Origin of the sequence: Micromonospora coxensis (genome assembly GCF_900090295.1) — a bacterium.
GTDB classification, from domain to species: Bacteria; Actinomycetota; Actinomycetes; order Mycobacteriales; family Micromonosporaceae; genus Micromonospora; species Micromonospora coxensis.
Map to the genome: position 1 here is coordinate 2,441,591 of NZ_LT607753.1, position 912,882 is coordinate 3,354,472.

General features: G+C 73.5%; 834 protein-coding genes, 12 tRNA genes, 3 rRNA genes, 1 other RNA gene, 15 pseudogenes and 3 riboswitches (2 of these 868 only partly in view). Of the genes and pseudogenes, 347 read left to right on the forward strand and 518 right to left on the reverse strand.

The annotated features are described in order from the left end of the window. From GA0070614_RS10895 to GA0070614_RS10905, 3 genes are all read right to left on the reverse strand, one after another. On the reverse strand, positions 1-218 hold the beginning of the coding sequence (locus tag GA0070614_RS10895) for a carbohydrate-binding protein (RefSeq protein ID WP_088975848.1). The gene continues 1,204 nt to the left of window position 1, outside the view; 218 of the gene's 1,422 nt are visible here — the first part of the coding sequence; the start codon lies at positions 216-218; the stop codon falls past the left edge of the window. Positions 219-294: 76 nt separating this feature from the next. Then, positions 295-1,038 (reverse strand): YidC/Oxa1 family membrane protein insertase, encoded by a 744-nt coding sequence (locus GA0070614_RS10900; RefSeq protein WP_088975849.1) that lies wholly within the window; start codon positions 1,036-1,038, stop codon positions 295-297. A gap of 83 nt (positions 1,039-1,121) precedes the next feature. Continuing rightward, the gene (locus GA0070614_RS10905) at positions 1,122-1,436 is read right to left on the reverse strand and encodes a DUF6412 domain-containing protein (RefSeq protein ID WP_231933606.1); all 315 of its coding nucleotides are present in this window, start codon (positions 1,434-1,436) and stop codon (positions 1,122-1,124) included. A gap of 153 nt (positions 1,437-1,589) precedes the next feature. Between GA0070614_RS10905 and GA0070614_RS10910 the strand changes: the two genes are divergently transcribed. The 4 genes from GA0070614_RS10910 to GA0070614_RS10925 are packed head-to-tail and all read left to right on the forward strand — an operon-like array spanning position 1,590 to position 5,537. Beyond that, the gene (locus GA0070614_RS10910) at positions 1,590-2,729 is read left to right on the forward strand and encodes a carboxylate-amine ligase (protein WP_172892410.1); all 1,140 of its coding nucleotides are present in this window, start codon (positions 1,590-1,592) and stop codon (positions 2,727-2,729) included. A gap of 24 nt (positions 2,730-2,753) precedes the next feature. Beyond that, on the forward strand, positions 2,754-4,124 hold the full coding sequence (locus GA0070614_RS10915; protein ID WP_088975851.1) for an FAD-dependent oxidoreductase: 1,371 nt from the start codon (positions 2,754-2,756) through the stop codon (positions 4,122-4,124). Between the two features lie 33 nt (positions 4,125-4,157). Next, the gene (locus GA0070614_RS10920) at positions 4,158-4,610 is read left to right on the forward strand and encodes a PDDEXK family nuclease (RefSeq protein WP_088975852.1); all 453 of its coding nucleotides are present in this window, start codon (positions 4,158-4,160) and stop codon (positions 4,608-4,610) included. Positions 4,611-4,670: 60 nt separating this feature from the next. Continuing rightward, positions 4,671-5,537 (forward strand): aminoglycoside phosphotransferase family protein, encoded by an 867-nt coding sequence (locus GA0070614_RS10925; RefSeq protein ID WP_088975853.1) that lies wholly within the window; start codon positions 4,671-4,673, stop codon positions 5,535-5,537. Positions 5,538-5,682: 145 nt separating this feature from the next. Here GA0070614_RS10925 and GA0070614_RS10935 read toward each other — a convergent pair whose 3' ends face one another. Continuing rightward, entirely contained in the window at positions 5,683-6,492 is an 810-nt protein-coding gene (locus GA0070614_RS10935) for an Fpg/Nei family DNA glycosylase (RefSeq protein ID WP_088979369.1), read from the reverse strand. 138 nt (positions 6,493-6,630) lie between these two features. On the opposite strand from GA0070614_RS10935, the gene GA0070614_RS10940 reads away from it, so the two are divergent. From GA0070614_RS10940 to rocD, 3 genes are read left to right on the forward strand one after another with little or no spacing between them, the layout of a single operon-like run. After that, positions 6,631-7,368 (forward strand): DMT family transporter, encoded by a 738-nt coding sequence (locus tag GA0070614_RS10940; RefSeq protein ID WP_231933607.1) that lies wholly within the window; start codon positions 6,631-6,633, stop codon positions 7,366-7,368. 26 nt (positions 7,369-7,394) lie between these two features. Further along, entirely contained in the window at positions 7,395-8,537 is a 1,143-nt protein-coding gene (gene ddaH, locus GA0070614_RS10945; protein ID WP_408630746.1) for a dimethylargininase, read from the forward strand. After that, complete coding sequence (rocD, locus tag GA0070614_RS10950) at positions 8,534-9,748, forward strand: ornithine--oxo-acid transaminase (protein ID WP_172892411.1); 1,215 nt, start codon at positions 8,534-8,536, stop codon at positions 9,746-9,748. The genes ddaH and rocD overlap by 4 nt, the downstream gene beginning before the upstream one ends. A gap of 114 nt (positions 9,749-9,862) precedes the next feature. On the opposite strand, the gene GA0070614_RS10955 is transcribed toward rocD, so the two are convergent. Together GA0070614_RS10955 and GA0070614_RS30775 are read right to left on the reverse strand one after the other, a co-directional pair. After that, positions 9,863-11,014 (reverse strand): FHA domain-containing protein, encoded by a 1,152-nt coding sequence (locus tag GA0070614_RS10955; protein ID WP_197701436.1) that lies wholly within the window; start codon positions 11,012-11,014, stop codon positions 9,863-9,865. Further along, the gene (locus GA0070614_RS30775; RefSeq protein ID WP_197701437.1) at positions 11,011-11,304 is read right to left on the reverse strand and encodes a 4a-hydroxytetrahydrobiopterin dehydratase; all 294 of its coding nucleotides are present in this window, start codon (positions 11,302-11,304) and stop codon (positions 11,011-11,013) included. Before GA0070614_RS30775 ends, GA0070614_RS10955 begins: the two co-directional genes overlap by 4 nt. 215 nt (positions 11,305-11,519) lie before the next feature. On the opposite strand from GA0070614_RS30775, the gene GA0070614_RS10960 reads away from it, so the two are divergent. Then, positions 11,520-12,290, forward strand: coding sequence for a hypothetical protein (locus tag GA0070614_RS10960; RefSeq protein WP_088975855.1), 771 nt, complete (start codon positions 11,520-11,522; stop codon positions 12,288-12,290). 275 nt (positions 12,291-12,565) lie between these two features. Here GA0070614_RS10960 and GA0070614_RS10965 read toward each other — a convergent pair whose 3' ends face one another. The 4 genes from GA0070614_RS10965 to GA0070614_RS10980 are packed head-to-tail and all read right to left on the reverse strand — an operon-like array spanning position 12,566 to position 18,686. Continuing rightward, positions 12,566-16,432 carry an SCO7613 C-terminal domain-containing membrane protein gene (locus GA0070614_RS10965; RefSeq protein ID WP_088975856.1) on the reverse strand — a complete coding sequence of 1,289 codons (3,867 nt, stop codon included), beginning with the start codon at positions 16,430-16,432 and terminating at the stop codon, positions 12,566-12,568. Between the two features lie 47 nt (positions 16,433-16,479). Then, positions 16,480-16,803 carry a divalent-cation tolerance protein CutA gene (gene cutA, locus GA0070614_RS10970; RefSeq protein ID WP_088975857.1) on the reverse strand — a complete coding sequence of 108 codons (324 nt, stop codon included), beginning with the start codon at positions 16,801-16,803 and terminating at the stop codon, positions 16,480-16,482. A 9-nt stretch (positions 16,804-16,812) separates the two neighbouring features. After that, entirely contained in the window at positions 16,813-17,856 is a 1,044-nt protein-coding gene (locus GA0070614_RS10975; protein ID WP_088975858.1) for a 1-acyl-sn-glycerol-3-phosphate acyltransferase, read from the reverse strand. Beyond that, a complete protein-coding gene (locus tag GA0070614_RS10980; RefSeq protein WP_088975859.1) occupies positions 17,856-18,686 on the reverse strand; it encodes a patatin-like phospholipase family protein in 831 nt (276 codons plus the stop codon). Before GA0070614_RS10980 ends, GA0070614_RS10975 begins: the two co-directional genes overlap by 1 nt. 170 nt (positions 18,687-18,856) lie before the next feature. On the opposite strand from GA0070614_RS10980, the gene GA0070614_RS10985 reads away from it, so the two are divergent. Then, the gene (locus GA0070614_RS10985) at positions 18,857-20,380 is read left to right on the forward strand and encodes a serine/threonine-protein kinase (protein ID WP_088975860.1); all 1,524 of its coding nucleotides are present in this window, start codon (positions 18,857-18,859) and stop codon (positions 20,378-20,380) included. 7 nt (positions 20,381-20,387) lie between these two features. On the opposite strand, the gene GA0070614_RS10990 is transcribed toward GA0070614_RS10985, so the two are convergent. From GA0070614_RS10990 to GA0070614_RS11030, 10 genes and pseudogenes are all read right to left on the reverse strand, one after another. After that, positions 20,388-21,440, reverse strand: a complete 1,053-nt coding sequence (locus GA0070614_RS10990) for a glycosyltransferase family 4 protein (RefSeq protein WP_088979373.1) — start codon at positions 21,438-21,440, stop codon at positions 20,388-20,390. Positions 21,441-21,579: 139 nt separating this feature from the next. Further along, entirely contained in the window at positions 21,580-22,251 is a 672-nt protein-coding gene (locus GA0070614_RS10995) for a BON domain-containing protein (RefSeq protein ID WP_088975861.1), read from the reverse strand. 164 nt (positions 22,252-22,415) lie between these two features. Then, positions 22,416-23,969 (reverse strand): S1C family serine protease, encoded by a 1,554-nt coding sequence (locus tag GA0070614_RS11000; RefSeq protein WP_088975862.1) that lies wholly within the window; start codon positions 23,967-23,969, stop codon positions 22,416-22,418. Between the two features lie 62 nt (positions 23,970-24,031). Then, positions 24,032-25,270 (reverse strand): annotated as a pseudogene (locus tag GA0070614_RS11005) (sensor histidine kinase); the annotation flags it as partial. A 152-nt stretch (positions 25,271-25,422) separates the two neighbouring features. Further along, a pseudogene (locus GA0070614_RS31650) lies at positions 25,423-25,588 on the reverse strand (two-component sensor histidine kinase); the annotation flags it as partial. Next, positions 25,585-26,286 (reverse strand): response regulator transcription factor, encoded by a 702-nt coding sequence (locus GA0070614_RS11010; protein ID WP_088979374.1) that lies wholly within the window; start codon positions 26,284-26,286, stop codon positions 25,585-25,587. The gene GA0070614_RS11010 and the pseudogene GA0070614_RS31650, both read right to left, overlap by 4 nt. A gap of 70 nt (positions 26,287-26,356) precedes the next feature. Then, complete coding sequence (locus GA0070614_RS11015) at positions 26,357-26,953, reverse strand: PadR family transcriptional regulator (RefSeq protein WP_088975864.1); 597 nt, start codon at positions 26,951-26,953, stop codon at positions 26,357-26,359. Then, on the reverse strand, positions 26,950-27,204 hold the full coding sequence (locus GA0070614_RS11020; protein ID WP_088975865.1) for a hypothetical protein: 255 nt from the start codon (positions 27,202-27,204) through the stop codon (positions 26,950-26,952). Before GA0070614_RS11020 ends, GA0070614_RS11015 begins: the two co-directional genes overlap by 4 nt. A gap of 165 nt (positions 27,205-27,369) precedes the next feature. After that, complete coding sequence (locus GA0070614_RS11025; RefSeq protein ID WP_088975866.1) at positions 27,370-28,302, reverse strand: lysophospholipid acyltransferase family protein; 933 nt, start codon at positions 28,300-28,302, stop codon at positions 27,370-27,372. Further along, entirely contained in the window at positions 28,299-29,078 is a 780-nt protein-coding gene (locus GA0070614_RS11030) for a GNAT family N-acetyltransferase (RefSeq protein ID WP_088975867.1), read from the reverse strand. Before GA0070614_RS11030 ends, GA0070614_RS11025 begins: the two co-directional genes overlap by 4 nt. 151 nt (positions 29,079-29,229) lie before the next feature. Here GA0070614_RS11030 and GA0070614_RS11035 point away from each other — a divergent pair, with 151 nt between their 5' ends. The 7 genes from GA0070614_RS11035 (at position 29,230) to GA0070614_RS11065 (ending at position 39,338) form a co-directional block, all read left to right on the forward strand. Further along, positions 29,230-29,901 carry a hypothetical protein gene (locus GA0070614_RS11035; protein WP_088975868.1) on the forward strand — a complete coding sequence of 224 codons (672 nt, stop codon included), beginning with the start codon at positions 29,230-29,232 and terminating at the stop codon, positions 29,899-29,901. Between the two features lie 149 nt (positions 29,902-30,050). After that, entirely contained in the window at positions 30,051-30,983 is a 933-nt protein-coding gene (locus GA0070614_RS11040) for an ABC transporter ATP-binding protein (protein ID WP_088975869.1), read from the forward strand. Then, positions 30,980-31,804, forward strand: a complete 825-nt coding sequence (locus GA0070614_RS11045) for an ABC transporter permease (RefSeq protein WP_088975870.1) — start codon at positions 30,980-30,982, stop codon at positions 31,802-31,804. The genes GA0070614_RS11040 and GA0070614_RS11045 overlap by 4 nt, the downstream gene beginning before the upstream one ends. A 256-nt stretch (positions 31,805-32,060) precedes the next feature. Further along, positions 32,061-35,792, forward strand: coding sequence for a multifunctional oxoglutarate decarboxylase/oxoglutarate dehydrogenase thiamine pyrophosphate-binding subunit/dihydrolipoyllysine-residue succinyltransferase subunit (locus GA0070614_RS11050; RefSeq protein ID WP_088975871.1), 3,732 nt, complete (start codon positions 32,061-32,063; stop codon positions 35,790-35,792). Positions 35,793-35,878: 86 nt separating this feature from the next. Continuing rightward, positions 35,879-36,058, forward strand: coding sequence for a DUF6104 family protein (locus GA0070614_RS11055; RefSeq protein WP_088975872.1), 180 nt, complete (start codon positions 35,879-35,881; stop codon positions 36,056-36,058). Positions 36,059-36,144: 86 nt separating this feature from the next. After that, complete coding sequence (pta, locus tag GA0070614_RS11060; protein ID WP_088979375.1) at positions 36,145-38,220, forward strand: phosphate acetyltransferase; 2,076 nt, start codon at positions 36,145-36,147, stop codon at positions 38,218-38,220. After that, positions 38,217-39,338, forward strand: coding sequence for an acetate/propionate family kinase (locus tag GA0070614_RS11065; protein ID WP_088975873.1), 1,122 nt, complete (start codon positions 38,217-38,219; stop codon positions 39,336-39,338). Before pta ends, GA0070614_RS11065 begins: the two co-directional genes overlap by 4 nt. A gap of 66 nt (positions 39,339-39,404) precedes the next feature. Here the strand turns inward: GA0070614_RS11065 and GA0070614_RS30550 are convergent, their stop codons facing one another. Beyond that, on the reverse strand, positions 39,405-39,578 hold the full coding sequence (locus GA0070614_RS30550; protein WP_172892412.1) for a hypothetical protein: 174 nt from the start codon (positions 39,576-39,578) through the stop codon (positions 39,405-39,407). 207 nt (positions 39,579-39,785) lie between these two features. Between GA0070614_RS30550 and GA0070614_RS11070 the strand changes: the two genes are divergently transcribed. Continuing rightward, positions 39,786-40,784 carry an alpha/beta hydrolase family protein gene (locus GA0070614_RS11070; RefSeq protein WP_088979376.1) on the forward strand — a complete coding sequence of 333 codons (999 nt, stop codon included), beginning with the start codon at positions 39,786-39,788 and terminating at the stop codon, positions 40,782-40,784. A gap of 141 nt (positions 40,785-40,925) precedes the next feature. Here GA0070614_RS11070 and GA0070614_RS11075 read toward each other — a convergent pair whose 3' ends face one another. The 3 genes from GA0070614_RS11075 to GA0070614_RS11085 form a co-directional block, all read right to left on the reverse strand. After that, positions 40,926-41,888 (reverse strand): zinc-binding dehydrogenase, encoded by a 963-nt coding sequence (locus tag GA0070614_RS11075; RefSeq protein ID WP_172892413.1) that lies wholly within the window; start codon positions 41,886-41,888, stop codon positions 40,926-40,928. A 66-nt stretch (positions 41,889-41,954) separates the two neighbouring features. Continuing rightward, positions 41,955-43,133, reverse strand: a complete 1,179-nt coding sequence (locus tag GA0070614_RS11080) for an NAD(P)-dependent malic enzyme (protein ID WP_088975874.1) — start codon at positions 43,131-43,133, stop codon at positions 41,955-41,957. Positions 43,134-43,274: 141 nt separating this feature from the next. Next, complete coding sequence (locus tag GA0070614_RS11085; RefSeq protein ID WP_088975875.1) at positions 43,275-43,625, reverse strand: S24 family peptidase; 351 nt, start codon at positions 43,623-43,625, stop codon at positions 43,275-43,277. An 84-nt stretch (positions 43,626-43,709) separates the two neighbouring features. Here GA0070614_RS11085 and sodN point away from each other — a divergent pair, with 84 nt between their 5' ends. The 3 genes from sodN (at position 43,710) to GA0070614_RS11100 (ending at position 45,072) form a co-directional block, all read left to right on the forward strand. After that, positions 43,710-44,114, forward strand: a complete 405-nt coding sequence (gene sodN, locus GA0070614_RS11090; protein ID WP_088975876.1) for a superoxide dismutase, Ni — start codon at positions 43,710-43,712, stop codon at positions 44,112-44,114. Between the two features lie 65 nt (positions 44,115-44,179). After that, on the forward strand, positions 44,180-44,635 hold the full coding sequence (locus GA0070614_RS11095; RefSeq protein ID WP_088979378.1) for a GNAT family N-acetyltransferase: 456 nt from the start codon (positions 44,180-44,182) through the stop codon (positions 44,633-44,635). 32 nt (positions 44,636-44,667) lie between these two features. Then, positions 44,668-45,072: an ATP-binding protein gene (locus GA0070614_RS11100; RefSeq protein ID WP_088975877.1), complete on the forward strand. Its 405-nt coding sequence runs from the start codon at positions 44,668-44,670 to the stop codon at positions 45,070-45,072. A 31-nt stretch (positions 45,073-45,103) separates the two neighbouring features. Here GA0070614_RS11100 and GA0070614_RS11105 read toward each other — a convergent pair whose 3' ends face one another. Further along, positions 45,104-45,493 carry a hypothetical protein gene (locus tag GA0070614_RS11105; RefSeq protein ID WP_088979379.1) on the reverse strand — a complete coding sequence of 130 codons (390 nt, stop codon included), beginning with the start codon at positions 45,491-45,493 and terminating at the stop codon, positions 45,104-45,106. A gap of 43 nt (positions 45,494-45,536) precedes the next feature. Here GA0070614_RS11105 and GA0070614_RS11110 point away from each other — a divergent pair, with 43 nt between their 5' ends. Together GA0070614_RS11110 and GA0070614_RS11115 are read left to right on the forward strand one after the other, a co-directional pair. Continuing rightward, positions 45,537-46,487 (forward strand): diacylglycerol/lipid kinase family protein, encoded by a 951-nt coding sequence (locus tag GA0070614_RS11110; RefSeq protein ID WP_088975878.1) that lies wholly within the window; start codon positions 45,537-45,539, stop codon positions 46,485-46,487. A gap of 444 nt (positions 46,488-46,931) precedes the next feature. Next, complete coding sequence (locus GA0070614_RS11115; RefSeq protein ID WP_088975879.1) at positions 46,932-47,189, forward strand: WhiB family transcriptional regulator; 258 nt, start codon at positions 46,932-46,934, stop codon at positions 47,187-47,189. 117 nt (positions 47,190-47,306) lie between these two features. Here the strand turns inward: GA0070614_RS11115 and GA0070614_RS11120 are convergent, their stop codons facing one another. From GA0070614_RS11120 to GA0070614_RS11130, 4 genes are all read right to left on the reverse strand, one after another. Then, positions 47,307-48,026 (reverse strand): sirohydrochlorin chelatase, encoded by a 720-nt coding sequence (locus tag GA0070614_RS11120; protein ID WP_088975880.1) that lies wholly within the window; start codon positions 48,024-48,026, stop codon positions 47,307-47,309. A 329-nt stretch (positions 48,027-48,355) separates the two neighbouring features. Continuing rightward, complete coding sequence (locus GA0070614_RS11125) at positions 48,356-49,117, reverse strand: phosphoadenylyl-sulfate reductase (protein WP_088975881.1); 762 nt, start codon at positions 49,115-49,117, stop codon at positions 48,356-48,358. Between the two features lie 53 nt (positions 49,118-49,170). Further along, positions 49,171-49,329 carry a hypothetical protein gene (locus tag GA0070614_RS30555; RefSeq protein WP_172892414.1) on the reverse strand — a complete coding sequence of 53 codons (159 nt, stop codon included), beginning with the start codon at positions 49,327-49,329 and terminating at the stop codon, positions 49,171-49,173. After that, on the reverse strand, positions 49,326-51,029 hold the full coding sequence (locus GA0070614_RS11130) for a nitrite/sulfite reductase (RefSeq protein ID WP_088975882.1): 1,704 nt from the start codon (positions 51,027-51,029) through the stop codon (positions 49,326-49,328). The genes GA0070614_RS30555 and GA0070614_RS11130 overlap by 4 nt, the downstream gene beginning before the upstream one ends. 610 nt (positions 51,030-51,639) lie before the next feature. On the opposite strand from GA0070614_RS11130, the gene GA0070614_RS11140 reads away from it, so the two are divergent. Then, complete coding sequence (locus GA0070614_RS11140; protein ID WP_231933609.1) at positions 51,640-53,505, forward strand: glycosyltransferase family 39 protein; 1,866 nt, start codon at positions 51,640-51,642, stop codon at positions 53,503-53,505. Between the two features lie 84 nt (positions 53,506-53,589). Here GA0070614_RS11140 and GA0070614_RS11145 read toward each other — a convergent pair whose 3' ends face one another. After that, positions 53,590-55,137, reverse strand: coding sequence for a sensor histidine kinase (locus tag GA0070614_RS11145; RefSeq protein ID WP_088975885.1), 1,548 nt, complete (start codon positions 55,135-55,137; stop codon positions 53,590-53,592). Between the two features lie 25 nt (positions 55,138-55,162). Next, positions 55,163-56,194 carry an SIS domain-containing protein gene (locus tag GA0070614_RS11150; RefSeq protein WP_088975886.1) on the reverse strand — a complete coding sequence of 344 codons (1,032 nt, stop codon included), beginning with the start codon at positions 56,192-56,194 and terminating at the stop codon, positions 55,163-55,165. A gap of 190 nt (positions 56,195-56,384) precedes the next feature. Between GA0070614_RS11150 and GA0070614_RS11155 the strand changes: the two genes are divergently transcribed. After that, a complete protein-coding gene (locus GA0070614_RS11155; protein WP_088975887.1) occupies positions 56,385-58,202 on the forward strand; it encodes a tetratricopeptide repeat protein in 1,818 nt (605 codons plus the stop codon). A 173-nt stretch (positions 58,203-58,375) separates the two neighbouring features. Here the strand turns inward: GA0070614_RS11155 and GA0070614_RS11160 are convergent, their stop codons facing one another. Further along, positions 58,376-59,965, reverse strand: a complete 1,590-nt coding sequence (locus tag GA0070614_RS11160; protein WP_088975888.1) for an MDR family MFS transporter — start codon at positions 59,963-59,965, stop codon at positions 58,376-58,378. Between the two features lie 112 nt (positions 59,966-60,077). Between GA0070614_RS11160 and GA0070614_RS11165 the strand changes: the two genes are divergently transcribed. Beyond that, positions 60,078-60,659, forward strand: a complete 582-nt coding sequence (locus GA0070614_RS11165; RefSeq protein WP_088979380.1) for a TetR/AcrR family transcriptional regulator — start codon at positions 60,078-60,080, stop codon at positions 60,657-60,659. On the opposite strand, the gene GA0070614_RS11170 is transcribed toward GA0070614_RS11165, so the two are convergent. After that, positions 60,650-61,162 (reverse strand): GNAT family N-acetyltransferase, encoded by a 513-nt coding sequence (locus GA0070614_RS11170; protein ID WP_088975889.1) that lies wholly within the window; start codon positions 61,160-61,162, stop codon positions 60,650-60,652. The two genes, GA0070614_RS11165 and GA0070614_RS11170, sit on opposite strands and share 10 nt — an antisense overlap. Next, positions 61,159-61,374 carry a biotin/lipoyl-binding carrier protein gene (locus GA0070614_RS11175; RefSeq protein WP_088973021.1) on the reverse strand — a complete coding sequence of 72 codons (216 nt, stop codon included), beginning with the start codon at positions 61,372-61,374 and terminating at the stop codon, positions 61,159-61,161. Before GA0070614_RS11175 ends, GA0070614_RS11170 begins: the two co-directional genes overlap by 4 nt. Positions 61,375-61,731: 357 nt before the next feature. On the opposite strand from GA0070614_RS11175, the gene GA0070614_RS31655 reads away from it, so the two are divergent. Beyond that, entirely contained in the window at positions 61,732-61,806 is a 75-nt protein-coding gene (locus tag GA0070614_RS31655) for a 50S ribosomal protein bL37 (protein WP_369700219.1), read from the forward strand. Between the two features lie 88 nt (positions 61,807-61,894). Here the strand turns inward: GA0070614_RS31655 and rsrA are convergent, their stop codons facing one another. From rsrA to GA0070614_RS11200, 5 genes are all read right to left on the reverse strand, one after another. Beyond that, positions 61,895-62,182 carry a mycothiol system anti-sigma-R factor gene (rsrA, locus tag GA0070614_RS11180; RefSeq protein WP_088975890.1) on the reverse strand — a complete coding sequence of 96 codons (288 nt, stop codon included), beginning with the start codon at positions 62,180-62,182 and terminating at the stop codon, positions 61,895-61,897. A gap of 1 nt (position 62,183) precedes the next feature. After that, positions 62,184-63,002, reverse strand: a complete 819-nt coding sequence (locus GA0070614_RS11185) for a sigma-70 family RNA polymerase sigma factor (protein WP_088975891.1) — start codon at positions 63,000-63,002, stop codon at positions 62,184-62,186. Positions 63,003-63,324: 322 nt separating this feature from the next. After that, complete coding sequence (locus tag GA0070614_RS11190) at positions 63,325-63,939, reverse strand: alpha/beta hydrolase family protein (protein WP_088975892.1); 615 nt, start codon at positions 63,937-63,939, stop codon at positions 63,325-63,327. 92 nt (positions 63,940-64,031) lie between these two features. Continuing rightward, positions 64,032-64,424 carry a WhiB family transcriptional regulator gene (locus GA0070614_RS11195; RefSeq protein WP_088979381.1) on the reverse strand — a complete coding sequence of 131 codons (393 nt, stop codon included), beginning with the start codon at positions 64,422-64,424 and terminating at the stop codon, positions 64,032-64,034. 202 nt (positions 64,425-64,626) lie between these two features. Beyond that, positions 64,627-65,328 (reverse strand): SOS response-associated peptidase, encoded by a 702-nt coding sequence (locus GA0070614_RS11200; protein WP_088975893.1) that lies wholly within the window; start codon positions 65,326-65,328, stop codon positions 64,627-64,629. A gap of 103 nt (positions 65,329-65,431) precedes the next feature. Here GA0070614_RS11200 and aroA point away from each other — a divergent pair, with 103 nt between their 5' ends. From aroA to GA0070614_RS11220, 4 genes and pseudogenes are all read left to right on the forward strand, one after another. Next, positions 65,432-66,733: a 3-phosphoshikimate 1-carboxyvinyltransferase gene (gene aroA, locus GA0070614_RS11205; RefSeq protein WP_088975894.1), complete on the forward strand. Its 1,302-nt coding sequence runs from the start codon at positions 65,432-65,434 to the stop codon at positions 66,731-66,733. Continuing rightward, complete coding sequence (gene rsgA, locus GA0070614_RS11210) at positions 66,703-67,842, forward strand: ribosome small subunit-dependent GTPase A (protein ID WP_172892415.1); 1,140 nt, start codon at positions 66,703-66,705, stop codon at positions 67,840-67,842. The genes aroA and rsgA overlap by 31 nt, the downstream gene beginning before the upstream one ends. Before the next feature lie 58 nt (positions 67,843-67,900). Beyond that, the gene (gene hisN / locus GA0070614_RS11215; RefSeq protein WP_088975895.1) at positions 67,901-68,719 is read left to right on the forward strand and encodes a histidinol-phosphatase; all 819 of its coding nucleotides are present in this window, start codon (positions 67,901-67,903) and stop codon (positions 68,717-68,719) included. A 60-nt stretch (positions 68,720-68,779) separates the two neighbouring features. Next, a pseudogene (locus GA0070614_RS11220) lies at positions 68,780-69,699 on the forward strand (hypothetical protein). On the opposite strand, the gene GA0070614_RS11225 reads toward GA0070614_RS11220, so the two are convergent. Beyond that, positions 69,657-70,856 (reverse strand): glycosyltransferase, encoded by a 1,200-nt coding sequence (locus tag GA0070614_RS11225; protein WP_088975897.1) that lies wholly within the window; start codon positions 70,854-70,856, stop codon positions 69,657-69,659. The pseudogene GA0070614_RS11220 and the gene GA0070614_RS11225 sit on opposite strands and share 43 nt — an antisense overlap. A 496-nt stretch (positions 70,857-71,352) precedes the next feature. Here GA0070614_RS11225 and GA0070614_RS11230 point away from each other — a divergent pair, with 496 nt between their 5' ends. The 3 genes from GA0070614_RS11230 to GA0070614_RS11240 all read left to right on the forward strand — a co-directional run bounded on the left by GA0070614_RS11230 (position 71,353) and on the right by GA0070614_RS11240 (position 73,794). Next, positions 71,353-72,354 carry an SDR family oxidoreductase gene (locus GA0070614_RS11230; protein ID WP_088975898.1) on the forward strand — a complete coding sequence of 334 codons (1,002 nt, stop codon included), beginning with the start codon at positions 71,353-71,355 and terminating at the stop codon, positions 72,352-72,354. Positions 72,355-72,410: 56 nt separating this feature from the next. After that, the gene (locus GA0070614_RS11235) at positions 72,411-73,148 is read left to right on the forward strand and encodes an ATP-binding protein (protein ID WP_088979383.1); all 738 of its coding nucleotides are present in this window, start codon (positions 72,411-72,413) and stop codon (positions 73,146-73,148) included. A 73-nt stretch (positions 73,149-73,221) separates the two neighbouring features. Further along, positions 73,222-73,794, forward strand: coding sequence for a DUF5709 domain-containing protein (locus GA0070614_RS11240; RefSeq protein ID WP_088975899.1), 573 nt, complete (start codon positions 73,222-73,224; stop codon positions 73,792-73,794). A 4-nt stretch (positions 73,795-73,798) separates the two neighbouring features. Here GA0070614_RS11240 and GA0070614_RS11245 read toward each other — a convergent pair whose 3' ends face one another. Both GA0070614_RS11245 and macS read right to left on the reverse strand, forming a co-directional pair. After that, positions 73,799-74,464 (reverse strand): response regulator, encoded by a 666-nt coding sequence (locus tag GA0070614_RS11245; RefSeq protein ID WP_088975900.1) that lies wholly within the window; start codon positions 74,462-74,464, stop codon positions 73,799-73,801. Continuing rightward, positions 74,461-75,588, reverse strand: coding sequence for a MacS family sensor histidine kinase (gene macS, locus GA0070614_RS11250; protein ID WP_088975901.1), 1,128 nt, complete (start codon positions 75,586-75,588; stop codon positions 74,461-74,463). The genes GA0070614_RS11245 and macS overlap by 4 nt, the downstream gene beginning before the upstream one ends. Before the next feature lie 121 nt (positions 75,589-75,709). Between macS and GA0070614_RS11255 the strand changes: the two genes are divergently transcribed. Continuing rightward, positions 75,710-76,168, forward strand: a complete 459-nt coding sequence (locus GA0070614_RS11255) for an ATP-binding protein (protein WP_088975902.1) — start codon at positions 75,710-75,712, stop codon at positions 76,166-76,168. Between the two features lie 21 nt (positions 76,169-76,189). Here GA0070614_RS11255 and GA0070614_RS11260 read toward each other — a convergent pair whose 3' ends face one another. Further along, positions 76,190-77,128 (reverse strand): ribose-phosphate diphosphokinase, encoded by a 939-nt coding sequence (locus tag GA0070614_RS11260; RefSeq protein ID WP_088975903.1) that lies wholly within the window; start codon positions 77,126-77,128, stop codon positions 76,190-76,192. Between the two features lie 64 nt (positions 77,129-77,192). On the opposite strand from GA0070614_RS11260, the gene glpK reads away from it, so the two are divergent. Further along, entirely contained in the window at positions 77,193-78,677 is a 1,485-nt protein-coding gene (glpK, locus tag GA0070614_RS11265) for a glycerol kinase GlpK (RefSeq protein ID WP_088975904.1), read from the forward strand. Here glpK and GA0070614_RS11270 read toward each other — a convergent pair whose 3' ends face one another. Then, positions 78,678-79,511 (reverse strand): phosphoribosylaminoimidazolesuccinocarboxamide synthase, encoded by an 834-nt coding sequence (locus tag GA0070614_RS11270; RefSeq protein WP_088975905.1) that lies wholly within the window; start codon positions 79,509-79,511, stop codon positions 78,678-78,680. A gap of 136 nt (positions 79,512-79,647) precedes the next feature. On the opposite strand from GA0070614_RS11270, the gene GA0070614_RS11275 reads away from it, so the two are divergent. Continuing rightward, complete coding sequence (locus tag GA0070614_RS11275) at positions 79,648-81,018, forward strand: ABC transporter substrate-binding protein (protein WP_231933611.1); 1,371 nt, start codon at positions 79,648-79,650, stop codon at positions 81,016-81,018. 46 nt (positions 81,019-81,064) lie between these two features. On the opposite strand, the gene GA0070614_RS11280 is transcribed toward GA0070614_RS11275, so the two are convergent. The 7 genes from GA0070614_RS11280 to GA0070614_RS11310 form a co-directional block, all read right to left on the reverse strand. Continuing rightward, on the reverse strand, positions 81,065-81,316 hold the full coding sequence (locus tag GA0070614_RS11280) for a hypothetical protein (protein WP_157744980.1): 252 nt from the start codon (positions 81,314-81,316) through the stop codon (positions 81,065-81,067). Positions 81,317-81,441: 125 nt separating this feature from the next. Further along, positions 81,442-81,515 (reverse strand) — tRNA-Met (locus tag GA0070614_RS11285). Positions 81,516-81,748: 233 nt separating this feature from the next. Next, positions 81,749-81,825 (reverse strand) — tRNA-Met (locus GA0070614_RS11290). Positions 81,826-81,883: 58 nt separating this feature from the next. After that, the gene (locus GA0070614_RS11295; protein ID WP_088975907.1) at positions 81,884-82,813 is read right to left on the reverse strand and encodes a hypothetical protein; all 930 of its coding nucleotides are present in this window, start codon (positions 82,811-82,813) and stop codon (positions 81,884-81,886) included. Further along, positions 82,803-83,312: a SigE family RNA polymerase sigma factor gene (locus GA0070614_RS11300; RefSeq protein WP_088975908.1), complete on the reverse strand. Its 510-nt coding sequence runs from the start codon at positions 83,310-83,312 to the stop codon at positions 82,803-82,805. Before GA0070614_RS11300 ends, GA0070614_RS11295 begins: the two co-directional genes overlap by 11 nt. A gap of 164 nt (positions 83,313-83,476) precedes the next feature. After that, positions 83,477-86,455: a UPF0182 family membrane protein gene (locus GA0070614_RS11305; protein WP_172892416.1), complete on the reverse strand. Its 2,979-nt coding sequence runs from the start codon at positions 86,453-86,455 to the stop codon at positions 83,477-83,479. Between the two features lie 87 nt (positions 86,456-86,542). Then, positions 86,543-87,565: a YlbL family protein gene (locus tag GA0070614_RS11310; RefSeq protein WP_172892417.1), complete on the reverse strand. Its 1,023-nt coding sequence runs from the start codon at positions 87,563-87,565 to the stop codon at positions 86,543-86,545. Between the two features lie 113 nt (positions 87,566-87,678). Here GA0070614_RS11310 and GA0070614_RS11315 point away from each other — a divergent pair, with 113 nt between their 5' ends. Then, positions 87,679-88,962: a zinc-dependent metalloprotease gene (locus GA0070614_RS11315; protein ID WP_088975911.1), complete on the forward strand. Its 1,284-nt coding sequence runs from the start codon at positions 87,679-87,681 to the stop codon at positions 88,960-88,962. A 112-nt stretch (positions 88,963-89,074) separates the two neighbouring features. Here GA0070614_RS11315 and GA0070614_RS11320 read toward each other — a convergent pair whose 3' ends face one another. Continuing rightward, positions 89,075-89,689 carry a hypothetical protein gene (locus tag GA0070614_RS11320; protein ID WP_088975912.1) on the reverse strand — a complete coding sequence of 205 codons (615 nt, stop codon included), beginning with the start codon at positions 89,687-89,689 and terminating at the stop codon, positions 89,075-89,077. A gap of 74 nt (positions 89,690-89,763) precedes the next feature. Further along, complete coding sequence (locus GA0070614_RS11325; protein ID WP_088975913.1) at positions 89,764-90,294, reverse strand: M48 metallopeptidase family protein; 531 nt, start codon at positions 90,292-90,294, stop codon at positions 89,764-89,766. A gap of 507 nt (positions 90,295-90,801) precedes the next feature. Between GA0070614_RS11325 and GA0070614_RS30560 the strand changes: the two genes are divergently transcribed. The 3 genes from GA0070614_RS30560 (at position 90,802) to GA0070614_RS11335 (ending at position 93,669) form a co-directional block, all read left to right on the forward strand. Continuing rightward, the gene (locus GA0070614_RS30560; protein WP_007464795.1) at positions 90,802-90,969 is read left to right on the forward strand and encodes a DUF5679 domain-containing protein; all 168 of its coding nucleotides are present in this window, start codon (positions 90,802-90,804) and stop codon (positions 90,967-90,969) included. A 244-nt stretch (positions 90,970-91,213) separates the two neighbouring features. Then, a complete protein-coding gene (locus GA0070614_RS11330; protein WP_088975914.1) occupies positions 91,214-92,269 on the forward strand; it encodes a hypothetical protein in 1,056 nt (351 codons plus the stop codon). 68 nt (positions 92,270-92,337) lie between these two features. After that, entirely contained in the window at positions 92,338-93,669 is a 1,332-nt protein-coding gene (locus GA0070614_RS11335) for an ABC1 kinase family protein (protein ID WP_088975915.1), read from the forward strand. 308 nt (positions 93,670-93,977) lie between these two features. Here GA0070614_RS11335 and GA0070614_RS11345 read toward each other — a convergent pair whose 3' ends face one another. The 3 genes from GA0070614_RS11345 to GA0070614_RS11355 form a co-directional block, all read right to left on the reverse strand. Further along, complete coding sequence (locus GA0070614_RS11345) at positions 93,978-94,343, reverse strand: WhiB family transcriptional regulator (RefSeq protein WP_088975917.1); 366 nt, start codon at positions 94,341-94,343, stop codon at positions 93,978-93,980. A gap of 129 nt (positions 94,344-94,472) precedes the next feature. Then, positions 94,473-94,727: a hypothetical protein gene (locus tag GA0070614_RS11350; RefSeq protein ID WP_088975918.1), complete on the reverse strand. Its 255-nt coding sequence runs from the start codon at positions 94,725-94,727 to the stop codon at positions 94,473-94,475. A 123-nt stretch (positions 94,728-94,850) separates the two neighbouring features. Then, the gene (locus GA0070614_RS11355) at positions 94,851-97,019 is read right to left on the reverse strand and encodes an ATP-dependent DNA helicase UvrD2 (RefSeq protein ID WP_088975919.1); all 2,169 of its coding nucleotides are present in this window, start codon (positions 97,017-97,019) and stop codon (positions 94,851-94,853) included. A 90-nt stretch (positions 97,020-97,109) separates the two neighbouring features. On the opposite strand from GA0070614_RS11355, the gene GA0070614_RS11360 reads away from it, so the two are divergent. Next, a complete protein-coding gene (locus tag GA0070614_RS11360) occupies positions 97,110-97,352 on the forward strand; it encodes a mycoredoxin (RefSeq protein ID WP_088975920.1) in 243 nt (80 codons plus the stop codon). A 44-nt stretch (positions 97,353-97,396) separates the two neighbouring features. Here GA0070614_RS11360 and GA0070614_RS11365 read toward each other — a convergent pair whose 3' ends face one another. Beyond that, the gene (locus tag GA0070614_RS11365) at positions 97,397-98,704 is read right to left on the reverse strand and encodes an MFS transporter (RefSeq protein ID WP_088975921.1); all 1,308 of its coding nucleotides are present in this window, start codon (positions 98,702-98,704) and stop codon (positions 97,397-97,399) included. 230 nt (positions 98,705-98,934) lie between these two features. On the opposite strand from GA0070614_RS11365, the gene GA0070614_RS11370 reads away from it, so the two are divergent. The 3 genes from GA0070614_RS11370 (at position 98,935) to GA0070614_RS11380 (ending at position 100,709) form a co-directional block, all read left to right on the forward strand. Next, a complete protein-coding gene (locus GA0070614_RS11370; RefSeq protein WP_088975922.1) occupies positions 98,935-99,912 on the forward strand; it encodes a helix-turn-helix domain-containing protein in 978 nt (325 codons plus the stop codon). Positions 99,913-99,988: 76 nt separating this feature from the next. Then, positions 99,989-100,216, forward strand: a complete 228-nt coding sequence (locus GA0070614_RS11375; RefSeq protein ID WP_088975923.1) for a DUF397 domain-containing protein — start codon at positions 99,989-99,991, stop codon at positions 100,214-100,216. A 217-nt stretch (positions 100,217-100,433) separates the two neighbouring features. Further along, complete coding sequence (locus GA0070614_RS11380) at positions 100,434-100,709, forward strand: hypothetical protein (protein ID WP_088975924.1); 276 nt, start codon at positions 100,434-100,436, stop codon at positions 100,707-100,709. A 232-nt stretch (positions 100,710-100,941) separates the two neighbouring features. Here GA0070614_RS11380 and nudC (GA0070614_RS11385) read toward each other — a convergent pair whose 3' ends face one another. From nudC (GA0070614_RS11385) to GA0070614_RS11395, 3 genes are read right to left on the reverse strand one after another with little or no spacing between them, the layout of a single operon-like run. After that, a complete protein-coding gene (gene nudC, locus GA0070614_RS11385) occupies positions 100,942-101,889 on the reverse strand; it encodes an NAD(+) diphosphatase (RefSeq protein ID WP_088975925.1) in 948 nt (315 codons plus the stop codon). Beyond that, positions 101,886-103,223 carry a M16 family metallopeptidase gene (locus GA0070614_RS11390; RefSeq protein WP_088975926.1) on the reverse strand — a complete coding sequence of 446 codons (1,338 nt, stop codon included), beginning with the start codon at positions 103,221-103,223 and terminating at the stop codon, positions 101,886-101,888. Before GA0070614_RS11390 ends, nudC (GA0070614_RS11385) begins: the two co-directional genes overlap by 4 nt. Continuing rightward, the gene (locus tag GA0070614_RS11395) at positions 103,220-104,530 is read right to left on the reverse strand and encodes a M16 family metallopeptidase (RefSeq protein WP_088975927.1); all 1,311 of its coding nucleotides are present in this window, start codon (positions 104,528-104,530) and stop codon (positions 103,220-103,222) included. Before GA0070614_RS11395 ends, GA0070614_RS11390 begins: the two co-directional genes overlap by 4 nt. Positions 104,531-104,814: 284 nt before the next feature. Here GA0070614_RS11395 and GA0070614_RS11400 point away from each other — a divergent pair, with 284 nt between their 5' ends. The 4 genes from GA0070614_RS11400 to GA0070614_RS11415 are packed head-to-tail and all read left to right on the forward strand — an operon-like array spanning position 104,815 to position 107,974. Next, positions 104,815-105,876: an ABC transporter substrate-binding protein gene (locus GA0070614_RS11400; protein ID WP_088975928.1), complete on the forward strand. Its 1,062-nt coding sequence runs from the start codon at positions 104,815-104,817 to the stop codon at positions 105,874-105,876. Beyond that, positions 105,873-106,652, forward strand: coding sequence for an ABC transporter ATP-binding protein (locus GA0070614_RS11405; RefSeq protein WP_088975929.1), 780 nt, complete (start codon positions 105,873-105,875; stop codon positions 106,650-106,652). The genes GA0070614_RS11400 and GA0070614_RS11405 overlap by 4 nt, the downstream gene beginning before the upstream one ends. Continuing rightward, positions 106,642-107,517 (forward strand): ABC transporter permease, encoded by an 876-nt coding sequence (locus GA0070614_RS11410; RefSeq protein ID WP_088975930.1) that lies wholly within the window; start codon positions 106,642-106,644, stop codon positions 107,515-107,517. The genes GA0070614_RS11405 and GA0070614_RS11410 overlap by 11 nt, the downstream gene beginning before the upstream one ends. 1 nt (position 107,518) lies before the next feature. Beyond that, positions 107,519-107,974 (forward strand): RrF2 family transcriptional regulator, encoded by a 456-nt coding sequence (locus GA0070614_RS11415; RefSeq protein WP_088975931.1) that lies wholly within the window; start codon positions 107,519-107,521, stop codon positions 107,972-107,974. Positions 107,975-108,069: 95 nt separating this feature from the next. Here the strand turns inward: GA0070614_RS11415 and GA0070614_RS11420 are convergent, their stop codons facing one another. The 8 genes from GA0070614_RS11420 to GA0070614_RS11455 form a co-directional block, all read right to left on the reverse strand. Beyond that, the gene (locus GA0070614_RS11420) at positions 108,070-108,270 is read right to left on the reverse strand and encodes a hypothetical protein (RefSeq protein ID WP_088975932.1); all 201 of its coding nucleotides are present in this window, start codon (positions 108,268-108,270) and stop codon (positions 108,070-108,072) included. A 210-nt stretch (positions 108,271-108,480) separates the two neighbouring features. Next, entirely contained in the window at positions 108,481-109,782 is a 1,302-nt protein-coding gene (locus GA0070614_RS11425; RefSeq protein ID WP_088975933.1) for a DEAD/DEAH box helicase, read from the reverse strand. Positions 109,783-110,000: 218 nt separating this feature from the next. Then, positions 110,001-110,204 carry a transcription antiterminator/RNA stability regulator CspE gene (gene cspE / locus GA0070614_RS11430; protein WP_007464836.1) on the reverse strand — a complete coding sequence of 68 codons (204 nt, stop codon included), beginning with the start codon at positions 110,202-110,204 and terminating at the stop codon, positions 110,001-110,003. Between the two features lie 204 nt (positions 110,205-110,408). Continuing rightward, a complete protein-coding gene (locus GA0070614_RS11435; protein ID WP_088975934.1) occupies positions 110,409-113,909 on the reverse strand; it encodes an ATP-dependent helicase in 3,501 nt (1,166 codons plus the stop codon). Further along, positions 113,906-114,091 carry a hypothetical protein gene (locus GA0070614_RS11440; RefSeq protein ID WP_157744981.1) on the reverse strand — a complete coding sequence of 62 codons (186 nt, stop codon included), beginning with the start codon at positions 114,089-114,091 and terminating at the stop codon, positions 113,906-113,908. Before GA0070614_RS11440 ends, GA0070614_RS11435 begins: the two co-directional genes overlap by 4 nt. Beyond that, the gene (locus tag GA0070614_RS11445; protein WP_088979385.1) at positions 114,088-117,747 is read right to left on the reverse strand and encodes an ATP-dependent helicase; all 3,660 of its coding nucleotides are present in this window, start codon (positions 117,745-117,747) and stop codon (positions 114,088-114,090) included. The genes GA0070614_RS11440 and GA0070614_RS11445 overlap by 4 nt, the downstream gene beginning before the upstream one ends. 147 nt (positions 117,748-117,894) lie before the next feature. Further along, positions 117,895-118,440, reverse strand: a complete 546-nt coding sequence (locus tag GA0070614_RS11450; protein ID WP_088975936.1) for an LOG family protein — start codon at positions 118,438-118,440, stop codon at positions 117,895-117,897. A 4-nt stretch (positions 118,441-118,444) separates the two neighbouring features. Next, on the reverse strand, positions 118,445-119,314 hold the full coding sequence (locus GA0070614_RS11455) for an LOG family protein (RefSeq protein WP_088975937.1): 870 nt from the start codon (positions 119,312-119,314) through the stop codon (positions 118,445-118,447). Between the two features lie 156 nt (positions 119,315-119,470). Here GA0070614_RS11455 and GA0070614_RS30190 point away from each other — a divergent pair, with 156 nt between their 5' ends. After that, positions 119,471-119,632, forward strand: coding sequence for a hypothetical protein (locus GA0070614_RS30190; RefSeq protein ID WP_157744982.1), 162 nt, complete (start codon positions 119,471-119,473; stop codon positions 119,630-119,632). A gap of 244 nt (positions 119,633-119,876) precedes the next feature. Here the strand turns inward: GA0070614_RS30190 and dapE are convergent, their stop codons facing one another. Then, positions 119,877-120,950: a succinyl-diaminopimelate desuccinylase gene (dapE, locus tag GA0070614_RS11460; RefSeq protein WP_088975938.1), complete on the reverse strand. Its 1,074-nt coding sequence runs from the start codon at positions 120,948-120,950 to the stop codon at positions 119,877-119,879. Between the two features lie 128 nt (positions 120,951-121,078). On the opposite strand from dapE, the gene dapD reads away from it, so the two are divergent. Beyond that, positions 121,079-122,035, forward strand: coding sequence for a 2,3,4,5-tetrahydropyridine-2,6-dicarboxylate N-succinyltransferase (gene dapD, locus GA0070614_RS11465; RefSeq protein ID WP_088975939.1), 957 nt, complete (start codon positions 121,079-121,081; stop codon positions 122,033-122,035). Positions 122,036-122,104: 69 nt separating this feature from the next. On the opposite strand, the gene GA0070614_RS11470 is transcribed toward dapD, so the two are convergent. Continuing rightward, a complete protein-coding gene (locus GA0070614_RS11470) occupies positions 122,105-125,494 on the reverse strand; it encodes a S8 family serine peptidase (protein WP_088975940.1) in 3,390 nt (1,129 codons plus the stop codon). A gap of 114 nt (positions 125,495-125,608) precedes the next feature. Between GA0070614_RS11470 and GA0070614_RS11475 the strand changes: the two genes are divergently transcribed. Together GA0070614_RS11475 and GA0070614_RS11480 are read left to right on the forward strand one after the other, a co-directional pair. Beyond that, entirely contained in the window at positions 125,609-126,166 is a 558-nt protein-coding gene (locus GA0070614_RS11475; RefSeq protein WP_088975941.1) for a sugar O-acetyltransferase, read from the forward strand. 91 nt (positions 126,167-126,257) lie between these two features. Further along, positions 126,258-128,828 carry a hypothetical protein gene (locus tag GA0070614_RS11480; RefSeq protein WP_088975942.1) on the forward strand — a complete coding sequence of 857 codons (2,571 nt, stop codon included), beginning with the start codon at positions 126,258-126,260 and terminating at the stop codon, positions 128,826-128,828. Here GA0070614_RS11480 and GA0070614_RS11485 read toward each other — a convergent pair. The 5 genes from GA0070614_RS11485 to fdxA are packed head-to-tail and all read right to left on the reverse strand — an operon-like array spanning position 128,805 to position 132,584. Further along, positions 128,805-129,452, reverse strand: coding sequence for a nucleoside/nucleotide kinase family protein (locus tag GA0070614_RS11485; protein WP_088975943.1), 648 nt, complete (start codon positions 129,450-129,452; stop codon positions 128,805-128,807). The two genes, GA0070614_RS11480 and GA0070614_RS11485, sit on opposite strands and share 24 nt — an antisense overlap. Beyond that, positions 129,452-130,090, reverse strand: a complete 639-nt coding sequence (locus GA0070614_RS11490) for an SIMPL domain-containing protein (RefSeq protein WP_088975944.1) — start codon at positions 130,088-130,090, stop codon at positions 129,452-129,454. The genes GA0070614_RS11485 and GA0070614_RS11490 overlap by 1 nt, the downstream gene beginning before the upstream one ends. Before the next feature lie 4 nt (positions 130,091-130,094). Further along, on the reverse strand, positions 130,095-131,138 hold the full coding sequence (locus tag GA0070614_RS11495) for a prephenate dehydrogenase (protein WP_088975945.1): 1,044 nt from the start codon (positions 131,136-131,138) through the stop codon (positions 130,095-130,097). 7 nt (positions 131,139-131,145) lie between these two features. Then, positions 131,146-132,261, reverse strand: coding sequence for a succinyldiaminopimelate transaminase (gene dapC, locus GA0070614_RS11500; RefSeq protein ID WP_088979386.1), 1,116 nt, complete (start codon positions 132,259-132,261; stop codon positions 131,146-131,148). Then, entirely contained in the window at positions 132,258-132,584 is a 327-nt protein-coding gene (gene fdxA, locus GA0070614_RS11505; protein ID WP_088975946.1) for a ferredoxin, read from the reverse strand. Before fdxA ends, dapC begins: the two co-directional genes overlap by 4 nt. 79 nt (positions 132,585-132,663) lie before the next feature. Between fdxA and GA0070614_RS11510 the strand changes: the two genes are divergently transcribed. Further along, positions 132,664-133,623 (forward strand): GNAT family N-acetyltransferase, encoded by a 960-nt coding sequence (locus GA0070614_RS11510; protein ID WP_088975947.1) that lies wholly within the window; start codon positions 132,664-132,666, stop codon positions 133,621-133,623. Positions 133,624-133,729: 106 nt separating this feature from the next. Beyond that, positions 133,730-134,968 carry a hypothetical protein gene (locus tag GA0070614_RS30195; RefSeq protein WP_157744983.1) on the forward strand — a complete coding sequence of 413 codons (1,239 nt, stop codon included), beginning with the start codon at positions 133,730-133,732 and terminating at the stop codon, positions 134,966-134,968. 54 nt (positions 134,969-135,022) lie between these two features. Here GA0070614_RS30195 and GA0070614_RS11525 read toward each other — a convergent pair whose 3' ends face one another. From GA0070614_RS11525 to mshB, 3 genes are all read right to left on the reverse strand, one after another. Beyond that, the gene (locus tag GA0070614_RS11525) at positions 135,023-135,487 is read right to left on the reverse strand and encodes a hypothetical protein (RefSeq protein WP_088975950.1); all 465 of its coding nucleotides are present in this window, start codon (positions 135,485-135,487) and stop codon (positions 135,023-135,025) included. An 81-nt stretch (positions 135,488-135,568) separates the two neighbouring features. Further along, positions 135,569-136,006: a hypothetical protein gene (locus GA0070614_RS11530; protein ID WP_088979387.1), complete on the reverse strand. Its 438-nt coding sequence runs from the start codon at positions 136,004-136,006 to the stop codon at positions 135,569-135,571. A gap of 17 nt (positions 136,007-136,023) precedes the next feature. After that, a complete protein-coding gene (gene mshB / locus GA0070614_RS11535; RefSeq protein WP_172892418.1) occupies positions 136,024-136,947 on the reverse strand; it encodes an N-acetyl-1-D-myo-inositol-2-amino-2-deoxy-alpha-D-glucopyranoside deacetylase in 924 nt (307 codons plus the stop codon). 86 nt (positions 136,948-137,033) lie between these two features. Here mshB and GA0070614_RS11540 point away from each other — a divergent pair, with 86 nt between their 5' ends. Beyond that, positions 137,034-139,172: a prolyl oligopeptidase family serine peptidase gene (locus GA0070614_RS11540; RefSeq protein ID WP_088975952.1), complete on the forward strand. Its 2,139-nt coding sequence runs from the start codon at positions 137,034-137,036 to the stop codon at positions 139,170-139,172. 95 nt (positions 139,173-139,267) lie between these two features. On the opposite strand, the gene GA0070614_RS11545 is transcribed toward GA0070614_RS11540, so the two are convergent. The 5 genes from GA0070614_RS11545 to GA0070614_RS11565 form a co-directional block, all read right to left on the reverse strand. After that, positions 139,268-141,010, reverse strand: coding sequence for an ABC transporter substrate-binding protein (locus tag GA0070614_RS11545; protein ID WP_088975953.1), 1,743 nt, complete (start codon positions 141,008-141,010; stop codon positions 139,268-139,270). A 144-nt stretch (positions 141,011-141,154) separates the two neighbouring features. Continuing rightward, positions 141,155-142,141: an ABC transporter permease gene (locus GA0070614_RS11550; protein WP_088975954.1), complete on the reverse strand. Its 987-nt coding sequence runs from the start codon at positions 142,139-142,141 to the stop codon at positions 141,155-141,157. A gap of 14 nt (positions 142,142-142,155) precedes the next feature. After that, positions 142,156-143,157 (reverse strand): ABC transporter permease, encoded by a 1,002-nt coding sequence (locus GA0070614_RS11555; protein WP_088975955.1) that lies wholly within the window; start codon positions 143,155-143,157, stop codon positions 142,156-142,158. Continuing rightward, positions 143,154-144,248 (reverse strand): ABC transporter ATP-binding protein, encoded by a 1,095-nt coding sequence (locus GA0070614_RS11560; protein WP_408630747.1) that lies wholly within the window; start codon positions 144,246-144,248, stop codon positions 143,154-143,156. The genes GA0070614_RS11555 and GA0070614_RS11560 overlap by 4 nt, the downstream gene beginning before the upstream one ends. A 55-nt stretch (positions 144,249-144,303) precedes the next feature. Then, positions 144,304-145,359 (reverse strand): ABC transporter ATP-binding protein, encoded by a 1,056-nt coding sequence (locus tag GA0070614_RS11565; protein ID WP_088979388.1) that lies wholly within the window; start codon positions 145,357-145,359, stop codon positions 144,304-144,306. Between the two features lie 208 nt (positions 145,360-145,567). Here GA0070614_RS11565 and GA0070614_RS31105 point away from each other — a divergent pair, with 208 nt between their 5' ends. The 6 genes from GA0070614_RS31105 (at position 145,568) to GA0070614_RS11595 (ending at position 153,000) form a co-directional block, all read left to right on the forward strand. Then, positions 145,568-145,807: a hypothetical protein gene (locus tag GA0070614_RS31105; protein WP_088975956.1), complete on the forward strand. Its 240-nt coding sequence runs from the start codon at positions 145,568-145,570 to the stop codon at positions 145,805-145,807. A 32-nt stretch (positions 145,808-145,839) separates the two neighbouring features. Then, complete coding sequence (locus tag GA0070614_RS11575; protein WP_088975957.1) at positions 145,840-147,276, forward strand: TldD/PmbA family protein; 1,437 nt, start codon at positions 145,840-145,842, stop codon at positions 147,274-147,276. Between the two features lie 503 nt (positions 147,277-147,779). Continuing rightward, entirely contained in the window at positions 147,780-148,697 is a 918-nt protein-coding gene (locus GA0070614_RS31660) for a metallopeptidase TldD-related protein (RefSeq protein WP_408630766.1), read from the forward strand. A 483-nt stretch (positions 148,698-149,180) separates the two neighbouring features. Then, complete coding sequence (locus GA0070614_RS11585; RefSeq protein ID WP_088975959.1) at positions 149,181-149,987, forward strand: hypothetical protein; 807 nt, start codon at positions 149,181-149,183, stop codon at positions 149,985-149,987. Between the two features lie 14 nt (positions 149,988-150,001). Then, positions 150,002-151,933: a fumarate reductase/succinate dehydrogenase flavoprotein subunit gene (locus GA0070614_RS11590; protein WP_088975960.1), complete on the forward strand. Its 1,932-nt coding sequence runs from the start codon at positions 150,002-150,004 to the stop codon at positions 151,931-151,933. Further along, positions 151,933-153,000: a succinate dehydrogenase/fumarate reductase iron-sulfur subunit gene (locus tag GA0070614_RS11595; protein ID WP_088975961.1), complete on the forward strand. Its 1,068-nt coding sequence runs from the start codon at positions 151,933-151,935 to the stop codon at positions 152,998-153,000. Before GA0070614_RS11590 ends, GA0070614_RS11595 begins: the two co-directional genes overlap by 1 nt. Positions 153,001-153,194: 194 nt before the next feature. On the opposite strand, the gene GA0070614_RS11600 is transcribed toward GA0070614_RS11595, so the two are convergent. Next, positions 153,195-153,587 (reverse strand): (deoxy)nucleoside triphosphate pyrophosphohydrolase, encoded by a 393-nt coding sequence (locus GA0070614_RS11600; RefSeq protein WP_408630767.1) that lies wholly within the window; start codon positions 153,585-153,587, stop codon positions 153,195-153,197. 237 nt (positions 153,588-153,824) lie between these two features. On the opposite strand from GA0070614_RS11600, the gene GA0070614_RS11605 reads away from it, so the two are divergent. Both GA0070614_RS11605 and GA0070614_RS11610 read left to right on the forward strand, forming a co-directional pair. Beyond that, complete coding sequence (locus tag GA0070614_RS11605; RefSeq protein ID WP_088975963.1) at positions 153,825-154,133, forward strand: 4a-hydroxytetrahydrobiopterin dehydratase; 309 nt, start codon at positions 153,825-153,827, stop codon at positions 154,131-154,133. Positions 154,134-154,433: 300 nt separating this feature from the next. Next, positions 154,434-154,763, forward strand: coding sequence for a hypothetical protein (locus GA0070614_RS11610; RefSeq protein ID WP_197701438.1), 330 nt, complete (start codon positions 154,434-154,436; stop codon positions 154,761-154,763). A gap of 64 nt (positions 154,764-154,827) precedes the next feature. Here the strand turns inward: GA0070614_RS11610 and GA0070614_RS11615 are convergent, their stop codons facing one another. Next, positions 154,828-155,901 (reverse strand): DUF4190 domain-containing protein, encoded by a 1,074-nt coding sequence (locus tag GA0070614_RS11615; RefSeq protein WP_172892420.1) that lies wholly within the window; start codon positions 155,899-155,901, stop codon positions 154,828-154,830. 103 nt (positions 155,902-156,004) lie between these two features. Between GA0070614_RS11615 and GA0070614_RS11620 the strand changes: the two genes are divergently transcribed. After that, positions 156,005-156,367 (forward strand): PH domain-containing protein, encoded by a 363-nt coding sequence (locus GA0070614_RS11620; RefSeq protein ID WP_088960401.1) that lies wholly within the window; start codon positions 156,005-156,007, stop codon positions 156,365-156,367. A 7-nt stretch (positions 156,368-156,374) separates the two neighbouring features. On the opposite strand, the gene GA0070614_RS11625 is transcribed toward GA0070614_RS11620, so the two are convergent. From GA0070614_RS11625 to GA0070614_RS11635, 3 genes are all read right to left on the reverse strand, one after another. Beyond that, positions 156,375-159,227: an AfsR/SARP family transcriptional regulator gene (locus tag GA0070614_RS11625; RefSeq protein ID WP_088975965.1), complete on the reverse strand. Its 2,853-nt coding sequence runs from the start codon at positions 159,225-159,227 to the stop codon at positions 156,375-156,377. 126 nt (positions 159,228-159,353) lie between these two features. Next, entirely contained in the window at positions 159,354-159,767 is a 414-nt protein-coding gene (locus GA0070614_RS11630) for a hypothetical protein (protein WP_088975966.1), read from the reverse strand. Positions 159,768-160,100: 333 nt separating this feature from the next. Continuing rightward, positions 160,101-160,610 (reverse strand): DinB family protein, encoded by a 510-nt coding sequence (locus GA0070614_RS11635; protein WP_088975967.1) that lies wholly within the window; start codon positions 160,608-160,610, stop codon positions 160,101-160,103. Between the two features lie 176 nt (positions 160,611-160,786). Here GA0070614_RS11635 and GA0070614_RS11640 point away from each other — a divergent pair, with 176 nt between their 5' ends. The 3 genes from GA0070614_RS11640 (at position 160,787) to GA0070614_RS11650 (ending at position 162,670) form a co-directional block, all read left to right on the forward strand. Continuing rightward, complete coding sequence (locus GA0070614_RS11640) at positions 160,787-161,308, forward strand: GNAT family N-acetyltransferase (protein WP_088975968.1); 522 nt, start codon at positions 160,787-160,789, stop codon at positions 161,306-161,308. Positions 161,309-161,361: 53 nt separating this feature from the next. Continuing rightward, positions 161,362-161,952, forward strand: coding sequence for a hypothetical protein (locus GA0070614_RS11645; RefSeq protein WP_088975969.1), 591 nt, complete (start codon positions 161,362-161,364; stop codon positions 161,950-161,952). A 124-nt stretch (positions 161,953-162,076) separates the two neighbouring features. Continuing rightward, positions 162,077-162,670 (forward strand): maleylpyruvate isomerase mycothiol-dependent enzyme family protein, encoded by a 594-nt coding sequence (locus GA0070614_RS11650; RefSeq protein ID WP_088975970.1) that lies wholly within the window; start codon positions 162,077-162,079, stop codon positions 162,668-162,670. A 78-nt stretch (positions 162,671-162,748) separates the two neighbouring features. Here GA0070614_RS11650 and GA0070614_RS11655 read toward each other — a convergent pair whose 3' ends face one another. After that, positions 162,749-163,822, reverse strand: coding sequence for a bifunctional NAD(P)H-dependent oxidoreductase/GNAT family N-acetyltransferase (locus GA0070614_RS11655; RefSeq protein WP_088975971.1), 1,074 nt, complete (start codon positions 163,820-163,822; stop codon positions 162,749-162,751). A gap of 31 nt (positions 163,823-163,853) precedes the next feature. On the opposite strand from GA0070614_RS11655, the gene GA0070614_RS11660 reads away from it, so the two are divergent. After that, positions 163,854-164,315 carry a MarR family winged helix-turn-helix transcriptional regulator gene (locus GA0070614_RS11660; RefSeq protein ID WP_088975972.1) on the forward strand — a complete coding sequence of 154 codons (462 nt, stop codon included), beginning with the start codon at positions 163,854-163,856 and terminating at the stop codon, positions 164,313-164,315. A gap of 69 nt (positions 164,316-164,384) precedes the next feature. Here GA0070614_RS11660 and GA0070614_RS11665 read toward each other — a convergent pair whose 3' ends face one another. Together GA0070614_RS11665 and ychF are read right to left on the reverse strand one after the other, a co-directional pair. Next, positions 164,385-164,774 (reverse strand): hypothetical protein, encoded by a 390-nt coding sequence (locus GA0070614_RS11665; protein ID WP_088975973.1) that lies wholly within the window; start codon positions 164,772-164,774, stop codon positions 164,385-164,387. Between the two features lie 135 nt (positions 164,775-164,909). Next, positions 164,910-165,995, reverse strand: a complete 1,086-nt coding sequence (ychF, locus tag GA0070614_RS11670) for a redox-regulated ATPase YchF (protein ID WP_088975974.1) — start codon at positions 165,993-165,995, stop codon at positions 164,910-164,912. 105 nt (positions 165,996-166,100) lie between these two features. Here ychF and GA0070614_RS11675 point away from each other — a divergent pair, with 105 nt between their 5' ends. Beyond that, positions 166,101-166,673, forward strand: coding sequence for an exonuclease (locus tag GA0070614_RS11675; protein ID WP_088975975.1), 573 nt, complete (start codon positions 166,101-166,103; stop codon positions 166,671-166,673). 25 nt (positions 166,674-166,698) lie between these two features. On the opposite strand, the gene GA0070614_RS11680 is transcribed toward GA0070614_RS11675, so the two are convergent. Next, the gene (locus GA0070614_RS11680; protein ID WP_231933613.1) at positions 166,699-167,196 is read right to left on the reverse strand and encodes a MarR family winged helix-turn-helix transcriptional regulator; all 498 of its coding nucleotides are present in this window, start codon (positions 167,194-167,196) and stop codon (positions 166,699-166,701) included. A gap of 94 nt (positions 167,197-167,290) precedes the next feature. Here GA0070614_RS11680 and GA0070614_RS11685 point away from each other — a divergent pair. After that, positions 167,291-168,112: pseudogene (locus GA0070614_RS11685) on the forward strand (EamA family transporter); the annotation flags it as partial. 98 nt (positions 168,113-168,210) lie between these two features. Here the strand turns inward: GA0070614_RS11685 and GA0070614_RS31115 are convergent. Next, the gene (locus GA0070614_RS31115; protein ID WP_231933614.1) at positions 168,211-168,660 is read right to left on the reverse strand and encodes a hypothetical protein; all 450 of its coding nucleotides are present in this window, start codon (positions 168,658-168,660) and stop codon (positions 168,211-168,213) included. A 350-nt stretch (positions 168,661-169,010) separates the two neighbouring features. Between GA0070614_RS31115 and GA0070614_RS11690 the strand changes: the two genes are divergently transcribed. The 6 genes from GA0070614_RS11690 (at position 169,011) to valS (ending at position 179,231) form a co-directional block, all read left to right on the forward strand. Next, the gene (locus GA0070614_RS11690; RefSeq protein WP_088975977.1) at positions 169,011-170,552 is read left to right on the forward strand and encodes a DNA-3-methyladenine glycosylase 2 family protein; all 1,542 of its coding nucleotides are present in this window, start codon (positions 169,011-169,013) and stop codon (positions 170,550-170,552) included. After that, positions 170,549-171,049, forward strand: coding sequence for a methylated-DNA--[protein]-cysteine S-methyltransferase (locus GA0070614_RS11695; protein ID WP_088975978.1), 501 nt, complete (start codon positions 170,549-170,551; stop codon positions 171,047-171,049). The genes GA0070614_RS11690 and GA0070614_RS11695 overlap by 4 nt, the downstream gene beginning before the upstream one ends. A 48-nt stretch (positions 171,050-171,097) precedes the next feature. Next, entirely contained in the window at positions 171,098-172,900 is a 1,803-nt protein-coding gene (locus GA0070614_RS11700) for an ABC transporter ATP-binding protein (RefSeq protein WP_088975979.1), read from the forward strand. Further along, entirely contained in the window at positions 172,900-174,774 is a 1,875-nt protein-coding gene (locus tag GA0070614_RS11705) for an ABC transporter ATP-binding protein (RefSeq protein ID WP_088975980.1), read from the forward strand. Before GA0070614_RS11700 ends, GA0070614_RS11705 begins: the two co-directional genes overlap by 1 nt. A gap of 258 nt (positions 174,775-175,032) precedes the next feature. Next, a complete protein-coding gene (locus GA0070614_RS11710) occupies positions 175,033-176,613 on the forward strand; it encodes a trypsin-like peptidase domain-containing protein (RefSeq protein ID WP_157744984.1) in 1,581 nt (526 codons plus the stop codon). A 53-nt stretch (positions 176,614-176,666) separates the two neighbouring features. Continuing rightward, complete coding sequence (valS, locus tag GA0070614_RS11715; protein ID WP_088975982.1) at positions 176,667-179,231, forward strand: valine--tRNA ligase; 2,565 nt, start codon at positions 176,667-176,669, stop codon at positions 179,229-179,231. Positions 179,232-179,426: 195 nt separating this feature from the next. On the opposite strand, the gene GA0070614_RS11720 is transcribed toward valS, so the two are convergent. The 5 genes from GA0070614_RS11720 to GA0070614_RS31530 form a co-directional block, all read right to left on the reverse strand. Next, positions 179,427-180,137, reverse strand: coding sequence for an ABC transporter permease subunit (locus tag GA0070614_RS11720; RefSeq protein WP_088975983.1), 711 nt, complete (start codon positions 180,135-180,137; stop codon positions 179,427-179,429). A gap of 69 nt (positions 180,138-180,206) precedes the next feature. After that, a complete protein-coding gene (locus tag GA0070614_RS11725) occupies positions 180,207-181,160 on the reverse strand; it encodes an ABC transporter ATP-binding protein (RefSeq protein ID WP_088975984.1) in 954 nt (317 codons plus the stop codon). Then, entirely contained in the window at positions 181,157-182,038 is an 882-nt protein-coding gene (locus GA0070614_RS11730; protein WP_088975985.1) for an ABC transporter permease, read from the reverse strand. Before GA0070614_RS11730 ends, GA0070614_RS11725 begins: the two co-directional genes overlap by 4 nt. Continuing rightward, a complete protein-coding gene (locus GA0070614_RS11735; RefSeq protein WP_088975986.1) occupies positions 182,031-182,945 on the reverse strand; it encodes an ABC transporter ATP-binding protein in 915 nt (304 codons plus the stop codon). The genes GA0070614_RS11730 and GA0070614_RS11735 overlap by 8 nt, the downstream gene beginning before the upstream one ends. Positions 182,946-183,055: 110 nt before the next feature. Continuing rightward, complete coding sequence (locus GA0070614_RS31530) at positions 183,056-183,676, reverse strand: VTC domain-containing protein (RefSeq protein ID WP_157744985.1); 621 nt, start codon at positions 183,674-183,676, stop codon at positions 183,056-183,058. Here GA0070614_RS31530 and GA0070614_RS11745 point away from each other — a divergent pair. The 4 genes from GA0070614_RS11745 (at position 183,675) to galT (ending at position 187,844) form a co-directional block, all read left to right on the forward strand. Beyond that, entirely contained in the window at positions 183,675-184,247 is a 573-nt protein-coding gene (locus GA0070614_RS11745) for a DM13 domain-containing protein (protein WP_088975987.1), read from the forward strand. The genes GA0070614_RS31530 and GA0070614_RS11745 overlap by 2 nt on opposite strands. A gap of 98 nt (positions 184,248-184,345) precedes the next feature. Beyond that, positions 184,346-185,875, forward strand: a complete 1,530-nt coding sequence (cysC, locus tag GA0070614_RS11750) for an adenylyl-sulfate kinase (protein ID WP_088975988.1) — start codon at positions 184,346-184,348, stop codon at positions 185,873-185,875. A gap of 107 nt (positions 185,876-185,982) precedes the next feature. Further along, entirely contained in the window at positions 185,983-186,771 is a 789-nt protein-coding gene (locus tag GA0070614_RS11755; RefSeq protein WP_088975989.1) for a DeoR/GlpR family DNA-binding transcription regulator, read from the forward strand. Beyond that, complete coding sequence (gene galT / locus GA0070614_RS11760; RefSeq protein ID WP_088975990.1) at positions 186,768-187,844, forward strand: galactose-1-phosphate uridylyltransferase; 1,077 nt, start codon at positions 186,768-186,770, stop codon at positions 187,842-187,844. Before GA0070614_RS11755 ends, galT begins: the two co-directional genes overlap by 4 nt. 369 nt (positions 187,845-188,213) lie before the next feature. On the opposite strand, the gene GA0070614_RS11765 is transcribed toward galT, so the two are convergent. Beyond that, positions 188,214-189,431, reverse strand: coding sequence for an NADP-dependent isocitrate dehydrogenase (locus tag GA0070614_RS11765; protein WP_088975991.1), 1,218 nt, complete (start codon positions 189,429-189,431; stop codon positions 188,214-188,216). Between the two features lie 134 nt (positions 189,432-189,565). Here GA0070614_RS11765 and GA0070614_RS11770 point away from each other — a divergent pair, with 134 nt between their 5' ends. Beyond that, positions 189,566-190,402 (forward strand): MBL fold metallo-hydrolase, encoded by an 837-nt coding sequence (locus GA0070614_RS11770; protein WP_088975992.1) that lies wholly within the window; start codon positions 189,566-189,568, stop codon positions 190,400-190,402. A gap of 77 nt (positions 190,403-190,479) precedes the next feature. On the opposite strand, the gene mdh is transcribed toward GA0070614_RS11770, so the two are convergent. Both mdh and GA0070614_RS11780 read right to left on the reverse strand, forming a co-directional pair. Beyond that, positions 190,480-191,430 (reverse strand): malate dehydrogenase, encoded by a 951-nt coding sequence (gene mdh, locus GA0070614_RS11775; protein ID WP_088975993.1) that lies wholly within the window; start codon positions 191,428-191,430, stop codon positions 190,480-190,482. Between the two features lie 137 nt (positions 191,431-191,567). After that, positions 191,568-192,428 (reverse strand): bifunctional methylenetetrahydrofolate dehydrogenase/methenyltetrahydrofolate cyclohydrolase, encoded by an 861-nt coding sequence (locus tag GA0070614_RS11780; RefSeq protein WP_088975994.1) that lies wholly within the window; start codon positions 192,426-192,428, stop codon positions 191,568-191,570. 415 nt (positions 192,429-192,843) lie between these two features. Here GA0070614_RS11780 and GA0070614_RS11785 point away from each other — a divergent pair, with 415 nt between their 5' ends. The 5 genes from GA0070614_RS11785 (at position 192,844) to GA0070614_RS11805 (ending at position 198,558) form a co-directional block, all read left to right on the forward strand. Next, the gene (locus GA0070614_RS11785; protein WP_088975995.1) at positions 192,844-194,448 is read left to right on the forward strand and encodes a peptide ABC transporter substrate-binding protein; all 1,605 of its coding nucleotides are present in this window, start codon (positions 192,844-192,846) and stop codon (positions 194,446-194,448) included. Positions 194,449-194,527: 79 nt separating this feature from the next. Then, positions 194,528-195,466 (forward strand): ABC transporter permease, encoded by a 939-nt coding sequence (locus tag GA0070614_RS11790; RefSeq protein ID WP_088975996.1) that lies wholly within the window; start codon positions 194,528-194,530, stop codon positions 195,464-195,466. 18 nt (positions 195,467-195,484) lie between these two features. Further along, positions 195,485-196,441, forward strand: coding sequence for an ABC transporter permease (locus GA0070614_RS11795; protein ID WP_088975997.1), 957 nt, complete (start codon positions 195,485-195,487; stop codon positions 196,439-196,441). A gap of 64 nt (positions 196,442-196,505) precedes the next feature. Continuing rightward, the gene (locus GA0070614_RS11800; RefSeq protein ID WP_088975998.1) at positions 196,506-197,543 is read left to right on the forward strand and encodes an ABC transporter ATP-binding protein; all 1,038 of its coding nucleotides are present in this window, start codon (positions 196,506-196,508) and stop codon (positions 197,541-197,543) included. Beyond that, complete coding sequence (locus GA0070614_RS11805) at positions 197,527-198,558, forward strand: ABC transporter ATP-binding protein (RefSeq protein ID WP_088975999.1); 1,032 nt, start codon at positions 197,527-197,529, stop codon at positions 198,556-198,558. The genes GA0070614_RS11800 and GA0070614_RS11805 overlap by 17 nt, the downstream gene beginning before the upstream one ends. Before the next feature lie 315 nt (positions 198,559-198,873). Here GA0070614_RS11805 and purH read toward each other — a convergent pair whose 3' ends face one another. Continuing rightward, the gene (gene purH / locus GA0070614_RS11810; protein WP_088976000.1) at positions 198,874-200,445 is read right to left on the reverse strand and encodes a bifunctional phosphoribosylaminoimidazolecarboxamide formyltransferase/IMP cyclohydrolase; all 1,572 of its coding nucleotides are present in this window, start codon (positions 200,443-200,445) and stop codon (positions 198,874-198,876) included. 76 nt (positions 200,446-200,521) lie between these two features. Next, on the reverse strand, positions 200,522-201,142 hold the full coding sequence (purN, locus tag GA0070614_RS11815; RefSeq protein ID WP_088976001.1) for a phosphoribosylglycinamide formyltransferase: 621 nt from the start codon (positions 201,140-201,142) through the stop codon (positions 200,522-200,524). Positions 201,143-201,325: 183 nt separating this feature from the next. Between purN and GA0070614_RS11820 the strand changes: the two genes are divergently transcribed. Together GA0070614_RS11820 and GA0070614_RS11825 are read left to right on the forward strand one after the other, a co-directional pair. Then, entirely contained in the window at positions 201,326-201,631 is a 306-nt protein-coding gene (locus GA0070614_RS11820) for a CD225/dispanin family protein (RefSeq protein ID WP_088976002.1), read from the forward strand. 27 nt (positions 201,632-201,658) lie between these two features. Next, on the forward strand, positions 201,659-202,267 hold the full coding sequence (locus GA0070614_RS11825; RefSeq protein WP_088976003.1) for a DUF4190 domain-containing protein: 609 nt from the start codon (positions 201,659-201,661) through the stop codon (positions 202,265-202,267). Between the two features lie 151 nt (positions 202,268-202,418). Here GA0070614_RS11825 and GA0070614_RS11830 read toward each other — a convergent pair whose 3' ends face one another. Further along, a complete protein-coding gene (locus tag GA0070614_RS11830) occupies positions 202,419-203,711 on the reverse strand; it encodes a cell division protein PerM (RefSeq protein ID WP_088976004.1) in 1,293 nt (430 codons plus the stop codon). A 156-nt stretch (positions 203,712-203,867) separates the two neighbouring features. Here GA0070614_RS11830 and GA0070614_RS11835 point away from each other — a divergent pair, with 156 nt between their 5' ends. Beyond that, positions 203,868-204,134: a hypothetical protein gene (locus tag GA0070614_RS11835; RefSeq protein WP_088976005.1), complete on the forward strand. Its 267-nt coding sequence runs from the start codon at positions 203,868-203,870 to the stop codon at positions 204,132-204,134. Between the two features lie 170 nt (positions 204,135-204,304). Here the strand turns inward: GA0070614_RS11835 and sucD are convergent, their stop codons facing one another. The 3 genes from sucD to GA0070614_RS11850 all read right to left on the reverse strand — a co-directional run bounded on the left by sucD (position 204,305) and on the right by GA0070614_RS11850 (position 207,333). After that, positions 204,305-205,192: a succinate--CoA ligase subunit alpha gene (sucD, locus tag GA0070614_RS11840; protein WP_088976006.1), complete on the reverse strand. Its 888-nt coding sequence runs from the start codon at positions 205,190-205,192 to the stop codon at positions 204,305-204,307. A gap of 2 nt (positions 205,193-205,194) precedes the next feature. After that, positions 205,195-206,373, reverse strand: coding sequence for an ADP-forming succinate--CoA ligase subunit beta (sucC, locus tag GA0070614_RS11845; RefSeq protein ID WP_088976007.1), 1,179 nt, complete (start codon positions 206,371-206,373; stop codon positions 205,195-205,197). 555 nt (positions 206,374-206,928) lie between these two features. Beyond that, on the reverse strand, positions 206,929-207,333 hold the full coding sequence (locus tag GA0070614_RS11850) for a cobalamin B12-binding domain-containing protein (protein ID WP_088976008.1): 405 nt from the start codon (positions 207,331-207,333) through the stop codon (positions 206,929-206,931). 385 nt (positions 207,334-207,718) lie between these two features. Here GA0070614_RS11850 and GA0070614_RS11855 point away from each other — a divergent pair. Next, positions 207,719-208,434, forward strand: a pseudogene (locus GA0070614_RS11855) (M23 family metallopeptidase). 262 nt (positions 208,435-208,696) lie between these two features. Further along, positions 208,697-209,473 carry a M23 family metallopeptidase gene (locus tag GA0070614_RS11860; RefSeq protein WP_088976010.1) on the forward strand — a complete coding sequence of 259 codons (777 nt, stop codon included), beginning with the start codon at positions 208,697-208,699 and terminating at the stop codon, positions 209,471-209,473. 147 nt (positions 209,474-209,620) lie between these two features. On the opposite strand, the gene pcrA is transcribed toward GA0070614_RS11860, so the two are convergent. After that, entirely contained in the window at positions 209,621-212,026 is a 2,406-nt protein-coding gene (pcrA, locus tag GA0070614_RS11865) for a DNA helicase PcrA (protein WP_088976011.1), read from the reverse strand. A 184-nt stretch (positions 212,027-212,210) separates the two neighbouring features. Here pcrA and GA0070614_RS11870 point away from each other — a divergent pair, with 184 nt between their 5' ends. The 4 genes from GA0070614_RS11870 (at position 212,211) to GA0070614_RS30210 (ending at position 217,189) form a co-directional block, all read left to right on the forward strand. After that, entirely contained in the window at positions 212,211-214,064 is a 1,854-nt protein-coding gene (locus GA0070614_RS11870; RefSeq protein ID WP_088976012.1) for a bifunctional metallophosphatase/5'-nucleotidase, read from the forward strand. A gap of 260 nt (positions 214,065-214,324) precedes the next feature. Beyond that, positions 214,325-214,669 carry a chorismate mutase gene (locus tag GA0070614_RS11875; RefSeq protein ID WP_088976013.1) on the forward strand — a complete coding sequence of 115 codons (345 nt, stop codon included), beginning with the start codon at positions 214,325-214,327 and terminating at the stop codon, positions 214,667-214,669. A gap of 483 nt (positions 214,670-215,152) precedes the next feature. Then, positions 215,153-216,967 (forward strand): BTAD domain-containing putative transcriptional regulator, encoded by a 1,815-nt coding sequence (locus GA0070614_RS11880; RefSeq protein ID WP_172892421.1) that lies wholly within the window; start codon positions 215,153-215,155, stop codon positions 216,965-216,967. 33 nt (positions 216,968-217,000) lie between these two features. Further along, positions 217,001-217,189, forward strand: a complete 189-nt coding sequence (locus GA0070614_RS30210) for a hypothetical protein (protein WP_157744986.1) — start codon at positions 217,001-217,003, stop codon at positions 217,187-217,189. Between the two features lie 79 nt (positions 217,190-217,268). Here the strand turns inward: GA0070614_RS30210 and GA0070614_RS11885 are convergent, their stop codons facing one another. The 13 genes from GA0070614_RS11885 to GA0070614_RS11945 form a co-directional block, all read right to left on the reverse strand. Beyond that, the gene (locus GA0070614_RS11885; RefSeq protein WP_088976015.1) at positions 217,269-217,466 is read right to left on the reverse strand and encodes a hypothetical protein; all 198 of its coding nucleotides are present in this window, start codon (positions 217,464-217,466) and stop codon (positions 217,269-217,271) included. A 78-nt stretch (positions 217,467-217,544) separates the two neighbouring features. Continuing rightward, the gene (locus GA0070614_RS11890; RefSeq protein ID WP_088976016.1) at positions 217,545-218,090 is read right to left on the reverse strand and encodes a S26 family signal peptidase; all 546 of its coding nucleotides are present in this window, start codon (positions 218,088-218,090) and stop codon (positions 217,545-217,547) included. Next, on the reverse strand, positions 218,087-218,629 hold the full coding sequence (locus tag GA0070614_RS11895; RefSeq protein ID WP_088976017.1) for a MauE/DoxX family redox-associated membrane protein: 543 nt from the start codon (positions 218,627-218,629) through the stop codon (positions 218,087-218,089). The genes GA0070614_RS11890 and GA0070614_RS11895 overlap by 4 nt, the downstream gene beginning before the upstream one ends. 9 nt (positions 218,630-218,638) lie before the next feature. Next, positions 218,639-220,489 carry an ABC transporter ATP-binding protein gene (locus GA0070614_RS11900; RefSeq protein ID WP_088976018.1) on the reverse strand — a complete coding sequence of 617 codons (1,851 nt, stop codon included), beginning with the start codon at positions 220,487-220,489 and terminating at the stop codon, positions 218,639-218,641. A gap of 6 nt (positions 220,490-220,495) precedes the next feature. After that, the gene (locus tag GA0070614_RS11905) at positions 220,496-221,047 is read right to left on the reverse strand and encodes a redoxin domain-containing protein (protein ID WP_088976019.1); all 552 of its coding nucleotides are present in this window, start codon (positions 221,045-221,047) and stop codon (positions 220,496-220,498) included. Between the two features lie 159 nt (positions 221,048-221,206). Continuing rightward, complete coding sequence (locus tag GA0070614_RS11910) at positions 221,207-222,220, reverse strand: ABC transporter ATP-binding protein (RefSeq protein WP_088976020.1); 1,014 nt, start codon at positions 222,218-222,220, stop codon at positions 221,207-221,209. After that, positions 222,213-223,241, reverse strand: a complete 1,029-nt coding sequence (locus tag GA0070614_RS11915) for an ABC transporter ATP-binding protein (protein WP_088976021.1) — start codon at positions 223,239-223,241, stop codon at positions 222,213-222,215. Before GA0070614_RS11915 ends, GA0070614_RS11910 begins: the two co-directional genes overlap by 8 nt. Before the next feature lie 26 nt (positions 223,242-223,267). Beyond that, positions 223,268-224,242, reverse strand: a complete 975-nt coding sequence (locus GA0070614_RS11920; protein ID WP_088976022.1) for an ABC transporter permease — start codon at positions 224,240-224,242, stop codon at positions 223,268-223,270. A 72-nt stretch (positions 224,243-224,314) separates the two neighbouring features. Beyond that, positions 224,315-225,241, reverse strand: coding sequence for an ABC transporter permease (locus tag GA0070614_RS11925; RefSeq protein ID WP_088976023.1), 927 nt, complete (start codon positions 225,239-225,241; stop codon positions 224,315-224,317). Positions 225,242-225,387: 146 nt separating this feature from the next. Further along, positions 225,388-227,028, reverse strand: a complete 1,641-nt coding sequence (locus tag GA0070614_RS11930) for a peptide ABC transporter substrate-binding protein (protein WP_088976024.1) — start codon at positions 227,026-227,028, stop codon at positions 225,388-225,390. A gap of 682 nt (positions 227,029-227,710) precedes the next feature. Next, a complete protein-coding gene (locus tag GA0070614_RS11935) occupies positions 227,711-228,883 on the reverse strand; it encodes a thioester domain-containing protein (protein ID WP_231933617.1) in 1,173 nt (390 codons plus the stop codon). 185 nt (positions 228,884-229,068) lie between these two features. After that, positions 229,069-229,755 (reverse strand): response regulator, encoded by a 687-nt coding sequence (locus GA0070614_RS11940; protein ID WP_088976026.1) that lies wholly within the window; start codon positions 229,753-229,755, stop codon positions 229,069-229,071. Position 229,756: 1 nt separating this feature from the next. Next, on the reverse strand, positions 229,757-231,022 hold the full coding sequence (locus tag GA0070614_RS11945) for an ATP-binding protein (protein WP_088976027.1): 1,266 nt from the start codon (positions 231,020-231,022) through the stop codon (positions 229,757-229,759). A 172-nt stretch (positions 231,023-231,194) separates the two neighbouring features. On the opposite strand from GA0070614_RS11945, the gene GA0070614_RS11950 reads away from it, so the two are divergent. From GA0070614_RS11950 to GA0070614_RS11960, 3 genes and pseudogenes are all read left to right on the forward strand, one after another. Next, the gene (locus GA0070614_RS11950; RefSeq protein ID WP_088976028.1) at positions 231,195-232,727 is read left to right on the forward strand and encodes a PspC domain-containing protein; all 1,533 of its coding nucleotides are present in this window, start codon (positions 231,195-231,197) and stop codon (positions 232,725-232,727) included. Continuing rightward, positions 232,724-232,907 (forward strand): annotated as a pseudogene (locus GA0070614_RS31665) (hypothetical protein); the annotation flags it as partial. The gene GA0070614_RS11950 and the pseudogene GA0070614_RS31665, both read left to right, overlap by 4 nt. A 623-nt stretch (positions 232,908-233,530) precedes the next feature. Next, the gene (locus GA0070614_RS11960) at positions 233,531-234,778 is read left to right on the forward strand and encodes a phosphatidylserine decarboxylase (RefSeq protein ID WP_088976030.1); all 1,248 of its coding nucleotides are present in this window, start codon (positions 233,531-233,533) and stop codon (positions 234,776-234,778) included. A 64-nt stretch (positions 234,779-234,842) separates the two neighbouring features. Here the strand turns inward: GA0070614_RS11960 and GA0070614_RS11965 are convergent, their stop codons facing one another. From GA0070614_RS11965 to GA0070614_RS11975, 3 genes are all read right to left on the reverse strand, one after another. Continuing rightward, entirely contained in the window at positions 234,843-235,754 is a 912-nt protein-coding gene (locus GA0070614_RS11965) for a CDP-alcohol phosphatidyltransferase family protein (protein ID WP_088976031.1), read from the reverse strand. 347 nt (positions 235,755-236,101) lie between these two features. Next, complete coding sequence (locus GA0070614_RS11970; protein WP_088976032.1) at positions 236,102-237,061, reverse strand: NUDIX domain-containing protein; 960 nt, start codon at positions 237,059-237,061, stop codon at positions 236,102-236,104. 133 nt (positions 237,062-237,194) lie between these two features. Continuing rightward, on the reverse strand, positions 237,195-238,142 hold the full coding sequence (locus GA0070614_RS11975; RefSeq protein WP_088976033.1) for an NUDIX hydrolase: 948 nt from the start codon (positions 238,140-238,142) through the stop codon (positions 237,195-237,197). A 145-nt stretch (positions 238,143-238,287) separates the two neighbouring features. On the opposite strand from GA0070614_RS11975, the gene GA0070614_RS11980 reads away from it, so the two are divergent. Continuing rightward, the gene (locus tag GA0070614_RS11980) at positions 238,288-238,665 is read left to right on the forward strand and encodes a PspC domain-containing protein (RefSeq protein ID WP_088976034.1); all 378 of its coding nucleotides are present in this window, start codon (positions 238,288-238,290) and stop codon (positions 238,663-238,665) included. A gap of 7 nt (positions 238,666-238,672) precedes the next feature. Here the strand turns inward: GA0070614_RS11980 and guaA are convergent, their stop codons facing one another. After that, positions 238,673-240,226 carry a glutamine-hydrolyzing GMP synthase gene (gene guaA / locus GA0070614_RS11985; RefSeq protein WP_088976035.1) on the reverse strand — a complete coding sequence of 518 codons (1,554 nt, stop codon included), beginning with the start codon at positions 240,224-240,226 and terminating at the stop codon, positions 238,673-238,675. Between the two features lie 206 nt (positions 240,227-240,432). On the opposite strand from guaA, the gene GA0070614_RS11990 reads away from it, so the two are divergent. Then, complete coding sequence (locus GA0070614_RS11990) at positions 240,433-240,891, forward strand: GNAT family N-acetyltransferase (protein WP_088976036.1); 459 nt, start codon at positions 240,433-240,435, stop codon at positions 240,889-240,891. On the opposite strand, the gene GA0070614_RS11995 is transcribed toward GA0070614_RS11990, so the two are convergent. Next, entirely contained in the window at positions 240,888-241,721 is an 834-nt protein-coding gene (locus GA0070614_RS11995) for a bacteriorhodopsin (RefSeq protein ID WP_088976037.1), read from the reverse strand. The two genes, GA0070614_RS11990 and GA0070614_RS11995, sit on opposite strands and share 4 nt — an antisense overlap. A 177-nt stretch (positions 241,722-241,898) precedes the next feature. Between GA0070614_RS11995 and GA0070614_RS12000 the strand changes: the two genes are divergently transcribed. Together GA0070614_RS12000 and GA0070614_RS12005 are read left to right on the forward strand one after the other, a co-directional pair. Next, entirely contained in the window at positions 241,899-242,600 is a 702-nt protein-coding gene (locus GA0070614_RS12000; RefSeq protein ID WP_088976038.1) for a bacteriorhodopsin, read from the forward strand. A gap of 95 nt (positions 242,601-242,695) precedes the next feature. Further along, on the forward strand, positions 242,696-243,691 hold the full coding sequence (locus tag GA0070614_RS12005; RefSeq protein WP_157744987.1) for a Brp/Blh family beta-carotene 15,15'-dioxygenase: 996 nt from the start codon (positions 242,696-242,698) through the stop codon (positions 243,689-243,691). Between the two features lie 13 nt (positions 243,692-243,704). Here GA0070614_RS12005 and GA0070614_RS12010 read toward each other — a convergent pair whose 3' ends face one another. After that, positions 243,705-245,399, reverse strand: a complete 1,695-nt coding sequence (locus GA0070614_RS12010) for an FAD-dependent oxidoreductase (protein WP_088976040.1) — start codon at positions 245,397-245,399, stop codon at positions 243,705-243,707. 139 nt (positions 245,400-245,538) lie between these two features. On the opposite strand from GA0070614_RS12010, the gene GA0070614_RS12015 reads away from it, so the two are divergent. Next, entirely contained in the window at positions 245,539-246,648 is a 1,110-nt protein-coding gene (locus GA0070614_RS12015; protein ID WP_088976041.1) for an LCP family protein, read from the forward strand. An 83-nt stretch (positions 246,649-246,731) separates the two neighbouring features. Here the strand turns inward: GA0070614_RS12015 and GA0070614_RS12020 are convergent, their stop codons facing one another. From GA0070614_RS12020 to guaB, 5 genes are all read right to left on the reverse strand, one after another. Continuing rightward, on the reverse strand, positions 246,732-247,667 hold the full coding sequence (locus GA0070614_RS12020) for a peptidoglycan-binding protein (protein ID WP_088976042.1): 936 nt from the start codon (positions 247,665-247,667) through the stop codon (positions 246,732-246,734). A gap of 348 nt (positions 247,668-248,015) precedes the next feature. Then, the gene (locus GA0070614_RS12025; RefSeq protein WP_231933618.1) at positions 248,016-249,467 is read right to left on the reverse strand and encodes a M1 family metallopeptidase; all 1,452 of its coding nucleotides are present in this window, start codon (positions 249,465-249,467) and stop codon (positions 248,016-248,018) included. A 54-nt stretch (positions 249,468-249,521) separates the two neighbouring features. Next, the gene (locus GA0070614_RS12030) at positions 249,522-250,931 is read right to left on the reverse strand and encodes a M1 family metallopeptidase (RefSeq protein WP_088976043.1); all 1,410 of its coding nucleotides are present in this window, start codon (positions 250,929-250,931) and stop codon (positions 249,522-249,524) included. A 49-nt stretch (positions 250,932-250,980) separates the two neighbouring features. After that, positions 250,981-252,099 (reverse strand): GuaB3 family IMP dehydrogenase-related protein, encoded by a 1,119-nt coding sequence (locus tag GA0070614_RS12035; RefSeq protein ID WP_088976044.1) that lies wholly within the window; start codon positions 252,097-252,099, stop codon positions 250,981-250,983. Positions 252,100-252,126: 27 nt separating this feature from the next. Beyond that, positions 252,127-253,689, reverse strand: coding sequence for an IMP dehydrogenase (gene guaB, locus GA0070614_RS12040; RefSeq protein WP_088976045.1), 1,563 nt, complete (start codon positions 253,687-253,689; stop codon positions 252,127-252,129). Between the two features lie 198 nt (positions 253,690-253,887). On the opposite strand from guaB, the gene GA0070614_RS12045 reads away from it, so the two are divergent. Then, complete coding sequence (locus tag GA0070614_RS12045) at positions 253,888-254,298, forward strand: DUF5319 domain-containing protein (RefSeq protein WP_088976046.1); 411 nt, start codon at positions 253,888-253,890, stop codon at positions 254,296-254,298. Positions 254,299-254,570: 272 nt separating this feature from the next. On the opposite strand, the gene GA0070614_RS12050 is transcribed toward GA0070614_RS12045, so the two are convergent. Continuing rightward, complete coding sequence (locus GA0070614_RS12050) at positions 254,571-255,392, reverse strand: helix-turn-helix transcriptional regulator (protein ID WP_088976047.1); 822 nt, start codon at positions 255,390-255,392, stop codon at positions 254,571-254,573. A 254-nt stretch (positions 255,393-255,646) separates the two neighbouring features. On the opposite strand from GA0070614_RS12050, the gene GA0070614_RS12055 reads away from it, so the two are divergent. Next, positions 255,647-256,030 carry a WhiB family transcriptional regulator gene (locus GA0070614_RS12055; RefSeq protein WP_088979392.1) on the forward strand — a complete coding sequence of 128 codons (384 nt, stop codon included), beginning with the start codon at positions 255,647-255,649 and terminating at the stop codon, positions 256,028-256,030. 75 nt (positions 256,031-256,105) lie between these two features. Here GA0070614_RS12055 and GA0070614_RS12060 read toward each other — a convergent pair whose 3' ends face one another. The 3 genes from GA0070614_RS12060 to groES form a co-directional block, all read right to left on the reverse strand. After that, a complete protein-coding gene (locus GA0070614_RS12060; RefSeq protein ID WP_088976048.1) occupies positions 256,106-257,797 on the reverse strand; it encodes a molybdopterin-dependent oxidoreductase in 1,692 nt (563 codons plus the stop codon). Positions 257,798-258,124: 327 nt separating this feature from the next. Continuing rightward, on the reverse strand, positions 258,125-259,765 hold the full coding sequence (gene groL, locus GA0070614_RS12070) for a chaperonin GroEL (protein ID WP_088976049.1): 1,641 nt from the start codon (positions 259,763-259,765) through the stop codon (positions 258,125-258,127). A gap of 70 nt (positions 259,766-259,835) precedes the next feature. Beyond that, complete coding sequence (gene groES / locus GA0070614_RS12075; RefSeq protein ID WP_088976050.1) at positions 259,836-260,150, reverse strand: co-chaperone GroES; 315 nt, start codon at positions 260,148-260,150, stop codon at positions 259,836-259,838. 309 nt (positions 260,151-260,459) lie between these two features. Between groES and GA0070614_RS12080 the strand changes: the two genes are divergently transcribed. The 6 genes from GA0070614_RS12080 (at position 260,460) to GA0070614_RS12105 (ending at position 267,070) form a co-directional block, all read left to right on the forward strand. After that, positions 260,460-261,650 carry a THUMP-like domain-containing protein gene (locus tag GA0070614_RS12080; RefSeq protein ID WP_088976051.1) on the forward strand — a complete coding sequence of 397 codons (1,191 nt, stop codon included), beginning with the start codon at positions 260,460-260,462 and terminating at the stop codon, positions 261,648-261,650. A gap of 128 nt (positions 261,651-261,778) precedes the next feature. After that, positions 261,779-262,261: a Cys-tRNA(Pro) deacylase gene (gene ybaK, locus GA0070614_RS12085; protein WP_088976052.1), complete on the forward strand. Its 483-nt coding sequence runs from the start codon at positions 261,779-261,781 to the stop codon at positions 262,259-262,261. Between the two features lie 289 nt (positions 262,262-262,550). Next, on the forward strand, positions 262,551-263,651 hold the full coding sequence (locus GA0070614_RS12090) for a sugar ABC transporter substrate-binding protein (protein WP_088976053.1): 1,101 nt from the start codon (positions 262,551-262,553) through the stop codon (positions 263,649-263,651). A gap of 115 nt (positions 263,652-263,766) precedes the next feature. After that, complete coding sequence (locus GA0070614_RS12095; RefSeq protein ID WP_088976054.1) at positions 263,767-264,588, forward strand: ATP-binding cassette domain-containing protein; 822 nt, start codon at positions 263,767-263,769, stop codon at positions 264,586-264,588. Then, the gene (locus GA0070614_RS12100) at positions 264,585-265,844 is read left to right on the forward strand and encodes a sugar ABC transporter permease (RefSeq protein ID WP_088976055.1); all 1,260 of its coding nucleotides are present in this window, start codon (positions 264,585-264,587) and stop codon (positions 265,842-265,844) included. Before GA0070614_RS12095 ends, GA0070614_RS12100 begins: the two co-directional genes overlap by 4 nt. Positions 265,845-265,888: 44 nt before the next feature. Further along, positions 265,889-267,070, forward strand: coding sequence for an ROK family protein (locus tag GA0070614_RS12105; RefSeq protein WP_088976056.1), 1,182 nt, complete (start codon positions 265,889-265,891; stop codon positions 267,068-267,070). A 124-nt stretch (positions 267,071-267,194) separates the two neighbouring features. Here the strand turns inward: GA0070614_RS12105 and GA0070614_RS12110 are convergent, their stop codons facing one another. After that, complete coding sequence (locus tag GA0070614_RS12110) at positions 267,195-268,481, reverse strand: VCBS repeat domain-containing M23 family metallopeptidase (protein WP_088976057.1); 1,287 nt, start codon at positions 268,479-268,481, stop codon at positions 267,195-267,197. Between the two features lie 325 nt (positions 268,482-268,806). On the opposite strand from GA0070614_RS12110, the gene GA0070614_RS12115 reads away from it, so the two are divergent. Next, positions 268,807-269,547, forward strand: coding sequence for a DUF4142 domain-containing protein (locus tag GA0070614_RS12115; protein WP_088976058.1), 741 nt, complete (start codon positions 268,807-268,809; stop codon positions 269,545-269,547). A gap of 51 nt (positions 269,548-269,598) precedes the next feature. Here GA0070614_RS12115 and GA0070614_RS12120 read toward each other — a convergent pair whose 3' ends face one another. From GA0070614_RS12120 to GA0070614_RS12175, 12 genes are all read right to left on the reverse strand, one after another. Beyond that, a complete protein-coding gene (locus GA0070614_RS12120; RefSeq protein ID WP_088979393.1) occupies positions 269,599-269,853 on the reverse strand; it encodes a hypothetical protein in 255 nt (84 codons plus the stop codon). A gap of 16 nt (positions 269,854-269,869) precedes the next feature. Next, entirely contained in the window at positions 269,870-270,916 is a 1,047-nt protein-coding gene (gene tsaD, locus GA0070614_RS12125; RefSeq protein ID WP_088976059.1) for a tRNA (adenosine(37)-N6)-threonylcarbamoyltransferase complex transferase subunit TsaD, read from the reverse strand. Further along, positions 270,916-271,380, reverse strand: coding sequence for a ribosomal protein S18-alanine N-acetyltransferase (gene rimI, locus GA0070614_RS12130; RefSeq protein ID WP_088976060.1), 465 nt, complete (start codon positions 271,378-271,380; stop codon positions 270,916-270,918). The genes tsaD and rimI overlap by 1 nt, the downstream gene beginning before the upstream one ends. 88 nt (positions 271,381-271,468) lie before the next feature. Continuing rightward, complete coding sequence (tsaB, locus tag GA0070614_RS12135; RefSeq protein ID WP_088976061.1) at positions 271,469-272,146, reverse strand: tRNA (adenosine(37)-N6)-threonylcarbamoyltransferase complex dimerization subunit type 1 TsaB; 678 nt, start codon at positions 272,144-272,146, stop codon at positions 271,469-271,471. A gap of 220 nt (positions 272,147-272,366) precedes the next feature. Continuing rightward, a complete protein-coding gene (locus tag GA0070614_RS12140) occupies positions 272,367-273,218 on the reverse strand; it encodes a maleylpyruvate isomerase family mycothiol-dependent enzyme (RefSeq protein WP_088976062.1) in 852 nt (283 codons plus the stop codon). Positions 273,219-273,291: 73 nt separating this feature from the next. Further along, on the reverse strand, positions 273,292-273,993 hold the full coding sequence (ung, locus tag GA0070614_RS12145; RefSeq protein ID WP_088976063.1) for a uracil-DNA glycosylase: 702 nt from the start codon (positions 273,991-273,993) through the stop codon (positions 273,292-273,294). Positions 273,994-274,046: 53 nt separating this feature from the next. Further along, complete coding sequence (gene tsaE, locus GA0070614_RS12150) at positions 274,047-274,532, reverse strand: tRNA (adenosine(37)-N6)-threonylcarbamoyltransferase complex ATPase subunit type 1 TsaE (RefSeq protein WP_088976064.1); 486 nt, start codon at positions 274,530-274,532, stop codon at positions 274,047-274,049. Then, complete coding sequence (locus GA0070614_RS12155) at positions 274,529-275,623, reverse strand: alpha/beta fold hydrolase (protein WP_088976065.1); 1,095 nt, start codon at positions 275,621-275,623, stop codon at positions 274,529-274,531. Before GA0070614_RS12155 ends, tsaE begins: the two co-directional genes overlap by 4 nt. 173 nt (positions 275,624-275,796) lie before the next feature. Beyond that, positions 275,797-276,915, reverse strand: coding sequence for an alanine racemase (gene alr / locus GA0070614_RS12160; protein WP_088976066.1), 1,119 nt, complete (start codon positions 276,913-276,915; stop codon positions 275,797-275,799). 45 nt (positions 276,916-276,960) lie between these two features. Further along, positions 276,961-277,299, reverse strand: a complete 339-nt coding sequence (locus GA0070614_RS12165; protein WP_088976067.1) for a PepSY domain-containing protein — start codon at positions 277,297-277,299, stop codon at positions 276,961-276,963. Between the two features lie 86 nt (positions 277,300-277,385). Further along, complete coding sequence (locus tag GA0070614_RS12170) at positions 277,386-278,858, reverse strand: NAD(P)H-hydrate dehydratase (RefSeq protein WP_088976068.1); 1,473 nt, start codon at positions 278,856-278,858, stop codon at positions 277,386-277,388. 55 nt (positions 278,859-278,913) lie between these two features. After that, positions 278,914-279,282, reverse strand: coding sequence for a holo-ACP synthase (locus GA0070614_RS12175; RefSeq protein WP_088976069.1), 369 nt, complete (start codon positions 279,280-279,282; stop codon positions 278,914-278,916). 185 nt (positions 279,283-279,467) lie between these two features. On the opposite strand from GA0070614_RS12175, the gene GA0070614_RS12180 reads away from it, so the two are divergent. Both GA0070614_RS12180 and GA0070614_RS12185 read left to right on the forward strand, forming a co-directional pair. Further along, positions 279,468-279,749, forward strand: coding sequence for a hypothetical protein (locus GA0070614_RS12180; RefSeq protein WP_408630748.1), 282 nt, complete (start codon positions 279,468-279,470; stop codon positions 279,747-279,749). Beyond that, positions 279,746-281,596, forward strand: coding sequence for an alpha/beta hydrolase (locus tag GA0070614_RS12185; protein ID WP_231933619.1), 1,851 nt, complete (start codon positions 279,746-279,748; stop codon positions 281,594-281,596). Before GA0070614_RS12180 ends, GA0070614_RS12185 begins: the two co-directional genes overlap by 4 nt. Positions 281,597-281,673: 77 nt before the next feature. On the opposite strand, the gene glmS is transcribed toward GA0070614_RS12185, so the two are convergent. Next, positions 281,674-283,587, reverse strand: coding sequence for a glutamine--fructose-6-phosphate transaminase (isomerizing) (gene glmS / locus GA0070614_RS12190; protein ID WP_088976071.1), 1,914 nt, complete (start codon positions 283,585-283,587; stop codon positions 281,674-281,676). 238 nt (positions 283,588-283,825) lie between these two features. Here glmS and GA0070614_RS12195 point away from each other — a divergent pair, with 238 nt between their 5' ends. The 3 genes from GA0070614_RS12195 to GA0070614_RS12205 are packed head-to-tail and all read left to right on the forward strand — an operon-like array spanning position 283,826 to position 287,272. After that, entirely contained in the window at positions 283,826-284,929 is a 1,104-nt protein-coding gene (locus tag GA0070614_RS12195; RefSeq protein ID WP_088976072.1) for an MmpS family transport accessory protein, read from the forward strand. Between the two features lie 31 nt (positions 284,930-284,960). Further along, positions 284,961-286,157 (forward strand): pyridoxal phosphate-dependent aminotransferase, encoded by a 1,197-nt coding sequence (locus GA0070614_RS12200; RefSeq protein WP_088976073.1) that lies wholly within the window; start codon positions 284,961-284,963, stop codon positions 286,155-286,157. Next, positions 286,154-287,272 (forward strand): threonine aldolase family protein, encoded by a 1,119-nt coding sequence (locus tag GA0070614_RS12205; protein ID WP_088976074.1) that lies wholly within the window; start codon positions 286,154-286,156, stop codon positions 287,270-287,272. The genes GA0070614_RS12200 and GA0070614_RS12205 overlap by 4 nt, the downstream gene beginning before the upstream one ends. A gap of 238 nt (positions 287,273-287,510) precedes the next feature. Here the strand turns inward: GA0070614_RS12205 and glmM are convergent, their stop codons facing one another. The 7 genes from glmM to GA0070614_RS12240 all read right to left on the reverse strand — a co-directional run bounded on the left by glmM (position 287,511) and on the right by GA0070614_RS12240 (position 293,000). Next, positions 287,511-288,866, reverse strand: coding sequence for a phosphoglucosamine mutase (gene glmM, locus GA0070614_RS12210; RefSeq protein ID WP_088976075.1), 1,356 nt, complete (start codon positions 288,864-288,866; stop codon positions 287,511-287,513). A gap of 113 nt (positions 288,867-288,979) precedes the next feature. Next, entirely contained in the window at positions 288,980-289,444 is a 465-nt protein-coding gene (rpsI, locus tag GA0070614_RS12215) for a 30S ribosomal protein S9 (protein ID WP_088647409.1), read from the reverse strand. A 20-nt stretch (positions 289,445-289,464) separates the two neighbouring features. Continuing rightward, on the reverse strand, positions 289,465-289,908 hold the full coding sequence (gene rplM / locus GA0070614_RS12220; RefSeq protein WP_088976076.1) for a 50S ribosomal protein L13: 444 nt from the start codon (positions 289,906-289,908) through the stop codon (positions 289,465-289,467). A gap of 191 nt (positions 289,909-290,099) precedes the next feature. Continuing rightward, positions 290,100-291,482, reverse strand: a complete 1,383-nt coding sequence (locus GA0070614_RS12225) for an MFS transporter (RefSeq protein ID WP_088976077.1) — start codon at positions 291,480-291,482, stop codon at positions 290,100-290,102. A 125-nt stretch (positions 291,483-291,607) separates the two neighbouring features. Further along, positions 291,608-291,901 carry a type II toxin-antitoxin system PemK/MazF family toxin gene (locus GA0070614_RS12230; RefSeq protein ID WP_088976078.1) on the reverse strand — a complete coding sequence of 98 codons (294 nt, stop codon included), beginning with the start codon at positions 291,899-291,901 and terminating at the stop codon, positions 291,608-291,610. Continuing rightward, positions 291,891-292,178 (reverse strand): DUF6364 family protein, encoded by a 288-nt coding sequence (locus GA0070614_RS12235; RefSeq protein ID WP_088976079.1) that lies wholly within the window; start codon positions 292,176-292,178, stop codon positions 291,891-291,893. Before GA0070614_RS12235 ends, GA0070614_RS12230 begins: the two co-directional genes overlap by 11 nt. Positions 292,179-292,304: 126 nt before the next feature. Beyond that, positions 292,305-293,000, reverse strand: coding sequence for a class I SAM-dependent methyltransferase (locus tag GA0070614_RS12240; protein ID WP_088976080.1), 696 nt, complete (start codon positions 292,998-293,000; stop codon positions 292,305-292,307). A 147-nt stretch (positions 293,001-293,147) separates the two neighbouring features. Here GA0070614_RS12240 and GA0070614_RS12245 point away from each other — a divergent pair, with 147 nt between their 5' ends. The 5 genes from GA0070614_RS12245 to GA0070614_RS12265 all read left to right on the forward strand — a co-directional run bounded on the left by GA0070614_RS12245 (position 293,148) and on the right by GA0070614_RS12265 (position 300,849). Then, on the forward strand, positions 293,148-295,334 hold the full coding sequence (locus GA0070614_RS12245) for a molybdopterin oxidoreductase family protein (protein WP_088976081.1): 2,187 nt from the start codon (positions 293,148-293,150) through the stop codon (positions 295,332-295,334). 67 nt (positions 295,335-295,401) lie between these two features. Next, positions 295,402-296,832, forward strand: coding sequence for an FAD-dependent oxidoreductase (locus GA0070614_RS12250; protein WP_088976082.1), 1,431 nt, complete (start codon positions 295,402-295,404; stop codon positions 296,830-296,832). A 55-nt stretch (positions 296,833-296,887) separates the two neighbouring features. Then, complete coding sequence (gene nirB, locus GA0070614_RS12255; protein WP_088976083.1) at positions 296,888-299,416, forward strand: nitrite reductase large subunit NirB; 2,529 nt, start codon at positions 296,888-296,890, stop codon at positions 299,414-299,416. Beyond that, positions 299,413-299,760 (forward strand): nitrite reductase small subunit NirD, encoded by a 348-nt coding sequence (gene nirD, locus GA0070614_RS12260; protein WP_088976084.1) that lies wholly within the window; start codon positions 299,413-299,415, stop codon positions 299,758-299,760. Before nirB ends, nirD begins: the two co-directional genes overlap by 4 nt. Then, on the forward strand, positions 299,761-300,849 hold the full coding sequence (locus GA0070614_RS12265) for a uroporphyrinogen-III synthase (protein WP_088976085.1): 1,089 nt from the start codon (positions 299,761-299,763) through the stop codon (positions 300,847-300,849). Between the two features lie 13 nt (positions 300,850-300,862). Here the strand turns inward: GA0070614_RS12265 and GA0070614_RS12270 are convergent, their stop codons facing one another. From GA0070614_RS12270 to GA0070614_RS12285, 4 genes are all read right to left on the reverse strand, one after another. Continuing rightward, positions 300,863-301,483, reverse strand: a complete 621-nt coding sequence (locus GA0070614_RS12270) for a GTP-binding protein (protein ID WP_088976086.1) — start codon at positions 301,481-301,483, stop codon at positions 300,863-300,865. After that, a complete protein-coding gene (locus GA0070614_RS12275) occupies positions 301,464-301,826 on the reverse strand; it encodes a DUF742 domain-containing protein (RefSeq protein WP_088976087.1) in 363 nt (120 codons plus the stop codon). The genes GA0070614_RS12270 and GA0070614_RS12275 overlap by 20 nt, the downstream gene beginning before the upstream one ends. Positions 301,827-301,918: 92 nt before the next feature. Continuing rightward, the gene (locus GA0070614_RS12280; RefSeq protein WP_088976088.1) at positions 301,919-302,326 is read right to left on the reverse strand and encodes a roadblock/LC7 domain-containing protein; all 408 of its coding nucleotides are present in this window, start codon (positions 302,324-302,326) and stop codon (positions 301,919-301,921) included. Then, the gene (locus tag GA0070614_RS12285; RefSeq protein WP_088976089.1) at positions 302,323-305,517 is read right to left on the reverse strand and encodes a nitrate- and nitrite sensing domain-containing protein; all 3,195 of its coding nucleotides are present in this window, start codon (positions 305,515-305,517) and stop codon (positions 302,323-302,325) included. Before GA0070614_RS12285 ends, GA0070614_RS12280 begins: the two co-directional genes overlap by 4 nt. Positions 305,518-305,955: 438 nt before the next feature. Between GA0070614_RS12285 and GA0070614_RS12290 the strand changes: the two genes are divergently transcribed. Beyond that, the gene (locus GA0070614_RS12290; protein WP_088976090.1) at positions 305,956-307,131 is read left to right on the forward strand and encodes an ABC transporter substrate-binding protein; all 1,176 of its coding nucleotides are present in this window, start codon (positions 305,956-305,958) and stop codon (positions 307,129-307,131) included. 255 nt (positions 307,132-307,386) lie between these two features. Here GA0070614_RS12290 and GA0070614_RS12295 read toward each other — a convergent pair whose 3' ends face one another. Next, positions 307,387-308,268: an ABC transporter permease gene (locus GA0070614_RS12295; RefSeq protein WP_408630749.1), complete on the reverse strand. Its 882-nt coding sequence runs from the start codon at positions 308,266-308,268 to the stop codon at positions 307,387-307,389. A 99-nt stretch (positions 308,269-308,367) separates the two neighbouring features. Then, positions 308,368-309,396, reverse strand: a complete 1,029-nt coding sequence (locus GA0070614_RS12300; RefSeq protein WP_088976091.1) for an ABC transporter substrate-binding protein — start codon at positions 309,394-309,396, stop codon at positions 308,368-308,370. A 267-nt stretch (positions 309,397-309,663) separates the two neighbouring features. Here GA0070614_RS12300 and GA0070614_RS12305 point away from each other — a divergent pair, with 267 nt between their 5' ends. The 4 genes from GA0070614_RS12305 (at position 309,664) to GA0070614_RS12320 (ending at position 314,355) form a co-directional block, all read left to right on the forward strand. Continuing rightward, positions 309,664-310,449, forward strand: coding sequence for an ABC transporter ATP-binding protein (locus GA0070614_RS12305; protein WP_088976092.1), 786 nt, complete (start codon positions 309,664-309,666; stop codon positions 310,447-310,449). Positions 310,450-310,451: 2 nt separating this feature from the next. After that, positions 310,452-311,402 (forward strand): LLM class F420-dependent oxidoreductase, encoded by a 951-nt coding sequence (locus tag GA0070614_RS12310; RefSeq protein WP_088976093.1) that lies wholly within the window; start codon positions 310,452-310,454, stop codon positions 311,400-311,402. Continuing rightward, positions 311,399-311,737 (forward strand): cupin domain-containing protein, encoded by a 339-nt coding sequence (locus GA0070614_RS12315; RefSeq protein ID WP_088976094.1) that lies wholly within the window; start codon positions 311,399-311,401, stop codon positions 311,735-311,737. Before GA0070614_RS12310 ends, GA0070614_RS12315 begins: the two co-directional genes overlap by 4 nt. Positions 311,738-311,802: 65 nt before the next feature. Further along, positions 311,803-314,355 (forward strand): hypothetical protein, encoded by a 2,553-nt coding sequence (locus GA0070614_RS12320; protein WP_088976095.1) that lies wholly within the window; start codon positions 311,803-311,805, stop codon positions 314,353-314,355. A gap of 83 nt (positions 314,356-314,438) precedes the next feature. Here GA0070614_RS12320 and thiC read toward each other — a convergent pair whose 3' ends face one another. The 7 genes and pseudogenes from thiC to thiE all read right to left on the reverse strand — a co-directional run bounded on the left by thiC (position 314,439) and on the right by thiE (position 320,441). Continuing rightward, the gene (thiC, locus tag GA0070614_RS12325; protein WP_088976096.1) at positions 314,439-316,022 is read right to left on the reverse strand and encodes a phosphomethylpyrimidine synthase ThiC; all 1,584 of its coding nucleotides are present in this window, start codon (positions 316,020-316,022) and stop codon (positions 314,439-314,441) included. 17 nt (positions 316,023-316,039) lie between these two features. Next, on the reverse strand, positions 316,040-316,828 hold the full coding sequence (thiD, locus tag GA0070614_RS12330; RefSeq protein WP_088976097.1) for a bifunctional hydroxymethylpyrimidine kinase/phosphomethylpyrimidine kinase: 789 nt from the start codon (positions 316,826-316,828) through the stop codon (positions 316,040-316,042). 230 nt (positions 316,829-317,058) lie between these two features. Continuing rightward, positions 317,059-317,649, reverse strand: a pseudogene (locus GA0070614_RS12335) (thiamine phosphate synthase); the annotation flags it as partial. Between the two features lie 56 nt (positions 317,650-317,705). Continuing rightward, positions 317,706-318,485 (reverse strand): thiazole synthase, encoded by a 780-nt coding sequence (locus tag GA0070614_RS12340; RefSeq protein WP_088976099.1) that lies wholly within the window; start codon positions 318,483-318,485, stop codon positions 317,706-317,708. Next, a complete protein-coding gene (gene thiS / locus GA0070614_RS12345) occupies positions 318,482-318,682 on the reverse strand; it encodes a sulfur carrier protein ThiS (RefSeq protein WP_088976100.1) in 201 nt (66 codons plus the stop codon). The genes GA0070614_RS12340 and thiS overlap by 4 nt, the downstream gene beginning before the upstream one ends. After that, a complete protein-coding gene (gene thiO / locus GA0070614_RS12350; RefSeq protein WP_088976101.1) occupies positions 318,673-319,821 on the reverse strand; it encodes a glycine oxidase ThiO in 1,149 nt (382 codons plus the stop codon). Before thiO ends, thiS begins: the two co-directional genes overlap by 10 nt. After that, positions 319,815-320,441 carry a thiamine phosphate synthase gene (thiE, locus tag GA0070614_RS12355; RefSeq protein ID WP_088976102.1) on the reverse strand — a complete coding sequence of 209 codons (627 nt, stop codon included), beginning with the start codon at positions 320,439-320,441 and terminating at the stop codon, positions 319,815-319,817. Before thiE ends, thiO begins: the two co-directional genes overlap by 7 nt. Continuing rightward, a riboswitch (TPP riboswitch) is annotated at positions 320,436-320,543 on the reverse strand. (Overlaps the previous gene by 6 nt.) A 566-nt stretch (positions 320,544-321,109) precedes the next feature. Between thiE and GA0070614_RS31130 the strand changes: the two genes are divergently transcribed. Further along, positions 321,110-321,388: an endonuclease domain-containing protein gene (locus GA0070614_RS31130; RefSeq protein ID WP_231933621.1), complete on the forward strand. Its 279-nt coding sequence runs from the start codon at positions 321,110-321,112 to the stop codon at positions 321,386-321,388. A 260-nt stretch (positions 321,389-321,648) separates the two neighbouring features. On the opposite strand, the gene GA0070614_RS12365 is transcribed toward GA0070614_RS31130, so the two are convergent. The 3 genes from GA0070614_RS12365 to GA0070614_RS12375 form a co-directional block, all read right to left on the reverse strand. Then, entirely contained in the window at positions 321,649-322,611 is a 963-nt protein-coding gene (locus GA0070614_RS12365; protein WP_172892422.1) for an aldo/keto reductase, read from the reverse strand. A gap of 80 nt (positions 322,612-322,691) precedes the next feature. Then, positions 322,692-324,371 carry an ABC-F family ATP-binding cassette domain-containing protein gene (locus GA0070614_RS12370; protein ID WP_088976104.1) on the reverse strand — a complete coding sequence of 560 codons (1,680 nt, stop codon included), beginning with the start codon at positions 324,369-324,371 and terminating at the stop codon, positions 322,692-322,694. Between the two features lie 41 nt (positions 324,372-324,412). Further along, on the reverse strand, positions 324,413-325,018 hold the full coding sequence (locus tag GA0070614_RS12375; protein ID WP_088979396.1) for a class I SAM-dependent methyltransferase: 606 nt from the start codon (positions 325,016-325,018) through the stop codon (positions 324,413-324,415). Between the two features lie 125 nt (positions 325,019-325,143). Between GA0070614_RS12375 and GA0070614_RS12380 the strand changes: the two genes are divergently transcribed. Beyond that, positions 325,144-326,235 carry a hypothetical protein gene (locus tag GA0070614_RS12380; protein ID WP_088976105.1) on the forward strand — a complete coding sequence of 364 codons (1,092 nt, stop codon included), beginning with the start codon at positions 325,144-325,146 and terminating at the stop codon, positions 326,233-326,235. Positions 326,236-326,477: 242 nt separating this feature from the next. Here GA0070614_RS12380 and truA read toward each other — a convergent pair whose 3' ends face one another. The 55 genes from truA to GA0070614_RS30220 all read right to left on the reverse strand — a co-directional run bounded on the left by truA (position 326,478) and on the right by GA0070614_RS30220 (position 369,259). Next, a complete protein-coding gene (gene truA, locus GA0070614_RS12385) occupies positions 326,478-327,308 on the reverse strand; it encodes a tRNA pseudouridine(38-40) synthase TruA (RefSeq protein WP_088976106.1) in 831 nt (276 codons plus the stop codon). A gap of 67 nt (positions 327,309-327,375) precedes the next feature. Next, positions 327,376-327,936: a 50S ribosomal protein L17 gene (gene rplQ / locus GA0070614_RS12390; RefSeq protein ID WP_088976107.1), complete on the reverse strand. Its 561-nt coding sequence runs from the start codon at positions 327,934-327,936 to the stop codon at positions 327,376-327,378. Positions 327,937-327,970: 34 nt separating this feature from the next. Beyond that, positions 327,971-328,993 carry a DNA-directed RNA polymerase subunit alpha gene (locus GA0070614_RS12395; RefSeq protein ID WP_013735931.1) on the reverse strand — a complete coding sequence of 341 codons (1,023 nt, stop codon included), beginning with the start codon at positions 328,991-328,993 and terminating at the stop codon, positions 327,971-327,973. A gap of 95 nt (positions 328,994-329,088) precedes the next feature. Next, positions 329,089-329,715 carry a 30S ribosomal protein S4 gene (gene rpsD / locus GA0070614_RS12400; RefSeq protein WP_088976108.1) on the reverse strand — a complete coding sequence of 209 codons (627 nt, stop codon included), beginning with the start codon at positions 329,713-329,715 and terminating at the stop codon, positions 329,089-329,091. Positions 329,716-329,729: 14 nt separating this feature from the next. After that, on the reverse strand, positions 329,730-330,137 hold the full coding sequence (rpsK, locus tag GA0070614_RS12405) for a 30S ribosomal protein S11 (protein WP_007073011.1): 408 nt from the start codon (positions 330,135-330,137) through the stop codon (positions 329,730-329,732). Positions 330,138-330,155: 18 nt separating this feature from the next. Beyond that, positions 330,156-330,536: a 30S ribosomal protein S13 gene (rpsM, locus tag GA0070614_RS12410; protein ID WP_007073012.1), complete on the reverse strand. Its 381-nt coding sequence runs from the start codon at positions 330,534-330,536 to the stop codon at positions 330,156-330,158. A 264-nt stretch (positions 330,537-330,800) separates the two neighbouring features. Beyond that, positions 330,801-330,914, reverse strand: a complete 114-nt coding sequence (rpmJ, locus tag GA0070614_RS12415) for a 50S ribosomal protein L36 (protein ID WP_012184307.1) — start codon at positions 330,912-330,914, stop codon at positions 330,801-330,803. 93 nt (positions 330,915-331,007) lie between these two features. Further along, a complete protein-coding gene (gene infA, locus GA0070614_RS12420; RefSeq protein WP_007073013.1) occupies positions 331,008-331,229 on the reverse strand; it encodes a translation initiation factor IF-1 in 222 nt (73 codons plus the stop codon). A 381-nt stretch (positions 331,230-331,610) separates the two neighbouring features. Then, entirely contained in the window at positions 331,611-332,171 is a 561-nt protein-coding gene (locus tag GA0070614_RS12425; RefSeq protein ID WP_088976109.1) for a DUF1707 SHOCT-like domain-containing protein, read from the reverse strand. Positions 332,172-332,420: 249 nt separating this feature from the next. Beyond that, positions 332,421-333,272 (reverse strand): type I methionyl aminopeptidase, encoded by an 852-nt coding sequence (gene map, locus GA0070614_RS12430; RefSeq protein ID WP_088976110.1) that lies wholly within the window; start codon positions 333,270-333,272, stop codon positions 332,421-332,423. 87 nt (positions 333,273-333,359) lie between these two features. Beyond that, positions 333,360-334,013 carry an adenylate kinase gene (locus tag GA0070614_RS12435; RefSeq protein WP_088976111.1) on the reverse strand — a complete coding sequence of 218 codons (654 nt, stop codon included), beginning with the start codon at positions 334,011-334,013 and terminating at the stop codon, positions 333,360-333,362. Next, positions 334,014-335,342, reverse strand: coding sequence for a preprotein translocase subunit SecY (gene secY, locus GA0070614_RS12440; RefSeq protein WP_088976112.1), 1,329 nt, complete (start codon positions 335,340-335,342; stop codon positions 334,014-334,016). 230 nt (positions 335,343-335,572) lie between these two features. Beyond that, positions 335,573-336,016, reverse strand: coding sequence for a 50S ribosomal protein L15 (gene rplO, locus GA0070614_RS12445; protein WP_088976113.1), 444 nt, complete (start codon positions 336,014-336,016; stop codon positions 335,573-335,575). Continuing rightward, positions 336,016-336,198, reverse strand: a complete 183-nt coding sequence (rpmD, locus tag GA0070614_RS12450; protein WP_088976114.1) for a 50S ribosomal protein L30 — start codon at positions 336,196-336,198, stop codon at positions 336,016-336,018. The genes rplO and rpmD overlap by 1 nt, the downstream gene beginning before the upstream one ends. After that, positions 336,198-336,812 (reverse strand): 30S ribosomal protein S5, encoded by a 615-nt coding sequence (rpsE, locus tag GA0070614_RS12455; protein WP_088976115.1) that lies wholly within the window; start codon positions 336,810-336,812, stop codon positions 336,198-336,200. The genes rpmD and rpsE overlap by 1 nt, the downstream gene beginning before the upstream one ends. Positions 336,813-336,845: 33 nt before the next feature. Further along, positions 336,846-337,235 carry a 50S ribosomal protein L18 gene (gene rplR / locus GA0070614_RS12460; RefSeq protein WP_088976116.1) on the reverse strand — a complete coding sequence of 130 codons (390 nt, stop codon included), beginning with the start codon at positions 337,233-337,235 and terminating at the stop codon, positions 336,846-336,848. Further along, positions 337,232-337,774, reverse strand: a complete 543-nt coding sequence (gene rplF / locus GA0070614_RS12465) for a 50S ribosomal protein L6 (RefSeq protein ID WP_088976117.1) — start codon at positions 337,772-337,774, stop codon at positions 337,232-337,234. The genes rplR and rplF overlap by 4 nt, the downstream gene beginning before the upstream one ends. Positions 337,775-337,790: 16 nt before the next feature. Continuing rightward, positions 337,791-338,198: a 30S ribosomal protein S8 gene (rpsH, locus tag GA0070614_RS12470; protein WP_007073022.1), complete on the reverse strand. Its 408-nt coding sequence runs from the start codon at positions 338,196-338,198 to the stop codon at positions 337,791-337,793. A gap of 73 nt (positions 338,199-338,271) precedes the next feature. Then, positions 338,272-338,457, reverse strand: coding sequence for a type Z 30S ribosomal protein S14 (locus GA0070614_RS12475; RefSeq protein WP_007073023.1), 186 nt, complete (start codon positions 338,455-338,457; stop codon positions 338,272-338,274). Between the two features lie 4 nt (positions 338,458-338,461). Beyond that, the gene (rplE, locus tag GA0070614_RS12480) at positions 338,462-339,031 is read right to left on the reverse strand and encodes a 50S ribosomal protein L5 (RefSeq protein ID WP_088976118.1); all 570 of its coding nucleotides are present in this window, start codon (positions 339,029-339,031) and stop codon (positions 338,462-338,464) included. Then, entirely contained in the window at positions 339,031-339,351 is a 321-nt protein-coding gene (gene rplX, locus GA0070614_RS12485; RefSeq protein WP_172892423.1) for a 50S ribosomal protein L24, read from the reverse strand. The genes rplE and rplX overlap by 1 nt, the downstream gene beginning before the upstream one ends. Next, positions 339,348-339,716 carry a 50S ribosomal protein L14 gene (gene rplN / locus GA0070614_RS12490; RefSeq protein WP_007073026.1) on the reverse strand — a complete coding sequence of 123 codons (369 nt, stop codon included), beginning with the start codon at positions 339,714-339,716 and terminating at the stop codon, positions 339,348-339,350. The genes rplX and rplN overlap by 4 nt, the downstream gene beginning before the upstream one ends. Before the next feature lie 98 nt (positions 339,717-339,814). Beyond that, a complete protein-coding gene (gene rpsQ / locus GA0070614_RS12495; protein WP_088976119.1) occupies positions 339,815-340,090 on the reverse strand; it encodes a 30S ribosomal protein S17 in 276 nt (91 codons plus the stop codon). After that, entirely contained in the window at positions 340,087-340,323 is a 237-nt protein-coding gene (gene rpmC, locus GA0070614_RS12500) for a 50S ribosomal protein L29 (protein ID WP_013288628.1), read from the reverse strand. The genes rpsQ and rpmC overlap by 4 nt, the downstream gene beginning before the upstream one ends. After that, a complete protein-coding gene (rplP, locus tag GA0070614_RS12505; RefSeq protein ID WP_088976120.1) occupies positions 340,323-340,748 on the reverse strand; it encodes a 50S ribosomal protein L16 in 426 nt (141 codons plus the stop codon). Before rplP ends, rpmC begins: the two co-directional genes overlap by 1 nt. 3 nt (positions 340,749-340,751) lie before the next feature. After that, positions 340,752-341,609: a 30S ribosomal protein S3 gene (gene rpsC, locus GA0070614_RS12510; protein WP_088976121.1), complete on the reverse strand. Its 858-nt coding sequence runs from the start codon at positions 341,607-341,609 to the stop codon at positions 340,752-340,754. After that, the gene (gene rplV, locus GA0070614_RS12515) at positions 341,609-342,064 is read right to left on the reverse strand and encodes a 50S ribosomal protein L22 (RefSeq protein ID WP_088976122.1); all 456 of its coding nucleotides are present in this window, start codon (positions 342,062-342,064) and stop codon (positions 341,609-341,611) included. The genes rpsC and rplV overlap by 1 nt, the downstream gene beginning before the upstream one ends. A 40-nt stretch (positions 342,065-342,104) precedes the next feature. Continuing rightward, positions 342,105-342,386, reverse strand: coding sequence for a 30S ribosomal protein S19 (gene rpsS / locus GA0070614_RS12520; protein ID WP_007073032.1), 282 nt, complete (start codon positions 342,384-342,386; stop codon positions 342,105-342,107). 12 nt (positions 342,387-342,398) lie between these two features. Continuing rightward, on the reverse strand, positions 342,399-343,238 hold the full coding sequence (gene rplB, locus GA0070614_RS12525) for a 50S ribosomal protein L2 (protein ID WP_088976123.1): 840 nt from the start codon (positions 343,236-343,238) through the stop codon (positions 342,399-342,401). 12 nt (positions 343,239-343,250) lie between these two features. Then, the gene (rplW, locus tag GA0070614_RS12530; RefSeq protein ID WP_073834931.1) at positions 343,251-343,553 is read right to left on the reverse strand and encodes a 50S ribosomal protein L23; all 303 of its coding nucleotides are present in this window, start codon (positions 343,551-343,553) and stop codon (positions 343,251-343,253) included. Continuing rightward, the gene (gene rplD, locus GA0070614_RS12535) at positions 343,550-344,200 is read right to left on the reverse strand and encodes a 50S ribosomal protein L4 (RefSeq protein ID WP_088976124.1); all 651 of its coding nucleotides are present in this window, start codon (positions 344,198-344,200) and stop codon (positions 343,550-343,552) included. Before rplD ends, rplW begins: the two co-directional genes overlap by 4 nt. Beyond that, entirely contained in the window at positions 344,197-344,862 is a 666-nt protein-coding gene (rplC, locus tag GA0070614_RS12540; RefSeq protein WP_088976125.1) for a 50S ribosomal protein L3, read from the reverse strand. The genes rplD and rplC overlap by 4 nt, the downstream gene beginning before the upstream one ends. 11 nt (positions 344,863-344,873) lie before the next feature. Continuing rightward, the gene (rpsJ, locus tag GA0070614_RS12545; protein ID WP_007073037.1) at positions 344,874-345,182 is read right to left on the reverse strand and encodes a 30S ribosomal protein S10; all 309 of its coding nucleotides are present in this window, start codon (positions 345,180-345,182) and stop codon (positions 344,874-344,876) included. A gap of 355 nt (positions 345,183-345,537) precedes the next feature. Then, positions 345,538-346,731 carry an elongation factor Tu gene (gene tuf, locus GA0070614_RS12550; RefSeq protein ID WP_088976126.1) on the reverse strand — a complete coding sequence of 398 codons (1,194 nt, stop codon included), beginning with the start codon at positions 346,729-346,731 and terminating at the stop codon, positions 345,538-345,540. 220 nt (positions 346,732-346,951) lie between these two features. Beyond that, complete coding sequence (fusA, locus tag GA0070614_RS12555; protein WP_088976127.1) at positions 346,952-349,048, reverse strand: elongation factor G; 2,097 nt, start codon at positions 349,046-349,048, stop codon at positions 346,952-346,954. Positions 349,049-349,122: 74 nt separating this feature from the next. Continuing rightward, positions 349,123-349,593 carry a 30S ribosomal protein S7 gene (rpsG, locus tag GA0070614_RS12560; protein ID WP_088976128.1) on the reverse strand — a complete coding sequence of 157 codons (471 nt, stop codon included), beginning with the start codon at positions 349,591-349,593 and terminating at the stop codon, positions 349,123-349,125. 1 nt (position 349,594) lies between these two features. Further along, complete coding sequence (rpsL, locus tag GA0070614_RS12565) at positions 349,595-349,969, reverse strand: 30S ribosomal protein S12 (RefSeq protein WP_007465318.1); 375 nt, start codon at positions 349,967-349,969, stop codon at positions 349,595-349,597. A gap of 472 nt (positions 349,970-350,441) precedes the next feature. Then, positions 350,442-350,864, reverse strand: coding sequence for a hypothetical protein (locus tag GA0070614_RS12570; RefSeq protein WP_088979398.1), 423 nt, complete (start codon positions 350,862-350,864; stop codon positions 350,442-350,444). 953 nt (positions 350,865-351,817) lie between these two features. Next, positions 351,818-352,186: a hypothetical protein gene (locus GA0070614_RS12575; RefSeq protein WP_088979399.1), complete on the reverse strand. Its 369-nt coding sequence runs from the start codon at positions 352,184-352,186 to the stop codon at positions 351,818-351,820. A 105-nt stretch (positions 352,187-352,291) separates the two neighbouring features. Next, complete coding sequence (locus tag GA0070614_RS12580) at positions 352,292-356,179, reverse strand: DNA-directed RNA polymerase subunit beta' (protein WP_088976129.1); 3,888 nt, start codon at positions 356,177-356,179, stop codon at positions 352,292-352,294. 81 nt (positions 356,180-356,260) lie between these two features. Next, entirely contained in the window at positions 356,261-359,692 is a 3,432-nt protein-coding gene (gene rpoB / locus GA0070614_RS12585; protein ID WP_088976130.1) for a DNA-directed RNA polymerase subunit beta, read from the reverse strand. A gap of 583 nt (positions 359,693-360,275) precedes the next feature. Further along, positions 360,276-360,659 carry a 50S ribosomal protein L7/L12 gene (rplL, locus tag GA0070614_RS12590; RefSeq protein ID WP_088976131.1) on the reverse strand — a complete coding sequence of 128 codons (384 nt, stop codon included), beginning with the start codon at positions 360,657-360,659 and terminating at the stop codon, positions 360,276-360,278. 54 nt (positions 360,660-360,713) lie between these two features. Then, positions 360,714-361,259, reverse strand: a complete 546-nt coding sequence (gene rplJ, locus GA0070614_RS12595; RefSeq protein ID WP_088976132.1) for a 50S ribosomal protein L10 — start codon at positions 361,257-361,259, stop codon at positions 360,714-360,716. Between the two features lie 703 nt (positions 361,260-361,962). Beyond that, complete coding sequence (gene rplA, locus GA0070614_RS12600; RefSeq protein ID WP_088976133.1) at positions 361,963-362,679, reverse strand: 50S ribosomal protein L1; 717 nt, start codon at positions 362,677-362,679, stop codon at positions 361,963-361,965. 83 nt (positions 362,680-362,762) lie between these two features. Beyond that, on the reverse strand, positions 362,763-363,194 hold the full coding sequence (rplK, locus tag GA0070614_RS12605) for a 50S ribosomal protein L11 (protein ID WP_088976134.1): 432 nt from the start codon (positions 363,192-363,194) through the stop codon (positions 362,763-362,765). Positions 363,195-363,380: 186 nt separating this feature from the next. Next, a complete protein-coding gene (gene nusG, locus GA0070614_RS12610; RefSeq protein WP_088976135.1) occupies positions 363,381-364,103 on the reverse strand; it encodes a transcription termination/antitermination protein NusG in 723 nt (240 codons plus the stop codon). A 38-nt stretch (positions 364,104-364,141) separates the two neighbouring features. Continuing rightward, entirely contained in the window at positions 364,142-364,534 is a 393-nt protein-coding gene (secE, locus tag GA0070614_RS12615; protein WP_088976136.1) for a preprotein translocase subunit SecE, read from the reverse strand. Between the two features lie 211 nt (positions 364,535-364,745). After that, a tRNA-Trp gene (locus GA0070614_RS12620) sits at positions 364,746-364,818 on the reverse strand. A gap of 127 nt (positions 364,819-364,945) precedes the next feature. Then, on the reverse strand, positions 364,946-365,338 hold the full coding sequence (locus GA0070614_RS12625; protein ID WP_088976137.1) for a MaoC family dehydratase: 393 nt from the start codon (positions 365,336-365,338) through the stop codon (positions 364,946-364,948). Between the two features lies 1 nt (position 365,339). Continuing rightward, on the reverse strand, positions 365,340-365,786 hold the full coding sequence (locus GA0070614_RS12630; protein WP_088976138.1) for a MaoC family dehydratase N-terminal domain-containing protein: 447 nt from the start codon (positions 365,784-365,786) through the stop codon (positions 365,340-365,342). 128 nt (positions 365,787-365,914) lie between these two features. Continuing rightward, positions 365,915-366,082 carry a 50S ribosomal protein L33 gene (gene rpmG, locus GA0070614_RS12635; RefSeq protein WP_013288652.1) on the reverse strand — a complete coding sequence of 56 codons (168 nt, stop codon included), beginning with the start codon at positions 366,080-366,082 and terminating at the stop codon, positions 365,915-365,917. A gap of 133 nt (positions 366,083-366,215) precedes the next feature. Further along, a tRNA-Met gene (locus GA0070614_RS12640) sits at positions 366,216-366,288 on the reverse strand. Positions 366,289-366,314: 26 nt separating this feature from the next. Further along, positions 366,315-366,387: transfer RNA gene (locus GA0070614_RS12645), tRNA-Thr, on the reverse strand. 96 nt (positions 366,388-366,483) lie between these two features. Continuing rightward, positions 366,484-369,012: a bifunctional diguanylate cyclase/phosphodiesterase gene (locus GA0070614_RS12650; RefSeq protein ID WP_088976139.1), complete on the reverse strand. Its 2,529-nt coding sequence runs from the start codon at positions 369,010-369,012 to the stop codon at positions 366,484-366,486. Between the two features lie 73 nt (positions 369,013-369,085). Further along, a complete protein-coding gene (locus tag GA0070614_RS30220; protein WP_157744988.1) occupies positions 369,086-369,259 on the reverse strand; it encodes a hypothetical protein in 174 nt (57 codons plus the stop codon). Between the two features lie 454 nt (positions 369,260-369,713). Here GA0070614_RS30220 and GA0070614_RS12655 point away from each other — a divergent pair, with 454 nt between their 5' ends. The 3 genes from GA0070614_RS12655 to GA0070614_RS12665 all read left to right on the forward strand — a co-directional run bounded on the left by GA0070614_RS12655 (position 369,714) and on the right by GA0070614_RS12665 (position 373,057). Further along, positions 369,714-370,163, forward strand: a complete 450-nt coding sequence (locus GA0070614_RS12655) for a helix-turn-helix transcriptional regulator (protein ID WP_088976140.1) — start codon at positions 369,714-369,716, stop codon at positions 370,161-370,163. 5 nt (positions 370,164-370,168) lie between these two features. Then, entirely contained in the window at positions 370,169-370,579 is a 411-nt protein-coding gene (locus tag GA0070614_RS12660; protein WP_088976141.1) for a VOC family protein, read from the forward strand. An 84-nt stretch (positions 370,580-370,663) separates the two neighbouring features. Then, positions 370,664-373,057, forward strand: coding sequence for an ATP-binding cassette domain-containing protein (locus tag GA0070614_RS12665; protein WP_088976142.1), 2,394 nt, complete (start codon positions 370,664-370,666; stop codon positions 373,055-373,057). A 185-nt stretch (positions 373,058-373,242) separates the two neighbouring features. Here GA0070614_RS12665 and GA0070614_RS12670 read toward each other — a convergent pair whose 3' ends face one another. Then, entirely contained in the window at positions 373,243-373,497 is a 255-nt protein-coding gene (locus GA0070614_RS12670; protein ID WP_088976143.1) for a hypothetical protein, read from the reverse strand. 316 nt (positions 373,498-373,813) lie between these two features. Here GA0070614_RS12670 and GA0070614_RS12675 point away from each other — a divergent pair, with 316 nt between their 5' ends. Beyond that, positions 373,814-374,542: a VOC family protein gene (locus GA0070614_RS12675; protein WP_088976144.1), complete on the forward strand. Its 729-nt coding sequence runs from the start codon at positions 373,814-373,816 to the stop codon at positions 374,540-374,542. A 107-nt stretch (positions 374,543-374,649) separates the two neighbouring features. Here GA0070614_RS12675 and GA0070614_RS12680 read toward each other — a convergent pair. After that, a tRNA-Tyr gene (locus GA0070614_RS12680) sits at positions 374,650-374,733 on the reverse strand. Between the two features lie 147 nt (positions 374,734-374,880). On the opposite strand from GA0070614_RS12680, the gene GA0070614_RS12685 reads away from it, so the two are divergent. Next, a complete protein-coding gene (locus GA0070614_RS12685) occupies positions 374,881-375,375 on the forward strand; it encodes a YajQ family cyclic di-GMP-binding protein (protein ID WP_088976145.1) in 495 nt (164 codons plus the stop codon). A gap of 417 nt (positions 375,376-375,792) precedes the next feature. Here GA0070614_RS12685 and GA0070614_RS12690 read toward each other — a convergent pair whose 3' ends face one another. After that, positions 375,793-376,269, reverse strand: coding sequence for a hypothetical protein (locus tag GA0070614_RS12690; protein WP_088976146.1), 477 nt, complete (start codon positions 376,267-376,269; stop codon positions 375,793-375,795). Between the two features lie 100 nt (positions 376,270-376,369). After that, the gene (locus GA0070614_RS12695; protein ID WP_088976147.1) at positions 376,370-377,305 is read right to left on the reverse strand and encodes a MerR family transcriptional regulator; all 936 of its coding nucleotides are present in this window, start codon (positions 377,303-377,305) and stop codon (positions 376,370-376,372) included. A gap of 303 nt (positions 377,306-377,608) precedes the next feature. Here GA0070614_RS12695 and GA0070614_RS12700 point away from each other — a divergent pair, with 303 nt between their 5' ends. Both GA0070614_RS12700 and GA0070614_RS12705 read left to right on the forward strand, forming a co-directional pair. Beyond that, the gene (locus GA0070614_RS12700) at positions 377,609-378,004 is read left to right on the forward strand and encodes an ArsR/SmtB family transcription factor (RefSeq protein ID WP_088976148.1); all 396 of its coding nucleotides are present in this window, start codon (positions 377,609-377,611) and stop codon (positions 378,002-378,004) included. Then, a complete protein-coding gene (locus tag GA0070614_RS12705; protein WP_088976149.1) occupies positions 378,001-378,687 on the forward strand; it encodes a cation diffusion facilitator family transporter in 687 nt (228 codons plus the stop codon). The genes GA0070614_RS12700 and GA0070614_RS12705 overlap by 4 nt, the downstream gene beginning before the upstream one ends. Before the next feature lie 186 nt (positions 378,688-378,873). Here GA0070614_RS12705 and GA0070614_RS12710 read toward each other — a convergent pair whose 3' ends face one another. The 8 genes from GA0070614_RS12710 to GA0070614_RS12745 all read right to left on the reverse strand — a co-directional run bounded on the left by GA0070614_RS12710 (position 378,874) and on the right by GA0070614_RS12745 (position 388,040). Next, positions 378,874-380,133 carry an MFS transporter gene (locus GA0070614_RS12710; RefSeq protein WP_088976150.1) on the reverse strand — a complete coding sequence of 420 codons (1,260 nt, stop codon included), beginning with the start codon at positions 380,131-380,133 and terminating at the stop codon, positions 378,874-378,876. Between the two features lie 168 nt (positions 380,134-380,301). Further along, entirely contained in the window at positions 380,302-381,180 is an 879-nt protein-coding gene (htpX, locus tag GA0070614_RS12715; RefSeq protein WP_088976151.1) for a zinc metalloprotease HtpX, read from the reverse strand. Between the two features lie 235 nt (positions 381,181-381,415). Next, positions 381,416-382,960 (reverse strand): NADH-quinone oxidoreductase subunit N, encoded by a 1,545-nt coding sequence (locus GA0070614_RS12720; protein WP_088976152.1) that lies wholly within the window; start codon positions 382,958-382,960, stop codon positions 381,416-381,418. Positions 382,961-382,991: 31 nt separating this feature from the next. After that, positions 382,992-384,494 carry a complex I subunit 4 family protein gene (locus tag GA0070614_RS12725; protein WP_088976153.1) on the reverse strand — a complete coding sequence of 501 codons (1,503 nt, stop codon included), beginning with the start codon at positions 384,492-384,494 and terminating at the stop codon, positions 382,992-382,994. Between the two features lie 114 nt (positions 384,495-384,608). Continuing rightward, positions 384,609-386,513, reverse strand: coding sequence for an NADH-quinone oxidoreductase subunit 5 family protein (locus GA0070614_RS12730; protein ID WP_088976154.1), 1,905 nt, complete (start codon positions 386,511-386,513; stop codon positions 384,609-384,611). Continuing rightward, the gene (nuoK, locus tag GA0070614_RS12735) at positions 386,510-386,908 is read right to left on the reverse strand and encodes an NADH-quinone oxidoreductase subunit NuoK (RefSeq protein WP_088976155.1); all 399 of its coding nucleotides are present in this window, start codon (positions 386,906-386,908) and stop codon (positions 386,510-386,512) included. The genes GA0070614_RS12730 and nuoK overlap by 4 nt, the downstream gene beginning before the upstream one ends. Then, positions 386,905-387,441, reverse strand: coding sequence for an NADH-quinone oxidoreductase subunit J family protein (locus GA0070614_RS12740; RefSeq protein ID WP_088976156.1), 537 nt, complete (start codon positions 387,439-387,441; stop codon positions 386,905-386,907). The genes nuoK and GA0070614_RS12740 overlap by 4 nt, the downstream gene beginning before the upstream one ends. Continuing rightward, a complete protein-coding gene (locus GA0070614_RS12745; RefSeq protein WP_088976157.1) occupies positions 387,438-388,040 on the reverse strand; it encodes a NuoI/complex I 23 kDa subunit family protein in 603 nt (200 codons plus the stop codon). Before GA0070614_RS12745 ends, GA0070614_RS12740 begins: the two co-directional genes overlap by 4 nt. 381 nt (positions 388,041-388,421) lie before the next feature. Here GA0070614_RS12745 and GA0070614_RS12750 point away from each other — a divergent pair, with 381 nt between their 5' ends. From GA0070614_RS12750 to GA0070614_RS12760, 3 genes are all read left to right on the forward strand, one after another. Further along, on the forward strand, positions 388,422-389,447 hold the full coding sequence (locus GA0070614_RS12750) for a glutathione S-transferase family protein (RefSeq protein WP_231933622.1): 1,026 nt from the start codon (positions 388,422-388,424) through the stop codon (positions 389,445-389,447). A gap of 148 nt (positions 389,448-389,595) precedes the next feature. Continuing rightward, complete coding sequence (locus tag GA0070614_RS12755; protein WP_088976159.1) at positions 389,596-390,024, forward strand: YciI family protein; 429 nt, start codon at positions 389,596-389,598, stop codon at positions 390,022-390,024. A gap of 94 nt (positions 390,025-390,118) precedes the next feature. Continuing rightward, the gene (locus GA0070614_RS12760; protein ID WP_088976160.1) at positions 390,119-391,396 is read left to right on the forward strand and encodes an RNA polymerase sigma factor; all 1,278 of its coding nucleotides are present in this window, start codon (positions 390,119-390,121) and stop codon (positions 391,394-391,396) included. Positions 391,397-391,461: 65 nt separating this feature from the next. On the opposite strand, the gene nuoH is transcribed toward GA0070614_RS12760, so the two are convergent. Continuing rightward, entirely contained in the window at positions 391,462-392,424 is a 963-nt protein-coding gene (gene nuoH, locus GA0070614_RS12765) for an NADH-quinone oxidoreductase subunit NuoH (protein ID WP_088976161.1), read from the reverse strand. Positions 392,425-392,750: 326 nt separating this feature from the next. After that, positions 392,751-393,347: pseudogene (locus GA0070614_RS31135) on the reverse strand (NADH-quinone oxidoreductase subunit C); the annotation flags it as partial. A 104-nt stretch (positions 393,348-393,451) separates the two neighbouring features. On the opposite strand from GA0070614_RS31135, the gene GA0070614_RS12775 reads away from it, so the two are divergent. After that, a complete protein-coding gene (locus GA0070614_RS12775) occupies positions 393,452-394,501 on the forward strand; it encodes a glucose 1-dehydrogenase (RefSeq protein WP_088976163.1) in 1,050 nt (349 codons plus the stop codon). Here GA0070614_RS12775 and GA0070614_RS12780 read toward each other — a convergent pair. The 3 genes from GA0070614_RS12780 to GA0070614_RS12790 all read right to left on the reverse strand — a co-directional run bounded on the left by GA0070614_RS12780 (position 394,491) and on the right by GA0070614_RS12790 (position 397,280). Further along, complete coding sequence (locus GA0070614_RS12780) at positions 394,491-395,219, reverse strand: hypothetical protein (RefSeq protein WP_088976164.1); 729 nt, start codon at positions 395,217-395,219, stop codon at positions 394,491-394,493. The two genes, GA0070614_RS12775 and GA0070614_RS12780, sit on opposite strands and share 11 nt — an antisense overlap. A gap of 5 nt (positions 395,220-395,224) precedes the next feature. Then, positions 395,225-396,541, reverse strand: coding sequence for a DUF2252 domain-containing protein (locus tag GA0070614_RS12785; protein ID WP_088976165.1), 1,317 nt, complete (start codon positions 396,539-396,541; stop codon positions 395,225-395,227). 160 nt (positions 396,542-396,701) lie between these two features. Beyond that, positions 396,702-397,280 (reverse strand): NADH-quinone oxidoreductase subunit B, encoded by a 579-nt coding sequence (locus GA0070614_RS12790; protein WP_088976166.1) that lies wholly within the window; start codon positions 397,278-397,280, stop codon positions 396,702-396,704. Between the two features lie 127 nt (positions 397,281-397,407). Here GA0070614_RS12790 and GA0070614_RS12795 point away from each other — a divergent pair, with 127 nt between their 5' ends. Both GA0070614_RS12795 and GA0070614_RS12800 read left to right on the forward strand, forming a co-directional pair. Next, positions 397,408-397,950 carry an RNA polymerase sigma factor gene (locus tag GA0070614_RS12795; RefSeq protein ID WP_231933623.1) on the forward strand — a complete coding sequence of 181 codons (543 nt, stop codon included), beginning with the start codon at positions 397,408-397,410 and terminating at the stop codon, positions 397,948-397,950. Next, a complete protein-coding gene (locus GA0070614_RS12800; RefSeq protein ID WP_088976168.1) occupies positions 397,943-399,148 on the forward strand; it encodes a hypothetical protein in 1,206 nt (401 codons plus the stop codon). Before GA0070614_RS12795 ends, GA0070614_RS12800 begins: the two co-directional genes overlap by 8 nt. A 12-nt stretch (positions 399,149-399,160) precedes the next feature. Here the strand turns inward: GA0070614_RS12800 and GA0070614_RS12805 are convergent, their stop codons facing one another. Genes GA0070614_RS12805 through GA0070614_RS12815 form a run of 3 tightly spaced genes read right to left on the reverse strand, consistent with a single transcriptional unit; the run spans position 399,161 to position 402,557 of the window. Beyond that, on the reverse strand, positions 399,161-400,684 hold the full coding sequence (locus tag GA0070614_RS12805; RefSeq protein WP_088976169.1) for a pyridoxal phosphate-dependent decarboxylase family protein: 1,524 nt from the start codon (positions 400,682-400,684) through the stop codon (positions 399,161-399,163). Next, positions 400,681-402,210, reverse strand: a complete 1,530-nt coding sequence (locus GA0070614_RS12810; RefSeq protein ID WP_172892424.1) for an MFS transporter — start codon at positions 402,208-402,210, stop codon at positions 400,681-400,683. Before GA0070614_RS12810 ends, GA0070614_RS12805 begins: the two co-directional genes overlap by 4 nt. A gap of 32 nt (positions 402,211-402,242) precedes the next feature. Then, positions 402,243-402,557 carry an MGMT family protein gene (locus GA0070614_RS12815; protein ID WP_088976170.1) on the reverse strand — a complete coding sequence of 105 codons (315 nt, stop codon included), beginning with the start codon at positions 402,555-402,557 and terminating at the stop codon, positions 402,243-402,245. A gap of 13 nt (positions 402,558-402,570) precedes the next feature. Here GA0070614_RS12815 and proB point away from each other — a divergent pair, with 13 nt between their 5' ends. The 8 genes from proB to GA0070614_RS12855 all read left to right on the forward strand — a co-directional run bounded on the left by proB (position 402,571) and on the right by GA0070614_RS12855 (position 408,103). Then, positions 402,571-403,728, forward strand: a complete 1,158-nt coding sequence (gene proB / locus GA0070614_RS12820; RefSeq protein WP_088976171.1) for a glutamate 5-kinase — start codon at positions 402,571-402,573, stop codon at positions 403,726-403,728. 11 nt (positions 403,729-403,739) lie between these two features. Beyond that, on the forward strand, positions 403,740-404,990 hold the full coding sequence (locus GA0070614_RS12825; RefSeq protein WP_088976172.1) for a glutamate-5-semialdehyde dehydrogenase: 1,251 nt from the start codon (positions 403,740-403,742) through the stop codon (positions 404,988-404,990). Between the two features lie 86 nt (positions 404,991-405,076). Beyond that, positions 405,077-405,478, forward strand: coding sequence for a YbaB/EbfC family nucleoid-associated protein (locus tag GA0070614_RS12830; RefSeq protein ID WP_088976173.1), 402 nt, complete (start codon positions 405,077-405,079; stop codon positions 405,476-405,478). A 2-nt stretch (positions 405,479-405,480) separates the two neighbouring features. Beyond that, entirely contained in the window at positions 405,481-405,807 is a 327-nt protein-coding gene (locus tag GA0070614_RS12835) for a PE domain-containing protein (RefSeq protein ID WP_088976174.1), read from the forward strand. A gap of 32 nt (positions 405,808-405,839) precedes the next feature. Beyond that, positions 405,840-406,334, forward strand: coding sequence for a WXG100 family type VII secretion target (locus GA0070614_RS12840; protein ID WP_088976175.1), 495 nt, complete (start codon positions 405,840-405,842; stop codon positions 406,332-406,334). Further along, positions 406,327-406,944 carry a hypothetical protein gene (locus GA0070614_RS12845; RefSeq protein ID WP_088976176.1) on the forward strand — a complete coding sequence of 206 codons (618 nt, stop codon included), beginning with the start codon at positions 406,327-406,329 and terminating at the stop codon, positions 406,942-406,944. Before GA0070614_RS12840 ends, GA0070614_RS12845 begins: the two co-directional genes overlap by 8 nt. After that, positions 406,941-407,558 (forward strand): hypothetical protein, encoded by a 618-nt coding sequence (locus tag GA0070614_RS12850; protein WP_088976177.1) that lies wholly within the window; start codon positions 406,941-406,943, stop codon positions 407,556-407,558. The genes GA0070614_RS12845 and GA0070614_RS12850 overlap by 4 nt, the downstream gene beginning before the upstream one ends. A 29-nt stretch (positions 407,559-407,587) precedes the next feature. Further along, complete coding sequence (locus GA0070614_RS12855; RefSeq protein WP_088976178.1) at positions 407,588-408,103, forward strand: SUKH-4 family immunity protein; 516 nt, start codon at positions 407,588-407,590, stop codon at positions 408,101-408,103. On the opposite strand, the gene GA0070614_RS12860 is transcribed toward GA0070614_RS12855, so the two are convergent. From GA0070614_RS12860 to GA0070614_RS31740, 6 genes are all read right to left on the reverse strand, one after another. Next, positions 408,087-408,920, reverse strand: a complete 834-nt coding sequence (locus GA0070614_RS12860; protein ID WP_088979401.1) for a prenyltransferase/squalene oxidase repeat-containing protein — start codon at positions 408,918-408,920, stop codon at positions 408,087-408,089. The genes GA0070614_RS12855 and GA0070614_RS12860 overlap by 17 nt on opposite strands. Before the next feature lie 359 nt (positions 408,921-409,279). Beyond that, the gene (gene moeZ / locus GA0070614_RS12865) at positions 409,280-410,530 is read right to left on the reverse strand and encodes an adenylyltransferase/sulfurtransferase MoeZ (RefSeq protein ID WP_331715107.1); all 1,251 of its coding nucleotides are present in this window, start codon (positions 410,528-410,530) and stop codon (positions 409,280-409,282) included. Positions 410,531-410,572: 42 nt separating this feature from the next. Further along, on the reverse strand, positions 410,573-411,388 hold the full coding sequence (locus GA0070614_RS12870; RefSeq protein WP_408630750.1) for a DUF3152 domain-containing protein: 816 nt from the start codon (positions 411,386-411,388) through the stop codon (positions 410,573-410,575). An 82-nt stretch (positions 411,389-411,470) separates the two neighbouring features. Then, complete coding sequence (locus tag GA0070614_RS12875) at positions 411,471-412,358, reverse strand: DUF3152 domain-containing protein (protein WP_088976180.1); 888 nt, start codon at positions 412,356-412,358, stop codon at positions 411,471-411,473. A gap of 6 nt (positions 412,359-412,364) precedes the next feature. Then, a complete protein-coding gene (locus GA0070614_RS12880) occupies positions 412,365-413,339 on the reverse strand; it encodes an alpha/beta fold hydrolase (protein WP_088976181.1) in 975 nt (324 codons plus the stop codon). A 43-nt stretch (positions 413,340-413,382) separates the two neighbouring features. After that, a complete protein-coding gene (locus GA0070614_RS31740; protein WP_088976182.1) occupies positions 413,383-416,349 on the reverse strand; it encodes a hypothetical protein in 2,967 nt (988 codons plus the stop codon). A 149-nt stretch (positions 416,350-416,498) separates the two neighbouring features. Between GA0070614_RS31740 and GA0070614_RS12890 the strand changes: the two genes are divergently transcribed. After that, a complete protein-coding gene (locus GA0070614_RS12890; protein ID WP_074472473.1) occupies positions 416,499-417,137 on the forward strand; it encodes a TetR/AcrR family transcriptional regulator in 639 nt (212 codons plus the stop codon). Positions 417,138-417,202: 65 nt separating this feature from the next. After that, the gene (locus GA0070614_RS12895) at positions 417,203-417,430 is read left to right on the forward strand and encodes a DUF3107 domain-containing protein (protein ID WP_088976183.1); all 228 of its coding nucleotides are present in this window, start codon (positions 417,203-417,205) and stop codon (positions 417,428-417,430) included. Between the two features lie 150 nt (positions 417,431-417,580). Here GA0070614_RS12895 and GA0070614_RS12900 read toward each other — a convergent pair whose 3' ends face one another. Beyond that, complete coding sequence (locus tag GA0070614_RS12900) at positions 417,581-418,228, reverse strand: ferritin-like fold-containing protein (RefSeq protein WP_088976184.1); 648 nt, start codon at positions 418,226-418,228, stop codon at positions 417,581-417,583. Positions 418,229-418,513: 285 nt separating this feature from the next. On the opposite strand from GA0070614_RS12900, the gene GA0070614_RS12905 reads away from it, so the two are divergent. After that, on the forward strand, positions 418,514-420,184 hold the full coding sequence (locus GA0070614_RS12905) for a DEAD/DEAH box helicase (RefSeq protein ID WP_088976185.1): 1,671 nt from the start codon (positions 418,514-418,516) through the stop codon (positions 420,182-420,184). A 198-nt stretch (positions 420,185-420,382) separates the two neighbouring features. After that, positions 420,383-421,537 carry a class I SAM-dependent methyltransferase gene (locus GA0070614_RS12910; RefSeq protein ID WP_088976186.1) on the forward strand — a complete coding sequence of 385 codons (1,155 nt, stop codon included), beginning with the start codon at positions 420,383-420,385 and terminating at the stop codon, positions 421,535-421,537. 35 nt (positions 421,538-421,572) lie between these two features. On the opposite strand, the gene GA0070614_RS12915 is transcribed toward GA0070614_RS12910, so the two are convergent. Beyond that, positions 421,573-422,019, reverse strand: coding sequence for a hypothetical protein (locus GA0070614_RS12915; protein WP_088976187.1), 447 nt, complete (start codon positions 422,017-422,019; stop codon positions 421,573-421,575). 235 nt (positions 422,020-422,254) lie between these two features. Here GA0070614_RS12915 and GA0070614_RS12920 point away from each other — a divergent pair, with 235 nt between their 5' ends. Together GA0070614_RS12920 and GA0070614_RS12925 are read left to right on the forward strand one after the other, a co-directional pair. Next, positions 422,255-422,671, forward strand: coding sequence for a helix-turn-helix domain-containing protein (locus tag GA0070614_RS12920; protein ID WP_088976188.1), 417 nt, complete (start codon positions 422,255-422,257; stop codon positions 422,669-422,671). A gap of 74 nt (positions 422,672-422,745) precedes the next feature. Beyond that, on the forward strand, positions 422,746-423,855 hold the full coding sequence (locus GA0070614_RS12925) for a hypothetical protein (protein ID WP_088976189.1): 1,110 nt from the start codon (positions 422,746-422,748) through the stop codon (positions 423,853-423,855). A 45-nt stretch (positions 423,856-423,900) separates the two neighbouring features. Here the strand turns inward: GA0070614_RS12925 and GA0070614_RS12930 are convergent, their stop codons facing one another. Then, positions 423,901-424,878 (reverse strand): hypothetical protein, encoded by a 978-nt coding sequence (locus GA0070614_RS12930; RefSeq protein ID WP_231933624.1) that lies wholly within the window; start codon positions 424,876-424,878, stop codon positions 423,901-423,903. 194 nt (positions 424,879-425,072) lie between these two features. After that, on the reverse strand, positions 425,073-427,211 hold the full coding sequence (locus GA0070614_RS12935) for a RecQ family ATP-dependent DNA helicase (protein WP_088976190.1): 2,139 nt from the start codon (positions 427,209-427,211) through the stop codon (positions 425,073-425,075). A gap of 317 nt (positions 427,212-427,528) precedes the next feature. On the opposite strand from GA0070614_RS12935, the gene GA0070614_RS12940 reads away from it, so the two are divergent. Beyond that, on the forward strand, positions 427,529-428,326 hold the full coding sequence (locus GA0070614_RS12940; RefSeq protein ID WP_157744989.1) for a serine/threonine-protein kinase: 798 nt from the start codon (positions 427,529-427,531) through the stop codon (positions 428,324-428,326). A gap of 28 nt (positions 428,327-428,354) precedes the next feature. Then, positions 428,355-429,632, forward strand: a complete 1,278-nt coding sequence (locus GA0070614_RS12945; RefSeq protein ID WP_088976192.1) for a hypothetical protein — start codon at positions 428,355-428,357, stop codon at positions 429,630-429,632. 151 nt (positions 429,633-429,783) lie between these two features. On the opposite strand, the gene GA0070614_RS12950 is transcribed toward GA0070614_RS12945, so the two are convergent. Continuing rightward, positions 429,784-431,730, reverse strand: coding sequence for a BTAD domain-containing putative transcriptional regulator (locus GA0070614_RS12950; RefSeq protein ID WP_088976193.1), 1,947 nt, complete (start codon positions 431,728-431,730; stop codon positions 429,784-429,786). 143 nt (positions 431,731-431,873) lie between these two features. On the opposite strand from GA0070614_RS12950, the gene GA0070614_RS12955 reads away from it, so the two are divergent. After that, positions 431,874-432,689, forward strand: coding sequence for a hypothetical protein (locus GA0070614_RS12955; RefSeq protein ID WP_088976194.1), 816 nt, complete (start codon positions 431,874-431,876; stop codon positions 432,687-432,689). A 200-nt stretch (positions 432,690-432,889) separates the two neighbouring features. On the opposite strand, the gene GA0070614_RS12960 is transcribed toward GA0070614_RS12955, so the two are convergent. The 9 genes from GA0070614_RS12960 to GA0070614_RS13000 form a co-directional block, all read right to left on the reverse strand. After that, entirely contained in the window at positions 432,890-434,320 is a 1,431-nt protein-coding gene (locus GA0070614_RS12960) for a serine hydrolase domain-containing protein (RefSeq protein ID WP_088976195.1), read from the reverse strand. A 210-nt stretch (positions 434,321-434,530) separates the two neighbouring features. Beyond that, complete coding sequence (locus GA0070614_RS12965) at positions 434,531-435,277, reverse strand: SDR family NAD(P)-dependent oxidoreductase (RefSeq protein ID WP_088976196.1); 747 nt, start codon at positions 435,275-435,277, stop codon at positions 434,531-434,533. 113 nt (positions 435,278-435,390) lie between these two features. Beyond that, positions 435,391-436,500 carry a branched-chain amino acid ABC transporter permease gene (locus tag GA0070614_RS12970; protein WP_088976197.1) on the reverse strand — a complete coding sequence of 370 codons (1,110 nt, stop codon included), beginning with the start codon at positions 436,498-436,500 and terminating at the stop codon, positions 435,391-435,393. Continuing rightward, positions 436,497-437,387: a branched-chain amino acid ABC transporter permease gene (locus tag GA0070614_RS12975; protein WP_088976198.1), complete on the reverse strand. Its 891-nt coding sequence runs from the start codon at positions 437,385-437,387 to the stop codon at positions 436,497-436,499. Before GA0070614_RS12975 ends, GA0070614_RS12970 begins: the two co-directional genes overlap by 4 nt. Further along, a complete protein-coding gene (locus tag GA0070614_RS12980) occupies positions 437,387-438,145 on the reverse strand; it encodes an ABC transporter ATP-binding protein (protein WP_088976199.1) in 759 nt (252 codons plus the stop codon). Before GA0070614_RS12980 ends, GA0070614_RS12975 begins: the two co-directional genes overlap by 1 nt. Further along, a complete protein-coding gene (locus tag GA0070614_RS12985; protein WP_088976200.1) occupies positions 438,142-438,885 on the reverse strand; it encodes an ABC transporter ATP-binding protein in 744 nt (247 codons plus the stop codon). The genes GA0070614_RS12980 and GA0070614_RS12985 overlap by 4 nt, the downstream gene beginning before the upstream one ends. 2 nt (positions 438,886-438,887) lie before the next feature. Further along, positions 438,888-440,087: a substrate-binding domain-containing protein gene (locus GA0070614_RS12990; RefSeq protein ID WP_088976201.1), complete on the reverse strand. Its 1,200-nt coding sequence runs from the start codon at positions 440,085-440,087 to the stop codon at positions 438,888-438,890. A gap of 603 nt (positions 440,088-440,690) precedes the next feature. Continuing rightward, positions 440,691-443,957 carry a VWA domain-containing protein gene (locus tag GA0070614_RS12995; protein WP_088979404.1) on the reverse strand — a complete coding sequence of 1,089 codons (3,267 nt, stop codon included), beginning with the start codon at positions 443,955-443,957 and terminating at the stop codon, positions 440,691-440,693. 166 nt (positions 443,958-444,123) lie between these two features. Beyond that, on the reverse strand, positions 444,124-445,245 hold the full coding sequence (locus tag GA0070614_RS13000; RefSeq protein ID WP_088976202.1) for a glycerophosphodiester phosphodiesterase: 1,122 nt from the start codon (positions 445,243-445,245) through the stop codon (positions 444,124-444,126). Positions 445,246-445,387: 142 nt separating this feature from the next. Here GA0070614_RS13000 and GA0070614_RS13005 point away from each other — a divergent pair, with 142 nt between their 5' ends. Both GA0070614_RS13005 and GA0070614_RS13010 read left to right on the forward strand, forming a co-directional pair. Further along, positions 445,388-446,722 carry a TrkH family potassium uptake protein gene (locus GA0070614_RS13005; RefSeq protein WP_088976203.1) on the forward strand — a complete coding sequence of 445 codons (1,335 nt, stop codon included), beginning with the start codon at positions 445,388-445,390 and terminating at the stop codon, positions 446,720-446,722. Beyond that, positions 446,712-447,380 carry a potassium channel family protein gene (locus tag GA0070614_RS13010; protein ID WP_088976204.1) on the forward strand — a complete coding sequence of 223 codons (669 nt, stop codon included), beginning with the start codon at positions 446,712-446,714 and terminating at the stop codon, positions 447,378-447,380. Before GA0070614_RS13005 ends, GA0070614_RS13010 begins: the two co-directional genes overlap by 11 nt. Positions 447,381-447,436: 56 nt before the next feature. Here GA0070614_RS13010 and GA0070614_RS13015 read toward each other — a convergent pair whose 3' ends face one another. The 7 genes from GA0070614_RS13015 to GA0070614_RS13045 form a co-directional block, all read right to left on the reverse strand. Further along, entirely contained in the window at positions 447,437-449,083 is a 1,647-nt protein-coding gene (locus tag GA0070614_RS13015; RefSeq protein ID WP_088976205.1) for a serine/threonine-protein kinase, read from the reverse strand. 71 nt (positions 449,084-449,154) lie between these two features. Beyond that, positions 449,155-450,684 (reverse strand): fused MFS/spermidine synthase, encoded by a 1,530-nt coding sequence (locus GA0070614_RS13020; protein WP_088976206.1) that lies wholly within the window; start codon positions 450,682-450,684, stop codon positions 449,155-449,157. Between the two features lie 60 nt (positions 450,685-450,744). Next, positions 450,745-451,758, reverse strand: a complete 1,014-nt coding sequence (locus tag GA0070614_RS13025; RefSeq protein ID WP_088976207.1) for a coiled-coil domain-containing protein — start codon at positions 451,756-451,758, stop codon at positions 450,745-450,747. 217 nt (positions 451,759-451,975) lie between these two features. Further along, on the reverse strand, positions 451,976-452,785 hold the full coding sequence (locus GA0070614_RS13030; protein ID WP_088976208.1) for an inositol monophosphatase family protein: 810 nt from the start codon (positions 452,783-452,785) through the stop codon (positions 451,976-451,978). Then, the gene (locus GA0070614_RS13035; protein ID WP_088976209.1) at positions 452,778-453,230 is read right to left on the reverse strand and encodes a response regulator; all 453 of its coding nucleotides are present in this window, start codon (positions 453,228-453,230) and stop codon (positions 452,778-452,780) included. The genes GA0070614_RS13030 and GA0070614_RS13035 overlap by 8 nt, the downstream gene beginning before the upstream one ends. Next, the gene (locus tag GA0070614_RS13040) at positions 453,227-454,966 is read right to left on the reverse strand and encodes a sensor histidine kinase (protein ID WP_088976210.1); all 1,740 of its coding nucleotides are present in this window, start codon (positions 454,964-454,966) and stop codon (positions 453,227-453,229) included. The genes GA0070614_RS13035 and GA0070614_RS13040 overlap by 4 nt, the downstream gene beginning before the upstream one ends. Further along, positions 454,963-456,180 (reverse strand): PP2C family protein-serine/threonine phosphatase, encoded by a 1,218-nt coding sequence (locus GA0070614_RS13045; RefSeq protein WP_088976211.1) that lies wholly within the window; start codon positions 456,178-456,180, stop codon positions 454,963-454,965. The genes GA0070614_RS13040 and GA0070614_RS13045 overlap by 4 nt, the downstream gene beginning before the upstream one ends. 229 nt (positions 456,181-456,409) lie before the next feature. Between GA0070614_RS13045 and GA0070614_RS13050 the strand changes: the two genes are divergently transcribed. Continuing rightward, positions 456,410-458,830, forward strand: coding sequence for a M28 family peptidase (locus GA0070614_RS13050; protein WP_088976212.1), 2,421 nt, complete (start codon positions 456,410-456,412; stop codon positions 458,828-458,830). A 21-nt stretch (positions 458,831-458,851) separates the two neighbouring features. Here the strand turns inward: GA0070614_RS13050 and GA0070614_RS13055 are convergent, their stop codons facing one another. The 4 genes from GA0070614_RS13055 to GA0070614_RS13070 all read right to left on the reverse strand — a co-directional run bounded on the left by GA0070614_RS13055 (position 458,852) and on the right by GA0070614_RS13070 (position 461,470). After that, entirely contained in the window at positions 458,852-459,772 is a 921-nt protein-coding gene (locus GA0070614_RS13055) for an aminoglycoside phosphotransferase family protein (protein WP_088976213.1), read from the reverse strand. 97 nt (positions 459,773-459,869) lie between these two features. After that, the gene (locus tag GA0070614_RS13060; protein ID WP_013736060.1) at positions 459,870-460,124 is read right to left on the reverse strand and encodes a Smr/MutS family protein; all 255 of its coding nucleotides are present in this window, start codon (positions 460,122-460,124) and stop codon (positions 459,870-459,872) included. A gap of 116 nt (positions 460,125-460,240) precedes the next feature. Then, the gene (locus tag GA0070614_RS13065) at positions 460,241-460,609 is read right to left on the reverse strand and encodes a tetratricopeptide repeat protein (protein WP_088976214.1); all 369 of its coding nucleotides are present in this window, start codon (positions 460,607-460,609) and stop codon (positions 460,241-460,243) included. Positions 460,610-460,702: 93 nt separating this feature from the next. After that, positions 460,703-461,470, reverse strand: a complete 768-nt coding sequence (locus tag GA0070614_RS13070) for an ROK family protein (RefSeq protein WP_088976215.1) — start codon at positions 461,468-461,470, stop codon at positions 460,703-460,705. A 92-nt stretch (positions 461,471-461,562) separates the two neighbouring features. On the opposite strand from GA0070614_RS13070, the gene GA0070614_RS13075 reads away from it, so the two are divergent. The 3 genes from GA0070614_RS13075 (at position 461,563) to GA0070614_RS13085 (ending at position 464,423) form a co-directional block, all read left to right on the forward strand. Beyond that, entirely contained in the window at positions 461,563-463,200 is a 1,638-nt protein-coding gene (locus GA0070614_RS13075; RefSeq protein ID WP_088976216.1) for an ABC-F family ATP-binding cassette domain-containing protein, read from the forward strand. Positions 463,201-463,238: 38 nt separating this feature from the next. After that, complete coding sequence (locus GA0070614_RS13080; RefSeq protein ID WP_088976217.1) at positions 463,239-463,556, forward strand: hypothetical protein; 318 nt, start codon at positions 463,239-463,241, stop codon at positions 463,554-463,556. A gap of 141 nt (positions 463,557-463,697) precedes the next feature. Beyond that, entirely contained in the window at positions 463,698-464,423 is a 726-nt protein-coding gene (locus tag GA0070614_RS13085; protein ID WP_088976218.1) for a methyltransferase domain-containing protein, read from the forward strand. A gap of 23 nt (positions 464,424-464,446) precedes the next feature. On the opposite strand, the gene GA0070614_RS13090 is transcribed toward GA0070614_RS13085, so the two are convergent. Then, positions 464,447-465,463: a LacI family DNA-binding transcriptional regulator gene (locus GA0070614_RS13090; protein WP_088976219.1), complete on the reverse strand. Its 1,017-nt coding sequence runs from the start codon at positions 465,461-465,463 to the stop codon at positions 464,447-464,449. Positions 465,464-465,607: 144 nt separating this feature from the next. On the opposite strand from GA0070614_RS13090, the gene arfA reads away from it, so the two are divergent. From arfA to GA0070614_RS13115, 5 genes are read left to right on the forward strand one after another with little or no spacing between them, the layout of a single operon-like run. Next, on the forward strand, positions 465,608-467,119 hold the full coding sequence (gene arfA, locus GA0070614_RS13095; protein WP_088976220.1) for an arabinosylfuranosidase ArfA: 1,512 nt from the start codon (positions 465,608-465,610) through the stop codon (positions 467,117-467,119). A 40-nt stretch (positions 467,120-467,159) separates the two neighbouring features. Further along, positions 467,160-468,491 (forward strand): ABC transporter substrate-binding protein, encoded by a 1,332-nt coding sequence (locus GA0070614_RS13100; RefSeq protein WP_088976221.1) that lies wholly within the window; start codon positions 467,160-467,162, stop codon positions 468,489-468,491. Between the two features lie 5 nt (positions 468,492-468,496). Then, positions 468,497-469,459: a carbohydrate ABC transporter permease gene (locus tag GA0070614_RS13105; protein WP_088976222.1), complete on the forward strand. Its 963-nt coding sequence runs from the start codon at positions 468,497-468,499 to the stop codon at positions 469,457-469,459. Positions 469,460-469,469: 10 nt separating this feature from the next. Then, the gene (locus tag GA0070614_RS13110; protein ID WP_088976223.1) at positions 469,470-470,294 is read left to right on the forward strand and encodes a carbohydrate ABC transporter permease; all 825 of its coding nucleotides are present in this window, start codon (positions 469,470-469,472) and stop codon (positions 470,292-470,294) included. After that, positions 470,291-471,313 (forward strand): glycoside hydrolase family 43 protein, encoded by a 1,023-nt coding sequence (locus GA0070614_RS13115; protein ID WP_088976224.1) that lies wholly within the window; start codon positions 470,291-470,293, stop codon positions 471,311-471,313. The genes GA0070614_RS13110 and GA0070614_RS13115 overlap by 4 nt, the downstream gene beginning before the upstream one ends. A gap of 85 nt (positions 471,314-471,398) precedes the next feature. Here the strand turns inward: GA0070614_RS13115 and GA0070614_RS13120 are convergent, their stop codons facing one another. After that, positions 471,399-472,895, reverse strand: a complete 1,497-nt coding sequence (locus tag GA0070614_RS13120; protein ID WP_231933688.1) for an amino acid permease — start codon at positions 472,893-472,895, stop codon at positions 471,399-471,401. A 317-nt stretch (positions 472,896-473,212) separates the two neighbouring features. On the opposite strand from GA0070614_RS13120, the gene GA0070614_RS13125 reads away from it, so the two are divergent. Together GA0070614_RS13125 and GA0070614_RS13130 are read left to right on the forward strand one after the other, a co-directional pair. Further along, a complete protein-coding gene (locus GA0070614_RS13125; RefSeq protein ID WP_088976226.1) occupies positions 473,213-474,874 on the forward strand; it encodes a glycoside hydrolase family 10 protein in 1,662 nt (553 codons plus the stop codon). 174 nt (positions 474,875-475,048) lie between these two features. Then, on the forward strand, positions 475,049-475,591 hold the full coding sequence (locus GA0070614_RS13130) for a phospholipase (protein WP_088976227.1): 543 nt from the start codon (positions 475,049-475,051) through the stop codon (positions 475,589-475,591). A gap of 68 nt (positions 475,592-475,659) precedes the next feature. On the opposite strand, the gene GA0070614_RS13135 is transcribed toward GA0070614_RS13130, so the two are convergent. Both GA0070614_RS13135 and GA0070614_RS13140 read right to left on the reverse strand, forming a co-directional pair. Then, positions 475,660-478,488, reverse strand: a complete 2,829-nt coding sequence (locus GA0070614_RS13135) for an ATP-binding protein (protein ID WP_088976228.1) — start codon at positions 478,486-478,488, stop codon at positions 475,660-475,662. A gap of 143 nt (positions 478,489-478,631) precedes the next feature. Continuing rightward, positions 478,632-478,856, reverse strand: a complete 225-nt coding sequence (locus GA0070614_RS13140) for an FmdB family zinc ribbon protein (protein WP_088976229.1) — start codon at positions 478,854-478,856, stop codon at positions 478,632-478,634. Positions 478,857-478,894: 38 nt separating this feature from the next. Between GA0070614_RS13140 and GA0070614_RS13145 the strand changes: the two genes are divergently transcribed. The 3 genes from GA0070614_RS13145 (at position 478,895) to GA0070614_RS13155 (ending at position 484,833) form a co-directional block, all read left to right on the forward strand. Further along, positions 478,895-480,376: a lytic transglycosylase domain-containing protein gene (locus GA0070614_RS13145; RefSeq protein ID WP_088976230.1), complete on the forward strand. Its 1,482-nt coding sequence runs from the start codon at positions 478,895-478,897 to the stop codon at positions 480,374-480,376. 72 nt (positions 480,377-480,448) lie between these two features. Then, positions 480,449-481,465, forward strand: a complete 1,017-nt coding sequence (locus GA0070614_RS13150) for a GNAT family N-acetyltransferase (protein ID WP_088976231.1) — start codon at positions 480,449-480,451, stop codon at positions 481,463-481,465. 95 nt (positions 481,466-481,560) lie between these two features. After that, the gene (locus tag GA0070614_RS13155) at positions 481,561-484,833 is read left to right on the forward strand and encodes a lamin tail domain-containing protein (protein WP_088976232.1); all 3,273 of its coding nucleotides are present in this window, start codon (positions 481,561-481,563) and stop codon (positions 484,831-484,833) included. 636 nt (positions 484,834-485,469) lie between these two features. Here the strand turns inward: GA0070614_RS13155 and hemB are convergent. The 8 genes from hemB to GA0070614_RS13195 form a co-directional block, all read right to left on the reverse strand. Further along, positions 485,470-486,453 carry a porphobilinogen synthase gene (hemB, locus tag GA0070614_RS13160; protein ID WP_088976233.1) on the reverse strand — a complete coding sequence of 328 codons (984 nt, stop codon included), beginning with the start codon at positions 486,451-486,453 and terminating at the stop codon, positions 485,470-485,472. Between the two features lie 14 nt (positions 486,454-486,467). Beyond that, positions 486,468-488,048, reverse strand: coding sequence for a bifunctional uroporphyrinogen-III C-methyltransferase/uroporphyrinogen-III synthase (locus tag GA0070614_RS13165; RefSeq protein ID WP_088976234.1), 1,581 nt, complete (start codon positions 488,046-488,048; stop codon positions 486,468-486,470). After that, entirely contained in the window at positions 488,045-489,013 is a 969-nt protein-coding gene (hemC, locus tag GA0070614_RS13170; RefSeq protein WP_088976235.1) for a hydroxymethylbilane synthase, read from the reverse strand. The genes GA0070614_RS13165 and hemC overlap by 4 nt, the downstream gene beginning before the upstream one ends. Then, positions 489,010-490,353, reverse strand: coding sequence for a glutamyl-tRNA reductase (locus GA0070614_RS13175; protein ID WP_088976236.1), 1,344 nt, complete (start codon positions 490,351-490,353; stop codon positions 489,010-489,012). The genes hemC and GA0070614_RS13175 overlap by 4 nt, the downstream gene beginning before the upstream one ends. Beyond that, positions 490,350-491,120 carry a redox-sensing transcriptional repressor Rex gene (locus tag GA0070614_RS13180; RefSeq protein ID WP_088976237.1) on the reverse strand — a complete coding sequence of 257 codons (771 nt, stop codon included), beginning with the start codon at positions 491,118-491,120 and terminating at the stop codon, positions 490,350-490,352. The genes GA0070614_RS13175 and GA0070614_RS13180 overlap by 4 nt, the downstream gene beginning before the upstream one ends. Positions 491,121-491,470: 350 nt before the next feature. Beyond that, positions 491,471-492,121, reverse strand: a complete 651-nt coding sequence (locus GA0070614_RS13185; protein WP_088976238.1) for an HAD family hydrolase — start codon at positions 492,119-492,121, stop codon at positions 491,471-491,473. A 20-nt stretch (positions 492,122-492,141) separates the two neighbouring features. Continuing rightward, positions 492,142-492,396: a glutaredoxin family protein gene (locus GA0070614_RS13190; protein ID WP_088976239.1), complete on the reverse strand. Its 255-nt coding sequence runs from the start codon at positions 492,394-492,396 to the stop codon at positions 492,142-492,144. After that, positions 492,386-494,038, reverse strand: a complete 1,653-nt coding sequence (locus GA0070614_RS13195; protein ID WP_088976240.1) for an AMP-binding protein — start codon at positions 494,036-494,038, stop codon at positions 492,386-492,388. The genes GA0070614_RS13190 and GA0070614_RS13195 overlap by 11 nt, the downstream gene beginning before the upstream one ends. Positions 494,039-494,401: 363 nt before the next feature. Here GA0070614_RS13195 and GA0070614_RS13200 point away from each other — a divergent pair, with 363 nt between their 5' ends. From GA0070614_RS13200 to GA0070614_RS13210, 3 genes are all read left to right on the forward strand, one after another. Beyond that, the gene (locus tag GA0070614_RS13200) at positions 494,402-495,355 is read left to right on the forward strand and encodes an ECF subfamily RNA polymerase sigma factor, BldN family (protein ID WP_088976241.1); all 954 of its coding nucleotides are present in this window, start codon (positions 494,402-494,404) and stop codon (positions 495,353-495,355) included. Positions 495,356-495,633: 278 nt separating this feature from the next. After that, the gene (locus tag GA0070614_RS13205) at positions 495,634-496,503 is read left to right on the forward strand and encodes a DUF5667 domain-containing protein (protein ID WP_088976242.1); all 870 of its coding nucleotides are present in this window, start codon (positions 495,634-495,636) and stop codon (positions 496,501-496,503) included. Then, positions 496,500-497,483, forward strand: a complete 984-nt coding sequence (locus GA0070614_RS13210) for an HAD family hydrolase (RefSeq protein ID WP_408630768.1) — start codon at positions 496,500-496,502, stop codon at positions 497,481-497,483. Before GA0070614_RS13205 ends, GA0070614_RS13210 begins: the two co-directional genes overlap by 4 nt. 40 nt (positions 497,484-497,523) lie before the next feature. On the opposite strand, the gene GA0070614_RS13215 is transcribed toward GA0070614_RS13210, so the two are convergent. The 10 genes from GA0070614_RS13215 to GA0070614_RS13260 all read right to left on the reverse strand — a co-directional run bounded on the left by GA0070614_RS13215 (position 497,524) and on the right by GA0070614_RS13260 (position 507,470). Beyond that, positions 497,524-498,462: a lysophospholipid acyltransferase family protein gene (locus GA0070614_RS13215; RefSeq protein WP_408630769.1), complete on the reverse strand. Its 939-nt coding sequence runs from the start codon at positions 498,460-498,462 to the stop codon at positions 497,524-497,526. A 353-nt stretch (positions 498,463-498,815) separates the two neighbouring features. Next, positions 498,816-499,889 carry an NAD-dependent epimerase/dehydratase family protein gene (locus tag GA0070614_RS13220; protein ID WP_088976244.1) on the reverse strand — a complete coding sequence of 358 codons (1,074 nt, stop codon included), beginning with the start codon at positions 499,887-499,889 and terminating at the stop codon, positions 498,816-498,818. A gap of 123 nt (positions 499,890-500,012) precedes the next feature. After that, positions 500,013-500,114, reverse strand: a complete 102-nt coding sequence (locus tag GA0070614_RS13225) for a 30S ribosomal protein bS22 (protein ID WP_007465623.1) — start codon at positions 500,112-500,114, stop codon at positions 500,013-500,015. Positions 500,115-500,323: 209 nt separating this feature from the next. Beyond that, positions 500,324-500,533 (reverse strand): helix-turn-helix domain-containing protein, encoded by a 210-nt coding sequence (locus GA0070614_RS13230; protein WP_088960133.1) that lies wholly within the window; start codon positions 500,531-500,533, stop codon positions 500,324-500,326. A 218-nt stretch (positions 500,534-500,751) separates the two neighbouring features. Continuing rightward, a complete protein-coding gene (locus tag GA0070614_RS13235; protein ID WP_088976245.1) occupies positions 500,752-501,936 on the reverse strand; it encodes an ABC transporter permease in 1,185 nt (394 codons plus the stop codon). Further along, positions 501,933-502,952, reverse strand: coding sequence for an ABC transporter ATP-binding protein (locus GA0070614_RS13240; RefSeq protein ID WP_088976246.1), 1,020 nt, complete (start codon positions 502,950-502,952; stop codon positions 501,933-501,935). The genes GA0070614_RS13235 and GA0070614_RS13240 overlap by 4 nt, the downstream gene beginning before the upstream one ends. Further along, positions 502,949-504,328, reverse strand: a complete 1,380-nt coding sequence (locus GA0070614_RS13245; RefSeq protein WP_088976247.1) for an efflux RND transporter periplasmic adaptor subunit — start codon at positions 504,326-504,328, stop codon at positions 502,949-502,951. The genes GA0070614_RS13240 and GA0070614_RS13245 overlap by 4 nt, the downstream gene beginning before the upstream one ends. 59 nt (positions 504,329-504,387) lie before the next feature. Then, positions 504,388-505,671 carry a hypothetical protein gene (locus GA0070614_RS13250; RefSeq protein WP_088979406.1) on the reverse strand — a complete coding sequence of 428 codons (1,284 nt, stop codon included), beginning with the start codon at positions 505,669-505,671 and terminating at the stop codon, positions 504,388-504,390. 448 nt (positions 505,672-506,119) lie between these two features. After that, positions 506,120-506,686: a TetR/AcrR family transcriptional regulator gene (locus GA0070614_RS13255; protein ID WP_088976248.1), complete on the reverse strand. Its 567-nt coding sequence runs from the start codon at positions 506,684-506,686 to the stop codon at positions 506,120-506,122. Next, the gene (locus GA0070614_RS13260; protein ID WP_088976249.1) at positions 506,679-507,470 is read right to left on the reverse strand and encodes an alpha/beta fold hydrolase; all 792 of its coding nucleotides are present in this window, start codon (positions 507,468-507,470) and stop codon (positions 506,679-506,681) included. The genes GA0070614_RS13255 and GA0070614_RS13260 overlap by 8 nt, the downstream gene beginning before the upstream one ends. 77 nt (positions 507,471-507,547) lie before the next feature. Here GA0070614_RS13260 and GA0070614_RS13265 point away from each other — a divergent pair, with 77 nt between their 5' ends. Beyond that, complete coding sequence (locus GA0070614_RS13265; RefSeq protein WP_088976250.1) at positions 507,548-507,952, forward strand: VOC family protein; 405 nt, start codon at positions 507,548-507,550, stop codon at positions 507,950-507,952. 1 nt (position 507,953) lies between these two features. On the opposite strand, the gene GA0070614_RS13270 is transcribed toward GA0070614_RS13265, so the two are convergent. After that, entirely contained in the window at positions 507,954-508,874 is a 921-nt protein-coding gene (locus tag GA0070614_RS13270) for a proline dehydrogenase family protein (protein ID WP_088976251.1), read from the reverse strand. A gap of 126 nt (positions 508,875-509,000) precedes the next feature. Here GA0070614_RS13270 and GA0070614_RS13275 point away from each other — a divergent pair, with 126 nt between their 5' ends. The 3 genes from GA0070614_RS13275 to GA0070614_RS13285 are packed head-to-tail and all read left to right on the forward strand — an operon-like array spanning position 509,001 to position 511,048. Then, on the forward strand, positions 509,001-509,285 hold the full coding sequence (locus GA0070614_RS13275) for a hypothetical protein (protein WP_231933625.1): 285 nt from the start codon (positions 509,001-509,003) through the stop codon (positions 509,283-509,285). 1 nt (position 509,286) lies between these two features. Then, complete coding sequence (locus tag GA0070614_RS13280) at positions 509,287-510,453, forward strand: glutathionylspermidine synthase family protein (RefSeq protein WP_088976253.1); 1,167 nt, start codon at positions 509,287-509,289, stop codon at positions 510,451-510,453. A 19-nt stretch (positions 510,454-510,472) separates the two neighbouring features. Next, a complete protein-coding gene (locus GA0070614_RS13285; protein WP_088976254.1) occupies positions 510,473-511,048 on the forward strand; it encodes a CGNR zinc finger domain-containing protein in 576 nt (191 codons plus the stop codon). Positions 511,049-511,217: 169 nt separating this feature from the next. Here GA0070614_RS13285 and GA0070614_RS13290 read toward each other — a convergent pair whose 3' ends face one another. Together GA0070614_RS13290 and GA0070614_RS13295 are read right to left on the reverse strand one after the other, a co-directional pair. Beyond that, positions 511,218-512,024, reverse strand: a complete 807-nt coding sequence (locus GA0070614_RS13290) for a sugar phosphate isomerase/epimerase family protein (protein WP_172892427.1) — start codon at positions 512,022-512,024, stop codon at positions 511,218-511,220. Positions 512,025-512,100: 76 nt separating this feature from the next. Continuing rightward, positions 512,101-513,045, reverse strand: coding sequence for a Ppx/GppA phosphatase family protein (locus GA0070614_RS13295; RefSeq protein ID WP_088976256.1), 945 nt, complete (start codon positions 513,043-513,045; stop codon positions 512,101-512,103). A gap of 74 nt (positions 513,046-513,119) precedes the next feature. Here GA0070614_RS13295 and GA0070614_RS13300 point away from each other — a divergent pair, with 74 nt between their 5' ends. Beyond that, positions 513,120-513,929, forward strand: a complete 810-nt coding sequence (locus GA0070614_RS13300) for a hypothetical protein (protein ID WP_172892428.1) — start codon at positions 513,120-513,122, stop codon at positions 513,927-513,929. Between the two features lie 26 nt (positions 513,930-513,955). On the opposite strand, the gene GA0070614_RS13305 is transcribed toward GA0070614_RS13300, so the two are convergent. Together GA0070614_RS13305 and GA0070614_RS13310 are read right to left on the reverse strand one after the other, a co-directional pair. After that, on the reverse strand, positions 513,956-514,639 hold the full coding sequence (locus GA0070614_RS13305; RefSeq protein WP_088976257.1) for a response regulator transcription factor: 684 nt from the start codon (positions 514,637-514,639) through the stop codon (positions 513,956-513,958). Between the two features lie 21 nt (positions 514,640-514,660). Beyond that, entirely contained in the window at positions 514,661-515,953 is a 1,293-nt protein-coding gene (locus GA0070614_RS13310) for a sensor histidine kinase (protein ID WP_408630751.1), read from the reverse strand. A gap of 202 nt (positions 515,954-516,155) precedes the next feature. Here GA0070614_RS13310 and phoU point away from each other — a divergent pair, with 202 nt between their 5' ends. Continuing rightward, positions 516,156-516,809 carry a phosphate signaling complex protein PhoU gene (gene phoU / locus GA0070614_RS13315; RefSeq protein ID WP_088976258.1) on the forward strand — a complete coding sequence of 218 codons (654 nt, stop codon included), beginning with the start codon at positions 516,156-516,158 and terminating at the stop codon, positions 516,807-516,809. 52 nt (positions 516,810-516,861) lie between these two features. Here phoU and GA0070614_RS13320 read toward each other — a convergent pair whose 3' ends face one another. Continuing rightward, positions 516,862-517,629 (reverse strand): phosphoglyceromutase, encoded by a 768-nt coding sequence (locus GA0070614_RS13320; RefSeq protein ID WP_088979409.1) that lies wholly within the window; start codon positions 517,627-517,629, stop codon positions 516,862-516,864. A 151-nt stretch (positions 517,630-517,780) separates the two neighbouring features. Between GA0070614_RS13320 and GA0070614_RS13325 the strand changes: the two genes are divergently transcribed. Both GA0070614_RS13325 and GA0070614_RS13330 read left to right on the forward strand, forming a co-directional pair. Beyond that, positions 517,781-519,091 (forward strand): MDR family MFS transporter, encoded by a 1,311-nt coding sequence (locus GA0070614_RS13325; protein ID WP_088976259.1) that lies wholly within the window; start codon positions 517,781-517,783, stop codon positions 519,089-519,091. Positions 519,092-519,229: 138 nt separating this feature from the next. Then, complete coding sequence (locus GA0070614_RS13330) at positions 519,230-520,501, forward strand: MFS transporter (protein ID WP_088976260.1); 1,272 nt, start codon at positions 519,230-519,232, stop codon at positions 520,499-520,501. 461 nt (positions 520,502-520,962) lie between these two features. Here the strand turns inward: GA0070614_RS13330 and GA0070614_RS13335 are convergent, their stop codons facing one another. The 3 genes from GA0070614_RS13335 to mshA all read right to left on the reverse strand — a co-directional run bounded on the left by GA0070614_RS13335 (position 520,963) and on the right by mshA (position 523,911). Then, on the reverse strand, positions 520,963-521,898 hold the full coding sequence (locus GA0070614_RS13335) for a hypothetical protein (protein WP_088976261.1): 936 nt from the start codon (positions 521,896-521,898) through the stop codon (positions 520,963-520,965). A gap of 75 nt (positions 521,899-521,973) precedes the next feature. Beyond that, a complete protein-coding gene (locus GA0070614_RS13340) occupies positions 521,974-522,489 on the reverse strand; it encodes a type III secretion system chaperone family protein (RefSeq protein WP_088976262.1) in 516 nt (171 codons plus the stop codon). 57 nt (positions 522,490-522,546) lie between these two features. Continuing rightward, positions 522,547-523,911 (reverse strand): D-inositol-3-phosphate glycosyltransferase, encoded by a 1,365-nt coding sequence (gene mshA, locus GA0070614_RS13345; RefSeq protein ID WP_088976263.1) that lies wholly within the window; start codon positions 523,909-523,911, stop codon positions 522,547-522,549. A 181-nt stretch (positions 523,912-524,092) separates the two neighbouring features. On the opposite strand from mshA, the gene GA0070614_RS13350 reads away from it, so the two are divergent. Together GA0070614_RS13350 and GA0070614_RS13355 are read left to right on the forward strand one after the other, a co-directional pair. Next, positions 524,093-524,860 (forward strand): SDR family NAD(P)-dependent oxidoreductase, encoded by a 768-nt coding sequence (locus GA0070614_RS13350; protein WP_088976264.1) that lies wholly within the window; start codon positions 524,093-524,095, stop codon positions 524,858-524,860. A 46-nt stretch (positions 524,861-524,906) separates the two neighbouring features. After that, complete coding sequence (locus tag GA0070614_RS13355; protein ID WP_088979410.1) at positions 524,907-525,725, forward strand: O-methyltransferase; 819 nt, start codon at positions 524,907-524,909, stop codon at positions 525,723-525,725. 37 nt (positions 525,726-525,762) lie between these two features. Here GA0070614_RS13355 and GA0070614_RS13360 read toward each other — a convergent pair whose 3' ends face one another. Beyond that, positions 525,763-526,854, reverse strand: a complete 1,092-nt coding sequence (locus tag GA0070614_RS13360; protein ID WP_088976265.1) for a UDP-N-acetylmuramate dehydrogenase — start codon at positions 526,852-526,854, stop codon at positions 525,763-525,765. Positions 526,855-526,925: 71 nt separating this feature from the next. Between GA0070614_RS13360 and GA0070614_RS13365 the strand changes: the two genes are divergently transcribed. From GA0070614_RS13365 to GA0070614_RS13400, 8 genes are all read left to right on the forward strand, one after another. Then, entirely contained in the window at positions 526,926-527,684 is a 759-nt protein-coding gene (locus GA0070614_RS13365; RefSeq protein WP_088976266.1) for a maleylpyruvate isomerase family mycothiol-dependent enzyme, read from the forward strand. 245 nt (positions 527,685-527,929) lie between these two features. Continuing rightward, complete coding sequence (locus GA0070614_RS13370) at positions 527,930-529,234, forward strand: ABC transporter substrate-binding protein (RefSeq protein WP_088976267.1); 1,305 nt, start codon at positions 527,930-527,932, stop codon at positions 529,232-529,234. Between the two features lie 73 nt (positions 529,235-529,307). Next, positions 529,308-530,294 carry a carbohydrate ABC transporter permease gene (locus tag GA0070614_RS13375; RefSeq protein WP_088976268.1) on the forward strand — a complete coding sequence of 329 codons (987 nt, stop codon included), beginning with the start codon at positions 529,308-529,310 and terminating at the stop codon, positions 530,292-530,294. After that, the gene (locus GA0070614_RS13380; protein ID WP_088976269.1) at positions 530,294-531,127 is read left to right on the forward strand and encodes a carbohydrate ABC transporter permease; all 834 of its coding nucleotides are present in this window, start codon (positions 530,294-530,296) and stop codon (positions 531,125-531,127) included. Before GA0070614_RS13375 ends, GA0070614_RS13380 begins: the two co-directional genes overlap by 1 nt. 56 nt (positions 531,128-531,183) lie before the next feature. Continuing rightward, the gene (locus GA0070614_RS13385; RefSeq protein WP_088976270.1) at positions 531,184-532,566 is read left to right on the forward strand and encodes a GH1 family beta-glucosidase; all 1,383 of its coding nucleotides are present in this window, start codon (positions 531,184-531,186) and stop codon (positions 532,564-532,566) included. Positions 532,567-532,585: 19 nt separating this feature from the next. After that, on the forward strand, positions 532,586-533,593 hold the full coding sequence (locus tag GA0070614_RS13390; RefSeq protein ID WP_088976271.1) for a LacI family DNA-binding transcriptional regulator: 1,008 nt from the start codon (positions 532,586-532,588) through the stop codon (positions 533,591-533,593). A 98-nt stretch (positions 533,594-533,691) separates the two neighbouring features. Next, the gene (locus GA0070614_RS13395) at positions 533,692-534,105 is read left to right on the forward strand and encodes a RidA family protein (RefSeq protein WP_088976272.1); all 414 of its coding nucleotides are present in this window, start codon (positions 533,692-533,694) and stop codon (positions 534,103-534,105) included. A gap of 1 nt (position 534,106) precedes the next feature. After that, entirely contained in the window at positions 534,107-535,003 is an 897-nt protein-coding gene (locus GA0070614_RS13400; protein ID WP_088976273.1) for a GNAT family N-acetyltransferase, read from the forward strand. Here GA0070614_RS13400 and GA0070614_RS13405 read toward each other — a convergent pair whose 3' ends face one another. Next, positions 535,004-535,519 carry an O-acetyl-ADP-ribose deacetylase gene (locus GA0070614_RS13405; protein ID WP_088976274.1) on the reverse strand — a complete coding sequence of 172 codons (516 nt, stop codon included), beginning with the start codon at positions 535,517-535,519 and terminating at the stop codon, positions 535,004-535,006. Position 535,520: 1 nt separating this feature from the next. Beyond that, positions 535,521-536,315 carry an EI24 domain-containing protein gene (locus GA0070614_RS13410; protein WP_088976275.1) on the reverse strand — a complete coding sequence of 265 codons (795 nt, stop codon included), beginning with the start codon at positions 536,313-536,315 and terminating at the stop codon, positions 535,521-535,523. Positions 536,316-536,401: 86 nt separating this feature from the next. On the opposite strand from GA0070614_RS13410, the gene GA0070614_RS13415 reads away from it, so the two are divergent. Next, entirely contained in the window at positions 536,402-537,379 is a 978-nt protein-coding gene (locus GA0070614_RS13415; RefSeq protein ID WP_088979411.1) for a helix-turn-helix transcriptional regulator, read from the forward strand. On the opposite strand, the gene GA0070614_RS13420 is transcribed toward GA0070614_RS13415, so the two are convergent. Next, positions 537,370-538,287 (reverse strand): SDR family oxidoreductase, encoded by a 918-nt coding sequence (locus GA0070614_RS13420; RefSeq protein WP_088976276.1) that lies wholly within the window; start codon positions 538,285-538,287, stop codon positions 537,370-537,372. The genes GA0070614_RS13415 and GA0070614_RS13420 overlap by 10 nt on opposite strands. Positions 538,288-538,364: 77 nt before the next feature. Between GA0070614_RS13420 and GA0070614_RS13425 the strand changes: the two genes are divergently transcribed. Next, positions 538,365-539,102: a nucleotidyltransferase domain-containing protein gene (locus tag GA0070614_RS13425; RefSeq protein ID WP_088979412.1), complete on the forward strand. Its 738-nt coding sequence runs from the start codon at positions 538,365-538,367 to the stop codon at positions 539,100-539,102. Positions 539,103-539,197: 95 nt separating this feature from the next. Here GA0070614_RS13425 and GA0070614_RS13430 read toward each other — a convergent pair whose 3' ends face one another. Then, complete coding sequence (locus GA0070614_RS13430; RefSeq protein ID WP_088979413.1) at positions 539,198-539,647, reverse strand: VOC family protein; 450 nt, start codon at positions 539,645-539,647, stop codon at positions 539,198-539,200. Positions 539,648-539,713: 66 nt separating this feature from the next. Here GA0070614_RS13430 and GA0070614_RS13435 point away from each other — a divergent pair, with 66 nt between their 5' ends. After that, positions 539,714-540,307, forward strand: coding sequence for a CGNR zinc finger domain-containing protein (locus tag GA0070614_RS13435; protein ID WP_088976277.1), 594 nt, complete (start codon positions 539,714-539,716; stop codon positions 540,305-540,307). Between the two features lie 61 nt (positions 540,308-540,368). Here the strand turns inward: GA0070614_RS13435 and GA0070614_RS13440 are convergent, their stop codons facing one another. From GA0070614_RS13440 to GA0070614_RS13465, 6 genes are all read right to left on the reverse strand, one after another. Next, the gene (locus GA0070614_RS13440; protein WP_231933626.1) at positions 540,369-541,601 is read right to left on the reverse strand and encodes a serine hydrolase domain-containing protein; all 1,233 of its coding nucleotides are present in this window, start codon (positions 541,599-541,601) and stop codon (positions 540,369-540,371) included. A 377-nt stretch (positions 541,602-541,978) separates the two neighbouring features. After that, the gene (locus GA0070614_RS13445) at positions 541,979-542,713 is read right to left on the reverse strand and encodes an alanyl-tRNA editing protein (protein ID WP_088976279.1); all 735 of its coding nucleotides are present in this window, start codon (positions 542,711-542,713) and stop codon (positions 541,979-541,981) included. Between the two features lie 11 nt (positions 542,714-542,724). Beyond that, positions 542,725-543,612 carry an alpha/beta fold hydrolase gene (locus GA0070614_RS13450; protein WP_088976280.1) on the reverse strand — a complete coding sequence of 296 codons (888 nt, stop codon included), beginning with the start codon at positions 543,610-543,612 and terminating at the stop codon, positions 542,725-542,727. Further along, positions 543,609-543,923, reverse strand: a complete 315-nt coding sequence (locus tag GA0070614_RS13455; protein ID WP_088979414.1) for a DUF2516 family protein — start codon at positions 543,921-543,923, stop codon at positions 543,609-543,611. The genes GA0070614_RS13450 and GA0070614_RS13455 overlap by 4 nt, the downstream gene beginning before the upstream one ends. A gap of 73 nt (positions 543,924-543,996) precedes the next feature. Next, entirely contained in the window at positions 543,997-544,668 is a 672-nt protein-coding gene (locus GA0070614_RS13460) for a hypothetical protein (RefSeq protein WP_088976281.1), read from the reverse strand. Further along, positions 544,665-545,279, reverse strand: a complete 615-nt coding sequence (locus GA0070614_RS13465) for a helix-turn-helix domain-containing protein (protein ID WP_088976282.1) — start codon at positions 545,277-545,279, stop codon at positions 544,665-544,667. Before GA0070614_RS13465 ends, GA0070614_RS13460 begins: the two co-directional genes overlap by 4 nt. A 111-nt stretch (positions 545,280-545,390) precedes the next feature. Here GA0070614_RS13465 and GA0070614_RS13470 point away from each other — a divergent pair, with 111 nt between their 5' ends. Then, positions 545,391-546,188: an alpha/beta fold hydrolase gene (locus tag GA0070614_RS13470; protein WP_172892429.1), complete on the forward strand. Its 798-nt coding sequence runs from the start codon at positions 545,391-545,393 to the stop codon at positions 546,186-546,188. 76 nt (positions 546,189-546,264) lie between these two features. Here the strand turns inward: GA0070614_RS13470 and GA0070614_RS13475 are convergent, their stop codons facing one another. The 4 genes from GA0070614_RS13475 to GA0070614_RS13490 form a co-directional block, all read right to left on the reverse strand. After that, on the reverse strand, positions 546,265-547,224 hold the full coding sequence (locus GA0070614_RS13475; protein WP_088976284.1) for an asparaginase: 960 nt from the start codon (positions 547,222-547,224) through the stop codon (positions 546,265-546,267). A gap of 94 nt (positions 547,225-547,318) precedes the next feature. After that, on the reverse strand, positions 547,319-548,146 hold the full coding sequence (locus GA0070614_RS13480; RefSeq protein WP_088976285.1) for a BKACE family enzyme: 828 nt from the start codon (positions 548,144-548,146) through the stop codon (positions 547,319-547,321). A 125-nt stretch (positions 548,147-548,271) separates the two neighbouring features. After that, positions 548,272-549,384, reverse strand: coding sequence for a CAF17-like 4Fe-4S cluster assembly/insertion protein YgfZ (ygfZ, locus tag GA0070614_RS13485; RefSeq protein WP_088976286.1), 1,113 nt, complete (start codon positions 549,382-549,384; stop codon positions 548,272-548,274). Next, positions 549,381-549,785: a Fur family transcriptional regulator gene (locus tag GA0070614_RS13490; protein ID WP_088976287.1), complete on the reverse strand. Its 405-nt coding sequence runs from the start codon at positions 549,783-549,785 to the stop codon at positions 549,381-549,383. The genes ygfZ and GA0070614_RS13490 overlap by 4 nt, the downstream gene beginning before the upstream one ends. Before the next feature lie 118 nt (positions 549,786-549,903). On the opposite strand from GA0070614_RS13490, the gene GA0070614_RS13495 reads away from it, so the two are divergent. Further along, a complete protein-coding gene (locus GA0070614_RS13495) occupies positions 549,904-550,752 on the forward strand; it encodes an aminotransferase class IV (RefSeq protein WP_088976288.1) in 849 nt (282 codons plus the stop codon). A gap of 96 nt (positions 550,753-550,848) precedes the next feature. On the opposite strand, the gene GA0070614_RS13500 is transcribed toward GA0070614_RS13495, so the two are convergent. Together GA0070614_RS13500 and mtfM are read right to left on the reverse strand one after the other, a co-directional pair. Next, positions 550,849-551,439 (reverse strand): nitrobindin family protein, encoded by a 591-nt coding sequence (locus GA0070614_RS13500; RefSeq protein ID WP_088976289.1) that lies wholly within the window; start codon positions 551,437-551,439, stop codon positions 550,849-550,851. Positions 551,440-551,553: 114 nt separating this feature from the next. Then, the gene (mtfM, locus tag GA0070614_RS31415; RefSeq protein ID WP_269148487.1) at positions 551,554-551,658 is read right to left on the reverse strand and encodes a small membrane protein MtfM; all 105 of its coding nucleotides are present in this window, start codon (positions 551,656-551,658) and stop codon (positions 551,554-551,556) included. A gap of 12 nt (positions 551,659-551,670) precedes the next feature. Between mtfM and GA0070614_RS13505 the strand changes: the two genes are divergently transcribed. From GA0070614_RS13505 to GA0070614_RS13515, 3 genes are all read left to right on the forward strand, one after another. Continuing rightward, positions 551,671-552,045 carry a DsrE family protein gene (locus tag GA0070614_RS13505; RefSeq protein WP_088976290.1) on the forward strand — a complete coding sequence of 125 codons (375 nt, stop codon included), beginning with the start codon at positions 551,671-551,673 and terminating at the stop codon, positions 552,043-552,045. Between the two features lie 81 nt (positions 552,046-552,126). Further along, a complete protein-coding gene (locus GA0070614_RS13510; RefSeq protein WP_088976291.1) occupies positions 552,127-552,504 on the forward strand; it encodes an SCP2 sterol-binding domain-containing protein in 378 nt (125 codons plus the stop codon). Continuing rightward, positions 552,504-554,558 carry an amylo-alpha-1,6-glucosidase gene (locus tag GA0070614_RS13515; protein ID WP_088976292.1) on the forward strand — a complete coding sequence of 685 codons (2,055 nt, stop codon included), beginning with the start codon at positions 552,504-552,506 and terminating at the stop codon, positions 554,556-554,558. Before GA0070614_RS13510 ends, GA0070614_RS13515 begins: the two co-directional genes overlap by 1 nt. Positions 554,559-554,598: 40 nt before the next feature. Here the strand turns inward: GA0070614_RS13515 and GA0070614_RS13520 are convergent, their stop codons facing one another. From GA0070614_RS13520 to GA0070614_RS13540, 6 genes are all read right to left on the reverse strand, one after another. Continuing rightward, complete coding sequence (locus tag GA0070614_RS13520) at positions 554,599-555,450, reverse strand: hypothetical protein (RefSeq protein ID WP_088976293.1); 852 nt, start codon at positions 555,448-555,450, stop codon at positions 554,599-554,601. Positions 555,451-555,678: 228 nt separating this feature from the next. After that, the gene (locus GA0070614_RS13525) at positions 555,679-556,002 is read right to left on the reverse strand and encodes a DUF1416 domain-containing protein (RefSeq protein ID WP_088976294.1); all 324 of its coding nucleotides are present in this window, start codon (positions 556,000-556,002) and stop codon (positions 555,679-555,681) included. Positions 556,003-556,007: 5 nt separating this feature from the next. Further along, positions 556,008-556,856 carry a sulfurtransferase gene (locus GA0070614_RS13530; protein ID WP_088976295.1) on the reverse strand — a complete coding sequence of 283 codons (849 nt, stop codon included), beginning with the start codon at positions 556,854-556,856 and terminating at the stop codon, positions 556,008-556,010. A gap of 203 nt (positions 556,857-557,059) precedes the next feature. Then, complete coding sequence (locus tag GA0070614_RS31540; protein WP_323135737.1) at positions 557,060-557,137, reverse strand: Ms5788A family Cys-rich leader peptide; 78 nt, start codon at positions 557,135-557,137, stop codon at positions 557,060-557,062. Between the two features lie 115 nt (positions 557,138-557,252). After that, positions 557,253-558,041 carry an LmeA family phospholipid-binding protein gene (locus tag GA0070614_RS13535; RefSeq protein WP_088976296.1) on the reverse strand — a complete coding sequence of 263 codons (789 nt, stop codon included), beginning with the start codon at positions 558,039-558,041 and terminating at the stop codon, positions 557,253-557,255. A 105-nt stretch (positions 558,042-558,146) separates the two neighbouring features. After that, positions 558,147-559,193: a hypothetical protein gene (locus tag GA0070614_RS13540; protein WP_088976297.1), complete on the reverse strand. Its 1,047-nt coding sequence runs from the start codon at positions 559,191-559,193 to the stop codon at positions 558,147-558,149. Between the two features lie 249 nt (positions 559,194-559,442). Between GA0070614_RS13540 and GA0070614_RS13545 the strand changes: the two genes are divergently transcribed. The 7 genes from GA0070614_RS13545 to pstB all read left to right on the forward strand — a co-directional run bounded on the left by GA0070614_RS13545 (position 559,443) and on the right by pstB (position 566,549). After that, positions 559,443-560,156, forward strand: coding sequence for a winged helix-turn-helix transcriptional regulator (locus GA0070614_RS13545; RefSeq protein WP_088976298.1), 714 nt, complete (start codon positions 559,443-559,445; stop codon positions 560,154-560,156). 168 nt (positions 560,157-560,324) lie between these two features. Continuing rightward, positions 560,325-561,197, forward strand: coding sequence for a polysaccharide deacetylase family protein (locus tag GA0070614_RS13550; protein WP_088976299.1), 873 nt, complete (start codon positions 560,325-560,327; stop codon positions 561,195-561,197). Between the two features lie 31 nt (positions 561,198-561,228). Further along, the gene (mshD, locus tag GA0070614_RS13555; protein WP_088976300.1) at positions 561,229-562,155 is read left to right on the forward strand and encodes a mycothiol synthase; all 927 of its coding nucleotides are present in this window, start codon (positions 561,229-561,231) and stop codon (positions 562,153-562,155) included. Positions 562,156-562,432: 277 nt separating this feature from the next. Beyond that, positions 562,433-563,533, forward strand: coding sequence for a phosphate ABC transporter substrate-binding protein PstS (gene pstS, locus GA0070614_RS13560; protein WP_088976301.1), 1,101 nt, complete (start codon positions 562,433-562,435; stop codon positions 563,531-563,533). A gap of 42 nt (positions 563,534-563,575) precedes the next feature. Next, positions 563,576-564,667 carry a phosphate ABC transporter permease subunit PstC gene (gene pstC / locus GA0070614_RS13565; RefSeq protein WP_088976302.1) on the forward strand — a complete coding sequence of 364 codons (1,092 nt, stop codon included), beginning with the start codon at positions 563,576-563,578 and terminating at the stop codon, positions 564,665-564,667. Beyond that, a complete protein-coding gene (pstA, locus tag GA0070614_RS13570) occupies positions 564,664-565,752 on the forward strand; it encodes a phosphate ABC transporter permease PstA (RefSeq protein WP_088976303.1) in 1,089 nt (362 codons plus the stop codon). Before pstC ends, pstA begins: the two co-directional genes overlap by 4 nt. A gap of 20 nt (positions 565,753-565,772) precedes the next feature. Beyond that, positions 565,773-566,549 (forward strand): phosphate ABC transporter ATP-binding protein PstB, encoded by a 777-nt coding sequence (pstB, locus tag GA0070614_RS13575; protein WP_088979415.1) that lies wholly within the window; start codon positions 565,773-565,775, stop codon positions 566,547-566,549. A gap of 104 nt (positions 566,550-566,653) precedes the next feature. Here pstB and GA0070614_RS13580 read toward each other — a convergent pair whose 3' ends face one another. Continuing rightward, positions 566,654-567,481, reverse strand: coding sequence for an NUDIX hydrolase (locus GA0070614_RS13580; protein ID WP_088976304.1), 828 nt, complete (start codon positions 567,479-567,481; stop codon positions 566,654-566,656). A 136-nt stretch (positions 567,482-567,617) separates the two neighbouring features. On the opposite strand from GA0070614_RS13580, the gene GA0070614_RS13585 reads away from it, so the two are divergent. After that, positions 567,618-568,586: a Gfo/Idh/MocA family protein gene (locus GA0070614_RS13585; RefSeq protein WP_088979416.1), complete on the forward strand. Its 969-nt coding sequence runs from the start codon at positions 567,618-567,620 to the stop codon at positions 568,584-568,586. Between the two features lie 123 nt (positions 568,587-568,709). On the opposite strand, the gene GA0070614_RS13590 is transcribed toward GA0070614_RS13585, so the two are convergent. The 3 genes from GA0070614_RS13590 to GA0070614_RS13600 all read right to left on the reverse strand — a co-directional run bounded on the left by GA0070614_RS13590 (position 568,710) and on the right by GA0070614_RS13600 (position 571,467). After that, entirely contained in the window at positions 568,710-569,714 is a 1,005-nt protein-coding gene (locus GA0070614_RS13590; RefSeq protein WP_088976305.1) for an inorganic phosphate transporter, read from the reverse strand. 4 nt (positions 569,715-569,718) lie between these two features. Then, positions 569,719-570,345 carry a DUF47 domain-containing protein gene (locus GA0070614_RS13595; RefSeq protein ID WP_088976306.1) on the reverse strand — a complete coding sequence of 209 codons (627 nt, stop codon included), beginning with the start codon at positions 570,343-570,345 and terminating at the stop codon, positions 569,719-569,721. 132 nt (positions 570,346-570,477) lie between these two features. After that, a complete protein-coding gene (locus GA0070614_RS13600; RefSeq protein ID WP_088976307.1) occupies positions 570,478-571,467 on the reverse strand; it encodes a PPK2 family polyphosphate kinase in 990 nt (329 codons plus the stop codon). A 162-nt stretch (positions 571,468-571,629) separates the two neighbouring features. Here GA0070614_RS13600 and sigJ point away from each other — a divergent pair, with 162 nt between their 5' ends. Then, on the forward strand, positions 571,630-572,595 hold the full coding sequence (sigJ, locus tag GA0070614_RS13605; RefSeq protein ID WP_088976308.1) for an RNA polymerase sigma factor SigJ: 966 nt from the start codon (positions 571,630-571,632) through the stop codon (positions 572,593-572,595). Positions 572,596-572,602: 7 nt separating this feature from the next. Here the strand turns inward: sigJ and GA0070614_RS13610 are convergent, their stop codons facing one another. Then, positions 572,603-573,109 (reverse strand): DUF402 domain-containing protein, encoded by a 507-nt coding sequence (locus GA0070614_RS13610; RefSeq protein ID WP_088976309.1) that lies wholly within the window; start codon positions 573,107-573,109, stop codon positions 572,603-572,605. Positions 573,110-573,246: 137 nt separating this feature from the next. On the opposite strand from GA0070614_RS13610, the pseudogene GA0070614_RS31675 reads away from it, so the two are divergent. Further along, positions 573,247-574,605 (forward strand): annotated as a pseudogene (locus GA0070614_RS31675) (ATP-dependent DNA helicase); the annotation flags it as partial. A 111-nt stretch (positions 574,606-574,716) separates the two neighbouring features. After that, positions 574,717-575,403, forward strand: a pseudogene (locus tag GA0070614_RS31680) (ATP-dependent DNA helicase); the annotation flags it as partial. 54 nt (positions 575,404-575,457) lie between these two features. Here GA0070614_RS31680 and GA0070614_RS13620 read toward each other — a convergent pair. Further along, entirely contained in the window at positions 575,458-576,756 is a 1,299-nt protein-coding gene (locus GA0070614_RS13620) for an AI-2E family transporter (protein ID WP_231933627.1), read from the reverse strand. 158 nt (positions 576,757-576,914) lie between these two features. Here GA0070614_RS13620 and GA0070614_RS13625 point away from each other — a divergent pair, with 158 nt between their 5' ends. Beyond that, positions 576,915-577,262, forward strand: coding sequence for a GroES family chaperonin (locus GA0070614_RS13625; RefSeq protein ID WP_088976312.1), 348 nt, complete (start codon positions 576,915-576,917; stop codon positions 577,260-577,262). Positions 577,263-577,348: 86 nt separating this feature from the next. After that, the gene (locus tag GA0070614_RS30570; RefSeq protein ID WP_170839495.1) at positions 577,349-577,516 is read left to right on the forward strand and encodes a hypothetical protein; all 168 of its coding nucleotides are present in this window, start codon (positions 577,349-577,351) and stop codon (positions 577,514-577,516) included. Between the two features lie 41 nt (positions 577,517-577,557). Here the strand turns inward: GA0070614_RS30570 and GA0070614_RS13630 are convergent, their stop codons facing one another. Next, complete coding sequence (locus tag GA0070614_RS13630) at positions 577,558-579,039, reverse strand: PrsW family intramembrane metalloprotease (protein WP_088976313.1); 1,482 nt, start codon at positions 579,037-579,039, stop codon at positions 577,558-577,560. 23 nt (positions 579,040-579,062) lie between these two features. Beyond that, positions 579,063-579,183: riboswitch (SAM riboswitch) on the forward strand. Between the two features lie 51 nt (positions 579,184-579,234). Here GA0070614_RS13630 and GA0070614_RS13635 point away from each other — a divergent pair. Continuing rightward, on the forward strand, positions 579,235-580,506 hold the full coding sequence (locus tag GA0070614_RS13635; protein ID WP_088976314.1) for an aminotransferase class V-fold PLP-dependent enzyme: 1,272 nt from the start codon (positions 579,235-579,237) through the stop codon (positions 580,504-580,506). 10 nt (positions 580,507-580,516) lie between these two features. Here the strand turns inward: GA0070614_RS13635 and GA0070614_RS13640 are convergent, their stop codons facing one another. Further along, on the reverse strand, positions 580,517-581,746 hold the full coding sequence (locus tag GA0070614_RS13640; protein ID WP_231933691.1) for an FUSC family protein: 1,230 nt from the start codon (positions 581,744-581,746) through the stop codon (positions 580,517-580,519). Positions 581,747-581,839: 93 nt separating this feature from the next. Between GA0070614_RS13640 and GA0070614_RS30575 the strand changes: the two genes are divergently transcribed. After that, entirely contained in the window at positions 581,840-582,577 is a 738-nt protein-coding gene (locus GA0070614_RS30575; RefSeq protein ID WP_331715108.1) for an HD domain-containing protein, read from the forward strand. Positions 582,578-582,605: 28 nt separating this feature from the next. On the opposite strand, the pseudogene GA0070614_RS31545 reads toward GA0070614_RS30575, so the two are convergent. Beyond that, positions 582,606-582,773: pseudogene (locus GA0070614_RS31545) on the reverse strand (DUF4031 domain-containing protein); the annotation flags it as partial. A gap of 35 nt (positions 582,774-582,808) precedes the next feature. Here GA0070614_RS31545 and GA0070614_RS13650 point away from each other — a divergent pair. After that, positions 582,809-584,209, forward strand: coding sequence for an FAD-binding oxidoreductase (locus tag GA0070614_RS13650; RefSeq protein WP_088976316.1), 1,401 nt, complete (start codon positions 582,809-582,811; stop codon positions 584,207-584,209). Positions 584,210-584,257: 48 nt separating this feature from the next. Here the strand turns inward: GA0070614_RS13650 and GA0070614_RS13655 are convergent, their stop codons facing one another. Both GA0070614_RS13655 and GA0070614_RS13660 read right to left on the reverse strand, forming a co-directional pair. After that, positions 584,258-584,767 carry a hypothetical protein gene (locus tag GA0070614_RS13655; RefSeq protein WP_088976317.1) on the reverse strand — a complete coding sequence of 170 codons (510 nt, stop codon included), beginning with the start codon at positions 584,765-584,767 and terminating at the stop codon, positions 584,258-584,260. Between the two features lie 88 nt (positions 584,768-584,855). Next, the gene (locus GA0070614_RS13660) at positions 584,856-586,688 is read right to left on the reverse strand and encodes a glycerol-3-phosphate dehydrogenase/oxidase (RefSeq protein ID WP_088979417.1); all 1,833 of its coding nucleotides are present in this window, start codon (positions 586,686-586,688) and stop codon (positions 584,856-584,858) included. Between the two features lie 187 nt (positions 586,689-586,875). On the opposite strand from GA0070614_RS13660, the gene GA0070614_RS13665 reads away from it, so the two are divergent. The 3 genes from GA0070614_RS13665 to GA0070614_RS13675 all read left to right on the forward strand — a co-directional run bounded on the left by GA0070614_RS13665 (position 586,876) and on the right by GA0070614_RS13675 (position 590,724). Next, entirely contained in the window at positions 586,876-589,413 is a 2,538-nt protein-coding gene (locus GA0070614_RS13665) for a S8 family serine peptidase (protein ID WP_088976318.1), read from the forward strand. 46 nt (positions 589,414-589,459) lie between these two features. Further along, the gene (locus GA0070614_RS13670) at positions 589,460-590,380 is read left to right on the forward strand and encodes a GNAT family N-acetyltransferase (RefSeq protein ID WP_088976319.1); all 921 of its coding nucleotides are present in this window, start codon (positions 589,460-589,462) and stop codon (positions 590,378-590,380) included. A gap of 101 nt (positions 590,381-590,481) precedes the next feature. Next, the gene (locus tag GA0070614_RS13675; protein ID WP_231933628.1) at positions 590,482-590,724 is read left to right on the forward strand and encodes a hypothetical protein; all 243 of its coding nucleotides are present in this window, start codon (positions 590,482-590,484) and stop codon (positions 590,722-590,724) included. 79 nt (positions 590,725-590,803) lie between these two features. Here the strand turns inward: GA0070614_RS13675 and groL (GA0070614_RS13680) are convergent, their stop codons facing one another. From groL (GA0070614_RS13680) to GA0070614_RS13690, 3 genes are all read right to left on the reverse strand, one after another. Then, positions 590,804-592,426 (reverse strand): chaperonin GroEL, encoded by a 1,623-nt coding sequence (groL, locus tag GA0070614_RS13680; protein WP_088976320.1) that lies wholly within the window; start codon positions 592,424-592,426, stop codon positions 590,804-590,806. 275 nt (positions 592,427-592,701) lie between these two features. Beyond that, complete coding sequence (locus tag GA0070614_RS13685; protein WP_197701440.1) at positions 592,702-593,778, reverse strand: hypothetical protein; 1,077 nt, start codon at positions 593,776-593,778, stop codon at positions 592,702-592,704. Positions 593,779-594,272: 494 nt separating this feature from the next. After that, the gene (locus GA0070614_RS13690) at positions 594,273-594,476 is read right to left on the reverse strand and encodes a cold-shock protein (protein WP_013288855.1); all 204 of its coding nucleotides are present in this window, start codon (positions 594,474-594,476) and stop codon (positions 594,273-594,275) included. 220 nt (positions 594,477-594,696) lie between these two features. On the opposite strand from GA0070614_RS13690, the gene GA0070614_RS13695 reads away from it, so the two are divergent. Further along, a complete protein-coding gene (locus GA0070614_RS13695; RefSeq protein ID WP_088976321.1) occupies positions 594,697-595,227 on the forward strand; it encodes a GNAT family N-acetyltransferase in 531 nt (176 codons plus the stop codon). Between the two features lie 223 nt (positions 595,228-595,450). Here GA0070614_RS13695 and paaN read toward each other — a convergent pair whose 3' ends face one another. After that, complete coding sequence (paaN, locus tag GA0070614_RS13700) at positions 595,451-597,124, reverse strand: phenylacetic acid degradation protein PaaN (protein ID WP_172892431.1); 1,674 nt, start codon at positions 597,122-597,124, stop codon at positions 595,451-595,453. A 183-nt stretch (positions 597,125-597,307) separates the two neighbouring features. Between paaN and GA0070614_RS13705 the strand changes: the two genes are divergently transcribed. Then, entirely contained in the window at positions 597,308-597,598 is a 291-nt protein-coding gene (locus GA0070614_RS13705; RefSeq protein WP_088976323.1) for a hypothetical protein, read from the forward strand. A 33-nt stretch (positions 597,599-597,631) separates the two neighbouring features. Here GA0070614_RS13705 and GA0070614_RS13710 read toward each other — a convergent pair whose 3' ends face one another. Together GA0070614_RS13710 and thrC are read right to left on the reverse strand one after the other, a co-directional pair. Beyond that, positions 597,632-598,651 carry a GNAT family N-acetyltransferase gene (locus GA0070614_RS13710; protein WP_088976324.1) on the reverse strand — a complete coding sequence of 340 codons (1,020 nt, stop codon included), beginning with the start codon at positions 598,649-598,651 and terminating at the stop codon, positions 597,632-597,634. 343 nt (positions 598,652-598,994) lie between these two features. Beyond that, positions 598,995-600,284 carry a threonine synthase gene (gene thrC / locus GA0070614_RS13715; protein WP_088976325.1) on the reverse strand — a complete coding sequence of 430 codons (1,290 nt, stop codon included), beginning with the start codon at positions 600,282-600,284 and terminating at the stop codon, positions 598,995-598,997. Between the two features lie 10 nt (positions 600,285-600,294). Continuing rightward, positions 600,295-600,427: riboswitch (SAM riboswitch) on the reverse strand. A 163-nt stretch (positions 600,428-600,590) separates the two neighbouring features. On the opposite strand from thrC, the gene GA0070614_RS13720 reads away from it, so the two are divergent. Genes GA0070614_RS13720 through GA0070614_RS30230 form a run of 3 tightly spaced genes read left to right on the forward strand, consistent with a single transcriptional unit; the run spans position 600,591 to position 601,752 of the window. Beyond that, positions 600,591-601,298 (forward strand): hypothetical protein, encoded by a 708-nt coding sequence (locus tag GA0070614_RS13720; protein ID WP_088976326.1) that lies wholly within the window; start codon positions 600,591-600,593, stop codon positions 601,296-601,298. Continuing rightward, positions 601,298-601,606, forward strand: coding sequence for a hypothetical protein (locus GA0070614_RS13725; RefSeq protein WP_088976327.1), 309 nt, complete (start codon positions 601,298-601,300; stop codon positions 601,604-601,606). The genes GA0070614_RS13720 and GA0070614_RS13725 overlap by 1 nt, the downstream gene beginning before the upstream one ends. Next, positions 601,603-601,752 carry a hypothetical protein gene (locus GA0070614_RS30230; protein WP_157744990.1) on the forward strand — a complete coding sequence of 50 codons (150 nt, stop codon included), beginning with the start codon at positions 601,603-601,605 and terminating at the stop codon, positions 601,750-601,752. Before GA0070614_RS13725 ends, GA0070614_RS30230 begins: the two co-directional genes overlap by 4 nt. A 64-nt stretch (positions 601,753-601,816) precedes the next feature. Here the strand turns inward: GA0070614_RS30230 and GA0070614_RS13730 are convergent, their stop codons facing one another. After that, a complete protein-coding gene (locus GA0070614_RS13730; protein WP_088976328.1) occupies positions 601,817-602,263 on the reverse strand; it encodes a DoxX family protein in 447 nt (148 codons plus the stop codon). A 157-nt stretch (positions 602,264-602,420) separates the two neighbouring features. Between GA0070614_RS13730 and GA0070614_RS13735 the strand changes: the two genes are divergently transcribed. After that, complete coding sequence (locus tag GA0070614_RS13735) at positions 602,421-603,074, forward strand: DUF4232 domain-containing protein (RefSeq protein WP_231933629.1); 654 nt, start codon at positions 602,421-602,423, stop codon at positions 603,072-603,074. Between the two features lie 53 nt (positions 603,075-603,127). Here GA0070614_RS13735 and GA0070614_RS13740 read toward each other — a convergent pair whose 3' ends face one another. Further along, positions 603,128-604,015, reverse strand: a complete 888-nt coding sequence (locus GA0070614_RS13740) for an ABC transporter permease (RefSeq protein ID WP_088976330.1) — start codon at positions 604,013-604,015, stop codon at positions 603,128-603,130. Then, entirely contained in the window at positions 604,015-606,912 is a 2,898-nt protein-coding gene (locus GA0070614_RS13745; RefSeq protein WP_088976331.1) for an alpha/beta fold hydrolase, read from the reverse strand. The genes GA0070614_RS13740 and GA0070614_RS13745 overlap by 1 nt, the downstream gene beginning before the upstream one ends. Before the next feature lie 376 nt (positions 606,913-607,288). Here GA0070614_RS13745 and GA0070614_RS13750 point away from each other — a divergent pair, with 376 nt between their 5' ends. Genes GA0070614_RS13750 through GA0070614_RS13780 form a run of 7 tightly spaced genes read left to right on the forward strand, consistent with a single transcriptional unit; the run spans position 607,289 to position 616,014 of the window. Then, a complete protein-coding gene (locus GA0070614_RS13750) occupies positions 607,289-608,527 on the forward strand; it encodes a hypothetical protein (RefSeq protein WP_088976332.1) in 1,239 nt (412 codons plus the stop codon). Next, entirely contained in the window at positions 608,517-611,303 is a 2,787-nt protein-coding gene (locus GA0070614_RS13755; RefSeq protein WP_088976333.1) for a sensor histidine kinase, read from the forward strand. The genes GA0070614_RS13750 and GA0070614_RS13755 overlap by 11 nt, the downstream gene beginning before the upstream one ends. Continuing rightward, the gene (locus GA0070614_RS13760) at positions 611,300-611,764 is read left to right on the forward strand and encodes a roadblock/LC7 domain-containing protein (RefSeq protein WP_088976334.1); all 465 of its coding nucleotides are present in this window, start codon (positions 611,300-611,302) and stop codon (positions 611,762-611,764) included. Before GA0070614_RS13755 ends, GA0070614_RS13760 begins: the two co-directional genes overlap by 4 nt. Next, positions 611,761-612,225, forward strand: a complete 465-nt coding sequence (locus tag GA0070614_RS13765) for a DUF742 domain-containing protein (protein WP_088976335.1) — start codon at positions 611,761-611,763, stop codon at positions 612,223-612,225. The genes GA0070614_RS13760 and GA0070614_RS13765 overlap by 4 nt, the downstream gene beginning before the upstream one ends. Further along, a complete protein-coding gene (locus GA0070614_RS13770; protein ID WP_408630752.1) occupies positions 612,203-612,961 on the forward strand; it encodes a GTP-binding protein in 759 nt (252 codons plus the stop codon). Before GA0070614_RS13765 ends, GA0070614_RS13770 begins: the two co-directional genes overlap by 23 nt. 46 nt (positions 612,962-613,007) lie before the next feature. Continuing rightward, a complete protein-coding gene (locus GA0070614_RS13775) occupies positions 613,008-613,475 on the forward strand; it encodes a hypothetical protein (RefSeq protein WP_088976336.1) in 468 nt (155 codons plus the stop codon). A 40-nt stretch (positions 613,476-613,515) separates the two neighbouring features. Beyond that, positions 613,516-616,014 carry an AAA family ATPase gene (locus tag GA0070614_RS13780; RefSeq protein ID WP_231933630.1) on the forward strand — a complete coding sequence of 833 codons (2,499 nt, stop codon included), beginning with the start codon at positions 613,516-613,518 and terminating at the stop codon, positions 616,012-616,014. Positions 616,015-616,157: 143 nt separating this feature from the next. On the opposite strand, the gene GA0070614_RS13785 is transcribed toward GA0070614_RS13780, so the two are convergent. The 12 genes from GA0070614_RS13785 to GA0070614_RS13840 all read right to left on the reverse strand — a co-directional run bounded on the left by GA0070614_RS13785 (position 616,158) and on the right by GA0070614_RS13840 (position 623,362). Next, complete coding sequence (locus GA0070614_RS13785) at positions 616,158-616,568, reverse strand: gas vesicle protein K (RefSeq protein ID WP_088976337.1); 411 nt, start codon at positions 616,566-616,568, stop codon at positions 616,158-616,160. Then, the gene (locus GA0070614_RS13790) at positions 616,565-616,792 is read right to left on the reverse strand and encodes a gas vesicle protein (protein ID WP_197701441.1); all 228 of its coding nucleotides are present in this window, start codon (positions 616,790-616,792) and stop codon (positions 616,565-616,567) included. The genes GA0070614_RS13785 and GA0070614_RS13790 overlap by 4 nt, the downstream gene beginning before the upstream one ends. Continuing rightward, positions 616,786-617,607, reverse strand: coding sequence for a GvpL/GvpF family gas vesicle protein (locus GA0070614_RS13795; protein WP_088976338.1), 822 nt, complete (start codon positions 617,605-617,607; stop codon positions 616,786-616,788). Before GA0070614_RS13795 ends, GA0070614_RS13790 begins: the two co-directional genes overlap by 7 nt. Continuing rightward, positions 617,591-617,959 carry a gas vesicle protein GvpJ gene (gvpJ, locus tag GA0070614_RS31745; protein ID WP_088976339.1) on the reverse strand — a complete coding sequence of 123 codons (369 nt, stop codon included), beginning with the start codon at positions 617,957-617,959 and terminating at the stop codon, positions 617,591-617,593. Before gvpJ (GA0070614_RS31745) ends, GA0070614_RS13795 begins: the two co-directional genes overlap by 17 nt. A gap of 1 nt (position 617,960) precedes the next feature. After that, positions 617,961-618,302 carry a gas vesicle protein GvpO gene (locus tag GA0070614_RS13805; RefSeq protein WP_197701442.1) on the reverse strand — a complete coding sequence of 114 codons (342 nt, stop codon included), beginning with the start codon at positions 618,300-618,302 and terminating at the stop codon, positions 617,961-617,963. Positions 618,303-618,307: 5 nt separating this feature from the next. After that, a complete protein-coding gene (locus GA0070614_RS13810) occupies positions 618,308-618,637 on the reverse strand; it encodes a gas vesicle protein GvpG (RefSeq protein WP_088976340.1) in 330 nt (109 codons plus the stop codon). A gap of 3 nt (positions 618,638-618,640) precedes the next feature. Continuing rightward, positions 618,641-619,396, reverse strand: a complete 756-nt coding sequence (locus GA0070614_RS13815) for a GvpL/GvpF family gas vesicle protein (RefSeq protein WP_088976341.1) — start codon at positions 619,394-619,396, stop codon at positions 618,641-618,643. A 1-nt stretch (position 619,397) separates the two neighbouring features. Further along, positions 619,398-619,823, reverse strand: coding sequence for a gas vesicle protein GvpJ (gene gvpJ / locus GA0070614_RS31750; RefSeq protein WP_088976342.1), 426 nt, complete (start codon positions 619,821-619,823; stop codon positions 619,398-619,400). Next, the gene (locus tag GA0070614_RS13825) at positions 619,820-621,046 is read right to left on the reverse strand and encodes an SRPBCC family protein (RefSeq protein WP_088979423.1); all 1,227 of its coding nucleotides are present in this window, start codon (positions 621,044-621,046) and stop codon (positions 619,820-619,822) included. The genes gvpJ (GA0070614_RS31750) and GA0070614_RS13825 overlap by 4 nt, the downstream gene beginning before the upstream one ends. Before the next feature lie 2 nt (positions 621,047-621,048). After that, positions 621,049-621,534: a hypothetical protein gene (locus tag GA0070614_RS13830; RefSeq protein ID WP_088976343.1), complete on the reverse strand. Its 486-nt coding sequence runs from the start codon at positions 621,532-621,534 to the stop codon at positions 621,049-621,051. A 290-nt stretch (positions 621,535-621,824) separates the two neighbouring features. After that, entirely contained in the window at positions 621,825-622,334 is a 510-nt protein-coding gene (locus GA0070614_RS13835) for a GNAT family N-acetyltransferase (RefSeq protein WP_088976344.1), read from the reverse strand. A 128-nt stretch (positions 622,335-622,462) separates the two neighbouring features. After that, complete coding sequence (locus tag GA0070614_RS13840; protein WP_231933631.1) at positions 622,463-623,362, reverse strand: hypothetical protein; 900 nt, start codon at positions 623,360-623,362, stop codon at positions 622,463-622,465. A gap of 246 nt (positions 623,363-623,608) precedes the next feature. On the opposite strand from GA0070614_RS13840, the gene GA0070614_RS13845 reads away from it, so the two are divergent. Next, positions 623,609-623,821 (forward strand): hypothetical protein, encoded by a 213-nt coding sequence (locus tag GA0070614_RS13845; protein ID WP_088976345.1) that lies wholly within the window; start codon positions 623,609-623,611, stop codon positions 623,819-623,821. On the opposite strand, the gene GA0070614_RS13850 is transcribed toward GA0070614_RS13845, so the two are convergent. From GA0070614_RS13850 to GA0070614_RS13865, 4 genes are all read right to left on the reverse strand, one after another. Then, entirely contained in the window at positions 623,822-624,286 is a 465-nt protein-coding gene (locus GA0070614_RS13850) for a DUF3263 domain-containing protein (protein WP_088976346.1), read from the reverse strand. A gap of 160 nt (positions 624,287-624,446) precedes the next feature. After that, positions 624,447-625,460, reverse strand: a complete 1,014-nt coding sequence (locus tag GA0070614_RS13855; RefSeq protein ID WP_088976347.1) for an ABC transporter permease subunit — start codon at positions 625,458-625,460, stop codon at positions 624,447-624,449. Continuing rightward, positions 625,457-626,467 carry an ABC transporter ATP-binding protein gene (locus tag GA0070614_RS13860; protein ID WP_088976348.1) on the reverse strand — a complete coding sequence of 337 codons (1,011 nt, stop codon included), beginning with the start codon at positions 626,465-626,467 and terminating at the stop codon, positions 625,457-625,459. Before GA0070614_RS13860 ends, GA0070614_RS13855 begins: the two co-directional genes overlap by 4 nt. A 291-nt stretch (positions 626,468-626,758) precedes the next feature. After that, positions 626,759-627,544 (reverse strand): DeoR/GlpR family DNA-binding transcription regulator, encoded by a 786-nt coding sequence (locus GA0070614_RS13865; protein ID WP_088976349.1) that lies wholly within the window; start codon positions 627,542-627,544, stop codon positions 626,759-626,761. A gap of 199 nt (positions 627,545-627,743) precedes the next feature. Between GA0070614_RS13865 and GA0070614_RS13870 the strand changes: the two genes are divergently transcribed. From GA0070614_RS13870 to nagA, 3 genes are read left to right on the forward strand one after another with little or no spacing between them, the layout of a single operon-like run. Next, positions 627,744-628,673 carry an SIS domain-containing protein gene (locus tag GA0070614_RS13870; RefSeq protein ID WP_088976350.1) on the forward strand — a complete coding sequence of 310 codons (930 nt, stop codon included), beginning with the start codon at positions 627,744-627,746 and terminating at the stop codon, positions 628,671-628,673. Beyond that, positions 628,670-629,608, forward strand: coding sequence for an ROK family protein (locus GA0070614_RS13875; protein WP_269459487.1), 939 nt, complete (start codon positions 628,670-628,672; stop codon positions 629,606-629,608). The genes GA0070614_RS13870 and GA0070614_RS13875 overlap by 4 nt, the downstream gene beginning before the upstream one ends. Positions 629,609-629,610: 2 nt before the next feature. Next, positions 629,611-630,720 (forward strand): N-acetylglucosamine-6-phosphate deacetylase, encoded by a 1,110-nt coding sequence (gene nagA, locus GA0070614_RS13880; RefSeq protein ID WP_088976351.1) that lies wholly within the window; start codon positions 629,611-629,613, stop codon positions 630,718-630,720. A gap of 87 nt (positions 630,721-630,807) precedes the next feature. On the opposite strand, the gene GA0070614_RS13885 is transcribed toward nagA, so the two are convergent. Continuing rightward, on the reverse strand, positions 630,808-632,019 hold the full coding sequence (locus GA0070614_RS13885; RefSeq protein WP_088976352.1) for a DUF4032 domain-containing protein: 1,212 nt from the start codon (positions 632,017-632,019) through the stop codon (positions 630,808-630,810). A gap of 114 nt (positions 632,020-632,133) precedes the next feature. Here GA0070614_RS13885 and GA0070614_RS13890 point away from each other — a divergent pair, with 114 nt between their 5' ends. Further along, positions 632,134-632,898: a phosphatase PAP2 family protein gene (locus tag GA0070614_RS13890; RefSeq protein ID WP_088976353.1), complete on the forward strand. Its 765-nt coding sequence runs from the start codon at positions 632,134-632,136 to the stop codon at positions 632,896-632,898. Positions 632,899-632,908: 10 nt separating this feature from the next. Continuing rightward, complete coding sequence (locus GA0070614_RS13895) at positions 632,909-634,150, forward strand: APC family permease (RefSeq protein WP_088979426.1); 1,242 nt, start codon at positions 632,909-632,911, stop codon at positions 634,148-634,150. 154 nt (positions 634,151-634,304) lie between these two features. Here GA0070614_RS13895 and GA0070614_RS13900 read toward each other — a convergent pair whose 3' ends face one another. After that, complete coding sequence (locus GA0070614_RS13900) at positions 634,305-636,149, reverse strand: potassium channel family protein (protein WP_088976354.1); 1,845 nt, start codon at positions 636,147-636,149, stop codon at positions 634,305-634,307. A gap of 87 nt (positions 636,150-636,236) precedes the next feature. On the opposite strand from GA0070614_RS13900, the gene GA0070614_RS13905 reads away from it, so the two are divergent. Together GA0070614_RS13905 and GA0070614_RS13910 are read left to right on the forward strand one after the other, a co-directional pair. Next, the gene (locus tag GA0070614_RS13905) at positions 636,237-636,728 is read left to right on the forward strand and encodes an MSMEG_6728 family protein (RefSeq protein ID WP_088976355.1); all 492 of its coding nucleotides are present in this window, start codon (positions 636,237-636,239) and stop codon (positions 636,726-636,728) included. Positions 636,729-636,767: 39 nt separating this feature from the next. Further along, positions 636,768-638,297 (forward strand): FAD-dependent oxidoreductase, encoded by a 1,530-nt coding sequence (locus GA0070614_RS13910; protein ID WP_088976356.1) that lies wholly within the window; start codon positions 636,768-636,770, stop codon positions 638,295-638,297. A 54-nt stretch (positions 638,298-638,351) separates the two neighbouring features. On the opposite strand, the gene adhE is transcribed toward GA0070614_RS13910, so the two are convergent. Further along, the gene (gene adhE / locus GA0070614_RS13915) at positions 638,352-640,940 is read right to left on the reverse strand and encodes a bifunctional acetaldehyde-CoA/alcohol dehydrogenase (RefSeq protein ID WP_088976357.1); all 2,589 of its coding nucleotides are present in this window, start codon (positions 640,938-640,940) and stop codon (positions 638,352-638,354) included. Between the two features lie 200 nt (positions 640,941-641,140). Between adhE and GA0070614_RS13920 the strand changes: the two genes are divergently transcribed. Then, a complete protein-coding gene (locus tag GA0070614_RS13920) occupies positions 641,141-642,310 on the forward strand; it encodes a hypothetical protein (protein WP_231933632.1) in 1,170 nt (389 codons plus the stop codon). 227 nt (positions 642,311-642,537) lie between these two features. Next, positions 642,538-642,981, forward strand: coding sequence for an HNH endonuclease (locus GA0070614_RS13925; protein ID WP_088976359.1), 444 nt, complete (start codon positions 642,538-642,540; stop codon positions 642,979-642,981). 130 nt (positions 642,982-643,111) lie between these two features. Here the strand turns inward: GA0070614_RS13925 and GA0070614_RS13930 are convergent, their stop codons facing one another. After that, positions 643,112-643,726 carry a TetR/AcrR family transcriptional regulator C-terminal domain-containing protein gene (locus tag GA0070614_RS13930; RefSeq protein WP_088976360.1) on the reverse strand — a complete coding sequence of 205 codons (615 nt, stop codon included), beginning with the start codon at positions 643,724-643,726 and terminating at the stop codon, positions 643,112-643,114. A gap of 69 nt (positions 643,727-643,795) precedes the next feature. On the opposite strand from GA0070614_RS13930, the gene GA0070614_RS13935 reads away from it, so the two are divergent. After that, entirely contained in the window at positions 643,796-644,389 is a 594-nt protein-coding gene (locus GA0070614_RS13935) for a peroxiredoxin-like family protein (protein WP_088976361.1), read from the forward strand. A gap of 9 nt (positions 644,390-644,398) precedes the next feature. Here the strand turns inward: GA0070614_RS13935 and GA0070614_RS13940 are convergent, their stop codons facing one another. From GA0070614_RS13940 to GA0070614_RS13950, 3 genes are all read right to left on the reverse strand, one after another. Next, complete coding sequence (locus GA0070614_RS13940; RefSeq protein ID WP_088979427.1) at positions 644,399-645,952, reverse strand: serine/threonine-protein kinase; 1,554 nt, start codon at positions 645,950-645,952, stop codon at positions 644,399-644,401. Positions 645,953-646,056: 104 nt separating this feature from the next. After that, positions 646,057-646,830: an enoyl-CoA hydratase/isomerase family protein gene (locus GA0070614_RS13945; RefSeq protein ID WP_231933633.1), complete on the reverse strand. Its 774-nt coding sequence runs from the start codon at positions 646,828-646,830 to the stop codon at positions 646,057-646,059. 110 nt (positions 646,831-646,940) lie between these two features. Further along, a complete protein-coding gene (locus GA0070614_RS13950) occupies positions 646,941-649,331 on the reverse strand; it encodes a M4 family metallopeptidase (protein WP_088976363.1) in 2,391 nt (796 codons plus the stop codon). Between the two features lie 202 nt (positions 649,332-649,533). Here GA0070614_RS13950 and GA0070614_RS13955 point away from each other — a divergent pair, with 202 nt between their 5' ends. Continuing rightward, on the forward strand, positions 649,534-650,061 hold the full coding sequence (locus GA0070614_RS13955) for a hypothetical protein (RefSeq protein WP_157744991.1): 528 nt from the start codon (positions 649,534-649,536) through the stop codon (positions 650,059-650,061). A gap of 4 nt (positions 650,062-650,065) precedes the next feature. On the opposite strand, the gene GA0070614_RS13960 is transcribed toward GA0070614_RS13955, so the two are convergent. Then, entirely contained in the window at positions 650,066-650,950 is an 885-nt protein-coding gene (locus GA0070614_RS13960) for a LysR family transcriptional regulator (protein WP_088976365.1), read from the reverse strand. A gap of 72 nt (positions 650,951-651,022) precedes the next feature. On the opposite strand from GA0070614_RS13960, the gene GA0070614_RS13965 reads away from it, so the two are divergent. The 4 genes from GA0070614_RS13965 (at position 651,023) to GA0070614_RS13980 (ending at position 654,750) form a co-directional block, all read left to right on the forward strand. Continuing rightward, a complete protein-coding gene (locus GA0070614_RS13965) occupies positions 651,023-651,685 on the forward strand; it encodes a type 1 glutamine amidotransferase domain-containing protein (protein ID WP_231933634.1) in 663 nt (220 codons plus the stop codon). A 208-nt stretch (positions 651,686-651,893) separates the two neighbouring features. Beyond that, positions 651,894-653,507, forward strand: a complete 1,614-nt coding sequence (locus tag GA0070614_RS13970; RefSeq protein ID WP_088976367.1) for a succinic semialdehyde dehydrogenase — start codon at positions 651,894-651,896, stop codon at positions 653,505-653,507. Beyond that, a complete protein-coding gene (locus GA0070614_RS13975) occupies positions 653,504-654,100 on the forward strand; it encodes a TetR/AcrR family transcriptional regulator (RefSeq protein ID WP_088976368.1) in 597 nt (198 codons plus the stop codon). The genes GA0070614_RS13970 and GA0070614_RS13975 overlap by 4 nt, the downstream gene beginning before the upstream one ends. A gap of 50 nt (positions 654,101-654,150) precedes the next feature. After that, entirely contained in the window at positions 654,151-654,750 is a 600-nt protein-coding gene (locus tag GA0070614_RS13980) for a hypothetical protein (protein ID WP_157744992.1), read from the forward strand. A 12-nt stretch (positions 654,751-654,762) separates the two neighbouring features. Here GA0070614_RS13980 and GA0070614_RS13985 read toward each other — a convergent pair whose 3' ends face one another. From GA0070614_RS13985 to GA0070614_RS14015, 7 genes are all read right to left on the reverse strand, one after another. Continuing rightward, on the reverse strand, positions 654,763-655,182 hold the full coding sequence (locus tag GA0070614_RS13985) for an ASCH domain-containing protein (RefSeq protein WP_088979428.1): 420 nt from the start codon (positions 655,180-655,182) through the stop codon (positions 654,763-654,765). A 30-nt stretch (positions 655,183-655,212) separates the two neighbouring features. Next, the gene (locus tag GA0070614_RS13990; protein ID WP_088976370.1) at positions 655,213-655,827 is read right to left on the reverse strand and encodes a histidine phosphatase family protein; all 615 of its coding nucleotides are present in this window, start codon (positions 655,825-655,827) and stop codon (positions 655,213-655,215) included. Positions 655,828-655,892: 65 nt separating this feature from the next. After that, on the reverse strand, positions 655,893-656,534 hold the full coding sequence (locus GA0070614_RS13995; protein ID WP_088976371.1) for a DUF998 domain-containing protein: 642 nt from the start codon (positions 656,532-656,534) through the stop codon (positions 655,893-655,895). Positions 656,535-656,545: 11 nt separating this feature from the next. Beyond that, positions 656,546-656,965 carry a VOC family protein gene (locus GA0070614_RS14000; protein WP_088976372.1) on the reverse strand — a complete coding sequence of 140 codons (420 nt, stop codon included), beginning with the start codon at positions 656,963-656,965 and terminating at the stop codon, positions 656,546-656,548. Between the two features lie 35 nt (positions 656,966-657,000). Further along, on the reverse strand, positions 657,001-657,402 hold the full coding sequence (locus GA0070614_RS14005; RefSeq protein ID WP_088976373.1) for a helix-turn-helix domain-containing protein: 402 nt from the start codon (positions 657,400-657,402) through the stop codon (positions 657,001-657,003). Continuing rightward, positions 657,399-658,280: a sigma-70 family RNA polymerase sigma factor gene (locus tag GA0070614_RS14010; protein ID WP_088976374.1), complete on the reverse strand. Its 882-nt coding sequence runs from the start codon at positions 658,278-658,280 to the stop codon at positions 657,399-657,401. Before GA0070614_RS14010 ends, GA0070614_RS14005 begins: the two co-directional genes overlap by 4 nt. Positions 658,281-658,493: 213 nt before the next feature. Beyond that, positions 658,494-659,465 (reverse strand): LuxR C-terminal-related transcriptional regulator, encoded by a 972-nt coding sequence (locus GA0070614_RS14015; protein WP_088976375.1) that lies wholly within the window; start codon positions 659,463-659,465, stop codon positions 658,494-658,496. 422 nt (positions 659,466-659,887) lie between these two features. Here GA0070614_RS14015 and GA0070614_RS14025 point away from each other — a divergent pair, with 422 nt between their 5' ends. The 3 genes from GA0070614_RS14025 (at position 659,888) to GA0070614_RS14035 (ending at position 662,301) form a co-directional block, all read left to right on the forward strand. After that, positions 659,888-660,148, forward strand: a complete 261-nt coding sequence (locus tag GA0070614_RS14025; protein WP_088976377.1) for a hypothetical protein — start codon at positions 659,888-659,890, stop codon at positions 660,146-660,148. A 98-nt stretch (positions 660,149-660,246) separates the two neighbouring features. Then, complete coding sequence (locus GA0070614_RS14030; RefSeq protein WP_088976378.1) at positions 660,247-661,659, forward strand: FG-GAP-like repeat-containing protein; 1,413 nt, start codon at positions 660,247-660,249, stop codon at positions 661,657-661,659. 177 nt (positions 661,660-661,836) lie between these two features. Beyond that, entirely contained in the window at positions 661,837-662,301 is a 465-nt protein-coding gene (locus GA0070614_RS14035) for a carboxymuconolactone decarboxylase family protein (protein ID WP_197701443.1), read from the forward strand. An 81-nt stretch (positions 662,302-662,382) separates the two neighbouring features. Here the strand turns inward: GA0070614_RS14035 and GA0070614_RS14040 are convergent, their stop codons facing one another. After that, positions 662,383-663,261, reverse strand: a complete 879-nt coding sequence (locus GA0070614_RS14040; RefSeq protein ID WP_088976379.1) for an LPXTG cell wall anchor domain-containing protein — start codon at positions 663,259-663,261, stop codon at positions 662,383-662,385. Between the two features lie 191 nt (positions 663,262-663,452). Between GA0070614_RS14040 and GA0070614_RS14045 the strand changes: the two genes are divergently transcribed. The 3 genes from GA0070614_RS14045 (at position 663,453) to GA0070614_RS14055 (ending at position 664,739) form a co-directional block, all read left to right on the forward strand. After that, positions 663,453-663,854 carry a DoxX family protein gene (locus GA0070614_RS14045; RefSeq protein WP_088976380.1) on the forward strand — a complete coding sequence of 134 codons (402 nt, stop codon included), beginning with the start codon at positions 663,453-663,455 and terminating at the stop codon, positions 663,852-663,854. 287 nt (positions 663,855-664,141) lie between these two features. Beyond that, entirely contained in the window at positions 664,142-664,339 is a 198-nt protein-coding gene (locus GA0070614_RS14050) for a hypothetical protein (protein ID WP_088976381.1), read from the forward strand. A 37-nt stretch (positions 664,340-664,376) separates the two neighbouring features. Continuing rightward, complete coding sequence (locus GA0070614_RS14055) at positions 664,377-664,739, forward strand: type II toxin-antitoxin system VapC family toxin (protein WP_231933635.1); 363 nt, start codon at positions 664,377-664,379, stop codon at positions 664,737-664,739. A gap of 156 nt (positions 664,740-664,895) precedes the next feature. Here the strand turns inward: GA0070614_RS14055 and GA0070614_RS14060 are convergent. Further along, a tRNA-Thr gene (locus tag GA0070614_RS14060) sits at positions 664,896-664,972 on the reverse strand. Between the two features lie 355 nt (positions 664,973-665,327). On the opposite strand from GA0070614_RS14060, the gene GA0070614_RS14065 reads away from it, so the two are divergent. Further along, positions 665,328-666,419 (forward strand): ABC transporter ATP-binding protein, encoded by a 1,092-nt coding sequence (locus tag GA0070614_RS14065; RefSeq protein WP_088976382.1) that lies wholly within the window; start codon positions 665,328-665,330, stop codon positions 666,417-666,419. Between the two features lie 65 nt (positions 666,420-666,484). Here GA0070614_RS14065 and rlmB read toward each other — a convergent pair whose 3' ends face one another. Together rlmB and cysS are read right to left on the reverse strand one after the other, a co-directional pair. Beyond that, positions 666,485-667,612, reverse strand: coding sequence for a 23S rRNA (guanosine(2251)-2'-O)-methyltransferase RlmB (rlmB, locus tag GA0070614_RS14070; RefSeq protein WP_088976383.1), 1,128 nt, complete (start codon positions 667,610-667,612; stop codon positions 666,485-666,487). Next, on the reverse strand, positions 667,612-669,027 hold the full coding sequence (cysS, locus tag GA0070614_RS14075) for a cysteine--tRNA ligase (RefSeq protein WP_088976384.1): 1,416 nt from the start codon (positions 669,025-669,027) through the stop codon (positions 667,612-667,614). The genes rlmB and cysS overlap by 1 nt, the downstream gene beginning before the upstream one ends. Before the next feature lie 63 nt (positions 669,028-669,090). Here cysS and GA0070614_RS14080 point away from each other — a divergent pair, with 63 nt between their 5' ends. Beyond that, positions 669,091-669,738 carry an IclR family transcriptional regulator gene (locus GA0070614_RS14080; RefSeq protein WP_088976385.1) on the forward strand — a complete coding sequence of 216 codons (648 nt, stop codon included), beginning with the start codon at positions 669,091-669,093 and terminating at the stop codon, positions 669,736-669,738. A gap of 175 nt (positions 669,739-669,913) precedes the next feature. On the opposite strand, the gene GA0070614_RS14085 is transcribed toward GA0070614_RS14080, so the two are convergent. From GA0070614_RS14085 to GA0070614_RS14095, 3 genes are all read right to left on the reverse strand, one after another. Beyond that, positions 669,914-671,593 (reverse strand): S8 family serine peptidase, encoded by a 1,680-nt coding sequence (locus tag GA0070614_RS14085; RefSeq protein ID WP_172892432.1) that lies wholly within the window; start codon positions 671,591-671,593, stop codon positions 669,914-669,916. Between the two features lie 84 nt (positions 671,594-671,677). Beyond that, positions 671,678-672,370: an HAD family hydrolase gene (locus GA0070614_RS14090; RefSeq protein ID WP_088979430.1), complete on the reverse strand. Its 693-nt coding sequence runs from the start codon at positions 672,368-672,370 to the stop codon at positions 671,678-671,680. 13 nt (positions 672,371-672,383) lie between these two features. Next, the gene (locus GA0070614_RS14095; protein ID WP_088976387.1) at positions 672,384-673,343 is read right to left on the reverse strand and encodes an EamA family transporter; all 960 of its coding nucleotides are present in this window, start codon (positions 673,341-673,343) and stop codon (positions 672,384-672,386) included. Positions 673,344-673,427: 84 nt separating this feature from the next. Between GA0070614_RS14095 and GA0070614_RS14100 the strand changes: the two genes are divergently transcribed. Then, the gene (locus GA0070614_RS14100; RefSeq protein ID WP_088976388.1) at positions 673,428-673,973 is read left to right on the forward strand and encodes a CGNR zinc finger domain-containing protein; all 546 of its coding nucleotides are present in this window, start codon (positions 673,428-673,430) and stop codon (positions 673,971-673,973) included. Here GA0070614_RS14100 and GA0070614_RS14105 read toward each other — a convergent pair. Continuing rightward, positions 673,933-674,511: a GNAT family N-acetyltransferase gene (locus GA0070614_RS14105; RefSeq protein ID WP_088976389.1), complete on the reverse strand. Its 579-nt coding sequence runs from the start codon at positions 674,509-674,511 to the stop codon at positions 673,933-673,935. The two genes, GA0070614_RS14100 and GA0070614_RS14105, sit on opposite strands and share 41 nt — an antisense overlap. A gap of 63 nt (positions 674,512-674,574) precedes the next feature. Here GA0070614_RS14105 and GA0070614_RS14110 point away from each other — a divergent pair, with 63 nt between their 5' ends. Continuing rightward, entirely contained in the window at positions 674,575-675,237 is a 663-nt protein-coding gene (locus GA0070614_RS14110; protein ID WP_157744993.1) for an HAD family hydrolase, read from the forward strand. A gap of 189 nt (positions 675,238-675,426) precedes the next feature. Here GA0070614_RS14110 and GA0070614_RS14115 read toward each other — a convergent pair whose 3' ends face one another. Beyond that, entirely contained in the window at positions 675,427-675,609 is a 183-nt protein-coding gene (locus GA0070614_RS14115) for a DUF397 domain-containing protein (protein WP_088976391.1), read from the reverse strand. Further along, positions 675,600-676,412 carry a helix-turn-helix domain-containing protein gene (locus tag GA0070614_RS14120; protein WP_088976392.1) on the reverse strand — a complete coding sequence of 271 codons (813 nt, stop codon included), beginning with the start codon at positions 676,410-676,412 and terminating at the stop codon, positions 675,600-675,602. Before GA0070614_RS14120 ends, GA0070614_RS14115 begins: the two co-directional genes overlap by 10 nt. A gap of 618 nt (positions 676,413-677,030) precedes the next feature. Here GA0070614_RS14120 and GA0070614_RS14125 point away from each other — a divergent pair. Continuing rightward, positions 677,031-677,339: a hypothetical protein gene (locus GA0070614_RS14125; protein WP_088979431.1), complete on the forward strand. Its 309-nt coding sequence runs from the start codon at positions 677,031-677,033 to the stop codon at positions 677,337-677,339. 95 nt (positions 677,340-677,434) lie between these two features. Here GA0070614_RS14125 and GA0070614_RS14130 read toward each other — a convergent pair whose 3' ends face one another. The 4 genes from GA0070614_RS14130 to GA0070614_RS14145 form a co-directional block, all read right to left on the reverse strand. Beyond that, entirely contained in the window at positions 677,435-678,844 is a 1,410-nt protein-coding gene (locus GA0070614_RS14130; RefSeq protein ID WP_172892433.1) for a class II fumarate hydratase, read from the reverse strand. Positions 678,845-678,944: 100 nt separating this feature from the next. Continuing rightward, a complete protein-coding gene (locus GA0070614_RS14135) occupies positions 678,945-680,612 on the reverse strand; it encodes a fumarate hydratase (protein ID WP_088976393.1) in 1,668 nt (555 codons plus the stop codon). A gap of 90 nt (positions 680,613-680,702) precedes the next feature. After that, the gene (locus GA0070614_RS14140; protein WP_088979433.1) at positions 680,703-682,112 is read right to left on the reverse strand and encodes a PQQ-binding-like beta-propeller repeat protein; all 1,410 of its coding nucleotides are present in this window, start codon (positions 682,110-682,112) and stop codon (positions 680,703-680,705) included. A 186-nt stretch (positions 682,113-682,298) separates the two neighbouring features. Then, the gene (locus tag GA0070614_RS14145; protein WP_088976394.1) at positions 682,299-682,784 is read right to left on the reverse strand and encodes an Lrp/AsnC family transcriptional regulator; all 486 of its coding nucleotides are present in this window, start codon (positions 682,782-682,784) and stop codon (positions 682,299-682,301) included. Between the two features lie 146 nt (positions 682,785-682,930). Between GA0070614_RS14145 and hppD the strand changes: the two genes are divergently transcribed. The 4 genes from hppD to hisC are packed head-to-tail and all read left to right on the forward strand — an operon-like array spanning position 682,931 to position 686,946. Further along, on the forward strand, positions 682,931-684,130 hold the full coding sequence (hppD, locus tag GA0070614_RS14150) for a 4-hydroxyphenylpyruvate dioxygenase (RefSeq protein WP_088976395.1): 1,200 nt from the start codon (positions 682,931-682,933) through the stop codon (positions 684,128-684,130). Positions 684,131-684,140: 10 nt separating this feature from the next. After that, entirely contained in the window at positions 684,141-684,845 is a 705-nt protein-coding gene (locus GA0070614_RS14155) for an RDD family protein (RefSeq protein WP_088976396.1), read from the forward strand. Then, positions 684,842-685,846, forward strand: a complete 1,005-nt coding sequence (locus GA0070614_RS14160; RefSeq protein ID WP_088976397.1) for an RDD family protein — start codon at positions 684,842-684,844, stop codon at positions 685,844-685,846. The genes GA0070614_RS14155 and GA0070614_RS14160 overlap by 4 nt, the downstream gene beginning before the upstream one ends. Further along, positions 685,843-686,946 (forward strand): histidinol-phosphate transaminase, encoded by a 1,104-nt coding sequence (gene hisC, locus GA0070614_RS14165; RefSeq protein ID WP_088976398.1) that lies wholly within the window; start codon positions 685,843-685,845, stop codon positions 686,944-686,946. Before GA0070614_RS14160 ends, hisC begins: the two co-directional genes overlap by 4 nt. A gap of 31 nt (positions 686,947-686,977) precedes the next feature. Here hisC and GA0070614_RS14170 read toward each other — a convergent pair whose 3' ends face one another. From GA0070614_RS14170 to GA0070614_RS14190, 5 genes are all read right to left on the reverse strand, one after another. Beyond that, positions 686,978-688,231 carry an outer membrane protein assembly factor BamB family protein gene (locus GA0070614_RS14170; RefSeq protein WP_088976399.1) on the reverse strand — a complete coding sequence of 418 codons (1,254 nt, stop codon included), beginning with the start codon at positions 688,229-688,231 and terminating at the stop codon, positions 686,978-686,980. A 175-nt stretch (positions 688,232-688,406) separates the two neighbouring features. Continuing rightward, positions 688,407-688,889 carry an SRPBCC family protein gene (locus GA0070614_RS14175; RefSeq protein ID WP_088976400.1) on the reverse strand — a complete coding sequence of 161 codons (483 nt, stop codon included), beginning with the start codon at positions 688,887-688,889 and terminating at the stop codon, positions 688,407-688,409. Between the two features lie 118 nt (positions 688,890-689,007). Next, positions 689,008-689,217: a DUF397 domain-containing protein gene (locus tag GA0070614_RS14180; protein WP_088976401.1), complete on the reverse strand. Its 210-nt coding sequence runs from the start codon at positions 689,215-689,217 to the stop codon at positions 689,008-689,010. A gap of 155 nt (positions 689,218-689,372) precedes the next feature. Continuing rightward, positions 689,373-690,572, reverse strand: a complete 1,200-nt coding sequence (fahA, locus tag GA0070614_RS14185) for a fumarylacetoacetase (protein ID WP_088976402.1) — start codon at positions 690,570-690,572, stop codon at positions 689,373-689,375. Positions 690,573-690,639: 67 nt separating this feature from the next. Then, on the reverse strand, positions 690,640-691,491 hold the full coding sequence (locus GA0070614_RS14190) for a hypothetical protein (protein WP_088976403.1): 852 nt from the start codon (positions 691,489-691,491) through the stop codon (positions 690,640-690,642). Positions 691,492-691,585: 94 nt separating this feature from the next. On the opposite strand from GA0070614_RS14190, the gene GA0070614_RS14195 reads away from it, so the two are divergent. After that, a complete protein-coding gene (locus GA0070614_RS14195; RefSeq protein ID WP_088976404.1) occupies positions 691,586-692,752 on the forward strand; it encodes a homogentisate 1,2-dioxygenase in 1,167 nt (388 codons plus the stop codon). A gap of 103 nt (positions 692,753-692,855) precedes the next feature. On the opposite strand, the gene GA0070614_RS14200 is transcribed toward GA0070614_RS14195, so the two are convergent. From GA0070614_RS14200 to GA0070614_RS14215, 4 genes are read right to left on the reverse strand one after another with little or no spacing between them, the layout of a single operon-like run. After that, a complete protein-coding gene (locus GA0070614_RS14200) occupies positions 692,856-693,848 on the reverse strand; it encodes a tetratricopeptide repeat protein (RefSeq protein WP_088976405.1) in 993 nt (330 codons plus the stop codon). Next, positions 693,845-694,330 carry a 2-C-methyl-D-erythritol 2,4-cyclodiphosphate synthase gene (ispF, locus tag GA0070614_RS14205; protein WP_088976406.1) on the reverse strand — a complete coding sequence of 162 codons (486 nt, stop codon included), beginning with the start codon at positions 694,328-694,330 and terminating at the stop codon, positions 693,845-693,847. The genes GA0070614_RS14200 and ispF overlap by 4 nt, the downstream gene beginning before the upstream one ends. Before the next feature lie 16 nt (positions 694,331-694,346). Next, the gene (ispD, locus tag GA0070614_RS14210) at positions 694,347-695,042 is read right to left on the reverse strand and encodes a 2-C-methyl-D-erythritol 4-phosphate cytidylyltransferase (RefSeq protein ID WP_088976407.1); all 696 of its coding nucleotides are present in this window, start codon (positions 695,040-695,042) and stop codon (positions 694,347-694,349) included. A 54-nt stretch (positions 695,043-695,096) separates the two neighbouring features. Continuing rightward, positions 695,097-695,582, reverse strand: a complete 486-nt coding sequence (locus GA0070614_RS14215) for a CarD family transcriptional regulator (protein WP_007073334.1) — start codon at positions 695,580-695,582, stop codon at positions 695,097-695,099. A 327-nt stretch (positions 695,583-695,909) separates the two neighbouring features. Here GA0070614_RS14215 and GA0070614_RS14220 point away from each other — a divergent pair, with 327 nt between their 5' ends. Next, positions 695,910-696,614 (forward strand): serine/threonine-protein kinase, encoded by a 705-nt coding sequence (locus GA0070614_RS14220; RefSeq protein ID WP_088976408.1) that lies wholly within the window; start codon positions 695,910-695,912, stop codon positions 696,612-696,614. An 82-nt stretch (positions 696,615-696,696) separates the two neighbouring features. Here the strand turns inward: GA0070614_RS14220 and GA0070614_RS14225 are convergent, their stop codons facing one another. From GA0070614_RS14225 to GA0070614_RS14235, 3 genes are read right to left on the reverse strand one after another with little or no spacing between them, the layout of a single operon-like run. Next, complete coding sequence (locus tag GA0070614_RS14225) at positions 696,697-697,746, reverse strand: type III polyketide synthase (RefSeq protein ID WP_088976409.1); 1,050 nt, start codon at positions 697,744-697,746, stop codon at positions 696,697-696,699. A 35-nt stretch (positions 697,747-697,781) separates the two neighbouring features. Continuing rightward, positions 697,782-698,948, reverse strand: coding sequence for an acyl-CoA dehydrogenase family protein (locus GA0070614_RS14230; RefSeq protein ID WP_088976410.1), 1,167 nt, complete (start codon positions 698,946-698,948; stop codon positions 697,782-697,784). 44 nt (positions 698,949-698,992) lie between these two features. After that, complete coding sequence (locus tag GA0070614_RS14235; protein ID WP_088976411.1) at positions 698,993-699,748, reverse strand: class I SAM-dependent methyltransferase; 756 nt, start codon at positions 699,746-699,748, stop codon at positions 698,993-698,995. 45 nt (positions 699,749-699,793) lie between these two features. On the opposite strand from GA0070614_RS14235, the gene GA0070614_RS14240 reads away from it, so the two are divergent. The 4 genes from GA0070614_RS14240 (at position 699,794) to disA (ending at position 704,412) form a co-directional block, all read left to right on the forward strand. Further along, positions 699,794-700,633, forward strand: a complete 840-nt coding sequence (locus GA0070614_RS14240; RefSeq protein ID WP_088976412.1) for a UbiA family prenyltransferase — start codon at positions 699,794-699,796, stop codon at positions 700,631-700,633. Positions 700,634-700,774: 141 nt separating this feature from the next. Continuing rightward, positions 700,775-701,545, forward strand: a complete 771-nt coding sequence (locus GA0070614_RS14245) for a copper chaperone PCu(A)C (RefSeq protein ID WP_088976413.1) — start codon at positions 700,775-700,777, stop codon at positions 701,543-701,545. Between the two features lie 88 nt (positions 701,546-701,633). After that, positions 701,634-703,088, forward strand: a complete 1,455-nt coding sequence (gene radA, locus GA0070614_RS14250; protein WP_088976414.1) for a DNA repair protein RadA — start codon at positions 701,634-701,636, stop codon at positions 703,086-703,088. A gap of 142 nt (positions 703,089-703,230) precedes the next feature. After that, positions 703,231-704,412, forward strand: coding sequence for a DNA integrity scanning diadenylate cyclase DisA (gene disA / locus GA0070614_RS14255; RefSeq protein ID WP_088979434.1), 1,182 nt, complete (start codon positions 703,231-703,233; stop codon positions 704,410-704,412). 10 nt (positions 704,413-704,422) lie between these two features. Here the strand turns inward: disA and GA0070614_RS14260 are convergent, their stop codons facing one another. The 3 genes from GA0070614_RS14260 to GA0070614_RS14270 all read right to left on the reverse strand — a co-directional run bounded on the left by GA0070614_RS14260 (position 704,423) and on the right by GA0070614_RS14270 (position 706,331). Then, a complete protein-coding gene (locus GA0070614_RS14260; protein ID WP_088979435.1) occupies positions 704,423-705,157 on the reverse strand; it encodes a hypothetical protein in 735 nt (244 codons plus the stop codon). A 104-nt stretch (positions 705,158-705,261) separates the two neighbouring features. Beyond that, positions 705,262-705,822 carry a peptide deformylase gene (locus GA0070614_RS14265; RefSeq protein ID WP_088976415.1) on the reverse strand — a complete coding sequence of 187 codons (561 nt, stop codon included), beginning with the start codon at positions 705,820-705,822 and terminating at the stop codon, positions 705,262-705,264. Next, positions 705,819-706,331 carry a glycine cleavage system protein R gene (locus tag GA0070614_RS14270; RefSeq protein WP_088976416.1) on the reverse strand — a complete coding sequence of 171 codons (513 nt, stop codon included), beginning with the start codon at positions 706,329-706,331 and terminating at the stop codon, positions 705,819-705,821. Before GA0070614_RS14270 ends, GA0070614_RS14265 begins: the two co-directional genes overlap by 4 nt. Before the next feature lie 96 nt (positions 706,332-706,427). Between GA0070614_RS14270 and GA0070614_RS14275 the strand changes: the two genes are divergently transcribed. Continuing rightward, positions 706,428-707,330 (forward strand): HhH-GPD family protein, encoded by a 903-nt coding sequence (locus GA0070614_RS14275; protein WP_088976417.1) that lies wholly within the window; start codon positions 706,428-706,430, stop codon positions 707,328-707,330. A gap of 185 nt (positions 707,331-707,515) precedes the next feature. Here GA0070614_RS14275 and GA0070614_RS14280 read toward each other — a convergent pair whose 3' ends face one another. The 3 genes from GA0070614_RS14280 to lysS all read right to left on the reverse strand — a co-directional run bounded on the left by GA0070614_RS14280 (position 707,516) and on the right by lysS (position 712,467). Continuing rightward, entirely contained in the window at positions 707,516-710,047 is a 2,532-nt protein-coding gene (locus tag GA0070614_RS14280) for an ATP-dependent Clp protease ATP-binding subunit (RefSeq protein ID WP_088976418.1), read from the reverse strand. A 452-nt stretch (positions 710,048-710,499) separates the two neighbouring features. Beyond that, complete coding sequence (locus GA0070614_RS14285) at positions 710,500-710,850, reverse strand: histone-like nucleoid-structuring protein Lsr2 (protein ID WP_172892434.1); 351 nt, start codon at positions 710,848-710,850, stop codon at positions 710,500-710,502. 108 nt (positions 710,851-710,958) lie between these two features. After that, the gene (gene lysS / locus GA0070614_RS14290) at positions 710,959-712,467 is read right to left on the reverse strand and encodes a lysine--tRNA ligase (protein WP_088976420.1); all 1,509 of its coding nucleotides are present in this window, start codon (positions 712,465-712,467) and stop codon (positions 710,959-710,961) included. A 93-nt stretch (positions 712,468-712,560) separates the two neighbouring features. Between lysS and GA0070614_RS14295 the strand changes: the two genes are divergently transcribed. Further along, positions 712,561-713,301, forward strand: coding sequence for a class I SAM-dependent methyltransferase (locus tag GA0070614_RS14295; RefSeq protein ID WP_088976421.1), 741 nt, complete (start codon positions 712,561-712,563; stop codon positions 713,299-713,301). Between the two features lie 34 nt (positions 713,302-713,335). On the opposite strand, the gene GA0070614_RS14300 is transcribed toward GA0070614_RS14295, so the two are convergent. From GA0070614_RS14300 to GA0070614_RS14330, 7 genes are all read right to left on the reverse strand, one after another. Then, complete coding sequence (locus GA0070614_RS14300; protein ID WP_088976422.1) at positions 713,336-714,094, reverse strand: type III pantothenate kinase; 759 nt, start codon at positions 714,092-714,094, stop codon at positions 713,336-713,338. Between the two features lie 32 nt (positions 714,095-714,126). Next, a complete protein-coding gene (gene nadC / locus GA0070614_RS14305; protein ID WP_088976423.1) occupies positions 714,127-715,023 on the reverse strand; it encodes a carboxylating nicotinate-nucleotide diphosphorylase in 897 nt (298 codons plus the stop codon). A gap of 55 nt (positions 715,024-715,078) precedes the next feature. After that, positions 715,079-716,773 (reverse strand): L-aspartate oxidase, encoded by a 1,695-nt coding sequence (locus GA0070614_RS14310; protein ID WP_088976424.1) that lies wholly within the window; start codon positions 716,771-716,773, stop codon positions 715,079-715,081. A 73-nt stretch (positions 716,774-716,846) separates the two neighbouring features. Then, on the reverse strand, positions 716,847-717,740 hold the full coding sequence (locus GA0070614_RS14315; RefSeq protein ID WP_088976425.1) for a septum formation family protein: 894 nt from the start codon (positions 717,738-717,740) through the stop codon (positions 716,847-716,849). A gap of 177 nt (positions 717,741-717,917) precedes the next feature. Beyond that, positions 717,918-718,343 carry an aspartate 1-decarboxylase gene (gene panD, locus GA0070614_RS14320; protein WP_088976426.1) on the reverse strand — a complete coding sequence of 142 codons (426 nt, stop codon included), beginning with the start codon at positions 718,341-718,343 and terminating at the stop codon, positions 717,918-717,920. A gap of 32 nt (positions 718,344-718,375) precedes the next feature. Continuing rightward, positions 718,376-719,224 carry a pantoate--beta-alanine ligase gene (gene panC / locus GA0070614_RS14325; protein ID WP_088976427.1) on the reverse strand — a complete coding sequence of 283 codons (849 nt, stop codon included), beginning with the start codon at positions 719,222-719,224 and terminating at the stop codon, positions 718,376-718,378. Next, positions 719,221-720,192, reverse strand: coding sequence for a Rossmann-like and DUF2520 domain-containing protein (locus GA0070614_RS14330; protein ID WP_088976428.1), 972 nt, complete (start codon positions 720,190-720,192; stop codon positions 719,221-719,223). The genes panC and GA0070614_RS14330 overlap by 4 nt, the downstream gene beginning before the upstream one ends. 224 nt (positions 720,193-720,416) lie before the next feature. On the opposite strand from GA0070614_RS14330, the gene GA0070614_RS14335 reads away from it, so the two are divergent. Together GA0070614_RS14335 and GA0070614_RS14340 are read left to right on the forward strand one after the other, a co-directional pair. Beyond that, complete coding sequence (locus tag GA0070614_RS14335; RefSeq protein ID WP_088976429.1) at positions 720,417-721,550, forward strand: SAM-dependent methyltransferase; 1,134 nt, start codon at positions 720,417-720,419, stop codon at positions 721,548-721,550. Beyond that, positions 721,547-722,716 (forward strand): NADH-quinone oxidoreductase subunit D, encoded by a 1,170-nt coding sequence (locus GA0070614_RS14340; RefSeq protein WP_172892435.1) that lies wholly within the window; start codon positions 721,547-721,549, stop codon positions 722,714-722,716. Before GA0070614_RS14335 ends, GA0070614_RS14340 begins: the two co-directional genes overlap by 4 nt. 55 nt (positions 722,717-722,771) lie before the next feature. Here GA0070614_RS14340 and GA0070614_RS14345 read toward each other — a convergent pair whose 3' ends face one another. The 4 genes from GA0070614_RS14345 to GA0070614_RS14360 all read right to left on the reverse strand — a co-directional run bounded on the left by GA0070614_RS14345 (position 722,772) and on the right by GA0070614_RS14360 (position 727,007). Next, positions 722,772-724,193, reverse strand: a complete 1,422-nt coding sequence (locus GA0070614_RS14345) for a hypothetical protein (protein WP_197701444.1) — start codon at positions 724,191-724,193, stop codon at positions 722,772-722,774. Between the two features lie 176 nt (positions 724,194-724,369). Further along, positions 724,370-725,374, reverse strand: coding sequence for a glycine betaine ABC transporter substrate-binding protein (locus tag GA0070614_RS14350; RefSeq protein WP_088976431.1), 1,005 nt, complete (start codon positions 725,372-725,374; stop codon positions 724,370-724,372). A 159-nt stretch (positions 725,375-725,533) separates the two neighbouring features. Beyond that, entirely contained in the window at positions 725,534-726,256 is a 723-nt protein-coding gene (locus GA0070614_RS14355; protein WP_088976432.1) for an ABC transporter permease, read from the reverse strand. Between the two features lie 64 nt (positions 726,257-726,320). Continuing rightward, on the reverse strand, positions 726,321-727,007 hold the full coding sequence (locus tag GA0070614_RS14360; RefSeq protein ID WP_088976433.1) for an ABC transporter permease: 687 nt from the start codon (positions 727,005-727,007) through the stop codon (positions 726,321-726,323). Between the two features lie 2 nt (positions 727,008-727,009). On the opposite strand from GA0070614_RS14360, the gene GA0070614_RS14365 reads away from it, so the two are divergent. Further along, positions 727,010-728,002 carry an ABC transporter ATP-binding protein gene (locus GA0070614_RS14365; protein WP_088976434.1) on the forward strand — a complete coding sequence of 331 codons (993 nt, stop codon included), beginning with the start codon at positions 727,010-727,012 and terminating at the stop codon, positions 728,000-728,002. Between the two features lie 38 nt (positions 728,003-728,040). Here GA0070614_RS14365 and GA0070614_RS14370 read toward each other — a convergent pair whose 3' ends face one another. The 7 genes and pseudogenes from GA0070614_RS14370 to folP form a co-directional block, all read right to left on the reverse strand. Further along, the gene (locus GA0070614_RS14370) at positions 728,041-728,541 is read right to left on the reverse strand and encodes a hypothetical protein (RefSeq protein ID WP_088976435.1); all 501 of its coding nucleotides are present in this window, start codon (positions 728,539-728,541) and stop codon (positions 728,041-728,043) included. Between the two features lie 62 nt (positions 728,542-728,603). Next, positions 728,604-728,909 carry a hypothetical protein gene (locus GA0070614_RS14375; RefSeq protein ID WP_088976436.1) on the reverse strand — a complete coding sequence of 102 codons (306 nt, stop codon included), beginning with the start codon at positions 728,907-728,909 and terminating at the stop codon, positions 728,604-728,606. 50 nt (positions 728,910-728,959) lie between these two features. Then, a complete protein-coding gene (locus GA0070614_RS14380; RefSeq protein ID WP_088979436.1) occupies positions 728,960-730,174 on the reverse strand; it encodes an ABC transporter permease in 1,215 nt (404 codons plus the stop codon). Between the two features lie 99 nt (positions 730,175-730,273). Beyond that, positions 730,274-730,762 carry a DUF3180 domain-containing protein gene (locus tag GA0070614_RS14385; RefSeq protein WP_408630770.1) on the reverse strand — a complete coding sequence of 163 codons (489 nt, stop codon included), beginning with the start codon at positions 730,760-730,762 and terminating at the stop codon, positions 730,274-730,276. A 44-nt stretch (positions 730,763-730,806) separates the two neighbouring features. Next, entirely contained in the window at positions 730,807-731,334 is a 528-nt protein-coding gene (folK, locus tag GA0070614_RS14390) for a 2-amino-4-hydroxy-6-hydroxymethyldihydropteridine diphosphokinase (protein ID WP_088976438.1), read from the reverse strand. Then, entirely contained in the window at positions 731,331-731,690 is a 360-nt protein-coding gene (gene folB / locus GA0070614_RS14395; protein WP_088976439.1) for a dihydroneopterin aldolase, read from the reverse strand. The genes folK and folB overlap by 4 nt, the downstream gene beginning before the upstream one ends. A 137-nt stretch (positions 731,691-731,827) precedes the next feature. Next, positions 731,828-732,697 (reverse strand): annotated as a pseudogene (gene folP / locus GA0070614_RS14400) (dihydropteroate synthase); the annotation flags it as partial. Between the two features lie 355 nt (positions 732,698-733,052). Between folP and GA0070614_RS14405 the strand changes: the two are divergent. Genes GA0070614_RS14405 through GA0070614_RS14425 form a run of 5 tightly spaced genes read left to right on the forward strand, consistent with a single transcriptional unit; the run spans position 733,053 to position 739,852 of the window. After that, a complete protein-coding gene (locus tag GA0070614_RS14405; RefSeq protein ID WP_088976441.1) occupies positions 733,053-733,367 on the forward strand; it encodes a hypothetical protein in 315 nt (104 codons plus the stop codon). A gap of 13 nt (positions 733,368-733,380) precedes the next feature. After that, the gene (locus tag GA0070614_RS14410; protein ID WP_088976442.1) at positions 733,381-733,743 is read left to right on the forward strand and encodes a hypothetical protein; all 363 of its coding nucleotides are present in this window, start codon (positions 733,381-733,383) and stop codon (positions 733,741-733,743) included. A 49-nt stretch (positions 733,744-733,792) separates the two neighbouring features. Continuing rightward, positions 733,793-737,341: an ATP-binding protein gene (locus GA0070614_RS14415; protein WP_088976443.1), complete on the forward strand. Its 3,549-nt coding sequence runs from the start codon at positions 733,793-733,795 to the stop codon at positions 737,339-737,341. A 1-nt stretch (position 737,342) separates the two neighbouring features. After that, on the forward strand, positions 737,343-739,298 hold the full coding sequence (locus GA0070614_RS14420) for an MraY family glycosyltransferase (protein WP_088976444.1): 1,956 nt from the start codon (positions 737,343-737,345) through the stop codon (positions 739,296-739,298). Next, the gene (locus tag GA0070614_RS14425; RefSeq protein WP_088976445.1) at positions 739,295-739,852 is read left to right on the forward strand and encodes a hypothetical protein; all 558 of its coding nucleotides are present in this window, start codon (positions 739,295-739,297) and stop codon (positions 739,850-739,852) included. The genes GA0070614_RS14420 and GA0070614_RS14425 overlap by 4 nt, the downstream gene beginning before the upstream one ends. Before the next feature lie 106 nt (positions 739,853-739,958). Here the strand turns inward: GA0070614_RS14425 and GA0070614_RS14430 are convergent, their stop codons facing one another. Together GA0070614_RS14430 and GA0070614_RS14435 are read right to left on the reverse strand one after the other, a co-directional pair. Then, positions 739,959-740,858: an IS3 family transposase gene (locus tag GA0070614_RS14430; protein ID WP_231933480.1), complete on the reverse strand. Its 900-nt coding sequence runs from the start codon at positions 740,856-740,858 to the stop codon at positions 739,959-739,961. A gap of 11 nt (positions 740,859-740,869) precedes the next feature. Next, a complete protein-coding gene (locus GA0070614_RS14435; RefSeq protein ID WP_157744885.1) occupies positions 740,870-741,166 on the reverse strand; it encodes a transposase in 297 nt (98 codons plus the stop codon). 17 nt (positions 741,167-741,183) lie between these two features. On the opposite strand from GA0070614_RS14435, the pseudogene GA0070614_RS14440 reads away from it, so the two are divergent. Beyond that, positions 741,184-742,326, forward strand: a pseudogene (locus GA0070614_RS14440) (M23 family metallopeptidase); the annotation flags it as partial. 2 nt (positions 742,327-742,328) lie between these two features. Further along, positions 742,329-742,931, forward strand: a complete 603-nt coding sequence (locus GA0070614_RS14445) for a hypothetical protein (RefSeq protein WP_088976447.1) — start codon at positions 742,329-742,331, stop codon at positions 742,929-742,931. 5 nt (positions 742,932-742,936) lie between these two features. Here GA0070614_RS14445 and GA0070614_RS14450 read toward each other — a convergent pair whose 3' ends face one another. Then, positions 742,937-743,491: an Rv0361 family membrane protein gene (locus tag GA0070614_RS14450; RefSeq protein WP_088976448.1), complete on the reverse strand. Its 555-nt coding sequence runs from the start codon at positions 743,489-743,491 to the stop codon at positions 742,937-742,939. Positions 743,492-743,694: 203 nt separating this feature from the next. On the opposite strand from GA0070614_RS14450, the gene GA0070614_RS14455 reads away from it, so the two are divergent. Beyond that, positions 743,695-746,250, forward strand: a complete 2,556-nt coding sequence (locus tag GA0070614_RS14455; RefSeq protein WP_088976449.1) for an FtsK/SpoIIIE domain-containing protein — start codon at positions 743,695-743,697, stop codon at positions 746,248-746,250. Positions 746,251-746,443: 193 nt separating this feature from the next. After that, entirely contained in the window at positions 746,444-747,139 is a 696-nt protein-coding gene (locus tag GA0070614_RS14460) for a hypothetical protein (protein ID WP_088976450.1), read from the forward strand. Positions 747,140-747,327: 188 nt separating this feature from the next. Here the strand turns inward: GA0070614_RS14460 and folE are convergent, their stop codons facing one another. The 4 genes from folE to GA0070614_RS30585 form a co-directional block, all read right to left on the reverse strand. Beyond that, positions 747,328-747,990: a GTP cyclohydrolase I FolE gene (gene folE, locus GA0070614_RS14465; RefSeq protein ID WP_088976451.1), complete on the reverse strand. Its 663-nt coding sequence runs from the start codon at positions 747,988-747,990 to the stop codon at positions 747,328-747,330. A gap of 35 nt (positions 747,991-748,025) precedes the next feature. After that, the gene (gene ftsH / locus GA0070614_RS14470) at positions 748,026-750,038 is read right to left on the reverse strand and encodes an ATP-dependent zinc metalloprotease FtsH (RefSeq protein ID WP_088976452.1); all 2,013 of its coding nucleotides are present in this window, start codon (positions 750,036-750,038) and stop codon (positions 748,026-748,028) included. Positions 750,039-750,447: 409 nt separating this feature from the next. Further along, positions 750,448-751,023, reverse strand: coding sequence for a hypoxanthine phosphoribosyltransferase (hpt, locus tag GA0070614_RS14475; RefSeq protein ID WP_088976453.1), 576 nt, complete (start codon positions 751,021-751,023; stop codon positions 750,448-750,450). 100 nt (positions 751,024-751,123) lie between these two features. After that, positions 751,124-751,261, reverse strand: a complete 138-nt coding sequence (locus GA0070614_RS30585; RefSeq protein WP_172892437.1) for a hypothetical protein — start codon at positions 751,259-751,261, stop codon at positions 751,124-751,126. Between the two features lie 151 nt (positions 751,262-751,412). Here GA0070614_RS30585 and GA0070614_RS14480 point away from each other — a divergent pair, with 151 nt between their 5' ends. Next, positions 751,413-752,375 carry a GlxA family transcriptional regulator gene (locus tag GA0070614_RS14480; protein ID WP_088976454.1) on the forward strand — a complete coding sequence of 321 codons (963 nt, stop codon included), beginning with the start codon at positions 751,413-751,415 and terminating at the stop codon, positions 752,373-752,375. A 19-nt stretch (positions 752,376-752,394) separates the two neighbouring features. On the opposite strand, the gene GA0070614_RS14485 is transcribed toward GA0070614_RS14480, so the two are convergent. The 4 genes from GA0070614_RS14485 to dacB are packed head-to-tail and all read right to left on the reverse strand — an operon-like array spanning position 752,395 to position 758,021. After that, complete coding sequence (locus tag GA0070614_RS14485; RefSeq protein WP_088976455.1) at positions 752,395-754,029, reverse strand: gamma-glutamyltransferase family protein; 1,635 nt, start codon at positions 754,027-754,029, stop codon at positions 752,395-752,397. A 49-nt stretch (positions 754,030-754,078) separates the two neighbouring features. Next, positions 754,079-755,065: a tRNA lysidine(34) synthetase TilS gene (tilS, locus tag GA0070614_RS14490; protein WP_088976456.1), complete on the reverse strand. Its 987-nt coding sequence runs from the start codon at positions 755,063-755,065 to the stop codon at positions 754,079-754,081. A gap of 10 nt (positions 755,066-755,075) precedes the next feature. Then, positions 755,076-756,143, reverse strand: a complete 1,068-nt coding sequence (locus tag GA0070614_RS14495; RefSeq protein WP_088976457.1) for a zinc-dependent metalloprotease — start codon at positions 756,141-756,143, stop codon at positions 755,076-755,078. A 57-nt stretch (positions 756,144-756,200) separates the two neighbouring features. After that, positions 756,201-758,021 carry a D-alanyl-D-alanine carboxypeptidase/D-alanyl-D-alanine endopeptidase gene (gene dacB, locus GA0070614_RS14500; RefSeq protein WP_088976458.1) on the reverse strand — a complete coding sequence of 607 codons (1,821 nt, stop codon included), beginning with the start codon at positions 758,019-758,021 and terminating at the stop codon, positions 756,201-756,203. Positions 758,022-758,174: 153 nt separating this feature from the next. Here dacB and GA0070614_RS14505 point away from each other — a divergent pair, with 153 nt between their 5' ends. Further along, a complete protein-coding gene (locus GA0070614_RS14505) occupies positions 758,175-758,681 on the forward strand; it encodes an inorganic diphosphatase (protein ID WP_088976459.1) in 507 nt (168 codons plus the stop codon). A gap of 53 nt (positions 758,682-758,734) precedes the next feature. Here GA0070614_RS14505 and eccD read toward each other — a convergent pair whose 3' ends face one another. Next, on the reverse strand, positions 758,735-760,135 hold the full coding sequence (gene eccD, locus GA0070614_RS14510; RefSeq protein ID WP_088976460.1) for a type VII secretion integral membrane protein EccD: 1,401 nt from the start codon (positions 760,133-760,135) through the stop codon (positions 758,735-758,737). A 100-nt stretch (positions 760,136-760,235) separates the two neighbouring features. Between eccD and eccCa the strand changes: the two genes are divergently transcribed. The 3 genes from eccCa to GA0070614_RS14525 all read left to right on the forward strand — a co-directional run bounded on the left by eccCa (position 760,236) and on the right by GA0070614_RS14525 (position 766,416). Further along, positions 760,236-764,192 (forward strand): type VII secretion protein EccCa, encoded by a 3,957-nt coding sequence (gene eccCa, locus GA0070614_RS14515; protein ID WP_088976461.1) that lies wholly within the window; start codon positions 760,236-760,238, stop codon positions 764,190-764,192. A gap of 75 nt (positions 764,193-764,267) precedes the next feature. Next, the gene (mycP, locus tag GA0070614_RS14520; RefSeq protein ID WP_088976462.1) at positions 764,268-765,614 is read left to right on the forward strand and encodes a type VII secretion-associated serine protease mycosin; all 1,347 of its coding nucleotides are present in this window, start codon (positions 764,268-764,270) and stop codon (positions 765,612-765,614) included. A gap of 40 nt (positions 765,615-765,654) precedes the next feature. Continuing rightward, on the forward strand, positions 765,655-766,416 hold the full coding sequence (locus GA0070614_RS14525; RefSeq protein ID WP_088976463.1) for a phosphatase PAP2 family protein: 762 nt from the start codon (positions 765,655-765,657) through the stop codon (positions 766,414-766,416). A 34-nt stretch (positions 766,417-766,450) separates the two neighbouring features. Here the strand turns inward: GA0070614_RS14525 and GA0070614_RS14530 are convergent, their stop codons facing one another. The 6 genes from GA0070614_RS14530 to GA0070614_RS14555 form a co-directional block, all read right to left on the reverse strand. After that, complete coding sequence (locus GA0070614_RS14530) at positions 766,451-767,629, reverse strand: MarP family serine protease (protein WP_088976464.1); 1,179 nt, start codon at positions 767,627-767,629, stop codon at positions 766,451-766,453. A gap of 58 nt (positions 767,630-767,687) precedes the next feature. Next, on the reverse strand, positions 767,688-768,386 hold the full coding sequence (locus tag GA0070614_RS14535) for an NUDIX hydrolase (protein ID WP_088976465.1): 699 nt from the start codon (positions 768,384-768,386) through the stop codon (positions 767,688-767,690). A gap of 73 nt (positions 768,387-768,459) precedes the next feature. Further along, positions 768,460-769,128, reverse strand: coding sequence for a TlpA family protein disulfide reductase (locus tag GA0070614_RS14540; RefSeq protein WP_088976466.1), 669 nt, complete (start codon positions 769,126-769,128; stop codon positions 768,460-768,462). Next, entirely contained in the window at positions 769,125-769,913 is a 789-nt protein-coding gene (nth, locus tag GA0070614_RS14545) for an endonuclease III (RefSeq protein ID WP_088976467.1), read from the reverse strand. Before nth ends, GA0070614_RS14540 begins: the two co-directional genes overlap by 4 nt. Positions 769,914-769,997: 84 nt before the next feature. After that, positions 769,998-771,161 carry a CapA family protein gene (locus GA0070614_RS14550; RefSeq protein WP_088976468.1) on the reverse strand — a complete coding sequence of 388 codons (1,164 nt, stop codon included), beginning with the start codon at positions 771,159-771,161 and terminating at the stop codon, positions 769,998-770,000. 56 nt (positions 771,162-771,217) lie between these two features. Beyond that, on the reverse strand, positions 771,218-771,883 hold the full coding sequence (locus GA0070614_RS14555; RefSeq protein ID WP_157744994.1) for an adenosylcobinamide amidohydrolase: 666 nt from the start codon (positions 771,881-771,883) through the stop codon (positions 771,218-771,220). A 223-nt stretch (positions 771,884-772,106) separates the two neighbouring features. Here GA0070614_RS14555 and GA0070614_RS14560 point away from each other — a divergent pair, with 223 nt between their 5' ends. The 9 genes from GA0070614_RS14560 (at position 772,107) to GA0070614_RS14600 (ending at position 783,735) form a co-directional block, all read left to right on the forward strand. Next, positions 772,107-772,784: a Crp/Fnr family transcriptional regulator gene (locus GA0070614_RS14560; RefSeq protein WP_088976469.1), complete on the forward strand. Its 678-nt coding sequence runs from the start codon at positions 772,107-772,109 to the stop codon at positions 772,782-772,784. A gap of 228 nt (positions 772,785-773,012) precedes the next feature. Further along, positions 773,013-773,756 (forward strand): metallophosphoesterase family protein, encoded by a 744-nt coding sequence (locus tag GA0070614_RS14565; protein WP_088979437.1) that lies wholly within the window; start codon positions 773,013-773,015, stop codon positions 773,754-773,756. A gap of 575 nt (positions 773,757-774,331) precedes the next feature. Then, positions 774,332-775,006 carry a TetR/AcrR family transcriptional regulator gene (locus tag GA0070614_RS14570; protein WP_088976470.1) on the forward strand — a complete coding sequence of 225 codons (675 nt, stop codon included), beginning with the start codon at positions 774,332-774,334 and terminating at the stop codon, positions 775,004-775,006. A gap of 40 nt (positions 775,007-775,046) precedes the next feature. Further along, complete coding sequence (locus GA0070614_RS14575; protein ID WP_088976471.1) at positions 775,047-775,850, forward strand: TIGR03084 family metal-binding protein; 804 nt, start codon at positions 775,047-775,049, stop codon at positions 775,848-775,850. Positions 775,851-775,915: 65 nt separating this feature from the next. Continuing rightward, a complete protein-coding gene (locus tag GA0070614_RS14580) occupies positions 775,916-777,664 on the forward strand; it encodes an acyclic terpene utilization AtuA family protein (protein ID WP_231933694.1) in 1,749 nt (582 codons plus the stop codon). Then, positions 777,661-778,851, forward strand: coding sequence for an acyl-CoA dehydrogenase family protein (locus tag GA0070614_RS14585; RefSeq protein ID WP_088976473.1), 1,191 nt, complete (start codon positions 777,661-777,663; stop codon positions 778,849-778,851). Before GA0070614_RS14580 ends, GA0070614_RS14585 begins: the two co-directional genes overlap by 4 nt. Continuing rightward, entirely contained in the window at positions 778,848-780,449 is a 1,602-nt protein-coding gene (locus tag GA0070614_RS14590) for an acyl-CoA carboxylase subunit beta (protein ID WP_088976474.1), read from the forward strand. Before GA0070614_RS14585 ends, GA0070614_RS14590 begins: the two co-directional genes overlap by 4 nt. Positions 780,450-780,461: 12 nt before the next feature. Beyond that, positions 780,462-782,552: an ATP-binding protein gene (locus GA0070614_RS14595; protein WP_088976475.1), complete on the forward strand. Its 2,091-nt coding sequence runs from the start codon at positions 780,462-780,464 to the stop codon at positions 782,550-782,552. Positions 782,553-782,571: 19 nt separating this feature from the next. Then, on the forward strand, positions 782,572-783,735 hold the full coding sequence (locus tag GA0070614_RS14600; protein WP_088976476.1) for an acyl-CoA dehydrogenase family protein: 1,164 nt from the start codon (positions 782,572-782,574) through the stop codon (positions 783,733-783,735). 10 nt (positions 783,736-783,745) lie between these two features. On the opposite strand, the gene GA0070614_RS14605 is transcribed toward GA0070614_RS14600, so the two are convergent. The 4 genes from GA0070614_RS14605 to GA0070614_RS14620 form a co-directional block, all read right to left on the reverse strand. Beyond that, complete coding sequence (locus tag GA0070614_RS14605; RefSeq protein WP_088976477.1) at positions 783,746-784,786, reverse strand: hypothetical protein; 1,041 nt, start codon at positions 784,784-784,786, stop codon at positions 783,746-783,748. Then, positions 784,783-785,721: a transporter substrate-binding domain-containing protein gene (locus tag GA0070614_RS14610; RefSeq protein WP_088976478.1), complete on the reverse strand. Its 939-nt coding sequence runs from the start codon at positions 785,719-785,721 to the stop codon at positions 784,783-784,785. Before GA0070614_RS14610 ends, GA0070614_RS14605 begins: the two co-directional genes overlap by 4 nt. Positions 785,722-785,859: 138 nt before the next feature. Further along, positions 785,860-787,662 carry an alpha/beta hydrolase gene (locus tag GA0070614_RS14615; protein WP_088976479.1) on the reverse strand — a complete coding sequence of 601 codons (1,803 nt, stop codon included), beginning with the start codon at positions 787,660-787,662 and terminating at the stop codon, positions 785,860-785,862. A gap of 192 nt (positions 787,663-787,854) precedes the next feature. Next, positions 787,855-788,334, reverse strand: a complete 480-nt coding sequence (locus GA0070614_RS14620) for a hypothetical protein (RefSeq protein WP_088976480.1) — start codon at positions 788,332-788,334, stop codon at positions 787,855-787,857. A 115-nt stretch (positions 788,335-788,449) separates the two neighbouring features. Here GA0070614_RS14620 and GA0070614_RS14625 point away from each other — a divergent pair, with 115 nt between their 5' ends. Further along, positions 788,450-788,767 (forward strand): hypothetical protein, encoded by a 318-nt coding sequence (locus GA0070614_RS14625; protein WP_157744995.1) that lies wholly within the window; start codon positions 788,450-788,452, stop codon positions 788,765-788,767. On the opposite strand, the gene GA0070614_RS14630 is transcribed toward GA0070614_RS14625, so the two are convergent. The 7 genes and pseudogenes from GA0070614_RS14630 to GA0070614_RS14660 form a co-directional block, all read right to left on the reverse strand. After that, positions 788,754-790,298: a serine/threonine-protein kinase gene (locus GA0070614_RS14630; protein ID WP_088976482.1), complete on the reverse strand. Its 1,545-nt coding sequence runs from the start codon at positions 790,296-790,298 to the stop codon at positions 788,754-788,756. The two genes, GA0070614_RS14625 and GA0070614_RS14630, sit on opposite strands and share 14 nt — an antisense overlap. 219 nt (positions 790,299-790,517) lie before the next feature. After that, a pseudogene (locus GA0070614_RS14635) lies at positions 790,518-790,916 on the reverse strand (hypothetical protein); the annotation flags it as partial. 264 nt (positions 790,917-791,180) lie between these two features. Further along, positions 791,181-794,762, reverse strand: coding sequence for an adenylate/guanylate cyclase domain-containing protein (locus GA0070614_RS14640; RefSeq protein ID WP_088976483.1), 3,582 nt, complete (start codon positions 794,760-794,762; stop codon positions 791,181-791,183). Then, positions 794,759-795,565: an MBL fold metallo-hydrolase gene (locus tag GA0070614_RS14645; protein ID WP_088976484.1), complete on the reverse strand. Its 807-nt coding sequence runs from the start codon at positions 795,563-795,565 to the stop codon at positions 794,759-794,761. The genes GA0070614_RS14640 and GA0070614_RS14645 overlap by 4 nt, the downstream gene beginning before the upstream one ends. Before the next feature lie 121 nt (positions 795,566-795,686). Then, on the reverse strand, positions 795,687-796,148 hold the full coding sequence (locus tag GA0070614_RS14650; protein ID WP_088976485.1) for a RidA family protein: 462 nt from the start codon (positions 796,146-796,148) through the stop codon (positions 795,687-795,689). Further along, on the reverse strand, positions 796,145-796,300 hold the full coding sequence (locus tag GA0070614_RS14655; RefSeq protein ID WP_013736319.1) for a DUF4177 domain-containing protein: 156 nt from the start codon (positions 796,298-796,300) through the stop codon (positions 796,145-796,147). Before GA0070614_RS14655 ends, GA0070614_RS14650 begins: the two co-directional genes overlap by 4 nt. Positions 796,301-796,347: 47 nt before the next feature. Then, a complete protein-coding gene (locus GA0070614_RS14660; protein ID WP_088976486.1) occupies positions 796,348-796,830 on the reverse strand; it encodes a hypothetical protein in 483 nt (160 codons plus the stop codon). 328 nt (positions 796,831-797,158) lie between these two features. Between GA0070614_RS14660 and GA0070614_RS14665 the strand changes: the two genes are divergently transcribed. Genes GA0070614_RS14665 through GA0070614_RS14675 form a run of 3 tightly spaced genes read left to right on the forward strand, consistent with a single transcriptional unit; the run spans position 797,159 to position 799,944 of the window. After that, positions 797,159-797,737 carry an Rv0361 family membrane protein gene (locus GA0070614_RS14665; RefSeq protein ID WP_088976487.1) on the forward strand — a complete coding sequence of 193 codons (579 nt, stop codon included), beginning with the start codon at positions 797,159-797,161 and terminating at the stop codon, positions 797,735-797,737. Between the two features lie 26 nt (positions 797,738-797,763). Beyond that, the gene (locus tag GA0070614_RS14670) at positions 797,764-798,741 is read left to right on the forward strand and encodes an ArsA-related P-loop ATPase (protein WP_088976488.1); all 978 of its coding nucleotides are present in this window, start codon (positions 797,764-797,766) and stop codon (positions 798,739-798,741) included. Between the two features lie 54 nt (positions 798,742-798,795). After that, positions 798,796-799,944: an ArsA family ATPase gene (locus tag GA0070614_RS14675; protein ID WP_172892438.1), complete on the forward strand. Its 1,149-nt coding sequence runs from the start codon at positions 798,796-798,798 to the stop codon at positions 799,942-799,944. Between the two features lie 5 nt (positions 799,945-799,949). Here the strand turns inward: GA0070614_RS14675 and GA0070614_RS14680 are convergent, their stop codons facing one another. Continuing rightward, positions 799,950-800,267 carry a WhiB family transcriptional regulator gene (locus tag GA0070614_RS14680; protein ID WP_088976489.1) on the reverse strand — a complete coding sequence of 106 codons (318 nt, stop codon included), beginning with the start codon at positions 800,265-800,267 and terminating at the stop codon, positions 799,950-799,952. Positions 800,268-800,670: 403 nt separating this feature from the next. On the opposite strand from GA0070614_RS14680, the gene GA0070614_RS14685 reads away from it, so the two are divergent. Further along, positions 800,671-803,124, forward strand: coding sequence for a penicillin-binding protein (locus tag GA0070614_RS14685; RefSeq protein WP_088979439.1), 2,454 nt, complete (start codon positions 800,671-800,673; stop codon positions 803,122-803,124). Positions 803,125-803,191: 67 nt separating this feature from the next. On the opposite strand, the gene GA0070614_RS14690 is transcribed toward GA0070614_RS14685, so the two are convergent. Beyond that, complete coding sequence (locus tag GA0070614_RS14690; RefSeq protein ID WP_088976490.1) at positions 803,192-803,647, reverse strand: GatB/YqeY domain-containing protein; 456 nt, start codon at positions 803,645-803,647, stop codon at positions 803,192-803,194. 25 nt (positions 803,648-803,672) lie between these two features. On the opposite strand from GA0070614_RS14690, the gene GA0070614_RS14695 reads away from it, so the two are divergent. Both GA0070614_RS14695 and GA0070614_RS14700 read left to right on the forward strand, forming a co-directional pair. Next, a complete protein-coding gene (locus GA0070614_RS14695; RefSeq protein WP_088976491.1) occupies positions 803,673-804,566 on the forward strand; it encodes a metallophosphoesterase in 894 nt (297 codons plus the stop codon). Positions 804,567-804,688: 122 nt separating this feature from the next. After that, positions 804,689-804,765: transfer RNA gene (locus GA0070614_RS14700), tRNA-Pro, on the forward strand. Between the two features lie 125 nt (positions 804,766-804,890). On the opposite strand, the gene GA0070614_RS14705 is transcribed toward GA0070614_RS14700, so the two are convergent. The 4 genes from GA0070614_RS14705 to GA0070614_RS14720 all read right to left on the reverse strand — a co-directional run bounded on the left by GA0070614_RS14705 (position 804,891) and on the right by GA0070614_RS14720 (position 808,057). Next, positions 804,891-806,324 (reverse strand): hypothetical protein, encoded by a 1,434-nt coding sequence (locus GA0070614_RS14705; RefSeq protein ID WP_088976492.1) that lies wholly within the window; start codon positions 806,322-806,324, stop codon positions 804,891-804,893. A 38-nt stretch (positions 806,325-806,362) separates the two neighbouring features. Next, positions 806,363-806,863, reverse strand: a complete 501-nt coding sequence (locus GA0070614_RS14710; RefSeq protein WP_408630753.1) for a DUF3558 family protein — start codon at positions 806,861-806,863, stop codon at positions 806,363-806,365. 139 nt (positions 806,864-807,002) lie between these two features. Then, positions 807,003-807,545 (reverse strand): hypothetical protein, encoded by a 543-nt coding sequence (locus tag GA0070614_RS14715; protein WP_157744996.1) that lies wholly within the window; start codon positions 807,543-807,545, stop codon positions 807,003-807,005. Next, on the reverse strand, positions 807,542-808,057 hold the full coding sequence (locus GA0070614_RS14720; RefSeq protein ID WP_088976495.1) for a quercetin 2,3-dioxygenase: 516 nt from the start codon (positions 808,055-808,057) through the stop codon (positions 807,542-807,544). Before GA0070614_RS14720 ends, GA0070614_RS14715 begins: the two co-directional genes overlap by 4 nt. Positions 808,058-808,183: 126 nt before the next feature. Here GA0070614_RS14720 and GA0070614_RS14725 point away from each other — a divergent pair, with 126 nt between their 5' ends. Further along, positions 808,184-808,792: a TetR/AcrR family transcriptional regulator gene (locus GA0070614_RS14725; RefSeq protein ID WP_231933636.1), complete on the forward strand. Its 609-nt coding sequence runs from the start codon at positions 808,184-808,186 to the stop codon at positions 808,790-808,792. A 488-nt stretch (positions 808,793-809,280) separates the two neighbouring features. Here GA0070614_RS14725 and GA0070614_RS31145 read toward each other — a convergent pair. Both GA0070614_RS31145 and GA0070614_RS14735 read right to left on the reverse strand, forming a co-directional pair. Continuing rightward, positions 809,281-809,727, reverse strand: a pseudogene (locus GA0070614_RS31145) (SRPBCC family protein); the annotation flags it as partial. A 156-nt stretch (positions 809,728-809,883) separates the two neighbouring features. Continuing rightward, positions 809,884-813,417: a right-handed parallel beta-helix repeat-containing protein gene (locus GA0070614_RS14735; protein ID WP_157744997.1), complete on the reverse strand. Its 3,534-nt coding sequence runs from the start codon at positions 813,415-813,417 to the stop codon at positions 809,884-809,886. A gap of 116 nt (positions 813,418-813,533) precedes the next feature. On the opposite strand from GA0070614_RS14735, the gene GA0070614_RS14740 reads away from it, so the two are divergent. Next, the gene (locus GA0070614_RS14740; RefSeq protein ID WP_172892439.1) at positions 813,534-814,640 is read left to right on the forward strand and encodes a calcium:proton antiporter; all 1,107 of its coding nucleotides are present in this window, start codon (positions 813,534-813,536) and stop codon (positions 814,638-814,640) included. Between the two features lie 121 nt (positions 814,641-814,761). On the opposite strand, the gene GA0070614_RS14745 is transcribed toward GA0070614_RS14740, so the two are convergent. Both GA0070614_RS14745 and GA0070614_RS14750 read right to left on the reverse strand, forming a co-directional pair. Beyond that, positions 814,762-817,377, reverse strand: a complete 2,616-nt coding sequence (locus tag GA0070614_RS14745) for a right-handed parallel beta-helix repeat-containing protein (protein ID WP_157744998.1) — start codon at positions 817,375-817,377, stop codon at positions 814,762-814,764. Positions 817,378-817,485: 108 nt separating this feature from the next. Continuing rightward, positions 817,486-817,959, reverse strand: a complete 474-nt coding sequence (locus GA0070614_RS14750) for a hypothetical protein (RefSeq protein WP_088976500.1) — start codon at positions 817,957-817,959, stop codon at positions 817,486-817,488. A gap of 219 nt (positions 817,960-818,178) precedes the next feature. Here GA0070614_RS14750 and GA0070614_RS14755 point away from each other — a divergent pair, with 219 nt between their 5' ends. Further along, the gene (locus GA0070614_RS14755; protein WP_088976501.1) at positions 818,179-819,459 is read left to right on the forward strand and encodes an MFS transporter; all 1,281 of its coding nucleotides are present in this window, start codon (positions 818,179-818,181) and stop codon (positions 819,457-819,459) included. Positions 819,460-819,657: 198 nt separating this feature from the next. Here the strand turns inward: GA0070614_RS14755 and GA0070614_RS14760 are convergent, their stop codons facing one another. Beyond that, positions 819,658-821,370 carry a bifunctional metallophosphatase/5'-nucleotidase gene (locus GA0070614_RS14760; protein ID WP_088976502.1) on the reverse strand — a complete coding sequence of 571 codons (1,713 nt, stop codon included), beginning with the start codon at positions 821,368-821,370 and terminating at the stop codon, positions 819,658-819,660. 323 nt (positions 821,371-821,693) lie between these two features. Between GA0070614_RS14760 and GA0070614_RS14765 the strand changes: the two genes are divergently transcribed. Beyond that, a complete protein-coding gene (locus GA0070614_RS14765) occupies positions 821,694-822,491 on the forward strand; it encodes an alpha/beta fold hydrolase (protein ID WP_088976503.1) in 798 nt (265 codons plus the stop codon). A 200-nt stretch (positions 822,492-822,691) separates the two neighbouring features. Here GA0070614_RS14765 and GA0070614_RS14770 read toward each other — a convergent pair whose 3' ends face one another. Next, positions 822,692-823,159 (reverse strand): lamin tail domain-containing protein, encoded by a 468-nt coding sequence (locus tag GA0070614_RS14770; RefSeq protein ID WP_231933637.1) that lies wholly within the window; start codon positions 823,157-823,159, stop codon positions 822,692-822,694. 345 nt (positions 823,160-823,504) lie between these two features. Continuing rightward, complete coding sequence (locus tag GA0070614_RS14775) at positions 823,505-824,284, reverse strand: phosphodiesterase (RefSeq protein ID WP_088976504.1); 780 nt, start codon at positions 824,282-824,284, stop codon at positions 823,505-823,507. A gap of 207 nt (positions 824,285-824,491) precedes the next feature. Between GA0070614_RS14775 and GA0070614_RS14780 the strand changes: the two genes are divergently transcribed. Beyond that, entirely contained in the window at positions 824,492-825,913 is a 1,422-nt protein-coding gene (locus GA0070614_RS14780) for a GGDEF domain-containing protein (protein WP_088976505.1), read from the forward strand. A gap of 39 nt (positions 825,914-825,952) precedes the next feature. On the opposite strand, the gene GA0070614_RS14785 is transcribed toward GA0070614_RS14780, so the two are convergent. Together GA0070614_RS14785 and GA0070614_RS14790 are read right to left on the reverse strand one after the other, a co-directional pair. Next, complete coding sequence (locus GA0070614_RS14785) at positions 825,953-827,011, reverse strand: aspartate-semialdehyde dehydrogenase (RefSeq protein WP_088976506.1); 1,059 nt, start codon at positions 827,009-827,011, stop codon at positions 825,953-825,955. A gap of 5 nt (positions 827,012-827,016) precedes the next feature. Beyond that, positions 827,017-828,282, reverse strand: coding sequence for an aspartate kinase (locus tag GA0070614_RS14790; RefSeq protein ID WP_088976507.1), 1,266 nt, complete (start codon positions 828,280-828,282; stop codon positions 827,017-827,019). A 387-nt stretch (positions 828,283-828,669) separates the two neighbouring features. On the opposite strand from GA0070614_RS14790, the gene GA0070614_RS14795 reads away from it, so the two are divergent. The 3 genes from GA0070614_RS14795 to leuA all read left to right on the forward strand — a co-directional run bounded on the left by GA0070614_RS14795 (position 828,670) and on the right by leuA (position 832,178). Continuing rightward, complete coding sequence (locus GA0070614_RS14795) at positions 828,670-829,455, forward strand: hypothetical protein (protein WP_231933638.1); 786 nt, start codon at positions 828,670-828,672, stop codon at positions 829,453-829,455. Positions 829,456-829,539: 84 nt separating this feature from the next. Beyond that, complete coding sequence (locus GA0070614_RS14800) at positions 829,540-830,070, forward strand: nitroreductase family protein (protein WP_088976509.1); 531 nt, start codon at positions 829,540-829,542, stop codon at positions 830,068-830,070. A gap of 356 nt (positions 830,071-830,426) precedes the next feature. Beyond that, positions 830,427-832,178 (forward strand): 2-isopropylmalate synthase, encoded by a 1,752-nt coding sequence (gene leuA, locus GA0070614_RS14805; protein WP_088976510.1) that lies wholly within the window; start codon positions 830,427-830,429, stop codon positions 832,176-832,178. Positions 832,179-832,231: 53 nt separating this feature from the next. Here the strand turns inward: leuA and GA0070614_RS14810 are convergent, their stop codons facing one another. Then, the gene (locus GA0070614_RS14810; protein ID WP_088976511.1) at positions 832,232-832,435 is read right to left on the reverse strand and encodes a DUF1737 domain-containing protein; all 204 of its coding nucleotides are present in this window, start codon (positions 832,433-832,435) and stop codon (positions 832,232-832,234) included. Positions 832,436-832,591: 156 nt separating this feature from the next. On the opposite strand from GA0070614_RS14810, the gene GA0070614_RS14815 reads away from it, so the two are divergent. Next, entirely contained in the window at positions 832,592-833,422 is an 831-nt protein-coding gene (locus GA0070614_RS14815; protein WP_088976512.1) for a carbonic anhydrase, read from the forward strand. Here GA0070614_RS14815 and GA0070614_RS14820 read toward each other — a convergent pair. Further along, the gene (locus GA0070614_RS14820; protein WP_088976513.1) at positions 833,331-834,809 is read right to left on the reverse strand and encodes an MFS transporter; all 1,479 of its coding nucleotides are present in this window, start codon (positions 834,807-834,809) and stop codon (positions 833,331-833,333) included. The genes GA0070614_RS14815 and GA0070614_RS14820 overlap by 92 nt on opposite strands. Positions 834,810-834,917: 108 nt before the next feature. Here GA0070614_RS14820 and GA0070614_RS14825 point away from each other — a divergent pair, with 108 nt between their 5' ends. After that, the gene (locus GA0070614_RS14825) at positions 834,918-835,577 is read left to right on the forward strand and encodes an HNH endonuclease family protein (protein WP_088976514.1); all 660 of its coding nucleotides are present in this window, start codon (positions 834,918-834,920) and stop codon (positions 835,575-835,577) included. Beyond that, on the forward strand, positions 835,559-836,050 hold the full coding sequence (locus tag GA0070614_RS14830) for a hypothetical protein (RefSeq protein WP_088976515.1): 492 nt from the start codon (positions 835,559-835,561) through the stop codon (positions 836,048-836,050). Before GA0070614_RS14825 ends, GA0070614_RS14830 begins: the two co-directional genes overlap by 19 nt. Positions 836,051-836,117: 67 nt before the next feature. Here the strand turns inward: GA0070614_RS14830 and GA0070614_RS14835 are convergent, their stop codons facing one another. The 9 genes from GA0070614_RS14835 to ffs form a co-directional block, all read right to left on the reverse strand. Then, complete coding sequence (locus GA0070614_RS14835; protein WP_088976516.1) at positions 836,118-837,221, reverse strand: ABC transporter ATP-binding protein; 1,104 nt, start codon at positions 837,219-837,221, stop codon at positions 836,118-836,120. After that, the gene (locus GA0070614_RS14840) at positions 837,218-838,333 is read right to left on the reverse strand and encodes an ABC transporter ATP-binding protein (RefSeq protein ID WP_088976517.1); all 1,116 of its coding nucleotides are present in this window, start codon (positions 838,331-838,333) and stop codon (positions 837,218-837,220) included. The genes GA0070614_RS14835 and GA0070614_RS14840 overlap by 4 nt, the downstream gene beginning before the upstream one ends. Positions 838,334-838,340: 7 nt before the next feature. Then, the gene (locus GA0070614_RS14845) at positions 838,341-839,303 is read right to left on the reverse strand and encodes an ABC transporter permease (RefSeq protein ID WP_088976518.1); all 963 of its coding nucleotides are present in this window, start codon (positions 839,301-839,303) and stop codon (positions 838,341-838,343) included. Next, positions 839,300-840,304: an ABC transporter permease gene (locus GA0070614_RS14850; protein ID WP_088976519.1), complete on the reverse strand. Its 1,005-nt coding sequence runs from the start codon at positions 840,302-840,304 to the stop codon at positions 839,300-839,302. Before GA0070614_RS14850 ends, GA0070614_RS14845 begins: the two co-directional genes overlap by 4 nt. Positions 840,305-840,381: 77 nt before the next feature. Beyond that, on the reverse strand, positions 840,382-842,043 hold the full coding sequence (locus GA0070614_RS14855) for an ABC transporter substrate-binding protein (RefSeq protein ID WP_088976520.1): 1,662 nt from the start codon (positions 842,041-842,043) through the stop codon (positions 840,382-840,384). Between the two features lie 367 nt (positions 842,044-842,410). Beyond that, positions 842,411-843,004: a recombination mediator RecR gene (gene recR, locus GA0070614_RS14860; protein WP_088976521.1), complete on the reverse strand. Its 594-nt coding sequence runs from the start codon at positions 843,002-843,004 to the stop codon at positions 842,411-842,413. Between the two features lie 8 nt (positions 843,005-843,012). After that, positions 843,013-843,321, reverse strand: a complete 309-nt coding sequence (locus tag GA0070614_RS14865) for a YbaB/EbfC family nucleoid-associated protein (protein WP_231933697.1) — start codon at positions 843,319-843,321, stop codon at positions 843,013-843,015. A 108-nt stretch (positions 843,322-843,429) separates the two neighbouring features. Next, on the reverse strand, positions 843,430-846,240 hold the full coding sequence (locus GA0070614_RS14870; protein ID WP_088976523.1) for a DNA polymerase III subunit gamma and tau: 2,811 nt from the start codon (positions 846,238-846,240) through the stop codon (positions 843,430-843,432). Between the two features lie 107 nt (positions 846,241-846,347). Continuing rightward, positions 846,348-846,437, reverse strand: an RNA gene (gene ffs, locus GA0070614_RS14875) — signal recognition particle sRNA small type. An 82-nt stretch (positions 846,438-846,519) separates the two neighbouring features. Here ffs and GA0070614_RS14880 point away from each other — a divergent pair. Then, positions 846,520-846,604 (forward strand) — tRNA-Ser (locus GA0070614_RS14880). Between the two features lie 56 nt (positions 846,605-846,660). Here GA0070614_RS14880 and GA0070614_RS14885 read toward each other — a convergent pair. Beyond that, positions 846,661-847,527: an NAD(P)-dependent oxidoreductase gene (locus GA0070614_RS14885; RefSeq protein ID WP_088976524.1), complete on the reverse strand. Its 867-nt coding sequence runs from the start codon at positions 847,525-847,527 to the stop codon at positions 846,661-846,663. Positions 847,528-847,879: 352 nt separating this feature from the next. On the opposite strand from GA0070614_RS14885, the gene GA0070614_RS14890 reads away from it, so the two are divergent. From GA0070614_RS14890 to GA0070614_RS14905, 4 genes are all read left to right on the forward strand, one after another. Then, positions 847,880-849,640, forward strand: a complete 1,761-nt coding sequence (locus GA0070614_RS14890; RefSeq protein ID WP_088976525.1) for a cellulose binding domain-containing protein — start codon at positions 847,880-847,882, stop codon at positions 849,638-849,640. A gap of 162 nt (positions 849,641-849,802) precedes the next feature. Then, on the forward strand, positions 849,803-850,417 hold the full coding sequence (locus tag GA0070614_RS14895; RefSeq protein WP_088976526.1) for a hypothetical protein: 615 nt from the start codon (positions 849,803-849,805) through the stop codon (positions 850,415-850,417). 32 nt (positions 850,418-850,449) lie between these two features. After that, positions 850,450-850,944: a hypothetical protein gene (locus tag GA0070614_RS14900; RefSeq protein WP_408630771.1), complete on the forward strand. Its 495-nt coding sequence runs from the start codon at positions 850,450-850,452 to the stop codon at positions 850,942-850,944. A gap of 104 nt (positions 850,945-851,048) precedes the next feature. Beyond that, entirely contained in the window at positions 851,049-853,568 is a 2,520-nt protein-coding gene (locus GA0070614_RS14905; protein WP_157744999.1) for a hypothetical protein, read from the forward strand. A 278-nt stretch (positions 853,569-853,846) separates the two neighbouring features. Here the strand turns inward: GA0070614_RS14905 and GA0070614_RS14910 are convergent, their stop codons facing one another. The 3 genes from GA0070614_RS14910 to GA0070614_RS14920 form a co-directional block, all read right to left on the reverse strand. Beyond that, the gene (locus tag GA0070614_RS14910; RefSeq protein ID WP_197701445.1) at positions 853,847-854,284 is read right to left on the reverse strand and encodes a hypothetical protein; all 438 of its coding nucleotides are present in this window, start codon (positions 854,282-854,284) and stop codon (positions 853,847-853,849) included. 228 nt (positions 854,285-854,512) lie between these two features. Further along, positions 854,513-854,920: a DUF805 domain-containing protein gene (locus GA0070614_RS14915; RefSeq protein WP_088976529.1), complete on the reverse strand. Its 408-nt coding sequence runs from the start codon at positions 854,918-854,920 to the stop codon at positions 854,513-854,515. Between the two features lie 321 nt (positions 854,921-855,241). Next, positions 855,242-855,328, reverse strand: a tRNA-Ser gene (locus GA0070614_RS14920). Positions 855,329-855,403: 75 nt separating this feature from the next. Here GA0070614_RS14920 and deoD point away from each other — a divergent pair. From deoD to GA0070614_RS14935, 3 genes are all read left to right on the forward strand, one after another. Then, the gene (gene deoD / locus GA0070614_RS14925) at positions 855,404-856,111 is read left to right on the forward strand and encodes a purine-nucleoside phosphorylase (RefSeq protein WP_088976530.1); all 708 of its coding nucleotides are present in this window, start codon (positions 855,404-855,406) and stop codon (positions 856,109-856,111) included. Between the two features lie 119 nt (positions 856,112-856,230). Continuing rightward, on the forward strand, positions 856,231-856,872 hold the full coding sequence (locus GA0070614_RS14930; RefSeq protein ID WP_088976531.1) for a TetR/AcrR family transcriptional regulator: 642 nt from the start codon (positions 856,231-856,233) through the stop codon (positions 856,870-856,872). Further along, positions 856,869-857,336 carry an acyl-CoA thioesterase gene (locus tag GA0070614_RS14935; RefSeq protein WP_088976532.1) on the forward strand — a complete coding sequence of 156 codons (468 nt, stop codon included), beginning with the start codon at positions 856,869-856,871 and terminating at the stop codon, positions 857,334-857,336. Before GA0070614_RS14930 ends, GA0070614_RS14935 begins: the two co-directional genes overlap by 4 nt. A 170-nt stretch (positions 857,337-857,506) precedes the next feature. Here the strand turns inward: GA0070614_RS14935 and GA0070614_RS14940 are convergent, their stop codons facing one another. The 4 genes from GA0070614_RS14940 to GA0070614_RS14950 form a co-directional block, all read right to left on the reverse strand. After that, positions 857,507-857,953, reverse strand: coding sequence for a nucleoside deaminase (locus GA0070614_RS14940; protein ID WP_088979442.1), 447 nt, complete (start codon positions 857,951-857,953; stop codon positions 857,507-857,509). A gap of 229 nt (positions 857,954-858,182) precedes the next feature. Further along, positions 858,183-858,710, reverse strand: coding sequence for a tRNA adenosine deaminase-associated protein (locus tag GA0070614_RS14945; RefSeq protein WP_088976533.1), 528 nt, complete (start codon positions 858,708-858,710; stop codon positions 858,183-858,185). 117 nt (positions 858,711-858,827) lie between these two features. Further along, positions 858,828-858,995: a hypothetical protein gene (locus tag GA0070614_RS30590; protein WP_172892440.1), complete on the reverse strand. Its 168-nt coding sequence runs from the start codon at positions 858,993-858,995 to the stop codon at positions 858,828-858,830. Between the two features lie 73 nt (positions 858,996-859,068). Then, entirely contained in the window at positions 859,069-859,455 is a 387-nt protein-coding gene (locus tag GA0070614_RS14950) for a hypothetical protein (RefSeq protein WP_088976534.1), read from the reverse strand. 72 nt (positions 859,456-859,527) lie between these two features. Here GA0070614_RS14950 and GA0070614_RS14955 point away from each other — a divergent pair, with 72 nt between their 5' ends. The 3 genes from GA0070614_RS14955 (at position 859,528) to GA0070614_RS14965 (ending at position 864,564) form a co-directional block, all read left to right on the forward strand. Beyond that, positions 859,528-860,265: a M23 family metallopeptidase gene (locus tag GA0070614_RS14955; RefSeq protein ID WP_088976535.1), complete on the forward strand. Its 738-nt coding sequence runs from the start codon at positions 859,528-859,530 to the stop codon at positions 860,263-860,265. Positions 860,266-860,427: 162 nt separating this feature from the next. Beyond that, on the forward strand, positions 860,428-863,418 hold the full coding sequence (locus GA0070614_RS14960; RefSeq protein WP_088976536.1) for a glycosyl hydrolase: 2,991 nt from the start codon (positions 860,428-860,430) through the stop codon (positions 863,416-863,418). 75 nt (positions 863,419-863,493) lie between these two features. Further along, a complete protein-coding gene (locus tag GA0070614_RS14965; RefSeq protein ID WP_088976537.1) occupies positions 863,494-864,564 on the forward strand; it encodes a PHP domain-containing protein in 1,071 nt (356 codons plus the stop codon). A gap of 24 nt (positions 864,565-864,588) precedes the next feature. On the opposite strand, the gene GA0070614_RS14970 is transcribed toward GA0070614_RS14965, so the two are convergent. Beyond that, a complete protein-coding gene (locus tag GA0070614_RS14970; RefSeq protein WP_172892441.1) occupies positions 864,589-865,569 on the reverse strand; it encodes a DMT family transporter in 981 nt (326 codons plus the stop codon). 201 nt (positions 865,570-865,770) lie between these two features. Between GA0070614_RS14970 and GA0070614_RS14975 the strand changes: the two genes are divergently transcribed. Continuing rightward, positions 865,771-866,409, forward strand: a complete 639-nt coding sequence (locus GA0070614_RS14975) for a Uma2 family endonuclease (protein ID WP_157745000.1) — start codon at positions 865,771-865,773, stop codon at positions 866,407-866,409. Between the two features lie 52 nt (positions 866,410-866,461). Next, positions 866,462-868,132 (forward strand): DUF885 domain-containing protein, encoded by a 1,671-nt coding sequence (locus tag GA0070614_RS14980; protein ID WP_088976539.1) that lies wholly within the window; start codon positions 866,462-866,464, stop codon positions 868,130-868,132. Between the two features lie 63 nt (positions 868,133-868,195). On the opposite strand, the gene GA0070614_RS14985 is transcribed toward GA0070614_RS14980, so the two are convergent. From GA0070614_RS14985 to GA0070614_RS14995, 3 genes are all read right to left on the reverse strand, one after another. Continuing rightward, positions 868,196-869,668 carry a DUF6114 domain-containing protein gene (locus GA0070614_RS14985; protein ID WP_088976540.1) on the reverse strand — a complete coding sequence of 491 codons (1,473 nt, stop codon included), beginning with the start codon at positions 869,666-869,668 and terminating at the stop codon, positions 868,196-868,198. An 86-nt stretch (positions 869,669-869,754) separates the two neighbouring features. Continuing rightward, positions 869,755-870,360 carry a DUF6230 family protein gene (locus GA0070614_RS14990; RefSeq protein ID WP_088976541.1) on the reverse strand — a complete coding sequence of 202 codons (606 nt, stop codon included), beginning with the start codon at positions 870,358-870,360 and terminating at the stop codon, positions 869,755-869,757. A gap of 389 nt (positions 870,361-870,749) precedes the next feature. Next, a complete protein-coding gene (locus GA0070614_RS14995; RefSeq protein WP_088976542.1) occupies positions 870,750-871,949 on the reverse strand; it encodes a DUF3068 domain-containing protein in 1,200 nt (399 codons plus the stop codon). A 111-nt stretch (positions 871,950-872,060) separates the two neighbouring features. Here GA0070614_RS14995 and GA0070614_RS15000 point away from each other — a divergent pair, with 111 nt between their 5' ends. Continuing rightward, entirely contained in the window at positions 872,061-873,260 is a 1,200-nt protein-coding gene (locus tag GA0070614_RS15000) for an acyltransferase family protein (RefSeq protein WP_088976543.1), read from the forward strand. Here the strand turns inward: GA0070614_RS15000 and GA0070614_RS31755 are convergent. After that, entirely contained in the window at positions 873,185-877,441 is a 4,257-nt protein-coding gene (locus GA0070614_RS31755; protein WP_088976544.1) for an alpha-(1->3)-arabinofuranosyltransferase domain-containing protein, read from the reverse strand. The two genes, GA0070614_RS15000 and GA0070614_RS31755, sit on opposite strands and share 76 nt — an antisense overlap. 87 nt (positions 877,442-877,528) lie before the next feature. On the opposite strand from GA0070614_RS31755, the gene GA0070614_RS15010 reads away from it, so the two are divergent. After that, a complete protein-coding gene (locus GA0070614_RS15010; RefSeq protein ID WP_088976545.1) occupies positions 877,529-878,734 on the forward strand; it encodes a glycosyltransferase family 4 protein in 1,206 nt (401 codons plus the stop codon). On the opposite strand, the gene GA0070614_RS30235 is transcribed toward GA0070614_RS15010, so the two are convergent. Both GA0070614_RS30235 and GA0070614_RS15015 read right to left on the reverse strand, forming a co-directional pair. Continuing rightward, positions 878,719-878,913, reverse strand: coding sequence for a hypothetical protein (locus GA0070614_RS30235; protein ID WP_157745001.1), 195 nt, complete (start codon positions 878,911-878,913; stop codon positions 878,719-878,721). The two genes, GA0070614_RS15010 and GA0070614_RS30235, sit on opposite strands and share 16 nt — an antisense overlap. Before the next feature lie 107 nt (positions 878,914-879,020). Beyond that, positions 879,021-880,568, reverse strand: coding sequence for a hypothetical protein (locus tag GA0070614_RS15015; protein WP_088976546.1), 1,548 nt, complete (start codon positions 880,566-880,568; stop codon positions 879,021-879,023). Positions 880,569-880,689: 121 nt separating this feature from the next. On the opposite strand from GA0070614_RS15015, the gene GA0070614_RS15020 reads away from it, so the two are divergent. Together GA0070614_RS15020 and GA0070614_RS15025 are read left to right on the forward strand one after the other, a co-directional pair. Continuing rightward, complete coding sequence (locus tag GA0070614_RS15020) at positions 880,690-881,949, forward strand: MATE family efflux transporter (RefSeq protein ID WP_088976547.1); 1,260 nt, start codon at positions 880,690-880,692, stop codon at positions 881,947-881,949. After that, positions 881,946-884,480 carry a fibronectin type III domain-containing protein gene (locus tag GA0070614_RS15025; protein WP_157745002.1) on the forward strand — a complete coding sequence of 845 codons (2,535 nt, stop codon included), beginning with the start codon at positions 881,946-881,948 and terminating at the stop codon, positions 884,478-884,480. Before GA0070614_RS15020 ends, GA0070614_RS15025 begins: the two co-directional genes overlap by 4 nt. 6 nt (positions 884,481-884,486) lie before the next feature. Here GA0070614_RS15025 and nudC (GA0070614_RS15030) read toward each other — a convergent pair whose 3' ends face one another. Then, the gene (gene nudC, locus GA0070614_RS15030) at positions 884,487-885,401 is read right to left on the reverse strand and encodes an NAD(+) diphosphatase (RefSeq protein WP_088979444.1); all 915 of its coding nucleotides are present in this window, start codon (positions 885,399-885,401) and stop codon (positions 884,487-884,489) included. 179 nt (positions 885,402-885,580) lie between these two features. Here nudC (GA0070614_RS15030) and GA0070614_RS15035 point away from each other — a divergent pair, with 179 nt between their 5' ends. Continuing rightward, positions 885,581-887,398: a VanW family protein gene (locus GA0070614_RS15035; RefSeq protein ID WP_172892443.1), complete on the forward strand. Its 1,818-nt coding sequence runs from the start codon at positions 885,581-885,583 to the stop codon at positions 887,396-887,398. A gap of 63 nt (positions 887,399-887,461) precedes the next feature. Here the strand turns inward: GA0070614_RS15035 and GA0070614_RS15040 are convergent, their stop codons facing one another. The 4 genes from GA0070614_RS15040 to GA0070614_RS15055 all read right to left on the reverse strand — a co-directional run bounded on the left by GA0070614_RS15040 (position 887,462) and on the right by GA0070614_RS15055 (position 893,568). After that, complete coding sequence (locus tag GA0070614_RS15040) at positions 887,462-888,088, reverse strand: NADPH-dependent F420 reductase (RefSeq protein ID WP_088976550.1); 627 nt, start codon at positions 888,086-888,088, stop codon at positions 887,462-887,464. Positions 888,089-888,378: 290 nt separating this feature from the next. Then, positions 888,379-888,495: ribosomal RNA gene (gene rrf / locus GA0070614_RS15045) — 5S ribosomal RNA — on the reverse strand. A 74-nt stretch (positions 888,496-888,569) separates the two neighbouring features. Beyond that, positions 888,570-891,681, reverse strand: a 23S ribosomal RNA gene (locus GA0070614_RS15050). Positions 891,682-892,051: 370 nt separating this feature from the next. Beyond that, positions 892,052-893,568, reverse strand: a 16S ribosomal RNA gene (locus GA0070614_RS15055). Together the 16S, 23S and 5S rRNA genes form the textbook arrangement of a ribosomal RNA operon. 771 nt (positions 893,569-894,339) lie before the next feature. On the opposite strand from GA0070614_RS15055, the gene GA0070614_RS15060 reads away from it, so the two are divergent. Then, positions 894,340-895,206 carry an NmrA family NAD(P)-binding protein gene (locus GA0070614_RS15060; RefSeq protein ID WP_088976551.1) on the forward strand — a complete coding sequence of 289 codons (867 nt, stop codon included), beginning with the start codon at positions 894,340-894,342 and terminating at the stop codon, positions 895,204-895,206. A gap of 334 nt (positions 895,207-895,540) precedes the next feature. On the opposite strand, the gene GA0070614_RS15065 is transcribed toward GA0070614_RS15060, so the two are convergent. Together GA0070614_RS15065 and GA0070614_RS15070 are read right to left on the reverse strand one after the other, a co-directional pair. Next, positions 895,541-895,804: an SCO4848 family membrane protein gene (locus GA0070614_RS15065; RefSeq protein WP_088979445.1), complete on the reverse strand. Its 264-nt coding sequence runs from the start codon at positions 895,802-895,804 to the stop codon at positions 895,541-895,543. Positions 895,805-895,862: 58 nt separating this feature from the next. Then, complete coding sequence (locus tag GA0070614_RS15070) at positions 895,863-896,339, reverse strand: hypothetical protein (protein WP_088976552.1); 477 nt, start codon at positions 896,337-896,339, stop codon at positions 895,863-895,865. A 275-nt stretch (positions 896,340-896,614) separates the two neighbouring features. On the opposite strand from GA0070614_RS15070, the gene GA0070614_RS15075 reads away from it, so the two are divergent. The 7 genes from GA0070614_RS15075 (at position 896,615) to GA0070614_RS15100 (ending at position 905,112) form a co-directional block, all read left to right on the forward strand. Beyond that, positions 896,615-897,052 (forward strand): PRC-barrel domain-containing protein, encoded by a 438-nt coding sequence (locus GA0070614_RS15075; protein ID WP_088976553.1) that lies wholly within the window; start codon positions 896,615-896,617, stop codon positions 897,050-897,052. A gap of 49 nt (positions 897,053-897,101) precedes the next feature. Then, positions 897,102-897,272 (forward strand): hypothetical protein, encoded by a 171-nt coding sequence (locus GA0070614_RS30595; protein WP_172892444.1) that lies wholly within the window; start codon positions 897,102-897,104, stop codon positions 897,270-897,272. Between the two features lie 93 nt (positions 897,273-897,365). Further along, a complete protein-coding gene (trpS, locus tag GA0070614_RS15080; RefSeq protein WP_088976554.1) occupies positions 897,366-898,424 on the forward strand; it encodes a tryptophan--tRNA ligase in 1,059 nt (352 codons plus the stop codon). A gap of 284 nt (positions 898,425-898,708) precedes the next feature. Continuing rightward, positions 898,709-900,427, forward strand: coding sequence for an arginine--tRNA ligase (argS, locus tag GA0070614_RS15085; RefSeq protein WP_088976555.1), 1,719 nt, complete (start codon positions 898,709-898,711; stop codon positions 900,425-900,427). A 253-nt stretch (positions 900,428-900,680) separates the two neighbouring features. Then, positions 900,681-901,115 (forward strand): protealysin inhibitor emfourin, encoded by a 435-nt coding sequence (locus GA0070614_RS15090; RefSeq protein WP_088976556.1) that lies wholly within the window; start codon positions 900,681-900,683, stop codon positions 901,113-901,115. A 260-nt stretch (positions 901,116-901,375) separates the two neighbouring features. Continuing rightward, entirely contained in the window at positions 901,376-903,796 is a 2,421-nt protein-coding gene (locus GA0070614_RS15095) for a choice-of-anchor D domain-containing protein (RefSeq protein WP_172892445.1), read from the forward strand. A gap of 251 nt (positions 903,797-904,047) precedes the next feature. Continuing rightward, on the forward strand, positions 904,048-905,112 hold the full coding sequence (locus GA0070614_RS15100) for a lytic polysaccharide monooxygenase auxiliary activity family 9 protein (protein ID WP_088976558.1): 1,065 nt from the start codon (positions 904,048-904,050) through the stop codon (positions 905,110-905,112). A gap of 83 nt (positions 905,113-905,195) precedes the next feature. Here GA0070614_RS15100 and GA0070614_RS15105 read toward each other — a convergent pair whose 3' ends face one another. The 5 genes from GA0070614_RS15105 to GA0070614_RS15120 all read right to left on the reverse strand — a co-directional run bounded on the left by GA0070614_RS15105 (position 905,196) and on the right by GA0070614_RS15120 (position 908,399). Beyond that, entirely contained in the window at positions 905,196-906,440 is a 1,245-nt protein-coding gene (locus GA0070614_RS15105; protein WP_157745003.1) for an MFS transporter, read from the reverse strand. An 8-nt stretch (positions 906,441-906,448) separates the two neighbouring features. After that, complete coding sequence (locus tag GA0070614_RS30240; RefSeq protein WP_157745004.1) at positions 906,449-906,751, reverse strand: hypothetical protein; 303 nt, start codon at positions 906,749-906,751, stop codon at positions 906,449-906,451. 59 nt (positions 906,752-906,810) lie between these two features. After that, entirely contained in the window at positions 906,811-908,052 is a 1,242-nt protein-coding gene (locus tag GA0070614_RS15110; protein ID WP_157745005.1) for a YcaO-like family protein, read from the reverse strand. Positions 908,053-908,200: 148 nt separating this feature from the next. Continuing rightward, positions 908,201-908,273, reverse strand: a tRNA-Arg gene (locus GA0070614_RS15115). A 35-nt stretch (positions 908,274-908,308) separates the two neighbouring features. Further along, positions 908,309-908,399, reverse strand: a tRNA-Ser gene (locus GA0070614_RS15120). Positions 908,400-909,566: 1,167 nt separating this feature from the next. Between GA0070614_RS15120 and GA0070614_RS15125 the strand changes: the two genes are divergently transcribed. Then, positions 909,567-910,640 carry a hypothetical protein gene (locus GA0070614_RS15125; RefSeq protein ID WP_197701446.1) on the forward strand — a complete coding sequence of 358 codons (1,074 nt, stop codon included), beginning with the start codon at positions 909,567-909,569 and terminating at the stop codon, positions 910,638-910,640. Here the strand turns inward: GA0070614_RS15125 and GA0070614_RS15130 are convergent. Further along, positions 910,627-911,397, reverse strand: coding sequence for a CPBP family intramembrane glutamic endopeptidase (locus GA0070614_RS15130; protein ID WP_088979446.1), 771 nt, complete (start codon positions 911,395-911,397; stop codon positions 910,627-910,629). The two genes, GA0070614_RS15125 and GA0070614_RS15130, sit on opposite strands and share 14 nt — an antisense overlap. A 121-nt stretch (positions 911,398-911,518) precedes the next feature. Between GA0070614_RS15130 and GA0070614_RS15135 the strand changes: the two genes are divergently transcribed. After that, the gene (locus tag GA0070614_RS15135) at positions 911,519-912,637 is read left to right on the forward strand and encodes a globin domain-containing protein (RefSeq protein ID WP_088976561.1); all 1,119 of its coding nucleotides are present in this window, start codon (positions 911,519-911,521) and stop codon (positions 912,635-912,637) included. 114 nt (positions 912,638-912,751) lie between these two features. On the opposite strand, the gene GA0070614_RS15140 is transcribed toward GA0070614_RS15135, so the two are convergent. Next, positions 912,752-912,882 carry the 3' end of a peptide deformylase gene (locus GA0070614_RS15140; RefSeq protein ID WP_088976562.1) on the reverse strand. It continues 1,375 nt past the right edge of the window, so the window shows 131 of its 1,506 coding nt (coding positions 1,376-1,506); the start codon falls outside the window, past its right edge; its stop codon occupies positions 912,752-912,754.

A 912,882-nucleotide genomic window follows, 5' to 3' on the forward strand; every position in this document is an offset into this window, starting at 1 on the left:
CAGTTGGCCGAGGACGGCAGGGTGCCGGACGCGCCGGTGAAGTCGTCGCTCCACATCAGGCTCCAGCCGGCCGGGGGCGGCGGGACCGCGGCCTCGGCGGTGACGGTGACGCCACTGAGGGCGGCGGTGGCGGCGACGGCCGTGACGGCGAGGGCGAGTCGCCGCCGGGACCGGCGCGGGACGGTGGGGGCGGCGGACGCCGCCGGGACAGGGCTCATCGGGGTTGCCTCTCGACGGGGACGGGCAAGAGAGCGCTCTCTGGGGGCGTTTTCTACGCGCCCGTCCCCGCCTTTGTCAACGAGCGTCGATGTCCTGGGGGCGAGGACGGCGGAGCACCACCTGCTCCAGCACGGTCCACCCGGTCGTGGTGACCAGGTAGAGCACCGCCGCCAGCGGCACCACCAGCGCCACCGGCACCACCCCGTACGGCAGCAGCGGCACCAGCCGGCCCAGGACGGCCGCCCCCGGCCCCTCGGTCGGCGTGCCGGCCACCGTCCCGGTCGCCGCCAGGACCCGTTTCGCCCGCCGGGACAGCACCCGGGCCAGCCCGAACAACGCCACCAGCAGCACACCGAAGACCACCACCACCGGGCCGGAGAGCCCGTCGCCGAGGTGCCAGCCCAACGGCACCCCGGCCAACGTCTCGTCGAGCAGCCCGGCGTTGCCGTCGCCGGTGGCGAAGAGGCGGTACATGACCAGGAAGAACGGCGCCTGGAGCAGGGCCGGCAGGCAACCCGCCACCGGCGACGCGCCCGCCCGGCGGTAGAGGGCGAACAACTCCTGCTGGAGCTTCGCCGGGTCGTCGGCGTACCGCTGCTGGAGCCGGCGGACGTCGGGGGCGAGCGCCGCGCGGCGTCGCTCCCCGCGGACCTGGGCGACGGTGAGCGGCGAGATCAGCAGTCGGACGGCGACGGTGAACAGGACGATGGCGGCGGCCGTGGCGGCCCCGCCGGTCAGCGGCGCGAGCACGCCGGCGAGCCAGGTGACGGCGGCGCCGGCGGCGCCCACCGCGTCGTGCACGGGTGAGAAGGCGAGCATGGGTGACCCCTCGATGGCGATTCCGGAACGTCCCGGCGGGACGGATGACGACGGAACCGGTCGGGAGGCGGCGGCGCGCGGGGTCAGCCCGCGGCCGGACACCACCCGACCGGGAGGACGCCTCCCGGTGCCCGGGGCCGGGGTCGGCCCGCCGCGTCCGGATCGACCTGGCGCGGCACCCGGCGGCGCCGGGCCCGCTCCCGCAGGCCGGCGGTCCACCGGCCGGCGCGCGGCGCGCCGCCGTGCAGGCGGGGCCGGGCCGCGACCAGCGCCGCGAGCAGCAGCGCGGCCACCAGGGCCGCGCCGGCCAGGAACTCGGCCGGACGGTCCGCGAGCAGCGTCAGCGCGGTGAGCGCGTACGCCCACCGCCCCGCCACCGCCACCAGCAGACCCGGCACGTGACCAGCCTAGGGTCCGGCGTCCACCGCTCGGCCGGATCGCGACACGCGGCCGGCACGCCGTGGCCGAGTTTCCGGCGGTCGCCACCCTGGGTAACCCGAGCCCGACCGACGCGGACGGCCCGCAGTCGACGTGAACGGACGGTGATGGCAATGACCAGCCAGGTGGCGGCCGAGGTGACGCCGACGACCCCGGAGGGCACCGACCTGCTGACCGTCGGGGTCGAGGAGGAGTTCCTGCTCGTCGACCCGCACACCGGCGCCGCGGTGCCCGCCGTCGACCTGGTCATGGAGCAGGTGCCGCCGGAGCTGCGCGGCCAGGTGGAGCGGGAGTTCCAGACCAGCCAGATCGAGATCGGCAGCCCGCCCGGGCTGGAGCTGCGCTCCATCCGGCACTCCCTCGGGGTGCTGCGCGCCGCGCTGGCCGACGCCGCCGAGCGGGCCGGCGTACGGCTGCTCGCCATCGGCACCGGGCCGGTGGACGGCCCCCTCCCGCCGGTGGTCGACAAGCCCCGCTTCGACCGCATGATCGAACGGTTCCGGCTGCTCGTGCCCGGCCCCGGCAACAACGGCATGCACGTGCACGTCGGGGTCCCCGACCCGGAGACCGGCGTGCAGGTGCTCAACCACGTCCGCTCCTGGCTGCCGGTGCTGCACGCGGTCACCACCAACTCCCCCTTCGCCCGCGGCGAGGACACCGGCTACGCGAGCTGGCGGTCGATCGAGTGGGAACACTGGCCGTCGGTCGCCCCCACCCCGTTCCTGGCGTCCCACGAGCACTACGAGCGGCTGATCCGGCAGCTCATCGCCAGCGGCGTGATGCTCGACGAGGGGATGCTCTACTGGTACGCCCGGCTGTCGGCGAAGTACCCGACGGTGGAGCTGCGCATCGGCGACGTCTGCCCGTCGGTCGACGACGCGGTGCTGGTCGCGGCCCTGGTCCGGGCCCTCGTGGCGACCGCCCTGACCGACATCGCCGAAGGGCGGCCGGCCGTCAACACCGACCACCACCTGCTGGTCGCCGCGCACTGGCGGGCGGCCCACGACGGGTTGGAGGGCGACGGCGTCGACCTCACCAACGGCGAGCTGCGCCCCGCCTGGGAGCTGCTGGACCGGCTCGTCGACCGGGTCCGCCCCGCCCTGGAGGAGCACGGTGACCTCGCCGAGGTCACCGACCTGCTCGGCGGGTTGCGCCGGCACGGCACCGGGGCGGCCCGGCAGCGGGCCGTCTTCGCCCGCACCGGCCGGCTGGAGGACGTGGTGGCCGACGTGGCGCGACAGACCCGCGGCTGATCTTTCCGTGGAAGACTGGGCACCGTGGCGCAACGGCTGATCGTGATCGGTGGGGACGCCGCCGGGATGGCGGCGGCCTCGCAGGCCCGCCGTCGTCGTGGCCGCGACGACCTGGAGATCGTCGCCTTCGAGCGGGGACACTTCACGTCGTACTCGGCGTGCGGCATCCCGTACTGGATCAGCGGCGTGGTCGAGGAGCGCGACGCGCTGATCGCCCGCGCCCCGCAGACCTTCCGCACCGAGTACGACATCGACGTGCGGCTGCGCACCGAGGTCACCGGCATCGACCTCGACCGTCGCGAGGTCGTCGCCCGGGACCTGGACCGCGGCGGCGAGGTGCGCGAGCGGTTCGACACCCTGATGTACGCCGCCGGCGCCGTCCCGGTCCGCCCCGCCTGGGCCGACGGGGACGTCGCCGGGGTCTTCGGCATGCAGACCCTCGACGACGGCGCGGCGCTGCGCGACTGGCTCGACGCCGAGCCGAGGCCCGGCCGCGCGGTGGTCGTCGGCGGCGGCTACATCGGGGTGGAGATGGCCGAGTCGCTGGTCAAGCGCGGCCTCTCCGTCACCCTGGTCGAGCAGGCCGAGCAGCCGATGTCGACCGTCGACCCGGACATGGCGAAGCTGGCCACCGACGCGATGCGCGAGGTCGGCATCGACATCCGTACCGGGGTGGAGGTGACCGGCCTCGACGAGCGGGACGGGCGGGTGTCCGCGGTCGTCACCGCCGACGGGACGCTGCCGGCGGACGTCGTGGTCCTCGGCCTCGGGGTACGCCCCAACGCCGCGCTCGCCGAGGCCGCCGGCCTGCCGCTCGGCCCCACCGGCGGGATCCGGGTGGACCGGCGGATGCGGGTGGCCGGGGTGCCGGACGTCTGGGCGGCCGGCGACTGCGTGGAGACGCTGCACCTGGTCAGCGGGCTCCCGGTGCACGTGCCGCTCGGCACCCACGCCAACAAGCAGGGCCGGGTCGCCGGGATCAACATCGGCGGCGGGTACGCCACCTTCCCCGGCGTGATCGGCACCGCCGTGACCAAGGTCTGCGACCTGGAGGTGGGGCGCACCGGCCTGCGCGAGCGGGACGCCGCCGCCTCCGGCTTCGAGTTCGTCTCGGTGGTCGCCGAGTCCACCAACCGCGCCGGGTACTACCCGGGGGCCCGCCCGATGACGATCAAGCTGATCGCCGAGCGCCCCACCGGCCGGCTGCTCGGCGCGCAGATCGTCGGCCGGGCCGAGGCGGCCAAGCGGATCGACGCCCTGGCCGTGGCGCTGTGGAACGGCATGACGGTGGACGAGATGACCGCCCTCGACCTCGGCTACGCCCCGCCGTACGCGCCGGTCTGGGACCCGGTGCTGATCGCCGCCCGCAAGGCCGTCGACGCCCTCGCCCGCTGAGGGTCTCCCCCGCGCCGGTGCGAGGCGCAGAGCGTGCTCGCCGCCGGGTGCCAGCAGCGGCGGGTCACTCCGGCGGAACTCGACGCGGCGCTGCGACGGTTGGCCCGGCCCCGACGCGCGGTGCTGATCAGACAGACCATCGCCGACCTGGCCGGCGGGGCCGAGGCGCTCTCGGAGATCGACCTCGTCCGGCTGTGCCGACGGTACGGGCTGCCTCGCCCCGAGTTGCAGGAACGACGGCGTGACGTGGACGGGCGGGTGCGCTACCTCGACGCGTACTGGCGGCGGTGGGGCCTGCACGTCGAGGTGGACGGGGCGCACCACATGGAGGTCCGCCACTGGGCGGCCGACCTGCGGCGGCAGAACCGGATCTGGATCGACGGCGACCGGATCCTCCGCTTCACCGCCTTCGACGTCCGCCGCCGACCCGACGAGGTGGCCGGGCAACTCCGTGCCGCGCTGACCGCCGCCGGCTGGCGGCCCTGAGGTCGTGGCGGAACCGCACCCGGCCCCACGGACAGGTGGTCGTTCGTCCAGGATGGTCGGATGGAGATTCCCGACCGGTTGTCGTGGGTGCGCAGGGTGCCGGCCGGGCAGGAGTGGCTGGCGGTGCTGCCCGAATGGCGTGACGAGTGTGCGCGGCAGTGGTCGCTGCGGCTCGGCCCGCCCTTCCCGCACGCCTTCGCGTCGCTGGCGATGCCCGCCGAACTGCCCGACGGCACGCCCGCCGCGCTGAAGCTCCAGTACCCCGACCCGGACAGCCTGCACGAGCCGGACGCGTTGGACGCCTGGGCCGGCGTCGGCGCGGTACGCCTGCTCGCCCGCGACCCGGACCGCCGGGCGCTGCTGGTCGAGCGGTGCCGCCCCGGGACGCCGCTGTACGACCTGCCGCCGGACGAGGCGCTGGACGTGGTCGCCGGGCTGCTGCCCCGGCTGTGGCGGCCGGCGGGTGACCCGTTCACCCCGCTGGCGGAGGAGGCGGCCGGCTGGATGGACCGGCTGCCTCGGAAGTGGCAGCGGGCCGGCCGGCCGTACGAGCGGCGGCTGCTGGACGTGGCGCTGGGCCGGCTCGCCGAGCTAATCGGCACCCAGGGTGAGCAGGTGCTGGTCAACCAGGACCTGCACGCCGGCAACGTGCTGCGGGCGACCCGGGAGCCGTGGCTGGTGATCGACCCGAAGCCGCTGGCCGGTGAGCGGGAGTTCTCGGTGGTGCCGATCGTGCGCGGCGGCGAGCTGGGCCACTCCGCGCCGGCGGTGCACCGCCGGCTGGACCGGATCACCGGGGCGCTCGGCCTGGACCGGGAGCGGGTGCTCGGCTGGACGATCGGCCAGACGCTGGCCTGGAGCCTGCACGACGACACGGTCTTCCCCAACCAGGTCGAGGTGGTTCGCTGGCTGGTCGACGGAGGGTGACGCCGGCGGACCGGACCGGCGACCGGCACGAACAGGCCGGCGACCGGCACGACCGGCAAGGCCGGACCGGCGACCGGCACGAGCAGGCCGGCGACCGACCCGAGCGGCACGAACAGGCCGGCGACCGGGCAATCGGCCCGAGCGGTCAGCCGGCCTGGCAGGTGGGGCACCAGTAGAGGTTGCGCCCGGCCAGCCCGCCCCGGCTGACCGCCGACCCGCAGACGTGGCAGGGCGCGCCGGGGCGGCGGTAGACGTACACCTCGCCGCCGTGCCGGTCGACGCGGGCCGGACGGCCCATCGCCTCCGGCAGGTGGGCGTCGCGGACCGTGTCGATCCGTCCGTGGGCGACGGCCCGCGTCATCAGCTCCACGAGGTCGACCCAGAGGGCGTCCCAGTCGGCCCGGGTCAGCGCGCGGCCGGGCAGGGTCGGCGGCAGTCCGGCCCGGAACAGCGCCTCGGTGACGAAGATCAGCCCGGTCCCGGCCACCACCGACTGGTCCAGCAGCAGCGCGGCGAGCGGGGTGCCGCTGCGGCGGATCCGCGCGTACGCCCGCTCCGGATCGGCGTCGGCGCGCAGCGGATCCGGGCCGAGCCGGGCGCGCAGCGCCGCCACCTCGGGCGGGGTGAGCAGTTCGCAGGCGGTGGGGCCGCGCAGGTCGAGCCAGTGCCGGTCGCTGGTCAGCCGCAGCCGCACCTGCCCGACCGGCTCCGGCGGCTCGCCGTCGCCGTCGGTGAACCGGCCGTAGAGACCGAGGTGCACGTGCAGGGTCGTCGAATCGGCGTAGTGGTGCAGCAGGTGCTTGCCGTACGCCTCGCACGCGTCCAGAACGGTGCCGGAGAGGCGGGCGGCGCCGTCGGCGAATCGACCCTGCGGGCTGGCGGCGATGACCTTGTCGCCGGCGAACAGCTCGGCGTGCCGGGTCGCCAGGCGGTGGATGGTGTGTCCCTCTGGCACCGGTCCACGGTAGCCGCCCGGACCGCCGGCCCCGACGACGAGTGTGGTCGATCGCCGCACCGGGTACATCCCCACCGTTACCGCGTGGCGGCCACCGACCCTTCCGAGGGCTCCACGCATCGACAAGGAGGTGTTGTGGTGAACATTCCCTCGCTCACGCGTCGGCGCACCGAGCCGACCCGGGACACCGACGGCGACGGGCGGATCGACGGACGCGACGGGCAGCCGGTGGTGACCGGCCGGGACGCCGACGCGGCGACGTACCGCAGCAGCACGTCGGCCACCGCCGGCGAGCGCGACGCCGACGCGGCGCGCCGGGCCGCGGACCGTGGCGCGCCGGCGACCGCGCGCTCCACCGACGACCCGACCCTGCGGGGGCCGTCCGGCCGGGTCGCGCCGATCGACGACGAGCCCCGGCGTACCCGCCCCGGCCGACCGGTAGACGACGAGGCGCGGCGTGCCCCGCTGGCCGACCCGGTGGCGGAGCGGACCATCGACCTGGACCGGGACGGCGTGCCGGACCGGGAGGAGACCCCGGTGGTCGCCGGCCCGAAGCCCCGGGCCAGCCTGCTGGCCACCCTCGGCCTGATCGTCTCGGTGGCCGGGGCGCTCTTCGTGCTCACCGGCACCCTCGCCGGGTACGGCATCGCGCTCGGCGCGGTCGGGGCGGTCCTGGCCGTCCTCGGTCTGCTGGCCACCCGGCGCCGGCACGTGGCCGGCAAGACCGACGCGCTGATCGGCATGCTGGTCGGCCTCGCCGCCGTGGTGCTCGGCGTCCTCGCGATGACCGGGCAGTTCGACTGGCCGACCACCGACGGCGACTGGGTGGCCCGGTTCCGGGAGTGGCTCGACTCACAGTTTGTGGATCGCCTCTGACGGGCACTGTTCCGCTCGCCGGTGGGATGCCGGCGACGCCCGAGGATCTGGTGGTTCACCAGCGGGCACATCCTCTTTCGGGGGCGGCGTTCGCGCCGCCCCCGAAGCATGTCCGGACCCCGGTGCCGCCGCTGGCGCCGGCCACGTTCGCCGGGCCACGGGGGCCGCCGCCGGCCGGAACGGGGTCAGCGCAACGATTCGTCGTACGTGACCGGTCAGACGCAACGATTCCACGCCCTACGCAAGTCTCGGCGGTGGATGTCGTCGGCCGATGCCGCATACCGTTGACCAACGGCGCCAGCCCGTGGGCCACGGTGGCCGGGCGCGCCCGACCCCAGGAGCAGGACATGACGATGGACGCCACCAGCCAGCGCTTCCTGATGTGCCGGCCGACGTACTTCGCCGTCGACTACGCGATCAACCCGTGGATGGACCCGAGCGCGCCGGTCGACGCCGACCTCGCCATCCGGCAGTGGGAGCAGCTGCGCCAGACCTACCTCGACCTGGGCCACACCGTCGAGCTGATCGACCCGGTCGCCGGCCTCCCGGACATGGTCTTCGCCGCCAACGGCGGCACGGTGATCGACGGCAAGGCGATGGCCGTGCAGTTCCGCGACCCGCAGCGCGCCGACGAGGCCCCCGCGTACCGCGCCTGGTTCGAGGCCGCCGGCTTCGAGCTGTACGACCCGAAGCACGTCAACGAGGGCGAGGGCGACGTCCTGCTGGTCGGCGATTACCTGCTCGCCGGCACCGGCTTCCGCACCGCGCACGCCTCGCACGCCCAGTTGCAGGAGGTCTTCGGCTACCCGGTGATCACCATGCAGCTGGTGGACCCGCGCTTCTACCACCTGGACACCGCGCTGACCGTGCTCGACGAGCGGACCGTGGCGTACCTGCCGGAGGCGTTCTCCCCCGGCAGCCAGGCGGTGCTGCGCCGGCTCTTCCCCGACGCGGTCCACGCCACCATGGCCGACGCCGAGGTGCTGGGCCTGAACGCGGTCGGCGACGGCCGGCACGTGGTGCTGCCCGCGCAGGCCACCGACCTGGCCGCGAAGCTGCGCGACCGGGGTTACGAGACCATCGGGATCGACCTGTCCGAGCTGCGCAAGGCCGGCGGCGGACCGAAGTGCTGCACGTTGCGACTCCGTCAGGGAAAGGCGAGCAAGTGATCGAGGACATGCTGCGGACTCCGGCCGCGGTACGGGACGCGGAGCGCCACACCGCGCACAACTACCACCCGCTGCCGGTGGTGATCTCCTCCGCCGAGGGCGCCTGGCTGACCGACGTGGACGGCCGCCGCTACCTGGACTGCCTCGCCGGCTACTCGGCGCTGAACTTCGGCCACCGGCACCCGACGCTGATCCGGGCCGCGCACGAGCAGCTCGACAAGCTGACCCTCACCAGCCGGGCGTTCATCCACGACCAGTTCGCCGACTTCTGCAAGGAGCTGGCCGAGCTGTGCGGCAAGGACCTGGTCCTGCCGATGAACACCGGCGCCGAGGCGGTGGAGACCGGCATCAAGGTCGCCCGCAAGTGGGGCTACCAGGTCAAGGGCGTCGCCCCGGGCCAGGCCAACATCGTGGTGGCCGAGGGCAACTTCCACGGCCGTACGACCACCATCGTCAGCTTCTCCACCGACTCCGACGCCCGCGCCGACTTCGGGCCGTACACGCCGGGCTTCACGGTCGTCCCCTACGGCGACCTGGACGCGCTGACCGCCGCGATCGACGAGAACACCGTGGCCGTGCTGCTGGAGCCGATCCAGGGCGAGCAGGGCGTCGTGGTGCCGCCGGAGGGCTACCTGCCGGGCGTACGCCGGGTCTGCACCGAGCGCAACGTGCTGTTCATCGCCGACGAGATCCAGTCCGGCCTGGGCCGCACCGGTCACACGTTCGCCTGTGACCACGAGGGCGTCGTGCCGGACATGTACCTGCTGGGCAAGGCGCTCGGCGGCGGCATCGTGCCGGTCTCGGCGGTCGCCGCGAACACCGACGTGCTCGGGGTGCTCAAGCCGGGCCAGCACGGCTCGACGTTCGGCGGCAACCCGCTGGCCTGCGCGGTCGCCACCGAGGTGGTCCGGCTGCTGGCCACCGGCGAGTTCCAGCGCCGCTCCGCCGAGCTGGGCGCGCGGCTGCGCGCCGGCCTGGAGGGGCTGATCGGCAAGGGCGTCGTCGCGGTCCGGGTCCGGGGTCTCTGGGCCGGCGTGGACATCGACCCGACGCTGATGAGCGGCCGGGAGGTCTGCGAGCGGCTGATGGAGCGCGGCGTCCTGGCCAAGGACACCCACGGCTCCACCATCCGGCTCGCCCCGCCGCTGGTGATCACCGCCGACGAGATCGACCACGCGGTGGCCCAGCTCGCCGCCGTGCTGGCCGGCTGAACCCGCGTACCGGAACGGGCGCCGGGACCGCGCGGTCCCGGCGCCCGTCGCGTTCCGTTGGGAGCGCGGCGACGACACCCACCGCCCGACCGGTACGGGTCGGCGGCGGGTGGGTCAGGGGCGGGGCAGCCGCATCGCCATGGTGGGGGCCTCGGCCATCACCGAGGTGGGGGTGAACGGGGCGCCGGTGGGCAACTCGTCGGCCCGGCCGACCTGGACGCCCGGATACAGCTCCACCATGTCGGCCCCGGCGAGCACCCGGGACTGCTTGGGCGCGAGCGCGATCCGCTCCGACTCGGTCATCGAGCCGTTGGGTCGGATGCCCGATCCGTTGGTGCTCACGTCGGTCACGATCACCTCACCGACGCGCAGTTCGAGCCGGATGTGGTTGCGGCTGATCCAGCGGCGCGCCTCGTCGTTGAGCCACTGGCCGAGCATGATCCCGCCGCTGCCCTCGGGTGCCCGGCCGACCAGCACCGGCTGCTCCTCGGTCAGCACGAACCGGCGGCGGATCAGCCCGCCGATGCGCACCGCGAGCACCTCGCTGCGCGGGCGCGGGCCGGCGTCGGAGAGCCGGGTGCCGTGCCGGGGGCAGGTCGGCGCGCCGTTGCGCAGCGAGGGTGGCGGCTGACCGGCCGGCGCCCGTTCCACCCGGGCCAGGTCGGCGAACGCGCCACCGCCGCCACCGCCGCCGAAGAGCGCGCAACCCGGCTCCGGGCAGCGCCACTGCCGGGCGAGCAGCTTCTCCCCCACCGGCGAACGGTCCCCGGCGACCGGCGTCTGCCCGCCGCCGACGTGGGCGACGAAGACCGGCCCGCCCGCGCCGGGCGCCGGGGCGAGCACCCGGCCCGGCTGCTCCACCAGCCACGGGAAGCGGCCGCGCAGGCCGTCGAAGCGGACCCGGGTGAGCACCGGCAGGCCGAGCAGGTCGGCCACCTCCAGCATCCGGTCGCCCGGGTTGTCCAGCACCTCGACCAGCCCGTCGTCGGCCCACCGCCGGACGACCATGCGCTCGTTGGAGGTGAGGTCGGCGTCGGAGAGCAGGGCCCGGTGCACCACGGCGTAGACCGGGACGCTGTCCTCCTCCAACTGCCGGGACAGGGCGTCGATAACCATGCCCAGCCGCAGCAGGCTGGCCGGCCGGCCGCCGTCGAGGTCCTGGTATCGGATCACCTCGGCGAGGTCCAGGACGGCCCGGGCCAGGGAGGGATCGGTGCAGACCCGCCCCTCGATGGCGTCCAGGACCTTGCTGATCTCGAATCTCATCGGACGCTCCGGACGATGTCGTCGATGTGGCGCGCCAACTCCACGTCACGGTGGGTGACACCACCGGCGGAGTGCGTGACGCACCGGAAAGTCAGGGTCCGCCACCGGATGTCGATGTCGGGGTGGTGGTCGAGCCGCTCGGCCACCACCGCCACCCGGTCGACCACGGCGATGGCGTCGGGGAAGCTGCCCAGCTGCACCGTACGGCCGATCCCGGTCGGATCGCCCGACCAGTCCGTCAGCCCGCCCAACTCTTCTCGCACCGCCTCGGCGGTGAGCAGGTCTGCCATGCCCCGACCCTACCGGCAGCCCCGGTCGGCGGGCCGGACGCGTCGACCCCCACCGACACCCGCGCACGCAGCGTGAGCGTCGGCGTCACGGACGGCGACGCGCGGACGACGACGGGACGGCCCCTGTCGCGCCCCACCGATACGCTGACCGACGGCCCGGCCGGGGCGGGCGCGTCGCGTCCCCCGGCCCACCCTTCACGAGGAGACACTCCACGATGAACACTCGACGGCTGGCGACCACGGGGGTCGCGCTCGTCGCCGCGCTGGGACTGATGACCGGCTGCGGCAACCAGACCGGAGCGGACACTCCAGCCGCCGGCGCGAGCGCCACCGGCGTCGCCCCGAGCAGCAGCGCCCCGGCGGAGCCGCTGGACGAGCTGACCGCCGCCGCGCTGAAGCTCAACAAGGACAGCGTCCGGGCCACCATCACCTCGTCCGTGCTCAAGGGCGGCGGCCTGATGGACCCGCGGACCAAGTCCATGGACATGACGTTGGACATGGGCGCCCAGGGCAAGGTCCGGATGATCACCATCGGCAACGACGCCTGGATGAAGATCAGCGGCATGTCGGGCGCGCCGAAGCAGTGGCTGCACATGGACGCCACCCGGCTCGGCGCCAGCGGCCAGATGAACCTGATGCCGGACGGCGACCCGGGCGGCGCCAAGCAGATGATCAACGGGGTGACGAAGGTGGAGAGGACCGGCGAGGGCAGCTTCGCCGGCACGCTGGACTACTCCAAGGCCAAGCCGAACGACAAGGCGATCAAGGCGCTCGGCGCGAAGGCCAAGGCGGTCCCCTTCACCGCGAAGACCGACGACCAGGGCCGGCTGGTCGAGCTGGTCGTCGACACCACCGTCCTGCACCCGGCGGCCGGGAAGCTGACCACCACCTACACCGACTTCGGCGCCCCGGTGCAGCCGGAGAAGCCGGCCGCGAGCCAGACCATCGAGGCTCCCGAGGAGCTGATCAAGGCGTTCGGCGGCTGACCCCGGCACGACCCACGGGCGGGGCGGCACCGGCCGGTGCCGCCCCGCCGCGCATACCGCCCCGCCGCGCAACCGCCCCGTTGCGTACCGTCCCACCGCGCATACCGCCCCGCCGCGTGCCGTCCCGGCGCGCAGGCCGCCCCGCCGCGTGCCAACCCGCCGCGCATGCCGGCCCGTTGCCGCAAGCCGGCCCGTTGCCGCATGTCGGTCCGCCGCGTGCCAGGCTGTCGGGCGAGAGCCCGTCGCCGCGCCGGGTCGTGCCCGCGCCGGAAGGGTCAGCTCATCCGCCCGACCGCCGCCCGCAGCCGGGCGAGGTCGCGGCGACGCCGCTCGTAGGTGGCGGCCAGGGCGATCAACGCCAGCCCGCCGACGGCCAGGAAGATCCACCGGGGCAGCAGGTCCCACCCCCGGACCAGTTCGTGCAGGGCGAGCACGGTCAGGGTGGCCCCGCCGAGCACCACCGGGGCCTGCCAGCGGCGGGTCGCCCCGGCGAGGACGACACCCAGCGCGGCCGCCCCGAGCAGCAGCCGCCGCCACGGCTGGGGCTCCGGCGCGACCAGCACCGACACCAGGCTGGGCAGCAGCCCGGCGGCCAACCCCGGACCGAGCGCCAACCAGCTGTTCAGCCCCGGCCGGGTACGCAGCGCCACCAGGCCCGCGACGAGCGCCAGCCCGGCCGCCGGCAGGGTGTACGCCTCCCACAGCACCACCCCGCCGGCCGCGAGCAGCAGCCAGGCGCCGAGCAGCTCGCTGGTCCCGGCGATGCCCGCGAACGCCCACCGCCCGGCGGTGGACTCGCCCCGACGCAGCACCCGCAGCGCCACCGCCACGCCCCACAGCACGCAGATCACGGCGGCGTGCCGTAGCGCCGGCACGCTGAACAGCAGCGCCACCAGCGCCACCGCCTGGGCCGCCGCCTCCATCGCCCGACCGGCCAGGGCCGCCCGCCGGGCCAGCGGCGGGGCGAGGAACAGCACCACCACCGCCACCGCCAGCACGGCGAACCCGGCGGTACGCAGGGGCAGCCCGGCGGCGAGCGACGCGGTCACCGCGAAACCGGTGGCGGCGGCGACCGCCACGAGACTGCCCAGGACGCGCACCTCGGCCCGCCGCCCGACGGCGCCGACCACCACCGCCGCGACCACGAGCAGGGCCAGCCCGCCGAGGGTGCCGGCCCGGGTGGCGAGCAGCCCCACCAGCCCGGCGACGGTCCAGAGCACGCCGATCGGCAGCAGGACCAGGCCGCGCAGCGGATCGGCACCCGACCGACCCGGCGAGGCCACCGGAGCGGCCGGGACCGGCGAGCCGACCCCCGCCACCGGCGAGCCGGGCGACCCGGCGGCAGCCGACAGGGCGGGCGACCCGGCCGCAGCCGACAGGGCGGGCGAACCGGCGGCAGCCGCCGAGGCGGGCGACCCGGCCGCAGCCGTCAGGGTGGGCGACCCGGCCGCAGCCGCCGAGGAGCCGGCCGGAGCTGCCGGAGAGCCGACCGCAGCCGCCGAGGCCGGGGAGGCGGTGCGGTCCGGGGAGGCGGTGCGGTCCGGAGAGGTGGCCGGGCCGGCGAGCGGCCGGGACGTGTCCGGCGTCGGCGGGGCCAGGGCGACGACCAGCAGCGCGGCGAGTCCGATGAGGATCACCGCTGCCGGCCCGACCGGCCAGGGCGCGCCGAGCGCCACCAGCGCCAGCGGGAGCGCGACCGCCCCGAAGGCGGCGCCGGTCAGCAGCCGGGTGACCCGTCCGGCGTCGGCCCGTGCGGCGAGGACCTGGGCGGCGACGGCCAGCACCAGCACCGCCACCAGCGCGGTCCACGCGCCGGGCAGCGGCTCGGCCGAGGGCGCCCCGGACCAGGGCCGCACCGGCCCGTCGTACGGGCTGAAGACCGCCTCCACCGTCGCGGGCAGGACGGCGAGCCCGGCGACCACGGTCAGCGCGGCGGCGACCACCCGACCCGGCATCGACACGTCGGTGCCCCGGTCGACGGCGACCAGCAGCAGCACCGCCGTCGCCGCGTACAGCCCCAGGGGTTCGGCCGGTACGACCAGCGGCGCCAGGGCGAGCACGCCGAGCGTCGCGGTGGTGGCGGTCGAGGCGTACCCGTCGAGGTCCGGCCGGTGGCGGCGGACCGCGAGGAGCACGGCGAGCGTCAGCGCGGCGGCGGCGAACCCGCCCCGGGCCGACCATGCGGGGGCGGCTCCGGCGGCGACCAGCGCGACGACCGCCTGGGCCGGTACGGCGAGCAGCGCCGCGACCAGTGCCACCCCGCCGACCGCGTGCTGGGCCGGGGTGCCCCGGCGGGACAGGGCCGCCGCGGCGAAGCCGGCGAGCAGCACGACACCGAGCGCGGCGAGCGTCCCGGACCGGGTGGCCAGGGCGACGAGCAGCCCGTGTGCGATCAGGGTGGCGGCGGCCAACGCGCCGACCAGCACGGTCGGGGTCCGCCGGCCCGGCCGCAGGACGGCGGCCAGGAACACCACCGCGAGGACCAGGTCCATGCCGACGATCGCCGGCCACGGCGTCGCGGTGGCCGCCGGCAGCGCCAACCCGGTCACCGTCACCCCGAGCAGCACGGTCACCGGGCGGGCGGCCCGGGGCAGCAGCAGCACGAACACGGCGGCGGTGAGCAGCACGGCCACCGGGAGCTGCCAGCCCCAGTCCGGCGCCGAGCCGAGCCGCGCGCCCCGCCACGGGGGTTGCGAGCGGGCCACCGCGCCGCCGGCCACCAGCAGGGTGGCGAGCACGACGACCTGGGCGAGACCACCGGCGACGACCAGCGCGCCGACCCGGGGACCGGAGCGCGCGACGGCCGGCAGGGCCCGGACCGCGCCGGCCAGCGCGACCGCCACCAGGGCCGCCGCCACCAGCAGCAGGCCCGGACGCAGTTCGGCGACCGGACGCAGCAGCGCGGCGGCCAGCACCGGCACCAGCAGTCCCGCCGCGACCTGGCGGAGCGCCCGCTCCCCGGAGGCCCACGCGCCGCCGAGCACGACCAGCGCCACCAGCAGCAGCGGCGCCCCGGCGAGCAGCGGCTGCCCGGCGGCCCGCCCCCAGGCGAGCGGCACCAGGGCGCAGCCGGCGGCGAGCAGGGTGGCGGCGCCGAAGCCGAGCCAGGCGAGCACCCGTCCGGCCAGGACGGTGCGCGGCACGGCGACCGACCCCCCGCCGGCCGCCGTGCCCCCGATCCGCGCCCCCGTGGCGGTGCCCGGCGCGCTCACGCCGGTCACCGCCGTCCCCCCGGAGGACCCGGGCACCGTCGCCGCGACGACGGGTACGGCCGGGTACCGGCGGCGCAGCGCGACCACCACCACGAGGTCGAGCAGCGCCACCCCGAGCAGGACCAGGGTCCACCCGTCGGCGTCCGGCCGGGCCTCGGCCGCGGCCAGCGGCAGCACCGGCTGCGCGACGAGCAGCGCCGCGAACCAGGGCACCGTCAGCCGGCTGAGCCGCGCGTACCCGGCGGCGACCGCCGCGCTGGCCCCCCCGACCAGCGCGGCGTACCGGGTGCCCGGCCAGGCGGCCGTGCCGAACAGGTCGACCGCCCAGGCGGCGTACCCGTCGAGGACCACCAGCAGCAGTCCCACCGCGGCGAAGGTCTCCGCCGTGCCGCGCAGCCCCCGCCGGGCCGCGACCAGCGGCACGGCGAGCGCGAGGACGGTGAACGCGGCCAGGATCAGGGCCCGGCCGGCCACCCCCACCGCCGCCCAGGCGACGGCGGTGAACACCACGGCGGCGGTGCCGAGCAGCACCCCACCGAGGACGAACAGCACCCCCTGCACGGTCCGGGTCGACGTCTCCGGCCGTCCGGGCGCCACCGGCACGGGCCGCGCCGTGACCGGGACGGCCGGCCCCCCGCCGACCGCCGCCGGCACGGGCACGGGACGGACCGTCGGCGTCTGCCGGGGCACCTCCGCGCGGACCCGGGCCGCCAGCTCCGCGCGCCGGCTGCGCGCCGCGTCGTACCGGTCGGAGACCTCGCGGTACGCCGCACGCGCCCGGTCCACCTCCCGGGCCAGCACGGCGATCTCCCGGTCCAGCCGGATCACCTCCGCCGCGGGCGGGTACGGCGGCCGACCGCAACCGGAGCACCCGCGACTCAGATCGGCGGGCGCCCCGCAGGCGGGGCAGGGGTAGGCGCTGTTCTCCACCGGGCCATCCTCACGTCCCGGTGGGATTCCCAACAGAGTGCGCGTACCTAGACCCTGGTGTTCTCGCGCACCCAGGCCGCGTACGCCGGGTCGCCGCACTCGACCCCCCGGCTCACCAGGATCTCCGGCACGTCGTACGGGTGGTCGGCGCGGATCCGGTCGACCAGCGCCGCCACCCGGTCGGGCGCGGTCTTGAACTGCACCGACCATTCGGTGGCGGTCTCCACCTCGCCGCGCCACCGGTAGGTGCTGTCGACCGGGCCGCCGACCTGGGCACAGGCGGCCAGCCGGTCGGCGACCGCCGTGGCCGCCAGCCCGTCCGCCACCGCTCGCGCGTCCACCACCGTCGTCACCACGCAGATCTGCTCCACCAGCGCACCCTACGCAACACCGGGACCGTCGGAGTTCACGTCGGCCTCGTCGCGGTTGGTGGCGATCCAGGTGTCGATCCGCCCCCACCAGTCGAAGAGCCAGTCGATGCGTTCCTGCCGCCCGATCGGGACGTCCTCCGGCGGCACCGACCAGAACCGCATCACGATCCGCTTGTCCATCGGCAACTCGCGCCAGACGTCCGCGACGGTGAGCATCTGGTCCAGCCCGGTGTGCGCCACGAAGATCACCCCGGCGTCCGGGGCCGCCTCCAGGGCGGCGAGCAGGCCGCCGGGCTGCGGGGCGAGCACGTGCTGCATCCGTTCGGCGCGCAGGGCCATCCGTTCCAGGCCCAGCGCGCGCAGCCGGGCGATGGCCCGCAGCCGCCGACGCGGGGTGAAGTTGCCGCCCTCCGGGAAGATCACGAACGCGTCGTCGTCGTCCAGGTCGGTGGCGAGGTGGCCGATCTGCCGCACCGCCGAGTCACGAGCGTCCACCCCGGGTGCGATGAACCGGTTGGGCAGCCGGTTGAGCAGCACGTCGATCGCCGGGTCCCACTGGAGGCTCTCCTTGAGCACGATGCGCGGCTCGCGCTGGAACCAGTTGACCAGGGCGTGGATCAGGATGAACGAGTCGCCCGGCCCGGCGTGCCGGCAGAGCACCAGCTCGGGACGGCCCGGCAGGGCGGTGTCCGGGTCGGTGCCGACCACGTCGATGCGCAGCCGCAGCGTCCACCGGGCCTGCCAGAAGAGCACCTGGAGGAAGCGGCCGGCGAGCACGTAGTGGGCGCGCTGGAAGGCCGGCGACCGCTTGCGCGCCCCGAAGCCCGAGGCCAGCCAGAGCCCGAAGAGCGCGATCAGCGCCGCCGCGTCCCAGACCAGGTAGACGCAGCCGATCCAGAGCAGCCGCAGCGGTCGCAGCCGGCCCGGGACGAACGGCGAGACGGCCAGACCCAGCAACGCCCAGACCGGCACCGTGGTGACCATCAGCACCGCGAGCAGCACCACACCGGGGGCGAGCAGCAGCCGGCGGACCCACCGCGGTGGCAGCGGCATCAGCGGTCCAGCATGGCCAGGTAGTGCCGGGAGGCGGTGTAGGCACGGCTGATCCGCCGGCCCACCGCCGCCATGTCCCGGTACGCCCACGGGCTGTCGTCGCGGGGTTCCAACCCGCCGGTCGGCAGCACGTGCACCTCCACCCCGTCCGGCAGCGCCGCCATCTCCCGGGCGAACCGGTGCCGCCGGGCGATCTCGAACGCGACCTGGGCGATCTCCCAGGGCCGCCGGGGCGGGGTCAGCTCCCGCTCGATCCGGCCGACCTGGAGTACGAAGATCCGCTCCGCGCCGACCGCGACCGCCTCGCCGATCGGGATGGAGTTGACGATCCCGCCGTCGACGTAGTGCTGCCCGTCGATCTGGGCGGGCGGCAGCAGCCCCGGCACCGAGGCGGAGGCGAGCACGGCCGGCACCAACGGTCCCTCGTGGAACCAGTGCTCGGCGGCCCGCTCGATGTTGGCGGCACAGCAGCGGAACGGCACCTTCAGGTCGGCGAAGGTGGTCTCCGGGCCCAACTCCCCCTCCAGCAGCTTGCGCAGTGGCCGGGGCGAGTGCAGGTGGGTACGGGCGGCGAAACGGCGCAGCTGACGGGCGACCGAGTCGCCGTACACCTCGCTCGCCTCGGGCGAGGCCCAGAGCCGGACCAGCCGGTCGGTCACCGCCTCGGTCGGGTCGGCGGCGACCAGCGCGCCGTTCACCGCGCCGATCGAGGTGCCGAGCACGACGTCGGGGCGGATGCGGGCGCGGAACAGGGCCCGGAGCATGCCCACCTCGACCGCGCCGAGCACTCCCCCGCCACCGAGCACGAACGCCACCGGACCGCCACCCATGACGCCCATCCTGGCACGCGCGCGCCGCTCACCCCGCCGGAGACGCTGGTCGTCGCGCCGGGCACACCACTCGGCGCGGAGGGTCACCGGAAAAGGGGACGCCCGTTGACACGGCGGACACCTTCCCGCAACCTGATACCGCCCCCACCCCGAGGCAGGTGCGATCACTGATGGCAGCGCTGCAACCCGGCCGGTTGCTGGCCCGCCGATACCGACTCATCGACCAGATCGGGGCCGGTGGGATGTCGGTCATCTGGCGCGCCCGCGACGAGGTCCTCGACCGGGTCGTCGCGGTCAAGGTCCTGGCCCCCTCACTGGCCGCCGACGCCCGCTTCCGCGACATGGTGCGCGAGGAGGCCCGCTCGGCCGCCCAGCTCGTGCACCCGCACGTGACCGCCGTGCACGACTACGGCGAGACGCTGGCCCCGGACGGCGAGATCACCTCCTTCGTGGTGATGGAGCTGCTCAGCGGGGAGGAGTTGGAGAACCGGCTCAGCGAGGGGCCGCTGCCCTGGCCGGAGGCGGTCGAGGTGGGCGCGCAGGTGGCCGAGGCGCTGGCCGCCGCGCACCGGCTCGGCATCGTGCACCGGGACATCACCCCCGCCAACGTGATGATGACCCGCACCGGCGCCAAGGTCCTGGACTTCGGCATCGCCACCCAGGTCGGCGCCCCCGACGAGGACGAGGACGGCGGCACCTTCGGCACCCCGGCGTACGTCGCGCCGGAGCGGCTGGACGGGGCGCCCGCCCAGCCCGCCACCGACGTCTACTCGCTGGGCGTGCTGCTCTACGAGACGCTCACCGGGCGGGTGCCGTTCCCGGCGGACACCTGGGAGGACCTGGGCGAGGCGTTGCAGTCCGACGAGACGCCCTCGCTGGACGGCGTGCCGGGCCTGCCACCGGCGGTGGCGCGTACCTGTCTGCGCTGCCTGGCCCGGGACCCTCGGGACCGGCCCACCGCGCACCAGGTGGCCGCGGCGCTGCGCGACCAGATGCTGCCCGGCGACCCGCAGGCGGCCACCATGCTCTCGCCGACGGTGACCCTGCCGGCGCTACCGGTGGCGCACGGCACCGGCGACGACCCGGGGGCCGACGGCGCGAGCGCAGCGGCCCCGCACGGGGACCATTCGAAGACCACTCCGGGACACCGCCGGCGGGCCGCCCGGCCGGGCTCCCGCCGCCCGCTCGTGCTGGTCGGCGGGCTGGCGCTGGTCGTCACGACCGCGGCGCTGATCGCCCCCACCCTGACCCCCCGCTCGCCGGCGCCGCCGTCGAACGCCCTGCCGACCACCGCGCCGGTCACCGACCCGCCGGCCACCCCGGACGACCAGATCACCGTGCCTCCGGCGGCGCCGACCGCCACCGCGACCAGCACGTCCCCGCCGTCCCGGCCGCAGCCCGCACCGGACGGCGGGCAGGGCGCGGGCGGGCTCACCGAGGCCGCCGAGCGATTGCGCACCCTGATCGACGACGGGGTGCGCAGCGGCGACATCCGGTCGGACGTCGGCATCGACCTGCGCAACGTGCTGGCCAACCTGACCCGGGAGGCGGCCGACGGGCGCGCCGACCTCGCCGAACCGGTGGCCCGGCTGCGGGAGAAGGTCACCCGGCGGGTGCAGGAGGGGGCCATCACCCCGGAGTTCGCCCGGCACCTCGACACGGCGATCCTGGGCCTCGGCAGCAGCCAGGTCTGAGCCCGGGTCAGCGGGCGGCGATCGGCGCCGGCGCCCGGGCCGCCGTCACGCCCAGGGCGAAGCGCCGGTAGACGTCCTCGTAGCCGGCGGCCATCCGCTCGGTCGAGAAGTTGCGCGCCGCGTGCGCGACGCAGGCCGCCGGGTCGAGCCGGTCCACCTCGCGCAGCGCCGCCGGCAGTTCCTCCGCGCGGTCGCGCACCAGCCCGGTCACCCCCTCCACCACCAGCTCCGGTACGGCGCCCCGGCGCAGCGCCACCACCGGGGTGCCGGTGGCCATGGCCTCCACCATCACCATGCCGAACGGCTCCTCCCACTGGATCGGCATGATCAGGCAGCGGGCGTCGACGAGCATCCGCAGGGTGGCCGCCCGGTCGGCGTTCATCACCACGGTGACGTCGGAGTCCAGCAACGGCTCGACCACCTCGGCGTAGTAGCGCCGCTCGGCGGGTTCGTTGCACTTGCCGGCCAGGGTCAGCGGCAGCCCGGCCGCCCGGCAGGCGCGGATGGCGAGGTCCGGGCCCTTGTCCGGGCTGAACCGGGCCAGCCAGAGCACCGGCCCACGGCCGGGGGCGTGCTTGCGCGGCAGGTCGGTGGCGTCCATCGCGTTGTGCACCGTCCCCACCCAGGGCAGGCTCGGGTTCGCCCGCCGCTGCGCGTGGGAGATGGCCACCAGTCCGACGCCGTGGTCGGTGTCGCTGAGCACCGTGCCGTACTCCCCGACCGGGTTGCCGTGCACGGTGGCGACCGTCGGCACCGCCCGCCGGCCGGCGACCAGCGGACCGATCGTGGTGTGGTCGTGCACCACGTCGAAGTCCTCGGGAGTCACCAGGTGGTTCACCCGGGCCAGATGGGCCAGCTCGGGCAGCGACTCGCCGAGCCGGTCGTACTGCAGTTCGGGGACGGTGGAGACGAATTCGGCGGCGGTGCCGTGCTGCCGTCCCGCGCCGAACAGGGTCACCGCGTGCCCGCGCGCGACCAGGGTGTCCACCAGTCCGTGCACCACCTGCTCCAGCCCGCCGTAGCCGGGGGGCGGCACCGACAGCCACGGCGGCACCACCATCGCGACCCGCAGCGGCCGGGTGGACGGGTGTGGCGACGGACGGTGGGTCACGGTCACAGGTCCTCCCCGTTGGTGCCCGGTGAGCGCGATCGGCGGCGTGTTCCCCCTGCGGACGGGGTCAAACGGTCGTCGGGACGGCTCATCCGGTGACGACGAGCCGGTCGTCCACGGCCCGCACCCCCGGGGCGGACCAGGCGACCCGCTCCGCCTCGTCCCGCTCCCACCAGGAGCGCACCTCGCCGCGCAGCACCACGGTGTCCTCGGCCAGCTCCACGGTGACCGCCTCGGTGCCGGTGCGGCGGCGCAGGGCCCGGCGCAGGTCCGCGACGGTCTGCTCGGCGCTCGGCGGGGCCGGTGGGACCACCTCGACCAGGTTGGTCACCCCGCGTACGCCCCGCAGCCGGCGCAGCTCCTGCTCGGCGGTACGCCGCTGGTAGCCGAACTCGACCTCGCCGCGCAGCATCAGCCAGCCGTCGGCCACCGTCACGTCGAGGCGCTCGGCGGGCACGAAGCTGTCCCACTCCAGCGCCCGGACGGCGGCGAGGGCCAGGTCGGCGTCGTCCTGGCCGTCCAGGCCAGGCAGGCGCACCTCGACGTCGTCGGCGACCGCCCGCACGCCCCGTACCCGGTGCGCGCAGCGCAGCGCCGCCCACTTGCGGGCGTAGCTGTCCACCCGGCCGGTCAGCGTGACCACGCCGTCGGCGACGGCGACCCCGACCTCCTGCGGCTGCGCCTGGGGGTCCCAGGCCAGCTCGTCGAGGACGTCGCGCTGGATGTGCTGGTCGGTGCGGACGGCCGCTGCCGTGCCCATGGCGTCCCCCTCCGTACGGTCGGCTCCCGGCCAGGATGCCGGCGGTGCGGGTGAGTCGGGGTCACCCGCACCGGGTGACCCGGGCACGAAAGAGGGCGGCGGGCGGCGGAGCCAACCCCCTTGGCTCCGCCGCCCGCCGCCCGTGGAGGAGGCAGGTCTGTTCTCTATGACGTCTCGGCGAGCGTGACGGTTGCCGTCGCCTCGGATCCGTTTCGCTGGTACGTCACCTCGACCCGGTCGCCGACCTTGCCGGCCTGCACCGCGCCCACCAGGTCGTTGGAGTCGTTGACCACCTTGTCGCCGAACTTCGTGATCACGTCGCCGCGCTGGAGGCCGGCCTTCTCGGCGGCGCTGCCGGGCACGACCGCCGAGACCAGGGCCCCGCCGTTCTCGGCCGGGGTGACGCTGACCCCGAGGGACGGGTGGCTGACCTTCTCGCCGCGCTGGAGCTTGCCGGCGACGTCCTTGGCCTTGTTGCTCGGGATGGCGAAGCCGACGCCGATGTTGCCGCTGCTGCCCTGCCCGGCGGTGGCGATGGCGGTGTTGATGCCGATCACCTCACCGCGGGTGTTGACCAGCGCGCCACCGGAGTTGCCCGGGTTGATCGGGGCGTCGGTCTGGAGCAGCCCGGAGATCGAACTGGCGCCCTGCCGCGGGTCCTGCTGCTGGCCGTTGCCGCCGGCCTGGATGGTACGGTCCCGGGCGCTGAGGATGCCGGCGGTGACCGAGCCCTGCAGGCCGAGCGGGCTGCCCAGGGCGAGCACCTGGTCGCCGACCTGCATGGCGTCGCTGTCGCCGAACTTCGCGGCCTTCAGGTCGCTGACCCCGCTGGCCTTGACCACCGCGAGGTCGGTCTTCGGGTCGGTGCCGACGATCTTCGCCTGTGCGGTCTTGCCGTTCGCGAAGATCACCCGGACCGCGTCGCCCGAGGCGGAGGCGACCACGTGGTTGTTGGTGAGCACGAAGCCGTCCGCGCTGAGGATCACGCCGGAGCCCTCACCGTTGTCCGTGGAGATCGAGACGACGCTGTCCTGGACGGCAGCGGCGATCTTCGGCAGGTCCGCGCTGTTGATCACCGGGGCGGCCGAGTAGGTGCGGGTGGGGCCGCCCGAGCCGCCGTCCAGGGCGAGCGCGAGCGCGCCGCCCGCCACGCCCGAACCGAGCATCAGGGCGAAGACCGCGACACCGGCGCCGACGAACTTGGCCACCTTCGCGGGGCGGGGCGGGGCCGCCCACGGCGGCACCGGCTGCCCGCCGTGCTGCGGCGGGAGCGGACCGCCCGGGTGCCCACCGGACCAGCCGGACGGGGCGTAACCGGGCTGGTAACCGGCCCCCGGGTACGAGCCCGGCTGGTACGACGGGCCGGGCCGGTAGCCGCCCTGCGCCCCCGCCGGGTACGGCGCGGCGGACGTCTGCCCGTACGGCGCGGCGGAACCCTGCCCGTACGGCGCGGCCGATGTCTGCCCGTACGGCGCGGCGGAACCCTGCCCGTACGGCGCGGCCGAGGTCTGCGCGTCGCCCGACGGCGGGTACGGCCCGGACGGCGCGGACGGCGTGCCCGCCGGCTCCCCCGCGGCGCCGGCGGAGCGGTCGGCCGGGGTGCTCCCGGTCGAGTCCGACTGCCCGGGCTCGACGCGGGACAGCTCGGCGGTGGGGTGCGACGGCTCGCCGTCGGGGGCGGCCGGCCGCCGCTGCGGGTCGGTCTCGAACTCGTTCATGGCTCCACCTTCTCCCGTCGCACTGTCACCAGCCTGGAATCCGCCTGGATGTTTTCTGAAAGTCACTCCGCTTCGCTCTGCGCGTCCGGCAGCAGCGGCAGCCTCACCCGGAAGGTCGCCCCGCCGCCCGGTGTCGCGTCCACCTCGACCGTGCCGTGGTGCGCGGCGACCAGCGCGGCGACGATGGCCAGCCCCAGCCCGGTGCTGGTGATCCCGCTCGCCCGGCGGGTCCGGGCGGCGTCGGCGCGGTAGAAGCGCTCGAAGACTCGTTCGGCCTGCTCGGCGGTGAGGCCGGGACCGGAGTCGGCCACCTCCACCACGGCCAGGTTCCCCGATTCGCCGCGCAGCCGCAGCGTCACCGCGGCATCCGGCGGGGTGTGGGTGAGCGCGTTTGTCATCAGGTTGCCGATCACCTGCCGCAGCCGGGCGTCGTCCCCGTGCACCACCAGCGGGCCGGAGCCCGGCTCGATGTCCAGCTCGATCCGGCGGTCCGGGGCGACCACCCGGGCGGCCTGCACGGCGTCCGAGGCGAGCACCGGCAGCTCCACCGGGGCCAGCGAGAGCGGGCGCTCCCGGTCCAGCCGGGCGAGCAGCAGCAGGTCCTCCACGAGCAGCCCCATCCGGGCCGCCTCGTCCTCGATCCGGCGCAACAGGTCGGCGGTCTGCTCCGGCGCGCGGGCGGCGCCCTGCCGGTACAGCTCGGCGAACCCGCGGATCGTGGTCAGCGGGGTACGCAGCTCGTGCGAGGCGTCCGCGACGAACTGCCGCATCCGCTCCTCCGAGCGTCGGGCCCGCGCCTCGGACACCTGCGCGGCGTGCGCGGCGTCGCGGGCCCCGGCCTCGGCCGACCGGGCCGCCGCCTCGGACGCCGCCCGGGCGGTGAAGGCCGCCTCGATCTGGGTCAGCATCGCGTTCAACGCGCGGGACAGCCGCCCCAGCTCGGACGTGGCGCACGGCTGCCCGTCCTCCGGGTCGGGCACCCGCCGGGTCAGATCACCCCCGGCGATCGCGGCGGCGGTGCGCTCGATCTCCACCAGCGGCTTGAGGCTGGTCCGGACGATGGCCGCGCCGACCGAGGCGAGCAGGACCAGCACCGCGCCGCCGACCAGGAGGTCTATCCAGACCAACCGCTTGACGGCGAGGTCGACGTCGTTGAGGTGCTGCCCCAGCGCCAGGATCCGGCCGTTGCCGAGATCGGTGTAGAGCATCCGCCACCGGGTCCGGCCGTCCTCGGAGCGGACGGTGAAGGGATCGCCGACCTGGTCGGCGAAGCCCTGCACGTCGGTGGGGAACGGGGGCAGCTCCTCCGGCCGCAGCCCCGAGTAGCGGGAGGTGGGCTGCACCCCGAGGGTCGGTGACGCCTGCGCGGCGACGTAGTCGGTGGGGATGCCGACCAGGATCTGGCCGCCCCGCGCCTGGTCGAGGGCCCGGGCCACCCCCATGCTGTCGCCGCGCAGCTGGTCGTCCACCTGCGCGATCAGGTAGTCGCGCAGGAAGAACGTGGTCAGTGAGCTGATCACGAGCAGCGCGGCGGCGACCAGCGCCAGCACCGAGGCGACCAGCTTGACCCGCAGCGGGACGCTGCGGAGCCGGCCCTTCGCGTCGTCGAGGACGCTCACGCCGCCGGCTTGCGCAGCACGTAGCCCACGCCGCGCAGGGTGTGGATCAGCCGGGGCTGGGTGTTGTCCACCTTGCGGCGCAGGTAGGAGATGTAGGACTCGACGATGTTGTCGTCACCGCGGAAGTCGTAGTTCCAGACGTGGTCGAGGATCTGCGCCTTGGACAGCACCCGGTTGGCGTTGAGCATCAGGTAGCGCAGCAGCTTGAACTCGGTCGGGGAGAGCTGGACCCGCTGGCCGGCCCGGTGCACCTCGTGGGTCTCCTCGTCCAACTCCAGGTCGGCGAAGGTGAGCCGGGAGGGGGCCTGCTCGCCGGTGGCCGTACGCCGCAGCACCGCCCGGATCCGCGCGGTCAACTCCTCCAGGCTGAACGGCTTGGTGACGTAGTCGTCGCCGCCCAGGGTGAGGCCGCGGATCTTGTCGTCGGTGGCGTCCCGCGCGGTCAGGAACACCACCGGGGTACGCGTGCCGCCCTCGCGGAGCATCCGGATGACCTCGAAGCCGTCGAGGTCGGGCAGCATCACGTCGAGGACCACCAGATCGGGGCGGTGCTCCTTGGCGGTGCTCAGCGCCGCGCTGCCGCTGGTGGCCGTCGCGACGTCGAAGCCGGCGAAGCGGAGGCTGGCGGAGAGCAGTTCGAGGATGTTGGGATCGTCCTCGACGACGAGCAGTCGCGCCTCGGTCTGGGTAGCGGCCATGCCCGCCATCATCCGCGACGTCGCTGCGGCGGCGCTGGACACTTCCTGAAAAGACCCTGTGAGCTGCGGGTCAGCGCAGCAGCCGGCGGAGCCCGTCGAGCGCGCCGTCGAGGACCCGGATCGCGGTACGGAGCTGGTTGTCGGAGAGCCGCCCGGCCCGGACCAGCCCACCCACCTCGACCGCGAAGGCGGCCAGCCGCTTGTCGAACTCGGCCAGCAGCGGCGAGCCGGCGGCCGGGGCCGCACCCGGCGGCGGGGCGGGAGGCACCCCGCCGGCCCGCCGGGCTGCCCCGTGCAGGTCGCGCCTGAGGTGGCGCGCCGAGCCGCGTACCCCGGGCCGGATCTCCCCGGCGAGGGCGGTGAGGTCGCGCACCGAGGCGGTGATGTCGGCCTCCAGCGTGGCCAGCTCGCCGGCACGGTGGCGCAGCTCGGCACGGCCGGCCTCGGTGATCTCGTAGACCTTGCGGCCACCGGCCGCGGTGTGGGTGACCAGCCCTTCCACCTCCAGGCGTTGCAGCCGGGGGTAGATGGTGCCGGCGCTCGGCGCGTACCGGCCGAGGAAACGGTCCTCCAGCAGCCGGATCAGCTCGTAGCCGTGCCGGGGTCCGTCGCCGAGGAGCTTGAGCAGGTAGAGCCGGAGCCGCCCGTGACTGAACACGGCGGTCACGGCAGCTCCTCCAGGTCGACGGCCTGCGGGCGGGCGAGCGGCGCGAGGCCGCCCGACGACGCCCTCGACCAGGGGAACCTCCGCTCCCGCCGGACGCCGGGCCGGCCGTCGCGGCGGGTGCCGAGCAGGGGTCGACGCGGGCCGTCGGTGGCGACCGCGTCGCGCCGGGCGCCGATCGGGTGGACGTCGCGCGCGGCGGCCGGCTCGGCCAGGGGGCGCCGTCGCGGGTCGTGGACGGTCGGACCGGTCATGGCGACCTCCCCGGGCAGGCGCGGCCGGGTGGCGCGCGACTCAGGAGGAGAGCCTAACGCGATACATCGCGTCACCGGCGGACCGCCGGCCTCAGGCGGCCCGGCCGAGCCCCTCCCCCACCCGGTCCGCCGGCTCGACCTCCGCCGAGCGGTACGCCATGTACGTCACCGGGCCCGGTTGACAGCCATACCGTTCCACCGAGCCCTCCTCACCCTCCCCGACGACACCGACGACGGCCGAGGCGGGTGGGGCGGGCGGGGCGCGCCGGCGCGGGCCGGGACCAGGTGCACCGCGGACTCGGCGGTCCGGGCCAGGGCGCGCCGGTCCGCGTCCCGGGCCGGGTGCAGCGCCGCCCCGACCCGTACGGTCAGCACCAGGTCCCGCGCGGCCAGCACCCGGCGCACCGAGGCCCAGAGCGTCTCGTCGCCGAGGAAGGCGGCGGCCGTGGTGGCCTCGCCGGTGGCGGCACAGCGGTAGGTCAGCCGCAGCGGCACGACGGGCGCACCGGCGTCGACCGCCGCCTGGAAGGCCGCCGGCCGGAAGCCCCGCCCCGGCCGGCAGGCCCGCGACGGCGCCGTCCCGCACCAGGTCGTGCCCTCCGGGAAGACGGCCACCGGGTCGCCGCCGCGCAGCGCCGCGGCGACCCGGTCGACGGTCGCCGGCAGCTCGCGGGGGCGGGCCCGGTCGACGAAGAGGACGCCGGCCGCGCGGGCCAGCGCCCCCACCAGCGGCCACCGGCGGACCTCGGACTTCGCCAGCATCCGGGCCGGCGCCACCGCCAGCACCGCCGGCACGTCCAGCCAGGAGACGTGGTTGGCGACCAGCAGCGCGGGCCGCCGGGGCAGCCGGCCCCGCACCTCCAGCCGTACCCCGAGGACGCGGGCCGTCCCCCGCGCCCACCGGCGCGTCGCCGCCGCCCGCCCGGCCGCCGGCAGCACCGGCAGCAGGCCGGCCAGGACCGCCCCGGCCAGCAGCATCCCGAGTACGCCCAGCAGCCGGGCGACCCGCCACGGCGCCGGTGCGGTCGGCACCTCCCCGGCCCCGGGCAGGCACGCCGGACCGCAGCCGGAGACGGGCCGCCACAGCGGGGCGCTCACCGCTGCTCCCCGCCCAGGAAGTGGCGCAGGTACCGGGGGTTCATCCGGTCCAGGGAGAACAGGACGTAGAAGTCGGCCACCCCGAAGTCCGGGTCGTACGCCGGCTCCCCGGCGATCCACGCCCCGAGCCGCAGGTACCCGCGCAGCAGCGGCGGGATCGCCGCCTGCCCGGCCGGCCCACCGGCGGCGGTGTCCGGGTGGGCCGCCAGCGGCTCGGCGAACCACGGGCGGCGGGGCCGGACCCGCAGCAGCGGCGGCGCGAGGTGCTTCGCCCGGACCAGCGCCCACGCCTCGGCGGCGGCCCGGCCCCCGTCGGCCACCGGCACCGAGGCGCAGCCGCCGAGCCAGCGGGAGCCGCGCAGGTGCAGGTAGCGGGTGATGCCCGCCCACATCAGGTTGATCACCGCGCCGGAGCGGTGGTCGGGGTGGACGCAGGAGCGCCCGGCCTCGACCAGCACGTCACGCAACGGGTCGAGGGCGGTCAGCTCGAACTCGCCCTCGGCGTACCGGCGGTCGACACGGCCCGGCGGCAGCAGCCGGTACGTCCCGACCACCGCCCCGGTGCGCTCCTCGCGGACGATCAGGTGGTCGCAGTGGGCGTCCAGGTCGTCGACGTCGAGTCCGCCCCCGGCCGGGTGCAGGGTGGCGCCGAGCTCGGTGGCGAAGACCTCGTGGCGCAGGCGTTGCGCGGCCGCGACCTGGGTCGGGTCGTCGGCGATCAGCAGGGTGTATCCGCTGGTCGTCAGGGGTGCGCCAGCGGCGTGCAGAACGGCCATGGGTCCTGTGTAGGGGTCCGGGGTTGCCGCCTGCCCGGTGATCGGTGTCGATCCGGTGAACGCCATCCGGCCGTCCCCTGCCGGCGGCGGCCCGCCGGCGTGCGAGGCTGCCCGGGACCCGGCGACGAGGCCGGACGCAGGGAGGTACCCGATGATCATCGAGTCCCGGTTCAACGGACCGCCCGGTTCGGGCAACGGCGGGTGGAGCGCCGGGGTGTTCGCGACCGCGTACGGCGGCAACCGGCCGGTCGAGGTGACGCTGCGCCGCCCGCCGCCGCTGGACACCCCGCTGGCCCTGGCCGACGGCGACGTCCTGGACCCGGACGGACGGCTCGTCGCCCGGGTCGACCCGACCGACGACCTGCCCCCGGCGGTGCCCGGCGTGGACGCGGCGACGGCGCGGGCCGCCTCGGCCCGGTACCCCGGTCTGGTCGACCATCCCTTCCCCGGCTGCTACGTCTGCGGCCCGGACCGGGTGGACGGTCTGCGGATCTTCCCCGGCCGGCTGCCCGACGGCCGGACCGCCGCGCCGTTCCGGGCCCCGGAGCGGGTCGTGGCGGCGACGGTCTGGGCCGCGCTGGACTGCCCCGGCGGCTGGGCGGTCATCGCCCCGGGCCGGCCGTACGTCCTGGGCCGGATCGCCGTGCTGCTCGACGCGCTGCCCGAGCCGGGCGACGAGTGCGTGGTGACCGGCGCGACGGTCGGCGGCGAGGGGCGCAAGGCGTACGTGCGCACCAGCCTGTACGGGCCGACCGGCGCGCTGCTCGGGCGGGCCCGGGCCACCTGGGTCGCGCTGCCGCCGGAGCCCGCGTCTCGTCCCTGAGGATGACCCCCTCCTGCCCGGGAGGGAGACCGGAATGGCGAGCGGGTCTGATGGCGAAGGTTGACCACTCTTGACAGGCTGGGCCCGGCGCCTCCGCAACGGCGCCGTACGCCGCGGCGCACCACGCGCCGCCGCACGGGAGGAGAACGATGTCCGACGGGCAGTGGAGCCCCAGCACCGGCCAGATCGTCGTGTCCGGACTGACCAAGGAATACAAGAACGTCCGGGCGGTCGACAACCTGTCCTTCACGGTGGAACCGGGGCGGGTGACCGGCTTCCTCGGCCCGAACGGCGCCGGCAAGACCACCACCCTGCGCATGCTGCTGAACCTGGTGACCCCGACCAGTGGCACGGCGACCATCGGCGGCCGGCGGTACGCCGACCTGACCGACCCGCTGCGGCACGTCGGCGCGGTCCTGGAGGCGTCCAGCGCGCACAAGGGCCGCACCGGCATCAACCACCTGCGGGTGATCTGCGCGGCGGCCGGGCTGCCGAGGCAGCGGGCCGACGAGGCGCTGGCCCTGGTCGGGCTGACCCCGGCCGCCAAGCGCAAGTTCAAGGGGTACTCCCTGGGCATGAAGCAGCGCCTCGGCATCGCCGCCGCGATGCTGGGTGACCCCCGGGTGCTGATCCTCGACGAGCCGGCCAACGGCCTGGACCCCGAGGGCATCCGGTGGATGCGCGGCTTCCTCAAGAGCCTCGCCCACGAGGGCCGGACGATCCTGGTCTCCAGCCACCTGCTCTCCGAGATGCAGCTGCTCGCCGACGACGTGGTGATCATCGCCGCCGGCCAGCTCGTCCGGCAGGGCCCGGTGGAGCAGGTGATCGGCTCGATGGCCCAGGGCCAGCGGGTCCGGGTCCGGACCCCGAATGCCGAGGAGCTGACCACCGCCCTGAAGGCGCAGTCGGCCACCGTGGCCGTCGACGAGCACGGCGTCCTGCTGGTCGACGGGGTGGACGCGGCGACGGTCGGCCGGACCGCGCTGGCCGCCGGCGTGGAACTGCACGAACTCACCACCGAACGACCCGACCTGGAACGGGTCTTCCTGGAGCTGACGGCCGGGAAGGCGGGCATCCGATGAACCTGGTTCGATCCGAACTGCTGAAGATCCGCACCACCAACACCTGGTGGATCTTCGCGCTGATCATGCTGCCGCTGTGGGCACTCACCCTCGGGATCAACTGGTTGCAGACCGACGCGCTGGCCGCCGGCAGCATGGAGGGCGTGCCGCCGGAGCAGGTCGACCAGGTCCGGGCGTTGATGGACCAGGACGCCCTGGCGGCCAACCTCTACACCAACGGGCAGCTCTTCGGCCTGCTCATCGTGATGCTGCTCGGCGTCGTCGTGGTCACCAGCGAGTTCTTCCACCAGACGGTGACCACCACCTTCCTCACCGCGCCGCACCGCACCGCGGTGATGGCGGCGAAGCTGGTCGCCGCCGCCGTGCTGGGGCTGGTTTTCTGGGTGCTCTTCACGCTGCTCAACATCCCCGCCGGGGCGGCGATCCTGGGCACCGTGGACGTCGGGTCGCAGCTGGGCAGCAGCGCGGTCTGGCGGGCGATCGCGCTCAACGGCCTGGCGTACCTGCTCTGGGCGATCCTCGGCGTCGGCCTCGGGGTGCTGATCCGCAGCCAGATCGGCGCCACGGTGACCGGCATCCTGCTCTACCTGGGCGGGACGATCGGCGCCATCACGGTGCTCAGCCTGCTGGCCGCCCGGTTCGGCGAGTGGATCAACAAGCTCCAGCTGCTGGTGCCGTCGCTGGCGTCGAGTCTGATGGTCAGCGGGGCGGACATCCCCGGCAACCCGCCCCGCTGGGCGGGCGCGGCGGTGCTGATCGGGTACGCGGCGGTGGCCGGCGCGATCGGCGTGCTGACCATCCGGCGGCGCGACATCTCCTGACGCGCGCCCTCGGCACACGACCCCGGACGGTGACCCGCGTGTCACCGTCCGGGGTCGTGCCGTCTAGCAGGAATCAACGGGACACGCAGCGTTTGCCGAACTTCTGGCATCTTCTGTGAAACGGACCACCCGTCGGAGGCGGAAATGCCTGCGGCATTCGCACGGCGTAGCCTGGGACCGTCCTCCGTGCGCCCACATCCGGGCGCGGAGGCCAACGCGAGACATTCAACCCGGGTGAAAGAGGCGATCAGCGGCCGTGTCGACCCAGCAGACTTCGCAGGAGAACCCACTGGCGGGTTTCGGCCCGAACGAGTGGATCGTCGAGGAGATGTACCAGCGCTACCTCGCCGACCCCTCGAGCGTCGACTCGGCCTGGCACGACTTCTTCGCGGACTATCGGCCGGCGCCCGGCGCCGCCACCGCCCGTCCGGCTGAGGAGAAGGCCCCGGCCAAGCCGGCCGCCGCCGAGCCGGCCGCCCAGCCGGAGGCCGCCGCGACGGTGGCCCAGCCGGCGACGAAGCCCGCGCCCGCCGCGCCGAAGCCGGCCGCCAAGCCCGCCGCCGTGCCCGCCAAGCCGGCGCCGGCCGCGAAGGCCGCCCCGGCCAAGCCGGCCGCGAAGGCCCCGGCCGTGAGCGCCGCCGGCACCACCCCGCTGCGCGGCATCGCCGCCAAGATCGTGCAGAACATGGACGCCTCGCTGGCCGTCCCGACCGCGACCAGCGTCCGCGCGGTCCCGGCCAAGCTGCTGGTCGACAACCGCATCGTGATCAACAACCACCTCGCCCGGGGGCGCGGTGGCAAGGTCAGCTTCACCCACCTGATCGGGTACGCGATGGTCCGGGCGCTGGTCGAGCACCCGGAGATGAACAACTCCTTCGCCGAGGTCGACGGCAAGCCGGCGCTGGTCCGCCCGGAGCACGTCAACCTGGGCATCGCGATCGACCTGGCCAAGCCGGACGGCTCCCGCAACCTGGTGGTGCCCTCCATCAAGGCGTGCGAGCAGATGGACTTCCGCCAGTTCTGGCAGGCGTACGAGGACGTGGTCCGGCGCGCCCGCCGCAACGAACTGACCATGGAGGACTACTCCGGCACCACCATCTCGCTGACCAACCCGGGCGGCATCGGCACGGTGCACTCGATCCCGCGCCTGATGCAGGGCCAGAGCGCCATCATCGGCGTCGGCGCGATGGAGTACCCGGCGCCGTACCAGGGCATGAGCGAGGCCACCCTCGCCGAGCTGGCGGTCAGCAAGATCATCACGCTGACCAGCACGTACGACCACCGGATCATCCAGGGCGCGCAGTCCGGCGAGTTCCTCAAGGTCATGCACGAGCTGCTGCTCGGCGAGCGCGGCTTCTACGACCAGATCTTCACCTCCCTGCGCATCCCGTACGAGCCGGTGCGCTGGATGCGGGACGTGGCCGTCGACTCCGAGGGCCAGATCAACAAGACCGCGCGGGTGCACGAGCTGATCCACGCGTACCGGGTGCGCGGCCACCTGATGGCCGACACCGACCCGCTGGAGTTCAAGATCCGCAAGCACCCGGACCTGGACGTCCTCCAGCACGGGCTGACCCTGTGGGACCTGGACCGGGTCTTCCCGGTCAACGGCTTCGCCGGCCGGCAGCGGATGAAGCTGCGCGAGATCCTCGGCGTGCTGCGCGACTCGTACTGCCGCCGGGTCGGCATCGAGTACATGCACATCCAGGACCCGGAGGAGCGGCGCTGGATCCAGGAGCGGATCGAGCGCCGGTACGAGAAGCCCGCCGCCGACGAGCAGAAGCACGTGCTCAACCGGCTCAACGCCGCCGAGGCGTTCGAGACCTTCCTGCAGACCAAGTACGTCGGACAGAAGCGCTTCTCGCTGGAGGGCGGCGAGTCGCTGATCCCGCTGCTCGGCGAGGTGCTGGAGGCCGCCGCCGAGGGCGGGCTGGACGAGGTCGTCATCGGCATGGCCCACCGCGGCCGGCTCAACGTGCTGGCGAACATCGTCGGCAAGCCGTACGAGAAGATCTTCTCCGAGTTCGAGGGGCACCTGGACCCGCGCTCGACGCAGGGCTCCGGCGACGTGAAGTACCATCTCGGCCAGAACGGCAAGTTCACCACCCCGGACGGCGACCACGCGGTCAAGGTGTCGGTGGTGGCGAACCCGTCGCACCTGGAGGCCGTCGACCCGGTGCTGGAGGGCATCGTCCGGGCCAAGCAGGACCGGATCGACCTCAAGCTGGAGGGCTACACCGTGCTGCCGCTGGCGGTGCACGGTGACGCCGCCTTCGCCGGCCAGGGCGTGGTCGCCGAGACGCTCAACCTGTCGCAGCTGCGCGGCTACCGCACCGGCGGCACCGTGCACGTGGTGGTCAACAACCAGGTCGGCTTCACCACCGCCCCGGAGTACAGCCGGTCCAGCCTCTACAGCACCGACGTGGCCCGGATGATCCAGGCGCCGATCTTCCACGTCAACGGCGACGACCCCGAGGCCGTGGTCCGGGTCGCCCGGCTGGCCTTCGAGTACCGGCAGGCGTTCAACAAGGACGTCGTCATCGACATGGTCTGCTACCGCCGGCGCGGGCACAACGAGGGCGACGACCCGTCGATGTCCAACCCGGAGATGTACAAGATCATCGACTCGAAGCGCTCGGTGCGCAAGCTCTACACCGAGGAGCTGATCGGGCGGGGTGACATCACCGTGGAGGACGCGGAGGAGCTGCTGCGCGACTACCAGGGGCAGCTGGAGCGGGTCTTCAAGGCCACCCGCGACGCCGCGACCACGCCGCGCCAGCTCTCCCGCCCGAAGCGCGAGGACGAGCCGGAGCCGCAGGTCGAGACCGCCACCGACGCCGCCGTCGTGCGGGCCATCGGCGAGGCGCACGTCAACCTGCCGGAGGGCTTCACCCCGCACAAGCGGATCCAGCAGCTGCTCGACCGCCGCGCCAAGATGTCCGTCGAGGGCAACATCGACTGGGGCTTCGGCGAGATCATCGCGTTCGGTTCGCTGCTGCACGACGGGGTCACCGTCCGGCTGGCCGGCCAGGACTCCCGCCGGGGCACCTTCGTCCAGCGGCACGCCTCGATCGTCGACTCGAAGACCGGCGACGACTACCTGCCGCTGAAGTCGCTCACCGGCGACGGCGAGCGGTCCCGCTTCTTCGTGCACGACTCGCTGCTGAGCGAGTACGCGGCGATGGGCTTCGAGTACGGCTACTCGGTCGAGAACATCAACGCGCTGGTCTGCTGGGAGGCCCAGTTCGGCGACTTCGTCAACGGCGCCCAGTCGGTGATCGACGAGTTCATCTCCTCCGGCGAGGTGAAGTGGGGCCAGCGCTCCGCCGTCACCCTGCTGCTGCCGCACGGCCACGAGGGGCAGGGCCCGGACCACACCTCCGGCCGCCCGGAGCGCTTCCTCCAGCTCTGCGCCGAGGACAACATGCGGGTGGCCGTGCCGACCACCCCGGCGAACTACTTCCACCTGCTGCGTCGCCAGGCCCTGTCGCCGAAGCGCAAGCCGCTGGTGGTGTTCACGCCGAAGTCGCTGCTGCGGCACAAGCTCTGCGTCTCCCCGGTCGAGGACTTCACCACCGGCACCTTCCAGCCGGTGCTGACCGACCCGGCCGCGCCGGCGGCGGAGCAGGTGAAGCGGGTGCTGCTCTGCTCGGGCAAGGTCTACTACGACCTGTTCCAGGCCCGGCAGGAGCGGGGCACGACCGACACCGCGATCATCCGGATCGAGCAGCTCTACCCGATGCCGGTGGAGGAGATCCGGGCCGCGCTGGCGGCGTACCCGAACGCCGAGGACTTCGCCTGGGTGCAGGAGGAGCCGGCCAACCAGGGCGCCTGGTCGTTCGTCGCGCTCAACCTGCTGGAGCACCTGGCCGACGTCCGGCTGCGGCGGATCTCCCGCCCGGCCGCCGCGGCCCCGGCGGTCGGCTCGGCCAAGATGCACGAGGTCGAGCAGACCGCGCTGATCGAGGCGGCCCTCCCCCGCCCGTGACCTGACCGCACCGCGATCCGGGGCAGCGCCGTCCACGTGACGGCCCTGCCCCGGTCCGCGTCGCGGCCCTTCGCGAGAGGAACACCGTGTACTTCACCGACCGTGGCATCGAGGAACTGGTCGAGCGCCGGGGCGAGGAGCAGGTCAGCGTCGAGTGGCTGGCCGAGCGCCTGCGCGACTTCGTCGACCTCAACCCGGAGTTCGAGACGCCGATCGAGCGCTTCGCCACCTGGCTCGCCCGCCTCGACGACGAGGACGAGGAGTAGCGGCCACCGCCCCGCATGATCAACGGCCCGGGTCCGCGGGACGAAGGTCCCGGGCGGACCGGCCGGTGATCTCCTAGGGTGGGGTGGTGGCCCGCAGCGTCTACCTGACCAGCGTGGGGTCCGGCGGGGGTAAGTCGACCATCGCCCTCGGCCTCGCGGAACTCCTCTCCCGACAGGTCGAGCGGATCGGCGTGTTCCGGCCGCTCGTCACCGGCGCGGAACCCGACCCGATCCTCGCCCTGCTCACCGACCGTTACCGGATCGACCTGCCGCAGGACGCCCTGACCGGCGCCACCTACGCCGAGGCGAGCGCGCTGGTCGCCGACGGCCGCCGGGAGGAGCTGATCTCCCGGATCGTCGAGCGGTACCGCGACCTCGAACGGCGCTGCCCGGCGGTGGTCGTGGTGGGCAGCGACTTCACCGACGGCGGGGAGGGCGCGGGCCCCCGGGAACTGGCCTTCAACGCCCGGCTCGCCACCGAGTTCGGCAGCGTGGTGGTGCCGGTGCTCGACGGCTTCGGGCAGTCGCCGGAGACGGTCGCGGCGGCGGCGCGCGGGGCGTACCACGACCTCGACGACCTGGGCGCGACGGTGCTGGCGGTGATCGCCAACCGGGTCGCCGGGCCGATGACGCTGCCCGAGCTGCCCGTCCCCGCGTACGCCATCCCGGAGGTGCCGGCCGTGTCGGCGCCGACGGTGGCCGAGGTGGCGACGGCGCTCGGCGCCACCCTGCTGGCCGGGGACGACGCCGCGCTCGGCCGGGACGTGCTCGACTACGTGGTCGGCGCGGCGCACGTGCCGACCCTGCTCGGCCACCTGACCGAGGGCGCGCTGGTGATCACCCCCGGCGACCGGGCGGACCTGCTGGTCGCGGCGAGCGCCGCGCACGTCGCCGGGCAGGTCTCCGTGGCCGGCGTGGTGCTCACCCTCGGCGAGCAGCCCGACCCCCGCGCGATGCGGCTGGTCGACGGGCTCAACACCGGTCTCGCCGTGCTCTCGGTGACCAGCGACAGCTACGACACGGTGGCCGCGTCCAGCCGGATCGAGGGCCGGCCCAGCCCGGCCAACCCGCGCAAGGTCGAGGCGGCTCTCGGCGCGTTCGAGCGGTGCGTGGACACCGTCGACCTGGCCCGCCGGCTGCGGGTCACCCGCTCCGCCCGGGTCACCCCGCTGATGTTCGAGTACGACCTGATCGACCGGGCCCGGGCCACCCGCCGGCGGCTGGTGCTGCCGGAGGGGACCGAGGAGCGCATCCTGCGGGCGGCGGAGATCCTGCTCCGCCGGGGCGTGGCCGACCTGACCCTGCTCGGCCGCCCCGACGACGTCGCCCGCCGGATCCGGGAACTCGGCATCGACGTCACCGGCGCGGACGTGGTGGACCCGATCACCAGCCCGTGGCGCGACGAGTTCGCCGAGGAGTACGCGAAGCTGCGCGCCCACCGGGGCCTCACCGTGGATCTGGCGCACGACATCGTGGCCCAGCCCAACTACTTCGGCACGATGATGGTGGCGACCGGGCACGCCGACGGCATGGTCTCCGGGGCCACCCACACCACCGCGGCCACCATCCGCCCCGCCTTCGAGATCATCCGGACCGTGCCGGGGGTCTCGGTGGCCTCCAGCGTCTTCTTCATGCTGCTGGCCGACCGGGTGCTGGTCTACGGCGACTGCGCGGTCAACCCCGACCCGGACGCCGCCCAGCTCGCCGACATCGCCATCTCCTCGGCCGACACCGCCGCCCGGTTCGGCATCGAGCCCCGGGTGGCGATGCTGTCGTACTCGACCGGCGACTCGGGGTTCGGCGCGGACGTGGAGAAGGTCGCGGCGGCCACCAAGCTGGTCCGCGAGCGTCGGCCGGACCTGCTGGTCGAGGGCCCGATCCAGTACGACGCGGCGATCGACCCGCAGGTCGCGGCGACGAAGCTGCCCGACAGCCCGGTGGCGGGGCGGGCGACGGTCTTCATCTTCCCGGACCTGAACACCGGCAACAACACGTACAAGGCGGTGCAGCGCTCGGCGGGGGCGGTGGCGGTCGGCCCGGTGATGCAGGGCCTGCGCCGGCCGGTGAACGACCTGTCCCGGGGCGCGACCGTCGCCGACATCGTGAACACGGTGGCGATCACCGCCATCCAGGCGGCCGGATCGCCGGAGGAGGGCTCGTGACCGACCGCGTGCTGGTGCTCAACTGCGGTTCGTCGTCGGTGAAGTACCGGCTCTACGACGGCGAGGCCGTACGCGACAAGGGCACCGTGGAGCGGGTCGGCGAGCCCGGTGGCGGGCCGGCCGACCACGCCACCGCGGTCCGGGAGATCATCGACCGGGTCGACCTCGCCGGGCTGGGCGCGGTGGGGCACCGGGTGGTGCACGGCGGGCGCCGGTTCAGCCGGCCGGTGCTCATCGACGACGCGGTCTTCACCGCCATCGAGGACCTCGTCCCGCTCGCGCCGCTGCACAACCCGGCGAACCTGGCCGGGATCGAGGTCGCCCGGGAGGCCCTGCCGGGCGTGCCGCAGGTCGCCGTCTTCGACACCGCCTTCCACCACACCCTGCCCGAGGCCGCCGCCACGTACGCGATCGACCGGGACACCGCCGAGCGGTACGGCATCCGCCGGTACGGCTTCCACGGCACCTCGCACGCGTACGTCTCGAAGCGCACCGCCGAACTGCTGGAGCGGCCGTACGAGCGGCTGCGCACCATCACCCTGCACCTGGGCAACGGGGCGAGCGCCTGCGCGGTCGACGGTGGCCGGAGCGTGGCCACCTCGATGGGGATGTCGCCGCTGGAGGGCCTGGTGATGGGCACCCGCAGCGGCGACCTGGACCCGACCGTCATCTTCCACCTGCGCCGCGAGGGCGGGATGGGGGTGGACGAGATCGACCACCTGCTCAACCACCGCAGCGGGCTGCTCGGGCTGACCGGCGTCAACGACATGCGGGAGGTGCTGGCCCGGCGGGAGGCCGGGGACCGGGCCGCCACGCTGGCCCTGGAGGTCTACTGCCGCCGGATCACCGGCTACGTCGGCGCGTACTACGCGCTGCTGGGCGGGGTGGACGCGGTCACCTTCACCGCCGGGGTGGGCGAGCACTCCCCCGAGGTCCGGGCCGCCGCGCTGGCCGGACTGGAGCGCCTCGGCATCGCGGTCGACCCGGGGCGCAACGCCGGCAGCGGCGACCGGGTCGTCTCGCCGGACGGCGCCGAGGTCGCCGTCTGCGTCATCGGCACCGACGAGGAGCGGGAGATCGCCCGGGAGACCCGGGCGGTGGTCGACGCCGACCGCTGAACGCCGCCGGAGACGCCGGTCAGATCCAGCGTCGGGTGGGCGGTGCGCAGCGCCGCCGGACGGCGGTCAGCCCAGCGCCAGCCAGGCGACCACGGCGACCAGGAGCACGGCGACCACACCCACGCCCACCGCCAGCGGCAGCCGGGACGGCGCGTCCGCGACGGCGGCGGATTCCGGGGAGTGCGCGAAGGCACGGAACTGCTCGGTGTTGCCGCTCGGGTCCACGTACTCGTCAGGCATGCCGGAGACCCTAGCGAAACCGCGCGCCCCGCATCGCCCCCGACGTACCGAGCGTGACGCCTGCGATCCGTTGCGGTGGCCGGCTGCGGCCGACCGGCGGATCTCACCGGTCCGGACGGCCGGCCCGGCGGCACCCGCCGTACGGCCGGGTTCACGGTGCGTCCGACGATGCCCGGTCGGCCCGCCGGGGCAGGCACAATCGGTGCCATGTCCCGTCGCCGTACCCCGGTCCCGCTCGCCGCCGTCCCGCTCGTCGCCGTCCCGCTCGTCGCCGCCCTGCTCGCCGTCGGTCTGGTCGGCTGCTCGGCCGCGCCCGCCCCGACCGCCCGCCCGGCCGCCCCGGCACAGTCCCCGCCGGCCACCACCCCGGCCCCGGGCGGTCCCGCCGGCAGCGCGCCGACCGGGACCTTCGCGGTCGGCGTACGCCAGTTGAAGCTCAACCGCGACGGCGACCGGCCGCTGCCGGTGACCCTCTGGTACCCGGCCCGGGGCGAGGCCGGCGACGCGCCGCAGCGTGGGGCGACGGTGGCGGCCGGCCGGTTCCCGGTGGTGATGTTCAGCCACGGCCTGGGCGGCCGGCCGCAGGACTACGCGGCGCTGCTGACCCGCTGGGCGGCGGCCGGGTTCGTGATCGCCGCGCCCACCTTCCCGCACACCAGCCGGGGCACCGACAGCAACGTACTCGACGTGCTGAACCAGCCGGCGGACGTCTCGTACGCCCTGGACGCGGTGCTGGCGCTGGACGGGAAGGCCGGTGACCCGCTGCGCGGCCGGCTCGCCACCGACCGGGTCGCGGCGACCGGGCACTCGGCCGGCGGGGTGACCACGATCGGGCTCTTCACCGCCGGCCGGGACGAGCGGCTGGACGCCGGGGTGGTCTTCGCCGGCACCGGGCTGGGCGTCGGCACGGCCTTCGCCGGGGCCGCCGCGCCGCAGCTCTTCGTGCACGGGCAGGCCGACGAGGTGGTCGAGTACGCGGCCGGCAAGGCGGTCTACGACGCGGTGCCGTGGCCGAAGGCGATGCTCAGTCTGCCGAAGGGCGACCACGGTCGGGCGCTGCTCAGTGACGGCGCGGCCCTGCGGGTGGTCTCCGACACCACGGTCGAGTTCCTCCGCTGGACCCTCTACGGCGACGCGAAGGCCAAGGCCCGCATCGCCACCGGCGCCACCCACGCCGACATCGCCACCCTCGACAACCGCCTCTGACCCCCACCCACCGCACCCCCACCCCCACCCCCACCGCCCCCGGGGACGCACTTTCAGAGAAAGAGTGGCCATCCGGCGCGGAATAGCCACTCTTTCTCTGAAAGTGCACGGGGGGTGAGGGGCGGGGCGGGGCGGGCGGGGTCAGGTGGTGTGGTCGATGACGACCTTGCCGAAGACGTCGCCGGAGTGCAGGCGGGTGAAGGCGTCCTCGACCTTCGAGAACGGCACGACGCTGTCGATCACCGGGTGGATCTCGTGCTCGGCGCAGAAGCCCAGCAGCTCGGTCAGCTCGTGCGGGGTGCCCATCGAGGTGCCCAGGATCTCCAGCTGCATGGCGAAGACCCGGCGCAGGTTGACCGTGGGCTCGTGCCCGGCGGTCGCCCCGGAGACGACGATCCGGGCCATCGGGGCGGCGGACTTCAGCGAGTGGTCGAAGGTGGCCGCGCCGACCGTCTCGATCACCACGTCGACCCGCTCGGGCAGCCGGGCGCCGGGCTCCAGCGCGGTCGCCCCCAGCTCGGTGATCCGCTCCCGCTTGCCGGCGTCCCGGCTGGTCGCGTACACCCGCTTGCCGAGCGCGACGCCGAGCGCGACGGCCGCGGTGGCCACGCCGCCGCCGGCCCCCTGGACCAGCACCGACTCGCCCTCGTCCACCCGGCCCTTGGTGGTGAGCATCCGCCACGCGGTGAGCCAGGCGGTGGGCAGGCAGGCCGCGTCGGTCGCCGAGAGGCCCGCCGGCAGCGGCAGCAGGTTCATCCGGGGTACGGCCACCCGCTCGGCCAGCGTCCCGGGGAAGTGCTCGGAGAGGATGGAGACGCCCCGCGGGTCGCCCGGCGTGGGCACCACCGGGTAGATGACCACCTCACGGCCGTCGGGGTCGGTGCCGACGGCGTCGCAGCCCAGGATCATCGGGAGCTGGTCGGGGGCGAGGCCCACCCCGCGCAGCGACCAGATGTCGTGGTGGTTGAGCGAGCTGGCCCGCACCTGCACGGTGACCCAGTCGGAGTCCGGGTGGGTCGGCTCGGGGCGGTCGCCGACGCCGAGCGCGGCGAGCGGGTTGTCGGCGTCGAAGCGGGAGGCATAGGCGGCACGCATGATCGGCACCGTAACAAGGGAAACGATCGTTAAGAAGGCCCCGGGCCGTGGCGACCCGGGGCCTTTCTCACACGGTCAGGCGCGGGCGACACCGTCGCGCCGGGCCGCCTCGGCCACCGCCTCCGCCACCGCCGGGGCGACCCGGGGGTCGAGCGGCGAGGGCACGATCGCGTCGGCGGTGAGCGACTCGGCCACCACCGAGGCGATCGCGTCGGCCGCGGCCACCTTCATCCCGTCGGTGATCCGGGTGGCCCGGGCGTCCAGCGCGCCCCGGAACACGCCGGGGAAGGCCAGCACGTTGTTGATCTGGTTGGGGTAGTCGCTGCGGCCGGTGGCCACCACCGCGACGTGCCGGGCCGCCACCTCCGGGTGCACCTCGGGGGTGGGGTTGGCCAGCGCGAAGACGATGCCGCCCGGGGCCATCCCGGCCACCGCCTCCTCGGGGATCTGCCCGCCGGAGACGCCGATCAGCACGTCCGCGCCGCGCAGCGCCTCGGTGATGTCACCCTGCCGGCCCTCGGCGTTGGTCGTCTCGGCGAGGTGCGCCTTGGTCTCGGTCAGGTCGGGGCGGTGCCGGCCGATGATGCCCTTCGAGTCGCAGACCACCACCTGCTCCGGGTTCACGCCCCCGGCGACCAGCATCGCGGTGACCGCGACCCCGGCCGCGCCGGCGCCGCTGACCACCACGCGCAGGTCGCCGAGCTTGCGGTTGAGCAGGGCCGCCGCGTTGCGCAGCGCGGCCAGCACGACGATCGCGGTGCCGTGCTGGTCGTCGTGGAACACCGGGATCGGCAGCGCCTCGTCCAGCCGGCGCTCGACCTCGAAGCAGCGGGGGGCGCTGATGTCCTCCAGGTTGATGCCGCCGAAGGACGGGGCGAGCGCCCGGACCGTCGCCACGATCTCGTCCACGTCCTGGGTGTCCAGGCAGATCGGTACCGCGTCCACGCCGGCGAACTGCTTGAACAGCACCGCCTTGCCCTCCATCACCGGCAGCGCGGCACGGGGGCCGATGTTGCCCAGCCCGAGTACGGCGGAGCCGTCGGTGACGACCGCGACGGTGTGCGACACCCAGGTGTAGTCGTCGGCGAGGGCGGGGTCGGCGGCGATGGCCTCGCAGACCCGGGCCACGCCCGGGGTGTACGCGAGGGAGAGGTCCTCCCGGCTGGTCAGCGGGACCGTCGAGGTGACGGCCATCTTGCCGCCGACGTGCAACCGGAAGACAGGATCAGCGGGATCCACGGTGGACGCAGACATGGTGACTCCAGGATCTGTCGAGCAGACGGAGCGGCCGGCGCGGGCGCGAGGTGAGGCGTCGAACGGCGGCACGCGGTGCGGGGGGTCACCCGGGCACTTTCCGAGCATAGTCAGGTGACGGCCGCTCGGATGTGAGCAGGGTCATAACGGTCGGCGGGACACCCGGCCGGGGCGCGGCCAGTAGCGCAGCACCACCCGGCCCAGCACGTCGGCCACGCCGTACGCCCGGGAGTCGTCGGTCACCAGGTCGTTGTCCCCGCGTACCCACCAACCGCCGTCCTGCGGGCGGACCGCGCGCTTGACCACCAGCAGCTCCGGGCGGCTGCGGAAGACCGCGACCACGACGTCGCCGGGGCGGGCCGGGCGGCCACCGACCCGGACCAGGACGGCGTCGCCGTGGCGCAGCGTGGGCGACATGGACGGGCCGGTCACCCCGACGGCGGTCAGCGGCCGGCGCATCCGGGCCCCGGGACCGCCTCCGTCGACCGCCATCAGGTTTCCCCTCCGCCCCTGTCGGGGACGTCCCCAGGAGTAATGTCGGCTTGGATCATCGCAAACATCCCGTGGAGGACTCTGATGCGACTTCCCCGCATCCTTTCGCCCCGTCTGACCGCCAGCGCGCACTGCGACCTGCCGTGCGGCGTCTACGACCCGGCGCAGGCCCGGATCGAGGCCGAGTCGGTGAAGGCGATCTGCGAGAAGTACCAGGCCAACACCGACCCGGAGTTCCGCACCCGCGCCATCCTGATCAAGGAGCAGCGCGCCGACCTGGTCAAGCACCACCTGTGGGTGCTGTGGACCGACTACTTCAAGCCGGCCCACTTCGAGAAGTACCCGCACCTGCACCAGCTCTTCAACGAGGCCACCAAGCTGGCCGGCGCGGCCGGCGCCAAGGGCGGCACCGACCCGTCCAAGGCCGACGAGCTGCTCCAGAAGATCGACGAGATCTCGAAGATCTTCTGGGAGACCAAGAAGGCGTGACCCTGGCTCCCCAGGCGCCGTCGATCCGGCCGGCACGTCCCGAGGACGTGCCGGCCGTCGTCGCGATGGTGCACGAACTCGCCGACTACGAGCGGGCCCCCGAGCAGTGCCACCTCACCGAGGCGCAGCTGCACGCCGCGCTCTTCGGGCCGTCGCCCGCGCTCTTCGGGCACGTCGCGGTGGACGCCGACGACCGGCCGCTCGGCTTCGCCCTGTGGTTCCTCAACTTCTCCACGTGGGAAGGCGTGCACGGCGTCTACCTGGAGGACCTGTACGTCCGCCCCGAGGCGCGGGGCACCGGGGCCGGTCGGGCGCTGCTCGCCACCCTGGCGGCGCTCTGCGTCGAGCGGGGCTACCGGCGCCTCGACTGGTGGATGATCCACTGGAATCCCGCCGCCCGCTTCTACGCCTCCATCGGGGCGGAGCAGATGCGGGAGTGGCTGCCGTACCGGCTGACGGGGCCGGCGCTGCACTCCCTCGCCGGGCAGGCGCCGACGGCACCCGCCCGGCCGGGCGCCTGAGGGGGTAGAGTCCCCGACCGGGGGGATGAGGCGTGACTCAACTGACCGGCCAGCCGACGACCGACGACGACGTCGTGCACCTCACCGTGCCCGCCGACGGCGGATACCTCGGCGTGCTCCGTACCGCGACGGCGGGGCTCGCGGCCCGTCTCCAGTTCGCCCTCGACGAGATCGAGGACCTGCGCATCGCGGTGGACGAGGCGTGCGCCATGCTGCTCGCCATCGCGACCCGTGACGCCGAGTTGGAGTGCCGCTTCTCGGTCACCGAGGACGCGCTCACCGTCGAGGTGACCGTGCCGACCGTCCGCGGCGCGACACTGCCCTCGGAGTCCTCGTTCGCCTGGAAGGTGCTCACCGCGCTGACCACCGCCGCCTCGGCAAACGCGGTCGCCGGGCGGGCCACCATCTCGCTGCTGACCCGCCGCTCCGGCTACTGACCGGCGTCCCGGCCGCTCGGCCGGGATCCGGTCACTCGAACCCCAGGGCCCGCGTCGTGGGCGGGCTGAGCAGCAGCGCGCAGACCCCGAGCCCGAGCGCCATCAGCGGTACGCCCAGCCAGCCCATCCCGGCCTGGAGCATGAACCAGCCGACGGGCAGCAGCATCAGCTGGAGGACCATCGCGGGGGCCCGGGCGCCGGCGCGGCGACGGGCCAGCGCCCCGCCGAGGGCCCAGAGCGCTGCGGCTCCGGCGATCGCGAACCCGGTCACGAAGAGTGCCGACACCAGGTCGGTCTTGGTGGCGGTCAGGTCGGCCCAGATCAGCCAGCCGGCGAGCAGCGCCAGGGCGACCGCTTCGGCCCGCAGCAGCCGTACCGCCCAGCGGAGGGTGTCCGGCGCGGCGTCGGAGTCGATGGTCACGCGGGCCACGATACCGGTGGGCGGTCGCGGTACAGTGCCGCCCATGCGGGCCGTCCTGGTGGTCAATCCGAAGGCCACCACCACCAGCGAACGCAGCCGGGACGTCCTGGTCCGGGCGCTGCGCAGCGAAGTCGACCTGTCGGTGCGGTACACCCGCCGCCGGGGTCACGCCACCGACCTGGCCCGGGAGGCGGCCGAGGAGGGGGTCGACGTCGTCGTCACCCTCGGTGGTGACGGCACGGTCAACGAGGTGGTGAACGGCCTGATGACGGCCGAGCCGCCGACCTTCCGCACCGGCGGTACGCCCGCCGAGCGGCTGCCCGCGCTGGCGACCGTGCCGGGTGGCTCGACGAACGTCTTCGCCCGCGCCCTGGGCCTGCCCCGGGAGTGGCCGGAGGGCACCAGCATGATCCTGGAGGGGCTGCGGCTGGGCCGGTCCCGGACGATCGGGCTGGGCCGGGCCGACGACCGCTACTTCACCTTCTGCGCCGGCTTCGGGGTGGACGCGGCGGTGATCCACCGGGTGGAGCAGGCCCGTAAACGGGGTCGGGTCTCCACGCCGGCGCTCTACTTCCGCGCCACGCTGAGCCAGTACTTCCTCGACTCGGACCGCCGGCACCCGGCGATCTCGCTGGAGCGTCCGGGTGAGCCGGCCGAGGGCGAGCTGGCGACCGTCATCATCCAGAACTGCGCGCCGTGGACGTACCTGGGCGAGCGGGAGATCAACCCGAATCCGGAGGCGTCGTTCGACCTCGGCCTCGACGTGCTGGCCCTACGTCAGCTCCGCGTGGCCAGTACGACACGGACAGTGACGCAATTCCTCTCCCGGGATCCGGATCCGCATGGCAAGCAGGTCTTGCGACTCCACGACGTGCCGGAGTTCACGCTGGTCAGCGCCCGCCCACAGGCGTTCCAGCTCGACGGCGACTACCTTGGCGTACGGGAGAAAGTCAGATTCACATCCGTTCCCGCGGCACTGAGAGTAATCTGCTAGGTCTCGGGTAACGCCCTAGGTCGGCGGTCGTTACACCGCACGACGGCGGTGGCCGCCAGGACGAAGGGTGGTGCCGGAAATGTCAGCAATGTCACGCGGACTGTACTATATTGATCCTCGACTGTGGTACGCCGGGTAACCAGGGACGCCTCAAACCCGGACAAAAGGGTCGTGAGCTTGCTCACCGTGCGGAGTTTTTCCTCGCGTCACCCTTGACATCGACAGAGTTCGTGAAAGTATTCACAAGCGAACTTGAGTTACCGGGACATTGCCTGGATATGCTCGGCAGGTTGAGCCTTTCCAGCAGGTCGCGGGACTGAACGAGCCTGCTCACGCACTGCCGAATAGTCGAACGCGAACCGTCACGACCGGCACTGCGGATGCACATAAGGAAAAGCAACAGCGTTATCTGCCGCCCATCTCAGAATGAGGAGTGTTGCCGCCATGGACTGGCGCCACGATGCCGTCTGCCGCGACGAGGACCCGGAGCTGTTCTTCCCGATCGGGACGTCCGGTCCGGCCCTCCTGCAGGTGGAGCAGGCGAAGGCCGTCTGCCGGCGCTGCCCGGTGACCGACCACTGCCTCCAGTGGGCACTGGAGTCCGGTCAGGACGCCGGCGTCTGGGGCGGGATGAGCGAGGAGGAGCGCCGCGCGGTGAAGCGCCGCGGCGGGCTCCGGGTGCTGCGCGCTCACTCCGCCTGACCGACCACACGCACCGCCGTACGCCCCGGCCGGGTCCGCCCCGCCGGGGCGTTCTGCTGTCCGCACCCCGTCCCACTACCCCGCCACCCCGGCTCTCGATCATGGTGGCGGCCGTCGTCACACCGGTGTCGCCGCGTCCACCCGGCGCAGCACCAGATCCGCCAGCTCCGGGGCGTCGGTCAACGGCCCGCTGACCGCCACCGCCCCGGCCGCCCGGGCCGCCGCCACCACCCCGTCGTGGAAGAGCCCGGGCGCCAGGAAGTACGCCGCCACGGCCACCCGCCGGGCCCCCGCCGCCCGTAGCCGGGCCACCGCCACGTCCGCCGTCGGCGGGGCCGCCGAGGCGTACGACACGGTGCAGGACAGGCCGAACTCGTCGGCCAGCGCCACCGCGACCCGCCCCACCGAGCCCCGCGCCCGGGCGTCCCGGGTCCCCGCCGCCGCCAGTACCAGCGCGTCCACGCCGCCCGGCTCCGCCTCCGCCAACCGCCGGCGCAGTCCGGCCAGCAGCCCCGCGTCCACCGTCCCGTCCGCCGGTCCGAGCACGTCGGTCACCCGTACCGCCAGCTCCGGGGCCGTCTCGCGGGCCGCCGCCACCGCCGCCGGGACGTCCACCCGCCGGTGGTACGCGGCGGTGAGCAGCAGCGGTACGACCACCGCCTCGGCGTGCCCGTCCGCCGCGAGGGCGCGCAGCACCTCCGTCGGCCCCGGGTCGGTGTGGTCCAGCCAGCTCGGCAGCACCCGGGTGCCGGGGCGCGCGGCCTCGACGGCCCGGGCCAGCGCCCGGGTGGCCTCCGCCGCCCGGGGGTCCCGGCTGCCGTGCGCCACCAGCACCACCGGCGTACCGCCGGACGCGCCGGACCCCGACGGCGGCGTGGGCCGCCCGGAGCTGAACCGGCCGACGGGTGGCTGCCCGGCCCCGGACCCGCCCGGGGCCGGCGTGGGCGTGCCGCGGCCCGCAGCGGACGTGGCCGGCGCGGACCCGTTGGCGGGCGTTCCAGAGGCCGGCGCGGACCGGTCGACGGAGGACGTGGGCGACGCGGACCGGTCGGCGGAGGACGTGGCCCGCGCGGACCGGTCGACGGCGGAGGTGGGCGACGCGGACCTGTCGACGGAGGACATGCCGGGGGCCGGCGCGGGAGCGCCCGCGCCGGCCCCCGGGCCGGTCAGACGTGCAGCCCGCACTCGGTCTTCTCGAACATCGCCCAGCGGCCGGCCCGCGGGTCCTCCCCCGCCTTGGTGCGCCTCGTGCAGGGCCAGCAGCCGATCGAGCCGTAGCCGCGGCTGAACAGCTCGTTGACCGGGATGTCGTACCGGGAGATGTAGGCGTCGACGTCGGCCTGGGTCCAGGCGGCGATCGGGTTGACCTTCACCTTGCCGCGCCGGGCGTCGAAGGTCACCACCGGCGTGTTCGCCCGGGTCGGCGACTCGTCCCGGCGCAGCCCGGCGGCCCAGGCGTCGTACCCGGCCAGGGCCCGCTCCAGCGGCTCCACCTTGCGCAGTTGGCAGCAGTCGTCGGGCGAGCGGTTGAACAGCCGGGGGCCGTACTCGCCGTCCTGCTGGCCCACGGTCAGCCGGGGGCGGATCGAGCGGACGTTCACCGGCAGCCGGCGGGCCACCTCGTCGCGGACCCTCAGCGTCTCCGGGAAGTGCAGGCCGGTGTCGAGGAAGACCACGTCCACCCCGGGGGCGACCCGGGAGACCAGGTGCGCCAGCACGGCGTCCGCCATCGAGCTGGTCACGCAGAACCGGTCGCCGAAGGTCTCGGCCGCCCAGCGGGCGATCTCCAGCGCCGGGGCGCCCTCCAGCTCGCGGCCGGCCGCCTCGGCCAGTACGCGCAGCTCCTCCGGGTCGCGCCGGCCCTCCTCGGCCGGAGTCGGGCCGCCGGGTCCGACGAGTCGCAGGTTCGCTGCGGAGACGAGGTTCATCCGTGCCGGCCTCTCGTTCGTGACTGCGGGGCTCGCCAGTTCACTCCTCGTGCTCACCGGAGCACCCCCGTGCTGAGCAGACCGGTGAACCTCACCGTGAAGACGCGGGCGCAGGCGTGGCACTCCCAGGCGCCGTGCCCGGCCTCGCTCGGCCGCAGGTCCTCCTCGCCGCAGTACGGGCAGTAGAGAGGTGCGGAACGGGCATCACTCATCGGAGCTCCTCCTCGTCGACCCTGATCACCCAGTTGGCGAACGTCTCACCGTCGGTCCGGCCCGCCAGGTAGCGGCGGGCCAGTCGTTCCACGTACTCCGGCAGCTCGTCGGCGGTGGTCTTCAGGCCGCGCAGCTTGCGCCCGAAGCCGGCGGTCTGCCCCTCCGCCATGCCGAGGCCGCCGCCGAGGTGCACCTGGAAGCCCTCCACCTGGCGGCCGTCCGGACCGACCACCAACTGCCCCTTCAGGCCGATGTCGGCGACCTGGGTACGGGCGCAGGCGTTCGGGCAACCGTTGAGGTGGATGGAGATGTCGGCGTCGAAGTCGCGCAACCGCTCCTCCAGCCGGGCCACCAGTTCCTCGCCGCGCCGCTTCGTCTCGACGATGGCCAGCTTGCAGAACTCGATGCCGGTGCAGGCCATGGTGCCGCGCCGCCAGGCCGACGGCCGGGCCTCCAGGCCGATCCCGCGCAGCGCGTCGACCAGGGACTCCGTCCGCTCCGGCGCCACGTCGAGGACCAGCAGCTTCTGGTACGGGGTGAGCCGCACCCGGCCGCTGCCGTGCGCCTCGACCAGGTCGGCGAGCCGGGCGAGCTGCGTGCCCGAGACCCGCCCGACGACCGGCGCGGCGCCGACGTAGTGGCGGCCGTCGCGCTGCCGGTGCACGCCGATGTGGTCCACCGGCTTGCTCGGCAGCTCCGGGGCGGGCCCGTCGAGCAGGGTCCGGCCCAGGTACTCCTTCTCCAGCACCTCGCGGAACTTCTCCACGCCCCAGTCGGCGACCAGGAACTTCAGCCGGGCCCGGTTGCGCAGCCGACGGTAGCCGTAGTCGCGGAAGATGCCGACCACGCCGGCCCAGACGTCCGGCACCTCGGCCAGCGGCACCCAGACACCGAGCCGCTTGGCCAGCATGGGGTTGGTGGAGAGGCCGCCGCCGACCCACACGTCGAAGCCGGGGCCGTGCTCCGGGTGGTCCACCCCGAGGAAGGCGATGTCGTTCGCCTCGTACGGGGTGTCGACCAGCCAGGAGATCGAGGTCTTGAACTTGCGGGGCAGGTTGGAGAACTGCTTGTCGCCGACGTACCGGCTGACGATCTCGTCGACGGCCGGCGTCGGGTCGACCAGCTCGGCCTCGGCCACCCCGGCGACCGGGCTGCCCAGCACCACGCGCGGGCAGTCCCCGCACGCCTCGGTGGTCTGCAGGCCGACCGACTCCAGCCGGCGCCAGATCTCCGGCATGTCCTCGACCCGGATCCAGTGGTACTGGATGTTCTGCCGGTCGGTGATGTCGGCGGTGTCCCGGGCGAACTCGCGGGAGATGTCGGCGACCACCCGCAGCTGGGCCAGGCTCAGCTCACCACCGTCGACCCGGACCCGGAGCATGAAGAACTCGTCCTCCAGCTCGTGCGGCTCCAGCACGGCGGTACGACCGCCGTCGATGCCCGCCTTGCGCTGGGTGTAGAGGCCCCACCAGCGGAACCGGCCGCGCAGGTCCTGCGGGTCGATGGAGGCGAAGCCGCGGTGGGCGTAGATGGTCTCGATCCGGGCCCGCACGTTGAGCGGGTCGTCGTCCTTCTTGATCCGCTCGTTGGCGTTGAGCGGCTCGCGGTGGCCCAGCGCCCACTGCCCCTCGCCACGGGGGCGGCGAGGCGCCCGCGCGGGCGGGGTGTCGGGGCGGGCCGAGGTGCTGGTGACCGCCATCGCGGCGTCCTCCGTTGTCTGCTGTGCCTCGGTGGGTGCGCGGGCGCGGCGGCCGACCCGTGGGACGGGTCGAGGACAACGGTGTCAGAACGGCCGGCGCGGACTACGCGCCCGAGACAGATGGGTCGGGCGTCGTCAGTGGGCCGGACAGATCGCGCTGCGCACGCGGCCGTAGTCGACGTGGCGACGGGCCACGAAGCGGCGGACGACAGCGGCGGTCATGCGCTCATGCTGCCACACGCCGACAGGCGCGGCCAACGACCGCGTGCCGCATCCCACATCACGGGCGACACCCCCGACCCATCGAAGATCGACTCCGCCCCGCGCCCCGCGCCCCGCGCCCCGCGCCCCGCGCCCCGCGCCCCGCGCCCCGCGCCCCGCGCCCCGCGCCCCGCGCCCCGCGCCCCGCGCCCCGCGCCAAGATCGTGCTACTTACGGGATGTAGTGGTTTCGCGGCCGGTGCGATGCCACGACATCCAGGATCGAGCGCGACCTTGCGAGCTGGGTCGCTACGGCCACGGGCCACCGACGGGTGTGGAAGGCTCGGTCCGTGGGCGATATGTCCGTAAGGCGCGGTCCGGCAGGGCACGGTCGGCGGGCGGAGTCGCTGGTGTGGCTCGTGCCGACGCTGGCCACGCTGGCCGCCGGACTGGTCGGGATCGGGCATGCCCAGCCGTGGCGGGACGAGTTGGCCAGCTGGAGCGCCGCCACCCGGTCGCTGCCGGACCTGTTCCGGCTCACCGGCACGGTGGACGCCGCGACAGGTCCGTACTACCTGCTGCTGCACGGCTGGGTACGACTCGCCGGCGACTCGCCGGCCGCGCTGCGACTGCCCTCGGCGCTGGCCATGGCGGCGGCGGCCGGACTCACCGCCGTCCTCGGGCGACGGCTGTTCGGGGCCCGCGCCGGCCTGCTCGCCGGCCTGCTCCTCGCGGTGCTCCCCGGCACCTCCCGGTACGCCCAGGAGGCCCGCCCGTACGCCCTGGCCACCCTCTTCGCGGTGCTCGCCACCCTGCTGCTGGTCCGGGCGCTGGACCGCCCCGGTCGGGCTCGCTGGGCGGGCTACGCCGCCGCCGTGGCCGCGCTCGGCCTGACCCACCTGCTCGCCCTCACCCTGCTCGCCGCGCACGCCGTGGTGGTGCTGGCCGCCCGGCGCGCCGGCGCGCCGGCCACCCCGGGCAACTCGGCCGGCGTGGGGCATGCGGGCGGAGCCCCGGCCACCCAGGGCGACACGGGCGAAGCCGCAGCCGGCGTGGGCGACACGGGCGAAGCCGCAGCCGGCGTGGGCGACGCGGGCGAAGCCGCAGCCGGCGTGGGCGACGCGGGCGGCGCCTCGGCCACCGCGGGCGCAGCCCGAGCCGGCGAGGGCGACACGGGCGAAGCCGCAGCCGGCGTGGGCGACGCGGGCGGCGCCTCGGCCACCGCGGGCGCAGCCCGAGCCGGCGAGGGCGACACGGGCGAAGCGCCAGCCACCACGGGCGACACCCGGTACCGGCGGCTCCCGCTGTACTGGGTGCTCGCCCTGCTACCGGTGCTGGTCGTGCTCACCCCGCTGCTCCTGCGCGCCCGGGGGCAGCGCTCCCGGCAGCTCGACTGGGTCGAGGCGGCCCGCCTCACGGACCTGGCGGCGCTGCCCGGTGGTGTGGCGCAGAGCAGCGTGGTCGGGGGGCTGCTGGTCGGCCTCGCCGCACTCGGCGCCGCCCGGGCGGGGCGCCGGGCGCTGCTGCCGGGGCTCTGTGTGCTGCTGCCGGTGCTGCTGGTCTTCGTCGGAGGGCTGGTGGTGCCGCTCTGGGTACCGCGCTACCTGCTCTTCATCGTGCCCTTCGCCTGCGTGCTCGCCGGGGCGGCGTTGATCGCCGCCCCGGCGAGGCCGGCCACCGCACCGCCCTGGCAGGCGTCCGCACCCTCTGGCGCCGCGCCGGGCTCGCCGAGTGCCGCACCGGGGCGGCCACCTGCGGCCCCTGACGCCACGCCGGCGCCGGCCCTCGCCGCTCGGCGGTGGCAGCTACTCGCGCCACCGGTCGCCGTGGTGGCGCTCGCCGGGCTGCTCGGCCTGCCCGAGCAGGCGTCGCTGCGGCAGACCCACGGTTGGCCGCGCAGCGCCACGGTCGACTACCGGGGCGCGGCGGAGATCATCGGCGCGGGCCAGGAGCCCGGCGACACCATCGTCTACTGGCCCCGGGACGGCTGGCTCTTCCTCGATCTCGGCGTGTCGTACCACCTGAAGGAGCGACCCCGGGACGTGCTGGCGCTCCGCGACCAGCGGCAACGCGCGGACTTCTGGGTCACCGAGTGCCCGCGCCCGGCGGACTGCCTGGCCGGGGCCCGGCGAGTGTGGCTGGTGGTGGCCGGCCGTCGGCCGGACCCGCTGACGGTGGTCCCCACCGCGACCGGCGACGCGCTCCGCGACGCCTACACGGTGACCCGGCGGTGGCACCGCCCCAACCTCACCGTCGCCCTCCTCACCCGCGACTGAGCGACTGAGCGCCAGAGCGCCAGGAGGATCTTGGTACCGACCGACCCCTGGAGGGGCCTGTCCGTACCAAGATTCACAAAGCGGTCAGGCGGGCTGGCGGTCGCCGCCCCGGGCCAGGGGGACGACGAGGACGGCTTCGGTGCCACCCTCGGCGCCGTTGCGCAGCTCGATGCTGCCGCGCAGCTCCCCGGTGGCCAGCGCCCGGACGATCTGCAACCCCAGCCGGCCGCCGCGCTCGGCGTCGAACTCGGCCGGCAGGCCGCGCCCGTTGTCGGCCACCGAGACGTGCAGCTGCTTGCGGAACCGGTGCGCGGTCACCACCACCTCCGGCTTCGCCGCGTCCTCCGGGGTGGGGGCCGCGCCGTCCTCGCCGGCCGGCGGGAAGCCGTGCTCGACGGCGTTGAGCAGCAGTTCGTTGAGGACCATCACCAGCGAGGTGGCGATCTCGGCGGGAAGCACCCCGAAGCTGCCCTTGCGCCGCATGCCGACGCTCACCTCGGTCGCCGCCACCTCGGTCGCCGCGCTGGCCACCCGGTCGACGATCCCGTCGAACTCGACCGCCTCGTCGCTGGACATCGAGAGGGTCTCGTGGACCAGGGCGATCGAGGCGACCCGGCGTACCGACTCCTCCAGGGCGACCCGGGCCTCGGGCATGGCGACCCGGCGGGCCTGCAGCCGGAGCAGCGCGGCCACGGTCTGGAGGTTGTTCTTCACCCGGTGGTGGATCTCCCGGATGGTGGCGTCCTTGGTGATCAGGGCGCGGTCGCGTCGGCGTACCTCGGTGATGTCGCGGACCAGCACCAGCGCGCCGATCGGCACGCCGGCCGGCATCAGCGGCAGCGACCGGGTCAGCATGGTCGCGCCCCGGGCGTCGATCTCCCGCCGGGGCGGGGCCTCGCCGCGCAGCGCGGCGAGCACGCCGTTGGCCGCGTCGGTCCCTTCGAGGGGGTCGCTGGCCAGCCGGCGGTGCAGCTTGGCCAGGTCCTCGCCGACCAGGTGCGAGGCGTAGCCCAGCCGGCGGTACGCCGACTGCGCGTTCGGGCTGGCGTAGGTGACCTTGCCGTTGGCGTCCAGGCGGACCAGACCGTCGCCGACCCGGGGGGCCGAGGTGGTCTCGCCCGGGTGCCGGGGCGGCGGGAAGGTGCCGTCGGCGATCATCTGGGCCAGGTCGTCGGCGGTGGTGAGGTAGTTCAGCTCCAGTTGGCTGGGCGTCCGGGCGGTGGAGAGGTTGGTGTCCCGGCCGACCACGGCGACCACCTCGCCGGCCTCGCCGTCGGCGGTACGCAGCCGCACCGGGATCGCCTCGTGCCGGGCGGGCACGTCGCCGTACCAGACCGGGTCGCCCTCCCGCCAGATCCGCCCCTGCCGGTACGCCACCTCCAGGTGCGCCACCTCGGGCCCGCCGACGATCCGCCCCACCTGGTCGTCCAGGTACGCGGTGGGGGCGGTCGTCGGGCGGACCTGGGCGACGCAGAGGAACGTCCCGTCGCCGTCCACCGGCACCCAGAGCAGCAGGTCGGCGAAGGACAGGTCGGACAGCAGCTGCCAGTCGCCGGCGATCCGGTGCAGGTGGTCGATGTCGGCCGGGCGGAGCTGGGTGTGCTCCTCGGCGAGGTCGCGCAGCGTGGACACGCCTCACAGCGTGCCACGTTCCGGCTCACATCGTCGCGGTGACCTTCTTGAGCCCGCGCGGTGCGTCCGGGTCCTCGCCCCGGGCCAGCGCCAGGGCGAGCGCCAGCCGCTGCAACGGCAGGATGTCCAGCAGCGGGGCGTACCGCTCGTCGACCTCCGGGACGGCCATCCGGGTGGCGCCCTCGATCTCGGCGGAGCCGACCACCACCACGTCGGCGCGGCGCTCGCCGAGGCGGGGCAGCACCTCGCCCATGGACCGTCCGCCGGGGCCGGAGCCGACGACGGCCAGCACCGGCACGTCCGGGTCGGTCATGGCGAGCGGGCCGTGCAGCAGGTCCGCGCCGGAGAAGGCGAGCGCGGGCAGGTACGAGGTCTCCATCAGCTTCAGCGCCGCCTCCCGGGCGGTCGGGTAGGCGTACCCCCGGCCGGTGGTGACGAGCTGGCCGGCGAAGCGGTAGCGGGGCGCGAGCTGTGCCGGGGTGGGGTCGACCAGGGTGCGCTCGGCCAGCTCGGGCAGGGCGTCCAGCGCGGCCCGCTCCTCGGCCGGCAACGTCCCGCCGCCCGCCCGGATCCCCTCCACGAGCATCAGCAGGGCGAGCAGTTCGGCGGTGTACGTCTTGGTGGCGGCGACCGCCCGCTCGTGCCCGGCGGCGATGTCGACGCTCAGCTCGGCCGCCTCGACCAGGGGCGAGCCGGGGTTGTTGGTGACGGCGAGGGTGAGCGCGCCGGAGGCGCGGGCGGTGCGCAGCACCTCGGTCAGGTCGGGGGAGCCGCCGCTCTGGCTGACCCCGACGACCAGGGCGTCGGAGAGGTCGGGGCGGGCCCCGTAGATGGTGACCGCGCTCGGCGAGGCGAGCCCGGCGGGCAGGCCGAGCCGGATCTCGGTGAGGTACGCCCCGTAGAGGGCGGCGTGGTCGGAGGTGCCCCGGGCGGTGAAGACGACGTGCCGGGGGCGGCGGCGGGCGATGGCCGCCGCGACCCGGGCGATCGGCTCGGCGTGCGCGGCGGAGAGCAACCGGGCGTAGCCGGCCGGCTGCTCGTCGATGTCTGCGGCCATGCCGGCCCCTGGACGTGTCACGAAGGCTCCTCCCCTGCGCGTTTCCCGCGCGTTTGGTGATCAGTCTTGCACCATTGGGCGCTCATGGGCAATCGAACGAGCAGCAATGAGCAGTCGATCACCAATGTGTGGCCTCATCCCCTAGGCTTGCCCAGCCCTGGCAACCCACACCTGCGAGCGGAAGGCGAACGTGTCCGAGGACGATCCCGCGCTCTCCGCGGCGGAGGAACTCGCCCTCGCCCGGTCGGCCCTCGACTCCGGCGACCTGCCGCACGCCGCCGGCCACCTGGCCGCCGCCCTGGCCCACTCCCCGACCCTGCCCGAGGTGCACGAGACGCTGGCCCGGATCGCGGCGGCCTCCGGCGGCGACTTGGACCTCTTCCCGCTGGGCCAGCGGGCCTTCGTCGGGGCGGTGGTGGCCCGCGCCCACCTGCTCGCCGCCGCCGGGCGTCCGGCCGAGGGACTCGACCTGCTGGTCGCCGCCACCGCGCACGCGCCCGGCACGGACTGGGCCGGCGTGCCCTGGGTGACCGCCCCCGACCTGGCCGGACGGCTCGACCCCGAGCGCACCGCCCGGATCCTCATGCAGGTCTGCGCGGCGGTGCCCGACCCGGTGCCCCGGGCCGGCCGCCCGCCGCTGTCGCCGTACCTCACGCTGGCCCGGCACGCCGTCGACGCGAACCCGCGGCACCCGCTGCTGCTCGGCGCGGCGTCCGCGCTGGCCCGGCGCCTCGGCGAGGTCGCCCTCGCCGTCACCTGGGCCAGCCGGGGGGTACGCGAGGAGCCGTCCAAACTGGGCGAGGTGTGGCTCGGGTACGCCTACCGCAGCGCCGGCCGGACCAGGGAGGCGCTCGCCGCCCTGGAACGGGCCGTCGCCCACGACCCCGACGACCTCGCGGTGTACGCGGACATCGCCGGCACCCTGGCCGACACCGGCCGCCTCGACGAGGCCCTCACCTGGACCGACCGGGCCCTGGAGCGCGACCCGACCTTCGACTGCGCGGTGCACACCGCCCACCGGCTGCGCTTCCTGCGCGACGGCGACGTGGCGCACCTGATCGCGCTGGCCGACTTCGTCCGCGACCACCCGGACGACAGCCACGAGCACGGCGACCTCGCCGAGTGCTGCCGCAGCCGGCCCTGGCTGGGGCAGGTCACCCCGGCCGCCGGCGCGATGGTGGACGCGCTGCGCCGCTCGTCGGCCTCCGACGGCGCGCCCGGCACGGCGGTCCGCCTCACCGCCCCGGAGCCGCCCAGCGCGATGCGGGCCGGTGCGGCGGCGGGCCTCGACGTCGAGGTGACCGGGGTGGCCGAGCCGGACCCGCGTGAGCCCCGCCGGGCCACCACCCGCCAGCTGTGGCGCTACGAGGGCGGCACGGCCGCCCCGACCCTGCCGGCCCCGTCCGCCGACGCGGCACAGCGGGTACGCCAGCTCGCCCATCCCGCCTGGCCCCACCCGCCGGCCGCGTACGACGCCGCGGTCGGGCTGGCCACCCTGGAACTCGGGGACCTGCTGGGGCTGCTGGTCCACCCGCCCGAGCCGCCCGACACCGCGCTGGGGCGGGTGCTCGGCGGGCAGGACCCGGCGCTCTGGGTGCGCTGCGTGCAGGTCTGGGCCTGTCTCGGGCTGCTGCACCACCGCACCGACGAGCCGTGGTCGTCCTCGACCCGCCGCCGGGTGCTCGTCGAACTGGTCTGGGACGTCGAGGACTGGATCACCGAGGCAGCGCTCTTCGCCCTGGTCACCGCCGCCTGGGTCGACCCCTCGGTACGCCCCGACGTGGCCGCGGTGGTGGCCGAACGCCTCGCCGACGTGGCCGAGGTGGCCCGGGAGCGGCCGGTGCCGATCGCGGTGTCCCTGGCGTACCTGGCGCTGGCCACCCCGGCCCTGGACGGCGCCACCACCGCCCTCGCCCACGCCCTGCTCGACACCGCAACGGCGACCTCCACCCCCGGCCCGCTCCGCCGCCTCTGGCGCCGCCTCACCGCCCTCCTCCACCGCCCCTGACCCCCCCGCTGCGGTCATTCTTTTGCGCGACAGACAGCGCCATGCGGTCGCCCGCACTTTCAGAGAAAGAGTGGCCATTCCGTCCGGAACAGCCACTCTTTCTCTGAAAGTGTGCGGATCTTGGGGCGGGTGGGCGGGGCGGGTGGGTGGGTGAGGGCGGGCGGGGTGGGGGGTCAGGCGGTGGGGGCCTTGCCGAGGGCGAGTTCGGCCTGCTCCTCGGGGGTGGCGTCCGGCGGGGTGTCGTTGGTCGAGCGCAGCGGGATCTCCCGGATGAACCAGGCCAGCACCGGCACCGCGACGGTGAAGAGCACCGCCCACCCGAAGACGTGCGAGACGGCGTCGGCGAGGCCACCCAGCACCGTCTCCCGCAGCTCCGGCGGCAGCTGCCGCAGCATCTCCAGGTCCATGCTCTGGCCCTCGCCGGTGCCGCCCCCGCCGAAGGCGCTGCCGGCCGGGGAGCCGGCGAGCCGGTTGGCGAAGATGGCGCCGAAGAGCGAGACGCCGAACGAGCCGCCGATGGAGCGGAAGAAGGTGGCCGCGCCGCTGGCCGCGCCGAGGTCCTTCTGCGCGACGCTGTTCTGCGCGATCAGCATCGTGGTCTGCATGAGGAAGCCCATGCCGACGCCGAGCACGACCATGTAGAGCGAGGACTCGGTCTTGCTGGTGTCCAGGTCGAGCCGGGTCAGCAGCGCCATGCCGGCGGCCATCACCACACCGCCGACGATCGGGTACGCCCGGTACCGGCCGGTCCTGGTGATCGCCCGGCCGACGACCAACGAGACCACCAGCATGCCGAACATCAGCGGGAGCAGCAGCAGGCCGCTGTTGGTGGCCGACGCCCCCTGCACGGTCTGCTGGTAGAGCGGCAGGAAGTTCATCGCGCCGAACATCGCGAACCCGAGCAGGAAGCCGATCACCGAGATCAGCGCGAAGTTGCGGTTGGCGAAGAGGCCGAGCGGCAGGATCGGCTCGGGGGCGCGCCGCTCGACGATCCCGAAGGCGGCCAGCGCGACGACGGCCAGCACGGCCAGGCCGACGATCTGCGGGGAGATCCAGTCGTAGGAGTTGCCGCCCCAGGTGGTGACCAGCACGATCGCGGTGATGCCGACGGAGAGCAGGGCGGCGCCGAGCCAGTCGATGCGGTGCTCGGTGCGGTACTTCGGCAGGTGCATGGTGGTGGCCAGCACCAGCAGCGCGACGCCGCCGAGCGGCAGGTTGACGTAGAAGGCCCAGCGCCAGGAGAGGTTGTCGGTGATGAAGCCGCCGACCAGCGGCCCGGCCACCATGGCGATGGCCATGATGCCGGCGATCATGCCCTGGTAGCGACCCCGCTCCCGGGGCGGCACCAGGTCGCCGATGATCGCCATCACGCCGACCATCAGGCCACCGGCGCCGAGGCCCTGCACGGCGCGGAACGCGATCAGCTGGATCATGCCGTTGTCGGCCCCGCCGAGCAGGTCCGAGCCGGACATGCCGCAGAGCGCCGAGCCGATCAGGAAGAGGACCACGGAGGTCAGGAAGACCGTCTTGCGGCCGTACAGGTCACCGAGCTTGCCCCAGATCGGGGTGGAGACGGTGGTGCCGAGGATGTACGCGGTGACGATCCAGGTGAAGTGGTCGGCCCCGCCGAACTCCAGCGCGATCCGTGGCAGCGCGGTGCTGACGATCATGTTGTCGAGCATCGCGAGCATCATCGCGATCATCAGGCCGAACAGGACGACCCGGACGTTCGGCCGCACCGCCGACTGACTTTCCTGATCCATCGGTAAGCTCCCCCGCGAGACGTGACCCGCTTACTTGCCGGCCGGCTAGTTACCTTACTAGCCGCACGGTAAGTTGGGTACCGAGAAACGGTCGACGAGACGGGTGGTCCGGGTGAGGGAGAGCACAGGCGGCACGCGCCAACGCATCCAGGCCGTCGCGCTGGAGCTCTTCACCGAGCAGGGGTACGAGAAGACCTCGCTGCGTGAGATCGCCGAGCGGCTGGGGGTGACCAAGGCCGCGCTCTACTACCACTTCAAGAGCAAGGACGAGATCGTCAACAGCTTCGTCGAGGACCGGCTGCGCCGGATGGACGAGCTGATCGCCTGGGCGCGCGCGCAGCCCACCTCCCGCGACACCCGGCACGCGCTGATCGCCCGGTACGCCGAGACGATGTTCGCCAGCGAGCAGCCCTCGGTGATGCGCTTCTTCGAGCAGAACCAGACCGTGCTGAAGAGCCTGACCGCCGGTCAGCAGATGCGGGAGCGGATGTTCCAGCTCGCCAACGAGCTGTGCCGGGGCGACGACTCCCCCGCCGCCCAACTGCGCGCGGCGCTGTCGCTCTTCGCCGTGCACAGCAGTTGGTTCGCGGTACGCGCGCCGGACATCACCGACGACGACCGCAAGAAGATCGCCCTCGACGTCGCCGACGAACTGCTCGCCGGGATCGGCGACCGGCCCGCCGCTCAGGACTGAGCGGGCAACTCCAGGCGCAGGCCCAGCAGCTGGACCCCGGGCACCGGCGACCAGTCCTTCTCCGGCGTCCGGACGAAGCCCAGGCGCTGGTAGAGCCGGTGCGCGGCCACGGCGAGCCCGTCCCGGACGCAGATCACCACCGCCGAGCAGCCGAGGGCGGTGGCCCGGTCGACGCACGCCCGCACCAGCGTCGCCCCGGTGCCGAGCCCCTGGGCGGCCGGGTCCACGGCCAGCATCCGGAACTCGGCCTCGCCGGGGCCGGACAGCTCGGCGTACGGGGTGCCGGGCAGCACGAAGGTCACCGACCCGAGCACGGCCCCGCTCGCCCCGTCCACGGCCACCAGCACCTCGCCGGCGGCGGCCCGGTTGGACACGTCGGCGAGCACCTCGGCGTACCCGCTCTCATCCTTGAGCTGCCCGTCCGCCTCGTACGCGGCGACCGTCAGCCGGGCGATCGCGGCGAAGTCGGCCGGGGTGGCCGGGCGGACCGTCGGGCCGGTCAATCGATCACCGCGATGAGGTCACCGTCCTGCACGACGTCACCCTCGTTGACGGCGAGCTGCTTGACCACACCGTCGGACTCGGCGACGACCGGGATCTCCATCTTCATCGACTCGAGGATCACCAGCGTGTCCCCCTCGGACACGGTGTCGCCCGCCGACGCGACGACCTTCCAGACGTTGGCCACCATCTCGGCGCGGATCTCCTCGGCCATGTCCCGGCCCTCCCTCTCGCGATTGCCTGCCGACGTATCCAATCATGCGGGCGCACGGCGCGGGTGGGGAGCGGCGTGCGTGCGCTCTCGCGTCGGACGGCCCGGACGGCCGCCGAGCGCCGGGGCGGCCACCGGGCGCTCGGGTCGGCGGCAGGGCGAGAGTCGGGCAGGGCTGCCGTCCCTGCGGGCGCGGGCGGATTCGGCGGAAGGGCGGTCCCGACCCGCCGCCCCGGCGGACGATGGCGGGGCCCGCCCGCACTAGCATCAGCGGGTCGGACCCGGGCGCCGGGACGACCGGTGCGTGCGCCGGCGTCGGGGTCGCCGCGGCAGGGATCCGACCATCACGAGGAGGTCAGCATGGCGAAGAAGGCCCGCAAGAAGAAGGCCCGGAAGAAGAGCGGCGCGAACCACGGCAAGCGCCCCAACTCCTGACACCGCCCGGCGGGACCACCCGCCGGCGCAGGACCGGACGCCACGGTGGCCCGGGTCGAGTCGACCCGGGCCACCGTCGTGTCCGTGTTCAGTCGGCGAGTTCGCGCGACTCGCTGGCCTCGAAGACCACCAGCTCGGTGAGGCGTACCCGCAGCCGCTCGCGCAGCTGGTCGGGGGCGGTCTCGTTGCCGCAGCAGCGGGCCACGAGCGCCTTCACCTCCTGCTCGATGCCGTACTCGCGCAGGCAGGGCCCGCACTCGTCGAGGTGGTGGCGGATCAGGTCACGCCGTTCCTCGGCGCACTCCAGGTCGAGGTAGAGGTAGACCTCCGCCAGCACCTCGCGGCAGTCCGTCTCGTGCGGCTCTCCACAGCTCACGTCACACCTCCCGGCCGGCGGCGGCGGTCGAACCCTTCGACGACGGCGCGGAGGTGAAGCCCCGCTCCGCGGCGTAGCGCTCGAGCAGCTTGCGCAGATTACGTCGACCGCGGTGCAGCCGCGACATCACCGTGCCGATCGGCGTGCCCATGATGTCGGCGACCTCCTTGTAGGAGAAGCCCTCGACGTCGGTCAGGTAGACCGCCAGCCGGAACTCCTCCGGCAACTGCTGGAGGGCCTCCTTGACGTCGCTGTCCGGCAGCCGGTCCAGCGCCTCGGTCTCGGCCGAGCGCAGACCGCTGGAGGTGTGCGACTCGGCCTCGGCGAGCTGCCAGTCGGTGATCTCCTCGGTGGGCGCCTGGATGGGCTGGCGCTGCCGCTTGCGGTAGGAGTTGATGTAGGTGTTGGTCAGGATGCGGTACAGCCAGGCCTTCAGGTTGGTGCCCTGTTCGAACTGGTGGAAGGCCGCGTACGCCTTCAGGTACGTCTCCTGGACCAGGTCCTCGGCATCCGCCGGGTTGCGGGTCATCCGCAGCCCGGCAGCGTAGAGCTGATCGACGAAGGGCATCGCGTCCCGCTCGAAGCGGGCCCTGCGCTCGTCCGTCTTCTCGGTGGTCAACCGCACATCCCCTCGCGTCGGATGCTTTCCCGCCGAGGATACGCGTACGGACCTGCCCGCAGATTCAGTTCCGGCGGGTGTGCCCGTGCTCACCGCTGCCGCCCCGCCCACCGTCGCGGGCCATGCCGGGGCGTCGAGCAGCTGCCTGAGCTGCCGCGCCTCCCGTTCGTCCCGTTCCCGGCTCCGTGTCTCGGTCGGCACCGGCCACCCCTCTCACCAGATGTCGTCTCCGGTGGTGGTAACGCCCGGTCCGGGGCCGGACATTCCGCCGGCCGCCCCCGTTCCTGGTCCCGGCCTCGGCGGAGACCGACGCTGGACGCCTCGGCGGAGACCGACGCTGGGACCAGGAAGGGCCTGGGAGGGACGGTGCGGTCGCCCGAACCGGGCGGCCGACACCATCCGATGCAACGACGATTCACCGCGACCGGAAACGGTCCCACCCATGGGCGAGATCACACTCGGCGCATCGACGCCCCCGGCCGGTCGCGGCCGGCGCGACGGCCCCCCGGGCACCGGCCGGCCGTCAGGCCGTGGCCCACCCGCGACCGCGCAGCCATCCGAGCACCGCGTCGGCCACGCCGGCCGGGTCGCCCCGCAGGTCGTGCCGCTCACCGGGGCGGAGCACCACCTCCACCGGGCCCTGCGCGGCGGGTACGCCGAACGGGTCCCGGTCGCCGTTGACCACGAGGGTGGGCAGCCCGGTGGACAGCTCCGCCGCCCGTGAGCGCTCGGGCCGCCCGGGCGGATGCAGCGGGAACGCCAGCGCCACCACCCCGGCGGCGCCCACGGCCGTCGCGCTGCGGCAGGCCACCCGCGCGCCGCTGGACCGCCCGCCCACCAGCAGGGGTACGCCGGGGAACCGCCCGCGCAGCACGGACAGCACCGCCGTCCACGCCTCGTCGAGGTGTCCCGCCGGAGCCGGCGCGCGCCGGCCGGCCACCCGGTACGGCTGGGTCACCCGCGCGACCGCCACCCCGGCCCCGACCACGGCGTCCCGGACGGCCACCAGGTCCGGGGCGTCGACGTCGCCGCCCGCGCCGTGCCCGAGCACCAGCAGGGCGACGGGCGCGCCGGCCGGCAGGTCGGTCTGCACCCGGGCGGGTCCGCGTGGGGTGTCGAGTTCCTCGTGGTGCGGCATCCGACCATTCTGCGGCCCTGGGCCGCCCCGGCCCGGCCGGAACCCGCACCGCCCGCGTCAGCCCCGACGGCCCGGCCGGACCGGGCGGGCGCTCAACTCAGCGGGACCAGGGTGAGCAGGCGGTCGCGCACCGGCGGGCCGGCGTCGTCGGCCGCGTCCGGATCCGGTTGGACCTCGCTGCGCCAGGCGACCAGCATGGCCCGCCGCTCGCGGGGCGTGGTGCCGCCCCACACCCCGTGGCAGTCACCCACCTCCAGCGCCCAGGCCAGGCAGGATCCCTGCACGTCGCAACTGCGGCAGAGCGCCACGGCGGCGTCGGCCGGTTCGTTGGGCGCCGGAAAGAAGGTCTCCGGGTCCACGCTCTGGCAGGTTCCTCTGGTCCGCCAGGCTTCGTCCTGTCGCCGTTCCCGCAGTGCCCGCAGCAGTCGCGGATCTCGTCGTGCGGCGGCCACCTCGTGCGGTCGGGGCATACGCGCCCGGGTCATCACACCCACCTCCCCCGTGGGACCGGCAAGATCGACGGGCGTCGTTCGCACCGCGCGAAGACGCTCCCAGTGCCGGCGCTCGGTTCTATCGCACCCACGGAGGCGTGGACAAGGGGCTGTGCACAAAGATGGCTGAAGATCCGACCGACGTTTCGCCCGGAACTCTGGCAATTGGTACGCGACAATGTCGCGTGAACGACATTCAGAACAGGGTGATTTCCTCCCCCGACCGCTCATCCTCGGGCAGCGGCACCCGTTCGATCAGTCCGGGCCCGTCGTTGCGGACGTCGCCCACCGCCCGCCCGACCGGTCGGATCTCCAACCCGGCGAGCCACTGCGCCGGGGGTGGGACGAGCAGCGCCGCCGGGTCGTCGGCCGGGGCGAGCCAGTCGTCCCAGCGCTCCCGGGGCAGCAGCAGCGGCATCCGGTCGTGCACCTCGGCCAACTCGCCCACGGCGGCGGTGGTGAGCACGCTGAAGGTGAGCAGCGACTCCCAGCGCGACCAGATGCCGGCGAAGGCCAGCACCGAGCCGTCCCGCGGGGTCATGTAGTAGGGCTGCTTGCCACCGTCGGGGCGGCGGACCCACTCGTACCAGCCGTCGGCGGGGACGAGGCAGCGTCGGCGGGCGAACGGGTCGGCGTACGCCCGGCTGGTGGCGACCGTCTCGACCCGTGCGTTGATCATGCGGGCGGCCCCGGCCGCCGAGCGGGACCAGTGCGGCACCAGCCCCCACCGGCCCACCGACAGCACCCGCCCGGCGTCGGCGTCGACCCGGACCAGGGGCACCGGATCGGTCGGGGCGACGTTGTGGTCCGGCCCGAGCCGGCCGCCGGTGTCGTCGTACGACTCGAACAGGGCGCTCAGGTCGCCCGCGCTCCGGGTCGTCGCGTACCTCCCGCACATGGCGCACACGCTAACGCCCCGCGCGCCGGTCGGCTGTCCCGCCAACCGGGAGTGGCGTCGCCGCCGGAGTCCCAGGCGCCGACGGACTTGGCAGAATGTCACCGTGGGGAATCTGACCGCGACCCGGCCGCCGCAGCCGTGGACCGCACCGACCGCCAGCGACCCGGTGTCGGCGACGCTGCGCCTGCCCGGCTCCAAGTCGATGACCGCCCGGGCGCTGGTGCTCAGCGCGCTGGCCACCGGCCCGTCCACCCTGCACGGGCCGCTGCGCGCGCGGGACACCGAACTCATGGCGGGCGGGCTGCGCGCCATGGGCGCCCACGTGTCGGTCTCCGACGACGAGCGCTGGCTGCTCCGGCCGCACCCGCTGGTCGGTCCGGCCCACGTCGACGTCGGGCTCGCCGGCACGGTGATGCGCTTCGGGCCGCCGGTGGCCGGCCTGGCCGAGGGGCGGGTCACCTTCGACGGCGACCCACAGGCCCGGGTCCGCCCGCTGGGCCCGCTGATCGGCGCGCTGCGCACCCTCGGCGTACGCCTCGACGCCCCGGCGACCGGCAGCCTGCCGCTGGTGGTGCAGGGCACCGGCCGGGTCACCGGCGGCGAGGTGGTGATCGACGCCTCGGCCTCCAGCCAGCTCGTCTCCGGGCTGCTGCTCGCCGGGGCCCGGTTCGACCGGGGCGTGGTGGTCCGCCACGAGGGCCCGCCGGTCCCCTCCGCCCCGCACCTGCGGATGACCGTGCAGATGCTGCGCGCGGCCGGGGCGGCGGTCGACGACAGCACGCCGGACGTCTGGGTGGTCGAGCCCGGCCCGCTGACCGGCCGGGGCTGGGAGATCGAGCCGGACCTCTCCGGCGCGGTGCCGTTCTTCGCCGCCGCGCTGGTCACCGGCGGTGAGGTGACCCTGCAGGGCTGGCCGCGCAGCAGCGCCCAGCCGGTCGAGCAGCTCCGCTCGCTGCTCCAGCGGATGGGTGGCGAGGTCACCCTGGGCACCGCCGGGCTGACCGTCCGGGGCACCGGCACGGTGCACGGCCTGTCGGCCGACCTCTCCGACGTCAGCGAGCTGACCCCGGCGCTGACCGCGCTGGCCATGCTGGCCGACTCCCCCTCCCGGTTCACCGGCATCGCGCACATCCGCGGTCACGAGACCGACCGGATCGCCGCGCTGGCCCGCGAGTTCACCGCGCTCGGCGCGGACCTCACCGAGAGCGACGACGGCCTGGAGATCCGGCCCCGCCCGCTGCGCGGCGGGACCTTCCGCACGTACGCCGACCACCGGATGGCGCACGCCGCGGCGGTCGCCGGGCTCGCCGTCCCCGGCATCGAGGTGGACGACGTGACGTGCACCTCGAAGACCATGCCCGAGTTCCCGGCACTATGGTCGGCGATGGTGACCGGCAAGAGCTGAGGCGGAGACAGGAGGCGGTCCTGGCGACCAGACGGCGGGAGTACGACGAGGACGACGTACGGGTCCGGCCCGGGAAGTCCTCGCGTCCACGCACCCGGACCCGGCCCCGGCACGCCGACGCGGTCGACGGCTTCGTGATCGCCGTCGACCGGGGCCGCTACACCTGCGTGCTGTCCGAGGCGGCTCCGGACGCCCCCGTCGTCACCGCGATGCGGGCACGGGAGCTGGGCCGCAAGTCGGTGGTGGTGGGCGACCGGGTGGGCCTGGTCGGGGACACCTCCGGGGCGGCCGGGGCGCTGGCCCGGATCGTCCGGATCGCCGAGCGCCGCTCGGTGCTGCGGCGTACCGCCGACGACGACGAGACCACCGCCGAGGGGCGGCTGGAACGGGTCGTGGTCGCCAACGCCGACCAGTTGGTGATCGTCAGCGCGCTGGCCGACCCGCCGCCGCGCACCGGGTTCATCGACCGCTGCCTGGTGGCCGCGTACGACGCCGACATCGAGCCGCTGCTCTGCCTGACCAAGGCGGACCTGGCCGGGCCGGACCAGGTCGTCGGCTACTACGCCGAGCTGGAGCTGCCGTACGTGCTGATCCGGCCGGACTCCGACCTCGACGCGCTGCGGTCGCTGCTCGCCGGCCGGGTCTCGGTCATGGTGGGCCACTCCGGGGTGGGCAAGTCGACGCTTGTCAACCGGCTGGTGCCGGACGCGGCCCGGGCGGTCGGCACGGTCAGCGCGATCGGCCGGGGCCGGCACACCTCCACCAGCGCGGTGGCCCTGCCGCTGCCCGCCGCCCCGGGGGTCGCGCCGGGTGCGGTCGCGGGCTGGATCGTCGACACCCCGGGGGTACGCAGCTTCGGGCTGGCCCACGTCTCGGCGGAGAGCCTGCTGCACGGCTTCCCCGACCTGGTCGAGGCCACCGTCGACTGCCCGCCGAACTGCCCGCACACGCCGGACGAGGCCGACTGCGCGCTGGACTCCTGGGTGGCCGCCGGGAAGGCCGACCCGCGCCGGCTGGCGTCGTACCGTCGGCTGCTGGCCTCCCGGTCGGGCGAGGGTGACGCGCGGGAGCCGGAGCGCAACCCGGGCGATCCGCTCGCCGGGTCGTGACCGGTCCGCGCGACCCGGCCGGCGGGTCCGGCGCGGGCCGCCGCTACCGTTTCCTCCCATGACCGGGTACGCCGACGACATCGCCCTCGCCCACCGGCTCGCGGACGCCGCCGACGCCATCTCGGCGGCCCGGTTCCGCGCGCTCGACCTGCGGGTGGAGGCCAAGCCGGACCTGACCCCCGTCTCGGACGCGGACACCGCGGTCGAGCGGGCGATCCGCGCGCTGCTGGCCGAGCACCGCCCCGGCGACGGCCTGCTCGGCGAGGAGTACGGCGAGCAGCCCGCCACCGGGCCGGACGGCCGGCGCTGGGTGGTCGACCCGATCGACGGGACCAAGAACTTCGTCCGGGGCGTGCCGGTCTGGGCGACCCTGATCGCGCTGCTGGAGGGCGACCGGCCGGTGGTCGGACTGGTCTCCGCCCCGGCCCTGGGCCGGCGCTGGTGGGGCGTGGCCGGCGAGGGCGCGTACGCCGGCCCGGACGCCGCCTCCGGCGCCCCGATCCGGGTCTCCGCGGTGCGGGACCTCGCCGACGCCAGCTTCTGCTACTCGTCGCTGACCGGCTGGGAGGAGGCGGGCCGGCTGGACGCCGTGCTCCAGCTCATGCGCGACACCTGGCGCAGCCGGGCGTACGGCGACTTCTACGGTTACATGCTGCTCGCCGAGGGCGCACTGGACGTCATGGTGGAACCGGAGTTGTCGCTCTGGGACGTCGCCGCGCTGGTCCCGATCGTCACCGGCGCCGGGGGTGTGATGACCACCCTCGACGGCCGTCCCTCGCCTGGTGGGAGCAGCTCCGACGAGGTCAGCGCGATCGCCACGAACGGTCACCTGCACCCGGACGTCCTCGCCCGGCTGGCTCGGCCGACCGCGCGCTGACCCCGGGGCACCCTCTATCCTCGCCAGGTGGTGTCCTCCGGTTGGTGCTTCCTCGCGGCCATGATCGTCGCGTACGGCTTCGCCAACATGCTGCAGTCGGTGGCCGCGGCACGGACGACGGTGCACCACACCTTCGATCCGGGGCTGCTGCTGCGGCTGGCCGGGCACCGCACCTACCTGATCGGGCTGATCTGCCAGGTGACCGGGTTCGTGCTGGCCTTCCTGGCCCGTCGGGACCTGCCGCTGTTCCTGGTGCAGGCGAGCGTCGCCGCCGGTCTCGGGGTCACCGCCGTGCTGGGGGTGGTGGTGCTGAAGTGGCGGCTGCCGGCCGCCGAGGTGGCGCTGCTGGTGCTCCTCTTCGGCGGGATCACCGCGCTGGTGCTCTCCGCCCAGCCGGCCCCGTCCAAGGGGCTCGGCACCGCCGGCCTGATCGCCCTGACCGCCGCGCTCGGCGGCATCGCCGTGCTCGGCTTCTTCGCGGTACGCCTGCACGGCTCACCGGGCTCGGTGGCGCTCGGTTCGCTGGCCGGGCTGGCCTTCTCCGCCGCGGCGGTCGCCGCCCGGCCGCTGGCGTCGGCGGCCTCGCCCGAGGCGTTCGTCCGGGACCCGCTGCTCTACCTGCTGATCGCGCACTCGATCGTGGGGCAGCTGCTGCTCGGGCTGGCGATGCAGCGCGGCTCCACCACCGCCGCCGTCGCCGCGATGGACGCCGCCGGCGCGGTGCCGGCCGCGATCATCGGCCTGCTGCTGCTCAACGACAAGATCTGGCCGGGGCGGGAGTGGCTGGCCGCCGTCGGCTTCCTGGTCACCCTGGCCGCGGTGATCGGTCTGACCCGGTACGCCGAGCCGCAGCACCATCACGCCGTGGCCGGGGAGCGGGAACGGGCGATGGTCGGCGCGGCCCCGGGACGGCCGCTGCCGCCCCGCTGAGCGTCGCTCAGGCCTCGACCGGCTTGCGCTTGCCCACCACCCGTTCGTAGAGGCGTTCCAGGGCGCTGGCGGTGCGTTCCCAGGTGTAGCTGCACCGGACCCGGTCCACCGCCGCGTGCCCGTACGCGAACCGCCCCGCGTTGTCGGCGAGCAGCCGGCGCAGCGTCACCCCGAGGGTCCGCACGTCGCCCGGCGGCACCAGCCGGCCGGTCACCTCGTCGACCACCGCGTCGGCGATGCCGCCCATCGCGTAGCCGACCACCGGCACGCCGCAGGCCATCGCCTCCAGCGACACCCGCCCGGCCGACGAGTAGTGCGCGGTGCAGGCCACCACGTCGGCGGAGCGGTACCAGGTCGGCATCTGGTCGTGCGGGACCGCGCCGACCAGGGTGACCTGGTCGCCCACCCCGGTCCGTTCGGCCAGCTCGCGCAGCCGGCGGGCCTCGGCGTGGGTGGCGAGCTGTTCGGGCGGGGGCCCGCCCGCGATGACCAGCTCGGCGTCGCCGACCAGCCGCATCGCCCGGATCAGGTCCTCCTGGCCGTGCCCGGGGGACAGCCCGCCGACGGAGAGGATCCGGGCCCGCTGGTCGCGGGGGGCGGCTTCGCCGTCGGGGTGGAACCGGGTGACGTCGACGCCGGCCGGCACCATCGCCACCGAGGTGCGTTGCAGGCCCATCCGGGTCAGCTCGTCGACCTCGTCGTTGCACTGGGCGACGGCGATGTCCACCGCCCGGGTCAGGGCCCGCTCCAGCGGGATCCGCTCGCCGGGGCCGTCGTAGCCCTGGCCGAGGTGGCGCAGCTGCTCGACGCCGAGGGAGTGGAAGGTCTGCACGACCGGGATGTCGGTCTCGCGTACCGCGTGGGCGGCGGCCAGGCCGCCGATCCAGTAGTGCCCGTGCACCACGTCCGGGGTCCACTCCCCGGCCCAGCGGTCGGCCAGCCAGCGGCCGAACTCCGCCACGTACGGGACGAGTTCGGCGGTGGGGGTGGGTCGGGGCGGCCCCACCGGCACCCGTTCCACGCGGTAGCCGTCCAGCTCGACGCTGTCCGGCAGGTCCGCATCGGCGCGGCGCTCGTAGACCCGTACGTCGTGGCCGCGCCCGGCCAGCTCGGCGGCGACCCGGGCGATGTGCTCGTGGGTGCCGACGGCGGGGCCGTCCGCATGCCGGGTGGAGCCGGCGTGCGCGAAGACGAGGCCGACGCGCATGGTGCACCTCCATGCGTACTGCGAGGGATGGTCCTCCGGTCAGAGGGTCCCATTAACCCGGGCCCGACGAGCCGAAACCTGGCAGATCGGGACCAGTCAACGCGAGTGGGACGCCCCGAGCCGAGCACCGGCCAACCACCACCCCGCCACCGACCCGATGCCGTTACGCCACCGCCCCTGCCACCCACCGACCGGCCCCGCCGGGCACCCCCGACCCCCTGATCCCTTTACGCCACCCTCCCGCCCCCTCCCCCTACCCCCCTCCCGCCCCTGACCAAGTCGGTGATCAAGAAGTTTGCGTCCGGACGGCTCGGCGGGGATGCGCAAACCTCTTGATCACGGGCCTCGTCGGGCGGGCAGGCCACGGGGACGGGTGCGGGCCGGGTGGGTGGGGATGGTGGGGGTGGGGCGGGTGGGCCGGCGTGGGGGTGGAAGGGGCCGGGATCGACGGGGTGCGGGCCGCATGAGCCGGGCCGGTCGGGGGTACCGACGGGGAATGCCGCTGACCCGCACTCTCGCCGACGCCACGGTGGTGATCACCGGCGCCTCCAGCGGAATCGGCACCGCCACGGCCTATGCGCTCGCCCGCCGGGGCGCCGACGTCGTGCTCGCCGCCCGCACCGAGACCGCCCTCGAGGAGGTCGCCCGACGCTGCCGCGAGCTGGGCGGCCGGGCGCTGGTCGTCCCCACGGACGTCACCGACCCGGTGGCGGTGGAGGAGCTGGCCGTCCGCGCGGTGGACGAGTTCGGCCGGATCGACGCCTGGATCAACAACGCCGCGGTCAGCGCCGTCGGGCTCTTCGACGAGATCCCGGTGGCCGAGTTCCGCCGGGTGGTCGAGGTGAACCTGCTCGGCACCACGTACGGCATCCGGGCCGCGCTGCCCTGGCTGAGCGCGTCCGGCGGCGGGGTGCTGGTCAACAACGCCTCGGTGCTCGCCGAGGTGGCGATGCCCTACCAGTCCGCGTACAACGCCACCAAGCACGGCATCCGCGGGTTGTCCGACACCGTCCGGCAGGAGCTGCGGGTGACCGGGCGGGGCAACATCTCGATCTGCACGGTGCTGCCGGCGACCATCGACACGCCGTTCTTCCGGCACGCCGGCAACCACACCGGCCGGGAGCTGGTCCCGCCGCCACCGGTCTACCCGCCGGAGGTGGTGGCCGAGACGATCGTCCGGCTGCTGCGCCGCCCCCGCCGCGAGGCGTACGCGGGCGGCGCGGCGCGGCTGGCCGGGCTCCAGTGGCGGCTCGCGCCGGCGCTGGCCGAGCGGGTGCTGGGCTGGTACGTGCACCGCACCCAGTTCGGCCCGGCGCGCGCCGTGGAGAGCAGCGGGAACGTCTTCCGCCCGGACGCCGAGGCGGTCCGCGACGGCGGCTGGGACGGCCGGCGACGGCAGCTGCTCCGGATGACCACCGCGTTCGGGCTGGCCGCCGCCGGCACCGCCGTCGGCACGGTGGCCGCGATGGCCCGGCGATCCCGGTCGGGCCGACGGTGAGCCGCCCGGACCGGCCGGGTGCGCGTCCGGCCGTCGGCGTGCACAATGGGACGATCATGCCAACGGACGCGCGTTGCCTGGTGGAGTCGGACGAGTCGTCCGCGGTCGTGCGGTTGAGCGGCCTGCTGGAGCCGACCGCCGTCGGCCGGGTGCGCGACGCCCTCCTCGCCCGGCTCAGCACCCGGCCCGGTCCGATCGTCGTGGACGTGACCCGGCTCCGGGCGACGGGCGACACGGCCGTCCGGCTGCTCGCCGAGCTGCGCCGTACGGTCGCCGACTGGCCCGCCACCGACCTGTTCGTGCTCGACCCGACCGGGGCGGCCACCGGGGCCTCCGGTGACCTGCCGGTCTGCGCCAGCCTCGACGAGGCCACCGCCGCGCTGGCCCGTACCCCGATGGCGGCCCTGCTCACCGTTGACCTCTCCCCGACCGTGGGGGCGGCCCGGCGGGCCCGGGAGCTGGTGTCCGACGGCTGCGCCCGGTGGGGCGTTCCCGAGCTGGCCGAGCCGGCGACCATCGCGGTGACCGAGATGGTCAACAACGTGGTGGCGCACGCGGGCACCCCGATGACGGTCCTGGTCGCCCCCCGGGACAGCGCCCTGCACGTCGCGGTCCGCGACCACTCGCGGCGGCAGCCCGCGTACGCCGGGTTGGCCCCGCTCACCTCGACCGGGGGGCGCGGTCTGCTGCTGATCGACACGGTGGCCCGCCGGTGGGGCAGCACTCCCGTACCGGACGGCAAGGTCGTCTGGTGCGTCCTGTACGCGGAGGACGAAGCCCGGTACCGAGGCTGACTTCTCCCCTTTCATCCCGATTGCGGGTGCCGGGGCCGGTTACCCGGAGGGCGGCAGTGGGTACGGATCAGCCATGCGCGACGACGAGTACCCGACCCCCGTGTCCGACCCCGAGGCGGAGGGCCTGCCCGACACCGCCGACGACGACTCGACCGCCAACGACGACGTCCTCACCGGTCGCGAGGCGGACGGCCCCGAGCCGGCCCAGCTGCCCGGTGACCGGACGCCGGTCGCGGTGGACCGGTTCGGGACCACCGCCGACGAGCAGCTCGACGGGGAGTCGCTGGACTACAAGCTCCAGCGGGAGCAGTACGAGCGCGCCCCCGACGACCCGTTGGCCGGCCCGGTCGACCCGGACATCGCCGCCGAGGCGGACAGCGACGAGGCCGCCGCCCAGGCCCAGCTCGACGCCGACGTGATCGACCCCGGTCCCACCTCCGACCCGCACTCCCCGGTCTCCGTCTACGACCACGGTCAGCTCGGCACCGTCGCCGACCACCAGGTCGGCCGGCTGGTCGAGCCGGACGAGGGGGCGCACACCGACCAGGAGACCGACAACATCGCCTACGACGCGGGCGCGGCCGGTGGTGGGGCGAGCGCGGAGGAGCTGGCGATCCACGAGACCCGGCCGCCCGAGTCGCGCTGAGCCGTCAGCCGTCCAGGCCGCGCTCGATCGCGTAGCGGGTCAGCTCCACCCGGTTGTGCAGCTGGAGCTTGCCCAGCGTGTTCTGGACGTGGTTCTGCACCGTGCGGTGCGACAGGCCCAGCCGCTCGGCGATCTGCTTGTACGACAGCCCCTTGGCCACCAGACGCAGCACCTCGGTCTCCCGATCGGTGAGCCGGGGTGCCGCGTCGTGCCGGCCGTCGGCCACCGACTGCCCGGGTGTGGCGGCGAGCCGGCGGTACTCGCCGAGGACCAGTCCGGCCAGGCCGGGCGTGAAGACCGGCTCCCCCGCGGCGGTGCGGCGCACCGCGTCGAGGAACTCCGCCGGGGCGGCGGACTTCAGCAGGTAGCCGGTGGCGCCGGCCTTCACCGCGTCCAGCACGCTCTGCTGCTCGCCGCTGGCGGAGAGCATCAGCACCCGCACCTCGGGCAGCGCCGCGCGCAGCCCGTGGATCACCTCCACCCCGGAGATGTCGGGCAGTTGGAGGTCGAGCACCACGACGTCCGGCCGGGCCGCCGCCGCGACCCGGACCGCCTGCCGTCCCTCGCCGCTGGTGGCGACCACCTGGTGGCCGGCCTCGGTGAGGTCCCGGGCCACCCCCTCCCGCCACATCGGGTGGTCGTCGACGACCATCACCCGGACCATGCTCATCCGCCCTTCCTGGGTACGACCATCTCGATCTCGGTGCCCTCGCCCGGGGCGGAGACGATCCGCACCGTACCGCCGAGGTCGGTGATCCGGCCCCGGACGGACTGGGCCAGTCCGAGGCGGCCCTGCCGGGCGGCCTCGACGAGCCGCCCCTCGGGAATGCCGGGGCCGGCGTCGCGCACCGAGACGGTCACCGTCGCCCCCTCGTCCTCCACCAGCACCCAGGCGCGGCCGTCGGCGTGCCGCTCGACGTTGTCCAGCGCCGCCGCGGTCGCCGCCGCCACCTCCCGGGCCACCGGGGCCGGCAGCGGGACCGGGGTCGCCGGGACGGAGACCGAGACGGTCGCCGAGGCGTACCCGCCGAGCAGGGCGCACAGGTCCGCCGTGCCGACCGGCCGGTCGGTGGCGGGCGCCGGGGCGGTCCCGGCGATCAACGCCCGCAGCGCCGCCTCCTGCTCGCCGGCGAGCCGCGCCAGTTCGCCGGCCTCCCCGTCGAGGTGCGCCCCGCGCCGCTGCACCAGCGCCAGCACCTGGAGCACCGAGTCGTGGATGCCCCGGGCCAGCCGCTCCCGTTCCCGGGTCGCGGCCTCCAGCTCCACCGCGCGCTGCAACCGTTCCTCGGCGGTCACCGCCAGCCGGGCCACGTGCCCGACGACCACCCCGGCGAGCAGCAGCAGGATCAGCCCGGTGATCGAGGGGGTGCCGAACCCGCGGGCGGCCAGGTCCGCCACGCCGAGCAGCAGCGCGGCCACCGCCCCGCGCCGCCGGCCGCCGGAGATCGCCCAGGCCAGCACCGGCGCGCCCTCCCAGACCACGGCCAGGGTCGGGGTGCCGGTGGCCAGCGCCGCCCGGCCGACCACCCACGGGGTCACCGCGAGGACGGCCAGCGCCACCGTCACGTCGGCCAGCAGCAGCGGCCAACCCCGGTTCGCCGGGCGCGCGTAGCCGACCGTGGCCGCCACGGACCAGGCCAGCATGGCCAGCAGGACGGCGCCGGCGGCCACCGGGTGCGCGAACCGGTCGGCGTCGCGCAGCACCAGCACGCAGACGTACGCCAGCGAGGCGAAACGGAAGACGGCGAGGGACCGCCAGAGCGGGTCCTCGAATCCCCCCGGCGGTGTCGGCATGGGCGACACGATGCCACAGTCGTCCCCGCCGACCGGCGGGCCGGCCGTCGCGCGGGGGCGAACCCTGACGTACGGTGGAAATGTCGCGAAAATCTCCGAGACCCGCGGTCGGGACAGGGCCATGACGAACGCAGATCCCCCCACACCGCGTACGGTTGTGCCCATCGAACCTTCCCTCCTCATCGCCGAGGCCTTCGACCAGGCGCAGGTGACCGAGCTACGGCACTCGGTCACCTCCTGCGCGCACGCCGCGGGGCTCGACGGGCAGCGCCTCGACGACTTCGTGCTGGCGGTCAACGAGTTGATCACCAACGCGGTCCGGCACGGCGGCGGCCAGGGCTCGCTGCGGCTGTGGCGGCGCTCCGGCGAGCTGGTCTGCGAGGTCGCCGACCACGGGCGCGGCATCAGCGCGCAGCGGCTGGGCGACCGGTCCCGGCCGGCGGCGGAGACCGCGGGCGGGTGGGGTCTCTGGCTGGCCCGCGAGCTGAGCGACACGATGGAGGTCGAGACCAGCACGGCCGGCACCACGGTACGGATCAGCAGCGCCGTGACGGCCGACCGGCGTGCCAGGGCGGAGTGACCGCCCCGGCACACCGACGGGTCAGCCGAAGAGCGCGCTGACCGACTCCCCGTTGTGGATCCGGCGCATCGCCTCGGCCAGCGCGGGCGCCACCGAGAGGACCTCCAGCTTCGGCACCCGCTTCTGCGCCGGAATCGGCACCGTGTTGGTGCAGACGATCTCCAGCACGCCGTCCTGCTCGCCGAGCCGTTCCAGCGCCCCGCCGGAGAACAGGCCGTGGGTGCAGGCGAGCCGGATCGAGCGCACCTTGAGTTCGCGCAGGTGGGCCATCAGCTCGATGACCGTGCTGCCCTTGGCGATCTCGTCGTCCAGGACGATCACGTCCCGGTCGGCGACGTCGCCGATCACCGTACTGATCTTGACCCGGTCGTCGCTGAACCGCTGCTTCGCGCCGGCCGCGACCGGGGTGCCGAGCATCCGGGCGAAGGCCGCCGCCTCCTTGGCGTTGCCCAGGTCCGGCGAGACCACGACGGTGTTGCTCAGGTCGTAGCGACGGAAGTGGGTGGCCAGCTCGCGCAGCGCGTGCAGATGGTCGACCGGGACGCTGAAGAAGCCGTGCACCTGCGGTGAGTGCAGGGTCAGCGCGAGCACCCGGTGCGCGCCGGCGGAGGTGAGCAGGTCGGCGACGAGCCGGCCGCCGATGGAGATGCGCGGGGCGTCCTTCTTGTCCGACCGGGCGTACGCGTAGTGCGGCAGCACCACGGTGATCCGGCCGGCCGACGCGCCCCGGGCAGCGTCGATCATGAGCAGCAGCTCGACCAGGTTCTCCTGCACCGGCGGTACCAGGGGCTGGATCAGGAAGACGTCCCGCTCCCGGCAGTTCGCCTGCAACTGCACTTCCAGGCAGTCGTTGGCGAACCGGGAGACCCGCACGGGGTGCAACGGCACGTCGAGGTGGGCACAGATCTCGGCGGCGAGTTCCGGATGGGCGGTTCCACTGAACACGGCGATGTCACGCACGTCTCGACATCGTACGGCCGGCTCACCGGTTCTCCCGGCGCGACCTTCCCGGTACGGTGCCGCAATGACCGGAGAGTACGTCGCCGCCATCGACCAGGGCACCACCTCGTCACGGTGCATCGTCTTCGACCGGGCCGGGGAGATCGTCTCCGTCGCCCAGCGGGAGCACCGACAGATTTTCCCCCAGCCGGGCTGGGTGGAGCACGACGCCGAGGAGATCTGGACCAACGTCCAGCAGGTGGTGCGGGACGCGCTGGAGGACGCCGGGACCGGCCCGGAGGGGCTGGCCGCGGTGGGCATCACCAACCAGCGGGAGACCACCGTCGTCTGGGACCGGACCACCGGCCGCCCGGTGGCCAACGCGATCGTCTGGCAGGACACCCGCACCGGCCCGCTGCTGCGCGAGCTGGCCCACTCGTACGGGGAGCAGCGGCTGCGCGAGCGGACCGGGCTGACCCTGGCCACCTACTTCGCCGGCCCGAAGCTGCGCTGGCTGCTCGACAACGTCGACGGGCTGCGCGAGCGCGCCGAGCGGGGCGAGGTGCTCTTCGGCACCATGGACAGCTGGCTGATCTGGAAGCTGACCGGGCGGCACGTCACCGACGTGACGAACGCCAGCCGGACCATGCTGATGGACCTGGAGACCCTCGACTGGGATCCGGAGCTGCTGGAGGCGATGCGGGTGCCGGCGGCGATGCTGCCGGAGATCCGTTCCTCGGCCGAGGTGTACGGCAACGGCGACGGGCTGCTGCCCGGGGTGCCGGTGGCCAGCGCCCTCGGCGACCAGCAGGCCGCCCTGTTCGGCCAGACCTGCTTCCAGCCGGGCGAGGCGAAGTGCACCTACGGCACCGGCAGCTTCCTGCTGCTCAACACCGGGGCCAGTCCGGTCCCCTCCTCGCACGGCCTGCTCACCACGGTCGCCTACCGGATCGACGGGCATCCGGCCGCGTACGCCCTGGAGGGGGCGATCGCGGTGACCGGGTCGCTGGTGCAGTGGCTGCGCGACAACCTGGGGGTGATCTCCTCCGCCCCGGAGGTGGAGGAGCTGGCCCGCACGGTCGACGACAACGGCGGCTGCTACGTCGTGCCGGCCTTCTCCGGGCTCTTCGCGCCGCACTGGCGCAGCGACGCCCGAGGGGTGATCGCCGGGCTGACCGGCTACATCACCAAGGGGCACCTGGCCCGGGCGGTGCTGGAGGCGTCGGCCTGGCAGACCCGCGAGGTGGTCGACGCGATGAACGCCGACTCGGACGTGGCGCTGCGCCGGCTGCGGGTGGACGGCGGGATGACCGCCAACGGTCTGCTGATGCAGTTCCTCGCCGACGTCCTCGACGTGCCGGTGGTCCGCTCCCGGATCACCGAGACCACCTGCCTCGGCGCGGCGTACGCGGCCGGGCTGGCGGTCGGGTTCTGGCCGGACCTGGCCACGCTGCGCGCCCAGTGGCGCTCCGACGCCCAGTGGGAGTCCACCATGACGCCGGAGCACCGGGAGCGGGAGCTGCGCCAGTGGCGCAAGGCCGTGCAGCGCACCCTCGACTGGGTGGACTGATCAGGCCCAGCGGTTGCCGGTCAGCTTCTCGTAGACGTCGACGTAGCGGGCCCGGGTCGCCTCGACCACCTCGGCGGGGACCTCGGGCGCCGGGCCCTGCTTGTCCCAGCCGCTGCCGGTGGCCCAGTCCCGCACGTACTGCTTGTCGTAGGAGAACTGGGCCCGCCCCGGCTGGTACGACTCGGCCGGCCAGAACCGGGACGAGTCGGAGGTGAGCAGCTCGTCGCCGATCGTCAGGGTGCCGTCGGCCGCCCAACCGAGCTCGATCTTGGTGTCGGCGACCAGGATGCCCCGGTCGGCGGCGAGTTCCGCGCCCCGGCGGTAGACGTCGATGGTGATCTGCCGCAGCCGCTCGGCGGTCTCGCCGCCGACCTTGTCCACCACCTCGGCGAAGGTGATCGGCTCGTCGTGCTCGCCCACCGGCGCCTTGGTCGACGGGGTGAAGATCGGCTCGGGCAGGATGGACGCCTCGACCAGGCCACGCGGCAGTTCGACCCCGGAGACCTTGCCGGTGGCCTGGTACTCCTTGAGTCCCCCGCCGGTCAGGTAGCCGCGCGCCACGCACTCCACCGGCACCATGTCCAGCCGGCGGCAGCGGATCGCCCGGCCGGCGAACTCGGCGGGCACGTCGGTGGCCGAGATGACGTGGTTCGGCACCAGGTCGGCCAGCTGCGCGAACCACCAGAGCGACAGGGCGGTGAGCAGCTTCCCCTTGTCGGGGATGGGCGTCGGCAGCACCACGTCGTAGATCGAGATGCGGTCGGAGGCGACCAGGATCAGGTCGTCGCCGTCGGCGTAGACGTCCCGGACCTTGCCCGAGTGCAGAAGTTCCACGCGCCCTAGTACACCACGCGGCCCCGGGACGCCCGGTGCGGCCACCGGGCCTCCCGCCGTCCGGCGCCCGCTACGGCCCCGGGCGCGTGGGCCACGTCCCGGCCGCGCGACGTTGACACCCGGGCGCGGAGCCTGCGTGAATGGTCCGAACTCGTCCAGCGTCGCCCAGGAGCGCACCGTGCCCGCTGCCCGCCCCTCGCCGTCCCGGCCCGGCGCCGACCCGGCCCGGCGGCGGCTGCTCGGCGCGCTGCTCGCGGTGCCGGCGCTCGCCACCGGCGGGCTCACCGGCTGCCGCGCCGAGGTCGCCGACGCGGTGGACGACGGCCCGATCGAGCTGTCGGTCTTCTGGTACGGCACGGCCCGGCGGGCCCAGGCCACCGAGCGGGCGTTGCGGCTCTACTCGGACCGCAACCCCCGGGTCACCTTCCGGGTGACCTGGCAGGGCGCGGCCGGCTACTACGACCGGATCGCCACCCAGGCCGCCGGCGGCAACGTGCCGGACCTGTTCCAGCTCGACGACGGCATGCTGACCGAGTACGCGCAGCGCGGCATCGCCCTCGACCTCGGCCCGTACGTCGCCGGCGGCCGGCTCGACCTGCGTGGCCTGCCGCCCGGGCTGGCCGCCTACGGCACGGTGGACGGTCGGACCGTCGGCGTCCCGGCCGCGCAGACCCACCCGGTCGTGGTCTACAACCGGGACCTGCTGCGCCGGCTCGGGATGCCCGTCCCGACGATCATGCCGTGGGCCGAGTACCTCGACTGGGCCGCCCGGGTGACCCGGGCCAGCGGCGGGCGGGTCGCCGGCACCATGGACCCCTCCGGCGACCAGCGGGCCCTCTGGCTGTGGCTACGCGGCCAGGGCGGCAAGTTCTACCAGGGCCGGCAGCTCGGCTTCGACTCGACGGCGTTGGTGGACTGGTTCGAACTCTGGCAGCGCGCCCGGCTGGACCGGGCCACCCCGGCCGCCGCCCTGGTCGACCGCGCCGACTCGGGCGACCCGGCGCGGCAGCTCGTGGTCACCGGGCACACGGCCGCCTCGTTCGCCTGGTCCCACCAGCTCCCCGAGTTGCAGCGCCACACCGACGACGAGTTGGGGCTGGCCGGCTTTCCCGGCCCGGCGGCCGCCCAGTGGGACCAGGCCTCGATGTACTGGGCCGCCTTCCAGGGCACCCGGCACCCGGCGGTGGTGGCGGACGTCCTCAACTTCCTCACCACCAGCGTCGAGGTGGGCCGGATCCTCGGCATCGAACGAGGACTCCCGGCCGCCGTCGCGGTACGGGAGGTCGTCACCGGGGCCCTCGACGATCCGGCCGCGAAGCGCGTCGCCGCCCTGGGATTGACCCTGCGCGACCTGGTCGGCCCCGCCCCGGCACCACCGCCCAAGGGGCACGGCCGGGTGCGTACCCTGCTCGCCGCCTCGGCCCGGACGATCCGCAACGGAGACGCCGGGGTACGCGCGACCACCGCGAAGTTCATGGCGCAGGCGCAGGCGGCGCTGGCCGGTTGAGATCGACCGGTGCGCCGCCCGCCCGCGTGCCGTACGGACCACCCGGTCAGCGCGGCGGGCCGTTGCGGCGGTTGCGCATCATCCGCAGCACCAGCAGGACGATCACCACGACCACCCCGAGGCAGCAGAGCAGGCCGAGGAAGCCGAAGCCACCGCCCCGGGACCTACGCCGCGCGGCCTCCACCACCAGCTCGCCGGTGCCCGTGGAGGCCCAGGCCGCGACCGGCACGAAGACCGAGAGCACGACCGCACCGAGGACCGTGCTCAGCCGGCCCCACCACCTGTTCAGAGAAGACATGCCCTCATCTTGACCGAGGAGGGCAACCGGGGCACGCCGGACGGGCGGGCAGATACTCGACCGGGGCGGCCGAAGACCCCACGCGGAAGGCCCCGGAGCAGGGCTCCGGGGCCTTCCGTCACGAGTAGCGGGGACAGGATTTGAACCTGCGACCTCTGGGTTATGAGCCCAGCGAGCTACCGAGCTGCTCCACCCCGCGTCGGCTCCATAAGCTTAGCGCACCTGCGGCACGGAGATCAGCCGGGTCCCCGGATCCCTCCCGCACCCCTCCGACCAGGCGCGACGCCACTTCCCTGGCGCTGCCCCCGCCCACCACCGGTTGCGGCGTGTCGCGGTATCCCGGCCGGACGACATCGCGACACGCCGCAGCGGGCGGCGGCAGGGCGGACAAAGGCGAACGGCCCGAGGATCAGATCCTCGGGCCGTTCGTCGTGGTAGCGGGGACAGGATTTGAACCTGCGACCTCTGGGTTATGAGCCCAGCGAGCTACCGAGCTGCTCCACCCCGCGTCGGCTCGTTAACCGTAGCCTACGGACCCCCGGGCCCGCAAAAGCGGGCCCGGGCCGCTCAGTCCCACCAGGTCCGGATCGCCTGCACCGCCCGACGGCTGTCCGCGTCCACCTGCGACCTCGGGCTGGAACTGCCCTCCCAGCCCTGTTCCCAGAGCACCGTCACCACGTCGCCGATCCGGATCGCGCGGATCAGTCGCACCTCCTCGTCACCGGTCGGCTCGTCGTTGGCGTCCAGGAAGGGCTTGCGCATCTCGAACAGCACCGACTCGTCGCCGTACCCACCGTCGGGGAGCAGCTTCTGCCGGGACGTCACCGAGCCGATCTTCTGCTCGGGGCAGCCCTGCACGGCGGCGCGCACCTCGTCCAGCGCGTCGTCGGCCCGGCCGGACCGGTAGATGGTGATGCTGTGCCGGTACAGCCCGTCCGGGACGTAGCCCTCCGGGGTGGTGGCCAGCTTGAACGGCACCGCCCGCACCCGCTGCCGGAGGACGCCGGAGCCACCCGGCTCCGCTCCGCAGAGCCTCGGCAGCACCGGACCGTCGGTGAACCCGGCGCCCGCGCCGGTGTCGTTCGCCGCCGCCAGGGCGAAGAAGGCCGCGTCCGGGATCGAGGTCGGCGTCCGGGCGGACGGACCGCCACCGGTCGGCGGTGACGTCGACGCGGACGGGGTCGTCCGCGACGGCAGGGCGCTCGGGGTGGACGACACCGACGGGGCGGACGCCGGGTCGCTCGGCGCCGGCGACACCGACGGCGGGACCGGCGGGCCGGCGGGCGGACCGACCGGGGTGCCCGGACCGGCGGTGAGGACGAACCGGGTGCCCACCGCCGTCCCGCCGACCAGCGCCGCCAGGGCCAGCACACCCACCGCCGCCCGGGTCCGCGCCCGACGGTCGGCGTGCCGGCGGACGACGTCCGGCGAGGCGAGGCCACGCGGATCGGTGTCCTCGGCGAGCGATCGATAGAAACCGTTCAGTTCACGCGACATCGTTGACCTCCAGCTCCTCGGAGGTGACACCGGGCAGCAGCTCGGCCAACCTCGACCTGCCCCGGGACAGCCAGGACTTCACGGTGCCGGTGGGCACCCGCGTCTCACGGGCGATCTCCTCCACCGGCATGTCGAACAGGTAGTGCAGGGCCAGCGCCTGGCGCTGGTTGGGCGGCAGCTGCCGCAGCGCGCCGACCAGCAGGACGGTGTCCTCGCCGGGTGGTCGCACGTCCTGGGGTGGCCCGGTGCGGCTCATCGCCGTACGCCAGCCCTTCAGGCGCCGGAACCGGTCGGCGGCCAGCCGGCTGACCACCAGCCGCAGCCACGCCTCCGGCGCCGGATGGGTGGCCAGCTTCCCCCACTGTCGCCAGGCCCGGGCGTACGCCTCCTGCACGAGGTCCTGGGCCTCGCCGTGGTCGCCCGCCACCGCGTGGCCGTACCGGAGCGTCCGTGGTGACGTGCTCCGGTAGAACTCGTCGAAACTCTGTGCGTCCCTCATACCGCCACCACGCCTCCCCGTATGGTCCCCCCTGCTGAGGAGACGGCGCAGGGGGCCGGCAGGTTGCGGTCGTCCGGTCACGAAGACGACGAGCCCGCGACCTGCCGACCGGGGACGGTCGTCGGGTCGCGGGCTCGGCCGGTCCGCGGGTGGGCCCGCCGGGGTCAGCCGCTCGGTGTGGGCGAGGGCGTGCCGGACGGGCTGCCGCTCGGCGTCGGGCTCGCGCCGCCGGCCGGCGAGGCCGCCTGCTGGGCCTGCTGGAACGCGGTCATCGCCTCGTCGAGGGCCTTCAGGGCCCGCCCGTACCGCTCGAAGTCGCCGGACGCCTGCGCGGCCTTGACCTCGGCGATGGCCGTCTGCACCCGCTGCGCCGCGGTGGCCAGCTCGCCGGTCAGCGGCGGCGGGTTGACGCCGCCGGGAGGGGGCGGCGGGGTGCCGCCCGGGGGCGGGGTGCCGCCGCCGGGGGCGGCCCGCTTGCCCTGGTCGACGAGCTGTTTGATGCCGTCGGTGATGTTGTCGGCCAGCACGACGTACGAGCCGCCGTCGCCGTACGAGAGCAGCACCTTCTGCAGCAGCGGGTACGCGTCCTGCTGGTTGCTCTTGACGTAGACCGGCTCGACGTACAGCATCCCGTCGCCGAACGGCAGCGAGAGCAGGTTGCCGTACTGCACCTGCGCCTGGTTGGACGAGAGCAGGTTGAGCTGCTGCCGGATGTTGGCGTTGTTGGTCATCTGCTGGTGCACCTGCACCGGCCCGGAGATCCGGGTCTGGTCCGGCAGCTCCAGCACCTCCAGCTTGGGCTGCCCGTCGACGTACGACCCGGAGATCAGCGCGGCGAGGTTCTGCCGGCCGTTCGGGGTGACCGCGGCGGTGAGCTGGAACCGGGGCGCCTCCTGCCCGGGGAACTGGGTGAACAGGTAGTACGGCGGCTGCTTCTGCCCGCTGTCCGGCGCGTCCGGCACGTTCGGCACCTGCCAGAAGTCCTGGCCGGAGTAGAAGTCGCCGGGGTCGGTGACGTGGAACTTGGTGAGCAGGTTGCGCTGCACCTTGAACATGTCGGCCGGGTAGCGGAAGTGCTCGGCCAGCTCGGCCGGGATGGCGTTCTTCGGCAGCACCAGGTCACCGCCGAAGGCCTTGTTCCACGCCTTGAGCACCGGGTCGCTATCGTCGAACTCGTAGAGGCGCACCGTGCCGTCGTACGCGTCGACGGTGGCCTTCACCGAGTTGCGCATGTAGTTGACGTTCTCCCGGGCCAGCTGGAAGGTGCCCCGGTTGGTCAGCTCGTCGGCGGTCTCGGTCTGCAGGTTGACCCGCTCGGCGTACGGGTAGGTCGCCGCCGTGGTGTAGCCGTCGATGATCCACTGGACCCGGCCGCCCACCACCGCCGGGTAGGGGTCGCCGTCGACGGTGAGGAAGGGCGCGACCTTCTCCACCCGGTCGCGCGGGTTGCGCACGTAGAGCAGCCGGGAGTTGTCGTTGACCGCCTCGGAGAGCAGGAAGTTCGACTCCTGCTCCTTGATCGCGTAGAGCAGCCGGCGGGTGAACGAGCCGATCTCGACGCCGCCCTCACCGGTGTAGGTGTAGTACTGCTCGCCGCCCGCCTCCGTGGTGGGCCGGTCGAACTCGGCGTTGCGGCCCTCCCCGGCCTGCCCGACGATGGCGTAGTCGTCGGCGCCCATCCGCTCGCCGTAGTAGATCCGCGGCTGGCTGGCCGGGATCTGCTCGGCCTGCGAGGAGCACGCCTCCTGGGCCTTCTCGCCGAGGAAGCCGGAGACGAAGTACGGCTGACCACCGCAGACCACCTGGTTGGCCGGGGCCGCGACGAGCCCGTACCCGTGGGTGTAGACGGTGTGCTTGTTGATCCAGTTGCTCTGCTGGTCGGTCAGCTCGTTGTAGTTGATCTCACGGACGCCGACCACGTAGTCGGAGGTCTTGTTCGCCACCGAGTACCGGTCGATGTCGAGCTTCGGGCCGAAGTCGTAGAAGCCCCGGACCTGCTGGAGCTGGGTGTACGTCTCGGAGACCAGCTGCGGGTCGAGCAGCCGGACGTTCGGCACCACCGCGGTGTCGGAGGCCAGCGTCGCAGGTGGGACCAGGTTGCTCGCCGCGTACCCGGTGGTCTTCGTGTCGACCAGGCCGAACGCGGCACGGGTGGCGGTGATGCTGCGCTCGATGTACGGCGCCTCCTTGTCCCGGGCGCTCGGCTTGACCTCGAAGGTCTGCACCGCCCACGGGTAGATGCCGCCGATGGCGACGGCGGAGACGCCGAGCAGGGCCAGCGAGATGCCCGGCCAGACCAGGTTCCGCATCACCGCGTTGGAGAACACGATGATCGCGATCGCGACCACCACCGAGATGTAGGCCAGGATCTCCTTGGCCGGCAGCAGCGCGTTGACGTCGGCGTAGCCGGCGCCGTAGAGCTTGGCCCCCTCGTTGTACTCCAGCAGCATCGCCCGCCGGTCCAGCACGTACGCGACGGCCTTGAGCAGGACGAAGACGGCGACGAGCGTGCTGAGGTGGGCCCGCGCGGCGTTTGTCATCCGGTCGCCGACGCCCTGCAACCGGACGCCGCCGAAGATGTAGTGCACGGCGAGCGCGCCCAGCAGGGCGAGCACCACGGCGGTGAAGCCGACCCCGAGCAGGTAGCGCCAGAAGGGCAGCTGGAAGACGTAGAAGCCGACGTCGACGCCGAACTCCGGGTCCTTGACGCCGAAGTCGCCGCCGTTGCGGAAGAGCAGCCACTGGTTCCACCGGCTCTGCGCCGAGAGCCCGGCGAAGAGGCCGAGCACGACCGCGGTCAGGGCGATCCAGGTGCCGATCCGGGGGCTGATCAGCATCCGGTACCGCTCCAGGGTGGCCTGCTCCAGCGAGTGCGGCCGCAGTTGCGGGCGCAGCCGGTACGCCAACCAGAGGTTGCCGCCGACGAAGAGCGCCATCGCCACGCCGATGGTGAGGAAGAGCAGCAGGCGGGTCACCAGCACGCCGGTGAAGACCTGGGTGTACCGGACCTCCTCGAACCAGAGCCAGTCCGTCCACGCCTGGACGCCCCAGCCGAGCAGGGTGAAGAGCACGAACACCCCCACCAGGACACCGATGGTGACGCGTCCGCGCCGACTCATCCTCGGCAGGGGGCTGCTACGCATGACCACTGTTGGCTCCGCACGCTCGATGTGATCGGCTCCGGACAGGCACCCAGAGTACGGGGTGTTCCTGAACGTGTCGGGTCACCCTCATGCCGGCTTGCACAGCGTCGGTTGCCCACCCGCGCGCAGGGTCTCCAGCGCGGTCAGCGCCTCGTCCAGCGAACCGACCCTGATCAGGGGCAGGTCGGGCTGTGGATTGCGGACCGCCTCGGCGCAGTTGTCGGCCGGCACGAGGAAGACGTCCGCCTTGGCCTCCTTCGCCCCGACCAGTTTCTGCGCGATGCCACCGATCGGCCCGACCCGGCCCTCGTCGTCGATGGTGCCGGTGCCGGCGACGACCTTCCCGCCGGTGAGGTCGGCCGGTTCGAGCTTGTCGACGATGCCGAGCGCGAACATCAGCCCGGCGCTCGGCCCGCCGATGTTGTTGAGGTCGATCTTGAGGTTGAACGGGTGCGGCTGACGCTGGTCGGGCACCAGGCCGATCCGGGGCCGGCCGTCCTGCTCCCGGCTGGTCACGGTGGCCGTGCCGGCCACCCCGTCGCGGGTGTAGCCGATCCTCAGCGCGGTGCCGGCCGGCTTGCCCCGGACCAGCTCGACCAGCTTGGTCGCGCTGGTGACCTTCGCCCCGTCGACCGTGGTCACCACGTCACCGGCCTTGAGCACGCCCTGCGCCGGGCCGTCCGCGGCGACCTCCTTGACCACCACCTCGACCGGGTAGCCGAGTTCGACGAGCGCGGCGGTCTCGGCGCTGCTCTGCGAGTTCTGGAAGTCCTCGGCGTTGCGCTTCTCCACCTCCTCCTGGCTCTCCCCCGGCGGGTAGACCAGCTCGCGGGGGACCACGGCCTCGTCGTCGGAGAGCCAGCCGGCGATCGCCGCGCGCAGCTTGACCGTGGGCTGCACGCCCACGGTGGTCATCCGCAGCTGGCCGGCGGAGGTGGACGTCGCCCGCCCGGTCACCTGGATGACCTCCTTGCCGTCGGAGGTGCCGAGGGTGTCGACGGTCGGCCCGGGGCCGAGCACCACGTACGGGATCGGGGCGCCGAGCACGCCGATGCTGAGCAGGGTGGTGAGCAGAGCACCGAGGAGGACGGTCACGCCGCGACGTCTCATGCGGCAGAGCGTACCGAGCGGGGCACGCGGGGCCGGGTGGCCGACGCGGACTTCGCCCTCAGCGCAACGCCAGCGGCGGCTACCTGGGGCGCGGCGCGCGTACCGTAGACGTCGTGCCTGATATTCCGTTCGGTTTCGCGCTCCCGGGTGGGCAACCACCAGACCCCAACGATCCCGCGCAGATGCAGCAGTTCATGTCGCAGTTGCAGCACCTGCTCTCCGCGTCGGGCAGCGGGCCGGTCAACTGGGACCTGGCCCGGCAGGTGGCGGCGAGCCAACTCGCGGCCACGGGCGACCCCATGCCGTCGCCGTACGAGCGGCACGCGGTGGAGGAGGCGCTGCGGCTCGCCGACCTCTGGCTGGAGCCCGCCTCCGACCTGCCCTCGGGCATCCGTACCTCGGTGGCCTGGAACCGCAACGAGTGGATCTACAAGACCCTCGACGTCTGGCGCAAGCTCTGCGACCCGGTGGCCAGCCGGATGGTCGGCGCGATGGGCGACCTGGTGCCGCCGGAGGCGCGGGCCCAGCTCGGCCCGATGCAGTCGATGGTGGCCACCCTCGGTGGCGCGCTCTTCGGCGGGCAGCTCGGCCAGGCGCTCGGCTCGCTCGCCGCCGAGGTGCTCTCGGCCGGCGACATCGGCCTGCCGCTGGGCCCGGCCGGCACGGCCGCGCTCGTCCCGGCCAACATCAAGTCGTACGGCGACGGCCTGGAGCTGCCCGAGGACGAGGTGCGCCTCTACGTCGCCCTGCGCGAGGCGGCCCACCAGCGGCTCTTCGAGCACGTCCCGTGGCTGCGTGGGCACGTGCTGACCGCGGTGGAGAACTACGCCTCCGGCATCCGGGTCAACCGGGAGGCGATCGAGGAGGCGATGGGTCGGGTCGATCCGACCGATCCGGAGTCGATGCAGGCGATCGCCCTGGAGGGCATCTTCACGCCGGAGGACACGCCCGCGCAGAAGGCGTCGCTGGCCCGGCTGGAGACGGTGCTCGCCCTGGTCGAGGGGTGGGTCTGCCACGTGGTGGACAACGCCGCCGGTGAGCGCCTGCCCAACGTGGTCCGCCTCGGTGAGGCGTTCCGTCGCCGCCGGGCGGCCGGCGGGCCGGCCGAGCAGACCTTCGCCGCGCTGGTCGGGCTGGAGCTGCGGCCGCGCCGGCTGCGCGAGGCGTCGGCGCTCTGGGCGGCGCTCACCACGCACCGGGGCATCGCCGGGCGGGACGCGGTCTGGGGTCACCCCGACCTGCTCCCCTCGGACGACGACTTCGCCGACCCGGTGGCCTTCGCGACCCGGTCGACCGACCTCGACGACGAACTGGCGAACTTCGACTTCACCGCCCCCGGCGCCCCGGAGGAGAAGGCCCCCGGCACCGAGGACGACTCCGGCGACGACCGGTCCTGAGCACGGACCACCCGGCCGGGCCGCGCACCGCGCGCGCCCGGCCGGCGTCGTCCGTCGGGCACTCCACCGGTCGTCGCTCGCGACGTCGCCGTCACGAACCACGACGTCCCGATCAGCGCTGGTGGGACGGGCCGGAGCCGGTGAGGAGGGCGCGGGTGGTCTCCCAGCCCTCGACGGCGGGGTCGAGGGCGGCCAGGTCCGCCGGGCCACGCAGGCGCCGCCAGGCAGGGGTGACCGCCACGTCGCCCGGGGCCGGGGCCGCCCGGCGCACGTCCGCCGGGACGGCGGCGTCCAGGTCCAGCGCCGGCAACCAGTCGGGTACGGGCAGCCGCGCCGCCACCCCGAGCAGGCCGGGGCCACCGCCGTCGACCGGGGCGACCGCGACCGGCCGGCTGGTCAGCGGGCGGAGCAGCTTGCCCAGGGTCAGGCCCGGCAGGTCCGGGGCGTCGGCGGCGAGCACGGCCGCCTGGTCGTACCCGGTCAGCGCCGCGAGGACGGCGTTCACGGTCGGCTCGGGCACCTCGTGGATCGCGGTGCCGGGCCAGACCACCGCCTCGGCCAGCCACCGGTCGGCCGGCGTCACGGCGACCGCGGTCTCCACCTCGGTCAACGTGGCGAGCAGATCCACCACGTCCTCGGCCAGGGCGGCACGCCAGTCCGCCGGGTCGACCCCGGGCGGCGACCAGGCCACCGGGGCGAGCAACGCCACCACCACTCGTCGGACCACGACCCGACCCTAGCCCGCTCCGTCCCGGCCCGCCGCCACGGATCGCGCCGGCCCGGCCGTCGGCAGCGCGTGCCTCAGCCGGGCAGCGGTACGGCGGAGGCGGCGGCGACGCCCTCCAGGTAGCCACGGGCCCGCTCGGTCTTGGCGTACCGCCCGACGAGTTCCCAGAAGCGGGCGTTGTGGCTCGGCACGATCAGGTGCGCCAGCTCGTGCAGCAGCACGTAGTCGAGGACCCAGTCGGGCATCTCCTGGAGCCGGTGCGAGATGCGGATGCTCCGGTCGGCCGGGGTGCAGGACCCCCACCGGCCGTTCTGGTTGGTGACCCAGCGGACGCTGGCCGGCAGCGCGTCCGCGCCCTGGTCGGCGAGGTAGAGGTTGATCAGGCGCAACGCCCGGTCGAGCAGCTCGGTGTCGGAGCGGGCCAGCCGCCCCTCACGGGCGGCGAGGCGGGCCAGCATCCGGTCGACCCACTCGCTCTCCTCGGCCCGGGAGAACTGGTCGGGGATGAGCACCACGACCCGCTCCCCGTCGCGGTAGGCGGACACCGTCCGTCGCCGGCGCTGACTGCGCCGTACCTCGACGACAGGCTTCCGCGCCCCAGCCATCAGTGGGCCGCGCAGCCCTGGTTTGCTGCCACGATGGAAAGCTAATGCGTACTGACCAGGGGTCCGCAAGGGTCAACACGGCGACACGCGCCCGGAAAATGGTGGTTGGACGCCGAGCGTCCCGAAAAAATCTGCAGATGACCATGTCGGGACAACCCGGTCACCCCCGATGGGCGGCCGGGCCGACTCCGGGCCCTGCCCTCCACCGTAGAAGATCACGCTGTGTCGTGCCGCTCCGGCCCCCACTCGGGTCGTTCGTGCGGCTTCGCCCGGCGTGTCCCCGGCAAACTGACTGATCCCACCTATTTCGGCATGCACACTCTCGACGTCGACTTCCTCACAGTGTCGATGCACAGCTGACATGGAACTGCCCAGACCTGGGTAGGGTCCGCCAACCAGCGGTCACGTCGGTGGCCGCCAGAACGACCCGACGCCGCGGCCCACGTGGCCCGCCGTCGGGAAACCGCCGGGCCGGCTCGCCCGGCGGACGAGACGAGGAGGACTACCGTGGCCGACCAGGCCCAGACCTACAACGGTTACTGCGTCAAGTGCAAGGAGAAGCGGGACTTCGAGGGACACGTCGAGGTGTCGAAGACCGGGATGAACATGGCCAAGGGCAAGTGTCCGGTGTGCGGCACAACAGTGAACCGCATCCTGGGCAAGGCCAAGGTCTGACCCGACCGGCGTACGGGGGCAGGGGCGACCGTCGGTCGCCCCTGCCCCCGTACCGTCTCCGGGCCGGCCCCGACGCCGCCGCCTGCCCGCCCGAGCAGCACCGACGGCGCTGTCGGCTGCCCGACAGGAGCTACCGGCCGGTTGTGGACAACGCGCGATTTCCTGTGGATAACCCTGGGTAGGGCCCCGCGCACCTGTGGACAACGATCGACGGACAGCTCCGACACGGTCACGATTCGTCGTCATGAGCACGCCTCCCGTCGCCCTGGCCCGCCCGACACTGCTGCCCGGCCTGACCCGGCTCTGGCGTGACCGGCACACCCTGCAACTCGGCCTGGACCCCGGCCGCGCCGTCCTGGTGGAGGTCGCCGATCCCCGCGCGGCCCGGCTGCTCGACCTGCTCGACGGCAGCCGCAGCGAGCGCGCCGTCCTGACCGACGCGTCCCTGCGGGTCGGCCCCGACGCGGCCCGCGCCCTGCTCGACGCGCTGCGGGCCGCCGGCCTGGTCGTACCCGCGCACACGCTGCTCCCCCGCGATCTCACCGGCCCGGCGCGGACCCGGCTCACGGCGGAGGCCACCGCCCTGGCGCTGGCCTCGCCCACGCTGCCCGGCACACCGGCGCAGGTGCTCCGCCGCCGACGGGCCGCCCGGGTCGTGGTGACCGGCGCCGGCCGGCTCGGCGGGCCGGTCGCCGTCGCGCTGGCCCAGGCGGGGGTCGGACACGTGGCGCCGGAGCTGACCGGGACGGTGCACCCCGGCGACCTCGTCGGGACCGGGCTCGGCGGGACAGACGTGGGCCGCCCGCTGGCCGGCGCGCTGCGCACGGCGATCACCCGGGCCGCCCCCGGCACGGTCACCCGGTCACCCGGTCGTGGGCGGGTCGAGCTGGTGGTCCACCTCGGCGCGGACCGCCCGGCCGCGCTGCTCGCCGCCGGGTACGCCCGGCGTCGCCAACCGCACCTGCTGCTCGGCCTGCGTGAGGGCGTACCGGTGATCGGGCCGCTGGTCCGCCCACCGGTCGGCCCCTGCCTACGCTGCCTGGACCTGCACCGCGTCGACCGGGACCCGGGTTGGCCGGCGCTCGCCGCCCAGCTCGCCACCGATCCGGCCGACCAGGCGTGCGGCACCGCCACCCTGCTCTGCGCCGTCGGGTACGCCGTCGGCGAGGCACTCACCCAGCTCGACGGCGGCACCCCGGAGACGCTGGGCTGTGCCGTCGAGATCGGCGCGGCCGGCCGGTTCCGGCGGCGGATCTGGCCGCCGCACCCCGCCTGCGACTGCTTTGGACGGCGGCGCTGAGGGGGACGGCGGGGGCCAGCCCGGCTCTGGAGCAGCCGCGGGCCCCCGAAGTCGGTAACAATGACCGGGTGACCGACATCCCGCGCCGGGCCGTGTCCCGCACCGCCAAGCTCGCCGCTCTGCCGCTCGGCTTCGCCGGCCGGACCGTCCTCGGCATGGGTAAGCGTGTCACCGGGCTCGCCTCCGACGTCATCTCCGCCGAGATCCAGCAGCGCACCGCCGAGCAGCTGTTCAGCGTCCTCGGGCAGCTCAAGGGCGGTGCGATGAAGTTCGGCCAGGCGCTGTCGGTGTTCGAGGCGGCCCTGCCGGACGAGATCGCCGCCCCGTACCGGCAGGCGTTGACCAAGCTCCAGGAGGCCGCGCCGCCGCTGCCGGTGGCCAGCGTGCACAAGGTGCTCACCGAGCAGCTCGGGCCGGACTGGCGGGACCGGTTCGTCGAGTTCGACGACACCCCGGCCGCGGCGGCCAGCATCGGGCAGGTGCACCGGGCGCTCTGGCAGGACCCGGAGACCGGCGAGGCGCGGGCCGCCGCGGTCAAGATCCAGTACCCGGGCGCGGGCGAGGCGCTGCTGGCCGACCTCAAGCAGCTCTCCCGACTCGGTGGGATGTTCCGCGCCATCCAGCCCGGGCTGGACGTCAAGCCGCTCCTGGTCGAGCTGCGGGAGCGGATCACGGAGGAACTCGACTACGAGTTGGAGGCCGAGTCGCAGCGCGCCTTCGCCGCCGCGTACGCCGACGACCCGGAGATCTTCATCCCGGCGGTGTTCCACTCCGCCCCCCGGGTGCTGGTCACCGAATGGATCGAGGGCACGCCACTGGCCGACATCATCCGCGAGGGCACCGAGCAGCAGCGCGACGAGGCGGGTCGGCTGATGGCGATCCTGCACCTGTCCGCCCCGCCCCGGGCCGGGCTGTTGCACGCCGACCCGCACCCGGGCAACTTCCGGCTCCTGCCCGACGGGCGGCTCGGCGTGATCGACTTCGGGGCGGTGGCCCGGATGCCGGAGGGCACCCCGGAGCCGATCGGACGGCTGGCCGGGCTGGCCCTGCGCGGTGAGGCCGACGCGGTGGTCGCCGGGCTGCGCGAGGAGGGCTTCGTCAGCCAGACCGAGGCGATCGACGCGCAGGCGCTGCTGGACTACATCCGCCCGATGCTCGCCCCGGTCGCCGAGGAGGAGTTCCGCTTCACCCGGGCCTGGCTGCGCTCCGAGGCGACCCGGCTGGCCAGCCCGAAGTCACCGGCGTTCCAGTTGAGCCGGCAGCTCAACCTGCCGCCGTCGTACCTGCTCATCCACCGGGTCACGCTGGGCTCCATCGGGGTGCTCTGCCAACTGGAGGCCAAGGCGCCGTACCGGGGCATCCTCGAGCGGTGGCTGCCCGGCTTCGCGCCGGTGGCCTGACCACGACGAACGCCGCGGGGGCGGTGACCGGAAGTCCGGTCACCGCCCCCGCGTACTGGGTAGGGATCTAGAGAACGCCCAGGTCACGCGCCGACTGGTTACGGCTCTTCATCGCGACGGTACGGGCGGAACGGGTTGCCTCAGTGCTCGTGGTGGTACGACCGGCCTGAGGCCGTCGCATTCGGGCACGGGACAACGCTTCGTGGAGTAGTTGCATCTCGGTTCCGTTCGGCAGGTGCAGCATCATCGATTTCTCTTCTCAGGAGCCGGTGTGGGGCACCGGCGGGGACGTGTGGATCGGGAAGTTGTCAGGCAGCCAGCCGGACCGCGTCACGCTTGGGGGCCACACCACTGGCCACCAGGCGCGCCTCGGCCTCGACCCGGAGGGCGGCGTCGCGGGCGAGGTCCTCCTTGCGCGGACGGCCACGGGGCCGCTTGCGCGGGACGACCGCGCCACGCTCGAAGATCTCGCCGCCCCAGACGCCCCAGGGCTCGGCCCGCTCGACCGCGCCGGCCAGGCACTCGACGCGCAGCGGGCAGTCCCCGCAGAGCGACTTGGCCAGTTCCAGCTCGGCCGGCTGGTCGGAGAACCACAGGTCGGGGTCGAACTTCCGGCAGGGCAGGTTCGCCTCCACCTCGACACTCACGTCGAGCGGGGCCAACGCCAGACTCATCACCCGGTCACCTCTCTCTCACATCGATCTCGTGGATCGCTCTTCCGACGTACGGCGGGACAAAAAACTGAGGCCGCGGATCCCGGTTTACGGGTTCCGCGGCCTCGAGGTGAGCCGGTGGTCTGTGGTTCAGACCGGTCTACCTCGAGGTGGAACACCGCGGACATCCGTGCGCTTCTCGACACCGATGCCCATGCCCGTGAAGCCACTGGTGCCATCGATTCCGGTGACGGGCGCGACGGTCAGGGTCAGCTCGGCCTGGACCCGGACCTGGTGCACCTGCGGAACCGACGGTCGCGTGGCGGCAAGGGCCACCCGGACAGCCGACAGCGGAGCGCAGGCAGCTGGCATCGCCGCCGGACGCTCATAGGTGAAGATCTCCATTGGTGCCACCTCCCTGACTCTCCTCGTGCCGACTCGGTCTCCACCCCGTGAGCAGCCGGAATGGCGCCGCTCGCGAGGTGTGCCCTGAGGCTATTCCTCGCCCCGGGGCGAGGGCAAACGAATTTACGACGAGATTTCGAAAGTTTTCTCCGGGGCGATGTCGTCCACCGCCGCGCCGCCCACCAGCGCCAGCACCGCGTCGCCGTAGAGGCCCAGCTTGCGGGGGCCGATCCCGGCGATCGCGACCAGCTCCTCGGTCCGCCCGGGACGCCGCTCGGCCAGCGCGGTCAGCGTCGCGTCGGTGAAGACCACGTACGCCGGGACCTTCTGCGCGCCGGCCACCCGGGCCCGCCAGTCGCGCAGCCGCTCGTACAGCTCCTCGTCGATGTCGGACGGACAGGTGGGGCAGCGCCCCAGCTTGCGGTCCGGGCCGGCGAGCAGGGTCGCGCCGCAGATCCGGCAGGAGACCACCTGGGTGCGCCGACGCTCCACACCGGCCCGGCGCGCCGCCACGCCACCGCCGGCCCGCTCACCACCGCCGGAGCGATCCAGCTGCGGCAGGAACCGGCACGGCCGCCGGGCCCGCCCGCCCGGCGAGCGCGCCGAGGCGTACGACAGCCAGAGCCACTGGCGGGCCCGGGTGATCCCGACGTAGAGCAGCCGGCGCTCCTCCTCGACCTGCTCCGGGGTGCGCGCGTACGTGGTGGGCAGGGTGCCCTCGGAGAGCCCGACCAGGAAGACCGCGTCCCACTCCAGCCCCTTGGCCGAGTGCAGCGAGGCGAGGGTCACCCCGTCCACCGTCGGCACGTGCTGCTGGGCGGCCCGGCGGGCCAGTTCCTCGTTGAAGTCCGACAGGGTCACCGGGCGCTCCACCGCGGCGGCCTCGCCGATCGGCAGCACCTCGGGCGTGGCCGCGTACTCGTCGGCGAGCTGGACCAGCGCGGCCAGCGCCTCCCAGCGCTCCCGCGCCGCGCCCCCGGCCGGGGCGGCGTCCGGGGCCCAGCCGACCGCCGCGAGCGCCTCGCGCACCGCGACCGGCAGCGGGGTCTCCCCCGGGATCGACCGGGTGGCCGCCCGCAGCGCCACCATCGCCTGACGCACCTCGACCCGCTCGAAGAAGCGCTCCGCGCCCTGCACCACGTACGGCACACCGGCCTCGGTGAGCGCCTTCTCGTACGCCTCGGACTGCGCGTTGGTCCGGAACAGCACGGCGATCTCCTTCGCCGGCGTGCCCCCCTCGACCAGCACCCGGCACCGGGCCGCCACGGCGTTCGCCTCGGCCGGCTCGTCGGTGAAGATCCGCAGCTCCGGCTCGGGGCCGGGCGGGCGCTGCCCGTGCAGTTCCAGGCGCAGCCGCGCCTCGGCGCCCCGGGCCTGGCCGATCACCGCGTTGGCCAGCCCGACCACCTGCGGGGTGGAGCGGTAGTCCCGGACCAGCCGGACCACCGTCGCGTTGCGGTGCCGGCGCGGGAAGTCGACCAGGTACGACGAGGTGGCCCCGGTGAACGAGTAGATGGTCTGGCTGGCGTCGCCGACCACGGTGACGTCGTTGCGGCCGCCCAGCCACGCCTCCAGCAGCCGCTGCTGCAACGGGTTGACGTCCTGGTACTCGTCGACCACGAAGTGCCGGTACTGGCCGCGCACCTGCTCGGCGACGTCGGGGTGCTCCTCGATCCCCCAGACCGCCGCGCGCAGCATGTCCTCGAAGTCGATCACTCCGTTGGCGCGTTTCAGCCGCTCGTACGCGGCGAAGACGTCGGCCACCTTCGCCGGCTCGTACGGCGTCTCGCGCAGCGCCTTGGCCGCGGCCACGACGTACTCCCCCGGCTCGACCAGCGACGACTTGGCCCACTCGATCTCACCGGCCAGGTCACGGGCGGCGGCCCGGTCGGCGCGCAGCCCGACCTTGGCCGCGGCCAGGGTGACCACCCGCACCTTGCTGTCCAGCAGCTCGGGCATGGCCCGGCCGTCGAGCAGCCGGGGGGCGAAGTAGCGGACCTGGCGCAGCGCGGCCGCGTGGAACGTCCGCGCCTGCACACCCTGCACCCCGAGCACGGTGAGCCGGCTCCGCATCTCGGCGGCGGCGCGGGCGGTGAAGGTGACCGCCAGGACGTGCCGGGCGGAGATCTCCCCGGTCAGGGCGCGGTGCGCGATCCGGGAGGTCACCGCGCGGGTCTTGCCGGTGCCGGCGCCGGCCAGGATGCAGACCGGGCCGGCCGGGGCGGTCACCGCCGACCGCTGCTCCGGATCCAGTCCGGCGAGCACGAGTTCGGCCGCTGAGTGAACCACCACAACGAGGAATCATCTCAGCTCGCGGTGATGTTGCAGCGATTAGCCTGGCCTGATCGGTGCCGGGCGGATCGACCCTGGGAGGACCTGACCATGCTGACGATGTATTCCACCTCGTGGTGCGGCTACTGCCACCGGCTCAAGTCGCAGCTCGACCGGGAGGGCATCGGGTACGAGGTCATCGACATCGAGAAGGACCCGAAGTCGGCCGAGTTCGTGATGAGTGTCAACGGCGGCAACCAGACCGTCCCGACCCTGCGCTTCGCCGACGGCAGCGCCCTGACCAACCCCTCGATCACCCAGGTCAAGCAGCACCTCGCCACCATCTCCACCTGACCCGCACCCCCGCACCCCCGCACCCCCGCCCGTCGATCATGAAGTTATTGCCAGCTCTCTCGGCGTGTCGCGGCGATAACTTCATGATCGACGAGCGACTCCGGGGAGCGGCGGGGGGACGGGAGCAGTGGGGACGGGGGCGGCGGGGTGGGTGCGGTGGGTGGCAGGGGAGCGGGCGGGGAGAGGCGGCGACCGCGCCAGAGCCAGGCCCCGGCGGCGGTGGTGATCACCCCGACGACCACGAAGAGCACCCGGTAGTCGAACACGCCGACGAGCAGCGCGCCGGCCCCGATCGAGAGCGCCTGCGGACCGCTGACCAGCGCCTCCGACGCCGCGGTCACCCGGCCCAGCAGCCCCGGCGGGGTGCGCCGCTGCACGAGCGTGTTCAGCCCGACCATGGTCAGCGGCAGCGACACCCCGGCCAGCAGCAGCGCGAGCACCCCCAGCCGCAGGTCCGGCCAGGCCAGCGCCAGCGCGGCCGGACCGAAGAAGGTCACTCCGGCGGCGAGCGCCCCCACCTCGCCGACCCGACGCACCACGGCGGGTGAGAGCAGGCCGCCGACCAGCCCGCCGACCCCCTGCACGGTGACCAGCACCCCCACGAACGCGGCGTCGCGGCCCAGCCCCAGGTCGACGTACGCGAAGATCAGCGACTCGCTGAAGCCCATCACGAGCGAGCCCAGCCCGTAGCCCAGCAGGGCCCGGCGCAACGCCGGCTCGCCCGCCAGGTGGCGCAGCCCCACGCCCAGCTCCGCCGGCCAGCGCAGGGTGGCCGCCGCCGGCTCGCCCTCCTGCGTACGCAGCAGCCCCACCACGGCGGCGGCGCTGACGAACCCGACCATCGCCAGCGTGGCCAGCAGCCAGCCGCCGACCGCCGCGTACAGGGCCGCACCGGCGAGCGGGCCGCCCAGCCGCAGCCCCTGCCGGACGGTCTGCAACGCCCCGTTCGCCTCGGCGAGCAGTTCGCTGGGCACCAGTTGCCGGATCAGGCCGCTGAGGGTCGCGCTGAGCGTCAGGTAGGACAGCCCGTACAGGGCGGCCACCACGTAGATGATCCACACGTCGCCCCGGTCCCGGACGGCGAAGAGCGGGGTGAGCAGCATGGCGGTGCCGAGGTTCGCGGCCACGAAGAACGGGCGGCGACGGTACCGGTCGACGACCCAGCCGACCAGCGGCGCCATCGTCATCGGCGCGATGATCGCGAAGATGGTCGCCCCGGCCAGGCCGTCCGAGCCGGTCAGGTCCTTGACCCAGATGGCGAGCGCGAGCAGCAGGATGGACTCGGCGGCCATGCTGGCCAGCAGCGCGCCGAAGAGCAGTCGGAAGTCGGGACGGCGCAGGACGGTGCGCATGGGGGTTCCCTCCGCGGGGGTGGCGCCCGGTGGGCGCGGTCTGGAGGAGGTGTGGCCGGTCCGGTCATCGTCGTCCGGGCCGCTGGCACTTTCCACAGTCCTCTTTTTGTCTCGTGACACGCCCTCGTCGGGGACCCCCGACGGCGGTCGCGCGTCCATACTGACCGTGGGGGGCGAATTTCATACAGTTACCGTCGCGTCCGCGGCGGTCTACGGAATCGAGGACACCCGTGCCTCCTGCCGTACCGAGCCCGATCCTGCGCCGACGCAGGCTCGGCACCGAACTGCGCCGCCTGCGCGAGGCGGCGGGGCTCACCGGCGACCAGGTGATCGATCGGATCGGCTGGGCGTCGGCGTCCAAGCTGTCCCGACTGGAGAACGGGCGCAGCCGGCCCGACCCGGACGACGTGGCCGTCCTGCTGGAGCTCTACGGGGCGGACCCGGACCAGCGGGCGGAGCTGATCACCATCGCCCACGAGGCCGGCGACATGCGCGGCTGGCGCAAGTCGTACCCGGTGATGACCCAGCAGCAGCTCGGCTGGGCGGAGATCGAGGCCGGCTGCGCGGAGATCCGGGAGTACAACCCGGTGCTGGTGCCGGGGCTGCTCCAGACGGCGGGCTACGCCCGGCTGCGGATCGTCTCGGCCGACCTGGCCGCCGCCGCGGCCGGCGACCCGGAGGCCGGCGAGGACCCGGAGACCGAGGTACGCGCCCGGCTGGCCCGGCAGTCGCTGCTGGACCGCTCCGACGGCCCCCGCTACACCGCCGTGCTGGAGGAGGCGGCGCTCGGCGAGCGGGCCGGCCCGGCCGAGGTGCGCCGGGAGCAGCTCGCCAAGCTCTGCGAGCTGGCGATGCTGCCCAACGTCACCCTGCACCTGCTGCAACGCACCACGGTGATCGGCGAGTTCTACCTGCCGCCGACCGCCTTCTCGCTCTACCGGTTCGCCGATCCGCAGGACCCGGAGACGCTGGCGATCGAAGGTGGCTTCATCGACGTCATGTCGCATGACGCAAATACTGTAAATCGCTATAAAGTGGCCTTCGAGTGGCTATGCTCGGCGGCGCTCTCCGCATCGGACACCCTCTCCTGGCTCTTCGAGGCGACGGGACGGCTGACCGACACGGCAGCCCCGTCCACGGCGGCCCACGGGTCGGCAGCGGCGCCGGCCCAGCGCCGCCGACCCACCGGGCGCCTGACGGAGCGGTGATCCACACCGGACCTCCGCCGGGGCCGGGCGACACCACTCGTCCCCATGGAGCAGTCCCAGGATCAGGAGCAGAACCATGAACGAGATCCGCAACACCGTCGTCGCCCGGCAGCTCGCCGACGCCCCCTGGCGCAAGAGCACCCGGAGCCAGACCTCGAACTGTGTCGAGGTCGCCCCGCTGGGCGCGACGGCCGTCGCGCTGCGGGACAGCAAGGACCCGAGCGGGCCGGTGCTGCTGTTCAACCGGGCCGGCTGGCTCGGCTTCATCAGCGGCGCGAAGAACGGGCAGTTCGATCTGAACTGATCCGGTGAGCGGGTGAGGGGCCGTCGGCGTGACGCCGGCGGCCCCTCGTCGTCCGCGTACCCACGACCGCCCTGACCAGGCATCGGATGATCGGACGACGCGCCGGACCGATAGTCGCGTTTCACTTGCTGGGATCGCCGGCAGGCGTAACATGACGTTTCAGTGACGTGGAAGTTCCACTCGGTACCCGTCCGTCGCGGTCCATCCGGAGACAGCCATGCGTTTCCTGATCGTTCGAACCGACATCCGCACCGCCGCCGACACCGACATCGCCGCCGCCTGGGCCGGCGGCGGCGTGCTCCGCGACGAGACGACCGCGCCGGAGTCCCGCCGCCAGATCGTGCACGCCGAGGACCGGGAGGCCGCGCTGCTGCTGGCCCGGGCGCTCGCCACGGTCGGCGCGGTCCGCTCCGGACGGCAACGGGTCAAGGTGCTGCCGCTCGACGAGCCGGCCCTCACCCGCCAGGAGTGCTGGGAGGCCACCGGCACCTGATCCGCACCGACGTCCGTCGTGGTCGGACCGGCTCCCCCGCCGCGTTCCTTCGCCCCATCCGCCACGACGGCCCGAGTCCCGGCCCGGGACCGTCGCGGCAACGGCGGTCCCGGGCCGGGACCGTGTCCGCCCCCCGTCCTCCGTCCCACCACCGTTTGCGGCGGGTCGCGGTGTCAGGTCGCCCGGAGACCGCGACACGCCGCAAACCGCGCGGGGCGGGGCGGGCGGGGGGTCAGCAGTGGCCGTCGAGCCAGCGGTGGACGAGGAAGAGGGCGATCGACGACGGGGGCGGCAGGACCATCCGGTCACCGCCACCGACGTCCACCGCCCGCCCGGCCAGCGCCGCCCCGATCTCCCGGCGGGTGAACCACCGGGCGTACGCGATCTCGGCCGGATCGACCCGGACCGGCGCGGCCGGGTCCGCCTCGGCCAGGAAACCCAGCATCAGCGAGCCGGGGAACGGCCACGCCTGGCTGCCCGCGTACCCGATCCGCTCGACCGCGACCCCGACCTCCTCGCGGACCTCGCGCAGCACGGCGGCCTCCGCCGACTCCCCCGGCTCGACGTAACCGGCCAGGCAGGAGTAGCGCCGCTCACCCGGCGTACGGGGCCAGGTGACGTTGTTGCCGAGCAGGCACCGCCCGTCCGGACCGTCCACCCCGTCGTGCACCAGGACGATCATCGCCGGATCGGTCCGCGGCCAGGCCCGGTGGCCGTGCGCGTCCACCCGGGACCAGCCGCCCTCGTCCACCTCGGTGCGGTGCCCGGTACGGGGCGACCAGCCGTGCCCGAGGTGCCAGTTGACCAGGGCCAGGGCGGTGGTGAAGACCCCCGCGTCCCGGTCGCTGAGCAGGTGGCCGACCTCCCGCAGGCTGACCGCGCGGGTCGCCGGCAGCTCCGGCAGCGGCGCGTCCACCGCGAAGACCGGTACGCCGTCCGGCTCCACCCCGAGGAAGAGCGGCACCGCCTTTCCGGTCGGCCCCAGCTCGGCCGGCTCCCGCAGCACCAGCGCGGGCGGGTTGGCGTCGGTACGCACCAGCGCCCGGCCCTCCTGGGTCGAGTCGAGCACCAGCACCCGGGACCGCTGCCACGCCTGCGCCAGCCACTCCCGGTCGGTACGCCGGTGCGCCGCCCGGTCGAGGGTGGAGCGGGCCAGTGGTGGGGCCGGCTCGCCGCTCACGCCGACTCCCGCCGTACCGGGGTCAACACCGCCAATTGCTTCTCGATCCGGTCGGCGTCGCCCAGCACCACGGTGACCGCGTGCGCCGGCGCCAGGTAGCGGGCGGCCGCCTCGGCGACGTCGTCCACGGTCGCCTTCGCCAGCCGGGCGGCGTGCTCGGCGAGGAAGTCCAGGCGCAGCCCGTTGCCCGCGTACGCGCTGGTCAGCGAGGCGAGCCCGGCCTGGGTGGACATGCCGAGCTGGAGCGTGCCGAGGGCGTACTGCCGGGCCTGCTCCAGCTCGTCCGGCTTCGCCGGGAGAGTGGCCAGCCGGCCCAGCTCGTACATCGTCTCCAGCAGCGCCGGGCCGGTCACCTCGGTGGCCACCTCCGCGGCGGCCACCAGCACCGACCCGGCGACCGAGTGCTCGACGGTGGAGTGCGGCCCGTACGTGTAGCCCTTGTCCTCCCGGATGTTCTCCGTCCAGCGGGACGAGAAGTAGCCGCCGAAGAGCAGGTTGGCCAGTTGCAGCGCGGCGTGGTCGGGGTGGGTGCGGGGCACCGCCGGCAGCGCCACGCGCAGCGAGGACTGCACCGAGCCGGGCCGGTCGACCAGCAGCAGCGGGCCCGGCTCCAGCGGCGGCGTCGGTGGCAGCTCGGCGGCCCGGGCGTCGCCGTTCCAGCCGGCCAGGGCCTGCTCGGCGGCGTCCAGCGCGCGCTCCGGCTGCACGTCGCCGACCAGCACCAGCACCGCCTCGGCCGGGTGCACCTGGTCGGCGTGCAGCTTGCGCAGGGCGGCCGGGCGCACCGCCCGCACCTGGTCGGGCTCGGGCGTCTGCACCGCGTACGGGTGCCGGCCGTAGATCCGCTTGAGCAGGGCGGTACGGGCCAGGTGCGCGGGCTGGCTCTGGGCCACCTGGATCCGGTCGACCAGCCGGTCCCGTTCGGTGTCGACCCAGTCGGCCGGGTAGGTGGCCCCGGTCAGCACGTCGGCGAGGATCTCCAGCATCCGGTCCAGGCCGGTGACCAGGCCCGCCCCGGAGAGCATCAGCCGGTCCGGGTCGATGCCGGCCGACAGCCCGCCGCCGACCTTCTGCAGCTCGGCGGCGATCTGGGTGGCGGTGTGGGTCTGCGTGCCGGAGAGGACGGTCTGCGAGAGCATCGCGCCGCGGGCCAGGTGGGTGCGGCCGAACGGCATCCAGAGCCGCAGCTCGACCAGGGGGACGGCGGGACGGCGTACCGCGATCACGGTGAGCCCGTTGGCCAGCCGCCGTTCGGCCTGCTTCGGCAGCTTGAGCTTGCGGGTCGGGCCGAGCGCCGGCAGCGCGCGGGCCTCGGCGGGAAGCGTGGTGGTCATCGGGCACCTCCGGGGATGACCTCGACTGCGGCGCGGCGCTCCGGCCGCAGGGTGGCGGCGGCGGCCCGCACCTGGTCCTCGGTGACCTCGCCGACCAGCCGGGGCAGCTCGTTGAGCAGGCCCGGCTCGCCGCGCTGCTGCTCCAGCACCGCCATCCGCAGCGCCCGGCCGAGCACCGCGTCGGTGTCCCGCAGCAGGTGGGTGGCCATCCTGGCCTGGGTCCGCGCCAGCTCGCCGTCGGTCAGCCCGTCGGTGGCGAGCCGGTCCAGCTCCTCGTCGAAGGTCCGCAGCACCTTGTCCACGTCACCACCGGGTGGCAGGTGCGCCTGGAGCAGCAGCGCGGTCGGGTCCCGCACGTCGAAGGGGTCGCCCATGAAGCCCAGGTACCCGCCGACGCCGGTCACCGTCCGGTCCCGCTGGACCAGCCGCTCCACCAGCCGGGACGCGTCGCCGTCGGTGAGCACCTCGGCCAGCACCACGTACGGCAGGTAGCCGGCGAAGTCGGCGATCGGGTCGGGCACCCGCCAGGCCCCGGCCACCGCCGGCAGCGGGGCGAGCTGGTCGGTGTACGCGTGCCGCCGCTCGACGGTCAGGTCCGGCTCGGTGAAGTCGGGGCGCTGCGGGGCGGGCCGGGCCGGCACGTCGCCGAAGTGCCGCTCGATCAGCGTGGTCGCCTCGGCCACGTCGATGTCCCCGCTGACCGCCAGCACCGCGTTGCCGCTGGCGTAGTAGCGGCGGAAGAAGTCGGCGGCGTCGGCGACGGTGGCCGACTCCAGGTCGTCGAAGGAGCCGTACCCGTCGTGCGCGTTGGGGAAGGTGTCGAACATGACCGGTGGCAGGGTCAGCCAGGGGAACCCGCCGTACGGCCGGTTGAGCACGTTGACCCGGATCTCCTCCTTGACCACGTCGACCTGGTTGCGCAGGTTCTCCTCGGTCAGCCGGGGGCCGCGCATCCGGTCCGCCTCCAGGAACAGCGCCCGTTCCAGGGCGTTGCTCGGCAGCGTCTCGTAGTAGTCGGTGTAGTCCAGGTGGGTGGAGCCGTTGAAGGTGCCGCCGGCACCCTGCACGTGCCGGAAGTGGGCCAGCTTCTCCATGTTCTCCGAGCCCTGGAACATCAGGTGCTCGAAGAGGTGGGCGAAGCCGGTGCGGCCCTCCGGTTCGGACCGGATGCCGACGTCGTAGACGACCGCGACCCCGATCACCGGGGCGCTGCGGTCGGGGGTGAGGACGACCCGCAGGCCGTTGTCGAGGCGGAACCGCTCGACCGGGTACTTCGTCGCTGGAATCTTCACTCTCCGCGTCGGCACGTGATCGACCCTAGCGTGTCCGCACCCTTGGCACCGGGCACCTGACGCAGCGGTGACCCGCGGCCCCGCCGACCCTCGACGCGCCGCCGTCGCCGGGCGTGCCGACCCCGGCCCGGACGACCCGCAGGTGGGCCGAACGGTGGCCGCTCACCCCATCGAACAGGTAGGAATTGCCGACATTCCCGGGGCAGCCCGTCCCGGATCGTGGATGGGTGTTGACGCGGGCCAGCCACTGCCCCACTGTTCCTACCTATCAAGTAGGAATACTGCGGATTGGATGGACGATGAGACGGCTCCCCTTCCGTCGGTTGGTCTCCCTCGCCACTCTCGCCGTGCTCGGCGTGGCGACGGCGGGGACGACCGCGGCGTGCGGCGACGACGAGAGCGCCGGCGGCGCCTCCGGGCCGGTGACCCTGCGCCTGGGCTACTTCCCCAACATCACCCACGCCCCCGCCGTGGTCGGCGTGGAGAAGGGCATCTTCGCCGAGAAGCTGGGCAGCGACGTCGAACTGGAGACCAAGACCTTCAACGCCGGGCCGGCCGCCATCGAGGCGATCTTCTCCGGGGCGCTCGACGCCACGTACATCGGGCCGAACCCGACGGTGAACGCCTTCTCCAAGTCCGAGGGCCAGGCGGTCCGGGTGATCTCCGGCGCCGCCTCCGGCGGGGTGGCGCTCGTGGTCAAGCCGGAGATCACCACCGTGGAACAGCTGCGCGGCAGGAAGATCGCCACCCCGCAGCTCGGCAACACCCAGGACGTGGCCGTCCGCTACTGGCTCGAGCAGAAGGGCCTCAGGACCACCAAGGAGGGTGGTGGCGACGTCACGATCGTCCCGCAGGAGAACGCCCAGACGGTGGAGACGTTCACCAGCGGCGCCATCGACGGCGCGTGGGTGCCCGAGCCGTTCGTCTCCCGGCTGGTCAACGCCGGCGGCAAGGTGCTCGTCGACGAGCGCGACCTCTGGCCGGACAGGAAGTTCGTGATCACCAACCTGATCGTCTCCACGACGTTCCTCAAGGCCCACCCCGACGTGGTGAAGAAGCTGGTCGAGGGGCAGGTCGCCGCGAACGAGTTCGTCAACAGCCGGCCGGACGAGTCGCACCGGGCGATCTCGGCCCACATCGGCGAGATCACCGGCAAGCCGCTCGACCTCGAGCTCATCGAGCAGGCCTGGCCGACGCTGGAGTTCACCAACGACCCGATCGCGTCCTCGCTGAAGGCCGGCCTGGACCACGCCGTCGCGGTGGAGCTGACCCAGCCGGTCAGCCTCGACGGCCTCTACGACCTGACGTACCTCAACGAGGTGCTCAAGGCGCAGGGCAGGACCGAGGTCGTCCAGCCGTGACGGCGACCACGACGACGCCGGGCAGCGCGACCACCGCGGTCGCGCTCTCCGGCGTGACCAAGGTGTACGGCAGGGGGGCGAACGCCGTCCTCGCCCTGGACGGAGTCAGCCTCGACGTCCGCCCCGGCGAGTTCGTCTGCCTGGTCGGCGCCTCCGGCTGCGGCAAGAGCACCCTGCTCAACCTGGTGGCCGGGCTGGACCGGGCCGACGGCGGCACCATCGAGGTCGCCGCCGACACCGACCCCGGGCTGATGTTCCAGGAGCCGGCGCTGTTCCCCTGGCTGACCGTCGAGGCCAACGTCGAGGTGCCGCTGAAGCTGCGCGGGCTGCCCCGGGCCGCCCGCCGGGAGCGGGTGGCGGAACTGCTGCGCACCGTCCACCTGGCCGACTTCGGGCGTCGCCGCCCGCACGAGCTCTCCGGCGGCATGCGCCAGCGGGTCGCGCTGGCCCGCACCCTCGCCCTGGACACCCCGGTGCTGCTGATGGACGAGCCGTTCGGCGCGCTGGACGCGATGACCCGGGACATCCTCCACGACGAGCTGGAACGGATCTGGGCCGAACGGCAGCTCACCGTGCTCTTCGTCACCCACAACGTCCGGGAGGCCGCCCGGCTCGCCGACCGGATCATCCTGCTCAGCAGCCGGCCCGGCCGGATCATCTGGTCCACTCCGGTGCACGTGCCCCGGCCCCGGCGCATCGACTCCCCCGAGGTCGCCGCCGTCGCGTCCGAGGTCACCGACCGGCTGCGTACGGAGGTGGGCCGCCATGGCCGCTGACACCCGCACCCGCGCCGACGCCGAGATCTCCGGGCTGGACGCGTTGGAGATCGCCGGCCGCGAGCGGGAGACCTCCCGGGGCGCCCGGCTGTGGGCCGCCACCTGGCCGAAACTCGCCGCGCTGGCGCTGGCCGTGGCGATCTGGCAGCTGGTGGTCTGGAGTGGATGGAAGCCACCCTGGTCGCTGCCGGGTCCGCTGACGGTCGGCGCGGAACTCCTCCGGCAGGCCGGCACCGCCCAACTGTGGGAGGGCATCGCGATCACCCTGCGCCGGGCCGCCGTCGGGTACGTCTTCTCGGTCGCCGTGGGCCTGCTGGTCGGCCTGGCGGTCGCCCGCTCCACGGTGCTGCGCGCGGCGATCGGCTCGATGATCACGGCGTTGCAGACCATGCCGTCCATCGCCTGGTTCCCACTGGCGATCCTGCTCTTCGAACTCAGCGAGAAGGCGATCTTCTTCGTGGTCGTGCTCGGCGCCGCGCCGTCCATCGCCAACGGCGTGATCGCCGGCGTCGACTACGTGCCGCCGCTGCTGCTGCGCGCCGGGCGCAACCTCGGCGCCCGGGGGCTGCACCTCTACCGGTACGTCATCGCGCCCGCCGCGCTGCCGGCGATCGTCGCCGGACTCAAGCAGGGCTGGGCCTTCTCCTGGCGCAGCCTGATGGCCGGTGAACTGCTGGTGGTCGGCATCTCGCAGACCTCGCTGGGGGCGCAGCTCACCTACGCCCGGGAACTGGCGGACTCGCCCTGGCTGCTCTCCACCATGATCGTGATCCTGGTCATCGGTCTGGTGGTCGACGCCGCCTTCGGCGCGGCCGACACGGCGATCCGGTGCCGCTGGGGCGTCCTGGACCCGGCCGGTCGGTGACGTGTACGTCTCCGCCCGCGCCGACTACGCGCTCCGCGCGATGCTCGCCGTCGCCGCCGCAGGGGGCGACGGCGGGTCCCCGGCCCACGCCGGGTCCGGTGGGGAACTGATCAAGGCGGCGAGCCTGGCCGAGGCGCAGGGCATCCCGTTGAGCTTCCTCCAGGGCATCCTGCTCGACCTGCGCCGGGCCGGACTGCTGCACAGCCACCGGGGCACCGAGGGCGGGTACACGCTCACCCGCCCGGCAGCGGAGATCAGCGTCGGGGACGTGCTGCGCGCGGTCGGCGGCTCGCTGACCACCGTCCGGGGCCTGCCCGCCGGGGACGCCGGGTACCACGGGGTCGCGACCGGGCTACGGGACGTCTGGCTGGCGGTGGACGGTGCGATCGCGGTGGTCGTGGACCGGACCACCCTGGCCGACCTGCTGGTCCGCCCCGGACACCGCGCCGCCGGCTGACCGGCGCGCAGAGGCCGGCAGCCACCCGTCAACCGAGCGACCGGCGATCGGACCCGGTCAAGCAGCCATCAGCGCGGGCCGGCACTCGAATCCGGTCAGCCGGCCGTCAGCTCGGCGGTCGGCGCGGTCGCGCCGCCCGGGCTGTGCAGCTCGACCAGACCGGCCGGGGCTGCCCGGCCCGGTCTCGGATGCCAGGGTCCGAACGCCGCGACCATGGCGAGCAACAGTCCCGCGCCCGCCACCGCGAGCACCACCATCAGCTCACGCACCGCCCCCGAGTCGGCGTCGACCGCCATGTCACCCTTCCCGAGCCGGCCCCCCGGCCGGCTCATCCCCCCGGGGACAAGCTTCGGCCAGCCGTGGGGGCCGGAACAGTCGCCGATCGGACGCACTTACGCCTGTTTGCCGACTCGGTCGGCGACATGATCACCCTGCGCAGCGACCTGCTCGCCCGCCGTCCCGCACCGGCGTCGACCGGCGCCTCGTCGGGGTCGGGCCCGGGGGGGTCAGGCGCTGCGGGGGCGGCGCGGCCGGCGCGAGCGGCCGGAGGTCCGGTGGGCGCGGCCGGCCTCGCCGCCGGTGGCGCGCGGGCGGGCGACCGGGGCCGGCTGCGGCGCGGCGATGGTCACCGGCACCCCGGACGGCTCCCGCGCACCGGTCACCCGGGTCAGGGCCTCGTCGCCGGGGCGTACCTGGGCGGTGTGCGGCTTGATGCCGGCCACGCTCATCAGCCGGGACACGTCCCGGCGCTGCTCGGGCAGGACCAGCGTGACCACCGCGCCCGACTCCCCCGCCCGGGCGGTACGGCCGCCCCGGTGCAGGTAGTCCTTCGCCTCGGTCGGCGGGTCGACGTTGACCACGAGGTCGAGTCCGTCCACGTGGATGCCCCGGGCCGCCACGTCGGTGGCGACCAGGGCGGTCACCTGACCGGTACGGAACTGCTCCAGGATCCGGGTGCGCTGCGGCTGCGACTTGCCCCCGTGCAGGGCCGCGGCGCGTACCCCCTTGGCGAGCAACTGGCGGGCCACCCGGTCGGCGCGGTGCTTGGTCGCCATGAACAGGATGGTGCGGCCCTCGCGGGCGGCGATCCGGGCGAGCGCGTCGGGCTTGTCCGCCGCGTCGAGGTGCAGCACGTGGTGGGTCATCGCGGTCACCGTCGCGGTGCCCGGGTCGACCGAGTGCGTGACCGGGTCGGTCAGGAAGCGGCGGACCAGCTTGTCCACGCCACCGTCGAGGGTGGCCGAGAAGAGCATCCGCTGGCCGTTCGGGGCGACCTGCTCCAGCAGCTTGGTGACCTGCGGCAGGAAGCCCATGTCGGCCATCTGGTCGGCCTCGTCGAGCACGGTGACGGCGACCTGGTCGAGGCGGGCGTCGCCCCGGTTGATCAAGTCGTGCAGCCGGCCCGGGGTGGCCACCAGCACCTCCGCGCCGGCCCGCAGCGCGTCGGCCTGCCGCTGCAGCGACAGACCGCCGACGACGGTGGCGCAACGCAGCCCGAGGACCCGGGCGTACGGGGTGAGCGCGGTGGTGACCTGCTGGGCCAGCTCGCGGGTCGGCACCAGCACCAGCGCCAGCGGGCGGCCGGGGCGGGCCCGGCGGCCGGCGGTGCGGTGCAGCACGGGCAACCCGAAGGCGAGGGTCTTGCCGGAGCCGGTACGGCCCCGACCGAGCAGGTCACGGCCGGCGAGCGAGTCCGGCAGGGAGGCCGCCTGGATCGGGAACGGCTCGGTGATGCCCTGCGCGGCCAGTTCGGCGACGAGCGCGGGCGCGAGGCCGGTGGCGGCGAAGGTGGGAATGGTCATGGTCATGCGCAATGCCTTCCTCGACGCGGCACGTGTCGAGGGAGGGCGCCGGGAATGCGGCGCTGTCGCAGGCGGAAAAGTGCGCCGCGACTCACAAGCACGAACCGAAAGGGTACGGGCGGTCCGCCGCAGCGCGCCCCCCGCCGGAGCGGATGGGCGGCGCGGCGGACCGGCCCGTCACCACGCCCGGGGGGCGCGATGGGTGTTACCGGTCGATCCGAGGATCAGAGCGGGCGGATGTTCTCCGCCTGCGGGCCCTTCTGGCCCTGGGTCACCTCGAACTCGACCCGCTGGTTCTCGTCCAGGCTGCGGTAGCCGGAGGACTGGATCGCCGAGAAGTGGGCGAAGACGTCCGCGCCGCCGCCGTCCGGGGTGATGAAGCCGAAGCCCTTGTCAGCGTTGAACCACTTGACGGTGCCAATAGCCATGTGTTTCGTCTCCTTGACGGAACGTTCGGACCCGCACCTGTTGCGGGCCGAAGAGGAGCACGCCGCGCACGTTTGCGCGAAATGCCTGTCGCTGCTGGTCGCCCCGCCCGGAGAACTCCGGACACAACAAAGAGCGCCTGGGGCCACAATCCGCCAGGCGCACACAGAGTCTCTGGAAACCAAAACTGCAACGGGATCAACGTATCACGGATTCGGGCCGATGCCACCCCCCGCCGGGATTTCCGGTACTCCGGCGACCAGCGCGGTGAGCCCGTCGGCGTCGAGCAGGTCGGCCGGACGCACGGTGACGCCCTCCCGGACGTAGTGGAACGCGGCCCCGACCCGCTCGACCGGCACCCCGGCCAGCTCCGCCCAGGCCAGCCGGTACACGGCCAGCTGCACCGCCGCCACCTCGGCCTCCCGCCCGGCCGGCTGCCGGCCGGTCTTCCAGTCGACCACGTCGTACCGGCCGCCGGGGCGGGCGAAGACGGCGTCCATCCGGCCCCGGACGACCACGCCGGCGATCACCGTGGCGAACGGCACCTCCACCTCGACCGGCACCCGGTCGGCCCACTCGCTGGCCAGGAAGCGCTCCTGCAACTCGGTCAGCGCGTCGTCCCCGGCGGCGTCCGCGTCGGCCGCGCCCGGCAGCTCGTCCACGTCGAGCAGCCGGTCCGCGCCGAAGCGCTGCTCCAGCCAGGTGTGGAAGGCGGTGCCCCGGCGGGCGTACGGGTTGGGCGCGCTGGGCATCGGCCGGCGCAGCGTACGGGCCAGCGCCTCCGGGTCGCGGCGCAGCGCCACGAGCTGGGTCACCGACAGGTGCCCGGGCAGCGCCACCTCGACCGCCTCGGCCTGCCGCAGCAGTTCGGCCCGCTCGGCGAGGAGCAGGTCCGCCTCCTGCCGCCAGCGGGCCACCTCCGGGTCGTCGGCGGCCGGGTCGATGGCAGCGCCGGCGGGGGCCGTACCGCTCCCGGTCACGTCGGAGCCGGACGGGCCGGAACCGGCCGGCCCGTCGGTCACGGCGGTCCCGGTCGGGGCGGACGCGCCGTCGGTGCGGAACTCGCGGCGGGCCGCGTCCGGGTCGGCGAGGAAGCGGCGCACCAGCGCGGCGGCCTCCGCCAGCGCGGGCCGGCGCGCGCCGAGCGGGTCGGCCGGCCACTCGGCCCGCAGCACCGTCTCCGCGGTCGGGTTGGCCGCGTCGCCGGCCGGCTCCGGCGTCCACACGTCGACCAGGTGCCCGTCCGCGCCGTCCAGGCAGGCGTCGTGCACCTCGCGCAGGAAGACCGACGGGCCACGGAACCGCTTGGTCCCCTCCCCCCACCAGTACCCGGAGCAGAGCAGCAGCCGGCGCGGGCGGGTCACCGCCACGTACGTCAGCCGGCGCTCCTCGCGCTCGTCGTGCGCCCGCCAGGCGTCGGTGAAGTCGGCCAGCGCCCGGGCCACCCCGCGCTGGTCCTCGACGTCGGCCAGGCCCAGCTCCGGCAGCCCGTCGGCGTCGCCGCGCAGCGGGAACGGCAGCACCCCGAGCCCGCCCAGCCAGTGGTCGGAGTTGCGCACCGGCCCCGGCCAGACGCCCCGGGTCAGCCCGGCGACCGACACCACGTCCCACTCCAGGCCCTTGGCGGCGTGCGCGGTGAGCACCTGCACCGCGCCCTCCACCACCTCCACCTCGCCGGGGGCCAGGCCACGCTCCTCGTCCTCGGCGGCGGCGAGGTAGGCCAGGAAACCGGCGAGGGTCGCCCCCGGGGTCTCCCCGCTGAACCGGGCCGCGACGTCGCCGAGGGCGTCCAGGTGGCCCCGGGCCAGGCCGGCGTCGCCGGCGCCGTCCCGGCCGGCCCGCACGGCCACCTCCACGTCCAGGCCGATGGTCCGTTCGATGTCCGCGATCAGCTCGGGCAGCGTCTGGTCCAGCCGGTAGCGCAGCAGGGCCAACTCCATCGCGTACGAGCGCAGCCGCGCGTAGCCCTCCGCCGAGTACGCCTGCGCCGGCCCCAGGTCGGCCAGGGCCTCGACCAGGGTCGCCTCGTCCAGCGCGTCCACCACGATCTCCGGCCCGTCGTCGCCGGTCAGCTCCCGCCGCGCCCGCGCGATGGCCCGGGCCCGCCGGTGCAGCGCCACCAGGTCCCGCGGACCGATCCGCCAGCGCGCCCCGGTGAGCAGCCGCAGCAGCGCCGCGCCGTCGGTCGGATCGGCCAGCACCCGCAGGGTGCAGACCACGTCGCGGACCTCGGGGGTGTCGAGCAGGCCACCCAGGCCGACCACCTCGACGGGCAGCCCCCGGGCGCGCAGCGCCGCCTCGATCGCCGGGATCTGGCTGCGCAGCCGGACCAGCACCGCCGTGGTGGGGCGGCGCGGCACCGGGATGTGCTCGGGCAGCGCGTCGGGCATGCCGGCCGCGCCCCGCCAGGCGGCCAGCACGCTGTCGGCGATCCAGTCCGCCTCGTCGGCGTACGTGTGCAGCAGCGCGCAGTGCACGGTGCCGGCGGCGTGCCCGCGCGGGCTGCGGTGCGGGATCGGGTCCTTGACGCTCAACGCCGCGCGCAGCTCCGGCACCCGGGCGCCGGCGGCGCGCAGCGGGACGGAGAGCGCGTTGGCCACGCCGAGGATCTCCGGCCGGTTGCGCCAGCTCGTGGTGAGGCCGAGCACCTCGGCCGGGGTGCCGTCGGCGCGGGCGAACTCGGTCGGGAAGCGCTCCAGGGTGCCGGCGCTGGCCCCGCGCCAGCCGTAGATGGACTGGCAGGGGTCGCCGACCGCGGTGACCGGGTGCCCGCCGCCGAAGAGCGCGTTGAGGAGCACCACCTGGGCGTGGCTGGTGTCCTGGTACTCGTCGAGCAGCACCACCCGGAACCGCTCCCGCTCGATGACGCCGACGCCGGGATGCTCCCGGGCCACCCGGGCGGCCCGGGCGAGCTGGTCGGCGAAGTCCATCGCCTCGAAGTCGTCCTTGCGCCGGGCGTACGCGCGCACCAGCGGCAGCAGCTTGAGCCGGGTCCGCTGGAGCTGCAACGCCTTGCGCACGTCGGCGTAGACCCGGCCGGGACGGGACTGCACGTCGGCGAAGAAGCGACCCGTCCAGGCGGCCAGGTCGTCCGGGTCGACCAGGTGCTCGTCCAGCTCGCCGGCGAGCGCCAGCACCGCGTCGGTGATGGTGCTGGGCATCCGGTCGACCTCGGTCATGTCGCCGTCGTAGTTGCGCACCAGCAGGTCCACCAGCTGCCAGCGGGACGCCTCGGTGAGCAGCCGGGTGGTCGGCTCGTAGCCGGCGCGCAGCCCGTGCTCGGTGACGATCCGGCCGGCGTACGAGTGGTAGGTGGAGACGGTGGGCTCGCCGGCGAGCGGGTCGTCCAGCGGATCGCGCCCGCGCCGGCCCAGCCGCCGCACCAGCTGGTCGAGCCGGGTACGCACCCGGTGCGCCAGCTCGCCGGCCGCCTTGCGGGTGAAGGTGAGCCCGAGGATCTGCTCCGGCCGGACGTACGAGTTGGCGACCAGCCAGACCACCCGGGCCGCCATCGTCTCGGTCTTGCCCGAGCCCGCGCCGGCCACCACCAGCAGCGGCTCCACCGGGGCGGCGATGATCGCCGCCTGTTCCCGGGTCGGCGCCGGCAGCCGCAGCAGCCGGGCCAGCTCGACCGGGGTGTAGCGGGGCCCGGAGTCGGGGGTGCGGGGCGCCGGGGCGGCGGTGCCGAAGAGGGCCGGCTGGGTCACGGTGCCGTCCTCGTCGACGGCCGCGCGACCACGGCCGCCATCCCGGCGTCCCCGCCGACCCGACCCCCGACGACGGGGACGCGCCGCCGGCCGTCGGCCCGGACCGCCCGTACGGGCGGCTGCCGGTTCGCGCCCAGGGTGCGGCGACCGTCGGCGACGGGCGGCGCGGTGCTCACGCTCACGGCAGCTCCGGGGGACGGACGGTCGGCGGCTCGACGACCTGCCGGCCCTGGCCGGAGACCGGGCAGCTGGTCCGCACCGGGCAGACCCGGCACTTCGAGTTGGCGACCGCGGCGAAGGTGGCGGCGGCCATCGTATCGGCGGTGCGCCGGACCAGGGCGGTGGCCCAGCCGGCCTCGGGGCCCTGCCCGGCGGCGGCCTGGGTCTGCTCCTTCGCCTCCTTCGCCCCGGTGCCGAGCTGCACCAGCGCCGCGCCGCCCGCCTCGTCGCCGAACTCGGCGAACGCGCCCGCCTCGACCGCCGCCTGGTACGCCCCGAGCTGCGGGTGCTCGGCCACCTCCCGTTCGGTCACGGCGGTGGACTTGCCGGTCTTCAGGTCGATCACCACGAGCCGGCCCTCGGCGTCCACCTCCAGCCGGTCCACCCGGCCGGTCAGCTCGACCGGGCGGCTCGGGTCGTCGAGCCGCACCGCGAACTCGTGCTCGATGGCGAGCAGCCGGCGCGGGTTGCCCGCCAGCCAGCGCAGCAGCTTGTCCACCATGGCCTCGGCGCGTTCCCGCTCCGGGCCGACCATCCAGCGGGCGGCCATCTCGATCGCGTCGAACCGGGCGGCCACGTACTCCAGCAGGGCGGTGCGGTCGGCGCTGGCGTCCTCGGCGAGCATCGCGGCGGCGTGCACCAGGTTGCCCACGCCCTGCGCGGCGTCGGCCGGGCCGCTGCCGCCGTGCCGCTCCAGCAGCCAGCGCAGGCTGCACCGCAGGGCGCTCTCCATCGCCGACGGGGTGACCCGGACCGGCTCACCCTCGTCGACCAGCGGCCGGTCGTCGGAGAGGCCGCGCAACCCCCACCAGTCGTCGGGGTGCGCCCCGGGGATGCCGGCGGCGGCGAGCCGGGCCAGCTCGGCCGCCGCCGCGCGCCGCCGGGTGACCGGGACCGCCGGGTCGGTGACGGCGGTACGCAGCTCCGCCACCAGCGCCGACAGGGTCAGCGCCCGGGGCGGTCGCCCGACGGGCAGCTCCCGGGGCTGCTCGTCGTCCGCCGGGTCCGCCGGATCTTGGTGGGAAACGGCCCCTCCAGGGGCCGGTTCGTACCAAGATCCTTCGTCGGGTCGTGCCGCCGGGCCGCCGGCGGGGGCGGGAGTGGTCCGCGCGGGGGCTGGTGGGGTCGCTGGGCCGCCGACGGGTGCGGGGCCGGTGGGGGCGGGGTCGGGGCGGGCTGGGGGCGGCGGAGTGCCGGGGTCGGCGGGGGCCGGCGGTTCGCCGACGCCCAGTTCGTGCAGGAAGCGGCTGGGCTGCTCCTCGTGGTCGTCGCCGCCGACCGCCGCCGAGGCGACGGCGGTGACCAGCAGCCGCCGCCGGGCCCGGGTGACCGCGACGTGGAACAGCCGCCGCTCCTCGTCGAGCAGGGCGGAGGTCTGGCCGACCAGGCTGGCCCGCACGCCCGCGCCGTCGGCCCTGCCGGCGAGCACGTCGACCAGCCGCTCGGAGCCGAGCAGGCTGCCCCGCAACCGCAGGTCGGGCCAGACACCCTCCTGCACCCCGGCCACCGCGACGAGGTCCCACTCCAGGCCCTTCGCCGCGTGCGCGGTGAGCAGCCGGACCGCCTCGCCGCGGTCGGCGCTGGCGGCCAGGGTGTCGGCGGGCAGGTCCTGGCCGAGCACGTGGTCGAGGAAGACCTCGGTCCGCGCGCCGGGGAGCCGGTCGGTGAACCGGGCCGCCGCGTCGAAGAGCACCAGCACGGCGTCCAGGTCGCGGTCGGCGGCCTCGGCCCGCCAGCGTTGCGCGGTCTCGTGCTCGCCGGTGGCGGCCCGGCCCCGGTTGATCGCGCCGGCCCAGCGTTCGGCCAGCCCGCTGGCCTGCCACACGGCCCAGAGCACGTCCTCGGCGGTGGCGCCCGGGGTGGCCGCCGCCCGGCGGGCGGTGGCGAGCAGCTCGGCCACCGTACGGGCGGGCTCGACCCAGCGCCGGTCGATGCCGGCCAGCTCGGCCGGGTCGCGCAGCGCCTCGACGATCAGCTCGCCGGAGGGGCGGCGGTCGCCCCCGGCCAGGGCGAGGGCACGCAGCCCCTGGCGCAGCCGCCGCTCGGCCAGCGGGTCGGCCCCGCCCAGCGGGGAGTGCAGCAGGGCGATCGCCGCCTCCTCGTCCAGCCGGTCGGGCTCCAACGCGCAGCGCAGCAGGAGCAGCAGCGGGGCGACCGCCGGTTGCAGGTGCAGCGGCAGGTCCTCGCCGTGCACCACGGTCGGCACCCCGGCGGTGTGCAGGGCGCGGCGCAGCGAGGGCAGGTGCAGGTGGGTGGAGCGGACCAGCACCGCCATCCGCGACCAGGGCACGCCGTCGAGCAGGTGCGCGGAGCGCAGCGCGTGCGCCAGCCAGGCCGCCTCGCTGGTGGCGGAGCGGAAGGTGCGTACCTCGACGGCGCCGGGCGGGGCGTCGGGCAGCGGGCGCAGCCGCCGGTGCGCCGACGGGCCGCGCAGCCGCCGGGCCAGCCGCCCGGCCGCCCCGAGCAGCACCGCACCGGCCCGGTACGACGTGGTCAGCGTGACCTGTGCCGCCGGCGCGCCGGAGGCGGTGCGGAACCGGTGCGGGAAGCCGCTCACCACGGCCGGATCGGCGCCCCGGAAGGCGTACGTCGAGGAGTCGGGGTCGGCGAAGGCGACCAGGGACTTGCCGCTGCCGGCGATGACGGCGAGCAACTCCTGCTGGGCGGGGTCGGTGTCGGCCAGCTCGTCGACGTAGACGTGGGCCAGCCGGCGGCGTTCGGCGTCCAGCAGCTCGGGATCGTCGAGCAGCATGCCGGTGGCGGCGCGGACCAGCTCGGCCGGGTCGTAGGCGACCGAGCCCCGGTTGCTGACGTCGCGCAGCGCGAGGACGGCGACGTACTCCCGGAGGAAGCGCGCGGCGGCCGGCCAGTCGGCGCGGCCCAGCTTCTCCCCCAGCCGGGCCAGCTCGACCGGGCCGACCCCGCGCTCGGCGGCGCGCATCAGCAGATCGCGCAGCTGGCCGGCGAAGGCCCGGGTACGCAACGCGGGGCGCAGGTCCTCCGGCCAGCCGACGGGGTCGTCGCCGGGCTCCTCGCCGACCACGTCGAGCAGTTCCCGGATGATCAGATCCTGCTCGGGGCCGGTGAGCAGCCGGGGCGACGGCTCGCCGCGCTCGGCGGCGGCCCGGCGGAGCAGGCCGAACGCGTACGCCGGGAAGGTGCGCACCAGTGGCTCGCGCAGCACCCGGTGCCCGTCTGCGGCGATCCGCGCCTCGATGCGCTGCCGCAGGTCGGTGGCCTGCCGGCGGGCGAAGGTGAGCACCAGCACCCGCTCCGGGTCGACGCCCTCGGCCACCCGGGCGGCGACCGCCTCGACCAGGGTGCGGGACTTGCCGGTGCCCGGACCGCCGACGACCAGCATCGGCCCGTCGGTGTGCGCGACGACCTCGGCCTGCAGCGGATCGGTCAGCCGTCCCGACAGGTCCGGTGACGGGCCCGTCGGGTGCGCGGCATCGCCCGCCGACCCCCCGGACCGCGGCTCCCCCTCGACGCCCGCGCCGGCCCGACCGGGCCCCTCGGTCGGCCCGCCCGGCCGACGGTCCCCCCGAACCGTCGCGGCGGACCGCCCGTCACCCGGGACCGGTCCGGCAGGCCGGCGCACCAGCCGGTACCCCTGCACCCCCACATCCCACCACGCCGGTACGACACCCCGGCGCACCCCACCCCGCCGTTCGGGCCGGGCACCGGGCCGGGTCGGCAGGTCCGGCCGACCACGCAACGCAGTGGCTCCGCGCCGCCCTCGGTCCGGCACTGCCGGCGGGTCCGGTCAGGTCAGCCGGGACTCGATGGCGTCGAGGGCCTCGGGGACCGACCGGGCGACCGCGAGCAGGTCGAGGCCGGCCGGCTTGAGGAAGGTCTGGTCGGCCAGCGCGGCCAGCCAGTCGAGCAGCGGACGGTAGAAGCCGTCGGTGTCGACCAGCACCATCGGCTTGGCGTGCAGCGCCAGGGTGGCGGTGGTCCACACCTCGAAGAGCTCGTCCAGCGTGCCGAGCCCGCCCGGCAGGGTGAGGAACGCGTCCGACTTCTCGATCATCAGGGTCTTGCGGTCGGCCATGCTCTCGGTGACCAGCAACTCGTCCGAGGCCAGGTCGGCGACCTCCAGGTCGACCAGGGACTGCGGGATCACCCCGACGGTCCGGCCGCCGGCCGCCCGTGCGCCGTCGGCCAGCGCGCCCATCATCCCGACGCAGCCGCCACCGCTGACCAGCGTGTGTCCGCGCCGGGCGAGCTGCGCGCCCGTCTCGGCCGCGAGGTCCAGCCAGCGTTGGTCGAGGGTACGGGAGGACGCGCAGAACACGCAGATCGCGGCCACCCGGTCAGCCCTCCCGCCCGTCCCCGGCGGCCCGGCCGTCCGACGCCCGCCGCGCGGCGCGCTGGTCGGCGGCGGCCACCGCGACGGCCTCCTCGCGGACCGCCTCCTGCTCGGCGGAGAGGGCGGCCTCCGCCTCGACGATGTGCCGCACCGCGGCGGCGACGTCGTCGGTGAGGCAGATCAGGTCCAGGTCGACCGCCCCGATCTTGCCCTCGGCGGCCATCGTGTCGCGCAGCCAGTCGATCAGCCCCCTCCAGTACGCGGTGCCCATCAGCACCACCGGGAACCGGGTGACCTTGCCGGTCTGCACCAGGGTGAGCGCCTCGAAGAGCTCGTCCATCGTGCCGAAGCCGCCCGGCAGCACGACGAAGGCCTGGGCGTACTTGACGAACATGGTCTTGCGGGCGAAGAAGTAGCGGAAGTCGATGGCCAGGTCGACCCAGTCGTTGAGCCCCTGCTCGAAGGGGAGTTCGATGCCGAGCCCGACGGAGAGCCCGCCGGCCTCGCTGGCCCCCCGGTTGGCCGCCTCCATCACGCCCGGCCCGCCGCCGGTGATCACGGCGTACCCGGCTCGGGCCAGCGCGGCGCCGAGTTCCTCGGCCAGCCGGCACTCGGGGCTCTCCGGCTTGCTGCGGGCGGATCCGAAGACGCTGACCGCGGGCGGCAGGTCGGCCAGGGTGTCGAACCCCTCGACGAACTCGGAGAGGATCCGCAGCGCCCGCCAGGCGTCCTTGGTCTTCCAGTCGCCGCGGCTGCGCGAGTCGAGCAGTCGCTGATCGGCGGTGCTGGTCGGGATCGCGCCGCGGCGCAGTGTGACGGCGCCCCGGTGCCGCTCCGGATCGCGGCCCGGCTGCCGCCCGTTGCTCTCGCTCATGGGAGCAACCGTAGTGGAGCGGCACCTCCGGAGTGACCTGGGCGACGACCCGACGAAAAAGTTCGCGATCTTGGGCAACTAATTCGCTCGCTCGTACGTCTTACTATTCACATACCGGGTATGCCCCGGCGCGCGCCTTCGGGGGAGGAGCACAGCGTGATCAGCAACAACGAGCGGATGCGGATCCGCCGGCAGATGCAGCGGCGCATCCGCGACGTGGTGGCCGAGCGCCGCCGCGCCCGTCAACTGGAGTCCCCGGCGGAACCCGCCGCCGAGTCGACCGACCCCACCGACAACTCCCTGCTCACCAGCGTCTGACCCGGACGCGCCGTCTTCCGGCCGACTCCGGCCACCCACCGAGGCCCCGCACGGTCCCACGACCGCCGGGGCCTCACCCGTCCCACCCACCCGCCCCGCATCCCGGCCCCCTGCTCCGGCCGACCCGCCGGTCCACCGGTCGGTGATCAAGAAGTTCTGGTCCCGAGGGAGCGCATCCCGTGCCGCAAACTTCTTGATCACCGAGGCGGGGCTGGCCGGACGGGCCGGACGGGCGGGGTGTCGGTCAGAGGGGGGAGAGCCAGCGGTGGAGGGTGGCGGCGCCGTCGCGGATCTTGGTGATCTCGACGTGCTCGTCCTTGTGGTGGGCCAGGTTGGGGTCGCCGGGGCCGAAGTTCAGCGCCGGGATGCCCATGGCCGCGAAGCGGGCCACGTCCGTCCAGCCCAGCTTGCCGATCGGCGCGGCGCCCACCGCCGCCAGGAACTCCTGCGCGGCCGGCGCGTCCAGGCCGGGCCGCGCGCCCGCCGCCGCGTCGGTCACCGCGAGGTCGAAGCCGGCGAACACCTCGCGCAGGTGCGCCTCGGCCGCCGCCGGGTCACGGTCCGGGGCGTACCGGTAGTTGATCTCGATCTCGCACCGGTCCGGGACCACGTTGCCGGCGACCCCGCCGTTGATCCGGACCGCGTTCAGGCCCTCGCGGTAGTCGCAGCCGTCGATGGTCACCCGCCGGGCCTGGTACTCCCCCAGCCGCCGCAGCACCTCGCCCGCGCCGTGGATGGCGTTCACCCCGTGCCACGACCGGGCGGCGTGGGCCCGTTCGCCGTGCGTGGTGACGACCGCCCGCATGGTGCCCTGGCAGCCCGCCTCGACGATGCCGTACGTCGGCTCCAGCAGCACCGCGAAGTCCGCCTGCAACCACTCCGGGTGCGCCTCGGCGACCAGGGTGAGCCCGTTGTACCGGGACTCGATCTCCTCGGCCTCGTAGAAGAAGTAGGTCACGTCGTAGCGCGGGTCGGGCAGGGTGACCGCCAGGTGCAGGGCGAACGCCACTCCGGACTTCATGTCCGAGGTGCCGCAGCCGTACATCAGGTCGCCGCGCATCGTCGACGGGAAGTTGTCGTTCAGCGGCACCGTGTCCAGGTGGCCGGCGAGCACCACCCGGGAGGACCGGCCCAGGTCGGTGCGGGCCATCACCGTGTTGCTGTGCCGGAAGGTGGTCAGGTGGGGCACCTTCCGCAGCACCTCCTCGACGCAGTCGGCGATCGCCTTCTCGTTGAGGGAGACGGACTCTATGTCGACCAGTGCGCGGGTCAGGGCCACCGGATCGGCCAGGACCTCGGGGGTCAGCGGGTTCTCCATGGTTCGCACGGTACCTTCAGGATCGGTGGGCGCGAGGAGTGAGCGTTCCCGGGCGGCCGGTGTGCGACACCCGGTCACGCGGGCGCGAGGAGCCCACGAGCCCGCGGTCGCGAACGAGAGGGAGTGCTGTGACGTCCGGATCCGCCTGGGGCATCGGCCTGGCCACCATCACGGCTGAGGATCAGGTGCTCGACACCTGGTACCCGACCGGCAAGCTGGGACTCGGCGAGTTGCCGCTGGTCCCCGGCGAGGACCAGGCCGACGTGCTCGACCTGCCGCCGGGCGCGATCGGCGAGCGGGCGCTGCCCGGCCTGCGTACCGTCGAGGTGGTCACCGTGATCGGCTCGCTGGACGACCCGATCAAGGACGCCGCCGACGCGTACCTGCGGCTGCACCTGCTCTCCCACCGCCTGGTCCGGCCCAACGAGCTCAACCTGGACGGCATCTTCGGCAAGCTGGCCAACGTCGCCTGGACCTCGGCCGGGCCGTGCCCGCCGGAGCGGGTCGACGAGCTGCGGGTGATCGAGCGGGCCGCCGGCCGCCACCTGGCGGTGTACGGGGTGGACAAGTTCCCCCGGATGACCGACTACGTGGTCCCCTCCGGCGTACGGATCGCCGACGCCGACCGGGTGCGCCTCGGCGCGCACCTCGCCGCCGGCACCACCGTGATGCACGAGGGCTTCGTCAACTTCAACGCCGGCACGCTGGGCACCTCGATGGTGGAGGGACGCATCGTGCAGGGCGTGCTGGTCGGGGACGGCTCCGACATCGGCGGCGGCGCCTCGATCATGGGCACCCTCTCCGGCGGTGGCACCGAGAAGATCAGCATCGGTGAGCGGAGCCTGATCGGCGCGAACGCCGGCGTCGGCATCTCCCTCGGCGACGACTGCGTGGTCGAGGCGGGCTGCTACATCACCGCCGCCTCGAAGATCACCCTGCCGGACGGCCGGGTGGTCAAGGCCCGGGAGCTCTCCGGCGTGGCCGGGTTGCTCTTCTGGCGCAACTCGGTGACCGGCGCGCTGGAGGCCAGGCCGCGCACCGGCCGGGGCATCGAACTGAACGCCGCCCTGCACGCCAACGACTGAGCGGGGCCGGGGCACGACGCCCCGACCCCGCTGCCTCCGGGCCCGCGCGGGCGGGCCCGGAGGCATCACTCACTTCAGCCGGTACGCCTGGATGATCCGCGTGGACACCGTGTTGCCGTCGGTGTCCCGGGCGGTGGCCCGCAGGGACGCGTACCCACCGGTGGCGGGGTGCTTGACCATCGCCACCCAGCCGGCGCGCGGCAGCCGCAGCACGCTGACCTTGCTCCAGGTCTTCCCACCGTCGTACGAGACGTCGACGGTCGGCTTCTCCACCGTCGCGGTGCCCGCGCCGGGTTGGCGCCGCACCTCGACCGGGATCGGCAGGAGTCGGCCCGCCTTGGCGCTGTTGTCCCCGGCCAGCGGCGGCGTGAAGCGGATCGACGACAGCGGCAGCCGGACCGGGTCCTCGCCCGCCACGTGCTTGGAGCGGAAGGTCCAGGTGGACTCGACCTCGGTGCTCAGGTCGGTGAAGCTGCGGCTCGCCGAGACGGACAGCTTGTAGTCCGCCGCGCCGGCGGGCACCTCGAACTGGCCGTAGCCGGCGTACGGGGACTCGCCGACCAGCTTGCCGTCACGCCAGAGCCGGGTGCCCTCCTTGTCCGTCACCGATCCGCCGGGGTGGCCGGCGGCGTCGCTGAAGACCGGCATGCCGACGAAGATGGTGTCACCCAGCCTGCTGACGCTCTCGTCCGGCCAGCGCGGCGTCGGGAACGACGGCCCGTACGGCGCCTGGTTCCAGTGCTCGTGGACCGTCCGGCCGGCCCGGTACGCCGTCGGCGTGGAGAAGAGCGCGGCCTTCACGTCGAGCCAGGGCTCGTCGGGGTTGACCGACCCGAAGTCGATCTCGGACTCCCAGCGCACCCCCTTGGTGTTGTAGTGCTCGACCCGTTGGCCGGGCACGGTGACGGGCAGGATGATCGCCGACCCGCCGGTGTTGTACTCCAGCTCGGGGATGACGTACCGCTCGGCCACCAGCCCGGAGTAGCCCCCGTGGAACTTGTGCACCACGGTGGCCAGGTCCTTCTTCCGGTAGTCGCGGACGAAGCCGGTGGGCATCCGGCCCGGGATCGCCTCGCTCAACGCATACAGGTACGGGCTGCTCGCCGCCTCCGCGTCGGCCCACTGGCTGCTGACCGTCGCCACGAACTGCTCGTCCGAGACGGTGCTCCCACCGGCCTGGCCGGTGGTCAGCCCCTCGAAGGTGTCGGCCCAGAGCCCGAAGCCGTAGACGTCGCCGTTGGCGGCGAAGAAGATCGCGCTGATGTCGATCAGCAGCGGGCTGGCCCCGGCCTGCGGGATCGTCGTGCGTACCGGCTTCGCCGTCCGCGCGTCCAGGGTGAGCGTGAGGTCCCGGTCGAGCACCAGCTCGGGCCGGGCCAGCATGGTCAGCCCGGGCGTCTCGCCCTCCGGGGCCGGCTCGATGATCAGCGAGTTGAGCCCGTACCGGCCCTTGGGGAGTCGCACCTCGGCGGTCCCGTCGGCGCCGCTGGCGTCCCAGACGCCGGTGGTCTCCAGTCCGGCGAGGGAGGTCCAGACCTCGGCCGCCTTCGCACCGGCACGGTTCAGGTGGGTCAGCCGCAGCGTGTAGCTCTCCACCTCCTTGTGCACGGCCAGCGGGGTGACCGCGACCTGGGTCCCGGACCGGGCGAGCACCCGGCCGGTCCAGTAGCCGTCCGCGTCGCCCAGCCGGGTGTTCGCGGTGATGGTGGTCTCGGCCCGGCCGCCGGCCGGCACGGTGATCCGGTTCGTGCCGAGGGTGAACATGCCGGCCGGGGCGGCCCGCCCGCCGGGCCCGCTCGCCTCGACCGTGAGGTCGAGGGTGACCGGGGTGGCGCCGGCGTTGTGCCAGGCGACCGCCCGGGTGACCGGCGCGTCGTCGTCGTGCGGCCACTGGGTACGACCGAAGGAGACGCTCACCGGGTCACTGGTGACCTGCTGGGTGATCGCCCGGGTCAGGTCGACCCGCCCGGCCCCCTGCTGGTACGAGGTCTGCGCCGGGTGCGGCTTCGCCGCCGCCATCAGGGTCGACTTGAGCTGACCGGCCTTCCAGTCCGGGTGCTGCTGGGCCAGCAGCGCCGCCGAGCCGGCCACGTGCGGGGTGGCCATCGAGGTGCCGGAGAGGCTGACGTAGCGCTCCCCCACCGGGTCGCCGATCTGCCCGTGGGCGGAACGGGCGGCCACCACGTCCACGCCGGGCGCGGTGATGTCGGGCTTGAGCGCGTCGTCACCGACCCGGGGCCCCCGGCTCGAGAATTCGGCGAGGTTGTCGTCGCGGTCCACCGCGCCCACCGCGAGCGCGGCGTCGGCGCTGGCCGGCGAGCCGACGGACCCGTCGGATCCGTCGTTGCCGGCGGCGATGACGAAGAGCGTGCCGGTCTCGGCGGTCAGCGTGCCGACCGCCTCCTCCAGCGGGTCGACGTCGGGGCTGTCCCACCCGCCGAGGCTCATGTTGATCACCGCGGCCCGCTTGTCGACGGCGGCCCACTGCATGCCGGCCAGGATGGCCGACTCGCTGCACCCGAACTCCTCGCAGACCTTGCCGTCGAGCAGGGTGGCGTCCGGCGCCACGCCCTTGTACCGGCCGCCGGAGGCGGCGCCGCTGCCGGCGATGGTCGAGGCGACGTGCGTGCCGTGCCCGACGGTGTCGCGGGTGTCGGGCGTCTCGGCGAAGTTGCGCGCCTCGGCGACCTTGCCGGCCAGGTCGGGGTGGGTGGCGTCGACGCCGGTGTCCAGCACCGCCACGGTCACGCCCTTGCCGGTGAGGCCGGCGGACCAGGCGGTGGGCGCGCCGATCTGGGGAACGGTGTGGTCGAGGGTGGGGGTGCGTCGGCCGTCGAGCCAGAGCCGCTCGACGCCCCCCGCCGCGCCGAGCCGCGCACCGGCCGGGCCGGTGGTGACCGTGGACCAGACCGCGCCGGCGGAGGACTTGCCGGCGGTCACCGCCGCGCCCCGGATCGCCGGCAGGTCGCGGGTCACCCGCGCGCCGGGCAGCGCGGCCACGCCGCGCCGGGCCCCGCCGGAGGCGTACGACACCAGCAGCGGCAGGTCGTCGCGGCGGGCGTCGTCGTACCCGGCGGCGATCAGCCCGGTGACGTCGAAGAGCCGCCGGTCGACCTGCCCGGCCCGGATCGGCGCGACGGCGTCCTGCGGCGTCACCGACAGGTGTCCGCGCTCGCGGCGTACCACGAATCGCAGGTCCTCGCGGCCGGGGCCGGGTCGCACGGCGGCCTTGCCGTCGGCGGTGACGGTGACCCGGTCCCCGGTGACCAGGGTGACCGTGGTGGGTTTGGCGGGCCTGGTGGGCGCGGCCGCCGGTCGGGCGGCCGGGTCCCCGGCCGCCGGGGCGGCCGAGGCGGTGGCCGGCAGAGCGGCCGGCGCGGTCACCGCCAGACCGAGCACGAGGCCGAGTACGGCCGTCTTCCTTCTTCTGTGCAACGGATCCTCCTCGTGGAGCGTCATCACTACGGGAGTCGCATTGACGGAGACCAGAATTACATACCGAGTATGTATTTGGAAGTACAGAAAATGACGGTCCGGGCACGGTCCGCAGCCCCCGTCGGGCACGATCGACCGATGACGTCCATGAGGGACCGGATGCTCGCCGGCGAGCCGTACATCGCGAACGAGCCCGAGATCATCGCCGACCTCGACCGCGCCGCCCGGCTGACGGAACGCTTCAACACCAGCCCCGCGTCCGACCCGCAGGAACGGCTGGCCGCCCTGCGCGAACTGCTCGGCTCCCTCGGTGAGGACACCTGGATCCGCCCGCCGTTCCACTGCGACTACGGCTGGCAGGTCCACATCGGCCCGCGCAGCTTCGTCAACTTCAACGCGGTCTTCCTCGACGTCGCCCGGATCACCATCGGGGCCGACGTCCAGATCGGACCGAACGTGCAACTGCTCACCCCCACCCATCCGGTCGAGCCCGGCCCCCGCCGGGACAAGTGGGAAGCGGCGAAACCGATCACCATCGGCGACAACGCCTGGCTCGGCGGCGGGGCCATCGTGCTCGCCGGTGTCACCGTCGGTGAGAACACGGTGGTCGGCGCCGGTGCCGTGGTGACCCGGGACCTGCCACCCAACGTGGTCGCCGTCGGCAACCCCGCCCGGGTGGTGCGGACCCTGGAATAGTCACTGACCTGCGCAAACATCGGTCTGCACAGTGGCCGGAGCGGACAATTCGATGCACTCTGGGTAGTGACCTCACCACCAGGGGGCACCTATGGGTGATCGGGTACTCGAACTGCGGGTGCACGGTGTGTCGAACACCCCGCCCGACCAACTCCTCGGTCTGCGCCCGGAACCCGGCGGCGACGGCCCGCAGCCGTGGCTGGTGGCCGGCGGCGAGGTCACCGGCTTCTACCGCTCCACCACGGCCGGCCGGGACGACCCGATCACCGTCGAGGCGTACAGCTGGGGGCAGTTGACCTCCGGCGCGCGCACCGCCCGCGACATCGAACGTGCCCTGTGGACACTGCTGCTGCCCTTCGCGCTGGCCAACGTCGCCCTGCACGCCCGGCCCGGCATCCCGCCCGACCCGGACCGGGAACGCTGGGGCAGCCGCTCCGGCATCACCGCCTGGCTGATCCGGCTGTTCTGCCTGAGCCTCACCGTCACCCTGGTGATCACGGCCACCGGGATCGGTGTCGACCTCATCGCCTGGCAGTGCGTCGACCGCGACTGCCTGCGCCACCTCCCCGGCCCCTGGGAGTTCCTCGGCCGTGGCTGGTGGCGCGAGGACACCCACGCGCTCGCCGTGGGTCTGCTGCTCCCCCTGGCCGTGCTCGCGGCGCTCGGCGCGGTCGCCTGGCGCACCTACCAGTACGAGGCGGAGATGCCCGCCCCGCCCCGCCCGGCGCCCCGCGACGACGCCGAGCCGGACGCCGAGCCGCTGGAGAACCCGTTGCAGGACCCGACCTTCTGGTGCGGCGAGGGACAGCTGCGCCGGGCGGCGGTGCTGCACCTCTGCGTCGGGGCGGTGGCGGCCGCGGCGGTGCCGCTGCAGGCGGTACTGATCATGGACCCGCCGCAGGGCGTACGGGCGGCGCTCGCCTGGCCGACCATCGGCGCGTTCGCCGCGGTCGTGCTGATCGCCGTGGTCGCCGTCGGCCGCCGCTGGCTGACCCGACGCCAGGGGGCCACCCCGCTCGGCCGGTGGAGCGCCACCGTCGCCCTGCTCACCGGCGTGGGACTCGCCGGCACCTTCCTGCTCCTGATGCTGCCCGACGGGCCCGCCGGCCGCCCGCTGGCCGAGTACCGCCCGCCGACCGGCTGCCGCCACCACCCCGACCTGCCCGGCTGCCTCGACGACCGGTCGCTGCCCGGGTTCGACACCGCCGTCGCCTGGCTCGCCACGTACCAGGTGCTGCTGCTGATCGGCATCGGCGCGGTCAGCCGCTCCGGCCGGCGGGCCCTGCTCGCCCCGGCCGTGGGCGGCGCGCTGCTGCCCGTCGCGGTGGCCTGGACCGAGGTCGGACTGCCCGGCGCCCCGGTCGCCCCCGACGGCCTGCAGGTCTGGATGCTGGCCGTGCCGGCCGTCGCGGTCGCCGCCACCGGACTGCTGCTGCCCCGCACCCGGGCCCAATTCGAGCAGCAGCCGCTCGGCCCGCACACCGACCTGGCCTGGGGCGGACGCGGACCCGCGCTGATCGCCGGCTTCGGCTGGATGATGGCCATCGCCTACTGCGCCGGCCTGCTCTACTGGGTCAGCGACCGGCTCAACGGCGACGCCGATCCCCGCGGCCCCTCCCCGGTGGTGCCGCCGTTGGCGGTGTTCTGGGCCGGGTTGGCCTTCGCCGTCGCCACGGCCGCGCTCGCCGGCACCCTGGTCCGGGCCACCGTCATCTTCCACGCGCTGCGCCGCGAGGAGTACGCCCGCCTCACCGGCTCCGGCGTCGCCCTCTCCGCCCACGACCTGCGCCGCTGCCGCGACGTGAGCAGCTACCAGGCGTTGCACCGGCTGGTCGGCGAACACGCGGTACGGCTGGTCGGCTGCTACGCCACGGTGTCGGTGGTGCTGGTGACCCTCTGCTGCGCCGCCACCCTGTCCCGCAGCCACCCCACCCCGGAACCGTCCGGCGGGTGGCAGGCCGCGCTGCACACCGTCGCCGACGTCGGCGACGCCCTGCTGGGCTGGCTGCCGGTGGTGGTCGCCGCCCTGGGCCTGCTCGTCTACCGCAGCGAAGGGGTACGCCGTTCGGTCGGCGTCATCTGGGACGTCGGCACCTTCTGGCCCCGGGCCGCGCACCCGCTCGCCCCGCCCAGTTACGCCGAACGCGCGGTCCCCGAACTCCAGACCCGGATCGCCGGGCTGCTCGCGCTGACCGAGCACGACCCCCGCCGGATGGACGGCGTGATCCTCTCCGGGCACAGCCAGGGCACCGTCATCTGCGCCTCGATGCTGCTCCAGCTACCGGCGCGCTGGCGGCGGCGGATCTGGTTCTTCTCCTACGGCTGCCAGCTCACCCGCCTCTACGGTCGGGTCTTCCCGGCGTACTTCGGGCCGGAGCGGCTGCGGGTGCTCGCCCGTACCCTCACCTGGCCCGGCGGGCACGTCGCCTGGACCAACTTCTGGCGCGACACCGACCCGCTGGGCTGGCAGGTCAACGCCGGCGAACGGGACGTCCCGGTGGCCGATCCGGAGGCGCTGCACCCCAGCGGCGGGGAGGTCGCCGACCCGCCGATCCGCAACCACAGCGGCTACCCGGAGGCGGTGGAGTTCCTGCGGGAACGTGCCCTGGTGGCCCGGCTGCTGCGCCGGCACATCCCCTCACCCCGGCAGCGGATCGGTTAGCCGTACCACCAGGTCCGCGTGGCGGGCGGTGCCGGCGACCAGGGCGGCGTTCGCCTCGTCGCTGCCGTGCGCCCAGGCCGCCGCCTCGGCCGGCGACCGCCCGTACGCCTGGTGCCGGGCGACCAGCCGGCGCAGCCGCAGCTGGACGTCCAGGTCGAGGAACCACACCTCGTGCAGCAGCGACCGGATCTCGTCCCAGGGTGAATCGGTCAGCAGCAGGTAGTTGCCCTCGGTCACCACCAGCCGGACCGACGGCGGCACCTCGATCGCCCCGGCCACCGGCTCCTCGATGTCCCGCCGGAACAGCGGCGCGTAGACGGCGCTCGGCTCCAGCCGGCGCAACCGGCGCAGCAGCGAGACGTACCCGTTGGCGTCGAAGGTGTCCGCCGCCCCCTTGCGGCCGGCGCGGCCCAGCCGTTCCAGCTCCGCCTGCGCCAGGTGGAAGCCGTCCATCGGGACCAGCCGGGCGGCCGGGCCGACCGCGGCCACGATCCGCTCGGCGAGGGTCGACTTGCCCGCCCCCGGCGCGCCGGCGATGCCGAGCAGCTGCCGGGGACCGGCCTCGGCCAGGGCACGGGCCCGGGCCACCAGATCGGCCAGCGGGAGCACGGACGCCTCGGGCATCAGGACAGGACCGGTTCGCTGATCGTGAACCGGGCCCGCACCACCGCGTGCACGGTCTGCGGCTGCGGGTCCAGCTCCAGCTCGGGCGGCCCGCCGGACATGGCGCGGAACGCCATCCCGCCACCCGTCCCGCCGAACCCCTCGTCCGTGTCGGCCAGCTCCAGCAGCGCGGTCACCCGGGCGCCCAGCGCCTCGGCGTACTCCCGGGCCCGGCGCAGCGCCTCGGCGATCGCGGCGTGCCGGGCCTCCCGGTGGACCGGGCTGTCCGGACGCAGCGACCACCAGGGCCCGGCGACCTCGACCTGCTCCTGGTCGGCCAGGCGCAGCATCAGCTCGGCGAGGGCGGTGAAGTCGGTGACGGTGACCGTGGTGGTGACGCTGCCGTGGTAGCCGACCACCCGCTCGCCGGAACGGTTCGTCTCGGGGCGCACCAGCAGCTCGCCGGTCTCCCGGCGGTCCACGGCGGAGTCGTGCTCGTCGAGCAGCACCCGGACGGCGGCGGCCCGCTCGGCGAGCCGGGTCAGGGTGGCCTGACGGTCCCGCTCGCGCGCCGTCGCGGTCACCCGGAAGCGGGCCAGCTCCGGGGCGACCTCCCGGTACGCCTCGCCCCGTACCGCCACGACCGGTCCGTCCGCCACGCCCTCACCCTAACGGGGCGGCGGGCCGGTCGCCCGGTTCCGCCGGCAACCGGCGGGCCGAGTACTCCACCCCGTCCCCGGTGCTGCGGCAGCCGTCCAGGTAGCCGCCGGCCGCGCCCAGCTCGTGCAGGAACCGCAGTTCCTCGTCCCCGCCGGCCGGTGGAAAGGTCCGCCGCACCTCGACCGTCGGCCGGCCGGCCAGCGCCAGCCGGGCGTCGCGCCCCTCGGCGTGCCGGGCGGTCAGGGCGGCCCGGTCCCCGGCGCGCAGCGCGGTGGCCAGCTCGTCCAGCACGGCGGTCACCGAGTCCAGCGCGGCCAGCACCTCCGCCCGGTTGCCGAGCAGCATGTTGGCCGTCCGCTCCGGTGGCGTCCCGGCGACCCGGGTGCCGTCGGAGAAGCTGCCGGCGGCCAGGGCCAGGACCGCGTCGCGCAGCGGCGAGCGTTCGGCCGCCCCGGCGAGCGCCCCCGCGAGCAGGTGCGGCACGTGTGAGGCGAGGGCGACGACGGCGTCGTGCCGGTCGGCCGCCATCGGCACCACCCGGGCGGCGAAGACGTCCATGACCAGCGCGGCGAGCCGGCGGAACGCGGTCAGGCCCGGGCCGGGGGCCGGGCAGAGCACCCAGGCGGCGTCGTGGAAGAGGTCGGGCAGCGCCGCGGTGAGCCCGGCCCGGTCCGTGCCGGCCATCGGGTGCCCGGGGACGAACCGATGGGTCAGCCCCTGCGCGGCGGCGAACGCCGCCAGCTCCGCCTTGGTGCTGCCGACGTCGGTGAGCAGGCAGTCCTCGGCGGTCGCCGCGGCCACCTCGACAAGCGTCGCGGGCAGGGTGGGCAGCGGCCCGCAGAGGAAGACCACGTCCCGGTCGGCCACCGCGTCGACCAACCGCTCCACAGTGGGTACGCCGATCTCCCGGGCCCGCCGCCGGGTCGCCCCGTCGGGATCCCAGCCGGTGACGTCCAGGCCGGCGGCGTGCAGCCGGAGCAGCACCGACCCGCCGATCAGGCCGGTGCCGACCACCGCCGCCCGCAGCCGCGCGTCGGCCCCGGCCATCGGTGGATCAGCCCTGCGCGAGGCGCGCGGCGACCGCCGCGACGTGCGCGTCCGACTCGGTCAGCGCCGCCCGCACGTGCCGGTCGCCCCCCGGGCCGTAGAAGGCGCCGGCGGCGACCAGGATGCCTCGGCGGGCCAGCCAGTCGACGGTGGCCCAGCAGTCCTCACCCCGGGTCATCCAGAGGTAGAGCCCGGCCTCGGAGTGCTCGACGGTGAAGCCCGCCCGGGTGAACGCGGCGAGCAGGGTCTCCCGCCGGGCCCGGTAGCGTTCCCGCTGCTCGTCGGCGTGCGCCTGGTCGGCCAGCGCGGCCACCATGGCGGCCTGCACCGGCGCCGGCACGATCATCCCGGCGTGCTTGCGGACCTTGAGCAGCTCGGCCACCAGCGCCGGGTCACCGGCGACGAAGCCGGCCCGGTAGCCGGCCAGGTTGGAGCGCTTGGAGAGCGAGTGCACCGCCAGCACCGAGTCGTACGACCCGCCGCAGACCTCGGGTGAGAGCACCGAGACGGGCTCGGCGTCGGCCGTCCAGCCCAGCGGCAGGTAGCACTCGTCGCTGGCCACCACCGCGCCGCGCTCGCGCGCCCAGTCGACCACCTTGCGCAGGTGGGCGGCGGGCAGCACCCGGCCGGTCGGGTTGCCGGGCGAGTTGACCCAGACCAGGCGTACCCGGGGGGTCGGGCCGAGCGCGGTGAGCGAGTCGGTGCGCACCACGGTGGCGCCGGCGAGGCTGGCCCCGTCGGCGTACGTCGGGTAGGCGATCGACGGCACCACGACCACGTCACCGGGGCCGATCCCGAGCAGGGTGGGCAGCCAGGCGACCAGTTCCTTGGAGCCGATCGTCGGCAGCACGCCGAGCGAGTCGACACCCGCGCCGCAGGCCCGGGCCACCCAGGCGGCGATGGCGTCGCGCAACGCCGGGGTGCCCGCGGTCAGCGGGTACCCCGGGGCGTCGGACGCGTCCGCCAGCGCCTGCCGGATCACCGGGGGAACCGGGTCGACCGGTGTGCCCATGGAGAGGTTGATCGGACCGTCCGGGTGCGCCGCGGCCAGGGTGGCCGCGGCGTCCAGGGTGTCCCAGGTGAACTCGGGCAGCCGTGCCGAGACCGGCGCGGGCCGGTTCAGTGGCCCTCTCCGCGCGGCGGCTGGGCGGCGACGAACGTCGCGTCCTTCTCCACCTTGCCGACCTTCGAGGCGCCGCCCGGCGAGCCGAGGTCCTCGAAGAACTCGTAGTTGGCCGCCGTGTAGTCCTTCCACTGCTCCGGGACGTCGTCCTCGTAGAAGATCGCCTCCACCGGGCAGACCGGCTCACAGGCACCACAGTCGACGCACTCGTCGGGGTGGATGTAGAGCATCCGATTGCCCTCGTAAATGCAGTCGACCGGGCACTCCTCGATGCATGCCTTGTCGAGCACATCCACGCACGGCTCGGCGATGATGTAGGTCACCGGTCTTCTCCTCCGCAAGACTCGTCGCGATCACCCGCGACGGTAAGAGCCTAGTATCTCGCCGGGGAGGAGGTCGATCGTGCTCCGACAGCAAGATGTAGGACATCGCATCGTGGTCCGGCGGGTGGTGGGAATCCGCGCGGGCCGGCCCCTCTTCTCGGACGCTCTGGGCGAACTCGTCGAGCTGGACGAGACGCATCTCACGCTGGCGACCGGGCAGGGCCGGCTCCGGGTGCCGCTGGACGAGGTGCACCGCGCCAAGCGGGTGCCGCCGGCCCGTCGGCCCACCGCCTCGACGGTGGTGGAGCTGGAGCTGGCCTCCGACGAGGCCTGGCCGGCCGCCGTCCGGGGCCGGCTGGGCGACTGGCTGCTGCGCGCGGCGGCGGGCTGGTCCGGCCGGGCCAACTCGGCGCTGCCGGTCGGCGACCCGGACCGCCCGCTGCCCGCCGCCCTCGACGCGGTCGAGTCCTGGTACGCCGACCTCGGCCAGCGGGCGATGGTGAACACCCCGCTCCCGCTGGCCGCACCGGTCGGCGCCGAACTCGACGCCCGGGGCTGGGACGCCCGGCCGCTGGTGCTGGTGCAGACCGTGCCGCTGGCGGCGGTGCCGCCGGCCCCGCCGGTCGCCGGTGAGGTGCCGCCGGTCGAGCTGGCCGGCACGCCGTCGGAGGACTGGCTCGCGGTCGCCGCCGGACGCAAGGGCGGCCTCCCGGACGCCGCCCGGCACGTGCTCACCGCCGTGGAGCGGGTCCGCTTCGCGCAGGTGTACGCCGACGGCAGGCTGCTGGCGATGGGCCGGGGCACGGTCACCGGGCCGGACCGCTGGCTCGGGCTCAGCCTGATCGAGGTGGTGCCCGAGGCGCGACGGCGCGGGCTGGCCGGCCAGGTGGTCAGGGCGCTGGTCGAGTGGGGGCGGGCGGAGGGCGCCACGCGGGCGTTCCTCCAGGTGGAGCAGCGCAACACGGCCGCGGTGGGGCTCTACCGGTCGCTGGGCTTCACCACCCACCACACCTACCTGACCCGGGTCGCCCCGCACTGAGACAGGTGGGTTCCCGCAGGTCGCTCGGGGTAGGGGAAGTCATGGGCGCGACGCCGGACACGTCGCGACGCGCCCGGAGGAACCCCGACCAGGAAGGACCTGCCCGATGGCCACACGAAGCGCATCGGGGCGCGCCGGCGGCGCGACCGCGACGAAGAACGTCCCCGGGAACCAGACCCCGAACACCCCCGAGGTGAACGAGAGCGAGATCGCCCGGCTCAAGGTCGACCAGCTCCGCGACCGGCTCCGCCGACGCGGCATCACCGGCACCACCGGCATGCGCAAGGACGAACTCGTCGACGCCCTGGTCACCGCGCTGCGCGAAGGCCGGAAGACCACCCGGTCCCGCAACGGCTCCGGCGCGACCTCCCGCAACGGTTCGGGCTCACGCGCCAACTCCCGCTCGGGCAGGGCCGACGGCGCACACGGCGGCAGTTCGCGCAGCGCCGGCGGCTCGCGGGGCGGCAGCGGCGGCGGCTCGCGGGGCGGCAGCGCCGGCGGCTCGCGGGGCGGCGCCGACCGGGGACGTGGCGACGACACCGGACGGCGGCCCGGGAACCAGACCCCGAACACCCCCGAGGTGAACGAGAGCGAGATCGCCCGGCTCAAGGTCGACCAGCTCCGCGACCGGCTCCGCCGACGCGGCATCACCGGCACCACCGGCATGCGCAAGGACGAACTCGTCGACGCCCTGGTCACCGCGCTGCGCGAAGGCCGCAGGACCACCCGGTCCCGCGCCGGGAGCACGTCCCGGGGCGGCTCCGACACGCGCGGCCCACGGTCCGCGCCGGTGCAGGAGACCGACCTGGCGGAAGTCGAACGGCGAGCCGCGGAGCTGGCGGACGTGGAGCCGCAGGCGCCGGAGGTGGAAGCGGTCGAGCGGCGGGTGGCGGAACTGGAGGAGGCCGGGGCGGACTCCTCGTCCCGCCCCCGGCCGGGCTCGGACGCGGCGACGGCCGCCACGCCCCGCGCGGAACTGGAGTCGACCGCCGCCCGGCCCGCGCTGCCGGCGGCCCCGGCCGACAGCGCGGCGGGGTCGTCCGGCGCGGACGCGAGCGGCGCGGGACCGGCCGGAGACCGGCGCGTCCCCGGGCAGCGGGCCGGCGAGGAGACCGCCCGGACCGAGGGCCAGCCGGTGCGGACACCGGCCGCCGGCGGGCCCCGGGTGAGCATGGAGACGGCCGACCGGGTGCTGACCTCCATGGTGCCGCCGGAGAGCGGCGAGGTGGACGAGGTGGTCACACCCGAGGGCACCCGGATCAGCACCGACCCGGTGACCGGGTCGGTCGCCACCCCGCCGCTGCCCGCCGTGACTGAGCACGAGCGGGACGCCGAGGCACGGTGAGCCACGGATCCGGTCCGGGCGCCGCCCGCCGGGCGGTGCCCGGACCGACCGGGGTCAGCGGCGGACGACCCGCCGCGGCTTGGCCGCCTTGATCTCGGCGTACCGCTTGAGCTGCTGCGAGCGGTGGTCGAGGCCGAGCGCGGTGAGGATCAGGTAGCCGACGGCGACACCGGCGCCGGTGGCCAGCAGGTACAGCCAGATCTGGGCGAAGAAGAGCCCGGCGCCCCCGCCGAACGGGTTGTCGCCGACCAGCAACGGCCCCACCAGCACGGTCAGCGCCAGCGCGATCAGCAGGGCGGCGGCCACGTCCGCGCCCCAACTGCCGGCCGGGCGCTCCCGCCCCTGCACGAACACCACCGCGGCGAGGATCAGCCCGAGCACCACGAACATGCCGAGCGAGACCCGGTCGGCGGCGGTGTCGTTGCCGTCGAAGCCGAGTTCGATGATCACCCGGGCCACCACGTTGACCGCGAACAGCGCTCCCGCGAGCACGCCGATCGCGCGCCACCGATCCCTCATCGCACGCCTCCCGCCGTACCGCCCGCCCCGACGGCGGGCCTTCTGGCAGGAATGTCTACCACCACAGGCGGTGCGTCGTCATCACCCGTCGTGACGACTCTGCGCCGGGCTGAGGATCTGCCGGAACGCCATCACCGCGAAGGTCATCGCCCCGCAGGTGATCATGGCCAGCCCGACCCAGTTGTCCCCCGCGACGAGCAGGTCCCCCTCGGCGGTGCGGACCGCCGCCAGGGCCATCAACGCGAACCAGGGCAGCGCGGGCAGCGCCACCGCCCACTTCCGGCCGACCGTCGCGTACGCGAACCAGCTCAGCGCGATCGCCGCGCCGATGGTCACCGGCACCGACACGCCGATCAGGTGACCGCCCGCCCGTACGGTGGACAGCCCCAGCCCGAGCAGGGCGGCGAGCACCCCGCCGACGACCGAGATCAGCCCGCCGGCCACCCGCAGGGCGGCGTCGAGCAGCCGCTCCCCCCGGCCCGGGGGCGGCGGCGGGGCCTCCTGCTCGACGACCGGCATCGGCGCGGCGGGCAGGGTCACCGGAGCCCGGCCGCCGCGACCGGGCTGCGGTCCGGCCCGTCCGTCACCAATCCGGCGAAGAGGTCGTCCTCCCAGCCGTACGGGCCCCGGCCGGGTCCCTTCTCCCCTACCGCGAGGGTGAAGTACTCCACGCCCATGAACTCGGCGCCGAAGTTGCCGGCGATCGAGTAGAGCCACGAGGTGGCCGGGATCTGGGTGGCGTGCGCCCGCATCGCCGCTTCCTTGGCGGCGTGCTGCTCGGTGGCGTCGATCCGGGCGGCGATCTCGGCGTCCGGGGTGCCGAAGGGCAGCTCGTCAACGCTCTCGATGCCGTCGAAGGGGTTGTCCGACGACTCGGTGAACTGGTCCAGGCCGGCCTCCAGGACGCTGCGCGGCATCGCCGTCCAGTAGACCTTGGCCGGGGCGCAGCCCTCGGCGGCGGCCAGCTCGGCCGCCCGCATCGCGACCCGGTGGGCCTGGATGTGGTCGGGGTGGCCGTAGAAGCCGTTCGGGTCGTACGTGATCATGACCTGCGGCCGGACCTCGCGCATGACCGCCAGCAGGTGGCCGGCGGCCTCGTCCAGGTCGGCCCGCCAGAAGGCCCGGGGGTGCTCGTTGGTGGCCAGCCCCATCATCCCGGAGTCGCGGTACCGGCCGGCGCCGCCGAGGAAGCGGTGGTCGGTGACCCCGAGCGCGGCGCAGGCGGCGGCCAGCTCGGCGATCCGGTAGCCGCCGAGCTGGTCGGCCTCGGCCGCGCCGAGCTGCGCCAGCTCCGGCACGTGGATCTCACCCTCCTCGCCGAGGGTGCAGGTCACCAGCGTGACGTGGGCGCCGGCGGCGGCGTAGTGCGCCATCGTCGATCCGGTGCCGATGGACTCGTCGTCGGGGTGCGCGTGGACCAGCAACAGGCGTCGGTCGGGCAGCGTCGTCACGGGCGTCACTCTATCCGGCGGTTCTGCCCGGCCGAGGATTACGCGTCCGCTCAGGTCGGCCACATCACGCCGGAGCCGCCCCTACGATCCGAAGCGTGGACTTTCCCGAGCTGGCCGCCCGTACCCGTCGGTTCAGCCACGGGGCGCCGCGCGCCGTCACCGTGGCGGACGACGGCTCCCGGGTGGTCTTCCTCCGCTCGGGCGGCCCGGAGGATCCGGCCGAGGCGCTCTGGTCGCTGGACGTCGCCACCGGCGAGGAACGATTGGTCGCCGACCCGAGGGCGCTGCTCGGCACGGACGAGGAGGCCGCGCTCGCCCCGGGCGAGCGGGCGCTGCGCGAGCGGCTGCGGCTGAGCAGCGCCGGCATCGGCTCGTACGCCCTGGACGCGGCCGGCCGGGTGGCGGTCCTGCCGCTGGGCGGGCGGCTGTTCCGGGCCGACCTGGTGCACGGCGACGTGGTGGAGGTGGCCACCGTCGGGCCGGTGATCGACCCGCGTCCCGACCCGACCGGCGAGCGGCTGGCGTACGTCACGGACGCCGCCGAGGGGGTGCGTCGGGGGCAGTTGCGGGTGGTCGAGCCGGACGGCACCGACGTCCTGCTCGCCGGCGAGGACTCCGGGGTGACCTGGGGGTTGGCCGAGCACGTCGCGGCCGAGGAGTTCGACCGGTTCCGTGGCTACTGGTGGGCGCCGGACGGCCGGTCCGTGCTCGCCGCCCGGGTCGACGAGAGCCGGCTGCCGCGCTGGTGCCTGCACGACCCGGCGGATCCGGAGAGCGCCCCGACCAGCGTCGCGTACCCCCGGGCGGGTGGCACGAACGCCGAGGTGAGCCTGCACCTGCTCGACCTCGACGGCGGCTGGGTCGACGTGCACTGGGACCGGGAGACCTACCCCTACCTGGCGTCGGTGAGCTGGGCCGACGGCGGTCCGCTGATCACCGTGCTGCGCCGCTCGCAGCAGCACGGCCTGGTGCTGGCGGTCGACCCGCGCACCGGTGAGACGCAGGTGCACGCCGAGCTGGCCGACCCGCGCTGGGTGGAGCCGATCCCGGGCACCCCGGCCCACCTGCCGGACGGCCGGGTGCTGGTCGGCGGCGAGCTGGCCCACGACGGGTACGACGCCCGTTGCCTCTTCGCCGACGGCACCCTGCTCACGCCGCCCTCGCTCTACGTACGCCGGGTGGTGGGGCGGCTGCCCACCGGCGGTGGCCCGGCCGACCTGCTGGTGGAGGCGAGCGAGGGCGAGCCGAGCCAGCGCCACCTCTATCGGGTGCGCACGGCGATCGGCGGCGGCGTGGACGTGCGCCGGATGAGCGCCACCCCGGGCTGGCACACCGCCGCCGTCGGCGGGGACGTGCTGGTGGTGGGCACCGCCTCGCTGGACGACCCGGGCACCAGCTGGGTGGTGTGGCGCGGGGACCGGGAGGTGGCCCGGCTGCGCTCGCTGGCGGCCAACCCGCCGTACGCCCCGCGACCGATGCTGGTCCGGGTGACCGACCGGCGGCTGCCGAGCGCGGTGCTCTACCCGACCGACCACGTCAAGGGCACCCGGCTGCCGGTGCTGCTGGACATCTACGGCGGCCCGGGCCACCAGGAGGTGGTGGCCGCCCGGTCGGCGTGGCTGGAGCGGCAGTGGTGGGCCGACCAGGGCTTCGGGGTGGTGACCATCGACAACCGGGGCACCCCCGGCATCGCCCCGTCGTTCGAGAAGGCGGTGCACCGGCGGCTGGCCGACGTGATCCTCGCCGACCAGGTCGACGCGTTGACCGCGCTGGCCGGCAAGCACCCGGACCTGGACCTGGAGCGGGTGGCGGTGCGCGGCTGGTCGTTCGGTGGCTGGCTGGCCGGGCTGGCCGTGCTGCGGCACCCGGAGCTGTTCAAGTGCGGCATCGCGGGCGCCCCGGTCACCGACTGGTCGCTGTACGACACCGCGTACACCGAGCGCTACCTGGGGATGCCCGACGACGGCATCGACGTGTACGGCCACCATTCGCTGGTGGAGCTGGCCGCCGAGCCGGTGGTCGACCGGGAGCAGGCCCGGCCGCTGCTGCTGGTGCACGGCCTGGCCGACGACAACGTGGTGGCCGCGCACACGTTGCGGCTCTCGGCGGCGCTGCTGGCCGCCGGTCGCCCGCACGCGGTGCTGCCGCTGACCGGGGCGACCCACCTGGCGGCGGGCGGGGTGTCGGAGCGGCTGCTCCGGCTGGAGCTGGACTTCCTGCGTACGCGCCTGTAGGGCGGCGACACCCGGCCCGACGGACGGGGGCCCCGGTCGACGTCGTTGTCGACCGGGGCCCGTCCGTGGTGCGGGTGCTGCGGCTCAGCTACGCCTTACGGCTTGACGTGCGCGTTGACGAAGGACGGGTAGCCGAAGACGCTGGAGATGAAGACCCCACCGACCTTCGAGCCGTGCGCGACGTAGGCCACGTCGACGAAGAGCGGCACGACGGGGGCGTGCTCCTTCATGATCCGCTCGTCGAGCTTGCCCCACTCCGGGCCCTGCTGGGCGGGGGGCAGCGCCAGGATCCGGTCCATCTCGGCGTTGATCGCCGCGTCGTTGAAGTACGACTGGTTGCTGTTGCCCTCGGCCTTGATGGAGCGGCCGTCGTAGAGCACCGGCAGGATGGACGCGCCGCTGGGCCAGTCCGCCGCCCAGTTGCCGATGTACAGGTCCCAGGGGTTGTTCTTCTTCTTGATCTCGTCGAGCTTGGCGTCGTCCGGGATGTTCCGGACGGTGATCTTGAAGCCGGCGCGCTCCAGGTTGCCCTTGAGCTGGGTGGCCATCTGCTGCTCGGTGGTGTTGTCGGCGACGCCGAGGACCAGCTCCGGGGTCTGCCCGCCGAGCAGCTCCTTGGCCTTGTCGACGTTGCCGTTCGCGCCCGCCGGGTAGGCGTCGTACGCCTGGTAGCCGATGGTGGCCGGCGGCATCAGCGTGGTGAGCGGCTGGGCCACGGTCTGCCCGCCGAGCGCCTTGATCAGGCCGTCCCGGTCGATGGCGTAGTTGAGCGCCTGGCGGACCTTGAGGTCCTTGACCCGCTGGGTGTTGATGACCAACTGGTTGGCGCTCGGCGTCGGGGAGAGGATGGTGCGCTGCTTGAGCGCCGCGTCCTGGGCCACCCGGGCGACCAGGGAGGCGGGCACGAAGTTCCAGGCGACCGCGCTCTGGTCGGCGCCGTTGTCGGCGATCACCCGGTTGACCGCCGCGTCGGCGGTCGGCCCGAAGGTCCAGACGAACTGGTCCGGGTACTGGTGGCGCACCGGGTCGGTCTTGGCGTCCCAGTGCGGGTTACGGTCCAGGGTGAGCTGCACGCCGACCTGGTTCTTGGCGACCTTGTACGGCCCGGACGAGAACGGCTTGGCGTCCAGGTTGACGCCGGTGTCCTGCTCGGGCTTGAGCGGGGCGGTGGTCGGCAGCGAAACCGCGAACGGCAGGTCGCAGCGGGGCTTGGCGAACTCGAAGCGCAGCGTCTTCGGGTCCGGGGTGGTCAGGCCCGGCGGCAGCGAGGTCTTGTTCGCCTTGAAGTCCCACTTGGTGTCGTACTGGGCGGTGTCGGCGAGCCACTCCTGGATGTAGGTCGGGCCGCCGGTGAGGTCGGGGTCGAAGGAGCGGGCGATGCCGTAGGCGATCTCCTTGGAGGTGATCGGGCTGCCGTCCTCGAACTTCACCCCGTCCTTGACCTTGAACTCCCAGACCTTGCAGTCGTTGTTGACGTTGGTGCCGGGCGTCTCGGCGAGGTCACCGACGAGGACCAGGCCGCCCTTGCCGTCGTCCTTCCAGGTGGTCAGGTAGCGCGCGAAGAGCGGGCTGGCCATCAGGCCGGCGAACGAGTACGTCCGCTGCGGGTCCAGGTGGGAGATCGGGGTCTCCCGGATGATGGTGAAGGTGCCGCCCTTCTGCGCCCCCGCCACCTCGGCCGCCGGCCCCTGCGAGTCCTTGGGGTCGGTGGCGATGACGCCGGTCTGCTTGCGGTCGGTGTCCACCGTGGTGCCCTCGCCCGTGTTCTCCGAACACGCACCCAATGCCACAACCAGGGCGATCGCGCCGCCTGCGGCGGCGGCTGCACGTGGTCGCATCTCCTACCTCCTCCACCCGGGTGCGTCGGGCGTGAACGCCGACGTCCCGTGGATCGTAAAGAAGAAAACCTTCGAATTGTGTAACAGTTGTCGATAAATTTCGTCACCGTCCGGGCAGTGGGCGGCCCGGCCGGCGGGCGTACGTCAGCGCAGCCGGACCCGGGGGTCGATCGCCGCGTAGAGCAGGTCCACCAGGACGTTGGCCAGCACCACGAAGACCGCGGCGATCAGCACGGTCGCCATGATGGTCGGCAGGTCACCGGCGCGCACCGCGTCGACGGCGGTGCGGCCCATCCCGTTCAGGCCGAAGGTGGTCTCCGTGATCACCGTGCCGCCGAGCGCGGCGCCGACGTCCAGCCCGGCGATGGTGACCACCGGGGTGATCGCCGCGCGCAGCGCGTGCCGGCCGTACACCCGGGGTTTGGCCAGGCCCTTCGCCCGCGCCGTGCGGACGAAGTCCTCCGACAGCGTCTCCAGCATCTGGGCCCGGGACAGTCGCGCGTAGATCGCGGAGAAGAGGAACGCCAGCGCCACCCAGGCCAGCACCAGCCCGCTGGCCCACTTCACCGGATCGTCGAGGAGCGGGGTGTAGCTCGGCACCGGCAGCAGCCGCAGGCTGTAGACGAAGACCAGCAGCAGCACCGCGCCGACGAAGTAGAGCTGCAACGACGCGCCGGTCAGCGAGAAGCCGATCGCCACCCGGTCCAGCCAGGTGCCCCGCCGCAGCGCCGACACCATGCCCAGCCCGACGCCGAGCAGCAGCCAGAGCACCGCCGCCGGGATCACGATGCTCAGGGTCACCGGCAGCACCCGGGCGATGGTGTCGAAGACCGCCTCGTTCGACACGTACGACCAGCCCAGGCAGGGCGCGTCGCACCGGCCGCCCTGGGCGCTGCCCAGGTCCCGCCCGGTGACGATGCCCTTCATGTAGCCGGCGTACTGGCTGACCAGCGGGTCGCGCAGGCCCAACTCCTGGCGGACCCGTTCGAGCCGCTCCGGGTTGCAGTTCTTCGGGCACATCCCGCTGACCGGGTCCCGGGGCAGGGCGAAGAACATCAGGAAGGTGAGCACGCTGACCGCGAAGAGCGTGAGCGTGGCGGAGAAGAGCCGCTTGACCAGGAAACGCGTCATCTCTCGGCACACCCCTACCGGGAGGACTTCGGGTCGAGCGCGTCGCGCAACGCGTCGCCGAAGAGGTTGAAGGCGAACACGAGCGCGAAGATCGTGACGCCGGGGAAGAAGACGTACGCCGGGTCGGTCTGGAGGTAGTCCAGGCTGCGGTAGATCATCCGGCCGAAGCTCGGCGTCTCGTCGGTGAGCCCGACCCCGATGAAGGACAGCGCCGCCTCGCTGGTGATGTACGCCGGCACGGCCAGCGAGAACGACACCAGGATCGGCGCCCAGATGTTCGGCAGCAACTGCCGGAAGAGCATGTGCCCGAGGCCCGCGCCGGCGGCCCGGGCCGCCTCCACGAACTCCCGCTCGCGCAGCGCGATGACCTGCCCCCGGACCAGCCGGGCGGTGCTGGTCCAGCCGAAGAGGGCGAAGACGGCGACGAGCACTCCGATCTGGAACGCGGGCGGCACCGCCTCACGCTGGCCGTAGAAGCGCAGCGCGAGGGTCGGGGTCAGGGCCAGCGCGATGATCAGGAACGGCATCGCCAGGGTGAGGTCGGTGACCCAGTTGACCACCGCGTCGACCCAGCCGCCGAGGTACCCGGCCACCGTCCCCAGCACGATGCCGATCGCGGCGGTGATGACCGCGGCGGCGAAGGCGATGAAGAGCGAGGTACGCAGCCCGTGCACCATCCGGATGAAGATGTCCCGCCCGAGGCCCGGCTCCAGGCCGAACCAGTGCTCGCCGGTGACGCCACCGGCGTACCCGAGCGGCATGCCGAAGCCGTCCAACCGGCTCTGGAACTGCTCGCGCGGCCCGATCCCGTACGCCATCTCGATCAACGGGGTGGCCAGCGCGACCACCACGAAGAAGACCAGCATCGCGCCGCTGACCACGGCGGTGCGGTCCCGGCGCAGCCGGGCCCAGGCCAGTTGCCCGGGCGACCGGCCGACGAAGCCCTTCTCCTCGCCGACGTCGCCGCCGGACTCGATCTCGGCCAGCGCCACGCCCTCCACCGGGGACAGGCTCACCTCGCCACCTCCTGCGCGTCCGGGCCCGTCGCCGGGTCCCCGCTCTCGTCCCCGGACACCCCGCCGTCCGAAGCCTCCGGGACCGGCGTCGGCGCGGACGCGGTCACCGGGCCGCTCTCCGGGAAGTGGCAGGCGGTGGCCTGCCGGCCGCCGTCGCGCGGCGCCAGGGCCGGCTCCTCGGTCGCGCAGATGTCCCGGGCCTTCCAGCAGCGGGTGCGGAACCGGCAGCCCGAGGGCGGGTCCAGCGGTGTCGGCACGTCCCCGCTGAGCCGGATGCGTCCGCCCGGCCCGAGGGTGGTCACGTCCGGGATCGCCGAGAGCAGGGCCCGGGTGTACGGGTGCTGCGGGCGTTCGTAGATGTCGGCGCGGTCGCCGATCTCGACGATCCGCCCCAGGTACATGACCGCCACGCGGTGGCAGAAGTGCCGCACCACGGCCAGGTCGTGGGCGATGAAGACGAACGCCAGCCCGAGGTCCCGTTGCAGGTCCCGGAGCAGGTTGACGACCTGCGCCTGGATCGAGACGTCGAGGGCGGAGACCGGCTCGTCGGCGACGATCAGCTTCGGCCGCAGCGCCAGCGCCCGGGCGATGCCGACCCGTTGGCGCTGGCCGCCGGAGAACTCGTGCGGGTACCGGTTGTAGTGCTCGGGATTGAGCCCGACCAACTCGAGCAGCTCCTGCACCCGCTTCTTCACGCCGCCCGGCGGGTCGATCCCGTTGACCTGCAACGGCATCGCCACGATCCGGCCGACCGTGTGCCGGGGGTTCAACGAGGCGTACGGGTCCTGGAAGATGATCTGGAGGTCCTGCCGCAGCGGGCGCAGCTCCCGTCGCCCGGCGTGGGTGATGTCCCGCCCGGCGAACTCGATCGTCCCCGCGGTGGGCTCCAGGAGCCGGACCAGCATCCGGCCGGTGGTGGTCTTGCCGCAGCCGGACTCACCGACCAGGCCGAGGCTCTCCCCCGGGCGCACGTCGAAGTCGAGCCCGTCCACCGCCCGGACCAGCCCCCGGCTGCGGAAGCCGGTGCGGACCGGGAAGTGCTTGGCCAACCCGCGCACCCGCAGCAGCGGCTCGTCCTCGATCCCGCTCACCGGACCACCTCCGTTCGCGACCGCGGGACTCCGCCGCGCCGCGCTCCCCGCGCGCTCACCGGGCCACCCCCACCTGGGCGACGTCCTCGCGGTAGAGCCGGGCGCGCGTGTCGGCGGGCAGGTGACAGGCGACCAGGTGCCCGGCCTCCCCCGTGCCGACCAGCGGCGGCACCTCGCTGCGCGAGCGGCCGTCGGTGCGCGCGGCGTACCGGCAGCGGGGGTGGAACGCGCAGCCCGACGGCAGGTGGATCAGCGAGGGCGGGTTGCCGGGGATCGGCACCAGGTCCGCCGTCGCGTCACCGTGCAGCGAGGGCACGCTCGACAGCAACCCCCAGGTGTACGGGTGCTGCGGGCGGCGCAGCACCTGCTCCACACCGCCCTGCTCGACGGCGCGTCCGCCGTACATCACCAGCACGTCGTCGGCGACCTGGGAGACCACCCCGAGGTCGTGGGTGATCAGGACGATCGCCGAGTGGAACTCGGCCTGGAGGTCCGCGAGCAGGTCGAGGATCTGCGCCTGCACGGTCACGTCCAGCGCGGTGGTGGGCTCGTCGGCGATGAGCAGGTCCGGGTCGTTGACCAGGGCCATGGCGATCATCGCCCGTTGCCGCATCCCGCCGGAGAACTCGTGCGGGTACTGGTCGAACCGGCGGGCCGGCTGCGGGATGCCGACCCGGCCGAGCATGTCGATCGCCCGGCTGCGCGCCGCCCGCCGCCCGGCCCGGGGGTGGTGCACCCGGTACGCCTCGGCGATCTGCCGGCCGACCGTGTAGTACGGGTGCAGGGCCGACAGCGGGTCCTGGAAGATCATCGCCATGTCGCGGCCGCGCAGCCGGCGTACCTCCTCCTCGGGGAGGCCGACGAGCTGGCGGCCACCGACGGAGATCTGCCCGGTGATGGTGCTGCGCTTCGGGTCGTGCAGGCCGAGGACGGCGAGCGAGGTGACGCTCTTGCCCGACCCGGACTCGCCGACGATGCCGAGCGTGCGGCCACGCCGGACGGCGAAGGACACCCCGTCGACCGCGCGCACCACGCCGTCGGCGGTGTCGAAGCGGACCCGCAGGTCGTCCACCCGCAGGTAGGGGTCCTCCCCGGCACGCTGCTGCGGCACGACCGGCGGGTCGCCCGGCCGTGCGGACGGCGCCTGCTCCGGACTGTCCACGCCCGCCTCCCCGAAAGTTTGAAGAGAACCTACAACAAACTCGCGAGGCTGAAAATAAGCTACATGCGCCGGCCTGTCAGGAGACCACAGCGTAACGACTCGACAACACCCCCGCACCGGCCCTCCCGTCGTACCGGAAGTGCGACCATGGACACGGTTGGCCCTGGCGGATCCCGGTCGGCGCGAGGTGGAGGTGACCAAGACCGTGGCGCTGTTCGACCACGACGGACCGTGGACCGAAGAGGAGTACCTCGCCCTCGGCGAGAGCGGCAACCTCCACCTCCACCGTCGACAGGGCCGGCACTACGTGGAGCAGTCGGTGACCAAGGCCGGCGAGTCCCTCCAGCTCACTGAACCCGTCAAGGCGACGATCCGCCCGGAGGAACTGCTCCCCTGACGGATGTCGGTCGGCTCGCCTAGGGTCGGGCCATGACCGAGTTCGACGCGGCCGGCGCCGCCGTCCAGGCCGCCCTCGACGCGGGCGCCCGGTACGCGGACGCCCGGGTGATGCACCGCCGCTACGAGTCGATGTCGGCCCGCAACGGCGCGATCGAGGAGCTGACCCGGGACGAGAGCATCGGGCTGGGCGTCCGGGCGCTGGTCGGGTCGAGCTGGGGCTTCGCCGCCGTACCCGATCTGTCGGACGCCGCGGCCCGCGACGCCGGCCGGCGCGCCGCGGCGATCGCCACCGCGAGCGCGCGGGTGCCCGGCCCGCCGGTCGACCTGGTGCCGGCCGAGGCGGCCGTGGCGAGCTGGGCCTCCGACTGCCGGATCGACCCGCTCGGCGTCGCCCTCTCCGACAAGGGGGACCTGCTGGTCGCCGCCACCGCGACGATGCGCGAGCACGGCGCCGACCTCGCCGAGGGGCTCTACCAGATCTGGGACACCGCCAAGTGGTTCGTCTCCAGCGAGGGGCACCGCATCGACCAGAGGATCCGCGAGTGCGGGGGGGGCATCTCGGCCACCTCCATCGGCGACGGCGAGACCCAACGCCGCTCCTACCCCAGCTACCGCGGCCAGTACGGCACCACCGGCTGGGAGCTGGTCGAGTCGCTGGACCTGACCGCGCACGCCGCCCGGATCGCCGAGGAGTCGCGGGCGCTGCTCACCGCGCCCGAGTGCCCGGCGGGCGAGACCGACCTGATCCTCGGCGGCGAGCAGCTCGCCCTGCAGATCCACGAGTCCGTCGGGCACGCCATCGAGCTGGACCGGATCCTCGGCTGGGAGGCCGCCTTCGCCGGCACGTCCTGGCTGGACCTGGCCCAGCTCGGCACGCTGCGCTACGGCTCCGAACTGATGAACGTCACCATCGACCCGACCATCCCCGGCGCGCTGGGCAGCTTCGGCTTCGACGACGAGGGCTCCCCGGCGGTGCGCCGGGACGCGGTGCGCGAGGGCCGCTGGGTGGGCGTGCTCGCCGGCCGCGACTCGGCCGCCGTCGCCGGTCTGGGCTACGGCGGCAGCGTACGGGCCGACGGCTGGGCGCGGTTGCCGATGGTGCGGATGACGAACGTGGGCCTGGAACCCGGCCCGCACACCCTCGACGAGATCGTCGCCGCCACCGACGACGGGGTGCTGATGGACGTCAACCGCTCCTGGTCGATCGACGACAAGCGGCTCAACTTCCAGTTCGGCTGCGAGATCGGCTGGGAGGTGAAGAAGGGCCGGCGCGGGCGGATGCTGCGCAACCCGACGTACACCGGCATCGGCCCGCTCTTCTGGCGCTCGATGGACATGCTCTCCTCGGAGACGGTGGCCTGGGGCACGCCCAACTGCGGAAAGGGCCAACCCGGCCAGATCGGCCACACCGGCCATCCGGCGGCGCCGGCCCGCTTCCGGGACGTGCGAGTGGGGGTACGCGCATGACGGAGCTGGACGTCGCCGGTCAGGTCGTCGAGCTGGTCCGCAGGCTCGCCGGCCCGGCCGCCGAGGCCGAGGTCGTGGTGACCCGCCGCGACCTGGCGCTGACCCGGTTCGCCAACTCGTTCATCCACCAGAACGTCGCCGAGTCCGGGGTCACGGTGCGGCTGCGGGTGCACGTCGACGGGCGCACCGCCGCCGGCAGCGGCAGCCTGGTCGACACCGAGGGCCTGCGCGCGCTGGTCGAACGGACCCTCACCGCGGCCCGGCTCTGCCCACCCGACCCGGCCTGGCCCGGCCTCGCCCCGCCCGCCCCGGTGCGCTCCGACGGGCGCGTCGACGAGGCCACCGCGTACGCCGAGCCGGACGCGCGGGCCGAGCGGGTACGCGGCTTCGTCGACGCCGTCGGCGGTCTGGAGGCGGCCGGCTACTGCCGCACGTCGTACCGATCGGGGGCGTTCGCCAACTCGACCGGGCACGCCGCGCTCGGGCGCGCGGTCGAGGCGGCCATGGACGGCATCGCCCGGGCCGGTGGCGCGGACGGGGTGGCCCGACTCTGCGTCGACCGGCTCGCCGACCTCGACGGCGCGGCGCTGGGCGTGCGGGCCGCCGCCAAGGCCCGGGCCGCCGCCGACCCGGTCGAGCTGCCGCCGGGCCGGTACGAGGTGGTGCTGGAGCCGGCCGCCGTGGCCGACCTGTTGCAGAACCTCGCCTGGTTCGGCTTCAACGGCAAGCGGTACGCCGAGCGGCAGTCCTTCGCCGAGCCGGGCGCCGCCCAGTTCGATCCGACGGTGACCCTGGTCGACGACCCGCTGCACGGCTCCACCCTCCCGTACGACCTGGAGGGCACCCCCCGACGGCCGCTCGCCCTGGTCGAGGCCGGGACGACCCGCGCGGTGGCGCACGACCGGCGCAGCGGCGCGGAGGTGGGCACCGGGTCGACCGGCCACGGCATGCTCGGCGGGTCCACCTTCGGGCCGATGCCGCACAACATCCGGCTCCTCGCCGAGGCGTCGGCGCCCGGCGGGGCAACCCTCCTCGCCGAGGCGTCGGGGTCCGGCCGGGTCACCGCACCGAGTGGCGTGGCCGGGGCGGTGGTCGACGCGGACACGGCGGCGCTGGTCGCCGGGGTCGAGCGGGGGTTGCTGGTCAGCGACTTCTGGTACACCCGGGTGCTCGACCCGAAGAGTCTGGTGGTGACCGGCCTGACCCGCAACGGGGTGTGGCTGGTCGAGGACGGCGTGCCGGTCCGGGCGGTCCGCGACTTCCGCTTCACCGAGTCGTACCCCCGGGCGTTGGGACCGGGCCGGGTGCGTGGACTGGGCCGGCGGTCGGTCCGCCAACCCGACCGGGTGGAGGGCGTCTGGTGGGAGGCGCCGCCGTTGCGGCTGGCCGAGTGGAACTTCACCGGCGGCGCGTCGGGCTGACGGGGTCGGGCGACACGAGGCGTGCACCTGCCGCCAGGCGCGGGAACGGCCCGCCGTCCGCGCCGTGACCCGCCGTCCGCGCCGTGGCCCCTCCGGGGTCCACCGGGTCGGTGGGGATCGGTGGGGTACCGGCTCCTGCGCTACGGACTTGAGTACACAGGTGAGTCGGGGCGGCGAATCACATCTGTACTCAAGTCCGTAGCCTCCGCACGCCCCCACCGCACGGCGGAGACGCGGCCGGCTCAGCCGGTCCGGATATTGATCATGATCCGGGTCTTTCCAAGCTGCGGGACACACGGGACACTGCGTTGCGCGGCCGGGCCGTGAAGATCGGCGTAACGTGTGTCACTTAGCTGCGCTGATTGACCGGTGCGGTCGTTGGTGTGCGCAAGACGTGGCAGTGGACGCGCCTCTGGTCGGTCCGCTGACCGGTACGGAATGTGATCCGCCGCCCGTGAGGGCCCCGTCAGGGAGACGACTCGAATGACATCAACGGCAACGAAGCCGCGGGGGGCGCGGGCCCGCGCCGCGATCGCGGCGAAGACGTTGCGGACCGACCGCTGGTGGCTCGCCCCACTGCTGACCGTCGTCGGGCTCACCGCCTGGGTCGCGTACGCGACGGTCCGGGTCTTCATGCACAAGTGGTACTGGGTCGACGCGTACCACTACCTGACCCCGTTCTACTCCCCCTGCGTGACCGACCGGTGCGTCGAGGAGGCCTCGCACTTCGGCCGTTTCCTGCCCGGCTGGTGGATCATCCCGGACGCGGCGCTGACCCTGCCGTTCCTGCTGCTGTTCCGGCTGACCTGCTACTACTACCGCAAGGCGTACTACCGGTCGTTCTGGCTCTCCCCGCCGGCCTGCGCGGTGCCCGACGGCCACAAGGCGTACAGCGGCGAGACCCGGTTCCCGCTGCTCGGGCAGAACCTGCACCGCTACTTCTTCTACGCCGCCGCCATCATCTCGCTGATCAACACGTGGGACGCGATTCTGGCGTTCCACTCCCCGAAGGGTTTCGGATTCGGGCTGGGCAACATCATCCTGCTGGTCAACGTGGTGATGCTGTGGGCGTACACCATCTCCTGCCACTCCTGCCGGCACATCATCGGCGGCCGGCTCAAGCACTTCTCCCAGAGCCCGGTGCGGTACAAGGCGTGGACGTTCGTGTCCAAGCTGAACGTCCGACACATGCAGCTCGCCTGGATCACCCTCGGCACCCTGGCCCTCACCGACTTCTACGTCATGGCGGTCGCGGCCGAGTGGATCTCCGACCTGCGGTTCATCAACTAGAGGGCGCCCCGGACATGACCACTACCACTCGCATCGAACGACACCACTACGACGTCGTCGTGATCGGGGCCGGCGGCGCCGGCCTGCGCGCGGCGATCGAGGCCCGGTTGGCCGGCAAGAAGACCGCGATCATCTCCAAGTCGCTCTTCGGCAAGGCGCACACCGTGATGGCCGAGGGCGGCGCGGCGGCCGCCATGGGGAACGTGAACAGCCGCGACAACTGGCAGGTGCACTTCCGCGACACCATGCGCGGCGGCAAGTTCCTCAACAACTTCCGGATGGCCGAGCTGCACGCGAAGGAGTCGCCGCAGCGGATCTGGGAGCTGGAGACGTACGGCGCGCTCTTCGACCGGACCAAGGACGGGAAGATCTCCCAGCGCAACTTCGGCGGGCACGAGTACCCGCGGCTGGCGCACGTCGGCGACCGGACCGGCCTGGAGCTGATCCGGACCCTCCAGCAGAAGATCGTCTCCCTCCAGCAGGAGGACAAGCGCGACCACGGCAGCTACGACGCACGGATCAAGGTCTTCGCCGAGACCACCATCACCGAGTTGCTGCTCGACGGCGACCGGGTCGCCGGAGCGTTCGGCTACTACCGGGAGTCCGGCGAGTTCGTCCTCTTCGAGGCGCCGGCGGTGGTCCTCGCCACCGGTGGCGTCGGCCGGTCCTACAAGGTCACCTCGAACTCCTGGGAGTACACCGGGGACGGGCACGCGCTGGCGCTGCGCGCCGGGGCCACCCTGATCAACATGGAGTTCCTCCAGTTCCACCCGACCGGCATGGTCTGGCCGCCCTCGGTGAAGGGCATCCTGGTCACCGAGTCGGTCCGGGGCGACGGCGGCGTGCTGAAGAACTCCGACGGCAAGCGGTTCATGTTCGACTACGTGCCCGACGTCTTCCGCAAGCAGTACGCGGACAACGAGGCCGAGGCGGACCGCTGGTACAAGGACCCGGACAACAACCGGCGCCCGCCGGAGCTGCTCCCCCGCGACGAGGTCGCCCGCGCGATCAACAGCGAGGTCAAGGCCGGTCGGGGTACGCCGGCCGGCGGCGTCTACCTGGACATCGCCTCGCGGCTGCCGGCCGAGGAGATCCGTCGCCGCCTGCCGTCGATGTACCACCAGTTCAAGGAGCTGGCCGACGTCGACATCACCAAGGAGCCGATGGAGGTCGGCCCGACCTGCCACTACGTGATGGGCGGCGTCGAGGTGGACCCGGACTCCGGGGCCGCGTACGGCACCGTGCAGGGGCTGTTCGCCGCTGGTGAGGTCTCCGGCGGCATGCACGGCTCCAACCGCCTCGGCGGCAACTCCCTGTCCGACCTGCTGGTCTTCGGCAAGCGGGCCGGCGGGCACGCGGCGTCGTACACCGATCAGCTCACCGCCCGCCCGAAGGTCTCGGTCGGCGCGGTGGAGACGGCGGTGGAGGCGGCGCTGGCGCCGTTGCAGCGGGACACCGGGGAGAGCCCGTACACCCTCCAGCAGGACCTCCAGGCGGTGATGGGGGATCTGGTCGGAATCATCCGCCGGGAAGGCGAGCTGGTGGACGCGCTGAGCCGGCTGGCGGAGCTGCGCGAGCGGGTGGCGAAGGTCAGCGCGAGCGGTGGCCGGCGCTACAACCCCGGCTGGCACCTGGCGCTGGACCTGCGCAACATGCTCGTGGTGTCGGAGTGCACCGCGAAGGCGGCGCTGGAGCGGCAGGAGTCCCGGGGCGGGCACACCCGGGAGGACTTCCCGACCATGGACCCGACCTGGCGACGGGTGAACCTGGTCTGCGCGCTGGACGGCGACACGGTGCGCCTGACGCACAAGCCGCTGCCGAAGATCCGGCCGGAGCTGATCACCCTGTTCGACCGCGCGGAACTGGCCAAGTACCTGACCGACGAGGAGCTCGCCGAGTTCGACGCCCTCGCTGCGGACGCTCACGCTGAGGAGGCGGGCAAGTAATGGGCAGCAAGCGACAGTTCCGCATCTGGCGGGGCGACGAGACCGGCGGTGACCTGCAGGACTACATGGTCGAGGTGAACGAGGGCGAGGTGGTCCTCGACATCATCCACCGGCTCCAGGCCACCGACGCGCCCGACCTGGCCTGCCGCTGGAACTGCAAGGCGGGCAAGTGCGGGTCCTGCTCGATGGAGATCAACGGCAAGCCGCGGCTGAGCTGCATGACCCGGATGTCCACCTTCGAGGAGGACGAGACGGTCACCGTCACTCCGCTGCGCACCTTCCCGATCATCCGGGACCTGGTCACCGACGTCTCCTTCAACTACGAGAAGGCGCGGGAGACGCCGGCGTTCGCGCCGCCGCCGGGGGTGGCTCCGGGCGACTACCGGATGCAGCAGGTCGACGTGGAGCGCTCGCAGGAGTTCCGCAAGTGCATCGAGTGCTTCCTGTGCCAGAACGTCTGCCACGTCATCCGTGACCACGAGGAGAACAAGCCGGCCTTCGCCGGCCCGCGCTTCTTCATCCGCGCCGCGGAGCTGGACATGCACCCGCTGGACGCGAAGACCGACCGCAAGGAGTACGCGCAGGCGGAGCAGGGCCTGGGCTACTGCAACATCACGAAGTGCTGCACGGAGGTCTGCCCCGAGCACATCAAGATCACTGACAACGGGATCATCCCCATGAAGGAGCGGGTCGTCGACCGCAGGTACGATCCCCTCGTGTGGCTTGGTAGCAAGATCTTCCGTCGGGGTGACACGCCCCAGAGCACCGCGAGCAGCGCGGGGAAGGAGTCCGTGGTGCACAGCGGCGCTCGTCAGGCTGGGGTCCACTCGCACGCGGGAGGGTCGCACGACCCGGCCGCGGAGGTGCAGGCCCAGAAGGGCGTGAACTGGCACCGCGAGGTCCCGCACCCGACCGCCCCGGCGGTGGACGCCAGCGGCAAGCTGCCGCTGACGGAGTTGACCTTCGACCGCGCGGCGGCGCCGTCGCCGTTCGGTGACGACGTCACCTTCCCGCTGCCCCCGGAGCACCTCAACTTCGCTCACCCGAGCCAGGACGAGAAGCACTGAGCAGCGCGACGACGTTCGACGGGGGGCCTGCGGCTGATGCCGCGGCCCCCCGTCCCCTTTCCACCCCCCTGTCGTGATCCCACCCCCGCCGATGCCAAGTCGATCATGAAGTTGTGTCCACCGCCGACGGCGTGTCGTGGCAACAACTTCATGATCGACGGCCCGATCCGGGGCCAGGCGGGGTGGACGGGGGGTCAGAGGGTGGCGGCGAGCAGGAGCGGACGGAGGGCGGCGACGATGGGCGCGTCGGCGGGGAGCCAGGTGACGGTGTCCAGCTCGGTGGCGGAGAGCCAGCGCATGGCGGAGTGCTCCAGCGCTCGGGGCTCGTCACCGTGCAGCAGGCGGGCGGTGTACACCTTGAGCACCGAGCGGCCGTGGGCCATCCGTACGTCGCGGCCGACCCGTTGGCCGATCTCGACGCGTACGGCCAGTTCCTCGGCGCACTCGCGGACCAGGGCCGCGACCTCGCTCTCGCCCGGCTCGACCTTGCCGCCGGGGAACTCGTACATCCCGGCCACCTCGGGCGGGGCCGACCGCGCGCAGGCCAGCACCCGCCCACCGGCGATGATCGCCGCGCCGACGATCACCTTGGGCTCGCGCCGCTCGGCCTGTCCGTTTCCGCCTACCCGTTCGGTCCGCACGGGCGTCCAGCGTGCCAGATCAATCGTCGGTTTGGGTACCGTCCCCGACCGGTAGGTCAGCAGAACACGGAAGTGTGGGCGTGGACACACCGGATGTCTCCCGACAGACTGGGGAGCATCACGAGGACACGGGACGGCGACGATTTGGCCACAAGCCGGCAACGACGCCTGGGAGGTGCGGTGATGCGCGCGCTGTTCAGCAGCCGGGCGAAGCACGACTACCTCAGCGACGCGCTGACCCTCCTGGGCGGCTGGACCCGCGAGGGTGAGCAGATCCGACGCACCCTCGTCATGGACGACACCCAGCACGCGGCGCTGACCGAACGGGTCAAGGTGGTGGCGGACGCGCTGCGGCTGCGCCCCGAGATCAGCCGGCGCGACCGCGAGACGCAGATCCGGGTCGGGCACGGCGACGGCGAGCCGCTCACCGAGGGCGAGGTCCTGCTGGCCGCCCGCATCGAGGACGCGTACCGGGCGGTCACCGAGCACTGAGCAGGGCCCGGCACCGCCACGCCCGCCCGGCAGGTGTCCATCGTCGGCCCCCGTCCCGCCTCGACCGGTCACCGGTCGACGTCACCTCAGCCTAGGGCTCCCGCCGGACGCCGGCCGTCACCGGAACGTCCGGGGCACCCCGTCCGAGTGGCCACCCGGTGACGGTGCGTGTCCCGTTCTGAGACGTTCCTGAGAATTCGGCGTTTCCGTCCCGCACCCCCGGGTACCAGATCCGGCAAGGGTGAAGAAGCCGCCCAATGAACGACACCGCACACAAGTCGTATTTTTTGGGAGCTGATCATGACTGCGCCTACGACCAACGCCGCCACCCGGGGTACCGAACGCCTCGACCACACCGGCCACGACGTGCGTACCGTGCGCCGGCACGGCGAGGAGACCAAGCCGTCGTGGAAGACCACCGAGCTGGCCGTCTACCTGCTCTCGGTGCTCGGTGTGCTGATCGCCTCCAACGCCGTCGGCGACGGCGCCGCGAACGACGGCGGCGACTACTTCGCCGCCGACAAGGCCTGGTGGTACATCACGCTGCTGACCATCGGTTACCTGGTCAGCCGGGGCCTGGCCAAGTCCGGCAGCCGCACCCGCGACCACGACCCGCGCGTCGACCACTGACGCACGTAGGCCCACGGCCCCGCCCGCCGGCGCACCCGCGCCCGGCCGGCGGGGCCCGGTCGTGTCAGCGGGCCGGTTCGCCCTGCGTCGTGGAGAGCCCCAGGGCCCGCCGTACGGCCAGTTCGGTCTGCGGGTCGCGGCGCTGCTCGGCCTGCGCCACCAGGCGGAGCATCTGGTCACGGTCGGGGGCCTTCTCCGCGTCCCGCCAGGCCACCGCCGCGCCCTGGGCCTGAGCGACCAGCTTGCCGATCGGCTCCTGGGCCGGCGCCGGCCAGGTGCCGCCGCTGAGCGCCAGCCACATGCCGGCGTGCGCGGAGGCCGCGCGCTCCACCATCGTGCGCAGCTCGGCCGGCGAGGCGGTCGGCCCCTGGGCGGCGAGGACGCCACGGGCCTCGTCGAAGTCGCGCACCGCCATCAGGAACGCCAACTGTTCCGGGCGCAGCACGGTGGCGTCCTGCCGCAGCGGCCGGGTCAGCGGGCTCCCGCCGGCCGCCAGGTAGCAGGTGATCTGCGGGTCCGTCGTCCACTCCACCCGTGACGGGACGTACCAGCGCAGCCGCACCTCGGCGGGGAGCGACAGCGGGTCGAGCACGTAGCTGCGCTGCTGCCGCCGGCACGCGGTCTCCGCCCGGGCCGAGAGCGCGGCCGTGCCCGGGTACGCCTCGTCGGCGTACCGCTCGTAGCCGGGCAGCCGGTCGACCAGCTCCGCGTCGTGCGGCTCGGTGCACGGCACCTCGGTGACCTCGTCCGGCGCGGTGCGCGTACCCGAAGGGGTGTCGTCGACCCGGAAGCAGTCCCCGACCCGCAGCCCTCGCACGCCGGACGGCGGGTCGGGCCGGGACGGCGGCACCGTGAGGACCAGGAGCAGCACCAGCGCCCACACGCCGAAGAGCACCAGGCCGGCGACGGCGAGCCCCCGGCCCCGCTCGCCGGTCCGGCGGATCCGGCGCAGCGCGACCACCGCGAGGACCGCCCCGAGCACACCGCCGAGCAGACCCAGGACGAAGGCGGCGATGGCGAGCCGGCTCGTCCGGCCGCGCGGCGTCCCGGGGCCGGCCCACGGCTCCCACCCCTCGTCGGCCGCCTCCGGCACCCCTGGGAGCACGGGTCGCCTCGGCCTGCTGTCGTCCGCGGTCATGTCCCGTTCCTTCCCCCGTGTCCCCGGTGCGGCGTGCAGACTAGCCGACGGCGGCTCCGCCGTGGACCGTCGTGTCTGGCGCGCGCTTCCTACCGTGGGGTCCATGGCCAATGCGACGTACGACCGCAAGGAGCAGTTCCAACAGATCCAGAGTGGACTGCTCGACGGAGAACAGATCATCGCCGTCTACGACGCCGTCGGCACCGGCACCGGCTTCATCGGGCTGACCGACCGCCGGGTGATCATCCAGGACCGCTCCTTCATCGGCAAGCGGTACGCGATCACCAGCATCCCGTACTCGAAGATCACCAGCGTGAGCGTGGTCAGCAACAAGTCGTGGGGCGGGTCCTTCTTCTCCACCGGGGCGATCGCCGTCCACGTCGGCACGCACACCTACGAGGTGGAGTTCCGGGGCGCGCAGAAGAGCCACCACGTGCACAACGTGATCCTGCACTACATCTCCTGACCACCGGCTACGGGCCGACGGGCGCCCGGTCCGCCGGCGTCCGCGACGACACCGTGATCCGGTGGGGCGGGACCGGCCGGGCCAGCAGCAGGCCGATCCGTTCGCTGAGCCGGTCGGCGCCCGGGTGGTCCAGGTCGTCGAGGATCCGCAGGGCCGACCGCCACGCCGCGTCGGCCCCGTCGGGGTCGCCGGAGGCGAGCAGGCTCTCGCCGAGATGGGTCGTGCTCAACGCCCGCACGAACCGGTCGCCGAAGTCCCCCAGCAGGTCGAGGCAGCGCCGGTAGCACTCGATGGCCTGTGGATAGTCACCCCGCTGGTGGTGGACGTATCCGACGCTGTCCCAGCTCTCCGCCTCACCGTGCCGGTCACCGATCGCCTGGAGCAGGGCCAGCGCCTCCCGGCAACGGGCCAGCGCCTGGTCGTGCTCGCCGAGCTGGGCGTGCTCCCAGCCGAGCCCGCTCAGGCTGCGGGCCTGCCCGATCCGGTGGCCGACCTGGCGGTAGAGGTCCAGGGCGAGCTGCGCGTGCCGGAGCGAGTCGTGGTGCCGGCGCTGCCGGTCGAGCAGGCGGGCCACGTCCAGCTGCACGTGCGCCTGCCCGGTGCGGTTCCCCGACTCCAGGTGCAGGTCGAGGGCCTGCTGGTACTGCCGGTGCGCGTCCGGGTAGCGGCCCAACCGGTCGTAGGTGCTGGCCAGGTAACGGCGCAGTTCGGCCTGCGCCGCCCGGTCCCCGCAGTCGTCCGCCGCCGCCACCGCCACCCGCAGGACGACCAGTTGGTCGTGCCAGTGCCCCTGGCGGCTCAGGACCGGCTTGATCACCCAGGCGAGTTGCCAGGCATGACCGGGAAAGCGCTCGGCGGCGGCGTGTTCGACGGCGGCGAGCAGGACCCCGCGTTCCTCGGCGAACCACGCCGCGGCCTGCGCCGGGTCGTCGAACGCCAGCAGGTCGGCCCCGGGCGCGGGGGCCGGCAGCGGGACGGGGTCCCGGTTGGGCTCCAGCAGCAGGTCCGCTCGCCGGGCGGTGTGCAGGCAGTGGTCGAGGAACCGGCGCAGCGCGGCGCGCCGGACCTCGGCCGGGTCGACGGTGTGGACGAGTTCGGTGGCGTAGGCCCGCAGCAGGTCGTGGAAGGCGTACCGCCCGGGGGTGGGCTCGTTGAGCAGGCGGATCCGGGTCAGCTCGCCGAGCAGCGGACGCGTCCGGGCCACCGGACGGTCGGCGAGGCTGGCCGCGGCGGACGCGCTGATCTCGGGGCCGGGGTGCAGGCCGAGCAGGCGGAAGAGGCGGGCCGCCTCCTCGCCGAGCGCGCCGTACGACCACGAGAAGACGCTGCGGACGTCGGTGCTGGTGTCGCCGTTCGCGAAGGCGTCCAGGCCACCTCGGCACCCGCTTAGTTCGGCCGCGAGCGCCGCGAGCGGGAAGTCGGGGTTGGTGACGGCGCGCGCCGACACGACCGCCAGCGCGAGGGGCAGCCGCCCGCACCGCGCGACGATCTCCTCGCCGGCCGCCGGGTCGTCGGCGAGGCGTCGCTCGCCGATGCGTGCGGACAGCAGGTCCCACGCCTCCTGCTGCGACGGGCGGTCCAGGGTGAGCGGGTGGGCGCCGTGCGCCGCGACCAGACCCGGCATCTGCTGACGGCTGTTGACCAGGACGAGGCAGCCGGTGGCGCCGGGCAGCAGCGGGCGGACCTGGTCGGCGTCGCGGGCGTTGTCGAGCACCAGCAGGAGCCGCTTGTCGGCGACGACGGTCCGGAACAGGTCGGCCTGCCCCGCCACGTCGGCGGGCAGCCGTTGGGCCGGCACCCGCAGGGCGGACAGCAGGCGGGACATCGCCTCGGCCGGCGACATCACCGACCCGGTCGGGTGGAAGCCGCGCAGGTCGAGGAAGAGCTGCCCGTCGGGGAAGAGGTGGGCGACGCGGTGGGCCCAGTGCACGGTGAGGGCGGTCTTGCCCACCCCCGCACCACCGGTCACCGCGATCAGGCCGGTGGCGGGGACGCCGTCCTGCGGCACCAGCGCGTCCAGCACGGCCAACTGCCGCTCCCGGCCGGTGAAGTACGCGACGTCGGCGGGCAGTTGTCGCGGGCAGGCGTCGGTGACGGGGTGGCGGTCGAGCGGTGCCGTCGAGGGTGGCTCCTGGTCCAGCAGCCGCCGGTGCAGACGCTGCAGGTTCCGCCCCGGCTCGATGCCCAGTTCGTCGACGAACCGCTGTCGGGCGTCCCGGAACACCGTCAGGGCGTCGCAGCGCCGGCCGGAGAGGTGCAGCGCCGTCATCAACAGGGCGAGCAGGCTCTCCCGCAGCGGATACCGGGCGGCGAGCGTGGACAGTCGCGCGACGACGTCGAGGTGCCTGCCCAGGCCGAGTTCGACCTCGGCCTGGTGCTCGCACGCGCGGAGCCGCTCCTCCTCCAGGGCCGGTGCGACGGTGGCGGGCAGCCAGTCGCCGGCGACGTCGACGAACACCGGGCCGCGCCAGAGCGCCAGCCCGGTCTCCAGCAGCTTCCCGGCCTCGGCGGGCCGGCTGTCGCGCGCCCGCTCGACCAGCGTCCGGAACCGGTGCAGGTCGACCAGTTGGGGGTCGACGTCGAGCCGGTAGCCCTGTCCCGCGGTGACCAGGCCCACATCGGGAAGGCCGGTGAGCAGTTTGCGCAGCCGCGACACGTGGCCCTGCACCGCGTTGCGCGCGGACGCGGGTGGGCTCTCCCCCCACAGCGCGGTCACCAGATGGTCGAAACTGACCACCGTCGCGGGTGTGAGCAGGAACATCGCCAACAATGTCCGCTGTTGCGCATTCGTCGGTCGCAGTTGGCATTCGTGTTGCCAGACACCGACGGGTCCCAGAATGCGGAAATCCGGTCCGTCCACCTTGCCGCCTCCCCCGTTTTCGAAGCCGCAAGCGCACGAGCCTACTCGCGGAATCGAAAATTCGTGGGTACGCGAAAGGGAGGCGCCCGCGAGCGGGCACCTCCCTGGCGACGCCGGAGGCGCGTGTCAGCCCTGCGCGACCGTGCCGCTGTCGCAGTAGTCGAGCCTGGCCCAGTCGTCCTTCATCAGGCAGAGGTTGATGAAGACCTTCCTGTCCTCCGGGAGGTTGAAGGTGGCGCCCTCGGAGGCCTTCCGGTCCGCGCAGCTGCCGTTGCCGCCGACGTAGAACTGGTACTCGAAGGCCCGCAGACCGTCCGGCCGCACGGAGAAGACCTGGGCGGAGGTCGCCCAGCCGTCGGCCTCGATGTCGCAGATCTTCACGACGTCGCCGTTGGCGGTCCAGTAGACGACGCCACCGGGGTCGCCGTCGTCGGTCTTCCAGCTGGTGTCGTACGCGAGCGCCGGGCTGGCCACGGCGAACGAGGTGACGACGGCGGCGGCCGACATGCCGACCGTGGTGAGCATCTTCTTCAGTGCCATGAGCACTCCTTTCGGGGTCGGCAGGAACGTATCCGGGGCCACTGATCGGGAAGTGAAATCTCACTTAATCGGCCGAGGTCGATCAGTTCGGGAACCGTACGAAGGCGTCGGCGAATGCGTCGAGCGCGCGCACCGGCCGGGTCGTCTCCGCTGCACGTCGCCTCGACTCGAATGCACAGAGGCAGGGTTCGGACGCTACGGGCCTGATGGCGCGGATGAATCGGTACGACGACTGTCAGCGCCGGGGGAGGCGGCGCGAGCAGGAGCCGTCGTGGTCGGCCCGGAGCAGGCGGCGCCGCCCGCCGGGCATCCGCAGATCACCAGGATCTCCGCCTACTCGCCGGTCGGGCCGCCTGCCAGTTCCGCCACGATGTCCAGGTGCCCGACGTGGCGGGCGTACTCCTGCACGAGGTGGAACAGCACCCGCTCCAGCGACGCCGGATCGGCACCGTCCCAGCGCTCACCGGGCGCGCCGATCGCGTCGAGGTCGCTGTCCTCCACCACCGCCCGGGTGTGCCGGCCCTGCGCGCGGAGCGCGGCCAGCAGGTCGGTCCGGGTCTCCTCCGGCGCGACGTACCACCGGTCGTCGCGCCGGTCACCCCACGGGTCGCCGACGTCACGCCCCTGGAAACCCCACTCGATCCAGCGCAGCTCCACGTACCGCAGGTGCTTGACCAGCTCCAGCGGAGTCCAACCCGACGGCAGGATGCTGCGGCGCACGTCGTCCTCGGACAGCGCGGACACCTTCGCCACCACGGTGTCCCGGAAGTAGTCGAGGTAGCGCAGGAACACCTCGGTACGCCCGGCGGCCGGGACGGTGGGCGAAGGAAACTCGATGGTCACCCGACCAGTATCCGCACGAGCCTCCCCCACCTGGGTGGCACGGACCTACCCCGGAGTCGGTCGCTCACCATGCGGGCCAGTGTCCAGCGTGGTCAACCGTCCCCGGCTCACCCGCCGGGTCCCCCGGATCGCGGTCGAGCGGGTCGGCGCGGCGTGCGGGGCGCTATCGTCGCCGGATGCCCGAGCTGATCGCGCCTGCCGTCCGACTGCACGCCGCCTGGCTCGAGGCACACGACGAGTGGGGTCCGGGCCGCCACGAGGACGGCTTCGGACTGCGCCCCTCCGACGAGGTGCACTCGCCGGCCGGGTTCGCGGCCTGGGTGGCCCGGTTGGCCGGCGAGTCGGATCCCACGAGGCCGCTGGACACCGGCCGGGTGCGCTGCACGTACCGGTGGATCGTCGAGGGCGACCGGGTGCTCGGCGGGATCGCGTTGCGGCACGGGCTCGACGACGTCCTGCTGCGGATCGGCCACATCGGCTACGGCATCCGGCCGTCCGCCCGCCGACAGGGCCTGGCCACCTGGGCGCTGGGCCGGATGCTCGGCGAGGCCCGGACGCTCGGCCTGGACCGGGTGCTGGTCGTCTGCGAGGCGGGCAACGTCGCCTCGGCGCGGACGATCGAGCACCACGGCGGCGTACGCGAGGACAGCCGGGACTCCGAGCCCGGCCCCGTCCGGCGGTACTGGATCGAGCTGTAGCCGGCCACCGCCCCGGACCGCCGAGGTTGTCCGCGCCTGGCAGCCTCGGACAGGTGCAGATCCTGATCGCGCAACTGCCCGCGCTCCTCGGCGTCCTGGTCGGCGCACTCGGCACCGTGCTGGCCACGTCGGTGGCCGACAAGAGGAGATGGAAGCGCAGCCTGAGCGTCCGGTGGGACGAGCGCCGGCTCGACGCCTATGCCGAGTTCGCCCGCGTTCTCAAGGAGATCCAGGCGATCTCGGTACGGATCCTCGCCGCGGACACGGGCGACGCGCACCGGTCGGGGATGGATCCCACGGTGGGACTGCCACGGCTGGCCGATGCCGACGTCCGACACACCTTGGCCTGGGAGAACATTCTCCTGCTGGGTGACGCCTCGACGGTCCGCGCCGCCCAGGCGTGGCGGGACGCGGTCTGGAGCATCGAGCATCTCGCCCGTGGCGTCGCGAACGGAGACGAGTCGCTGTCGGACCGCCTGCACCGCGCCAACGAGGCACGCGACGCCTTCTACCGTGCCGCCCGCGGCGGCCTCGACGTCAGCGGCGGTACGGTCGCCCAGTCGGAGCTCCTGCAGCAACGCCTCAGCGTCACCCGACCGGACGGCTCCGCACGGTCCGGTACGAGCCGACGGGCCGACCGGTGAGGCACGAAGGCCGACCTCCGGCGTCCCCATCGGTCGTCCCCCCGGTTCGTCACACCCGTCAGGCAGGCTGACCGCTCCGAGCCAGGGCCGGTACGGCACCGGCCTCGCGAACCTGGAGGGAACCGTGGCGGTCACCGCCGATGATCTCGACGCAGCGATGTCCGACGTCGTCGCCCGCCTACGACCGGCGACCGGCCTGGACTGGGCCGCGCGGGCAGGTGGTCTGGAGTGGGACTGCTGGCACACCGCCGAGCACATCGGCGATTGCCTGTTGTCGTTCGCGGGCCAACTCGTGGCCCGGCCGCAGGAGCGGTACGTGCGTTTCATGGCGAACGCGGACAAGGACGCCTCCCCGGCAGAGGTGCTGGAGTTCGCCGAGGCAGGCGCCCGAATCCTGGCAGCCACGGTACGCACGTCCGGGCCGACCGTCCGGGCCTACCACCCCACGGGTCGCGCCGATCCGGAGGGCTTCGCCGCGATGGGGTGCGCGGAGACGCTGCTGCACGGCGACGACGTCGCGCGGGGCCTGGGTCTCGCCATCGACCCGCCACGTGACGTCTGCGCCCGGGTACTCACCCGGCTCTTCCCCGAGGCGGCGCAGGAACTGGCCGGCGTGGACCCGTGGGCGGCGCTGCGCTGGTCCACCGGCCGGATCGAGCTGCCCGGACGCCCCCGGCCGGCGCAATGGCGCTGGCGGGGTGCTCCGCTGAGCGGATGACCCCGGCAGACGTGACGCTCCCACGTCCACCGTCGGCCCGCCCTCCCCCGAGGGCGGGCCGCCACCCGACCCGCAGCGTCAGGGCTGCCCGACGGACAGGTCCTTGGTGAGGCAGGCGGTGCCGTCCGCGCTGGCAGGCATCGACCGGTAGCCCTCGCTGCGGTAGAGGTCGATGTTGCGGAGGCTCTTGGCGCCGGTGTACAGCACGACGCGACGGCAGTCCGCCGGGGCGGCGGCTTCGGCGGTGCGCAGCAGCCACCGGCCCAGCCCATGGCCCCGCAGGTCGGGCACGATGGCGAGCCGACCCACGTGCCAGTCGGTGTCGACGCGACGGGTGCGCACCATGCCCAGCAGCCGGCCGTCGCGCCAGATGCCCGTGGTACGCCAGGTCGCCAGCCAGTCACGGACCTCCTCCAGCGACTCGTGCAGGGCCGGTACGGCCAGGGTGTCGTTGGCGACGGCCTCGTCCACCCAGCAGCACCGCTGCAGCACGGTGACCTCGGGCGCGTCGTCGGGGGTCAGCTCCCTCGCGTACGACCCCGGCAACGGTCCGGACAGGGCGCCGGCTCGTACGGGTTCGCGCATCGGCCGTAGGGCGTGGGCGAGCCGGGTCAGCTCGTCCAGCAGGCCGACAGCCGCCCTGTCACGGGCCGCGTCGGGCCGCAGCCGACCGTTCTCCGTCGCGTCACCGATGCGGATCGCGACCGTGGCGCCCAACGGCACCAGGCGCAGCGTGGTCACCACCTGCTTCGCGTGCTGGACCGACCGGGTGCCCGCCGACGTGTGGCCGTAGCTGACGAAACCGATCGGCTTCCACGCCCACTCGCGGCTGAGGTAGTCCAGCGCGTTCTTCAGGGTCGCCGGCATCCCGTAGTTGTACTCCGGCGTGACCGCGATGAACCCGTCCGCCGCGTCGACGATCGCGCTCCACCGACGGGTGTGCTCATGCCGGTAGACGCCCGACGACGGGTGTTCCTCCTCGTCCAGGAACGGCAGGTCCAGGTCGCCGAGGGCCACCGGCACGAGCTCGACGCCGAGCTCCGCGGCACGAGGCGTGATCGCCTCGACCAACCACTGCCCCACCGCGGGGCCGAGCGCGCCGGGGCGGGTGCTGGACGTGAGGACGAGGACCCGAATGCTTTTCGTTGACATGGAAACGAAGCTTAGGTGCTAGGTTGATTACATGTCAACGAGATCGTCGGACGGCAACGTGCGGTGGTTGGACCCTGCCGAGGAACGGGCGTGGCGGGCGTTCCTGCGGGTGATGGTCGCCGTACGGACCGGCACGGCGCGCGACCTGGCCGCGCTCGGCCTCTCCGAACCCGACTACGAAGTCCTCAGCACGCTGTCGGAGCGGCCCGACCACACCAGCACCCTGGGGGAACAGGCCGACAAGATGGGCTGGTCACGCAGTCGGCTGTCCCGGCACGCCACCCGGATGGAAGGGCGCGGCCTGCTGCGGCGCGAACCCGACCCGACCGACGGCAGAGGCTGCCTCCTCGTGCTCACCGCGCACGGTCTGGAGACCCTCGCCAGTGCCGCGCCGGCCCACCTGGAGTCGGTGCGACACCACTTCATCGACCGGCTCGCCCCCGAGGACCTCAGCGCCATCGAACGGATCGCCCGGCGGGTGGAGAACCCCTGACAGGGTCCTGTATTCCGATGTGCCCCACGCCGCCAGGGGCGGGCAGACAGCAATCACCGAAGTCCCGCGTCAGGGAATCCGGTTCAGCGCCTGCGCGCAGGCCACGAGGAGCACCGCCGTGGCCACCGGCCATGGCCACCAACGGCGGGCCCGGTGGAGCCGGAGCAGCGACATCGTGAGGCAGAACGCCCCGGGCAGGCCCACCGCAGCGGCCACCATCCAGAACGTCCGCTGCTCCGGACGCCAGCAGGCTCCCCATCCGTCGACGGCGGGATCACACGGGTTGGGACCGGGGCCGGTGAGTGCAGGAGCCCACCAGACCAGATTGAACACGTAGACCAACAGGAGCGGGACGCTGACGATCGCGAGCGGGATCGCCACCGCGAGTCGCACCGCCGGAGTGCGGTTACGGATGGTTACGGTCTCGGTGCCCTCCGGGCGGCCGTTGACGGTGGTCACATCGACATCATGCTCGGCTCCGGGCTGGTCGGCGCGTTCAGGGATCGTGTGCCCGATGCCGCGCCGGCGCAGGTGGGCCCGGATGGCGTTGGAGCTGTAGCCCTTGTCGGAGGGCTCCCTGCCCGCAGGCCGGGCTCAGACGTTGAAGCGGAACTCCACCACGTCGCCGTCCTGCATGACGTACTCCTTGCCCTCGATCCGGACCTTGCCGGCGGCCTTCGCCGCCGCCATCGATCCGGCCTCGACCAGGTCGGCGTAGGAGACCACCTCGGCCTTGATGAAGCCGCGCTGGAAGTCGCTGTGGATGACGCCCGCGGCCTCCGGCGCGGTCGCGCCGACCGGGATGGTCCAGGCCCGCGCCTCCTTGGGCCCCGCCGTCAGGTACGTCTGGAGGCCGAGCGTGCGGAAACCGACCCGGACGAGCTGGTCCAGGCCGGGCTCGTGCTGCCCGATCGACTCCAGCAGCTCGCGGGCCTCCTCCTCGGGCAGGTCCACCAGCTCGGACTCGATCTTGGCGTCCATGAAGATCGCCTCGGCGGGGGCGACCAGGGCACGCAGCTCGTCGAGGAACTCGGCGTTGCCCAGCTCGGCCTCGTCGACGTTGAAGACGTAGAGGAACGGCTTGGTGGTGAGCAGGTGCAGCTCGCGCAGGTGCTCCAGCTCGATCTTGGCGGCGGCGGCCCCGGCGTACAGGGTGGTGCCACCGTCGAGCACCTCGACGGCAGCCTTGGCGGCGGCGACCGCAGCGGCCCGGTCCTTGCGGAGCTTGGCCTCCTTCTCCAGCCGCGGCAGCGCCTTCTCCAGGGTCTGGAGGTCGGCCAGGATCAGCTCGGTGTTGATCGTCTCGATGTCGTCGGCCGGGGAGACCTTGCCGTCGACGTGCACCACGTTCGGGTCGGAGAAGGCGCGCACCACCTGGCAGATCGCCGAGGCGTCGCGGATGTTCGCCAGGAAGGCGTTGCCCCGGCCCTGCCCCTTGGAGGCGCCGCGCACCAGGCCGGCGATGTCGACGAACGACACCGGCGCGGGCAGCACCTTCTGCGAGGAGAAGATCTCGGCGAGCTTGGCCAGCCGCTCGTCCGGCAGCCCGACGACGCCGACGTTGGGCTCGATCGTGGCGAACGGGTAGTTCGCCGCGAGCACGTCGTTCTTGGTCAGCGCGTTGAACAGGGTGCTCTTGCCGACGTTGGGCAGGCCGACGATGCCGATGGTGAGACTCACGACGAGCCAGCTTACGCGCTCCACCGCCGGCACCGGGCAGCCAGCCCCGCCCGACGCCCGGAAAAGGGACCCCGGGCACACCGGGCGCGTTGCTAGCCTGCGCCGGTGACGAACCAGGCGGGACAGCGGCTGCCCGAGCTGTACGTGGCGGTCGACGTCGAGGCGGACGGGCCGATCCCCGGGCCGTACAGCATGCTCTCGCTCGGCATGGCGGTCGCCGGCCGGCCCGACCTGACCTTCTACACCGAGCTGAAGCCGATCTCGGACGACTTCGTGCCGGCCGCGCTCGCCGTCTCCGGCCTGGACCGGGACCGGCTGCTGCGCGAGGCCCCCACCGCCGCGGAGGCGATGACCGCCGCCGCGACGTGGGTGAACGGGCTGCGCCGGATCGGCCGCCCGGTCTTCCTCGCCGCGCCCGCCGTCTGGGACGGCATGTTCGTGCACTGGTACTTCGTCCGGTTCACCGGTCACAGCCCGTTCGGGGCGACCGGCTCCGGGGTGGATCTGCGCAGCTTCTGGATGGGTCGGACCGGCGTCGAGTGGGTGGCCACCCGCAAGGGGAACATCAAGCACGCGCTGGGCCTGACCGACGTGCCGCACACCCACCACGCCGGGGAGGACGCGGCCGAGCTGGCCCAGGTCTTCGACGCCGCGCGGCGCCGGCCCGCGTCCGGCTGACCCGGGCGTACGCGTACCGGAGGGGTCAGCCGGCCTCGGCGGCGGCCAGCAGGGTACGGAGCAGGTCGCCCAGGCGTCGCCGGTCGTCCGGGGGCAGCGCGTCGAGGATGCGCCGCTGCACCTCCAGGCCGGCCTCGGCGGCCTCCTCCACCGCGCGGCGGCCGGCGTCGGTCAGGGTGACCCGCAGCCCTCGCCGGTCGGCCGGGTCGGGGGCGCGACGGACCAGCCCGGCGCGCTCCAGCCGGTCGAGCCGGCCGGTCATCCCGCCGGAGGTGAGCATCAGCGAGGCGGTCAACTCCTTCGGGGCGAGCGTGTACGGCGCGCCGCTGCGGCGCAGCGCGGCCAGCACGTCGAACTCGCCCCGACCGATGCCCCAGCCGGCGTACACCTTCTCCTGCGCGTCGCCGACGATGCGCGCCAGGCGGTAGATCCGGCCGAAGACGGCCATCGGCTCGGGCCGCATGCCGGCCCGCTCGCGCCGCCACTGCTCGACGATGACGTCGACGTCGTCCCGCTCGGTCACCCCCGGATTGTGCCGCACCTCGCACTTCCCGATTCCCCTCACGGGTGATTAGCTTAGCACTAAGCTACTTAGTGACGAGAGAATCGAGCGTCCGATGAGCCGCCGTGGCACCGACATCGCGCTGACCGCCCTCGCCCCGGTCACCTGGGGCACCACCTACCTGGTCACCTCCGAGCTGCTGCCGCCCGGGCACCCGCTCTGGTCGGGTGTGCTGCGGGCGCTCCCCGCCGGGCTGCTGCTGCTCGCCGTCACCCGGCACCGGCCGCACGGCGACTGGTGGTGGCGGGCCACCGTGCTGGGCGCGCTGAACGTCGGCGCGTTCTTCCCGCTGCTCTTCCTCGCCGCGTACCGGCTGCCCGGCGGCACCGCCGCCGTGCTCGGCGCGGCGCAGCCGCTGCTGGTCGCCGCGCTGACCGTCCTGGTGCTGCACGACCGCCCGCACCGGCGCGCGTTGCTCGCCGCGCTCGCCGCCCCGCTCGGCGTCGCCCTGGTCGTGCTGCGGCCGGACGCCGGCACCGACCCGCTCGGCGTCGCCGCCGGCCTGACCGGCACCGCCGCGATGGCCACCGGGCTGGTCCTCACCCGCCGCTGGGGACGCCCGGCCGGCGTCGGCACCCTCGCCGTGACGAGCTGGCAGCTCACCGTCGGTGGCCTGCTGGTCGTACCGGTCGCGGTCGCGGTCGAGGGGGCGCCGCCCGTCCCCGACGGTCCGGCCCTGGCCGGGTACGCCTGGCTCGGGCTGGTCGGCGCCGCGCTGGCGTACGCGCTCTGGTTCCGGGGCGCGGGGCTGCTGCCGCTGACCCAGGTCTCGGTGCTCGGGGCGCTGAGCCCGCTGACCGCTGCCGCCCTGGGCTGGATCGTCCTCGGGCAGGCGCTGGACACGACCCAGCTCGCCGGATTCGCCCTCGCGGTCGGCGCGATGGTGGTGGCCCAACTCACGGGCCGACCCGGGTCCGCCCAGCCGGCGAACCGCCGACCCGGGTCCGCCCAGCCGGCGAGCCGTCAGGCTCCTGGTCAGCCGGCGAGCCGCCAGTCCGTGCCGATCGCGTCGACCTCGGGCAGCGCCCCGTCGGGCAGCTCGGCGGCGGCCGCCAGCGGCAGGGTGAACCGGTGCGCGGCGGCCGGCCCGGCGGCGTACGACTCGCCGAGCATCCAGCGCACCTCGTCGGCCGTCCAGCCCAGCCCGCGCCGGCCGGCGATGTCGCGGACCAGCCGCAGGCCGGGACGGGTGTCGTCGTCGTAGAAGCGCATGCACCAGTGGTGCGCCCACATGCCGAGGGCGCGCAGCGCGGCCGGGTCGAGCGAACCGGCGAGCCGCCCGCACGCCGTGTCGGCGAAGGGCCGCCCCGGATCACCGACCCGGTCCCGCTCGATCGCCCCGTACGCCGCCGGCGCGACCGCCCGCATCCGGTCGTAGAAGCCCTGCACCACCGCGCCGTCGAGGCGCGCCCGCCCCGACCGCATCAGCGGGCACCCCGCCCGGCCACGCCCACCATCGCCCCCGCACCCTTTCTCAAGTTGGTGGCGGGACGGTACCGGCCACTACCGACACTTTCCGGCCCCGGAACCGTTGTGCCGCAACGGTTACCCGCTCCCACCTGCGACATCCGCCTCCGCAGGCGCGCGAACGGAGAGGCGGCGACCGGGCCGAGGCCGACCAGCGCCTGCGGGTCGACCGATCGCCGGACGGGGCGGGAACGTCACGGCGGGCGCGACGGTCCGGCGTGGGCCACGGCCGCGCCGAACGCCGTGGCGTACCGCCAGGTCCGATTCCCGCGAGCCACCGACCCTGAGCTGCGGGCATCATCGGTGGCGTGGAGTTGGACTTCGAACGGTGCTACCGGGCCGTGGACAGCCGTGACCAGCGCTTCGACGGCTGGTTCTACACCGGCGTGACCTCGACCGGGATCTACTGCCGGCCGTCCTGCCCGGCGATGACGCCGAAGCGGCAGAACGTCCGGTTCTTCCCGTCCGCCGCCGCCGCGCAGGGCGCCGGGCTGCGGGCCTGTCGCCGCTGTCGTCCGGACGCCGCCCCCGGCTCGCCCCAGTGGGACGTCCGGGCCGACGTGGTGGGGCGGGCGATGCGGCTGATCGCCGACGGGGTGGTCGACCGGGACGGCGTGCCGGGGCTGGCCGGGCGGCTCGGCTACACCGAGCGGCACCTGCACCGGATGCTCCGGGCCGAACTGGGCGCCGGCCCGCTGGCGCTGGCCCGGGCGCAGCGCGCGCAGACCGCCCGCACGCTGATCGAGACGACCGAACTCGGGATGGCGGAGATCGCCTTCGCCGCCGGCTTCGGCAGCGTGCGGCAGTTCAACGACACCGTCCGCGAGGTGTACGGTGCCGCCCCGTCCGAGCTGCGTACGCTGCGGGGACGTCGTCCGGCGGCCGGTGGCGCGGGGACGATCACGCTGCGGCTGGCGTACCGGCCGCCGCTGCACGCCGCCGCCCTGCTGGACTTCCTCGCCGTCCGCGCGCTGCCGGGCGTGGAGGAGGTGCGCGACGGGACGTACCGCCGGGGGTTGCGGCTGCCGCACGGCGCGGCGGAGGTGGCGCTCACCCCGGTGGACGGCCACGTCTCCGCGACGCTGCGCCTGGCCGACATGCGGGACCTGGCCCCGGCGGTGGCCCGCTGCCGCCGCCTGCTCGACCTCGACGCCGATCCGGAGGCCGTGGACGCCACCCTGGCCGCCGACCCCGCGCTCGCCCCGGCGGTCCGGGCCGAGCCGGGGGTACGCCTGCCCCGCGCCGTCGACGGCTTCGAGATGGCCGTCCGCGCGATCGTGGGCCAGCAGGTCTCGGTCCGCTCCGCCCGCACCACCCTCACCCGCCTCCTCCACTCCACCCCCGACCTCCGCCCCGTCGATCAAGAAGTTCTGGTGGACGAGAGCGCTTCCCCGAACCGCAAACCTCTTGATCACCGAGCCGAGGGCCGGGGCGAGGGCCGGGGCGAGGGGCAGGGCGAGGGGTGGGGTGGGTTGCGGGGGTTCCCGGGGGCCGAGGAGGTGGTGCGGTTGCCGGATGCGGCGTTCGGGATGCCCGGGGGGCGGCGGGAGACCATCCGGGCGCTGGCGCGGGCGGTCGCCGACGGGGAGATCGTGCTCGACCCGGGCGGAGACCGGCAGGAGACCGGGCGACGCCTGCTCGCGGTGCCCGGGATCGGAGCGTGGACCGCGGGCTACGTGGCGATGCGCGCGCTCGGCGACCCGGACGTCTTCCTCCCCACCGACCTCGCGGTACGCCGGGGCGGCGCCGCCCTCGGCCTGCCCGACGACCCGAAGACCCTCGACCCGTACGCCGACCGCTGGCGCCCCTGGCGCTCGTACGCGGTGATCCGACTCTGGAGAGCAGCATGAGCATCGACAGCACCGTCATCGACACCCCCGCCGGCCCGCTGAGCGTCCTGGCCGGCCCCGACGGGGCGGTACGCGCCGCCGGCTTCACGCCGGACCCCGTGACCCTGCTCCCCCTCGTGCACCCGAGCCTGCGCGGCGAGATCCGCCACCGGTCGGACCTCGGGCCGGTCAGCCGGGCCGTCACGTCCTACCTGGACGGCGACCTGACCGCCATCGACGACGTGCCGGTGCGGCAGCACACCGGCGGCGTGTTCATGGCGCACGCCTGGCAGGTGCTGCGCGACGTGAAGCCCGGCGAGCCGGTGACCTACACCGCGTACGCCGCGCTGGCCGGACGGCCCGCCGCGGTCCGGGCCGCCGCCGCGGCCTGCGCCCGCAACGCCGCCGCGCTCTTCGTCCCCTGTCACCGGGTGCTGCGCACCGACGGCACACTCGGCGGCTACCGCTGGGGCCTGGACGTGAAGACCTGGCTGCTCGCCCACGAGCGGGCGCAGTGACGGCAAGCTGACACCGGCAGCGCTCCCGATTGACGCTACCGTCGGGTAGTGCCTGCGCAGCGCGACGGCGACCCCGAGGAACGGGTCGACGGCGACACGCGCCCGCTGCGCAACCTCTGGCGGCTGCGCCCCTACCTGCGCCCGTACGCGGCGGAGTTCTGCTGGCTGCTGCTGGCGGCGCTCGCGGCCACCGCGGCCAGCCTGGCCGTCCCGCTGGTGACGCAGCGGGTGGTCGACGGGCCGGTCGCCGACCGCGACGTCGCCGGCCTGTTCCGCCTCGGCGGCCTGGCCCTGCTGCTCGGGCTCGCCGAGGCGGTGCTGATCTTCATCCGACGGTGGACGCAGTCCTCCTCCTCGGTCGGCATGGAGGCGGCGATCCGCGCCGACGTCTACGCCCACCTGCAACGCCTGCCGGCCGGGTTCCACGACCGGTGGCAGTCCGGCCAGCTGCTCTCCCGGGTCACCAGCGACCTGTCGGTGATCCGCCGGTTCCTCTCCTTCGGCCTGCTCTTCCTGGTGCTCAACCTGATCACCTACCTGGCCGTGGTGGTGCTGCTGATCCGGTTGCACGCGCCGTTGGGCCTGCTGGTGGCCGCCAGCGCGGTGCCGCTCTTTTTGATCAGCCGGCGGTTCGCCCGGCACTACCACGCCGCGTCGCGGCGGATGCAGGACCAGCAGGGCGACGTGGCCACGCTGGTCGAGGAGACCGCCCAGGGGCTGCGCACCATGAAGGCGTACGGGCGGGGGCCGGAACTGGCCGAGCGGTTCGCCGCCCGGGCGCGGGCGCTGCACGACACCGGGGTCGGCAAGGCCCGGCTGCTCGCCCGCACCTCGGCGCTGTTCGACCTGGTGCCCAACCTGACCCTCGGCGTGGTGCTGGTCGGCGGCGCCGCGCTGGTCGCCCGGGGCACGCTCACCGTCGGCGAACTGGTCGCCTTCGTCAGCCTCCAGCTCATGCTCATCTGGCCGGTGCAGTCGCTCGGCTGGATCATCGCCAACGGGCAGGAGGCGGCCACCGCCGCCGATCGGATCCAGGAGGTGCTGGACACCCCGCCGGCCATCGTGGACGCGCCGCACGCCGTCGCGCTCGACCGGGACGAGGTCCGGGGCCGGCTGCGCTTCGAGGGCGTCTCGTTCCGCTACCCGGGCAGCCGGGAGCCGGTGCTGCGGGAGATCGAACTGACCGTCGAGCCGGGCGAGACGCTGGCCCTGGTCGGCGCGACCGGGGCCGGCAAGAGCACCCTGCTCTCCCTCGTCCCGCGGCTGCACGAGGTGACCGGCGGCCGGATCACCCTGGACGGGCACGACCTGCGCGACCTGCGGCTGGCCTCGCTGCGCGGGCTGGTCGGGGTGGCCTTCGAGGAGCCGACGCTGTTCTCCATGTCGGTCTGGGAGAACCTCACCCTGGGCCATCCCGACGCCGGTGAGGACGAGGTCCGGGCGGCGCTCGCGCTGGCCCAGGCCGACTTCGCGCACGAGCTGCCGTGGGGGCTGGCCACCCGGGTCGGTGAGCAGGGGCTGTCGCTCTCCGGCGGGCAGCGGCAGCGGCTGGCGCTGGCCCGGGCGGTGCTCGGCCGGCCGGCGCTGCTCGTCCTCGACGACCCGCTCTCCGCGCTGGACGTGCACACCGAGGCGCTGGTGGAGGCGGCGCTACGGCGGGTGCTGCGGGACACCACCGCGTTGCTGGTGGTGCACCGGCCGTCGACCGTGGCGCTGGCCGACCGGGTCGCGCTGCTCGACGGCGGGCGGATCTCCGCGGTCGGTCGCCACTCCGACCTGCTGGCCACCGTGCCGGCGTACCGGGCGCTGCTCTCCGCCGGTCCGACGGCCGCGCACGGTCTGGTGCGGTAGTGGCGCCCCCGGTACCCCGACCTCGCGCCGGCGCCGGCGACCTGACCCGCTGGCGGGGTCGGGCCACCGACCCGGACGCCGACCGCAGCCGCGCCGAGGACACCAGCCCGGAGGCGGTGGCCCGGCTGCGGGCGCGCAGCCGGGTGCTGCTACGCAGCCTGCTGCGCCCGCACCGGGGCCGGCTGGCGCTGGCGGTGGCCCTGCTGCTCGTGCAGAACGCCGCCGCGATGTCCGGGCCGTACCTCGTCATGCTCGGCATCGACCGGGCCGTCGCGCCGCTGCGGGCCGGCGACGCGGGCCCGCTGGCGGCCGTCGCCGGCGCGTTCGCCGTCGCGGCCCTCGCCGAGTACGCGGCCCGGCGCGGCTTCCTCACCCTCTCCGCCCGGATCGGCCAGGCCGTCCTGCTGGAGCTGCGCCGGCGGGTGTACGGCCACTTCCTCGTCCTGTCGGTCGGCTTCCACGAGCGGTACACCTCCGGCCGGGTGATCTCCCGGCTCACCAGCGACCTCGACTCCATCGCCGAACTGGTCGACGGGGGCATCGACAGCCTGGTGACCGCCGCGCTGACCGTGGTGTCGGTGGCCGCCGTGCTGCTCTGGCTGGACCTGCCGCTGGCCGCGGTGACCCTGCTGGCGTTCCCGTTCCTGTTCCTGCTGTCCCGCTGGTTCGCCCGCGCCTCGGCCGACGCGTGGCGGCACAGCCGGGAGGCGGCGGCCCTGGTGATCGTCCACTTCGTGGAGTCGTTGCGGGGCATCCGGGCCGTGCAGGCGTTCCGCCGGGAGCCGCGCAACCAGCAGATCTTCGGGGCGGTCAACGACGAGTACCGGCGGGCCAACCTGCGCGCGTTCCGGCTGATCGCGACGTACTCGCCGGGAATCAAGGTGATCGGCAACGTGACCGTGGCGGTGGTGCTCGGCTACGGCGGCTGGCGGGTCCTCGGCGGGGCCACCGAGGTGGGGGTGCTCGCCGCCTTCCTGCTCTATCTACGGCGGTTCTTCGAGCCGATGCAGGAGCTCAGCCAGTTCTACAACTCGTTGCAGTCCGCCACGGCGGCGCTGGAGAAGCTGGCCGGGGTGCTGGACGAACCGGCCGGGGTGCCGGAGCCGGCCCGGCCGGTGCCGCTGCCGTCCGGCCCGGGACGCGGGGCGGTGCGGTTCCGGTCGGTCTCCTTCGGCTACCGGGCCGGCGCTCCGATCCTCACCGCGCTGGACCTGCGGGTGCCGGCCGGGCAGACGGTCGCGCTGATCGGCCCGACCGGCGCCGGCAAGTCCACCGTCGCCAAGCTGCTGGCCCGCTTCCACGACCCGGACGCCGGCACGGTGGAGCTGGACGGGGTCGACCTGCGGGACCTGGCCGACGCCGAGCTGCGCCGCGCCGTGGTGCTGGTGACCCAGGAGAACCACCTGTTCAGCGGCACGGTGGCGGAGAACATCCGGTTCGGCCGTCCCACCGCCGACGACGCGGCGGTGGAGGCCGCCGCGCGGGCGATCGGCGCGCACGACTTCATCGCCGCCCTCCCCGACGGGTACGCCACGCAGGTGCACCGGCGCGGCGGCCGGCTCTCCGCCGGGCAGCGGCAGCTCGTCGCGTTCGCCCGCGCGTTCCTGGCCGACCCCCGGGTGCTGATCCTCGACGAGGCCACGTCGTCGCTGGACGTGCCGACCGAGCGGCTGGTGCAGCGGGCGCTCGCCACCGTGCTGCGGGACCGCACCGCACTGGTCATCGCGCACCGGCTCTCCACCGTGGAGACCGCCGACCGGGTGCTGGTCCTCGACGCGGGGCGGGTGGTGGAGGACGGCCCGCCGGCCCGGCTCGTCACCGCCGGCGGCCGGTACGCCGCCCTGCACCGGCAGTGGCGCGACTCGCTGGTCTAGGGCGGCCACCGGCCGTCCAGGACACCGGCCACACCCGGTCGGCGCAGACGGCCGGCCGGCCGCGAGGTGCGTCAGCAGCTGCTCCGCGAGTCCCTGGCAACGCTCGCCCGGCCGCGCCGCCCCGTCCGCGCGCCCCCGGCGGGGCGTGGTGGCGGGCTAGACTGCCGGGCGTCGATCGGTCGGGCCGTCGGCCGGTGCGCCGGCCGCCGTGGCGGCCGACGGTCGGGCATCGCCGAAACGACACGGGGAGGTTACGGCGTGCAAATCCGACGACGAGTGGTGGTCGCGGCAGCGTTGGTACTCGGCACGGTCGGCGCGACGACGGTCGCGCTGGCTCAGGAGGACGGGGCAGGACCGCCGGTCGCCACGGCCGCGACGGGCGAGTGGTCGACGGAAGTCGCGGCGGCGCCGGCGGACGCGTCGCCGAGCGCGACGTCGGGCGGTGCCCGCGACCGGGCCACCACCCCCCGCCCCGCCCCGGACACCCGGCCGGTGACCGTCGCCGCCCGTCCGGCCAAGGAGGTGGCGAAGGCCGCCCCCGCGTCGGCGGGATACCTCGCCGAGCGCTACCGGGTGTCGGCCGGCGAGGCGGCCCGCCGCCTCGCGCTCCAGGAACTCTCCGCGCCACTGGCCGGCTCGCTGGCGGAGAGGTTCCCCGACACGTACGCCGGCATGTGGCTGGACCAGGCCGGCGGCGGCGTGCTGACCATCGCCGCCACCGACCCGGCGCCGGTCCGGCAGGCGGTCGGCGGGGTGCCGGACGCCGCGCACGTGCGGGTGGTGCCGGTGCGCCACCCGCTGCGCCGGCTCACCGAGGCGGCGGAGCGGCTGGCCACGGCGCTCGGCGGCCGGGCCGGGACCGACGTGGTGGTCGACGAGCAGGCCAACGAGGTCGTGGTGCTCACCGGCGACGTCGTCGCCGCGGACGACACCCGGCTGGCCGGGGCCCGGGACGCGGCCGGGGTGCCGGTGCGGGTGCGCGCCCGGATGCCGGAGTCGGTCATCCCCAAGGCCTGCGACCCGCGCTACTGCGCCGAGGCCCCGATGCGCGGCGGCATCCGGCTGGACGTCCCCCGGGACAACGGCACGGTCGGCGGCTGCACCACCGGCTTCAACGTGCGGGCCCGTTCCGGGCGGTACTACGTGCTGACCGCCGGGCACTGCGTGGCCAGCGCCACCCACACCCACGTCGACAAGACCTGGCACCAGTTCCTCGGCCCGAAGGTGCCGGTGGGCGTCGAGTCGACCAGCCCGGTGCTGGCCGAGAACGCCTTCCCCGCCGACTACGCGATGCTGCCGTACCAGACCGGCGCGTTCGAGCGGTGGGCGTATCCGAAGCGCACCCAGGGGGCCAGCCTGGTCAACTACTGGTGCGTCACGGACAACCCGACCTGCGCCACCAAGGGCAGCCGCGACGTGAAGATCACCGGGCACACGCCGTACAGCGCGGTGCAGGCCGGCTGGGTGGTCTGCGCCACCGGCTCGGCGTACACCCCCAAGGCGGGCGAGCAGTACGTCGACTCGGGCGCCGGCCTCGGCTACGTGCCGGGCACCCGTTGCGGCACCGTCACCGGCAAGGCCAGCGGCGGCATCGACGTGCGGATCTGCGCCCGCCCCGGCGACAGCGGCGGCCCGCTCTTCACCGAGTCCGACGGCCGGGCGCTGGGCATCCTGAGCTACGGCGACGACGGCTCGGGCGCGTGCGCCAACCCGGACGAGAAGAACTACTACGCGCCGATCTCCACCATTCTGGACCGGGTGAACTCCCGTACCGGGCTGGGCTTCGAGATCGCCACCCGGGGCCCGCTGATCGGCCCGATCGGCTCCTCGACGCGGTAGCGACGACGCGACAATTCGGTGGCGCGGGCCGGTCGGCTGCCTAGGATCGAGCGATGACCGACACGGCGAGGACGGCCCGCGCCGGCGTCCCCGAGCGTCCCACCCTGGACGGCATCGAGGGGACCTGGGCGCGCCGCTGGCAGGAGGAGGGCACGTACGCGTTCGACCGCTCGAAGGAGCGTCCGGACGTGTACGCGATCGACACCCCGCCGCCGACGGTATCGGGCGAGCTGCACATGGGGCACGTCTTCTCGTACACGCACACCGACACGGTGGCCCGCTTCCAGCGGATGCGCGGCAAGGCCGTGTTCTACCCGATGGGCTGGGACGACAACGGCCTGCCCACCGAGCGCCGGGTGCAGAACGTCCACGGGGTGCGCTGCGACCCGGCCCTGCCGTACGACCCGCACTGGCAGCCGCCGGCCACCCCGGTCACCGAGGACGCCCGGAAGAACCCGACCTCGATCTCCCGGCGCAACTTCGTCGCGCTGTGCGAGACGCTGACCGCCGAGGACGAGCAGGTCTTCGAGGCGCTGTGGCGGCGGCTCGGACTGTCGGTGGACTGGTCGCTGACGTACACCACGATCGGGCGGGTGGCCCGGGCCACCTCGCAGCGGATGTTCCTGCGCAACCTGGCCCGCGGCGAGGCGTACCAGGCGGAGGCGCCGACCCTGTGGGACGTCGGCTTCGCCACCGCCGTGGCCCAGGCCGAGCTGGAGGACCGGGAGCGGCCGGGGGCGTACCACCGGCTGCGGTTCACCGGGCCGGGCGGGCGCGAGGTGCTGATCGACACCACCCGTCCGGAGCTGCTGCCGGCCTGCGTGGCGCTGGTCTGCCACCCCGACGACGAGCGGTACGCGGACCTGGTGGGCGCGGTCGTGCGTACCCCCGTGTTCGGGGTCGAGGTGCCGGTGCGCGCGCACCCGCTGGCGGACCCGGCCAAGGGCACCGGCATCGCGATGGTCTGCACCTTCGGTGACCTCACCGACGTGACCTGGTGGCGGGAGCTGGACCTGGCGACCCGGGTGGTGATCGGCCGGGACGGACGGCTGCTGCCGGAGCCGCCGGCCGGCGTGCCGGCGGAGCCCTACGCGGCGCTGGCCGGGCAGACGGTCAACGGCGCCCGGCGGACGCTGGTGGCGATGCTGGCCGACGCGGGCGATCTGGTGGGCGAACCACGCCCGATCACCCACCCGGTGAAGTTCTACGAACGTGGCGACCGGCCGTTGGAGATCGTCTCGACCCGGCAGTGGTACCTGCGCAACGGTGGCCGCGACGCCGGGCTGCGGGCGGAACTGCTGGCCCGGGGCGCCGAGCTGCGCTGGGTGCCGGAGCACATGAAGCACCGGTACGACCACTGGGTCGGCGGGCTGACCGGTGACTGGCTGGTCAGCCGGCAGCGCTTCTTCGGCGTGCCGGTGCCGGTGTGGTACCGGCTCGACGACACTGGCGAGCCGGACTGGTCCCACCCTCTCACACCCGACGAGTCGATGCTGCCGGTCGATCCGTCCAGCGAGCCGCCGCCCGGATTCTCCGCGGAGCAGCGGGGTGTGCCGGGTGGCTTCGTCGGCGACCCGGACGTGCTGGACACCTGGGCCACCTCGTCGCTGACCCCGCAGATCGTCGGCGGGTGGGAGTACGATCCGGACCTGTTCGGCCGGGTCTTCCCGATGGACCTGCGCCCGCAGGGCCAGGAGATCATCCGCACCTGGCTCTTCTCCACAGTGGTCCGTGCCCACCTGGAGCACGGGGTGCTGCCCTGGCGGGACGCGGTCCTGTCCGGCTGGATCCTCGACCCGGACCGCAAGAAGATGTCGAAGTCCAAGGGGAACGTGGTCACCCCGATGGCCCTGCTGGAGCAGCACGGCTCGGACGCGGTGCGCTACTGGGCGGCCAACGGCCGGCCGGGGATGGACCTGGCCTTCGACGCCGCGCAGATCAAGGTGGGCCGGCGGCTCGCCACGAAGCTGCTCAACGCGTCGAAGTTCGCCCTCGGGCTGGGCGCCGCCGACGCGTTGCGCACGCCGGCGACCGCGCCGCTGGACACCGCGATGCTCGCCGAACTGGCCACCGTGGTCGAGGTCGCCACGTCGGCCTTCGACGCCTACGACCACACGGCGGCGTTGCAGGCCACGGAGGCGTTCTTCTGGCGGTTCTGCGACGACTACATCGAGCTGGTGAAGGAGCGCGCCTACGGTGCCGGGCCGGGGGCCGACTCGGCCCGGGCGGCGCTGGCCACCGCGCTCTCGGTGCAGTTGCGGCTCTTCGCCCCGGTGCTGCCGTACGTGACCGAAGAGGTCTGGTCCTGGTGGCGGTACGGCTCGGTGCACCGGGCCACCTGGCCCACCACGTACGAGGTGCGGCGGGCGATCACCGGCACCGCCGACCCGGGGCTGCTGCGGTTGGCCTCGGACGCGCTGAGCCAGGTGCGCCGGGCCAAGTCGGAGCGGAAGCTGTCGATGAAGGCCGAGGTGCCGCTGGCCGAGGCGCTGGGCCCGGCGGCGCTGCTGGACCAGCTCACCGTGATCGCCGACGACCTGCGCGCCGCCGGCCACATCGGCAAGCTCGACCTGCTCCCCGACCGCACCCCCGAACTCGTCATCGCCTGCGCCTTCTAACCCCCTCCCCTCCCCTCCCCCACCGTCCCCTCCCCTCCCGCCTCCCCGGTCCGCGCACTTACAGAGAAAGAGTGGCTATTCGGCGCCGAATAGCCACTCTTTCTCTGTATTTGCGGCGGCCCGAGGGTTCGGCCCGGGGGTGCGGACCGGGGGTGCGGCGCGAGGGTGCGGCCCGAGGGGGTGGGGTGGGGTGGGTCAGCTGGTTTCGCCGGCGATGCTGAAGGAGCGGAGGCGGTCGACGGAGAGGGCGGTGAAGCCGACCGCGACCAGGCCGGTCAGCACGGCGGCCACCGGGACGGAGACAGTCGTGGAGAGCAGGTCGGTCGGGGCGCTGCGGTCGGCCAGCGCGATCACCCACTGCTGGATCGACAGCACCTTCGTGCCGCTGACGAACCGGCCCAGCAGCCCCTCCCAGATCAGCACGTAGACCAGCCCGAGCAGCACCGGCCGCCGGGTGAGCAGGCTCATCGCCAGGAACAGCGCCGAGTACGCCAGCGCGCCCAGCGCCGAGGCGGCGGCGAGCGCCGCGCCGAGGCGTACCGAATCGGCGAGCAGGCCCGCGACGAAGATCGGCACGGCGACGGTGGCCGCGCTGACCCCGGTCGCCACCGCCAGCTTCGGCAGCACGATCTGCCAACGGGGCAGCGGCTTGGTGAGGACGTGCACCACCGTCCCGTCGTCGATCTCGGCGCCCAGCACGCCGGTGCCGACGACCAGCGACACCACCGGCAGCACCACGGCCAGGCCGAGGCCGACCAGCACCGGTGGCCCCCAGTCGGCCGGCGCGACGTCCAGCGACCGGCAGAGCAGGGCGAGCGCCACCAGCACCGCGGGCAGCGGCAGCAGCATCAGGAAACGGCGGCGGCCGAACAGCCCGCGTGCGGTGATCCAGGTAACGGTGGACACGGCTCAACCTCTCTCGTTCACGACTGCGGGGCGCACTCGCTGCGCTCGTCCACTCCTCGCACTCACCGGTCAGCCCTCCAGCAGGTAGGAGAAGACGCTCTCCAGGGACTCGTCCTCGGGCAGCAGCCGCCGGACCCGGATGCCGTGGGCCAGCGCGACCTTCGGCAGCGCACGGGTGAACGCGCCGTAGTCGCCGGCCTTCACGGTCAGCCCGGTACGGTCCAGCTCGACCCCGCTGACCGACGGCTCGGCCATCAGTGCCACGGCCAGCGCCCGGTCGTCGGTGGAGCGGACCGCGAAGACGTGCGGCCGGTTGGTCATCAGCCGTCGGATGGTGCGGAAGTCCCCCGAGGCGGCGAGGCGGCCGGCGACCATCACCTGCACCGTGCCGGAGACCTGCTCGACCTCCTCCAGGATGTGCGAGCTGAACAGGATGGTCCGGCCGGCGTCGCCGAGCGAGTGCAGCAGCGTCATCATGTGCAGCCGCTGGCGCGGGTCCATCCCGTTGAACGGCTCGTCGAGCAGGAGCACCTGCGGGTCGTGCACCAGCGCCGCGGCGACCCGCGCCCGCTGCCGCATGCCCTTGGAGTACGTGCCGATCCGCCGGTCCTGCGCCCCCTCCAGCTCGACCAGGGCGATCGCCCGACGGGCCGCCGCGGCCGGGTCGGGCAGCCGGTGCAGCTTCGCGCCGGCCAGCACGAACTCGTACGCGGTGAGGAAGGTGTGCACCGCCTCCCGTTCGCTGACCAGCCCGAGCCGGCGGTACACCGACGGGTTGCGCCAGGTCGGCTCCCCGTCCAGGGTGACCGCGCCCCGGGACGGGGCGAGGAAGCCGGCCATCATGTGCAGCAGGGTCGTCTTGCCGGCGCCGTTGGGGCCGAGCAGGCCGGTCACCCCGGGGCCGAGCCGCATGCTGACGTCGTTGACGGCCACCACGTTGCCGTACCAGCGGGACACGCCGGTGAGGTCCAGCGTGCTGGTGGTGACGGCCGGGGCGGCGGCCTCGGCGCTGATCGTGGTCATCGGGCGGCCACCTTCCGGTATCGCAGCAGCAGCAGGGTGACGCAGGCGGCCACGAGCAGCGCCGCGCCGAGGACGTAGACCGGTCCGAACCCGCCGATCAGCTGCTCGGCCTGGCCCGCCGGCGCCAGCAGGTCACCGAGGAGGAACAGGCCCACCCCCTGGACCAGGGTGGACGGTGAGGCGAGCAGGGCCAGCTCGTTGACCGTGGCCGACGGCATGATCGACAGGGTGCCGACGATCGGGGTGGTCATCAGGAAGACCGCCACGATGCCGCCGGCGGCGAACGCCCGCTTGCCGGTGAGCGAGGCGACCAGCAGCCCGACCGAGGCGAAGACCGCCGCCCAGAGGCCGGCGTAGAGCAGCGCCGGCAGCAGGTCGAGCAGTTCGTCGCGGACCCCGCCCAGGCCGGCGTCGGTGGTGAACGCGGCGCCGAGGAACATCACCAGCTGCGGCCCGCCGAGCAGCAGCCACAGCCCGGTGACCAGGGCCAGCAGCTTGGCCGTGGCGTAGTCGCCGCGCGGCAGCGGCCGGGAGAAGTACAGCGGCAGCACCCCGCTGCGCAGGTCGCGGGAGACCAGTTCGGGGGCGGCGACCGCGACGAAGAAGATGACCAGCCAGCTCATCGAGTCGGCGAACTGGGCGTACGTCATCACCACCTGGCCGATCTGGCTGCGTACCGCGGTGACCCCGGCGGCCACCAGGGTGACGATGCCGACCACCAGCCAGGGGAAGATCTTGGCCTTGGCGCTGCGGCCGAGGCCGAAGATGGTGCGCAGGCCGTGCAGGTAGAGCGCGCCGAACACGTGCCGGCGGCCCAGCCGGGGGCCCGTGTAGCGCTGGTAGCCGATGTCGTGGATGACGCCGGTCGGCTCAGGCATGGCTGGGCTCCCTCGGGGTGAACAGCTCGGCCACCCGGTGCCGCCGCTGGTCGAGCCGGTGCAGCGGCAGGTCCAGCTCGGCGACCGCGCCGAGGATCAGGTCGTAGGTGGCCTCGTCGGCGAGCGGGACGAGCAGCAGCCGGCCGTCGGTCTCCACCGGCAGGTCGAGCGCCGCGAGCCGGCTGGCCAGCAGCTCCGTACCCTCGCTGACCTCGACGGCGAGCACGTCGGTCGCGGAGGTCATCGCGGCGATCGGGCCGGCGCGCAGCAGCCGGCCGCCGTCGATGGCGACCAGGGTGTCGCAGATCCGCTCGACCTCGCCCAGCAGGTGCGAGCAGACCAGCACGGAGATGCCGAACTCGGTGCCGATCCGGTGCACCAGGGCCAGCATGTCGTCCCGGCCGGCGGGGTCGAGGCCGTTGGTGGGCTCGTCGAGCAGCAGCAGGTCCGGGTCGTGCACCAGGGCCTGGGCGAGCTTCACCCGCTGCTTCATGCCGGTGGAGTAGCCGCCGACGGCGCGGTGCCGCTCCTCGTGCAGTCCGACGTGGCGCAGCGCCTCGGAGGCCCGCTCCCGGGCCGCCGTGCGGGGCAGGCCGCTGATCCGGCCGAGGTGGGTGACCAGCTCGGCGGCGGTGAGGTCGGGCGGGAGCGCGTCGTGCTCCGGCATGTAGCCGACCCGGGCGCGCACGGCGGCCGGGTCGGTGGTGGGGTCGAGGCCGAGCACGGAGACCCGCCCGCTGGTCGGGGCGAGCAGCCCCAGCAGGATCTTGATCAGGGTGGACTTCCCGGCGCCGTTGGCGCCGACCAGCCCGATGATGCCCGGCTCGACCGCGACGGTCAGGTCGGCCAGCGCGGTGACCCGGCCCCCGTACGTCTTGCTCAGCGACTCGGTCGCGATCAGTGTCACGACCGCCAGCGTAGGAAGCCGTGGCCCCGGGAGGTATCGGGAATCGCCCGGGTGCGCCCCTGATACCCGTCCGGGGGACGCGGGCCGGCGGGCCGCATCCCCCCGGGGGTTCAGCTCCGGGTGATCATCTCGTCGCCGGCCGGGCTCTCGGTGCGCTGGGCGATGAGGGTACGCAGCCGCGCGACGTCGGAGTCCACCTCGACGATCGACATCGAGGCCGGGACGATCAGGCGGTTCTCGGCGTCCGCGCCGAGGTGGAAGTCGCGGTCCCGGCCGCGTACCCGGTGGTCGAGGGTGACCCGGAGCCCGAGGTCGGCCTCCTCGCCGACGAACGCCTCACGCTGGTAGCCGGTCATCGCCACCGGACGCAGGTCGAGGCCGTCGACGAGTTCCCGCACCTCCTCGACGAAGCCCCGCTGGGACTCCTCGGGCGGGATCGTCGTCCGCTCGTCGCAGAGTTGCCGGGCCGTCCGGTACGGCACCGCGATGCGGCGCTTCTGGGTGACCCGGCACGGCGGGCGGATCGGGGCGTGGGGTCCGAGGACGGAACCGTAGGCGCCTGCGGTCGACTGCTTCCTCGTGGTGGACGGGTCACCGGGAAGCAAAGGTGGACGGGCCGGAAACGACGTGTGAACCACCTGTGGATCAGCTGGCCGCGATCCGCCGGTAAGCCTTTCGTAAGGCCGCCGACGGGTGCCCGGGTGACGACGTCCGGCCAGACTGGACGGCATGCTCGCCCGTCTGCTGCGCACCCCCCTGGCCCGGGTCGCCGTCGCCGTCCTCGCCGTCGGGGTGGCGGTCGGCCTGTACTGGTTCCAGCCCTGGAAGGCGGTCACCGACACCCGGGTCGACGAACGGCTCTCCGACGTGGCGGTGGGCACGCCGTCGGCCGGGCCCGCGTCCACGGGGGGCGCGGGCCCGGCCACCCCGGCGCCGCCGGCCGGGCCGACGCTGGTCAGTCGGGGCGAGTTCGTCACCCACGAGCACGACACGTCGGGCACCGCCCGGATCGTGCGGTCCACCGACGGCAGCCACCGGCTGGAGCTGGTCGGGCTCGACACCTCCAACGGACCCGATCTGCGGGTCTGGCTGAGCGACCAGCCGGTGCGCACCGGCCGCGCCGGGTGGGGCGTCTTCGACGACGGCCGGTGGGTCGAGCTGGGCCGGTTGAAGGGCAACCGGGGCGACCAGGCGTACGCCATCCCCGCCGGCACCGACCTGACCCGCCTGACCAGCGTCTCGATCTGGTGCAAGCGGTTCTCGGTCTCGTTCGGCGCCGCTCCGCTGGCTCCGGCGGGCTGACCGGCGTCCACCCTCGGCGCGCGGGAGTGGAGTGGCGCTCTCGACCGATCGCCGGTCGGCTGCGAAACTGTGTGCCGGTCAGCGAGTGAGGGGTACGGATGAGCAACGGGTGGGTGCTGCCCGACGAGGTGCTTCGGGACGCGCCGGCGTACACGCCGCGCCCGGGTGAGCTGGCCGATCTGGAGTTGTTGCTGACCGGCGCGTACGCCCCGCTGACCGGCTTCATGACCCGCGCCGACCTGGTCTCGGCGCAGCGCCGGGGCCGGCTCGCCGACGGCACCCCGTGGCCGGTGCCGGTGACCCTGCAGGTGCCGGCGGCGCTGGCCGCCGGGTTGGACCCGGCCGACCCGGGTCGTCGCACGCTGGTGCTCACCGACGGCGAGGGCGCGCCGGTGGCCGCGCTGGAGGTCGTCGACGTGTGGACGGCCCGCGAGGGCGTGGCCGGGGTGGGCGGCCCGGTCCGCCGGCTCGGCGACGGTGGGCACGGCCCGTTCCAGCGGCTGCGCCGTACGCCGGAGGAGGTCCGCGCGCTGCTGCCCCCGGGCCGGGTGCTCGGGGTGATCGCCGACCGTCCGCTGCACCGCCCCCAGCTGGCCCAGATCGCGCACGCCGCCCGTACCCTGGGCGCGCACCTGCTGGTGATGATCCCGGTGGCCGAGGACGGCCACGGCGGCCTGCCGTCGGAGGCGCTGGTCCGTGCGGTCTTCGCCGCCCGGGACCGGATGCCCCCGGCGACCCTGGTCGCGGTGCCGGTGCCGCGCCGCCGGGACGAGATCAGCGACGCCCTGCTGCGGGCCCGGATCTCCGCCGCGTACGGGGTGACCCACCTGCTCTCCACCGGCGAGATGCTCTCCGGCGCCGGGCTGCGGGTGCTGGTCCCCCGCGAGCTGGCCTACGACAACCGGGACGGGCAGTGGCGCTGGCGGGAGGACATCCCGCCACGCAACCGACGCCTGGCGCTGAGCCAGGAGGAGATCGAGGACCTGCTGGACCGGGGCTTCCCGCTGCCCGAGTGGCACACCCCGCCGGCGGTGGCCAAGGAGCTGAGCCGGGCCCGGCCGCCGCGCCGGCACCGGGGCCTGGTGGTCTTCCTCACCGGGCTCTCCGGCTCGGGCAAGTCGACGATCGCGCGGGGCCTGGCGGACCTGCTGCGCGAGCAGGGCGACCGGACGGTGACCCTGCTCGACGGGGACGTGGTGCGCCGGGAACTCTCGGCCGGGCTGGGCTTCAGCAAGGCCGACCGGGACGCCAACGTGCGCCGGATCGGCTGGGTGGCCGCCGAGATCGCCCGGCACCGGGGCGTCGGCATCTGCTGCCCGATCGCCCCGTACGCGCAGGCGCGTCAGACCGCCCGGGAGATGGCGCTGGCCGCCGGGGCGGGTTTCGTGCTGGTGCACGTGGCCACCCCGCTGGAGGTCTGCGAGCAGCGCGACCGCAAGGGCCTGTACGCCCGCGCCCGCGCCGGCCTGCTCACCGGGATGACCGGCATCGACGACCCGTACGAGGAGCCGACCGACGCCGACCTGATGATCGACACCACCGGCCTCGACGTCGAGGAGGCGGTGCAGTCGGTGATGCACCTGCTCACCGAGACCGGCTGGGTGGAGCCCCGCCTCCAGTCCACCTGATTCTTCCGGGGGTTCGCCTTCCGCCGCTGACGGCTGCGCGCTAGTGTTCGGTCTTGTTGGAACACGTTCGAGCGCGTGGGAGTACGCGAGAACCGGAGGTGCGGCGGATGCTGGCGCGGCAGCGACAGGCGGCCATCCTCGACCGGGTCCGTGCGACGGGCGGCGTACGCGTCAGCGAACTGGCCGTCGAGTTCGGCGTCTCCGACATGACCATCCGGCGCGACCTGGACGTCCTGCACGAGCAGGGTGTGCTCGCGAAGGTGCACGGCGGGGCCACCGTCGCCGGCCCCAGCTCCACCGACGAGCCCGGCTTCCACGCCAAGTCGGTGCGGCAGCTCGCCGAGAAGGCCGCCATCGCCACCCGGGCCGCGGAGCTGGTCCGGCCCGGGGCGGCGATCGCCCTCTCCGCCGGCACCACCACCGCCGAGCTGGCCCGACGGCTGGTCGACGTGCCCGGCCTGACCGTGGTGACCAACTCGCTGCCGGTGGCCGAGATCCTGCACTCCGGGGGCCGCCCCGACCAGACCGTGGTGCTCACCGGCGGTGTCCGCACCCCGTCCGACGCGCTGGTCGGCCCGCTGGCCGTGGACGCGATCCGCTCGCTCCACCTGGACCTGCTCTTCCTCGGGGTGCACGGGATCAGCGAACGGGCCGGCTTCACCACCCCGAACCTGATGGAGGCGGAGACCGACCGGGCCCTGGTGGCCGCCGCCGACCGGCTGGTGGTGCTGGCCGACCACACCAAGTGGGAGACCGTCGGGATCTCCTCGATCGTCGGCCTGGACGCCGCGGACGTGCTGGTCACCGACGACCGGTTGACGCCCACGGCACACCGGGTACTCGACGAGCACGTGGGCGAGCTGGTGATCGTGGCGGGCACGGAGGGAGCGCAGTGAAGCGTACGGTGATCGAGCTGGCGGACGGCCGCGAGCTGATCTACTTCGACGAGCGGGACGACGCGCTCCGCGACCAGCCCGACCGGCGCGAGCTGCCGCCACCCCCGCCGGCCTCCCAGCTCCGGTACGACCCGCTGACCGACGAGTGGGTGGCGGTCGCCGTGCACCGGCAGACCCGGACCTTCCTGCCGCCGGCCGACCAGTGCCCGCTCTGCCCCTCCCGGGGTGACCGGCTCAGCGAGATCCCCGCCCCCGACTACGACGTGGCGGTCTTCGAGAACCGCTTCCCGTCGCTGAGCCAGCGGGTCGCCGAGGAGCCGGCGGAGATCACCCCGTTCACCCCGGTCCGGCCGGGTCGGGGCCGCTGCGAGGTGGTCTGCTTCACCGACGACCACCACGCCTCCTTCGCCGCGCTGCCGCCGCGCCGGGTCCGCACCGTGCTGGACGCGCTGGCCGACCGGACGCTGGCGCTGAGCGAGCTGCCCGGGGTGGAGCAGGTGTTCTGCTTCGAGAACCGGGGCGTGGAGATCGGCGTGACCCTGCACCACCCGCACGGGCAGATCTACGCGTACCCCTTCCTCACCCCGCGCACCCGGTCGCTGCTGGTCGCCGCCCGGCGGCACGCCGAGCGCACCGGCGGTGGCAACCTCTACGCCGACGTGCTCGCCGCCGAGCGGGCCGCCGGGGACCGGGTCGTCGCGGCCAACGAGCACTGGACGGCGTACGTCCCGGCGGCCGCCCGCTGGCCGTTCGAGGTGCACGTGGCGCCGCACCGGCCGGTGCCGGACATCCCCGCGCTCGACGACGCCGAGCGGGACGCCTTCGGCCCGCTCTACCTGGACGTGCTGCGTCGCTTCGACGGGCTCTTCGACCTGCCCATGCCGTACATCGCCGCCTGGCACCAGGCGCCGGTCCACGTCGACCGGGAGCTGGGGCACCTGCACCTGCAGCTGTTCAGCACCCGGCGGGCCAGGGACAAGCTGAAGTACCTGGCCGGCTCGGAGTCGGGCATGGGCGTCTTCATCAACGACATCGCGCCCGAGCGGGCGGCGGAGCTGCTGCGCGCCGTCTGACCGCCGCCGGCCGGCCGCACCGGGAGACAGGGCGCGGGGGGCCCGGGACAGGGCCCCCCGCAGGGAAGGGACGGCTGGCTGTGCACGACAGCCGGGAAGGTTGGCTGATCGGCACTCGTGCCGCGAGACGACCGCGGTCAACCTTCCTGGACGCGACTGGCATCACGTCCACCCCGTCCAACGACCTGACCCTCCCCCCGGTGACGCGGCCCGCCGCGGGGGTGACGCGTCCGAAGCTCGTGCGCGATCCGGGACGTCGCGGCATCCGCGCGCCCGGGCCACCACATTGAGGCCCCACGGCCCGGCCCCGGGTACGACGGAGCCCGCCGGCACGGGGCCGGCGGGCTCGGTCGGTGACGCGGGCGGGAATCAGGCGCCGAGCTTGCGGGCCAGGTTCTCGTCGAGCGCGTTCATGAACTCGTCGGTGGTCAGCCACGGGGCGTCGCGCGAGATGAGCAGCGCGAGGTCCTTGGTCATCTGGCCGCCCTCGACGGTGTCGATGATGACCTGCTCCAGGGTGTTGGCGAACTCGGTGACCGCCGGGGTGCCGTCCAGCTTGCCCCGGTGGGCCAGGCCCCGGGTCCAGGCGTAGATCGAGGCGATCGGGTTGGTCGAGGTCTTCTCGCCCTTCTGGTACTGCCGGTAGTGCCGGGTGACGGTGCCGTGCGCCGCCTCGGCCTCGACCGTACGGCCGTCCGGGGTCATCAGCACGGAGGTCATCAGGCCCAGCGAGCCGAAGCCCTGCGCGACGGTGTCGGACTGCACGTCACCGTCGTAGTTCTTGCAGGCCCAGACGAAGCCACCCTCCCACTTGAGCGCGGCGGCGACCATGTCGTCGATGAGCCGGTGCTCGTAGGTGATGCCGGCGGCCTCGAACTCCGACTTGAACTCGTTCTCGAACACCTCGGCGAAGATGTCCTTGAAGCGGCCGTCGTACGCCTTGAGGATGGTGTTCTTGGTCGACAGGTAGACCGGGTAGCCGCGGTCCAGGCCGTAGCGCATGGAGGCCCGGGCGAAGTCCCGGATCGAGTCGTCGAAGTTGTACATGCCCATGGCGACGCCGCCGCCGGGGAAGTTGGCGACCTCCATCTCCATCGGGGCGCCGCCGTCGGCCGGCTGGTAGGTGATGGTCACCGTGCCCGGGCCGGGGACGACGAAGTCGGTGGCCTTGTACTGGTCACCGTGGGCGTGCCGGCCGATGATGATCGGCTTGGTCCAGCCGGGGACCAGCCGCGGCACGTTGGACATGATGATCGGCTCACGGAAGACGACGCCGCCGAGGATGTTGCGGATGGTGCCGTTCGGCGACCGCCACATCTTCTTCAGGCCGAACTCCTCGACCCGGGCCTCGTCCGGGGTGATGGTGGCGCACTTGACGCCCACGCCGTGCTGCTTGATGGCGTTGGCGGCGTCAACGGTGACCTGGTCGTCGGTCTCGTCGCGGTACTGGATCGACAGGTCGTAGTAGTGCAGGTCGACGTCGAGGTAGGGCAGGATCAGCTGCTCCCGGATCTGCTTCCAGATGATCCGGGTCATCTCGTCGCCGTCGAGCTCCACGACCGGGTTGCTTACCTTGATCTTCGCCATCGGCCGGCGCTCCTCTCGGGGGACACGTGCTCAAGCAGTACGAGCGTACTGGAAACGGGCCGGCACCCCCCAGCCGGCCTCGGCAGGTGGGATAACCGGGGGCCGGCGCGGGAGATCACTGGCATCATCGGCCGATGCCATTGAGCCGCACCTTCGGGTCTATCACGGTCACCGCCCTCACCGACGGCGAGGGGGCGTTCTTCGAGCCCCGCAGCGCGGCGTTCCCGGAGGCCACCGACGCGCACTGGCGCGAGGCGGACCGCCGTGACCCCGGGGCGGTCACCGACGACGGGCGGTGGTGGCTGCCGTTCCGCAGTTTCGCGCTGCGCGTCGGGGACGGGCCGGTCACCCTGGTCGACGCGGGCATCGGCCCGGCCGACTCCCCGGCGGCGAGTTGGGCGCCGGTGCCGGGACGGCTGCCGGACGAACTCGCCGCAGCCGGCATCGAGCCGGGCGACGTGCGCACCGTGGTCCTCACCCACCTGCACAGCGACCACATCGGCTGGGCGGTGACCGGCACCCCGGGCCGGCCGTGGTTCCCGAACGCCGACTACCTGGTGCAGCGGGCGGAGCTGGACGCGATGGAGTCGATCAACCCGGGGCTGCCGGCCGGCCTGGTCGCGCCGTTGCGCGCCGCCGGCCGGCTCCGGGTGGTCGACGGCGACACCGACCTCACCCCCGGGGTACGGGTGCTGAGCACGCCCGGACACACCCCCGGCCACCAGTCCGTGCTGGTGGACAGCGGTGACGAGCGCCTGCTGCTCACCGGCGACCTGCTGGTGCACATGGTGCAGTTGGTCGCCCCCGACCTGGCGTACGCCCACGAGCAGGACCCGTCCACGGCCCGCACCTCCCGCACCACCCTCCTCCACACGCTCGCCGCCTCCCCCACCCCCACCCACCTCGCCACCCCCCACCTGTCCATCCCCTTCCTCCCCCTCCCCACCCGCGCCTCCCCCTCCCCGGGGTAGGGGGAGAGGGGCGGGTGGGATGCGGAAGGGGGCACGCCGACGTGTCGGCGTGCCCCCTTCCGGGTGGTGCTGGTGGATCACATGTTGGCGACGTCGGCCTGCTTGGCGCGGACGGCCTCGGCGGCCTCCTTGAGGCTGGCCAGCTCGTCGGCGTCCAGGTCGGTCTCGACGACCTTCTTGACGCCCTCGGCGCCGATCTCGGCCTCGACGCCCAGGTAGACGCCGTTGATGCCGTACTCGCCGTCGACCCAGGCGCAGACCGGCATGACCTCGCCGGAGTCCTCCGCGACGGCCTTGGCCATCCGGGCGGCGGCGGCCGACGGGGCGTAGTACGCCGAGCCGGTCTTGAGCAGCGCGACGACCTCCGCGCCACCGTTGCGGGTCTTGACGACCAGCTCCTCGATCTGCTCGGCCGGCATCGCGTCGCGCAGCGGCTTGCCGTTGACGGTGCTCTTCGACGGGACCGGGACCATGGTGTCGCCGTGCGAGCCGAGGGTCAGCGTCCGGACCGACTTCACCGGCACCTGGAGGGCCTCGGCGACGAAGTTGGTGAACCGGGCGGTGTCGAGCATGCCGGCCTGGCCGAGCACCCGGTTCTTCGGGAACTGGGTGGCGAGCTGGGCCAGCGCGGTCATCTCGTCCAGCGGGTTGGAGACCACGATGACCACGGCGTTCGGGGCGTACTTGGCCACGTTCTCGGAGACCTGGCGGACGATCTTGGCGTTCGTCTCCAGCAGGTCCATCCGACTCATGCCCGGCTTGCGGGGCAGACCGGCGGTGATGACGACGACGTCGGAGCCCTCGATGGCCTCGTAGCCCTCGCCGTTCGGGCCGGTGGTGACGCCGACGACCTTGGTCTCGAAGCCCTCGATCGGGCGCGACTGGTTGAGGTCCAGCGCGAGACCCGCCGGCTTGCCCTCCACGATGTCGGTGATCACGACGGTGTCGAAGACGTCGTACTCGGCCAGGCGCTGTGCGGTGGTGGAGCCGTAGAAGCCGGCCCCGACGACAGTGACCTTCTTACCCATGGTCGTCCCACTCCCTGATACCAGTCGGTTTTCCGGACCGTATCAGCCATCCTGGCATCGAACCGGCCAGGGGCGGCGGGCAACCGCCGGATGGGGCGAACGTCACCACCGACCGTTTCCGGGCGACCGGGCGGCGCTCACCCGCGCTCGGCCCGCTCGACCACGTTGGTCAGCAGCATCGCGCGGGTCATCGGCCCGACCCCGCCGGGCATCGGGACCAGACCGCCGGCCACCTCGGCGACCTCCGGGTCCACGTCGCCGGTGTAGCGGCCCTTGCCGTCGGCCCCGATGACCCGGGTGATGCCGACGTCCACCACGGTCGCGCCGGGCGTGACCATGTCGGCGGTGAGCAGCCCGGGCACGCCCGCCGCGACGATCACGATGTCGGCGGCGCGGGTGTGCGAGGCGAGGTCGAGGGTGCCGGTGTGGCAGAGGGTGACGGTGGCGTTCTCGCTGCGCCGGGTGAGCAGCAGGCCGAGCGGCCGGCCGACGGTGTTGCCGCGCCCGACCACGGCCACCTTGGCCCCGCGCAGCGCCACGTCGTACCGGCGGAGCAGCTCGACGATGCCGCGCGGGGTGCAGGGCAGCGGACCGTCGTAGCCGAGGACGAGGCGGCCGAGGTTCACCGGGTGCAGACCGTCGGCGTCCTTGTCCGGGTCGATCATCTCCAGCGCGCGCTGGGTGTCCAGGTGGCCCGGGAGCGGGAGTTGGACGATGTAGCCGTGGCAGGCCGGGTCGGCGTTCAGCTCGGCGAGGACCTCGTCCACCTGCTCCTGGGTAGCGTCGGCCGGCAGCTCCCGGCGGATGGAGGCGATCCCGACCTCCGCGCAGTCGCGGTGCTTGCCGTTGACGTACGCCTGGGAGCCCGGGTCCGCGCCGACCAGGACGGTGCCCAGGCCGGGGGTGATGCCGCGCTCCGCCAGTGCCTTCACCCGCGTGCGCAGCTCGTCCTTGATCTCCGCCGCGGTCGCCTTGCCGTCCAGGATGGTCGCCGTCACGCCCTGATCGTCTCATGTCGGACGACCGCCGCACCGGCGACAGCCCACCGTGACTATCCGTTACGTGCCGATCGTCACTGACAGTGATTCACAGTGGGCCACGCCACACTCCGGGACGGACGGCGGCAGCGCGGGACCGCCAGACCGGAGCGGTGGCCGACAACCGCCCACGCGGGTCCGAGGCAGCCCAGAGCCAACCCGAACGGACCACAATTCACCGCCTCTGACCTGCACCTTCCGATCACGCCTCTATCAGGTCCGGTGCCGTTCGACAAGACCGCCGTGGGCGATCCGTTATCCCATCGCAACCCTGTCGTTGTCGACGGCCGCCCGCGCGACCTACCGTTACCGATCGTTGCGCAGCGTCACCCAGCGCCGGGCCCGACTGCGCAGCGTGAGGAGATGAGGAGACTTCATGCGTGTTCGTAGGCTGGCTGCCTGGACCGCTCTCCCGCTCGCGGTGACCCTGGGCCTGACGGCCTGCGGCTCGGGCGGCGGCAGCGGATCCGGCGAGAGCGACCCCAACGCGGCCGTGCGGATCGAGATCGCCGAGCCGCAGCACCTGGTGCCCACCAACACCAACGAGACCAGCGGTTCGCAGGTGCTCAGCGCCCTGTTCAGCCCGCTGGTCGACTACGACGAGGCCAACAAGCCGTACGAGGTGGCGGCCGAGTCGGTGACGTCGTCCGACAACAAGGTCTGGACGGTCAAGCTCAAGGACGGCTACACCTTCCACAACGGCGAGAAGGTCACCGCCGACAGCTACCTGGACGCCTGGAACTACGGCGCGTACGCCCCGAACGGCCAGAACTCCAGCTACTTCTTCGAGAAGATCGCCGGGTACGACGACCTCCAGGGCGAGAAGCCGGCGGCGAAGACGCTCTCCGGCCTGAAGAAGGTCGACGACCTGACCTTCACCGTGACGCTCGCCGAGCCGTACAGCGAGTTCAAGACGATGCTCGGCTACACGGCCTTCTACCCGCTGCCGAAGGCGGCCTTCTCCGCCCCGGGCGTGCTCGCCGAGGGCTACGAGCAGGCGCCGATCGGGCAGGGCCCGTTCCGGATGAAGGGCACCTGGCAGCACGACGCCAAGGTCGAGGTCGAGAAGTACGACGCCTTCCCCGGCGAGAAGCCGAAGGTGGGCGGCGTCGAGTTCCGGATCTACCAGCAGCCGACCGCCGCGTACGCGGACGTGCTCTCGGACAACCTCGACGTGATCAAGACGATCCCGACCGAGAACCTGTCGACCGCCGCCACCGACCTCGGCGACCGGTTCCGGCAGAGCCCCGCCTCGTCGCTGCAGGTGCTGGCGTTCCCGACGTTCCAGAAGGAATTCAGCAACCCCGAGGTCCGCAAGGCGATCTCGATGGCGATCGACCGTGACGAGATCACCAAGTCGATCTTCAAGGACTCGCAGCAGCCGGCCCGGTCGTTCGTCTCGCCGGTCGTGGCGGGCTACCGGGAGAACACCATCGGCGCCGCCGGTGAGTTCGACCCGGCCAAGGCCAAGGCGATGTACGAGGCCGCGGGCGGCCCGAAGAAGATCGAGCTGTCCTACAACGGCGACGGCGGCCACAAGGACTGGATCGACGCGACCTGCAACCAGCTCAAGGCCAACCTGGGCGTGGAGTGCGTCGGCAACGCCGAGCCGAAGTTCGCGGACCTGCTGACCAAGCTGAAGGCCAAGGACTCGGTCGGCCTGTTCCGGATGGGCTGGGTCATGGACTACCCGTCCATGGAGAACTACCTCGGCCCGCTGTACAGCAGCAACGGCTCCTCGAACTACTACGGCTACCGCAACCCGGAGTTCGACCGGCTGCTGGCCGAGGGCGCCGCTGCGGCGACCGAGGACGAGGCGATCAAGAAGTACCAGGCGGCGGAGGACCTCCTGGCCGAGGACCTGCCGGTGATCCCGCTGCGGTACGGCCAGAACAACTTCGGCCACTCGACCAAGGTCAAGAACGTCGAGATGGACCTCTTCGACCGCATCGACCTGCTGAAGATCGAAGCCGTCAAGTAACGACGTCGGACGGGTCGGGTCACCGCGAGGTGGCCCGACCCGCCACGCGCTTCGCCCTTTTTCAGAGAGACTGCACAGTATGTTCCGCTTCATTCTGCGGCGACTGCTCCAGATGGTCCTCGCCTTCTTCGGGACCACGCTGATCGTCTACGCGCTGATGTTCGCCGGCCAGGGCGATCCCATCCAGGCGCTGGCCGGGGAACGACCGGTCACCGCCGCCCAGCGGGCATACCTGACCGAGAAGTACCACCTCGACGCGACCGGGGTCGGCGGCTTCTTCTACCGCTACTTCGACTACATCTCCAACCTGCTCCGCGGCGACCTCGGGCAGTCCCTCACCGGCCGCCAGATCGGCGACATCCTCGCCACGGCCTGGCCGGTCACCGTGAAGCTGGCGCTCATCGCGATGGTCGTGGCCGTCGTCTTCGGCGTCACCGCGGGCGTGATCGCCGGTATCCGGCGCGCCGGGCTGTTCGACAACTCCACGCTGGTGCTCACCCTGCTGGTCCTCGGCATCCCGACCATCGTGCTGGCCCCGCTCGCCCAGTACTTCCTCGGCGTCAGGTGGCAGCTCTTCCCGCCCACCGCCGGCGCCGACCCCGACCTGTACGCGCTGCTGCTGCCCGGCATCGTGCTCGGCTCGCTCTCGCTGGCCACCGCGCTGCGGCTGACCCGTACCTCGGTGGCGGAGAACCTGCGCGCCGACTACGTCCGTACCGCCCGATCCAAGGGGCTGGTCAAGCGGCGGATCGTCGGCGTGCACGTGCTGCGCAACTCGCTCATCCCGGTGATCACCTTCCTCGGCGTCGAACTGGGCAACCTGATGAGCGGCGCGATCATCACCGAGGGCGTCTTCAACATCCCCGGCGTGGGCTTCAACCTCTTCCGCGGCATCCGCACCGAGGACGGCCCGCTGGTGGTGGGCATCGTCAGCGTGCTGGTCGTGGTCTACCTCGTCTCCAACCTGGTGGTGGACGTGCTGTACGCCGTACTCGACCCGAGGATCCGCTATGAGTGAGCGCAGCGAGGTGCCGGCGTGAGTGACTTCGAAACCGTGGCGGCCTCCGAGAACCAGGCCGCGCGGCGGGGGGTGTCGGGCGAGCCCGGCGCGCCCAACCAGGTCGGCGTGCCGCAGAAGCCCCGCAGCCTGGCCGGCGACGCCTGGCGCGACCTGCGCCGCAAGCCGATCTTCTGGATCAGCCTCGCCCTGGTCGTGCTGGTCGCCGCGATGGCCGCCGCGCCCTCGCTCTTCACCGCGAACGACCCGCGCGACTGCGTGCTGTCCCGGCAGCACGCCGGGCCGTCCGGCGGGGCCATCTTCGGGTACGACTTCCAGGGCTGCGACACGTACGCCCGGGCGGTGTACGGCGCCCGCGCCTCGCTGCTGGTCGGCGCCCTCTCCGCGCTGCTCACCGGCCTGATCGCGCTGGTCGTCGGGATGGTGTCCGGCTACTTCGGCCGCTGGGTGGACGCGGTGCTCTCCCGCGTCATCGACATCGTGCTCGGCATCCCGCTGCTGCTCGCCGCGATCGTCCTGCTCAAGCGGGTCGCCAGCGACAGCTCGGCGGTCCGGATCGGCGCGGTGATCTTCGTGCTGGCGGTGCTGGGCTGGACCACCGCGGCCCGGGTGGTCCGCTCCTCGGTGATCACCGCCAAGGAGCAGGACTACGTCGCCGCGGCCCGGATGCTCGGCGCCGGCAACGGCCGGATCATGTGGCGGCACATCCTGCCGAACGCGCTCGCCCCGGCGATCGTGGTGCTCACCATCGCGCTCGGCTCGTTCATCGCCGCCGAGGCGACGCTGAGCTTCCTCGGCATCGGTCTCAAGGCCCCGACCATCTCCTGGGGCATCGACATCGACGCCGGCCGGGTGCACATGCGGGAGTCGGCGACGCCGCTGGTCGTGCCCTCCGCCTTCCTGGCACTGACCGTGCTCGCCTTCATCATGCTCGGCGACGCGATCCGCGACGCCTTCGACCCGAAGCTGCGGTGAGACCCGTGCGAGCGCGAGGAGTGAGCGAAGCGAGCCCCGCAGTCGCGAGCGAAAGGCGAACTCTGTGACCCGGTCCGCCGTCCACCCGACCCCGGCCTCCCCGACCCCGCCCGGCGGCCACCTGCTCGACGTGCGCGACCTGCACATCGAGTTCCGCACCGGCGAGGGTGTCGCCAAGGTGATCAACGGGGTGTCGTACCACCTGGACCCCGGGGAGACCCTGGCCGTGCTGGGCGAGTCCGGCTCCGGCAAGTCGGTCACCGCCCAGGCGATCATGGGCATCCTCGACACGCCCCCGGCGGTGATCCGCTCCGGCCAGATCCTCTACCAGGGCCGGGACCTGCTGACCCAGCCCGAGGAGCAGCGCCGGCAGGTACGCGGCCGGGAGATCGCGATGATCTTCCAGGACGCCCTCTCGGCGCTCAACCCGGTGTTCCCGGTGGGCTGGCAGATCGGCGAGACGCTGCGCCGGCGCGAGGGGATGAGCAAGGCCGACGCCCGCCGGCGGGTGATCGAGCTGATGGACCTGGTGAAGATCCCGGGCGCGGCCGGGCGGATCGGCGACTACCCGCACCAGTTCTCCGGCGGCATGCGGCAGCGCGTCATGATCGCGATGGCGCTCGCCATGAACCCGAAGGTCCTGATCGCCGACGAGCCGACCACCGCGCTGGACGTGACCGTGCAGGCCCAGATCATGGACCTCCTCGCCGACCTGCGCCGGGACCTGGACATGGCACTGATCCTGATCACCCACGACCTCGGCGTGGTGGCCGGCGTCGCGGACCGGATCGCCGTCATGTACGCCGGCCGGATCGTCGAGCACGCCGACGTCCGCTCGCTGTACCGGACGCCGGCCCACCCGTACACGAAGGGCCTGCTGGAGTCGATCCCGCGGCTGGACGTGCGCGGCCAGGCGCTGTCCACGATCAAGGGGCTGCCGCCGAACCTGATGCGCATCCCCTCCGGCTGCCCGTTCCACCCCCGGTGCCCGTACGCGCAGCAGGTCTGCGTGGACGTGGTGCCGCACGACCTGGTCCTCGGCGACGGCCGGACCAGCGCGTGCCACTTCGCGCAGGAGGTCCGTGATGACAGCGCCCGCTAGCCCGGCCAAGGTCCGGGGCGAGACGGTCCTCGCCGTCGAGGACGTGGTCAAGCACTTCCCGATCACCCGGGGCGTGCTGTTCCAGCGGCAGACCGGCGCGGTGAAGGCCGTCGACGGGGTGAGCTTCGAGCTGCGCCGGGGCGAGACGCTCGGCGTGGTCGGCGAGTCCGGCTGCGGCAAGTCCACCCTCGCCCGGCTGCTCATGCGGCTGGAGACGCCGACCTCCGGCCGGGCCACCCTGGAGGGGCGGGACCTGTTCTCCGCGTCCGGGGCGGAACTGCGCCGGCTGCGGCGCAACATGCAGATGGTGATGCAGGACCCGTACACGTCGCTCAACCCGCGGATGACGGTCGGCGACATCATCGGCGAGCCGTTCGACATCCACCCGGAGGCCGCCCCGAAGGGCAGCAAGCGCGGGCGGGTGCAGGAGCTGCTGGACGTGGTCGGGCTCAACCCGGAGCACGTCAACCGGTACCCGCACCAGTTCTCCGGCGGCCAGCGGCAGCGCATCGGCATCGCCCGGGCACTGGCCCTGCGCCCCGAGGTGATCGTCTGCGACGAACCGGTCTCGGCGCTGGACGTCTCCATCCAGGCCCAGGTGATCAACCTGCTGGAGCAGCTCCAGGACGAGTTCGGGCTCTCGTACATCTTCATCGCGCACGACCTGTCGGTGGTCCGCCACATCTCGGACCGGGTCGCGGTGATGTACCTCGGCAAGATCGTGGAGATCGGCACCGAGGAGGAGATCTACGAGCGGGCCACCCACCCGTACACCCAGGCGCTGCTGTCGGCGGTGCCGGTGCCCGACCCGGACGCCCGCGACGCGCGGACCATGATCCGACTCACCGGCGACGTGCCGAGCCCCGCCGACCCGCCGTCCGGCTGCCACTTCCGCACCCGCTGCTGGAAGGCGCAGGAGGTCTGCGCCCGGGAGGAGCCGCACGCCGTCCCCCGTGCCGCCGACCCGCACCCCTCCGCCTGCCACTTCGCCGAACTGCGCCCACCGACCACCTGACCCCGGCTCGCCGGCCCTCGGCCGGCGGCGGACGGCCCGCGTGCGGTGCGGCGGGCTGCGACCGGACCGGCGCACGCGAACCTGTCGCGTCGGCCCCGGCCTCCACCGGCTCGGCCGGCGGGATCCGGCACCGCTGAGGTGACAGCTCGGGGTACGGGTCGTGCGCCACCGACGTGATGGCGTTGGTGGATCGCCGCCCGACCGGCTGTGCCATCAGGTCGGTAGCGACCGCACGACTCAACCGGCCCGGCGCGGAGGGCGGAAACGGCGAGGCCGCCGTCCCCGGTCGGGGAACGGCGGCCTCGCCGTTGGTGGTCAGTGGAAGAAGTGGCGGGTGCCGGTCAGGTACATCGTGACGCCGGCCTCCTTGCAGGCCGCGACGACCTCCTCGTCGCGGATCGACCCGCCGGGCTGCACGATCGCCTTGACGCCGGCCTCGATAAGGATCTTCGGACCGTCTGCGAACGGGAAGAACGCGTCGGAGGCGCAGACCGAGCCCCGGGCCCGCTCGGCACCGGCCCGGCTCACCGCGAGCTGCGCCGAGTCGACCCGGTTGACCTGGCCCATGCCGACGCCGACGGAGGCGCCGTCCTTGGCGAGCAGGATGGCGTTGCTCTTCACCGCGCGCACCGCGCGCCAGGCCAGGACGAGGTCGCGCAGGGTCGCCTCGTCGGCCGCCTCGCCGGTGGCGAGCCGCCAGTTGGCCGGGTCGTCGCCGGCGGCGTCGATCGCGTCGCGCGCCTGCACCAGCACGCCGCCGGTGACCTGCCGCCACTCGGCCGGCAGCGGGGCGAAGGCCGGGGCGCGCAGCAGCCGGATGTTCTTCTTGCCCTGGAGGATCTCCACCGCGCCGTCGTCGTAGCCGGGCGCCACCACGACCTCGGTGAAGATCTCCGCGACCTGCCGGGCCATCTCGACGGAGACCGGCCGGTTCACCGCGATGACGCCGCCGAACGCCGACACCGGGTCGCAGTCGTGGGCCTTGCGGTGCGCCTCGGCGACGTCCGCGCCGACCGCGATGCCGCACGGGTTGGCGTGCTTGATGATCGCCACCGCCGGCTCGTCGGGGAAGTCGTTCGCGGCCCGCCAGGCGGCGTCCGCGTCGACGTAGTTGTTGTAGGACATCTCCTTGCCGTGCAGCTGCTCGGCCTGGGCCAGGCCGGGCGGGCTGGACGGGTCGGCGTACACCGCGGCGCCCTGGTGCGGGTTCTCGCCGTAGCGCAGCACCGCCTGACGGCGCAGGGCGAGCCCGGCGAACTCCGGCCAGCCGTCCCCGGCCGGCGCGAGGGTGGTGGCGAACCACTCGGCGACGGCCACGTCGTAGTCGGCGATGTCGGCGAAGGCGCGGGCGGCCAGCGCCCGGCGCTGGGCCAGGGTGAAACCGCCCTCGGCGAGGGCGGCCAGCAGCGCCGGGTACGCCGCCGGGTCGGTCACCACCGCGACCGAGTCGTGGTTCTTGGCGGCGGCCCGCACCATGGCCGGCCCACCGATGTCGATCTGCTCGACGCACTCGTCCCGGCTCGCGCCGGAGGCGACGGTGGCCTGGAACGGGTAGAGGTTGGAGACCAGCAGGTCGATGCCGGCGATGCCGTGCTCGTCGAGCTGGGCGGCGTGCGAGTCCTTGCGCAGGTCGGCGAGGAGACCACCGTGGATCTTCGGGTGCAGGGTCTTGACCCGGCCGTCGAGGATCTCCGGGAAGCCGGTCACCTGCTCCACCGGGGTCACCGGCACGCCCGCGCCGGAGATCGTCGACGCGGTGCTGCCGGTCGAGACGATCTCCACCCCCGCCTCGTGCAGCGCCCGGGCCAGGTCGACCAGGCCGCTCTTGTCGTAGACGCTGACCAGCGCGCGCCGGATCGGGCGACGTGCGTCCTCAGTGCTGCTCATGCCGCCCCCTCGCTTCGCTCGGCGCCGGCATGAGGCACCACCACGCTGTACCGACGGTTCGCTCGCTGACGCTCGCTCACGGAACGGTGACCTTCCTTCCGGTGATCGTCCAACCTTCACGGACCAGGCGCCCTACCTGCTCGACGAGCTGGCGGCGCTCGGCTTCCTTGATGCGCTCGGTGAGCGTCTCCTCGTCGTCGTCGTCACGCACCGGCACGGCGACCTGCGCGACGATCGGCCCGGTGTCCATCCCGGCGTCGACGAAGAAGAGGGTGGCCCCGGTGAGCTTGACGCCGTAGGCGAGCGCGTCGCGGGGACCGTGGATGCCGGGGAACGCCGGCAGCAGGGTGTTGTGCGTGTTCAGGTAGCGGTCGCCGAACGCGGCGAGGAAGTGCGGCCCGACCAGCTTCAGGAACCCCGCCGAGATGACCAGGTCGGGCCGGTGCTCCGCGACGTGCGCGGTCAACGCCTTGTCCCAGTCCTCGCGGGTGGGATGGTCCTTCACCCGGTCGACGAAGGTAGGCACCCCGGCGGCGGCGGCCCGGTCCAGACCGGCGATCCCGTCCCGGTCGGCGCCGACGGCGACCACCTTCGCCCCGTACCCGGGGTCGGCGGTCGCGTCCAGCAACGCCTGGAGGTTGCTGCCGGATCCGGAGACGAGGACGACGAGGCGGGCGACGGACGCAGGCTCGGTCACCGGGCCACCCTATCGGGCAGGTCGGAACGCCCAGCGATCGGGCAGCGGCGATTCGGGTGATCACGCGGGTCGCACGTTCGCGATACGCTGCCCGTCGCCCGGTGACCGGCGCACGCCGTCACCGCACCCTTCAGAAATGATCAGGCACGGTCACCGTGCCGACGAACGAGGAGCACGTAGACCATGCAGCCCGGTTACCCGAACCCCGCCCAGCCCGAGCCGATCAACAACAACATGACGATGTCCATCGTCGCCATCTTCTTCTTCTGGCCGCTGGCCATCCCCGCCATCATCAACGCCTCGAAGGTCAACCCGCTGCTGCAGCAGGGCGACTACGCGGGCGCGCAGGCGGCCGCCGCCGAGTCGAAGAAGTGGTCCAAGTGGGCCATCATCATCGGTTGTGTCTGGCTCGCCATCGTCCTGGTGTGCTGCCTCGCCGGTGGCCTGGCCGGCATGGTGGGCGGCACCGCCGACACGAGCAGCTACTGACGATCACCGACTGAGGAGCATCGCGACATGCAGCCCGGACACCCCGGTCAGGACCCGTACGGCCAGCAGCCCTCGCACGACCCGTACGGCCAGCCCGGCCAGGGCCAGCCGTACGGGCAGCAGCCGGACCCGTACGCCCAGCCGCCGCAGGCGCCGTACGGGCAGCAGCCCCACGACCCGTACGCCGCACCGCAGGCCCCGTACGGGCAGCAGCCCACCTCGGGCCAGCCGTACGGCCAGCCGGTGTCGGGGGACCCGTACGCGCCGACCTCCGGGCAGCCCTACGGCCAGCCGTACCAGGACCCGTACGCGCAGCAGCAGCCCTACGGCGCGCCGACCTACCCGAACGCCGGGTACCCGCAGGCGGGGGGTCAGCAGAACACGCTGGGCCTGGTGTCGATGATCCTCGGCATCGCCGCGATCCCGATGCTCTGCTGCTTCTTCGTGGGCATCCCGCTGGGCATCGCCGCCGTGGTCACCGGATGGCTGGGCAAGCAGAAGGCCGACCAGGGGCTGGCCAGCAACGGCGGGCAGGCCAAGGCCGGCCTGATCTGCGGTGCGGTCGCCATCGGGCTGGGCCTCCTGCTGATCGTCCTCAACGTCGTGGCCAACGTCGCCCTGCCGACGCAGCCCTGACGACGCGACAGCGAAGGGGCGTCCCGGTCCACCGGGGCGCCCCTTCCGCCGTCCGGACGCAGGACGGGCCCGGCCCAGACCCCTGCCGGGAGGCAGGCCGGCACCGCGAAGATCAGGTCCGCAGGCCGGACCCGGCCGGGCGCGGACCGGGTCAGGGGCGTGACGCCGGGCGGGCCAGGACCTTGCCGGCCGCCGCCCCGAGCAGCGCGCCGACCGCCACCACCGCGGTGGCCACCAGCCCCACCTGCCAGGGCACCGGCCCGATCTCGGCCAACCGGCCACCACCGAGCGGACCGCCGGAGGCCGCGGCGGCGAGGCCGGCGAGCAGACCGACCACCGGCCCGGCGAGCGCCGCCGGCCCGAGCAGCGCCGGCCAGCCGGGCTCGGCCCGGTCGTCGGCCGCCGGGCGCAGCAGCCGGCGCGAGAGCAGCCAGCCGGCGGCCATCCCGGCCAGTACCGGCACCGCGAGCAGGGCCGCGCCGAGCCCGTCGACCGGGCCGCTGGGCAGGCCGGCGAGCAGGGGTACGGCCGGCAGCGCGCCCACCGTCACCTCGCTGGTGCGGATCGCCGTGCCGGTGCCGACGGCGAACCCGGGACCGAGGAGGTAGGCGGTCGACCAGACCGTGGCGTTGGGCGCGTAGGCGAGGCTGACCAGGGTGATCCCGGCCTGCCCGGCCACCCCGGTGCGGTACGCCCCGATCATGTCGGCGGCGTCGCCCCCGCCGGTCGCCACCGCCAGCCCGGCCGCCCCGGCGCCCGCCCCGAACAGCAGCAGCCCGGCCACCAGCCCGGTACGCACACCGTCGCGCAGCACCGCCGGCGCGCGCTCGGCCAGCAGACCGGCGACACCGGTGGTGCGTACCGACCCGACCAGCGCGGCCAACGTGCCGAAGACGGCGTACGTGAGCCCGGCGCGGACCGGGGAGACGCTCAGCCCACCCGTGCCGACCAGCACCGCGGCGAGGACGCCGAGCAGCGCGTACCCGATGCCGACCGCGCCCGCGGCGGTGAGCGCCTGCCGGGGCGAGCGTCCCCCGCGCGCGCCCATGGCCCGGCTGGTGTGCACCCCCGCCCGGGTCAACCGCCAGAGCACCAGCGCCGAGAGCGCCAGCGGGACGAGACCGAGCGGGCCGGCCTCGGTGCGCAGCGGCACGCCGTGGCCGAGCAGCCAGCCGGCCAGCCCGACGCGCAGCGCGCCGGTGACGGAGGCGGCGTCCTCGCTGAGCTGGGCCAACCCCAGCACCAGGGCGACCGGCAGGTACGACGTGAGCGCCGCCCAGCCGGCGGCGAACACGGCGGCGACGGCGAGCGGCGCCCGACTCCGCGACGACTCGGACCGGCGGGGAGCGGGCACCCGGGAACCCGACGCCGGCCGGCCGGGCGGACGGGCGTCGGCGCGGACGCCGGCGGGACGGCGGGGCTGATCAGGGGTGACCGAGGACATCGGGTCTACTCTGGCACGCCGCGCGGGCGACGGCTGCCCGGCGGGGCCGCCCGGTGGCGGCGAGTTCCCCGATCCGCCGGTCCCCGGGCCTCGATCCGGTTTAGCCTCGGCGCAGGACGCGACCGACGTCGCGGCACCGAGCGCTGGGAGGCAGCCGTGACCGCTCCGTACCCGCCGCCCCCGCCGCCACCCGCGGCCGGGAAGGACCGCACCACCCTGTGGGGCGTCCTCGGCATCGTCCTCGGGCTGATCTGCTGCGGCATCCTGGGCATCATCTTCGGCTACCTGTCGATCCGGGACGCGAAGCGGTACGGCCAGTCGCCGCTGCTCGGCTACCTGGCCATCGCCTTCGGCGTGCTCAACATCATCGGCACCGCGATCTGGCGGGCCAGCGGGACGTACCCGCTCTGGAACGACAACTGAGGGGGCCGACCGTCGCCGGTCGACCCCCTCGATGTTCCACCCGCCCGCTCGGCGGCCGACTGCGTGTCCTCCGGCCGCTCGGCGGTCGGGGCGGTGCCTGATCCGGCCGCTCAGCGGCCGGCGGTATCCCTAACGGCAGTTCAGCGGCCGACCGTGCCTCATCCGGCCGCTCAGCGGCCGGACATGATCTCCCGCATCAGCTTGGCGGTCTCGGTCGGGGTCTTGCCGACCTTGACGCCGACGGCCTCCAGCGCCTCCTTCTTCGCCTCGGCGGTGCCCGCCGAGCCGGAGATGATCGCGCCGGCGTGCCCCATGGTCTTGCCGGGGGGCGCGGTGAAGCCGGCGATGTAGCCGACCACCGGCTTGGTGACGTTGGCCTTGATGAACTCGGCGGCCCGCTCCTCGGCGTCGCCGCCGATCTCACCGATCATCACGATGGCGTCGGTCTCCGGGTCGGCCTCGAACGCGGCGAGGGCGTCGATGTGGGTGGTCCCGATGATCGGGTCACCGCCGATGCCCACGCAGGTCGAGAAGCCGATGTCCCGCAGCTCGTACATCATCTGGTAGGTCAGCGTGCCGCTCTTGCTGACCAGGCCGATCCGGCCGGTGCCGGTGATGTCGGCCGGGATGATGCCGGCGTTGGACGCGCCCGGCGAGGCGATGCCGGGGCAGTTCGGGCCGATGATCCGGGTCTTGGCGCCCTTGCTCACGTTGTACGCCCAGAAGGCGGCGGTGTCGTGCACCGGGACGCCCTCGGTGATCACCACGGCCAGCGGGATCTCGGCGTCGATCGCCTCGACCACCGCGCCCTTGGTGAACTGCGGCGGCACGAAGATGACGGTGACGTCGGCCCCGGTCTCCTTCATCGCGTCCGCGACGGAGGCGAAGACGGGCAGCTCGGCGCCGTCGAAGTCGACGGTCGTGCCCGCCTTGCGCGGGTTGACGCCACCGACGACGTTGGTGCCCGCGGCGAGCATCCGCCGGGTGTGCTTCATGCCCTCGGAACCGGTCATCCCCTGGACGATGACCTTCGACTCCTTGGTCAGCCAGATAGCCATGATCAGACCCCCGCCGCCGCCAGCTCGGCGGCCTTCTCGGCCGCGCCGTCCATGGTGTCGACCCGCTGGATCAGCGGGTTGTTCGCGCCGTCGAGGATCGCCCGACCGGCCTCGGCGTTGTTGCCGTCGAGGCGGACGACCAGCGGCTTGGTGGCCTTCTCGCCACGCTGCTCCAGCAGGGCCAGCGCCTGGACGATGCCGTTGGCGACGGCGTCGCAGGCGGTGATGCCGCCGAAGACGTTGACGAAGACGCTCTTCACCGACGGGTCGGAGAGCACGATCTCCAGGCCGTTCGCCATCACCTCGGCGCTCGCGCCGCCGCCGATGTCGAGGAAGTTGGCCGGCTTGACGCCGCCGTGCCGCTCGCCCGCGTACGCGACCACGTCGAGCGTCGACATGACCAGGCCCGCGCCGTTGCCGATGATGCCGACCTCGCCGTCGAGCTTGACGTAGTTGAGGTCCTTCTCCTTGGCGGCCTGCTCCAGCGGGTCCACGGTGGCCTGGTCGACCAGGGCCTCGTGGTCCGGGTGCCGGAAGCCGGCGTTCTCGTCGAGGCTGATCTTGGCGTCGAGCAGCAGCAGCTTGCCCTCGCCCGTCTTGGCCAGCGGGTTCACCTCGACCAGCGTGGCGTCCTCGGCGACGAACGCCTTCCACAGACCCACCGCGATGTCGACGACCTGGTCGGCGACCTCGGCCGGGAAGTTGGCGGCCTCGACGATCTCCCGGGCCTTGGCCTCGTCGACGCCCTCGACGGCGTCGATCGGGGCCTTGACGACCTTGTCCGGGGTCTCGGCGGCGACCTGCTCGATGTCCATACCGCCGGCGACGCTGGCGATGCAGAGGAAGGTGCGGTTCGCCCGGTCGAGCAGGTACGAGAAGTAGTACTCCTCGGCCACGTCCGCGGTCACGGTGATCATGACCTTGTGGACGGTGTGACCCTTGATGTCCATGCCGAGGATGTCGGTGGCGCGGGCCACCGTCTCCTCCGCGCCCTCGGCCAGCTTGACGCCACCGGCCTTGCCTCGGCCGCCGACCTTCACCTGCGCCTTGACGACCACCCGACCGCCGAGGCGTTCGGCGATCGCGCGGGCCTCCTCCGGGGTAGTGGCGACGCCGCCGGCGAGCACGGGCAAGCCGTGCCGCTCGAACAGGTCCCGCCCCTGGTACTCGTACAGGTCCACGATTGCGCGTCCCGTCCCGTCTCCGCGGCGCGCCGTCGCGCCGCCACCAGCGTTGTGGAAACTCCTTCGACGCCTGTCATCAGTTGAAACAGGCCGTCGGCCGCAGCCTAGCGAGACAGCCACCGCCGGCAACCGAGCGGGTGCGTGGTGTGCGGTAATGCACAGCGCGCCGCAGGCGACTCGCCGGTGGGAACGACCCCGCCCGGAGGGCCCCGGAAGATCCCGGAAAAGTGGCGTAACCCCCTGGTGGGGGCGTCGTTGAGTCTGATGTCGGAGCGCTGATCGAGCGCGGCGACGGGAGCGGCCGATGCCCTGTCGGTCGAGGGGTGGCGGCGGGGCATCGTGCATAGAAGGGCCGGGCGTGTGAGGGGTGCGTCCGGCCCTTCCCCCGTGCCCGGGTTCCGGCTCCGTCTCCCGTCGACGACCACCCGGCCTCCCCGAAGCAGCGATGCGGCGGTGTCCCGGGAGCGGGACACCGCCGCATCGCGACGAGGTGGGTCACCCGGCGCGCCGGCCGCCAGCGGCAGCCGGCCCGGGGACGTGCGGACGCAGCCGTCAGGCGACGGACTGGGCGACGTTCCCCCGGACCCACTCGACGATCGACTGGGTGGTCGCGCCGGGGGTGAAGATTTTCGCCACGCCGAGCTGCTCCAGCTCGGGGATGTCGGCGTCGGGGATGATGCCGCCGCCGAAGACGACGATGTCCCGGGCGTCCCGCTCGGCGAGCAGCTCCAGCACCCGACGGAAGAGGGTCATGTGCGCCCCGGAGAGCACGGAGAGGCCGACCGCGTCGGCGTCCTCCTGGATGGCGGTCTCCACGATCTGCTCCGGCGTCTGGTGCAGGCCGGTGTAGATGACCTCCATGCCGGCGTCGCGGAGGGCGCGCGCGACGACCTTGGCGCCGCGGTCGTGGCCGTCCAGCCCCGGCTTCGCGACGACGACCCGGATACGAGAGCTCATCAGCGCACACCTTTCACGGGCTTGGCGGCTATCACCTGAACGAACGGTAACCGACGGGGCCAGGGCGGGAAATCCGGGCCGCACCCCTATCGTCCACCGGCCCCGCCGGGAAGCCGGACGCCTCCGCCGTTCGGTCACTGTCCGCGACGAACGGGCAGTTAGCGGGACAGCCGTACGGCGGCTGGAGCTATGACATTGGTGGACGGAAAGGGACAGAAAGACTCACCGGTTCGGCGCTTCCGCTTGTGACGGGGGCGGTGGAGGGCTACCGTGTCCACGGTTGTCATCAGGTCCACGGACGGGTGACGACGCGACCAACGGACGTTCGACGGAACCCGCCGGACGGCCGGAGGTGGCATCGGATCCCCGACAACGGAGGGTATGCGTGCGCCAGCGCCTGTCGTCTGAGCCCGATAGATATCGCGGCCGCCGCCGCGTACCCACCCCCCGCGGAGCCGTTACGCCGCGGTCGTCACCACCGCGTTCGTGGGAGCCGGAATCGTCGCGCTCGGCGCGGGCGCCCTCCCCGACAGCAAGACGGTCAGCCCCTCGGTCCTCGACGAGCTCAAGCAGGCGTCGATCACCAGCCAGGACGCGGCGGCCCGTGCCGACGCCGCTGACCGCGCCTCCCGGGACACCGCCCGGGACTCCCAGGTCAGCGCCACCGAGCAGGACCCGTGGCTGCTCCCCCTGCAGGGCTACGACTTCAACTCCCCGTACGGGATGCGCTGGGGCAAGCTGCACACCGGCATCGACCTGGTCGCGCCGGAGGGCACCCCCTACGTCGCCATCCACTCCGGCACGGTCACCAAGGCCGGCTGGTTCGGCGGGTACGGCTACGCGGTGATCGTCCAGCACGCCGACGGCAGCGAGGCCATCTACGGCCACTCCTCCTCGGTCAGCGTCCGGGAGGGTCAGCAGGTCAAGGCGGGCGACCAGCTCGGCCTGGTGGGCAACACCGGCCACTCCTACGGCTCCCACCTGCACCTGGAGATCCATGTCAAGGGCGAGCCGCTGGACCCGGTGCCGTGGCTCCAGGAGCGCGGAGTGGACATCAAGCTGCAAGTCGAGGCGTACTACAGCGAGGTAGCGGCTTCCTGACGCTCCGTATCGCCCGTTGACCGCCCGGATCGCTCGATCCGGGCGGTTTCTCGTGCGCCGAAGTCTGCTACGTCACACCGGCGAGTGTGACCGACACCACCGGCACACAAGATCACAGAACCGCGCAATCTCCACCGGAGAGGCACGAAGGCGGCGAGATGCGCCGGCCCGCTCGGGTCACCCACTGGTGCCGGTACCCGCCACGGACCCGGCCTACACCCAGGATGGGCAGGTCCCGCCCCCGAGTGTGTGAAGGTCCGACGTGCAGGAAGACAACAACACCCGCAACGAGAAGATCGCTGCCGCCCCGGCGCGGCACCGGCGCCCGCGCCGCCCTGGGCGCGCCCTCGTCGTCGGCGCGGTCGCCCTGGTCGGCCTCGGCCTCGCCGGCGCCTCGGCCGTCGCGCTCGACGCCGACGACCGCCCCGCCCCGACCGCCGTCGCGCTCGACGCCCAGGCCCGGGCCGAGGCCGACGCCCGCGCCGACCGCTCGGACCGGGAGCCGATCGCCCCGGCCGGCCCGTCGGTCACCGCCAGCCCGACCACGGCGAGCCCGAGCGCCAGCCCGACGCCGAAGCCCACCAGGAAGGCCACCCCGAAGCCCACGCCGACGCGGACCGCGACGGCGAAGCCGAAGCCGTCCTGGGTCCTCCCGATGAAGGGCGCGGAGATCACCTCCTGCTACGGCCCGCGCTGGGGCACCCTGCACGCCGGCATCGACTTCGCCATGCCCGCCGGCACCCCGGTCCGCGCCGCCTTCGGCGGCACCGTCGAGAAGGCCGGCGACGTCGGCGACGGGTACGGCATCTCCGTCGTGGTCGACCACGGCAACGGCTACCTGACCCACTACGCCCACCTGAGCACCGCCAAGGTGAGCGTGGGCGAGAAGGTGGGGGCCGGGGAGACCATCGGCCTGGAGGGCTCCACCGGCGACTCCACCGGTCCGCACCTGCACTTCGAGGTGCACCAGGGCCAGATGTGGAACCAGATCGACCCGGGGCCGTTCCTGCGCGCCCGGGGCCTCGACGTGGGCTGCTGACGCCACGCCGCGCCCGCCGTTGCGCCCCCGAGGCTCGCGGCGGCGCGGCCGTCGGACGGCGACCCCGACCCACGAGGGCCGCAGCGCCGCGGGCGACAGGCGAGGGCCCGGCCCGGCGGTGTGCCGGAGCCGGGCCCCTCGCGTCGGTCAGAGCTTGTCGATCGGGGCGTGCCGGAGCACCAGCCACATGGTCTGCTCGCCGAAGTCGATCTGCGCCCGCGCGCCCGGTCCGTGCCCCTCCACGGCCAGCACCCGGCCCAGCCCGTAGCGCTGGTGGTTGACCCGGTCGCCGACCGCGACCTTCGGCCCCTGCGGCAGCTCGCTGGCGGTGGCCAGCCGGCTGGCGTCCACCCCGAGCCGCTTGGCGAGCTGCGCCGCCTTCGGCGTACCCCCGGTGAAGCCGCCACGCCCGCCGGGCGCGCGGTCCGCGCGACCCCCGACGCCGCCGCCCCCGCCGGCCCACGAGGTGTACGACCCCTCGGTGCGCTCCCAGCGGACCAGCTCCGGCGGCAGCTCCTCCAGGAACCGCGACGGCGGGTTGTAGGCCGGCTGCCCCCACGCCGAGCGGGTGACCGCGCGGGACAGGTGCAGCCGCTGCCGGGCCCGGGTGATGCCGACGTACGCCAGCCGCCGCTCCTCCTCCAGCTCGCGGGTGTCGCCGAGCGAGCGCAGGTGCGGGAAGACGCCGTCCTCCAGGCCGGTCAGGAAGACCACCGGGAACTCCAGCCCCTTGGCGGTGTGCAGCGTCATCAGGGTGACCACGCCCTGGTGGTCGGGGTCGTCGGAGGGGATCTGGTCGGCGTCGGCGACCAGCGCCACCTGCTCCAGGAAGCCGGCCACCGTGGCCCGCTCCCCCTCCTCGGCGGTCGCCTCGATCCGCTCGGTGTACTCCCGGGCGACGCTGACCAACTCCTGGAGGTTGTCCACCCGGCCGGCGTCCTGCGGGTCGAGGCTCTCCTCCAGCTCGGTGAGGTAGCCGGAGCGGGTGAGCAGCGCCTCCAGTACCTCCTCCGGCGTGCCGGTCCCGGCGAGTTCCCGGGCGCCGTCGAGCAGCGCGACGAACTCGGCGATGCCGTTGGCCGCCCGGGTGGAGATGCCCGGGGCGTCCTTCGCCCGGCGCAGCGCGGCCCCGAAGGAGATGCGGTCCCGGCTGGAGAGCGCCTCCACGCAGGCCTCGGCCCGCTCGCCGATGCCCCGGCGGGGGGTGTTCAGGATCCGGCGCAGGCTCACCGTGTCGTCGTCGTTGACCACCGCGCGCAGGTAGGCCAGCGCGTCACGGACCTCCTTGCGCTCGTAGAAGCGCACCCCGCCGACCACCTTGTACGGCAGGCCGACCCGGATGAACACCTCCTCGAAGACCCGGGACTGGGCGTTGGTGCGGTAGAAGACGGCCACGTCGCCGGGGCGGGTGTCGCCGGAGTCGACCAGCCGGTCGATCTCCCGGGCCACCCAGTCCGCCTCGGCGTGCTCGGTGTCGGCGACGTAACCGACGATCTGCTCCCCCGCGCCCGCGTCGCTCCACAGCCGCTTCGGCTTGCGGGAGGTGTTGCGGTCGATCACCGCGTTCGCCGCGTTGAGGATGGTCTGGGTGGAGCGGTAGTTCTGCTCCAGCAGGATCGTCCGGGCGTCGGTGAAGTCCCGCTCGAACTCCAGGATGTTGCGGATCGTCGCGCCCCGGAACGCGTAGATCGACTGGTCGGCGTCACCGACCACGCAGAGCTCCGCCGGCTCCACCCCCTCGGTGCCGGAGACCAGCTCCTTGATCAGCACGTACTGGGCGTGGTTGGTGTCCTGGTACTCGTCGACCAGCACGTGCCGGAACCGACGGCGGTAGCTCTCCGCGACGTGCGGGTGCGACTGGAGCAGGTGGACCGTCGTCATGATCAGGTCGTCGAAGTCCAGCGCGTGCGCCTCGCGCAGCCGCCGCTGGTAGAGGGTGTACGCCTCGGCGAGAGCCCGCTCGTTGGGCCCCTTGGCCCGGCCGGCGAACTCCTCCGGGTCGACCAGTTCGTTCTTCAGGTTGGAGACCTGGGCGGCCAGCCCTCGCGCCGGGTAGCGCTTCGGGTCGAGGTCCAACTCCCGGGCGACCATCTGCATCAGCCGGCGCGAGTCGTCCGCGTCGTAGATGGAGAAGGTGGACTTGAGCCCGGCGTGCTCGTGCTCGGCGCGCAGGATCCGTACGCAGGCGGAGTGGAAGGTGGAGACCCACATCAGCCGGGCGCGCGGGCCGACCAGGTTGGCCACCCGCTCCTTCATCTCCCCGGCGGCCTTGTTGGTGAAGGTGATCGCGATGATCTCGCCCGGGTGCACGTCCCGCGCCGCGAGCAGGTAGGCGATCCGGTGGGTGAGCACCCGGGTCTTGCCGGAACCGGCGCCGGCCACGATCAGCAGCGGCGAGCCGGCGTGGGTGACCGCGTCCCGCTGGGGGCCGTTCAACCCCTCGACCAACTGCTGCGGATCGAGGTGCGAGACGGCGGAACCCGGCCGACGCGGCGGGGTCCGGGCCGGCTCGGGCGCGGGCGGGGACGCGGGGATGTCGAAGAGAGGATGCATCGCACGGCGAGTCTATGCCGCCGGCCGGACACTTCCCGCCCGCGCACGCCCCGCCGTGACACCGTCACGCGGCGGACTGAGACGAACCTGTCACGGTGTCGCCCCTGGCGTGTTCGTACCCGACCCGGGACGATGACGCGGAAACCCCCGACTACTCCCCCGTACACGACTTGGGAGAACAACCATGAGTCAACCGCGCTCGCGCGGTCGGGCCCTGCTGCGTCACCTCGCCGTGCCGGCCCTCGCGCTGGCCGTCGTGGCCAGCCTGCCCGCCACCGGACGGCCCGGACCGCAACCGGCCGCCACCGACGACACGGCCGGGCTCGTGCCGGTCGCCGTCTCCTACGCCGCGCCCCGCGGCGGCGAGATCAAGGGCCAGTTCCTCAGCTACAACGACTTCCACGGCGCCATCGACCCGCCCGGCGGCAGCGGCGCCGCGGTCAACGGCACCCCCGCCGGCGGCGTCGAGTACCTCGCCACCTGGCTGAGGAAGCTGCGCGCCGAGGCGAAGGCCGAGGGACGGGGCACCACCACCGTCGGCGCCGGTGACCTGATCGGCGCCACCCCGCTGGTCAGCGCCGCCTTCCACGACGAGCCGACGATCGAGCTGATGGACGAGGTCGGGCTGGACATCAGCTCGGTCGGCAACCACGAGTTCGACGAGGGCGTCGACGAGCTGATCCGGATCGACAAGGGCGGCTGCCACCCGGTCGACGGCTGCGCCGACGGCGACGGGTTCGCCGGGGCGGAGTTCACCTACCTGGCCGCCAACACCATCAGCAAGAAGACCAAGCTGCCGATCCTGCCGCCGATCGACGTGCGCTTCGTCGGGGGTGTGCCGGTCGGCTTCGTCGGGGTCACCCTGGAGGGCACCCCGGGCATCGTCAACCCGGCCGGGATCAAGGACGTCACCTTCACCGACGAGGTCCAGACCGCCAACAAGTGGGGCGGGCTGCTGAAGCTCTTCGGCGTCAAGGCGATGGTGCTGCTGGTGCACGAGGGCGGGGCCCAGAGCCCGCCGCCCGCCGCTCCCGGCGTCTCCGACTGCGCCAACTTCTCCGGCCCGATCGTGGACATCGTGCGCGGCCTGCGGCCCGAGTTCGGCGTGGTGGTCTCCGGACACACCCACCGCTTCTACTCCTGCTCGCTGCCGAACTCCTCCGGCGCGCAGAGCGTCGTCACCAGCGCCGGCAGCAACGGCCAGCTGATCACCGACATCGACTACTCGCTGGACCGGCGCACCGGCCGGTTCACCAGCATCACCGCGAAGAACGTGATCGTGGAGAACGGCGTCCGCAACGCCGACGGCACCTGGCAGCAGAGCGCCCCCGGCGTCTACGTCCGCAACCCGGACCTGGTCGACCCGGGCGCGAAGGCGCTGGCCGACAAGTACCGGGCGGCGGTCGCCCCGATCGCCAACCGGGTGGTCGGCCGGATCAGCGCGGACATCGTCCGCGACGCCCGCCCGAACGGGGAGAGCCCGCTCGGCGACGTGATCGCCGACGCGCAGCTCGCGTACACCAGGGGCGACGGGGCGCAGCTGGCGCTGATGAACCCGGGCGGGGTCCGGGCCTCCCTGTCGTACGGGGCGTCGGCCGGGGGCGAGGCCCCGGGCGAGGTGACCTACGGCGAGGCATTCAGCGTCCAGCCGTTCAACAACCTCGTGGTCACCCAGACGCTGACCGGCGCACAGCTCAAGAACGTGCTGGAGCAGCAGTTCGTCGGCTTCAACGGGCAGACCACCCAGCGGATCCTGCAGCCGTCGGCCGGGCTGACCTACTCCTACGACACCACCGCCCCGGCGGGCTCCCGGGTCAGCGCGCTGGCGCTGAACGGCGTCCCGGTCGACCCGGCGGCCGGCTACCGGGTCACCACGAACGACTTCCTCGCCAACGGCGGGGACGGGTTCACCGAACTGAGGGCGGGCACCGGCCGTACCACCGCTCCCGGCTTCGACGTGGACGCGCTGATCGCGTACCTGGGCGCCGGCGCTCCGGTGGGGCCGGGCCCGGCCGACCGGATCACCCGGCTGGGCTGAGCGGACGTCACACGGCCCCGCGCGCCGGGGCCGTGTGACGTCCCACGTGTTGGCGTTTCCTTGCGCCGCCGCCCCGACGGTCGGCATACTCGATCCCGTGTTCGGTCAGCGCGTCTTCTTTTACTACGGCACCGGGAGTCCGGCAGCCGTGGGTCGCGCCTGATCGACAGACCTACGAGAAAGCCCCGGGCTCCTGGAGCCCGGGGCTTTCTCCGTTCCGGGATCCCGACACCGGGCACGACGTCAGGAAGGTACGACCGATGATGACAGACGTGGCGGAACAGAGCGGCGACACGACGGACACGCAGGCGGGCGAGGCCGGCGGGGACACCGCGGCCCGCTTCGGCACCGACGAGCCGGGGGCCGCGGCCCGGATCGCCGCCATCCGCGAGCGCATCGACGAGATCGACCGGACGATGATCGCGCTCTGGCAGGAGCGGGCCGAACTGTCCCGGGAGGTCGGCGCCACCCGGATGGCCTCCGGCGGCACCCGCCTCGTGCTCTCCCGGGAACGGGAGATCCTGGAACGCTTCCGCCACGCGCTCGGCGCGGACGGCACCCAGCTCGCCCTGCTCCTGCTGCGGGCCGGCCGCGGGCCGCTGTAGCACCCGCCGTACCGCCTCACGCCGCGCCGGTCCGGCCCGGGCCGCCGGTCGACATGTCGCCACCACGCCCGACCGGGCAGCGTCATCCGCTGCCCGGTCGGATCGGCACGGCTGTCCGGCAGCTGACGCCTCCCCGGCGGGCGTCCGACGACGTCGGTGGCCGGCGGGATCGGCGAACGCAGCCCGACGACACGCGGCAATCCCCTGTACGGTCGTCATGCCAACGCATTGACGTCGGACTTCGTCGACGCTGCCGGTAATTCGCCACGGACAGCCTTGGATCTGAATCGGAATCGGTTGTACTCTGCCGACACCCGCGTCGGGTGGCACGTGACGAGCGGTTGATCTTTTCCGCTTCTCATCGACCTTCGCGGCACAACTGAAGATGTCAGTCATCGTCACGGGGGACGTATGAATGTCGAGTTCAAGATCCTGGGAACTGTCGAAGTTCTCCAGGACGGAGTGCCTGCGATCCTGAACGGGATGAAACCGCGCCAGTTGCTGACGGCGCTGCTCCTCACTCCGAACCGTATCGTCTCGATAGGTTGTCTGGTCGACGCGCTCTGGGGAGACGAGCCTCCACGTTCGGCGGCGCAGAACCTCCGTACCTACGCGACCGTCATCCGCCGCAACCTGGTGGGTACGGAGTGCGGCCTGACCACCTCCCAGGCGGGTTTCCGGCTCCGGCTTCCGCCTGGTCGCCTCGACAGCGAGCAGTTCGCCGTCTCGGTCACGGCCGCCCGCGTCGCGCTCGCCGACGAGCGGACGGAGCGGGCCGTGACGTTGTTCACCGATGCGCTGGACCGCTGGCGGGGCCCCGCCGGCCAGGGCCTGCCGCGCGACAGTTGGCTCGGCGCGGCGCTGGGAGCCCTGGACGAGCAGCGACTCACGGTGCTGGAGGAGCGTGCCGAGGCGCAGCTGCGTCTGGGGCAGCACCGCGAGGTGGCCGCCGTGCTGCCTCGTCTCGTCGGCGACCACCCGCTGCGCGAGCGGATGTGGCGACTGCTGATGCTGGCGCAGTACCGCAGCGGAGCCGTCGGCGCGGCCCTGGAGAGTTACACCCACGCCCGGTCCTGCCTCGTCGAACACCTCGGCGTCGAACCGGATCAGGAGCTGCAGGCGCTGCACCGGGCGATCCTGCGACGCGATCCCGAGCTGGCTCCACCCGCCGACTCGGTGGCGCCGGCCCGGCCTCCGGCACGCACGCCCGGACCGGTCACCACGCCGACGGACCCGTGCCCGCCCCGCCATCTTCCCGCGCCGCACGTCGTCTTCGTCGGTCGGGACCGTACCCTGGCCGAACTCGCCGACCTGCTCGCGCAGCCCACCCCGGGTCGCGCGGTGACGCTCGGCATCCACGGCACGGCCGGGATCGGGAAGTCCGCGCTCGCGCTCCAGGTGGCGCACGCCGCGGCCCGCCACTTCCCCGACGGGCAGTTCTACGTGGACATGCGCGACGACCGCGATGCCGATGGCGACGTCTCGATCGTCCGGACCGTGCACCGGGTGCTCCGCGCCGCCGGGCAGGCCGGCCCGCTGCCGGGGGACTTCGTCGAGGCGGCCGCGCTGTTGCGGTCCTGCCTTGCCGGGCGGCGGGTGCTCACCGTGCTCGACAACGCCGCCTCCGCAGCGCACGTCTCCGCGCTGCTGCCGGCACACGAGGGATCTGCGGCCATCGTGACGAGCCAGCCCATCTCGCACTCGCCCGCCCTCAGTCACACCACGGTGCTGGCGCCGCTCGACCGGTCGAGCGCCATGCAGGTGGTGGAGGGGATCATCGGGATCGAACGCGCCTCCGCAGCACGGGCCGCGGTCGCCGACATCGTCGACGCCTGCGCCGGGTTGCCGCTCGCCCTGACCGCCGCGGCGACCCGGCTCGCCGCCAGGACGCACTGGCCGGTGGAGACGACCCGTGACCGGCTGTTGCCGGAGCACCGACGCATCGCCGAACTCAGCCTGGGTGAGATCTCCGTCCGCCGGTCACTGGATCACGCCGTCAACGAGGCGTCGGCGCGTCATCCGCAGGTCGTCCGCACGCTGGCCCGGCTGAGCCGATTCCGGGTCCCCTTCGACCTCGGTATGGCCCTGCACGCCTGCCAGGAACCGGCTGCCGAGACGGAGGCGGTGCTGGAGACCCTCGTCGACTTCGGGTTGCTGAGCACCGCTCCACCGCACCACTACCGGCTGCCGGACCTCATCCGCCTGTTCGCCGCGGAACTGCGTCCGGTGGACGGGAACCAGGGTCCACCGTCGGGCCTGTACGTGATGAACCCCGATCGGTGTATCACGCGCTCGTAGGCTCCACCCACGTCACGACGAGGGGAGGAATGCATGCGGAGACTGGCGGAGAGCATCGGGTACCGGGTGTTGACCCGGTTCCTGCCGACGGCCACCGCCTCGGCGGGAGTGTGCGGCTGCGTGCCCAACGACTGCTGGTGCCGCAGCGGCACGACACGCTGCTGCTGCAAGGCCGACTGCGTCACCGTCACCTGCTGGTGCCCGGCGGGCGGCTGCCGCTGAGCGGCCCGCCGGCACCGTAGACGGGAGTGCCCGCCCAGACACGTCTGGGCGGGCACTCGCGTTGCCGTTGGCGGACGGGTCAGTTGCCGCAGCCGGCCGGGTTGCACCGACAGGTGATGGTCTTGCAGTCCGCACCGCAGGTGCAGTAGGTGCTGCGGAGCTTGTCCTTGCACCAGCCGTCGTACGGGGTGCAGGCGCACGTCCCGGCCGACGCGGTGACGGTCGGCAGGAAGCGGCTGACGATGCGGTAGCCGAGATTTTCGGCGGCCTTGAACATATTGTCCTCCTCTTTCGATCAGGGACGAGACAGAGGTTAGGTCGACCCGCTACAGAATCCGTGCGTGTGCCGTACAGATCAGATGTGCGGGACCATCCGACCCGTTTCACGCGCTGCGGCGGCCCGATGCGGAAAGAGCTTTCCGACCACGACGCCGAGCACCGATTCCTCCTGGACGTAGCCGAACCGCCGGGAGTCCACGCTCGCTGCGCGGTTGTCACCGAGCACGGCGAGGCAGCCTGTGGGCACCCGCCCGCCGAGTTGCGTGCGGTGCGCGGCCAGCTCGGACGGCAGTCGATCCCCCGGCACCGCCACCGCCCGCTTGATGATCCAGGGGTCCTCGACCGCCGCCCTGTCCGGCAGCCGACCGGCCTGCTCGGGCACCCGCCGGCCGTCGGCCCAGCTGTGCAGGCCCCGCCACGGCGGTGGCCGCCGCACGACCACCAACCGGTCACGCGGCACCTCGTCCAGCGGGGCGCGGCGTACCAGCACCAGATCGCCGTGACGCAGGGTCGGCTCCATGCTCGGACCCGCCACCCGTACGGCGAGGTAGCGTCGGCGTAGCCGCACCAGCCCCACGACCGCCGGCACCGCGAGGGCCAGGGCGACGACCGCGCCGGTCATCGCGGCGCCCGTCGGACCGGGCCGACCAGAAGGTCGGCGACGTCGTCGAAGACCACCACCAGCGCGGCCAGCACGACGGCCGCTCCGATGGCGAGGAGCACTCCGCCGGTCGTCGCCGCGCCGTCGGTGACGGCCGCACCGGAGATCAGCCCGGCGACGGCGACCACGATCAACGCCGTGTTCCGGACCAGGTGCCGACGTCCGAACGGCGCCACCTTCGCGCCGAAACAGGGACAGGAGACGCTCCTGCCCCTGGTCGTCACCGCCAGGACGGCGAGCGTGAAGCCCGTGAGGAGCGTCAGTGTGACCACCAGCCCCGACAGCGCGGTGGCCGGCACCAGGACCAGCACCGGCACGAGCGCCTCCGCCGCCACCACCGTCATCGCCACCGGACGGCGAACCTGTCGCGGCACCACCTCCATCGCGGCGAGACCGGCCTCGAAGGCGCGGAACGCCGCGCGGTTGCGCAGCTTCGCGCCCGCCGAGACGGCGAACACCACGAACAGGACCGAGCGGCTCGCGATCCAGAGGTAGACCATGGGGACGTCCTAACCCGCCTGCACCGCGCCACGCTCCTCGGCGTAGCCACGGGCCTGCGTCCGGAAGAGTTCCGCGTAGCTGCCGCCACGCGCCAGCAGGGTTTCGTGGTCGCCGCTCTCGGCCACCACACCGTCGCCCAGCACGACGATCAGGTCCGCGTCCCGGAGCGTGTTCAGGCGGTGCGAGATCACCACACTGGTCGCACCCGACCGGTAGCGACGCAGGCTGCGGGAGACCTCGTGCTCGGCCAGCGGGTCGAGTCCCGCACTGGGCTCGTCGAGGATCATCACGTCGCGGACCTGCCGGACGAAGGCGCGCGCGAGCGCCACCCGCTGCCACTGACCGCCGGACAGGAGCACCCCGGTGTCCGGATCGTCCCGCTCACCCTCGATCTTGAACAGCCGGGTGAGCAGGGTGTCGTACCCGCGAGGCAGCGCGACGAGGTCGTCGTGGATGCCCGCCGTCGAGGCCGCGCGGCGGACCAGGGCCGGATCCTCCGCCGCCCGGACGTCCCCGAAGGCGATGTTGTCGGTGGCCGAGAGGTCGTAGTGCATGAAGTCCTGGAACACCGAGCTGATCCGGCCCCGCAGCTCCTGCACGTCGAGGTGGCGCAGATCGACGCCGTCCCAGAGGATCGCCCCCCGGACGGGGTCGTAGAACCGGCAGAGCAGTTTGACCAGGGTGCTCTTGCCCGCGCCGTTGCGCCCCACCAGGCCCACGGTCGCACCGGCGGGAACGAAGAGGCTCACGCCGCGCAGGATCCAGTCGTGGTCCTCGGAATAGCGGAACCAGACGTCACGGAACTCGATGCCGTGACGCAGTCGGGGGACCGGCACCGGGGCAGCCGACTCCGGAAGGTCCGGACCGGCGGTGACCACCGCCAAGTAGTGACCGAAGAGGATGAGCTGTTCGTTCGCTCGGGCCAGGGAGAGTGCGAGGCTGACCAGTCCGCCCTGCACACCGGCCACGGTCGCCAGGAACAACGTCAGGTCACCGACCGACAGCTGCCCCGCGTACGCCTGCCGCACCGACCAGACGAGTGCGGCACCCGTCACCCCGGCTGCGAGCAGGGCGAGCAGACCCTGCAGGCGCAGCTCGATCACATCCTGACGGCGCCGTACCGCGTTCGCCGTCCGCCGCTCCCGCAGCATGCGGCCCCGCAGGAACGGCCCGGCGCCGAACAACCTGATCTCCTTGGCCGCCTGCACGCTGGCGAGCAGGCCGCTGTAGAAGAACTCGCGGCGCTCCACCGGACCGAGGCCCCACGTCGTCCGTGCTCGGCGTCGTGCCATGGCGACCTCGGCCAACACCACCGGAACCGCCGCCAGCACGACGAGCACGCACATCACCGGGCTGACGACGAGCAGGGACAGCACGAAGCTCAGCACCGTGACCGTCGTGGCGACCACCGACAGCAGGTCGGAGACCATCGAACTCGACGTCACGCCCGCAGCCGTCTGGGCCAGCCGCAGCCGGTCCTGGAACTCCGGCTCCTCGAACCTGGCCAGCCCCTTGAAGCGTTCCACCGCCGCGTACAACTGATCCTGGGCGCGCAGGCCGGTCGCGCGTTCGAGCTGGTCCCGGAAGTACGCCGACAGATGCGGGACGGCACCGGCCAGCAGCCCGACGACCACCAGCGCGACGACCACCGGCATCGGATCCACCCGTGCCCGGCCGGTGGTGATCCCGTCCAGCAGCAGCTTGGTCAGCCAGGCCGCCGCCACCGGGACGACCGCCTGCCCCAGCGCGAGCAGGGCGTAACCGGTCAGGGCGCCCGGTGCCGCCTGGGCCGCCTGGCGGAGCGCCAGCCGTCCGGCCCGCAGTGCGGACCGGACGCTCTGGTCGACGTTCGTCTGCATCACCCGCTAGGCCGCCGCGGCGACCGGCAGCACCGACAGGTTGTGTCCACCGGCCGACACCGTGCCGGTGGCGCCCATCACGTAGAACGACGGGTAGCTCTCGGTGCGGAAGGCGGCGGCCACCCTCTCGGCCGCCGCTCCGGTGACCACCTCGGCCACCGGGCTCAACAGCTCCGTCATCTCCGCGGCCTCGGCCGCGCTCGCGACCACGACGGCCACGGTCGGCTCCGCGCCGGCCGGCCGCCCGGCCGCGTACGCGGCGAACTCGGGTGCCCGCTCCTTGCAGGGCTGGCAGTGCGGCGAGAAGAAGGCGACGACCGAGCCCTGCACCAGGTCGGTGAGCGCGATCTGCCGCCCGGTCACCGACTCCGCAGCGAACGGCTCGGCCGTCTCGCCCGGTGCCAGCACGTCCGCGTCGACGCCGTGCCCGTCGCCGGAGGACTTGTTGGAGATGAGTTCGGCGTGTTCGCGCAGTCTGCGAACGACGCCCGCGGTCAGCAGCAGGTTGAACAGACCCAGAATGCCGACCAGGACCACCGCGGCGATCAGGATTCCCATGGCACATGTACCTCCCGTAGGCGAAGCGTCGTCACGCTAACGACGAGCGGTACAACCGCCTTACACGGCCGCTACAACGGCCTGCCCGGGAGGCTGCGACGGACCCGGATACGACGAACCGCCTGCCGGCCCGTGGGGCCGGCAGGCGGTTCGGGCGGATCACGCCTCGTGGGTGGCGACGATCTCGCGCTTCTCCGCGAAGTGGCAGGCGCTCGGGTGGTCCGAGCCCGGCCGGATCTCCAGCAGCGGCGGCTGCTCGGCGCAGATGTCCTGCGCCTTCCAGCACCGGGTCCGGAACCGGCAGCCCGAGGGCGGGCTGATCGGGGAGGGGACGTCACCGGTGAGCCGGATGATCGTCTTGTTCTCCCGCAGCGTCGGGTCCGGCACCGGCACCGCCGAGAGCAGCGCCTGGGTGTACGGGTGCGTCGGCCGCTCGTAGATCTCGTCCTCGGTGCCGATCTCGACCATCTTGCCGAGGTACATCACCGCGACCCGGTCGGAGAGGTGACGCACCACCGACAGGTCGTGGGCGATGAAGACGTACGACAGGCCGAACTCGCTCTGGAGCTTCTCCAGCAGGTTCATCACCTGCGCCTGGATCGACACGTCCAGGGCCGACACCGGCTCGTCGCAGATGATGATCTCGGGCCGCAGGGCGAGCGCCCGGGCGATGCCGATGCGCTGGCGCTGACCGCCGGAGAACTGGTGCGGGTACCGGTTGATGTGCTCCGGGTTGAGGCCGACCAGGTCGAGCAGTTCCTTGACCTTGTCCCGGCGGCTGCCCTTCGGCGCGACCTCCGGGTGGATCTCGAACGGCTCACCGATCAGGTCGCCGACCGTCATCCGCGGGTTGAGCGAGGTGTACGGGTCCTGCATCACCAGCTGGATCTGGCGACGCAGCCGGCGCAGCGCGCCGCCGGACAGCTTGGAGATGTCCTGACCCTTGTAGAGCACGTTGCCGGCGGTCGGCTTCTCCAGGTTCATCAGCACCCGGCTCAGCGTCGACTTGCCGCAACCCGACTCACCCACCACGCCCAGCGTCTCGCCGGCCTTCAGGTCGAAGGAGACGCCGTCGACGGCCTTGACGTGACCGATGGTCTTCTTGAACACCACACCCCGGGTCACGGGGTAGTGCTTGACCAGGTCACGTACCTCGAGGATGTTCTCAGTCACGGTTCACCAGCTCCTCGGCGAAGTGGCAGGCGCTGGCCCGGCCGGCGCCGATCTGCAGCAACGGGGGGAGCTTCTCGCGGCACACCGGCTGCGCCATCGGGCAGCGCGGGTTGAACGGGCAGCCCGGCGGGATGTTCATCAGGTTCGGCGGGAGGCCCTTGATGGTGCGGAGCTGCTGCCCCTTCTCGTCCAGACGCGGGATCGAGTCGAGCAGGCCGAGGGTGTACGGGTGCGCCGGCTTGGCGTACAGGTCGTAGACGTCGGCTTCCTCGACGATCCGACCGGCGTACATGACCGCGATCCGGTCCGCGACGTCGGCCACCACGCCGAGGTCGTGGGTGATCAGGATCATGCCCATCCGCCGCTCCCGCTGGAGCTCGCCGAGCAGGTCCATGATCTGGGCCTGCACGGTCACGTCCAGCGCGGTGGTCGGCTCGTCCGCGATCAGCACCTCCGGGTCGAGCGCCAGCGACATCGCGATCATCGCGCGCTGCCGCATTCCGCCGGAGAACTGGTGCGGGAAGTTGTTGAACCGGCCCTTGGCGTTCGGGATCTTGACCTGGTCGAGCATCTCGATCGCGCGCTTCTTGGCGTCCGCGCGGCTCATCCCGCGCCGGATCCGGAACTGCTCGGCGATCTGGAACCCGACGGTGAAGACCGGGTTCAGCGCGGAGAGCGAGTCCTGGAAGATCATCGCGATGCCCTCGCCGCGGATGCGGCGACGCTCCTCGGCGGACATCTTGAGCATGTCCTTGCCGTGGAAGCGGACCTGACCGCCGCTGACGAAGCCGGGCGGCATGTCGAGGATGCCCATGATGGTCTGCGCGGTGACGCTCTTGCCGGAGCCGGACTCGCCGAGCACGGCGAGGGTCTCCCCCGCGTCGACGTGGTACGTGACCCCGTTGATGACCTTGGCGACGCCGTCCCGGGTGCGGAACTCCACCCGCAGGTCGTCGACCTCGAGCAGCCGGCCGGAGGGGCGGCCGGATCCGTCGGCGCCCGGTGCGGACTGCTCGGACACGAGAATGTCGGACAACTCAGTCTCCCCTATCGGAGCTTCGGGTCGAGGGCCTCGCGGACAGCCTCACCGAGCATGACGAAGCTCAGCACGGCGGTGACGAGGAACGCGGAGGGGAAGAAGAGCAGGAACGGCGAGGGCCGCAGGTAGTTCTGCGCCTCGTTGACCATGATTCCCCAGGAGACCACCGGGCTCTTCAGGCCGATGCCCAGGAAGGAGAGCGTGGCCTCGGCGCCGATGAACGAGCCGACCATGATCGTCCCGTACACCAGCAGCGGCGCCAGGCAGTTCGGCAGCAGGTGCTTGAGGATGATCCGGCTGGTGCTGGCGCCCATGGCCCGCGCGGCCACGATGTAGTCGGCCTCCTTGTTGGCGAGCACCGACGAGCGCATCAGCCGCATGACCACTGGCCAGCCCAGCAGGACCAGGGACGCGATGACCAGGCCCTTGATCTGCCATTCGCTGTTGTCGCTGCCGGCGCCGTTGAAGGTGGTCAGGATGACGATGGCGCCGAGCACGAACGGCAGGCCGAAGAAGATGTCGGCGATCCGGGAGAGCAGGGCGTCCACCCAGCCACCCCGGTAGCCGGCGATGATGCCCATCGTCCCGCCGATCAGCATGACGCCGAGCACCGAGAGCAGCGACACCACGATCGACGCGTTGGCGCCGTAGATCACCCGGGCGAAGACGTCACGGCCCTGCACGTCGTAGCCGAACCAGGCGTCACCCGAGGGCTCCACCCGGCTGCGCGACAGCGCGCCGTTGTACGGGTCGCCGTTGGTGAACAGCGACGGGAAGACCGCCATCAGCACGAAGAGCACGATGAACGTGGCGGAGATCCAGAACAGCGGCTTGCGCCGCAGGTCCCGCCAGGCGTCACCGAGCAGACCGCGGGGCTTCTCCTTGCGGGTCGCCTCCGGCTGGCCCGGGGTCGCCGGCACCATCTCGGTCGGGTTCTCCGGCCGGGGGGTGCTGACGATGGAAGCGGCACTCGGGTCACTCATGCCTGCACCTCGCTACGGTCGGCACGGGCGTGAGTGCCCGCGCACGCTGCAATGATCATCAGTTCGCTTCGCTCACTCATAGCGAATCCTCGGGTCCAGGGCGGCGTAGAGCAGGTCGACCAGCAGGTTCATCAGCAGGTAGATGAGCACCAGGACCACCACGATCGAGACAACCGTAGCGCTCTCCTTGGTGACGATCGCCCGGAGGACCTGGCGGCCGATGCCGTTGATGCCGAAGATGCCCTCGGTGATGATCGCGCCGCCCATCAGGGCGCCGAGGTCCGTGCCGAGCAGGGTGACCACCGGGATCAGGGAGTTGCGCAGCAGGTGGACACCGACCACCCGGCGCATGGGCAGGCCCTTGGCGATCGCGGTCCGCACGTAGTCGGCGCGACGGTTCTCCGCGATGCTGGTGCGGGCCACCCGGGCGACGTACGCCGTCGAGGCGCTGCCGAGCACGAAGCCGGGAAGGATGAGTTCGGTGAAGCGCATCTCGCCGGAGACGGTCGGCTTGACGATCTCCCACTGCACACCGAAGAGCCACTGGAGCACGAAGCCGATGACGAAGACCGGCAGCGCGATGAGGAAGAGGGTGCTGACGAGGACCAGGTTGTCCAGGAAGCCGTTGCGCCGCAGACCGGTGAGCACACCGGCGGTGAGGCCGATGATGGCCTCGATGAGCAGGGCGACCGCGGCCAGCTTCAACGTGTTGGGGTACGACGTCGCGATGATGTCGTTCACGGAGCGGCCGGACCAGGTCGAGCCGAAGTCCCCCTGGAAGAGGTTCTTCATGTAGACCGCGTACTGCACGAAAAATGGCTCGTCCAGGTGGTACTTCTCGGTCATCATGGCGACGTAGTTCTCCGGGCAGCCCCGATCACCGCACTTGCCGGCGAACGGGTCACCGGGAACCGCCCAGACGAGCGCGTAGATCATTAACGTCGTCCCGATGAACACGGGGACGAGTTGGAGCAGCCGTCTCAACAGATAACGGCCCATGGGGTGGTCCTCCAGACAGGGGGCGCGTCGGACGGCCGACACGGATGGTGACAACGTGGCGAGGGAATGTTGTAACACCCCTCGCGGAACGGCCCCGGGTCGGGCTCACCGGTAGGCGAGCCCGACCCGGGGTCAGACCGTTCGGATCAGAGTTCGACAGAGGTGATGTCGAGCTCGCCGACGTTGGTCAGCTCCATCTTCTTGATCTTCTCCGAGTGGCCGGACTGCTGACCACCGAAGTAGACCGGGATCGACGGCGCGTCGGCGTCGATCTTGGCCACGGCCTGCGAGAACAGCTCGTGCGAGGCCTCCAGGCTCGGGGCGGCGCTGGCCTGCTTGGCCAGGGCGTCGACCTCCGGGTTGCTGTACAGACCGTCGTTCGAGGAACCACCGGTCACGTAGAGCGGGTTGACCCAGTTCTCGACGTCCGGGTAGTCCTGCTGCCAGCCGGCGCGGTACATGCCGTCCATCTTGTGGGCGTTGATGTTCTGGCGGAAGACCGCGAAGGTCGGCACACCGGTGGCGACGGCGTCGATGCCCAGCGTGGTCTTGATCTGCTGCGCGACGGCCTCCATCCACTCCTTGTGGCTGGCGTCGGCGTTGTAGTACAGCTTCAGCTGGCCCTTGAAGCCACCGGACTTGGCGTACAGCGCCTTGGCCTGCTCCGGGTCGTACTTGCAGACGGTGCAGTTGCCCGGCTTGGCGCCCGGGGTGAGCGGGTTGGCCCAGCTGTCGGCCGGCTTGCGGTTGCCGAAGAAGATCTTGTCGCTGATCTCCTGGCGGTTGATCGACAGCGAGATCGCCTTACGCAGGTCCGCGTTCTTGAAGCGGGCGTCGTAGATCGGGAAGGCGATGATGCCGGTCACCGGGGTGGTGGAGGAGATCGCCCGGTCGCCCAGGTCGTTCTTCCAGTTGTCACCCGCGAGCGAGGAGACCGGAACCTGCTGCATGAAGTCCAGGTTGTTCGAGACCAGGTCGCTGTAGGCGGCCGTGTCGTCCTGGTAGATCTTGACGGTGACGTCCTTGATCTTCATCTTGTCGCGCAGGGAGTAGTCGTCGAACCGCGTCAGCTTGATCGCGACGTTGTTCTCCCAGGACACGAACTTGACCGGGCCGTTACCGATCGGCTTCTTGCCGAACTCCTCCGCCTTGCCGGCGAAGAAGGCGTCCGGCAGCGGCATGAAGGTGCTGTAGCCGAGCTTGGTCGGGAACACGGCGGTCGGCGCGGCGAGCGTGACCTCGAAGTTCCAGTCGTCGATGACCTTGAGGCCGGACATCTCCTTGGCGGTCGGCTCCGGAGCCTTCTTCGGGCCCTCGCCGTCCGGGTCGGAGGTGTTGACGTCCGCGAAGCCCGCGATGTCGGAGAAGAAGCTGGAGTTCTGCGCGCCGTTCGGCGAGTACGCGCCCCAGTTCCAGGCGTCCACGAAGTTCTTGGCCTTGACGACGGTGCCGTCGTGGAACTTCGTGTTCTGCTTGATCTTGATCTTGTAGACCTTGGAGTCGGTCGTCTCGATCGACTCGGCCAGCGCGTTCTGCGGCGCGCCACCGTTGTTCGGGTACTCGACCAGGCCGGTGAACAGCCAGTCGATGATCTTGCCGCCACCGGTCTCGGTGGTGTTGGCCGGAACCAGGGGGTTCTCCGGCTCGGTACCATCGACGATGATGCCGCCGTCGCTGGTCTTGGCGGCGTCGCCGCCCTCGTCGCTGCCGCTGGAGCAGCCGGACGCGATGAGCGCGAATGCCGCGCCCGCGGCGATCGCGCCGCTCGCCCGCTTCGAGACTCTCATTCCGAGGGGCCTCCTCTTTCTAACCTGGTTCCGTCGTGGGTTTCACGCACGCATGGGGGGTGACACCGCCGGCGACCTCGTGTTCAGGTCACCGGTTTACCGCAGAGGAAATCGGGACACCCCAGGGGGACCGATCCGCCGGGCCACCGCACCCTTCGCGTCCGACGCCACGCAGGCTCGACGGCCACGAGCCGCATTGGTGGGCGGCGCCGTGGCCGGCAAGACGTACGGGGTGCCTCGCGCCAGGGGTGAGGTGCTGCCACTGTGACACCCACCGGCCCATTACGTGAAGGTGCCGTTATCAAGCCGTTAGTTGCCCGCCGCGTTGCCGATACCAGAGAAAAGATCATGAACGACCCCGGCCGTACCGCTCTGAGCAGGCAAGACGTCAGGGCCGCCACGCGTGGCCCCGCTCGTGGACGGGGTGCCCGAGAGGCCGACAGCCTGCCTGCGGGCACCCGGCGTCGACCATCGGCCATTGGCCGATTCCGCCCGTCCGGCCGATGCCCCCATCCACCGCGCGGCGGCCAACACCGACCGGGTGGCCGACGGTGTCGAGGTCACGTAGCCGATCGGGCCGGGCGGCGGCACCGCGCGGACCGGAGCCGGCCCGCGCACCGACCACCGACGCACCCCGGCCCCGGCGCCGCACGAGGGCGACGCCGGGGCCGGGGGTGGCGCGTCAGGCGGTGAAGCGGACCTTGCGGCGGCGGACCACCAGGAGGGCGATCGCGCCCACCGCGAGGAGCAGCACACCGGCCGCGCCGGCGGCCGCGATCGGCGAGCCGGTCAGCGGCAGGTCACTGCCGTTGCCGGCCGGCGAGGTGGACGGCGCCGGGCTCTCGGCCGGGGCCGAGGGCGACGGCGACTCGGCCGGGGTGGAGGCCGACGGCGACGGCGACGGCGAACTCGGCGACGGGGTGGGGCTGCTCGGGGCGGCGATGAAGGTCGCCTCGGCGCCGGCGGTGACGGTGGCGCCGGTGCTGCCGCCGAGGATCAGCTTCTGCGCGGCCCGCTGGCCGGTGAAGAGGAAGACCCGGCCGAAGGAGACCGAGTCCTGGGCGGAGAGGGTCACCTTGACGGCGCCCGGGCCGGTGGCGGTCAACCAGAACTGTCCGCCGTTGGTGGTGGTGGTCACCGGGCGACCCTCGGCGTCGACCGCCGCGCCACCCTCGGCCGCGACGGTGATCTCGCCGGCCGGCCCCTTGACCGTGAACGGCCCGGCCTTGTCGCCGACGGCGGCCTTGGCGCTGGCCGGGTCGACGCTCAGCTCGGCCCGCGGCTCGGGCTGGTCGGTGGCCTTGTCGACCAGGTGGTCGTGGACCTTCTTGACGACGTCGTACTGCTGCTTGTTCAACAGGTCACGGCCCGGCACCCAGTCCCCGAGCGTGACGCCGTCGCTGAACCGCCAGATGGCCGTCTGGGTGCCGAAGTAGAGCAGGGTGTCCCGACGCTTGGTGTCGATCTGCTCCGGCAGGTCGACACCGGCGGCGGCGAGCAACTTGCCCGGGTCGGCGTTCGGGTAGCCGTGGGTGAGCACCCACTGCACCTTGCCGAGGTTCTTCACCTGGGACTCGTCCCAGGTGCCCTCCTTGTACCTGCCGTCGATCGCCACCGCGGTGTGGTAGTCGATGCAGAAGGCGGGAACCAACTTGCCGTCGATCTTGAGGGCCAACTGGCCGACACTCTTCGGCGCGCCCTCGAGCATGAGCTTGACGCTGCCGCCCACGGACTTGGCCTGGCCGGTGGCCGGTTCCTCGGCGGCGGCCGGTGCGGCGGCGCCGAGCGCCAGCGCGCTGCCGGCGACGGTCGCGAGGGCGATCCGCGCCCAGCGTCGTCCGCGTACTCCGAACATCACGATTCGTGCACCTCTCCCCGGGGGTGGTGTGGCCCGCTCGTGGCGGGCCTGCATGGGTCGCCGTTCCCGCGGGATTTCGCACCACCCGCACACGAGAACGCGACGGGGCATTATGGAACACGAATTGATCTCTTGTCAGCTCCTGAGCTTGTGTCGCCCGGTATTTCCGGTTCGTCCCGTCCTCACACCAGGCGTCGGTCCGCCGCCCAGCGGGACAGCTCGTACCGGTTGGACATCTGGAGCTTGCGCAGCACGTTGGAGACGTGCGTCTCGACCGTCTTGATCGAGATGAACAGCTCCTTGGCGATCTCCTTGTACGCGTACCCCCGGGCGAGCAGCCGCAGCACCTCGCGCTCCCGGTTGGTGAGCTGGTCCAGCTCCGGGTCGGCGACCGGCGCGTCCGGACGGGCCGCGAAGGCGTCCAGCACGAACCCGGCCAACCGGGGGCTGAACACCGCGTCACCGTCGGCCACCCGGCGGATCGCCGCGGTCAACTCGTCCGGGGAGATGGTCTTGGTGACGTAGCCCCGCGCGCCGGCCCGGATCAGCCCGATCACGTCCTCGGCCGCGTCCGACACGCTCAGCGCCAGGAACTTGACCTGCGGATGGGTACGCCGCATCGCGTCCAGCACCGCCCGGCCGCCCCCGTCGGGCATGTGCACGTCGAGCAGGACCACGTCCGGCCCGGTGGCGGCGATCCGGGTGACCGCCTCGGCCACCGTGCTCGCCTCACCCACCACCTCGACGTGCGCGCCCAACTCCGCCCGGACCCCGGCCCGGAACATGGCGTGGTCGTCCACGAGGAAGACCCGCAGCCGCTCGGTACGGGCGTCCGCCCCCTCGACCGGTTCCATCGACTGCTCCGCCATGTCATCTGTCCCTTTCCGCCGTGGAGCCGTTGCCGGTGATCGGCAGAATCAACCGGACCTCGGTTCCTTCCCCGGGCCCGGACCGGATCTCCGCCCGGCCGCCGTGCCGCTTCATCCGTCCGACGATCGATCCTCGTACGCCGTGCCGGTGGTCCTCCACGGTATCCGGGTCGAATCCCTTGCCCCGGTCCCGGACGAAGACGCTCACCTGCTCCGGCTCGACCTCGGCGTAGAGCGACACCGTCGCCACCCCGGCGTGCCGGGCCGCGTTGACCAGCGCCTCGCGGGCCGCCGCCACCAGCGCCCCGACCCGCTCGTCGGTCTCCCGGTCCCCCACCACCACCGCCTCGACGGTGATCGCGAAGGTGTCCTCCACCTCGGCGGCAGCCTGCTCCAGCGCCGCCGCGAACCGCTCGCTCGGCGAGCCGGTCGGCTTGTAGAGCCAGTTGCGCAGCGACCGCTCCTGGCCCCGGGCCAGCCGCTGCACCGTCTTGACGTCGCTGGCGTTGCGCTGGATCAGCGCCAGGGTGTGCAGCACCTGGTCGTGCACCATGGCGGCCAGTTCGGCCCGCTCCTGCTCGCGGATGCGCCCCTCCCGCTCCGAGCGGAGCTGGCTCCACGTGCGCCACAGCACCGGCGCCGCCACCACCCCGACCCCGGCCAGCCCGACCAGCGCGAAGATCACCCCGTTGACGACCGCGTCGACGTTCTGCACCGGCGAGTAGACCGCCGCCACGCCGATGATGCCGACCGCGACCAGCACCCCGCCGCCGACGAACCGGAGCACGAACGCCCGCCGGTCGCTCTCCTCCACCACCGCGCCCAGCCAGGGCACCGGCATGGACTCGCCCCACTGCCGGCGGCGCTCCGGCGCGGACTGGTGCCAGATCACCCCGGCGCCCACCGCGATGATCGCCACCAGCCAGCCGGCGGTGCCCGCCGCGCCGACCGAGTCGAAGACCATCACCTGCACCAGCAGCACGCCCAGCCCGATCAGCACGAACGGCAGCAGCTGGGCCAGGTCCCGGCGGGGCGGCGCGGCGGCGTCCCCGGGACGCAGCGGCACCACCGCCCAGAACGCCGCGTACAGCAGCAGTCCCAGGCCGCTCAGGCCGAGCAGGACCATGAACGCGACCCGGACCCGCAGCACCGGGATGCCGAGGTGGTCGGCGATGCCGGCGGCCACGCCGGCGGCCAGCCGGTGCTCGGGCGCCCGGTAGAGGCGGGGCGGCTGCGTCACGGTGCTGATCGGAGGCTCCCTGGTCACGGAGGGTGCGGCACGGACACCGGAGGGTCCACCGGTTCCGGTCCGATCGTCACACGGCGCGCGGGCCGCCGACCACGGGGACGCCCCGGACATTCGCGCGGCCGGGATCTCAGGGTGGGGTCAGGGTCGGGTCCGGAGGACGCTCGGGCGACCGACGCAGCAGGATCGAGGTATGACCGAGCAAGCTGCCCCGTCGCCCCGCCCCGGGGCGGCCGGGTGGGGCGGACCGCCGACCCCGCCGTACCCCGCCGCCGACCCGGGCACGTCCGTGCCACCGGGAGGCGGCGGCGACGCCGCGCCGCCGCCCGGCGGGTACGCCCCGCCACCGTCCGGCGGCGCCGCCTTCACCTCACGGTACGGCCTGGTGCGTCCGCGCGAGGGCCGGTACCTGGCCGGAGTCTGCGCCGCGGTCGGCCGGGCCACCAACACCGACCCGGTGCTCTGGCGGGTGATCCTCGCTGTGCTGGGCTTCTTCGGCGGTGTCGGCATCCTGGTCTACGTCGCCGCCTGGCTGATCATCCCCGGGGAGGGGGACAGCGCCTCCCCGGTGGAGTCGATGCTGGGCCGGGGGCGGTCCAGCATGTCCCCGGTCACCGTCATCCTGTTGACCGTCCTGGTCGCGGTGAGCTTCGGCTACATCGTCACCGACCCGTTCCGGGCGGTGCTGCTCGGCGCGGCGATCCTGATCGGGGGCGCGCTGCTGCTCAACCGGGACGGGCGCACCCCGTCGGCCGGTGACGGCGGGCCGCCCGCCCCGGCCACCGCGCCGCCCGGCCCGGTGCCGCCGGTCAGCTACCCGGCCCCCGGGCTCTTCGACCCGACGCAGCCGACCCCGGCGGCCCCGCCCGCGCCGGCCCGTACGGCGGAACTCCCGGCCTGGTCGGCCGCGCCGCAGCCGACGTACCCACCGGCCGGGGCGCAGGCGGTGGCCGGCCGGCCGGTGGCACCGCCCCCCGTCGGGGCGCCGACCGTCCCCGCGCCGCCGGTGAACGCGCCGCTGCCCCCGAGCTACCGGCCGCCCTTCGCACCGCACGGCCCGTACGCCGGTCCGCCCGCGCCGCCTCCACCGCCGGTACGCCCGCCGAAGCCGCCGAAGCGGCCGCGCGAACGGTCCGCGCTCGGCGCGATCACCTTCTCGCTGATCTTCCTGGCCCTCGGTGTGGTGGCCATCCTCGACCTGCTCGGCGTCTTCCCCATCGGCGCCGCCGCCTACTTCGCCGCCGCGCTGGCCACCATCGGCCTCGGGCTGCTGGTCGGCACCTGGTTCGGCCGGGCCCGCTGGCTGATCGCGCTGGGCCTGGTCACCGCCGCCGCGCTCGGCGTGGCCACCGTCGCCGAGTCCTACGACCGGATCCGGGGCGTGGACGGGAACGTCACCTGGGCCCCGACCGACCTGCGCGACCTGGCCACCCGGTACGAGAACAGCTTCGGCGACGCCACGCTGGACCTGCGGGGCATCGACTTCGACAAGCGGGACACGGAGGTCACCGTCGTGGTGAACTTCGGGCAGGCGACCGTCGTGGTGCCGCCGAACGTCGACGTGACCACGGTGACCGACGTCAACGCGGGGGACGCGACGATCTTCGGCCGGCGCTCCGACGGCCGGTCCCGCGAGGTCACCGACCTGGGCCCGGACGGCGCGGGTGGTGGCACGCTGCGCCTCAACGTCCACGTCAACGCCGGCAACCTGGAGGTGACCCGGTGAGGGTGCACCGCACGGATCTCGTCTCCCTCCTGTTCGGGCTGCTCTTCGTCGGTCTCTCCGTCTGGTGGCTGCTGGCCCAGATCCTCGGGCTCGCCCTGCCGCCGGTCGGCTGGTTCCTCGCCGGCGCGCTGCTGCTGATCGGGCTGCTCGGCCTGATCGGGGCGCTGCGCTCCGGCCGGCACGACCGCCGCGAGGGGCCACTCCCGGCGACGGAGCCGACCGGCGACGAGCCGCGGCTGCCGGTCGCCGACGAGCCGGCCGCGCCGGAGCCGACCCGGATCGACGGACCCGGTCCCGCCGACACCCGGGAGGAGCCGGACGCGGCCCGGTCCGGTCAGCCGGCCACCGCGGAGATCCGGCTGGAGGGGCCCGAGGAGTCCACCGCCCCGATCTGGGCGCCGGACGCCGGGAACCGCGCCACCGGCCCGGCCGCCGGGTATCAGGCCGCCGACGCCGACGAGTGGCCGACCGCGGCGGTCAGCGACCGGCCCGCCGAGGCGGTCGAGGACCGCGACGCGGACACCCGGGAGCAGGAGCCGGGCTGGTCCCCCGTCGAGCCGGTCACCGGGCCGCCGGCCGGTGAGCGTCGCCCGCCGAGCTGACCGCGGCGCTGCGGGCGTCGTGCGCGGGCTCGTATGCTGGCCGGTGGAGATCCCGCCCTCCTCCGGCCGGTCCGCTGCGCCGGGTCGGCGTCCACGGCCGGGCCGTCAGGTCGCCGGGCCCACCGGTGACCGCGCGTACCAGGTCGACAGCGGCGGACCCGCCGCGATGCCCGTCTCTACCCCGTCAGGAGCCCGCCCGACATGACCCAGTCCCCCGCCGTGCGCACCCCCGGCCGGTCCGGTCCGGTCCGCATCGGCGAGCGCGCCGCCCGTACCCTCGTCACCGAGCTCGCCCGGCGTAACGACGCCAAGGCCGCCCTGCTGGTCGGCGCGACCCCGGAGTCCGCGGTGCTGGCCGCGGCGATCGACGCGCTGCTCCCCGGCGACACGCTCACCGTGGTGCCGGCCGAGACCACCGACGCCGCGGCGCTGCGCGAGCACGTCACGGCCCAGGGTCGCTGGGTCGCCGACCGGGTACGCGTCGTCGACTCCCTCGCCGAGGCCGACGCCGCCGAGGTGGTCGTCGCCGCCGAGCCCCTGACCGGCACCGCCGAGCAGGCCCGGACGACCGTCGAGGGCCTGGCCAAGTACCTCACCGACGGTTCGGTGCTGAGCGTGGCCGCGCCGGTGTTCCGCACCGAGGGCGCCGCCGCCGAGCTGGACCGGCAGGGCGTGCTGCACGGCGTCGGCGTCGACCTGGTGCTGCGCAACACCCCGCCGGTCCGGGTGCACCACCTCCGGTTCACCCCGGCGGACGCCGCGCTGGCCACCCGGCTGGCCCCGGCCCACCGGCCGTCCAGCGTGCCGCTGACCCGCGGCATGCACATCGACTCCAACGGCGTCGCGGCGGCCGGCATCGCGCTCGGGCTCGCCGCGGTGGCCCGGGTGGCCCGCCCGAAGTCGAAGCTCTGGCTGCTGCCGGCGCTGGCCGCCGCCCCGGTGGCCGCCTTCTTTCGGGACCCGGAGCGGGACGTTCCGGAGGACCCGTCGGCCGTGGTCGCGGCCGCCGACGGCCAGGTGCTGTCGGTGCAGCGGCTGCACGACGAGCGGTTCGGCGACGGTGAGTGGCTGCGCGTCGCGGTCTTCCTGTCGGTGCTGGACGTGCACGTCAACCGGGCCCCGGTGGCCGGCAAGGTGGTCGACTACTTCGTCGCCGACGGCGGGTTCGCCAACGCGATGAAGCCGGAGGCCGAGCACAACGTGGCGGCGTACACGGTGCTCGACACCCCGCACGGCACGGTCGTGGTGGCGCAGCGCACCGGGCTGATCGCCCGGCGGATCGTGCAGCGGGCGCCGATCGGCTCGCTGCTGGCCAAGGGCGAGCGCTTCGGGCTGATCCGGTTCGGCTCGCGCACCGACGTCTACCTGCCGGTGGACGCCGCCGAGCCGCTGGTCGGCCCGGGCGACAAGGTGGTCGGCGGCGCCACGGTCATCGCCCGCTGGCGCTGACCGACGGACACGTGCAGAGGGGGCGCCGCGAATCGCGGCGCCCCCTCTGCGTACGTGCGGTGGGTCAGGCGGTACGGCGCTGGTGCAGCCAGAGCAGCGGACCGCTGACCAGGTAGCCCACCACCACCAGGGCGAAGGTGAGCCGGATGTCGACGAGCGCGCCGATCACCGGGGCCAGCCAGACCCACGGCGGGAGCTTCAGCAGCCGGGCGAGCTTGGCGTACGGGAAGCTGGAGACCATCGCGAAGGCGAGCAGGGCCACCCCGGCGATCTGCACGACCGCCGGCAACGGCAGCCCGATGGCGACCGTGAGGGCCAGCACCGCCGCCGCCATGGTCGTCGGCACGCCGCAGAAGAACCGGCCGTCCTTCGGCGAGACGTTGAACCGGGCGAGGCGGATCGCCGCGCAGGCGGCGACGAGGGCGGCGGCCACACCGGCGGCGGCGGTGGGGGCCGACCCGGCGAGCGAGGCGTAGACCACCACCGGCGCGGCGAGGCCGAAGGAGCACATGTCGGCCAGCGAGTCCATCTGGGCGCCGAACGGGCTGGCCACGCCGAGCTTGCGGGCGAGCGCGCCGTCGAGGCCGTCGAAGGCGACACAGGCGATCAGCAGCAGCGCCGCCACCCGGGCCTCGCCGGCCATGGCCACGAAGATGGCGGTGATGCCGAGCATCAGGCTGGCCAGCGTGCAGGCGTTGACCAGGGCGAACTTCATCCGGCGGGCCGCGGTGCGCTCACCGGGCAGCAGCGGGATGGACATCGCCGGGGACTCGTCCACCGCGGGGGCGGGGGCGAGGGCGGGGCTCACCGGCATGACCGCCTCGATCTCGGCCCGGCCGAAGCGGTCGAAGCCGTACCGGCGGCGGGGCCGGTCGACGAGGTGATCCGGCAGCACCAGATCGGTGCCGGGGTCGCCGTCGCGGCGGCCCACCCGGACCAGCAGCACCTGGCGGGCGAACGTGCTGCTGCGGCGCAACCGGCCCGCCCAGCGACGCCCTGCGGGGCGCGGACTGTCAGTCGTACGACGCCGGCGCCATGGGGCTCTCGGCACGTTTCCTCCATCACCGGATCGGCTGGCCGCCCAGGTGGGCGGGTGTCCGGCTGTCTCGGGCCGGACCGCTGTCGGCCCGGCAGCCGTCGAAGCGGAGTACACCATTGCACAGGGGAGTGGTGGTTGGCGATAGCTGCCGGCGGTACTTATATCTCCGTTAACCGCGCGAACCGCTCCGTTATTCCCATCTCGGGCTCCATCGCCCGTTTCCTACGCCAACCCGCATCTCCGACTGTACCGGAGGTGCCCCCGATCGGCTCGGCGGGCGCGTGCTATCGCCCCGACCGTCCGGTTGCCAGAGCCGCCACCTCGGTCATCCGCAGGCCCGCCACCTGCGCATTCGTGAACCAGGCGGCCTCGGCGGTCGATCCGCCGGCGAGTTCGGTGACCACCGCCTCGGTGGGGGCCTCGACCCGCACCCGGTAGACCACCCGGACGCTGTGCCAGTCCATCGGACGCCCCTCCGGACCCAGCGCGGCGGGATGGTGCAGATTACTGACGGTCAACAAGCCGACCACGGTACCGAGCTGCCCGGACTCCTCCACCAGCTCGCGCAGCAGCCCGGCGGCCGGCTGCTCGCCGTGATCCGTGCCACCTCCCGGCAGGTGCCACTTGCCCGCGCCGGGATAACCGGGGGCGATCCGGGTCAGCAGCACCCGGTCGTCCGGGTCGGTGACGAGTCCGTACGCGGCGAAGCGCTGCCGTCGGTCGGCGGTGGCCGCGGCGACCTGCCCTCGGCCAGGGTCACCGCCGCCAGCGGCGCCGACGGCGAGGCCGCCGGCCGGCAGCGCCCGGGACAGGTCCCCCGGCAGGGGCGTGACGGGAAGGCCGAGCAGCTCGGCGGTGAACGGCATCAGCGGCATCCCGGCCGCCTCCCGCGGGGTGAACCAGCCCAGCTCGTCGTTGCCGCCCGCCGGTTCGGGGCGCAGGTCGGCGCCCCGGGCCTCCACGTCGAAGACCAGCCGGTCGGTGTGCACCGCGACGTCGGGGTCGCGGTAGGTGGTCACGTCGGCGACGGCGTCCCGCACGCCGGTGACCTCGACGGTCAGCCCGGTCTGCTCGGCGAACTCCCGCACCACCGCGGCCACCGGATGCTCACCGTGCCGGACACCCCCACCGGGCACCCGCCACACCCCCGGAAACGGGCAGCCCGAGGCCCCCCGCACCAGCAGCACCCGCCCGTCGGAGCCCCACAGCACCCCGTACGCCCCGATCCGCCGCCGTTCCTCCACCCGTCCACACTCCCCCGCCACCCACCCACACCGGGTCGATCATGAAGTTGTCGCCGTCACCGTCGGCGTGTCCCGACAATAACTTCATGATCACCGGCAAGGGGGCGGGAGGAGGGAGCCGGGGAGGGGAGGGTCAGGTGAGGTTGGCGGCCTGGACGGCTTCGGCGGTGACCTCGGTGAGGCGGTCGGTGGGGAGCGCGCCCAGCTCCTCCTTCGCGAACCACCTGGCCTCGCAGGTGGAGCCGCCGACGTCGGCGACCGTGGGCGGGGCGGGCTTGTCGACGACCACCCGATAGAAGGCGCGGACGCCGTGCCAGTCGATCGGGTAGCCCTCCGGGCCGAGCGAGGCGGCGTCCCGGTGGCTGGCGACGCCGAGCAGCTCGACCAGGCGACCGGACTGACCGGTCTCCTCGACCAGCTCCCGGATCAGCGCCGCGCCGGGCTGCTCGCCGTAGTCGGTGCCACCGCCGGGCAGGTGCCAGCAGCCCGCGCCCGGGTACCCGTCGGAGACCCGGGTCAGCAAAACCCGACCCTCGGGGTCGGTCACCACCGCGTACGCGGCGAAGCGCTGGGCGCGGTGCAGGCCGTCCGGCCCGGGCACGGCGTAGAAGGAGGGGAACTCGGGCGCCTCGTCGGGGACGATGTCGGCCGAGGAGGCGGGCAGGCCGAGGGCGCGCGCGGTGAACGAGCGCAGCGGCAGCTGCCGGGCCTCGTCGAGGGTGTACCACCGGGCCAGGTCGGTGGGGCGGTCCACCCGGTCGGTCAGGGTGCCACCGCGCACGGTGACCCGGTAGACGAGGCGGTCGGTGTGGATGGTGATGCCCCGGTCGGGCAGGGCACGCATGTCGGCGAGGACGTCGTCCAGGCCGGAGACGGCGACCGAGAGGCCGGTCTCGGCGGCGGTCTCCCGCACGACGGTGTGCCGGGGATCCTCACCGTGGTCGACCGCCCCTCCGGGCAGGGACCACACGCCGGGGGTGCCGGAGCGCTCCGAGGCGCGGACCAGCAACACTCGGCCGACTGAATCAGCACAAACTGCGTATGCCGCGATCCTGCGGAGCGGCTCCAGCAAGGTGGTCACGAGACGAAATTGTCCCCGCGTCCGGTTACCGGCATCGAAAAGAGTCAGATTCCTGACTCTTGGCTGGCGTATCAGGGATCGATCAGGGTAGGGATCCGGGCGGTCACCGAGGTCGTCCGGCCACCCGCCGACGGACCGTGGGGACATGACCTCGACGACCCCACCCCAGGCCCCGTACAAGCAGCTGCGCCGCCCCACCACCGACCGGATGGTGGCCGGTGTCGCCAGCGGCCTCGGCCGCTACTTCGCCGTCGACCCCACCCTGGTCCGGCTGATCTTCGCCGTCACGACCCTGCTCACCGGCGGGCTCGCCGCGCTGGCGTACCCGATCATGTGGTTCCTGATGCCGGAGGAGCCGCCGGGCGCGCCCGCCTGGCCGCACCCGGCGGGCGCCGCGCCCGGTGCCGCACCGGCGACGACCTGGCCGCCGGCCCCGGCCCCGGAGCCGGTCACCGAGCCGCTGCCGACGCCGCAGCCGGAGCCCCGCCCGGCACCTCAGCCGCCGACGCCGCCGGCCGGATGAGCCGGGATCACTCCCACTCGATGGTGCCCGGCGGCTTGCTGGTCACGTCCAGGACCACCCGGTTGACCTCGGCGACCTCGTTGGTGATCCGGGTGGAGATCCGGGCGACGACCTCGTAGGGCAGCCGGGACCAGTCGGCGGTCATCGCGTCCTCGCTGGAGACCGGGCGCAGCACCACGGGATGCCCGTAGCTGCGCCCGTCACCCTGCACCCCGACGCTGCGCACGTCGGCCAGGAGCACCACCGGGAACTGCCAGACGCCCCGGTCGAGGCCGGCGTTGGTCAGCTCCTCCCGGGCGATCAGGTCGGCCTTGCGGAGCAGGTCCAGCCGCTCCCGGTCCACCGCGCCGATGATCCGGATGGCCAGGCCCGGACCCGGGAACGGGTGCCGCCAGACCATCGCCTCGGGCAGGCCCAGCTCCAGGCCGAGCGCGCGGACCTCGTCCTTGAAGAGCGTGCGCAGCGGCTCGACCAGGGCGAACTTCAGGTCCTCCGGGAGGCCGCCGACGTTGTGGTGGCTCTTGATGTTGGCGGTGCCGGTGCCGCCGCCGGACTCCACCACGTCCGGGTAGAGGGTGCCCTGAACCAGGAACTCGACGTCGCCGTGCGAGGCGATCTCCCGGGCGGCGGCCTCGAAGACCCGGATGAACTCCCGGCCGATGATCTTGCGCTTCTGCTCCGGGTCGGTCACCCCGGCCAGCGCGCCGAGGAAGCGCTCCTGGGCGTCGACCACCTTGAGCTTGATGCCGGTGGCGGCGACGTAGTCCTTCTCCACCTGCTCGGCCTCGCCGGCGCGCAACAGGCCGTGGTCGACGAAGACGCAGGTGAGCTGGTCACCGACCGCCCTGTGCACCAGCGCGGCGGCGACCGCGGAGTCCACGCCGCCGCTCAGGCCGCAGATGACCTCCTTGTCACCGACCTGCTCCCGGATCCGGGCGACCTGCTCGTCGATGATGTTCTCGGGCGTCCAGGTCGGCTCGATCCCGGCGATGTCGTAGAGGAAGCGCTTGAGCATCTCCTGGCCGTGCGCGGTGTGCCCGACCTCGGGGTGGAACTGCACGCCGGCCCGCCGGCCGGCCAGGTCCTCGAAGGCGGCGACCGGCGCGCCCGCCGACTCGGCGGTGACCGTGAAGCCCTCGGGGGCCTCGGTCACGCAGTCGCCGTGGCTCATCCAGACCGGCAGGTCGTCGGGGAGTTCGCGGAGCAGCACGCCGGCGTCGGCGCGGGCCCGCAGCGGGGTCCCGCCGTACTCGCGGTTGCCGGTCCTCGCGACCGTGCCGCCGAGCGCCCGGGCCATCGCCTGGAAGCCGTAGCAGATGCCGAAGACCGGCACGCCGGCGGTGAACATGCCGGCGTCGATCTGGGGAGCGCCCGGGGCGTAGACGCTGGACGGGCCGCCGGAGAGGATGATCGCGGCCGGCTTCTTCGCCAGCATCTCCGCCACCGGCATGGAGTGCGGGACGATCTCCGAATAGACCTTCGCCTCACGCACCCGGCGCGCGATGAGCTGGGCGTACTGGGCTCCGAAGTCCACCACGAGGACGGGACGAGGCGTGCTCATGTGCAGAAAGCCTACCCACCGCCACCGCCGCCCCGGGCCGCGCCCCGCGCCATCCGCGTGGCGCGTCGGCCGACCTGTCGTACGGCTCACCGGCGCCCGCCCATCCCGTCCGGTACGCCCCGGGATGTCCCTCGGGCCGGCGTCCCGCGCTCCGCACCGCTACCGTGCCGACGGCCCCGGGCGGACGGGGGACGAGAGGGGCACGAATGGGCGAGGTGACGATCCGGCCGTTCCGGCCCGAGGACGGCGAGACGCTGTCGGCCCTGGTGGTTCGCTGCCTGCGGGAGGTCAACAGCCGCGACTACCCGGCCGAGCTGATCGACCGGATGTGTGCCCACTTCACCCCCGACCGGTTCCGCGAACTCGGCTCCGAACGACGGATCTACGTCGCGCAGCGCGACGGGCGGGTGGTCGGCACGGTGTCCCGGGACGGCAACAAGGTCTACACCATGTTCGTCGACCCCGACGCGCACGGCGGCGGCATCGGCCGCCGGCTGATGCGGCACATCGAGGACCTGGCCCGGGCCGAGGGTCACGAGTTCATGGAGACCGGGGCCAGCATCACCGGGCACGGCTTCTACCGGCGGATCGGCTACCGGGACGTCCGGGTCAGCGACACCGAGTTCGGCATCAACCACATCCTGCGCCGGCCGCTGCGCCGCTAGCCGCGGGCAGCAGGAGCCTCCGTGATGCCGCCGCGCGGCAGCGCCACCTCGTCGGCGACCGCGGGGGCGTACCCCTCGACCGCGCTGACCCGACGGGCGATGATCCCGAGGAGCACCCCGTAGACCACCTTCGAGGTGATGTCGGCCACCGTGTACGTGATCTGCCGGGCCACCACCCCGTCGGCCGAGTCCCACAGGGCCGGCATCAGGTACGCCCCCGGGTAGAGCAGCCACGAGACGAGCACCAGCCACCACACCGCCCGGGCCGGCCCTCGCGCCGACCGGGGCAGCCGGGCCAGGTTGCCGAAGATGATCCGGGCCACCAGGACGAGCAGCAGGACGAAGAAGAGCGTGCTGACCAGTCCCCAGACCCAGAACGGCGCGTCCCGCTCGACCTCGTGGAACTGCCCGGCGTACCCGGTGTAGATCATGGCGAGCCCACCGACGACGAAGGCCACCCAGCTCTGGTGGAACCGGCGGCCGGTCACGCCCATGACGATCAGCAACTGGATCAGCAGCACCGGCACGTCGATCGACCAGTTGACGTACCGGTAGCCGTTGGAGAAGAGGGTGCCCGACTGGACGAACGCCGTGCCGTCCCACCGGAAGGCGCCCACCCACCGCTGGTAGAGCAGGAACAGTTCGAAGAAGGCCGACACCATCACGACGGCGGAGAGCACCGACGAGAACTGGTACCTCGGCGCCAGGGAACTCCGGGTGACCAGGAAGTAGACCAGCCCGGCGGCCATCACGGCGAAGCCCAGGCTCAGCACGTGCGAGATCAGGGTGAACTGGTCCACGTTGTACGAGAACGTGTTCTCGAAGTTCACGTCTCCCCCGCTCCGCCGACCAACCCGGCATTTGACCCCTCTATCCACGAACTGCCTGATTACCGTAGGTGGTGATGACAGCGCAGCGAGCGTGATCCGCCGAACCCGGACGTCCACGCAGGCGAGTCGTCGAGCGGCCGGGCACCCGTCCGGCCGAACGGGGCAGGAGACGACGACGTGTGGTGGCTGTGGCTCTACGTGGCCGCGATGGCGGCCGGCGCACTGCTCTTCCTCCGCTGGCACGCCGACCCGAGAGGGGTCCCCCGGATCGAGTACCGGGTGGCGATCGCCATCCCGGTCTGGTCCGGGCTCTGGTACACGCTGATGGCCCTCGGCGGCGGTCGGACCGACGGAGACGACCACCCGATCTACTGGGCGCGGTACGTGGACTGGACGGTCACCGCCTCGCTGCTGCTGGTCGCGCTGGTCCTCACCGCGACGCACGCCCTGCCCGGACGGCATCCCACCCTGCTGGCCGCGCTCGTCGGCACGAACGTCGCCATGCTCCTCAGCGGCTTCCTCGCCGACCTCACCACCGACCCGTGGGCCCGGTATCTGCTCTTCGGCCTCGGCAGCCTGGGCCTGCTCGTCGTCCTCGCCCTGATCTGGGGCCCGCTACGGGCCGTCGCCCGCCGCCAGCCGGACGGGCTCTACCACACGTACCGGGAAGCCGCCGCGCTGCTCAGCGTCCTCTGGGCGGGGTACCCGCTGATCTGGATCCTCGGGCCCTCCGGCGTCGAACTGCTCGGGGCCGCCGTCGTCAGCGGCCTGTTCGTCGCGCTGTCCATCGCGTCGAAGGTGGGCTGGAGCATCATCGACCTGGGCCGGTTGCGGGCGCTCAGCGCCCGGGGTGAACTCTCGCTCCGGAATCCGCCATGACGGCCCCCACCGGCCCCCCGGGCCTCGAAGGCCCGCGCCCGGCCGCGACCGGCGCACCAGCGGGACGGGCGGCCCGGCGGCGGACGGCGTTGTGCGTGGCGGGGCAGAGCGAGCGCACGCTGCCCGTCCCGCACCCGGGCCGCCGGATGCTGGGCCTGGTCGGCGGCACGTCGCTGCTGACCGCCGTCGCCCTGCTGGTCCTGGCGCCGGTGCTGCACCGTCACGACGTCGGGGCTTCCCCGGCGTACCTCCTCGCCGGGCTGCTCCTCGGCCTGCCGCACGGGGCGGTCGACCACCTGGTCCCCGCCTGGATGTCGGCCCGGGCCCGTCCGCCGGCCGCCCGGCTGGCCGTGGCGTTCGGCTACGCGGCCCTCGCCGGGGCCGCCCTGGTGGTGTTCCGTGCCGTGCCGGGCCCCGCGCTGGTCGGCTTCCTCGCCCTGTCCGTCGCCCACTTCGGGACCGCCGACGAGGCGTTCCACGCCGAACGGGACGGCCGGCCGGTCCGTCAGTCGGTGTCCGGGGTGCTGGCCCGGGGCGGACCGCCGGTGCTGGTGCCCCTGCTGCTCTGGCCCGACGCGGTGGACCTGTTGCTCACCGCCGTCGCCCCGGGCGTGCCGGAGCTGCTCACCGTCGAGGTGCGGGCCCTGGCAGTGGCCTGCCTGCTGGCCGCCGTCGCCCGCACGGTGCTACGGGACGTGCGGGCGGGCCGGCGGGCCGACGCCGCCGAACCGGTCCTCCTGCTCGCCCTGTTCGCCACCGTGCCACCCGCGCTGGCGATCGGTGTCTACTTCGCCACCTGGCACTCGGCCCGGCACGTGGCCCGGCTGCTGCACGGCGACCCCGGCAACCACGCCGACCTGGCCGCCGGCCGACTCGGGCCGCCACTGCGCCGCTTCGCCCGGCGGGCGGCCCTGCCCACCGTGGCCGCGGTCACCGCCCTGGCGGCGTTGACCGTCGCACCGGGCCGACCGATCGACCTGCTGCCCGCCACCGTCGCCGTGCTGGCGGCGCTCACCGTTCCGCACTCCGCCCTGGTGGCCTGGATGGACCGGCGTGCCCGGCCCCGGCACCCGTCGAACCCGGAGAACTGACCGGCCGGGCCGGTCAGCGCAGCGCCCCCGGAGCGTCCGCCGGCACCGCCGGCCGGCGCGGCGCGACCGGCGCCACCCGCCGGTACGCCTCACCGAGCGGCGGACGGGGATCGTCCTCGCCCTTGTTCGGCCAGTACGCCATCGCCCGCTCCGCCTGCGCGGTGATCGTCAGCGACGGGTTCACCCCGAGGTTCGCCGAGACCGCCGCGCCGTCGACCACGTGCAGCCCCGGGTGGCCGTAGACCCGGTGCCAGGGGTCGATCACCCCGTCGGCCGGGGACGCGCCGATCACCGCCCCGCCCAGGATGTGCGCGGTCATCGGGATGTTGAACGGCTCGGTCAACGCGCCGCCGGGCGTACCGCCGATCTCCTCGGCGAGCAGCCGGACCGCCTGGTTGCCGGCCGGGATCCAGGTCGGGTTCGGTGCGCCGTGACCCGGGCCGGAGACCAGCCGGCGGCCGAACGGGCCACGCCGGAACCGGGTGGTCAGCGAGTTGTCGACCGACTGCATGACCAGGGCGATCACCGTCCGTTCCGACCAGCGCCGGACGGAGAGCATCCGGGCGGCCGTCGCGGGCTGCCGGACGATGGCGCCCAGCCAGCGCCGGACCCGGCGCGGCCCGCCGTCGACCAGCAACGACTGGAGCAGCCCCATCGCGTTCGAGCCCCGGCCGTAGCGGACCGGCTCGATGTGGGTCTGCGGGTCGGGGTGGAACGAGCTGGTGATCGCCACCCCCTCGGTGAAGTCGAGACCACGGGAGCGGGCCTGGCGCGGCCCGACCGACGCGCCGAGGATCGCCTCGGAGTTGGTCCGGGTCAGCTCGCCCAGGCGCGGCGACAGCGCCGGCAGCGCCCCGCTCGCCTTCATCGCGTGCAGCAGCCGCTGGGTGCCGAGCGCCCCGGCCGCGAAGACCACCTGCTCGGCGTGCACGACCTGACGGCGCTTGCGCAGCCAGGCCCCGGTCCGCTCGGTGTGCACCTCGTACCCGCCGCCGGGCGCCGGCCGGACGGCGGTCACCGTGGTCAGCGGGTGGACCTGGACGCCGAGCCGTTCGGCCAGCCACAGGTAGTTCTTGACCAGGGTGTTCTTCGCCCCGTGCCGGCAGCCGGTCATGCAGGAGCCGCAGTGGTTGCAGCCGGTGCGCTCCGGCCCGACGCCGCCGAAGTACGGGTCCGCGACGCGCTCCCCGGGGCGGCCGATGTGCACGCCGACCGGGGTGGCGTGGAAGGTGTGCCCCACCCCCATCCGCTCGGCCACCGCCCGCATCGCCCGGTCCGCGCCGGTGCTCACCGGGTACGTGGTGACCCCGAGCATCCGCTTGGCCTGGTCGTAGTGGCGGGCCAACTCGTCGCGCCAGTCGGTGATGTCCCGCCACTGCGGGTCCTCGTAGAACGCGGCGAGGGGCTCGTAGAGGGTGTTGGCGTAGACCAGCGAGCCGCCACCCACCCCGGCCCCGGAGAGCACCAGCACCCCACCGCCGGCCTTCCGGTCGGCCGAGCGGAGCAGGGTGATCCGTTGCAGGCCGAAGCAACCGAGCCGCGGGGCCCACAGGAAGCGTCGCAGCCGCCAGGAGGTCTGCGGGAACTCGTCGTCGGCGAAGCGCCGACCGGACTCCAGCACGCCGACCCGGTAACCCTTCTCGGCCAGCCGGAGCGCGGTCACACTGCCGCCGAAGCCCGACCCGATGACGACCACGTCGTACTGCATGGACGCATCATTACCGGCGGGTAGCCATCGCGCCAGTGCCGGTTTTCGCGCGATCATGCGGGGCGACCGGCCGATCCGGTGGCCGTGGGCCGCAACCCGGGGTCGGTGTCGGGGCGTTGTGCAGACGGGGGTGTCGCGGATGACTCAGCCGACAGGGGCGGCACGACGACGGTGGGTGCTGCCGGCCGTCCTCGTCGCGGTCGTCGTGCTGGTGGCCGGGGCGCTGGTGACGATCCGGCTGGTCGGAGACGAGCAGGCGCAGCGCGGGCCGAGCGCCCCGACGGCCGCGCCGACCGCCTCGGCCACGCCGAGCCCGACCGCCCCGCCGGGCGCCGGGGTCACCGGCCCGCTCAACCTGCTCCTCGTCGGGGTCGACACCCGGGTCAGCGTCCCCGGCTGGGAGCCGCACGCCGACTCGGTGCTGGTGCTGCACGTGCCGGCCGGGTTGGACCGGGCGTACCTCTTCTCCCTCCCCCGCGACCTGCTGGTCGACATCCCGGCCTACCCGCCGTCCGGCTACCGGGGCGGGCGGACCAAGCTCACCCAGGCGATGACCTACGGCAGCCGGGTGCCCGGCAGGCCGAAGCAGCCGAGCACTCCGCAGGGGTACGAGCTGCTGCGCAGCACGGTCACCGGCTACACCGGGCTGCGCATCGACGCCGGGGCGGTGATCACCTTCGCCGGCTTCGACCGGCTGGTGGACAGCCTCGGCGGGGTCGACATCTACGTCGACCAGCGGGTGGTCTCGATCCACCGCAAGCCGGACGGCAAGCACCGCGACCCCTCCCCCTCCGGCGGCGGTTACGTCGGGCCGCAGATGGTCTACGAGAAGGGCGAGCGGCACCTCAACGGCTGGCAGGCGCTGGACTACGCCCGGCAGCGCTACATCACCGGCGGCGACTACGCCCGGCAGCGCCACCAGCAGCAGCTCATCCGAGGGCTGGTCACCAAGATCCTCGACGAGGACCTGGCCCGCCAGCCGGACCGGGTGGAGCAGGTGGTCGCGGCGCTCGGCGACACCCTCACCTACGCCGGCGGCCCCCGGATCGTCGATCTCGCGTACGCCCTCGGCGGGATGAGCGTGGACCGGATCAGCCTGGTCGGGCTCCCCGGCACCGGAGTGGGCAAGGGCAGCGCGTACCAGGGCGAGCAGCTCAAGCCGGTCGGCCGGGAGTTCCTGACCGCGCTGAAGGCCGGCGACGTCGACACGTTCCTCGCCGCCCACCCCGAGCTGCGGGTGAAGAGCTAGCGTCCCGACTCGTCGGTGCACCGGCCCCGGGGCGACGCACGACGGGGCCGGATGGAGCGCCCACCCGGCCCCGTCGCCGTCCGTCAGTAGGTGCAGCCGGTGGCGGGCAGCGCCGACGGGGCGGGGACGGATCCGCCGTCGTAGAGGGCGAGCAGCATCGACTGCGGGCAGCGGTTGCCACCGTTGACCCGGACCTCCAGGTGCAGGTGCGGTCCGGTGCTGTTGCCGGTGTTGCCGGTGTAGCCGATGAGCTGTCCGGCACTGACCCGCGCCCCGGCGGCGACCGACCGGGACGACAGGTGGCAGTACTGGTAGTACGCGCCGTCGTCGCCGGTGATGCCGATGCCGTAGCCGCAACCCCCGCCGACGTGGGTGACCGTGCCGGCGGTGATCGCGTACGTGGCCACGCCCGTCCAGGTCGGCAGGTCGATCGCCGGGTAGTCGTGGTGCGGGTCGTCGTACTCGCTGCGGGGCAGGACGTGCCGACCGATGATCAGGCTGTAGTTGCCGCCGCCCCCGCCGCCACCGAGCAGCCACTGCCAGGTGGTCGCGCCGACGGTGGTGCCGCCGGTGAGGCCGCGGCTGGACTTGAAGCTGGTCACGGCGTTGGTGGTGGCCGTGCCCCACGCGCCGTCGACGGTGAGGCCGTGGCCGTACTTGTTGAGCGCGGTCTGCAACGCGCGGACGGCGTTGTTGTTGGCGCCGACGTCCAGGGTGACCTGGAGCTTGCCCCAGGTCAGGGGGCCGACGACACCGTCGTCGACCAGCCCGTTCGCGGACTGGAAGGAACGCACCGCCGAAGCGGTGCCCGAGCTGTAGTAGCCGTCCACGCTCAGCGTCGCACCGTGGTGGCGGAGCAGGAACTGGGCGGAGGCGACATTGGCGCCGGAGGTGCCGGTGCCGAGAGTGGGCCAGGCGGGGGTGGCGGCCTGCGCGGCGGTCGGGCCGACCAGGACGGCGACGGCGGTGAGCACCGCCGCGCCGAGCCAGGTGAGCGCCCGGCGGAGTCTGGAGGACATGCGTGCTCCTTGCGGGACGGGGGGTGCGCGGCGTCGGGGTACGCCACGTCGTCGGTGCGCGGCCGGCCGGCGGGTGGGTCCGCCGGCTGCCCGCGCACCTGCCGACCAGTATGGTGATGGCGATAAATATTTACAATGGTGTGAACTCGGTAAGAAATTTTCGCCATGGCGATGCCATGTGTGGATGCCGAGCGGCGTCGAGGATGGTGACGGTGGCACGGCCCCGAGCGGCGTCGAGGGCGGTGACGCGGGGTGGCCCGACGGTCGCCTCCGGCACGCGGGGCGCACGGCCGGCCGTCCCGACGGTGCGCTGTCGGGACGGCGGATCAGCGGCTCAGGACCGCACCGCTAGAGGCGTTGCGGGGCCGGCGGGCGTTCGGCGCCGAAGAGCCAGGCGTCGAAGAGCGCGTCCAACTGCTTGCCGGAGACCCGCTCGGCGTGCGCGACGAACTCCTTCGTGGTGGCGTTGCCGTTGCGCTTCTCCGCCGCCCAGGTCTTCAGGATCGCGAAGAACGCCTTGTCGCCGACGGCCACCCGCAGCGCGTGCACGGTCATCCCGCCGCGCTGGTAGACCGACTCGCTGAACAGGTTCTCCTTGCCCGGCCGGCCCGGCGGGGTCCGCCAGAGGCGGCTCGACGAGCCGGCGTACCGCCGGTCGAAGGCGGCCTGCGCGGTGTCACCGCCCTGGTGCTCGGCCCAGAGCCACTCCGCGTACGTGGCCAGCCCCTCGTTGAGCCAGATGTCCTCCCAGCGGGCCAGCGAGACGCTGTTGCCGAACCACTGGTGGGCCAGCTCGTGGGTGACCACGCCGGTGTTCTCCCCGCCCCGGAAGAAGCCGGCGGAGTAGACCGGGCGGCTCTGCGTCTCCAACGCGTACCGGATCCGGTCGTCGGCCACCACCACCCCGCCGTACGCGGCGAACGGGTACGGCCCGAAGACGCTCTCCAGGTAGTCGGCGACCTCGGTGGTGCGGGCCAGCGAGGCGTCCGCCGCGCCCTCGCCCAGCCGGGTGCTCACCGCGGTGAACACCGGCCGTCCCTTGTGGGTGCCGGTCTTCACCCGGTACTCGCCGATCACCACGGTGCTCAGGTAACTGGCCATCGGCGCGGCCTCGGACCAGGTCCAGGTGGTCCAGCCACCCTTGTCGCTCCGGCCCTTCGGCACCCCGTTGCTGATCGCCGCCAGTCCCTTCGGGACGGTGATCTCGACGTCGTAGGCGGCCTTGTCGGAGGGGTGGTCGTTGACCGGGAACCAGGTGCTCGCCGACTCCGGCTGCCCGAGCGCGATCGCGCCGTCGCCGGTGTGCAGCCAGCCGCCGTCACCGAGCACGTCGCTGTCCAGCGGCTCCGGCTCGCCGTCGTAGACGATCTCGGCGGTGAACCCGTTGCCGGACATCAGCCCGGTCGCCGGGGTGACCACCAGTTCGCCGCCGTCCCGCTCGTGCCGGGCCGGCGCGCCGTCCACGGTCACCTTCCGCACGGTCAGCCCGGCCAGGTCGAGGTGGAAGGCGGACAGGTCGGCCGTCGCCGTGGCCTGCACGATGGTGGTGCCGGTGAGCCGGTCGGTCGCCGGGTCGTAGCGGACCTTCACCGTGTACTTCCCGACGTCGTAGCCGCCGTTGCCGTACGTGGGGAAGTAGCTGTCGCCGACGCCGGCCGCGCCGGGCCGGAACTCCCGCGCCGTCGGCGTCGGGCTGGCCTCCGCCTGCCGTCGCGGCGGCGCGTCGGTGCCGCACGCACCGAGCCCGAGGGCCGCGACCACCAGCAGACCGATGCCCCGCCGCGTCCACGTCCTGGTCACCGTCACCTCCCCGAGCCGTCCGCGGCAGCCTACCGAGCGACGGTCGACACCGGGTCACGGCAGGGCGGGCGCGGTGGCGCCGGCGAGCCAGGCGTCGAACAGCGGGCGCAGCGGCCGGCCGGCGACCCGCTCGGCGTACCCGACGAAGTCGGCGGTGGTGACGGTACGGTCGCGCCACTCGGCGGTCCAGCCGCGCAGCAGGCGGAAGAAGGTCTCGTCGCCGACGGTACGGCGCAGCGCGTGCACCGCCAGGGCGCCCCGCTGGTAGACGGCGTCGCCGAACATCTCCGCCCGGCCCGGGTCGACCGACGGCTGCGACCAGTCGGTGACCGCGTACCGGGCCTCGAAGGACTGCTGCGCGCTCCGCCCGCCCTCGTGCTCCGTCCAGAGCCACTCGGCGTACGTGGCGAAGCCCTCGTTGAGCCAGATGTCCTGCCAGCGCGCCACCGAGACGCTGTCGCCGAACCACTGGTGGGCCAGCTCGTGCACCACCACCGACGGGTTCGGCCGGCCGGCACGGAAGAAGCCCGGCCCGTAGACCGGCCGGGACTGCGTCTCCAGCGCGTACCCGATCCGGTCGTCGGCGACCGCGATCCCCCCGTACGAGGCGAACGGGTACGGCCCGAAGCGCTCGGCGAGGAAGTCGGCGATCTCCCCGGTGCGGGCGAGGGACCGGGCGGCCGGACCGTCCGCCGGCAGGCTCGCCGCGACCGCGGTGACCGCCGGCCGGCCGCCGTGCACGCCGGTGGTCACCCGGTAGTCGCCGATCACCAGGGTGCTCAGGTAGCTGGCCATCGGCGCGTCCTCGCGCCAGCGCCAGGTCGTCCACCCGTCCGCGCTCGTCCGCTCCCCCGGCACGCCGTTGCCCAGCGCCTCGGTCCCGTCCGGGACGGTGACCTCGACGTCGTAGCGGGCCTTGTCCGACGGGTGGTCGTTGACCGGGAACCAGGTGGCGGCCGACTCCGGCTGGCCCAGCGCGATCGCGCCGTCGGCGGTGTGCAGCCAGCCGCCGCTGCCCAGCTCGCCGTCGCGGACGGCGGTCGGCACCCCGGCGTAGGCGACTTCCACCGTGAAGCCGGCGCCCCGGGGCAGCCCGCGCGCCGGGGTGACCACCAGCTCGTCGCCGTCGCGGCGGTGTGTGGCCGCCGCCCCGGCGACGGTGACCTCGGAGACGTCCAGCCCGATCAGGTCCAGGTTGAACCGGGACAGCGGGGCGGTGGCGGTGACGGTGACGCTCGCCCGCCCGGTCAGCCGGTCGGTGGCCGGGTCGTAGCGCACCCGCAGCCGGTACGCCTCGACGTCGTACCCGCCGTTGCCCCGCCCGGGGACGTACGGGTCGCCGGCGTCGGCGGCGCCGGGCCGGAACGCGTCGTCGTCGGCCGGACCGGTGCAGCCGACGAGCACCGCCACCGCCGTGACGGCCACGGCGAGAGCCGGCCGGATCCGGCGGGAGAGACGACGCACCGGCCGAGCCTATCGGCGCGACCGGTGCGTCGGGGCGGGATCGTGCGGGTCAGCGGTCCAGGACCAGGCCGACCTTCTGGAACTCCTTGAGGTCGCGGTAGCCGCACTTGGCCATCGCCCGGCGCAGCCCGCCGAAGAGGTTGAGCTGCCCGTCCGGCTCGTCGGCCGGGCCGAACAGCAGCCGCTCCATCGAGCCGAGCGGCTCGCCGGCCACCTCGAACGCGCCGCGCGGCAGCGACGGGTGGCTGGCGGCCGAGTGCCACCAGGCGCCGCCGGCCGGGGCCTCCTCGCAGAGCGACAGCGGCTCGCCGAGCATCACCGCGTCCGCGCCGCAGCCGAGCGCCTTGGCGATGTCGCCGGAGGTCTGGATGTCCCCGTCGGCGATCAGGTGCACGTACCGGCCGCCGGTCTCGTCCAGGTAGTCGCGACGGGCCGCGGCGGCGTCGGCGATGGCGGTGGCCATCGGCACCCGGATGCCGAGCACCGACTCGGTGGTGGACCAGTCGTCGCCGCCGATGCCGACGATCACGCCGGCCGCGCCGGTGCGCATCAGGTGCAGCGCCGTCTTGTAGTCGGTGCAGCCGCCGACGACCACCGGCAGGTCGAGGTCGGCGATGAACTCCTTGAGGTTCAGCGGCTCGTCCGTGGTGGAGACGTGCTCGGCCGAGACGATGGTGCCCTGGATGACGAGGATGTCCACCCCGGCGTCGAGGATCACCGGGGCCAGCGCCAGGGTGTGCTGCGGCGAGACCCGGACGGCCACCGTGCCGCCACCGTCGCGCAGCTCACGGACCCGCTCGGCGATGAGGTCCGGGCGGATCGGCTCGGAGTAGACCTCCTGGAGCCGCTTGGTCGCGCGGGCGTCCTCGCCGAGACCGGCCAACTCCTCCAGCACCTTGGTCGGGTTCTCGTAGCGGGTCCACAGGCCCTCGACGTTGAGCACGCCGAGCCCGCCGAGCTGACCGAGCCGCACCGCCGAGGCCGGGCTCATGGTGGCGTCGGAGGGGTGCCCGACGCACGGGATGCCGAACTGGTACGCGTCGAGCTGCCAGCCGGTGGAGACGTCGTCGACGTCCCGGGTCCGGCGGCTCGGCACGATGGCGATCTCGTCCAGGTGGTAGCCGCGCTGCGCGGTCTTGCCCAGCCCGATCTCGACCACGTCACGCATGAGGACTCCAGATGTCTCGGGGGATGGTCAGCGGGAGTGGTAGTTGGGCGCCTCGACGGTCATCTGGATGTCGTGCGGGTGGCTCTCCTTGAGCCCGGCCGCGGTGATCCGGATGAGCTGGCCACGCCGGTGCAGCTCGGGGATGCTCTCCGCGCCGACGTACCCCATCGCGGCGCGCAGCCCGCCGATGAGCTGGTGGGCGACCGCGGAGAGCGGCCCCCGGTAGGGCACCTGGCCCTCGACGCCCTCGGGGACGAGCTTGTCCTCGGCGAGCACGTCCTGCTGGAAGTAGCGGTCCTTGGAGTAGGACTTGGCCTGGCCGCGGGACTGCATCGCGCCGAGCGACCCCATCCCCCGGTACGCCTTGTACTGCTTGCCGTTGATGAAGATCAGCTCGCCCGGGCTCTCCTCGCAGCCGGCCAGCAGGCTGCCGAGCATCACCGTGTCGGCGCCGGCCACCAGGGCCTTGGCGATGTCGCCGGAGTACTGGATGCCACCGTCGCCGATCACCGGTACGCCGGCCGGCCGCGCGGCCCGCGCCGCCTCCATGATCGCGGTGATCTGCGGTACGCCCACCCCGGCGACGATCCGGGTGGTGCAGATCGCGCCCGGGCCCACGCCGACCTTGACGCCGTCGGCACCCGCGTCGACCAGCGCCTTCGCCCCGGCGTACGTGGCCACGTTGCCGCCGACGATGTCGATCGCGACGTCCTTCTTCAGCCGCGCGACCATGTCCAGCACGGCCCGCTGGTGGCCGTGCGCGGTGTCCACGATCAGCACGTCGACGCCCGCGTCGACGAGCGTCCGGGCCCGCTTGTAGGCGTCCTCGCCCACGCCCACCGCGGCGGCGACCCGGAGCCGGCCCGCCTCGTCCTTGGTGGCGTTCGGGTACTGCTCGCTCTTGGTGAAGTCCTTGACGGTGATCAGCCCGCGCAGCTTGCCGGCGCCGTCGACGATCGGCAGCTTCTCCACCTTGTGCTGGCGCAGCAGGGCCAGCGCGTCGTCCTTGCTCACCCCGACCGGGGCGGTGACCAGCGGCGTCCGGGTCATGATCGCGTGCACCGGGGTGGCCGGGTCGGAGACGAAACGCATGTCGCGGTTGGTGACGATGCCGACGAGCTGCCCCTCGGCGTCGACCACCGGCACGCCCGAGATGCGGTAACGGCCGCAGAGCTCGTCCACCTCGCGGAGGGTGTCGTCCGGGCTGGCCGTCACCGGGTTGGTGATCATGCCGGACTCGGAGCGCTTGACCAGGTCGACCTGGAGCGCCTGGTCCTCCAGGGAGAGGTTGCGGTGCAGCACGCCGATGCCGCCCTGGCGGGCCATCGCGATCGCCATCCGCGCCTCGGTGACCGTGTCCATCGCGCTGGAGAGCAGCGGCACGGTCAGCTCGACGTTGCGGGTGAGCCGGGTGCGGGTGTTGACCCGGCTGGGCACCACGTCCGACTCGCCCGGCTGGAGCAGCACGTCGTCGAAGGTCAGACCGAGCGGCACCACCCGCGCCGAACCGGCCGGCAGCTCCGGCAGGTGACCACCCAGCTCGCCGTTGTCGGCGCCACCAGGAAGATCGGTGCTGGGCGAATTTTCCACGATTGCTCTCCTGAGCTGCTCGGACGGGCTTCAGCGAGGGGTGGCGCGCGGGCACCGGCGCACGCCGGCGGGACGGCGCGTCGTTTCATCGTACCCATTGAGCTGCGCGGGCCCCGGCGGTGCCGGCGCGCGTCGGCGGCGCCACAACGGCGGGACCGGGGGCAGGCGTCGCGGGTTCCCGAGGACTACGGTGAGGGGGTGCACGACGAGCCCATCGACCCGTTCAACGGCGACCCGGCCGATCCGGCTGCCGGCCTGCACGATCCTCGCGACGACGACGAGCTCGACCCGCTGACCGACGTCGAGCGCCAGGACGTGCTGGAGGATCTGGCCGACCTGGAGATCTACCAGGCCCTGCTGGCGCCGATCGGGGTACGCGGGCTGGTCATCGAGTGCGAGGACTGCCGGGAGCCGCACTACTTCGACTGGGACCTGCTCCGGGGCAACCTGCGCCACCTGCTGGACTCCGGCCGTCCCCGGGTGCACGAGCCGGCCTACGACCCGGATCCGGACCACTACGTCACCTGGGACTACGCGCGCGGTTACGCCGACGGCGTGCACGACACGCTGACCGAGGGGACCGACGAGGACGACGCCAGCGCCGGCTGACCGGTCGGCCGCACCCGCCGGTGACCTCGGACGACCGGTCCGGGCGGCTGCCGGCGGCTCTGGGGCGACCTGCGCCGGCGCGGTGCGGCGGTGACTCTCGGGCGACCTGCGCCGGCATGGTGACTCTGAGGCGGCATGTCCGGGCGTGGGCGACGGCGGCCCTCGGACCACCAGGCAAAGGGGTGGTGCGCCAGCGGCTCTCAGGCGACCAGGCCGGGGTGGTGCGCCGGCGGCTCTCAGGCGACCAGGCCGGGGTGGTGCGCCGACGGCTCTCAGGCGACCAGGCCGGCGCGGAAGCCGGCGGCCACCGCGTGCGCCCGGTCCCGGGCGCCGAGCTTGCGGAACAGCCGCCGGGCGTGCGTCTTGACGGTGTCCTCCGAGACGAACAGCTCGCGCCCGATCTCGGCGTTGCTCTTCCCCTCGGCCATGCCGAGCAGCACCTGGAGTTCGCGCTCGGTCAGCCCGACCGCCCCCCGGCCACCGCGCTGGCCCGACCCGCCACGCTGACCGGCCGGCACCGGGGTCTCCGCCTCGGCGGCCTCCGCCTCCACCTCGTCGTCACCGCGCTGCACCGGCACCACCGTCGGAGTGGCGCCCGGTCCCTCCGCCGGCCCGGACCAGCCCGGACCCGGCTTGTTGGGGGTACGGCCGCCGGTCGGCCGGGGCGGCGCGCCGACCGCGGCGGTGTCCCGCGCCGGGTCGGTCACCCGGCTGCGGGCGGGCCGCCCGGGGCCGGAGAGCAGCAGCAGGGCCTTGGCCACCGCGCTGGTCAGGTCGTGGTCGGCGCCCTGGATCAGTCCCCGGGCACCGGCGCTGATGGTGGCCGCGGCGGCCTCGGACTCCTCCGCGCCGAGCAGCAGCACGTCGGCCTGCGGCGCGCGGGCCAGCACCCGGCGGACGAAGCCGGCGCTGTCGGGCCGGGTGAGCGCGGTGTCGGCGAGCACGACGTCGACCGGGCGCTCGGAGAGCCGCAGCATCACCTCCGGATCGGAGACGGCCGTCCGCACGACCGAGGCCAGGCCGAGTCGAGCGGCCGCCGAGGTCAACTGCTGCGCGGCGAGCGGTGTTCGTACGCAGACGAGAACGGTACGCACTGTGGTCTCCTCTCCGCAGAGAGCAGACCATGACGCGGTCGGCCGGGGAGGAGGTTCCAGGCAATCCTCCGAACTTTTCCGACATCTGGGGCATATGCCGCGACTTGTCCGAGGTTTTCGATCACAGACGTGTGAGTCGAGGAAAGGTCGGGTACCGAGACGCCAGACCGGAAACGGTGCGCCTGCGCGGACCGCCGCCGGACACCGGATGCGAACGAGAACCTCCGCGGTGCCGCGCGGGAGGAGGGGTGCTGATGTCGAACGTACGTAGACTGCCCGGACCCATCGTCGACCTCTGGGACTGGCAGCGTCTCGGTGCCTGCCGAGGCCGCGACAGCGCCCAGTTCTTCCACCCGGACGGCGAGCGCGGCTCCTCGCGCCTGCGCCGCGAGTCCGGCGCCAAGGCCGTCTGCCGCGCGTGCCCGGTCCGGGCCGAGTGCGCCGCCCACGCGCTCTCCGTCCGCGAGCCGTACGGGGTGTGGGGCGGCTTCAGCGAGTCGGAGCGGCTGCGGCTGCTCGCCCTCGGCTGGGAGGACCTGGCCGACCGCCGGCAGAGCCGGGTCGACATCGCCCGGCTGGAGGCCCGCCTCGGCCGCCCGCACAAGTCCGCCGTGCCGGACCAGCGCAAGATCGCCTGACCGACCGACCAGACCCCGTCGACGCCGCGTCCCGCACCCGGGGCGCGGCGTCGACGTGTCGGGCCGCCGCTCGGCTCAGCGGACGGTCACCGTCACCGTGTGCCAGCCGGTCGCGCCGTCCGGCTCGACCGGCTGCTCGCGGCCGGTCTGCGTCGCGCCGGTGGCGTCGGTGGCCCGCACCTGGAGGGTGTGCTCGCCGGGGCTGGCGTCCCAGCGCCAGGACCACTGCACCCAGGTGTCGATCGACACCGTCGGGGCCAGCGTCGCGTCCCGCCACGGCCCGCCGTCGACGCGTACCTCGACCCGGCTGACGCCCCGGTGCTGCGCCCAGGCCACCCCGGCCACCACGACCGGTCCGGCGGTGAGCCGGTTGCGGGGGCGGGGCGTGTCGATCCGCGACTGCGTCTTCACCGGCCCCTGCGCCGACCAGCCCCGGGGCACCCAGTACGCGTCGAAGTCGGCGAAGCTGGTCAGCTCCAGCTCGGTCACCCACTTGCAGGCCGAGACGTAGCCGTACAGGCCCGGCACCACCATCCGGACCGGGAAGCCGTGCTCGACCGGCAGCGGTTCGCCGTTCATCCCCACCGCCAGCAGCGCGTCCCGCCCGTCGCGCAGCACGACGGTCGGGGTGCCGCAGGTCCAGCCGTCCACCGAGCGCCCCACCACCTGGTCCGCGCCCTCCTCCGGCTCCGCCTCGTCGAGCAGCTCCCGGATCGGCACGCCCAGCCACCGGGCGTTGCCGATCAGGTCCCCGCCCACCTCGTTGGAGACGCAGGCCAGGGTGACGTACCGCTCGACCATCGGCCGGGCGAGCAGGTCGGCGAAGCTCAGCTCGATCGGATTGCGTACCCGGCCGTGGATGCGCAGCCGCCAGGTCTGCGGGTCCACCTGCGGAACCACGAGGGCGGTGTCGATCCGGTAGAAGCCGCTGTTCGGAGTGGTGTAGGGAGCGAGCTGCGCCAGCGACAGGTCCGCGCCGGCCGGGACCGCCGGGGCGGCGGAGACGGGAGCGGGCAGGGCGACCGCCTCACGGGCCGCCGACACCCCCCGCCGGCCGGCCAGCCAGTGCCCGCCCAGCCCGACCACCGCAGCCGTGCCGGCCAGCACGCCCACCCCGCGCAGGAACCGCCGCCGCGACTCGGGGTCGGTCTGCTCCAACGGCTCCCACCCGGGCGGCGGTCCGGTCACGCCCGCATCCGGGGCGGCTCCCCCGGCTGAGGACGGACCTGCGGTCGGGCCGGGACCGGGGGCGCCCACGGGCGACGAGGACGAAGCCGCGCCGGGCGCGGACGACGCCGTCAGGGGCTGCGGCGGGGTCCAGGGCCACGGGTCCACCTCCAGCGGCCCGGCCAGGAACGCCCAGAGCACCACCGCGCCCAGCCCGCCGCCGACCAGCGACGGCAACGCGTCGGCGGCGTCCGCGCCGGCCCGGGTCAGGGCGGCGGCCACGCCGAGGGCGGTGAAGGCCGCGATGCCGACCAGCCCGATCCACAGCCGGCGGACGGCGAGCAGGCCGAGCAGCGCGGCGATCGCGGCCAGCAGCAGCGCCGTCCCGACCAGCAGGGCGATCTTGTCGTACGTCCCGAAGACGTCGATGCCGAACTGCTTCACCGGCTCGGGGACGGCGTCCACGACGAGCCCGCCGACGGCGATCAGGGGGGCGGAGCGGGGACCGGTGAGGACCGCCACCGGTTCGGCGGCCCCGATCGCGACGGCGGCGGCGGTGATCCCGGCCAGCGCGGCGAGATCGCGGGGCGTGCTGCTCATCCGATCAGTCTGGTCGACCGACCGGACCCCCCGCCAACTCCGTCAGCGTTCCGTAATCCCCACCCTCCCCTCCCGCACCCGCGCGCTCCCGGCGTTCTGCCGCACTTGCCGCGTTGATCAAGAAGTTTGCGTCCCAGGCAAGCGCTCTCCCCTCCGCAAACTTCTTGATCAACGAGCCGGGCCGGGCCGGGCCGGGCCGGGTGCGGGGGTGGGGGTGGGGGTGGGGGTGGGGGTGGGGGTGGGGGTGGGGGTGGGGGTGGGGGTGGGGGGCGACGTGAAAGGGCGCGCCGTCCCGGGGGACGGCGCGCCCTTCGCGGGAGCTACGGGTCAGAAACCCGGGCCGTGCTGGTGACCGTGGCCGTGGCCGTGGCCACCGGCGGCGGCCGGCTCGGCCTTCTCCGGCTTCTCCACCACGAGGCTCTCGGTGGTGAGCAGCAGGCCGGCGATCGAGGCGGCGTTGGTGACCGCGTTGCGGGTCACCTTGACCGGGTCGATGATGCCGGACTTGACCAGGTCCACGTACTGGCCGGTGGCGGCGTCGAGGCCGTTGCCCCACTCCTTGTCGGCGACCTTGTTGACCACGACGTAACCGTCGTGGCCGGCGTTCTGGGCGATCCAGCGCAGCGGCTCGACCAGCGCCTTGCGCACGATCGAGACGCCGGTCTTCTCGTCACCGGTGAAGCCCAGGTCGTCGGCGAGCACCGGGAGGATCTGGGCCAGGGCGGCGCCGCCGCCGGGGACCGTACCCTCCTCGACCGCGGCCTTGGTCGCGGCGATGGCGTCCTCGATGCGGTGCTTGCGCTCCTTCATCTCGACCTCGGTCGCCGCGCCCACCTTGATGACCGCGATGCCGCCGGAGAGCTTCGCCAGCCGCTCGGCCAGCTTCTCCCGGTCCCACTCGGAGTCCGAGGCCTCGATCTCCTTGCGGATCTGCGCGACCCGGTCGGCGACCTCGGAGGCCTGGCCGCCACCGTCGACGACGGTGGTGTTCTCCTTGTCGACCACGACGCGCCGGGCGGTGCCGAGCACCTCCAGGCCGACCTGGTCGAGCTTGTAGCCCAGCTCCGGAGCGACCAGCTCGGCGCCGGTCAGGATCGCCATGTCCTGCAGCATCGCCTTGCGACGGTCACCGAAGCCGGGGGCCTTCACCGCGCAGACCTTGAGGGTCTTGCGGATCGAGTTGACCACCAGGGTCGACAGCGCCTGGCCGTCGACGTCCTCGGCGATGATCAGCAGCGGCTTGTTGTTCTGGAGGACCTTCTCCAGCAGCGGCAGCAGCTCCTCGATCGCCGAGATCTTCTGCGTGGTGATCAGGATGTACGGGTCCTCCAGGACCGACTCCTGCGACTCCACGTCGGTGACGAAGTTCGGCGAGATGAAGCCCTTGTCGAACTGGAGACCCTCGGTCACGTCCAGCTCGGTGGTGAGGGCGGAGCCCTCCTCGACGGTGATGACACCGTCGCGGCCGACCTTCTCCATCGCCTCGGCGATCAGCTCACCGATGGTGGCGTCCTGCGCGGAGATCGTCGCGACGTGCGCGATCGACTCCTTGTCGGACACCTCGACGGCCCGGTCGAGCAGCGCCTCGGAGACCTTGGCGGCCGCCGCGTCGATGCCCCGCTTGAGACCGGACGGGTTGGCCCCGGCGGTCACGTTGCGCAAACCCTCGCGGACCATGGCCTGGGCCAGCACGGTGGCGGTGGTGGTCCCGTCGCCGGCGACGTCGTTGGTCTTCGTCGCCACCTCCTTGACCAGCTGCGCACCGAGGTTCTCGTACGGGTTGGTGAGCTCGATCTCCTTGGCGATGGTCACGCCGTCGTTGGTGATCGTGGGCGCACCGAATTTCTTGTCCAGGACGACGTTGCGCCCGCGCGGGCCGAGGGTGACCTTGACCGCGTCCGCGAGGGCGTTGACACCGTGCTCCAGCAGGTGCCGGGCGTCGTCCGAGAAGCTCAGGATCTTCGCCATCTGTATCCCTTCGAAGCGACGTTGCCCCGGCCCGGCGAGCCGGACCGGGGCAACGACACTGATCGGTTGCTTACTTCTCGATGACCGCGAGGACGTCGCGGGCGGAGAGCACCAGGTACTCCTCGCCGGCGTACTTGACCTCGGTGCCGCCGTACTTCGAGTAGATGACGGTGTCGCCGACCTGGACGTCAACCGGGATCCGGTTGCCCTTGTCGTCGACGCGGCCCGGGCCGACAGCGAGGACGGTGCCCTCCTGCGGCTTCTCCTTGGCGGTGTCGGGGATCACGATGCCCGACGCCGTGGTGGTCTCAGCCTCGTTCGCCTGGACCAGGATCCGGTCCTCGAGCGGCTTGATCGCAACCTTGGTCGCGGTAGTCACGGGCATACCCTCCTGGGGTACTGGTTTCGTTGCCGGCCGGCGTGCCGACCAGCGTCAATCTGCCACATGCCACCGGGCGGGGCCGTCGTCGCGGGTGCCGGTCCGCCTGGCGTTCAGCCACCGGACCCGAGGGCCCGGAAGCTGGCACCCTCAGGGTGAGAGTGCTAATCGCAGGTTATTCCTCGGCTAGCACTCCGTCAAGGAGAGTGCCAACGCGCCGCCCACCGTGTCGCCCCCACCCACCCGACCGCCCGCCGAAGGGCGGGAGGTGGGGTGGGGGCGGGGAGGCGGGGTGGGGGCGCGAGGATGGGGGGCGTGGATCTGGACCAGTTCGCGGCCCTGCGTACCCCCGAGGGGTCGGCCGCGCTCGCCGCGGCGACCGAGGTGGCCGGCGGCGACCCGCTGGCCGCGGCCGCCGCGCTGCGGGCCGGCGGGGTCCCCGCCGGACTGTCCGCCGCCGCGCTGACCCAGGCCGAGCTGCGTCGTCGCGCGGTCGGCAAGTTCGGCCCGGAGGCCGCCGGGATGTTCCTCACCCGGGCCGGGCTGGAGCAGGCCACCCGGCGGCCGGTGGCCGACCGGCGGGCCGCGCGGTTGCGCGCCGCCGGGGTGGCCACCTTCGCCGACCTCGGTTGCGGTCTCGGGGCCGACGCGCTCGCCGCCGCCCGCGCCGGCATCCGGGTGTACGGCGTGGAGGCCGACCCGGTCACCGCCGCGATGGCCGCCGCGAACGCCGAGGCGGCGGGGCTGGCCGGACTGTTCACCGTGCAGGTCGGCGACGCGACGGCGTTCGACGTGAGCCGGGTCGAGGGGGTCTTCTGCGATCCGGCGCGGCGCAGGGCCGGCACCGGACGGCGGATCTTCGACCCGAACTCCTACTCCCCGCCCTGGGACTTCGTCACCGGGCTCGCCGAGCGGGTGCCCCGCACGGTGGTGAAGGTGGCCCCCGGCATCGACCACGCGTTGATCCCGGCCGGCGCCGAGGCGGAATGGGTCAGTGTGGACGGTGACCTGGTGGAGGCGGCGCTCTGGTGCGGCCGGCTGGCCGAGGTGCCCCGCCGGGCCACCCTGCTGCGCGGCGACGCCGTGCACACCCTCACCGGATCGGGGGCGGCGGAGGCGCCCGTCGGGCCCACCCGCCGTTTCCTGTACGACCCGGACCCGGCCGTGGTCCGCGCGCACCTGGTCGCCGAACTGGCCGGCGCCCTCGACGCCACGCTGGCCGACGCCAGCATCGCCTACCTGTACGCGGACCACCCGACGGCTACCCCGTTCGCCCGCTGCCTGGAGGTCACCGACGTGCTGCCGTTCTCGCTCAAGCGGCTGCGCGCCCTGCTGCGGGACCGCCGGGTGGGCCGGGTGGAGATCCTCAAGCGCGGCTCGGCGCTGGAGCCGGAGAAGTTGCGCCGCGACCTCAGACTGGCCGGCGACAGCGCCGCCAGCCTGGTGCTGACCCGGGTGGCCGGAGCGCCCACGGTGCTGCTCTGCCACCCCGTGCCGACGCCCTGACGGGCCGTCGCCGGCCCGCCGGCCGTGGGACCAGGGCGGTCCGCCGTCCGACAGGGCACGGCGGCCGACGTGTGGGCGGCCGTGATTCCGGCTGGCCGGGTCGGGCCGGCCGGGTTAGCTTGACGGTCATGGCGGGACAGGGCACTCCGGCGACGGCGCTGCTGGCGAAGCGGAAGATCGCGCACCGCACCCATCCGTACGACGTCTCCCCGGACGCCCCGAACTACGGCGCCCTGGTCGCGGCGGCGATCGGGGCGCCCCCGGAGCGGGTCCTCAAGTCGCTGGTCACCGAGGTCGACGGCGCGCTCACCGTGGCGGTCGTCCCGGTCACCGGGGAGTTGGACCTGAAGGCGCTCGCGGCGGCCGTCGGCGGCAAGCGCGCCGCCATGGCGGACCGTACGGTGGCGGAGCGGGCCACCGGCTACGTACGGGGCGGGATCAGCCCGCTCGGCCAGCGCCGGCGCCTACCCACCGTGCTGGACTCCTCCGCCCTGGCCCACGACACCGTCTACGTCTCCGCCGGCCGGCGCGGCCTCCAACTCGAACTGGCCCCGGCCGATCTGGTGTCCCTCACCGCCGCCACCGCCGCCCTCATCGCCACCCCCTCCTGACCGACCCTCCCGCCCGCCGCGTCGATCATGGCGTTGTCGCCGTCCGGCGGCGCGAGTCGAGGCGACGACCTCATGATCGACGAGCGCCTCGGGGGTGGGGACGCAACAATCCGGAGAGAGCGCTTGCTGGGTGGGTGTCCCAGGCATGACAACCGCGTTGCTGAATTGTTACCGCCGCCAACAAACTTCTGACCTCGACAGTCTTGCGCGTGGCGTGTGACCGGGAATACGTTGCCGGACACAACAAACACCGACCACTACTCCCCCACCCCCGAAAGGACCCGTGCTCATGCGCAAGGGCTTCCTCACCTTCGCCGCCGTGGGCCTGCTGGCCACCGGCAGCATGGCCGCCTGTGGCGACGACTCCGGCAGCACCGAGGCCGGCGGGTCGTCCGACAAGAAGCCGAAGATCGGCGTGATCCTCCCGGACAGCAAGTCCTCCGCCCGCTGGGAGGGCGCGGACCGCAAGTTCCTGGAGGAGGCCTTCAAGGCCGCCAACGTCGACTACGACATCCAGAACGCGCAGGGCGACAAGAACGCCTTCCAGACCATCGCCGACCAGATGATCACCAACGGCGTCACCGCCCTGATGATCGTCAACCTGGACTCCGGCACCGGCAAGGCCGTGCTCGACAAGGCCAAGTCGCAGGGTGTGGCCACCATCGACTACGACCGGCTCACCCTGGGCGGCTCCGCCCAGTACTACGTCAGCTTCGACAACGAGGCCGTCGGCAAGCTCCAGGGCGAGGGTCTGGCCAAGTGCCTGACCGACAAGGGCGTCAAGAACCCGGCGATCGCGTACCTCAACGGCTCGCCGACCGACAACAACGCCACCCTGTTCAAGAACGGGTACGACTCGGTGCTCAAGCCGAAGTTCGACGCCAAGGAGTACACCCAGGTCGCCGACGACTCCGTGCCGGACTGGGACAACGCCCAGGCCGCCACGATCTTCGAGCAGCAGCTCACCAAGGCCGGCGGCAAGATCGACGGCGTGCTCGCCGCCAACGACGGCCTCGGCAACGCGGCCATCTCGGTGCTGAAGAAGAACAAGCTCAACGGCAAGGTCCCGGTCACCGGCCAGGACGCCACTCCGCAGGGCCTGCAGAACATCCTCGCCGGCGACCAGTGCATGACGGTCTACAAGGCGATCAAGGAGGAGGCGAAGGCCGCCTCCGAGCTGGCCATCGCGGTCGCCAAGGGCGAGAAGAAGGAGACCGGCCAGACGGTCAAGGACCCGGAGGGTGGCCGTGACGTGGCCGCCGTCCTGCTCACTCCGAAGGCGATCTACAAGGAGAACGTCAAGGACGTCATCGCCGACGGCTTCGTCACGAAGGACGAGGTCTGCACCGGGGCGTACGCGAAGCTCTGCGCCGACGCCGGCATCAGCTGACCCGTACCGTCCCATCCCGCTCCCGGCGGCGCCGCCCGGCACGGTGACAACCGTGCCGGGCGGCGGCCCGCCACCGGACGGGTTCCGACCTCCCCTCCGCGCAAAGGAGACCCCCGTGTCCGCGACCCCCCTGCTGGAACTACGCGGGATCGACAAGAGCTTCGGTCCCGTCCAGGTGCTCCGCGACGTCGCCTTCGCCGCCCACCCCGGTGAGGTGACCGCGCTGGTCGGCGACAACGGCGCCGGCAAGTCGACCCTGGTCAAGTGCATCAGCGGCATCTACCCCACCGACAGCGGCGAGTTCCTCTTCGAGGGCCGGCCGGTGAGCATCAACAGCCCCCGCGACGCCGCCGCGCTCGGCATCGAGGTCGTCTACCAGGACCTCGCGCTCTGCGACAACCTCGACATCGTGCAGAACATGTTCCTCGGCCGGGAGAAGCGCAGCGGGCTGGTGCTCGACGAGCCGACCATGGAGCAGATGGCCGCCGAGACGCTCGCCGGGCTCAGCGTCCGGACGGTGAAGTCGCTGCGTCAGCACGTCTCCAGCCTCTCCGGGGGGCAGCGGCAGACCGTGGCCATCGCCAAGGCGGTGCTCTGGAACAGCAAGCTGGTCATCCTCGACGAGCCGACCGCCGCGCTCGGCGTCGCGCAGACCGCCCAGGTGCTGGAGCTGGTCCGCCGGCTCGCCGACAAGGGCCTGGCCGTGGTGCTCATCTCGCACAACATGAACGACGTCTTCGCCGTCTCCGACCGGATCGCCGCGCTCTACCTGGGCCAGATGGTCGCGCAGGTGAAGACCACCGACATCACCCATTCGCAGGTGGTCGAGCTGATCACCGCCGGCCGCTCCGGCAACCTCGGCCTCGTCGAGGCGGGGGCGGGCAGCGCCGGTACCGCCACGGGGTCCACCGACACCACCTCGGGAGCCGTCCGATGACCACCACAGCCGTCAAGAAGGAAGGCCCGGCCGCCGTCGCGCCGGCGCCCACGGTGGGCAGCCACGTCCGCAACTACGTCAGCCGGGTACGCGGCGGCGACATCGGCGCCCTCCCGGCGGTGCTCGGCCTGATCGTGCTCTGCACGGTCTTCGCCGTCATGCGGCCGTCGTTCCTCACCGCCGGCAACTTCGCCAACCTGTTCACCCAGGGCGCGGCGGTCACCCTGATCGCGATGGGCCTGGTCTTCGTCCTGCTGCTCGGCGAGATCGACCTCTCGGCCGGCTTCGCCAGCGGCGTCTGCGCAGCCATCCTGGCCAACGTCGCCACCGTGCTCGGCTACCCCTGGTACGTCGCCGTGCTCGCCGCCGTCGTCACCGGCGTGGTGATCGGCACGACGCTCGGCGTCCTGGTCGCCAAGATCGGCATCCCGTCCTTCGTGGTCACCCTGGCCGGCTTCCTCGCCTTCCAGGGCATCGTGCTGATGCTGATGGACGACGGCGCGAACATCTCCATCCGCGACGACACCCTGGTGGCGATCGCCAACCGCAACCTGCCGCCGGTACTCGGCTGGGCCCTGGCCGCCGCCGCGGTGGCCGGGTACGCCGCCGTGCAGCTGCTGCGGCACCGCAACCGGGCCGCCCGCGGCCTGCTCACCGACCCGCTCGCGGTGGTGGCCGCCCGGATCGGCGCGCTGGCGCTGATCCTCGGCGTCGCGGTCTACATCCTCAACCTGGAGCGCAGCCGCAACGTCCTGGTCACCTCGCTCAAGGGCGTACCGATCGTGGTGCCGATCATCGCGATCCTGCTGGTCCTGTGGACCTTCGTGCTCCAGCGCACCAGCTACGGCCGGCACGTCTACGCGGTCGGCGGCAACAAGGAGGCCGCCCGCCGGGCCGGCATCAACGTCGACCGGATCCGCATCTCGGTCTTCGTGATCTGCTCCTCGATGGCCGCCGTCGGCGGCATCGTCGCCGCCAGCCGGGCCAACTCCGTCGACCCGAACACCGGTGGCAGTAACGTACTGCTCTACGCCGTCGGCGCGGCGGTGATCGGCGGCACCAGCCTCTTCGGCGGCAAGGGCCGGGTCCTCGACGCGGTCCTCGGCGGCGCCGTGGTCGCGGTCATCGACAACGGCATGGGCCTGATGGGTTACAGCTCGGGAGTCAAGTACGTGGTGACGGGTGTGGTGCTGCTCCTCGCGGCCAGCGTCGACGCGCTGTCGAGGCGTCGCTCCGCCGCCACCGGCACCCGTTGACGCCCGGCCGACGCTGAGCAGCGGGGACACGGAGTGCCAGAGCGATGCGGGTAGGACCGAGCCAGGACGAGATCCGGCGGCAGAACCTCGGTGCGCTGCTGCGTCACGTCCACGTCCACGGCGCGACCTCCCGCGCCGAGTTGACCACCACGCTCGGGCTCAACCGCAGCACCATCGGCGCGCTGACCGCCGACCTGGCCGGCGCCGGGCTGGTCAGTGAGGGGACGCCGAAGGAGACCGGCCGGGCCGGACGACCGTCGCTGGTCGTCCGGCCCGAGTCGGCCCGGGTGTACGCGTACGCGTACTCGATCGAGGTGGACCGGCTGCGGGCCGCGCGGGTCGGGCTCGGCGGCGAGATCCTCGACCGCCGGGACCTGGACCGGCCGCGCGGCCTGGACGCCGCGGAGACCGCGCCGCTGCTGGCCGGCGCGCTCAAGGAGATGCACCAGAGCGTCCCGGCCGGGGCGCTCTGCGTCGGCGCGGGCGTGGCGGTCTGCGGCATGGTCCGCAAGGCCGACGGGCTGGTCCGGCTCGGCCCGACCACCGGCTGGGTGGACGAGCCGATCGGCGCCGCCCTCGCCGACGAACTCGGCATCGACGTGCCGATCACGGTCGGCAACGTGGCGGACGTGGCCGCCTTCGCCGAGCACGCCCGAGGCGTCGCCGCCGGCTGCGACAACGTCATCTACCTCTACGGGGACGTCGGCGTGGGCGCCGGCATCATCGCCGGCGGACGGCGGGTGACCGGCCACGGCGGGTACGGCGGCGAGGTCGGGCACATGGTCGTGGTCCGCGACGGGGCGCGCTGCGAGTGCGGCTCGCGCGGCTGCTGGGAGACCGAGATCGGCGAGTACGGCCTGCTGCGGGCGGCCGGCCGCTCCGAGGCCCGGGGCCGCGAGGCGCTGCTGGCCCTCTTCGACGCCGCCGACCGGGGGGACGCCCGCGCCCAGACGGCGGTCCGGCAGGCCGGTGACTGGCTCGGCTTCGGCGTCGGCAACCTGGTGAACATCTTCAACCCGGAGATGGTCATCTTCGGCGGCACCATGCGCGATCTCTACCTCGCCGCCGCCGCCCAGGTCCGCAGCCGGCTCAACCAGGTCGGGCTCCCCGCCTGCCTGGAGCACGTACGGCTGCGCACGCCGAAGCTCGGCGACGACGCGGCGCTGGTCGGCGCGGCCGAGCTGGCCTTCGAGCGGCTGCTGGCCGACCCGCTCGACGTGGGCTGAGTCGACACCCGGTCCAGCCCCGGATCCACCCGGCAGGACCGTGCGCACCGACGTGGGCCCGGTCGAGGTGTGAATGCCGTGCGGACGGTGCGGGCGGCGGTCGCCACCCGCACCGTCCGGGCCCTCACATCACGAACGGGAACGTGCCCCAGTTGTGACCGAGCTTGACCGGGGTGCCGAAGCCGGTGCCCCAGTGCGGGTAGTACCACAGGTAGCCGCCGGCGTCGACGCCGAGCACGTCCGCCTGACCGTCGCCGGAGAAGTCGGAGGCGAAGACGTGCTTGAACGTGCCCCAGCCGTTACCGATCTTGACCGGAGCGCTGAGGCCGGCGCCGTTGTGCGGGTAGTACCACAGGTAGCCGTTGGCATCGACGGCCAACACGTCCGCCTGCCCGTCACCGCTCCAGTCCGCGGCCGTCACGTGCTTGAAGGTGCTCCAGCCGTGACCGATCTGCACCGGCGCGCTGAGACCGGCGCCGTTGTGCGCGTAGTACCACAGGTAGCCGTTGGCGTCGACGGCCAGCACGTCCGCCTGCTCGTCACCGCTCCAGTCCGCGGCCATCACGTGCTTGAACGTGCTCCACCCGTGGCCGATCTTCGTCCGGGTCGACAGGCTGTTGTTGTTGTTCGGGTAGTAGTACAGGTCGCCCACCGAGTCGACGCCCAGCACGTCCGCGTGGCCGTCACCGCTCCAGTCGTCGGCCATGACGTGCTTGAACGTGCCCCAGTTGTGGCCGATCTTCGTCCGGGTCGACAGGCTCTTGTTGTTGTTCGGGTAGTAGTACAGGTCGCCCACCGAGTCGACGCCCAGCACGTCCGCGTAGCCGTCACCGCTGAAGTCGGAGACGGTCTCCGTCGAGCGAGGGGCACTGCCGCAGTTGGCGCTGGTGATCCAGCGGTCGGCGCTGGCGTCGGTGGTCATTCCGGACCGGACCCCGTTGAAGTAGGCCTCGGTCCGGGCACCGTCGGCGTACTGGACGTAGTGCAGGTGCGGGCCGGTCGAGTAACCGGTGCTGCCGACGTAGCCGATCCGCTGGCCGATGGCGACCGACTGGCCCTGCTTGACCGCAGGCGCGTACTGCATGTGCAGGTACTGGGTCTGCCAGCCGCCGCCGTGGTCGATCATGACCCACCAGCCGCCGCTGTCTCCCCAGCCGGAGAAACTCACCGTGCCACCGGCCGACGCGAGGATGGACCGGCCCAGGCTGTTGCCGCTGGAGTGGGTGAAGTCGATCTTGTAGCTGCCGTGGCCGTCGTAGGTGGCCATCTTCCAGGTCTCGCCGCACGGGAACGGCACCTGGAAGAGCGGCCGGGTACCGGCGGCGGAGGCAGGCGTGGCGACGGTGACGGCCGCCAGGGCGACCAGGGCCAGCACCGCCGTGGCGGCACGGCGAAGAGAACGTGTGAACAAGGACGGAAGCCTCTCTGTCGGGCGGCAGGATGCAGAGGCCTCCCCAGCACACACCGGGACGCCTCGAACGCAGTTCCTGGAAGGCCCCGGTCGGCGCGGAAGACGCTTGTCGATGCGCCGGGGCTACGTCAATCAGAGTCCATCGGACGGTGGCCGACAACCCAACGAATCCGCGAAAGTCGTGGTTGGACCGGCCCGGTCACTCGGGCAACCGAATCCGGTGAACTGATCGGGCCGGTGATCCGTACCAGAGAGCGGACGGGCAGCCGGCGGATGCGCTGCCCGACGTCACGCGTACGGCACCAGACCGAGGAGGCACCGCAGCATGGCACCGCTGGAATCCGCACGTCGTCGGCGAGGGCACCGGACCCACCGGGTGGCGGTGCTGCTCGTCACGCTCCTGGCCGGGCTGGTGGCCCTGCCGGGCGTGGCCACGGCCGCTCCGGCCGCGCAACTCAACGCCGCCGACATGACGCTGCTCAACGGCGTCCGGTTGGCCGGCCTCTGGGAGATGCCGGCCGGGCAGATGGCCGCCGAGAAGGGACAGTCGGCCCGGGTCCGCGAGATCGGCGCGGAGATCGCCCGGCAGCACGAGCAACTCGACCTGCTCGTCGTCGCCGCCGCCAACAAGCTCGGCACCACGCTTCCCACCGACGCCACCGCCGAGCAGAAGGGGTGGCTGGGCGAGATGCAGGAGGCCACCGGCGCGCAGTTCGACCAGATCTTCGTGACCCGGCTCCGGGTGGCGCACGGCAAGATCTTCCCGGTGATCGGCGCGGTGCGGGCGGCCACCCGCGACGCCACCGTCCGCAAGCTCGCCGACCAGACCAACAAGTTCGTCACCGACCACATGCTGATGCTGGAGAGCACCGGGCTGGTCCGCTGGCAGCAGATGCCGCCGGCCGCCATGCCGCCCGCGCAGAGCGACTCGCTGATCGCCGCCGCCCAGGCCGGCGCGCCCGCGCGCCCCACGACCAGCGTGGGCACCACCGTCGTCTGGATGGTCTTCCTGCTCGCGCTCGGCGTCGGCGGCTTCACCACCTGGCGCATCCTGCGCCGCAACTGAGCCCGCGCGACGCGAGCGGCCGGGAGCACCACGCTCCCGGCCCCTCGCGCGTCAGCGGTCGACCTGGGTGAAGTCCCAGGAGTGCGGCGGACGGGCCACCAGCATCGCCGGCGGCTCCGGCAACGCACGCGGGTTGCTCCGCCACTTCGAGATCACCACCACCCGGTGGTCGGTGGAGGAGAAGACCTCACTGGACAGGTGCAGCGGGTCGTGCTCCAGCTCCGGCAGCGCGGTGTCACAGACCCAGGTGATCAGGTCGGTGAAGCCGTACGGCTCCGCGCGGGCCTCCCACATCCGGACGATCACGTCGGCCACCTCTCCGTCACACGCTGACCGTGGTCAGCGGCAGGGCCGAGTCGGCGGGCAGGTCGAGCCGGCTCGGCGCCACCCCGGCCGCGACCAGGTGCGAGCCGAGCGCCGCGACCATGGCGCCGTTGTCGGTGCAGAGCTTCGGCCGGGGTACGCGCACCCGGATGCCGTGCTTCGCGGCCCGGTGCTCGGCCATCGCCCGCAGCCGCGAGTTGGCCGCCACTCCCCCGCCGATCACCAGCGTCCCGACCCCGTTGGTCCGGCAGGCGTCGATCGCCTTGGTGACGAGCACGTCGCAGACCGCCTCCTGGAACGAGGCCGCCACGTCGGCCACCGGCACCGCCTCGCCGGCCCGCTGCCGGGCCTCCACCCAGCGGGCCACCGCCGTCTTCAGGCCGGAGAAGGAGAAGTCGTAGCGGTGCGCCGCGAGATCCTTCGCCGCCGTCAGCCCACGCGGGAACCCGATCGCCGCCGGGTCGCCGGCCCGGGCCTCCCGGTCGATGTACGGCCCACCGGGGAACGGCAGCCCGAGCAGCCGGGCCACCTTGTCGAACGCCTCCCCGGCGGCGTCGTCGATGGTGGCCCCGAGCGGGGTGACCCCACGCGCCAGGTCGTCGACGAGCAGCAGCGAGGAGTGCCCGCCGGAGACCAGCATGGCGATCGCCGGCTCCGGCAGCGGGCCGTGCTCCAGGGTGTCCACGGCGACGTGCGCGGCGAGGTGGTTCACCCCGTACACGGGCTTCTCGGCGGCGAGCGCGTAGCCCTTGGCGGCGGCCACGCCGACCAGCAGCGCGCCGGCCAGCCCGGGGCCGGAGGTGACGGCGATCGCGTCGATGTCGGCGAGGGTGACGCCCGCCTCCCGCAGCGCCCGGTCCATGGTCGGCACGATCGCCTCCAGGTGGGCCCGGCTGGCCACCTCGGGCACCACCCCGCCGAAGCGGGCGTGCTGCTCGACGCTGGAGGCGAGCGCGTCGGCCAGCAGGGTGTGCCCCCGCACGATGCCGACGCCGGTCTCGTCGCAGGAGGTCTCGATGCCCAGGACCAGGGGTTCGTCAGCCATCAGTCGTCCGTCCCGTACGCGCTCGGCGGGGCGACGCGCCGCATGACCAGCGCGTCGGTGTTGCTCGGTTGGTAGTAGCCGCGACGCACGCCGATCGGCTCGAAGCCGTACGTCGCGTAGAGCTTCTGGGCGGGGGCGTTGTCGGCCGCCACCTCCAGCAGGACGCTCCGCGCGCCCTGGCGGGCCGCCTCGGCGAGCAGGTCCTCCAGCAGCGCGCGACCGACGCCGCGCCGCTGGGCACCACGACGCACCGCGACGACCTGCACCCACGCCTCGTCCGGCTGGACGGTCAGCCCCGCGTAGCCGAGCACCGACCCGTCGACGTCGGTGGCCACCCGGTAGTAGTGCCCGCTGGCCAGTTCGTTCCAGAACATCGCCGCGGACCACTGCTCGGCGCCGAAGAGGTCCGCCTCGATCGGCAACACCTCGTCGATGTGCCACCAGCGGAAGCGGTCCAGCCGCACGGCTGGCAGGCCCGGCTCACTCCTCGCGCTCACGGTGCCACCTCGGCTCGCGACTGCGGGGCTCGCAGGCCCGGCTCACTCCTCGCGCTCACGGGAGGACCGGCTTGCGGGCGGTCGCCGCCACGGCGTCCGGTCGGCGCAGGTAGAGCGGGGTGAGCGCCTCGCCGGGGGCGCCGGCCCGGATCCGCTCGGCGGCCAGCACGGCCAGCGCGGTCGCGTCCGGGTAGCGCGGCTCGGCCCGCAGCGGCAGGCCGAGCACGTCGGCGTACCGGTGCGCGCCGTCGCCCACCGCGACGGTGACGGCCAGCTCGCGGGCCCGGTCGGCGGCTACCGCCGGGGCGTCCACGTTCGGCCCGGCGATCCGCTGGCCCGCGCCGTCGTAGACCGCCCAGTAGACCTCCCGGCGGCGGGCGTCGGTGGCGGCCAGGACCGGCTCGCCGGCCGCCACCGGGTGGCCGAGGCCGTCCAGCGAGCAGACGCCGTACGTGGGGATGCCGAGCACCTGACCCATGGTGGCGGCGGTGACCAGGCCGACCCGCAGCCCGGTGAACGGGCCGGGGCCGAGGCCGGCGACGATCGCGGTCAGGTCCCGGGGCCGGGCGGCGGCGTCGGCGAGCACGGCGTCCACCTGCGGGGCGAGCAGTTCGCCGTGGGCGCGGGCGTCGACCGTGCAGCGGTGCGCCCGCGACGCGACGCCCTCCGCCGAGACCTCCACCAGCGCGGCGGTCACCGCGGGCGTCGAGGAGTCCACCACCAGTACGAGCACGATTGACCAGCCTAGCCGCCCGGGCCGTCACCCCCGGTGACGCCCCACCCCACCGCCGACCGCCCCGGCCCTCCGCCCCGCCCCGCCCGCCCTCCGCGATCGTGCAGGTGCGGCTCCGTCATATGCGACACGAGCCGCAGAACGCCGACCCGAACTGCAAGATCGCAGATGGCGGGGGCAGGGGCGGGGTGGGAGGTGAGCGGCTGGGCGGGTGCCGGGGTCAGCTCGGGGTGCGGAACTTGCGGAGGAAGGCGAACAGCAGCCAGGGCCGCCGCCCGGAGATGCGCACCCGCCCGGAGAGCACGGCCCGTGCCCGGCTGACCCGGCCGAACATCATCAGGTTGAGGGTGCCCGGATCGTGGTGGATCCGGACGTCGGGCCGGGCGTCCGGCGGGGCGAACGAGACCAGCCCCCGGTGCAGCATCAACCGGATCGGGTCGATGTGGGCGTTGCGGAACTCGACCACGATCGGCCGCTCGCTGGGCGGCGCACCGCCGTCCTGGAGCTTGCCGTAGCCGTGGCGCACGACGCCGGCCAGGAACAGTTCGAGGAACAGGGCGGCGTCGCGGCCCGGCAACGGCCAGCGCCGCCCGGTGGCCGCGGCGAGGTCGTGGCCGTGGATCAGCAGTTCGTTGACCAGGTGGGCGCAGAGCCCGGCGAGCGGCACCCGGGCCCCGCCGAGCCAGGGCACCGTCTCCTCCGGGTCCCGGTCGGCGCAACTGGCCAGCAGGTGCCCGACGTCGGCCCGCAACCGGGCGAGCAGGACGACCGGGTCACGCTCGGTGAAGCGCCGGAGGATCACGTCGTTGAAGTCGGCGACCGTGTCGACGGTGATCCCGGTGATGTAGTCGTCGAACCCCTCCACCGGCAGCGGCGGGTACTCCGGGTCGGCCAGGTAGGCGTAGACCCAGGCCAGGGAGACCACGTGCGCCAGCATGTCGGCCGTCGACCAGTCGGCCGTGCACATGGTGTCGGGCCGGCAGGACTCGACCAGGCCGGCGAAACGCTCGGTCTGGTCGGCCAGCGCCGTCCGCGCGATGTTCCACTGCTCGGTGGTGACCGTCGCCGCCATGCGCCCTCCCCTGGTCGCCATGCCGCCGACCACAGGCTACATCGGACGGTCACCTGACGATGACCCCGCGCAGTCAGCCGGCGGAGCGCTCCCAGTCCACAGTGGGCAGCCCCGCGTCGGCGAGCGCCTTGTTGGCCGCACTGAACGGCCGGCTGCCGAGGAATCCGCGCGGGTTCATCGGGCTCGGGTGCCCGGCCTCCAGCACGACGTGCGCCGGGTTGGTGACCAGGGCCGCCTTCTTGCGGGCGTACCCGCCCCAGAGCAGGAAGACGACCCGCTCGTCGCGGGCGTCGAGGGCTCGGATGGTGGCGTCGGTGAACTCCTCCCAGCCGGAGTTGGCGTGCGAGCCCGGGGTGGCCTGCCGGACGGTGAGCACCGAGTTGAGCAGCAGCACGCCCTGCGCCGCCCAGCCGTCGAGGTTGCCGCTGCGCGGCTTGGGCACGCCCAGGTCCTCGCCGAGTTCCTTGAAGACGTTGCGCAGCGACGGCGGCACCGCCACCCCCTCGCGGACGCTGAAGCTCAGCCCGTGCGCCTGCCCCGCCTTGTGGTACGGATCCTGCCCGAGGATGAGCACCCGGCACTGCTCCGGCCCGCAGAGCCGGTAGGCGGAGAAGAGGTCCTCCAGCGGCGGGAAGACGGTCTGGGTGGCGTACTCCCGGGCGACGAACGCGGCCAGCGCGGCGGTGCGGGCCGGGTCGAGGTGCGGGGTGAGCACGGCACGCCACGCCTCCGGCAGCAGCGCCAGCAGGTCGAGGGTGGGGGCGTCGTCGGGCATCGGCAACCTTTCGCAGTCGTCCCGGGCACTCTAGGCAGCGGGTACGACAGCGCTCAGCGCAGGGCGTCCAGGCGGCCCGCCCAGTCGCCCCCGACCGGCTCCAGCGCGACCACCCGGGTGTCGTCCTCGCGCCGGTCGATGCGGACCCGCAGGTGCGCGTCGACCAACTGCTCCACCAGCCCCTCGCCCCACTCGACCACGGTCACCGAGTCGTCCACCGAGGCGTCCAGGTCGAGGTCGTCGATCTCGGCGCGGGGGTCGGCCGCGTCCCCCAGCCGGTACGCGTCGGCGTGCACCAGCGCCACGCCACGTCCCCGGACCGGGTCGGGCCGGTGCACCCGGGCGATCACGAAGGTCGGCGAGGTGATGTCGCCGAGCACCCCCAGCCCGGCGCCGATGCCCTGGGTGAGCGCGGTCTTGCCGGCCCCCAGCGGGCCGGTGAGCAGGAGCAGGTCGCCCGCGCGCAGCACGGCGGCCAGCCGGCGGCCGAAGGCGTGCGTCTCCTCCACCGTCGGCAGGGTGACGGTCACCCCACTCACAGGTCCTCCAGGAACTCGGTCAGCGCCGCGTTGACCTCGTCGGCGTGCTCCAGCATCACCACGTGCCCACTGTCGTTGATCTTCACGTACCGGGCGTGCGGCAGCCGGCGCACGATCTCCTCCGAGTGGTTCACCGGCGTGATCATGTCCTTGTCCCCCACCACGACCAGCACCGGCGTGCCGCTCAACGCGGCCAGCGCCGGGAACCGGGAGTGGCTGGCGAGGGTACGGAGGTAGCGGGTCACCGTGTCCGCCGACGTCCGGGAGTTCATCCGCTCGACGTACGACACCAGGGCCGGGCTGGGCCGGCGGGTGCCGAAGCCGTACCGGCGGGTGAGCAGCCAGGCCACGTTGGACGTGGACTGCCGGGCCTTGTCGATCACCGTGCCGCCGTACCGGGCGGCGTTGCTCATCATGTAGAGCACCGGCGAACCGACCCGGCCCAGCAGCGCCGGCGCGACCAGCTTGGTCTCCGCGAGCAGACCGCCCGAGGTGGCCATCAGCACCGTGCCCACCACCCGGTCGCCGAACATCTCCGGGTACAGCTCGGCGAAGGCCATGATCGTCATGCCGCCCATCGAGTGGCCGACCAGCACCAGCGGCCCCTCCGGGGTGGTCCGGTCGATCACCCGGCGCAGGGTACGACCCAGCGCCTCCAGGTCGTACTCGCCGGACTCCAGCCGGCCGGAGCGGCCGTGCCCCGGCTGGTCGTACGCGACGATCCGGTGCTCGCCCCGCTCGGCGAGCATCTTGCGCTGGAAGTGGAACGTCCCCATGTCGAGGCAGAAGCCGTGCACCAGCACCACCGTCGGGCGCCCCGGCGCGGGGCGGGTCGGCTCGACCACCTCGACGTGGATGTCGGTGCCGTCCTCCAGCTCCAACCGGAACGAGTCGTCGTACCGCTGCTCGCCGAAGGCCTCCCCGGCGTACCGGTCGGTGGGGTCGGCCTTGAGCCGGCGGACCAGCGCGCGCTCGGTGGCGACACCGGCCGCGAGACCGGCGGCGGCCACGCCGACGGTCGCCAGCGCGCCGGCCACCTTCCCGGCGGCGGTGCGCGGCCGGGGGACGCGGAAGCGGTGCGGCGCGCTCACGGTGCCGGCTCTGTTCGCGACTGCGGGGCTCGCAACCCCGGCTCACTCCTCGCGCTCACGGTGCCACCTCGGTTCGCGACTGCGGGGCTCGCAACCCCGGCTCACTCCTCGCGCTCACGGCGCCACCTCGGTTCGCGACTGCGGGGCTCGCAACCCCGGCTCACTCCTCGCGCTCACGGTCGCTCGCCGTCGTAGACGCGGGGCACCCGGACCCCGCCGAACCGGGTGACGATCTCGTAGTTGATGGTGCCGACCGCGTCGGCCCAGTCGTCGGCGGTGGGCTCGCCGTCGACGCCGCTGCCGAAGAGGGTCGCCACGTCCCCGGCGGCCACCTCGTCCGTGCCGCAGTCCAGCACGAACTGGTCCATGCAGACCCGGCCGGAGATGGTGCGCCGCCGGCCACCGAGCTGCACGGGGCCGACGTTGGAGGCGTGCCGGGGCACGCCGTCGGCGTAACCGAGCGGCACCACGGCCAGGTTCGTCTCGTCCTCGGTGGTGTACGTGTGCCCGTACGAGACGCCGGTGCCGGCCGGGACCCGCTTGGTGAGCATGATCCGGGCCCGGGCGGTCATCGCCGGGCGCAGCCCGAAGCGCTCCCCGGCGATCGGCGACAGCCCGTAGACGGCGATGCCGGGGCGGACCAGGTCGAAGTGGGTGTCGGGGCGGGTCAGCGTGGCGGCGGAGTTGGCCAGGTGCCGGTAGCGCGGGCGCAGCCCGGCCCGCTCGACCATGGCCAGGCCCTCGTGGAAGACCGCGAGCTGGCGGTCGGTGGTGGGGTGGCCGGGCGAGTCCGCGTACACGAAGTGGCTCCACACGCCGACCACCTCGACCAGACCCTCGGCCTGGGCCTTCGCGGCGGCCTCCAGCAGGCTCGGCCAGTCGGCGACGGTGGCCCCGCCCCGCGACAGGCCGGTGTCGATCTTCAGGTGCAGCCGGGCCGGGCGGCCCGCGAGCCGGCCCGCCTCGATCATCTCGTCGAGCTGCGGCAGGCTGGCCGCGGCGAGGTCCACCCCGGCCGCGACGCCCTCGTGCAGCGGCAGCCCCGGGTCGAGCAGCCAGGCCAGCACCGGGGCGGTGATCCCGGCCCGGCGCAGGGTCAGCGCCTCGTCCAGGGTGCAGACGCCGAGCCAGTCCGCCCCGGCGTCCAGCGCGGCGCGGGCCGAGGGGACCATGCCGTGGCCGTACCCGTCGCCCTTCACCACCGCCATCAGCTCGGCGCCGGTGCCCGCCCGGAGCCGGGCCACGTTGTCACGGATCGCGTCGAGATCGACGCGCACCTCGGCCTGCCACATACGCCCAGCCTACTTGCCGGGTGATCACCCGGCTCCGGTCCCGGTTCAGCGGGTGAGCACCGTCCCGTCGACCGCGTCGACGTCGACCTCGCCGACCCGTGCCCCGCGCAGCTTCATCTCCCAGATCGGCCGGCCGCCCTCCTCGTCCAGCTCGGCCCGGGTCACCTGGCCGCCGAACCGGGCGGTGACGATCTCGGCCGCCTGCACGGCGTTGACCGGCCGGGGGCCGAAGCGCGCGTCCAGCTCCGGGTCGATCCGCAGCTCGAAGGCGGGCCCGCCGGGCGGGGTGGCGACCCGGTCCCGGCCGTCCTTGGCCGAGGCGATGGCGGTACCGGCGACCAGCATGCCGCCCACGGCGACGACCAGCAGAACGGCCTTACGCATGGCTCCTCCTCGGAGAACACGTGCGGCCGGCAGCGTCCGACGACGCACCGCACGCCGGGGAGTACGGCCCCCGGCGGCAGGGCGGTTCAATCCAGCAGCGGCGCGATCACCGGGCGCAGCGCGGCCACCACGTCCGGCGCGGTCACCGGGCCGGACCGGGCCGCCTCCCGCCCGGCCAGCCCGTGCAGGTACGCGGCGGTGGCCGCCGCCCGCTCCGGGGCCAGCCCGGCGGCGAGCAGCGAGCCGAGCAGCCCGGCCAGCACGTCGCCGGTGCCCCCGGTGGCCAGCGCGGGGCTGCCGGTGGGGTTGACGTACGCCCGGCCGTCCGGGGTGCCGATCACCGTACGGTCCCCCTTGAGCAGGACCGTCGCGTTCATCCAGGCGGCCAGCCGCAGCACGGCGGCGACCCGGTCGGCGCCCGGCTCCTCGCCGCAGAGCCGGGTGAACTCGCGGTCGTGCGGGGTGACCACGATCGGGGCGTCCCGGTCGCGCAGCCGGTCGGCGAGCGAGCCGTCCACCAGCAGGGTCAACGCGTCGGCGTCGAGCACCACCGGCACCGGGGCGGCCAGCACCGCGCGCAGCTCGGCGGCGGCCCGCGCGTCGGTGCCGAGGCCGGAGCCGCAGACCCAGGCCTGGACCCGGCCGGCGCCGGCGACCCGGTCGGTGGCGATCACCGACGGGTGGCGGCGGACCACGTCGGACCGTGCGCCGCCGGCGTAGCGGACCAGGCCGGTCGGGCCGGCGAGCGCGCCGCCCACCGAGAGCACGGCCGCCCCCGGGTACGTCCGGGAGCCGGTGGCGACCCCGACCACGCCCCGGCTGTACTTCTCCGCGGACGGGCCGAGACGCGGCCACCAGCCGGCCACGTCCGACCCCTCGGTGACGTGCAGCGCGGGGGTGCCGCGCAGCCACGGCCCGAGCCCGATGTCGACCAGCTCGACCTGCCCGGCGAGCGGGGCGGCCGGACCGACCGCCAGCGCCGGCTTCCACGCGCCGAAGGTGACCGTCACGTCGGCGCGGACCGCGGCGGGCCGGCCGGAGGCGGCCAGCGGCACGTGGCCGATGTCCACCGCGACGCCACTGGGCACGTCCACCGCCACCACGGTGGCCCGGTCGCCGTCGCGCCCGCAGTACCGCACCAGGCTCGCCGCCAACTGCTCGGCGGTCTCCCGCAGCCCGCCCGTGCCGCCGATCCCGACGATCCCGTCCAGCACCAGGTCGACGACGGTCGGTGGCCGGTCGACCAGCCGACCACCGGCGGCACGCAGCGCGGCGAGCCCTTCGACGTGCGCCCGGCCGGGGGTGACCAGCAGCGCGTGGACGGCAGCGCCCCGGCGGGCCAGGTGCGCGCCCGCGTACAGGGTGTCGCCGCCGTTGTCGCCGGAGCCGACCAGCAGCAGGACCCGGGCCCCGTACACCCCGCCCCGGTCGGCGAGCAGCAACGCGCAGCGGCGGGCCAGGCCGGCGGCGGCCCGGGCCATCAGCGTCCCGGGTGGCAGGGTGCCCATCAGGCCCGCCTCCGCCGCGCGTACGTCCGCGACCCGCCACACCGGTTTCATGCCACCGTCCCGTTCGATCGGCCTGCGGGCGGGCCGGGTGGCCCACCCGGACGTGTCAGCGTTCCGCGACCACCATCGCCGAGGCGATCCCGCCGTCGTGGGAGAGCGAGAGGTGCCAGCGGTTGATCCCGCGCTCGGTGGCGGCGGACGCCACGGTGCCGGAGACGGTCAGCCACGGCCGGCCGTCCGGGTCCGGCACGATCTCGCAGTCGTGCCAGCTCAACCCGCCGGGGGCGCCCAACGCCTTGGCGACCGCCTCCTTGGCGGCGAAGCGGGCGGCCATCGACTCGGTCGAGCGCGGGTTGCCGGAGCTGGTGTAGCGCTCCGCCTCGGTGAAGAGCCGGTCGGCGAGCAACGGGGTGCGGGCCAGGGCTCGGGCGAACCGGTCCACCAGCACGACGTCGATGCCGACCGCGACGATCACGGACCCACCCTACCGGCGGTGCGGGCGGCAGATTAGCCGTCGGCCACACGGCGGGCAACACCTGTGGACGACCCTGGGGTACGCCCACCGCCCGCTGTCCACAGGCCCGGCGGACCGGCGGCACAGCCGCCTAGCGTCGGCCCGGTCGAGGTCACCGGGACGGGGAGGCGGGCAGGGTGGAACCGTTGGAGGTACGACCGGAGGTGCTGCGCGAGGTGGCCGGCCGGCTCACCGACGAGGCGTACGCGCTGGCGCACGGGGTGGCCGGCGCGCCGGGGCTGGTGGTGTCCGCGCCCGAGTGGCGGGCCGCCGCCGCCCTGACCCGGCTGGAGTCGGCCACGCACTCCTGGCACGGCGTGCTCGGCGGTCGGGTGGCACAGACCGCCGACGCCCTACGCACCGCCGCCCGCGCCTACGAGGCGGTCGACGACCGGGCGGCCGGTCGACTCGCCGCGCTGCCCCGGTGACCGGGTACGCGCAGCTCTGGCGAGCCGTGCCGGCGGACTGGAGCAACGCCGCGGCGGCCTGGCGCGGGTTGGCCGACCCGGTGCGGCGCCGCCGTCGAGGGCTCGCGACGGGCGCGGGCACCCTGCGTACCGGGTGGTCGGGCGGGGCGGCCGGCGCGGCCGGTGGGCGGCTCGCCGGGCTGCGGGCCGAACTGGCCGGTCTGCTGCCGGTGCTCGTGGAGGCGGACCAGGTGCTCGCCGAGTTCGCGGGCCGGCTGCGGGCGGCGAAGGCGCGGCTCGCCGCGGCGGTGGCGCTGGCGGACCGCAGCGGGGTGCAGCTCGACCGGCACGGCGTGGCGAGCGCCGTCCCGGTGCCGGCCCGCCCGGCGTGGGCCGGCCCGGAGGCGGGCGTCTTCCCGGCCGGCGTGCCGGCCCGCTCACCGGCCCCGCCCGGCCGCCACCGGGGTTCCGGTGGTCCCACCGGCGCCGACGGACCTGCGGGACGGTTCGGCAGCGGACCTGCGGGGTCGGTCGGCGCGGGTGGACCTGCGGGAGCGGTCGGCGCGGGCGGACCTGCCGGGGCCGCCGGAGCGGGTCCGGCCGCTCGGGTGTCGGGCGTGGGCGGGCCGGTGGTGGCGGGCGCCGGGGGTGGTCCGGCCGGGCCGGCGGAGGTGGCGCGGGTGGCCGCCGCCGTACGGGAGGCGCTCGCGCTGGCCGACGCCGCCGACCGGGAGGCCGCCGCCCGCCTCGACGAACTGGCGGCGGCGGGCCGCACCGGCTGGGTCACCCCGCCACCGCCCGGGCGGCCGGCGGCCGGTGCCTCTCCCGCCTCGGTCCGCGCCTGGTGGGCCGGCCTCACCCCGGCCCAGCGGCGCTGGCTGGTGCTGCACGAACCGGGGCGGGTCGGTCGGCTGGACGGTGTCCCGGTCGCCGCCCGCGACCAGGCCAACCGGCTGTTGCTCGCCGACCGCCGGGACGCCCTCTCGGCCGACCTGCGGGACCTGTCGAGCGGGCCGGGCGACCGGGCCGCGCGCCGCCGGGTCGAGGCGGCGTTGGCCGGGCTGGACGGGCTGGACGGGCGGCTGGCGGTGACCGGACCGCCCCGGGCGTACCTGCTGGGGCTGGACGAGCGCGGGGACGGGCGGGCGATCGTCGCGCTGGGCAACCCGGACCGCTCGGCGCAGGTGTTGACGTACGTGCCGGGGATGACCGCCGACCTCGCCGACGCCCCCGGCGAGCTGAGCCGGGCCGCCCGGGTGCTCGGCCGGTGCGCCGGCGTCGCCCCCGGCGAGGAGACCGCAGCGGTGCTCTGGCTGGACTACGACGCGCCGGACTTCCTGCACGAGGCGGCCTGGCCGGCCCAGGCGCGCGACGCCGGCCCGGCGCTGCACCACTTCCAGGAGGGGCTGCGGGCCACCCACGAGGGGCCACCGGCCCGGCAGACCGTGCTGGGGCACAGCTACGGCTCGGTGGTGGTGGGCAACGCCGCCCGCGACCACGGGCTGGCCGCCGACGCGCTGGTCTTCGTCGGCTCTCCCGGTGTCGGGGTGGATCGGGCGGAGGCGCTACGTCTGCCGTCCGGGCAGGTCTGGGCGAGCACCGCGGCGGACGACGTGATCCGGTGGGTGGAGCCACCGGCGCAGCTCACCGGCCGAGCGGCACTCGCCACGTCACCGCTGGCCACGGCGGTCTCGCTGCTGCGCCCCGACGACCACGAGCTGTGGTTCGGCCACGACCCGGCCGATCCCGGTTTCGGTGGCCGCACCTTCCCCAGCGCCCGGTACGGCCACATCGGCTACTGGGAGCCCGACAATCCGGCCCTCGACGGGATGGCCCGGATCGTGCTCGGCCGGCCGGTGACCCCGTGACGGCGGCGCCGGGGAGACGACCGGGCCCCGCCGGCCGTGGGTACGGCGGGCGGGGCCCGGTGGACGTCGCGGTCGGACTACTCGACGGTGACCGACTTCGCCAGGTTGCGGGGCTGGTCCACGTCGTGTCCACGGGCGGCCGCGATCTCGGCGGCGAGCACCTGGAGCGGCACGGTGGTGACCAGCGGGGCGAGCAGCGTCGGCGTACGCGGCACGTAGATCAGGTGGTCGGCGTAGCGGACCACCGCCTCGTCGCCCTCCTCCGCGATCACGATGGTCCGGGCGCCCCGGGCGCGGACCTCCTGGATGTTGGAGACGACCTTGTCGTGCAGCATGCCCCGGCCCACCGGCGACGGCACCACGCAGATCACCGGGGTGCCCTTGTCGATCAGCGCGATCGGGCCGTGCTTCAGCTCACCGGCGGCGAAGCCCTCGGCGTGCATGTACGCCAGCTCCTTGAGCTTGAGCGCGCCCTCCAGGGCCACCGGGTAGCCCACGTGCCGGCCGATGAAGAGCACGGTCGGCTCGGACTTCAGCTCCCGGGCCAGCTCGCGCACCGGCTCGATCCGGGCCAGCAGCTCGCGCAGCTTGCCGGGCATCTCCTGGAGCTGGGCGACCACCGCGCCCACCTCGTCGGCGAACTTGATGCCGCGCACCTGGGCCAGGTGCAGGCCGATCAGGTAGCAGGCGACGAGCTGGGTGAGGAACGCCTTGGTCGAGGCGACCGCGATCTCCGGCCCACCGTGGGTGTAGAGCACCGCGTCGGACTCGCGCGGGATGGTGGAGCCGTTGGTGTTGCAGATGGCCAGCACCCGGGCCTTCTGCTCCTTGGCGTGACGCAGCGCCATCAGGGTGTCCATGGTCTCGCCGGACTGCGAGATCACCACGATCAGGGTGGACCGGTCCAGCACCGGGTCGCGGTAGCGGAACTCGCTGGCCAGCTCGACCTCGCAGGGGATGCGGGTCCAGTGCTCGATGGCGTACTTGGCGACCAGACCCGAGTGGTACGCGGTGCCGCAGGCCACGATGAAGATCTTGTCGACGTCGCGCAGGTCCTGGTCGCTGAGGCGGACCTCGTCGAGGGCGATCTCACCGGTCTCGGTGAGCCGGCCGAGCAGCGTGTCGGCGATCGCCTGCGGCTGCTCCTCGATCTCCTTGAGCATGAACCAGTCGTAGCCGCCCTTCTCCGCGGCGGAGGAGTCCCAGTCGATGTGGAAGTCCTTGCCGGCGGCGGGCTGGCCGTCGAAGTCGGTGATCTCGATGCTCTCGCCGGTGATCAGCACGATCTGGTCCTGGCCCAGCTCGACCGCCTCGCGGGTGTGCTCGATGAACGCGGCCACGTCGCTGGCGAGGTAGTTCTCCCCGTCGCCCCGGCCGACGACCAGCGGCGAATTGCGCCGGGCGCCGACCACCGCGCCGGGGATGCCGGCGTCGACGGCGAGCAGCGTGAAGGCGCCCTCCAGCCGTCGGCAGACCACCCGCATGGCCGAGGCGAGCAGCTGCGGACTGTCGGCCTCGCCGGCCGCGCGCAGCTCGGCCAGGGCGTTGGCGAGCAGGTGGGCGGCGCACTCGGTGTCGGTGTCGCTGGTGAACTGGACGCCGTCGGCCTCCAGCTCGGCGCGGAGCTTCGCGAAGTTCTCGATGATGCCGTTGTGGATCACCGCGACCCGACCGTCGGGCGACTGGTGCGGGTGGGCGTTGCGGTCGGTCGGGCCGCCGTGGGTGGCCCAGCGGGTGTGGCCGATGCCGGTGGTGCCGTCACCGATGCCGATCGGGCTGGCGGCGCAGGAGGTGGGATCGGCGGCGGCCCGCTCGGACAGCACCTTCTCCAGGTTGGCCAGCTTGCCGGCCTTCTTCTCGGTCAGCAGTTCGTCGTCGCAGACGATCGCCACGCCGGCCGAGTCGTAGCCGCGGTACTCCAGCCGCCGCAGTCCGTCGAGCACGATGCCGAGCGCCGGGCGCGAGCCGGCGTAACCCACGATTCCACACATGGTCCGCAGCCTAACCCAGTTTCGCTCATCTCGCGTGCGCAGAAGTCGGCTAAACAATCACTGAATTTGAGCGATCGGCCGGTCGAGGCCAGCGCCCGGACGATCGTCCCCGCGCTGCGGCCCGCCGTGGCCGCGCAACGGGGTTGCGGGTCCTCCCCCGGTACGACAGTCTCTCGGCGGATCCGGCACGTCCCTCGGACAGCCCGACACCCCATTCCCCTCCCGTCCCGGAGCAGACATGCCCGACGCGTCCCCGCCCGCCGGGCCGTCCTCGCCCGAGCCGTCCCCCGCCGAGCCGTCCCCCGCCGAGCCGACCGGCGGCCCCGCCGTCGAGCCGACCGGCGGCCCCGGCGGCGCTCCGGCCGACCCGACCGCCGCGACACCCGCCGGGCACGCCTGGGCGCCGCCGGATCCCCTCGCGGCGCCCCGGCCCTGGACCGCGCCGGAGCCGTGGGCCTCCCCCACGCCCACCACGCCGGCCGACCCGGGTCGCTGGGCGCCTTCCCGCACACCGCCTGATGTCGCCCCGCCCGGCGCGACGGCTGAGGCCGCCGGGACAGTTGGGGCCGCCGGAACCTCTGGGACCATTGGGGCCGCCGGAACCTCTGGGACCGGCCCGCAAGACACTCCGGCCGGTCCGCACGGCACCCCGGCCGGCCCCAACGCCACCCCGGCCAGCGCGTGGGCCACCCCGACCAGCCCGCACGCCACCCCGACCGGCCCGTACGCCACCCCGACCGGGCCCGCCGGAGCGAGGCCCACCGGCTGGCCGCCGGCGGCGTACCCGCCGCCGTACGCCTACCCCGGCCGCCCGTCCGGCTCCTCGATCGGTGGACGCCGGGTGGCCGGCATCGTCATCGCGGTCGTCGCCGTGCTCGTCATCGTCGTCTGCGGCTGCCTGGGGGTGGGCAGCGCACTGGTCGGGCGGTACACCCCGGGCCCGGTCGCCGAGGACCCCTACTACGACGATCCGTACTACGACGAGGACGACGAGGACGACACCCCCGTCCCGACCTGGACCCCGCCCACGCCCAGCGAGCCGGCGACCGCCGCCGCCACCCCGTCGAGCGGGGGCGGCCGGATCAGCGTGACGTACGAGGTGACCGGAAAGGGCCGGGGAGACATCCGGTACTACGACGCCAACGGCGAGTTCATCCGCCTGGACGAGGTGCGGCTGCCCTGGCGCATGAAGATCCGCACCGACGATCCGAGCCGGGTGATGGTGATGGCCGACAACACCGAGTACGACACCCCGATCGCCTGCTCGGTCCGGGTCGGCGACCGCCGGCCGGTGACCGACGAGCACCCACTGGGGTACCAGGTGACCTGCACGGGGAGGTGACCGGACGCGGCCGGGCCGTAGGCTGGCCACCGTGACGACAACCCCCGACGTCGATCCCCTCGTCGCCCGGATGCGCCCCTTCGGGACGACGATCTTCGCCGAGATGTCCGCGCTCGCGGTCCGCACCGGCGCGGTGAACCTCGGGCAGGGCTTCCCGGACAGCGACGGCCCGCCGGAGATGCTGGCCGCCGCGGCGGAGGCGCTGCGCACCGGGCAGAACCAGTACCCGCCGGGCCCCGGGATCCCCGCCCTGCGCCACGCGATCGCCGAGCACCAGCGCCGCTTCCACGCGCTGACGTACGACCCGGACGGCGAGATCGTCGTCACGGCGGGCGCCACCGAGGCGATCGCGGCCAGCATCCTCGCCCTCTGCGAGCAGGGCGACGAGGTGGTCTGCTTCGAGCCGTACTACGACTCGTACGCCGCCTCGATCGCGCTGGCCGGCGCGGTGCGGCGGCCGGTGACGCTGCGCCCGGGCGACGACGGCCGGTACGGCTTCGACCCGGCGGAGCTGCGCGCCGCGTTCGGGCCGAGGACCCGGCTGGTGCTGCTCAACTCCCCGCACAACCCGACCGGCAAGGTCTTCACCCCGCAGGAGCTGGCCCTGGTGGCCGACCTCTGCCGCGAGCACGACGCGTACGCGGTCACCGACGAGGTCTACGAGCATCTGGTCTTCACCGACGCCGCGAGCGGGCACGTGCCGCTGGCGACGCTGCCCGGGATGCGGGAGCGGACGCTGCGCATCTCGTCGGCCGGCAAGACGTTCTCCTGCACCGGCTGGAAGGTGGGCTGGGTGAGCGGCCCCGCGCCCCTGGTGTCGGCGGTGCTGCGGGTCAAGCAGTTCCTCACCTTCGTCAACGCCGCGCCGCTGCAACCGGCGGTCGCCGTGGCGCTGGCCCTGCCCGACAGCTACTTCACCGGCTTCCGGGACGACCTGCAACTGCGGCGGGACCTGCTGGTGGACGGCCTGACCGACGCGGGCTTCGACGTGCTCAGCCCGGAGGGGACGTACTTCGTCACCGCCGACGTGAGTGCGCTCGGTGGCCGGGACGGAGTGGACTTCTGCCGGTCGCTGCCGGAGCGCTGCGGCGTGGTCGCCGTACCCACCCAGGTCTTCTACGACGACCCGGAGGCCGGCCGGCGGCTGGTCCGGTTCGCCTTCTGCAAGCGGCCCGAGGTGCTCACCGAGGCGGTCACCCGGCTGCGTGGCCTGGCCGGGCGGCGATGAGCGGCTACGCCGCCCGGATCCGCGGGGTCGCCGCGATGCGGGAGTGCGATCGGATCCTCTCCGGCCGGCGGCCGACCTCGCTCGCCGAACAGCTCGCCGTGCTGGCGGCGACCGCCGACCCGGACGGGTTGCCCGACTTCTACGGCGAGGGCGGCCCGGTGGCGACGCTCGAACGCCGGGTGGCCGAGCTGCTCGGCACCGCCGACGCCGTCCTCTTCCCCACCGGCACGATGGCCCAGCAGGTCGCGATGCGGTACGGCGCGGAGCTGACCGGCCGGACCGCCGTCGGGCTGCACCCGCTGAGCCACCCGCTGGTGCACGAGCGGGACGCGTACGCGGTGCTCGGTGGCCTGCGCGCGGTGCCCACCACCACGGCGGCCCGTAATCCGACGGCGCAGGAGGTGGCCGCCCTCGACGAGCCGGTCGGCACCCTGCTGCTGGAGCTGCCGCTGCGCGACGCCGGTTTCGTGCTGCCCGACTGGGACGAGCTGGTAGCCACGGTGGCGGCGGCCCGGGCGGCCGGCGCCCGGGTGCACGTCGACGGGGCACGGCTGTGGGAGTCGGTGCCGCACCTCGGGCATCCGGCGGCGGCGGTCGCCGCGCTGGCCGACAGCGTCTACGTCTCGTTCTACAAGTCCCTCGGCGGCATCTCCGGCGCGGCGCTCGCCGGGGACGAGGCGCTGGCCCGGTACGCCCGCGCGTGGCGGCACCGCTACGGCGGGACGGTCTTCCAGCAGTGGCCGGTCGCCCTGGCGGCGCTCGACGGCCTCACCGACGAACTGCCCCGGCTCGCCGGGTACGTGGCGCACGCCCGGACGGTCGCCGAGGCGCTGGCGGCGCTGCCCGGGGCGCGGGTCTTCCCCACGCCCCCGCACACCCATCAGTTCCGGATCTGGTTGCCGCACCCGGCGGACGTGCTCAACGCCGCCACCCTCGCCCTCGCCGAGCAGGAGCGGGCCTGGTTCGTCGGGAACTGGCAGGAGACCGAGGTGCCGGGTCTGTCCATGGCCGAGGTGACGGTGGCCGGCCCGGCCCTGGAGTTCGACCCCGGGCAGGTCGTCGAGCTGGGCGAGCGGTTCCTGCGCCGCGTCGCGTCCGCCGCCCGGCCGGGCTGACCCTGCCGGGGGCACCCGCCTCGACCCATCCGGGTGCCGCAGCGCCGCCGTCGACGACAGCGAGGCGGCACAGATCCGGCGCGGTCGGACGCCCCGGCCCGGCTGACCCCGGGTCCGGCCTCGGCACCGACCAGATCGGCGGGCACGGCGCCGGGCGCCGCGTACCGGGACGGGTGCGGGTACCGGAGACAGGCGTCGGCCCGGACCGCCGGTGGCGATCCGGGCCGACGGAGAGCTGTCAGGCGGTCGGGCTCGCCACCCGGACCTGCTCGGCGATCCGCTCGGCCACCGACCGGGCGGTCGGCTCGGTGGCGGCCTCGACCATCACCCGTACCAGCGGCTCGGTGCCGGAGGGGCGCAGCAGCACCCGGCCGGTCTCGCCCAGCTCGGCCTCGGCCCGTTCGACCTCGGCGCGGACGGCGGGGGCGGCCGCGCCGACGGTACGATCGCCGACCGGCACGTTGATCAGCACCTGCGGCAGCTTGGTGACCACCGAGGCCAGCTCGGCCAGCGACTTGCCGGTGTGCGCCATCCGCGCCATCAGGTGCAGCCCGGTGAGCACCCCGTCGCCGGTGGTCGCGTACGCCGGCATGACGATGTGGCCGCTCTGCTCGCCGCCGAGGGCGAGGCCGGAGGCGCGCAGCTCCTCCAGGACGTACCGGTCACCGACCTTGGTCTCGATCAGCCGGATGCCCTGCGCGGACATCGCCAGCCGCAGGCCGAGGTTGCTCATCACGGTCGCGACCAGGGTGTCCTGGGTGAGGGTGCCGGCCTCCCGCATGGCGAGGGCGAGGATCGCCATCACCTGGTCGCCGTCGACCTCGTCGCCGTCGGCGGTCACCGCCACGCACCGGTCGGCGTCGCCGTCGTGCGCGATGCCCAGGTGGGCGCCGTGCTCCACCACGGCGGCGCGCAGCGCGTCGATGTGGTTGGAGCCGCAGTCGTCGTTGATGTTGAGCCCGTCCGGCTCGGCGTAGATGGCGACCACCTCGGCGCCCGCCTCCCGGTACGCCACCGGCGCCACCTCGGCCGCCGCGCCGTTGGCGCAGTCGACCACCACCTTGATCCCGTCCAGCCGGTGCCCGACGGTGCCGACGAGGTGCTGCACGTAGTGGTCCGCGCCGTCGAGCAGGTCGTGGACGCGGCCGACACCGGCGCCGATCGGACGGTCCCAGGCGGTGGTGGCGTTCGCCTCGACCGCCGCCTCGATCCGCATCTCGATCTCGTCGGGCAGCTTGTGGCCCCCGGCGGCGAAGAGCTTGATGCCGTTGTCCGGCATCGGGTTGTGCGAGGCGGAGAGCATGACGCCCAGGTCGGCCTTGGCCTCGGCGGTCAGGAACGCCACCGCCGGGGTGGGCAGCACCCCGACCCGGACCACGTTGGCCCCGGCGCTGGTGAGCCCGGCGACCACGGCCGCCTCCAGCATCTCGCCGCTGGCCCGGGTGTCCCGGCCGACCACGGCCAGCGGGGGATGGCTCTTGTCCGACTCGGCGAGCGTGTGCGCGGCGGCCACCGCCACCGCGAGCGCCAACTCGGGGGTGAGATCCGCGTTCGCCCGCCCGCGTACGCCGTCCGTGCCGAACAACCGGCCCATACCCGCCAACCTCCGATGAAACGGTCCCAGGGAAACAACGAACGGCCGGGCCACCTCCCGTCGAGGGGAGGCGGACCCGGCCGTTCGTCAGAAGTACAACGTGTCGCTGAAGGTCAGCGCTTCGAGTACTGAGGAGCCTTACGGGCCTTCTTGAGGCCGTACTTCTTGCTCTCCTTGACCCGGGCGTCACGGGTCAGGAAGCCGGCCTTCTTCAGGGCCGGGCGGTCGTCCGGCTCGCTCACGATGAGCGCCCGGGCGATGGCGAGCCGCAGCGCGCCGGCCTGGCCGGTGGTGCCGCCGCCCCGCAGGTTGGCGATGACGTCGAACGCCTCGGGCTTCTCGGCGGTGACCAGCGGGTCCTTGATGAGCTGCTGGTGCACCTTGCTCGGGAAGTATGCCTCGAGGTCACGGCCGTTGCAGGTGATCTTGCCGCTGCCGGGGACGATGCGCACCCGGACGATGGCCTCCTTGCGGCGGCCCACGGTCTGGATCGGCCGGTCACCACGAGGCGCGCGGGCGACGGGCGCCGGCGCCTCGGTGGCCTCGGGGGCGACCTCGGTCTCGGTGATGTCGGTCATGCTGTTTCCTTCGCCCGCGCTCACTGCGCGATCTGCTTGATCTCGAACGGCACCGGCTGCTGCGCGCCGTGCGGGTGCTCGGCACCGGCGTAGACCTTCAGCTTCTTGATCAGCTGACGGCCGAGCTTGTTGTGCGGGAGCATGCCCTTCACGGCCAGCTCGATGGCCCGCTCGGGGCGCTTGGTCAGCAGCTCGTCGTAGCCGACCCGCTTCAGACCACCCGGGTAACCGGAGTGGCGGTAGGCGATCTTCTGCTGGCGCTTGTTGCCGGTCAGCGCGACCTTGCCCGCGTTCACGATGACGACGAAGTCGCCCGTGTCGACGTGCGGCGCGAAAGTCGGCTTGTGCTTACCACGCAGCAGCGTGGCGGCGTGGGTCGCGAGGCGGCCCAGCACGACATCAGAGGCGTCGATAACGTGCCACTGACGCTCGATCTCACCCGGCTTCGGGCTGTACGTACGCACAGGTCTACCTTGTCTCGTCGTCGGTCTGGGGTCGCGCGCCGAGGTGACCAGGCGCGCACGAACGACCAAGCGTACCTGATGCGGCACGCCTCTGAATGTCGTACAACAGCAGGCAACGATACCCGCCGCCCCGCCGGCAGGTCAAAACGGGGGGTCACCCAGCGTGGCCTGCGGCGGGACGATGAGCCAGATCACACGCCGGCCAGCCGGCGCGGCCCCGGCCGCAGGTACACCGCCCAGGTGAGGCCGAAGCAGAGCGCGTACCAGCCGATGAAGGCGACGTAGGCGGCGTCGGCGTTGCCGGAGGTCAGGAACGACTGCCGGAAGGCCACGTTGACCAGCACCCCGCCGGACGCCCCGACCGCCCCGGCGATGCCGATCAGCGAGCCGGAGAGGCGGCGGGCCCGCCGCTCGGCGGCCTCCACGTCACCGGTCAGCTCCCCCTCGGTGACCGCCCGGGCCCGGAAGATCGCCGGGATCATCTTGTAGGTCGACCCGTTGCCGATCCCGGAGAAGACGAAGAGCGACATGAAGCCGGTGAGGTAGAGCGGGAAGGACCGCTCCCGCGCCGCGTACAGCACCAGGCTGGCGCCGATCGCCATGCCGACGAAGTTCCAGAAGGTCACCCGGGCCCCGCCGAGCCGGTCGGCGAGCTGGCCGCCGACCGGGCGGATCAGCGAGCCGATCAGCGGGCCGAGGAAGGTCAGCCAGGCGGCGTCGACGGGGGTCGGGAAGCGGTCGGCGAACTGGAGCTGGAGCACCTGCCCGAAGGCGAAGCCGAACCCGATGAACGAGCCGAAGGTGCCGATGTAGAGCAGCGACATCACCCAGGTGTGCGGCTCGCGGGCGGCCTCGCGCAGCGCGCCCGGCTCGTTGCGGGCGTTCGGGAGGTTGTCCAGCCAGCGCGCCGAGGCCAGCGCGGCCAGCACGATCAGCGGCAGGTAGACCGCCGGCACCAACCGGGGGTACGCGGCCCCGGCGGTGGCCAGCACCGCCAGCCCGACGAGCTGCACCGCCGGTACGCCGAGGTTGCCGCCGCCCGCGTTGAGCCCCAGCGCCCGGCCCTTGAGCCGCTCCGGGAAGAAGAGGTTGATGTTGGCCATGGAGGAGGCGAAGTTGCCGCCGCCGACGCCGGTCAGGCAGGCCAGCACCATCAGCGTGGTGTACGACACGCCCGGTTCCAGCAGGATCGTCATCGGCACCGCCGGCAGCAGCAGCATCAGGGCGCTGACGATCGTCCAGTTCCGCCCGCCGAAGCGCGCCACGGCGAGGGTGTACGGCAGCCGCAGCACCGCCCCCAGCGCGGCCGGCACGGCAGTGAGCAGGAACTTGCCCGCCGGGTCGATGCCGTACGCGGGCCCCAGGAAGAGCACCGTGACCGACCAGAGGCTCCACACGGAGAACCCGACGTGCTCGGCGAAGATCGAGACCCAGAGGTTGCGCCGGGCGATCCGGGCGCCGGTCGTCCGCCAGAAGGTGGGGTCCTCGGGTCGCCAGTCGGTGATCCGGCGCCCGCCCCCGGCGGTGGTCGCCGGTTCGGCGGTGACTGTTGTCGTGCTGGCCAGCGTACTCACGGCGGCTCCTCCTCGTCGGTGTGACGAGCAGGACGCTAGGAACGGCCGGTTACGGCGGGAGTCCCGTCCGGAGTCGTTCCGGAAACGGGGATCGCACGTCCGCCGCCCAGCGGTGGTGAGACGCCTCAGAGCTGCTGGAGGATGCGCAACGCCCGCCCCACCCGCTGCATGGTCTCGGTGTCGGCGACGTCCACGCACTCACTGAACCACTTCTTCATCGGCGAGGAGATTCGGTCGGGCATCACCACGTACCCGCCCATCCGCACCGCGAGCGGGGAGTCGCGCAGCAGCGCCTCCTCCACCACCTCGGCCACGATCACGATCGGCACGTCGGTGGAGTTGTAGACGTCGGAGCTGATCACCAGCCCGAGCCGCTCCCGGGCCCCCTCGATCCGCCAGATCTCACCCCTACGCAGCACGCGGACGCCCGCCGAAGAGCGCGTCGTCGACCATCGCGACCTCCCGCGCGTCGGCGAGCGCGGCGGACTCCAGGTCGAGCCCGGCCCGGCCGACCGCCTCGGCGTGCGCGGTGAAGACCTCGCGCAGCGCCTTCTCCCGGGCAGCCTGGTCCATCCACGCGGAGAGGCTCAGCCCCTCGCGTTTCGCGAACCGGCGCGCCTCCTCGATCGTCTCGTCGGAGAACGACAGGGTCACCTTGGCAGTCATGCGGCTGAGACTACCCACCGGTACGACCATCAGTCATCCCTCGATGCGTCCCTCGAGAAATCCCCCAGTCGACGCCGTGCGGCGGGTCGCGGCATCAGGTGCCGGGGACACCGCGACACACCGCAAATGGTGCGGCCGAGCTGGGGCGGATGTCCGTCACGGACGGCGGCCGCCGAAGACGGCGAAGCGCCACGCCTTGAAGTAGCAGTCGACCTCGACCAGGCCCGCCTCGGCCAGCCAGCGGCACTGCTCCCCCACCGAGGCCGGCCGGTCGTGCCGCATCCGCTCCCGGGCGGCGGCGATCTCGGCGGCGTCCGAGCCGAGCGCGGTGGCCTGCGCGACCCACACCTCGTCGTAGCGGCGGTCCAGCTCCGGGGTGGGGCCGGCCACCTGTTCGGCGTTGACGAAGACCCCGCCCGGCGCGAGGGCGCGCGCCACCCGCCGGCAGAGCGCCTGCTTGGCGTCGTCGTCGAGGTGGTGCACGGCCAGGGCGGAGACCACCGCGTCGTACCGGCCGACGGGGAGCGGGTCGGTCAGGTCGCCGACCACCGTCGCGTGCGGCACGCCCCGGGCGGCGAGGCCGTCGGCGGCGACCGCGAGCATCCGCGGCGCGCCGTCGAGCAGGGTCACCCGGACCCCGGGGACGGTCGCGGCGAGCAGCAGGGAGAGCAGCCCGGTGCCCGCGCCCAGGTCCAGCACCTCGGGGGTACGACCCTCGGCGAGCGCCGCGCGCAACGGCGGGGCGGCCACCTCGACCGCGGTGCCGTAGAAGTCGTCGAAGCAGGGCACCAGACGCCGTCTGGCCTGGTCGTAGCTGCCCGCCACCGCGTCGAAGGCCGCCGTCACGCTCATCGTCGCCTCCTAAATGATGAGAAATCTGTCTCATATTCTAGATCCTGCCGGCCGGTCACGTGCTCCCGTGCGGTGTGAGGCGCTCTTGACAGGGCCGAAACAAACGGGACCCGGACCGGAAACCGCCCGGCGGCACGCTTCGGTGGCATGACAGACGGTGCACGCGCCGCGACGCCACCGGTGGCCCTGCCCCGTGAGGCGGAAACGCACTGCCCGTACTGCGCCCTGCAGTGCGGGATGGTCCTGCGCGCCGAGGGCGACCGGGTGGAGGTGCTGCCCCGGCAGTTCCCCACCAACCGGGGCGGGCTGTGCCAGAAGGGCTGGACCGCCGCCGAGCTGCTGGACCACCCGGAGCGGCTGACCACTCCCCTGCTGCGCGACGCGTCCGGCGAACTGCGCCCGGCGACCTGGGACGCCGCCCTCGACCGGGTCGCCGCCGGCATCCGCGCCGTCCAGTCCGGACACGGCCGGGACGCGGTCGCGGTCTTCGGCGGCGGCGGGCTCACCAACGAGAAGGCGTACGCGCTCGGCAAGTTCGCCCGGGTGGCGCTGCGGACCCGGCACATCGACTACAACGGCCGGTGGTGCATGTCCTCGGCGGCGGCGGCCGGGATCCGCGCCTTCGGCGTCGACCGGGGACTGCCCTTCCCGCTGGCCGACCTCGCCCGGGCCGACACCCTGCTGCTGGTCGGCGCCAACCCGGCGGAGACCATGCCGCCGCTGCTGCGCCACCTGACCGACCAGCGACAGCGCGGCGGACGACTGATCGTGGTCGACCCCCGGGTCACCGCCACCGCCCGCCAGGCCGACCTGCACCTGCAACCGCTGCCCGGCACCGACCTGGCGGTGGCCAACGCGCTGCTGCACATCGCGCTGACCGAGGGACTGGTCGACAAGGCGTACGTCGACGCCCGCACCACCGGCTTCGAGCAGGTGCGCCGGACCGTCGCCGGGTACTGGCCGGCCGAGGTGGAGCGGCTCTCCGGGGTGCCGGTGGCCGACCTGGAGGCGACCGCCCGGGCGCTGGCCGGCGGCAGCGCGATCATCCTCACCGCCCGGGGCGCGGAGCAGCACGCCAAGGGCGTCGACACGGTCAGCGCCTTCGTCAACCTGGCCCTCGCCCTCGGCCTGCCCGGCCGCCCCGGCTCCGGGTACGGCTGCCTGACCGGCCAGGGCAACGGGCAGGGCGGCCGGGAACACGGACAGAAGTCCGACCAACTGCCCGGGTACCGGAAGATCGACGACCCGGCGGCCCGCGCGCACGTGGCCGGGGTGTGGGGCGTCGACCCCGACGACCTGCCCGGGCCGGGAGTGCCGGCGTACCGGCTGCTGGACTCGCTCGGCACGCCCGGCGGACCGCGCGCGATGCTGGTCTTCGGATCGAATCCGGTCGTCTCCGCGCCCCGGGCCGCCCGGGTCACCGAGCGGCTGCGTGGACTCGACCTGCTGGTGGTGGCCGACTTCCTGCTCTCCGAGACGGCGGCGCTGGCCGACGTGGTGCTGCCCGTCGCCCAGTGGGCCGAGGAGGAGGGCACCATGACCAACCTGGAGGGTCGGGTGCTGCGCCGACAGGCGCTGCGCCGGCCGCCGCCGGGCGTGCGTACCGACCTCGACATCCTCGCCGGCCTGGCCGCGCGCCTCGACGACGGCGAGCCGGGCACCGGCCCGGCCGGGACGCCGACCACCACGACCGGGACCGGCGCGGCGGCGGCGCAACCGGCCGGGCGGGCCGCCCGGCAGTTCCCGACCGATCCCCGGGTGGTCTTCGCCGAGCTGCGGCGGGCCTCCGCCGGCGGGCCGGCCGACTACGCCGGGATCACCTGGGAGCGGATCGAGCGGGACGAGGGCGTCTTCTGGCCCTGTCCGGACCCGGACGGCCCGGACGCCCCCCGGCTCTTCGCCGACCGGTTCCCCACCCCCGACGGCCGGGCCCGGTTCCACCCGGTGACCCACCGGCCGGCGGCCGAGGAGGTCTGCGCCGAGTACCCGCTGCACTTCACCACCGGCCGGGTGCTCGCCCAGTACCAGTCGGGCACCCAGACCCGCCGGGTCGCCGCACTGCGCCGCGCCGCCCCCGGCGGCTTCGTCGAGCTGCACCCGGACCTGGCCGACCGGCTCGGCGTCGACGAGGGGGACGAGCTGGTCGTCACCTCCCGTCGCGGCGAGCTGCGCGCGCCGGCCCGGCTCAGCCCGACGATCCGCCCCGACACCGTCTTCGCGCCGTTCCACTGGGGCGGCGCGGCCCGGGCCAACTCCGTGACCAACGACGCGACGGACCCGGTCTCCGGGATGCCCGAATTCAAGATCTGCGCCGTACGGGTGGAGAAGGCATGAGCGATCGGATCATCCGGCACCGCGCCGCCGCGTCTCGGGGCCGGTCGGAACGAAGCGGAGGACGGCCATGCGCGTCGTGATCGTGGGGTACGGCATGGCCGGCTCCCGGCTCGCCGCCGAACTGCACGCCCGGAGCGGGGAGCACAAGGTCACCGTGCTCGGGGCGGAACCGCACCGGGCGTACAACCGGATCATGCTCTCCACCCTGCTCGCCGGGAAGATCGACGAGCCGGACGTGGAGCTGGCCGAGGTCGCCGGGCAGGGCGTGGACGTGCGCACCGGGACGGGCGTCACCGCGATCGACCGGGCCGCCCGCGAGGTACGCACCGATGACGGCGACCGGATCGGCTACGACCACCTGGTGCTGGCCACCGGCAGCCGGGCGCTGGTGCCGCCGCTGCCCGGCCTCGACCCGACCGACCTGCCGGCCCGGGTGGCCGCCTTCCGCACCCTGGACGACTGCCGGCGCATCCTCGCCGTGGCCCGGGACGCACGCCGCGTCCTGGTGCTCGGCGGCGGGCTGCTCGGGCTGGAGGCGGCCCGAGGGCTGGCCGCCCGGGGACTCGACGTGACCGTGGTGCACCCGGTGGGGCACCTGATGGAGCGCCAGCTCGACCCGGCCGCCGGGGCGGTGCTCGCCGGCACCCTCGCCGGACTGGGCGTGCGGACCGAGCTGGCGGTCGGCGGCTCCGGGGTCGAGGTGGACGCCGACGAGGTCCGGCTGCGGCTGACCGACGGCCGGACGCTCGCCGCCGACCTGCTGGTGCTCTCCTGCGGCGTACGCCCCGAGACCGGGCTGGCCGCCGCCGCCGGGCTGGCCGTCGAGCGGGGCGTGGTGGTCGACGACCGGCTGCGCACCAGCGACCCGCACGTCTCGGCGATCGGCGACTGCGCCCAGCACGACGGCACGCTGACCGGGCTGGTCGCCCCTGCCTGGGCGCAGGCCCGGGTGGTGGCGCAGCTGCTGAGCGGCGAGGACCCGGCCGTCCGGTACCGGGCCCGTCCGGCGGTGACCCGGCTCAAGGCGGCCGGCATCGACCTCGCCGCGATGGGCGACCCGACCGACGGCCCCGGCGAGGAGCTGACCTTCGCCGACCCGGCCCGGGGCACCTACGCCCGGCTGCGCATCCACGACGAGCGGCTGACCGGGGCGATCCTGCTCGGCGACAACCCGAGCGTCGGCACGGTGGTGCAGCTCTTCGACCGGGGCGGACCGGTGCCGACCGACCGGCGGGCGCTGCTGCTCGGCCGGGCGATCGGGACGACGGCGGCGACGCCGGCCGAGTCGCCGGCGCTGATGCCGGACGCGGCGACCGTCTGCCAGTGCAACGACGTCCGCAAGGGCGCGCTGGTGGCCTGTTGGCGCGACGGGGCCCGGACGGTCGACGAGGTGGTCGCCGCGACCCGGGCGGCCACCGGCTGCGGCGGCTGCCGGGAGGCCGTCACCGGGATCGTCGACTGGCTCCGCGAGGCCGACTCGGTGGGAGCGGCCCGATGACCGGGCGGGTGGCGGGATACGGATCTGACGCGATGGACCGCGAGGAGGTGACGCGATGACCGGCGGACGATTGGTCGTCGTCGGCAACGGCATGGTCGGGCAGCGGTTCGTCGAGGCGCTGCGCGCCCGCGACCACGACCGGCGTTGGCAGGTGACGGTGCTCGCCGAGGAGGACCGGCCGGCGTACGACCGGGTGCGGCTCTCGGCGTTCTTCGACGGGGTGACCGCCGAGGAGCTGAACCTGCACACCCCGGACGACGGGGTGCAGCTGCGCCTGGGCGAGACGGTCACCGGGATCGACCGGGCGCGGCGGGTGGTGACCACCGCGGCCGGCGAGCACCCGTACGACACGCTGGTGCTCGCCACCGGGTCGTACCCCTTCGTGCCGCCGGTCGACGGCGCGGACCTGCCCGGCGTCTTCGTCTACCGGACGTTGGACGACCTGGTGGCGATCCGCGACCACGCGGCCGGCCGGCGGGTCGGCGCGGTGATCGGCGGCGGCCTGCTCGGGCTGGAGGCGGCGAACGCGCTGCGCCTGCTCGGGCTGGACACCCACGTGATCGAGTTCGCGCCCCGGCTGATGCCGGTGCAGGTGGACGAGGCCGGCGGCGCGATGCTGCGCCGCTACGTCGAGGAGCTGGGGGTGCGCACCCACCTCGGGGTGGCCACCACCGCGCTGCGCCCCGGCCCGGACGGCACGGTCGCCGCGCTGGAGCTCTCCGACGGCGCCACGGTCGACGCCGAGCTGGTCGTGGTGGCCGCCGGCATCCGCCCCCGCGACGAGCTGGCCCGCGCCGCCGGGCTGGCGCTGGGGCCGCGCGGCGGGGTGCTGACCGACGCCACCTGCCGGACGTCCGACGAACGGATCTGGGCGGTCGGCGAGTGCGCGGCGGTCGAGGGCGCCTGCCACGGCCTGGTCGCCCCCGGGTACGCGATGGCGGAGGTGGTCGCCGACCGGCTGCTCGGCGGCGCGGCCACCTTCCCCGGCGCGGACACCGCCACCAAGCTCAAGCTGCTCGGCGTGGACGTGGCCTCGTTCGGCGACGCGCACGGCGCCACCCCCGGCTGCCTGGACGTGACGTTCACCGACCCGGCCACCCGGTCGTACGCGAAGCTGGTCCTCTCCGACGACGCGACGACGCTGCTCGGCGGCGTGCTGGTCGGGGACGCGACCGCCTACCCGACGCTGCGGGCCAGCGTCGGCGGGCCGCTGCCCGGTCCCCCGCTGGCGCTGCTGGCGCCGGCCGGCGGGGCGGGGGCCGGCGCCGCCGCGCTGCCCGGCACCGCGCAGGTCTGCTCCTGCAACGCGGTCACCCGGGACGACATCGACACCGCGATCGCCGGTGGCGCGTGCGACGTGCCGGCGCTGAAGGCGTGCACCCGGGCCGGCACCAGCTGCGGCTCCTGCGTGCCGATGCTCAAGCAGCTGCTCGACGCGGCCGGCGTCCGGCAGTCCACCGCGCTCTGCGAGCACTTCGACGCCAGCCGGCAGGAGCTGTTCGACATCGTCCGGGTACGCGGCATCCGCACCTTCTCCCAGCTCGTCGCCGAGCACGGGCGCGGGCGCGGCTGCGACATCTGCAAGCCGGTGGTGGCCTCGATCCTCGCCTCGCTCGGCACCGGGCACGTGCTCGACGGCGAGCAGGCGTCGTTGCAGGACACCAACGACCACTTCCTGGCGAACCTGCAACGCGACGGCACCTACTCGGTGGTGCCCCGGATCCCCGGCGGCGAGATCACCCCGGACAAGCTGATCGTGATCGGCGAGGTGGCCCGCGACTTCCGGCTCTACACCAAGATCACCGGCGGGCAGCGGATCGACCTGTTCGGCGCGCGGGTGGAGCAACTGCCGCAGATCTGGCGCCGGCTGGTCGATGCCGGCTTCGAGTCCGGCCACGCGTACGGCAAGGCGCTGCGCACGGTGAAGTCCTGCGTCGGCGAGACCTGGTGCCGGTACGGGGTGCAGGACTCGGTCGGGCTGGCCGTCGCGCTGGAACTGCGCTACCGGGGGCTACGCGCCCCGCACAAGCTCAAGTCGGCGGTCTCCGGCTGTGCCCGGGAGTGCGCCGAGGCGCGCAGCAAGGACTTCGGCATCATCGCCACCGACACCGGCTGGAACCTCTACGTCGGCGGCAACGGCGGGTTCCGCCCCCGGCACGCCGACCTGTTCGCCTCCGACCTGTCCACCGAGGCGCTGATCCGGCTGATCGACCGGTTCCTGATGTACTACGTCCGCACCGCCGACCGGTTGCAGCGCACCGCCGCCTGGATCGAGGCGATGGAGGGCGGCCTGGACCACCTGCGGGCGGTGATCGTCGACGACTCGCTCGGGCTCTGCGCCGAACTGGACGAGGCGATGGCCCGGCACGTGGCGTCCTACTCCGACGAGTGGCGCGACGTCCTCGACGACCCGGAGCGGCTGCGCCGCTTCACCTCGTTCGTCAACGCCCCGGACGTGCCCGACCCGTCGATCAGCTTCGCCGAGGAACGCGGCCAGCCGGTACCGGTCCGGGGCGGGCCACCGCCCGGCGGGGACCACCGCCGACAGCCGGTCACGCTGGGGATGCCGGAGGTGCGGCGATGACCGACATGATGACGCTGGAGTGGACCACGGTCTGCGGGCTGGACCGGCTGGACCACGAGCGGGGCGTCGCCGCCCTGGTCGACGGGGTGCAGGTGGCGCTCTTCCGCAGCGGCGACGAGTTGTACGCCGTGGCCAACCTCGACCCCGTCGGCGGCGCGTACGTGATGTCGCGGGGCATCGTCGGCAGCCGGGGCGGCGTGCCGACCGTCGCGTCCCCGCTGCACAAGCAGGTGTACGACCTGCGCACCGGGCAGTGCCTCGACCTGCCCGACGTGACGCTGCCCGTGTACGAGGTCCGCTGCCGCGACGGACTGGTCGAGGTGCGGCTGCGACAGGAGGAGTAGATGCGGGACGAACTGGCCGGCTTCACCATCGGGGTGACCGCCGACCGGCGACGGGACGAGCTGGCCGCGCTGCTCCAGCGGCGCGGCGCCCGGGTGGTGCTCGCCCCCGCCCTGCGGATCGTGCCGCTGGCCGACGACAGCGAACTGCGCGACGCGACCCGGATCTGCCTGGAACGGCCGCCGGACGTCCTGATGGCCAACACCGGCATCGGGATGCGCGGCTGGCTGGAGGCGGCCGAGGGCTGGGGGCTGGCCGAGCCGCTGCGCGCGGTGCTCTCCCAGGCGTACGTGGTGGCCCGGGGTCCGAAGGCGCGCGGCGCGATCCGGGCCGCCGGGCTGCACGACCAGTGGTCGCCGGACTCGGAGAGCTGCGACGAGGTCATCGAGCACCTGGTCGAGCGGGGGGTCGCCGGCCAGGTCATCGCCATGCAGCTGCACGGCGACCGGCAGCCGGAGTGCACCGAGGCGCTGGAGGCGGCCGGGGCCACCGTGATCGAGGTGCCGGTCTACCGCTGGGCGCCGCCGACCGACCCGGCGCCGCTGCACCGGCTCATCGACCTGGTCGCCGGCCGGCTGGTCGACGCGGTCACCTTCACCTCCGCCCCGGCGGCGGAGGCGCTGCTGCGGGCGGCCGGGGACCGCGCCGAGACGGTGCTGGAGGCGCTGCGCGGGGACGTGCTGGCCAGTTGCGTCGGCACGGTCACCGCCGAACCGCTGGTGCGCCGCGGGGTGCCGGTGAGCGCGCCCAACCGGGCCCGCCTCGGGGCGCTGGTCCGGCAGATCGTCGACGAGCTGCCCCGCCGTACGGTGACCGTGAAGGCGGCCGGGCACCTGCTGACCCTGCGCGGACACGCCGCCGTGGTCGACGGTGAGCTACGCCCCCTGGCGCCCGCCCCGATGGCCGTGCTGCGGGCGCTCGCCGCCACGCCCGGGAAGGTGCTGTCCCGGACCGCCCTGCTGCGTACCCTGCCCCGGGGCGCGGACGAGCACGCGGTGGAGATGGCGGTGGCCCGGCTCCGGGTGGGGCTGGACGCCCCCCGGGTCGTGCAGACCGTGGTCAAGCGGGGTTACCGCCTCCGGGTCGAGTAGACCCGGAGGCGGTTCAGCCCACCGGGGCGTACCCGCGCCCGTGCTCGTTCTGCAGGCGCAGCATGGCGTGCTCCACCACGGTCACCAGCACCTGCTTCACCGAGTCCCGCTGCCGGGCGTCGCACATCACCAGCGGCACGTCCCGCGAGATGGCCAGCGCCTCGCGGACCTCCTCCAGCTCGTACTGCGGCGCGTCGTCGAACCGGTTCAGCGCCACCACGTACGGCAGGTTGCGGTTCTCGAAGTAGTCCAGCGGCGCGAAGGCGTCGGTGATCCGGCGGGTGTCCACCAGCACGGCCGCGCCCACCGCGCCCCGGATGATCTCGTCCCACATGAACCAGAAGCGCGTCTGGCCCGGGGTGCCGAAGAGGTACAGGATCAGGTCCTGCGCCATGGTGATCCGGCCGAAGTCCATGGCGACCGTGGTGGTCTCCTTGCCGGGCACCTTCGACGGATCGTCGATGCCCACCCCGGCCGCCGTCATCAGCGCCTCGGTGGTCAGCGGCGTGATCTCGGAGATCGCCCCCACCAGCGTCGTCTTGCCCACGCCGAAGCCGCCCGCGACCACGATCTTCGCGGAGATGATCTCCCGGCTGCGGCGCGCCCCGGCGGGGTCATAGTTCGCGAAGTCCACTTAGCACCCTTCCCAGCAGGTTCATCCGCTCCTCGTAGCCCGTGGCGGGAGCGGCAGTGTGTAGCGTCAGCAGGCCCTCGGCCACCATGTCGGCGACCAGCACCCGGGTGACGCCCAGCGGCATCCGGGTGTACGCGGCGATCTCCGCCAGCGACTGCGCGCGACCCTCGCAGACCGTGGCGATGCGGTACTTGTCGTGCCCGGCGAAGCGCGCCTCGGCAGCCTGGGTGGGGGTGGCCGACAGCACCGCCTCCAGCGCGATGTCCCGGCTCGGTTCGGTACGGCCCCGGGTGACCGCGTAGGGGCGCACCAACGCCCCGCGCGGGTCCCGCCGTGGTTCCATCCGCGATCACCTCCCCCAGCCCGGAGCCAGCCCGGCACCGGATCCCCTGTTGCCGGCCGGGCGCGGTCGCGCCCGGCGTCGTACCGTCCGTCTCAGGAGCGCACGGCGTCGCGCGGCAGCGGCACCAACGCCGCGCCCACCCGCTCCACCAGCAGTGCCATCTCGTAGCCGACCTGCCCCACGTCGCAGCTGCGGGCCGCGAGGACGGCCATCGACGACCCGTCGCTGATCGACATCAGGAACAGGTAGCCGCTGTCCATCTCGATCACCGTCTGGAGCACACCCCCGGCGCTGAACATCCGGGCCGCACCCTCGGTCAGGCTCACCACGCCCGAGGTGATCGCCGCCAGCTGGTCCGCCCGGTCCGGTGGCAGGTCGCGGGAGGAGGCGAGCAGCAGCCCGTCCGCGGACACCGCCACCACGTGGGCGATGCCCGCCACGCTGTCGGCGAAGTTGGTGAGCAGCCAACCCATGTCCTGCATGGCCGCTGGCCTGTTCATCGGCGCGTCTCCTTGGTCGAGGTGCTGTTCTGGTCCGTACCGGCCGATCGGCCGCGCTGCACGCCGCGGTGGTAGGCGGAGAGCAGACCGCGTACCTCGTCGGGGGTGCGGCGACTGCGGTCCCGCCCGCTCTTCGGCTCGATGCCGCCGGGGACGAGCTGTGCCTGTGGCACCCGCTTGGGCAGACCCGAGCGGGTGGTGCCACCGGTGGACGGTTCGGCTGCCTTGGTCGCCCTGGTCCAGCCCTCGTCGGCCGCGGTGCGCCAGGCGTCCGCCCCGCCGGCGGACGAGGTGGCCGACGGCGCCGGCGGCGCGGTCGGCACCGACGGCGGGGCGTACGACGGGGGCGGCGTGGCGGCCGGCTGCGGCGCGGCCGGGGCCACCGACGGGGTGCCGGCGGCGGTCGGCGCGCTCGGCACCCGGGTCGGCAGCTTCGGGCGCGGCGGCGGGGCGGCCTCGTCCTGCCGGGCCTCCGGCGGCGCGCCGTCGAAGTCCGGCCGGGTGAAGATCGCGGTGGCGTCGTCCCCGTGCGACCGGAACCAGACCGCCTCCATCTCGCGGAAGATCGGCGAGTCGGCGGGCCGTTCCGGGCGCGCCACCACCGGGGCGGCCGGCGCGGCGGCCGGCGGCGTGTACGGCGCCGCCGGGGCGACCGGCGTCGGGGCGCCGCCGAACGGGACGGCCGGGGCGGCCGGGGCGGCCGGTGCGGCCGGTGCGGCGGCGTACGGCACGGCCGGGGCGGCGAACGACGCGGACGACCCGGCGAACGGATCGGCCGACGCGCCGGCGACCGGCCCGAGCGGGAGCGCCGGGGCGGGCTCGGCGGCCGGGGCGCGCTTCGGCAGCGGGTCGAGGACCGGGTTGGCCACCGTCGGGGTGCCGACCGAGAAGCCGTACGACGGCTCGGCCGGCGGCGCGGAGGCGGGCACGGCGGACGTGGGGACGGCCGAGGTGGGGACGGCCGAGGTGGGGACGGACGAGCTGGGCGCGGCCGAGACCGGGGCGCCGAATCCGACCGTCGGCGCGGCGTCCCGCGCGTCGACCGGCGGCCGCCACGGGGCCGGGGCCGGCGGGGTGGTCCGCCACGAGTCGGTCAGGGTCGCCGCGCCGGAACGCCCACCGACCGCAGACTCGCCGAGACCGGCCGAGGAGAGCGGGGTCTGCTCGACCGCCAGCGGCTGCCGCTGCCGGGGCAGCGAGGAGTCCCGGCCCCGGTGGGCGGGGAGCACCACGGCGGAGTTCGGCAGGGTCACCTGGGCGACGGTGCCGCCCTCGACGTTGCGGCGCAGCTCCACCCGGATGCCGTACCGGGAGGCGAGCCGGCTCACCACGGCCAGACCCATCAGCCGGAACGCGGCCACGTCCACGCTCGGCGGCGCGGCCAGCCGGCGGTTGAGCGAGTCGAGCTGCTCGTCGGTGAGGCCGAGACCGCGGTCCTCGACCTGGATCAGCACGTAGTCCCGGATCCGGCGACCGTCGGCGACCACAGTGGTGGTCGGCGGCGAGAAGCGGGTGGCGTTGTCGAGCAGCTCGGCGACGAGGCGGACCACGTCGTTGACCGCGTGGGCGGCGACCGAGATGTCGGTGTCGACGGTGCCGAACTCGATCCGGTTGTAGAGCTCGACCTCGGACTGGGCGGCCCGCAGCACGTCCACCAGCAGCGCGTCGTCGCGGCGCGGTACGGCCGAGTCGGCGCCGGCCAGGACGAGCAGGTTCTCGTCGTTGCGGCGCATCCGGGTGGCCAGGTGGTCGAGTTCGAAGAGCTGGGCGAGGCGCTTCGGGTCCTCCTCGCTGCGCTCGATCGCGTCCAGCTCGCCGATCATCCGGTCGACCAGGGTCTGCGAGCGGCGGGCCAGGTTGAGGAACATCGCCGAGACGCTGGTCCGCAGGGCGGCCTGCTCGGCGGCGACCCGGACGGCCTCCCGGTGCACGACGTTGAAGGCCAGCGCGACCTGCCCCACCTCGTCGCGGTTGGGCAGCCGGATCGGATCGCGGACCTGGCGGACGATCTCCTCCACCCCGCCGTCGCCGACGCTGCCCATGTTCTGCAGCCGCTTCACCGCGTCCGGCAGGTCGTGGTTGGCCACCGACAGGGCGCCCTCACGCAGCCGGCGCAGCGAGTGGTTGAGCGAGCGGGCCAGCACCACGGCGAGCGAGACGGCGATGATCAGGGTGAGCAGCACCAGCACCGACTCGACGACGGCCTGCCGGATCACGTCGTTGCGGGCGTCCTCGGCCTGGCGCAGCAGGCGGTCCTGGAGTTCGATCTCGGCCCAGCGCATCAGGTCGTTGACCGCGCCGATCGAGGCGACCGCGTCCCCGGCGGTGACCAGCGGCTGCTGCCCGACCGAGCGGGTGATGTCGGCGGCGACCCGGTCGGCGAGACCGACCGCGTCGCCGGAGACCGTCCCCTCGACCAGGTCACGCTGGTCCGGGGCGGCGGCCAGCGAGAACGAGACCAGCGCCTCCTGCTGGCTGGTCAGCGTGGTGACGAAGGCGGAGAACTGCTCCTCGTCGACCCGGCCGCCGCTGAGCGCGGTGAAGGCGACCGCCTCCTCCTCGGCGACGGCGGCCTTCGCGCGGCTGAACGCGGCCACCGCGCGGCGGGCGTCCGCCAGGCTCTCCTGGCCGGGGAGCTGGGCCAGGGTGTCGCCGTACGAGACCAGGTCGGTCAGGACGATGCCGTACCGCAGGGTGGCCTCGGCGACGGGCATCTGCCGGCGGTCGAGCACCTTCTGGCGGGTGCCGTTGAGCGTCTCCAGGTGGTCGTCGATGACCTCCAGCTGGTCGCGCACGGAGTCCGGGACCTCGCCGATCCCGTTCCGCTCGGCGCGGTACTCGGTGATCCGCTGGTCGGTGGCCCGCACCCGCAGGTTGTAGTCGTCGACCCGCTGCTGCGGGTTGGCCAGGTACAGCGCCGCGGCCATCCGCTCCTTGTGCAGGTCCTGGGTGAGCGCGGAGACGTCGGTCGAGAGCGCGGTGAGCGACCTGAGCCGGGTGGCGTCGACCGCGCCCTCACCGGTGGAGACGAGTCGGATAGTTGCCAGAGCAATGACGGCGGCCACGGGGACCACCAGAATGAGGGCGAGCTTGGAACGGATCCGCGCATCCCTCAGTCGGGGTAGCCGGCGCCCCCGGTCACGATCGGCGGTGTCGCCGATTTCGGGCAGGGTCGTCGGTCCGGTGCTCACGACATCGCCTCCGTCGTTTCTTCCGCGCCTGCCCCGCCGACCCGTGCCTGGTGCAGCGGAGAGCGCCACGCGCGGCACGGCCGCGATTTCATCAGAGAAGATCGCGTTTGGGAAGCCGCAGTGAGGCAGGAAACGGTCAACCGGCGACTCCGTCACCTTATGGCCTCATTCCCGCGCACGCTCTGAACAGGCATTGTCACTCCAGAGTGGTCGGTTGCCTCTCCGGAGTGAGCATCCGTAAATATCTGATGACCCCAACATGTGGGAAAGCCGTCCCGAAACCACTCCCGGCACCCCGCGCTTGACCGCGCGGCCCGGCATTGGCAAGGTTTTGCAGGCTTCGCGCACACCGTACGGCAGACAATCCCGTTTCTCCACTGAGGACGGACACTAGCGGCGGTGACCGGGCATCGCCCGTGCCGCACCTGGAGGACTGAGTTGAGCCCCATCCGCTCCGCGACCATCGTGGCGCTCGCATCGGCCGTACTGGCCACCACGCTCACCGGCTGCTCGTTCGGCGCGGGGCAGGAGGACACCACACCGATCGTCATCGCCGCCGACCTGGAACTCTCCGGGGCGTCGGCCCCGATCGGCAAGGCGTACCAGCGTGCGCTGGAACTGAAGGTCGAGCAGTTGAACGCCTCCGGCGCCCTGGGCGGTCGGAAGATCGAACTGTTGATGAAGGACAACCGTTCCGACGCCAGTGAGTCGCTGCGCAACATCGGCGACTTCAGCAGCGATTCCAAGGTCAGCGCGATCATCATGGGCGGCTGCAACGAATGCGCCGTGGGCGCCGTCCGCACCATCAACGAGAAGAAGATCCCGACCATCGCGCTCGCCGCGTCCAGCGCGATCGTCAACCCGGTCGCCGATCGACGGTACGTCTTCAAGCTGGCCCCGAACGCGGAGGACAGTGCGGCGGCACTCACCACCGAACTGCGCCGAAAGGGCATCCGCAAGGCCGCCCTACTGCACAGCGACGACGACTACGGCCGAGAGGGTCTCACCGCCCTGCGCGGCGAATTCGACAAGGCCGGAATCCGACTGGTCCGCAACGAGTCCGTCCGCTCCACGGACACCGACGTATCGCAGCCGGTGAGCCGACTGACCACCGGCAAGCCGCAGGCGCTGATCGTCTGGACCCCGCCGGAGCAGGCCGGCCTGGCCGCCACCAGCGCCCAGGAGGCGGGCTTCTCCGGGTCGCTCTTCCTCGACGCGGCGGCCGCCGGCGACCTCTTCCTCGGCGGCTCCGCCAAGTCCACCGAGCAGGCCACGCTGATCTTCACGCAGACCATGGTGATCGACGACGTCATCGCCACCACCCCGGCCAAGGCCGCCCGCCGGCAGTGGTTCCAGGACTACACCGCCCGGTTCGGCGGCTACAACGGGTTCTCCTCCTTCGCCGCCGACGCGGTGCAGCTCATCGTCGACGCGAACCTGCGGTCCGGCGGCGACGGGGTCGACCGGGACGGCGTCCGGGACGTGCTGGAGACGTCCCAGATGGACGGCCTCTCCGGCCCGATCCGGATGACCCCGGACAACCACTCCGGCCTGATGCCCCAGGCGCTGACGACGCTGGTGGCGCGGGGCGGGCGGTGGCGGCTGGCCGGCTAATCATCGCGGTGGGTGTCGCTCACCGGCTGGTGGTCGCGGTGGGGTGTGGCCCCGGCACAACCGGCTCCGGGCGGTCAGGCTTGATCCCTCCGCCGGTTGCGCCGGGGCCACACCTCGGGGTCGTTCGCCGTCCGGTCGTGCCTGGTGGGTCGTCCGGGGCGCACGGTCGACGTCGGGTGACCGGTCGGGGGTGCGGTCGGGGTCGGTGACCGGTCGGGGGTGCGGTCGGCGTCGGGGGTGCGGTCGGCGTCGGGGTCAGCGGGCGCTGGTGGTGGCTCGGACCCAGGGCAGGGCGAGGCGCTCGACCAGGGAGAGGGCCGAGTAGAGCAGGATGCTCATCCCGGCGATCAACACGATCGCCGCCCACGCCGTCGCGGTGTCGCCGATGCCGTTGTACTGCAGGATCTGGTAGCCCAGCCCCGGCTTGTCGGAGTAGAACTCCCCGATCACCGCGCCGATCGCGGCCAGCGGCATCGCCACCTTGAGCCCGACGAAGATCTGCGGCAGCGCCGCCGGGAAGCGCACCTTGCGGAACGCCTGCCACCACGAGGCGTTCAGCGACCGGGCCAGCTCGGCCAGGTCCGCCGGGGTGGTGGTGAGGCCGGTCGCCGTGGACAGCACGATCGGGAAGAAGCAGAGCAGGAAGACCATGGTCAGGATGGGCTTCTCACCCCAGCCGACCGAGACCACCAGCAGCGGGCCGAGGGCGATCTTCGGCACCGCGTTGATCGCCACCAGCAGCGGCGCGAACATCCGCTCGGCCCGTCGGGACGCGGCCAGCGCCATCCCGATCAGCACCCCGGCGACCGTCGAGAGCAGGAAGCCCAGCAGCGTCATCAGCGTGGTGACGCCCAACGCCGGCAGCAGCACGTCCGCGGTGTCGACCAGCGCGGTCCAGACGTCCTGCGGGGGCGGCAGGGACGCCGGGTGGACCAGTTCCAGTCCGGCGGTGACCAGCCACCACACGGCCAACGCGATCACCAGACCGAGCAGGGGCAGGCCCACCGTCGCCGGGCGTACCCCGGACCACCGCGACGCGGCGGCGACCGGCGGCGTCGTCGGGGTCGCGACCACGCCCGGGTCGACGGCGGCCGGCTCCACCCCGGCCGCCCCGGAGCGGGTACGGATCTCCGTCACGTTCTCATCCTCTCCTGCCGGCACGGGGCCGGCCACGGCGACGGGGGCACGGCCACCGGGCGTCCCGGTGACCGCACCCCCGTGTACGCCGGTCGGTGATCAGGCCTTCGGCGTGAGGTTGAAGTCGATGATCTGGTCCGGGTTGATGGCCGACTTCAGCGCGCCCGCGCCCTGGAGCAGGGCGATGCTCTTGGCGACCCGCTCCTTGTCCAGCGTGCCGAGCGCGGTGCCGGAGTTGCTCGACCGGACGTACGCGGCCATCAGCTGGAGCTCGGCGGCGGCGGCGCCCGTGTTGGTGGCGTCGACGTTCTTCTTCAGCAGGTCGGCGGCCTCCTGCGGGTGGGTCAGGGCGTAGTCCAGACCCTTGAGCAGCGCCGCGGTGAAGCGCTTGACCATCTCCGGCTTCTCCTTGGCGAGCTTGCTGGAGGTGATCAGCGCGTTGCCGTAGAGGTCCGTCATCACGTCGCTGTACGGCAGCACGACCGGCTTCTTCCTGGTGACCGCCTCGACGGTGGGCTGGCCGACCACGAACTGGCCGATGCCGTCCACGGTGCCGGAGGCGAGCGTGCCCATCAGGGTCTGCGCCTCGCCGTTGACGAAGGTGACCTTGCTGGCGTCCACGCCGGCGAGCCGGGCGTACGTCGGGAAGAGCAGCCGCACCACGGAGGTCGGGGTGTCGGCGAGCTTCTTGCCCTCCAGGTCCTTCGGCGTGGCGATGTTCTTGCCCTCGACGGTCACGACCGCCGCCATGGTGCGCTGCTGGATCGCGGCGACCGCGACGAAGTCCTTGGCCGCGCCGTTGCCGAGCTGGAGCAGACCACCGGTCAGGTCGATCGGGCCGAAGTCCGCCTGGCCGCCGACGATGGTCTGGATGACCGAGCCGGTGCCCTGGCCCGGCTTGATCTCCACGTCGAAGCCGGCCTCCTTGAAGAAGCCCTTCTCCTTGGCCACCCAGGCGTACGAGTCACGGCCGAAGTTGCCGAACGAGGTGAGGTAGGTCACCTTCTCCAGCGCCTTGCCGTCACCCCCCTTGGCCTCGGACGAGTCGTCCCCGCCGCTGCACGCGGAGACCAGGGCGAGAGCGGTGGCCAGGGCCGCCGCGGCGACCGTACGGGTCAGCCTTCTCATCAGTGCACCATGTCCTTTCCGACCGGGTGCTCGTCACCCGGAAGGGGTCGTCGGTCCGGCGGCGCGGCATGAGGGGGGAGCCGGACCACCGTCGTGAAGGGACTCTTCGCGCCGACAGCGTAGGACAAACCCACCGTCACGACGCCAGGCGGATCGGGTTGCGGAACGGAAACAACTCGTGGTCCACCCCGGACGGTGCGCATCGGACACGAGCCGGATAGTGTTTGCCGGATTCCTGACCGACCACTCAGGGGAGGCCCGGCGGACATGATCCGACTCGCCGACGTGTCGCGTACGTTCGACGGCCGCTCCGGTCGGGTGGAGGCGCTGCGCGGCATCGACCTGGCGGTCGGCGAAAGCGAGTTCGTCGCCGTCCTGGGCCGCTCCGGCTGCGGCAAGTCGACCCTGCTGCGCATGGTCGCCGGGCTGCTGCCGGTCACCGGCGGCGAGATCACCGTCGGCGGGACGCCGATCACCGGGCCGCGCCGCGACATCGCCATGCTCTTCCAACGCCCCGCCCTGCTCCCCTGGCGCACCGTGCTGGACAACGTGCTGCTGCCGGTGGAGATCTTCGGCTGGAGCCGGGCCAAGCACCGGGACCGGGCCCGCCGGCTGCTCGACATGGCCGGGCTCGGCGGCTTCGAGAAGCGGCTGCCGCACGAACTCTCCGGCGGCATGCAGCAGCGGGTGTCGCTGTGCCGGTCGCTGATCGGCGAGCCCCGGGTGATGTTGATGGACGAGCCCTTCTCCGCCCTGGACGCGCTCACCCGCGAGGAACTCTCCGGCGAACTGCAACGGGTGCACATGGAGACCGGGGCCACCGTCGTCTTCGTCACCCACTCCATCGACGAGGCGGTGCTGCTGGCCGACCGGGTGGTCGTGCTCAGTCCCCGTCCGGGCCGGATCCGCAAGGTCGTCGAGGTGGACATCCCCCGACCCCGCACCCTCGGCCGCAACGCGCACCTGGCCGACGTCGCCCGGGTCAGCGCGGAGCTGCACGAGCTGCTGATGGAGCGCGACGCGCCGGTGCCGGCCGGGACGGAGGAGCGATGAGCATGCGGGTGGCGGTCTTCACCGAACCGCACCGGGGCGCCGACTACGACGACCAGCTGCGCTTCGCCCGGCTGGTCGAGGCGGGCGGCTTCGACGGCTTCTTCCGCGCCGACCACTACCAGGCGATGGGGGACGAGCCGGGGCTGCCCGGCCCGACCGACGCCTGGCTCACCCTGGCCGCGCTGGCCCGGGAGACCTCCCGGATCCGGCTCGGCACCCTGGTCACCTCGGCCACCTTCCGGCTGCCCGGCCCGCTGGCCGTGATGGTGGCCCAGGTGGACCGGATGAGCGGCGGCCGGGTCGAGCTGGGCATCGGCGCCGGCTGGTACGAGCGGGAGCACACCTCGTACGGCATCCCCTTCCCGCCCGTCGGCGAGCGCTTCGACCGGCTCGCCGAGCAACTGGAGATCGTCACCGGCCTGTGGCGCACCCCGGTCGGCGAGACCTACAGCTACACCGGCGACCACTACCGGCTGGTCGACGCGCCCGCGCTGCCCAAGCCGGCGCAGCGGCCCGGCCCGCCGGTGATCGTCGGTGGACGCGGCCCGAAGCGCACCCCCGAACTGGCCGCCCGGTACGCCGACGAGTACAACATGCCGTTCAAGTCGGTGGAGGAGACCGCCGCCGCGTTCGAGCGGGTCCGCGAGGCCAGCGACCGGACCGGGCGCACCGGGTCGGGGCGGGCGCCGCTGGTGCTCTCCGCCGGAGTGGTGGTGGCGATCGGGCGCACCGACGCCGAGGCGCGCCGCCGGGCCGCGCCGCTGCACGTCAAGAGCGCCCTGCCGCCGGAGGACCCGGTGGTCGGCTCCCCCGCCCAGCTCGTCGACCGGCTCGGCGAGTTCGCCGCGATCGGCGCCACCCGGGTGCACCTGCGCCTGATCGAACTGGACGACCTGGACCACCTGGAGCTGATCGCCGGCGAGGTGCTCCCCCAACTGGACGGAACGCGATGACCGACGTGTCGCACGGCCCCGCCACGACCGGGCCGGCCGGGACCCACGAGGAGCTCGGCCCGGTCGGGCAGGAGATCGTCTTCGAGAACGACAGGGTCCGGGTGTGGCACATCCGGCTGGAGCCGGGCGAGCGGCAGCCGCTGCACCGGCACGACCACCCGTACCTGGTGGTGGCGGTCCAGGGAGCGAAGAACGTCGTGCAGACGGTCGACGGCACCCGGATCGACGCCGACGAGCCGACCGGCGGAGTGGTGTACCGGGACCCCGGCGCGGTCCACATGCTCACCAACGTCGGCGACACGACGTACCTGGCCCGCCTGGTGGAGTTGAAGTAACCCCAGGCTGACGCCCCGCCGCGCCACAGTGGCGATCGGGCGCACCGGGCCGTAACGTGCCCGACATGGCCTTTCGGACGTGGGGCAGACTGCTGCTCACCGCACTCGGGGTGAGCGTGCTGGCCGGGGCCGGTCAGCTCGGCATCGCGTACGGCTTCGGCATCGTCCGGCTCACCGGCGCCTTCACCGACGGCGCCGTCGACCGGTGGCCCGCCCAGCTCGCCTGGGTGGGCTGGTTCGCGGTGAGCGCCGCCGTCGTCGGCGCGGTCGTCACCGGGCGGCTGGCCCGCCGGGACGGGCTGCCCGAGCAGACGAGCGTGCAGCTCGCCGTCTCCGGCGCGGCGGCGCTCGGCGCGACCGTCGTCGCGCCGCTCTGCATGCAACCGGCCCGGGCGGCCGAGCTGAGCACCGTCGACCCGGTCTTCGCCGTCGGCATCTGCGCGGTCGCCGGCGCGGTGGTCGGCGCGGCGGCCGCCTCCGCCGTGCTGCTGAAGCCGCCGCTGGGCTGGAACGTCGCCATGCTGGCCGGCGCGGTCTGGCTGATCGCCCTGATCTCGGTCGCGCCGGGGCTGCTCTCCGCCGACCCGCTGCGCACCGTACGCCTCGGCGTGCTGGAGCCGTCCTGGCTGGACGCCGACGCCGCGCAGCGCCTGGCGATGCTGCTGCTGCCCACGGTGGCGCTGCTCGCCGGCGCGGCGACCGGCGCGCTGGCCCGCTGGCAGGGGCACGTCCCACTGATCGGCGGCGCCGCCGGCGCGGCCGGCCCGGTGCTGCTGGCCTTCGCCTACCTGACGGCCGGCCCCGGCGACTCGGCCGACCGCTACCAGCTCGCCCCGTACTACGGGGCGGTCATCGCCGTCGCGGCCGGCGCGCTCGGCTCGACCGCCGCCACGCTGGTGCGCTGGCCGCTCGTCCCGACGCGTACCGAGGACGGGGCGATCGCGCCCACCGACATCCTGCGTCCCCTCCCGACCGAGCCGGCGACGGCCGGGGCGACTGCGGCGACCACCGTCGACCTGGCCGGCGCGGCGGGCGCGGCCCGCACCGCCGTCTCCGGGCGGCCGGATGGCGGCACCCCGGCCCACTGGGACTGGCCGGTCACCCCCGGCACCCCCGCCCCGGCCGGTACGCCGGAGCCCGCCCCGGCCGCCGACGGCCGCCGCACCGGCCCGTCCCCGGTCGATCCGGCCCCGGCATGGCCCGCCGCCCCGTCGGCGGCGCCGGCCGAGGCGTCCACCGGCACCGGGACGCGGCGGCCGAGTGACGACCGGACGTCCGCCCCGGCTCCGGCCGCGACCGACGGTGACCTCCGTGAGCCGCAGGTCGCTCGCGGAGACACCCAGGGCGCTCCCGGTGGCGATCCCCGTGAACCCCGGGTCGTCCTCGGGGACGCCCCGGACGCTCCCGTTGGTGGCCCCCGTGCGGCCCGGGTCGTCCTCGGGGACGCGCCGGCCGCCGTCCGGGCGTCGGGTCCCGTCACCCCGCCCGGTGACGCCGAGCCGGTGGCCTCCGCCACGGTGCGTCCGGACGAGGTGGGGCCGGACCCGCTGGAGCCGACGGGACCGGTCGCCGCCGCCGACGTGGCCGGATCGGGGCGCGCACCGGACGCCCCGGTCCCCTCGGCCGCTGCGGCCGGCTCCGACTCCGGGTCCGCCGAGCCGGTGGGCGGCGGCCCCGTGGTCGCGCCCAGGCCGCGACCGAAGCGGCCCCGCAAAGCCCGTGCCGCCGAGGCCGACCCGGCGGGAGCCGGCCGGCCCGCGACCGACCCGACCCCGGTCCCGCCGCCGAGCGGCACGACACCGGACAGGCCGGCCGCCCCCGCACCGGCCGACTCGACCCCGCTCCTGGCGACGGACAGACCGACGCCGGCCGCGTCGACCGGTTCCGCGCCGGCCGGTTCGACCGGATCCACCGCCACCACGCCGTTCGCGGCCACGCCAGCCGGATCCACGCCGGGCGGTTCCACACCGCGCGGATCCACAGCCGGCACGCCGTCGGGATCCACAGCCGGCACGCCGGCCGGGAGCACCACGGAGGACCCGGCCCGGGTCACCACCGACCCGGCCGTCACCGGTGACGCGACGACCCGTACGGCCGGCGCCGGCGGGCCGGGCGTCGACGGCGAGCGACCCGGTACGGGCGCGGCGGGCGTACCCCCGACGGAGCCGGCGCCCCGCCCGCGGCACCGGCTGCCCGACCTGGCCAGCGCGGGCGACTGGGAGGCGTTCGGCGTCCGCTCCTCCCCGGCCGGCGGGGCGCTGCCCTTCCCCGCCCCGCCCCGGGACGCGGAGGCCCCGAAGCCGGTCGCCTTCCGCTGGCACGCCGAAGAGGCCGATACCACCGCCACCGGCGACGGGGACACCGGGGCACCGGCCGGCTCGCCCACCGACGCGGAGCCCTCCGTTCCGGTCCGGCCCCGGCGCGGCCTGTTCCGGCGCGGCAAGGGCAAGGGCGGCGCCCCGGCCCCGGAGGCCGCGCAGGAGGAGCCGCTGGCCGCCCAGGACGAGGAGTTCGTCGACTGGGTCGCCGGGCTGAGCAGACCGCTGGCCGACAACGAGCCGGAGCGGGAGAGCGGTCGCCGGTCACTGCGCTCCAGCGGTCGCCACCACCGGGACTGAGCACGACAGCACCGGGACCGGGCACGACACACGGCGGGGCCGGGACGTCCGAGGACGTCCCGGCCCCGCCGCACGTCGACCGGTCAGGCCAGCGGGAGGTAGACCTTCCCGCCGGAGGAGACGAACTCCTCCGACTTGTCCTTCATGCCCCGCGCGGCGTAGTCCTTCAGCTCCTGGGTGATCTTCATGGAGCAGAACTTCGGCCCGCACATCGAGCAGAAGTGGGCGGTCTTCGCCGGCTCGGCCGGCAGCGTCGCGTCGTGGTACGACCGCGCGGTCTCCGGGTCCAGCGAGAGGTTGAACTGGTCCTCCCAGCGGAACTCGAACCGCGCCTTGGAGAGCGCGTCGTCCCACGCCTGCGCGCCGGGGTGGCCCTTGGCCAGGTCCGCCGCGTGCGCCGCGATCTTGTACGCGATCACGCCCGCCTTGACGTCGTCGCGGTCCGGCAGCCCGAGGTGCTCCTTCGGGGTGACGTAGCAGAGCATCGCGGTGCCGAACATGCCGATCATCGCGGCGCCGATGGCCGAGGTGATGTGGTCGTACGCGGGCGCGATGTCGGTGGTCAGCGGGCCGAGCGTGTAGAACGGGGCCTCGTGGCACCACTCCTGCTGGAGGTCCACGTTCTCCTTGATCTTGTGCATCGGCACGTGGCCCGGGCCCTCGATCATCACCTGGACGTCGTACTCCCAGGCGATCTTCGTCAGCTCGCCGAGGGTGCGCAGCTCGGCGAACTGCGCCTCGTCGTTGGCGTCGGCGATCGAGCCGGGACGCAGCCCGTCGCCGAGGGAGAAGGTGACGTCGTAGCGGGCGAGGATCTCGCACAGCTCGCGGAAGTTGGTGTAGAGGAAGTTCTCCTCGTGGTGCGCCAGGCACCAGGCGGCCATGATCGAGCCGCCCCGGGAGACGATGCCGGTGACCCGGTCGACGGCCAGCGGCACGTACGGCAGCAGCACCCCGGCGTGCACGGTCATGTAGTCCACGCCCTGCTCGGCCTGCTCGACGACGGTCTCCCGGAACACCTCCCAGCTCAGCTTCACCGGGTCGCCACCGACCTTCTCCAGCGCCTGGTAGATCGGCACGGTGCCGATCGGGACCGGCGAGTTGCGCACGATCGCCTCGCGGGTCTCGTGGATCCGCTTGCCCGTGGAGAGGTCCATCACCGTGTCCGCGCCCCACCGGGTGGCCCAGGTCAGCTTCTCCACCTCCTCGGCCACCGAGGAGGTGACCGCGGAGGTGCCGATGTTGGCGTTGACCTTCACCAGGAACGCCTTGCCGATGATCGCCGGCTCGCACTCCGGGTGGTTGACGTTGAGCGGCAGCACCGCCCGCCCGGCGGCGATCTCGTCCCGGACGAACTCGGGCGCCACTCCCTCCCGGACGGCCACGAACTCCATCTCCGGGGTGACGATCCCGGCCCGCGCGTAGGCGAGCTGGGTCGGACGGGTCCCCGCCAGCGGGGTACCGGCGCCGCGCACCGGAGCCACGTCACCGCGCTCGGCGATCCACGGCCCGCGCAGCGGGGGCAGCCCCACCTCGGGGTCCGATCCCGGCCCGGAGGTGTCGTAGAGGCGCAGCGGGGGGTTGTCCCCGGTCAGCACCACCTCGGCGAACGGCACCCGGATGTCCGGCCGTGACCCCTCGACGTAGACCTTGCGACGTGCCTGCATGACAGCCTCCCTGATGGTCAACAGGACCAGCCGAAGTGGTCCAGCGGGCCGCGTCCCGCGCCCAGCTCCCAGTCCCGCGCGCCGGTCAGCGCGCGGGTGACGTACTCCTTGGCGGCGGCGACCGCGACCGGCACCGGGTCACCGGCGGCCAGCCGGACGGCGACCGCCGCCGAGAACGAGCAACCCGTGCCGTGGTTGTGCCGGGTGTCCACCCGGGGCGCGCGCAGCAGCGTGGTCGTCCCGCCGCCGCAGAGCACGTCCACCGACTCGCCGTCGGCGTCCACGTCGCCGCCGGTCACCACGACGTGCGCCGGGCCACCGGCCGCGAGCGCCTCGGCCGCCGCGACCATCTCCTCGACCGTGGTCACCGGGCGTCCGGTGAGGGCGGCGGCCTCCGCGCAGTTCGGCGTCGCCACCTGCGCGTACGGCAGCAGCCGCTCGACCGCCGCCACCACGCCGAGCGGGTGCCCGCTGGTGGCGACCAGCACCGGGTCGACGACCAGGTGCGGCAGTCGGCCCGCCTTCGCCGCCTCGGCGATCGCGTCGGCGACGGCCGGGGTGCCGAGCATCCCGGTCTTCACCGCCCGTACGCCGAAGTCGGCGAGCACGCTGTCGAGCTGGTCGGTGACGGTGCGCGGGGGCAGCGGCAGCACGGCGTCCACGCCCCGGGTGTTCTGGGCGGTGATCGCGGTGATCACACTGGTGCCGTACGCGCCGAGCGCGGCGAAGACCTTGAGGTCGGCCTGGATGCCCGCTCCCCCGCCGGAGTCTGATCCGGCGATGGTGAGCACGGTCTGTGGCGTCACTGCTGTCCTCTTCCGGTGGGGGGCTGCGGCCGACCGTGCCCACTCCGGGCGGTCAGGCTTGATCCCTGCGTGGGCACGGTCGGCCGCAGCCCCGTCGTGCGGGCGTCCGCCGGGACGCGCGGGGTGGGCGTCTCGGAGGTGGCCGCCTCCTCGAAGGTTCTGCCCAGCGGGGTGGGCGAGGCGGCGGTGGCTGCTGCTGTGGAGGCTCTGCCCAGGGTGGTGGGCGACGTGGCGGTGGTCGTGTCGGCGAGGGCGCGGGTGAGGGCGGCGGCCGAGGCTGCCGGGTCGTCGGCCCGCATGATCGCGCCGAGCACGGCCACCCCGACGGCCCCTGCCTCGACGCAGGCGCCGGCCTGCTCAGGGGTCTCGATGCCGCCGAGGGCGAGGACCGGGACCGGGCCGCGCCCGATCAGCTCGCGCAGACCGTCGGGGAGCAGGGGTGGGCCGTAGCCGGGTTTGGTCCGGGTGGGGAAGACCGGTGACAGCGTCACGTAGTCCTCGGTGGTGAGTCGGGCCAGCTCCGCCTCGTCGTGGCAGGACCGGCCGACCAGCCCGACGGCCGGCGGCGGGTACGGGCCGGCGGCGGGCAGGTGGACGGCATCGCCGTCGAGCGGGTCCGGGCCGGCGACGACCAGGCTGCCGCCGGCCTCGGCGAGGACCGCCCGCAGCCGCGCCGCGAGCGCGGCCCGCTCGACGCGGGGCAGGTCCTTCTCCCGCAGCACCACCCAGCGCACTCCCCCGGCGACGGCCCCGGCGACCACCTCGACCAGTGGCCGCCGGGCCACCCGCCGGTCCGTCAGCAGCACCACGCCCGACGGGATCCGCCCCGTCCCGGGCCGGACCGGATCCGCGACGGCCACCCCCGATGTCCGGGCCGTCACAGGTCGGGCCTGCCTTCGTCCGGGGTGGAGGCGAGGGCGTGGAAGCGGCGGGCGATCCGCCCGGCGCCGTACGCGAGCCGCCCGGCCTCGACGGCGTACCGCATGGCGGTGGCCATCGCCACCGGGTCGGCGGCCCGGGTCACCGCGCTGGCCAGCAGCACCGCGTCGCAGCCCAGCTCCATGGCGAGCGCGGCGTCGGAGGCGGTGCCGATGCCGGCGTCGAGGATCACCGGCACGTCCACGCTCTGCCGGATCAGCCGGATGTGGTGCGGGTTGCTGACGCCGAGCCCGGACCCGATCGGCGCGCCGGCCGGCATCACCGCCGCGCAGCCGACGTCGGCCAGCCGGCGGGCCAGGATCGGGTCGTCCGACGTGTACGGCAGCACCACGAATCCGTCTCCGACCAGCTCCTCCGCCGCGCGCAGCAGTTCCACCCCGTCGGGCAGCAGCGTCCGCTCGTCGCCGATCACCTCCAGCTTCACCCAGTCGGTGTCGAACGCGTCGCGGGCCAGGTGCGCCACCTTCACCGCCTCGCCGGCGGTGTAGCAGCCGGCGGTGTTGGGCAGCAGCCGCACGCCGCACCGGTCCAGCAGGTCGAGCAGTCCGCCGGCGGTGCCGGGCGCGGTGTCGACCCGGCGCAGCGCCAGGGTGACCAGCTCGGTGCCGGATGCCCGGATCGCCTGCTCCAGCACGTGCAGGTTGGCCGCCCCACCGGTGCCGAGGATCAGCCGGGAGCCGAAGGTCACGCCACCGATCTCGAAGCTCACCGCGCTCACCCGCCCTGGGCGGCGCTGAGCACCTCGACCCGGTCGCCGTCGCGCAGCACCGTGGCCGGCCAGCCGGTGCGCGGCACCACCTCGCCGTTGACCGCGACCGCGAGGCCGCGCTGCTGCTCGGTGACCTGGCGGACCACGTCGGCCACCGTCGCTCCGCCAGGCACGGTCCGCCCGGCCCCGTTGACGATCAGTTCCACCTGTGCTCCTCCTGGGTGCTCGATCCGGCGGGCCCGACCCGGGCCGGCCCGGGGTGCGGGGCGTCCGGCCGGCTGAACCGCTCCGGCGTGAACGGCGCGAGCAGCGGGTCCGCCTCGCCGGTGACGACCAGCTCGGTGATCAGGTCGGCGGTGACCGGGGTGAGCACGATGCCGTGCCGGTGGTGCCCGGTCGCGACCAGCACACCGGGGTGGCCGGGCAGCGGCCCGAGGATCGGCGCGTTGTCCGGGGTGCCGGGGCGCAGCCCGGCGGACGCCTCCACCAGGTCGTACTCGGCCAGGTCGGGCACCAGGTCGACGGCGGCACGCAGCAGCCGCAGCACCGCGCCGGCGGTCACCTCGGTGTCGGTGCGTTCCTCCACGGTGGCCCCGACCACCACCTCCCCGTCGGCCCGGGGCACCAGGTAGACCGACTCGCCGTCGGCGTACCCCCGGATCACGTGCCGGAAGTCCGGCGCGGCGCGACCGGGCGCGCGCAGCCGCAGCACCTGCCCCTTCACCGGCCGCACGGGCAGGCCGGTGAGCGCGGCGGCGCCGCAGCCGGCGGCCACCACGGTGACCCGGGCGGCCACGTCGTCGAGGCGGGCGACCGGGCCGGGGACCAGCGTCGCGCCGGCCCGCTCGGCCGCCGAGCGCAGCGCCGCGACCAGCCGCCGGGGGTCGACCTGATGGTCACCGGGCGCGACCGCGCCGCCGCGCACCCGCGGCGCCAGCGCCGGCTCGCGGTCGCGCAGCTGCGAGGGGCGCAGCGGGGTGATCGGCAGTCCCAACCCCTGCTGGTACGACCACAGCCGGCGCGCCTCGGCCAGGTCGTCGGAGGTCAGCCCGACGACCAGGGTGCCCTCGGTCCGGTGGCCGAACTCCACCCCGGCGGCCTCGGCCAGCTCGGCGGCGAAGCCGGGCCAGCGGGCGGCGGACTCGGCGAGCAGCCCGGTCAGCTCGTGCTCCCCGAAGTACGCCTCGGCGACCGGGGAGAGCATCCCGGCGGCGACGTGCGAGGCGCCGGAGCCCGGGGCGGGATCGTGGACGACGACGCGCAGCCCGCGCGACGCGCACCGCCACGCGATCGCCAGCCCGACCGGTCCCGCCCCCACCACGGCGACGTCCGGCCGGGTCAGCACGTCAGGGCCTCGACGAGCGCGGCGGTCGTCCGGGCCGGATCGGGGCTGTCGGAGAGCGCCCCGACCACCGCCACCCCGTACGCCCCGGCGGCCCGCAGCGCGGGCACCGTCTCGACGGTCACCCCGCCGATGGCGATCACCGGCACGTCCACCGCCCCGGCGACGGCGCGTACCCCGTCGGGGCCGATCGGGTCGGGCAGGCCGGTCTTGGTGGTGGTCGCGTGGCAGGGGCCGACGCCCAGGTAGCCGGCGCCGGCGGCGACCGCCTCGGTGGCCGTCAGCGGCTCCCGGGCGGTCGCGCCGAGCACGGCGGTCGGGCCGAGCACCCGGCGGGCCGCCGCCACCGGCAGGTCCTCCGCGCCGACGTGCCCGCCCGCGGCGCCCACCGCCAGGGCCACGTGCAGCCGGTCGTTGACCAGGCACGTCGCCCCGTACGGCGCGCAGAGCGCGAGCACCCGCCCGGCCAGCTCGTACGCCTCGCGGTCGGTGGCGTCGTCCTCCACCCGGACCTGGACGACCAGTTCGGCGCGGGCCACCGGCAGGGCGGCGCGCAGCACGGCGAGCGGGTCACGCCCCGGCCGGGTGTCGGTGATCAGATGCAGTCGTCCGAGGGACGGCACGGCAACACTCCTCCCTGCGCCGGCATTACCCGGATCAGGTTCGACGGTCGGGGGCTTCAGCCCCCCTCTCAGCCCGGTGCACCGGGCTCCCGTGGGTCACTTGCGGGCCTACCGTACGACGTGTCGCCGGACGGCGGAAGAGTGGGTGACGTTTTTCCCACCCACCATCCACGGTCGACGGCAGGGGCGGCGGGTGACCGCCCGGTCACGGCCCCCTGTCCGGATGCCCGCTCGCGCCCGGGTCCCGCGACGGCTGGCGTTCCTGCCCTTCCGGGGCAGCCGTGCGGTCGCCGAGGGCCTGCTCACCTGGTCGATGCTGCGCGGCCCGGCCTGGCGCCGGCTGCTGCCCGACGTGTACGTGCACCGGGACGGCTTCCGCGCGGCCGACCATCGCATGTGGTGCGACGCGGTGGCGCTGCTGCTGCCGCCGGGCGCGGCGATCGCGGGGGCCAGCGCCGCGTACCTGTGGGGGGCCGACCTGCTCGGCCGGGACGCGCCGGTGTCCGTGCTGCTGCCCCGCACCGCCCGGATGCGGGTCCCGCCCCGGGTCCGGGTCAGCCGGTCGGCGGTGCCGGCCGGTGACGTGACCCCGCTTCGGCGGCCTGCCGGTCACCACCGGGCTGCGTACCGCGTTCGACCTGGGCCGGCAGGGGCCCCGTACCGACGCCGTGGTCGCCGTCGACGCGCTCGACGCCCGGGGACGGTTCGCCGGCCGGGTCGACCTGGCCTGGCCGGCCCTGCGCGTGGCGGTCGAGTACGACGGCGACCACCACCGGGAGCGCGCCCACTTCCGGCAGGACGTCGCCCGGCTGAACGCGCTGCGCGCGGCGGGCTGGCTCGTGCTCCGCTTCACCGCCGACGACGTGCTCCGTCACCCCGCCCGCACCGTCGCCCTGGTCGCCGACGCCCTCCGCGAGCGCCAGATCCAGCGCAACCCCTCCCACTGATCCCCGCCACCGTCACCCTGAGCAGCAGCCAGCAGCCAGCAGCGGGCAGCCGGCAGCAGCGGGCAACGACACCGGCTGAAGACGCCGCCGACTCGCAGCCGGCCAAGAGCAACATCCGACGAAGACCCACAGCCGCGTAGACCCGCAACCGGCGAGGAGGCGTAGCCGGCTGCGGACGCCGGCCGGCGAAGGCCCAGCCCGTGCCCGAGAACCACCACCCGCCTCGCCGCCCGGCTCGGGTGGCGAGGCGGAACGGCGAGTCAGAGGATGGCGTCGAGGGCGTCCAGGTCCTCGTCGGTGGGCTGCCAGGTCCCGGCGGCGGCGTTCGCCCGTACCTGCTCGGGCGTGGTCGCGCCGGCGATCACCGAGGTCACCGCGGGCCGGGCGGCCAGTCCACCGATGGCCACCTGGAGCATCGTCAGCTCCCGCTCGGCGGCGTACGCCTCGATCGCCTCGATGGTGTCCCAGTTCGCCGCCGCGAGGCGCTGCGCGTACCGGCCACCGCCGGCGAGTCGGCTGCCGGCCGGCGGGGCTTCACCGCGCTTGTACTTGCCGGTGAGCAGGCCGTTGGCGAGCGGGAAGAAGGGCAGCATGCCCAGGCCGAAGCGCTCGCAGGCGGGGATCACCTCGGCCTCCACTCCCCGCTCCAGCAGCGAGTAGTGGTTCTGCGCGCTGATGAACCGGGTACGGCCCTGCGACGACGCCGTCCAGTCCGCGTCGGCGATCTGCCAGCCGGCGAAGTTGGAGTTGCCGAGGTAGCGCACCTTCCCGGCCCGGACCAGGTCGTCCAGGGCGGCGAGCGTCTCGTCGATCGGGGTGCCCGGGTCCGGCTCGTGCATCTGGTACAGGTCGATGTGGTCGGTGCCGAGCCGCCGCAGCGACGCCTCCACGGCCCGGGCGATGTAGCGGCGCGCGCCCCGGGCGCCGTGGTCCGGGCCGTTCAGGCCGTGCATGTCCATGCCGAACTTGGTGGCCACCACCACGTCGTCACGGCGGCCCTTCAACGCCTGTCCGAGCAGTTCCTCGGAGCCGCCCTGCGGCTCGCCGTAGATGTCGGCGGTGTCGAAGAAGTTGATCCCGGCGTCGAGCGCGGCGTCGACCACCGCGCGGGTGCCGTCGAGGTCGAGCTTGCGGCCGAAGTTGTTGCAGCCGATGCCGACCACGGACACCACGAGCCCGGAGTCGCCCAGCCGGCGGTAGGTCATCTCAGTCACGAGATCCACCCTATGCCGGCCCGACCGCCCCGTACCGGGCCGGTCACCAGGGCCGGGCCGGTCACCGTGGCCGGCCGTAACGTCGACGGTCAGCGGGCGACGTCCCAGACCGGCTCGGGGGTCTCCACCACCTCACCGTCACCCCGGAACAGCACGAACCGGTCGAAGGAGCGGGTGAACCAGCGGTCGTGGGTGACCGCGACGACCGTCCCGGAGAAGGCGCCCAGCCCCGCCTCCAGCGCCTCCGCCGACGCCAGGTCGAGGTTGTCGGTGGGCTCGTCGAGCAGCAGCAGGGTCGCCCCGGACAGCTCCAGCAGCAGCACCAGGAACCGGGCCTGCTGGCCGCCGGAGAGAGTGCCGAAGCGTTGGTCGCCCTGCCCGGCCAGCTCGTACCGGGACAGCGCGGCCATCGCCGCGTGCCGGTCCATGCCGGCCCGGTGCTCGTCGCCCCGCCAGAGGATCTCGACCAGGGTCTTCTCCGTCAGCTCCGGACGGTCGTGGGTCTGGGAGAAGTGGCCGGGCCGGACCCGGGCGCCGAGGCGGGCCACCCCGTCGTGGGCGACCGGGGCGAGGGCCGCCGCGCCGACCGGGGTCTGCGCCGGGTCGGGGTCGGTGCCGCCCCGGGCGAGCAGCCGCAGGAAGTGCGACTTGCCGGTGCCGTTGGCGCCGAGCACGGCGACCCGGTCGCCGTACCAGAGTTCCAGGTCGAAGGGGTAGGTGAGGCCGTCCAGCTCCAGCTGCTCGCAGATCACCGCGCGCTTGCCGGTCCGCCCGCCGGCCAGCCGCATCCGGATGTCCTGGTCCTTCGGGGGTACGGGCGGCGGCCCGGCCTCCTCGAACTTGCGCAGCCGGGTCTGCGCGGCCTGGTACCGCGACGCCATCCCGTCGTTGTACGCCGCCTTCTGCTTGTACATCAGCATCAGCTCGCGCAGCTTCTGGTGCTCCTCGTCCCAGCGGCGGCGCAGCTCGTCGAGGCGGGCGTGCCGGGCCACCCGGGCGTCGTGCCAGCTCGCGAAGCCACCCGGGTGCACCCAGGCGCTGCCGCCCTCGACGGCCACCACCCGGTCGGCGGTCTGCGCCAGCAGCTCGCGGTCGTGCGAGACGTACAGCACGGACTTGCCGGACTCGCGCAGCCGCACCTCCAGCCACCGTTTGCCGGGCACGTCGAGGAAGTTGTCCGGCTCGTCGAGGAGCAGCACCTCCTCGGTGCCGCGCAGCAGCAGTTCCAGGGCGAAGCGTTTCTGCTGGCCGCCGGAGAGGGTCCGCACCGGACGGTCCCGGGCGGCGTCCCACGGCAGGTCCAGCACGATGGTGGCGACGGTGTCGAAGAGCACTTCGGCGTCGTACCCGCCGGCCTCGCCCCAGGCGGCGAGCGCGTCCGCGTACGCCAGTTGGGCCTTGCCGGCGGCGGTGCTGTACTTGCCGCGCAGCTCGGCCGCCCGCATGGCCGCCTCGGTCGTGGCGAGCCGACGGCCGGCGTCGCGCAGTGCCGGCGGGGCGAGGGAGAGCGCCAGGTCGGCGAGGGTGGACTCGTCCCCGATCATGCCGATGAACTGCCGCATCACGCCGAGGCCGCCGGAGCGGGCGACCACACCGGTACGCACCGGCAGGTCGCCGGCGACCATCCGCAGCAGGGTGGTCTTCCCCGCCCCGTTCGGGCCGACCAGGGCGACCTTGGCGCCGTCGGCGACCCGGAAGGAGACGTCGGCGAAGAGCTCCCGACCGTCCGGGAGGATGTGTCCGACCCCTGCCACGTCCACGTAACCCACGCCGGCATCCTGCCGGAGCGGCCCGGGCGGGCGACACCGGATTACCGGGTGACCCGCAGCACCCGGTAGCCCTTCTGGCTGGCCCGGCGGTCGACCTGCCAGCCTTCGTCGACGAGCCACCGGTGCAGCGAGTCGCCGCCGAGGTGGCGGGCGACCACCAGCCAGGCCACTCCGTCCGGGGCGAGCCGGGGCAGCCAGCGGCGCAGCAGCTCGTGCAGTTCGGCCTTGCCGATGCGGATGGGCGGGTTGGACCAGATCTGGGTGAAGGTGACGTCGGCGGGCACGTCGTCCGGGGCGACCGTGCGGATCCGGTCGGCGGCGCCGACCCGCCGGGCGTTCTCGGCGGTCAGCGCGCGGGCCCGCTCGTTGACGTCGACCGCCCAGACGGTGGCGGCGGGCGCGGTGCAGGCGAGTACGCAGCTGATCGGCCCGAACCCGGAGCCGATGTCGAGCAGGTCGCCGCCGGTGCCGGCGGCCGGCAGCTCGGCCTTGCGCAGCAGCACGGCGGTGCCGGGGTCGAGCCGGTCGGCGGAGAAGACCCCGCCGGCGGAGGCGAGGGTGTAGTCGCGCCCGGCGACGTGGAACTCGACCTCGCGCGGGTGGGCCGCGGTGGTGGGTTCGGTGGAGAAGTAGTGGTCGCCGGTCACGACGGGCATTCTCGCACCGGCCGGGAGCCGGGTCGCGGTCGCCTCGGTCAGCAGAATCCGACGCGCCGTACCGCAATTTCCCATTATTACCCTCTAAAGGGACAATGAGCCCTACTCTAGCTCACATGGTGTATCGGTACGAGTCCGATGAGGACGCCTTCGTGCAACATCCGGGGTCCCGGTCGGACCTGCCGGACGTCGCCCCCGGCCCGCCCGCGCCCGCCGGGCCGTCCCCGTCCCGCTTCCCCACCCCGTCACTGCCCCGGGCCACCCCGCCCGCCCTCGGGGCGCCCGAGCCGCCCCCCGCCGAGGTCCTGCCGGACCCCGAGCCGATCCCGGTCCGCTCGTCCGTCCAGGTCCCACCACCGCCACCCACCCAGGGGTACGCCCCGACGGAGCCACCGGACCTGCCCCGGTCCCGCCGCTCCGGGCGCGGCGGCGGCCGGCTCTGGCAGGTGCTGGTCGGTGGCGCGGCCGTGCTGGTGCTGCTGGCGCTCTGCGGTCTCGGCGCGGCCGCCCTGCTGGTGGAGCGCACCTCCGACACCGACCGGGCCGCACCCGGCGCGTCGGCCAGCGCCGCGGCCCCCACTCCCGAGCCGTCCTCCGGCGACCTGGACTCCCGGGACACCGACCAGCAGCCGCTCACCGCCAAGGAGGTGTTCCCCGGCACCAAGCTGGTGGTCGCCGACGGACAGCCCGCGTACACGGTGCTCAAGACGCACTCCGGCGGCAGTTGTGCGGTGGCCGCCACCGGGGAGATCGCCGACCTGCTGGTCCGCCTCGGGTGCAGCCAGGTCGTCCGGGCCACGCTCCGCTCCCCCGACGGCGAGTACCTGGTGACCGCCGGGCTGTTCAACCTGACCGACAAGTCGAGCGCGCAACGTGCCCGGGACCGGATCCGGCAGATGCTCGACGATCGGCAGGGCCGCTTCCGGGGCCTGGCCGCCGGTGAGGACACCGAGGCGATCACCACCGCCGCCGCCCGGGTCGGCTGGCAGGTACGCGGTCACTACGTCGCCTACTGCCTGGTCGTACGCGCCGACGGCGGCGCGGTGCCGGCCGGCGACGGTAAGGTCCGCGAGATCCTGTACGAGATGATCGAACTGCACCTCAACCAGGGAGTGCTCGACCGGCGGGCGGCCGGTGGCACGGCGGTGCAGCCCACCACCGGGAGCCGCGACTCCGACCAGGGCGGCGAGGAACTCCCCGGCGACTGACCCGCCACCGCCCCGCAGGAGGCCCGGCCCGCACCCCGCGGACCGGGCCTCGGTGCTGCTGGACGGTCACTGGCCGGTCGCCGGTGCACCCGGTCCACCCGAGCAGGCCGCGCGCCGCCGCCTCCGACCCCGCTCGGGCGGGCGAGCCGACGCGGGTCGGACCGGCAAGCGGACGCGGGCAGGACTCGCCGAGGACGCGGCGCCGGCTGACCAGGGTTCGGCGGGGACGCGGAGCTGGCGGGTCAGGATTCGGCGGGAACGCGGAGCTGGCGGGTCAGGTCGGCACGGCGGGCGTACTGGGCCGGGTCGTCGGGGTAGCCGACCTCGACCAGCGCCAGCCCGTGCGCGGGCGCCACCGTCACCTCGCTGGAGCGTTCCCGCCGGGTGAGCAGGCTGGCCGGCCACTCGACCGGGCGGCGGCCGTCCCCGGCGACCAGCATCGCCCCGACCAGGCTGCGCACCATGTTCTGGCAGAACGCGTCGGCCTGCACGGTGGCGACGAGGATCCCGTCCGGGTCACGCCGCCAGTCCAGCCGGGTCACCTCGCGCAGCGTGGTGGCGTTCTCCTTGCGCCGGCAGTACGCGGCGAAGTCGTGCTCCCCCACCAGCCCGGCCGCCGCGGCGTTCAGCGCGGTCAACTCCAGCGGCTTCGGCCAGGCCAGGGTGTCCCGCCGGCGCAGCGGCTCGGCGCCCCACGGCGCGTCGGTCACCCGGTACTCGTAGCGGCGGAACGTCGCCGAGAACCGGGCGTCGAAGTCGGCCGGCACCTCGGTCATCGCGCGGACCCGCACGTCGGCGGGGAGCAGCCGGGCCAGCCGGCGCAGCAGCCGCCCCTCGTGCTCGCGCCACACGACGGTGGGCAGGTCGAGGTGGCAGACCTGCCCGGTGGCGTGCACCCCGGCGTCGGTGCGGCCGGCCACGGTGAGGCCGGTCGCGGTGCCCGCCCCGAGCACCAGGTCCAGCGTCGCGGTGAGCACCCCGGCGACCGTACGGCGGGTCGGCTGGACGGCCCAGCCGGAGAAGTCGGTGCCGTCGTACGAGACGTCCAGCCGCAGCCGGGTCCGCTCGTCCACCTCGTACCTCCAGTGACGGGTCGGGCCCGACACCCCGGTGGGGTGTCGGGCCCGACGGTGGCCTGACTCAGGCCTTGTCGTTCTCGGCGGCCTCGTCGCTGTCCTCACGGGCGGCGGCGGTGTCACCGGACGCCGACACCGGAGCCTCGGCGTCCTGGTCCGCGTCGGTCGACTTCGGGGTCTCGTCCGCGGGGGCGAGCGCCTCGACCTTGTCCTGCTGGGCGGCCTTGCGGGCGGCGGTCTTCTTGTTCGCCTTCGGCTCGGCGACCTGAAGCTCCTCGACCAGCTCGATGATCGCCATCGGAGCGGCGTCACCCTTGCGCGGACCGGTCTTCACGATCCGGGTGTAGCCACCGTTGCGGTTGGCGTACCGGGGCGCGATCTGGTCGAACAGGGCGTAGACCACGTCCTTGTCCTTGACGACGCCCAGCACCCGACGCCGCGAGGCGAGGTCGCCGCGCTTGGCCTTGGTGATGAGCTGCTCGGCCAGCGGACGCAGCCGCCGGGCCTTCGTCTCGGTGGTCTGGATCTTGCCGTGCTGGAACAGCGCGGTGGCCAGGTTGGCCAGCATCAGCCGCTCGTGCGCGGGGCTGCCGCCGAGGCGGGGGCCCTTGGTGGGCGTGGGCATGCTTGGTGCTCCTCAGGTGTGGCGGCAGCGCGGACTAGAGCTGCTCGGTCTCGCGGTAGTCGTCGGTGTCGTAGTCGGCCTCACCGAAGGCGTCCACGACGTGCGCCGGGTCGAAGTTCGGGGCCGAGTCCTTCAGCCCCAGACCCATCCCGGCGAGCTTCATCTTGACCTCGTCGATCGACTTCTGACCGAAATTCCGGATGTCGAGGAGGTCGGCCTCGGTGCGCCCGATCAGCTCACCAACGGAGTTGATGCCCTCGCGCTTGAGGCAGTTGTAGGAGCGGACGGTGAGGTCCAGCTCCTCGATCGGCAGAGCCAGGTCCGCCGCCAGCTGGGCGTCCTGCGGGGACGGCCCGATGTCGATGCCCTCAGCGGTCTCGTCCAGCTCCCGGGCCAGGCCGAAGAGCTCCACCAGCGTCGAGCCGGCCGAGGCCAGCGCGGTACGCGGGCCCATCGACGGCTTGGTCTCGACGTCGATGATCAGCCGGTCGAAGTCGGTCCGCTGCTCGACGCGGGTCGCCTCGACGCGGTACGTCACCTTGAGCACCGGCGAGTAGATCGAGTCGACCGGGATCCGGCCGATCTCGGCGCCGGCCTGCTTGTTCTGCGCCGCCGTGACGTAGCCCCGACCCCGCTCGACGGTCAGCTCCATGTCGAGCCGGCCCTTGCCGTTCAGGGTGGCGAGCTTCAGGTCCGGGTTGTGCACCGAGACGCCGGCCGGGGGCTGGATGTCGCCCGCGGTCACGTCGCCCGGGCCCTGCTTGCGCAGGTACATGCTGACCGGCTCGTCGTGCTCGGAGCTGACGCAGAGCTCCTTGATGTTCATGACGAGCTCGACCACGTCCTCCTTGACCCCGGGGATGGTGGTGAACTCGTGCAGCACACCGTCGATCTTGATCGAGGTGACCGCCGCACCCGGGATGGACGACAGCAGCGTACGACGCAGCGAGTTGCCCAGGGTGTAGCCGAAGCCGGGCTCCAGCGGCTCGATGGTGAACCGGGACCGGGTCTCGTTGATCGACTCCTCGGAGAGAGTCGGTCGCTGGCTGATGAGCATTTCTTCTCTTCTCTTCCGGGACGCCCGCTATATGACGCCCACGACAAAACTGTTCCGGTGGCCCGCCCCGGAGGGCGGGCCACCGCAACGAGCCCTTACTTCGAGTAGAGCTCGACGATCAGCTGCTCCTGGACCTGGGTGTCGATCACCTGGCGGGCCGGGAGCGAGTGCACGAGCACCTTCATCTGGCTGGGGATGGCCTCCAGCCACGCCGGAACCGACTTCGAGCCGGCCTCGGCCTGCGCGACGATGAACGGGGTGAGCTCCTTGCTCTTGCCCCGGACCTCGATGATGTCGTGCTCCTTGACGCGGTACGACGGGATGTCGACCTTCTTGCCGTTCACGGTGAAGTGGCCGTGCTTGACCAGCTGGCGGGCCATGTCCCGGGACTTGGCGAAGCCGGCCCGGTAGACCACGTTGTCCAGCCGCGACTCGAGGATCTGCAGGAGGACCTCACCGGTCTTGGCCTGCTTGGCCACGGCCTCCTCGTAGTAACCGCGGAACTGCTTCTCCAGCACGCCGTAGACACGGCGGGCCTTCTGCTTCTCACGGAGCTGGAGCAGGTACTCCGTCTCCTTCGTGCGGCCGCGGCCGTGCTGCCCGGGCGGGAACGGCCGGGACTCGAACGGGCACTTCGGACCATCGCACTTGCTGCCCTTGAGGAACAGCTTCATCTTCTCCCGCCGGCAACGGCGGCAGTCAGCACCGGTGTAACGAGCCATCTCTCTCTAACCTCTCAGACCCGGCGACGCTTCGGCGGACGGCACCCGTTGTGCGGCTGCGGGGTCACGTCGGAGATCTGACCGACCTCGAGACCCACGGCCTGCAGCGAACGGATGGCGGTCTCCCGGCCGGAGCCGGGACCCTTGACGAACACGTCGACCTTGCGCATGCCGTGCTCCATGGCCCGACGCGCGGCGGCCTCGGCGGCGAGCTGCGCGGCGAACGGAGTCGACTTGCGGGAGCCCTTGAAGCCGACCTGGCCGGCGGAGGCCCAGGAGATGACGGCACCCGTCGGGTCCGTGATGGACACGATGGTGTTGTTGAAGGTGCTCTTGATGTGCGCCTGCCCGTGGGCGACGTTCTTGCGTTCCTTGCGCCGGACCTTCTTGACGGCGGCTCCGGCACGAGCCTTCGGTGGCATAAGTCTGTGCGCTCCTAATTACTTCTTGCCGGGCTTCTTCTTGCCGGCGACGGTCCGCTTCGGGCCCTTGCGGGTGCGGGCGTTGGTCCGCGTCCGCTGGCCACGCACCGGGAGACCACGGCGGTGGCGGATACCGGCGTAGCAGCCGATCTCGACCTTGCGGCGGATGTCAGCGGCGACCTCGCGGCGCAGGTCACCTTCAACCTTGTAGTTGGCCTCGATGTGGTCGCGGAGCTGCACGAGCTCCTCGTCCGTGAGGTCCCGAGCGCGCTTGTCCGGCGAGATGCCGGTGGCGGCGAGCGTCTCCAGGGCGCGGGTGCGACCGACCCCGAAGATGTAGGTGAGCGCGATCTCCATCCGCTTCTCGCGGGGGAGATCCACGCCGACTAGACGTGCCATGTGCGGGCGTACTCCTCGTGATGTTGTGGCGGAGGTGTGGACCCGTCCCACCCCGCTACCGACCGTCCCGTCCTTCCGACGCCATCGGCGCCGGCGACCGGGAGTGGTCGCTGCCCAAGCGGGCCCCGGCCTCCGACCGGGGGTCGGCCACGATCGAGTACGCGCTGCGTACCGCTCGCGGCTGGGACGAGCTGGTGATGTGTTGTCGGGATCTGCGGCCCGGGCCTCGTTCCGCCACCGCTCGTCACGGTCGGCGGACTCGGCTCAGCCCTGGCGCTGCTTGTGGCGCGGGTCGGTGCAGATGACCATGACCCGGCCGTGCCGGCGGATCACCCGGCACTTGTTGCAGATCCTCTTGACGCTCGGCTTGACCTTCACGGTTGCCTTACTTCCCATCTGGCCCGGAGACGCGACGAGGCGCGACGCCGGACGTCGAAGACGGACACGGGGACGTCCCGGCCGTCGTCAGGATTACTTGTAGCGGTAGACGATGCGCCCGCGGGTCAGGTCGTACGGCGAGAGTTCGACGACGACCCGGTCCTCCGGCAGGATGCGGATGTAGTGCTGCCGCATCTTGCCGCTGATGTGAGCCAGCACCTTGTGGCCGTTCGCGAGCTCCACCCGGAACATGGCGTTCGGCAGGGGCTCGATGACCCGACCCTCGATCTCGATGGCTCCGTCTTTTTTCGGCATGTCCTCCGCTGTCCTGACGTCGGTTGCTCCGGACGGCCCACAACGTCTTACACGGGCCCGCGATCGTGATCGAGAGCCCGCGCCAGCCGCGGCTCCGACTCCCACCGAAGCGCAGGGTGGGCATGCCGGAGTGGACGCTGTGCGCCGATCTGAAAGTGTACGCCCGCCTGCCGGCGGTCGCCAAACCGGCCACCATACTCGCCGGAACACGGGGCAAAATCCCCCGACCGGGCAGCGTCACCCGGGTGGTCAGCGTGCCCCGGCATGCCCTGGACGACCGGTGTGTCCGGTTCCCCTGCTGCCGTCCAGGGTCTCCCGCCACCGGCGGTCAGACCGGCCGGCCAGGTCCGTCGGCCCGCCACCGGCTGCGGTCCCGACCCGCTAGTCGGTCAGCTCACGTCGCCGGTGCTCCCGCTGCACGGCTCGCGCCTGCCGTCGGCGGTCCCGCTTCGCGGCTCGCGCCCGCCGGCGGCGGTCCCGCTTCGCGGCCCGGCGCCGAGGCTCACCGGAGGCCAACCCTCCCACGGTGCGGACCAGCAGCACCGCACCCCACGGCCCGGCCACCCAGCCCGGCCAGAAGTACAGCAGCTCGCCGGCGAGCACACCCGTCACCGCCCAGACCGCCACCACGATGCCGACGACCTTGAGGTACGGCTCCCAGAGCGCCACGAGCCACGCGGCGGTGGCGGAGCGCCGTCCCTCGCCCGGTCCGGGCACCGCCGGCAGCCCCCGGTCCGGAACCGCCACCTCACCCACCCGCGCCCCCGGCAGGTCCGCCAGGACCGCGTCGAGTTCGCCGTAGGTCCGGGCGCCGTACGCCCGCTGCAACCGCTCGTCGTACTCGGCGAGGCTCAGCCGGCCCTCGTCGACCGCCACCCGAAGTCGATCCGCCACCGTCTGACGGTCGCCGTCAGTGGCCCGCATCCCGTCGCGCCCCTGCATACGGCCAGCGTGACAACGCCGCGCAACCGTCGCCCGGGGCCGATCCGCCAGGGGGCGACACGCTCCCGGCCGTAGCCCGGCGCGCGCTCCCGACCGGCGGCCCGGCGCGCGCTCCCGACCGGTACCCCGGCGCGCTCCCGGCCGGAGGCCCGACCGGCGGCCCGGCGCGCTCCCGGCCGGAGGCCCGGCCGTGGCCCGGCCGTGGCCCGGGCCCGCCGTCGCCGAGCGTCGCGGTGACCGGACGGCGGGTCAGGCGGTCGGGGAGTCGGCCGGCTGCCGGGCGGTGACCAGGTCGCCGAGGCGGGCCCGGCCGCCGTCGAACGCGGTCAGCACCCACACCCCGTCCTCCAGCAGCGCCATCGAGTGCTCGACGTGCACCGCCATCGACCGGTCCCGGGTGACCACGGTCCAGCCGTCGGACAGCTCCACCGTCCGGGGCGAGCCCATGGTGATCATCGGTTCGATGGCCAGGGCCATGCCCGGCACCAGGCGCGGACCCTTGCCGGGGCGGCCGTGGTTGAGCACGTGCGGGTCCTGGTGCATCTCCGTGCCGATGCCGTGGCCGCCGTAGCCGTCGACGATGCCGTACCGGCCGCCCTTGCGGACGGCGGTCTCCACGGCGTGCGAGATGTCGGTGAGCCGGCCCTTGCCGCTGGCGGCCCCACGGGCGGCGGCGGCGATGCCGGCCCACATGGCGTCCTCCGCGACCGCGGCCATCTTCAGCAGCGCCGGGTCGACCTCGCCCACCCCGACGGTGATCGCCGCGTCGCCGTGCCAGCCGTCGAGCACCGCGCCGCAGTCGATGGAGATCAGGTCCCCGTCGCGGAGCACCTGCTGCGCGGACGGGATGGCGTGCACCACCTGCTCGTTGACCGACGAGCAGATCGAGGCCGGGAAGCCGTGGTAGCCCTTGAACGACGGGACCGCACCGGCCTCGCGGATCGTCGCCTCGGCGATCGCGTCCAGGTCGGCGGTGCTGACCCCGGGGGCGACGGCCTCGCGCATCCGACGCAGGGCCTCGGCGACCACCAGGCCCGCGGCCCGCATCTTGTCGATCTGGTCGGGGGTCTTCAGCTGGATGTCCAGCTGGGGACGGCGCATGGAGCAGTTACCTTTCGTTGCCGAACAGCGGGGCACGTCGCACGTACCCCGCTGTTCGCACTCTATCCGCCGGATGCCGGCGGGACCTCAGCCGCCGTACGAACGCAGCGCGTCGATGGCGCGGACGGTGACGTCCTCCACCGGCCCGGTCGCGTCGATCCCGACCAGCTTGCCCTGGGCGCCGTAGTAGTCGACGAGCGGCGCGGTCTTGTCGGCGTACTCCCGCAGCCGGGCCGCGATCGTCTCCGGCTTGTCGTCGTCCCGCTGGAACAGCTCGGCGCCGCACCGGTCGCAGATGCCCTCACGGGTGGTGGCATCGAACTCGACGTGCCAGATCTTGCCGCAGCCCCGGCAGGTACGCCGACCGGAGAGCCGCCGGATCACCTCGTCGTCGTCGACGACCAGCTCCAGCACCAGGTCCAGCGCGGTGCCGAGATCGGCCAGCAGCTTGTCCAGCGCGGCGGCCTGCGGCGTCGTACGCGGGAAGCCGTCGAGCAGGAAGCCCTCGGCGGCGTCCGGTTCGGCGAGCCGGTCCCGGACCATGTTGATGGTGACCTCGTCGGGGACCAGCTTGCCGGCGTCCATGTACCGCTTGGCCTCGACACCCAACGGCGTGCCCTGCGAGACGTTCGCCCGGAAGATGTCCCCGGTCGAGATCTTCGGCACCGAGAGGTGAGCGGCGATGAACTCCGCCTGTGTGCCCTTGCCCGCGCCCGGCGGGCCAACCAGAACGAGTCGCATCTACCGCAGGAACCCTTCGTAGTTCCGCTGCATGAGTTGGCTCTCGATCTGCTTCACGGTCTCCAGACCGACGCCGACCATGATGAGCACAGCGGTGCCGCCGAACGGGAAGTTGAGGAACTGCTCGCTGTTCAGCCAGATGAAGAAGAAGTTCGGCAGGATCGAGATGATGCCCAGGTAGAGCGCGCCCGGCAGGGTGATCCGGCTGAGGATGAAGTCGAGGTACTCCGCCGTCGGCTTGCCCGGGCGGATGCCCGGCACGAAGCCGCCGTACTTCTTCATGTTGTCCGCGACCTCGGTCGGGTTGAACGTGATCGACACGTAGAAGTACGTGAAGAAGATGATCAGCAGGAAGTAGAGGGCGATGTGCTCCGGCGCGGTGGCCTTCACGATGTGGTTCTGGATCCAGGCCTGGACCTTGCCCGGGTCGTTCGGGTCGAAGAACTGCAGCGCCAGCTGCGGCAGGTACAGCAGCGAGGAGCCGAAGATGACCGGGATGACACCCGCCTGGTTGACCTTCAGCGGAATGTAGGTCGAGGTGCCGCCGTACATCCGCCGGCCGATCATGCGCTTGGCGTACTGCACCGGGATCCGGCGCTGCGCCTGCTCGATGAAGCAGACCGCGGTGATGACCACCAGGACCAGGACGAGCACCAGGGCGAACTTGGCCCAGCCCTCGTTGGTCTTGATCTTCCAGCCCTCGCTGGGGAGCCGGGCGGCGATCGAGGTGAAGATGAGGACGGACATGCCGTTGCCGACGCCGCGGTCGGTGATCAGCTCGCCGAGCCACATCACCATGCCGGTGCCGGCGGTCATCGTCATGACCAGGATGCTCAGCGTCAGCCAGTTCGGGATGCCGGTGCCCTCGGGCACGATCGGGAACTGGTCGCACTGGTTGTTGAAGAGCTGCCCGGAGCGGGCCAGCGCCACGAACGCCGAGGACTGGAGAATGCCCAGCCCGAGGGTCAGGTAGCGGGTGTACTGGGTGATCTTCGCCTGCCCGGCCTGGCCCTCCTTGCGGAGCTGCTCCAGCCGGGGGATGACCACCGTCAGCAGCTGCAGGATGATCGACGCGGTGATGTAGGGCATGATGCCCAGCGCGAAGACCGAGAGCTGCAGCAGCGCGCCGCCGGAGAAGAGATCCAGCAGGTTCAGCACCCCGGTGGTGTCACCCTGGATCGTGTCGAGGCACTTCTGCACGTTGCCGTACGAGACGCCTGGGCTGGGCAGGGTGGCACCCAGCCGATAGACCGCGATGATGCCTACTGTGAACAGCAGCTTCTTGCGCAGGTCAGGCGTACGGAACGCACTGAGAAAGGCGGACAGCAACTTCTTCCTCCTGCGCGAGGCGGGCCGCCGGTGTTCCCTGGCGGGGCGGGGTGGGTGCCGGGCGAGTGCCCGATATCCATAGCTGGGAAGGGACTCTAACAGCCCGATCCCGGTCCGGGCAGATGTGCCCGGCTACATAAACCGAATCCGATGTTACTTGGCGCACACGGACCATGTAGACCATGGCGCCCGCCCAGTCGGTGACAACTGAGCGGGCGCCATGTTCGTGCTTACAGCTCGGTGACGGAGCCACCGGCGGCGGCGATCTTCTCCTTGGCCGACGCGCTGAACGCGTGCGCCGACACCTGGAGCGCCACACCACCGAGGTCGCCGGTGCCGAGGACCTTCACCGGCTGGCCCTTGCGGACCGCGCCGGCGTCGACCAGCTCCTGCGGGCCGACCTGGCCGCCGTTCGGGAACAGCTCGGCCAGCCGGTCCAGGTTCACGACCTGGAAGACGACCTTGAACTTGTTCTTGAAGCCCTTCATCTTCGGCAGTCGCATGTGGATGGGCATCTGCCCACCCTCGAACGCCGCCGAGATGTTCTTGCGGGCCTTGGAGCCCTTGGTACCGCGACCGGCGGTCTTGCCCTTGGAGCCCTCACCGCGACCCACGCGGGTCTTGTCGGTCTTGGCACCGGGCGCCGGGCGCAGGTGGTGAACCTTGATCGTCATTACTCGACCTCCTCGACCTTCACGAGGTGGTTGACCGCGAAGATCATGCCGCGGATCTCCGGACGATCCTCCTTGACCACCACGTCGTTGATCCGCTTGAGACCGAGCGAACGCAGCGAGTCACGCTGGTTGCGCTTGGTCCCGATCTCGGACCGGACCTGGGTGACCTTCAGGCGTGCCATCAGGACTGCACCCCCGCCCGCGAGGCCAGCATGGCCGCCGGCGCGACGTCCTCGACCGGCAGGCCACGACGGGCCGCGACCTGCTCCGGGGACTCGAGCCCCTTCAGGGCCGCCACGGTGGCGTGCACGATGTTGATCGGGTTCGACGAACCGAGGCTCTTGGAGAGCACGTCGTGGATACCCGCGCACTCCAGCACGGCGCGGACCGGACCGCCGGCGATGACACCCGTACCGGCCGAGGCCGGCTTGAGCAGCACCACACCGGCCGCGTCCTCGCCCTGCACCGGGTGCGGGATCGACTGGCCGATCCGCGGCACCTTGAAGAAGTGCTTCTTGGCCTCCTCGACACCCTTGGCGATCGCCGCGGGCACCTCCTTGGCCTTTCCGTAGCCCACGCCGACGGTGCCGTCGCCGTCGCCCACGATCACCAGGGCGGTGAAGCTGAAGCGACGACCACCCTTCACGACCTTGGCGACGCGGTTGATCGCGACGACCCGCTCGAGGTGCGGGGTCTTCTCGACGGGCGCGTTTCCGCGGCCGCCCTCACGGCGGTTGTCGCGGCGACCACCCTCGTTGCCACCGGACCCGCCGCCACGGCGCTGTTGACCTGGCATCAGCAGCCTTCCTTCTCTCTCGTGACGGGGTTTCTAGAACTCGAGCCCGGCTTCGCGGGCGGCGTCGGCAAGCGCGGCGACCCGCCCCGCGTACCGGTTGCCACCGCGGTCGAAGACGACCTTGGAGACGCCGGCCGCCTTGGCCCGCTCGGCGAGCAGGGCGCCGACCTTGCCGGCCAGGGCGCTCTTGTCGCCCTCCGTACCGCGCAGCGACGCGTCCAGGGTCGAGGCCGACGCCAGGGTGTGACCCTTGGTGTCGTCCACGATCTGGGCCACGATGTGCCGCAGGGAACGGGTGACCACCAGGCGGGGACGCTCGGCGGTGCCGCTGATGTTCTTGCGGACCCGGAAGTGCCGGCGCGCACGCCCGACGGCACGCTTGGCGGCGACGCCGCGGCGGCGCTTGAGCAGCGTGGCGCTCACTTCTTACCTGCCTTTCCAGCCTTGCGGCGGATGACCTCGCCCTGGTACTTCACGCCCTTGCCCTTGTAGGGCTCCGGCGGGCGGATCTTCCGGATGTTGGCGGCAACCTCACCGACCTGCTGCTTGTCGATGCCGGCCACGTGGAACAGCGTCGGCTTCTCCACCGTGAAGGTGATGCCGTCCGGGGCCGGCACCAGCACCGGGTGCGAGAACCCGAGCGCGAACTCCAGGTCCTTGCCCTTGGCGGTGACGCGGTAACCGGTACCGGCGATCTCCAGGCTCTTGCGGTAGCCCTCGGTCACCCCGACGATCATGTTGGCGACCAGGGTACGGCTCAGGCCGTGCAGCTCCTTGGCCTTGCGCTCGTCGTTCGGCCGGTTCACGTGCAGCTGGCCGTCCTCGGCCCGCTCCACGGTGATCGGCTCGGCGAGCGTGTGCGACAGCTCGCCCTTCGGGCCCTTGACCTTCACGGTCTGGCCGTCGATCGTGATGTCGACGCCGGCCGGTACCGGGATCGACTTACGTCCAATACGCGACATTTCTACCTGTCTCCCGTTACCAGACGAAGGCGAGGACTTCCCCGCCAACGCTCCGCTTGCGGGCCTGCCGGTCGGTGAGCAGCCCCTGGGACGTCGAAATGATCGCCACGCCCAGCCCGCCGAGCACCCGCGGGAGCCCGTCCGACTTGGCGTACACCCGGAGACCGGGCTTGGACACGCGCTTGATGCCGGCCAGGCTCCGCTCGCGGTTCTGGCCGTACTTCAGCTCGACGACCAGTCGCTTGCCGACGGCGCCCTCCTCGGGCTCCTCGACCGACCAGGTGGCGATGTAACCCTCGGTCTTCAGGACCTCGGCGATGTTCGCCTTGATCTTGGAGTAGGGCATCGTCACCCGGTCGTGGTACGCCTGGTTGGCGTTACGCAGACGCGTGAGCATGTCTGCGATCGGGTCGGTCATCGTCATGGAATTCGTCAGCCTTTCTCGCCGGGGTTCCCGGGGCGATCAGCCCCGGGCCTACGGCGAAGAGCAATAGCTATTACCAGGAAGCCTTGGACACGCCGGGCAGCTCACCGCGGTGGGCCATCTCCCGGATGCACACCCGGCAGAGACCGAACTTGCGGTAGACCGCCTTCGGACGCCCGCACCGCTGGCAGCGGGTGTACGCGCGAACCGAGAACTTCGGCTTCGCGGCCGCCTTGAGGATCAGCGCCTTCTTGGCCATTCGCTCAGTTCTCCTTGAACGGGAAGCCCAGGAGCTTGAGCAGCGCCCGGCCCTCGTCGTCGGTCGTGGCGGTCGTGACCACCGTGATGTCCATGCCCCGCTGGCGATCGATTTTGTCCTGGTCGATCTCGTGGAACACCGACTGCTCGGTCAGACCGAACGTGTAGTTGCCGTGCCCGTCGAGCTTGCGCCCGTCCAGGCCGCGGAAGTCGCGGATACGCGGCAGCGCGATCGACAGCAGCCGGTCCAGGAACTCCCACATCCGGTCGCCGCGGAGGGTGACCTTCGCGCCGATCGGCATGCCCTCACGCAGCTTGAACTGCGCGATCGACTTGGTCGCGCGCCGCACCTGCGGCTTCTGGCCGGTGATGGTGGCCAGGTCACGGACCGCGCCGTCGATCAGCTTGGCGTCGCGAGCGGCCTCGCCGACACCCATGTTGACGACGATCTTGACCAGCCGCGGAACCTGCATGGGGTTCGCGTAGCTGTGCTGCTTCTGCAGCTCGGCCACGATCTCGTTACGGTACCGCTCCTTGAGGCGCGGCATGGTCTTGGTTTCGGTAGCCGTGGTCATCACAGGTCCTTACCGGTGCTACGCGCGATGCGGACCTTCTGGCCGTTGTCGTCGATCCGGTAACCGACCCGGGTCGGCTTCCCGTCGGAGTCCAGGACCATCACGTTCGAGACGTGGATCGGGGCCTCCTGGGTGACGATGCCACCGGTCTTGGCGCCACGCTGGGTGGTGCTGATGCGGGTGTGCTTCTTGACCCGGTTCACGCCCTCGACCAGGATCTTGTCCTGCCGCGGGTAGGCCGCGATGACCTTGCCCTTGGCACCCTTGTCCTTGCCGGCGATGACGACGACCGTGTCGCCCTTCTTGACCTTCACGGTCACAACACCTCCGGCGCGAGAGAAATGATCTTCATGAACCGCTTGTCCCGCAGCTCACGACCAACCGGGCCGAAGATACGGGTACCACGCGGGTCCCCACCGTCCTTGATGATGACGGCGGCGTTCTCGTCGAAGCGGATGTACGAGCCGTCCGGCCGCCGCTTCTCCTTGGCGGTGCGGACGACGACGGCCTTGACGACGTCGCCCTTCTTCACACCAGCGCCCGGGATCGCGTCCTTGACCGTGGCCACGATGACGTCGCCGATGCTCGCGTAGCGCCGACCGGAGCCACCGAGAACCCGGATGCACAGGATCTCCCGGGCACCCGTGTTGTCGGCGACGCGCAGTCGCGACTCCTGCTGAATCACGTCTATCTCCTATGTCTGCCGGTTCTCCGGCCGCCCGGGGGCGGCCGGAGCCTGGCGGAACCTGCGCCCGACCGATGCCGGCCGAGCTCGAGCCTTCGCTACTTGGCCTTCTCGAGGATCTCCACGAGCCGCCACCGCTTGGTGGCGGAGAGCGGCCGGGTCTCCATGATCAGGACCCGGTCGCCGATGCCGGCCGAGTTCTGCTCGTCGTGCACCTTCAGCTTGCGGGTACGGCGCATGATCTTGCCGTACAGCGCGTGCTTGACCCGGTCCTCGACCTCGACCACGACGGTCTTTTCCATCTTGTCGCTGACCACGAGGCCCTCACGCACCTTACGCGTGGCCCGCGCGGTGGCGGTGGTGTTCTCGCTCATGATGCAGTCACCTCAGTCGGCGCGGCCGAGAGACCCAGCTCGCGCTCACGCATGATCGTGTAGATCCGGGCGATCTCCCGACGGATGACCTGCAGCCGCCGGTTGTTGTCCAGCTGACCGGTCGCGGCCTGCACGCGGAGGTTGAACAGCTCCGCCTTGGCCTCGCGCAGCTTCGTGACCAGCTCCTCCTCGGAGAGCTCACGCAGCTCGGAAGGCTTGACGCCCGCTGCCATCAGGATTCACCCACTTCGCGCGTAACAATGCGGCACTTCATCGGGAGCTTGTGGATCGCGCGACGCATCGCCTCTCGCGCGATCTGCTCGTTGGGGAAGGACATCTCGAAGAGAACCCGCCCCGGCTTGACGTTCGCGACCCACCACTCGGGCGAGCCCTTACCGGAACCCATCCGGGTCTCGGCCGGCTTCTTGGTCAGGGCCTGGTCCGGGAAGACCGTGATCCAGACCTTGCCGCCACGCTTGATGTGACGGGTCATCGCGATACGCGCCGACTCGATCTGGCGGTTGGTCACGTACGCCGGCTCGAGAGCCTGGATCCCGAACTCGCCGAACACCACCCGGTTACCACCCTTGGACGCGCCACTGCGGTCCGGGTGGTGCGGCTTGCGGAAGCCCTTCGGGGGCTTGCGCGGCATCAGCATCTGTCAGCCCTCCTGCTGCGTTTCTGCCGCAGCGGCGACGGCGCCGGCGTCAACCGGCTCGCCGCTCGGCGTCTCGGCCTGCTGCGCGATGGTGGTCGCAGCAGCCCGGCCGGCCTCGGTGCCACCGGCGGTCGTGCCGGACGAACCCGACCGGCCACGGCGCGGCCGCTCGGGGCGGTCGCCGCGGTCACGGCGCGGGCGGGACGGACCGGCCTCGGCCGGAGCCTCCCGGCCCGGGACGGCGTCGCCCTTGTAGATCCAGACCTTCACGCCGATCCGGCCGAAGGTGGTACGGGCCTCGAAGAAGCCGTACTCGATGTTGGCCCGCAGCGTGTGCAGCGGGACCCGACCCTCGCGGTAGAACTCGGTCCGGCTCATCTCGGCGCCGCCGAGACGACCCGAGACCTGGACCCGGATGCCCTTGCAGACCGGGTTCTTCATCGCCGACTGCATCGCCTTGCGCATCGCCCGACGGAAGCTGACCCGGCTGGACAGCTGCTCGGCGACGCCCTGGGCGACGAGCTGCGCGTCCGACTCGGGGTTCTTCACCTCGATGATGTTGAGCTGCACCTGCTTGCCGGTGAGCTTCTCCAGCTCGCCGCGGATCCGGTCGGCCTCCGCACCCTTACGGCCGATGACGATGCCCGGCCGGGCGGTGTGGATGTCCACGCGGACCCGGTCCCGGGTGCGCTCGATGTCGACCTTGGAAATGCCGGCGCGCTCCAGGCCCTTGGACATCATCCGGCGGATCTTGACGTCCTCGCCGATGTAGTCCTTGTAGAGCTTGTCCGCGAACCAGCGGGACTTCCAGTCGGTCGAGATGCCGAGCCGGAACCCAGTGGGGTGAACCTTCTGACCCATTACTCGGCACCCTCCGTCTTGCTCTGCCCCTCGGCAGCCTCGGCCTGCGCGGCCGGAGCGGCCTTCTTCGCCGACTTCTTCGGCGCGGCCGGCGCGACCGCCTCGACCGCCACGGTGATGTGGCAGGTCCGCTTGCGGATCCGGTACGCCCGGCCCTGCGCCCGCGGCCGGAACCGCTTCATCGTCGGGCCCTCGTCGACGAACGCCTCGCTGACGAGCAGCGCATCGGGGTCCAGCCGCTCGTTGTTCTCCGCGTTGGCGATCGCGCTCGCGAGCACCTTGTACACCTGCTCGCTCGCAGCCTGCGGCGCGAACTGCAGCACCGTGAGCGCCTCCTTCGCGGGCAGGCCGCGGACGAGGTTGACCACCCGGCGCGCCTTCATCGGCGAGATGCGCACGTGCCGCGCAACCGCCCGCGCGCCCGGAAGCACCGGAGCGTCGCCCTTTCCTGGCATCGCTGTAACCCCTTGTTCCTCTATCCGTATGCCCGCGGCGTCAGCGCCGGCGGCTCTTCCGGTCGTCCTTCTCGTGACCCTTGAACGTGCGGGTCAGCGCGAACTCGCCGAGCTTGTGCCCGACCATGGCCTCGGTCACGAACACCGGGACGTGCTTGCGTCCGTCGTGCACGGCGATCGTGTGCCCCAGCATCTCGGGGATGATCGTCGAGCGCCGCGACCAGGTCTTGATGACGTTCTTCGAGCCCTTGTCGTTCTGCGTCTCCACCTTCTTGAGCAGGTGGTCGTCGACGAACGGGCCCTTCTTCAGGCTGCGAGGCATGCTCTATCTCCCTCAGCCGCGCTTACGCGTGGCGTAGCGGCGGCGGACGATCAGCCGGTCGCTCGGCTGGCCCTTACGACGGGTGCGGCCCTCGGGCTTACCCTGCGGGTTGACCGGGTGGCGACCACCGGAGGTCTTACCCTCACCACCACCGTGCGGGTGGTCGACCGGGTTCATCGCGACACCACGGACGGTCGGGCGCTTGCCCTTCCACCGCATACGGCCGGCCTTACCCCAGTTGATGTTCGACTGGTCGGCGTTGCCGATCTCGCCGATGCTGGCGCGGCAGCGCACGTCCACCCGCCGGATCTCGCCGGACGGCATGCGGAGGGTCGCGTACGCGCCCTCACGGCCGAGCAGCTGGATGCCGACGCCGGCCGAACGGGCCAGCTTGGCGCCGCCGCCCGGACGAAGCTCCACGTTGTGGATCGTCGTACCGACCGGGATGTTGCGCAGCGGCAGGTTGTTGCCCGGCTTGATGTCCGCGCTCGGGCCCGACTCGACCCGGTCACCCTGCTTCAGGTCCTTCGGCGCGATGATGTAGCGCTTCTCGCCGTCGGCGTAGTGCAGCAGCGCGATGCGCGCGGTGCGGTTCGGGTCGTACTCGATGTGCGCGACCTTGGCCGGCACGCCGTCCTTGTCGACCCGCTTGAAGTCGATCAGACGGTACTGCCGCTTGTGGCCGCCACCGTGGTGCCGGGTGGTGATCCGGCCGTGGGCGTTGCGTCCGCCCTTCTTCGGCAGCGGAGCCAGCAGCGACTTCTCGGGCGTCGACCGGGTGATCTCGGCGAAGTCGGCGACGCTGGAGCCACGCCGGCCCGGCGTCGTCGGCTTGTACTTACGGATAGCCATTGTCTACACCCCTCAGCTGACCGGGCCGCCGAAGGCCTCGATACGGTCACCGTCAGCCAGCTTCACGATCGCCCGCTTGGTGGCCTTGCGCTGACCGAAGCCGGTCTTGGTGCGCTTGCGCTTGCCCTCGCGGTTGAGCGTGTTGACCGTCAGGACGCGGACGTTGAAGATCTGCTGGATAGCGATCTTGATCTCGGTCTTGTTGGCGTCCGGGTGCACCAGGAAGGTGTACCAGTTCCGGTTCAGCTCGCTGTAGCTCTTCTCCGAGACGACCGGCGCGACGATGATGTCCCGCGGGTCGGCGATCGTGCTCACTTGCCACCCTCCTCGGTGGTCTCGGCGGGAACGCCCAGGAACTCGTCCAGGGCCTCCTTGGTGAAGACCACGTCGTCGGCCACCAGCACGTCGTACGTGTTGAGCTGGCCGGCCTCGATCAGGTGCACCCGCGGCTCGTTGCGCAGCGACACCCAGTTCAGCTCGTCGGTGCTGCTCAGCACGACGAGGACCCGACGGGCCTCGGTCAGCTTGGCCAGCGTGGCCAGAGCGGCCTTGGTCGACGGCTTCTCGCCCGAGACGAACGCCTCGACGACGTGCACCTGGCCGGCGCGCGCCCGGTCGGAGAGGGCCCCACGCAGGGCGGCGGCCTTCATCTTCTTCGGGGTCCGCTGGCTGTAGTCGCGCGGGACCGGGCCGTGCACCACGCCACCGCCGGCGAACTGCGGCGCGCGGATCGAGCCCTGGCGGGCACGACCGGTGCCCTTCTGCTTGTACGGCTTCTTGCCGCCACCGGCGACCTCGCCGCGGGTCTTGGTCTTGTGCGTGCCCTGCCGGGCCGCGGCGAGCTGGGCCACCACGACCTGGTGCATCAGCGCGATGTTGGCCTGCACGTCGAAGATGTCGGCGGGCAGCTCGACGGAGCCGGCCTTGCCGCCTTCGACGTTGAGGACGTCAACGGTGGTCACTTGGCCGCACCGCCCTTCTTCACCTTGGTCTTCGCCGCAGTACGGACCAGGACCAGCGCGCCCTTGGGGCCGGGGATGGCGCCACGGACGAGCAGGAGGTTGTTCTCGGTGTCGATCGCCTGGACGGTCAGGTTCTGGACGGTGTAGCGCACGCCACCCATCCGACCGGCCATCCGGGTGCCCTTGAAGACGCGACCCGGGGTGGCGCAGGCGCCGATCGAGCCCGGCGAGCGGTGCTTGCGCTCCACACCGTGGCTGGCGCGCAGACCGTGGAAGCCGTGCCGCTTCATCGGGCCGGCGTAGCCCTTGCCCTTGGTCTTGCCGGTGACGTCGATGACGACGCCCGCCGGGAACTCCTCGACCGTGACCTCCTGGCCCGGCGAGTAGTCCGCGGCGTCCGTGGTGCGCAGCTCGACGATGTGCCGGCGCGGCGCCACGTCCGCCTTCGCGTAGTGCCCGCTGATCGGCTTCTTGACCTTGCGCGGGTCGATCGTGCCGTAGGCGAGCTGGATCGCGGAGTAACCGTCCTTCTCGGCGCTACGAACCTGGCTGACGACGCACGGGCCGGCCTGAACCACGGTCACGGGGACAACCTTGTTGTTGTCCCAGACCTGGGTCATGCCGAGCTTTGCGCCCAGGATCCCCTTGACTTGCCTGTCCATTTGTCCGGTCCCTACAGCTTGATCTCGATGTCGACGCCAGCCGGCAGGTCGAGGCGCATGAGCGAGTCGACCGTCTTCGGGGTCGGGTCGATGATGTCGATCAGCCGCTTGTGCGTGCGCATCTCGAAGTGCTCGCGCGAGTCCTTGTACTTGTGCGGCGAGCGGATAACGCAGAAACGGTTGATCTCCGTGGGCAGCGGCACCGGGCCTGCGACCTGCGCCCCAGTACGCGTCACCGTCTCGACGATCTTCCGCGCCGAGGAGTCGACGACCTCGTGGTCATAGGCCTTGAGCCGGATGCGGATCTTCTGTCCCGCCATGGTGGCTTCTGTTCCTTCTCTCGATGCCGCTGTGTTGCGGGCACCTGTACCGGCTGGTACAGGCCCACTTCGCCGACCCCCGCGGTCGGGCGTGTCGCGCCCTCGGACCAGGCTCCGCCCCGGGACTCCGGAGCGGTTCTCCTGACCACGCGGTGGGTCAAGGCGCCGATCGCATCACAGCGATCTGGACGCCGTGCGAGGGTGGTTGATCACCAGGGGCGATCAACCACCCTACGCGCGACTGTTGGTCTTCCCGGAGGTCCAGCTTGCGCCGGACGCGGGCGACTAACCGTCGTTACGCAACCTGACTAGTATGCCGCACGACCGGCGGCGACGCTAATCGGGGTTACCCAGGTCACTTGATGATCTTGGTGACGCGACCAGCGCCGACCGTACGACCACCCTCGCGGATCGCGAACTTGAGGTTCTCCTCCATGGCGATCGGCTGGATCAGCTTCACGGTCATGGTGGTGTTGTCGCCCGGCATGACCATCTCGGTGCCCTCGGGCAGCGTGACGACGCCGGTGACGTCCGTGGTCCGGAAGTAGAACTGCGGACGGTAGTTCTGGAAGAACGGGGTGTGCCGGCCACCCTCCTCCTTGGAGAGGATGTAGACCGTCGCCTCGAACTCCGTGTGCGGGGTCGTGGTGCCCGGCTTGACGACCACCATGCCGCGCTCGACGTCCTCGCGCTTGATGCCGCGCAGCAGCAGACCGACGTTCTCGCCCGCGCGGGCCTCGTCGAGCAGCTTGCGGAACATCTCGATGCCGGTGCAGGTGGTCTTCATCGACTTCTCGCGGATGCCGACGATCTCCACCTCCTCGTTCGGCTTGAGGATGCCGCGCTCCGCGCGACCGGTGACGACCGTGCCACGACCGGTGATCGTGAAGACGTCCTCGATCGGCATGAGGAACGGCTTCTCGGTCTCACGCTCCGGCTGCGGGATCGCGGTGTCGACGGCGTTCATGAGCTCCATCAGGCGACCGGTCCACTCCGGGTCGCCCTCCAGGGCCTTGAGCGCCGAGACCCGGACGACCGGCAGGTCGTCACCCGGGTACTCCTGCGAGGAGAGCAGCTCGCGGACCTCGAGCTCGACGAGCTCCAGGAGCTCCTCGTCGTCGACCATGTCGCTCTTGTTGAGCGCCACGACGATGTACGGCACACCGACCTGACGGGCCAGCAGCACGTGCTCGCGGGTCTGCGGCATCGGGCCGTCGGTCGCCGCCACCACCAGGATCGCGCCGTCCATCTGCGCGGCACCGGTGATCATGTTCTTGATGTAGTCGGCGTGACCGGGGCAGTCGACGTGCGCGTAGTGACGCGCCTCGGTCTGGTACTCGACGTGCGCGATGGAGATCGTGATGCCGCGGGCCTTCTCCTCCGGCGCCTTGTCGATCTCGTCGAACGGCGTGTACGGGTTGAGGTCCGGGAACTGGTCGTGCAGGACCTTGGTGATGGCCGCCGTCAGCGTCGTCTTACCGTGGTCGATGTGACCAATGGTGCCGATGTTGACGTGCGGCTTAGTCCGCTCGAACTTCGCCTTCGCCACTGGTGTCCTCCTGTGGACTTCTTGGTTCGTTCGCCCCGGCGCGCCGATTGGCGCTTAGGACTCTGTCGACAGCCTTTCCGGCCTGATGGCCGGAGAGCTTGGTGGGTTCTGCGGCGATGAAGCCTACAGGCCCGGATTCACACAACCCGACCGAGGTGGCCGCGGGCGGGAGATCCCTCCCGCGACCGACCCCGGATCACCGGATCAGCTCAGGTGAGCGTCACTCACCCGTCGCCTTGGCGATGATCTCCTTCGCGACGCCCTGCGGGACCTCGGCGTAGGAGTCGAACTGCATGCTGTAGCTAGCCCGGCCCTGGGTCTTCGACCGCAGGTCGCCGACGTAGCCGAACATCTCCGACAACGGCACCAGGGCCCGGACGACGCGGGCGCCGCTGCGCTCCTCCATCGCCTGGATGATGCCACGGCGGGAGTTGAGGTCGCCGATGACGTCACCCATGTTCTCCTCAGGAGTGGTGACCTCAACGGCCATCATCGGCTCGAGCAGCGCGGGGTCGGCCTTGCGGGCCGCCTCCTTCATCGCCATCGAGCCGGCGATCTTGAACGCCATTTCCGACGAGTCGACCTCGTGGTACTGGCCGTCCACCAGGGTGAGCTTGATGCCCACCAGGGGGAAGCCGGCGAGGATGCCGTACTGCATGGCGTCCTGCGCGCCCGCGTCCACCGACGGGATGAACTCCCGCGGGATGCGGCCACCGGTGACGGCGTTGGCGAACTCGTAGGTCGGGGCGTCGTTGCCCAGCGGCAGCGGCTCCAGGCTGATGATCACCCGGGCGTACTGGCCGGAACCACCGGTCTGCTTCTTGTGGGTGTACTCGACCTTCTCCACCTTGCGGCGGATGGTCTCGCGGTACGCCACCTGCGGCTTACCGATGTTCGCCTCGACGTTGAACTCGCGGCGCATCCGGTCGACCAGGATGTCCAGGTGCAGCTCGCCCATGCCGGAGATGACCGTCTGACCGGTCTGGTCGTCCAGCTTGACGCGGAAGGTCGGGTCCTCCTCGGCCAGCCGCTGGATGGCGGTGCTGAGCTTCTCCTGGTCGGCCTTGGTCTTCGGCTCGATGGCCACCTCGATGACCGGCTCCGGGAAGGTCATCGACTCCAGGATGACCGGGTTCGCCGGGTCGCACAGGGTGTCACCGGTGGTGGTCTGCTTCAGACCCTGCACCGCGATGATGTCGCCGGCCTGGGCGGAGCTGCGCTCCTCCCGCTTGTTGGCGTGCATCTGGTAGATCTTGCCGATCCGCTCCTTGCGGTCCTTGGTGGAGTTGACCACCTGGGAGCCGGACTCGAGCGTGCCGGAGTAGATCCGCACGTAGGTGAGCTTGCCGAGGTGCTTGTCCGTCTGGATCTTGAAGGCCAGACCGGAGAACGGCTCCTTCACCGACGGCTTGCGCTGCATCGGGGTCTCGCCGTCGGTGGCGGTGCCCTCGATCGCCGGGATGTCCAGCGGCGACGGCAGGTACGCGACGACCGCGTCCAGCATCGGCTGGATGCCCTTGTTCTTGAAGGCGGTGCCGGTGAGGACCGGGTTGGCCTTGCCGGCGATGGTGGCCCGACGGATGGCGGCCTTGATCTCCTCGACGGAGACCTCTTCGCCCTCCAGGTACTTCTCCATCACCGCGTCGTCGACGTCGGCCAGGGTCTCCATCAGCTTCTCGCGCCACTCGGCGGCCGAGTCGGCGAGGTCGGCCGGGATCTCCTCGACCGCGTAGTCCTCACCCTTCTGGGTCTCGCCGCGCCAGGTGAGGGCACGCATCTCGACCAGGTCGACGACGCCGATGAAGTCGGACTCGTTGCCGATCGGGATCTGCAGCACCAGCGGGGTGGCGTTCAGCCGGTCGATCATCATCTGCACGCAGCGGAAGAAGTCGGCACCGGTCCGGTCCAGCTTGTTGACGAAGCACATCCGCGGGACGTTGTACTTGTCGGCCTGACGCCAGACGTTCTCCGTCTGCGGCTCCACGCCGGCGACACCGTCGTAGACCGCGACCGCACCGTCCAGAACCCGCAGCGACCGCTCGACCTCGACCGTGAAGTCGACGTGGCCGGGCGTGTCGATGATCTGGATCGTGTGGCCCTTCCACTCACACTTGGTGGCAGCGGAGGTGATGGTGATACCACGCTCCTGCTCCTGCTCCATCCAGTCCATGACGGCAGCGCCCTCGTGGACCTCACCGATCTTGTACGTGATACCGGTGTAGAACAGGATCCGCTCGGTGGTAGTGGTCTTACCGGCATCGATGTGCGCCATGATGCCGATGTTGCGTACGTTGGCGAGCGCGTCTGCGGCGGCCACTTCAATCCCTACTTATCGTCGTCTCGACACAACTGGTGGCGGTTCCGGCGCCCTGCGGCGCCGGAACCCAGGTGTTACCAGCGGTAGTGCGCGAAGGCCTTGTTGGACTCGGCCATCTTGTGCGTGTCCTCGCGCCGCTTGACGGCGGCACCCAGACCGTTGCTCGCGTCCAGCAGCTCGTTCATCAGCCGCTCGACCATGGTCTTCTCGCGCCGGGCGCGGGAGTAGCTGACCAGCCAGCGCAGACCGAGGGTGGTCGCCCGGGCGGGACGGACCTCGACCGGCACCTGGTAGGTGGCGCCACCGACGCGGCGGCTGCGCACCTCGAGGGTCGGCTTGACGTTGTCCATCGCGCGCTTGAGCGTCACGACCGGGTCGGTGCCGGTCTTCTCGCGGCAGCCCTCGAGGGCCGCGTACACGATGCGCTCGGCGAGCTGGCGCTTGCCGCGCAGCAGGATCTTGTTCACCAGCTGGGTGACCAGCGGCGAGTTGTACACCGGGTCAGCGACCAGCGGCTTCCGCGGAGCGGGCCCCTTACGCGGCATGTCAGCTCTTCTCCTTCTTCGCGCCGTAACGGCTGCGCGCCTGCTTGCGGTTGCGGACACCCTGGGTGTCCAGCGAACCGCGGACGATCTTGTAACGCACGCCGGGGAGGTCCTTCACACGACCGCCGCGGACGAGCACGATCGAGTGCTCCTGCAGGTTGTGACCGACGCCCGGGATGTAGGCGGTCACCTCGATCTGGCTGCTGAGCTTGACACGCGCGACCTTGCGGAGCGCTGAGTTCGGCTTCTTGGGGGTGGTGGTGTACACGCGGGTGCACACACCGCGCCGCTGAGGGGAACCCTTCAGCGCCGGGGTCTTGGTCTTGGTCGTCTTGGCCTGGCGGCCCTTTCGGACCAGCTGCTGGATGGTGGGCACCGGGTTTCTCCGCTCCCTTCGGCCGCTGCGAGGCGACCGCGCCGTCTGCTCGTCAGCCGCCCGTGATGGACGGCTCTCCTACATTCCAACCAGGGCCGCCTCACGGAGGTCCCAGCACCCGCGGTCGGGCGTGTCGCCCAGATCACGGTCCGGTGCCGTCGCTCGCGCGTGCCACCGGATGTGTTCACCGGCGCACGGCGGACCGCGTGCCGGCTCTTCGACTGTGTCGTGCCACCGCCTGATCGCCGGACGGACCGGATCCCGCGCACGCACGAACTGCCCGGGCAGGCCCGGGCACAAGGGGAAAGAGTACCTACCACAGCCTCGCAGGTCAAAACGGAATGGTCCGGCGGATCTCAGATCCCGCCGGTCGCCCCGCCCGTCGTGCCTGCTCACCCGTGATGGGCACCTATGCACTCAAGTGTACCGGCTACCCCCGGAGGCGGCCCGTCGGGCCCCGTCGGGGACGCCGTCAGGCGAACTGGAGCAGCAGCGCCAGCCCCAGGCCCAGCAGGCTGAGCAGCAGCCCCACCGCGCCGCAGCTGATCCCCGCGACGGCGATCCCGCTGCCGGTGAACCGGACGGCCGGTGGCGGCGCCGCCCGGCGGATCTGCCGGCGGGCGAGCAGGCCGGCGACGATCGCCGCGGCCCCGGCCAGCGAGCCGGGCACGGTGAACGCCCCGGCGGCCCAGGCGCCACCCAACCGCGCTCCCCCGACCCCGAAGCAGATCACCACCAGGGAGACCAGAATCGACCCGATGCCGGCGACCAGCGAGCCGACCGCCGGGCCGGAGGTGACCGCCGGCACGTCGAGGTGGACCACGCCGAACGGCGTGCCGGGGACCGCATCGACCCGCTTCGGCGGCCGCGGCGCCTCCTGCGGCGGCGGAGGCAGCGGCGCCGGGCCGGGCGACGACGCCGCCGGCCACGCGCCCGGCGGGCTCCCCCCGAGGTACGCCCCCGGCTGCCCGCCCGACTGCCCCGGGTACGCCCCGGACGAGCCGTCCGGCTGCCCCGGGTACGCCGCAGGCAGGCCGGCCGGCTGGCCGGGGTACGCCCCCGGCTGCCCGCCCGACTGCCCCGGGTACGCCCCGGACGAGCCGCCCGGCTGCCCCGGGTACGTCCCGGACGGGCCGGCCGACTGGCCGGGGTGCGCTGCGGACGGGCCGCCCGGGGAGGCCGGCCGGTACGGGTCCGACGGGAACGGCGGCGGGGCGTACCCGATGGGGGCGGCTTCCGGCGGCGTGCCGGCGCCGCCGTCGGACGGGCCCCGGGCCGACCAGGGCGACCCGCCGCCTGCCTGCCAGGGCGACACCGGCCCGGAGCCCGACGACCCGGCTCCGGGTTGGCCCGGCCCTGGCGACACGGGTCCGGGCTGCCCCGACCCCGGCGACACGGAGTCAGGTGACACGGAACCGGGCTGCGCCGCCCCGGACGACACGGAACCGGGTGAGACGGGACCGGGTGAGACGGGACCGGGCTGCGCCCACTCGGACGGCACGGGTGCGGACGGCACCGGATTCGGCGACCCGGGGGCCGGCGGAAGCGGCGCGGCGGAGCCTGGCGCGGCCGGCGGCGCGGGAGCCGGCGGGGTCGGCGGCACGGGGGCCGGCGAAACAGGCGCGGCCGGCGGCACGGGGGCCGGCGGGGTCGGCCAGGCAGCACCGGGCGCGCCGGGCTCCGGGGACCCCACGGGCCGGTCGCCGGGGTCGGCTCCCGACGGCGACGCCGGTTCCGTCACGTGGTCCTCCTGTCGAGAGAGTCAGGTCCACCGCCGCGCGACGGACACCGGCCAGGCTACCGCCGGCGTGCACGGCCGGTGGGGGCCGCGAGCGGTCGTCACCGGGATCAGTCGACGTTCGAGTTGAAGTCCTGACCGAAGGGGGCCTCGGCGTAGCGGACCACCCCGATCACCACAAGCGTCACCACCGCCACCGCGACCAGCGCCAGCCCCGTCCAGGCCAGCCGCTCACCGCGTCGCAGCCAGGCGGCGCCGGTGAGGTACCCGCCGGAGGCGTACGCCTCGCGGCGGGCCTGCCGGGCGAGCTGGAGCGCGACCGTCGCCGGCACCACGCCGCCGACGAACAGCCCGGTCAACGCCGCGATCAGGCCCAGGGCGAAGACGGCGCGCGCCTTCGAGGCGGGCGCCGGGTCGGGGTCGAGCGGGTGGCGTGGCGGCTGGTGCGCCACGGGCAGTTGCCCGGGAGCGGTCGTCATGCCGTCCATCATGCCCGCACCCACCCCACCCCGGGCGGGTCCGTCGACGACCCGGGACGCGACGAGGCCCCCGGCGGGGTGCCGGGGGCCTCGTCGGCGCACTGCTTAGCGGTACGACCCGAAGTCGAAGTCGTCCAGCGGCACCGCCTGGCCGCTGGCCGGCCCGAAGCCGTAGTCGGTCTCCGGGTAGCCGGTCATCGAGTAGACCTTGGCCTTCGCCTCCTCGGTCGGCTCGACCCGGACGTTGCGGTACTTGCTGATGCCCGTACCGGCCGGGATGAGCTTACCGATGATCACGTTCTCCTTGAGGCCGACGAGCGAGTCGCTACGCGAGTTGATCGCCGCGTCGGTCAGCACCCGGGTGGTCTCCTGGAAGGAGGCCGCCGAGAGCCAGGAGTCGGTGGCCAGCGAGGCCTTGGTGATACCCATCAGCACCGGGCGACCGGCGGCGGGCTCGCCACCCTCGGAGACGAGTCGGCGGTTCTCCGACTCGAACAGCGCCCGGTCGACCAGCACGCCCGGCAGGAACTCGGTCGAGCCGGAGTCGATGACCGTCACCCGCTTGAGCATCTGGCGAATGATGATCTCGATGTGCTTGTCGTGGATGAGCACACCCTGCGAGCGGTAGACCTCCTGGACCTCCTGGGTCAGGTGGACCTGGACCGCGCGCGGGCCGAGGATGCGCAGCAGCTCGTGCGGGTCGATGGTGCCCTCGGTGAGCTTCTCGCCGACCTCGACGTGGTCCCCGTCGTGGGTCCGCAGCCGGACCCGCTTGGAGATCTTGTCGTAGACGATCTCGTCGCTGCCGTCGTCCGGCACCACGATGATCTTCCGGGACCGCTCGCCGTCCTCGATCCGGATCCGGCCGGGGGTGTCGGCGATGGGCGCCTTGCCCTTCGGCACCCGGGCCTCGAAGATCTCCGTGACACGGGGCAGACCCTGGGTGATGTCCTCACCCGCGACACCACCGGTGTGGAAGGTACGCATCGTCAGCTGGGTACCCGGCTCACCGATGGACTGGGCGGCGATGATGCCGACCGCCTCGCCGACGTCCACCGTCTTGCCGGTCGGCAGCGAGCGGCCGTAGCACGCACCGCAGACGCCCAGCTTCGACTCGCAGGTCAGGACGCTGCGCACGCGCACCGTCTCCACCCCGGCCGCGACGATCTTGTCGACCAGGATCGAGTTGAGGTCCGAGCCCCGCTCCGCCACCACGGTGCCGTCCGGCCCCTTGATGTCGTCGGCCAGGGTACGGGCGTGCACGCTCGTCTCGACGTGCTCGTGCGCGACGACCCGGCCGTCCAGGCGCTGCCCGATCTGCATCGGGATCGCCCGGTCGGTGCCGCAGTCCTCCTCGCGGATGATGACGTCCTGCGAGACGTCCACCAGACGACGGGTCAGGTAACCCGAGTCGGCGGTACGCAGCGCGGTGTCGGCGAGACCCTTACGGGCACCGTGCGTGGAGATGAAGTACTCCAGCACGGACAGACCCTCCCGGTACGAGGCCTTGATGGGCCGCGGGATGATCTCACCCTTCGGGTTGGCCACCAGACCGCGGATCGCCGCGATCTGCCGGAGCTGGAGCAGGTTACCGCGAGCACCCGAGTTGATCATCTTCCACAGCGGGTTCTCCTGCGGCAGCGCGGTGTCCATCTCCTTGGCGACCTCGTTGGTCGCCTTGGTCCAGATCTCGATGAGCTCGCCGCGACGCTCCTCGGCGGTCATCAAACCACGCTGGTACTGCTTGTCGATCCGGTCGGCTTCCTTCTCGTACCGCTCCAGGATCTCCCGCTTGCGCGGCGGAGCGATGACGTCCTCCATGCCGATGGTGACGCCGGACCAGGTGGCCCAGTGGAAACCGGCCTCCTTGAGCCCGTCCAGGGTGGCCGCGAGGGCCACCTTCGGGAAGCGCTCGGCGAGGTCGTTGACGATCGCGGAGAGCTGGCCCTTGCGGATCTCGTAGTTCACGAAGCGGTAGCCCTGCGGCAGCGTCTCGTTGAACAGCACCCGGCCCAGCGTGGTCTCCACGGTCAGGGCCTCGCCCTCGACCCAGCCCTCGGGCGCGACCCACGGCTCGGCGCCGGCGCCGTTGTCGACACCGACCACGCCGCGCAGGCGGATCTTGACCGGGGCCTGGAGGTGCAGCTCGCCGTTGTCGAAGGCCATCCGCGCCTCGGCGTCCGAGCTGAACGCCCGGCCCTCGCCCTTGCCACCCGGGGTGAGGTGGGTGAGGTGGTACAGGCCGATGACCATGTCCTGGGTGGGCATGGTGACCGGCTTGCCGTCGGCCGGCTTGAGGATGTTGTTCGACGAGAGCATCAGGATCCGCGCCTCGGCCTGGGCCTCGGCCGACAGCGGCACGTGCACCGCCATCTGGTCACCGTCGAAGTCCGCGTTGAACGCGGTGCAGACGAGCGGGTGGATCTGGATCGCCTTGCCCTCGACCAGCTGCGGCTCGAAGGCCTGGATGCCTAGGCGGTGCAGGGTCGGCGCGCGGTTCAGCAGCACCGGGTGCTCGCCGATGACCTCTTCCAGCACATCCCACACGACCGGCCGCTGCCGCTCGACCATCCGCTTGGCGGACTTGATGTTCTGCGCGTGGTTGAGGTCGACCAGCCGCTTCATGACGAACGGCTTGAACAGCTCCAGCGCCATCTGCTTGGGCAGGCCGCACTGGTGCAGCTTCAGCTTCGGGCCGACCACGATGACCGAACGGCCGGAGTAGTCGACGCGCTTGCCGAGCAGGTTCTGCCGGAACCGGCCCTGCTTGCCCTTGAGCATGTCGGAGAGGGACTTCAGCGGGCGGTTGCCCGGGCCGGTGACCGGCCGGCCGCGGCGGCCGTTGTCGAACAGCGCGTCGACGGCCTCCTGCAGCATCCGCTTCTCGTTGTTGACGATGATCTCGGGCGCGCCGAGGTCGATCAGCCGCTTGAGGCGGTTGTTCCGGTTGATCACGCGGCGGTACAGGTCGTTCAGGTCGGAGGTCGCGAAGCGGCCACCGTCGAGCTGCACCATCGGACGCAGGTCCGGCGGGATGACCGGGACGCAGTCCAGCACCATGCCGAGCGGCGAGTTGCGGGTGTTCTGGAACGCCGCGACGACCTTGAGCCGCTTCAGTGCGCGGATCTTGCGCTGGCCCTTGCCGGAGCGGATGGTCTCGCGCAGGCTCTCGGCCTCGGCGTCAAGGTCCATGTTCTGGACCAGCGCCTTGATGGCCTCGGCGCCCATGCCGCCGGTGAAGTACTCGCCGAAGCGGTCGCGCAGCTCGCGGTAGAGCAGCTCGTCGGTGACCAGCTGCTTCGGCTCCAGCTTGCGGAAGGTCTCCAGCACCTCGTCGAGACGGTCGATCTCGCGCTGGGCCCGGTCGCGGATCTGGCGCATCTCGCGCTCTCCGCCCTCCTTGACCTTGCGCCGGACGTCCGCCTTGGCACCCTCGGCCTCCAGCTCGGCCAGGTCGGCCTCGAGCTTGGCGGCCCGCTTCTCGATCTCCGAGTCGCGGCTGTTCTCGGACTGCCGCTTCTCGGCCAGGATCTCGTTCTCGATGGTCGAGAGGTCACGGTGACGCGACTCGGCGTCCACGCTGGTCACGACGTACGAGGCGAAGTAGATGATCTTCTCGAGGTCCTTGGGGGCGAGGTCCAGCAGGTAGCCCAGCCGGCTCGGCACGCCCTTGAAGTACCAGATGTGGGTCACCGGAGCGGCCAGCTCGATGTGCCCCATCCGCTCACGACGGACCTTGGAACGGGTCACCTCGACGCCGCAGCGCTCGCAGATGATGCCCTTGAACCGGACCCGCTTGTACTTACCGCAGTAGCACTCCCAGTCCCGCTGCGGACCGAAGATCTTCTCGCAGAAGAGCCCGTCCTTTTCCGGCTTGAGCGTGCGGTAGTTGATCGTCTCAGGCTTCTTGACCTCACCGTGCGACCACTGACGGATGTCGTCGGCGGTGGCGAGGCCGATGCGCAGCTCGTCGAAGAAGTTGACGTCGAGCACTATGTCCCCTATGTCGTCGTCTGTACTGCTTAGCTAGTGGGTGGGGTCGGGAGCCGGCGAGCCGGCCCCCGACCACTCACCTCAGACCTCTTCGACCGAGCTCGGCTCGCGCCGGGACAGGTCGATGCCCAGCTCCTCCGCGGCCCGGAACACCTCGTCGTCGGTCTCGCGCATCTCCAGGGCCACGCCGTCGCTGGAGAGCACCTCGACGTTGAGGCACAGCGACTGCAGCTCCTTGAGCAGCACCTTGAACGACTCGGGGATGCCCGGCTCGGGGATGTTCTCGCCCTTGACGATCGCCTCGTAGACCTTGACCCGGCCCAGGACGTCGTCGGACTTGATCGTCAGCAGCTCCTGCAGGGCGTAGGCGGCGCCGTACGCCTGCATCGCCCAGCACTCCATCTCACCGAAGCGCTGGCCACCGAACTGCGCCTTACCACCCAGCGGCTGCTGCGTGATCATCGAGTACGGGCCGGTCGACCGGGCGTGGATCTTGTCGTCCACCAGGTGGTTGAGCTTCAGGATGTAGATGTAGCCGACCGCGATCGGGTCCGGCAGCGGTTCGCCGGAGCGACCGTCGAACAGCTGCGCCTTGCCGGAGGAGCCGATCAGCTGCTTGCCGTCCCGGTTGGGCAGGGTCGACGCGAGCAGACCGGAGATCTCCTCCTCGCGGGCACCGTCGAAGACCGGGGTGGCCACGTTGGTGTCCGGCTCGGACTCGTGCGCCTCGATCGAGCGGAGCTGACGCTTCCACTCGGCGTCGTCGCCGTCCACGCTCCAGCCGGTCTTGGCCACCCACCCGAGGTGGGTCTCCAGGACCTGGCCGATGTTCATCCGGGACGGCACACCCAGCGGGTTCAGCACGATGTCGACGGGGGTCCCGTCCTCCAGGAACGGCATGTCCTCGATCGGCAGGATCTTGGAGATGACGCCCTTGTTGCCGTGCCGGCCGGCGAGCTTGTCGCCGTCCTGGATCTTGCGCTTCTGGGCGACGTAGACCCGGACCAGCTCGTTGACGCCCGGAGGCAGCTCGTCGCCGTCCTCGCGGGAGAAGGTACGCACGCCGATGACCGTGCCGGTCTCGCCGTGCGGCACCTTCAGCGAGGTGTCCCGGACCTCACGCGCCTTCTCACCGAAGATCGCGCGCAGCAGCCGCTCCTCCGGCGTCAGCTCGGTCTCACCCTTCGGGGTGACCTTGCCGACCAGGATGTCGCCGGGGACGACCTCGGCGCCGATCCGGATGATGCCGCGCTCGTCGAGGTCGGCGAGCATCTCCTCGCTGACGTTCGGGATGTCCCGGGTGATCTCCTCCGGGCCGAGCTTGGTGTCCCGGGCGTCGACCTCGTGCTCCTCGATGTGGATCGAGGTGAGCACGTCCTGCTGCACGAGGCGCTGCGACAGGATGATCGCGTCCTCGTAGTTGTGGCCCTCCCAGGTCATGAACGCCACGAGCAGGTTGCGCCCGAGCGCCATCTCGCCCTCGTCGGTGCACGGACCGTCGGCGATGACCTGGCCGGCCTCGACGCGGTCGCCCTCGAAGACGACCGGCTTCTGGTTGACGCAGGAGCCGGCGTTGGAGCGGCGGAACTTGTGCAGCAGGTACGTCCGGCGGTGGCCGTCGTCCTGGTGGATGGTGATGTAGTCGGCGCAGAGGTCCTCGATGACGCCGCCGACCTCGGCGACGACCACGTCACCGGCGTCGACCGCGGCACGGTACTCCATGCCGGTGCCGACCAGCGGCGACTCGGCCTTGACCAGCGGCACCGCCTGGCGCTGCATGTTCGCGCCCATGAGCGCGCGGTTGGCGTCGTCGTGCTCGAGGAACGGGATCATCGCGGTCGCGACCGAGGTCATCTGCCGCGGCGACACGTCCATGTAGTCGACGGCCTCCGGCGGCACGTCCTCGGTCTCACCGCCCTTACGGCGGACCAGGACGCGGTCCTCGGCGAACGTGCCGTCCGACTTCAGCGGGGCGTTGGCCTGCGCCTTGACGAACCGGTCCTCCTCGTCCGCGGTCAGGTAGTCGATCTGGTCGGTGACCCGACCGTTGACGACCTTCCGGTACGGCGTCTCGATGAAGCCGAACGGGTTGACCCGGGCGAAGGTGGAGAGCGCGCCGATCAGACCGATGTTCGGGCCTTCCGGCGTCTCGATCGGGCACATCCGGCCGTAGTGGGACGGGTGCACGTCGCGGACCTCGAAGCCGGCCCGCTCCCGGGACAGACCACCCGGGCCGAGCGCGCTCAGCCGGCGCCGGTGGGTCAGGCCCGCCAGCGGGTTGGTCTGGTCCATGAACTGCGACAGCTGCGAGGTGCCGAAGAACTCCTTGATCGCCGCCACCACCGGGCGGATGTTGATCAGGGTCTGCGGGGTGATCGCCTCGACGTCCTGGGTGGTCATCCGCTCGCGGACGACCCGCTCCATCCGGGAGAGACCGACCCGGACCTGGTTCTGGATCAGCTCGCCGACCGTACGCAGGCGCCGGTTGCCGAAGTGGTCGATGTCGTCGGCCTCGTAGCCCTCCTCACCGGCGTGCAGCCGGCAGAGGTACTCGACGGTGGCGACGATGTCGTCCTCGGTGAGCGTGCCGGTGGTGATCGGCACGTCCAGCTCGAGCTTCTTGTTGAACTTGTACCGGCCGACCTTGGCGACGTCGTACCGCTTCGGGTTGAAGAAGAGGTTGTCGAGCAGGGTCTGCGCGTTCTCGCGGGTCGGCGGCTCGCCAGGGCGCAGCTTCCGGTAGATGTCGAGCAGGGCCTCGTCCTGGCCGGCGATGTGGTCCTTCTCGAGCGTGGTCATCATCAGCTCGGACCAGCCGAACCGCTCGCGGATCTGCTCGGCCGACCATCCGATGGCCTTGAGCAGCACGGTGACGGCCTGCCGGCGCTTGCGGTCGATGCGGACGCCGACCGTGTCGCGCTTGTCGATGTCGAACTCCAGCCAGGCACCCCGGCTCGGGATGACCTTGACGCTGGAGAGGTCGCGGTCGGAGGTCTTGTCCGGCTGCTTGTCGAAGTAGACGCCCGGGGACCGGACGAGCTGGCTGACCACGACGCGCTCGGTGCCGTTGATGATGAAGGTGCCCTTCGGCGTCATCATCGGGAAGTCACCCATGAACACCGTCTGGCTCTTGATCTCGCCAGTGGTGTTGTTGGTGAACTCCGCGGTCACGAACAGCGGGGCGCAGTAGGTCAGGTCCTTCTCCTTGCACTCCTCGATCGAGGCCTTGACCTCGTCGAAGCGCGGAGCCGAGAAGGAGAGCGACATGGTGCCGGAGAAGTCCTCAATGGGACTGATCTCGTCGAGGATCTCCGCGAGACCCGAGCGTGCGTGCGGGTCGTCCGCCGACCGGCCCTGCCAAGCCTCGTTGCCGACGAGCCAGTCGAAGGACTCGTTCTGGATGGCGAGGAGGTTGGGGACCTCGAGGTGTTCGGTGATCCTGCCGAAAGAAACTCGGCGGGGCGCGAAAGCGCTCGACGTACGACTGGTCTTCGCAGGGCGGGAAGCTGCCAAGATGCGTCCTTCCGAGGACCGGTGCTGCAGAACGGCTGGTACGCGTGCACTCCAATGACCCCACCGGAAATATCCACAAACGGACATTTCCGAGCAGGGGTCAATTCGGAAGGCAGCGCAAACTAGCAGTGTAGCCGAGAGGCTAACCGCTGTCCAGCCCATCCCGCAGGTCGTCGCGGAACGTGCCTCGGGACCTCTGGATCCGGGTCTCCGGGCCGCTCGGAACGCGTCGTTCCTGCCGGGCCGCTCGGGTGTCGCGGCGGGTGGTGCTGCCGCTGCCATTACCCAAGAGGTGGCCGTCGCAAGCGCGGAAGGTCTTGCTGGTGTCAGCGTGCCTGGGAGGCCGGTGCCGCGTCAAGGGCCGGCCGGGGTCGCCGTCGTCTTTCCCACCGACGGACTACCGTCGCACGCCGCCCCGGTGCCGTACGCCCGGCGCTGGACGCCCTGCTCACGCCGCTGCCGCCGGAGTCCACCAACCACAGCGGGCGGCGACCCGTTCCCGGATCACCGCCCGCTGTGACGCGATGTGCCCCGGCTCACGTGAGCCGGACGCGCGCCAGGTCGACCAGAGGCCGACCTCAGGTCACTTGAGGGTGACCTTGGCGCCCTCGCCCTCGAGCTTGGCCTTCGCCTTGTCGGCGGTCTCCTTGTTGACCTTCTCCAGGATGGCCTTCGGAGCGCCCTCGACGACGTCCTTGGCCTCCTTGAGGCCCAGGCCGGTCAGCTCACGCACGACCTTGATGACCTGGATCTTCTTGCCACCGTCGCTCTCGAGGACGACGTCGAACTCGTCCTTCTCCGGCTCGGCCTCGGCGGGGGCGGCAGCGCCACCGGCAGCGGCGACCGCGACCGGGGCGGCAGCGGTGACCTCGAAGGTCTCCTCGAACTGCTTCACGAACTCGGAGAGCTCGATCAGCGTCATCTCCTTGAACGCGTCGAGCAGCTCGTCAGTGCTGAGCTTCGCCATGTCTGGCGTCCTTTCTCAAAGTGGAAACTAAGAACGTGGGTGCGCCGGGTGGCCTCAGGCCGCCTCGGCGCCCTCCTTCTCGCGCTTGTCCTGCAGGGCAGCCGCCAGACGGGCGGTCTTGGAGAGCGGCGCCTGGAACAGGGCCGCGGCCTTGCTCAGGTTGCCCTTCATCGCGCCGGCCAGCTTGGCCAGCAGCACCTCACGGGACTCCAGGTCGGCGAGCTTCGTGACCTCGGCCGCGGAAATGGCCTTGCCCTCGAAGACACCGCCCTTGATGACGAGCTTCGGGTTGGCCTTCGCGAAGTCGCGAAGCCCCTTCGCCGCCTCGACGACGTCGCCCGAAACGAAAGTCAGCGCGGTAGGACCGGAGAACAGCTCGTCGAGGCCGGAGATCCCCGCGTCGGCCGCAGCACGCTTGGCCAGCGTGTTCTTGGCGACGGTGTAGGTGGTCTCCTTGCCGAGCGAGCGCCGCAGCTGGGTGAGCTGGGAAACCGTCAGACCACGGTACTCGGTGAGCACCGCAGCGCCCGCGTTGCGGAAGCTCTCGGTCAGCTCAGCGACGGCCGTGGCCTTGTCGGCCCGGATCGGCTTGTCCGCCATGTCCCTCCTCTCTCGTTACTCGGAGCTGGTCGCCGTCGTGGGACCGGTCGGTCCTGGACGGCGGCGTAGGCATCACGACAACGAAAAAGCCCCGGCGCAGGGCGCACGGGGCGAGGGCCGGCACGATCACCATGGTCGGCGGACCACGGGAGGAGCCGAGTTACGCTTGCCGCCCTGCGCGGGTCGCCCGTCATCGCGGGACCTTCGACCGTGCCGGGGCACGGTGACCAGCGGTCTCTGGGTGGAACTTCGCCACTAGGTTACGCGACGCGACCGTGAGCACCAAATCGCCCCCACGTGCGCCCGCTCACGCCCCCACTCCCCCACCCCACCCCGCTACCGCCTCACTCGCCTCACCGCCCCGCCTCACTCGCCTCACCGTCCCGCCTCACCGCCACACCCGCCTCACCGCCTCGCCCCAGCCCGGGAGCGGCCGGGGAGCGGCCGGGGAGCGGCCGGGGACCGCGCAGTTTCACGGAAAGAGTGCTTATTCCGCCTGCCATAGCCACTCTTTCCGTGAAACTGCGCGGCGGCTCGGAGAGAGGGGACGGGCGTCTGCGCGCGTCGGAGGAGGTGGCGGCGCCAAGGCGCGTCGGGGATGTACGGGAGGCGGGGCGTGGTGGGCGGTGTGGCTCACCTGCGGCGGACAGACGGGAAGGGGCCCCGCCACAGTGTGGCGGGGCCCCTGTCACTCAGGTCGTGCTCAGCCCTCGGCGCCGGCTTCCTGCAGGTTCTTGACCAGCTTCGGGTCGACCGGGACGCCCGGGCCCATGGTGGTGGTCAGGGTGACCTTCTTGAGGTACGTGCCCTTGGCCGCGGACGGCTTGGCCCGCAGCACCTCGTCGAGGACGGCGGCGTAGTTGTCGATCAGCTGGGTCTCGGAGAACGAGGCCTTGCCGATGATCAGGTGCAGGTTCGAGTGCTTGTCCACCCGGAAGGTGATCTTGCCGCCCTTGATGTCCGAGACGGCCTTGGTGACGTCCATGGTCACCGTGCCCGTCTTCGGGTTCGGCATCAGGCCGCGCGGGCCCAGGATCCGCGCGATCCGGCCGATCTTGGCCATCTGGTCCGGGGTGGCGATCGCGGCGTCGAAGTCCAGCCAGCCGCCCTGGATCCGGGCGACGAGCTCGTCCGTGCCCACCTCGTCCGCACCGGCGGCGGCGGCCTCCTCGGCCTTCGCGCCGGCGGCGAACACGATCACGCGGGCGGTCTTACCGGTGCCGTGCGGCAGGTTGACCGTGCCGCGGACCATCTGGTCCGCCTTGCGGGGGTCGACGCCGAGGCGCATCGCGACCTCGACCGTGGCGTCGAACTTGACGTTGGTGGTCTCCTTGGCCAGCTTGACGGCCTCGGCGGGGGTGTAGAGCTTCGAGCGGTCGATGACGTCCGCGGCCTTGCGGTAGCTCTTGCTGCGCTGCATTTCTCGTTACTCCTGTGGTCTATGGCGGGCCGCGGCGTCCGCGCGCCCTCCCACGAACTGATCGGGTGAAGCGGTGACCGAGGTCAGTCGGCGACGGTCAGGCCCATCGACCGGGCGGTGCCGGCGATGATCTTCTCGGCCTGGTCGATGTCGTTGGCGTTGAGGTCGGCCATCTTCTTCTCGGCGATCTCACGCAGCTGGGCGCGGGTCACGGAGCCCACCTTCTCCTTGTGCGGGACGCCCGAGCCCTTCTGCACGCCGGCGGCCTTGATCAGCAGCCGGGCGGCGGGCGGGGTCTTCAGCACGAAGGTGAAGGACCGGTCCTCGTACACGCTGATCTCGGCGGGGACGATGTCGCCCCGCTGGGACTCGGTCTGCGCGTTGTAGGACTTGCAGAACTCCATGATGTTCACGCCGTGCTGGCCGAGCGCGGGGCCGACCGGCGGCGCCGGCGTGGCCTGGCCCGCCGGCAGCTGAAGCGTGAACGTCTTGACGAGCTTCTTCTTCGGAGGCATGTCTCTTCCTGGGGCTTGGAACTGGGATTTTCACCGGCCGCGGGCGCGCACGGTCAGCGCGGTGCGACAACGGCGACGTTCTAGGGTAGCGCAGCCCTTCGCCGGCCCGTCCGCCGAGGTCCGTCACGGAGGCCGGAAGCACGGACGCCGACGGCGGGCCGCTGCCCACCGCCGGCGTCCGGTGCGTCAGATCTTGGCGACCTGGTTGAAGTTCAGCTCGACCGGGGTCTCCCGGCCGAAGATCGACACCAGCACCTTGAGCTTCTGCTGGTCGGCGTTGATCTCGCTGATCGTCGCCGGCAGCGAGGCGAACGCGCCGTCGGTGACGGTGACCGAGTCGCCGACCTCGAAGTCGAGAACCTTGACCTCGGGCTTGGCCTTCTTCTGCTCGGTCTCCACCGCCGGGGCCAGCCACTTCAGCACCTCGTCGAGGCTGAGCGGCGCCGGACGGTCGGCCCGGTCCGTCGCGCCGACGAAGCCGGTGACGCCCGGGGTGTTGCGCACGCAGGAGTACGACTCGGCGGTCAGCTCCATCCGGACCAGGATGTAGCCGGGGAAGACCTTGGCCTGAACCTGCGACCGCTTGCCGTTCTTGACCTCGACCTCTTCCCGGGTCGGCACCTCGACCTGGTAGATGTAGTCCTCCATGTCGAGGGACGTGATCCGGGTCTCGAGGTTGGTCTTGACCTTGTTCTCGTAGCCGGCGTACGAGTGCACCACGTACCAGTCGCCCGGGGCGTAGCGCAGCTTCTGGCGCAGCTCGGCGACCGGGTCGTAGTCCTCGTCCGGGGCGGGCTCGGTGGTCGGGAATTCCGGCTCGCTGGCGGCCTCGACCGACTCGTCACTGGCCGCCGTCGCCACCGTGGACTGCTCGTCCGTGGTCTCGGCGGTCTCGTCGTACTCAGGCACGCTTGCTCACTTCCGTCACTATCGGCTCAGTCGGCCGGTCAGCTGGGGTTGCCGAAGACCCACAGCACGCCCTTCGCGAAGGCGTAGTCGAGGAGGCCCACGATCGTCAGCACCACCGCGACGAACGTCACCACCACGGCGGTGTAGGTCAGCAGCTCCTTGCGGGTCGGCCAGATGACCTTACGCAGCTCGGCGACCACCTCGCGGAAGAAACGCGCGATGCGGGCGAAGAGCCCCACCTTGTCGCTCTCGGTGCGGGTCTTCGGCTTGCTGTCGGCAGCCCGCTCCCGGGTCGCGGTGCCGCCCCGGGAGACCGGCTCGTCCGCGCCGGTGGCGTCGTCGTCGGCGGCCACGTCGTCGACGAGCTCGTCGCGCTCGTCGCGCAGACCCTCGTCGCCGGCGTCCTCGCCGCGCCGCTTGCTCTCGGCCACTTCGCCCTCCGTCGCGGGATGTCGGTCGTACGCCGATGGGCGCACGCGGCGCTGGTCACGCCGGCCGGACCAGCCGTCCCGCGACGGGCCGCGGCCGGCGGACCGGACGAAGGGGCCCCGATGCCTCGGAACCACCCCGCCGATGCCACCACCACGGGCCGGACGCCGCCGTTCGGCGGCGCGACCCACGGGAACGGTCAGGCCTGAGGCGCAGGGGTGACAGGACTTGAACCTGCAGCCTGCGGTTTTGGAGACCGCTGCTCTGCCAATTGAGCTACACCCCTGTGCGGCAACGCTCGCCCCGCTCGGTCTGCACGACCGGGCAGGGGTCACTTGCCCCACGGCGGACCAGTGTACGGGTAGCGCCCCGACTTTCCCAACCGGTCCCGCCCATCACATCCGGAAGACCTGTCAGCGGGAGGCGCGCACGAGCGCCCGGGCCTGCGAGAGGACCTTCTCACCGTGGCAGGTGGCGGTGATGTCGAGCCTGGTCAGGCCCGCTTCGGTGACCTCCTTCACCACCGCGTTCACCTCGATCTCGGTGCCCTCGTCGTCGTCGGGGACGACGACCGGACGGGTGAACCGGACGCCGAAGTCGACCACCGCGTCGGGCGCGCCGGCCCAGGTGGTGACCGCCCGGCCGACCAGCGCCATGGTGAACATGCCGTGGGCGATCACCCCGGGCAGGCCGACCTTGGTGGCGACCCGGTCGCTCCAGTGGATCGGATTGAAGTCGCCCGAGGCCCCCGCGTAGCGGACCAGGTCCGCCCGGGTGACCCGGAACGTCTGGGTGGGCAGTTCCATCTCAGGCCTCCCCGCGTACGACGATCTTGGACCAGACGGCGACCACCGGCTCGCCGGCGGCGTCGGTCACGTCGGTGCGGGTGGTCAGGAACCCGTGCCCGCCCCGGTTGGTGATCTCCTCGATGGTGTTCACGCAGACCAGCTCGTCCCCGGCCACCACCGGCCGGGTGTACGCGAAGCGCTGGTCGCCGTGGACCACCCGGCTGTAGTCGACGCCGAGCGCCGGGTCGTCGACGATCTGCTGCGTGGCGGCCATGGTGAGCACCACGGGGAAGGTCGGCGGGGCGACCACGTCCGGGTGGCCCAGCGACCGGGCCGCCTCCGGGTCGTGGTGCGCGGGCTCGGTGGCGCCGATGGCGGTGGCGAACTCGCGGATCTTTTCTCGGCCCACCTGGTAGGGGGCGGTCGGCGGATAGGTCCGGCCGACGAAGGACGGGTCCAGGGACATGCCGCCGAAACTACACGTACGACACGAACGCCGACCCGGACGGGACGCGCGGCCGGAGCCGCGCCATCCGTGCGGATCGGCGTTCGGGGTGTCGCTGCGGGACCGGGCCGGCGAGGGCCGGCCGTGGGTCAGCGGGTCTCGCGGTGGACCGTGTGCTTGCCGTCCCGGGGGCAGAACTTCTTCAGCTCGATGCGGTCCGGGTCGTTACGACGGTTCTTGCGCGTGATGTAGTTGCGCTCCTTGCACTCCACACACGCCAAAGTGATCTTCGGCCGGACATCGGTCGCCTTCGCCACGGCGGAGTGCCTTCCTCGTTAACGGGTAACAACTACGGCGCATCAGCCTACGCGGACAATGCGCGGACATGCAAAGTGGGCGCCTGTGGCGCCCGTCCCACCGACCGCCGGGAACGAGCCCGGAGGACGAGAGTAGCGGTGGCCGGACTTGAACCGGCGACACAGCGATTATGAGCCGCTTGCTCTGCCATCTGAGCTACACCGCCGCAGGCGGGTCCAGCCGGACCCTCTGAGCCCCCTTACGGAATCGAACCGTAGACCTTCTCCTTACCATGGAGACGCTCTGCCGACTGAGCTAAGGGGGCCTGCCCGATCACCCCGGGGGGCGTCGCGCAGGGGATACATTACACGGCCCCGAGCCGGGGACGAAATCGGATCCCCCATGGAGACGTCCGCCCAGCTCAGGGCACCACTCGCAGGCGGGGCAGCTCGCCGGCGGAGATCGTCTCCGGGTCCACCTGGGCACCGAACCAGGCCTCCAGGCGCTCGTACGGCAACGGGCGGCTGAACAGGAAGCCCTGGCCGATCTCGCAGCCGATGTCCTGGAGCAGCTCCAGGGTCAGCTCGCTCTCCACCCCCTCGGCCACCACCGCCAGCCCGAACTGTTGGGAGAGGGTGACCACCGCGTTGACGATCGCCAGGTCGCCCGGATCGGTCGCCATGCCCTGCACGAACGAGCGGTCGACCTTGACCTCGTGCACCGGCAGCCGGCGCAGGTGCGCCAGGGAGGAGTCCCCGGTGCCGAAGTCGTCCACCGAGAGCCGGACGCCGAGGTCCCGCAGCCGGCGCAGGGTGGGGATCGGCCGGTCCGTGCCGTCCAGCACCCCCGACTCCTTGATCTCCAACGTCAGCCGCTGCGGCGGCACGCCGTACTCGTCGAGCAGGTCCCGCACGCGCGCCGGGAAGTGCTGGTCGGTGAGCGTACGGGCGGAGATGTTGACCGCGACGGCGAGCGACTGGTCGCCGTGGCCCCAGTCCCGACTGCGCCGCAACCCCTCGCGGAGCACGAACTCGGTGAGCCGGCCGAGCTGGCCGGTGTGCTCCGCCACCGCGACGAAGTCCTCCGGGGCGACCGTGCCGTGCGCCGGGTGCTCCCACCGGGCCAGGCACTCCACGCCGACCAGGAGGCGGTCCCGCAGCGTCACCTTCGGCTGGAAGTAGACCTCCAGCTCACCCTCGTCCAGCGCGCGCCGCAGGTCCCCGGCGAGCCCGAGGCGGCGCAGCGACCGGGACTCCAGCGCCGGGCTGAACAGCTGCACGCTGCCGGGCACCGACTTGGCCGCCGTGGCCGCCAGGTCGACCCGTTGCAACAGCGTCGCGGCATCGCTGCCGTGCTCCGGGTGGACGGCCACCCCGACGGCCGTGTCGACGTCCAGGGTGAGGGCGTCGAAGACCATCTCGTCGCGGATCTGGTCGCGCAGTTGCGCGGCGAGGTCCAGGGCCGCTTCCGTGCTCTCCAGGCGGAGCGTGACCAGGAACTCGTCGCCACCGGCCCGGCCGACCAGGGCGCTGGACGGGGCGCAGGCGCGCAGCCGCTCGGCGACCTCGACGAGGACCTTGTCGCCGGCGGCGTGCCCGAGCGACTCGTTGACCTGGCGCAGCCGGTCGACGTCGAACAGCAGCACCGCGACCACCTCGCCGGGCGCCCGGATCCGCACCGCCTCGTCCAGCGCGCTGGTGATCCGCCGCCGGTTCGGCAGCTTCGTCAGGGCGTCGTGGTACGCGTCGTGTCGCAGCCGGTCGACCAACCGGGAGTTCTCCAGGGCGACGGCGGCGTGCGCGGCGACCGTCTCGAACACCGGGATGTCGGCGGAGGTGAAGTGGTACGTGTCGCCGAGCCGGTTGACGACCTCCAGCGTGCCGATGACGGCCTGCCCGGAGCGCAGCGGTACGACGATCAACTCCTTGACCCGGCTGTCCTCGGTGCCGGTCCGTTGATCCACCTCGGTGCCGAGCTGCCGGCCCGCGGCCACCGTCTCGCCCGTCCGGAGCACCCGGTCCCGCACCGCCATCGGGGCGGGCGCGAAGTCGAGCAGCCCGGGGTCGTCGACCCGGGCGGTGAGCAGCACCTCGGGGTGCCGCCCCTGCGAGGGGAGCCAGAGGGTGGCGTACTCGGCCTGCATCAGGCCACGGACCCGGCCGAGGAGCGCGTCAACGAGGGTGCCGTCCTGGCCGCTCTGCGTCATCGCCCGGGTCAGCTCGTACATGTCGCTCAGCGTCCGGTGCTGGCGGAAGAAGCGGGAGTACGACCGGTACACGAAGGCCACGGCCACCGCCACCGCGGCGAGCAGCAGACTCGCCCAGGCGTTGCTGTCCAGCACCATGAGCACGACGAGACCGATGGCGACGTTGACCGCGGCGGTCAGCAGCGTCGGGGCCGCCCGGCGGAGCATGTCCCAGCCGGCCTGCCAGCCCTGGATCAGGCAGATGACCCCGCTGACCGCGGCGAGGGCCGCCAGGGCGAAGGTGCTCACCACGACGAAGAGCACGCCCCAGGTCGCCGGGCCGACCCCCTCGATCGGAGGCATGGCCAGCAGGACGAGGCTCGCCAGCGAGGTGGTCGCGCCCGCCTTGGCGACGTTGAACCAGGCCTTCGTCGCGGTCAGCCGGCGGCGCAGCTGGCCGATCCCGGTGGCGAGCGCGGCGACGACGATGACCGTCACCGGCTTGAGGTAGAAGAAGGCCAGGACGAGCGGGATCTCGGTAAGCGTGACGGCCAGCGCCTGGCGCCGCACGATGAACTGGAGGACCTGGGTGCCCGCCACCACCATCGCGACCAGGACGATCGCGCCGGGGATCAGGTCGTCCGGGCCCGGCGGGTCGACCGCGCCGAGCACGGTGCAGCAGACGACCGAGAGCAGGGCCATCGGACCGGTGATCAGCCAGGCCGCGTCGGTCGGTCTGCGTGCTGAGGTTTGACTCCGTGCCATCCCGCTCCTCAAGAGGGTCGCGTCAGATCGGCTCGGAACCGCCGGCCGCCGCGAACTCCGCGGCGGCGAGCCGTCAGCGGAAGACGACCTGCGAGATCGACGCCGCCCACTCGTAGTCGAGCGGGGCCGCCCACTCGTAGTCACCGAGAGCATCGCCGGACACGGGTACGAGTCCGGCGACGAGCGCGGCCAGCGCGAGCGAGGCGAGGGTCATGCCGAGCAGCCGGCCAGGCCTACGACCAGACATCAGTGCGCTCCTGTCGGCAGGGGGAAGACGATGGAGGTTCCACGATGGTGCCACAGCTGTGTCAGGAGTGAGAAGCCGTGACGGGCGAGGTCCGTCCACCTGCGTGGCGGGGAGAGCCGTCCGGTTGTCGGCGATGGGCCGTCCGGCCAGGTCACGTCATCACGGCACGGCCCTTCGTCCTGTACAAACGACCAAGGTCACAAACGGGCCCTAACGAGCATAGGCGTACGTGTCGCCCCCGAGTGCGGTGGGACGCGCGCAGCGCCACGCTACCGACACCCACCGACACATCGACCACCATACCTTCTCGTCACCACCCGGGGTCACTGGGCCGCAAGACCTGTTTGCGACAGCCCGGGGCCGGCGCCCGGCAGTCCCCGCAGGTCGGACACGGCGTGCGGTGCGACGCCCGTGACGCTGTGCGACATCGGCGCGACGTGGCACGATCTCCCAGGTGACCAGCACCTCCGCCACCGCGCAGCACCTGCGCGACCTCGCGCGGCTGCGCCGCGTCCGGGACCGGATCGACCGGGAGTACGCACAGCCGCTGGACGTCGAGGCGCTCGCCCGTGGCGCCCACATGTCGGCCGGGCACCTCAGCCGCCAGTTCCGGCTCGCCTACGGAGAGTCGCCGTACCGCTATCTCATGACGCGGCGGGTCGAGCGCGCGATGGCGCTGCTGCGCCGTGGCGACCTCAGCGTCACCGAGGTCTGCTTCGCGGTCGGCTGCGCGTCGCTGGGCACCTTCAGCACCCGCTTCACCGAGCTGGTCGGGGTGCCGCCCAGCACCTACCGGCGCGAGGCTTGCCGTGCGACGGCAGGCATGCCGCCGTGCCTGGCCAAACAGGTGAGCAGGCCGATCAGGAATCGAGAAGCACAGGCCACCTGGCCGCACCTAGCCTGACTGCCATGAACCTGACCATCCACACCACCGTCCTGCCGCACACCGACCCGGACGCCTCCCTGGCCTTCTACCGCGACACCCTCGGCCTCGAGGTCCGTAACGACGTCGGCACCGGCGCCATGCGCTGGATCACCGTCGGCCCCGCCGGCCAGCCCGACACGTCCATCCTCCTCGCGCCGCCGGCCGCCGATCCCGGCATCACCGACGACGAACGCCGCACCATCGCCGAGATGATGGCCAAGGGCACCTACGGCTGGATCATGCTGGCCACCCCCGACCTCGACGACACGTTCGACAAGATCCAGGCCGGCGACGCCGAGGTCGTCCAGGAACCGATCGACCAGCCCTACGGCGTACGCGACTGCGCCTTCCGCGACCCGGCCGGCAACCTGGTCCGCATCCGGCAACTGCCCTGAACCGTTCCCGAGACACCTCACGACCTGCGCCGCGACGCCGGGCAGTGACCCGCGCAGGCGGCCCGGGCGACAGATGGAGACACCATGAGCATGGCCACGAGAGCGGACGACCCGACGCCCGCGTCGCACGTCGCCGACAGCCACGACCTGATCCGGGTGCACGGCGCGCGGGAGAACAACCTCAAGGACGTCAGCATCGAGATCCCGAAGCGTCGGCTGACGGTGTTCACCGGTGTCTCCGGCTCGGGCAAGAGCTCGCTGGTGTTCGGCACCATCGCCGCCGAGTCGCAGCGGCTGATCAACGAGACCTACAGCGCCTTCGTGCAGGGCTTCATGCCGACGCTGGCCCGGCCCGAGGTCGACGTGCTCGACGGGCTGACCACCGCGATCATCGTCGACCAGCAGCGGATCGGCAGCGACCCCCGTTCCACGGTCGGCACCGCCACCGACGCCAACGCGATGCTGCGCATCCTGTTCAGCCGGCTCGGGAAGCCGCACATCGGCTCGCCCCAGGCGTTCTCCTTCAACGTCGCCTCGATCAGCGGAGCGGGCGCGGTCACCCTGGAGCGCGCCGGGAAGACCGTGAAGGAGCGGCGCAGCTTCAGCATCACCGGCGGCATGTGTCCGCGCTGCGAGGGCCGGGGCTCGGTCTCCGACATCGACCTCACCCAGCTCTACGACGACGCCAAGTCACTGGCCGAGGGCGCGTTCACCATCCCCGGCTGGAAGTCGGACAGCTTCTGGACGGTGCGCGTCTACGCCGAGTCGGGCTTCGTCGACCCGAACAAGCCGATCCGCAGGTACACCAAGAAGGAGCTGCACGACTTCCTCTACAAGGAGCCGGTGAAGGTGAAGGTCGACGGCGTCAACCTCACCTACGAAGGGCTGATCCCGAAGATCCAGAAGTCCTTCCTGTCCAAGGACAAGGAGGCGATGCAGCCGCACATCCGGGCGTTCGTCGAGCGGGCGGTCACCTTCACCACCTGCCCCGAGTGCGGCGGCACCCGGCTCAGCGAGGCGGCCCGCTCCTCGAAGATCGCGGGGATCAGCATCGCCGACGCCTGCGCGATGCAGATCAGCGACCTCGCCACCTGGGTACGCGGCCTGGACGAGCCGTCGGTGGCGCCGCTGCTGGCCAAGCTCCAGCAGACCCTGGACTCCTTCGTGGAGATCGGGCTGGGCTACCTCTCGCTCGACCGGCCCTCGGGCACCCTGTCCGGCGGTGAGGCGCAGCGCACCAAGATGATCCGGCACCTCGGCTCCTCGCTCACCGACACCACGTACGTCTTCGACGAGCCCACCATCGGCCTGCACCCGCACGACATCCAGCGGATGAACACCCTGCTGCTGCGGCTGCGCGACAAGGGCAACACGGTGCTCGTCGTGGAGCACAAGCCGGAGACCATCGCGATCGCCGACCACGTCGTCGACCTCGGTCCCGGCGCCGGCACGGCGGGTGGCGCCGTCTGCTTCGAGGGCACCGTCGAGGGGCTCCGGGCCAGCGGCACCCTCACCGGCCGCCATCTCGACGACCGGGCCGCGCTCAAGCAGACCGTGCGCAAGCCCACCGGCGTACTGGAGATCCGCGGCGCCACGCGGCACAACCTGCGCGACGTCGACGTCGACATCCCGCTCGGCGTGCTCGTCGTCGTCACCGGCGTCGCCGGCTCCGGCAAGAGTTCGCTCGTGCACGGGTCGATCCCCGCCGGGGCGGATGTGGTGTCGATCGACCAGAGCCCGATCCGCGGCTCGCGACGGAGCAACCCGGCGACGTACACCGGGCTGCTCGACCCGATCCGCAAGGCGTTCGCGAAGGCCAACGGCGTGAAGCCGGCGCTGTTCAGCGCCAACTCCGAGGGCGCCTGCCCCGCCTGCAACGGCGCCGGTGTCATCTACACCGACCTGGCGATGATGGCCGGCGTCGCCACCACCTGCGAGGAGTGCGAGGGCAAGCGGTTCCAGGCGGCGGTGCTGGAGTACCACCTCGGCGGCCGCGACATCAGCGAGGTGCTCGCGATGTCGGTCAGCGAGGCCGAGGAGTTCTTCGGCGCCGGAGAGGCGCGCACCCCGGCCGCGCACGCCGTCCTCGACCGGCTCGCCGACGTCGGGCTCGGCTACCTCAGCCTCGGTCAGCCGCTCACCACCCTGTCCGGCGGCGAGCGGCAGCGGCTCAAGCTGGCCACCCACATGGCCGAGAAGGGCGGCGTCTACGTCCTCGACGAGCCGACCGCCGGTCTGCACCTCGCCGACGTCGAGCACCTGCTCGGCCTGCTCGACCGGCTCATCGACTCCGGCAAGTCGGTCATCGTCGTCGAACACCACCAGGCCGTCATGGCGCACGCCGACTGGATCATCGACCTCGGCCCGGGGGCCGGCCACGACGGCGGCCGGATCGTCTTCGAGGGCACCCCCGCCGACCTCGTCGCCGCCCGCTCCACCCTCACCGGCGAGCACCTCGCGGCCTACGTCGGCGCGTGATCCGTCACGCAGCAGGCCCCTGACCGCCGCCTCTGCCCGGCCAGGGCCGGGGCGCGGCAACCGACTCGACACCGCCGCGACGCGGCACCGGATCGGACGACCAGCAGGGCGAGGTCCGACGCCGGTGGCTCTCGATGGCTGCGCTGCCGGGGAGAGGATCAGTCCTCGCCCCGAGGTCTGCCCACCTACGGCGCTCCGTCCCACCCCAGCGCGCTTGGCAGGCTACGGATGAAGTCGGCCCGTGCGGGCTCCGCTGCCGCCAGGCGCGCCAGGACGTCACGGAGTTCCTGGCGTTCGTCGGAATTCATCCGGCCCAGCAGGTGGGCGATCTCCTCCAGGGTGTTGAGGGCGGGTCGCGCCGCATCCCCGGCCGACTCGACCAACTCCACCAAGGTCGCCGTCGCTGCGACGAGGGCACCGGCAAGGTGTTCGACGATCACGCACCTTCGTACCTGAGCTACCTCCGCTCCACAAAGCGGCCCACGCCGCCCTCGACGGACCATGGCCCGGCGCGCAGCCGTCGAGGAGGTCGGCGCACAGGTGACCGCTGAACCTCCATGCCTGGTCGGTGACCGCACCGCGAGCGGGAACCGACGCGGCCGACCTCTGGATCATCAGCTGTGCGCGGTGCCGGTGATCGGACGCTGATGCGCGACAGCGCAGCGAACTCACGGCAGTGTGTGCGTCGGGGCCTGCCGTCCGGCCGAGACCAAAATGGTTGATCTTCAGCGCCGGAGTGCCGCTAGCATCGCCGGCATGGCGACGCGGCTTGTGCAGATCAACATGAAGGCTCGGGACGACTCCGCGCTGGGACGTTTCTGGGCGGAGGTGCTCGGCTGGGAGATCTCCAGCGAGGAACCCGGCGTGACCAACCTCGAACCGGAGGGCATCGTCTACCCCGACCCCGTCGCCGTCTGCATCGACCTGGTCGTCTCATCGGAACCGAAGACGGCGAAGAACCGCGTGCACGTGGACCTCGCCACCACCTCGGCGGCACATCAGGCGGAGCTGGTCGCGCGCCTGAAGGACCTCGGCGCGACCCCCGCCGACGTGGGTCAGGGCGATGTCTCCTGGACGGTCATGGCCGACCCGGAGGGCAACGAGTTCTGCGTGCTGGAACCCCGACCGCGCTACCGGGACACCGGACCGATCGCCGCGGTGGTGGTCGACTGCGTCGATCCGCGAGCCATGGCCCGCTTCTGGGGCGAGGCGATGGACTGGGCCGTGCACGAGGTGACCGACCACCACGCGACGCTGCGCTCCGCCAAGGGCGTCGGCCCGTATCTGGAGTTCATCCGCACTCCCGACGTGAAGACCGGGTGGAACCGCGTCCATCTCGACGTCCGGCCGTACCCGGGTGACGACCTGGAGGCCGAGGTGGCCAGACTGCGGAGTCTCGGAGCCACCGCCATGGACCTCGACGTCCGGTGGAAGGTCCTCGCCGACCCGGAGGGCAACGAGTTCTGCCTGCTCACCCCGGGCTGACCCTCCTCATCCGCTCACCACGGCCGCGCGGGCGACAGTGGTGAGGCAGCAGCAGACGACGAAGGCCCCTGATCTACGTTTCCGTAGTTCAGGGGCCTTGCGTTGCCTGGTGGCGGGTAGAGGATTCGAACCTCTGTAGCTTTCGCGACGGATTTACAGTCCGCTCCCATTGGCCGCTCGGGCAACCCGCCAGGGCGTACCACCGCACTCGCGCGCGGCAGCGGAGCCAAGGATAGCGGTTGTCCCGGGGGTCATCGCAACCGGGTACCGTCAGGGGGTCCTACGCTGGTCAGCGAGGGACATACCAGCACAGACCGCCGGACAGCAGGAGCATGAGCATGGCAGCGAACCCGTCGTTCGACATCGTGAGCAAGGTCGACCGCCAGGAGGTCGACAACGCCCTCCGCCAGGCGGAGAAGGAGCTCGCGACGAGGTTCGACTTCCGCGGCACCGGCGCCGAGATCTCCTGGTCGGGCGAGGAGGCGATCAGCCTCCAGGCGGAGACCGAGGAGCGGGTCCGGGCCGCTCTGGACGTCTTCAAGGAGAAGCTGGTGAAGCGGAACATCTCGATGAAGTCGCTGGACGCCGGCGACCCTCGCCCCTCCGGCAAGATCTTCAAGATCGACGCCAAGGTGATCCAGGGCATCGACTCGGACAAGGCCAAGGCGATCAGCAAGAAGATCCGCGACGAGGGCCCGAAGGGTGTCCAGGCGCAGATCCAGGGCGACCAGTTGCGGGTCACCGGCAAGAAGAAGGACGACCTCCAGGCCGTCATCGCCCTGCTCAAGGGCGAGGACTTCGGCGTCGCCCTCCAGTTCACCAACTACCGGTAGGGGGACCGGCCCACCTGCCCGTCGGGCCGAGCACACCTTGTCACCCGGGCAAACGTCGTCACCAGTGGTCGTCGTTGGTCGCTCGCGATCGGCTTTCGTTCGACGGCCTGGTGACGGCTTGGGCGTGGCCCTTGTCGACCCGCCCGGAAGCACGCCCCGCGCTCCGACCCAACGGGCTGTCGACGGCTCCGGTTCCGGAGCCTCCGGGACAGCGTGGACGCTCAAGGCTGCGGGAGCCTGTCGCGGTGTCCCGTGCGCATACTGACGGTCGTCGGAGTGCTCCTGATGTTGGTCTCGTGCATTCGTCCCTGCCGTACGGCCGGGGACGGTGAGCATCGGGGTTGAACTGCGGGGACGGTGCAGAATTGTCCGCAGACGTCCAGCAGCGGTCGCGTCCGTCGTTACCCAGTTGGTCACTCAGCCCGGGCGCCGGGGCGCGTCGCGTCGGCTGTGGGCCTTGACTGTCGCGGTGATCGACCAGGCCAGCGCTACCAGCAGCGCCGCGAGGGTAGCGGGGACCAGGCCCCACGGCAGGGCCTGCGCAGAGATGACCCACGCTTGCCGGCTGTCGGCGAGCACCCGTGGCTGCTTGACCGACTCCGGGATGGCGACCTCCCACTCGTAGGCACTATTCGGCTCTGGGTCGATCAGCTTCCAGGACTCCTCGACCTCGACGCCGTATATCGGTCCTCGATGCCCCCGGTCGCTACGGGTCCAGTTGCCGATACACCGGCTGCGCATGACCTCCTGGCGGTCGTACGTGACGTAGCAATGATCGACCGTGGCGTGCGGATCGTCGGCTCCCGGCCACAAGCCCGCTGTCCAGGTCAGCACCCCGCCGAGGGCCGAGCCCACAAGAACAACCGCTACAAGCCGCACCCTGAACGCGGTCACGGTCGCTCCTCCTTGTCGGGCATCCGGTTGCGCGCAGAACTGTCGCTCTCACGCACGGCCTCAAACATGGCGCAAAGGATCGCAGGAGACGGGCTGTCTTCTACCCCGGCATTCGGGCACGCAATGCCCGGATGAACCAGTCGAGCACGGGCGCCAGGCTTTCGGTCGCCGGCCACCCGTTGACCACAGAGAGCAACTGCAGGTATCTCTCCCTGCGCGGATCGTTCGCGCACTCTAGGCGGACCATCAGCCAGCGCCGAAGCTCGACGTCATCGGCGCGACCGCAGAGGTGAGCGTACTGACCCATGACCGCCGCGATGAAGCGATCGGCCTGCGGTGAGACCGGGTCGAGGCCAGCCACCAGCGCCGGTTCGACCTTGTCGCGGACCAACGCCACAACATCGCGTCGAACACCCGCGCCGTCACCAGCGCGGTCGGCCGCATGCTGCTCAACCACCCGCCGCATGGTGGCGCGAAAATCCGGGTCCTGGGACAGTTCGACCAACTCCACCCACGCCTCCACCTGCTCGGCCTCGGGGTTGTCGGGTAGCTCAGGGGTCAGCGAGCGCATGATCCCCACGAACTCAGGGTCGGCGACCAGGCCGCCGAAGGCCGCGTTGAGGAATTCGTCGATCAAGCGCCGCCGTTCGTCCTCGGATAGCTTTGCCAGCTTGTGCATGAGATCCAACTCCTCAGGGGTGGAGCCACGCCTGGCGACCGCCGCCAACACCGCGCGCCGCAGGCGCAGCATCCTGATCTGCGCCGCCAGCGCTTCGGCGTGCACTGCGGCGACCTCGGGAAGCGAGATCTCCCGGTCCACGACCTTGCGGATCATGGACAGGTCCAGTCCCAGGTCGCGGAGGGTCCGCACCAGGTCCAAGCGTGCGACGGCCTCAATTCCGTAGCGGCGGTATCCGGTCGGGCTGCGGTCAGTCGGCGGGACGATCCCGCGGTCGGAGTAGAACCGGATGGTCTTGACCGTCAGCCCGGTCCGTCGGGCCAGGTCGCCGATGGAATAGAGCCTGTCACCGTGCATGCCCTCACCCTCGCGTCTCCCCCTGCTGGAGACTCAAGCCCTTCAGCCGTCGGCAGCCACTCTTCTCCACAGCTGGTCGCGACTTCTCCGCACCACCAACACGATGATCGGGCTTCATCCGGCACACCTGCACCCACCTCATCCGGACCAGCGAGGACTGCGTGCAGGATCGCGGGCCGACCCCTTGCGTGGCGACCAGGGCAGGGGTGAACGGGCGCCGCCGTTCCGTCCTTCAGGAACCTGGCCCGAGTATCGCCCACCCCCCCGCCAGGACTCATCGCACAGCGGCGCTATCATCGCGGCATGGCGATGGGTGCTTCTTCCGCGCTGGAGCCGGCCGCGGCGTTGTTCCGGTCCCTCGGTGATCCGACCCGGCTGGCGCTGCTGCGCCGGCTGGCGTCCGGCGAGGCGCGGGTGGTCGACCTGACCGGCGAGCTGGGGCTGGCCCAGTCGACCGTGTCGAAGCACCTGGCCTGCCTGCGCGACTGCGGCCTGGTCGACTACCGGGTCGAGGGCCGCCAGTCGTTCTACGCGCTGACCCGACCGGAGCTGCTGGACCTGCTGCGCTCGGCGGAGCAGGTCCTCGCCGCGACGGGCGAGGCGGTCGCCCTCTGCCCGGTCTACGGGGCACCGACGGCCACCCGGTCGGGGGCGGCCCACAGCCCGCCGACGGCCACCCGGTCGGGGGTGGACGCGTGAGCGCCGCTCTGCTGACCCCCGAACGCCGGGCGGTGCTGTCCCGGCGCAGCCTGTGGCTCGCCTACGCCACCGCCGGCTACAACCTGCTGGAGGGCCTGGTCGCGATCGTCGCCGGCGCGGCGGCGTCCTCCACCGCCCTGATCGGCTTCGGCCTGGACTCGTTCGTCGAGGTGTCCAGCGCAGCGGTGCTCATCTGGCAGTTCCGATCCCGGGTGCCCGAGGACCGCGAGCGGCTCGCGCTGCGGCTGATCGGGGCGTCGTTCTTCGCCCTGGCCGCCTGGGTGACCGTCGACGCCCTCCGCTCGCTGTTCACCGGGGGCGACGCCGACGCCAGTCCCGTCGGCATCGGTCTGGCCGTGGCGTCGCTGCTGGTGATGCCGCTGCTCGTCGCGGCGAAGCGGCGTACCGGTCGGGAACTCGGATCCGCCACGGTGATGGCCGACTCCACCCAGACGATGCTCTGCACCTACCTGTCGGCGGTGCTGCTCGTCGGCCTGGTGCTGAACGCGCTCTGGGGATGGTCGTGGGCGGATCCGGTCGCCGGGCTCGTCATCGCCGGGGTCGCGGTCAAGGAGGGCGTGGCGGCCTGGCGCGGCGAGCACTGCGACGACTGCGCCCCGCTGCCCGCCGGCGCCACCACCGAGGAAAAGGCGTGCGGCGGCGACGGCTGCTGCACCGGCTAGCGCGGAAAGAGCCTTCGGCGCGAGGAGGGTGTCCGGCTAGCGCGAGAAGATCAGGATCAGCACCACGGTCAGGATCGCGCTGACCAGGATCGAACCGAGGCACCCGAGCCGGTTCGAGAAGAAGACGAACATGACGGCGGACGTACCCGTCGCTCCGGCCGGCACACCTCGCCGACGCCCACCCGGTCAGACCGGGGTGGGCTGCTCGGCGCGTACCGCTCGGGCCTCGGCGCGGGCGACGGGCCCGGCGGGCATCCCGGCGACCGCCGCCCCGACGGCGACCGCCGCCCCGGCGAAGAGGAACGCCCAGGGGACGCCGCCGGCCTGGTCGACGATGAGCCCGGCCACCGCGCCGCCCGCGGCGCTCGCCGCGACCGACATGGTGACCACCCAGGTGTACGCCTCGTTCAGCATGCTGGCCGGAGCGATCCGCCCGACCAGGGTGTTCTCCAGGGTGAGCGCGGGCGCGATGGTGGCCCCGCCGATCACCAGCGCGACACCGAGCGCCAGCGGGGTCGGCATCACCGCGAAGACCGCGAAGCTGCCGGCGACCGCGCCGAGCAGCCAGGCGAACTGGCGGGACATGTGGGGTGACGGCTTGCGTACGCCGAACCAGAAGCCCCCGACTGCGCTGCCGACGCCCCAGACGGCGAGCAGCAGGCCGGCGAGCCCTTCCGGGTCGCCGGTCGACCGGCTGCCGGCGTAGGCCGGCACGATCACCCCGGCCGCGCCGAACGCGATGCCGAGGCTGGCGACACAGACCAGCAGGGCGGGGAAACCCCCGACGCGCAGCGGGCCGAGCCCCTTGGCGTGGTGCTCGTGCGGGTGCGGCCGCCAGCCGCGCATGACCTTGCCGAGCGCCACCGCGCCGGTGCCGACCAGGGTCACCACGGCGGCCCCGACCAGCGCGGCGGCGGCGTCGGCGACCAGCACGAAGCCGGCCACCAGCAGGGGGCCGAGCACGAAGACGACCTCGAAGAGCGAGGTCTCGGCGGCGAGTGCGGTGTTGCGCAGGTGGTACCGGCCGGAGGCCGGGCCGGTGAGGTCGTTCCAGGCGCCCCGGATCGCGGCGGTCAGCGGCGGGTACGTGGCCCCGGCCAGGCCCGAGGCGAGGTAGATGAGGGCGAGGCTGCCCGCCTCGGACCGGCTGGCCCAGAGCAGCCCGAACAGGGCGAGCGGGTGGGCGACGGCGGTGGCCAGCAGCACCGGGGTGGGGCCGACCCGGTCGGCGATCCGCCCGGCGACCGGGCTGAGCGCGGCGCCGGAGAGGGCGTAGATGCCCCCGGCCACGGCGGCGAGCGAGTACCGGCCGGTCACCCCCTCGACGACCAGCAGCAGCGCCAGCGGGGTCATGCCGATCCCGAGCCGCCCGACGATGCCGAGGACCAGCAGCATCGGCGCCCCGGGAATCCGCCAGACGCCCAGGTACTGGCGCAGAGCGGCCACGGTCGACCTCCTGGAGATGTAACGGGTGGGGAGCCTTCCGACCCTAACGCCGGGCCGCTCCGGCGGAAAGCGGATATGACGCGCGCGACCACGCCGTCCACCCGTACGCGCAGATCCGCCCGGGTCCGGCGGACCGGACCCGGGCGGACCCGGGGTGGTACGGGGGCGTCAGCGCTGGAACTGCACCGGGCCGCTGTTGGCCGCCAACTGCTCCAGTCGGGCGACCCGCTCCTCCATCCGGGGGTGGGTGGAGAAGAGCGCGGCGATGCCGCCGCCCCGCTTGAACGGGTTGTCGATCATCAGGTGGGCGGTGCTGGTCAGCTGGCCCTGAGCGGGCAGCGGGCGTGTCTGGGTGCCCATGTGGATCTTCCGCAGGGCGCTGGCCAGGGCCAGCGGGTCGCGGGTGAGCTGCGCGCCGGAGGCGTCGGCCTGGAACTCCCGGCTCCGGCTGATCGCCAGCTGGATCACGGTGGCGGCGATCGGACCGAGGATCAGGGTGAGCAGCAGCACGGCCGGGTTCGGGGCGTCCTCGTCGTCGCCACCGCCCAGCGGGATGAACCAGGCGATGTTGGCCAGCATGGTGATGATGCCGGCCAGACCGGCCGCCACGCTGGAGATGAGGATGTCCCGGTTGTAGACGTGCGACAGCTCGTGCCCGATCACGCCGCGCAGCTCGCGGTAGTCGAGGATCTCGGTGATGCCCCGCGTCACGCAGACCGCCGCGTGCTGCGGGTTGCGCCCGGTGGCGAACGCGTTGGGCTGCGCGGTCGGGCTGACGTACAGGCGGGGCATCGGCTGCCGCGCCTCGGTCGCCAGCTCCCGCACCATCCGGTACAGCTCGGGGAATTCCGCCTCGCTGACCGGTTGCGCCCGCATCGAGCGCAGCGCGAGCTTGTCGGAGTAGAAGTAGGTCACGCCGTTCATCAGCAACGAGACGACGACGGCGAAGACGAGGCCGCCGCTGCCGCCGAACCAGTAGCCGACCGCGAGGATCAGCGAGGTCAACAGGCCGAGCAGCGCTGCGGTCTTCAGACGGTTGTGATGCACGATCGCTCCTTCGGTGCGCGGGCCACGCGGGGCCCGCCGACCGGTACAACAACACCGGTACCCCACAACCATCCTGCTCATGACTGAGAGTTGCCTGGAGCATGCTGTACGCCCGCTGTAAACCGGCCCGGACCTCGGGATCGTTCCGGTGGCCGCCGGTCACGGCGTCACAGTGAGTGATCCGTGTACCGTCACCGCGCCGGGTGGGCCGGACGGTCCGGGTGGGTCCGGCGGGTCAGCGGGCGGCGAGGTCGAGGACGAGCTGCGGGGCGAAGCCGAGCACCACGGCGACGGCGGTGGCGAGGGTGAGCGCCACGGCGACCGTCCAGGCCGGGCGACCGCCCACGGCCACCGCGCCGGCGTCCGCCGGGGCCGCCGACGCCGTACCGACCGGCGCGTCGCCGGGGACGACCCCGGCGGCCGGCGCGGCACCGGAGGCGGGTGAGGTGGCGTAGAGGGTGGCGGAGAGGCGCAGGTAGTAGGCGAGCCCGATCACCGCGTTGACCGCCACCACCAGGGCCAGCCACCCCGCGCCGCCGTCCAGCAGCGACCGGACCACGGTCACCTTGGCGAAGAGTCCGGCCAGGCCCGGTGGCAACCCGGCCAGCCCGATCAGCGCGAGCGCGAACGCCGCACCGACCCACGGATGCCGGCGGGCCGCCCCGCGCAGGTCGTCGACCGTGCCGCCGTCCGCACCGGCCGGGCGCAGCGCCACCAGGGCCGCGAAGGCGGCCAGCTCCAGCACCACGAAGAAGACCGCGTACGCGACCGCCGCGGCGTAGGCGGTCGTCGGCGCGTCCCCGGTGCGCCCGGCGGCCAGCGCCAGCGCGCCCAGCGGGGCCAGGATGTAGCCGGCCTGGGCCACCGACGACCAGGCGAGCAGCCGGACGGTACGCCGCTGACGCAGCGCCACCAGGTTGCCGACCGTCATGGTGAGCACGGCGAGCAGGGCCAGCACCGGGCCGGTGACGTCGGTCGGCAGCGCCCGCTGCACCACGGCGAGCAGGGCCACCACGCCGCCGAGCTTCGAGGCGGTGGAGAGGTACGCCGCCACCGGCAGGGGCGCGCCGTCGTAGGTGGCCGGCGCCCAGGCGTGCAGCGGCACCGCCGCCACCTTGACGGCGAGCCCGACCACCACCAGCACGATCGCGGCGGTGGTGAGCGGCAGGTCGCGCACGTCACCGAGGAGCGCGCCGAGCCGGTCGAGGTGCAGGCCGCCGGTGACCGCGTACAACAGGGCCGCGCCGAGCAGGGTCAGCGTGGTCGCCACCACGCTGACCACGAAGAAGGTGACCGCCGCCTCGGCGCTGGCCAGGCTGCCCCGGCGCAGACCGACCAGGACGTACAGCGGGAGGGTGAGGGTCTCCAGGGCGACGATCAGGGTGATCAGGTCGCCGGCCGCGCCGAGCACCACGCCACCGGTCATCGAACAGGCGAGCAGGAAGCAGTACTCCCCCGCCGGGGTCGGCCCGTCGCGCAGCAGCGGCCCGGAGAGCCCCAGCACCCCGAGGGTGAGCAGCGCGAAGACGGCGGCGACGAGGGCCGCGCGCCCGTCCAGGACCCAGGAGCAGTCGGCGCCGACGCAGAACGTACGCCGGGTCTCCCCCGCGCCCACCACCGCCGCCCCGACCGCCGTGGCGACCGCGCCCACGGCGGCCACCGCCACCGTCGCGCCGGCCCGGGCCAGGAACAGGTCGGCCAGGAGCACCAGCACGGCCGTGCCGGCGGCCAGGTACGCCGGCAGCAGCGCCACGTTGTCGACGCTCTGCACCAGGCTCATGCCGCCACCTCGTCCGGTTCCGTCCCCGTCCTCACCGCAGCACCCCCACCAGCGCGTCCACCGGGCCGGCGGCGAGGCCGAGCACCAGTGTCGGGGCCAGTCCCACCGCCAGGGCGAGCAGCACCAGCGGCGCCCAGGCGGTCAGCTCCGCCCCGGCCAGGCCGGGCGAGAGCCGGGCCACCGCCGGGCTGGGCCGGCCGTGGGTGACCAGCCGCAGCAGCCGCAGGAAGTACGCGGCCGTCAACGCCCCGCCGATCGCGGCCAGCACGGCCAGGGTCGTCCAGAGGCCACCGCCGCGCTGGACGGCCGCGACGACGGCGAACGCCTCCCCCCAGAAGCCGGCCAGTCCGGGCAGCCCGAGCGAGGCGACCGCCGCGAACCCGAGCAGCCCGGCGAGCCGGGGCGCGGTCTCCCGCAGCCCGGACAACTCCGTCAGCGCGCCGGTGTGCGTACGGTCCTTGACCGCTCCGGCGAGGAAGAAGAGCAGGCCGGTGATCACGCCGTGCGCGATGTTGCCGATCAGCGCCGCCTGGATGCCGGTGGCGGTCAGCGTGGCCACCCCGAGCAGCACGAAGCCCATGTGCCCGACGCTGGAGTACGCGATGAGCCGCTTCAGGTCGGACTGCGCCAGGCAGACCAGGGAGCCGACCAGGATCGCGGCGACGGCGAGCACCCCGAGCACCGGGGCGGCCCACCGGGCGCCCTCGGGCGCCACCCCGACCGCGATCCGCACCAGGCCGTACGTACCCATCTTGAGCAGCACCCCGGCGAGGATCACGCTGCCGACGGTGGGCGCCTGGCTGTGCGCGTCGGGCAGCCAGGAGTGCAGCGGCCAGAGCGGGCTCTTCACCGCGAAGGCGAGCGCCAGCAGGGTGAACGCGGCCAACTGGGTGCCCCGGGACAACCCCGCCCCACCGGTCAGGGCGACCACGTCGGCAGTGCCGGCCGCGGCCACCACCACGTAGACGCCGACCAGCAGCAGCACCGAGCCGAAGAGCGTGTAGAGGGCGAACGTGCGGGCCGCCCGCCGCCGGTCCTCGCCGCCCCACCCGGCGATGATCGCGTACATCGGCAGGAGGACGACTTCGAAGAAGACGAAGAACAGGATCAGGTCCAGGGCCAGGAAGGTGCCGAGGATGCCCACCTCGACCACCAGCAGGAGCGCCACCAGCGTCCGTCCGCTGCCACCGGGCGGCACCCGCCAGAGCGTGTAGCCGCAGCAGAGCAGGGTGAGCAGCGCGGTGAGCACCACCAGCGGCCAGGAGATCCCGTCCACCCCGAGGTGGAAGCGCAGGTCCAGGCCGGACGCCCAGGGCACGTCGAGCCGGTGCCACGGCTGCACCGCCGGCGCCGGGCCGTACCCGGACCAGCCGTGGTCGCCGAGCACCAGCAGCGCCGCACCGACCAGGGTCAGCCCGGCCACGACCGTGCCGACCAGCCGGGCGGCCCGGTCCCGGGGCGTGGCCGCCACCGCGACGGCCCCCAGCGCCGGCAGGGCCAGCACCGCGACCAGCAGGAACTCCCCGAGGCTCACGGCGCCACCTCGGTTCGCGACTGCGGGGCTCGCAGACCCGGCTCACTCCTCGCGCTCACGGCGCCACCTCGGTTCGCGACTGCGGGGCTCGCAACACCGGCTCACTCCTCGCGCTCACGGCGCCCCTCCGATCAGCAGGACGGCGGCCAGCCCGACCAGCAACGCGCCGGCCAGCACCGCCGCCGCCGCGCGGGGCAGCGCCGCGCGGTGCAGCGCGGCCAGCGCGCCGCCGAGGCCGACGGCGCCCCGGCCGACGCCCTTCACCACGCCGCCGACCACCGTCTCGTCACCCACCTGCGCCACCCAGGCCAGGTCCGCCGCCGGGCGCACGACGACGGCCTGCTGCACGTCGTCGAGGCGGAACGCGGAGGCGAAGACCGGGCGGAGCGGACCCAGCGCGCGGGCCGGGTCGGCGGCCGGGTCCCGCCGCCAGCCGGTCCAGGCCAGCCCGGCACCCAGGGCCGCCAGGACGACCGGCAGCAGCCCGCTGACGGCCACGTGGACCAGCTCGCCCGCCACCAGCCGCTCCACCAACCAGGACGAGAAGCCGAGCAGGCCGAGCAGCGCGGCCGGAACGGCCAACAGCACGATCGGCCAGCGCATCGCGGCCGGTGGATCGTGCGGGTGGGCGAGCGGGATGCGGTTGGTGCCGAAGAAGGTCCGCAGCAGCAGGCGGGTCGCGTACCAGGCGGTGACCACGACGCCGAGCAGCGCGGAGAGCCAGACCAGCCACGCGACCCAGGCCGGCGCCGGGCCGAGCGGCTCCAGGGCGGCCGCGCCGGCCGCGCTGACGATCCCGTCCTTGCTCCAGAAGCCGGACAGCGGCGGCACCCCGGCCAGCGCGCCGAGCCCGATCACCGTGCACCAGAAGGTGACCGGCATGTCGTGGCGCAGCCCGCCCATCCGGGACATCAGCGTGGTGCCCACCGCGTGGATCACCGCCCCGGCGGCGAGGAAGAGCAACGCCTTGAAGGCGGCGTGGGTGAGCAGGTGGAACAGCGCGGCGGCGGGCGCGCCGACCGCGAGCGCCCCGGTCATGTAGCCGATCTGGGAGACCGTCGACCAGGCGAGCACCCGCTTCAGGTCGTCCTGGGCGGTGGCCGCGAACGCGCCGAGCAGCAAGGTGATGGACGCGAGCACGCCGAGCACCGCCAGCGCGGTCGGGGCCGCGGCGAAGAGCGGCCAGAGCCGGGTCACCGCGTACACGCCGGCGGCGACCATGGTGGCCGCGTGGATCAGCGCGGAGATCGGGGTGGGGCCGGCCATCGCGTCCGGCAGCCAGGTGTGCAACGGGAACTGGGCGCTCTTGCCGGCCACCCCGGCGAGCAGCAGCAGGCAGGCGGCGGTGAGGGTGCCCGCCGAGTGGTCGTGGGCGAGCACGTCGGCGATGGCGAAGCTGCCCGCCGAGACGCCGAGCAGGGCGATACCGAGCAGGAAGCCGACGTCACCCACCCGGGTGACCAGGAACGCCTTCATCGCGGCGGCCGGCGCCTCGGGCAGCCGCCGGTCGTGGGCGATGAGCAGGTAGGAGCAGAGCCCCATCACCTCCCAGCCGACCAGCAGCATGATCAGGTCACCGGCGACCACCACCACCAGCATCGCGGCGGTGAAGAGGCTGATCTGCGCCGCGTAGGGCGGGTAGCGGTGGTCCACCTCGACGTCGTCGTGCGGGCCGCGTCGCAGGTAGGCGGTGGAGTAGACCTGCACGGCCAGGGCGACCGCCGCGACCGCCACCGCGACCAGCGCGGCGGCGCCGTCCAGCCGGACGCCGAGGGTGACCCGCAGGCCGCCGAGGTCGATCCAGGTGGTGGAGGTCTCCACCGGGTCGCCGACCCGGACCAGCAGGAGCACCGCGATCAGCAGCGCGCCCACCGCGCCGGCCACCCCGAGGACGGTCGCCACCCGACGCGCCCGGTCCTCCCCGGTGGTCGCGCCCTTCGGCGACGGCGGCAGCAGCAACCCGGTCAGGCCCGCCACCAGGGGTACGGCCGGCAGCGCGGCCCCGAGCAGCCCGGTCACCGCGTCCCCTCCGCCCCGTCCACGGCCGAGCCGGCCGAGGGCCGGTCGGCGCCGACCGTGGTGGCCGGCCGCGCGGCCACGGCGGCGGCCGGCTCGGTCAGCGGCACCTCGTCCACCGCGACGCTGGCCCGCAGCCGGTAGAGCTGGAGCACGATGGCCAGGCCGACACCGATCTCGGCGGCGGCGAGCACGATCACGAAGAGCGCGAAGACCTGCCCGCCGTGCGGCAGGGCCGCCTTCGCCGTGGTGTCGGCGGTGACCAGGATCAGGTTGACCGCGTTGAGCATCACCTCGACCGCCATCAGCACCAGCACGGCGTTGCGCCGACGCAGCACGCCGTAGACGCCGAGGCCGAACAGGAACGCGGCGGTGACGTACGGGATCACCGGTCTCACCCGCGACCTCCCTCGTCCGTGGTCGGCGCGTCGGGACGGCGGCCGATGTCGGGGCGGGAGAGCACGATCGCGCCGACCAGGGCGGCCAGCAGCAGCACCGAGAGCACCTCGAACGGCAGCACCCAGGAGCGGAAGACCTGCTCGCCGAGGCGCTCGGCGGTGCCCGCCGCCGGCAGCTCGACCCGAGTCCAGCGGAACGCGTCCACCAGCAGCACGGCCAGGCCCAGCCCGGCGCCCCCGCCGATCAGCGCGGCCGGCCAGCCGGGACGGTCCAGGTCGTCGGAGGCGCCGATCGGGGCGCGGGTCAGCATCACCGCGAAGAGCAGCAGCACCACCACCGCGCCCACGTAGATCAGCACCTGCACCCAGGCGACCAGCTCGGCGGTGAGCACCAGGTAGTCACCGGCCAGCGCGCCCAGGCAGACGACGAGGTAGAGGCCGGCCCGGACCAGGTGCTTCGTGGCGACCACGAGCACGCCCGCCCCGACCGCCACCGCGCCGAGGGCGAGCAGCAGCACGTCCGCACCGGTCATGCTGGCGTACCCCCGTCGGGGGCGGGGCCGGGCTCGGGGCGTACCACGGTGGGGCGGGCGGCGGAGCTGGACGGGGCCGCGGCCTTGCGCGCGGCGGTGGCCTCCTCCTTGGCCGGCTCGCCGTTGCGGTCGTGCGCGGGCGGCGGCGGCACGGAGCCCATCCACTCGCCCAGGTGGTCCTTGTCGTGCAGCAGGTCCTTGATGTCGTACTCGGCGTACTCGAACTCCGGCGACCAGTAGAGGGCGTCGAACGGGCAGACCTCGACGCAGATCCCGCAGTACATGCAGAGCGAGAAGTCGATGTCGAACTTGTCGAGCACGTTGCGCTGGCGGGGGCGGGCGGCGCCGGGCACCGCCACCTCCTCCTTGTGCGAGTCGATGTAGATGCACCAGTCCGGGCACTCGCGCGCGCAGAGCATGCAGACCGTGCAGTTCTCGGCCAGCAACGCGATGACGCCCCGGGAGCGGGGCGGCAACTCGGGGGCGACGTCCGGATACTGCTGGGTGGTCGACCGGCGGGTCATCGTCTTCAACGTGACCGCCAGGCCCTTCACCAGCCCCTCGCCGGGAAGACCACCGCGCTCGCTGCGCTCGCTCACGACGTCGCCTCGCTTCGCTCACCGACGCCGCGAGGCCCGGCCGCACTGAGCCGGCTGATTCGCTCGCTGCGCTCGCTCATGCCGCTCATCCTGCCCTGTGCCCCGGGCGCGCGCGACCACCACCCGTCCCTTCCCGGCGGTACGGCGACGGGCGGGCGGCACCGCACACCGGCAGGGACCCGTCGGCGACCGCCGCGAAGCCCGACGAGTTTCCGCCGCCGGGCGGGTGGACGACCGACGACCCGGACCGAGCGCCTCGGCGTCGGTGAGCGGCGCTCGCCCGCCGGCTACGGGCGTGTTCCCGCGCGCTCGACGCGCCGACCGGTGCACCGTCCGCCAAGATGGGTCGCAGCGGTGCAGTCGGGACTCCAGGGGGCGGGCGTGGGCGAGCAGACAGGCGGGAAGTACGTGGAGCCGGGCGGGGAGTTCACCCGCGACCAGCGCTACATCGCCACCCGGATCACCGCCGACGGTCGGGACGGCTGGCCGGTGGAGCCCGGCCGGTACCGGCTGGCGGTCAGCCGGGCCTGCCCGTGGGCGAACCGGCTGATCATCGTCCGGCGGCTGCTCGGCCTGGAGGACGCCATCTCGATGGCCGTGGCCGGCCCCACCCACGACGCCCGGAGCTGGACGTTCGACCTGGACCCGGACGGCCGCGACCCGGTGCTCGGCATCGAGCGCCTGCAGGAGGCGTACTTCCGGCGCTTCCCCGGCTACGAGCGGGGCATCACCGTGCCGGCGCTGGTGGACGTGCCGACCGGGCAGGTGGTCACCAACGACTACGCGCAGATGAGCCTGGACCTGTCGACCGAGTGGACGGCGTACCACCGGCCCGGCGCGCCGCAGCTCTACCCGGAGCACCTGCGCGCGGAGATCGACGAGGTCAACGCGGTGGTGTTCCGGGATGTCAACAACGGCGTCTACCGGTGCGGGTTCGCCGGCGCCCAGGAGGCGTACGAGAAGGCGTTCCACCAGCTCTTCGACCGGCTGGACCGGTTGACCGAGCGGCTGTCGGGGCAGCGCTACCTGGTGGGCGACACGATCACCGAGGCGGACGTGCGGCTGTTCACCACCCTGGTCCGCTTCGACCCGGTCTACCACGGCCACTTCAAGTGCAACCGGCAGAAGCTGACCGAGATGCCGGTGCTGTGGGCGTACGCCCGGGACCTGTTCCAGACCCCCGGCTTCGGGGACACGGTCGACTTCGACCACATCAAGCGGCACTACTACGAGGTGCACCGGGACATCAACCCGACCGGGGTGGTGCCGCTCGGCCCCGACCTGTCGGGCTGGCTCACCCCGCACGGCCGGGAGGAACTGGGCGGTCGTCCCTTCGGCGACGGCACCCCGCCGCCCCCGCCACCGCCCGCCGAACGGGTCGACCCCGCCCACACCCCGCTGCGCTGACCGCCCTGCCCGCGCTCGCCCGCCTCGCCACCACGGCAGTGGTGACAGCGGGGGCGTCGTCGGCGGAAGAACCTCTGGCAGGGTGTCGAACGGGCCGACCGCCGTTCGACGCACAGGTGAGAAGGCACCCTGACACGAGGAGACGACGATGCGGTTCATGGTGATCACCAAGGCCACCGCGGAGAGCGAAGCCGGCGTGCTGCCCGCCACCGAGGACTTCGACACGATGGGCAGGTTCATCGAGGAGCTCATCGACGCCGGCGTGCTGCTGGCCGCCGACGGCCTCCAGCCCAGCGCCACGGGCGCCCGGATCTACTTCGACGGCGACCGGAAGACCGTGGTGGACGGGCCGTTCACCGAGACCAAGGAACTCATCGCCGGCTACTACCTGGTCGAGACGAAGTCGCTGGAGGAGTGCGTCGAGTGGTTCAAGCGCTGCCCGATCCGGCAGCCGGCCGGGGCCCGGACCAACATCGAGATCCGGCGGGTCTTCCAGGCCGAGGACTTCGGCGAGACCTTCACCGCCGTGCAGCGGGAGGCGGTCGAGCAGCGGCACGCGAAGGCCGGCGGGAACTGAACCCGTACCGCCCGGCAGACGCGGGTCCGGCTCCGCAGCGAACCCGTGGCCCGGGCACTGGTACGTCGAGGTGCCGTGGGGCGGACACCGGGCCATGACCACGGACACCCACCGGGCGATCGAGGCGGTCTGGCGGATCGAGGCGCCCCGCCTCGTCGCCGGGCTGACCAGGCTCGTCCGCGACGTCGGCGTGGCCGAGGAGCTGGCGCAGGACGCGCTGGTCGCGGCGCTGGAACAGTGGCCGGCGCAGGGCGTGCCGCGCAACCCGGGCGCGTGGCTGATGACCACCGCCAAGCGCCGGGCCATCGACCAGATCAGGCGCAACGAGACCTTCAGCCGCAAGCTCGCGGAGATCGGCCGGGAACTCGCGGATTCCATCCCGGACATCGGCGCGACGGTCGCCGAGGACGACGGCATCGGCGACGACCTGCTGCGGCTGGTCTTCGTGGCCTGCCACCCGGTGCTGTCCACGGAGGCCCGCGCCGCGCTGACCCTGCGGCTGCTCGGCGGCCTGACCACCGGCGAGATCGCCCGGGCCTTCCTGGTGCCGGAACCGACCGTGGCGCAACGGATCGTGCGGGCCAAGAAGACCCTGGCCAACGCCCGGGTGCCGTTCGAGGTGCCGCAGGGCGACGAGCTGGCGGCCCGGCTTGCCTCGGTGCTCGAGGTCGTCTACCTGATCTTCAACGAGGGCTACTCGGCCACCGCCGGTGACGACTGGATGCGGCCGGCGCTGTGCGAGGACGCCCTGCGGCTGGGCCGGATCCTGGCCCGGCTGGCTCCGCGCGAGCCCGAGGTGCACGGCCTGGTGGCGCTGATGGAGATCCAGGCTTCCCGGGCGGCCGCCCGGACCGGCCCGGGTGGCGAGCCGATCCTGCTGGCCGACCAGGACCGGGCCCGCTGGGACCAGCTGCTGATCCGCCGCGGCGTGGCCGCGCTGGAGCGGGCCGAGGCCCTGGCCGACGGCAGGCCCGGCCCGTACCTGCTGCAGGCGGCCATCGCCGCCTGTCACGCCCGGGCCCGCCGCTTCGAGGACACCGACTGGAGGCGGATCGCCGGGCTCTACGAGCAGCTGGCCGAGGCGACGCCGTCCCCGGTGGTCGAGCTGAACCGGGCGGTGGCGCTGTCCATGGCCTTCGGGCCGGAGACCGGGCTGGCGCTGCTGGACCAGCTGGTGGCCGTCCCGGCCATGCGGAACTACCACCTGCTGTCCGGCGTGCGCGGCGACCTGCTCGCCAGGCTGGGCCGGCACGCCGAGGCGCGGGCGGAGTTCGAGCGGGCGGCGTCGCTGACCCGCAACGAACGGGAGCGGACCCTGCTGCGGAACCGCGCCGCCGCCTGCGACCAGCCGGCGCGAACGACCCGTCCCTGACGCGTCCGGGTGGCCCCTCGCGAAGCGGGTGGATCATGCCGGTCGGGCCGGGCGGGGCAGGGCGGTCAGAGGGCGAGGCGGACGGCGGTGGTCAGGACGAGCTGCGCCAGGGCGAGGGGGACCAGGACCAGCCAGCAGAGGCGCTGGAGCTGGTCCTCGCGCAGGCGGGGGTAGCTCACCCGCAGCCAGATGATGACGAAGGAGACCGCGAAGACCTTCAGCAGCGTCCAGAGCCAGCCGAGCTGCGCGTCGGCGAACGGGCCCTGCCAGCCGCCGAGGAACAGCACGGTGGTCAGCGCGGCGATCACCACGATGCCGACGTACTCGGCGAGCAGGAAGAACGCGAAGCGCAGACCGGTGTACTCGGTCATGTAGCCGAAGACCAGCTCGGAGTCGGCGATCGGCATGTCGAACGGGGGACGCCGGATCTCGGCGAGCCCGGCGACGAAGAACACGATCATCGCGGGGGCCTGCCAGAGCAGCCACCACGGCCGCCACGCCTCCACGATGCCGCCGAGGCTGAGCGTCCCGGCCGCCATCGCCACCGACGCGGCGGCCAGCACCAGCGGCAGCTCGTAGCCGAGCAGCTGGGCGGCCCCGCGCAGGCCGCCGAGCAGGCTGTACTTGTTGGCCGAGGCCCACGCCGACATCAGCACCGCCACCACGCCCACCCCGACCACGGCGAGGACGAAGAAGAGGCCGATGTCCAGCGGCTGCCCGACCAGGTCGTCCGGGCCCAACGGGATGACCAGCAGCACCAGCAGGTAGGGCACCAGCGCCACCACCGGGGCGAGCCGGAACACCGCCCGGTCCGCCTCGCGCGGGGTGACGTCCTCCTTCTGCACGAACTTGATCCCGTCGGCGACGAGCTGCGCCCAGCCGTGGAAGCCGCCCGCGTACATCGGACCGAGCCGGCCCTGCATGTGCGCCATCACCTTGTGCTCGGCCTGGCCGACCACGAGCGGCAGGGTGAGGAAGGCGACCAGCACGCCGCCGACCCGGATCACCAGCTCCAACCAGGTCGGCATCAGGCCGTACCCCTCTCGTCGTCGGCCCGGCCCGCCGCCCGGTCGTCGGCCGCGTCACCCGCGACGGGCCGGTCGGCAGGCGCGGGGCCACCGTCGGCCGCGCCCCCGGTCGGAGATGCGCCGGCAGCCGACCGCCCGGTCGCGGGAGCGCCGCCAGCCGACGACCCGGTCGCCGGAGCGCCGGGGCCCGGCTGCCCAGTCGCCGCCGGGTCGTCGCCGGTCGCGCCGGTCCGGGGGGTACGCGCCGGACGCGCGCCCGGGGCCGGGCGGGCGGGACGCTCCCGGGCCGGACGGGCCGGCGTACCGCCGCGCGGCCCCTCACCGACCCCGGCCGCACCCGCGGGCGTGGGCGTCGTCCCCCACTCCCCCGGCGCGGGCACGCCCGGCGGACGGATCGCCCGACGACCGCCGCCGGCCTCGGACTCGCCCGGCTCCTTCGCGCCCGGCCAGGGCTTCGCCACCCGGGAGGCGAGCACGAACTCCTTGCGCAGCGGGTGCCCCTCGAACTCCGGCGGCAGCAGCAGCGGGGCCAGCCCGGGGTGGCCGGCGAAGTCGATGCCGAACATCTCGTGGGTCTCCCGCTCGTGCCAGGCCGCGCCCGGGTAGAGGTCGACCACCGAGGCCACGACGGGCGTCTCCCGGGGCACCCGGGTCCGCAGCAGCACCCCGTGCCGGTGCCGGGTGGACCAGAGGTGGACCACCACGTCGAAGCCGTCGGCCAACTCGTCCACCGCCGACAGCCAGTCGAAGAAGTCGCAGGCCAGTTCGGCGTCGTCCCGGGCCGCCCGCAGCGCGTCGGCCCAGCTCGGCGGCGGTACGTCGACGGTGGCGCGGGCGTGCGACTGGCCGCCGGAGACCGACGCGGTGGCCTCGACCGGCGCGAGCAGCGTGACCACCCGCCGGCCGACCTCTTCCGGAGTCATGCCGCTGATCCTATGGCCGCCGGCCGCCGGCCGTGTCGGGCCGTCCGGGTGGGCATCTGCCGCTTTGCCCGGCGTGGGGGCGCGGAGCGGGGAAAGATGAAGCCGTGCGCGCTGTGACTGTGGCTCCCGGGGTCCCCGACTCGCTGCGCCTGGACCCGGACTGGCCCGAACCCGCCGCCGAGGAGGGCGCGATCCTGGTCGAGGCGCTCGCGGTGGGCGTCTGCGGCACCGACCAGGAGATCATCGAGGGCCACTACGGCGAGGCGCCGCCCGGGCAGCAGCGGCTCGTGCTCGGGCACGAGTCCCTCGGCCGGGTGCTGGAGGACCCGACCGGCACGTTGCAGGCCGGCGACCTGGTGGCCGGCGTCGTCCGGCACCCCGATCCGCTGCCCTGCCCCAACTGCGCCGTGGACGAGTGGGACATGTGCCGCAACGGGCAGTACACCGAGCACGGCATCAAGGCGCTGCCCGGCTTCGCCCGGGACCGGTGGCGGGTGCAGCCCAAGTTCGCCGTGGGGCTGGACCCGGTCCTCGCCCCGGTCGGCATGCTGCTGGAACCGGCCAGCGTGGTGGCCAAGGCGTGGGACCACATCGAGCGGATCGGCGCCCGTGCGGAGTGGAAGCCGCAGAGCGTGTTGATCACCGGCGCCGGGCCGATCGGCCTGCTCGCGGCGCTGCTGGCCACCCAGCGCGGACTCTCCGTACACGTGCTGGACCGCAACACCACCGGGCCGAAGCCGGACCTGGTCCGCGCGCTCGGCGCGACGTACCACACGGAGACGGTGGGTGAGCTGGACCTGGAGCCGGACGTGGTGGTCGAGTGCACCGGCGCGCCGGTGGTGGTGCTGGACGTCATGTGCAAGGTCGGGCCGGCCGGGATCGTCTGCCTGACCGGGGTCTCCAGCGGGGGCCGGACCATCGACTTCGACGCGGGCGCGCTCAACCGGGCCCTGGTGCTGGAGAACAACGTCGTCTTCGGCTCGGTCAACGCCAACCGCCGGCACTGGGACCAGGCCGCCGAGGCCCTCGCCCGGGCCGACCAGGCCTGGCTCAACTCGCTGATCACCCGCCGGGTGCCGGTGTCGGAGTACGCGCGGGCGTACTCCTCGGGCGGCGGCGAGGACATCAAGGTGGTGCTGGACTTCACCGCCTGACCCGGCGGCCACCGCTCGCGCCGGCCCGGTCCCGCCGCGCCACCGAGGCGCGGTAGAGCCGGTACGTCTCCACGGCCTGGTACGCCTTGACCAGCTCCGTCAGCCCGAGCAGCACCGACAGCAGCGCCGACCTCAGCTCGTCCCGGTCGAGGTCGTCGTCCGACAGCCGCTCCGCGCCGCCCCGGATCTCGCCGATCGCCTGCTCCACGGCCGGGTCGGCCACCACGTCGAAGGCCCGGTCGAAGGCCGGCGCCGACACCGTGAGCAGCTGCTCCAGGATGCTCCGCAGCGGCGGGAGCCGACTGCCGTCCACGCCCGCCCGCAGGCCCCGCTCGGACAGCCGCGACATGGTCTCGACGAGCAGCCCGGTGTCGAGCAGGCCAGCGCCGTAGCGGCGCTCCGGGCGACGGCGGTACGACCCGTCGGTCAGGTACCACTCGACCACGTCCAGGATGTCCGAGGAGATCCGGCCGACGGCCTCGCCCATCACCCGGTTCCAGCGCCGGACGTGGTCGCGCCGGAGGAACCGGTCGACGCCGAGGGTCACCACCAGCGCGCTGGTGGAGAACCCGGTCAGCCCGGACAGCAGGTTGACCAGGTACGGGTGCGCCTGCATGGTGTCGGCGGCGAACCTCTCCCAGCCGACCCCGGCCAGGAAGCTCGACAGGGCGATCGCGAGCAGGCTCCACGCGACCGACCGGGGCAGGCGGGGCGGCACGCGGCTCAGATCCCGGGCAGCCGGCCGTTGCGGAACAGGTCGACGAAGAGCTGGTGGTCGTCGCGCGCCCGCGCCCCGTACGCGTGGGCGAAGTCGACCAGGTGCGCCACGAAGCCGTCGACGTCGTCACCCACCGCCGCGACGATGGCCTCCTCGGTCGAGTAGTCGACCAGGTCGTGGCTGGACTCGTCGTCGGCGACCGAGTGCATCCGGGCCACCGCCCGGCCCAGGTCGGTGAGGACCCCGGCCAGTTCCTCCGGCTCGTCGACGTCGGCCCAGTCCAGGTCGGCGGCGTACGGGGAGACCTCGGCGACGAGCTGGCCCACCCCGTCCAGCTCGGTGAAGCCCAGCCACGGGTCGGCGTGCGCCTGCAACGCCCGCTGCGACTCGGCCGTCCGGTGCCCCTGGTGCCGGAAGTAGCCACGGACCCGCTCGTCGTCGATGTGCCGGGCCACCGCCGGCACCTGCGCCTGCTTCATGTAGATGACGACGTCGTTCTCCAGCGCCTGGGTGTGCCCCTCCAGCAGCAGGTTGTACGAGGGCAGCCCGGCCGAGCCGATCCCCACCCCCGTGCGCAGCACCACGTCCTTGACGTGGGCGGCGACCGGACGGAGCCGGGTGGTGTGCTCGGGGAGCGTGCCGAGGTAGTCCTCGAAGGCGGCGCAGACCTTCGCCCGGGTCTCCTGGTCGACCTGGTACACGCCGTCGCTCCGGGAGAACCGGCGCTCGTAGTCGTCGATGGTGGTCTGGGCGGCGAGCAGGTCGACCCGGGTGTTGAGCCGGGCCTGCTGGAGCACCCGGCGCAGCACCCCGTCGGCGTTGTCCAGGGTGATCGAGCCGATCGCGTCGTCCCCACCGGCGGCGAGCGCCCGCAGCTCGGTCAGGTACGACCGGGCGAACCCGTCGACCAGGTCGCTGATCACCCGGTCGGAGAGGGCCTTGGCGTAGCAGAGCAGGGCCACGCTGGCCGCGAAGCGCTTCAGGTCCCAGGAGAACGGCCCGACGTACGCCTCGTCGAAGTCGTTGACGTTGAACACCAACTGCCCGGAGGCGTTCATGTAGGTGCCGAAGTTCTCCGCGTGCAGGTCGCCGTGGATCCACACCCGGCTGGTCCGCTCGTCCAGGAAGCGGTCGTCGGCGAAGTCGCCGAGCTGGTCGGCGTAGAAGAGCGACGCGCTGCCCCGGTAGAAGGCGAACGGGGTGGCCGCCATCTTGCGGAACTTGCGCCGGAAGGCCGCCGGGTCGAGCGCCATCGACGCGCCGAACTCCTCGGTGAGCACGTCGACGATGAAGGCGGAACGCCGGTCCGCGGAGTGGGTCATGGACGGCAGGCTAGTGCCCGGCCGCCAGTGCGACGCTCGGCCGACCGCGCGGGCCGGGCAGGCGGTACGGCGGGACGGCGCCGTCCGGTCGGGCCGCGCGCTCCGCCGGTCGGCCACGGCGTCCGACGACGCCGCTGGGCACGCCGCGCGACGAGGCCGGTCAGGACGCCGGTGGGCGGACCGGCGGTGCGGTGAGCGAGTCGACGGGGCGCGGCGGCCCGGCGTCGCGGGGCGCGGTGTCCACCGGCGGGGCCAGCGGGTCGGGGCGGGTCACCCCGCCGATGCCGGACTGCTCGGCGGCGATCTTCTCCTGCAGGCGGAGGATGCCGTGCAGCAGCGCCTCCGGCCGGGGCGGGCAGCCGGGCACGTACACGTCGACCGGGATGAGCTGGTCGACCCCCTTGGTCACCGAGTACGAGTCCCAGTACGGGCCGCCGCAGTTGGAGCAGGCGCCGAAGGAGATGACGTACTTCGGCTCGGGCATCTGGTCGTAGAGGCGCTTGATGGCCGGGGCCATCTTGTCGGTGACCGTGCCGGAGACCACCATCAGGTCGGCCTGCCGGGGGCCGTGGGCGAACGGGATCACGCCGAGCCGCATGAAGTCGTGCCGTCCCATGCTGGTGGCGATGAACTCGATCGCGCAGCAGGCCAGGCCGAAGTTGAAGACCCAGAGCGAGTAGCGGCGGCCCCAGTTCAGCACGAACCGGATCGGCTCACCGAGCACTCCCGGCAGCTGCACGACCGCCCCCTCCCCTGTCTCCCATCGGACAGTCAACCACAGCCGCCGGCTGCAACCGGCCGGCCGGCCCGGCCGTGTGACCCGTGCCGGTACGCGCCACCGGCGACCACGGGGAGGACGAGTGAGTGTGACGAGAGACAGGCGGGTCGGCGGTCCACCGCCGGACCCCGGCCCCGAGCCACCGGCGGTGGCCTTCGACGACTTCTACCACGCCCACTTCCGGGGACTGGTCGTCCAGCTCACCGCGTACACCGGGGACCTGGGGCAGGCCCAGGACCTGGTCCAGGAGGCGTTCTGCCGGGCGTACGCGCGGTGGGACCGGGTCGCCGGCTACGAGGATCCGCTGGCCTGGGTCCGTAAGGTCGCCTGGAACCTCGGCCACAACCGCTGGCGTCGACTGCGGACCGCCCAGGCGTGGCTGCTGCGCCAGCGGGAGACGCACGTGGCCGGGCCGAACCCGGACCGGGTGGCGGTGGACGCCGCGCTGAACCGGCTGCCCCCGAAGCAGCGCCGCGCCGTGGTGCTGCACTACCTGGCCGACCTGTCGGTCGCCGAGATCGCCGACCAGGAGCAGGTCGCCGAGGGGACGGTCAAGTCCTGGCTGCACCGGGGCCGGACGGCGTTGGCGGCGCACCTGCGCGACACCACCGAGGAGGTGCGGGATGCCTGAGCGGGAGACGAGCCTGCTCGTCGAGGAGTTCGACCGCTACCGCCGTACGCTGCTGACGGAGATCGTGGCACCCGGCCCGGCCGCCGTCCGGCGGACCGTACGGTTGCGCCACCGCAACCGGCTGATCGCCGCCGCCACGACCGCGCTCGCGCTGCTCACCGGCCCGGCGGTCGGGTACGCGGCGCTGCACGAGCCGGCCCCCCGCCCCGGCCCGGTCGACCCCACGCCGAGCGTCACCCCGTCGCCGACGCCGACCGGGTCGGCCGGCCCCGCGCCGACACCCTCGGCGAGCAGCACCAGCCCCACCCCGACCCCACCGGACGGCCGGATCAGCCGGTCCCAACTGCTCGGCACGCCGGTGACACTGCCGGCCTGGCGGGCCGGGCCGGGCTGCCCGACGACCGGGGCGCGGCTCACCGGCGACGGCCGGGAGGGCACCAACCACCTGCTGGCGGTCGACCACGGCGACGTCGACTCCGACGGGGCCGCCGAGACGGTGGCGCTGGTGCGGTGCGCGCTCGGCACCGGCGGGCCGCAGCAGGTGGTCGTCTTCGACCGCGACGCCGACGGCCGGGTCGTCACCGTCGGCCGGGTGGTGGCTAGCACCATCGACACACCGCAGTGGCTGATCGCGATGGAGGTGCGCGACGACGGAGTGGTGCGGGTGCAGGTCGGCGACATCCACCCGGGCGGGGGCTGGCCCGGGGACTGGTCGCAGCGGCAGTGGCGGGGCTACCGCTGGGACGGCGACTCCTTCGGGCAGGTGTCCGGGCCGACCGCGTTCGGGCCGAACCCGCACCGGGCGGACATCGCGGTCACCGCCACCGACCTGGTGCTCGCCGACGGGCCCGACGGCTCCCGCACCGGCAGCGTCACCGTCGTGGTCCGCAACACCGGCGACGTGCCGGTGCCGTACGTGGCGCTGCGGCTGGACCTGCCGGCGGCGCTGCGCCCCGACGGCGACGGCTGGGCGGCCTGCCGCAACGACCCGGACACCACCGGCCGTCCGGTGACCTGCGACCTGGGCCGGCTCGACGTGGGGAAGGAGCGCCGGCTCACCCTCGGCTTCCGGGCCGCCGCCGGGGCCGGCGTCGGCGCGGGGACGGCCGAGGTGGACGTGCGGCCGATGGACGAGGGGTTCGACTTCCTGCCCGACGTCGACCCGGGAAACAACACGGTCCGGATCGACTACCGGTGAGGAGGGGCCCGGTCACCAGGCCGGGCGTTGCAGCAGGCTGACGAATTCGACCAGCAGCCGCTCCCGCACCGCCGGCGCCGCCGCGTCGAGCAGGGTGTTGACCACGGCCATCCGCTCCGGCGTCGGCGGTCCGGGCTCCGGCGTCGCCTCGCCGAGGCTCGGGTCAGGCGTACCCGCGCCGGAGCCCGAGGTGGGCGTCGTCGCGCCGAGGCCGAGGCCGGCGGCGAGCGCGGCGACCGTCTCCGGGGTGAGCGCGTCCGGGGTCAGCGAGGTCGCCAGCGCCCGCAGCTCGGGCGGGAGCCGGACCGGACCGGCCGCCCGGGCCGCCGCCACCGCGTCGGCCAGCGCGGGACCGAACTCGGCCACCCGGGGCGCGACGGAGGCGGTCACCGTCAGGTGCACGCTGGGCGGCAGGCCGGCGTGGCGCAGTTGCGGCTGGGTGTGCCAGCCCCGGGCGGTCAGCTCGTCGACCAGCACGAACAGGTCCAGGTCCGGGTCGGTGGAGGTGAAGCAGACGACCGTGGACTCCGGCTCGGCCATCAGCCGCAGCCCGTCGACGTCGCGGACCGCCCCGGCGAGGGCGGTCACCGCGTCCCGGGTGGCGGCGGCGAGCCGCAGGTAGCCGGCGTCGCCGAGGTGCCGCAGGGTGGCGTACGCGGCGGCGATCGGGCCGCCCGAGCGGGTGGACGCCAGCACCGGGTTGACCATCGTGTACCCGGGCCAGTCGGCGTACGCGAAGTACTGCGCGGCGCGCAGCGACGCGTCGCGGTGCAGCAGCACCGACACCCCCTTCGGGGCGTACGCGTACTTGTGCAGGTCCACCGAGATCGAGGTGACCCCGTCGACGGAGAGGTCGAACGGCGGCACCGGCACGCCGAGGCGGCGCAGGTACGGCAGGGTCCAGCCGCCGAAGCAGGCGTCCACGTGGCAGCGCGTCCCGGCCGCCGCCGCGACAGCGGCGATCCCGGCGACCGGGTCGACGACGCCGTGCGCGTACGACGGGGCGGAGCAGGCCACCAGCACGGTCTCCGGCCGGACGGCGGCGGCCACGTCGGCGACCGCCGGGCGGAGCGTGACCGGGTCGACGGGCACCGTGTCCAGGGTGACCCGGAGCAGGTGGGCGGCCTTGGCGAAGGCGGCGTGCGCGCTGACCGGCACCACGATCCGGGGATTGGCGATCTCGGGCCGGGCGTCCCGGGCCGCCTTGACGGCGAGGATCAGCGACTCGGTGCCGCCGCTGGTGACGCTGCCGACGACGTCCGGGGCGGTGCTGCCCGGGCCGCCGCCGAGCAGCCGGGCGGCGGCGGCGACCAGCGCGTTCTCCATCGCCAGCAGGGACGGGAAGGCGGTCGGGTCGAGCCCGTTGACGTGGGCGCTCTGCGCGTGGGCGGCGGCGGTCAGCTCGTCCAGGCCGGGCACCGCCGGGTCGTAGACGTAGGCGAAGAGCCGCCCGCCGTGGGTGGGCCGGTCGAGCGCGCGCAGCGCGCGGATCTCGGCCAGCACGTCGTCGGCGCCGAGCCCTTTCTCGTCGATCATGCGTCCTCCGGGTCGGGGTGCAGGGTCCAGCCGCGCAGCAGCAGCACCGCGCCGCCGACCAGCGCGGCGGGCAGCACACTGAAGCCGAGCAGCACGCCGAGGCGGGCGGTGTCGGACTGGGCCGCCGCGGTGCCGGTGTCGGAGGAGACGTAGCCGGTGAGCGCCAGGACCAGGCCGTAGATGCCCGGGCCGAGGGCCAGCCCGAAGGTCTCCCCCGCCGTCCACAGGCCGGTGAGGACGCCCGCCTGCCGCCGCCCGGTCCGCGCGGTGGAGTCGGCCACGCAGTCGGGGAGCAGGGCGAGGGCGAACACCTGCTGCCCGGCGTACCCGACACCGAGGAGCGCGACCACGGCGTAGACGGCGGCGGCCGGGAGCACCGGTGCGGCGACCAGGGCCGCCGCCCCGGCGGCGAGCAGCACCGACGCGGCGACGAGCGCGGACCGCTTGCCGAGCCGGGCGCCGACCCGGGTCCAGAGCGGCATGACCAGCAGCGCCGGCCCGACGAAGCAGGCGAAGAGCAGGGTGGGGCCGGTGGCCGGGTCGCGCAGGATCTGGTCGGCGAAGTAGCTGACCCCGGCCAGGATGGTCGCCACCCCCGCGGACTGGATCACGAAGCAGAGCAGCAGCGCCCGGAACGGCCGGTGGGCGCGGGCCACCGCGAGCTGGGCCCGCAACGACGGCTCGGTCTCGGTGACCGCGCCCACGGGTGCGGCGCGGGTGCCGAGGAACGCGCCGACCGCGCCGAGCGCGATCAGCGCGGCCACGAACAGCCCCATCCAGCGGTGCCCGGCGACCCCGTCGCCGCCGGCGGTCACCACCATCGGGGCCACCGCGCCGGAGACCAGGATGGCCAGCGCCAGCACCGCGATCCGCCAGCTCATCATCCGGGTACGCTCCGCGCGGTCGCCGGTCAGCTCGGCCGGCATCGCCACGTACGGCACCTGGAAGAAGGCGAACGCGGTGGCGGTGGCGAGGAAGGCCAGGGCCACGTACGCCCCGGCGGCCGGCCCGCTGCCGAACGGCGCGGCGAAGATCGCGGCGAACAGCACGGCGAGCGCGAGCCCGGCGCCGAGCAGCCACGGCCGGCGGGGCCCCCAGCGCGAGCGGGTGCGGTCGGAGATCCGCCCGGCGACCGGGTTGACCAGCACGTCCCACGCCTTCGGCACGAGCACCAGCAGGGCGGCGACTCCGGCGGCCACGCCCAGCGTGTCGGTGAGGTACGGCAGCAGGAGCAGTCCGGGCACGGTGCCGAACGCGCCGGTGGCGAGCGACCCGAGCGCATAGCCGGCGTGCACCCGTCGGGGCAGCGGCTCCTCGGCCGGGCCCGCGGCGGCGACCGATGCCCCGTCGGCCGAGGATCGCCCGGCGTCGGCCGGCTCGGCATCGGCCGAGGGCCGCCCGGCGTCGGCCGGCGCGGCGTCGGCCGAGGGCCGCCCGGCCGGCGCGGCGTCGACGCCGGGCGGTGGAGTCGGCGGGGCGGCGCCGGCCGGGCCCGGGGAGCCGGCTGCGGCCGGCGGGGCGTCCATGCGGCCGAATGTTACTCACGTTATGGCCTGCGTCACATCCCCTCTTCCGGCCACCAGCTCGCCGCCGCCATGTCCACCCCGGCGGGGCGCAGCGGGCAGCCCTCGGCGCGCAGCCGGGCCCGCGCCTCCGTCTCGTGCCCGGGCGGCAGCCGGCCGGCGGAGTTCACCACCCGGTGCCAGGGCACTCCGCCACCGTGCCGGGCCATGATCGAGCCGACCAGCCGGGCCGAGGCCCGCCCGGACCGCTCCGCGAGGGCGTCGGCGACCGCCCCGTACGACATCACCCGGCCCGGCGGGATCCGCTCGACCAGCGCGAGCACCGCCTCGACGTACTCATCAGGCGTCACGAGCTGCCACGATATGGGAACGCGCCGGGGCCCGGCGGGACCGACCGCGCAGAATGGTCGGGTGCGCGAAGCAGTCACCCGGGCCCGGCGGGTCGTCGTCAAGATCGGGTCGTCCTCGTTGACCACCGCCGCCGGTGGGCTGGACGACACCCGGGTCGACGCCCTGGTGGACACCCTGGCCACGCTCGCCGCCGCCGGTCGTGAGGTGGTGCTGGTCTCCTCCGGGGCGATCGCCGCCGGCCTGGCCCCGCTCGGGCTGCCCCGGCGCCCGCGCGACCTGGCCACCCAGCAGGCCGCCGCCAGCGTCGGGCAGGGCCTGCTGATCGGTCGCTACGCGGCCGGCTTCGCCCGGCACCGGCTCACCGTCGGGCAGGTGCTGCTCACCGTCGACGACGTGACCCGGCGGGCGCACTACCGCAACGCGTACCGGACCCTGCGCAAGCTGCTCGACCTGCGCGCGGTGCCGATCGTCAACGAGAACGACACGGTCGCCACCGAGGAGATCCGGTTCGGTGACAACGACCGGCTGGCCGCCCTGGTCGCCGCCCTGGTCGACGCCGACCTGCTGGTGCTCCTGTCGGACGTGGACGCGCTCTGGACCGGCGACCCGACCCAGCCGGGCAGCAGCCGGATCACCGAGGTGCGCGGCGAGGGCGACCTGGCCGGCATCGACATCGGCGGGGCCGGCCGGGCCGGGGTCGGCACCGGCGGCATGGTCACCAAGGTCGAGGCGGCCCGGATCGCCACCGGCTTCGGCATCCCGGTGGTGCTGACCGCCGCGCCGATGGCCGGCGACGCGCTGGCCGGCGCGCCGGTCGGCACGTACTTCCACCCGAGCAGCCGGCGGCCCGCCGCCCGGCTCTTCTGGCTGGCCCACGCCACCGCGCCCCGGGGCCGGCTGCACCTCGACCCGGGAGCGGTGCAGGCCGTGGTGGGCCGGCGCAAGTCGCTGCTGCCGGCCGGGATCACCGCCGTGGACGGCGCGTTCACCGCCGGCGACCCGGTCGACCTGGTGGACGCCGAGGGCGCGCCGGTGGCCCGGGGGCTGGTCAACTACGACGCGGTGGAGCTGCCGGGGCTGCTCGGCCGCTCCACCGGAGAACTCGCCGCGGCGCTCGGCCCGGCGTACGAACGGGAGGTCGTCCACCGCGACGACCTCGTGCTGCTGTGAGGAGTGTGCCGATGAGCGCGAGCGTCAGCGAGCAGGCCCGCCGGGCCCGCGAGGCGGCCGGGGACCTGGCCGTCGCCACCCGTACCGCCAAGGACGCCGCGCTGCACGCGATGGCCGACGCCCTGGTGGCGCGTACCCCGGAGATCCTGACCGCGAACGCGGCGGACCTGGCGGCCGGGCGGGAGGCCGGACTGAGCGCGGCGGTGCTGGACCGGCTCGCCCTCGACGCCGGCCGGGTCGCGGGCATCGCCGACGCGCTGCGCCAGATGGCCGCGCTGCCCGACCCGGTGGGCGAGGTGGTGCGCGGCTCGACCCTGCCCAACGGCCTGGAGCTGCGCCAGGTCCGGGTGCCGTTCGGGGTGGTCGGCATCATCTACGAGGCCCGACCGAACGTCACCGTGGACGCCGCCGGGATCTGCCTGAAGTCCGGCAACGCGGCGCTGCTGCGCGGCTCCTCCTCGGCCGCCCACTCCAACGCCGCCCTGGTCGCGGTGCTGCGCGACGCGGTCGCCTCCGCCGGGCTGCCGGCGGACGCGGTGCAGCTGCTCGACGCCACCTCGCGCGACTCGGTCAAGGAGCTGATGCGCGCCCGTGGCCTGGTGGACGTGCTGATCCCGCGCGGCGGCGCGTCGCTGATCCGCACCGTGGTGGAGGAGTCGACGGTGCCGGTGATCGAGACCGGGGTCGGCAACTGCCACGTGTACGTCGACGCCGCCGCCGACGTGGCCAAGGCGGTGGCGATCACCCTGAACGCCAAGACCCAGCGACTGTCCACCTGCAACACCGCCGAGTCGCTGCTGGTGCACGCGGCGATCGCAGACGCCTTCCTGCCGCCGGTGCTCGCCGCGTTCGCCGAGGCCGGGGTCACCGTGCACGGCGACGTCCGGGTGGCCGCCCACTCCGACGCCGTCGTCCCGGCCACCGACGAGGACTTCGCCACCGAGTACCTGTCGGCCGACATCTCGGTGGCCGTGGTCGACTCGCTGGACGCGGCGGTCGGGCACATCCGCCGCTACGGCACCGGGCACACCGAGGCGATCGTCACCGACTCGCAGGCGGCGGCCCGCGAGTTCGTGGCCCGGGTGGACGCGGCGGCGGTGATGGTGAACGCCTCGACCCGGTTCACCGACGGCGGCGAGTTCGGCTTCGGCGCGGAGATCGGCATTTCCACCCAGAAGCTGCACGCCCGCGGCCCGATGGGCCTGCCCGAGCTGACCAGCACCAAGTACGTGGTCACCGGGGACGGCCACCTGCGCGGCTGAGCGTCGGCAGTGGAGGGTTGCCGCAGGGTCGCATCCGGTCGCTAGGCTGGGGCCGGTTCGGCACGGCTCGTCCTGGGGGAGGCAGCATGCTGGGCGAGAGCGCCCTGGAGCAGCAACTGGCGGAGGCCCGCGCCGCGCTGCGGGAGGTGAGCCGCACCGTCGTCCCGCCGGAGCGGGTCGAGTCGGTGGCCGAGGCCGCCGACGGGCGGATCCGGGTCACGGTCGGCGTCGACGGCCGGCTCAGCGCGGTCGACCTCGACCCCCGGGTGCTGCGGGAGGGCTCGGAGTACCTCGCCGACGAGCTGCGGCGGGCGGTGAACGCGGCGCTCGACGGCCAGGCCGACGCGGTCACCGGCACCGAGCCGATGCCCGACCTCGCCGCGATGGCCGCCACCGTGGAACGCCTCCAGGACCAGGGTCTGCGCCAGATGCGGGAGATCAGCACCGCGATCAGCGAGACCATGCGCAAGCTTCAGCAGCGGAGTTGACGGTGGAACCGCTCGATGTGGACATCGACGCCCTGCGCCGGGGCGCGGACCAGCTCGCCCAGGCCAAGGAGAGCGTCCGCCAGGCGTTCGAGGCGTTCCAGGCGGCGGCCGGCGGCTACGCCGACGCCTTCGGCGGCGACGAGATCGGCATGCTGCTGAGCGTGGGCCACCAGGCCTGCGTGGAGGCGCTCACCGAGTGCTTCAGCACGAACGTCGCCGAGTTGGAGAGCTACGCCGACGGCCTGAAGGGGATGGCCGAGGGCTATCGGGAGGTCGAGGAGGGCGTCGCCGCCTCGTTCCGTTCGCTCCTCGGCTCACTGGGTGGCTGAACCGCCACCGACGGACGACGAAAGGAGCCGGCGTGGGTCTGACGCTGCCGGGGGAACTCGCCTCGCTGCTCTCCATGATCGGGTACGACTGGCCGGAGTCCGACGAGACGGCCATCTTCCGGCTCGCCGGCGAGTGGACCGGCATGGCGGACCGGATCAACGGCTCGGTCGCGCAGCTGGAGTCGGCGGCGCGGACGGTGCTGGACACCAACCGGGGGGAGAGCTTCACCGCGTTCGCCGGTGAGTGGAACGACAAGGAGTCGGCGGCCCGCAACATCGCCGACGCCGTCAACCCGGCGAGCGTCATCGGGATCGGGCTGATGGCCGCCGCGGGCGTGGTGCTGGCCCTGAAGATCAACGTGATCATCCAGCTGGTGGTGCTGGCGATCCAGATCGCCCAGGCGATCGCCACGGCGGTGGTCACCTTCGGCGCGTCCCTGCTCCAGATCCCGATCTTCAAGATGATCACCGGGATGATCGTCGACCAGTTGATCGGGATGGCGGTGGACACGGTGCTCAATGCCTAGGAAGCGGACCACCCCACCCCGGCAGACCCAGGCCAAGGGCGCCCGGATCGTCTCGGCGTACCTGGAGAACGCCGACGTCTTCCGCACCGCCAAGGCGGCCGGCACCAAGCCCTCCGGCCCGGCGGTGCTGGTGCTGAAGAACCGGCCCGACTTCGACAAGCGGGACTTCGACCGCAAGGCCAGGGACCTCGTCCGCCTGGGCCAGCAGGGGCGGTTGAAGAAGGCCCCGTCGGACCGGGACAGCAACAAGGTCTGGGACCCGGCCACGAAGAAGCGCCGCACCCGCACCAACATCTACCGGGACCGGATGATCCGGAACCTCACCAAGGACGGTCGCCTCACCAAGGACAAGGGCACCGCGGCGACCAACAAGTACCTGGCGAACAAGACCGTCGTGGACCGGCTCTACGCCGGCAAGGGGCCGGTCAACGCCCGGGGCCAGGGGTACGACCCGGACCACATCCACGAGCTGCAAATGGACGGAACGGACACGTACGATAACCTCAGGCCGATGGACGCCCACACCAACCGACAACTCGGCAGCGACATCTCCGTCGCGCTGCGGGACGTCCCCGACGGCACGCCGATCATCGTGAAGGTGCTCCCGTGAGCAGCCCGGACCCTGCCACGCTGGACCGGATCCGGGACAAGCTGGAGCTGCTGCGGCGGGTGGCCGCCGAGCAGGGCCTCGATGTGGTCGTCGGCGACCCGGCCCCGCTGGAGCCGGTGCCCGACCTGCCCGGGGTGGCCGAGGTCTACCGCCTCTTCGACCGGCTGGAGGGGGACAACTTCCGGTTCGCCGCGCCCGAGGAGATCCGTACCCCCGAGGCGTGGGCGGCCCGGACGGTGGACGAGAACGATCCGATGGGCAGCCCGCTGGCGGTGGGGCACGAGGTGCACAGCATCCCGCCGAAGCTGCGCGCCGACATCCGCGCCGGCGCCCCCGTCTACCTGGACACCGAGGACCTCCAGGTCTACTGGATGGACCCGGACGACTACGTCTTCCAGTACGAGCACCCGGACGACGACGTCGAGTTCACCGTCCTCGCCCCGGACGTCGCCACGTTCTTCGACGAGTGCGTGCTCGGCCCCCGCTACCCGGAACTGGTCGCCGTCGTGCTCGGCCCCGGCGTCGCCGAGCAGCGGGCACGCAAGGGACGGCACGCCGGTGAGTACGCCGACAACTGGCGTCGGCTGCTCGTCGCCGCCGACCTGTCCTCCTGACCCGCACCGCCGACCCGCGAAGGACCGTCATGGCCGCAGATCCCCGGTTCCGTGCCCTGTGGAGCGAGGACGAGCTGATCCCGTACCCGCGCGAGGCGTGGCTGGAGGGTGGCTTCGCCCCGGACATGCTCCCGGCCGGCGACGAGATCCCGCTCGACGTGGAGGTCGTCTACACCGCCTTCCTCGAGGGCGACATCGAGCTGTACGACGCCATCCAGCTCACCACCGAGGACGGCTCGCTGGACGTCCGGCTGATCGTGGTCGGAGCGGTCGCCGACAACACCGACCTGCTCTACGTGCTCGACCCGCGCACCGGCGAGATCCTCCAGTTCGACCTGGAGCAGCAGGACATCCAGCCGGTGAACAGCAACTTCCGCACCTTCGTCGAGTTCCTCTACCAGTTCGCGCTCTTCGTGGAGGCCGACGAGGGCAAGCCGGGCCGGGCCGAACGCGCCGAGCAGCTGCGGATGGTCCTGGAGAGCATCGACCCGGCCGCCTTCACCCCGGACGGCTGGTGGCCGCTGGTGATCAGCCAGTTGAAGTGACCACCGGGCGGCACGCCCGGATCGCGCTCAACGTGGTGTGCACGTCGAACTGGTGCCCGTCGTCGCTGTCCCAGCCGCCGTCGCTGCGCTGGGTCTCGGCGAGCCGCCTGCGGGCCGAGACCAGCAACCACTGCTCCTCGCCCACCTCGACCCGGCGCAGCGTGGCGGCCAGCCAGGCCACGTCCGCCGGGGACATCGTCGGCACCCGCTCGGCCAGCACCGCCTGGATGCGCGCCGACTCGTCGTACATCTGCTGGCGGTGCAGCACGGCGGCGCTCAGCCAGCCGGCGGGCAGGAACGACGGCCAGCTGCCGTCCGGGGCGAGCTGCGTGGCCAGCGCGTGCGCCGCCGCCTGCACCACCCCGGCGTACGCGCCGCCCACCCGGTGGTCGAGGGGGCCGGCCGCCCGGGCGTCGAGCCCGGCCACGGTCAGCCAGAACCCGGCGTTGGCGGTGAGGTAGAGGCGGGCCTCCGGGTCGCCGGGGCGGGCCCACTCCGGGGCGAGCCCGGCCAGCCTCGGATCCTCCTCCCAGCCGCCGTCGGGCAGTTGCCGGGTGGCGAGCCAGTCCAGCGCGTGCCGCGCCGCCGGGCGACCGAGGGCGCCCAGGTCGTCCAGCTCGGCCAGGCGGAAGCAGGTCGCGTCGACCGAGGCGACCTCGCCGCCGAGCACGGCGGGCCAGCCACCGTCGGGCGTCTGCCCCGTCTCGGCCGCGTCGAGCAGCTCGTGCGGCACCGGCGCGCCGGTGCGCAACCGGGACAGTCGGGCGCGGTCCACCGCGTCCCCGTGAGCCACGACGAAGCCGATCGCGGCGTCCATGTCGACCACGGCGGACACGCTACCTGCGAAGAAACGATCCCACCTCCGGGAAACGGCTCGCCCTGCCGTCGTCCGGGCGGCTCGTCGTGACGGTCGGCCGGTACGGGTCGGGCGGGGTGGCGCGGCCCGGGCGGGGGGTGCGGCCGCGGCAGGCCGGGCCACCCGGCCCGGAGGGTGCCCGTGGACGCTGTGGACTTGAGTACGGATCTGACTCAGGCGTACCGGCGGCCCGAGTCACATCTGTCATCAAGTCTGTAGCGGCCGAAGGACCCCCCGGCTCCGCCCCGGGTGATCGGCCCGCCTGCGGGAACGCGAAGGGCCCCTCCGCCCGTCGGCGGAAGGGCCCTCGCGCGGACCGGTCAGTACGCGGGCAGCGACGGGTCGATCTGCTTGATCCAGGAGAGCACGCCGCCCTGGACGTGCACGGCGTCCCGGAAGCCGGCCGCCTTGAGCGCGGCGAGCGCCTCGGCGGAACGGACGCCGGACTTGCAGTGCAGCACGATCTGCCTGTCCTGCGGGAGCTTCGACAGCGCCTCACCGGAGAGGATCTCGCCCTTGGGGATCAGCGTGGCGCCGGGGATCCGGACGATCTCGTACTCGGCGGGCTCGCGGACGTCGACCAGGAAGATGTCCTTGCCGGCGTCCTGCCACTCCTTGAGCTCCAGCGCGGTGATGGTGGCGTCGACCACCGCCTCCTGCGCCTCCTCGGAGACCGCGCCGCAGAAGTCCTCGTAGTCCTCCAGCAGATCGGTGACCGTCGGGTTCTCGCCGCAGAGCGCGCAGTTCGGGTCCTTGCGAACCTTGATCTTGCGGTAGCTCATCTCCAGGGCGTCGTAGACCATCAGCCGGCCGACCAGCGGCTCACCGATGCCGGCGAGCAGCTTGATCGCCTCGTTGACCTGGATCGAGCCGATCGACGCGCAGAGCACGCCGAGCACGCCGCCCTCGGCGCAGGAGGGGACCATGCCGGGCGGCGGGGGCTCCGGGTAGAGGCAGCGGTAGCAGGGGCCGTGCTCGGCCCAGAACACCGACGCCTGGCCGTCGAACCGGTAGATCGAGCCCCACACGTACGGCTTGCCGAGCAGCACGGCCGCGTCGTTGACCATGTAGCGGGTGGCGAAGTTGTCGGTGCCGTCGACGATCAGGTCGTACCGGGAGAAGATCTCCCGGACGTTGTCCCGGTCCAGCGCGGTGTTGTGGATCTCCACCTTGACCAGCGGGTTGATCTCGCGGATCGAGGCGGCGGCGGACTCGGCCTTGGAGCGGCCGACGTCGGAGACGCCGTGGATGATCTGGCGCTGGAGGTTGGACTCGTCGACGGTGTCGAAGTCGATGATGCCGAGCGTGCCGACACCGGCGGCGGCGAGGTACATCAGGGCCGGCGAACCGAGGCCGCCGGCGCCGACGCAGAGCACCCGGGCGTTCTTCAGCCGCTTCTGCCCCTCGACCCCGACGTCCGGGATGATCAGGTGGCGCGAGTAACGGCGGATCTCGTCAACGGTCAGCTCGGCGGCGGGTTCGACGAGCGGGGGCAGCGACACGGTGGACTCCCCGGGATCGGCTGGTGGCGAACCGGGCCATTGTCGCTCGCCGCACCGCCGGTCGGCCATGAGCAGGGACACCCCGCCCGACATGCGGGAGCGGGAATAAGCCTAGAGCCCCTCGGTCGGCTCGCCCTCGTACCGGAGCCCGTCGACGTACGGCCAGGCGTTGGCGACGCAGCCGTCCAGGCCGTACGTCTGCTGCTGCATGACCGGCGCCGGCTCCGCCGGCCCGGGGCAGGCCTGGTGCTCCTCGCCGAACTCGTGCCCGACCTCATGGTTGATCACGTACGTCCGGTAGGTCTCCAGCGGGGCGCCGTAGCCCGGGACGCCGTCCATCCAGCGGGCCAGGTTGACGATCACCTGGCCGGGCAGCCGGCACGAGGTGTACCGCTCGGTGACCAGTCCGCCCAGGGCGCACATCCGCTCCGAGGTGGCCGGGGTGGCCAGGAAGACGGTGAAGTCCGCGGCGGCGGCCTCGGGCACCCGCTGCACCCGCAGCTCGCCGGAGCCGATCCAGCTGCGCGGGTCGCCGAGCACCTCGTCGACCGCGGCGGCGAAGGCGTCGACGTCCTGGCCGGTCCCCTCCTCCACCGCCACCCGGTAGCGGCGCAGCGGACCGTCGACGCCCCGCACCGGGGAGCGGCCGTCGGCGGCGGCGAACCGGCCGGGGCCCTCGACGGGGTACCCGGGCGGCGCGATCCGGCCACCCGCGCCGAGCCCGTACGCCGTCCGCCCCTCGGGCGGAGTGGGCGCGTCGCCGGCCCGGACGAGGGCGACCCCGGCGACCGTCACGCCGAGCGAGACCAGGCCGAGCAGCGCGGCGCGTCGCCGGCGCCGCCGCATCCGGACCAGGCCGGGGCGGGGACCGGTCGGCGCCGGGGCGGCTGCCGGTGGGTCGTCGTCGGGCGACGGGACGGGATTCACCCCGTCAGCATCGCAGACCAATCGGGCATATAGTCGCTATTGCCGCAACAATGATGAAGATGCTTCGCAATCGCCGGACGGCTCAGAGCGGACGGCCTCGGTACCGCCGACCCTCCAGGTACGGCCACGGGTTCGGCGTGCACCCGTCGAGGAAGAGCGTCTGCTGCTGCATCACCGGCGCCGGCCGACCCGGCCCCGGGCAGCGCTCGTGGCGGTGCCCCAACTGGTGGCCGACCTCGTGGTTCACCACGTACAGGCGGTACAGCGACAGGGGCACCCCGGCCCGGACGAAGTGCGGGACCGAGCCGCGCCACCGGTCCAGGTTGACGATCACCTTCCCCGGTGCCCGGCACGACGTGTACGGCCGGCCGCCGATCCGGATGTCCACGCCCCCGGCCAGACACATCCGCCCGGCCGTCGCCGCCGTCGCCAGGTAGACGGTGAACTCGGCCGCCTCGCCGGCCGGCACCCGGCGCAGCCGCAGCCGCCCGTCGTCCACCCAGCCGCCCGGCCCGGCGAGCGCGGCCTGCACCTCGTCGGAGAAGCCCCGCACGTCCTCACCCGCGCCGTCCTCCACGGCGACCCGGTACCGCTGCACCGCACCGGCCCGCCCCAGCACCGGGCCCGGCCGGTCGTCGTAGCCGAAGGTGCCCCGGCCGGTGGCGGGCACCGGACCGGCGACCTGGAGCACCGGAGCGGCGTCCGGTTCGGACGGCGACGGGGTCGGTGACGGCGGGGACAGCGCCAACGGCGACGACCGGGCGGCCGGCGGCGCCGGGGCGGGCCCCTGCGCGCCCCACGTCCGGGTGCCGGGCTCGGGCCGGCCCGCCGACATCGCCCCGCCCGCGCCGGCGGCGAGGGCGAGCCCGGCGGCGAGCAGCACGGTCCAGCGACGACGACCGGAGGACGGCCGCCGGCCGGGTCGGGCCGGACGGGCACGCCGGCGCGGCCGGGGGAGGAATTCGGACATCGCCGTTCAGCCTGCCACGTCCGGCCGCGACACGCCCTGTCCCGACTCGGCGAGCAGGTGCAGAACGGCGCGCGCCACCGTGCGCGGCACCTCCACCTGGGCCACGTGCCCGACCCCGGCGAGCATCATCAGCCGGCTGTCCGGGATCACCCGGGCGGTCTGCGGCGCGACCCGGACGTCCACCAGCCGGTCCTGCATGCCGCCCACCACCAGCGTCGGCGCCTGGATCGACGCGGCGATCCGCCACATCGACCGCGGACCCGGCAGGTACGACCGCAGGAAGCTGGAGACCAGCCCACGGAACGTCCGGACGTACGCGGCGGCGTAGTGGGTGGCCTCGTAGCGCACCCTGATCTCCTCCAGCGCCTCCTGCCGGCGCTGCTCGCTGATCCGGCTCAGGTCGGCCACGCACGCCTCCATCGCCTGCCGGGCCATCACCTCGGGGGCGATCTGGGCCAGCCGCCACGCGGCCAGCCGCTCCCCGCGCGGGATCGCCAGCAGCGGCAGCATCCGCCCCTGCAACGACCGGTGGAACCCCAGGAAGGGCAGGGCCGGCGAGATCAGGGTGAGGGTACGCACCAGGTCCGGGCGCAGGCCCGCCACGTGCACCGAGACCGCCCCGCCCAGCGAGTTGCCGAACAGGTGCACCGGCCCCCGCCCGGAGTGCTCGATCCAGCGGACGACCCGCTCGGCGAAGGCCGGAATGGTGTAGCTGCGCCCCGGCTCGCTGCGCCCGAAGCCGGGCAGGTCGATGGCCTGCCCGTCGAGCCGGCCGGCGAGCAGGCCCGCCAGGTCGGTCCAGTTCTGCGACGAGCCGCCCAGCCCGTGCACGTACAGCGCCGGCTCGGCGTCCGGGCCGGTGGCCGGGGTGTCCCGGACGTACGTGACGGTGCCGTCGAGGCGTACCGCCCGGCCCGGCCAGGGCGGTGGGACGTGGTGCGGGGGCAGCAGGTGGTCCGGCCAGAGAGCGGCGCGCTTCATGCCTCCCAGTCTTCCCCGCGCGAAACGCGCCGACACCGCCGGCTCAGGCGAGCAGGGCCTCCAGGCGACGGTTCACCGCGGCCAGCGTGGCGCGTACCACCGCCTGGCGGGGGTCGCCCGCGACCAGCGCCGAGCCGGCGAGCTGCTCCACCCAGCCGTCGCAGACCAGCAGCACCACCACGGTGGCCACCTCGCAGTTGCCGAAGGGCACCACCGCCGCGTGCTCGACGAAGCAGCGTCCCCGCTCGGGGGTGCGGCCGCCACCCCGGAGCAGCTGGTCCACCGCCGCCGCGGCGGCCACCGCGCAGAGCCGCAGGACGTACCCGTCCACCGCCGGGCCGGTCGCGTGGCCGGCCGCGCTCTCACCGGCGGCCAGCAGGCGCACCTCGACCGTGGCGTCGAGACCGAAGGTGCTCACCTGGACGTGGTCGATCACCACCCGGGGCCCCGGCACGCCGCCGGTGTCCAGCGGGCGGGAGGGCGCGGTCTCCGTCGTGGTCATCTGCCCACCGGAGTACGACGTGCCGACCGTGGCCGGGCTGCCGGTGGCCGTCGGGGCGGCGGACAGGGCCGCCTCCTCCACACTGGCCCGGCCCCGGTGCGGGGCGGTCTGCCGGCGGCGACGGGGCACCCCGCCGACCGTGCCCGGCTCCTCCTCCTGACCGGGTGCGCCGGGGCGCTCCTCGGCGGGGTCGACCCGGCGGGTCGGCTCGGCCACCCGGGAACGACCTGCGGGCGCCGCCCCGGGCTCACCGGGGCGGGCCTCGCCGGAGCGCGCGGCGCTGCTCTCCGAGCCCGACGTGGCACGGGTACGCGCCTCTGCCGCCCGGGGTTCGGCCGACCGGCCCGGGGCGGACCTGCGACGCAACGGCGCGGGAGCGGCGGTGGGCAGGTTCTGCGGGGCCGCCGCCAGCCCCATCCGCTCCTGGAGCAGCCGGGCGACCATCCGGCTGACCTCGGCCGGGTCGGCCCCGTCGGCGAGGTCCAGCCGGAGGCTGTGCGCGCCGGCCGGGGTACGGCGCAGCGCGGCGTCCCGCACCCCGGCCACCTCCCGTACGGCGTCCAGGATGGCGTTGACGTCGAAGCCCTCCGGCCGCTCCTGCGGCGGGGCGGGCTCGTCGTCGCGGCGCAGGTGGGTGGCGATGCGGGCGAGTTCCGGGGTCTCGGCGGGTGGCTCCACGGCTGGCGGCTCCGGCACGACGGGCACGTCCGGCTCGGCGGGGACGCGCTGCGGCAGCACCGCCGCGCCGGCGTCCGGGGCCTCGTCCCCGGCGGCCGACGGGGCCGCGGGCACGGGATCGGGGGCGGAGCGGCGGGCCGCGTAGGGGGGTGCGCTCGTCGGGGCGGGCGCGGACGGAGTGGGGTCCAGACGACGCGGCCCGCTCGTGACGGGCGCGGTGGCGGCGCCGGGACCGGCGGGGGCCGGCGGGTGGCCGGGCAGGTCCGGCTCCCCCGGTACGGATCGGAGCCGGAACGGCGGCGCGGCCCGCTCGGTGATCGTGGCGGCGCCGGTCGGCTCCTCCGCGACGGCGGGCGGGGCGCTTGCCGGGGCGGACGCGGGCGGGGCGCTGCGCGGCGCGAGCGCGGGCGGGGCGCCGGCCGGCGCCGGCGGAGCGCTGCGCGGCGCGGCGGCGGGCGGGGCGCTACGCGGCGCCGAGGCGGGCGGGGCACTGCGCGGCGCCGAGGCGGGCGGGGCGCTCCGGGGCACGGCGGCGGGCGGGGCGCCGGCGGGGGCCTGGCGAGCGGTCCACGCGGGTCGGTCGACGGGGCGTGCCGACGGCTCCGGCTCGGAGCGGGTGACCTCGTACGGCCGGGGCAGCTCGGAGCGGAGCGGCTCGTACGGTCGGGCGGGCTCGGCCCGGACCGGCTCGTACGGCCGGGCCGGCTCGGTGCGCACCGGCTCGTACGGCCGGGCGGGCTCGGCCGACCACTCCGCCGCCCGCTCCACCCGGGCGCGGCGGCCGGACGACGGCTCCTCCTCGCGGGCCGCGCGCAGGCCGGACGACGGCTCTTCCTCGCGGGCCCACGACGGGGCCCAACTCCCGCCCCAGCTCGGGCGGTTCCAGCTCGGGCCGGACCAGTCCGGCTCGTCGGCCGGGCGGCCGGCGACCGGTGACCCGGCGGGCTGCTCCGGCTCCGCCGGCTCCGGCGGGAAGCGGTCGGCCCAGGGCTCGGCGGCCGACGGACCGGACTCGGCACGGTCCGCCCAGGCCGAGGGCTCCGTGACCGACGGGCCGGGCTCGGTGCGCGCGGCCCACGCCGGCGGCTCGGCACCCGACGGCCCGGGCTCGCTGCGATCGGCCCAGGCCGGGGAGTCGCCGGCCGGCGGGCCGGGCTCACCTCGGTCGGCCCAGGTCGGGGACTCGCCGGCCGGCGGGCCGGGCTCACCTCGGTCGGCCCGGGGCGCGTGGAACCCGGGCGGCACCTCGAAGCCGGAGGGGGCGGTGCCCACCGGCGGCACCTGCACGGGGGGCGCGGAGGCGGGAAAGCCGTCGTCCGACCAGCGGCCCGCCCGGGGCGGGTCGTCGGAGGCGTGCCGCGCGGGGCCGACGTCGGGTTCGTGCTGCTGCTCGGCCGCGGGCGCGGGGCGCTGGGCCGGCACGATCAGCCGGTCGCCGTCGCCGTCGCGGCGCGCGTCGGCGCCGGACCAGGCTTCGGTCGGCGGGGCGCTGACCGGGGCGGGCCGGCCGGCCGGCGGCTCCTCGCCCGGGTGGCTCGTGCCGTTGAGGTGGGGCCGGCCGTTGCGGGGCGCGGGGTCCACGTCCGACCGTGGGTCCGGGACCGGGGCCGGCAGGTCACCGTGCCGCGGCGAGGAGGCGCCCCAGCCGGACGGGTCGGGCCGGTGCCAGGGGGAGGCCGTCTCGCGGTACGCCGGGGCGTCGGCCCCGCCGGACCACCCGGCCCCCGGAGGTGCCCACCCGCTGCCGGAGCGGGCCGGATCGTCGTGCCGACCCGTCCCGTCACCGTGCTCTCCCGGGGTGGCGGCACCGGGTTGCCCTGTTTCACTCACCGCGCGCTCCTTGGTCGCCCCCGCTGAGGCTACCGTGTGGTGACAGTGGCGATAAGTTACAGCGGCGGGCCAATTCCGGGGCCGGGGTGGATGCCCTGACCGGTACGGGGTAAAAGTGCCGGCTCGTACAAAGAAACTCGGAGGTTCCCATGACCGCTGTGGGGAACGGTGCGCAGACCGCCGGCCGGCCCACCCGGCTGCCCCGCTCTGCGCGTCGTAAGCAGCTGCTCGCGGCGGCACAGGAGGTGTTCGTCGCGCAGGGCTACCACGCCGCCGCGATGGACGACATCGCCGAACGGGCGGGGGTCTCCAAGCCGGTGCTCTACCAGCACTTCCCGGGCAAGATGGAGCTCTACCTCGCGCTGCTCGACACGCACTGCGACGCCATCGTCGCCAAGGTGCACGACGCGATGCGCGGGACGAACGACAACAAGGAGCGGGTCGGCGCGTCGGTGCGCGCCTACTTCGACTTCGTCGACCACGAGAGCGAGGCGTTCCGCCTCGTCTTCGAGTCGGACCTGCGCAACGACCCGGCGGTCCGGCAGCGGGTGGAGCGGGTCGAGCAGGGCTGCATCGCGGCGATCACCGACACCATCATCTCGGACACCGGCGTCAGCCGGGCGCACGCCGAACTGCTCGCGTCCGGCCTGGTCGGGGCGGCGGAGACGGCCGCGCAGTTCTGGCTGGCCGGCGGTCGCCAGGTACCCAAGGCCGAGGCGGAGGCCCTGGTCGCGGCGCTGTCCTGGCGGGGGATCGCCAGCTTCCCGCTGCAAGGTGAGTCAGCCTGAACATCCGGCCCCGAGATCGGATAGCCTTCCCATCGGCGGCTCTTTCGCCCACCTGAGGAGGCACAGTGGAGGTCAAGATCGGCGTGCAGTACGCGCCGCGCGAGCTGGTTCTGGAGAGCGCGCAGTCGCCGGCCGAGATCGAGCAGATCGTGACCGACGCCTTCGGCAAGTCCGAGGGGACCCTCTCCCTGACCGACGAGAAGGGCCGGCGGGTCATCGTGCCGGTCGGCAAGGTCGCCTACGTCGAGATCGCCGAGGCGTCGCCGCGAGCGGTGGGCTTCACCGTCCGCTGACCGGTCCGGCCCCCGCGGCGGCGCAGCCCGCCGCGGGCCGGATCCGGGTCGCCCGCCCCGCCGGCGCGTCGGCGACCCGGCGTGGCCGTCCTGACCGTCGGCGCGAACGCCGGAACCGGCGGCTCAGGTGTCGAGGCCGGCGACCCGGGCTCAGTTGTTGAGGCCGGCGGCGGTCATCCGGGCGCTGTGGTTGGCGGTCAGCCTGCGGAACAGCGCCGGCACGTCGACCTCGCCCTGCCCGATCAGGGCGGTGAGCGCGCCCCGGTCCGCCGCGGCGACCCGCCCCGCCTGGGAGAGCGCCTCCCCGACCAGCCGTCGCGCCCACATGGAGAGCCGGTTGGCCACCCGGGGGTCGGCCTCGATCGCGGCCCGGATCTCGGCCACCGCGAACTCGGCGTACCGGGACTCGTGCAGCACGTCCCGCACCAGCTGGCGGTACGGCTCGTCCAGCCGGTCGGCCATCTCGCCGAGGAAGTCGTCGGTGATGCCGTCCCCGACGTACGCCTTGGTGACCGCCTCCAGCCAGTCCTTCGGCTCGGTCGAGTCATGGTACGCCTGCAACGCGTCCCGGTACGGTGCCATCGCCTCGTCCGGGCTCGCCCCGAGGGCGGTGAGCCAGTCGGCGAGCCGGCGGTAGTTGCCGATCTCCGCCGCCGCCATCTCGCTCAGCGCGGCCCGCCGACGCAGGTCGGGGGCGAGTCGGGCGTCGGCGGCCATCCGGTCGAAGGCGAGCAGTTCGCCGTAGGCGACCAGACCGAGCAGGTCGACCACGGCTTCGGGGCGTGACGGGGCGGGCACGAGCGCAGGGTACCGTCCGGGGCGTAGGACCGTTTTTGACGTGATGCAGGTCACATTTAGCAACCCCGGAGAAGGGCCGGTCAGCGGGCTCCGGAGCGGAACGGTGCTGCTCGGGTAAGATGGAGTAGTTGCCGTGGGCGCCGATCTGATCGAAGTCCTGCCCACGGCGCGCGTGCGGCCCGGTCCGGCTCGGCGACACCGCCCCCGACCGCGTGGCCCGCGCCATACCGATCGCGCCCTGAGGACAAGACGGGGCGCACCACGAGAGGGCACCCCCAGATCCAGATGAGCGAACAGATTCTCGAAGAGCTGGCGGGCCACGAACTGGCCCCCACCGCCCCGGTCCGCCCGGAGGCGCCCACGTTCGCCGCGCTCGGCGCGCGGCCCGAGACCGTCGAGGCGCTGGCCGCGGCGGGGATCACCCGCGCCTTCGCGATCCAGGAGTACGCGCTCCCGATCGCACTGCGCGGCACCGACCTGATCGGCCAGGCGCCGACCGGCACCGGCAAGACCCTCGGCTTCGGCGTACCGCTGCTGGAGCGGGTCTTCGCCCCCGACGAGGGCGGCGACGGCGTGCCGCAGGCCCTGGTCGTCGTCCCCACCCGTGAGCTGGGCATCCAGGTCGCCAAGGACCTCGCCGCCGCGGGCAAGACCCGGGGCGTGCGGGTGCTGCCGATCTACGGCGGCGTGGCGTACGAGCCGCAGATCGACGCGCTGCGCAAGGGCGTGGAGATCCTGGTCGGCACGCCGGGCCGGCTGATGGACCTGCAGAAGCAGAAGCACCTGCGGCTGGACCGGGTGCGCGCGCTGGTCCTCGACGAGGCCGACCGGATGCTCGACCTGGGCTTCCTGGACGACGTCGAGAAGATCCTGGCGATGCTGCCGGAGGACCGGCAGACCATGCTCTTCTCGGCCACCATGCCGGACCCGATCGTCGCGCTCTCCCGGCGCTTCCTGCGCCGGCCGGTGACGATCCACGCCGGGCACACCGCCGAGACCGGCCCGTCGCCGCAGACCAAGCAGTTGGCGTACCGCACCCACTCGATGAACAAGGTCGAGATCGTGGCGCGGATCCTCCAGGCGGAGGGGCGCGGGCTCACCATGATCTTCACGCGGACGAAGCGGGCCGCCGACCGGGTCGCCGAGGACCTCGACTTCCGCGGCTTCGCGGTCGCCGCCGTCCACGGTGACCTGGGCCAGGGCGCGCGGGAGCGGGCGCTGCGGGCGTTCCGCGCCGGCAAGATCGACACCCTGGTCGCGACCGACGTGGCCGCCCGGGGCATCGACGTCAGCGGCGTCACCCACGTCATCAACTACGACTGCCCCGAGGACCAGGACACCTACACCCACCGGATCGGCCGTACCGGCCGGGCGGGGGCGACCGGCGTCGCGGTGACCTTCGTCGACTGGGACGACATGCCCCGCTGGCGGATCATCGACAAGACGCTCGGCCTGGACATGCCGGAGCCGCCGGAGACGTACCACACCTCGCCGCACCTCTACACCGACCTGGACATCTCCACCGAGATCACCGGCACCCTGCCGACCGCGGAGCGGACCCGCGCCGGGCTCGCCGCCGAGGTCGAGGAGGACCTGGGCGGGCGGCCCCGCCGGGGCGAGGGCGGCCGGGGCCCGCGGCGCGGCGAGAGCCGGGGCGAGGGCCGTGGCCGGGGCGAGCGTCGCCGGGGCCGGTCCGGTCCCGACACGCCCGACGCCGAAGCGCCGGCCGAGGCCGCCGCCGAGGAGGGCACCCGCACCCCGCGCCGCCGGCGTCGTCGCCGCGACGGCGAGCCGGTCGCCGGTGAGCCGACCGCGGTGATCTCCGCCGAGGCGGGCGCCACCGAGCCGGCCGCCGCCTCCGCCGACGGCGAGCAGCCGTCGAAGCCGCGCCGCCGCCGGCGCCGTCGTGGTGGCGCTTCCGGCGTGGGTACGCCGGCCGAGGCCACCGCCGACTGACCCGGGACACCCCCGACATCCCCCGCGCCGCCCGCCGGTACGGGGGATGTCGCCTGTGGTGACCGCCCCCGCTCCCGGCGTGCCGGGGGTACGGACGCCACCCCGCCCACGGCGACGACGCGATCGACGGAGTGCGGCGCGGGCCACCCCGGCCCGGGGCACGCAGCGCCGCCGGCCGCGACGAAGGATGATGCAACGATGCCCGAACCGTTGGACGCCGCCCTGACCGAGGTACGGGCGCTGCTGCTCGACCCCGCCCTGACCCGGGCGGTCGCCGCCGGCCGTCGACGTGGACAGCGGCCGTCGGTGGTCCGCGCCGAGCTGCGCCCGGTCGTCCTCAAGGCCGGTGCACGGTTGCAGATCTCCACCTCCGACGGCAGCCGGCCGTACACCCGCAACGTGGCCCCGGGGGCGGAGGCCGACTCGGCGGTCGACGCGCTGCTGGCCGAGCCGTTCGGCAACTGGCACGTGGAGACCGCCGACGCCACGCTCCAGCTCCGGGTGACCAAGTCCGGCGAGGCGCAGGTGCACCGGGCCGCGGCGACCCGGCCGGCGGCGGAGCCGGTCGGGCACGACCGGGCCAAGGAGTACCTCCTCGACCCGGGCGACCCGATCTTCGCCGAGATCGGCGGCTCGGCGGCCAAGCGGCGGCAGGTGGACGCCTTCCTGCGGGCGCTCGCCGCCACCCTGCCGGAGGAGCTGACCGGCCCGCTGCGTGTGGTCGACCTGGGCTGCGGCAACGCGTACCTGACCTTCGCGGCGTACCGGTACCTCTCCGGGCGCGGGCTCGACGTCGATCTGGTCGGGGTGGACGTGCGGGAGGACCAGCGGCGGCGCAACACCGAGCTGGCCGAACGGCTCGGCTGGGCCGACCGGGTCACCTTCGTCGCCGGCACCATCGCCGACGCGGTGGTCGAGCCGACGCCGGACCTGGTGCTGGCGCTGCACGCCTGCGACACCGCCACCGACGAGGCGCTGGCCCGGGCGGTGCGGTGGAACGCCCGCTGGGTGCTCGCCGCCCCCTGCTGCCACCACGACCTGGCCGCGCAGCTGCGCTCCCGGCCGACCCCGGCCCCGTACGAGCTGCTGACCCGGCAGGGCATCCTGCGGGAACGCTTCGCCGACGTGCTCACCGACGCGCTGCGCGCCGGCCTGCTCCGGCTGCACGGCTACCGGGCCGAGGTGGTGGAGTTCGTGGACTCCCGGCACACTCCCCGCAACCTGCTCGTCCGGGCCCGCCGGACCGGCGCCGCGCCCACCGAGGGCCAGCGCGCCGAGTACCGGGAACTGGTCGACCAGTGGCAGGTCACGCCCCGCCTGGCCGCCCTGCTCGCCGAGGACGCCCGCGCCTGACCGCCGTACCGCCCGTACCGCCCGCGCCGGTGCCGTCAGCGGCGCCGGTCGCCGTTGCCGCCCCGGTCCCGGCCGGCCCGGTCCCCGCTCGGGCTCCGGTCGAAGGCGGAGACCCGCTCCCGCGACCGCCGCTCGTCCTCGGCCGGCAGGGTCGGGAAGGGAACGATCTTCCCCGACGTCTCGGCGTTGCCGGCGGCGGCGAAGGCGTTCCAGGAGATGTCCACCAGCAGCCGCCTCAGCTCGGCGTGCCGGACGGCGGCGTTGCGCTGCATCGCCAGCCGGGCGCCGAGCACCACCCCGACCAGGGTGGTGGTGGTCGCCCCGGTGGCCGCCAGCACGTGCGCCCCGGTCGCCTCGCCGCCGCTCAGCACGAGCACCAGCAGCCAGATCCAGAAGCCGAGGGCGAAGACGCCGGCCTTGGCCACGAAGAAGAGACTGACCGCACCCGGGCGGTGCGGCACCGGACGGACGGGGTCGGTCATGCTGCTCCTCTTCGTGCCCGGGACGTGGCTGACCGGCCGCGCCCTGCTGACGGGGGGTCCGTCGAGCCTAGGTGATGCCTGACGATCGAGCCCGGCACACGAGCCCGGGGCGGATCCGGGGTCCCGCGCGGGACACAGGGGTCGATCGGTCAATTGCTCCGACGCATCGTCGTACTACCCTTGGGGGACGCGATCGACACCGCGTCCGGTTCGAGAAAGGGACCACCCCACGACGATGGGCTCGGCAGAGGTATCACCGCAGATGGCCTTCGCACGCTTCGTGCGTCGTGCCATCGACGACGCCCGCGACGAGCGGGGGTGGACGGTGAGCGACCTGGCGGCGCACACCGGGGTGGGGCGGTCCACCGTCTTCCGCTGGCTGGCCGGCGACTGGCAGGACTACCCCGAGCTGGCCAAGGTGCGCGGCTTCTGCGCCGCCCTCGACCTGCCGGTCGCGGCGGCGTTCCGGGCGCTCGGCCTGCCCGACGCCGGCCCGTCCCCGCGTCGCCGCGCCGACGACGCCCCGGTCGAGGCGGACGTGCGGGTCATCCTGGAGCGGCTGGCCGATCCCACCGTGCCGGCCGAGGAGAAGCACCACATCCGCGACCTGCTCCGCTACCTCGCCCGCCGCCCGGTCCGCCGGGCCGGTTGATGTCGCTTGCCCCCTCCGGGAAGCACCGGCATGATCATTGACGTGATCGACAGAATCGAGCCCTCCGTTCGCCGGTGAGCCGGACCACCGGGCCGGAACAGCTCGGCATCCCGACCAGCTACTTCGACCACGCGATGCGCCTGCACCGCGCGCATCCCGACGGACCTCTGCCGAACGAGGGCAGACCATGTCCGGACGGGGACGAGCGCCCCCGCCGGGCGTCCCGGAGCAAGAAGTGGGACGCACGCCGCCAGGGGATGGACGTCGCCGCTGCCCTGGACGCTTACTTCGCGGACCCGGGCGCCACCCCGGCCGACCTCGCGGACGCGGTACGCGGCCTGTCCGCGCCCATCGGCCACAACCCGCACATCGCCGCAGCCGCGCTGCGGGCCGAACGAGAACGGGTCCGGCGTACCGGACGCTGGCTGGTCCGGCGCGGCACCCGGCACGAGGCGGTGGTCGTCGGGCTCGCCCTGCTCGCCGAGGACCACGACGACCGTGACATCCCGCTGATCCAGACCATCGGCCTGCTCTCCCACGCCACCGGTCCGCTCGCCGCGCACGCGTTGCGACGTCGGAGGGGCAGCGGTGCGGCGTTGGCCTGGCTCGCACAGCGGGTCAGCGGTTGGGGGCGGGTGTACGTCATGGAGGCGCTCTGCCGCAGCTACGCGCCGGAGACCCGGGACTGGATGCTGCGCCACGGCTGCGACGGCGACTACCTGGCCGGGTACTACACCGGTGATCTGGCGGTGGCGAGCCACCTCGCGGAGGCGATCCGGGCCGACGAGGTCGACGACGAACTGCTCGCCCACACCACCCGGGTGCTGGACGTCATGACCTGGGGCGCGCCCCTGGGCACCTCCTTCGCGCACTACCCACCCGCGCCCGCGGTGCTCGACGCGCACCTGAGGCACCTGGCCCGACGGCAGCCGACAGTGGTCCGGTACCTGGCCGTGGTACGCCTCGCCGCACACCTGCACCGGTCCACGCCCGAGCGGGTCAGCTGCACTCCGGAGCAGCACCGGCGACTCCTCGCCGACCACCTGGCTCTGCTGGAGCGGAACGACTGGGCGGAGGCTGCCCGGGCCGGGCTGGACCCGACCGACGGATACCACGTCGAGGTCGCCCGGACGTTCGCACCGCAACTGGGGCTGCACGCGTTCGACGGGTTCGGGCCCGGCTGAGGCGTCGCCGGCGGCGTGGGCCCCGCCCTGTCGCCGGCGGGCCTCTCAGGCGACGGTCACGGTGAACTCGGCGGTACGCACCACGCCGGCCACCTGGAAGTCCAGGTACATCCGGTAGCGGCCCGGCCCCGGCGCGGTGACCCAGAAGGTGACCGTGTCGCCGGCCGTCGTCGGCTCCGGGTGCACGTGCAGGTACCCGAGGTCCCCCTCGCGCAGCGCGACGAGGTGCCCGTACGCGCCGAGGTACCGCTCCAGGACGGCGGGCGCGGCGCCCTGCCCGACCCGGAAGCGCACCGGCAGCGCCTTGCCGACCTCGGGCACCCCCTCGTAGCCGACGGTGAACCCGTCGACCGTCGTGGTGGTCGCCGGGGCGGGCAGCGGCCGGGGCGCGTACCCGCCGGGGGCGGTCAGGTCCACCCCGAGGGTGACCGGTGTCTGCCGCCCGTCGTCGGCGACGGCGACGAAGTCCGCGTACGCCCGCCAGACGCCGGGCTGTGCCAGGGTCAGCGGCACCGACCAGGTGCCGTCGGCGGCCATCGTCGGGTGCAGGTGCTGGTAGCCGGTGAGGTCCCGGCGTACCACGATCAGGTGCATCGGCTTGTCGTGCACGACGGCGAACCGGGTGACCGCCCGCCGCCGGTCGTCGTGGATCCGGAAGCGGAACTCCCCGGCCCGGCCGGCCACGAGGTCCCCGGTCGACGGGGTGAGGGTGTAGCCGGACGAGGTGACCGAGAGCCCGCCGGCCGCCGTCGCGGCGTCCCCGCCCGCGCCGTGGTCGTGCGCGCCGGTGCCGGGGGCGTGGGTGTGCTCCCCGGTGGCCGCCGCGGCGACACCCGTCCCGCCCGGCGTGGCCGGTCTCGGGTTGGCCCGGCCCAGACCGAAGCCGAGCAGGACGGCGAGCACCAGCCCGCCCACGGTCAGCGCCAGCCGCAGGGTGCTCCGGTCCGGCCCGAGGGGGTGGGCGGCGGTCGCCGACCCTCCGTCCGGGTCGGCCGCCACCGGGGCGGACAGCTGCTCGGCCATGCGCCCACGGTACCGTCGGCCCGGCCGCCGACCGGCCGTCGCCCGCCGAGCGTGGCGACGCTCGCAATCCGCCCGGTCCGGGAACTTTTCCGCCCCCGCCGGCGCCGGTTCGGCCGCCCGCCACGTCGCGGCCGGAGACGGCGGACGGCCCGCCCCCGCCCGGACGGGGTTCGACCGGGCCGGGTCGGGGACGGTCAGCCGGCCACGGCGAGGGCGAGCGGCAGCACGTCCGGCGCGCCGGTCCGGCGCAGCAGCCGGGCCACCATGGCCATCGTCCAGCCGGAGTCGACCAGGTCGTCGACGAGCAGCACCGGCCCGTCCAGCCCGGCCAGGGCGTCGGCCAGGTCCGCCGGCACGGCGAAGGCGTCGTGCAGCGTGCGTACCCGCTGGGCGCTGTTGCCGCGCGGCCCGCCGGCCCCGGTCGGGCCGGTGGGGACGACCTGGCCGAGCAGCGGCAGCCGGCCCACCGCGGCGATCCGCTCGGCGAGCGAGCCGACCAGCGCCGGGTGGGTGCGGGAGCCGACGGCGACCACGCCGACCGGCCGGCGCGGCCACGGGTCGTCGCCGTGGGCCCACGCCTTCAGCACGTCGACCACCGCCGCCGCCACGTCGTCGGGGACCGGGCCGTCCGCCGCGTCCGGCCCGACCAGGGCCCGCAGCCGGCCACCCCAGCCCAGGTCGGACAGGCGTCCCACGGCCCGCCCGGGCAGCGCCTGCTCCGCCGGGGGAATCCGCCCCTTCAGGGGTACGCCCACCGCCTCCAACCCGGTCGGCCAGAGCTTCTTCGGCGGGACCTGGACACCGGGCCGGCCGAGGAAGGTCTGCGCGGTGCTCAGCGCGGCGTCGGAGACCTCCGGGGTGAAGAGCGGACCGGCGCAGTTGTCACAGCGCCCGCAGTCGGTGGCCCCGGCGTCGTCGAGGCACTCGCGCAGGTACCGCATCCGGCAGCCGGGGGTGGCCGCGTACTCCCGCATGGCCTGCTGCTCGGCGGTGCGCGCCTGGGCGACGCGGCGCAACCGGGCCTCGTCGTAGACCCAGGGCTCGCCGGTGGCGAGCCAGCCGCCGCGCACCCGGCGCACCGCGCCGTCCACGTCGAGCACCTTGAGCATCAGCTCCAGCCGGGCCCGGCGCAGGTCGACGAGGGGTTCCAGGGCCTGGGTGGAGAGCGGCCGGTCGGTGTGCAGGGCGGCGAGCACCGCCCGGACCTGCTCCTCCGGCGGGAAGGCCAGCGAGGCGAAGTACCGCCAGATCGCGGCGTCCTCGACGCCGGGCAGCAGCAGCACCTCGGCGTGCTCGACGGCCCGGCCGGCCCGACCGACCTGCTGGTAGTACGCGATCGGCGAGGGTGGCGCGCCGAGGTGCACCACGAAGCCGAGGTCCGGCTTGTCGAAGCCCATGCCGAGCGCGGAGGTGGCGACCAGTGCCTTGATCTTGTTGTCGAGCAGGTCCTGTTCGGCGGCGCGGCGGTCGGCGTCCTCGGCCTGGCCGGTGTAGGAGGCCACCGACCAGCCCCGCGAGCGCAGGAACTCGGCGGTCTCCCCCGCCGCCGCGACGGTCAGCGTGTAGATGATCCCCGAGCCCGGGAGCCGGTCGAGGTGGTCGGCGAGCCAGCCCAGCCGGTGCGCCGGGCTCGGCAGGTCGAGGACGGCCAGCCGCAGCGACTCCCGGTCCAGGGTGCCGCGCAGCACCAGCGCGTCGCTGCCGTCGCCCGTGCTGAGCTGCTCGGCCACGTCGGTGGTGACCCGGGCGTTGGCGGTGGCGGTGGTGGCCAGCACCGGGGTGTGGTCGGGCAGACCGGCGAGGAAGGTGCGCAGCCGGCGGTAGTCCGGCCGGAAGTCGTGCCCCCAGTCGGAGACGCAGTGCGCCTCGTCGACCACCAGCAGGCCGGTGGTGGCGGCCAGCTTCGGCAGCACGCCGTCCCGGAAGTCCGGGTTGTTGAGCCGCTCCGGGCTGATCAGCAGCACGTCCACCGCGCCGGCGTGGATCTCGGCGGTGATCTCGTCCCACTCGTCGAGGTTTGCGGAGTTGATGGTGCGGGCCCGGATGCCCGCCCGGGCCGCCGACTCCACCTGGTTGCGCATCAGCGCCAGCAGCGGCGACACGATGACCGTCGGGCCGGCGGCGTCGGGGCGCTCCCGCAGCAGCGCGGTGGCGACGAAGTAGACCGCCGACTTGCCCCACCCGGTGCGCTGCACGCAGAGCACCCGGCGCCGGTCCACCACCAGCGCCTCGATCGCCCGCCACTGGTCCTCGCGCAGCGTGGCGTGCTCGCCGGCCAGCCGGCGCAGCACCGCCTCGGCCCGCTCCCGTACCGCTGCCCGATCCTGGCTCATCCGGCATTTCTACCAGCACCGGTCCGCCGGGCGCCGCCGCGCCGCCCGCCGTCCCCGGTCGGACGTGAATGCGACGGTGAATGGTGCGAACGGGAAAAGAGGCCGCCAAATAGACGACCGGGGGAAGGGGATCCACGACCGGCGGGATCTTGCAATGACAGCAATTGGTCAGACATTCGACGCCGGGACCCGGCCGGGCTATCGTCGAAAGCGCGTCGAGCAGGGGCGACAACAGAATGGCCGGAACAGTCAGCGGAAAAGACCGCCTGGAGGACCCGGTGCCATTGGGATACCCGAATTCCGCATTCCGTTACGAGTTGCTCGACGACCGGCCGGTCGGCCGCGGCGGCTGCGGCACCATCTGGGCGGCCCGGGACCTGCTCTTCGACGAGAAAGTCGCGGTGAAGACCGTCAACGAGAGCCTGGCCCTGCACGGCGACCCGCGCGTGCAGCGCAGCTTCGTCAAGGAGGCGATGGTCGGGGCCCGGCTCGGCCGGCTGAGCCGGCACGTGGTGCCGGTGACCGACCTCGGCGTCGCCGACGACGTCCCCTACTTCGTGATGCCGTGGATCGAGCCGTGGCGGGACGGGCACATCGACATCTCCCCGCTGATGGGGGCGGTCTCCCTGGCGCAGACGAAGACGATCCTCTTCGAGGTCGCCGAGGCGCTCGCCGTGGCGCACGCCAACGGCATCGTGCACAGCGACGTCGCGCCCTGGAACGTCGTGCGGTCGGAGGGCGACCACACCTACAAGCTCGCCGACTTCGGCCTGCTCAAGATCCTGGAGAGCCGCCTCGTCTCGATCGGCTCCGGCAGCCTGCTCAAGGGTGGGCGGGCCCTCTTCCAACCCCCCGAGGTACGCCAGGACATCTCCGCCGTCTCCCCGGCCGCCGACGTCTACGCCCTCGCGGTGACGTTCCGCGTCCTGCTGGAGGGGCCCGACCACCTCCGACGGGGCGGCGGTCCGCACCCCACCCCCGGGGTGGTCCGCATCCGGCACGAGCAGCGGGACGCGCCCGACCAGGCGCGCCAACTGCTGACCCGGTTCATCGACCGTCACTCCCCGGACGACTCGGTCGACGAGTTCGTCCAGCAGTTGCGCCGCGTTCCGTGAGTCCCGTCCACCCCCGGGAGGTTCCCCGATGAAGCGAGCCATCGCCCACATCCCCTCCGCCGAGATGCTGCGGCTCAAGCCGGTGGAGTACTGGCTCGGCCGGTTCCCCGACTTCGTCCGCCGGTCCGCCACCGAGATCGTGCTCCCCGCCGTGGGGACCTTCGGTCCCTCCTTCGAGTCCGAGGTCCACCCGATCCCACCGGCCCTGCGCGGCCACGAACTCCTGCCCGACTGGGTACGCCAGGCCCGCGACCTCCTCGGCGAGGAGGGGGCGATCTGGGCGAACATCATCGTCGACGGGCAGTTCCTCGACAATTCCGCGATCTGGCAGAAGAACCAGTACGACCAGGAATTCGCCCAGGTCTGCATCACCCATCCGACGGTGCAGCGCATTCTGCACCAGATGATCTCCGAAATCCTGGAGCACGGCGTCGACGGCGTCGTGCTCGACCTCACCGACGCGTATCCGAACTCGGGGTCCGACTCGTACGCCGGGCTGAGCGCCCACTGCTTCTGCGCGTACTGCATGGAGGCGATGCGACTGAAGGGGTTCCGGGAGTCGAAGGACGCGTTCATCGGCGACGACAGCATCCTGCGGCTGGCGTTGCGGGTGGAGGACGACGGCACCGCGTACGTGGACACCCCGCAGTCGTGGATCGACCACCGCAACGCCGACGCGCTGGTCTCCCTCGCGCTGGCCCGGCGGATCGTCTCCGGCGAGTCGCAGCAGCTCACCGCGGAGGCGATGCGGCTGCTCGCGTACCTGCGGGCCCGGGTGCAGGTGACGGCGGAGGCGGTCCGGGCGGTGCTCGCCCCCTGCCGGGACAAGGGCATGCGGACGGCGGTGATCCTCGGCAGCGCCGACTGCGACTGGTCCAGCATGGTCACCCTGGAGGCGCTGCACACCGCCAAGAGCGCGAGCGAGTACTGGCTCCCCGACTCCCCCGACCCGCAGCTGACGGCGGCGGGCGCGCAGATCGTCCAGTTCCTGGCCACCCGCTCGACGTACGGGTTCAACCGGTTCTTCGAGACCGTCGAGGACGCCGACAAGCGCATCGTGCTGTTCGGCATCGACGAGTTCCTGAAGAACCTGATGAGCACGTCGAAGCGGCTGATGGGCAACAAGCTCAGCGCCGGCGCGGCCTACGTGGTCGAGCACCTGCCCGAGTTCGCGGGGTTCGTCGGGATCCCGCTGGGCCAGCAGGACCACCTCGACATCGTCGAGCAGCTGACCCACTCGGTGACGGGCGTCGTGCTGCCGCAGGAGCTGCTGATGAAGTTCCGGATCGTCGAGCCGTCCCCCTGACGGTCGTCGCCCTGACCGTCATCGTCAGGTCGGGGGCGCTCGCCCGACCGCCGTCACTCGGGCCGGGGGCGGTCGCCGGGCGGCCGTCGCTCACGCCAGGGGCGGTCCTCGGCCGCCGTCGCGCAGGCCCGGGCCGCCGGGCCGCCGTCGCTCAGGCGGCGGTCGGGGGCGGCCCGGGAGGTGGCAGGAAGACGAGGACGTCGCGCAGGTGCTCCGTCACGGCCGGCGGCAGCAGGCAGCGCCCGGCCAGTTCCTCCACCGACGAGTACGGGCCACGCAGCAACCGGTCGGTGACGATGTGCCGGCACTGGTCGGGGGTGAGGCCGGGGAGCCCGGCGAGCACCTGGTCGCTCACCGCGTTGACGTCGACGAGCCCGCCGTCGTCGAAGACGCGGGGCAGGTCGGGACGCCCGATCCGCAGCTCGTGCCGGGCTGCCGGGTGGTGGTGCAGGAGGTACCGGGCCTGCTCACGGCGTACCCGCCGCTCGTCGTCGCCCCGCCGGTCCGCCACCCCGAGGACCCGGCGCACCGCGCCCCGGAAACCCCGGCTCAGCAGCACGACGTGCACCGTCCCCACGCACCAGCACACCGCGAGCACGCTGAGGACGTAGAGGAGTTCCCCGTCCGGGGGCTCGGCGTCGGGGTCGCTAGTCAGGGCGAGGTAGAAGAGGCTTCCGACCAGCGCCAGGTAGCCCAGCCCCGCCAGGGCGAGCCGCCAGCTGCGCCGCCAGGCCGCGTACCCGAGGACGACCGCCCAGGTGACGGCGCCGAACGACAGCAGCACCATCGCCGTGGCCAGGACCGTCGCCGTCACGCTCAGCCAGCGCGGGGCGTGCCAGACCGCCCCGGCGACCGGCCCCGCCGGCAGCACCGGCAGCACCGGAGGGACCGGCAACCCGGGTACGCCGGGGGCCGCCGGCCAGCCCGTCGGGACGGACGGCCCGTTCGCCGTCGCCGCGGTGGGCAACGACGGGGCCACGGCCGGAACGGGCATCGGACCGCGTGACGCCTCCACCGGGACGGGCACCGGACCGCGCGGCGGCGGAGCGGCAGTCGTCCCCGGGGCGGCAGTCGTCCCCGGGGCGGCAGCCGGCGACGGAGCGGCAGCCGGCGGCAAGGCGGCAGCCGGCGGCGGAGCGGCTGCCGTCGGTGTGGCGGGCGATGGCGGGTGCGCAGGTGGCGGGGCTGTCGGGACTGGGGCCGATGTCGGGGCCGGATACGCCGGGTCAGCCACGACCGCCGGAGCTGGACCCGCCGGGTCAGCCGCGACCGCCGGGGCAGGAGCCGCCGGATCGGCCGGATCGACCGGAGCGGGTGGTGCCGGCGGGATCAGGGTCGGGTCGGAGCGCAGGATGCGCCCGTGCAACTCCTGGAGCGCGTTGCCCGGCTCGATGCCGTACTCCTCGCGCAGCAGCTCACCGATCTCCCGGTACGCGGCCAGCGCCTCGGCCTGCCGGCCGCTGCGGTAGAGGGCCAGCATGAGCTGGTGGCGCAGCCGCTCCCGCAGCGGGAAGCCGGCCACCAGTTCCACCAGCTCACCGGTCAGCTCCCGGTGCCGGCCCAGCTCCAGCTCCCACTCGACGCGGGTCTCCAGGGCGGCGGCGCGCAGCTCGGCCAGGCGGTGCCGCGCGGAGTCGAAGAACGGGCCGGGCAGGCCGGGCAGCGGCTCGCCGCGCCACAGGTCGAGGGCCGACCGCAGCTCGGTCACCGCCTCGGCGACCCGCCGCTGCGCCCGGGACTGCTGCGCCCGGCGCACCGACCGTTCGAACCGGACGGCGTCCACCGCCTCCGGCGGGACCCGTAGCAGGTAGCCCGCCTCGGTCAGGGTCACCACCTGCCCCGGCGTACGCGGGGAACGCTCCGGCTCCAGCACCCGGCGCAGCCCGGCGACGTACTTCTGCACCACGTTGGGACCGTTGGCCGGTGGATCGTCCGGCCAGACCGCGTCCACGATCTGCCCGGTGGGCACCGGGCGGCCTGCCGAGAGCAGCAGGACGGCCAGCACGGCGCGTTGCTTTCCGGGGCCGGTGTCGATCTCGCGGTCGTCGTGCCAGGCCCGCTGAGGACCGAGGATCTCGAAGCGCAGCGTTCCTGACATGCGATTTCCCGTTCCTGACACCCCCGCTCCCGCCGGCGGCGTCCGCACGGCAGTCGGACGGCAGCATAACGGCAGCGATCCCGCAGTGGCGGCCCGCAGCATCGTCTCCGGCAACCGCCGAACATGCGAGAGAGAGATCTGCGATGACACAGCGCACCCGTACCGCCGGGCTCTTCCGTCGGGTCGTCACCGCCGCCGCCGTGGCCGCGACCGCCCTGGTCGCCGGATGCGAGCCGGCGGCGTCCGGCCCGGCCGCCGCGCCCGCGACGAGCACCGCGCCGACGCCGAAGCAGGCGCTGCTCGCCGCCGTCCCGGACAGCACGGAGGGGACCTTCCGCTTCAACGGCAGGTCGTCCACCGGCGACGTCACCGGGCTGGTGGACCCGACCGCGAAGGGGATGGAGCTCTCCCTCGCGCACAAGGACCCCGAGCTGGGCTTCACCATGCGGATGTCGTTCCGGGTCGTCGCCGAGGACATCTGGATGAAGGTGCGGTTCACCGGTACCGAAGGGCTCACCGGCCTGCCGAAGCTGCCGAACCGCTGGCTGAAGCTGGACCGCGCCAGGCTCACCGACCCCGGGAGCGCGCCGGTGTGGGAAGGCGTGGACATCGGCAACGCCGGCCCGCTGATCGAGGCGGCGACCCGCGTCGAGGAGCAGGGCGCCGGGAAGTACGCCGGCACGATCGACCTGACCTCGGGCGAAGCGGCGAAGGCGCTGGAGGCCGAGGAGGTCACCGCGCTCGGCGACGCCGCGAAGGCGGTCCCGTTCACCGCCGAGGTCGGCGCGGACGGCAACCTGAGCCGGCTCACCCTCCAGGTGCCGGCGGCGGGCAAGCGCAAGGCGTACCCGTACCTGGTCGAGTACCGCGACTACGGCACCGCGCCGAAGGTGGACGTCCCCACCGGCACCGCCGCGCAGGCGGCGCCGAAGGTGGCGTACGAGCTGCTGGCCGGCTGAGGCAGGAGTGCGGAGGGGCGCGGCCACACGGGGGGCCGCGCCCCTCCCCTCGTCGTGTCCCGGCGGAGCACGCCGGGCACGGGGACGTCACGCACGATGGGCGGTGCGGGCCAGGGCCTGCCGCCAGGCCGCGATCCGGTCCGCGTGCCGGCCGTCGAGGACCGCCGACCCGGCGATGGGCACCGACGACAGGCCGTTTCTCACCCGGTCGGCCCTGCCGACCGCAGTCGGGTCAGCCGCGCCACGGCGGTCGCCAGCCCCGCCGCCGCCGCGACGGCGAGCGTGATCGTGAGCGGCGCGGGAAAGTAGGTCATCTGCGCCCACGTGACGGCCCGGCCGTTCATCAGGAACGACGCCCATTGCGGGTACGTGGCCAGCACCACCGCTGGCACCAGCACCCCGACCAGCCGAAACGCCGTCCACCACCACGTCCGCCCGGCACGTCGGCGTGCCCAGCGGCCGGATCGGAGCACTCCACGGATTCCGAGTCCGAGGGCGACCAGGGCGGTGAGCGCGAGGACCAGCTCCGTCATCTGCCGTCCCCCGCCCGGTGCGGCCGGCCGGCGGCCGTCGCTGAGGGCGACCAGTCCGAGCAGGATGTCGTACGTGTCGTCGTGCAGCGAGGCGCTGTTGGTCAGGACCGCGAAGCCGAAGCCGGTGGCCGGGTCCACCGCCTGGACGGCCGTGTACGTGAACAGGTTGCCCGAGTGCACCAGCAGCTTGCGGCTCCCTTCCACCTCCACGCCCCAACCCATGGCGTAGTCCGTGCCCGGCGACGGCTCGTGGAGTACCGCCAGACTGCCCGGCGTCACCATCGACGGCCCGTGGCCGGCCTGACTGATCAACCAGCGACCCATGTCGGACGCGGTGGTGACGACCCCGCCGGAACCACCGCCGCGGAACCGCGGCAGCTCGGTTCGGGGCACCCAGGCGCCGTAGACGGAGATGAACCCGTCCGACGGTCGCACCACCCGGTCACCGACGGCGCTGGCGCCCATGCCGAGCCGCGCGAAGACCCGGTCCCGCACAGCGTCGGCGAAGTCGCGGCCGTCGACGACCTCGACCAACCGGGCGGCGACGTCGTAGTTGACGTTGCAGTACTCCCAGCGGCTTCCGGGTTCACCGGCCAGACTGCCGTCCCGCAGTGCGGCCAGGTAGCCGGCGAAGGTGGTCGCGCGCTGTGTCGCGCCGATGTCGACCGTCCGGTCCGACAGGCCCGAGGTCTGGTTCAGCAACTGCCGCACGGTGATCCGGCCGGCGCGCCGATCGGCCATCCGGAACTCCGGCAGGTACGTGGCGACCGGCTGGTCCAGCGCCACCCGGCCGTCGTCCACGAGGGTCATGACCGCGGCCGCCGTGAACGACTTGCTCACCGACGCCACCCGCATCGGCGTGTCGGCGGTGACGGGCCGGCCCGACGCGTCATGTCCGAGCCCGGCCGTGTGGACGATCCGGTCGCCGTGGGTCACCACCACGGACATCCCCGGCAGTCCGGTCGAGTCCAGCGCCTCCCGTAGGTATTCGTCGATGGCGGCAGGCGTGAGCGCCTTCGCCGGCTCCCCGCCCCACGCAGGGCCGGGACCGGCGACGACCAGCGACAGGGCGAGGACCGCCAAGAGAGGTTTCCGCATGGGTCGAACCTATGGATCGACGCCTGGCGAAGCCGCCGGCGATCGTCGCGACCGACCCCTGACGAAAGTCGGGGTGCCACGCCGGCCGCTCCACCCGCTCCTGGGGTGGTCCCTCGCGGGAACCCGCTGCCCGCCCGGCGAACAGCCCAGGAAACGACGCCGCCGAGTTCGCCGAGGGACACGGCGCGGGCGCGGGTGGATCAACGGGAGTCAGCGGCCGAGGACGGACCCGCCGTTGACGCCGAGCACCTGGCCGGTGACGTATCCGGCGGACGGGCCGGCCAGGTAGCGGACCGCCGCGGCGATGTCGTCCGGCTCCCCGGCCCGGCCGACGAGGGTCGCGGCGACCCGCTTGGCGTGCCCTTCCGGGGTCATCCGGTCGCCGAAGAACTCGGTGTCGGCGACGTAACCGGGACTGACCACGTTGACCGTGATCTGCTCCGGGCCAAGCTGGGTGGCCAGGTCGTACGCCCAGCCGTGCAGCGCCGCCTTCGCCGCCGAGTAGGCCCCGCCGCCGCCCCGCTGGGCGGCGATCGAGCTGATCAGGAGCACCCGGCCGCCCGGCCGGCGCAGGGCCGGTCGCAGCGCCTCGGTGAGCAGCACGGCGGTGAGCACGTTCGCGTCCAGGTTGGCCCGCCAGTGCGCGGCCACCCCGTCCAGGCTGGACGTGTCCCCGCCGAGGTAACCCCCGGCGTTGTTCACCACCACGTCGACGGGCCGTCCGCCGACCGCCTCGACCACCCCGGTCGTCTGCTCCGGGTCGGTCAGGTCGGCGGTGACGACGGTGACGGCGTCCTGTCGGCCCGCCTCGGCGCGGATCCGCTCGGCGGTCGCCCGCAGCGGCTCGACCCGCCGCCCCACCACCAGCACGTCGAACCCGTCGGTGACCAGCCCTCGCGCGATGGCCGCTCCGATCCCGGTCCCGCCTCCGCTCACCACGGCCAGCCGCTCCCCCATGCCCCGCTCCCTCCACGATCCCACTCGGTCGATCGTGAAGTTATCGCCAGCGGACACGGCGTGTCACGGCGACAACGTCACGATCGACAGGGTGGAGCGGGCGGGGCGGCGGGTCAGCGGGGTGGGCGGAGGGCGGTGAGGAGGGGGCGGAGACGGGTGGTGAGGCTGGCCAGGCCGCCGGGGAAGAAGTAGACGGCCAGGATGAAGACGGTGCCGAGGACGAACAGGGGTTGGCTGAGCGGGGCGCTCAGCACGGCGGGCAGGGCGTCGACCGCGTCGCTGGTCCCGAAGGCGGTGAGCCGGTGGTCCAGGTACATGTAGAGGACGCCGCCGAGCACCGGGCCCCACCGGGTGCCGGGCCCGCCGAGCACCACCATCACCAGCAGCGACAGGGTCAGCTCGGACGAGGTCACGTGCGGGCTCGCACCACCGACGATCAGGCAGTACACCACTCCCCCGGCGCTCGCCAGGCCGCCGGCCAGGGTGAACGCCACCAGCTTGAACCGGTACGGGTCGAGCCCGAGGACGCCGACCCGCCGCTCGTCGTCACGCAGCCCGGCCAGCACCCGCCCGGTCGGCGAGCCGGAGACCCGGTGCACCACGAACACCACGAGCGCCAGGTACGCCAGCGCCAGCCAGTACAGGTTGACCGTGTTGGTGACCCCGACCAGGGCCGGCGGCAGGCCGGACACGTCCAGCGGCAGTCCTTCCTCGCCGCCGGTCCAGCCGCCGAAGTTGCGGGCCACCAGGATCGCCCCGACCTGGGCGAAGGCGAGCGTCACCATGGCGAAGGCGATGCCCACCGTACGCAGCGCGACCGCCCCGAGCAGCGCCGCGAGGGTGGTCGCCCCGACGACGGCGAAGAGCGCCGCCTGCCACAGCGGCAGCCCGGCCCGGGTGACCAGGATGTCGGTGCCGTACACCCCGGCGGCGAAGTAGAGCGCGTGCCCGAAGGAGAGCATGCCGGTGCGGCCGAACAGCAGGTCGTACCCGGCGGCGAGACCGCCGAAGACCAGGCAGACGGCGAGCAGTTGCAGGGTGCCCGGCGAGTTCAGCGGCCCCTCGAAGATCCCGGGCAGGGCGAGCGTCGAGTACGGCACGATCGCCGCCACCGCCAGCGCCGCCAGCGGCAGCCACGGCCGCAGCCCGTGCCAGCGCGAGTGGCCGGGGGTCAGTTCCGCCGGCACCGCGGCCGGGGGTGCGTCGACCATCTGGTCGGTCATGCGTGAGCCACCTTTCCGGCCAGGCCCTGGGGCCGCAGCAGCAGCACCACGGCGAGCAGGCCGACCACGCAGATGTCGCCCAGCCCGGAGACGCCGTAGTAGTTGACGAACTGTTGCAGCAGCCCCACCACGACCGCCGCGTACGCGGACCCGACCACCGAGCCCATCCCGCCGATCACCACCACGATGAACGCGAAGATCAGCAGCGAGCCGCCCTGCCCGGGCGAGACGGTGCCGAAGTAGACGCCGCCGAGCGCGCCGGCCAGCGCCGCCGCCGCCCCGCCGATGGCGAAGACCAGGGTGAACGCCTTGCGCACGTCGATGCCGAGCGCGGTGACCATCTCCCGGTTCTCCACCCCGGCGCGGATCACCAGGCCGTAGCGGGTCCAGCGGAGGAAGGCGAGCAGCGCGCCGAGCACCGCCACCGCGGCGACGATCAGCAGCAGCCCACCGTTGGGCACGTTCGCGCCGAGCACCGAGGTCACCTGCCGGGTCCACTCCGGGCGCGGGAACGGCCGGGCGTCCGCGCCCCAGGTGGCCTGGAGCAGCGCCACCCCGGCCAGCGACAGGCCGACGGTGACCAGCACCTGTTCGATGGTGCGCGAGTAGAGCGGCCGGATCAGCACCAGCTCCACCAGCACCGCGACCAGCGTGCCGGCCGCCACCCCGAACAGCACCGCGAGCACGAAGCCGAGGCCGTCCGGGCCGGCGCCGGGCAGGTTCTGCGCGGCCCACCAGGTCGCGTACGCGCCGACACCGAGGAAGAGCCCGTGGGCGAAGTTGAGCACGTCGGCCAGGCCGAAGACGAGGGAGAGCCCGGAGGCGACCAGGAAGTACAGCGCCGCCAGGCCCAGCCCGGTCAGCGTCAGCAGGATCACCGTGCCCATCAGCTTCCGTCCTTCCGCGCCGCCGGAGCGGTCTCGTGCCCGCCGCCGGAGCCGACCCCGAGCAGCGACTTCGTCAGCGCCGTCTCCAGCAGCAGCTCCCTGGCGTCGCCGGTCCAGGCCACCTGGCCGGCGGCGAGCACCACGGCGTCACGCGCGAGCCGCCGCACCACGGCCAGGTTCTGCTCGACCAGCAGCACCGGCACCGACTCGGCGACCCGCTCCAGCACCTCGGCCACCTCGGTGACCACCTTGGGCGCCAGCCCCTTGGTCGGCTCGTCGACCAGCAGCAGCCGGTTGTCGTTGAGCAGCACCCGGCCGATCGCCAGCATCTGCTGCTGCCCGCCGGAGAGCGAGCCGGCCCGTTGCCGTCCGCGCCGGTCCAGCTCCGGGAAGAGCGCATAGACCTTGTCGTACGCGGGGGTGCTGCCGCGCCGCTCGGCGAGCCGCAGGTTCTCCGCGACGGTGAGGCCGGCGAACACGCAGCGGTCCTCCGGCACGTAGCCGAGCCCGCCGCGGACCAGCCGGTGGGTGGGGCGGGCGAGCAGGCTCTGCGCGCCCATCCGGACGGTGCCGCGCACCTCGCCGTTGCGGGGGGTCAGGCCGACGATCGCGCGCAGCGTGGTGGTCTTGCCGACGCCGTTGCGCCCGAGCAGCACGGTCACCCCGGTCGGGGCGACGGTGAACGACACCCCCTGGAGGATGTGCAGCCCGGCGATCCGCACCGACAGGTTCTCGACGCTCAGGACCGGTTCGCTCACAGCGACTCCCCCAGGTACGCCTCCTGCACGGTGGCGTTCGCCATCACCGTGTCCGGGGTGTCGCAGGCCAGCAGCGCGCCGTGGTGCATCACGGCGATCCGGTCGGCCAGCTCCAGGATCACGTCCATGTGGTGCTCGACCATCAGCACCGACCGGCCGCTGTCGCCGGTGAGCGACCTGATCACGTCGACCAGCTCGGGCACGTCCTCGGCGCTGACCCCGGCCATCGGCTCGTCCAGCAGCATCACCCGGGGTTCCCCGGCCAGCAGCAGGGCGATCTCCAGCTTGCGCTTCTCGCCGTGGGCGAGGGTGCCGGCGAGCGCCGTACCCCGGTGGTGGAGACCGACCCGGTCGAGCGCCGCGTCGGCGGCGGCGGCCACCTCCCGGTCGGCCGCCGCCCGCCGCCACAGTTTCATCGAGCCCCCGCGGTGGGCCTGCACCGCGAGCCGGACGTTCTCCCGCACGGTGAGCGAGCCGAAGACCGAGGACGCCTGGAAGGTGCGTCCCAGTCCGAGGCGGGCCCGCCGGTGCGGCGGGAGGGCGGTGACGTCCTCGGAGTCCAGCACGACCCGGCCCTCGGTGGGCCGGCGCAGGCCGGTGATCAGGTTGAACAGGGAGGTCTTGCCGGCGCCGTTGGGCCCGATCACGCCGAGGAACTCCCCGGGCGCGAGATCGAGGTAGACGTTGTCGACGATGGCGACCTCACCGATCCGCCAGGTCAGACCGCGGGTGGCGAGCATTCTCAGCCCTTCATTCCGGTGACCGGCGGAGCGGTCTCGTCACCGGTCAGGGTCTTCTGGGCGGCGGCCGTGAAGGCGGTGCCGCTGCCGGAGAGCTTGGCCTGGTACATCGGCTGGAGCAGGGCGTGGTCCTCGGCGCGGATGGTCATCTTGCCCTTCACCCCGTCGAACGTCCAGCCTTCGAGCGCGGTGACCATCTTGTCGACGTCGTCGCCACCCTCCTGCGCGGCCCGTACGACCATCTGCGCGGCGGCGAAGCCGTCGGGGTGGAACAGGTCGATGGTGTTCACCTTGCCCTTGAGCGCCTTCGCGGCCTCGGTGTCGCTGGCCCCGTCGAAGTAGTGCGACAGGAAGGAGATCTTGCTGCCGGCGGCGCCGAAGGTGGGCCAGGAGGCCCGGATGTCCAGCCCGGTCACGACCGTGGTGGAGGTGAGGACGCCCTGCTGGTCGAGGGTCTGCCACATGGCCGGGGCGGTGGTGCCGGCCCAGGCGACGAAGAGCAGGTCCGGCTTGGCGGCCTTGATCTGGCTGGCGAACGGGGTGAACTCGGTCGCGCTCGCCGGGGCCCGGACGCTGCTCACCGTGGCGCCCGCGCCGCCGATGACGGCCTTGACGGCGGCCTCGTTGGCGTCGCCGAACGCGCCGTCCTGGGCGAAGACGACGACCTTCTTGCCGGCCGGGTCGCCGATGAACGACTTGGCGGTCACCACGTCCTGGTACGACTGCCGTCCGGAGCGGAACGTGTACTTGTTCGCGCCGGTCACCGCGTCGGTGGCGGCCGGCCCGGAGATGAAGAGGACCTTGTTCTGCGCGGCGATCGGGGCGACCTGGAGCGCCACCCCGGAGGCCGTGGAGCCGGCGATGATCTTCGTGCCCTTGCCGATCAGGTCCTTGGCGGCGGAGACCGCCTTGGCCGGGTCACCGGCGTCGTCGACCTCGGTCACCTCGATCTTCCGGTCACCGACCTTGCCGGTGCCGCCGGTGGCGTGGTCGAGGCCGGCCTTGAACCCTTCGATGTACTGCTTGCCGTAGCTGGCCAGGGGACCCGACTGGGAGTAGACCAGGCCGACCTTGACCGGGGCGGAGCTGTCACCGCCGCCGGAGGCGGTGTCCTGCGGGCTGCCGCAGGCCGTGGCGGCGAGCGCCGCAGCCATCATCGTGGCGGCGGAGAGGAACGCCCGCCGCGTGTGCCGGACCGTCATCGCGACTCCAGGTGAGGACAGGAAGCATGTGTCGGCTCACGCTAGAAGTGACGTCACCCACGGGCTATGTGGCGGAAACACACAAGTCATCATGACGAGGTGGCCGGCTGTAACAATCCCCGGCCCGGTCGGGACGGCGCACGTACCCCTGGTGGGCGTGGTCCCCACCGGCCCGGGTGCCGCTGTGTCGCCCCCCGCCATCGCCACCGCCCCTCACCGGGTCCCCTCACCGGTGTCGGCTGGACAAAGTGCTTGTGTAGGTCGGCCCCTGGTCGTCACGACACGACAGCTTGTTGGAGTTGCTGGTGTAGGCCCGGCATGATCGGAGACGCTGAACCGACCGGAGTCATCCATGCCTACAGCTGAACCCCCGGTACCGACGGATTGCGAACGACCTCGCCGCGAAGATCAGGAACGGTGAACTCAGACCGGGCGACAAGCTCCTGCTCGCCGACAGACCGAACGGCAATCCTCTCGACGTCGCCGGGACGGGGGGTCCGGACGAACCGGACCCCCCGTCCCGCGTATCCGCAGTGGATCTTCAGTCCCTGCGCCACGCCGGTGGCGTCCCGGGCGGTCAGCCACCGACCCACTTCGGTCGGGTCAGGCGATCAGCGACCGCCTGCGCCGCCAGGTGAGCAGCAGCAGCGCCCCACCGGCGGCCACCGCCAGCAGGCCACCACCGACGATCCCGGTCAGCTTCACGCCGGTGACCGGCAGGTGCTTCTTGAGCCGGTTGTGGAAGGTGCAGGTGATGTCCTGCCCGCGCTGGGGGGTCACCACCCCGTTCACCACCGGCACCGTGGTGTCCGTGCCGGTGAGCACGCACCTCGGCGGGCCGACCTGCTCGTACCCCTTGGGACCACCGGACTCGCCGAGCGCGTAGCCCACGCCGACCTGCACCCGCACGTCGGTGACGGCCGGGCTGCCGGAGGTGCCGCTGATCGGGGTCCCCCCGTCGCGCGGCGCGGCGGTCAGCGTCCAGTCGGTGGGGTGGGCCTTGCCCTTCCACACCTTCTTGACCAGCGTCAGGTGCGCGCTGCCCGGGTCCACCTGTCCGTTGCGCCAGGTGCAGGTGTAGCTGATCCCGGCGATCGGCGTGAGGATGTCGTCCGGCGTGGGGATGGCCGCACCGGTCGCGTTGTTCACGCAGGACACCGCGCCGAGCTGCTCGTACCCGGCCGGGCCGTCGGTCTCGGTGAGCGTGTACCCGACTCCGGGTGTGGCCGCCGCGTCGGTCACCGCAGCCGTGCCGCTGCGTCCGCTGATCGGCGTCGCGCCGGAGCCCTGCGGCGGGGTGGCGTTCAACAGCCAGTCCTGTGGCCTCGCCGTCCCGCCGAACTCGTTCTCCACCTCCTTGACCAGGGTGACCCGGGCCGGGGCCGGCGGCGGCGGGAGCTGCCGGTTGGTGAAGGTGCAGGTGATGTTCTGGCCCAGCCCGGCGTTGAGGACGTTGTCCGGGGTGGGCACCACGGTGCCCCTGCCGGTCAGCACGCACCGGACGTCACCCACCTGCTCGTAGCCGCTGGGTCCGCCGCTCTCCACCAGGTCGTACGGCGTGTTCGGGTAGATCTCCGCGTTGGTCACGGCGGGCTCGCCGCTGCGTCCGCGGACGGTGGGCGGCAGCACGGCACGCGGCCGGGGCAGGGCTTCCAGCAGCCATTCCTGCGGGGTGGCGGTCCCGCCGAACGGGTTCTGCACCTCCTTGACCAGGGTCAGCCTCGCCGGCTGTGCCACGTTCGTGGCGGTGCAGACGGCGCTCTGCCCGATCTGGACGGCGACCTGACCGTTGGTGCCGTCGAGGCTGAGCCCGGAGCCGCCGCCGCGCAGCAGCAGGGTGCAGGTCCAGCTACCGGTCGCCGGCGGCGTGATGACCGCTCCCGGTGCCACGGTCTGCGCGTACCCCGGCACGGTGCTCTCGCCGAGCGAGTAGACCACGTCCGGTTCCACGGCCCCGTCGACCCCGGTGGTGCCGCTGATCACCGGAGAGCCGCCGCCCGGCGGGAACGCGTTCAACGTCCACGACTCGGCCGGCTCGGGCGTGCCGTACGGGTTCTCCACCGACTTGCGCAGCTCCAGGCTGGTGGCGCAGGTGACGGTGTTGCGGACGGCGAAGACGTTCAGGCCCGCTTCGAGGGTCTGCTGGCCCAGGTCGCCACTGGCCGTGCCGGTGCAGCCGGCGGGCAGGAAGCGCAGCAGCAGGCTCTCCCCGATGGTGATCTCCTGCCCGGCGGTGTAGCCGGGGTACTCGACGCCCCAGGTCGGGTCGGTCTGACCGGTGAGTTGCAGGCTGGCCTGGAACTCGGCCGGCTGGTCCGGGTCGGTGAAGGTCTCCCCGTTGATCACCCAGGTCTTGTCGACCCGGACCGAGGCCACCGGGTCCGGCGACTGGTTGAGCACCACGCAGCTGACGATGGCGTTGGCCCGGGCGTCGACGGTGAAGCCCAGTTCCCCGCTGTTGGTGACGGCCGCGGGACTTCCGTTGGCGGTGCAGGAGGCGTTCGCGCCGTCCTGCGGGATCAGGCTGAAGCCGGCCTGGAGGGTTTCGGTGAGGGTGACCGGCTCGGTCTGCTCGCCGCTCAGGTCGGCGGTGAAGCTAACCGCGCCGGTGCTGTCCTCGGTGACACCGCTGGGCGGGGTCACGCCGGGGGTGCTGGTGCTGAACGTCCAGCCACCGGCGGGGACGGCGTCGGCGGGTGTGCCGCCGGGTGGGACGACCTTCTTGACCACGCTGATCGTGCCGGCGCAGGTCTCCAGCGCCAACTGCCGGAAGAGCGCGGCCAACTCCTCGAAGCCGGTCTGGTAGTAGTCCTCGCCGGGGGTGGGGCCGGAGATGGCGGCGAGGTTGTTCGCCGAGCCGCTGATTCCGGCGCCGACCCCGACCGCGATGATCCGGGTGCCGAGCGCCTTGACGGTGTTGGCGGAGAAGACGCCGTTCTCCACCTCCACGAACCGGGTGAAGTTCCCCGGCCCTTGCGCCGGCGGTGGACCGTACACGGTGGGATTGCCGTCGGTCAGCATGATCACGGCGTCGTACGGGGTGGGCGCCGCGGCGATCTGGAACAGCCCGGCGTCCCAGTTCGTGGTGCCGCCTGCGGTGAGGCCGTTGATGGCGCTCTTCACCGTGCCGGCGCCGCTGGCGTCGGACACCGGCGTCGGGTTCAACACGGTCGCGGCGTTGCTGCTGAAGCTGTAGACCGCGATCTGCGACGGGGTACCGGTGAGCGCGTCGACGAAGCCGTTGGCGGCGTTCTTGACGTCGGTCAGGAACGGCGAGATCGAACCGGAGACGTCGATCAGCAGGGCGATGTTCAGTCCGCAGTCGCCGGGCAGCGGCGGGTTGTCCAGCGCGTCGGCCCAGATCGGGCCGCGTGCGGTGCGGTTGGTGTTGCCGCTGCTGGCGACCGGGAAGGTGTAGCTCTGGTTGTTGGCCACCGCCCCGGTGAAGACCCCGTTGTACGTCGTCGGGGTCGTCGGCGACGAGATGGGCCCGGTGTCCAGCGTCTGGATCAGCCGCCAACCGGTGGGGGCGGACCGCTCGACGATCCAGTAGCCCTGGTTGGTGCCGGTCCGGCCGGGCACGTCGACGCTGCACTGACCGGCGGCGTCGGTGGTGCAGGAGGCGACCGGTGTGTCACCGGGGCCCGGTCGCGTGCCGCTGACCCCCGCGTAGAAGTCGAAGACCGCGCCGGCCAGACCGGCGACGGTCTCGGATCCGGTGCGGATGCCGCCCTTGTTGACGGTGAGGGTGGCGGTCGTCGGGCTGGCCGCGACCGCCGGCCCCTGCGGCCCGACCAACGGCGCGAGACCGATGGTCAGGGCCAGCGCGGCGGTGGCGCTCCACCACCGCCGCGCTCGAACGTTGCTCATGATGGACATTGACAAACCCCCGTACGTCGTCCGGGACGACGCAAGCTTGGACCTGCCCTTTGCGCAGGTCACGCCGTGCAAGTATTGGGGCTTTTGTCCACTTCTGTGATGCTTTTGCCGATGCAGAGGATCTCTCAGGCACCGAGCTTCCGAGGCTTCGTGACCGTCAGCGGCCCGCCCGCGCCGCCACCGCCGTGTCGGGGTGGTCGGTGAAGACACCGTCCAGGCCGAGCCCGTAGAAGAGCTCGTACTCGGCGGTGACGTCGCCCCGGGCGTTCGGGTCGGCGCCGATGCGGAAGTCGGTCGGCAGGAACTGGTTCTCGGCGCGGAACGTCCAGGCGTGCACGACGAGCTTCTCCCGGTGCGCGTCCCGGACCACCGTGGTCGGCGCGCGCAGCTTGCCGGCGGCGTCCCGGGGGACGATCAGGTTCTTGTTCAGACCCACGCCGTCGGCGTACCCGGCGATCCAGCGCAGGCCGGCCGGCGTGGCCAGGTCGGCGTAGCGGCGCGGGTCACCGGCGGCGGTGAAGTCGTACGGGCGACCGGAGGCGTCGAGCAGCTGCACCAGCGGCACGTCGATCATCCGGTCGAGCTTGCGCAGGTTGGCCGTCTCGAAGGACTGCACGTAGACCGGCGCGCCCCGGTGGGTCAGCTTGTTCGCCCGCAGCACCGCCACCAGCGGCTCCTCCAGCGGCAGCCCGATCGAGGCGAAGTAGCTGGGGTGCTTGGTCTCCGGGTAGACGCCGATGGTCCGGCCCCGGTTGCGGCTCTCCGCCCGGGCCAGGTCGACGACCTCCTGGAAGGTGGGCACCTCGTACCGCCCGTCGAAGGCGGTGTTCGCCACCCGTACCTGCGGCAGCCGCTCCTTGGCCCGCAGCGTCTTCAGCTCGGCCAGGGTGAAGTCCTCGGTGAACCAGCCGGTGACGCTCACCCCGTCGATGGTCTTCGTCGCCTTGCGGGCGGCGAACTCGGGCCGGGCCGCCACGTCGGTCGTACCGGAGATCTCGTTCTCGTGCCGGGCGACCAGCACGCCGTCCTTCGTCGGCACCAGGTCCGGCTCGATGTAGTCGGCGCCCGTGCGGATCGCCAGCCGGTACGCCTCCAGGGTGTGCTCCGGGCGGTAGCCGCTCGCGCCCCGGTGGCCGATCACGATGGGCCGGTGGGTGGCCCGCTCCGCGCGGCCAGCGCGCTCGGAGTCGTCCTCGCGGGCGGACGCCGCGCCGGGCACGGCGACCGCCACCGCGAGCAGCGTGCCGGCCAGGCCGAGGGCGGAAAGGGTACGTCGCAACGCCGTCTCCTGTCGTCGGTGTGTCGCGCTCAGCAGACCGGCCCGGGCTGACCGCCAGTTGGTCGGCGGCTGACCACCGGATGAACCCTGCGGGATCCGCGATTCACCGACCCCGCGCTGCCGGGAAATAGAAGATTGTCTGGTGCGCCGGTTTCTCCGTCATCCCGTCCGGCTGGTGCCGTTGGGATTCCTGGCGGCGATCGCCCTCGGCACCGGCCTGTTGATGCTGCCCTGGGCGACCAGCGAGAGCCGCTACACCCCGTTCACCGAGGCGCTGTTCACCGCCACCTCCGCCGTCTCGGTCACCGGCCTGTCGGTGGTCGACACATCGACGTACTGGACCACCTTCGGCCTGATCATGATCACCGTGCTGACCCAGGTCGGCGGCCTCGGCATCCTCACCGGCGCCACCCTGGTCATCCTGGTGGTCGCCCGACAGCTCGGGCTGCGCAACCGGCTGCTGGTGCAGGCCGAGACCGCCGAGTTCGGCTTCGGCGACGTACGCCGGCTGCTGCTGCGCATCGCGGGCCTCGCCCTGGCCAGCGAGGTGCTGATGACCGCGATCCTGGCCGGCCGGCTCTGGTGGGCCTACGACTACCCGTTCGGGCGGGCCCTCTGGTACGGGCTGTTCCACGCCGTGCAGGGGTTCAACAACGGTGGTTTCTCGCTCTGGCCCGACAGCCTGGTGAGCTTCAGCCGGGACCCGTGGATCTGCCTGCCCCTGGTGATCGGCACGATCCTCGGCGGGCTCGGCTTCCCGGCGCTGTTCGAGGTGGTGCGGGCGTGGCGCCGGCCCACCACGTGGGCGGTCGCCACCAAACTGACCGTCTGGGGCAGCCTCACCCTGCTCGTGGCCGGCTTCGTCGGCCTACTCGCCGCCGAGTGGGCCAACCCGAACACCATCGGCGGGTACGACTGGCAGGGCAAGCTGCTGGCCACCTTCACCCAGAACGCCGTCGTCCGCACCGGCGGCTTCAACGCCCTCGACACCAACCAGCTCGAAGAAGAGACCTACCCGCTGCTCATCGCCCTCATGTTCATCGGCGGCGGCAGCGCCAGCACCGCCGGTGGGATCAAGGTCTCCACCTTCTTCCTGCTCGCCTTCGTCATCTGGGCCGAGCTGCGGGGCGAGCCGGACGTGACGGTCGGGCGGAGCCGGATCGCCACCGCCAGCCAGCGGCAGGCCCTCACCGTGGCCCTGCTCAGCGTCGCGCTCGTGGTCGCCGGCACGGTCGCGCTGATCGTCATGACCGAGGGCGTGCGCTACTACCGGGCGCTGTTCGAGGTGACCTCGGCCTTCACCACCACCGGCCTCTCGGTGGGCAGCCCGGACGACTACGGCACGCCGGGCCATCTGACACTGACCCTGCTCATGTACATCGGCCGGATCGGCCCGCTCACCCTCGGCTCGGCGATCGCGTTGAACACCCGACGACGCCTGTACCGCTACCCGGAGGAGCAACCCATTGTCGGCTAGGAGCACGGACGACAGCGGCATCGTGATCATCGGCCTCGGCCGGTTCGGCTGCCACCTGGCCGGATCCCTCACCCAGCTCGGTCACGAGGTCCTCGCCGTCGACCGCAGCCCGGACCGGGTGCAGCGCTGGTCGGCGCAGCTCGACCGGGTGGTGCAGGCGGACGCCACCGAGGAGGCCGCGCTGCGGCAGCTCGGCGTGGCGGACTTCGGCCGGGTGGTCGTCGCGATCGGCGCGTCGGTGGAGGCGAGCGTGCTGTCCGTGCTGGCCCTGACCGAACTGGGCGTGCCGCAGATCTGGGCCCGCGCGACCTCGGAGAAGCATGCCAAGATCCTCGCCTCGGTCGGCGCGCACCACGTGGTGTTCCCCGAGGCGGAGACCGGGGAGCGGGTGGCCCACCTGATCGTCAGCCGGATGCTCGACTTCATCGAGTTCGGCGACGACTTCGCCATCGCCAAGGTGCCGGTGCCGCCGAGCCTGGTCGGCCGGCCGCTGAGCGAACTCGTCCCGACCGAGCGCTACGGGGTGATGGTGGTCGGCGCGAAGCTGCCCGGGGAACGCTTCCGGTACGCGGGCCCGGAGACGGTGCTCAGCCCGGAGAGCGTACTGATCGTGGAGGGGACCATCGACCAGGTGCAGCGGTTCGCCACGCTCAGCTGAGGGTCAACGCCCCTTGCCCTTCGCCTTGCCCTTCGGCTTGCCGCCTCCCTTCTCCGTCACTTCCCGCCTTTTCCCTTGCCCTCACCCGACCCCTTGCCCTTGCCCGGCTTCTCGGCAGTGGACTTTCCGGAGCCGCCGCTGCCCGAGGTGGCGGAGGAGCCACCCTTGCCGACTGTCTTCTTCGCCGCCGGCGGCTTGGCCGGCGCCTTGGCCGGCGCCGTGGCCGGGGCGGTCGTCGGCGTGGACCCGGCCACCCCGGAGACCTGGACCGCGCAGGTGGCGTCACCCAGCCGGAACTCCACCGGCAGCGGGTTCGACCCGGTGTACCGGCCGCTCATCGCGACCTTCTGCGAGGCACCCGGTGCGAGCGCGGTCCCGCCGGCCGCCGGCTGGAGGACGACCGTACGCCCCTGCTGGCGGGCCACCGCCGGGCTGGCCGTGGTCACCTTCTGGGTGCCGGGGAAGGCGAAGCTCATGCTCCAGTCCCGCAGCTCCTGCTTGCTGGTGTTGGTCAGCGTCAGTTCGGCGGTGAAGTCCTTGCCGGAGTCCTTGCGCAGCACGTACGAGACGCCGCAGGGGTTCTGCTGCTGCAGCCCCATCCGCGCCTCGGTGGGCTGCTCGACGCCACCGCTGGCCGGGCTCTTGGAGGTCACCCCCCACATCGCGGCGGTCACCGCGACCAGGCCGGCGGCGGCCACCCCCGCCTCGACCCTGCGGCGGCGCGAGGCGGCCCGGCGGTTGCGGGTCCGGCCGGAGAACGGCAGCGCGTCGGTGTCGGACGACCAGGGCAGGATCGTGGTGCCGGCGCTGGCCAGCAGCGCCGGGTCGGTGAAGCCGGACGCCGGGGAGACGGGCACCGCCGAGATCATCCCGGCCGCCTCGGCCAGGGTACGGGCCACCTCGGCGGTCTGCGGCCGGTCCTCGGGCTGCTTGGCCAGGCAACGGCGCACCAGCTCCGCCACCTCGTCGGGGAGCCCGGGCACCTCGGGCATCGGCTCCGGGTCGTTGTACATGTGGGCGCGGAGCATCTCGGTGGTGGTGCTGGCCTTCCACGGCAGCCGGCCGGTGAGCATCCGGTAGAGCAGCAGCCCGACGGCGTACACGTCGGTGGCCGGGGAGACCTGGCCGTTGTCCAGCCGCTCCGGGGCCAGGTACGCGGGGGTGCCGAGCAGGGCGCCGTCGGGGCCCTTCTCGCTCTCCCCGACCAGCGCCGAGATACCGAAGTCGACCACCTTCACGCCGGTGGAGGTGAGCATGACGTTGCCCGGCGTGACGTCCCGGTGCACCACGCCGCGGGCGTGCGCGGTGGCCAGCGCCGAGGTGACCTCCGCGCCGATCGTCACCGCCTCCCGCCAGGGCAGCTTCCCGTCGCGGCCCAGCCGCGCGGTCAGCGGGCCGCCGTCGACCAGCTCCATCACGACGTACGGCACGGTCAGCCCGACCTGCTCGGACTCGCCGTAGTCGTACACGTTCGTGATGTTGGGGTGGCAGAGCCGGGCGGCGGCCTGGGCCTCGACCCGGATGCGGTGCCGGAACGCCCGGTCGGCGGCCAGCCGGGAGGCGAGCACCTTCACCGCGACCTGCCGGCCGAGCACCTCGTCGTAACCACGCCAGACCACGGACATCCCGCCCGCGCCGAGCTGCTCGATCAGCCGGTACCGCTCACCCAGCAGTTGTGCGCCGTTCCGGATCGCTCCACCCATGGTCGAACGTGTTGCCCGGAGGAGGGCCCGCTACACCTGGATGGGCGTAATCGGTCAGCGATGTCACCCGATCAGGCGGTCGCGAGCAGTTGGTCCACCGGGGCGAAGTCGTCGGTGAGCACCAGCGCGTCGCCGACGAAGGCGGTGAACTCCGCCCCGGCGAGCAGGTCGGGCACCGTGTCCAGGGTGCCGAGGCGCTGCCCGAGCGCGTCCAGCGGCAGCGGCGCGTCGGAGGCGACGACGAGGAAGTTCGACCCGACCTGCCCGGCGAGCGCCTGGGGCGGCGCGACCACCGCGACGTGCCGGAACTCCGCCGCGACGGTGGCCAGCTCACTGCGGATGAACCGCCCCGGCGGGTAGTCGATGACGTTCTGCACGTAGAGCCCGCCGGGGCGCAGCACCCGCCGCACCTCGGCGGCCATCTCCCGGGTGGCCAGGTGCCAGGGCACCACCAGATGCCCGAAGGCGTCGCCGACGACCAGGTCACGGCTGTCGGTCGGCTCGCCGGCGACCAGTATCCGGGCGTCACCCACCACCGCCCGCAGCCCCGGCCCCGGGCGTACGCCCAGCTCACGCCGGTCCAGTTCGACCAGCCCGCCGTCGATCTCGAAGACCAGGTTGTCGGTGCCCGGCCGGGTGGCGCTCAGGTAGCGCGGCATGGTGAACCCGCCCCCGCCCAGGTGCAGCGCGTCCAGCCGCTGCCCCTTCGGCGCGAGCACGTCCGCCGCCGCGCCGATCCACTGGGTGTACTCGTACTCCAGGTGGGTCGGGTCGGCGAGGTCGACGTACGAGTGCTGGGCCGAGTTCAGGTACAGCACCCGGCCGGTGGGCCGGGACGGATCCTCGGCCACCCGGGCGCAGTGGTACGCCGTCTCCACGTCGCACGGGTTCGGCGCGACCGCGCTGAGCCCCGCGCCGAGCAGCCCGAGCACCGCGAGGGTGGCCTTCGCCCGGGCCGGGCCGGGCAGCCCGGTGCCCCGCTGCCGGCGCAGGTACGCCCCGAGGGCGAGGCCGGTGACGCCGAGCAGCGTCGCCAGCGCGATCAGGATGACCGTGCTGGGCAGCGCCGCCACCAGCACGAACCCGGTGGCCAGCGTGGCGGTGATGCCGCCGAGGGTGCCGATGCCGGAGAGCCGGCCGACCACCTGACCGGTGCGCCGCAGGTCGGCCAGCTGGAGCTTCACCACCAGCGGGGTGACCGCCGACAGCAGGGCCGCCGGCACGAAAACGGCCGCCGCGACGAGCAGCAGGATGGCGGTGGCCGCGCCGCCGCGCAGCACCTCACCGGCGTACCGGACCACCGGCAGGGTGACCGCGGAGGCGATGCCGGCCAGCACCAGCGCCGGGGCGAGCAGGCCGCGCGGGTCCCGCCGGTCGGCGAGCCACCCGCCCGTCCACGCCCCGTACGCGATGGCGGCCAGCGCGATGCCGATGACCGAGCTGGTCACCTGGAGGGTCACCCCGACGTAGGGGCCGACCAGGCGCAACGAGACCGTCTCCAGCACCAGCACGGCGCCGCTGGAGAAGAAGACCAGGAACGCGGCGAGCCCGTTGGGCAACGCGCGGGGGGTGGCCGGGCCGGCGGGCGCCGCCTCGGCCATGACGTCGGAGGATGAGCTGCTCACCGTCGCGATGGTACGCAGCGTTCCTGGCCGTCCGGGTCAGTACATCGAAAGATGAACATGGTTTGTGTGGTCGGCGGCCGGGCTGCCGGAGCCGCTGTACGCCCGCCACCCGGTGTTCGGCATCCAGATCTGCCGGTACCAGATCACGTAGAGCACACCGAGCCGGCTGGCGTTGTTCTTGTAGTAGTTGGCCAGGCTGTCGCCGTACGCCTTGTCCCCGCCGGTCGCCGTCTCGTCCTTGAAGGTGCTGGTCGCGGCGGAGAAGTCGCAGGCCCTGCCCTTCGGGTGCTCACCGTCGCCGCCGGTGCGGAAGCACTTGACGTACCGCTTGTAGCCGGCGGCCTGGGCCTGCTGGAGGGCGTGCAGGGTGCGCGGGGTGATGCACCCGTCGGTGGTCGGGTCGTTGACCGAGCAGGACTCCGACGGCCACGACCCGTCGGAGTTGCGCGGCGCGGGCCGGGCGGACGCCGACCCGCCGCTGAAGCCGGAGCTGGCCCCGGAGCTGACGGTGGCGAGCGCGCGCTCGGCGTCCCGCTTCCGCTTGGCCAGGGTGGCGACCTGCTTCTGCTGCTCGCGTACCTCGTTGTCGATGGCCACCTTGGCCTGCGCGGCGGTCTCCTTGGCCTCGACGAGGTCGCGCAGCTTCCGGGCGTCGCGCTGGCCCATCACGTCGAGTTCGGCGGCGCGCTGCAGGAACGACTCGGGGCTGGCGCTGTTCAGCAGCGCCGAGGTGGGGGTGAGCCGGCCCAGCCGGTACGACTGCGCGGCCACCTGGCCGACCTGGGCGTTCAGCCCGACCAGCCGACCCTCGACCGCCTTCAGCTCACCGGTGAGCGCGACCTGGCGGCGCTTGGAGTTGTCGAGCTTGGCCTTGGCCTCGATGTGGCCCTTGGCGGCGGCCTCCAGCGCGTCGCGCAGCTTCTTGGTGCCGCCCTCGTTGGGCTCCGCGGAGGCCGGCACGACCCCGCCGCCGAGCAGCAGCGCCACCACGGCGAGCAGCACGATCAACGGCCGACGTACGCGCGGCCGGGTGATGGTGGTCCTGGGCACGAAGGTGTCCTTCCCTCTCCCCACGGGGCCCGGTCGACCCCTGCGCGGCGGTGGCCCCGCCGACGGAGCAGATGGTGGCCCGCTGGCGGGAGACCGCCGGACACGATACCGGACGCAGCCCGGTTGACCAGGCCCGCGACCGCCTGCCGCATCGATCGTCGACACAGCGTGCCGGCGCCGTCGCGCAGCGCCGAGAACCGGCGGCCGACGCGGGGACTCAGCCCCCGAGCAGGGTGTCGCGCACCTCGGTCCAGGTGTCCTCGTCGGCGGCGACGAGCAGCCCCCGACCGTCCTCGGCCGGGTGGTAGTCGGTGCCGTCGAACCGGCGGGCCACCCCGCCGGCCTCCCGGACCAGCAGCACGCCGGGAGCGTGGTCCCACGGCAGGGTCCGCCAGAAGAGCACGAACTCCTGCTCACGGGTGAGCAGGTCGAGGTACTCCCGACCGGCGCAGTGCTGCCCGGGGAGCAGCTCCCCGATCCGCTCACCGCCGGCCTCGACCCGTTCCCGGGTGCCCGGGGGCAGGAACCGGGTCATCGCCGTACCGCGCAGCCCGCCCGGGGCGACGGCGAGGTCGGCGACCCGCAGCGGTCGGCCGTCGAGCCGGCTGCCCTCGCCCCGTCGGGCGTCGGCCAGGGTGTCGGCGAGCGGGTCCAGCACCCAGGCGGCGGTCAGCTCGCCCTCGCTGAGCAGGGCGACCATCAGCGCGAACGGGCGGCGTCCGGCGGCGAAGTTCCCGGTGCCGTCGACCGGGTCGACCAGCCAGACGTCACCGCCGTCGCGCAGGTGCCCCAGCAGGGACGGGTCCTCGGCGACCGCCTCCTCGCCGACCACCACGGAGCCGGGGCGCAGCTTGCGCAGCACGGCGGAGATCTTCGCCTCCGCCCGCTGGTCGGCCACCGTGACCAGGTCGCCGGGGGCCTTCTCGCTGACGTCGGCGTCGTCGAGGTGGCGGAACAGGGGCAGCACGACCTCCGCCGCGGTCTCCCGCAGCAGCTCGCCGACCTCGTCCCGCAGCCGGTCAGCCACGCGGCGGGAGCTTGACCACGCTGACGAAGAACTCGTCGATCTGCCGCACCACCGAGATGAAGCGCTCGAAGTCCACCGGCTTGGTCACGTAGGCGTTGGCGTGCAGCTGGTAGCTGCGCAGGATGTCCTCGTCGGCCTGGGAGGTGGTGAGCACGACCACCGGGATCCGGCAGAGCTGGTCGTCCTTCTTGATCTCCTCCAGCACCTCACGCCCGTCGCGGCGCGGCAGGTTCAGGTCGAGCAGGATCAGGTCGGGCAGCACCGCGTCCGCGTACTGCCCCTCGCGCCGCAGGTAGGCCAGCGCCTCGGCGCCGTCGGAGACGACGGTGAGCCGGTTGCGGAGCTTGTGCTCCTCGAACGCCTCCTGGGTCATCAGCACGTCGCCCGGGTCGTCCTCGACGAGCAGGACCTCGATCGGGCTGTTGCCGTCCGCCGGCACCGTCATCCCACCGTCTCCCTCATGCCACCCGTTGTACCCTGCTCCGTCGCCCCGTCGGGCACGCTGTCGTCCGCCGCGCCGTCCGGCTGCCGGTCGACCGGGGCCGACGCGTCGGCCGGGACCGTCTCCTCGGCGCCGTCGACGTCCCCGGTGGGCTCCTCGGCGGCGGCCGCCTCGGCCTTCGCCGCCGCGACGTCCTCCGGGCGCGCGGGGAGGGTGAACCGGATGGCGGTGCCCTCGTCGACGCTGGTGTCCACCCAGACCCGGCCGCCGTGGTACTCGACGATCTTCTTGACGATCGCCAGGCCGATGCCGGTGCCCGGGTACGCGTCCTTGGAGTGCAGCCGCTGGAAGATCACGAAGATCTTGTCGGCGAACTCCGGCTCGATCCCGATGCCGTTGTCCTGGCAGCTGATCTCCCACTCGTCGTCGACCAGCCGGGCGGAGACGTGCACCTTCGGGGGGACGTCGGCCCGGCGGAACTTCACCGAGTTGCTGACCAGGTTGGCCAGCAGGTTGGTCAGCAACGGCTCCTCGCCCCGGATGGTGGGCATCGGGCCCCAGGTCAGGTCGGCGTCGGCGTACTGGCGGGCGGCCTCGGTCTGCCCGGCCACGTCGCCCATCACCTTGTCCAGGTCGACCTCGGTGAAGCCGCTGGTGAGGCGGCCGATCCGGGAGAAGGCGAGCAGGTCGTTGATCAGGCGCTGCATCCGCTGCGCACCGTCGACGGCGAAGGCGATGTACTGGTCGGCCCGCTCGTCGAGCTGCCCGGCGTAGCGCCGCTGGAGGAGCTGGCAGAAGCTCGCCACCTTGCGCAGCGGCTCCTGGAGGTCGTGCGAGGCGACGTACGCGAACTGCTCCAGGTCGCGGTTGGAGCGGGTCAGCTCCTCGGCCTGCTTCTGGAGCTGGCTGTTGACCCACTCGATGTTCTGGCGCGCCTCGCGCACCTCGTCCAGCTCCCGGGCGATCTTCTGCCGCATGGCGTCGACGTCGGCGGCGAGCCGGCGGAACTCCGGCGGACCGGACCCCTCGATGTGGTGCCGGTAGTCGCCACCGGCCACCTCCCGCACCTGCAGGGCCAGCCCGGTGAGCGGCCGGATCACCATCCGGTCCAGCGAGAGCACCAGCAGCACGCCGGCGACCGCGATCACCACCGCCGCGATGATCAGCAGGACGACCAGGATGTTGCTCGTCTCGTAGACCTTCTGCGCGGTGCGGTTGCGCTCGGCGAAGATCTCCGTCTGGAGCACCTCGGTCGAGGCGCGGATCTGGTCGAACTGCTGCCGGGCCTGGTCGGTGATGAGCGCCTGTCCGGCCGCCGTGCCCTGCCGCTCGGTCGTGGCGATCACCGGCTCGGCGACGGTCCGCCGCCAGTCGGCCGCCTGCTGCTCCACGATCCGCAGGTCACGCTGGATGGCGGGATAGTCGCCGATCAGCTTGTTCATCGCCGCGACGGTGTCGCGTTCCTGCTTCAGCCCGGTCTGGTACGGGGCGAGGTCGGCCCGGTCGCCGCTGACCGCGTAGCCGCGCACGGCGGTCTCCTGGTCGAGCAGGGCGTTGAGCAGTTCCTGGCCCTGCACCCGCAGCGGCCCGGTCTTGACCAGCACCGCGTCCATGTTCTGCCGGGTCTTGGTCGCCAGCGCGGCCTCCGCCGCCGCCAGGCCCAGCAGCAGCGCCACCACCACGGTGAGCAGCACGAGCACCCGCCGGCGCAGGGTCCAGCCCTGACGGGAGGTGTTCACCGGCCGCCGCCCCGGGTGACCAGGAGCATGGCGACGTCGTCGGCGAGCGGGCCGCCGTTGATCTGCTCCGCCCGGCCGACCAGCCAGGCCGGCAGCTCGGCCAGCGGCACCGCGTGGTTGGCCGGGTCCTCCAGCAGACCGGCGAGCCCCGGCACGTCCAGCCGTTCGTCGCCGTCGCCCACCCGCCCCTCGATCAGGCCGTCGGTGTACATCAGCAGGGACCAGTCATCGGTGGAGAACTCCAGGTCGAACGCTACGGGCCGGCGCGGTCGTACGCCGAGGAGCAGGCCGCCGGGCGCCGGAACGGGCGCGACCTTGCCCCCGGAGAGCAGCAGCGGCGGGGGGTGCCCGGCCAGCCGGACGGTCGCCCGGTTGGCGTCGAGGTCCAGCCGGACGGTGGCGACGGTCGCGAAGATCTCCTGGAGCCGACGCTCGCTCATCAGCACCTGCTCCAGCGCGGGCAGCACCTCGTCGTCGGGGACCCCGGCCAGGATCAGCGCCCGCCAGGCGACCCGGAGTTCGACGCCGAGCGCCGCCTCGTCCACGCCGTGCCCGCAGACGTCGCCGACGATCAGGTCGACCCGGTCGGGCCGGGTCTGCACGACGTCGAAGAAGTCCCCGCCGATCAGGGCGGCGTGCCGGCCGGGCCGGTAGAAGGTGTGCACCGACACCTCGTCGGTGGACATCAGCGGCTGGGGCAGCAGGCCACGTTCCAGGCGGGCCGACTCGGCCTGACGCAGCTCGACCTCGCGCAGCCGGCGGGCGTTCTCGTCGGCCCGCTTGCGCTCCACCGCGTAGCGCAGCGCGCGGGTCAGCAGCACCCCGTCGACCTGGCCCTTGACCAGGTAGTCCTGGGCGCCCTCGGCGACCGCGACGATGCCCAGGTGCTCGTCGGAGCGGCCGGTCAGCACGCAGACCGCCGCGCCGGTGGACATCTCCAGCACCTTGCGCAGCCCGTCCAGGCCCTGCGCGTCGGGGAGCCCGAGGTCGAGCAGGACGCAGTCCACCCCGGCCACCCGCTGCCGCGCCTCGCTCAGACTGGTGGCGACCAGCAGGTCGATCATCGAGTTGGTCTCGGCGAGCAGTTCACTGACCAGGAAGGCGTCGCCCTCGTCGTCCTCGACCAGCAGCACCCGCAGTCGCTCGCCGGGCGGCAGGTTCGGGTTGCGCCCGAGGCCGCCCTGCGGGTACGGCGCGACGGAGGGACCGGCCATGCCGGGCCCCCGGTGTGGCCGGGTCACCGCCGCGAGACGCGGGAGATCGCTGCTGATGTCGGGCTCCTTCCGAGTGCCCTGCTGATCCTGTATTAGACAACGGTCGCACACAACATGAGCGCGACGGCACGGGCGTACCCGGGCAAGGCAGTCACCGAGTGAGCGTTCGGGCAGGGCCGGTGTCACGGTTCGGCGGCGGGTGTCGCGGATCACTGGGCGGCGGTGCAGGATGGGCGCACCCCCGCCCCGTCCCGAGGAGTCCGCCGTGGGCGTACCCGCCGCCGACCGCGCCCTGGCGCGCCCCCGCCACCGGCCGCTCGCCGCCCTCGCCGCGCTGCTCGCGCTGCTCGCGGTCGGCGCCGCCGTCCTGGTCGACCTGCGCACCCCGGCACCCCGACCGGCGGACGCCCCGGCCGGGGAGTTCAGCGCCGGGCGGGCGTACCGGACGGTGGAGACGATCGCGGCCGGGCCGCACGTGGCCGGCAGCGCCGCCAACGACCAGGTACGGGAGCACCTGGTCGGCGCGCTGCGCGGGCTGGGCCTGGAGACCGAGGTGCAGGACACCGTCGCCGACGAGGCGGGCCAACTCAGTGGGGCGGCCGCCGGGGCGACCCTGGCCCGGGTCCGCAACGTGGTGGCCCGGCTGCCCGGGACGGCCCCGACCGGTCGGGTCTTCCTGGTGGCGCACTACGACTCGGTGCAGTCCGGCCCGGGTGGCAACGACGACGGCGCCGGCACCTCCACCATCCTGGAGGTGGCCCGCGCGCTGACCGCCGGCCCCCGGCCGCGCAACGACATCGTCTTCGTGCTGACCGACGCCGAGGAGGCCTGCCTCTGCGGCGCGTCGGCGTTCGCCTCCGACCACCCGCTGGCGGCGGACGGCGGGGTGGTGCTCAACCTGGAGGCGCGCGGCTCGACCGGTCCGGTGATCATGTTCGAGACGTCCCGGGACAACGCGAAGCTGGTGGACGTCTTCGGGCGGTCCGCGCCGCACCCGGTGGGCACCTCGTTCGCGGTGGAGATCTACCGGGCGCTGCCCAACGACACCGACTTCACCGCGTTCCTGGACGAGGACTTCGTCGGGCTGAACTCGGCGTACATCGACGGCGGGGCGATCTACCACACCCCGTTGGACACCCCGGCGAGCATGGACCGGGGCAGTCTCCAGATGCACGGGGACAACGCGCTGGGGCTGGCGCGGGAGTTCGGGCGTACCGACCTGACCGCCCTGCGCGCCGGGCACGACGCCACCTACTTCCCCGTCCCGGGCGGGCTGGTCCGCTACCCCGGCTGGCTGACCTGGCCGCTGGCCGGGCTGGCGGTGGTGGCGGTGCTCGGGCTGGCCTGGCTGACCCGGAGGCGCGGGCGGGCCACGGCGGGCCGGCTGACGGCCGGATTCGGGCTGGCGCTGGTGCCGGTCCTCGCCGCGCCGCTCGCCGCCCAGCTGCTCTGGGCCGGGATCACCACGATCCGCCCGGGCTACGCCGAACTGCTCGACCCGTACCGGCCGGTCTGGTACCGGCTTGCCGTGGTGGCGTCGGCCGCCGCGATCCTCTTCGCCTGGTACGCGCTCACCCGCCGCCGGGTCGGCCCGGCCGCCCTCGCGGTCGGCGGGCTGGGCTGGCTCGCCCTGATCGGGGTGGTACTGGCCGCGACCGTGCCGGGTGGGGCGTACCTGGCGACCCTGCCGGCCCTGGCCGGCGCGGTGGCCGGCCTGGTCGCGCTGGCCACCCGGGTCGACGGCCCGTGGCCGGTGGTCGCGGTGACCCTGGCCGGGGCGGTGGCCGTGGTGATCCTGCTGCCGACGGTGGTGCTGCTCTTCCCGGCGCTCGGCATGGGGATGGGCGGGGTGGCGGCGCTCTTCGCGGTGCTGCTCGGGCTGGCCGCGCTGCCGGTGGTGGACCTGCTGCACCCGGCGGCCGGTGGCCAGCGCGGCCTGGTCGCCGCCCGCGCCCGCCGGCACGGCGCGCTGCCCGCCGTCGCCGCCGCGCTGGCGGCGCTGGTGCTCGCCGGGGTCGGCCTGCGGGTGGACCGCTTCGACGCCGCGCACCCCGTGCCGACCCACCTGATGTACGCCCTGGACGCCGGCACCGGGCAGGCCCGCTGGCTCAGCCACGAGGAGGAGCCGCAGCCCTGGACGGACGGGTACGTGGACGGGGTCGAGACGGTCGAGGACTTCCCGGGGCTCGGTGACGGCGAGCTACGTATCGGCCCCGCCCCGGCGGCGGACCTGCCCGCCCCGAAACTGGAGGTGCTGGCCGACGTCACGGCCGGCAGAGAGCGGACCCTGCGCCTGCGCCTGGTGCCGCAGCGGCCGGTCCGGCTGGCCTCGCTGCACGTGGAGAGCGCTGGCCCCAACGACGTGCAGGTCACCGGGGCGACGGTGGCCGGACGACGGGTGCCGGTCGCCCAGCGGCAGTCGGACGGCCGCTGGTGGGGTGTGGTGTTCCACGCCCCGCCGGCGGAGGGGATCGAGGTCACCGTGAACCTGACCCTGCGGCCGCAGGGTGGCCCGGTGGTGCTGCGGGCGATGGACGCCAGCGACGGCCTCGACGGGCTGCCCGGTTTCCGGCCCCGTCCGGCCGGCGTCGGGGTGGTCGGCTCGCACAGCTCGGAGATGCTGGCGGTGGCCCGGACGTACCCGCTCTAGCCACATGATCGGGGCTGGTACTTAGGTGTCTGCCCCGTACTCGGCGAAGATCTCGCTGAGTACGTGGCGTGCGGACACGGCCTGTTCGTCGGTCTCGCCCACGGCCCGGGCACAGGCGGTGAGCGTCTTCCAGAGGGCCCAGCCGCGCCCACGCGCCCACGTCGCCGCGCCCACGGACAGTCGCTCCCGGAACGCCTGCCGGCCCTCGGCGGTCAACAGTGTCCAGGCGACCGCCAGGTCACAGGCCGGATCACCGACGCCGCACGTGCCGAAGTCGATGACAGCGGCCAGTTCCCCGTCGTCGATCAGGAGGTTTCCCGGGGCGACGTCACCGTGGAACCAGGTCTGCGCCCCGTCCCAGGACGCGTCCAGCGCACGCTGCCAGATCTCGCCGGCCAGGTCGACGTCGACGTGACCGTCCAGCGCCGTGAGCGCGTGCTGGACCTCACGGCCGTAGGTGCGCAGCGTGCCGCCCCGGAACCAGTTGTGCTGCCCGGGGAGGGGACCGCCGGTGGGATCGATGCGCTGCAACGCCGCCAGGAACTCGGCCAGGTCGATGGCGAACCGGACGGGGTCGGCGATGCGGTCGGCACTCGCCGGCTCGCCGTCGAGCCACGGGTAGATCGACCACGAGTAGGGGTAGCCCGCGCCGGGCTCCCCTCTCTCCAGTGGAATCGGGATGGGTAGCGGGAGCCGGGGGGCGAGTTCCGGCAGCCACCGGTGCTCCTTGTCGACAGCCAGGGCGTACTCGGCCGCGCTGGGCAGCCGCACCGACATCCCGGAGCCGAGGTGGAAGGTCCAGTTGTCCCAGCCGCCGTCGGCCACCGGCCGAACCGGGAGGTGGGCCCACCGGGGGAACTGGTCGGCGACGAGTAGACGCGCCAGGTCCGCGTCGACGGCGATGCGTTGGGGCACGGGACCGAGGTGCGGTGTGTCGCTCACCGAGACGTCCTCGTCCGACAGGTCAGGGTGGTCATCCCGACCACCCTGCCAGAGCGGAGCCCGCACCGAGGCCCCGGAGGGCGGGGAGCCGGCGCTCCTACTTCCAGCGGAAGTGCACGAAGAGGCGGCCGAAGTTCTTCGAGTCCTTCTCGACCCGGTGGTAGAGCTGCTTGACGTCCTTCTGGTCGAGGAACCGCAGCACCCGCTTCTTGAGCTGGCCGGAGCCCTTCCCCGGGATGATCTCGACCAGGGTGGCCTTCTTCGCGACCGCCTCGTCCATGATCCCGCGCAGCGCCCGGTCGATGTCGTGGCCCTTGTTGAAGATGTCGTGCAGGTCCAGCTTCAGCTTCATCCCGCGTCCACCCCCGGCTCAGGTCCCATGGCCGCCATCGTATGCCGGCCCGCCGGCCGGCCCCGGACACGCGTCGGGGCAGCCCCGTGGGGCTGCCCCGACGTCCGCGTCGCCGGTCAGCGGCCGCCGCCGACCCGGCTCTCCACCCGGCGCAGCGCGGTCGCGTAGTCGTCGTTGGTGGAGTGCATCGCCGCGGCGATCCGCAGGTGCCGCAGCGCGTCGGCGTGCCGGTTCAGCCGCTCCAGCGTCCGGCCCAGCACGTGGTGGGCGTAGTGGTCGCTCGGGTCCCGCTCGACCAGCTCGCGCAGCTGCTCCTCGGCCCGGCCCAACTGGGCGGACTGGAAGTACGCCCGGGCCAGCAGCTGGCGTACCGAGGAGTTGCCGGGCTCGGCCTCGACGATCGGTTCGAGCAGCCGGGCCGCTCCGGTCGGGTCACCTGCTTCGAAGAACATGGTCGCCCGCCGGTAGTCCGCCAGAAGATCCATCCCGACCCACCTCCTCGTGTCGCGCCGCCCTTTGTTCGACGCTGGCACAACACCGGCCGGACCGCGAGTGTTCCTGCGGTGGAAACGCCCGGGTCAGGGGGTCGGACGGCGGTCCCCGAGCAGCTCCCAGGCCCGGACACCACCGACGATCCCGGCCGTGTTGGGCACGACCACGACGTCGTCGCCCATCCGGGCCAACTGCTCCGGACGGATCAGCCGGGAGTTGCCGCCACCGAGGTAGAGCCGGTCCCAGCGGAACACCGGGCGCAGCCCGTCCACCACCTGCCGGATCCGGCGGGACCAGAACGCGTCACCCAGCCGGCGGCGCTCCGGCTCCCCCACGTACGTGTCGTAGGTGGTGCCCCAGCGCACCGGGGCGTGGGACAGCTCCAGGTGCGGGGCGAGCACACCGCCGTCGAAGAGCGCGCTGCCCAGCCCGGTGCCGAGGGTCAGCACCAGCTCGCAGCCGGTCCCGGCGACCACCCCCGCGCCGTGCACCTCGGCGTCGTTGAGCACCAGCGCCGGCACCCCGAAGGCGTCGGTCAGCGCGCCGCGGGCGTCGTACCCGGACCACTCGGCGACCAGTTCCGGGTCGACCCGGCTGCGCGGGCCGGAGCGGGTGACGTAGTGCGGGGTGGCCACCACCACGCCGTGCCGGATCATGCCGGGCATCCCGACGGTCACCCGGTCCGCCGCCGGCAGCCGCCCGCCCAGCTCCACGAGGGTCTTGACGAAGAGCGCCGGGGGCAGCGGGTACGGCGTGGGCACCCGCAGCGGGCGGGCCCGCATGGTGCCGGCCGCGTCCAGCACGGAGGCCTTGATCCCGCCGCCGCCGCAGTCGATCGCCAGAGTGGTCGCCACGGGAGTGAGTCTGCCTCGCGTCCCCCGGTCCCGTGCGGCGGGCCGGTTATCCGGTCGTCCGGCCCGGACCGCCCCGGTAGGCTCGGCTCCTCATGAGCGCCACGCTGATCGCCAAGGGTCTCGCCGCCGGCCACGGCGACCGCCTCCTCTTCTCCGACCTCGACCTGGTCGTCGCCCCCGGTGACGTGGTCGGGCTGGTCGGCGTCAACGGGGCCGGCAAGTCGACGCTGCTGCGCACCCTCGCCGGGCTCCAGCCCGTCGAGCAGGGCGGCATCTCGCTGAACCCGCCCAGCGCCACCGTCGGCTACCTCCCCCAGGAGCCGGAGCGCCGGCCCGGGGAGACGGTCCGCGACTTCCTCGCCCGACGCACCGGGGTGACCGCGGCGCAGGCGGCCCTGGACGCCGCCGCCGAGGCGCTCGGCGTGGGCGCGGCCGGCGCCGACGACACGTACGCCGAGGCGCTCGAGCGCTGGCTCGACCTCGGCGGCGCGGACCTGGACGAACGCGCCGAGCAGGTGGCCGCCGAACTGGGGCTCACCGTCGACCTGGACCACCTGATGACCGGCCTCTCCGGCGGCCAGGCGGCCCGGGCCGGGCTGGCCTCGCTGCTGCTCAGCCGGTACGACGTCTTCCTGCTCGACGAGCCCACCAACGACCTGGACCTGGCCGGCCTGGAGCGGCTGGAGGGGTTCGTCACCGGGCTGCGCGCCGGCACGGTGCTGGTCAGCCACGACCGGGAGTTCCTCACCCGCACGGTGACCCGGGTGCTGGAGCTGGACCTGGCCCAGCAGCAGATCCGGCTCTACGGCGGCGGCTACGCGGCCTACCTGGAGGAGCGGGAGGTGGCCCGCCGCCAGGCCCGCGCCGAGTACGAGGAGTACGCCGACACGAAGGCCGGGCTGGAGGCGCGGGCCCGGACCCAGCGGGCCTGGATGGAGAAGGGCGTGCGCAACGCGCGCCGCAAGGCCACCGACCCGGACAAGCACGTCAAGAACTTCCGGGGCGAGACCAGCGAGAAGCAGGCGGCGAAGGCCCGGCAGACGGAACGGCTGATCGAGCGGCTGGACGTGGTGGAGGAGCCCCGCAAGGAGTGGGAGCTGCGGATGGAGATCGCCGCGGCGCCCCGGGCCGGCGCGGTGGTGGCCGCGCTGCGCGGGGCGGTCGTCCGCCGGGGTGGCTTCACCCTCGGCCCGGTGGACCTCCAGATCGACTGGGCCGACCGGGTGGCGATCACCGGGGCGAACGGCTCCGGCAAGAGCACCCTGCTCGCCGCGCTGCTGGGCCGCCTGCCGCTCGACGCCGGGCACGCCTCGCTCGGCCCCGGGGTGGTGATCGGCGAGGTCGACCAGGCCCGTGGCCTCTTCCTCGGCGACCAGCCCCTGCTGGACGCGTTCGGCGCGGCCGTACCGGAGCTGGCCCCGGCGGACGTCCGGACGCTGCTGGCCAAGTTCGGCCTGCGCGCCAGGCACGTGCTGCGGCCGGCGGCGACCCTGTCGCCGGGTGAGCGGACCCGGGCGGCGCTGGCGCTGTTGCAGGGGCGCGGGGTCAACCTGCTGGTCCTGGACGAGCCGACGAACCACCTGGACCTGCCGGCGATCGAGCAGTTGGAGTCGGCGCTGGCGAACTACGCCGGGACGCTGCTGCTGGTCACCCACGACCGGCGGATGCTGGACGCGGTGAGCGTCGACCGGCGGCTGCGGGTGGACGCCGGGCGGGTCACCGAGGACTGATCCGTGCCGACCCGCTCGCGCGGGGTGACAATGACCCCATGCTCAAGTGGGAGTACGCGCTGCTGGTCCGCCGCCGCCAGGCGGCCACCGACGACGTCGGGTGGGAGATCGTCTTCATCTGGTACGGCCCGGACGGCTCGATGGTCGACGTGACGCCGTACGGCGACACCGCGCTGGCCCACCTCAACCGGGCCGGTGACCAGGGCTGGGAACTCGTGGCGATGAGCGAGGACCCGTCCCTGCCGGGCAACAACGAGCTGCACCGGTACCACCTCAAGCGACCGAAGACGATCGCCCCGCCGCGTCAGCGCATCCGCGGGGCCGGCCGGACGGCCCGCCGCACCATCTCCGGCTGACCCATGATCCACTCCGTTTGCGGCGTGTCGCGGCATCGGGCACGGCGGACACCGCGACACGCCGCAAACGGAACAGGCCCGGTCGCGGGCGGCGGGCATACCGGGCGCGGATCCGGGTAACGGCGGCCCGGGAGGTGGCCGATGGTCGCGCTGGCTCAGACGCCGCCCTCGGCCGAGCGGCTGCGGGCGATCGACGGATTCCTGGCCGAGTCCTGGGCGGACCAGGCCCGGCACGACGAGCGGCTGCGCGGGATCGCGGTCGAGGTGCGGTTCGACCGGGGGGTGGCCCACCTGAGCGGCGAGGTCGCCGAGGCGGCCGACCTGCGGCTGGTCCGGGACCTGGTGGGCCGGCTGGCCGGCGTCTACGGGGTGTGGGACCGGGTCCGGGTCGCCGGGCGGGACCCGGTGGTGGTGGACCTCGGCTGCGGCGGCCAGAAGCAGTACCCCACCAACCTGGGGCTGGACATCTTCCCCGCCGCCGGGGTGGACGCGGTGGCCGACCTCTCCGGCTCGCTGCCGCTGGCCACCGACTCGGTGGACGCGCTCTTCGCGGTGCACATCCTGGAGCATCTGATCGACTTCCTGCCGCTGGTGGACGAGTGCCACCGGGTGCTGCGGCCGGGCGGCGTGCTGCACGTGATGAGCCCCTGGTGGGGGCACGTGAACGCGGTGGCCGACCCGACCCACGTCCGGCTGCTGGACGTGCAGACCTTCAAGGGGATCTGCGGCCAGCGCCCGCCGGGCACCCCGCGCTGGTATCCGCTGCACGCCGGTTGCGACGGCGCGTCGATCTTCGCCGACCTCACTCCCCTGCCGCCGGGGGCCGACCCGCCCACCGCCACCCACCTGGCCCGCTTCTTCGACTGACCAGCGCCGGGGCGCGACGCCGGTCAGGCGTCGGCCGGGCCCTCGGTGGACTCGCGCAGTTCGAGGCGGTACGGCGCCGACAGCTCGCGGGCCGGGGCGGCCCGCTCACCGGCGAGCCGGCCGGCGAGGAGTTCCACCGCGAGGCGGGCGATGGCCTCCTTGTCCGGCGAGACGGTGCTCAGCGTGGGAACGGAGAACCGCCCGTCCTCGATGTCGTCGAAGCCGGCCACCGCGACGTCCTCGGGGACCCGCAGCCGCGCCTCGTGCAGCGCCCGCAGCGCGCCCAGGGCGAGGGTGTCGTTGAAGCAGAAGACGGCGTCCGGCCGGGCGCCGGAGGCGAGCAGCTGCCGCATCGCGGCGGCCCCGTCGGCGCGGTGCCAGGCGGACGCCGGGGCGACCAGGCTCTCGTCGTAGCCGATGCCGGCGGCGGCGAGGGCGGCCCGGTAGCCCTCCAGCCGGAGCCGGGCGCTGGCCCCCTCGGGGGTGCGCTGCGCGCCGATCGCGGCGATCCGGCGCCGGCCCAGGCCGATCAGGTGGGCGGTGACCTCGCGGGCGGCGGCCACGTTGTCGACCGCCACGTGGTCGGCGGGGCCGTGGTCGACCCGCTCGCCGAGCAGCACCATCGGTATGCCGTCGAGACCGGTGAGGTCGTCGGCGGTGAGCGCCAGCGGGCTGAAGATGAGCCCGTCGATCATGTGGTCGCCGATGCCCGAGGCGGCCACCCGTTCCTGCTCCGGGCCGCCGCCGGTCTGGTCGACAAGCACCGTCCAGCCGTGCACGCCGGCGGCGGTGACCACGTGCCGGGCCAGTTCCGCGAAGTACGGGATGTCCAGCTCCGGCACGGCCAGGGCGATCACCCCGGTACGCCCCTTGCGCAGGTTGCGGGCGGACAGGTTGGGCCGGTAGTTGAGTTCGGCGATGGCCTCCTCCACCCGGGCCCGGGTGTCCGGTCGCACGTGCACGTAGCCGTTGACCACGTTCGACACGGTCTTGACCGACACGCCGGCCCGTTCGGCCACGTCCTTGAGCCTGTGTCGCACGACCTCGTCCTCCGCGGGTGCCGGGTGCCAGGTCCGGACTCTACCGCGGGACAGCATCTTTACAACGTTGGTTACAACGTTGTACAAACCTGGGGTACGGCGTGACCGGCGTCACCCGACACCGGCGAGGAAAGGTGGCACCCCTTGCGCAGCGCTCAGCTGACCATCGACCCGGCCTTCACGATCGGCCCGGCCGACCGGCGGATCTTCGGCTCCTTCGTCGAGCACATGGGCCGCTGCGTCTACGGCGGCGTCTACGAGCCCGGCCACCCGCAGGCCGACGGACGCGGGCTGCGCCGCGACGTGCTCGCCCTGACCCGCGAGCTGGGCGTCTCGGTGGTCCGCTACCCCGGCGGCAACTTCGTCTCCGGATACCGCTGGGAGGACGGTGTCGGGCCGGTCGGCGACCGCCCGCGCCGGCTCGACCTGGCCTGGAAGACGATCGAGACGAACGCCTTCGGGTTGAACGAGTTCATGACCTGGGCCGACGAGGCCGGGGTGGAGCCGATGATGGCGGTCAACCTGGGCACCCGGGGCGTCCAGGAAGCCTGCGACCTGCTGGAGTACACCAACCACCCGGGCGGCACCCAGCTGTCCGACCTGCGCCGCAAGCACGGCGTCGAGCAGCCGTACGGGGTGCGGCTCTGGTGCCTCGGCAACGAGCTGGACGGCCCCTGGCAGGTCGGGCACAAGACCGCCGACGAGTACGGCCGGCTCGCCGCCGAGACCGCCCGCGCCATGAAGCTGGTCGACCCGTCGATCAGCCTGGTCGCGTGCGGCAGCTCCAACCGCCAGATGCCGACCTTCGCCTCCTGGGAGGCGACCGTGCTGGAGCACACCTACGAGCACGTGGACTACATCTCGGCGCACACCTACTACGACCCGTCCGACGGCGACCGGGCCAGCATCCTCGCCTCCGCCGTCGACATGGACGCCTTCATCACCGACGTGGTCGCCACCGCCGACCACGTGGCGGCCAGACAGCGGCAGCGGCGCAAGCTGAAGATCTCCTTCGACGAGTGGAACGTCTGGTACCAGTCCCGGCTCCGGGCCGACCTGGACCGACGCGGCTGGGTCGAGGCGCCCGCCCTGATCGAGGACGACTTCACCGCCGTCGACGCGGTGGTGGTCGGCGATCTCCTGATCACCCTGCTCCGGCACGCCGACCGGGTCGGCGTGGCCTGCCAGGCCCAGCTGGCGAACGTCATCGCCCCGATCCGCACCCGTACCGGCGGGCCGGCCTGGCGGCAGAGCATCTTCCACCCCTTCGCCCTCACCGCCCGGTACGCCCGCGGCACGGTGCTGCGCACCGAGCCGGTCTCGCCCGACTACGACACGTCGCGGTACGGCCCCGTCCCGGCGCTCGACACCGTAGCGGTCCACGACGAGGAGGCCGGTGAGCTGGTGGTCTTCGCGGTCAACCGGAGCGCCGAGGACCTGCCGCTGGCGCTGGACCTGCGCGGCCTGCCCGGGCTGCGCGCCGTGGAACATCTCGGCCTCGCCGCCGGGGACGACCCGGAGGCGATCAACACCGAGGCGGAGCCCGACCGGGTGACGCCCCGGGCACTGCCCACCCCCACCACCGACGGCGGCCGTTGCTCGGTACGCCTGCCCGCCGTCTCCTGGAACGTGCTGCGCTTCACCTCCCGGCTCTGAGCAGGGAACACTCCACCCCGTCCCCCAAGGAGAGCACCCCATGATGCAGAACGACATGAGCCGACGACGCCTGCTCGGTCTCGGCGTGGGCCTCGGCGCGGCCGCGTCGCTGACCCTCGCCGGCTGCGGCGGCGGCAGCGCCACCAAGTCCGGCACCGCCACCGGCAACGGCGGCAAGGACTACACCGGACCCAAGGTCTCGCTGAACCTGTGGAACGGATTCACCGGCGGCGACGGCGACATCTTCAAGAAGCTCGTCGAGCAGTTCAACGCCGAACACCAGAACATCGCGATCGCGGTGAACACGTACCGCTGGGAGGACTACTACAGCAAGCTCCCCGGCGCGGTCTCCAGCGGCTCCGGCCCGGACATCGCGGTCATGCACATGGACCAGCTCGCCACCTTCGCCGCCCGGGGCGTCATCACCGAGCTGGACGACGTGGCCAAGGCGCTGGAGCTCAGCGAGGGCGACTTCGCGCCGACCGTCTGGAAGGGCGGCCTCTACAACGACAAGCGGTACGGCATTCCGCTGGACATGCACCCGCTGGGCTTCTACTACAACAAGTCCGTGATGCAGAAGGCCGGCCTGGACCCGAACAAGCCCCCGACCACCCGGGACGAGTTCACCGCCGCGCTGACCGAGCTGAAGAAGGCCGGGGTGCAGGGCTTCTGGATCAGCCCGTTCCAGTTCACCGGCGGCATGACCTTCTACTCCCTGCTGCACCAGTGGGGCGGCACGCTCTTCGACGCCGAGGTCGCCAAGGCCACCTTCAACTCCGAGCCGGCGGTCGAGGCGTGCACCTGGCTGGTCGACCTGATCAAGCAGGGCCACTCGCCGTCGAACGTCGGCCAGGACGCCGACTACCTGGCCCTCAAGGGCGGCAGGAACGCCTTCAACTTCAACGGCATCTGGCAGATCAACGACATCGCCAAGGACCCGGCCGCGCAGATCGGCGTCGCCGAGCTGCCCCAGCTCGGCACCCGGAAGGCGGCCTGGGCCAACTCGCACAACTTCACCATCGTCAAGCAGCGCAGCGCCGACGCCAACAAGGTCTCCGGCGCGAAGGTGTTCATCAACTGGCTCAGCGAGCACTCGCTGGACTGGGCCAAGGGCGGCCAGATCCCGGCCCGTAAGCAGGTTCGGGACAGCGCCGGGTTCACGGCCATCCCGAACGTCGCCACCCTCGCCCCGGAGCTGGAGTACGCGGCGTTCCCGCCGGCCGCCCCCGGCCTCGGCGAGGTGATGACCACCTTCTACGCGGCCTTCAACGAGGCGGCGCTGGGCAAGAAGTCGCCCAAGCAGGCCCTGGACGACGGCGTGGCCAAGGCCGACAAGCAGCTGGAGGACAACCGCAAGAAGTACGGGAGCTGATCTCGGTGGCGGACGTCATCGAGGTCGGGGCGGCGCGCACCGGCGCGCCGCCCCCGGCGGGCGGCCGGGACCGGCGGCGCCCCACGGCGCGCGGCAGCCGGCTGACTCCGTACCTCTTCCTCGCGCCGTACCTGCTGCTGTTCCTGGCGTTCGGGCTGCTGCCGATCCTCTTCGGCCTGTGGCTCAGCGTCCACCAGTGGGACCTGCAACTGCCGAACCGGCCCTTCGTCGGGCTGGACAACTACCGGGACCTGTTCGACAGCGAGTCGGCGATCTACGGCGACTGGTGGTCCAGCGTCCGGGCCACCACGATCTTCACGGTCTTCTCGGTGCCGCTGCTGGTGGTCGTCCCGCTCGGGCTGGCCCTGCTGCTGACCAGGTCGTTCCCCGGCCGGACGTTCTTCCGGGCCGTCTACTTCGCCCCGTACGTCCTCGGGGTGGCGGTGATCGGCCTGCTCTGGCGCTTCCTCCTGGACGCCAACCTGGGCCTGGTCAACCGGCTGCTCGGCCTGGTGGGGCTGCCGTCGGACACCCCGTGGGTGACCGACGTGCCGTGGGCCTGGGTGTCGCTGGTCGGGGTGACGGTGTGGTGGACCTCCGGGTTCAACGCGGTGATCTACCTGGCCGGTCTCCAGGACATCCCGGCGGAGCTGTACGAGGCGGCGCAGATGGACGGGGCGGGCGCCTGGGACCGGTTCCGCAACGTCACCCTGCCCGGGCTGCGCCCGGTCATGCTCTTCGTGCTCACCACCACGATCCTCGCCTCGGCGAACGTCTTCGGCCAGTCGTTCCTGATCACCCAGGGCGCCCCCGGGCAGCAGACCCGCACGGTGGTCTGGCGGATCGTCGACGAGGGGCTGCGGGACAACGACGCCGGCCGGGCCGCGGCCATGAGCATCCTGTTCGCGCTGGCGCTCATGCTGATCAGCATCGTCAACTTCCGGTTCCTGCGGTACCGGGAAGACTGAGGGAACGCCGATGACGACCCTGCGCCGATCCGCCCGCTACGCCGTCCTGGTGCTGCTGGCCCTGATCTTCCTGACCCCGCTGGTCTGGATGGCCGTCACCTCGGTGAAGACCTACGGCGACGCCCAGCGGATCCCGCCGAGCTTCCTGCCAGACCCGTTCTCCACGTACGCCTACCGGCAGGTGCTCGACAACGCCTCGAACCCGGTGCTGCGCTGGTTCCTCAACAGCATGCTGGCCGCCACCCTGCACTCGGCGCTGGTGCTGGTCACCGCCTCGATGGCGGCGTACGCGCTGGCCCGGTTGCGGTTCCGCGGCCGGGGGGTGCTGTTCGCGCTGATCGTGGGCACCCTGTTCATCCCGCCCACCTCGCTGATCATCCCGAACTTCGTGATCGCCGACCGGCTCGCCTGGCTGGACACCCTCGCCGTGGTCGTCGTCCCCGGGGCGGCCAGCGCCTTCGGGGTGTTCTTCCTGCGGCAGTTCTTCCTCTCCATCCCGGCGGAGCTGGAGGAGGCCGCACTGCTCGACGGGGCCAACCGCTGGCAGATCTTCACCCGGGTGCTGCTGCCGTTGTCGAAGCCCGCCCTGGCCACCCTCGCGGTGCTGTCGTTCCTGACCAACTGGAACGACTTCCTCTGGCCGATCTACGTGCTGTTCAGCCCCGAGCGGCTGACCCTGCCGGCGGGCCTCGGCCTGCTCCAGGGCTCGTACAACACCGACTTCCCGGTGATCATGGCGGGAGCGGTGCTGGCCAGCGTGCCGGTGCTGATCCTGTTCGTCCTGGCCCAGCGGCACATCATCCAGGGTGTCTCGCGCAGCGGCCTGAAGGGATGAGCGCCGGGCAGACCCGGCGGCGCGGCGCCGTGGCGGTCCTCGCCGTGGCGCTGCTCGTCGCCGGCTGCGGCGACGACGCCGGCGACCCTCCGTCGAGTACGCAGAGCGAGGCGAACATGTTCAGCAACCCGGTCATCCGCGCCGACGCCCCCGACCCGCAGATCCTGCCGGTGGGGGACGCGTGGTGGCTGTTCCACACCAACAGCGGCGGCCGCAACGTGCCGGTGCGCCGCTCGGCCGACCTGGTCGACTGGTCCGAGCCGGTCGACGCCCTGCCCGAGCTGCCCGCCTGGGCGGACCCGGGCAGGACCTGGGCCCCCGAGGTGATCGCCCTCGGCCCGCAGCGGTACCTGCTCTACTACACCGTCGCCGGGCGGGAGTCCGGCCGGCAGTGCGTCGGGCGGGCGGTGGCGAGCCGCCCCGAGGGGCCGTACCGGGACGACTCGGACCGACCACTGATCTGCCAGGCCGAGCTGGGCGGGGCGATCGACGCGAGCCCGTTCCGGGACTTCGACGGGAGCCTCTGGCTGCTGTGGAAGAACGACGGCAACGCCATCGGGGTGGACACCTGGATCTGGTCGCAGCGGCTCTCCGCCGACGGGCTGCGCCTGGAGGGGGAGCCGACGAAGCTGCTGCGGCAGACCGAGCCCTGGGAGGGCACCCTGATCGAGGGGCCGTTCCTGCACCGGCAGGACGGCCGGCTGTACCTCTTCTACGCGGCGAACGCCTACGACCGGGCCGAGTACGCCGAGGGCTACGCGGTCTGCGAGAGCCCGACCGGCCCCTGCGTGAAGGCGCCGGAGAACCCGATCCTCAAGGCCAACGAGGTCGCCACCGGCCCCGGCCACGCCTCGATGGTGGTCAAGGACGGCAAGACCTGGCTGGTCTACCACGCCTGGCCCCCGGGCCGGGAGGGCAGCACCGACCCGGGCCGCCAGGTCTGGCTCGACGAGGTGGTCTGGACCGACGGCAGACCGGTGGTGCGGGGCCCGAACGCGGAGCCCCAGCCCAGGCCGTGATCCGGGCCCCGACCGGGCCCGCACGGACCTCCGGGCGGCCCTCCTCTCACGGGATCAGGGGTGGGCCGTCCGGATCCGTACCGGATCAGGGGGTGGGGGTCGGTTCGCCGGCCGGCTCCGTCGCGACCGGCTCGTGGCGGGCCAGGCGGTTGCGGCGGTACCCGTAGCCGAGGTAGATCAGCGCGCCGAGCGCCATCCAGACTCCGAACCGGATCCAGGTCTCCACCGACAGGTTGAGCATCAGGTAGAGGCAGGCCAGCGCGGAGACGAGCGGCAGCACCGGGGAGAACGGCACCTTGAACGGCCGCTCCAGGTCGGGGCGCCTGCGGCGCAGGATCGGCACCGCGATGGAGACGATCACGAACGCGCAGAGCGCGCCGATGCTGACCAGGTCGGCCAGGGCCGACAGCGGCAGGAAGCCGGCGAGCAGCGCGACCGCCACGGTCATCACGCCGGAGATCCGGTACGGGGTCCCCCAGCGCGGGTGGATCCTGGCGACCGCCGGCGGGATCAGGCCGTCCCGGGAGATGGCGAAGCCGATCCGGCCCATGGCCACCAGGTCGACCAGGATCACGCTGGTCAGGCCGGCCACGGCGGCGATGGAGACGAGCACGCCGGCCCAGCCCGCGCCGACCGCGTTGAAGGCCGCCGCGATCGGGGCGCCCCGGTCGATCTCGGTGTACGGCACCATGCCGACCAGGACCAGCGAGACGCCGATGTAGAGCACGGTGGAGATCAGCAGGGTGCCGATCAGGCCGAGGGTGAGGTCCCGCTTCGGGCGGCGGGTCTCCTCGCCGAGGTTGGCCACCGCCTCGAAGCCGGTGTACGCGAAGAAGACCACGGCGGCGGCGCTGAGCACGCCGACGAACCCGAAGACCGACGGCTCCAGCCCGAACAGCGCCTGGGTGACCGGCTGCTTGATGCCGTCCTCACCGGCGTCGGCGGGCTGCGACGACGGGATGAACGGGGTGAGGTTGGCGGCCTTCACGAAGAACAGGCCGGCGGCCACGATGAAGACGCAGATGGCGACCTTGACGACGACCAGCAGGTTGGTCACCCTCGCGGACTCGCGGACGCCGACGATGGCGACGACGCCGAGCAGCAGCACGATGCCGATCGCGCCGACGTTGACGATGCTGCCCTCCTCGCCGAACCAGGCGGTGGGCAGCCCGAGGAGTTCGGCGAGGTAGCCGGACCAGCCGCGGGCCACCACCGCCGCGCCGAGCGCGAACTCCAGCAGCAGGTCCCAGCCGATGATCCAGGCGACGACCTCGCCCATGGTCGCGTACGCGTAGGTGTAGGCGCTGCCGGCGGTCGGCACGCTGGAGGCGAGTTCGGCGTAGCAGAGCGCGGCGAGCAGGGCGACCACGCCGGCGATGGCGAACGAGACCACCACGCCGGGCCCGGCGCTGTCCCGGGCCTCGATGCCGGTGAGCGTGAAGATGCCGGTGCCGATGACGATGCCGATGCCGAAGCCGGTCAGGTCGCGTGCCCTGAGGTGGCGCTTGAGGCCGAGCCGGCCGTCGCTGCCGTCGGCCTCGCTCTGGGCTATCACGTCCTTGATCGGTTTGGTACGCAGCATGGACACCGCGCGCTCCCCCTCCCACCGTGCGACCACCCTGGTGGCGGCCGGTGACCGGCGATGCTACCCAGGACGGATCCTCGTCAACCGCCTCTTCCGTCACACTCCGGTCACGACCGGGCGTGTGGATCCGGTCACGCTGCGAGATGCGCGGGGGGTCACCCGGGGCGGCACGGGCGGCGGTATCCGGACATCCAGGTCAGACCCTTGCGCGGAGGCCGGACGGTGTGAAAATTTTCTACCAGCGGTAGATAGCTTGCGGCGAATGTTGCCGCCCATCGCCGCGACACCGGGAGCCCGACGAAGGGACACACCGCATGAAGGCAACACGGCTCCGAGCCGCCGGGCTGGCCGTGGCACTGCTCGGCACGCTGGTCGCCGGCACGCCCGCGAGCGCCGCACCGGACACCACCACCATTCCCACCACCACCGACTGCACCACCGACCCGGCCACCCCCAAGCGCCAGTTCCGCGCCATGTGGATCTCCTCCGTGGTCAACATCGACTGGCCGACCAAGGCCTCCCAGACCGCGCCGGACCGGATCGCCACCCAGCAGGCCGAGTACCTGGGCTGGCTCGACCTGGCGCAGAAGCTGCACCACAACGCCGTCGTGGTGCAGGTCCGCCCGACCGCCGACGCGTTCTGGCCGTCGCCGCACGAGCCGTGGTCGGAGTACCTGACCGGGGTGCGCGGGCAGGACCCGGGCTGGGACCCGCTCGCCTTCCTCGTCACCGAGGCGCACAAGCGCAACCTGGAGTTCCACGCCTGGTTCAACCCGTACCGGATCTCGATGCCGGCCCCGGGCGGCGCCGGCGCGGACATCACCAAGCTGGCCCCCGGCCACCCGGCCCGCCAGCACCCGGAGTGGACCTTCGCCTACCCGCCGGCCGGCGTCGCCGGCAGCCGGCTCTACTACAACCCCGGCCTGCCCGAGGTCCGCGAGTTCGTCCAGACCGCGATGATGGACGCGGTCCAGCGGTACGACATCGACGGCGTGCACTTCGACGACTACTTCTACCCGTACCCGAGCGGCACCCACCAGGTGCCCGACGACGCCACGTTCGCCGCCCACAACCGGGGCTTCACCGACAAGGCGGACTGGCGGCGGGACAACATCAACCTGCTGATCCGGGAGATGAACGACCGGATCAAGGCGGCCAAGCCGTGGGTCAAGTTCGGGGTGAGCCCGTTCGGCATCTGGCGCAACAAGTCGGTCGACCCGCTCGGCTCGGACACCACCGGCTCGCAGTCGTACGACATCATCTCCGCCGACACCCGTAAGTGGATCAAGGAGGAGTGGATCGACTACGTGGTGCCGCAGCTCTACTGGTACATCGGCCAGTACCCGGCCGCCGACTACGCGCGGCTGGTGCCGTGGTGGGCCGAGCAGGTGCGCGGCACCCGGGTGCAGCTCTACATCGGTCAGGCCGACTACAAGAGCGGCGAGCCGGCGTACGGGCCGTACTGGATGAACCCGCGGGAGTTGTCGGACCACCTGACGCTCAACCGGTCGTACCCGGAGGTGCTCGGCAACGTGCACTTCTCGGCCGTGCAGGTGAAGGCCAACCGGCTCGGGGCGACCGACATCTACGCCGCCGAGCACTACTCCCGGCCGGCGCTGCCGCCGAGGATGACCCACCTGCCGGCGAAGCCGCTGCTGTTCCCCGTGGTGACGAGGGTCGAGCGGTCCGCCGACGGGGTGCGGTTGAGCTGGCGGCAGCCGGCCGACGGCCACGGCCCGCTGGGCACGGCCACCTCGTACGCGATCTACCGCTTCGACGGCAACGGCCCGGTCGACCCCTGCGGCTTCGCCGACGCGGCGCACCTGGTCGGCACCGTGCGCGCCGACGCGACCACGGACGTGCAGTCCTGGCGGGACGAGACGGCGACGCCCGGCGCGACGTACACGTACGCCGTGACGGCGCTGGACCGGCTCTGGAACGAGAGCGCGCCGAGCCCGGTACGGGTGGTGCGCTGACCGATCCGCGAATGCCCCGGGCGATCCTGCCCGGGGCATTCGTCTGTTTCGACGCCTGTCACCAATAATTCGCACCCGTCACGACCGACCGCCGCGAACCCGATCGACACTGATCGACATCCGGTGACCCGCCGGTAACCCATCGCCACACCGCACATCCCCGCGGAGGTAACCGTGACCAGACGCCTCGCCACCCTGCTCGCCTCGGGCACGATCGCACTGCTCACCGCGCTCGGCCTGGCCACCCCGGCGGCCGCCGCCGTCAGCACCGAACAGAAGCTCAGCGTGCTGAGCAGCTGGACGCAGACCAGCGCCACCAGCTACAACGCCTGGAACGCGGCCCGGCTGGACAAGGCCCCCTGGTCCGGGTACGCCTTCGACTGGTCGACCGACTACTGCTCGTCCAGCCCGGACAACCCGCTCGGCTTCACCTTCAACCTCTCCTGCTACCGCCACGACTTCGGCTACCGCAACTACAAGGCGATGGGGCAGTTCTCGGCCAACAAGCCCCGCCTCGACAGCGCCTTCTACGCCGACCTGAAGCGGGTCTGCGCCCGGTACAACGTCGTCGTCCAGCCCGCCTGCTACAGCCTGGCCTGGACCTACTACCAGGCGGTCAAGGCCTTCGGCACGGTGGCCGCCGTGCAGCAGTCCGACATCGACCGGGCCGCCCGGATGAAGGCCGACGCCGAGCGTCGGGCCGCCCTGCGCGGCTGACCCGCCCGGCACGCGCGGCTGCGGTCACCGCAGCCGCGCGTGCCCGCACCGGCGGACGATCCGCCCGGTCAGGCCCACTCGCAGCGGCCCAGCTCCCAGCGGGCCGGTTCGGTCGGACGCGGCGCCGCCGTCCCGGCGGAACGGAAACGGACCGAGTCCTCCCCCAGGTCGGGGTGCTCCACCGACAGGGCCAGCGCCGCCGCCTCCTCCAGACCCAGCAGGCCACCCTCGCCGTACGCCGTGTCGAAGGCCGCGTCACCGATCCTGCGGCGCAGCGAGGACTGCTGCTCCAGCCAGTACGGCCCGTAGATGCCGGGACTGGCCCGCAGCCGCGCCCGGGTGGCCTGCGCCGCGCCGAAGAGCCGGGCCGCGGTGACCGGGTCGTCGACCACGCAGCGCACCGCCACCGCGCTGACCGTGTCGCAGGCCCGCCCGTGGTAGCCGTGGCTCATCCGGGAGCGCAGCGCCACCAGCAGGTGCTCGTGCGCCGCGACCACGTCGCCCCGGGCCAGCGCGACCATGCCGAGCAGCATGTCCACCGAACGCCGGCCCCGCTCGACCGGGCGGGCCGCCTCCACCGGGCGGGCCGCGCCCAGCAGCTCGGCCGCCTCGTCCAGCGCGTCGCGCCGCCACAGCAGCTCGGCCAGGATGTAGACGGCGAAGAGCGCGTCCCCGGCCACCTCCTGCTCGTGCGCCCAGTCGATCACCTCGCGGCAGACCCGCTCCGCCTCGGCGAACTGCCCCATGTCGATCAACGGGGCGGCCCGTCCGGCCAGCACCCGGGCGAGCAGGCCGGCGTCCCCGGCCTGCCGGGCCGCCGCCTCCGCCCGCTGGGAGAAACGCAGCTCCTCGGCGAACTCGCCGTCCGCGCCGGCGTGCAACGAGTGCAGGTGGTACGCCGCCGCCAGCTCCGCCTCCGGAATCTGCTCGCCGGTCTCGGCGATCCGGCCGTACAGCCGGAACAGCCAGAGCCGGGCCTCCCGGGACAGCCCCCGCTCGCGCCACCACTGGTCCAGGCCGCCGGCCAGCCGCAGCCCCGCCCGCGCGCTGCCGCCGGTGGCGCACCAGCGCAGGGCCGCGCGCAACTCCCCGGCCAGCGGGTCGAGCGCGTACAGCGAGAGGGTGACCGGTCGCCCGTCCGGCCCGAGGTGGGCCTGCTCCAGCGCGTACGACGCCCAGGCCACGTGCCGGTCCCGCGCGCCCTGCTCCTCGCCCGCCTCGGCCAGCCGCCGGGCCGCGTACGCCCGGATCGGGTCGAGCATCCGGTACGTGCTGCCCGTCGCGGACGGCTCGGCCAGCACCATCGACTTGTCCACCAGCACCGACAGCGCGTCGAACGGGTCGTCGTCGAGCAACCACTCCACCGTGGGCAGACTGACCGGCCCGGCGAACACCGCCAGCCAGCGCAGCAGCCGGGAGGCGCGCGGCCCCAACGTCCGGTACGACCAGGTCACCGTCGCCTGCATGGTGAGGTGACGCTCCACGGCGGACCGCTGCACGGCCCGGTGCGCAGGTGACCGGGGCGTGCCGCCGGCCGCCGCGGCGACCAGGTCCACGGTGTCCTGCTGGTTGCCCGTCCAGCCGTGCTCCACCGGCGGTGCGGGATCGACCCGCCCGGCGTCCAGCGCGCCCAGCACGTCGTCGAGACGGGCGGCGAGCTGCCCGGCGGAGAGCACCCGCAGCCGGGCGGCGGCCAGCTCGATCGCCAGGGGCAGACCGTCCAGCCGCTGCACCACCCGGTGCAGGTCGCCGACCTCGGCCCAGTCCGGTGGCCGGCCGCCCCGGGCCGCCGCCGTCCGGTCGAGCAGCAGCGCCACCGCGTCGCTCTCCACCCGCCCCGGCTGCGGGTCGACCGAGAGCGGCGGGATCCGCCAGACCACCTCGCCGGGCAGCCCGAAGGACTCCCGGCTGGTGGCCAGCACCCGCACCCCGCCACCCCCGGCGAGCAGCCGGGAGATCACCTCGGCGCAGGCGGCGGGCTGGGCGTCGCAGGTGTCCAGCACCACCAGCATCCGGCGGGCGGCGGCGTACTCGACCAGGGTGTCCAGCATCGGGCGGCCCGGCTCCGGCCGCAGCCCGAGCACCGCGGCGATCGCGAACGCCACCAGCCCCGGGTCGGTGACCGTGGCGATGTCGACGAACCACACCCCGTCCGGGTACGCCTCGACCAGCCCGGAGGCCAGCTCCACGGCCAGCCGGGTCTTGCCCGCGCCACCCGCGCCGAGCACGGTGACCAGCCGGTGCCGGCGGACCAGCAGGTCCAGCTCGGCCCGCTCGGTGCGCCGGCCGATGAAGGAGGTGACCTGGGTGGGCAGGTTGTGCGCCGCCGCGTCGGCGGTGCGCGGCCGGGGGAACTGCCGTTCCAGCCCGGGCGCGACGAGCTGGAAGAGCCGTTCCCGGTCGTCGAAGCCCCGTAACCGGTGCAGGCCGAGGTCGAGCAGGGTCGCCCCGGACGGGAGCGGGTCGGCGCGGCGGGCGGTCGACGCCGAGCAGAGCACCTGCCCGCCGTGCGCGGCGGCGGCGACCCGCGCGGCGCGGTGCACCTCCGGGCTGGCGTACTCGCCGTCGCGGGGCTCGGCGTAGCCGGTGTGCAGCCCCATCCGGACCCGCGGCGTGGCGTCCTCGTTCGGCCAGTCGTGGGTGGACAGCGCCCGCTGCGCGGTCAGGCAGGCGGTCAGCGCCTTGGCGGCGTCGGGGAAGGCGAGGAAGAACGAGTCCCCCTCGGTCAGCAGCTCCGCGCCGTCGGTCGCGGCCAGCGTGTCCCGCAGCAGCCGGCGGTGCTCGCGCAGCACGGGGCGGTACTCCGGTCCGAGCAGCTGGGCCAGCCGGGTCGAGCCCTCGATGTCGGTGAAGACGAAGGTCACCCAACCGCTCGGGAGGTGGATCCGTGGCGACATGCGTGGAACCTCCGCCCTGACGTCGGGTACATGCTGCCCTATGGTCGGGCCGTCACGCATCGTGAGAACGGCCGGGCGGCGTCCGACTCAAGGTGCCATCCGACCAGGCCGTCGGCAAGGCGGGAGAGCAGGGCCGGCGGCGGTCAGCCGCAGCAGCCGCCACCGCAGCACCCACCGCCACCGGACGGCGCCGGGGCGGCGGAGGGCGAGCCGACGCCGCCCCGCCCGGTGACCGCGACGGTGGAGAGCAGCTTGACGGTGTCGGCGTGACCCTGGGGGCAGGACGCCGGCGCACCGGCGTCGGCCATCGGGCGGTTGACCTCGAAGGTGTCGCCGCAGGCGCGGCAACGGAACTCGTACCGGGGCATGCCTCCAGCGTACGGCCGGGCCTGACGCTCCGGTGGGCATGGGTGATACTCGACGGGTGAGCGGCGAGGAGAGTGCGACCGTGCGACCCCTGCGACCGGCGACGCCGCCCGACGGGCCGCTCGGCAGCTCCGGCGCCGCGCCCGACCCGGCCCCGCTGCCCCGGCCCCGCCGACCGGTCCCGGACGAGGCCACCCCGGCCACGTCGCCGGCCCCGGACGGACCGGCCGCTGTGGACCGGCCTGTCGGCACCGACGCGCCGACTACCGGCCGGACCGGGGCCGGCAGCGCCGCGCCGGCTGCTGCCGCCGAGGTCGACGGCGCCGTGGCGACCGGCGCGAAGGCCACCGACCCGAAGGCGGACGCCACCAAGGCCGACGCCGCCACGCCTGACGCGACCCGGCCTGGTGACGCGAAGGCCGACGGCACGAAGGCCGACGGCGCGAAGGCCGACGGCGCGAAGGCCGGGCCGCCCGAGGGCGAGCCTGCCAAGAGCGAGCCTGCCAAGAGCGAGGCGGCCAAGAGCGAGGCGGCGACGGCCGACGCGGCCAAGGGAGTGCCGGGGAGGCGGCGGCGCATTCCGTTCGCGCACGCGGTCCGGCTCCCCCCGCCCCGGCAGGCGGTCGCCGGCGCGGCCCGGGCCACCCGGGCCTGGTCCCGCCGGCCCAGCGGCCGGCTGACCCTGCCCGGGCTGTTCCTCTTCGCGCTGGTCGCCGCGACCGGCGCGGTCGGCGCGGTCGTGGTCCCGTCGGCCGTCCGGCAGGCCAGGCCGGTCGCCGTGGACGCGACCGAGCCGGGTCCCGTCGTCGTACCCGCGCCGGGCGCGCTGCCCGGGGCCACGGTGGCGCCGGTGCCGCCCGGGGTGACCCCGCCGGCCGGGCTGCCGCCCGTCACGCCGCTGCCCGGCGGCGCGACGCCGACCACGCCGGCCGCCGGACCGGTCACCGGCCGCCCGGCGGACGCCCTCGCCGCCTGGGCGCGGACCACCGGCGCGAAGGTCGGCGTCTCCCCGGTGGCGATGCAGGCGTACGGCTACGCCGAGCTGGTGCTGGCCGAGACGAACCGGAGCTGCCAGCTCAGCTGGACCACGCTCGCCGCGATCGGGTACGTCGAGTCCCGGCACGGGCAGGCCAACGGCGCCCGGCTCGGCTCGACGGGCCGGGCCGAGCCGGAGATCATCGGCGACCCGCTGGACGGCAACGGCGGCCGGATGCTGATCCGGGACACCGACCGGGGGCTCTTCGACCGGGACACCACCTACGACCGGGCGATCGGGCCGATGCAGTTCATCCCGACCACCTGGCAGGAAATCGGCGCGGACGCCGACAACGACGGCCGCAAGGACCCGCACGACCTGGACGACGCGGCGCTGGCCGCCGGGAAGTACCTGTGCAAGGGCGGCCGGAACATGACCGTCCCCGGTGACTGGTGGGGCGCGATCCTGTCCTACAACGACGTACGCCGCTACGCCACCGACGTGTACGACAAGGCCAATGAGTACGGACGGGCCAGCCGCACGTGATGTGATCGTCCGCGTACATTGCCGGACCGGACACTTCCCCCGGGCAGCCGTTGCCGGCAAGCTGTACGGGTGATGGTGCGCGAGTGGGATCCCCGGACCGCGTCGTCCGACGAGATCGCGGCCGTGCTGGACACGCTGAACGCGGTCCTGGCGGCGGACCTCCCGCAGGACCCGCCCTGGCGGGAGAGCTCCCTGCGGGAGTACCTCTCCGAGGTGATGCCGGGCGAGCGACGGATCTCCTGGGTCGCCGAGGGCGATCCGGGCCCCGACGGCGCGCCCGGGCGGATCCTCGGCCACGTCCACGTGCTGCTCCTCGGTGACATCGGCGTGCTGGAGGTGCTGGTGCACCCCGAGGTGCGCCGCACCGGCCTGGGTCGTCAGCTGGTGCTGACCGCCGCCCGCCGGGTCTACCAGGAGGGCTTCCAGTCGATCGGCGTCGAGGTGGTCGGCGACACTCCCGCCGTCGCCTTCTACGAGTCGCTCGGCTTCCTCCGCGAGTACGTGGAGACCCGCAGCGTGCTCGACCTGAACACGGTCGACTGGCCGGCGCTGACCGAGATGGCCGGCGGCGTGGGCGCCGGGTACCACCTGGAGTTCTGCCCGGGCGGGCCGCCGGACGAGCTGATAGAGGCGTACGCCCGGGCCAAGGCCGAGGTGCGCGACGTCGACGACGGCGAGCTACGCCCCAGCTCGTACGACCCGCAGCGGCTGCGGGACAGCCTGGACACCCTGCACCGGCGCGGCATGAAGCCGTACATCGTGCTGGCCCTGCACGAGCAGACCGGGCAGGTGGCCGGGCTGACCGAGGTGGTGGTGCCGGCGCAGCACCCCACTCGCGCCGACCAGTACGACACCATCGTGGTGCAGGATCACCGGGGCTACGGCATCGACCGGGCGATCAAGGCCCGGATGCTGCTGGAGCTGCGCTCGGCCGAGCCCGAGCTGGGCGAGGTGCAGACCTGGAACGCCCAGGCCAACGAGGCGATGCTCAAGGTCAACGCCGAGTTGGGCTACCGCCCCGACCGGGAGTGGTGTGAATACAGCGTGGACGTCGCCGAACTGGTGCACCGGCTCGACGCCTCCCGCTGACCACGAATTCACCACACCGCCGCCCGAGGGATGGACGGCGGCCAGCACCGACCCTTAACGTGCGTTAGTTCACGTCCACCCATCGTGGAGGCCCCATGCGCCCGCGCCGCAGATACGCCGCGCTCGCAACCGCCGCCGCCGTCACCCTTCCGGTCATCGGCGTCGCACCCACCGCGGCCAGCGCCGCGCCCACCGACCTCTTCATCTCGGAGTACGTCGAGGGCTCGTCCAACAACAAGGCGATCGAGCTCTTCAACGGCACCGGGTCCCCCGTCGACCTCACGGCCGGCGGCTACCAGCTCCAGCTGCACTTCAACGGCTCCACCACGCCCACCAACATCGCGCTGACCGGCACCGTCGCCGCCGGCGACGTGTTCGTCTTCGCCGCCTCCTCGGCCGCCCCGACGATCCTGGCCCAGGCCGACCAGACGTACGCCTCCTCGCTGTTCAACGGCGACGACGCGATCGTGCTGCGCAAGGGCGGCACGGTGCTCGACTCGATCGGCCAGGTCGGCGTCGACCCGGGCACCGAGTGGGGCGCCGGGCTGACCGGCACCGCCGACAACACCCTGCGCCGGCTGCCGTCGGTCTCCGCCGGGGACGCCGACCCGTCCGACGCCTTCGACCCGGCCGCGCAGTGGGCCGGTTTCGCCACCGACACCTTCGACGGTCTCGGCGCGCACACCGTGGGCGACGGCGGCCCGGTCGACCAGCCGGCCGCGCTGAACTGCGGCGGCACGCTGACCCTGGAGGCGGGCACGACCGCCACCCGCGAGGTCGCCGCCACCGACGCCGACGACACCGTCGTCGACCTCGCCGTCACCGCGGTCAGCCCGACGCCCGCCACCGGGGCGATCAGCCGTACCGCGTTCACGCCGGCCACCGCCGCCGGCGGCACCGCCACCGCCACGGTCACCGCCACCGGCCTGCCCGGTGGAACGTACGCGGTCACCCTGACCGCGACGGACGCCGACGGCGGCAGCGCGACCTGCACGCTCACCGTGCAGGCCACCACCGTGCTGTCGGTGGGCGAGGTGCAGGGCCCGACCGGGGACGGCGAGAACGGCCGCACCGACCGCTCCCCGCTCGCCCCGGCCAGCGGCAACGGCACCAGCTCGACGCTGTACGACGTGCGCGGCGTGATCACCCAGAAGTCGCTGACCCGCACCTCGGCCGGCGCCGCCCAGCACGGCTTCTACCTGCAGAGCCGCACCGGCACCGAGGACGGCGACCCGCTCAGCTCCGATGGCCTCTTCGTCTTCACCGGCTCGTTCACCACGCTGATCGGCGGCTACACGCCGACGGTCGGTGACGAGGTGGTGCTGCGCGGCCGGGTGTCGGAGTACTTCAACCAGACCCAGCTCTCCAGCGCCTCGCTGGTGCGCAAGCTGGACTCCGGCCTGGACGTGGACACCGCCGTGGCGGTGGACGACGCGACGCCGCCGGCCGACGCCACCGGTGCCGACCTGTTCTGGGAGCGGCACGAGGGCGCCCGGATGCGGGTCCGTTCGGGCAGTGGGGTGTCCGCCCCGCGCCACATCTTCGCCTCCACCCTCGACTCCGAGATCTACGTGGTGGACCGCGAGGACCCGATCATGAAGCGGACCGACCCGTACGCCCGTCGGGTGTTCCGGGACGCCCACCCGCTGGACGACGTGCCCGGCACGCTCTTCGACAACGGCAACAACCAGCGTGTCCTGCTCGGTGCGGGTGGGGTCAAGGCCACCGCCGGGGACTCGGCCGCGCTGCTGCCGCCGGCCCGCACCTTCGACACCCTCACCACCGACGCGTACGGCGCGGTCGCCTTCGGCTTCAGCAAGTACACCGTGCAGCCGGAGACGCTCGCCCTCACCGCGGGTGCCGACCCGTCGGCGAACAACCCGCCGCAGCCGGCCGACCGCAACCGTGAGGTCGCCGTCTCGACGTACAACGTGGAGAACCTGTACGACTTCCGGGACGACCCGTTCGACGGCTGCGACTTCGCCGGCAACCCGGGCTGCACCGGGGTACGGCCGCCGTTCGACTACGTGCCGGCCGACGAGGCGGCGTACCGGGCGCACCTGGCCGCGCTCGCCGACCAGATCCGCACCGACCTGCACTCCCCGGACCTGATCCTGGTGCAGGAGGCCGAGGACCAGGACATCTGCACGGTGTCCGGCACCGAGCTGGCCTGCGGTGACAGCAACGACGCCGACGGCGCCCCGGACACCCTCCAGGACCTGGCGCTGACCATCGCCGCCGGCGGTGGCCCGGCCTACGCCGCCGCGTACGACCGGAGCGGTGCGGACGCGCGCGGCATCGTCTCCGCGTTCCTGTACCGCACGGACCGGCTGTCGCTGGCCGAGGCGACCGCCACCGACCCGCTGCTCGGCGCCACGCCGACGGTGCGGTACCGGTCGGCGGGTCTGCCGTCCAACGCGGACGTGCAGAACCCGAAGGCGCTCAACGCCGTGCTGCCGGCCGACACCGACACGTCGACCGGCCAGGACGGCGACAACGTCTTCACCCGCGCTCCCCAGCTGGGCAAGTTCGTGGTGAAGGCGACCCCGGGCGGCGCGGAGTCCTACCTGCTGTACGCGCTGAGCAACCACTACTCGTCCGGTCCGGACAGCAGGGTCGGACAGCGCACCGAGCAGGCGCGGTACGGCGCGGCGATCGTCACCGCGATCGAGGAGTCGGACCCGCACGCCCGGGTGGTCTACGGCGGCGACATGAACGTCTTCCCCCGCCCGGACGACCCGATCGCCACGGCGGCGAACCCGACCCCGTCGGACCAGCTCGCCCCGCTCTACGAGGCCGGCCTGCACAACCTCTGGGACGACCTCGTGGCGGACGTCCCGGCGGCGGCGTACTCGTACAGCTTCAGCGGGCAGGCGCAGACGCTGGACAGCATCTTCGTCAACGACGCGCTCCACGCCGACCTGGTGCAGGTGCGGACGGCCCACGTCAACGCCGACTGGCCGAGCGACTTCACCGAGGACGGCTCGCGGGGCGCGAGCGACCACGACCCGTCGGTCGCCCGGTTCCGGGCGCAGCCGTCGCTGCGCGTGGCCGACGCGTCGGTGGTCGAGGGCGACAAGGGTGACCGGACGCTGACCTTCCAGGTCACCGTCTCCCGTCCGCTGTCGACGCCGACGACGCTCTGCGCCGCGGCGGTGGGCCTGACCGCGTCGGCCGGGTCGGACTTCGACCCGTACGTCGGCTGCCGGGTGCTGCCCGCCGGGCAGACCTCGCTGGCGTTCCCGGTGACCGTGCGGGGCGACCGGAAGGTGGAGGCGGACGAGAAGATCGCGTTCGCGGCCGCCGGCCCGCTGAGCCTGCGCCTCGCCGACCCGCTGGCGATCGGCACCATCACCGACGACGACTGACGTCCGAGGTACGACGACGGCCCGTCGTCCGGGAGTGCACCCTCCCGGACGGCGGGCCGTCAGCCGTCGGGGCGCGGCACGCGCGGCGGGGGCGGCACGTTCCGGTACTTCGCGACGCGGACCTCCCGCAGACCGACGCAGGGGCAGCCGCCGGCCGACGCAGGGGCACCGCTGGCCGGCGCAGGACATCCGCAGACGTCACTTTCCGTGATAACCGACCCGCAAGCCATGCCGACACTCGGCGTGATCAGCCGCGCCGACTGCTTGATCTCGGCGGCGCACCCGATCGACCCATGAATCGCCGCTGAGCAGGCAATACTGGAGTTGACCCTGCGCCGGGCCAGGGATGCCTCACAGACGCTCTGCTCTGCACCCCTCACCGCACCAGCCACCCGGTGTCACTGGCGCGTCGGTGGGTGCAGAGCAAAGCGTCCGAAGGACACCGTCGCACTCGGACGCACAAGTAACGGTGAGTAGCCAGGCATCCGGTGACTGCCGCGAAGACGCGCCGAGGCATCGCGGGCCCAGCGTCGTCGCCCCCGCACGCGAACGTGGGCGAACCGGTGGGCCGCACCTCGCCGTCGCGCGCGGTCGCCGGCTGCGGCGACTCCGCGGTGGCGGTGGCTCCCCCGTGGCTCAGTAACGCTCGCGGAGCAGCTGGGCGGCCTCGACGGCCCAGTAGGTGAGGATGATCTGCGCACCGGCCCGGCGGATCGAGGTCAGCGTCTCCAGCATCACCCGCTCCCGGTCGACCCAGCCGTTCGCGGCGGCCGCCTCGACCATCGCGTACTCGCCGGAGACCTGGTAGGCGGCGACGGGGACGTCGACCGCCGCGCGGACCGCCGACACCACGTCGAGGTAGGGCAGCGCCGGCTTCACCATCACCATGTCGGCGCCCTCGGCGACGTCCAGCGCCACCTCGCGCAGCGACTCGCGCAGGTTCGCCGGGTCCTGCTGGTAGGCGCGCCGATCCCCCTCCAGCGCGGACTCCACCGCGTCGCGGAACGGGCCGAAGAACGCCGAGGCGTACTTGACCGCGTACGCCAGCACCGCCACGTCCTGGTGGCCGGCGGCGTCGAGCGCCCGGCGTACGACGCCGACCTGGCCGTCCATCATCCCGGACGGCCCGACCACGTGGACCCCGGCGGCGGCCTGGGCCACCGCCATCTCGGCGTACGCCTGGAGCGTGGCGTCGTTGTCGACCGCGCCGTCGGGGGTGAGCACGCCGCAGTGCCCGTGCGAGGTGAACTCGTCCAGGCAGAGGTCGCTCATCACGACGGTGGCGTCGCCCACCTCGGCGACCACGTCACGGATGGCGACGTTGAGGATGCCGGCCGGGTCGGTGCCACCGGAGCCGCACTCGTCCCGCGACGCCGGCACCCCGAAGAGCATGATGCCGCCGACCCCGGCCTGGACCGCCTCGACGGCGGCCTTGCGCAGCGAGTCCCGGGAGTGCTGGAGCACCCCCGGGAGCGACGCGATCTGCCGCGGCTCGGCCAGCCCCTCCTTGACGAACATCGGCACGACCAGCTCGGCCGGGTCGACGCGGGTCTCGGAGACCAACCGCCGCACGGCCGCGTTACGACGCAGCCGGCGGGGCCGGATCTCGGGGTACGGCATGAGGAGCCTCCCTGTCAGCGGAACCTCAGGGCGGTCGGCCCCTGCACCTTCGAGCCACGGCGCTGCTTGGCCGGCATCGCCGCCAGCTTCTCCCGCAGTTCGACGGCGTAGGCGGCGAGCGCCTCCACCAGGTCGGGCACCGAGGCGTGCGGCGGCTGCACGTCGACCCGCAGGCCGAACTCCGTCGCGGTCTCCGCCGTCTTGGGCCCGATGACTGCAACAACGGTACGGGCGTGCGGCTTCCCCGCGATACCGACGAGGTTGCGCACGGTGGAGGAAGACGTGAAGAGCACCGCGTCGAACCCGCCCGACTTGATCGCGTCGCGGATCTCGGCGGGCGGCGGCGCCGCCCGGACGGTCCGGTACGCGGTCACGTCGTCGACCTCCCAGCCGCGCTCGGTGAGCCCGGCGGCAAGGGTCTCGGTGGCGATGTCGGCGCGCGGCAGCAGCACCCGGCCGACCGGGTCGAGGATCTCGTCGTGCGGCGAGAACTCGGCCAGCAGGCCCTCGGAGGACTGCTCCCCGGAGGGCACCAGCTCGGGCTGGATGCCGAAGGCGCGCACCGCGTCGGCGGTCGCCTCGCCGATGCAGGCGATCTTGACACCGCCGAAGTGGCGGGCGTCCAGGCCGTGCTCGGCGAACTTCTCCCAGACCGCGCGGACGGCGTTGACCGAGGTGAAGATCACCCAGGCGTACCGGCCGTCGACCAGGCCCTTGACCGCCCGCTCCATCTGGGCGGGGGTACGCGGCGGCTCGACCGCGATGGTCGGCACCTCGCACGGGATCGCCCCGTACGCGCGCAGCCGGGCGCTCATCACGCCGGCCTGCTCCTTGGTCCGGGGGACGAGCACCTTCCAGCCGTACAGCGGGCGGTTCTCCCACCAGCTCAGCTTGTCCCGGTCGGCGACGCCCGCGCCGACGGTGAGCACCACCCGGCCGGTGAAGCCGAGCGCCGCCGCCACGAACGAGTCCACGGTCGACGTGGTGGTGTACTGCGTCTCGCCGGTGCCGTCGCCGGTCACCGCGACGCCGGTGGTGCCGTCCACCCCGGCGGCGAGCAGGCCGTCCCGGATGGCGGCCAGGTCGCCGGCGTCCACGGCCAGCGCCAGCGAGCCCCGGCCGACGGCGGCGGCGAGCGCGTCGAAGTCCAGCGTGCTGACGTCCTCGACGTCGGCGGCGGTACGCACGCCCGGCAGCGGCACACCGGCGTACGTGGCGACGCCCTCGGCCTGCCCGACGCCCGGGACCACCTCGAAGTGCGCGGCGGTACGCGCCACCGCCTGCACCTCCTTGACCACCGAGTCGTGGCCGAACGGGTCACCGGCGACCAGGTGCACCGCGTTCAGCCCGGAGCGGGCCGCGGAGATGAGCACCTTCGCCACGTCACCCGGCACACCCTCGGCGGGGGTGAACTGGGCGTCCTCCTTGGCCTCGGCGCGGACGACGTCGAGCAGCGACTCGGGGACTCCCCGGTCGTACACCACCTGGTCGGCGTCGACCAGGGCGTCGTGCGCCCGGCGGGTCAGCAGGCCCGGGTCGCCGGGGCCGGCCCCGACGAATGCGATCCGGCCTACGGGCTTACGGGTGCGGGTCATTCTGTGCTCCCAAATTGCTGGGTCCCCGGGCCGGTGCTTCCGTCGTGGCCGAGGATCGAGTCGGCGCCGAGGTCGAGGAGTTCGGCGGCGAGTGCCTTGCCGATCTCCGCCGCGTCGGCGGGCGTTCCGGTGCGGGACAGCCGCAGGTCTCTGGTGCCGTCCGGGCTGATCACCGCCCCGCGCAGGTAGATCTCCTCACCGACGTCGCCTTCGGCGAGTTCGGCGTAGGCGGCGACCGGAGCGGAGCATCCGGCCTCCAGGGTGGCCAACAGCGCCCGTTCCGCGACGACCGCGGCCCGGGACGGTGCGTGGTCGAGCACCGCGAGCAGCTCGACCAGGTCCGTGTCGTCGGCCCGGCACTCCACCGCCAGCGCGCCCTGGGCGGGCGCGGGCAGCATCAGCATCGGGTCGAGCGTCTCGGTGATCGCGTCGGCCCGCCCGATCCGGGCCAGGCCGGCCCGGGCCAGGACGACCGCGTCGAGATCGGCGTCCGGGCCGAGCACCCGCCGCAGGCGGGTGTCGATGTTGCCCCGGATCGGGGTGACCTCCAACTGCAGGCCGAGGGCGTGCAGCTGGGCGATCCGGCGCAGCGCGCCGGTGCCCACCACCGTGCCCGGCGGCAGCTCGGCGAGGGTACGACCGCCCTTGGCGACCAGCGCGTCGCGCGGGTCCTGGCGGGGCGGCACCGCCGCGACGTGCAGCCCGGCCGCCGCGGCGGTGGGCAGGTCCTTGTAGGAGTGCACGGCGAAGTCGATGGTGCCGGCGGTCAACGCGTCACGCAGGGCGGAGACGAAGACGCCGACGCCGAGCCGGTGCACGGGGGCGGAGGAGCGGTCACCGGCGGTGACCACCTCGACCAGCTCGACCGGGCGGCCGGTGGCGGCGGTCAGGGCCTCGGCGACCTGGCCGGACTGGGCCATCGCCAGGGCGCTGCCCCGGGTACCGAGACGCAGGGGACTGCTCATCGCTCACCTCCGGTGTACGGGGTGGTGTCGGTGTCGACCACGTCGGGCACCGTGTCCACCGGGGAGGTCTGCGGCACCTCCAGGTCGAACAGCTCGCGCAGCAGCGCGGCGTACTGGTCGCCGCCGGGCTCCGCGGCGAGCTGGCGTACCCGCACCGTGGGCTGGTGCAGCAGCCGCTGCACCACCCGGTGCACCGTCCGGGCGACCTCGGCGCGCTGGTCGTCGCTGAGGTCCGGTCGGCGCTGGGCGAGCCGGCGCAGCTCGGCGCCGACCACGTCCTCGGCCCGGCCGCGCAGCGCCGCCACGGTGGGCGCCACGTCCGCGCCGCGCAGCCAGCTCAGGAACGACTCGACCTCGCCGGTGACGATCCGGGTCACCTCGGCGGCGTCGGCGGCGGCCGGGCCCTCGGCGAGCAGTCCGGCCATCCGGTCGATGTCGATCACCTCGACACCGGCCAGCCCGGCCACGCCCGGCTCGACGTCGCGGGGCACCGCGAGGTCGAGCAGGACCAGCGGGCCCCGGTCGGGGTCGCGCCGGGCCAGCGCCCGGGTCACCACGTCGAGGGTCAGGACCGGTTCGGTGGCCGCGGTGGCGGCCACTACGATGTCCACTGTGGAGAGCGCGTCGACGAGCGCGGCCATCGGGACGGCGTTCGCCCCGTACGACTCGGCCAGGCGTACCGCCCGGTCGGCCCCCCGGTTGGTGACGGTGAGCGGGCCGGCGCCCAGCCGGGAGAGCGTCGCCACGCTCAGCGCGCCCATCGCGCCCGCCCCGACCACCATGGCCGGCCGGCCGGAGAGGTCACCGTCGAGGTGATCGGCGGCCAGGTCCAGCGCGGCGGTCACCACGCTCTGCCCGGCGCGGTCGATGTTGGTCTCGGCGTGCGCCCGCTTGCCGACCCGCAGTGCCTGCTGCATCAGCTCGTGCAGCAGCCGCCCGGCGGTGTCCGCGCCGCTGGCCCAGTGGTACGCGTCGCGCAGCTGGCCGAGGATCTGCGCCTCGCCGACCACCATCGAGTCCAGCCCGGCGGCGACCCGGAAGACGTGGTCGACGGCGGCGCCGTCGTAGTGCACGTAGAGGTGGTTGGCGAGCGCGGCCGGCGGGGAACCGGCCTGCTCGGCCAGGACGGCGCAGATGTCGCCCAGGCCGCCGTGGAAACCGGACACGGCGGCGTAGACCTCCACCCGGTTGCAGGTGGAGACCAGCACGGCCTCGGCGACGTACGGCTGGGCGACCAGGCGGTCCAGGGTGCGGGTGAGATCGGCAGGGGCGACCGCCAGTTGCTCCAGGGTGGCGACCGGAGCGGTGCGGTAGGACGCGCCGACGACGAGCAGTTTCACGTGCCGATCGCCTCCTGGGTGTCGGGGGCCGTGAGGCCACCGGGCAGGGCGGTGAGCGCGGACCCGCCGGTGGCCGGGAGCGCGGTCAGGGACGCCTTGCGGTGCTCGTGGAACGACAGGATCTGGAGCTCGATGGCGAGGTCGACCTTGCGCACGTCGACGCCCTCCGGCACCGAGAGTACGCACGGCGCGAAGTTCAGGATGCTCGTGACACCGACGGCGACGAGCCGGTCGGCCACGGCCTGGGCGGCCGGGGCGGGGGTGGCGATGACGCCGATCGAGATCTGCTCCTCGGCGGCGACGTCGGCCAGGTCGTCGACGTGCCGTACGACCAGGCCGTTGATGATCTCGCCGACCCGGGACGGATCCGCGTCCAGGAGCGCGGCGATCCGGAAGCCGCGGCTGGCGAAGCCGTCGTAGCCGGCCAGGGCGTGACCGAGATTACCCACGCCGACCAGCGCGACCGCCCGCCGTTGGGTGAGCCCGAGCACGAACTCGATCTGGTCGACCAGCAGCCCGACGTCGTAGCCGACGCCCCGGGTGCCGTACGAGCCGAGGTGCGACAGGTCCTTGCGGAGCTTGGCCGAGTTCACCCCGGCGGCACTGGCCAGCCCTTCGCTGGACACCGTCTCGTGACCGGCTTCGGCGAGGTTGTGCAGGGCACGGAGGTACTCGGGGAGCCGCGCGACGGTCGCCTCCGGGAGGTCCGGGAGCGCCGGTACGGCACCGGCGCGGCCGGGCGCGCCAGGGTGACGGTGCTGACTCATGAGACTCCGTGCGGTGCGATCCTCGGCCGGTGACCGACCGTTTCGGGACTCCCGCTGGCGACCGAGGTTGCCGGCTGTGCTAGCAGGGCGCGTCGGAACTACAGGGTAGGCGCTTGTGAAGACGTGCACAAATCGCGATCTTGCTGTCTCGCGACGTGCCTTCACCAGGCCCTCCATTCTGCAAGATCGATCCGGCGGCCTTCGCCGACGCCGCTGCGCGATTATTGCTCAATCCCGACTTCTCTGACCAATCGCGCGCGCTCCCCGGCGACGTGGCGTACCCCTCACCAGCACGTACGGTGGCCGGACCGCCCCGGCGGTGGGCGGCGCCACAGGACGGGAGGCGGGTCTCAGCGCAGCGTGGTGGCGAGGGTCACGGCCTCGGTCAGGGTGTCGGCGACCGGGTGACCGGAGGCCCGCAGCGCGGCCGGGTCCGACAGGCCACCGGTGTAGAGGACGCAGTGCGCCCCCACGCTCATCGCGGCGTCGGCGTCGTCGATCGAGTCGCCGATCAGCACCACGTCGGGACCGTCCAGGCCCAGCTCGGCCAGGTGCTTGGCCAGCCACCCGGCCTTGAAGCCACCGCCGACCGCGGCGCGCAGCCCGTCCACCCGGGCGAAGTGCGGGGTCAGCCCGTACGTGTGCACGGTCGGCACCAACTCGTCGTGGAACCACATGGACAGCAGCGACTGGGTGCCCGGCCAGGCGGCGATCGCCGCGGTCGCGTCCTCGGCCAGCGCGCACGAGGTCAACCCGGCCCGGTACGCGTCGTGGAAGATCCGGTCCAGCGCGCCGAACGCCTCGGCGTCGACCGCCCGGCCCAGCATGTCCGCGTAGTAGTCGGCGATCGGCCGGCGGAACCGGACCCGGTGCTCGTCCACGGTCACCGAGGGACCGCCGACGCTGGCGAAGGCGACGTTGGTGGCCCGCACCACCAGGTCGAGGTCGTCGAGCAGGGTGCCGTTCCAGTCCCACACCAGGTGGCCGCGTGCCGGAGTCATCGGTGCACCATAAGCGGCGATCAGAGCTGCGGGGTGGTCAGGTCCCGCAGCAGCCGCTCCTCCTCCACCCGCCAGTAGCCGTGCTCCTTGCCGTCGAGCAGCACCACCGGCAGCCGGTCGCCGTACTCGCGCTCCAGCTCGATGTCGTCGGTGACGTCCTTCTCCACCCACCGGTCACCGGTGACGGCCACCACCCGGTCGAGCGCCGCCTTGGCGTCGTCGCAGAGGTGGCAGCCGGGCCGGGTGATCAGGGCGAGCCGGGCGTCACTGGACATCGGGCACCTCCGGGGAGCGGGCGGCCGGGACGGACCGCAGCTGGGTCTTGCGTACCTTGCCGATCACCGAGTACGGCAACTCGTCGACGAACTCGACGGCGGTCGGGCACTTGAACCGGGCCAGGTTACGCGCGCAGTGGGCGAGCAGTTCCTCGCCGGTGACCGGCTGCCCGGCCGCCGGCACCACGTACGCCCGCACAGTCTCGCCCGTACGGGGGTGCGGCACACCCAGGACGGCCGAGCCGGCCACCCCCGGGTGCGCGTCGAGCACCAGCTCGACCTCGTGCGGGTAGACGTTGAAGCCGTTGACCAGGATCAGCTCGCCCAGCCGGTCGACCAGGAAGAGGTCGCCGTCGGAGTCGGCGTAGGCCACGTCCCCGGTCGCCCACCAGCCGTCGGCGTCCGGCCCGCCCCGGCCGTCCGGCCAGTAGCCGGCGAAGAGGTTCGCCCCGCGCACCACGATCTGGCCGGGGTCGGTGCCGGACGAGGGGTCGGCGGGCCAGGGCTCGTCCGGGTCGTCGTCCGGCTCGGCGACGCCGTCGCGCCACAGGTCGGTGCCGTCCGCGCCGACGAGGCGCACCTCGACGCCGGGCAGCGGCCGGCCGATCGAGCCGGGCTTCGGCTCCCCGCCGACCAGGGTCGAGGTGAGCACCGGCGCGGTCTCGGTCAGGCCGTACCCGACGTGCACCGGATGCCCGGTGACCTCGGTGAAGCGCGCCGCGGTGGCCGGGTCGAGCGGCGCCGCGCCGCAGACCGCGACCCGCACCGGGGCCATCGCCGCGACCACCGCGTCGGCGTCCGCCGCCGACCAGGCGAGGAACATCGACGGTACGCCGACCAGCACGCTGACCCGGTGCCGGGCGATCTCGTCGAGCGCGCACCCGGGCCCCGGCTCGTCGACCAGCACCCCGGTCGCGCCATGGTGGACGACCGCGCCGAGCCCCGAGTTCAACCCGTACGCGTGGAACAGCGGCAGCGCGAGCAGCACGGTGTCGTCCGGGCCGACCACCGGCGGCTCGATCCGGTCGATCTGGTCGTGGTTGGCCGCCAGCGCCCGGTGCGACAGCATCGCGCCCTTGGGCCGCCCCTCGGTGCCGGAGGTGTAGAGCAGGACGGCGAGGTCACCCCCGGCGCGCGCCGGCGGCTCCCCCACCTCCTCCGGCAGGGTGGTGTGCACGGCGCGCAGCGCCGGCAGCTCCCCGGCGACGGTGGCCACCCGCTCGGCGACCTCCCCGGTCGCCAGGAGCAGCGCGGCGCCCGAGTCGGCGAGCACGTGGCGCAGCTCCCGGGTGGTGAAGCCGGGGTTGACCGGCACCGCGACCAGCCCGGCGCGCAGGGTGGCGAGGAAGGCCACCACGAAGTCCGGCGTGTTGGGCAGGGCGATCGCCACCCGGGCCGGCACGGCGTCGGCGGCGTCGGGATCGGACCCGGCCGGCACGGCACGGGCCAGCGCCCGGGCCACCGCGGTCACCCGGGCGTCCAGTGCGGACCAGGTCAGAGTGGTCTCGCGCCAGTGCAACGCGGGGCGGTCGCCGTGCTCGGCGGCCGCGCGGCGGAGCCGGTCGGCGAGGTGGGGCGCGGTGCTGTCGGCGGCGTCCTGCACGGTGGCTGAGTCTGGCACAGCACCACCCCGTCGGACCATGCCCGCGCGACGTCCACTCCAGATCAAGTCGTGACGTGAAAGTCAACCGCACACGACGGACAACCGGTCCGCCATCTGTGCGACGCAGGGGGAAATACTTTGGCCCTGTGTAACGGACTTGCCACGCGCGGGTGACGTTGGCCCTATCATCACTCGGGTCGGCTCACCCCATTTGCCGTGAGTCGACACCCCTCAGCCCGAGGAGGCCCCCGTGCCTGTGAGCGCATTGGACCAGCACCTCAAGGGGATCTGCCGCGCGTCGGCAACCCCCCACGCGGCCCTGCCCGACCCGGGCAGACCGGACGCCGCGGCGACCCGTCGCCGCCCCGGCCGGCCCGCCGCGCAGTGGACCGGGGAGGCACGGTGACCACGTTCGGCTACGCGGAACGACCCGCCGGGCTGACCGGCCCGGCCCCCCGAACATCGCCGAACGAACGGCTGGACGCCGGTCGCGGCGCGGACCCCGGCTCCCGCCGGCTGCACCAGCGCCCGCACCACAACGAGGCGGCCACCCGACCGGCCGTGCCCGGCGGCAACGCGGCGCCCGGCGGCCGGATCGTCGCGCCGAACCGGCCCGCCATGCCGCCGGCACAGAGCCGCCGGGTCGGCGAGCCGTCCGCCGTGACCGACCCGGCCGGCGCGGAGACCGCGGTGCTCCCGGCCGTGCCGGCCGGCGACACCGCCGTCATCCCCGCGGTGCCCGCCGCCACCAACCCGAGCACCGGGTTCCCGAGCCGGCCCGACCCGTCCGACCCGGCCACCGAGGTCTGGGCGCTGGTGGAGCGCGCGCAGGCCGGCGAGGCCGAGGCGTTCGGGCTGATCTACGACCGGTACGTCGACACCGTCTTCCGCTTCGTCTACTTCCGGGTCGGCAACCGCCAACTGGCCGAGGACCTGACCTCCGACACCTTCCTCCGGGCGCTCAAGCGGATCGGCAGCTTCACCTGGCAGGGGCGTGACCTCGGCGCCTGGCTGGTCACCATCGCCCGCAACCTGGTCGCCGACCACTTCAAGTCCGGCCGGTACCGGCTGGAGGTGACCACCGGCGACGTGCTCGACGCCGACCGCGAGGACCGCGGCCCGGAGGGCAGCCCGGAGGCGGCGGTGGTGGAGCACATCACCAACGTCGCCCTGCTCACCGCCGTCAAGCGGCTCAACCCGGAGCAGCAGGAGTGCATCGTGCTCCGGTTCCTCCAGGGCTTCTCGGTGGCCGAGACCGCCCGTGCGATGGGCAAGAACGAGGGCGCCATCAAGGCGTTGCAGTACCGGGCCGTCCGCGCCCTCGCCCGGCTGCTCCCGGACGGCTTCCAGCCCTGACCACGGCCCCGACGCCGGCCCCCTGACCCGGGGCCGGCCGACGTCCGGTGCCCGTGACGACGATCACTCTTGGTAATTTCGCCGCCGCCGCCCCCGTAACCGGCACCCGGCGCGGTCCGTTTCTCCGGGTGCGACCCGTGGTTGTCCCGGCGTCCCCCGGGCCACCCGGTCCGGCTCGTACGGTCGGCACCCGTGCCGTCCGTCGGCGTCACGCTGCCACCGGTCGCTGGTGACGACCACGGCCGACCCGGCCGGACCAGCGAGAGGGGGTGCCTGCGGTGGACAGCGACCTCTTCTCCCGTCGGCGGGCCGCACGCTTCGCCCAGCTTCTCGACGAGGCGAACGGCGGCCGGCGCCACCACGTCCGGTCCCGCGCCGACGACCAGCTCGCCGCCCTGGTGGCGGTCGGGCGGCGGCTCACCGAGGAACGGCCGGACGTCGAGGTCGACGCCGAATTCCGCACCGGGCTGCGCGCCATGCTGGTCGCCACGGCGGAACGGGAGGGCGTCGGCGCGTCGGCCACGACCACGCCGGAGACCACCCCGGCCGGCAGCCGGACCTCACTGCTCGGCGCGGTGACCGCCCGTCAGGTCCGCGCCCGGGGCGCCATCCTGGTCGGCATCGCCGCCGGCGCCGTCGCGGTGTCGGGCATCTCGGCGGCCAGCGAGGACGCGGTCCCCGGTGACGCGCTGTACGGCATGAAGCGCTCCACCGAACGCGCCCAGCTCGCCCTCGCCAGCTCGGACCTCAGCCGGGGCCAGCTCTTCCTCGACTTCGCCCGCACCCGGCTGGACGAGGCCGCCTCCCTGCGCGGTGACCTGACCGGCTTCCGCGCGGTGCTGGACGACATGGACGCCGACACCCGCCAGGGCGTACGCCTGCTCACCACCGCCTCGACCCAGCGGTCGGACACCGCCGGGCTGGACGCGGTGAACACCTTCGTCGCCGGGCAGCGCCAGGCGGTCAGCGGCCTGCTCGACGGGGCCGACCGCGCCGAGCGGGAGCGCACCCGCCGGTCGCTCGCCCTGCTGGACGCGGTCCGCAAGCGCTCCGACGCGCTGCGCGCCGCGATCGCCTGCGGGCTGTCCACGCCGGTCGGCACCGACGCCCTCGGCCCGGCCCCGGCCGCCTGCCCCGTCGACCGCTGAGGGCGTGGAGCAGTTCACGCCACAGTTACGCCTTCGGGCGGCCGCCCGTCACACACCCCCGACTAGGCTCAGGGGCAGGCGCGGTCGTCGTACGGAGGGAGGTCGCCGTGGTCCGGTCCCGCAAGGTCACGGTCAGCACCGACGTCCACGGGCACACCGCCGGCTGGGCGGAGGTCGAGCCGGCCGTCCCGGTGACGCCCGACCCGAGCGCCGCGGCCTTCTTCGACGTGGACAACACGATGATGCAGGGCGCGTCGATCTACTGGTTCGCCCGTGGGCTGGCCGCCCGCAAGTACTTCACCACCACCGACCTGGCCCGGTTCGCCTGGCAGCAGGCCCGGTTCCGGCTGCTCGCCACCGAGCACGCCGGCGACATGTCGCAGGCCAAGGAGGCGGCCCTCACCTTCATCGAGGGCTGGCGGGTGGACGAGGTCGAGCGGCTCGCCGAGGAGATCTTCGACGAGCTGATGGCCCCGCGCATCTGGGCCGGCACCCGTCGTCTCGCCGAGCGGCACCTCGACGCGGGTGAGCGGGTCTGGTTGGTCAGCGCCGCCCCGGTGGAGATCGGCCGGGTGATCGCCAGCCGGCTCGGCCTGACCGGCGCGATCGGCACGGTGGCCGAGGTGGTCGACGGCGCGTACACCGGGCGGCTGGTCGGCGACCTGATGCACGGCCCGGCCAAGGCGGAGGCGGTCACCCAGCTCGCCGCGGTGGAGGGGCTGGACCTGTCCCGCTGCGCGGCCTACAGCGACTCGGCGAACGACCTGCCGATGCTCTCCACGGTGGGCCGGGCGGTGGCGATCAACCCGGACGGGACGCTGCTGCGGCAGGCCCGGGAGCGGGGCTGGGAGGTGCGGGACTTCCGCACCGGCCGGCGGGCCGTCAAGATCGCCGTACCGTCGACGGCGGCGGCCGGTCTGCTCGCCGGCGCGGTCAGCGCGGGGATGGCCCTGCACCGCCGCCGACGCGCCGGCGTCTGACCGCCGGGCGTCCCGACCCGCGACCGCACCCGGCCCGGGGTCAGGGGCCGAACGGGTCGGGGCGGCGTTCCAGCAGCTTGTGCAGGGTGTGCTGGATGGTCTCGCGGACCTGGTCGGCGAGGTTGAACACGACCAGCGGGTCGTCCGCCGAGTCGGTCAGGTGCGCGGTGGGGATCGGCGGGCAGAACTCGATCAGCCACTTGCTCGGCAGCGGCACCATGCCCAGCGGGCCCAGCCACGGGAAGGTCGGCGTGACCGGGAAGTACGGCAGCTTGAGCAGCCGGGCGAGCGGCTTGATGTCGGCGAGCATCGGGTAGATCTCCTCGCCGCCGACGATGGCGACGGGCACGATCGGGGTGCCGGTCCGCAGCGCCGCCGACACGAACCCGCCCCGGCCGAAGCGTTGCAGCTTGTACCGGTCGGAGTAGAGCTTGCCGATGCCCTTGAAGCCCTCCGGGAAGACGCCGACCAGTTCCCCGCCGCCGAGCAGCCGCTCCGCGTCGGGGTTGCAGGCGACGGTGCCACCGGTCTTGCGGGCGATCTCGGAGACCACCGGCATCCGGAAGACCAGGTCCGCGCCGAGCAGCCGCAGGTAGCGGTGGCCGGGGTGCTGGTCGTGCAGGGCGGTGGCGAGGATCAGCGCGTCCAGCGCCACGGTGCCGGAGTGGTTGCCCACCACGAGGCCGGCGCCCTGCTCGGGCACGTGTTCCAGGCCGGTCACCTCGGTGCGGAACCAGTCCCGGTAGAGCCGGCGCAGCAGCGGGTGGAAGACCGCGCCGGTCAGCTCCGGGTCGAAGCCGAACTCGTCGACCTCGTACTCGCCGGAGAGGCGTCGGCGCAGGAAGGCCAGCCCGGCGGCGACCCGGCGGTCCCAGGGGTCCCCCGCCCGGTCCGGCACCGCCGGCCCCTCCGGCGCACGCCCCGACCCGCCGGCCGGTGACTCGTCGGCGGCCACCGGCTCCGGCACGTCGCCGCCCATGGCTACCGGGACGCCGGTGCCGGAGGTGGCCGGCACGTCGCCGCCCGTGGCTACCGGCACATCGCCGCCGGTGACGGCCGGCACGTCGCTGTCGGAGGTGGCCGGCACGTCCCCGCCGGTGGCGGCCGGCACGGCGTCCGGGTGCTCACCGGCCGGGTCCGGTCCGGCGGCGGTCGCGGGGGCGCGGACCGGCTCGTCGGTGGCCGAGGTGTCCGGCTCCTCCCGCGTCGCCGGTGCGGGGGCGGCGGCCTTCGTGGCCCGCCGGTGCCCGTTGCGCCGCGCCGGCTGCGCGTCCGGCCCGGCGACGGTCAGCGGTACGTCGTACCGGCCCTCGGGGCGCTCGTCGGACCTGCTCACGAACGCTCCTGTACGGCTGAACGGACCTGGCGGATGCTCTCCAGCACCAACTGCTCGGCGGCGGCGAGCGTGTCCCGGGTGAGCACCACACCGCCGTGGTGGGCGCGGATGAAGTCGTCGAACGCGGCGGCGGTGGAGCGCGGGGTGAAGCCGTACTCCCGCTCCAGCCGGCTGGTGTCCACCACCCGGCCGTGCACGAAGAGGTCGACCTGGTCGAGGCCGTAGCGGCCGAACCCGAGGTTGCGGGCGAGGGCGGCGGCCCCGGAGAGGCCCGGCTCCAGCACCGGCACGGCGACCCGGCCGGCCCGCCGGATCGCCTGCGACAGGGAGAGCACGCCCGGCCCGGCGACGTTGTACGTCCCCGGGTGGTCCTCGGCGATGGACCGGTGCAGCACCTCCAGGGCGTCGTCGAAGTGCACGAACTGCAGGCGCGGATCCCGGCCGAACACGGTGGGGACGAACGGCTGGGAGAAGTAGCGGGTGAGCGTGGTGTCCGCGGTGGAGCCGATGAACGGCGCGAAGCGCAGCACGGTGGCGGTGACGTCGGCCCGGCGCCGGCGGAACCCGCGGACGTACCCCTCTATGTCGAGGATGTCGCGGCCGAAACCGCCGCGTGGCACCTCGCGCGGCTCGGTCTCCTCGGTGAAGACCGCCGGGTCCCGGAAGGACGCGCCGTACGCGGCCGTCGAGGAGCGGACCACGAGCTTGCGCAGCCGGGGGGCCCGCTGGCAGGCGGCGAGCAGCTGCATGGTGCCGATGACGTTCTGTTCCTTCATCGCCGCCCGGCCGCCGTGCTGCGGGTCGGGGGCGCTGACCAGGGCGAGGTGCACCACGGCGTCGACGTCGAGGTCGGCGAGGAGGCCGCCGAGCGAGCCGAGGTCGAGGCGGACCCGCTCGACCCGGTCGAGCAGGTCGGTGAACTCCGGGCCCGGGGTGGTGGGGTCGACGCCGATCACCCGCTCGATGCGGGGGTCGGCGGCGAGCCGGGCGGCGACGTGTGCGCCGAGGTAACGACCGACCCCGGTCACGACGACGACCCCCGGAGCACCTGGGGTGCCACCGGGGGTCATCGGGAACGCCTTGACCGGCAGGCGGGACCGAGCCGGGACGTCCGCGGCCTGATCACCTGAGCCTCCGAGGGTCGACAGTGCTGGCAAGTGGTGCCGGATGCCGGGCCGTGGCCCGGCATCCGGTCACTTGCCGAGACGGCGACGCTGGACGCGGGTCTTGCGCAGCAGCTTGCGGTGCTTCTTCTTAGCCATGCGCTTGCGGCGCTTCTTGACCACCGAGCCCATACGACAGCCTTTCAATGCAACGTGCGGGGCGGACGGGTGGCACCACGACGGTGGCGCCGACGACCGCATGCGGACAACGGAACCGGACCAGCCTGGTGGCGTCGGGGCACACCGGCGTTGCGGTCACGGTCGGCTCCAGGGTAGCCGGAGAGCGTCAGCAGGACCAACGCGCCCCCGTCGATGCCCGTTACGTCGCACTCGACACCCGGTCAGGCGGTTTCCTGGAACGCGCCCCGGAGGTAGTCGTGCACCGCGTGCTCGGGCACCCGGAACGAGCGGCCGACCCGGACCGCGGTCAGCTCACCGCTGTGCACCAGGCGGTAGACCGTCATCTTGGACACCCGCATGACCGACGCCACCTCGGCGACGGTCAGGAACTTGACATCCGACAGCCGACCGTCGGACTGTGACCCGGCCATGGCTCACCCGACCCATCCCATGCCCGGCGCGTGCCACCCGAGGTGGAGATCCCGCCCGGCCGGCAACGCGCGTGTAACCAGTACGGTAGCGGGGCGGCTGTGACCGGCGCGATCCCTTCGTACAACTGATCATGCCCGGGCCGTTGTTCACCCGGTCGTGACCTGCCGTTATCCACCCGAAAGCGCCTCACGTCCCGTTGCCGGGACCGGCGTCGGAGTCACTCGGCACGCAGTGCGACCACCGGGTCCAGGCGGCCGGCCCGTTGCGCCGGCACCACCCCGAAGACGATGCCCACCGCCGCCGAGACGCCGAAGGCGAGCGCGAGCGACCACCAGGTGATCGCCGCCGGGATCGGCGAGACGGCGTCCACCAGCAGCGCGGCGCCCACCCCGAGGGCCATGCCGGCCAGCCCGCCGATCGCGGTGAGCAGCACCGCCTCCAGCAGGAACTGCACGCCGATGTCCCGGGGCCGCGCGCCGACCGCCTTGCGCAGTCCGATCTCCCGGGTCCGCTCCCGTACCGAGACGAGCATGATGTTGGAGACGCCGACCCCGCCGACCAGCAGGGAGATGCCGGCGATGGCGGCCAGCACGCCGGTGAGCACGCCCAGGATGTCGCCGAGCACGCCGAGGATCTGCTGCTGGGTGACCGCGCTGAACTCGGTGTCCGGGTGCCGGCGGGACAGCTCGGCGACGATCCGCTCGCCCAGTTCGTCGATCCGCTCCCGATCCGGGGCCTTCACCGCGATGCCGTCCACCCGCTGGGTGCCCCAGAGCCGCTGGGCGGCGGTGACCGGCACGTGCACCTCGTCGTCCCGGTCGACGCCGAGGCTCTGCCCGAGCGGCGTGAAGACGCCGATCACCCGGAACCGGACCCCGGCGAGCGTCACCTGCTGGCCGAGCGGGTCGCGGTCCGGGAAGAGGGCGCGGGCCACCGAGTCGCCGAGCACGGCCACCCGGCGGCTGGTGTCCACGTCCGCGCCGGTCAGGTACCGGCCCCGGGCCAGCGACCGGGTGAAGACCGTCGGGGTGGTCTCCAGCACCCCCTGCACGGTCGTGAAGTCGGAGCGGTTGCCGGCGCGGGCGGTCGCGCCGGAGGCGATGGTGACCGCCACCCGGTCGGGGTCACCGACCACCCGGGACACCGCGTCCACGTCCTTGAGCGTCAGCGGCGAGACCACCGGAGCGGTGCCCACCTCGATCCGGCCGGGGACCACCAGCAACAGGTTGGAGCCGAGCCCCTCGACCTGCTGTTCGACCTTCTGCTTGGTGCCGGTGCCGATCGCGACGAGCAGCACCACCGAGGCCACCCCGATGATCACGCCGAGCATGGTCAGGGCGCTGCGCATCCGGTTGGCGCGCAGCGCGTCCAGCGCCACCCGCCACGCCTCGGCCACCCTCACGCCGCACCCCCGGCCGCCCGCGCGTCCCGGTCCCCGGCGTCACGTCCCGTGGCTCCGCCGGCCGGCTGCCCGCCGTCCGGTCCGGGTCGGGCGGCGTCCGCACCGTCCGGGGTACCCGGACCGCCCTCGCGCGGAAGGCGCCCGGTGGCTCCGGCGGCGCCACCGGAGCCACCGGACGGGTGCCCCGGGCCGCTTCCGGACGCGGACCGGGGCTCCGCGCTGGGAGCGGTCCTCAGTGTCTCAGGTCCGTCTCCGGCGTCCGACAGCGGTCGATCATGAACGGCGGCCCCCGTCGACTCCGCCCGCGTCGCCGCAGGTGACGCCGTCGCGACGGTGTCCGACACGACCACCCCGTCCCGCATGGCGATCCGCCGCCGGGCCCGGGCCGCCACCTCGTTGTCGTGGGTCACCATCACCAGGGCCACCCCCGACTCGGCGTTGAGCTGCTCCAGCAGGGCCAGCACCGCCTGCCCGGTGGCGGTGTCCAGGTTGCCGGTCGGCTCGTCGGCGAGCAGCACCGTCGGGTCGGTGACCAGCGCCCGGGCGATCGCCACCCGCTGCTGCTCACCGCCGGACATCTGGTTGGGCCGGTGCTCCAGCCGGTGCCCCAGGCCGACCCGGCCGAGCATCGCCGCCGCCCGCGCCCGCCGCTGCCGCGCCCCCACCCCCCGGTACACCAGCGGCAGCGCCACGTTGTCCACCGCCGACGTCCGCGGCAGCAGGTGGAACGCCTGGAACACGAAGCCGATGGTCTCGTTGCGCAGTGTCGCCAGCTCCGGCGCGGAGAGGGTGGTCACGTCCCGGCCGCCGATCACCAGCCGGCCCCCGGTCGGCCGGTCCAGGCCGCCGAGCAGGTGCATCAACGTCGACTTGCCCGAGCCGGACGGCCCGACCAGGGCCACGTAGTCGCCGGGCGCGACGGTCAGCGTCACCCCGCGCAGCGCCGGCACCGAGACCCCGTCGAGCTGGTACGTGCGGGACACGTCGACGGCCTCGATCGCGGGAGCGGGGTTCACCCGACTTCCTGGCCGTCGGTGACCCGGTCGGCCCCGCGCACCACCACCTGGTCCCCGGCCCGCACCCCGTCGAGGATCTGCACCAGGTCCGGCCCCTGCACGCCCACGGTGACCGCCACCCGGTCCGCCTGGCCGTCCCGGACCAGCCAGACGGCGTCCCGGCCGTCGGCGGAGAAGACCGCCGAGGCGGGGACGGTGACCGCGTCGGCGGCCTCGCGTACCCGCAGCCGGACCACGGCGTTCATGCCGGGGCGGGGCGCCGGGGCGGCCTCCTGGTCGCCGAGCCGGCCCGCGCCGAGGGCGAGCCGCACCCGGTAGCTGACGCCGCCCCGCGCGGAGCTGCTGGGCAGCACGTCGACCGAGCGGACCGTGGCGTCGTACGTGGCGCCGGTGACCGCGTCCAGCTCCACGGTGGCGGTCAGGCCGGGACGGACCAGCAGCACGTCCGTCTCGTCCACCTCGGCGAGCAGGCCGAGCGCGCCGGTGTCCACGACGGTGAGGATCGGGGTGCCGGCGGTGACCCGGCCGCCGGCCGGGATCGCGTCGTCCACCCCGGGCGGCGGGCCGGAGCGGGTCGGGGCGAGCGCCGACGGGTCCAGGCCGGCCGGGAGCTGACCCCCGCCGAGCAGGGCCGCCAGGTCGGTGCCGCCCCCGGACGGGGTGCCGCCCGGCTGCACCACTCCCGGGATCGGGGCGCGCAGGGTCAGCGCGTCGACGGTCGCCTTCGCCAGGTCGTACGCCTGGCGGGCCTGCAGGCGCTGCGCCGACGACAGCGCGCCGACCGCGGAGTTGAGCCCGGCGACGCCCCGCTGCACCGACCGGACCGCCTCGTCGGCGGTACGCGCCGCGGCGGCGTACTGCTTCTGCGCGGACGTGACCTGGGCCAGCAGCGCGTCGCGTACCTTCTGGTCGGCGATCTTGCCGGCGGCCTCCCGGGCGGCGTCGAACGCCTCGTCGGCGGCCTTGTCGGTGCCGCGCCGACGGGTGCCCAGGCTGCCGACGGCGACACCCCGGCCGGCCCGGTCGGCGGCCCGCAGCGCCTCACGCGCCTGGCGCAGCCGTTCCTGGGCCGACGGCGAACTCACCACGGCGAGCACCTGCCCGCGCCGCACCCGCTGTCCGGGCTGGACGCGGAGGCTGGCCAGGGTGCCGTCGGCGGGGGCGGTCACGGTGGCGGCGGCGCGGGCGGTCACGGTGGCCGGGGCGTCGATCACCTCGGCGACCGCGGCGCGGGACGCGGGGGCGAGCGTGACGTCGGACTTCTCGTCGCCGCACGAGGCGGCGGTGCTGCCGGTCAGGGCGACGACGGCGAGCAGGGCGGTGAGCAGGCGGGGCCGCGTGGCTGTCAGGGGCCGCGGCGAGTCGGTGCGGCGCACCGGCCAACCTTAGCCGGGCGTCGATGCCACCGGCGGAGCGGCCGGACCGGCCACCGCCGTCACCCGGCCACCGACCGGACGTACCCGACGCACTGCTCGTGCAGCGTCGACCACCGCTCGCCGAGGACCTGCTCGGACGCCTCGTCCACCGGACGCCGGTCGTGCACCACGGACCGGAAGAAGGCCAGCGTCTGCTGCTCGCCGTACCGGTCGACCAGATGCCGGACGGCGAGATAGCCGACGCCGTAGCTGCCGCCGACCCGGTCCGCCGTGGCCGCGTCGGCCGGGGCGAGCGCCTCCAGCCGACCGTCCCAGTCGCCGGTGACCAGTCGCCGGACCTCGTCCAGCCCGTCGTAGCGGCTCACCGGCGCGCCGTCGGCCCCGGCGTACTCGGCCAGCCCCTCCACCAGCCACCAGGCCGGCCGGCCGGGGTGCCCGCGGTCGGGCAGCGAGGCGGCGTGGGTCAGCTCGTGCCGCAGCAGCTCACCCGGGCCGGGGGCGGGCAACGCGTCGGCGTTGAGCACCACCTCGTGGTGCCCGCCGCCGACGCCGACGGCGTACCCGGCGGTCCACTTCGGGCGGCCACCGCCGTACCAGCGTCGCCACTCGGCCCGGCCGGCGTAGAAGACGCGGTACCGGTCCGGCGGCGGGCCGGCCACCGCGTACCGGTCGGCCACCTTCGCGGCCTCCTCCGCCTCGGCGAGCAGGCCGGGCAGCTTCCCCCGCAGCGCCGGGGTGGTGGCCACGATCGTCCGCGCGCCGACGGCCACCACCAGCTCGCTGACCTCCCAGGGTCGCGCGCCGGCCGGCGCCGAGCGGGACTCCTCGACGGCCAGCAGCAGCGGGGCGTCGCCGCCCTCCCGCCACCGGGTGGGGATCAGCACCGGGCTCGGCGCGCAGTCCGGCACGACCAGGCAGTACCGGAAGGTGACCAGTTGCCGCCACTGGCCCGGCCGCCCGGCGACCGGGGTGGGCAGCCCCTCGGGTTCGGCCCGCCAGACGGAGACCCGCAGCGCCCGCAGCGCGGCGAAACGGCGGGTGAGTTCGGTCCGGGCACCCCGGTCGGCGACCGCGAGGAAGCCGGCCCGGTCGCCACCGAGCAGGGCGGCGGCCTGTCGGTCGAGCTGGGCGGACAGCCGCTCGCCGACCCGCCGGGCGGCGAGCGTCGCGGGATCGTCCGGCGCGGCGGCACGGCCGGCCCCGGGCCGGTCGGTGTCCCGGTCCGCGAGCCCGGTCAGCAGCGCCGCCGGCACGCCGCAGGCCAGCAGCGCGAGGACCGTCGCGACCGCCGCCCAGGGCCACCACCGCCGGGGTACGGGCCGGACGGGCCCCGGATCCGGCACCGGATCCGGATCCGGTGCCGGGGCGGGCTCCACCGCTGGGACCGGGGCCGGAGCCGAGGCCGGAGCCGGAGCCCAGGTCGAAGTCGGAGCCGAGGTCGGGGCCGAGGTCGGAGCCGAGGTCGGGGCCGAGGTCGGGGCCGGGACGGCGGCCGCGGGTGGAGTCGGGACGGCGGCCGGGGACGGCGCAGCGGTGGCATCCGGGGAGGGGGGCGTGTCGGCCGGAACACCCGGGCCGGGCTCGTCCGGTGTCTCGGCCCGCAGGCCCGGCGCGGAGTCGTCCGGCCCCGGCTCGTCGTTGTCGGTCGCCGGCCCCTCGGTCACCGGCGAAGGGTACGACCGATCGGGCGACCCGGGCCAGCGCCACCCGCGCGTCGGCCCGACGGCCCGATGGCGGCGGCGAGCATCGCCGGCTCCACCGGGAGGGCGATCGCCAGCAGCACGACCCGCATCACGGCCTCCAGTGCCGGTACGCGGTGTCCAGCCCGGTCACGAGCTGGTCGAACGAGTGGTCGATGCTGCGGGGCAGGCCGAACCCGCCGGCCGCCTCCAGCACGACGAAGCCGTGCACCGCGCTGCGGAACATCCTGGTGGCGTCCACGGCGGCGTCGTCGCGCAACCCGTACCCGCGCAGGACCGCGAGGATCGCGCCGACGGCCCGCTCGGCGACCGCGAGGTGCTCGGGGTCGGCCGGGTCGGGTGCCCGCTGGGTGGCCGGGTAGCGGCCGGGGTGGCGGTGGGCGTACCCGCGCCAGGCGGCGGCGACGGCGCGCAGCGCGTCCAGCCGGGCCCGGCCGGCGGCGGCGCGGATCATCTCGTCGGCCAGTTCGGCGGTGGTCAGGACGGCGAGTCGGTGGTGCAGCTCCTCCGCGCCCCTGACGTGCTTGTAGAGGCTGGGCACCGCGACCCCGAGCCGGCCGGCGAGGGCGGCCAGGGTCAGCTTCTGGTAACCGACCTCGTCGGCCAGCCGGGCAGCCTCCCGCACCACACCGGCCGGAGTGAGCCCGGCCCTAGGCACCGGTGGTCACCGCCAGGAACTCGACGAGCTGGACGGCGGTGGCCCGGGGCTGGTCGGCGTGCGGGTAGTGGCCGGAGTCGGCGATCATGCGGGCCTCGGCGGTGGTGAAGAGCCGGCGGGCGGCACGGGCCTCCGCTCCGGGATCGGGGAAGTCCGGGTCCTCGGCGCCCATCAGCACCAGCACCGGCTGCCGGACATCGGACGCGCGGGCCGTCCAGTGCGGCGCGACCGGTGCGATCACGCCGCGCACCGCGTCCATCCGGCCACGCATCCCGGCGACGATCTCCCGGCGGTACGCCGCGTCGTCCGCCGGTCGTCCGCAGGGGAAGAGCGTGCGGTGGAACCGGCCGAAGAGCCGAGGGCTGCGCAGCACGATCGCCTGGACGACCCGCAGGGCCGGGTTGGCCCTGGGCTGGGCGACGAACGGGCCGATCTGGACGATCCCGTCGACCAGCTCGGGCGCGTCGCCGGCGGCGAAGACCACGGCCGCGGCGGCCGACGAGCTGCCGACCAGCGTGGCCGGGCCGCCGAGGGTACGCACCACGGCCAGCAGGTCCGCCCCGACCTCGGCCGGCGCGTACGACGGCCAGTGCGCGCTGGAGTCGCCGTGCCCGCGGACGTCCACCGAGGCCACCCGGTAGCCCGCCTCGACCAGCAGCGGGACCAGGTGCCGGAAGGTCCGCCGGTTCTCCCCCATGCCGTGGGCGAGGACCACGAGTGGCCCGTCCCCGTGCACCTCGTACGCGATGGTCCCACCGTCCCGTGCCACCTGGCTAATTGTCATAGCATTCAGGCTAACACTATTAGCTTGTGCGGTCGACGCTTGACCTGAAGTCGGGTGGAGGTCGCAGGATCGGCCGCATGACACCGACCGCCGGCACCCACCTCCGCATCGCCCGCCCCAGCCGCGACCTGGCCGCGGCCGAACGGTTCTGGGTGGGCGGGCTCGGCCTGGCCGTGCTGTACCGGGGCGAGGCCGGCGGGCCCGGCGAGCACGACCTGCTGATGGTGGGCTGGCCGGACGCCGCGTGGCACCTCGAACTGGTCGGCGGGGCCGCGCACACCGTCGCGCCACGCCCGACCGAGGAGGACCTGCTCGTGCTCTACCTCGACGGGCCGGTCGACGACGCCCTGGTGCAGGAACTGCTACGGGCCGGCGGGACGCGGGTCGCCGCCGGCCCGTACTGGGACCGCTGGGGGGTGACGGTGGCCGATCCGGACGGCTACCGCCTGGTGCTGAGCACCCGGAGCTGGGCGAACGCCTGACTCACTTCTTCGACATCAGGGCCCGGCCGAAGAAGGCCAGGTTGGCCGGACGCTCGGCGAGCCGGCGCATCAGGTAGCCGTACCAGTCCTCGCCGTAGGGCAGGTAGGTCCGCACCGTGTAGCCCTCGCCCACCAGCCGGGTCTGCTCCTCCGGCCGGATGCCGTACAGCATCTGGAACTCGAAGCGGTCCGGGCCGCGGTCGAACCAGCGGGCCCGGTCCTCGCCGATGGCGATCAGGCGCGGGTCGTGGGTGGCCAGCATCGGGTAGCCGTCGCCGGACATCAGCACGTTCATGCAGCGCACGTACGACTTGTCCACCTCGCGGGCGGTCTGGTACGCCACCGACTCCGGCTCCTTGTACGCCCCCTTGCAGAGCCGCACCCGGGAGCCGGCGCCGGCCAGCTCACGGCAGTCGGACTCGGTGCGCCGCAGGTACGCCTGGAGCACCGCGCCGGTCGACGGGTGGTCCTTGCGGAGCTTGGCCAGGATGTCCAGCGTCGAGTCGGTGGTGGTGTGGTCCTCCATGTCCAGGGTGACCGTGGTGCCGGCCTCGTCGGCCGCCGCGCAGATCGCCTTGGCGTTGTCGTACGCCAGTTGCTCGTCGAACTTCTGGCCCAGCGCGGAGAGCTTGACGCTCACCTCGGCGGCCGGGGTGAGCCCGGCGCCGGAGAGCATCCGCAGCAGCGTGAGGTATTCGTCCCGGGTGGCGTTGGCCTGTTCGGCGGTGACGGTGTCCTCACCGAGGTTGTCGAGGGTGACCGCGAGGCCGTCGGCGACGAGTTCGCGGGTCGCGCGCAACGCGTCGTCGGTGCCGCTGCCGGCGACGAACCGGCGGACGACGTCCCGGGTGAACGGGGCCGTCGCGATGAGCCGCTCCACCTGGGATGACCGGGAGGCGGCGAGGATGACGGAACGGAGCATGAGCCGAGCGTAACGCCCGCCGACCGCGCTTCGCCGGGCGGCGGCCGGAGCACCGGCCATCGGGTCCCGGGCGTCGCACAGGCCCCGTTCGGGGGAGCGCGCCGGTGGCGTCCATCGGTTACAACCATGAACGTGGAACGACACCCCCGCCGCCGGCTCCGGTCCGCCTCCGTGCAGCTCGGCGCGCTCACCGCCCTGGCACTCGCCCTCTCCGGCTGCAACATGTCCTCCGACGACGACGATGACGACTGCGCTCTCGGGCCGGTCGGTGGCGGCGGGGAGACGGTCGCGCTGGCCATGCGGGTGCCGACCGTCACCGCCGGCACCGGACGCACCGAGCCCCGACCCCCGGCCACCGCCGTGCCGGAGCGGGGCGGCTTCGGCACCCACCTCGCCTCCTGCGGCGGCTGAGGTGCGGCGCGAGGCGTCCACCCCCCGCCCGGACTGGGCGGCCACCATCCTCGAACAGGGCCTGGTGTACGCCACCACCGAACTGCCCGACGGCGACACCATGTCGTACTGGGACGAGACGGCGGCGTACGCCTTCGACCTGGCCGAGGTGCTGCGGCTGGAGGAGGCGACCGAGGAGCTGCACCGGATGTCGGTCGCCGCCGCCGAGCACGTCGTCGCCCGCAACCGGTACGCCGAGTTCGGCATCCCGGCCTGGGCCGCCGAGGCGGTGGCCCGGTCGCTGCGGGAGCAGCCGCCGACCCTCTACGGCCGCTTCGACCTCGCCTACGACGGCAGCTGGCCGCCGAAGCTGCTGGAGTACAACGCCGACACCCCCACCTCGCTGGTCGAGGCGAGCATCATCCAGTGGTACTGGCTGGAGGGGACCCACCCCGACGCCGACCAGTGGAACAGCCTGCACGAGCGGCTGGTCGGGGCCTGGGCCAAGATCGGCGCCGGGCTGCACGACCGGCGGGTGCACGTGTGCTGGTCGAACGAGGAGGAGTCCGGCGAGGACCAGATCACCGCCGGCTACCTGGCCGAGACGGCCCGGCAGGCCGGGCTGGACGTGACGCTCCTGCCGATCCAGCACATCGGCTGGGACGGCCGACGCTTCGTCGACGCCGAGGACCGGCCGGTCACCACCTGCTTCAAGCTCTACCCGTGGGAGTGGATGCTGGCCGAGCCGTACGGCCCGCCCGCGCTGGAGCCGGGCACCCCGACCACCTGGATCGAGCCGGCCTGGAAGCTGCTGCTGTCCAACAAGGCGCTGCTCGCCGTGCTCTGGGAGCTGTACCCGGGCCACGAGTACCTGCTCCCGGCGTACCTGGACTCGCCGCGAGAGATGACCGAGTACGTGGCGAAGCCGCTGCTCGGCCGGGAGGGCGGCTCGGTCCGGATCGTCACCGGCGGCGCCGAGATCGCCAACCCGGGCATCTACGGCGACGAGGGCTACTGCTACCAGGAGTTCCGGGCGCTGCCGGAGTTCGACGGCAACCACATGGTGCTGGGCAGCTGGATCGTCGACGGCGAGTCGGCCGGCATCGGCATCCGGGAGAGCGAGAGTCTCATCACCGACGGATACGCACGGTTCCTGCCGCACTACATCGACGCGCCGCGCGCCTGCTGAGTCGTCTACGGTTGGTGTCGTGAACTTCGACGCGTACGCCCGGACCGGCGTTGATCTCGTCAACGCCCGCCTGGACGACCTCGACGACCTGCGGGCCATCTTCCCCGACGACAACGCGTGGATGCGCGACGAGGTGTCGGAGCGGGACCTGGCGATCTTCCGGCGGGCGCAGAAACGCCTGCGCGACGTGTTCGAGTACGGCACCTCGGGGCGCGACGCCCAGGCGGTGACCGAACTGAACGCCCTGCTGGAGGCGTTCCCGGTGCAGCCGCGGATCTCCGGCCACGACTCCAGCGACTGGCACATGCACGTGACCAGCCGGGGCGCCTCGGTCAGCGCGGAGTACCTCGCGGGCGCGGTCTGGGGCCTGTCGGTGTGGCTCTGCGAGTACGGCAGCGCCCGGTTCGGGGTCTGCGCGGACGAGCGCTGCGGCAACGTCTACCTGGACACGTCGTCCAACTGCTGCCGACGGTTCTGCTCGGAGCGCTGCGCCACCCGCTCCCACGTGGCCGCCCACCGGGCCCGCAAGCGGGCCGCCGTCGACCAGAACCCCGTCCCCACCCAGCCCGAAGCCCCCCTCACCCCCGTCAGCTGACCCCACCCCACTCCCCCCACCCCACCCCACTCCCTCCGCCCTGCCCGCCAGTGCCGGTGATCAAGAAGTTTGCGTACTCCGGAGGCCCGGAACCGTGCACAAACTTCTTGATCAACAGAGGCAGCCCGGGGGCGGGAGGGTAGGAGGGCGGGAGGGCGGGAGGGTGGGGTCAGGGGGTTACCGGGGAGGGGGCGGTGAGGTTGGCGCGGGCGAATTCGAGGGCCTCGCGCAGGTCCGCCTCGCGGACGGCGCGGCTCTTCGCGCCCCGGGTGGTGACCTCGACGGCCACCGAGCCGGTGAAGCCCCGGCCGGCGAGCGAGCGCAGCAGCTCGGCGCAGGGCTGACCGCCCCGGCCGGGCACCAGGTGCTCGTCGCGTCCCTCGCCGGTGCCGTCGCCCAGGTGCACGTGCGCCAGGCCGGCGCCCATCCGGTCGGCCATCGCCAGGGCATCGGTGTGCGACGCGGCGCAGTGCGACAGGTCCAGCGTGTAGGAGGCGTACCCGGCCTCGGTCGGGTCCCAGCCCGGGACGTACGGGACGAACTGCCGGCCGGCCATCCGCACCGGGTACATGTTCTCCACCGGGAAGCGCAGGTCGGGGTGCTGCCGGGCGATCCGGTCCAGCCCGTCGGCGAAGGTGCGGGCGTAGTCGCGCTGCCAGGTGAACGGCGGGTGCACCACCACGGTCGGCGCGCCCAGCGTCTCGGCCAGCTCCGCCGACCGGCGCAGCCGCTCCCACGGGTCGGGGCTCCAGACCCGCTGGGTGACCAGCAGACAGGGCGCGTGCACCGAGAGCACCGGCACGCCGTAGTGCTCGGCCAGACCGCGCAGCGCGCCGGCGTCCTGACTGACGGCGTCGGTCCAGACCATCACCTCGACGCCGTCGTAGCCCAGCGCGGCGGCCATCTGGAAGGCCGCCGCGGTCCGCTCAGGGAAGACCGAGGAACTGGAGAGGAGCACGGGGACGCGGGAAGTCACACCCATCAGGGTAGCCCCGCCCCCCGCACCGCTTCAGGACGAGCAGCCGCAAACCGCCCAGTTCGGTTGCCGAGCGTCACATCGGCTCCAGCTGATCCAACCGGCGCAGGATCACTCCCTCACGCAGCGCCCACGGGCAGATGTCCACCGACGCCACGTCGAGGCGACGCATCACCGCCTCCGCCACCACCGCCCCGGCGAGCAGCTGGTGCGCCCGCTGCGCGCTGACCCCCTCCAGCTCGGGGAGCTGGGCCGGCGGGATGTGCCGGATGAACCCGAGCACCTGGCGCAGGCCCGTGCGGGTCAGGCTGCGCCGGGCCCAGAGCCCCGCCCCGGACGGGGCGGCGCCGGCGAGCCGGGCCAGCATCCGGAAGGTCTTCGAGGTGGCGACCGGCCGCTCCCAGCCCACCTCGGTCAGCTTCCCCAGCACCGGGTCGAGCAGTTCGTCGACGTACTCCCGCAGCTCCTCCACCGCCTCCCCCGACGGCGGCGTCAGGCCCGACGGGTCGATCCGCAGCCGCTCCCGGCTCAGCCGCCCGGCGCCCAGCGGCAGCGAGACCGCCACGTCCGGCTCCTCGTCGATGCCGGCGGCCAGCTCCAACGAGCCGCCGCCGATGTCCATCGCCAGCAGCCGCCCGGCCGACCAGCCGAACCACCGCCGCACCGCGAGGAAGGTCATCCGCGCCTCGTCCGCGCCGGAGAGCACCTCCAGGCGTACCCCGGTGGTGTCCCGGACCCGGGCCAGCACCTCGGCGGCGTTGGTGGCGTCGCGCACCGCGCTGGTCGCGAAGGCCAGCAGGTCGTCGGCGTCCAGCCCGGCCGCGGCGGTACGCGCCATGCCGACCGCCTTGACCAGGCCGTCGGCGCCCTCCTCGGTCAGCGCGCCGTCCGGGCCGATCTGCTCGGCCAGCCGGAGCACCACCTTCTCGGAGTGCGCCGGCCAGGGGTGCGCGCCGTGGTGGGCGTCGACCACCAGCAGGTGCACCGTGTTGGAGCCGACGTCGAGGACACCCAGTCGCATGCTGTCGACCCTAGGGCCAACACGTTCGGCCGGCTCGCCGGTCGGGCGGCGTCACCCCGCGTAGGCTGGTCCGGGTGACGAGCCAGGTGGAACTGCACGTGCTGGTGGACGACCCGGACGACCCGCGCAGCCGCGAGGTGGGCCTGGACTTCCCGCGCGAGTGGATCGAGTTCGTCGACCCGGCCGACGCCACCCACGTGGTCCGCGCCGACCTGACCTGGCTGCTGTCCCGCTGGACGTGCGTCTTCGGCCGGGGCTGCCACGGCATCGTCGCCGGCCGGGCCGCCGACGGCTGCTGCTCGCACGGGGCGTTCTTCACCGACTCGGACGACGAGAAGCGGGTCCGGGCGGCGGTCAAGCGGCTCACCCCGGCCACCTGGCAGCACTTCCGCAAGGGCTTCAAGAACTGGACCGAGAACGACACGATCGACGGCGAGAACCCGGCCCGGCGCACCGCCACCCGGGCCGTGGACGCGCCGTGCGTGTTCCTCAACGACGCCGACTTCCCGGGCGGGGGCGGCTGCGCCCTGCACGCCCAGGCGCTGCGTGACGGGGTGCACCCGCTGGAGTACAAGCCGGACGTCTGCTGGCAGCTGCCGATCCGCCGGGACCAGGAGTGGCACAAGCGGCCGGACAACACCAAGGTGCTGGTGTCCAGCCTGTCGGAGTTCGACCGGCGGGGCTGGGGCGCGGGCGGGCACGACCTGGACTGGTGGTGCACCTCGTCCACGGACGCGCACGTCGGCGCGGACCCGATGTACGTGTCGTACGGCCCGGAGCTGACCGCCCTGATCGGCGCGCCCGCGTACGCGAAGCTCGCCGAGGTGTGCGCGGCCCGGCTGCGGCAGGGCCAGGTCGCCCCGCACCCGGCCAGCGAGGGCTGACCGGGTCGCCCCGGCGGACGGACGGCCTACGGCTCGAACTTGTAGCCCAGGCCACGCACGGTGACGATGAACCGCGGCGCGGACGGCTCCGGCTCGATCTTGGAGCGCAACCGCTTCACGTGCACGTCCAGCGTCTTGGTGTCGCCGACGTAGTCGGCGCCCCAGACCCGGTCGATGAGCTGGCCCCGGGTCAGCACCCGGCCGGCGTTGCGCAGCAGCAGCTCCAGCAGCTCGAACTCCTTGAGCGGGAGCTGGACGGGAGCGCCGTCGACGGTGACCACGTGCCGCTCGATGTCCATCCGGACCGGGCCGGCGGCCAGCGTCGGCGCACCCGACTCGGCGACCTCGGGGCTCTGCCGGCGCAGCACGGCCCGGATGCGGGCGACCAGCTCACGCGGCGAGTACGGCTTGGTGACGTAGTCGTCGGCCCCGATCTCCAGGCCGACCACCTTGTCGATCTCGCTGTCCCGGGCGGTGACCATGATGATCGGCACGTGCGAGCGCTGCCGCAGTTGCCGGCAGACCTCGGTGCCGGACATCTCCGGCAGCATCAGGTCGAGCAGGACGATGTCCGCGCCGGTCCGGTCGAACTCGGTGAGGGCGGAGGGACCGGTCGCGGCGACCGACACCTCGAAGCCCTCCTTGCGAAGCATGTACGACAGGGCGTCGGAGAACGACTCCTCGTCCTCGACCACCAGTACGCGGCTCAACGGGGTGCTTCCTTTCCTTGGTCAGACCTGCCGGAGCTCGGCCGGGCCGGCCTCGATCCCAGCCGACGGCAGTATCGTCGCCAGGTCGTCCGGGGGGCTCGCGGGTAGCCGGAGGGTGAACGTCGACCCCCCGCCCAGGGTGCTGGAGACCTCCACCCGTCCGCCGTGGTTGCTGGCGATGTGCTTGACGATGGCCAGGCCCAGGCCGGTGCCACCGGTGGAGCGGGAGCGGGCCTGGTCGGCGCGGTAGAACCGCTCGAAGATCCGGTCCACGTCGTTCGGGGCGATACCGATGCCCTGGTCGGTGACGGCGATCTGGACGTGGTCGTCGTCGGCGTGGGTGGCGACCCGTACGACGGTGCCCTCGCCGGAGTAGTTGACGGCGTTCTCCACCAGGTTGGCCACGGCGGTGGCGAGCTGGCTGTCGCTGCCGTACACGGTCAGCCCCTTCTCGCCCTCGGTCACCACCTGGATGCCCCGGGCGGCGGCCGTGGTCCTGGTCCGGTCGAGCACCTCGGCGAGGACCCAGTCCACGGCCACCGGCTCGGGCGCCGGCTGCGGTTCGGCCCCCTGGAGCCGGGTCAGCTCCAGCAACTCCTGCACCAGCCGGCCCAGCCGGGTCGACTCGTGCTGGATCCGCTCGGCGAAGCGGCGGGCCGCGACCAGGTCCTCGGAGAGGTCGGGCGCGGTGGCGGAGGCCGGCTCGGTGGCGTCCAGCAGCGCCTCGGCGAGCAGTTGCAGCGCGCCGATCGGCGTCTTCAGCTCGTGGCTGACGTTGGCCACGAAGTCGCGGCGCACCCGGGCGAGCCGGTGCGACTCGGTGACGTCCACGGCCTCGACGGAGATGTAGCCGGCGCCGAGGCCCATCGCCCGCAGGTGCACGCCGAGCGGGTTCTCCCCGGCGTTGTCGCGGCCACGGGGCAGGTCCAGCTCGATCTCGCGCCGCACGCCGGTGCGGCGCACCTGCCCGGCCAGGGTACGGATCAACGGGTGGGCGGCGATCGAGCCGGGCGTGCCGCCGGTGCGCAGCAGCCCCATCGCCCGGGCGGCCGGGTTGACCAGGACCGGCACGTCGTCCGGGTCGAGCACGACCACTCCGGCGCGCAGCGAGTCGATCGTCTTGCGGCCGAGCCCGGAGAGCCCGCCGTGCTGGTCGTCGGGAATCGCGAGCCTCCCCATGCTCCATCGGGAGCCACGGCCCCCCGACGACGCCGTGCGGCGTCGCCACGATGCCAGGGGCCGGGACAGCAGCAGTCCGGCGACCAGGCCGGTCACCAGTGCCATGGCCACGACGGCGGCCACCACCCAATCCACCTGGCGATCGTAGGGTCATTGTTAACCTGAGGAACGCCCAGATCAGGACGAACCACTCTCACTTCCGCAGAAGTTCACTTTCGGGTCCCGCGTCGTTCACCGGAGTTCACCTCGGGTCCGCTCCCCCGGCCTACGGTGGGCCGCGCACCGCCGACCGGACCCGCCGGGACCCCGGCGACCACCGAAACCCCAGGAAGTGACGATGCGCGACGAGTTCCGGGCCGACCTGCAGACGGTCAGCCAACTGCTGGTGGACATGGCGGAGGGGGTGCGCGCCGCCATGCACCGGGCCACCCGCGGCCTGCTCAAGGCCGACCGCGAGGCGTCGGAGGCCGTGATCGCCCGCGACGCCGAGATCGACGACCTCTACCGGCAGGTCGAGGAGCGGGTCTGCGACCTGCTCGCCCGGCAGGCGCCGGTCGCCTCCGACCTGCGCGCCATGATCACCGCGCTGCACGTCGCGGCCGACCTGGAGCGGATGGGCGACCTGGCCGACCACGTGGCGAAGACGGCGCTGCGCCGGCACCCCTCGCCGGCCGTGCCGGCCGAGCTGCGGCCGGTCTTCACCGACATGGCCGGCATCGCCGACCGGATGGCCGAGAAGATCGCCAAGGTGCTGGCCAGCCCCGACGCGGACCTCGCCGCCGAGCTGGACCACGACGACGACGCCATGGACGACCTGCACAAGAGCCTCTTCGGCGTGCTGCTCGGCGAGGACTGGCCGTACGGGGTGGAGACGGCGATCGACGCCACCCTGCTCGGCCGCTTCTACGAGCGGTTCGCCGACCACGCGGTGAACGCCGGCGAGCACGTCGTCTACCTGATCACCGGGGAGAGCACGCCCACGTCGAACTGACCGTGGCACGGCGACGGCCCCCGGGGAGTCCCCGGGGGCCGTCGCCGTCTCGTCAGCGGCCCTGGTTGGCGACCGCGGCGGCAGCCGCCTTGGCGGCCTCCGGGTCGAGGTACGTGCCGCCGAGCACCTGCGGGCGCAGGTTCGGGTCGAGGTCGTAGCGCAGCGGGATGCCGGTCGGGATGTTCAGCTTGGCGATCGCCTCGTCGCTGATCTGGTCGAGGTGCTTGACCAGGGCGCGCAGTGAGTTGCCGTGCGCGGCGACCAGCACCGTGCGACCGGCCAGGATGTCCGGCACGATCGAGTCGTACCAGTACGGCAGCATCCGCTCGACGACGTCCTTGAGGCACTCGGTACGCGGCATCAGCTCGGTCGGCAGCAGCGCGTACCGCGGGTCGCCGACCTGCGAGAACTCGTCGTCGTCGGCGATCGGCGGCGGCGGGGTGTCGTACGACCGGCGCCAGAGCATGAACTGCTCCTCGCCGTACTGCTCCAGGGTCTGCTTCTTGTTCTTGCCCTGCAGGGCGCCGTAGTGGCGCTCGTTGAGCCGCCACGACCGGCGCACCGCGATCCAGTGCCGGTCGGCGGCGTTCAGCGCCAGCTCGGCGGTGCGGATCGCGCGCCGCATCACGCTGGTGTGCACCACGTCCGGCAGCAGGCTGTGCTCGCGCAGCAGCTCGCCGCCGCGGCGTGCCTCCTTCTCGCCCTTCTCGGTCAGGTCGACGTCGACCCAGCCGGTGAAGAGGTTCTTGGCGTTCCAGTCGCTCTCGCCGTGCCGCAGCAGGACCAGCGTCCCGACGGTGGGCCCTTCGCTCGCAGTCATGCCGATCATCCTGCCGCACGTCACCGGAGGACACGCGGTCAGTGGTCGTGACGACCACCACGTGGAAATTCCGGTGACCGGTGATTCGCCCGGACACTAGGTTGTAAGGCGCTGAACATAGGACGGTCATTACCTGAGCGGGGGCGCGGGCGTGCGGACGATGACGAGCTGGTTCCGGGACACGACGGGCGGGCTGCCGAGGACCTTCTGGTACCTCTGGACCGGCACCCTGATCAACCGGCTCGGCTCGTTCGTCCTGGTCTTCCTCGCCATCTACCTCACCCAGGAGCGCGGCTTCTCCGCCGCCCAGGCCGGCCTGGTGCTGGGCCTCTGGGGCGTCGGCGGCGCGGTCGGCACCACCGTCGGGGGCACCCTCGCCGACCGGTGGGGCCGCCGCCCCACCCTGCTCACCGCGCACCTCGGCGCGGCCGCCATGATGCTGGCGCTCGGCCTGGCCCGGCCGTTGTGGGCGGTGGCCGTGGGGGCGCTGCTGCTCGGCATGTTCGCCGAGGCGGCCCGCCCGGCATTCGGGGCCATGATGGTCGACGTGGTGCCGGCGGCCGACCGGCTGCGCGCCTTCTCCCTGAACTACTGGGCGATCAACCTGGGCTTCGCCTGCGCCGCCGTCCTCGCCGGCCTGGCCGCGCAGTCCAGCTACCTGCTGCTCTTCGTGGTCGACGCGATCACCACGCTGGTCACCGCGCTGATCATCTTCGCCAAGGTGGGCGAGACCCGCCGGGCCACCACCCCCGCCGCACCCAAGGGCGGCCCGGCCCCGGCCGGGGCGCTGCGGACCATCCTCACCGACCGGGTCTACCTGGGCTTCGTGGCGCTCAACCTGTTCGGCGCGCTGGTCTTCCTCCAGCACATCTCGATGCTGCCGATCGCGATGGGCGACTCCGGCCTGAGCCCCGCCACCTACGGCTCGGTGATCGCGCTCAACGGCGTGCTGATCGTGGTCGGTCAGCTCTTCGTGCCCCGGCTGATCAAGGGGCGGAGCCGGTCGCACGTGCTCGCCCTGGCCTCGCTGGTGATGGGCGTCGGCTTCGGCCTCACCGCGTTCGCCGAGGCGGCCTGGTTCTACGGGCTCACCGTGCTCATCTGGACCCTCGGCGAGATGCTCAACTCGCCGTCCAACGCCACCCTGATCGCCGAGCTCTCCCCCGCCGAGCTGCGCGGTCGCTACCAGGGCGTCTTCTCGCTCTCCTGGCAGGTGGCCGGCGCGGTGGCGCCGGTGGCCGGCGGCCTGGTCCGCGAGCACGCCGGCAACGCCACGCTCTGGGCCGCCTGCGCCGTGATCGGCGGGCTGATGGCGGTCGCCCACCTGGTCTCCGGCCCGGCCCGGGAGCGGCGCGCCGCCCAGCTCCGGCCGCCGGCCGAGCCGGTCACCCCGGTCACCGCCGTGCGACCGCCGGCCCCGCAGGCGGCCGAGGCCGCGGCGACCGCGCCGGCTCCCTCCTGAGTACGCGGACAGCCGCCCCGCCCCCGGCCACGCACCCGGGGCGCCGGCCCGGACGGTGACCGGGAACACGGTGGCGTAGCGCCCCCGGCCTCCCTACGGTCGGGGGCGCAACTGTCAACAAACTTGCCTGGAGGACGGGTGCGCGGCCTGCGGCGCTGGTGGGACGACACGGCCGGCGGGCTCCCCGCCGTCTTCTGGTACCTCTGGACCGGCCTGCTGGTGAACCGGGCCGGTGCCTTCGCGGTGCTCTTCCTGCCGCTCTGGCTGACCGAGGAACGGGGTGCCGGCGAGTCCCTCGCCGGCGCGGTGGTCGGGGCGTACGGGGCGGGCGGGGCGGTCGGCGTCCTGCTCGCCGGGGTGCTGGCGGACCGTTGGGGACGGCGGGCCACCCTGCTCGCCGCCCACCTCGTCGCGGCCGGGCTGATGCTGGCGCTGGCGTTCAGCACGCACCTGGCGCTGATCGCCGTCCTCGCCGCGCTGGTCGGGATCGCGCACTCGATGCCGAGCCCGGCGTTCGTGGCGGCGATCGTGGACGTGGTGCCCGAGCACCGCCGCTCCCGCGCGTTCAACCTCCAGTTCTGGGCGTTCAACCTCGGCATGGCGGTGGCCTCGCTGCTCGCGGGGCTGCTGGCCGAGGCGAGCTTCGTGGCGCTCTTCCTGGTCGACGCCGCCGCGACCCTGGCCGCCGCCGTACTCATCGCCGGGAAGGTGCCGGAGACCCTGCCCCGCGCCGCCGGCCCCCGCGCGACCCGGTCCGGTGGCGGGGATCCCGTCGCCGGCCGCCGGCCGGGACTGGCCACCGCGCTGACCGACGGCACCTTCCTGGTCTTCGTGGGGCTGACGTTCGTGCTGGCCGTGCTGACCATGCAGGCGTCGACGATCATGCCGCTGGCGATGCGCGCGGACGGCCTGGGCCCGTCGGCGTACGGGACGGTGGTGGCGCTGGGCGGCGCGCTGATCGTGGTGGGACAACTCTTCGTGCCCCGGTTGATCGACCGGCACCGCGCGCACCACGTGCTGGCGGTCTCCACCGGCCTGCTGGCGCTCGGCTTCGGGGCGCTGGCCTACGCCGACCTGCTGCCGGTCTACCTGCTCGCCGCGGTGGTCTGGACGGTCGGCTCGATGCTCGCCGCGCCGCCGAACGCGCAGATCAACGCCGACCTGGCCCCACCGGCGCTGCGGGCGCGCTACCAGTCGGTGTTCTACCTGACCTTCCCGGCGGCGTCCTTCGTCGCGCCGACGCTCGGCGGGGTGAGCCTGGAACACCTCGGGGAGCGGCACTGGCTGCTGGTGGGGGCGCTGGGACTGCTCGCCACCGCCGGTCACCTGCTCGCCGGGCCGTCCCGGGAGCGCCGGGTCGCGGCCCGCGCCGCCCGCCCGACCACCCCCGAACGGGCGCGGGTGGGCTGAGGCGGCGTCTCCGGGCCGGACCGCTGCGGGGCGTTCACGGCGGCGGGCGCTGGCGTTGCGTGGCGGCGGAGGTGCCACCTGGCGGTGCGGGTCAACGGCGAAGCGCCCGCTCCGACCGGAGTCGGAACGGGCGCTCGCACCGCTTGCCCGGCGGCGGCGGGCGACACTCACCCCCGTAAGCGTCGCCCGCTCGCGCCGCCGGTTCCACGGGTGGCACCGTCCCCCAACGATGTGCTCCACCCGTTTGGCGCCTCGCTCGGTGCACGGATCTGATCGATCCGCCGCTCCCCCGAACGATTCCGAGCGTGGCGCGGTGCAATAAAGTTAGTTCGCCCAGTTTCCGGATTCAACCTGGATCGCTGTCTCGCCCGTCACAACCACGGCGTCCGATCCGGTCGTCCCCTGCTCCGGGCCTCGGAGGTGGTCAACACGGCGTTCCCGTCGACCATTCCCGTAAACCCTCAGGCGTCCTCCCGTTCGGGGGACTCGGTACGGAAGAAGTTGCTCTGCCGCCCGTCGCGCAACTGCTCCTGGTAGATCAGGTTCAGCCGCCGTGCGTCGAATGTCCGGAACCAGTCGTCCCAGGTGATCACCTGCACCCGGCTGCTCTCCCGGTAGCCCGGGATCTCGAAGGTGAGCACCCCCGGCCGGCCCTCGCGCTCGGTGCCCGCGATGGTGGCCGGCCTGGCGCCCCGGGCCCGCGCCCAGTTGCGGATCACGTCGTGGTTGGTGGTGACGAGGCTGCGGCCGGGACGCTCCGGACGGTCCGCCGGCGAGCTGATCAGCTGCGACGAGCGTACCGAGCGGGCGGTGGACCGGCCGGTGCGCGCACCCGCCGCCGGGGCCGCCGCCTTGCGGGCCGGGGCCGCCTTCGCGCGCGCCGGAGCCGCCTTCGCGCGCGCCGGAGCCGCCTTGGCCCGGGTCGTGGTCGACTTCGCCGCCTTCGCGGGCGCGGCCTTCGCCCCGGTCGCCGCCCGGGTGGTCGTCGACCGCCGGGCCGCCGCCGTGGTGGTCTTCCGGGGCGCCGCCGCCTTGCGGGCCGGCGCCGGGGCGGCCTTCGCCCGGGTCGCCTTCCGGGCGCCCGTCGTCCTCGCCGCCGCGGCCTTCTTCGTGGCGGTCTTCCTCGCCGGGGCGCGACCGGCCGGGCCGGTGCCGCGCCGGGCCGCCCCGCCGCCCTCGGCCCGCAGGGTCCGCGCCAGCGTCTTCACCAGCTCGGGCTTGCGCAGCGCGGAGATGCCCGCGACGCCGCGCCGCCGCAGCTGCCCACGGATGTCGTCCACCTTCATCCGGGAGATCTCCGACTCGGAGATCCCGGGCGTGTTCGGGGTCCGGTTGCCCGCCCGACGTTTCGTCCCGGTCGCCGTTGCGCCGCGACCTGAGCTGTTCCGCTGAGCCATGACACGCTCCTCGACAGTCCGTCTCGGCCTGCGGCGGGTCCCACAACGCCGCACCGCAGCGGTGCGGCATACCCGTCAGGACCGGTCCGAACCTCCGGAGGACGGTTCGAAGAGGTGGGCGAAGGCGGCGAGGTTCGCGGTCGACTCGCCCCGCTTGACCCGCCACTCCCACTCGCGCCGGATCGAACTGCCGAAGCCGATCTCCAGCATCGTGTCGAAGGACTCGTCGGAGTAGGTCAACACGGCGCCGAGCAGCCGGTCCAGCTCGTCGGCGTCGATGCCGGCCGGGTTGACCCGTCCGGTCAGGTAGACGTCGCCGACCGCGTCGATCGAGAAGGAGACCCCGTACATCCGGGCGTTGCGTTGCAGCAGCCAGGCCCAGAGCTCCTCGCGGCGCTCGTCGGGCTGGCGCATCACGAACGCCTCGATCCGCAGCGCGTGCTCGCCGACGATCAGGTTGCAGATCGTCTTGAGCTTGTGGGTGCCCGGCAGGGTCACCGCGTACGAGTGCTCACCGGTCGACTCCCAGTCCAGCTCCCGCTCGGTGCAGACGGACTCGATCAGGGCGGCCAGCTCGCTCTTCGCGCTCATCGCACCCACTCTACGGGCGGCCCGGCACCCGCACCGGACGGCGACGGGTGGCCCGGGTCACCACGAACAGGACAGCGCCGCGTCCCCGGCGAGCTGGACCGACAGCCGGTCCCGGTGCTCCGCGATCGCCTCCCCGTAGACGCCGAGCAGGCCGGAGACGGTCCGCTCCCAGGAGAAGTTCCGCGCGTGCCGGGCCGCGCCGACGGCCAGCCGGTCCCGTCGACCCCGGTCCGGCAGCAGGTGGGCGAGGGTACGCGCCCACTCGTCCGGGTCGTGCCCGTCGACCAGCACCCCGCTGGCCCCGTCCCGCACGGCGGTGACCAGGCCACCGACGGCGGCGGCCACCACCGGGGTGCCGCAGGCCTGCGCCTCCAGCGCCACCAGCCCGAACGACTCGTTGTACGACGGCACCGCGACCAGGTCGGCGGCGCGGTACAGCGCGGGCAGGTCCGCGCCGGTCTGCGGGGGCAGGAACCGCACCCGGTCGGCGATGCCGAGCGAGGCGGCCAGCTCGATCAGCGCGGTGGGGCGCTCCAACCCGCTGCCGCTCGGCCCGCCGCAGATCACCACGGTCAACTCGTCGGCGAGCGCGGGATCGTGCCGGCGCAGCGCGGCGACCGCGCGGATCAGCACGTCGGGGGCCTTGAGCGGCTGGATCCGGCCGACGAACGCCACCACGTACCCCTGGGTGGGCAGCCCGAGCCGGCGGCGGGCCGCGACGGCGGTGGCGTGCCGGTCGCCGAGGGCCGGCCGGAACCGGTCCAGGTCGACGCCGGGCTCGACCACGGCGACCCGGGCCGGGTCGGCGTCGTACCGGCCGATCAGGTCATGGGCCTCGACGCGGGTGTTGGCGACCAGCCGGTCGGCCTCGGCCACCACCTGCTCCTCGCCGATCACCCGGGCCTTCGGCTCCGGCCGGTCACCGGCGGCGAGCTGGGCGTTCTTGACCTTGGCGAGGGTGTGCGCGGTGTGCACCAGGGGCACTCCCCAGCGCTCCTTGGCCAGCCAGCCGACCTGGCCGGAGAGCCAGTAGTGCGAGTGGATCAGGTCGTAGTGGCCGGGGGCGCGGGCCGCCTCGGCGCGCAGCACGCCGGCGGTGAAGGCGCAGAGCTGGCCGGGCAGCTCCTCCTTGGTCAGCCCCTCCAGCGGTCCGGCGGTGACGTGCCGGACGTGCACGCCGGGGGCCATCTCGACCACCGGGGGCAGGTCACCGGAGGTGGCGCGGGTGAAGATCTCCACCTCGACGTCGGCCTCGGCGAGCCGTCGGGCGACCTCCAGGATGTAGACGTTCATCCCACCGGCGTCGCCGGTGCCGGGCTGGTGCAGCGGGGAGGTGTGCACGGAGACCGTGGCGATCCGGCGGGGACGGGGCCACGGCAGGGCACCGCGCTGACGACCGACACCGGTGTGCAACTCCGCCACGTCCGCTCCCTCTGTCACGGTTGATGCCGTCCCGCACGACCGGCGCTTCTCGGTCAACCTCCACGCCGGATGTCATCTTCCCGATTGCGCAGTGGACATGCTCTTTCGCGGGGGCCGGGGGTGACGGACCTCATCGACGGGCCACCGTCGCCCCCCTCGGCGGCCGGGTGACAATGGCCGGATGACCTCAGTCGCGATCGTCACCGGGGCGTCCAGCGGGATCGGCGCGGCCACCGCCCGCCGGCTGGCCGCCGAGGGCTTCCACGTGCTGGCCGCCGCGCGGCGTACCGACCGGCTGGCCGGGCTGGTCGCCGAGATCGAGGCGGCCGGCGGCACGGCCACCGCCGTGGGCTGCGACGTCACCTCCGGCGAGTCGGTCGCCGGGCTGGCCGCCGCGGCCTCCGCCGCGCCCGGTCCGGTCACCCTGCTGGTGAACAACGCCGGTGGCGCGCGCGGGCTGGACCCGGTGGAGTCCGGCTCGGTGGGCGACTGGCAGTGGATGTACGACGTGAACGTGCTCGGCACGCTCCGGGTCACCCAGGCTCTGCTGCCCGCCCTGGAGGCGTCCGGCGCCGGCACCATCGTCATCGTCTCCTCCACCGCCGGTTTCACCGTCTACGAGGGCGGGGGCGGCTACACCGCGGCGAAGCACGCGCAGACCGCCGTGGCCGGGACGCTCCGGCTGGAGCTGTGCGGGCGGCCGGTCCGGGTGGTCGAGATCGATCCGGGCATGGTGAGGACGGACGAGTTCGGCCTGGTCCGCTTCGACGGCGACGCCGACAAGGCGGCCGCGACGTACGCGGGGGTCGCCGAGCCGCTGGTCGCCGAGGACGTCGCCGACTGCATCGCCTGGTGCGCCACCCGGCCGCACCACGTCAACGTGGACCGCCTCGTCGTCCGCCCGCTGGCCCAGGCCGCCCAGCACAAGGTGCACCGGGTCGGCCCGTGAAGCGCGAGGGGTGAGCCGGGACGTGCGGGCCCCGGGGACGGATCCGGTGGGCCCGGGGCGGCGACCCGGCACAGGGGCCGTACCTGCCCGGCCGCTCGGCGTCGTCACCCGGGGCACGACCAACCCCAACCGGCTGCGGCGGGTGGACAACTGGATCGTCGAGAACTGCGGCGACCTGCTGCGCGCGGCCGGTGACCCGCTGGTGGTCGACCTCGGCTACGGCGCCACCCCGGTCACCGCCGTGGAGCTGCGCGCCCGGCTGGCCGCCGGGGTCCGCCCCGACGTGCGGGTGGTCGGGCTGGAGATCGATCCGGTACGCGTCGCCGCCGCCGCGCCCGCCGCCGACCCGCCGTGGCTGACCTTCGCCCGGGGCGGCTTCGAGCTGGCCGGGCTGCGTCCCGCCGTGGTCCGGGCGTTCAACGTGCTGCGCCAGTACGACGAGAGCGAGGTCGCCGACGCCTGGCGTACGGTCACCGACCGGCTGGCCCCCGGCGGGGTGCTGGTGGAGGGGACCTGCGACGAACTGGGCCGGCTCGGTGGCTGGGTGCTGGTGGACGCCGAGGGCCCCCGGACGCTCACCCTGGCCGCGAAGCTCACCACCCTGGAGAGTCCGGCCGCCCTCGCCGAACGTCTGCCGAAGGCCCTGATCCACCGCAACGTCCCCGGCGAGCGGATCCACGACCTGCTCCGCGCGCTCGACGACGCCTGGCGCTCGGCGGCCGGCTACGCCCCGTTCGGCCCCCGCCAGCGCTGGCTACGGGCGGTGAGTGCGGTCCGGGCGGCGGGCTGGCCGGTCCTCGGCCGCCCGCGCCACTGGCGCCACGGCCACCTCACCCTCCCCTGGCCCGCCGTCTCCCCCCGCTGACCCCACCCGGTCCCGCCCTCCGGAGTCCCGCCGGGGGTCAGATCTGGCAGTTGACGAGGACGGGTTCGGGGTGGAGGGGGACGCCGAAGCGGGCGTGGACGCCGTCGCGGATCTCGCGGGCCAGCGCGACCAGGGCGGCGGTGCTGGCGGTGCCGGAGTGGTTGGTGAGGGCGAGGGTGTGCTTGGAGGAGATGGCGGTGCCCTCCGGGCCGGGGTGGCCCTTGCCGAAGCCGGCCTTGTCGATCAGCCAGGCGGCGCTGACCTTCACCATGTCGCCCGGGCAGGGCCAGGAGGGCGGCTCGCCCAGCTCGGCGGCGCGCTCGCGCAGCAGCTCGTACGCCTCCCGGTCGAGCACCGGGTTGGTGAAGAACGACCCGACCGACCAGGTGTCGGGGTCGGCGGCGTCGAGCACCATGCCCTTGCCGGCGCGCAGCCGCAGCACGGTCGCCCGCGCGTCGGCCAGCGGCACCCGGTCGCCGACCTCGACGCCCAGCGCCCGGGCCAGCTCGGCGTAGCGCACCGGCCCGGACAACGGCGAGCGGTGCAGCCGGAAGTCGACGGTGAGCACCACCCAGCGGTCGCTGTACTTGAAGATGCTGGACCGGTACGCGAAGCCGCAGTCCGCCGCGTCGATCCGGTCGACGCGCCCGTCCCGGCGGTCGTAGACCTCGACGCCGGTGATGATCTCGGCGACCTCCTGCCCGTACGCCCCGACGTTCTGGATCGGGGTGGCCCCGGCCGAGCCGGGGATGCCGGAGAGGCACTCCAGCCCGGACCAGCCGTTGGCCACGGTGGTGGCCACCAGGTCGTCCCAGGGCTCGCCGGCCTCGACCCGTACGGTGACGGTGTCGGCGTCCTCGGCGACCACCCGCAGCCCCCGCGACCGCACCAGGACGACCGTGCCGGGGAAGCCGCCGTCACCCACCACGACGTTGCTGCCACCCGCGAGAATGAGCACCTGATCGTCCCGCCGTCGCGCCTCCTGCACCTTTTGTACGATTTCCTCGGCGCTGGTGGCGGTCTCCAGCCGGCCGGCGGGGCCGCCGAGGCGGAGCGTGGTGTATCGCGCCAGGGCGGACGGGGCGGCGGGACCGGCTCCGGTCGTCGGTTCGGCGTAGACGTCAGACACGCCTCTCACCCTAGGCTGAGAGGCAGCCGCGGCACCCACTGGTGGCCCGGTCACCCCCGGGGAGGATTGGGATGAGCAGACTGCACGGCACGAAGGACTTCTGGATCGGCGCGTTGCGGGCCGACGGCCCGGCGTTCGCCTCGGCGGTCGCCGAGGCCCCGCCCGAGACCCCGGTGCTCTCCTGTCCGGGCTGGACGGTCGCCGACCTCACGCTGCACCTCGCCAGCATCTACCACTGGGTGCACTCCTTCGCCGGCTCCGGCGAGGCCGGCCAGCCGGCCCGGCGCGACGACGCCGAACTCCCCGGCGGGGTGACCCCGCTCCAGCTCTGGCAGCACGGGTACGACCAGCTCATGACCCTCTTCGACGGCCTCGACCCGGAGGCCCCGGCGTGGAACTGGGCGCCGCAGCCGAAGAAGGCCGCCTTCTGGCTGCGCCGGATGGCCCACGAGACGGCGGTGCACCGCTGGGACGCCCAGCTCGCCATCGCCGCGGGCGGCCCGATCGAGGCGAAGCTCGCGGCCGACGGTGTCGGCGAGGTGCTGGACACCTGGCTCCCCGCCGGCCGCCGGGCGGTGCAGGGGCAGTGGCACGGGGTGGTGCAGCTGACCGCGACGGACGTCGCCCAGGAGTGGTACCTGCGGCTGCGCGGCGACGGGGTGGCCCTGCTCGACACCGCCACCGTCTTCGGCCACGAGGACCACCACGCCCGCGCCCAGGTCACCGGGACCGCCAGCGACCTGCTGCTCGCCCTCTGGGGCCGGGTCAGCTTCGACACCCTCGGGGTCACCGGCGACCGCACCCTGCTGGAGGGTCTGCGCACCGGCTGACCCGTCGTTCCCGGAGAGCGGCCGTCCCACCCGGGCACGGCCGCTCTCGTCGTCCCGGGGGCGGGAAGGTCACGGCTCGGATTCACGAGAGAGCGCTCTCTTGACAGAAAGCGAAGGCACTCGGCAGGCTGACGTGAGAGCGCTCTCTCAGCCCCTCTGATCCATGTCGGGAGATGGCTGCGACTCGCTCAGCAGCAGGTCCAATGCGCACCACCACCCGATGACCTGAGAGGAATCCGAGGAAGATGGGTACCTTTTCGCGCCGCCGCCTGGCGGCCGTTGCCCTCGTCGCCACCACGGCGCTGCTCGGCACCGCCGCGTGCGGCGGCGACGAGGCGGCCGAGGACGGGCCGATCACGCTGACCGTGGACGTCTTCGGCCAGTTCGGCTACGAGGAGCTCTACAAGGAGTACATGGCCAGCCACCCCGGCGTGAAGATCGTCGAGCGGGGCACCGGCAGCAACCTGGACGAGTACTCGCCGAAGCTGACCCAGTGGCTCGCCGCCGGCAAGGGCGCGGGCGACGTGGTCGCCATCGAGGAAGGGCTGCTGGTCGAGTACAAGGCCAACCCGCAGAACTTCGTCAACCTGCTCGACCACGGCGGAGCCGAGCTCAAGGGCAACTTCCTGGAGTGGAAGTGGAACCAGGGGCTCACCGCCGACGGCAAGCAGCTGATCGGCCTCGGCACCGACGTCGGCGGCATCGCGATGTGCTACCGCAAGGACCTCTTCGCCAAGGCCGGCCTGCCGACCGAGCGGGACGAGGTCTCCAAGCTCTGGCCGACGTGGCAGGACTACATCAAGGTCGGCGAGCAGTTCAAGGCGAAGAACACCGGCGCCTCGTTCCTCGACGGCGCGACCAACACCTTCAACACCGTCCTGCTCCAGGCCGCCGGCAACTCCACCGGTTACAGCTACTACGACACCAGCGACAACCTGGTCGTCGACAGCAACCCGGCCGTCAAGCAGGCGTACGACACCACGATGGACATCATCGACTCCGGCCTCTCCGGCAAGTACGGCTCCTGGTCGGAGGAGTGGGTCTCCGCCTTCAAGCAGTCGAAGTTCGCCACCATCGCCTGCCCCGCCTGGATGACCGGCGTCATCGAGGGCAACGCCGGTGAGGCCGCGAAGGGCAAGTGGGACGTCGCCGACATCCCCGGCGACGGCGGCAACTGGGGCGGCTCCTTCCTCGCCGTGCCGAAGCAGAGCAAGCACCAGGCCGAGGCGATCGAGCTGGTCAAGTTCCTGACCAGCGCCAAGGGCCACGTCGGCGCGTTCAAGGCCAAGGGCGCGCTGCCGTCCTCGCCGCAGGGGCTGCAGGACCCGGCGGTCGTCGACTCGACGAACGCGTACTTCTCCGGCGCTCCCGTCGGAAAGATCTTCGCCGAGGGCGCCAAGAGCCTGAAGCCGGTCTACATGGGCCCGAAGAACCAGGCCGTGCGCACCGAGGTGGAGAACGCCGTCCGCACGGTGGAGCTGGGCCAGCGCAACCCCGAGCAGGGCTGGACCGACGCCGTGAACAACGCCAAGAAGGCCGCCGCCAAGTAGTCCGAGTCGAACGTACGGGCGGGCCCGGGGTGCACCGGACCCGCCCGTACGGCGGAAGAAGGAGTCTCACGGCATGGCCGTCCAGCTCGACGCCCGGCCGCCGGTCGTACCGGCGCCGCGCCACGCCCGCTCGCCCCGGGGCAGCCGGCTCACCCGGTTCGACACCCGGTTCTCGCCCTACCTCTACATCGCCCCGTTCTTCCTGCTCTTCGCCGTCTTCGGCATCTACCCGCTGGTCTACACCTTCTGGGTCTCGCTGCACGACTGGGACCTGCTCGGCGCCAACCCCACCTTCATCGGGGCGCAGAACTACAGCCAGCTGATGGCCGACCCCGACTTCTGGCACTCGGTGGTCAACACCCTCGGCATCTTCGTCCTCTCGACGGTGCCGCAGTTGCTCCTCGCGCTCTGGCTGGCCAACCTGCTCAACCGGCAACTGCGGGCGCGTACCGGCTGGCGGATGGCGGTGCTGGTCCCGAACGTCACCTCCACCGCGGCCGTGGCGATCGTCTTCGGCGTCCTCTTCGGCCGCGAGTTCGGCATGATCAACTGGTTGCTGGACCTGGTCGGGATCGACGCGATCAACTGGAAGTCGAACCGGATCGCCTCCTGGGTGGCCATCTCGACCATGGTCGACTGGCGGTGGACCGGCTACAACGCCCTGATCTTCCTGGCCGCGATGCAGGCCATCCCGCGTGACCTCTACGAGTCCGCGTCGATCGACGGGGCCAGCCGGGCCCGGCAGTTCTGGTCGATCACGGTGCCGCTGCTCAAGCCGACGATCATCTTCGCCGTCATCATCTCCACCATCGGCGGGCTCCAACTCTTCACCGAGCCGCGTCTCTTCCACTCCGGCACCAACGCCATCCGCGGCGGTCCGCTGCGCGAGTCGCAGACGGTGACCATGTACATGTTCGAGAACGCCTTCGCGCCGCACTACAACTTCGGCTACGGCTCGGCCGTCGCCTGGCTGCTCTTCGCCCTGATCGCGATCGTCGCGGCCATCAACGTGCTGGTGCTGCGCCGTCTCGGCGGCGGCGGGCGCAAGGAGGGATCCTGATGACCCGACTCTGGTCGGCCGGCCGGCTCACCTACGCGGCACTGGCCCTCACCGCCATCCTGTCGATCTTCCCGATCTACTGGATGTTCGTGGTGGCCAGCCGCACCAGCGACGCGATGGGCCAGGTGCCGCCCCCGGTCACCCCCGGCGGCAACCTCGGCGCCAACATCGCCCGGCTCTTCGCCAACACCGACGCGTACTTCCTCACCGGTCTGATCAACTCGACGATCGTCGCGGTGTCGGTCACCGTCTCGGTGGTCTTCTTCTCCACCCTGGCCGGCTTCGCCTTCGCCAAGCTGCGCTTCCGCGGCCGCAACGCGCTGCTGATGGTCATCATCGCGACGATGATGGTGCCCACCCAGCTCGGCGTCATCCCGCTGTACATGTTGATGACGAAGCTGAACTGGAACGACCGCCTCCCGGCGGTGATCGTGCCCGCGCTGGTGACCGGCTTCGGCGTGTTCATGATGCGCCAGTACGCCGGCCAGGCGGTCAGCAACGAGCTGATCGAGGCGGCCCGGGTGGACGGGTGCAGCACCGCCCGGATCTACTGGAACGTGGTGCTGCCCGCGCTGCGCCCGGCCGCCGCCGTGCTCGGCCTGCTCACCTTCATGACCACCTGGAACGACTTCCTGTGGCCGTACGCGGTGCTCAACGATCCGGAGAACCCCACCGTGCAGCTGTCGTTGCGGGCCCTGTCCGACGGGTACTACCAGGACATGTCGCAGGTGTTCACCGGGACGGCGATCGCCACCCTGCCGCTGCTGCTGGTCTTCGTCGTGTTCGGCCGCCAGATCATCGGCGGCATCATGGAAGGTGCGGTCAAGGCGTGAGCGCGAGGAGTGAGCCGGTCCTGCGAGCCCCGCAGTCGCGAACGAAAGAAGGCAACGTGACCGAGCTCCGTTTTCCCGAGAACTTCGTCTGGGGTGCGGCCACCGCCGCGTACCAGATCGAGGGTGCGGTCCACGAGGACGGGCGCGGCCCGTCGATCTGGGACACCTTCAGCCGTACCCCGGGCAAGGTCTTCCAGGGCCACACCGGCGACGTCGCCTGCGACCACTACCACCGGTACGCCGACGACGTGGCGCTGATGGCCGACCTGGGGCTCAGGGCGTACCGCTTCTCGGTGGCCTGGCCCCGGATCCAGCCGGACGGCACCGGCCCGGTCAACCAGCGCGGGCTGGACTTCTACGACCGGCTCACCGACACGCTGCTGGCCCGGGGCATCGACCCGATCGTCACCCTCTACCACTGGGACCTGCCGCAGTCGTTGCAGGACCAGGGCGGCTGGACCAACCGGGACACCGCCGAGCACCTGGCCGACTACGCCGTCGCCGTGCACACCCGGCTCGGTGACCGGATCCGCACCTGGACCACGCTCAACGAGCCCTGGTGCTCGGCCTACCTCGGCTACGGCAACGGGGTGCACGCCCCGGGCGAGCAGGACCCGGGCAAGGCGTTCGCCGCCGTACACCACCTGCTGCTGGGGCACGGCCTGGCGGCCCGCGCGCTGCGCGCGGCCGGCGCGGAGACCCTCGGGATCACCGTCAACCCGGCGGACGTGCAGCCGGCGGACCCGGCCAGCGCCGCCGACGCCGCCGCCGTGCGGCTGGTCGACGGCCTGCACAACCGGATCTTCCTCGACCCGCTGACCGGGGCCGGCTACCCGCCCGACGTGCTGGAGCACGTCAGCCGGCTGGTCGACCCGACCTTCATCCGGGACGGCGACGAGAAGACCATCGCCGCGCCGATCGACCTGCTCGGCATCAACTACTACGCCCCGACCTACGTCGCCGGCCGCCCCGGCGCGGGTGGCGGCGGCGGGGCGTACCCGGGCACCGAGGGTGTGGTGGAGTTCCTGCCGCCGACCGGCCCGCTGACCGAGATGGGCTGGATGATCGAGGCGGCCGGGCTGGGCCGGCTGCTGGAGCGGATCGGCCGGGACTACCCCGGGTTGCCGCTGATGATCACGGAGAACGGCGGGGCGTTCCCCGACAAGGCGGGCGTCGACGGCCCGGACGGGCTGGGCCAGGTCGCGGACACCGACCGGATCGCGTACCTCGACGGTCACCTGCGCGCCGCGCACCAGGCCATCGCCCGGGGCGTCGACCTGCGCGGCTATCTCGTATGGTCGTTGCTGGACAACTTCGAGTGGGCCGAGGGGTACCGGAAGCGGTTCGGGATCGTCCACGTCGACTACCTGACCCAGCGGCGCACACCGAAGTCCAGCGCCCGGTGGTACCAGGAGGTGATCTCCCGGAACGGGCTGTGACGAGGTGGTGGTAACGGGGATGACGACGGCACAGCGACCGACCCTGGAGGCGGTCGCCCGCCGGGCCGGTGTGTCCCGGGCGACCGTGTCCCGGGTGGTCAACGGCTCCACCACCGTCGCCGGGCCGATCCAGGAGGCGGTCCGCCGGGCCGTGGCCGAGCTGGGGTACGTGCCGAACCTGGCCGCCCGCAGCCTGGTCACCCAGCGGACCGACTCGGTCGCCCTGGTGATGCCGGAGGAGGCCACCCGGGTCTTCTCCGACGACCAGGTCTTCCCCGGGATCATCCGGGGCGCGGCCCAGGAGCTGGAGGCGGCCGACAAGCAGCTCGTGCTGATGCTGGCCGGCTCCCCCGCCGGGCACGCCCGGGTCGAGCGCTACACCACCGGCCGGCACGTGGACGGGGTGCTCTTCGCCTCGCTGCACGGCGCGGACCCGCTGCCCGGCAAGCTCGCCCAGCTCGGCATCCCGGTGGTGTGCAGCGGTCGGCCGCTCGGCGGCGCGGACGTGCCGTACGTCGACGTGGACCACGTGGGCGGGGTGAGCAGGGCGGTCCGGCACCTGATCACGAACGGTCGGCGGCGGATCGCCACCATCGCCGGCCCGCAGGACATGGTCGCCGGGATCGAACGGCTCGCCGGCTACCGGAACACGATCGCCGAGGCCGGGCTGACGGAGCGGGTGGCGTACGGCGACTTCACCCGGGAGTCCGGCGCCCGGGCGATGCACCAGCTGCTCGACGAGCACCCCGACCTGGACGCGGTCTTCGCCGCCTCCGACCTGATGGCACACGCCGCCCTGCGTACGCTCCGCGAGGCGGGGCGGCGGGTGCCGCAGGACGTGGCGGTGATCGGCTTCGACGACATCGAGACCGCCGCGTACACCGATCCGCCGCTGACCACCGTCCGGCAGCCGATCGTGGAGCTGGGCCGGGCGCTGACCCGCCAGCTGCTGCGGATCACCGCCGGCGAGGAGATCGACGAGGCGCTGATCCTCCCGACCGAGCTGGTGCTGCGCGAGTCGGCGTGAGCACGGCCCGGGGCGTCACCGCGACGCCCCGGGCCCGGCCTGCCCGGTGGTCCGTTAACCGGTCGAGCGACGGGGCCGGGCGGCGGTAGCGTCGCCGGATGACCGGCCCCAGCCACCTGATCCACGTGCCCGCCCTCTCCGACGTCGCCGAGTACGCCTACGCCGCCACGGTCGACCCGCCCGCCCGGCTGGTCTTCACCGCCGGGGCCTGCCCACTCGACGCCGACGGCCGCACCGTCGCCCCCGGCGACCCGGTGGCCCAGGCCCGCCAGGTGGTGGCGAACATGGAGACCGCGCTGGCCGCCGCCGGCGCCCGCCTCGCCGACGTCGTCAAGACCACGGTGTACGTGGCGTCGTCCCGCCGGACCGACCTGGTGGCGGTCTGGGAGGTGGTCCGGGACGCCTTCGGCGACCACGATCCGCCGAGCACGCTGCTGGGGGTGGCCGTGCTCGGCTACCCCGACCAGCTCGTCGAGGTCGAGGCGGTCGCCGCCGTCCGGGTGGTGGGCTGACGTGCGGATCCGCACCGCCGTCCCCGAGGACGCCGCCGAGGTGGTGGCGCTGCGCGCCGTCGTCCACCCGTACCTGGTACGCGGGATCGAGTCGACCCGCCGCATGATCACCGAACCGCCGCCCGGGGAGGAGTGGACGGCCTTCGTCGCCGAGGTCGACGGTCGGGTGGTCGGCTGGGCGTCGGCGTACCGCAACACGCAGACCTCCGCGCCGGACCTCGGGGAGATCGCCCTCCTGCACGTGCACCCGGAGCACCGGGGCCGGGGCGCGGGCCACGCGCTGCTGGACGCCGCGCTGGACCATCTCCGGTCGATCGGGGCACGCCGGGTGCTCACCACGGCCCGATCCGAGGGGCTGCCGTTCGCTCACAGGCACGGCTTCACGCCGAGTCGGGAGGTGCGGTACTCGGCGCTCGACCTGCGTCCGGTCCCGCCGATGCCGCAGCCGCCGCCGGGCGTACGCCTGCTGTCGGCCGCCCAGGTCGACCCCCGTGCGCTGTACCGGCTGGACGCCACGGCCTCGCCCGACGTGCCCGGCGACGTCCCGGTCGACGCGATGAGCTACGAGAGCTGGCAGCACGACGTCTGGCACAACCCCGGGTTCGACCGGGAGGCGAGCACCGTCGCCGAGACCGCCGGCACCCTGGTCGCCCTCAGCCTGGTCAAGCGGGACGGCGACCGGATGTGGTCGGAGTTCACCGCCACCCTGCCGCAGCACCGGGGACGGGGCCTGGCCCGGTTGACGAAGCAGGCCGCCCTGCACCTCGCCGCGACGCGCGGCGTACGCACCGCGTACACCTCGAACGACGAGGCGAACGCGCCGATGCTGGCGGTCAACGACCGGCTCGGCTACCGCCCGGTGGCGTCCCAGTGGTCCTGCCTGCGGGAGCTGACCTGATCAGCCGGCGTCGCACACCCGACGGGCGGTGGCGTACGTGTCCGCGCCGAAGAGCACCAGCCGGGCCTCGGTGACGGTGGCCGGTTCGGCGGCCCGCAGCACGGTCAGCGCCTGCCGTACGGCGTCGTCGACCGGCCAGCCGTAGACGCCGGCCGAGATCAGCGGGAACGCCACCGTCGCCGCGCCCAGCCCGTCGGCGACGGCGAGGCTGTTGGCGTAGCAGTCGCGCAGCAGGCCGGAGCGGTCCTCGGTGGCCGAGTGGACCGGCCCGACGGTGTGCACCACCCAGCGGGCCGGCAGGTTCCCGGCGGTGGTGGCGACCGCCTGCCCGGTGGGCAGGCCCCGGCCGTAGCGGGAGGCGCGCAGCGCCCGGCACTCCGCCAGGATGGCCGGGCCGCCCCGGCGGTGGATGGCGCCGTCGACTCCGCCGCCGCCGAGCAGCGACGAGTTGGCCGCGTTGACCACGACGTCGACCTGCTGGGCGGTGATGTCCCCCTCGACCAGGGTGATCTCCACGTCAGCGCTCCTCGGTGGACTGACCCAGCGACCGGCGGGTCAGCAGGGTCGCGCCGGCGACGGCGGCCGGCATGACCAGCACCGCGCCGAGCGGGATCAGGAAGCAGAGGAAGACCGCCACGCCGAAGCCGAGGGTGGTGGGCCGGTCCGCCTTCAGGACGGACCGCCGGTCGGGCAGCCGCATCCCCCGCCGGCCGAACGGCGCGCCGACCAGTTCCACGGCGAGCAGCCAGCCGCCCACCGCCGCCCCGATCACCGGCACCACGGTCTGCCCGACCACCGGGATGAACCCGGCGGCGAAGAGCGGGATGCCGAAGAGCACCGACAGGCCGACCAGCCGCAGCGAGTCGACGACGCTGCGCCGCAGCGACGCCCAGAGCGGCACCTCGACCGCGCCGGGGGTGCCGCCCAGCCGCTCCTCCACCCGCTCGGAGATCTTCTCGTAGAACGGGTCGCCGATGACCAGGGTGACCGCGGTGAAGCTGACCACCGCGAGCAGGCCGCCGAGGCCGAGGAAGGCCAGCCCGGCGACCACCCGCACCAGGCTGCGCGGGGTCGCCGACCAGTCGTCCGCGAACGGCGTGACCAGGGCGGCGAGGTCGTCGACGAACCACACCAGGGTGGCGAACGCGGTGACGAACACCGCGCCCGAGATCAGTGCCGGCACGACGCCGAGCAGCATCAGCCCGGGGCTGCGCACGTACAGGCCGAGACCGCGCAGGAGCAGACCCACACCGGAGAAGAAGCGGCCGGCGGCGCCGGCCACCGGCCGGGCGATGTCGCGGGGTGCGTTCACGAGCGCAGAGCCTAGTGGCCACCGGCCGGCCGGGCCGGGCGAGGCGCGTGCTCCGGTCGTGGATCCGGCTGGGGCAGGATGGCGGGGTGCGCGCCTCCCGGCTGATCTCCCTGGTCCTGCTGTTGCAGTCCCGGGAGACGATGACCGCCACCGAGCTGGCCCGGGAGCTGGAGGTCTCCGAGCGGACGATCTACCGGGACGTGCTGGCGCTCTCCGCCGCCGGGGTGCCGGTCTACGCCGACCGGGGGCGGGCCGGCGGCTACCGGCTGCTCGGCGGCTACCGCACCCGGCTGACCGGGCTGACCCGGGACGAGGCGGAGGCGCTCTTCCTCGCCGGACTGCCCGGTCCGGCCGGCGACATGGGGCTCGCCGACGCGGTCGCCGCCGCCGAGCTGAAGGTCCTCGCCGCGCTGCCGCCGAGCCTGCGCGACGCGCCGGCCCGCACCGGGCAGCGGTTCCACCTGGACGTGCCGGGCTGGTTCCGCGACTCCACCCCGCCGCCGCTGCTCGCCGACCTGGCCCGCGCGGTCTGGGCGGACCGGGTGGTCGAGCTGCGCTACCGGCGCGGCGACCGGGAGGTCACCCGCCGGGTCGAGCCGTACGGGTTGGTGCTCAAGAGCGGGACCTGGTACCTGGTCGGTCGGGTCGGGGACGACATGCGCACCTACCGGGTCGACCGGGTGCTCGCCGTCGTGCCGGGCTCGGAGGGGTTCACCCGGGACGAGGACTTCGACCTCGGCGGGTACTGGCGGGAGCAGGCCGAGGCGTTCCTGCGGGCGATGCTCCGGGAGTGGATCACCGTACGGGTGAGCCCGGCCGGCCTGCGCGCGCTGCGCCGGTCCGCCGACGCCCCGTTCGTGTACGACGAGGCCCTCGCCGCCGCCGGCGGGCCCGACGGGCAGGGCTGGGTGGTGACCCGGCTGCCCGTCGAGTCCGTCGACGTGGCGTACGACCTGGTGCTCCGGCTCGGTCCGGAGCTGGAGGTGCTCGACCCGCCACAGCTGCGGGAGCGGCTGGCGGAGGCGGCCCGCCGCCTGGGTGAGCTGTACGGCGCTCAGCGGTAGTCGGAGACGTCCGCCTTCCGGCCGCCCTCGACGACCTCGCTGATGTACCGGAAGCCCTGCGGCCGGCTGCCGTCGAGGTCGGTGAAGCCGTACACGGTCGCCAGCTCGCCACTGTCGGTGGACTTCCCGTTCCACCGGTGCCTGTCCGGGTCGGCGGCCAGCGCGGCCACCGCCCGCCCGACGTACGCCGGGGTCTCCGAGATGACGAAGTCCGGTTCCTTGGCGACGGCGTCGCGCCAGTTCTCCTCGGTGACGCCGTAGTGGTCCAGCATCGCCTCCGAACGCAGCCAGCCGGGGGTGACCGCCACCGCCGTGCACCCGTGCGGCTCCAACTCCTCGGCCTGGACGAAGGCGAGCCGGTTGACGCACGTCTTGGCCAGGTCGTAGAAGGCGGACAGCCGGTAGTGCGTGTCGTTGTACGCCTTGGTGCCGTCCCCGATCTCCACCACCAGGCCGCCGGGGTTGCGGATCAGCAGCGGCAGCGCGAAGTGGCTGGTGATCAGGTGGGTGTGCACGGCCAGTTCTAGGGTGCGGAAGCCCTTGTCGAGCGGCTGCTTCCAGACCGGTTCGTTCCAGGTGATCAGGTGGTCGCTGCCCCACACGTCGTTGACCAGCACGTCGAGCCGGCCCTGTTCGGCGTCGATCCGGGCGACCAGGTCACGGACCTGCTCGGGCGCGGTGTGGTCGACCCGTACCGCGATGCCGGTGCCCCCGGCGGCGGTGACCAGTTCGGCGGTCTCCTCGATGGTCTCGGGCCGGTCCATCTCGGAGCGGCCGGCCCGGCTGCTGCGGCCGGTGGCGTAGACGGTGGCCCCGGCCGCCCCGAGCTGGATCGCGATCTGCCGTCCGGCGCCCCGTGTCGCCCCGGCCACCAGCGCGACCTTCCCTTCCAGCGGTGTCGTCGTCATGCGTCGAGCGTGTCAGTGATACCTGACAGCCGAAGTCCGGTTTCGCGAAGAGGGTGTGGTGGGTCATGCTCGCCGGCATGCACCTGCTGCTCTCCGGGATCGTCGGCTCGGTCGCGTACGGGCTGGCCGGGCCGGGCTCGGACACCGACCGGATCGGCGTGTTCGCCGCGCCCACGGTGGCCTTCCACGGCCTGCACCCGCCCCGGGAGTCGGTGGTCACCACCGACCCGGACGTCACCCTGCACGAGGCCGGGAAGTACGCCCGGCTGGCGCTGAGCGGCAACCCCACCGCCACCGAGCTGATGTGGCTGCCCGACGACTGCTACGAGACCCGGACGGACCTGGGTGAGCGGCTGATCGGGATCCGGTCGGCGTTCCTCAGCGCGCCCCGGGTCCGCGACGCCTACCTGGGGTACGCCGCGCAGCAGTTCCGCAAGCTGACCGCGCGACTCTCCGACGACTCCGGCTCCCGGCGCGGTGTCGGGCCCGACGGGCCGGAGTCGTCGCAGGTGGGCGGTCGGTGGCGCTCGGCGAAGCACGCCCGGCACCTGGCCCGGCTGCTGCACCAGGGCCGGACGCTCTACGCGACCGGCGTGCTGGAGATCCGGCTGGCCGACCCGCAGTGGTTCCGGGCGTTCGGCGAGCGGGTCGCCGGTGGCGCGCTGGACGAGGCGCAGCGGCTGGTCGCCGAGGCGGAGCGGGACTTCGACCGGATCCGCACGCCGCTGCCGCAGCGGCCGGACGAGGCGGTGGTGGAGCGCTGGCTGCTCGACGTGCGCGCCGCGCACCTCCCACCGGAGCCGGCCCGGCGCTGACCCGTCCGCCGGCCGCACCTGTATCCCGGGGGCGGTGGCGAGGTGAGCGGGGCGGCCAGGCCGAGTGCCCGCCGCCGGACGGACGGGCGGGCGGGTCACTGCACGTCGAACTCGTTGCCCTCCGGATCGGCCATGGTGGTGTGCACGCTGCCCCGGTCGGCCACCTCGCGCAGCACGGTCGCCCCGAGCCCTTCCAGCCGCTTCACCTCGGCCTCCCGGGCGCCCGGCGCGACGTGCAGGTCGATGTGGAGCCGGTTCTTGACCTGCTTCGGCTCGGGCACCGCCTGGAGGAGCAGCCGGCGGCCCAGGCCCATGTCACTGGCCGGGTCCGCCGGGTCGTCCGGGTGCCGGACCGCGGCCAGCTCCCGGAAGGCCCGCCGGCCGTCCACCTCGACGTACGCCTGCGGCGGCAGCGCCCCGGACTCGACCAGCCCGTCGATCAGGGCGGTGTGGTCCTCGACCCGGTAGCCGAGGGCCTCGGCCCAGAACCCGGCCAGTCGGATCGGGTCCGCGCAGTCGATCACGAGCTTCCAGTGCAGCGCCATCGCGTCCTCCGTCACTCGGCGGCCACCCGGCGGACGACCGCACCTGTAACCACTTATAGTGGTTACGTGACGGACGACGCAAGCGGACTCACCCTCACCTCCCCCGAAGGGACCCGCTACCGGTTCGACCCCGGCGCGCTCTGCCTGGAGTTCCTGACCACCGGCGGCCCCGGCGAGCTGGCCCGCTACGACGTGCTGCACCAGCCCCGCGACCTGGCCGACTGGCTGGCGCTGTCCCGGCTGCGCCTCGACCCGGCCGACGTCGACACCGACGCCGACGAGCTGGCCCTCGCCCGGCGGCTGCGCGACGCGCTGTGGCGGATCGCGCGACGGCGTACCCGGGGCGAGACGCCGGAGCGCGCGGACCTGGCGGTGGTCAACGAGGCCGCCACCGCGCCGCCGCTGATCCCGCAGGTCGCGGCCGACGGCGGGCGGGCCTGGCTGCTGCCCGCGACCGGCGGCCAGGCGCTCAGCAGCATCGCCCGCGACGCCGTCGACCTGCTCACCGGCCGCTACGCCGACCGGATCCGGGAGTGCGGGGCGCCCGACTGCCAGCTGGTCTTCGTGGACACCTCGCGGCCCGGCCAGCGGCGCTGGTGCGCCATGGAACGCTGCGGCAACCGGCAGAAGATCCGGGCCCTGCGCGCCCGCCGCGACTAGCGCGGCAGGACCGGACCGGGAAGGAGCCGAGGCGGCGGCCGGCAAGGGCGGCGGCTCGGTGTCAGTCGTCGATGGCCTGGTAGACGGTGGTCCAGAAGTCGTGGTGGGCCCAGATCGAATTCGGGGCGGACGCCCCGACCTGGGTGAGCAGGATTCCGGTGAGCTGGTGCTCCGGGTCGGCGTAGGTCGACGTGCCGCTTCCGCCGTCCCAGCCGAACTGGCCCTCGGGGGCGTAGTCGCCGCGGTAGGTGCGCACCGCCATCCCCAGGCCCCAGCCGCCGTGCTGCCCCTGGCCGAACGAGACGTGCACGTTGTCGCGGGCCATGGCGGTCCGGGCGGCCTGCTGCTCGGGCGTGAGACGGTTGGTGGTCATCAGCTCGACGGCGGGCCGGGACAGGATCCGCTCGCCGCCGTGCATTCCCCCGTTCAGCAGCATCCGGAAGTAGGCGTGGTAGTCGTCGACGGTGGAGACCAGCCCGCCGCCACCACCCGGGAACGCCGGAGGCCGGCTCCACCGGCCGCCCTCGGCCTCGTCCCACACGTGGAACTCCCCGGTCTGCGGGTCGGGGGCGTAGAGGGGCGGCAGCCGGTCGATCCGGTCGGCGGGCACGTGGAAGCCGGTGTCCTTCATCCCCAGCGGCTCGAAGATGCGCTCGCGTAGGAACGTCTCGAACGACTGGCCCGTGACCCGGGCGACCAGCACGCCGACCAGATCGCTGCTGATCTGGTACTGCCAGCGCTCCCCGGGCTGGTGCATCAACGGAAGCGTTCCCAGGCGGCGCATCCACTCGTCCGGTTCGGGCATCGGCTCCGGCAGGTTGGGGGTGAGCCCCTGCGCGAACACCTCGCCCATGATCGGGGTGCCCAGCGCCGTCATGTCCATGCCGAGCCCGAACGTCGAGGTCAGCACGTCCCGTACGGTGATCGGCCGGCGCGCCGGCACCGTGTCGTCCAGCGGGCCGTCGATCCGCTCGAGCACCCGACGGTCGGCCAGTTCGGGCAGCCACGGCGTCACCGGGTCGTCCAGCCGCAGCCGGCACTCGTCGAGCAGCACCATCGCCGCCGCGATCGAGACCGGCTTGGACGTCGACGCCATCCGGAAGATCGTGTCGCGGCGCATGGGCGCCCCACCGTCGTGGCGCATCGTCCCGATCGTTTCGACGTGCGTCTCCCCGCCCCGGCTGACCAGGGCGACGAGCCCGGGGATCCGCCCGGACTCCACATGCCCCGCCAGCACCGCACGCAGTCGGCGCAACCCCGCCGCGGAGAAGCCGCTGTTGCCGGTTCCCATCATGGAACTCCTCACCGCCATCGCTGAACCGTTCATGCAGCCACCATCGCCATCCGCGCTGACACGGGACTGACGCCGTCCTGACGCCGCCGCTGACACGCGGCAGGAAGCGGGTGAGCGGTGTCGGCTGCGCGGCGGGATGCGGGTGAGCGGTGTCGGCTACGCGGCCGTGGCGACGGGTGAGCGCTCAGCGCCGATCAGGGCCACCCGGCCCGGCGGTCGGCCGCCGCGGCGGTGGCGGCCAGGGTCGGGCAGCTCGCCCGGAGGGATCGGCCCGGCCGGCTCCCGATCGTTCCGGGCAGGGTTCCATGGCCCGGAGTCAGCGCCACTCGTCGATCGCGACGAGGTGGAGTGTGCCCGGGTGGGCGTGATCCGGACGACTAGTCGACGATCCGGACCCGGACCCGGCGGTTGGCCCGGCCCTTGCTCTCCACCTTGACCACCTGCACCTTGCCGATCTGGGCGGTGGAGGCGACGTGCGTGCCACCGTCGGCCTGCACGTCCAGCCCGACGATGTCGACGATCCGGACCTCCTGCTCGTCGGCCGGGATCAGGTTGGACTGGGTCCGGATGATGTCCGGCAGGGCCAGCGCCTCCGCCCGGGGCAGCACCCGGACGGCGACCGCCCGGTCGGCGGCCACCTCGGCGTTGACCAGCTCCTCGATCCGGCTCTTGAAGTCCGACGGCACCTCGGGGAGGTTGAAGTCCATCCGCGCCTCGCCGGGCTCCATGTTGCCGCCGGTGACCAGCGCCCCGAAGTCGCGGAACACCACCCCGCAGAGCACGTGCAGCCCGGAGTGGGTCCGCATCAGCCGGGTGCGCCGCTCGTCGGCCACCGCGCCGGTGACCGGCGTGCCGGGCGGCGGCACCGGGTCACCCTCGGCGGGGATCAGGTACAGGTCGTCGCCCTTGCGGGTGCCCACGATCCGGGTCTGTACGCCCTGCCAGAGCAGCACGCCGTGGTCCGGCGGCTGGCCACCGCCACCCGGGTAGAACGCCGACCGGTCCAGCACGATGCCCTGCTCGTCGGCGGCGAGCACGGTGCACTCCCACTCCCGCAGCGTGGGGTCGGCGAGATCCAGGCGATGGGTACGACCGTGGTGTGTGACGCCCATGACGGATGACGTTACCCGTTGAGGAACGTCGAGATCCGCTCCCGCAGGTCGGCGCGTTCGGTCCAGGCGAAGCCGGGCCGGTCGTACACGTGCAGGGTGGCGTGCGGCAGGGCCGTGGCCAACTCCTCGGCGACGTGCGCCGGGTGCAGGTCGTCGCCGACGCAGCCGATCACCAGCGCCGGGGCGGTGACCGCGGCGAGCGCCGAGACGTCGCGCAGCGGGACCTGCTCCGGCAGGTCGGCCAGCCCGGGGGCGAGCCCGTCGCGCAGCAGCTGGTCCAGCCGCTGCCGCAGGTACGCCCAGCCGGCCGGGGTGTTGCGCACCGCCTGCGGCAGCTCCAGCGAGACCACCTCGGCCACGGCGGAGGCGTCCTGAGCGGACACGGCGTCCAGCAGGTCGGTCAGCCGCTGCCGGGCCTCCGGACCGCGCGGGGTGTCCAGCGCGGCGGGGAGGAAGAAGACCAGCTTCTCGAAGCGGTCCGGGCTGTCGGCCAGCAGCCGGCAGAGCGCGCCGGCACCGAGGCTGGCCCCGAAGGCCCGGGTCGCCCCGCCGAGGTCGGCCACCGCCCGCAGGTCACGGGCGAGATCGAGGTACGTCCACAGGCCGGGCGGCGCGTCGGAGCGGCCGTGCCCACGGAACTGGAAGAAGATCCGACGACCGGTGACCGCGCTGCCGAAGGGGCGGGTGGTGGCGATGCCGTTGCCCAGCCCGTGCGCGAAGACGGTGACCGGGTCACCGGCGCCGGTGACCAGCCGCTCCAGCCGTACGTCGTGCGGCGTGGCGACCAGTTCGGTCTCCGGTTCGGGCAGCGCGGGCCGCCCGGTGCGGGGCGCGCCGGGGCCGGGCCCCCAGGTGCGGGGGCCGCCGTCCGGTGGCGGGGGCCAGCGGAAACCTCTCACCAGAACCCTTTGCCGTCGTGCAGGTCGCGCAGCCCGACCCGGACGTCGAGCAGGTAGATCAGGCCCGCCGCGATGCCGATCAGCCCGAAGATGCTGAGCGCGCCGAAGCCGAGCAGGGTGAGCACCAGGCAGACCGCCAGGATGGCGATCCAGCCGCCCTTGGGCAGGGTGCCGATCGCCGGGAACGCGTCACCCCGCTGGGTGATCGCGTGCACCAGGGCGACGCCCTGCACGATCAGCGCGAAGACGAGCAGGATCAGATCGATCACGGAGACGATCTGGAAGACGAAGATCGGCGCGGCGATGGCCATGACGGCCAGCATATGCCGACGACCCCGGAAACGTCCCACAGGACGCTTCCGGGGTCGTACCGGCGTCGGATCCTTACTCGGCGGCCGGGCGGGTCCGCTTCGTGGCCTTCGGCAGCTTGGCCGACGGGGTGGCGGCCGGCTTGGCGGCGGCCCGGGTGGCCCGCGTGCGGGTCACCTTCGCCGCGGCCGGCTTGGCCTCGACGACCTCGGCCACCTCGGCCGGGGTGGGGACCTCGGTCGTGGCGGCCGGGGTCTGCGCCGGAGCGGTCTTCACCTCGGCGGGAACGGTGGCGTCGGTCGCCTCGATGTCGGCGTTGACGGTGTCGGCGGCCTCCAGCACACCGGCACCGACCACCCGCTCGCCCCGGGCGATCAGCGCGCCGTACGCGGCCAGCGCCCGCTCCTGGGCGGCCTGCGCGCCGGCCAGCACGGCGGCGGCGTTGCGGGTGGCGGCCTCGCGCAGCTTGTCCAGGTCGAGGTCGGCCGGGACGGCCTTCTCGCGCAGGCCGGTCGCGGTCAGGTTGGCGGTCCGGATGGTCTCGGTGGCCTTCTGGCGCAGCTCGACACCGGTGACGACGGCCTTGCCACCGAGCTCGGTGACGACCTTGGTGCCGTCGGTGACGACCTTGTCGCGCAGCTCGGTCACCACGGTGGGGAGCTTGCGCAGCTGCTGGTACGCCAGCTCGCCGGCGCCGGCGGCGGCGTAGAGCGGGGCCGGGATGCGGTGGGTCTTCGGCTGGGTCATGACTGTTCCTCCTCGGCCGCTCCGGCGGCCTTCCGGGCCGCCTTCGGGGCGGCCTTGCTGGTGCGGGCGCTGGTGGTGGGTGCGGGCGCCGGGCCCGCCTCGGTGACGGCCACCGATTCGAGGACGGCCTCGGTCGGGGTGCCCTCCGGCGTGGTCGGGCCGGTGGTGGCCGGTCCGAGGGTGGCGGCGGCCTCGGTCGGCGCCGCCGGTGCGGTGGGCTCCGCGGTCGGGGTGACGTCCTGCCCGGCCGTGGCGGTGGCCTCGGCGAGCCGGAGGTTCTCCCGGCGGAAGGTCTCGTAGATCTGGCTCAGCGACTGCTTCTGCGCCATCGTCAGGTCGGGGTCGACGGCGATGGCCGCGAGCACCCCCTGCCCCTCCTTGTCGTCGAGCAGCCCGGCCCGCAGGTACATCGCGGGCGTGGAGACCCGCAACGCGCTGGCGAGCTGCTGGAGCACCTCAGCGCTGGGCTTGCGCAGCCCGCGCTCGATCTGGCTGAGGTAGGGGTTGCTCACCCCGGCCTGCTCGGCGAGCTGGCGCAGCGAGATCTTGGCGTTCCGGCGCAGGTCACGGATGAATCCGCCGACGTCGGGTAGATCCTTGGGTGCGGCCATACCCCAACGGTAGCCCGCGCTGCTAACTCCAGCAAGCAAAGCGCTAGCCACAGTTAGCAAGGCCACAGATCGCGGTTGCGGACCGGAAGTCGGGTCCGTAGCTTGCTCGACGTGACGAAGATCGAGATCAACGGCGCCTCGCTCGCCTACGACGACCTGGGCAGCGGCAGCGCCGTGGTCCTGCTGCACGCCGGGATCGCCGACCGGCGGATGTGGCGGGGGCAGCTGGCCGCCCTCGCCGAGCGGCACCGGGTGATCGCCCTCGACCTGCGGGGGTACGGCGAGTCCGAACTGCCGCCGAGCCCGTTCGCCCACCACGACGACGTCGTCGGGCTGCTCGACGCGCTCGGCATCGACCGGGCCGCCCTGGTCGGCTGCTCCTTCGGCGGCGCGGTGGCGATCGACACCGCGCTGGCCCACCCGGCCCGGGTGTCGGCGCTCGCCCTGTTCGGCACGGCCATCTCCGGCAACGAGTGGTCCGAGGAAACCGAACAGCTGTGGGAGAAGCTGGTCGGCGAGGTCGACCCGGAGGACTTCACCGCGACCGCCGCCGGCGAGGTCCGGTTCTGGGTCGTCGGCCCCGGCCGAGAGCCCGGGGACGTCGACCCGGAGCTGATCGCGTTCGCCGAGGAGATGGACCGGCGCGCGCTCGCCGCCGAAGTGGCCCTTAGCGCGGTGGAGGTCGAGGAGCTGGACCCGCCGGCGATCGGACGCCTCGGCGAGCTGCGGCTGCCGGTGCTGGTCACCGCCGGGGCAGCCGACGTCCGGGACATCGCCCGGATCGCCGACCGGATCGCGGCCGAGGTGCCCGGCGCGGTACGCCTGCCGGACGTGCCGGACGCCGCCCACCTGCTGCCGCTGGAGCGCCCCGAGGCCGTCGACGCCGCCCTGCGCGACTTCCTGCGCTGACCCTCACCGGCGGGTCCGTCCTCACCACCTACACCACCCTCCGGGCCGGCGACGCCGTGCCACCGGCCAGGGCGGGTCACCAGACGGGGCGTACCGCGCCGACCGGCAGGCCGCCGCCGAGCAGCGGCAGCTCGGCGTACTCGACGAGCACCGGGGCCTCGACGCCGAGCCGGCGCAGCGCGGAGACCAGCACCGGCATCCGGGCCCGGCCCGCGCCGTCGTCGATCTTCAGGGCGACCGCGCCGACGCCGGGGACGGCCGCCGCGATGACGCCCTCCGCGCCCACCTTGGCCAGCGCCCCGGGTACGCCCCGCATCAGCCGGGTGTCGTCCGCCTCGGTCCCGCCCACCAGCTCCGGGTGCGCGCGCATCGCGTCGGCGACGGTCCGCTCGACCGTCCCCGGCTCGGCGGAGACCAGCCGCAGGTACGCCCGGGCCAGCCCGGTCAGTGAGACGGCGAGCACCGGGGCGCCGCAGCCGTCCACCCCCACGGCTGCCGCCTGCTCCCCGGTGAACTCCTCGATGGCGGCGGTCAGCCGCTGCTGCAACGGGTGCTCCGGCCGCCAGTAGCCGTCCAGCGGCCAGCCGGCGGCGAGGCAGGTGAGCAGCATCCCGGCGTGCTTGCCGGAGCAGTTCATCTGGACACGGCTCGGCCCGCCGCCGGCCCGCAGCACCGCCGCCCGGGCGGCGTCACCGACCGGCAGGTCCGGCGGGCAGTGCAGCGCGTCGGCGTCCAGCCCGGCGCGGGCCAGCAACGAGCCGACCCGGGCCAGGTGGAACTCCTCGCCCGCGTGACTCGCCGAGACCAGCGCGATGTCGGCCGGGTCGGTCAGCGGCAGCCCGGCGCGGAGCATCCCCACCGCCTGCATCGGCTTGCTCGACGAGCGCGGGAAGATCGGCGAGGCGACGTCCCCCGCCCCGGCCACCGGCGTGCCGGTGGCGTCGAGCACCACCACCGAGCCCCGGTGGACGCCCTCCACGAAGCCGGACCGGACCACCTCGGCGAGCGGCGCGCCGCCCTCGTACGTCTTTCCCACGGAGTGGACGGTACCGAGGCGGTCGGCCGGGTCGCCGCCGGGGTGACCAGGGACGCGACGGCAGGGCGTAGAGGGGTGGTGGGCGGTGGCGGCCTTACAGGCCGAGCAGCTGCCGGGCCTCGGCGGTGGTCAGCGGCGGACGCTGGGCGAGCTGCGCGAAGCCGACCGCGCGGGCGACGAGCTGCATGTTGGACTCCACCGGCCGCCCCTTGGCGTACGTGGTGGTGTCCTCCATGCCGACGCGCAGGTGACCGCCGGCCGAGAGCGAGGCCAGCATCACCGGAATGGTGCTGCGGCCGATGCCGGTGGCCGAGAAGGTGGTGCCCTCGGGCAGGTCGCGCAGCATCTGCGTCGCGGCGACCAGGGTGGCGGTGGTGCCCGGCATCCCGCCCGGCACGCCCATCACGAGGTCGACGTGCACGTGGCCGCCGTGCGGCAGGCCGTACCTGCCGAGCAGCCGCTGCAGGGCGGTGAGGTGGCCGAGGTCGAAGATCTCGTACTCCGGCACGACACCGCGCTCCTGCATCCGGGTGTGCAGGTCGACGATGAACTCCCAGCGGTTGAGGAAGACGTCGTCGCCGAAGTTGACCGTGCCCATGGTGCAGGAGGCCATGTCGGGGCCGGCGTCGAGCACGGCGAGCCGGTCGGACTCCGGGTCGGTGACCGCGCCGCCGGAGGAGAGCTGCACGATCAGGTCGGTGCCCTCCCGCAGCGCGGTCACGGTCTCCCGCAGCCGCCCCTGGTCCAGGGTCGGCTTCGCCTCGTCGTCGCGGATGTGGACGTGGATCACGGCGGCGCCGAGCGCCTCGCACTCCTTGGCGGTCAGCAGCAGCTCGTCGAGGGTCACCGGCAGCGCCGGCACCTCCGCCTTGGCCGACTCCGCGCCGGTGGGGGCAACCGTGATCAACGTCCCTGTCGTCATGCCCGGATCCTAGACGCCCACCGGCCGCCGAGTCGACGCCCGGAGCGCGTCACGACGGAAGAACCGCGCGTGTCGCGCTGCCGGGGCGGAAACCTTCCTGTGGGACGCGCCGCGACCGGGCACCCTTACGTCGGGTCGATCGCCGCAGCGCTCTCCCCCACCAGCAGCCGGGCGTCGTCGGCGACGGTGCGCTTGACCACGGCCAGGGCGACCTGACCCAGCTCGTGGTGGTGCACGGCGGTGCCGACGAATCCGACCGCCCGGCCGTCCAGCGTGACCGGCGTGCCGGCGACCGGCGGCTGGTCGGTGGTCACCCCGTCCAGGTGCAGCAGGACGAGCCGACGCGGCGGCCGACCCATGTTGTGCACCCGGGCCACCGTCTCCTGACCGCGGTAGCACCCCTTGTCCAGGTGCACCGCCGAGCCGATCAGGCCCACCTCGGCCGGGATGGTCCGGTGGTCGGTGTCCACCCCGGCCCGGGGCCGCCGGGCGGCCACCCGCACCGCCTCGTACGCCCACAGCCCGGCCACCGGCACCCCGTTGCCCCGCAACTCGGCGACGACCCGGTCCATGGCGGGCCGGGGCACCAGCAGGTCCACCCCGAGCGGGCCCCGGCGGGCCCAGCCGCCGGCGGGCAGCGGCCGCACGTCGTACACGACGGTGGGCCGGGGCGGCAGCTCGCCGGAGCGGAACTTCGGGCCCGGCACCGCGACCGCGTCGGGCTCGGCCAGCCCGGTCACGCCGATCGTCCCGACGGCCTCGGCGGCCTCCGGGCCGACCAGCGACAGCAGCGCGTGGTCGGCGGTGGCGTCGCGCGGCTCCACCTTCCTGAAGAACCGCATCCGCTCCAGGTACGCCAGCAGCCCGGCGGTCATCCCGGGCTCGGTGTCGAGCCAGGTGGTCTCGCCGTCCTCGGCGACCATCGCGTGCTGCTCGACGTGCCCGTGCGGGCTGAGCACCAGCAGCTCGGTCCCCTGCCAGGGCCGCAGCGTCGCCAGGTGCTGGCTGGTCAGGGTGTGCAGCCAGCCGATCCGCTCCTCGCCGGGCACCGCCACGACGCCCCGGTGCGACCGGTCCACCAGCGCCACGGCCGTCTCCAGGGTGCGCTGCTCCCGCATCGGGTCGCCGTAGTGCGCGGCCACGCCCCGGACCCCGGCCGCCCGGTGCTCCGGGTCCGGCTGGTCCCGGCTGGCCTCGTCGATCGCCTCGACGGCCACCGCTCCCGCGATGTCGATCATGTGGGTTCCCCGTCCTCGCAGTTGCCGCAGACGCCGAAGAGCGCCACGTGCCCGATGTCCACCCGGAACCCGCGCTCCGTCGCCAGCCGGTCGGCCAGCGGGCCCATCAGCTCCGGATCGATCTCGTCGATCGCCCCGCACTCCCGGCAGACCAGGTGGACGTGCTGGTGCTCACCGGCGGCGTGGTAGGTCGGCGAGCCGTGCGACAGGTGGGTGTGGGTCACCAGCCCGAGCCGTTCCAGCAGCTCCAGGGTGCGGTAGATGGTGGTGATGTTGACCCCGGCGGCGACCTCACGGACCGCCGTGTGCACCTGTTCCGGCGTGGCGTGTCCCAGGTCCAGCACGGCCTGGAGCACCAGCTGCCGCTGGGCCGTCAGCCGCAGCCCACGGGAGCGGAGCATTTCCGCGAGGGAGGATTCGGACACCGTCCGATCATAGTTCGGCCGCCCGCCACGCCGACCGACCGTCGCCGGCGGCGGCCCGGGTCCGGCCCGGCGCCCGACCGTACGCTGGACGGCCATGGAGGCACCGAGGATCGCCGTGCTGGGCCGGGGGGTCGTACCGGTGGGAGACCCGGTACTGCGCGGCGACGACCTCGGCGTGCTGCACGGTGACGGCCTGTTCGAGACGATGCACCTGCGCGGTGGCCGGCCCTGGCTGCCGGACGCGCACCTGGCCCGGCTGCGGGCCGGCGCCGCCGCCGTCGAGCTGCCGCTGCCGCCGGAGGACGCCCTGGTCGACCTGCTCGACACGGTGGCCGCCGGCTGGCCGGCGCAGGTGGAGGGAGCGCTGCGGCTGGTCTGCACGCGCGGCCCGGAGGGGGGCGGTCCGCCGACGGTCCACGCCACGCTCGCCGAGGTGCCGGCCGCCGCCCGGCGGGCCCGGCGGGACGGCGTCACCGTGGCCTGCCTCCCCCTCGGGGTCCCGGCCACCGCCCGCCCCGCCCTCGACTGGCTCCCCGCCGGCGTCAAGTCGACCTCGTACGCGGTGAGCGCGGCGGCCCGGCGCTGGGCGGCCCGCAACGGCGTGGACGACGTGCTCTGGCTCTCCAGCGACGGGTACGTGCTGGAAGGGCCGAGCGCCAACGTGGTCTGGCTGGAGGGGGGCACGGTCTGCACCGTGCCGGCCGGGACGACCGGGATCCTCCCCGGCACCACCTGCGCCTGGCTGCTCGCCCACGCCGCCGACCTCGGCTTCGCCGCCGCCGAACGCATGGCCACCCCGCGACGGCTGGTCGACGCCGACGGGGTCTGGTTCACCTCGTCCGTCCGTGGCCTGGTGGAGATCCGCACCCTCGACGCCACCCGCCTCGCCCGCTGCCCTGAGACCCGGCGGATCCAGGCCCTGCTCGGCCACCCCGTCGGCTGACGGTGCGGTCGACGCTGATCGGGAGGTCCGCGTCACGGAGAGCGCGTCCGGCGGCGCGGACCTCCCGGTCGACAGGGCGAGCGGTCAAGGGCAGGGTCAGCCGGCCACCCGGATCAGCCGGGCGGAGAGGTGCGGGCTGAGCGGGTGGCCCACACCGGCCATCTCCTGGGCGTAGAGCAGCGCGCCCTCGACGATGCCGAACAGGCGGGCACCGGCGGTGACCTCCTTGGCGGTGGCGGTACGCAGCACCGCGTCGGTGGCGAACTCGATCTGGGTGCCCTTGCGCTTGCCGATGTGCAGCTCCATGATCCCGGTCGGGGTCGTCATGAGGGCTTCCAACTCGTCGGTGACCCGGTCGCCGTCCAGCACCGGACGCCACCAGCCCACCTCACGCCCGGCCGGGCGCACCGGCCGGCTCTGCTCGTCCAGCAGCCAGGCCCGGGACTCGTAGAACAGGAACGGACGGCCGTCGTGGCTGATCCGGATCTCCTGCCCGTAGTCGAAGTCCTCGATGGTGGGGAAGCCGCCCCGGCCCCGGCCGCGCCACACCCCGATGTACGGCAGCAGGCCGTCCAGCGCCCGGTGCAGCTTCGGGCCGACCCGCAGGTCGTGGCTCTCCTCGTACGGGTACTCCCCGACCGGCGGCGCGTTCAGCCACGGCGGTTGCAGCGGATTCTCGTCGCTCACAGAGCCGCCTCCGTTCGCGACTGCGGGGCTCGCAGACCCGGCTCACTCCTCGCGCTCACCGAGCCATCTCCGTTCGCGACTGCGGGGCTCGCAGACCCGGCTCACTCCTCGCGCTCACCAATGTCCTCTCGAAATGCGTACCGCCACGTAGACCAGGCCGCCGGCGAGCGCGCCGAGGCCGGCGACCAGCAGGCTGACGAACCCGATCTCGGTAACCATCATGGTCATCCTATGCTGGCTGCCATGGCTCGCACTCTCGTCGTCAAGGCCACCGCCGGGGCGGACGCGCCCGAGCGGTGCGCCCAGGCCTTCACCGTCGCCGCCACCGCCGCGGCCGCCGGGGTGGAGGTGTCGCTCTGGCTGACCGGTGAGTCGACGTGGTTCGCGCTCCCCGGCCGGGCGGAGCAGTTCGAGCTGCCGCACTCCGCGCCCCTGGCCGAACTGCTGCACGTCATCCTGACCACCGGCCGGGTGACCGCGTGCACCCAGTGCGCCGCCCGCCGGGACATCGGCCCGGGCGACGTACTCCCCGGCGTCCGCATCGCCGGCGCGGCCGTCTTCGTCGAGGAGACGATGGCCGAGGGAGCGCAGGCGCTCGTCTACTGACCGGCCGCGCCCGGCGAATCCGCACCGCGCGGCCTGCCGATACCGGCCCGACGGGTCCCTCGGCTGCCTACGATTCTGAGTGTGTCCGAGGCGATCGAGCAGTTCTTCGCATCGCTGCCGGCGCGCGCCCCGGCGGTCCTGCGCGCCCCGATCAGCGGGACCCTCCAGATCGACCTCGCCACCGGCAACCGCACCGACCACTGGCTGGTCCAGCTCGGGCCGGGCGAGGCGGTCGTCAACCGGGCGCGCGGCCCGGCCGACGCGATCTGGAACAGCAGTACCGACCTCTTCGAACGGCTGGTGACCGGCCGTGCGCAGAGTCTCTCCGCAGTTCTGCGCAACGAGACGACCTACAGCGGCAACGTCATGCTCCTCCTCGTCTTCCGGCGGTTCTTCCCCAACCCGCCGGGCGTGCGCGACCCCCGGGAGACCGCCCGGGAACAGGCCCGGCGCGGATGATGAAGCAGCTGGTCAGCATCCTCGACGGCAACACCTTCCTGGTCAGCGACCGGCGCGGGGACATCGAGCCGTCGTACGACTTCCCCACCGGGCTCTTCTCGTTCGACACCCGGTTCCTCTCCACCTGGCTGCTCACCCTGGACGGCGAACGGCTGCACGCGCTCTCCATCGACGACGCGAAGTCCTTCCGCACCCGGTTCTTCCTCGTCCCCGGCGAGCCCACCCACTACCTCGACGCCAAGGTGTCGGTCATCCGCAGCCGGGCGATCGGCGGCAGCCTCGGCGAGGAGTTGACCGTGCTCAACCACTCCGAGCGGGAGATGCGGTTCACCGTCCGGATGGACATGGGCTCCGACTTCGCCGACCTGTTCGAGATCAAGCACCAACGGCGGAAGAAGGGGGCCGCCACCGCGGTCGTCGGGGAGAACGAGCTGCGGCTGATCTACCGGCGGGAGGCGTTCCACCGGGAGGCCGTGATCACCAGCACCGCGCCGGCGCAGGTCGACCAGGGCGGGATGACCTGGTCGGTCCTGATCGGGCCGCACCAGGAGTGGAGCACCCGGCTGCACGTGGCGACGATGATCTACGGCGCCCGGGGCGAGGACTTCCGGGCCACCACCCCGCTGGGCGGCATCCGCAGCCCGGAGGCGATCCAGATCGAGCAGCAGCAACTGGTCGACCGGGCGCCGAAGCTGGGCTGCGACTGCGAGCCGCTGGCCGGGGCGTACCACCAGAGCCTCAACGACCTGGGCGCGCTGCGGTACGAGTCGATCGCGCTCGGCGTACGGCTGCTCGCCGCCGGCCTGCCGTGGTTCATGACCCTGTTCGGTCGGGACAGCATCCTGACCTCGCTCCAGGTGCTGCCGTTCCTGCCCGAACTGGTGCCGCCGACCATCAAGATGCTCGCCGGCCTGCAGGGGTACCGCCTCGACGACTTCCGCGACGAGGAGCCCGGCAAGATCCTGCACGAGCTGCGGTACGGCGAGACCGCCGGCTTCGAGGAACAGCCGCACTCCCCGTACTACGGCTCGGCCGACTCGACGCCGCTCTTCGTCATCCTGCTCGACGAGTACGAGCGCTGGACCGGCGACGACCAACTGGTCAAGCAACTGGAGTTCTCGGCACGGGCCGCGCTGAACTGGATCGGCACCTACGGCGACCTGCTCGGCACCGGGTACCTCTGGTACCAGACCCGCAACCCGGAGACGGGCCTGGCGAACCAGTGCTGGAAGGACTCCTGGGACTCCATCTCGTACGCCGACGGCCGGCTGCCCGGCTTCCCCCGGGCCACCTGCGAACTCCAGGGGTACGCGTACGACGCGAAGCTGCGCGGCGCCCGGATGGCCCGGCTGTTCTGGAACGACCCGGCCTACGCCGACCAGTTGGAGCGGGAGGCCGCCCTGCTCAAGGAGCGCTTCAACCGGGACTTCTGGATCCCGGAACGGGACTACTACGCGCTCGCCCTCGACCCGGAGGGACGGCACGTGGACGCCCTCTCCTCCAACATCGGGCACCTGCTGTGGAGCGGCATCGTCGACGAGAACCGGGCCGAACGGGTCGCGAACCATCTGCTGGGCCCCCGGCTCTTCTCCGGGTGGGGTGTCCGTACCCTCGCCACGGAGCAGGGGCGGTACAACCCGGTCGGCTACCACGTCGGGACGGTCTGGCCCTTCGACAACTCCTTCATCGCCTGGGGACTGGCCCGCTACGGCTTCCGGGAGGAGGCCGGGAAGATCTGCGAGAGCATGCTCAGCGCCTCCCACTACTTCGACGGCCGACTCCCGGAGGCGTTCGCCGGCTACGACCGCAGCCTCACCGAGTACCCGGTGCAGTACCCGACGGCGTGCAGCCCGCAGGCCTGGTCGGCGGGGACGCCCCTGCTGCTGCTCCGGGTGCTGCTCGGGCTGGAGCCGCAGGGCGAGCACCTGATCATCGACCCGGCGGTGCCGGAGGGCATGGGCCGGGTGGAGCTGCTCGACATCCCCGGCCGGTGGGGCAAGGTCGACGCCCTGGGCCGCAGCCGGACCGCCCAGGACAACATGCGCGGCAACTGATCCCGCGGCAGCGGCAGCCGGCTCAGGAGCCGTGCGGCACTCAGGCGCAGCCGGTGGAGGCGGCCAGGCGCACCTGCTCGCCGGTCGCGTCGGCCAGGAGGACGACCGGGCCGCGCCGCCAGGCGTACACCTCGGGGGTGTCTACCAGCGCGGCGCCGGCGGCCAGCGGCTTCAGCCCGGCCAGCGACACCGGCGCGGGGCCCGCCTCGACCCATCTGGTCCGCGCGGTCCCGCCGCCCGGGCAGGCGGCCACGACCTGCTCGACCGAGTCGTCGGCCGGACGGCCCAGCGCCCGCAGCGCCTCGTCCAGCGCGGGTTCACCGGGGTACCCCGGCAGCAGGTCGGCGAGCGCCACCTCGTCCAGCGGGCGGCAGCCCGTCTCCACCGTGAACCGGACCCGCCCCGGCGTGGTGACCCGCCCCTCGACCAGCACGAACTCCCCCGCGTCGGCGCGCAGCCGGGGGCCCTCCGAGCTGACCCGCACCCCGGCCCGCCAGTCCCCGGGCAGCCGGTCGGCGACCGACTCCAGCAGCCCCCGCTCGCCGCCCTCGGCCACCACCACGTCGACGCCCCGGGTCAGCTCGGCGCCGTCGTCCATCGGGGTGACCCGGCAGCCCTCCTCGACCTGTCGTCCGGTCATCGCCCAGGCGCCGTCACCGACGGCGACGACGAGCTGCCCGACCGCGCGGTCGACCACCGGGAGGGCCTGGCCCAGGGTGCGCTGCTCGCGCACGGTCGGGGTGTCGGTCCGCACCGACCACCAGGTCAGCCCGGCGAGCAGCACCGTCCAGAGCACGGTCACGGCCAGCAACCAGCGCGGCCACCCGCTGCGGGGGGCCGGCTCGGGGGGACCACTCGGCGGGGCCCACCCCGCCTGGACTGCGCCGCTCACCCGGCCATGGTGTCACGCGCCCGCCGCCCGTCTCCGCCGGCCCGCGCCGGGCCCACCCGCCGGTGCGGGTCCAGGCGGGCGCGACGCCCCGTCCCCGACGGCGCCGAGCCGGCCCGGGGTGGATCCCACCCAGGGGCCGCACCCCACCGGCCGCCCGATCCCGGGAAGCGGTCGGGGCCGGTCACCCTCGGCGGAGGGTGACCGGCCCCGGGCCGATCAGAGCGTGGGTCAGGCGGCGACGGTCACCGAGACCTCGTTGATCCCGCGCTCGGCGGTCACGGCGGTGTCGCCGTTGCCGTGCCGGGACAGCGCCCGCAGCGTCCAGCTGCCCGGCGCGGCGAAGAAGCGGAACTGCCCGGCCGGGGAGGTGACCACCTCGGCGGTGAACTCACCGGTGGAGTCGAGCAGCCGGACGTACGCGCCCGGCACGGTCTCGCCCGCGTCGGAGCGGACGACACCGGTGATGACGGTCTCCTTCTCCAGGTCCAGGCTGGCCGGCAGCGGCGCGGCCTGGTCGGGAGCGGCGCAACCGGCGGCGGTAGGAGCAGTCATGGTGATCAGGCCTCCCCGGGCTCGTCGCCGAGCGCCACCGGCACACCGACCAGCGAGCCGTACTCGGTCCAGGATCCGTCGTAGTTCTTCACGTTGCGGTGGCCGAGCAGCTCCTGCAGCACGAACCAGGTGTGCGAGGAACGCTCGCCGATCCGGCAGTACGCGATGGTCTCCCGGCTGTCGTCCAGCCCGGCGTCGGCGTAGATCTTGCGCAGCTCGTCGTCGGACTTGAAGGTGCCGTCCTCGTTGGCCGCCTTGGACCACGGCACGCTGATCGCGGTCGGCACGTGGCCGGCGCGCTGCGCCTGCTCCTGCGGCAGGTGGGCGGGGGCGAGCAGCCGGCCGGCGTACTCGTCGGGGCTGCGCACGTCGACCAGGTTCTTGGTGCCGATCGCGGCGACCACGTCGTCCCGGAAGGCGCGGATCGAGGTGTCCGGCTCCTGCGCGACGTACTGGGTGCGGGGGCGCTCCACCTTGTCGGTGACCAGCGGGCGGGCGTCCAGCTCCCACTTCTTGCGGCCGCCGTCGAGCAGCTTGACGGCGCGGTGGCCGTAGAGCTTGAAGTACCAGTACGCGTACGCGGCGAACCAGTTGTTGTTGCCGCCGTAGAGGACGACGAGGTCGTCGTTGGCGATGCCCCGCTCCGACAGGAGCGCCTCGAACTGGGCCTTGTTGACGAAGTCCCGGCGGACCGGGTCCTGCAGGTCGGTCTTCCAGTCGAGCTTGATCGCCCCGGCGATGTGGCCGGTGTCGTAGGCCGAGGTGTCCTCGTCGACCTCGACGAAGACGACGCCCGGGGCGTCGATGTTCTTCTCGGCCCACTCGGCCGAGACGAGTGCGGTGTCGCGACTCATCAGATCACTCCCTGGTGAGGATGGATGGTGAGCCAGCGCGGGGATCGAAATCGGTGATTGTCGCACCACGCGCGGGACCCATAGAGGAACGGATCACGGGTTCGTGCGACGGCGCCGCTGCCGGGCGTACGGGAGAGAACCGGAAAGGGTGCGAAGGACCCTGAGTGCCGGTGGCCGCTAGGCGGCCGGAGACAGCCCCGCCGTCAGATGACGGAGCGACACAGGCAGGTGGCCACGCGGCACAGGTCGACCGCGCGCCGTTTGGTGAGGTGCGTCCCCATGAGCAGGGAGCCTACCAGCGGTCCCGGGGAGTGCCACCGCACCGACCAGCATCCGGGACGCCGACCGGAACGGACCGGCCGACGCCCCGGCGGTGGGCAGGGGTTCCGCCGCCGCTCAGGCGGCCTGGTTGAGGGGTACGTCCTTCGCGTCGGCGGTCACCGTGAGCCCCTCGGGACGCGGTTCCACCTTGCGGACGTTGAGCTGGAACGGCAGCTCCGGCAGGGGCACGTCGATCGAGATGCCCCGGGCGTAGTTGCTGAGCAGCGTCCGGGCCAGCGGCACCGGCGGCAGCCCCTCGGCGTCCAGGTCGTTGAAGCGCAACGCCACCTTGTTGCCCTCGGCGACGGTCACCTCGGCGGTGCCGGTGACGGTGAGCTTCTGCCCGAGGATGTCCACCGGGGCGGTGACGACGAGCCGGCCGTCCTGCTCGCCGAGCTCGAGCCCGGGTCGGTCCAGCAGCTTCGCCAGGCTGTCGTAGGTGACCGTGCCGGTGCCGTTCACGGTCTCGGCGACCACGTCGCCCTGCCCGGAGCGGAGGGTGTCCAGGGACGCCTGGACATTGCGGGCGTCCACGTCGAGGCGGGGCACGCTCACCGCGTTCCCCTCGACCGCGCCCTGCACGTCGGTGAGGACGATGGAGATCCGCTCGTACCGGCCGGCCACCACCTGGGTGAGGAACGGGAAGCCGCCGACGTCGACCTGCGGCGGGGCGGACTGCGCCTGCTGCTTGGCGATCTCCTGCTTCACCTGGTCGGCGATGGCGCGTTCGGCCACTCCGGCCGCCACCCGGTCGGCCACCACCAGCAGCCCGACCAGGAGCAGCAGCAGGACGAGCAGCGTCACGAGCACCTTGCGCCCGCGCCGCCGGGGACGCTCCTCGTACGCCGGGTACGCCTCAGCCACGCCGCCTCCTTGTCGTCGCCGTCGCGCTCCGCGACGCCTCTCCTACCGGCGTCGCCACGCGGCGCCACCGTTGGTACCCGACCGCCGGAACGCTCAACCGTCCACTCAGAGGAACAGCACGCACATGGCGTACGCGGCCGGCGCGGCCAGCGCGAAGCCGCCGAGCGGCCCCTGCATGTGCCGGGCGATCCACAACGTCGGCGGCTCACCGGCCATCAGCCGGCCCGCCTCGGCGTACCCCACCGCGAGGTCGGCCAGGACGGCGGCGACCGCCGCGACCAGGCCGATGATCGCGGCCCGGGTGGGCGTGAACGGGGTGACCAGGTAGCTGCCGAGGACGGCGCTGACCAGGGTGCCGGCCATCGCGCCGCCGACCACGCCGGCCGCTCCCCGGGGCACCTGCGGGGCGAGCCGTGGCCACGGCGCCACCGCGTCGGTGAGCCGGGCGACGGTGAGCGCGACGCCGCTGGCGGTCAGGCAGACGGTGATCGCCTGGGTGCCGGCCGGGATCCGGCTGAGGGTGATCAGCGTGCCGAACGCGACCACCCCGACCACGATCAGCAGCGTGGTGCCGAGCGAGTCGGTGACCCGTACCCGGTCGACCCGGCGGACGAGCTGGCCGAGCACGCCGAGCAGGAATCCACCCGCGGCCACGTACCCCAGGGGGGCCAGGCCGGCGACGTCGGACTGCACCGCGGCGGTGTCGGCCGCGGCGGCCACCGCGGCGCTGACCAGGGCGACGAGCAGCAGCGCGGGCGGGCGCATGGCCATCGTCCAGGCCAGGACGAAGAGCAGTTGCACGCCGAAGACGATGAACGCGAAGGGCAGGCGGTGCCCCGGGCCCGCGGTCTGCGCACCGAGCACCAGACCCACGCCGAGCAGGGCGGCGAAGCCCGCGACGGTCAGCGAGAGCGGCTTGCGCACCTCGACCGGCTCGACGTCCTCCTCCTCCGGCTCGACCGGCTCGTCCTCGGCGCGGCGGGGCGGGCCGCCCTTGCGGAAGCGGCGCGGCCCACGTTCCCGCCGGCCGCCGTCGTCGGCCGGGCCGGTGCGCGGCCCCGGCGGGAGCCCGCGGGAGGAGCCGGCCGGCCCCGGGTGCGCGTCGTCGGCCCACGGCTCGTGGCCGGTCTCGGGCGAGGTGGAGGGAAACACGCCCCGATCGTGCCAGACCAGGCCGCTCCGACGGAGGTCACGGTTTCGGCAACGTTAAAACCTGCGGCGCGATCGTGGGCAGATCCGACAAAGGGGAAAGGACGAGCCGGCCTCACCTGGGCGATCGGTTACGCTCAACGCGTAACCCGCCCGTCAGCGACGCCGGGACCCACGCTAGTTCGCAGCGCACACCCCTCGGGTGCCCGCTGGTCGCGCGCGGCTCTGCCGCCGCCGGACGGAGGTGATCGTGTGGAGCTCCTGTTGCTGGTGACCGCGCGCGCAGGTGAGCCATCGGCAGTGTTGCCGGCGTTGGACCTGCTGCCGCACTCGGTCCGCACCGCGCCCCGCGACGTCCGCACCCTGGTCGCCGGGCCGAGCCCGGACGCGGTGCTGGTCGACGCCCGCTCCGAGCTGAGCGAGGCCCGGGCCACCTGCCGGATGCTGCACGCCACCGGTCTCGGGGTGCCGCTGGTGGCGGTGGTGACCGAGGCGGGCCTGATCGCGTTGAACGCCGACTGGGGCGTGGACGACGTCATCCTGGCCGGGGCCGGCCCGGCCGAGGTCGAGGCCCGGCTGCGGCTCGCCGTCGGCCGGCTGAGCAACGCCACCGCCGGCGCCGGCGGATCGATCCGGGCCGGGGAGTTGACCATCGACCCCGACACGTACGCGGCGAAGCTCAAGGGCCGCCCGCTCGACCTCACGTACAAGGAGTTCGAGCTGTTGAAGTTCCTCGCCCAGCACCCGGGGCGGGTGTTCACCCGGGACCAGCTGCTGCGCGAGGTGTGGGGGTACGACTACTTCGGCGGCACCCGGACGGTGGACGTGCACGTGCGGCGGCTGCGGGCCAAGCTCGGCTCCGAGTACGAGTCGATGATCGGCACGGTCCGCCAGGTCGGCTACAAGTTCGTGGTCCCGCCGTCGCGGTCGCTGCCCGAGGCGGAGCACGCCCCGATCCCCGTCTGACCGGCTCCGGCCTCACCTGGCCGGGCGACTATTCCTGATACGTCCCTTTTGCCTCACTCGTCGGTTCTATCCTGACTGCCGAGTCACGGCGAGAGGGGCGACGGTGCGTGCACTGACCACGGGGGCGACGAGAGGTCCGTCCCGCGATCCGGGCCGGCGGTGGCACTGATGGGCCCCCGGACCGGCGGCCGCAGCGCCGCCGCCGTCGTCGTGCTGGTGCTGGCCGCGCTGCTCGGCTCCGCGTACGCGCTCGGCCGCAGCATGGTGCCGGACGACGCGCGACCCGGCGCCACCACCAACACCGCCACCCGCACCGAGTACGCCGACCAGCCGGCCCCGTCGCCCTCCGACGCCCGCCCGACCGCCGACCGCTCCCCCGACGGCGAGGTGGCCGGCCAGGACGCCGAGCGGCAGCCCGCCGCCGAGGGCGGCGACGGCCTCTTCGGCACCCGGGTGACCACCGGCTCCTCCCGGGTGGCGCTCACCTTCGACGACGGGCCGCACCCGGACTACACCCCGCAGGTGCTCGACGTGCTGCGCGAGTTCCACGTGCGGGCCACCTTCTGCGTGGTCGGCGAGAACGCGCAGAGCCACCCCGACCTGATCCGGGCGATCGTGGCCGACGGGCACACCCTCTGCAACCACTCCTGGCGGCACGACGTGCAGCTCGGCCAGCGCTCCCCCGACCTGATCCGGGCCGACCTGCTGCGCACCAACGCCGCGATCCGGGCCGCCGTGCCGGACGCCCCGATCGCCTGGTACCGGCAGCCCGGCGGGGCGTGGACGTACCCGGTGGTGTCGGTCGCCGAAGAGCTGGGGATGACCCCGCTGCACTGGAACGTCGACCCGTCGGACTGGCAGGCGCCCGGCGCGCTGCGGATCGCCACCATGGTCACCCGCACCGCGACGGCCGGCTCGGTCGTGCTGCTGCACGACGCCGGCGGCGACCGGCAGGGCACGGTCGACGCGCTGCGCCACATGCTGCCGGAGCTGACCAGCCGGTTCGAGCTGGAGGCGCTGCCCGTCGACGGCACCACCTGACCGCGCCCGCCGATCGGACTACGGTGACGGGGTGAGCAGCGCGGAACCGACGACCGACCGGGTGACCCGGGCCGACCGCCTCGCCCCGGCCGAGGTGGCCGAGGCCCTGGCACTGGCCCGCCTGGCGGGGGACGCCGACGGGGCCGACCCGTTCGACGAGCACACCCTGCTGCGGCTGCGCGACCCGGAGGCCGCCGCGGCGCACCTGACGGCCCGGGCCGCCGACGGCACCCTGACCGGGTACGCCCACCTGGACACCACCGAACCCGCCGCCGGCATCGGGGTGGAACTGGTCGTCCACCCGGCGTACCGGCGCCGGGGCACCGGACGGGCGCTGGCCCGGGGCGTACTCGCGGCGGCGTCCGGGCCGCTGCGGGCCTGGGCCCACGGCGACCATCCCTCCGCCGCCGCGCTCGCGGTCGACCTCGGCTTCAGCCGCGCCCGGGTGCTCTGGCAGTTGCGCCGGTCGCTGACCGGCGCGCTGCCCGAGGCGCGACTGCCCGAGGGCGTCACGCTGCGGGCGTACCGCCCCGGGGCGGACGACGCGGCCTGGCTCGCGGTGAACGCCAGGGCCTTCGCCGACCACCCGGAGCAGGGCCGCTGGACCGAGGCCGACCTGCGGGTACGCCTGGCCGAGCCGTGGTTCGACCCGGCCGGTTTCCTGCTCGCCGTCGAGGAGTCGACCGGCCGGCTGCTCGGCTTCCACTGGACCAAGGTGCACGAGCGCCCGGGGGCGGCCCGGATCGGCGAGGTGTACGTGCTCGGCGTCGACCCGTCCGCGCACGGCGGCGGGCTCGGTCGGGCGCTCACCGCCGCCGGCCTGGCCCACCTGCGCGACGGGCGGGGGCTCGACCGGGTGATGCTCTACGTCGACGAGTCGAACACCGCGGCGGTGGCGCTCTACGAGCGGCTCGGTTTCGCCCGCTGGTGCGGGCACGTCAACTACGCCCTGGGCTGACCCGTACGGTCACGCGGGCGTCACGCTGGGGCCTCGGCGCGATAACGGCCGTCCGGTTAAATCGGATATGTGGGCATAGCCGGCGCGTAGTTAACCCAAAAGACAACCCCCACTCAGGCATCGGCCAGCCCGATGATCGGGCTTGTTCATCCTCCGTTCACTTGTGACCGGCGAACCGTCCACCTGACCCTCCTAACTTTCGTGTCAGCCGGTCAGCGCCGGCGCCCGGGCCCCCATCCGGGCGACCTGACCAAAGACGTGAAGGGAAACCCCTCAGGTGAAGCTCCAGCGGCACGGCACCATCGCCTGCCTCGCTCTTACTGCGGTGCTCGGTCTCAGTGCTTGCGGCTCGGACAACAACGAGCCGGCCGGCTCCGCGTCGGGCTCCGCCAGCGCGGCGGACTGCGCCACGGGCACGCTGAACGCGCAGGGCTCCTCCGCCCAGAAGAACGCCATGGCCGAGTGGATCAAGGCGTACCAGCAGAAGTGCCCGGGCACCACGATCAACTACGAGCCCTCCGGCTCGGGCGCCGGCATCCAGGCCTTCATCGCGGGCACCGCCGACTTCGCCGGCTCCGACTCCGCCCTCAAGGAGGAGGAGCAGCCGCAGGCCGACGCCAAGTGCACCGGCGGCAAGGCCATCCACCTGCCGATGGTGATCGGCCCGGTCGCCGTGGCCTACAACCTCAACGGCGTGGACAACCTCCAGCTCAAGCCGGCCACCCTGGCCAAGATCTTCGCCGGCAAGGTCACCAAGTGGGACGACCCGGCGATCAAGGCCGACAACCCGGACGCCAAGCTGCCCGCCACCGCGATCCAGACCGCGCACCGGTCGGACTCCTCCGGGACCACCGACAACTTCACCGACTTCCTGGCCAAGACCGCCGAGGCGGACTGGACCTTCGGCAAGGCCAAGGAGTGGAAGGCCCCGGGCGGCACCGCCGGCAAGGGCAACGACGGCGTGACCAGCATCATCAAGGGTGCCGACGGCACCATCGGCTACGTCGAGATGTCCTTCGCCGAGAACGCCGGCCTCAAGATGGCCAAGGTCGGTAACGGGGCCGGCGAGTTCGCCCCGCTGACCCTGGAGAACGCCGGCAAGACCATCGCCGGCGCCGAGGTCACCGGCAGCGGCGACGACCTCAAGATGAAGATCGACTACAACACCAAGGAGGCCGGGGCCTACCCGATCGTCCTGGTGACCTACGAGATCGTCTGCTCCAAGGGTCTCGCCGCCGACAAGCTCCCGCTGGTCAAGAGCTTCCTCGGCTACACCGCCAGCGCCGAGGGCCAGAAGGTGCTGAGCGAGATCGGCTACGCCCCGCTGCCCGAGTCGGTCCGCACCAAGGTCGAGGCGGCGGCCAAGAACATCTCCTGACCCTGACCGGCACCACCACCTCAACTCGAAGCGAGCGAGCAGATGGGTGAAACCCCTCAGCGCTCGGCCGACGCCGGCACCGGCGGGACCCGCGTGGCCCAGAGCCACGACCGGCCCGCCGGTGCCTCGGCGCGTGTGGCCGAGGCACCAGTCAGCACCCGTACCCCCGGCGGAGCCGGACTGGGTGGCGGTGGCGCGCTGCCCCGCGCCCGGGCCTTCGGCGCGGAACGCGCGTTCCGTGGGCTCACCCTGGCCGCCGGCACCGCCGTGCTGGTCGTGATCGCGGCGATCGCGTTCTTCCTGATCGCCAAGGCGGTCCCGGCCCTGCGTGCCAACACCGAGAGCTTCTGGAGCTTCGAGGGCTGGTTCCCGAACGATTCCGAGCCGAAGTTCGGCATCGGCGCGCTCGCCTTCGGCACCGTGCTCAGCTCCGCGCTGGCCCTGCTGATCGCGGTGCCGGTGGCGCTGGGCATCGCGCTCTACCTCTCGCACTACGCGCCGCGCCGCCTGGGCACCACGCTCGGCTTCCTGATCGACCTGCTGGCCGCCGTGCCGAGCGTCGTCTTCGGCCTCTGGGGACGCGACGTCTTCATCGGCCCGGTCCGCGACTTCTCGGTCTGGCTGAACCAGTACTTCGGCTGGATCCCGATCTTCGGCGGCGACGGCCCCTTCGGGCGGTCGATCCTGCTCGGCGCCCTGGTGCTGGCGATCATGGTGCTGCCGATCATCACCTCGCTCTCCCGCGAGGTCTTCCTGCAGACGCCGACCGCCAACGAGGAGGCCGCCCTCGCCCTGGGCGCCACCCGCTGGGAGATGCTGCGCACCGCCGTGCTCCCCTACGGCCGCCCCGGCATCATCGCCGCGGTGATGCTCGGTCTCGGCCGGGCGCTCGGCGAGACCATCGCCCTGGCGCTCACCCTCGGCGCGACCTTCAGCATCTCGTTCAACCTGATCGAGAGCGGCGGCAACACCATCGCCGCCAACATCGCCAACGCGTTCGGCGAGGCGAACGACACCGGCCGGGGTGCGCTGATCGCCTCCGGTCTGGTGCTCTTCGCCATCACGCTGATCGTCAACATCACGGCGCGGGCGATCATCTACCGCCGCCGGGAGTTCACGGAGTCGGCCGCATGAGCACCACCCTCACCTCCCACCGTCCCCGCCCGGCGGCGCAGCCCACCAGCCTGAAGGCCAAGCGGCTGCCGGCGTACGCGGCGCCCGCCATCGCGCTCGCCGCCGTGCTGGTCGCCGCCGGCATCGTGTACGGCGCCGGCATCGGCGGGCCGGTGCTGGTCGTGGTCGTCGCCGCGCTGCTCTACCTGGCCGGCCTCTTCGCCGCGGCGAACGCGGTCGAGGGGCGCCGCTCGGCGCGCAACCGCACCTGGAGCGCCCTGATCCACTCGGCGTTCGTGCTGGCCGTACTGCCGCTGGCCTCGGTGGTCTGGACGCTGGTCAGCAAGGGCATGGAACGTTTCGACGCCGACTTCTTCGGCACCTCGATGAACAACATCGGGGCCCGGGACGCCAACGGTGGCGCCTACCACGCCATCGTCGGCACCCTGGAGCAGGTCGGCATCGCCGCCCTGATCACCGTCCCGCTCGGCATCCTCTGCGCGATCTACGTCGTCGAGTACGGACGGGGCCGGTTCGCCTTCGCGATCCGGTTCTTCGTCGACGTGATGACCGGCATCCCCTCGATCGTCTCGGGCCTGTTCGTGCTGGCCTTCTGGGTGCTGATCGTGTCGCCGGTCTTCAACGACGGCCGGCCGGGCTTCTCCGGCTTCGCCGCCGCGCTGGCGCTCAGCGTGCTGATGCTGCCCACCGTGGTCCGCTCCACCGAGGAGATGCTGCGTCTCGTCCCGGCGCCGCTGCGCGAGGGCGCGTACGCCCTCGGCGTGCCGAAGTGGAAGACCATCCTGCGGGTCGTGCTGCCGACGGCGCTGCCGGGCATCGTCACCGGCGTCATGCTCGCCATCGCGCGGGCCGCCGGCGAGACCGCTCCGGTGCTGCTCGTCGCCGGCGGTGGCGCCGCGATCAACTTCAACCCGTTCGAGAACAACCAGTCGTCGCTGGCCCTCTTCGTCTACCAGCAGGCCGGTGACGCGTCGAAGTACGCGCCGGCGCGGGCGTGGACCGCGGCACTGACCCTGGTCGCCCTCGTGCTCGTCCTGACCATCGCGGCGAAGTTGCTGGCCCGTCGCAACCGGCTCGGCCGATGAACCCCGGAGGTACCACCACCATGGCCAAGCGCATCGAGGCCGCCGACGTCACCGCCTACTACGGTGGCTTCAAGGCGATCGAGAACATCAACCTGACCGTCGAGCCGAAGACGGTCACCGCCCTGATCGGCCCGTCCGGCTGCGGCAAGTCGACCTTCCTGCGCTCGATCAACCGGATGCACGAGGTGCTGCCGGGGGCGCGGGTCGAGGGCAGCCTGACCATCGACGGCCAGGACATCTACGACCGCGACGTCGACGTGACGGCGGTCCGCCGGATGATCGGCATGGTGTTCCAGCGTCCCAACCCGTTCCCCACCATGAGCATCTTCGAGAACGTGGTGGCCGGGCTGCGGCTCAACGGCGTACGGAAGAAGTCGATCCTGGACGAGGCCGCCGAGAAGGCGCTCCGCTCGGCGAACCTGTGGGACGAGGTGAAGGACCGCCTCGGCAAGCCGGGCGCGGGCCTCTCCGGCGGTCAGCAGCAGCGGCTCTGCATCGCCCGGACCATCGCGGTCGAGCCGCAGGTGGTGCTGATGGACGAGCCCTGCTCCGCGCTGGACCCGATCTCCACGCTGGCCATCGAGGACCTGATGTTCCAGCTCAAGGACAAGTTCACCATCATCATCGTCACCCACAACATGCAGCAGGCCGCCCGGGTGTCGGACCGGACCGCCTTCTTCTCCATCGAGAAGACCGGCGACCCGGGCCGGCTGATCGAGTACGACAACACCCAGAAGATCTTCAGCAACCCGAGCGTGAAGAAGACCGAGGACTACATCACCGGCCGCTTCGGCTGACCCGCTGGTCCCCGTCCGCGGCGGACCCGGTTTGCGGCGTGTCGCGGTCTTCGACGACCGGGACACCGCGACACGCCGCAAACCGACGGGGGTGCCCGGCGGGGTCACCCGAGGACGAAGCGGGCGCTCCCGTCGTCGGACAGGTCGAGGCGGGGCGTGACCGGGGTGGCGGCGTCGCGGGTGGCCGACGCCCGGGCCACCCCGGCCAGGTCACCGGCGGCGGCGACCTGGGCCAGGGTGACCAGGGTGGGCGGCAGCATGGTCAGCTCACCCGCCTCCGCCCGGGCCAGGGCGTCCGCCGGGCGTACCCACATGGTGTGGTCGGCCTCGCCGGAGACGTCCCGGGTCCGCTGCCCCTCCGGCAGCAGGGCCACGAAGAAGTACGTGTCGAAGCGGCGCGGCTCGAACTCCGGGGTGATCCACCGGCTCCACGGCAGCAGCAGGTCGGAGCGGAGCGTCAACCGCCGGCCGGCGAGCAGGTCGGCGAAGCCCGTCCGGCGGGCCTCCAGGTCCTGCCGGGCGGTTTCCCAGTCGTCACCGCTGACGTCGCCCACCACCGTCCCGGCGTCCGGGCCGGCGAGCAGGACGCCGGCCTCCTCGAAGACCTCCCGGGCGGCGGCGCAGACCACCGCCTGGGCGGCGTCCGGGGCGATGCCGAGCCGGTCGCCCCAGCCGGCGGGCTCGGGGCCGGCCCAGTCCAGGTGCGCCTGGGAGTCCGAGCGGTCCACCCCGCCGCCGGGGAAGGCGTACATCCCGCCGAAGGTCATCGCGGCGACCCGGCGGATCAGGTACACCTCGAAGTCGGGCCCGGCCGGGCGGAGCAGCAGCACGGTGGCGGCCACCCGGGGCACCGCCGGGACGCCGCCCTCGGTGCGGAACCGGCGGGCGTGCTCGACCAGGGCGGCCGGGGCGGCAAAGCCGTCGATCGTCATGCCGTGAGCCTAGGGCCTGCGCCATGAGGGCGGTCGAGCCGAGGCGGCGGCCGGCCGGCTCCCCCGGGTACGCCCTGGTTCCCGACGGGTGGATCATCCTCCCGGCGTGGGCACGCTCCCGGGTAGCGTGCCCGCCATGACGCGTTGGGGAATCCTGGCCACCGGACACATCGCCGGCCGCTTCGCCGAGGACCTGCGGCTGGTACCGGGGGCCGAACTGGTCGCGGTCGGCTCGCGTACGCCGGAGAGCGCGGAGCGTTTCGCCGCCCGGCACGGCGCCCCCCGGTGGTACGGCTCGTGGGCCGAGCTGGCCGCCGACGACGAGGTCGACGTGATCTACGTGGCCACCCCGCACGCCGCCCACCACGAGGCCACCCGGGTCTGCCTGGACGCCGGACGGGCGGTGCTGGTGGAGAAGCCGTTCACCCTCGACCTGCCCACCAGCGTCGAACTGGTCGAGACGGCCCGCGCCCGCGGGGTCTTCCTGATGGAGGCCATGTGGATGCGCACCAACCCGCTCGTCCTCCGCCTGATGCAGCTCGTCGCCGAGGGGGCGATCGGCGAGGTGACCGGCGTACGGGCGGACTTCGGCGCGGCCGGGCCGTTCCCGCCGGAGCACCGGATGCGGGCCCGCGCCCTGGGCGGCGGCGCGCTGCTGGACCTCGGCGTCTACCCGGTGAGCCTGGCCCACCTGCTGCTCGGTGTGCCGCAGCACGTGCACGCCTGGGCGAAGGTGGGCCCCGAGGGCGTGGACGAGAACACCGGCATCGTCCTCGGCTACGACTCCGGCGCGGTCGCCACGCTGAGCTGCGGCATGGTCGGCGCGACCCCGCTGACCGCCTCGATCACCGGGACCACCGGCCGGATCGACCTGCCGGAGCCGTTCTTCCGGCCCGGCTCGGCGGTGCTGCACCGGGCCGGGGCCGAGCCGGAGACGCTCACCGACGACCTGGTCGGCGGGGGCTACCAGTACGAGGCCGCCGAGGTGCAGCGCTGCCTGGCGGCGGGGCTGACCGAGAGCCCGCTGGTGCCGCACTCGGCGACGCTGGAGGTGATGGCGCTGCTGGACGGCATCCGGGAGCGGATCGGCGTCCACTACGCCTGACGACGGGCGGTGGGGCGTACCGCCGGGGTGGCGGGTGGCACCCACCACCGCCCGGCGCTGACGCGGGCGGTGGGACGCGGAAGGCCCCCGCCGGGGACGGCGGGGGCCTTCGCGGTGGCCGGGTCAGCTGAACAGCGGACGGGCCAGGAAGTACATCAGGGCGCCGATCGAGCCGGCGGCCGGGAAGGTCAGGATCCACGCGCCGACGATGTTGCCGGCCACGCCCCACCGCACGGCGGAGAGCCGCTTGGTGGCACCCACCCCCATGATCGCCGAGGTGATCGTGTGGGTGGTGGAGATCGGCGCGCCCAGCACCAGCGCGTTGAAGTACAGCACCGAGCTGGCCACGGTCTCGGCGGCGAAGCCCTCCGGCGGACGCAGGTCGATGATCTTACGACCGAGGGTCCGGATGATCCGCCAGCCACCGGCGTACGTGCCGGCGGCGAGCACGGCGGCCGAGGTCCAGAACGCCCACTCCGGGATGAACTCCGGGTCGTTCTGGAAGCCACCCACGTAGAGGGCCAGCACCACGATGCCGATGGTCTTGGCGGCGTCCTGCATGCCGTGGCCGACCGACATGGCGGCCGCGGAGGCGGTCTGCGCCCAGCGGAAGCCCCGGTTGAGCTTGCCCGGGTGCCCCTTCCGGAAGATCCACTGCACGGCGATCATGACGACGTAACCGAGCAGGAAGCCGACCATCGGCGACAGCACCATCGGGATGATGACGCTCTCCCCGATGCCGGTCCAGAGCACCGTGCCGGAGGCGGCGATGGTCGAGCCGACGAGGCCGCCGATCAGCGCGTGCGACGAGGACGACGGGAGGCCGAAGTACCAGGTGATCAGGTTCCACACGATGGCGCCGATCACGCCGGCGAAGACGATGCCGAGGCTCGCCTGCCCGGTCGGTAGTTTCACCAGGCCGCTACCGACGGTCTTGGCCACCTCGGCGCCGAAGTGCGCGCCGATGAAGTTGCCGACCGCCGCCATGGCCAGGGCCACCCGGGGTGTCAGCGCCCGGGTGGAGATGCTGGTCGCGATCGCGTTGGCGGCGTCGTGGAAGCCGTTGGTGTAGTCGAACACCAGGGCCACCCCGATCACCGCCAGCACGGCGATGAGTTCGGGACTCACAGGATCAGGACTCCTTGACCGCGATGGTCTCGACGGTGTTGGCCACGTGCTCGAAGGCGTCGCAGGCGGCCTCCAGCTCGTCGGCGACCTCCTTCATCTTCAGCACGGTCAGCGCGTCGTACTCGCCGGAGAAGAGGCGGACCAGCAGCATCCGGTACGCCTGGTCGCCGTCGTTCTCCAGCCGGTTGCACTCGATCCAGTAGTCCTCGAGGTCCTTCATCGACCGCAGCCGGGGCATCGCCTCGGCGGTCAGCTTGGCCTGCTGGTCGAGGACGTTGACCATCTCGTGCATCTCGCGGGGCAGCGAGGGGAGCTTGGTCAGGCCGTACAGGTAGAGCAGGTTGCCGACCGCCTCCAGGTGGTCCATCACGTCGTCGAGCAGCGAGCCCAGACGGTAGATGTCCTCCCGGTCGAACGGGGTGATGAAGGTCGAGTTGATCTTCTTGTAGAGCTCGTGGGTGATCTGGTCGCTGTCGTGCTCGACCTCGGTCAGCCGCTCGCTCACCGACTGCACCTCGACGTCGGGCAGGGCCAGCTCGTTGAGCAGTGCGGTGCCCTTCACCAGGTTCTGCGCGGCCCTGGTGAAGAGCTCGTAGAAGGCGCCCTCGTTCGGGCGGAAGGAAAACTTCACAGCACGGACCTCGTCGTGTCGGTGGAAGGGTGGCCGTCGCCCCGGACGGGCGTCTGCTCTGGGCATGCTAGGTACCCCACGGAACCGGGCATCGACCGGCCCACCCCTGGTCAGGCCCGATTCACCGTTCGTTCACCCGCCGTTCACCTTGGTCCTCTCGTCCCCGTCCCGCAACCGCTGGCGTTCCCGCTGCACGTCGAAACCGGCTGCCGGATACCCCAGATGCAAGGTGTCGAACGTCTCCCGCAGCAGGTGGGCCACCGCCCAGTCCCGGTACCACTTGCGGTCCGCCGGGACCACGAACCAGGGCGCGGCGTCCGGTCCGCACCGCCCCAGCGCCTCGGCGTACGCCGCTTGGTAGTCGTCCCAGCGGGCCCGGGAGTCGAGGTCGGCCGGGTTGTACTTCCAGTGCTTCGTCGGGTCGGTCAGCCGCTCCATCAGCCGCTCCCCCTGCTCCGCGCGGGAGATGTGCAGCATCACCTTCACCAGGGTCACCCCCGCCTCGACCAGCTCCCGCTCGAAGGCGTTGATCTCGTCGTACCGGGCCCGCCAGGCGGCCTCCGGCACCAGCGCGTCGACCCGGGCCACCAGCACGTCCTCGTAGTGGGAGCGGTTGAACACACCCACGTAGCCGGGCGGCGGCAGGGCACGGCGGATCCGCCACAGGAAGTCGTGCCGCGCCTCCTCCTCCGTCGGCGGGCCGAAGGAGCGGATGTGCAGCCCGAGCGGGTTCATCGCGCCGGCCACCCGTTTGACCGTGCCGTCCTTGCCGCCGCAGTCCATCGCCTGGAGCACCAGCAACAGCCGCGGCGGCCGTCCCCCGTCGAGGTGGGCGTCGGCCGCCGTCGGCGCGCCCGTCGGGGCGTCCGCGCCGGCCGCGGCCTTGGCGGTGGCGAAGAGCATCTCCTGCTGCCGGCCGAGCCCGGCGCCGATCAGCTCGACCTGGGCGCGCGCCCACGCCTTGCGTTCCCGGCCGATCCCGGCCGCCGCCGGCAGCCCGGGCGTCGCGCGCGGATCCACCGCGTCGAGGTCGACCGTGCCGCCGTCCGGGGCGGCCCGCAGCAACTCCCGCATCGTGCCACCCTCCGGCGGCACGACCTCCGACTCGTCGATCACACCCATCCCCCGATCCTCACCCACTCCGCCACCCCCCGCCTCCCGAGCCCGCCCGCCCCCGCCCGGCCGGGTCGCCCGGGCGTACGGGGGGTGGCCGTACGGGCGGGGGCGGCGGGGTGGGCGGTGGTTGGGGAGAATGCGGGGCGACCACGGGGGAGGCGGGCGGTGATGGTGGACGCGGCGGCGGAGTTCGAGGCAGAGCGCGCGCGGCTGACGGCGGTGGCGTACCGGATGCTGGGCAGCCGGAGCGAGGCCGAGGACGCCGTGCAGGAGACCTGGCTGCGCTACGCCACGGCACTGGGCGACCCGGCCGCCCGGGCCGAGGTACGGCACCTCGGCGGCTGGTTGACCACCACCTGCGCCCGGATCTGCCTGGACGTGCTCCGTTCGGCCCGAGTACGCCGGGAGACGTACCCGGGGCAGTGGCTGCCCGAGCCGCTGGTGACCCCGCTGCGGCCGGCCGCCGGGGCGGACGGCTACGCCCCCGACCCGGCCGAGCGCGCCGTGCGCCGCGACCAGGTCGGCACGGCGCTGCTGGTGGTGCTGGAGCGGCTCACCCCCGAGCAGCGCGTCGCGTTCGTCCTGCACGACGTCTTCGCGGTGCCGTTCGCCCGGATCGCCGAGGCGCTCGGCACCAGCCCGGAGGCGGCCCGGCAGCTCGCCTCCCGGGCACGTCGCGCGGTGCACGCGCCGGACGCCCCGCGACACACCGCCGACCTGGCCGAACAGCGGCGGGTGGTGGCCGCGTTCGTCGCCGCCACCGAGTCCGGCGACCTGAACGCGCTGCTCCGGGTGCTCGCCCCCGACGTGCTGCTGATCGGCGACAGCGGCGGCCACTTCCCGTCGGCCCGCCGCCCGGTCACCGGCGCGGACAACGTCGGCCGCTTCGTGCTGGGGCTCTTCGGCCGGGCCGGCCGGTACGGCCAACGGATGCGGGGCGGGCCGGTGCTGGTGGACGGCTCGCTCGGGCTGCAACTGGAGACCGTGCACACCGACGGCCGGCTGCTGCGGCTGGTGGTCGCCTACGCCGTGCACGAGGGGCGGATCACCGGCGTCTTCTTCCAGCTCAACCCGGACAAGCTGCACCACCTGCCGGCGGTCCCCACCGACGCCGCCTGGCCGCCGCCCCGGTGAACCCGGCTCAGACCACCAGGGTCAGCCACTTCCGGTACGACGTGGCGAACGGCTCGGTGCCGTCGCCCAGCGCGTCGAGCAACCACGCCGACGCCGCCTCGGCCTCGGCGACCAGGTCGTCCGGGTAGCCGAACCGCTCCCGGTGCACGGCGAACTCGTCCTCGTCGCGCAGCTCGACCAGGCCGGTGGCGCGGCGACGCACCACGTCCAGGTCGAGGTCGATCAGGTGCACCGTGTCGTCGCCCTCCCACCGGGCGGGGGTGGTGATGTCGCAGTAGACCTCGCTGGTGCGCGGCGGCGGGTTGAACATCCCGGTCCACCAGGCGTGGTGCGGCACCAGGAGCACGAACGGGATCTGCTCGACCGAGGGCCGGCCGTGGTAGACCGACTCGGTGCCGGCCGGCACGCCCAGCCAGACGCCGAGGTCGTCCTCGGTGAGCCGGCGGGCCGGGTAGTCGCGGTGGGCGCTGCCGTCGTACTTGCGGTAGATCACACGGACCACATCGCTCGGCATGAGTCGCACCCTAGCCGATTCCGCCCAGCGGTCGCTGCGGGGAAGTTACCGGACGCGGCCGGCCGGTTTCCGTACCGTGACCGCGCCACCCGGGCGGCGGCCCGGCCGGTGTCGGGGCCGGCGGGTACCGTCGCACGGTGACTCCGCCGCGCACCGCCACCGGATCCGCCACCCCGACGGCCCGTAGCCGGCGACGAGGCGTCCGGCCCAGTGGCACCGAACTGCTGGCCGCGGCGGTCGGCGCGGTCCCCGGTGGCGCGGCCCGTCCCGGCCAGCAGCAGATGACCGAGGCGATCGAGCGCAGCGTGGCCGCAGGCGAGCACCTGCTGGTCCAGGCCGGCACCGGCACCGGCAAGTCGCTGGCGTACCTCGCTCCCGCGCTGACCGTGGACGGCCCGGTGGTGGTCTCCACCGCCACCCTGGCGTTGCAGTCCCAGCTCGTCGAGCACGACCTGCCCCGGCTCGCCGAGGCGGTGGAGCCGCTGCTCGGCCGCCGGCCCACCTTCGCCGTGCTCAAGGGCCGGCACCACTACCTCTGCCTGGCCCGGCTGGACAGCTCCACCGAGGACGAACCCGGCGACACCCTCTTCGACGCCCCGGGCGGCGGCTCCGGCGGCGGCACCAAGTGGCTCGGCGAGGCCGGGCGGCTCGGCAAGCAGATCCAGCGGCTGCGCGACTGGGCCGACGAGACGCACACCGGTGACCGGGACGAACTGGACCCGGGCGTGGACGACCAGGCCTGGCGGCTGGTGTCGATGCCGGCGCGCGAGTGCGTGGGGGCCACCCGCTGCCCGTTCGGCCAGGAGTGCTTCGCCGAGGCGTCCCGGGCGCGGGCCCGCGAGGCCGACATCGTGGTCACCAACCACAGCCTGCTCGCGGTGGACATGCTCGCCGGCCGGCACATCGTGCCGCCGCACAAGCTGCTGATCGTCGACGAGGCGCACGAGCTGGCCGACCGGGTCTCCTCGGCCGCCCAGGCGGAGCTGGTCCCCGAGCTGATCGACCGGTCCACCCGGCGGGCCCGGCCGCTGCTCAAGCCGGACGTCGCCGACCGGCTCACCGAGGCCGGCGACGCGCTCGCCGTCGGGTTGGCCGAGGCGCCGGCCGGGCGGCTCACCGCCGGGCTGCCGGCCCCGCTGCGCGAGGCGTGCACGCTGCTCGACGGGGCGACCCGGGCCGCGCTGGACGCGATCGGCGAGGTCAAGTCGGACGACCCGGACCCGGTCCGCAAGCAGCAGGCCAAGGCGGTGCTGGACGAGCTGTCCACCACCGCGCAGCGGCTGCTGGAGGAGGCCGACCACGACGTGGCCTGGGTGGAGAAGCCGGAGAACGGCAGCCGCCGCGCGCTGGTCGTCGCGCCGCTCTCGGTCGCCGGCACCCTCGCCTCCCACCTGTACGACGAGCGCACCGTCGTCGCCACCTCGGCCACCCTGACCCTGGGCGGCAGGTTCGACACGGTGGCCCGCGCGCTCGGGCTGGACGCTCCCCCGCCCGCCCCGCCGTCACCGGCCGCCGCGGCCCTCGCCGCCAGCACCGCCCGGGGCGACGCGGCGGCCCCCACCCCGGTGGCCACCGCCGCCGGCAGCCGGGCCGCCACCGGCACCGTCCCGGCCACCGAGGGGCCCGGGTGGCGGTCGCTGGACGTCGGCTCCCCGTTCGACTACGCCCGGCAGGGCATCCTCTACGTCGCCGCGCACCTGCCCCGCCCCAGCGTCTCCGGGCTGCCCGAGGCGGCCGGCGAGGAGCTGCTGGCGCTGGTCGGCGCGCTCGGTGGTCGTACCCTCGGGCTCTTCTCCTCGCGACGGGCCGCGCAGCAGGCCGCGGAGCTGGTCCGGGCGCGGACCGACCTGCCGGTGCTGTTGCAGGGCGAGGAGGCGCTGCCGCTGCTGGTCCGCCGTTTCCGGGAGGAACGGTCGAGCTGCCTGTTCGGGGTGATGTCGCTCTGGCAGGGGGTGGACGTGCCGGGCGACTCCTGCCAGCTCGTGGTGATCGACCGGCTGCCCTTCCCCCGCCCGGACGAGCCCCTCGCGGCGGCCCGCGCGGCGGCGGTGGACGCCGGCGGCGGCTCCGGCTTCGCCTCGGTCAGCGTGCCGATCGCCGCGGTACGGCTGGCCCAGGGCGTGGGCCGGTTGATCCGGGCGACCGGCGACCGGGGCGTCGTCGCGGTGCTCGACTCGCGGCTGGAGACCGCCCGGGGCTACGGGCCGTTCCTGCGCCGCTCGCTGCCGCCGTTCTGGTACACCACCCGCCCCGAGGTGGCCCGGGGTGCCCTCGAACGCCTCGCCAAGGCCTGAACACGCCGGAGCCGCCCGGCCCCGAGGGGTCGGGCGGCTCCGGCGGGTGGACGGTCAGGGCGCCTGGGAGGCGACCACCACCGCGTCGGGCGGGGTGTCCGGCACGGTACGGGCGGCGAGCCGGCGCACGGCGGTGTTGAGCACCGCGATCAGCGGCACCGCGACCAGCGCGCCGGTGATGCCGGCCAGCACCACGCCGGCGGCGATCCCGATGATCACCGCGAGCGGGTGGATGGCCACCGCCCGACCCATGATCAGCGGCTGGAGCAGGTGGCCCTCGACCTGCTGCACGCCGATCACCACGCCCAGGATGATCAGCGCGGTCACCGGGCCGCTGTCGACCAGCGCCACCAGCACCGCGACCCCGCCGGAGAGGGTGGCCCCGACGATCGGGATGAACGCGCCGAGGAAGACCAGCGCGGCCAGGGGGAAGGCGAACGGCACGTCGAAGATGACCAGGAAGACGCCGATGCCGACCGCGTCGATGAAGGCCACCAGGACGGTCGCGCGGACGTACGCGCCGAGCGTGGCCCAGGAGGCCCGGCCGGCGTCGTCGACCTTCCAGCGGGCCGCCACCGGCAGCAGCCGGACCAGGAACCGCCAGATGTTGTTGCCGTCACGCAGGAAGAAGAACGTGGCGAACAGCACCAGGATGGCGCCGGTCAGCACCTCGGCCAGCGTGGTCGCGGTGGAGAGCGCCCCGCTGGTGAACTTCTCGGTGTTGCCGTTGACCCACGCCTGCCCCTCGTCGATGTACCGCTCGAGCTGCCCGTCGGAGAGGTGCAGCGGACCGGTCTTGAGCCAGTCCTGGATCTGCCGTACGCCCTGCGACGACTTCTCGCTCAGCTCCGGCACGCCCTGGATGAACTCGTTCACCACCAGGGTCAACGTGCCGACCACCGCGGCCAGGCCACCGACCAGCACCACGCCGGTCGCCAGCGACCTCGGGAAGCGGGCCCGCAGCAGCCAGCCCACGGCCGGGGCGAGCAGCGCGGAGAGCAGCAGCGCGACGGCCAGCGGGATGATCACGATGCTGATCGTCCCGACGATCTTCAGCAGCGCCCAGGTCACCACGCCGATCACGATCAGCCGCCACGACCAGGCGGCGGCGATGCGCAGGGCGTGCGGCACGTCCGCGTCGTCACGGCTGGCGGTGGAGTTGTGCATCGCGGCGGGAGGCTCCGCGCCGACGACGGTGGCCGACAACGGCGCCACCGGGCCCGGCGACACGGGCGAGGCGACCCCGGGATCCGTCGACACCGGGGTCTCCTCGGCGCGACCCGCGCGCACCGAATCCCGTCCGGACTCGTACGCACGGCGCAGCCGGGCGCGTACCCGCTCGAAGCGGCTCAAGCGCACCTCCTGGAAATGAAACGGGCCGCCCCACGACGGTCCGGACAGGGTACGTCCGACAGCCGACACCGTAGGGCAGTTCCGCCACACATTGCCCCCCGCCCGTTCCGCTCAACCACCCCGACGACCCGCGACCCGGCACGCGGTAGCGTCTTCGCGTGACCGCCGACCCGAACCTCGACTCCGGCCTGCCGATCCGCCTGCTGCACGACCGCGTGCTGGTGCGGATGGAGGGGAGCGAGGGTGAGCGCCGTTCCACCGCCGGCATCGTGATTCCGGCCACCGCCGCCGTGGGCAAGCGACTGGCCTGGGCGACCGCGGTGGGCGTCGGCCCGAACGTCCGCTCGATCGTCTCCGGCGACCGGGTGCTCTTCGACCCGGACGACCGCTCCGAGGTGGAACTGCACGGCCGGGGGTACGTCCTGCTGCGGGAGCGGGACGTGCACGCCGTCGCCGCCGAACGGGTGGAGAACGAGCCCACCGGCAACACCGGCCTCTACCTGTAGCCACCCTCCGCACCGCGGGACGCGACGGCCGTTTGTGCCGCTGTCCGGCGGGAAGCCAGGCGCATCCAGCGCCCTGGGGAGGGACGATGCCGGTATTCGTGAAGAAGGTGCTGCTCTGGGGCGGCGTCGCCTTCCTGTTCTACTTCATGGCGTTCCGGCCGGACGGCGCGGCACAGATGTTCAAGGCGATCGGGGCCGGGCTGATGGCGATGTTCCAAGGGCTCGGCGACTTCATGACCAGCCTGATGACCTGACCGCGCCGCCGGCCCCCCACCGGCGACACGTGGGACACCGCTCAGGGCTGCCAGGGCCCGGCCGGACGGCCGCCGTACCCGCCGGGCGGGCCGTAGCCGGTCGGGTACGCCGGAGGCGGCGGCGGGGCCAGCACCACCGGGATCGGCACCACCGGGGAGTCGGGGGCCTCGACCGCGCGCTGCGACCCGTCCGGGAAGCGCAGGTGGTAGCGCTGCCCGTCCCAGATGCCGACCGGTGCCTGCGGGTCCCGACCCACGAAGTACGACCGGTACGCGCTGATCGCGTCCAGCAGTTCCCGCTCCTCCCGGGCGGTACGCTCCCGATCGGCCGCCTTGCGGTCCAGCCCCCGGCGCATGCCGTCGCGCAGCAGCGCCAGCCGGGTGGCGGCGAACTGGTAGCCGCGCATCGCCCGCAGGCCCGGCTCGCCCCCGACCCGACGGGCCCAGACCCGCGCCGCGTGCCGCCGGCCCAGGCTGCCCAGGGCGGCCACCTCCGGCGGGGTGAGCCAGCCGGCCCGCACGTAGTCCGGCAGCACCCGCTCGGTGAGCCGCCCCTCCCAGGCGCGCAGCCAGATCGCGAAGCTGACCATGCCGAAGAAGATCGGCACCATCAGCGCCACGATGCCGAGGAAGAAGATCACCGGCTGGCCGGTCGCCTGCACCAGCGACGGCAGCAGGTTCCAGGTGCCGTGCAGGATCATCGCCAGCAGCAGGCCGGCGGCCGGGGCGAGGATCCGCACCCGCCGGTCGGCCGCCCGGGCGGCGATGCCCAGCCCGACACCGGTCATCGAGGTGAACAGCGGGTGGGCGAAGCCGAAGAAGAGGATCCGCATGATGAAGATGACGATGACGTTGCGGACGCCGGTGGCCGGCCCCCACTCGTCCACGCCCGAGGCATACCCGGCGCCGCCCAGGTAGAGGATGTTCTCCACCATGGCGAACCCGACCGCCGAGAGCCCGCAGTAGACCAGGCCGTCGGTGATGCCCGACCACTCCCGGCGGCGGAAGACCAGCAGCAGGATCGGGCCGAGCGCCTTGGTCAGCTCCTCGATGAACGGGGCGACCAGCACCGCGGTCAACGCGGAGGGCAGCTCCCACCGGTCGAAGAGCTTCGCCCCGGCGTTGTTGACGGTCAGCGACGCGGCGGTGGAGACGAACGCGCCCCAGGCGAAGCAGAAGACCAGGTACTTCAGCGGCTCCGGCTCGTACCGGTCGAGCCAGAGGAAGCAGGCCACCAGCACCGGCACCGGCAGGACCGCCGCGGCCACCCCGACCAGCAGCGCGTCCAGGCCCAGGTTGGTGCCGAGGGTGTAGAGCATGTAGACCGCGCAGGCGGCGATCAGCAGCACCACCCCGGCCAGCACCAGGATCCGCCGCCAGCCCAGCCGGCGCGGCGGCATCCCGGGCGCGACGGCACCCGGTGGTGGGACGGCGGGCGCGGTCGGCGGCGGCACGGGCCAGCCGGGCGGGGTGACGGCCATGCGGTCAGCGTAGTCACCCACGGCCCCCTGGTCCGGACGCATCGGTGGTGGTTATGCTGCCCACAGGTCACGAGCGCCAGCGTCAAGCCCCGGCTTGCTGGCCGGCAACCCTCGTCGAGTTCGCGGTGGGGTGCCCCGGGTGATGACCGGGCCCAGCCCGATCCGTGTGCTGGGCAAGCGCGGACCCCGTCCCGGTGTGCCCACACCCGGGGTCCCGAGGACCCCGGAGGAACCGGCATGACCGTCACCCTCGTACCGCCCGCCCGTCCCACCGCCGCCACGCCCGCACCGGGCCGGCCGGACCCGCTCGGCGTGCTCGGCGTACCCGGGCAGGTGAACCTGGACCACGCCGCCAGCGCGCCCTGCGCGCGGGCCGCCGCCGACGCGGTGGCCGAGCTGCTGCCCTGGTACGCCAGCGTGCACCGCGGCGCCGGGGCGCTGTCGCAGCGCTGCACCCTGGCCTACGAGCGGGCCCGGCAGACGGTCGGCGACTTCTTCGGCGCCCGCGCCGACGACCACGTGGTCTTCACCCGCAACACCACCGACGCGCTGAACCTGCTGGCCCGGGCCCTGCCCGCCGGCACCACCGTGGTCACCTTCGCCGGGGAGCACCACGCCAACCTGCTGCCCTGGCCGCGCGGCTCGGTGCGGCTGCCGGTGCCGGAGAGCCCCGGCGCGGCCGTCCGGTCGCTGGACGCCGCCCTCGCCGAGCTGCGCCGGGGTGGGGTGTCCGGGCCGCCGGTGCTGGTCGCCGTGACCGCCGCGAGCAACGTGACCGGTGAGCGCTGGCCGGTGGCCGAGCTGGCCCGGGCGGCCCGCCGGCACGGTGCCCGGATCGTGGTCGACGCCGCCCAGCTCGCCCCGCACGCGCCGGTGGACGTGGCCGACCTCGACGTGGACTACCTGGCGGTCTCCGGGCACAAGCTGTACGCGCCGTTCGGCGCGGGCGTGCTGCTCGGCCGGGCCGACTGGTTGGACGAGGCCCCGCCGTACCTGGCCGGTGGGGGCGCCACCGGCCACGTCGGCGCGGCCACCCACGACGTGCGCTGGGCGACCGGCCCGGCCCGGCACGAGGGCGGTACGCCGAACCTGCTCGGCGCGGTCGCCCTGGCCGCCGTCTGCACGGCGCTGGCCGAGGCGGACCGGGACGCCCTGCACGCTCACGAGCAGCGGCTGCTGACCCGGCTGCGGGACGGCCTCGCCGCGCTGCCCGAGGTGGTGGAGCTGCGCGCCTTCGCCCCGGACACGCCCCGGGTCGGCATCGTCTCGTTCGTGCTGGCCGGCCGGGACTCCGCCGAGGTGGCCGGGTACCTGGCCCGGGAGCACGGGATCGGGGTGCGCGACGGGCTCTTCTGCGCGCACCCGCTGGCCCGGCGGCTGCTCGCCGAGGCGGCGACGCGCAGCGGCCGGGACGACCTGCCGCCGACCGCGCTGCGGGCCAGCCTCGGGCTGGGCAGCACGCGGGCCGAGGTGGACCGGTTGCTCGCCGCGTTGGCGGCACTGCGCTGACCGGGGTGGCTCAGCCGAGCGGCGGGGCGGTCGGGGGCTTCGGGGCCCCGCCCGGCTCCGCCGCCTCCCCGCGCGGCTTCTCCTGGTCGCCGAAGGACTGCCGGACCAGCCGGTTCGCCTCCTCCTGGTCGATGCCGGAGGCGACCATCAGGTCGCTGGCGGTGGTGCGCACCTGGGCGATCACGACGCTGCCGGAGAAGCCCACCCCCTGCGCGTACGCCCGGCCGGCCTCGCTGACCGCGCGCAGTGACCGCTCCCGGGCCTGCTCCGGCTCGGCCCCCACGGCGAACTCGTGCCGCAGCAGGCGTACCGACTCGGCGAGGTGGGCCACCGCGTCCGGCATCGGTTCGGGGATCGGCTCCTCGTCCTCGATCATGGTGACGGCCCGACGGATCAGGGTGCCGCTGTTGCGCATCGCCCGGTCGATCGGGTCGGCCGCCTCCGCGTAGTGGGTCAGCTCGCTGCGCCGGTGCCAGCGGGCCGGCGAGAGGGTGCTGGTCTCCTTCGCGCCCTCGATCGCCTCGGTGAAGGCGGCCAGTTCCTCCTTGTTCTCCCGCAGCCGCTCCAGGGCCCGCTGGGCGCTGCCCCGGTCCCGCTTGCGCAGCGCCTCGGCGCAGACGTCGAGCTGTCCGGCGAGCAGGTCCAGCGCGGGGCGGGCGGCCCGGTTGATCACCCGTAACGGGTTGAGCGGCAGCAGGACCGCGGTCACCAGCAGCGCGATCCCACCGCCGACGAACGCGTCGACGAAGCGGGGTATCTCCAGGTCCTGGACTGAGGGGCTGAGCGTGACGATCAGCACCGCGGTCGCGGCGGCCTGGATCACGACGGCCACACTGCCGCCGAAGAAGATCGTCAGCAGGATCGCCGAGGTCACCACCAGGCCGAGCTGCCAGCCGCCGGTGCCGAGGAAGTAGATCAGCACGTCGCCGAGGAACACCCCGACCGCGACTCCGATGATCAGCTCGACGGTACGGCGCAGCCGCTGCCCGACCGAGGCGGCCAGGGTGCCGACCGCCGAGATGGGCGCGAAGACGGGCTGCGGGTTGTTCAGCACCTCGTGCGCGAAGATCCAGGAGAGCGCGGCGGCCAGCCCGGCCTGGACGGCCAGGCCGAGCGCCATCCGCACCCGGTGCAGCCGGTCGTGCAGGGTGGCCCGGCTCCGGTGGCGCAACTCCGCCATCGCCCCGGCGATCCGGGCGGAGTCGACGTCCGTGCCGTCGCGCAGGGCGGCACGCCGCATCAGCGACGGTCGTCGGTCCCGGGCCACGGCCATGGCCGGGACTACCCGTACCGGGAGCTTTCATCCCACCGCCCGTGCGGCAGACTCGACGGGGTGACGGAGCTGACCGAGCGCTGGCGGACGGCGGCGCGGGACGCCGGCGCGGTCGACGACCCGGCGACGATCCGGGCCGGGCAAGACCTGGTCGCCCGCTGGCGCGAGCCGCACCGCCGGTACCACACGCCTCGCCACCTCACCGCCGTGCTGGGCGTGGTGGACGCGTACGCGGGGCTGGCTACCCAGCCGGACCTGGTGCGGCTCGCCGCCTGGTGCCACGACGCGGTCCACGACCCGCGCGCCGCCGGGGACACCAACGAGCGGGACAGCGCCGCGCTGGCCGGCACGCTGCTGACCGGGCTGGGGCTGCCCGCCGAGGCGGTGACCGAGGTCCGCCGGCTGGTGCTGCTCACCGCCGGGCACGCCGTCGCCGCCGACGACCCCGACGGCGCGCTGCTCTGCGACGCCGACCTCGCGGTCCTCGCGACCCCACCCGACGAGTACGCCGCGTACGCCGCCGCCATCCGCCAGGAGTACGCGCACGTCCCCGAGCCGGACTTCCGCGCCGGCCGGGCCCGCGTCCTCGACTCCCTGCTCGCCCTTCCCGCCCTCTTCCGCCTGCCCCCACTGGCGGCCCGCTGGGAGGCGCCCGCCCGCGCCAACCTCACCCGCGAACTGGCCACCCTCCGCCGACCCCCGCCGTCGGGACGTCAGGCCGGGGTGGGGTCCGGGGGTGCAGGTGCTTGGGACGGCGGAGCCCGCTGGCGCGGAGCCGGTGGGCGATCTCGCGGGTAGGGACGACCTGGGCGCCGAGCCAGACCGCCACCGGGAAGCGCTCGGCGGGGATGTCGTAGTGGTCACGGTCGAAGCCCCGGCGGGGCACGCCCAGCGCCTCGGCGAAGGCGTGCAGTTCGGCGTGGGAGACGTCGCTGATCAGGTGGGACCAGAGCCGTCCCCGCCACGGCCAGGCGGGCCGGTCGAGGTACAGCATGGCGGCCAATCTAACCGGCGGTTAGCCTTCCCCGCATGGTTGGCTCCCCCCTCCTCGACGACCTGCGGGCGGCGCTCGGCGACGACGCCGTCCTGACCGACCCCGACCTGCTGCGGATGCACCAGCGCGACGAAGCGGACCTCTGCCCGGCGGGCACGCCGCTGGTGGTGACCCGGCCCCGCAGCACCGAGCAGGTGGTGGCGGTGGTCCGGGCGGCCGCGCGGCACGGCGTACCGGTGGTGCCGCAGGGGGCGCGGACCGGGCTGGCCGGCGCGGCGAACGCGGTCGACGGCGCGGTGGTGCTCAGCACGATGGCGATGGACGCGATCCGGGAGATCGACCCGGTCAGCCGGATCGCCGTGGTGCAGCCGGGGGTGGTCAACGCGACCCTGGCCGGTGCGGTGGCGAAGCACGGGCTCTGGTACCCGCCGGACCCGGGCTCCTGGGAGTCCTCCACCATCGGCGGCAACGTCTCCACCAACGCCGGCGGCATGTGCTGCGTCAAGTACGGCGTGACCACCGAGTACGTGCTGGGCCTGGAGGTGGTGCTCGCCTCCGGCGAGGTGCTGCGCACCGGTCGGCGCACCGCCAAGGGTGTCGCCGGGTACGACCTGACCCGGCTCTTCGTCGGCTCCGAGGGCACCCTCGGCGTGATCACCGAGATCACCGTGTCGCTGCGTCCGGCCCCCGAGGAGTCGCTGACCATGGTGGCCGTCTTCGGGTCCACGGCGGCGGCCGGCGCGGCGGTGGCCGACATCGCCGCCCAGGGGCTCAGCCCCAGCCTGCTGGAACTGCTCGACCGGACCCATCTGCGGGCGATCGAGGCGTACCGGCCGATGGGGTTGCGCACCGACGCGCAGGCGCTGCTGCTCGCCGCCGCCGACACCGGCTCCCGGTCCGCCGACGACCTGGCCCGGCTGGCCGAGGTCTGCGAGGCGGCCGGGGCCGAGGAGGTGTACGCGGCCACCGACGCCGTGGAGGCGGCGGCGCTGTTGCAGGCCCGCCGGCTGGCACACCCGGCGATGGAGAAGTTCGCCGCCGACGCCTTCCCCGGCGGCAACGGCGGTCTGGTCATCGACGACGTGGCGGTGCCGCGCGGCGCGCTGGCCGCGCTGCTCGACGGGGTCGCCCGGATCGCCGAGGAGTGCGACGTGCCGATCGGCGTGGTCGGGCACGCCGGGGACGGCAACATGCACCCCAACATCGTGGTCGACCGAGCCGACCCGGCCAGCCTGGAACGGGGCCGGCGCGCCTTCGACGAGATCATGCGGCTCGGCCTGGACCTCGGCGGCACCTGCACCGGCGAGCACGGCGTCGGGCTGCTCAAGCGGGACTGGCTGGCCCGCGAGATCGGCCCGGTCGGCGTCCGGGTGCACCAGGCGATCAAGGCGGCGCTGGACCCGGCGGGGATGCTGAACCCGGGCAAGGTGCTCTGACCCCGGCGGGCGGGGTGCGGGAGGCCGTCGGCGGCCTCCCGCACCGCCTCAGGCGGTCGGCTCGGCCGGGGTGGCCTGGGTGAGCAGGAGCAGGATCTCGCCGGCCACCGGTGGGCGCTCCTCACCGGGGCAGTCCTGCGAGGTGATCAGGCCGACCGAGGTGAGCAGGCTCGACGTCAGCGAGTCGATGCAGGTCGCCTTGTACTTGCGGACCTCGTCGGTCTCCTGGGCCAGCCGCGGGTCGGCGAGCAGGCCGTGCAGCCGCTGGAGCTGCTCCGGGTCGAGCGTCCCGGTGGACGTCACGCCGTCCCCGGCGCAGTCGTCGCACTCCCAGCGGCCGTCGGGCTCCACGTTGAGCGACCGGAGCGGGCCGTCCTGACCGAGCTTCTGCAGCAGGCTGACCCGGCCGGCGGCCGGGGAGGCTGTCACCGCTGTCCCCTTCGGATCCCGTGTGGACTCGCCGCCGTCCTCGCCGAACACCGAGCAGGCGGTGAGGGTGACCGTCAGGACGACACCGGCGGAGACCATGAGCACGCGTGACCACAGAGGGGGAACCACGCGCCGCAACCTACCCCACCGTAGGTAAGAACCGGTACCGGCCGACCGGGCGGGCGTCGATGGGTGCAACGTCCATGGGGCCGATCGGTCAGTGGGTGGACGTCGGGAGTTCGACGCTGTCGCCGTCGACACCCCGATCCGCGGCGAAGCCGCGCACGTCGGGCGCGCCGAGCCGGGCCGCGTCGGCGGTGGCGTCGTCCGGCATGAGCTGGGACTCCCGCTCCGCCTCGACCCGCGCCCGGTAGTGCGCGACCTCCCGCTCCCGGGTGGCCGCGTCCCAGCCGAGCACCGCACCCATCAGCTCCGCCGTGTGCCCGGCCGACTCCAGGCCCCGGTGGGTCGTCTCGAAGGAGATCCGGGTACGCCGGGTCAGCACGTCCTCCAGGTGCAGCGCCCCCTCCGCGCGGGCCGCGTACGTCACCTCGGCGGCGAGGTACTCCGGCGCGCCGGCCAGCGGGGACGCCTGGAGGGGGTCGGCGTCGATCAGGGCCAGCAGTTCCCGGGTCATGGTGCCGTAGCGCTCCAGCAGGTGCTCCACCACGCCCACCGGCACCCCGTGCCGGCGGGCCAGGTCCGCCCGGTCCCGCCACATCGCCGGGTACCCGTCGGCGCCGAGCAGCGGCAGGTCGGCGGTGCGGGACGGCCGTACCCCGCCGAGCCGGTGGGCGGCCCGGTCCACCACGTCCGAGGCCATCACCCGGTACGTCGTGTACTTGCCGCCGGCGACCAGGAGCAGCCCGAGCATCGGCTCGAAGACCGCGTGCTCGCGGGACAGCTTGGAGGTGGAGTCCGCCTCGCCGGCCAGCAGCGGGCGCAGGCCGGCGTAGACGCCCTCGATGTCGGCCGTGGTCAGCGGCCGGTCGAGCACCGTGTTGACCTGATCGAGCAGGTACTGGATGTCGCGCGCGGAGGCGGCCGGGTGGGACCGGTCCAGTCGCCAGTCGGTGTCGGTGGTGCCGATGATCCAGTGCCCACCCCAGGGGATCACGAAGAGCACGCTGCTGGGGGTGCGCAGGATCAGCCCGGTCTCGCCGGTGATCGCCGACCGGGGGACGACCAGGTGCACGCCCTTGGAGGCGCGTACCCGGATGCCGGGGCGCAGCCCGACGTCGTTGAGCATCTGCGACATGTCGTCGCTCCAGACGCCGGTCGCGCCGATGACGACCCGGGCGTGCACCTCGAACTCGGCGTCGGGGGAACCGGGGGCCGCCTCCAGGTCGCGGACCCGGACCCCGGTGACCTCACGGGCCTGCCGGATCAGCCCGACGGCGCGGGCGCTGGTCACCACCGTCGCGCCGAGGCTCGCCGCGGTACGGGCCAGGGTGACCACCAGCCGGGCGTCGTCGACCTGCCCGTCGTAGTAGCGGATCGCCCCGGCCAGGGAGTCGGCGCGCAGGCTGGGGAAGATCCGCCGGGCGCCCTCGCGGGTCAGGTGCCGGTGCAGCGGCATGCCCCGGCCGCCGCCGAAGATCCCGGCGAAGGCGTCGTAGGCGGCCACGCCGGCGCCGTAGTAGGCGCGGCGGAAGGCGCGGGCGGGCAGGTCGCGCAGGCTCCCCCCGGCGGGCAGCGGCACCAGGATCGGCACCGGCCGGACCAGGTGCGGGGCGAGCCGGGTGGCGAGCAGGCCGCGTTCGGTCAGCGCCTCGTGGACCAGGTGGAACTCCAACTGCTCCAGGTAGCGCAGGCCGCCGTGGATCAACTTGCTGGACCGGCTGGAGGTGCCGGCGGCGTAGTCGCGCGCCTCGACCAGGGCCACCTTGAGCCCTCGGGAGGCGGCGTCCAGCGCGGCGCCCGCTCCGGTGACGCCACCCCCGATGATCAGCACGTCGAAGCGCTCGGCCCGGAGCCGGCGCAGGTCGGTGGCGCGGCGCTCGGGGGAGAGCTGGCCGGCGGCGGATCGGGTCAGGTTGGGGTCGCGCACCCGTCCACCGTAACCGCCCGGAGCCGCGAGCAGCAGGCCCCGCTCCCCCGGGTACCCGGCGACACCCGCGCGACCACGGTCGGTCACCGTCAGGACGTCCGACCGACGGTCACGGTCCGTGACGACCTCCCGGGCGTCGCCCGCCACCCGGGGCCGGCCGGGCGACGGGCGTGGGAGAGTGGCTGCCATGCAGGCCGAGCCTCCCCACCGGAACGTCGGTCACGCCCCGCCCGTCGCCGGACCGGCCAGCCCGTGGCCGGTGGTGGCGGCGGTCCTGGCCGGGCTGTGGACCGTCGGGTTCACCGTGGTCAGCCAGCTCACCGGCTGGGTGACCGACCAGGTCCTGCTCGCCTCCGGGCTGGCGCGGGTGGTCTGGCTCTGGCCGGTGGTCGGGCTGGCCACCGTCCTGCTGGTCGGCGGTCCGGCGCTGGCGCTGGCCCGGCTGCCCCGCTCGGCGGCGGTCCGGGCGAGCGGCCGGGCCTGGCTGGCGGCGGCGCTGGCGCTGGGCGTGCTGGGGCTGCTCCGGGCGATCCCGCCGGTGCACCACGAGGCGTACCTGGCCGCGCTGGCGGCCACCGCCGCGTCGGCCGCTCTCGTGGTACGCCGACTCGCCCCCCGCAGCGCCGCCCCGGCGGCGGATCGCCCGTCGGGCGCCGGCGCCGCGGACCCGGCGGACGGCGGCACGCTGCGCCGGCCGGCCGGGAAGACCGCGCGGACGCCCGGCCCGGTCACCCTGTTCGGGATGGCCGGCGGGCTGGCCCTGCTGCTGCCCTGGGTCTGGGTGGGGGCGCTCGGCGGGCTGTTGGAGACGCTCCTCGCCGCGCTCGCGGCGGCGGCGCTCGGGGCGCTGGCCGGGAGCCTGCTCGACAGCGCCTTCTGGGCCCGCTTCACCGTCGGCGCGCCACCCCGTCCGGCGCGGCTGGTGCTGGTCGGCGGCCTGGTCGCCGGGGTGGCGCTGCTGCTGGTCGCCGCCGGGGTCGGGCAGTCCGGGGCACAACTGCCCCTGCTGCTGGTCCTGCCGCCGACGGCGTTCGCCCTGGCCGCCCTGCACGCCACCGCCGTACGCCGGGCCCGCCCGGCCGGCGACGCCGACGGCCCGCCCGCCGACGCCGCACGCGGCGGCGGCGACGGCACGTCGGCGGGGGCCGGCTGGCTGGTCGGGCTCGCGGTGCTCGGCCCGCTGGCCCTCACCGACCCGGAGGAGATCACCCTGCTCCTGGCCACGGCCCGCGACGTGCCGTACTGGGTGGCGGTGGCCGCCGGGGTCGGGCTCGCCGTCGCGGTCCTGCTCGCCCTCGGGTACGGCGTGCTGCTGGCCCGGCCCGGCGCCCGGCCGCCGAGCCGGCGGGTGGCCGCGGTGACCGCCGCCGCGCTGCTGGTCACGGCCGGGGTGGTCGCGGCCGGCCCGGGGCAGCCCGGCCTGCACGGGGAACGACTGCTGGTGGTGCTCCGCGAACAGGCCGACCTCTCCGGTGTCCCGGCCGGAACGCCGGGGCGCGCCGGTCGGGACGCCCGCGCCGCCGAGGTGTACCGCCGGCTCGTCGACACCGCCGACCGGACCCAGGGCGACCTGCGGCGGGAGCTGACCCGGCTGCGGCTGCGTCCCACGCCGTACTACCTGGTCAACGCGATCGAGACCGACGGCGGGCCGGCGGTGCGGGCCTGGCTCTCCGGCCGGCCGGAGGTGGCCCGGGTGCTGGTCAGCCAGCGGGTCCGCCCGGTGCCCGCCCCCGCGCCGACCACCGGGGGTGACCGGCCGGCCCCGGCCGAGCCGGTGTGGAACGTCCGGATGATCGGGGCCGACCGGGTCTGGTCCGAGCTGGGGGTGACCGGGTCCGGCGTGGTGGTCGGCAGCTCCGACTCCGGGGTGGACGGCCGCCACCCGGCGCTCGCCGCCGGATTCCGGGGCGGCGACGACTCCTGGTACGACCCGTGGGACGGCACCCGCGCCCCGGACGACTCCGGCGGGCACGGCACCCACACCGTGGGCAGCGCCGTCGGCCGGGACGGGATCGGGGTGGCCCCGGGGGCGCAGTGGGTGGGGTGCGTCAACCTGGACCGCAACCTCGGCAGCCCGGCGCACTACCTGGACTGTCTCCAGTTCATGCTGGCCCCCTTCCCGCCCGGCGGCGACCCGCTCACCGACGGCCGGCCGGCGCGGGCGCCGGACGTGCTGACCAACTCGTGGGGCTGCCCGCCGATCGAGGGCTGCGACGTCGGGGTGCTGCGCCCGGCGACCGCCGCGCTGGCCGCCGCCGGGATCCTGGTGGTCGCCGCCGCCGGCAACACCGGGCCGTACTGCGGCTCGATCGCCGACCCGCCCGCGCCGTACCCGGACGTGCTGACCGTCGGCGCGGTGAACCGGGAGCGGGCGGTCACCGAGTTCTCCAGCCGGGGGCCCGCCCCGGGCGGCGCGGCCAAGCCGGACCTGCTCGCCCCCGGCGCGGAGGTGCTCTCCGCGATGCCCGGCGGCGGGTACGCCACCCTCGACGGCACGTCCATGGCGACCCCGCAGGTGGCGGGCGTGGTGGCGCTGATGTGGTCGGCGAACCCGGCGCTCGTCGGCGACCTGACGCGCACCCGGGACATCCTCCGGGACACGGCGGCGCCGGCCGGGGAGAGCGTCCGCGCCGGCACCACCCGGCCGTCGTGCGCGGGTCGGGACACCACCGGCGCCGGCATCGTCGACGCGTACGCGGCGGTGCGGGCGGCCCGCGCCGGCTGAGCGGGTCTTGCGCCGACCCGTGGTGGTTGATCTAGGGTCGGCGACCATGGAGCTGCGCCTCGCCGAACTGCCCGTCGACCGGGCGCCCGACGCCGTCGCCCTCTGCGGGCGCGCGCTCGACCTGCCCGAGGACGCCGCCGAGGCGGGTCCCCTGGTCGACACCCTGTGGACCCGGGCCGCCGCCGACCGTCCGGTGCTGGCGCTCGGGGCGTACGCGGGTGAGGAACTGGTCGGGGTGCTGATCGGGTCGCTCTCGGCGGCGGACCCCCGACTGGGACACGTGGACCTGCTCGCGGTCGAGCCGGAGCACCGCCGCCGGGGCGTCGGGCGGGCGCTGCTGACCGGGGCGGAGCAGCGGCTCGCCGGGCTCGGCGCGGCCGAGGTGCTGCTGGCCGGGAACCCGCCGTACTACGGCTGGCCGGGCATCGACGTGCGGTACACCCCGGCGGTCTGCCTGGCGATGGCGGCGGGCTACCGGCAGGACCGTACCGCCTGGAACATGACCGCCGACCTGTCGTACGACGGATCGCCGGCGCTGCGCACGACGGCGCCGGCGGAGGCCCGGCTCGCCGACCGGGGAATCGCGGTACGCCGCGCGGAGCCGGCGGACCTGCCGGCGCTGGCCGCGTTCGCCCGGTCCACCTTCGGCGGCACCTGGGACGGCGAGCTGGCCGGCTCGGTCGGCCGCGAGGACGCGGGCTGCCACCTGGCGGAGCGGGACGGACAGGTCCTGGGGTTCGCGGCCTGGGGGTCGTCCCGGCCGAGCTGGTTCGGGCCGATGGGGACCGCGCCCGAGGCGGCGGGGTCGGGCATCGGCGGGGTGCTGCTGCGCCGCTGCCTGGCCGACCAGCGGGCGGCCGGGGTCGACGCGGCGCAGATCGGCTGGGTGGGGCCGGTGCCGTTCTACTCGGGCAGCGCGGGCGCCCGGATCGAGCGGGTCTTCTTCCTGTACCGCCGGACGCTCTGAGCCGGTCAGCCTGGCCCGGCATAACGGATAGATCACCACATAGCGCTGTTCACCCGCGCGGGTGATCGACGCCCCCTACCGTTTCGGTAGAGGAGGCGGCCATGACCACGGACGACGAGCAGACCGACGACGCGGTGCCCGGTGCCTGGGCGCCGATCGGCGACCCGCCCACCCCGGTGCCGTTCGACCGACGGGACTACGGCGACGCCGAGCAGATGGCGGAGATGACCGGCATCGACGAGCCGACGGTCGACGAGCCGGTGACCGTGGTGGACGAGCCGGTCCCCGTCCCCCCGCCGTACGACCGGACGCAGAAGCGGCGCAACCACCGGCCACTGCCCTGACCGCCCACTCGGCGTAGCTGACGCGGAAGGGGCGGACCGCTGACGCGGCCCGCCCCTTCTCGGCGTTGTGGAGCTGGACTCAGAAGTCCATGTCCCCGCCACCCGGACCAGCCGGGGCGGCCGGGGTCTTCTCCGGCTTGTCCGCCACGACGGCCTCGGTGGTGAGGAAGAGCGCCGCGATCGACGAGGCGTTCTGCAGCGCCGAACGGGTCACCTTGGCCGGGTCGATGATGCCCGCGGCCAGCAGGTCGACGTACTCGCCGTTGGCGGCGTTGAGGCCGTGACCCGCCTCGAGGTTGCGGACGTGCTCGACGACCACGCCACCCTCCAGGCCGGCGTTGACGGCGATCTGCCGCAGCGGGGCGTCCAGCGCGATCTTGACGATCTGCGCGCCGGTCGCCTCGTCGCCGGTCAGGTCCAGCTTGTCGAAGGCGGTCTTGCCGGCCTGCACCAGCGCGACGCCACCACCCGGGACGATGCCCTCCTCGACGGCGGCCTTCGCGTTGCGGACGGCGTCCTCGATGCGGTGCTTGCGCTCCTTGAGCTCGACCTCGGTGGCCGCGCCGACCTTGATCACCGCGACACCGCCGGCCAGCTTGGCCAGCCGCTCCTGCAGCTTCTCGCGGTCGTAGTCGGAGTCGCTCTTCTCGATCTCGGCCCGGATCTGGTTGACCCGGCCCTGGATCTGCTCGGCGTCGCCGGCACCGTCGACGATGGTGGTCTCGTCCTTGGTCACCACGACCTTGCGGGCGCGGCCCAGCATGTCGAGGCCGACGGCGTCCAGCTTGAGGCCGACCTCCTCGCTGATGACCTGGCCACCGGTGAGGATGGCGATGTCGGCCAGCATGGCCTTGCGGCGGTCACCGAAGCCCGGCGCCTTGACGGCGACCGACTTGAAGGTGCCCCGGACCTTGTTGACGACCAGGGTGGCCAGGGCCTCGCCCTCGATGTCCTCGGCGATGATCAGCAGCGGCTTGCCCGACTGCATGACCTTCTCCAGGATCGGGAGCAGGTCCTTCACCGACGAGATCTTGCTGTTGACGATCAGGAGGTAGGGGTCGTCGAAGACGGCCTCCATGCGCTCCGGGTCGGTCATGAAGTACGCGGAGATGTAGCCCTTGTCGAAGCGCATACCCTCGGTGAGCTCCAGCTCCAGCCCGAAGGTGTTGCTCTCCTCGACGGTGATGACGCCTTCCTTGCCGACCTTGTCCATCGCCTCGGCGATGATCTCGCCGACGCTGGTGTCGCCGGCCGAGATGGAGGCGGTGGAGGCGATCTGCTCCTTGGTCTCCACGTCCTTGGCGAGCTTGAGCAGCTCCTCCGAGACGCTGGCCACGGCAGCCTCGATGCCCCGCTTCAGGGCCATCGGGTTGGCGCCGGCGGCCACGTTGCGCAGGCCCTCGCGGACCAGGGCCTGGGCCAGGACGGTCGCCGTCGTCGTGCCGTCACCGGCGACGTCGTCGGTCTTCTTCGCGACCTCCTTGACCAGCTCGGCGCCGATCTTCTCGTAGGGGTCCTCGAGCTCGATCTCCTTGGCGATGCTCACACCATCGTTGGTGATGGTGGGGGCACCCCACTTCTTCTCGAGCACGACGTTGCGGCCCTTGGGGCCGAGCGTCACCTTCACGGCGTCGGCGAGCTGGTTCATGCCCCGCTCGAGGCCGCGGCGCGCCTCTTCGTCGAACGCGATCATCTTGGCCATACGGCGTTGTCCTCCTGGACACTCACGGGCCACCCGAGTGTGTGCCCCGGATGGGCCGCCTGGTGTACGCACCTTGGGACGTCGCCACCTGGCGACGACGACGTCCTTCGGCCGGGCCGGATAGCCCGCGACGACCGGCCATGTGCCCCGGCGACGTTGTGGAACGTCTCCGCGACCGTGGCCCCACCGCCCCGACCATTGGCACTCACGGTATGCGAGTGCCAATGACTTGTTTAGCACTCTCCCCTGCCGAGTGCAAGCACACTCCGGTCCGGTCAGCCGAGTTCGGCCGCCAGCCGGGCCGCGTTCACCGGGCCCTCCTGGGCCCGCTGTTCGGCGTACGTGGCGACCAGTCCGACGAGCTGGATCAGCTGGACCGGGAGGGTCAGCACGGACGACACCACGGTCACCGCCACCACCGCCGTCACCGCGGCCGGGCTGCCGAACGGGTCGGCGCCGAACGGGGCCGTCGCGACGGTCTCCAGCACGAAGCCGATCAGGCCACCGGCGAGCAGCGCCAGCGCCACCAGGCCCACCCGGCCGAGGACCAGCCCGAGCCGGTCGTGGAAGAACCGGAACGAGCGACCGATCGGGTTCTGCCGCTCGAAGAGGTAGACCGGGCCGACGAGGGCGAGCGCGAAGGCGAGGTAGACGCCGGGCAGCACGAAGAAGCACACCCCGACCAGCACCAGCAGGGAGACCAGCAACTGCCAGCCCCACAGGCCGGGCGCGCGGCGCAGGCCGTAGCGGACCGCGCCGCCGAGGTCGACCGGCTCACCGGCGGCCTGCCGGGCGACCACCCACGTGCCGCCCGCCCAGCCGACGCACTGCACCAGGCTGAGCAGCAGGCTGACCAGGAACACGACGGAGCCGAACACGGCGAGGTCGGTCAGGAAGCCGTCGGGCAGGGAGCCGTCCGCCGGCAGCTCGTCCCCGGCGCCGGGGCTGAGCGCGAGCGAGACCAGCGAGAGGGCCAGGCCGGGCAGCACCTGGGTGAGGAAGAGCAGCGGCAGCAGCAGACGCCAGCCGCGACGCACCGCTCCGGCACAGCGCGCGAACCAGCCGTTGACGCCGGCGTGCGGCGGGTTGACCAGCGGGTCGTCCGGGTCCCATCCACCTCCGCCCGGCCAACCGTACGGCAGGTGACCGCCGTACGGCGGGTAGCCCGGGGGGAATCCGGCGTACGGGCCGGCGCCGGGCGGGAAGCCGCCGGTGGGCGGGAAGACGTGGCTCGGCGCGGCCGGATCCCACGGGTACACCGGCTGGCCGGGCGCCGTGGCCGCCGGACCTCCCGGCGCGGTGGAGGCGGGCGGGCCGGCGGGCGCGGTGGAGCCGGGCGGGCCGGCGGGCATGGCGGCCGCCGGTCCTCCGAAAACGCCCGGGGCGGGAGCGGTCGGCCCGGCGGCGGCCGGGTCGGGAGCGGTCGGCCCGGCAACGGTCGGGTCGGGGGCGACCGGCGCGGGAGCGGTCGGGTCGGAGGGGCCCGGCGCGGGGGCGGCCGGGGCCGGGGTGCTCGGCCCGGGGGCAGGCTCGTCCGCCTCGGGGCGGGTCGGCCCACCGGGCCCGGCGGCGACCGGCTGGTCCGGCCCGTCGAGGCCCGTTGCGGGGGGCTGGTCCGACGGGGCGGGACCGGTCGACTGCCGGGGCACGGCCGGGTCGGCGGGCTCGGGGTGGCCACCGGGGCCGGACGAACCCACAGAACCGGGTTCGGGAGAACCCGGAGGGGACTGGTCGGACATGAGCCCTCCTCAGCGACGACGGCTGGAACGGCTCATGATCTTCCCTGGCGCCCGCTCGCGCCGCTGCCCCGGGAGGGGACCGACCGGCGAGCGGGGTCGGGCCGGAGTCAGGCGATGACGCGGACCCGCTCGGCCTGCGGCCCCTTCTGACCCTGGGCGATCTCGAACTCCACCCGCTGCCCGTCGTCCAGCGCCTTGTAGCCGTCCATCTCGATGGCGGAGAAGTGGACGAAGACGTCCTGGCCGCCGTCGACGGCGATGAAGCCGTAGCCCTTTTCGGCGTTGAACCACTTCACGGTGCCCTGTGCCACGGTGCACTTCCTCACTCTGCGCGGCGTTCCACAACCCCGGAGGCCGGCGGGCCGGCACCGGACGACCACCGTTCGGCGATCGGCGACGGCCGCTGAATCGGTGACCGAAATCGCACGCTACACGAGGCGTGACGACGGCGCACGACCACAAAACGGGCATATTCCGGCGCGCGACGACCGCCACCCCCATCGGTGACGGTCACTGGGGTATGCAGGTGGCATGACACCTCTGCCGGCGCCGCCGGACGCCCGGACGGCGACCGTGCGGCGGGTCCGCCCCGCCGACGCCGCCCGGATGCGGGCGCTGCGGCTGGAGATGCTCGCGGACTCGCCGCTGGCCTTCCTGGAGACCGTCGCGCAGGCCGCCGCCCGCCCGCACGCCGACTACGCCGCCCGGATCGCGCACGTCTCGCAGGGCTGCCAGACCGCCCAGTTCGTCGCCGACCCCGGGGGCCGGCTGGTCGGGCACGCCGGCGGCACCGTGTCGCCCGACGAGCCCGGCCTGACGGTCGTGTACGCCGTCTACGTCACGCCCGCCTGGCGCGGCCGGGGTCTGCTCGGCGCGCTGATCGACGGGGTGGCCGCCTGGTCGCGCTCGTGCGGCCGGCCGGAGCTGATGCTGGAGGTGGTGGTCGGCAACGACCGCGCCTACCGGGCGTACCAGCGGCTGGGCTTCACCGACACCGGGGTACGGGTGCCGCACCCGACCGTCCCCGCCATGCGCGAACTCCAGATGCGCCGCCCCGCCTGACCTGACCGCACGGCAGCGCCGAGCGCGGGAGGACGCCGCCGCGGACAGCCACCTGAACGGTAGGACTGTCACGCAGGCGGCGCCCCCATGATCCCCAAGGTCCGGGCGGCCAGGAGCCACCCCACGACCGGCCGGACCCGAGGGTTTCCGGGGCAGCCCGCCCCGCGCAGGGATCAAGCCTGACCGCCCGGAGCGGGGTGGGCTGCCCCGGAAACCCCCAGACTCAGACGTGCCGACGCGACTGCACGACCCGGAACCGGTTCGCCACGTACGCGCCGTCGGTCAGCGCGGCGTTGGCGGCCGGGTTGGCGCCGCTGCCGTGGAAGTCCGAGAACGCGGCCGACTGGTTGACGAACACGCCGCTGGTCAGGTTGCAGGACAGGTGCACCCCGACGTCGATCGCGGCGGCCTCGGCGGCGTCCAGCACCGACGGGTCGGTCGAGTAGACGGCGGCGGTCAGCGCGCCCTTCTCCCCCACCGTCGAGCGGAGGATCTCCAGGCTGTGCTCGGTGGAGTCGGTGGCGATGACGAACGAGATGGGCCCGAACCACTCCCTGCCGTAGACCTCGGTGTCCCCGGCGGACAGCTTGACGATGGTCGGCGTACGCACCACCGCGCCGGGCAGCGACGGGTGCGCGACGGTGCGCGACTCCAGCACCGCCTCGCCGACCTTGGTGACCTCGTCGAGGCGCTCCAGCACCCCGTCGTTGACGATCGCGCCGGTCAGTTCGACACCCCGGGCCGGGTCGGCGGTGAGCTTGCCGACCGCGGCGGCGATGCCGGCGGCCACCTCGTCGAAGCTCTTGTGCCCCTGGTCGGTCTCGATGCCGCCGGCCGGGATGAGGATGTTCTGCGAGGTGGTGCACATCTGGCCGCTGTAGAGGGTGAGCGTGAAGCCCAGGTTGCGGCACATGCCGGCGAAGTCGTCGGTGGAGTCGACGACGACCGCGTTGAGGCCGGCCTTCTCGGTGTAGACGGCCGCCTGCCGGGCGTTCGCCTCCAGCCAGTCGCCGTACTCGGTGGAGCCGGTGAAGTCGACGATCTTGACGGCCGGGTGCAGGGCCAGCGTGGAGGCGAGCTTCTCGCCCGGGGCCTCGGGGGCGAGCAGCACCAGGTTCGGGTCGAAGCCGGCCTCGGCGAGCACCTCGCGGGCGTACTTCACGGTGATGGCCAGCGGCAGCACCGCGCGCGGGTGCGGCTTGACCACGACCGGGTTGCCGGTGGCCAGCGAGGCGAAGAGGCCCGGGTACGAGTTCCAGGTCGGGAAGGTGTTGCAGCCGATCACCAGGGCCACCCCCCGGGGCACCACGTGGAACGTCTTGGTCATCCGCAGCGGGTCGCCCTTGCCGGCCGCCTTCTCCCAACCGGCGGTCCCCGGGTGCCGGGTCATCTCGGCGTACGCGTAGGCGATCGCCTCCAGCGCCCGGTCCAGCGCGTGCGCGCCGCCGGCCTGGAACGCCATCACGAACGCCTGGCCGCTGGTGAACTGCACCGCGTTGGCCAGCTCGAAGATGTGCCGGTGCAGCCGGGCCAGGATCTCCAGGCAGACGCCCACCCGGGCCTGCGGGCCGGCGTCCCGCCAGGCCGGCAGGGCGGCGGTGGCGGCGGCGACCAGTTCGTCGGCGCCCGCGTGCGGGTAGCGCACGTTCAGCGCCAGCCCGAACGGGCTGGTTTCGGTGGCGACCCGGTCGCCGTCGCCGGGCTGGTCGAGGGGGAAGTCGCCGTCGAGGTACGCCTCGAACGCCGCCTTGCCGTCGGCGGCGGCGGTCTCGCCGTACACCCGGGGGCTGGGGGACTCGGGGTAGGCGGACCAGTAGGCCCGCTCCGTGATCGCGGTCAACGCCCGGTTGAGGGTGTCGGCGTGCCTGTCGTACAGGGCCTGCGGGGTCTCCGTCATGCCCGCCATCATGCAACAGTCGGCCACCAGATCAGTAGGGGCGTGTCACAACTGGAGATCGTCGCCGGCCACTGGAACCGGGGTGTCCGGTCGCCGGCGCGCACCGTCGGGCGGAATGGCCGGGCCGGTGCCGGGTAACCCGGGCCACCGGGTCAGCGGAGAATTCGACAGGAGGTGTCCCGGATGCCCTTCGTCCAGGTGATCGAGTACGAGTCGGACCAGCGGGACAAGGTGCGCGAACTCAGCGAGGAGTGGGCGCGGGAGCACCCGGACGGGGGTCCCAGCCGGTTCGTGATGGCGGAGGACCGGGAACGTCCGGGCCATTTCGTCATGGTCGCCGAGTTCGACAGCTACGAGCAGGCGATGGCGCACAGCGGGCGGCCGGAGACCGGCGCGTACGCCGAACGGATGCGCAAGTTGGCGAAGGGGACTCCCCGCTACGTCAACCTGGAGGTTGCCCACGAGCAGGGCTGATCCCCGGGCGCACGGGCGGAGGGCGTCCGCGCCTCAGAGGGTCAGCTGCCACTCGGTGGAGGCGTCCAGCGGGCGGAAGCCGAGCTGCTCGTTGATCCGGATCATGTGGGCGTTCTCGGCCGCGTTGTAGGTGTCGACGGCCCGCAGCTCCGGCTCGTGGGCCAGGGCGTGCCCCAGGTTCTCGATCTTGGTGAGCAGGCCGAGCCGGTGCCCGCGGTGGTCCGGGTCGACGATGGTGATCTGCTGCCAGGCGTGCCAGGTGCTGCTGGCCACCAGGCTGATCAGGGTCCAGGCGGCCAGCCGACCGGTCGCCTCGTGCACCGCCCCGAGGTGGTAGCGCCGGGCGCCCCGGGCGTCCAGCGCCCGCTCGATGCCCCGGATCCGGTCCGCGTCGAACCGCTCCTGCTCCCATTCGAGCTCGCCGGTGGGCGCGTCGGTCATCAGCCGGCCCTCCAGGTAGGCGACGTCGGCGACGTACTCCTCGGGGGTGGCCTGCCGCCAGCGGACCGTGCGGTAGCCGGCCGCCGCGGCCCGGGCGTCGGCGGCGAGGGCGTCGAGGGCGGCCCGGTCGAGCGTGGTGAGGTCGAGCCGGCGACGGACCTCGACGAGCACGCGACGCGCGCCCAGCGCGGCGGCGAAGGCGTCCCCGGCCGGATCCCGCTCGGGGCCGCCCGGCAGGGCCGACACGGTCGCGCCGACGAGCCGCTTGCGCCCCGCCGCGCGGAGCAGCCGCAGGCCGTGCTGGTGCAGCGCCCGGCCCACGCCGCGCCGCCGGTACGCCGGGTCGACCACCAGTTCGACCTCGGCGTTGTCCGTGTTGTCCAGTTGGGGCAGCCGGAGGCAGAGCCAGCCGGCCGGCGCTCCGTCGACGCGGGCGAGCACCCAGCGGATGTCCATGCCCGGCATCGGGAACCGGATCATCGCCTCGAACCGCCGCCGGCAGTACGGCGGCAGGCCCGGCAGGGTCACCGCCTCGGCGGCGGCGCCGATCCGGTACGCCGCCTCGACGGCGGCCGGATCGGCGAGGTCGAGCGGTGCGACGTCGATGCCCATGGCGGCGAGCCTGGCCGAGACGCAGCGAAGGGGCCAGCGATTTTCCGCCGGCCCCTTCGGACGTTGGTCGGGAGGGACGTCCGCACAACGCCTCCGGCGTTGGGTCGCAAGAACTTGAAAAGTCTCCGGCGGATGCCCTCCCGCACGGAGCATCTTGCGCCGTCCGGTTCCTGTCGTCAAGTCCTTCTCTGCGGATTTTCCGCACTCACAGCGAAAAGCCAGTTACCCGGCGGATCCGTCCCACCCTCCGGCCCGCCCGCCCCGCCCCGGTTTGCGGCGGGTCGCGGTGTCAGGCGGGCGGGACACCGCGACACGCCGCAAACGGCGTCGAGGGGGTCGGAGGTCAGGAGAGCAGGCCGGCGTCGCGGGCGGCGCGCAGGGACGGCTTGATGCGGTGGGTGGGGCCGACCTGGCCGGCGACCGCGTCGATCGTCTTGAGGCCCTCGCCGGTGTTGAACACCACGGTCTCGGCGGTCGGGTCGAGCCGGCCGGACTCGACCAGCTTGCGCAGCACCGCCACGGTCACCCCGCCGGCCGTCTCGGCGAACACCCCGGTGGTACGGGCGAGCAGCCGGATCCCCTCGCGGATCTCCTCGTCGTCCACGTACTCCATCCAGCCCCCGGTGCGGCGCACCGCCTCCAGGGCGTAGAGGCCGGCGGCCGGGTCGCCGATGTTGAGCGACTTGGCGATGCCGGTGGGCTTGACCGGGGTGATGGTGTCCCGGTCGTCGTGCAGGGCGGTGGCGATCGGGTTGCAGCCCGCGGACTGCGCGCCGAAGACCTTCCAGCCGCCGGCCGGGGCCTCGACCAGGCCGATCTCGACCAGCTCGGAGAACGCCTTGTCGATCTTGGTGAGCAGCTCGCCGCTGGCCATCGGGATGACCACCTGGGCCGGGATCCGCCAGCCGAGCTGCTCGGCCACCTCGTACCCGAGGGTCTTCGAGCCCTCCGCGTAGTACGGGCGGACGTTGACGTTGACGAAGGCGGTGTCCTCGAACTCGTCGGTCTCCACCAGCTCCCCGCAGAGCCGGTTCACGTCGTCGTACGAGCCGTCGATGGCGACCAGCTCACCGCCGTAGACGGCGGTGGTGACGACCTTGCCCTGCTCCAGGTCGCCGGGGATGAAGACCACCGAGGGCACCCCGGCCCGGGCGGCGTGGGCGGCGACCGAGTTGGCCAGGTTGCCCGTCGAGGCGCAGGCGAACCGGGTGAATCCGAGCGCGCGGGCGGCGGTCAGCGCCACCGAGACGACCCGGTCCTTGAACGAGTGCGTCGGGTTGGCGCTGTCGTCCTTGACCCACAGCGGCGCGGTGATGCCCAGCTCGGCGGCGAGGTTCGGGGCGGCGACCAGCGGGGTCAGCCCCGGGTCGAGGGTGACCCGGGTGGCCGGGTCCTGTCCGGCGGGCAGCAGCGCGGCGTACCGCCAGATGTTCTGCGGGCCGGCCTCGATCTGCTCGCGGGTGACGGTGGCCAGCGCGGCGGTGTCGTAGTCGACCTCCAGCGGCCCGAAACACTCGAAGCAGGCGTGCTGGGCGGCCAGCGGGTAGCGCGCGGAACAGGCGCGACAGACCAGGGCGCGGGCGGGGCTGGCGGTGGTGTCGATACCGGGGGCGGCGGGAAGCGTCGACGTCATGCCGAGAGTCCTCTCATCTTTCCCCGCATCGCACCCTGCGGCGGGGACGGAATTGGCACCTGCCCGCGCCGGCTCGTCATCGAGCGTGCGGGTGGTTGCCGGGGCGTCGTCGGGCCGTATCCCTCAGCCCCTCTGGATGAGGTATGCAGTTGTGCCGCCGAGTCTAAGCAGATCCGCGACGCTCGCCCACCCGGGTTCCCACGGTGTGAGCCATCCCGCCGGACGCCGCGACCGCGCCCGCCGGGGACGGTGGCGCGGGGTCAGTACGGTGCGGACACCCGATCATCGAGAGAGGAACCTCCGCCCATGCGCCGGACCCTGCCGAGCTTCGCGGCCCTCGCCCTGGCCTGCCTGCTCACCGCGTGCGGAGGTGACTCCGGTACCACCGCCAGCGCGTCGACCACGGTCACGCCTGCGGCGGCGACGCCCGGCGCCTCCGCCCCGGCCGCGATCGCACCGAGCGCGGACCCCGCCACCGCATCGCCGTCCGGCGCCCCCAGCGCCCCGGCCAAGCCCGCCCCGCCGAAGCCGAAGCCGCCCACCACGCCCGCGCTCACCTGCGCGCAGCTCGCGGGCGCGCAGCTCGGCAGCGCCGCGGCCCCGTACAACGGCTATCCCGACCACATCCCGCTCACCGAGGGGATCTGGAACGGCGAGGACGGGGCGAGCGTCGAGTTGCAGGAGCCGTGCGGCATCGGCGACCTGGACGGCGACGGGGCGGCGGACGCGGTCGGCACGGTACGGCTGCGGGCCGGCGGCACCGGACAGTTCTGGACGGTCGCGGTGTGGCGCAACTCCGGCGGGGAACCGGTCTACCGGGCCCTGGTCGACCTGGGTGACCGCAACCCGGTGACCTCGATCAGCGTCTCCGGGCAGCGGGCCACCGTCGTCTGGCTGACCCGCAGCGACGGCCGGGGCATGGCCGAGCTGGACATCCGGCGCACCTCGGTCTACCGGCTCTCCGGCACGACGCTGGTCGAGGTGAGCCACACCGACGCGCCGTACACCCCCTGATGCGGTCGGCGGCGCCGGTCACCGCTGCCGGCAGTACCGTCCGCTACCGGGGCCTCGCGGCGCCGGTCACCCTGGACGACGGGACCTGGCGGGGGCGCGACGGCACGACGGTGACGTTGCAGCAGGCGTGCGGTGTCGGCGACCTGGACGGCGACGCGACGGTTGACGCGGTCGGCGCGGTCGCCCTGAACAGCGGGGGCAGCGGCACCTTCTTCACGCTGGTGGCCCGGCACGGCAGCGGTGGGAGGCGGTGTTCCGGGCGCTGGCCGACCTGGGTGACCGTACGCCGCTGGAGCGGATCAGCGTGACCGACGGGAAGGCCACGGCGGTCTGGTTGACCCGGTCGGCCGGGCGGAGCCTCGCCGAGGTGGACGTCCGGCGCACCTCCGTCTACCGGCTCTCCGGCACGACGCTCGTCGAGGTGGGTCACACCGACCAGCCGTACGCGCCCTGACGGAGAGGCACGTCGCCGGAGACCCCGGGGGGACCGGCATCCGGCGACGTGTGCCGCGGTCGGGTCAGGCGGGGACGGAGGTCCGCCCGGACACGGGCGCCACGGCCTCGCCGCGCCTGCGGCGGATCAGCGCGTCGAGCGCCCACGGGCCCGGGCCGAGCACCACGACCAGGGCGAACGACCAGCAGAAGAGCGCGGCGAGCTCACCGCCGTTGCGCAGCGGCAGCAGCCCTTCGGGCTGGTGCACCACGAAGTAGGCGTACGCCATCGAGCCGGACGCGACGAGCGCGGCGGGTCGGGTGGCGAGGCCGGCCAGCACCAGCGCGCCGCACAGGACCTGGATCAGCGCGGCCCACCAGCCCGGCCACTGGCCGACCGGTACGGCTTCGCCGCTGCCCCGGTTGCCACCGAGGACGCCGAAGAGCGACGCCAGTCCGTGGCAGAGGAACAGCAGGCCGACGACCATGCGGAACAGGGACAGGGCGGGACCTTTCAGACGGTCGAGATTCATCGACACCTCCAAGGGAGTGGAACAGGTCACTCCAGGATGAGGCATCGATGTATTGAAGTTAATACAATCCTTGCTGGTGGGAAGGTCCCTCGGAGTCGGTCGCCCGGAGGCGGCGGCCCGCCCCCACGGCAGGTCCGGGCCGTGCCAGGATCCGACGGTGACGAGGACGAGAGCGGGCCGACTGTCCATGATCGCGGTTCCCGCGCTGGTCGCCGGCTGCGCCGCCGTACCCGCGCCGTCCGCCGCGCCCGCGCCGACGTACCCGACCACCACCGCGCCGACCAGTTCGCCCACCACCGCCCCTCCGCCCGACCACTGCCCACCCGGCGGCGTACGGATCACCGCGCTCGGCGGCAACGCCGCCATGGGCCTGCGGGCGATGGGCATCGAGCTGGTCAACTGCGGCAGCACCCCGTACCGGCTCAAGGGCTGGCCGGTCCCCAGCCTGCGAGATGTCGACGGGGACCCGATCGAGGTCCGGATCGTCCAGGGCGCTCGCGGGATCACCGCCGGCTTCGACGCGCCACCCCGACAGCTCGTGCTCCGCCCCGGCGAACGGGCCGGCGCCGCCCTCATCTGGCGCAACCTGGTCGACAACCCCACCGTGCCGCCGGCCGACGGCAGGTTCCTGGAGGTCGCCCCGGTGGCGGGCCGGCCGACGGTCCCGGTGGACCTGGGAAGCTCGATCGACCTGGGCAACACCGGCCGGCTCGGGGTCAGCGCCTGGACGCGACGTGAAGAGCCGGCACCGAGCGTGCCGCCGACCGGCGCACCGGCCGAGGCCACCCCACCACCGGACAGCCGACTCTGAACCCCGACGACGGGCCCCCGCCCGTCAACGTGTCGGCGACCCGGCGAGCCCGCCTAGGAGGTGACGTCCTTGCGGGTGAAGCGCCAGAACGCCAGCCCCCAGAAGATCGTCGCGTAGCTGATCGCCGAGATCGCGCCCCGCACCACGTCGTCGGTCTGCATCGGCGTGGAGAGCAGCCCGAGCCAGGCGGTGCTGTAGTGCGTCGGCAGGAAGGCGCGCAGCGCGCCGAGCGCGGTGATCTGGTCCAGGATGCTGGACAGGATCCAGAGCAGCACCGCGCCGCCGACCGCGCCGAGCGCGGCGTCCGTGGTCACCGACAGCAGGAACGCCAGCCCGGCCACCACCAGCAGGACGACCGCCAGGTAGCCGAGCACCGCCAGCAGCCGCAGCACCCCGTCGGTCGGGGCCAGCTCGGCGGCGACCTGGCTGCGCAGCGGCTCCCAGCCGTAGCGGAGGGTGCCGGCGAGCAGGGCGGTGCCGGCGAGCAGCAGCAGGGCCAGCGCCGAGTACGCGAGCGCCACCAGCAGCTTCACCGTCAGCAGCCGGGCCCGGGGCACCGGCACCGCCAGCAGGTAGCGCAGGCTGCCCCAGCTCGCCTCGCTGGCCACCGTGTCCCCGCAGAACAGCGCCACCACCACGACCAGCAGGAAGGACGCCGAGACCAGGATCGAGAAGAGGGTGAAGTTCAGCCCGCCCGAGGTGGCCAGGTCGGCCAGGCTGGCGAACTCGCCCCGACCGTCGCGGTCGTCGTCGCCCGAGTCGAACTGGAACGCGATCAGGATGATCAGCGGGAGCAGCACCATGAACCCGAGCGCCAGCTGGGTACGCCGCCGCGACGCCTGCCGGCGGAACTCCGCGGCGAACGGCAGGGTGGCCGAGGGACGGTACCCGACCGCCGCCCCGCCCGGCCCGACCTCGCCCACCGAAGACGACTGTGCCATCACCGGTCCCCGCTTCCCCGAGAGTTGTCGCCCACCAGGGCGAGGAACGCGTCCTCCAGGCGGCGCCGGGGCACCACCCGGTCCACCCCGATGCCGGCCCGGACCAGCTCGGCCACCACCTCGCTGCGGGCCGTGCCGTTGGTGTCCACCACCAGGCCACCGGCACCGCCGTCCGGCGGCACGTCCCCGCCGTCACCGGCGGCGAGCACCCGGACCCCGTCCAGGCGGTCCAGCACCGCGCGGGCGGCGACCGGGTCGGTCACCTCGAACAGCACGCTCGGCGACTCGCCGACGATCTCGCCGACCGGGCCGGCGGCCACGATCCGCCCCTTGTTGACCACCACCGCGTGGGTGCAGGTCTGCTCCACCTCGGCCAGCAGGTGGCTGGAGACCAGCACCGCCCGGCCGTCGGTGGCGTACCGCTGGAGCACCCGGCGCATCTCGGCGATCTGCGGCGGGTCCAGCCCGTCCGTCGGCTCGTCGAGCACCAGCAGCTCCGGCAGGCCGAGCATGGCCTGCGCGATGGCCAGCCGTTGCCGCATGCCGTGGCTGTAGTTCTTCGTCCGCCGGTGCACCGAGGCGCCCAGGCCGGCGATCTCCAGCGCCTCGTCGAAGTGCGCATCCGCCCAGGGCCGCCCGGTGGCCCGCCAGTACGCCTTCAGGTTCTCCAGGCCGGACAGGTGGGGCAGGAAGCCGGGCCCCTCGACCAGCGCGCCGATCCGCGACAGCACCGGCGAGCCGGGCACCAGCCGGTGCCCGAACACGTAGATCTCGCCGGCGGTCGGCTGGGTCAGCCCCATCAGCACCCGCAGGGTGGTGGTCTTGCCGGCGCCGTTCGGCCCGAGCAGGCCGACCACCTGGCCGGGATGCACCTCGAAGTCCACCCGGGAGACCGCGACGAAGCCGTCGGCGTACTCCTTGCGCAGGTCCCGTACGGCGAGCGGGACGCCCGCGTACTGCGGATGCACGGAGCTGTCCTGGCGGCGGTGCCGGCGGCGGGCCACGGCGACGACCACGGCGAGCCCGACCACGATGGCCGCGAGCAGGCCGACCAGCACCCAGCGCCACACGGTGGCGGTGGTGGGGATCGGGGCGGCGTCGACCGTCGGCAGGGTCAGCGGGGCGTCGCCCACGGCGACCGTGTGGACGGTCGGTTCCACCGGCGTGGTGTACGCCTGGTCCGAGGTGGCGACGACCACCCGCAGCCGGTGCCCGGCCTCGATCCGGCGGACGATCGCCGGCAGGGTGACCTGGACCGGCTGCGCCGCGTCGACGGTGGCCGGCAGCCCGGTGAGCCGGACCGGGGCGACCAGCCCGGAGGGGAGCGTGGTCGCGCCGCTCGGGTCGACGTCGTAGAGCTTGACGAAGAGCACCGCCTCGCCGGTCGGCGACGCCGCCCGGAGGGAGACGGTGGGCGAGCCGACCACGTCCACCGCCTCGGTCAGCGGCGCGGACTCGAAGCGGGCGTGCTGGCCGGGGATGTCCCCGGCCACCCCGTCGAGCAGCGAGCCGAGCGCACCGGCGAACGGCACCGAGGAGATCGCCGCGGGGTTGCCGTCCGGCGGGTTGGCGACCGGCTGGGCCGGTCCGCGCACCGCCACCTCGCGCCGGGCCTGCCCGGTCAGCCCCGGATAGTCGGTGATCCGGTAGCCGGTGGCCACCAGTCCCCGGTCGAGCGCGTCGAACCCGGCGATGCGGGAGAAGGTGAAGTCGTCGCCCGGGGCCGCGCCGTCACCGGCGACGTAGTGGTCGAGCCACTGCGCGGTGAGGAACTTGATCCGGTCGGAGTCGGTCTTCGGCCCCTCGCCGCCGTCGTGCCCGCCGGTGAACCAGGCGACCCGCACCGGGGTGCCGGCGGCGGCGATGCCGCGCGCGTTGGCGTCCGCCTCGGCCAGCGGGAAGAGGGTGTCCGCCTCGCCCTGCACCAGCAGGGTCGGGGCCTCGATCCGGTCGAGCACACCGGCCGGAGAGGAGCGGCGCAGCAGGTCCACCGCGGCCTGGTCGGCCCGTCCGGTGGTGGCGATCCGCAGGTACGCGGCGCAGACGTCGGCGGCGAACCGGCCGCAGGACGGGTCGGCGGCCCCGGCGGGCGCCCGGGAGGGACCGGTGCCCGGACCCGCGCCCGGTCCCGGGCTGGGCGGGCCGGCCGAGGCGGGCGCGCCCTCGGGCGCGGCGGCCGAGTTGCCGGAGATCCCGGCCGGACCGGAGCCGGCGTTCCCGCCGCCACCGAAGAAGATGCCGGCCCAGCCCTTCTTGAACACGCCCTCGGTGGCCGGCCGGCCGGTGCTCTCCGGGAGGAAGGCGCGGGACAGGTCGTTCCAGGTGATCATCGGGACGATCGCGTCGACCCGCTGGTCCTGGGCGGCCAGCAGCAGGGCCAGGCCACCGCCGTACGAGCCGCCGACCACGCCGACCCGCGGGTCGCCGGCGGCGTCGGTACGGATCTCCGGCCGCGCGGCGAGCCGGTCCAGCAGCCGCTGGGCGTCGCGGACCTCGTAGTCGGGGTGGTCCAGGTGGATCTGGCCGCCGCTGCGGCCGAACCCGCGCGCCGTCCAGGTCAGCACCGCGTAGCCGCGCCCGACCAGGTCCTCGGCGTCGGCGCGGACGGAGTCCTTCGTGCCGCCGAAGCCGTGGGCCAGGAGCACCGCCGGCACCTTCCGGTCGGCCGAGGCGTCCTCGGGCAGCCAGAGCGTGGTGTCCAACTCGACCGGCTCCTCGCCGGTCGGTCCGGAGCGGACGGTGACCAGCGCGGACTCCGTACGGAACTCGGCCCCGTCGGGTCGGGCCGCCCAGACCACGGCGGCGGCCAGCAGCACGGTGACCACCGACGCGGCCACGATCCGGCGTCGGCTGGCCAGGAGGCGGCTGCGCCGTAGGGCCGACAGCGGTGATCTCATGCGGCAAAGGTACGGCCCGGTTCCTGAGCGTTGGCTGGGATCCTCCGTACGTCCGTCCGGATCGTCCGATCGGAGGCCGGATCCGGTCGACCGCGTGCCGTCCAGAGCGACACCGGCGGGACGACTTCGGATTACGTGAATTCCGATCTTCATCCGAAATCACCTCGGATTCGGCCAGGTCGGCACCGGGAACGGCACTGCGCGTGTCGACCCGGCCGACGCCAGGTGACATCGCTCGTAGTGACGCAAAACTGACTGATTCGCAACCGTCTCTGGTGCAGCCCGGTCGGTTAGTTTTCCGGTCCGGTGTACGGGACTCCTTCGGCGACCCCCGGCACTGGACAGATCCCCCGCCGTCGCCGGAGGAGACAGACCCATGACCGTCCCCGCGCAGCGGGTCCGTCGACGCCCCTCCGCCTCGGGCCGCATCCTGCCGCTGCTGCTCGTCGTGGCGCTGCTGGCCCCGGTGGCGTTCCTCTTCGTCCAGACCTACCGCCTCACCGGCGACGACCGGGACCTCACCGTCCGCGAGCGGGCCGGCGTCGAGTACCTGCGCGCGCTCGCCCCGGTGACCGAGGCGCTGGTGGACGCCCAGTCCGCCGCCGTGGCCGGCCGGCCCGCCTCCCGCGACGCCCTCGACCGGGCGGTCGAGAACGCCACCCAGGTCGACGTGCGCATCGGCGACGAGCTGCGCAGCCACGAGCGCTGGGCCGGGCTGCGCGCCAAGCTGGAGGCGCTGCCCGAGAAGTCGCTCGCCGACCCGGAGGCCGCGTACGCCGCGTACGGCGAGGTCACCGACCTGCTGCTGGCGCTGTACCGGAAGGTGCGGGAGAGCTCCGGGCTGGTCCGCGATCCCGAGCCGGACTCGTTCTTCCTTCAGGACGGCATCGGACGCGACCTGCCCACCGCGGTGGTCGCCGCCGGCCGTCTCGCCGACCTCTCCGCGCTCGCCGCCCGCCGCCCCGCCGACACCCGCGCCCGCACCCAGGGCGAGCTGGCCGAGGTACGGGTCACCGCGCTCGGCTCCGCCGCCGACCTCGTCGCCGATCTGCGGGCGGCGGTGGACAACTCGGAGCGCACCGACCTCGGCCCCAACGTGCTCACCCCGCTGGACACCTACCAGCGGGCCGTCGAGGCGCTCGCCGCGTACTCCGCGCCCGACCCCCGATCGAGGACCGGCCTGGCCGACCCGGCGCAGGTCGCCGCCGCCCGGGCCAACGCGCAGTCCGCGGCGCGGCTGCTCCAGCCGGTCATCCTCGACCAGCTCGACGAGCAGCTCGCCGACCGGATCGACGGGTACGACCGGGACCGCTGGCTGGCCGTGGGCGCCGTCGCCGCGGCGGTGCTGCTCGTGGTGATCCTGATCGGTGTGCTGCTCGCCGCGTTCCGCCGGGCCCGGCAGCGCGCCGCCGAGGCCCGCCGCGCCGCCGAGGCGGACGCCGAGGAGCAGGCCGGGCCGGCTTCCGGCTGGCAGCCGCCGGCCGACCGGGGTGGCCCCGCCGCGACCGGCGCCCCGGGCGCCCGGATCAGGCCCGAGGACCACCGGCTGCTCCAGCCCGCCGGCACCGGCCGGGAGGGCGGAACCGACCGCTGGGGGCCATTCGATGCTCGCTAGGCTCCGGATCCGGGGCAAGCTGGCCCTGCTGGTGATCATCCCGCTGTTGAGCATGGTCGGGCTGGCCGTGCCGGTGGTGCTCGACCGGGTCGCCGCCGCGCAGCGGGCCGGCGAGATCGCCGACACCGTACGGCTGGCCAACCGGGTCGGCAGCCTCGTGCAGGACCTCCAGCAGGAGCGCATCCTGTCGGTCGGGCTGCTGCTCGGCCGGGTGCAGCGCACCGAGCTGGTCCAGAAGTCGGCGGCGGTGGACGACCGGGTCGCCGACATCCGCGCCGACCTGGGCGACCAGCTCTCCGCCGAGACCGTCGCCGCCCTGGACGGCGTACGCAAGCTCGCCGACCTGCGCTCCCTGGTGCTCGCCCGTACGGCCACCCCGGCGCAGGTGATGGAGGTCTTCGGCCCGATCGACATGGCCCTGATCGAGTCGCTGCGGCTGGCGTTCCGGGTGGACACCAACACCCCCGCCGGCCGCCAGGTGCTCGCCCTGGACGGGCTGCTGCGCGCCGACGAGGGACTGGGCGCGTGCGCCACCCTGATCGTACTGGTCAAGGCGACCTCGGACCCGAGGGTCTCCGCCTCGTACATCGCCTGCATGGCCGCGCTCCAGGTGGACAACCTGCGCTTCCGCAGCCTGATCACCGCCGAGCAGTACAAGCTCGCCATGCTCGACGACGCCGCGGTCGCCGCCCGGACCTCGCCGACCTTCCTCGTCGACAGCGTCAAGGACCCGGTCGCGGCGATCAAGGACGTCCCGCTGGACGCGCTCTTCCCCTCGGTCCGCTCGATGATCACCCTCGGGCAGCTGATGGAGAAGAAGATCGCCGCCGACGTCATCGCGGAGACCACGGCCGACCAGCGGCGGGCGCTCACCACCGCCTGGCTGGTCGGCGGCGCGGCCGCCCTGGTCCTGCTCACCGTCGTGCTGCTCAGCGTGGCCGTGGCCCGTACGGTGGCGCGACCGCTGACCCGGCTCACCCGCTCCGCCGACCGGGTCGCCCGGGTCGCCGAGGCGGAGCTGGTGCGCGTCGCCGACGACGAGTCCGAGACCGCCCCACCGGTACGCCTCGACCCGGTCGACATCCACGCCCGCGACGAGATCGGTGACCTGGCCCGGGCCTTCGAGCGGGTGCAGAGCACCGCCGCCCGGCTGGTCGAACGGCAGGTCGCCGGCCGGCGCAACGTGGCGCAGATGTTCGGCCACGTCGGACGGCGTACCCAGAACCTGGTCGGCCGCCAGATCGCGCTGATCGACCGGCTGGAGCGGCAGGAGACCGACCCGGCCCGGCTGGAGCACCTGTACCGGCTGGACCACATCTCCAGCCGCCTGCGGCGCAACGCGGGCAGCCTGGTGGTGCTCTCCGGCTCCGCCGGCAGCGACGGCCACGTCGCCCCGGTGCCGCTGGCCGACGTGGTACGGCTGGCGCTCGGCGAGATCGAGGACTACACCCGGGTGGACGTGCGGGTGCCGTCCGGGGTGTCCGCCGCGCCCGCCACCGTCGGCGACCTGGTGCTGGCGCTGGCCGAGCTGATGGAGAACGCGACCGTCTTCTCGCCCCCGCACACCCGGGTGGTGGTGACCGGCGAGCTGACCGGGACCGGGGCCCTGCTCTCCGTCGTCGACCACGGCATCGGCATGACCGAGGAGCGGCTGGCCGAGGAGAACGCCCGGCTGGCCCGCCGGGAACGGCTCGACCTGGCCCCGACCGAGGTGCTCGGTCTCTTCGTGGTCGGCCGGCTGGCCCGCCGGCACGGCTGGTCGGTGCAGCTCGCCCCGACCGCCGGGGGCGGCGTGACCGCCCGCCTGGAGGTGCCGAACCCGCTGCTGGTCGTCCACCGGGCCGACCGGGTGGGCGTCACCGTGGCGCAGGCCGCCGTACCGGGGCGGGACCGGCGGAGTGGCGGCGCGATCGAGGCGGTCCGGTCGGGTCGCGCGCCGGCTGCGGCGTCCGGCCCCGGGCACGCCGACACGACGCCCGGCTTCGACTCGGCCCTGCTGAGCCGGGCCACCCGGAGCATCGAGTCCGCCCAGTCCTGGGACGCCTTCGGGACGGGCGCCGAGACCTCCCCCGCCGGGGCGACCGCCTTCCTGGAGATCAGCGGGCCGGTCGAGGAGACCGGGGAGCCGGCGACCACCCCGGGCGGACTGCCGCGCCGGCAACGGACCGGAGCACCGGCGACGACCGGGGCGCAGCCGCCGGCCACCGGCAGGCCCACCGCCCTCGTACCGCCGACCGCCGCGCCGCCCAGCGCCCTCGTACCGCCGACGGCCGCGCCGGCGCCGGTCACGCCGCCGCCGGTCACCGCGCCGGCCGTCCCGGCGGCGTCCGCGCCGCCGCCCTGGCCGCCGGTCCCGAACGGAGCGCCCGCCGGGGCGCCGACGATCCGGCAGCGGGTGCCGGGGGCGAGCCTGCCGCCGGCCGGTCCGGCGGCCGGTCCGGTCGACGCCACCTTCGCCGACCCGGAGGCCGCGCGGGCGCTGGTCGAGCAGTTCGAGTCCGGGGTACGCCGGGCCGAACAGAACCAGCCGGGCGCTACCGCCGGACTCGGCGCGACCGGCGGACTCGGCGCGACCGCGGGCCGGCCCCGGCTGAGCCGCCGGGTGCCCGGGGCGAACCTGGCCGTCACCCCGCCCCAGGCGGCCCCGGTGATCAGCGACCCGCAGGACCCGACCGAGGTCCGCGACCGCATCACGGAGTTCGAGGCGGGCGTCGCCCGCGCTCTGCGTGAAGTCAGTACCGACCACCGCCACGACCAAGAGGGATCATCACGGTGACCAGCCCCTTCCTGCACGACAACGTCGACCGTACGACCGGCGTCGAGCTCAGCCCGGAGGCCCGCACCTTCAACTGGCTGCTGGACTCGTTCACCTCCAGCACCGCCGGGGTGATGGAGGCGATCGCCGTCTCGTCGGACGGGCTGCTGATGGCCATGTCGGCGATCAAGGACCGGTCCAACGCCGAGCGCCTCGCCGCCGTGGTCTCCGGCATGACCAGCCTGGCCGGCGGCGCGGCGAGCTGGTACGCCCTCGGCGGACTGAACCGGGTGATCGTCGACATGGCCGACGGCTATCTGCTGATCAGCGCGATCAGCAGCGGCTCGGTGCTCGGCGTGGTCGCCGACCGGTCGGCCAACCTCGGCACCGTGGCGTACGAGATGACGCTCTTCGCCGGGCGGGCCGGTGGCGCGCTCACCCCGAGACTGATCGCCGAGCTGAAGAACGCCGTTCAGCAATGACCCGGCTGGCCGGCGGCGAGGATCCGGACCCGGAACCGCTGGTCCGGATCCGGCCCTACCTGCGGTCGCCGGCACCGTCCGGCGGCGAGGGCGCGTCGGCGACCGCCGAACCGGAGGCCACCCGCCCGGCCGGGCCACGCCCGTTCGTGCTCACCGCCGGGCGGGTCGCCGGCGCGGATCCGGCGATCGGCCTGGAGACCCAGGTGACCGCGCGGGGCGGGGCCGGCGGCCCGGCCGCCCGGCTCGCCCCGGAGTTGCAGGCGATCATCGCGCTCTGCGCCCAGCCGATCTCGGTCGCGGAGATCTCCGCCCGCACGCGCATGCAGTTCGGCGTGACGCGTGTCCTGGTCGGCGACCTGCGGGCCGCCGGCCACCTCGACGTGCACGTCGGGGACGTCGAGGACGCCCTTGACCCCGACATCATCCTGCGAGTGATTGATGGACTCCGTGCGATCTCCTGACTGGCCGGTCGCCCCGCTGGGTGGGCTCGCCGCCAACAGCGCCTCCGCCCGCTACGCCGCCCCGGGTGGCGGTCCCGCTGTGCCGCCACCGGCCGCGGTCGCGCCACCGCCGCCGTACCGGCCGCCGACGCCGCCGGAGGCCGTGCCGACGCCGGTGACCCGGAGCGGGTCCGGCGGGGCGCCGATCCCGGTGAAGATCCTGATCGCCGGGGGCTTCGGCGTCGGCAAGACCACCACGGTCGGCGCGATCTCCGAGATCGCCCCGCTGACCACCGAGGCCGAGATGACCAGCGCCGGCATCGGGGTGGACGACCCGGGCACCCGGAGCACCAAGACCACCACCACGGTGGCCATGGACTTCGGCTGCGTCACCATCGACCGCAGCCTGAAGCTGTACCTCTTCGGCACGCCCGGCCAGGCCCGGTTCGGGTTCATGTGGGACGACCTGGCCCGGGGCGCGCTCGGCGCGCTGGTGGTGGTGGACAGCTCCCGGCTCGACGACTGCTACCCGGCGATCGACTACTTCGAGCGGGCCGGACTGCCGTTCGTGGTCGGGGTGAACGCCTTCGACGGCCGGATCGCCCACGACCTCGACGCGATCCGCTGGGCGCTGGCCATCGGCAGCCACGTGCCGCTGGTGCGGTTCGACGCCCGGGACCGGCTCTCGGTACGCGACGCCCTGCTGGTCGTCCTGGACCGGGCGCTGGACCGGGCGACCCGATCCAGGGACAGCTGAACCTTTTCGGCACGGCAACCCGTTCTTCACTGGAGAGGGGGACGTCATGAGAGGTGGTCTGGACGAGGCACTGGCCCGGATGGCTCGCCGGGAGGAGGCGCTGCGGCGCCGGGGCGGTGATCCGGGCGACGAGGCGCGGGACGCGTCGGCCGCCACGGCCGAGCCGACCGGCCCGGCAGAGCCGGCGGGACGTGCCGGGCGGGCCGGCGAGGGCCGGGACCCGGTACGGGAGGTCGCCGAGGCGGTCCGCCGGGTGGTGGACGCGCACCCCGGGCTCTCGGTGACGCTGCGGGTGGAGCACGACGGGCGGACGTACCCGCTGCGGATCGACTGGACGGAGACCGGCGCCACGGTCGGGCCGGACACCCCGGCCACGTCCCCGCCGGCCTGGCCGGTGTCGGGGCGGACGGCGCCGGCCCGGGCGCCGGCCGGTGACGGGTCGGGCGACGATCCGGCGGCCCGGCTGGCCGAGATGATCCGCCGCGACCCCTCGCTGCTCACCGGCGACCGGTGACGGCCCGGCGGGTGGTGCCGCGGGCCGCTACTGTCGGGCGGTGGCCGAACCGGAGCTGACCCTCACCGCGAGCCTGCGACCGGCCGCGCTGGACGCACGGCGCGGCGTCGTCCGGCTGCACCCGGAGGTGCTGACCGCGCTCGCGCTGCGCCCCGGCGACCCGGTCCGGCTCGCCGGCCGGCGGGTGACCGCCGGGATCGTCGCGCCCGCCGAGGCGGGGGCCGGCGCCACTCTGCTGCACGCCGACGATCTCGTCCTGGGCAACCTGGGGGTGCGTGACGGCGGGCAGGTGACGGTCTCCCCCGCCCCGGTGACCCCGGCCCGCCGGGTGGTCCTGACCGGCCCGGTGCCGGTCGTCGCGGCGGTGTCGCCGGAGATGCTCCGGCTCGCCCTGCTCGGCAAGATGGTCACCCCGGGCGACGACGTCTCGCTGCTGCCGCAGGACGTGCTCCCCGACGCCTCGGTCCGGGCCCTGGTCGACGCCGCCCGCCGCAGCCTGGCCAACACCGTCGGGTACGCCTGGACCAGCACCCTGCTCACCGTGGTCGAGGCCGAGCCGGACGACGGCGCGCTGGTCACCATGGACACCGTGGTCGGCTGGGAGCACGGCCACGTCACCCACGGCGCCGCCCCGGCGCGCGCCGCCACGCACGGCCCGCCGGCCGGCGCGGGCGGCCCGACCGGTACGGGCGGTACGGGCGGCCCGACCGGTACGGGCGGTACGGGCGGCCCGACCGGTACGGGCGGATCCGCCGGTGCCACGGCGGGCACGGGCACGGGAAGCGCATCCCGGGGCAGGGCAGGGGGCGGCACCCCGGATCGGTACAGCGGGACGGGCGCGGGCACCGGCGATGACTCGGGCGGTGGCGCGGGCGCGGGCGGTGGCCAGGCGACCGCCACCCGCGCCGGAGCGGGCGGCGCGACCGGGCAGGCCGAGGACGCGACCGCCCGGGACGACCTGGCCGCGCAGGACGCGCCGCACGTGGACGAACTGCCCGGGCTGCGCGCCCAGGCCGAGGAGCTGACCGAACTGCTCGACCTCGGCTTCCACCACCGCGAGGTGCTGGGCCGGCTGGGCACCACCGTCTCGCTGGGCGTGCTGGTCAGCGGACCGGCCGGGTCGGGCAAGTCGGCGCTGGTCGGGGCGGTCGCGGCGACCGTCGGCGCCCGGGTCCGCCGGCTCTGGGCCCCGGAGCTGGCCGCGCTGACCAATGACGCGGCGGCCCGCCGGCTGCGCGAGGCGGCCACCGAGGTACGCGCCGACGGACCGGCCGTGCTGCTGGTCGCCGACGTGGAGGCGCTCGCCCCGGCCGACGACGCCGGTCCGCTGTCCACCGTGTTCCGGCAGGTGCTCGCCGAGACCGTCCGCTCCGGGGCGGCGGTGGTCTGCACCACCTCCCGTCCCGAGGCGGTCGACCCGGCGCTGCGCGCCCCGGACCTGCTCTCCCTGCGGATCACCGTCCCGCTGCCCGACCCGGCCCTGCGCCGCGAGCAGTTGACCGTGCTCACCCGGCAGGTGCCGCTGGCCGACGACGTACGCCTCGACGAGGTCGCCGGCCGTACCCCCGGATTCGTGGCGGCGGACCTGGCCGCCCTGGTCCGCGAGGCCGGGGTGCGCGCGGCGCTGCGACAGAAGTCGGCGCGGACGCCGACGGTGGCGATGGCCGACTTCACCGCCGCCCTGGAGGTGGTCCGGCCGACCACGATGGCGGCGTCCACCCTGGAGCTGGCCTCGGTCACCCTGGACGACGTCGGCGATCTGGTCGAGGTGAAGCAGACCCTCACCGAGTCGGTGCTCTGGCCGCTGACCTACCCGGACACCTTCGCCCGGCTGGGCGTGCAGCCGCCTCGCGGGGTGCTGCTCTACGGCCCGCCCGGCTGCGGCAAGACGTACCTGGTCACCGCGCTGGCCGGCTCCGGCCGGGCGAACGTGCTCTCGGTCAAGGGCGCGGAGCTGCTCTCCAAGTGGGTGGGCGAGAGCGAACGGGCCGTCCGGGAGCTGTTCCGGCGGGCCCGCGAGGCCGCGCCCACGCTGGTCTTCCTCGACGAGGTGGACGCGCTGGCCCCGGTACGCGGCCAGGCCACCGACGGCGGTACGACCGACCGGGTGGTCGCCGCGCTGCTGACCGAGCTGGACGGGGTGGAGGCGCTGCGCAACGTGGTGGTGGTCGGCGCGACGAACCGCCCGGACCTGGTCGACCCGGCGCTGCTGCGTCCCGGCCGGCTGGAACGGCTGGTCTACGTGCCGCCACCGGACGGGCCCGCCCGGGCGGAGATCCTGCGCGCGTCGTCGCGGAACGTGCCGCTCGCCGAGGACGTCGACCTGGCCGCGCTCGGCGGGGAGCTGGACGGCTTCTCGGCGGCCGACTGCGCGGCGCTGGTGCGGGAGGCGGCGCTGGCCGCGATGCGCGAGTCGCTGACCGCGTCCACGGTCACCGCCGCCCACGTGGCGACCGCCCGCCGCCGCGTCCGCCCCTCCCTGGACCCCGCCCAGGTCGCCTGGCTCGCCGCCTACGCCGACAAACACCAGCCCCACTGACCCTCACCCCGCCCACGCGGCCCAGTCCGGCCCGCATGATCCACTCCTCTTGCGGTGTCCGGGCGTCCGGACACCGCGACACGCCGCACAGCGCGTGGGTCAACGACGCGATCGACCGCAGCGGAGTGCGGGTGGGGAGGGGGTCAGTCGGTGGGGAGGAGCGGGCCGAGCGGGCCCAGGTCGAGGTTGAGGTCCTCCGGGGCGAGGCCGAAGTACTCGCGCAGTTCGGTCATCTGCTGCTCCAGTGCCATCAGCGTCGCGCCGACCCGCTCGATCTGCTCCTCGGTGAGGTCGCCGAGGTCCACCCGGCGCAGCGCCTGTCGTTCCATGAGCTGACGCAGCAGCTCGATCACGGTGAGCACGAGACTGGCCAGCCCCCGCTCGACCGAGTCCCGGTCGACGGCGAGCCGCCGGTCGAGGGGCTTCACCCGGGGCGCCTGCCAGCTCGGCTCACCGAGCGCGGCGGCCAGCTCGGCCGCCTCGTCCCGCCGGCCGCCGGGTCGGTCCGGTCCGCCCTCCCACCCGACTCCGCCGGGCCGCTGCGGCCCGGTCATCCCGACTCCCCGGGCCCCGGCCCGGGCGGCGCGAGGGCGCCGACCGAGGCGACCAGCGCGCGCAGCGAGATACGGACCAGATCGATGTCGGCGATGGCCAGGGTGATGTCACCGGTGATGACCACGCCGGTGCCGAGCACCCGGTCGAGCAGGTCCACCAGGGCCACCGGCCGGTAGGCCAGCGGGTCGTCGGCCGTGCTCGGCGCGAGCGGGCCGGTCACCACGCCGCCTCCCGTACGGTGTGCACGGCCTGCTCCTCCGGCCGCCCGTCGACGAAGGAGTACGGCGGCCACGGGCCGGTCAACTCCAGCCGGATCTCCGGACGCCGGTCGGCCAGCTCGCGTACCAGCGCGGCGAAGCCGTCCACGGTCCCGGCGTCCACCAGGTACGCGCCGTTGAGCACCATCGCGGTCGCCGCGCCCGACAGCCGCCGGTCCTGCGGGGTGTGCCGGCGCGCCTCGACGGCGTACCCGGCGAGGGCGGCGTGCACGGCGGCGGCCGCCTCGGCGGCGATCCGCTGCCCCTCGTCCCGGGCGGTGAGCTGGGCACGGCGCCGCCGCAGGTACGCCGCACCGGCCCCACCCTCGCCGGTCGGCTCCTCGCTGCGCGGCACGGCGCCCGGCACCACGTACCCCTTGACGCCCCACTCGCCGCGACCGGTGAGCCGGTCCAGCGCGCCGGCCAGGTCGGCGCGGCGCGCGGCGAGCATCGCGGCGACCCGGGTGTCGTCGTGGTGCACGGTGGCCAGCCGGGCCGGCACCACCGGACCCGTCCGGCTCAGCGCGTCCACCACCGCGTGGTGCGACCGGGCCACCCGCTCCAGCCAGGCCAGGTCCTCCAGGTTCCGGCGCAGCGCCTCCTCGCCGTACCCGTCCAGCGGGACGGCGCTGACCACGGCGGCCAGGCCGGCGGCGCGGACCGCGCGGACCGCGACGCCGTCCATGCCGGCGACCGTGGCCAGCACGCCGTCGTCGGCGTCCCGCACCACGCCGTGCAGCCAGGCGCCGACGGTGGCCGCCGGCTCAGCGGTCGTACTCATTCCACTCCTCCCGTGCGGCCCGGCGGGCGACCCTGGGCCGGCGCTCGGCCGCCACCTGCTCGGGATCGCGCGGACCGGGCTCGACCGGTGGCCGGGCCTTCGAACTGAGCCACGGGTCGTGCTCCCACCAGTCGATCCCGATCTGCCGGGCGGTGTCGACCGAGGCGATGACCAGCCGCAGCTTCAACGTCAGCAGCTCGATGTCGAGCAGGCTGACCCGGATGTCGCCGGCGATCACGATGCCCCGGTCGAGGACCCGTTCGAGGATGTCGCCGAGGTTCGCCGGCTCGTGACCGGCACCCATCACCTGGCCGGTGTTCTGCACCACCGACGGTTGCCGCGGACTGGTCATGTCAACCCCCGTCGCCCTTGCCGCGCTGGTAGCGGCGGGCCCGCCGGTACCCCAGCAGCTGCCCCACCATGTCCAGCTCCACCTCGTAGAGGCCGAGCAGGTCGGTGGAGGCGGGGATGCGGTGGTCCTCCACGACCTCCACGCCGATCAGCCACCCGTCGTCGGTGGCCTGGATCGAGGTGATCCCGAGCGGGTCCTTGCCGGTCAGCCCGACGATCTGCCGCAGCCCCTCCCGAGCCGCCTCGGCCGTCGAGATCGGCTCGTAGTCCTCGTCGTCGTACCGGGCCTCGGGCTCCGGTCGTCGCTCGCGCCCGCCGTCGCCGCGGATCCGTCCTGGCGCCAATCCGCTCACCTCCCTCGCCGTCGGTCGTGGTCGTCACGTCGGGCGGCCGACCGCCGCCGGGTGCCGGCGGGCCGCCGCGTGGGGCGGTCCGCCGGCGCGGCGACGCCGCCGCTGGTCCCGGTCAGCCGGTCCAGCACCTGCTGCTGGGCCCGGTCCCGTTCGGCGGCGGTGAGGTCACCGGCACGCGCCGCCTCGTCCAGCTCCTCCAGCTCGCGCCGGACGGTGGCCGGGTCGTACTGCTTGGCCTCCGCCTCCCGGGCGATCACCTTCACCACCGCGGTGAGGCCGCGCACCGGGGCGTACGGCAGGGTCAGCAGTCCCCAGAGGATGTCCACCGGTCACTCCACCAGCTGATGGGCGCTGACGAAGTCGTACGGGGCCAGCGGGCCGAGCAGCCGCGTCCGGATCAGGTCCCGACGCTGCTCGGCGAAGTCCTCCAGCACCTGGACGAACTCCTTCTCGTCGTCCACCCCGACCAGGAAGGCCACGTTGACCGCGTCCAGCTCGTCGCTGGGCTGGCGCGGCGCGTGCAGCACCGCCAGCTCGCCGACCGCGTCGATCAGCGCCCGGTTCTCCGCCTCCCGGCGCAGCTCCACCGCCTGCGCGATCATCTCGCCGAGGCGGATGCGCTGCTCCCGGCTCTCGATCTCCGGACGGCCCCGGACCTGCTCGGCCAGCGCCGCCGCGTCCGCGTTCTCCGCCAGCAGCTCACTGATCAGCTGCTGCTCGTCGAAACGGCCGTGCACCGTGTACTGGGTCCGGTCCTCGAACTCGTCCAGGGCGGCGGCGAACCGGTCGTGGTGCGCCTTCAGCAGGTCGACCACCGCGTCCGGCCCGGTCACCACCGTGCCGAAGCGCACCGGCAGCACCGGCGCGACCTCCGCGGTCCCGTCCAGCAGCGTCTGGTACGCCGTCAGGTCGGCCGGCCGCCCGATGGGCTCCTCCAGTCCCACCTCGCTGACCAGCACCGCCAGGTCGCCGTGGCGGACGACGTCCACCTCGCCCGGCGGGTCGCCGACCCCGGTGGCGTCCGGGGTCGGCTCCACGTCGGACGGCACGATGCCGTACAGGAACAGTCCGATCTCGTCAGCCATCTCAGCGCTCCTCGTCCCGGCGTCGGCGCGGGCGTTCCCGGTCGGACCCCCGGTCGCCCAGCGAGTCCGCCACCGCGCCGCTGATCTCCTGTGCCGCCTTGCCCAGGCCGGAGATCGCCTTGCCCTTGGTGGCCGCCTTGCCCGCGTCGCCGACGAGGTCGGGCAGCCCCTTCTGGTCCTTGGGCACGATGCTCAGCCGGTCGACCGCCTCGGCGAACCGCAGGTACGTCTCGACGCTGGCGATGACGATCCGGGCGTTGATCTCCAGCAACTGGATGCCGACCACGGCGACGGAGACCTGGGCGTCGATCACGACGCCCTTGTCGAGCACCGTCTCCACCACGTCGGCCAAGGTGCCGCCGCCGCTGCCGCCGCGCTCCAGCGCGCTGCCGGGCTGTCCGCCCCCGCTGGTCGTCGCGATCGTCATTCGCCGCGCTCCTCACGCCGGCGACGGACCACCGGACGACGGGGCGCCTCCGGGCGGCGGGCGGCCGGACGGGACCGCTCCTCGCGGGGCTCCCGCTCCTCCCGGGGCTCCCGCTCGGCACGGGGCTGCGGGCGGCGGGCGCGCTCCGGCTGACGCCGGCGCGGCGGAGGCTGCTCCTCCTCGGGCTCCTCCTCGTCGTACCCCTCGTCGTAGTCCTCGCCCTCGTGGTAGTCGTCGTACTCCTCCTCCTCGGGGGGACGACGACGCTGCGGCGGCCGGCGACGGCCGCCCGTGCCGGGCCGCTCCTCCTCCGGTTCCTGCTCGGCCTCGGGCTCCTCGGTCTCGGGCTCCTCGGTCTCGGCCTGCTCGGCCTGCTCGCGGGCCTCCTGCTCCTCCTGGAGCGCGGTTTCGTGGTCCTTGACCACCCGGGAGTCCTCGATCTCGCCCCGCCAGCCCTCGACGGAGTCGGGGTCGAGCACGGTGGTGGTCATCACGTGCCGGACGAAGTGCTTCAGCTCCAGCCGGACCCGCCGGCCCTGCGCCCGCCAGAGGTTGCCGGTGTGCTCGAAGAGGCCCTTCGGGTGGTACTCCAGCACGACCAGGATGCGGGTCAGGTCCGGGGTCAGCTCGTGGAAGCTGACGGTGCCGTCGACCGTGCCCTTCTCGCCCTTGGACCGCCAGTGGATCAGCTTGTCCGGGACCTGCCGGACGATTGTCGACTCCCAGCTCCGGTGCGACCAGAAGACCTGGGCCCGCCAGGTCATCTTCTCGTCCGAGCCGTTCTCGGCCTGCTCGACCTTCTTCATGAAGCTCGGGAAGTCGCCGAAGGTCGTCCACTGGTTGTACGCGGCCCGGACCGGCACGCCGACCTCGATCGTCTCGACGATGTTGGTGACCTTGAGCTTCTTGCCACCGCCCTTGCCACCCTTGCCGCCGCCGAACGCCGACATCAGCTTCTCCTTACCGCCGGCCAGGCCGGCATGGAACATGGCCTTCATCGGGGAGTGGCCCTCGGCCAGCTTCTGCGCCCCGGTGGCCGCCGCGATCAGGCCGGGGCCGCCGCCCGTCTTCGCGTACTCGCTGAGCCGCCCGGTGGCGCCGGTCAGCCGCTCGGTCACCACCGAGACGGCCCGCTCGCCGATCGCCGAGGCCAGGTCCCTCAGGTCGCTGCCGAGCTGGTCACGGGCCTTGCCGGCGAGACCGCCGGTGGGGTTGGTCACCATGGTCACCGCCTCCGCTTCGCCGCCGGGCGCTCGGCCGGCTCGTCGTAGTCGGCCTCGGGCTGGTCGTCGAGCTCCTGCTCCTCGTCCGGGGCGGAGCTCTCGTCGAGGGCCCGGTCGTCGCGGGACTCGTCGTCGCGGGACTCGTCGTCGCGGGTCTCGTCCGGGCCGGCGCCGCCGGTGGACTTCCGGCGCAGGGCGTCGGCGCTGCCGCGCAGCCGGCCGCTGACGGCGTCGATGCCGCTGCTCGCGGCGGCGGTCGCGGCGGCCTTGCCGGCCGAGGCGAGCGGGCCGCCGAGCTTGCCCAGGTTGGCCAGTTGGGGCGACGAGTTCAGCAGGTCACCGCCGCGCTTGAGCAGCTGTCCCGGGTCGCGGCTGGCCCGGCCGGCGGCGACCGCCGCGGCCAGGGTGAGGGCGGTACGCAGCTTCCTGCGCCGCCCGAGAATGTATCCGGCACCGACCGCGAGGCCGATCCGCATTCCGCTCTTCATCAGTTCTCCTTCACTCCCCGGTGGTGGGACGACCCGATCCACCGAGGCCGGAAGACAACTGCCCGGGGAAATCAGCGCGTGGCGGGCCGTGATCGGGTGTCCCGTATCAGCGGACCCGGCCGGCAGTACCCGCGACCCTGATCGCGAAACATTTCCCGACGCATTCCGGAATGGGTCACCGCGGAAATGGGAGAGCCGACGCCAGGGTGGCAGCGTCCGCCATAAAACGGACAGACCATACCCGTTGAGCAGCGAGGACGCGAGAACGGATCAGACCTCACAGATAATTGTCAGAGCGCTGGCGGCGTCGCGTCGAGACAGATTTCCGCGTGCACCCGGTCGCCATTCTCCAGCAATTTCGCGCCGCATTTGCGGAGCACTTCCACCGCGCCGGCGTTGTCCCGCGTGGTGTCGGCGACGACGGCCTGCATGCCGGCGGCCGCCGCGGCGTCCATCAACTCCCGCAGGGCGGCCACGCCGAGACCCTGCCCCCGCGCGGAGCGGCCGAGCCACATGCCGGTCTCCACCACACCGGGCTCGTCGCAGCGGCTCATCCGGACCATGCCGACCACCTCGCCACCGGCGAGGATCGCGTACATCAGGGTGCGGGTGGGGCCGTCCAGGCCGGCGAAGCTGGCCCGGTGGAACTCCCGGAACGCCTCCCGGCGGGCCGCCGACCAGCCGGCCGGGGCGTCGACCGGGGGCATCACGTCGTCCGGTTCGGCCTCGGCGACGGCTACGGAGAGCAACGGCTCCAGGTTGCGCTCGTCCACCGGCTCCAGTCGTACGGCACCCCTCACGAGCCGGAGTCTGCCGTCCTGTCCGCCGCTCGTCCAGCCCTTCGGCGGTGGACTGACCCTCCGTCCCCAGGGATCGGCCGGTCGGACCACCGGGGTGGTCTACGTCACGCTCCGCTGTCGAGGGCGGGTCAGTCGCGCGACGGGAACTCGCACAGCACCGCCGACGCGTCGTCGGCACGCTTGTGCCGGCGCAGCCGGTCCGGGTGCGCGCGCTCGGCGGCGCGTACCCGGTCGATGAGCGCGCCCGGTCCCTCGGCGGTGACCAGGTCGAGCAGCCCGGCCCAGTCGAGGAGCCCGAACTGCTCGACCGCGCAGGAGGCGCCGTCGCTGAGCAGCACCGCCCGCCGCACCGCGTTCGGCCCCCGCAGGGGCAGCGTCCCGGTGACCGAGTGGTACGCCGCGTCCGGGTCGGTCGCCGCCACCCAGTAGCCGTGTGTCCGGTTCATCCGTTCCCGCTGCACCGACACCGCCTGCCGGAACCGGGTCTGCGGGTCGGTCCCGTCGGCCGGCAGCCCCGCCGCGATCCGTCGCAGGTCGGCCATGGCAACGTCGAGCCGGTCGTCGGAGACCACCTCGACCCGCCCACCGACGTCGAGGACCAGCGGGCTGTCGCAGAGCACCAGGTAGTCGACCTCGTCGACGCCCTCGCGCAGCAGGCAGACCGTCGCCGACGGGGTGCCCGGGTGGTCCAGGTCGCAGCTGTCGCCGTGGTCGGCGCGAACCGCGAGCAGCGCCGCCGCGAGGCTGCTGACCAGGGTCGCGGCCGGGCGGGCGGCCACCGCCAGTCCGATCCGGGCGGCCAGGTGCCGGACGAACCAGGCCGGCCCGTGCACGCATCCGGTGTCGAAGCCGTCCGGCACCGTGGCGCCGTCGAGCACCCCCACCAGCGGTCCGAACCGGAAGACGACGTCCTCGTTCTCCAGTCGCCCCGGCGCGGCCGTCGAGGCGGAGCGGACCCGCATCGTGGACGCCTCCCCGACCGTCCGGACGGTGTGCCCCGCCGGGTGCCGCGCCTCCGGTCCCGCCATCTGCCCGCTCCCCTCCTCGCCCCCGGGCCCGGCTACCCGCACCGGGGCCCGCCATGCCCGTCGTCGCTCGGCCCGTCGGGTCCGGCGCGCACCGCCGGAACCCCGAGGATCACGCAACCCAGCGGTACGTCGCCGTGACCGACGGTAGCGTCAGAGGCGATCGGCTTTCCGGGTCACCCGCCGGGCCGGCGCGGCGGGACGACCCGGTCGCGCCGGGAGAGCCGTACGAGCGACAGGGGGATCGCCATGTTGGAACGGTTGCACGAGGCGGGACTGAAGGCGGAGCACGCCTACCTGGCGGGGTTCGTCAGCATCGGGCTCTCCTTCACCAGCTGGTTCCTCTCCAAGCACCTGGAGCGCGCCGGGGTCGCCCGGGCGGACCGCTGGGGCATCTTCATCGGGGAGTGGGCCCCGACCTTCTTCGCCCTCGGCAACGGCCTGCGCACGTACGAGAAGTGATCAGCGGCGGCGGTTACGGGCGCGCGACGAGCGCAGCCGGCGCAGCCGCCCGACCAGCACCGGCTCGGCGGCGAGTGCGGCGGGCCGGTCCAGCAGGGCGTTGAGCAGCTGGTAGTAGCGGGTGGCGGAGAGGCCGAAGGTGTCCCGGATGGCCTGCTCCTTCGCCCCGGCGTGCCGCCACCACTGCCGTTCGAAGGCCAGGATCCGCTGCTCCCGTTCGGTGAGCGCGTCGGCGGCGGGGCCGTCCCCGTCGGACTCCGCACCGGTGGCGACCGCCTCGACGGGCGGGGGCGGCGCGCTGTCGTCCGGCGTCGACCCGGCGACCTCCGGGGCGGCGCCGGTGGTCTCCACCGGGGGGACGGAGCGCGGCGGCGGGACCGTACGCCCGGCGACCTCGGCGGCGGCCCGGCCCGGCGACGGCTCGGACCGGTCGGCGGCGGCCGGGGCGGCGTCGGCGGGGGGCATGGCGCTCCTCAGCAGGGCGGACGTCCGGCGGGTCGGGCCGACCGGAGGGGGGACACCCAGCCTAACCAGGGCGGGCGACGATCGCAGCGGACGACGGCCCGCGCCGACCGGGTCGGCGCGGGCCGTCACGTCCACCGCCGGCCTCCGGCGGCGCGACGACTCAGGTGACGTCCCGCCGGCGCATCAGCCAGAAGGCGGCGATCAGCACCAGCGCCGCGCCGAGCCCGAAGAGCAGGCCCGACTGCTGCCAGGTGACGATCAGCTCCTTGGGCTCGCACGCGCCCTGGACGAACTGGCAGGAGTCGTAGTCCACCAGCTTCCACTGCTTCTGGAACCAGGCCAACGCGTAGGTGGAGAGGACGTACCGGTCGCCGAACGGGACGCCGGCGATGAACGTGCCGATCCGCACGCCGATCTCGCTGACCACGCCGAGGCCGACCGCGACACCCAGCGCCATCGCGGTGTGCCGGCCGATCGAGGCGAGCGCGAACGCGACCGCGCCCACCGCCAGGATCAGCGCCAGCGCGCGCAGCCCGTCGAGGCCCACCGACTGCCAGACCCCGGCGGTGACCTTGGCGGTGGTGCCCCGGTACGTGCCGATCAGCCAGAAGGCCAGCGTCCAGAGCGCGCCGAGCACCACGGTCACACCGGCGAGCGTGGTCAGCACCGCGGCCAGCTTGGTGCCGAGCACGGACAGCCGCCGGGGCCGCCAGAGCAGCAGGTTCATCATTCCGCCGGTGCTCCACTCCGCCCCGACGAACGACGCCCCGACCAGGAAGGCGAAGAGCCCGACGGCCCCGGCGAAGACGGCCACGAAGACGCCGAACTCCGCCCGGAAGTCGAACTGGTACGGCAGGTTCCACTTCGGATCGAACATCTCCGGCTGCGGCTGCCAGTCGCGCCCGCAGTTCGGGCCGTACCGCTCCTCCGTCTTCTCGCCGCGCGCCTGGGCGGCCTCGCACTCGGCGACCGACTTCTGCCAGTCCTGGACCGCCTGCCGGTACTGCGCGTCCGACTCGGCCTGGGCCTGCGCGACGACGGCCGGCGAGAGCTTGTGGCTGGAGAACGCGAAGACCGTGGCGACGCCGGCCAGGCCGACGACGAGCAGGACCAGCAGCAGCCGGGTCAGCCGCCGCTTGGTCAGCCGGCGCAGCTCGGTGACGAACAGACTCATGCTCCCCAACCCCCTCCGGCGACGCCGGGCTGCCCCGTCCCGCCGACCTTCGCGGACTCGTCGACCTGGCGGTGCTGACCGGGCACCGGCGCGGTGTTGGTCAGTTCGAGGAAGACGCTCTCCAGGTCGACCGCGACCGAGGCCAGTTCGCTGACGTACAGGTGGTGCTCGGCGAGGAGCCGGTTGACCGAGGCCGGCTTGTCGACGCCGCTGAGCATCAGGTGGTCGGGGTGCCGGGTGACCGGCACGCCGGCGCGTCCGAGCACCTCGGCGGCGGCGGCCAGGTCCTCCGCGGCGTCCAGCCGGACCCGTACCGCGCCGTGCGAGTGCGCGGCGAGCACCTGGTCGACCGGCCCGAAGGCGACCCGGCGGCCGAGCGAGATGATGGTGACCGAGTCGCAGATCAGCTGGATCTCGCCGAGGATGTGGCTGGAGAGCAGCACGGTCATCCCGGACGCGGCGAGGTCGCGCATCAACGTGCGCATCTCCCGGATGCCGCCCGGGTCCAGGCCGTTGGCCGGCTCGTCCAGGATCAGCAGTTTCGGGTTCTTGAGCAGCGCGGACGCGACCGCGAGCCGCTGCTTCATGCCGAGCGAGTACGTCTTGACCCGCTCACCGGCCCGGTCCCGCAGTCCGACCAGTTCGAGCACCTCGTCCACCCGCTCGGCGGGCACCTCGCCGGCGCCGGCGAGCAGGGAGAGGGTGTCCCGCGCCGAGAAGTGCGGGAAGAACTGCGGGCTCTCCACGATCGCACCGATCTGCCCGGCCACGGTGGGCAGCGCCGCCGGCACCTCGTGCCCGAGGACGGCCATCCGGCCGCCGTCCGGCCGGATCAGGCCGAGCAGGGTACGCAGGGTGGTGGTTTTGCCCGACCCGTTCGGGCCGAGGAAGCCGTGCACCTGGCCCGCCTCGACCCGCATGTCGAAGCCGTCCAGCGCGTTGCGGGTGCCCCGCCGGCGGCTCTTGTACGTCTTACGTAGACCTTCGATCTCCAGGACAGCCGACAAGCTGCGCCTCCCCCGATGGTGGCTGGATGACGACGGTCACCATACTCGGTATGTGCCGGGAGGCAATACCCGGTATGCATCGGCGGTTCGGCTGATTTCCCGGTGACGCACAGTGACGTTACGGTGGCCCGGGTGGCGGGCCCACAGCGACGGCGCCGTGGCCTGGGGCGGCGGGCGCACAGGACGGCGCGGTGGCCCGAATGGCGGGCCGCGACGCGGGTGACGGGCCGGCGGCGCAGGTGGCCGCCCGGCGGCGCAGGTGGCCGCCCGGCGGCGCGGGCGGCGGCCCGGTCAGGCGCAGATGACGTTGACGCCGGCGGCCCGGAACGCCTCGACCACCTCGGGCGACGCGCCCGAGTCCGTCACCAGCGTCTCCACCCGGTCGACCGGGCAGATCCGGGCGAAGGCGTGCCCGCCCAGCTTGGACGAGTCCGCGATGATGACGACCCGCTTGGCCCGGGCCACCATCAGGTTGTTCATCGCCGCCTCGCCCTCGTGGTGGGCGGCGGCGCCGAGCTGCGGGTCGACCGCGTCCACGCCGAGCAGGGCGACGTCCAGGGTGACCTCGCGCAGCAGCGCCCCGCCCAGCGGGCCGACCAGCTCGAAGGACTTCGGCCGCACCACGCCGCCGGCCACCACGACCTTCATCCGGGACCGGACCAGCAGCTCGTTGGCGATGTTCAGGGCGTTGGTGACGACGGTGAGCTGGGCGCCCTCGGCGCTGGTGTTCAGGTCGGGACGGACGGCCAGGGCGCGGGCCACCTCGGTGCTGGTGGTGCCGCCGTTGAGGCCGACCACGGTGCCCGGGGAGACCAGCGCGGCGGCGGCCGCGCCGATCCGCTGCTTCTCGGCGGAGTGCTTGGCGGTCTTGTAGCGCAGCGGCAGGTCGTACGAGACGCCGTTGGCGACCGCGCCGCCCCGGGTCCGGGTGATCATCTGCTGCTGGGCGAGCTGGTCGAAGTCACGTCGGATGGTGGCCTGGGAGACGTCCAGCCGCTCGGCCGCCTCCTCGACGCTGACCCGGCCACTGTCGGTCAGCATTTCGAGCAGAGCGTTCCATCTGGCGTACCGGTCCACCGCAGGGGCCTCCGTTGACTCTGCACGATCGGTGATTGATTGCGTGCACAGTAGTGCGCGAAACTACGAGTGCGCAAAACTTCGACGTGCGCGATGTGGGAGCCGGTTGCCACGGCCACCCGGGTACGCGCAGAATGACGCGCGAAAGTAGGCTTTAACGAGCCGTATTGCGCACCACCTCCCCGTACGAGGAGTTCTCATGGCGTACGTCGACGCGGAGATCGCGAGCCAGCCCGACTGCTGGCGGGAGGCGGCACGGCTCGCCGGCACCGTCACCGCCGACCTGCCCCACCCCGGCGAGCGGGTGGCCGTCGTCGGCTGCGGCACGTCCTGGTTCATGGCGATGGCGTACGCCGGGCTGCGCGAGCGCGCCGGCCACGGCGAGACGGACGCCTTCCAGGCCAGCGAGTTCCCCACCGGCCGCCGCTACGACCGGCTGGTGGCGATCACCCGCTCCGGCACCACCACCGAGGTGACCGACCTGCTCGCCGCGCTGCGCGGCCGGGTGCCCACCACGGTCCTCGTCGGTGACCCCGACTCCCCCGCCGTGGCGCTGGCCGACGCCGCGGTGACCATGCCCTTCGCCGACGAGCGGTCGGTGGTGCAGACCCGCTTCGCCACCACCGCGCTGGCGCTGCTCCGCGCCCACCTCGGCGACAACGTCGAGGCGCTCGCCGCCGACGCCGAGGTGGCCGTCCGGGCCCCGCTGCCGATCGACCCGGCGAGCATCGGGCAGGCCACCTTCCTCGGCCGGGGCTGGACGGTCGGGCTGGCCCAGGAGGCCGCGCTGAAGTGCCGGGAGGCGGCCACCTTCTGGGCGGAGGCGTACCCGGCGATGGACTACCGGCACGGCCCCATCTCGATCGCCGGCCCGGGCCGGCTGGTCTGGGCCTTCGGTGAGCTGCCCGAGGGGCTGCCCGAGGACGTGGCGGCCACCGGCGCGGCGTTCGTGCACAGCCGGCACCACGGCTGCCGGGCGGTGCTGGGCGGCTGGGCGGCGGGGCGTACCCCGGTCGACCCGATGGCCGACCTGATCCTGGCGCAGCGCTTCGCGGTCGCGCTGGCCACCAGCCGGGGCCTCGACCCGGACGCCCCCCGGCACCTGAGCCGGTCCGTGGTGCTCGCGTGACCGACGCCCCCGCCGGGCGCGGTGAGCCGGTCGTCGTCGCGCTGGACGTCGGCGGCACCGGGATGAAGTGCGCCCTGGTCCGCCCGGACGGCGAGGTCGTGCACGCCGAACGGCACCCCACCGGCGCGGAGCGCGGCCCCGCCGCCGTGGTGGACACCATCCTCGACGTGGCCGAGGGGCTGGCCGGCAAGGCCCGCGCCGACGGGCTCACCCCGATCGCCTGCGGGATCGGCGTGCCGGGCCTGGTCGACGACGCCGCCGGGGTGGCGGTCTGGTCGTCCAACATCGGCTTCCGGCACGTACCGCTGCGGGACCTGACCGCCGCCCGGCTCGGGCTCCCCACGGCGCTCGGCCACGACGTGCGCGTCGGGGGTCTCGCCGAGACCCGGCTCGGCGCGGGCCGCGACGTCGGGCACGTCCTCTTCGTCGCCGTCGGCACCGGCATCGCCGCCGCCCACGTGGTCGGCGGGTCGGCCACCGCCGGGGCGCACGGCGCCGCCGGCGAACTGGGCCACATCCTGGTACGCCCCGGCGGCCCGCGCTGCGGCTGCGGGCGGCCCGGCTGCCTGGAGGCGGTCTCGTCCGCCTCGGCGATCGGCCGGCGCTACACCGAGCTGGCCCGGGGGGCACTGGTCACCGCCGCCGAGGTGGCCGCGCGGGCGGCGGCCGGGGAGGAGCTGGCCGGGCAGGTGTGGCAGGAGGCCGTCGACGCGCTCGCCGACGGCCTGGCCACCGCGCAGGCGCTCTTCGACGTGGAGACCATGGTGATCGGCGGTGGGCTGGCCCGGGCCGGCGCGCAGCTGTTCGACCCGCTGCGCGCGGCGCTGCGGGAGCGGATCACCTTCCACCGGGAGCCGCGCCTGGTCGCGGCGGCCCTCGGCGACGAGGCGGGCTGCCTCGGCGCCGCCCTGCTCGCCCTCGACAGTCTGGAGTGACAATGGCCCTGCGGGTGACCGGCAAGGTGGTGACCCCGACCGGCGTGCTCCGGCAGGGGTGCGTGGAGATCAACGGCGACCGGATCACGGCGGTGGCCGAGTACCCGGCGAAGCGGGACGGGCACTGGGTCGTGCCGGGCTTCGTCGACATGCACACCCACGGCGGTGGCGGGCACACCTTCACCACCGGGGACGCCGACTCCGCCCGGCAGGCCGCCGCGTTCCACCTGGGACACGGCACCACCACCCTGCTGGCCAGCCTGGTCAGCTCCCCGTTCCCGCTGATGCGCGACGCCACCGCGGCCTTCGTCCCGCTGGTGGGCGAGGGCGTGCTGGCCGGCGTCCACTTCGAAGGGCCGTACCTGTCGACGGCGCGCTGCGGCGCGCAGAACCCGGACCACCTGCGCGACCCGTCGACCGACGAGCTGTCCGAACTGATCGAACTGGGCGACGGGGCGGTGCGGATGGTGACCCTGGCCCCCGAGCGGGCCGGCGCGCTCGACGCGATCAAGCTGCTCACCTCGCACGGGGTGGTCGCCGCCGTCGGCCACACCGACGCCACGTACGACGAGACCCGGGCGGCCGTGGCGGCCGGCGCGAGCGTCGCCACCCACCTGTTCAACGGGATGCGGCCGGTGCACCACCGCGAGCCGGGCCCGGTGGTGGCCCTGCTGGACGCCCCGAACGTGGTCTGCGAACTGGTCGCGGACGGGGTACACCTGCACGACGGCATGCTGGCCTTCGCCACCTCGACCGCCGGCCCGGAGCGGGCCGCCCTGATCACCGACGCGATGGCCGCCGCCGGCATGCCCGACGGCGCGTACGAGCTGGGCGGCCAGGACGTCGTCGTCGCCGACGGGGTGGCCCGGCTGGCCCGCGACGGCGCGATCGCCGGCAGCACACTGACCATGGACGCGGCGCTGCGGCACGCCGTCGGCGCGGGCATCCCGATCGCCGACGCGGTACGCATGGTGGCGACCACCCCGGCCCGGGCGATCGGTCTCGGCGACAAGGTCGGCGCGCTCCAGGTCGGCCTCCGCGCGGACCTGGTCGTCCTCGACGACGACCTGAACGTGGTGCGGGTGATGCGCGGCGGCTCCTGGGTGGAGTGACGGTCGGGGCCGGCCCCGCCACCACCGCACCCCGAAACGGCGGCACGCCGACTCAGCACCAGCCCCGGGCGGAGCCGGCGCCGACGGTCAGCCGACCGTGGGGACCTCGACGCCGAGGACGGCCTGCTCGTCCGGGCGGTGCACCAGCACCTCCGACAGGAACGACTGCACCGCCGGCCCCATGCCGACGTCCCGGCCGGCGCGCTCGGAGAGCAGCCACTTGTGCTCGATGATCTGCGCGAAGAGCTCCTGCGGCTCCAGCTTGCGGCGCAGGTGCGCGGGCACCGCCCGGACGACCGGCTCGAACACCTCGGTCAACCACCGGTGCGCCGCCTGCTGCTCGTCGGTCAGGTCGCTCTCCACCCGGTACGCGTCCAGGTCGTTGAGCAGCCGGCGGGCCTGGTTCTCCTCGGCGTCCAGGCCGGTCAGCCGGATCAGCCGCCGGGTGTGGTAGCCGGCGTCGACCACCTTGGGCCGGACCAGGTAGCGCCCGTTGTCGGCCGTCGACATCGCCACCTCGGCCACGTCGAAGCCCATGTCGTTGAGGCGGCGGATCCGGCCCTCGATGTCGTGCCGGGCCTCCCGCTCGATCGCCTGCTCGTAGGTGATCTCGTGCCACAGCCGCTCGTAGCGCTGCACGACCTCCTCGCAGACCACCTCGGGGTCGATCGACTCGTGCAGCAGGCCGGCGGCCTGGAGGTCCAGCGCCTCCCCGAAGATGTTGACCCGGGCGATCTCCAGGTCCTCGCCGCGCTGGCCGTTGGAGAGGGAGTGGTGCAGCGCCCCGGTCTCCGCGTCGACCAGGTAGGCGGCGAAGGCGCCCGCGTCCCGCCGGAACAGCGTGTTCGACAGCGAGCAGTCGCCCCAGAAGAAGCCGGTCAGGTGCATCCGGACCAGCAGCACCGCCAACGCGTCCAACAGCCGGCCCATGGTCTCCGGGCGCAGCGTACGGGAGAAGAGCGCCCGGTACGGCAGCGAGAACTGCAGGTGCCGGGTGATCAGCACCGACTCGAGGGGTTCCCCGTCCTCGGTCTGCCGGTCGGCGACGATCGCCACCGCCTCCACCGACGGGAAGTCGATCCGCTCCAGCGCCCGGAGCAGGTCGTACTCCCGCTCGGCGATCCGCTCGCGAGTCTCCTTGAACGCGTACACGTAGTCGCCGAGACGGACGAAGCGCACGATGTGCCGCGAGATGCCCTGCGGCAGCGCGACCAGGTGATGCGCAGGCCACTGCTCCAGCGGCGTCGACCAGGGGAGGTCGAGCAGCGCCGGGTCGACGAGGGCCGAGGTGATCCGCACGGGGACAAGTGTGAAGGGTGCCCCCCGCCGAGCGCTTCCCTTCGTGGCTCGGCACACACCACCCGCCCCGGCCCGCGCCGGTGGGCCACCGCCGGGGGCCGGTAGCGTGAGCGCGTGCGGGAGACCACGACGGTACGCGGGGTACGGCTCCGGCCGGTGCGCCCGGCCGGCTGGTGGTACGACGCGCTGCTGCTGGCCGGTCTGGTCGGCCTGACCGTGGCGCTGGCCACCGGGAACCTGTTCGGCATCGACCGGGCGGTCGCGGACTGGGCGCAGGCGCACCGGCCGACGTCGGCGTACTGGACCGCGGTGGTCCTCAACTACCTGGGCCAGGGCACCCCGTTGACGCTGATCGCCGCCGGGCTGGGTGTGCTGCTGGCGGTCCGGCTCCGCTCGGTGCGCCCGCTGCTGCCCCCGGTGCTCGCCTTCGCCCTGACCTACCTGACCATCGGCCCGCTCAAGGTGTGGACCGCGCGCCCGGCGCCCAGCGCGAGCGTCAAGGAGCCCTTCCTGCCGCCCGAGCGGACCCTGCCGCTGTTCCAGGACGACCTGCCGGTCCGCTTCGCCCAGTCGTACCCGTCGGGGCACGTGGCCAACGCCATCGTCTGGTACGGCGTGATCGCGCTGCTGCTCGCCCCGCTGCTGCGCACCGCCGGCCGGCGCATGTCACCCCGGCTGGTCCTCGTCGTACGGGTGGTGCCGCCGCTGGTGGTGCTGACCACCACCACCTACCTGGGTTGGCACTGGCTCACCGACTCGGTGGCCGGGCTGCTGCTCGGCCTGCTGCTGGACCGGCTGCTGCACCGCATCCCCTGGGACGACGTGCCGCTGCCCGGCCGGTTGCGGGACTGGGACCGGCCGTTCACCTCGACCCCCTAGGGTGCCGCTCGTGGATCAACTCCGACGGCGGTTGGGCGTACCGGATGCGGTGCTCATCGGGCTCGGGTCGATGCTCGGCGCGGGCGTCTTCGTGGTCTTCGCGCCGGCCGCGGCGACGGCCGGTGGCGCGGGGCTGCTGGCCGCGCAGGCGCTGGCCGGCTTCATCGCGTTCTGCAACGCCACCAGCTCGGCCCGGCTGGCCGCCCGCTACCCCGAGTCCGGCGGCACCTACGTGTACGGGCGGGAGCGGCTGAACCCGTTCGCCGGGTTCCTGGCCGGCTGGGGATTCGTGGTCGGCAAGACGGCCAGTTGCGCGGCGATGGCGCTGACCGTCGGGGCGTACCTCTGGCCCGGTCAGGCCCGGTTGGTGGCGGTCGCCGCCGTGCTCGCGGTGACCGCGGTGAACCTGCGCGGCATCGCCAAGACCGCCGCCGCGACGACCGCCCTGGTGGTCGTGGTGCTGGTCGTGCTGGGCCTGGTCGCGGTGAGCGGGCTGGTCGCCGGTGACGTCCGGCTCGACCGGCTCGGCGCGGGCGGTGGCTCGGTCGGTGGCGTGCTGACCGCCGCCGGCCTGCTCTTCTTCGCCTTCGCCGGGTACGCCCGGATCGCCACCCTGGGTGAGGAGGTCCGGGACCCGGCGCGGACCATCCCCCGGGCCGTCCCGCTGGCGCTCGGCGTGGTGCTGGCCATCTACCTGGTGATCGCCGTGGTCGCGGTCGGCGTGCTCGGCGCGGACCGGCTGGCCTCGTCCGCCGCGCCCCTGGTCGACGTGGTGACCGCCGCCGGGTTGCCCGGCCTGGCCTGGGTGGTCCGGGCCGGCGCGACGGTGGCGGTGACCGGGGTGCTGCTCTCCCTGCTCGCCGGGGTCGGCCGGACGCTGCTGGCGATGGCCCGTCGCCGGGACGTGCCCGCGGCGCTGGCCGTGGTGCACCCGGTCCACCGGGTGCCGCACCGGGCCGAACTGGCGGTCGCCGCCGTGGTGGTCGTGGTGGTGGCGCTCGGCGACGTCCGTGCCGCGATCGGCTTCTCCAGCTGCACCGTGCTGGTCTACTACGCGATCACCAACGCCTCGGCGCTGACCCTCGGCCGCGACCCGGGTCGCCGGCTACCGGTGCGGGCACTCGCGGTGGCCGGGCTGGTCGGCTGTCTCCTGCTCGCGGTCAGCCTGCCGCCGGCCAGCGTCCTCGCCGGCTTCGGCGTCCTCGCCCTCGGCGCCCTCTGGTACGCCCACCGCCACCACCACCGCCCCTGACTCCTCCCCCGACGCCTCCCCTGACGCCTCGCGCCCGCCCTCGCCCCGTGCCGCACTTTCAGAGAAAGCGTGGCTATTCACGGCCCGATAGCCACTCTTTCTCTGAAAGTGCGGCTGGTGCGGGGTGGTGGGGCGCTCGGCTGGTGCGGGGTGGTTAGGGCTCGGGTGGGCGGGGGGTGGGGGCGGGGGGCGGGTTGGGGGCCGCACCGCGGCTGCGGGCGGGATTCGAGGGGCCGGTGGGTGTCGACGCGGGGGCCGGCGGCGGGACCGGGGTGGTCTCCCGCAGCAGGGCGCTCAGCCCGGCCCGGCGGGCCACCACGGTCAGCCGGTCCCCCGCCGAGATCACCATCCGTGGGTCGGCCGTCCAGTCGGTCCGTTGCCCGGCCGGGGTGTGGGCGAGCAGGCGTACCTCCCCCGGCCGGGCCACCGCGGAGAGCGGGCGGCCGTCCAGCGGCGCGCCGGCCACCACCGGCACCTCGACCACCAGCAGCGCGTGCCGGCCGACCGGGATGGTGGCGATCACCGCCCGGTCCAGCAGCGCGGCGGCGAACGCCGGTGCGGCCAGGTACGACACGCTGCGCGAGACGCCGATGTCGAACGCCTTCTGGATCCGCTCGGCGAAGTCGCCGTCGAAGAGGCGCAGCACCATCCGCAGCTCGGGGTTGAGCGCCCGGGCGTTCAGCGCGGCGCGCAGGTTCGCCCCGTCGTCGGTGGAGACCACCACCAGCGCCTGGCAGTGCTCGACGGAGGCGGACCGCAGCGTCTCCTCCCGGGCGGCGTCGCCGACGATCAGCGGTACGCCCAGCCGCCGGGCCAGCGACGCCCCGCGCGCCTCGGCGTGCCGGTCGATCGCGACCACCTCGACGCCGAAGTCCCGCAGCTGCGCCATCACCCGGGTGCCGATGTTGCCCAGCCCGACCACCACGACGTGCCCGGTGCGGTCCGGCTGGATCCGGCCGGCGTGCAGGGCCAGCCGGGCGTTGACGATGCCGTCGACGACCACGGCGGTGATCAGCGGGATCAGGGCCAGCCCGGCGAGGTTGAGCACCACCTGCATGATCTGCGCGGCGGCCGGCTTGTCGACGTCCGGGTCCTGGCCGCTGAGCGTGGTGACCAGGGTCAGGTAGAGCGCTTCCGCCCAGCTCACGTCGGTGGCGCGGGCGTTGAGCCAGCCGAGCCCGGCGATCACCGCGAGCAGCACGATCACCGCGATCCCGATCTTGCGGGTGGCGAAGCTGCGGACGGCCCGCAGCAGCACCGCCAGGGGTTGCCGTCGCCGCCGGGCGCGGACCAGCCGGCGGGCGGCCAGCTCGGTGCCGGCCGGCTGGCCGGTCGCCTCGGCGAGCACCACGTCGGCCGCCTGCTCGTCGGCGGGGAGCACCCGGACCAGGTCCGGGTCGGTGGTCACGGCCAGCCCGCAGACGACGTCCTTCGGGCGTACGTCGTCGCGCTCGGCGACGTACAGGGTGCGGCCGGCGTGCCGGAAGTGGGTCGGGGCGACCTCGCCGAGCGCGGCGGCCACGAACGCCGGGGCGGCCATCGAGGCGTCGGAGAGCACCGCCGAGTCGGGGAAGAACTCGCGCAGGCCGTTGGCGAGGCTGGTGTTGAACATGCGCACCACCAGCCGCAGCTTCGGCTCGACCTCCTGGGCGCAGAGCGCGGCGTGCATGTTGCCGACGTCGTCCTGGTGCAGCAGGGCGAGCCCGGCCGCCCCGGCCAGGCCGGCCCGGCGGAAGGTCGCCTCGTCCAGCCGGTCGGCCCGGACGACCTGCACCCCGTCCAGCTCGCGGCCGTCGGGGCCGTCGCCACGGCGGCGCTCGGGGACGATCAGCGTGATCCGGACCCGGCCGGCGGCCAGCTCCGGGGCGAGCAGGGCCCGGGCCACCCAGTACGACAGCGGGTCGTGCCCGCAGATCACGTAGTGCGGGCGGTAGTCGTTGCCGCGCCACAGCCGGAGCCCGGCAGGACGGCGCGCGCGGTCGTTCTGGGGCTCCGCCATGACCGGATCGTAGTCAGCCGGTCGCACCGGGCGCAGCCCCGTGGATCATGGAGGCATGTCGGGCCCGGCGGCGGGTAGAGCAGGCCCATGCAGACGTTCCTCCCGTATCCGGACTTCCTGGCGAGCGCCCGGACGCTGGACCAGAAGCGGCTGGGCAAGCAGCGGGTGGAGACGATCCAGGTGCTGCGCGGGCTGACCCGCCCCGACTACGGCTGGCGCAACCATCCGGCGGTGAAGATGTGGGCCGGCTACGAGGAGGCGCTCACCCGGTACGGGCTGGACGTGTGCGCCGTCTGGTGCGAACCGGGCCGGGCCGACACCTGCGCCGCCACCATGGTCACCGACCTGGCCGCCGCCTGCGGCCTGACCACCGTACGCACCCAGGCCGAGCTGGCCTCGGCCGGTGAGCTGCCGCCCTGGCTGGGCCGGGAGGACCTGCACCGCAGCCACCGCTCGTCGCTGCTGCGCAAGGACCCGGGGCACTACGGCCCGCAGTTCGGCGACGTCCCGCCGGACCTGGAGTACGTCTGGCCCGCCTCGGACCGCGAGCGGCGCTGCCTGCTGCCGTCGGACGGCTGAGCGGGCAGACTGGAGGCTCACTCGGGCGGGAAGGTGCACATGGCGCTGTCGCAGGTGGTGGGTCGGCTCATCGGCGTACGGGAGCAGGTGGTGGACCCCGGCGGCGGTGGCGCCCCCCGCGTGCCGCACCCGGTCGGGGCCGTGGTGGTCGGCGGCGGGATCGCCGGCATGTCGGCGGCGGTGGTCCTCGCCGAACGCGGGGTGGACGTGACCGTGCTGGAGGCCGCGCCGACCCTGGGCGGCCGGCTCGGCGCCTGGCCGGAGGCCCTGGCCGACGGCGCCCAGATGAACGAGCACGGCTTCCACGCCTTCTTCCGGCAGTACTACAACTGGCGGTCGATCCTGCGCCGGGTCGACCCGCGCCTGGGCTTCCTCCGGCCGATCCCCGGCTACCCGATCCTCAGCGAGCAGTGGCCCACCGAGGAGTTCGGCCGGCTGCCCCCGGCCCCGCCGATGAACCTGCTCGCGCTGCTGGCCCGCAGCCCCAGCCTGCGCCTGGCCGACCTGCGGCAGATGGACCGGGACGCCGCGCTGCCGCTGCTCACCTACGACCCGACCCGCACCTACGCCGAGTTCGACGACACCACCGCCGACGAGCTGCTCACCTCGCTGCGGCTGCCGGACCGGGCCCGGGCGATGCTCTTCGAGGTCTTCTCGCACTCGTTCTTCAACCACGAGGCGGAGATGTCGGCCGCCGAGATGATCGCCCAGTTCCACTTCTACCTGCTCGGCAACCCGGAGGGGCTGGCCTTCGACTGCCCGGACGAGGACTACGCGACGGCGATCTGGCAGCCGCTGACCCGGCACGTGGAGAAGCACGGTGGCCGGGTGGTCACCGGGGCCGCCGCGACCCGGCTGGACCGGGGGCCCGACGGCTGGCGGGTCACCACCGCCGACGGCACCTCGTACCGGGCCGGGCACGTGGTGCTCGCCGTCGACCCGCCCGCGCTCGCCGCGCTGGTCGCGGCCTCCCCCGGCCTGGTCGCGGCGGCGCCGCGGCTGGTGGCGCGGATGCCCGCGTTCGGCCGGCCCGGTCCGCCGTACGCGGTGGCGCGTTACTGGACGGACGGGGACGTGCGCGCCGACCGGGCGGTGTTCAGCGGGGTGTCCCGCCAGCCCACCCTGGACTCGGTGACTCTCTACCACCGGCTGGAGAACGAGTCCCGCCGCTGGGCGCAGCGCACCGGCGGCGCGGTGATCGAGCTGCACGCGTACGCCTGCGACGAGGGCGTGCCCGCCGACGAGCTGGCCGAGCGGATGCGGGTCGAGCTGTGCCGGCTCTGGCCGGAGGCCGCCGACCTGCGGGTACGCGAGCTGCGGGCCCGGGTCGAGGCGCAGGCCCCGGCCTTCACCCCGGGCAGCCACGCCGGCCGCCCGGGGGTCCGCACCGACGCCGACGGCCTCTACCTGGCCGGGGACGGCATCCGGACCGAGTTCCCCAGCGCCCTGATGGAACGCTCGGCGGCGACCGGGATCATCGCGGCCAACCACATCCTGCGTGCCGAGGGCGGGGCGGCCGAGCCGGTGCGCTCGATCCGGCCGCGCGGTCTGCTCGCCGGTCGGCGCTGACGAACCGGCCGCCCGCCCCGGGGACGTGGAACCCGGGCGGGCGGCCGGCCGGTCTCAGCGGCTCACCCCGTCCCAGCGGGTGCCGTGGTACGCGGCCCGCATCAGCTGCTGCATGTCGTCGAGCATCGGCATCCGCGGGTTGGCCGGCGCGCACTGGTCCTCGTAGGCGTTGAGCGCCTGCTGCGGCAGGGCCGCCTCGAACGCCTCCCGGTCCACCCCGATCGCGGCGAAGGACGGCTCGATGCCGACCGCGTCGCGCAGCCGCTCCACCGCCTCCGCCAGCGACGCCACCCCCTGCTCCGGCGTCCCGGCGGGCAGGCCGAGCATCCGGGCGATCTCGGCGAACCGTTCCGGTGCCCGGTAGCTCTCGTACTTGGGCCAGCCGGAGAGCTTCGACGGGACGCTGCCGTTGTAGCGGATGACGTGCGGCAGCAGCACCGCGTTGGTGCGCCCGTGGGCGATGTGGAAGGTCGCGCCGAGGGTGTGCGACATGGCGTGCACGATGCCGAGGAACGCGCTGCCGAACGCCATCCCGGCGATGGTGCCGGCGTTGTGCATCCGCTCCCGCGCCTCGCCGTCGGCGTCGACCACCGAGCGTTCCAGGTTGGCGAAGATGAGCCGGATCGCGTGCAGCGCCGGCCCGTCGGTGAAGTCGTTCGCGTACACCGACACGTACGCCTCGACGGCGTGGGTGAGCGCGTCGAAGCCGCTGTCGGCGGCGATGGCCCGGGGCAGGCTGGCGGTCAGCACCGGGTCGACGATCGCCACGCTGGGGGTGAGCGCGTAGTCGGCCAGCGGGTACTTCTTGCCGGTCCGGTGGTCGGTGATCACCGCGAACGGGGTGACCTCCGCGCCGGTGCCCGAGGTGGTCGGGACGCAGACCAGCCGGGCCCGCTCGCCCAGGCTGGGGAAGGCGAAGGCCCGCTTGCGGATGTCGAAGAACTTCTCCCGCATGTCCTCGAAGACCACGTCCGGGTGCTCGTAGCGCAGCCACATCACCTTGGCCGCGTCCATCGCCGAGCCGCCGCCGAGGGCGATGATGGTGTCCGGCTGGAAGGAGCGCATCAGCTCCGCGCCCCGGTCGACGGTGGCCACGCTGGGCTCCGGCTCGACGTCGTCGATGATCTGGAGGGCGACCTTCCCGGTCCGTCGTTGCAGCACCCGGTTGACCCGGTCGACGAAGCCCAGCCGGGTCATGGTGGCGTCGGTGACCACGGTGACCCGGTGCACGTCGGGCATCTCCGCCAGGTAGCGGATCGCGTTCGGCTCGAAGTAGATCTTCGAGGGGACCTTGAACCACTGCATGTTGTTGCTCCGCCGGCCGATCCGCTTGATGTTGATCAGGTTGACCGCCGAGACGTTGTTGGAGACCGAGTTGCGGCCGTAGCTGCCGCAGCCGAGGGTCAGCGACGGCAGGAAGGCGTTGTACATGTCGCCGATGCCGCCCTGCGAGGCCGGCGAGTTCCAGATGATCCGGACCGCCTTGACCCGCTGCCCGAACTCCTCCACCAGCGCCTCGTCCTCGGTGTGGATGACCGCGCTGTGTCCGAGCCCGTGGAACTCGACCATCTGCTCGGCGTAGCGCAGGCCCTGTTCGCGGGTTCCGGCGCGGAGCAGCGCCAGGACGGGGCAGAGCTTCTCCCGGGTCAGCGGCTCGTCCGGGCCGACCCCGTCGACCTCGACCAGGATCACCGAGGTGCGCGGCGGCACGGTGACGCCCGCGCGCTCGGCGATCCACTCGGCGGTCCGCCCGACCACGTCCGGGTTGAGCTTGCCGGCGGGGAAGAGCAGCGCCTCCAACCGGCGCTTGTCCTCGGCCGTGGCGAGGTACGCGTGCAGCCGCCGGAACTCGTCCAGCGCCGCGTCGTACACGGCGTCGTCGACGATCGCCGCCTGCTCGGAGGCGCAGATCATGCCGTTGTCGAACGACTTGGAGAGCACGATGTCGTTGACCGCGCGCTTGAGTCTGGCGCTCGCCTCCACGTACGCCGGCACGTTGCCGGCGCCCACGCCGAGGGCCGGCTTCCCCGCCGAGTACGCCGCGCGGACCATGCTGTTGCCGCCGGTGGCCAGGATCGTCGCGATGCCCGGGTGGTGCATCAGCGCGCTGGTCGCCTCGACCGAGGGCTCCTCGATCCACTGCACGCAGTGCTCCGGCGCGCCGGCGGCGACCGCCGCGTCGCGGACCGTGCGGGCCGCCTCGACGCTGCACCGCTGCGCCGACGGGTGGAAGGCGAAGACGATCGGGTTGCGGGTCTTGAGCGCGAGCAGCGCCTTGAAGATGGTGGTCGAGGTGGGGTTGGTGACCGGGGTGATGCCGGCGACCACGCCGACCGGGTCGGCGATCTCGACGATGCCGTTGATCTCGTCGCGGCTGATCACGCCGACCGTCCGGGTGGTCGCCATGCTGTGCGTGACGTGCTCGCAGGCGAAGATGTTCTTCACCGCCTTGTCCTCGAACACGCCCCGGCCGGTCTCCTCGACGGCCAACTGGGCGAGCGCGGCGTGCCGGTCGAGCGCGGCCACGGACGCCTTGCGGACGATGTGGTCGATCTGCTCCTGGTCGAACCGGTCGTAGTCGGCCAGGGCCTTCAGGCCGTCGGCGACCAGTGCGTCGATCCTGGCGGTGAGTTCGGTCGACATGCTTCACCTCGGCGGTTGCGGCGTCAGGGGCATCTTCAGCATCGGCCCGCCGGGGCGGGGGCGGTGGTGCGCAAGGACCCGTTCGACGGTGGCCGAAGGTCCCGTTCTCCGATTCGGACAAATCACCCGGATCGCTGATCTACCCTCGACTCACGTCCGTCGACGCCGGCGCGGGCCGCCGGCACGGGAGGTCGAGGAGGGTGTCGCCACTGCACGGGTCCGCTGTGGACGTCGCGCCCGAGGCCGCCGAGGGCGGGCGCGACGACGCGTACGGGCTGCTCCGTGACGAGCGGGCCTGCGTGGTCACCGCGCTGCGGCTGGGCTGGTGGATGGCCGACGCGTACCACCACGCACGCACCGCCGACCTGACCGGACCGGACGACCGGCCGGTCACCGCGCCGCCGAAGCTGACCAACCTCACCGAGATGTCCGGCCGGCACCGGATGCGGCTGTACCTCGACGCGATGGAGGTGGCCCTGGCGCAGATCGCCGAGCTGACCGCCACCGACCGGCCCGGCCCGTCCACCGCCGCCGCCCACGAGCGCGCCGGGGGCGACCCGCTGCTGCTCGCCCTCGACGAGTTGAACGTGGACGTGCTGCGCTGGACGACCGCCACCAACCACCGGGTCGGGCTGGCGTACCGGCTGGGGCGCTCCCTCGCCGACACCGTCCGCCAGGGCGAGGCCGACCTGCTGATCCGCCGCTTCGACGGCCGGCAGATCCAACTCAGCCGGTGGCTGGACGAACTGGCCAGCGTGCTGCCGCCGTACTCCGCCGGGGTGGTGCGCCGGTCGCTGACCGAGTGGGCGGCGGCGGTCACCCGGGCCACCGTCGGCGACCCGGCCGAGGCCGGCCCGGCGGAACTGGCCCGGGAGCTGCGCAACCAGGGCGACCTGTGGCGGGGTGTGCTCACCGGCGGGCTGCACCCGAAGGACCTGCTCGACGAGGAGAACTGGGCGGTGGTGGCCCGCAACCTGATCATCCGGGACCGCAAGCTCGTGGTGCAGGCGGCGCGCGGCATCTTCTGGCCGGTGCTCGCACCCCTGCTGGCGGTGCTCGGCGCGGTGGTCGGGGTGAGCGCCGCGGCGGCGGCCGGCTCGCCCACCACCCGCGCGGCCGTGGCCCTGGTCGGCCTCGGCGCCGGGCTCACCGCCATCTGGCGGTCGGTCTCCGGTCCCGCCCTCACCGTCGCCGCCGAGGTGAACCGGCCGCTGCTGGAGAGTGAGCTGACCACGCAGATGGCCGCCCGGATCAACCGGCCGCTGACGGCCGCGCGGGCCGCCGCCCGCACCGGACGACAGCGGCGGCCCCACCGCGACGAGGGCGGATCGAAATACGTTGCTCCCCGCTCCGGGGCCGACCTACCGTGATCACGCAAGGTCGACCAGTCAGCCGGGAGCGAGCCATGTCGTTGTCGCACGTGACGTGCGCGTCGTCGACGCTGCCCGCCGGCGGTGGCCGAGCCGAAGGTCCCCGGGACGGGAGCCCCGACTGACGCGCGTGCGCAGGCACGCCGCCCAGCCGCCCGTCCCTCGCCGGACCGGGCGGCTTTTCGCTGTCCGGCCCGGTCCACCGCCGATCGTGAAGGGAGAGCCCGGTGGACGCCGTCCTCGTCATCAACGCCGACCTCGGCCCGCTGCACCGGGTCACCGTCCAGCACGCGATCCGGATGCTCTGCCGCCGGGTCGCCGAGATCCACGAGGCCGAGCCGGACCAGGTGATCGGGATCTTCCCGGTCCCCCGGGTGGTCCGCCTCGTCCGGTACGTCGTCACCCGGTGGCGGTTCAGCGCCGGGCCCGCCTGGTCCCGGGCCGGCGTGCTGCGCCGCGACGGCCGGTGCTGCGCGTACTGCGGCGGCCCGGCCGGCACGATCGACCACATCCTGCCCCGCTCGCGCGGCGGCCGGAACTCCTGGAGGAACACCACCGCCGCCTGCTACGCCTGCAACCAGCGCAAGGGTGACCGGACGCCGGCCGAGGCGGGCATGCCGCTGCGGCGCGAGCCGGTCGTCCCGAGCTGGGCGTCGCTCGCCGGGCGGTGACGGGCCGGCCGGCGGGCACAGGGGGCCGTGTCGGGGGTACGCCCTCCGGCGCGGCGCCCGCCGGTCCCCTCCGTCCCGTCCCGTGCCGGCCGTCCCGGTGTCGTCCGAGGCGGCCGGTCAGCCGCCCGGCTCAGTCGGTGGTCAGCCCGCGCAGCAGGATCTCCAGCCCACCGTCGAACTCGGCGTCGGGGTCCACCCGACCGGCGTCGGCGGCGGTGGCCGCCAGGTGCGGGAACTCCGCCGGGGACAGCGCCGCCATGGCGGTGGTGCCGCCGCCGGAGAGCGGCGCGAGATGCTCCTGCTGGATCGCCCCGACCGTGTACGCGAGCAGCGCGCGCAGCGCGACGGCGCGGCGGGTGCCGTCGAGACCCGCTTCGGTGAGGACGGCGAGCAGGCTCTCGGTCCAGCGCAGCACGGTCGGTGAGCGGTGCCGGTGCACCGGGAGCAGCGGCACCACGGCCGGGTGGCAGCCGATCACGACCCGCATCCGCCGGACCAGGACGGCGACCCGGTCCCGCCAGTCGCCCTCCACCGGCGCGGTGGTGTCGACGCCGGCCAGCGCCTGCTCCACGACGAGGGCCTCCAGCTCGTCGCGGTCGGCGACGTACCGGTAGAGGCACATGGCGGTGGCGTTCAACTCCTTGGCCACCCCGCGCATGGTGAGCGCGGAGAGCCCGCCCTCGTCGATGACGGCGAGCGCGGCGGAGGCGATCTGGATCGGGTTCAGGGAGCGGGGACGAGGCATGGCCTTGACAGCTTACAGCGTAAGCCTAACCTGTAGGAGTACGTTGTACACCTACGATGGGAGGCCCCCGTGCCCCGCCGTGTCACCCCCGGCTCGACCCTCACCGGCCGGCACCTCGCCCCGGTCGTCGGCGCCCCGGTCGCCGTGCCCGCCCCCGACCGACTCGTCCACCTGCAGTTCCGGCGCTTCGCCGGCTGCCCGGTGTGCAACCTGCACCTGCGCTCGATCGTCCGCCGGCACGCCGAGATCGAGGCGGCCGGCGTCCGCGAGGTGGTGGTCTTTCACTCCCCCGCCGACGAGGTGCGCGAGCACACCGACGAGCTGCCGTTCGCCGTCGTCGCCGACCCGGACAAGCGGCTCTACCGCGAGTTCGGCGTCGAGTCGTCCCGCTGGTCGCTGCTCTCGCCCCGCGCCTGGCTGCCGATCGTGCGCGCGGTGGCGCGCAGCTCGTGGGGTCTGCTGCGGGGCCGGGAACGCGCACCATCGAGGACGCAGGACGGCGGGCGCCTCGGACTCCCCGCCGACTTCCTCATCGCCCCCGACGGCCGCGTGCTCGCCGCGAAGTACGGCGAGCACGCCTACGACCAGTGGTCGGTCGACGAACTGCTGGACCTGGCCGGCCGGCACCCGGACCGGCTCCGCACCCGGTCGGCGACGACCTGAGCGCGCCGTTCAGCGGTCGGACTCGCGCACCCTCGGCACGGGCCTGCCGTTGGCGCATCTGGCGGTGACGTCGCTCGCGTGCGCATCCGAGCCGAACACGACGTGCACCTGCCGGGCGGGTCCCGGCCGGTAGTCCTCGATCCGGTAGCCGGCGGCCGGCGTGGTGGCGACGATCTCCGCCGCCCGACCGTCGCAGGCGACCCGGACGGTGCCGCCGCGCGCCTGCACCGGGACGCCGGACGGCTGCGGCTCGACGGTGTCGTCGGGCTGCGGGGCGGGCGAGGACGGCACCGGGGACGCCGGTGGTGACACCGGCTGACCGGAGGCCGGCGGGGTCGGGGCGCGGCCGTCCACACCGGCCGGACCAGGGGTGCGAGCCGGCTCGCCGGAACGGCCCGAGCCGGCGCCCTCACCGGGCAGGTCGACGGCGGCGGTCGGCGGGTCGGCCGAGGCGGAGGCGACCGAGCTGCCGGCCGAGGGGACCGCCGACGCCGACAGGACCGCCGTGCCGGGCCGGTGCGGTCGCGACGAGTCGGCGAGCGACCCGGCCACCGCCACGGCGATGACCACCGCGCCACCGACCACGAGCAGGCTCCGGTACGGACGCCGGGTCGACCTCGGGCGGTCCGGCGTACCGGCGGGACCGGCCGCCGTCGCCACCTCGGGTGCCCCGCCCCGCCCCGGGACGGCGACGCCGCCCGGCGGCCCGGCCGGGGCAGCCTCGGGGCCGGACGCCTCCGCCGCCCGCATCCGGGTGACCACCGCGGCCAGCACCGTGGCCGCCTCCTCGGCGGACGGCCGCTCGGCCGGGTCCTTGGCGAGGCAGCGCCGGCACAGCTCGGCCACCTCGGCCGGCACGGCGTCGACCGGCGGCAGGGGCTTCGGTTCGACGTAGACGTGGGCGCGCAGCATCTGGGTGGGGGTGTCGGTCTCCCAGGGCAGCCGGTCGGTGAGCACGAGGTGGACGAGGAGCCCGAGCGCGTACACGTCGGAGGCGGGCACCACCTCACCGGCGTCGAGCCGCTCCGGCGCGAGGTACGAGGGGGTGCCGAGCAACTGGCCGTCGAAGTCGATCTCCGGCTGGCCGACGGCGGCGGCGGTGCCGAAGTCCACCACCTTCGCCCCCGACGGCGTCAGCATGACGTTGGCCGGCTTGACGTCACGGTGCACCAGCCCCTGCGCGTGCGCCGCGGCGAGCGCGGCGGCCACCTCGGCGCAGATCCGCAGCCCCTCCACCGGCGGCAGCGCCCCCTCGGCGAGCCGCTGGAACAGGGTGGGGCCGGGCAGCAGCTCCATCACCACGAACGGTGCGAACTCCCCGGACAGGGTGACCGCCTCGCCGTAGTCGTACACGCTGGTGACGTTCGGGTGGGACAGCCGGGCAGCGGCCTTCGCCTCGGCACGGATACGGCGACGGGCCGCCCGGTCCGAACCGAGCAGCAACTTGACCGCCACCTCGCGTTCGAGCAGCTCGTCGTACGCCCGGTGGACCACCGACGTGCCGCCCTTGCCGATGCGATCTCCCAGCCGGTACCGGCCGTTGAGGAATTGACCGATCTGCACCGGCACAGCCTGCCAGCACCGGCCGCTCCGCACCAACCGCTGATCGAGAATCACCGATCGCGCCGGTCACCGCCCCGCCCGCACGCCGCCGTCGACGGCAGCGCTCAGTGCCGGTCGGACGGGGTCCAGGCGAAGTTCGGGGGGCGGCGCTCGTGGTGGGCCGCGACGCCCTCGCGGGCCTCGCCGCTGTCCCGCACCTTCCGGTGCCACCAGGCGATCCGGGCCGGCCCGGCGCGGTCGTCCACGATCTCCTTGGCCGCGGCGACGCTGAGCTGCGAGCGCTGCGCGATGGCGGCGGTGATCGCGTCCACCCGGGCGGTGAGTCCGTCGACCGGCAGCACCTCGTCGACCAGGCCGACCCGCAGCGCCCGCTCCGCGTCGACCAGCTCGGCGGTGAAGAGCAGGAACTTCGCGGTGGACGGCCCCACCAGTCGGGTCAGCCGCCGGGTGGTCGGGGCCGGGTAGACCAGGCCGAGCCGGGCCGGCGGCACGCCGAACCGGGCGTCCTGCGCGGCGATCCGCAGGTCGCAGGCGACCGCGAGCTGGCAGCCGCCGCCGACGCAGGCGCCCTGCACGGCGGCGACGGTCGGCTTGGCGAAGGCGGCCAGCCGCTCCTCGGCGGCGACGGCGATGCTGTGGTCGCCCGCGTCGAGCAGCTCGTCCAGGTCACCGAGGTCGGCGCCGGCGCAGAAGGTGCCGCCCGCGCCGGTGAGCACCAGGGCCCGCACCGCCGGGTCGGCCTCCAGGCCGTCGAGCAGCACCGGGAGCTGCTTCCACATCCCGGCCGTCATCGCGTTGCGCCGCGCCGGGTTGTGGATCGTCACCGTCGCCACCGCACCGGTCACCTCGACGGTCAGCTCCGCGTCCGACACCGCCACCACCCCTTCCGCACGCCCGGCCCGTGCCGGGTCCGGTGCGGCGACCATAACGGCGCGGGCCCGACGACCACCCGCGAGGGGTGGCCGCCGGGCCCGCCGACGTGGTCAGGTCAGGAGACGTTGACCGCGGTGTCGTCGACGACGAAGGACGTCTGGAGCGAGGAGTCCTCGACGCCGGTGAACTTCAGCGTGACCGTCTGGCCGGCGTACGAGGCCAGCGAGAAGGACTTCTGCGCGTACCCGGTGGCCTTGTTCAGGTTCGAGTAGGTCGCCAGGGTGGCGAGCACCGTCCCGGAGGAGTTGAGCACCTGCACCCGCAGCGTGTCGTACGCGGTGCCGGTGGTGGTCTCCGCCGAGTCGATGTGCAGCCAGAAGCTGAAGTTGTACGACGTGCAGCCGGCCGGCAGGCTCACCGCCTGGGAGAGCGTGTCGGTGCGGCTGCTGCCGTAGCCGTTCATCCAGGCGTTACGGGTGCCGGTGCGGGCCGGCTGCCCGGTGAACGAGCCGATGACGCCCGAGGTGGCGGCCCACGGGGTCGTGCCGGACTCGAAGCCGGGGTTGCCCAGCTTCTGGCCCGCGCCGGTGCAGCCGCCGCCGGTGCCGTTCACGGTCAGCGTGTACGTCGCCGTCCGGGTCACCGTGCCGGCACCGGTGACGGTGACCGTGTAGGTGCCGGGCGGGGTGCTGGCCGTGGTGGCGATGGTGAGGGTGGACGAGCCGCCGGAGGTCACCGACGACGGGTTGAACGAGGCGGTCGCGCCGGTCGGCAGGCCGGACGCCGACAGCGCCACGGTCTGCGCGTTGCCGCTGGTGACGGCGGTGCCGACGGTGGTGCTGACCGAGTTGCCCGGGTTGACCGCGCCGGAGGTCGGCGAGAGCGACACGGAGAAGTCGTTGCCGGTGGAGCACGGCGCGTCGGTGCCGGCGACGGCCACCGCGGTCCACGCCGCCTGGACGGCCTTGTACTCGGTGGAGCAGCTGCCGTACAGGTCGGTCGCCGCGCGCAGCGTGTAGGCCCGCGCGGTGTTCGACGGGGTGGTGTTGTTGACGTACGAGGTGTTCGACGTGAAGTAGACGTCCAGGGCGCGGAACCAGATCTTCTCGGCCTTGGCCCGACCGATGCCGGTGACCGCCGGGGCGGAACCGCAGATCGGCGAGGTGCCGTACGGGGTGGCCCCGGTGCCCTCGGCGAGGTTGAAGAAGAAGTGGTTGGCCGGGCCGGACGAGTAGTGCACGTCCTTGTTCTTGGTGCTGGTGGTCCAGCAGCGGTCGGACGAGCCGTCCAGCGCCGGGTCGTACATGTAGCGCAGCGGCGTGCCGTTGCCGTTGATGTTGATCTTCTCGCCGATCTGGTAGTCACCCGGGTCGGCGGTGGTGTTGGCGTAGAACTCGACCATCGAGCCGAAGATGTCGCTGGTGGCCTCGTTCAGGCCGCCGGACTCGCCGGAGTAGGTCAGACCGCCGGGCACCACGTTCTCGGTGACGCCGTGGGCCATCTCGTGGCCGGCCACGTCGAGCGAGACCAGCGGCCGCGAGTTGCCGGAGCCGTCGCCGTACGTCATCCGGGAGCCGTCCCAGAAGGCGTTGACGTAGTTGTTGCCGTAGTGCACCCGGCTGGGCACGCCCCGGCCGTCGCCGAAGATGCCGTTGCGGCCGTGCACGTTCTTGAAGTAGTCGTACGTCTTCGCCGCGCCGAAGTGCGCGTCCACGGCGGCGGACTGCCGGTTGGAGGTGGTGCCGTTGCCCCAGCTGTTGTCCGCGTCGGTGAAGGTGGTGCAGGTCGACGTGCCGTTGTTCATGTCGCAGGTGGAGCCGTTGCCGCGCGCCGGGTCGACCATCGAGTACATGCTGCCGGAAAGCGTCGTGTCGATGGTGACCGTGCCGGAGTAGACGCTGCTGCCGGTGCCGGCGACCATCTCGATCTCGTCGTACGAGCCGATCACCTTGCCGGTGACCGCGTCGGTGATGACGTGGAACCGGGACGGGGTCTGGCCGTCGGTGTGCCAGCCGGTCAGCACCGTCTCGTAGGCGAGGCGGCCGGTGCCGGAGCTGGCGTCGACGAACAGCTCGGGGCTGCCGACGGTCTCCAGCTTGCCCTCGAACTGCTTCTTGGCGGTCGCCTTGACCGAGGTCACCGTCACCTTGGGGGCGGTGGCGAGGGTGAGCGGGGCGGCCAGGCCGACCGACGCACCGGCGTAGGCGCCGTCGGGGGCGGTGTGGATGACGAAGTCACCGCCGTAGACGCGGAGACCCTTGTAGCTGCGGGTGTAGCGGGTGTGCGCCGCGCCGTTGCCGTCCACCTTCGTGCGGACCGCCTGGTACGACTCTCCGCTGGCGCCCTGGACGGCGCCGGGGTTGCTGCGGAGCAGGCTCTCTGCACGAGCTGCGGGTGCGGTGTCCGGGGCCGGGGCGGTGGGGGCCGCCTGCGCTGCGGTGGCGACGCAGGTCAGCATGCCGCTGGTGAGCAGCAGTGTGCTGACGGCGGCGAGGGGTCTTCTCACGTGCCCTCCTGACAAGGGAAAGTTGTGACGGGGGTAGTCACGCATGTAGATATAGCGATACATCCTTCAAAGCGGAAGAGGGAGAGCGCTTACCGACCTCGACACTGACCGAACGGTGGAGGGCAGCCTGGTGAGGGAACCGGGCGGCGACGGTGCACGTCCGAACGGCATGAGATCACCCGCCCTGGCCATTGTCAAGATCGTGACTGTGGCCGGCCTGCTGACCGGCTGTTCGGCGAGCGACACCGGCTCCCCCGCCCCGACCCCGACGGCGTCCACCGGCGCGACGGGCAGCGCCACCCCGGGCGCCACCGCGCCCGGCACCCCCACCGCGGGCCCCGGCGTTCCTGGCAGCCCGATCCCGGGCGGGACGGCGACCGGTCCGACGGACTCCCGCGTCGTGGTGACCCGTACCGGCGGCATCGCCGGTCGCAGCGACACCGTCACCGTCGAGCCGGACGGCCGGTGGACGGCCACCGACCGGGGCGGCGCAACCCGCAGCGGCCGACTCTCCCCCGCCGACCTCGACCGGCTGCGCGCGCTGACGCGTACCGCCACCACGGGCGCCACCGGGGGCACCCCCGCCATCCGCTGCGCCGACGCCTTCAGCTACCGGCTCACCGTCCCCACCGGCAGCGTGGCGTGGAACGACTGCCCCACCGGGGCACAGCCGCCGCCCGCCGCCGCCGCGACGGCCCAACTGCTGTTCCGGGCCACGGCGACCGGCTGAGCGCTCACCCGCCGGCCACCCCGACGAGCAGGGCCTCACGCACCGCCTGCACCTCCCGCCGCCCGGCCGCCGCCGGCCGGGCGGCGAGGAAGAGCGTGTTCAGCGGGGGCACCGCCGGGGAGAGCAGCGGGCGCAGCGCGCCGGAGGCCAGCTCGCCCCGGCACAGGTACGTCGGCAGCACGCTCGCCCCCGCGCCGGCGAGCACGGCGGCGCGTACCGCCCGCAGGTCGGCGACGACCAGGTTCGGCGTACGGGTGAGCCGGGTGTCGAAGACGGTGCGCCACCAGCGGCGCAGGATCGGCGCCTCCTCCGCGTACGCGACCAGGGGCACGTCGCGCAGCGCCTGCGGAGTGACCGGGTCGGGCAGCCGGTCGGCCCAGGCCGGCGCGGCGACCAGCACGAACTCCTCGTCGTACAGCGGCTCGGCGGTCAACCCCCGCCGCCTCGGCCGGACGCTGCTCACCGCGAGGTCGAGCCGCCCGGCGGCCACGTCGTCCAGCAACTGGTCGGGCAGGCCGGCGGCGACCCGCAGCTCCAGGCCGGCGGCGACCAGCCCGGCCACCGCCGGCAGCGCCAGCGCCGCGAGGAACTCGGCGGGACCGCCGAGGAAGACCGTCCGGGGGTACGGCGTGGCCGCGTCGTCGACGAGCACGGCGTCCAGCCGGTCCAGCGGCTCGGCGACCCGACGGGCCAGCTCGTCGCCGGCCGGGGTGGGCAGCACGCCCCTCGGCACCCGGTCGAACAGCGGCCGACCCACCGCCGTCTCCAGCGCCCGGAGCTGGGCGGTGACCGTCGGCTGGGCCAGCCCGAGCAGTTCCGCCGCCGCGGTGATCGATCCGGACCGGTGCACGGCGAGGAAGCTGCGGAGCAGGTCGAGCGACACCTTCACATCGGCAAACCTATCGCCGCTGTGTCGTTCGCCTATTGGTCAGCTATGGATCCGCGAGCCAGCATGGAGCGCATGACTCGTGCACTCATCGCCCTGACCAGCCATGACCAGCTCGGCGACACCGGCCGCAAGACCGGCTTCTACGTCGGCGAGGCCGCCGAGCCGTGGGAGGTCTTCCGGGCCGCCGGCTGGGACGTCGACCTGGTCTCGGTGGCCGGCGGCCAGCCGCCGCTGGACGGCCGGGACGAGAACGACCGGACCCAGAACGACTTCCTGGCCACGGCCGGCGTCGCGCACACCGCGAAGGCCGCCGAGGTGGACCCGTCCCGGTACGACGTGATCGTCTTCGCGGGCGGCCACGGCACCATGTGGGACTTCCCGAACGACCCGGACCTGGCACGCATCGCGGCCGACGTCTACGAGCGCGGCGGCGTCGTCTCGGCCGTCTGCCACGGCCCGTCGGCCCTGGTGAACCTGAAGCTCTCCGACGGCTCGCACCTGATCGCCGGCAAGCGGGTGGCCGGGTTCACCAACTCCGAGGAGGAGGCCGTCGGCCTCACCGCCACGGTGCCGTTCCTCCTCGCCGACAAGCTCACCGAGGCCGGCGCCACCCACGTGCCCGCGCCGGACTTCACCGCGCACGTGGTGGTCGACGGCCGCCTGGTCACCGGCCAGAACCCCCAGTCCGCCCGCGCCCTGGCCGAAGCCGTCGTCCAGGCCGTCCACCCCGCCTGACCCACCCACCCCACCCCACCCCGCCACCCCGCGCCGCGGGGCCGGGGCGCGCACTTTCAGAGAAAGAGTGGCTATTCCGCGCGGAATAGCCACTCTTTCTCTGTTTTTGCGGTACGGGCGGGAGGGGGAGGGGCGGGGGCAGGCGGGAGAGTGCAGGGGAGGCTCCGGGGCATTGCAACGCGACGTTGCGTTGCGTTAGCGTGGGGGCATGAGCGTTTCCGCCGTTCCCGCCGTGACCGGGCCCGCTGCGACGGGCAATCCCGCTGTGGGTGGCGCGCCGCCCGGGCTGCCGGCCCGGGTCGACGAGCTGGTGTCCCAGGTACGCGGCAGCGGCGCCCCGTTCACCGCCCGGTCGCCGCTGACCGACGCCGTGACGGTGGTCGTACCGTCGAGTGGGCCGGCCGACGTGGCGGCCGCGTTCGCCGACGCCGCCGAGGCGCAGCGGGCCTGGGCGGCCCTGCCGGTGGCCCGCCGCGCCGCCGTGCTGCTGCGGTGGCACGACCTCGTGCTCGACCGACAGGACGAAGGGCTGGACCTGGTCCAGCTCGAATCGGGCAAGGCCCGCCGACACGCCGTCGAGGAGGTCCTCGACGTGGCGATCAACGCGCGCCACTACGCCCGCACCGCCGCCCGGCTGCTGCGTCCCCGCCGCCGGGCCGGCGCGCTGCCGGTGCTCACCCGGACCCGTGAGCTGCGCTTCCCGCTCGGCGTGGTCGGGGTGATCTCCCCCTGGAACTACCCGCTCTCGCTGGCCGTGGCCGAGGTGCTGCCGGCCCTGATGGCGGGGAACGCGGTGGTGCACCGTCCCGATCCGGCCACCATGCTCACCGCCCTCTGGGTGCGGGACCTGGCCGTCCGCGCCGGGTTGCCGCCCGCGCTCTGGCAGGTCGTCGCCGGCGAGGGTGCCGACGTCGGACCGCTGGTCGTCGAACGCGCCGACATGGTCTGCTTCACCGGCTCCACCCGGGTCGGCCGCGAGGTCGCCGCCCAGGCCGCCCGTCGGCTCGTGCCCACCTCGCTGGAGCTGGGCGGGAAGAACCCGCTGGTGGTCCTCGACGACGCCGACCTGGACCGGGCGGTGGAGGTAGCGATCCGGGCCTGCTTCGCCAGCGCCGGACAGCTCTGCGTCTCGATCGAGCGGGTCTACGTCGCCGACCGGCTGCACGACGAGTTCCTGCGCCGGTTCGTGGCGCGCACCGCCGCGCTGCGGCTGGGCTTCGGCGGCGACTTCGACGCCGACCTGGGCTCGCTGGCCTCCGCGCGGCAGCTCGACACGGTCACCGCGCACGTCGCGGACGCCGTCGCGCACGGGGCCACCCTGCACACCGGGGGCCGGCACCGCCCCGACATCGGCCCGTACGTCTTCGAACCGGCGGTGCTCACCGGCGTCACCCCCGCCATGCGGATGTACGCGGAGGAGACCTTCGGGCCGGTGGTGGCGGTGTACCGCTTCGGCACCGACGACGAGGCGGTGGCCCTGGCCAACGACACCGCGTACGGCCTGAACGCCAGCGTGGTCAGCGGCTCCGGGGCGCGCGGCGAGGCGGTCGCCGCCCGGATCGAGGCCGGCGGGGTGAACGTCAACGACGGCTACTCCGCCGTCTGGGGCAGCATCGACGCCCCGATGGGCGGCTGGAAGGACTCCGGGCTGGGCGGCCGGCACGGCGCCGACGGGCTGCTCCGGTTCACCCGGGTCAAGACCGTCGCCCGGCAGCGCGGACTCGACCTCGCTCCGGCGTACCACCGGCCGGGCGCGGAGAGCGCGGCCTGGACCCGGCGGATGAGCGCGGCGCTGCGCCTGCTGCGGCGCACCGGCCGATGACCGCCACCGGCTCGCCCTCGGCGGACACCGGCGGGCGGGCGACCCGCGGGCCGCGCGGGGCGGCGGCCATCCACGCCGCCGTGCTCGACCTGCTGGCCACCTCCGGGTACGCCGGGTTGACCATCGAGGGGGTGGCCCGCCGCTCCGGCGTCAACAAGACCACCCTCTACCGCTGGTGGCCGTCGAAGCCGGCGCTGGTGGCGGCGACGTTCCGGTACGCCGTGGCCCGGGAGCTGCCGGTGCCGGACACCGGCTCGCTCCGCGGCGACCTGGTGGCCCTGGTCCGATCGAAGGCGGCGTTCCTCGGCGAGGGGCCGGGCCGGCTCGCCGCCGACGTCCTCGCGCACACCGGCGCCGACCCGGAGCTGGCCCGGCTCGCCGACGAGCTGCTCGGCCAGCACAGCACACACGTCGCCGAGATCACCGGCCGGGCCCGCACCCGGGGCGAGCTGGCCGGCGCGGTCGACGACCTCCTGCTGGCGGACCTGCTGCTCGGGCCGGTCTGGCTGCGGGCCGTGGTGACCCACCGTCCACTGTCGGTGGCCGACGCGGAGGCGCTGGTCGACACGCTGCTCGCCGGACTGGGCGGCTGAGCGTCACCGTCGCCGGGTAACGTACCGCTGCGATGCCGTCGACGAGCACCATGGCGAAGAGACGTCCCCGCGGCGGGAGGCGGTCCGCCGCCCTGCTCGGCGCGCTGGTGACCACCGGCGTGACCGTGCTGGTCGCGGGCTGCGCCCCGCCGGGCGGGGAGCGTACGGCGACGCCCGCCCCCACGGCGCCGGCTCCCCGGAAGCTGGCCCTACCGGAGACGGTGCTCGGGCTGCCGCGCTCGGAGAGGCCGGAGCTGGTCCAGCTCTCCCGGTCGCCGCTGGACCGGTTGCGGGCCGAGGTCACCGACCCGACCAGCACCGTCGACGGGGCGTACGCGGGACGGGCCCGCAGCGCCGACGGGGTGGTGGTCAGCGGCGTCTCGGGCACCGTGACGGATCCGGCGGGGGCGCTGGCCCGGGTGCTGAGCCCGTACCCGGTCAAGACCTTCCGGACGGTGGAGTACGGCCGCTTCGGCGGCGAGGTCCGGTGCGGGCGGGGCCGTACCGAGGACAAGGGCTACCTGACCGTCTGCGGCTGGGCCGACCCGCAGACCGCCGGGGTCGTCGCCTTCGTCTCGCCCCGCAAGCAGCTGGAACTCAACACCGAGTTCTACGCGATCCGCGACACGCTGGACGGCACCGTCGGCTGAGCATCCCCGGCGTCAGAGACGCTCGACCACGCGGAAGCGTTCCAGCACCGCGGGGGTGTCGTCGTCCACGGTGAACTCCGGGTCGCCCAGCCAGCCCCGGTAGTCCGGGCCGTGCCAGAACTGCTCGTGCCCGGCCCGCCAGGCGGCCACCGAGGCGTACCCCTCGCCCTCGTCGCGGGCGTGGTCGAGGTCGACGTCGCCGAGCCGGGCGACCCGCACCCCGGTCACCTCGATCACCGCGACCGGGCGGTCGGCGGAGTCGACCACCACCGCGCGGTCCCCGACCTCCGGCAGCGGCTCGCCGTCGAGTTCGTAGTCCTGGAGCAGGCCGGTGGTGGAGGTCTTCGCGCCGGAGAGCACCGCCGCCACCAACAGGTCACGCAGCGGGCCGGGGAAGGCGAACTCGCACCGGGGCAGGTCGGGTGACGTCACCGGCCCGACGGTAGCCGGATCGGTCGCCACTCACATCCGGTAATCGGCGGGCAGGCCGGTCCCCCGCAGCTCCGGCGGCAGGTGGGCGACGTCGTTGAAGGCGATCAGGCTGGGCGGCCCGGCCGAGCTGTAGCGGATCACCGTCAACCCGGCGTGGTGGGCGTTGAGTCCGAGCCAGCGCCGCTCCGGCGCGCCCAGCGCGTGCCGGACCAGCCAGGCGATCAGGAAGGAGTGTGTGACCACCAGTTCGCGCACGTCGCCGTCGGCCGGGGCGGTGGCGAACCGGGCCACGGCCGCCGCCGTCACCCGGGGCCCGTCGACCCGCTCGGCCGCCGAGTAGCCGGCCAGCAGGTTCGCGTACGACGCGGGCAGGCCGGCCGGGTCGGTGTCGTGCGGCAGATGGTCGCCGGCCAGCTCGGAGGCGTACACCGGGATGCCGGGCAGCGACCCGGCGACCAGCTCGGCGGTCTCCGTGGCCCGGCGCAGCGGGCCGTGGTGGACGGCGCGCAACGGCAGGTCGCGCAGCCGCTCGCCGAGCAGGCTCGCCTGCCGGCGGCCCCGCGCGGTGAGCCCCGCCTCCGGTGACTCGACCTCGGCGTGCTCCTGCTCGCCGTGCCGGGCCAGGTAGAGCAGGCGGACACCCATCGTCACCTCACACAGGATCGGGAGGCGCGATGCTAGCCTGCGCCTCCCGATCCTGTCCGCCCCGCTCAGCGCCGGCGCAGCGCCCCGGCGAACGTGACGCAGACCCAGGCCCAGCCGGCGGTCACCGCGAGGCCGAAGCCGACCATGGCCACCGGCCCGGGGCTGACGATCAGCGCCACCCAGGCCGCCGCGAAGAACGCCCCGACGGCCAGGTCGACGGCCGCCCGCGCCCGGGTGGCCCGACGGGCGGCCACCACCGTCGCCACGATCAGCGAGACGAAGGCGACCGCCGCCGCGAGGAAGTGCAGCCCGCCGTGCCAGCTGATCTCCCCCGGACCGCGCGGCGTGCCGGCCGGGAACCCGTCGGCCGGATCGGCGCTGAAGATCCCCGCCGCCACCAGCCCGCTCCCCCAGAGCACGAGCAGCCGGGGCAGCCACACCGAACCGGTCCGGTGCCGCAGGACGGACGCCGCCCCGACGCAGAGCGCCCCGGTGGCCAGGAAGGTGACGATCTGGATCCAGCCCAGCTCACCGGTGCTCAGCATGCTGACCGGGTGCCGGCGGAAGTCGAAGCCGTCCCGGGTGAGGCCCTGGGCCAGCGCGGAGACCGCGAAGATCGGGCCGGCCAGGACGCCGCCGGCCAGCAGCGCCCGGTCCCGGCCCACGGCGGCCGGTCGTACGCGGGGAAGGGCGATCGCGTCGGACATGCGCGTCTCCCTCAGGCCCGGGGGAACATCTGGCCGATACGGATCTTGTTGCCGAACGGGTCGCGGATGCCGAAGTCGATCCCGTACGACCGCTCGGTCGGCTCGTCGGTGATCTCCACGCCCTTGGCGACCAGGTCCTCGTACGTCTTGTGCGCGTCGTCGGTGGTCATGAAGAGCGTGCCGCCCAGCGCGCCCTTGGTGAGCAGTTCACGGACCTGCTCGGCGGTGGCCGGGTCCAGGGCCGGCGGGCCCGGCTTCTCCAGCAGGATCTCGCGTTCCGGGTCACCGGGCAGGTTGACCGTCAGCCAGCGCATGAAGCCGAGGTCGACGTCGGTGTTGACCTCCATGCCGAGCTTGCCGACGTAGAAGTCCAGGGCCTCGTCCTGGTCGAGCACATAGATCTGGGAGCGGGAGATCGCGTTCATCGTCATGCCGAAGACGCTAGAGATGGCCCCTGACCTGCTGCTTATCCAAAACTGCTTGGTCTGGTCCAGGCTTTGCCGAAGCAGCTCGGCACACCCTGCGCGGCGGTGCGGTTGCGCCGGAATCCGCTGGGCGACTCCCCGACGATCTGCCGGAACGTCCGGCTGAACGAGCCGAGGCTGTTGAAGCCGACCGCGAAGCAGATGTCGGTCACGTCGAGGTCGCTCTCCAGCAGCAGCGCCATGGCCCGCTCCACCCGACGCCGTTGCAGGTAGCGGTGGGGCGTCTCGCCGAAGGTGGCGCGGAAGGTCCGGATGAAGTGCGCCTCCGAGACCAGCGCGATCCGGGCCAGCGCGGGGATGTCCAGCGGCTCGGCGTACGACCGGTCCATCGCGTCCCGGGCCCGGAGCATGGCCCGGTTGGACTCCTCGGTCGCCCGGCTCACCGCACCCCCACCTCCGTCGCCTCCAGGTCGAGCGCCGCCAGCACCTCCGGGTCCGCCACCGTCTCCACGGCCAGGATCCGGTCGGTGACGACGAAGCTGAGCACGATGCGGAGCTTCCCACCGACGACCACCACGGCGCCGGGGGCCCCGTCGACGTACGCGGGCACCGCGCCCTGCGCCCGCCCGTTGAAGAAGCCGGCGACGACCGTCGAGCCCCGCGCCTCGGCGGTGCCGCCCATCCGTACGGCCGCCGCGTCGGCGCGCAGCACCACGTGCGGGTCGAGCAGCGCCACCAGGTCGTCGAAGCGTCCCTCCCGGGCGGCGGCGAGGAACGCCTCCACCACCTGCCGCTGGCGGACCGGATCCGTCTCCGGGCTCACCTCGGCCTGCTGCACCCGGCGGCGGGCCCGGCTGGCGATCTGCCGGACGGCGGCCGGAGCCCGGTCGACCACGCCGGCGATCTCGTCGAACGAGACGGCGAACATGTCGTGCAGCACGAACACGAACCGCTCGGTGGGGCCGAGCGTGTCCAGGACGAGCAGCAGCGCCCGGCCGACCGACTCGGTGCGTACCGCCTCCCGCTCCGGGTCGACCGTGTCGGCGTCCGTGGCCTCCGGCTCCACGCCGGTGTCGTCCCAGGGCTGCTCCGGGCGGGCCGTACGGGACCGCAGCCGATCCAGGCAGACCCGGCCGACGGCGGTGGTCAGCCAGCCGGCCAGATTGTCGATCTCGTCGGCGTCGGCACGGCTCAGCCGCAGCCAGGTGTCCTGGACGGCGTCCTCGGCCTCGGTGCGCGAGCCCAGCATCCGGTAGGCCACCGCCCACAGCCGGGACCGGTGCTCCTCGAACCGCCGGGCCAACTGGTCGACATCGCTCATGGTCCCCCGCCCCGAGCCTGGTGTGACCGCCGTCATGTCCGTCGCGCTCCCGCCGGCTCACCCCGTGCTCGGCCGGGACCCACGGATTGGCGGACGGACGCCGGCCAGACTAACAAGCGGAGGTCGGACCGGATGGCCCGCGAACGGCGTGTGGCGCGCCGCGTCGGCTGCCGGACGCTCGTTCGGCAGTGACCTGCCCCGGCTGCCCGATCCTCACACCCAACGGCGGTCGGCCGCCCGTACACCGGCCTGGAACCGACTCGTGGCGCCGAGTCGCTCGGTCAGGGACGTCATCATGCGCTGCACGCTTCGGAGGGAGACTGCCAGCTTGCGGGCCGCGGACTCGTCGGTGTGTCCGGCCGAGAGCAGCCGCAGCAGTTCGCGTTCCTGCGGGGTGAGCCCATGCTCGTCGGCCGCCGCCTGTTCACCGAACGGCGTCGCACTCAGCCACACCTGCTCGAAGAGCGCGACCAGGCCGGCGACGACCCCGGGGCTGCGCAGCTCCAACGCTCCCTGCCGCGGGTTGCCCGGATCGAGGGGGACGAGTGCGGTCGCCCCGTCCACGATGACCATCCGCATCGGCAGGGTCGGTGTGGTGCGGGACTGGCCGCCCAGTCTCGCCATCCACCGCGCGTGTGCCAACGTGCCGGGATCGTTGCGCAAGCTCTCCTGGTACACGTTCCTGATGCGCACGCCGCGCTGCAACGCCTGCTGGTTGAGCGGTGCCTCCGCCTCCATCGTGTCCGGGCTCTGCGCGGCACCCGTGGTGAACGACAGGCATTCGGTGCGGGCGGCGTGGGCGAGCTCGACGAGCCGGTCCCGGACGCTGTCGACCCCGTCGAGCACGCGACCTTCCGTCACCTGGTGGGACTCGTCGTGGGCGGTCGCGATGGCGGCGATGGCGGCCCGGGTCTCCTCCACCTGCCGTTGCCGGACCGCGACCTCCGCCTCCACCCTGGCCAGGAGTGCCGTCAACCCGGCCTGCGGTCGTACCGCCCGGGCCTGGTCGCCCTGCGGAGCGAGCCGGACGAGCGCGAGGTCGGCCAGCACGTCAAGGGCTTCGCTGACCTGTTCCCGGGGGACACCCAGGTGCTCGGCCAGGCCGGCGACGTTCAGGTCGGGACGTTGCAGCATGGCTCGGTAGATCATTTCGTGCTGCGTGGACAACCCCAGCAGATCGAACACAGTCCCTCCCCCGAGTAGGACCAACGCTTCGTATTCTGCCGCTCACCGATCCCTCTCGTGGCCCCGTCGGCGCCTGGCGTGGTTACGCCGGGCGGGCTCACGCCAGGTGGGAGCCGGTGACAAGGCCGACCGGGCCCGCGATGCTTTCTCCAGCGGGGCAACGGACACGGACTCCGCAATCCACACACCAACGGCACGAACATCACCACGGGGGAAAAGATCGAAATGTGGGCATTTATCGACAGCAACCGCCTGGCCGTCCTCGCTCTCGGGCTCGCGATCGCCCTGACTGCCGGACAGGGCGCACCGATGACCCTCGCCGATGGATTCGGCTGGGGCAGCTCCACCTCGAACGGGCCGGCGACCCAGGTCGTGGCCGACGGATTCGGCTGGGGGGCAGCGACTCCGGCCGGGCGGTCCTGATGATCGCCGCGCACATCCGCATCGCCTCCCTCACCTCCACCTGCGGCCTGGACGAGTCGGAACTACGAGATCTCATCCACGCCCAGGCGACCCCGGCAGCCGCGGTGGAGCACATCCGGATCCGCGCCGGCCCGCACGGCGTCGACATCCTGGCGTTCCTCGACAGCGACGACCCGAAGGAGGCCGCCGAAGCCCTGCACCACCTCGTCGACAAGGCGATCGCCAGCACTCCGCTGCTGCGGACGTGGCGGATCATCTGACCCAATTCAACGATGAACCTCAATGGCTGATCGGGCCCCGCCGCAGGCGGCCCGGCGGCCGGCCGAACCTGCCCGACAAGCAACCCGAAAGGAACACCATGAAGAGCACTGCGATCCGGCGCCTGACCAGCCTGGCGCTCGGGGCGGCCCTCGCCGCCGGCGTCGGCCTCACCGGTGGCGTCGCCACCGTGGTCACGAGCGCCCCGGAGGCGGCCTTCGCCGCATCCACCGTGGGTGGGCAGATAACCCCGACGGAAGTGCTCAGCCGCGCCAAATTCTGGTACGACAACCGCGGCAGCATCCCGTACAACCAGGGGGGTTACTACCCCGACCAGAACGGCAGGAACTACCGCACCGACTGCTCCGGGTTCGTCTCGATGGCCTGGCACCTCTCGACGTCGAAGACCACCCACAACATGTACACGGTGTCGAAGCAGATCAGTAAGAACGACCTCCAGCCGGGCGACGTGCTGAACATCGCCAGCCGACACGTCATCCTCTTCAAGCGCTGGATCGACAAGTCGACGGGCACCTTCGAGTACTACGCCTTCGGCTCGACGCCGGTGAAGATGGCGACGGAGACCCTCACCGGAGGCTCCGACGGACGCATCGACTCACACCTGGCCAGCGACTACGTCGCCCGCCGGTACAACAACATCAGCACCAGCGGCGAGGCCCCCGTGAAGGACCCCGGCGTCGCCGACGTCACCGGCGACGGGTACCACGACCTGGTGGCCCGCAAGACCGACGGCACCCTCTGGCTCTACTCGAACAACATCGAGCGTGACAACGGCGTCCCCTACAGCGGCGCCTCCTCCCGCCAGATCGGCAGCGGCTGGAGCGGTTCCGACCGGATCGTCAACGCGGACGTCACCGGTGACGGCTTCACCGACGTGCTGCTGGTCAAGTCCGACGGGACGATGATCCTGTACTCGAACAACATCGTCCGGGACGACGGCGCCCCCTACAGCAGCTCCGCCTCCCGGCAGGTCGGCAGCGGGTGGAACAACTTCGACCGGATCGTCGGAGCGGACGTCACCGGCGACGGCTTCACCGACCTGGTCGCCCGCAAGACCGACGGCACCCTCTGGCTGTACCCGAACAACATCGTCCGCGACAACGGCATCCCCTACAGCAGCCCGGCCGCCCGCCAGATCGGCAGCGGCTGGAACGGCTTCGACACCCTGGTCGGGGCCGACGTCACCGGCGACGGCTTCACCGACCTGGTCGCCCGCAAGACCGACGGCACCCTCTGGATGTACGCCAACAACATCGTCCGCGACAACGGCGTCCCGTACTCGGCCGCCCAGCAGATCGGCAGCGGCTGGAACGGCTTCGACACCCTGGTCGGCGCCGACGTCACCGGCGACGGCTTCACCGACCTGGTCGCCCGCAAGACCGACGGCACCCTCTGGATGTACGCCAACAACATCGTCCGCGACAACGGCGTCCCGTACTCGGCCGCCCAGCAGATCGGCAGCGGCTGGAACGGCTTCAACAGCATCATCTAGCAGTTGGACTGACGGTGCGCCCGGCTTCGGCCGGGCGCACCGTGCTGTCCACACCCACGGTTTGTGACAACGGTCACATCTGTCACGCCACCCGGTGGGCCGTCGACATACCGGTGACGGGACCACGGCGACGCGACGCGACGACGCCGGCAGCCCGACAGGGAGAGGACGGATCGAATGACCACCGAACCGCGCATGCAGAACCCCGCCGCCGTGCTGCCGGACATCGCCGGGGCGGTCAACCTGCTCTACAAGGCCGCCCACTCGGCCGGCGTGCCGGGCACCACCCTGGAGCTGGTGCACCTGCGGGCCAGCCAGATCAACGGGTGCAGCGCCTGCGTCGACTCCGGGGCCCGCGCCGCCCGCAAGGCCGGCGAGACCGAGGAGCGACTGCTCGCGCTGGCCGCCTGGCGGGAGACGCCGTACTTCACCGAGGCGGAGCGCGCGGCGCTCGCGCTCGCCGAGGCGGCCACCCGGCTCGCCGACCGGGCCGACGCCGTGCCGGACCCCATCTGGGCCGAGGCGGCCCGGCACTTCGAGGAGAAGGAACTGGCCGCCCTCGTCCTCTGGGTGGCGACCACCAACTTCTTCAACCGGCTCAACGCCACCACCCGCCAGCAAGCCCCGCAGAACTGGGGCTGAGGACCAGGGGTCCGGCGACGGGGCCGCAACGTGCAGCGCCCCCGGCCACACGGGGGGCCGGGGGCGCTGCCGGAGCAGTCGTCAGGCGACGAACCGGGTCCGCCGCCGGCGGGCGACGAGGTAGCCGCCGCCACCGAGGAGCAGCAGCACGGCACCGACACCGGCCAGGGTGGCGGTGCCCGCGCCGGTCACCGGCAGCCCGCCGCCCTCGCCACCGTCCTCCCCGCCGGGGACGGACGGGTCCGCGCCGGGGGTCGTGGTGGCGGGGGCCGACGGCGAGCCGGTGGGCCCGGCCGTGGGCGAGGCGGTCGGGGACCCGGTCGGCGTGGGCGACGGCGGGGTGGTCAGCCCGACGTAGGCGAAGTTGATCGGGCGGGGGGTCTCCGGCAGCGGCAGCGAGCGGGACTCCAACCGGAGGGTGCCGTCCGTGCCGCGCTGGACCTCGGTGCCGGGAAGCGCGTCCGCCTGCGCCAGCGCCTCGACACCACCCCGGCCATCGGCCCACTCCTTGCTGGCCCAGCGGAAGACGACCGCCGGCAGCTTGTCGGCTCGGGCGTTCGGCGCGGTCTTGACGATCGACGCGGTCAACGCCAGCGTGGCGTCGGCCTCCAGCACGTCGCTGAACTCGCACCAGGCGGCGTCCTGGTTGGTCCACGTCGAGTACCAGCAGTTGTCGTACCGCCGGATCAGGTCGAGGTCGTCGAAGACCCGGACCTGCACGACGACACCCTCGACCGGCTCGTCGCCGACGTTCGTCACGCCCAGCACGACGGGCGCGACCTCGTCCGGGCCGACGAGGTACTTCTTGTTCCGGCCGGTGTCCGGGTCCTGCTCGGTGACGGCGGCGAGCTTCGCCGTCTCCGGCTCGGGCGCGGCCACGGCGGCGGCCGGCGCGGCGACGACCCCGGCGCCGAGGAGCGCGGCGCCCAGGGCGAGCCGGGCGTACAGGTGCAGAGTCATGTGGTGGTCCCCCGTGGTAGATGGCCACGACACGATACAGATCGACACCGCCGGCGCGGGACCCGCCGGACACAGTGGGCGGAGCAGGAGGAAACCGTCGAAGGCGGGCGGATGTCCGGGACGGGCCGACGGCCTCGACGTCTCTGCTGACGGGCATCACCGAGGTGCCCGCAGAGACGACAGGACGAGTCATGTCACGACCGACCGCGCTCCCCGAGCGCCACCGAGCCGCCGCGATCACCGCCTGGGTGCTGCAGATCCTGCTCGGCTTCGCCATCGCCGGGGGTGGGCTGCTCAAGCTCACCGGCGACCCGACCATGGTCGAGATGTTCGACGACATCGGCGCCGGCCAGTGGCTGCGCTTCGTGGTCGGGGCGCTCGAGGTGGCGGGCGGGGTGGGCCTGCTGGTCCCCCGCCTCCGCGCGCTGGCCGCACTCGGCCTGCTGCTGTTGCTCATCGGCGCGGCCGTCGTCAACGTGACCGTGCTCCACACCGGGCCGCTCGGCGCTCTCGCCTTCGCCGCCGTGGCGCTGGCCGTCCTGCTCCTGCGCCGGCACGAGCTACGGGGGAAACTCGGCCCAGCCACGTCCTGAGACCGCAGACCGGCAGCGAGGCTTCCCTTGGACCAAGGCCGACGGGAAGCGGGGTCGACGGGGCGCACCGGACGTCCATGGAGTCCGTCGGCGGAGCCGAATCCTGAACGTCGGCGAGCTCAGCCCCGGCGGCCCCTTGGCGGCCGGGTCACCTCTGTGTCTCTGACCTGCTCAACTGGTTCGACTGCGGCGGACAACCCCGAGACTGGTCCGTGCGGAGGTGACGGGGTCCGAGCTCTCTCCGTGAGAGAATGGGGGCCGCTGCGAGCTGGAGGAGGTGAGCTGCGATGTCGAGCAACGCCGAGAGTATGCCCGAGTGGCCGACCGCAGGACACGTACCGGCGGCGGAGCTGGCCCGTCGTCAGGGTGTCCGTCCGGTCATCTCCGTCGACGACCTCGCACGGCCGGATCTGTTCGAGTCCGACGACGAGCTGGACGACTTCCTCGCCGACCTGTACGCCTCCCGGCGGGCCGGCGCCGCGTGAGCCTGGTGGTCCTGGACACCGATGTCGCGTCGGCCATATGCGCGGTCGGCTAGCCGACCGGCTCCGCGCCCGACTGACCGATAGGACCTTGTGCATCACCTTCGTCACACTCGGGGAACTGACCAAGTGGACCGCACTGCGGAGCTGGGGGCCACGCAAGCTGGCTGACCTCGCGCAATGGCGGTCAGGTGTCGTGCTGCTGCCCTTCGACGAGGCGGTGGCGACAACCTGGGGTCAGCTCCAGGCGCGGGCACAACATCGGGGGCGTCCCCGGCCGACCAACGACTCGTGGATCGCGGCCTGCTGCCTGGTCGACCGGCTGCCGCTGGCGACCTTCAACGGCAAGGATTACGCCGACTTCGCCGAGTACGACGGTCTCCGGCTCTTCGACGTCTCCTAGCTTTCCTGAATGGGGCACTCCGATGGAGCCCACCAACCTCAGCCACTCTTCCTTCGGCTAGGGGAGGCTGCGGTCTTGCAGACGGGCTGTCGTGACCCGCGCTGCTGTCGTCCGCGCGACGCGGGGCAGCGCCCGTCGCGGAACGCCTGATGGAATTGGAGCCCCCGGCCGGGATCGAACCGGCGACATCTCGCTTACAAGGCGAGTGCTCTGGCCAGCTGAGCTACAGGGGCGCGTGTGACGACGTCAGCATAGCGACTGACGTCCGGAATTCCCGCTCGGCAGGGGTCCCGAGCACGGAAAACGTCAATTTCCCGACCGGCGGGCGCTCACCTCGGCCGGCAGCCGTGGGGATTGATGCCTCGCCGTGCCCGACTGCCCGGAATGTGTATGCCGCCCGTCCCATCCGTTGTCTCTCGTCTTGGCACGGTGCGGAAACCCGTTTACCGTGCAGTGACACGTGCGACACCCCGCCCGGCTCCGGCCGCCCACGGGGCGGCGTCCGTGGGCCGGCGCCGACGCGGCGCCGGTTGCTCCTTCACTCGGATCGTCCGGCACGTTCCTGCCGGTGAAAGGAAGCGCACCACCATGGCTACGGTCACGTACGCGAAGGCGTCCCGGATCTACCCGGGCACCGAACGCCCCGCGGTCAACCAGCTCGACCTGCAGATCGGCGACGGGGAGTTCCTCGTCCTGGTCGGCCCGTCGGGTTGCGGCAAGTCCACCAGCCTGCGGATGCTCGCCGGCCTGGAGGACGTCGACGACGGCGCGATCTACATCGAGGATCGGGACGTCACCCACCTCCCCCCGAAGGCCCGCGACATCGCGATGGTCTTCCAGAACTACGCCCTCTACCCGCACATGTCGGTGTACGAGAACATGGCGTTCGCGCTGAAGCTGCGCAAGACCCCGAAGGACGAGATCGACCGTCGGGTCAAGGAGGCGGCCGGGCTGCTCCAGCTGGAGGAGTACCTCAACCGCAAGCCGAAGGCGCTCTCCGGCGGTCAGCGCCAGCGGGTCGCCATGGGCCGCGCCATCGTCCGCGAGCCGCAGGTCTTCCTCATGGACGAGCCGCTGTCGAACCTCGACGCCAAGCTCCGCGTGCAGACCCGTACCCAGATCGCCTCGCTCCAGGCGAAGCTCGGCATCACCACGGTCTACGTCACCCACGACCAGGTCGAGGCCATGACCATGGGTCACCGGGTGGCGGTCATGCTCGACGGTGTCCTCCAGCAGGTGGACACCCCGCGTGCCCTCTACGACACCCCGGCCAACGTCTTCGTCGCCGGCTTCATGGGCTCCCCCGCCATGAACATCAAGACGGTGCCGCTGACCGAGCACGGCGCGGCCTTCGCCGAGATGCTCATCCCGCTGACCCGCGAGCAGGCCCAGGCGGCCCGCGCCGAGAACGGCAACGGCAAGGTGACCGTCGGCTTCCGTCCGGAGGACTGCGATCTGGTCAGCCCGACCGAGGGTGGCATGCCGGTCGTGGTCGAGCTGGTCGAGGACCTCGGCTCGGACGCCAACGTCTACGGCCACGCCGCGCTGGAGGGCCACAACGAGCGCTTCGTGGTCCGCACCGACCGCCGCACCATGCCGAACATGGGTGACACCGTGTTCGTCAAGCCGCGTGCCGGCCGGACCCACGTCTTCCACGCCACCACCGGCAGCCGGATCTGACGTACGTACGGTGAAGGGGCGGTCCGCTTCGGCGGACCGCCCCTTTCGTGTGTGTGCCGGTCGGGTCAGACCTCGGCGGCGCGGCGGCGGGCCACCTCGGCGAGGGTGACCGCGGCGGCGACGCTGGCGTTGAGCGACTCGACGTCGGAGACCATCGGGATGCTGACCGTCAGGTCGCAGGTCTCGCCGACCAGCCGGGACAGCCCGCGCCCCTCGGAGCCGACCACCACGACCAGCGGGCCGACCGCGGCCTCCAGGTCGTACAGGTCGGTGTCGCCGTCGGCGTCCAGGCCGACCACCATGAAGCCGGCGTCCTGGCAGGCCTTCAACGAGCGGGTCAGGTTGGTGACCTGGGCGACCGGCACCCGCGCGGCCGCACCGGCGCTGGTGCGCCAGGCGGTCGCGGTGATCCCGGCGGCCCGCCGCTCCGGTACGAAGACACCCTGCGCGCCGAACGCGGCGGCGGAGCGGATGACCGCGCCCAGGTTGCGCGGGTCGGTGACCCCGTCCAGCGCGACCAGCAGCGGGGCCGGCTGCTCCAGCGCGGCGGCGACGAGGTCCTCGAACGGCTCGTACGCGAAGGGCGGCACCTGGAGGCCGACGCCCTGGTGCAGCACGCCGCCGGTCATCCGGTCCAGTTCGGCCCGGCTGATCTCCAGGATGGCGATGCCCCGGTCGGCGGCGGTCCGGACGATCTCGTTGACCCGGTCGTCGACGTCGATGCCCTGCGCGGTGTAGAGCGCGGTCGCCGGCACGTGCGCGCGCAGCGACTCCAGCACCGGGTTCCGGCCGACCAGCAGCTCGGGCGTGTCCTTGGACGGGTTGGACTTGCGCCCCGGCGCGACCCGGGGACCGCTGCGGCCGGTGGGCTTACCGCCCCGGCCACCGCCGCCGCCCCGACCGGCGGGGACCCCCCGGGTGCCCTTGCCCCAGGTGGTGTCCTTGCTGCCGGGCTGACCGATCTTGGGGGCGCGCCCCTCCTCGGCCGCCGCGCGGCGCTCCTTGTCCTGCTTCCAGGCGGTGCGCTGGGGCAGCTTCTCGGTGCCCGAGTACGCCTTGTGCCAGGGTCGCTCGTCGGCGGGCAGGGTCCGGCCCCGACCCGCGAGGGAGTCCTTGTTCTTGCCACCGGAGCCCTTGGGGGCGCCCGCCTTCGGCGTCAGTCGCCGGCCACGGCGCTGCGAGTTGCCGGCCATCAGTCCTGCTCTCCAATAGTCCAACGGGGGCCCTGGGGGGTGTCCTCGACCACCACGCCGGCCTGCTTGAGCTGGTCGCGTACGGCGTCGGCGGCGGCCCAGTCCTTGCGGCTGCGGGCCTGGGCGCGCTGCTCCAGGGCGAGCGCGATCAGGGAGTCCACCACCCCGCGCAGGTCGTCCGCGCGGTCGCCGCCCGTCCAGGCCGGGTCCAGGGGGTCGACGCCGAGGATATCCAGCATGGCCCGGGCGGAGGCGAGGGTCGTGCGGACGGTCACATCGTCGCCGGCGGTCAGGGCGGTGTTGCCGTCCCGGACCACCTCGTGCAGCACGGCGAGGGCGGCGGAGGTGTTGAGGTCGTCGTCCATCGCCGCGACGAAGCCGGTCGGCAGGTCGCCGAGCTGACCGCCGCCGACCCGTTCGACGGCCCGCTGCACGAAGCCCTCGATCCGCCGGTACGCCACGGCGGCCTCGCGCAGCGCGTCCTCGGAGTAGTCGATGCGGGAGCGGTAGTGCGCGGCGGCGTAGTAGTAGCGCAACTCGACCGGACGCACCCCGAGCGAGTCGACGTACGCCAGGTCGAGGGTGTTGCCGAGCGACTTGCCCATCTTCGCCCCGCCGATGCTGAGCAGGCCGTGGTGCACCCAGTACCGGGCGAAGGGCAGGCCGGCGGCCTGCGACTGGGCGATCTCGTTCTCGTGGTGCGGGAAGGTCAGGTCGAGCCCGCCGCCGTGGATGTCGAACTCGGCGCCGAGGTAGCGCCAGCACATCGCCGAGCACTCGATGTGCCAGCCGGGACGGCCCCGGCCCCACGGCGACGGCCAGTACGCGTCGGCCGGCTCGTCGGGCTTGGCGCCCTTCCAGAGCGCGAAGTCGCGCGGGTCGCGCTTGCCCCGGTCGGGGGCGTCCCCGGCGGACTGCATGTCGTCGGGCGACTGCCCGGACAGCGACCCGTACGCCGGCCAGGAGCGCACGTCGAAGTAGACGTCGCCGGAGCCGTCGGTGGCCGGGTAGGCGTGCCCGTCGGCGATCAGCTTCGCGATCAGCTCGTGCATCTCCGGGATGTGCCCGGTGGCGCGCGGCTCGTACGTCGGGGCGAGCACGTTCAACGCCCGGTACGACTCGGCCAGGATCAGCTCGTTGGCGTACGCGATGGACCAGAACGGCCGGCCCTGCTCCTGCGCCTTGACGAGGATCTTGTCGTCGATGTCGGTGAGATTGCGGATGAACCGGACCTCGTAGCCGGCGGCGACCAGCCAGCGGCGCAGCACGTCGTAGTTGACGCCGGAGCGAAGGTGGCCGATGTGCGGAGGTGCCTGGAGGGTGAGACCACACAGGTAGACCCCCACCTTGCCGGCTTCCCGCGGGACGAAGTCCCGCACCGATCGGGTGGCGGTGTCATACAGGCGTAGCGTCACCGTACAAGGGTAGCCGTCCACGCATTTCGCGGTTGGCCGGAGCCGGGTCGTACGCTGCCTGTCGTGGAGACCGAGGCCCGCGGCGCGGAGACCGCGCAGACCCTCGACCGGGGCCTGCGCCTGCTGCACCTGGTCGCCGACGCGCCGTCCGGCCTGACGGTCACCGAGGCGGCGAACCGGCTGGGCATCGGCCGGGCGGCGGTCTACCGGCTGGTCGGCGCGCTGACCGGGCACGGGATGGTCCGCCGGGACGGCGACGGCCGGCTGCGCCTCGGTGTCGGGGTGCTGCACCTGGCCCGCCGGGCCCAGCCGCTGCTCGCCGAGGGGGCGCTGCCCGCGCTGCGCCGGCTCGCCGAGCAGGCCGGCGCGACCGCGCACCTGACCGTGGTCGAGGGCGGCGAGGGGGTGGCCCTGGCCGTGGTCGAGCCGAGTTGGACCTCGTTCCACGTGGCGTACCGGACGGGGACGCGGCACCCGCTGGAGCGGGGGGCGGCGGGGCGGGCCATCCTCGCCGGCCGCGGCGGCGACGCCCGCCCGGTGGGCACCGCCGGGGAGTTGCAGTCCGGGGCGTACGGGGTGGCGGCGCCGGTGCTCGGGGTGCCCGGGCTGGAGGCGAGCGTCGGGGTGGTGGCGCTGGCCCCGCTCGACGTCGACGCGGTCGGCCCGCAGGTGGCCGCCGCGGCCAGCGCGATCGCCGCCGCCCTCTCCTGACCGACCCACCCCACCACCCCCACCGCCCCGCAAGATCGACACCGTTTGCGGCGTGTCGGCAACCACCCCACCCGGACACCGCGACCCGCAGCGAACCGCGCGCACAGCCCCGGGCGGACGGCACGCGCGGAGGGCCCGGGCGACGGCGGTCGCCCGGGCCCTCCCTGGAGATGCGTTACGGCTGGACGTGCGGCTTGATCGGGCTCTTCACGGCGGCGTACGCGTCGACGATCCCGTAGCCGTAGAAGCCGTTGAAGTTCAGCGAGCCGGCGCAGTACGCGTCGAACTCGGCCGAGCGGCCCTCGTTGGTGTAGCTCTGCAGGCGCGGCTCCGGGCAGGCGTGCTCGGCGGCGGTCCGGTAGAGGTGCTGCTCCACCAGGTCCGGCGCCAGGCCGAAGCCGTTGCGCCCCTGCTTCTTGCCGTGCTTGCTGATGATCAGGCCGGCGACGCCGCTGACGTGCGGCGAGGCCATCGAGGTGCCCTGCAGGTAGGTGTAGTACCCGCACTCACCTGCGGCGGTGCACTGCTTGAACACCGACTCCTCGAAGCCCGCGACGATGTCGCCGTTCTCGTCGACCGAGCCTTCCTCCTGGAGCACCTTCTTCGGGTACGTGGAGAGGATCATGTTGGCATCGGTGCGGAAGGTGTCGGTGCCGTAGCCGTCCCGGAACCAGCCACCCGGCGCGGCGACCGAGATCTGCTCGGTGCCGTAGTTGGAGTAGTCGGCCTTCTTGCCGGACGGGCCGAGCGCGGAGACACCGATGACGTTCGGACCCTCGACCGGGAAGTCCCAGCAGGTCTCGTTGTCGATGGGTCGCGGGTACGGGTCGGCGCCGTAGTCCGGGCTGGAGACGTCGGTCCGGGGCGCACCGAGGTCCTCGTGGTTGTTGCCGAGCGAGCCGACCAGGGTCACACCCTTGCGGTGGGCGAAGTTCAGGGCCCGCTTCATGGCCTTGATGATGGCCCGCTGCTCGGCCTGCGCCTCCGGGGAGTCCGCCGGGTTGGCGGTGCAGTTGTAGAGCCACGGGTCGACGTAGAAGGACATGTTCACCACGTCGATGCCGGCCTTGCCGGCGTACACCAGGGAGTTGACCACCGGGTCGAGGAAGAAGTACCCGGAGTCCTGGCCACCCTTGAGTTCGACCAGCGAGACGTTCGGGGCGACGCCGGAGAGCCCGAAGCCGTTGGCCGCGGCGCCGATCGTGCCGGCCACGTGGGTGCCGTGCCCGCCGTCGTCGGTACCGACCGGGTCGAGGCAGCTCGGCACCTCGCACGGACCGTCGACGTCGACGATGTCGGGGGCGAAGTTGCGCGACAGCGACCAGTCGAAGTTCGGCGCGAGGTCCGGCTGGCTGGCGTCGACGCCGGTGTCGAGGATGGCGACGGTCACCCGCTTGTCACCCGGCTCGATCTTGCGCGCCTTGTCGGCGCGGATCATGTCCAGGCCCCAGAGCTTGTCGTCCAGCGGGTCGAGCTTCTTGCCCTTGCCCTTGGCGATGCCCTTGGCCTCGGTCAGCAGGTGCTCCTGCTCGACCCGGTCCAGCTTGGGCTTGCGGCCGATGGCCTTCTGCTCGGCCGCGCCGATCAGCTCGCCCGCGGCGGTCGCCCGGCCGGCGAAGTCGGCCCGGTCGCTGGTGACCCGGAACAGGCCGACATCATCGGTGCGGGAGATCACGGTCCCGCCTGCGGCACGGATCGCGGCGACCGCCGCGTCCGCCGAGACGCCGTCCTCGGCCACCACGGTGAAGACGCGGCTGATGGTCGGCTCGGCGTTCGCCGGAGCCACCGCGCCGGTCACCGTGAGTGCCAGAGCCGCCGCGGTCGCGACGGCTCCGACGGTGAAGCGTTTGCTCACCACATCAATTCCTCTCGTTGAGGGACGTGGCAGCATCAGATCGCACCCGGAGGACTTGCGCCAGTGGAAGTCCGAAAGAGCCGATTAGCCGGCCTTCGCTGTGTGCATCCGACGTAGCACGGCGGGCAGTTCGGCCAGAGTGGACAGTTCGGCGTCCGGGCGCACCTCGGGCGGGCACGGCAGGCCGGACCGGTTGAGCCAGATCCCCCGCAGGCCGGCGCGCTGCGGGCCGACCACGTCGTGGGCGAGCGAGTCCCCGACGTACGCGATCTGCTCCGCCGGCACCCCGGCGGCCTCGACCACGGCGGCGTAGAACTCGGGCGCGGGCTTCTTGGGCAACCCGCCGTCGTGCGCGTACAGCTCGAAGGTGAACTCGCCGGCCAGGCCGCAGCGTTCGGCGCGGCTGTTGCCGTTGGTCGCGTAGCCGAGCGCGTACTCCCGCCGCAGCGCGGCGAGCGCGGGCAGCGCGTCGGCGAACGGCCGGGTCAGCGCGAACCGCCGGGCGAAGAAGAGCGCCGCCAGCTCGTCGAGGTGGGCGGTGAGCCCGGCCCGGGCCAGCGAGCGGGCCAGCGCGGCCCGACGGATCTGCGCCACCGGCGCGGCGGCGTGCTCGCCGAAGACCGCGTCCCAGTCCGATTCCAGGTCCGCGAGGGAGACGCCGGCCGCCGCCGGGGTCAGCCGCCGCATCTCCTCCAGTACGACCACCAGCCCGCCGGTGACCGCCGGGCGCAGGTCGAGCAGGGTCTCGTCGGCGTCGAACACCACCACGTTCCGCACGACGGACACGGTCTCACGTCAGGGCCGGCTCGTCCGCCCGCTCGGTCACCGGTTCGGCGCGGACGCCGCGCAGCTCGTCGAGGCGGACCAGCGCCACCCCGGCGACGATCAGCGCGCCGCCGAGCAGCTGCACCACGGTCGGCAGCTCGCCCAGCATCAGCCAGGCGATGAGCACCGCGAACATCACCTCGGTCAGCCCCACGAACGACGACAGCCGCGCGCCGAGCACCCGGGTGGCCGCGATCCCGGCCAGGTACGCGACCACCGCCGCCACCAGGGAGAGCCCGGCGATCGGCACCAGCCAGCTGGTGCGCTGCCCGGCGAAGTCGACGTCGCCGAAGGTGGCCCGCAGCGGCAGCACCCCGACGAGGCCGAGCAGGGCGAGCACGGCGGCGCCGACGGCCATGCCGCCGCTGGCCATGGCGACCGACGGCAGGCCGGCGTCGACCCGCGCGGCGAGCACGAAGTACCCGGCCAGGCCGACCGCCGCCCCGAGGCCCCAGAGCACGCCGACCGGGTCGAGCCGCCCGGCGCCGGTCAGGTCGAGCACGAAGGCCAGCCCGGCGAGCGCGGCGACCGAGCCGACCACGGTGAGCCGCCGGGGCCGCTGCCCGTGCACCAGCCACATCCAGGCCACCACGAGGATGATGCCGAGGTACTCCAGCAGCAGCGCCACGCCGACCGGCAGGTAGCGCACGGCGTTGAAGAAGCACGCCTGGGCGGTGGCGACGCCGAGCAGGCCGAAGACGCCGACCGGGCCGAGGGTGCGGCGCAGCAGCGCCCCCTTGCCGCGCAGGGAGAGCACGGCCGGCACGGCGAGCACCAGGGCGGCGCTGCCGACCCGGGCGACGACCACGGCCTCGGCGGACCAGCCGGCCTCGATCAGCGAGCGGGCGAAGGTGCCGGAGGTGGCGAAGGTGACGGCCGACAGCAGGGCCAGGCCGAGGCCGACGCCGGTGGATCGTTGGTGCATCGGGCTCTCCTCGCCGGCGCGGTCGTCATGTGCAAAGTGCGCTTATGCTGGTGACGCTAACGGTCGGTCGAGACAGGAGTCAAGTTGCTTTTCGCTCATGACACTGAGGCCGGGCTGATCGCCGCGACCGCTCTGGTCAACACCGACAGCCGGGACGGCGAAGGGCTGCCGGACGTCGACGCGCTGGGCGACTTCCTGGTCACCCACGGCTGGACCGGCCGGCACGAACGGACCGAGGCCGAACTGCGCGCGGTCCGCGCGCTGCGGCCCCGGCTGCGCCGCATCTGGTACGCCGACGTCGACGAGATCGTCGTCATCGTCAACGGGCTGCTGCGCGAGTCCCACGCGCTGCCGCAACTCGTCCGGCACGACGACGAGCCGTACCACCTGCACGCGGTGCCCCGGGACGCGCCGCTGGCGACCCGGATGGCGGTCGAGGCGGCGATGGCCGTCGCCGACCTGGTCCGTGGCGGGGAGCTGAGCCGGCTGGGCACCTGCGCCGACGCCGACTGCGACAGCGTGCTCGTCGACCTGTCGAAGAACCGGTCCCGCCGGTTCTGCGACGCCGGCTGCGGCAACCGGGCCGCCGTCACCGCCTACCGGGCGCGGAAGGCGGCCGGTCGGTCCTGAGCAGCTCGTACTCCACCTCGCCCTGCTCGGTGCCCGGAATCGGGTCGTCGAAGTGCAGGTGGAAGGTGCGCACGTAACGCAGTCCGGCCCGCTCCAGCACCGCCCGGGAGCGGCCGTTGACCGCCATGGTCTGCGCCCACACCCGCCGTACGCCCACCGTGTCGATGGCGTGCCGGACCAGCGCGCGGGAGCCCTCGGTGGCCAGGCCCCGCCCCCACGCGGCGCGGCGCAGCCGGTAGCCCAGCTCCGCCTCGGTGCCGTCGTCGGACGGGTCGAGCGCGAACCAGCCAAGGAACTCGCCGGTCGACCGCTCCTGTGCCGCCCAGCGGCCCAGGCCGGGGGTGTGGTCGTACCGGGCGAGGATGCGCGGCAGGTGCTCGTCGCGGACCGTCTCGCGCGGCGTCGCCACCCCGCCGGTCAGGAAGCGCATGACCTCCGGGTCGGCGTCCAGCGCGACCAGGTGGTCCACGTCGTCGGCGGTGAACCGGCGCAGTCGCAGCCGCGCGGTCTCCAGCAGCACCCCGTCAGGTCCGGTCATGCCCCGGATCATGCCGGCACCCGGGCCGGCCGTTCCACGGGTTATCCGGCCTACACTGCGGCCGTGGTCAAGGGCCTGCTGCTCGACTTCTACGGCACCGTCGTGGAGGACGACGACGCGGCGGTGGCCGCGATCGCCGCCCGGGTGGCGGCCGACGCCGCCACACCGGTCACCGCCGACGCCGTCGCGACGGCGTGGATGCGGGAGTACACCAGGGTCGCGGAGGGTCCGCCGTTCCGGCTGCTGCGCGACAGCGCACCGGAGAGCCTGGCCCGGGTGATGGCCGAGGTCGGCTGCCCCGGCGACCCGAGGGCCCTCCACGCGGCCGAGACGGCCCGCCGCGGACCCCCACCGCTGCGCCCCGGCACCCGGGAGTTCCTCGCCGGACTCCGGCTTCCGGTCTGCGTGGTCTCCGACGCCGACCGCGACGACCTGGCAGCGGTCGTCGCCCACCACGGCCTGACCTTCACCGCCGTGGTGACCAGTGAGGACGTCGGCGCGTACAAACCGGACGGTGCCGTGTTCCGCCGGGCGCTCGCCGCGCTGGGGCTGGCCGCCGACGAGGTGCTGCATGTCGGCGACTCGCTGCGCACCGACGTCCAAGGGGCGCACGCGGCGGGCATCCGCGCGGTGTGGATCAACCGGCACGGGCGGCCGGCACCGGCCGGCGCCCCGGTCAGCCACGAGATCACCGACCTGACCGGCCTGACCGCGATCATCCGCTGACCGGCACCCGTCGCCGCTGGCGGCGCACCGGCGACGCGCCGGCCGAAACTGGCGGAGCGCTGGCGACGCACTGGCGCGCACGGCACACGCTCTGGTAGCGCCCCGGCGGAGCACTGGTGGTGTGCCGGCCGGGACTGGCGGCACGGGAAGGTTCAGGCGGAGAGGTCCGCGGCGGGCGGGCCGGTCGGGTCAGCGCGGCGGCGCGGCCAGGAAGGCCCGCCAGGCGTACGGGTCGAAGGTGAGCACCGGTCCGGTCGGGTCCTTGCTGTCCCGCACCCCGACCACCCCGGGCAGGTTGATCGCCACCTCGACGCACTGGGTCGTCTGGTCACTACGGCTGCTCTTCCGCCACACGGCGCCGGTCAGTTCCATGACTCGGCAATCTCCCTCAGCAGCTCGACGGACTCCTGCGCCGGCAGGGCCGCACCAAGGCTAACTTCCCAGACCTGTTGCAGCCGACGGAGATTGGCCGGATCGTGCAGCTCCTCGCCCCGCCCTTGCCCACTGATGACGCCGAGTTCACTGTCGTCGGTCAGGGCCGCCAGGATGAAGGGTCCACCGAGGCCCGGGTATTCCCCGGCCGACAACGGCACCACCTGCAACCGGACATGCGGATGCTCGGTGGCGATCCGCGCGAGATGCAGAGCCTGGTCGGCCATCGTCTTGCGACCGCCCACGCAGCGGCGCAACACCCCCTCGTCCAAGACTGCGACGACCTTCAGGACCCGGTCACCGTAGAGGCAGTCCTGAAACTCCATCCGCTCCGCGAGCCGACGCTCCACCTCCGCCTGGTCGAGCAGGTCACCGGCTTCGAACACCGCTCGGGCGTAAGCCTCCGTCTGGAAGAGTCCCGGCACGTAACGCGACTCGTACCAGCGGAGCACCCGTGCCTCGGCCAGGATCCTCCGCCAGCCACGCAACCACACCTGCGCGGTGTCGAGGGCGACCAGTTCGGTGAGCATGCGGCTGAAGATGCCGCCGGTGTCCAGGGCCCGGTCGACCAGCTCCAGGTACTTCGCGGTGGGCTGCTGCTGGCCCAGCTCGACCGCGCTCACCATCGACGGCGAGTAGTTGACCGCCTTGGCCAGCTCGTCCTGGCTCAGGCCCCGGCGCGTCCGCGCCCGGCGCAGTTCGGCGACCAGGAAGGCCGCCGCCGTCATCCGCCCGTCCGCCATCTCCAGCCGTCCTCCAGCGCCCCTGGTGGTCCATTCCAGCGCCGCGCCGATCCGACGAGCCGTGATCGCAGGGCGTCTCGGGCAAACGGGCGCGAACCCTTCACACCGTAGTGGTGTCGTCACCAGACTGTGAAGCGCGACGACACCCGGCCCACCCTCCGGCCGGCGTGGCGTCGCGGTGGGACCGCCCGCTCCCCCGGCCGGCGGTCCCACCGGCCGGGGGAGACGACGCGATCGACCAGCTTCCAGGGAGACGACGATGCCCCGGCCCACCCGGCGACACCAGCCTGTCCTGTCCCGACCCACCGAGCGGTCCGCGCCGGCCCTGCTGAACCGCCATCACCCGGCCGAGTGGCAGGACCCCTCCCGCAACCGAGGTCCGGTTCCGCCCACGCCCCGTCATCGCCGGACCTGGCGGGGCCTTCGCCGGTGGTGTTCGTGCGGGTTGCGGTGGCGCAGGTGCCCGGACCGGCACGCCACCGCGCCGACCGAACCGGTCGCCGGCCCGCCCGCTTCCGACCGTCCGGCCTGGGCCGACGTCACGGTGGCGTACCCGAGGGTGGGGCGTGCCGGTTGGCTGACGCCGGCGCAGCAGTGGCGGGCCAACGGCGGCCGGTGGTGAACGCCGGCCCCTGGACCGGCGGACCGGGGCGCGGCGACCAACCGCGCCCGCACCTGCCGCTACGCCCCATCTGGCTCTGTCGGAGCTGCGCCCTGCCGTGGCCCTGCGCAGCGGCACGTCTCGCCCTGGCCGCCGAGTACGCGCACGACCGGGTCGCGCTCAGCGTCTACCTCTGCGCGGTGCTGCACGACGCCGCCGGGGACCTGTACCGGCTCAACCCGCACGACAGCCCCGACCCGGCGGCCCTCTTCCGGCGCTTCCTCGCCTGGGTGCCGCGCCTCCGCGCCGACCCGGACGACCGGTGACCCGCCCCCGTTTGCGGCGTGTCGCGGTATCCGTTCACCCGGACACCGCGACACGCCGCAAACGGAGGCGGTCACGGGGCGATCACACCGGACCGTCAGGGGTGGGTCATGCGGAGCAGGTCGAGAGCCTCGTCGAGCTGGGTCTCGGTGAGCTTGCCGGAATCGACGTGCCCCCGGGAGATCACCACCTCCCGGATGGAGACCTGCTTCGCCAGCGCCTCCTTGGCGATCGAGGCGGCCTCGTCGTACCCGAGGTGGCGGTTGAGCGGGGTGACGATCGACGGCGATCCCTCCGCGTACGCCAGGCAGACCTCGGCGTCCGCGACCAGGCCGACCACCAGACGGTCGGCGAAGAGCCGGCTGGACGCCGACAGCAGCTTGATCGACTCCAACAGGTTGCGGCCCATCACCGGGAGCATCACGTTCAGCTCGAAGTCGCCCTGCGAACCGGCGAACGCCACGGTGGCGTCGTTGCCGATCACCTGCGCGCACACCTGGCGCATCGCCTCGGCGACCACCGGGTTCACCTTGCCCGGCATGATCGACGAGCCGGGCTGGAGGTCGGGGATGCGCAGCTCACGCAGGCCGGCGCGGGGGCCGGAGCCCATCCAGCGGATGTCGTTGGCCATCTTGTAGAGCCCGACCGCGATCGTCCGCAGCTGGCCGGAGGTCTCCACCAGCGCGTCCCGGGAACCCTGCGCCTCGAAGTGGTTGCGCGCCTCGGTCAGCGGCAGCCCGGTCGAGGCGCGCAGCTTGTCGATCACCTTGCCGGCGAAGCCGAACGGGGTGTTGATGCCGGTGCCCACGGCGGTGCCGCCCAGCGGCAGCTCCGCCAGCCGGGGCAGCGCCGACTCCAGCCGCTCGACGCCGTAGCGGACCTGGGCGGCGTAGCCGCCGAACTCCTGCCCGAGGGTGACCGGGGTGGCGTCCATCAGGTGGGTACGCCCCGCCTTGACCACCGTCTCGAACTCGGCCGCCTTCTCCTCCAGCGCCCCGGCCAGGTGCTTCAGCGAGGGGATCAGGTCCTCCACGACGAACTGGGTGGCGGCCAGGTGGATCGAGGACGGGAAGACGTCGTTGCTGGACTGCGAGGCGTTGACGTCGTCGTTCGGGTGCACGTCCCGGCCCAGCTCCCGGCTGGCCAGGGTGGCGATCACCTCGTTGGCGTTCATGTTGGACGAGGTGCCGGAGCCGGTCTGGAACACGTCGATCGGGAACTGGTCGTCGTACCCGCCGTCGGCGACGTGCGCGGCGGCCGTCGCGACGGCCTCGGCCACATCGGCGGCGATCACCCCCAGCTCGCCGTTGACCTGGGCCGCCGCCCCCTTGATCTGGGCCAGGGCCTTGATCTGGGCGGGCTCGATGCCCCGCCCCGAGATCGGGAAGTTCTGCACCGCACGCTGGGTCTGCGCCCGCCACAGCGCCTCGGCGGGCACCTCCACCTCGCCCATCGAGTCGCGTTCGATCCGGTAGCCCGCCGCCTCTGGAGTCGTCACGGGTTCCATCCTGCCGCGCCTCGCGACGACGTGCAGGAGGAAGCAGAGTTGCGACGGGCCACCGTCCGAACCGTCGGCGGCCGGGGAAACCCGGCCGCCGCAGCGTCGGTCAGCGCCGGCCGATGGTCAGCACCGGCTTGGTGACCTCGGCGAAGAAGTCGTTGCCCTTGTCGTCGACCACGATGAAGGCGGGGAAGTCCTCGACCTGGATCTTCCAGACCGCCTCCATGCCCAGCTCGGGGTACTCGAGCACCTCGACGTGCTTGATGCAGTCCTGGGCGAGCCGGGCGGCGGGACCGCCGATCGAGCCGAGGTAGAAGCCGCCGTGCTGCTGGCAGGAGCGGGTGACCTGCGCCGACCGGTTGCCCTTGGCCAGCATGACCTGCGAGCCGCCGGCCGCCTGGAACTTCTCCACGTACGCGTCCATCCGCCCGGCCGTGGTCGGGCCGAACGAGCCGGAGGCGTAACCCTCGGGGGTCTTGGCCGGACCGGCGTAGTAGACGGCGTGGTCGCGCAGGTACTGCGGCATCGGCTCGCCGGCGTCCAGCCGCTCGGCGATCTTCGCGTGCGCGATGTCCCGGGCGACGACCAGCGGGCCGGTCAGCGACAGCCGGGTCTTCACCGGGTACTTCGACAGCTCGGCGCGGATCTCGTCCATCGGCCGGTTCAGGTCGACGCGGACGACCTCTTCGGTCTCCAGCGTCTCGTCGGTCACGTCGGGCAGGAAACGCGCCGGGTCGGTCTCCAGCCGCTCCAGCCAGACGCCCGACGGGGTGATCTTGGCGACCGCCTGCCGGTCGGCCGAGCAGGAGACGGCGATCGCCACCGGGCAGGACGCGCCGTGCCGGGGCAGCCGGACCACCCGCACGTCGTGACAGAAGTACCGGCCGCCGAACTGCGCCCCGATGCCGAAGTTGCGGGTCAGCTCCAGCACCTGCGCCTCCAGCTCCAGGTCGCGGAAGCCGTGCGCGGTCATCGAGCCCTCGGTGGGCAGCGCGTCGAGGTACTTCGCCGAGGCGTACTTGGCGGTCTTCAGCGCGTACTCGGCGGAGGTGCCGCCGATGACGATGGCCAGGTGGTACGGCGGGCAGGCCGAGGTGCCGATGAGCCGCAGCTTCTCCTCCAGGAACTGCATCATCCGCGTCGGGTTCAGCAGCGCCTTGGTCTCCTGGTAGAGGTACGACTTGTTCGCCGAGCCGCCGCCCTTGGCCATGAAGAGGAACTTGTACGCGTCCGGGTGGCCGTCCGGGTCCTCGGCGTACAGCTCCACCTGGGCCGGCAGGTTGCTGCCGGTGTTGCGCTCGTCCCACATGGTCAGCGGGGCGAGCTGCGAGTAGCGCAGGTTGAGCCGGGTGTACGCCTGGTAGACGCCCCGGGAGATCGCCTCCGCGTCGGTGCCGTCGGTGAGCACGTGCCGGCCCCGCTTGCCCATCACGATCGCGGTGCCGGTGTCCTGGCACATCGGCAGCACGCCACCGGCGGCGATGTTGGCGTTGCGCAGCAGGTCCAGCGCGACGAACCGGTCGTTCGGCGAGGCGGCCGGGTCGTCGATGATCGACCGGAGCTGGGCCAGGTGCGCGGGGCGCAGGTAGTGGGCGATGTCGTGCATGGCCTCGGCGGTCAGCGCGGTCAGCGCGCTCGGCTCCACCGTCAGGAACCGGCGGCCCCCCGGGCCGTTGACGACATCGACACCCTCGTCGGTGACCAGTCGGTACTCGGTGGTGTCCGGGCCGGTCGGCAGCAAGGGGGCGTACGAGAACGCGGCGGCACTGCTCATGACGGGAAAGCCTAGGGCAGACCGGTCGATCGGTGGCACCCGCCGGGTGTGGCGTGGGACGCCGCTCTCACCGGCCCCGACGTGTCGCGCTCAGCCGTCCTTGTCGCGCGGGTCGGGGCAGAGCTCCCGCTTCGGTCCACAGCTGTCCTCGACGCCCGGCCCGCCGTCGTCGCCACCCGGGTCGCCGACGCCGCCACCGTCGGGCGGGGGCACCGGCGGGACGCCCGTGCCGGCGCCGAAGCGGACGTACCCGATCTCCCGCCCCTCCCCGATGATCATGCCGTTCGCCCCGACCGCCAGCGCGTTCGCGCTGGTCCGCAGGACGGCCAGTTCCCGGCCGGTGCGCGGGTCGAGCGCGATCAGCCGGTTCGGCTTCTCCTCGCTGAGCACCGCCGCGTACGGGGTGAGCGCCGCTCCCGCCCGGCCGGTCGACGGGCGGGTCCACCGCGCCCGGTCGACACCGAACTGGCGGCCGACGACCGACCGGCGGTCGGCGGCGCGGACCAGGGCGTACCGGTCGTCGACGGCGAGCAGTTTCTCCCCCTCGGCGTCGACCAGCAGCAGCCGGCCGTCGTAGGCGTCGATGACCGCCTCCCGGCCGTCCGGGGCGACCCCGATCAGCACGTTGCGGGCGCCCTGCGGGTCCTCCCGCTGGACGCAGCCGGCGCTGTCGGCGGTCCGCAGGTTCACCCCGGCCCGCCGCCACACCTCCTGGCCGGTGGCCGGTTCACGGGCGGAGACGGCGTACTGGCAGGTGCCGTCGCGGGAGACCGCCTTGATCCGGAGCATCCGGCCCCCGATCACGGCCAGCCGTTCCTCCCGGCCGGGCTCGACGTTCTGCACCACCCGGCCGGTGGCGGTGTCCACCACGTGCACCCGGCCGTCGACCGGGAAGCCGAGCAGCGGCGGCGCGGCCTCCGGGCCGGCCGCCCCGGCGTCGATCCGGGGGGCGGTGAGCCGGCGGGTGCCGAGCAGGTTCGGGTTGTCGGCGAAGAGGCCGCTGCTCACGCCGGGCAGGAACGCCGTCCAGAGCGGGGCGGTGCCGCGTGGGTCCCAGGCGGAGAGGGTGCAGTCGGTCGGCTCGACGCAGCGCGCGTCGAGCAGCATGTTCCGGTACGTCCACACGGCCACCGCGTCGTCGTCGCGGCGGCGCACCGCCCCGGTGGTGGGGTCGAGCAGTTCGTACCCCTTGACCAGGAGCTTGCCGACGGCCACGACCGGGTCCTTGTCGCCGCCGGCCACCGCCGCCCAGTCGGCCTTGCGCTCCCACAACTGCGCCCCGGTGGCCAGGCTGCGGGCCTCCACCCGGGTGCGTTGCTCGACCACGACGGTGTCCCCGGCGATGGTGACGCTCTTCGGGGTGCCGCCGATGCGCTGCTGCCAGACCACGTCCGGCTCGGAGATCGGACTTCGGCGGTCGACCCAGTCCCACATCGTCGGGAACGGGTTCCACACCCCGGTGGCGGCCAGCACGACCACGGTGACGAGCCCGAGCAGCAGCCACCCACGCACGCCGAGCTTCGACACACGCACACGGTAACGACGATCACCCCACCCCGCCCCCGCCCTCCCGCCGTGTCGCCCACCTTTCTCCCCCGCCTCCGCCGTGGATCTTGCACTCGTGGTCGTCGATACGTCGGACCCGTCCGCATCTGCACCCACCCGAGGTACGGGACGACGCAGGGGTCAGCGGGTGGCGGAGTGGACGAGGGGCAGGGTGCGGTAGGGGATCTGTTCGGCCAGGGCGATGATCGTGGAGGCGCGGCGGATGCCGTCGTAGCTGACGATCTGGTCGATCACGCGTTGCAGGTCGGCGTTGGAGCGGGCCACGATCCGGCAGAGCAGGTCGCTGCCGCCGGTGATGGTGTGCGCCTCCAGCACCTCCGGGATGGCCGCCAGGTGGGCGGTGACCGCGTCGTGCCCGCGCCGCTGGCTGATCTCCAGGGTGACGAAGCTGGTCACCGCGAACCCGATCGCGGTCGGCGAGATCTCCGGCCCGAAGCCGGTGACGACCCCGCGCTCGACCAGCTTGTCCAGCCGGGCCTGGGCGGTGCCCCGGGCCACCCCGAGCCGCCGCGAGCACTCCAGCACCCCGATCCGCGGCTCGTCGGCGAGCAACTGGATCAACCGGGCGTCGAGTTCGTCGAGCTGTACATCCTGTCCAGCATTCATGTCTCGGCACTCTACTTAATGTGCAAGCTGACCAGCGGATTCAGTGACGGTTGCTCAGTGAGCCGAGTCACCGCGATCCTGCCCGGAAGAACAACCGGACCACCGCGACGGCCCACGAGGCCGGCCGGTACGCAAGGGAGGCCACCATGACCCAGGCGATCGACCGACCGACCGACGACGTCGACATCGACCGGCTCGTCGGCGCGGTCGACCACGACATCAGCCACGACCCGTTCCCGGTCAAGGGCCTGGACCACGTCCACTTCCTGGTCGGCAACGCCAAGCAGGCCGCGCACTACTACTCCACCGCGTTCGGCATGACCTGCGTGGCGTACCGGGGTCCCGAGCAGGGCTACCGGGACCACGCCCAGTACGTGCTGACCAGCGGTTCGGCCCGGTTCGTGCTGACCGGCGCGGTCCGGCCGGACGCCGAGGGCGCCGAGCACGTCGCGAAGCACAGCGACGGCGTCTCGGACATCGCGCTGGAGGTGCCGGACGTCGACGCCGCGTACGCGCACGCCCTCGACCAGGGCGCGACCGGCCTGGTCGAGCCGCACGACGTCAGCGACGAGCACGGCACCGTCCGGCTGGCCGCCATCGCCGCGTACGGCGACACCCGGCACACCCTGGTCGACCGGTCCCGCTACTCCGGCCCGTTCCTGCCCGGCTTCGTCGCCCGCGGCCCGATCGTGGACCGCCGGCCGATGATCGACGCCGGCCTCCAGCCGAAGCGCTTCTTCCAGGCCGTCGACCACGTGGTCGGCAACGTCGAGCTCGGCCGGATGGACGAGTGGGTGGAGTTCTACAAGCGGGTCATGGGCTTCAGCAACATGGCCGAGTTCATCGGCGACGACATCGCCACCGACTACTCGGCGCTGATGAGCAAGGTCGTCGCCAGCGGCACCCGCAAGGTGAAGTTCCCGCTCAACGAGCCGGCCATCGCCCGCAAGAAGTCGCAGATCGACGAGTACCTGGAGTTCTACCGGGGCCCGGGGGCCCAGCACATCGCCGTGGCCACCAACGACATCCTGGCCAGCGTCGACGCGATGCGGGCGGCCGGCGTCGAGTTCCTGGAGACCCCGGACTCGTACTACGACGACCCGGAGCTGCGTGCCCGGATCGGCAAGGTGCGGGTGCCGATCGAGGAGCTGAAGGCCCGCAAGATCCTGGTCGACCGGGACGAGGACGGCTACCTGCTCCAGATCTTCACCAAGCCGGTGCAGGACCGCCCGACCGTCTTCTTCGAGCTGATCGAGCGGCACGGCTCGCTCGGCTTCGGCAAGGGCAACTTCAAGGCCCTGTTCGAGGCGATCGAGCGGGAGCAGGAGAAGCGCGGCAACCTGTAACACTGTCCGCGTGACGCAGCCTCCGACGTACCCGACGCCGCCGGCCGGTGGGCAGCCGCCCGCCGCCGGCGGCTTCGCGCCCCCCTCCGGCCCCGTTCGCCCGGGGCACGCGGTCCCCCCGCAGTACGCCCCGCCCGGCCTGACCCCGCCGCCGGGGTACGTCGGGCCGCCCCGGCCGATGGTGGCGCCGCCGGCCCTCGCCCCGAACGGCCAGCCGCTGGCCAGCTTCGGCGACCGGCTGCTGGCGGTGCTGATCGACGGGCTGATCCTGATGGGGGTCGTCATGGTGGTGGCCATGCCGGTGGCGTTCGTCTTCTTCCTGAGCGTCATGCCGGACCTGACCGCCACCACGGCCGACGGCGGCTACGTCGAGCCGGACCCGTTCGCCGACTTCCTGCTGCCCTTCCTGGCGCTGGAGGCGGGGATCTTCCTGTTCGCCCTGGGCGTCAGCTACGTCTTCCACGTGGAGATGATGTTCCGGACCGGCCAGACGGTGGGCAAGCGGGTGATGAAGCTGCGGGTGGTGCCGTTCGACCCGGCCGGCACCCTGGACCGGCGGGCGGCGGCCAAGCGCTGGCTCGCCCACCAGGTCGGCGGGTCGTTCATCCCCGGGTTCAGCTACCTCGACGGGCTCTGGCAGCTCTGGGACAAGCCCTGGCAGCAGTGCCTCCACGACAAGTTCGCCCGCACCGTCGTCGTTAAGGTTGCTCCGTGAGCGTGCAACCCGGCTGGTACGTCGACCCCGCCGACCCGGACACCCGACGCTGGTGGGACGGCGAGGGCTGGGTCGGCTCCCCGATCCCGGTGGACGTGACGCCCCCGGAGGGACCACCGCCGGCCGAGCCCGCCGAGCCGGCCGAGCCGCCCGCCGGTCGGCCGACCGCGCCCGCCCCCGGGCAGCCCGCCGGGGCGACGCCACCCGCCCCGGGGCAACCGCCCACCTGGCCGCAGGGCCCGGGGCAACCGCCCGCCGGGTGGCCGCACGGCCAGGGACAACCGCCCGCCGGCTGGCCGCCCGCCCCCGGGCAACCACCCGCCGGCTGGCCGCAGGGTCAGGGGCCGGGGTACCCGGCGGGGCCGCCGCCCGGTTGGCCGGGCCGTCCACCGCTGCCCCGCCCGCACGGGCTGCCGCTGGCCTCGTACGGGGCGCGGCTGGTCGCCCGCCTGATCGACATCGGCATCCTGTTCCTGCTCAACGTCCTGGTCAACGGCTGGTTCGTCTGGCGCTACGCGCAGGAGGTCTCGCCCTACCTGAGCGAGGCGTGGCGGCGCGCGGTGGCCGGTGACACCTCCCGGGAGGGGCTGCCGGCGGTCAGCACGCAGGCCGAGGGGCTGGTGATCGTCATCCTGCTGATCGCCACCGCGCTCTGGTTCGCGTACGAGGTGCCCTCGATGGCGGCGCACGGGCAGACCTTCGGCAAGCGGGTGATGGGTGTCCGGGCCGTGCCGGTCGAGGCGGACCAGCCGCTCGGCTTCGGCCGCGCCATGCGTCGGTGGAGCACCCTGGGCCTGCCCACCCTGCTCTGGTACTGCCTCTGCTTCGGCCTGCTCCTCCAGTTCGTCGACGCGGTCTCCGCCCTCTTCGACCACCCGCTCCGCCAGGCGCTGCACGACAAGCGCGCCCAGACCGTGGTGGTGCAGCTGCCGCGATCCGGCGACGACGCCACCCGTACCGCCCCGCCCGACCGTGCCGACTCCCCGGGAGACACCCCATGACCGACACCGGACGTCACCAGCCCGCCCTGCGGCTGACCCGCGCCGACCTCGACGCGCTGCCGAACTACGTGCCCGGCCGCAGCCCCGCCGACCTCGCCCGCGAACTGGGCCTGGACGAGGCGATCAAGCTGGCCAGCAACGAGGTGCCGTACGGCCCGCTGCCCGGCGTGGTGGAGGCGGTCACCGAGGCGGTCGCCGGCTCGCACCGGTACCCGGACATGGGCGTGGTGGCGCTGCGCACGGCGCTCGCCGACCGCTACGGCGTGGCCGCCGACCGGATCGCCACCGGCTGCGGGTCGGTCGCGCTGGCCGAGCACCTGGTCCGGGCCACCTGCCTGCCCGGCGACGAGCTGCTCTACTCGTGGCGGTCGTTCGAGGCGTACCCGATCATCGCGGCGACCAGCGGCGCGACCAGCGTGCGGGTGCCCAACGACGCCGGGCACGGTCACGACCTGGCGGCGATGGCCGCGGCGGTGACCGACCGGACCCGGATGGTGCTGGTCTGCAACCCGAACAACCCCACCGGCACGGCGGTACGCAAGGCGGAGCTGGACCGCTTCCTCGACGCCGTCGGCGAGGACGTGCTGGTCGTCATCGACGAGGCGTACCGCGAGTTCGTCACCGACCCGGAGGTGCCGGACGGCCTGACCTACCTGGACCGGCCCAACGTGGTGGTGCTGCGGACGCTGTCCAAGGCGTGGGGCCTGGCCGGCCTGCGGATCGGCTGGATGGCCGCGAGCCCCGAGGTCGCCGCCGCCGTCCGCAAGGTGGTCACCCCCTTCTCCACCAGCACGGCCGCCCAGGCGGGCGCGCTGGCCGCGCTGGCCCAGGCCGACGAGGTGCAGCGCCGCTGCGCGCTGGTCGTCGCCGAGCGGGACCGGGTCACCGAGGCGCTGCGCAAGCTGCTCCCGGACGTGCCGTCCAGCCAGGCGAACTTCGTCTGGCTGCCGCTGGGCGACCGGGCGGTGGAGTTCGGCAAGGCGTGCGAGGCGCGCGGCGTGATCGTCCGGCCGTTCGCCGGCGACGGGGTCCGGGTCACCATCGGCACCCCCGCCGAGAACGACGCCTTCCTGGCCGTCGCCGAGGCGGCGCTGGCCTGAGCCGCCGCCGCAGGGGCTCGTCGCGGCCGGGTCAGGTCGCGGCGAGCACCACCGGCTCGGCCATCAGGAAGTACGCCTGGTCGTCGTCGTCCGGGCCGGCCCGCTCGCGCAACCGCTCGACGGCCAGGTAGCCGTCCGCCGCGTACGCCAGCCCGGGGACCCAGCCGATCCCGTCCTGCCCGACGGTGAGCGGGAAGCGGGACCGCTGCGCGCCCGTCGTCGGGTCCAGGGTGACCAGGTCCCGCTCCTCGGTGAGCACGTGCACCCGCCCGGGCTCGATCGCGAGCACCCGCACCGGGCCCAGGTCGCCACGCCGCCACCGTTCCTTGCCGGTGCGGGCCGCCCAGCCCTTCAGCACCCCGCCGTCGTCGCCGACCGCGATCTCACCGACCAGGGTGCTGTCACCGGCGTCCAGGGTCGGCGCGGGCACCGGCTCACCGGCGCCGAGCAGCCAGCCCCGGCCGGCCGCGTCACCCGGGGCGGCGGTCCGCAGCCCCCGGCACTGCGAGCGGGGGGTCAGGCAGCCGAGCGGGGTGACGACCGGCTCCGCCCCGGCCACCGGCGGACGCCACCGGGTCAGCACCGCGCCGGTGGCCACGTCGCGGAACTCCACCGTGGCCGGCGCCGCGCAGGTGTCGAGGGTCGCGACCCGGCCGTCGGCCGTGGTGCCCAGGTCGGTGCGGCAGCGGGCGTCGCCGTCGGCCCGCCACAGCTCGCGCCCGTCGGTCAGCGCGTACCCGCGCAGTCGCCCGTCGCCGGAGACGACCAGCACCGTCCGGCCGTCCGCGCCGGACGCCACGAAGACCCCCTGTGGGTCCCAGACCACGCGCGCCCCGGTGCGCCGGGCGGCGAACCCCGCGCCGGGCGCCGGGCCGTCGGCCCGCCAGGCCACCTCTCCGGTACGCCCGTCCAGCGCCACCAGCTTCCCGTCGGACCATCGGGTGAGCACCGTGGAGCCGCTCGCCAGCACCCCGTTGACCTGCGCCGGCCAGCGCCGGTACGACCAGTGCGGGGTCACCCGGTGCCGGCTGTCGGCGGGTCGGTCGGCGTAGACCTGGCGCTGCGCCGCGTACACCCGCAGCCGGCCCTCGACGATCAGCGGCGCGACCGGCAGTCGGCCGACCACACCGATGGCCGGGGTGACCGGCGGCGGCAGCGCCCCCCGGGCCGGGGTGACCACCTCGGCGGGCGCGAGCACGCGGTAGCCGACGGCGGCGACCGCCCCGAGGGCGAGCAGCGCCGCCACGGCGACCGCGATCCGTCGCCGCCCCTTCGGGACACCCATGCGCACCTCCGCCCGGCACCCTACCCAGACCGGCCCCCCGGGACCCGCTCAGGTCGCGGCACGTGCGGACCGGGGCGGTTTGCGGCGTGTCGCGGTATCCCCGACGCCGGAGACCGCGACACGCCGCGAACGGATCGGGACGGGTGGGGGGCCGGGTGGGCGGGCAGGGGTTGGTTCAGGCGGCTGCCACACCGTCGGCACGGGTGGCGGCGGTGGCGAGGTCGGCGAGGTCCCACCGGATGGCGCCCTCGACCGCCCGGGCGGCCAGCCCGCCGAAGAGCAGCGCCAGCACCCGGCCGTACGGGGCGGTCGGCACCGCCTGGTGCTCGACGGTGACGGCGGTGCAGCCCCGGCCACGCCGGCGCACGGTGCGCAGGGTCCAGGTGATGCGGTAGTCGACCCCGATGCCGGGTGAGCTGAGCAGCAGGCGGTGCGGCGGCTCGGCCTCCAGCACCACGAACTCCTCGGCCTGGTCGCCGCCGTCCGGGCGGGTGCGGATCTCCCGCCAGGCGGTGCCCGGGCCGAACGGCCCCGTGGTCAGCGGCTCGACCCCGCCGACCGTACGCAGCCAGGCCGTCCGGGCGGGCAGGTCGACCAGGAGCGCCCAGACGTCGTCGGCCGGCGCCTCGATGAACTCGGTGACCGTGACCGTCGACATGGCGACACCTCCCGTGCCGTCCACCGTACGGCGAGTGAGGGTCCCGCGGGGGTCCGGAGATGGAAGTTCCGTCGCCGGTGCCCGGACAGGGCACCGGCGAAGACGTCCCGGCCCCCGGTCAGGGCTGGAACCGGCCGAGGCGGATCGCCTCGACGAACGCCCCCCAACCCGGCGGGCCCACGACGAGCGCCGGCCCGTCCGGGTCCTTGGAGTCGCGTATCCCGACGACACCGTGGCTGCGTACGAGGTTGTCCGCCACCTCCACACAGAGCCCCTGGTCGTTCGAGCGACTGCTGGTGCGCCAGACCGCGCCCACGAGATCGTTCATGCTCGTACCTCCTGTCCGCTGGGACGTGCCGTGCCGGTCACGACCCACGCCGCCCCGGGACGGGACGGCGTGGGGTGGTGACCGAATCCGGTCGATCAAACGCGGCAGGAGGGCCGGCCGGTCGCACAGCGGGTGCGACCGGCGGATACGGAACGTCAGCGGGCCGGCAGGATCCGCCCGGTCACCTCGCCCAGGGCGATCGTGGTGCCGTCGGGGCCGGGGGCGGTGGCCCGGACGGTGACCGTGTCGCCGTCCTCCAGGAAGGTGCGGGTCTCGCCGCCGCCGACCTTGACCGGCTCGGTCCCACCCCAGGTCAGCTCCAGGAACGAGCCGACCTGGTGGCGCTGGGGGCCGGAGACGGTGCCGGAGGCGTAGAGGTCACCGGTCCGCAGCGAGGCGCCGTTGACGGTGAGGTGGGCGAGCTGTTGGGCGGGCGTCCAGTACATGGTGGCGAAGGGCGGCTCGGCCACCCGCTCGCCGTTCCACTCCACCTCCATCCGCAGGTCGAGCCCCAGGTGCGGGGTGTCGCGCAGGTACTCCTGGACCGGCGGGTCCTGCTCCGGGGCCGGCACGAACGCGTCGGCGAGCGCGTCGAGCGGAGTCACCCAGGCCGACACCGAGGTGGCGAAGGACTTGCCGAGGAACGGCCCGAGGGGCTGGTACTCCCACGCCTGGATGTCCCGGGCGGACCAGTCGTTGACCAGCACCACCCCGAAGACGTGGTCGGCGAAGTCGGCCGCGGCCACCCGGTCGCCGAGCGCGCTCGGCAGGCCGACCACGAAGCCGACCTCCGCCTCGATGTCGAGGCGTACCGAGGGGCCGAAGGCCGGGCCCTGCGGGGTGGCCCGCTGCCCGGTGGGACGGACGACCGGGGCGCCGGAGACGACCACGGTGCCGGCCCGGCCGTGGTAGCCGATCGGCAGGTGCTTCCAGTTCGGCAGCAGCGGCGGCTGGCCGGGGCGGAAGATCTGGCCCACGTTCGAGGCGTGGTGCTCCGAGGAGTAGAAGTCGACGTAGTCGGCGACGTCGAACGGGAGCAGCAGCTCCACCTCGTCGAGCGGCACCAGCAGCGGCTGCACGTCCGTCCGGTGCGCGGGGTCGCTGAGCAGCTCGACGATCCGCTGCCGTACCGCCGTCCACTGCGGACGCCCCAGCGCCATGAAGTCGTTGAGGGTGGGGCGGCCCAGGGTGCCGGCCGCGAGGACCAGCCCGGCCTGCTCCGCACCGGCCAGGTCGAGCACGTGCTCGGCGATGCGTACGCCGATCCGGGGCTCGCGTCCGTCGTGGCGGAACACCCCGTACGGCAGGTTGGTCACCCCGTACGGCGAACCGTCCGCACCTGCCACCCAGCTCATGCCGACACTCCGCTCCGCTGCGTGCCGCCGTGAGGCGCCACGGCACTGCACCCGATGGTTCGCTCGCTCATCCCTCGTACCCCCCGTTCACCAGCCCCAGCCGGATCAGATCGGTCAGTGGATCCCGCACGCTGCACGAGCCGAAGCCGACCCAGAGCGGTCGCGGGTCGTCGCGCCGGGAGCGGACCCGCTCGACCAGCGGCAGCGGGTCGGTCGCGGCGAGCAGCGCGGCGACCTCGTCCACCTCGGCGCCCTCGGTGGCGGCCAGGGTGGCGGCGAGCACGTTGCCGAAGCCGTGGTGGGTGAAGCCGGTCTCCGGGTCGAGGTGGCGCAGCGCGTGGTGCAGCCCGGCGGTCAGCTTGAACGGCAGCTCCCGGTCGCGGCAGGCGCAGATGACGGCGGCCAGCTCCACCGGGGTGGGGAACAGCTCGGCGGCCAGCCCGCCGGTGCGGAACTTGGCGGCGACCGGCACCCCGGCGGCCCGTGCGGCGGCGACGGTGTCCAGCGCGCCCAGCAGGCCGAAGGTGAGCGGGATCTCGGCGTACACGTCGAGGCCCCACGACTCGGCGAGGGTGAGCAGCGCGGCGAGCCCGGGCTGCGGGTCCTCGCCGCGCCGGGCGACCGCCACCTCGACCTGCCGGACGGTGATCCGGTCCTCGGCGAGCAGGGACAGCGCGGCGGGCAGCCCGTCGACGCCGGTGTCGCCGATCAGCCCGACGACTCCGCCGGCCATCCCGTGCAGCGCGTCGTCGTCGACGGCGGAGGCGGGGACCAGCAGCGGGCCGACCAGCTCGGCGTACCAGGCGGCGCGGTGACCGCGGTGGGCGGCGACCGCGTCGGGCAGCGACGCGCTGCCGGGCGGGAAGACGGCGGCGTCGTCGACCAGGCCGGTGAAGAGGTGGGGGACGTGCGTTGACACGAGACAAGAATCTACGGGACGCTACAAGGAACGGACAACAGCGTCCGATTATCGGACGCGCTCGGCCGGTGAACGGGACATAACGGGAGGCGACATGCCGTACTACCGCAGCGTCGGCGAGGTGCCCCGCAAGCGGCACACCCAGTTCCGGCAGCCCGACGGCAGCCTGTACGCCGAGGAGCTGATGGGCCAGGAGGGGTTCTCCTCCGACTCGTCCCTGCTCTACCACCGGCACGCGCCCACCGCGATCGTCGCCGCCGAGGAGTTCACCCCGCCCGCGTACACCCGGGTCCCGAACCTCCCCCTCAAGCCGCGCCACCTGCGCACCCACAAGCTCGACGGCGCCGGCGCCGACCCGATCCTCGGCCGGCGCTACCTGCTCGCCAACGACGACGTCCGGATCGCGTACGTGCTGGCCGACCGGCCGTCCCCGCTGTACCGCAACGCCACCGGCGACGAGTGCCTGTACGTCGAGGCCGGCACGCTGCGGGTCGAGTCCACCTTCGGCGTGCTCGACGCGGTCGCCGGCGACTACGTGATCATTCCGACCTCGACCGTGCACCGGCTCGTACCGACCGGCGACTCCCCCACCCGGCTGCTCGCCGTCGAGGCCAACGGGCACATCGGCCCGCCCAAGCGCTACCTCTCGGTGCGCGGGCAGTTCCTGGAGCACGCGCCGTACTGCGAGCGGGACGTCCGGGGACCGGACGCGCCGCTGCTGGTCGACGACACCGACGTCGAGGTGCTGGTCCGCCACCGTCGCGGCTGGACGAGGCACGTGTACGCCCACCACCCGTTCGACGTGGTCGGCTGGGACGGGCACATGTACCCGTGGGCGTTCTCCATCCACGACTTCGAGCCGATCACAGGCCGGATCCACCAGCCGCCGCCGGTGCACCAGACCTTCCAGGGCCCGAACTTCGTGATCTGTTCGTTCGTGCCGCGCAAGGTGGACTACCACCCGGACGCCATCCCGGTGCCGTACAACCACCACAACGTCGACTCCGACGAGATGCTCTTCTACACCGGCGGCAACTACGAGGCCCGGCGCGGCTCCGGCATCGAGCAGGGCTCGATCTCGCTGCACCCGTCCGGCTTCACCCACGGGCCGCAGCCGGGCGCGGCGGAGCGCTCCATCGGGGTGGACTTCTTCGACGAGCTGGCCGTCATGGTGGACACCTTCCGGCCGCTGGACCTCTGCGACGCGGCGACGGAGTGCGAGGACGACGGGTACGCCTGGACCTGGGCCCGCCGCCCCTAGGACGTCGGGCCCCGGCGGCACCCCTGGCGAGGCGGCCCCGGCGGCATCCCTGGCGAGGCGGCCCGGACGGCATCCCTGGCGAGGCGGCCCGGTCGGCGGGCCGTCAGCGGAACAGGCGGCTGAACAGGGTCAGGCCGGCGGCGGTGACCACGGCGATCGCGGCGACCAGCGGCCACGGCGTGCCGACCAGCGCGTGCAGCAGGATCAGCAGCGGTCCCGCCAGCACCGCGCGGATCGCCAGCGCCATCGCCCGGTCGGTGCGCCGCAGCTCGGGCAGGACCTCCTGCCGCAGCCCGGGCACCCGCGCGGCGAGCCGCCAGAGGGCCAGTCCGACCGCGCCGGCCACCAGCACCGCGACGACCCGGGAGAGCCCACCGGCCAGGGCGACCAGGAGACTGCCGACCGCCGTCCAGGCCCCGCCGGCCAGGACCAGCCGCCGGACACCTTCCTCCACGGGCAGCGCCGCCGCCCGCGTCGGCTCCACCGTGGCCAGCTCGGAGACCCGTTCCAGCGCCTCGGCCCAGCGCCGGCGTTCCCAGCGGATCACACCCGGGTCGCGCCCGGCCTCGGCCAGCCCCGGGTCGAGCCGCAGCGCCTCCCGGTAGGCGCGCTCGGCGAGGTCGAACAGGTGCAGCCGGGCCGCGACCAGGGCCAGCACCAGGTGCGCCTGCGGCTCGTCGAGCGCCAGCTCCACCCCGCGCCACGCCGCGTGCAGCGCCGGCTGCCCGTTGCGCGCCTCGGCCAGGATCCCGGCGGCGGCCCGCTGGGCGTACGGGTCGGCCGGCGCCATGCCGAGGATCCGGTCGGCGGTGGCCGCCGCCTCGGCGTACCGCTCCAGGTCGGTGAGGGCGAAGGCGCGCGCCACCAGGGGTGCGACCGCGTCCGGCGCGGCGGCCGACGCGGAGTCGGCGGCGGCGAGCGCCTCGGCGGGACGCCCCGCCGCCAGGTGCACCCGGGCCAGCAGGGTCAGCACGGCCGGGTCACCAGGGGTGGCGGGACCGGACGTCAGCTCTTCGACGGCCTCGTCGTACCGGCCCAGCTCGGCGAGGAGTTGCGCGCGGTGGAACGGGCCGTCCGCGTCGTCGTCGGCGGTCACCGGGCGGCCGGAGCCTCGTACACCAGGGCCACCGCGATGCCGGCGAGCCCCTCGCCGCGCCCGGTGAAGCCGAGCCCGTCGCTGGTGGCGGCGGTGACCGTGACCGGCGCGCCGACCGCGTCGGAGAGCACCCGCTGCGCCTCCGCGCGGCGTGGCCCGATCTTGGGCCGGTTGCCGACCACCTGGACCGAGACGTTGCCGATGGCGAAGCCGGCCGCCCGGACCCGCCGGGCCGACTCGGTCAGCAGGGCCACCCCGGACGCGCCCGCCCACTCCGGCTGGTCCACCCCGAAGTTCGCGCCGAGGTCGCCGAGACCGGCGGCGGAGAGCAGCGCGTTGCAGGCCGCGTGGGCCACCACGTCGGCGTCGGAGTGACCGGCGAGACCGTCCTGGTCGGGCCAGTGCAGCCCGGCCAGCCAGCAGGGCCGACCGGCGGCGAAGGCGTGGATGTCGGTGCCGACGGCGACCCGAGGAACGATCATGACCCGAGGGTACGCGTCAGTGGCCGGTGGCCAGCAGGTGCTCGGCGAGCGCCAGGTCGAACGGGCGGGTGACCTTGAGCGCGTACTCCGAGCCGGGCACGCACCGGACCGGCACCCCCTGCTTCTCGACCAGGCCGGCGTCGTCGGTGAGCGGATCACCGGCGGCGGCGTGCGCGGCGGTCAGCACCGCCCGGCGGAACCCCTGCGGAGTCTGCACCGCGCGCAGCGCGGAGCGATCGACCGTGCCGAGGACGACCTCGTCGGCCCCGACCTCCTTGACGGTGTCGACCACGGGGAGCACCGGGATCACCGCGTCGTCGCCGGCCCGGACCGCCGCGGCCACCGACTCGACCAGCTCGGGCGGGGTGAGCGCCCGGGCCGCGTCGTGCACCAGGACGATCTGCGGCCCCGGCGGGACGACCGCCAGGGCGGCGGCCACGGACGCCTGCCGCTCCGCGCCGCCCGGCACCACGACGACCGGCGCCACCGGGGCCAGCAGCTCCCGCACGGCGTCCACCTCGGCCGCCGGGGCGGCCACCACGATGGTGTGCACCGACGGGGCCGCCGCGATCCGGCGCACGGCGTGCACCAGCAGCGGTTCACCGCCGAGCAGGCGCAGCGCCTTCGGCGCGCCCGGGCCGAGGCGTACCCCGGCACCGGCAGCAGGAACGAGGACCGCGACGTCACCGCGCGGATTGAGCTGCGCGGTCACGTCGCGGTCCTCGGATTTCTTCGCTGCGGGGTGGGTACGACGATGCCGTGGGAATCAGGCTTCGGTCAGCACCTTGTCGAGCAGCGTCTCCGCCTCGTCCTTGGTGCTCTTCTCGGCCAGCGCGACCTCGCCGACGAGAATGTCGCGGGCCTTGGCGAGCATGCGCTTCTCACCCGCGGACAGGCCCCGCTCCCGCTCCCGGCGCCACAGGTCGCGGACGACCTCGGCCACCTTCAGCGGGTTGCCGGAGGCCAGCTTCTCCAGATTCGCCTTGTAACGCCGCGACCAGTTGGTCGGCTCCTCGGTGTGCGGTGCACGGAGCACGTCGAAGACCTTGCCGAGGCCCTCTTCGCCGACCACCTCGCGCACACCCACGATCTCGGCGTTCTCGGCGGGCACCCGGACCGTCAGGTCACCCTGCGCGACCCTCAGGACGAGATACTGCTTGGGCTCGCCCTTGATGACCCGAGTCTCGATTGCCTCGATGAGTGCGGCCCCGTGGTGGGGGTAAACAACGGTCTCGCCGACACTGAAAACCATAGGTTCGAAACCCCTTTCGCTGTGTCTAGGGTAACACGCTCAGGCACCGATGTCCCACCGCTGTCCTGACCGTTGGCGCAGCTCAGGGGGCCTGTGAGAGGTCTTTCTTCAGCTTGACAGGCGGTCAAACCGATGGTTCGAACACGCTCCGTGACTGACAGATGACAACCCGGTAAGGGTGATCGGAGCGTGGATTTCCGAGGCCGTGCGCATCTCCCATGGTATCGCGGTCCCGGCTCACGCGCCCAGGTCTGGCGGGACGAGGGCCGGTGGGGGACGCTGGAGGTTCACCGCCGTCCGCTCGCGAGCCGCTTCCCTGGGGGTCCGATGGGCATGCCTGACGCAGAGGGCCACGGCCCACCCGAAGGACTGCCCGACCTGCCCCCGGAGTGGGGCCGGGTGGTCGTCCCGGACGACGCCTCCGCGCTCGCCGAGGAGGCCGCCCAGCTCCGCCGGGAGCTGCGCCGACGGTCCACCCCGACCCGCCGGCTCCGGCCCCCGCTGCACCTGCCGGTGGTGATCCTGCTGGTCGCGCTCCTCACCACCATCGCCGGCCTGGCGGCCGTGACCTGGCCCCGGTCGCCCCGGAGCCCGGACCGACCCACCGTGCTGCCGTACCCGTCGTCGTCCGAGCCGCCCGTGCTGACCGGCCGGCCGCTGCCGGCGCTCGACCTCGTCGACGTCGACGAGACACCGGTGCCGCTGCGCGGCCTGCTCCCCGCGATGATCATCCTGGTGGACGCCTGCGTCTGCGCCGAAGAGGTCGCCGCGGTCGCCGCCGTCGCGCCCGAGGGGGTCTCCGTCGTCACGGTGACCGGCGGCCGTACCGTGGCCTCCACCCCGGCCGCCGGCGGCCCGGTCACCGCCCTCGCCGACCCGGCCGGTGGCCTGCGCGCCGCGCTGCGCCTGTCGCCCCGCCCCGACACCGCCGTCGCGCTGCTGGTCGACCGGAACGGCACGGTGGTGCGCGTGCTGCCCGCCCTGAGCGCCGCCGACGACTACCGCGCCGACCTCACCCGCCTCGCCGCCTGACCTTCTCCTCGCCCGGCCCGCCGCCGCGCCCACCCCGGCACCGACCGGGCGGGCACGGCGGCCGGCGGGGCGGACCGGTGGGTCAGGGGTGGTCGAGCAGAGCGGCGTAGAGGGTCAGGCCGGGGCCGAAGGCGAGCATCACGACCCGTCGCGGCGGCGCCGGAGCCCGCAGCAGCCGGTCCAGGATCAACAGCACCGTCGGGGACGAGCAGTTGCCGTGCTCGTCCAGGACGGCCCGCGAGGCGGCCAGCCCCTCCGGCGGCAGGGCCAGCTCCCGCTCCACCACGTTGAGGATGCGCGGACCGCCCGGGTGGACCGCCCAGCCGTCCACCTCGGCGATGCTCGTGCCGTGCCGGGCCAGCAGGTCGTCGACCAGGCCCCGGACGTGGGTGGAGAGCACCTGCGGCACCTTCGGTGACAGGCCCATCCGGAAGCCGGTGTCGGTCACGTCCCAGGTCATGTGGTCGGCGGTGGAGGTGTCGGTGACCGAGGTGACCTCCCGCACCCGGTACCCGCCGGCCGCACCCGGCACGATCACGGCGGCGACCGCGGCGTCGGAGAAGAGCGCGTGCGAGACGATCTGCTGGGTGTCCATCCTGGCCGTGGCCGGCTGGATGTGCAGGCTGGTCAACTCGGCGCAGAGCAGCAGCGCCGGGCGCCCCCGCGCGGTGACGAAGTCGCTCGCCGCGCCCAGCCCCGGCAGGGCCGCGTAACAACCCATGTGGCCGACGAACATCCGCTGCGTGTCCGGGGCCATGCCGAGGTCCCGGGCGAGCAGGATGTCCAGCCCCGGGGTGGCGTACCCGGTGCAGGAGCAGACGACGAAGAGGCCGACGTCCCCGGCGTCCAGGCCCGCGGCGGTCAACGCCCGACCCACCGCCTCCTTGCCCAGCGGCAGCGCCTCGACCTGGTAACGCCGCATCCGGCGCTCGGTCGGCCAGTCCGAGACGTCCTCCAGGAGCGGGTTGACCGCCGCCTGCCGCCGGGACACCCCGGAGTTGGCGAAGATCCGCTCGGCCAGCGCGCGGGTGGTGCCCGAGAAGTGTCGGGAGAAGAAGCCCTCCCAGAGTTCGTCCTGCGCGGCGGCCGGCGGTTGCGCCGTACCGAGACCCGCGACCACTGGCACGGCCATGTCCCCCACCTCTCGTCCGGTGCTGCCTGCCCGCCCTACCAACGAGGAGCCGATCCGTCCCGGTCCGGGTCACCACCCAGCACCGCCACACCCAGCCAGTCGGCGCAGACGTCCGAGGTGGCCGGGTGCAGCGAGCCGCACCGGGCGTCCCGGTACAGCCGCTCCAGGGGATGGCCCCGCCGGGTCGCCGAGGTGCCGGCCGCCTCCAGCACCGAGGCGGCCACGTCGGCCGCGGTCGTGCCGGCCAGCAGCTTGGCCCGCCACACCCAGCGGTTGGTCTCGGCGTCGCCGGGGGCGTCGTCGACCCGGCGGGCCGCCTCGGCCACCACCAGGCCGGCCGCCGCCACCGCGGCGTCGGCCCGGCCCAGCCGCGCCCGTACCGCCGGCAGGTCGGCGAGGCTGCGCGCGTTCAGGTGCTCGACGGCGGCGTCGACCGCCGCCCGGGCCACCCCGACGTAGACGGCGGCGTAGCTGGCCACCAGCCAGTGCGGCATCAGCTGGGCGACCACCAGGGCCAGCCCCTCCACGCCGCCGAGCAGTCGGTCGGCCGGGACGGTGACGTCCAGGTGCAGGTCGTGCGAGGAGGTGGCGCGCATGCCGAGCGAGTCCCAGGTCGGCTCGACGGCCAGCCCCTCGCCGGCCGGGACCAGGAACTGCGAGACGGTCGACTGGTCGGCGGCGCTGCGGGCGGCCACCAGGTAGCCGTCGGCGTGCCCGGCGCCGGAGCAGAACGTCTTCGCGCCCTTGATCCGCCACCCGCCGTCGACCGGCTCGTAGACCGTGCTCAGCTGGGACAGCCGGGCGCCCGCGCCGCGTTCGCTCATCGCCACCGCGTACCAGGAGCCCTCGGCCGCCGCGCGGAGCAGGCGGTCCCGGGCGGCCAGCGCCTCCTCCGGTACGCCCAGCGCCTCGGCCAACTCCTCGGTGACCGCGCCCAGCGCGCCGGTGACCGAGGCGTGCATGTTGAACACCAGCGCGGTCGCGCCGTTGCCCCGGGCCAGTTCGGTAGCGACCGCCGCGTACTCGGCGAAGGTCGCCCCCATCCCGCCCAGCTCCCGGGGGACCATCAGCCCGAACAGCCCGGCCTCGCGCAGGTCGGCGAAGTCGTCGACCGGGAACGAGCCGTCCCGGTCGTGCTGCGCGGCCCGCGCGGCGAACCGCGGGGCCAACCGGCGGGCAGCCTCCAGCGCGTGCACCGTCATGTCGCTCCCTTCTCGGCGTCCCCACTACCCTCGCCCGGGCCGGTTCATCCGTGCCGGACGCCACGCCCCTGGTACAGCACCGCCGTGGACCGGGTCGGCTTCATCCGCGGCTCCCGGTCGACCGTCCGGACCGGACCGCCGCGCAGCCGCCGCACCAGCCAGGCGGCGGTGCCGCGCAGCCCCGGCCGGATCCCGCGCACCCGCAGGTGCACGCCGTGCCGGGCCGCCTCGACGACCAGCTCCCGGGCGTCCACGAACAACCGTGAATCGTGGATGCCGCGTGGCACCGTCGGCAGCCGCTCGCCGATCTCCACCGCCACCAGGCGGGCCAGCGCGGTGTCGTTGAGGGTGTCCAGCACCAGCAGCCCGCCCGGACGCAGCAGCCGGCACGCCTCGGCGACCGCGCGCCGCCAGTCCGGCACGTGTTCCAGCACCTCACCGGCGGCCACCACGTCGGCGCAGCCGTCGGCCAGCGGCACCGCGGTCACGTCGCCGACGAGCACGGTCACCCCGTGGTCGGCGGCCTGGTCCAGGGCGGAACGGGTGAGGTCTACCCCGACGTGCCGGTACCCCTTGCCGGCCAGGTGCGGGGCCATCAGCCCGGCGCCGCAGCCGAGGTCGACCAGGAGCGCGCCGGGACGCCCGGCCGGCGGCACCAGGGCGGCCCGGGCCCGGGCGAGCCAGTGCAGCATGGCGAACGCGCCGTCCGGTCGCCACCACTCACCGGCCAGGTCGTCGTACTGGCGCGGGTCGTTGCGGGGGAGGACGCGGGGCGGAGGTGGAACCGGACCGTTCCGCATGGACCGAGCGTGGCACGACTAACCGGTAACGACCAGACTTCCCTTATGTCGTCGACGGTGTTAGGGCTGGTCAGAGCGAGCCACCTGGAGCCGACGGTGGCGGTCACCGTCGTCGCCGGGCTGCTCGCCCACGGGGTGGGCCACGCCTGGCCGGGGGTGGCCGCCGTCGCCGCGACGGTGCTGGCCAGCCAGCTCGCCACCGGCTGGACCAACGACGCGCTGGACGCCGGGCGGGACGCGGCGGTGGGGCGTACCGACAAGCCGGTCGCCGCCGGGGCGGTGCGCCGCCGGACGGTGGCCGTGGCCGCCGCGGTGGCCGCGACCGCCACCCCGCTGCTGGCCCTGACGACGAACCCCGTGGCGGCGCTCTGGGCCACCGTCGGCCTGCTCTCGGCGCTGCTCTACGACTGGCCGCTGAAGTCCAGCCCGGTCTCGGTGCTGCCCTACGCGGTCTCCTTCGGGGCGCTGCCCGCCTTCGTGGTGCTGGCGCTGCCCGGGGCCCCGGCGCCGCCGGCCTGGCTGGTCGTCGCCGCCGCCCTGCTCGGCGCCGGGGCGCACTTCGCCAACGTGCTGCCCGACCTCGCCGACGACGCCCGTACCGGGGTGCGCGGGCTGCCGCACCGGCTCGGCCCGGCCGGCAGCCGGGTCGCCGCCGCCGGGCTGCTGCTCGCCGCCACCGTCGCCCTGGTCGTCGGCCCGCCCGGACCGCCGTCCTGGCTGGGGTGGTCGGCGGTCGCGGTCGCCGCCGTGGTGCCACCCCTCGGCTGGTACGGCGGACGCGCCGCCACCCGGGCCGGCGGCCGTCCGGTGGCCGTGTTCCGGGCGGTGATGGTGGTCGCCCTGATCGACGTGGTGCTGCTGGTGGCGAGCGGTCGGGTGGTGTGACCGGCACCCCACCAGGTGGCAGTACCGGGTCGGCGTGCGGCCGTCGATCAGGCCCAACTACCCTGGAGCGCGGTCTGCGCGGGTATGACCACCCCGCGCCCGGGGAACGGCCGGGTGGGGATCGTGACGAGGAGGACCGACGTGACGCGCTCGATCAGGGGTTCCCGGCGGGCGGCCCTGCTGCTGTCCGGCATGGCGGCGGCGACCGCTCTGCTGGCCACGGGATGCGGCGCCGGCCAGGTTGCCGAGACGGCGAACAAGGAGCCGTCGATCCAGGGCGTCAACGTCCAGACCCCCGACAACGCTTACAAGGTGCGGGGCCTCTACGTCGAGTACCCGGGCGGCGAGGGCTACAAGTCCGGCGCGAACGCCGGGGTCAACACGGTGATCTACAACGACACCCGCGACCCGGTGACGGTGACCGTCACCACCGACAGCGCGCGGGAGATCGTGCTCACCGGCACGGCCGGCTCGCCGAGCCCGTCCGCCACCGCGTCGCCGTCGGAGAGCCCCTCGCCGTCGGAGAGCCCCTCGGAGAGCCCGTCGCCGACCGGGACCGGGTCGCCGTCGGCCAGCCCGTCGGAGAGCGCCTCGCCGAGCCTGTCGGCCCCGGCCGGGGAGCCGGCCCGGATCGAGATCCCGGCGCTGAGCTACGTGCAGCTCACCGTCGCGGGCGGCCGGTACCTCCAGCTCATCGGCCTCGACGAGAACCTGCTCGCCGGCCAGCAGGTCAACCTGACCTTCGACTTCGGCAACGGCAAGACCATCAGCACCCCCGCCCCGGTCGGCGTCCCGCTGACCCCGGCCGCCCAGCCGTCGCCGATCATCCACCGCGAGGGTGAACTCGGTAAGGAAGGCGGCGCCGAGGGCGGCCACGGCGGGGAGAGCGGCACCGAGGGCAGCCACGGCTGAGCCCCGGACCAACTGTCGACGACACCGTCGGCGTGGTGACCACCACGCCGGCGGTGTTTTCGTCACAGGAGGGGGTTAGCGTCCTCGGGTGACCACCTCCCGATCGACATCGGCGCGCGGCGGCGCGGCGGGCGCGTCCCGCGGCCGGTCCGCCCGCGAGCCCCGCCCGGCCTACGAGTGCGACGCCTGCGGCCACCAGCCGCCGAAGTGGGTGGGGCGCTGCCCGGAGTGCGGCGAGTGGGGCTCGGTGGTCGAGTGCACCGTCACCGGCCCGCTGGTCTCCGGCAAGGTGGTCAGCTCCCGGATGCCGTCCGAGCCGGCCCGCCCGATCGCCACCATCAGCGCCGCCCCGGCCCGGGCCCGCCCCACCGGGGTCGGCGAGCTCGACCGGGTGCTCGGCGGCGGTCTGGTCCCGGGCGCGGTGGTGCTGCTCGCCGGCGAGCCCGGGGTCGGCAAGTCCACCCTCCTGCTCGACGTGGCCCAGCAGTGGGCGGTCGGGGCCGGCAGCCCCTCGCTGGTGGTCAGCGGGGAGGAGTCGGTCAGCCAGGTCCGGCTGCGCGCCGAGCGGATGGGCACCCTGCACGACCAGCTCTACCTGGCCGCCGAGAGCGACCTGAGCGCCGTGCTCGGCCACCTCGACGCGGTCAAGCCGGGCCTGCTGGTGCTCGACTCGGTGCAGACCATCTCCACCACCGGCACCGAGGGGGTGCCCGGCGGGGTCACCCAGGTCCGCGCGGTCACCGCCGCGCTGGTCTCGGTCGCCAAGGAGCGCGGCATCGCCACCGTGCTGGTCGGCCACGTCACCAAGGACGGCCAGGTCGCCGGTCCCCGGGTGCTGGAGCACCTGGTCGACGTGGTGCTCCACTTCGAGGGCGACAAGCACTCCTCGCTGCGGATGGTCCGGGGCGTCAAGAACCGCTTCGGCGCCGCCGACGAGGTCGGCTGCTTCGAGATGCACGAGGGCGGCATCAGCAGCCTCGCCGACCCGTCCGGGCTCTTCCTGACCCGGTACTCCGAGCCGGTGCCGGGCACCTGCGTGACGGTGGCGATGGAGGGGCGGCGGGCGCTGGTCACCGAGGTGCAGGCGCTGATCGGCGCGACGGTGGCCGGGTCGCCGAGGCGTACGGTCTCCGGCCTGGACGGTGCCCGGCTGGCCATGGTGCTGGCCGTGCTCCAGCGCCGCACCGAGCGCCTCACCCTGCACGACCGGGAGGTGTTCGCGGCCACCGTCGGCGGCATCCGGGTGGTGGAGCCGGCGGCCGATCTCGCCGTCGCGCTCGCCGTCGCCTCGGGCGGGCTCAACCTCGCCCTCGCCCCGCACCTGGTGGCGATCGGCGAGGTCGGGCTGACCGGCGAGGTGCGGCGGGTGGGCGCGGTGCCCCGGCGGCTGGCCGAGGCGGCCCGGCTCGGCTTCCGGGTGGCGCTCGTGCCGCCCGGTTGCGGGCCCGGCAACACCGGCGTCACGCCCGAGAACATGCAGGTGACCGAGGTCACGGACGTGCGGTCGGCGCTCCAGGCTGCCGCCCGCGCATCGGCGGCGTGACCCACGGTGGCGACCACCGGGGGACGGCCCGGCCATACCGGACAACGACCGCCACGTCCGGCAGGGCGGGGCGGGGCGACGCCGTGACACATCACAGTAACCACGACAGCACCCACCGCACGGCAGTCCGTAGACTGTGCGCGTGCCGATCGACCGCGACACCACCAAGCCTGCCGGCGCGACACCCCACGCCCGCACCGCTGCCGTGGGCTCGCCCGCCCGTGCGATCAGCGTGAGCGTGACCGGGGGCGCCGGGAGCGCCGGCGACCCGCTGCGCGCCAACCTCGCCCTGATGGCGCCCGGCACGGCGCTGCGCGACGGGCTGGAGCGCATCCTGCGCGGCCGCACCGGCGCGCTGATCGTGCTCGGCTACGACAAGGTCGTCGAGCAGATCTGCACCGGCGGCTTCCCGCTGGACGTCGAGTTCTCCGCCACCCGGGTCCGCGAGCTGTGCAAGATGGACGGCGCCGTGGTGCTCTCCAGCGACGGCACCCGGATCGTCCGCGCGGCGGTGCACCTGATGCCCGACCCGTCGATCCCGACCGAGGAGTCCGGCACCCGGCACCGCACCGCGGAGCGGGTGGCCCGGCAGACCGGCTACCCGGTCATCTCGGTCAGCCAGTCGATGCGGATCATCAGCCTCTACGTCAACGGCCAGCGGCACGTGCTGGACGACTCGGCGGCGATCCTCTCCCGGGCCAACCAGGCCCTCGCCACGCTGGAGCGCTACAAGCTGCGGCTGGACGAGGTCTCCGGCACTCTCTCCGCGCTGGAGATCGAGGACCTGGTCACCGTACGGGACGCGGTCGCGGTGGTGCAGCGGCTGGAGATGGTGCGCCGGATCGCCGACGAGATCGCCGGGTACGTGGTGGAACTGGGCACCGACGGCCGGCTGCTGGCCCTCCAGCTCGACGAGCTGATGGCCGGCGTGGACGCCGACCGCACCCTGGTCATCCGGGACTACCTCCCCACCGGCCGCAAGTCGCGCACCCTGGACGAGGCGCTGGTCGAGCTGGACCTGCTCGGCGCCACCGAGCTGATCGACCTGGTGGCGGTGGCCAAGGCGATCGGCTACCCGGCCGCCTCCGACGCGCTCGACGCGGCGGTCAGCCCGCGCGGCTTCCGGCTGCTGGCCAAGGTGCCGCGCCTGCCGGTGGCGATCGTCGACCGACTGGTCGTGCACTTCGGCAGCCTCCAGCGGCTGCTCGGCGCCACCGTGGAGGACCTGCAGGCCGTCGAGGGGGTCGGCGACGCCCGGGCCCGGGGCGTACGCGAGGGACTGTCCCGGCTGGCCGAGGCGTCCATCCTGGAGCGGTACGTCTGACCGCTGCCGGTCAGTTGGCGGCGATGGTGAGCTTCGCCGGCTCGCTGAGCTTGCTGCCGACCCGGGCGAAGACCTGGTACGACCCCGGCGGCGGCGTCGGCCCGGCGGCCACCCCGTCGGCGCACTTGCTGGCGTCCCGGCCGTTCCAGGTGAGCTGGTAGAGGCGCTCGAAGCCCGGGGTGAACGACTGCACGTCGGAGCCCTTGCCGGTGCCGCAGGTGTCCGACGACCAGACCCGCTCCGCGCCCGACTTGATGAACAGCTCCTGGAGGTCGGCGCCGACGTCCCGGCTACAGGTGCGCTGGGACTTGTTCTTCACCCGCAGTTGCAGGTCGACCAGGTTGCCCGGCGGGACGACCGACGGCAGCGCCACGGCGGTCACGGTGATCTCGGCGTCGGTGCACGCGCCGGCGTCGCTGCCACTCCCCCCGACCGGGGCGACCGGCGGATCGGCGGGCGGCGGCGCGGCGGAGGTGCCCGGATCACCGGCCGGACCACCCGACGGGCCCGGGCCGTCGGGCCCGGCCGACGGGGAGGCGGAGTCCGGGTTCGGGGTCGCGTCCGAGGCCGACGGCTCCACGGCGGGAGCGGACGGGGTGGACTTCGCACCCGGTGTCTTCGCCGGGTCGTCCGCCCCGTTGCACGAGTAGAGGACGACAATCAGGAAGAGGAGCCCGGCTCCGAGTACGACGGCACGACGCCGCCAGTACACGGCGGATGGCAGGGGACCGACCGTCAGACGCATGATGCCCCCACCGTAGCGGCGCACCGCGCGCCGCGCCGCCGCGACGCGCCGGACGCCGTCCGCCTCACCCGATCGACCATCCACTCACGACGGAGCCACGTCCGTCACAGGTAGACCTTGCGCTGGTAGACGGCGTGCGCGCCGGCCACCCGGTCGAGGAAGAGCAGACCGGCGCAGTGGTCGATCTCGTGCTGCAACGCACGCGCCTCGAAACCGTCGGTGACCAGCCGGACGGACGCGCCGCTGCCCGGCAGCTCCCCCTCCACCACCAGCCGGCTGGCCCGCTTGACGTCCCCGGTCAGGTCGGGCACCGACATGCAGCCCTCCCGGCCCGCCTTCCACCGGCTGGCCTCCACCACCCGGGCGTTGCAGAGCACGAAGACGCCGTGCACGGTGACCGCCTTCGGGTGCCCGGTGACGTCGACCGCGAAGACCTGCGCGCCCACCCCGACCTGCGGGGCGGCGAGCCCGACGCAGCCCGGCGAGACGCGCATGGTGGCGATCAGGTCGGCGGCGAGCTGGACGGTCTCCTCGGCGGTCGGATCCACCTCTCCGCCGGGACGGCTCAGCACCGGGTTCGGGGCGGCGACCACCGGACGCACCTGGCCCGGCAGGGCCAACGCGTCCGGGGTCCAGCCGTCCAGGCCGGCGTACTCCACGCTCACAGCAGGTCCGGGTCGGCGGGACGCAGCGAGACCTCCACGCCCAGGTCGGCGGCGGTGGCCGCGAGCCGGCGGGCCAGCGCGTCGGCGATGCCCGGCGGCAGGTCCACCTCGGCCACCACCACGTAGAGCGACCCGGTGAGCCGGGTGCTGAGGTCGGTGACGTTGCCGCCGGCCTCGGCGAGCACCCGGGTCATCGCCGCCACGATGCCCATCCGGTCCGCGCCGTGCACCGCCATCACGTACGGCTCACCGGCCGGCATCGTCTCGCCGTCGGGGCTGACCGCGCGTACGGTCGCCAGCAGCTGGCCGTCGGCGGCGAGCGGGGCCAGGGCGGCCTCCACCTCGGCGGCCGCCGGGCCGACGCAGATCAGGGTCATCGCGAAGTGACCCCGCAGCCGGGTCATGGTGGAGTCGGTGAGGTTCGCGCCGAGCCGGGCGAGCACCCCGGCGACGTCGGCCACGATGCCGGGCCGGTCCCGGCCGATGACGGTGATCGCGAGCTCGTTCATCCGGGCATTCTGCCCGATCCGCCCCCGGTCCCCGAATCGCCCCGCCCGGCCCGCCCATCCTGCGGGAACGCATCGCGTGACATCATCGTCGGCGCGATGACTGAACCGACCTTCGCCACCCTGGTCAGCCGGTGGTACGAGCAGAACGCCCGCGACCTGCCCTGGCGGGAACCCGACGTGGGCGCGTGGGCGATCCTGGTCAGCGAGGTCATGCTCCAGCAGACCCCGGTGGTCCGGGTGCTCCCCGCCTGGCACGCCTGGCTGGAACGCTGGCCGACACCGGCCGCCCTCGCCGCCGACACGCCCGCCGAGGCGATCCGGATGTGGGGACGGCTCGGCTACCCCCGCCGGGCGGTACGGCTGCGCGACTGCGCGGTGGCGATCGTGGACCGGCACGGCGGCGCGGTGCCGGAGCGGCTGGAGCAGTTGCTGGCGCTACCCGGCGTCGGCACGTACACGGCACGGGCGGTCGCCGCGTTCGCGTACGGGCAACGGCACCCGGTGGTGGACACCAACGTCCGCCGGGTGGTCTCCCGGGCGGTGGCCGGCGAGCCGGACGCCGGTCCCGCCACCCGCCCGTCCGACCTGGTCGCCTGCGAGGAACTGCTGCCGGTCGAGCCGGCCGCCGCCGCGCTGGCCAGCGCCGCGTTCATGGAACTCGGGGCGGTGGTCTGCACGGCCCGCGCGCCACGCTGCGCGGCCTGCCCCGTCGAGTCGGTCTGCGCCTGGCGGGCGTCCGGGCAGCAGGCCCCCGCCGGCCCCACCCGACGACCCCAGCGGTACGCCGGCACCGACCGTCAGGTCCGTGGGCTGCTGCTCGGGGTGCTGCGCGAGGCCACCGGCCCGGTGCCGCACCAGCGACTGGACCAGGTGTGGCACGACGACGTGCAGCGGGCCCGGGCGCTGGCCGGGCTGGTCAGGGACGGCCTGGTCGAGCCGGTCGGCGAGGAGTCGTTCCGGCTGATCGGCGACGGTCCCGCCGCCCAGCCCGTCGGCTGACCGCCCCGCCCCTCGGCGATCCCCCGCCCGGTTGCGGCGTGTCGCGGCGTCCGCCGACGTGGACACCGCGACACGCCGCACGGCGAGTGGATCACGGGCCGGGTGCGGGCGGGGCCGGCCGGCATACGGAAGGGCGACGGCCCGGTGGCATCCGCCACCGGGCCGTCGCCCTCGTGCTGTCGTCCTTACTCGTCCGCGCCCGCGGCGGCGGTGCCACCGAGGTCGGCGGGGACCGCGTCCGGCACCTGCACCGGACGCTCCGCGCCACGGAAGACCAGCTTGGACTTGTCGATGTCCTCCGGGTCGCCCTCGCAGTCCACCACCACGATCTGACCCGGGGTCAGCTCGTTGAAGAGGATCCGCTCGGAGAGGTTGTCCTCGATGTCGCGCTGGATGGTCCGGCGCAGCGGCCGGGCGCCCAGCACCGGGTCGAAGCCCTTCTTCGCCAGGTACTTCTTGGCGTTGTCGGTCAGCTCCAGGCCCATGTCCTTGTTGCGCAGCTGGGTCTCGATCCGCGCGGTCATGATGTCCACGATCGAGAGGATCTCGCCCTGACGCAGCTGGTGGAAGACGATGGTGTCGTCGATCCGGTTGAGGAACTCGGGCCGGAAGTGCTGCTTGAGCTCGTCGTTGACCTTCTGCTTCATCCGGTCGTAGTTCGACTCGGAGTCCTCAGAGGCCTGGAAGCCCAGCGAGACCGCCTTGGCGACGTCCCGGGTACCGAGGTTGGTGGTCAGGATGATGACCGTGTTCTTGAAGTCCACGATCCGACCCTGGCCGTCGGTGAGCCGGCCGTCCTCCAGGATCTGGAGCAGCGTGTTGAACACGTCCGGGTGGGCCTTCTCGATCTCGTCGAAGAGGACCACCGAGAACGGCCGACGCCGCACCTTCTCGGTCAGCTGGCCACCCTCGTCGTAGCCGACGTAGCCGGGAGGGGCACCCACCAGCCGGGAGACCGTGTAGCGGTCGTGGAACTCGGACATGTCGAGCTGGATGAGGGCGTCCTCGCTGCCGAACAGGAACTCGGCCAGCGCCTTGGACAGCTCGGTCTTACCCACGCCGGACGGGCCGGCGAAGATGAACGAGCCGGACGGACGCTTCGGGTCCTTCAGGCCGGCCCGGGTACGCCGGATCGCCTTCGAGACCGCCTTGACCGCGTCCTCCTGGCCGATGACGCGCTTGTGCAGCTCGTCCTCCATGCGCAGCAGGCGCGAGGTCTCCTCCTCGGTCAGCTTGTAGACCGGGATGCCGGTCCAGTTGCCGAGCACCTCGGCGATCTGCTCGTCGTCCACCTCGCTGACGACGTCCAGGTCACCGGCCTTCCACTCCTTCTCCCGCTGCGCCTTCTGGCCGAGGAGCTGCTTCTCCTTGTCGCGCAGCTGGGCGGCGCGCTCGAAGTCCTGCGCGTCGATCGCGGACTCCTTGTCGCGACGCACCTGGGCGATGCGCTCGTCGAAGTCGCGCAGGTCTGGCGGCGCGGTCATCCGGCGGATGCGCATCCGGGCGCCGGCCTCGTCGATCAGGTCGATCGCCTTGTCCGGCAGGAAGCGGTCGGAGATGTACCGGTCGGCCAGCGTCGCGGCGGCGACGAGGGCGGCGTCGGTGATGCTCACCCGGTGGTGCGCCTCGTACCGGTCGCGCAGGCCCTTGAGGATCTCGATGGTGTGGGCCAGCGACGGCTCACCCACCTGGATCGGCTGGAACCGGCGCTCCAGCGCGGCGTCCTTCTCCAGGTGCTTGCGGTACTCGTCGAGCGTGGTGGCGCCGATGGTCTGCAGCTCGCCACGGGCCAGCATCGGCTTGAGGATGCTCGCCGCGTCGATCGCGCCCTCGGCCGCGCCCGCGCCCACCAGGGTGTGGATCTCGTCGATGAAGAGGATGATGTCGCCGCGGGTGCGGATCTCCTTGAGCACCTTCTTCAGGCGCTCCTCGAAGTCACCGCGGTAGCGGGAACCGGCCACCAGGGCGCCCAGGTCGAGCGTGTAGAGCTGCTTGTCCTTCAGCGTCTCGGGCACCTCGCCCTTGATGATCTTCTGGGACAGCCCCTCGACCACGGCGGTCTTGCCGACACCGGGCTCGCCGATGAGGACCGGGTTGTTCTTGGTACGGCGGGAGAGCACCTGCATGACCCGCTCGATTTCCTTCTCGCGCCCGATGACCGGGTCGAGCTTGCCCTCGCGGGCGGCCTGGGTCAGGTTGCGGCCGAACTGGTCCAGCACGAGGCTGGTCGACGGCGCGGCCTCGCCCGGCGCGGCGCCGGCGGCGGCCGGCTCCTTGCCCTGGTAGCCGGAGAGCAGCTGGATCACCTGCTGGCGGACCCGGTTGAGGTCGGCGCCGAGCTTGACCAGCACCTGGGCGGCGACGCCCTCACCCTCACGGATCAGCCCGAGCAGGATGTGCTCCGTGCCGATGTAGTTGTGGCCGAGCTGCAGCGCCTCACGCAGCGACAGCTCCAGCACCTTCTTGGCCCGCGGCGTGAACGGGATGTGCCCGCTCGGCGCCTGCTGGCCCTGGCCGATGATCTCCTCGACCTGCTGACGGACGCCCTCGAGGGAGATGCCGAGGCTCTCCAGGGCCTTTGCCGCGACACCCTCACCCTCGTGGATCAGGCCCAGCAGGATGTGCTCCGTACCGATGTAGTTGTGGTTGAGCATCCGGGCCTCTTCTTGGGCCAGGACGACAACCCGTCGCGCTCGGTCGGTGAACCGCTCGAACATGCCCTCGTGCTCCTCACGTGCCGTGCGCCTTGATGTGCGAGATCTTGGCGGGGCCGGTGCGCGGACGTCCGGGACGGGCGTCCTTGCCTCATTACTCTATCGCCGCCGACGGGCTCCGCTGAGGTCGTGTGCCCCCGTGACGAGCCGTTCAGACGTCGTTTTGACCAACCCTCCGCGCTCAGGAGGTGTTCCGGGACCCCGGCCTGTACGCGCAGAGCGAAATTCGCCCCGGGTGCGGAAGGCTCCCCAGGGGCCCGATGGCTCATCCACAGGCTGTGGACGGATTCTCCACCGCCTGTGGACAACGCCGCCCCCGGCGGGAATCTTCCCGGCCCGACAGGGGCCGGCACAGGGCCGGGGCGGGGCCGGGGCGGGCGCTCCCGGTCCCGGATACGGCGACGCCGGCCCGGAGACGTGCTCCGGCCCGGCGTCGGGTCGCCTCCGCGGTCGGCTCAGTGACCGGCCTTGGAGTGGTACTCGTCGACGATCTCCTGCGGGATACGGCCACGGTCGGAGATGTCCTTGCCCGCCTTCTTGGCCCAGGCCCGGATCGCCTTGTTCTGCTCGCGGTCGGCGGTGGCGCCGCCCCGACCCCGGGCGGCCCGGCCGCCGACCACCACGCCGCCCCGCCCGACCCGGGTGCCCGCCGCCACGTAGGGCGCGAATGTCTCGCGCAATTTCTCGGCGTTCGAGTTCGACAGGTCGATCTCGTACTGAACACCGTCGAGGGCGAACTTCACGGTCTCGTCCGCGTCCCCGCCGTCCAGGTCATCGACCAGCTTGTGAATGATCTGCTTGGCCACGTCCCACATTCCTTTCGAGCAGGGCGCTCCTGCAATACAAACACGATAACCCGGGCGATGCTTGCCCCGTCAACAGGATGCGGTAACGAGCCGGAGATGCTTCCGGCGTCACTCAGGGCGAACCAACGGGAACAGGATGGTTTCCCGAATTCCGAGGCCGGTCAGCGCCATCAGAAGCCGGTCGATTCCCATTCCCATACCGCCGGCCGGTGGCATTCCGTACTCCATGGCACGCAGAAAGTCCTCGTCCAGCCGCATGGCCTCGTCGTCGCCGCGGGCCGCGAGCTGCGCCTGCGCGACCAGCCGCTCCCGCTGCACCACCGGGTCGACCAGCTCCGAGTACGCGGTGCCCAGCTCGAACCCGAGCACGTAGAGGTCCCACTTCTCGGCCAGCCCCGGCTCGCTGCGGTGCGCCCGGGTCAGCGGGCTGGTCTCCTCCGGGTAGTCGCGGACGAAGGTGGGCGCCTGCAACCCCGGCACGACCAGTTCCTCGAACAGTTCCTCGGCCAGCTTGCCCGGCCCCCACTTCGGGTCGACCGAGACGCCGGCCTTGTCGGCGTACTCCACCAGGCGGGACCGCTCGGTGCGGACCGTGACCTCCTCGCCGAGCGCCTCGGAAAGCACCCCGAACAGGGTGACCGAGCGCCACTCGCCGCCCAGGTCGAACTCGCGGCCGTCGGCGTGCGTCACCACGGTCGAACCACTGACCGCGACCGCCGCCCGCTGCACGAGATTACGGGTCAACTCGGCCATCGTGTCGTAGTCGCCGTACGCCTGGTACGCCTCGAGCATCGCGAACTCCGGGGAGTGCGAGGAGTCGATGCCCTCATTGCGGAAGTTGCGGTTGATCTCGAAGACCCGGTCGACGCCGCCGACGACCGCCCGCTTGAGAAACAGTTCCGGCGCGATTCGCAGATACAGATCGGTGTCGAGTGCATTGCTGTGGGTCACGAATGGGCGGGCCGCCGCGCCGCCGTGCAGCAACTGGAGCATCGGGGTTTCGACCTCGATGAATCCCGCACCGTGCAACGAGTCACGCAGGCTGCGGACCGCCGCCGCCCGGGTACGCACCATCTGCCGGGCCTGCGGGCGCACCACGAGGTCCACGTAGCGCTGGCGGACCCGGGCCTCCTCGCTGAGCGGCTTGTGCGCCACCGGCAGCGGGCGCAGCGCCTTGGCGGTGACCGCCCACTCGCGCGCCAGCACCGACAGCTCGCCCCGACGGCTGGTGATCACCTCACCGGTGACCCCGACGTGGTCGCCGAGGTCGACCAGGCGCTTCCAGTCCTCCAGCCGCTCGGCGCCGACCCGGTCCAGCGAGAGCATGGCCTGGAGTTCGGTGCCGTCGCCGTCGCGAAGGGTGGCGAAGCAGAGCTTGCCGGTGTTCCGTACGAAGATCACCCGGCCGGTGACCGAGACCTCGTCCCCGGTGGCGGTGTCGGTGGGCAGTTCGGCGTACTTGTCGCGGATCTCCGCCAGCGTGCTGGTCCGGGGGTACCCGACCGGGTACGGCTCGACGCCCTCGGCGAGCATCCGGTCCCGCTTCTCCCGGCGGACCTTCATCTGCTCGGGAAGGTCGTCGGCGGGGTCCACTGGCACGGCGTTCTGCTCGGTCACGGCACGCTTCCTCAAGCTTCGGGAATATCGGCGGGGTCAGCCCATGAGCGTACTCAAGCGTCCCGGTGGCCGTTACGGGATAACCTGCCGCCCATGACCGACCCCACTCACGCCCTCTCCTTCGGAGCGGCGGCGGCCGAGTACGACCGCTTCCGGCCCCGCTACCCGGAGGCGGCGCTGCGGTGGGCCCTGGCCGGGCTGGACGCGCCCGCCCGGGTGCTGGACCTGGGCGCCGGCACCGGCATCCTCACCCGTGGGGTGCTGGCCCTCGGCCACGCGGTGACGCCGGTCGAACCGGACCCGGGGATGCGGGCCCGGCTGGACGCCGCCACGCCCGGCGTGACCGCGCTGGCGGGCAGCGCCGAGTCGGTGCCGCTGCCGGACGGCACGGTCGACGCGGTGCTGGTCGGACAGGCGTACCACTGGTTCGACCGGGAGCGCGCGCACGCCGAGGTCGCCCGGGTGCTGGGCGGGGGCGGGACGTTCGCCCCCATCTGGAACATCCGGGACGAGAGCGTCGGCTGGGTCGCCGAGCTGGGCCGGATCGCCCACCTCGGCGACAACGGCGGCGACCTGATCGAAGAGGTCACCGGGTTCGGCCCGGCCTTCACCCCCGTGGAGGCGGCCGGGTTCCCCCACCGCGCCACGCTCACCCCGGACGAGGTGCTCGGGCTGGTGCGCACCCGCTCGTACTGGCTCACCGCCGAGCCGGCGCGGCGGGAGCGGATCGACCGGGACCTGCGGGACCTGTTCGCCACCCATCCGGACCTGGCCGGGCGGGAGACGGTCGAGCTGCCGTACCGGACGCTGGTCCTCCGCGCCCGGCGGCGCTGAGCCCGGCGCGGCGCGCGACCCCGGCGGCGGCCGGTCAGGTGTTGCGCTCGTAGACCATCCGCAGGCCGATCAGGGTGATCATCGGCTCGTGGTGGGTGATGGTGCGGCACTCGTTGATCACCAGCGAGGCCAGGCCGCCGGTGGCGATGACCGCCTTCACCTCGCCCAGTTCGTCGACCATCCGCTCGACGATCCGGTCCACCTGGCCGGCGAAGCCGAAGTAGAGACCGGCCTGGAGGCACTCCACGGTGTTCTTGCCGATCACCGAGCGGGGCTTGGTCGCCTCCACCTTGCGCAACTGCGCCGCCCGGGCGGCGAGCGCGTCGAAGGAGATCTCGATGCCCGGGGCGAACGCGCCGCCCAGGAACTCGCCCCGCTCGCTGATCACGTCGAAGTTGGTGGTGGTGCCGAAGTCCACCACGATCGACGGGCCGCCGTAGAGGGTGTACGCGGCCAGGGTGTTGACCACCCGGTCCGAGCCGACCTCCTTGGGGTTGTCGATCGCGAGCTGCACCCCGGTGCGCACCCCCGGCTCGACGACCACGCTCGGCAGGTCGGCGTAGTAGCGGGCCAGCATGGTCCGCAGCGAGCGCAACGCGGCCGGCACCGTCGAGCAGGCGGCCACCCCGGTGATCTCCACCGCGTCACCGGCGAGCAGCCCCCGGAACATCAGACCCAGCTCGTCCGCCGTGGACCGGGCGTCGGTCTTGATCCGCCAGGAGTGCACCAGCTTGTCGCCGTCGAAGGTCGCCAGCACGGTGTTGGTGTTTCCGATGTCGATGCAGAGCAGCACGCACGCAGCCTAGACGCCGGGACCCGGCCCGCTCACTCCTCCCGGAGGTCCAGCGCGACATCGAGGATCGGCGAGGAGTGGGTGAGCGCGCCCACCGACAGGAAGTCCACCCCGGTGGCGGCGTACTCGGCGGCCACCTCCAGGGTCAGCCCACCGGTCGCCTCCAGCTCGGCACGGTCGCCGACCTTCGCCACCACCTCGCGCAGCGTCTCCGGGGACATGTTGTCCAGCAGCAGGAAGTCCGCGCCGGCCTCCACCGCCTCGACCGCCTCGGCGACCGTGTCCACCTCCACCTGCACCGGCACGTCGGGGAAGGTCTCCCGGACCCGCCGGTAGGCCGCCGCCACCCCGCCCGCGGCGAGCTTGTGGTTGTCCTTGATCATGGCGACGTCGTGCAGGCCCATCCGCTTGTTGGTGCCGCCGCCGGCGCGCACCGCGTACTTCTCCAGGGCGCGCAGGCCCGGGGTGGTCTTGCGGGTGTCCAGCACCAGCGCCTTCGTCCCGGCCAGGGCGTCCGCCCAGGCCCGGGTGTGGGTGGCCACCCCGGACATCCGGCAGAGCAGGTTGAGCGCCGTGCGCTCGGCGGTGAGCAGCAGCCGGGTCGGGCCGGTCACCGTGGCCAGCACGTCGCCGCGCGCCACCCGCTGCCCGTCGCGGGCCACCAGCGACACCTCGACGGTACGGCCCGCGCCGGTCACCTCACCGACCAGCTCGAACACGGCGGCGGCCACGGCCAGCCCGGCCACCACGCCGGGGGCCCGGGCGACCAGGTCGGCGGTGTCGGTCTGCGCGTCCGGGATGGTGGCGACGCTGGTGACGTCGAGGAAGTCCGGGCCCAGGTCCTCGGTGAGCGCGTCGACGATCACCCGCCGCACCCGCTCCGGGTCCAGACCGCCCGCCGTCAACGCCTGCTCGGTCGACTCCCTCACCGTGACTCCTCCGTTCGCGACTGCGGGGCTCGCAGGACCGGCTCACTCCTCGCGCTCACCGGGACTCCTCCCACCGGGACGTCAATCTGCCCTGCGTCCCGATCCCGCCGACGAGGTGGCCGCGCCACCGCTCGTCGGCCGTCGGGAAGTCCTCCCGCCAGTGGCAACCCCGGGTCTCCTGGCGGACGTACGCCGCCGCGACCAGCGTCGACGCCACGGTGATCAGGTTCGTCGCCTCCCAGTCGGCGGTCCGCGGGGTGCCCCGCCCCTGGCCCAGTTCGGTCAGCGTGGCGGCCGTCCCGGTGAGGGTGCGCGCCGAGCGGAGCACACCCGCGCCCCGGGTCATCGCCCGTTGCAGGGTCGCGGTGCCCTCGGCCGGGACCACCCCACCCGCGCCGCCCACCCAGGCGCCAATCTCCGCCGGCCGGGCCTGCTCGGGCAGTCCGGCGGCGATGTCCTCGGCGATCCGGCGGGAGAAGACCAGCCCCTCCAGCAGCGAGTTGCTGGCCAGCCGGTTCGCCCCGTGCACGCCGGTGCAGGCGACCTCGCCGCAGGCGTACAGGCCGGGGATGGACGTGCGGCCGCGCAGGTCGGTGCGGACGCCGCCGGAGGCGTAGTGGGCGGCGGGGGCGACCGGGATCAGGTCGGTGGCCGGGTCGACGCCGATGGCCAGGCAGGACGCGACGATGGTCGGGAAGCGCCCGGCGAGGAAGTCCCCGCCGAGGTGGCGGGCGTCCAGCCAGACGTGGTCGGCGCCGGTGGCCAGCAGCACCCGGTGGATGCCCTTGGCGACCACGTCCCGGGGGGCCAGCTCGGCCAGTTCGTGCTGGCCGACCATGAACCGCTTGCCGTCCCCGTCGACCAGGTGCGCGCCCTCGCCGCGCAGCGCCTCGGAGACCAGCGGCTGCTGGGCCAGGCCCGCGCCGGGGACCCGGGCGTGCTCCGGCACGATCAGCGCGGTCGGGTGGAACTGGACGAACTCCACGTCGGTGACCGCCGCGCCGGCCCGCATGGCCAGCGCCACCCCGTCGCCGGTGGAGACCGCCGGGTTGGTGGTCGCCGAGAAGACCTGGCCCATGCCGCCGGTGGCGAGGACCACCGCCCGGGCCAGGATCGCCCCGACGCCGTCCTCGCTGCCCTCGCCGAGCACGTGCAGGGTGATGCCGCAGGCGGGGCCGAGGCCGTCCGGGCCGTCGCCGGGGGCGCGCAGCAGGTCCAGCACCAGGGCGTGCTCGACCAGGCGGATCCACGGGTCGCGGCGGACCGCGGCGTGCAGCGCCCGCTGCACCTCGGCGCCGGTCGCGTCGCCACCGGCGTGCACGATCCGGTCGGCCCGGTGCCCGCCCTCGCGGGTGAGCATCAGCGAGCCGTCCGGGTTGCGGTCGAACTCCGCGCCGATGCGCATCAGCTCCCGCAGCCGGGTCGGCCCCTCCTCGACCAGCACCCGCACCGCGTCCGGATCGCAGAGCCCGACGCCGGCGATCTCGGTGTCCGAGGCGTGCGCGGCCGGGGTGTCGGCCGGATCGAGCACGGCGGCGATGCCACCCTGCGCCCAGCGGGTCGACCCCTCGTCGATGTTGACCTTGGTGACCACCGTGACGTGCAGGCCCGCCTCCCGCAGGTGCAGCGCGGCGGTGAGACCGGCGACCCCGGAGCCGACCACGATCACGTCGGTGGTCTCCACCCAGCCGGGCGCGGGAGCGGCCAGCAGACGGGGCAGGGCCGGCAGGTCGACGGTCGGAAGGTCCATGGACACAGTCAACCCGAAGGGCTCTCGTCCCGGGCGACGGGGGCACGACGAGTGGTTTGGGCTACGACGTCCACTACCGGGTGCGCACGGGCAGGCCGGTGGGGCCGGCGCCCTTGAGCGAGGCGGTCACCGTACGGTCGCTCAGCCAGAGGTAGCAGCGGACGCCCCGGTCACCGACCCGCCAGCGTCCCGCGCCGGGCGGGCGTACCACGACGCCGCTGCGGAAGCGCAGGTTCGCGTCGTCGGGCACCCCGACGTACCGGCCGAGGACGGTGCGGCAGCCGGCGTAGAGCGGGGCCCACTCGGCGTCCCTGCTCGGGTACGGCCGGTCCGGCGCCGCCCACACGCCGACGAACTCCGCGTCGTGCGCAACGCCGCACTCCACCGGGGTGAGGGTCCGCACCCGGCCGGCCCCCTCCGTCGTCCGCTGGCAACCCAGCCGCAGCGGGGAGGGGCCCTTGAGGGCGTCACGCAGGCTGCCGGTGCGGGCCACCACCTTCGCGGCGGCCTCGACCGTGTCCAGTTCGCTCAGGTCGCACCGGAACCAGCGGGAGCCGGCCGCCCAGCCGGGCGCGCTGGGCAGCGCCACGGCCAGCCGCAGCCGCCCGGCCCGCCACTCGTCGCCGACGTACCCGGTGGCCTTCGTGTCGCACTCGGCGAACGCGCCGCGCAGCTCCGGCGAGCCGGTGGCCGGCGGCGCGGCCCGGCCGGCGGGGAACGCGCCCACGTGCACCGTCTCCACCCGGTGCGCCACCGCGCAGTCCACCGGCGCGTACGCCGCCAGGGAGACCGTGTCCGTGAAGTCACCGACCTGGCAGACGCCGGCCTCGGGGGTGAACGGCCCGGGCGCGCCCAGCATCGCCCAGTCGTCGGTCAGGTCGCCGTCGAGTCCACCGGTGCCGGCGCACCCGACGAGCAGCATCCCCGCCACCAACGCGGCGGCCACGCTCCTCATCGCACGGCGCATCGCGGCCTCCCCCAGCCGACGACCGTCGATCCCGACGGTCCGCCCAGACTAACCGCCCCCCACCCCCCGGTGACAGACCGGACTTCCCCGCTCACTCGCCGCGATCCTGCAGGTGTGGTGGGAGGAAACGGTCCTGTCGGGGCGTTCCGCCGAGATCGACGGGACGGGGCGGGAGGGTCAGGAGAGGAGGGCCAGGGGGTTGGGGACGGGGGCGCCGGCGGTGCCGGGGGCGGCGATGGCCGGGTCGGCGCCCAGGTCGACGATCCGGTTGTCGGCGTCGACGTGGACCACCCGGGGCTGGTAGGTGCGCGCCTCGGCGTCGTCCATCTGCCCGTACGAGATCAGGATGACCAGGTCACCGGGGTGCACCAGGTGCGCGGCGGCGCCATTGATGCCGATCACGCCGCTGCCCCGCTCGCCCGGGATCACGTACGTCTCCAGCCGGGCCCCGTTGGTCACGTCCACGATCGCGACCTGCTCGCCCGGAAGCAGGTCGGCGGCGTCGAGCAGATCCTGGTCCACCGTCACCGAGCCGACGTAGTGCAGGTCGGCCTGGGTCACCGTGGCCCGGTGGATCTTCGACTTGAGCATGGTGCGGAACATGGGGCGCCTTTCAGCAGGTGTGGTGGGGGTGGTCAGGAGCGAGGGGTGAGCCGGATCGCCGTGTTGTCGATCAGCCGGGTGCCACCCACCCAGGCCGCGACCAGCAGCCGGGCCGGGCCGGACACCGGGCCCGGCTCCAGGTCCGGGTCGGTGAGCACCAGGTAGTCGAGCTGCGCCTGCGGACCGGCGACGGCGAACGCCCGGTGGGCCGCGCCGAGCACCTCGCCCGCGTCGTACCCCTCGTCGGCGGCGGCGGCCCCGGCCCGCAGTGCGGCCGACAGGCTCAGCGCCGTCCGCCGCTCCTCGGCGGAGAGGTAGCGGTTGCGGCTGGACAACGCCAGGCCGTCCGGCTCCCGCACGGTCGGCACGCCGACCACCTCCACCGGCACGTCCAGGTCGCGGACCATCCGCCGGACGAGGGTGAGCTGCTGGTAGTCCTTCTCGCCGAAGAAGGCGAGCTGCGGCCGGGTCAGCTGGAGCAGCTTCAGCACCACGGTCAGCACGCCGTGGAAGAAGCCGGGCCGGCTCAACCCCTCCAGGTCCTCGCCGAGCTGCCCCGGGTTGACCCGTACCGCCGGCTGCCCCTGCGGGTACATGTCGGCCACCGAGGGGGCGAACACCACGTCGGCCCCGGCCCGGCGGCACACCTCCAGGTCCGCGTCGAGGGTGCGCGGGTACCGGTCGAAGTCCTCGTTCGGCCCGAACTGCAACGGGTTCACGAAGATCGTCACGAGCACGTGGTCGGCCTGCTCCCGGGCCGCCCGGATCAGCGTCTCGTGGCCCTCGTGCAGCGCGCCCATGGTCATCACCACGCCCACCGCGCCGGTCAGACCGTCGCGCGCCTTCGCCAGCTCGGCCCGGGTGTGCACCAGCTCCGTCACGCCGCCACCTCCATTCCCGCCAGCACGTCGAGCAGCGACTCCGCGTCCACCGGCCGCAGTCGGCCCGCCGCGATGGCCCGGTCGGCGCTCCGTCTGGCCAACGCCAGGTAGGGGGCCACCGATTCCGGCGCGGTCTGCGCCAGCCGGGCCAGGTGCCGGCGTACGGTGCCCGCGTCGCCCCGGGAGACCGGCCCGGTCAGCGCGTCGTCACCGAGGCGCAGCGCGTTCTCCAGGGCCGCCCGCAGCAGCGGGGCGAGCACCTTCTCCGGGTTGGTCACCCCGGCGTCGCGCAGCCGGTCGGCCGCCTCGTTGACCAGGGTCACCAGGTGGTTGGCGCCGTGCGCCAGGGCGGCGTGGTACAGCGGCCGGTCCGCCTCGCCGACCCACTCGGGCACCCCACCCAGGTCGGCCACCAGCCGGGCCGCCAGCGGGCGCAGCTGGGCCGGGGCGGTCACCCCGTACGAGATGCCGGCGAGCCGGCCGAGGTCGTCCGGCGTACCGGTGAAGGTCATCGCGGGGTGCAGGGCCAGCGGGTGCGCGCCCACGGCGGCGGCGGGGGCCAGCACGGCCAGCCCGTGCGCGCCGGAGGTGTGCGCGACCACCTGGCCGGGGCGCAGCGCCCTCGTCTCGGCCAGGCCGGCGACCACCGGGGCCAGCGCGTCGTCCGGGACGGCGACGATCAGCAGGTCGGTGGCGGCGCGGGCCACCGAGGTCGCGGAGCGGTTCCGGGCGCCGGGGAGCAGCAGGGCGATCCGGGCCTTGGCGGCGCCGGAGACGCCGGAGGCGGCCACCACCCGGTGCCCGGCGGCGGCGAGCGCGGCGCCCAGCACGGCGCCGACCCGGCCCGCGCCGATGACACCGACGGTGAGGGTACGGGGGAAGGTGAGCGGGGCGCCGGCGGAGGCGCCGCCCGGCGGTACGGCGGCCCCGCGCGGGGCGGCCGGACGCGGGCGCAGCGGTGCGCTCATGGCAACGATCCAGTCCTCGAAGGGGGTACCGGTCGAGGGCAAGTATGCGCCGTGGTTACGGAGCTCGAACAAGGGTGTGTGAAAACCTTCACCGAGGGTGGGACCGGGCCGCTCCGGTTGCGGAATGCGGCCCGCTCCGGGCGTCACCACAGGTCGCGCGGGAATCCGTACCGGCTGAACCGTAGGGTCGGCACGGTGACGCACCCTGAACCCGGGACGAACTGATGTCGATGCGCTGGCGGGACGCGATGGACCGGGCCCTGTACGGGCCGGGCGGCTTCTTCGTCGCCGGGTCCGGGCCGGCCGCGCACTTCCGCACCAGCGTGCACGCCTCGCCGGTCCTCGCCTCGGCGCTGCACCGCCTGCTCACCCGGGTCGACGCCACCCTCGACCATCCGGCTCGCCTGGATCTGGTCGACGTCGGGGCCGGTCGGGGTGAGCTGCTGGTCGCGTTGCTCCGGGCCGTGAGGGCTCCGGCGTCGCCGCCCGCCGGCCCGGGGTCCGCGCCGCCGGTCCCGCTCGCCGACCGGGTACGCCTCGTCGCCGTCGAGAAGGCGCCCCGGCCCGACGACCTTCCCGAGCCGATCGGGTGGACCGACGAGATCCCCGCCGGCATCGTCGGGCTGCTGGTCGCCACCGAGTGGCTGGACAACGTGCCGCTCGACGTGGCCGTGCCCACCCCGGACGGCTGGCGGTACCTGCTGGTCGACCCGGCCACCGGCGCGGAGACCGTGGGCGACCCGGTCGAGCCGGCCGACCGGGCGTGGCTCGACCGGTGGTGGCCGGTGCCGGCGGACGGCACAGGTGCGCCCGGAGCGACCGGGCCGGGGCTCCGGGCGGCGGCGGGACCGAGCCCGACCACCCGGAGCCGCCCGGCACCCCCGCCCACGGTCCACGGGAGGGCCGAGATCGGACGGACCCGCGACGAGGCGTGGGCGGCGGCCGTCGGCCGGATCGACCGGGGGCTGGCGTTGGCCGTGGACTACGGACACCTGAGGGACCAGCGGCCGGTCGGCGGGACGCTGACCGGGTACCGGGGTGGGCGACAGGTGCCGCCGGTGCCGGACGGGTCGTGCGACGTCACCGCGCACGTCGCCCTGGACTCGGTCGCCTCCGCCGGTGCGCGGGTCGCCCGGTGCGCGTACTCGCTGGGGTCGCAGCGGGAGGCGCTGCGGGCGCTCGGGGCCGACGGCGGGCGACCACCGCTCGGCCTGGCCTCGGTCGACCCCGCCGGGTACGTGCGGGCGCTGGCCGCCGCGTCGGCGGTCGCCGAACTGACCGACCCGGCCGGCCTCGGCGGGCACCACTGGCTCCGGCAGCCGGTCGGCGTCGCCGCCGATCCCCTCATGGCACGATGACGGGCATGACCACGGACGTGGGCGACCTCCGCGAACTGACCGTCGGCACCGGCGCGGGCGGGGAGCAGCTCGGCGCCGACATGGTGCTCAACATCGGCCCGCAGCACCCCTCCACGCACGGTGTGCTCCGGCTGAGGCTGGTGCTCGACGGCGAGCGGGTGGTCGCCGCCGAGCCGATCGTCGGTTACATGCACCGGGGGGCGGAGAAGCTCTTCGAGGTCCGGGACTACCGGCAGATCATCGTGCTGGCGAACCGGCACGACTGGCTGTCCGCCTTCTCCAACGAGTTGGGCGTGGTGCTCGCCGTGGAGCGGCTGATGGGCATGGAGGTGCCCGAGCGGGCCACCTGGCTGCGGATGGCGCTGGCCGAGCTGAACCGGGTGCTCAACCACCTGATGTTCCTCGGCTCGTACCCGCTGGAGATCGGCGCGATCACGCCCGTCTTCTACGCGTTCCGGGAACGGGAGACCATCCAGGCGGTGATGGAGGAGGTCTCCGGCGGCCGGATCCACTACATGTTCAACCGGGTCGGCGGCCTGAAGGAGGAGGTGCCGGCCGGCTGGACCGGCCGCGCCCGGGCCGCGATCGGCGAGGTGCGCCGGCGGATGCCCGACCTGGACGACCTCATCCGGCGCAACGAGATCTTCCTGGCCCGCACCGTCGGGGTGGGGGTGCTCACGGCCGCCGACGCCGCCGCGTTCGGCGCGTCCGGCCCGGTCGCCCGGGCCTCCGGCCTCGACCTGGACCTGCGCCGCGACGAGCCCTACCTGGCGTACGACCAGCTCGACGTGCCGGTGGTCACCCGTACCGCCGGGGACTGCCACGCCCGCTTCGAGGTGCTGCTCGACCAGGTGTACGCCTCGCTCGACCTCGCCGAGCAGTGCCTGGACCGGGTGGACCGGCTCACCGGGCCGGTCAACACCCGGCTGCCCAAGGTGGTCAAGGCCCCCGAGGGCCACACCTACGCCTGGACCGAGAACCCGCTCGGGATCAACGGCTACTACCTGGTGTCCCGGGGCGAGAAGACGCCGTGGCGGCTCAAGCTGCGCACCGCGTCGTACGCCAACGTGCAGGCGCTGGCCAGCCTGCTCCCCGGTTGCCTGGTGCCGGACCTGATCGCCATCCTCGGCTCGATGTTCTTCGTGGTCGGCGACATCGACAAGTGACCCGTCCCGCCCGTGCGGCGGTCGGGTCGCCGGCCGGTGCGGCGGGGCGGGCAGGTCAGCGCCAGCGGCCGCCGGCGCGCGGGGCCTCGTCCTGCGGCGGGTAGCCGTACCCCTCACCGCCACCCCACCGCTGGCGGTCCGACGACTCCGGCTCGGGCGCCCGCCACGCGTCGACCGGCTCCCGCGGCGCGGGTGGCCGCCACTGCCCGGCCGGCTGCTGCGGGCTCCACTGCTCCTCGGCGGGCTGCCAGCCGGCCGCCGACGTCCGCCACTCCTGCGGCACGGGCACCCCGCCCTGCGGCAGCGCCGGCCGGTCCTCCGGCTCGGTCCAGCCGCCGCCGTACCGGTCGCCCGACTGGCGCGGCTCGTCCTGGCGCACCGACGCCCAACGGTCCTGCATCCGGAACTCCGCGCCGTCGGCGTGCACCTCGGCCCGCCGCTCCCCGACCCGCACCTCGCGGGCGCGCCCGTCCTCGCGTACCTGGGCCCACCGGTCCCCGACCCGCACCCCGGACCAGCCCTCGTCCGCCGAGTACGACCCACCGGCCCAGGAACCGTCGGCGCGGTCGTCGGACCGCCCGTCCCAGGACCGCTCCTCCGGCCACGACCGCTCCTCGGCCGGCCCGCCCGACCAGGCCCGCTCGTCGCGCTGGCCGGCCCAGGGTCGCTCGTCACGCTGGCCCGCCCGGGCGTGGTCCGGCTCGGGCGCGTTCCACGACGGCTCCTCGCCGGCCGGCGACCAGCGGCCGGTGTACCCGCCGTAGCTGCCGGCGACCCCCGGATCGGCGCCGTCGACGACGGTGTGCCGGGTGGTCACGTGCACCGTCTCGGTGTGCCGCACCACCGGGCGGCCCCCGGGGTCGGGGGCGGCCGCCCGGGCCGAGCCGTACACATTGGCCTGGCCTGCGGCGGGACGGTCGGTGGCGTACCGGCTGCCGGCCGGCTCGTCGTCCCGGTCGGCGGTCGCCCGACCCCAGGCCGGGCTCTCCTCGGCGGCGCGACGCCGTCCGCCCGCCGCGTCGTCGTGGGGCTCCGGGGCCGGCACCCGCGCGCGGCCGGCGCCGGCCGGCTCCTCCACCCCGGTCAGCCCGGCGGCGGCGGCGATCCCGGCAGCGGCGGCGTCGAGCCGACGACGCAACGCCGAGACCTGGTCGTCGACCCGCTGTGCGTGGTCGAGCGCCTGGTTGCCGCGCTGGGCGGCGGCCACGATCTCGGAACGCAACTCCCGGCGCAGCTGCTCCAGCTCGTCGAGGAACTCCTCGCTGCGCGCCGGACCACCCGAGTCGTTGCGCAGCGCGATCGACAGGCCGATCAGGACCACGGCCATGATGGCCAGCACGGCGGCGAACCGCAGCGGGCCGTTGCCGTCGGCGACCAGCAGGATCAGCGCCGCGATCGGCGCGATCGCCACGCCGATCCAGAACAGGACGGTCAGCAGCTGGGGGTTGCGCTGCTCGGGGAGAGCCGGGGCGGGCATGGGTGTGGAGCCTACCGACAGATGCCCTGGCTGGGAACGGTCCCGACAGCCGGAATCCCCGGTCAGGGGTGGCGCCCGCTGCACCGCGCCACCCCTGACGCGCAGGTGGGCGGCAGGGCGCGACGGGTGACGGCGCCCGGGCGCGGCCGTACGGACCGGCCGCGCCCGGGGACGGGTCAGCTCGTGGCGAGCGCGCCGTCGGAGGAGAAGACCAGGCCGACGCTGGCGCTGCCGGTCTTCAGCGCGTTCTTGGTCTGCGGACCGCCGGCGTCCAGCGAGCTGAACGAGCCGGCCTTGAAGTCGTAGACCTGCACCAGGCCGGCCTGGCACTTGGGGCGCTGCGGGCACTCCGGCGGACCGGCCAGCACCGTCGCCTGGCCGGAGCACTTCGCGGCCAGGTCGGAGAGGGTCTTCAGGCCGTACTTGTCGGCGAAGGCCTTGGTGACGGCGAAGGCGTTCTGGTCCTGGGCGGCGGCGGGAGCGCCGAAGACGATGCCGGCCTTGTCCCCGGCGGCCTTCAACGCGGTGACGGTCTTGTCCAGGTCGGGCGAGGACACCGGGGTGGCGTCCTTGCCGTTGGCCTTGGTGTTGAGGAACTCGGCCATGGTCGCCGCGTACTCGGGGACGACCTGGATCTCGCCCTTCTCCAGCGCCGGCTCGTAGAGCTCCCGGTTGCCGATCTGCTGCACCTTGACCTGGTACCCGGCCGCGGTGAGGGCGATGTTGTACAGCTCGGCCAACGTCTGGCTCTCGGAGAAGTTGCCGGCGCCCACGACGATCGGGCCACCGGGGCCCTTGGCGATGCCGGTGGTGAGGCCGTTGGCCGAGGCGAACTCCTCGGCGGCGGCCTTCGGGGTCTTGCGGTCGACGTCGACGGCCTTGTTGAGCGCGATCAGCTTCGGCGTGTCCAGCGCCGCGGAGACCTTGTCCAGTGCGGCGATGAGCTGCGGGTTCGCCGCCTTGGCGTTGACCGCGGGGATGATGTTGTCGGTGTTCTGGAGCTTCTTGTCGTCGTCGAGGACGACCAGTTGGTCACCCGCGACCGGGGCGCAGCCCGCCCCGGCGGCGCCCGGCTCGGGCGCGTCCGTGCCGGAGGAACCGGCGTCCCCACAGCCGGTGAGCAGCCCGGCCACCGTGAGGGCGCCGACCGCGCCGACCGCCACCCGTGTCCGTACGCGCATGTGTTGCCCGCCTCCCGTGTCCCGGCGCGGCCCTCCCGGGGCCGGCCGCGTGTCCGACGGGCGATCCGGTCGGGCCGCCCGCGAGGTCCAGCCAATATCCTCCGGCTCCGACCGACAAACCCGAACCGGATTTCGTCACCGGTTCGTCACCTCGGGCGATCAGGCGCCCGCCGTGGCGTCCGCCGCCCGCCGGTTCGCCGCCCGCCGGGCCCGCCGCAGCGGGCGCGGGGTGACCACCCGCTCGACCAGCGCGAGGATCCCCTCGACCAGCAGGGCCAGCCCGGCGACCAGCAGGCCCCCGGCGATGATCTGCCCGCCGCCGGCCGCGATGTCCAGCCCGAAGCCGGCCCGGATGATCTGCCCGAGGCCGCCGCCGTTGACGAACGAGGCGAGCGCGGCGGTCGCCACCACCTGCACCGTGGCGGTCCGGAAGCCGGCGGCCAGGTACGGCACGGCGAGCGGCAGCTCCACCCGGCGCAGCACCTGCCCGCCCGACAGCCCCATCCCCCGGGCCGCGTCCCGGGCCTCCGGGTCGGCCTGCCGCACCCCCGTGTACGCGTTGGCCAGCAGCGGCGGCACCGCGAACACCGCCAGCGCCACCACCACCGCCGGCCGGCCGAAGCCGAGGAAGGTCAGCGGCAGGATGGTCAGCAGCGCCAGGGTGGGGATCGCGAGGCTGACGTTGGAGACCAGCAGCACCAGGCCGCCGCCGCGCCCGGTGTGCCCGAGCCAGAGCCCGACCGGCCAGGCCACCAGGCAGCCGAGCAGCACCGCGGCGGCGGACATGCTCAGGTGCTCGCCGAGCCGGTCCAGGATCCCGCCCGGGTTGGTCCAGTTGAGCGGGTCGTTGAGCCAGACCACGGCCTGCTGCACCGGGTTCATCGCGTCCGCCTCCCCGCCGCGTCGGCGTCCGTCGCGCCCGTGCCCGTCACCGCGCCCCTGGCGCTCATCCGGTCCGGCTCCGCAGCCACGGCGTCAGCAGCCGGCCGATCCCGGCGAGGACCAGGTCCAGCACCAGGGCGAGCAGGACGCAGAGCAGCGTCCCGGTCATGATCTGCGCCTTGTAGAAGTTGTTCTGGAAACCGGCGAAGATGAGCTGCCCCAGCCCGCCCCGGCCGACCACCACCCCGACGGTGACCAGGGCGACCGTGGAGACCGTGGCGAGGCGTACCCCGGTGAGGATGCCGGGCAGGGCCAGCGGCAGGTCCACCCGGAACAGTCGGGCCCACCGGCCGTACCCCATCCCCTCGGCCGCGTCGCGTACCTCGGGCGGCACCTGGTTCAGCCCCGCCACCGCGTTGCGCACGATCACCAGCAGCGCGTACAGCACCACGACGGTGAGCACGGTGACCGCGCCGATGCCCAGGTACGGGGCGAGGAAGGCGAACAGCGCCAGCGACGGGACCGTGTACAGCACCCCGGTGAGTGCGAGAATCGGGCCGGCGAGGCCGCGGTACCAGTACGCGGCCACCGCCAGCGGCAACGCCACCAGGGCGGCGATCAGCACCGCCCGGCCGGTCAGCGAGGCGTGCTCCCGCAGCGCCGCCAGGATCGTGTCAGAGTTGTCCCGCACGTACTGCCAGGAGAACCAGGGGTTGCCCGGCTCGGCCCGGAGACTCAGGTGGAAGGACACACGTGGACGTTACCCCGGGGGGCGCCGGCGACGCCGGACACCGCGCGGCATCGATCACCCTCGACGGCATCCGGAAGCGCTACCCGGACGGAACCGAGGCCGTACGGGAGCTGAGCCTGGAGGTGAAGGCCGGCGAGCTGGTGGTGCTGATCGGCCCGTCCGGCTGCGGCAAGTCCACTGTGCTGCGCATGGTGAACCGGCTGATCGAGCCGACCGGCGGCCGGATCCTGCTCGGCGACGAGGACATCACCCGGGTCGACCCGGTACGGCTGCGCCGCCGGATCGGCTACGTCATCCAGAACGTGGGCCTCTTCCCGCACCAGACGGTGAGCGCCAACGTGGGCACCGTGCCCCGGCTGCTCGGCTGGCCGAAGGAGCGGATCCGCCGGCGCACCGGCGAGCTGCTGGAACTGGTCGGTCTGGACCCGGCCCAGTTCGGCCGGCGCTACCCGCACGAGCTGTCCGGCGGGCAGCGGCAGCGGGTCGGGGTGGCCCGGGCGCTCGCCGCCGACCCGGTGGTGCTGCTGATGGACGAGCCGTTCTCGGCGGTCGACCCGATCGTCCGGACCCGGTTGCAGGAGGAGTTCCTCCGCCTCCAGGCCGAGGTCCGCAAGACCATCGTGCTGGTCACCCACGACCTCGACGAGGCGGTCCGGCTCGGCGACCGGATCGCGGTGCTCTCCGAGGGCGGCCGGCTGGAGCAGTACGACTCCCCTGGGGCCCTGCTCGGCGCGCCCGCCTCGCCGTTCGTCCGCGAGTTCGTCGGCGCCGACCGGGGCGTCCGCCGGCTCGCGGTCACCCCGGTGCCCCGGGACGCGCTCGCCCCGGTCCCGCCGGACCGGACCGGCCTGCCCACCGTGGCGCTGGGCGGCTCGGCGTACGACGCGCTGGCCGCGATGCTCACCGCCGGCACGGACGCGGTTCTGGTGACCGTGGACGGCGAGCCGGTCGGCGCCCTCGACCGGACCGGGGCGCTGGAGCTGAGCCGGGCCTGAACCCGGGCCCCGCGTCGGGTCGGCCTACCGGCCGGGGCTCAGGCCCGGCCGCCGAGGCTGGCCAGGCCGATGATCCAGCCGGCGAAGAAGCCGTACGTGGCCCCGGTGCCGGTGGTCTCGAAGTCGGCGAGCAGGGTGCCGCCGGAGGTCAGCAGCGCCGCCAACAGGGTGGCCACCCCGCCGGCCAGCACGTACGCGGCCCAGCCGGAGAAGAACTGGCTCAGCGAGCCCTGCACCCGGGCCACCTGCGAGGCGGGCAGCAGGTAGAGGAAGGTCACCGCGAACACCAGCAGCAGGACGGCCCGCGCGTCGGTGGCGAGCAGGCTCTGCTCCGGGTCGGTCGACTCCAGCCGCCAGGCCGGCCACGCCAGCAGCCGCAGGAACCAGCCGCCGGCCGAGTTCGGGTCGGTGTTGCCCTCGGCCCAGTCGACGTACCACGGGCTGCCGCACACCACGACCAGGATCAGCGTGGCGAGGGCGCCCGTGCCGGCGGCGGTGCCGTACCCCCGGACGGTCGAGGAGCGGTTGGTGAGGGCCATGCGGCGGGAAGTTCCCGAGCCGCCCGGGCGGGCAAACCTCCGCCAACCGGCGGTACGACCGTTCAGTGCTTCATCAGGTAGTCGATGAACGCGGCCCGCAGCAGCGGCGCCGACTCCTCGTAGCCGTGCCCGGTCAGCTCCCGCCACAGCGCGGCGGCCTCGTCGATGGTCGGCCCGACCGAGTTGGGCGCCCCGTCCAGGGCGGCGGCCTCGTCGGCGTTGGGCAGGTGCCGCAGCACCGACCAGAAGAAGCCCACGTCACGCCGCTCCCTGGCCAGCACGAACGCCCGCTCCCGCAACTCCTCGGTGGAGAGCGCGTCGAGCTCGTCGAAGGTGCGGCCGGTGCCGGCGGAAGGAGTCTCGGTCATGCCCGCGAGCCTAACCGGCGAGATCACCGGCGGCGCGTCGGACGCGACGCTCAGCGGTCCCGGTCGTCCCAGCGCCCGGGCCCGGTGTCCCAGCGGGGGGCCTCCCACGGGTCGGGCGGGGTGTCCGTGGCCGGGGTGGGCAGCGCCGGGGTCCAGGTGTCGGCCGGGCCGGGACGGGCCAGCGTCCAGCCGGAGCTGATCGAGCCGTCGGAGACGGGGACGACCTCCACCGGTTCGCCGGGTGCCGCGCGCGGCCGGCCGTACGCCTCGACCAGCCGGGTCACCACCAGCCCGACGGCCAGGGCGGCGCCGCCGACGGCCCAGCGGCTGAGCGTCCGGCCCTCCGCCGCCGTCCAGGCCAGCAGGACGACGACCAGGCTCACCGCGAGCAGGGTGCCGAGGACGCCTCCACGCCGGCCGTACGCGCTGGTGCCACCGAGCATCGCGACGCCCACCGCGAGCACCGTCCAGTCCAGCCCCGTCGCCGGCACGACCGGGCCGGTCCCGTTCGCCGCGAGCAGCGCCCCGGCCAGCATGGCGAGCACGGTCGAGCAGACCAGCGCGGTCGCGGTCACCACGGCCGCCACCGTGCCCCGACGGCGGGCCGGGTCGACCACCGGCCGGAAGCGGCCGACCAGCCGCCGGACCGCCCGGATCGCGCCGAAGAGCCCGGCCAGCACGCTGACGGCCGCGAAGCCGGCGAAGAGACGGACGGCGACGGCGCGCGGGTCGTGGTCGCCCTGGAGGGCCACCGGGGCGGTGCGCTGCTCGATCCAGACGATCACCCCCGCCGCGCCGGCGAGGCTGGCCGCCCAGCCGGGCACGTGCAGGACCACCACCGCGAGGGCCAGCGCGAGCCCGCCGAGCGCGGCGACCGCCAGGGCGGGGACCAGCGCCTCCTGGAGCCCCCGGTCGCCCTGCTCGGCGAGGTGCAGCCCGGCGGCGACCGCGACCGGGCCGACGGCGAGGTTCACCGCGGCGGTGCGCAGGCTCAGCCCGGCGGCGAGGGCGAGCAGGCCGAGGGCGACGACGTCGACCAGGAAGGTGCGCAGCCGGTCCCCGCGCAGGGCGTCGGCGTCGACCTGCCAGAGCAGGTAGGCGAGCCCGGCCAGCGCGAGCAGGAGCAGCAGCTCCCACACCACGTGCACGGCGACCCGGTCCCGGCCCGGCTCGCCGTGGGTGGGGTCGTCGAAGACGTTCTCCAGCACGGCGGTGGGCACGCCCTGCTCGGCCGACGCGGCCCGGCCCGGTTGGTCGTACGCCATGCCGCGCGCCTCCCCCTGCCGGCCGTCCCCGTCGACGGCCGCCTGCAATCGGTCGTCAGGGACGGTACCTGCGCGGTACGACCCGGCGTAACCCCCTGGTCAGCGACGGGAGGAGCGGCCCTGCCGGTCGCCGGGCTCGCGGTCCTCGTCGTCCTCCTGCTCGGGAACCCGGCAGGCGCGCTCCAGCCAGAGCGCGGCGGCGACCAGGGCGAGCGAGGCGAGCAGGCCGGCGCCGGCGGCCGGGCGGTCGCTCACGGCGGCGTTGGTGTCCTCGATGAAGAGCCACCCGGTGAGGCCGGCGTAGAAGCCGGCGAAGATGGCCCCGGCCAGCGCGGACGCCTTGGCCAGCACCACGAACCGGGCGACCAGCAGCGGGTTGACCGGGTCGCGGCCGGGCCGGCGTTCGATCCGGCCGCGGGTGTTGACCGCCGCGTACGCCTCCAGCACGGCGAGGGCGGCCAGGGTGACCACCGGCAGCCAGGGCAGGTCCGGCGCGACGTCGTAGTAGAGGACGCTGATCAGCAGCCAGGCGATCGCCGCGGCGGCGAGCGCGGCCACCACCAGGGTGGAGATCCGGGTGGGACCCATCCGGAAGCGGTCGGGGCCACTTCCACGCGGGGTCTGCGCCTGGGTCATGTGTCCGACTCTAACGTCAGATCCGGCCGGGGGCTGAGTTCCAGGGCGTCACCGGCCAGCGGCTCGGCGTTGAGCAGGTCGGTGAGCCAGCCGTGGCCGGGCAGCCGCCCGTGCGGCTCGATGTCGATCCACGGCCGGAGCACGAACGCCCGCAGGTGGGCCCGGGGGTGCGGCAGGGTCAGCTCGGGGTCGTCGCTGAGCACCGGCTCGCCGGCGTCGTCCCAGACGGCGATCACGTCGACGTCGAGCGTGCGCGGCCCGAACCGGCGCTGCGGGTCGCGTACCCGGTCGGCCGCCCGCTCGGCCGCGCGGGCCCGGGCCAGCCAGTCCCGCGCGGTGGCCGCCGGGTCGACGGCCAGCACCGCCGCGTTGAGGTACGCGGGCTGGTCGGCGTCCCCCCAGGGCGGGGTCTCGTACACCCCGGAGACCACCCGGACCGCGTCGCCGAGCGCGCCCACGGCCGTGCGCAGGTGCGCGACCCGGTCGCCCAGGTTGCTGCCGATCGACAGCACCGCCCGGCTCACCGGGTACGCCGCATCGTCACGGCCACGTCCGAGAAGGTGTGCGGGACCGGGGCCTCCGGCTTGTGCACGGTGACGGTGGCGGCGGCGACCAGCGGCTCGGCGAGGCAGACCGCGAGCAGCCGGTCGGCGAGCGTCTCGATCAGGTTGACCGGCTCGCCGGTGACCACGGCGACCAGGCGCTCGGCCAGTTCGCCGTAGTGGACGGTGTCGGTGACCTCGTCGGAGCGCGCGGCCGGGGCGAGGTCGATTTCGAGCACGGCGTCGACGACGAAGTCCTGCCCCTGGTCGCGTTCGAAGTCGTAGACGCCGTGGCGGCCCCGCGCCCGCAGTCCGGTCAGCTCGATCCGGTCGGTCATCGTGCTCCCTCTCCCCGGCCGGCGTGCGCGGCCGTCCCTGCGGTCCCGGCCGGTCGGCCGCCTCCGGCGCCGTGCGCCGCCGCACCCTCCGGACCCGGTCCGGTGCCGGCCAGGCCGTGGGCCGCTCCGCCGGCCGAGCCGGTGCCGACCGAGCCCGGGGCGGTGGGGGCGGCCAGCCGGGGCCGGCCGGTGGCCGCCCAGACGGCGAGCGCGTCGGCGGTGCCCCGGACGTCGTGCACGCGTACCCCCCAGGCGCCGGCGGCGACCGCGAGCAGGCTGGTCGCGACGGTGGCGGCCTCCCGGCCCGCGGTGGGGCGGGGGGCGCCGTCCGGGTCGGCGAGCAGTCGGCCCAGGTACGACTTGCGACTCGCCCCGAACAGCAGCGGGAAGCCGAGGGCGACCAGTTCGGGCAGGCGGGCGCTGAGTTCCCAGTTGTGGGCGGCGGTCTTGGCGAAGCCGAGCCCCGGGTCGACGATGATCCGGTCGGCCGACACCCCGGCGGCGAGCGCCTCGTCGACGCGTCGGCCCAGTTCGGCGCGGACGTCGGCCACCACGTCGGTGTAGCTGGCCAGGTCACCCATTCCGCGCGAGTGTCCGCGCCAGTGCATCAGCACCCAGGGGCAGCCGGCGTCGCGGACCACCCGGGCCATGTCCGGGTCGGCGAGGCCACCGGAGACGTCGTTGACGACGGCGGCGCCGGCGGCGAGCGCCGCCTCGGCCACCGAGGCGCGGGTGGTGTCGATGCTGACCGCGACGCCCGCGGCGGCCAGCTCGCGGACGACCGGCAGGACCCGGGCGGTCTCGGTGGCGGCGTCGACCCGGTCGGCGCCGGGGCGGGTGGACTCCCCGCCGACGTCGACCAGCCGCGCCCCCTCGGCCCGCAGTCGCACTCCGTGTGCGACGGCGGCGTCCAGGTCGGAGTACAGACCACCGTCGGAGAAGGAGTCGGGCGTGACGTTGAGGACGCCCATCACCACCGGGTCCTGGGCCCGTACCAGATCGGTCACGACTAGACGGTACCGGTCGTCCGGAGCCGTTCCGGCGGCCCCCGTCGAGCGGCTCGGAGCACGCCCTGACATGGCGATTGGAACAGGTGTACGATCGGTCGTCCGGGCAGTTTCGGGCCGAGTCTTCGCGGGTTGTCGCAAAGGAGGGCGGCCCGTACGCTGTGGAATTGCCCAGCATCGAGATGGCGAAGCCTGGAGGGAGGGCCTAAGCGGGAAAAATCCCCCCAAAGCTCACCACTCTCCGTGGTGGGTAACGAACGTAGCGTCGCCGACGCTGCGCACAGTGAGCAGTTCCCGCCAGGCTTGCCTACCGCACCGCCGCGGCACCGCCGGCCGCGTTATGGGGAGGTTTCCAGTGACCGCCTTCGAGCTCATCGGGACGGCGTCGTCCGACGTCGCGCAGGCGCTGCACACCCTGGCGTCGGTCCCGCTCGCCGAGCCGGCTCCGAAGGGCATCGACACCAACGGCGTCGTCACCTTCTTCGCCAGCAAGATCGCGCCGATCCTGCTCGCGGTGCTCGGCGTCATCTTCATCGGCCGGGCCAGCCGGGGCGAGATCTCCAAGGTGCTGACGAGTTCCGCCATCGCGATCGTCGGCCTGGCGTTCATCGCCGGCGCGGCCACACTCTTCTTCGTCGGTGACTACCTGATCGACCTGATCTTCGAATAGGCGCGGGCTTCAGATGCGGCTGCGCACCGACGACGACATCTACCGGGCCCGCCTGGTCTACCTCGGGCCGCCCGGCTACACCCTTCCCGTCCACCTGCCGTACGCCCAGTACGGCCTGTTCATGCTGCTCGTACCCCTCTACATGTTCATCCACTGGCTGTTCACGCTGCAGGTCGAACTCTTCCCCGCCTGGGAGATCGCCCTCGCCATCGTGACCACCTCGTTCATCTTCCGGTACGTCGACCCGGACCGGCCGGCGCGCATGGTGATCCGCACCGCGCTGACCGACTGGCGACGCACCCGGGAGCCGGCCGCCGAACAGCGGGACCCCCGCCTGGTCGGCAGCCGGATCAGGATCCGGGAGGAACTGGCATGACCGGGCGTACGCCGATCGAGCAGTCGAACCACGCGGGTGAGGCGGTCGCATGAGTCGCTCTTCCACGCCGGGTTTCCCGGCCGGACGCCACAGCGCCCCGCACGGTAACCGTGCGCGGTCGCTCGACTACCCCGAGCAGGAGCTGCCGGACGAGGAGGCGTACGACCCCGCCCTCGTCACCAGCCCCGGCACCGGCGGCGTCGGCGTCTTCCAGGCCCCCCGCCCGGCTCCCGGCCGAAGCGTGCCCCCGGGCGAACCGACGGCCCCGATGCTGGTCGGCGACGGCACGGACATCGACTCCCCGTTCCTGGACCTGTTCGGTGGCGCCGGCCCCGCCGGGCGCCCCGCCCGCCAGGCCGCCCTGCCCGCCGGCGCGCCCCCGCGCCACCCGGCCGGCCGGGAACACCCGCCGATCCCCCACCAGCCGATCGCGCCACCCGCGCCGGCCGCCCCCACGCCGGTCCTCCCGTCGGACACCCCGCCCCCGGCCATCGAGGCCCCGTCCGCCGCCGGTCAGCCGGCGCGGACCCGGGTCCCGCACCAGCCCGGCGACCGGCTCCCGACGGTCCGGCCGGCCGAGGCGGGAACGACCACCGACCGGGCGGTGGAGACGCCGCCGCAGCGCTCGCCCCGTCGCACGCCCGTCGAGCCCGCCGCCGGCGAGCCGCTCACCGCCCGGGAGGCCGCCGAGCGGACCCGGCGCGAGGCCACCGAACGGGCCCGCCGACAGGCCGCGCACCGGGCGGCGCGCCAGCCCGCCCCGCCCGCTCCGCCCCGGCCCGGCCCGCCGACGCCACCCGTGCCGGCCGAGCAGAACTGGCCGGAGGAGACCGAGCCGGCCCGGCCCGCGTCCCCACCGCCGGCCCTCGCCGACCCGGGGCCCCGTGCCGTCACCGCCGCCGCCCGGCGTGAGCTGGCCGAACCGGCCCCGCAGGAGCCGGCCGAGCGGGCCTCCCGGGACCTGGCCCCGCCGCGCCAGCGCGCGGCGAGCCGGCGCGACACCCCGACCAAGCCCGTCAGGGTACGACCGCCGAAGATCAAGTTCGGCGACCGGGACCCGTCGATCGACCTGGCGATCACCGAGATCGCCGGCCACCTGACCTTCACCCCGAACACCGTCACCGCCTGGTACTGGCTGCCCGAGGTGCGCTGGGCGTTCCGCCCGGACGCCGAACGGGAGGCGCTGCTCTCCGCCATCTCCGAGCAGTACGCCGGCCTGGCCGGATTCCGGCTGCACCTGCGGCGCACCACCCGCCCCTTCCCGGCCGACGAGTGGGCCCGCACCATCGACGCCCACACCGCCTCGCCGCTGCCCGACGTCCCGGGCACCGCCGGCTGGGCCGACCACCTGGTCGCCGCCCAGCGGCACCTGATGTCGGTCAACCACGCCGAGGGGCAGACCTACCTGGGCGTCACCTTCGCCCGCCGGTCGCTGGGCAACTCGCTCACCGAGCGGATGCTGCGCGTCTTCGGCCGGGGCACCGCCGACGGCGAGCGACGCAAGCTGGGCCGGACCGTCGAGCAGTTCGACGAGGTGCTCGGCGCGTTCGGCATGCGCGGCCGCCGGGTGACCGCGCAGGAGCTGGAGTGGCTGCTCTACCGCTCCGTCGCGCTCTGCATGGCCCCGCCCGGGGCGCTCTCCCCGGTGACCAACGGCCGGTGGGAGCGGGGCGACCTGCTCGCCCTCACCGAGCAGGTCGAGCGCTACCGCACCCCGTACGGCTCGACGCTGAAGCTGGTCAACCGGATGACCGGCGAGGAACGGCACGTCGCCGTGCTCGCCGTCGGCCGGATGGAGCCGCTGGAGATCCCCGAGCGGCACGAGCCGTGGCTGCACTTCCACGAGCGGCTGCCCTGGCCGATGGAGATCTCCACCCGGGTGGACATCCTCGGCTCCGGCGACTCGTTCCGGAACCTGGAGCACCGGCTGCGGATGATCCGCTCCCAGCAGCTCGACTACGCCGAGCACGGCATCGACGCCCCGCCCGAGCTGGAGCGACTGGCCAAGCGGGCGCTGGTCATCGGCGACGAGATGACCACCGGCCTGCCGGTCGACTCCGCCCGGGCGCACGGCTGGCACCGGATCGCAGTCGGCGGCCGGACCAGGGAGGAGTGCCTGGAGCGGGCCCGCCGGCTCATCCAGCTCTACTCCCGCGAGCTGCGCATCTCGCTGCAGCACCCGAAGAACCAGGACTGGCTGGCCCGTGAGTTCATCCCCGGCGAGCCGATCGCCAACACCGGCTACGTGCGCCGGATGCCGGTCCCGCTGCTCGCCGCCGCGCTGCCGCAGGCCGCCTCGACGGTCGGCGACCGACGCGGCGACCTGATCGGTCGTACCGCCGGCACCTGCCGCCGGCCGGTCTTCCTCGACCTGCACTTCCCGATGGAGGTGCGGGAGCGCTCCGGCCTGGCGGTCTTCGTCGCCGAGCCGGGCGGTGGCAAGTCGACCCTGCTCGGCGCACTGGGTTACCTGGCCGCCCGGCGGGGAGTGCAGGTCACCCTGCTGGACCCGTCCGGCCCGCTGGCCCGGCTCTGCGCGATGCCGGAGCTGCGGCCGTACTCGCGGGTGCTGAACCTGACCGGGTCCGAGCACGGGACACTGGCGCCGTACTCGCTCATCCCGACGCCGCTGCGCAGCGAGTTCGGCAGCGGCGCGGCCGGCGACCGGGAGTTCGAGATCGCGGTCTCCAACGCCCGGGCCGAGCGCCGGATGCTGGTGCAGGACATCTGCATGATGCTGGTGCCGCCGCAGGTCGCCCGGGAGGCGTCCACCGCCACCCTGTTCCGGCACGCCGTACGCCAGGTGCCGGCCGAGGAGACCTCCACCCTGGACGACGTGGTCGCCTGCCTGCAGGGGATGGACGACGACGCCGGCCGGGAGCTGGCCAACCTGCTGCTGGACACCGCCGAGATGCCGCTGGCGATGCTCTTCTTCGGCCGCCCGCCGGAGGGGCTGCTCGGCGCCGACGCCGCGCTCACCGTGATCACCATGGCCGGCCTGCGGCTGCCCGACCTCAAGATCGAACGGGAGTACTGGTCGGCCGAGGAGGCGCTGGCGCTGCCGATGCTGCACACCGCGCACCGGCTCGCCGTCCGCCGCTGCTACGGCGGCTCCATGTCCTCGCGCAAGCTGGTCGGCCTGGACGAGGCGCACTTCATGGAGGGCTGGCGCTCCGGCCGGTCGTTCCTGGTCCGGCTCGCCCGGGACTCCCGCAAGTGGAACCTCGCCGCGCTCGTCGCGTCGCAGAACCCGAAGGACATCCTCGGCCTCGACGTGCAGAACCTCGTCTCCACCGTCTTCGTCGGTCGGATCGCGGAGGACACCGAGATCGCCTCCGAGGCGCTGCGGTTGCTCCGGGTCCCGGTCGACGACGGGTACGAGGCCACCCTCGCCTCCCTCTCCGCCGTCGACGCCACCTCGGCGGCGCGGCTCGGCTTCCGCGAGTTCGTCATGCGGGACGTGGACGGCCGCGTGCAGAAGGTCCGCGTCGACGTGTCGTACGTCGAGGGGCTGCTGGAACACCTGGACACCACCCCCGCCGCGGTCGCCCAGGCGGCCGGGCAGCTGCCGACCGTCCTGGCTGATCTGGAGGCGTGACATGGCGAGGGCCCGGGCACGGATCGCGGCGCTCCTCCTCGTGCTCGGCGTACTCGCCGGCGCCACGATCTCCTGGCCGGTGGTCGGCGCGACAGCGGCGGCCGCCGCTCCGCCGGCGGCGCAGGCGCAGGCGCAGGCGCAGGCGCAGGCGGAACTGTGCAGCACAGAGGAGTGGCAGGCGGACTTCCGTGCCTGCGTCGCCAGGCTCCAGGACGTGGGGGCGGCTCGCGCGGAGTGTCTCGATGCACCGACTCCGGACACTCCCGACGCTGGCCTCGCCGGTTGGTTCGCCGGTGAACCGCCTGGTCCGGCGGGAGGCTTCCCTGGCCGATACAGCCTCTACGGGTACGCGGGCTACAGCTACGACACGTACGACCTCGGCTGCGGCGCCTCGGTGCTCCACGCGGACTACAAGTTCACCACCACTGTCGCCAACGGTGAATTCATGATCGCCACTGCGGTCATCGGTGCCTCCAACGCTGTTCGTGAACGTGCGTGGGACCCACGCTCGATGTGGGACTGGGCCGATCCACTCGTGGAGAAGGCGACCAAAGCTGTCTACCAGAAGGTGTTCAGCGTCTTCGGCATCATCACGCTCTGCGTGGTCGGCCTCTACCTGCTCTGGCGCTCCCGGCAGTCAGACATGAGCAACGCAATGACCACTGCCGGATGGGCGCTACTGGTCATGGTGGCGGTGACGGCCCTCGCCGCCTGGCCGGTCAAGTCCGCGAGCATCGCCGACGGCACTCTCATCACCTCGCTCGGCGTCGTACACGACGCGGTGGGTCCTCAGACAAAGGAGCCGGGGCCTGGACGCTGCATCGACCCCAACAATCCGGACCGATGCAAGGATCTCCGGTCCCCTGCGGTCCGTGCGAGTGACACCGTGACCGAGACGATGCTCTACCGCAACTGGCTCCGTGGAGTGTTGGGCTCTGCCGACAGCGATACGGCGAAGAAGTACGGTCCTGCCCTGTACGACGCCCGATCTCTGACATGGGGTGAGGCCAGGTCGATCCGCGCCAACCCCGCCAGGCGTACGGCGGTGATCGAGGCCAAGCAGCAGCAGTGGATGAAGGTCGCCGAGCAGATCAAGAACGAAGACCCCGAGGCGTACGAGTATCTCCAAGGTACGCGGGACATGGACCGGATCGGGTCCGGTTTCATCGCGGTGCTGGCGGCGCTGCTCTTCGCCATGTTCGACCTGACCGCGTCGCTGCTGGTGCTGCTCGGGTTCCTGATCTTCCGGTGGGCGGTCATCGCCGCGCCGATCCTCGGCACGATCGGTCTGCTCCGGCCGGCCAGCGCCGGTCTGCGCCGGCTCGGCAACGCGGTCGTCGCCGCCGTGTTCAACATCGCCATCTTCGGCACCGGCGCGGCGATCTACCTCTTCGCGGTCGACCTGATCATGAGCACACCCACCCTGCCGGGCTGGCTCCAGGTCGTGCTGGTCTGGCTCTGCGGCGTGGTCGGTTGGCTGCTGCTGCGCCCGTACCGGCGGATCACCCAGCTCGGCGGGAAGGACAGCAGCGAGGCGGTCAGCTCGGCCGGTTCGTGGCACCGCCGCTTCTTCCGGGACATGCGCACCGCCGCCCGGCTCGACGTGGCCGAACCCGGTGGCACCGCCGAGCCGGCCCTCGCCCGTCGGCGCGGGGCGGCGCTGGAGCCGCCGAGGCTCCGCCCGGAGGCCCGCCGAGAGGACCCGTCGCACTCCGCCACGCCGGAGGTCCGGGAACGGCCCGACGGCCGCGAGCGCCCCGACGAGACCGACCCGCCGGAGCAGCGGCGTAGCTCGGGCGGGGCCACCACCGCCCCGCGCCAGCGCCGCCAGCCGGCGAGCTGGACCGAGCCGGACGTGCCGGAGGAGGCGCCGTCGTTCGTGGTCTACCGGCCCGACTCCGCCGAGCGGACGCCGGCCCCCAGGCCGAGCCCTCGCGTACGCTCCGAGGCTCGGTGACGGAGATGCGACGGGCGATCGAGTCCTTGTTCACCCGGGTCCTCCGGTCCCGGATCGGTATCGCAGTCGCGATCGCCTTGCTGGTCTTCGGAGTGATCGGCACCGCCCGGCTGGTCGCCGGGCCAAGTGACGCGGGTAGTGGGCTCATCAGCGCACCTCGGGAACCGATCACCACCATTGACCCGCACGAAGGCGACGACGGCGTCATCGCCACTCTGGTACCTCAGTCGCCCAAGACTTTGCCCGGCGAACTCACTCCAGAGGAGACGGCTACCCGCTTCACAACCTTCTGGCTCGGCGGCCCCGCCACCACTGCCGAGAAGTGGCAGGCTGATCTGCGGCCCCTGTCGACTCCTGGTCTGACCGAGAAGCTGGCTGGCGTGGATCCAGCGGCGGTCCCCATGGTTCGTATGACTGCCCAGCCCACGGTCCGACCACGGACCGAGGCCTTCACCGAGGTGCTGATTCCCCTCGACGCCGGTCGGCTGCGGCTCGAACTCGTGGCACCAGACGGACGCTGGTTGGTGGACGCCGTGGACTGGGAGCGGGAATGACTGCTGAGACGCCTGACGTAAGCAGGTCACGACGCCGTCGACTTCGGGTTGGTGCCTTAGTTACGGCGCTGACAGCAACGTTTGCTCTGCTCTGCTGAAGTGACCCCTATGGGCCGGACACCTCGATGTCTGTTAAGGACTCGTGGTGGATCTTCTCGTAGGTGTCGGGGCTGACGTTACCCAGACGGCTGTGCCGGCGGCGAGGGTTGTAGAAGCCTTCGATGTAGGAGAAGACCTCCATCTCCAGCTCGTGTCGGCTGGGCCAGGCGCGGGTGTAGACCAGCTCGGTCTTCAAGGTGGCGAAGAACGTCTCGGCCAGGGCGTTGTCGTAGCAGTCGGCCACGGAGCCCATCGAGGCGAGCACGCCGCAGGAGCGCAGGGTGCGGCCGAACTCGAACGACGTGTACTGCGTCCCGCGGTCCGAGTGGTGGATGACCTGGTCGCGGGCGGGTCGGCGGTGCTGGATGGCCATGCCGACGGCGTCGAGGATCAGCTCGGTGCGCAGGTGATCGGCCATCGCCCAACCCACGACGCGGCGGGAGTAGGCGTCGACCACGACGGCGAGGTAGAGGAATCCTTCCCATGTGCGCAGGTAGGAGATGTCGGCGACCCAGAGCCGATTCGGGGCGGTCGCGGTGAACTGCCGCTGGACCAGGTCCGGCGCGGTCGCCGTGGACGCGGCCTTGCGGCGGGGCTTGCCGCGCCGGCGTCGGTGGGCGCCCTCGATGCCAGCCAGCCGCATCAGCCTCGCAACCGCCTTGCGGTTCCATCGGTGGCCGCGTTCGTGTAGCTCGGCGGTGAGCCGTCGGGCGCCGTAGACGCCGCGGTGCTCCGACCACGCCTGCCGGGTGACCTCGACGCGCTGCTGGTCGTGGCGTTCCCGCTCGGCGGCGCGTTGGCGTCCCTGTCGAACCCAGTCGTAGAAGGCGCTGTGGCCGACGCCGAGGAGCCGGCAGAGCAGACGGACCGGGTAGGTGGTCTTCTCCGCGGCGATGAACCGATACACCTCGGCCCGGTTCACCGCTCCGTCTCGCGTGCGAAGAAGACCGCGGCTTTTTTCAAGATCTCCTTCTCCAGCTCCAACTGGGCCACCTGCCGCCGCAACCGCAGCAGCTCGGCACGCTCATCGTCGCTGAGCAGCGACGACGACTGGCCGCCGTCGCGTTCCTGGCGCAGTTGGGCCACCCAGTTGCGCAGCGTCTCGTGGTTGACCCCCAACTCCCTGCCCACGTCACGGATCGTGCGGCCGGAATCCAGCACCAGCGCCGCGGCCTGACGCCGGAACTCCTCGGGGTACTTGCTCTGTCGAGCCAACGCGGTTTCCTCCTCCTCGGCAGGATGCCAAGTCAGGAGGTGTCCGGTCTCAGGGGGTCACTTCATGCTGCGGCGGAGGCAGTGCAGCCTTCTTCTTGACCGGCCTGGGAGGAAATCAACAGAACCTTGTGTCCAACGAGTTGGCCTGCAAGCAGGACCAGACGGTCACGACCAAGGGCGACATGCCGCGGATGGGCCGCTACGGTCAAACGCAGATGCGCAACGCCGCGATCATCATCAAGGTCGGCCAAGAGATGAGGGTGCCGCCTCGCGGCTGGGTCATCGCGGTCGCAACGGCGATGCAGGAGTCCGGCCTACGCAACCTGGCGAACAGTACCGTGGCGGGGTCCCGCGACATCCCGAACGAGGGTGTAGGACGCGACCACGACTCGGTCGGCCTGTTCCAGCAGCGAGCAGGTTGGGGTGACGTGTCCCAGCGAATGACTCCCGCGTATGCGGCCCGAAAATTCTATGAGAAGCTGCTGAAGGTCGACGGCTGGCAACAGCTGCCCCTGACCCTGGCAGCGCAAAAGGTCCAGATCAGCGCCTACCCGGACGCATACGCGAAGCACGAGGACGTAGCGAGCCAGATCGTGAACGCCTTGGCAGGTGGTGCGGCTCGGACCGTCCAGATCGCCGAGAAATCGGTATGCGATCAGGCATCCGCACAGACGATTGCCGCCTCCGGCTGGACGGCACCGATCCCGGGTGGGGTGGGATCCGGCTTCCGGACCGCAAGCCGCCCGCGTCACAACGGGGTGGACGTAGCGGCACGCAAGGGCACGCCGATTCACGCCGCCGCGACCGGCCGGGTGGTCGTCGCCCGCTGCGACCCTGACCACAACGGCCGCCGCGATTGCAACGTTGACGGCTCTCCAAACAAGGGCGGCTGCGGCTGGTTCGTCGACATCCTGCACGCCGGTGGCTACCTCACCCGGTACTGCCACATGGTCGAAAAGCCGCTGGTCGCGCCTGGTCAGGAAGTCAAGGCGGGCGAGATCATCGGACGGGTCGGCAGCAGTGGCAACTCCTCCGGCCCGCACCTCCACTTCGAGGTGCATCGTGACGGGGACCGGTCCTCGCGCAGTGCGATCGATCCGGTGCCCTTCATGCGGCAGAGGGGCGCAGCGTTGAACGGTTCGTCAACGAGGCCATCGTAACGATGACAGGTCCGCTCCCTGATCCCTTCGCCGGCCAGCCCGACTGGGCGCCGCTGCCGCCGCGCCCGGTACAGATCGTGCCGGCGACCACTCGGGTCGCGTTACGCGGGCGGCGGGTGCTGGTAGGGCTGCCCGGCCTGGGCTGGCGGGGTGACCTACGCGCGGATGACCGGGTGGTGCAGGGCAGCCGCACCTACGTTCCGGTAATTTCGGAACACGAGTGGTACCGGGCCGAGTCGGAGCAGGTCGAGGTCTTCGCACCACTGATCCCGGTCGAACGAGTCTGGGTGGAGACACTTGGTGACCGCCCCGCGCCGGGCACCTGCGGCAACGACCACGGCATCCGGCTGGTCTCGCTGGACGGCCCCACCCACCTGGCACCGACTCCGGTCTTCGAGACGGACTCGGTTAGCGGTCGCCGGGTGGTCCACGTCGAGGGCGGAACAGAGCATCGCGATCTGCGCGCGGTGACCGAGCCGTACTCCGGCGCGGACGGCGACATCTGCGTCCGCGTCACCCCGGAACTCGAGTGGTACCGCTGGGCCTGGCGCGGTCAGCCGCCAACCACCCGTGAAGTCCCAGTGCACCTGTTGTGGATCGAATAAGGGTGCTAGGCGAGTGCCGCCGAACAGACCCGCCATCCCTCCTGCCGGTCCGACACCTCGAATCGCCATCTGTCAGTCAGGCTCTGCTGCAGCCCGTCAACGGTGGCGCTCCTTCTGATGACGACCAGTACGGTGGCCGACGCGGGGCTGGTATTGGTGACCACGACGTCTTCGATGTTGATGGAGAAGGCAGTGTTCAACTCCTGCTCTCTCTCCGCCATCTGATTCCGGAAGTCATTGATAGGCGGCAGCGGGCCGGAGCAGGTAAACAAGTTTGCTTTGTTGTCGTCCCTGGCCACCAGCATGGCTTGTAGATAATTGATGACCACCACGTCCGGCGCGCTCCGGTCGGGCGTCGTCGCGCGGTCGTACAGCACGTAGCCGATCACCGCACCACCGAGGCAGAGCAGCGCCAACACCCCCGCCACCACACTGAGGACGGTGCGGGTCCGGCGGGGCTTCGGCGGCGGCGCCGGGGCGACCGCAGGGGGCGCCAGCTGGTCCGGCGGGGTCCGCTGCGCCGGTACGCGGGAGACCTGGGAACCGGCGGGGGGCTGCACTGATTCCACCCCCTGAGGCTAGCGGCTGAGCGGCTCGTACCCAATGCCCCAGATCCTGCGGATCGTGACGGGCCGACCCCGGGACGTGACAGTTCCGCACCAGGTGCGACAAGACCGGCGCATCGCCGTCCCGGTTCCGGGGTGCGCGGCCCGACCTGGGATACGGTCTGCTCTCGGGGAGGTTTCCAACCTCGGAAAGAGGGGTGGACACGGTGGCCGGTCCGAAGGGTCGTACGAGCCGTGCCGCCGCCCTGCACCGGCGGGCCGCCGCCACGGTCGCCGCGGCGGCCGGTGTGCTCGACGAGACCCGACCGGCCCCCGCCGACCAGCGCCGGCAGTACGAGCTGGCCGACCGGCTCCGGACGGCGGCCGCCCTGGTCGCCCCGGGCTGGGCGGGCGCTCCGCTGGACACGCTGCCCCCGGACACTCCGGCCGGCGAGCAGAACCCGCCCTTCGTCCGGGTCGGCACGGCCGCCCCGCTGGACGACGCCCGCTTCCCCGCCCTGGTGCCACTGCTCGGCGCCGGGCACCTGACGCTCGACGTCGACGCCCGGGAGCCGAGGGCGGTTGGGCTGCTCCGGGCCGTACTGCTGCGGTTGCTGGCGGCGACGCCGGCCGGTTGCCTGCTGGTCCGCGCGGTGGACGGGGCAGGCGCGAAGGACACGTTCGCCCCGTTCGCGGCCCTGGCCGACGCCGGCCTGCTACCACCGCCGGCGGTGGACGTGGGTGGGCTGCGGACGGTGCTCACCGAGGCCGAGCAGTGGGTGTCGCCCGGCACCGGCCGTCCCCGCCGGCACGACCGGACGCTGCTGCTGATGGTCGCCGGGCTGCCGGAGCAGACGACGTCGAGCGACCTGGACCGGATCGAGGCGCTGGCCGAGGCGGGCCGGGCGGCCGGGCTGCACCTGGTGGTCGCGGGCTGGCCACCGGCCACCCGCCGGCCGCTGCCGCAGGCCACCCGGCTGGAGCTGCGCACCGCGTACGCGCTGCTGGGCGACCCGCCGGGGAGCCCGTTCAGCGGGCCCGGCGCGGACTCCCCCGGCGGACTGAACTCGCCGGTCTTCGTGGACGAGGACCCCGGGCCGGAGCTGGTCGGGACGGTCTGCCGCCGGTTGGCCGAGCAGGTCGAGGCGGGGTCCCGGCTGGACCTGACGGAACTGCTCCCGGCGGAGACGGAACCGCTGTGGAGCGCCTCCTCCACGAGCGGGCTCTCCACCACGGTCGGCGACGCCAACGGGCGGCCGGTGACCGTCGGCTTCACCGAGCTTACCCCGCACTGGCTGGTCAGCGGCCGGTCGGACGCGGGCCGCGCGGCGTTCCTGACCAACGCGCTGCTCGGGCTCGCCGCCCGGTACGGCCCGGACGAGCTGGCCCTCTACCTGGTGGACCTCAGCGACAACGAGTCCTTCGTGGAGTTCCTGCAGACCGAGCGGGACCGGTCCTGGGTGCCGCAGGTGCGCGCCGCCGCGATGGCGGCCGACCCGGAGTACGTCCGGGATCTCTTCGACCAGTTGGGGGCGGAGGCCCGTCGCCGCGAGGAGGCCGGTGTCCGGGCCGGTGGCCAGCGCTTCGCCGAGCTGCGGGAGCACCAGGCGCTGCCTCGGATCGTCTGCGTGATCGACAACTTCCCGTTGCTGCTGGCCGACCGGGACCCGGTCGCCGCCGACGTGCTGGCGCGACTGGACGGGCTGGCCCGGGCCGGGCGCGCGTACGGCGTCCACCTGGTGCTGTCCGGCGTGGGTGACCTGGGCATCGGATCCGGGGCGGCGCCCCGGGACTCGGTGCTGGGGCAGTTCCCCGTCCGGGTGGCGCTCTCCGGCGGCGGCGCGGTGCTGATGCCGACGAACGACGCGGCGGCCGGCCTGGCGGTGGGCAGCGCGGTGGTGAACACCGCCGGTGGCCTGGGCGGGCCACGGGGCGCCACCCGGGGGCACGAGCGGCTGGTCCGCTTCCCCGACCCGCACGACGAGCCGAGGACCGTCGAGCGGCTGCGGCACCGGCTCTTCGAGGCCCGTCCCGAGGACGCCACCCCGCCGGTGGTCTTCGCCGGCTGGGCCCGGCCGCTGCTGCGCAACGATCCCCGGATGCGGGCCGCGGTGGCCGGTCGGGCCGGTGGCGTCGAGGCGCTGCTCGGCCGGGCAGTGGACGTGGCCCGGACCACGGTCGCCGTCCCGCTCGGCCCGGTGGCCGGGCGCAACCTGGCCGTGCTCGGTCCGGGCACGGAGGCGGCCCGGCTGCTGGTGACCGCCGTCCGCAGCACCGCCGCGCACCACCCGCCGGGCACCGCCCGGTTCGTGCTCGCGCCGCTGGCCGACGGCTCCGCCGCGCCGGCCGAGCGGCTGGCGGCCGAACTGGCCGACCGGCACCGGGTGGAGACGGTGGACGGTGCGGGTCTGCTGGCAGCGCTGGACGGCGACGGGCCGGCGTACCTGGTGGTGTTCGGGTTGGACCTGGCCAAGCCGGCGGAGCTGCCGGTCGACCGGCTGCGGACGCTGCTGCGCGACGGGCCGCCGGCCGGGACGCACCTGATGGGTTGGTGGCGCACGGTGCCGCCGTTCGCCGCGCTGCTCGAACCGGAGGGCGAGGTGGACAAGTTGGCCGCGGTCGCCGTGGTGGACGTGCCGGGGGCGATGCTGGGCGCGGTCTTCGGCCGGCCGGTGTCGTGGCGGCCCCGCCCGGGCCGGGCGGTGCTCTGGGACGGTCCGGGCGAGCGGGGCACGGTGCTGGTGCCCTTCGCCGACGAGGAGGAACGGGCATGAGCCGACCCGACGGCACGGCCACCCCGCACGGCACGAGCGGACCGCGTGGCACGGCCGCCACACACCGCGCGAGCCCCGGCGGCACGGCCGCCATGCACGACACGAGCCGACCAGACGGCACGCCCACCCCGCACGGCACGAGCCGATCCGGCGGCACGGGCGTGGCGGGCCGGGTGCGTTCCGGGGCGACGGCGTGAGCGTCGACGAGGTGGGCACGGCGGCCACGGTCCGGCAGCGAACGGGCGACGAGCCGGTCGCCGCCGCCTGGACGGACTACCTGGCTGCCGCCCGCCAGCTCGACGGGGTACGCCGGGCCGCGGCGACCGCCGCCGCGGAGCAGGCCCGCGCGGTCGAGGCGGCCCGCGAGGAGCTGGCCGGGGTGCACGCCCGGCTGGCGCCGCAACAGGCCCGGCTGCGGGAGCTGGGCGTACCGGCGATCTCGCTGACCCCGACGCCGCCGGAGCTGACCGAGGCGGCCCGGTCGATGGTCGGTGGCCCGGCCGCCGTGCTGGCCGCGCTGCGGGTGGCCCGGGGCTGGGCGGACTCCGCCGACGCGACGCTGGCCGCCCGGGGCCCGCTGCGTCCGTCGGCCTGGCCGCCACGGGCCCGCAACCTGCTGGTGTACGGCCCGCTGGCGCTGCTGGTGCCGCTGGTCCAGTTGGTCGTCCTGCTGTTCGCCGGGACGGGCGCGGCGACGGTCGTGGCGCTGGTGGTCGGGGTGCCGATGCCGGCGGTGGCGTTCGCCGCCGGCTGGGTCGCGGTGGGGCGGCTCTTCCCGGCCCGCGCGGGTGAGCGGCTGGACCGTACGCCCCGGCTGGGCGCGTTGACCTGCCTGGTGCCGGCGGTGGCCGCCGCAGGCGGGATCATGCTGGCGCTGCTGGCGGGCTGACCGCCGGCGTGACGGCGTCCCCCGCCCGGCGCACCGGCATGGCGGCGTCCCCGCCCGGCGCAGCGGCATGGCGGCGTCCCCGCCCGGCGCAGCGTGGTCACGACGTCCCGGACACGACGGCTCACCGGAGAGTGGACACACGACGGCCGCGGTGCTCGGGGAGCGCCGCGGCCGTGTCGTGGGGTGGGTCAGCGGGGGATGATCAGGGCCATCGCCTCGGCCCGCGACTTCGGGTCGTGCTGGAGGGTGCCCCGCACCGCCGAGGTGATCGTCTTCGCGCCGCTCTTCTGGATGCCGCGCATCGCCATGCACATGTGCTCGCACTCCAGCACCACGACGACGCCGCGCGGTTGCAGCTTGCTCATCAGCAGGTCGGCGATCTGCGAGGTGAGCCGCTCCTGCACCTGGGGCCGGCGGGCGAAGACCTCGACCAGCCGGGCCAGCTTGGACAGGCCGGTGATCCGGCCGTCCGGGCCGGGGATGTAGCCGATGTGGGCGCTGCCCCGGAACGGCAGCAGGTGGTGCTCGCAGAGGCTCATCACGTCGATGTCCCGGACCAGGACCAGTTCCTCGTGGTTGGCCTCGAAGGTGGTGCTGAGCACCTGGGCCGGGTCGACCCGCAGGCCGGCGAAGAGTTCCGCGTACGCCCGGGCGACCCGGGCCGGGGTCTGCTGGAGGCCGTCGCGGTCCGGGTCCTCGCCGACCGCGATGAGGATCTCGCGGACCGCCTTCTCGATCCGGGCGAGGTCCATCGTGTCCTCGACCGGACGGCCGGTGAGCTTGCCGCTGATCAGCCGGGCGGCGACGTAGTCGAGCGCCTCGTCACCGGGCTCGGTGGACGAGGCGGCCAGCCCCGAGGGGTCGGGGCTGGCCGCGGCGTCGGTGTTCAGTGCGTACCGTCCGAGTTGTTCGAGGAGCCACCGACGGAGGCGCCGTCGGCCTGCGCCTGCGCCTTCAGCTTCTCCTTCTCGGCGGGGGTGAGCACCGGCGGCTCGGTGGAGGGCTGACGCTTGCCGAAGCCGTTGTACGGGGCCATCGGCGGGCGCTTCACCACCCGGGCGCAGATCCGGGCCATGTCGGCGGTGGAGAGGGTCTCCTTCTCCATCAGCTCCAGGACCATGTTGTCCAGCACGTCCCGGTACTCCACCAGGATCTCCCAGGCCTCGTCGTGGGCCAGTTCGATCAGGGCCCGCATCTCGCCGTCGATCTCGGCGGCGACCACGTCGGAGTAGTCCCGCTCGTGGCCCATGTTGCGGCCGAGGAACGGCTCGTCCCCGCTGGTGCCGTACTTGATCGCGCCGAGCTTGGAGCTCATGCCGTACTGCGTGATCATCGCGCGGGCCAGCTGGGTGGCCTTCTCGATGTCGTTGCCGGCGCCGGTGGTCGGCTCGTGGAAGACCAGCTCCTCGGCGGCCCGGCCGCCCAGCGCGTACGCCAGGGTGTCGATCATCTCGGCGCGGGTCTGGGTGTACTTGTCCTCGGTCGGCAGGACCAGGGTGTGCCCCAGCGAGCGGCCCCGGGACAGGATCGTCACCTTGTGCACCGGCGCGGCGTGCGGCAGCGCCCAGGCGACCAGCGCGTGCCCACCCTCGTGGTACGCGGTGATCTTCTTCTCCTGGTCGCTCATCACCCGGGTCCGGCGCTGCGGACCGGCGATCACCCGGTCGATCGACTCCTCCAGCGAGTCGTTGGTGATCGCCCGCTGCTCCTTACGGGCGGTGAGCAGCGCGGCCTCGTTGATGACGTTGGCGAGGTCGGCACCGGAGAAGCCGGGGGTGCGCCGGGCCACCGAGTCGAGGTCGACGTCGGGGGTGAACGGCTTGCCCTTGGCGTGCACCCGCAGGATGGCCTTGCGGCCCTCCATGTCGGGGGCGTCGACCGGGATCTGCCGGTCGAAGCGGCCCGGGCGCAGCAGCGCCGGGTCGAGGATGTCGGGCCGGTTCGTGGCGGCGATCAGGATGACCCCGCCCTTGGTGTCGAAGCCGTCCATCTCGACGAGGAGCTGGTTGAGGGTCTGCTCGCGCTCGTCGTGACCGCCGCCCATGCCGGCGCCGCGGTGGCGGCCGACGGCGTCGATCTCGTCGACGAAGACGATCGCCGGGGCGTTCGCCTTGGCCTGCTCGAAGAGGTCGCGGACCCGGCTGGCGCCGACACCGACGAACATCTCGACGAAGTCGGAGCCGGAGATCGAGTAGAACGGCACCCCGGCCTCGCCGGCGACGGCGCGGGCCAGCAGCGTCTTACCGGTGCCGGGCGGGCCGAAGAGCAGCACGCCCTTCGGGATCTTGGCGCCCAGGGCCTGGTACTTCGCCGGGTTCTGCAGGAAGTCCTTGATCTCGTGCAGCTCCTCGACGGCCTCCTCGGCCCCGGCCACGTCGGCGAAGGTGGTCTTCGGCGTGTCCTTGGTGATCATCTTCGCCTTGGACTTGCCGAAGTTGAGCACCCGGGAGCCGCCGCCCTGCATCTGCGACATGAAGAAGATCAGCAGGAGCACCAGCAGGGCGATCGGGAGCAGGTTGACCAGCAGGCTCACCCAGATGCTGTCGGACGACACCTTGGCGTCGGCCGGGCCGGTGACCCGGTTCGCCGCCTTGGCCTCCAGGACCTCGTTCCAGACGTCGTCGCCGACCTCGTACGGGAACTGGGCCTCGATCCGGTCGGTGGTGGTGTCACCGAACTTGGTCTTCTCGGCCAGGTCGAGCTGGAGCGTCTGCTCCTTGTCCTGGAAGACGACCTTCTTGATCTTGGGCGTGCCGGTGTTGAGCTGGTCGAGCGCAACGGAAGTGTCCACCCGGTGGTAGCTGGGACCAGCGGTGAACAGCTGACTGAGCACAACGGCGCCGAGGATGACCAGGATGATCCAGACCACCGGTCGGCGGAAGAAACGCGTACGTTCCATACTGTTGTCGAGCGCCGAGACGCCCGCATCCTCCTGATCGACGTCCTGACCGTCTGAATGGTGTCGCCGCTGTCGGCGACGCCGGGCCGCCGTGCGGGCCGGCCTCGACCCCGAGGCGCGAACTGCCGCGCCGCGGTCATTCGACGGTACACCGTTCGTGCCAGATGTGAGCTTGCGAGCCCAGCACTTACGCGGACGGCGAACCGAGGTTTCAGCCGGTGTGGCGGAGAGTTCCGCAGCCGGCCGACCCGACCGCCCGGTCACGCGGGTCGAGGGGCCGGACGCGGAGTTGACTCCACGCCACCGACACCTACCGTAGTCGGATTCGCTGAGAGCCCGCTGAACGTCCGCTCGATGGACACCGATACGAACGGTCGCCGGGCCGGCGGACACCGGCCCGGCGGAGGGCTCAGGCCCGGGCGTAGACCTCGGGCTTGAGCACGCCGACGTACGGCAGCTCGCGGTACCGCTCACCGAAGTCGAGGCCGTAGCCGACGACGAACTCGGTCGGGATGTCGAAGCCGACGTACTTCACCGGGACGGGGACCTTCACCGCGTCCGGCTTGCGGAACAGGGCGACCACCTCGACGCTGGCCGCCGAGCGGGACTCCAGGTAGCGCAGCAGCCAGGAGAGGGTCAGGCCGGAGTCGACGATGTCCTCCACCACGACCACGTGCCGGCCGGCGATGTCCCGGTCCAGGTCCTTGAGGATGCGGACCACGCCGGAGGAGGTGGTGCCCTGGCCGTACGAGGAGACGGCCATGAACTCCAGTTCGGCCGGCGGGCCGTGTCGGCCGAGCGCCCGGGCGAAGTCGGCCATGAACATGACCGCGCCCTTGAGCACGCAGACGAGCAGGAGTCCGTCCTCGACGCCGGCGTAGTCCGCCGAGACCTGCTTGGCCAGCTCCGCGGTCTTCTCGCGGATCTGCGCCTCGGAGATGATCACGTGATCGATGTCGGCGTCGTACCAGGAGCCGTCAGCCATGACTCCTAGCCTGCCGTACGCCGGTCGACCTCCGTCGGCGGGGCCGCCCCTTTTGGAGCGGTCCCGACGCGGATTTTCCCGGCAAACCCGACGAAGTACCTCAGTAGGCACGGGAGTGCCAGCGACGACCGTCGTCGGTGGGCTTCCAGTCGGCCGAGTCGCGGCTGTCGGAGGTGAGGCCGGCCGCCGAGGCGACGGCCAGGACGACGAGGAACAGAAGCAGCAGCAGAAACTCCATGGCGGCGCTCGCTTTCGCGGTGGTATGAGTGGTTTTCGCCGCCGGTGCGCACCGGACTGGAACCAGTCTCCGCCCGTCGCCCGGGCCCGGACAGTGGCAGGAATGCCATCCCTCCTCGATTTCCTGCCACCGCTGCGGTTACCCTCGTCACATGCTGCACACCGTCGCCGTCGTCGCCCTGGACGGGGTCGCCACCTTCGAACTCGGCGTGCTCGCCGAGGTCTTCGGCACCGACCGCACGGCCGACGGGTTCCCCGCCTACCGCTTCCGGGTGTGCGGCCCCGACGGCGCGCCGGTGCGCACCTCCTCCGGCTTCCAGCTGACCCCGCACACCGACCTCTCCGCCGTCGAGGACGCCGACCTGGTCGCCGTCCCCGCCCACCAGCACGGCACCACCGCCCCCGCGTGCGTGCTCGACGCGCTGCGCCGGGCCGCCGAGCGGGGGGCGTACCTGTTCAGCGTCTGCTCGGGCGCCTTCCTGCTCGGCGAGGCCGGGCTGCTCGACGGCCGGGAGTGCACCACCCACTGGCGGTACGTCGACGAGTTGCAACGCCGGCACCCGACCGCGCGGGTGAAGTGCGACTCGCTCTACGTCCAGGACGGCAAGCTGCTCACCAGCGCCGGCACGGCGGCCGGCATCGACGCCTGCCTGCACCTGATCCGCCAGGAGCACGGCTCGGCCACGGCCACCCGGCTCGCCCGCCGGATGGTGGTCCCGCCGCACCGCGACGGCGGGCAGTCCCAGTACGTCGAGGCCCCCATCCCGAAGGCCCCCGAGGCGCCCACCCTGGAGCCGGTGCTGGAGTGGCTGATGGGACACCTGGACCGGCCCACCACCGTGGAGGAGCTGGCCGGCCGGGCCGGCATGTCACCGCGCACCTTCGCCCGACGGTTCCGGGCCGAGACCGGCACCACCCCGCACGACTGGCTCACCAACCAGCGGGTGCTGCTGGCGCGGCGGCTGCTGGAGGACACCGCGCTGACCGTGGAGGCGGTCGCCGACCGGGCCGGCTTCGGCGACGCCGCCGCCCTGCGCCACCACTTCAGCCGCCGGATCGGCACCACCCCGCACGCGTACCGCACCACGTTCCGGGACCGCGTCGCCGCCCACTGACCACCGGCCGCCCCGGGCGTCAGTAGCCGACGGCGGCGCCGTCGACCCGGGACTCCGTGCCCGCCACGTACCCGCCGGACGGCGACCGGAAGACCGCCTGCCCGTACCCGAAGGCGGCCCGCTCGGCGGTGACGGTGACCTCGTGCCCCCGGGCGCGCAGCCGGTCGACCAGGCCGGGCTCGGCCGCCAGTTCCGGCTCGACGAGCAGGGTCCGGCCGGTGTGCCAGTACCAGCGCGGGGCGTCCAGCGCGGCCTGCGGGTCTGCACCGGCGTCGAGGGCGGCGGAGACGAACTGCACGTGCCCCTGCGGCTGCATGTGCCCGCCCATCACCCCGAACGGCCCGACCGGCGCGCCGTCGCGGGTCAGGAAACCCGGGATGATCGTGTGGAACGGCCGCTTCGCCGGGCCGACCACGTTCGGGTGGTCGGGGTCGAGCCGGAAACCCAGGCCCCGGTTCTGCAACGCGAAGCCGTACCCGGGCAGCACCACGTGCGAGCCGAACGCCAGGTAGGTGGACTGGATGAGGCTGACCATCATCCCGCCCGCGTCGGCGGCGCAGAGGTGGACCGTGCCGCCGCGTTCCGGCTCCCCGGCCACCGGGTCGCCGGCGGAGTCGGTGACCAGCCGCCGCCGGGCGGCCACGTACCCCGGGTCGAGCAGGGCGGCGGTCGGGGACGGCGCGCGTTCCGGGTCGGCCACGTGGGCGTGGGCGTCGGCGAAGCCCAGCTTCACCGCCTCGACCTGCCGGTGCACCCGCTCCTCGACGGTGCGCCCGGCCAGGTCCGTGCCGTCGAGGATGCCCAACGCGAGCAGCGCGGCGAGGCCCTGGCCGGGCGGCGGCAGCTCCCAGACCTCGTGGCCCCGGTAGGACACGGCGACCGGGTCGACCCAGGTCGAGGCGTGCCGGGCCAGGTCGTCGCCGGTGAGCAGGCCGCCGGTGCGCGCGGCGTGCGCGTCGAGCGCCGCCGCGATCTCGCCGGTGTAGAAGTCCGCCGCACCGGTCTCCGCGATCCGGCGCAGGGTCCGGGCGGCGTCGGGGTTGCGCCACCGCTCGCCGGGGCGGGGCGCCCGCCCGTCGAGGGTGAACACCCGGTCGAACTCGGCGTACTCCTCGCCGTGCAGACCTTCGTGCCCGGCCATGGCGCGGGCCCAGGTCGCGGCGGTGCCGGCGGAGACCGGGTGGCCGTGCTCGGCGTACCCGACCGCGTCGGCGAAGAGGTCGGCGAAGGGCAGCGAGCCGAACCGGTCGTGCAGGTCCCGCCAGCCGGCCGGCGCGCCGGGCACGGTGACCGGCAGCCAGCCCCGGGCCGGCATCGCCGGGCCGTACGCCTGCGCGCCACCGAGCGCCTCGGGCGGCGTCGCCGGCTGCCGCCCGGTCGCGGCGAGCACCACCTCACGGGTCAGCCCGGCCGGGGACCGGCCGGCGGCGTTCAGGCCGTGCAGCCGCTCGCCGTCCCAGACGATGGCGAAAAGGTCACCGCCGATGTCGTTCGACGGCGGCTGGACCACGGTCAGGGTGATCGCGGTGGCCAGCGCCGCGTCGACGGCGTTGCCGCCGCGCCGCAGCACGGCCAGGCCCGCGGCCGCCGCGAGCGGCTGGCTGGTCGCGACGGCGCCGTGAGGGGCCAGCAGCGGCAGTCGGGGGTACGCCATCCGCCATGTCTACCGCCTGCGGCGGCTCCCGGCGAGCGGTACGGGTGCGTCAGTGGACGCGCCGCAGCGTGCCGTCGCGGCGGATCACCCGCACTCCCCCGGGCAGGGCGGTGGCACCCTGCCCGCGCCAGTCGGTGACCAGCGCGTCGAGCGCGGCGACGTGCCGGTGCGACAGCGCGGCGGGCAGCGCGCCCAGCTCCCGCGCCCAGGCGTGCAGCACCCGGGTGCGGACCGCCTCGGGCAGGTCGGCCAGGGCCGCCACCAGGAGCCCGTCCGCCCCGGCCCGTGCCCCCGCCAGCGCGGCGCCGGCCAGGTCGTCCAGGGCGGCCGTGTCGGCGGCGACCAGTCGGGCGGTGCGGGCCAGGTTGTCCAGCACCCCCGCGCCGAGCGCCTCGACCAGCACCGGCAGCACGTCGGCCCGGACCCGGGCCCGGGCGTACGACGGGTCGGTGTTGTGCGGGTCCTCCCACGCGGTGAGCCCGAGCGCGGCGCACGCCGTACGGGTCTGCTCCCGGGTGACGTCGAGCAGCGGGCGCAGCAGCGGCACCCCGGCCAGCTCCCGGCGTCGCGGCATCCCGGCCAACCCACGCGGCCCCGCGCCCCGGGCCAGCGCGAGCAGCACCGTCTCGGCCTGGTCGTCACGGGTGTGCCCGAGCAGCAGCGCGGCGGCCCGGTGCCGGTGGGCGGCGTCCACCAGCGCCTGGTAGCGGGCGTCGCGGGCGGCGGCCTCGGGGCCACCGGGCCGTCCGGCCACGGTCACCGGGACCGCCTCCACCGGGTCGAGCCCGGCCTCGACGCCCCACCGGGCCACGTCGGCGGCGCGCCCGGCGGAACCCGCCTGCAACCCGTGGTCGACGGTGACCAGGCCGGCACGGCGACCCAGCCGGGGCGCGACGAAGGCGGTGGCGGCGGCGAGGGCCAGCGAGTCGGCCCCGCCCGAGCAGGCCACCAGGACCGGCCCGTCGCCGGGCAACCCGGTCAGCGCCCGGCGGACCGCGATCCGGATGGCGGCGACCGGCGGGGCGAGGGCGGCCACGGCCGTCCGCTCAGCCGGCGGTGGGGGTGGCGCCGGCCGGCCCGTGCACCCGGGCCACCCAGGCGTCCGGGTCGCCCAGCTCGTCCAGCCGGGGCAGGGTCAGCGGGGAGCCGAAGATCTTGTTGAAGCCGTCCATGCCGACCCGGTCGACGACGCCGTGCACGAACTTGCGGCCCTCGGCGTACTGGCGCATCTTGACGTCCACGCCGAGCAGGCGGCGGATCGCCTTCTCCAGCGGGTTGCCGGCCTCGCGACGCCGGTTGAACGCCGCCCGGATCCGCTCCACGCTCGGGATGACCTGCGGGCCGACACCGTCCATCACGAACTCGGCGTGCCCCTCCAGCAGCGTCATCAGGGCGGTGAGCCGGTCCAGCACGGCCCGCTGGGCGGGGGTCTGCACGATGTCGAGGACGCTGGTCCGGCTCTCCGGGTCCTTCACCGCGTCGGAGAGCGTGGAGACGCCCCGGCGCAGCCGCTCCAGCAGGTGCTCGCTGCCCTGCGAGGCGTCCACGAACGCCTGCACCTCGCCGAGGAAGTACGCCCGCATCCACGGCACCGCGGTGAACTGGGTGCGGTGGGTGACCTCGTGCAGGCAGACCCAGAGCCGGAAGTCGCGCGGGTCGGCCTCCAGCTTCCGCTCCACCTCGACGATGTTCGGCGCGACCAGCAGCAGTTGGCCGGGATCGGCGGAGAAGACCTCGTACTGGCCGAGGACCCGGCCGGAGAGGTACGCCAGCACGGTGCCGGCCTGCACGCCGGTCACCCGCGAACCGACCGCCTCGGTGAGCGGGCCGGGACGCTTGTCGCCGGAGAGCCGGCTGACCAGCGGGGTGATCACCTCACGCAGGCCGGCGATGTTGGTGGCGGCCCAGTCCCGCCGGTCGACCACCCGCACCGGCGGGTGCGACACCTGCGAGCGCAGCCCGGTGTAGTCGGCGACGTGCCCGGCCGCCTCGTCGGTGAGCCGCCGCAGCTCGCCGACCGCCTCGGCGGCCTCCGCGTACGACACACGCGGGCCCGACTTGCCCAGCGCCCCCGCGGTCGCGGCGGCCAGATCCCAGTCCACGAACTGCGCCATGCACCCACCGTACCCGCGCCGGAACACCCCGGCCGGGCGCGCGACGGCAGGGCCGGATCAGCGGCAGCCGCAGGCGGCCAGCGCGCCGGTGATCCGGTCGAGGGCCTGCCGGGTGACGTCCGGGTCGCCGGCCGGGGCCCGGTCGGTGAGCACGGCGAAGGTGAGCAGCCGACCCTCGGCGGTGGTGACCAGCCCGGCGATGGCGTGCACCCCGGTCAGCGTGCCGGTCTTGGCCCGCACCGCCCCGGCGCCGGCCTTCGTGGCGGCGGCCCGGTACCGGTCGCCGAGGGTGCCGGACCAGGCGCCGACGGGCAGGCCACCGAAGATGCCGGCCAGCTCGGGGTGGTCGCCCTTGCCGGCGAGCGCGATCAGGTCGGTCAGCAGGGACGGGCTGATCCGGTTCTTCCGGGACAGCCCGCTGGCGTCGGAGAGGGTGATCTCGTCGGCGGGCAGCCCCAGTTCGGCGAGGACCGCGTCCATCGCCGCCGCCCCGCCGCTGAACGAGGCGGGCTGGTTGCGGGCCAGCGCCACCTGGCGGGCCAGCGCCTCGGCGACCACGTTGTCGGAGTCGCTGATCATGATGTCGACCAGCCGGATCATCGGCAGCGACTCGACCTTGCCCAGCTCGGCGCCGGGTGCCGGGGCGGCGCCGGTCGAGGCGCCCGCGTCGGCCGGGGCTCTGCCCTTCGTCACCGGGGCGTCACCCAGCCCGAGCAGGCGGGCGAAGGCACGGCCGGCGGCCAGGTCGGGCTGCGGGTCGCGCTGCGCCGCGCCGTGGGTGTCGTCGAAGGTCCGCCGGGCGGTCTCCGGGTCGGTCCGCGCGCCGTCGGTCATCAGCGCGGTGATCGCCGCGCCGTACCCGCCGGTGGGGATGTCGGGGTCCCAGCCGGGGGCGTGCACCGGGCCGGGGAAGAGGGTGGAGTCGACGATCACCCTGGTCGGGGCGGTGCCGCCGAGCGCCTGTTTCACCTGCGCGGCGAGGGTGTCGAGCCGGGCCGCACCGGGATAGAAGCCCTTGCCGTCGACCGCCAGCGTCGGGTCGCCACCGCCGACCAGGACCACCTCGCCGGGGTTGGCGCCGGCCACCGCGCGGGTGGGGATCCGGTGGCCGGGGCCACGGGCCTCCAGCACGGTCACCCCGGTGGCCAGCTTGGTCACCGAGGCGGGCACGGTGCCGTCGTCGCCGCCCCGGGTGAAGAGCGACTGTCCCGTCGTCACGTCCGCCACCGACACGTTGACCCGGCTGCCGAGCGCCGGCTGGCCGAGCAGCGGGTCGAGCGCGGCGCGCACCCCGTCGGGGGTGGGCTGCGGCGCGCCCGCGTCGGGGCCGGCGAGCACCGGCGCCGGGTCGGGCTCGGGCGCGCGGGCGGTGGCCGGCGGGTCGGCCTCGTCGCCCAGCCAGCCGGCGACCGGGCCGGGTCGGACCAGCACGGCGAACCCGGCCAGCGCGAGCAGCAGCACGGCGACGAACGCGGCGACCGGCAGCAGCCGGCGTCGGCGGCGCGGCGCGGGGGCGGGTGGGGACGGCGGGTTGGCCCCGGCCGGCGGCGGGGAGACCGGCACGGCGCCCACGGCCGGCGAGACCGGCACCGGACCGGACGCCGGGGACACCGGCGTCGAGCCGTACACCTGGGAGCCGGCGGGCCGGGCGGAGCCGGCGGCCGGCGGCGGGCCGGACGGGACACGGGCCGATCCGGCGGCGGGCCGGTCCGGGCCCTGCGGAGGCCGGTCGGAGCCGGGGCCGGACGGGCCCGCGGACCGGTCGGACGGGTGGACACCGGGCACCCGGACCCGGCCACTGGCGGCCCCGGAACCGGATCCGCCGGATCCGCGTCCGTCAACCCCGTCCGGGCGGTAGTGTGAATCTTCCCTCCCCACGACCCCCTCCTTCCGCGTGCGGAACCAGCCTGGGCGACACTACTTCGGTCCGAAGACTATGCGGCGTCCGGAGCCGGCGGGTGGCCATTCACCCGTACCGGGGGCGTCAGTGGTTCCGTTCAGCCAGCGTGGGCAGACGAGGGAGCGTGGAAGATGGATTTCGACGTCACGGTTGAGATCCCGAAGGGTCACCGCAACAAGTACGAGGTGGACCACGTGACCGGCCGGATCCGGCTGGACCGCACCCTGTTCACGTCGACCCAGTACCCGGCCGACTACGGCTTCATCGAGGGCACCCTGGGCGAGGACGGCGACCCGCTGGACGCCCTGGTGCTCGTCCCCGAGCCGACCTTCCCGGGCTGTCTGATCCGCTGCCGCACGATCGGCATGTTCCGGATGACCGACGAGAAGGGCGGGGACGACAAGGTCCTCTGCGTGCCCTACGAGGACCCGCGCCAGGAGCACCTGCGCGACATCCACCACCTGGGCGAGTTCGACCGGCTGGAGATCCAGCACTTCTTCGAGGTCTACAAGGACCTGGAGCCGGGCAAGTCGGTCGAGGGCGCGACCTGGGTCGGCCGGGTCGAGGCCGAGGCCGAGATCGCCGCGTCGTACCGGCGGGCCAAGGAGGCCGAGGAGCGCGGCGAGTCCACGCACTGACGACCAGCACGTCGCGAAGGCCCGGGCATCCGCCCGGGCCTTCGTCGTCGGGGTCAACCGAGCAGGCCGCGCGCGGCGTCGTAGAGGTCCAGCACCGCGCAGGCCACCGGCACCACCGCCACCACCAGCGCGGTGTCGGTCAGGTCGGCCACCCGACCGAGGTACGGCGAGACCGGCCGCCGCGCGTACGTCGTGCCCGCCGCCACGGCGGTGAGCGCAACCAGCAGCCCGCCCACCGCGAGCGCGAGCAGGCCGGCGGCACCGGCGCCGGTGGCCAGCAGCACGCCCAGCACCCCGAACCCGGCCAGCCCGGCCAGCACCGGCGGCACCCGGTGGCGCACCGCCACGAAGAGCCGGGTACGCAGCAGCAGCACCGCGGCGCTGACCGCCACCAGCAGCCGCCCGGCCACACCCCCGGTCACCCCGAGCACGTACGCGGCGACGACCGCCAGCACGGCGTGCCCGATGAGCATCCCGGTCAGCATCTCCTCGGTCCGGGCCACCGCCGCGTGCACCCGGGCCCGGTCCGGCAGGTCCCGCACGCCGTCGGGGCCACCGGCCGGCCCGCTCGGCAGGGTGATCGGCGGCAGCGGCATCTTGCCCAGCCGGATGGCCAGCAGCGGCAGCGCGCCGACGGCGAAGACCAGCACGCAGGCCAGCACCGCGGCGGTGCCGGCCGGGTCGAGCAGCAGCCCACCCAGGGCGGCCGGGGCGCCGACCACGCCGACGGTCGCGCCGGCCACGAAGATCCGCAGCCGGGTGGCGACACCGAGCAGACCGAGCACCGCGACCAGCAGCAGCGCCACCGAGCCGGCCAGCAGCTCCGGAGCGCCCAGCCAGGGCAGCGGGCCGAACACCCCGACCGGGTCGCCGGAGGCGACCGCGAGGGCGCCGGCGGCGAAGGCGTACGGCAGCGCGTACCCGGCGAGGGTGGCGCCGGTCGCGCCGTCGCCGTACGCCCGGGAGGCGACCGCGCCGGCGACGCAGAGCAGCAGCGCCACGGCGACCGCGACCGGCCAGCCGGCGCGGTGCTGCGGCCCGCCGGCCAGGAGGGCGACCAGCCCGACGGCGAGCGGCACGCCCGCCCCGGCGAGCGTGGCGGCCCGGGTGGCGGCCGGCGACCAGGCGCTGCCCCGGCGGCGGGCGCCGTCGGCGATCGCCTCGACCACGTCGTCGTACTCCAGTTCCGGCCACTGGTCGTGGGCCGGCACGAGGTGCAGGACCTCGCCGTCGCGCACCCCCTGGGGCAGCAGCGCCTGCGCGGTGGCCAGCACCGCGCCGTCGGTACGCCGCAGCACCCAGCCGCCGTGCCGCTCGCCGTCGTCGGCCAGCCCTTCGCCCGCGTGCCGCAGCACCTCGGGCAGCAGCTCGGCAAGCGGAACCTGCTCCGGCAGGGCCACGTCGACGCGCCGCCCGGGGGCGCTGATGGTGACCCTGGCCAGCCCGGTGGTCATCGACTGGTCTCCATATCGATCGGGAGCGGTGGCTGACGGACGACAGGACTTTACCTACCATGAGCCAGGCTCGGGTTACCGAGCGCCACAGGGAGGCCTCGTGTCCACTGTCGTCATCAAGCGGCCACCGCGCCGTCCGGCCCCGGAGATCCCGGTCGGTGAGCTGCCCGTCGAGGCGCCTCCGGAGATCCCGGCGGTGACCGGCGGCCGGTGGCAGCAGGCGTTGATGGTGCTGCCGATGCTGGGCGGCACGGTGGCGATGGCGATGATGTTCGGCCGGGGCGGCGGCGCCTACTCGTACGTGGTGGGCGGGCTGTTCGGGCTCTCCAGCCTGGCGATGCTGGTGACCTCCTGGGGCAGCGCCTCGGGCACCCCGAAGAAGTCCGAGATGATGGCGGCCCGCCGCGAGTACCTGCGGCACCTCACCGCGCTGCGCCGCCGGGTCCGGCAGACCGCCCGGCAGCAGCGGGCCGGCCTCTACTACCGCCATCCCGACCCGGGCCGGCTCTGGTCGACGGTGGACAGCCACCGGGTGTGGGAGCGCCGGCCCGGCGATCCGGACTTCGCCGTGGTCCGGGTCGCCGTCGGGCCGCAGACCCTGGCCACCCCCCTGGTCCCCCCGGTCACCCGGCCGCTGGAGGAGCTGGAGCCGATGACCGCCGGGTCGCTGCGGCGCTTCCTCGACGCGTACTCGGTGGTGCCGGACCTGCCGGTGGCGCTCTCCCTGCGCGGCTTCGCCCGGGTCCACGTCAAGGGCGAGCCGGGCGTCGGCTCGCCACCCACCGGCTCCCCCGCCGCCCAGGCGCTGGCCCGGGCGGTGCTCACCCAGCTCGCCGTCTTCCACGCCCCGGACGAGCTGCTCATCGCCGTCTGCGCCGGGCCGGAACGGCGCGCGCTGTGGGAGTGGGTGAAGTGGCTGCCGCACGCGCACCACCCCGTCCACACCGACGCGCTCGGCCCGGTGCGGCTGGTCACCAGCTCCGCCGCCGAGCTGGAAAGGCTCCTCGACGACGTGCTGGGCAGCCGGTCCCGGTTCAGCCCGGCCGGCCCGGCCACCGACGGCCCGCACGTGGTGGTGCTCCTCGACGGCGGCGACCTGACCGGGGCCACCGACCTGACCGGCGACGGCGGCATCGACGCGGTCACCGTGATCGACCTGGACACCCCGCCGCCCCGCCTGCTCGACCGGTACGCCCTCCTGCTGGAGCTGCGCGGCCACCGGCTGCACTCCTGGTCCGTCGAGGGGCACGCGGAGGTGGGCACCGCCGACCGGCTGGAGCCGGCCGACGCCGAGGCGGTGGCCCGCCGGCTCGCCCCGCTGCGGCTCGCCACCGCCGTACGGGGTGGGGAGGCCGCGCCCGGGGCCGAACCGGGCCTGCCCGAACTGCTCGGCATCGGTGACCCGGAGGGCTTCACCGCCGAGCAGGGCTGGGCGCCCCGCTCGCCCCGGGAACGGCTCCGGGTGCCGATCGGGGTGGGCGCCGACGGCGGCGCGATCGACCTGGACCTCAAGGAGTCGGCGCAGGACGGGATGGGCCCGCACGGGCTGCTGATCGGCGCGACCGGCTCCGGCAAGTCGGAGCTGCTGCGCACCCTGGTGCTGGGCCTGGCCGCCACGCACAGCTCGGAGCAGCTCAACTTCGTGCTGGTGGACTTCAAGGGCGGCGCCACCTTCGCCTCCTTCGACCGGCTGCCGCACACCGCCGCCGTGATCACCAACCTGGCCGACGCGCTGCCGCTGGTCGACCGGATGGTGGACGCCATCAACGGCGAGCTGATGCGCCGGCAGGAGCTGCTGCGCCGGGCCGGCAACTTCGCCAGCCTGCGCGACTACGAGCGGGCCCGGGCCGCCGGCACCCCGCTCGCCCCGCTGCCGTCGCTGCTGCTGATCTGCGACGAGTTCTCCGAGCTGCTGTCGGCCAAGCCCGACTTCATCGACCTGTTCGTCCAGATCGGACGGCTGGGCCGGTCCCTCGGCGTGCACCTGCTGCTGGCCAGCCAGCGTCTCGAGGAGGGGCGGCTGCGCGGGCTGGACACCCACCTGTCGTACCGGATCGGGTTGCGGACCTTCTCGGCGCTGGAGTCCCGGACGGTGCTCGGCGTGCCCGACGCGCACGAGCTGCCCCGCTCCCCCGGCCACGGCTACCTGCGCGCCGGCACCGACCCGCTGGTCCGGTTCCGGGCCGCGTACGTCTCCGGGCCGGTCCGCCGCCGTGGCGGCGCGGGCGGTGGCGGGGCCGGCGGCACGCCCCGGCTGCTGACCTTCTCCACCCACCTGGTGCCGGTGCCCGAGCCGGCCGCCCCGGCGGCGCTGACCGCCGTCGAGGAGGAGGCCGAGAGCCTGCTCGACGTGCTGGTCGGCCGGCTCGCCGGGCAGGGCCCACCGGCCCACCAGGTGTGGCTGCCGCCGCTGGACCGGGCCCCCACCCTCGACGAGCTGCTCGGCCCGGCGGGCGCCGACCCGCAGCGCGGCCTCACCGTCGCCAACCCGGAGCTGCACGGCGCGCTCCAGGTGCCGGTGGCGCTGGTGGACAAGCCCTTCGAGCAGCGCCGCGACCTGCTCTGGCTGGCGCTGGACGGCGCCGCCGGGCACGTCGCCGTGGTCGGCGCGCCGCAGAGCGGCAAGTCGCACGCGCTGCGCACCCTGGTCTGCGCGCTGGCGCTGACCCACACCCCGGCCGAGGCGCAGGTCTACTGCCTGGACTTCGGCGGTGGCGGGCTGGCCGCGCTGCGCGACCTGCCGCACGTCGGCGGGGTGGCCGGTCGCGCCGACCCCACGGTGGTCCGCCGGACGATCGGCGAGATCGCCACCCTGCTCGCCGAGCGGGAACGCCGCTTCGCCGAGCTGGGGGTGGAGTCCATGGCGGCCTGGCGGCAGCGGCGGTCCGCGCTGGCCGCGGCCGGCCAGCCCACCGTCGACCCGTACGGCGACGTGTTCCTCGTCGTGGACGGTTGGGCCACCCTGCGGGGCGAGTACGACGACCTCGAACCCCTGATCACCGACCTGGCCACCCGGGGCCTGTCGTACGGGGTGCACGTGGTGGCGAGCGCGGTGCGCTGGATGGACTTCCGGCCGGCGATCCGGGACCTGTTCGGCTCCCGGTTGGAGCTGCGCCTCGGCGATCCGTCCGACTCGGTGGTGAAGCGGGTCGCGGCGGCGAGCGTGCCGGAGAAGAGCCCCGGCCGGGGCATCACCGCCCAGGGCCTGCACTTCCTCACGGCGCTGCCGCAGCTCGCCGGGGCGGAGACGGCCGAACTGGTGAAGGCGGTCGCCGGCGCCTGGTCCGGCCCGCCCGCCCCCCGGGTGCGCCTGCTCCCGCCGGTGCTGCCCTACGCCGAGCTGGACGTCGGCGCGGCCACCGGCCTGGCCTTCCCCATCGGGGTGGCCGAGGCGGACCTGCGTCCGGTGGCGCTGGACTTCGCCACCGAGCCGCACTTCGTGGTCTTCGGCGACGCCGAGTGCGGCAAGTCGTCGTTCCTGCGCGCGCTGGCCACCTCGATCGTGCACCGGTTCGCCCCGGAGCAGGCCCGGATCATCGTGGTCGACTACCGGCGCAGCCTGCTCGGCCTCAAGGAGCTGCCGCACGTGATCGGGTACGGCAGCGCGGCGCCGTACACCGGCGAGCTGATCGAGTCGGTGGCCGGCTACATGCAGGCCCGGATACCGGGGCCGGAGGTGACCCCGGCCCAGTTGCGGGAGCGGTCCTGGTGGTCCGGGCCGGAGTTGTTCGTGCTCGTCGACGACTACGACCTGGTGGCGAACGGCCCGGCGAACCCGCTGCGGGGGCTGGAGGAGTACCTGCCGCAGGCCCGCGACATCGGGCTGCACCTGGTGTTGGCCCGCCGGTCCGGCGGCGCGGCCCGGGCCCAGTACGAGCCGGTCGTGCAGCGGCTGCGGGAGCTGTCCACCGCCGGGCTGGTGATGAGCGGCAGCCCGGACGAGGGGCAACTGGTGGGCCCGGTGCGGCCGGGTCCGCTGCCCCCGGGACGCGGCCGGCTGGTGACCCGGCGGGAGGGGGTGCGGCTGGTCCAGCTGGCCCACCTGCCGCCGGTGTGAGTGGCCCGGCGCGGAACGTGCCGTGGCACGGGGGAAAACCGGTAATCTCCCACCAGCATGTCTCCGTCGTGATGAATGGTTGAGGATGTGACCAGGGTTCGGCACGGCTCCCCGAGCACGCTCCACCGGTTCGCCGGCCGCGCGCTGCTCGGTGCGGCGGCGACCGCGGCGACGGTCGTCGGCGTGCTCCCGCCCGCGGCGGCGGCCGCCGCGCCCGCGCCGGTCACCGCCGCCGCGCCGCTGGCCGAGCCGGACTTCGTCCCGGTGGAGACCACGACCCGGGCCGACCGGATCCGCGACGAGCAGTGGCAGCTCGACGAGCTGCGGGCCGCCACCGCGTGGCAGACCTCCACCGGTCGGGGCGTCACCGTCGCCGTGATCGACTCCGGGGTGGACCCGTCCCACCCGGATCTGGCCGGCCAGGTGCTGCCCGGCCTCGACCTGGTCTCCCCCGCCGGTGCGGCCGAGCCGGACCCGGTGGGGCACGGCACCACGGTGGCCAGCCTGATCGCCGGGCGCAACGACGACCGGAAGGGCGTCGTCGGGCTCGCCCCGGACGCGCGCATCCTGCCGGTGCGGGTGCTCGACGACGAGAACCGCTACGACGACGCGATGATCGTCGCCAAGGGGGTGCGCTGGGCCGTCGACCACGGCGCCCGGGTGATCAACCTGTCCCTCGGCGGCAGCGGGGACAGCCCGGCGCTGGCCGCCGCCCTGGACTACGCCTTCGCCCGGGACGTGGTGGTGGTCGCCTGCACCGGCAACGTCGCCACCTCGACCAGCCCCAAGGTCTGGTACCCGGCCCGCGAGCCCGGGGTGATCGCGGTGGCCGGCCTGGAGGGCTCCAGCGAGAACCTCTGGTCCGGCTCGATCACCGGGCACGCCACCACGCTCACCGCGCCGGCCACCCGGCTCGTCGGCGCCCGGCCCCCGAACAGCTACTGGGGGGTCCAGGGCACCAGCTTCGCCGCCCCGCTGGTCGCGGCCACCGCCGCGCTGGTGCGCGCCCGGTACCCGGAGATGTCCGCCGGGGACGTGGTGAACCGGTTGCTGGCCACCGCCAAGGACATCGGCCCGGTCGGCCGCGACGACCGCTTCGGGCACGGCCTGGTCGACCCGGTCGCGGCGCTGACCGTGGACGTGCCGCTGGTGCACCGCAACCCGCTCGACGACAACGACTCCCCCGGCGTGGTCGGCTTCGGCCCGGCGCCCGGCTCGGCGGAGGACGCCCGGGCCGGCGGCACCGGCAGCGACCCGCTCGGCTTCACCGCGCCCCGGCAGCAGACCCGCTGGGAGGCCCAGCCCGCCGGCACCACGGACGACACCGCGCCGCGCCGGCTCTGGACCGGGGTGGCCATCCTGGTCGCCCTGGTCACCGGGGCCGCGCTGACCGTCCGCCGGTTCCGGCAGTACGGCCGCTGACCCGGCCTGAACCGGGGCGGCACGGGGTACTGGACCCGCCATGGAAGCTCGCGCTCCGGTTCGACCAGCGGCCCGCACCTGGCGGGAGCGCCGCCTCGACCGGGACGGCACGCGAGGTCTGCGGCTGAGCCTGGCCGCCCTGGCGGCGTTCCTGGTGCTGCTGCCGTTCACGCTGCTCGCCGTACTGGTGGCCGGGGCCTGGCCGCCGCTGCACGACCTCGACGCGGCGGTCACCGACACCATGTACCGGTACGCGGTGGCGCACCCGACGTGGACCCGGACGATGAACCTCTGGACCGACGTGTTCGGCCCCGGGCCGCTGCGGGTCGCCGCGCTGGCCCTGGTGGTCTGGCTGTGGGCGCGCGACGCCCGGCGGCTGGCGCTCTGGGTGCTCACCACGATGGCGGTCGGCGGCCTGCTCAGCGCGCTGCTGAAGCTGCTCGTCGGCCGGAACCGGCCGGATCTGCTCGACCCGGTGGCCGAGGCGGTGGGTTACGCGTTCCCGTCCGGGCACGCGGCGAACGCCACCCTGGCCGCCGGGGTGCTGCTGGTGGTGTACCTGCCGTACACCCGGGGCCGGCCGGGGGCCCGCGCGGCGCTCTGGGTGGCCGCGCTCGTCCTCGCCGGGTTGACCGGGCTGAGCCGGGTCGCGCTCGGCGTGCACTGGACCAGCGACGTGGTCGCCGGCTGGCTGCTCGGGGTGGCGGTGGTGGCGGCCACCTCCGCCGCGTTCGTCGTCTGGCGGGCGCCGGGGGCCACCCCGTCGGGCGGGGACGGGGCCGCCGCCGGTCCGGGCCGCTGACCCCGGCCGCGTCCACCGGGCCGCCCCGGCGGGGTCAGGTGCACTCGCCGGTGCCCACCCCACGGGTACGCTCCGCGCCGGCCAGCGCCACCGGCCGTGCCTCGGCGGCGGTCACCGCGAAACCGGTGTTCGGGTCGTCCGCGGCGGCCGCGAAGATAACGCCCAGCACCAGGCCGTTCGAGGAGACCAGCGGCCCGCCGGAGTTGCCGCTGCGGACCAGCGCCCGGATCGTGTAGATCTCCCGGGTGACGTCCCCGGAGGAGTAGATGTCCGGCCCGGTGATCCGGTCGACGTCCCGCACCCGGGCCGGCCGGGCGTCGTACGGGCCGTCGAGCGGGAAGCCGAGCACGATCGCGTCGGCGCCACTGCCGGCCTGGCCGGCGGCGAAGCGCAGCGACGGGCCGGGCAGCCCCGGCACGTGCAGCACGGCCAGGTCGCGGTCCGGGTCGTAGACGACCACCTCGCCGTCGTACCGCTCCCCGCGCAGCTCGACGGCGACGGAGCGGGTGCCGGCGACCACGTGCGCGTTGGTCATCACCCGGTCGTCGGCGTAGACGAAGCCGGAGCCCTCGATGCGGCGCGAGCAGCTCGGCGCGGAGCCGAGCACCTTGACCACCGATCGCTGGCTGTTCGCCACCACCTGGGAGCCGGCCAGCGCCGGGTCGGGCGGGGAGACCTGCCGCGCGTTGGTGCGGCCCAGTCCGTTGAAGACCTCCGGGAAGCCGTTGGTGTCCACCGTGTCGCGCAGCGCGGTGGAGAGTTCCTGCGCCCGGTCCGGCAGGACCCGGTCCACCACGGTCAGCAGCGCGCTGTTCTTGACCGAGGCGGCCAGCCAGGGCAGCGATGAGGAGCCGAGCGGGACGGCGACCAGCCAGGCCACCAGCATCACCGCGAAGAGCGACACGAACGCGCCGCCGACGTCGTCCGCCTTCTTCGCCACGTCGTTGGTGATCGTCCTGCGCAGGTGCGAGCCGAGCCAGCCGGCCAGCGCCTGCCCGAGCACCGCCAGCCCGAAGACCGCGACCAGGGAGATCAGGACCCGGGTGCCGCTGTCGACGAACTGCCGGGCGAACAGCGGCCCGACCTGGAGTCCGAGCAGCGCGCCCAGGAAGAATCCGGAGAGCGACAGCGCTCCGATGGCGAAGCCCTGACGGTATCCGCTGATCGCGAACACGAGCATGAGCAGGAGCAGTACGAGATCCACGACGGACACGGGTCAAGGGTACGGGCACCCGGCCCGCCGGGGGCGCTCCGCATGCGGAACGTGACGGTCAGGTCAGTGGGCCGGCCATCTCGTCGACCTCGTCGGTGCCCGCCGAGGGGGCCGGGGCGGCTCCGGTGGGCGGCAGGTCCAGCACCCGCTCCCGGGGCCACGGCCGGGCCCAGCCCCCCATCTCCAGCAGGGTGGCGAGCACCCCGGCGGTGAACCCCCAGACCAGCATGCCTCGGACGGAGAAGGCCGGGCCGATCCAGCCGCTGGGGTGGCGTACCCGCATCCGGTTCTCCGGGTCGACCAGTTCCGCGACCGGCAGCCGGGCGACGTGCGCGACCTCGGCCGGTTCCTTCGGGTGCACCGGGTGCGGGGTGTGCCACCAGGCCAGCACCGGGGTGACCACGAAGTCGCTGACCGGGATCCAGAGTCGGGGCAGTTCGGCGAGGACGGTGACGCTGGAGGGATCGAGGCCGACCTCCTCGTTCGCCTCCCGCAGGGCGGTGGCCGGCGCGTCGGCGTCCTCCGGGTCGGCCGCGCCACCCGGGAAGGCCGGCTGGCCGGCGTGGTTGCGCAGCGTGAAGGCGCGTTGGAGGACCAGCACGTCCGGCCCGACGCCCGGCTCCTCGCCGAGCAGCACCAGCACCGCGCTCTCCCGGCCGCCCTCCTCGGGGGTGGTGAGCCGGGTGAAGTCCTCCGCCCGGGCGGTGCCGAGCCGGCCGAGCAGCGGGTCGATCCAGGCCGGCGGGCGGCGGGTCACCGGCGCACCTCCGGAGTCGGGCCGGCGGCCGGTGTCGGCCGCGCCGCACCCCGCGCGGCGGTGCGCGGGCCGCTCACGCCGGCACCGCCAGGCCGAGGTGCCGCTGCACCAGCGCGGCGAGACGGGCGTCGTCGAGGGCCCCGCTGGCGTCGACGTGGACCACCCGGCCCTCGGCGTCGACCAGCAGGGTGAGCGGGAGGGCGTTGCGCCCCAGCTCCCGTTGCAGCGCCTCACCCTGGTCGAACAGGACGGGGAAGCGGATGCCGAAGTCCTCGCCGATCGACTGGGCGGCGGTGCGGGTGTCCCGGCTGTTGACGCCGAGCACCTGGAGCCGGCCCGCCGCCCGCTCACTGAGGCGCTGGAAGGCCGGGAGTTCCTTGCGGCACGGCGGGCACCAGGAGGCCCAGAGGTTCACCACGGCGGGGCCGCGCACGTCGCGCAGGGCCACCGGCGCGCCGCCGGTGAAGCAGTTGAGGGTCAGCTCGGGCAGGAGCGGTCCGCCGGCGGTCGGGGGCGGCGCGGCGGCAGTCGGGGGCGGCGCGGCGGCGGACGCGGTCGGGGCGGGGCGGGGCGCGGCGGAGCCGGACGGGCCCGGGGCGCGGGTCAACGCGGCGCAGTCGGCGAACGGCGACGGACGTTCCGCCCGCCCGGCCGAGGTGGTCTGCCGCTCCGGCCCGGTGGCGGTGCAGCCGGCCACGGCCAGCAGCACCGGGACGAGCAGCGCGGCGAGTCCCCGGTTCACGGCGCCTCCGCGACGACGGCCTGCTGCGGCACCAGCTCCGGGTCGAGGCCGGCGGCGACCGCCAGGTCCCGGGCGCGGGGGCCCTTGAGCAGCTTCGCGGCAGCGGCCGGCTCGACCGGCCCGGTGCCGTACGACGGGCAGAGCTTCGCCAGGGTGCAGGCGCCGCAGGCCGGCTTGCGGGCGTGGCAGACGCGTCGGCCGTGGAAGATGATCCGGTGCGAGAGCATGGTCCACTCCCGCTTCGGGAAGAGCGCCCCGATCTCGTGCTCGATCTTCACCGGATCGGTCTGGGCGGTGAGCCGCCAGCGCTGCACCAGCCGCTGGAAGTGGGTGTCGACGGTGATCCCGGGGACGTCGAAGGCGTTGCCGAGGATGACGTTGGCGGTCTTGCGCCCGATGCCGGGCAGGGTCACCAGGTCGGCCAGCCTGCCGGGGACCCGGCCGTCGTACCGCTCGACCAGCGCCTGCCCGAGCTTGATCAGGGAGTCGGTCTTGTTGCGGTAGAAGCCGGTCGGCCGGATCAGCTCCTCCAGCTCCGCCCGGTCGGCCCCGGCGTAGTCGGCGGCGCGGCGGTAGCGGGCGAAGAGCTTCGGGGTGACCTCGTTGACCTTCTTGTCGGTGCACTGCGCCGACAGGATCGTGGCGACGGCCAGCTCCAGGGCGTTGGAGTGGTCGAGTTCACAGTGCGCGTCGGGGTGCGCCTCGGTCAGCGCCCGGCCGATCCGCCGGGCGCGCCGGGTGCGGCCGAGGTCGGTCTCGGCCCGTGCGGGGGAGCTGATGGTCACGCCGGCCAGCCTACGTCGCCGGGACGACCACCCGCCGGGCCCACGCCCGCCGGTGACGTCGGCGGCGCGCCGACGTGCGGCCGGTCAGTCGGCCTGCGGGGCGCTGATCTTCCCGGCGGCGTCGAAGCGCGCGCCGGTGCGCGGGAAGTCGCTGCGGCTGAGCTGCTTGACCAGGCCGAGCCCCTGGTCGGCCGAGTCCATGGTCGGCTTGCCGACCGAGTTCATCCGGGTGGAGGTGAACGAGCCACCGGCGAAGCTGCCGTCCGGCTTGAGCGACACCTTCAGCACGCCGCCCCAGCCCAGCCGCCCGCTGGGGTTCAGCGACCGGCCGCCACCGGCGAAGTTGCCCAGGCTGTACGCGATCAGCCGGCCCTGGTGGAACTCCATCCCGCGCAGCACGTGGGGGCCGTGCCCGACGACGAGGTCCGCGCCGGCCTCGATCACGGCGTGGGAGAACTTGATCGGGTCGCCCCGGTTCTCGCCGTAGAACAGCTCGGTGCCGGGCTTCACCCGGGTCTTGTCGGCGCCCTCGGCGCCCATGTGCACCTGCACGACGACGATGTCGGCCATGGTGGCCGCCTTCTCCACCACGGCCGTCGCGGCGTCGATGTCGGTCAGGCTGTTCGACCACGGGTACGACGAGAAGCCGGCCACCGCCACCTTGACGCCCTTGACGTCGACCACGGTGATCTGGTCCGGCGCGCCGGTGTGCTTCAGCCCCTGCGCCTCCAGCGCCTTCTGGGTGTTCTCGTAGCCCTGGGGCCCGTAGTCGTACCCGTGGTTGTTGGCCTGGTTGAGCAGCTCGAAGCCGGCGTCCTTGAGATGCGCGGCGTAGCTGGACGGGGCCCGGAACTGGTAGCAGGCGGTGGAGTTCGCGCCGCACTTGCCGGTGCCGGTGTCCTCGGTCAGCGGCTCCTCCAGGTTGCCCATCACCAGGTCGGCGTCGAGCGCGTCGGAGATCTCGTCGAAGAAGCCCTTGCCGCCGTTCGCCGGGAGCCGGGAGGGGGCGTTGCCCATGATGATGTCGCCGGTCGCGGAGAGCGAGATCGACTGGTCCGCCGTGCCGTCCTGGGCCGCGCTGCCGTCCGTCGGGACGGGCGACCCGCTCGCGCCCGCGCCGCCGCCCGGCTGCCAGACCGCGGCGTCGTCGGCGGATTCGCTGCAACCGGCGGCGAGGAGCACGGCGAGGAGCGTGCCGGCGGCGAACGCGGCACGACGAGGGACCCTCTGGGGCGTGGAAGCGGACATCGTTGGCGACCCTACCCGCCGGTCACCAGCCCGACGACGGCCGATCGGACGGAATGTCACTCGGCCGCCCGCCGGTCGGACCACGGCACGCAGGGCACCGATCCACCGTCGGAGACGGCGGCGTGCACCGCCCGGGCCAGCGGCGCGCCCCAGGTGGAGCGGGGTCCGCCGTACGGCTCGGCCGGCCCGTCGGCCGGGCAGAGCACGGTCACCGAGTCGGTGGGCGTACCGGTGCCGGCCAGGCCCAGGTCCCGGATCGCCTGCGTCTTCGCCTCGGTCGCGGTGGCGACGGCGTTGACCAGGGCGGCGTCGCCGAGCGCCGCCGGGACGTACACCACGATGTTGACCGTGCCCACCCGCTGGGCCGGCGTCGCCGGGGCCGGTGCCGCGGCCTGGACGGGGGTGCCCAGCCCGACCGTCGCCCAGACCCGGACGCCGGTGTCGACCCGGTGCACCACCTCGGCGACGTCCACCCCGGTGAGCAGGCCGACCCCGGGCCCGTCCAGGCCGAGCCGGTCGGCGAGGGCGGCCAGGTGCGCCGCCGGGTCGTCCCGGTGGTACGACATCGGCACGGTCGCGTTCACGATCCAGTTCCGTACGCCGATCCCGCCGCCGAGCGGGCCGGAGCTGACCGCCCGCAGCGGCGCCGAGGCGCGCCACACCAGCAGCGGGATGTCCCACCCGTCCTCGGGTCGGGTGGTCAGGTCGGGCTCGTTCAGCACGTCGGTCACCCTACGACCCGCCGTGACGACCACCGGTGACCACCCGGGGAGTGGACGCGGGATCCTAGCCCCTCATCAGGGCGGGAAGGTTACGCCCAACGATCAAGTTTCCAGGGGTGCACCTCTGATTCGTGCTCACGTGCACTTAGACTTGGCGACGCGCGAGGGATAAGCGGACGGCGGACCCGGCCGACGGACGGCGACGCGCAACCGGAGGTGCGCGATGGACGAGGTACTGGCCCGCAGCGGGATCTTCCAGGGTGTCGACCCGGAGGCTGCCGAGGCGCTCGCCAAGGAGATGGAGACGATCGACGTCCGCAAGGGCGAGGTCGTGTTCAACGAGGGCGAGCCCGGTGACAGTCTCTACATCCTCCTGTCGGGCAAGATCAAGGTGGGGCGTCGGGCGGCCGACGGCCGACAGAACCTGATCGCCGTGATGGGCCCGTCGGACATGGTCGGTGAGCTGTCGCTCTTCGACCCCGGCCCGCGTACGGCGACGGCCACCGCGGTGACCGACACCCGACTGGTACGGCTGCGCAAGCAGGCGCTGCGGCCCTGGCTGAACAACCGGCCCGAGATCGCCGAGCAGCTGCTGCGGGTGCTGGCCCGAAGGCTGCGCCGGACCAACGACTCGCTGGCCGACCTGATCTTCACGGACGTGCCCGGCCGGGTCGCCAAGAACCTGCTCCAGATGGCCGGCCGGTTCGGCACCCGCGACGGCGGCGTCCTGCGGGTGACCCACGACCTGACCCAGGAGGAGATCGCCCAGCTCGTCGGTGCCTCCCGGGAGACCGTCAACAAGGCGCTGGCCGACTTCGCGTCGCGGGGCTGGCTGCGGCTGGACGGCAAGAGCATCATCATCCTGGACCCGGAGCGCCTGGCCCGCCGCGCGCGGGTCTGACGTTCCACCGGCCGGGTCACCCCGGCCACCCGGCTCCTCCCGGCCCGGACCGCCTCGCGGTCCGGGCCGGTGTCGTTCCGGCCGGCCGCGATCCGGGCACGGTCGCGGACCGGGCGGGTCGCGGAGCGGGCCGTCGCGGCGCTCGGAACCGGTGCTGGTCGCCCCCGCTCGATCTGCCCGGCGCAGAATCGCTGGACGGCCGCGCGCGGCAGGCCCCACGCTGTGCTGATGGTCGAACGTGTCGCCGTACTCTCCGACGTCCACGGAGCGTTGCCCGCGCTGGAGGCGGTCCTGGCCGAGCCGGACGTGGCCGCCGCCGACCTGATCGTGCTCACCGGCGACGTCGCGGCCGGCCCGCAGCCGGTCGAGGTGCTGGACCTGCTCGTCCCGCTCGGCGACCGGGTCCGCTGGGTTCGCGGCAACGCCGACCGTGAGCTGGTCGAGGCACGCGCCGGGCGGCCCTCGCCGATCGCGGTGTCGAACTGGGCGGCCACCCGACTCCGGGACGACCACCTGGCGCTCCTCGCCGGGCTGCCGCTGACGCTCACCCTGCCGGTCGCCGGCCTCGGCGACGTACTCTTCTGCCACGCCACCCCGCGCGACGACGAGGAGGTCGTGCTGGTCGACTCGCGGCCGGAGCGATGGTCGGAGGTGTTCGCCGGGCTACCGGCCGATGTCCGCACCGTGGTCTGCGGGCACACGCACATGCCGTTCACCCGGCTGGTGGACCGTCGCCTGGTGGTCAACCCGGGCAGCGTCGGCATGCCGTACGGCGGGCCGGGGGCGTTCTGGGCGCTGCTCGGGCCGGGCGTGCAGTTGCGGCGTACCGAATTCGACGTGGACGCCGCGTGCGCCCGGGTGGCCGCCGAGTCGGAGTTCCCGGAGGCCGCCGACTGGGCCGACGAATACCTCCGCTCCCGGCACAGCGACCTGGCGGCGCTGGCCGTCTTCGGTCCCCGCGACGGCCGCTGACCCACCGTCGGCACCACGGAGGCCCCTCGCCGTCCCCCGCCTACCCGGCTCGCCCCCCCGGCGCGGCCCGACAGGGGCGGCGCGGCCCGACAGGGGCGGCGCGGCCCGACAGGGGCGGCGCGGCCCAGCATGCGCGGCCCGGCGGCAACAGGGCCACCCGGCGCAACACGCGCGGGCCAGCGCAACACGCGCGGGCCGGCACAGCACGCGCGGGCCGGCACAGCACGGCAGGGGCGGCCGACCTGACCCAGACCCGAAGCGGTTGGGTGCGGCGCAGTCGGCTCGGCTCGGGCCGCCCGGATTGCTGCCGGTACGGGTCGGACACGCTACAGACTTGAGCGCACATGTGAATCGCCCGTCGTGATTCACATGTGCGCTCAAGTCTGTAGCGACCGCGCAGCCCACCCCACCCCTGGCGGCGGCCCGTTCCGGACGCCGTCCGGTGCCCCGTCCGGGTCATCACCCGAACGCGGTCGTCGCCTCTTCCCCGCCCTGGCATCAACGCGCCCCCGAGCCCGGCCCAACCAAAAAAAGTCAGTCTTGACTGTTTGTTTCGAGGGGAGCACGCTGTCCCCGTGCCCACCGCATCGACCCGCGTCCCTCAGCAGGAGCGCAGCCGCGCCACCCAGACCAGGTTGCTGGAGGCGACCGTGGACTGTCTGGTCGAACACGGCTGGTCCGGCACCACCACCACCGTCGTCGCGGCCCGCGCCGGTGTGTCCCGCGGCGCCCAACTGCACCACTACCCGACCAAGGCGGCCCTGGTCACCGCCGCCGTCGTCCACCTCGCGGACCGGCGCGCGACGGAGCTGCGCAGCGAGGCGGAGGCCCTGCCCGCCGGCCCGCAACGGCTCGACCGGGTGATCGACCTGCTCGGCGCCGCCTTCACCGGGCCGCTCTTCGTCGCCGCCCTCGAACTGTGGGTGGCCGCCCGCACCGACGCCGAACTCCGCGACGCCCTGGTGCCGCTGGAGGCCCGGATCGGCCGGGAGATGCACCGGCTCACCGTCGCGCTGCTCGGGGTCGACGAGCGTCGTCCCGGCGTACGGGAGGCCGTGCAGGCCACCCTCGACCTGCTGCGCGGGCTGGGCGTGGCCAACCTGCTCAGCGACGACTCCGCCCGCCGCACCGCCCTGCTGCACACCTGGAAGCGCCAGCTCGCCACCCTGCTCACGCCCGACGCGGGCCCGGCCGACCGCCACCCACCGGCGGACCCCCCGCCCGGAGCGCCCACGCACCACAGGCCCTGACCCGCCCGCCCTGACCGGCACCGATCCGCCCGGAGGCACCATGGTCGACCTGACAGCACTGCTCGCGGACCTGGCCGCCGAGTCCGAACAGCTCGACGCGCTCGTCGCGGCGCTGCCGCCGGAGGCGTGGGACCGGCCGACCCCGGCTCCCGGGTGGACGGTCGCCCACCAGATCGCCCACCTGGCCTGGACCGACCACGTGGCGCACCTGGCCGCCACCGACACCGACGCCTTCTACGCCTCGATCACCTCGGCCCCGGACCCGGGCCGACTGGTCGACGACGGGGCCGAGCAGTTCCTGGCCCCGCCGGGCGACCTGCTCGCCCGGTGGCGGGCCGGCCGCGCGGCGCTCGCCGGGGCCCTCGCCGCCGTGCCGGCGGGCGGGAAGCTGCCCTGGTACGGGACCCGCATGTCGGCTGCCTCGATGGCCACCGCCCGGATCATGGAGACCTGGGCGCACGGCGAGGACGTCGCCGACGCGCTCGGCGTCACCCGTACGCCGACCGGCCGGCTGCGGCACGTCGCGTACCTCGGCTTCCGTACCCTCGGGCACAGCTTCGCCGCCCACGGCCGGGCGGTGCCGACGGCACCGGTCCGGGTCGAGCTGACCGCGCCCGACGGTGGCACCTGGGCCCTGGGGCCGGCGGACGCCGCGGACCGGGTCACCGGCCCGGCGCTCGACTTCTGCCTGCTGGTCACCCAGCGCCGGCACCGTGCCGACCTGGCCCTCGTCGCCACCGGGGCGACCGCCGACGCCTGGCTGGACGTGGCGCAGGCGTTCGCCGGGCCACCCGGCGCGGGCCGGGCCCCCGGAGCGGGCCGCGAGGCGGGAGCACCGGCGTGACCGGTGTGCTCCGGGTCGGCAACGCCTCCGGCTTCTACGGCGACCGCTCCGCCGCCTGGCGGGAGATGCTCGACGGCGGTGAGCTGGACGTGCTCACCGGCGACTACCTGGCCGAGCTGACCATGCTGATCCTCGGCCGGGACCGGATGCGCGATGCCTTCCTGGGGTACGCGAAGACCTTCCTGCGCCAACTCGAGGGGTGTCTCGGCACCGCGCTCGACCGGGGCGTGAAGATCGTGACCAACGCCGGTGGCCTGAACCCGGCCGGCCTGGCCGCCGCGCTCGGCGCGCTCGCCGCCCGGCTCGGCCTCACCGCGCGGATCGGGTACGTCGAGGGCGACGCCCTGGCCCGCCCGGACGCGCTCACCGCCAACGCGTACCTGGGGGCGTTCGGGATCGCGGCCTGCCTCGACGACGGGGCGGACGTCGTGGTCACCGGGCGGGTCACCGACGCCTCCCTCGTCGTCGGGCCGGCCGTCGCCCACTTCGGGTGGGGGCGCGACGACCTCGACGCGCTGGCCGGGGCGACCGTCGCCGGACACCTGATCGAGTGCGGCGCGCAGGTCACCGGCGGCAACTTCAGCTTCTTCACCGAACTGCCCGACGGCGGGCACCGGCCCGGCTTCCCGATCGCGGAGCTGCACCCGGACGGCTCGTCGGTGCTCACCAAGCACCCCGGCACGGGCGGCGCGGTCACCGTCGAGACGGTCACCGCCCAGCTGCTGTACGAGGTGGCCGGGCCCGGGTACCTCGGGCCGGACGTGGTGACCCGGCTGGACACGGTGCGGTTGGGCCAGGAGGGCCCGGACCGGGTGCGGGTCACCGGGGTCCGGGGCACGCCCCCGCCGCCCACCCTCAAGGTCGGCGTGAACAACCTGGGCGGCTTCCGCAACTCGATGACGTTCGTCCTCTGCGGGCTGGACATCCCCGCCAAGGCGGCCCTGGTCCGGGGCCAGCTCGAGGAGGCCGTGGGCGCCGAGGGGCTGGAGTTCACCCTGGCCCGCACCGACCACCCGGACGCCGCCGACACGGAGGCGGCGAGCGCACTGCTGCACGTCCACCTGCGCGACGGTGACAAGGCGCGGGCCGGTCGGGCCTTCTCGGCGGCGGCGGTGGAGCTGGCCCTGGCCTCCTACCCGGGCTGCACGCTGACCACCCTGCCCGGTGACGCCACCCCGTACGGGGTGTTCACCGCCGACACCGTGCCGCAGGACGCCGTCGCGCACGTCGCCGTCCTGCCCGGCGGGGAGCGGGTGCCGATCGCCCCGCCGGCCCGCACGGCGGCCCTCCCGGCCGATCCGGGCGCACCCGACCGGACCGCACCCGACCGGACCGCACCCGGCCCGACCCCGCCTCACCCGACCGCGCCCGACCCGACCGAGCCGGACCGGACCGAGCCCGGCAGCTCGGCGGATCCGGCGGGGGCGGATCGGGCTGCGGCAGAGCCGGCACCCGACACCCGCCCGACCCGGCGCGGGCCACTCGGCGAGCTGGTCGGGGCCCGCTCGGGGGACAAGGGCGGCGACGCCAACCTCGGCGTCTGGGCCCGCACCGACGCGACCTGGGCCTGGCTGCGCGACTGGCTGACCGTCGACCGGCTGGCCGCGTTGCTGCCGGAGACCGCCCCGCTGGCCGTGGACCGGTACGAACTGCCGAACCTGCGGGCGGTCAACTTCGTGATCCGTGGACTGCTCGGGCAGGGGGTGGCCGCGTCCACCCGGTTCGACCCGCAGGCCAAGGCGCTCGGTGAGCTGCTCCGCTCCCGCCTCGTCGACCTGCCCGTCGACCTGCCCGCAGGAGAGGACCTGACGTGACCATCGTGGACACCCCCGAGCGGCGGCAGCTGCGCGAGCTGACCCGGTCCTTCGTCACCCGCGAGGTGCTGCCGTACCTGGACGACTGGGAACGTGCCGGCGAGGTCCCCCGGTCGCTGCACGCCACCGCCGCGAAGATCGGCCTGCTCGGCATCGGCTTCCCCGAGTCGGTCGGCGGCAGCGGCGGCGACCTGCTCGACTCGATCGTCGTCACCGAGGAGATCATCCGGTCCGGTGGCTCGTCCGGGCTGATCGCGGCGCTCTTCACGCACGGCATCGCGCTGCCGCACATGGTGGCCGCGGCCGGCGCCCGCACCGGCGGCTCCCTCGGCGGCCCGCCCGGCGGCGACCCGGCCGGCCACCACCTGGTCGACCGGTACGTCCGCCCCACCCTGGCCGGGTCCATGATCGGCGCGCTGGCGATCACCGAGCCGGACGGTGGCTCGGACGTCGCGGCGATCCGCACCACCGCCGTACGCGACGGCGACCACTACGTGGTGAACGGTTCGAAGACCTACATCACCAGCGGAATCCGCGCCGACTTCGTGACCACCGCGGTCTGCACCGACTTCCCCGGCAGCGGCGCGCTCAACCTCCTGGTGATCGACAAGGACACCCCCGGCTTCACCGTGGGGCGGCGGCTGGAGAAGTTGGGCTGGCACTGCTCGGACACCGCCGAGCTGTCCTTCGTCGACGTCCGGGTGCCGGTGGCGAACCGGATCGGCGAGGAGGACACCGGCTTCCTGGCGATCATGCAGCACTTCGCCGCCGAACGGCTCTCGCTGGCCACGCAGGCGTACGCGACCGCGCAGCGCTGCGTCGATCTGGCCACCCGCTGGTGCCGGGACCGGTCCACGTTCGGCCGGCCGCTGGCGAGCCGGCAACTCGTCCGGCACCGGCTGGCCGAGCTGCACACCCGTGCCGAGGCGGCCCGGGCGTACGTGCACGACGTGGCGGCCCGGGTGGCCGCGGGCGAGCCGGTGGTGACCGAGGTGGCGATGGCGAAGAACGTCGCGGTGGCCGCCTGCGACCACGTGGTGGACGCGGCGCTGCAACTGCACGGCGGCTTCGGCTACCTGCGGGACGCGGAGGTGGAACGGCACTACCGGGACGCCCGGATCCTCGGCATCGGCGGCGGCACCACCGAGATCATGAACGAGATCATCGCGAAGGGCATGGGCCTGTGACCACACTCGACAGCGCGATCGACCCGTCCGCGCCGGCGTACCGGGCCAACCGGGAGGCGCTGCTGGAACGCCTCGCCGAGGTGGACGCCGCCCTCGACCTTGCCCGCGCCGGCGGCGGGGAGAAGTACGTGGCCCGGCACCACGGGCGCGGCAAGCTGCTCCCCCGGGAGCGCATCGAGTTGCTGCTCGACCAGGACAGTCCGTTCCTGGAGCTGTCACCGGTCGCGGCGTACGGCACCGACTTCCCGGTCGGCGCCAGCGTGGTCACCGGCATCGGGGTGGTCGAGGGCGTCGAGTGCCTGGTCGTCGCCAACGACCCGACGGTACGCGGCGGCGCGGTCAACCCGTGGTCGCTGGCGAAGACCCGGCGGGCCGGTGAGATCGCCCTGGCCAACCGGCTGCCGATGGTCAACCTGGTCGAGTCGGCCGGGGCGGACCTGCCCACCCAGGCGGAGATCTTCATCCCCGGCGGGCGGGTGTTCCGCGACCTGACCCGGCTCTCCGCCGCGAGGATCCCCACCGTCGCCGTGGTCTTCGGCAACGCCACCGCCGGCGGCGCGTACGTGCCGGGGATGTCGGACTTCACCATCATGATCCGAGACCGGTCGCAGGTCTACCTGGCCGGCCCGCCGCTGGTGAAGATGGCCACCGGCGAGGTCACCGACGACGAGTCGCTGGGCGGTGCGGCCATGCACGCCACCACGTCCGGCCTGGCGGACTTCCTCGCCAGCGACGAGCGGGACGGCATCCGGCTGGCCCGGCAGTGCGTACGCCGGCTCAACTGGCGCAAGCAGGGGCCGCCGCCGCGCAACCCGATCCCGCTGTCCCCGAAGTACGACCCGGAGGAGCTGCTCGGCATCGCCAGCGCCGACCTGAAGGTGCCGTTCGACCCGCGCGAGGTGCTGGCCCGGGTGCTGGACGGCAGCGAGTTCGACGAGTTCAAGCCGAGCTACGGCACGGCGCTGGTCACCGGCTGGGGTGAGCTGCACGGGTACCCGGTCGGCGTGCTGGCCAACGCCCGGGGCGTGCTGTTCAGCGAGGAGGCGCAGAAGGCGGCCCAGTTCATCCAGCTCGCCAACGCCGCCGACACCCCGCTGATCTTCCTCCAGAACACCACCGGCTACATGGTCGGCACCGAGTACGAGCAGCGCGGCATCATCAAGCACGGCGCGTTGATGATCAACGCGGTGGCGAACTCCCGGGTGCCGCACCTGACGGTCAACCTGGGCGCCTCCTACGGCGCCGGCAACTACGGCATGTGCGGCCGGGCGTACGAGCCGAGGTTCCTGTTCACCTGGCCGAACGCCAAGTCGGCGGTGATGGGGCCGGCGCAGCTCGCCGGGGTGCTCTCCATCGTCGCCCGGCAGGCCGCCGCCGCCCGGGGCCGCGACTACGACGAGGACTCCGACGCGGCCATGCGGATGATGGTCGAGCAGCAGATCGAGTCCCAGTCCGGGGCGCTCTTCCTCTCCGGCCGGCTCTACGACGACGGGGTGATCGACCCCCGGGACACCCGTACCGTCCTCGGGCTCTGCCTGTCGGCGATCCACAACGGACCGGTGAAGGGCGCCGACGGCTTCGGCGTCTTCCGGATGTAGGGAGTCGGAATCGTGATCACCAGACTTCTGGTCGCCAACCGGGGCGAGATCGCCCGTCGGGTCTTCGCCACCTGCCGCGCGCTCGGCGTCGGGACGGTCGCCGTGCACTCCGACGCCGACGCCGACGCGCCGTTCGTCGCCGAGGCCGACCAGGCCGTCCGCCTGCCGGGGAACACCCCGGCCGAGACGTACCTGCGGATCGACCTGCTCCTGGACGCGGCCCGCCGCAGCGGCGCGGACGCCGTCCACCCGGGCTACGGCTTCCTCGCCGAGAACGCCGCGTTCGCCCGGGCGGTGACCGACGCCGGGCTGACCTGGGTCGGCCCGTCGGCCGAGGCGATCGCCGCGATGGGCGACAAGATGAAGGCGAAGGCGCTGCTCGCCGAGGCGGGTGTGCCGATGCTGCCGACCTGGACCGACGACGATGAGATCACCGACTTCCCGGTGCTGGTCAAGGCGTCCGCCGGGGGCGGCGGGCGGGGCATGCGGGTGGTCCGCGACGCCGCCGGGCTCGCCGAGGCCGTCGCCTCCGCCCGGCGCGAGGCGGCCGGCGCGTTCGGCGACGGCACGGTCTTCGTCGAGCGGTACGTCGAGCGCGGCCGGCACGTCGAGGTGCAGATCGTCGGCGACACCCACGGCACGGTGGTCGCCCTCGGCGAGCGGGACTGCTCGATCCAGCGCCGGCACCAGAAGATCGTCGAGGAGGCGCCCGCGGTGGTGCCGCCGGAGCTGCGGCGGCGGCTGCACGAGGCGGCGGTCGCCGCCGGGCGCGCCGTCGACTACGTGGGCGCGGGGACGGTGGAGTTCCTGCTCGCCCCGACCGGCGAGTTCTTCTTCCTGGAGATGAACACCCGGCTCCAGGTGGAGCACCCGGTCACCGAGGCGGTCACCGGGCTGGACCTGGTCCGGCTGCAACTGCTCGTCGCCGAGGGCGCCCCGCTGCCGGTGACGGCGACCCCGCCGACCGAGGGCCACGCCATCGAGGTACGCCTCTGCGCGGAGGACCCGGCCCAGGGCTTCCGCCCGGCGACCGGCCTGCTGCACCGGTTCGCGGTCCTCGGGGTGGCCGGCGAGTTCACCCCGACCCGGGGCCTGCGGCTCGACTCCGGGGTGGTGGACGGCTCGGTGGTGGGCGTGCACTACGACTCGATGCTGGCGAAGGTGGTCGCCTGGGCGCCCACCCGGGCGGAGGCGGCCCGGACGCTGGCCGCCGCGCTGGCCCGCGCCGAGCTGCACGGTGTCACCACCAACCGGGACCTGCTGGTACGGGTGCTGCGCAGCCGGGAGTTCGGCGCGGCGGAGGTCGACACCGCCTTCCTGGACCGGCACACCGAGGTCTTCGCCCCGCTGCTGCCGGCCGCGCTGGCGCCGGTGACCGCGCTGGCCGCCGCGCTGGCCTCGGCCGCCGGCCGGCGCGCCGGGGCCCGGGTGCTGGCCGGCCTGCCGTCGGGCTGGCGCAACGTGCCCGCCTTCCCCCAGGTCACCCGCTTCGCCTCGCCGGACGGCGACGACGTCGAGGTCCGCTACCGGCTGGACCGGGCCGGCCGCCTCGCCGAGTGGTCCGCCACCCGGCAGGCCCTCCCCGCCGGCCCGGCGGGCGGGACGCCGGCGGGCACCGGCCCGGCGGGCAGGATGCCGGCGGACAGCGGCCCGGGCGAGGCTGTGACGGCGGTCGACGGTGATCCCACGGGCGGCGAGGCCGCGCCGGCACCGGTCGTCGACCTCGTCGAGGCGACCCCGGAGCGGGTGGTGCTCGACGTGGACGGGGTGCGGCGGGCGTTCCGCGTACACCGGGTGGGCGCGGAGGTCTTCGTGGACGGCCCGGACGGGGCGGCGGAGCTGGTCGAGCTGCCCCGGTTCCCGCCGCCCACCACCGCGCTGGCCGCCGGGTCGCTGCTCGCGCCGCTGCCCGGCGCGGTGACCCGGGTGCACGTCGAGGTCGGCCGGCGGGTCGCCGCCGGTGACCTGCTGCTGACCCTGGAAGCGATGAAGCTCGAACACCCCGTGCTCGCCCCGACCGACGGCGTGGTCGCCGAACTGCCGGTGCCGGCCGGCGGTCAGGTCGACACCGGCGCCGTGCTGGCCGTGGTCAACCCCGACTGATCCCCCTGGAGGCCCCTCGATGGACTTCGACCTCACCCCCGAGCAGGACCAGCTCCGCGACGCCGTACGGGCGCTCGGCCGCAGGTACGGTCACTCCTACTTCGTCGCGAAGGCGAAGTCGGGGGAACACACCACCGAGCTGTGGGAGGAAGCCGGCCGGCTCGGCTACCTCGGCGTCAACATTCCCACCGAGTACGGCGGCGGGGGCGGCGGCATCACCGAGCTGGCCATCGTCTGCGAGGAGCTGGCCGCGGCCGGCTGCCCGCTGCTGCTGCTGGTCGTCTCCCCCGCCATCGCCGCCACGGTCCTCGCCCGGCACGGCACCGAGGAGCAGCGCAAGCGCCACCTGCCCGGCCTGGCCGACGGCTCCCGGAAGATCGTCTTCGCGATCACCGAGCCGGACGCCGGATCGAACTTCCACCGGCTCGGCACGGTGGCCCGCCGCGACGGCGACGACTGGCTGCTCACCGGCCGCAAGGTCTACATCTCCGGCGTCGACGAGGCCCAGCACGTGCTGGTCGTCGCCCGTACCGAGGACGCCACCACCGGCAAGCTCAAGCCGGCCCTGTTCCTCGTCCCCACCGACGCGCCGGGCCTCGAACGCGCCAAGCTGGACATGGAGATCCTCTCCCCGGAGAACCAGTTCCTGCTCTACCTGGACGACGTGCGGCTGCCCGCCGACGCGCTGGTCGGCGAGTCGCTGGACGCCGGCCTGCCGGCGCTCTTCGCCGGGCTCAACCCGGAGCGGATCACGGTCGCCGCGATGGGCGCCGGCACCGGCCGGTACGCGATCGAGCGCGCCAGCGAGTACACCGCCACCCGCCGGATCTGGGGCGGCCGGAGCATCGGCTCCCACCAGGGCGTCGCGCACCCCCTCGCGCACGCGGCGGTGCAGGTGGAACTCGCCCGACTGATGATCCACAAGGCGGCCACCCTGTACGACGCCGGCCGCGACCTGGAGGCCGGCGTCTCCGGCAACATGGCCAAGTACGCCGCCGGCGAGGCCGCCGCGCTCGCCGTGGACACCGCCGTGCAGGCGCTCGGCGGGGCGGGCATGACCACCGAGTACGGGGTGGCCACCCTGCTCGGAGCGGTACGCGCCGGCCGGATCGCCCCGGTCAGCCGGGAGATGATCCTCAACTTCGTCGCCCAGCACGTCCTCGGTCAGGACAAGTCGTACTGACCGCCCCGGTTCACCGGACGACGCGGCAGGCGGCGTCGATCCGGTGCACCGGGCGCACCCGCCGGCCCATCCCCTCCAGCAGCGAGTCCTCGACGTGGAAGTCCCGCACCCGCAGCCGGTGCCGGGGCAGTTCCTCCTCGCTCGGGCAGAGCACCTGCGCCCGGACCTGGTCGACCGGCACGTAGCGGACGCCGCCGCGCTCCTGCAGCAGCACGACGTTGACGTCGTCGACGGTGACCACGTGCCCCCGGACGTCCTCGGTGACCCCGGGGGCGGCCTCGACGGTGGTGACCGTCAACGGCAGGACGGGGGTGCTGATCACCGGCAGCGCCGCCCAGACCAGCATCGCCAGCACGGCCGCCTCGGTGATCGACGCCAGCGGCCGGATCACCGCCCCCGGCAGCGGGCCGGTGACCCCGAGCGCCAGCAGCGGCGGCGCGACGAGCAGCAGCAGCGCCAGCAGTTCGCCCTGCCGCCCGGCCTCGACGAGGGTGGGGGCGAGCAGCCAGGCGTACCCGGCGTACAGGGCCACCAGGATCAGCAGTCGCGGCACCCACTGCTCGTGCAGCCGCGCGGGGGTGAGCTGGAACGCGGCGACGAACGCCGGGATCAGCAGCGGCAGGTAGAGCAACTGCCAGGTGACCAGGGCGAGCAGGAAGCCGGCCAGCACGAACCAGGCCGGGACGATGTCCATCCAGCGGACGAAGAGCGGCCGGCGGACGCCGGCGGGCATCCGGTCCACGCTGACCCGCAGCACCGCGCCGAGCGCGAAGACGGCGACCAGGCCGGTGGAGAGCAGCCGGGCGGCCGTGGTGAGGAAGCCGGCCAGCAGGTTCACCGGGCCGACGTTCGCCACCAGCAGCAGCGTGGTCTGGAGTTCGCCGCCGGCCTCCACGCCGAGCCGCAGCACCGAGAAGATCGCCGGCACGCCGACCACGGCGGTCCAGAAGGACTGGCTGGCGCGGGCCCGGCGCTCGGCGAGATCCGACCCGTCCCAGGACGCCACGGCGGGGCCCACGCCGTCCGTGACGGGCACCGCCGGGGCGCTCACCGGGTCGGAGCCTTGTCGTCGAAGTCCACCAACTTCGGCACGTCGAGCGGCTGCGGCTGCACCTTGGGCTGCTTCATCCACGGCCCGAGGGTCCGGTTGTACGCGGTCAGCCACGGGCTGCTGAGCCCCTTACGGCCCTGCTGGTAGCTCTTGTCGAGGAAGAAGGCGACCAGGTCGCGCAGGGCGGGGTCGCCGATCGGCACCCCGATGCCGAGCGTCTCGCTGGTGCCGAAGGGCATGTCGACGATCTCGAACTCGGTCGGGTACTGGGAGAGGAAACCGGCCAGGATCGTCTCGTCGGAGCTGACCGCGTCGTACCGGCCCTCGCGGATGCCCTTGACGCAGTCGCCGACCCGCTTCACCACCAGCGCCCTGACCTGGTGCTTCTCCAGCTCCGCCTCGGTGGTGGAGCCACCGCTGGTGCAGATCTTGTACTCCGGCCGGCGGAGGTCCTCGATGGTGCGGATCTTGTCCTTGAGCCGGTTCGGCACCATCACCTCCTGGGTGGTGACGAAGTACGGCCCGGCGAAGCTGACCAGCTTCTTGCGCTCCTCGGTCATCGAGAAGCTGGAGACGACCATGTCCACCACCCCGCCCTGCAGGGCCGGGATGCGGTCCTCGGTGGCCAGCGAGACGAACTCGATCCGCTGGTCCCCCTCGAAGCCGAGGGACGAGGCGATGTAGCGGGCGATCTCGACGTCGAACCCGGTGTAGGTGCCGTTGCGCAGCTCCCCCATGAGCGGCTCGGTGGCGGCCACCCCGATCTTGATCCGGGGCTGCCCGTCGATGTGCGACTCGCGCAGCTTGTCCAGCACCGAGGGGAGCGGCGGGTCCCGGCGGTTGTCGCACCCGGCGGCCGCGGCGAGGCTGAGGGTCAGCGCCACCGCCAGCGTGGTGGCGACCGAACGGAGCCGGTGGGAGGGGAAGGCGTTCATCGGCGACCTCGCTGACGGGCACGGCCTGCGGGACACCGAGGGTAGCGGTCGGGGTCCACTTGCGTTGTCACCGGGGACCCTCCGATGAGGACCGGGGTACGACGGGCGACCCGAGCGCCCGTCGTACCCCGGCGTCGATCAGCGGAGGGTGAGCGTGCCCATCGCCGGCAGCGGCGCGACGACCGGCGGGAGCCGCTTCGGCTCGCCCCGGGCCGGCGCGCCCTGGCGGGCCAGCGCGCTCTTCGGCGCGGCGGCCCGGGTGGTCTCGGCCTCGCCCGTCGGCTCCACGAAGGGCTGCACGTCACCGGTGCAGACGGTGCCCTTCTTCGGCAGGGTGCCCTTGAGCAGGTACGCGTCCACCGCGCCGGTCACACAGGCCGACGTGCCGTACGCGGTGTGACCCCAGCTGTCGCTGCTGAGCAGCCGGCTGTTCGGCAGCAGCTTCGACGAGCTGACCGCCGCGTCGTAGTTGGTGGCCGGGTCCCAGTAGTTGCCGACCACCAGCACCGGGGAGCTGGTCTTCCGGTTGAACGGGCCGGTGAAGGCGTCCTCGTCCCGCACCGTCCAGGTGTCCCGCGCGCAGGGCGCGGTGGCCCAGGCCCAGGCCCGGCCGAAGTACGGGGCCCGCTTGTCCTCCGCGGCGCCCAGCGCCGGCCAGGCCCCCGCGTCCGTCGGGTGGTACGCGTCGGTGCAGTCCACGCCGAGGAACGTCTCCAGCCCGTTGTTGTACGGGAAGTCGAACCGGCGCTGCTGGCGGGCCCGCTCGGCCCGCTCGGCGACGGCCTTGCGCGCCGCGCCGAGGCGGGCGGCGGTGGCCGACGACGGGTCGGTGAGCACCAGCAGGTCCGAAGTCATGGCGTCGATGTCGGCCCAGCCGTACGGGCTGTACAGGGCGCTGAGGCTGCCGCCGACGAAGTCGGCGTAGGTGACCGTGAAGGTGCCCCCGTCGGGGTCGTCGATCACGACCGGCTTCTTGCGCAGCCGCTGGGCCACCAGCTCGTACGAGGCGAGCGGGTCACCGGCGGCCAGCGCGCACTTCTCCGCGCCGGCCTTCTCGCACCGGTCCAGGATCTCGCGCAGCGCCTTGTACGCGCCGTCGGCGCTGCGCAGCCGCGTCTCCTGGAGCTGGCTGCGGGCCGCGCCCCTACCGACCCAGGCGTTCGGGTCGAGCACGCCGTCGACGACGACGGCGCGGACCCGGTCGGGGAACATGTTGGCGTAGTACTGGCCGAGCGCGGTGCCGTAGCTGAAGCCGAGGTAGCTCAGCTTCTTGTCGCCGACCGCGCGGCGCAGCACGTCCATGTCGCGGGCGACCTCGGCGGTCGACATCGCGCCGGTGAGCGGCTTGCCGGTGGTGGAGCAGGCCCGACCGACCGCCCGGGACGAGGCGACGTACGCCTTCTCCTCGGCCTTGGTCCACGGGAAGGCGACGTTCAGCCCGGCGTACGCCCGGGTCTGCTCCTTCACCGATGGGAAGCACTTGACGTTCTCGCTGGCGGCGACGCCGCGCGGGTCGATGCCGACGACGTCGAAGCGGTCCAGCAGCTCGTCGGAGAGGAAGTACGGCGCGGCGAGCGCGATGTCGGTGCCGGAGCCGCCCGGGCCGCCCGGGTTGAGGAAGAGGCTGCCGATCCGGGCCTGCTGGTTGCGGGCCTTGACCCGCAGCAGGGCGATCTCGGTGGTGGCCCCCTTGGGCTTGTCGTAGTCCAGCGGCAGGTCGACGGTGGCGCACTCGGCGTAGCCGTAGCAGGCGTACCAGTCGAGCTTCGGCGTCGGCACGCGGTCGACCCGCCGGGCCTCGGTCGGGCTGGTGCGGTCCGACACGGTGGGACGACCCCAGCCGGTGCTCTCCGGTGACGCGGTTGCGGGCGCGACCACCGATCCGGCGAGGAAGAGGCCGGCGACTCCCGCCGCGGCCAGGGACCGGGTGATACGTGGCATGTGATGCCTTCCGGTAAAGGACGGGGACTGTCGAGGACGAACCCTCGACCTTCGTCACTCTAGGGAGGCCGGCCAATGAGGACAGCCCGGCGAAACACCATCAAACGGTCTTTCTTCGCCGGTGATGTAACGAAATTTTCATGATCGGCGCTTTACGCATTCTCCCGCCGGCAGGGGCGCGCTCCCACGTGGTCAGTCGCGCCCGAGCGCCGCGAACCAGGCGGGCGTCGGCTCGACCGCCGGACCGTACATCTCGGACGACGGGGTGAACTCGTCGACGATCCGCCAACCCGCCGCGCCCTCCCGGGCGTACACGTAGGCGTCGATCTCGCTGCGCGGCGCGCCGACGCCGTGGACGACGCCACCGTCCACGTCGGCCTCCCGCTTGGCGCAGACCGCGCCCCGGCCCGGCTCGGCGTCGCGGCAGTCACCGACGTACCGGTGGTCACCCCGGTAGGTGGCCCGCACCCAGGCCGTCATCGCCTGGTCGAAGGTCGTCCCCGGCGACGGGCTCAGCGACGGCGTCGGCGTCGGCGTCGAGGGGGCGGACCCGGACGGCGTCGCCGAGCCACCGGGTCCGGCCGGGGACGACGCGGGCGGCTGCTCCGTCCCGCACGCGCCGAGCACGCCCGACACCAGCAGTACGGCGACGATCCGGGTGATCCGCTGCACCGAACGTTCCTCTCCTCGTACGAAACGATCTTCACGGTCATTGAACCGGACGGCGGCGGCGCACGACGTCCCCGACGCGGGTTGACAGGCGGCGTCCGGTGGGGATGCTTGTCGGGTGGGGCGAATCCTCAGGCCGGACGCGCGGACCGTGGCGGTGCTCGCGGCGCTCGCGGCACTCACGGCGCTGGTGGTCCTGTTGAGCTGGCACCCCGCCGGGATCCTGACGGTGGCGCTGGCGTTGCTCGTCGTCCTGCTCGGGACGGTCACCGGCACGGCGGTGGCCGCGCTGCGCGACCGCGACGCCCGGTCGGAGCACGGCGCGGCCCCGACCAACCAGCCGGACGCCCTGCTCGGCGGCATCGACGCCGACACCCTGGACGCGCTCGACAGCGAGGCGGTGCGCTCCCGCCTGGGCGGGGTCAGCGACCGGTGAGGGTCGGCGCGAGCAACGCGTTCGCGCCCTTGCCGGCGAGACAACGGAAGGTCCGGTCGGCGCCCGGGCCGCTCGGCGGCAGGACCTCCAGGTTCCATCCCTGCGGGTAGCCCATCCCGCTGGTGAGCCGGAAGGTGCGCGGGTTGCAGACCCGCTGTACGGCCGGGTCGGCGGCGACCTCGGCGTGCCCCGCCCCCACCAGCGCGGTGGGCAGCTCGCCCTGGACGTAGGTCTCCCAGGTGTGCCGGCCGTCGCACGAGACCTGGGCCGCCTCGGCCCGGTCGCCACGCAGCCGTACCGGCCCGAAGCACTCCAACCGGGGTGCGCAGCGGGCCCCCGGCGGCAGCGACGCCGCTGACGCCCCGGACACGCAACCGGGCAGCACACCCCAGTTCCCGCCCGGCTCCGACGAGGCGCTGGCCACCGGCGTCGGGGTCGGCGCGGCCACCGGCGGGGCGCCACCGGCGACCCAGGCCCCGGCGCTCGCCGAGGCGGCCAGGGCGAGGACACCGGCGCCGCCGAGGAACCAGCGTCGCCGCCGCCGGCCGCCGCGCGACGCCGACGGCGGGGTGTCCTCCACCGGCGGCCGGGGCGGGCCGGACGGGTCCACGGTGTACGTGCCGCCGGTGGTGAAGCCGCCACCGGTGGAGCCGCCGGACAGCGGCGCGCCGCTCACCGGCGCCCCGCTCACCGGGGAGGGGGCCGGATCCAGCGGCAGCGCCACGAGCAGGTCCCGCAGCTCGATCGCCGACGGCCGCGCGCCGGGGTCGTTGGACATCCCGGCCCGGAGCACGTCGACCAGCTCGGTCGGCACCCCGGGCAGCTCCGGGATCGGCTGGTTGAACATCTCCAGCACGGTGACCAGGCTCGGGTTCCGCTCCGACTGCCAGCGGGGCGGCCGGCCGTTCATCACCGCGTAGAGGGTGGCGCAGAGGGCGTACACGTCGACGGCCGGCGAGGGCGGGCTGTGACTGAACATCTCCGGCGGCGCGTACGCCGGGGTCAGCACCTCCAGGGTGACCGAGGCGTCGCGCACCTCGGCCAGCACGGCGAGCCCGAAGTCGGCCAGCACCGCCGGGTTGAAGTGCGAGTGGAGGATGTTCGCCGGCTTGACGTCGCGGTGCAGCACCCCGGCCGCGTGCGAGTGGGCGAGCGCATCGGCGATCTTGATGCCGAGGTCGCGGGTCTCCGAAGCGCCCAGCGGAGAGGTGCGCATCCGCTCGGCGTACGAGCCGTCGCAGAGCTCCATGATCAGATAGGGATGCTGGTCGACGGTGACCCCGACGTCGAAGAGGTCCACCACGTGCGGGTGGGACGACATCCTGCCGGCGGCACGCGCCTCCCGGAGGAACCGGGCCTGGTCCCGCTCGCTGTCCAGCGTCCGGTTCTCCACCTTGACGGCGACCTCGCGCCCCACCGAGATCTGGGTGGCCCGGTAGACGGTGGCGTACCCACCCCGGGCAAACACCCGCAGATCGGTCAGACCGGGCACGATAGGCAGCCGGAGGGCGCCGGGCGGGGTCTCGGTCACGGGTCGAAAATACCTGTTACGCCGGGACGCTCAGCGGACCGTACCGGCGGTGGACCCGGGACCGGCGGTGGCCGGACCACCCTCCGCGTCGATGACCTGCGGCTTCGTCGAGGACTCCGGGCCATCGACGGGCACCGCGGCGGCCGGAGCGTCGGCAGCCCCGGCACTCCCGGAGTGGTCCTCGTCGGCCACTCCGGCCGTGGCGGGGCGCGCCCCGTCGGCGCGGCGGGCGTCCCAGCGCAGACCGAGCGCGGTGGCGACCGCGCCGAGCCCTTCCCACAGGGCCACCGCGAAGAACCGGTCGGGCGCCACGTCGGCCAGCACGGCCAGCGTGAAGACGGTGAAGGTGACCAGCCGGAAGACGACGGTGAATCGGTAGAAGGCCCGCCACTCCGTGGCGACCGCCAGCAGGTAGTAGACGCCCATGTTGAACGACGCCATCGAGGACGCGGTGAGGAACGTGCCGGTGTAGTCGCCGGCCGCCCGCCGATCCGGCACCTCGAACCCGAGCATCCGCAACTGCGCCTCGGGCCAGAGCAGCCCGAGCGCGCCGAGCAGCAGCGCCAGGACGCCGAAGACCGCGATGGTCCAGCCGGCGCCGGAACGCGGCAGCCTCATCTGTCCTCCCCATCCACGAGCACCGCCGTGGCGGCCCCTGGACCCCACACGCTAGACCGGCACCCCGCCCCCCACATCCCCGGAACCGCCAGACCTCCCCAGGCAGCCCACCCGACCGACCCGACCCCGCCCCCTACCCCGGTCCGACCACGTTTGTTGATCAAGAGGTTTGCGTCCGTAGGAGCATCGAATCCGGACCAAAACGTCTTGATCACCAGGCGGAAGGGGTGAGGGGCGGGTGCGGGGGGCGGACCGGCGGGTGGGTCAGCCGGCGGCGAGGCGGACCCGCAGGGCGTCGGCGGCGATCCGCTCGCTGCGCTGCTCGGTCGCGTACGCCAGTCGGACCGCCTCCTCGGCGCTGGCCAGCGCCTCGACCGGCCGGCCACAGGCGGCCAGCGCCTCGGCCAGCACACTCGCCCCGATCACCTGGCTGCGGACGTCCTCGGCGGGGGCGGCCACCGCGCGCCGGGCCCAGTCCAGCGCCTGCTCCCGCTGGCCGTGGGCGAGCAGCGCGGAAGCGTACCGGGCCATGGTCTGGCGGCGGGAGAAGAGCAGCGTCGGGGTGCTCGCGGCGGTGGTGGCGACCGGGGCGAGCAGCCCCACCGCGGTGGCCGGGTCCCCGGCGGCGAGCCGGGCGGTGGCCAGCAGCACCCGGGGCGCGGCCTGGGCCGGCGCCTGCGGGTTGTGCGGCTCGACGGCGGTCAGCACCGCCCGGGCGTCCCGCTCGGCGGTCTCGCAGTCGCCCATGTCCAGCGCCACGAAGCCGCGCAGCGTGCCGGCCATCCCGGTCAGCAGCGGGTGCGAGGTGCGTTCGGCGTACGCCAGGGCGTCGGTGAGCAGGTCGGCGGCGTGCTCCGGCTCGCCCAGCCCGCGTGCCACGACCCCCCGGACGACCAGCGCGAACCCGCGTCCCCAGTCGTCGGAGACCTCGGCGAAGTCACGGTACGCGCGACGAGCCTCCCGGTCGGCTTCGGCGACCTCGCCCAGCTCCGCCCCGGCGAACGCCTCGACCGCGCGCAGCGTGCCGACCGCCCACGCCTCGCCGACCCGTTCGCCGAAGGGCAGGAAGACCCGCGCCAGCCGGCGGGCCTCCCCCAACCGGCCGGCGAGCAGCCGGGCGAACGCGGTGGTGCCACGCAGCCAGGCCCGCCCGTACGGGTCCTTGAGCTGGGCGAAGAGCCGGGCGGCCCGGCCGAGCACCGCGTCGGTGCCGGCGAAGTCGCCCCGGGTGGTGGTGACCCAGGCCAGGTTCTGCAACGACCACGCCTGCCCGCGCGGGTCCTGGGCGGCGAGGCTGACCTGGTACGACGCGGCGAGCCGGCTGCTGGCCTGACCGAGCCGGCCGGCGATGAAGTCGGCCATGCCCAGCCGGCGCATCGCCGAGGCGCGCAGGGTGGGCAGGCCGCCGGCGGTGGCGACCTGCAACGCCTCCTGCCAGCTGGACACCGCCCGGGCCTGGTCGCCGAGGGTCTGGTGGGCCTGCCCGGCGAGCAGCAGCGCGCTGGTGCGTACGGCCGCCTCGTCCCCGGCGTTGGCCGCGATCTTCTCGGCGAAGGAGAGCGCGTCGGTCGCCCGGCCGACCTGGAGCAACGCCCGGGCGTGCACCACCCGGTCGGCGGCGGGCACCCCGTCGCGGGCCAGCTCGGCGGCGCGTTCGGCGTACTCGACGGCGAGGGCCGGCTCCCCGGCGTGCAGCGACCGGCGGGCGGACCGGCCCAGCGCGGCCACGCCCAGCGGGGTGACCGTCCGGGCCGGCGCGTCCGGGCGCAGCTTGACCGCGTCGGCGAGCGCGGCGGCCCGCTCCACGTGCTCGGCGACGAAGTCGTCCCGGGCCGGGTCGGTGAAGCCGCCCGGCGCGGAGCCGGTGTCGCCGGGGGCGGCCCAGCGGGCCAGGGCGGCGTGCCGCTCGGCCAGTTCGGCCTTGCTGACCCCGGCGTACGCGGCCTCCCGCATCAGCGGGGTGGCGAAGGCGTAGCCACTGCGGGTGCGGTGCAGCATCCGCCGTTGCAGCAGCTCCTCGACGGCCCGTTCCAGCTCGACGGCGGCCACCGCGGCGGGTCGACCGTCCCGCCCGGCGCGCTGCTCGCGCAGCGCCTCCAGCGCCCCCTCGGGGACGGTGTCGCCGACCACGGCGGCGTCGCGCAGCGCCGAGCGGGCGTCCGGCGGCAGCGCGTCGATGCGGGCCGCGAGCACGGCGGCGAGGTCCCGGGAGAGCAGCCGGCTGCCCAGCGAGCCGGGGGCCAGCCGCCACCCGCCGGGACCGCTGCGCCGCTCGGCGACGGCGGTCAGCGCGCCCCGCTCCATCAGCAGGGTGACCAGTTCGGCGAGGTAGAACGGGTTGCCCTGGGCGGTGGCGAGGAGCCGGTCCGCGTCGGCCTGCGGCAGCTTCCCGCCGCCGAGGTAGCTGGTCAGCAGCCGGGCCGCGTCGGCGCCGCGCAGCGCGGGCAGCACGTGCACCTCGGCGTCGGCGACCCGGGTCAGCGCCCCGGCGGTACGCACCAGCTCCGGGCGGCCCAGCAGCAGCACCAGCACCGGGCCGCTGAGCCGGGAGAGGGTCGTCCCGAGCGCGCTGATCGTCTCGGCGGTCGCGTCGTGCAGGTCGTCCACCACCATCACCAGCGGCGCCTCGCTGGCCAGGGCACTGAGCAGGCCGGCGACGGCGTTCGGCACCGCCTCGGCGTCGGCGGGCGCGGTGGTGGCGCTCCACTCCCCGTTGTCGGTGGCGGTGCCGTGCCCGCCGGGCAGCTCCGCGTACCCGAGCAGGGCGAGCAGCTGGTCGGTGGCGAGCGGGCTGCCGCCCCGCTGCCCGAGCCGCTGGCCGAGCCGGCGCAGCCGCTCCTCCACCGCCGGGCGGGTGAGCGCGGTGGACGTGTCGTTGGGCAGGCCGACCGCGGCCCGGACCAGATCGGCGAGGGGGGCGAGTCGACGCCGTTCGCCGAAGGCGGCGCAGCGTACGGAGAGCACCCGGGCGCCGGTGTGCGCGGCGTACCGGCCGGCGCCCACGTCGTACCCGGCGGCGAGGCGTTCCACCTCGGCGGCGAAGCGGGACTTGCCGATCCCCGCCTCGGCGGTCATCAGCAGCACCCGGGGCTCGCTGCGGTCGATCACCTCGGCGAGCCGGCCGGCGACCCGGCCGATCTCGGTCTCCCGGCCCACGAAGGGCGCCTCGTCACCGAGGCCGGAGCGGGTGCCCGGGGCGTCCAGGAGCCCGAGCAGCTCGTACGCCTCGACCGGTTCCCGCTTGCCCTTGAGCCGCAGCGGGCGCAGCGCCCGCCAGGAGGCCACGTGCCGGGTGGCGGCGGAGGTACGGCCACCGGCGTAGACCGCGCCGACGGCGGCGGCGTCGGCGAGCCGGGCGGCGGTGTTCACCGTGTCGCCGATGACCGTGTACTCGATGGCGGCCTGGATGCCGGCGATGACGTCGCCGGTGTTCAGCCCGACCCGCAGGCCGAGCGGCGCGCCGCCGCCCCGCTCGTCGTCGAGCACCCGGCGGACCGCCCGCTGCATGGAGAGCGCGGCACGCACCGCCCGCTCCGCGTCGTCCTCGTGCGCGACGGGCGCGCCGAAGACCGCCATGATGCCGTCGCCGGTGAGCTTGTCGACGTGCCCGCCGAAGGTCTTGACCGCGCCGGCGAGGGCGGCGAGCACCCGGTCGGTGACCGCGCCGACCCGCTCCGGGTCGAGGTCCTCGGACCAGGAGGTGAAGTCGGAGAGGTCGCCGAAGAGCACGGTGACCACCCGCCGCTCGGCGGTCGGCAGGGTGGCGGCAGCCGGCAGGGCGGCCCCGCAGTTGTGACAGAACCGCGCCCCGGGGACGGCGAGCGTGCCGCAGACCGGGCAGGTCACGGCCGTGCCGTCCCGCCCACCCCGAGGTATTCGAGCTGCGCGCGGACCGACCATTCGGCGGCCCACCACAGCGAGCGGTCGACGTCGGCGTACACCGTGGCGACCACCTCGGGGGCGGTGGTGGCGCCGGCGGCGACCGCGGCGCGCACCTGGTCGAGCCGGGCACGGCGGTGGGCCAGGTAGAACTCGGCCGCCACGCCACAGTCGGCCAGCGCCGGGCCGTGCCCGGGCAGCGCCGGGATCCCCCGGTACGCCGACAGCAGCTCCAGGCTGGCGAGGTAGTCACCGAGGTGCCCGTCGGGGTGGGCGACGACGGTGGTGCCCCGGCCGAGGATGGTGTCGCCGGTGAGGACCACCCGTTCGTCGCCGCGCTGGGCGAGGAAGCAGACGGAGTCGGCGGTGTGCCCCGGGGTGGGCACGAGCCGAATGGTGAAGCCTTCGGCCTCCAGCGGGGCGTCCGGGGTCAGCGGCGCGCCGCCGATGGTGTGCGCGGGGTCGGCGGCCCGGACGGTCGCCCGGTCGAGCCGGTCTGCCAGCGGCGCGGAGCCCTCGGTGTGGTCCGGGTGCCCGTGGGTGATGAGCACCGACCCGACGGGCGCGTGCGCGGCGATCCGGTCGAGGTGGTCGTCGTGCGCCGGGCCGGGATCGATCACCACGGCCGGCGCTCCGGGGGCGGCCCGCAGCACCCAGGTGTTGGTGCCGTCGAGGGTCATCGGCCCGGGGTTGGGCGCGCGCAGCAGCGTCACCCAGTCCGGCAGCGCGTCGGCGAGCGCCGCCGCCGGCGCGGTCAGATGCCCGGTCATGGCTGCGATCGTACGACCCTGCCCGCCACTCCCCGCGATCTTGCGGATTCGCCCGGTGGTTTGTGGCCGTTCACGGCTTTCGACCGGCCCGGGTCGGCAGGATCGCGGGGGTGGTGGTGGGTCAGGCGACCTCGACGATGACCTCGACCTCGACCGGGGCGTCGAGCGGCAGCTCGGCGACGCCGACCGCGGAGCGGGCGTGCCGCCCGGCCTCGCCGAACACCGCGCCGAAGAGGTCGGAGGCGCCGTTGATCACGCCGGGCTGACCGGTGAAGCCGGGCGCGCTCGCCACGAACCCGGACAGCTTGACGATCTTGACGACGTTCTCCAGGCCGACCAGCGCGTCGATCGCCGCCAAGGCGTTCAGCGCGCACCGCTCGGCGAGATCCTTGGCCTGCTCGGCGGAGACCCCGGCGCCGACCTTGCCGGTGGCGAGCAGCTTGCCCTCGGCCATCGGCAACTGGCCGGAGACGTAGACGTGCTGGCCGGACTGCACCGCCGGGACGTAGCTGGCCACCGGCGGCACGACCTCGGGCAGGGTCAGGCCGAGCTCCGCGAGCTTCGCGTGCGGTCCGTTGCTCATGCCTTGGGCCGCTTCAGGTAGGCGACGAGCTGCTCCGGGTTCGGGCCGGGCACCACGGAGACGAGCTCCCAGCCGTCCTCGCCCCAGTTGTCGAGGATCTGCTTGGTCGCGTGGACCAGCAGCGGGACCGTGGCGTATTCCCACTTCTGCATCGGTGGAGGGCTCCCTTGCCTGACGTGGACGTGTTACCGGACACAGCCTACGGTCCGGGCGACGGCCGGGGCGCGGGACGCTGCTCGGGCGCGACCGGCGCCTCACCGCAGGGACCCTCGTGGTCGTACGGCTGGGGGCAGCGGGACCGGTCCGGCAGCAGCAGGTCGCAGAAGACCCGGTGGCGGTTGTTCTGGTCGTCGGCGGTGGAGACGGTGGTCTCGCCGGCGTCCAGCTCGACCAGGAAGCCGAGCGAGGTCGCCACCGTGCCGGCCAGCGCGGTCGCGGCGGCCAGATCGGCGACCCGGATCGGCAGGTGGATGACGTACCCGGGCTCCTCCTCGTCCCGGCCCCGGTCGGCGGAGTGGTTCAGCACGCGCAGCACGTCGTGGGGCTCGGCGGACCGCCGGTACGACCGCTCGTTGATCGGCAGCCCGCCGGCCGACCCGTCCGCGTCGCCCCGGGCGCCGACCCGCCCGGCCCCGCCACCGGGCGGGAACTGGGCTCGAGCGATGTTGTCCGCGTCGCGCATGTACTGCCTCCGGGCCTCGTGCCGTGATCTGACCACCGTCCGGGACCGGACCCGCTGTCCGATCCACTCCCCCGCGCCGGCACGAAGGTAGGACCGATCACCGGAGGGCCACAACGGGACGCGCACACCTGATCACGCCGAGTCACATATGCGACACATCGCCGGTCCGGAACGTGATCGCGGGGAGCCCTGCCCCGTGAGCGGCCGGTCACAAATCAGCCATCGACCGCTACCCTTCTGCCTCGGACGGGCGATCAGGGGTCGCCCGCGTGCCCGAACCGCGTCCGCGCCAGGGGCGGCGAGGACGCCCATCCCCCGAGGGACCCACATGACCCAACCGCCGACCGACGGTGCGACCGGATCGCCCAGCTCCCCACCTCCCGGCCCGGCCTCCCCGGGCACGTCGTCGCCGGGGGGCGTCACCCCCTCACCGGCGTACCCGGCCTACCGGTCCCCGGCGGACCAGCGCCGGCGCGGCAGGCTGGTCGCCACGCTCACCCTCGTCGCGGCGATCCTGCTCTGCGGCGGCGGTGGCACGGCCGCCTACCTGGCGCTGCGGGACACCGAGGAGGGCGCGGGCGCGAAGGAGCCGGCGGTGGCGGTGGACGACTTCCTCAGCGCCGTCTACCGGGAGCGGGACGCGGGCAAGGCGACCGGCCTGGTCTGCGCGGCGTCGCGGGACCCGGAGAAGATCGCCGCCAAGGTCGCCGAGGTGGACAGGTACGCCGCCCAGTACACCGGCGCGCGCTTCCGCTGGGCCACCCCCACCGTGGACAGCCAGAACGGCGACCGCGCCACGGTCAGCGCGAAGGTCACCATGACCACCGCCGACGAGAAGATCGCCGAGCAGGCGTTGCGCTTCACCGTCGTACGGAAGGCGGGTTGGCGGGTCTGCGAGGTCGCCTGACGCCGCCGGGTGGATAGGCTCGACGGGTGCGACCTGCTGACCCCCCGGCCGAACCGGCCGGCACCGGATGGCCGTCCCGCCTGCACGTGGTCACCGGCAAGGGTGGCACGGGCAAGACGAGCGTGGCGGCGGCCCTGGCGCTGGCCCTGGCCGGCGGCGGGCGACGCACCCTGCTCGTCGAGGTGGAGGGTCGGCAGGGCATCGCGCAGCTCTTCGGCACCGAACCGCTGCCGTACGAGGAACGCCACCTGACCGACGCCCCCGGCGGCGGCGAGGTGCGCGCCCTGGCGGTGGACGCCGAAGAGGCGCTGCTGGAGTACCTCGACATGTTCTACAAGCTCGGGGCGGCCGGGCGGGCGCTGCGCAAGCTCGGCGCGATCGACTTCGCCACCACCATCGCCCCCGGGCTGCGCGACGTGCTGCTCACCGGCAAGGTGAAGGAGGCGACCACCCGCACCAGCGGGCAGCGCCGCACGTACGACGCGGTGGTGCTGGACGCGCCGCCGACCGGGCGGATCGGCCGGTTCCTCAACGTCACCGCGGAGACCGCCCGGCTGGCGAAGGTCGGCCCGATCAAGACCCAGAGCGAGGGGGTCGCCGCCCTGCTGCGCTCCCCGATGACCGCGGTGCACGTGGTGACGCTGCTGGAGGAGATGCCGGTCCAGGAGACGGTCGACGCGATCGCCGAGCTGACCCAGCTCGGCTTCGGGGTGGGCCGGGTGATCGTCAACGGCGCCCGGCCGCCGCTGCCGGCGGGACGCGAGGTGACCCAGGCGGAGCTGAGGCGCGGGCTGCTCGCCGCCGGGCTGCCCACCGACCGGGCGACCGTCGTCGGGCTGGCCGAGGAGGCGCGGGACCAGCAGGTCCGCCGGGAGTTGGAGGACTCGCTCCGGGCCGACCTGGTGGAGCTGGGGTTGCCGATGACCGAGCTGCCGCTGCTGCCCGACGGGGTGGACCGGGCCGGGCTGGCGACGCTGGCCGAGCTGCTCGGCCGGGCCGATTGACTCACACCTGACGTCGGCTCGGGCGCACGGACGGCAGCGGCCCGATACGCTCGATTGGTGCCTTCCGAAGACGCGGCGCCACGGCTGGACGTCGACCAGATCCTCGCCGACCCCGGTGTACGGATCGTCGTGTGCTGCGGTGCCGGCGGGGTGGGCAAGACCACCACGGCGGCGGCGCTGGCGCTGCGGGCGGCCGAGCGGCACGGCCGGCGGACGGTGGTGCTCACCATCGACCCGGCCCGCCGGCTGGCCCAGTCCCTCGGCCTGACCGAGCTGGACAACACCCCGCGCCAGGTCAAGGGGATCGACGTCGAGGTCAGCGGCGGCGAGCTGCACGCCATGATGCTGGACATGAAGCGCACCTTCGACGACGTGGTGCTCCAGCACACCGATCCGGCGAAGGCGGCGGAGATCTTCGCCAACCCGTTCTACCAGGCCATGAGCTCGACCTTCGCCGGCACGCAGGAGTACATGGCGATGGAGAAGCTGGGCCAGCTGCACGCTCGCGGCGAGTGGGACCTGATCGTGGTGGACACCCCGCCGTCCCGCTCCGCGCTGGACTTCCTGGACGCTCCGGCCCGGCTCTCCCGGTTCCTCGACGGCCGGATGCTGCGGCTGCTGCTCGCGCCGGCGCGTACCGGCGGGCGGAGCATGTTCAGCCTGGTGACCGCCAGCTTCGGGATGTTCTCGAAGGTGGTGCAGAAGGTGCTCGGCGCCCAGCTGCTCACCGACCTGTCCGGGTTCGTCGCCGCGCTGGACTCGATGTTCGGCGGCTTCCGGCAGCGCGCGGAGCAGACGTACCGGATCCTGCAGGCCCGAGAGACGGCGTTCCTGCTGGTCGCGGCCCCGGAGTCGGACGCGGTCCGGGAGGCGGCGTACTTCGCCGGGCGGCTGCGCGAGGAGCGGATGCCGCTGGCCGGGCTGGTGCTGAACCGGGTGCACCGGCCGGCGGTGCGGCTGGACGCGGCCGAGAGCCTGGCCGCGGCGGACCGGCTGGCGGAGCTGGGCGGTCACGCGGTCACCGTCGACGTGTTGCGGGCGCACGCCGCGCTGGCCCGGCAGGCGGCCCGCGAGCAGCAGGTGGCGGCCCGGTTCACCGAGGCGTTCCCGACGGTGCCGGCAGTGTCGGTGACGGCGCAGCCCGCCGACGTGCACGACGTCGACGGGCTGCGGACGATCGGCGCGGCGATCAGCCGGCCGTGACGGCGTCAGCCGGTGGTGACCAGGACCTTGTCCTTGCCGGCCTTGTCCTTGGCGTTCTTCTTCATCGCGGCCTCGAACATCTTGCGCCAGCTCGTCACCTGCGGATGACGGCGCAGCAGCGCCCGGCGTTCGCGTTCGGTCATGCCACCCCACACCCCGAACTCGATCCGGTTGTCGAGCGCGTCGGCCAGGCACTCGTACCGAACTGGGCAGCTCCGGCAGATCCTCTTCGCCACGTTCTGTTCGGCGCCCTGTACGAACAACGCGTCCGGGTCCCCGTTCTGACATGCCGCCAGTGACGGCCAGTCAGTGATCATGCCCATCTGTACACGTCCCCCCTTGCAGTACCTACCGACCTCGTGCGACCAGCCGTCGATCCCCCCGGTCGTCCGGCCCGTTCCTTCCCCAAGGAGGCACGGACGACGTGTGGCCGTGTCGCCGCCACCATCATGCTCTGTAGTCGCCTGATTACGCAACGTTGTCGGCAAAATCCATCATTCCGGACACTCCCGGCTTCCCGGGCTTTCGCCCGCCGCATACCCGACCCGAGTACGTGAAAACGCTGCGCCGCTGTCCCGATCGGGTGGAGACTCGACCGCGGTCACACGCAACCACGCACCGGGGGTCGTGCGTTTAGCACAACGAGGGTCGCGCGCGCAGGAAATGGGGAAAGAACGCCCCAGCGACCCTCGTTCCCTGCTCGCGTACCCTGTCGAGGTGACCTGGATGCGGAAACGTGACCACAATGTCTTCACCAACGCCGCATCGCTGCTGATCTGTGGCCTGCTGGCCGGCGTGGTCGTCGCGGCGGCGGCCTTCCCCGCGGTGGCGATGTCCGGACTGGCCGCGAAGGCCGGCGCCGAGACCTTCGGCGCGCTGCCGAAGGAGCTGACCGTGGCCCGTGCGCCACAGATCAGCTACCTGCTCGCCTCGGACGGCAAGACACCGCTCGCGACGATGTACGACGAGAACCGTCGCGACGTGAAGCTGGAAGACATCGCCCCGGTCATGCGGGACGCCATCATCGCCGCCGAGGACCACGACTTCTACAAGCACAACGGGGTCGACCTCAACGGCGTCGCCCGCGCCTTCGTCAACAACCAGTCGGGCACCAACTCCCAGCAGGGCGCCTCGACCCTGACCATGCAGTACGTCCGGCTGGCCATCGCCTACTCGGCGACGCACCCGGCCGACGTGGTCGCCGCGACCGAGGACACCAGCGCCCGCAAGCTGCGCGAGATGCGGTACGCCATCCAGATCGACAAGGAGTTCCCCAAGGACGAGATCCTGCGGCGCTACCTGAACATCGCCTCCTTCGGCAACGGCGCCTACGGCATCTACGCGGCCAGCCAGGTCTACTTCGGCAAGCCGCCGAGCAAGCTGAAGCTGGAGGAGGCGGCGCTGCTGGCCGGCATGGTCAAGGCGCCGACCACCAACGACCCGACCACCCGCAGCGGGTACCCGCTCGCGCTCGACCGGCGCAACTACGTCCTCGAGAACATGGTCAAGATCGGCAAGATCAGCCGACAGGAGGCGGACGCCGCCAAGGCCACCAAGCTCGTGGTGAAGGACAAGCGCACGCCGAACGGCTGCGTCTCCACCAACGAGAAGGGCTGGGGCTTCTTCTGCGACTACTTCTACCGCTGGTGGCTGCAGCAGGAGACCTTCGGCTCGACTTCGTACGACCGTGAGCGGCGGCTCAAGAGCGGTGGCTACACCGTCGTCACCACCCTCGACGCGCAGGCGCAGCGCGGCGCGGACAAGGCGGTCCGCAAGGCGAAGAAGGAGACCGCCAAGGAGGCCGCCATGGTGGCCGTGGTGGAGCCGGGCACCGGCCGGGTCCGGGCGCTCGCGGTCAACCGTCAGTTCAAGCTCGACGACCCGAAGAACCCGAAGAACAAGATCAACAGCGATCCGGCCAAGGCCAAGAAGAAGATCCGGGGCAACTACCCGGCCACGGTGAACCCGCTGCTCACCGGCGGCCAGGGGATCACCGGCTACCAGGCCGGCTCGACCTTCAAGATCTTCACCATCGTGGCCGCCCTGGAGAAGGGCATCCCGCTCAGCTACACCATCAACGCGCAGCAGACGTTCAAGTCGGAATACATCATCGACAGCAGCTCGCCGGCCGCCTGCCCGGGCACGCACTTCTACTGCCCGAAGAACGCCGGCGGCAAGGCCGGTGGCGTGCAGACCATGTGGAGCGCCTTCGCCCAGTCGACCAACACCTACTTCGTCCCGCTCCAGCAGCAGGTCGGGGCGGAGAACGTCGTCGACGTGGCGCGGCGGCTCGGCATCCAGTTCCGGGCCAGCAACGACGCCAAGTTCGCCAGCACCAAGGACTACGCCCACCAGTGGGGCGCGTTCACCCTGGGCGTCTCGCAGACCACCCCGCTGGAGCTGGCCAACGCGTACGCCACCCTCGCCGCCGACGGCAAGTACTGCGAGCCGATCCCGGTGCAGGAGATCCGCGACCCGGAGGGCAACAAGCTCGACATCGCCAACCCGCGCTGCGAGAAGCGGCTGAGCACCGAGGTGGCCCGGGCCGCCGTCGACGCCGCCCGCTGCCCGGTCGGTGACGACTCCTCCACCAGCAAGTGCGGCGGCAGCCGTACCGCCCGCCAGGTGAAGCAGGTCGTCAAGGCGCCGGTGGCCGGCAAGTCCGGCACCACCGACTCGGAGAAGACCGCCGCCCTGGTCGCGATGACCAAGCAGTACGCGGTGGCCGGCATCATGGCCGACCCGGACTGGCCGCAGACCAACGTCAAGATGAAGCACAACCAGCCCGACGGCATCAACCCGCCGGTCATCGAGACGCTGCGCGACGCCATGAAGGGCAAGGACCGGATCAACTTCGAGCCACCGGGCAAGAAGATCTCCGAGGGTGACCAGCGCTCCATCCCCAGCGTCACCTGCCAGGACGTGAACACCGCGAAGAGCCGGATCAACGGCGCCGGCTTCGAGGCGGTCGTCTCCGACGTCAAGGTCCCGTCGAGCTGCCCGCCCGGCACCGCCGCCGGCACCAGCCCCGACGGCCGGACGATCAAGGGTGGCGTGGTCACCATCCAGATCAGCGCCGGTGGCGGCTCCCCCGCCACGCCGGGCGGCCCCACCGCCGGCCCCGGCGGCACCACGCCGACGGGCCCGAGCCGACCGGGCCGACCCCCGGGCCGCGGCTGACACATCCCGCGACACGACGGGCGGGCACCCTCAGGGGGTGCCCGCCCGTTTCGCGTACGCGCAGGGGTCAGAGACCGAGCTGCCGGCGTACCTCGGCGGCGACCCGGCCCCCCTCGGCCCGACCGGCCACCGCGGCCTGGGCCGCCTTCATCGCCGGGCCCATCTGCGCCTTGCCGGTGAAGCCGCCCGCGGCGAGCGCCCCCGAGACCAGCTCGGCCAGCTCGGCGTCGGAGAGCTGCTTCGGCAGGTAGTGCTCCAGCACGTCACCCTCGGCGGTCTCCTTCGCGGCCTGCTCGGCGCGACCGGCGTCGGCGAAGGCGGTCGCGGCCTCACGCCGCTTCTTCGCCTCCTTGGTCAGCACCGCGAGCACCTCGTCGTCGGTGAGCTCGCGCTTGGCCTTGCCGGCGACCTCGGCGGTGCCGACGGCGGCGAGCGCCATCCGCAGCGTGGAGGTGGTCAGCTCGTCGCGCGCCTTGAGGGCGGCGCGCATGTCGGCGGTGAGGCGGTCCTTCAGCGTGCTCATGGTCGGTCAAACTACCCTGAACGCCATGCGAAAGCGCACACTATTCCGGCTCGCCGCCGGGACCATCGCCGCCGGAGCGGCCACCCTGGCGTACGCGTCACTCATCGAGCGCAACATGTTCACCCTGCGCCGCTACGACGTGCCGGTGCTGCCGACCGACGCGGAGCCGCTGCGCGTGCTGCACCTGTCGGACCTGCACATGATGCCGGACCAGCAGCGCAAGCAGCAGTGGGTGGCGTCGCTCGCCGCCCTCGACCCGGACCTGGTCGTGGTGACCGGGGACAACATGGCCCACCCCGCCGCCGTCCCCGGCGTGCTGCGGGCCCTGCAACCACTGCTCGACCTGCCCGGCGCCTTCGTCTTCGGCTCCAACGACTACACCGGCCCGGTGCTGAAGAACCCGTTCAGCTACTTCCTGCCCGACCGCGGGTACACCGAGGGCGTCGCGCTGCCCTACGAGGAGCTGCGCGACGTCTTCGTCGGCGCCGGCTGGGTGGACCTCAACAACGCCCGTACCACGCTCAAGGCCGGTGGCCGGCTGGTCGAGCTGGTCGGCGTGGACGACCCGCACATCGAGCGGGACGACTACCCCTCCGTCGCCGGGCCCGTCTCCGCCGCCGCCGACCTCTGCATCGCCATCGCCCACTCGCCCGAGCCGGCGGTGCTCGACCAGATGGCCGCCGACGGCTTCGGCCTGCTGCTGGCCGGGCACACCCACGGCGGTCAGGTCTGCGTACCCGGCTACGGCGCCCTGGTGACGAACTGCGGGCTGCCCCGCTCGATGGCCAAGGGCCTGCACCGCTGGCCCGGCTCCGACGCCTGGCTGCACGTCTCCGGCGGCCTCGGCACCCACCCCACCGCCCCGGTGCGGTTCGCCTGCCCCCCGGAGGCGAGCGTGCTCACCCTCATCCCCCGCTGACCTGCGCCCCCGCCGCGTCCGCCCGGCCGGTCCGCCCCTGGACGCCGGGCCGGCGCGGCGTCCAGGGGGGGGTACCGAGTTTGACCATCGGACCGGGTGGGCTACTATTTCTCAGCACGCCTCGGGGTGTGGCGCAGCTTGGTAGCGCGCTTCGTTCGGGACGAAGAGGTCGTCGGTTCGAATCCGGCCACCCCGACCAGAGGTAAGCAAAGGTCAAGGCCCCTCCACGGAGGGGCCTTGATTCGTTTTCGCCGATCACTGCTCCGGCGGAGGCAGCGAGAGGGCAGCGGACGACGGGCGACCGCCGCCAGGACGACGCAGAACTCAGTGCCGACACACCGGCCGGTTCGTGATCCAGTGTTCGTTGACCAGGTTCACGACCGGCGGCGGGACGGGGATTCCCCCCTCGGCGGCGATGGGTCTGGCGTTGAAGATCCGCAGGAAGAAGTTGATCACTTTGACGACCAGGGCCGGGATGGAGTAGCCGATGCCGTAGGTCGCGTTGATGGTGAGGTCGGCGCGGTTGCAGCCCTCCCGGTTGGCGAGGCCTTGCAGACCACCGAAGCCGATGCTCGATCCTCGGGTGATCCCCACCGTGGTGGTGAGCGCGGCGTACAGCCCGGCCGTGAACACGACTGCGCCGAGGCCGACGAAGAACTTCACGTCGTAATCGATGAGCAGGGCGTTCGCCCCCACCGAGGTGCCGTCGACGGAGTCGACGAGACTGCTCTTCTCCCGCAGACCGCCGGGCCAGCGTGGGCCGAACCTGCCGTCGGCGTAGCCGAAGCCCATGGTGCCGCCGAGCGAGTACTCGCCGGTGGCTCTGATCGTGGTGTGCCCGGCGCTGAAGCCGGTGCGGATGCCGATCGACTGCCGGACGGTCGCGGAGAACGGGATGCCCAGGATGGACTCGAGGGGGACGCTGAAGGTGACCGGCACGAAGACGACGGGGTGGACGTTCTGGCCGGTCCTGGTGGTGGCGTCGACCTGAACCCGGATTCCGGCGGCACCCCGGATCTGCAACTCGGCCGCGGTGACCTCGGCTCCGTCGATCACCAGGTGGATCTTCGCGGAGGGCTGCTTCATCACGAAGGCGATGGTGCCCGAGAGATCGAGCCCGCTGTCCCGGTAGGAGAAGCGGGCGCCGACACCGTCGGCGCAGCAGAAACCCTCGGCCACCAGCTCGCCGGCCCGGGCCGAGCCTGTGGTGAGCGGCAGCGTGGCGGTGACCGGCCGGGCACCGGCCGACGTCAGCGCGTCGGCGGTCGCGGCCGGGCTGTGGTCCAGGGCGGCGGTCGCAGCCGGTGCGGATCGCGGCGTCGAGGCGTCCGGGTGGGACCAGAATGCGTCGTCGAACTGGTAGGGGGTGGCACCGGCCAGGGAGACGGGCTGTTCGGAGGTGAACTCGCCGTCCTGGATCACGTCGGTGATGTCCACCGGGCCGATGGCGACCGCGAGGTCCTGGCCGTCACGTCGGGCGTCGATCACCCGCCCGACCCCACGCCCGGTGACGAACATGACCTTGCCCGGGGCCAACAGGTCGGCGTTGCCGGCGTCGGGGTCCAGCCGCCAGATCAGGCCCCCGTCGGTGACCGCACGCACCGCGCCGCTGCCGCCGGGCACGACGACGACGTCCGGACGGAGGGTCACGTCCGGGTGCGGGGCGGGCGCGGCGCCGTAGCGCAGGTCATCGCCGGACGTGGTCGGCTTCGCGTCCACGCACGCGGTCAGGCCGAGCAGGACGGGCAGGACGGTCACGGCAGCGACGACCTTGCGGGTTCGCGACGTCTCGAGTTTCACAGCCGGGTCACCACGTCCCGGGCCAGGTCCTGTAGCGCCTGCCGGGACGCTGTGGGGTCGGCCAGGCTGACCAGCCGGATCGCGATCCAGACGTCACCGGCGGCGACGAACACCGCGCCGTCCTCGATGTACGCCTCGTCGCCGACGCCCGGAACGGGTTTCAGGTCGTGGCCGAGTGCACGGTCGATGTCGAGGATCTTCTCGGCCCCCGGGCCGACGTAGACCTCGACCTGGGCGGTGGGTCCACTGACCGGACCGGTGTAGGTGCAGGAGCCGGGGGCTGCCACCGGATCCTGCAGGGGCGTTCCGGCCAGGCGCTCGGCGGCGGCCTTCGGCACCAGCGCGCACGGGTCGACCGTCCGGGCCGGGGTCGCGGTGACGCCGTCGTGGTCGCCGGCGGTGGCCGGCGCTTCGACGGCGGGCTGACCGACGTCGGGCGGCGGGGGAGCCGGGTCGGTCCTGCCGCATCCGGTCAGCGCGAGGATCATGACCGCCACGGAGCTGACCGAGGCACGCCGCCTTCCGCTCCGGTTATCGGTGATCATGGGGGTACCCCCTTCTGGCTGGCCGCAGCCGTTGTCTCTGAGGCCGGCCCGGCCTGGACACTGCTCATCGGACTGTCTGTGCCCGGGGGTCTCAGGCACGATCACGGACCAGGCCGATCAGCCGAATCGCGGTGGACTGGTCGGTGTCGTCGGTGACCTTGGTGACGACCTGGATCTCGCAGGCGCGGTCCCGCACGGCGAACTCGGCGATGTTGCCCGAGGCGAAGCGGATGCCGTCGGGGCCCGGTTCGGTCTGCCCGTACGCGGACTCGGCCGGCAGGGTGCCGCCGACGGCGGTGCCGGGGCGGCCGATGTCGATGGTGATCGAATGGTAGGTGTCCGGGTTCTCCCACACGCAGGAGCTGCCCCCGTCGCCGGAGTCGCCGGCCCGTGGAGCGCGGTCGCCCGTGGCTCCGATCACCTGTGTGACCTCGTCGGTGGAGAGCAACGCGCAGGCGTCGACCTGCCTGGCTTCGACCGTCGCCGCACCGGTTGAGCCGGACGGGCCGCCGGCCCCCGGGGCCGGCTGGTCCGCCGGTGCGGACCCGCAGGCCGCCGCGCCGCTGATCACGACTGCGGCGGCGGCGCACGCCCGCCACCACCGGGCCCGCCGTCGAACTTCTCCGTCCGTCATGTGCCTGCCTCCTGTGCTGTCGATCCGGTGGGTCGGTGCCGGGGAGGTGGTCCGAGCAGTTCGATGCCGTGCCGCGCGGCGGCGTGGCCGAGGGCGGCCGGGTCGAGCGGTGCCGGGTCGGGCAGCCGCCGATCGGGTGCGGGGGTGCCGGCCTCGGCGGCGAACTGCTCGAATCCGGACGGGGTGGTGATCTGCAGGGCGCGCAGCGGCTCGTCGGGTCCGACGAGGAAGGTGTGTGGCAGCCCGACGGGCAGCAGGACGAAGTCGCCGGGCCCGGCGGTGAAGGCCTCGCCGTCGCAGCGGAACTCGGCGGTGCCGGACAGCACGTAGAACAGTTCGTCGTCGTTCCGGTGCCGGTGCAGCGGCGCGGCGAAGCCGGGCGGGTTGACGAACTCGACGACGGTGAGACGGCCGCGGGTCTGCTCGCCGGTCGCCTTGACGGTCATCAGGCTGCCGACGAACCAGTGGGCTTCTCCCTCGCCGGCGCGGCACACGTACGGGCGGACAGGCATGTCATCGTCCCTTGACTGATGGACAGCGTCTATTCATTAGTCAGCGTCTAGTGAATACATTGCTAGTATGGCGGAGCCATGGACGGTGTCAAGGACGCAAAGTCGACACGCCGCTACCGGTCCGCCGTGCGTGAGGAGAGCGCACGGCGCACCCGGCGGGCGGTGGTCGGCGCGGCGGCCGAGTTGTTCGTCGCCCGTGGGTACGCCGGCACCTCACTGGCTGACGTGGCGGCTGCCGCAGGGGTCGCCCGCCCGACCGTGTTCGCCGCCTTCGGGTCGAAGCCGGCCCTGCTGCGGCAGGTCCTCGACGAGGCGCTCGCCGGCGACGACGAGCCGGTACCGGTCGCGCAACGGCCCTGGTTCCGGCCGGTCTTCGAAGCCGACACGCAAGCCGGCGTCCTGCACGCGTACGCCGGTGTGTGCACCCTGATCGGCAGCCGTGCGGCGCGGATCTTCGAGACCGTCCGGCGGGCGGCCGACGAAGCGCCCGAGGTCGCCGACGTGTGGGAGACGCTGCTACGCAACCGTCGCGCAGGCGCCCGGATGGTGGTCGAGCGGGGCCACTCGCTCGGCCCGCTGCGCCACGGCGCCGACGTCGAGCGGGCGGTCGACGTCTTGTGGGTCTTCAACGACCCGGCGCTCTACGACGCGTTGGTGCTGCGGTGCGGCTGGACCGAGGACTCGTTCCGCGACTGGCTGTCCGAACGCATGCAGGACGCGCTGCTGGTCCGCTGACCCCGCTGACCGGACGAGCGGCACTTCCGCTCGCCCGAAATCGGCGGCAGCGGGACGGCCGCCGCGCTCGCCGCCCGCTCCGGGCACACAGGCAGCGAGGTGGGCAGAGATCGAGGCCCCTCCACGGAGGGGCCTCGATTCGTTTCCGGGCACGCCGGCGGCCCGGCCGCCGACCGGTCGACCGGCCGCCGGGCCCTCGCGGCGGTTTGTCAGAGCGGGCGGTTCGGCTCGATGACCGGGCCACCCGGGTACGTCGTCGTGGTCGGCTCGACCACCTCCGTCGTCCGGTACTCCGACTCGGTGGTGGTCGTCGTCTGGTCGTCGTCGTCGGAGCGGTGCCGGGCGGCGGCGACTCCGGCGGCGGCCGCGGCGCCCGCGACGGCGGCACCGGCGGCGACGGCCGTACCGGAGACACCGGCCTTGCCGCTGTCACCTTGCGAGGACGCGGCGTGCGCGACGCCCGGCGTGCCCACCCCGTGCCCCTCGCCGACCGAGCCCCGCCAGGCGCCGGTCTCGACGTCCCGGGACTCGATGAAGCTCTTGAACTTCTCCAGGTCGGACTCGGCCTGCTTCTCGACGATGTTCAGCTTGTCGCCGGCCTTCTCGACCAGCCCCTCCGGCTCGTACTCCAGGTGCAGCCGGACCATGGTCCGGCCGGCGCCCACGGGCTGGAAGTAGACCGCGCCGGCGTTGGTCGCGCCCTCGGTCGCCGCCCAGGCGACCTTCTGGTCCGGGACCTGCTCCAGGACGGTCGCGTCCCACTCGCGCTTGACCCCGGCGATCTGGGCGACCCAGTGCATGCGCCGGTCGTCGAGCTGGCGCACCTCCTCGACGCCACCCATGAAGCGGGGGAACTCCTCGAACTGGGTCCACTGGTTGTAGGCGGTGCTGACCGGGACGTCGACTTCGATCGACTTCTCGACCACGGTGGTCATGACATTCCTCCTCGTTCCGGTCGAACCTCCCTCCAACCGGGAGGGAGCCGTACTGGTCCACAGGAATCCGTACCCGTTGACCGGCGGCTCAACCGAAAACGCCGGAGCCGGCATCCGCCCGCTGGTCGCGGGGGACGCCGGCTCCCGGGCGGAGCGTCAGGCGGCCGGGCCGATGAAGTACCCGGACTGGTCCAGGATGACGTGCGCCGTACCCGAGCTGCTGTTGTAGACGTCGACACCGAAGTTGACCGCCACCAGCGCGGCGTTCGACGCGGTCTCACCCGCGACGAAGTTCACGTTCGAGGCGGTCGGTCGTGCCTGCGCGGACGGGTGGGCGATGAGCACCCCCGCCGCCGTGGGCTGGGTGACAGTCAGGTTGCCCACCAGCGCGGTCGGCTCCGGGCAGGCCGGGGCCGGGGCGCAGGAGGAAGCTGCCGTCGCGGGTTGGACGCGGGCCGCCGTCCGAGCCGTGAGCGCCCCACCGGACTCCCGGGTGTCGAGCAACCGGGTCGGGGTGAGCGGCACGAACGTCTGGGTGGCATCCGGGCTGAACCAGCCGGCCAGGTCGGCGATCACGTGGGTGCTGCCGGAGCTGGCGTTGCGGATGCTCACCTTGCCACCCACCACCGGCACCGTGACCAGATTGGGGATGGTCTGCCCGGTGACGAAGTTCAGGTGCGACGCCACCGGTACGGCGGAGCCGTACGGGAAGAGCGTGAGCACGCCGTTCGCGGTCGGCTTCGTCACGGTCACGTTGAGCACCGCGGCCGTCGCGCCCGCCGGCAGCTTCGCCGAGAGGTCCAGCGTACGGGTGGTGTGGGCCGGGACCGGTCCGGCCGCGCCCTCCCGGGTGTCGAGCATCCGCACCGGCGGCACCGGGGCGTAGCCTGAGCCAGCTGCCGTGTAGACGCCCTGGAGATCCGCGATCAGGTGCACCGAGGCGATGCCGGTGTGGATGAACACGATGCGTCCGCCCGTGACCGGTACGGTCACCTGGTTCGCCACCGTCTCGCCGGCGACGAAGTTGACGTTGGAGGCGTTCAGCCGGGTACCGTCCGGGCTGACCGTGATGAAGCCCGACGCCTCGGGCCTGGTCACCGTCACGTTGAGCACCAGCGCCGTGATGTCCTCGGCCGCCACCCCCGCGACGGTGGGGACCGGGTAGTAGAGCGCGCCGTTCTGCCCGATCGGCGCGGCCGAGCCGGTGCCCAGGCCACTCCGGGTGTCGACCAGTCGGGTCGGGGTGACCGGGGTGAACCGGGCGCCGACGACGGTGCACGGGCTCGCGGCGTAGCTGCTGCCGGTGCGGAAGTTGGTGGTGGTCCCCCGCACGTCGACGCAGACCCGGCCGGCCCGTCGGACGCTCCGTTCCAGGGAACCGGCGTCGGTGACGCGCCAGTAGCGGTCGCCCCAGAACCGGTAGGCGTACTTCGTCCGCTCCCGTTCCACCGGCCACGAGGAGCGCAGGCTGGCCCCGGCCACCACGTCGAGCGGGCCACCGCCGGGCTTGCGGCGCAGGTAGGGCGCCTCGGTGACGGGCGTACCCTGTGCCTCCACCGCGCCCCGGTCCCGGTAGCCACTACCGGTGCCGGTGTTCTCGGCGGACGGATCGTCGGCGTACGGGTTGTCGAGCAGATCGCTGTCCAGGACGCCGCGCGCGGTGGCGTCGGCCGAGTCGCGGGCGGGCGAACCGGTCCCCGGTCCGTACCAGCTGGTCCAACCGGTCTGCGTCCCGACCAGCCGAGGGTCGGTGGCGAGGTCGTGGGAGCCCTGCCCGGTCGCCGTCGTGAACGACGCGACGGTGGCGTGGTTCTCGCCGGACCAACGGTAGAGCGGACCGTCGCCGGCCGGGTCGATGAGGTTGTGGTCGACGGTGGTGGCCGGCACGGCGTTGTGGGCCACCCGGATGGCGACGGCCTCGGCCGGGGCGGTGCAGGGCTGGCGGGTGCGGGACGTCCGGACGATGTTGTTGCGGACGGAGGCATTGGTCGAGTCCGAGTACAGGTCGATGCCGACCCGGCAGTCGGTGACGACCGTGTTGTTGGTGACCGAGACGCCGGGGGACATGGTGGCCAGCAGGCCGGAGCCGAGTAGCTGGTTGCCGGCGACCGTGACGTCCGTCGTGCCCGGATCGAGGTCGACCGTAGGCCCGCCGGTGTTGCTGATGACGCTACGGCTGACCGTCACGTCGTCGGAGACGCCGGTGACGTTCACCCCACTCGCCCCGTCGGGCCTACTGTGAACGGTGAGCTGGTCCAGCGTGACCCGGCTGGAGTCCACCACGACGACGCCGTCGGCCCGGCTCTCCCCGTAGACGGTGAAGCCCTCGATGACGACGTCGTGCGCCCCGGCGACGATCATGATCGCCCCCATCGGGGCGGTGGTGTCGTACTTGCCGACCCGGACCGGTTCGTCGCTCATCTGGACGGCGCGGAAGGTGATCGGCGCGTCCGGGGTGCCGGATCGGGTGAACGAGACGTTCTCGTGATAGGTGCCCGGGTACACCAGCACCGTCTGGCCGGGACCGGCCTCGGCAGACGCGGCCTGGATGGTGCAGAACGGCGACTCCGGACTGCCGTCCTGGACGCCGGTCGGCGAGCAGTGGGTCTTGCTGACGTAGAGCTCGGCCCGAGGTGCGGTCGCCGTCGTCGGAGCGGGCGCGGCGACGGCGGCCGGCGCCGTCGGCCCGACCAGCACCGCACCCGCCGCCAACGGAACGAGCGCGAGCCGCGCCAGTGCGTTGTGCGTTGTCATCAACGTTCCCCCGTGATCAAGTTGTGCGTGCGCGGGCAGCGTACACCGATGGCCACCGATGCGAGCAGCACCGGAACTCCCGACCCGGGTGGACCGTTCGGTCGTGGTCGCAGGCGCCCCGGCCGGACGCGGCGGTGCGGGTGCCCGAGGTCGGCGGACCCCTTTGGCCGCCGCGATCCGCCGCCACTGTCCGGTGGGGACGACGGCCAGGTTGTCCGCCGTCCCCCGGGCGACGAAGTTCACGTGGGAGGCGTTCGGCCGCTCGGTGGCGTTCGGGTACGCGGTGAGGAAGCCCGGTGCCGACGGTGCGGTGACCGTCAGGTTGAGCACCGCGCCGGTGGGCTCCGGGCAGTCCCAGCAGTTGAGCAGCAGGAAGTTCGGCCGGAACATGACATCCTCCGCCGGCTCCAGCGCGCCGTGCCCGTTGCGGTGGATCAGGCCGCTGTCGGTCCGGGTGTCCACGATCCGGGTCGGGCCGTACGGCACGTAGGCGTCGGTGGCGCCGGACGCCGTCGAGGCGTAGAAGCCGGCCAGGTCCGCCACCACGTGGGTACTGCCCGAGCCGGCGTTGTGGATGCTCACCCGACCGGCGACCACCGGCACCACCACCAGGTTCGGGATGGTCTGCCCGGCCACGAAGTTGAGGTGCGAGGCCTCGGGCGTCGCACTGCCCGCCGGGAACACCCTGAGCACGCCCGCCGGGGTCGGCGCGGTGACCGTCACGTTGAGCACCGCCGCTGTGGCGTCGGCCGGCACCTTCCGGGACAGGTCGAGCTGGCGGGTGGCGTACGCGCCGAACGCGGTCCCGCCCGATGCGCGGGTGTCCAGCGCCGGGTCGTGGCCGGAGCCGGGAGAGCGGGCCGGTCGGCGCTGCGGAGCGATGAAGACGCCCGCCTGGTCCACGATGGTGGGGATGTCCGCCTTGCCGTTGAGCACCGGCGCCATGATCAGGTTGGGGGTGGTCTGCCCGGTGACGACGTCCCGCCGGGCACCAGCGACGGGGTGCGCGCGACGATCGGCGACCGGTCCGCTCGCCTGGCATTGTTGAGCGCATGACCGCGCTGATCCGATCCCGTCTGTCCCACTGGACCGTCTTCGTACCGGTCCTCGCGGTCGTGCTGCTCGTGGTCACCTGGGGTCGCGACCTCTCGGGGATCGTGGTCGCGGTGGTCGCCGCCCTCCTGGCCGGCGCGGTCCTGGCGGCCGTGCACCACGCCGAGGTGGTCGCGCACAAGGTCGGTGAGCCGTACGGCTCGCTGGTGCTCGCGGTCGCGGTCACGGTGATCGAGGTCGCGCTGATCGTGACCCTGATGATCAGCGGCGGCGACAAGGCCCAGGCGCTGGCCCGGGACACCGTCTTCGCCGCCGTCATGATCACCTGCAACGGCATCCTCGGCCTGTCCCTGCTGCTCGGCGCCCTGCGCCGCCGGGTGGCGGTGTTCAATCCCGAGGGCACCGGCGGCGCGCTGGCCACCGTCGCCACCCTCGCCACCCTCAGTCTGGTGGTGCCCACCTTCACCACCAGCCGGCCCGGCCCGGAGTTCTCCCCCGCCCAACTCGCCTTCGCGGCGGTGGCGTCCCTGGCCCTCTACGGGCTCTTCGTCATGGTGCAGACCGGCCGGCACCGGGACTACTTCCTCCCCGTCACCAGCGACGGCAGCGTCGTCGACGCCGACGGCGACGGGCACGCGGACCCGCCCTCGGCGCGTACCGCGCTGGCGAGCCTCGCCCTGCTGCTCGTCTCGCTGATCGCCGTGGTGGGCCTGGCGAAGGGCGTCTCCCCCGCCATCGAGTCCGCCGTCGCCGCCGCGAACCTGCCGCAGGCCTTCGTCGGCGTGGTCATCGCGCTGCTGGTCCTGCTCCCCGAGACCCTCGCCGCCGCCCGGGCCGCCCGGCGCGACCGGGTGCAGATCAGCCTGAACCTCGCCCTCGGCTCCGCCATGGCCAGCATCGGTCTCACCATCCCGGCCATCGCCATCGCCTCCATCTGGTTGGACGGGCCGCTGCTGCTCGGCCTGGGCGGCACCCAACTGACGCTGCTGGCGCTGACCGCGGTGACCGGCGTGCTCACCGTCGTCCCGGGCCGGGCGACCGTGCTCCAGGGTGGGGTGCACCTGGTGCTGCTCGCGGCGTTCGTCTTCCTCGCCGCCAGCCCCTGACCCGCCTCCGGCGCCCCGTCCACCACGTACCCGCCGCAGCCGGCCTCGTCAGCCGGGGGGGGACCGAGACCCCGACGGTCGCGCCCCGGGACGGGACGCGACCGCCGGGCGGCATGCGGGGTCAGGCCGGGGCGATGAAGTAGCCCGCCTGGTCGGCCACGACGTGGGTGCTGCCGCTGCTGTGGTGGTACGCGGTGAACCGCCCGAGGTCGTCGACCTTGACCACGGCCAGGTTCGCCGCCGTCTCCTTGGCGACGAAGTTGACGTTCGACGCGGTCGGGGCGCCCTGGCCGGCCGGGTACACGGTGAGCACCCCGGCGGCGGTGGGCGCGGTGACGGTCAGGTTGAGCACCACCGCGGTCGGTGCGGGGCAGGGCCCTTCGCACTGGACGTCCACCAGGACGGCGGCCGACGCCTTCTCGTACCTGGTGAACGGCCCGTCGTACGGCTTGATCCAGCCGGTGCGGTTACGGCTGTCGGCGATCCGGTGCGGGCCGTGCGGCACGTACGTCTGGTCGGCGCCGGACGCGGCCGAGCCGAAGTAGCCGGCCAGATCGGCCACCACGTGGGTGGTGCCCGAACTGGCGTTGCGGATCATGGCCTTGCCGGCGACGACCGGGACGACCACCAGGTTGGGGATGGTCTGCCCGGCCACGAAGTTCAGGTTCGAGGCCACCGGCACGGGCGAGCCGTCCGGGTAGACCGTGAGCACGCCGCTCGCCGTGGGCCTCGTGACGGTGACGTTCAGGATCACCGCCCGCGCGTCGGCCGGCACCCGGCCCGACAGGTCCAGCCGTCGCTCGCCGTTGGCGGCCAGCGCCGCGCCGGTGCGGGTGTCCAGCACCCGGGTGGGGTCCGACGGCTTCAGACCGGAACCCTGCCGGCCGTAGAAGCCCTGCAGGTCGGCGACGAGGTGGACCGTCCCGCTGCCGCTGTGGCGCAGTCGGATTCGGCCGTTGACCATCGGGACGGTGACCAGGTTCGGGACGGTCTCCCCGGCGACGAAGTTGACGTTGGACGAGTCGGGCCTGACGCCGCCGTCCGGGTAGACCGTGATGAACCCGGACGCCGTCGGCCGGGTGACCGTCACGTTGAGCACGACGGCGGTGATGTCCGTGGCCGGCGTGCCGCCGATGCTCGGGATCGGGAGCACGACCTCGGTGTTCGCGGGCACCGGCGTGGTGGTGGCGGTGCCGAGCGCCGCCCGGGTGTCGAGCAGCCGGGCCGGCGTCACCGGTTGGTAGAGCGCGCCGACCGTGGTGCAGTGGTGGTAGCTGTAGTCGGGGGCCGCGCGGAAGTCCGTGAAACTGGTCCGGGTGGCGACGCAGCCCTGACCACCACGGCGGAACGAGTGGTCGAGTGTCCGGGCGGCGGTGATCCGCCAGAACGGCTCGCCGTCGAACTTGTACGCGATGGAACCGCCCTCGCCATCGGTCGGCCAGGCGTACATCGGCGCGGCGATCGCGGTCACGGCGAGCGGGTCGCTGCCGCGCTTGCGCTGGATGCCGACCTGGCCGCCGTTGACGCCGCCCTGGACCTCGATCGCGCCCCGGTCGTGGTAACCGATGCCGGTGCCCGTGTTCGCCACGCCCGGGTTGTCGCTGTGCGGGTTGTCCAGCATGTCGGTGCGGGTGAGCCCCTCGGCGGCGGCGTTGGCCGAGTCGACCGCGGGCGAGCCCGGGTCGGTCGGGAGGTACTTCCGCCCCGCCAGTCCCCTGATGGAGCCGACGCGCGGGTCGGCGGCGAGGTCGTGTCCGCCCTGCCCGGTGGCGGCGCGGAACGACGGCAGGTCGGCGTGGGTGGCGCCGGCCCAGGTGTAGAGGGCGCCGCCGCTGACCGGGTCGATCAGGTTGTAGTCGGCGACGGCTCCCTCGGTGGACTGCGCGGAGACCGCGACGGCGGCGGCGTTCTCCGGCGTGGCGCAGGCGGCACGGAGCAGGTTGGTGCGGACCACGTTGTTCTGGATCTGCACCCCGGGGGAGGTGCCGGCCACGTCGATCCCCCGGGAGCACTTGGTGAGCACCGTGTTGTTGGTGACCACGGTGTCCGGGGCGTCGGTGGCCAGCAGACCACCGACGTACAGCTGGTTGTGGACGACGACGGTGCCGGTCGCACCGGGGTCGACCCGTACCGACGGCGCCGGGCTCGTCCAGGAGTTGTGCAGGAAGCTCCGGCTCACGGTGACGTCGCTGGACGCTCCGGTGACCCGAACGGTCTCCGGAGCCCACTGCACGGCCGCGGTGAGCCGGTCGAGGGTGATCCGGGTGGAGCCGTTCACCACCAGCGGCGTCCGCTCCGGTTTCGCCACCACCCGGAAGCCCTCGATCACCACGTCGTGCACGCCGGCGATCGTGAAGATCGTGTCGTCGATCTCGCCGGTCTCGACGTCACCGACGTGGACCCCACCCTCCGGGCCGTTGACCGCCCGGAAGGTGATGGGCGCGTCCGCGGTGCCGGAGCGGGTGAAGGTGACCGCCTCCTGGTAGTAGCCCGGCTGCACCAGCACCGTCTGGCCCGGTTGCGCCACGGCCGCCGCCGCTCCGATCGTGCAGAACGGCGCGGTCATGCTGCCGTTCCCGCCCGGCGCGCAGCCCTGGTCGCTGACGTACAGCTCGTGGGCGACCGCCTCGGTGACCGGCGCCGGCGCGGCGACCGCCGCGGGCACCACCGGGGCCACCAGGCCCACGCCACCGAGAAGTGGTACGGCCGCGAGCCGCGCCCACACACGTCTGTCCATCAATCGCCCCCGCGAAAATCGATATTGGTGGCGGGAGCGTAGCGTGACGGACGCCGATGTCGGCAGCACCGATCAGCCGGTGCCCCTGGCCGATCGGCCCCGACCTGATCAGTCCTGGTGCTCCGTGCGGGCGATCTCGGTGAACGCCGCCTCCAGACAGGAGCCGACCGGACGGCCGGCCACCGCGAGCAGATCGGCGACGAGCAACGGGGCGTGCCGGGCCAGCGCCGACGGGTCGGGCGGGGCGTCGTCCTCACCCGGGTCGTAGACGCCGAGCGCGCCGGCCAGCAGGACCAGCACCACGTGCGGGTCGACGTCCGGCCGCCACTGCGCCGCCGCCCGGACGCAGTGCTCCAGCACCTGCCGGACGTCGTCGGAGTCGAGCCCGTCCGGGTGGGTCTCCTCCAGCAGCAGCCGCACCACGGTGCCGAGGACGAGACCGGAGCGCTCCGCGGCGGCCAGCCGCGCGGTCGCCGCCTCGTACGCCTCGGCGTCGTGCGCCCGGACCGCGTCGACGGCGTCGGTCGCGGCGGCGGCGATCTCGCGGGCCGGTGCGGGCAGGTGTCGCCAGGTCACGCTCACCGGGCCAGCATGGCAGAGCCGACCGACACGGCCGACGAGCCGGGGCGTGGCACGCCTTCGCCCGGTCCAGCCGGAGCCGGACCGGGGCATGCGGTCCCGTCCCCGCAGTGAGGGCCGTGAGCAGCGGAGCGTGTGCTTGCTCACCTCGGACGGCCCGGCCCGCGGCAGCGGCGGCAAAACCCGTCGCGGCCTGTCGGACCCGCTGGACAGAATCGCGGCATGCTGCGCCGATCCCTCCCCCGCCGTCCGGAAGCCCGCCGCATCCTGGTGGGCACCCTCCTGTCGGCGATCGGACGCGGCCTGACCCTGCCGTTCCTCTTCATCTACCTGACCGACGTGCGCGGCCTCTCCGACCCGCGCGCCGGCCTGGTCATCGGCTGGTACGGCGCGGTCACCCTGGCCCTCTCCCCGCTGGGCGGGACGCTCATCGACCGGTTCGGCGCCCGTCGGGTGCTGCTGCCGGCCCTGCTGATCGAGGCGGTCGGCACCGGTTCGCTGGCGCTGGTCGACTCGACCGCCTCGGCGTTCGGCGTGATCACCGTGGTCGCGATCGGCAGTTCGGCGATCTGGTCCGGGCAGAACACCATCCTCGCGTCGCTCACCGCCGACGACGAACGGCAGCGGGTGTACGGACTGAACTTCGCCCTGCTCAACCTCGGTATCGGCGTCGGCGGCCTCACCTCGGGCGCCATCGTGGACACCGCGCGGCCGATCACCTTCGAGCTGATCTACCTGCTCGACGCGCTCAGCTACCTGACCCCGGCGCTGATCCTGCTGAGCCTGCCGCACGTCGGCCACCGGCTCGCCGACGCCACGGCCGGCGCGAAGGGTTCGAGTGGGGGCTACCTCACCGTGCTGCGGGACCGGCCGTTCCGCCGCCTGGTGATCTTCGGTCTGGTGCTGACCACCTGCGGGTACGCCCAGATCGAGGTGGGCTTCACCGCGTACGCGGTCCGGGTGGCCGAGGTGACGCCCCGGGTCGTGGCCTGGGCGCTGGCCGGCAACACCGTGATGATCGTGCTGTCCCAGCTGCTGGTGATCCGGCGGATGGAGGGGCGCAGCCGTACCGGAGCGCTGGCGGTGGTGGGTGCGGTCTTCGCCGCCGCCTGGCTGATCCTCGGCGCGGCCGGCCTGGTGGGCACGGGCAACGCGCTGGTGGCGGCGCTCCTCGTGGTGGCCTGCGCGGCGGTCTTCGGCTTCGGCGAGACCATGCTGTCCCCGGTGATGCCGGCGCTGACCAACGCGCTCGCCACCGACGAACTGCGGGGTCGGTACAACGCGATGAGTTCGATGATCTTCGGGATCAGCGGAGTGATCGGGCCGGTGACCGCCGGCCCGCTGATCGGGGCCGCCGACGGCAAGGTGTGGGTGGCGGTCGTGGTCGGCGGCTGCCTGGCCGCCTCGGTGATCGCCCTGTCCCTGCGCCCGCTGCTCTCCGCCGTCCAGGACGGGCGGACCACCGCCGCCGACACCCCGGTCACCGCCCCCACCCCCGCCTGACCCGCCTGCCGCCCGGCCTGCGCCGGCCCCGACCGGGCCCAACTCCGACCGGCCTGGCCGACCCGGCCTGCGCCGGGACCGAGCGCGATCGTGACCGCCGGCCAGGCCGAGCCCGTGCCGGACCGGGCCGGACGGGCGGCGGGACGCCGACGGGCCCCGGAGCGGATGCTCCGGGGCCCGTCGTGCCGAGGGCTGCCGTCAGGCGGCGGGAACCTCGGCGGTGGTACGGATCCGGTCCAGGGCCGGCGCGGAGACCGGCGAGGACGCGGTCAGGTACGCCACGAAGGCGTCCAGGTCGATCATGCCGGTGACCTGGTTGGTGCCGCTCTTGAGCGTGGTGAACCCGTCGCCGCCGCCGGCGAGGAAGTTGTTCACCGTGACCCGGTAGGTGCCGGCGTCGGTGACCGTGACGCCACCCAGGGTCAGGCTGCCCCGGACGACCCGGGTGCCGGCGCACGGGTCGGCGGTGGTGCCGGTGACGCCGTCGACGTCCACCGTGTACCGCACCGACGAGGACGGGTAGAGCGTCCGGCCGACGACGAACTGCTGCTCCAGCACGCAGTAGAGCTGCGCGCCGGTGAGGTCCAGCGTCACCAGGTTGTTGGCGAACGGCTGGACGGTGAACGCCTCCTCGTAGGTGACCGGGCCGGCGTCGAGGTCGGCGCGGACACCACCGGGGTTCATGAACGCGCCGAGCGCGCCCTGTTCGGTGTCGGTGGCGGCCAACTGCGCGTCGGCGATCACGTTGCCCAGCTCGGACTCGCCCTTCGCCGTACCGAAGAGGGTCTCCTGGACCCGGTCGAGCGGCTCGGCCGTGGTCCCGACGACCTTGGTGGCGACCGGGCCGAGGGCCGTCTTGTAGCGGGTGATCAGCTCGGTCTGCGCCGGGTCCTTGGCGACGTCCCGGGTGACCACGACGTTGTTCGCCGAGGCGGTGAGCACGTCACCGGTCCTGCGGTCGATCTTCAGGTCGATGTCGGTGACCAGGCGGCCGAACGAGCTGGCGCTGGTGACCAGCTTGCCGTTGACCTCGCAGTTGTACGCCTGGTGGGTGTGCCCGCTGACCACCACGTCGATGGCCGGGTCCATCCGGTTGGTGATGTCGACGATCGGGCCGGTGAAGCCCTTGCAGTCGTTGATGCCGCCGGTGGAGTCCTGCTGGCCGCCCTCGTGCAGCAGCACGACGATGCTCTCGACGCCCTGGGCGCGCAGCACGCGGGCCCACTTGTTGGCGGTCTCGGCCTCGTCGGCGAAGGTCAGGCCGGCGACACCCTCCTGGCTGACGATCTGCGGGGTGCCCTCCAGGGTCATCCCGATGAAGCCGACCTTCACGCCGGCGACCTTCTTGATGCCGTACGGCGGCAGCAGCGGCTGGCCGGTGGCGGTCTTGAAGGCGTTGGCGGAGAGGTACTGGAAGCCGGCCCCCTTGTACGGGGTGCCGTCGGCGCAGCCGTCGACCGGGTGGCAGCCGCCGTTCTGGATGCGGAGCAGCTCGTTGGCGCCCTCGTCGAACTCGTGGTTGCCGACGCTGGCGAAGTCCAGCCCGGCCATGGTGAGCGCCTCGATGGTGGGCTCGTCGTGGAACGCGGCGGAGAGCAGCGGCGAGGCGCCGATCAGGTCACCGGCGGCGACCGTGATGGTCCGCTCCTGCTCCTCCTCGGTGGCGCCGCGCAGCGCGGCGAGCTGGGTGGCGAGGTATTCCGCACCACCCGCCGGCTGGCCGGCGATGCTGCCGCTGGAGCCCGTCGGGGGCTCCAGGTTGCCGTGGAAGTCGTTGAGGGCGAGCAGCTTGACGTCGACCGGCTTCGGGCCGGCCTCGGCCTGGTTCGGGTTGACGGCGACCGTGCTCAGCGCGGCCGCGGCGAGCGCGGTCAGACCGATGGCGGCCCTACGCATCCCGGGGACGGACATGGAACTCCTCGTGAGGTTCGGCGTTGGACGCTGCACGGACGATGGTTCGTCCGGCGACCCTGATCCGTGCCGTGACAGGGGTCGATCGCGGATGGCGGCGGTCGGGGGTTCGCCGCTCCGTCGGGTGACAGCCTCTCATCTCCGCCACCGCCGGTCGACTGGGGAAGTCGAACAGACCTGCGGATACGTCAGGTGGCGGCAGTCGGACGTTCGGACGAGTCGGACATGACGGGTAGGTGGCGACGCTGCCGGGGCGGCTGTCGGTTCCTCGTCGGTGGCTCCGACCAGGATGGGAGACGACAGGCGACACGGAGGGACGGAAGATGACGCAGACGACCTCGACGGTGGGCACCGCGCGGTCCGCGGACGGCACGACGATCACGTACGAGCGCAGCGGCGACGGGCCGGCGATCGTGCTGGTGGGGGGCGCGTTCAACGACCGCTCCACCACCCGGGAGCTGGCCGCCGCGCTGGCGGCGGACTTCACCGTCTTCGGGTACGACCGGCGTGGCCGGGGCGACAGCGGCGACACCGCCCCGTACGCGGTGCAGCGCGAGATCGAGGACCTGGCGGCGGTGATCGGGGCGGCCGGCGGCACGGCGTACGTCTACGGCCTCTCCTCCGGCGCGATCCTCGCCGCCCTGGCGACCGCCGCCGGCCTGCCGGTGACGGGGTTGGCGCTCTTCGAGCCGCCGTTCCAGGTGGGGGCGTACGCCGGTTCCCGGTCCGCGATCGCGCCGAAGCTGGCCGAGTTGGTGGCGGCGGGGCGGCGGGGCGACGTCGTCGAGTGCTTCCTGGTCGAGGCGGTGGGCGTCCCGGCCGACGAGGTGCGCGGGATGCGGGAGCAGCCGATGTGGCCGTGGATGGAGATGCTCGCCCCGACCCTCGTGTACGACAGCACCGTCACCGGGGACGGCACCCTCCCCGCCGAGCGCCTCGCCGCGATCACCGCGCCGACCGTCGTCGTCGACAGCACGGGCAGCCCGGACTGGCTGCGCGCCGCCGCGCGGGCCGCCGCCGAGGCGGTGCCGGGGGCCCGGCACCTGAGCCTGGAGGGTGGGTTCCACGAGGTGCCCGCCGACCGGCTGGCCCCGCATCTGCGCCGCGCCCTGCTCGGCTGACCGTACCCCCTGGCAGCGACGGGCTCCGCCCGGCGACCCGGCTGTAGCGGTGGCGGGAGGGCGACCGTCCCGGGGAGGGGCGGCGGCTCCCGGTGCCGGGGAGCCGCCGCCCGTTCCCCGGGACGGTCGGATGACGCGCCGGCACCCGCCCCTCAGGGCGCCGGCCGCCAGGAGTGCGCCGGACGACGGGAGTCGTCCGGTCAGCAGGACGGGTAGCTGCCGCTGCTGCCCCAGGAGCAGGAGTCGATCGCCGTGCCGGCGGAGTTGCGCAGGTAGGCGGCGTCCCCGCTGTTGTTCCAGATGTACGCGCCGGAGCCCCAGTACCGGTGCGTCGAGGTGTTGGTGCCCTTGCCCGTGTGGATGTGGACGCTGGCCCCGGAGGCCAACCGGAAGTCGCCGGAGAACGTGTAGACGTGGTTCGCCTTGTCGCGCAGCGTCCAGTACTTCAGGTTGATGGTGGTGCTGCGCCGGTTGGTCAGCCGCACGTACTCGGCGTTGAGGCTGGAGTTGGAGCCGGTGTCGCTGCCGGGCGAGTTGTAGTAGACCTTGGCGATCTGGACGGCCGGCGTGGCGGCCCGGGCCGGAGCGGCCACCGCGAGACTGCCGCCGACGGCGGCGGCGAGCGCCGCGACGAACCCGATGAACCCGTGCCGCACACGTTCCCCCACTCGGTAACGGAAGGTGCGCCGAGGCTATCCGTGCCGGACGGCAACTGTGGACCCGTAAAACGTCTTCAGACGCAAACAGATCCGTCGGGCCCTGTCCACGGGACCCGGACGGCGACGACGGTCGACGCGATCGGTCGGCACACGGCCGCCCGATCGCCGGTCGGGCACCACCGAAGGGGCGACGATCCGGACCGCTCGGCGTGTCCGGCCTCGACGGCACGGGTGGCGCGCCGAACGGCGTGGTCGCCTGCCCGACCGGATCCTGTCGGCGTTCCCACGGCACGACAGGGAGCCGGGCCGTCGGGGAGATCCCGGCGGCCTCCGCCGCGTCCCGGGTCCGCCCGGTCAGAAGCCGCAGGTCATCCCGGCGGCGTGGCTGACCTGCACGGTGTGGGTCACGCAGCCGTCCGGCTCGACGACGTGCAGCAGGAAGGCGGTCGGCTCGTCGACCCAGCCGATCTCCTCGTCCGGGCTCATGGTCAACGACGCCTGCCGCCAGGTGCTGGGCGCGACGGTGAGCACGGTGCCGGCGAAGCCGGCGGTGACCGGGCGGTGCAGGTGGCCGGCGGCGACGCGTACCACGTGGGGGTGCCGGCGGATCACCGCGGCGAGCGCGTCCCCGTCGGCGAGCCGGATGGCGTCGGCGGCCGGGACACCGACGGCGACCGGCGGGTGGTGCAGGAAGACCAGGGCCGGCACGTCCGGTCGACCGGTGAGCACCCCGTCGAGCCAGCCGAGCTGGTCCTCGCCGAGCCGGCCGCCGTTCTCCCCGGGCACCAGCGAGTCCAGCGCGACGACGGTCAGTTCCGCGTGGTCGACGTGGTAGTACGCGGAGAAGCCACCGCCCAGGTAGGGCGTGCCGCCGAACGCGTCGAGCAGCGACTCGCGGTCGTCGTGGTTGCCGGTGACCAGGTGCACCGGCAGCGGGTACCGGCCGAGCACCTCGCGCAGCGCCGCGTACTCGTCGGGGCGGCCCTGGTCGACCAGGTCGCCGGAGATCACCACGCAGTCGGGGCGGGGGCGCAGCGCCAGCACCCGGCCGAGGGCCCGGTGCAGGCCGCCGGCGGGCGCGGCGGCGAGCACGCCGGTGGTCAGGTGCGGGTCACTCAGCTGCGCGACGAGCATGGCTCCTCCACTGCGACCGGGACCCTCACGCTAACCCCGCGACGCACCCCGCGCGGCCCGGTCGGCCGCCCACAGGCCGTGTCCACACCCTGTGGATGAAACATGTGTACGAACGGAGTCGATCTTGCCGTGGCTGGGCGCCGGGCGCTGAGTACGCTTGATCGCAGCCCCGGTCGCCGGCCGGGTCCCGCCCTCACCTGGAAGAACGTGGATCACGAGAGAGTCGTCCGGGACGTGACGGTCCGCCTGCCGATGGCGTCGACCGCGGTCGAGGCGTGCCAGTGGACCGTGACCGCGCTGGCCCGGTACGCCCCTGCGACGATCTCCGTCCTGCTCCAGGTCCACGACCGGCTGCGTTGCGTCGCGGCGACCGGCGCCTGGCAGGTCTTCTCCACCGTGCCGCCGAAGTCCGGCATCGTCGGCCGGGTCTACGCCTCCGGCGAGAGCGCCACCGTCGACGACGTCACCGAGGACCCGGACTACCTCCCGGTACGCCCCGACGTCACCGCCGAGATCTGCGTGCCGGTACTGGACCCGGCGGGCCGCCCGATCGGCGTGCTCGACCTGCAGTGGAGCGAGCCCGTCGAGCTGGCCCCGTGGCGGGCCACCGCCGAACGGCTGGCCGGCCGGCTCGGCGCCCGGATCATGGCGCTCGGCGGCCCGCCCGCCGAGAGCCGCAGCGAGAAGCTGCTCCGGCACGCCACCGCGATGACCTCCGCCCCCACCGAGTGGGATCTGATGGCCGCCGCGATCGCCGCCGCGCGGGACGTCTCCACCCTCTCCGCCGCCGTGCTGGTGCTCGGCGGCCGGCGCGGCCCCCGGGTCGGCGACCCGACCGGCGTGCCCGGCGAGCTGGAGGCCCGCATCCGCGCCGAACTGACCGAGGCGGGGGCCGGGCCGCTCGGCCGGCTGGTCGGCCGCGCCCACCGGCACGGCTCGGCGTACACCCTGGGCGAGGCCGGACTGCCGCCGACCGAGGAGTACGAGCCGCTGGTCCGGGCCGGAGTGCGGACCCTGGTGTCGGTGCCGGTCGGTCCGCCCGACTCCGGCGGAGTGCTGCTGGTCGCCGACGAGCGGCTGCTCCGGCCCGACCCGACCACGGTCAACCTGATGGAACTGCTCGCCGGCCAGGCGTGGGGCGCGGTGGACCGGCTGCGTACCCTGGCCCGGCTCCGCGAGCAGGCCAGCTCCGACCCGCTCACCGGCCTGCGCCACACCGGGCCCTTCGGGCAGCGGATCCGGAGGGCGACCCCGGGGCGTACCGCCCTGCTGGCGATCGACGTGGACGGCTTCAAGACGGTCAACGACACGTACGGCCACCAGGCCGGGGACCGGCTGCTGGTCGGACTGGCCCGGGCCCTGGAGGGGGCGTTGCGCCAGGGCGACGAGCTGTACCGGATCGGCGGCGACGAGTTCGTCGCGGTGATCGAGGTCAGCCGCCCCGACGAGGCGGTCCGGATCGCCGAACGGCTCGCCGAGGCGGCCCGCCGCACCGGGCGGACGATCAGCGTCGGCGTCGCCCTGCCCCACCCGGGCGAGCCCGGGGAGGCCACCCTGCGCCGCGCCGACCAGGCCCTGTACGCGGTCAAGCGGCACGGCCGCGACGGCGTCCGCCTCGCCGCCGCCTGACCCGCGATCACCGACCCGGGCTCGGGGAGGGGGCCGCGGTCAGCGGGTGAGTTCCTTGGCGAGGAGTTCGGCGATCTGGGCGGTGTTGAGGGCGGCGCCCTTGCGGAGGTTGTCGCCGGTGACGAAGAGGTCGAGGGCGCGGGGGTCGTCGAGGGCGCGACGGATCCGGCCGACCCAGGACGGGTCGGTGCCGACCGCGTCGATCGGCATCGGGAACTCGCCGGCCGCCGGGTCGTCCACCAGGATCACGCCCGGGGCGTTGCGCAGCGCCTCACGGGCGCCCTCGGCGTCCACCTCGGTGGCGAAGACCGCGTGCACCGCCACCGAGTGACCGGTCACCACCGGCACCCGTACGCAGGTCGCGGAGACCTTGAGGTCGGGCAGCCCGAGGATCTTGCGGGACTCGTTGCGGATCTTCATTTCCTCGGAGGACCAGCCCCCGTCGGCGAAGGACCCGGCCCACGGCACCACGTTGAGCGCCAGCGGCGCGGGGAACGGGCCGAGCTCCTCGCCGACCGCCTGGCGCACGTCGCCGGGGCGGGAGCCGAGCACCCGGTCGCCGGCGATCTTGCCGAGCTGGCCGTGCAGCGCGTCCACGCCCGCCTGCCCCGCCCCCGACACCGCCTGGTACGAGGCGAGCACCAGCTCGCGCAGCCCGTACTCGCGGTGCAGCGGGGCGATCGCCACGATCATCGCGAGGGTGGTGCAGTTGGCGTTGGCGAGGATCCCCTTCGGCCGGTTGCGCACCTGCTCAGGGTTGATCTCGGGCACCACCAGCGGGACGTCCCGGTCCATCCGGAACGCGCCGGAGTTGTCGACGACCACCGCGCCCCGCTCGACCGCGACCGGGGCCCACTCGGCGGAGACCTCGTCCGGCACGTCGAACATGGCCACGTCGACGCCGTCGAACGCCTCCGGGGTGAGCGCCCCGACGGTCAACTCCTCGCCCCGGCAGCGCATCGTCCGCCCGACCGAGCGCGCCGAGGCGAGCAGCCGGATCTCCCCCCAGACGTCACGCCGGGAGGAGAGCAGCTCGCACATCACGGTGCCGACGGCACCCGTCGCCCCGACCACGGCCAGGGTGGGCCGTCCCGCCACCGGAGCTACCGTCCCGTCCCCGCGTAGACCACGGCTTCGGAGTCGCCCCCCAGCTCGAACGCGTCGTGGATGGCCCGGACGGCCTTGTCGAGGTCGGTGTCCCGGCAGACCACCGAGACCCGGATCTCCGAGGTGGAGATCATCTCGATGTTGACGCCGGCGGCGCCGAGCGCGGCGAAGAAGCCGGCCGCGACGCCCGGGTGCGACCGCATGCCGGCGCCGATCAGCGACACCTTGCCCACGTGGTCGTCGTAGAGCAGGCCCTTGAACTTGACCGTCTCCTGGATCTTGCTGAGCGCGGCCATGGCGGTGGGGCCGTCGGCCTTGGGCAGCGTGAACGAGATGTCCGTGCGGCCGGTGCCCTCGGTGGAGACGTTCTGCACGATCATGTCGATGTTGATCTCGGCACCGGCCACGGTGTCGAAGATCCGCGCGGCGGCGCCCGGCTCGTCGGGCACGCCGACGATGGTGATCTTGGCTTCGCTGCGGTCGTGGGCGACCCCGGTGATCAGCGCCTGTTCCACGGGAAGGTCCTCCATCGATCCGGTGACCATGGTGCCGGTGTTGGTCGAGTATGACGAACGGACGTGGATCGGCAACCCCGCGCGCCGCGCGTACTCCACGCTGCGCAGGTGCAGCACCTTGGCGCCGCAGGCGGCCAGTTCCAGCATCTCCTCGTAGGTGATCTGCTTGATGTGCCGCGCGTTCGGCACGATCCGCGGGTCGGCGCTGAAGATGCCGTCCACGTCCGTGTAGATCTCGCAGACGTCGGCGCGCAGCGCGGCGGCGAGCGCCACGGCGGTGGTGTCCGAGCCGCCCCGGCCCAGCGTGGTGACGTCCTTGGTGTCCTGCGAGACGCCCTGGAAGCCGGCGACGATGACCACCGCGCCCTCGTCGAGCGCGCCCTTGAGCCGCCCCGGGGTGACGTCGATGATCCGCGCCCGGCCGTGCACCGAGGTGGTGATCACGCCGGCCTGGGAGCCGGTGAACGAGCGGGCCTCGTACCCCAGGTTGTGGATGGCCATGGCGAGCAGCGCCATGGAGATCCGCTCCCCGGCGGTGAGCAGCATGTCCAGCTCGCGGCCCGGCGGGAGCGGGCTGACCTGGTTGGCCAGGTCGAGCAGCTCGTCGGTGGTGTCGCCCATGGCGGAGACCACCACCACGACGTCGTCGCCCGCCTTGCGGGCGGCCACGATGCGTTCGGCGACCCGCTTGATGCGCTCGGCGTTGGCGACGGAGGACCCGCCGTACTTCTGCACCACGAGTGCCACGACGGTGCACTCCCTCCCAGCGACGACCCTGAGCGTGCCGACGCCGCCGGCTTCTCTCCTCCGGCGGCGCGCGTCAGACCTTCCCAGCGTATCGGGCGGTACGCGAGCCCGGGTCGGGTGATCCCACCATCCGGCGGCCCGGACCTGCCGGACCTGCGGTTCCGGCCCCGGTCGGTGGCGGGCGACACGCCGGCACACCTCCCGGACCGAACGGCTCCGTGGACGCCGCGGGCACGACCCGACACGCCGGCGCGCCCGCGCGGAGCGGCGGAACCCGCGCGGGCGGCGCGGGTCTGGTGCACGCCGCGGGGCACCGCTCGACACGCCGGTACGCCACCCGGGGCGCGCGGGTCCGTGCGCGGGCCGGGTGCGGCGCAGAATGACCCGGTGCATGCCCAGCTGCGCGCGCCGCGACGGTTGACCGGCGCGCTGACCCTGCTCCTCGTGGCCCTCCTCCCGGCCTGCACCGCCGACCCGCCGACCGCGCCGGCCACCAGCACACCGGCCGACCCCGCGCCCGCCGGGGCCGACGCGGCGCGGGGCGAGCTGGCGGCGCTGGCGGCGGCGGCCCGGGACCGCCACCTGACCGCCCGCTACACCCTGACCGGCACCGACGGCCCGGCCCGGGACGTCGTCGTGGTCCGCGCCGAGGACGGCACCTGGCGCGTCGACGTGCCGGGTGGGGCGCTCGGCGGCACGGCCGACGTCTCGCTCGCGGCCACCGCCGACGGGCTCTTCCAGTGCGGCCTGCCGTCGGCCGGCCGTCCGGAGGGCGCGAGCTGCGTACGCCTCGGCGGCCGGGACGACGTCGTGCCGGGCCGGCTGGACCCGCGCGTGCAGCACCCGTTCACGGACTGGCTGGAGGTGCTCACCGACCGGCGTACCCCGCTGGCGGTCTCCCCCGCCACCGCGCCCGCCGGCGTGGCCGGGCGTTGCTACGCGGTGGAGACCACCTCCGCCTCGCTCCACCCGCCGCTGGACGTGGGCATCTACTGCTACGAGGCGGACGGGACCCCGACCCACGTCCGGGCGGCGCTCGGCACGCTCACCCTGGCCGGGGCGCCGGGCCCCGGTCCGGCCACGGTGGCGCTGGCCGGCCCGGTGGTGGACGCCGAGCCGATCGGCCCGGACGCGCCGGCCGTCGAGGAGAGCCCGAGCGCGGGAACGTCCTGACTCAGCGTGACGTTACGGGTGCTCTTGCCCACATTTGACCGACCCGCTCAGGAGATCAAATCGCCCATACGGGACGCTCTACGCATGGTCGACCTCACCCCGCTGCTCGCGTTCCGCTGGAGCCCTCGCGCCTTCGACCCGGACGCCGTGCTCACCGACGACGAGGCGGCCTCGCTGCTGGAGGCCGCCCGGTGGGCGCCGTCGGCGGGCAACGCCCAGCCGTGGCGGTTCGCCCTCGGCCACCGCCACGACGAGACCTGGAAGCGGCTCCTGGTCAGCCTGCCCGACCACGACCAGCGCTGGGCCCGGCACGCCTGCGCCCTGGTACTCGGCGCGCACACCGGCGGCGACCCGGAGCGGAGCGCGTACGACCTGGGCCAGGCGATGGCCCAGCTGACCGTCCAGGCCACCGCGCTGGGCCTGCACGCGCACCAACTCACCGGCGTCGACCGGGCGGCGCTCCGCGCCGACCTCGACCTGCCGCCCGAGGTACGCCCGCTGGTGGTCACCGCCGTCGGCCGGCTCGGCGACCCGCTCACCCTCCCCGAGGAGCTGTGCCGGCGGGAGACGGCGCTGCGCCGCCGCCACCCGCTGCCCGCCCTTCTGCTGCGCTGAGTCGGGACCGACCCGCGCCCGGACCAGCGGCGGATCGCGTCACTGCGTCGAGATGGCGCGCCGGTCCCGCGCGAACCGGGACCGGGGACGGCGGAGACGACCGTGACTCCGGTCCCATAGTCCGGACCTGCCTTCCCACCCCCCGTCTCACCACGTAGGGTGACCCTGTCATGTGGCGGGCGTACCTCCTCCTTGGTCGCCGCGACGAGGCCTGACCGGCCGGCACCTCGTCGCGGAGTCGAACCGCGCCGTCCAGCACATCCGAACTCCTCTGGCCCACCGGGCACCGTCGCCCGGCAGCAGGCCGACACCTTCCGATTGCTGACGCCCGACATGACCCACGGGAGCACTCCGCCATGGCTCAACCCGTCACCGACGCCGAGACCGATCCGATCGCCCGGCAACGTCCGAGCCGGATGCCGTTCCAGCGCTACCAGCCGTACCAGCAGCAGTTCCGGATCGACCTGCCGGACCGGGTCTGGCCGACCCGGCACGTCGAGGCCGCGCCCCGCTGGTGCGCGGTCGACCTGCGCGACGGCAACCAGGCCCTGATCGACCCGATGTCCCCCGAGCGCAAGCGGCGGATGTTCCAGCTGCTGGTGCAGATGGGCTACAAGGAGATCGAGGTCGGGTTCCCCTCGGCCAGCCAGACCGACTTCGACTTCGTCCGGCAGCTGATCGAGCAGGACCTGATCCCCGAGGACGTCACGATCCAGGTGCTCACCCAGTGCCGGGAGCACCTGATCGACCGGACGTTCGAGTCGCTGCGCGGCGCCCGCCGGGCGATCGTGCACTTCTACAACTCCACCTCGACGCTGCAGCGCCGGGTGGTCTTCGGGCTGGACCGGGACGGCATCACCGACATCGCCACCCAGGGCGCGCGGCTGTGCAGGAAGTACGCGGAGATCCACACCCCGGACACCGACATCCACTACGAGTACTCGCCGGAGTCGTACACCGGCACCGAGCTGGAGTACGCGCTGGAGGTCTGCGCCAAGGTCATCGAGGTGGTCGACCCGACCCCGGACCGCAAGCTGATCGTCAACCTGCCGGCCACCGTCGAGATGGCCATGCCGAACGTGTACGCCGACTCGATCGAGTGGATGCACCGGCGCCTGCCCCGCCGGGACAGCCTGGTGCTGAGCCTGCACCCGCACAACGACCGGGGCACCGGGGTGGCCGCCGCCGAACTGGGCCTGCTGGCCGGCGCGGACCGGATCGAGGGCTGCCTGTTCGGCAACGGCGAGCGCACCGGCAACGTCGACCTGGTGACGCTGGGCCTGAACCTGTTCTCCCAGGGCATCGACCCGATGATCGACTTCTCGAACATCGACGAGGTCAAGCGGGCCGTCGAGTACTGCAACCAGCTGCCGGTGCACGAGCGCCACCCGTACGCGGGCGACCTCGTCTACACCGCCTTCTCCGGCTCCCACCAGGACGCCATCAAGAAGGGCTTCGACGCCCTGACCAGGGACGCCGAGGCCGCCGGGGTGCCGGTCGACCAGCACACCTGGGCGGTGCCGTACCTGCCGATCGACCCGAAGGACCTGGGCCGCACCTACGAGGCCGTGATCCGGGTCAACTCGCAGTCCGGCAAGGGCGGCGTCGCGTACATCATGAAGACCGAGCACCAACTGGACCTGCCGCGCCGGCTCCAGATCGAGTTCTCCGGGGTGGTCCAGCAGGTCACCGACCACGCCGGCGGCGAGGTCGAGCCGGGCGCGATGTGGGACATCTTCGCCCGCAACTACCTGGTCGACCACCAGGTGGATCCGGCGGTCACGCTGGCCGGCTACACGATCGGCACCGTCGACGGCAAGGTCGAGATCGAGGCCCACGTCGCGCGCGGCGGGGAGCAGCACACGCTCACCGCGGTCGGCAACGGCCCGATCGACGCGTACGTCAACGCGCTGCAGTCGGTGGGCGTGGCGGTACGCGTGCTCGACTACCACGAGCACGCGCTCTCCTCGGGCGGTGACGCGCAGGCCGCCGCGTACGTCGAGTGCGACGTGGACGGCAGCACGGTCTGGGGTGTCGGGACGGACGCCAACATCGTCACCGCCTCGATCAAGGCGGTGACCAGCGCGGTGAACCGCGCCCGCGGCTGACGGAACGGTCGACGAGGGGCTCCGCCACCATGGGCGGGGCCCCTCGTCGCCGCTCAGACCGGGGTGACCCCGCCGAGCCGCCCCTCGTCGCGCACCACGGCCTGGCCGACGATCACCCGCCGGCCGTCGAAGGTCATCGTCGGGGAGCCGTGCAGTCGGTACCCCTGGGCCAGCGCCTCGCTGACCCGGCGGCAGAAGTCCGCGTCGTCCGGCCCGGTCAGCAGCCGGTACCGCGGCAGGTCGTCCTGATCACTCATCCGCCGACCGTAGCAACGCCGGCCGGGCCTCCGTCCCGGCACGCGACGGGCTCGGGCGGGACCTCGTCCGGTCCGGGGAGACCGGAGCGCCGCCCTCCGCCGGTCGTTGGTCGGGGAGGGAACCGGCCGCCCGGCCGGGGCGGAAGGGAGCGCAGCATGGACCCGCAGCGGTGGAACCGACGCAGCCTGTTGACGAGCGCCGGCCTGCTCGCCGCGACGACCCTCGCGGCCGGCCCGGGGGCGCCCGCGCAGGGGCGGCCGACCGGCGATCCGGCACCCGGGGCGGACGGGCCGCCGACGGGCGGGGACGACGGGCAGCCGCCACCGGATCCGCACGTGGCGCTCGCCGCGCTGCTCGCCGGCAACCGGCGTTTCGCCCGGGGAGAGGCCCGACGGCCCCGACAGGACCTGGCCACCCTGCGACGGCTCGCCGCCGGTCAGCACCCGTCCACGGTGGTGCTCGGCTGCGCGGACTCGCGGGTGCCGCCGGAGATCCTCTTCGACCAGGGGCTCGGTGACGTCTTCGACAACCGGCTCGCCGGCAACGTGGTGGACGACCTGGTGCTCGGCAGCGTCGAGTACGCGGTGCGGGCCTTCGGCAGCCCGCTGGTGGTCGTCCTCGGGCACGAACGGTGCGGGGCGATCGCGGCCACCGTGACGGCGATCACGCGGGGCGAGGACCCGCCGGACCACGTCGGCGCGATCGTCGCGGCGCTGCGCCCGGTCGTCGCGCCCGCGCTCGTCCTGCCCGGCGACCCGGTGGAGAACGGGTGCCGGGCGAACGTCCGGGCCCAGGTCCGCGCGCTGCGGGAGCGCAGTCCGCTGCTGGCCGACCGGGTGGACCGGGGCCGGCTGCTGATCGTCGGGGCCCGTTACGACCTCGACGACGGTCTGGTCACCCTGGTGCGTCCGGCGGGGTCGACGGGGGCCGCGTGGGGTGCGGCGGCGCCTGCCGGGGCGGCCGGCGGACGAACAGGCCGGCCGTGAGCGCCCCGGCCAGCAGCAGCCCGGCGCACCAGGCGAGCGCGCCCCGGTACGCGGCGGTCAACTCGACGCGCTGTTCGTACCCGGTGCCGGAGAGGCCGACGAGCAGCGGCAGCGCGGCCACCGCCAGCAGGTTGCCGACCCGGGAGGCGGCGTTGTTGAAGCCGCTCGCCACCCCGGCGAACCGGTCGGCCACCGCGGCGAGCACCGACGCGGTCAGCGGCGCCACCACCAGGGTCAGCCCGACACCGAAGAGGACCACCCCCGGCAGCACGTCCACCCAGTACGACGCGCCGGGCTCGACGCGGCGCAGCAGCAGCAGACCGGCGGCGGCGAGCACCGGGCCGACGGTCAGCGGCAGCCTCGGCCCGATCCGCGTCGCGAGCGCCCCGGCCCGGGCCGAGCCGACCAGCAGCAGCACGGTCAGCGGGATGGTGGCCAGCCCGGTCTCCAGCGCCGACCAGCCGACCACGTTCTGGAGGTAGACGGCGAGGAAGAAGGTGAACCCGCCGAGCGCCGCGTAGACCGCCACGGTGAACAGGTTGAGCACCGAGAAGAGCCGGCTGGTGAAGAGGCCGAGCGGGAGCATCGCGGCCTCGCCCCGGCGGCGTTCCAGCAGCACGAAGGCCACCGCCGCGAGGACGCCGGCCAGCGCCGCCACCAGCACCGGCAGCGAGCCGAGGCCGCGTGCCGGGGCGTCGATCAGCGCGTACGTGATCCCGGCCAGGCCGAGCGCGCCGAGCAGCGCGCCGCCTTCGTCGAACCGGTGGCCGGTCCCTCCGCCCCGCGTGACGTCCTCGTCGCGGCTCTCCGGCACCCAGCGCAGGGCGGCGAGGATCACACCGACCGCGAAGGGCACGTTGATGAAGAAGATCCACCGCCAGGAGAGCGCGTCGATCAGCCAGCCGCCGAGGAACGGGCCGAGCGCGGTGGCCACCCCGGACAGGCCGGACCACGCGCCGATCGCCCGGCCCCGGTCGTCGGGGTGGAAGCTGGCCTGGAGCACGGCGAGCGAACCGGGGGTGAGCAGCGCACCGCCGGCGCCCTGGAGGAACCGGGCGGCGACCAGCCAGCCGGTGTCCTGCGCCAGACCGCACAGGACGGAGGCGGCGGCGAACCAGACGACGCCGAGCAGGAAGACCCGTCGCCGGCCGAAGCGGTCGCCGAGCGCGCCGCCGAGCAGGACGAACGCGGCCAGGGTCAGCAGGTAGCCGTTGACCGTCCACTGCAGACCGGCGACGGTCGCGTCCAGGTCGGCGCCGAGCCGGGGCAGCGCCACGTTGACCACGGTGCTGTCCAGAAAGACCATCCCGGACGCGAGGATCGCCGCCAGCAGGGTGCCCCGGCCTGCCCCGGTTCCCATCCTCAGCGCGTGAGCGGGTGCAGTCATGGGTACCAATCCTCCTCGCGTCGCGTGGGAGTTTCCACGAAACGCCGAAAGCGTGCCCGGGTACTGTGCGGGATCGCCGGGAGCCCGCAAGCTGGAGAGGTGTCGTCTGTGCGTACCAGATCAGAAGCTCGTGCGACGGTGGCGGCCGCGCTCGCCACGGTCCTCGCCCTCGGCGTCGCCGGGTGCGAGGTCGCGGTCGACGAGCCGGAGGCGCCGCCCAGCAACGCCGGCAACGTCGGTGAGCAGCTCGCCGAGCTGCCCGTGGCGAAGGCCGGCTCGATGCGCGGCTACAGCCGGGAACGCTTCCCGCACTGGCGGGACACCGGCAAGAACTGCGACGTCCGGGACAGCGTGCTCAAACGCGACGGCGAGGACATCCGGCTCTCCGGCTGCAACGTGGTGGCGGGGCACTGGGAGAGCGTCTACGACGGGCGGACCTTCACCGATCCCTCCGACGTGGACGTCGACCACATGGTGCCGTTGGCCAACGCGTGGCGCTCCGGCGCCGCCGAGTGGGACGACGCGAAGCGCGGCGACTTCGCCAACGACCTGACCCGGCCGCAGCTCATCGCGGTTTCCGCCTCCTCCAACCGGGCAAAGGGTGACCAGGACCCGTCGCAGTGGAAACCGGCGAACCGGTCGTACTGGTGCCGGTACGCCGCGGACTGGGTGACGGTGAAACACCATTGGCGGCTGACGGTGACCAGTGCCGAGAAGGCCGCCCTCAGCGACATGTTGGAGGGGTGCACATGGGCGAACAAGCCGTGACCGGGACGGGGGGCGCACCCGCGCCCGAGACGGTGCCGGACGCGGCCGGGGACGACGCGGCCGCGGCCACCGGCAGCGGCGACGCCGCCGCCGCGCGGGCCGTCGGCGGTGGCGGGCCCGCGCCCGGCGCCACCACCGCCGGGATGACCGCCGACGGGCGTCCGGCCGCCTCCGCCGAGGTCCCCGGCGCCGGGATGAACGCCGACGCCGGTGGCGCCGGGGCACCCCGCGAGCTGACCGCCGACCTGGTCGCCGGACCCGGCGGCGTGATGACCGACGAGGTCGGCGTGGTCACCGGCGAACTGACCCTGCGCACGTCGTACGCCGACGGCCAGGTCCGGCTCTCCGTGCAGTACAAGGACGCCGACGAGTGGTACGCGGTGACCGGCGGCAGCGCCACGCTCGCCGACCCGGCCGGGCTGGACGCCGTGCACGCCGTGGCGGTCGCCCTGCTGCACCGCCCGGAGGGCTGAAGGACGCCGAGCGTGACACCGCCGGGGTGTCACGCTCGGAATCGCCCACCGGGGTGGGCGGCGTCGCTCAGACGTACGAGCCGGGCTCGCTGGGCGCGGAGACCACGCCGGGCGCCTCCCCCTCGCCCTCGGGGCGGACCACCTCGGCGCTGACCGCGTGCGGGCGCAGTTCGCCGCCGGCGATCTGCTCCGCCCAGTGGCAGGCGACCCGGCTGGCGCCGATCTCCCGCAGCACCGGCCGCTCGTCGGCACACCGGGTGGGCTGGGCCCACGGGCAGCGGGTGTGGAACCGGCACCCCGACGGCGGGTTGGCCGGCGAGGGCAGGTCACCGGCGAGCAGGATGCGCTCCCGCCGGTCCTCCACGTCGGGGTCGGGCACCGGAACGGCCGACATCAGCGCCCGGGTGTACGGGTGCAGCGGCTCGGTGTACAACCGGTCGCTCGGCGCCTCCTCGACCAGCGCGCCGAGGTACATCACGCCGACCACGTCGGAGATGTGCCGGACCACGGCGAGGTCGTGCGCGATGACCAGGTACGTCAGGCCGAGGCTGTCCTGGAGTTCGTCGAGGAGGTTCACCACCTGGGCCTGGATCGACACGTCGAGCGCGGAGACCGGCTCGTCGGCGACGATCAGCTCCGGACCGAGCACCAGCGCCCGGGCGATGCCGATGCGCTGCCGCTGACCGCCGGAGAACTCGTGCGGGTAGCGGGAGAGCGCCCACCGGGGCAGCCCCACCGCGTCCAGCGTCTCCCCGATGATCCGCCGCCGGTCGTCGCGGTCCTTGCCGATCCCGTGGGTCTGCAAGCCCTCGGTGAGGATGGACTCGACGTTCTGCCGGGGGTCGAGGCTCGACATCGGATCCTGGAAGATCATCTGCATCCGACGGCGCATCGTGCGCAGCTTCCCCGCCGGCAGGGTGGTCAACTCGACGCCGTCGAACACGACCTGGCCGTCGGTCGGCGGGTTGAGCTGGAGCAGCGCTCTGCCGAGCGTCGACTTGCCGCAGCCCGACTCGCCCACCAGGCCGTACGTCTTGCCGCGCGGGATGCGCAGGTCGACGCCGTCGACCGCCTTCACGTGCCCGACCGTACGGTCGAAGATCACTCCCCGCTTGATCGGGAAGTGCACCTTCAGGTCGCGGACCTCGACGAGGATGTCGTCGTCGCTCACGCTGTCTCCTCCTCGCTCGGGGCGGGGCCGAGACCCGGCACCGTCGGCGGGTCGTTCGGTACGGCCTGTGCCGGCACCGAGCCCGGCTCGGCCGGCGTCGGCACCGTGTCCCGGACCGCCTGGCCCGGGTCGGCGCCGGCCACCGGCGCGGGGTTGACGCACCGGTAGCCGCGCCCGTCGTAGGTGAGCACGAGCTGGGGCGGCTCCCCCACGCACTCGTCGACCCGGCGGGCGCAGCGCGGCGCGAAGGCGCAGCCGTCCGGCCACGGCAGCACGTCGCGCACCGAACCCGGGATCGGGTTGAGCCGCTCACCACGGCCGGCGTCCAGGCGCGGCACCGAACCGAGCAGACCCACGGTGTACGGGTGCCGGGGCTCCCGGAACAGCGGGCGGCGGCGGGCGGTCTCGACCACCCGGCCGGCGTAGAGGACGTTGATGGTGTCGCACATGCCGGCGACCACGCCCAGGTCGTGCGTGATCATGACGAGCGCGGTGCCGGAGTCCCGGACCAGCTCCTTGAGCAGCTCCAGGATCTGCGCCTGGATGGTCACGTCCAGCGCGGTGGTCGGCTCGTCGGCGATCAGCAGCCGGGGCTTGCAGGCCACCGCCATGGCGATCAGGGCCCGCTGCCGCATGCCGCCGGAGAGCTGGTGCGGGTACTCCTTGAGCCGCCGCTTCGGGTCGGGGATGCCGACCCGGTCCAGCAGCGCCGCCGCCTCCTTCTCGGCCGCCGCGCCCTTCATCCCCCGGTGCCGGGTGAGCACCTCGGTGACCTGCAACCCGATCGGGATCACCGGGTTCAGCGAGGAGAGCGGATCCTGGAAGATCATGGCCACGTCCCGGCCCCGGATGTCCCGGCGGGAGCGGTCGTCGAGCTGGAGCAGGTCGGTGCCGTCGAAGACCGCCTTGCCGCCGACGGCCAGGCCGGGCTGCTTGGGCAGCAGGCCCATGATGGCCAGCGAGGTGACGCTCTTGCCGCAGCCGGACTCGCCGACCAGGCCGACCACCTCGCCGGCGTCGACGGAGAACGAGACCCCGTCGACGGCGCGCACGGTCCGCTGGCCGCGCCGGGCGAACGTGACGGAGAGGTCTTCCACATCGAGCAGTGCCATGGTCGACCTACTTCCGGAGCTTCGGGTCGAGGGCTTCGCGCATCGCCTCACCGAGCAGGGTGAAGCCCAGCGCGGTGATGATGATGCCGAGCGCGGGCAGGATCGCCAGCTGGGGCGCGGCGTCGAGGTAACGCTGCGCGTCGGCGAGCATGACCCCCCACTCGGGGATGGACGCGTCGTTGTTGCCGAGACCGAGGAAGGAGAGCGCCGCCGCCTCGATGATCGCCGTGGCCAGGGTGAGCGTCGCCTGCACGATGACCGGGGCGAGCGAGTTCGGCACCACGTGGGTCAGCGCGATCTTCGGCTTCTTCACGCCGAGCGATACGGCGGCCAGCACGTAGTCGCTGTTCGACTGCGAGATCATCGAGCCGCGCAGCAACCGGGCGAAGACCGGCACCGACACCACACCGACCGCGATCATCACCGTGGTCAGGCCGGCCCCGAGGATGGCGGCGATGCTGATCGCCAGCAGCAGGCTCGGCATGGCGAGCAGCATGTCGATGAAGCGCATCAGCACGTTGTCGACCGCGCGGCCCCAGCGACCGCCGAGGCCGGCGGCGGCACCGGCGATCCCGCCGATCAGCGACCCGACAGCCAGACCGATCAGGGTGGCGACCACGCCGACCAACAGGGTCTGCCGGGCGCCGACGATCATGCGGCTGAACTCGTCGCGGCCGATGTGGTCGACGCCGAACCAGTTCTCGGCCCGGGGGCCGGGAATGTAGCCGATGTTCTCCCGGACCTCGTCCTTCCACAGCTGGGCGTCCGGCGCGTGCGGCACGAGGAACGGCCCGACCAGCGCGACCAGGAGGAACAGGCCGAGGATGACCGCGCCGACGACCGCCGCCGGGTTGGTCCGCAGCCGGCGGAACGCCTCCTGCCAGAGGCTGACGCCGCGCTCGTCGTCCCGGGCGGCCAGCTCGGCGAGCCGGTCGATCTTTTCCTTCTTCTTGCCGGTGGCGATCGTCATCGGACCCTCACCCTCGGGTCGATCAAGCTGTAGGAGAGGTCCACCAGGAGGTTCACCAGCACGTACACCACCGCGATGATCAGGATGAAGCCCATCAGCACCGGGTAGTCACGCTGGCTGATCCCCTCGTAGATGAAGGCCCCGATGCCGCTGAAGGCGAAGACGGTCTCGGTCAGCACCGCGCCGGAGAGCAGGCCGCCGGTGAGCAGGCCGATCGAGGTGACCACCGGCAGCAGCGAGTTGCGCAGCACGTGGCGGCCGCGAACGGTCCGCTCGGTCAGCCCCTTGGCCTCGGCGGTGCGGACGAAGTCCTCGTTGAGCACCTCCAGCACGCTGGCCCGGGTGATCCGGACGATGATCGCGAGCGGGATGCTGGCCAGTGCGACGGCGGGCAGCACCAGGTGCCAGAGCGCGTCGGCGGCCGCGTCCCACTCCCGGGTCATCAGCCCGTCGAGGACGAAGAAGTTCGTGACTCGGGTGGCGCCGATGGTCGGGTCCTGGCGGCCGCTGGACGGGAACCAGCCGAGGTTCTCCGCGAAGATCGCCTTCAGCACGTACGCCAGGAAGAAGACCGGGATGCAGATGCCGATCAGCGAGCCACCGACCGACGCGTGGTCGAGGAACCGGCCGCGACGGCGGGCGGCGAGATAGCCGAGCGGGATGCCGAGCCCGATCGCGAGCAGCATTGCCGCGACGGACAACTCCACCGTGCCGGGGAACCGCTCGACGAACTCGGTGACCACGGCCCGCTTGGTGGAGGTCGAGGTGCCGAGGTCCAGCCGGATCAGCCGCCGGACGAACCGGGCGTACTGCACCAGGATCGGCTCGTCGAGGCCCATGTTGCGGCGGATCGCGGCGCGCATCTCGGGGGTGCCGCGCTCACCGAGGATGGCGGTCTCCGGACCGCCGGGCAGTCGACGGAGCCAGATGAAGAGCAGGAGGGAGAGCCCGAACAGCGTCGGTATCAGCTGGAGCAGGCGTCTGACGATGAACCGGAACACGGCGGCCTCGAAGGGGGTGCGGAGGGATGCGGGCGGACGCTGTCGAAACAGCGCCCGCCCGCGTTCCTTGCGTCAGGTCAGGACTTGAACTCGGCGGTGGCGTACCGCTCGTCGGTCAGCGGGCTGGCCTTGATGCCCGTCACGTCCTTGCCGAACACGATCGCCGGCGGCGAGTGCGACACCGGGACACCCGGCAGGAAGTCCATGATGGCCTTGTTCAGGGCCTTGTACTTCTCCACCCGGGCCGCCTGGTCGGCGGTGGTGTCGGCGTCGCGGAACTGGTCGAACAGGGCCTTGTTGTCGAAGCCCCACTCGTCCTTCGGCCGGTCGAAGAAGGTGCCGATGAAGTTGTAGGCGTCGCCGTAGTCACCGGTCCAGCCGAGGAAGTGCAGGTCGTGCTTGCTACCGGAGGTGGTGGCGTTGAGGTAGTCCGGGCTCCACTTCAGCGGGATCGCCTCGACCTGGATGCCGACCGCCTTGAGGTCCGCCGAGAGCAGCTCGAAGATGTCCTTCGGGTTCGGCATGTACGGCCGGGTGACCTCGGTCGGGTAGTGGAAGCGGAGCTTCAGGTTCGCCGCGCCCGCCTCGGCCAGCAGCTGCTTGGCCTTCTCCGGGTTGTAGTCGTACTTGGTGACGTCACCGTTGAAGCCCTCGACGGTGTCCGGCATGAAGTTCAGCGCGACCTTGGCGCCCGGGGGCAGCTTCGAGTCGACGAGCGCCTGACGGTTCAGCGCGTGCGCGATGGCCTGCCGCACCTTGAGGTCGCCCAGCTTCGGGTTGCCCTTCTGGTTGATCGCCAGGTAGAGCACGTTGAACGCCGGACGGGTGAGGACGTTGAAGCCGTCCTTCTTCAGCGGCTCGACGTCGGCCGGGCCGACCAGGTCGTAGCCCTGGATGTCGCCGGAGCGCAGCGCCTGCTTGCGCGCGTTCTCGTCGGAGATCGTCTTGAAGACGAGGGTCTTCAGCTTGGCCTTGTCGCCGTGGTAGTCGTCGTTGCGCTCGATGGTGAGCGTCTTGTTGGCGACGTCCCAGGACTTGAACTTGAACGGGCCGGTGCCGGTCGGGTGCTCCATCGCGTAGGACGGGTACTTGATGTCCTCGGCGGTGCCGCCCACGTTGCTGGCGTCGTACTGCTGCAGCGCCTTCGGGCTGTGGATGGAGAACGACGGCAGCATCAGCGCGGCCGGGATCTTGCTGGAGACCCGGGTGAAGGCCAGGTCGACGGTGGTGGCGTCCTTGGCGGTGCAGGACTTGAAGAGGCTCGGCGGCAGCTGCGCGTCCTCGTTCTTGGCGAAGCCGCCCATGACGTCCTGCCAGTACGCCGTCACGTCGGGGCTCTGCATGAGGCCCTTGGCGTTGTACCAGCGGTCGAAGTTCGCGCAGACCGCCTCGGCGTTGAACTCGGTGCCGTCGTGGAACTTCACGCCCGACTTCAGCTTGAAGGTCCACGTGGTGCCGGCGGCGTCCGGGGTCCAGGACTCGGCCAGGCCGGGGGTGACCTTGGTGCCACCCTCCTCCGGACGGACCAGGGTCTCGAAGACCTGACGCGCCACACGCAGCGACTCACCGTCGCTGGCGAAGCTGGGGTCCAGCACCTTCGGGTCTCCGGCTACGCCGAAGACCAGGGTGTCCTTCTTGCTACCGCCGCTGTCTTCACGGTTGCTCTCGGCGCAGCCTGCTACCGCGAGGGCCGCGACCGCGACGGCCGCGATCGCGGCCTTCGGCCTGGGTGCACGCATGGTGCTTCACCTCGTCCTTGGGGGTACGGACAACGTGGTGACAGGGGTCACCGATGGCGGTGACCATAGCCCCCGCGTGGACGCTCCGGAAACCGGCGAATGGCGGGTTGGTATCGGATCGTGTCCCAGCGTCGACTGAGCCGAAGAATCGAAGGCAAATCACGCGCTTCGCCGAACGATCCGAAAGTGCGATGCCAAACTGTTACGTCGCACCGACCGGTCAGGGCCTCAAGTGTCAGATCATTTCCGGCCGCGACGGCCACCCGGGACGAGCCGGCGTCAGGGCGCTCGACGGGTCCGGCCCCTGCCCCGGGGACGTCGACAGGGGCCGGCCACGGATGCGGCCGACCCCTGCGCGACGGTCACTTCAGATCGCGCGGCGCCCCTCGAACGCGCGGCCGAGGGTGATCTCGTCGGCGTACTCCAGGTCGCCGCCGACCGGCAGGCCGCTGGCGAGCCGGGTCACCGCGATCCCCATCGGCTTGACCATCAGGGCCAGGTACGTGGCGGTCGCCTCGCCCTCGGTGTTCGGGTCGGTCGCCAGGATCAGCTCACGGACCGTCCCGCTGCCCAGCCGGGTCATCAGCTCCCGGATGCGCAGGTTGTCCGGCCCGATCCCCTCCAGTGGATTGATCGCCCCGCCGAGCACGTGGTAGCGCCCGCGGAACTCACCGGTCCGCTCGATCGCCACCACGTCCTTGGGCTCCTCGACCACGCAGAGCACCTCGTCGGTGCGGCGCGGGTCGCGGCAGATCCGGCACTGCTCGGACTCGGCCACGTTGTAGCAGGTGGTGCAGAACCGGACCAGATCCTTGACCTTGCGCAGCGCACCGGCCAGCCGGTTGACGTCCGCCGGATCCGCGGACAGGACGTGGAAGGCGATCCGCTGGGCGCTCTTCGGGCCCACGCCCGGCAGCCGTCCCAGCTCGTCGATGAGGTCCTGGATGGCGCCCTCGTACATCTGACGGCTCAGAACCCGGGCAGGCCGAGGCCACCCATGCCGCCCGCGACCGGGCCCATCTTCTTCTCGGTCAGCTCCCGGGCCGCCTCGGCGGCGTTGTGCAGGGCGGCGACGACCAGGTCCTCCAGGGTCTCGACGTCCTCCGGGTCGACCGCCTTCGGGTCGATCTTGATCGACTTGATCTCACCGGCGCCGGAGACGGTCGCGGTGACCAGGCCACCGCCGGCGGTGCCGGTCAGCTCGGCCTCGGCCAGCTCGGCCTGGGCCTTGGCGATCTGCTGCTGCATCTTCTGCGCCTGCTTCAGCATCTGCTGCATGTTCGGCTGTCCACCTGGGCGCACGGATGGCTCCTTCTCGCACTCGTCTGCTCGGCCGCGCCCAGCCTAGTCGGGCGGCGGCCCCCGTCCTCGTCGACCGGCGTGCGCTCAGCGCACGTCGACCTCGTCGATCTTCTCGGCGCCGAACGCCTCCCGGAGCAGGGCCACCGCCTGCTCCTCGCTGGACTGCCGGGCGGTCCGCTCGTCGATCACGTCGTCCAGCGGCTCGTCGCCCGGATCGAACCCCTCGTACGCCGGGGTCGCCGCCGGCTCGGGGCGGCCACCGCCGCGCAGCGGCCCGTCGTAGTCCGGGTCGTACGGCGGCTCACCGGCCCAGTCCGGGTCGGCGGTCCTGCGCGCCGGCTGGGCGCCACGCTGGGCCTTGCCGGCACCGGCCGCAGCCGCCCGGGCCGCGGCGATCGCGCTGCTCACCGGCGCAGCCGGCGGCGTCGCCGGTCCGGCCGGCTTCGGTACGGCGGGAGCTGCCGTCGCGGTGGCCGTGGCACCACCCGGACGGGCCGCCTGCGGCCAGTCGTCGGAGGCCACGGCCGTCGCGGCGCCCCCCGGACGGGCCGCCTCGGGCCAGTCCTCCCCGCCGCCGGGGCGGGCCGGCTCGGGCCAGCCCTGGTCGTCGTCCCCGCCGGCGTCGGCCGGGGAACCGGCGCGGACGGTCGAGGAGGCGTTCGGATCGGTGCCGTGGGCACCCGAGTGGCCGGAAGCACCGGCGGAGCCGGCCTGGTGCGGCGGTCCAGCGGCCGTCGGGGCGCCCGCGCCCTGCCCGCCGGCCGCAACGCCGCCGGACCCGGACAAGCCGTCGTGCGCGCCCGGCTGACCGCCACCGGTCGCGCGCGGGTGACCGCCACCGGACCCGCCCGCCTGACCACCGCCGACCGGGCCGGGCTGGCCGCCACCGGACCCGCCGGGGTGACCGCCACCGGAGCCGCCCGCCTGGCCGCCGATGGTCGCGCCGGGCTGGCCACCGCCGGTCGCGCCGGGCTGGCCGCCGATGGTCGGGCCGCCCGCAGCGCTCCGGCCGGAGCCGGCCGGGGTCGCGGACGAGCCGCCGCCGTCGGGGCGTGCCGGGCCGCCGGCAGCCGGGCCGGAGCCGGCCGGGGTCGCGGACGGCGGGGACGCCGGTCGGGCCGGGGCGGCGGCGCGGGACGGACCGCCGAGGGAGACGCCACCGCGCTCGCCGGCCACCTCGCAGCGGATCTGCCAGCGCCCGCCGAGTTCCTCGTAGAGCGCGTCGGTGAGGACCTGCGCGTTGTCGGACATCATCTTCGCCAGCACCGACGACTTCACGGTCAGCACCAGCGCGTCACCGTCCAGGTCACGGACGACGGCGTCCCGCATGAGCGCGGCGATCCGCTTGTTGGACCGGTTGACCTTGCCGACCACGTCCGGCCAGACCCGGCGTACCGCGACGGCGTCGAGCGTGCCCGGCGGGGTGGAGCCCGGGCGGGGCGGCGCGGGGGTGGCCGGGTCGGGCATCACCGCCGACGGCGGCACCGGACGGCGTACCGGCGGCGGGCCGTCGGGGACCGGGGCGGGCTCGGCCGCCGACGGCGTGGGACGGGCACCGGCGGCCGCGGCGCGGGCGGCGGCCACCCCGGACGGGGCGGCGGCAGCCGCCGGCGGGCCGGCGGTCTCCGGCTGGGTCGCGGCGGCAGCCGCGGGCGGGGCGGGCGGCTCCTGGCGTACGCCGGAGTCGGGCGCGGCCGGCGCGGAGCCGGCGGCGGCCGACGGCAGCTCGACACCACCCAGGGTGAGCCGGCGTTCCATCCGCTCCAGGCGCTGGAGCAGGCCACCGGCCGAGTCGTCCACGCCGGGCAGCATCATCCGGGCGCAGATCAGCTCCAGCAGCAGCCGCGGCGCGGTGGTGCCCCGCATGTCGACCAGGCCGTTGTGCACGATGTCGGCGCAGCGGGACAGCGTCCCGGGGCCGAGCCGCTGGGCCTGGGCGGCCATCCGCTCGATCTGGTCCGCCGGGCCGTCGATCAGGCCCTTGGCGGCGGCGTCCGGCACCTGCTGGAGCACGATCAGGTCGCGCAGCCGTTCCAGCAGGTCGGAGGCGAACCGGCGCGGGTCGTGGCCGGCCTCGGCGACCCGGTCGACGGTGGCGTACGCCGCCGCCCCGTCCCCGGCGGCCAGCGCGTCGCACATCTCGTCGATCAACGCGGAGTCGGTGACGCCGAGCAGCGCGGCGGCCCGGGCGTAGCTGACCCCCTCCGGGCCGGCGCCGGCGATGAGCTGGTCGAGCACGGAGAGGCTGTCCCGGGCGCTGCCGCCACCGGCGCGCACCACCAGCGGGAACACCGCCGGCTCGACCTTGACCCCCTCGGCCTCGCAGAGCTGCTCCAGGTACGGCCGCAGCGTCTTCGGCGGGATCAGCCGGAACGGGTAGTGGTGGGTCCGCGACTTGATCGTGCCGAGGACCTTCTCCGGCTCGGTGGTGGCGAAGATGAACTTGACGTACTCCGGCGGCTCCTCGACCAGCTTGAGCAGCGCGTTGAAGCCGGCCGACGAGACCATGTGCGCCTCGTCGATGACGTAGATCTTGAAGCGGCTCCGGGCCGGCGCGAAGATCGCCTTCTCGCGCAGCTCGCGGGCGTCGTCGACACCACCGTGGCTGGCCGCGTCGATCTCCAGCACGTCGATCGAGCCGCCGTCGGTGGCCAGTTCCCGGCAGGACTGACACTGCCCGCACGGCTCCGGGGTGGGGCCCTGCTCACAGTTGAGCGAGCGGGCCAGGATCCGGGCGCTGGAGGTCTTTCCGCAGCCCCGGGGGCCGGAGAAGAGATAGGCGTGGTTGAGCCGCCCGCTGCGCAGCGCCTGCGACAACGGCTCGGTGACGTGCTCCTGACCGATGACCTCGGCGAAGGTGCGCGGCCGGTACTTGCGGTAAAGGGCCAGTGCCACCCGTACCGCCTCCTCTCGACCGAGCCATTCTGCGCCGGTCGGGCGCGGGTGACCACCCACCACCCCGTGACCTGACCCGCAGGTACGGTACCGGCGCCCGGAGACGAAAAGGCCTCCCGTGCACCCGGCAGAGCTCGCTTATCCTTGCTGCCTTCCGGCCCTGGGGAGGTTCACGAGGTACCGCCGCACGGGAGGTACCGCCAACCCTACCCGACGGCGCGTGGATCTTCAGGGGGTGGTGGGGTGGCCGGGCGGGCGGAGACCTGTATTCTGGCTCGCGGAGGATTCGCCTAGAGGCCTAGGGCGCACGCTTGGAAAGCGTGTTGGGTTAACACCCTCACGAGTTCGAATCTCGTATCCTCCGCCGTCACGGAAGGCCGGCCCCGCCGAGGGCCGGCCTTCGTCGTCTCCGCGCCCCCGTCAGCCGACCGTCGCGGTCAGCCCCTCCGCGCCGCGCCCCTGCGCGACGAGGGCTTCCATCCGGGCGGCGACCTCGGCCAGGCCGCCGTCGCCGAGCGGCCGGCCGGCCCGCAACCCGACCAGGTGCCGTACGACAGTCAGGTGTTCGCCCAGGTCGGCAGGGCCGCGCGGGAACTCGGCCCCCGCGATCTCGGACGCCGTGGCGGAAACCGCCGACACCACGTGTCCGAGTTGGTTCTCCGCCGACGGGGCGAAGGTGGACACGTCGACCCCGGCGGCGCGTACGGCGTCCATGGCGCGCAGCAGGCCGAGTTGGGCGTCGTACCAGAGCCCGAAGAGGGCCAGGTCCCAGACGGAGGCCGCCTCCGGCGCGGTGCCGACGAACCGGGCCGTTCCGAGCAGTCCGAAAGTGCCGGCGTGTCGCTCGTACGCCGACGGGTCGCCGCTGAACAGCAGGGTCGCGGCGTCCGTGCCGATCGTGTCGGGGCCAGCCTGGAGACCGGCGTCCAGGTGGTGACCGCCCAGGCCGGCGACCCGCTGGGCGGTGCGCCGCGCCTCCTCGGGGGTGCCGGTGCAGAGCGCGACGACGGTCCGCCCGGCGAGGCCGCCGTCGAGGCGGTCCAGGCACTGCTGGACCGCCTCGTGGTCGGTGAGGGCCAGCAGGACGAGTTCACCGGCCGCCACCGCCTCGTCGACCGTTCGGGCGGAACGGGCGCCCGCCCCGGTCAGCGCCGCCGTCCGTGCCGGGGTGCGGTTCCAGACCGTGACGTCGTATCCGCCGGCGAGCAGCCGCCGGGCGACCGCGGCGCCGACGGCTCCCGTGCCGACGACCGCGACCCGGCCCGTGGGGTTACGTAGCTCTTCCATGACGCGATCGTCGGAAGTGAACCGGACTTGAGGTCAAGTCCGCCGAGGCCGATCCGAGGACCGGTCAGGACGTGACCGAGGGGTGCCCGTTGCCCTCCGGACGCTGTACCGGTTCAGGGACATTTGCTGCAAACACTTCGTCACTACGTGGAGGTGCTCGTGGGACCGGGGACATCGGGAGCTTGACAAGTTAACCGGTTCATCAGCATCATCGTCGATATCTTCTCTGGGTCGGCCGCCGGGGGCAAACGGCCGGTCGACCCGTCCGGGCAGAGCTGGCACGCCGACCGCGTCCCCTGGCGCCGTCGCGCGCCGTACGCCACCACCACCCGGATCCGTCAGGAGATTCGCCATGAGACATCGCGTACGTGCCCGGGCCGCCCTGGCCGGCGCGACGGCAGCCGTCACCGTGCTGGCCGCCGCCCTGGTCACCATGCCGAGCGCGCAGGCAGCCGCCCCCGTCTGTCAGGTGCAATACCAGGTCAGCAACGACTGGGGCTCGGGCGCGACCACGAACGTCGTCGTCACCAACACCGGTGGCGCCGCCGTGAACGGTTGGACGCTCGCCTGGACCTTCCCCGGCGACCAGACGATCGGTGACATCTGGAACGCCACGAAGACCCAGTCCGGCTCCGCCGCCACCGCCGGCAACGTGAGCTGGAACGCCGGCATCCCCGCCGGCGGCTCGGTCAGCTTCGGCTTCAACCTGAGCTACCGGGGGTCGAACCCGACGCCGACCGCCTTCACCCTCAACGGAGCCGCCTGCGGCGACACCCCGCCGACCGGCACGCCGAGCCCGACCGGCGACCCGACCGGGACGCCCACCCCCGGGCCCACCGGCACCCCGCCCGCCGGCAACCTGGCGCTCGGCCGGCCGGTCACCGCGTCGTCCACGGAGAGCCCGCACACCGCCGGCCTGGCGGTCGACGGCAACGGCGGGACCCGTTGGTCCAGCCTGTACGCCGACCCGCAGTGGATCCAGGTCGACCTGGGCGCCACGTACCCGATCGCCCTGGTGCGGCTGCGCTGGGAGGCGGCGTACGGCCGGGCGTACCAGATCCAGACCTCGACGGACGGCACCACCTGGACCTCGGTGCACAGCACCACGACGGGCGACGGCGGCACCGACGACGTCGCGCCCACCTCGGCCAACGGCCGGTACGTCCGGATGTCGGGCACCGCGCGCGGCACCACCTGGGGCTACTCGCTCTACGAGTTCGAGGTGTACGCGGTGCGCCCGCCCACCCCGCCGGGCCCGGACTGCGGGCAGGCGCCGGCCGACCCGGACGCCAACTCCAAGGTCCGTCACCTGATCTGCTACCTGAGGACGCACTCCTTCGTCAGCGGGCAGACCGACCTGCCGGACGCCGACAAGGTGCAGCAGCTGACCGGCCGCTACCCGGCGATGGTGGCCTTCGACTTCATGGAGTACACCCGGGGCACGGTCCAGACCCAGCAGGTGATCGACTGGGCGCGCACCCGCAAGGGGATCGTCGCCTTCCAGTGGCACTGGTACTGCCCGCGCGGCGGCAACTACTCCGCGCCCTGCGACTTCGTGCCCGACCTGAGCAACCCGTCGTCGAAGCTGTACCAGGACATCGACCTGGTGGTCCGTGAGATCAGGAAGATGGGTGACGCCGGGGTGCCGGTGCTGTTCCGGCCGTTGCACGAGGCGAACAACAACTACATGTGGTGGGCCAAGAAGGGCCAGGACGCGTACAAGCAGCTCTGGCGGCTGATCTACCAGCGCGCCCAGCTCGCCGGGGCGCACAACATCGTCTGGGTGTTCAACGGGATGGCCAGCGGCCAGGGCACCTCGTTGGCGTCCTGGTACCCGGGGGACGGCTACGTCGACCTGGTCACCTCCGACTACTTCCAGAGCTGGAGCGACTTCGCCACCACCAAGGCGGTCAGCAGCGCCAAGACCACCGGCGTGGCGGAGACGTTCAGCCCGCTCAACCCGGCCACCGACGCGCCGTGGCCGTACTTCGTGGTCTGGGCGTCGCGGGACTGGGCCGGCAGCGGCCGGGACGTGGCCGGGCTGTGGCGGACCGCGATGGCCGACCCGAGGACCATCTCCATCGACCAGCTTCCGGACATGACCGCCTGGTGACACCGCGCCGTGCGGGCCGGCTCCGCGGTCGGGGCCGGCCCGCACGGGTACGCCGCACCGCTGCGCCGGGCGGCCCGGTCCCGGTACCGTGCCCTGATCGACGGGCGGACCATCCGTCGTACACATGTTCCATCCACAGGGTGTGGACGGCGGAGGGATCCGATGAGTTACCAGCTCAGCGCCGTCGTCGCGGACGTCGAGCTGCTCCGCGAGCAGACCGCCGACCTGGACCACGCGGTCCTCGCCGCGCTCCGCCAGGACTTCGCGCTGCTGCCGGTCACGCCGCAACTGGTGCAGGAGCTGACCGGCGGACTGCCCGACTTCGCCCCGGCCGAGCCCTCCGCCGCGCAGCCGTTCGAGCTGGTCCTGTCGCCGGCGCTGGACGGGCTGCTGGCCCGCTGGTCACGGCAGGGGCCGGTGGCGTACCTGGAGGCGGAGTTCGCCGGTGGGCTGGGCCGGCAGGCGGCCGCCGTCTGGCTGCACGGGCGGCTCACCTTCGGTCCCCGCTACGACGACAGCTTCGCCGCGCCGCGCCCGGACTGGCCGATCAACGCGGCGCTGGCCCGGCTGGGCGCGGAGCCCGGCCGGTGGATCGACCCCTTCGCCGAACTGGGGCTGCACCTCGAACGGAACACCACCGGCTGGCTGACCCACGGGCGGCGCGGACTCTCCGCCGACTACTGGGACGAGCTGGCCGAGGAATGGGAAGAGCAGCAATCCGGCGATCAGCAGCAACCTGGACGCCTCGGTGCCGTTGGGGACTGGGGGATTCCATGAAATTGCGACAATTCGTGTTCATTGCGACGCTGCTGACGGCTGCCTCGGTGTCCGGCAGCGGCGTCCGTCCACAAGGGCCCGAGATGCCGGCCCGGCCGATCGGCGCGACCGAGGTGGTCGGCCTGCACGGTCTGGGCGACGCCGAGTTCGGCGACACCGAGCAGGAGCTGGTCCGGCGCGGGGTGCTGCGCGCCGACGTCGACGCCTGCGGCCCGACGCTGGCCGGGCACGAGGCGGCCAGCCCGATCTTCGTCGACGACCGGCTGGTGCTGCTCTGGCTGGACGACCCGATGAGCACCCCGGACGGGATCACCGTCGGCACCCCGGTGGACGAGGTGCGGGCCAACCATCCGTCCGCCGTGCCGCTCGACGCTCCACACGGGACGCACCGGTTCGACGGGCTGCTCGCCCGCGACGGCGACCGGGCGTACCTCTTCCTGCACGACGGCACCGCCGTCCGCGAGATCATCGCCGGGTACGCCGACTGGGCCCGCCGCCTCTTCGACGAGGGCTACGGCCCCTGCTGAGCTCACCGACCGGAACGGGCCGGAAGCCGATTGTCGACGATCGACCGGCATGGAATCATCTGCTCGCCCGCGCAGACGGCGCGGTGTCTCACGGGGAGTGTGATGTGAGGACAGCCCTGTCCGCCCGGCCGGAGATCCGGCACAGAAAGAGCCGTTCACCGCTCGCGATGGTCGCCGCAGCCGCGATGACCATCTCGGCCCTCCTGATCGGACCGACCACGGCGCTCGCGGCGGCACCTGCCCCCGCACCGGCCGCCACACCGCCGGCCACGTCCTCCACGGCGTCCCCGGCCACCGCGCCGACCACCGGAGCGACGACGCCGACCCGGGCCCGGTCGACCACCATCGCAGCCCCGCCCAAGCGGCGGCCCACCGGCTCCGCCCCCTGTGGCGGCAAGCTGACCTACGGCAAGGTCGAGACCTGTGCCTCAATCGTCGGCGCACAGGAGAATGCCTGGACCTTCACCACGACCGTCGACTCGGACACCCTGCTCGCCAGGCTCAACTCCGTCTCAGGCAGCGGCGTCGGCGCCCGGGTGACCGACCGGGACGGCGGGTTCACCTGCCACGTCGGCGCCTACCTCAACGAGTGCCGGCTCGGCCCCGCCGGCACGTACACGCTCACGGTGACGACCACGTACGGGACCGGCGAGGGGTCCTACACCCTCTCGGTCGAGTCGATGCGGACGCCGTCGGAGTGCGACACCCTGCCGGAGCCCTTCTTCTCGTTCGCCTCGGCGGGCGTGAGCGGCACCCTCCCGGCCGGCCTGGCCGCCCGATGCTTCAAGTTCGACCAGCCCACCGGCACCCGGCTGCACCTGGCCGACCCGAGCGGCACCGGTGACGTGCAGGCCAGCATCCTCGACGGCCGGTACGAGCCGCTGGGATGCCCGATCCGGTACACCACCGAGTGCACCCTGACCGAACCCGGGCCCTACCGGCTCTTCCTCCACGAGTCCTACGGCAACGAGGCGGCGTACACCCTCAGGATGCCGCGCCTCTCGCAGGCGGTCGGCTGCCCGACGGTGCCGCTCGCCCCGTTCGGTGACCCCGGTGCCGCGGTAGGCCAGGGCTCGGTGGCGGCGCCGGAAGAGGTGGCCTGCCACTCGCTGACCACCGACGCCGCCGGCGCCGTCGTGGTCCGCTTCAACCGGTACCAGGACCAGTACCTGTCGTGGGGCGTGTACGACGCCACCGGGCAGCGGATCTGCGACGAGTACTCGTCCGCCCGCCACTGCTTCCTGCCGGCCGCCGGAACGTACATCCTGTTGGTGCAGAACCGGAACGACGTCGGCAACGCGGTCGACTACCAGGTCGCCGTGACCGCGCTGCACCGCATCGACGGGTGTGTCCCGGCAACCGGCACCTCCTGGGAGACGGCCGCCCTGGTCGTTCACCAGACCTCGCCGGTGCAGACCAACTGCCAGCCGTTCCACGCCGAAGCCGGCGACCGGATCATCACGTACACCGCTCCGGACCGGTACAACGAAGCGGCGGCGTGGCTGGTGGACGCCGATGGCACCGTGCTCTGCACCGAGTGGTCGGAGCAGGACGGCTGCGTAGTGCCGGCCACCGGGACGTACCGGGTCGTCTCGTACCTCGCCAACTGGGACGACGACAGCACCGACCTCACGTACAAGATGCAGGTCCGTCGGCTCTCCGACGCCGTCGGCTGCCCCACCGTGACGCCCGGCGCCTACGGCACGGGGCCCGCAGGCGGCCTCGGTGGAATCCGCTGCCGCACCCTGGACGTCGCGACGGCCGGCACCTACCGGCTCCATGCCGTCGGCGACGACAACTATGAGAGGTACGGCCGGGTGTACGACCAGGCGGGCCTCCGGGTCTGCGGCACCGGCCGGTGCGAGATCCCCGCGGCCGGCAGGTACACCCTGGTGCTGGGCGACCGCGGCACCGGAGAGGTGATCGACAACGATGTCCGGCACGCTGTCGCCCTCCTGCCCTGGGCCCCGTCGAACTGCACGCCGGTGTCGGACAACGGCTGGCGGGACGCGCCGCACCGGGGCACGTTCCCGGCCGCCGGACAGGTCAACTGCCTCCAGCTGGCCAGCCCTGCTGGGTCCCGGATCGTCCAGTCGCAGCCGGGTGACACCACCTTCGACGCGAGCCCCGAGATCACCATCGTGGACGCCACCGGCGAATACCTGTGCGACTACTCCTCGCTGCGCCAGTACACCTGCGAGCTGACCGGCGAGGCGCCGTTCCACGCGGTGCTGACCGGCCCGGAGGGCAGCCCCGTCAGTGCGTACACGATGGCCTTCAGCCGGGTCGACGGTCCGCCGGCCTGTGCGGTGCTGCCGCGCGGGGACACGGGAGCCACGGCCACCACGGGCGCGGATCGATTCGTGGCCTGCTGGTCGGTCCCGGCGGACGAGCACGCTGCCCGGGAGTCCTTCACCTGGACGCGGACCTCGGGGACCGGCGACGCTCGTCTGTCGGTCATCGACAGCCGGGGGATCAGATACTGCGGTCCGACCGGACACGCTGTCGAGCGAACCGTCACCTGCACCCTCCCGGCAGGCCCGGTCACGGTGCTGCTGGAGTCCGACGCAGTCGACGCCACGTACCGGCTGACCCACCGCGACGCCGCCACCCCAACCAGTTGAAGCAGGGGTGGGCCGGCCCCTTGCGGGCCCGGCCCACCCCACAGCCCGCACACACCGAGCGCCCGGCCGGTCCTGACGGACCGGCCGGGCGCTTCAGTTGACGGTGCCGCCGATCAGAAGCCGCCGCCGCTCTGCGGCCCGGCGATCCGCTCGCCGTACCCCATCGGCCAGACCCGGTCGGTACGCAGGCCGGCCCCGCTCCACGAGACGAACTGCGGCACGAGCCCGCCGTGGAGCCGTGGAAGGGAACCATCGAACCGGACGCGTAGCCGGGCGTGTCAGGTGAAGATCCGCACTGCGGTGCCGGACAATCCGGCGGTACGCCCGGTGAAGACCGCAACCAGGCCGCCGTTGAGGTGCGGGGTCTGCGCGCCGGGCGCACCGACCACGACCTCGCCCAGCCCCTCACCGTTCGCGTCGCCGATGGCGAGCGTCGCGCCCAGGTGCCAGGCGATGACATCGCCTCCGCCGGCGGCGCCGTACACCGCACTGCCGGTGACCGAGGTGGCGCCGGTGGACGACACTCCGCCCGGCGAACCCCACATCAGGGTCACCATGCCGCTGCCGTGGTGGGACACGCCGTCGTTCTCCCGGAGCGCACCGATCACCAGGTCGTTGCAGCGGTTGTTGTTGACCTTGCCGATCGCCAGCGAGTAGCCGAAGTAGTCGTCGCGCTCAGCCGCACCGGGCACCCCGGCCTGGTCCTGCTGGGGCATGGACAAACGGCGATAACTGGGCGATCGGTAGGTGGGCCCCCGATCGGACGGGCGCGTCCGCCGGGCGGTCGATGCGGGGGCCTTCCCCCGCGAGGCGCAGAAGGGAGAGCGGAACGCCCCGGGGAGCATTGCACCCAGCCGGCGACGACAGCGATCTGCTGCCGCCGCCGGCCGGCCTTCCTGGCCGGGCGCAACTCCAGCGAACGCCAGCCCAGCCGGTGTGCCCGGTCAGGCCATCCTGGGAGCGGCGGCGTGCGGAGCGTCCTTCGGGTCGGCGCCGAACCGGTTACTCCCCTGCGTGCCGTCCTTCACGAAGAACACGAGCAGGACGATGAACCCGACGAGGGGCACGAGGCCGATCAACAGCCACCAACCCGAGCGGTCGGTGTCGTGGAGTCGCCGCACGGAAACCGCCAGGCTCGGCAGCAGCAGGGCCAGGGTGACGATGAGTCCGATGACCCCGGTGGAGTCCGGATCCGACCCGATCCTGGTCCCGAGCGCACCGTCCAGGATCGCGGCGACAATGTTGATCAAAACAGAGAAGAGGGCGAACCACCAGTATTCGGACCGGCGAGCGCGGCCGTGGAAGCCCGCGTACTGCGAGAGGACGGATTTGACGGCATCAACCGGGGACATGGATTCTCCAACGCAGTGAGAGGTGAAACTTAAGGTCAACTGCGACGGAGCAAAGCAGACGGACGACGGCTGATCAATGGCCGTACGGCCGAATGTCCCCACGTCAGCCGGCGTCGAGGGCGGCCCCGGTGCAGGTACGAGGATGCCCTCGCGCACGAGCCAGCCGTGCCGCCGGTCGAGGTGACACGCGAGGAGTGAGCGAGGCTTGTCGTAATCCTGCCTCGTGGCCCGGCAGCGGCAACTGGGACCGAAAATGAGACCACAAGCGGAACGCCCGGTGCGATCCTCGCGGATCGACCGGGCGTCCTCGCTGTTCACGAGCGGTGGCGGCGGGATTTGAACCCGCGGAGGGCGTAAACCCTCACACGCTTTCGAGGCGTGCTCCTTAGGCCACTCGGACACGCCACCGCCGACGAGGGTACAGGACCACGGGTTCGGATGCCGAACCGGTATCCCTCCGGCCGGCCTGGCAGGATCTTTGCCATGAGTACGCACATCGGCGCGAAGCCGGGAGAGATCGCCGAGCGGGTCCTGATGCCGGGCGACCCGCTGCGGGCCAAGTGGATCGCGGAGACCTACCTCGAGGACGCCACGTGCTACTCGACGGTCCGGGGCATGCTGGGCTTCACCGGCCGCTGGAACGGCGTCGAGGTGTCCGTCCAGGGCTCCGGCATGGGCATGCCGTCCGCCTCGATCTACGCCCACGAGCTGGTCAACGAGTACGGCGTGAAGACCCTGATCCGGGTCGGCTCCTGCGGCGCCCTCACCGAGGACCTCCAGCTGCGCGACGTGGTCGCCGCGATCGGGTCGTCCACCGACTCGAACATGAACCGGATGCGCTTCGACGGCCTGATCGACTACGCCCCGGTGGCGGACTTCGGCCTGCTGCGCACCTCGGTCGAGGTGGCCGAGCGGCGCGGCATCCAGATGCACGTGGGCCCGATCCTGGCGGCGGACGCCTTCTACACCGACCGGCCCGACCTCTACGACGCGCTCGCCGACTACGGCGTGCTGGCGGTCGAGATGGAGTCCGCGGCGCTCTACACGATCGCGGCCCGGTTCAAGGCGCGGGCGCTGACCATCCTGACCGTCAGCGACCACATCAAGACCGGCGAGAAGACCACGTCGCAGGAGCGCGAGCAGACCTTCGGCCAGATGGTCGAGATCGCCCTGGACACCGTCATCGCCTGAGTTCCCGGCCTCGCCCGCCCCGCCGTCCGCCCGGGCGGCGGGGCGGTGTCGTACCCGGGTGACCACGGTCACCCGGGTAAACTGTACGACCGGTCGTGCTTATTTATTAGGCTCCTCCCATGACAGTCGACGGACGCCTCGCACGGGGCGATCGGACCCGTAGCGCGGCGCTGGACGCCGCCGTGGTGCTGGCCACCGAGGTCGGCCTCGACGGGCTCTCCCTCGCCCGGCTCGCCGACACCCTCGGCGTCAGCAAGTCCGGCCTCTTCGCGCACTGGCGGTCCAAGGAGGCGCTCCAGCTCGCCACCGTCGACCGGGCCGTCGAGCAGTGGCAGGAGCGGATCGTCGCGCCGGGCCTGCGCGCCCCGGCGGGCGTACGGCGGCTCTGGGCGCTGCACCGGGCCCGGATCGACTTCTACGCCGCCCGGGTGCTCCCCGGCGGCTGCTTCTTCGCCAGTACCGACTTCGAGTTCAACGCCCGTCCCGGCCCGGTTAGGGACCGGCTCGCCGAGGTGTTCGGCCGGTGGACCGCGTTCCTCGAACGGCTCGTCCGGGAGGCCGTGGACGCCGGCGAGCTCCCCGCCGACACCGACGTGTCGCAGTTGGCGTACGAGATCGACGCCCTCGGGATCGCCGCCGCGATGCGCTCGCGGCTGCTGGACCCCGACACCGCCTACCGGCACGCCCGCCAGGGTCTGCTGGACCGCCTCCGGGCGCTGTGCCCCGATCCCACCCTGCTATCGGAAGGTGGTCTCCCGTGACCCACACCGTCATCGACCCGCCCGCCGTCGAGTTCGGTCACGTCGAGCACGTCCCCGTGCACTTCGACGACCTCGACGCCCTCGGCATCCTGCACAACGCCCGGTACGCGGTGCTGCTGGAACGCGCGCTGACCCCGTACTGGGCCGCTCGCGGGATCTCCTTCCAGGGCGGTTCGGCCAGCGCCCCCGACGTGTTCCACGCGGTACGCGAGTTCAGCATCACCTTCCGGGCCCCGATCACCGGGACCGGGCCGGTGGCGGTGCACTTCTGGCTCGACCACTTCGGCACCAGCAGCGCCGAGTACGGCTACCAGTTCCGTTCGCCGGACGGTCGGGTGGTGCACGCCGAGGGCCGTCGGGCGATCGTCCGGCTGGACCCGGCGACCCTGCGGCCCACCCGGTGGACCGACGCCGCCCGCGCGGTCGCCGCGACCCTGCTGCGCCCCGCCCCGACCCCGGCCTGAGACGGCACGGACCTCGGACAGCACCGGGCGGCACCGGGCCTCAGGCGGGACCGGCCCCGAGTCCGGGACTGAAACAGGACCGGGACCGAGTCGGTGCCGGGGCTGAGTCGGCCCGGGGACGTCTCGGGCCCGGTCGGTCCGCGCCGGCCCGGGCGGAGGCGTCGCGCGGGTCAGCGGAAGAAGGCCCGCAGGACGGCGGCGTTCTCCGCCTCCAGCACCCCGCCGTAGACCTCGGGGCGGTGGTTGAGCCGGCGGTCGCGCAGCACGTCCCAGAGGGATCCGGCGGCACCGGTCTTCGGCTCCCACGCGCCGAAGACCACTGTCGAGATCCGGGCCAGCACCAGCGCGCCCGCGCACATCGTGCACGGCTCCAGGGTCACCACGAGGGTGCAGTCGTCCAGCCGCCAGCGGCCGAGCCGCTCGGCGGCCCGACGCAGCGCCAGCACCTCGGCGTGGGCGGTCGGGTCCCCGGTCAGCTCCCGCTCGTTGCGTCCGACGGCCAGCTCGACGCCGTCCGGGCCGTAGACCACGGCGCCCACCGGCACGTCGTCGACCTGGGCGGAGTCACCGGCCGGCGGCTCCGGGCCGGTGACCGCGACCTCCAGCGCCCGGCGCATCCACAGCTCGTGCCGCTGCCGGCGGCCCGTACCCTCCGGCCCGGCCAGCCCCTCGTCCGCGCCCGGACCGACCCGTCCGACCGCGCCGGGGGTGGGCTGTCCCGGCCGTACGGTGCCCAGGGCCGGGTCGGTGGCGTCGGCCGGCTCGGCGGCGCCCGCCAGCGGTGAGCCACCGCCGGACAGCACGGGCCGGCCGCCGGCAGGCTCGGGCCCGCCCGGTGCCGGGGGCTCAGACCTCACGCAGCTCCTCGACCTCGTCGGCGCAGCCGAGCACCTGGCACACCTCGGCCGTGACGTCGGCCGGCAGCATCCCCTCGTGGGCACAGAGCCGGAGCAGCTTCTGGGCGGAGACGCCGAGGTCGGCGAGGATGTCGGCGTCTCCGACCGGGTCGGCCTCCGGGTCCACCGCGGGCTGGTCGCTCTCCTCGCCGGCGCCGCCGGCGGGCCGGGCCTCCTCGGTGTCGTCCAGGCCGGTGACCGAGGTCTTCAGGTCGCCGACGAGCAGCGACCCCAGGCGGGACTCCTCGGCGTACGCCGAGTCGGAGCCGAAGATCCGCAGGTCCTCCCCCTCGTCCAGGCGCAGGATCACCAGGTACGTGTCGTCGGCCTCGACGAAGAGCAGGGAGACGTCGGCGTCCGGCTCGACGTCGCGCAGCCGGTCGGCGACGTCGTCGACGTCGGTGGCGCCGCGCAGGTTGACCTCGGCGGCGGTCCAGCCGCCCTCGACGCGCACCACGGCGGCAGCGAAGTACGACACGGTTCCCCCAATGGCCTCGGCACAGCTCGCCGACTCGTTACGCGTGCACGTTAACCGGTCGGGTCGGCAGGCGACCGGTCAACGCCCCGAAGGGCCGGTCATTCCTGGAAAGTCGGCTCAGCCCGCGACGCGGCGGCGGGTCGCGATCAGCTGCCGCAGCTGCTCGGTCCGTTCCCGCTGCGGCCGCTCGCGCTTTCGTACCGCGCGGGCCCCCGCCAGCTCGGCGAGAATCTGCAGGCGGCGACGGCTGCGCTCAGGGTCGAGCCGCGGGGTGGTCCAGGCCATACCGGAAAGCGTCCCCAGTCACAGCGAGTACGTCAAGATGGCGTTCGAAACGGAGTGGACCGATCACCGCTGGTCACCACATCGGCCAGTTCGCGCTGGTCGCCCAGCGGACGACCACGACCGCGAACGCGATGCTCCAGCCACCCGCTGTGACGATCGCCACCCCGGTGGCGACGCCCCGGTCGCCGTACCGGACCAGGGCCAGCGACGCCAGCCAGGCGATCCCGCCGGCGAGGACCGTCCACCAGGCGTAGCCGCCGACGTCGCGGCCGAGGAGGCCGAAGAGCAGCAGCCAGGCGGCGGCGAGGGCGGCGCCGGCGGCGACCCCGCTGCCGGTCACCGGGTGCGGCTCGCGCCAGGTGGGCCGGCGCGGCGGCCCGGAGGGGAACAACCCCGAGGGGGTACGCGCCAGGAACTGTCCGGCCGCCGGCGCGGCCGGGTACGCGTGCTGACCGTTCATCACTGCCCCCGTCCACGGGTCCCGGCGCTCCTCGGGCACCGTCCCACCGTAGCCGTCTGTCAGGATGGCCGGATGTCCTCGCGATCGATCGACCGCCGTCGTACCCGGTCGGCGTACCCGGTCCTGCTGCTGGTGCCGGCGCTGCTGGCCGGCTGCGCGGGCGGGGACCGGCCGGCGGCGGCGCCGCCGAGCGCGGTGTGGGACGCGCCGGCCACCGCGGCGCAGCCGGCGGCGACGGACGCGAGCCCGACGCCCCGCGCCGCCGCACCCTCGCCGAGCCGGTCGCCGGCCCGGCGGGTCTTTCCGGTACGCGCCGACGACGTCGCCTACCACCCGACCCACTCCACGTACCCGGGCACGGACATCTTCGCCGACTGCGGCGAGCCGGTGGTGGCGGTGACCGACGGGACGGTGCTGGAGGTGAGTCGGGTCGACCGGTTCGACAAGCGGGGACCACGGGGGCCGTTCAACGGAGGGCTGTCGGTGTCGTTGCTCGGCGACGACGGGGTGCGGTACTACGGCTCGCACCTGCGCGTGATCAGCCCGGGCGTGGACGCCGGGGTGCGGGTACGCGCCGGGCAGCAGCTCGGCGAGGTGGGCCGGACGGGCAACGCGAACAATGTCTGCCACCTCCACTTCGGCCTGTCGCCGAAGTGCACCGGGCGCGACGACTGGTGGATCCGGCGCGGGGTGGTCTGGCCGGCGAAGTACCTGGACTCCTGGCGCCGGGGCGGCAACCGTTCACCGGTCGCGGAGATCGACGCGTGGGAGCGCGAACACGGCTGCCCAGGGGCACCGCCCGCCGGTTGACCAGGCCCGGCAACGGTTCCGTCATCTGAGGGACACATTGACGAAAGCCTTGTGACTCAGTTAACGTCCGAGCCACAGAGAGAGCGCTCTCTCAAGTAACAAACCCCCTTGATTCCGACGAACTGCGCAGCCGACCCCGTACCCCGGCGCGCTGGAGGACCGATGAAACCTCCCGTCCCACACCGCCGCACCCCCTGGGTGCTCGCCTCCACCACCGCACTCGCCGTCTTCGTCGCCGGCCTCACCTTCACCGCCGGCACCGGCAGCGCCGAAGCTGCCACCGTCGGCGCCGGCAGCTACACCACCGATCGGGTGGGTCCGCTCCCCGCCGGCTGCGGTGAGATGTCCACCAACCCCCGACAGTTCGCCACCGCCAACGCCCCGGCCGGGCCGATCCCCACCAACGACTGGTGGTCGTCCCTGCTGTGGAAGAAGACCAACTGCTCCTACAGCGAACCGCTGCACGCGCACCCCCTGTCGTACCAGGCGTTCAGCGACGGCCTCGGCTTCTCGGCCACGTCCACCCCCACCATCAGCGGCACCGCCACCGGGGTGGGCGAGTTCAAGTACGCGTACTCGGAGGACTTCCGGGTCGGCGTGACCGCGCTCGGCGTGCCGATCGTCAAGGTCGACGACTGGAGCGACTGGACGGTCAGCCCGTACTGGAGCGACGGCGTGCGCACCATGCGCGCCACCATCGGCCACGGTCTGCCGTTCTCGTACTTCCAGACCAGCGGTGGCGAGGCGAACATCAACCCGACCGGCGGCAGCCCCACGGTCTGGTCCAACAGCGGCTCCACCATCGGCTTCACCATCAAGGGCCACGACTACGTCGCCTACGCCCCGACCGGCGCCAGCTGGTCGGTCACCAATGGACGGATCACGTCCAACCTGGCCGGCAAGGGCTACTTCTCCATCGCCCTGCTGCCCACCACGCCGACGACCGAGGCCACCGCCCGCGCCCAGCTGGCCGCCACCTACGGCCAGCACGCGCACGCCCACATCACCGGCACCCGCGTCTCGTACGCCTACCACCAGGCGTCCGGCACGGTGAACACCACGTACGCCTTCACCACGCAGGCCAAGGAGGGCACCACCACGAAGACGGTGGTCAGCCTCTACCCGCACCAGTGGAAGGCGCTGACCGGGTCCACCCCGCTCACCCTGACCTACCCGTCGGCCCGCGGCCGGATGAAGGTGCTCGCCGGGGTCAGCGAGTTCCGCACCTCGATGAAGTACCACGGCGTGCTGCCCGAGCTGCCCGCCGTCGGCACCGGCAGCGGCGCGGACCTGGCCCAGCTCAAGGACCAGCTCGCCGCGCTGCGGGGCAACCCGATGGACGCCCGCGGTGGCGACACCTACTGGACCGGCAAGGGCCTCGGCCGGGCCGCCCGGATCGCCGAGATCGCCGACCTGGTCGGTGACACGGAGACCCGTACCGCCGCGCTGAACGCCATCCGCACCACGCTCAACGACTGGTTCACCGCGGCCCCGGGCAAGACCGCCAAGATCTTCTACTACGACAAGAACTGGGGCACCCTGATCGGCTACCCGGCGTCGTACGGGTCCGACCTGGAGCTCAACGACCACCACTTCCACTACGGCTACTTCATCGCCGCCGCCGCGACCCTGGCCAAGTTCGACCCGTCCTGGGCCAGGCAGGACCAGTACGGCGGCATGGTCGACCTGCTGATCCGGGACGCCAACAACTACAGCCGTGCCGACACCCGCTTCCCCTACCTGCGCGACTTCGACATCTACGCCGGTCACGACTGGGCCTCCGGGCACGGCTCGTTCCACGCCGGCAACAACCAGGAGTCCTCGTCCGAGGGGATGAACTTCGCCAACGCGCTGATCCAGTGGGGTCAGGCCACCGGCAACACCGCCGTACGCGACGCGGGCGTCTTCATCTACACCACCCAGGCGGCGGCGATCCAGGAGTACTGGTTCGACGCCGACGACGAGAACTTCCCGGCCAACTTCGGCCACTCCACGGTCGGCATGGTCTGGGGTGACGGTGGCGCGTACGCCACCTGGTTCAGCGCCGACCCGGAGATGATCCAGGGCATCAACATGCTCCCGGTCACCGGCGGCCACCTGTACATGGGCTACAACCCGGGGTACAACAAGGTCAACTACGCCGAACTGGTCCGCAACAACGGTGGGGAACCCACCGTGTGGCAGGACATCCTCTGGCAGTTCCTGGCCCTCGGGGACCCGGACGCGGCGCTGTCCAAGCTGCGCGCCAACCCCGGGTACACCCCGGAGGAGGGCGAGAGCCGGGCGCACACCTTCCACTGGATCCGCAACCTCGCCGCGCTGGGCCTGGTCGACACGTCCATCACCGCCAACCACCCGCTGGCGGCGGTCTTCAACCGCAACGGGGCCCGCACCTACGTGGCCAGCAACATCACCGCCGCGCCGCTGACGGTCACCTTCTCCGACGGCACCAGCCTCACGGTCGCCGCCGGGAAGACCGCCACCAAGGGTGCGCACACCTGGAGCGGCGGCAACGCCAACGGTGGCATCGACCCGTCGGGCTCGCCCTCGCCGGACCCGTCCGAGACGAGCCCGAGCCCGGACCCGTCCGAGACCAGCCCGTCGCCGGACCCGAGCGAGACCAGCCCGAGCCCGGACCCGTCCGAGACCAGCCCGAGCCCCGACCCGACCACCACGCCGCCGAGCAACTCGCCGACCCGCTACCTGCTTCCCGCCGGGGGACTCGCGGCGGCCGGCACCCCGTCGACCGTCACGGTCGCCGGCGCCGGCGGCACCAACCGGGACGGAACTCCGCACAATCCGCTGGTGTTCACCTCGACCGGCCTGAACATGACCTACGCCGGGGGACAGACCACGTTCGACCTGTTCCTCGACGCCAACCAGGCGGTCGGCAACGGGGTGCAGACCCGGGTCTCCTACGACCTGACCGGCGACGGCACCTTCGACCGGGTGGAGACGTACCGCTACTTCGCCACCGACCCGGTGCCCGGCTACGAGCACTACACCCAGAACACCGGCCTGCTCTCCTCGACCGGCGCGCTGGGCAACCTGTCGAACGGCACGGTGAAGGTGGAGGTCTGGTCCGCCATCGGCGTCAACCCGACCACCGTCGGCATCGGTGACCAGTCGTTCGTCAAGCTCCCGTACGCCTGATCCGACCGCACCACCACCAGGTCCGCGCCGCCGGTCGTACCCCGACCGGCGGCGCGGACGCGTAGGTTGCAGGGCATGACCGCGCGGGACCCTGTCGCCGACCTTCGCCGGATCGCCTTCCTGCTGGAACGGGCCAACGAGGCCACCTACCGGGTACGGGCGTTCCGCTCCGCGGCGAAGACGCTCGCCGGGCTGGCCGCGCCGGAGGTCGCCGAGCGGGCCCGGACCGGCAAGCTGACCGAGTTGACCGGCGTCGGCGACGTCACCGCCCGGTGCGTGGTCGAGTCGCTGGCCGGGGAGGAGCCGGTCTACCTGCGCCGGCTGGTCGCCACCGAGGGCACCGACCTGGACGCGGCGGCGACCGCCCTGCGCACCGCGCTGCGCGGCGACTGCCACACCCACTCCGACTGGTCCGACGGCGGGTCACCGATCGAGGAGATGGCCCTGGCCGCGGTCGAGCTGGGTCACGAGTACCTGGTGCTGACCGACCACTCCCCCCGGCTGAAGGTGGCCCGCGGCCTCACCGCCGACCGGCTGCGCGCGCAGCTCGACCACGTGGCGGCGGTCAACGACGCGCTGCCGAAGGGCTTCCGCATCCTGACCGGCATCGAGGTGGACATCCTCGCCGACGGGTCGCTGGACCAGGACGAGGAACTGCTGGCCCGCCTCGACGTGGTGGTCGGCTCGGTGCACAGCGGGCTGAACGACGACCGGGCGAAGATGACCCGCCGGATGCTGGCCGCGATCGCCAACCCGCACCTGGACATCCTCGGGCACTGCACCGGGCGGATGGTGTCGTCCCGACCGGCGGGGGTGAAGGGCCCGGGTGACCGGGCGCACCGGCCGCGTACCCGGGCGGAGAGCGACTTCGACGCGGACGCCGTCTTCGCCGCGTGCGCCGAGCACGGCGTGGCCGTCGAGATCAACTCTCGGCCGGAGCGGCAGGACCCGCCGAAGCGGCTGATCCGGCGGGCGCTGGAGGCGGGCTGCCGGTTCGCGATCAACACCGACGCCCACGCCCCCGGTCAGCTCGACTGGCAGCGTTTCGGCTGCGAGCGGGCGGCGCTCTGCGGCGTGCCGGCCGACCGGGTGGTCAACACCTGGAAAGCCGAGCGGCTGGTCAGGTGGGCCGCGACCCGGCGCTGAGCCGGGCCGCGTCCCGACCGGGGGTCAGCGGACCACGGGCTCGACGGCCGGCACGGCGGGAGTGCCCGCGCCGACGGTCGGGCGGAGCCGGCGGCGGCCGACCAGGCCCTGCGCCACCGCGACGCCGAGCAGCACGACCAGCGCGCCGACCGGCTGGTGCCAGTTCAGCCGCTCGCCCAGGGCCAGCGCGCCGATCAGCACGGCGAAGACCGGGATCAGGTAGGTCACGGTGGAGGCGGTGCTCGCCCCGGCCACCCGGATGTTGCGCAAATTGATCACGAAGGCCAGACCGGTGCCGAGCGCGCCGAGCGCCACCACGCTGGCCACCACCGGCAGCGACAGGTCGGCGGGGACCGGCGGCGCACCGGCCACCAGCGGCCCCACGACCGCGAGCTGCGCCGTCGCCACGAGCAGCTGCGCCGCCGACAGCGACAGCCCGGAGTACGCGCTGCCGGCGATGAACTTCTTCTGGTACGGGATCGCGACGCCATAGCAGGCCGCCGCCCCGAGGCACATCAGCTGGCCGACGAAGTGCGCGCCGCCGACGCCCTCCCAGACGCCGAGCACCACCAGCACGCCCAGGAAGCCCAGCCCGAGCCCGACCGCCGCCCGCGCGGTCAGCCGCTCGGTACGGAAGACCAGCACCGCCAGCGGCAGCACGATCAGCGGCGTGGTGGCGTTCCAGATGCCGGCGAGCATGGACTCGACCCGCTGCTCGCCGAAGCCGAAGAGGGTGAACGGGATCGCCACGCCGAAGGCGGCGACCACCATCAGGTGCGCCCAGACCCGGGGCTCGCGCGGCAGCCGGTCACGCAGCACGGCGAGCACCACCAGCAGGGTGGCCGCGCCGGTGGCGACCCGGTAGAGGGTGAGGTGCAGCGGGTGCAGCTCCTCGATGCCCACCTTGATGAAGACGAAGCTCGAACCCCAGATCGCCGCGAGGGCGACGAAGCCCGGCAGCCAGCTGCGCAGCGGCGCCCTGTCAGGAGTGATGTCGGCTGTCACCCCTGACACTCTGCCCCAGGGGTACGACGAAGTCCCGCGATATTCGGACGTCGTGTCGACCACCACAGGCACCGTCGTACGGAGGGAGGCGTCGACCGGTCGAGGAGGTACCCCGACGCGACCCGGTGGAGCTGCTGCCGTAGCCCGCCCCGGAACCCCTGCGCCGCCGCCTCGTTGATCCGCCGGGAGGTGTCGCGGTTGATGCTGCTCACGCGCGGGGCGGACATGGTCGGTGAGCTGGACGGCCGGTGGACGATCCAGCGGGCCGAACGCCACCTGCGGGTCGGGGAGCTGGCCGGCGCCCGCCACGAGTGCGTGGACGGCCGGCTGGTGGTCAGCCCGTTCCCGCCGGCCACCGAGAGCATCGCCATGGCGAGCCTGGCCAGTGCCTTCGTACCGGCGGCCGAGGCGGCCGGCCGGCACGTGTTCGGGCGGGTCAACCTGACCTTCTCCACCACCTGCTGGATCCAGCCGGACGTCACCGTCCTGCACACCCTGCCCGCCTCCGACGAGGAGGAACGCTGGGTGCCGGCGGCGCTGTGCGCCATGGCGGTGGAGTTCGTCCGGCGCGCGTCCCCGCCCGCCCGACGCGGTGCCGCGCCGCCGGCGGTCACCGGCCGGCCCGAGGGGGTGGACCGGCGGCGGCGGTGCGCCGAGGCGGGCGTGCCGTGGTTCCTCCGGGTGGAGCTGGACCGGCGACCGCAGCGGATGACGGCCGAGCTGTTCCGGCGTACCGACGGGGGTGGCTGGGCACCGGCCGCCCGGGCGGTCGGCGGGCAGCGGCTGCGCGTCCGCGACCCCTTTCCGATCGACTTCGCCCCCGCCCGGCTGCTGCCCTGAACACGCCAAACACGGTCGACATCGGGGCCGGTGCGTCACGTAGGGTCGCAGCGTGGGACGAATCGATGACCTCGCCAACCGCTACGTGGCCGACTGGGCCCCGCTGAGCCCGACCGGCGCCACCTACGTCGGCATCTCCGGCTACGACGACCAGCTCGACGACCTCTCCCCGGCCGGCTACGAGGCCCGGGCCGAGCTGACCCGGCGTACGCTCGCCGCTCTCGACGTGACCGAGCCGGAGACCGAGGCGGAGCGGACGGCCAAGGAGGCCATGCAGGAGCGCCTCGGCCTGGACCTCGCCCGGTACGACGCCGGCGAGGTGACCAGCGAGGTCAACGTGATCGCCAGCGGCCTGCACGAGATCCGGATGGTCTTCGACCTGATGCCCACCGAGGGGGACGAGGCGAAGGCGAACGTCGCCACCCGGCTCAACCGGTTCGCCGGAGCCCTGGAGGGCTACAAGACCACCCTGCGCGAGGCGGCGGCCGCCGGCCGGGTGAGTTCGAAGGTGCAGCTGGTCGAGGTGGCCAAGCAGTGCGACGTGTGGACCGACCCGGACGGCGACAACTTCTTCCACGGGCTGGTCGAGCGGCTCGGCGCGGACGGCACGCTCGGCGCCGAACTGCGCCGGGGCGCGGCCGCCGCCACCGCCGCGACGGCGGAGTTCGGCCAGTTCCTCCGTACCGAGCTGGCGCCGCACGGTCGGGACAAGCAGGCCGCCGGCCGGGAGCGGTACGAGCTGGCCTCGCAGTACTTCCTCGGCGCGAAGGTCGACCTCGACGAGACGTACGCCTGGGGTTTCGCGGAGCTGGCCCGGCTGGAGTCCGAGATGGCCGCGGTGGCCGCCCGGATCGTCGGTCCGGGCGCGACGGTCGACGAGGCCGTCGCGGCGCTCGACGCCGACCCGGCCCGGACCATCCAGGGCAAGGAGGCGTTCCGGGACTGGATGCAGGCGCTGGCCGACAAGGCGATCGCCGACCTGCACGGCACCCACTTCGACATCCCGGAGCAGGTCCGCCGGATCGAGTGCTGCCTCGCCCCGACCAGTGACGGCGCGATCTACTACACCGGTCCGAGCGAGGACTTCTCCCGGCCGGGCCGGATGTGGTGGGCGGTGCCGCAGGGCATCACCGACTTCTCCACCTGGCGTGAGGTGACCACGGTCTACCACGAGGGCGTACCGGGTCACCACCTCCAGGTCGCGCAGACCGCCGTCCGCGCCGAACTGCTCAACCGCTGGCAGCGGCTGCTCTGCTGGGTCTCCGGGCACGGCGAGGGCTGGGCACTCTACTCCGAGCGGCTGATGGACGAGCTGGGCTACCTGGAGGACCCGGGCGACAAGCTGGGCATGCTCGACGGCCAGGCGTTCCGGGCCGCCCGGGTCATCGTCGACATCGGCATGCACCTGGAGCTGGAGATCCCGAAGGACAACCCGTTCGGCTTCCACCCGGGTGAGCGGTGGACGCCGGAGCTGGGCTGGGAGTTCATGCGGGCGCACTGCCGGGTGCCGGACGAGAACCTGCGCTTCGAGCTGAACCGCTACCTGGGCTGGCCGGGGCAGGCGCCGTCGTACAAGGTGGGCGAGCGGATCTGGTTGCAGGCCCGGGAGGAGGCGAAGGCCCGCAAGGGCGCCGACTTCGACCTCAAGGAGTTCCACCGGCAGGCGCTGGACCTCGGCTCGCTCGGGCTCGACCCGCTGCGCCGGGCGCTGGCCCGGCTCTGAGCTGCGGGACCGGGGGCGGGCGGGACGACCCGCCCCCGGTCACCTGTGGTGGTGGGAGAAAGGTCAGGGGACGCTGAGCCGCAGGGCGGGCCGGGCGGTCAGCGTGTCGCTGTCGACGAAGGCCAGGTCGATCTGGGGATCGGTGAAGGTGATCGGGATCGGCGAGGTGATCGGGATGCCGTCCGGGAACGGTAGGTCCGGGGTGAGCGTGATCCTGATGCCGAGGAGCTTGCCGGAGAACCGGGCGGCGTAGAACGCGACGTCGCCCTGCACGGTCAGCCGGTCCGTCACGTACTGCTGCCGGCGGCCGGCCGGACCGTCCGCCACCAGCTTGAAGTCGTCGGTGACCGCCTTGGCCATGCTGAACTTCAGCGCCTTGAGCGTCCCGTTCGCGGTGGGCAGGTCGACGATCCCCTCGAACCGCAGGCCGGTCATGGTCACCTTCGAGCCGGTCAGCTTGGAGGGGCGCTCGGCGACCCTCGGTTGGCCGGGCTCCGGCGCGATGCGCGGCATCAGCCTGCCCGGCTCGACCTTGTCGGACCGGCCGGGCTTCGCCGGGGCGCAGGTGCTGCTCCCCCGGCGGGTCGGGGTGGGGCTCGGGGTGGCCTTCGCCGTGGGGGTCCTCGCCCCCGGCGTCGGGTCGGCCGACGGCGTCGCGCTCGGCTCGGCCCGGCGACCGCCGGTGAACAGGTCGCCGATCCCCCGGAAGAAGTCGAGAATGATGTTGCCGCCCCTGGTCGGCTCCGGCGACGGCGTGGGGCTGGGACTGGCCGACGCGCTCCGGCTGGGCGACGGGGTCGGGGTGGCCGGCCGGGCCGGCGCCGTCGCGCAGGCGGTCCCGGTCGGGGCGGGTACGGCCGGCGCGGCGTGCACGGCCGACGGCCGGAGCGCGACGAGCCCGCTCACCGCGAGGCCGAGCACCAGCAGTGCCACCGCGAACCAGCCCGGGTCCCGCGAGCCGGCGGGCGGGTCGGCGTCGCCGGCCGGGGCGGCGCTCCGGGGCGTCGGCGGGGCGTGCCCGGTGCCGGCGCGCGGCCCGGGCACGCCCGGGTCGCCTGCCGGCAGCAGGTCGTCCACCAGGGTCTGCTCCCCGGCGGACGGCTCGTCGTGCCGGTGCCCGCTGCCACCGGCCGATCCGCCGGACGGGCCGGTGGGCGTCCAGGCGAAACCCAGGGCGCTGCCGACCAGGCCGAGCAGCAGGCCGACGAAGAATCCGCCGAGGTTGAGTCCCATCAGCGAGTAGATCGTGGTGACGGCGGCGACGATCGAGTAGAAGAGCCGCTGCCCCGGGCTGAGCCAGAGCAGCAGCCCGCAGGTGAGCAGGATGACCGGGATCAGCAGGGAGTAGAGACCGGTGGCTCCACTGGCGAAGCTGAGCCCGTTGATCGTCATCTTGGTGGAGGCGAACATCTCCACCCCGGCCAGCGCGGTGAGCAGGCCACCCCAGAACGGCCGGCTCCGCCGCCAGCGGCGGAATCCGCGCCACGCCCGGGTGAGGCCACCGGCGGGGGCGTGCGGCGCATCGGCGGTTGTCACGTACTCCTCCTGGCGGAGCGGGGACGGGGAAGGCAGGGCGGGAGCGGCGGCCCGCGGCGGTCGCCCGCCACGGGCCCCGGCTCAGCTCAGAAGCACTCCTTGCCCTTGGCGTCCTGCCCGACGTTGACCTTCAGTCGCAGGCCGGTCAGGTTGAAGGTGGCGGCGGTGGTGTAGCGGGAGACCTGCCGTACGCCGGTGATGTTGACCTTCTCGCTGTTCTGGCCGAAGGAGCCGGCCTGGGCCGACGGGTTCAGGTCGGTGGCGTCCCGGCCGATCTTGATGTTGCTGAAGGTGGCGTTGCCCTCCAGGGTGTCCATCGCGATCAGCAGGTCCCGGGCGGTCGCCGGCTGGTCGTCGCCCGCGTTGATGGTGAGGACGACGGGCAGGCCGGGCAGGTCCGCCCGCACCGACTGGCAGAGCTTGTAGAGCTTGGCGCTGTCGATCTCGGAGAGGGCGACCGGGTGGGTCCGGCCGTTCTTCTCCTTGACGATCCCGCCGTACTGCTTGAAGCCGTCGCCCTCGAGCCGGTCGGCGGCGATCTTGAAGGTCTGGCCGGAGACGGTGATGTCGGCGGCGATCGCGCCCGACTGCATGCCGAACAGGATGGCGCCGACGGCCGCGGTCGCGGGCACCATCATCGCGGCGAAGCGCCGCCACCGGGTACGCCCCGGGTTGTCGATTCGATCCTGCACGGGTTCCTCCTGGGTGGGGGTGGTGGTGCTCCGGTGCGGCCGAGGGGAGGGGGTGCCGGCCCGTTGCGGGGGGCCACGGCATCTGTTACCGGCGAGTAACGAAGGTGCGCAGTGATGGTGCACCGACTGAGGCGTGGGTCACAAGACCCCACTTACGGTCCCGTAACTTCGGTGTCGCACTCCTGCGGCGAGCGGTCACGCAGGGTGCAGCGGGAGTCCGGCGATCCCCGACGAGCAGCGGCCCATAAAGGGCGAAGAGGGCCGATCAGATTACGGAGCGCAGTCAAACCATCGATAAGTTACGATTCAGTAACAAGTGCGCTGCGTGATCGGGAAAACGCGGAGGGGCGGGTCGCCGAGCGACCCGCCCCTCCGTGACACCGCTGGTGTCAGCGCTTCTCCGCCTCGTCCGGCGTCGCACGCTGGGCCGGCACCGTCGGCTCGTCCTCGGCACGCCAGTTCGTCGACGCCGGTGGGATCTCGTCGCTGAGCGGGCCACCCTCGGACCGCTCGTCCGTCACCGGCTCCTCCTGCCGGGTCGGCGCGTCGACCGGCGTCGGACCGCCGTCCGCCCGGTGCCGCGCGTCGCCCGTCGCCCGGCGGCCGGCCAGGACCAGCCAGAGACCGACCAGCAGCAGCAGCGCGCCGAGGACCGCCAGGGCGATCGGGAGCGTACGGCTGATGAGCTGGAGCTTGTCCCGGGTCTCCCCGGCCGACTTGGTGCTGTTGGCGATGGTCGCGTCGTCGTAGACGAAGTCCGCGTCCAGTAGGGTGACGGTGCCGCCCTGGTCCGGCACGAAGGTCTTCTTCTGCTGCTCGCGCACCTTCACGAAGTTGCCGCTGGTCGGCTCGACCCAGATGGTGCGGGTGTTGCTGTAGGTCACCTTGCCCGTGGTGGCGGGCGGCGCCAGCGCGGACGCCAACGCGGAGAGCGAGCCGGACGACGTGTTCAGCTCGGTCTCCGGGATCGTCTGCACGTACCGGTACGCGTCGGTGCCGTTGACCTTGTCGGTGCCGTCGAACTCGATCGGCAGCGCCTTGCGCAGGTCACGGTCGAAGTACAGGTAGTCCTTCTTGTCCGCGTTGAAGGGGAACTTGTACGTCTGCCCCTCGAAGGTCACGGAGTCGTTGTCGCTGGCCTCACCGTCGGTGTCGAGGAACTGCTTGTCCCACGCCCGCGCCGCCGCGGTCTCCCGGTCGAGCGCCAGCTCGGCCGAGTACAGGCTGACGTCCGAGCCGTTGTCCGTCCGGACCACCCGGCCGTACGCCTGCCAGACGACCGCCTCGCCGGCCAGGTCGCCGGTCATCTCCTTCTCGGTCGTCGACGCCTGCGGCACCACCTCGGTGGTCGCCTTCAGCTGACCGGTCTGGATCGTCGGCTTACCGTCGATGATCTGCATGAACGTGGCGTTGTCGGCGACCGCGACGCTGGCCTTGAGGCAGCCGTCCGGCTTGCCCTCGGCGTTGCAGAACGTGAGGTCGTACGGCAGCTTCGTCACCGACGGAGCCACGTAGTAAGCCGTTCCCGCGGCGACTGCGAGAGACAAGACGCCTATGCCGAACAGCACGGCACCCAGGCGAGCCTTCACTGATCCTCCCCAACAAAGACGGTCAGCCGGTGTCCGGCGAGCGTTCGGTCTGTAAAACTGGGCCGCACGTTACTCCCGAGTCACATATCAACGCGACCCTCTGGACGGCTGATGTCTGCTCCGATCCCCGATCCGGCTCTGCGGCGGCTCCCCGCGCTCGACGCGGTCCGGGTCATCGGCGCGCTCGCCGTCGTCGGTCACCACGTCGGATTCGCCACCGGACGCAACACCGGCGACGCCGTCGTCGGCGCGTGGCTGTCCCGACTCGACGTGGGTGTCGCCGTGTTCTTCGTCCTCTCGGGGTTCCTGCTCTTCCGGCCGTACGCGCACGCGCAGGCAACGTACCAGCGTCCCCCCGCCGCCGGTAGATACCTCTGGCGACGGGCCACCCGGATCCTGCCCGCCTACTGGGTGACGGTCGTGGTCTGCCTGCTGGTGCTGCCGCAGAACCGCGACGCGACCACCGCCGACTGGCTGCGGCACGCCACGCTGACCCAGATCTACCAGCACGGGCAGCTCAAGGACGGCCTCAGCCAGACCTGGAGCCTCGCCACCGAGGTCAGCTTCTACCTGCTGCTGCCCGTGCTGGCCGTGCTGCTGCTGGGCCGGCGCCCCCGCCCCGACCGGGTGTCCCGGATCGCGGTCGCCTCGCTGGTGGTGACCGGGGTGTGGGTCGCGCTGATGGGTCTGGGCGTGCTCAGCCTCGGCCTGCACACCATGTGGCTGCCGTCGTCCGCCGGTTGGTTCGGCGCCGGCATGGCCCTGGCCAGCGCGCACGTCACGCTGCGCACCGGCACCGGCGAGCGCTGGCGGTGGCTCGACGACCTCGGTCGCGCCCCGCTGGCCTGCTGGGCCATCGCCCTGGCCGCCCTGGCGGTCGCCACCACCCCGGTCACCGGGCCGCGTGACCTGGCCGAGCCGACCGCCGCCGAGTTCGGCACCAAGCTGGTGCTCTACGTGGTCGTCGCGGTCATGCTGATCGTCCCGGTCGCGTTCGGCCCGCAGACGCGCACCAAGAGCGTCTTCGACAGCGTCCTCGGGCGGTGGCTCGGACGGGTGTCGTACGGGCTCTTCCTCTGGCACCCGTTCGTGCTGGAGGGCATCTACCTGGTCTTCGACCGGCCGGAGTTCACCGGCGACCCACTCGGGATCTTCGTGCTCACCGTCGCCGGTGGGCTGGTCCTCGCCTCGGTCAGCTACTACGCCGTGGAAAAGCCCTTCCAGCGGTGGGGCAGTCAGTGGCCGCGCCGGAAGCGGCGCAGCACCAGCGAGAGCCAGAGCAACGTGGCGGTGGCGACCGCGGCCAACTGAGGCTGCCACGCGGTGTGCCCGCCCCGGGTCGCCGCGTACCACCCGGCGACCGCGAAGCACGCCACGGGCAGCCAGCGCACGGTGGCCCGACGCAGCCGGTGCATCCCCCGCCGGTCCGGCGGGTGCAGGTGCGGCTCCAGCGCCCGCCCGCCGAGCACGCCGACGAACACCAGCAGCGCCACGCCGACCGCCGCCGGGCCCCCCACCAGCAGCAACGCGCCACCACCGACGAACGCGGCGAGGAACCGGCCGCGCCGGCGGCGGACGACCGGCGGCACCGGCACGCCGGTACGCCTCGACGGCAGCGCCGCCAGCACCGCGACCCCGGCGAGCAGCGCCGCCCCCGCGCCGAGCGCCAGCACGTACCCGTCGTCGGGGGCGAAGCGCAGCTCCACCGTCCCCCGGTAGCCGGCGGGCACCAGCCAGCCCTGCTGCCAGCCGTCCACCACGAACGGGGTCAGCCTCTTCCCGCCGGCGGTGGCCACCCATCCGGCGTTGGCGTTCTCCCGCAGCGCCAGCACCCGCTCGCCCGGGTAGCCGGTGAGGTGCAGGTCCCGGCGGGTGGCGGACCAGCCGTCGATCCGGACGGCGGTGCGGGTCGCGGCCGGCTCACCGGTGCCCGCGGCGGTGCCGCCGCTGGCACCGGGCAGGACCCCGAGCGGGGTGAGGGTGAGCTGGGTCGGGACGGCGAGCCGGTTCCCCGCCGCGAGCAGCCGGGCCTCGCCGGCGGCCAGGGTCACCGGCTCCTTCGCGTCCGCACCGCAGAGCACCGCGTTGACCTCGCGCAGTTCCAGCAGGTCACGACGATTGGCCAGGAGCGCGGTGGTACGCCGCTCACCGGCGACGGCGACGTCGGGCCCGCTTCCGCAGGGCAGCGGAACCCGCTTGAGCGGGTCGGCCCGGGTCACCCGGGCAGCCGGCAGCACGGTCAGCTCGCCCACCCCGACCGGCAGGTCCTGGGTCACCCGCCGGTACGGGTCGTACGAGCGGGCCGGAATTAGGTCCGAAACCAGCACGGTGATCTCGTCGCTGAGCAGGGGGCGGTCGAAGAGGAAGCCACCGCCCTCGTCCAGCACGCCGCCGCGCATGCCCCCGTCGCCGAAGACGGTGATCCGCCACGGGCGGGCCGCCGCCGCGGTGGACGGCAGGGTCATCCGCAGGCCGCTGATCAGGCGCGGCTTGGGCCAGGTCAGTCGCAGCCACGGCTGGCGGTCGGAATCGGCGGCGTACCAGGTGGTGGAGGCGTCGCCGTCGACCACCGCGCCGGGGCGGGCGGCCGGGTGGGGTACGCCCGTGGTGGAGGCGACGACCGTGGGGGTGACCCCGGTCGTCACCGCCGCCGCGCCTCCGGGGTCGAGCAGCGCGTTGAGCGCCGCCCCCGGGCGCGGCCGGGCCCGCACCGCGACCTGGTAGCCGGCGGCGACCGGCAGCTCCACCGTACGGTCGATCTTGTCGGAGTCCTCGGAGGCGCGGGCCAGTCCGCCGTCGCAGATCGGCTGGCCCCGCTCGAACACGCACGCCGGCACGGACGGCGCGGCGGTGAGCACCACCGAGGCGGGCGCGGTGGTGGCCGGCGGAGAGGGCACGACCAGGGTGCGGGCGGCCTCCATGCCGGGGATCGCGAGTTCGGAGATGCCCACCCCCCCGAAGCCGGCCCGGACGTCGAAGACCTGCTCGACGGTGACCCGGACGACCCGCGTCGGGTAGCCGTCGGGGAGGGTGACGTCGAGGACCCGGCCGGAGGTCGGCACCGTGGTCTGCTGCCGGCCGGCGGTGACGGTGACCTTGGTGGGCAGCGAGTCGGCCCCGGTGTCGAAGGTGATCCGCAGCTTGCGGACGACCTGCGGCTGGAGCAGCTCCACCTCGAACCACTGCCCGGTCGCCACCGTCCCCGGCGCGGAGCGCCAGGAGGTGCTCAGGTCACCGTCGACGGCCGCGTACGGCTGGTGCTCGGGACGGGTGGCGCCCAGCGACTGCGCCTGCGACCAGGCGCTGGACGCGCGGACCCCGCCGATGCCGAGGTACCGCACCACGGTCGACGCCTCGTCGCCCCAGTCCGGCAGGTAGTCCCGGGCCGGGGCCGCCAGGCGGGGCCGCTCGCCCGGGGTCAGGGTGGCCGAAGCGTTGTCGTGCTGCCGCCCGAAGGCGACCTCGCGCCGGCGCAGCCCGTCGGTGAGCGTGACCGGCGTGTCGCCGAGCTGGTCCGGGCGGTCGCCGGCGAGCACCGTCGGCGCGTCGGAGAGCCGGCCGGACGCGGCCAGCGGCAGCAGCGACTCCGGCCCGCCGACGACGGTGGTCACGTCGTCCGCGTCGTACGCGACGACCGGGTCCACCGAGCGGCGGACCTCGAACACCTCCAGCGCCCGGACCCGGGTGTCCAGGCCCCGGTCGACGAAGTTGCCGGGGAGCCGGCCACCGCCGACCTCCGGTCCGAACCCGCGTACGGGGGCGATGCCGGGCGAGCGGAGCAGCGCCTGGCGCACCACCACCGGTTGGGTGGCGTCGCTGCGGCCGTAGTCGAGGTCGGCGCGGAGCAGCAGGTACCGCACACCGGAGCGGGCGAGCAGGTCGGCCAGGCCGGCGGAGCCCTGCCCACTGGCCAGCGCCGACTCCACCGCGTCGAGCAGCCGGATGGTGCCGGGCGGGGTGAGCGGCACCGAGCTGCGGACCGCCCAGGGGCGTTCCAGCAGCGGCTGGGTCATCTCGTCGCTCGGGCTGCCCCAGAGGTAGCGGGGGAACCGGGCGGCGGGCACCACCAGCACCCGGTCGTCGCCGACGTTGCGGTCCAGCCAGGTCGTCGCCGCCTGCCAGTACCCGGGGACGTCGCGGAAGCTGCCCTGCGCGGCCAGTCCGCCACCGAGCGCCGGGGTGGCCACCGCGCCGACCGCCACCAGGGCCGTCCCGGTGACCAGGGCGGCGCGCAGCCGGACCGGCTGGAGAAGGCGGGGCAGCAGGGCGGCCAGCTCGGGGCGGTCCCCGGTCCGGGCGGCCCGCAGCACCAGCCCGACCAGGTGGGCCAGGCCCAGGATGAGCGGCAGCCGCAGCACCACGTCGAACTTGTGCACGTTGCGCAGCGGCGCGCCCGCCGCGTCGAGGAAGGCGCGTTGGGTCTGCGCGCCGAAGCCGTCGAGCTGCCCGACGTGGCCGAGCCCGACCAAGGCCAACCCGACCAGCAGGCCGGTGACCAGGAAGCGCCGGTACGGCATGCCGCGCCGGGCCAGCCCGGCGATGCCGAGACCGGCCACGACCAGCGTGGCGATCACCAGCGGCTGCTCGGTGGCCAGCCGCCAGCCGGCCGTCCACGGCGGCCCGTACGCCCCGTTGAGGTACGCGTGCCAGTGCGACGCGCCGCGCAGCACGGTGGTGGTGTCGGTCGGCGCGGTGGTCACCGGCGCGGTCTCGATGTAGTCCAGGAAGGGCGGGCTGTACCGGCCGAGCAGCAGCAGCGGCACCAGCCACCAGGCGGTCGCCGCCGCCACGGCCAGTCCCCAGGCGACCAGGGCCTTCACCCGCAGCCGGAACGGGTGCAGGCCGACCAGCCAGAGCGCGGCCAGCGGCACCACCGCCAGCACGGCGGTCGCGTTGACCCCGCCCGCGCAGGCCACCACCAACGCCGACCGGGTGACCGCCCGGCGCAGCGGCGCCCCGTGGGCCAGCCCGACCAGCGGGACGAGCACCCAGGGCGCGACGGCGCTCGGCCACGCCTCGACCGAGATGGGGCCCAGTTCGGTGAGCAGCCGGGGGGAGAGCGCGAAGGCGACCCCGGCGAGCAGCCGGGCCCACGGGGTGCCGATGTGCAGCCGCTCGGCGAGCCGGACCACGCCGGTGCAGGCCACCGTCATCACCAGGGCCCACCACAGTCGCTGCACCACCCAGGCCGGCACGGCCAGCAGCTTGCCGGCCAGGAAGAACGGTCCCATCGGCCAGAGGTAGCCGTACGCCTGGTTCTGGAGCTGACCGAAGGTCCCGTCGGGATCCCAGACGTGCAGGGATCGCGTCATCCATCCGGCCGGATCGATGGCGAGGTCGACCTTGGTGTCGATGACCACCAGGCCCGGGTCCTGGAGGAACGCAAGGGCGGACAAAGCCACACATACCGCGACCAAGCGCAGACGCCACACCGTCCTCGGTGTGGTGTCCGGGCTCTCAGCCTGCCCCGGGCGGCCCGGCGACTGCTGCATCTCGCCTCCGATCGGGCATTGCGGCCAACGTGACGCAGCCCATAGTGTGACGCGACCGTGAACATTACTCGGCAGTAGGAGTGAGCGTTGGAAGCACCGGCTGCCGCCCCCACCCGGCACGTACTGTTCCTCAACTGGAGAGACACCCGGAACCCGGAGGGCGGCGGATCCGAGGTCTACGTCGAACGGATCGCCGGTGAACTCGTTCGGCGCGGCCACCGGGCGACCCTGCTCTGCGCCACCCACTCGGCCGGCCCGGCCGAGGAGACCACCACCGACGGCGTACGGGTGCTGCGCCGCGGCGGCCGGCACACGGTCTACCTGCGCGCCGCCCTGGTCTACCTGGCCGGCGCCCTCGGATTCGGCCCGCTCAGCCGCCGGCACGGTGGACGGCCGGACCTGATCGTCGACGTCGGCAACGGCCTGCCCTTCCTCTCCGCCCTCTACGCCCGCCGCCCGGTGATCGCCCTGGTGCACCACGTGCACCGGGAGCAGTGGCCGGTGGTGCTCGGCCGCTGGCTCGCCAGCTTCGGCTGGTGGGTCGAGTCCTGGCTGGCTCCGCGCGTCTACCGCCGCTGCCAGTACGTCACCGTCTCCGCCGCCACCCGTGACGAGCTGGCCGGCCTCGGCATCGACCCGGCCCGGGTCGCCATCGTGCACAACGGCACACCCGACATGACGGTCGGGCCGGTGACCCGCTCACCGCAGCCCTCCCTGGTGGTGCTCGGCCGGCTGGTCCCGCACAAGCAGGTCGAGGTCGCGCTGCGCGCTCTCGCGCGGCTCGGCGCCGAACTGCCCGGACTGAGCCTGACCGTGGCCGGTCAGGGCTGGTGGGAGCCGCAGCTGCGCCAGCTCGCCGCCGACCTCGGCGTCACCGACCGGGTCCGCTTCACCGGCTTCGTCACCGACACCGAGAAGCGGGAACTGCTCGCCGCCGCCTGGGTGGCGCTGACCCCGTCGCTCAAGGAGGGCTGGGGACTGACCATCGTCGAGGCCGGCGCGGTCGGCACCCCGACGGTGGCGTTCCGGGGCGCGGGCGGGGTCGAGGAGGCGGTGGTCGACGGCGAGACCGGACTGCTCGCCGACGACGTCGACGACTTCGTGGCGAAGGTACGGCTGCTGCTGACCGACGACGCCTACCGCAGCACGATGGGGGAGGCGGCCCGCGCCCACGCGGCCCGGTTCACCTGGCCGGTCTCGGGCGAAAAGTTCGCGGCCCTCGTGACGAGGGCCGCGAACGTGCCGGCGGGAGCGCCGGTGAAGCAGATGGAGCAGTCCTACTTGTTGCCGTAGATCAGCGGCAGGTTGGCACCGTTGCCGCCGCCGCCCGACTCGGTACGGGCGGCCTGCTCGGCCTCCGCCGCCTCGGACGCAGTCGTGCCGGTCAGCGTGGTGGCCAGCGCCACGGTGCCGAAGGCACCCAGAGCGATCGCGGCGACCGCGACCAGAACCAACGAGAGAGCACTGCGCATGGCGCTTTCTTCCTCCTCCTGAGCTGCGTGCGCGGGACGTTACCACCAAGTAGTCAACGCCGGGAGGGCCGCGAGGCCGATCAATGCGGACCGGTCCGGCGGCCTGATCAGCGCGTCGACGGGTTCTCGTAGAGAACCAGCTCCGGTCCCGCGTACACCTCGCGCAGCCCGGTCAGCGATGCCGGGTCCACCGGCCGCCCCCCGGCGGTGCGCTGTACCACCACCCAGCGCACCCCGGTCGCGGTCACCGGGCCGCCCGCCGCGAGCACCCGCCCCACCTGGGCAGCCCGCCGGTTCTCCCCGCTCACCTCGGTCGTACCCACCCAGAGCGTGTCGTCGACCAGCACGTCGGCGTCCACGTACCGGGGCAGCGGGTCGAGCACCGTCCGCCCCCCGTTCCACGGGTAGGCCCGGTACGCGCCGAACGGCAGCGACAGGACCTCCCCCGGTTGCCCGTCCAACCGCCGGGCAACGGCGTCCCAGTCCGCCGGGTACCGCACCGGCCGCAGCCGACCCGCCGCGCCGAACGCCAGGTCGGGCATGACCACCACCGGTAGCAGCAGCGCCGCGCCGAGCAGCGCCCGGCCACCGGCCACCGCGCCCCCGGCGGTCACCCTGCCGGCCAGCCGCTCCGCGCCGAGCGCGCCGGCCAGGACCACCAGCAGCGCGTACGGCACCAGGAACTTCTGCCCGTCCCGGAGCAGCCCCGCCCCCGGCACCGTGACAACCGCCCAACCCAGCAGCGTGGCGAGTCCGGGCAGCACGCCGAGCAGGGCGGCGAGGAACCCGCCTGCGGCCAGCACCGCCAGCCGGGTCGCCGCCCCCGCCGGCCAGCGCGCACGCAGCGCCCGGAAGCCGAGCACCGCCAGCGCCAGCAGCAGCGCCGTGGCGACCGGGGCGAGCGGGGAGGACCGGCTCACCGGCGTGGTCTGCGCGTTCCAGATCCCCCCGGTGCCGGCCAGCGCGCCCAGCACCCCGCTCCAGTTCTCCGCCCGCGCGGAGAAGGCCGCCACCCCGTCCGGGTCGCTGCGCGCGTCCGCCCGGGTCAGGGCGGTCGCCACCAGCCAGGGCAGGTTCAGCAGCAGCACCGCGCCCACGGCCAGGGCGGTCAGCCGGGCCGCCCCGCGCCGGGCGACCAGCACGGCGACGGTGACCAGCGCGATCACCCCGCCGGTCGGGGTCACCACCGCCGGCAGCGCCGCCAGCACCAGCCGACGCAGCGCCGCCGGCCGCTGCTCGCGCACGGCGATCGCGGCGGCGACCAGCCAGGGCAGCGCCCCGTACGCCAGCAGCAGCCCCCAGTGCCCGATGAGCAGCCGCTCGGCCAGGTACGGCGTCCAGGCGTACCCCACCGCGGCCACCGCCCGGGTGGCCGGGTGGCGCGCGGGCACCAGGCGACCGGCCCCCACCGCGGCCGTCAGCAGCACCGCGACCAGCGCCACCCGTTGCAGCAGCCAGCCCGGCGCCACCTGGCTGGCCAGCGAGACCAACGCGTCCAGCGGCACCGCCCGGGGCAGCGACTCACCCGGGGCGACCAGTTCGGCCCGCCACGGCTGGTGCGGCACGAACACCATGTCGTAGCTCAGCACCAGCCCGGGCGCCGCCAGCGGGGCCAGCACCGCCACGGTGACGGCCAACCCGGTCGCGACGAGCATCGACCTCTCCCGCAGGGTTGACCTCCTCACTAGGCTGACCCGGCAAAAGGGCGCGCCGGCGTGGCGACACTGTACGCGCGTGCCCGGACGGACCCGGCGAAGCCGGCGACACGGGGCGGTCATGGTGACAGGGTCGGACGACGGACAGGGCCGCGCGGGGCTCGGCAAGGCCGGGGTCGCGGTCACCCTGGCCGGTGTCCTCGTCAACGGCCTGGCGTACGTGGTGCCCGTGCTCGGCGCCCGCCACCTCGACCCGGCCGGGCTGAGCGCGCTGGCCACCCTGCTGGCGCTCGGCGCGATCGGCGGCGTCGCCAGCACCGGCCTCCAGATCGCCGTGGCCGTGCACCGCGCCCGGCACGGGCGGGCCGCCACCACCCGCCCCACCCTGGTCACCGTGGTGGTCACCGCCGCCCTGCTGGCCCTGGTCCTCCCCGTCTCCGCCGTCGTGTTCCGGCTGACCGGGCCGGCCGTGCTGCTGCTGGGCGTGCTCACCGTGGCCGTGGTGGCGGCCGGCCGGTGGCTCGGGGAACTCCAGGGCGACCAGCGCTTCCTGCGCCTGGCCGTCGGGATGGCGCTGCTCGCCGTCGGCCGGTACGGCGGCATGATCGCCGGACTGGCCCTCGGCGGCGGGCTGACCGGCGCCCTGCTGGCCGGTGCGGTCACCTCGGTGCTGATGCTGGCCCTGCTGGTCCGCCTCAACCGGGGGGCCGGCATCGACCCGGTCTCGCCGACCCTGGCCACCCGCACGGTCCTCACCGCCAGCGGCGCCACCCTCGCCATGCTGGTCGTCTCGTACGCGGACCTGCTGCTGGCCCGCCGCTTCCTCCCACCCGACGCCTCCGGGGTGTACGCCGTCGGCACCGTGCTCACCAAGGGCGCGCTGTGGGCGCCGCAGGTGGTGACCGTGATAGCCCTGCCCCGGCTGGCCAAGGGCGACCGCCGTACGCTGCTCACCGCGCTGACGTTGGTCGGCGCGGCGGGCGCGGCGCTGGTGCTCGCCACCACGGTCGCCGGTGGACTCGCCTTCGGCCTGGCCGGCGGCGCCGAGTACACCGCCCACGGCCGGTACGCGCCCCTCTTCGCCGCCACCGGCGCCCTGTACGCCCTGGTCTTCGTCCTGATCAACGCGCGGGTGGCGGCGTCCGCGCGGTGGCCCTCCGCCCCGCTGTGGGCCGCCACCGTCGCCTTCGTCGGCGCGGTCGCCACCGTGGTGCCGCACTCGGTCGCCGGGATCGCCGTCGCCGCTCTGGTGACGGCGGGACTGACCGCCGTGATCACCGGTGCCATGACGATCCGCCATGAACCGGACAGCGCAGCCACTTCCGTCCTTCCGACCCCTACCGCCACCTCCGTGGGTCATGACACCCTGCGAGGTGGTTGACCAGTAGACGGGGGTTTCTGGTGACGGTGGCCGACACGGGCCGACGGACGGCCGGTGCCCGCCGGCCCGCCCGCTGGCTACTCATCCTGTACGTGATCTGCCTGCTGGCGGCGGCCCCCGCCGGCGTGCCCCGCCCGGTCGCCGGCGATGGCCTCTCCGCCGACCGGCTGACCGCCCTCTTCGACAGCTACGGCGACACCTCCGGCCGGTGGACCGGCGCGGACCGCACCACCTCGGTACGGCTGCCCGACGGTCGGCTGCTCTGGCTCTTCTCCGACACGTTCCTCGGCCCGGTCGACCCGGACGGCTCCCGCCCGCGCACCCCGCCCTTCGTGAACAACTCGGCGATCGTGCAGCACGGTGAGGAGCTGGGCGAGACCCTGCACGGCGGCACCACCGACGAGCCGCACGCCCTGATCCCGTCGCCGTCCCCGGGGGAGTTCCACTGGATCGGTGACGCGCAGGTCGTCGGCGACACCCTCCAGGTGCTGGCCAACCGCTACCGACGCACCGGCGCCGGCCCGCTCGACCACACCCTGCTCGGCACCTCGCTGGCCACCTTCGCCCTGCCCTCGCTCACCCCCACCGGGGTCCGGCCGCTGCCGCTGGACGCCCGGGTGGCCTGGGGGTCCAGCCTGCTGCGCGACGGCGGGCACACCTACGTCTACGGCACCGAGGCGGCCGGCCAGGCCAAGTTCGCCCACCTGGCCCGGGTCGCCGGGGACGACCTGGGCGGCCCGTGGGAGTTCTGGACCGGCGACGGCTGGTCCACCGACGGCCGCGCCTCGGCCCGGGTGCTCAGCGGCGTCGGCACCGCCTACGGGGTACAGCGGGTCGACGGGCGGTACGTGCTGGTCACCCACGAGAACAACCTGGTGTTCAGCGCCGACCTGGTGGCGTACTCGGCCTCCGCGCCGACCGGCCCGTTCGAGGGCCCCGACTACCTGCACCGGGCCCCGGAGACCGCGGCCGGTCACCTCGTCTACGACGCCGACCTGCACCCCGACCTGGCCCGCCCCGGCAAGCTGCTGGTCTCCTACAACGTCAACAACGTGGACGACGTCGTCACCTACGCCGACGCCGGCGTCTACCGCCCCCGCTTCGTGGAGGTCGACTGGCCGCGTCGCCGCCCCGACCGGGCCGACGTGCCGCCCGCGCCGCAGGCCCTCACCGCCCGTCCCGGCGGCGCCGGGGCCGTCGAGCTGACCTGGCCCGCCGTACGCGCCGACAGCGACCTGCGATACCAGGTGCACCGCCGCGACGTGACGGCCGGGCAGACCCACTTCGTCCGCATCGGCGAGCCCTCGGCCGAGCCCCGCGCCGCCGCCGACTTCCTGGTCGACCGGCACGAGTACGAGTTCCGGGTCACCACCCTCGGCCGGCGCGGCGAGAGCCCGCCCTCACCGGTGGCCGCCGCGACCGCCACGGTGCCGCCCCCGCCCCCGCCCACCGGGCTGCGGGCCCGGCCGGGCCGCTCCGGTGACGTCACCCTGAGCTGGGACCCGGTCCCGTTCGTCCAGCTCTTCCGGATCGAGCAGCGCGACCTCGCCACCGGCAGGCGCGGCCCGGTCGGCACGTTCTCCGGCACCCACGCCACCGTCGAGTTCCTCCGCCACGCCACGACGTACGAGTTCACCGTGGTCGCGATCGGGGGCGGCGGGGAGAGCGGCCCCTCGTCGCCGGTCCGGGTGACCGCCGTCGTCACGCCCCCGGCCGCCCCGTCCGGGCTCGCCGCGAGCACCCGCCCCGACGGCACGGTCCGGCTGACCTGGCGGACGCTCGGTCTCGGGGTCACCTACCGGGTCCACCGCCGTGACCTCACCCGGGGCGCGGCCCACGACCCGCCGGCGTGGGAGTCCGGGGCCGACCACGTCGCCCGGCACCTGGAGCACGGCCACGAGTACGAGTTCAGCGTCAGCGCGGTGAACAGCGGCGGCGAGGGCCCCCGGGCCACCCCCGTGCGGATCCGGTCCCGCTTCGCCCCGCCCGACGCCGTACCGCGCGACCTGCGCGCCAAGGCCGGGCCGGGCAACGTCGAGCTGACCTGGCGGTCCCCGGACCCGGACGGCTGGCACCGCATCTACCGGCGTGACCTCACCGCCGGGGACCGTGACTTCACCGAGGAGCCGATCCCGACCCGGGGCACCCGGGCCACCGTGGCGGCGCTGCGCAACGGCCACGAGTACGAGTTCGTGGTGGCCGTGACCAACCAGGCCGGCCCCGGCCCGCGCAGCGAGCCCGTCCGGGCCACCCCCCGGCTGCCCATCCCCACCGGCCTGACCGCGACCGCCGGCGGCGCCGGTGACGTGCGGCTGAGCTGGCAGTCGGCCGGCCCCGGCCTCGCCTACCGCGTGCAGCTGCGCGACGCCACGGCCGGCGAGGGCTGGCGGAGCGACCCGGTCCCGGTGCACGGCACCCGGCACACCGCGGTGCTGCTGACCCGCGACCACCGCTACGAGTTCCGGGTGGCCGCCACGGACGGCAACCAGGACGGGGTGGCCGGCCCCCCGGTGGCGGTGCAGGTCCGGTGAGGCGGTTCAGTCGCCGGCGGCGAGCCAGCCGGTGAGCAGGTGATGGTCGATCGAGTCGACCCGGCCGAGGGTCCGTCCGGCGGCCACCCGCTCGCGCAGCTCGGCGCGGGTGAACCAGCGCGCCTCCAGCAGCTCCTCGCCGTCGACCCGGACCTCCTCGGACCCGGCGGTGGCCCGGAAGCCGACCATCAGCCCGGCCGGGAAGGGCCACGCCTGCGACCCCTGGTACGACAGCGCGGTCACGCTCACCCCGGCCTCCTCGGCCATCTCCCGCCGGACGGCGTCCTCCAGGCTCTCACCGACCTCGACGAACCCGGCGAGCGTCGAGTACGACCCCTGGGGCGCTCCGGCGTGCCGGCCCAGCAGGCAGCGGTCCGGCGCCTCGGCTCCCGCCGGGGACTCCACCAGCACGATGATCGCCGGTTCGATCCTCGGGAAGATCAACCGACCGCAGCGTGGCCCCGAGCAGGCGCGTACGTGCCCACCGTCGCGGGGCACCGTCGCCGACCCGCAGCTGCCGCAGTAGCGCTGCTGCCGGTGCCAGTGCAGCAACCCCCGGGCGTACGCCTGCACCGCCGCGTCGGCGGGGGCGAGCCGTCCCACCAGGGCGCGGACGTCGACGGTCGAGACGGCCCCGGCCAGCCGCACCGCCTCCACCCCGCTGCGCTGCGACAGGTCCACGGCGAAGACCGGCACGTCGTCGTCGAGGCCCAGGAAGACCGGCTCGTCGGCGGCGGCGAGGAGGTCGGCGGCGTCGGCCAGGGCGAGCCGGACGGGAGCCTGACCGGCGTCGACGAGACAGTGGTCACGCCAGAGGGGGAGCAGCACCCCGGCGGGGTCGGCCAGCCGGGCCGTCATCCACTCCCGGTCGGCACGCAGCGCCGCCGCCCGGTCCAGCCACCCGCCGCCGTACGCCAGCATCCGATCGCCCACAGCGACAACCGTGCCACGGCGGCCACCCGGCGCGGCGACCGGCCCCACCCCCGTCGACACGCGGTGGGCACAGATGGCCGGGCGCACAGTGTCGAGCGGTCCGCGCGTTCGTTACCGTAGTTGCTTCCGGGGGGCCGCAACCCCCCACGTGGTACGTCCCGATCGAGGTGGCTGTGACCCTTTACGGCGACAAACGTCTCTCCGACGACCGGCCCACGGTGCAGGTCACCGCGGTCACCTGGCCCGGTGACGAGGAGCCGCCGCCGGGCGGGAAGTCCGCGGGCCCGACCGGTGGCCTGCGGTCGCGCCGGGTCAAGCTGCTCCTGGCCGGCGGGCTGACCGCCGCGGTGCTGGCCGGCGTCGCCGGTGTCGGCGCCTACGCGTACGCCGGTGACGTCCCCCGGGGCACCACCGTGCTCGGGGCCGAGCTGGGTGGCCGCAGCCGGGCCGACGCGGCTAAGGAGCTCCGCGCCGAGCTGGAGCGGCGGGCCGCGACGTTGAACGGCCCGCTGACCGTCGTGGTGGGCGAGACGAAGGCGGAGATCATGCCCGCCGACGTCGGGCTGGCCGTGGACGTCGACGCCACGGTGGCCGCCGCGGCGGCGGCCGACGCGCCCCCGGTGAGCCGCCTGGTCGGCTCCCGCACGGTGGACCCGGTGGTGACGGTGGACGCCGCCAAGCTCGACGCCGCGCTGCGCACGGTGCTGGGCAAGCAGGGCCGGGACATGACCATGCCGGCGATCATCTTCACCGGCACCACGCCGAAGCCGGTCTACCCGAAGCCGGCCCTCTCCCTCGACCCGGACCAGTCCGTCCAGGTGGTCAAGGCCGGCTGGCTCGCCGGTGAGCCGGTGACCGTGCCGGTGGTGGAGAAGGCACCGGCCACCACCCGGGAGGAGGTGGACCGGCTGATCGCCGAGCTGGCCAAGCCGGCCGTGGCCGCCCCGGTCACCCTCACCACGGACAAGGGCTCGGTGAGCATTCCCCCGTCCGCGATCGCCCGTGCCCTGCGCTTCTCCGCCGACGACGCCGGCAAGCTGACCCCCCGGGTGGACGTGAAGCGGCTGCGCAGCGCGCTCGGCGACCGGCTGGCGTCGATCGAGGTGCCGCCGAAGGACGCCGGCATGACCATCTCCGGCGGTAAGCCCAAGGTGGTGCCGGGCCGGACCGGGCAGCAGGTCGACACGGCCGCCCTCGGCCGCGACCTGCTCGCCGTCCTGCCGAAGACCGAGGGGCGGACGGTCACCGGTCAGCTCAAGCCGAGCGAGCCGGAGCTGACCGAGGAGAAGCTGGCCACCCTCGGCATCAAGGAGCGGGTGTCCACCTTCACCACCCGGTTCCCCGGCGGTCTCTCTTCGCCGCGCAGCCAGAACATCATCCAGGCCGCCAAGGACGTGGACGGCACGGTCGTGCAGCCCGGCGAGACGTTCTCGCTCAACGGGCACACCGGCGAGCGTGGCTACGCCCAGGGCTACAAGGACGCGCCGGTCATCGTCGGCGGCAAGCTGGTGCCGGGCGTGGGCGGCGGGGTCTCCCAGTTCACCACCACGCTCTTCAACGCCACGTACTACGCGGGCCTGGAGGACGTCGAGCACAAGCCGCACTCGTTCTACTTCAGCCGCTACCCGGCGGTGATCGAGTCGACCATCTTCTGGCCGGACCTGGACTTCAAGTTCCGTAACAACACCCCGTACGGGGTGCTGATCGACACCTCGTGGACCGCCAGCACCATCACGGTGTCGATCTGGAGCACGAAGATCTACGACAGCGTCAAGACGGAGTACGGTCCCCGCCGCAACATCACCAAGCCGAAGACGGTCTACCTGGAGCCCGGCCCGAGGTGCATCTCGGCCGTGGGCAGCGACGGCTTCAGCCAGGACGCGTTCCGGGTCATCAAGAAGGACGGCAAGGTCGTCAAGCGGGAGAAGTTCAGCTGGACCTACGACGCCGAGCCGCGCTTCATCTGCGCCCCGGAACCCTCCTGACCCAGGGCACACCGAAGCCCCGCCGGCTCCGTCGCCGGCGGGGCTTCGTGCTGTCGTACGCCCTCAGGGCCGCGCTTCGGCCAGCCCCTGCCGTACGCCGTCCGCGTCGCGGTCGGTGCCGTAGACGGGGGTGTCGGGCTGCTGCCGCCAGCTCTCGTCCAGCGTGCCCGCGTCCACCGGGTCGAAGCCGAGCGAGTCGACGAGCCCCATCACGAGCTGCTTGGCCTCGGCGTCGTCGCCGGCGATCGGCAGGGCGATCCGATCCGGGGCGCCGGCCGGCCGACCGTTGTCCATGAGGTGCTGGGCCTGGATGTTGTTGAACGCCTTCACCACTCGGGCACCCTTGAGGTGGTCGGCGGTCCAGCGGCTGGAGCTGAGACTGCGGTCGAGCAGCTCGGCGATGTCGCCGTCGCGCTGGGGGTAGTAGTTGTTGGCGTCGACGACCACCTTGCCGTCGAAGGGTTCCGCGGGGAGCCCCGGCACCGCCAGCAGCGGGATCGCCACGACCACCAGTTCGGCGTCCTGCGCCGCCTGCTCCAGGGTGCCGGCCGTGGCGCCGGTCTCCTGCGCCAGGTCGGTGAGGCTCTGCGGGCCCCGCGAGTTCGCCACGGTCACGTCGTGCCCGAGGGCGGCCAGCCGCCGGGTGAGGGTGCCGCCGATGTGCCCCGAGCCGATGATTCCGATCTTCATGACCACTCCTGCCTCCGCCGGTCGCCCGGCGGTCAGTTCCGGTCGTACGGGGAGCAGGTACCCCGGCCGGTCCGCCCCGATTGCGGACGAGGCGTACGCCACGTCACGTTTCCGCCATCGCGGCGGGGGCCGCACCACCAGGGGCGCGTCCCGCACCGACCGTACCGAGGCGGAGTGGGGGATCGGGTCGATTCACCGAACCGGCCTCGACCGAGTCCGGGCGGTGCCGGCTTCCGACGGGTGAATGCAGTTAGGGCCACCCCGTGTGGGGTGGCCCTAACTGAATGGATGTCCGGCGGTGTCCTACTCTCCCACACCCTCCCGAGTGCAGTACCATCGGCGCTGGAGGGCTTAGCTTCCGGGTTCGGAATGTTACCGGGCGTTTCCCCTCCGCCATGACCGCCGTAACTCTATGAACATGTCAAAACAACCCGTGGGTGTTTGCGTGTTCAGAGTTGCACAGTGGACGCGTAGCAGCTTCGTAGTCAAGTCCTCGGCCTATTAGTACCGGTCAACTGAACCCGTTACCGGGCTTACATTTCCGGCCTATCAACCCAGTCGTCTAGCTGGGGGCCTTACCCACTCAAAGAGTGGTGGGATACCTCATCTTGAAGCGAGCTTCCCGCTTAGATGCTTTCAGCGGTTATCCCTTCCGAACGTAGCTAACCAGCCGTGCCCCTGGCGGGACAACTGGCACACCAGAGGTTCGTCCGTCCCGGTCCTCTCGTACTAGGGACAGCCCTTCTCAAGTATCCTACGCGCACGGCGGATAGGGACCGAACTGTCTCACGACGTTCTAAACCCAGCTCGCGTACCGCTTTAATGGGCGAACAGCCCAACCCTTGGGACCTGCTACAGCCCCAGGATGCGACGAGCCGACATCGAGGTGCCAAACCATCCCGTCGATATGGACTCTTGGGGAAGATCAGCCTGTTATCCCCGGGGTACCTTTTATCCGTTGAGCGACACCGCTTCCACTCGCAAGTGCCGGATCACTAGTCCCGACTTTCGTCCCTGCTCGACCTGTCAGTCTCACAGTCAAGCTCCCTTGTGTACTTGCACTCAACACCTGATTGCCAACCAGGCTGAGGGAACCTTTGGGCGCCTCCGTTACCCTTTAGGAGGCAACCGCCCCAGTTAAACTACCCACCAGACACTGTCCCTGAACCGGATAACGGTCCGAAGTTAGATACCCAAATCAACCAGAGTGGTATTTCAAGATTGCCTCCACCCATACTGGCGTATGGACTTCACCGGCTCCCACCTATCCTACACAAGCTAATTCGGATACCAATGTCAAGCTATAGTAAAGGTCCCGGGGTCTTTCCGTCCTGCCGCGCGTAACGAGCATCTTTACTCGTACTGCAATTTCGCCGGGCCTGTGGTTGAGACAGTGGGGAAGTCGTTACGCCATTCGTGCAGGTCGGAACTTACCCGACAAGGAATTTCGCTACCTTAGGATGGTTATAGTTACCACCGCCGTTTACTGGCGCTTAAGTTCTCCGCTTCGCCCCGAAGAGCTAACAGGTCCCCTTAACGTTCCAGCACCGGGCAGGCGTCAGTCCATATACATCGAATTACTTCTTCGCATGGACCTGTGTTTTTAGTAAACAGTCGCTTCCCCCTGCTCTCTGCGGCCATACAACGCTCCACCCGCGCGGGGCTTCACGTCTCCGGCCCCCCTTCTCCCTAAGTTACGGGGGCAATTTGCCGAGTTCCTTAACCACAGTTCGCCCGATCGCCTCGGTATTCTCTACCTGACCACCTGTGTCGGTTTGGGGTACGGGCCGCTCAGAACTCGCTAGAGGCTTTTCTCGGCAGCATAGGATCACTGACTTCACCTGAATCGGCTCGGCATCACGTCTCAGCCTCCATGCACCACGGATTTGCCTATGGTGCGGCCTACACGCTTACCCCGGCACAACCACCGGCCGGGATCAGCTACCTTCCTGCGTCACCCCATCGCTTGACTACTACCCGCCAGGTTCCCACGCTCCCCAACCTCGACCCGAAGGTCTCGGCTGGTTCGGGTGGTTAGCACAACGAGGTTCATCAGGGTCGCTCTTTCGCGGGTACGGGAATATCAACCCGTTGTCCATCGACTACGCCTCTCGGCCTCGCCTTAGGTCCCGACTCACCCAGGGCGGATTAGCCTGGCCCTGGAACCCTTGGTCATCCGGCGGAAGGGTTTCTCACCCTTCTTTCGCTACTCATGCCTGCATTCTCACTCGTGCCGCGTCCACAACTAGGTCACCCCGTTGCTTCACCCCCGGCACGACGCTCCCCTACCCATCCACACACCTGCACAAGGAATCAAGTCCAAGCGAGGTTGAAATGTGAATGCCACAGCTTCGGCGGTGTGCTTGAGCCCCGCTACATTGTCGGCGCGGAACCACTTGACCAGTGAGCTATTACGCACTCTTTAAAGGGTGGCTGCTTCTAAGCCAACCTCCTGGTTGTCTATGCGACCCCACATCCTTTTCCACTTAGCACACGCTTAGGGGCCTTAGCTGGTGATCTGGGCTGTTTCCCTCTCGACTACGAAGCTTATCCCCCGCAGTCTCACTGCCGCGCTCTCACTTACCGGCATTCGGAGTTTGGCTGATTTCGGTAAGCTTGTGGGCCCCCTAGACCATCCAGTGCTCTACCTCCGGCAAGAAACACGCGACGCTGCACCTAAATGCATTTCGGGGAGAACCAGCTATCACGGAGTTTGATTGGCCTTTCACCCCTAACCACAGGTCATCCCCCAACTTTTCAACGTTGGTGGGTTCGGCCCTCCACGCGGTCTTACCCGCGCTTCAGCCTGCCCATGGCTAGATCACTCCGCTTCGGGTCTAGGACATGCGACTCGATCGCCCTATTCAGACTCGCTTTCGCTACGGCTCCCCCACACGGGTTAACCTCGCCACATGCCACTAACTCGCAGGCTCATTCTTCAAAAGGCACGCCGTCACCCCGCAAGGCTCCGACGGATTGTAGGCGAACGGTTTCAGGTACTATTTCACTCCCCTCCCGGGGTACTTTTCACCATTCCCTCACGGTACTCGTCCGCTATCGGTCACCAGGAAGTATTTAGGCTTACCAGGTGGTCCTGGCAGATTCACGGCAGATTTCAGGGGTCCGCCGCTACTCGGGAACACCCACAGAAGGTCAGCAACTTTCACCTACCGGACTCTCACCGCCTACGGTCAGCCATTCCAGACTGTTCGGCTAGCCACTGACTTTATAACTCCTCGAACAAGTGTCAGCTTGTTCAGCGGGGTCCCACAACCCCGACCACGCAACCCCTGACAGGTATCACACGCAGCCGGTTTAGCCTCAATCCGCTTTCGCTCGCCACTACTCACGGAATCACTAAATTTGTTTTCTCTTCCTACGGGTACTGAGATGTTTCACTTCCCCGCGTTCCCCCCACACACCCTATGTGTTCAGGTGCGGGTGACACCACATGACTGGTGCCGGGTTTCCCCATTCGGACACCCTGGGATCACAGCTTGGTTGACAGCTCCCCCAGGCCTATCGCGGCCTCCCACGTCCTTCATCGGCTCCTGGTGCCAAGGCATCCACCGTTCGCCCTTGACAACTTGACCACAAAGATGCTCGCGTCCACTGTGCAATTCTCAACAAACAACCAACCCACAACCCACAGCGCGACACCAAACCCGACCACCGCCGGCGGTATGCCACACCAGGTCATGCCTGGCAACCGTCCCCCACCACAGTGGGGTCATGGTTCTGAAAGACAACCCTCGGGTTGTTCCTTCAGGACCCAACAGGGTGCTTAGCGCCTCTTCCCAGCCGCATCAGGAGCCAACCGTTCCCACCACCGAAGTGGCTGTACTAGGCGCCCCCGACCGTTGCCGAGGAAAAACTGGCCAGTGTCTCCGCCATTGAGCACCCCACCATCACGTTCGGATGGCGTGGGCTCCATACCGTCTTTCGACGGATGGTGCTCCTTAGAAAGGAGGTGATCCAGCCGCACCTTCCGGTACGGCTACCTTGTTACGACTTCGTCCCAATCGCCAGCCCCACCTTCGACGGCTCCCTCCCACAAGGGGTTGGGCCACCGGCTTCGGGTGTTGCCGACTTTCGTGACGTGACGGGCGGTGTGTACAAGGCCCGGGAACGTATTCACCGCAGCGTTGCTGATCTGCGATTACTAGCGACTCCGACTTCACGGGGTCGAGTTGCAGACCCCGATCCGAACTGAGACCGGCTTTTTGGGATTCGCTCCACCTCACGGTATCGCAGCCCATTGTACCGGCCATTGTAGCATGCGTGAAGCCCTGGACATAAGGGGCATGATGACTTGACGTCATCCCCACCTTCCTCCGAGTTGACCCCGGCAGTCTTCGATGAGTCCCCGCCATAACGCGCTGGCAACATCGAACGAGGGTTGCGCTCGTTGCGGGACTTAACCCAACATCTCACGACACGAGCTGACGACAGCCATGCACCACCTGTGACCGCCCCCGAAGGACCTCACATCTCTGCGAGTTTTGCGGCCATGTCAAACCCAGGTAAGGTTCTTCGCGTTGCATCGAATTAATCCGCATGCTCCGCCGCTTGTGCGGGCCCCCGTCAATTCCTTTGAGTTTTAGCCTTGCGGCCGTACTCCCCAGGCGGGGCGCTTAATGCGTTAGCTGCGGCACAGGGAACCGGAGAGGCCCCCCACACCTAGCGCCCAACGTTTACAGCGTGGACTACCAGGGTATCTAATCCTGTTCGCTCCCCACGCTTTCGCTCCTCAGCGTCAGTATCGGCCCAGAGACCCGCCTTCGCCACCGGTGTTCCTCCTGATATCTGCGCATTTCACCGCTACACCAGGAATTCCAGTCTCCCCTACCGAACTCTAGCCTGCCCGTATCGACCGCAGGCTTGGGGTTGAGCCCCAAGTTTTCACGGTCGACGCGACAAGCCGCCTACGAGCTCTTTACGCCCAATAAATCCGGACAACGCTCGCGCCCTACGTCTTACCGCGGCTGCTGGCACGTAGTTGGCCGGCGCTTCTTCTGCAGGTACCGTCACTTACGCTTCGTCCCTGCTGAAAGAGGTTTACAACCCGAAGGCCGTCATCCCTCACGCGGCGTCGCTGCATCAGGCTTCCGCCCATTGTGCAATATTCCCCACTGCTGCCTCCCGTAGGAGTCTGGGCCGTGTCTCAGTCCCAGTGTGGCCGGTCGCCCTCTCAGGCCGGCTACCCGTCGTCGCCTTGGTAGGCCATCACCCCACCAACAAGCTGATAGGCCGCGAGCCCATCCCAGGCCGAAAAACTTTCCACCACCAACCATGCGATCGGAGGTCATATTCGGTATTAGCCCCGGTTTCCCGGGGTTATCCCAAAGCCTAGGGCAGGTTGCTCACGTGTTACTCACCCGTTCGCCGCTCGAGTACCCCGAAGGGCCTTTCCGCTCGACTTGCATGTGTTAAGCACGCCGCCAGCGTTCGTCCTGAGCCAGGATCAAACTCTCCAACAAAAATCTTTGTTGAACAATCATCCCAGCAACAAAAGTGTTGCCAAAGGAATCCCCACCAACAACCCCCCGAAGAAGGTCGCCAGCACGGGGTATAAATCATATTGGCACTGGCTTATCAAGCACCCTGTTGAGTTCTCAAAGAACAACCACACACCGCCCAGAACCCCACAACCGTGGAGCCCCGACCCGGGGCATTCCGTTCACCATGCCCGCCGCTCTCGCGCCGGGCACTTTTACTACTTTACCTCCCCGTCCTCCCCGTGTCAACCGGTGTGTCCCGGTCTGTCACGCTTCGTACGGGTTGGCGCCGCTGAGCACGCGCAGCAGCGAGCCGCTGCGCTTGATCATCGGATTTGGCAGGCCGGCCGCTGCGGTGTCCCGCACGCTCGCCCGGTTCCCTGCCGGTCGACAACCTTACCCGGTCGGTTTCGCCCGTCCAAATCCGCCCCTCGGCGTTTCGGTCGAGCACCACCCGGACCGTGCCGGCCAGGAGCTGCGCCCCTGTCTGACCCGGTGCCAGCCCAGGTCCGGCGTTCCGGGCTCTCGTCCCGTTTGCCCCGTTCCGCGCTGGCAGAGAGAAAGTTACGCGTCTGCGGGTTTGATCGTCAAATCCGGGGGTAGCGGCCCGCGTCACACCATTTCCCACCGCCTATCTTGGCTGGTCAAGCGCGCGTACGCGGGAAGAATTGCGGCCCAGAGGGGCCGACGGACCCTGCGACGGGGGTCCAGTCGCCCTGACCAGGTGGTGCCGGGCGGGCAGACGCTGGGCGCATGACAGTCCTGGTGAGTGGCGCAACCGGTCGCGCCGGCCGGCACGTCGCCCGACTCCTGCACGACGACGGCCTCCGCGTACGCGCGGCCGTACCCGACCCGACGGCCGACGGGCCGTGGGACGAGACGGTCCGCTTCTCCTTCACCGACCCGGGGACCTGGGACGAGACCTTCACCGGCGTGGACCGGATGTTCCTCATGCGGCCTCCGCAGATCGGCGCCGTCAAGCGGGACATGCTCCCCGCGCTGGAGCGGGCCAGGCAGCTCGGCGTACGGCGGATGGTGCTGCTGTCGTTGCAGGGCGCCGAGCACAACCCGGTCGTCCCGCATCACGCCCTGGAGAGCTGGCTGCGCGCCTCCGACCTGGAGTGGACCTTCGTACGGGCCGCCTTCTTCATGCAGAACCTCTCCACCACGCACGCCGCCGACATCCGCTGCCGGGACGAGATCCTGCTCCCCGCCGGCCGTGGACGCACCGCGTTCGTCGACGTCCGGGACGTCGCCGCGGTCGCCGCCCTGGCACTGGCCGAGGACGGGCACGCCGGTCGGGCGTACACCCCGACGGGGTCCCGGGCGCTCACCTACGCCGAGGTGGCGGAGATCCTCACCGCGGAGCTCGGCCGGCCGATCCGCTACGTCCCGGCGGGGCCGCTGCGGTACTGGCGGCGGGCGCGGTCCGAGGGCATGCCGGCAGCCATGGCGCTGGTGACCCTGGCGCTCTACACCACCTGCCGCCTCGGGCTGGCCGACGGCATCACCACCGACGTACCGGACCTGCTCGGACGCCCGCCGATCGAGTTCGCGCGGTTCGCCCACGACGAACGGGCCGCCTGGCTGCCGGAGCCGTCGCCCCTGCCGATCCACTGACCGGCGGACCGCCCCGCGAACCGAGGATGCCCGCCGGCGAACCATGCCGCCTCGGAGCGCCGGCCGGTGCGGGAACGACCGGCGCACCGGCGGGTGCAGAGCGGAGAGGCGCGCCGGCGACCAGGGAGGCGCCCGGCGACCAGGCTGGGCGCCGCCGCGCGGGAAGCTCGGGTTGCGCCCGAGGACGCCCAGCGGGGAGGTCCACCGCCGGGAAGCACCCGCCGACGACGGCCCAGCCGGGCCACGAGGGCAGAGCTGAGCCGACGAGGGCAGAGTTGAGAGGTGCCACCGGGCCGGGCCAGGCTGAGCTGCGCCGGCCCGGAGGGAAGGACCGTCAGACGCCCGTGGCGTCGCCGCGTCGGCGAGCGGCGCGCCAGCCCCGTACCCCGAGCAGGCCGACGGTGGTGCCGATGGCGAGCGACGCGGCGATGAGCAGGGCGTGCACCCAGAGGAAGCTCGTCGGCGAGCCCTCCCCGACGGCGCCGGCGGACCAGGCGCGCGGGTCGTTCCAGATCGCCACCGCGAACCTCGGCCAGATCACCCAGGTCCACCCGCCTACACCGACGAGGAAGAGGGACCAGCCGCGGGTCAGCACCATGGTCAGCGAGTATGCCAGCGGCCGGGCCACCTCACCCCGGACGGCGTCCCGCGCGGCGTCAGAAGCAGGTGCCGATGCCGCCGATCGCCGGGTTCGCCCGGTCGTGGTGGTGCACCGTCCCGTCCGGGTCGGCCGTCAGGCCACCCCAGATGGTGCAGTTGCCCCGCAGGTAGGCCCGGACCGGGCCGGCCACGTACCGGCGGGGGCCGTCGTCGACCTGGGTCGGCAGGTACGGAGCGGTCAGATAGACCTGGGTGCGGGTCGGCGTGCCGACGTACCCGGACTTGAGCGTCACCGCGCAGCCGTAGCCGGTCATCGGGTGGTAAAGCAGGTGCACGGTGCCGAGCAGGGCGCCGCTCCGCGCGTCGTGGATCGGGTCCTGGTCGACCGGGACGTAGCCGAGCCCGCAGAGCGACTGCGGCGAGTACGGGTCGACCGCCGCCCGCGCCGGGGCCCCGCCCGCGCCGGCCACCGCCACGGCGACGGCGACGGCGACGGCCACCACGATCCCGAGCCGCCCAATGGTGCCGTACATCTGATCCCCCCTTTTCGAGTACCGGCGTGATCGGGGACAGAATCGTCGGCGGGGTCCCGGCGGACGAATGTGCGGAACTGCCACCACCCCACCGTCAGCCGTGTGGCTGGTAACGATCACAGGCGGCGTGAGCTGCGCCGACCCGGCTCCATCACGCGAGCGTCGCGGAATATGACGTGGCTCGCACCGCGCCGCCGGCATTGACCCGCCGTTTCCGCCACCCGGCGTCGGGGCATTTTTCGACGGGACGACGAGACAATCGGAGGTGCCCCGAGATGCAGCCGTTCAACCCGTGGGCCTGGCGTGACCCGGCGGCGCTCGCCGGCGGGTACGACCGGGTCGACCCGGCCGAGGAGCCGCAGCGCCACCCGGAGCACGACGGCCCCGACGCGCCCGGCCCGGGCACCCCGGTCGACCTGGTCGGTTACCGGGTCGAGGCCACCGACGGCAGGATCGGGTCGATCGACGAGGCGAGCGAGGACGCCGACGCGCGCTACCTGGTGGTGGACACCGGCCCGTGGATCTTCGGCCGCACGGTGCTGCTGCCGGTCGGCACGGTCGAGCGGGTCGACCACCTGGCCCGGGTGGTGCACGTCGACCGCACCCGGGAGCAGGTCAAGCAGTCGCCGGCGTTCGACCCGGACGACTTCGGCGACCCGGAGTACCGGCAGCAGGTCGGCAGCTACTACGAGGAGAGCTACCGGCGGAGCTGACCGGGCCGGAGGCCCCCACGGGACCGGGTCGCCCGGCTACCGTGGGGGCATGGTCCGGCCGGTCATCATCGTCCCGGAGGCCGTCGACGGTCTCCCGGACGATCACGTGCCGCCCCTGACACCGACCAGCCCCGGCGACGGCCGGGAGCGGATCCTCGACGTGCTCCGTGCCAACGGGTCGCGGTTCCGCGCCGGCGCGCGATGGCGGTTCCCGCTCTGACGAGCTGACCCCCACGACCCCTGGGCGACGCCCGGGTCGATCGCGCGCGTCTGCGCGTCCCCACCCGTTCCCACGCACGAGAGGCGTACCACCATGTCCGTTGCACGGATGCTCACCGGAGACCGCCCGACCGGGCGGCTGCACCTGGGCCACTACGTCGGCAGCATCGCCAACCGGGTCGCGCTGCACCGGCGCCACGACAGCTACTTCATCATCGCCGACCTGCACATGCTCACCACTCGGAACACCCGGGAGGACATCGCGAAGGTCGCCGGCAACGCCCGCGAGATGGTGACCGACATCCTGGCCTGCGGCGTCGACCCGCAGCGCGCGACGTTCTACCTCCAGTCGGCGATCCCCGAGGTCGGTGACCTGAACACCCTCCTGCAGAACCTGGTGACCGTGCCCCGCCTGGAGCGGGTGCCCTCGGTGCGGGAGATGGCCCGCGACGCCGGCCGGGAGGAGATCCCGTACGGACTGCTCGGCTATCCCGTCCTCCAGGCCGCCGACATCCTCTGCGTCAAGGCGCAGGTGGTGCCGGTCGGCAAGGACAACGCCGCGCACGTCGAGGTGACCCGGGAGATCGCCCGCCGCTTCAACCACCTCTACGGCGAGGTCTTCCCGGTGCCCGAGATGATCGCGTCGGCCACGCCGATCCTGGTCGGCACCGACGGGCAGGGGAAGATGAGCAAGAGCCGGGGCAACGCGATCTCGCTCTGCGACGACCCGGCGACGGTGCGCCGCAAGGTGATGGCGATGTACACCGACCCGGCCCGCGTCCGCGCCGACGTGCCGGGGACCGTCGAGGGGAACCCGGTCTTCGCGTTCCACGACGTGTTCAACCCGGACCGGGCCCAGGTCGAGGAGTTCAAGGCGCGTTACCGGGCCGGCCGGATCGGCGACGTCGAGGTCAAGGAGGCGCTGGTCGTCGCGCTCGAGAAGTTCCTCGACCCGATCCGGGAACGGCGTGCCCGGATCGAGGCCGACACCGGCCTGGTCGACCGGCTCATCGTCGAGGGCACCGAGCGGACCCGGGAGCGGGTCCGCGCCACCCTGGTCGAGGTCCGCCGGGCGATGGGCCTGACCGCGGCGTACCAGCAGGTCCGGCGTCGGGCCGAGCGGACCCGCCGGGCCGCCGCCACGCCGGTCTGACCATCGGGTACGACCACCGGGCCGGCCGGATATCGGGGTGTCCCCGTCCGGCCGGCCCGCTACGCTGCCCCCATGACCAGCGCGACCGCTCAGGGCACCGGCACGTCGTACGACGTCCGGGTCGGTGCGGAGCGACGCCGGCGATCCGTCGCCCGCCCGCGCTGACCTGTCCCTGCGACCGGCGGATCGAGCCGCCGGTCATCGCCGATCGTCCCTCGGTCCGCCGTACTCCCCCTTCATCAGACCCGCGTGACGGCGCGGGTCCGAGCGAGATCGGCGTACCCATGGATCTTGAAAGGCTGCTCTCCGACCGGCTGGCGCCGGCGTTCGCGACCGTGGCCGGCGGCCCGGTCGACCCCCTGGTGCGGCGGTCGCCGCGCGCGGACTTCCAGTCCGACGCGGCGCTGGCGCTGGCCCGGCGGCTCGGCCGCCCGCCGCGCGACATCGCCGCCGACGTGCTGCGGCACGCGGTGCTGGACGACGTGTGCGCGTCGGCGGAGGTCTCCGGCCCGGGCTTCGTCAACCTGACCGTGGCCGACGGGGCGCTGGCCCGCATGGTGGCCGCGCTGGCCGGCGACGACCGGCTCGGCGTGCCGACGACCGGTGCGCCGGAGACGGTGGTGGTCGACTACTCGGCGCCGAACGTGGCCAAGGAGATGCACGTCGGGCACCTGCGCTCCACGGTCATCGGCGACGCGGCGGTACGGCTGCTGGACTGGCTCGGGCACCGGGTGGTGCGGGTCAACCACCTGGGCGACTGGGGCACCCCGTTCGGGATGCTGATCGAGCACCTGGTCGACCTCGGTGAGGCCGAGGCCGCCGACGAGCTGTCCATGGGCGATCTGGACTCGTTCTACAAGGCGGCCCGGGGCAAGTTCGACGCCGACGAGGCGTTCCGGGAGCGGTCACGGCGGCGGGTCGTGGCGTTGCAGGGCGGCGACGAACGGACGCGGCGACTGTGGCGGCTGCTGGTGGCGCAGTCCGAGCGGTACCTCCTCACCGTGTACGACCTGCTGGACGTGACGCTGACCGGCGACGACTTCCGGGGCGAGAGCGCGTACGACGGGATGCTCGCCGGTGTCGTCGCGGACCTGGACGGGCTGGGGTTGCTGCGGGCCAGCGACGGTGCGGCGTGCGTCTTCCCGCCCGGTTTCGTCGGCCGCGACGGTGAGCCGCTGCCGCTGATCGTGCGCAAGAGCGACGGCGGCTTCGGCTATCCGGCCACCGACCTGGCGGCGCTGCGGCACCGCACCGGTGAACTCGGCGCGACCCGGCTGCTCTACGTCGTCGGGCTGCCGCAGCGGCAGCACTTCGCGATGGTCTTCGCGGTCGCCGGGGCGGCCGGCTGGCTACGCCCGCCCGCGCGGGCCGAGCACCTCGGGTTCGGGTCGATCCTCGGCGCGGACGGGCGGATGCTGCGCAGCCGGGCCGGGGAGTCGGTGAAGCTGGTCGGGCTCCTGGAGGAGGCGGTCGCCCGGGCCACCGAACTGGCCCTCGCCAAGGACCCGGGGCTGGACGCCGCGACGGCCGCCGAGATCGGCCGGGCCGTCGGCATCGGCGCGATCAAGTACGCCGACCTGGCCACCGACCGGGGCAAGGACTACGTGCTGGACTGGGAGCGGATGCTCTCCCTGGACGGCAACACCGCGCCCTACCTGCAGTACGCGTACTCGCGGATCCGGTCGGTGTTCCGGCGGGCCGGCACGGACGCGCGGGCGGACGCGCCGGTGGTGCTGGCCGAGCCGGCGGAGCGGGCGCTGGCGGTCGAGCTGCTCGGCTTCGCCGGGGTGGTCGCCGAGGTGGAGCGGAACCTGGAGTTCCACCACCTCGCCGGCTACCTGCACCGGCTGGCCACCACCTTCAGCGCGTTCTACGAGCGCTGCCCGGTGCTGCGGGCCCCGGACGAGCTGCGGGCGAGTCGGCTGCTGCTGGCCGACCTGACCGCCCGGACGCTGCGGCAGGGCCTGCATTTGCTCGGCATCCGCACGGTCGAGCGGATGTGACCGCACGGGCCGGGACCGGCGGCCGAATCAATTCCTCAAAGGCGCGGAAACAATTGCAAAGAACTGCACCGGTCGGATCGTCCTCAAGGGACCATCGGCCCCTGAGAGGATCACCGATGCCGGTGTTAGAAAGGGGATGAGGAAAACGCGCGGCAAACCCTCCGGCAGAACCGGAGGGAGTTCCGAGGTCGGTCACCGCCGACCGGGACGGCCACGCGCGTTCCACCGCTCCCACGAGGAAAGGGGATCAGTCATGTCTGCCATGCTGCGCGCCACGGTTCGGGTGCTGGCGGCGTTTGCGCTGCTCATCGGCGTCGGCGTCGGGACGCTCGCGGTGGCCGGGCCGGCTCACGCCGGCTGGAGCGCCGCCGACCGGGTGACCGTCACCCGTACCGGCGGATTCGCCGGAGTGAGCGAGCAGTACACGGTCTGCTCCACCACTGTTCACATTTACACGGTGGACCTGATGTCGATGGCTGCCAGCCGCGAATTCCGTCGCCTCTCCCCGTCGTACCCGGCCGCCACGGGCGCCGATCTGTTCACGTACGCCGTGACGGTCGAATACCGCGGCGGATACACCAGGACGGTCACCACCCAGGACACGGCCGAGGCGCCGCAGGTGCTCTGGGAGGTCATCGACACGACCATGCTGATCGACCGGGAACTCGTCGCCGCGCCGGTGAACTGATCCCCACGGTCCGTCGGCCGGTCCGGTTGCCCGGGCCGGCCGGCGTGCCGCCACCGCCCGTCCCGCCGCCCCCGGTGACCACGGCCGTCGGTGCGCTGCTCATCATGATCGCTCGATCATGAGGTCCATTCGGACACAGTTCTGTTCATTTTCTTGCCCGTCGATGTAATCGCCCCCTACTGTCCGCTGGCGCTTTCGCTCGCACTCTGAGAATGACGGGGGTCTTCTTGCACAGATTTCGTGGTGTCACGCTCGGCGTCGTGACCACGCTGGTCGCGGCCACGGCCGTGGCCGCGCCTGCCCATGCGGCAACGCCGCCGGCCGCGCCGTACACCGCCCTGTCGATCGACGGCACGCCGCATTCGTGGTGGCACCAGGGTGCCCGGGTGTACGACCAGACCAACGGCTCCACCTTCACCGCCACTCCGGCAGCCGGTGACGAACTGACCTTCCGGGCGGACCGGGACAGTGACAACTGGACCTTCCGGATGGCGCCGCCCACCGGCACGTCGTGGTCCGCCGGGACCACCTACCAGCTGACCACGTTCCCGGCCGCGGACAAGGCGTTCATCGACGTCTCGCACGCCGGGGCGACCTGCGACGAGGCGCCCGGCACCCTCGACGTCCGGGAGGTCACCCGGAACCCGGAGACCGACGCGCTGACCGGGTTCGCGGCCACCTTCCTCATCTCGTGCTTCTCGAGCTACCACGACCTGCGCGGCGAGATCCGGTGGAACTCCGGGGTCCCGTACGCCGCCGCGACGACCGACGTGATGTCGCACAACTTCGGCGACCGGGTCGTCGGCAGCGCGCCGGTGAGCCGGACGATCACGGTGACGTCGACCGGACCGGCCGCCGCGCAGTTCGGCACCGTCAGGTTCCCCACCGCGACGACCGCCTTCACCGTCACCGCCGACACCTGCTCGGGCACCACCCGCGCCCACGGCGAGACGTGCACCGTCACGGTCAGCGCCGCGCCCACCAAGCTGGGTGGGGAGTGGACGTTCCTCCAGCTGCCCGACAACACGGCCCTCGGCCAGCGGTACGTGCAGCTCGGCGTCAACGGCCTCGACTCGCGTACCTCGGGCATCTCGCCCAGCTCGCTGGCCTTCGGGGACCGGTACATCGCCGAGACCGGCACGGCCAGCGCGGTGACCGTGACCGGGACCAGCGCCACGCCGACCACCTTCGGCGCCGCCACCATCGGCGGGGACGACCCGTCGTCGTTCCTCGTCACGGCCGACACCTGCAAGGGCGTCACGCTGGCCAAGGACCAGACCTGCCGGGTCGAGGTCGCGCCGAGGCCCGCCGGCCGGGGCGTGCGGAACGCGACCCTGCAACTGCCGAACGACAGCCTCACCACGCCCCGGACCGTGCCGCTGAGCGTCAACGGCGTGGTGGGCGCCAAGGGCACCTACTACCCGGTGGCGCCGGCGCGGATCATGGACACCCGTACCGGCAACGGCGCGCCGAAGGCGAAGATCGGCCCGAACGGGACGGTCATCCTCCAGGTGACCGGGCGCGGCGGCATCCCGTCCAGCGGCGTCGGCGCGGTCGTGCTCAACGTGACCGTCACCGAGCCGACCTCGCCGAGCTTCCTGACCGTGTACCCGTCCGGGCGGGCGAAGCCGACGGCCTCCTCGCTGAACTTCCAGAAGGGCTGGACCCGGTCGAACTCGGTGACGGTGGCCGTCGGCACGGGCGGCAAGGTCGCCGTGAACAACCTGACCGGGTACGCCCACGTCATCGTCGACGTGCTCGGCTTCTACGCCAGCGACAGCACCCACCTCTACACCGGCCTGGGTCTGGGCGGGCAGTTCCACCCCGTACCCCCGGTGCGGCGCTTCGACAGCCGCACGTCCGGGCTGGGGAAGCTCCCGGCCGGGAACCAGGTGCGGCTCGGCATCAGCTACGGCAGCGACGCCAACTGGCGCATGCGGGCCGTCGTCGTCAACATCACCGCGGTGTCGCCGTCGTCCGACGGGTTCCTCACCGCCTGGAACGGCGAGTGGCCGGAGCCGAAGACCTCCACGGTGAACTACCGCGCCGGAACGGTCACCCCCAACCTGGCGGTCGTGCCGGTCCGGCACTGCTACGACTGCCCGTGGAGTTCGGAGTTCCCGACCTTCGGCGTCTACACGCACAAGGACACCCACCTGATCGTCGACATCGTCGGCTTCATCGACGACGGCGGCCTCGCCGACGGCCTGCGTTTCGACCCGAGGACGCCGACCCGGATCGTGGACAGCCGGGTGGGTCAGGGGCTGCCGGCCAACCTCGGGCCCGGCACGACCGGCACCGTCACCACGCCGGGCTCCGTCGCGACCGAGGGCACCGAGGCGTTGGCGCTCAACGTCACCGCGGTCAGCCCGACCAACGACACCTTCCTGAAGCTGTGGCCGAACGGCATCGGCGGCATCGACCGGCCCGACGTCAGCAACCTGAACGCCACCAGCGGGCAGATCGTGGCCAACGCCGCGATCACGCAGGTCGGGCCGACCGACCAGTTCAACATCTACAACCACTCGGGTACGACCGGCGTCGTCACCGACGTCGTCGGCACCTTCTGGCGGTACCCCGGGACCGCCAGCGGACCCACCGCGCAGGGCGTCACCGGTGATGCCTCGCGGACGCCGCCCGCCCTCCGTGACCAGCCGACGCCGTCCTACGTCGGCAGGTGACGGACTGACCCAGCAGGACCACCAGGCGGTGGCCGTCGCCGACGCGACGGCCACCGCCGCTGTTTTCCGTGGCGTACAGGAATTTATGTTGATAGATGCATCTGGTACCATCTCGGGTGGGAGCCGCCAAGCCGCCGCAGGCAGCGCAGTCACGCCGCCTGCCATCTCGAGATCGTTCTCATCGATCGGCGCGTCCCGCCGGGTTGGGCATCCGGCGAGGGACTCGGCGTCGGCGGATCAACTGGAGCATCATGAAACTGTCACGAACAGCACGCCGTCTGGGACTCGGCGCGGCCGCCGTCCTCGCTGCCGCGTTCACGATGGTCGTCGTCACTCAGCCCGGCCCGGCCTCGGCACACGGCTCGGTCACCAACCCGCCCACCCGTAACTACGGATGCTGGGAACGCTGGGGCTCCGACCACCTCAACCCCACCATGGCCCAGACCGACCCGATGTGCTGGCAGGCCTGGCAGGCCAACCCGAACACCATGTGGAACTGGAACGGTCTGTTCCGGGAGAACGTCGGCGGCAACCACCAGGCCGTCGTCCCGGACGGCCAGCTGTGCAGCGGCGGCCGTACCCAGGGCGGCCTGTACGCGTCGCTCGACGCGGTCGGCGCGTGGACCGCGAAGCCGATGCCGAACAACTTCCGGCTGACGCTCACCGACGGCGCCAAGCACGGTGCCGACTACCTGCTGATCTACATCACCAAGCAGGGCTTCGACCCGACCACCCAACCCCTCACCTGGGGCAACCTGGAACTGGTGCTGCGCACCGGCAGTTACCCGACCACCGGGCTCTACGAGGCCCAGGTGAACGCGGGCAACCGCACCGGACGGCACGTCGTCTACACGATCTGGCAGGCGTCGCACCTCGACCAGCCGTACTACCTGTGCAGTGACGTGATCTTCGGTGGCGGCGGCACCCCGCCGCCGACCACGCCGCCCCCCACCACGCCGCCGCCCACCACCCCGCCCCCGACCACGCCGCCGCCCACCACCCCGCCGCCGGCCGGTGACGGCTGCACCGCCACCTACCGCAAGACCAACGAGTGGTCCGGTGGCTTCGGCGCAGAGGTGACGGTGAAGGCCGGCAACTCGGCCATCTCCGGGTGGACGGTGAAGTGGACCTGGCCCAACGGCCAGAGCATCACCAACTCCTGGAACGCGTCGATAACGTCGAGCGGATCGTCGGTCACCGCCGTCAACGTCGGCTACAACGGCGCCCTGAGCGCCAACGGCACGACCTCCTTCGGATTCAACGGCTCGTGGAACGGCACCAACTCCACACCGAGCCTCACCTGTACGGCCCGCTGACCGCACCGGTGACGGGGGTGGCGTCGACCGGCGCCACCCCCGTTCGCCGTCGGTGGCCGTCAAACCGGGCGAGCGACGGCTCGTCAGTGGTCGGCCGCGATGCGCAGGCCACGCACCGGTGAGGCGACGACCAGGGCGAGACTCAGCACGACGGGCACCGCCAGCATCAGGTACGCGACCCGGACCCCGTAGGTGTCTGCGGCCAGCCCGCCGACCAGGGCGCCGAACGGAGTGCCGCCCCAGGCCAGCATGCGCCCGGTGGTGTTGACGCGGCCCTGCAACGCATCGGGTGTGAGCAGTTGGCGCACGGTGATGCCGTTCGCGTTCACGGTCAGGCGCGCCACGGCCCAGATCGCCCACCCGGCCAGTGCCAGGGTGAACGCCGACGTGCCGGCCAGGCCGACGAGGGCCGCGACGAAGATGACGAGCCCCGTGATGGACACCGTTCCCTGACCGGCCCAACGGCTGGCTCGGGGCAGGACGACGGCGGCGATCAGCGAGCCGACCGCGGCGGCGGCGTAGAGCAGACCCAGCCGCTGGTCCTCCGGGCGCAGGCCGAGAGCCCGGTCGGCGTGGACGACGAGCAGACCCAGCACGCCGCCGGCGGCGACGTTGAGCCCGAAGCCCGCAGCGGTCAGCGTACGCAGGACCGGCGTTCGCCAGAGGTAGTGCACTCCTTCGGCGATCTCGGCCCGCAACCGGCGGGCCACCGCCGGCCCCGGGTCCAGTCCGGTGCGGATCCGGGCGAGCAGCGCGGCGGACACCAGATAGGTGGCGGCGTCGACGGCCAGCACCAGGGTGGGGTCGGCGATCGCGGCGAGCACTCCGGCGGCGGCGGGCGCGGCGATCTCCAGCACGATCTCGGTGGACCAGATGAGACTGTTGGCCCGGGTGATACCTGGCTTGCCGACGATGCGTACGAAGGCACCCCAGGCTGCGGCGTCGAACCAGCAGAAGCCGCAGCCCACGCCGAACGCCACGACGAGCAGGTACCAGGAGGCCAGCGCATCGAACAGCGCCGCGACCGGCACGGTGGCGAGCAGGAGGGCGCAGCACACGTCGGCGGCGATCATCATCCGCTTGCGCTGCAGGCGGTCCGCGGCGGCGCCGGCGAACAGCCCGAACAACAGGTACGGCAGGGCTTCGAGGCCGACCACCGCCGCGGTCAGCGTCGGGGAGGCGCTCGTCCGGTAGACCAGCAGCGGCAGGGCGACCGCGCTGGCGGCGGTCCCGGCGACCGAGATCGATCGGGCGAGGTACCAGAGGGAGAAGTCACGGAAGAACAGCCGGCGTCCTTCGACGCCGGCTGTCTCGATGCGCTGCGTCACCGCCTGTTTCAGGCCAACATGGCGAGTTGCCGGTCGTCGATGCTGGTCAGTGCGAGGTGCAGGTCCGCCGCCAGGTCGTCGGCGAGGCGGGCCGACGCACCGTCCTCGCCACCGGGGTGGAAGCACATGCTGCCGCCACCGCCACCGGGCTCCGCGTGACGAGCCACCGGCTCACCGTCCGCGTCACCCGGGTGGAAGCAGCAGGTGCCGCCACCACCGCCGGGCTCCGCGTGACGAGCCATCGGCTCACCGTCCGCGTCGGCGGGGTGGAAGCACAGGGTGCCGCCGCCCGGTCCGGAACGACGAGCCATCGGCTCACCGTCCCCGTGACCGGAGTGGAGGCAGAAGTCGCCAGCAGGCATGTTTTCCCTCATCTCGTTCGAACTGGACGTGGTCGGGTGGTCGTCGTCGCCCGGTCCGGCGACGGCCACAGGTGCCACCCCCGCCCGGTCGGGATGACGGGCACCCCGTGCCGCACCAGGCTGAAGCGCTCCAGTCCCGGGGCGATCGTGGTGGCCACCGCGATCGGTGAGCCGACTGGCGTGACCTCGCACACGTGGTGGCCGATGCCGTGCCGGGCCAGCGACCGCCGGACCTGCTCCAGCCCCCAACCAGGGCTGCCGTCGCCGGCTGCGTCCCCGCGTAGCGGCACCGTCCGCACCGGGCCGGCGAGCAGGTCGTCGAGGGGCATCGAGGCACATCGTTGCAGTGCCGGCCAGGTCGCCAGCCGCTGGACCGCAGGCGAAGCGGCGGCGGATGAGGAGAGCGCACAGACCTGGATCAGCTCGCCGAGGGCGCGCGACGCGGCGTCGGTGGCCCAGAGCGATGCCCCGGCCCCGAGTCGGGTCGACTCGCCGCCGGCCGCCGCGCTGACCGCCAGGTACACCGGCACGTCCAGGTCGGTCGTGACGTCGAGCAGGTGCACGGGTGCGCCGGCCGCCCGTACGGCCTCCGCGTGCAGCGCACGCAACCCGTCCGGCAGATCCTCGACCGGCACGAGGTCGACGCCCGGGACTCCGGCGACGTACCAGCGCAGCAGCGCCTGCCCGAGCCCGTCGTGCTCGATCAACTCGCAGAGGCCGTGATAGACGGCCTCTGCCAGGTCAACGCCGGCCGCAGTGCCCAGGCTGGACGAGTACCGCAGCAGACTGCGGTACGGCCGGACGTCGTCACCCGCCGCCGGCCACCGGTAGTAGCGCGGATCGGTGAGGAAGGTGGGATAACGGACCCCGCCGTAGGAGGCGCACGCGGCGACGGAGTCCGGGAATTCCGCCGCCCACCGCTGCACGACCAGGTCGGACTCCAGGGCGGACTGCCCGGCGACGACGCTCGCCGGCAGCAGCCCGGTGGCGTCCGCGGTCCAGCGGCGATTGTCCCGGGCCGACATGACATACCGTTCCAGGGCCTCGAAGTAGGCGCTCGCCGCACCCTGCGGGCCCGCTCCCTTTCCCGCCCCGACGGCGACCCGTGCGCCGTCGCGGCACAGGGTGACGCGCATGGTCGGCGACGCGGGCGGGCCGAGGACCTCCGCCCGCGCCGTGAGCCCGAGCCGGTCGATCTCGGCCGAGGCTGTCGCGAGGGCGCGTTCGGCGGGCACGGATCGGAACGGCACCGCAGCCTCCGCCGGACTTTTCATCGGCCGGACTGTGCCAGCGACCTGTCTCGATGTCAACGGCTGGCAGGGGATTCGCGGCTGCGCGGCGTACCCGACAGCAGAAAGGCCCGAGCTGCGTTTCGCAGCTCGGGCCTTTCTGATCTTGTGCGCCCGAAGGGACTCGAACCCCTAACCTTCTGATCCGTAGTCAGATGCTCTATCCGTTGAGCTACGGGCGCTTGTGCTCGACCAGTCTACACAACCGGTTTTCGCGCGGAGACTCCGGGATTCGAACCCGGGAGGGGCTTTAAGACCCCAACCGCATTAGCAGTGCGGCGCCATAGACCAGACTAGGCGAAGTCTCCCTGGTGGCCTCTGCAGACCACCGGGCCCGAGGATACAGGGCCGCCCCCACCGGGGGCAAAGCGACTATCGCAGGGGCCGCGATTCCCCCGTGTGCGATGTCACGTTCGCGACTACGCTCCATCGACATGCAGGAGCAGACGCCGAGCGATCCGCCCCGGGGCGAGCCCGCCGGGGGAGCCCGCCGCCGCCCCCCGAAGGCCGCCTTCACACCGCCTCCCAGCTCGGCGAAGACGCCTCCGACCGAGGAGCGGCCGGCGTCCGGCACGGCCTCGGAGAAGGCCCGTCCGGGGAAGGCCGCGCCCGCCGTGCTGTTCCAGCCACCGGCCGCCGAGCAGGCCCCACCGCCGCGACCCGCCGCCCGGTCGGGCCGGGCCACCACCGACGGCCCGGCCGATCCGGGCACCGCCACCGTGGCGGAGCGGGCACCCGCCGCGCCGGAGCCCTCCTCGGCCGAGGCGACAGCGGACACACCCAGGGCCCGGCGCGCCCCGGCACCCCGGAAGGCGACCGCCCCGGCGGACGAATCTGCGCAGGTCAGCGCCACGAAATCCGGCAGGACGCGAGCCGGCCGGACGGCCAAGGCGACGCCCGCCGGCCGGGCGGGTGATCCCGGACACACACCAGCGCCGAGCGCCCCCGGTGGGGCCGAGCCGACCGGGCCGGTGAGTTCCGGCGCGGCCGGCACCCCCGCCACCACCCCGGCCACCGCCCCTGCCGGTGCAGGGACGGCGCAGCCGGGCGAGACGGCGACGACCCGATCCAGCGGAACGGCGGCACCGTCCACCGACAGCGGCGCGACGGCACGGCCGGTCGCTCCCACCTCGGCGACGGCCGGCGAGCCCGGGACGGCCGGCACGGTGGACGAGGCCCCGGCCGCCACGACGGGTGGGACCACGACGACACCGGCGCGACGGGAGTCCGCTGCGGCGGAATCGACGACTCCGGGGAGAAAAAAGAGCGCACCCGTCAAGAAGGCCGCCCCGGCCGCGAGGCAGGCGACCGCCGCCAGGGCCACCACCGGGAAGAAGGCCGCTCCTCGGAAGGCCACCACGGGTAGGGCCACGCCGACGCCCCCGCAGGCGGCAGTGCCCACAGCTGCCCCCGTCGACGTCACCCCGGCACCGCAGCAGTCCACGCCGACACCTGCGCAGGACGCAGCGGCCACCATGACCCCGACCGGCGCCGGCCCCGCGCCCCGGCAGGCGAAGCCGGCACCCCCGCAGGTCACCGCCACGGCAGCGTCCCCGGCCGGAACCGCCAGCGCACGACAGGAGGCCACCACCCCGGCAGCCGCCTCCAGCGCACCGCAGCAGGCCACCACCCCGGCGGCAACCCCCGCCGGCACCACCAGCGCACCGCAGCAGGCCACCACCCCGGCGGCAACCCCCGCCGGCACCACCAGCGCACCGCAGCAGGCCAGCACCCCGGCGGCAACCTCCACCAGCACCTCGGCCACCCGGGCGCCCGCGCCGGCCACCGAGCCGGCCCCGGCCGACGCGCCCGCAGCGCAGCAGGCGACGGCACCCACGGCCGGCGCGGACCTGGCTCCGGTCGCCTCCGCACCGGAGGGAGTCGCGCTGGAGGGGCAGGTGTCGGGGCGTACCCCGGGACTGGACCTGGCGGGGATCCGGAGCCGGCTGCGGCAGCATCCCGGCTTCGCCCCCGAGCTGCTCGCCCTGGCGGCCGTGGAGGGCATCGGACCACGCGCCCGGGACTGGGCGCACGGGCTGCGGGAGGCGTACCCGGACGCGGGCCCGGACGGGCTGGCCCGGCTGGCCACCCGGCGGTTCGTGCGGGTGGCCGGGCTCGGCGGGGCGACCTCGGCCCTGGCCGGCCTGTTCGCGCCGGTCGCGGAGCTGGCGACGGTGCTGTGGACCCAGGCCGCGCTGGTGCTGCACCTGGCGGCGGCCTACGGCCGGGACCCGCGCGACGCCGAACGGGCGGTGGAGCTGCTGGTGCTGACCCAGGTGCACCCGGACGCCGACAGCGCGCGGGCCGCGCTGGACGCGGCGCGGGCGGCGGACGGGCCGGGAGACCGGCCGTGGCCGCGCGCGGCGGAGGCGGCGTGGCGGTTGGCCGCGCCGCTGGCGGCGCAGGCCGGCGGCTGGGTGGCGCTGCGGCTGGCGTCCCGGTTGGTGCCGGGAGCGGCGGTGCTGGCCGCGGCGGCGGGCGACGCGGCCGCCGCCGAGCGGCTGGCGGCCCGGGCGGTGGCCGCCTACCGGCCGGTCAGAGCCAGCTGATCCACTCCTTCGGCGCCAGCGTGTAGCCCACGAAGGCGACGACGTCGAGCAGGGTGTGCGCCACGATCAGCGGCATCACCCGCTTCGTGCGCAGGTAGAAGAGGCTGAACACGACGCCCATCACCGCGTTGCCGACGAAGGCGCCGAAGCCCTGGTAGAGGTGGTAGGAGCCGCGCAGCAGGGCGCTCGTGGCGATGATCGCGCCGAGCCGCCACTGGAGCTGGCGCAGCCGGGTGACCAGGTACCCGACGACGATCACCTCCTCCAGCACCGCGTTCTGCGCGGCGGCGAGGAGCAGCACCGGCACCGCCCACCACAGGTCGGGCAGGCCGGCGGGGACCAGTTTCGCGTTGACGCCGAGCTGCGCCGCGGCCCAGAACAGGGCCAGGCCGGGCAGGCCGATCAGCGCCGCCAGGCCGGCGCCCCGGGCCAGGTCCGATCCGGGCCGCCGCAGGTCCACGCCGAGGGTCCGCGCCGGGTCGCCGGGGTCGCGCGCCAGCAGGTGTACGGCGAGCAGCACCGGCAGCAGCGCGAAGGCGATCCCGAGCAGCTGGTACGTCAGGTCCAGCCAGGGCCGGGGCTCCTTGGAGACGTTCAGCGCGGCGGTCTGGGCGGAGAGCGGTCCGGCGGCCAGCGCGGCGGCGAGGGAGACCATCGCGTAGACGGCCGACTTGCCCAGGGAGAGGCCGAGGACCAGCACCGTCTCGGTGCCGAGGAGCCGGCGGTCGGTCGGGCGGGTGAGCTCGTCGACGGTCACCGCACCACTGTGCCCGACCGTCGGGGCGTTCGGGAGCGGTCGCACAGTCTGTGCGACCGGTGTGCACGCTCCGTGGACATTCTATGCGGGCCCGATCCGCCGTCCGGAGGAGGAGCGCCCCGTGCACGACTTCGCACGACTGCTGAAGGAGAGCTGGACCCTGGTCGAGGAGGAGCGGGAGCGGCTGAGCGGTCACTTCTACGCCCGGCTGTTCCTCCTCGACCCCGAGTTGCGCAAGCTCTTCCCGGTGGAGATGACCGGCCAGGGCGACCGGATCCTGGACGCCATCGTCACCGCCACGCAGGTGGTGGACGACCCGGAGAGCTTCGAGGAGTACCTGCGCTCGCTGGGCCGTGACCACCGGAAGTACCACGTGGACGCGGCGCACTACGAGACGATGGGCGTCGCCCTGCTGGACGCGCTGCGCAGCACCGCCGGCGACGGCTGGAACCTGGAGTACGACCAGGCCTGGCGGGACGCGTACGCGGCGATCACGGAGAAGATGCTGGCCGGCGCGGCGGCGGACGAGAACCCGCCGTACTGGCACGCCGAGGTGCTCACCCACGAGCGGCACGGGCCCGACACGGCGGTGCTGACCGTGCGCGCCCTGCAGCACCCGTTGTCCTGGAAGGCCGGGCAGTACGTCAGCGTCGAGGTGCCCCGGCACCTGCCCCGGGTGTGGCGGACGTACTCGGTGGCGAACGCCCCGAACGACGACAACGTGCTGGAGTTCCACGTCCGTACGCCGGTCGGCGCGGGCTGGGTGTCGGGGGCGCTGGTGCGCCGGACGAAGCCCGGTGACCTGATCCGGGTGGCCGCGCCGATGGGCTCGATGACGCTGGACCGCGACTCGACCCGGGACATCCTCTGTGTGGCCGGCGGGGTGGGGCTGGCCCCGGTCAAGGCGCTGGTGGAGGAGCTGACCGCCTGGAACCGGACCCGTTGGGTGCACGTCTTCTACGGCGCACGCACCGCCGACGAGCTGTACGGCCTGGCCGGCCTGGAGGAGCTGGTCGCCGCGCACCCGTGGCTGTCGGTGACCCCGGCGTGCAGCGACGACCCGGACTTCGACGGCGAGCAGGGCGACATCTCCGACGTGGTGACCCGGTACGGCCCGTGGACGGCGCACGACTGCTACGTCTCCGGTTCGGCCCCGATGGTCCGGGCGACCCTGCGGGCGCTCGCCGAGGACGACGTCCCGCCGCCGCACATCCGGTACGACACCTTCGGCAACCTGTAGCGACTTTCCTCCCCCCGAAAAAACCGGGTCGCGTGCCCCCGCCCCCTGGGGCACGCGACCCGGTCCCCACACCGGCCCCTGACGGCGTCCCGCACGTGCCCCCGCTGGACGCCGTCAGGGGCCGGTCTCGCGGTACTCCTCGACGGGGACCAGCGGCACGCCGGGTGCCATCCGGTCGGTGTAGAGCCGCCCCTCCAGGTGGTCGACCTCGTGCGCGACCAGCCGGGCCATCCCGTACGCGAACG

Bases quoted from the DNA above. Each gene is read 5' to 3' on its own strand.
- GA0070614_RS10900 (WP_088975849.1), bottom strand. From the start codon at position 1,038: ATGCTCGCCTTCTCACCCGTGCACGACGCGGTGGGCGCCGCCGGCGCC.
- GA0070614_RS10910 (WP_172892410.1), top strand. From the start codon at position 1,590: ATGACCAGCCAGGTGGCGGCCGAGGTGACGCCGACGACCCCGGAGGGC.
- GA0070614_RS10925 (WP_088975853.1), top strand. From the start codon at position 4,671: ATGGAGATTCCCGACCGGTTGTCGTGGGTGCGCAGGGTGCCGGCCGGG.
- ddaH (WP_408630746.1), top strand. From the start codon at position 7,395: ATGCCGGCGACGCCCGAGGATCTGGTGGTTCACCAGCGGGCACATCCT.
- GA0070614_RS10955 (WP_197701436.1), bottom strand. From the start codon at position 11,014: ATGAGATTCGAGATCAGCAAGGTCCTGGACGCCATCGAGGGGCGGGTC.
- GA0070614_RS30775 (WP_197701437.1), bottom strand. From the start codon at position 11,304: ATGGCAGACCTGCTCACCGCCGAGGCGGTGCGAGAAGAGTTGGGCGGG.
- GA0070614_RS10960 (WP_088975855.1), top strand. From the start codon at position 11,520: ATGAACACTCGACGGCTGGCGACCACGGGGGTCGCGCTCGTCGCCGCG.
- GA0070614_RS10975 (WP_088975858.1), bottom strand. From the start codon at position 17,856: ATGCCGCTGCCACCGCGGTGGGTCCGCCGGCTGCTGCTCGCCCCCGGT.
- GA0070614_RS10980 (WP_088975859.1), bottom strand. From the start codon at position 18,686: ATGGGTGGCGGTCCGGTGGCGTTCGTGCTCGGTGGCGGGGGAGTGCTC.
- GA0070614_RS10985 (WP_088975860.1), top strand. From the start codon at position 18,857: ATGGCAGCGCTGCAACCCGGCCGGTTGCTGGCCCGCCGATACCGACTC.
- GA0070614_RS10990 (WP_088979373.1), bottom strand. From the start codon at position 21,440: ATGGTGGTGCCGCCGTGGCTGTCGGTGCCGCCCCCCGGCTACGGCGGG.
- GA0070614_RS10995 (WP_088975861.1), bottom strand. From the start codon at position 22,251: ATGGGCACGGCAGCGGCCGTCCGCACCGACCAGCACATCCAGCGCGAC.
- GA0070614_RS11000 (WP_088975862.1), bottom strand. From the start codon at position 23,969: ATGAACGAGTTCGAGACCGACCCGCAGCGGCGGCCGGCCGCCCCCGAC.
- GA0070614_RS11010 (WP_088979374.1), bottom strand. From the start codon at position 26,286: ATGGCCGCTACCCAGACCGAGGCGCGACTGCTCGTCGTCGAGGACGAT.
- GA0070614_RS11020 (WP_088975865.1), bottom strand. From the start codon at position 27,204: ATGACCGGTCCGACCGTCCACGACCCGCGACGGCGCCCCCTGGCCGAG.
- GA0070614_RS11030 (WP_088975867.1), bottom strand. From the start codon at position 29,078: ATGGCCGTTCTGCACGCCGCTGGCGCACCCCTGACGACCAGCGGATAC.
- GA0070614_RS11035 (WP_088975868.1), top strand. From the start codon at position 29,230: ATGATCATCGAGTCCCGGTTCAACGGACCGCCCGGTTCGGGCAACGGC.
- GA0070614_RS11040 (WP_088975869.1), top strand. From the start codon at position 30,051: ATGTCCGACGGGCAGTGGAGCCCCAGCACCGGCCAGATCGTCGTGTCC.
- GA0070614_RS11045 (WP_088975870.1), top strand. From the start codon at position 30,980: ATGAACCTGGTTCGATCCGAACTGCTGAAGATCCGCACCACCAACACC.
- GA0070614_RS30550 (WP_172892412.1), bottom strand. From the start codon at position 39,578: ATGCCTGACGAGTACGTGGACCCGAGCGGCAACACCGAGCAGTTCCGT.
- GA0070614_RS11070 (WP_088979376.1), top strand. From the start codon at position 39,786: ATGTCCCGTCGCCGTACCCCGGTCCCGCTCGCCGCCGTCCCGCTCGTC.
- GA0070614_RS11080 (WP_088975874.1), bottom strand. From the start codon at position 43,133: ATGTCTGCGTCCACCGTGGATCCCGCTGATCCTGTCTTCCGGTTGCAC.
- GA0070614_RS11085 (WP_088975875.1), bottom strand. From the start codon at position 43,625: ATGGCGGTCGACGGAGGCGGTCCCGGGGCCCGGATGCGCCGGCCGCTG.
- sodN (WP_088975876.1), top strand. From the start codon at position 43,710: ATGCGACTTCCCCGCATCCTTTCGCCCCGTCTGACCGCCAGCGCGCAC.
- GA0070614_RS11095 (WP_088979378.1), top strand. From the start codon at position 44,180: ATGGTGCACGAACTCGCCGACTACGAGCGGGCCCCCGAGCAGTGCCAC.
- GA0070614_RS11110 (WP_088975878.1), top strand. From the start codon at position 45,537: ATGCGGGCCGTCCTGGTGGTCAATCCGAAGGCCACCACCACCAGCGAA.
- GA0070614_RS11115 (WP_088975879.1), top strand. From the start codon at position 46,932: ATGGACTGGCGCCACGATGCCGTCTGCCGCGACGAGGACCCGGAGCTG.
- GA0070614_RS11125 (WP_088975881.1), bottom strand. From the start codon at position 49,117: ATGAACCTCGTCTCCGCAGCGAACCTGCGACTCGTCGGACCCGGCGGC.
- GA0070614_RS30555 (WP_172892414.1), bottom strand. From the start codon at position 49,329: ATGAGTGATGCCCGTTCCGCACCTCTCTACTGCCCGTACTGCGGCGAG.
- GA0070614_RS11130 (WP_088975882.1), bottom strand. From the start codon at position 51,029: ATGGCGGTCACCAGCACCTCGGCCCGCCCCGACACCCCGCCCGCGCGG.
- GA0070614_RS11150 (WP_088975886.1), bottom strand. From the start codon at position 56,194: ATGGCCGCAGACATCGACGAGCAGCCGGCCGGCTACGCCCGGTTGCTC.
- GA0070614_RS11160 (WP_088975888.1), bottom strand. From the start codon at position 59,965: ATGGATCAGGAAAGTCAGTCGGCGGTGCGGCCGAACGTCCGGGTCGTC.
- GA0070614_RS11175 (WP_088973021.1), bottom strand. From the start codon at position 61,374: ATGGCCGAGGAGATCCGCGCCGAGATGGTGGCCAACGTCTGGAAGGTC.
- GA0070614_RS11190 (WP_088975892.1), bottom strand. From the start codon at position 63,939: ATGCCGCACCACGAGGAACTCGACACCCCACGCGGACCCGCCCGGGTG.
- GA0070614_RS11195 (WP_088979381.1), bottom strand. From the start codon at position 64,424: ATGACCCGGGCGCGTATGCCCCGACCGCACGAGGTGGCCGCCGCACGA.
- GA0070614_RS11200 (WP_088975893.1), bottom strand. From the start codon at position 65,328: ATGTGCGGGAGGTACGCGACGACCCGGAGCGCGGGCGACCTGAGCGCC.
- rsgA (WP_172892415.1), top strand. From the start codon at position 66,703: ATGGTCGGCGATGGTGACCGGCAAGAGCTGAGGCGGAGACAGGAGGCG.
- hisN (WP_088975895.1), top strand. From the start codon at position 67,901: ATGACCGGGTACGCCGACGACATCGCCCTCGCCCACCGGCTCGCGGAC.
- GA0070614_RS11225 (WP_088975897.1), bottom strand. From the start codon at position 70,856: ATGCGCGTCGGCCTCGTCTTCGCGCACGCCGGCTCCACCCGGCATGCG.
- GA0070614_RS11230 (WP_088975898.1), top strand. From the start codon at position 71,353: ATGCCGCTGACCCGCACTCTCGCCGACGCCACGGTGGTGATCACCGGC.
- GA0070614_RS11235 (WP_088979383.1), top strand. From the start codon at position 72,411: ATGCCAACGGACGCGCGTTGCCTGGTGGAGTCGGACGAGTCGTCCGCG.
- GA0070614_RS11240 (WP_088975899.1), top strand. From the start codon at position 73,222: ATGCGCGACGACGAGTACCCGACCCCCGTGTCCGACCCCGAGGCGGAG.
- GA0070614_RS11245 (WP_088975900.1), bottom strand. From the start codon at position 74,464: ATGAGCATGGTCCGGGTGATGGTCGTCGACGACCACCCGATGTGGCGG.
- macS (WP_088975901.1), bottom strand. From the start codon at position 75,588: ATGCCGACACCGCCGGGGGGATTCGAGGACCCGCTCTGGCGGTCCCTC.
- GA0070614_RS11255 (WP_088975902.1), top strand. From the start codon at position 75,710: ATGACGAACGCAGATCCCCCCACACCGCGTACGGTTGTGCCCATCGAA.
- glpK (WP_088975904.1), top strand. From the start codon at position 77,193: ATGACCGGAGAGTACGTCGCCGCCATCGACCAGGGCACCACCTCGTCA.
- GA0070614_RS11280 (WP_157744980.1), bottom strand. From the start codon at position 81,316: ATGTCTTCTCTGAACAGGTGGTGGGGCCGGCTGAGCACGGTCCTCGGT.
- GA0070614_RS11295 (WP_088975907.1), bottom strand. From the start codon at position 82,813: ATGTCGCGTGAACTGAACGGTTTCTATCGATCGCTCGCCGAGGACACC.
- GA0070614_RS11300 (WP_088975908.1), bottom strand. From the start codon at position 83,312: ATGAGGGACGCACAGAGTTTCGACGAGTTCTACCGGAGCACGTCACCA.
- GA0070614_RS11305 (WP_172892416.1), bottom strand. From the start codon at position 86,455: ATGCGTAGCAGCCCCCTGCCGAGGATGAGTCGGCGCGGACGCGTCACC.
- GA0070614_RS11310 (WP_172892417.1), bottom strand. From the start codon at position 87,565: ATGAGACGTCGCGGCGTGACCGTCCTCCTCGGTGCTCTGCTCACCACC.
- GA0070614_RS11325 (WP_088975913.1), bottom strand. From the start codon at position 90,294: ATGGCTGGGGCGCGGAAGCCTGTCGTCGAGGTACGGCGCAGTCAGCGC.
- GA0070614_RS11330 (WP_088975914.1), top strand. From the start codon at position 91,214: ATGAGCACGCCTCCCGTCGCCCTGGCCCGCCCGACACTGCTGCCCGGC.
- GA0070614_RS11345 (WP_088975917.1), bottom strand. From the start codon at position 94,343: ATGAGTCTGGCGTTGGCCCCGCTCGACGTGAGTGTCGAGGTGGAGGCG.
- GA0070614_RS11350 (WP_088975918.1), bottom strand. From the start codon at position 94,727: ATGGAGATCTTCACCTATGAGCGTCCGGCGGCGATGCCAGCTGCCTGC.
- GA0070614_RS11360 (WP_088975920.1), top strand. From the start codon at position 97,110: ATGCTGACGATGTATTCCACCTCGTGGTGCGGCTACTGCCACCGGCTC.
- GA0070614_RS11365 (WP_088975921.1), bottom strand. From the start codon at position 98,704: ATGCGCACCGTCCTGCGCCGTCCCGACTTCCGACTGCTCTTCGGCGCG.
- GA0070614_RS11375 (WP_088975923.1), top strand. From the start codon at position 99,989: ATGAACGAGATCCGCAACACCGTCGTCGCCCGGCAGCTCGCCGACGCC.
- GA0070614_RS11380 (WP_088975924.1), top strand. From the start codon at position 100,434: ATGCGTTTCCTGATCGTTCGAACCGACATCCGCACCGCCGCCGACACC.
- GA0070614_RS11390 (WP_088975926.1), bottom strand. From the start codon at position 103,223: ATGACCACCACGCTTCCCGCCGAGGCCCGCGCGCTGCCGGCGCTCGGC.
- GA0070614_RS11400 (WP_088975928.1), top strand. From the start codon at position 104,815: ATGAGACGGCTCCCCTTCCGTCGGTTGGTCTCCCTCGCCACTCTCGCC.
- GA0070614_RS11410 (WP_088975930.1), top strand. From the start codon at position 106,642: ATGGCCGCTGACACCCGCACCCGCGCCGACGCCGAGATCTCCGGGCTG.
- GA0070614_RS11420 (WP_088975932.1), bottom strand. From the start codon at position 108,270: ATGGCGGTCGACGCCGACTCGGGGGCGGTGCGTGAGCTGATGGTGGTG.
- GA0070614_RS11425 (WP_088975933.1), bottom strand. From the start codon at position 109,782: ATGACCATGACCATTCCCACCTTCGCCGCCACCGGCCTCGCGCCCGCG.
- cspE (WP_007464836.1), bottom strand. From the start codon at position 110,204: ATGGCTATTGGCACCGTCAAGTGGTTCAACGCTGACAAGGGCTTCGGC.
- GA0070614_RS11455 (WP_088975937.1), bottom strand. From the start codon at position 119,314: ATGAGCGAGAGCAACGGGCGGCAGCCGGGCCGCGATCCGGAGCGGCAC.
- dapE (WP_088975938.1), bottom strand. From the start codon at position 120,950: ATGGAGAACCCGCTGACCCCCGAGGTCCTGGCCGATCCGGTGGCCCTG.
- GA0070614_RS11470 (WP_088975940.1), bottom strand. From the start codon at position 125,494: ATGACGCTCCACGAGGAGGATCCGTTGCACAGAAGAAGGAAGACGGCC.
- GA0070614_RS11475 (WP_088975941.1), top strand. From the start codon at position 125,609: ATGACGTCCATGAGGGACCGGATGCTCGCCGGCGAGCCGTACATCGCG.
- GA0070614_RS11480 (WP_088975942.1), top strand. From the start codon at position 126,258: ATGGGTGATCGGGTACTCGAACTGCGGGTGCACGGTGTGTCGAACACC.
- GA0070614_RS11485 (WP_088975943.1), bottom strand. From the start codon at position 129,452: ATGCCCGAGGCGTCCGTGCTCCCGCTGGCCGATCTGGTGGCCCGGGCC.
- GA0070614_RS11495 (WP_088975945.1), bottom strand. From the start codon at position 131,138: ATGGCCGGGGCCGACGCGCGGCTGCGGGCGGCGGTGGTCGGCACCGGC.
- GA0070614_RS30195 (WP_157744983.1), top strand. From the start codon at position 133,730: ATGGCCACACGAAGCGCATCGGGGCGCGCCGGCGGCGCGACCGCGACG.
- GA0070614_RS11525 (WP_088975950.1), bottom strand. From the start codon at position 135,487: ATGAGGGATCGGTGGCGCGCGATCGGCGTGCTCGCGGGAGCGCTGTTC.
- GA0070614_RS11530 (WP_088979387.1), bottom strand. From the start codon at position 136,006: ATGCCGGTCGTCGAGCAGGAGGCCCCGCCGCCGCCCCCGGGCCGGGGG.
- GA0070614_RS11545 (WP_088975953.1), bottom strand. From the start codon at position 141,010: ATGCGACCACGTGCAGCCGCCGCCGCAGGCGGCGCGATCGCCCTGGTT.
- GA0070614_RS11550 (WP_088975954.1), bottom strand. From the start codon at position 142,141: ATGACGCGTTTCCTGGTCAAGCGGCTCTTCTCCGCCACGCTCACGCTC.
- GA0070614_RS11575 (WP_088975957.1), top strand. From the start codon at position 145,840: ATGACCGAGTTCGACGCGGCCGGCGCCGCCGTCCAGGCCGCCCTCGAC.
- GA0070614_RS31660 (WP_408630766.1), top strand. From the start codon at position 147,780: ATGGACGGCATCGCCCGGGCCGGTGGCGCGGACGGGGTGGCCCGACTC.
- GA0070614_RS11585 (WP_088975959.1), top strand. From the start codon at position 149,181: ATGACATCAACGGCAACGAAGCCGCGGGGGGCGCGGGCCCGCGCCGCG.
- GA0070614_RS11590 (WP_088975960.1), top strand. From the start codon at position 150,002: ATGACCACTACCACTCGCATCGAACGACACCACTACGACGTCGTCGTG.
- GA0070614_RS11595 (WP_088975961.1), top strand. From the start codon at position 151,933: ATGGGCAGCAAGCGACAGTTCCGCATCTGGCGGGGCGACGAGACCGGC.
- GA0070614_RS11605 (WP_088975963.1), top strand. From the start codon at position 153,825: ATGCGCGCGCTGTTCAGCAGCCGGGCGAAGCACGACTACCTCAGCGAC.
- GA0070614_RS11610 (WP_197701438.1), top strand. From the start codon at position 154,434: ATGACTGCGCCTACGACCAACGCCGCCACCCGGGGTACCGAACGCCTC.
- GA0070614_RS11615 (WP_172892420.1), bottom strand. From the start codon at position 155,901: ATGACCGCGGACGACAGCAGGCCGAGGCGACCCGTGCTCCCAGGGGTG.
- GA0070614_RS11620 (WP_088960401.1), top strand. From the start codon at position 156,005: ATGGCCAATGCGACGTACGACCGCAAGGAGCAGTTCCAACAGATCCAG.
- GA0070614_RS11630 (WP_088975966.1), bottom strand. From the start codon at position 159,767: ATGGCACTGAAGAAGATGCTCACCACGGTCGGCATGTCGGCCGCCGCC.
- GA0070614_RS11640 (WP_088975968.1), top strand. From the start codon at position 160,787: ATGCCCGAGCTGATCGCGCCTGCCGTCCGACTGCACGCCGCCTGGCTC.
- GA0070614_RS11655 (WP_088975971.1), bottom strand. From the start codon at position 163,822: ATGTCAACGAAAAGCATTCGGGTCCTCGTCCTCACGTCCAGCACCCGC.
- GA0070614_RS11660 (WP_088975972.1), top strand. From the start codon at position 163,854: ATGTCAACGAGATCGTCGGACGGCAACGTGCGGTGGTTGGACCCTGCC.
- GA0070614_RS31115 (WP_231933614.1), bottom strand. From the start codon at position 168,660: ATGCGGTCGGGGCGGGCGCGCCTCGACGGCGCGGTGGTGCAGGGCTTC.
- GA0070614_RS11695 (WP_088975978.1), top strand. From the start codon at position 170,549: ATGAGCATCGACAGCACCGTCATCGACACCCCCGCCGGCCCGCTGAGC.
- valS (WP_088975982.1), top strand. From the start codon at position 176,667: ATGACCGACACGGCGAGGACGGCCCGCGCCGGCGTCCCCGAGCGTCCC.
- GA0070614_RS11725 (WP_088975984.1), bottom strand. From the start codon at position 181,160: ATGACCACGATCAGCGCCGAGGCCGCCGCCCCGGCCGTCACCACCAGC.
- GA0070614_RS11730 (WP_088975985.1), bottom strand. From the start codon at position 182,038: ATGCCTGAGCCGACCGGCGTCATCCACGACATCGGCTACCAGCGCTAC.
- GA0070614_RS11745 (WP_088975987.1), top strand. From the start codon at position 183,675: ATGCTCGCCCGTCTGCTGCGCACCCCCCTGGCCCGGGTCGCCGTCGCC.
- GA0070614_RS31530 (WP_157744985.1), bottom strand. From the start codon at position 183,676: ATGCCGTCCAGTCTGGCCGGACGTCGTCACCCGGGCACCCGTCGGCGG.
- cysC (WP_088975988.1), top strand. From the start codon at position 184,346: ATGAGCAACGGGTGGGTGCTGCCCGACGAGGTGCTTCGGGACGCGCCG.
- GA0070614_RS11755 (WP_088975989.1), top strand. From the start codon at position 185,983: ATGCTGGCGCGGCAGCGACAGGCGGCCATCCTCGACCGGGTCCGTGCG.
- GA0070614_RS11765 (WP_088975991.1), bottom strand. From the start codon at position 189,431: ATGGCGAAGATCAAGGTAAGCAACCCGGTCGTGGAGCTCGACGGCGAC.
- GA0070614_RS11770 (WP_088975992.1), top strand. From the start codon at position 189,566: ATGCCATTGAGCCGCACCTTCGGGTCTATCACGGTCACCGCCCTCACC.
- mdh (WP_088975993.1), bottom strand. From the start codon at position 191,430: ATGGGTAAGAAGGTCACTGTCGTCGGGGCCGGCTTCTACGGCTCCACC.
- GA0070614_RS11785 (WP_088975995.1), top strand. From the start codon at position 192,844: ATGCGTGTTCGTAGGCTGGCTGCCTGGACCGCTCTCCCGCTCGCGGTG.
- GA0070614_RS11790 (WP_088975996.1), top strand. From the start codon at position 194,528: ATGTTCCGCTTCATTCTGCGGCGACTGCTCCAGATGGTCCTCGCCTTC.
- GA0070614_RS11805 (WP_088975999.1), top strand. From the start codon at position 197,527: ATGACAGCGCCCGCTAGCCCGGCCAAGGTCCGGGGCGAGACGGTCCTC.
- purH (WP_088976000.1), bottom strand. From the start codon at position 200,445: ATGAGCAGCACTGAGGACGCACGTCGCCCGATCCGGCGCGCGCTGGTC.
- GA0070614_RS11820 (WP_088976002.1), top strand. From the start codon at position 201,326: ATGCAGCCCGGTTACCCGAACCCCGCCCAGCCCGAGCCGATCAACAAC.
- GA0070614_RS11825 (WP_088976003.1), top strand. From the start codon at position 201,659: ATGCAGCCCGGACACCCCGGTCAGGACCCGTACGGCCAGCAGCCCTCG.
- GA0070614_RS11830 (WP_088976004.1), bottom strand. From the start codon at position 203,711: ATGTCCTCGGTCACCCCTGATCAGCCCCGCCGTCCCGCCGGCGTCCGC.
- sucD (WP_088976006.1), bottom strand. From the start codon at position 205,192: ATGGCTATCTGGCTGACCAAGGAGTCGAAGGTCATCGTCCAGGGGATG.
- GA0070614_RS11850 (WP_088976008.1), bottom strand. From the start codon at position 207,333: ATGAGCTCTCGTATCCGGGTCGTCGTCGCGAAGCCGGGGCTGGACGGC.
- pcrA (WP_088976011.1), bottom strand. From the start codon at position 212,026: ATGCATCCTCTCTTCGACATCCCCGCGTCCCCGCCCGCGCCCGAGCCG.
- GA0070614_RS11870 (WP_088976012.1), top strand. From the start codon at position 212,211: ATGAGTCAACCGCGCTCGCGCGGTCGGGCCCTGCTGCGTCACCTCGCC.
- GA0070614_RS11875 (WP_088976013.1), top strand. From the start codon at position 214,325: ATGATGACAGACGTGGCGGAACAGAGCGGCGACACGACGGACACGCAG.
- GA0070614_RS11880 (WP_172892421.1), top strand. From the start codon at position 215,153: ATGAAACCGCGCCAGTTGCTGACGGCGCTGCTCCTCACTCCGAACCGT.
- GA0070614_RS30210 (WP_157744986.1), top strand. From the start codon at position 217,001: ATGCGGAGACTGGCGGAGAGCATCGGGTACCGGGTGTTGACCCGGTTC.
- GA0070614_RS11885 (WP_088976015.1), bottom strand. From the start codon at position 217,466: ATGTTCAAGGCCGCCGAAAATCTCGGCTACCGCATCGTCAGCCGCTTC.
- GA0070614_RS11890 (WP_088976016.1), bottom strand. From the start codon at position 218,090: ATGACCGGCGCGGTCGTCGCCCTGGCCCTCGCGGTGCCGGCGGTCGTG.
- GA0070614_RS11895 (WP_088976017.1), bottom strand. From the start codon at position 218,629: ATGGTCTACCTCTGGATCGCGAGCCGCTCGGTCCTGTTCGTGGTGTTC.
- GA0070614_RS11900 (WP_088976018.1), bottom strand. From the start codon at position 220,489: ATGCAGACGAACGTCGACCAGAGCGTCCGGTCCGCACTGCGGGCCGGA.
- GA0070614_RS11905 (WP_088976019.1), bottom strand. From the start codon at position 221,047: ATGGGAATCCTGATCGCCGCGGTGGTCCTGGTCGGCATTCTGGGTCTG.
- GA0070614_RS11920 (WP_088976022.1), bottom strand. From the start codon at position 224,242: ATGAGTGACCCGAGTGCCGCTTCCATCGTCAGCACCCCCCGGCCGGAG.
- GA0070614_RS11925 (WP_088976023.1), bottom strand. From the start codon at position 225,241: ATGGGCCGTTATCTGTTGAGACGGCTGCTCCAACTCGTCCCCGTGTTC.
- GA0070614_RS11930 (WP_088976024.1), bottom strand. From the start codon at position 227,028: ATGAGAGTCTCGAAGCGGGCGAGCGGCGCGATCGCCGCGGGCGCGGCA.
- GA0070614_RS11935 (WP_231933617.1), bottom strand. From the start codon at position 228,883: ATGTTCGGAGTACGCGGACGACGCTGGGCGCGGATCGCCCTCGCGACC.
- GA0070614_RS11940 (WP_088976026.1), bottom strand. From the start codon at position 229,755: ATGGCGGAGCAGTCGATGGAACCGGTCGAGGGGGCGGACGCCCGTACC.
- GA0070614_RS11950 (WP_088976028.1), top strand. From the start codon at position 231,195: ATGACCGAGCAAGCTGCCCCGTCGCCCCGCCCCGGGGCGGCCGGGTGG.
- GA0070614_RS11960 (WP_088976030.1), top strand. From the start codon at position 233,531: ATGACCCAGTCCCCCGCCGTGCGCACCCCCGGCCGGTCCGGTCCGGTC.
- GA0070614_RS11980 (WP_088976034.1), top strand. From the start codon at position 238,288: ATGACCTCGACGACCCCACCCCAGGCCCCGTACAAGCAGCTGCGCCGC.
- guaA (WP_088976035.1), bottom strand. From the start codon at position 240,226: ATGAGCACGCCTCGTCCCGTCCTCGTGGTGGACTTCGGAGCCCAGTAC.
- GA0070614_RS11990 (WP_088976036.1), top strand. From the start codon at position 240,433: ATGGGCGAGGTGACGATCCGGCCGTTCCGGCCCGAGGACGGCGAGACG.
- GA0070614_RS12010 (WP_088976040.1), bottom strand. From the start codon at position 245,399: ATGCAGTACGACGTGGTCGTCATCGGGTCGGGCTTCGGCGGCAGTGTG.
- GA0070614_RS12015 (WP_088976041.1), top strand. From the start codon at position 245,539: ATGACTCAGCCGACAGGGGCGGCACGACGACGGTGGGTGCTGCCGGCC.
- GA0070614_RS12020 (WP_088976042.1), bottom strand. From the start codon at position 247,667: ATGTCCTCCAGACTCCGCCGGGCGCTCACCTGGCTCGGCGCGGCGGTG.
- GA0070614_RS12035 (WP_088976044.1), bottom strand. From the start codon at position 252,099: ATGCGTGACGTGGTCGAGATCGGGCTGGGCAAGACCGCGCAGCGCGGC.
- GA0070614_RS12055 (WP_088979392.1), top strand. From the start codon at position 255,647: ATGTCGAACGTACGTAGACTGCCCGGACCCATCGTCGACCTCTGGGAC.
- GA0070614_RS12060 (WP_088976048.1), bottom strand. From the start codon at position 257,797: ATGAGCAGCACGCCCCGCGATCTCGCCGCGCTGGCCGGGATCACCGCC.
- groL (WP_088976049.1), bottom strand. From the start codon at position 259,765: ATGGCGAAGATCCTGAGCTTCTCGGACGACGCCCGGCACCTGCTGGAG.
- groES (WP_088976050.1), bottom strand. From the start codon at position 260,150: ATGCCCGTGACTACCGCGACCAAGGTTGCGATCAAGCCGCTCGAGGAC.
- ybaK (WP_088976052.1), top strand. From the start codon at position 261,779: ATGGCGGGACAGGGCACTCCGGCGACGGCGCTGCTGGCGAAGCGGAAG.
- GA0070614_RS12090 (WP_088976053.1), top strand. From the start codon at position 262,551: ATGCGCAAGGGCTTCCTCACCTTCGCCGCCGTGGGCCTGCTGGCCACC.
- GA0070614_RS12100 (WP_088976055.1), top strand. From the start codon at position 264,585: ATGACCACCACAGCCGTCAAGAAGGAAGGCCCGGCCGCCGTCGCGCCG.
- GA0070614_RS12105 (WP_088976056.1), top strand. From the start codon at position 265,889: ATGCGGGTAGGACCGAGCCAGGACGAGATCCGGCGGCAGAACCTCGGT.
- GA0070614_RS12115 (WP_088976058.1), top strand. From the start codon at position 268,807: ATGGCACCGCTGGAATCCGCACGTCGTCGGCGAGGGCACCGGACCCAC.
- tsaD (WP_088976059.1), bottom strand. From the start codon at position 270,916: ATGGCTGACGAACCCCTGGTCCTGGGCATCGAGACCTCCTGCGACGAG.
- GA0070614_RS12140 (WP_088976062.1), bottom strand. From the start codon at position 273,218: ATGGCGGCGACGGTCACCACCGAGCAGTGGAACATCGCGCGGACGGCG.
- ung (WP_088976063.1), bottom strand. From the start codon at position 273,993: ATGCCCGACGACGCCCCCACCCTCGACCTGCTGGCGCTGCTGCCGGAG.
- alr (WP_088976066.1), bottom strand. From the start codon at position 276,915: ATGTGGCAGGCCGAGGTGCGCGTCGATCTCGACGCGATCCGTGACAAC.
- GA0070614_RS12165 (WP_088976067.1), bottom strand. From the start codon at position 277,299: ATGCGTAAGGCCGTTCTGCTGGTCGTCGCCGTGGGCGGCATGCTGGTC.
- GA0070614_RS12170 (WP_088976068.1), bottom strand. From the start codon at position 278,858: ATGAAACCGGTGTGGCGGGTCGCGGACGTACGCGCGGCGGAGGCGGGC.
- glmS (WP_088976071.1), bottom strand. From the start codon at position 283,587: ATGTGTGGAATCGTGGGTTACGCCGGCTCGCGCCCGGCGCTCGGCATC.
- GA0070614_RS12195 (WP_088976072.1), top strand. From the start codon at position 283,826: ATGCCCGACGCGTCCCCGCCCGCCGGGCCGTCCTCGCCCGAGCCGTCC.
- GA0070614_RS12205 (WP_088976074.1), top strand. From the start codon at position 286,154: ATGAGCGGCTACGCCGCCCGGATCCGCGGGGTCGCCGCGATGCGGGAG.
- glmM (WP_088976075.1), bottom strand. From the start codon at position 288,866: ATGGGCCGGTTGTTCGGCACGGACGGCGTACGCGGGCGGGCGAACGCG.
- rpsI (WP_088647409.1), bottom strand. From the start codon at position 289,444: ATGACCGACATCACCGAGACCGAGGTCGCCCCCGAGGCCACCGAGGCG.
- GA0070614_RS12235 (WP_088976079.1), bottom strand. From the start codon at position 292,178: ATGGTCGTACCGGTGGGTAGTCTCAGCCGCATGACTGCCAAGGTGACC.
- GA0070614_RS12240 (WP_088976080.1), bottom strand. From the start codon at position 293,000: ATGAGCGTGACGGCGGCCTTCGACGCGGTGGCGGGCAGCTACGACCAG.
- GA0070614_RS12245 (WP_088976081.1), top strand. From the start codon at position 293,148: ATGACAGACGGTGCACGCGCCGCGACGCCACCGGTGGCCCTGCCCCGT.
- GA0070614_RS12250 (WP_088976082.1), top strand. From the start codon at position 295,402: ATGCGCGTCGTGATCGTGGGGTACGGCATGGCCGGCTCCCGGCTCGCC.
- nirB (WP_088976083.1), top strand. From the start codon at position 296,888: ATGACCGGCGGACGATTGGTCGTCGTCGGCAACGGCATGGTCGGGCAG.
- nirD (WP_088976084.1), top strand. From the start codon at position 299,413: ATGACCGACATGATGACGCTGGAGTGGACCACGGTCTGCGGGCTGGAC.
- GA0070614_RS12265 (WP_088976085.1), top strand. From the start codon at position 299,761: ATGCGGGACGAACTGGCCGGCTTCACCATCGGGGTGACCGCCGACCGG.
- GA0070614_RS12275 (WP_088976087.1), bottom strand. From the start codon at position 301,826: ATGGAACCACGGCGGGACCCGCGCGGGGCGTTGGTGCGCCCCTACGCG.
- GA0070614_RS12280 (WP_088976088.1), bottom strand. From the start codon at position 302,326: ATGAACAGGCCAGCGGCCATGCAGGACATGGGTTGGCTGCTCACCAAC.
- GA0070614_RS12300 (WP_088976091.1), bottom strand. From the start codon at position 309,396: ATGAGAAGGCTGACCCGTACGGTCGCCGCGGCGGCCCTGGCCACCGCT.
- GA0070614_RS12305 (WP_088976092.1), top strand. From the start codon at position 309,664: ATGATCCGACTCGCCGACGTGTCGCGTACGTTCGACGGCCGCTCCGGT.
- GA0070614_RS12310 (WP_088976093.1), top strand. From the start codon at position 310,452: ATGCGGGTGGCGGTCTTCACCGAACCGCACCGGGGCGCCGACTACGAC.
- GA0070614_RS12315 (WP_088976094.1), top strand. From the start codon at position 311,399: ATGACCGACGTGTCGCACGGCCCCGCCACGACCGGGCCGGCCGGGACC.
- GA0070614_RS12320 (WP_088976095.1), top strand. From the start codon at position 311,803: ATGGCCTTTCGGACGTGGGGCAGACTGCTGCTCACCGCACTCGGGGTG.
- thiC (WP_088976096.1), bottom strand. From the start codon at position 316,022: ATGCAGGCACGTCGCAAGGTCTACGTCGAGGGGTCACGGCCGGACATC.
- GA0070614_RS12380 (WP_088976105.1), top strand. From the start codon at position 325,144: ATGGTGTATCGGTACGAGTCCGATGAGGACGCCTTCGTGCAACATCCG.
- rplQ (WP_088976107.1), bottom strand. From the start codon at position 327,936: ATGCCCACGCCCACCAAGGGCCCCCGCCTCGGCGGCAGCCCCGCGCAC.
- GA0070614_RS12395 (WP_013735931.1), bottom strand. From the start codon at position 328,993: ATGCTCATCAGCCAGCGACCGACTCTCTCCGAGGAGTCGATCAACGAG.
- rpsD (WP_088976108.1), bottom strand. From the start codon at position 329,715: ATGGCTCGTTACACCGGTGCTGACTGCCGCCGTTGCCGGCGGGAGAAG.
- rpsK (WP_007073011.1), bottom strand. From the start codon at position 330,137: ATGCCACCGAAGGCTCGTGCCGGAGCCGCCGTCAAGAAGGTCCGGCGC.
- rpsM (WP_007073012.1), bottom strand. From the start codon at position 330,536: ATGGCACGTCTAGTCGGCGTGGATCTCCCCCGCGAGAAGCGGATGGAG.
- infA (WP_007073013.1), bottom strand. From the start codon at position 331,229: ATGCCGAAAAAAGACGGAGCCATCGAGATCGAGGGTCGGGTCATCGAG.
- GA0070614_RS12425 (WP_088976109.1), bottom strand. From the start codon at position 332,171: ATGCAGGGGCGCGACGGGATGCGGGCCACTGACGGCGACCGTCAGACG.
- map (WP_088976110.1), bottom strand. From the start codon at position 333,272: ATGCGCCGTCCCCAGCTGGACATCCAGCTGAAGACCCCCGACCAGATC.
- GA0070614_RS12435 (WP_088976111.1), bottom strand. From the start codon at position 334,013: ATGCGACTCGTTCTGGTTGGCCCGCCGGGCGCGGGCAAGGGCACACAG.
- rplO (WP_088976113.1), bottom strand. From the start codon at position 336,016: ATGACGATCAAGGTTCACCACCTGCGCCCGGCGCCCGGTGCCAAGACC.
- rpmD (WP_088976114.1), bottom strand. From the start codon at position 336,198: ATGGCACGCCTGAAGGTCACCCAGGTCCGGTCCGAGATCGGGACCAAG.
- rpsE (WP_088976115.1), bottom strand. From the start codon at position 336,812: ATGCCAGGTCAACAGCGCCGTGGCGGCGGGTCCGGTGGCAACGAGGGT.
- rplF (WP_088976117.1), bottom strand. From the start codon at position 337,774: ATGTCGCGTATTGGACGTAAGTCGATCCCGGTACCGGCCGGCGTCGAC.
- rpsH (WP_007073022.1), bottom strand. From the start codon at position 338,198: ATGACGATGACCGACCCGATCGCAGACATGCTCACGCGTCTGCGTAAC.
- GA0070614_RS12475 (WP_007073023.1), bottom strand. From the start codon at position 338,457: ATGGCCAAGAAGGCGCTGATCCTCAAGGCGGCCGCGAAGCCGAAGTTC.
- rplE (WP_088976118.1), bottom strand. From the start codon at position 339,031: ATGACCACGGCTACCGAAACCAAGACCATGCCGCGCCTCAAGGAGCGG.
- rpsQ (WP_088976119.1), bottom strand. From the start codon at position 340,090: ATGAGCGAGAACACCACCGCCACCGCGCGGGCCACGCGTAAGGTGCGT.
- rpmC (WP_013288628.1), bottom strand. From the start codon at position 340,323: ATGGCAGCGGGCGTCAAGCCTTCCGAGCTGCGTGAGCTCTCCGAGGAG.
- rplP (WP_088976120.1), bottom strand. From the start codon at position 340,748: ATGCTGATGCCGCGCAAGCCCCCGAAGGGCTTCCGCAAGCCGCACCAC.
- rpsC (WP_088976121.1), bottom strand. From the start codon at position 341,609: ATGGGTCAGAAGGTTCACCCCACTGGGTTCCGGCTCGGCATCTCGACC.
- rplV (WP_088976122.1), bottom strand. From the start codon at position 342,064: ATGCCAGGAAAGGGCGACGCTCCGGTGCTTCCGGGCGCGCGGGCGGTT.
- rpsS (WP_007073032.1), bottom strand. From the start codon at position 342,386: ATGCCTCGCAGCCTGAAGAAGGGCCCGTTCGTCGACGACCACCTGCTC.
- rplB (WP_088976123.1), bottom strand. From the start codon at position 343,238: ATGGCTATCCGTAAGTACAAGCCGACGACGCCGGGCCGGCGTGGCTCC.
- rplC (WP_088976125.1), bottom strand. From the start codon at position 344,862: ATGGACAGGCAAGTCAAGGGGATCCTGGGCGCAAAGCTCGGCATGACC.
- rpsJ (WP_007073037.1), bottom strand. From the start codon at position 345,182: ATGGCGGGACAGAAGATCCGCATCCGGCTCAAGGCCTATGACCACGAG.
- rpsG (WP_088976128.1), bottom strand. From the start codon at position 349,593: ATGCCGCGTAAGGGGCCCGCTCCGCGGAAGCCGCTGGTCGCTGACCCG.
- GA0070614_RS12575 (WP_088979399.1), bottom strand. From the start codon at position 352,186: ATGACGACCGCTCCCGGGCAACTGCCCGTGGCGCACCAGCCGCCACGC.
- rplL (WP_088976131.1), bottom strand. From the start codon at position 360,659: ATGGCGAAGCTCAGCACTGACGAGCTGCTCGACGCGTTCAAGGAGATG.
- rplJ (WP_088976132.1), bottom strand. From the start codon at position 361,259: ATGGCGGACAAGCCGATCCGGGCCGACAAGGCCACGGCCGTCGCTGAG.
- rplA (WP_088976133.1), bottom strand. From the start codon at position 362,679: ATGCAGCGCAGCAAGAGCTACCGCAAGGCCGCGGACGTCATCGACCGC.
- rplK (WP_088976134.1), bottom strand. From the start codon at position 363,194: ATGCCTCCGAAGAAGAAGCTCGTCAAGACGTTCACGCTTCAGCTGCCG.
- GA0070614_RS12625 (WP_088976137.1), bottom strand. From the start codon at position 365,338: ATGGAACTGCCCACCCAGACGTTCCGGGTCACCCGGGCGGACCTGGTC.
- GA0070614_RS12630 (WP_088976138.1), bottom strand. From the start codon at position 365,786: ATGTCCCTGGACCCGTCCTTCGTCGGCCGGACCTATCCGCCGACCGCC.
- GA0070614_RS12650 (WP_088976139.1), bottom strand. From the start codon at position 369,012: ATGGCACGGAGTCAAACCTCAGCACGCAGACCGACCGACGCGGCCTGG.
- GA0070614_RS30220 (WP_157744988.1), bottom strand. From the start codon at position 369,259: ATGTCTGGTCGTAGGCCTGGCCGGCTGCTCGGCATGACCCTCGCCTCG.
- GA0070614_RS12660 (WP_088976141.1), top strand. From the start codon at position 370,169: ATGAACCTGACCATCCACACCACCGTCCTGCCGCACACCGACCCGGAC.
- GA0070614_RS12665 (WP_088976142.1), top strand. From the start codon at position 370,664: ATGAGCATGGCCACGAGAGCGGACGACCCGACGCCCGCGTCGCACGTC.
- GA0070614_RS12675 (WP_088976144.1), top strand. From the start codon at position 373,814: ATGGCGACGCGGCTTGTGCAGATCAACATGAAGGCTCGGGACGACTCC.
- GA0070614_RS12685 (WP_088976145.1), top strand. From the start codon at position 374,881: ATGGCAGCGAACCCGTCGTTCGACATCGTGAGCAAGGTCGACCGCCAG.
- GA0070614_RS12695 (WP_088976147.1), bottom strand. From the start codon at position 377,305: ATGCACGGTGACAGGCTCTATTCCATCGGCGACCTGGCCCGACGGACC.
- GA0070614_RS12700 (WP_088976148.1), top strand. From the start codon at position 377,609: ATGGCGATGGGTGCTTCTTCCGCGCTGGAGCCGGCCGCGGCGTTGTTC.
- GA0070614_RS12720 (WP_088976152.1), bottom strand. From the start codon at position 382,960: ATGAGCCTGGTGCAGAGCGTCGACAACGTGGCGCTGCTGCCGGCGTAC.
- GA0070614_RS12740 (WP_088976156.1), bottom strand. From the start codon at position 387,441: ATGACCGGTGCGGACGTGCTGCTGCTCGCCCTCGGCGCGGTGGCGGTC.
- GA0070614_RS12755 (WP_088976159.1), top strand. From the start codon at position 389,596: ATGCGGTTCATGGTGATCACCAAGGCCACCGCGGAGAGCGAAGCCGGC.
- GA0070614_RS12760 (WP_088976160.1), top strand. From the start codon at position 390,119: ATGACCACGGACACCCACCGGGCGATCGAGGCGGTCTGGCGGATCGAG.
- nuoH (WP_088976161.1), bottom strand. From the start codon at position 392,424: ATGCCGACCTGGTTGGAGCTGGTGATCCGGGTCGGCGGCGTGCTGGTC.
- GA0070614_RS12785 (WP_088976165.1), bottom strand. From the start codon at position 396,541: ATGACCCACTCCGCGGACCGGCGTTCCGCCTTCATCGTCGACGTGCTC.
- GA0070614_RS12800 (WP_088976168.1), top strand. From the start codon at position 397,943: ATGCCTGAGCGGGAGACGAGCCTGCTCGTCGAGGAGTTCGACCGCTAC.
- GA0070614_RS12805 (WP_088976169.1), bottom strand. From the start codon at position 400,684: ATGATCGACGAGAAAGGGCTCGGCGCCGACGACGTGCTGGCCGAGATC.
- GA0070614_RS12810 (WP_172892424.1), bottom strand. From the start codon at position 402,210: ATGGACGCCCCGCCGGCCGCAGCCGGCTCCCCGGGCCCGGCCGGCGCC.
- proB (WP_088976171.1), top strand. From the start codon at position 402,571: ATGGGAACGCGCCGGGGCCCGGCGGGACCGACCGCGCAGAATGGTCGG.
- GA0070614_RS12825 (WP_088976172.1), top strand. From the start codon at position 403,740: ATGAGCGCGAGCGTCAGCGAGCAGGCCCGCCGGGCCCGCGAGGCGGCC.
- GA0070614_RS12830 (WP_088976173.1), top strand. From the start codon at position 405,077: ATGCTGGGCGAGAGCGCCCTGGAGCAGCAACTGGCGGAGGCCCGCGCC.
- GA0070614_RS12845 (WP_088976176.1), top strand. From the start codon at position 406,327: ATGCCTAGGAAGCGGACCACCCCACCCCGGCAGACCCAGGCCAAGGGC.
- GA0070614_RS12855 (WP_088976178.1), top strand. From the start codon at position 407,588: ATGGCCGCAGATCCCCGGTTCCGTGCCCTGTGGAGCGAGGACGAGCTG.
- GA0070614_RS12860 (WP_088979401.1), bottom strand. From the start codon at position 408,920: ATGGACGCCGCGATCGGCTTCGTCGTGGCTCACGGGGACGCGGTGGAC.
- moeZ (WP_331715107.1), bottom strand. From the start codon at position 410,530: ATGGCCGACCGGCGGTGCGGCGAGCGACAATGGCCCGGTTCGCCACCA.
- GA0070614_RS12875 (WP_088976180.1), bottom strand. From the start codon at position 412,358: ATGTCCGAATTCCTCCCCCGGCCGCGCCGGCGTGCCCGTCCGGCCCGA.
- GA0070614_RS12880 (WP_088976181.1), bottom strand. From the start codon at position 413,339: ATGAAGCGCGCCGCTCTCTGGCCGGACCACCTGCTGCCCCCGCACCAC.
- GA0070614_RS12890 (WP_074472473.1), top strand. From the start codon at position 416,499: ATGACCGCTGTGGGGAACGGTGCGCAGACCGCCGGCCGGCCCACCCGG.
- GA0070614_RS12905 (WP_088976185.1), top strand. From the start codon at position 418,514: ATGAGCGAACAGATTCTCGAAGAGCTGGCGGGCCACGAACTGGCCCCC.
- GA0070614_RS12910 (WP_088976186.1), top strand. From the start codon at position 420,383: ATGCCCGAACCGTTGGACGCCGCCCTGACCGAGGTACGGGCGCTGCTG.
- GA0070614_RS12915 (WP_088976187.1), bottom strand. From the start codon at position 422,019: ATGACCGACCCCGTCCGTCCGGTGCCGCACCGCCCGGGTGCGGTCAGT.
- GA0070614_RS12920 (WP_088976188.1), top strand. From the start codon at position 422,255: ATGGGCTCGGCAGAGGTATCACCGCAGATGGCCTTCGCACGCTTCGTG.
- GA0070614_RS12930 (WP_231933624.1), bottom strand. From the start codon at position 424,878: ATGGCCGAGCAGCTGTCCGCCCCGGTGGCGGCCGACCCGGACGGAGGG.
- GA0070614_RS12935 (WP_088976190.1), bottom strand. From the start codon at position 427,211: ATGAGCCAGGATCGGGCAGCGGTACGGGAGCGGGCCGAGGCGGTGCTG.
- GA0070614_RS12945 (WP_088976192.1), top strand. From the start codon at position 428,355: ATGAAGCGAGCCATCGCCCACATCCCCTCCGCCGAGATGCTGCGGCTC.
- GA0070614_RS12950 (WP_088976193.1), bottom strand. From the start codon at position 431,730: ATGTCAGGAACGCTGCGCTTCGAGATCCTCGGTCCTCAGCGGGCCTGG.
- GA0070614_RS12955 (WP_088976194.1), top strand. From the start codon at position 431,874: ATGACACAGCGCACCCGTACCGCCGGGCTCTTCCGTCGGGTCGTCACC.
- GA0070614_RS12960 (WP_088976195.1), bottom strand. From the start codon at position 434,320: ATGCGGAAACCTCTCTTGGCGGTCCTCGCCCTGTCGCTGGTCGTCGCC.
- GA0070614_RS12965 (WP_088976196.1), bottom strand. From the start codon at position 435,277: ATGGGGGAGCGGCTGGCCGTGGTGAGCGGAGGCGGGACCGGGATCGGA.
- GA0070614_RS12970 (WP_088976197.1), bottom strand. From the start codon at position 436,500: ATGACCGACCAGATGGTCGACGCACCCCCGGCCGCGGTGCCGGCGGAA.
- GA0070614_RS12975 (WP_088976198.1), bottom strand. From the start codon at position 437,387: ATGGGCACGGTGATCCTGCTGACGCTGACCGGGCTGGGCCTGGCGGCG.
- GA0070614_RS12985 (WP_088976200.1), bottom strand. From the start codon at position 438,885: ATGCTCGCCACCCGCGGTCTGACCTGGCGGATCGGTGAGGTCGCCATC.
- GA0070614_RS12990 (WP_088976201.1), bottom strand. From the start codon at position 440,087: ATGACGGTCCGGCACACGCGGCGGGCGTTCCTCTCCGCCGCCACGATG.
- GA0070614_RS12995 (WP_088979404.1), bottom strand. From the start codon at position 443,957: ATGAGCAACGTTCGAGCGCGGCGGTGGTGGAGCGCCACCGCCGCGCTG.
- GA0070614_RS13015 (WP_088976205.1), bottom strand. From the start codon at position 449,083: ATGGGTGGAGCGATCCGGAACGGCGCACAACTGCTGGGTGAGCGGTAC.
- GA0070614_RS13020 (WP_088976206.1), bottom strand. From the start codon at position 450,684: ATGGCCGAGGCGGCGCCCGCCGGCCCGGCCACCCCCCGCGCGTTGCCC.
- GA0070614_RS13035 (WP_088976209.1), bottom strand. From the start codon at position 453,230: ATGACGGTGCCGGCGGACGGCAACAGCCCGATCGAGGTCCTGCTCGTC.
- GA0070614_RS13045 (WP_088976211.1), bottom strand. From the start codon at position 456,180: ATGGCCGGTCCCTCCGTCGCGCCGTACCCGCAGGGCGGCCTCGGGCGC.
- GA0070614_RS13050 (WP_088976212.1), top strand. From the start codon at position 456,410: ATGGGCGCACCCCCGCCCCGTCCCGAGGAGTCCGCCGTGGGCGTACCC.
- GA0070614_RS13060 (WP_013736060.1), bottom strand. From the start codon at position 460,124: ATGAAGCTGAAGCTGGACCTGCACGACATCTTCAACAAGGGCCACGAC.
- GA0070614_RS13065 (WP_088976214.1), bottom strand. From the start codon at position 460,609: ATGGATCTTCTGGCGGACTACCGGCGGGCGACCATGTTCTTCGAAGCA.
- GA0070614_RS13075 (WP_088976216.1), top strand. From the start codon at position 461,563: ATGAGCGCCACGCTGATCGCCAAGGGTCTCGCCGCCGGCCACGGCGAC.
- GA0070614_RS13080 (WP_088976217.1), top strand. From the start codon at position 463,239: ATGCTCAAGTGGGAGTACGCGCTGCTGGTCCGCCGCCGCCAGGCGGCC.
- GA0070614_RS13085 (WP_088976218.1), top strand. From the start codon at position 463,698: ATGGTCGCGCTGGCTCAGACGCCGCCCTCGGCCGAGCGGCTGCGGGCG.
- GA0070614_RS13100 (WP_088976221.1), top strand. From the start codon at position 467,160: ATGATGCAGAACGACATGAGCCGACGACGCCTGCTCGGTCTCGGCGTG.
- GA0070614_RS13110 (WP_088976223.1), top strand. From the start codon at position 469,470: ATGACGACCCTGCGCCGATCCGCCCGCTACGCCGTCCTGGTGCTGCTG.
- GA0070614_RS13115 (WP_088976224.1), top strand. From the start codon at position 470,291: ATGAGCGCCGGGCAGACCCGGCGGCGCGGCGCCGTGGCGGTCCTCGCC.
- GA0070614_RS13120 (WP_231933688.1), bottom strand. From the start codon at position 472,895: ATGCTGCGTACCAAACCGATCAAGGACGTGATAGCCCAGAGCGAGGCC.
- GA0070614_RS13125 (WP_088976226.1), top strand. From the start codon at position 473,213: ATGAAGGCAACACGGCTCCGAGCCGCCGGGCTGGCCGTGGCACTGCTC.
- GA0070614_RS13135 (WP_088976228.1), bottom strand. From the start codon at position 478,488: ATGTCGCCACGGATCCACCTCCCGAGCGGTTGGGTGACCTTCGTCTTC.
- GA0070614_RS13140 (WP_088976229.1), bottom strand. From the start codon at position 478,856: ATGCCCCGGTACGAGTTCCGTTGCCGCGCCTGCGGCGACACCTTCGAG.
- GA0070614_RS13145 (WP_088976230.1), top strand. From the start codon at position 478,895: ATGGGTGATACTCGACGGGTGAGCGGCGAGGAGAGTGCGACCGTGCGA.
- GA0070614_RS13150 (WP_088976231.1), top strand. From the start codon at position 480,449: ATGGTGCGCGAGTGGGATCCCCGGACCGCGTCGTCCGACGAGATCGCG.
- GA0070614_RS13155 (WP_088976232.1), top strand. From the start codon at position 481,561: ATGCGCCCGCGCCGCAGATACGCCGCGCTCGCAACCGCCGCCGCCGTC.
- hemB (WP_088976233.1), bottom strand. From the start codon at position 486,453: ATGCCGTACCCCGAGATCCGGCCCCGCCGGCTGCGTCGTAACGCGGCC.
- GA0070614_RS13165 (WP_088976234.1), bottom strand. From the start codon at position 488,048: ATGACCCGCACCCGTAAGCCCGTAGGCCGGATCGCATTCGTCGGGGCC.
- hemC (WP_088976235.1), bottom strand. From the start codon at position 489,013: ATGAGCAGTCCCCTGCGTCTCGGTACCCGGGGCAGCGCCCTGGCGATG.
- GA0070614_RS13180 (WP_088976237.1), bottom strand. From the start codon at position 491,120: ATGAGTCAGCACCGTCACCCTGGCGCGCCCGGCCGCGCCGGTGCCGTA.
- GA0070614_RS13185 (WP_088976238.1), bottom strand. From the start codon at position 492,121: ATGACTCCGGCACGCGGCCACCTGGTGTGGGACTGGAACGGCACCCTG.
- GA0070614_RS13190 (WP_088976239.1), bottom strand. From the start codon at position 492,396: ATGTCCAGTGACGCCCGGCTCGCCCTGATCACCCGGCCCGGCTGCCAC.
- GA0070614_RS13195 (WP_088976240.1), bottom strand. From the start codon at position 494,038: ATGGTCCGACGGGGTGGTGCTGTGCCAGACTCAGCCACCGTGCAGGAC.
- GA0070614_RS13215 (WP_408630769.1), bottom strand. From the start codon at position 498,462: ATGGGCGGCGACGTGCCGGAGCCGGTGGCCGCCGACGAGTCACCGGCC.
- GA0070614_RS13220 (WP_088976244.1), bottom strand. From the start codon at position 499,889: ATGACCCCCGGTGGCACCCCAGGTGCTCCGGGGGTCGTCGTCGTGACC.
- GA0070614_RS13225 (WP_007465623.1), bottom strand. From the start codon at position 500,114: ATGGGCTCGGTGGTCAAGAAGCGCCGCAAGCGCATGGCTAAGAAGAAG.
- GA0070614_RS13230 (WP_088960133.1), bottom strand. From the start codon at position 500,533: ATGGCCGGGTCACAGTCCGACGGTCGGCTGTCGGATGTCAAGTTCCTG.
- GA0070614_RS13260 (WP_088976249.1), bottom strand. From the start codon at position 507,470: ATGACAATTAGCCAGGTGGCACGGGACGGTGGGACCATCGCGTACGAG.
- GA0070614_RS13265 (WP_088976250.1), top strand. From the start codon at position 507,548: ATGACACCGACCGCCGGCACCCACCTCCGCATCGCCCGCCCCAGCCGC.
- GA0070614_RS13270 (WP_088976251.1), bottom strand. From the start codon at position 508,874: ATGCTCCGTTCCGTCATCCTCGCCGCCTCCCGGTCATCCCAGGTGGAG.
- GA0070614_RS13275 (WP_231933625.1), top strand. From the start codon at position 509,001: ATGAACGTGGAACGACACCCCCGCCGCCGGCTCCGGTCCGCCTCCGTG.
- GA0070614_RS13295 (WP_088976256.1), bottom strand. From the start codon at position 513,045: ATGCGACTGGGTGTCCTCGACGTCGGCTCCAACACGGTGCACCTGCTG.
- phoU (WP_088976258.1), top strand. From the start codon at position 516,156: ATGCGCGACGAGTTCCGGGCCGACCTGCAGACGGTCAGCCAACTGCTG.
- GA0070614_RS13320 (WP_088979409.1), bottom strand. From the start codon at position 517,629: ATGACTGCGAGCGAAGGGCCCACCGTCGGGACGCTGGTCCTGCTGCGG.
- GA0070614_RS13335 (WP_088976261.1), bottom strand. From the start codon at position 521,898: ATGGCTCAGCGGAACAGCTCAGGTCGCGGCGCAACGGCGACCGGGACG.
- GA0070614_RS13340 (WP_088976262.1), bottom strand. From the start codon at position 522,489: ATGAGCGCGAAGAGCGAGCTGGCCGCCCTGATCGAGTCCGTCTGCACC.
- GA0070614_RS13350 (WP_088976264.1), top strand. From the start codon at position 524,093: ATGACCTCAGTCGCGATCGTCACCGGGGCGTCCAGCGGGATCGGCGCG.
- GA0070614_RS13365 (WP_088976266.1), top strand. From the start codon at position 526,926: ATGAGCAGACTGCACGGCACGAAGGACTTCTGGATCGGCGCGTTGCGG.
- GA0070614_RS13370 (WP_088976267.1), top strand. From the start codon at position 527,930: ATGGGTACCTTTTCGCGCCGCCGCCTGGCGGCCGTTGCCCTCGTCGCC.
- GA0070614_RS13375 (WP_088976268.1), top strand. From the start codon at position 529,308: ATGGCCGTCCAGCTCGACGCCCGGCCGCCGGTCGTACCGGCGCCGCGC.
- GA0070614_RS13380 (WP_088976269.1), top strand. From the start codon at position 530,294: ATGACCCGACTCTGGTCGGCCGGCCGGCTCACCTACGCGGCACTGGCC.
- GA0070614_RS13390 (WP_088976271.1), top strand. From the start codon at position 532,586: ATGACGACGGCACAGCGACCGACCCTGGAGGCGGTCGCCCGCCGGGCC.
- GA0070614_RS13395 (WP_088976272.1), top strand. From the start codon at position 533,692: ATGACCGGCCCCAGCCACCTGATCCACGTGCCCGCCCTCTCCGACGTC.
- GA0070614_RS13420 (WP_088976276.1), bottom strand. From the start codon at position 538,287: ATGACGACGACACCGCTGGAAGGGAAGGTCGCGCTGGTGGCCGGGGCG.
- GA0070614_RS13425 (WP_088979412.1), top strand. From the start codon at position 538,365: ATGCACCTGCTGCTCTCCGGGATCGTCGGCTCGGTCGCGTACGGGCTG.
- GA0070614_RS13430 (WP_088979413.1), bottom strand. From the start codon at position 539,647: ATGGCGCTGCACTGGAAGCTCGTGATCGACTGCGCGGACCCGATCCGA.
- GA0070614_RS13440 (WP_231933626.1), bottom strand. From the start codon at position 541,601: ATGATGGGAACCGGCAACAGCGGCTTCTCCGCGGCGGGGTTGCGCCGA.
- GA0070614_RS13445 (WP_088976279.1), bottom strand. From the start codon at position 542,713: ATGGGCGTCACACACCACGGTCGTACCCATCGCCTGGATCTCGCCGAC.
- GA0070614_RS13455 (WP_088979414.1), bottom strand. From the start codon at position 543,923: ATGGCCATCGCCGCGCCGATCTTCGTCTTCCAGATCGTCTCCGTGATC.
- GA0070614_RS13460 (WP_088976281.1), bottom strand. From the start codon at position 544,668: ATGACCCAGCCGAAGACCCACCGCATCCCGGCCCCGCTCTACGCCGCC.
- GA0070614_RS13465 (WP_088976282.1), bottom strand. From the start codon at position 545,279: ATGGCCGCACCCAAGGATCTACCCGACGTCGGCGGATTCATCCGTGAC.
- GA0070614_RS13480 (WP_088976285.1), bottom strand. From the start codon at position 548,146: ATGACGACAGGGACGTTGATCACGGTTGCCCCCACCGGCGCGGAGTCG.
- ygfZ (WP_088976286.1), bottom strand. From the start codon at position 549,384: ATGATCGACATCGCGGGAGCGGTGGCCGTCGAGGCGATCGACGAGGCC.
- GA0070614_RS13490 (WP_088976287.1), bottom strand. From the start codon at position 549,785: ATGCTCCGCTCCCGTGGGCTGCGGCTGACGGCCCAGCGGCAGCTGGTG.
- GA0070614_RS13495 (WP_088976288.1), top strand. From the start codon at position 549,904: ATGGAGGCACCGAGGATCGCCGTGCTGGGCCGGGGGGTCGTACCGGTG.
- mtfM (WP_269148487.1), bottom strand. From the start codon at position 551,658: ATGGTTACCGAGATCGGGTTCGTCAGCCTGCTGGTCGCCGGCCTCGGC.
- GA0070614_RS13505 (WP_088976290.1), top strand. From the start codon at position 551,671: ATGCTGGCTGCCATGGCTCGCACTCTCGTCGTCAAGGCCACCGCCGGG.
- GA0070614_RS13515 (WP_088976292.1), top strand. From the start codon at position 552,504: ATGAAGCAGCTGGTCAGCATCCTCGACGGCAACACCTTCCTGGTCAGC.
- GA0070614_RS13525 (WP_088976294.1), bottom strand. From the start codon at position 556,002: ATGACTGCTCCTACCGCCGCCGGTTGCGCCGCTCCCGACCAGGCCGCG.
- GA0070614_RS13530 (WP_088976295.1), bottom strand. From the start codon at position 556,856: ATGAGTCGCGACACCGCACTCGTCTCGGCCGAGTGGGCCGAGAAGAAC.
- GA0070614_RS31540 (WP_323135737.1), bottom strand. From the start codon at position 557,137: ATGGGGACGCACCTCACCAAACGGCGCGCGGTCGACCTGTGCCGCGTG.
- GA0070614_RS13550 (WP_088976299.1), top strand. From the start codon at position 560,325: ATGGGCCCCCGGACCGGCGGCCGCAGCGCCGCCGCCGTCGTCGTGCTG.
- pstC (WP_088976302.1), top strand. From the start codon at position 563,576: ATGGGTGAAACCCCTCAGCGCTCGGCCGACGCCGGCACCGGCGGGACC.
- pstA (WP_088976303.1), top strand. From the start codon at position 564,664: ATGAGCACCACCCTCACCTCCCACCGTCCCCGCCCGGCGGCGCAGCCC.
- pstB (WP_088979415.1), top strand. From the start codon at position 565,773: ATGGCCAAGCGCATCGAGGCCGCCGACGTCACCGCCTACTACGGTGGC.
- GA0070614_RS13580 (WP_088976304.1), bottom strand. From the start codon at position 567,481: ATGACGATCGACGGCTTTGCCGCCCCGGCCGCCCTGGTCGAGCACGCC.
- GA0070614_RS13585 (WP_088979416.1), top strand. From the start codon at position 567,618: ATGACGCGTTGGGGAATCCTGGCCACCGGACACATCGCCGGCCGCTTC.
- GA0070614_RS13600 (WP_088976307.1), bottom strand. From the start codon at position 571,467: ATGGGTGTGATCGACGAGTCGGAGGTCGTGCCGCCGGAGGGTGGCACG.
- sigJ (WP_088976308.1), top strand. From the start codon at position 571,630: ATGGTGGACGCGGCGGCGGAGTTCGAGGCAGAGCGCGCGCGGCTGACG.
- GA0070614_RS13610 (WP_088976309.1), bottom strand. From the start codon at position 573,109: ATGCCGAGCGATGTGGTCCGTGTGATCTACCGCAAGTACGACGGCAGC.
- GA0070614_RS30570 (WP_170839495.1), top strand. From the start codon at position 577,349: ATGCCGGTATTCGTGAAGAAGGTGCTGCTCTGGGGCGGCGTCGCCTTC.
- GA0070614_RS13630 (WP_088976313.1), bottom strand. From the start codon at position 579,039: ATGCGTCCGGACCAGGGGGCCGTGGGTGACTACGCTGACCGCATGGCC.
- GA0070614_RS13635 (WP_088976314.1), top strand. From the start codon at position 579,235: ATGACCGTCACCCTCGTACCGCCCGCCCGTCCCACCGCCGCCACGCCC.
- GA0070614_RS13640 (WP_231933691.1), bottom strand. From the start codon at position 581,746: ATGCGGCGTGCCGCCCTGCGCGACGGCACGGACGTCGACTCCGCCCGG.
- GA0070614_RS13650 (WP_088976316.1), top strand. From the start codon at position 582,809: ATGGTTGGCTCCCCCCTCCTCGACGACCTGCGGGCGGCGCTCGGCGAC.
- GA0070614_RS13665 (WP_088976318.1), top strand. From the start codon at position 586,876: ATGCAGGCCGAGCCTCCCCACCGGAACGTCGGTCACGCCCCGCCCGTC.
- GA0070614_RS13670 (WP_088976319.1), top strand. From the start codon at position 589,460: ATGGAGCTGCGCCTCGCCGAACTGCCCGTCGACCGGGCGCCCGACGCC.
- GA0070614_RS13675 (WP_231933628.1), top strand. From the start codon at position 590,482: ATGACCACGGACGACGAGCAGACCGACGACGCGGTGCCCGGTGCCTGG.
- groL (WP_088976320.1), bottom strand. From the start codon at position 592,426: ATGGCCAAGATGATCGCGTTCGACGAAGAGGCGCGCCGCGGCCTCGAG.
- GA0070614_RS13685 (WP_197701440.1), bottom strand. From the start codon at position 593,778: ATGCCCGCCGGCCCGCCCGGCTCCACCGCGCCCGCCGGCCCGCCCGCC.
- GA0070614_RS13695 (WP_088976321.1), top strand. From the start codon at position 594,697: ATGACACCTCTGCCGGCGCCGCCGGACGCCCGGACGGCGACCGTGCGG.
- paaN (WP_172892431.1), bottom strand. From the start codon at position 597,124: ATGACGGAGACCCCGCAGGCCCTGTACGACAGGCACGCCGACACCCTC.
- GA0070614_RS13705 (WP_088976323.1), top strand. From the start codon at position 597,308: ATGCCCTTCGTCCAGGTGATCGAGTACGAGTCGGACCAGCGGGACAAG.
- GA0070614_RS13710 (WP_088976324.1), bottom strand. From the start codon at position 598,651: ATGGGCATCGACGTCGCACCGCTCGACCTCGCCGATCCGGCCGCCGTC.
- thrC (WP_088976325.1), bottom strand. From the start codon at position 600,284: ATGACGTCGACGCTTCCCGCCGCCCCCGGTATCGACACCACCGCCAGC.
- GA0070614_RS13720 (WP_088976326.1), top strand. From the start codon at position 600,591: ATGCGCCGGACCCTGCCGAGCTTCGCGGCCCTCGCCCTGGCCTGCCTG.
- GA0070614_RS13725 (WP_088976327.1), top strand. From the start codon at position 601,298: ATGCGGTCGGCGGCGCCGGTCACCGCTGCCGGCAGTACCGTCCGCTAC.
- GA0070614_RS13730 (WP_088976328.1), bottom strand. From the start codon at position 602,263: ATGAATCTCGACCGTCTGAAAGGTCCCGCCCTGTCCCTGTTCCGCATG.
- GA0070614_RS13740 (WP_088976330.1), bottom strand. From the start codon at position 604,015: ATGGCACAGTCGTCTTCGGTGGGCGAGGTCGGGCCGGGCGGGGCGGCG.
- GA0070614_RS13745 (WP_088976331.1), bottom strand. From the start codon at position 606,912: ATGAGATCACCGCTGTCGGCCCTACGGCGCAGCCGCCTCCTGGCCAGC.
- GA0070614_RS13750 (WP_088976332.1), top strand. From the start codon at position 607,289: ATGACCGTCCCCGCGCAGCGGGTCCGTCGACGCCCCTCCGCCTCGGGC.
- GA0070614_RS13755 (WP_088976333.1), top strand. From the start codon at position 608,517: ATGCTCGCTAGGCTCCGGATCCGGGGCAAGCTGGCCCTGCTGGTGATC.
- GA0070614_RS13765 (WP_088976335.1), top strand. From the start codon at position 611,761: ATGACCCGGCTGGCCGGCGGCGAGGATCCGGACCCGGAACCGCTGGTC.
- GA0070614_RS13770 (WP_408630752.1), top strand. From the start codon at position 612,203: ATGGACTCCGTGCGATCTCCTGACTGGCCGGTCGCCCCGCTGGGTGGG.
- GA0070614_RS13775 (WP_088976336.1), top strand. From the start codon at position 613,008: ATGAGAGGTGGTCTGGACGAGGCACTGGCCCGGATGGCTCGCCGGGAG.
- GA0070614_RS13785 (WP_088976337.1), bottom strand. From the start codon at position 616,568: ATGACCGGGCCGCAGCGGCCCGGCGGAGTCGGGTGGGAGGGCGGACCG.
- GA0070614_RS13795 (WP_088976338.1), bottom strand. From the start codon at position 617,607: ATGAGTACGACCGCTGAGCCGGCGGCCACCGTCGGCGCCTGGCTGCAC.
- gvpJ (WP_088976339.1), bottom strand. From the start codon at position 617,959: ATGACCAGTCCGCGGCAACCGTCGGTGGTGCAGAACACCGGCCAGGTG.
- GA0070614_RS13815 (WP_088976341.1), bottom strand. From the start codon at position 619,396: ATGGCTGACGAGATCGGACTGTTCCTGTACGGCATCGTGCCGTCCGAC.
- gvpJ (WP_088976342.1), bottom strand. From the start codon at position 619,823: ATGACGATCGCGACGACCAGCGGGGGCGGACAGCCCGGCAGCGCGCTG.
- GA0070614_RS13825 (WP_088979423.1), bottom strand. From the start codon at position 621,046: ATGGTGACCAACCCCACCGGCGGTCTCGCCGGCAAGGCCCGTGACCAG.
- GA0070614_RS13830 (WP_088976343.1), bottom strand. From the start codon at position 621,534: ATGAAGAGCGGAATGCGGATCGGCCTCGCGGTCGGTGCCGGATACATT.
- GA0070614_RS13840 (WP_231933631.1), bottom strand. From the start codon at position 623,362: ATGGCGGGACCGGAGGCGCGGCACCCGGCGGGGCACACCGTCCGGACG.
- GA0070614_RS13845 (WP_088976345.1), top strand. From the start codon at position 623,609: ATGTTGGAACGGTTGCACGAGGCGGGACTGAAGGCGGAGCACGCCTAC.
- GA0070614_RS13850 (WP_088976346.1), bottom strand. From the start codon at position 624,286: ATGCCCCCCGCCGACGCCGCCCCGGCCGCCGCCGACCGGTCCGAGCCG.
- GA0070614_RS13855 (WP_088976347.1), bottom strand. From the start codon at position 625,460: ATGAGTCTGTTCGTCACCGAGCTGCGCCGGCTGACCAAGCGGCGGCTG.
- GA0070614_RS13870 (WP_088976350.1), top strand. From the start codon at position 627,744: ATGGCGTACGTCGACGCGGAGATCGCGAGCCAGCCCGACTGCTGGCGG.
- nagA (WP_088976351.1), top strand. From the start codon at position 629,611: ATGGCCCTGCGGGTGACCGGCAAGGTGGTGACCCCGACCGGCGTGCTC.
- GA0070614_RS13900 (WP_088976354.1), bottom strand. From the start codon at position 636,149: ATGGCGGAGCCCCAGAACGACCGCGCGCGCCGTCCTGCCGGGCTCCGG.
- GA0070614_RS13905 (WP_088976355.1), top strand. From the start codon at position 636,237: ATGCAGACGTTCCTCCCGTATCCGGACTTCCTGGCGAGCGCCCGGACG.
- GA0070614_RS13910 (WP_088976356.1), top strand. From the start codon at position 636,768: ATGGCGCTGTCGCAGGTGGTGGGTCGGCTCATCGGCGTACGGGAGCAG.
- adhE (WP_088976357.1), bottom strand. From the start codon at position 640,940: ATGTCGACCGAACTCACCGCCAGGATCGACGCACTGGTCGCCGACGGC.
- GA0070614_RS13930 (WP_088976360.1), bottom strand. From the start codon at position 643,726: ATGCCTCGTCCCCGCTCCCTGAACCCGATCCAGATCGCCTCCGCCGCG.
- GA0070614_RS13965 (WP_231933634.1), top strand. From the start codon at position 651,023: ATGACTCGTGCACTCATCGCCCTGACCAGCCATGACCAGCTCGGCGAC.
- GA0070614_RS13970 (WP_088976367.1), top strand. From the start codon at position 651,894: ATGAGCGTTTCCGCCGTTCCCGCCGTGACCGGGCCCGCTGCGACGGGC.
- GA0070614_RS13975 (WP_088976368.1), top strand. From the start codon at position 653,504: ATGACCGCCACCGGCTCGCCCTCGGCGGACACCGGCGGGCGGGCGACC.
- GA0070614_RS13980 (WP_157744992.1), top strand. From the start codon at position 654,151: ATGGCGAAGAGACGTCCCCGCGGCGGGAGGCGGTCCGCCGCCCTGCTC.
- GA0070614_RS13990 (WP_088976370.1), bottom strand. From the start codon at position 655,827: ATGGGTGTCCGCCTGCTCTACCTGGCCCGGCACGGCGAGCAGGAGCAC.
- GA0070614_RS13995 (WP_088976371.1), bottom strand. From the start codon at position 656,534: ATGTCCGACGCGATCGCCCTTCCCCGCGTACGACCGGCCGCCGTGGGC.
- GA0070614_RS14000 (WP_088976372.1), bottom strand. From the start codon at position 656,965: ATGACGATGAACGCGATCTCCCGCTCCCAGATCTATGTGCTCGACCAG.
- GA0070614_RS14010 (WP_088976374.1), bottom strand. From the start codon at position 658,280: ATGAGCGATGTCGACCAGTTGGCCCGGCGGTTCGAGGAGCACCGGTCC.
- GA0070614_RS14025 (WP_088976377.1), top strand. From the start codon at position 659,888: ATGATCGCCGCGCACATCCGCATCGCCTCCCTCACCTCCACCTGCGGC.
- GA0070614_RS14030 (WP_088976378.1), top strand. From the start codon at position 660,247: ATGAAGAGCACTGCGATCCGGCGCCTGACCAGCCTGGCGCTCGGGGCG.
- GA0070614_RS14035 (WP_197701443.1), top strand. From the start codon at position 661,837: ATGACCACCGAACCGCGCATGCAGAACCCCGCCGCCGTGCTGCCGGAC.
- GA0070614_RS14040 (WP_088976379.1), bottom strand. From the start codon at position 663,261: ATGACTCTGCACCTGTACGCCCGGCTCGCCCTGGGCGCCGCGCTCCTC.
- GA0070614_RS14045 (WP_088976380.1), top strand. From the start codon at position 663,453: ATGTCACGACCGACCGCGCTCCCCGAGCGCCACCGAGCCGCCGCGATC.
- GA0070614_RS14050 (WP_088976381.1), top strand. From the start codon at position 664,142: ATGTCGAGCAACGCCGAGAGTATGCCCGAGTGGCCGACCGCAGGACAC.
- GA0070614_RS14055 (WP_231933635.1), top strand. From the start codon at position 664,377: ATGCGCGGTCGGCTAGCCGACCGGCTCCGCGCCCGACTGACCGATAGG.
- GA0070614_RS14065 (WP_088976382.1), top strand. From the start codon at position 665,328: ATGGCTACGGTCACGTACGCGAAGGCGTCCCGGATCTACCCGGGCACC.
- rlmB (WP_088976383.1), bottom strand. From the start codon at position 667,612: ATGGCCGGCAACTCGCAGCGCCGTGGCCGGCGACTGACGCCGAAGGCG.
- GA0070614_RS14095 (WP_088976387.1), bottom strand. From the start codon at position 673,343: ATGCACCAACGATCCACCGGCGTCGGCCTCGGCCTGGCCCTGCTGTCG.
- GA0070614_RS14105 (WP_088976389.1), bottom strand. From the start codon at position 674,511: ATGACCGGACCTGACGGGGTGCTGCTGGAGACCGCGCGGCTGCGACTG.
- GA0070614_RS14115 (WP_088976391.1), bottom strand. From the start codon at position 675,609: ATGGAACTGACCGGCGCCGTGTGGCGGAAGAGCAGCCGTAGTGACCAG.
- GA0070614_RS14120 (WP_088976392.1), bottom strand. From the start codon at position 676,412: ATGGCGGACGGGCGGATGACGGCGGCGGCCTTCCTGGTCGCCGAACTG.
- GA0070614_RS14130 (WP_172892433.1), bottom strand. From the start codon at position 678,844: ATGGAACCCGTGACGACTCCAGAGGCGGCGGGCTACCGGATCGAACGC.
- GA0070614_RS14135 (WP_088976393.1), bottom strand. From the start codon at position 680,612: ATGAGCAGTGCCGCCGCGTTCTCGTACGCCCCCTTGCTGCCGACCGGC.
- GA0070614_RS14145 (WP_088976394.1), bottom strand. From the start codon at position 682,784: ATGAATGCTGGACAGGATGTACAGCTCGACGAACTCGACGCCCGGTTG.
- hppD (WP_088976395.1), top strand. From the start codon at position 682,931: ATGACCCAGGCGATCGACCGACCGACCGACGACGTCGACATCGACCGG.
- hisC (WP_088976398.1), top strand. From the start codon at position 685,843: ATGACCGACACCGGACGTCACCAGCCCGCCCTGCGGCTGACCCGCGCC.
- GA0070614_RS14170 (WP_088976399.1), bottom strand. From the start codon at position 688,231: ATGGGTGTCCCGAAGGGGCGGCGACGGATCGCGGTCGCCGTGGCGGCG.
- GA0070614_RS14175 (WP_088976400.1), bottom strand. From the start codon at position 688,889: ATGTCGACGGTCACGGTCACCGAGTTCATCGAGGCGCCGGCCGACGAC.
- GA0070614_RS14180 (WP_088976401.1), bottom strand. From the start codon at position 689,217: ATGAACGATCTCGTGGGCGCGGTCTGGCGCACCAGCAGTCGCTCGAAC.
- fahA (WP_088976402.1), bottom strand. From the start codon at position 690,572: ATGAGCTGGGTGGCAGGTGCGGACGGTTCGCCGTACGGGGTGACCAAC.
- GA0070614_RS14195 (WP_088976404.1), top strand. From the start codon at position 691,586: ATGCCGTACTACCGCAGCGTCGGCGAGGTGCCCCGCAAGCGGCACACC.
- ispF (WP_088976406.1), bottom strand. From the start codon at position 694,330: ATGATCGTTCCTCGGGTCGCCGTCGGCACCGACATCCACGCCTTCGCC.
- GA0070614_RS14215 (WP_007073334.1), bottom strand. From the start codon at position 695,582: ATGGTTTTCAGTGTCGGCGAGACCGTTGTTTACCCCCACCACGGGGCC.
- GA0070614_RS14220 (WP_088976408.1), top strand. From the start codon at position 695,910: ATGGGCATGCCTGACGCAGAGGGCCACGGCCCACCCGAAGGACTGCCC.
- GA0070614_RS14225 (WP_088976409.1), bottom strand. From the start codon at position 697,746: ATGGCCGTGCCAGTGGTCGCGGGTCTCGGTACGGCGCAACCGCCGGCC.
- GA0070614_RS14230 (WP_088976410.1), bottom strand. From the start codon at position 698,948: ATGACGGTGCACGCGCTGGAGGCTGCCCGCCGGTTGGCCCCGCGGTTC.
- GA0070614_RS14235 (WP_088976411.1), bottom strand. From the start codon at position 699,748: ATGCGGAACGGTCCGGTTCCACCTCCGCCCCGCGTCCTCCCCCGCAAC.
- GA0070614_RS14240 (WP_088976412.1), top strand. From the start codon at position 699,794: ATGTCGTCGACGGTGTTAGGGCTGGTCAGAGCGAGCCACCTGGAGCCG.
- GA0070614_RS14260 (WP_088979435.1), bottom strand. From the start codon at position 705,157: ATGCGTCTGACGGTCGGTCCCCTGCCATCCGCCGTGTACTGGCGGCGT.
- GA0070614_RS14270 (WP_088976416.1), bottom strand. From the start codon at position 706,331: ATGAACGAGCTCGCGATCACCGTCATCGGCCGGGACCGGCCCGGCATC.
- GA0070614_RS14275 (WP_088976417.1), top strand. From the start codon at position 706,428: ATGACTGAACCGACCTTCGCCACCCTGGTCAGCCGGTGGTACGAGCAG.
- GA0070614_RS14280 (WP_088976418.1), bottom strand. From the start codon at position 710,047: ATGTTCGAGCGGTTCACCGACCGAGCGCGACGGGTTGTCGTCCTGGCC.
- GA0070614_RS14295 (WP_088976421.1), top strand. From the start codon at position 712,561: ATGACCGACCCCACTCACGCCCTCTCCTTCGGAGCGGCGGCGGCCGAG.
- GA0070614_RS14310 (WP_088976424.1), bottom strand. From the start codon at position 716,773: ATGGACCTTCCGACCGTCGACCTGCCGGCCCTGCCCCGTCTGCTGGCC.
- GA0070614_RS14315 (WP_088976425.1), bottom strand. From the start codon at position 717,740: ATGCGCCGTGCGATGAGGAGCGTGGCCGCCGCGTTGGTGGCGGGGATG.
- panD (WP_088976426.1), bottom strand. From the start codon at position 718,343: ATGTTCCGCACCATGCTCAAGTCGAAGATCCACCGGGCCACGGTGACC.
- GA0070614_RS14330 (WP_088976428.1), bottom strand. From the start codon at position 720,192: ATGAGCGCACCGCTGCGCCCGCGTCCGGCCGCCCCGCGCGGGGCCGCC.
- GA0070614_RS14335 (WP_088976429.1), top strand. From the start codon at position 720,417: ATGTCGATGCGCTGGCGGGACGCGATGGACCGGGCCCTGTACGGGCCG.
- GA0070614_RS14340 (WP_172892435.1), top strand. From the start codon at position 721,547: ATGACGGGCATGACCACGGACGTGGGCGACCTCCGCGAACTGACCGTC.
- GA0070614_RS14345 (WP_197701444.1), bottom strand. From the start codon at position 724,193: ATGCCCGCCCCGGCTCTCCCCGAGCAGCGCAACCCCCAGCTGCTGACC.
- GA0070614_RS14350 (WP_088976431.1), bottom strand. From the start codon at position 725,374: ATGCGCGTACGGACACGGGTGGCGGTCGGCGCGGTCGGCGCCCTCACG.
- GA0070614_RS14355 (WP_088976432.1), bottom strand. From the start codon at position 726,256: ATGAACCCGGTGCAGCAGGCCGTGGTCTGGCTCAACGACCCGCTCAAC.
- GA0070614_RS14370 (WP_088976435.1), bottom strand. From the start codon at position 728,541: ATGGCCCTCACCAACCGCTCCTCGACCGTCCGGGGGTACGGCACCGCC.
- GA0070614_RS14375 (WP_088976436.1), bottom strand. From the start codon at position 728,909: ATGACCGAGACTCCTTCCGCCGGCACCGGCCGCACCTTCGACGAGCTC.
- GA0070614_RS14380 (WP_088979436.1), bottom strand. From the start codon at position 730,174: ATGGCGTACGACCAACCGGGCCGGGCCGCGTCGGCCGAGCAGGGCGTG.
- GA0070614_RS14385 (WP_408630770.1), bottom strand. From the start codon at position 730,762: ATGGGTCCCACCCGGATCTCCACCCTGGTGGTGGCCGCGCTCGCCGCC.
- folB (WP_088976439.1), bottom strand. From the start codon at position 731,690: ATGACCGACCGGATCGAGCTGACCGGACTGCGGGCGCGGGGCCGCCAC.
- GA0070614_RS14410 (WP_088976442.1), top strand. From the start codon at position 733,381: ATGCGGCTGCGCACCGACGACGACATCTACCGGGCCCGCCTGGTCTAC.
- GA0070614_RS14415 (WP_088976443.1), top strand. From the start codon at position 733,793: ATGAGTCGCTCTTCCACGCCGGGTTTCCCGGCCGGACGCCACAGCGCC.
- GA0070614_RS14420 (WP_088976444.1), top strand. From the start codon at position 737,343: ATGGCGAGGGCCCGGGCACGGATCGCGGCGCTCCTCCTCGTGCTCGGC.
- GA0070614_RS14445 (WP_088976447.1), top strand. From the start codon at position 742,329: ATGACAGGTCCGCTCCCTGATCCCTTCGCCGGCCAGCCCGACTGGGCG.
- ftsH (WP_088976452.1), bottom strand. From the start codon at position 750,038: ATGGAACGTACGCGTTTCTTCCGCCGACCGGTGGTCTGGATCATCCTG.
- hpt (WP_088976453.1), bottom strand. From the start codon at position 751,023: ATGGCTGACGGCTCCTGGTACGACGCCGACATCGATCACGTGATCATC.
- GA0070614_RS30585 (WP_172892437.1), bottom strand. From the start codon at position 751,261: ATGGAGTTTCTGCTGCTGCTTCTGTTCCTCGTCGTCCTGGCCGTCGCC.
- GA0070614_RS14480 (WP_088976454.1), top strand. From the start codon at position 751,413: ATGCTGCACACCGTCGCCGTCGTCGCCCTGGACGGGGTCGCCACCTTC.
- GA0070614_RS14485 (WP_088976455.1), bottom strand. From the start codon at position 754,029: ATGGCGTACCCCCGACTGCCGCTGCTGGCCCCTCACGGCGCCGTCGCG.
- GA0070614_RS14495 (WP_088976457.1), bottom strand. From the start codon at position 756,143: ATGGCGCAGTTCGTGGACTGGGATCTGGCCGCCGCGACCGCGGGGGCG.
- GA0070614_RS14505 (WP_088976459.1), top strand. From the start codon at position 758,175: ATGGATTTCGACGTCACGGTTGAGATCCCGAAGGGTCACCGCAACAAG.
- eccD (WP_088976460.1), bottom strand. From the start codon at position 760,135: ATGACCACCGGGCTGGCCAGGGTCACCATCAGCGCCCCCGGGCGGCGC.
- mycP (WP_088976462.1), top strand. From the start codon at position 764,268: ATGGTTGAGGATGTGACCAGGGTTCGGCACGGCTCCCCGAGCACGCTC.
- GA0070614_RS14525 (WP_088976463.1), top strand. From the start codon at position 765,655: ATGGAAGCTCGCGCTCCGGTTCGACCAGCGGCCCGCACCTGGCGGGAG.
- GA0070614_RS14550 (WP_088976468.1), bottom strand. From the start codon at position 771,161: ATGTCCGCTTCCACGCCCCAGAGGGTCCCTCGTCGTGCCGCGTTCGCC.
- GA0070614_RS14560 (WP_088976469.1), top strand. From the start codon at position 772,107: ATGGACGAGGTACTGGCCCGCAGCGGGATCTTCCAGGGTGTCGACCCG.
- GA0070614_RS14565 (WP_088979437.1), top strand. From the start codon at position 773,013: ATGGTCGAACGTGTCGCCGTACTCTCCGACGTCCACGGAGCGTTGCCC.
- GA0070614_RS14575 (WP_088976471.1), top strand. From the start codon at position 775,047: ATGGTCGACCTGACAGCACTGCTCGCGGACCTGGCCGCCGAGTCCGAA.
- GA0070614_RS14580 (WP_231933694.1), top strand. From the start codon at position 775,916: ATGCTCGACGGCGGTGAGCTGGACGTGCTCACCGGCGACTACCTGGCC.
- GA0070614_RS14600 (WP_088976476.1), top strand. From the start codon at position 782,572: ATGGACTTCGACCTCACCCCCGAGCAGGACCAGCTCCGCGACGCCGTA.
- GA0070614_RS14610 (WP_088976478.1), bottom strand. From the start codon at position 785,721: ATGAACGCCTTCCCCTCCCACCGGCTCCGTTCGGTCGCCACCACGCTG.
- GA0070614_RS14615 (WP_088976479.1), bottom strand. From the start codon at position 787,662: ATGCCACGTATCACCCGGTCCCTGGCCGCGGCGGGAGTCGCCGGCCTC.
- GA0070614_RS14645 (WP_088976484.1), bottom strand. From the start codon at position 795,565: ATGACCGGGCATCTGACCGCGCCGGCGGCGGCGCTCGCCGACGCGCTG.
- GA0070614_RS14650 (WP_088976485.1), bottom strand. From the start codon at position 796,148: ATGAGCAACGGACCGCACGCGAAGCTCGCGGAGCTCGGCCTGACCCTG.
- GA0070614_RS14655 (WP_013736319.1), bottom strand. From the start codon at position 796,300: ATGCAGAAGTGGGAATACGCCACGGTCCCGCTGCTGGTCCACGCGACC.
- GA0070614_RS14660 (WP_088976486.1), bottom strand. From the start codon at position 796,830: ATGCGCGACGCGGACAACATCGCTCGAGCCCAGTTCCCGCCCGGTGGC.
- GA0070614_RS14665 (WP_088976487.1), top strand. From the start codon at position 797,159: ATGACCCAACCGCCGACCGACGGTGCGACCGGATCGCCCAGCTCCCCA.
- GA0070614_RS14680 (WP_088976489.1), bottom strand. From the start codon at position 800,267: ATGGGCATGATCACTGACTGGCCGTCACTGGCGGCATGTCAGAACGGG.
- GA0070614_RS14685 (WP_088979439.1), top strand. From the start codon at position 800,671: ATGCGGAAACGTGACCACAATGTCTTCACCAACGCCGCATCGCTGCTG.
- GA0070614_RS14690 (WP_088976490.1), bottom strand. From the start codon at position 803,647: ATGAGCACGCTGAAGGACCGCCTCACCGCCGACATGCGCGCCGCCCTC.
- GA0070614_RS14695 (WP_088976491.1), top strand. From the start codon at position 803,673: ATGCGAAAGCGCACACTATTCCGGCTCGCCGCCGGGACCATCGCCGCC.
- GA0070614_RS14715 (WP_157744996.1), bottom strand. From the start codon at position 807,545: ATGACGGACGGAGAAGTTCGACGGCGGGCCCGGTGGTGGCGGGCGTGC.
- GA0070614_RS14720 (WP_088976495.1), bottom strand. From the start codon at position 808,057: ATGCCTGTCCGCCCGTACGTGTGCCGCGCCGGCGAGGGAGAAGCCCAC.
- GA0070614_RS14740 (WP_172892439.1), top strand. From the start codon at position 813,534: ATGACCGCGCTGATCCGATCCCGTCTGTCCCACTGGACCGTCTTCGTA.
- GA0070614_RS14745 (WP_157744998.1), bottom strand. From the start codon at position 817,377: ATGGACAGACGTGTGTGGGCGCGGCTCGCGGCCGTACCACTTCTCGGT.
- GA0070614_RS14755 (WP_088976501.1), top strand. From the start codon at position 818,179: ATGCTGCGCCGATCCCTCCCCCGCCGTCCGGAAGCCCGCCGCATCCTG.
- GA0070614_RS14760 (WP_088976502.1), bottom strand. From the start codon at position 821,370: ATGTCCGTCCCCGGGATGCGTAGGGCCGCCATCGGTCTGACCGCGCTC.
- GA0070614_RS14765 (WP_088976503.1), top strand. From the start codon at position 821,694: ATGACGCAGACGACCTCGACGGTGGGCACCGCGCGGTCCGCGGACGGC.
- GA0070614_RS14775 (WP_088976504.1), bottom strand. From the start codon at position 824,284: ATGCTCGTCGCGCAGCTGAGTGACCCGCACCTGACCACCGGCGTGCTC.
- GA0070614_RS14800 (WP_088976509.1), top strand. From the start codon at position 829,540: ATGGTCGACCTCACCCCGCTGCTCGCGTTCCGCTGGAGCCCTCGCGCC.
- leuA (WP_088976510.1), top strand. From the start codon at position 830,427: ATGGCTCAACCCGTCACCGACGCCGAGACCGATCCGATCGCCCGGCAA.
- GA0070614_RS14810 (WP_088976511.1), bottom strand. From the start codon at position 832,435: ATGAGTGATCAGGACGACCTGCCGCGGTACCGGCTGCTGACCGGGCCG.
- GA0070614_RS14815 (WP_088976512.1), top strand. From the start codon at position 832,592: ATGGACCCGCAGCGGTGGAACCGACGCAGCCTGTTGACGAGCGCCGGC.
- GA0070614_RS14820 (WP_088976513.1), bottom strand. From the start codon at position 834,809: ATGACTGCACCCGCTCACGCGCTGAGGATGGGAACCGGGGCAGGCCGG.
- GA0070614_RS14830 (WP_088976515.1), top strand. From the start codon at position 835,559: ATGGGCGAACAAGCCGTGACCGGGACGGGGGGCGCACCCGCGCCCGAG.
- GA0070614_RS14840 (WP_088976517.1), bottom strand. From the start codon at position 838,333: ATGGCACTGCTCGATGTGGAAGACCTCTCCGTCACGTTCGCCCGGCGC.
- GA0070614_RS14845 (WP_088976518.1), bottom strand. From the start codon at position 839,303: ATGACGATCGCCACCGGCAAGAAGAAGGAAAAGATCGACCGGCTCGCC.
- GA0070614_RS14855 (WP_088976520.1), bottom strand. From the start codon at position 842,043: ATGCGTGCACCCAGGCCGAAGGCCGCGATCGCGGCCGTCGCGGTCGCG.
- recR (WP_088976521.1), bottom strand. From the start codon at position 843,004: ATGTACGAGGGCGCCATCCAGGACCTCATCGACGAGCTGGGACGGCTG.
- GA0070614_RS14865 (WP_231933697.1), bottom strand. From the start codon at position 843,321: ATGCAGCAGATGCTGAAGCAGGCGCAGAAGATGCAGCAGCAGATCGCC.
- GA0070614_RS14885 (WP_088976524.1), bottom strand. From the start codon at position 847,527: ATGGAAGAGCTACGTAACCCCACGGGCCGGGTCGCGGTCGTCGGCACG.
- GA0070614_RS14890 (WP_088976525.1), top strand. From the start codon at position 847,880: ATGAGACATCGCGTACGTGCCCGGGCCGCCCTGGCCGGCGCGACGGCA.
- GA0070614_RS14895 (WP_088976526.1), top strand. From the start codon at position 849,803: ATGAGTTACCAGCTCAGCGCCGTCGTCGCGGACGTCGAGCTGCTCCGC.
- GA0070614_RS14910 (WP_197701445.1), bottom strand. From the start codon at position 854,284: ATGCCCCAGCAGGACCAGGCCGGGGTGCCCGGTGCGGCTGAGCGCGAC.
- GA0070614_RS14915 (WP_088976529.1), bottom strand. From the start codon at position 854,920: ATGTCCCCGGTTGATGCCGTCAAATCCGTCCTCTCGCAGTACGCGGGC.
- deoD (WP_088976530.1), top strand. From the start codon at position 855,404: ATGAGTACGCACATCGGCGCGAAGCCGGGAGAGATCGCCGAGCGGGTC.
- GA0070614_RS14930 (WP_088976531.1), top strand. From the start codon at position 856,231: ATGACAGTCGACGGACGCCTCGCACGGGGCGATCGGACCCGTAGCGCG.
- GA0070614_RS14940 (WP_088979442.1), bottom strand. From the start codon at position 857,953: ATGCGCCGGGCGCTGGAGGTCGCGGTCACCGGCCCGGAGCCGCCGGCC.
- GA0070614_RS30590 (WP_172892440.1), bottom strand. From the start codon at position 858,995: ATGGCCTGGACCACCCCGCGGCTCGACCCTGAGCGCAGCCGTCGCCGC.
- GA0070614_RS14950 (WP_088976534.1), bottom strand. From the start codon at position 859,455: ATGAACGGTCAGCACGCGTACCCGGCCGCGCCGGCGGCCGGACAGTTC.
- GA0070614_RS14955 (WP_088976535.1), top strand. From the start codon at position 859,528: ATGTCCTCGCGATCGATCGACCGCCGTCGTACCCGGTCGGCGTACCCG.
- GA0070614_RS14960 (WP_088976536.1), top strand. From the start codon at position 860,428: ATGAAACCTCCCGTCCCACACCGCCGCACCCCCTGGGTGCTCGCCTCC.
- GA0070614_RS14965 (WP_088976537.1), top strand. From the start codon at position 863,494: ATGACCGCGCGGGACCCTGTCGCCGACCTTCGCCGGATCGCCTTCCTG.
- GA0070614_RS14975 (WP_157745000.1), top strand. From the start codon at position 865,771: ATGCTGCTCACGCGCGGGGCGGACATGGTCGGTGAGCTGGACGGCCGG.
- GA0070614_RS15000 (WP_088976543.1), top strand. From the start codon at position 872,061: ATGTCTGCTCCGATCCCCGATCCGGCTCTGCGGCGGCTCCCCGCGCTC.
- GA0070614_RS31755 (WP_088976544.1), bottom strand. From the start codon at position 877,441: ATGCAGCAGTCGCCGGGCCGCCCGGGGCAGGCTGAGAGCCCGGACACC.
- GA0070614_RS30235 (WP_157745001.1), bottom strand. From the start codon at position 878,913: ATGCGCAGTGCTCTCTCGTTGGTTCTGGTCGCGGTCGCCGCGATCGCT.
- GA0070614_RS15015 (WP_088976546.1), bottom strand. From the start codon at position 880,568: ATGCTCGTCGCGACCGGGTTGGCCGTCACCGTGGCGGTGCTGGCCCCG.
- GA0070614_RS15020 (WP_088976547.1), top strand. From the start codon at position 880,690: ATGGTGACAGGGTCGGACGACGGACAGGGCCGCGCGGGGCTCGGCAAG.
- nudC (WP_088979444.1), bottom strand. From the start codon at position 885,401: ATGCTGGCGTACGGCGGCGGGTGGCTGGACCGGGCGGCGGCGCTGCGT.
- GA0070614_RS15040 (WP_088976550.1), bottom strand. From the start codon at position 888,088: ATGAAGATCGGAATCATCGGCTCGGGGCACATCGGCGGCACCCTCACC.
- GA0070614_RS15060 (WP_088976551.1), top strand. From the start codon at position 894,340: ATGACAGTCCTGGTGAGTGGCGCAACCGGTCGCGCCGGCCGGCACGTC.
- GA0070614_RS15065 (WP_088979445.1), bottom strand. From the start codon at position 895,804: ATGGTGCTGACCCGCGGCTGGTCCCTCTTCCTCGTCGGTGTAGGCGGG.
- GA0070614_RS15070 (WP_088976552.1), bottom strand. From the start codon at position 896,339: ATGTACGGCACCATTGGGCGGCTCGGGATCGTGGTGGCCGTCGCCGTC.
- GA0070614_RS15075 (WP_088976553.1), top strand. From the start codon at position 896,615: ATGCAGCCGTTCAACCCGTGGGCCTGGCGTGACCCGGCGGCGCTCGCC.
- GA0070614_RS30595 (WP_172892444.1), top strand. From the start codon at position 897,102: ATGGTCCGGCCGGTCATCATCGTCCCGGAGGCCGTCGACGGTCTCCCG.
- trpS (WP_088976554.1), top strand. From the start codon at position 897,366: ATGTCCGTTGCACGGATGCTCACCGGAGACCGCCCGACCGGGCGGCTG.
- argS (WP_088976555.1), top strand. From the start codon at position 898,709: ATGGATCTTGAAAGGCTGCTCTCCGACCGGCTGGCGCCGGCGTTCGCG.
- GA0070614_RS15090 (WP_088976556.1), top strand. From the start codon at position 900,681: ATGTCTGCCATGCTGCGCGCCACGGTTCGGGTGCTGGCGGCGTTTGCG.
- GA0070614_RS15100 (WP_088976558.1), top strand. From the start codon at position 904,048: ATGAAACTGTCACGAACAGCACGCCGTCTGGGACTCGGCGCGGCCGCC.
- GA0070614_RS30240 (WP_157745004.1), bottom strand. From the start codon at position 906,751: ATGGCTCGTCGTTCCGGACCGGGCGGCGGCACCCTGTGCTTCCACCCC.
- GA0070614_RS15125 (WP_197701446.1), top strand. From the start codon at position 909,567: ATGACCCCGACCGGCGCCGGCCCCGCGCCCCGGCAGGCGAAGCCGGCA.